This is a genomic window from Jatrophihabitans endophyticus, from assembly GCF_900129455.1.
Taxonomy (GTDB): Bacteria; Actinomycetota; Actinomycetes; order Mycobacteriales; family Jatrophihabitantaceae; genus Jatrophihabitans; species Jatrophihabitans endophyticus.
Genome location: NZ_FQVU01000001.1, coordinates 1 through 914,302 on the forward strand (window position 1 = coordinate 1; position 914,302 = coordinate 914,302).

The 914,302-nt window shown below is 73.1% G+C and carries 847 protein-coding genes, 11 tRNA genes, 16 pseudogenes and 1 riboswitch; of the genes and pseudogenes, 386 read left to right on the plus strand and 488 right to left on the minus strand.

The annotated features are described in order from the left end of the window. Window positions 1–203: 203 nt before the first annotated feature. From BUE29_RS00005 to BUE29_RS00015, 3 genes are read right to left on the minus strand one after another with little or no spacing between them, the layout of a single operon-like run. Window positions 204–1,454, minus strand: a complete 1,251-nt coding sequence (locus tag BUE29_RS00005; protein WP_073384484.1) for a GNAT family N-acetyltransferase — start codon at window positions 1,452–1,454, stop codon at window positions 204–206. 55 nt (window positions 1,455–1,509) lie between these two features. Further along, the gene (locus tag BUE29_RS00010) at window positions 1,510–2,199 is read right to left on the minus strand and encodes a response regulator (RefSeq protein ID WP_073384486.1); all 690 of its coding nucleotides are present in this window, start codon (window positions 2,197–2,199) and stop codon (window positions 1,510–1,512) included. Then, window positions 2,196–3,839, minus strand: a complete 1,644-nt coding sequence (locus BUE29_RS00015; RefSeq protein WP_073384488.1) for a sensor histidine kinase — start codon at window positions 3,837–3,839, stop codon at window positions 2,196–2,198. The genes BUE29_RS00010 and BUE29_RS00015 overlap by 4 nt, the downstream gene beginning before the upstream one ends. Window positions 3,840–3,982: 143 nt before the next feature. Here BUE29_RS00015 and BUE29_RS00020 point away from each other — a divergent pair, with 143 nt between their 5' ends. Further along, on the plus strand, window positions 3,983–5,392 hold the full coding sequence (locus BUE29_RS00020; RefSeq protein ID WP_073386619.1) for a cation:dicarboxylate symporter family transporter: 1,410 nt from the start codon (window positions 3,983–3,985) through the stop codon (window positions 5,390–5,392). A 13-nt stretch (window positions 5,393–5,405) separates the two neighbouring features. Here BUE29_RS00020 and BUE29_RS00025 read toward each other — a convergent pair whose 3' ends face one another. Genes BUE29_RS00025 through BUE29_RS00035 form a run of 3 tightly spaced genes read right to left on the minus strand, consistent with a single transcriptional unit; the run spans window position 5,406 to window position 7,548 of the window. After that, window positions 5,406–6,185 (minus strand): CPBP family intramembrane glutamic endopeptidase, encoded by a 780-nt coding sequence (locus tag BUE29_RS00025; protein WP_073384490.1) that lies wholly within the window; start codon window positions 6,183–6,185, stop codon window positions 5,406–5,408. A gap of 33 nt (window positions 6,186–6,218) precedes the next feature. Beyond that, on the minus strand, window positions 6,219–6,722 hold the full coding sequence (locus BUE29_RS00030; protein ID WP_084180562.1) for a DUF4395 domain-containing protein: 504 nt from the start codon (window positions 6,720–6,722) through the stop codon (window positions 6,219–6,221). A gap of 13 nt (window positions 6,723–6,735) precedes the next feature. Beyond that, complete coding sequence (locus tag BUE29_RS00035) at window positions 6,736–7,548, minus strand: acyl-CoA thioesterase domain-containing protein (protein ID WP_073384494.1); 813 nt, start codon at window positions 7,546–7,548, stop codon at window positions 6,736–6,738. Between the two features lie 241 nt (window positions 7,549–7,789). Between BUE29_RS00035 and BUE29_RS00040 the strand changes: the two genes are divergently transcribed. The 3 genes and pseudogenes from BUE29_RS00040 (at window position 7,790) to BUE29_RS23550 (ending at window position 11,064) form a co-directional block, all read left to right on the plus strand. Further along, window positions 7,790–9,049 carry an NAD(P)/FAD-dependent oxidoreductase gene (locus BUE29_RS00040; protein WP_073384496.1) on the plus strand — a complete coding sequence of 420 codons (1,260 nt, stop codon included), beginning with the start codon at window positions 7,790–7,792 and terminating at the stop codon, window positions 9,047–9,049. Continuing rightward, window positions 9,046–9,720 (plus strand): annotated as a pseudogene (locus tag BUE29_RS23545) (DUF1365 domain-containing protein); the annotation flags it as partial. The gene BUE29_RS00040 and the pseudogene BUE29_RS23545, both read left to right, overlap by 4 nt. A 45-nt stretch (window positions 9,721–9,765) precedes the next feature. After that, complete coding sequence (locus tag BUE29_RS23550; RefSeq protein ID WP_073386621.1) at window positions 9,766–11,064, plus strand: class I SAM-dependent methyltransferase; 1,299 nt, start codon at window positions 9,766–9,768, stop codon at window positions 11,062–11,064. A gap of 4 nt (window positions 11,065–11,068) precedes the next feature. Here BUE29_RS23550 and BUE29_RS00055 read toward each other — a convergent pair whose 3' ends face one another. The 11 genes from BUE29_RS00055 to BUE29_RS00105 form a co-directional block, all read right to left on the minus strand. Next, window positions 11,069–11,791, minus strand: a complete 723-nt coding sequence (locus BUE29_RS00055) for a M50 family metallopeptidase (protein WP_073384498.1) — start codon at window positions 11,789–11,791, stop codon at window positions 11,069–11,071. 113 nt (window positions 11,792–11,904) lie between these two features. Then, the gene (locus BUE29_RS00060) at window positions 11,905–12,660 is read right to left on the minus strand and encodes an anti-sigma factor (protein ID WP_073384500.1); all 756 of its coding nucleotides are present in this window, start codon (window positions 12,658–12,660) and stop codon (window positions 11,905–11,907) included. Next, window positions 12,660–13,196, minus strand: a complete 537-nt coding sequence (locus BUE29_RS00065) for an RNA polymerase sigma factor (RefSeq protein WP_073384502.1) — start codon at window positions 13,194–13,196, stop codon at window positions 12,660–12,662. Before BUE29_RS00065 ends, BUE29_RS00060 begins: the two co-directional genes overlap by 1 nt. A gap of 26 nt (window positions 13,197–13,222) precedes the next feature. Next, complete coding sequence (locus tag BUE29_RS00070; RefSeq protein ID WP_234971287.1) at window positions 13,223–14,281, minus strand: fumarylacetoacetate hydrolase family protein; 1,059 nt, start codon at window positions 14,279–14,281, stop codon at window positions 13,223–13,225. Further along, on the minus strand, window positions 14,278–15,462 hold the full coding sequence (locus tag BUE29_RS00075) for a homogentisate 1,2-dioxygenase (protein ID WP_073384506.1): 1,185 nt from the start codon (window positions 15,460–15,462) through the stop codon (window positions 14,278–14,280). The genes BUE29_RS00070 and BUE29_RS00075 overlap by 4 nt, the downstream gene beginning before the upstream one ends. Before the next feature lie 200 nt (window positions 15,463–15,662). After that, entirely contained in the window at window positions 15,663–16,961 is a 1,299-nt protein-coding gene (locus tag BUE29_RS00080; protein WP_073384509.1) for a citrate synthase, read from the minus strand. 101 nt (window positions 16,962–17,062) lie between these two features. Continuing rightward, the gene (locus tag BUE29_RS00085; protein ID WP_084180565.1) at window positions 17,063–17,467 is read right to left on the minus strand and encodes a PaaI family thioesterase; all 405 of its coding nucleotides are present in this window, start codon (window positions 17,465–17,467) and stop codon (window positions 17,063–17,065) included. A gap of 46 nt (window positions 17,468–17,513) precedes the next feature. Then, a complete protein-coding gene (locus BUE29_RS00090; RefSeq protein WP_143167894.1) occupies window positions 17,514–18,179 on the minus strand; it encodes a sensor domain-containing protein in 666 nt (221 codons plus the stop codon). 90 nt (window positions 18,180–18,269) lie between these two features. Continuing rightward, window positions 18,270–18,593 (minus strand): putative quinol monooxygenase, encoded by a 324-nt coding sequence (locus tag BUE29_RS00095; protein WP_073384513.1) that lies wholly within the window; start codon window positions 18,591–18,593, stop codon window positions 18,270–18,272. A gap of 51 nt (window positions 18,594–18,644) precedes the next feature. Next, window positions 18,645–20,105, minus strand: coding sequence for a flavin-containing monooxygenase (locus tag BUE29_RS00100; RefSeq protein WP_073386625.1), 1,461 nt, complete (start codon window positions 20,103–20,105; stop codon window positions 18,645–18,647). 165 nt (window positions 20,106–20,270) lie between these two features. After that, the gene (locus BUE29_RS00105) at window positions 20,271–20,759 is read right to left on the minus strand and encodes an SRPBCC family protein (protein WP_073384515.1); all 489 of its coding nucleotides are present in this window, start codon (window positions 20,757–20,759) and stop codon (window positions 20,271–20,273) included. A gap of 58 nt (window positions 20,760–20,817) precedes the next feature. On the opposite strand from BUE29_RS00105, the gene BUE29_RS00110 reads away from it, so the two are divergent. After that, window positions 20,818–21,891 carry an aldo/keto reductase gene (locus BUE29_RS00110; protein ID WP_073384517.1) on the plus strand — a complete coding sequence of 358 codons (1,074 nt, stop codon included), beginning with the start codon at window positions 20,818–20,820 and terminating at the stop codon, window positions 21,889–21,891. Here the strand turns inward: BUE29_RS00110 and BUE29_RS00115 are convergent. Both BUE29_RS00115 and BUE29_RS00120 read right to left on the minus strand, forming a co-directional pair. Beyond that, window positions 21,886–24,420 carry a DEAD/DEAH box helicase gene (locus BUE29_RS00115; protein WP_143167895.1) on the minus strand — a complete coding sequence of 845 codons (2,535 nt, stop codon included), beginning with the start codon at window positions 24,418–24,420 and terminating at the stop codon, window positions 21,886–21,888. The genes BUE29_RS00110 and BUE29_RS00115 overlap by 6 nt on opposite strands. A 268-nt stretch (window positions 24,421–24,688) precedes the next feature. Next, complete coding sequence (locus tag BUE29_RS00120; protein ID WP_084180567.1) at window positions 24,689–26,113, minus strand: MFS transporter; 1,425 nt, start codon at window positions 26,111–26,113, stop codon at window positions 24,689–24,691. A 155-nt stretch (window positions 26,114–26,268) separates the two neighbouring features. Between BUE29_RS00120 and BUE29_RS00125 the strand changes: the two genes are divergently transcribed. Next, window positions 26,269–27,624: a threonine/serine exporter family protein gene (locus BUE29_RS00125; RefSeq protein WP_084180704.1), complete on the plus strand. Its 1,356-nt coding sequence runs from the start codon at window positions 26,269–26,271 to the stop codon at window positions 27,622–27,624. A gap of 30 nt (window positions 27,625–27,654) precedes the next feature. Here BUE29_RS00125 and BUE29_RS00130 read toward each other — a convergent pair whose 3' ends face one another. Then, complete coding sequence (locus tag BUE29_RS00130; RefSeq protein ID WP_143167896.1) at window positions 27,655–27,900, minus strand: hypothetical protein; 246 nt, start codon at window positions 27,898–27,900, stop codon at window positions 27,655–27,657. Between the two features lie 255 nt (window positions 27,901–28,155). Further along, window positions 28,156–28,243, minus strand: a tRNA-Leu gene (locus BUE29_RS00135). 199 nt (window positions 28,244–28,442) lie between these two features. On the opposite strand from BUE29_RS00135, the gene BUE29_RS00140 reads away from it, so the two are divergent. The 4 genes and pseudogenes from BUE29_RS00140 to BUE29_RS22940 all read left to right on the plus strand — a co-directional run bounded on the left by BUE29_RS00140 (window position 28,443) and on the right by BUE29_RS22940 (window position 32,352). Next, a complete protein-coding gene (locus BUE29_RS00140; RefSeq protein WP_073384522.1) occupies window positions 28,443–29,741 on the plus strand; it encodes a M20/M25/M40 family metallo-hydrolase in 1,299 nt (432 codons plus the stop codon). A 1-nt stretch (window position 29,742) separates the two neighbouring features. Continuing rightward, window positions 29,743–30,120 carry a VOC family protein gene (locus BUE29_RS00145; RefSeq protein WP_073384524.1) on the plus strand — a complete coding sequence of 126 codons (378 nt, stop codon included), beginning with the start codon at window positions 29,743–29,745 and terminating at the stop codon, window positions 30,118–30,120. Window positions 30,121–30,159: 39 nt separating this feature from the next. Further along, window positions 30,160–31,695 (plus strand): ATP-dependent DNA ligase, encoded by a 1,536-nt coding sequence (locus BUE29_RS00150; protein WP_073384527.1) that lies wholly within the window; start codon window positions 30,160–30,162, stop codon window positions 31,693–31,695. Window positions 31,696–31,752: 57 nt separating this feature from the next. After that, window positions 31,753–32,352: pseudogene (locus BUE29_RS22940) on the plus strand (DUF5701 family protein). On the opposite strand, the gene BUE29_RS00160 reads toward BUE29_RS22940, so the two are convergent. The 4 genes from BUE29_RS00160 to BUE29_RS00175 all read right to left on the minus strand — a co-directional run bounded on the left by BUE29_RS00160 (window position 32,349) and on the right by BUE29_RS00175 (window position 36,257). Then, window positions 32,349–32,564 carry a DUF5703 family protein gene (locus tag BUE29_RS00160; RefSeq protein ID WP_073386631.1) on the minus strand — a complete coding sequence of 72 codons (216 nt, stop codon included), beginning with the start codon at window positions 32,562–32,564 and terminating at the stop codon, window positions 32,349–32,351. The pseudogene BUE29_RS22940 and the gene BUE29_RS00160 sit on opposite strands and share 4 nt — an antisense overlap. A 194-nt stretch (window positions 32,565–32,758) precedes the next feature. After that, the gene (locus BUE29_RS00165; protein WP_073384529.1) at window positions 32,759–33,367 is read right to left on the minus strand and encodes an acetoacetate decarboxylase family protein; all 609 of its coding nucleotides are present in this window, start codon (window positions 33,365–33,367) and stop codon (window positions 32,759–32,761) included. Then, window positions 33,364–35,292: an AAA family ATPase gene (locus BUE29_RS00170; RefSeq protein ID WP_073386633.1), complete on the minus strand. Its 1,929-nt coding sequence runs from the start codon at window positions 35,290–35,292 to the stop codon at window positions 33,364–33,366. Before BUE29_RS00170 ends, BUE29_RS00165 begins: the two co-directional genes overlap by 4 nt. Further along, entirely contained in the window at window positions 35,289–36,257 is a 969-nt protein-coding gene (locus BUE29_RS00175; protein WP_073384531.1) for an aldo/keto reductase, read from the minus strand. Before BUE29_RS00175 ends, BUE29_RS00170 begins: the two co-directional genes overlap by 4 nt. A gap of 62 nt (window positions 36,258–36,319) precedes the next feature. On the opposite strand from BUE29_RS00175, the gene BUE29_RS00180 reads away from it, so the two are divergent. From BUE29_RS00180 to mshC, 6 genes are all read left to right on the plus strand, one after another. Continuing rightward, a complete protein-coding gene (locus tag BUE29_RS00180) occupies window positions 36,320–37,375 on the plus strand; it encodes an LLM class F420-dependent oxidoreductase (RefSeq protein ID WP_073384533.1) in 1,056 nt (351 codons plus the stop codon). Then, complete coding sequence (locus BUE29_RS00185) at window positions 37,372–38,190, plus strand: undecaprenyl-diphosphate phosphatase (protein WP_073384535.1); 819 nt, start codon at window positions 37,372–37,374, stop codon at window positions 38,188–38,190. Before BUE29_RS00180 ends, BUE29_RS00185 begins: the two co-directional genes overlap by 4 nt. A gap of 32 nt (window positions 38,191–38,222) precedes the next feature. Further along, entirely contained in the window at window positions 38,223–38,948 is a 726-nt protein-coding gene (locus tag BUE29_RS00190; protein ID WP_073384537.1) for a histidine phosphatase family protein, read from the plus strand. Window positions 38,949–39,022: 74 nt separating this feature from the next. Then, complete coding sequence (locus BUE29_RS00195; protein ID WP_073384539.1) at window positions 39,023–39,586, plus strand: DUF3090 domain-containing protein; 564 nt, start codon at window positions 39,023–39,025, stop codon at window positions 39,584–39,586. 19 nt (window positions 39,587–39,605) lie between these two features. After that, complete coding sequence (locus tag BUE29_RS00200) at window positions 39,606–40,370, plus strand: SCO1664 family protein (RefSeq protein WP_073384541.1); 765 nt, start codon at window positions 39,606–39,608, stop codon at window positions 40,368–40,370. A 23-nt stretch (window positions 40,371–40,393) separates the two neighbouring features. After that, window positions 40,394–41,653: a cysteine--1-D-myo-inosityl 2-amino-2-deoxy-alpha-D-glucopyranoside ligase gene (gene mshC / locus BUE29_RS00205; protein WP_073384543.1), complete on the plus strand. Its 1,260-nt coding sequence runs from the start codon at window positions 40,394–40,396 to the stop codon at window positions 41,651–41,653. Window positions 41,654–41,674: 21 nt separating this feature from the next. On the opposite strand, the gene BUE29_RS00210 is transcribed toward mshC, so the two are convergent. Further along, window positions 41,675–42,583 (minus strand): PAC2 family protein, encoded by a 909-nt coding sequence (locus BUE29_RS00210; protein WP_073384545.1) that lies wholly within the window; start codon window positions 42,581–42,583, stop codon window positions 41,675–41,677. Window positions 42,584–42,844: 261 nt separating this feature from the next. Here BUE29_RS00210 and metH point away from each other — a divergent pair, with 261 nt between their 5' ends. Beyond that, window positions 42,845–46,639 (plus strand): methionine synthase, encoded by a 3,795-nt coding sequence (gene metH / locus BUE29_RS00215; RefSeq protein WP_073384547.1) that lies wholly within the window; start codon window positions 42,845–42,847, stop codon window positions 46,637–46,639. Between the two features lie 21 nt (window positions 46,640–46,660). Here metH and BUE29_RS00220 read toward each other — a convergent pair whose 3' ends face one another. Beyond that, window positions 46,661–48,910: a putative bifunctional diguanylate cyclase/phosphodiesterase gene (locus tag BUE29_RS00220; RefSeq protein WP_073384549.1), complete on the minus strand. Its 2,250-nt coding sequence runs from the start codon at window positions 48,908–48,910 to the stop codon at window positions 46,661–46,663. A gap of 590 nt (window positions 48,911–49,500) precedes the next feature. On the opposite strand from BUE29_RS00220, the gene BUE29_RS00225 reads away from it, so the two are divergent. Genes BUE29_RS00225 through BUE29_RS00235 form a run of 3 tightly spaced genes read left to right on the plus strand, consistent with a single transcriptional unit; the run spans window position 49,501 to window position 50,980 of the window. Then, window positions 49,501–49,956, plus strand: a complete 456-nt coding sequence (locus BUE29_RS00225) for a PGPGW domain-containing protein (RefSeq protein WP_073386636.1) — start codon at window positions 49,501–49,503, stop codon at window positions 49,954–49,956. A 36-nt stretch (window positions 49,957–49,992) separates the two neighbouring features. Next, window positions 49,993–50,310: an STAS domain-containing protein gene (locus BUE29_RS00230; protein WP_073384551.1), complete on the plus strand. Its 318-nt coding sequence runs from the start codon at window positions 49,993–49,995 to the stop codon at window positions 50,308–50,310. Next, complete coding sequence (locus BUE29_RS00235) at window positions 50,303–50,980, plus strand: HAD family hydrolase (RefSeq protein ID WP_073384553.1); 678 nt, start codon at window positions 50,303–50,305, stop codon at window positions 50,978–50,980. Before BUE29_RS00230 ends, BUE29_RS00235 begins: the two co-directional genes overlap by 8 nt. Before the next feature lie 12 nt (window positions 50,981–50,992). Here BUE29_RS00235 and lepB (BUE29_RS21220) read toward each other — a convergent pair whose 3' ends face one another. Continuing rightward, window positions 50,993–52,147, minus strand: a complete 1,155-nt coding sequence (gene lepB, locus BUE29_RS21220) for a signal peptidase I (protein ID WP_143167897.1) — start codon at window positions 52,145–52,147, stop codon at window positions 50,993–50,995. A gap of 50 nt (window positions 52,148–52,197) precedes the next feature. On the opposite strand from lepB (BUE29_RS21220), the gene BUE29_RS00245 reads away from it, so the two are divergent. Beyond that, window positions 52,198–53,382 (plus strand): site-2 protease family protein, encoded by a 1,185-nt coding sequence (locus BUE29_RS00245; RefSeq protein ID WP_084180569.1) that lies wholly within the window; start codon window positions 52,198–52,200, stop codon window positions 53,380–53,382. Then, complete coding sequence (locus BUE29_RS00250) at window positions 53,379–54,233, plus strand: tRNA (adenine-N1)-methyltransferase (protein ID WP_073384555.1); 855 nt, start codon at window positions 53,379–53,381, stop codon at window positions 54,231–54,233. The genes BUE29_RS00245 and BUE29_RS00250 overlap by 4 nt, the downstream gene beginning before the upstream one ends. Here BUE29_RS00250 and BUE29_RS23555 read toward each other — a convergent pair. Next, a pseudogene (locus BUE29_RS23555) lies at window positions 54,230–54,310 on the minus strand (oxidoreductase); the annotation flags it as partial. The gene BUE29_RS00250 and the pseudogene BUE29_RS23555 overlap by 4 nt on opposite strands. 4 nt (window positions 54,311–54,314) lie before the next feature. Further along, complete coding sequence (locus tag BUE29_RS00255) at window positions 54,315–54,593, minus strand: ferredoxin (RefSeq protein ID WP_073384557.1); 279 nt, start codon at window positions 54,591–54,593, stop codon at window positions 54,315–54,317. A 145-nt stretch (window positions 54,594–54,738) separates the two neighbouring features. Here BUE29_RS00255 and arc point away from each other — a divergent pair, with 145 nt between their 5' ends. The 4 genes from arc to BUE29_RS00275 all read left to right on the plus strand — a co-directional run bounded on the left by arc (window position 54,739) and on the right by BUE29_RS00275 (window position 59,869). Continuing rightward, window positions 54,739–56,496 carry a proteasome ATPase gene (gene arc / locus BUE29_RS00260; RefSeq protein WP_073384559.1) on the plus strand — a complete coding sequence of 586 codons (1,758 nt, stop codon included), beginning with the start codon at window positions 54,739–54,741 and terminating at the stop codon, window positions 56,494–56,496. After that, complete coding sequence (locus tag BUE29_RS00265; protein ID WP_073384561.1) at window positions 56,497–57,258, plus strand: sulfite exporter TauE/SafE family protein; 762 nt, start codon at window positions 56,497–56,499, stop codon at window positions 57,256–57,258. Window positions 57,259–57,341: 83 nt separating this feature from the next. Beyond that, window positions 57,342–57,941 carry a LemA family protein gene (locus tag BUE29_RS00270; RefSeq protein WP_073384563.1) on the plus strand — a complete coding sequence of 200 codons (600 nt, stop codon included), beginning with the start codon at window positions 57,342–57,344 and terminating at the stop codon, window positions 57,939–57,941. A 17-nt stretch (window positions 57,942–57,958) separates the two neighbouring features. Continuing rightward, window positions 57,959–59,869, plus strand: a complete 1,911-nt coding sequence (locus tag BUE29_RS00275) for a M48 family metalloprotease (protein ID WP_073384565.1) — start codon at window positions 57,959–57,961, stop codon at window positions 59,867–59,869. Between the two features lie 39 nt (window positions 59,870–59,908). Here the strand turns inward: BUE29_RS00275 and BUE29_RS00280 are convergent, their stop codons facing one another. Beyond that, window positions 59,909–61,909 carry a S9 family peptidase gene (locus tag BUE29_RS00280; protein WP_073384567.1) on the minus strand — a complete coding sequence of 667 codons (2,001 nt, stop codon included), beginning with the start codon at window positions 61,907–61,909 and terminating at the stop codon, window positions 59,909–59,911. A gap of 51 nt (window positions 61,910–61,960) precedes the next feature. Between BUE29_RS00280 and dop the strand changes: the two genes are divergently transcribed. Beyond that, complete coding sequence (dop, locus tag BUE29_RS00285) at window positions 61,961–63,490, plus strand: depupylase/deamidase Dop (protein WP_073384569.1); 1,530 nt, start codon at window positions 61,961–61,963, stop codon at window positions 63,488–63,490. Between the two features lie 21 nt (window positions 63,491–63,511). On the opposite strand, the gene BUE29_RS00290 is transcribed toward dop, so the two are convergent. Continuing rightward, the gene (locus BUE29_RS00290) at window positions 63,512–64,189 is read right to left on the minus strand and encodes a methyltransferase domain-containing protein (RefSeq protein ID WP_200799959.1); all 678 of its coding nucleotides are present in this window, start codon (window positions 64,187–64,189) and stop codon (window positions 63,512–63,514) included. A 341-nt stretch (window positions 64,190–64,530) separates the two neighbouring features. On the opposite strand from BUE29_RS00290, the gene BUE29_RS00295 reads away from it, so the two are divergent. Further along, the gene (locus tag BUE29_RS00295; protein ID WP_200799960.1) at window positions 64,531–64,812 is read left to right on the plus strand and encodes a HesB/IscA family protein; all 282 of its coding nucleotides are present in this window, start codon (window positions 64,531–64,533) and stop codon (window positions 64,810–64,812) included. Window positions 64,813–64,913: 101 nt separating this feature from the next. Here the strand turns inward: BUE29_RS00295 and BUE29_RS00300 are convergent, their stop codons facing one another. After that, window positions 64,914–65,186, minus strand: coding sequence for a DUF2277 domain-containing protein (locus BUE29_RS00300; RefSeq protein WP_073384573.1), 273 nt, complete (start codon window positions 65,184–65,186; stop codon window positions 64,914–64,916). 63 nt (window positions 65,187–65,249) lie between these two features. Continuing rightward, on the minus strand, window positions 65,250–66,764 hold the full coding sequence (locus BUE29_RS00305) for a globin domain-containing protein (protein ID WP_073384576.1): 1,515 nt from the start codon (window positions 66,762–66,764) through the stop codon (window positions 65,250–65,252). 174 nt (window positions 66,765–66,938) lie between these two features. Between BUE29_RS00305 and BUE29_RS00310 the strand changes: the two genes are divergently transcribed. Genes BUE29_RS00310 through BUE29_RS00320 form a run of 3 tightly spaced genes read left to right on the plus strand, consistent with a single transcriptional unit; the run spans window position 66,939 to window position 68,583 of the window. Continuing rightward, on the plus strand, window positions 66,939–67,589 hold the full coding sequence (locus BUE29_RS00310) for a pyridoxamine 5'-phosphate oxidase family protein (protein WP_073384579.1): 651 nt from the start codon (window positions 66,939–66,941) through the stop codon (window positions 67,587–67,589). Between the two features lie 51 nt (window positions 67,590–67,640). Beyond that, window positions 67,641–68,051 (plus strand): hypothetical protein, encoded by a 411-nt coding sequence (locus tag BUE29_RS00315; protein ID WP_143167899.1) that lies wholly within the window; start codon window positions 67,641–67,643, stop codon window positions 68,049–68,051. Window positions 68,052–68,058: 7 nt separating this feature from the next. Continuing rightward, on the plus strand, window positions 68,059–68,583 hold the full coding sequence (locus tag BUE29_RS00320; protein ID WP_200799961.1) for a mycothiol transferase: 525 nt from the start codon (window positions 68,059–68,061) through the stop codon (window positions 68,581–68,583). Window positions 68,584–68,590: 7 nt separating this feature from the next. Here BUE29_RS00320 and BUE29_RS00325 read toward each other — a convergent pair whose 3' ends face one another. Continuing rightward, window positions 68,591–69,049, minus strand: a complete 459-nt coding sequence (locus BUE29_RS00325) for a DinB family protein (RefSeq protein WP_073384587.1) — start codon at window positions 69,047–69,049, stop codon at window positions 68,591–68,593. A 121-nt stretch (window positions 69,050–69,170) separates the two neighbouring features. On the opposite strand from BUE29_RS00325, the gene BUE29_RS00330 reads away from it, so the two are divergent. Continuing rightward, window positions 69,171–69,773 (plus strand): TetR/AcrR family transcriptional regulator, encoded by a 603-nt coding sequence (locus tag BUE29_RS00330; RefSeq protein ID WP_073384589.1) that lies wholly within the window; start codon window positions 69,171–69,173, stop codon window positions 69,771–69,773. Further along, a complete protein-coding gene (locus BUE29_RS00335) occupies window positions 69,770–71,425 on the plus strand; it encodes an acyl-CoA dehydrogenase family protein (protein ID WP_073384591.1) in 1,656 nt (551 codons plus the stop codon). The genes BUE29_RS00330 and BUE29_RS00335 overlap by 4 nt, the downstream gene beginning before the upstream one ends. Window positions 71,426–71,441: 16 nt before the next feature. Here BUE29_RS00335 and BUE29_RS00340 read toward each other — a convergent pair whose 3' ends face one another. Both BUE29_RS00340 and BUE29_RS00345 read right to left on the minus strand, forming a co-directional pair. Beyond that, window positions 71,442–71,690: a DUF5999 family protein gene (locus BUE29_RS00340; RefSeq protein ID WP_073384593.1), complete on the minus strand. Its 249-nt coding sequence runs from the start codon at window positions 71,688–71,690 to the stop codon at window positions 71,442–71,444. Between the two features lie 180 nt (window positions 71,691–71,870). Beyond that, the gene (locus BUE29_RS00345) at window positions 71,871–72,413 is read right to left on the minus strand and encodes a phosphatase domain-containing protein (RefSeq protein WP_234971291.1); all 543 of its coding nucleotides are present in this window, start codon (window positions 72,411–72,413) and stop codon (window positions 71,871–71,873) included. A gap of 25 nt (window positions 72,414–72,438) precedes the next feature. On the opposite strand from BUE29_RS00345, the gene BUE29_RS00350 reads away from it, so the two are divergent. Together BUE29_RS00350 and BUE29_RS00355 are read left to right on the plus strand one after the other, a co-directional pair. Continuing rightward, window positions 72,439–73,878 carry a GuaB1 family IMP dehydrogenase-related protein gene (locus BUE29_RS00350; RefSeq protein ID WP_073384595.1) on the plus strand — a complete coding sequence of 480 codons (1,440 nt, stop codon included), beginning with the start codon at window positions 72,439–72,441 and terminating at the stop codon, window positions 73,876–73,878. Window positions 73,879–73,976: 98 nt separating this feature from the next. After that, window positions 73,977–75,344, plus strand: coding sequence for a WS/DGAT/MGAT family O-acyltransferase (locus BUE29_RS00355; RefSeq protein WP_073384597.1), 1,368 nt, complete (start codon window positions 73,977–73,979; stop codon window positions 75,342–75,344). A 3-nt stretch (window positions 75,345–75,347) separates the two neighbouring features. On the opposite strand, the gene BUE29_RS00360 is transcribed toward BUE29_RS00355, so the two are convergent. Continuing rightward, on the minus strand, window positions 75,348–75,854 hold the full coding sequence (locus tag BUE29_RS00360; RefSeq protein WP_234971292.1) for a macro domain-containing protein: 507 nt from the start codon (window positions 75,852–75,854) through the stop codon (window positions 75,348–75,350). Between the two features lie 9 nt (window positions 75,855–75,863). Beyond that, complete coding sequence (locus BUE29_RS00365) at window positions 75,864–76,310, minus strand: STAS domain-containing protein (RefSeq protein WP_143167901.1); 447 nt, start codon at window positions 76,308–76,310, stop codon at window positions 75,864–75,866. A gap of 187 nt (window positions 76,311–76,497) precedes the next feature. Between BUE29_RS00365 and BUE29_RS00370 the strand changes: the two genes are divergently transcribed. After that, a complete protein-coding gene (locus BUE29_RS00370; protein WP_073384599.1) occupies window positions 76,498–77,523 on the plus strand; it encodes an esterase/lipase family protein in 1,026 nt (341 codons plus the stop codon). Between the two features lie 9 nt (window positions 77,524–77,532). Here the strand turns inward: BUE29_RS00370 and BUE29_RS00375 are convergent, their stop codons facing one another. Then, window positions 77,533–78,525: a glutathione S-transferase family protein gene (locus tag BUE29_RS00375; protein WP_073384601.1), complete on the minus strand. Its 993-nt coding sequence runs from the start codon at window positions 78,523–78,525 to the stop codon at window positions 77,533–77,535. Between the two features lie 118 nt (window positions 78,526–78,643). Here BUE29_RS00375 and BUE29_RS00380 point away from each other — a divergent pair, with 118 nt between their 5' ends. The 3 genes from BUE29_RS00380 (at window position 78,644) to BUE29_RS22700 (ending at window position 80,265) form a co-directional block, all read left to right on the plus strand. Next, complete coding sequence (locus BUE29_RS00380) at window positions 78,644–79,411, plus strand: alpha/beta hydrolase (protein ID WP_159440806.1); 768 nt, start codon at window positions 78,644–78,646, stop codon at window positions 79,409–79,411. 44 nt (window positions 79,412–79,455) lie between these two features. Further along, complete coding sequence (locus BUE29_RS22695; protein WP_200799962.1) at window positions 79,456–79,794, plus strand: DNA-formamidopyrimidine glycosylase family protein; 339 nt, start codon at window positions 79,456–79,458, stop codon at window positions 79,792–79,794. A 69-nt stretch (window positions 79,795–79,863) separates the two neighbouring features. After that, a complete protein-coding gene (locus BUE29_RS22700; protein WP_200799963.1) occupies window positions 79,864–80,265 on the plus strand; it encodes an Fpg/Nei family DNA glycosylase in 402 nt (133 codons plus the stop codon). A gap of 16 nt (window positions 80,266–80,281) precedes the next feature. Here BUE29_RS22700 and BUE29_RS00390 read toward each other — a convergent pair whose 3' ends face one another. Continuing rightward, window positions 80,282–82,399, minus strand: coding sequence for a LamG-like jellyroll fold domain-containing protein (locus BUE29_RS00390; protein ID WP_159440807.1), 2,118 nt, complete (start codon window positions 82,397–82,399; stop codon window positions 80,282–80,284). A 357-nt stretch (window positions 82,400–82,756) separates the two neighbouring features. Between BUE29_RS00390 and BUE29_RS00395 the strand changes: the two genes are divergently transcribed. Then, window positions 82,757–84,031, plus strand: coding sequence for a glycoside hydrolase 5 family protein (locus BUE29_RS00395; RefSeq protein ID WP_073384605.1), 1,275 nt, complete (start codon window positions 82,757–82,759; stop codon window positions 84,029–84,031). Window positions 84,032–84,227: 196 nt separating this feature from the next. Here the strand turns inward: BUE29_RS00395 and BUE29_RS00400 are convergent, their stop codons facing one another. The 6 genes from BUE29_RS00400 to BUE29_RS00425 are packed head-to-tail and all read right to left on the minus strand — an operon-like array spanning window position 84,228 to window position 93,321. Then, window positions 84,228–86,549, minus strand: coding sequence for a glycosyltransferase family 4 protein (locus BUE29_RS00400; protein WP_073384607.1), 2,322 nt, complete (start codon window positions 86,547–86,549; stop codon window positions 84,228–84,230). Then, window positions 86,546–87,874, minus strand: a complete 1,329-nt coding sequence (locus BUE29_RS00405) for a polysaccharide biosynthesis protein (protein ID WP_073384609.1) — start codon at window positions 87,872–87,874, stop codon at window positions 86,546–86,548. Before BUE29_RS00405 ends, BUE29_RS00400 begins: the two co-directional genes overlap by 4 nt. Continuing rightward, entirely contained in the window at window positions 87,871–90,396 is a 2,526-nt protein-coding gene (locus BUE29_RS00410) for a DUF2206 domain-containing protein (protein ID WP_073384611.1), read from the minus strand. Before BUE29_RS00410 ends, BUE29_RS00405 begins: the two co-directional genes overlap by 4 nt. Before the next feature lie 10 nt (window positions 90,397–90,406). Beyond that, window positions 90,407–91,705 carry a hypothetical protein gene (locus tag BUE29_RS00415; protein WP_143167902.1) on the minus strand — a complete coding sequence of 433 codons (1,299 nt, stop codon included), beginning with the start codon at window positions 91,703–91,705 and terminating at the stop codon, window positions 90,407–90,409. Window positions 91,706–91,732: 27 nt separating this feature from the next. Next, window positions 91,733–92,218 (minus strand): hypothetical protein, encoded by a 486-nt coding sequence (locus BUE29_RS00420; protein WP_073384615.1) that lies wholly within the window; start codon window positions 92,216–92,218, stop codon window positions 91,733–91,735. 11 nt (window positions 92,219–92,229) lie between these two features. Continuing rightward, window positions 92,230–93,321, minus strand: coding sequence for a glycosyltransferase (locus BUE29_RS00425; protein WP_200799964.1), 1,092 nt, complete (start codon window positions 93,319–93,321; stop codon window positions 92,230–92,232). A gap of 356 nt (window positions 93,322–93,677) precedes the next feature. Between BUE29_RS00425 and BUE29_RS00430 the strand changes: the two genes are divergently transcribed. The 5 genes from BUE29_RS00430 to BUE29_RS00450 all read left to right on the plus strand — a co-directional run bounded on the left by BUE29_RS00430 (window position 93,678) and on the right by BUE29_RS00450 (window position 102,832). Continuing rightward, window positions 93,678–94,763, plus strand: a complete 1,086-nt coding sequence (locus tag BUE29_RS00430) for a helix-turn-helix domain-containing protein (RefSeq protein ID WP_143167903.1) — start codon at window positions 93,678–93,680, stop codon at window positions 94,761–94,763. 188 nt (window positions 94,764–94,951) lie between these two features. Then, window positions 94,952–99,739, plus strand: a complete 4,788-nt coding sequence (locus BUE29_RS00435) for a S8 family serine peptidase (RefSeq protein ID WP_073384620.1) — start codon at window positions 94,952–94,954, stop codon at window positions 99,737–99,739. 114 nt (window positions 99,740–99,853) lie between these two features. After that, window positions 99,854–100,894, plus strand: a complete 1,041-nt coding sequence (locus BUE29_RS00440; RefSeq protein WP_073384623.1) for an FAD-dependent oxidoreductase — start codon at window positions 99,854–99,856, stop codon at window positions 100,892–100,894. Between the two features lie 9 nt (window positions 100,895–100,903). Continuing rightward, window positions 100,904–102,364, plus strand: coding sequence for an aromatic amino acid ammonia-lyase (locus BUE29_RS00445; protein WP_073384625.1), 1,461 nt, complete (start codon window positions 100,904–100,906; stop codon window positions 102,362–102,364). Between the two features lie 75 nt (window positions 102,365–102,439). Then, the gene (locus tag BUE29_RS00450) at window positions 102,440–102,832 is read left to right on the plus strand and encodes a VOC family protein (protein WP_073384627.1); all 393 of its coding nucleotides are present in this window, start codon (window positions 102,440–102,442) and stop codon (window positions 102,830–102,832) included. Between the two features lie 60 nt (window positions 102,833–102,892). Here BUE29_RS00450 and BUE29_RS00455 read toward each other — a convergent pair whose 3' ends face one another. Continuing rightward, a complete protein-coding gene (locus tag BUE29_RS00455; protein ID WP_073384629.1) occupies window positions 102,893–104,344 on the minus strand; it encodes an aldehyde dehydrogenase in 1,452 nt (483 codons plus the stop codon). A 152-nt stretch (window positions 104,345–104,496) separates the two neighbouring features. On the opposite strand from BUE29_RS00455, the gene BUE29_RS00460 reads away from it, so the two are divergent. Further along, entirely contained in the window at window positions 104,497–104,904 is a 408-nt protein-coding gene (locus BUE29_RS00460) for a YciI family protein (protein WP_073384631.1), read from the plus strand. Window positions 104,905–104,914: 10 nt separating this feature from the next. Next, entirely contained in the window at window positions 104,915–106,066 is a 1,152-nt protein-coding gene (locus tag BUE29_RS00465; protein ID WP_073384633.1) for an RNA polymerase sigma factor, read from the plus strand. 33 nt (window positions 106,067–106,099) lie between these two features. Here BUE29_RS00465 and BUE29_RS00470 read toward each other — a convergent pair whose 3' ends face one another. Next, a complete protein-coding gene (locus BUE29_RS00470; protein WP_073384636.1) occupies window positions 106,100–106,672 on the minus strand; it encodes a mycothiol transferase in 573 nt (190 codons plus the stop codon). Window positions 106,673–106,923: 251 nt separating this feature from the next. On the opposite strand from BUE29_RS00470, the gene BUE29_RS00475 reads away from it, so the two are divergent. Beyond that, window positions 106,924–111,267 (plus strand): Ig-like domain-containing protein, encoded by a 4,344-nt coding sequence (locus BUE29_RS00475; RefSeq protein WP_200799965.1) that lies wholly within the window; start codon window positions 106,924–106,926, stop codon window positions 111,265–111,267. An 88-nt stretch (window positions 111,268–111,355) separates the two neighbouring features. Here the strand turns inward: BUE29_RS00475 and BUE29_RS00480 are convergent, their stop codons facing one another. Next, the gene (locus BUE29_RS00480; RefSeq protein ID WP_200799966.1) at window positions 111,356–111,892 is read right to left on the minus strand and encodes a zinc-binding dehydrogenase; all 537 of its coding nucleotides are present in this window, start codon (window positions 111,890–111,892) and stop codon (window positions 111,356–111,358) included. Here BUE29_RS00480 and BUE29_RS00485 point away from each other — a divergent pair. Next, on the plus strand, window positions 111,809–112,141 hold the full coding sequence (locus BUE29_RS00485; RefSeq protein ID WP_268766560.1) for a MarR family winged helix-turn-helix transcriptional regulator: 333 nt from the start codon (window positions 111,809–111,811) through the stop codon (window positions 112,139–112,141). The two genes, BUE29_RS00480 and BUE29_RS00485, sit on opposite strands and share 84 nt — an antisense overlap. A 29-nt stretch (window positions 112,142–112,170) precedes the next feature. On the opposite strand, the gene BUE29_RS00490 is transcribed toward BUE29_RS00485, so the two are convergent. Then, entirely contained in the window at window positions 112,171–112,524 is a 354-nt protein-coding gene (locus BUE29_RS00490) for a VOC family protein (RefSeq protein ID WP_073384640.1), read from the minus strand. A 36-nt stretch (window positions 112,525–112,560) separates the two neighbouring features. Further along, window positions 112,561–112,851 carry a helix-turn-helix domain-containing protein gene (locus BUE29_RS00495; protein WP_073384642.1) on the minus strand — a complete coding sequence of 97 codons (291 nt, stop codon included), beginning with the start codon at window positions 112,849–112,851 and terminating at the stop codon, window positions 112,561–112,563. A gap of 52 nt (window positions 112,852–112,903) precedes the next feature. Here BUE29_RS00495 and map point away from each other — a divergent pair, with 52 nt between their 5' ends. Continuing rightward, window positions 112,904–113,671 carry a type I methionyl aminopeptidase gene (map, locus tag BUE29_RS00500; protein ID WP_073384645.1) on the plus strand — a complete coding sequence of 256 codons (768 nt, stop codon included), beginning with the start codon at window positions 112,904–112,906 and terminating at the stop codon, window positions 113,669–113,671. Between the two features lie 45 nt (window positions 113,672–113,716). Here map and BUE29_RS00505 read toward each other — a convergent pair whose 3' ends face one another. From BUE29_RS00505 to BUE29_RS00545, 10 genes are all read right to left on the minus strand, one after another. Next, window positions 113,717–115,006, minus strand: coding sequence for an ROK family transcriptional regulator (locus tag BUE29_RS00505; RefSeq protein WP_143167905.1), 1,290 nt, complete (start codon window positions 115,004–115,006; stop codon window positions 113,717–113,719). An 88-nt stretch (window positions 115,007–115,094) separates the two neighbouring features. Continuing rightward, window positions 115,095–115,592, minus strand: a complete 498-nt coding sequence (locus BUE29_RS00510) for a hypothetical protein (RefSeq protein WP_073384649.1) — start codon at window positions 115,590–115,592, stop codon at window positions 115,095–115,097. 1 nt (window position 115,593) lies between these two features. Continuing rightward, window positions 115,594–116,016 carry a hypothetical protein gene (locus tag BUE29_RS21710; RefSeq protein ID WP_143167906.1) on the minus strand — a complete coding sequence of 141 codons (423 nt, stop codon included), beginning with the start codon at window positions 116,014–116,016 and terminating at the stop codon, window positions 115,594–115,596. 173 nt (window positions 116,017–116,189) lie between these two features. Further along, window positions 116,190–117,044, minus strand: a complete 855-nt coding sequence (locus tag BUE29_RS00515; protein WP_073384651.1) for a helix-turn-helix domain-containing protein — start codon at window positions 117,042–117,044, stop codon at window positions 116,190–116,192. 410 nt (window positions 117,045–117,454) lie between these two features. Then, window positions 117,455–117,847, minus strand: a complete 393-nt coding sequence (locus BUE29_RS00520; protein WP_073384653.1) for a VOC family protein — start codon at window positions 117,845–117,847, stop codon at window positions 117,455–117,457. Further along, entirely contained in the window at window positions 117,844–118,629 is a 786-nt protein-coding gene (locus tag BUE29_RS00525; protein WP_084180574.1) for a helix-turn-helix domain-containing protein, read from the minus strand. Before BUE29_RS00525 ends, BUE29_RS00520 begins: the two co-directional genes overlap by 4 nt. Window positions 118,630–118,636: 7 nt before the next feature. Further along, a complete protein-coding gene (locus tag BUE29_RS00530) occupies window positions 118,637–120,997 on the minus strand; it encodes an ATP-binding cassette domain-containing protein (protein WP_073384655.1) in 2,361 nt (786 codons plus the stop codon). Window positions 120,998–121,028: 31 nt separating this feature from the next. Then, window positions 121,029–121,439, minus strand: coding sequence for a VOC family protein (locus BUE29_RS00535; RefSeq protein ID WP_073384658.1), 411 nt, complete (start codon window positions 121,437–121,439; stop codon window positions 121,029–121,031). Between the two features lie 5 nt (window positions 121,440–121,444). Then, entirely contained in the window at window positions 121,445–121,894 is a 450-nt protein-coding gene (locus BUE29_RS00540; RefSeq protein ID WP_073384660.1) for a helix-turn-helix transcriptional regulator, read from the minus strand. Window positions 121,895–121,956: 62 nt separating this feature from the next. Then, complete coding sequence (locus tag BUE29_RS00545; RefSeq protein WP_073384662.1) at window positions 121,957–122,835, minus strand: LysR substrate-binding domain-containing protein; 879 nt, start codon at window positions 122,833–122,835, stop codon at window positions 121,957–121,959. Window positions 122,836–123,044: 209 nt separating this feature from the next. On the opposite strand from BUE29_RS00545, the gene BUE29_RS00550 reads away from it, so the two are divergent. The 7 genes from BUE29_RS00550 to BUE29_RS21715 all read left to right on the plus strand — a co-directional run bounded on the left by BUE29_RS00550 (window position 123,045) and on the right by BUE29_RS21715 (window position 131,035). Further along, a complete protein-coding gene (locus BUE29_RS00550) occupies window positions 123,045–123,671 on the plus strand; it encodes a succinate dehydrogenase cytochrome b subunit (RefSeq protein ID WP_084180707.1) in 627 nt (208 codons plus the stop codon). Continuing rightward, window positions 123,668–125,608: a fumarate reductase/succinate dehydrogenase flavoprotein subunit gene (locus BUE29_RS00555; RefSeq protein WP_073384664.1), complete on the plus strand. Its 1,941-nt coding sequence runs from the start codon at window positions 123,668–123,670 to the stop codon at window positions 125,606–125,608. The genes BUE29_RS00550 and BUE29_RS00555 overlap by 4 nt, the downstream gene beginning before the upstream one ends. A 58-nt stretch (window positions 125,609–125,666) precedes the next feature. Further along, entirely contained in the window at window positions 125,667–126,413 is a 747-nt protein-coding gene (locus tag BUE29_RS00560; protein ID WP_073384666.1) for a succinate dehydrogenase/fumarate reductase iron-sulfur subunit, read from the plus strand. Between the two features lie 64 nt (window positions 126,414–126,477). Next, window positions 126,478–128,844 carry a bifunctional FO biosynthesis protein CofGH gene (locus tag BUE29_RS00565; protein WP_073384668.1) on the plus strand — a complete coding sequence of 789 codons (2,367 nt, stop codon included), beginning with the start codon at window positions 126,478–126,480 and terminating at the stop codon, window positions 128,842–128,844. Next, a complete protein-coding gene (locus tag BUE29_RS00570) occupies window positions 128,841–129,287 on the plus strand; it encodes a hypothetical protein (RefSeq protein ID WP_073384670.1) in 447 nt (148 codons plus the stop codon). The genes BUE29_RS00565 and BUE29_RS00570 overlap by 4 nt, the downstream gene beginning before the upstream one ends. 86 nt (window positions 129,288–129,373) lie before the next feature. Then, window positions 129,374–130,783, plus strand: a complete 1,410-nt coding sequence (locus BUE29_RS00575; RefSeq protein ID WP_073384672.1) for an amidase — start codon at window positions 129,374–129,376, stop codon at window positions 130,781–130,783. Between the two features lie 42 nt (window positions 130,784–130,825). After that, window positions 130,826–131,035 (plus strand): hypothetical protein, encoded by a 210-nt coding sequence (locus tag BUE29_RS21715; protein ID WP_200799967.1) that lies wholly within the window; start codon window positions 130,826–130,828, stop codon window positions 131,033–131,035. Here the strand turns inward: BUE29_RS21715 and BUE29_RS00585 are convergent. From BUE29_RS00585 to tenA, 5 genes are read right to left on the minus strand one after another with little or no spacing between them, the layout of a single operon-like run. Continuing rightward, entirely contained in the window at window positions 131,001–131,813 is an 813-nt protein-coding gene (locus tag BUE29_RS00585; RefSeq protein ID WP_073384674.1) for an alpha/beta fold hydrolase, read from the minus strand. The genes BUE29_RS21715 and BUE29_RS00585 overlap by 35 nt on opposite strands. Window positions 131,814–131,822: 9 nt before the next feature. After that, window positions 131,823–132,722, minus strand: a complete 900-nt coding sequence (locus BUE29_RS00590; RefSeq protein WP_143167909.1) for a L,D-transpeptidase family protein — start codon at window positions 132,720–132,722, stop codon at window positions 131,823–131,825. A gap of 13 nt (window positions 132,723–132,735) precedes the next feature. After that, window positions 132,736–133,797 (minus strand): hypothetical protein, encoded by a 1,062-nt coding sequence (locus BUE29_RS00595; protein WP_143167910.1) that lies wholly within the window; start codon window positions 133,795–133,797, stop codon window positions 132,736–132,738. A gap of 57 nt (window positions 133,798–133,854) precedes the next feature. Further along, a complete protein-coding gene (locus BUE29_RS00605; RefSeq protein ID WP_200799968.1) occupies window positions 133,855–134,253 on the minus strand; it encodes a VOC family protein in 399 nt (132 codons plus the stop codon). Continuing rightward, window positions 134,250–134,936 (minus strand): thiaminase II, encoded by a 687-nt coding sequence (gene tenA, locus BUE29_RS00610; RefSeq protein ID WP_073384683.1) that lies wholly within the window; start codon window positions 134,934–134,936, stop codon window positions 134,250–134,252. Before tenA ends, BUE29_RS00605 begins: the two co-directional genes overlap by 4 nt. A 69-nt stretch (window positions 134,937–135,005) precedes the next feature. Here tenA and thiD point away from each other — a divergent pair, with 69 nt between their 5' ends. Together thiD and BUE29_RS00620 are read left to right on the plus strand one after the other, a co-directional pair. Next, the gene (thiD, locus tag BUE29_RS00615) at window positions 135,006–135,824 is read left to right on the plus strand and encodes a bifunctional hydroxymethylpyrimidine kinase/phosphomethylpyrimidine kinase (protein WP_073384685.1); all 819 of its coding nucleotides are present in this window, start codon (window positions 135,006–135,008) and stop codon (window positions 135,822–135,824) included. Then, the gene (locus BUE29_RS00620) at window positions 135,821–136,213 is read left to right on the plus strand and encodes a VOC family protein (protein WP_200799969.1); all 393 of its coding nucleotides are present in this window, start codon (window positions 135,821–135,823) and stop codon (window positions 136,211–136,213) included. The genes thiD and BUE29_RS00620 overlap by 4 nt, the downstream gene beginning before the upstream one ends. Before the next feature lie 20 nt (window positions 136,214–136,233). Here BUE29_RS00620 and BUE29_RS00625 read toward each other — a convergent pair whose 3' ends face one another. Beyond that, the gene (locus BUE29_RS00625; RefSeq protein ID WP_159440808.1) at window positions 136,234–137,580 is read right to left on the minus strand and encodes an HNH endonuclease signature motif containing protein; all 1,347 of its coding nucleotides are present in this window, start codon (window positions 137,578–137,580) and stop codon (window positions 136,234–136,236) included. A gap of 74 nt (window positions 137,581–137,654) precedes the next feature. Beyond that, on the minus strand, window positions 137,655–138,062 hold the full coding sequence (locus tag BUE29_RS22290; RefSeq protein WP_073384689.1) for a hypothetical protein: 408 nt from the start codon (window positions 138,060–138,062) through the stop codon (window positions 137,655–137,657). Window positions 138,063–138,139: 77 nt separating this feature from the next. Here BUE29_RS22290 and BUE29_RS22295 point away from each other — a divergent pair, with 77 nt between their 5' ends. Together BUE29_RS22295 and BUE29_RS00640 are read left to right on the plus strand one after the other, a co-directional pair. Then, complete coding sequence (locus BUE29_RS22295) at window positions 138,140–138,535, plus strand: alpha/beta fold hydrolase (RefSeq protein WP_159440809.1); 396 nt, start codon at window positions 138,140–138,142, stop codon at window positions 138,533–138,535. A 10-nt stretch (window positions 138,536–138,545) separates the two neighbouring features. Continuing rightward, window positions 138,546–138,944, plus strand: a complete 399-nt coding sequence (locus tag BUE29_RS00640) for a VOC family protein (RefSeq protein WP_073384693.1) — start codon at window positions 138,546–138,548, stop codon at window positions 138,942–138,944. Here the strand turns inward: BUE29_RS00640 and BUE29_RS00645 are convergent. Together BUE29_RS00645 and BUE29_RS00650 are read right to left on the minus strand one after the other, a co-directional pair. Then, a complete protein-coding gene (locus tag BUE29_RS00645) occupies window positions 138,881–140,407 on the minus strand; it encodes an FUSC family protein (protein WP_073384695.1) in 1,527 nt (508 codons plus the stop codon). The genes BUE29_RS00640 and BUE29_RS00645 overlap by 64 nt on opposite strands. Further along, on the minus strand, window positions 140,404–140,865 hold the full coding sequence (locus BUE29_RS00650; protein WP_073384697.1) for a MarR family transcriptional regulator: 462 nt from the start codon (window positions 140,863–140,865) through the stop codon (window positions 140,404–140,406). Before BUE29_RS00650 ends, BUE29_RS00645 begins: the two co-directional genes overlap by 4 nt. A gap of 114 nt (window positions 140,866–140,979) precedes the next feature. Between BUE29_RS00650 and BUE29_RS00655 the strand changes: the two genes are divergently transcribed. The 7 genes from BUE29_RS00655 to BUE29_RS00685 all read left to right on the plus strand — a co-directional run bounded on the left by BUE29_RS00655 (window position 140,980) and on the right by BUE29_RS00685 (window position 147,004). After that, window positions 140,980–141,492, plus strand: a complete 513-nt coding sequence (locus BUE29_RS00655) for a DUF3291 domain-containing protein (RefSeq protein WP_073384699.1) — start codon at window positions 140,980–140,982, stop codon at window positions 141,490–141,492. A gap of 108 nt (window positions 141,493–141,600) precedes the next feature. Continuing rightward, a complete protein-coding gene (thiO, locus tag BUE29_RS00660) occupies window positions 141,601–142,779 on the plus strand; it encodes a glycine oxidase ThiO (protein WP_073384700.1) in 1,179 nt (392 codons plus the stop codon). Next, window positions 142,776–142,976 (plus strand): sulfur carrier protein ThiS, encoded by a 201-nt coding sequence (gene thiS / locus BUE29_RS00665; protein ID WP_073384702.1) that lies wholly within the window; start codon window positions 142,776–142,778, stop codon window positions 142,974–142,976. The genes thiO and thiS overlap by 4 nt, the downstream gene beginning before the upstream one ends. Continuing rightward, the gene (locus BUE29_RS00670; RefSeq protein WP_073384704.1) at window positions 142,973–143,746 is read left to right on the plus strand and encodes a thiazole synthase; all 774 of its coding nucleotides are present in this window, start codon (window positions 142,973–142,975) and stop codon (window positions 143,744–143,746) included. Before thiS ends, BUE29_RS00670 begins: the two co-directional genes overlap by 4 nt. Beyond that, window positions 143,744–143,851, plus strand: a riboswitch (TPP riboswitch). Its footprint overlaps the gene before it by 3 nt. Beyond that, on the plus strand, window positions 143,840–145,207 hold the full coding sequence (locus tag BUE29_RS00675) for a purine-cytosine permease family protein (RefSeq protein WP_073384706.1): 1,368 nt from the start codon (window positions 143,840–143,842) through the stop codon (window positions 145,205–145,207). It overlaps the preceding riboswitch by 12 nt. Continuing rightward, window positions 145,182–146,132, plus strand: coding sequence for a pseudouridine-5'-phosphate glycosidase (locus tag BUE29_RS00680; protein ID WP_073384708.1), 951 nt, complete (start codon window positions 145,182–145,184; stop codon window positions 146,130–146,132). Before BUE29_RS00675 ends, BUE29_RS00680 begins: the two co-directional genes overlap by 26 nt. Beyond that, on the plus strand, window positions 146,132–147,004 hold the full coding sequence (locus BUE29_RS00685; RefSeq protein ID WP_073384710.1) for a carbohydrate kinase family protein: 873 nt from the start codon (window positions 146,132–146,134) through the stop codon (window positions 147,002–147,004). The genes BUE29_RS00680 and BUE29_RS00685 overlap by 1 nt, the downstream gene beginning before the upstream one ends. 5 nt (window positions 147,005–147,009) lie before the next feature. Here BUE29_RS00685 and BUE29_RS00690 read toward each other — a convergent pair whose 3' ends face one another. Together BUE29_RS00690 and BUE29_RS00695 are read right to left on the minus strand one after the other, a co-directional pair. After that, a complete protein-coding gene (locus BUE29_RS00690) occupies window positions 147,010–148,245 on the minus strand; it encodes a sensor domain-containing phosphodiesterase (RefSeq protein WP_084180709.1) in 1,236 nt (411 codons plus the stop codon). A 52-nt stretch (window positions 148,246–148,297) separates the two neighbouring features. Then, on the minus strand, window positions 148,298–149,053 hold the full coding sequence (locus BUE29_RS00695) for an LmeA family phospholipid-binding protein (protein ID WP_073384714.1): 756 nt from the start codon (window positions 149,051–149,053) through the stop codon (window positions 148,298–148,300). Window positions 149,054–149,062: 9 nt separating this feature from the next. Here BUE29_RS00695 and BUE29_RS00700 point away from each other — a divergent pair, with 9 nt between their 5' ends. Continuing rightward, window positions 149,063–150,436 (plus strand): serine/threonine-protein kinase, encoded by a 1,374-nt coding sequence (locus BUE29_RS00700; RefSeq protein ID WP_200799970.1) that lies wholly within the window; start codon window positions 149,063–149,065, stop codon window positions 150,434–150,436. A gap of 7 nt (window positions 150,437–150,443) precedes the next feature. Here the strand turns inward: BUE29_RS00700 and hutI are convergent, their stop codons facing one another. From hutI to hutU, 4 genes are all read right to left on the minus strand, one after another. Continuing rightward, window positions 150,444–151,607 carry an imidazolonepropionase gene (gene hutI, locus BUE29_RS00705; RefSeq protein WP_073384719.1) on the minus strand — a complete coding sequence of 388 codons (1,164 nt, stop codon included), beginning with the start codon at window positions 151,605–151,607 and terminating at the stop codon, window positions 150,444–150,446. Further along, complete coding sequence (locus tag BUE29_RS00710) at window positions 151,595–152,914, minus strand: formimidoylglutamate deiminase (RefSeq protein ID WP_073384721.1); 1,320 nt, start codon at window positions 152,912–152,914, stop codon at window positions 151,595–151,597. Before BUE29_RS00710 ends, hutI begins: the two co-directional genes overlap by 13 nt. Then, entirely contained in the window at window positions 152,911–154,071 is a 1,161-nt protein-coding gene (locus BUE29_RS00715) for an allantoate amidohydrolase (RefSeq protein ID WP_073384723.1), read from the minus strand. The genes BUE29_RS00710 and BUE29_RS00715 overlap by 4 nt, the downstream gene beginning before the upstream one ends. A gap of 101 nt (window positions 154,072–154,172) precedes the next feature. Next, window positions 154,173–155,891 carry a urocanate hydratase gene (gene hutU / locus BUE29_RS00720; RefSeq protein ID WP_073384725.1) on the minus strand — a complete coding sequence of 573 codons (1,719 nt, stop codon included), beginning with the start codon at window positions 155,889–155,891 and terminating at the stop codon, window positions 154,173–154,175. Window positions 155,892–155,981: 90 nt separating this feature from the next. Here hutU and BUE29_RS00725 point away from each other — a divergent pair, with 90 nt between their 5' ends. After that, the gene (locus BUE29_RS00725) at window positions 155,982–156,740 is read left to right on the plus strand and encodes an IclR family transcriptional regulator (protein WP_073384727.1); all 759 of its coding nucleotides are present in this window, start codon (window positions 155,982–155,984) and stop codon (window positions 156,738–156,740) included. Between the two features lie 111 nt (window positions 156,741–156,851). Here BUE29_RS00725 and BUE29_RS00730 read toward each other — a convergent pair whose 3' ends face one another. Both BUE29_RS00730 and uvrB read right to left on the minus strand, forming a co-directional pair. Beyond that, entirely contained in the window at window positions 156,852–157,730 is an 879-nt protein-coding gene (locus tag BUE29_RS00730) for a GNAT family N-acetyltransferase (RefSeq protein ID WP_159440810.1), read from the minus strand. A 99-nt stretch (window positions 157,731–157,829) separates the two neighbouring features. Further along, window positions 157,830–160,043, minus strand: coding sequence for an excinuclease ABC subunit UvrB (uvrB, locus tag BUE29_RS00735; protein WP_073384731.1), 2,214 nt, complete (start codon window positions 160,041–160,043; stop codon window positions 157,830–157,832). Window positions 160,044–160,181: 138 nt separating this feature from the next. Here uvrB and glgX (BUE29_RS00740) point away from each other — a divergent pair, with 138 nt between their 5' ends. Both glgX (BUE29_RS00740) and treY read left to right on the plus strand, forming a co-directional pair. After that, complete coding sequence (glgX, locus tag BUE29_RS00740; protein ID WP_073384733.1) at window positions 160,182–162,341, plus strand: glycogen debranching protein GlgX; 2,160 nt, start codon at window positions 160,182–160,184, stop codon at window positions 162,339–162,341. Then, window positions 162,338–164,635 (plus strand): malto-oligosyltrehalose synthase, encoded by a 2,298-nt coding sequence (gene treY / locus BUE29_RS00745; RefSeq protein WP_073384735.1) that lies wholly within the window; start codon window positions 162,338–162,340, stop codon window positions 164,633–164,635. Before glgX (BUE29_RS00740) ends, treY begins: the two co-directional genes overlap by 4 nt. Window positions 164,636–164,684: 49 nt before the next feature. On the opposite strand, the gene BUE29_RS00750 is transcribed toward treY, so the two are convergent. Then, entirely contained in the window at window positions 164,685–165,533 is an 849-nt protein-coding gene (locus BUE29_RS00750) for a PPK2 family polyphosphate kinase (RefSeq protein WP_073384737.1), read from the minus strand. Then, window positions 165,530–165,970 (minus strand): SRPBCC family protein, encoded by a 441-nt coding sequence (locus BUE29_RS00755; RefSeq protein ID WP_234971297.1) that lies wholly within the window; start codon window positions 165,968–165,970, stop codon window positions 165,530–165,532. The genes BUE29_RS00750 and BUE29_RS00755 overlap by 4 nt, the downstream gene beginning before the upstream one ends. 105 nt (window positions 165,971–166,075) lie before the next feature. Here BUE29_RS00755 and treZ point away from each other — a divergent pair, with 105 nt between their 5' ends. Beyond that, complete coding sequence (gene treZ, locus BUE29_RS00760) at window positions 166,076–167,788, plus strand: malto-oligosyltrehalose trehalohydrolase (protein WP_073384741.1); 1,713 nt, start codon at window positions 166,076–166,078, stop codon at window positions 167,786–167,788. A gap of 53 nt (window positions 167,789–167,841) precedes the next feature. On the opposite strand, the gene BUE29_RS00765 is transcribed toward treZ, so the two are convergent. Genes BUE29_RS00765 through BUE29_RS00775 form a run of 3 tightly spaced genes read right to left on the minus strand, consistent with a single transcriptional unit; the run spans window position 167,842 to window position 170,003 of the window. Then, the gene (locus tag BUE29_RS00765; protein WP_073384743.1) at window positions 167,842–168,045 is read right to left on the minus strand and encodes a hypothetical protein; all 204 of its coding nucleotides are present in this window, start codon (window positions 168,043–168,045) and stop codon (window positions 167,842–167,844) included. Between the two features lie 28 nt (window positions 168,046–168,073). Beyond that, a complete protein-coding gene (locus BUE29_RS00770) occupies window positions 168,074–168,838 on the minus strand; it encodes a hypothetical protein (protein WP_143167912.1) in 765 nt (254 codons plus the stop codon). Between the two features lie 13 nt (window positions 168,839–168,851). Next, window positions 168,852–170,003, minus strand: a complete 1,152-nt coding sequence (locus tag BUE29_RS00775) for an AI-2E family transporter (RefSeq protein ID WP_073384745.1) — start codon at window positions 170,001–170,003, stop codon at window positions 168,852–168,854. A gap of 97 nt (window positions 170,004–170,100) precedes the next feature. Between BUE29_RS00775 and BUE29_RS00780 the strand changes: the two genes are divergently transcribed. Both BUE29_RS00780 and BUE29_RS00785 read left to right on the plus strand, forming a co-directional pair. Further along, on the plus strand, window positions 170,101–170,862 hold the full coding sequence (locus tag BUE29_RS00780; RefSeq protein ID WP_073384747.1) for a pyrimidine reductase family protein: 762 nt from the start codon (window positions 170,101–170,103) through the stop codon (window positions 170,860–170,862). Continuing rightward, window positions 170,859–171,500: a hypothetical protein gene (locus BUE29_RS00785; protein ID WP_073384749.1), complete on the plus strand. Its 642-nt coding sequence runs from the start codon at window positions 170,859–170,861 to the stop codon at window positions 171,498–171,500. The genes BUE29_RS00780 and BUE29_RS00785 overlap by 4 nt, the downstream gene beginning before the upstream one ends. Window positions 171,501–171,998: 498 nt before the next feature. Here BUE29_RS00785 and BUE29_RS00790 read toward each other — a convergent pair whose 3' ends face one another. Beyond that, a complete protein-coding gene (locus BUE29_RS00790; RefSeq protein WP_073384751.1) occupies window positions 171,999–173,090 on the minus strand; it encodes an ATP-dependent DNA ligase in 1,092 nt (363 codons plus the stop codon). Between the two features lie 46 nt (window positions 173,091–173,136). Next, the gene (locus BUE29_RS00795) at window positions 173,137–174,006 is read right to left on the minus strand and encodes a GNAT family N-acetyltransferase (protein ID WP_073384753.1); all 870 of its coding nucleotides are present in this window, start codon (window positions 174,004–174,006) and stop codon (window positions 173,137–173,139) included. Window positions 174,007–174,200: 194 nt separating this feature from the next. Here BUE29_RS00795 and BUE29_RS00800 point away from each other — a divergent pair, with 194 nt between their 5' ends. Genes BUE29_RS00800 through BUE29_RS00820 form a run of 5 tightly spaced genes read left to right on the plus strand, consistent with a single transcriptional unit; the run spans window position 174,201 to window position 179,542 of the window. Continuing rightward, a complete protein-coding gene (locus BUE29_RS00800) occupies window positions 174,201–175,034 on the plus strand; it encodes an Abi-alpha family protein (protein ID WP_073384826.1) in 834 nt (277 codons plus the stop codon). Between the two features lie 46 nt (window positions 175,035–175,080). Then, window positions 175,081–176,670: an alpha/beta hydrolase gene (locus BUE29_RS00805; RefSeq protein ID WP_073384828.1), complete on the plus strand. Its 1,590-nt coding sequence runs from the start codon at window positions 175,081–175,083 to the stop codon at window positions 176,668–176,670. Continuing rightward, window positions 176,667–177,383, plus strand: a complete 717-nt coding sequence (locus tag BUE29_RS00810; RefSeq protein WP_200799971.1) for an alpha/beta hydrolase — start codon at window positions 176,667–176,669, stop codon at window positions 177,381–177,383. The genes BUE29_RS00805 and BUE29_RS00810 overlap by 4 nt, the downstream gene beginning before the upstream one ends. 34 nt (window positions 177,384–177,417) lie before the next feature. Further along, window positions 177,418–178,689 (plus strand): SAM-dependent methyltransferase, encoded by a 1,272-nt coding sequence (locus tag BUE29_RS00815; RefSeq protein WP_073384830.1) that lies wholly within the window; start codon window positions 177,418–177,420, stop codon window positions 178,687–178,689. 19 nt (window positions 178,690–178,708) lie between these two features. Further along, window positions 178,709–179,542 (plus strand): DMT family transporter, encoded by an 834-nt coding sequence (locus tag BUE29_RS00820; protein WP_084180579.1) that lies wholly within the window; start codon window positions 178,709–178,711, stop codon window positions 179,540–179,542. A 66-nt stretch (window positions 179,543–179,608) separates the two neighbouring features. Here BUE29_RS00820 and BUE29_RS00825 read toward each other — a convergent pair whose 3' ends face one another. Genes BUE29_RS00825 through BUE29_RS00840 form a run of 4 tightly spaced genes read right to left on the minus strand, consistent with a single transcriptional unit; the run spans window position 179,609 to window position 182,952 of the window. Continuing rightward, window positions 179,609–181,195 carry an adenylate/guanylate cyclase domain-containing protein gene (locus tag BUE29_RS00825; RefSeq protein WP_200799972.1) on the minus strand — a complete coding sequence of 529 codons (1,587 nt, stop codon included), beginning with the start codon at window positions 181,193–181,195 and terminating at the stop codon, window positions 179,609–179,611. Continuing rightward, window positions 181,192–182,178: a Gfo/Idh/MocA family protein gene (locus BUE29_RS00830; RefSeq protein WP_073384832.1), complete on the minus strand. Its 987-nt coding sequence runs from the start codon at window positions 182,176–182,178 to the stop codon at window positions 181,192–181,194. The genes BUE29_RS00825 and BUE29_RS00830 overlap by 4 nt, the downstream gene beginning before the upstream one ends. A 16-nt stretch (window positions 182,179–182,194) precedes the next feature. Next, complete coding sequence (locus BUE29_RS00835; RefSeq protein WP_073384834.1) at window positions 182,195–182,521, minus strand: TfoX/Sxy family protein; 327 nt, start codon at window positions 182,519–182,521, stop codon at window positions 182,195–182,197. A 29-nt stretch (window positions 182,522–182,550) separates the two neighbouring features. Further along, window positions 182,551–182,952 carry a hypothetical protein gene (locus BUE29_RS00840; protein ID WP_073384836.1) on the minus strand — a complete coding sequence of 134 codons (402 nt, stop codon included), beginning with the start codon at window positions 182,950–182,952 and terminating at the stop codon, window positions 182,551–182,553. Between the two features lie 84 nt (window positions 182,953–183,036). Here BUE29_RS00840 and BUE29_RS00845 point away from each other — a divergent pair, with 84 nt between their 5' ends. The 3 genes from BUE29_RS00845 (at window position 183,037) to BUE29_RS00855 (ending at window position 184,513) form a co-directional block, all read left to right on the plus strand. After that, window positions 183,037–183,543, plus strand: coding sequence for a pyridoxamine 5'-phosphate oxidase family protein (locus BUE29_RS00845; RefSeq protein ID WP_073384838.1), 507 nt, complete (start codon window positions 183,037–183,039; stop codon window positions 183,541–183,543). An 86-nt stretch (window positions 183,544–183,629) separates the two neighbouring features. Continuing rightward, window positions 183,630–183,830 carry a hypothetical protein gene (locus tag BUE29_RS00850; protein WP_143167914.1) on the plus strand — a complete coding sequence of 67 codons (201 nt, stop codon included), beginning with the start codon at window positions 183,630–183,632 and terminating at the stop codon, window positions 183,828–183,830. Further along, the gene (locus tag BUE29_RS00855; protein WP_073384841.1) at window positions 183,827–184,513 is read left to right on the plus strand and encodes a DUF2470 domain-containing protein; all 687 of its coding nucleotides are present in this window, start codon (window positions 183,827–183,829) and stop codon (window positions 184,511–184,513) included. The genes BUE29_RS00850 and BUE29_RS00855 overlap by 4 nt, the downstream gene beginning before the upstream one ends. A gap of 42 nt (window positions 184,514–184,555) precedes the next feature. Here BUE29_RS00855 and BUE29_RS00860 read toward each other — a convergent pair whose 3' ends face one another. After that, window positions 184,556–185,161 carry a TetR/AcrR family transcriptional regulator gene (locus BUE29_RS00860; protein ID WP_200799973.1) on the minus strand — a complete coding sequence of 202 codons (606 nt, stop codon included), beginning with the start codon at window positions 185,159–185,161 and terminating at the stop codon, window positions 184,556–184,558. 113 nt (window positions 185,162–185,274) lie between these two features. Between BUE29_RS00860 and BUE29_RS00865 the strand changes: the two genes are divergently transcribed. Then, a complete protein-coding gene (locus BUE29_RS00865; protein WP_073384843.1) occupies window positions 185,275–186,783 on the plus strand; it encodes an MFS transporter in 1,509 nt (502 codons plus the stop codon). 24 nt (window positions 186,784–186,807) lie between these two features. Here BUE29_RS00865 and BUE29_RS00870 read toward each other — a convergent pair whose 3' ends face one another. From BUE29_RS00870 to BUE29_RS23470, 10 genes are all read right to left on the minus strand, one after another. After that, the gene (locus BUE29_RS00870) at window positions 186,808–188,847 is read right to left on the minus strand and encodes a S9 family peptidase (RefSeq protein ID WP_073384844.1); all 2,040 of its coding nucleotides are present in this window, start codon (window positions 188,845–188,847) and stop codon (window positions 186,808–186,810) included. After that, on the minus strand, window positions 188,825–190,867 hold the full coding sequence (locus BUE29_RS00875; protein ID WP_073384846.1) for an FUSC family protein: 2,043 nt from the start codon (window positions 190,865–190,867) through the stop codon (window positions 188,825–188,827). Before BUE29_RS00875 ends, BUE29_RS00870 begins: the two co-directional genes overlap by 23 nt. A 128-nt stretch (window positions 190,868–190,995) precedes the next feature. Further along, window positions 190,996–192,126, minus strand: a complete 1,131-nt coding sequence (gene rlmN / locus BUE29_RS00880) for a dual-specificity RNA methyltransferase RlmN (protein WP_073384848.1) — start codon at window positions 192,124–192,126, stop codon at window positions 190,996–190,998. 60 nt (window positions 192,127–192,186) lie between these two features. Next, the gene (locus tag BUE29_RS00885; RefSeq protein ID WP_073384850.1) at window positions 192,187–192,729 is read right to left on the minus strand and encodes a uridine kinase family protein; all 543 of its coding nucleotides are present in this window, start codon (window positions 192,727–192,729) and stop codon (window positions 192,187–192,189) included. Beyond that, complete coding sequence (locus tag BUE29_RS00890) at window positions 192,726–193,712, minus strand: phosphatidate cytidylyltransferase (RefSeq protein WP_073384852.1); 987 nt, start codon at window positions 193,710–193,712, stop codon at window positions 192,726–192,728. The genes BUE29_RS00885 and BUE29_RS00890 overlap by 4 nt, the downstream gene beginning before the upstream one ends. 9 nt (window positions 193,713–193,721) lie before the next feature. Further along, window positions 193,722–194,279 (minus strand): ribosome recycling factor, encoded by a 558-nt coding sequence (gene frr / locus BUE29_RS00895; RefSeq protein ID WP_073384853.1) that lies wholly within the window; start codon window positions 194,277–194,279, stop codon window positions 193,722–193,724. A gap of 55 nt (window positions 194,280–194,334) precedes the next feature. Continuing rightward, entirely contained in the window at window positions 194,335–195,093 is a 759-nt protein-coding gene (gene pyrH, locus BUE29_RS00900) for a UMP kinase (protein WP_073384855.1), read from the minus strand. 62 nt (window positions 195,094–195,155) lie between these two features. Then, window positions 195,156–195,977 (minus strand): translation elongation factor Ts, encoded by an 822-nt coding sequence (gene tsf, locus BUE29_RS00905; RefSeq protein ID WP_073384857.1) that lies wholly within the window; start codon window positions 195,975–195,977, stop codon window positions 195,156–195,158. Window positions 195,978–196,021: 44 nt separating this feature from the next. Beyond that, the gene (rpsB, locus tag BUE29_RS00910) at window positions 196,022–196,948 is read right to left on the minus strand and encodes a 30S ribosomal protein S2 (RefSeq protein ID WP_073384858.1); all 927 of its coding nucleotides are present in this window, start codon (window positions 196,946–196,948) and stop codon (window positions 196,022–196,024) included. Window positions 196,949–197,218: 270 nt separating this feature from the next. After that, complete coding sequence (locus BUE29_RS23470; protein ID WP_073384860.1) at window positions 197,219–200,245, minus strand: helix-turn-helix transcriptional regulator; 3,027 nt, start codon at window positions 200,243–200,245, stop codon at window positions 197,219–197,221. 127 nt (window positions 200,246–200,372) lie between these two features. Here BUE29_RS23470 and BUE29_RS00920 point away from each other — a divergent pair, with 127 nt between their 5' ends. Beyond that, the gene (locus BUE29_RS00920) at window positions 200,373–200,936 is read left to right on the plus strand and encodes a M23 family metallopeptidase (RefSeq protein ID WP_073386685.1); all 564 of its coding nucleotides are present in this window, start codon (window positions 200,373–200,375) and stop codon (window positions 200,934–200,936) included. A gap of 54 nt (window positions 200,937–200,990) precedes the next feature. Here the strand turns inward: BUE29_RS00920 and BUE29_RS00925 are convergent, their stop codons facing one another. The 9 genes from BUE29_RS00925 to rplS form a co-directional block, all read right to left on the minus strand. Then, window positions 200,991–202,004, minus strand: a complete 1,014-nt coding sequence (locus BUE29_RS00925) for a tyrosine recombinase XerC (RefSeq protein ID WP_084180581.1) — start codon at window positions 202,002–202,004, stop codon at window positions 200,991–200,993. A gap of 532 nt (window positions 202,005–202,536) precedes the next feature. After that, window positions 202,537–203,841: a DNA-processing protein DprA gene (gene dprA, locus BUE29_RS00930; protein WP_073384862.1), complete on the minus strand. Its 1,305-nt coding sequence runs from the start codon at window positions 203,839–203,841 to the stop codon at window positions 202,537–202,539. After that, window positions 203,838–205,370: a YifB family Mg chelatase-like AAA ATPase gene (locus BUE29_RS00935; protein ID WP_073384864.1), complete on the minus strand. Its 1,533-nt coding sequence runs from the start codon at window positions 205,368–205,370 to the stop codon at window positions 203,838–203,840. Before BUE29_RS00935 ends, dprA begins: the two co-directional genes overlap by 4 nt. Before the next feature lie 14 nt (window positions 205,371–205,384). Further along, window positions 205,385–205,750 (minus strand): YraN family protein, encoded by a 366-nt coding sequence (locus tag BUE29_RS00940; RefSeq protein ID WP_073386691.1) that lies wholly within the window; start codon window positions 205,748–205,750, stop codon window positions 205,385–205,387. A gap of 104 nt (window positions 205,751–205,854) precedes the next feature. Continuing rightward, window positions 205,855–206,379, minus strand: a complete 525-nt coding sequence (locus BUE29_RS22705) for a transposase (RefSeq protein WP_268766567.1) — start codon at window positions 206,377–206,379, stop codon at window positions 205,855–205,857. Continuing rightward, window positions 206,376–206,699, minus strand: coding sequence for a DUF2469 domain-containing protein (locus BUE29_RS00950; protein ID WP_073384867.1), 324 nt, complete (start codon window positions 206,697–206,699; stop codon window positions 206,376–206,378). The genes BUE29_RS22705 and BUE29_RS00950 overlap by 4 nt, the downstream gene beginning before the upstream one ends. Window positions 206,700–206,715: 16 nt before the next feature. Then, window positions 206,716–207,504: a ribonuclease HII gene (locus tag BUE29_RS00955; protein ID WP_073386694.1), complete on the minus strand. Its 789-nt coding sequence runs from the start codon at window positions 207,502–207,504 to the stop codon at window positions 206,716–206,718. Between the two features lie 38 nt (window positions 207,505–207,542). Then, complete coding sequence (gene lepB / locus BUE29_RS00960; RefSeq protein WP_200799974.1) at window positions 207,543–208,817, minus strand: signal peptidase I; 1,275 nt, start codon at window positions 208,815–208,817, stop codon at window positions 207,543–207,545. A gap of 34 nt (window positions 208,818–208,851) precedes the next feature. Beyond that, window positions 208,852–209,208, minus strand: coding sequence for a 50S ribosomal protein L19 (gene rplS, locus BUE29_RS00970; RefSeq protein ID WP_073386697.1), 357 nt, complete (start codon window positions 209,206–209,208; stop codon window positions 208,852–208,854). Window positions 209,209–209,445: 237 nt separating this feature from the next. On the opposite strand from rplS, the gene BUE29_RS00975 reads away from it, so the two are divergent. Continuing rightward, window positions 209,446–212,082, plus strand: coding sequence for a sensor domain-containing phosphodiesterase (locus BUE29_RS00975; protein WP_073384870.1), 2,637 nt, complete (start codon window positions 209,446–209,448; stop codon window positions 212,080–212,082). On the opposite strand, the gene trmD is transcribed toward BUE29_RS00975, so the two are convergent. The 8 genes from trmD to thrS form a co-directional block, all read right to left on the minus strand. Beyond that, window positions 212,079–212,828: a tRNA (guanosine(37)-N1)-methyltransferase TrmD gene (trmD, locus tag BUE29_RS00980; protein ID WP_084180713.1), complete on the minus strand. Its 750-nt coding sequence runs from the start codon at window positions 212,826–212,828 to the stop codon at window positions 212,079–212,081. The two genes, BUE29_RS00975 and trmD, sit on opposite strands and share 4 nt — an antisense overlap. Before the next feature lie 32 nt (window positions 212,829–212,860). Beyond that, window positions 212,861–213,400 carry a ribosome maturation factor RimM gene (gene rimM, locus BUE29_RS00985; RefSeq protein WP_200799975.1) on the minus strand — a complete coding sequence of 180 codons (540 nt, stop codon included), beginning with the start codon at window positions 213,398–213,400 and terminating at the stop codon, window positions 212,861–212,863. 58 nt (window positions 213,401–213,458) lie between these two features. Next, window positions 213,459–213,695 carry an RNA-binding protein gene (locus BUE29_RS00990; protein WP_073384872.1) on the minus strand — a complete coding sequence of 79 codons (237 nt, stop codon included), beginning with the start codon at window positions 213,693–213,695 and terminating at the stop codon, window positions 213,459–213,461. Between the two features lies 1 nt (window position 213,696). Then, on the minus strand, window positions 213,697–214,173 hold the full coding sequence (gene rpsP, locus BUE29_RS00995; RefSeq protein WP_073384873.1) for a 30S ribosomal protein S16: 477 nt from the start codon (window positions 214,171–214,173) through the stop codon (window positions 213,697–213,699). Window positions 214,174–214,342: 169 nt separating this feature from the next. Beyond that, window positions 214,343–215,686 carry an MFS transporter gene (locus BUE29_RS01000; RefSeq protein ID WP_073384874.1) on the minus strand — a complete coding sequence of 448 codons (1,344 nt, stop codon included), beginning with the start codon at window positions 215,684–215,686 and terminating at the stop codon, window positions 214,343–214,345. Between the two features lie 130 nt (window positions 215,687–215,816). Continuing rightward, window positions 215,817–216,896 carry an amidohydrolase family protein gene (locus BUE29_RS01005; RefSeq protein ID WP_200799976.1) on the minus strand — a complete coding sequence of 360 codons (1,080 nt, stop codon included), beginning with the start codon at window positions 216,894–216,896 and terminating at the stop codon, window positions 215,817–215,819. A 10-nt stretch (window positions 216,897–216,906) separates the two neighbouring features. Beyond that, window positions 216,907–217,476, minus strand: coding sequence for an HIT family protein (locus BUE29_RS01010; protein ID WP_073384875.1), 570 nt, complete (start codon window positions 217,474–217,476; stop codon window positions 216,907–216,909). Next, window positions 217,469–219,484, minus strand: coding sequence for a threonine--tRNA ligase (gene thrS, locus BUE29_RS01015; RefSeq protein WP_073384876.1), 2,016 nt, complete (start codon window positions 219,482–219,484; stop codon window positions 217,469–217,471). Before thrS ends, BUE29_RS01010 begins: the two co-directional genes overlap by 8 nt. 97 nt (window positions 219,485–219,581) lie before the next feature. Between thrS and BUE29_RS01020 the strand changes: the two genes are divergently transcribed. Next, window positions 219,582–220,109: a gamma carbonic anhydrase family protein gene (locus BUE29_RS01020; protein WP_073384877.1), complete on the plus strand. Its 528-nt coding sequence runs from the start codon at window positions 219,582–219,584 to the stop codon at window positions 220,107–220,109. Window positions 220,110–220,184: 75 nt separating this feature from the next. After that, window positions 220,185–221,015 (plus strand): LURP-one-related family protein, encoded by an 831-nt coding sequence (locus BUE29_RS01025; protein ID WP_073384879.1) that lies wholly within the window; start codon window positions 220,185–220,187, stop codon window positions 221,013–221,015. A 5-nt stretch (window positions 221,016–221,020) separates the two neighbouring features. Here the strand turns inward: BUE29_RS01025 and BUE29_RS01030 are convergent, their stop codons facing one another. Genes BUE29_RS01030 through BUE29_RS01040 form a run of 3 tightly spaced genes read right to left on the minus strand, consistent with a single transcriptional unit; the run spans window position 221,021 to window position 225,384 of the window. Beyond that, window positions 221,021–221,830: an HAD family hydrolase gene (locus tag BUE29_RS01030; protein ID WP_073384881.1), complete on the minus strand. Its 810-nt coding sequence runs from the start codon at window positions 221,828–221,830 to the stop codon at window positions 221,021–221,023. Further along, window positions 221,827–224,202, minus strand: a complete 2,376-nt coding sequence (locus tag BUE29_RS01035) for a phosphoribosyltransferase domain-containing protein (protein ID WP_073384883.1) — start codon at window positions 224,200–224,202, stop codon at window positions 221,827–221,829. The genes BUE29_RS01030 and BUE29_RS01035 overlap by 4 nt, the downstream gene beginning before the upstream one ends. 15 nt (window positions 224,203–224,217) lie before the next feature. Continuing rightward, window positions 224,218–225,384, minus strand: a complete 1,167-nt coding sequence (locus tag BUE29_RS01040; protein ID WP_073386706.1) for an HpcH/HpaI aldolase/citrate lyase family protein — start codon at window positions 225,382–225,384, stop codon at window positions 224,218–224,220. Window positions 225,385–225,459: 75 nt separating this feature from the next. On the opposite strand from BUE29_RS01040, the gene BUE29_RS01045 reads away from it, so the two are divergent. Then, window positions 225,460–226,194 (plus strand): TerD family protein, encoded by a 735-nt coding sequence (locus tag BUE29_RS01045; RefSeq protein WP_073384885.1) that lies wholly within the window; start codon window positions 225,460–225,462, stop codon window positions 226,192–226,194. Window positions 226,195–226,241: 47 nt separating this feature from the next. Beyond that, window positions 226,242–227,495: a TerD family protein gene (locus tag BUE29_RS23315; protein WP_073384886.1), complete on the plus strand. Its 1,254-nt coding sequence runs from the start codon at window positions 226,242–226,244 to the stop codon at window positions 227,493–227,495. Window positions 227,496–227,583: 88 nt separating this feature from the next. On the opposite strand, the gene BUE29_RS21725 is transcribed toward BUE29_RS23315, so the two are convergent. From BUE29_RS21725 to BUE29_RS01100, 9 genes are all read right to left on the minus strand, one after another. After that, entirely contained in the window at window positions 227,584–228,624 is a 1,041-nt protein-coding gene (locus BUE29_RS21725; RefSeq protein ID WP_143167915.1) for a hypothetical protein, read from the minus strand. A gap of 10 nt (window positions 228,625–228,634) precedes the next feature. Next, a complete protein-coding gene (locus BUE29_RS01065; protein ID WP_200799977.1) occupies window positions 228,635–229,201 on the minus strand; it encodes a TerD family protein in 567 nt (188 codons plus the stop codon). Between the two features lie 22 nt (window positions 229,202–229,223). Next, window positions 229,224–229,733 carry a hypothetical protein gene (locus BUE29_RS01070; RefSeq protein ID WP_073384893.1) on the minus strand — a complete coding sequence of 170 codons (510 nt, stop codon included), beginning with the start codon at window positions 229,731–229,733 and terminating at the stop codon, window positions 229,224–229,226. A 6-nt stretch (window positions 229,734–229,739) separates the two neighbouring features. After that, window positions 229,740–231,005, minus strand: a complete 1,266-nt coding sequence (locus BUE29_RS01075; RefSeq protein WP_073384895.1) for a toxic anion resistance protein — start codon at window positions 231,003–231,005, stop codon at window positions 229,740–229,742. A gap of 87 nt (window positions 231,006–231,092) precedes the next feature. After that, the gene (locus tag BUE29_RS01080) at window positions 231,093–231,974 is read right to left on the minus strand and encodes a TerD family protein (protein WP_234971300.1); all 882 of its coding nucleotides are present in this window, start codon (window positions 231,972–231,974) and stop codon (window positions 231,093–231,095) included. A gap of 29 nt (window positions 231,975–232,003) precedes the next feature. Further along, a complete protein-coding gene (locus BUE29_RS01085) occupies window positions 232,004–233,116 on the minus strand; it encodes a DUF475 domain-containing protein (RefSeq protein WP_073384897.1) in 1,113 nt (370 codons plus the stop codon). 66 nt (window positions 233,117–233,182) lie between these two features. After that, on the minus strand, window positions 233,183–233,761 hold the full coding sequence (locus BUE29_RS01090; RefSeq protein ID WP_073384898.1) for a TerD family protein: 579 nt from the start codon (window positions 233,759–233,761) through the stop codon (window positions 233,183–233,185). A gap of 71 nt (window positions 233,762–233,832) precedes the next feature. Then, on the minus strand, window positions 233,833–234,408 hold the full coding sequence (locus BUE29_RS01095; protein ID WP_073384900.1) for a TerD family protein: 576 nt from the start codon (window positions 234,406–234,408) through the stop codon (window positions 233,833–233,835). 95 nt (window positions 234,409–234,503) lie between these two features. After that, window positions 234,504–235,160 carry a hypothetical protein gene (locus BUE29_RS01100; RefSeq protein WP_073384902.1) on the minus strand — a complete coding sequence of 219 codons (657 nt, stop codon included), beginning with the start codon at window positions 235,158–235,160 and terminating at the stop codon, window positions 234,504–234,506. Between the two features lie 56 nt (window positions 235,161–235,216). Between BUE29_RS01100 and BUE29_RS23320 the strand changes: the two genes are divergently transcribed. The 10 genes from BUE29_RS23320 (at window position 235,217) to BUE29_RS01150 (ending at window position 243,073) form a co-directional block, all read left to right on the plus strand. Continuing rightward, window positions 235,217–235,753, plus strand: coding sequence for a (2Fe-2S)-binding protein (locus tag BUE29_RS23320; RefSeq protein WP_084180584.1), 537 nt, complete (start codon window positions 235,217–235,219; stop codon window positions 235,751–235,753). Between the two features lie 50 nt (window positions 235,754–235,803). Further along, entirely contained in the window at window positions 235,804–236,283 is a 480-nt protein-coding gene (bfr, locus tag BUE29_RS01110) for a bacterioferritin (RefSeq protein WP_073384906.1), read from the plus strand. A 36-nt stretch (window positions 236,284–236,319) separates the two neighbouring features. Beyond that, entirely contained in the window at window positions 236,320–236,889 is a 570-nt protein-coding gene (locus tag BUE29_RS01115) for a hypothetical protein (RefSeq protein ID WP_073384907.1), read from the plus strand. A gap of 133 nt (window positions 236,890–237,022) precedes the next feature. Next, a complete protein-coding gene (locus BUE29_RS01120; protein WP_073384909.1) occupies window positions 237,023–237,817 on the plus strand; it encodes an IclR family transcriptional regulator in 795 nt (264 codons plus the stop codon). 281 nt (window positions 237,818–238,098) lie between these two features. Next, window positions 238,099–239,163, plus strand: a complete 1,065-nt coding sequence (locus BUE29_RS01125) for an ABC transporter ATP-binding protein (RefSeq protein WP_073384911.1) — start codon at window positions 238,099–238,101, stop codon at window positions 239,161–239,163. Then, window positions 239,160–239,897, plus strand: coding sequence for an ABC transporter permease (locus BUE29_RS01130; RefSeq protein WP_073384912.1), 738 nt, complete (start codon window positions 239,160–239,162; stop codon window positions 239,895–239,897). Before BUE29_RS01125 ends, BUE29_RS01130 begins: the two co-directional genes overlap by 4 nt. Then, on the plus strand, window positions 239,897–240,688 hold the full coding sequence (locus BUE29_RS01135) for an ABC transporter permease (RefSeq protein ID WP_084180714.1): 792 nt from the start codon (window positions 239,897–239,899) through the stop codon (window positions 240,686–240,688). Before BUE29_RS01130 ends, BUE29_RS01135 begins: the two co-directional genes overlap by 1 nt. Next, window positions 240,685–241,719, plus strand: coding sequence for an ABC transporter substrate-binding protein (locus BUE29_RS01140; RefSeq protein ID WP_073384915.1), 1,035 nt, complete (start codon window positions 240,685–240,687; stop codon window positions 241,717–241,719). Before BUE29_RS01135 ends, BUE29_RS01140 begins: the two co-directional genes overlap by 4 nt. Window positions 241,720–241,816: 97 nt before the next feature. Then, window positions 241,817–242,287 carry an SRPBCC family protein gene (locus BUE29_RS01145; RefSeq protein ID WP_073386712.1) on the plus strand — a complete coding sequence of 157 codons (471 nt, stop codon included), beginning with the start codon at window positions 241,817–241,819 and terminating at the stop codon, window positions 242,285–242,287. A gap of 189 nt (window positions 242,288–242,476) precedes the next feature. After that, window positions 242,477–243,073, plus strand: coding sequence for a TMEM165/GDT1 family protein (locus BUE29_RS01150; RefSeq protein WP_073384917.1), 597 nt, complete (start codon window positions 242,477–242,479; stop codon window positions 243,071–243,073). A 263-nt stretch (window positions 243,074–243,336) separates the two neighbouring features. Here BUE29_RS01150 and BUE29_RS01155 read toward each other — a convergent pair whose 3' ends face one another. The 9 genes from BUE29_RS01155 to paaZ all read right to left on the minus strand — a co-directional run bounded on the left by BUE29_RS01155 (window position 243,337) and on the right by paaZ (window position 251,990). Beyond that, window positions 243,337–244,017 carry a hypothetical protein gene (locus BUE29_RS01155; protein WP_073384919.1) on the minus strand — a complete coding sequence of 227 codons (681 nt, stop codon included), beginning with the start codon at window positions 244,015–244,017 and terminating at the stop codon, window positions 243,337–243,339. A 58-nt stretch (window positions 244,018–244,075) separates the two neighbouring features. Continuing rightward, window positions 244,076–244,894, minus strand: a complete 819-nt coding sequence (locus BUE29_RS01160) for an adenylate/guanylate cyclase domain-containing protein (protein WP_073384921.1) — start codon at window positions 244,892–244,894, stop codon at window positions 244,076–244,078. Window positions 244,895–244,913: 19 nt separating this feature from the next. Then, window positions 244,914–246,212, minus strand: a complete 1,299-nt coding sequence (gene paaK, locus BUE29_RS01165; protein WP_073384922.1) for a phenylacetate--CoA ligase PaaK — start codon at window positions 246,210–246,212, stop codon at window positions 244,914–244,916. Continuing rightward, the gene (gene paaE, locus BUE29_RS01170) at window positions 246,196–247,281 is read right to left on the minus strand and encodes a 1,2-phenylacetyl-CoA epoxidase subunit PaaE (protein ID WP_073384924.1); all 1,086 of its coding nucleotides are present in this window, start codon (window positions 247,279–247,281) and stop codon (window positions 246,196–246,198) included. The genes paaK and paaE overlap by 17 nt, the downstream gene beginning before the upstream one ends. Then, on the minus strand, window positions 247,278–247,769 hold the full coding sequence (paaD, locus tag BUE29_RS01175; RefSeq protein ID WP_073384926.1) for a 1,2-phenylacetyl-CoA epoxidase subunit PaaD: 492 nt from the start codon (window positions 247,767–247,769) through the stop codon (window positions 247,278–247,280). The genes paaE and paaD overlap by 4 nt, the downstream gene beginning before the upstream one ends. Further along, window positions 247,763–248,614 (minus strand): 1,2-phenylacetyl-CoA epoxidase subunit PaaC, encoded by an 852-nt coding sequence (paaC, locus tag BUE29_RS01180; RefSeq protein ID WP_073384928.1) that lies wholly within the window; start codon window positions 248,612–248,614, stop codon window positions 247,763–247,765. Before paaC ends, paaD begins: the two co-directional genes overlap by 7 nt. Window positions 248,615–248,620: 6 nt before the next feature. Further along, window positions 248,621–248,932 carry a 1,2-phenylacetyl-CoA epoxidase subunit PaaB gene (paaB, locus tag BUE29_RS01185; protein ID WP_073386715.1) on the minus strand — a complete coding sequence of 104 codons (312 nt, stop codon included), beginning with the start codon at window positions 248,930–248,932 and terminating at the stop codon, window positions 248,621–248,623. A 68-nt stretch (window positions 248,933–249,000) separates the two neighbouring features. Further along, window positions 249,001–249,972, minus strand: a complete 972-nt coding sequence (gene paaA / locus BUE29_RS01190; RefSeq protein ID WP_073384930.1) for a 1,2-phenylacetyl-CoA epoxidase subunit PaaA — start codon at window positions 249,970–249,972, stop codon at window positions 249,001–249,003. Beyond that, window positions 249,963–251,990, minus strand: a complete 2,028-nt coding sequence (gene paaZ / locus BUE29_RS01195) for a phenylacetic acid degradation bifunctional protein PaaZ (protein WP_073384932.1) — start codon at window positions 251,988–251,990, stop codon at window positions 249,963–249,965. The genes paaA and paaZ overlap by 10 nt, the downstream gene beginning before the upstream one ends. Before the next feature lie 79 nt (window positions 251,991–252,069). Here paaZ and paaI point away from each other — a divergent pair, with 79 nt between their 5' ends. The 6 genes and pseudogenes from paaI to BUE29_RS01225 all read left to right on the plus strand — a co-directional run bounded on the left by paaI (window position 252,070) and on the right by BUE29_RS01225 (window position 256,095). After that, window positions 252,070–252,519, plus strand: a complete 450-nt coding sequence (gene paaI, locus BUE29_RS01200) for a hydroxyphenylacetyl-CoA thioesterase PaaI (RefSeq protein ID WP_200799978.1) — start codon at window positions 252,070–252,072, stop codon at window positions 252,517–252,519. Then, window positions 252,516–253,136 carry a TetR/AcrR family transcriptional regulator gene (locus BUE29_RS01205; RefSeq protein ID WP_073384934.1) on the plus strand — a complete coding sequence of 207 codons (621 nt, stop codon included), beginning with the start codon at window positions 252,516–252,518 and terminating at the stop codon, window positions 253,134–253,136. The genes paaI and BUE29_RS01205 overlap by 4 nt, the downstream gene beginning before the upstream one ends. A 9-nt stretch (window positions 253,137–253,145) precedes the next feature. Continuing rightward, the gene (locus BUE29_RS01210; RefSeq protein WP_073384936.1) at window positions 253,146–253,997 is read left to right on the plus strand and encodes a metallophosphoesterase family protein; all 852 of its coding nucleotides are present in this window, start codon (window positions 253,146–253,148) and stop codon (window positions 253,995–253,997) included. A gap of 89 nt (window positions 253,998–254,086) precedes the next feature. After that, a pseudogene (locus tag BUE29_RS01215) lies at window positions 254,087–254,637 on the plus strand (cysteine hydrolase family protein). Between the two features lie 7 nt (window positions 254,638–254,644). Continuing rightward, window positions 254,645–255,562, plus strand: a complete 918-nt coding sequence (locus BUE29_RS01220) for a GlxA family transcriptional regulator (RefSeq protein ID WP_073386720.1) — start codon at window positions 254,645–254,647, stop codon at window positions 255,560–255,562. Between the two features lie 80 nt (window positions 255,563–255,642). Continuing rightward, window positions 255,643–256,095 carry an ATP-binding protein gene (locus BUE29_RS01225; RefSeq protein WP_073384938.1) on the plus strand — a complete coding sequence of 151 codons (453 nt, stop codon included), beginning with the start codon at window positions 255,643–255,645 and terminating at the stop codon, window positions 256,093–256,095. Window positions 256,096–256,133: 38 nt separating this feature from the next. Here BUE29_RS01225 and BUE29_RS21730 read toward each other — a convergent pair whose 3' ends face one another. The 6 genes from BUE29_RS21730 to BUE29_RS22710 form a co-directional block, all read right to left on the minus strand. Then, window positions 256,134–256,319 (minus strand): hypothetical protein, encoded by a 186-nt coding sequence (locus tag BUE29_RS21730; protein ID WP_143167916.1) that lies wholly within the window; start codon window positions 256,317–256,319, stop codon window positions 256,134–256,136. 152 nt (window positions 256,320–256,471) lie between these two features. Beyond that, window positions 256,472–256,600: a hypothetical protein gene (locus tag BUE29_RS23325; RefSeq protein WP_268766563.1), complete on the minus strand. Its 129-nt coding sequence runs from the start codon at window positions 256,598–256,600 to the stop codon at window positions 256,472–256,474. Further along, window positions 256,597–258,105, minus strand: coding sequence for a glycosyltransferase family 2 protein (locus tag BUE29_RS01230; RefSeq protein ID WP_073384940.1), 1,509 nt, complete (start codon window positions 258,103–258,105; stop codon window positions 256,597–256,599). The genes BUE29_RS23325 and BUE29_RS01230 overlap by 4 nt, the downstream gene beginning before the upstream one ends. After that, window positions 258,102–258,869 carry a PHP domain-containing protein gene (locus BUE29_RS01235; protein ID WP_073384942.1) on the minus strand — a complete coding sequence of 256 codons (768 nt, stop codon included), beginning with the start codon at window positions 258,867–258,869 and terminating at the stop codon, window positions 258,102–258,104. Before BUE29_RS01235 ends, BUE29_RS01230 begins: the two co-directional genes overlap by 4 nt. Beyond that, a complete protein-coding gene (locus BUE29_RS01240; RefSeq protein WP_073384943.1) occupies window positions 258,856–259,869 on the minus strand; it encodes an ATP-grasp domain-containing protein in 1,014 nt (337 codons plus the stop codon). The genes BUE29_RS01235 and BUE29_RS01240 overlap by 14 nt, the downstream gene beginning before the upstream one ends. Continuing rightward, a complete protein-coding gene (locus BUE29_RS22710) occupies window positions 259,866–261,020 on the minus strand; it encodes a PIG-L deacetylase family protein (protein WP_200799981.1) in 1,155 nt (384 codons plus the stop codon). Before BUE29_RS22710 ends, BUE29_RS01240 begins: the two co-directional genes overlap by 4 nt. Window positions 261,021–261,161: 141 nt before the next feature. Here BUE29_RS22710 and BUE29_RS01250 point away from each other — a divergent pair, with 141 nt between their 5' ends. Then, window positions 261,162–261,674, plus strand: a complete 513-nt coding sequence (locus tag BUE29_RS01250) for a GAF domain-containing protein (protein ID WP_073384947.1) — start codon at window positions 261,162–261,164, stop codon at window positions 261,672–261,674. A gap of 130 nt (window positions 261,675–261,804) precedes the next feature. After that, window positions 261,805–263,601, plus strand: coding sequence for a prenyltransferase/squalene oxidase repeat-containing protein (locus BUE29_RS01255; RefSeq protein WP_143167917.1), 1,797 nt, complete (start codon window positions 261,805–261,807; stop codon window positions 263,599–263,601). Between the two features lie 7 nt (window positions 263,602–263,608). Here BUE29_RS01255 and BUE29_RS01260 read toward each other — a convergent pair whose 3' ends face one another. Genes BUE29_RS01260 through BUE29_RS01270 form a run of 3 tightly spaced genes read right to left on the minus strand, consistent with a single transcriptional unit; the run spans window position 263,609 to window position 267,081 of the window. Next, window positions 263,609–264,292: a response regulator transcription factor gene (locus tag BUE29_RS01260; RefSeq protein ID WP_327077547.1), complete on the minus strand. Its 684-nt coding sequence runs from the start codon at window positions 264,290–264,292 to the stop codon at window positions 263,609–263,611. Beyond that, window positions 264,289–266,028 carry a sensor histidine kinase gene (locus BUE29_RS01265; protein ID WP_073384952.1) on the minus strand — a complete coding sequence of 580 codons (1,740 nt, stop codon included), beginning with the start codon at window positions 266,026–266,028 and terminating at the stop codon, window positions 264,289–264,291. Before BUE29_RS01265 ends, BUE29_RS01260 begins: the two co-directional genes overlap by 4 nt. A gap of 51 nt (window positions 266,029–266,079) precedes the next feature. Beyond that, on the minus strand, window positions 266,080–267,081 hold the full coding sequence (locus BUE29_RS01270; RefSeq protein ID WP_073384953.1) for an Acg family FMN-binding oxidoreductase: 1,002 nt from the start codon (window positions 267,079–267,081) through the stop codon (window positions 266,080–266,082). 241 nt (window positions 267,082–267,322) lie between these two features. On the opposite strand from BUE29_RS01270, the gene BUE29_RS01275 reads away from it, so the two are divergent. Beyond that, window positions 267,323–269,797, plus strand: coding sequence for a phosphoketolase family protein (locus BUE29_RS01275; protein ID WP_084180586.1), 2,475 nt, complete (start codon window positions 267,323–267,325; stop codon window positions 269,795–269,797). A gap of 13 nt (window positions 269,798–269,810) precedes the next feature. Next, the gene (locus BUE29_RS01280; protein WP_073386726.1) at window positions 269,811–270,920 is read left to right on the plus strand and encodes an acetate/propionate family kinase; all 1,110 of its coding nucleotides are present in this window, start codon (window positions 269,811–269,813) and stop codon (window positions 270,918–270,920) included. Window positions 270,921–271,016: 96 nt separating this feature from the next. Here the strand turns inward: BUE29_RS01280 and cydD are convergent, their stop codons facing one another. The 3 genes from cydD to BUE29_RS01295 are packed head-to-tail and all read right to left on the minus strand — an operon-like array spanning window position 271,017 to window position 277,184. Next, window positions 271,017–274,508 carry a thiol reductant ABC exporter subunit CydD gene (gene cydD / locus BUE29_RS01285; RefSeq protein WP_073384955.1) on the minus strand — a complete coding sequence of 1,164 codons (3,492 nt, stop codon included), beginning with the start codon at window positions 274,506–274,508 and terminating at the stop codon, window positions 271,017–271,019. After that, window positions 274,505–275,629, minus strand: a complete 1,125-nt coding sequence (gene cydB, locus BUE29_RS01290) for a cytochrome d ubiquinol oxidase subunit II (protein ID WP_073384957.1) — start codon at window positions 275,627–275,629, stop codon at window positions 274,505–274,507. The genes cydD and cydB overlap by 4 nt, the downstream gene beginning before the upstream one ends. Window positions 275,630–275,660: 31 nt before the next feature. Next, complete coding sequence (locus tag BUE29_RS01295; protein WP_234971303.1) at window positions 275,661–277,184, minus strand: cytochrome ubiquinol oxidase subunit I; 1,524 nt, start codon at window positions 277,182–277,184, stop codon at window positions 275,661–275,663. Between the two features lie 349 nt (window positions 277,185–277,533). Here BUE29_RS01295 and BUE29_RS01300 point away from each other — a divergent pair, with 349 nt between their 5' ends. Then, window positions 277,534–278,058, plus strand: a complete 525-nt coding sequence (locus BUE29_RS01300; RefSeq protein ID WP_407657314.1) for a hypothetical protein — start codon at window positions 277,534–277,536, stop codon at window positions 278,056–278,058. A gap of 107 nt (window positions 278,059–278,165) precedes the next feature. On the opposite strand, the gene BUE29_RS01305 is transcribed toward BUE29_RS01300, so the two are convergent. The 4 genes from BUE29_RS01305 to BUE29_RS01320 are packed head-to-tail and all read right to left on the minus strand — an operon-like array spanning window position 278,166 to window position 282,640. Next, complete coding sequence (locus tag BUE29_RS01305) at window positions 278,166–278,627, minus strand: Rossmann-fold NAD(P)-binding domain-containing protein (RefSeq protein WP_143167918.1); 462 nt, start codon at window positions 278,625–278,627, stop codon at window positions 278,166–278,168. Between the two features lie 38 nt (window positions 278,628–278,665). Further along, complete coding sequence (locus BUE29_RS01310; protein WP_073384963.1) at window positions 278,666–280,381, minus strand: IlvD/Edd family dehydratase; 1,716 nt, start codon at window positions 280,379–280,381, stop codon at window positions 278,666–278,668. Further along, window positions 280,378–281,739, minus strand: coding sequence for a family 4 glycosyl hydrolase (locus BUE29_RS01315; protein WP_073384965.1), 1,362 nt, complete (start codon window positions 281,737–281,739; stop codon window positions 280,378–280,380). The genes BUE29_RS01310 and BUE29_RS01315 overlap by 4 nt, the downstream gene beginning before the upstream one ends. Before the next feature lie 10 nt (window positions 281,740–281,749). Continuing rightward, complete coding sequence (locus BUE29_RS01320; RefSeq protein ID WP_084180588.1) at window positions 281,750–282,640, minus strand: fumarylacetoacetate hydrolase family protein; 891 nt, start codon at window positions 282,638–282,640, stop codon at window positions 281,750–281,752. Between the two features lie 78 nt (window positions 282,641–282,718). Here BUE29_RS01320 and BUE29_RS01325 point away from each other — a divergent pair, with 78 nt between their 5' ends. Next, window positions 282,719–283,444, plus strand: coding sequence for a hypothetical protein (locus BUE29_RS01325; protein WP_073384968.1), 726 nt, complete (start codon window positions 282,719–282,721; stop codon window positions 283,442–283,444). Window positions 283,445–283,529: 85 nt separating this feature from the next. On the opposite strand, the gene BUE29_RS01330 is transcribed toward BUE29_RS01325, so the two are convergent. Genes BUE29_RS01330 through BUE29_RS01360 form a run of 7 tightly spaced genes read right to left on the minus strand, consistent with a single transcriptional unit; the run spans window position 283,530 to window position 289,623 of the window. Then, the gene (locus tag BUE29_RS01330) at window positions 283,530–284,201 is read right to left on the minus strand and encodes a polysaccharide deacetylase family protein (RefSeq protein ID WP_143167919.1); all 672 of its coding nucleotides are present in this window, start codon (window positions 284,199–284,201) and stop codon (window positions 283,530–283,532) included. A gap of 14 nt (window positions 284,202–284,215) precedes the next feature. Continuing rightward, window positions 284,216–284,509, minus strand: a complete 294-nt coding sequence (locus tag BUE29_RS01335) for a hypothetical protein (RefSeq protein ID WP_073384972.1) — start codon at window positions 284,507–284,509, stop codon at window positions 284,216–284,218. A gap of 44 nt (window positions 284,510–284,553) precedes the next feature. After that, complete coding sequence (locus BUE29_RS01340) at window positions 284,554–285,312, minus strand: DeoR/GlpR family DNA-binding transcription regulator (protein WP_073384975.1); 759 nt, start codon at window positions 285,310–285,312, stop codon at window positions 284,554–284,556. Window positions 285,313–285,314: 2 nt separating this feature from the next. Next, entirely contained in the window at window positions 285,315–286,352 is a 1,038-nt protein-coding gene (locus tag BUE29_RS01345) for a D-2-hydroxyacid dehydrogenase (protein WP_073384977.1), read from the minus strand. Window positions 286,353–286,354: 2 nt separating this feature from the next. Then, a complete protein-coding gene (locus BUE29_RS01350) occupies window positions 286,355–287,239 on the minus strand; it encodes a carbohydrate ABC transporter permease (protein WP_084180589.1) in 885 nt (294 codons plus the stop codon). A gap of 12 nt (window positions 287,240–287,251) precedes the next feature. Next, window positions 287,252–288,238, minus strand: coding sequence for a carbohydrate ABC transporter permease (locus BUE29_RS01355; protein WP_084180590.1), 987 nt, complete (start codon window positions 288,236–288,238; stop codon window positions 287,252–287,254). A gap of 23 nt (window positions 288,239–288,261) precedes the next feature. Then, entirely contained in the window at window positions 288,262–289,623 is a 1,362-nt protein-coding gene (locus BUE29_RS01360) for an ABC transporter substrate-binding protein (protein WP_073384978.1), read from the minus strand. Between the two features lie 187 nt (window positions 289,624–289,810). Here BUE29_RS01360 and BUE29_RS01365 point away from each other — a divergent pair, with 187 nt between their 5' ends. Genes BUE29_RS01365 through BUE29_RS01375 form a run of 3 tightly spaced genes read left to right on the plus strand, consistent with a single transcriptional unit; the run spans window position 289,811 to window position 292,075 of the window. After that, a complete protein-coding gene (locus tag BUE29_RS01365) occupies window positions 289,811–290,833 on the plus strand; it encodes a carbohydrate kinase family protein (RefSeq protein WP_073384980.1) in 1,023 nt (340 codons plus the stop codon). Then, complete coding sequence (locus tag BUE29_RS01370) at window positions 290,830–291,756, plus strand: SIS domain-containing protein (protein ID WP_073384982.1); 927 nt, start codon at window positions 290,830–290,832, stop codon at window positions 291,754–291,756. The genes BUE29_RS01365 and BUE29_RS01370 overlap by 4 nt, the downstream gene beginning before the upstream one ends. A 1-nt stretch (window position 291,757) precedes the next feature. Then, window positions 291,758–292,075: a hypothetical protein gene (locus tag BUE29_RS01375; RefSeq protein WP_073384984.1), complete on the plus strand. Its 318-nt coding sequence runs from the start codon at window positions 291,758–291,760 to the stop codon at window positions 292,073–292,075. 1 nt (window position 292,076) lies between these two features. On the opposite strand, the gene BUE29_RS01380 is transcribed toward BUE29_RS01375, so the two are convergent. The 6 genes from BUE29_RS01380 to BUE29_RS01405 form a co-directional block, all read right to left on the minus strand. Continuing rightward, window positions 292,077–293,627 carry a GAF domain-containing protein gene (locus tag BUE29_RS01380; RefSeq protein ID WP_073384986.1) on the minus strand — a complete coding sequence of 517 codons (1,551 nt, stop codon included), beginning with the start codon at window positions 293,625–293,627 and terminating at the stop codon, window positions 292,077–292,079. 96 nt (window positions 293,628–293,723) lie between these two features. Next, complete coding sequence (locus tag BUE29_RS01385) at window positions 293,724–295,121, minus strand: FtsX-like permease family protein (protein ID WP_073384988.1); 1,398 nt, start codon at window positions 295,119–295,121, stop codon at window positions 293,724–293,726. Next, window positions 295,118–295,948 carry an ABC transporter ATP-binding protein gene (locus tag BUE29_RS01390; RefSeq protein ID WP_073384990.1) on the minus strand — a complete coding sequence of 277 codons (831 nt, stop codon included), beginning with the start codon at window positions 295,946–295,948 and terminating at the stop codon, window positions 295,118–295,120. Before BUE29_RS01390 ends, BUE29_RS01385 begins: the two co-directional genes overlap by 4 nt. 102 nt (window positions 295,949–296,050) lie before the next feature. Continuing rightward, entirely contained in the window at window positions 296,051–296,713 is a 663-nt protein-coding gene (locus BUE29_RS01395; RefSeq protein ID WP_073384992.1) for a response regulator, read from the minus strand. Then, window positions 296,710–297,921 carry a sensor histidine kinase gene (locus tag BUE29_RS01400; RefSeq protein WP_073384995.1) on the minus strand — a complete coding sequence of 404 codons (1,212 nt, stop codon included), beginning with the start codon at window positions 297,919–297,921 and terminating at the stop codon, window positions 296,710–296,712. The genes BUE29_RS01395 and BUE29_RS01400 overlap by 4 nt, the downstream gene beginning before the upstream one ends. A gap of 35 nt (window positions 297,922–297,956) precedes the next feature. Continuing rightward, window positions 297,957–298,466, minus strand: a complete 510-nt coding sequence (locus BUE29_RS01405) for an SRPBCC family protein (RefSeq protein WP_073384997.1) — start codon at window positions 298,464–298,466, stop codon at window positions 297,957–297,959. 65 nt (window positions 298,467–298,531) lie between these two features. Between BUE29_RS01405 and BUE29_RS01410 the strand changes: the two genes are divergently transcribed. From BUE29_RS01410 to BUE29_RS01425, 4 genes are all read left to right on the plus strand, one after another. Then, window positions 298,532–299,182 carry a TetR/AcrR family transcriptional regulator gene (locus tag BUE29_RS01410; RefSeq protein WP_073385000.1) on the plus strand — a complete coding sequence of 217 codons (651 nt, stop codon included), beginning with the start codon at window positions 298,532–298,534 and terminating at the stop codon, window positions 299,180–299,182. Window positions 299,183–299,186: 4 nt separating this feature from the next. Beyond that, complete coding sequence (locus tag BUE29_RS01415) at window positions 299,187–299,384, plus strand: zf-HC2 domain-containing protein (RefSeq protein ID WP_143167920.1); 198 nt, start codon at window positions 299,187–299,189, stop codon at window positions 299,382–299,384. A gap of 1 nt (window position 299,385) precedes the next feature. After that, entirely contained in the window at window positions 299,386–300,324 is a 939-nt protein-coding gene (locus tag BUE29_RS01420) for a threonine/serine dehydratase (protein WP_073385005.1), read from the plus strand. 80 nt (window positions 300,325–300,404) lie between these two features. Next, window positions 300,405–301,874: a sugar porter family MFS transporter gene (locus BUE29_RS01425; protein ID WP_073386740.1), complete on the plus strand. Its 1,470-nt coding sequence runs from the start codon at window positions 300,405–300,407 to the stop codon at window positions 301,872–301,874. Here BUE29_RS01425 and BUE29_RS01430 read toward each other — a convergent pair. The 12 genes from BUE29_RS01430 to BUE29_RS01490 all read right to left on the minus strand — a co-directional run bounded on the left by BUE29_RS01430 (window position 301,840) and on the right by BUE29_RS01490 (window position 309,133). Continuing rightward, window positions 301,840–303,045, minus strand: a complete 1,206-nt coding sequence (locus BUE29_RS01430) for a glycosyltransferase 87 family protein (RefSeq protein WP_073385018.1) — start codon at window positions 303,043–303,045, stop codon at window positions 301,840–301,842. The two genes, BUE29_RS01425 and BUE29_RS01430, sit on opposite strands and share 35 nt — an antisense overlap. Continuing rightward, window positions 303,042–304,193 (minus strand): glycosyltransferase 87 family protein, encoded by a 1,152-nt coding sequence (locus BUE29_RS01435; RefSeq protein ID WP_073386743.1) that lies wholly within the window; start codon window positions 304,191–304,193, stop codon window positions 303,042–303,044. The genes BUE29_RS01430 and BUE29_RS01435 overlap by 4 nt, the downstream gene beginning before the upstream one ends. A 121-nt stretch (window positions 304,194–304,314) precedes the next feature. Further along, window positions 304,315–304,500, minus strand: a complete 186-nt coding sequence (locus BUE29_RS01440) for a hypothetical protein (RefSeq protein ID WP_073385020.1) — start codon at window positions 304,498–304,500, stop codon at window positions 304,315–304,317. A gap of 105 nt (window positions 304,501–304,605) precedes the next feature. Continuing rightward, window positions 304,606–304,896: a hypothetical protein gene (locus BUE29_RS01445; protein WP_073385022.1), complete on the minus strand. Its 291-nt coding sequence runs from the start codon at window positions 304,894–304,896 to the stop codon at window positions 304,606–304,608. 6 nt (window positions 304,897–304,902) lie between these two features. Further along, window positions 304,903–305,184 carry a GlsB/YeaQ/YmgE family stress response membrane protein gene (locus tag BUE29_RS01450; protein WP_073385024.1) on the minus strand — a complete coding sequence of 94 codons (282 nt, stop codon included), beginning with the start codon at window positions 305,182–305,184 and terminating at the stop codon, window positions 304,903–304,905. 21 nt (window positions 305,185–305,205) lie between these two features. Next, the gene (gene amaP / locus BUE29_RS01455) at window positions 305,206–305,781 is read right to left on the minus strand and encodes an alkaline shock response membrane anchor protein AmaP (RefSeq protein ID WP_073385027.1); all 576 of its coding nucleotides are present in this window, start codon (window positions 305,779–305,781) and stop codon (window positions 305,206–305,208) included. Continuing rightward, window positions 305,781–306,329, minus strand: a complete 549-nt coding sequence (locus BUE29_RS01460; RefSeq protein WP_073385029.1) for a DUF6286 domain-containing protein — start codon at window positions 306,327–306,329, stop codon at window positions 305,781–305,783. The genes amaP and BUE29_RS01460 overlap by 1 nt, the downstream gene beginning before the upstream one ends. A 16-nt stretch (window positions 306,330–306,345) precedes the next feature. Further along, window positions 306,346–306,804, minus strand: a complete 459-nt coding sequence (locus BUE29_RS01465) for an Asp23/Gls24 family envelope stress response protein (RefSeq protein WP_084180592.1) — start codon at window positions 306,802–306,804, stop codon at window positions 306,346–306,348. Continuing rightward, window positions 306,801–306,983: a DUF2273 domain-containing protein gene (locus tag BUE29_RS01470; protein ID WP_073386749.1), complete on the minus strand. Its 183-nt coding sequence runs from the start codon at window positions 306,981–306,983 to the stop codon at window positions 306,801–306,803. The genes BUE29_RS01465 and BUE29_RS01470 overlap by 4 nt, the downstream gene beginning before the upstream one ends. A gap of 203 nt (window positions 306,984–307,186) precedes the next feature. Further along, window positions 307,187–307,636, minus strand: a complete 450-nt coding sequence (locus tag BUE29_RS01480) for a hypothetical protein (RefSeq protein ID WP_200799982.1) — start codon at window positions 307,634–307,636, stop codon at window positions 307,187–307,189. A 5-nt stretch (window positions 307,637–307,641) separates the two neighbouring features. Continuing rightward, entirely contained in the window at window positions 307,642–308,133 is a 492-nt protein-coding gene (locus BUE29_RS01485; protein WP_073386752.1) for an Asp23/Gls24 family envelope stress response protein, read from the minus strand. Window positions 308,134–308,479: 346 nt separating this feature from the next. Then, window positions 308,480–309,133, minus strand: a complete 654-nt coding sequence (locus BUE29_RS01490; protein WP_200799983.1) for a 4'-phosphopantetheinyl transferase family protein — start codon at window positions 309,131–309,133, stop codon at window positions 308,480–308,482. A 129-nt stretch (window positions 309,134–309,262) separates the two neighbouring features. On the opposite strand from BUE29_RS01490, the gene BUE29_RS01495 reads away from it, so the two are divergent. From BUE29_RS01495 to BUE29_RS01520, 6 genes are read left to right on the plus strand one after another with little or no spacing between them, the layout of a single operon-like run. Further along, a complete protein-coding gene (locus BUE29_RS01495; protein WP_143167922.1) occupies window positions 309,263–309,646 on the plus strand; it encodes a VOC family protein in 384 nt (127 codons plus the stop codon). Next, window positions 309,643–311,214: an AMP-binding protein gene (locus BUE29_RS01500; protein ID WP_073385035.1), complete on the plus strand. Its 1,572-nt coding sequence runs from the start codon at window positions 309,643–309,645 to the stop codon at window positions 311,212–311,214. Before BUE29_RS01495 ends, BUE29_RS01500 begins: the two co-directional genes overlap by 4 nt. Continuing rightward, window positions 311,211–312,059 (plus strand): acetylglutamate kinase, encoded by an 849-nt coding sequence (gene argB / locus BUE29_RS01505; protein WP_073385037.1) that lies wholly within the window; start codon window positions 311,211–311,213, stop codon window positions 312,057–312,059. Before BUE29_RS01500 ends, argB begins: the two co-directional genes overlap by 4 nt. Further along, window positions 312,056–313,297, plus strand: coding sequence for a condensation domain-containing protein (locus tag BUE29_RS01510; protein ID WP_073385039.1), 1,242 nt, complete (start codon window positions 312,056–312,058; stop codon window positions 313,295–313,297). The genes argB and BUE29_RS01510 overlap by 4 nt, the downstream gene beginning before the upstream one ends. Next, window positions 313,294–316,686, plus strand: coding sequence for a non-ribosomal peptide synthetase (locus BUE29_RS01515; RefSeq protein ID WP_073385042.1), 3,393 nt, complete (start codon window positions 313,294–313,296; stop codon window positions 316,684–316,686). The genes BUE29_RS01510 and BUE29_RS01515 overlap by 4 nt, the downstream gene beginning before the upstream one ends. Then, window positions 316,683–317,522, plus strand: a complete 840-nt coding sequence (locus BUE29_RS01520; RefSeq protein WP_200799984.1) for a tryptophan 2,3-dioxygenase — start codon at window positions 316,683–316,685, stop codon at window positions 317,520–317,522. The genes BUE29_RS01515 and BUE29_RS01520 overlap by 4 nt, the downstream gene beginning before the upstream one ends. A gap of 51 nt (window positions 317,523–317,573) precedes the next feature. Here the strand turns inward: BUE29_RS01520 and BUE29_RS01525 are convergent, their stop codons facing one another. Genes BUE29_RS01525 through BUE29_RS01540 form a run of 4 tightly spaced genes read right to left on the minus strand, consistent with a single transcriptional unit; the run spans window position 317,574 to window position 320,228 of the window. Further along, a complete protein-coding gene (locus tag BUE29_RS01525; protein ID WP_073385044.1) occupies window positions 317,574–318,305 on the minus strand; it encodes a thioesterase II family protein in 732 nt (243 codons plus the stop codon). Then, window positions 318,302–319,030 (minus strand): sulfotransferase-like domain-containing protein, encoded by a 729-nt coding sequence (locus tag BUE29_RS01530; RefSeq protein ID WP_073385047.1) that lies wholly within the window; start codon window positions 319,028–319,030, stop codon window positions 318,302–318,304. Before BUE29_RS01530 ends, BUE29_RS01525 begins: the two co-directional genes overlap by 4 nt. Then, window positions 319,027–319,320, minus strand: coding sequence for an acyl carrier protein (locus BUE29_RS01535; RefSeq protein WP_073385050.1), 294 nt, complete (start codon window positions 319,318–319,320; stop codon window positions 319,027–319,029). The genes BUE29_RS01530 and BUE29_RS01535 overlap by 4 nt, the downstream gene beginning before the upstream one ends. Further along, a complete protein-coding gene (locus tag BUE29_RS01540; protein ID WP_143167923.1) occupies window positions 319,317–320,228 on the minus strand; it encodes a thioesterase domain-containing protein in 912 nt (303 codons plus the stop codon). Before BUE29_RS01540 ends, BUE29_RS01535 begins: the two co-directional genes overlap by 4 nt. A gap of 105 nt (window positions 320,229–320,333) precedes the next feature. On the opposite strand from BUE29_RS01540, the gene BUE29_RS01545 reads away from it, so the two are divergent. From BUE29_RS01545 to BUE29_RS01625, 17 genes are read left to right on the plus strand one after another with little or no spacing between them, the layout of a single operon-like run. Continuing rightward, window positions 320,334–320,897, plus strand: coding sequence for a hypothetical protein (locus BUE29_RS01545; protein WP_073385056.1), 564 nt, complete (start codon window positions 320,334–320,336; stop codon window positions 320,895–320,897). Next, window positions 320,894–321,988, plus strand: coding sequence for a BtrH N-terminal domain-containing protein (locus BUE29_RS01550; protein WP_073385059.1), 1,095 nt, complete (start codon window positions 320,894–320,896; stop codon window positions 321,986–321,988). Before BUE29_RS01545 ends, BUE29_RS01550 begins: the two co-directional genes overlap by 4 nt. Beyond that, the gene (locus BUE29_RS01555) at window positions 321,985–325,278 is read left to right on the plus strand and encodes a non-ribosomal peptide synthetase (protein ID WP_073385063.1); all 3,294 of its coding nucleotides are present in this window, start codon (window positions 321,985–321,987) and stop codon (window positions 325,276–325,278) included. The genes BUE29_RS01550 and BUE29_RS01555 overlap by 4 nt, the downstream gene beginning before the upstream one ends. After that, window positions 325,275–326,432, plus strand: a complete 1,158-nt coding sequence (locus BUE29_RS01560; protein ID WP_200799985.1) for an acyl-CoA dehydrogenase family protein — start codon at window positions 325,275–325,277, stop codon at window positions 326,430–326,432. The genes BUE29_RS01555 and BUE29_RS01560 overlap by 4 nt, the downstream gene beginning before the upstream one ends. Then, window positions 326,429–327,340, plus strand: coding sequence for an acyl-CoA dehydrogenase family protein (locus BUE29_RS01565; protein WP_073385066.1), 912 nt, complete (start codon window positions 326,429–326,431; stop codon window positions 327,338–327,340). Before BUE29_RS01560 ends, BUE29_RS01565 begins: the two co-directional genes overlap by 4 nt. Continuing rightward, window positions 327,340–328,581: a cytochrome P450 gene (locus BUE29_RS01570; protein WP_073385069.1), complete on the plus strand. Its 1,242-nt coding sequence runs from the start codon at window positions 327,340–327,342 to the stop codon at window positions 328,579–328,581. The genes BUE29_RS01565 and BUE29_RS01570 overlap by 1 nt, the downstream gene beginning before the upstream one ends. Then, window positions 328,578–329,891: a DegT/DnrJ/EryC1/StrS family aminotransferase gene (locus BUE29_RS01575; RefSeq protein WP_073385073.1), complete on the plus strand. Its 1,314-nt coding sequence runs from the start codon at window positions 328,578–328,580 to the stop codon at window positions 329,889–329,891. The genes BUE29_RS01570 and BUE29_RS01575 overlap by 4 nt, the downstream gene beginning before the upstream one ends. After that, entirely contained in the window at window positions 329,888–330,739 is an 852-nt protein-coding gene (locus BUE29_RS01580) for a transketolase (protein ID WP_073385076.1), read from the plus strand. The genes BUE29_RS01575 and BUE29_RS01580 overlap by 4 nt, the downstream gene beginning before the upstream one ends. Beyond that, window positions 330,736–331,728 carry a transketolase family protein gene (locus BUE29_RS01585; RefSeq protein ID WP_073385079.1) on the plus strand — a complete coding sequence of 331 codons (993 nt, stop codon included), beginning with the start codon at window positions 330,736–330,738 and terminating at the stop codon, window positions 331,726–331,728. The genes BUE29_RS01580 and BUE29_RS01585 overlap by 4 nt, the downstream gene beginning before the upstream one ends. A 41-nt stretch (window positions 331,729–331,769) precedes the next feature. Next, window positions 331,770–331,943 (plus strand): lysine biosynthesis protein LysW, encoded by a 174-nt coding sequence (locus tag BUE29_RS01590; RefSeq protein ID WP_073386766.1) that lies wholly within the window; start codon window positions 331,770–331,772, stop codon window positions 331,941–331,943. Beyond that, window positions 331,940–332,812 (plus strand): RimK family alpha-L-glutamate ligase, encoded by an 873-nt coding sequence (locus BUE29_RS01595; RefSeq protein WP_073385082.1) that lies wholly within the window; start codon window positions 331,940–331,942, stop codon window positions 332,810–332,812. The genes BUE29_RS01590 and BUE29_RS01595 overlap by 4 nt, the downstream gene beginning before the upstream one ends. Beyond that, window positions 332,809–333,846 (plus strand): N-acetyl-gamma-glutamyl-phosphate reductase, encoded by a 1,038-nt coding sequence (gene argC / locus BUE29_RS01600; RefSeq protein ID WP_234971304.1) that lies wholly within the window; start codon window positions 332,809–332,811, stop codon window positions 333,844–333,846. Before BUE29_RS01595 ends, argC begins: the two co-directional genes overlap by 4 nt. 43 nt (window positions 333,847–333,889) lie before the next feature. After that, entirely contained in the window at window positions 333,890–335,014 is a 1,125-nt protein-coding gene (locus BUE29_RS01605) for a M20/M25/M40 family metallo-hydrolase (protein ID WP_200799986.1), read from the plus strand. Further along, entirely contained in the window at window positions 335,011–338,409 is a 3,399-nt protein-coding gene (locus tag BUE29_RS01610; RefSeq protein WP_073385085.1) for a non-ribosomal peptide synthetase, read from the plus strand. Before BUE29_RS01605 ends, BUE29_RS01610 begins: the two co-directional genes overlap by 4 nt. Beyond that, complete coding sequence (locus BUE29_RS01615) at window positions 338,409–343,469, plus strand: non-ribosomal peptide synthetase (RefSeq protein ID WP_073385089.1); 5,061 nt, start codon at window positions 338,409–338,411, stop codon at window positions 343,467–343,469. Before BUE29_RS01610 ends, BUE29_RS01615 begins: the two co-directional genes overlap by 1 nt. Continuing rightward, window positions 343,466–347,149 carry an MFS transporter gene (locus tag BUE29_RS01620; protein ID WP_073385093.1) on the plus strand — a complete coding sequence of 1,228 codons (3,684 nt, stop codon included), beginning with the start codon at window positions 343,466–343,468 and terminating at the stop codon, window positions 347,147–347,149. Before BUE29_RS01615 ends, BUE29_RS01620 begins: the two co-directional genes overlap by 4 nt. A 53-nt stretch (window positions 347,150–347,202) precedes the next feature. After that, window positions 347,203–347,424 (plus strand): MbtH family protein, encoded by a 222-nt coding sequence (locus BUE29_RS01625; protein WP_073385095.1) that lies wholly within the window; start codon window positions 347,203–347,205, stop codon window positions 347,422–347,424. Here the strand turns inward: BUE29_RS01625 and BUE29_RS01630 are convergent. Then, window positions 347,399–348,721: a D-alanine--D-alanine ligase family protein gene (locus BUE29_RS01630; protein WP_073385097.1), complete on the minus strand. Its 1,323-nt coding sequence runs from the start codon at window positions 348,719–348,721 to the stop codon at window positions 347,399–347,401. The two genes, BUE29_RS01625 and BUE29_RS01630, sit on opposite strands and share 26 nt — an antisense overlap. Then, window positions 348,718–351,711 carry a non-ribosomal peptide synthetase gene (locus BUE29_RS01635; protein ID WP_159440813.1) on the minus strand — a complete coding sequence of 998 codons (2,994 nt, stop codon included), beginning with the start codon at window positions 351,709–351,711 and terminating at the stop codon, window positions 348,718–348,720. Before BUE29_RS01635 ends, BUE29_RS01630 begins: the two co-directional genes overlap by 4 nt. Window positions 351,712–351,796: 85 nt before the next feature. Between BUE29_RS01635 and BUE29_RS01640 the strand changes: the two genes are divergently transcribed. Continuing rightward, window positions 351,797–354,835, plus strand: a complete 3,039-nt coding sequence (locus BUE29_RS01640; RefSeq protein ID WP_073385101.1) for an amino acid adenylation domain-containing protein — start codon at window positions 351,797–351,799, stop codon at window positions 354,833–354,835. Here the strand turns inward: BUE29_RS01640 and BUE29_RS01645 are convergent. Then, a complete protein-coding gene (locus BUE29_RS01645) occupies window positions 354,772–355,962 on the minus strand; it encodes an aminotransferase class V-fold PLP-dependent enzyme (protein ID WP_073385103.1) in 1,191 nt (396 codons plus the stop codon). The genes BUE29_RS01640 and BUE29_RS01645 overlap by 64 nt on opposite strands. Further along, the gene (locus BUE29_RS01650) at window positions 355,959–356,966 is read right to left on the minus strand and encodes a TauD/TfdA family dioxygenase (protein WP_200799987.1); all 1,008 of its coding nucleotides are present in this window, start codon (window positions 356,964–356,966) and stop codon (window positions 355,959–355,961) included. The genes BUE29_RS01645 and BUE29_RS01650 overlap by 4 nt, the downstream gene beginning before the upstream one ends. 179 nt (window positions 356,967–357,145) lie before the next feature. On the opposite strand from BUE29_RS01650, the gene BUE29_RS01655 reads away from it, so the two are divergent. Next, entirely contained in the window at window positions 357,146–358,579 is a 1,434-nt protein-coding gene (locus BUE29_RS01655) for an aminobutyraldehyde dehydrogenase (protein ID WP_143167924.1), read from the plus strand. A 4-nt stretch (window positions 358,580–358,583) separates the two neighbouring features. On the opposite strand, the gene sbnB is transcribed toward BUE29_RS01655, so the two are convergent. The 3 genes from sbnB to BUE29_RS01670 form a co-directional block, all read right to left on the minus strand. Continuing rightward, window positions 358,584–359,576: a 2,3-diaminopropionate biosynthesis protein SbnB gene (sbnB, locus tag BUE29_RS01660; protein WP_073385105.1), complete on the minus strand. Its 993-nt coding sequence runs from the start codon at window positions 359,574–359,576 to the stop codon at window positions 358,584–358,586. Then, window positions 359,573–360,484, minus strand: coding sequence for a 2,3-diaminopropionate biosynthesis protein SbnA (gene sbnA, locus BUE29_RS01665; protein WP_200799989.1), 912 nt, complete (start codon window positions 360,482–360,484; stop codon window positions 359,573–359,575). Before sbnA ends, sbnB begins: the two co-directional genes overlap by 4 nt. A gap of 74 nt (window positions 360,485–360,558) precedes the next feature. Beyond that, a complete protein-coding gene (locus tag BUE29_RS01670; protein WP_073385107.1) occupies window positions 360,559–361,095 on the minus strand; it encodes a DUF6875 domain-containing protein in 537 nt (178 codons plus the stop codon). A 345-nt stretch (window positions 361,096–361,440) separates the two neighbouring features. Here BUE29_RS01670 and BUE29_RS01675 point away from each other — a divergent pair, with 345 nt between their 5' ends. After that, a complete protein-coding gene (locus BUE29_RS01675) occupies window positions 361,441–361,716 on the plus strand; it encodes an ECF-type sigma factor (RefSeq protein WP_073385109.1) in 276 nt (91 codons plus the stop codon). 157 nt (window positions 361,717–361,873) lie between these two features. Then, window positions 361,874–362,308, plus strand: coding sequence for a peptidase inhibitor family I36 protein (locus BUE29_RS01680; RefSeq protein WP_073385111.1), 435 nt, complete (start codon window positions 361,874–361,876; stop codon window positions 362,306–362,308). Window positions 362,309–362,660: 352 nt separating this feature from the next. Here the strand turns inward: BUE29_RS01680 and BUE29_RS01685 are convergent. From BUE29_RS01685 to BUE29_RS01700, 4 genes are all read right to left on the minus strand, one after another. Continuing rightward, window positions 362,661–362,735: transfer RNA gene (locus BUE29_RS01685), tRNA-Val, on the minus strand. 55 nt (window positions 362,736–362,790) lie between these two features. Next, window positions 362,791–364,353: a sensor histidine kinase gene (locus BUE29_RS01690; protein WP_073385113.1), complete on the minus strand. Its 1,563-nt coding sequence runs from the start codon at window positions 364,351–364,353 to the stop codon at window positions 362,791–362,793. Between the two features lie 201 nt (window positions 364,354–364,554). Continuing rightward, complete coding sequence (locus tag BUE29_RS01695; RefSeq protein ID WP_200799990.1) at window positions 364,555–366,075, minus strand: sulfatase family protein; 1,521 nt, start codon at window positions 366,073–366,075, stop codon at window positions 364,555–364,557. 118 nt (window positions 366,076–366,193) lie between these two features. Beyond that, complete coding sequence (locus BUE29_RS01700) at window positions 366,194–367,516, minus strand: cytochrome P450 (protein ID WP_073385117.1); 1,323 nt, start codon at window positions 367,514–367,516, stop codon at window positions 366,194–366,196. 51 nt (window positions 367,517–367,567) lie between these two features. On the opposite strand from BUE29_RS01700, the gene BUE29_RS01705 reads away from it, so the two are divergent. Further along, the gene (locus BUE29_RS01705; RefSeq protein ID WP_084180597.1) at window positions 367,568–368,092 is read left to right on the plus strand and encodes a COG4315 family predicted lipoprotein; all 525 of its coding nucleotides are present in this window, start codon (window positions 367,568–367,570) and stop codon (window positions 368,090–368,092) included. Next, window positions 368,089–368,775, plus strand: a complete 687-nt coding sequence (locus BUE29_RS01710; protein ID WP_073385121.1) for a hemerythrin domain-containing protein — start codon at window positions 368,089–368,091, stop codon at window positions 368,773–368,775. The genes BUE29_RS01705 and BUE29_RS01710 overlap by 4 nt, the downstream gene beginning before the upstream one ends. A 63-nt stretch (window positions 368,776–368,838) precedes the next feature. Here the strand turns inward: BUE29_RS01710 and pip are convergent, their stop codons facing one another. Further along, the gene (pip, locus tag BUE29_RS01715) at window positions 368,839–369,762 is read right to left on the minus strand and encodes a prolyl aminopeptidase (protein WP_200800048.1); all 924 of its coding nucleotides are present in this window, start codon (window positions 369,760–369,762) and stop codon (window positions 368,839–368,841) included. A gap of 116 nt (window positions 369,763–369,878) precedes the next feature. On the opposite strand from pip, the gene BUE29_RS01720 reads away from it, so the two are divergent. Next, window positions 369,879–371,600, plus strand: coding sequence for a DNA polymerase (locus BUE29_RS01720; RefSeq protein ID WP_084180598.1), 1,722 nt, complete (start codon window positions 369,879–369,881; stop codon window positions 371,598–371,600). Between the two features lie 34 nt (window positions 371,601–371,634). Here the strand turns inward: BUE29_RS01720 and BUE29_RS01725 are convergent, their stop codons facing one another. Further along, the gene (locus BUE29_RS01725) at window positions 371,635–372,903 is read right to left on the minus strand and encodes an alpha-hydroxy-acid oxidizing protein (RefSeq protein ID WP_073385124.1); all 1,269 of its coding nucleotides are present in this window, start codon (window positions 372,901–372,903) and stop codon (window positions 371,635–371,637) included. A 35-nt stretch (window positions 372,904–372,938) separates the two neighbouring features. Here BUE29_RS01725 and BUE29_RS01730 point away from each other — a divergent pair, with 35 nt between their 5' ends. From BUE29_RS01730 to BUE29_RS01745, 4 genes are read left to right on the plus strand one after another with little or no spacing between them, the layout of a single operon-like run. After that, a complete protein-coding gene (locus tag BUE29_RS01730) occupies window positions 372,939–373,451 on the plus strand; it encodes a shikimate kinase (protein WP_073385127.1) in 513 nt (170 codons plus the stop codon). Next, window positions 373,448–374,614: an MFS transporter gene (locus BUE29_RS01735; RefSeq protein WP_073385130.1), complete on the plus strand. Its 1,167-nt coding sequence runs from the start codon at window positions 373,448–373,450 to the stop codon at window positions 374,612–374,614. Before BUE29_RS01730 ends, BUE29_RS01735 begins: the two co-directional genes overlap by 4 nt. A 30-nt stretch (window positions 374,615–374,644) precedes the next feature. Continuing rightward, entirely contained in the window at window positions 374,645–374,983 is a 339-nt protein-coding gene (locus BUE29_RS01740; RefSeq protein ID WP_073385133.1) for a hypothetical protein, read from the plus strand. A 2-nt stretch (window positions 374,984–374,985) separates the two neighbouring features. Continuing rightward, window positions 374,986–375,567: an NUDIX domain-containing protein gene (locus BUE29_RS01745; protein ID WP_143167925.1), complete on the plus strand. Its 582-nt coding sequence runs from the start codon at window positions 374,986–374,988 to the stop codon at window positions 375,565–375,567. A 7-nt stretch (window positions 375,568–375,574) separates the two neighbouring features. Here BUE29_RS01745 and BUE29_RS01750 read toward each other — a convergent pair whose 3' ends face one another. Both BUE29_RS01750 and BUE29_RS01755 read right to left on the minus strand, forming a co-directional pair. Further along, entirely contained in the window at window positions 375,575–376,549 is a 975-nt protein-coding gene (locus BUE29_RS01750; protein WP_200799991.1) for a DMT family transporter, read from the minus strand. 29 nt (window positions 376,550–376,578) lie between these two features. Then, window positions 376,579–377,472 carry an alpha/beta fold hydrolase gene (locus BUE29_RS01755; protein ID WP_143167926.1) on the minus strand — a complete coding sequence of 298 codons (894 nt, stop codon included), beginning with the start codon at window positions 377,470–377,472 and terminating at the stop codon, window positions 376,579–376,581. Between the two features lie 91 nt (window positions 377,473–377,563). Here BUE29_RS01755 and BUE29_RS21240 point away from each other — a divergent pair. Then, window positions 377,564–377,812 (plus strand): annotated as a pseudogene (locus BUE29_RS21240) (type I glyceraldehyde-3-phosphate dehydrogenase); the annotation flags it as partial. A 117-nt stretch (window positions 377,813–377,929) separates the two neighbouring features. Next, window positions 377,930–378,976, plus strand: a complete 1,047-nt coding sequence (locus tag BUE29_RS01765; protein ID WP_073385135.1) for an aldose epimerase family protein — start codon at window positions 377,930–377,932, stop codon at window positions 378,974–378,976. Window positions 378,977–378,985: 9 nt separating this feature from the next. Here BUE29_RS01765 and BUE29_RS23560 read toward each other — a convergent pair. Beyond that, a pseudogene (locus BUE29_RS23560) lies at window positions 378,986–379,769 on the minus strand (helix-turn-helix domain-containing protein). 63 nt (window positions 379,770–379,832) lie between these two features. On the opposite strand from BUE29_RS23560, the gene BUE29_RS01775 reads away from it, so the two are divergent. Together BUE29_RS01775 and BUE29_RS22715 are read left to right on the plus strand one after the other, a co-directional pair. After that, a complete protein-coding gene (locus BUE29_RS01775) occupies window positions 379,833–380,687 on the plus strand; it encodes an oxidoreductase (protein ID WP_073385137.1) in 855 nt (284 codons plus the stop codon). Between the two features lie 66 nt (window positions 380,688–380,753). Continuing rightward, window positions 380,754–380,930 carry a hypothetical protein gene (locus BUE29_RS22715; protein ID WP_200799993.1) on the plus strand — a complete coding sequence of 59 codons (177 nt, stop codon included), beginning with the start codon at window positions 380,754–380,756 and terminating at the stop codon, window positions 380,928–380,930. A 143-nt stretch (window positions 380,931–381,073) separates the two neighbouring features. On the opposite strand, the gene BUE29_RS01780 is transcribed toward BUE29_RS22715, so the two are convergent. Beyond that, window positions 381,074–382,279 (minus strand): LCP family protein, encoded by a 1,206-nt coding sequence (locus BUE29_RS01780; protein ID WP_073385141.1) that lies wholly within the window; start codon window positions 382,277–382,279, stop codon window positions 381,074–381,076. Window positions 382,280–382,352: 73 nt separating this feature from the next. After that, window positions 382,353–382,721: a VOC family protein gene (locus BUE29_RS01785; RefSeq protein WP_073385145.1), complete on the minus strand. Its 369-nt coding sequence runs from the start codon at window positions 382,719–382,721 to the stop codon at window positions 382,353–382,355. Window positions 382,722–382,784: 63 nt separating this feature from the next. On the opposite strand from BUE29_RS01785, the gene BUE29_RS01790 reads away from it, so the two are divergent. Beyond that, a complete protein-coding gene (locus BUE29_RS01790) occupies window positions 382,785–383,234 on the plus strand; it encodes a MarR family winged helix-turn-helix transcriptional regulator (RefSeq protein WP_073385149.1) in 450 nt (149 codons plus the stop codon). Between the two features lie 19 nt (window positions 383,235–383,253). On the opposite strand, the gene BUE29_RS01795 is transcribed toward BUE29_RS01790, so the two are convergent. Then, window positions 383,254–385,503, minus strand: coding sequence for an Ig-like domain repeat protein (locus BUE29_RS01795; RefSeq protein WP_073385153.1), 2,250 nt, complete (start codon window positions 385,501–385,503; stop codon window positions 383,254–383,256). Between the two features lie 264 nt (window positions 385,504–385,767). Then, the gene (locus BUE29_RS01800) at window positions 385,768–386,631 is read right to left on the minus strand and encodes a M55 family metallopeptidase (protein ID WP_159440814.1); all 864 of its coding nucleotides are present in this window, start codon (window positions 386,629–386,631) and stop codon (window positions 385,768–385,770) included. 295 nt (window positions 386,632–386,926) lie between these two features. Between BUE29_RS01800 and BUE29_RS01805 the strand changes: the two genes are divergently transcribed. From BUE29_RS01805 to BUE29_RS01820, 4 genes are all read left to right on the plus strand, one after another. Further along, window positions 386,927–388,537: an alpha/beta fold hydrolase gene (locus BUE29_RS01805; protein WP_084180602.1), complete on the plus strand. Its 1,611-nt coding sequence runs from the start codon at window positions 386,927–386,929 to the stop codon at window positions 388,535–388,537. A gap of 158 nt (window positions 388,538–388,695) precedes the next feature. Beyond that, window positions 388,696–388,941: a FitA-like ribbon-helix-helix domain-containing protein gene (locus BUE29_RS01810; RefSeq protein ID WP_073386807.1), complete on the plus strand. Its 246-nt coding sequence runs from the start codon at window positions 388,696–388,698 to the stop codon at window positions 388,939–388,941. Window positions 388,942–388,950: 9 nt separating this feature from the next. Further along, window positions 388,951–389,382 (plus strand): type II toxin-antitoxin system VapC family toxin, encoded by a 432-nt coding sequence (locus BUE29_RS01815; RefSeq protein WP_073385175.1) that lies wholly within the window; start codon window positions 388,951–388,953, stop codon window positions 389,380–389,382. A gap of 320 nt (window positions 389,383–389,702) precedes the next feature. Continuing rightward, complete coding sequence (locus BUE29_RS01820) at window positions 389,703–390,515, plus strand: hypothetical protein (protein WP_200799994.1); 813 nt, start codon at window positions 389,703–389,705, stop codon at window positions 390,513–390,515. Between the two features lie 44 nt (window positions 390,516–390,559). Here BUE29_RS01820 and BUE29_RS01825 read toward each other — a convergent pair whose 3' ends face one another. Further along, window positions 390,560–390,973 carry a DUF488 domain-containing protein gene (locus BUE29_RS01825; protein WP_234971362.1) on the minus strand — a complete coding sequence of 138 codons (414 nt, stop codon included), beginning with the start codon at window positions 390,971–390,973 and terminating at the stop codon, window positions 390,560–390,562. A 637-nt stretch (window positions 390,974–391,610) separates the two neighbouring features. On the opposite strand from BUE29_RS01825, the gene BUE29_RS01830 reads away from it, so the two are divergent. Both BUE29_RS01830 and BUE29_RS01835 read left to right on the plus strand, forming a co-directional pair. After that, on the plus strand, window positions 391,611–392,813 hold the full coding sequence (locus BUE29_RS01830; RefSeq protein WP_084180603.1) for a DUF2130 domain-containing protein: 1,203 nt from the start codon (window positions 391,611–391,613) through the stop codon (window positions 392,811–392,813). Further along, window positions 392,810–393,778, plus strand: a complete 969-nt coding sequence (locus BUE29_RS01835; protein ID WP_143167928.1) for a ParB/RepB/Spo0J family partition protein — start codon at window positions 392,810–392,812, stop codon at window positions 393,776–393,778. The genes BUE29_RS01830 and BUE29_RS01835 overlap by 4 nt, the downstream gene beginning before the upstream one ends. Before the next feature lie 548 nt (window positions 393,779–394,326). Here BUE29_RS01835 and BUE29_RS01845 read toward each other — a convergent pair. The 8 genes from BUE29_RS01845 to BUE29_RS01880 form a co-directional block, all read right to left on the minus strand. Then, window positions 394,327–395,364: a hypothetical protein gene (locus BUE29_RS01845; protein ID WP_143167929.1), complete on the minus strand. Its 1,038-nt coding sequence runs from the start codon at window positions 395,362–395,364 to the stop codon at window positions 394,327–394,329. A 434-nt stretch (window positions 395,365–395,798) separates the two neighbouring features. Next, window positions 395,799–395,873, minus strand: a tRNA-Val gene (locus BUE29_RS01850). A 35-nt stretch (window positions 395,874–395,908) separates the two neighbouring features. Continuing rightward, window positions 395,909–395,980: transfer RNA gene (locus BUE29_RS01855), tRNA-Cys, on the minus strand. Window positions 395,981–396,047: 67 nt separating this feature from the next. Further along, window positions 396,048–396,120, minus strand: a tRNA-Gly gene (locus tag BUE29_RS01860). Window positions 396,121–396,183: 63 nt separating this feature from the next. Then, a complete protein-coding gene (gene coaE / locus BUE29_RS01865) occupies window positions 396,184–396,804 on the minus strand; it encodes a dephospho-CoA kinase (protein ID WP_073385194.1) in 621 nt (206 codons plus the stop codon). 172 nt (window positions 396,805–396,976) lie between these two features. Beyond that, window positions 396,977–398,449, minus strand: a complete 1,473-nt coding sequence (gene rpsA, locus BUE29_RS01870) for a 30S ribosomal protein S1 (RefSeq protein WP_073385196.1) — start codon at window positions 398,447–398,449, stop codon at window positions 396,977–396,979. A 171-nt stretch (window positions 398,450–398,620) separates the two neighbouring features. After that, window positions 398,621–399,583, minus strand: a complete 963-nt coding sequence (locus BUE29_RS01875) for an alpha/beta hydrolase (protein ID WP_073385199.1) — start codon at window positions 399,581–399,583, stop codon at window positions 398,621–398,623. A gap of 70 nt (window positions 399,584–399,653) precedes the next feature. Beyond that, window positions 399,654–400,157 carry a glycine-rich domain-containing protein gene (locus BUE29_RS01880; protein WP_073385201.1) on the minus strand — a complete coding sequence of 168 codons (504 nt, stop codon included), beginning with the start codon at window positions 400,155–400,157 and terminating at the stop codon, window positions 399,654–399,656. Window positions 400,158–400,445: 288 nt separating this feature from the next. Here BUE29_RS01880 and BUE29_RS01890 point away from each other — a divergent pair, with 288 nt between their 5' ends. Beyond that, window positions 400,446–401,270, plus strand: coding sequence for a class I SAM-dependent methyltransferase (locus BUE29_RS01890; protein WP_073385205.1), 825 nt, complete (start codon window positions 400,446–400,448; stop codon window positions 401,268–401,270). Here the strand turns inward: BUE29_RS01890 and BUE29_RS01895 are convergent. After that, window positions 401,246–402,250, minus strand: coding sequence for a cell envelope lipid trafficking protein PgfA (locus BUE29_RS01895; protein WP_159440815.1), 1,005 nt, complete (start codon window positions 402,248–402,250; stop codon window positions 401,246–401,248). The two genes, BUE29_RS01890 and BUE29_RS01895, sit on opposite strands and share 25 nt — an antisense overlap. 135 nt (window positions 402,251–402,385) lie before the next feature. Here BUE29_RS01895 and BUE29_RS01900 point away from each other — a divergent pair, with 135 nt between their 5' ends. Then, entirely contained in the window at window positions 402,386–404,383 is a 1,998-nt protein-coding gene (locus tag BUE29_RS01900) for a hypothetical protein (protein WP_073385209.1), read from the plus strand. Further along, window positions 404,380–405,681: an acyltransferase family protein gene (locus BUE29_RS22970; protein ID WP_073385211.1), complete on the plus strand. Its 1,302-nt coding sequence runs from the start codon at window positions 404,380–404,382 to the stop codon at window positions 405,679–405,681. Before BUE29_RS01900 ends, BUE29_RS22970 begins: the two co-directional genes overlap by 4 nt. An 869-nt stretch (window positions 405,682–406,550) precedes the next feature. Here the strand turns inward: BUE29_RS22970 and BUE29_RS23695 are convergent. Next, window positions 406,551–409,805 (minus strand): annotated as a pseudogene (locus BUE29_RS23695) (alpha-(1->3)-arabinofuranosyltransferase domain-containing protein); the annotation flags it as partial. 92 nt (window positions 409,806–409,897) lie between these two features. On the opposite strand from BUE29_RS23695, the gene BUE29_RS01915 reads away from it, so the two are divergent. From BUE29_RS01915 to BUE29_RS01935, 5 genes are read left to right on the plus strand one after another with little or no spacing between them, the layout of a single operon-like run. Continuing rightward, complete coding sequence (locus tag BUE29_RS01915; protein WP_200799995.1) at window positions 409,898–411,013, plus strand: glycosyltransferase family 4 protein; 1,116 nt, start codon at window positions 409,898–409,900, stop codon at window positions 411,011–411,013. 49 nt (window positions 411,014–411,062) lie between these two features. Next, window positions 411,063–412,286 carry a nucleotide sugar dehydrogenase gene (locus BUE29_RS01920; RefSeq protein WP_200799996.1) on the plus strand — a complete coding sequence of 408 codons (1,224 nt, stop codon included), beginning with the start codon at window positions 411,063–411,065 and terminating at the stop codon, window positions 412,284–412,286. Next, on the plus strand, window positions 412,283–413,029 hold the full coding sequence (locus tag BUE29_RS01925; RefSeq protein ID WP_073385216.1) for a glycosyltransferase family 2 protein: 747 nt from the start codon (window positions 412,283–412,285) through the stop codon (window positions 413,027–413,029). Before BUE29_RS01920 ends, BUE29_RS01925 begins: the two co-directional genes overlap by 4 nt. Beyond that, window positions 413,026–413,736, plus strand: coding sequence for a class I SAM-dependent methyltransferase (locus BUE29_RS01930; RefSeq protein ID WP_073385218.1), 711 nt, complete (start codon window positions 413,026–413,028; stop codon window positions 413,734–413,736). Before BUE29_RS01925 ends, BUE29_RS01930 begins: the two co-directional genes overlap by 4 nt. Further along, window positions 413,736–414,758 (plus strand): NAD-dependent epimerase/dehydratase family protein, encoded by a 1,023-nt coding sequence (locus BUE29_RS01935; RefSeq protein ID WP_073385220.1) that lies wholly within the window; start codon window positions 413,736–413,738, stop codon window positions 414,756–414,758. The genes BUE29_RS01930 and BUE29_RS01935 overlap by 1 nt, the downstream gene beginning before the upstream one ends. 15 nt (window positions 414,759–414,773) lie before the next feature. Here BUE29_RS01935 and BUE29_RS21750 read toward each other — a convergent pair whose 3' ends face one another. Together BUE29_RS21750 and BUE29_RS01940 are read right to left on the minus strand one after the other, a co-directional pair. Further along, window positions 414,774–414,923, minus strand: coding sequence for a DUF2613 family protein (locus BUE29_RS21750; RefSeq protein WP_143167930.1), 150 nt, complete (start codon window positions 414,921–414,923; stop codon window positions 414,774–414,776). A gap of 42 nt (window positions 414,924–414,965) precedes the next feature. Next, window positions 414,966–416,729, minus strand: coding sequence for an MmpA family trehalose lipid delivery protein (locus BUE29_RS01940; RefSeq protein WP_073385222.1), 1,764 nt, complete (start codon window positions 416,727–416,729; stop codon window positions 414,966–414,968). A 94-nt stretch (window positions 416,730–416,823) separates the two neighbouring features. Here BUE29_RS01940 and BUE29_RS01945 point away from each other — a divergent pair, with 94 nt between their 5' ends. Then, window positions 416,824–418,128, plus strand: a complete 1,305-nt coding sequence (locus tag BUE29_RS01945; RefSeq protein WP_073385225.1) for a polysaccharide biosynthesis protein — start codon at window positions 416,824–416,826, stop codon at window positions 418,126–418,128. A gap of 10 nt (window positions 418,129–418,138) precedes the next feature. On the opposite strand, the gene BUE29_RS01950 is transcribed toward BUE29_RS01945, so the two are convergent. Next, the gene (locus BUE29_RS01950) at window positions 418,139–419,581 is read right to left on the minus strand and encodes a hypothetical protein (RefSeq protein WP_143167931.1); all 1,443 of its coding nucleotides are present in this window, start codon (window positions 419,579–419,581) and stop codon (window positions 418,139–418,141) included. An 18-nt stretch (window positions 419,582–419,599) separates the two neighbouring features. On the opposite strand from BUE29_RS01950, the gene BUE29_RS01955 reads away from it, so the two are divergent. Both BUE29_RS01955 and BUE29_RS01960 read left to right on the plus strand, forming a co-directional pair. Further along, a complete protein-coding gene (locus tag BUE29_RS01955) occupies window positions 419,600–420,286 on the plus strand; it encodes a class I SAM-dependent methyltransferase (RefSeq protein WP_200799997.1) in 687 nt (228 codons plus the stop codon). A gap of 14 nt (window positions 420,287–420,300) precedes the next feature. Further along, on the plus strand, window positions 420,301–421,155 hold the full coding sequence (locus tag BUE29_RS01960; protein ID WP_073385231.1) for a GNAT family N-acetyltransferase: 855 nt from the start codon (window positions 420,301–420,303) through the stop codon (window positions 421,153–421,155). 85 nt (window positions 421,156–421,240) lie between these two features. On the opposite strand, the gene polA is transcribed toward BUE29_RS01960, so the two are convergent. From polA to BUE29_RS02005, 9 genes are all read right to left on the minus strand, one after another. Beyond that, window positions 421,241–423,973 (minus strand): DNA polymerase I, encoded by a 2,733-nt coding sequence (gene polA, locus BUE29_RS01965; RefSeq protein WP_073385234.1) that lies wholly within the window; start codon window positions 423,971–423,973, stop codon window positions 421,241–421,243. A 33-nt stretch (window positions 423,974–424,006) separates the two neighbouring features. Beyond that, complete coding sequence (locus BUE29_RS01970; RefSeq protein ID WP_084180609.1) at window positions 424,007–424,603, minus strand: GNAT family N-acetyltransferase; 597 nt, start codon at window positions 424,601–424,603, stop codon at window positions 424,007–424,009. A gap of 181 nt (window positions 424,604–424,784) precedes the next feature. Further along, the gene (locus tag BUE29_RS21755; protein ID WP_073385240.1) at window positions 424,785–425,036 is read right to left on the minus strand and encodes a hypothetical protein; all 252 of its coding nucleotides are present in this window, start codon (window positions 425,034–425,036) and stop codon (window positions 424,785–424,787) included. 184 nt (window positions 425,037–425,220) lie between these two features. After that, entirely contained in the window at window positions 425,221–425,943 is a 723-nt protein-coding gene (locus tag BUE29_RS01980) for an ABC transporter ATP-binding protein (RefSeq protein ID WP_073385242.1), read from the minus strand. After that, window positions 425,930–426,859, minus strand: a complete 930-nt coding sequence (locus BUE29_RS01985) for an ABC transporter ATP-binding protein (protein WP_073385244.1) — start codon at window positions 426,857–426,859, stop codon at window positions 425,930–425,932. Before BUE29_RS01985 ends, BUE29_RS01980 begins: the two co-directional genes overlap by 14 nt. Next, complete coding sequence (locus BUE29_RS01990; RefSeq protein WP_073386818.1) at window positions 426,856–428,055, minus strand: branched-chain amino acid ABC transporter permease; 1,200 nt, start codon at window positions 428,053–428,055, stop codon at window positions 426,856–426,858. Before BUE29_RS01990 ends, BUE29_RS01985 begins: the two co-directional genes overlap by 4 nt. Before the next feature lie 428 nt (window positions 428,056–428,483). Further along, the gene (locus BUE29_RS01995) at window positions 428,484–429,464 is read right to left on the minus strand and encodes a branched-chain amino acid ABC transporter permease (RefSeq protein WP_073385246.1); all 981 of its coding nucleotides are present in this window, start codon (window positions 429,462–429,464) and stop codon (window positions 428,484–428,486) included. Window positions 429,465–429,584: 120 nt separating this feature from the next. Continuing rightward, window positions 429,585–430,799: a branched-chain amino acid ABC transporter substrate-binding protein gene (locus tag BUE29_RS02000; protein ID WP_084180723.1), complete on the minus strand. Its 1,215-nt coding sequence runs from the start codon at window positions 430,797–430,799 to the stop codon at window positions 429,585–429,587. A gap of 194 nt (window positions 430,800–430,993) precedes the next feature. Beyond that, a complete protein-coding gene (locus tag BUE29_RS02005) occupies window positions 430,994–431,620 on the minus strand; it encodes an ANTAR domain-containing response regulator (protein ID WP_073385250.1) in 627 nt (208 codons plus the stop codon). Window positions 431,621–431,703: 83 nt separating this feature from the next. On the opposite strand from BUE29_RS02005, the gene BUE29_RS02010 reads away from it, so the two are divergent. Beyond that, window positions 431,704–431,784 (plus strand) — tRNA-Leu (locus BUE29_RS02010). Between the two features lie 25 nt (window positions 431,785–431,809). Here the strand turns inward: BUE29_RS02010 and BUE29_RS02015 are convergent. Next, complete coding sequence (locus BUE29_RS02015) at window positions 431,810–433,438, minus strand: metallophosphoesterase family protein (RefSeq protein WP_143167932.1); 1,629 nt, start codon at window positions 433,436–433,438, stop codon at window positions 431,810–431,812. A gap of 41 nt (window positions 433,439–433,479) precedes the next feature. Here BUE29_RS02015 and BUE29_RS02020 point away from each other — a divergent pair, with 41 nt between their 5' ends. Next, window positions 433,480–434,904, plus strand: coding sequence for a pyridoxal-dependent decarboxylase (locus tag BUE29_RS02020; RefSeq protein ID WP_200799999.1), 1,425 nt, complete (start codon window positions 433,480–433,482; stop codon window positions 434,902–434,904). 2 nt (window positions 434,905–434,906) lie between these two features. Here the strand turns inward: BUE29_RS02020 and BUE29_RS02025 are convergent, their stop codons facing one another. From BUE29_RS02025 to BUE29_RS02050, 6 genes are all read right to left on the minus strand, one after another. After that, a complete protein-coding gene (locus tag BUE29_RS02025) occupies window positions 434,907–435,791 on the minus strand; it encodes an acyl-CoA thioesterase (RefSeq protein ID WP_073385254.1) in 885 nt (294 codons plus the stop codon). Further along, on the minus strand, window positions 435,784–437,211 hold the full coding sequence (gene pyk / locus BUE29_RS02030; protein ID WP_073385256.1) for a pyruvate kinase: 1,428 nt from the start codon (window positions 437,209–437,211) through the stop codon (window positions 435,784–435,786). The genes BUE29_RS02025 and pyk overlap by 8 nt, the downstream gene beginning before the upstream one ends. Before the next feature lie 173 nt (window positions 437,212–437,384). Further along, window positions 437,385–441,950, minus strand: a complete 4,566-nt coding sequence (gene gltB, locus BUE29_RS02035) for a glutamate synthase large subunit (protein WP_073385258.1) — start codon at window positions 441,948–441,950, stop codon at window positions 437,385–437,387. 180 nt (window positions 441,951–442,130) lie between these two features. Beyond that, on the minus strand, window positions 442,131–444,422 hold the full coding sequence (locus tag BUE29_RS02040) for a [protein-PII] uridylyltransferase (RefSeq protein WP_200800000.1): 2,292 nt from the start codon (window positions 444,420–444,422) through the stop codon (window positions 442,131–442,133). Window positions 444,423–444,447: 25 nt separating this feature from the next. Further along, window positions 444,448–444,786, minus strand: coding sequence for a P-II family nitrogen regulator (locus tag BUE29_RS02045; protein ID WP_073385262.1), 339 nt, complete (start codon window positions 444,784–444,786; stop codon window positions 444,448–444,450). Next, complete coding sequence (locus BUE29_RS02050) at window positions 444,783–446,090, minus strand: ammonium transporter (RefSeq protein WP_073386824.1); 1,308 nt, start codon at window positions 446,088–446,090, stop codon at window positions 444,783–444,785. The genes BUE29_RS02045 and BUE29_RS02050 overlap by 4 nt, the downstream gene beginning before the upstream one ends. 424 nt (window positions 446,091–446,514) lie before the next feature. Here BUE29_RS02050 and BUE29_RS02055 point away from each other — a divergent pair, with 424 nt between their 5' ends. Together BUE29_RS02055 and BUE29_RS02060 are read left to right on the plus strand one after the other, a co-directional pair. Continuing rightward, window positions 446,515–446,898, plus strand: a complete 384-nt coding sequence (locus tag BUE29_RS02055) for a helix-turn-helix transcriptional regulator (RefSeq protein WP_084180724.1) — start codon at window positions 446,515–446,517, stop codon at window positions 446,896–446,898. Window positions 446,899–446,941: 43 nt separating this feature from the next. Next, window positions 446,942–447,367 (plus strand): VOC family protein, encoded by a 426-nt coding sequence (locus BUE29_RS02060; RefSeq protein WP_073385266.1) that lies wholly within the window; start codon window positions 446,942–446,944, stop codon window positions 447,365–447,367. 3 nt (window positions 447,368–447,370) lie between these two features. Here the strand turns inward: BUE29_RS02060 and BUE29_RS02065 are convergent, their stop codons facing one another. The 15 genes from BUE29_RS02065 to BUE29_RS02135 all read right to left on the minus strand — a co-directional run bounded on the left by BUE29_RS02065 (window position 447,371) and on the right by BUE29_RS02135 (window position 464,577). Continuing rightward, window positions 447,371–448,552: a glycine C-acetyltransferase gene (locus BUE29_RS02065; protein ID WP_073385269.1), complete on the minus strand. Its 1,182-nt coding sequence runs from the start codon at window positions 448,550–448,552 to the stop codon at window positions 447,371–447,373. Then, the gene (gene tdh / locus BUE29_RS02070; RefSeq protein ID WP_073385272.1) at window positions 448,552–449,598 is read right to left on the minus strand and encodes an L-threonine 3-dehydrogenase; all 1,047 of its coding nucleotides are present in this window, start codon (window positions 449,596–449,598) and stop codon (window positions 448,552–448,554) included. Before tdh ends, BUE29_RS02065 begins: the two co-directional genes overlap by 1 nt. Window positions 449,599–449,608: 10 nt before the next feature. Beyond that, window positions 449,609–450,790, minus strand: a complete 1,182-nt coding sequence (ftsY, locus tag BUE29_RS02075; protein ID WP_073385275.1) for a signal recognition particle-docking protein FtsY — start codon at window positions 450,788–450,790, stop codon at window positions 449,609–449,611. A gap of 114 nt (window positions 450,791–450,904) precedes the next feature. Then, the gene (locus BUE29_RS02080; RefSeq protein ID WP_143167933.1) at window positions 450,905–451,897 is read right to left on the minus strand and encodes a L,D-transpeptidase; all 993 of its coding nucleotides are present in this window, start codon (window positions 451,895–451,897) and stop codon (window positions 450,905–450,907) included. Window positions 451,898–451,978: 81 nt separating this feature from the next. Beyond that, window positions 451,979–455,554 (minus strand): chromosome segregation protein SMC, encoded by a 3,576-nt coding sequence (smc, locus tag BUE29_RS02085; protein ID WP_073385281.1) that lies wholly within the window; start codon window positions 455,552–455,554, stop codon window positions 451,979–451,981. 108 nt (window positions 455,555–455,662) lie between these two features. After that, on the minus strand, window positions 455,663–455,863 hold the full coding sequence (locus BUE29_RS02090) for a hypothetical protein (RefSeq protein WP_073385284.1): 201 nt from the start codon (window positions 455,861–455,863) through the stop codon (window positions 455,663–455,665). A gap of 263 nt (window positions 455,864–456,126) precedes the next feature. Beyond that, window positions 456,127–457,020: a bifunctional DNA-formamidopyrimidine glycosylase/DNA-(apurinic or apyrimidinic site) lyase gene (gene mutM / locus BUE29_RS02095; RefSeq protein ID WP_073385287.1), complete on the minus strand. Its 894-nt coding sequence runs from the start codon at window positions 457,018–457,020 to the stop codon at window positions 456,127–456,129. A 30-nt stretch (window positions 457,021–457,050) separates the two neighbouring features. After that, a complete protein-coding gene (gene rnc / locus BUE29_RS21760; protein ID WP_073385290.1) occupies window positions 457,051–457,767 on the minus strand; it encodes a ribonuclease III in 717 nt (238 codons plus the stop codon). 46 nt (window positions 457,768–457,813) lie between these two features. Continuing rightward, entirely contained in the window at window positions 457,814–457,993 is a 180-nt protein-coding gene (gene rpmF / locus BUE29_RS02105; RefSeq protein ID WP_073385291.1) for a 50S ribosomal protein L32, read from the minus strand. A gap of 3 nt (window positions 457,994–457,996) precedes the next feature. After that, the gene (locus BUE29_RS02110) at window positions 457,997–458,635 is read right to left on the minus strand and encodes a YceD family protein (RefSeq protein WP_234971310.1); all 639 of its coding nucleotides are present in this window, start codon (window positions 458,633–458,635) and stop codon (window positions 457,997–457,999) included. 90 nt (window positions 458,636–458,725) lie between these two features. Next, window positions 458,726–459,511 carry a hypothetical protein gene (locus tag BUE29_RS02115; RefSeq protein WP_073385293.1) on the minus strand — a complete coding sequence of 262 codons (786 nt, stop codon included), beginning with the start codon at window positions 459,509–459,511 and terminating at the stop codon, window positions 458,726–458,728. A gap of 16 nt (window positions 459,512–459,527) precedes the next feature. Next, window positions 459,528–460,043: a pantetheine-phosphate adenylyltransferase gene (coaD, locus tag BUE29_RS02120; RefSeq protein ID WP_073385295.1), complete on the minus strand. Its 516-nt coding sequence runs from the start codon at window positions 460,041–460,043 to the stop codon at window positions 459,528–459,530. Next, on the minus strand, window positions 460,040–460,597 hold the full coding sequence (gene rsmD, locus BUE29_RS02125) for a 16S rRNA (guanine(966)-N(2))-methyltransferase RsmD (protein WP_073385297.1): 558 nt from the start codon (window positions 460,595–460,597) through the stop codon (window positions 460,040–460,042). Before rsmD ends, coaD begins: the two co-directional genes overlap by 4 nt. Further along, complete coding sequence (gene recG / locus BUE29_RS02130) at window positions 460,594–462,819, minus strand: ATP-dependent DNA helicase RecG (protein ID WP_073385299.1); 2,226 nt, start codon at window positions 462,817–462,819, stop codon at window positions 460,594–460,596. The genes rsmD and recG overlap by 4 nt, the downstream gene beginning before the upstream one ends. A gap of 9 nt (window positions 462,820–462,828) precedes the next feature. Then, window positions 462,829–464,577 (minus strand): DAK2 domain-containing protein, encoded by a 1,749-nt coding sequence (locus BUE29_RS02135; protein ID WP_200800001.1) that lies wholly within the window; start codon window positions 464,575–464,577, stop codon window positions 462,829–462,831. A 311-nt stretch (window positions 464,578–464,888) separates the two neighbouring features. On the opposite strand from BUE29_RS02135, the gene rpmB reads away from it, so the two are divergent. After that, on the plus strand, window positions 464,889–465,080 hold the full coding sequence (gene rpmB, locus BUE29_RS02140; RefSeq protein ID WP_073385301.1) for a 50S ribosomal protein L28: 192 nt from the start codon (window positions 464,889–464,891) through the stop codon (window positions 465,078–465,080). A gap of 73 nt (window positions 465,081–465,153) precedes the next feature. Here the strand turns inward: rpmB and BUE29_RS02145 are convergent, their stop codons facing one another. Beyond that, window positions 465,154–465,627: a GNAT family N-acetyltransferase gene (locus tag BUE29_RS02145; RefSeq protein ID WP_234971311.1), complete on the minus strand. Its 474-nt coding sequence runs from the start codon at window positions 465,625–465,627 to the stop codon at window positions 465,154–465,156. A 104-nt stretch (window positions 465,628–465,731) separates the two neighbouring features. On the opposite strand from BUE29_RS02145, the gene BUE29_RS02150 reads away from it, so the two are divergent. Beyond that, window positions 465,732–466,280 carry a hypothetical protein gene (locus BUE29_RS02150; protein ID WP_143167934.1) on the plus strand — a complete coding sequence of 183 codons (549 nt, stop codon included), beginning with the start codon at window positions 465,732–465,734 and terminating at the stop codon, window positions 466,278–466,280. 28 nt (window positions 466,281–466,308) lie between these two features. On the opposite strand, the gene BUE29_RS02155 is transcribed toward BUE29_RS02150, so the two are convergent. Next, complete coding sequence (locus BUE29_RS02155) at window positions 466,309–467,259, minus strand: thiamine-phosphate kinase (RefSeq protein WP_073385306.1); 951 nt, start codon at window positions 467,257–467,259, stop codon at window positions 466,309–466,311. A 161-nt stretch (window positions 467,260–467,420) separates the two neighbouring features. On the opposite strand from BUE29_RS02155, the gene BUE29_RS02160 reads away from it, so the two are divergent. Together BUE29_RS02160 and BUE29_RS02165 are read left to right on the plus strand one after the other, a co-directional pair. Next, window positions 467,421–467,657, plus strand: a complete 237-nt coding sequence (locus BUE29_RS02160) for an Lrp/AsnC ligand binding domain-containing protein (RefSeq protein ID WP_073385309.1) — start codon at window positions 467,421–467,423, stop codon at window positions 467,655–467,657. 15 nt (window positions 467,658–467,672) lie between these two features. Continuing rightward, window positions 467,673–468,266, plus strand: a complete 594-nt coding sequence (locus tag BUE29_RS02165; RefSeq protein ID WP_073385312.1) for a DUF3515 domain-containing protein — start codon at window positions 467,673–467,675, stop codon at window positions 468,264–468,266. 33 nt (window positions 468,267–468,299) lie between these two features. Here the strand turns inward: BUE29_RS02165 and BUE29_RS02170 are convergent, their stop codons facing one another. Then, window positions 468,300–469,016 carry a MerR family transcriptional regulator gene (locus BUE29_RS02170; RefSeq protein ID WP_073385314.1) on the minus strand — a complete coding sequence of 239 codons (717 nt, stop codon included), beginning with the start codon at window positions 469,014–469,016 and terminating at the stop codon, window positions 468,300–468,302. Window positions 469,017–469,130: 114 nt separating this feature from the next. On the opposite strand from BUE29_RS02170, the gene BUE29_RS02175 reads away from it, so the two are divergent. The 4 genes from BUE29_RS02175 (at window position 469,131) to BUE29_RS02190 (ending at window position 474,157) form a co-directional block, all read left to right on the plus strand. Next, window positions 469,131–470,345: an acetyl-CoA C-acetyltransferase gene (locus BUE29_RS02175; protein WP_073385316.1), complete on the plus strand. Its 1,215-nt coding sequence runs from the start codon at window positions 469,131–469,133 to the stop codon at window positions 470,343–470,345. After that, window positions 470,342–472,504 carry a 3-hydroxyacyl-CoA dehydrogenase NAD-binding domain-containing protein gene (locus tag BUE29_RS02180; RefSeq protein WP_073385318.1) on the plus strand — a complete coding sequence of 721 codons (2,163 nt, stop codon included), beginning with the start codon at window positions 470,342–470,344 and terminating at the stop codon, window positions 472,502–472,504. The genes BUE29_RS02175 and BUE29_RS02180 overlap by 4 nt, the downstream gene beginning before the upstream one ends. A gap of 70 nt (window positions 472,505–472,574) precedes the next feature. Next, window positions 472,575–473,714: a CaiB/BaiF CoA transferase family protein gene (locus tag BUE29_RS02185; RefSeq protein ID WP_073385320.1), complete on the plus strand. Its 1,140-nt coding sequence runs from the start codon at window positions 472,575–472,577 to the stop codon at window positions 473,712–473,714. 68 nt (window positions 473,715–473,782) lie between these two features. Beyond that, window positions 473,783–474,157, plus strand: coding sequence for a glyoxalase superfamily protein (locus BUE29_RS02190; protein ID WP_073385323.1), 375 nt, complete (start codon window positions 473,783–473,785; stop codon window positions 474,155–474,157). Window positions 474,158–474,163: 6 nt separating this feature from the next. Here the strand turns inward: BUE29_RS02190 and BUE29_RS02195 are convergent, their stop codons facing one another. Further along, entirely contained in the window at window positions 474,164–475,591 is a 1,428-nt protein-coding gene (locus BUE29_RS02195) for a M1 family metallopeptidase (protein ID WP_200800002.1), read from the minus strand. Window positions 475,592–475,677: 86 nt separating this feature from the next. Between BUE29_RS02195 and BUE29_RS02200 the strand changes: the two genes are divergently transcribed. Together BUE29_RS02200 and BUE29_RS02205 are read left to right on the plus strand one after the other, a co-directional pair. Next, a complete protein-coding gene (locus BUE29_RS02200) occupies window positions 475,678–476,508 on the plus strand; it encodes a HipA family kinase (protein WP_073385325.1) in 831 nt (276 codons plus the stop codon). Next, on the plus strand, window positions 476,505–476,879 hold the full coding sequence (locus tag BUE29_RS02205) for a DUF3037 domain-containing protein (protein WP_073385327.1): 375 nt from the start codon (window positions 476,505–476,507) through the stop codon (window positions 476,877–476,879). Before BUE29_RS02200 ends, BUE29_RS02205 begins: the two co-directional genes overlap by 4 nt. A 62-nt stretch (window positions 476,880–476,941) precedes the next feature. Here the strand turns inward: BUE29_RS02205 and BUE29_RS02210 are convergent, their stop codons facing one another. The 4 genes from BUE29_RS02210 to BUE29_RS02225 form a co-directional block, all read right to left on the minus strand. Next, complete coding sequence (locus tag BUE29_RS02210) at window positions 476,942–477,961, minus strand: hypothetical protein (protein ID WP_073385329.1); 1,020 nt, start codon at window positions 477,959–477,961, stop codon at window positions 476,942–476,944. Between the two features lie 2 nt (window positions 477,962–477,963). Continuing rightward, window positions 477,964–479,043: a D-alanine--D-alanine ligase family protein gene (locus tag BUE29_RS02215; RefSeq protein WP_073385331.1), complete on the minus strand. Its 1,080-nt coding sequence runs from the start codon at window positions 479,041–479,043 to the stop codon at window positions 477,964–477,966. A gap of 67 nt (window positions 479,044–479,110) precedes the next feature. Beyond that, the gene (locus tag BUE29_RS02220; protein WP_073385333.1) at window positions 479,111–480,112 is read right to left on the minus strand and encodes an NAD(P)H-dependent glycerol-3-phosphate dehydrogenase; all 1,002 of its coding nucleotides are present in this window, start codon (window positions 480,110–480,112) and stop codon (window positions 479,111–479,113) included. After that, complete coding sequence (locus BUE29_RS02225; RefSeq protein ID WP_200800003.1) at window positions 480,109–480,873, minus strand: lysophospholipid acyltransferase family protein; 765 nt, start codon at window positions 480,871–480,873, stop codon at window positions 480,109–480,111. The genes BUE29_RS02220 and BUE29_RS02225 overlap by 4 nt, the downstream gene beginning before the upstream one ends. 99 nt (window positions 480,874–480,972) lie before the next feature. Between BUE29_RS02225 and cofC the strand changes: the two genes are divergently transcribed. From cofC to BUE29_RS02240, 3 genes are read left to right on the plus strand one after another with little or no spacing between them, the layout of a single operon-like run. Then, window positions 480,973–481,689, plus strand: a complete 717-nt coding sequence (gene cofC / locus BUE29_RS02230; RefSeq protein WP_234971313.1) for a 2-phospho-L-lactate guanylyltransferase — start codon at window positions 480,973–480,975, stop codon at window positions 481,687–481,689. Further along, window positions 481,686–483,830 carry an RNA degradosome polyphosphate kinase gene (locus tag BUE29_RS02235; RefSeq protein ID WP_084180613.1) on the plus strand — a complete coding sequence of 715 codons (2,145 nt, stop codon included), beginning with the start codon at window positions 481,686–481,688 and terminating at the stop codon, window positions 483,828–483,830. The genes cofC and BUE29_RS02235 overlap by 4 nt, the downstream gene beginning before the upstream one ends. 2 nt (window positions 483,831–483,832) lie before the next feature. Then, complete coding sequence (locus BUE29_RS02240; protein WP_073385341.1) at window positions 483,833–484,726, plus strand: NUDIX hydrolase; 894 nt, start codon at window positions 483,833–483,835, stop codon at window positions 484,724–484,726. Window positions 484,727–484,826: 100 nt separating this feature from the next. Here BUE29_RS02240 and BUE29_RS23335 read toward each other — a convergent pair whose 3' ends face one another. From BUE29_RS23335 to leuC, 3 genes are all read right to left on the minus strand, one after another. Beyond that, window positions 484,827–485,810 carry an HU family DNA-binding protein gene (locus BUE29_RS23335; RefSeq protein ID WP_268766564.1) on the minus strand — a complete coding sequence of 328 codons (984 nt, stop codon included), beginning with the start codon at window positions 485,808–485,810 and terminating at the stop codon, window positions 484,827–484,829. Between the two features lie 111 nt (window positions 485,811–485,921). Then, entirely contained in the window at window positions 485,922–486,515 is a 594-nt protein-coding gene (gene leuD / locus BUE29_RS02250) for a 3-isopropylmalate dehydratase small subunit (RefSeq protein ID WP_073385346.1), read from the minus strand. 29 nt (window positions 486,516–486,544) lie between these two features. Then, on the minus strand, window positions 486,545–487,957 hold the full coding sequence (gene leuC, locus BUE29_RS02255) for a 3-isopropylmalate dehydratase large subunit (protein ID WP_073386840.1): 1,413 nt from the start codon (window positions 487,955–487,957) through the stop codon (window positions 486,545–486,547). Window positions 487,958–488,035: 78 nt separating this feature from the next. On the opposite strand from leuC, the gene BUE29_RS02260 reads away from it, so the two are divergent. Beyond that, window positions 488,036–488,737, plus strand: coding sequence for an IclR family transcriptional regulator (locus tag BUE29_RS02260; RefSeq protein WP_073385349.1), 702 nt, complete (start codon window positions 488,036–488,038; stop codon window positions 488,735–488,737). Window positions 488,738–488,775: 38 nt separating this feature from the next. Here BUE29_RS02260 and BUE29_RS02265 read toward each other — a convergent pair whose 3' ends face one another. Beyond that, on the minus strand, window positions 488,776–489,633 hold the full coding sequence (locus BUE29_RS02265) for a hypothetical protein (protein ID WP_143167936.1): 858 nt from the start codon (window positions 489,631–489,633) through the stop codon (window positions 488,776–488,778). Between the two features lie 223 nt (window positions 489,634–489,856). Then, on the minus strand, window positions 489,857–491,299 hold the full coding sequence (locus tag BUE29_RS02270) for an NAD-dependent succinate-semialdehyde dehydrogenase (protein ID WP_073385355.1): 1,443 nt from the start codon (window positions 491,297–491,299) through the stop codon (window positions 489,857–489,859). A gap of 248 nt (window positions 491,300–491,547) precedes the next feature. On the opposite strand from BUE29_RS02270, the gene BUE29_RS22985 reads away from it, so the two are divergent. From BUE29_RS22985 to BUE29_RS02295, 5 genes are all read left to right on the plus strand, one after another. Continuing rightward, complete coding sequence (locus BUE29_RS22985) at window positions 491,548–493,101, plus strand: GAF domain-containing protein (protein ID WP_073385358.1); 1,554 nt, start codon at window positions 491,548–491,550, stop codon at window positions 493,099–493,101. Window positions 493,102–493,184: 83 nt separating this feature from the next. After that, on the plus strand, window positions 493,185–494,498 hold the full coding sequence (locus tag BUE29_RS02280; RefSeq protein ID WP_084180615.1) for an esterase/lipase family protein: 1,314 nt from the start codon (window positions 493,185–493,187) through the stop codon (window positions 494,496–494,498). Between the two features lie 64 nt (window positions 494,499–494,562). Then, the gene (locus BUE29_RS02285; RefSeq protein WP_073385361.1) at window positions 494,563–495,087 is read left to right on the plus strand and encodes a YbhB/YbcL family Raf kinase inhibitor-like protein; all 525 of its coding nucleotides are present in this window, start codon (window positions 494,563–494,565) and stop codon (window positions 495,085–495,087) included. Continuing rightward, a complete protein-coding gene (locus tag BUE29_RS02290; protein ID WP_073385363.1) occupies window positions 495,084–496,181 on the plus strand; it encodes an S-(hydroxymethyl)mycothiol dehydrogenase in 1,098 nt (365 codons plus the stop codon). Before BUE29_RS02285 ends, BUE29_RS02290 begins: the two co-directional genes overlap by 4 nt. Further along, window positions 496,178–496,801, plus strand: coding sequence for an MBL fold metallo-hydrolase (locus BUE29_RS02295; protein WP_073385365.1), 624 nt, complete (start codon window positions 496,178–496,180; stop codon window positions 496,799–496,801). Before BUE29_RS02290 ends, BUE29_RS02295 begins: the two co-directional genes overlap by 4 nt. 35 nt (window positions 496,802–496,836) lie before the next feature. Here the strand turns inward: BUE29_RS02295 and BUE29_RS02300 are convergent, their stop codons facing one another. Both BUE29_RS02300 and BUE29_RS02305 read right to left on the minus strand, forming a co-directional pair. Continuing rightward, window positions 496,837–498,027 (minus strand): MFS transporter, encoded by a 1,191-nt coding sequence (locus BUE29_RS02300; RefSeq protein ID WP_084180616.1) that lies wholly within the window; start codon window positions 498,025–498,027, stop codon window positions 496,837–496,839. Further along, complete coding sequence (locus BUE29_RS02305) at window positions 498,024–498,890, minus strand: aldo/keto reductase (protein WP_073385366.1); 867 nt, start codon at window positions 498,888–498,890, stop codon at window positions 498,024–498,026. The genes BUE29_RS02300 and BUE29_RS02305 overlap by 4 nt, the downstream gene beginning before the upstream one ends. Window positions 498,891–499,067: 177 nt before the next feature. On the opposite strand from BUE29_RS02305, the gene BUE29_RS02310 reads away from it, so the two are divergent. Together BUE29_RS02310 and BUE29_RS02315 are read left to right on the plus strand one after the other, a co-directional pair. Next, entirely contained in the window at window positions 499,068–499,526 is a 459-nt protein-coding gene (locus BUE29_RS02310; RefSeq protein WP_073385367.1) for a MarR family winged helix-turn-helix transcriptional regulator, read from the plus strand. A gap of 114 nt (window positions 499,527–499,640) precedes the next feature. Continuing rightward, on the plus strand, window positions 499,641–500,081 hold the full coding sequence (locus BUE29_RS02315; protein ID WP_073385369.1) for an OsmC family peroxiredoxin: 441 nt from the start codon (window positions 499,641–499,643) through the stop codon (window positions 500,079–500,081). Window positions 500,082–500,196: 115 nt separating this feature from the next. Here BUE29_RS02315 and BUE29_RS02320 read toward each other — a convergent pair whose 3' ends face one another. After that, window positions 500,197–501,597 carry a CYTH and CHAD domain-containing protein gene (locus tag BUE29_RS02320; RefSeq protein ID WP_073385372.1) on the minus strand — a complete coding sequence of 467 codons (1,401 nt, stop codon included), beginning with the start codon at window positions 501,595–501,597 and terminating at the stop codon, window positions 500,197–500,199. A gap of 176 nt (window positions 501,598–501,773) precedes the next feature. Between BUE29_RS02320 and BUE29_RS02325 the strand changes: the two genes are divergently transcribed. Genes BUE29_RS02325 through BUE29_RS02340 form a run of 4 tightly spaced genes read left to right on the plus strand, consistent with a single transcriptional unit; the run spans window position 501,774 to window position 505,986 of the window. Next, complete coding sequence (locus BUE29_RS02325; RefSeq protein ID WP_143167937.1) at window positions 501,774–503,342, plus strand: CHAD domain-containing protein; 1,569 nt, start codon at window positions 501,774–501,776, stop codon at window positions 503,340–503,342. Then, window positions 503,339–504,073 (plus strand): ParA family protein, encoded by a 735-nt coding sequence (locus BUE29_RS02330; protein ID WP_073385382.1) that lies wholly within the window; start codon window positions 503,339–503,341, stop codon window positions 504,071–504,073. Before BUE29_RS02325 ends, BUE29_RS02330 begins: the two co-directional genes overlap by 4 nt. A gap of 56 nt (window positions 504,074–504,129) precedes the next feature. Next, complete coding sequence (locus BUE29_RS02335) at window positions 504,130–504,984, plus strand: thioesterase family protein (protein WP_073385384.1); 855 nt, start codon at window positions 504,130–504,132, stop codon at window positions 504,982–504,984. Between the two features lie 57 nt (window positions 504,985–505,041). Further along, on the plus strand, window positions 505,042–505,986 hold the full coding sequence (locus BUE29_RS02340; RefSeq protein WP_159440816.1) for a YhjD/YihY/BrkB family envelope integrity protein: 945 nt from the start codon (window positions 505,042–505,044) through the stop codon (window positions 505,984–505,986). Here the strand turns inward: BUE29_RS02340 and BUE29_RS02345 are convergent. Continuing rightward, entirely contained in the window at window positions 505,970–506,482 is a 513-nt protein-coding gene (locus BUE29_RS02345) for a hemerythrin domain-containing protein (RefSeq protein WP_073385388.1), read from the minus strand. The two genes, BUE29_RS02340 and BUE29_RS02345, sit on opposite strands and share 17 nt — an antisense overlap. Window positions 506,483–506,596: 114 nt before the next feature. On the opposite strand from BUE29_RS02345, the gene BUE29_RS02350 reads away from it, so the two are divergent. The 3 genes from BUE29_RS02350 (at window position 506,597) to BUE29_RS02360 (ending at window position 509,526) form a co-directional block, all read left to right on the plus strand. Then, the gene (locus BUE29_RS02350) at window positions 506,597–507,532 is read left to right on the plus strand and encodes an NAD(P)H-binding protein (protein ID WP_073385390.1); all 936 of its coding nucleotides are present in this window, start codon (window positions 506,597–506,599) and stop codon (window positions 507,530–507,532) included. 264 nt (window positions 507,533–507,796) lie between these two features. Continuing rightward, window positions 507,797–508,792 (plus strand): permease, encoded by a 996-nt coding sequence (locus BUE29_RS02355; protein WP_073385392.1) that lies wholly within the window; start codon window positions 507,797–507,799, stop codon window positions 508,790–508,792. Further along, window positions 508,789–509,526 (plus strand): TIGR03943 family putative permease subunit, encoded by a 738-nt coding sequence (locus BUE29_RS02360; protein ID WP_073385394.1) that lies wholly within the window; start codon window positions 508,789–508,791, stop codon window positions 509,524–509,526. Before BUE29_RS02355 ends, BUE29_RS02360 begins: the two co-directional genes overlap by 4 nt. 59 nt (window positions 509,527–509,585) lie before the next feature. Here the strand turns inward: BUE29_RS02360 and BUE29_RS02365 are convergent, their stop codons facing one another. Beyond that, window positions 509,586–510,797, minus strand: coding sequence for a C40 family peptidase (locus tag BUE29_RS02365; protein WP_143167938.1), 1,212 nt, complete (start codon window positions 510,795–510,797; stop codon window positions 509,586–509,588). A gap of 135 nt (window positions 510,798–510,932) precedes the next feature. Here BUE29_RS02365 and BUE29_RS02370 point away from each other — a divergent pair, with 135 nt between their 5' ends. From BUE29_RS02370 to BUE29_RS02395, 6 genes are all read left to right on the plus strand, one after another. Further along, entirely contained in the window at window positions 510,933–512,213 is a 1,281-nt protein-coding gene (locus tag BUE29_RS02370) for a competence/damage-inducible protein A (protein ID WP_073385399.1), read from the plus strand. 63 nt (window positions 512,214–512,276) lie between these two features. Then, on the plus strand, window positions 512,277–513,284 hold the full coding sequence (locus BUE29_RS02375) for an NAD(P)/FAD-dependent oxidoreductase (protein ID WP_073385402.1): 1,008 nt from the start codon (window positions 512,277–512,279) through the stop codon (window positions 513,282–513,284). A 46-nt stretch (window positions 513,285–513,330) separates the two neighbouring features. Beyond that, entirely contained in the window at window positions 513,331–514,113 is a 783-nt protein-coding gene (pcaH, locus tag BUE29_RS02380; RefSeq protein WP_073385405.1) for a protocatechuate 3,4-dioxygenase subunit beta, read from the plus strand. Next, the gene (gene pcaG, locus BUE29_RS02385) at window positions 514,110–514,688 is read left to right on the plus strand and encodes a protocatechuate 3,4-dioxygenase subunit alpha (protein WP_234971316.1); all 579 of its coding nucleotides are present in this window, start codon (window positions 514,110–514,112) and stop codon (window positions 514,686–514,688) included. The genes pcaH and pcaG overlap by 4 nt, the downstream gene beginning before the upstream one ends. After that, window positions 514,685–515,881: a 4-hydroxybenzoate 3-monooxygenase gene (locus BUE29_RS02390; RefSeq protein ID WP_073385408.1), complete on the plus strand. Its 1,197-nt coding sequence runs from the start codon at window positions 514,685–514,687 to the stop codon at window positions 515,879–515,881. The genes pcaG and BUE29_RS02390 overlap by 4 nt, the downstream gene beginning before the upstream one ends. Window positions 515,882–515,927: 46 nt before the next feature. Beyond that, entirely contained in the window at window positions 515,928–516,296 is a 369-nt protein-coding gene (locus BUE29_RS02395; RefSeq protein WP_073385410.1) for a hypothetical protein, read from the plus strand. 392 nt (window positions 516,297–516,688) lie between these two features. Here the strand turns inward: BUE29_RS02395 and BUE29_RS02400 are convergent. The 7 genes from BUE29_RS02400 to BUE29_RS02430 form a co-directional block, all read right to left on the minus strand. Next, a tRNA-Glu gene (locus BUE29_RS02400) sits at window positions 516,689–516,761 on the minus strand. 21 nt (window positions 516,762–516,782) lie between these two features. Continuing rightward, window positions 516,783–516,854, minus strand: a tRNA-Gln gene (locus tag BUE29_RS02405). A 94-nt stretch (window positions 516,855–516,948) separates the two neighbouring features. Continuing rightward, complete coding sequence (locus BUE29_RS02410) at window positions 516,949–518,133, minus strand: acyl-CoA dehydrogenase family protein (RefSeq protein ID WP_073385413.1); 1,185 nt, start codon at window positions 518,131–518,133, stop codon at window positions 516,949–516,951. 91 nt (window positions 518,134–518,224) lie between these two features. Beyond that, window positions 518,225–518,701, minus strand: a complete 477-nt coding sequence (locus tag BUE29_RS02415) for an SRPBCC family protein (RefSeq protein WP_073385416.1) — start codon at window positions 518,699–518,701, stop codon at window positions 518,225–518,227. Window positions 518,702–518,730: 29 nt separating this feature from the next. Then, the gene (locus BUE29_RS02420) at window positions 518,731–519,627 is read right to left on the minus strand and encodes an alpha/beta fold hydrolase (RefSeq protein WP_159440817.1); all 897 of its coding nucleotides are present in this window, start codon (window positions 519,625–519,627) and stop codon (window positions 518,731–518,733) included. Between the two features lie 58 nt (window positions 519,628–519,685). Next, window positions 519,686–521,140: a glutamate--tRNA ligase gene (gene gltX / locus BUE29_RS02425; RefSeq protein ID WP_073385418.1), complete on the minus strand. Its 1,455-nt coding sequence runs from the start codon at window positions 521,138–521,140 to the stop codon at window positions 519,686–519,688. Beyond that, window positions 521,137–521,937 carry a fumarylacetoacetate hydrolase family protein gene (locus tag BUE29_RS02430; protein ID WP_073385420.1) on the minus strand — a complete coding sequence of 267 codons (801 nt, stop codon included), beginning with the start codon at window positions 521,935–521,937 and terminating at the stop codon, window positions 521,137–521,139. Before BUE29_RS02430 ends, gltX begins: the two co-directional genes overlap by 4 nt. 106 nt (window positions 521,938–522,043) lie before the next feature. Here BUE29_RS02430 and BUE29_RS02435 point away from each other — a divergent pair, with 106 nt between their 5' ends. Next, entirely contained in the window at window positions 522,044–522,508 is a 465-nt protein-coding gene (locus BUE29_RS02435; RefSeq protein WP_143167939.1) for a hypothetical protein, read from the plus strand. Here BUE29_RS02435 and cimA read toward each other — a convergent pair. From cimA to BUE29_RS02465, 6 genes are all read right to left on the minus strand, one after another. Continuing rightward, window positions 522,505–524,088, minus strand: coding sequence for a citramalate synthase (gene cimA / locus BUE29_RS02440; protein ID WP_073385424.1), 1,584 nt, complete (start codon window positions 524,086–524,088; stop codon window positions 522,505–522,507). The genes BUE29_RS02435 and cimA overlap by 4 nt on opposite strands. A 146-nt stretch (window positions 524,089–524,234) precedes the next feature. Further along, on the minus strand, window positions 524,235–525,752 hold the full coding sequence (locus BUE29_RS02445; RefSeq protein ID WP_073385426.1) for an amino acid permease: 1,518 nt from the start codon (window positions 525,750–525,752) through the stop codon (window positions 524,235–524,237). 19 nt (window positions 525,753–525,771) lie between these two features. Further along, the gene (locus BUE29_RS02450) at window positions 525,772–527,241 is read right to left on the minus strand and encodes an aldehyde dehydrogenase family protein (protein WP_073385428.1); all 1,470 of its coding nucleotides are present in this window, start codon (window positions 527,239–527,241) and stop codon (window positions 525,772–525,774) included. Then, a complete protein-coding gene (gene betA / locus BUE29_RS02455) occupies window positions 527,238–528,908 on the minus strand; it encodes a choline dehydrogenase (RefSeq protein WP_073385430.1) in 1,671 nt (556 codons plus the stop codon). The genes BUE29_RS02450 and betA overlap by 4 nt, the downstream gene beginning before the upstream one ends. A 60-nt stretch (window positions 528,909–528,968) precedes the next feature. After that, window positions 528,969–529,991 (minus strand): 3-isopropylmalate dehydrogenase, encoded by a 1,023-nt coding sequence (locus BUE29_RS02460; RefSeq protein WP_073385432.1) that lies wholly within the window; start codon window positions 529,989–529,991, stop codon window positions 528,969–528,971. A 21-nt stretch (window positions 529,992–530,012) separates the two neighbouring features. Beyond that, window positions 530,013–531,308 carry an MFS transporter gene (locus BUE29_RS02465; RefSeq protein WP_073385435.1) on the minus strand — a complete coding sequence of 432 codons (1,296 nt, stop codon included), beginning with the start codon at window positions 531,306–531,308 and terminating at the stop codon, window positions 530,013–530,015. Between the two features lie 55 nt (window positions 531,309–531,363). Here BUE29_RS02465 and BUE29_RS02470 point away from each other — a divergent pair, with 55 nt between their 5' ends. Then, the gene (locus tag BUE29_RS02470) at window positions 531,364–531,888 is read left to right on the plus strand and encodes an ArsR/SmtB family transcription factor (RefSeq protein ID WP_073385438.1); all 525 of its coding nucleotides are present in this window, start codon (window positions 531,364–531,366) and stop codon (window positions 531,886–531,888) included. Window positions 531,889–531,920: 32 nt separating this feature from the next. On the opposite strand, the gene BUE29_RS02475 is transcribed toward BUE29_RS02470, so the two are convergent. From BUE29_RS02475 to BUE29_RS02495, 5 genes are all read right to left on the minus strand, one after another. Next, window positions 531,921–532,799 carry an endonuclease domain-containing protein gene (locus BUE29_RS02475; RefSeq protein WP_073385441.1) on the minus strand — a complete coding sequence of 293 codons (879 nt, stop codon included), beginning with the start codon at window positions 532,797–532,799 and terminating at the stop codon, window positions 531,921–531,923. 115 nt (window positions 532,800–532,914) lie between these two features. Continuing rightward, entirely contained in the window at window positions 532,915–533,946 is a 1,032-nt protein-coding gene (ilvC, locus tag BUE29_RS02480) for a ketol-acid reductoisomerase (protein ID WP_073385456.1), read from the minus strand. 33 nt (window positions 533,947–533,979) lie between these two features. Next, window positions 533,980–534,504, minus strand: a complete 525-nt coding sequence (gene ilvN / locus BUE29_RS02485; protein ID WP_073385459.1) for an acetolactate synthase small subunit — start codon at window positions 534,502–534,504, stop codon at window positions 533,980–533,982. Then, window positions 534,501–535,199: an aspartate/glutamate racemase family protein gene (locus BUE29_RS02490; protein ID WP_073385462.1), complete on the minus strand. Its 699-nt coding sequence runs from the start codon at window positions 535,197–535,199 to the stop codon at window positions 534,501–534,503. Before BUE29_RS02490 ends, ilvN begins: the two co-directional genes overlap by 4 nt. Then, window positions 535,199–537,064, minus strand: a complete 1,866-nt coding sequence (locus BUE29_RS02495; protein ID WP_268766565.1) for an acetolactate synthase large subunit — start codon at window positions 537,062–537,064, stop codon at window positions 535,199–535,201. The genes BUE29_RS02490 and BUE29_RS02495 overlap by 1 nt, the downstream gene beginning before the upstream one ends. A gap of 556 nt (window positions 537,065–537,620) precedes the next feature. On the opposite strand from BUE29_RS02495, the gene BUE29_RS02500 reads away from it, so the two are divergent. After that, window positions 537,621–538,220: a CAP domain-containing protein gene (locus tag BUE29_RS02500; protein WP_143167940.1), complete on the plus strand. Its 600-nt coding sequence runs from the start codon at window positions 537,621–537,623 to the stop codon at window positions 538,218–538,220. Window positions 538,221–538,342: 122 nt separating this feature from the next. Here the strand turns inward: BUE29_RS02500 and ilvD are convergent, their stop codons facing one another. Continuing rightward, window positions 538,343–540,067, minus strand: coding sequence for a dihydroxy-acid dehydratase (gene ilvD, locus BUE29_RS02505; protein ID WP_073385471.1), 1,725 nt, complete (start codon window positions 540,065–540,067; stop codon window positions 538,343–538,345). A gap of 30 nt (window positions 540,068–540,097) precedes the next feature. On the opposite strand from ilvD, the gene BUE29_RS02510 reads away from it, so the two are divergent. Continuing rightward, window positions 540,098–540,607 carry a PH domain-containing protein gene (locus BUE29_RS02510; protein WP_073385473.1) on the plus strand — a complete coding sequence of 170 codons (510 nt, stop codon included), beginning with the start codon at window positions 540,098–540,100 and terminating at the stop codon, window positions 540,605–540,607. Between the two features lie 46 nt (window positions 540,608–540,653). On the opposite strand, the gene BUE29_RS02515 is transcribed toward BUE29_RS02510, so the two are convergent. After that, window positions 540,654–541,643 carry a 2-hydroxyacid dehydrogenase gene (locus BUE29_RS02515; RefSeq protein WP_084180621.1) on the minus strand — a complete coding sequence of 330 codons (990 nt, stop codon included), beginning with the start codon at window positions 541,641–541,643 and terminating at the stop codon, window positions 540,654–540,656. Between the two features lie 64 nt (window positions 541,644–541,707). On the opposite strand from BUE29_RS02515, the gene BUE29_RS02520 reads away from it, so the two are divergent. Then, a complete protein-coding gene (locus BUE29_RS02520; protein WP_073385476.1) occupies window positions 541,708–542,931 on the plus strand; it encodes a PQQ-dependent sugar dehydrogenase in 1,224 nt (407 codons plus the stop codon). A 27-nt stretch (window positions 542,932–542,958) separates the two neighbouring features. Here BUE29_RS02520 and BUE29_RS02525 read toward each other — a convergent pair whose 3' ends face one another. Genes BUE29_RS02525 through gatC form a run of 6 tightly spaced genes read right to left on the minus strand, consistent with a single transcriptional unit; the run spans window position 542,959 to window position 548,902 of the window. Then, window positions 542,959–543,465, minus strand: coding sequence for a hypothetical protein (locus tag BUE29_RS02525; protein WP_073385479.1), 507 nt, complete (start codon window positions 543,463–543,465; stop codon window positions 542,959–542,961). A gap of 36 nt (window positions 543,466–543,501) precedes the next feature. Beyond that, the gene (locus tag BUE29_RS02530) at window positions 543,502–544,575 is read right to left on the minus strand and encodes a hypothetical protein (RefSeq protein ID WP_143167941.1); all 1,074 of its coding nucleotides are present in this window, start codon (window positions 544,573–544,575) and stop codon (window positions 543,502–543,504) included. Window positions 544,576–544,625: 50 nt separating this feature from the next. Then, on the minus strand, window positions 544,626–545,621 hold the full coding sequence (locus BUE29_RS02535; protein ID WP_200800004.1) for a DUF2332 domain-containing protein: 996 nt from the start codon (window positions 545,619–545,621) through the stop codon (window positions 544,626–544,628). A 4-nt stretch (window positions 545,622–545,625) separates the two neighbouring features. Beyond that, entirely contained in the window at window positions 545,626–547,104 is a 1,479-nt protein-coding gene (gene gatB / locus BUE29_RS02540) for an Asp-tRNA(Asn)/Glu-tRNA(Gln) amidotransferase subunit GatB (RefSeq protein WP_073385485.1), read from the minus strand. Further along, a complete protein-coding gene (gene gatA, locus BUE29_RS02545) occupies window positions 547,101–548,585 on the minus strand; it encodes an Asp-tRNA(Asn)/Glu-tRNA(Gln) amidotransferase subunit GatA (RefSeq protein WP_073385488.1) in 1,485 nt (494 codons plus the stop codon). Before gatA ends, gatB begins: the two co-directional genes overlap by 4 nt. Next, entirely contained in the window at window positions 548,582–548,902 is a 321-nt protein-coding gene (gatC, locus tag BUE29_RS02550; protein ID WP_073385491.1) for an Asp-tRNA(Asn)/Glu-tRNA(Gln) amidotransferase subunit GatC, read from the minus strand. Before gatC ends, gatA begins: the two co-directional genes overlap by 4 nt. Before the next feature lie 120 nt (window positions 548,903–549,022). On the opposite strand from gatC, the gene BUE29_RS02555 reads away from it, so the two are divergent. Then, the gene (locus BUE29_RS02555) at window positions 549,023–549,673 is read left to right on the plus strand and encodes an ACT domain-containing protein (RefSeq protein WP_073385494.1); all 651 of its coding nucleotides are present in this window, start codon (window positions 549,023–549,025) and stop codon (window positions 549,671–549,673) included. Window positions 549,674–549,679: 6 nt separating this feature from the next. On the opposite strand, the gene BUE29_RS02560 is transcribed toward BUE29_RS02555, so the two are convergent. The 9 genes from BUE29_RS02560 to BUE29_RS02600 form a co-directional block, all read right to left on the minus strand. Beyond that, the gene (locus tag BUE29_RS02560; protein WP_073385496.1) at window positions 549,680–550,456 is read right to left on the minus strand and encodes a phosphatase PAP2 family protein; all 777 of its coding nucleotides are present in this window, start codon (window positions 550,454–550,456) and stop codon (window positions 549,680–549,682) included. A 90-nt stretch (window positions 550,457–550,546) separates the two neighbouring features. Further along, window positions 550,547–552,751: an NAD-dependent DNA ligase LigA gene (gene ligA, locus BUE29_RS02565; protein ID WP_073385499.1), complete on the minus strand. Its 2,205-nt coding sequence runs from the start codon at window positions 552,749–552,751 to the stop codon at window positions 550,547–550,549. A gap of 104 nt (window positions 552,752–552,855) precedes the next feature. After that, on the minus strand, window positions 552,856–553,581 hold the full coding sequence (locus tag BUE29_RS02570; RefSeq protein ID WP_073385502.1) for a hypothetical protein: 726 nt from the start codon (window positions 553,579–553,581) through the stop codon (window positions 552,856–552,858). Between the two features lie 98 nt (window positions 553,582–553,679). Next, the gene (locus BUE29_RS02575; RefSeq protein WP_073385505.1) at window positions 553,680–554,678 is read right to left on the minus strand and encodes a uroporphyrinogen decarboxylase/cobalamine-independent methonine synthase family protein; all 999 of its coding nucleotides are present in this window, start codon (window positions 554,676–554,678) and stop codon (window positions 553,680–553,682) included. After that, entirely contained in the window at window positions 554,675–555,754 is a 1,080-nt protein-coding gene (mnmA, locus tag BUE29_RS02580) for a tRNA 2-thiouridine(34) synthase MnmA (RefSeq protein WP_200800005.1), read from the minus strand. Before mnmA ends, BUE29_RS02575 begins: the two co-directional genes overlap by 4 nt. Before the next feature lie 10 nt (window positions 555,755–555,764). Then, window positions 555,765–556,940, minus strand: a complete 1,176-nt coding sequence (locus BUE29_RS02585) for a cysteine desulfurase family protein (protein WP_073385507.1) — start codon at window positions 556,938–556,940, stop codon at window positions 555,765–555,767. 11 nt (window positions 556,941–556,951) lie between these two features. Further along, window positions 556,952–558,445, minus strand: a complete 1,494-nt coding sequence (locus tag BUE29_RS02590; protein ID WP_200800006.1) for an MFS transporter — start codon at window positions 558,443–558,445, stop codon at window positions 556,952–556,954. 181 nt (window positions 558,446–558,626) lie between these two features. Then, the gene (locus BUE29_RS02595) at window positions 558,627–559,586 is read right to left on the minus strand and encodes an electron transfer flavoprotein subunit alpha/FixB family protein (RefSeq protein ID WP_073385513.1); all 960 of its coding nucleotides are present in this window, start codon (window positions 559,584–559,586) and stop codon (window positions 558,627–558,629) included. Window positions 559,587–559,617: 31 nt separating this feature from the next. Next, on the minus strand, window positions 559,618–560,397 hold the full coding sequence (locus tag BUE29_RS02600; protein WP_073385515.1) for an electron transfer flavoprotein subunit beta/FixA family protein: 780 nt from the start codon (window positions 560,395–560,397) through the stop codon (window positions 559,618–559,620). Between the two features lie 269 nt (window positions 560,398–560,666). On the opposite strand from BUE29_RS02600, the gene BUE29_RS02605 reads away from it, so the two are divergent. Then, a complete protein-coding gene (locus BUE29_RS02605) occupies window positions 560,667–561,788 on the plus strand; it encodes a peptidoglycan DD-metalloendopeptidase family protein (RefSeq protein ID WP_073385519.1) in 1,122 nt (373 codons plus the stop codon). A gap of 29 nt (window positions 561,789–561,817) precedes the next feature. Here BUE29_RS02605 and BUE29_RS02610 read toward each other — a convergent pair whose 3' ends face one another. From BUE29_RS02610 to BUE29_RS02630, 5 genes are all read right to left on the minus strand, one after another. After that, window positions 561,818–562,246, minus strand: a complete 429-nt coding sequence (locus tag BUE29_RS02610) for a DUF779 domain-containing protein (RefSeq protein WP_073385522.1) — start codon at window positions 562,244–562,246, stop codon at window positions 561,818–561,820. Between the two features lie 104 nt (window positions 562,247–562,350). Then, window positions 562,351–563,874, minus strand: coding sequence for an aldehyde dehydrogenase (gene adh, locus BUE29_RS02615; protein WP_073385525.1), 1,524 nt, complete (start codon window positions 563,872–563,874; stop codon window positions 562,351–562,353). Window positions 563,875–563,962: 88 nt separating this feature from the next. Further along, the gene (locus tag BUE29_RS02620) at window positions 563,963–565,252 is read right to left on the minus strand and encodes a helix-turn-helix domain-containing protein (RefSeq protein WP_073385528.1); all 1,290 of its coding nucleotides are present in this window, start codon (window positions 565,250–565,252) and stop codon (window positions 563,963–563,965) included. Window positions 565,253–565,304: 52 nt separating this feature from the next. Further along, window positions 565,305–566,177 carry an LLM class F420-dependent oxidoreductase gene (locus tag BUE29_RS02625; RefSeq protein ID WP_073385531.1) on the minus strand — a complete coding sequence of 291 codons (873 nt, stop codon included), beginning with the start codon at window positions 566,175–566,177 and terminating at the stop codon, window positions 565,305–565,307. Between the two features lie 51 nt (window positions 566,178–566,228). Further along, window positions 566,229–566,753 (minus strand): glutathione peroxidase, encoded by a 525-nt coding sequence (locus tag BUE29_RS02630; RefSeq protein WP_073385534.1) that lies wholly within the window; start codon window positions 566,751–566,753, stop codon window positions 566,229–566,231. A gap of 174 nt (window positions 566,754–566,927) precedes the next feature. On the opposite strand from BUE29_RS02630, the gene BUE29_RS02635 reads away from it, so the two are divergent. Beyond that, entirely contained in the window at window positions 566,928–568,064 is a 1,137-nt protein-coding gene (locus BUE29_RS02635; RefSeq protein ID WP_073385537.1) for a magnesium and cobalt transport protein CorA, read from the plus strand. Window positions 568,065–568,085: 21 nt separating this feature from the next. Here the strand turns inward: BUE29_RS02635 and BUE29_RS02640 are convergent, their stop codons facing one another. Next, window positions 568,086–568,931: a pentapeptide repeat-containing protein gene (locus BUE29_RS02640; RefSeq protein ID WP_073385541.1), complete on the minus strand. Its 846-nt coding sequence runs from the start codon at window positions 568,929–568,931 to the stop codon at window positions 568,086–568,088. Then, window positions 568,928–569,476 (minus strand): hypothetical protein, encoded by a 549-nt coding sequence (locus BUE29_RS02645; RefSeq protein WP_073385544.1) that lies wholly within the window; start codon window positions 569,474–569,476, stop codon window positions 568,928–568,930. Before BUE29_RS02645 ends, BUE29_RS02640 begins: the two co-directional genes overlap by 4 nt. On the opposite strand from BUE29_RS02645, the gene BUE29_RS02650 reads away from it, so the two are divergent. From BUE29_RS02650 to BUE29_RS02660, 3 genes are all read left to right on the plus strand, one after another. Then, a complete protein-coding gene (locus tag BUE29_RS02650; RefSeq protein WP_084180627.1) occupies window positions 569,457–570,218 on the plus strand; it encodes a TetR/AcrR family transcriptional regulator in 762 nt (253 codons plus the stop codon). The two genes, BUE29_RS02645 and BUE29_RS02650, sit on opposite strands and share 20 nt — an antisense overlap. A 1-nt stretch (window position 570,219) precedes the next feature. Continuing rightward, entirely contained in the window at window positions 570,220–570,861 is a 642-nt protein-coding gene (locus tag BUE29_RS02655; protein ID WP_073385550.1) for a zinc ribbon domain-containing protein, read from the plus strand. 179 nt (window positions 570,862–571,040) lie between these two features. Further along, window positions 571,041–571,565, plus strand: a complete 525-nt coding sequence (locus BUE29_RS02660; RefSeq protein ID WP_143167942.1) for a hypothetical protein — start codon at window positions 571,041–571,043, stop codon at window positions 571,563–571,565. Here BUE29_RS02660 and BUE29_RS02665 read toward each other — a convergent pair. Genes BUE29_RS02665 through BUE29_RS02680 form a run of 4 tightly spaced genes read right to left on the minus strand, consistent with a single transcriptional unit; the run spans window position 571,562 to window position 575,055 of the window. After that, complete coding sequence (locus tag BUE29_RS02665) at window positions 571,562–572,254, minus strand: HAD hydrolase-like protein (RefSeq protein ID WP_084180628.1); 693 nt, start codon at window positions 572,252–572,254, stop codon at window positions 571,562–571,564. The two genes, BUE29_RS02660 and BUE29_RS02665, sit on opposite strands and share 4 nt — an antisense overlap. Continuing rightward, the gene (locus BUE29_RS02670; protein WP_073385556.1) at window positions 572,251–573,039 is read right to left on the minus strand and encodes an enoyl-CoA hydratase/isomerase family protein; all 789 of its coding nucleotides are present in this window, start codon (window positions 573,037–573,039) and stop codon (window positions 572,251–572,253) included. The genes BUE29_RS02665 and BUE29_RS02670 overlap by 4 nt, the downstream gene beginning before the upstream one ends. A gap of 58 nt (window positions 573,040–573,097) precedes the next feature. After that, a complete protein-coding gene (locus BUE29_RS02675) occupies window positions 573,098–573,895 on the minus strand; it encodes an ABC transporter ATP-binding protein (protein ID WP_073385559.1) in 798 nt (265 codons plus the stop codon). 41 nt (window positions 573,896–573,936) lie between these two features. Continuing rightward, on the minus strand, window positions 573,937–575,055 hold the full coding sequence (locus tag BUE29_RS02680; RefSeq protein ID WP_084180629.1) for a S1C family serine protease: 1,119 nt from the start codon (window positions 575,053–575,055) through the stop codon (window positions 573,937–573,939). Between the two features lie 140 nt (window positions 575,056–575,195). Between BUE29_RS02680 and glgX (BUE29_RS02685) the strand changes: the two genes are divergently transcribed. From glgX (BUE29_RS02685) to BUE29_RS02700, 4 genes are all read left to right on the plus strand, one after another. Beyond that, window positions 575,196–577,310 carry a glycogen debranching protein GlgX gene (gene glgX / locus BUE29_RS02685; protein WP_084180732.1) on the plus strand — a complete coding sequence of 705 codons (2,115 nt, stop codon included), beginning with the start codon at window positions 575,196–575,198 and terminating at the stop codon, window positions 577,308–577,310. Between the two features lie 20 nt (window positions 577,311–577,330). Next, window positions 577,331–578,104: an HAD-IIA family hydrolase gene (locus BUE29_RS02690; protein WP_073385562.1), complete on the plus strand. Its 774-nt coding sequence runs from the start codon at window positions 577,331–577,333 to the stop codon at window positions 578,102–578,104. Window positions 578,105–578,207: 103 nt separating this feature from the next. Next, a complete protein-coding gene (locus tag BUE29_RS02695) occupies window positions 578,208–579,215 on the plus strand; it encodes an ATP-binding cassette domain-containing protein (RefSeq protein ID WP_073385564.1) in 1,008 nt (335 codons plus the stop codon). Continuing rightward, a complete protein-coding gene (locus BUE29_RS02700; RefSeq protein ID WP_084180630.1) occupies window positions 579,212–580,081 on the plus strand; it encodes an ABC transporter permease in 870 nt (289 codons plus the stop codon). Before BUE29_RS02695 ends, BUE29_RS02700 begins: the two co-directional genes overlap by 4 nt. Before the next feature lie 25 nt (window positions 580,082–580,106). Here BUE29_RS02700 and BUE29_RS02705 read toward each other — a convergent pair whose 3' ends face one another. The 3 genes from BUE29_RS02705 to BUE29_RS02715 all read right to left on the minus strand — a co-directional run bounded on the left by BUE29_RS02705 (window position 580,107) and on the right by BUE29_RS02715 (window position 584,413). Continuing rightward, on the minus strand, window positions 580,107–580,775 hold the full coding sequence (locus tag BUE29_RS02705) for a haloacid dehalogenase type II (protein WP_073385566.1): 669 nt from the start codon (window positions 580,773–580,775) through the stop codon (window positions 580,107–580,109). Window positions 580,776–580,940: 165 nt separating this feature from the next. Next, on the minus strand, window positions 580,941–582,458 hold the full coding sequence (locus BUE29_RS02710) for a bifunctional phosphatase PAP2/diacylglycerol kinase family protein (protein ID WP_143167943.1): 1,518 nt from the start codon (window positions 582,456–582,458) through the stop codon (window positions 580,941–580,943). After that, window positions 582,455–584,413, minus strand: a complete 1,959-nt coding sequence (locus BUE29_RS02715) for an acetoacetate--CoA ligase (protein ID WP_073385571.1) — start codon at window positions 584,411–584,413, stop codon at window positions 582,455–582,457. Before BUE29_RS02715 ends, BUE29_RS02710 begins: the two co-directional genes overlap by 4 nt. Window positions 584,414–584,501: 88 nt before the next feature. On the opposite strand from BUE29_RS02715, the gene BUE29_RS02720 reads away from it, so the two are divergent. Together BUE29_RS02720 and metX are read left to right on the plus strand one after the other, a co-directional pair. Continuing rightward, complete coding sequence (locus tag BUE29_RS02720) at window positions 584,502–585,818, plus strand: bifunctional o-acetylhomoserine/o-acetylserine sulfhydrylase (protein WP_073385574.1); 1,317 nt, start codon at window positions 584,502–584,504, stop codon at window positions 585,816–585,818. Further along, window positions 585,815–586,948, plus strand: coding sequence for a homoserine O-acetyltransferase MetX (gene metX, locus BUE29_RS02725; protein ID WP_073385577.1), 1,134 nt, complete (start codon window positions 585,815–585,817; stop codon window positions 586,946–586,948). Before BUE29_RS02720 ends, metX begins: the two co-directional genes overlap by 4 nt. 39 nt (window positions 586,949–586,987) lie before the next feature. Here metX and BUE29_RS02730 read toward each other — a convergent pair whose 3' ends face one another. Beyond that, window positions 586,988–588,172, minus strand: a complete 1,185-nt coding sequence (locus tag BUE29_RS02730; RefSeq protein ID WP_084180631.1) for a phosphodiester glycosidase family protein — start codon at window positions 588,170–588,172, stop codon at window positions 586,988–586,990. A gap of 181 nt (window positions 588,173–588,353) precedes the next feature. Then, window positions 588,354–590,927 (minus strand): alpha-glucan family phosphorylase, encoded by a 2,574-nt coding sequence (gene glgP / locus BUE29_RS02735; protein ID WP_073385582.1) that lies wholly within the window; start codon window positions 590,925–590,927, stop codon window positions 588,354–588,356. 146 nt (window positions 590,928–591,073) lie between these two features. Here glgP and BUE29_RS02740 point away from each other — a divergent pair, with 146 nt between their 5' ends. From BUE29_RS02740 to glgB, 4 genes are read left to right on the plus strand one after another with little or no spacing between them, the layout of a single operon-like run. Beyond that, a complete protein-coding gene (locus tag BUE29_RS02740) occupies window positions 591,074–593,071 on the plus strand; it encodes an alpha-1,4-glucan--maltose-1-phosphate maltosyltransferase (RefSeq protein ID WP_073385585.1) in 1,998 nt (665 codons plus the stop codon). 58 nt (window positions 593,072–593,129) lie between these two features. Further along, window positions 593,130–594,938: a maltose alpha-D-glucosyltransferase gene (gene treS, locus BUE29_RS02745; protein WP_084180632.1), complete on the plus strand. Its 1,809-nt coding sequence runs from the start codon at window positions 593,130–593,132 to the stop codon at window positions 594,936–594,938. Further along, window positions 594,935–596,329, plus strand: a complete 1,395-nt coding sequence (locus tag BUE29_RS02750; RefSeq protein ID WP_073385588.1) for a maltokinase N-terminal cap-like domain-containing protein — start codon at window positions 594,935–594,937, stop codon at window positions 596,327–596,329. Before treS ends, BUE29_RS02750 begins: the two co-directional genes overlap by 4 nt. Beyond that, window positions 596,326–598,581, plus strand: a complete 2,256-nt coding sequence (gene glgB / locus BUE29_RS02755; protein WP_073385590.1) for a 1,4-alpha-glucan branching protein GlgB — start codon at window positions 596,326–596,328, stop codon at window positions 598,579–598,581. The genes BUE29_RS02750 and glgB overlap by 4 nt, the downstream gene beginning before the upstream one ends. 826 nt (window positions 598,582–599,407) lie before the next feature. Here glgB and BUE29_RS02760 read toward each other — a convergent pair. The 3 genes from BUE29_RS02760 to BUE29_RS02770 all read right to left on the minus strand — a co-directional run bounded on the left by BUE29_RS02760 (window position 599,408) and on the right by BUE29_RS02770 (window position 602,181). Continuing rightward, window positions 599,408–600,322 carry a tetratricopeptide repeat protein gene (locus tag BUE29_RS02760; protein ID WP_073385593.1) on the minus strand — a complete coding sequence of 305 codons (915 nt, stop codon included), beginning with the start codon at window positions 600,320–600,322 and terminating at the stop codon, window positions 599,408–599,410. Between the two features lie 108 nt (window positions 600,323–600,430). Continuing rightward, window positions 600,431–601,210, minus strand: a complete 780-nt coding sequence (locus BUE29_RS02765) for an ABC transporter permease (RefSeq protein ID WP_234971319.1) — start codon at window positions 601,208–601,210, stop codon at window positions 600,431–600,433. Beyond that, window positions 601,207–602,181, minus strand: coding sequence for an ATP-binding cassette domain-containing protein (locus BUE29_RS02770; RefSeq protein WP_073385597.1), 975 nt, complete (start codon window positions 602,179–602,181; stop codon window positions 601,207–601,209). The genes BUE29_RS02765 and BUE29_RS02770 overlap by 4 nt, the downstream gene beginning before the upstream one ends. A 39-nt stretch (window positions 602,182–602,220) precedes the next feature. Between BUE29_RS02770 and BUE29_RS02775 the strand changes: the two genes are divergently transcribed. Further along, on the plus strand, window positions 602,221–603,003 hold the full coding sequence (locus BUE29_RS02775; protein ID WP_073385600.1) for a TetR/AcrR family transcriptional regulator: 783 nt from the start codon (window positions 602,221–602,223) through the stop codon (window positions 603,001–603,003). A gap of 8 nt (window positions 603,004–603,011) precedes the next feature. Here the strand turns inward: BUE29_RS02775 and BUE29_RS02780 are convergent, their stop codons facing one another. After that, window positions 603,012–603,563 (minus strand): MarR family winged helix-turn-helix transcriptional regulator, encoded by a 552-nt coding sequence (locus tag BUE29_RS02780; protein WP_073385603.1) that lies wholly within the window; start codon window positions 603,561–603,563, stop codon window positions 603,012–603,014. 60 nt (window positions 603,564–603,623) lie between these two features. On the opposite strand from BUE29_RS02780, the gene BUE29_RS02785 reads away from it, so the two are divergent. Then, window positions 603,624–604,403, plus strand: a complete 780-nt coding sequence (locus BUE29_RS02785) for a M14 family zinc carboxypeptidase (protein WP_073385606.1) — start codon at window positions 603,624–603,626, stop codon at window positions 604,401–604,403. An 11-nt stretch (window positions 604,404–604,414) separates the two neighbouring features. After that, window positions 604,415–605,584 (plus strand): acyl-CoA dehydrogenase family protein, encoded by a 1,170-nt coding sequence (locus tag BUE29_RS02790; protein ID WP_073385609.1) that lies wholly within the window; start codon window positions 604,415–604,417, stop codon window positions 605,582–605,584. Here the strand turns inward: BUE29_RS02790 and BUE29_RS02795 are convergent. Further along, window positions 605,559–606,614 (minus strand): LacI family DNA-binding transcriptional regulator, encoded by a 1,056-nt coding sequence (locus BUE29_RS02795; RefSeq protein ID WP_073385612.1) that lies wholly within the window; start codon window positions 606,612–606,614, stop codon window positions 605,559–605,561. The two genes, BUE29_RS02790 and BUE29_RS02795, sit on opposite strands and share 26 nt — an antisense overlap. Window positions 606,615–606,888: 274 nt before the next feature. On the opposite strand from BUE29_RS02795, the gene BUE29_RS02800 reads away from it, so the two are divergent. The 6 genes from BUE29_RS02800 to galT (BUE29_RS02825) all read left to right on the plus strand — a co-directional run bounded on the left by BUE29_RS02800 (window position 606,889) and on the right by galT (BUE29_RS02825) (window position 613,912). Further along, entirely contained in the window at window positions 606,889–608,175 is a 1,287-nt protein-coding gene (locus BUE29_RS02800; RefSeq protein ID WP_073385615.1) for an ABC transporter substrate-binding protein, read from the plus strand. A gap of 66 nt (window positions 608,176–608,241) precedes the next feature. Then, window positions 608,242–609,189 carry a carbohydrate ABC transporter permease gene (locus BUE29_RS02805; RefSeq protein WP_073385618.1) on the plus strand — a complete coding sequence of 316 codons (948 nt, stop codon included), beginning with the start codon at window positions 608,242–608,244 and terminating at the stop codon, window positions 609,187–609,189. Then, a complete protein-coding gene (locus tag BUE29_RS02810) occupies window positions 609,189–610,061 on the plus strand; it encodes a carbohydrate ABC transporter permease (RefSeq protein ID WP_073385621.1) in 873 nt (290 codons plus the stop codon). Before BUE29_RS02805 ends, BUE29_RS02810 begins: the two co-directional genes overlap by 1 nt. Next, entirely contained in the window at window positions 610,058–611,350 is a 1,293-nt protein-coding gene (locus BUE29_RS02815) for a family 1 glycosylhydrolase (RefSeq protein ID WP_073385623.1), read from the plus strand. The genes BUE29_RS02810 and BUE29_RS02815 overlap by 4 nt, the downstream gene beginning before the upstream one ends. Further along, the gene (gene arfA, locus BUE29_RS02820; RefSeq protein ID WP_073385626.1) at window positions 611,347–612,852 is read left to right on the plus strand and encodes an arabinosylfuranosidase ArfA; all 1,506 of its coding nucleotides are present in this window, start codon (window positions 611,347–611,349) and stop codon (window positions 612,850–612,852) included. Before BUE29_RS02815 ends, arfA begins: the two co-directional genes overlap by 4 nt. A gap of 1 nt (window position 612,853) precedes the next feature. After that, entirely contained in the window at window positions 612,854–613,912 is a 1,059-nt protein-coding gene (gene galT, locus BUE29_RS02825) for a galactose-1-phosphate uridylyltransferase (protein WP_073385628.1), read from the plus strand. An 11-nt stretch (window positions 613,913–613,923) separates the two neighbouring features. On the opposite strand, the gene BUE29_RS02830 is transcribed toward galT (BUE29_RS02825), so the two are convergent. Then, entirely contained in the window at window positions 613,924–615,177 is a 1,254-nt protein-coding gene (locus BUE29_RS02830; RefSeq protein WP_073385631.1) for an RNA polymerase sigma factor, read from the minus strand. Between the two features lie 22 nt (window positions 615,178–615,199). Then, window positions 615,200–615,551: pseudogene (locus tag BUE29_RS02835) on the minus strand (YciI family protein). 195 nt (window positions 615,552–615,746) lie between these two features. On the opposite strand from BUE29_RS02835, the gene BUE29_RS02840 reads away from it, so the two are divergent. After that, window positions 615,747–616,934 (plus strand): alpha/beta fold hydrolase, encoded by a 1,188-nt coding sequence (locus BUE29_RS02840; protein ID WP_073385634.1) that lies wholly within the window; start codon window positions 615,747–615,749, stop codon window positions 616,932–616,934. Window positions 616,935–617,000: 66 nt separating this feature from the next. Here BUE29_RS02840 and meaB read toward each other — a convergent pair whose 3' ends face one another. Then, entirely contained in the window at window positions 617,001–617,972 is a 972-nt protein-coding gene (gene meaB / locus BUE29_RS02845; RefSeq protein ID WP_073385636.1) for a methylmalonyl Co-A mutase-associated GTPase MeaB, read from the minus strand. A gap of 12 nt (window positions 617,973–617,984) precedes the next feature. Then, the gene (locus BUE29_RS02850) at window positions 617,985–619,169 is read right to left on the minus strand and encodes an acetyl-CoA C-acetyltransferase (protein WP_073385638.1); all 1,185 of its coding nucleotides are present in this window, start codon (window positions 619,167–619,169) and stop codon (window positions 617,985–617,987) included. A 192-nt stretch (window positions 619,170–619,361) separates the two neighbouring features. On the opposite strand from BUE29_RS02850, the gene BUE29_RS02855 reads away from it, so the two are divergent. The 5 genes from BUE29_RS02855 (at window position 619,362) to BUE29_RS02875 (ending at window position 623,754) form a co-directional block, all read left to right on the plus strand. Then, on the plus strand, window positions 619,362–619,865 hold the full coding sequence (locus BUE29_RS02855) for a GNAT family N-acetyltransferase (protein ID WP_073385639.1): 504 nt from the start codon (window positions 619,362–619,364) through the stop codon (window positions 619,863–619,865). After that, the gene (gene mce, locus BUE29_RS02860) at window positions 619,862–620,293 is read left to right on the plus strand and encodes a methylmalonyl-CoA epimerase (protein WP_073385640.1); all 432 of its coding nucleotides are present in this window, start codon (window positions 619,862–619,864) and stop codon (window positions 620,291–620,293) included. Before BUE29_RS02855 ends, mce begins: the two co-directional genes overlap by 4 nt. Before the next feature lie 71 nt (window positions 620,294–620,364). Beyond that, window positions 620,365–621,705 carry a crotonyl-CoA carboxylase/reductase gene (gene ccrA / locus BUE29_RS02865; protein ID WP_073385641.1) on the plus strand — a complete coding sequence of 447 codons (1,341 nt, stop codon included), beginning with the start codon at window positions 620,365–620,367 and terminating at the stop codon, window positions 621,703–621,705. Between the two features lie 54 nt (window positions 621,706–621,759). Then, window positions 621,760–622,794: a coiled-coil domain-containing protein gene (locus tag BUE29_RS02870; RefSeq protein ID WP_073385642.1), complete on the plus strand. Its 1,035-nt coding sequence runs from the start codon at window positions 621,760–621,762 to the stop codon at window positions 622,792–622,794. 9 nt (window positions 622,795–622,803) lie between these two features. Further along, window positions 622,804–623,754 (plus strand): D-2-hydroxyacid dehydrogenase family protein, encoded by a 951-nt coding sequence (locus BUE29_RS02875; protein WP_073385643.1) that lies wholly within the window; start codon window positions 622,804–622,806, stop codon window positions 623,752–623,754. A 13-nt stretch (window positions 623,755–623,767) separates the two neighbouring features. Here the strand turns inward: BUE29_RS02875 and BUE29_RS02880 are convergent, their stop codons facing one another. Beyond that, entirely contained in the window at window positions 623,768–624,046 is a 279-nt protein-coding gene (locus BUE29_RS02880; RefSeq protein WP_073386901.1) for a hypothetical protein, read from the minus strand. 235 nt (window positions 624,047–624,281) lie between these two features. Between BUE29_RS02880 and BUE29_RS02885 the strand changes: the two genes are divergently transcribed. Further along, entirely contained in the window at window positions 624,282–626,366 is a 2,085-nt protein-coding gene (locus BUE29_RS02885; protein ID WP_200800007.1) for a glycoside hydrolase family 31 protein, read from the plus strand. 34 nt (window positions 626,367–626,400) lie between these two features. On the opposite strand, the gene BUE29_RS02890 is transcribed toward BUE29_RS02885, so the two are convergent. Together BUE29_RS02890 and BUE29_RS02895 are read right to left on the minus strand one after the other, a co-directional pair. Next, window positions 626,401–628,185 (minus strand): 3-hydroxyacyl-CoA dehydrogenase family protein, encoded by a 1,785-nt coding sequence (locus BUE29_RS02890; RefSeq protein WP_073385645.1) that lies wholly within the window; start codon window positions 628,183–628,185, stop codon window positions 626,401–626,403. A gap of 130 nt (window positions 628,186–628,315) precedes the next feature. Then, window positions 628,316–629,092 carry an enoyl-CoA hydratase-related protein gene (locus BUE29_RS02895; RefSeq protein ID WP_073385648.1) on the minus strand — a complete coding sequence of 259 codons (777 nt, stop codon included), beginning with the start codon at window positions 629,090–629,092 and terminating at the stop codon, window positions 628,316–628,318. A gap of 72 nt (window positions 629,093–629,164) precedes the next feature. Here BUE29_RS02895 and BUE29_RS23565 point away from each other — a divergent pair, with 72 nt between their 5' ends. After that, window positions 629,165–629,407, plus strand: coding sequence for a glycine zipper domain-containing protein (locus tag BUE29_RS23565; protein ID WP_407657315.1), 243 nt, complete (start codon window positions 629,165–629,167; stop codon window positions 629,405–629,407). A 275-nt stretch (window positions 629,408–629,682) separates the two neighbouring features. On the opposite strand, the pseudogene BUE29_RS23570 reads toward BUE29_RS23565, so the two are convergent. The 3 genes and pseudogenes from BUE29_RS23570 to nucS form a co-directional block, all read right to left on the minus strand. After that, a pseudogene (locus BUE29_RS23570) lies at window positions 629,683–630,456 on the minus strand (hypothetical protein); the annotation flags it as partial. 102 nt (window positions 630,457–630,558) lie between these two features. Then, entirely contained in the window at window positions 630,559–630,750 is a 192-nt protein-coding gene (locus tag BUE29_RS02905; protein ID WP_073385653.1) for a hypothetical protein, read from the minus strand. 101 nt (window positions 630,751–630,851) lie between these two features. Beyond that, window positions 630,852–631,511, minus strand: a complete 660-nt coding sequence (gene nucS, locus BUE29_RS02910) for an endonuclease NucS (protein WP_073385656.1) — start codon at window positions 631,509–631,511, stop codon at window positions 630,852–630,854. Window positions 631,512–631,588: 77 nt separating this feature from the next. On the opposite strand from nucS, the gene BUE29_RS02915 reads away from it, so the two are divergent. From BUE29_RS02915 to BUE29_RS02925, 3 genes are all read left to right on the plus strand, one after another. After that, entirely contained in the window at window positions 631,589–632,101 is a 513-nt protein-coding gene (locus tag BUE29_RS02915; RefSeq protein WP_073385658.1) for a hypothetical protein, read from the plus strand. Between the two features lie 163 nt (window positions 632,102–632,264). After that, on the plus strand, window positions 632,265–633,353 hold the full coding sequence (locus tag BUE29_RS02920) for an alpha/beta hydrolase (protein WP_159440818.1): 1,089 nt from the start codon (window positions 632,265–632,267) through the stop codon (window positions 633,351–633,353). A gap of 132 nt (window positions 633,354–633,485) precedes the next feature. After that, window positions 633,486–635,048: an alpha/beta hydrolase gene (locus tag BUE29_RS02925; protein ID WP_073385664.1), complete on the plus strand. Its 1,563-nt coding sequence runs from the start codon at window positions 633,486–633,488 to the stop codon at window positions 635,046–635,048. A 3-nt stretch (window positions 635,049–635,051) separates the two neighbouring features. Here the strand turns inward: BUE29_RS02925 and BUE29_RS02930 are convergent, their stop codons facing one another. After that, window positions 635,052–637,037: a protein meaA gene (locus BUE29_RS02930; RefSeq protein WP_073385667.1), complete on the minus strand. Its 1,986-nt coding sequence runs from the start codon at window positions 637,035–637,037 to the stop codon at window positions 635,052–635,054. 104 nt (window positions 637,038–637,141) lie between these two features. Here BUE29_RS02930 and BUE29_RS02935 point away from each other — a divergent pair, with 104 nt between their 5' ends. The 3 genes from BUE29_RS02935 (at window position 637,142) to BUE29_RS02945 (ending at window position 638,809) form a co-directional block, all read left to right on the plus strand. Then, on the plus strand, window positions 637,142–637,636 hold the full coding sequence (locus BUE29_RS02935) for a phosphoribosyltransferase (RefSeq protein WP_073385670.1): 495 nt from the start codon (window positions 637,142–637,144) through the stop codon (window positions 637,634–637,636). 7 nt (window positions 637,637–637,643) lie between these two features. Then, window positions 637,644–637,955, plus strand: a complete 312-nt coding sequence (locus tag BUE29_RS02940) for a hypothetical protein (protein ID WP_073385673.1) — start codon at window positions 637,644–637,646, stop codon at window positions 637,953–637,955. Between the two features lie 68 nt (window positions 637,956–638,023). Further along, entirely contained in the window at window positions 638,024–638,809 is a 786-nt protein-coding gene (locus BUE29_RS02945; RefSeq protein ID WP_073385676.1) for a CDP-alcohol phosphatidyltransferase family protein, read from the plus strand. A 12-nt stretch (window positions 638,810–638,821) separates the two neighbouring features. Here BUE29_RS02945 and murA read toward each other — a convergent pair whose 3' ends face one another. Then, a complete protein-coding gene (gene murA, locus BUE29_RS02950; protein WP_073385678.1) occupies window positions 638,822–640,102 on the minus strand; it encodes a UDP-N-acetylglucosamine 1-carboxyvinyltransferase in 1,281 nt (426 codons plus the stop codon). A 35-nt stretch (window positions 640,103–640,137) separates the two neighbouring features. Between murA and BUE29_RS02955 the strand changes: the two genes are divergently transcribed. Together BUE29_RS02955 and BUE29_RS02960 are read left to right on the plus strand one after the other, a co-directional pair. Continuing rightward, the gene (locus tag BUE29_RS02955) at window positions 640,138–640,710 is read left to right on the plus strand and encodes a cob(I)yrinic acid a,c-diamide adenosyltransferase (protein WP_073385681.1); all 573 of its coding nucleotides are present in this window, start codon (window positions 640,138–640,140) and stop codon (window positions 640,708–640,710) included. 101 nt (window positions 640,711–640,811) lie between these two features. Beyond that, on the plus strand, window positions 640,812–641,549 hold the full coding sequence (locus BUE29_RS02960) for an endonuclease/exonuclease/phosphatase family protein (RefSeq protein ID WP_073385684.1): 738 nt from the start codon (window positions 640,812–640,814) through the stop codon (window positions 641,547–641,549). A 67-nt stretch (window positions 641,550–641,616) separates the two neighbouring features. Here the strand turns inward: BUE29_RS02960 and BUE29_RS02965 are convergent, their stop codons facing one another. The 29 genes from BUE29_RS02965 to argS all read right to left on the minus strand — a co-directional run bounded on the left by BUE29_RS02965 (window position 641,617) and on the right by argS (window position 671,528). Further along, window positions 641,617–642,021 (minus strand): DUF2550 domain-containing protein, encoded by a 405-nt coding sequence (locus BUE29_RS02965; protein ID WP_073385687.1) that lies wholly within the window; start codon window positions 642,019–642,021, stop codon window positions 641,617–641,619. Between the two features lie 22 nt (window positions 642,022–642,043). Continuing rightward, on the minus strand, window positions 642,044–642,430 hold the full coding sequence (locus BUE29_RS02970) for a F0F1 ATP synthase subunit epsilon (RefSeq protein WP_073385690.1): 387 nt from the start codon (window positions 642,428–642,430) through the stop codon (window positions 642,044–642,046). 39 nt (window positions 642,431–642,469) lie between these two features. Continuing rightward, complete coding sequence (gene atpD / locus BUE29_RS02975; RefSeq protein ID WP_073385693.1) at window positions 642,470–643,921, minus strand: F0F1 ATP synthase subunit beta; 1,452 nt, start codon at window positions 643,919–643,921, stop codon at window positions 642,470–642,472. Next, window positions 643,918–644,937 carry a F0F1 ATP synthase subunit gamma gene (locus BUE29_RS02980; protein ID WP_073385697.1) on the minus strand — a complete coding sequence of 340 codons (1,020 nt, stop codon included), beginning with the start codon at window positions 644,935–644,937 and terminating at the stop codon, window positions 643,918–643,920. Before BUE29_RS02980 ends, atpD begins: the two co-directional genes overlap by 4 nt. A gap of 7 nt (window positions 644,938–644,944) precedes the next feature. Beyond that, window positions 644,945–646,507, minus strand: a complete 1,563-nt coding sequence (atpA, locus tag BUE29_RS02985; protein ID WP_073385701.1) for a F0F1 ATP synthase subunit alpha — start codon at window positions 646,505–646,507, stop codon at window positions 644,945–644,947. Between the two features lie 85 nt (window positions 646,508–646,592). Beyond that, window positions 646,593–647,417, minus strand: coding sequence for a F0F1 ATP synthase subunit delta (locus BUE29_RS02990; RefSeq protein ID WP_084180638.1), 825 nt, complete (start codon window positions 647,415–647,417; stop codon window positions 646,593–646,595). After that, on the minus strand, window positions 647,414–647,971 hold the full coding sequence (locus BUE29_RS02995; RefSeq protein WP_073385706.1) for a F0F1 ATP synthase subunit B: 558 nt from the start codon (window positions 647,969–647,971) through the stop codon (window positions 647,414–647,416). The genes BUE29_RS02990 and BUE29_RS02995 overlap by 4 nt, the downstream gene beginning before the upstream one ends. A gap of 6 nt (window positions 647,972–647,977) precedes the next feature. Beyond that, complete coding sequence (atpE, locus tag BUE29_RS03000) at window positions 647,978–648,235, minus strand: ATP synthase F0 subunit C (RefSeq protein WP_073385709.1); 258 nt, start codon at window positions 648,233–648,235, stop codon at window positions 647,978–647,980. An 83-nt stretch (window positions 648,236–648,318) separates the two neighbouring features. After that, complete coding sequence (gene atpB / locus BUE29_RS03005; RefSeq protein WP_073385712.1) at window positions 648,319–649,104, minus strand: F0F1 ATP synthase subunit A; 786 nt, start codon at window positions 649,102–649,104, stop codon at window positions 648,319–648,321. Between the two features lie 49 nt (window positions 649,105–649,153). Next, window positions 649,154–649,540, minus strand: a complete 387-nt coding sequence (locus BUE29_RS03010) for an ATP synthase subunit I (RefSeq protein ID WP_143167948.1) — start codon at window positions 649,538–649,540, stop codon at window positions 649,154–649,156. A gap of 93 nt (window positions 649,541–649,633) precedes the next feature. Beyond that, entirely contained in the window at window positions 649,634–649,849 is a 216-nt protein-coding gene (locus tag BUE29_RS03015; RefSeq protein WP_143167949.1) for an AtpZ/AtpI family protein, read from the minus strand. Window positions 649,850–649,937: 88 nt separating this feature from the next. Next, window positions 649,938–651,104 (minus strand): glycosyltransferase family 4 protein, encoded by a 1,167-nt coding sequence (locus BUE29_RS03020; protein ID WP_073385721.1) that lies wholly within the window; start codon window positions 651,102–651,104, stop codon window positions 649,938–649,940. After that, the gene (locus BUE29_RS03025) at window positions 651,104–651,856 is read right to left on the minus strand and encodes an L-threonylcarbamoyladenylate synthase (protein WP_073385724.1); all 753 of its coding nucleotides are present in this window, start codon (window positions 651,854–651,856) and stop codon (window positions 651,104–651,106) included. The genes BUE29_RS03020 and BUE29_RS03025 overlap by 1 nt, the downstream gene beginning before the upstream one ends. Window positions 651,857–651,860: 4 nt before the next feature. Further along, window positions 651,861–652,706, minus strand: coding sequence for a peptide chain release factor N(5)-glutamine methyltransferase (prmC, locus tag BUE29_RS03030; RefSeq protein ID WP_200800008.1), 846 nt, complete (start codon window positions 652,704–652,706; stop codon window positions 651,861–651,863). 3 nt (window positions 652,707–652,709) lie between these two features. Beyond that, entirely contained in the window at window positions 652,710–653,780 is a 1,071-nt protein-coding gene (gene prfA / locus BUE29_RS03035; RefSeq protein ID WP_073385728.1) for a peptide chain release factor 1, read from the minus strand. Window positions 653,781–653,957: 177 nt separating this feature from the next. Next, window positions 653,958–654,176 carry a 50S ribosomal protein L31 gene (rpmE, locus tag BUE29_RS03040; RefSeq protein ID WP_073385731.1) on the minus strand — a complete coding sequence of 73 codons (219 nt, stop codon included), beginning with the start codon at window positions 654,174–654,176 and terminating at the stop codon, window positions 653,958–653,960. 185 nt (window positions 654,177–654,361) lie between these two features. Next, window positions 654,362–655,624 carry an ABC transporter ATP-binding protein gene (locus BUE29_RS03045; protein WP_073385734.1) on the minus strand — a complete coding sequence of 421 codons (1,263 nt, stop codon included), beginning with the start codon at window positions 655,622–655,624 and terminating at the stop codon, window positions 654,362–654,364. Window positions 655,625–655,631: 7 nt separating this feature from the next. Next, window positions 655,632–656,498: a carbohydrate ABC transporter permease gene (locus BUE29_RS03050; protein ID WP_143167950.1), complete on the minus strand. Its 867-nt coding sequence runs from the start codon at window positions 656,496–656,498 to the stop codon at window positions 655,632–655,634. Window positions 656,499–656,501: 3 nt separating this feature from the next. Further along, a complete protein-coding gene (locus BUE29_RS03055) occupies window positions 656,502–657,488 on the minus strand; it encodes a carbohydrate ABC transporter permease (RefSeq protein WP_234971321.1) in 987 nt (328 codons plus the stop codon). Further along, window positions 657,485–658,777: an extracellular solute-binding protein gene (locus tag BUE29_RS03060; protein WP_073385737.1), complete on the minus strand. Its 1,293-nt coding sequence runs from the start codon at window positions 658,775–658,777 to the stop codon at window positions 657,485–657,487. Before BUE29_RS03060 ends, BUE29_RS03055 begins: the two co-directional genes overlap by 4 nt. Window positions 658,778–658,923: 146 nt before the next feature. Beyond that, window positions 658,924–660,012, minus strand: a complete 1,089-nt coding sequence (gene galK, locus BUE29_RS03065) for a galactokinase (RefSeq protein WP_234971322.1) — start codon at window positions 660,010–660,012, stop codon at window positions 658,924–658,926. Between the two features lie 14 nt (window positions 660,013–660,026). Next, the gene (gene galT, locus BUE29_RS03070) at window positions 660,027–661,103 is read right to left on the minus strand and encodes a galactose-1-phosphate uridylyltransferase (protein ID WP_073385742.1); all 1,077 of its coding nucleotides are present in this window, start codon (window positions 661,101–661,103) and stop codon (window positions 660,027–660,029) included. A gap of 96 nt (window positions 661,104–661,199) precedes the next feature. Next, window positions 661,200–662,321 (minus strand): ABC transporter ATP-binding protein, encoded by a 1,122-nt coding sequence (locus BUE29_RS03075; RefSeq protein WP_073385745.1) that lies wholly within the window; start codon window positions 662,319–662,321, stop codon window positions 661,200–661,202. A 244-nt stretch (window positions 662,322–662,565) separates the two neighbouring features. After that, on the minus strand, window positions 662,566–664,818 hold the full coding sequence (rho, locus tag BUE29_RS03080; protein ID WP_084180640.1) for a transcription termination factor Rho: 2,253 nt from the start codon (window positions 664,816–664,818) through the stop codon (window positions 662,566–662,568). Between the two features lie 344 nt (window positions 664,819–665,162). Continuing rightward, window positions 665,163–666,077 (minus strand): homoserine kinase, encoded by a 915-nt coding sequence (gene thrB / locus BUE29_RS03085; protein ID WP_073385748.1) that lies wholly within the window; start codon window positions 666,075–666,077, stop codon window positions 665,163–665,165. After that, a complete protein-coding gene (gene thrC, locus BUE29_RS03090) occupies window positions 666,074–667,135 on the minus strand; it encodes a threonine synthase (protein ID WP_073385751.1) in 1,062 nt (353 codons plus the stop codon). The genes thrB and thrC overlap by 4 nt, the downstream gene beginning before the upstream one ends. A gap of 4 nt (window positions 667,136–667,139) precedes the next feature. Beyond that, window positions 667,140–668,450, minus strand: a complete 1,311-nt coding sequence (locus BUE29_RS03095; protein WP_073385754.1) for a homoserine dehydrogenase — start codon at window positions 668,448–668,450, stop codon at window positions 667,140–667,142. After that, window positions 668,447–669,853, minus strand: coding sequence for a diaminopimelate decarboxylase (gene lysA / locus BUE29_RS03100; protein WP_073385757.1), 1,407 nt, complete (start codon window positions 669,851–669,853; stop codon window positions 668,447–668,449). Before lysA ends, BUE29_RS03095 begins: the two co-directional genes overlap by 4 nt. A gap of 16 nt (window positions 669,854–669,869) precedes the next feature. Beyond that, window positions 669,870–671,528 carry an arginine--tRNA ligase gene (argS, locus tag BUE29_RS03105; protein ID WP_073385760.1) on the minus strand — a complete coding sequence of 553 codons (1,659 nt, stop codon included), beginning with the start codon at window positions 671,526–671,528 and terminating at the stop codon, window positions 669,870–669,872. 261 nt (window positions 671,529–671,789) lie between these two features. Between argS and BUE29_RS03110 the strand changes: the two genes are divergently transcribed. The 6 genes from BUE29_RS03110 (at window position 671,790) to BUE29_RS03135 (ending at window position 677,486) form a co-directional block, all read left to right on the plus strand. Next, window positions 671,790–672,650: a thioredoxin-like domain-containing protein gene (locus tag BUE29_RS03110; RefSeq protein WP_073385763.1), complete on the plus strand. Its 861-nt coding sequence runs from the start codon at window positions 671,790–671,792 to the stop codon at window positions 672,648–672,650. A 4-nt stretch (window positions 672,651–672,654) separates the two neighbouring features. Then, the gene (locus BUE29_RS03115) at window positions 672,655–673,323 is read left to right on the plus strand and encodes a DUF305 domain-containing protein (RefSeq protein WP_073385766.1); all 669 of its coding nucleotides are present in this window, start codon (window positions 672,655–672,657) and stop codon (window positions 673,321–673,323) included. 66 nt (window positions 673,324–673,389) lie between these two features. Beyond that, window positions 673,390–673,464, plus strand: a tRNA-Arg gene (locus BUE29_RS03120). A gap of 1,616 nt (window positions 673,465–675,080) precedes the next feature. Further along, on the plus strand, window positions 675,081–675,842 hold the full coding sequence (locus tag BUE29_RS03125; RefSeq protein WP_073385769.1) for an ArsR/SmtB family transcription factor: 762 nt from the start codon (window positions 675,081–675,083) through the stop codon (window positions 675,840–675,842). Continuing rightward, window positions 675,839–676,228: a VOC family protein gene (locus BUE29_RS03130; protein WP_073385773.1), complete on the plus strand. Its 390-nt coding sequence runs from the start codon at window positions 675,839–675,841 to the stop codon at window positions 676,226–676,228. Before BUE29_RS03125 ends, BUE29_RS03130 begins: the two co-directional genes overlap by 4 nt. 244 nt (window positions 676,229–676,472) lie before the next feature. Beyond that, the gene (locus BUE29_RS03135) at window positions 676,473–677,486 is read left to right on the plus strand and encodes a LacI family DNA-binding transcriptional regulator (RefSeq protein WP_200800009.1); all 1,014 of its coding nucleotides are present in this window, start codon (window positions 676,473–676,475) and stop codon (window positions 677,484–677,486) included. Here BUE29_RS03135 and BUE29_RS03140 read toward each other — a convergent pair. The 4 genes from BUE29_RS03140 to BUE29_RS03155 all read right to left on the minus strand — a co-directional run bounded on the left by BUE29_RS03140 (window position 677,483) and on the right by BUE29_RS03155 (window position 682,376). Then, window positions 677,483–678,532 carry an ABC transporter permease gene (locus BUE29_RS03140; RefSeq protein ID WP_073385777.1) on the minus strand — a complete coding sequence of 350 codons (1,050 nt, stop codon included), beginning with the start codon at window positions 678,530–678,532 and terminating at the stop codon, window positions 677,483–677,485. The two genes, BUE29_RS03135 and BUE29_RS03140, sit on opposite strands and share 4 nt — an antisense overlap. Further along, on the minus strand, window positions 678,529–679,575 hold the full coding sequence (locus BUE29_RS03145; RefSeq protein WP_084180641.1) for an ABC transporter permease: 1,047 nt from the start codon (window positions 679,573–679,575) through the stop codon (window positions 678,529–678,531). Before BUE29_RS03145 ends, BUE29_RS03140 begins: the two co-directional genes overlap by 4 nt. Further along, a complete protein-coding gene (locus tag BUE29_RS03150; RefSeq protein WP_073385780.1) occupies window positions 679,572–681,140 on the minus strand; it encodes a sugar ABC transporter ATP-binding protein in 1,569 nt (522 codons plus the stop codon). Before BUE29_RS03150 ends, BUE29_RS03145 begins: the two co-directional genes overlap by 4 nt. Before the next feature lie 111 nt (window positions 681,141–681,251). Next, a complete protein-coding gene (locus tag BUE29_RS03155; protein ID WP_200800010.1) occupies window positions 681,252–682,376 on the minus strand; it encodes a substrate-binding domain-containing protein in 1,125 nt (374 codons plus the stop codon). 348 nt (window positions 682,377–682,724) lie between these two features. Here BUE29_RS03155 and araB point away from each other — a divergent pair, with 348 nt between their 5' ends. From araB to BUE29_RS03180, 5 genes are read left to right on the plus strand one after another with little or no spacing between them, the layout of a single operon-like run. Continuing rightward, window positions 682,725–684,410 (plus strand): ribulokinase, encoded by a 1,686-nt coding sequence (araB, locus tag BUE29_RS03160; RefSeq protein ID WP_073385787.1) that lies wholly within the window; start codon window positions 682,725–682,727, stop codon window positions 684,408–684,410. After that, window positions 684,407–685,078: an L-ribulose-5-phosphate 4-epimerase gene (locus BUE29_RS03165; RefSeq protein WP_073386926.1), complete on the plus strand. Its 672-nt coding sequence runs from the start codon at window positions 684,407–684,409 to the stop codon at window positions 685,076–685,078. Before araB ends, BUE29_RS03165 begins: the two co-directional genes overlap by 4 nt. 21 nt (window positions 685,079–685,099) lie before the next feature. Further along, entirely contained in the window at window positions 685,100–686,608 is a 1,509-nt protein-coding gene (gene araA / locus BUE29_RS03170) for an L-arabinose isomerase (protein ID WP_073385789.1), read from the plus strand. A gap of 42 nt (window positions 686,609–686,650) precedes the next feature. After that, on the plus strand, window positions 686,651–687,070 hold the full coding sequence (locus BUE29_RS03175) for a MarR family winged helix-turn-helix transcriptional regulator (RefSeq protein ID WP_234971324.1): 420 nt from the start codon (window positions 686,651–686,653) through the stop codon (window positions 687,068–687,070). After that, window positions 687,067–687,489 (plus strand): hypothetical protein, encoded by a 423-nt coding sequence (locus BUE29_RS03180; protein ID WP_200800011.1) that lies wholly within the window; start codon window positions 687,067–687,069, stop codon window positions 687,487–687,489. Before BUE29_RS03175 ends, BUE29_RS03180 begins: the two co-directional genes overlap by 4 nt. A 684-nt stretch (window positions 687,490–688,173) precedes the next feature. Here BUE29_RS03180 and BUE29_RS03185 read toward each other — a convergent pair. After that, complete coding sequence (locus BUE29_RS03185; protein WP_073385794.1) at window positions 688,174–688,998, minus strand: LLM class flavin-dependent oxidoreductase; 825 nt, start codon at window positions 688,996–688,998, stop codon at window positions 688,174–688,176. Next, the gene (locus BUE29_RS03190; RefSeq protein ID WP_073385797.1) at window positions 688,995–689,675 is read right to left on the minus strand and encodes a hypothetical protein; all 681 of its coding nucleotides are present in this window, start codon (window positions 689,673–689,675) and stop codon (window positions 688,995–688,997) included. The genes BUE29_RS03185 and BUE29_RS03190 overlap by 4 nt, the downstream gene beginning before the upstream one ends. Window positions 689,676–689,752: 77 nt before the next feature. Between BUE29_RS03190 and BUE29_RS03195 the strand changes: the two genes are divergently transcribed. From BUE29_RS03195 to BUE29_RS03205, 3 genes are all read left to right on the plus strand, one after another. Continuing rightward, window positions 689,753–690,214: a MarR family winged helix-turn-helix transcriptional regulator gene (locus BUE29_RS03195; RefSeq protein ID WP_073385800.1), complete on the plus strand. Its 462-nt coding sequence runs from the start codon at window positions 689,753–689,755 to the stop codon at window positions 690,212–690,214. Window positions 690,215–690,512: 298 nt separating this feature from the next. Then, window positions 690,513–692,675, plus strand: coding sequence for a DEAD/DEAH box helicase (locus BUE29_RS03200; protein WP_073385803.1), 2,163 nt, complete (start codon window positions 690,513–690,515; stop codon window positions 692,673–692,675). After that, window positions 692,672–693,562, plus strand: a complete 891-nt coding sequence (locus BUE29_RS03205) for a PAC2 family protein (protein ID WP_073385806.1) — start codon at window positions 692,672–692,674, stop codon at window positions 693,560–693,562. Before BUE29_RS03200 ends, BUE29_RS03205 begins: the two co-directional genes overlap by 4 nt. Before the next feature lie 60 nt (window positions 693,563–693,622). Here the strand turns inward: BUE29_RS03205 and BUE29_RS03210 are convergent, their stop codons facing one another. Beyond that, complete coding sequence (locus BUE29_RS03210) at window positions 693,623–694,450, minus strand: alpha/beta fold hydrolase (protein ID WP_073385809.1); 828 nt, start codon at window positions 694,448–694,450, stop codon at window positions 693,623–693,625. A gap of 80 nt (window positions 694,451–694,530) precedes the next feature. Then, entirely contained in the window at window positions 694,531–694,884 is a 354-nt protein-coding gene (locus tag BUE29_RS03215; RefSeq protein WP_073386931.1) for a winged helix-turn-helix transcriptional regulator, read from the minus strand. 113 nt (window positions 694,885–694,997) lie between these two features. Here BUE29_RS03215 and BUE29_RS03220 point away from each other — a divergent pair, with 113 nt between their 5' ends. Beyond that, the gene (locus BUE29_RS03220) at window positions 694,998–695,648 is read left to right on the plus strand and encodes an FMN-dependent NADH-azoreductase (protein ID WP_073385812.1); all 651 of its coding nucleotides are present in this window, start codon (window positions 694,998–695,000) and stop codon (window positions 695,646–695,648) included. A gap of 16 nt (window positions 695,649–695,664) precedes the next feature. Here BUE29_RS03220 and BUE29_RS03225 read toward each other — a convergent pair whose 3' ends face one another. Together BUE29_RS03225 and BUE29_RS03230 are read right to left on the minus strand one after the other, a co-directional pair. Then, on the minus strand, window positions 695,665–696,606 hold the full coding sequence (locus BUE29_RS03225) for an acetamidase/formamidase family protein (protein WP_073385814.1): 942 nt from the start codon (window positions 696,604–696,606) through the stop codon (window positions 695,665–695,667). A gap of 35 nt (window positions 696,607–696,641) precedes the next feature. Beyond that, window positions 696,642–697,322, minus strand: a complete 681-nt coding sequence (locus BUE29_RS03230; RefSeq protein ID WP_073385817.1) for an SDR family NAD(P)-dependent oxidoreductase — start codon at window positions 697,320–697,322, stop codon at window positions 696,642–696,644. Window positions 697,323–697,410: 88 nt separating this feature from the next. Here BUE29_RS03230 and BUE29_RS03235 point away from each other — a divergent pair, with 88 nt between their 5' ends. Beyond that, entirely contained in the window at window positions 697,411–698,280 is an 870-nt protein-coding gene (locus tag BUE29_RS03235) for a helix-turn-helix domain-containing protein (RefSeq protein WP_073386933.1), read from the plus strand. On the opposite strand, the gene BUE29_RS03240 is transcribed toward BUE29_RS03235, so the two are convergent. After that, window positions 698,163–698,525, minus strand: a complete 363-nt coding sequence (locus tag BUE29_RS03240) for an ArsR/SmtB family transcription factor (RefSeq protein ID WP_073385820.1) — start codon at window positions 698,523–698,525, stop codon at window positions 698,163–698,165. The genes BUE29_RS03235 and BUE29_RS03240 overlap by 118 nt on opposite strands. Window positions 698,526–698,599: 74 nt before the next feature. Here BUE29_RS03240 and arsM point away from each other — a divergent pair, with 74 nt between their 5' ends. Beyond that, window positions 698,600–699,355: an arsenite methyltransferase gene (gene arsM / locus BUE29_RS03245; RefSeq protein ID WP_073385823.1), complete on the plus strand. Its 756-nt coding sequence runs from the start codon at window positions 698,600–698,602 to the stop codon at window positions 699,353–699,355. 192 nt (window positions 699,356–699,547) lie between these two features. On the opposite strand, the gene BUE29_RS03250 is transcribed toward arsM, so the two are convergent. Next, window positions 699,548–699,973 (minus strand): helix-turn-helix transcriptional regulator, encoded by a 426-nt coding sequence (locus tag BUE29_RS03250; RefSeq protein ID WP_073385826.1) that lies wholly within the window; start codon window positions 699,971–699,973, stop codon window positions 699,548–699,550. Between the two features lie 60 nt (window positions 699,974–700,033). Here BUE29_RS03250 and BUE29_RS03255 point away from each other — a divergent pair, with 60 nt between their 5' ends. Next, a complete protein-coding gene (locus BUE29_RS03255) occupies window positions 700,034–700,789 on the plus strand; it encodes an SDR family oxidoreductase (RefSeq protein ID WP_073385829.1) in 756 nt (251 codons plus the stop codon). A 220-nt stretch (window positions 700,790–701,009) separates the two neighbouring features. Here the strand turns inward: BUE29_RS03255 and BUE29_RS03260 are convergent, their stop codons facing one another. Further along, window positions 701,010–701,903, minus strand: coding sequence for a LysR family transcriptional regulator (locus BUE29_RS03260; RefSeq protein WP_073385832.1), 894 nt, complete (start codon window positions 701,901–701,903; stop codon window positions 701,010–701,012). 127 nt (window positions 701,904–702,030) lie between these two features. On the opposite strand from BUE29_RS03260, the gene BUE29_RS03265 reads away from it, so the two are divergent. The 6 genes and pseudogenes from BUE29_RS03265 (at window position 702,031) to BUE29_RS03290 (ending at window position 708,914) form a co-directional block, all read left to right on the plus strand. Next, complete coding sequence (locus tag BUE29_RS03265; protein WP_200800012.1) at window positions 702,031–702,618, plus strand: ester cyclase; 588 nt, start codon at window positions 702,031–702,033, stop codon at window positions 702,616–702,618. A gap of 27 nt (window positions 702,619–702,645) precedes the next feature. Then, window positions 702,646–703,110, plus strand: coding sequence for a polysaccharide deacetylase family protein (locus BUE29_RS23340; protein WP_073385837.1), 465 nt, complete (start codon window positions 702,646–702,648; stop codon window positions 703,108–703,110). Between the two features lie 13 nt (window positions 703,111–703,123). Beyond that, window positions 703,124–703,834, plus strand: coding sequence for an SDR family oxidoreductase (locus tag BUE29_RS03275; protein WP_073385839.1), 711 nt, complete (start codon window positions 703,124–703,126; stop codon window positions 703,832–703,834). A 110-nt stretch (window positions 703,835–703,944) separates the two neighbouring features. Beyond that, a pseudogene (locus BUE29_RS23575) lies at window positions 703,945–704,153 on the plus strand (recombinase family protein); the annotation flags it as partial. Window positions 704,154–704,269: 116 nt separating this feature from the next. Then, complete coding sequence (hrpB, locus tag BUE29_RS03285) at window positions 704,270–706,765, plus strand: ATP-dependent helicase HrpB (RefSeq protein ID WP_073386936.1); 2,496 nt, start codon at window positions 704,270–704,272, stop codon at window positions 706,763–706,765. A gap of 85 nt (window positions 706,766–706,850) precedes the next feature. After that, complete coding sequence (locus BUE29_RS03290) at window positions 706,851–708,914, plus strand: acyltransferase family protein (RefSeq protein WP_073385841.1); 2,064 nt, start codon at window positions 706,851–706,853, stop codon at window positions 708,912–708,914. A gap of 31 nt (window positions 708,915–708,945) precedes the next feature. Here the strand turns inward: BUE29_RS03290 and BUE29_RS03295 are convergent, their stop codons facing one another. The 8 genes from BUE29_RS03295 to BUE29_RS03330 are packed head-to-tail and all read right to left on the minus strand — an operon-like array spanning window position 708,946 to window position 719,208. Beyond that, window positions 708,946–710,169 (minus strand): acyl-CoA dehydrogenase family protein, encoded by a 1,224-nt coding sequence (locus BUE29_RS03295; RefSeq protein ID WP_084180643.1) that lies wholly within the window; start codon window positions 710,167–710,169, stop codon window positions 708,946–708,948. Further along, the gene (locus BUE29_RS03300; RefSeq protein ID WP_073385845.1) at window positions 710,166–711,302 is read right to left on the minus strand and encodes an LLM class flavin-dependent oxidoreductase; all 1,137 of its coding nucleotides are present in this window, start codon (window positions 711,300–711,302) and stop codon (window positions 710,166–710,168) included. The genes BUE29_RS03295 and BUE29_RS03300 overlap by 4 nt, the downstream gene beginning before the upstream one ends. Before the next feature lie 10 nt (window positions 711,303–711,312). Then, the gene (locus tag BUE29_RS03305) at window positions 711,313–712,557 is read right to left on the minus strand and encodes an acyl-CoA dehydrogenase family protein (RefSeq protein WP_073385846.1); all 1,245 of its coding nucleotides are present in this window, start codon (window positions 712,555–712,557) and stop codon (window positions 711,313–711,315) included. Continuing rightward, window positions 712,554–714,272, minus strand: coding sequence for a dipeptide ABC transporter ATP-binding protein (locus BUE29_RS03310; RefSeq protein ID WP_073386942.1), 1,719 nt, complete (start codon window positions 714,270–714,272; stop codon window positions 712,554–712,556). Before BUE29_RS03310 ends, BUE29_RS03305 begins: the two co-directional genes overlap by 4 nt. Window positions 714,273–714,277: 5 nt before the next feature. Next, window positions 714,278–715,141: an ABC transporter permease gene (locus tag BUE29_RS21765; RefSeq protein ID WP_200800013.1), complete on the minus strand. Its 864-nt coding sequence runs from the start codon at window positions 715,139–715,141 to the stop codon at window positions 714,278–714,280. Beyond that, entirely contained in the window at window positions 715,138–716,154 is a 1,017-nt protein-coding gene (locus BUE29_RS03320; protein WP_073385848.1) for an ABC transporter permease, read from the minus strand. The genes BUE29_RS21765 and BUE29_RS03320 overlap by 4 nt, the downstream gene beginning before the upstream one ends. A gap of 1 nt (window position 716,155) precedes the next feature. Then, on the minus strand, window positions 716,156–717,772 hold the full coding sequence (locus tag BUE29_RS03325; protein ID WP_073385851.1) for an ABC transporter substrate-binding protein: 1,617 nt from the start codon (window positions 717,770–717,772) through the stop codon (window positions 716,156–716,158). A gap of 44 nt (window positions 717,773–717,816) precedes the next feature. After that, window positions 717,817–719,208, minus strand: a complete 1,392-nt coding sequence (locus BUE29_RS03330) for an NtaA/DmoA family FMN-dependent monooxygenase (protein ID WP_073385854.1) — start codon at window positions 719,206–719,208, stop codon at window positions 717,817–717,819. A 231-nt stretch (window positions 719,209–719,439) separates the two neighbouring features. On the opposite strand from BUE29_RS03330, the gene BUE29_RS03335 reads away from it, so the two are divergent. The 5 genes from BUE29_RS03335 (at window position 719,440) to BUE29_RS03355 (ending at window position 724,850) form a co-directional block, all read left to right on the plus strand. Further along, complete coding sequence (locus BUE29_RS03335) at window positions 719,440–720,357, plus strand: LysR family transcriptional regulator (RefSeq protein ID WP_073385857.1); 918 nt, start codon at window positions 719,440–719,442, stop codon at window positions 720,355–720,357. Beyond that, complete coding sequence (locus BUE29_RS03340) at window positions 720,354–720,995, plus strand: glycerophosphodiester phosphodiesterase (protein ID WP_073385860.1); 642 nt, start codon at window positions 720,354–720,356, stop codon at window positions 720,993–720,995. The genes BUE29_RS03335 and BUE29_RS03340 overlap by 4 nt, the downstream gene beginning before the upstream one ends. Before the next feature lie 8 nt (window positions 720,996–721,003). Then, complete coding sequence (locus BUE29_RS03345) at window positions 721,004–721,861, plus strand: phosphatase PAP2 family protein (RefSeq protein WP_073385863.1); 858 nt, start codon at window positions 721,004–721,006, stop codon at window positions 721,859–721,861. A 20-nt stretch (window positions 721,862–721,881) separates the two neighbouring features. Beyond that, complete coding sequence (locus tag BUE29_RS03350) at window positions 721,882–722,505, plus strand: TetR/AcrR family transcriptional regulator (protein ID WP_200800014.1); 624 nt, start codon at window positions 721,882–721,884, stop codon at window positions 722,503–722,505. A 119-nt stretch (window positions 722,506–722,624) separates the two neighbouring features. Beyond that, window positions 722,625–724,850, plus strand: a complete 2,226-nt coding sequence (locus tag BUE29_RS03355; protein WP_159440819.1) for a sensor domain-containing diguanylate cyclase — start codon at window positions 722,625–722,627, stop codon at window positions 724,848–724,850. Between the two features lie 29 nt (window positions 724,851–724,879). Here the strand turns inward: BUE29_RS03355 and BUE29_RS03360 are convergent, their stop codons facing one another. Then, complete coding sequence (locus BUE29_RS03360) at window positions 724,880–725,764, minus strand: aldo/keto reductase (protein ID WP_073385872.1); 885 nt, start codon at window positions 725,762–725,764, stop codon at window positions 724,880–724,882. Between the two features lie 45 nt (window positions 725,765–725,809). Continuing rightward, window positions 725,810–727,486 carry a PucR family transcriptional regulator gene (locus BUE29_RS03365; RefSeq protein ID WP_084180737.1) on the minus strand — a complete coding sequence of 559 codons (1,677 nt, stop codon included), beginning with the start codon at window positions 727,484–727,486 and terminating at the stop codon, window positions 725,810–725,812. A gap of 116 nt (window positions 727,487–727,602) precedes the next feature. Here BUE29_RS03365 and BUE29_RS03370 point away from each other — a divergent pair, with 116 nt between their 5' ends. Next, the gene (locus BUE29_RS03370) at window positions 727,603–729,069 is read left to right on the plus strand and encodes an amidohydrolase family protein (protein ID WP_073385875.1); all 1,467 of its coding nucleotides are present in this window, start codon (window positions 727,603–727,605) and stop codon (window positions 729,067–729,069) included. 13 nt (window positions 729,070–729,082) lie between these two features. On the opposite strand, the gene menC is transcribed toward BUE29_RS03370, so the two are convergent. The 10 genes from menC to BUE29_RS03420 all read right to left on the minus strand — a co-directional run bounded on the left by menC (window position 729,083) and on the right by BUE29_RS03420 (window position 740,458). After that, window positions 729,083–730,189 carry an o-succinylbenzoate synthase gene (menC, locus tag BUE29_RS03375; protein ID WP_073385878.1) on the minus strand — a complete coding sequence of 369 codons (1,107 nt, stop codon included), beginning with the start codon at window positions 730,187–730,189 and terminating at the stop codon, window positions 729,083–729,085. Then, window positions 730,186–731,127, minus strand: coding sequence for a GNAT family N-acetyltransferase (locus tag BUE29_RS03380; RefSeq protein WP_200800015.1), 942 nt, complete (start codon window positions 731,125–731,127; stop codon window positions 730,186–730,188). The genes menC and BUE29_RS03380 overlap by 4 nt, the downstream gene beginning before the upstream one ends. A 32-nt stretch (window positions 731,128–731,159) precedes the next feature. After that, window positions 731,160–732,410 (minus strand): M20/M25/M40 family metallo-hydrolase, encoded by a 1,251-nt coding sequence (locus BUE29_RS03385; protein ID WP_073385881.1) that lies wholly within the window; start codon window positions 732,408–732,410, stop codon window positions 731,160–731,162. Between the two features lies 1 nt (window position 732,411). Next, window positions 732,412–733,179: an ATP-binding cassette domain-containing protein gene (locus tag BUE29_RS03390; RefSeq protein ID WP_073385884.1), complete on the minus strand. Its 768-nt coding sequence runs from the start codon at window positions 733,177–733,179 to the stop codon at window positions 732,412–732,414. Then, window positions 733,176–735,164, minus strand: a complete 1,989-nt coding sequence (locus tag BUE29_RS03395) for a dipeptide/oligopeptide/nickel ABC transporter permease/ATP-binding protein (protein WP_084180646.1) — start codon at window positions 735,162–735,164, stop codon at window positions 733,176–733,178. The genes BUE29_RS03390 and BUE29_RS03395 overlap by 4 nt, the downstream gene beginning before the upstream one ends. Further along, window positions 735,164–736,150 carry an ABC transporter permease gene (locus tag BUE29_RS03400; protein ID WP_073386957.1) on the minus strand — a complete coding sequence of 329 codons (987 nt, stop codon included), beginning with the start codon at window positions 736,148–736,150 and terminating at the stop codon, window positions 735,164–735,166. Before BUE29_RS03400 ends, BUE29_RS03395 begins: the two co-directional genes overlap by 1 nt. 28 nt (window positions 736,151–736,178) lie before the next feature. Beyond that, the gene (locus tag BUE29_RS03405; RefSeq protein WP_073386960.1) at window positions 736,179–737,771 is read right to left on the minus strand and encodes an ABC transporter substrate-binding protein; all 1,593 of its coding nucleotides are present in this window, start codon (window positions 737,769–737,771) and stop codon (window positions 736,179–736,181) included. Continuing rightward, window positions 737,768–739,180 (minus strand): serine hydrolase domain-containing protein, encoded by a 1,413-nt coding sequence (locus BUE29_RS03410; protein ID WP_073385887.1) that lies wholly within the window; start codon window positions 739,178–739,180, stop codon window positions 737,768–737,770. Before BUE29_RS03410 ends, BUE29_RS03405 begins: the two co-directional genes overlap by 4 nt. Window positions 739,181–739,279: 99 nt before the next feature. After that, window positions 739,280–739,900 (minus strand): ubiquitin-like protein, encoded by a 621-nt coding sequence (locus BUE29_RS03415; RefSeq protein WP_073385890.1) that lies wholly within the window; start codon window positions 739,898–739,900, stop codon window positions 739,280–739,282. Window positions 739,901–740,074: 174 nt separating this feature from the next. After that, complete coding sequence (locus tag BUE29_RS03420) at window positions 740,075–740,458, minus strand: DUF2255 family protein (protein ID WP_073385893.1); 384 nt, start codon at window positions 740,456–740,458, stop codon at window positions 740,075–740,077. 93 nt (window positions 740,459–740,551) lie between these two features. Here BUE29_RS03420 and BUE29_RS03425 point away from each other — a divergent pair, with 93 nt between their 5' ends. The 4 genes from BUE29_RS03425 to BUE29_RS03440 all read left to right on the plus strand — a co-directional run bounded on the left by BUE29_RS03425 (window position 740,552) and on the right by BUE29_RS03440 (window position 743,607). Further along, window positions 740,552–740,842, plus strand: a complete 291-nt coding sequence (locus BUE29_RS03425; protein ID WP_073385896.1) for a peptidase associated/transthyretin-like domain-containing protein — start codon at window positions 740,552–740,554, stop codon at window positions 740,840–740,842. A 67-nt stretch (window positions 740,843–740,909) separates the two neighbouring features. Further along, window positions 740,910–742,160, plus strand: a complete 1,251-nt coding sequence (locus BUE29_RS03430) for an HNH endonuclease signature motif containing protein (RefSeq protein ID WP_073385899.1) — start codon at window positions 740,910–740,912, stop codon at window positions 742,158–742,160. A gap of 97 nt (window positions 742,161–742,257) precedes the next feature. After that, window positions 742,258–742,842: a TetR/AcrR family transcriptional regulator gene (locus tag BUE29_RS03435; protein WP_073385903.1), complete on the plus strand. Its 585-nt coding sequence runs from the start codon at window positions 742,258–742,260 to the stop codon at window positions 742,840–742,842. An 87-nt stretch (window positions 742,843–742,929) separates the two neighbouring features. Then, entirely contained in the window at window positions 742,930–743,607 is a 678-nt protein-coding gene (locus BUE29_RS03440; protein WP_073385907.1) for a ScbR family autoregulator-binding transcription factor, read from the plus strand. Here BUE29_RS03440 and BUE29_RS03445 read toward each other — a convergent pair. From BUE29_RS03445 to BUE29_RS03465, 5 genes are all read right to left on the minus strand, one after another. After that, window positions 743,599–745,179, minus strand: coding sequence for a CPBP family glutamic-type intramembrane protease (locus tag BUE29_RS03445; protein WP_073385910.1), 1,581 nt, complete (start codon window positions 745,177–745,179; stop codon window positions 743,599–743,601). The genes BUE29_RS03440 and BUE29_RS03445 overlap by 9 nt on opposite strands. A 200-nt stretch (window positions 745,180–745,379) precedes the next feature. Further along, entirely contained in the window at window positions 745,380–746,507 is a 1,128-nt protein-coding gene (locus BUE29_RS03450; RefSeq protein ID WP_073385913.1) for an LLM class flavin-dependent oxidoreductase, read from the minus strand. Continuing rightward, window positions 746,504–747,577 carry an LLM class flavin-dependent oxidoreductase gene (locus BUE29_RS03455; protein ID WP_073385916.1) on the minus strand — a complete coding sequence of 358 codons (1,074 nt, stop codon included), beginning with the start codon at window positions 747,575–747,577 and terminating at the stop codon, window positions 746,504–746,506. Before BUE29_RS03455 ends, BUE29_RS03450 begins: the two co-directional genes overlap by 4 nt. Before the next feature lie 24 nt (window positions 747,578–747,601). Beyond that, window positions 747,602–748,981, minus strand: coding sequence for an NtaA/DmoA family FMN-dependent monooxygenase (locus tag BUE29_RS03460; RefSeq protein ID WP_073385919.1), 1,380 nt, complete (start codon window positions 748,979–748,981; stop codon window positions 747,602–747,604). A 26-nt stretch (window positions 748,982–749,007) separates the two neighbouring features. Further along, window positions 749,008–750,222: an LLM class flavin-dependent oxidoreductase gene (locus BUE29_RS03465; protein WP_073385922.1), complete on the minus strand. Its 1,215-nt coding sequence runs from the start codon at window positions 750,220–750,222 to the stop codon at window positions 749,008–749,010. 274 nt (window positions 750,223–750,496) lie between these two features. Between BUE29_RS03465 and BUE29_RS03470 the strand changes: the two genes are divergently transcribed. Together BUE29_RS03470 and BUE29_RS03475 are read left to right on the plus strand one after the other, a co-directional pair. Further along, entirely contained in the window at window positions 750,497–753,007 is a 2,511-nt protein-coding gene (locus BUE29_RS03470) for a sensor histidine kinase (protein WP_073385925.1), read from the plus strand. Next, a complete protein-coding gene (locus BUE29_RS03475; protein WP_073385927.1) occupies window positions 753,004–753,690 on the plus strand; it encodes a response regulator in 687 nt (228 codons plus the stop codon). The genes BUE29_RS03470 and BUE29_RS03475 overlap by 4 nt, the downstream gene beginning before the upstream one ends. Window positions 753,691–753,699: 9 nt before the next feature. On the opposite strand, the gene BUE29_RS23345 is transcribed toward BUE29_RS03475, so the two are convergent. From BUE29_RS23345 to BUE29_RS03495, 5 genes and pseudogenes are all read right to left on the minus strand, one after another. Next, window positions 753,700–753,909, minus strand: coding sequence for an ANTAR domain-containing protein (locus BUE29_RS23345; RefSeq protein WP_268766569.1), 210 nt, complete (start codon window positions 753,907–753,909; stop codon window positions 753,700–753,702). A 9-nt stretch (window positions 753,910–753,918) separates the two neighbouring features. Then, window positions 753,919–754,164 (minus strand): annotated as a pseudogene (locus BUE29_RS23350) (GAF domain-containing protein); the annotation flags it as partial. 755 nt (window positions 754,165–754,919) lie between these two features. Further along, window positions 754,920–755,171 (minus strand): hypothetical protein, encoded by a 252-nt coding sequence (locus BUE29_RS03485; protein ID WP_073385932.1) that lies wholly within the window; start codon window positions 755,169–755,171, stop codon window positions 754,920–754,922. 31 nt (window positions 755,172–755,202) lie between these two features. Further along, entirely contained in the window at window positions 755,203–756,996 is a 1,794-nt protein-coding gene (locus tag BUE29_RS03490) for a thiamine pyrophosphate-requiring protein (protein WP_073385936.1), read from the minus strand. A 90-nt stretch (window positions 756,997–757,086) separates the two neighbouring features. Next, a complete protein-coding gene (locus tag BUE29_RS03495) occupies window positions 757,087–757,722 on the minus strand; it encodes a GAF and ANTAR domain-containing protein (RefSeq protein ID WP_084180648.1) in 636 nt (211 codons plus the stop codon). Window positions 757,723–758,118: 396 nt separating this feature from the next. On the opposite strand from BUE29_RS03495, the gene BUE29_RS03500 reads away from it, so the two are divergent. Then, window positions 758,119–758,352: a hypothetical protein gene (locus BUE29_RS03500; RefSeq protein WP_143167951.1), complete on the plus strand. Its 234-nt coding sequence runs from the start codon at window positions 758,119–758,121 to the stop codon at window positions 758,350–758,352. A gap of 14 nt (window positions 758,353–758,366) precedes the next feature. On the opposite strand, the gene BUE29_RS03505 is transcribed toward BUE29_RS03500, so the two are convergent. Both BUE29_RS03505 and BUE29_RS03510 read right to left on the minus strand, forming a co-directional pair. Then, window positions 758,367–758,816, minus strand: a complete 450-nt coding sequence (locus tag BUE29_RS03505; RefSeq protein ID WP_073385945.1) for an SRPBCC family protein — start codon at window positions 758,814–758,816, stop codon at window positions 758,367–758,369. Between the two features lie 13 nt (window positions 758,817–758,829). Then, complete coding sequence (locus tag BUE29_RS03510) at window positions 758,830–760,407, minus strand: phytoene desaturase family protein (protein WP_073385948.1); 1,578 nt, start codon at window positions 760,405–760,407, stop codon at window positions 758,830–758,832. Window positions 760,408–760,497: 90 nt separating this feature from the next. Between BUE29_RS03510 and BUE29_RS03515 the strand changes: the two genes are divergently transcribed. Continuing rightward, a complete protein-coding gene (locus BUE29_RS03515; protein ID WP_073386963.1) occupies window positions 760,498–761,694 on the plus strand; it encodes a zinc-dependent alcohol dehydrogenase in 1,197 nt (398 codons plus the stop codon). Continuing rightward, window positions 761,691–762,608, plus strand: coding sequence for an SDR family NAD(P)-dependent oxidoreductase (locus tag BUE29_RS03520; protein WP_073385950.1), 918 nt, complete (start codon window positions 761,691–761,693; stop codon window positions 762,606–762,608). The genes BUE29_RS03515 and BUE29_RS03520 overlap by 4 nt, the downstream gene beginning before the upstream one ends. 13 nt (window positions 762,609–762,621) lie before the next feature. Here BUE29_RS03520 and BUE29_RS03525 read toward each other — a convergent pair whose 3' ends face one another. From BUE29_RS03525 to BUE29_RS03540, 4 genes are read right to left on the minus strand one after another with little or no spacing between them, the layout of a single operon-like run. Further along, on the minus strand, window positions 762,622–763,320 hold the full coding sequence (locus BUE29_RS03525; RefSeq protein ID WP_073385953.1) for a response regulator: 699 nt from the start codon (window positions 763,318–763,320) through the stop codon (window positions 762,622–762,624). After that, window positions 763,317–764,558 (minus strand): sensor histidine kinase, encoded by a 1,242-nt coding sequence (locus BUE29_RS03530; RefSeq protein WP_143167952.1) that lies wholly within the window; start codon window positions 764,556–764,558, stop codon window positions 763,317–763,319. The genes BUE29_RS03525 and BUE29_RS03530 overlap by 4 nt, the downstream gene beginning before the upstream one ends. 11 nt (window positions 764,559–764,569) lie before the next feature. Next, window positions 764,570–765,382 (minus strand): ABC transporter permease, encoded by an 813-nt coding sequence (locus BUE29_RS03535; protein WP_073385958.1) that lies wholly within the window; start codon window positions 765,380–765,382, stop codon window positions 764,570–764,572. Next, the gene (locus BUE29_RS03540) at window positions 765,379–766,302 is read right to left on the minus strand and encodes an ABC transporter ATP-binding protein (protein WP_073385961.1); all 924 of its coding nucleotides are present in this window, start codon (window positions 766,300–766,302) and stop codon (window positions 765,379–765,381) included. The genes BUE29_RS03535 and BUE29_RS03540 overlap by 4 nt, the downstream gene beginning before the upstream one ends. Before the next feature lie 186 nt (window positions 766,303–766,488). Here BUE29_RS03540 and BUE29_RS03545 point away from each other — a divergent pair, with 186 nt between their 5' ends. Further along, a complete protein-coding gene (locus BUE29_RS03545) occupies window positions 766,489–767,253 on the plus strand; it encodes an SDR family NAD(P)-dependent oxidoreductase (protein ID WP_073385964.1) in 765 nt (254 codons plus the stop codon). A gap of 20 nt (window positions 767,254–767,273) precedes the next feature. Beyond that, complete coding sequence (locus BUE29_RS03550; protein WP_073385966.1) at window positions 767,274–767,756, plus strand: SET domain-containing protein; 483 nt, start codon at window positions 767,274–767,276, stop codon at window positions 767,754–767,756. Between the two features lie 85 nt (window positions 767,757–767,841). Here BUE29_RS03550 and BUE29_RS03555 read toward each other — a convergent pair whose 3' ends face one another. From BUE29_RS03555 to BUE29_RS03570, 4 genes are all read right to left on the minus strand, one after another. Further along, window positions 767,842–768,555, minus strand: coding sequence for a S1 family peptidase (locus tag BUE29_RS03555; protein WP_073385970.1), 714 nt, complete (start codon window positions 768,553–768,555; stop codon window positions 767,842–767,844). Window positions 768,556–768,688: 133 nt separating this feature from the next. Next, window positions 768,689–769,684, minus strand: coding sequence for an AraC family transcriptional regulator (locus tag BUE29_RS03560; RefSeq protein WP_073385979.1), 996 nt, complete (start codon window positions 769,682–769,684; stop codon window positions 768,689–768,691). A 361-nt stretch (window positions 769,685–770,045) separates the two neighbouring features. Then, window positions 770,046–770,390 carry a DUF6221 family protein gene (locus BUE29_RS03565; RefSeq protein ID WP_073385981.1) on the minus strand — a complete coding sequence of 115 codons (345 nt, stop codon included), beginning with the start codon at window positions 770,388–770,390 and terminating at the stop codon, window positions 770,046–770,048. Window positions 770,391–770,517: 127 nt separating this feature from the next. Continuing rightward, window positions 770,518–771,264: a GAF and ANTAR domain-containing protein gene (locus BUE29_RS03570; protein ID WP_073385984.1), complete on the minus strand. Its 747-nt coding sequence runs from the start codon at window positions 771,262–771,264 to the stop codon at window positions 770,518–770,520. Between the two features lie 206 nt (window positions 771,265–771,470). On the opposite strand from BUE29_RS03570, the gene BUE29_RS03575 reads away from it, so the two are divergent. Genes BUE29_RS03575 through BUE29_RS03585 form a run of 3 tightly spaced genes read left to right on the plus strand, consistent with a single transcriptional unit; the run spans window position 771,471 to window position 774,558 of the window. Next, on the plus strand, window positions 771,471–772,535 hold the full coding sequence (locus tag BUE29_RS03575; RefSeq protein WP_084180739.1) for a hypothetical protein: 1,065 nt from the start codon (window positions 771,471–771,473) through the stop codon (window positions 772,533–772,535). Next, the gene (locus tag BUE29_RS03580; RefSeq protein WP_073385990.1) at window positions 772,532–773,878 is read left to right on the plus strand and encodes a bifunctional PIG-L family deacetylase/class I SAM-dependent methyltransferase; all 1,347 of its coding nucleotides are present in this window, start codon (window positions 772,532–772,534) and stop codon (window positions 773,876–773,878) included. Before BUE29_RS03575 ends, BUE29_RS03580 begins: the two co-directional genes overlap by 4 nt. Further along, a complete protein-coding gene (locus BUE29_RS03585; RefSeq protein WP_200800017.1) occupies window positions 773,875–774,558 on the plus strand; it encodes a glycosyltransferase family 2 protein in 684 nt (227 codons plus the stop codon). Before BUE29_RS03580 ends, BUE29_RS03585 begins: the two co-directional genes overlap by 4 nt. A 72-nt stretch (window positions 774,559–774,630) precedes the next feature. Here BUE29_RS03585 and BUE29_RS03590 read toward each other — a convergent pair whose 3' ends face one another. After that, the gene (locus tag BUE29_RS03590) at window positions 774,631–775,194 is read right to left on the minus strand and encodes a type 1 glutamine amidotransferase domain-containing protein (RefSeq protein WP_073385993.1); all 564 of its coding nucleotides are present in this window, start codon (window positions 775,192–775,194) and stop codon (window positions 774,631–774,633) included. 77 nt (window positions 775,195–775,271) lie between these two features. Between BUE29_RS03590 and BUE29_RS03595 the strand changes: the two genes are divergently transcribed. Continuing rightward, window positions 775,272–776,735 carry an MFS transporter gene (locus BUE29_RS03595; RefSeq protein ID WP_200800018.1) on the plus strand — a complete coding sequence of 488 codons (1,464 nt, stop codon included), beginning with the start codon at window positions 775,272–775,274 and terminating at the stop codon, window positions 776,733–776,735. Window positions 776,736–776,745: 10 nt separating this feature from the next. On the opposite strand, the gene BUE29_RS03600 is transcribed toward BUE29_RS03595, so the two are convergent. Further along, window positions 776,746–777,252, minus strand: coding sequence for a DNA polymerase ligase N-terminal domain-containing protein (locus tag BUE29_RS03600; RefSeq protein ID WP_073385995.1), 507 nt, complete (start codon window positions 777,250–777,252; stop codon window positions 776,746–776,748). An 89-nt stretch (window positions 777,253–777,341) separates the two neighbouring features. On the opposite strand from BUE29_RS03600, the gene BUE29_RS03605 reads away from it, so the two are divergent. The 6 genes from BUE29_RS03605 to BUE29_RS03630 all read left to right on the plus strand — a co-directional run bounded on the left by BUE29_RS03605 (window position 777,342) and on the right by BUE29_RS03630 (window position 781,849). Next, window positions 777,342–777,569, plus strand: coding sequence for a zinc-binding dehydrogenase (locus BUE29_RS03605; RefSeq protein WP_073385998.1), 228 nt, complete (start codon window positions 777,342–777,344; stop codon window positions 777,567–777,569). Window positions 777,570–777,667: 98 nt separating this feature from the next. Next, a complete protein-coding gene (locus BUE29_RS03610; protein ID WP_073386001.1) occupies window positions 777,668–777,970 on the plus strand; it encodes a hypothetical protein in 303 nt (100 codons plus the stop codon). A gap of 2 nt (window positions 777,971–777,972) precedes the next feature. Then, window positions 777,973–778,641, plus strand: coding sequence for a UdgX family uracil-DNA binding protein (locus BUE29_RS03615; RefSeq protein WP_073386003.1), 669 nt, complete (start codon window positions 777,973–777,975; stop codon window positions 778,639–778,641). Then, window positions 778,638–780,053, plus strand: coding sequence for a CYTH and CHAD domain-containing protein (locus BUE29_RS03620; protein ID WP_073386006.1), 1,416 nt, complete (start codon window positions 778,638–778,640; stop codon window positions 780,051–780,053). The genes BUE29_RS03615 and BUE29_RS03620 overlap by 4 nt, the downstream gene beginning before the upstream one ends. A gap of 24 nt (window positions 780,054–780,077) precedes the next feature. Then, on the plus strand, window positions 780,078–781,100 hold the full coding sequence (locus tag BUE29_RS03625) for an NADPH:quinone reductase (protein ID WP_073386009.1): 1,023 nt from the start codon (window positions 780,078–780,080) through the stop codon (window positions 781,098–781,100). Between the two features lie 107 nt (window positions 781,101–781,207). Then, window positions 781,208–781,849, plus strand: coding sequence for an endonuclease (locus tag BUE29_RS03630; RefSeq protein WP_073386011.1), 642 nt, complete (start codon window positions 781,208–781,210; stop codon window positions 781,847–781,849). 2 nt (window positions 781,850–781,851) lie between these two features. Here BUE29_RS03630 and BUE29_RS22305 read toward each other — a convergent pair whose 3' ends face one another. The 4 genes from BUE29_RS22305 to BUE29_RS03650 form a co-directional block, all read right to left on the minus strand. Continuing rightward, window positions 781,852–782,181, minus strand: a complete 330-nt coding sequence (locus BUE29_RS22305; protein ID WP_159440820.1) for an STAS domain-containing protein — start codon at window positions 782,179–782,181, stop codon at window positions 781,852–781,854. Window positions 782,182–782,321: 140 nt separating this feature from the next. Then, complete coding sequence (locus BUE29_RS03640; protein ID WP_073386014.1) at window positions 782,322–782,834, minus strand: mycothiol transferase; 513 nt, start codon at window positions 782,832–782,834, stop codon at window positions 782,322–782,324. Then, the gene (locus BUE29_RS03645) at window positions 782,831–783,691 is read right to left on the minus strand and encodes an alpha/beta fold hydrolase (protein WP_084180651.1); all 861 of its coding nucleotides are present in this window, start codon (window positions 783,689–783,691) and stop codon (window positions 782,831–782,833) included. Before BUE29_RS03645 ends, BUE29_RS03640 begins: the two co-directional genes overlap by 4 nt. After that, complete coding sequence (locus BUE29_RS03650) at window positions 783,688–785,427, minus strand: FAD-binding dehydrogenase (RefSeq protein WP_073386977.1); 1,740 nt, start codon at window positions 785,425–785,427, stop codon at window positions 783,688–783,690. Before BUE29_RS03650 ends, BUE29_RS03645 begins: the two co-directional genes overlap by 4 nt. Window positions 785,428–785,600: 173 nt before the next feature. Between BUE29_RS03650 and BUE29_RS03655 the strand changes: the two genes are divergently transcribed. Further along, window positions 785,601–788,612 (plus strand): sensor domain-containing protein, encoded by a 3,012-nt coding sequence (locus BUE29_RS03655; RefSeq protein ID WP_073386017.1) that lies wholly within the window; start codon window positions 785,601–785,603, stop codon window positions 788,610–788,612. A gap of 175 nt (window positions 788,613–788,787) precedes the next feature. Then, window positions 788,788–789,843 carry an aldo/keto reductase gene (locus BUE29_RS03660; protein WP_073386020.1) on the plus strand — a complete coding sequence of 352 codons (1,056 nt, stop codon included), beginning with the start codon at window positions 788,788–788,790 and terminating at the stop codon, window positions 789,841–789,843. Window positions 789,844–789,846: 3 nt separating this feature from the next. Here the strand turns inward: BUE29_RS03660 and BUE29_RS03665 are convergent, their stop codons facing one another. Continuing rightward, window positions 789,847–790,170: a hypothetical protein gene (locus BUE29_RS03665; RefSeq protein WP_073386022.1), complete on the minus strand. Its 324-nt coding sequence runs from the start codon at window positions 790,168–790,170 to the stop codon at window positions 789,847–789,849. Between the two features lie 83 nt (window positions 790,171–790,253). After that, window positions 790,254–791,684 carry an MFS transporter gene (locus BUE29_RS03670; RefSeq protein WP_073386025.1) on the minus strand — a complete coding sequence of 477 codons (1,431 nt, stop codon included), beginning with the start codon at window positions 791,682–791,684 and terminating at the stop codon, window positions 790,254–790,256. A 292-nt stretch (window positions 791,685–791,976) separates the two neighbouring features. On the opposite strand from BUE29_RS03670, the gene BUE29_RS03675 reads away from it, so the two are divergent. Then, a complete protein-coding gene (locus BUE29_RS03675; protein WP_143167954.1) occupies window positions 791,977–792,981 on the plus strand; it encodes a hypothetical protein in 1,005 nt (334 codons plus the stop codon). 14 nt (window positions 792,982–792,995) lie between these two features. Here BUE29_RS03675 and BUE29_RS23580 read toward each other — a convergent pair. Further along, window positions 792,996–793,109: pseudogene (locus tag BUE29_RS23580) on the minus strand (dehydrogenase); the annotation flags it as partial. Between the two features lie 72 nt (window positions 793,110–793,181). On the opposite strand from BUE29_RS23580, the gene BUE29_RS03680 reads away from it, so the two are divergent. Next, window positions 793,182–794,018 carry a hypothetical protein gene (locus tag BUE29_RS03680; RefSeq protein ID WP_073386031.1) on the plus strand — a complete coding sequence of 279 codons (837 nt, stop codon included), beginning with the start codon at window positions 793,182–793,184 and terminating at the stop codon, window positions 794,016–794,018. A gap of 24 nt (window positions 794,019–794,042) precedes the next feature. Here the strand turns inward: BUE29_RS03680 and BUE29_RS03685 are convergent, their stop codons facing one another. Genes BUE29_RS03685 through BUE29_RS03695 form a run of 3 tightly spaced genes read right to left on the minus strand, consistent with a single transcriptional unit; the run spans window position 794,043 to window position 796,624 of the window. Next, window positions 794,043–794,771 (minus strand): siderophore-interacting protein, encoded by a 729-nt coding sequence (locus BUE29_RS03685; RefSeq protein WP_234971332.1) that lies wholly within the window; start codon window positions 794,769–794,771, stop codon window positions 794,043–794,045. 18 nt (window positions 794,772–794,789) lie between these two features. After that, complete coding sequence (locus tag BUE29_RS03690) at window positions 794,790–795,653, minus strand: ABC transporter permease (protein ID WP_084180652.1); 864 nt, start codon at window positions 795,651–795,653, stop codon at window positions 794,790–794,792. Next, window positions 795,650–796,624 carry an ATP-binding cassette domain-containing protein gene (locus BUE29_RS03695; RefSeq protein ID WP_143168001.1) on the minus strand — a complete coding sequence of 325 codons (975 nt, stop codon included), beginning with the start codon at window positions 796,622–796,624 and terminating at the stop codon, window positions 795,650–795,652. Before BUE29_RS03695 ends, BUE29_RS03690 begins: the two co-directional genes overlap by 4 nt. A 44-nt stretch (window positions 796,625–796,668) precedes the next feature. On the opposite strand from BUE29_RS03695, the gene BUE29_RS03700 reads away from it, so the two are divergent. After that, entirely contained in the window at window positions 796,669–797,544 is an 876-nt protein-coding gene (locus BUE29_RS03700) for a helix-turn-helix domain-containing protein (RefSeq protein WP_084180653.1), read from the plus strand. Here BUE29_RS03700 and BUE29_RS03705 read toward each other — a convergent pair. The 4 genes from BUE29_RS03705 to smpB all read right to left on the minus strand — a co-directional run bounded on the left by BUE29_RS03705 (window position 797,496) and on the right by smpB (window position 800,549). Continuing rightward, entirely contained in the window at window positions 797,496–798,062 is a 567-nt protein-coding gene (locus tag BUE29_RS03705; protein ID WP_073386041.1) for a sugar O-acetyltransferase, read from the minus strand. The genes BUE29_RS03700 and BUE29_RS03705 overlap by 49 nt on opposite strands. Before the next feature lie 310 nt (window positions 798,063–798,372). Further along, window positions 798,373–799,113: an SDR family oxidoreductase gene (locus BUE29_RS03710; RefSeq protein WP_073386044.1), complete on the minus strand. Its 741-nt coding sequence runs from the start codon at window positions 799,111–799,113 to the stop codon at window positions 798,373–798,375. A 169-nt stretch (window positions 799,114–799,282) separates the two neighbouring features. Then, entirely contained in the window at window positions 799,283–799,858 is a 576-nt protein-coding gene (locus tag BUE29_RS23585) for an HU family DNA-binding protein (protein ID WP_073386047.1), read from the minus strand. Between the two features lie 211 nt (window positions 799,859–800,069). Beyond that, window positions 800,070–800,549, minus strand: coding sequence for an SsrA-binding protein SmpB (gene smpB / locus BUE29_RS03720; RefSeq protein WP_073386050.1), 480 nt, complete (start codon window positions 800,547–800,549; stop codon window positions 800,070–800,072). 60 nt (window positions 800,550–800,609) lie between these two features. Here smpB and BUE29_RS03725 point away from each other — a divergent pair, with 60 nt between their 5' ends. Beyond that, window positions 800,610–801,314: a class I SAM-dependent methyltransferase gene (locus BUE29_RS03725; RefSeq protein ID WP_143167956.1), complete on the plus strand. Its 705-nt coding sequence runs from the start codon at window positions 800,610–800,612 to the stop codon at window positions 801,312–801,314. Window positions 801,315–801,321: 7 nt separating this feature from the next. Here the strand turns inward: BUE29_RS03725 and BUE29_RS03730 are convergent, their stop codons facing one another. The 3 genes from BUE29_RS03730 to BUE29_RS03740 are packed head-to-tail and all read right to left on the minus strand — an operon-like array spanning window position 801,322 to window position 802,824. After that, a complete protein-coding gene (locus BUE29_RS03730; protein ID WP_073386056.1) occupies window positions 801,322–801,963 on the minus strand; it encodes a DUF4232 domain-containing protein in 642 nt (213 codons plus the stop codon). Further along, on the minus strand, window positions 801,960–802,196 hold the full coding sequence (locus tag BUE29_RS23590; protein ID WP_073386059.1) for an ArsR family transcriptional regulator: 237 nt from the start codon (window positions 802,194–802,196) through the stop codon (window positions 801,960–801,962). The genes BUE29_RS03730 and BUE29_RS23590 overlap by 4 nt, the downstream gene beginning before the upstream one ends. 43 nt (window positions 802,197–802,239) lie before the next feature. After that, complete coding sequence (locus tag BUE29_RS03740; protein WP_073386983.1) at window positions 802,240–802,824, minus strand: TetR/AcrR family transcriptional regulator; 585 nt, start codon at window positions 802,822–802,824, stop codon at window positions 802,240–802,242. A 146-nt stretch (window positions 802,825–802,970) separates the two neighbouring features. Here BUE29_RS03740 and BUE29_RS23595 point away from each other — a divergent pair. The 3 genes and pseudogenes from BUE29_RS23595 to BUE29_RS03750 all read left to right on the plus strand — a co-directional run. Continuing rightward, window positions 802,971–803,102, plus strand: a pseudogene (locus tag BUE29_RS23595) (aldo/keto reductase); the annotation flags it as partial. After that, window positions 803,082–803,273: pseudogene (locus tag BUE29_RS23600) on the plus strand (aldo/keto reductase); the annotation flags it as partial. The pseudogenes BUE29_RS23595 and BUE29_RS23600, both read left to right, overlap by 21 nt. A 17-nt stretch (window positions 803,274–803,290) precedes the next feature. Then, window positions 803,291–804,145 carry an LLM class flavin-dependent oxidoreductase gene (locus tag BUE29_RS03750; RefSeq protein WP_200800019.1) on the plus strand — a complete coding sequence of 285 codons (855 nt, stop codon included), beginning with the start codon at window positions 803,291–803,293 and terminating at the stop codon, window positions 804,143–804,145. Here the strand turns inward: BUE29_RS03750 and BUE29_RS03755 are convergent. After that, entirely contained in the window at window positions 804,137–804,625 is a 489-nt protein-coding gene (locus tag BUE29_RS03755; RefSeq protein ID WP_073386068.1) for a DUF4440 domain-containing protein, read from the minus strand. The genes BUE29_RS03750 and BUE29_RS03755 overlap by 9 nt on opposite strands. Then, window positions 804,622–805,278, minus strand: coding sequence for a response regulator transcription factor (locus BUE29_RS03760; RefSeq protein WP_073386071.1), 657 nt, complete (start codon window positions 805,276–805,278; stop codon window positions 804,622–804,624). The genes BUE29_RS03755 and BUE29_RS03760 overlap by 4 nt, the downstream gene beginning before the upstream one ends. 147 nt (window positions 805,279–805,425) lie before the next feature. Here BUE29_RS03760 and BUE29_RS03765 point away from each other — a divergent pair, with 147 nt between their 5' ends. Then, window positions 805,426–805,704: a GlsB/YeaQ/YmgE family stress response membrane protein gene (locus tag BUE29_RS03765; protein ID WP_073386074.1), complete on the plus strand. Its 279-nt coding sequence runs from the start codon at window positions 805,426–805,428 to the stop codon at window positions 805,702–805,704. 99 nt (window positions 805,705–805,803) lie between these two features. Here the strand turns inward: BUE29_RS03765 and BUE29_RS03770 are convergent, their stop codons facing one another. Next, window positions 805,804–806,637, minus strand: a complete 834-nt coding sequence (locus BUE29_RS03770) for a TetR/AcrR family transcriptional regulator (protein WP_073386986.1) — start codon at window positions 806,635–806,637, stop codon at window positions 805,804–805,806. A gap of 453 nt (window positions 806,638–807,090) precedes the next feature. Here BUE29_RS03770 and BUE29_RS03775 point away from each other — a divergent pair, with 453 nt between their 5' ends. The 6 genes from BUE29_RS03775 to BUE29_RS03800 all read left to right on the plus strand — a co-directional run bounded on the left by BUE29_RS03775 (window position 807,091) and on the right by BUE29_RS03800 (window position 811,683). Next, window positions 807,091–807,951: a PRC and DUF2382 domain-containing protein gene (locus BUE29_RS03775; protein WP_073386077.1), complete on the plus strand. Its 861-nt coding sequence runs from the start codon at window positions 807,091–807,093 to the stop codon at window positions 807,949–807,951. A 148-nt stretch (window positions 807,952–808,099) separates the two neighbouring features. After that, window positions 808,100–808,807, plus strand: a complete 708-nt coding sequence (locus tag BUE29_RS03780; RefSeq protein WP_143167957.1) for a hypothetical protein — start codon at window positions 808,100–808,102, stop codon at window positions 808,805–808,807. Next, complete coding sequence (locus BUE29_RS03785; protein ID WP_084180656.1) at window positions 808,804–809,250, plus strand: phage holin family protein; 447 nt, start codon at window positions 808,804–808,806, stop codon at window positions 809,248–809,250. Before BUE29_RS03780 ends, BUE29_RS03785 begins: the two co-directional genes overlap by 4 nt. Next, complete coding sequence (locus tag BUE29_RS03790) at window positions 809,247–809,900, plus strand: DUF3618 domain-containing protein (protein WP_073386083.1); 654 nt, start codon at window positions 809,247–809,249, stop codon at window positions 809,898–809,900. The genes BUE29_RS03785 and BUE29_RS03790 overlap by 4 nt, the downstream gene beginning before the upstream one ends. Before the next feature lie 12 nt (window positions 809,901–809,912). Continuing rightward, window positions 809,913–810,977, plus strand: coding sequence for a YihY/virulence factor BrkB family protein (locus BUE29_RS03795; RefSeq protein ID WP_084180657.1), 1,065 nt, complete (start codon window positions 809,913–809,915; stop codon window positions 810,975–810,977). A 235-nt stretch (window positions 810,978–811,212) separates the two neighbouring features. Beyond that, on the plus strand, window positions 811,213–811,683 hold the full coding sequence (locus BUE29_RS03800; RefSeq protein WP_073386086.1) for an ArsR/SmtB family transcription factor: 471 nt from the start codon (window positions 811,213–811,215) through the stop codon (window positions 811,681–811,683). A gap of 14 nt (window positions 811,684–811,697) precedes the next feature. On the opposite strand, the gene BUE29_RS03805 is transcribed toward BUE29_RS03800, so the two are convergent. Continuing rightward, window positions 811,698–813,434 carry an IPT/TIG domain-containing protein gene (locus BUE29_RS03805; protein ID WP_073386088.1) on the minus strand — a complete coding sequence of 579 codons (1,737 nt, stop codon included), beginning with the start codon at window positions 813,432–813,434 and terminating at the stop codon, window positions 811,698–811,700. A gap of 264 nt (window positions 813,435–813,698) precedes the next feature. Between BUE29_RS03805 and BUE29_RS03810 the strand changes: the two genes are divergently transcribed. Continuing rightward, complete coding sequence (locus BUE29_RS03810; RefSeq protein ID WP_073386091.1) at window positions 813,699–814,805, plus strand: winged helix DNA-binding domain-containing protein; 1,107 nt, start codon at window positions 813,699–813,701, stop codon at window positions 814,803–814,805. Window positions 814,806–815,078: 273 nt separating this feature from the next. On the opposite strand, the gene BUE29_RS03815 is transcribed toward BUE29_RS03810, so the two are convergent. Continuing rightward, the gene (locus BUE29_RS03815; protein WP_073386094.1) at window positions 815,079–815,945 is read right to left on the minus strand and encodes an oxidoreductase; all 867 of its coding nucleotides are present in this window, start codon (window positions 815,943–815,945) and stop codon (window positions 815,079–815,081) included. Window positions 815,946–816,047: 102 nt separating this feature from the next. Here BUE29_RS03815 and BUE29_RS03820 point away from each other — a divergent pair, with 102 nt between their 5' ends. Further along, window positions 816,048–816,866, plus strand: coding sequence for a helix-turn-helix domain-containing protein (locus BUE29_RS03820; RefSeq protein WP_073386097.1), 819 nt, complete (start codon window positions 816,048–816,050; stop codon window positions 816,864–816,866). Between the two features lies 1 nt (window position 816,867). On the opposite strand, the gene BUE29_RS03825 is transcribed toward BUE29_RS03820, so the two are convergent. Further along, window positions 816,868–818,088, minus strand: coding sequence for a serine/threonine-protein kinase (locus BUE29_RS03825; protein WP_073386100.1), 1,221 nt, complete (start codon window positions 818,086–818,088; stop codon window positions 816,868–816,870). Between the two features lie 97 nt (window positions 818,089–818,185). Here BUE29_RS03825 and BUE29_RS03830 point away from each other — a divergent pair, with 97 nt between their 5' ends. Then, complete coding sequence (locus tag BUE29_RS03830) at window positions 818,186–818,662, plus strand: NUDIX hydrolase (protein WP_073386104.1); 477 nt, start codon at window positions 818,186–818,188, stop codon at window positions 818,660–818,662. Between the two features lie 38 nt (window positions 818,663–818,700). After that, complete coding sequence (locus BUE29_RS03835; protein ID WP_073386107.1) at window positions 818,701–819,750, plus strand: NAD(P)-dependent alcohol dehydrogenase; 1,050 nt, start codon at window positions 818,701–818,703, stop codon at window positions 819,748–819,750. Window positions 819,751–819,960: 210 nt separating this feature from the next. On the opposite strand, the gene xylB is transcribed toward BUE29_RS03835, so the two are convergent. Next, complete coding sequence (gene xylB, locus BUE29_RS03840; RefSeq protein ID WP_073386111.1) at window positions 819,961–821,385, minus strand: xylulokinase; 1,425 nt, start codon at window positions 821,383–821,385, stop codon at window positions 819,961–819,963. Window positions 821,386–821,469: 84 nt separating this feature from the next. On the opposite strand from xylB, the gene BUE29_RS03845 reads away from it, so the two are divergent. Further along, complete coding sequence (locus BUE29_RS03845; protein WP_073386114.1) at window positions 821,470–822,600, plus strand: carboxylate-amine ligase; 1,131 nt, start codon at window positions 821,470–821,472, stop codon at window positions 822,598–822,600. Here the strand turns inward: BUE29_RS03845 and BUE29_RS03850 are convergent. Next, complete coding sequence (locus BUE29_RS03850; protein ID WP_073386117.1) at window positions 822,584–823,282, minus strand: class I SAM-dependent methyltransferase; 699 nt, start codon at window positions 823,280–823,282, stop codon at window positions 822,584–822,586. The two genes, BUE29_RS03845 and BUE29_RS03850, sit on opposite strands and share 17 nt — an antisense overlap. 76 nt (window positions 823,283–823,358) lie before the next feature. Between BUE29_RS03850 and BUE29_RS03855 the strand changes: the two genes are divergently transcribed. Then, window positions 823,359–824,381 (plus strand): iron-containing redox enzyme family protein, encoded by a 1,023-nt coding sequence (locus tag BUE29_RS03855; RefSeq protein WP_073386120.1) that lies wholly within the window; start codon window positions 823,359–823,361, stop codon window positions 824,379–824,381. A gap of 11 nt (window positions 824,382–824,392) precedes the next feature. Here the strand turns inward: BUE29_RS03855 and BUE29_RS23005 are convergent, their stop codons facing one another. Further along, window positions 824,393–824,575 (minus strand): CDGSH iron-sulfur domain-containing protein, encoded by a 183-nt coding sequence (locus BUE29_RS23005; protein WP_234971335.1) that lies wholly within the window; start codon window positions 824,573–824,575, stop codon window positions 824,393–824,395. A gap of 157 nt (window positions 824,576–824,732) precedes the next feature. Between BUE29_RS23005 and BUE29_RS03865 the strand changes: the two genes are divergently transcribed. The 3 genes from BUE29_RS03865 (at window position 824,733) to BUE29_RS21780 (ending at window position 827,432) form a co-directional block, all read left to right on the plus strand. Further along, the gene (locus BUE29_RS03865; protein WP_073386125.1) at window positions 824,733–825,470 is read left to right on the plus strand and encodes an SDR family oxidoreductase; all 738 of its coding nucleotides are present in this window, start codon (window positions 824,733–824,735) and stop codon (window positions 825,468–825,470) included. Between the two features lie 50 nt (window positions 825,471–825,520). Then, window positions 825,521–826,498 (plus strand): TIGR03557 family F420-dependent LLM class oxidoreductase, encoded by a 978-nt coding sequence (locus tag BUE29_RS03870; protein ID WP_073386128.1) that lies wholly within the window; start codon window positions 825,521–825,523, stop codon window positions 826,496–826,498. A 184-nt stretch (window positions 826,499–826,682) separates the two neighbouring features. After that, window positions 826,683–827,432, plus strand: a complete 750-nt coding sequence (locus BUE29_RS21780) for a chymotrypsin family serine protease (RefSeq protein WP_143167959.1) — start codon at window positions 826,683–826,685, stop codon at window positions 827,430–827,432. Window positions 827,433–827,952: 520 nt separating this feature from the next. On the opposite strand, the gene BUE29_RS03880 is transcribed toward BUE29_RS21780, so the two are convergent. After that, a complete protein-coding gene (locus BUE29_RS03880; RefSeq protein ID WP_073386133.1) occupies window positions 827,953–829,152 on the minus strand; it encodes a phosphatidylserine decarboxylase in 1,200 nt (399 codons plus the stop codon). A 139-nt stretch (window positions 829,153–829,291) separates the two neighbouring features. Here BUE29_RS03880 and BUE29_RS03885 point away from each other — a divergent pair, with 139 nt between their 5' ends. Genes BUE29_RS03885 through BUE29_RS03895 form a run of 3 tightly spaced genes read left to right on the plus strand, consistent with a single transcriptional unit; the run spans window position 829,292 to window position 831,258 of the window. Beyond that, window positions 829,292–830,272: a methylenetetrahydrofolate reductase C-terminal domain-containing protein gene (locus BUE29_RS03885; protein ID WP_073386136.1), complete on the plus strand. Its 981-nt coding sequence runs from the start codon at window positions 829,292–829,294 to the stop codon at window positions 830,270–830,272. Beyond that, complete coding sequence (locus BUE29_RS03890) at window positions 830,269–831,015, plus strand: class I SAM-dependent methyltransferase (RefSeq protein WP_073386138.1); 747 nt, start codon at window positions 830,269–830,271, stop codon at window positions 831,013–831,015. Before BUE29_RS03885 ends, BUE29_RS03890 begins: the two co-directional genes overlap by 4 nt. 39 nt (window positions 831,016–831,054) lie before the next feature. Further along, complete coding sequence (locus BUE29_RS03895; protein ID WP_073386141.1) at window positions 831,055–831,258, plus strand: hypervirulence associated TUDOR domain-containing protein; 204 nt, start codon at window positions 831,055–831,057, stop codon at window positions 831,256–831,258. Window positions 831,259–831,377: 119 nt separating this feature from the next. On the opposite strand, the gene BUE29_RS03900 is transcribed toward BUE29_RS03895, so the two are convergent. Beyond that, the gene (locus tag BUE29_RS03900) at window positions 831,378–832,184 is read right to left on the minus strand and encodes a formate/nitrite transporter family protein (RefSeq protein ID WP_073386143.1); all 807 of its coding nucleotides are present in this window, start codon (window positions 832,182–832,184) and stop codon (window positions 831,378–831,380) included. Window positions 832,185–832,339: 155 nt separating this feature from the next. On the opposite strand from BUE29_RS03900, the gene fdh reads away from it, so the two are divergent. From fdh to nrfD, 3 genes are all read left to right on the plus strand, one after another. Further along, window positions 832,340–835,678: a formate dehydrogenase gene (gene fdh, locus BUE29_RS03910; RefSeq protein ID WP_407657310.1), complete on the plus strand. Its 3,339-nt coding sequence runs from the start codon at window positions 832,340–832,342 to the stop codon at window positions 835,676–835,678. Next, complete coding sequence (locus tag BUE29_RS03915; protein ID WP_073386148.1) at window positions 835,678–836,703, plus strand: 4Fe-4S dicluster domain-containing protein; 1,026 nt, start codon at window positions 835,678–835,680, stop codon at window positions 836,701–836,703. The genes fdh and BUE29_RS03915 overlap by 1 nt, the downstream gene beginning before the upstream one ends. Window positions 836,704–836,774: 71 nt before the next feature. Beyond that, window positions 836,775–837,716: an NrfD/PsrC family molybdoenzyme membrane anchor subunit gene (nrfD, locus tag BUE29_RS03920; RefSeq protein ID WP_084180660.1), complete on the plus strand. Its 942-nt coding sequence runs from the start codon at window positions 836,775–836,777 to the stop codon at window positions 837,714–837,716. Between the two features lie 168 nt (window positions 837,717–837,884). Here the strand turns inward: nrfD and selD are convergent, their stop codons facing one another. The 3 genes from selD to BUE29_RS03935 form a co-directional block, all read right to left on the minus strand. After that, window positions 837,885–838,874, minus strand: coding sequence for a selenide, water dikinase SelD (gene selD / locus BUE29_RS03925; RefSeq protein ID WP_073386154.1), 990 nt, complete (start codon window positions 838,872–838,874; stop codon window positions 837,885–837,887). A gap of 111 nt (window positions 838,875–838,985) precedes the next feature. Further along, window positions 838,986–841,541: a putative bifunctional diguanylate cyclase/phosphodiesterase gene (locus tag BUE29_RS03930; protein WP_073386157.1), complete on the minus strand. Its 2,556-nt coding sequence runs from the start codon at window positions 841,539–841,541 to the stop codon at window positions 838,986–838,988. A gap of 3 nt (window positions 841,542–841,544) precedes the next feature. After that, window positions 841,545–843,296, minus strand: a complete 1,752-nt coding sequence (locus tag BUE29_RS03935; protein ID WP_073386160.1) for a S8 family serine peptidase — start codon at window positions 843,294–843,296, stop codon at window positions 841,545–841,547. A 153-nt stretch (window positions 843,297–843,449) separates the two neighbouring features. Between BUE29_RS03935 and BUE29_RS03940 the strand changes: the two genes are divergently transcribed. The 7 genes from BUE29_RS03940 to BUE29_RS03970 all read left to right on the plus strand — a co-directional run bounded on the left by BUE29_RS03940 (window position 843,450) and on the right by BUE29_RS03970 (window position 850,516). After that, complete coding sequence (locus tag BUE29_RS03940; RefSeq protein ID WP_073386162.1) at window positions 843,450–843,728, plus strand: hypothetical protein; 279 nt, start codon at window positions 843,450–843,452, stop codon at window positions 843,726–843,728. Window positions 843,729–843,761: 33 nt separating this feature from the next. Next, window positions 843,762–843,857 (plus strand) — tRNA-Sec (locus BUE29_RS03945). Window positions 843,858–843,881: 24 nt separating this feature from the next. Beyond that, window positions 843,882–845,168: an L-seryl-tRNA(Sec) selenium transferase gene (gene selA / locus BUE29_RS03950; protein ID WP_073386165.1), complete on the plus strand. Its 1,287-nt coding sequence runs from the start codon at window positions 843,882–843,884 to the stop codon at window positions 845,166–845,168. Next, window positions 845,168–846,946: a selenocysteine-specific translation elongation factor gene (locus BUE29_RS03955; protein ID WP_073386168.1), complete on the plus strand. Its 1,779-nt coding sequence runs from the start codon at window positions 845,168–845,170 to the stop codon at window positions 846,944–846,946. The genes selA and BUE29_RS03955 overlap by 1 nt, the downstream gene beginning before the upstream one ends. Before the next feature lies 1 nt (window position 846,947). Further along, window positions 846,948–847,268, plus strand: a complete 321-nt coding sequence (locus tag BUE29_RS03960) for a chorismate mutase (RefSeq protein WP_073386171.1) — start codon at window positions 846,948–846,950, stop codon at window positions 847,266–847,268. 87 nt (window positions 847,269–847,355) lie between these two features. Next, window positions 847,356–848,078: a beta-phosphoglucomutase family hydrolase gene (locus tag BUE29_RS03965; RefSeq protein ID WP_073386174.1), complete on the plus strand. Its 723-nt coding sequence runs from the start codon at window positions 847,356–847,358 to the stop codon at window positions 848,076–848,078. Further along, entirely contained in the window at window positions 848,075–850,516 is a 2,442-nt protein-coding gene (locus BUE29_RS03970; RefSeq protein ID WP_234971337.1) for a glycoside hydrolase family 65 protein, read from the plus strand. The genes BUE29_RS03965 and BUE29_RS03970 overlap by 4 nt, the downstream gene beginning before the upstream one ends. 24 nt (window positions 850,517–850,540) lie before the next feature. On the opposite strand, the gene BUE29_RS03975 is transcribed toward BUE29_RS03970, so the two are convergent. Both BUE29_RS03975 and BUE29_RS03980 read right to left on the minus strand, forming a co-directional pair. Further along, window positions 850,541–851,008 carry an SRPBCC family protein gene (locus tag BUE29_RS03975; protein WP_073386999.1) on the minus strand — a complete coding sequence of 156 codons (468 nt, stop codon included), beginning with the start codon at window positions 851,006–851,008 and terminating at the stop codon, window positions 850,541–850,543. Next, window positions 850,998–851,342 carry an ArsR/SmtB family transcription factor gene (locus BUE29_RS03980; RefSeq protein WP_073386177.1) on the minus strand — a complete coding sequence of 115 codons (345 nt, stop codon included), beginning with the start codon at window positions 851,340–851,342 and terminating at the stop codon, window positions 850,998–851,000. The genes BUE29_RS03975 and BUE29_RS03980 overlap by 11 nt, the downstream gene beginning before the upstream one ends. Window positions 851,343–851,575: 233 nt before the next feature. On the opposite strand from BUE29_RS03980, the gene BUE29_RS03985 reads away from it, so the two are divergent. Further along, a complete protein-coding gene (locus tag BUE29_RS03985) occupies window positions 851,576–852,853 on the plus strand; it encodes an HNH endonuclease signature motif containing protein (RefSeq protein WP_073386180.1) in 1,278 nt (425 codons plus the stop codon). Here BUE29_RS03985 and BUE29_RS03990 read toward each other — a convergent pair. Beyond that, complete coding sequence (locus BUE29_RS03990; protein WP_073386182.1) at window positions 852,850–853,371, minus strand: DUF6328 family protein; 522 nt, start codon at window positions 853,369–853,371, stop codon at window positions 852,850–852,852. The genes BUE29_RS03985 and BUE29_RS03990 overlap by 4 nt on opposite strands. A gap of 112 nt (window positions 853,372–853,483) precedes the next feature. On the opposite strand from BUE29_RS03990, the gene BUE29_RS03995 reads away from it, so the two are divergent. Genes BUE29_RS03995 through BUE29_RS04005 form a run of 3 tightly spaced genes read left to right on the plus strand, consistent with a single transcriptional unit; the run spans window position 853,484 to window position 855,183 of the window. After that, the gene (locus BUE29_RS03995) at window positions 853,484–853,906 is read left to right on the plus strand and encodes a phage holin family protein (RefSeq protein ID WP_073386184.1); all 423 of its coding nucleotides are present in this window, start codon (window positions 853,484–853,486) and stop codon (window positions 853,904–853,906) included. Window positions 853,907–853,946: 40 nt separating this feature from the next. After that, window positions 853,947–854,426, plus strand: a complete 480-nt coding sequence (locus BUE29_RS04000) for a DUF3618 domain-containing protein (protein ID WP_073386186.1) — start codon at window positions 853,947–853,949, stop codon at window positions 854,424–854,426. A 34-nt stretch (window positions 854,427–854,460) separates the two neighbouring features. Further along, window positions 854,461–855,183 (plus strand): phosphatase PAP2 family protein, encoded by a 723-nt coding sequence (locus tag BUE29_RS04005; protein WP_073386188.1) that lies wholly within the window; start codon window positions 854,461–854,463, stop codon window positions 855,181–855,183. On the opposite strand, the gene BUE29_RS04010 is transcribed toward BUE29_RS04005, so the two are convergent. Further along, window positions 855,098–856,870 (minus strand): gamma-glutamyltransferase family protein, encoded by a 1,773-nt coding sequence (locus tag BUE29_RS04010; RefSeq protein ID WP_073386190.1) that lies wholly within the window; start codon window positions 856,868–856,870, stop codon window positions 855,098–855,100. The two genes, BUE29_RS04005 and BUE29_RS04010, sit on opposite strands and share 86 nt — an antisense overlap. A gap of 95 nt (window positions 856,871–856,965) precedes the next feature. Here BUE29_RS04010 and BUE29_RS04015 point away from each other — a divergent pair, with 95 nt between their 5' ends. The 4 genes from BUE29_RS04015 (at window position 856,966) to BUE29_RS23010 (ending at window position 862,778) form a co-directional block, all read left to right on the plus strand. Beyond that, complete coding sequence (locus BUE29_RS04015; RefSeq protein WP_073387002.1) at window positions 856,966–857,889, plus strand: ABC transporter ATP-binding protein; 924 nt, start codon at window positions 856,966–856,968, stop codon at window positions 857,887–857,889. Continuing rightward, on the plus strand, window positions 857,886–858,641 hold the full coding sequence (locus tag BUE29_RS04020) for an ABC transporter permease (protein ID WP_073386192.1): 756 nt from the start codon (window positions 857,886–857,888) through the stop codon (window positions 858,639–858,641). Before BUE29_RS04015 ends, BUE29_RS04020 begins: the two co-directional genes overlap by 4 nt. A 64-nt stretch (window positions 858,642–858,705) precedes the next feature. Continuing rightward, on the plus strand, window positions 858,706–862,590 hold the full coding sequence (locus BUE29_RS04025) for a multifunctional oxoglutarate decarboxylase/oxoglutarate dehydrogenase thiamine pyrophosphate-binding subunit/dihydrolipoyllysine-residue succinyltransferase subunit (RefSeq protein WP_073386194.1): 3,885 nt from the start codon (window positions 858,706–858,708) through the stop codon (window positions 862,588–862,590). An 11-nt stretch (window positions 862,591–862,601) separates the two neighbouring features. Continuing rightward, window positions 862,602–862,778 (plus strand): DUF6104 family protein, encoded by a 177-nt coding sequence (locus tag BUE29_RS23010; RefSeq protein ID WP_234971340.1) that lies wholly within the window; start codon window positions 862,602–862,604, stop codon window positions 862,776–862,778. Here the strand turns inward: BUE29_RS23010 and yczE are convergent. Both yczE and BUE29_RS04035 read right to left on the minus strand, forming a co-directional pair. Continuing rightward, window positions 862,753–863,418, minus strand: a pseudogene (yczE, locus tag BUE29_RS23605) (membrane protein YczE); the annotation flags it as partial. The gene BUE29_RS23010 and the pseudogene yczE overlap by 26 nt on opposite strands. 14 nt (window positions 863,419–863,432) lie before the next feature. Further along, a complete protein-coding gene (locus BUE29_RS04035; protein ID WP_234971341.1) occupies window positions 863,433–864,605 on the minus strand; it encodes an NAD(P)-dependent malic enzyme in 1,173 nt (390 codons plus the stop codon). A gap of 268 nt (window positions 864,606–864,873) precedes the next feature. On the opposite strand from BUE29_RS04035, the gene BUE29_RS04040 reads away from it, so the two are divergent. Continuing rightward, window positions 864,874–866,112, plus strand: coding sequence for a S53 family peptidase (locus BUE29_RS04040; protein ID WP_073386198.1), 1,239 nt, complete (start codon window positions 864,874–864,876; stop codon window positions 866,110–866,112). Here BUE29_RS04040 and BUE29_RS04045 read toward each other — a convergent pair. Beyond that, on the minus strand, window positions 866,109–866,465 hold the full coding sequence (locus BUE29_RS04045; RefSeq protein ID WP_234971342.1) for a S24/S26 family peptidase: 357 nt from the start codon (window positions 866,463–866,465) through the stop codon (window positions 866,109–866,111). The genes BUE29_RS04040 and BUE29_RS04045 overlap by 4 nt on opposite strands. A gap of 91 nt (window positions 866,466–866,556) precedes the next feature. On the opposite strand from BUE29_RS04045, the gene sodN reads away from it, so the two are divergent. From sodN to BUE29_RS04065, 4 genes are all read left to right on the plus strand, one after another. Beyond that, complete coding sequence (gene sodN / locus BUE29_RS04050; RefSeq protein ID WP_073386200.1) at window positions 866,557–866,964, plus strand: superoxide dismutase, Ni; 408 nt, start codon at window positions 866,557–866,559, stop codon at window positions 866,962–866,964. An 82-nt stretch (window positions 866,965–867,046) separates the two neighbouring features. Next, on the plus strand, window positions 867,047–867,640 hold the full coding sequence (locus BUE29_RS04055; RefSeq protein ID WP_073387011.1) for a histidine phosphatase family protein: 594 nt from the start codon (window positions 867,047–867,049) through the stop codon (window positions 867,638–867,640). Between the two features lie 29 nt (window positions 867,641–867,669). Beyond that, window positions 867,670–868,068: an ATP-binding protein gene (locus BUE29_RS21785; RefSeq protein ID WP_073386203.1), complete on the plus strand. Its 399-nt coding sequence runs from the start codon at window positions 867,670–867,672 to the stop codon at window positions 868,066–868,068. Further along, the gene (locus tag BUE29_RS04065) at window positions 868,065–868,880 is read left to right on the plus strand and encodes a SigB/SigF/SigG family RNA polymerase sigma factor (RefSeq protein ID WP_200800022.1); all 816 of its coding nucleotides are present in this window, start codon (window positions 868,065–868,067) and stop codon (window positions 868,878–868,880) included. The genes BUE29_RS21785 and BUE29_RS04065 overlap by 4 nt, the downstream gene beginning before the upstream one ends. Window positions 868,881–868,958: 78 nt before the next feature. On the opposite strand, the gene BUE29_RS04070 is transcribed toward BUE29_RS04065, so the two are convergent. Next, window positions 868,959–869,390: a hypothetical protein gene (locus tag BUE29_RS04070; protein ID WP_084180665.1), complete on the minus strand. Its 432-nt coding sequence runs from the start codon at window positions 869,388–869,390 to the stop codon at window positions 868,959–868,961. Between the two features lie 94 nt (window positions 869,391–869,484). On the opposite strand from BUE29_RS04070, the gene BUE29_RS04075 reads away from it, so the two are divergent. Together BUE29_RS04075 and BUE29_RS04080 are read left to right on the plus strand one after the other, a co-directional pair. Beyond that, the gene (locus BUE29_RS04075; protein ID WP_073386210.1) at window positions 869,485–870,417 is read left to right on the plus strand and encodes a diacylglycerol/lipid kinase family protein; all 933 of its coding nucleotides are present in this window, start codon (window positions 869,485–869,487) and stop codon (window positions 870,415–870,417) included. 282 nt (window positions 870,418–870,699) lie between these two features. Continuing rightward, window positions 870,700–870,951 carry a WhiB family transcriptional regulator gene (locus BUE29_RS04080; RefSeq protein WP_073386214.1) on the plus strand — a complete coding sequence of 84 codons (252 nt, stop codon included), beginning with the start codon at window positions 870,700–870,702 and terminating at the stop codon, window positions 870,949–870,951. A gap of 56 nt (window positions 870,952–871,007) precedes the next feature. Here the strand turns inward: BUE29_RS04080 and BUE29_RS04085 are convergent, their stop codons facing one another. Next, on the minus strand, window positions 871,008–872,513 hold the full coding sequence (locus BUE29_RS04085) for a sensor histidine kinase (protein WP_073386217.1): 1,506 nt from the start codon (window positions 872,511–872,513) through the stop codon (window positions 871,008–871,010). A gap of 150 nt (window positions 872,514–872,663) precedes the next feature. Between BUE29_RS04085 and BUE29_RS04090 the strand changes: the two genes are divergently transcribed. Beyond that, entirely contained in the window at window positions 872,664–872,915 is a 252-nt protein-coding gene (locus BUE29_RS04090) for a DUF3311 domain-containing protein (RefSeq protein WP_073386219.1), read from the plus strand. Then, on the plus strand, window positions 872,912–874,693 hold the full coding sequence (gene mctP / locus BUE29_RS04095; RefSeq protein ID WP_073386222.1) for a monocarboxylate uptake permease MctP: 1,782 nt from the start codon (window positions 872,912–872,914) through the stop codon (window positions 874,691–874,693). Before BUE29_RS04090 ends, mctP begins: the two co-directional genes overlap by 4 nt. Here the strand turns inward: mctP and BUE29_RS04100 are convergent. Then, a complete protein-coding gene (locus BUE29_RS04100; protein ID WP_073386225.1) occupies window positions 874,668–875,420 on the minus strand; it encodes a class I SAM-dependent methyltransferase in 753 nt (250 codons plus the stop codon). The two genes, mctP and BUE29_RS04100, sit on opposite strands and share 26 nt — an antisense overlap. A gap of 135 nt (window positions 875,421–875,555) precedes the next feature. Here BUE29_RS04100 and BUE29_RS04105 point away from each other — a divergent pair, with 135 nt between their 5' ends. Continuing rightward, window positions 875,556–876,017, plus strand: a complete 462-nt coding sequence (locus tag BUE29_RS04105) for a tRNA (cytidine(34)-2'-O)-methyltransferase (RefSeq protein ID WP_073387017.1) — start codon at window positions 875,556–875,558, stop codon at window positions 876,015–876,017. 5 nt (window positions 876,018–876,022) lie between these two features. Here BUE29_RS04105 and BUE29_RS04110 read toward each other — a convergent pair whose 3' ends face one another. Together BUE29_RS04110 and BUE29_RS04115 are read right to left on the minus strand one after the other, a co-directional pair. Next, on the minus strand, window positions 876,023–878,068 hold the full coding sequence (locus BUE29_RS04110; RefSeq protein ID WP_073386228.1) for a hypothetical protein: 2,046 nt from the start codon (window positions 878,066–878,068) through the stop codon (window positions 876,023–876,025). After that, a complete protein-coding gene (locus tag BUE29_RS04115) occupies window positions 878,065–879,750 on the minus strand; it encodes an Hsp70 family protein (protein WP_073386231.1) in 1,686 nt (561 codons plus the stop codon). Before BUE29_RS04115 ends, BUE29_RS04110 begins: the two co-directional genes overlap by 4 nt. Window positions 879,751–879,796: 46 nt before the next feature. On the opposite strand from BUE29_RS04115, the gene BUE29_RS04120 reads away from it, so the two are divergent. Continuing rightward, a complete protein-coding gene (locus BUE29_RS04120; RefSeq protein ID WP_073386234.1) occupies window positions 879,797–880,261 on the plus strand; it encodes a hypothetical protein in 465 nt (154 codons plus the stop codon). A 12-nt stretch (window positions 880,262–880,273) separates the two neighbouring features. Here BUE29_RS04120 and BUE29_RS04125 read toward each other — a convergent pair whose 3' ends face one another. Both BUE29_RS04125 and BUE29_RS04130 read right to left on the minus strand, forming a co-directional pair. Beyond that, window positions 880,274–881,371 (minus strand): sensor histidine kinase, encoded by a 1,098-nt coding sequence (locus BUE29_RS04125; RefSeq protein WP_073386238.1) that lies wholly within the window; start codon window positions 881,369–881,371, stop codon window positions 880,274–880,276. Further along, window positions 881,368–882,027 carry a response regulator transcription factor gene (locus tag BUE29_RS04130; protein ID WP_073386240.1) on the minus strand — a complete coding sequence of 220 codons (660 nt, stop codon included), beginning with the start codon at window positions 882,025–882,027 and terminating at the stop codon, window positions 881,368–881,370. The genes BUE29_RS04125 and BUE29_RS04130 overlap by 4 nt, the downstream gene beginning before the upstream one ends. A gap of 116 nt (window positions 882,028–882,143) precedes the next feature. Here BUE29_RS04130 and BUE29_RS04135 point away from each other — a divergent pair, with 116 nt between their 5' ends. Then, window positions 882,144–883,094, plus strand: a complete 951-nt coding sequence (locus tag BUE29_RS04135; protein ID WP_073386242.1) for a D-alanyl-D-alanine carboxypeptidase family protein — start codon at window positions 882,144–882,146, stop codon at window positions 883,092–883,094. A gap of 10 nt (window positions 883,095–883,104) precedes the next feature. Here the strand turns inward: BUE29_RS04135 and rsrA are convergent, their stop codons facing one another. Beyond that, a complete protein-coding gene (gene rsrA, locus BUE29_RS04140; RefSeq protein WP_073386243.1) occupies window positions 883,105–883,422 on the minus strand; it encodes a mycothiol system anti-sigma-R factor in 318 nt (105 codons plus the stop codon). Beyond that, on the minus strand, window positions 883,422–884,120 hold the full coding sequence (locus BUE29_RS04145) for a sigma-70 family RNA polymerase sigma factor (protein ID WP_084180746.1): 699 nt from the start codon (window positions 884,118–884,120) through the stop codon (window positions 883,422–883,424). Before BUE29_RS04145 ends, rsrA begins: the two co-directional genes overlap by 1 nt. A gap of 121 nt (window positions 884,121–884,241) precedes the next feature. Here BUE29_RS04145 and ybaK point away from each other — a divergent pair, with 121 nt between their 5' ends. Continuing rightward, complete coding sequence (ybaK, locus tag BUE29_RS04150; RefSeq protein WP_073386245.1) at window positions 884,242–884,718, plus strand: Cys-tRNA(Pro) deacylase; 477 nt, start codon at window positions 884,242–884,244, stop codon at window positions 884,716–884,718. Window positions 884,719–884,786: 68 nt separating this feature from the next. Here the strand turns inward: ybaK and BUE29_RS04155 are convergent, their stop codons facing one another. From BUE29_RS04155 to BUE29_RS04165, 3 genes are read right to left on the minus strand one after another with little or no spacing between them, the layout of a single operon-like run. Then, window positions 884,787–886,520: an AMP-binding protein gene (locus tag BUE29_RS04155; protein ID WP_073386248.1), complete on the minus strand. Its 1,734-nt coding sequence runs from the start codon at window positions 886,518–886,520 to the stop codon at window positions 884,787–884,789. Window positions 886,521–886,522: 2 nt separating this feature from the next. Beyond that, window positions 886,523–887,128, minus strand: coding sequence for an alpha/beta hydrolase family protein (locus BUE29_RS04160; RefSeq protein ID WP_200800023.1), 606 nt, complete (start codon window positions 887,126–887,128; stop codon window positions 886,523–886,525). Window positions 887,129–887,151: 23 nt separating this feature from the next. Further along, a complete protein-coding gene (locus BUE29_RS04165; protein ID WP_073386250.1) occupies window positions 887,152–887,907 on the minus strand; it encodes an SOS response-associated peptidase in 756 nt (251 codons plus the stop codon). A 225-nt stretch (window positions 887,908–888,132) separates the two neighbouring features. Here BUE29_RS04165 and BUE29_RS04170 point away from each other — a divergent pair, with 225 nt between their 5' ends. The 3 genes from BUE29_RS04170 to rsgA are packed head-to-tail and all read left to right on the plus strand — an operon-like array spanning window position 888,133 to window position 892,111. Beyond that, window positions 888,133–889,791 carry a 3-keto-alpha-glucoside-1,2-lyase-like domain-containing protein gene (locus BUE29_RS04170; RefSeq protein WP_073386252.1) on the plus strand — a complete coding sequence of 553 codons (1,659 nt, stop codon included), beginning with the start codon at window positions 888,133–888,135 and terminating at the stop codon, window positions 889,789–889,791. 54 nt (window positions 889,792–889,845) lie between these two features. Then, window positions 889,846–891,120, plus strand: a complete 1,275-nt coding sequence (gene aroA, locus BUE29_RS04175) for a 3-phosphoshikimate 1-carboxyvinyltransferase (RefSeq protein ID WP_073386254.1) — start codon at window positions 889,846–889,848, stop codon at window positions 891,118–891,120. Between the two features lie 7 nt (window positions 891,121–891,127). Further along, window positions 891,128–892,111 carry a ribosome small subunit-dependent GTPase A gene (gene rsgA, locus BUE29_RS04180; RefSeq protein WP_073386256.1) on the plus strand — a complete coding sequence of 328 codons (984 nt, stop codon included), beginning with the start codon at window positions 891,128–891,130 and terminating at the stop codon, window positions 892,109–892,111. Here rsgA and BUE29_RS04185 read toward each other — a convergent pair. Beyond that, window positions 892,108–893,083: pseudogene (locus tag BUE29_RS04185) on the minus strand (IS481 family transposase). The gene rsgA and the pseudogene BUE29_RS04185 sit on opposite strands and share 4 nt — an antisense overlap. Before the next feature lie 222 nt (window positions 893,084–893,305). Here BUE29_RS04185 and BUE29_RS22310 point away from each other — a divergent pair. After that, window positions 893,306–894,028 (plus strand): hypothetical protein, encoded by a 723-nt coding sequence (locus BUE29_RS22310; RefSeq protein WP_073386259.1) that lies wholly within the window; start codon window positions 893,306–893,308, stop codon window positions 894,026–894,028. 70 nt (window positions 894,029–894,098) lie between these two features. Here the strand turns inward: BUE29_RS22310 and BUE29_RS04195 are convergent, their stop codons facing one another. Next, window positions 894,099–895,205 carry an aminotransferase class I/II-fold pyridoxal phosphate-dependent enzyme gene (locus BUE29_RS04195; protein WP_073387025.1) on the minus strand — a complete coding sequence of 369 codons (1,107 nt, stop codon included), beginning with the start codon at window positions 895,203–895,205 and terminating at the stop codon, window positions 894,099–894,101. A 242-nt stretch (window positions 895,206–895,447) separates the two neighbouring features. Between BUE29_RS04195 and BUE29_RS04200 the strand changes: the two genes are divergently transcribed. Continuing rightward, a complete protein-coding gene (locus BUE29_RS04200; RefSeq protein WP_073386262.1) occupies window positions 895,448–896,230 on the plus strand; it encodes an inositol monophosphatase family protein in 783 nt (260 codons plus the stop codon). Window positions 896,231–896,236: 6 nt separating this feature from the next. Here BUE29_RS04200 and BUE29_RS04205 read toward each other — a convergent pair whose 3' ends face one another. Then, the gene (locus BUE29_RS04205; RefSeq protein WP_084180666.1) at window positions 896,237–897,259 is read right to left on the minus strand and encodes an S-adenosylmethionine:tRNA ribosyltransferase-isomerase; all 1,023 of its coding nucleotides are present in this window, start codon (window positions 897,257–897,259) and stop codon (window positions 896,237–896,239) included. Further along, window positions 897,256–897,954, minus strand: coding sequence for an SDR family NAD(P)-dependent oxidoreductase (locus tag BUE29_RS04210; protein ID WP_073387028.1), 699 nt, complete (start codon window positions 897,952–897,954; stop codon window positions 897,256–897,258). Before BUE29_RS04210 ends, BUE29_RS04205 begins: the two co-directional genes overlap by 4 nt. Window positions 897,955–898,007: 53 nt before the next feature. On the opposite strand from BUE29_RS04210, the gene soxR reads away from it, so the two are divergent. Next, window positions 898,008–898,466 (plus strand): redox-sensitive transcriptional activator SoxR, encoded by a 459-nt coding sequence (gene soxR, locus BUE29_RS04215; RefSeq protein WP_073386264.1) that lies wholly within the window; start codon window positions 898,008–898,010, stop codon window positions 898,464–898,466. Between the two features lie 16 nt (window positions 898,467–898,482). Here soxR and BUE29_RS04220 read toward each other — a convergent pair whose 3' ends face one another. Then, on the minus strand, window positions 898,483–899,022 hold the full coding sequence (locus tag BUE29_RS04220; protein WP_073386267.1) for a YbaK/EbsC family protein: 540 nt from the start codon (window positions 899,020–899,022) through the stop codon (window positions 898,483–898,485). 23 nt (window positions 899,023–899,045) lie between these two features. On the opposite strand from BUE29_RS04220, the gene BUE29_RS04225 reads away from it, so the two are divergent. The 4 genes from BUE29_RS04225 to BUE29_RS04240 are packed head-to-tail and all read left to right on the plus strand — an operon-like array spanning window position 899,046 to window position 900,566. Beyond that, the gene (locus tag BUE29_RS04225; protein WP_073386270.1) at window positions 899,046–899,465 is read left to right on the plus strand and encodes a CoA-binding protein; all 420 of its coding nucleotides are present in this window, start codon (window positions 899,046–899,048) and stop codon (window positions 899,463–899,465) included. A 3-nt stretch (window positions 899,466–899,468) separates the two neighbouring features. Next, a complete protein-coding gene (locus tag BUE29_RS04230) occupies window positions 899,469–899,879 on the plus strand; it encodes a PPOX class F420-dependent oxidoreductase (RefSeq protein WP_073386274.1) in 411 nt (136 codons plus the stop codon). Window positions 899,880–899,913: 34 nt separating this feature from the next. After that, window positions 899,914–900,180, plus strand: a complete 267-nt coding sequence (locus BUE29_RS04235; protein ID WP_073386277.1) for a type II toxin-antitoxin system Phd/YefM family antitoxin — start codon at window positions 899,914–899,916, stop codon at window positions 900,178–900,180. Then, window positions 900,177–900,566, plus strand: a complete 390-nt coding sequence (locus BUE29_RS04240; RefSeq protein ID WP_084180667.1) for a type II toxin-antitoxin system VapC family toxin — start codon at window positions 900,177–900,179, stop codon at window positions 900,564–900,566. The genes BUE29_RS04235 and BUE29_RS04240 overlap by 4 nt, the downstream gene beginning before the upstream one ends. A gap of 16 nt (window positions 900,567–900,582) precedes the next feature. Here BUE29_RS04240 and BUE29_RS04245 read toward each other — a convergent pair whose 3' ends face one another. The 7 genes from BUE29_RS04245 to BUE29_RS04275 form a co-directional block, all read right to left on the minus strand. Next, window positions 900,583–900,858: an acylphosphatase gene (locus BUE29_RS04245; RefSeq protein WP_073386281.1), complete on the minus strand. Its 276-nt coding sequence runs from the start codon at window positions 900,856–900,858 to the stop codon at window positions 900,583–900,585. A gap of 32 nt (window positions 900,859–900,890) precedes the next feature. Then, window positions 900,891–901,109 carry a hypothetical protein gene (locus BUE29_RS04250; RefSeq protein ID WP_073386283.1) on the minus strand — a complete coding sequence of 73 codons (219 nt, stop codon included), beginning with the start codon at window positions 901,107–901,109 and terminating at the stop codon, window positions 900,891–900,893. 109 nt (window positions 901,110–901,218) lie between these two features. Further along, the gene (locus BUE29_RS04255; RefSeq protein WP_073386285.1) at window positions 901,219–901,455 is read right to left on the minus strand and encodes a MoaD/ThiS family protein; all 237 of its coding nucleotides are present in this window, start codon (window positions 901,453–901,455) and stop codon (window positions 901,219–901,221) included. A 24-nt stretch (window positions 901,456–901,479) separates the two neighbouring features. After that, a complete protein-coding gene (locus BUE29_RS04260) occupies window positions 901,480–902,568 on the minus strand; it encodes an ABC transporter ATP-binding protein (RefSeq protein WP_200800024.1) in 1,089 nt (362 codons plus the stop codon). After that, the gene (modB, locus tag BUE29_RS04265; RefSeq protein ID WP_073386288.1) at window positions 902,541–903,365 is read right to left on the minus strand and encodes a molybdate ABC transporter permease subunit; all 825 of its coding nucleotides are present in this window, start codon (window positions 903,363–903,365) and stop codon (window positions 902,541–902,543) included. Before modB ends, BUE29_RS04260 begins: the two co-directional genes overlap by 28 nt. After that, on the minus strand, window positions 903,362–904,156 hold the full coding sequence (modA, locus tag BUE29_RS04270) for a molybdate ABC transporter substrate-binding protein (RefSeq protein WP_073386291.1): 795 nt from the start codon (window positions 904,154–904,156) through the stop codon (window positions 903,362–903,364). Before modA ends, modB begins: the two co-directional genes overlap by 4 nt. After that, the gene (locus BUE29_RS04275; protein WP_073386293.1) at window positions 904,153–904,560 is read right to left on the minus strand and encodes a TOBE domain-containing protein; all 408 of its coding nucleotides are present in this window, start codon (window positions 904,558–904,560) and stop codon (window positions 904,153–904,155) included. Before BUE29_RS04275 ends, modA begins: the two co-directional genes overlap by 4 nt. 172 nt (window positions 904,561–904,732) lie before the next feature. On the opposite strand from BUE29_RS04275, the gene BUE29_RS04280 reads away from it, so the two are divergent. From BUE29_RS04280 to BUE29_RS04300, 5 genes are all read left to right on the plus strand, one after another. Beyond that, window positions 904,733–905,872: a lyase family protein gene (locus tag BUE29_RS04280; protein ID WP_200800025.1), complete on the plus strand. Its 1,140-nt coding sequence runs from the start codon at window positions 904,733–904,735 to the stop codon at window positions 905,870–905,872. Then, entirely contained in the window at window positions 905,872–907,008 is a 1,137-nt protein-coding gene (gene pcaDC / locus BUE29_RS04285; RefSeq protein WP_073386297.1) for a bifunctional 3-oxoadipate enol-lactonase/4-carboxymuconolactone decarboxylase PcaDC, read from the plus strand. The genes BUE29_RS04280 and pcaDC overlap by 1 nt, the downstream gene beginning before the upstream one ends. Then, window positions 907,009–908,121: a 5-methyltetrahydropteroyltriglutamate--homocysteine S-methyltransferase gene (locus tag BUE29_RS04290; RefSeq protein ID WP_073386300.1), complete on the plus strand. Its 1,113-nt coding sequence runs from the start codon at window positions 907,009–907,011 to the stop codon at window positions 908,119–908,121. A 42-nt stretch (window positions 908,122–908,163) separates the two neighbouring features. Beyond that, a tRNA-Met gene (locus BUE29_RS04295) sits at window positions 908,164–908,237 on the plus strand. A 161-nt stretch (window positions 908,238–908,398) separates the two neighbouring features. Then, window positions 908,399–908,596: a hypothetical protein gene (locus BUE29_RS04300; RefSeq protein ID WP_073386302.1), complete on the plus strand. Its 198-nt coding sequence runs from the start codon at window positions 908,399–908,401 to the stop codon at window positions 908,594–908,596. A gap of 296 nt (window positions 908,597–908,892) precedes the next feature. Here BUE29_RS04300 and BUE29_RS21795 read toward each other — a convergent pair whose 3' ends face one another. Together BUE29_RS21795 and BUE29_RS04310 are read right to left on the minus strand one after the other, a co-directional pair. Beyond that, a complete protein-coding gene (locus tag BUE29_RS21795; RefSeq protein WP_143167961.1) occupies window positions 908,893–909,081 on the minus strand; it encodes a hypothetical protein in 189 nt (62 codons plus the stop codon). A 173-nt stretch (window positions 909,082–909,254) separates the two neighbouring features. Next, on the minus strand, window positions 909,255–909,560 hold the full coding sequence (locus BUE29_RS04310) for a hypothetical protein (protein ID WP_073386306.1): 306 nt from the start codon (window positions 909,558–909,560) through the stop codon (window positions 909,255–909,257). Between the two features lie 364 nt (window positions 909,561–909,924). On the opposite strand from BUE29_RS04310, the gene BUE29_RS04315 reads away from it, so the two are divergent. Next, window positions 909,925–910,713 (plus strand): hypothetical protein, encoded by a 789-nt coding sequence (locus tag BUE29_RS04315; protein ID WP_073386308.1) that lies wholly within the window; start codon window positions 909,925–909,927, stop codon window positions 910,711–910,713. Next, window positions 910,691–911,269, plus strand: coding sequence for a pPIWI-associating nuclease domain-containing protein (locus BUE29_RS04320; RefSeq protein ID WP_073386310.1), 579 nt, complete (start codon window positions 910,691–910,693; stop codon window positions 911,267–911,269). The genes BUE29_RS04315 and BUE29_RS04320 overlap by 23 nt, the downstream gene beginning before the upstream one ends. A 576-nt stretch (window positions 911,270–911,845) precedes the next feature. On the opposite strand, the gene BUE29_RS04325 is transcribed toward BUE29_RS04320, so the two are convergent. From BUE29_RS04325 to BUE29_RS22320, 5 genes are all read right to left on the minus strand, one after another. Beyond that, a complete protein-coding gene (locus BUE29_RS04325) occupies window positions 911,846–912,367 on the minus strand; it encodes a hypothetical protein (RefSeq protein WP_084180669.1) in 522 nt (173 codons plus the stop codon). A gap of 364 nt (window positions 912,368–912,731) precedes the next feature. After that, window positions 912,732–912,944 (minus strand): hypothetical protein, encoded by a 213-nt coding sequence (locus tag BUE29_RS21800; protein ID WP_143167962.1) that lies wholly within the window; start codon window positions 912,942–912,944, stop codon window positions 912,732–912,734. 14 nt (window positions 912,945–912,958) lie between these two features. Then, window positions 912,959–913,843, minus strand: a complete 885-nt coding sequence (locus tag BUE29_RS23480; RefSeq protein WP_407657311.1) for a tyrosine-type recombinase/integrase — start codon at window positions 913,841–913,843, stop codon at window positions 912,959–912,961. A 2-nt stretch (window positions 913,844–913,845) separates the two neighbouring features. Further along, window positions 913,846–914,142, minus strand: coding sequence for an N-terminal phage integrase SAM-like domain-containing protein (locus tag BUE29_RS23020; RefSeq protein WP_159440821.1), 297 nt, complete (start codon window positions 914,140–914,142; stop codon window positions 913,846–913,848). Beyond that, on the minus strand, window positions 914,142–914,288 hold the full coding sequence (locus BUE29_RS22320; RefSeq protein ID WP_159440822.1) for a hypothetical protein: 147 nt from the start codon (window positions 914,286–914,288) through the stop codon (window positions 914,142–914,144). The genes BUE29_RS23020 and BUE29_RS22320 overlap by 1 nt, the downstream gene beginning before the upstream one ends. Between the last annotated feature and the right edge of the window lie 14 nt (window positions 914,289–914,302).

Sequence of the window (914,302 nt, forward strand, 5' to 3'; positions counted from 1 at the left end):
ACCTCCTGCGGGTGAATGCCAGACACATCCACTCCGCCAGGAGGTCCTCCCACGTTCAAGCAGGCACGCCGTCAACAACGTCTTGGGTCACGACAGCTAGCGGATGTCGATCACTGCATCGTGTCGGGTGATCGACATCCACGTGCCGTCGTCAGCGCGACGATAACCGGATGTCGATCACCGCATCGCGTCGGCACGGCCGCTCAGAAGTGGGTCTGGTTCCACGGCGCGACGGGGGTCGAGAACATCAGGTCGGCCCGGTCGAGCGCGCCGGGCGTCCGCTCCTCGACGCCGGCTGCGACGGCCAGCCGCCGCAGCCGGTGTCCGCCCAGGTAGGCCGACGCGAGCGCGCGCTGCGCGACGAGCAGGTCCGCGCCGTCGGCCGTCGGCTCGCACCGGGCGACGCCGCCGGCGACGTCGAGGGCGAACCGGCCCGCCGCGTACCCGCCGGTGTCCTCGTCGCGCACGTCGAGGACGATCCGGCCGTCCGCGGCGTAACCCCGCGCGGTGAGGGCAGCGGGGACGTCGAGCAGCCGGACCCACAGCTCGTCGACCGTCCCGGTCTCCTGCAGCGCGCGGCCGTCGCCCAGCAGCCAGCGCACCGGTTCGTCGACGGGCCGCTCGTCGAGCGTGATCTCGCCGACGAGGTCGATTCCGGCGAGGTAGGTCCAGAGGTTCAGGTAGGCGGCGTCGGTCGCCGCGGCGAGCAGCTGGACCGCCACCGCACCGGGCGTGCCGTCGAGGTCCAGGCTGCGGGTGGGCCGCCAGGCCAGCAGGCCGTCGGGCGCGCCGTCGTCGCCGTCGTGCACGAACCAGTGCTGCCGCTCGCCCTGGAGCTCGAAGCCGCCCAGGCCGAGGGAGCGGGGCCACCAGGCGCCGTCGCGGTCCATCTGGCCGGCGTCGCGGCGCCGGGCCCGGTCGAACACCACCGGCCCGATCTCGCCGACCTCGTCGGCCGTCACCGCACGGATGCGGTGGGCGTCCCCGCCGCGCGGCAGGGCGCCCGGCCGCCGCGGGTGGTAGCGGTATCGCGCGCTCTGCGTCGCCGGGGCGTAGCCGAAACGGCCGTAGATCGGCCACTCGGCCGCGATCAGCACCGACAGCGCGTCACCGCGCTCGGCCGCCGCGGCGAGTGAGCGCCCCAGCATGCCTCGGAGGAATCCACGTCGCCGGTGGGTGGCGGCCACGGACACCGCGGTGAGGGCGTCCACGGCGACGACGTCGGGGGACCCCGGCACGGTCAGCGTGCGCGCCTCGGTCGCGAGGGTGCCGACCCAGCGGTCGTCGTGGCGCACCCCCCACGTGCGCTCGGGTGTCCAGGTGCGCCGGCGGTTGTGCAGCCGGGTGAGGGCGTCCGGGGCGCCGGGGTCGTGCAGCAGCGCCGTGCGCAGCGTGCGCATCCACGGCTCGATCGCCTCGACGGGGACGGGGTTGACGACCTCGGGCTCGCTCACCCGACCGACCCTGCCAGGCGGGGCAACCGAACTCTCGCCGGCCCGGGCCGGGCGCTCACCGCCCGTCGCGCCAGCGGTACTCGATCTCGGGCCGGCCGGCGCCGCGGTGGCGCGGCGTCCGGGTGACCACGTTGGTGTCGGCGAGGTGCTCCAGGTAACGGCGTGCGGTGACCCGCGAGACCCCGCACGTGGCCGCGATCTCGGTGGCCGAGCACTGCGGCGCCGCCCGGACGGCCGCGGCCACCCGGTCCAGCGTCTCGGCCGCGAGCCCGCCGGGCAGGTTCGCCGGATCGAAGCCGCGCAGCGCGGCGAAGGCGCGGTCGATCTCGGTCTGGGCGCCGGCGGCGAGATCCTCGTGCAGCCGTTGGCGGTAGTCGGCGTAGCGCTCGAGCTTGTCGCGCAACGACGCGAACGCGAACGGTTTGAGCAGGTAGGAGACCACGCCCAACGACACCGCCGAGCGCACCGCCGCGAGGTCCCGGGTCGAGGTCACCGCGATCACGTCCACGCGCGTTCCCGCCCCCCGTAGCGCCCGGCAGACGTCCAGGCCGTGCAGATCGGGCAGGTTGAAGTCGAGCAGGACGAGGTCCGGCGCACGGTCGCGGACGTGACGCAGGGCATCCGCACCGCCGTACACGACGCCGGCGACGGCGAACCCGGGGACGCGCCGCACGAGCTCGGCGTGGGCGTCGGCGGTGAGCGCCTCGTCGTCGACGACGAGCACCTGCAGCTCGCGCCCGCTCACCGGGCACCCCGGGGCAGGGGGAGACGGGCCACGAGCCGCGCGCCGCCGAGGTCGGCCCGCGTCACCGTCACCTCGCCGCCGTGCCGCCGCACCACCTGGTGCACGAGGGCCAGTCCGAGTCCGCGCCCCGCCTCGCTCGTCGCCAGCTTGGTCGTCCACCCCCGGACGAACGCGCGGTCGACGGCCTCGGGCGGCAACCCCGGCCCGTCGTCGCACACCTCGACGACCAGCTCGTCGCCGGTCCCGACGAGGCGCAGGACGACGTGGCCGGGTCCGGGCGTCTCCGCGCTCGCGTCGATCGCGTTGTCGAGCAGGTTGCCGATGACCGTGGTGAGATCGCTGCTGCTGAAGGCGTCCAACGGCGCCGCGACGGTCCGCTCGGCGACCTCCGAGTCCACCTCCACGTCCACCTCCACGTCCACCTCCACGTCGACGCCGCGCTCGGCCGCCTGCGCGACCTTGCCCAGCAGCATCGCCGCGACCACCGGCTCGGCCACCGCCGCGACGGTCCGGTCGGTGAGCCGCTGCGACAGCGCGAGCTGCTCGGTGCCGAAGCGGACGGCGTCCGCGGTGCGCCCGGTCTCCATCAGCACGATCATCGTGTGCAGGCGGTTCGCCGACTCGTGCGCCTGCGAGCGCAACGACTCGGCCAGCGACCGGCTGGCGTCGAGCTCGCCGGTCAACGCCTCGAGCTCGGTGCGGTCGCGCAGCGTGGTCACGGTCCCGAAGGCCTGCCCGTGCCACACCGCCGGCGCCCGGTCGACGACGAGGACGCGCTCGCCGGTGAGGTGCAGCTCGCCACGGACCGCGCGCTCGTCGCCCAGCAGCTCGCGCAGGGGACCGCCGACGGGGAGGTCGGCCAGCGGCCGCCCCGCGTGCGCGGCCGGATCGGGCAGCCCGAGCAGCCGGCCGGCCTCGGCGTTCACGAGCGTGACCCGGGCGACGCCGTGACGGCGGTCGGTGACGACCAGACCCTCGCGGACGGACTCGAGCACGGCGGTGTGCGTGGCGAGCATCCCCGTCATGGTGGCGGCGTCCACCCCGCCGGTCTGCCGGCGCAGTCGCCGTCCCACCAGCGCGGCGCCGGCGAGCGCGACCGCGAGCAGGGCGACGAGCCCCGCGACGAGCGCGGGGACCTGCCGAGCGAGCCGGTCGCGGATGGCCTCGGTGGTGATGCCGACGGCGACGAGCGCGACGACCCGCCCTCCCGCCCGCACCGGCACCACGGCCCGCACGGACGGACCCAGGCTGCCGGTGTAGGTCTCGGTGACCGCGTGACCGGCGAGCGCCGGTCCGATCGTGCCGACGAAGGGCTTGCCGACCAGGGCGGGATCCGGGTGGGTGAAACGGGTGCGGTCCGGGGCCATCACGACGACGAAGTCGGCCCCGGTGCCGCGCCGGACGCGTTCGACGTACCCGCGCAGCGCCGCGGGCGGATCGGGCGCGCGCACGCCGGCGACCACGTAGGGGTTCGCCGCGACCGACCGGGCGACGCCGAGCACGCGGGTCCGGGCGTCGTCCTCGTCACGACGGCTGCCGACCAGGACCGCGGCGGCCGCGACGACGGCCACGACGACGACGAGCAGCACCGCCTGCAGCGCCAGGAGCTGGCGCGCCAGGCTCCAGCGCCGGATCCGCACGGCGACAGTGTGTCACCGGGCCCGCTCCGTCCCGGCCCGCGTGAACTCTATGAACGCAACCGAGACCGCGGCGGCCGACGCGGGGGAGGGTCGGCCCACGCGACGTGGCGCAGGCCACACCGACCGTCCGAGGGAGCCTCACGATGACGATCACGAATCGGCCGCCCGGTCGCACCGAGCGCCCCGGGGACGGCGACCGCCCCGCGCGCCGCGACCGCACCCACTGGCTCTACCTCGCCGTGATCGCCGCGGTGGCGGCCGGCATCGCCGTGGGGCTGCTCGCGCCGGGCTTCGCGGTCGAGCTCAAGCCCGTCGGCGAGGCGTTCGTGTCCCTGGTCAAGATGATGATCAGCCCGGTCATCTTCTGCACGATCGTGCTGGGCATCGGCTCGGTGCGACGTGCGGCCCAGGTCGGCAAGGTCGGCGGCCTCGCGCTCGGCTACTTCATCGCGATGTCGACGGTCGCACTCGCGATCGGGCTGGTCGTCGGGAACCTCATCAGCCCCGGGTCGTCGCTGCACCTGACGAAGGCGGCGTCGTCGGCCGGCACGAAGGCCGCCGAGGACGCGGGCTCGGGCGGCCTGGTCGACTTCCTGCACGAGATGATCCCGTCGACGCTGGTGTCGTCGTTGACGAGCGGGCAGGTGCTGCAGACCCTGGTGGTCGCCCTGCTGGTCGGCTTCGCGCTGCAGGCGCTCGGCGACGCCGGCGAGCCGGTGCTGCGGGGCGTGGCGTCGGTGCAGCGGGTCGTGTTCACGGTGCTCGCCATGGTCATGTGGCTCGCGCCGGTCGGCGCGTTCGGTGCCATGGCCGCGGTCGTGGGGGCGACGGGCGTCGACGCGCTCACCAGCCTCGCGGTGATCATGCTCGCCTTCTACGCGACCTGCCTGGTCTTCGTCGTGGGCGTGCTGGGCACGCTGCTGCGGCTGGCCACCGGGGTCGGCATCCTCGGCCTGCTGCGCTACCTCGCCCGCGAGTTCCTGCTCATCGTCTCGACGTCGTCCTCGGAGACGGCGCTGCCCCGGCTGATCGCCAAGATGGAGCACCTCGGCGTGGAGAAGCCGGTCGTCGGGATCGTCGTCCCGACCGGGTACTCGTTCAATCTCGACGGCACCGCGATCTACCTGACGATGTCGGCCCTGTTCGTCGCCCAGGCCGTCGGGACGCCGCTGAGCGTCGGCCAGCAGATCGGCCTGCTGCTGTTCATGATCATCGCGTCCAAGGGCGCCGCCGGCGTCACCGGCGCCGGCCTCGCCACGCTCGCCGGTGGCCTGCAGTCCCATCGCCCGGACCTCGTCGATGGCGTCGGTCTGATCGTCGGCATCGACCGCTTCATGTCCGAGGCGCGCGCGGTCACGAACTTCGCCGGCAACGCGGTGGCGACGGTGCTGATCGGGGTCTGGACCGGGCAGGCGGACCGCGCGCGGATGACGCAGGTGCTCGCCGGGACGCTCCCGTTCGACGAGTCGTCGGTCGAGGACCACGAGGGTGGGACGTCACCGGCGCCGCCGGCCGGGAACTCATCGCGGAAGACGCTGGTCGACGCGGGGTGACCTGCCCCGGCCGTCAGATCCAGTCGATGTGGTCCTTCAGGTACAGGTAGCCGACGAAGCTGAACGCGTCGAGCAGGAAGTGTGCGATCACCAACGGCAGCACGCGTCGGGTGCGCTGGAACCACCAGCCGAAGACGAGGCCCATGACGACGTTGCCCGCGAAGCCGCCGAAGCCCTGGTACAGGTGGTACGAGCCGCGAAGGGTGGCGCTGGCGAGCAGCGCCCGCTGGTTCGTCCATCCCAGCTGACGCAGCCGGGTCAGCATGTACCCGACGACGATGATCTCCTCGGCGAACCCGTTCTGGAAGGCCGAGGCGAGCAGGTACGGCACGCGGTACCAGACGTCGGGGAAGTTCACGACCTGCAGCGAGGCGTTCAGCCCGAGCTCGTGCGCCGCCCAGACCAGGCCGAGCCCGGGGATGCCGATGAGCGCGAGGAAGCCGACGCCCAGCCCGACGTCCGACCATCGGCGGCGCAGGCCGAAGCCGATGCCGAACCCGGGGCCGCCCGGCCTGCTGGCGAGCAGCACGAGCGCGAGCAGCGGTGGCACCGTCCCGTTGAGCAGGTCGGCGAGCTGGTCGGCGAGGTCGAGCCAGGGGTAGGTGGTGGCGGTGCCGTCCACGACCGTGGCCGTGGTGCTGGAGATCCCGCCCTTGACCGTGATCTCCTGCCGGATCAGGTACAGCAGCGCGTAGAGCCCGGACATGCCGAGCGACACGCCGAGCACGGCCAGCAGCTCGAGCCCGTACCGGGGCTTCGCCTGCGCCGGTAGCTCGTCCTCGGTCGCGTCCACCGCGTCAGTGTGCCGCGACGGGTTCGGCCGGGTTCACACGGTGCGCGGTCGGCTGCCCAGGTTCGCGCACGCCTCGCAGGTCTCGGCGGGGATCAGGCCCAGCCGCATGAGCACCGCGAACACCCGGCAGCCCAGGCAGAAGGCGAGTGCGGACTCCAGGACGGCGGCGACCACGACGAGGGCCAGCAGCACGACGGTCGCGGCGGGCACGTCCATCGCCAGCAGGACGACGGCGGCGACCGTCAGGGTGGCACCCATGCCCTGCGCGAACCGCTTCGGCGGGCCGGGCACCAGCGTCGCGGGGCCGAGGCGTGGCGCGACCACCTCGGTGGCGAGCCGGCCGAGCGGGCTCAGCCGCGGGCCGGTGAGCACGCGGGCGACGAAGCCGAGCGCGATCGGGACGCTCAGCCACAGCCAGCCGCTGCCCAGCGTCGCCGCGAGGGCCAGGGTCAGGGCGCACAGCAGCGCGACGCCCGCCGCGACCGTGCGGGCCGCCTTCTCGTTCACGGGGTTCGGGAACCCGAGCAGTGACGTCACGGGCAAAGCCTACCTAGGAACTAGGCAAATCGGCGCGGTCGGGGAGCGGGCCGACGACGAGAGTCTGCAGGCCGCCCCCGACGACGCCGCGCACGTCGGCGAGCGTCGACCGGGCGACGGCCGAGCCGTGCGGGCCCAGCTGCGTCGTCGCCGCCAGGTGCAGCCACTCGCCCTCGACCGGACGGGCGAGGTGGACGTCGAGGTCGACGTTGACGAACGACCACCGCGTCCAGTCCAGCTCGGCGGAGATGCCGCTGCCGGAGTCGGCGACCAGAGCGCACCGCGCCAGCGACGGCACCGGCCACCCGGGCACCAGCGGCACGAGGGGTCGCAGCCACGTCGACGCCGGGCCGGGGGCAGTCATGGAGCCCTCGACGAAGCGCCACTCCAGGCTGCGGCCGTAGCCGAAGTCGGCGTCCCAGGACGCGGCGGCGGGCACGGTCACCGGCGCGGGCGGCGCGGCGACCAGCGACGACGTGTCCGCGTCCCGGACGAACCACACGCGCACCACCAGGCACTCCCGGCCGTCGGCGTCGACCGTCGCCTCGGCCAGCGCCGCGGAGCGGGCGGCCCGCACGATCCGGACCCGCACCCCGACGGGGCCGACGGGCACGGCGCGGACGAAGTCGGCGGCCAGCCGGCAGGCCCGCAGATCGCGACGACCCGTCGCTTCCTGGACATGACGGGCGGCGACCGTGACCGCGAGCGCCGTCGGCGGCCCGCCGTGCTGCAGGTCCCGCGACCAGGGCCCGACGGTGTGGCCGGACGCGGCGAACCGCGACACGTCGGGCGTCTCCTCGACGACGTCGAAATAAGAATTTGCCACGTGGTCAACCTAGTTGCAGCGCGGACGACGCGGATGTCCTACAGTGGTCTCCAGAAGGGGCGAGCGGCACATCCCTCCCGTGCCGCCGCCCCTTCGTCATGTCGAAAGTCGGCTCGAGCAGCGGGTGGACACTCCTCGGCGTCGTGGCTCACGACACGCCGCCGGAACCGGATGCGGTCGCGAACGCGAACTCCCGGATGTAGGACCTGTGAACCCCATCGGCCCGTTGCGGGAGGCATGAGTGACACGACGCAGGATCGCCGTGATCGGGAGCGGCGTCGCCGGCCTCACCGCCGCCTACGTCCTGCAGCGGGACGCCGACGTCACGCTCTACGAGGCCGACGACCGGCTCGGCGGCCACGCCGACACCCACGACGTCGTCGGCGCCGACGGCGTGCTGCGCAACATCGACACCGGCTTCATCGTCCACAACCTGCGGACCTATCCGATGCTGCGTCGGCTGCTCGGCGAGCTCGGCGTCGCGACGCAGGAGTCGGACATGAGCATGTCGATCTCCTGCGGGGGCTGCGGTCTCGAGTACGCCGGCGGCCGTGGGACGTCCGGCCTGCTGCCGAGCGTGCGCGCCCTGCGCAACCCCCGCTACCTGCGAATGCTCACCGAGGTCACCCGTTTCCACCGCCGCGCGCAGGCGGTCCTCGCCGGCGACGACGAGGAGCTGACGGTCCGTGAGTTCCTCGCCGCAGGCCGCTTCACGCCCTACTTCGCATCGCACTTCATGACGCCGCTCATCGCGGCCGTCTGGTCGACGGCGCCCAGCCGCGCCGGTGACTACCCGGCCAAGTACCTGTTCTCCTTCCTCGACAACCACGGCATGCTCAGCGTCTTCGGCGCGCCGACCTGGTACACGGTCGTGGGCGGGTCGGCGCGCTACGTCGAGAAGGCGGCGAAGAGCCTGACGGCGGTGCAGACGGCCACGCCGATCCGCACGGTCACCCGCACCGCGGCCGGCGTCGAGGTCCGCGACGACGCCGACACCCTCGCGCGTTTCGACGCGGCCGTCGTCGCGACGCACCCGCACCAGGCGCTGGACATGCTGAGCGAGCCGACCCGCGCCGAGCGCGACGTGCTCGGCGCGATCGCCTACACCGTGAACCCGACCCTGCTGCACACCGACGTCTCGGTGCTGCCGCGGGCCCGCCGCGCCGCCGCGTCCTGGAACTACTCGCTCGCCGGCTGCGACACCGTGCCGACCGAGGTGCAGGTCAGCTACAACATGAACCGGCTGCAGCGCCTGGACGCGCCGCAGACCTACGTGGTGAGCCTCAACGCCGAGGACCGCGTCGACCCGGCGCAGGTGATCGACCGGATGGACTACGAGCACCCGGTGTACACCACGACCAGCGTCGCCGCGCGGGGCCGGCTGCCCGAGCTCAACGACGGCGTGCTGGCCTACGCCGGCGCCTACCACGGCTGGGGCTTCCACGAGGACGGCTGCCGCTCCGGCGTCGACGCCGCGCGCTCCCTGGGCGTCACCTGGTGAAGCCGGCGCTCTACGACGTCTCCATCGCGCACGTCCGCGCCGAGCCCGTACGTCACGAGGTGCGCCACTCGTCCTACCTGTGGTTCGTCGACGTCGACGAGCTGCCCCGGCACGGTTCGCTGGCGCGTTTCGAGGCCCGCGACCACGCCGGCGACCCGGCCCGCAGCATCCGCGCCAACGTCGAGGAGTTCCTCGCCGAGCGCGGCATCGACCTCGTCGGCGGACGCATCACGATGCTGACCAACGCCCGCAGCCTGGGCTACGTCTTCAACCCGCTGACGCTGTACTGGTGCCACGAGCCGGACGGCACGCTCGCCGCCGTCGTGGCCGAGGTGCACAACACGTACGCGCAGCGGCACCGCTATCTGCTGCGGCCCGACGACGCGGGCCGAGCGGAGACGCAGAAGGAGTTCTACGTCTCGCCCTTCTACCCGGTGGACGGCAGCTACCGCATGAGCCTGCCCGAACCGGGGGAGCGGCTGGCCGTGACCATCACGCTGCACCGGCCCGGCGGCCGGCCGTTCACCGCCTCGGTGCGGGGGGTGCGCCGGCCCGCGACCCGGGCCGCCGTCCTGGCGACCGCGCTGCGGCACCCGTTCGAGACCTGGCTGGTGCGTGCGCTCATCACCGCGCACGGCATCCGGCTGTGGCGCAAGGGACTGCCCGTGCAGCCGCGCCCGTCCCACCCGTCCGATCCGAGACCGAGCGAGGTCGCCATGCCCAGCACGCCCACCGTCGCCGACCGGCTCGCCGCGCTGCTGCGCGACACCGCCGGGTTCGAGCTGCCCGTCCGCATCCGTGCGTGGGACGGCAGCGAGGCCGGCCCGGCCGACGGTCCGGTGCTCGTGATCCGTTCCCGGCGCGCGCTGCGGCGCCTGCTGTGGGCGCCGGGCGAGCTCGGTCTCGCCCGCGCGTACGTGACCGGCGACCTCGACGTCGAAGGCGACACCGACGACCTCGCCGACGGGTTCCGTCGCGCCTGGCGGCTCGCCCGCACGCGTCCGAGCACCGGTGTCGACCTCTCGCTCGGCGCCAAGGCGAAGGCCGCCGGCGCCGCGGCCCGGCTCGGCGCGCTCGGCACGCCGCCGGCGCCCCCGGTGTCCGAGGCCCGGCTGCGGGGCCGGCTGCACTCGCGGCTGCGTGACCGGGCCGCGATCTCGCACCACTACGACCTGTCCAACGAGTTCTACGAGCTGCTGCTCGACGAGCACATGGCCTACTCGTCGGCGTACTTCACGCACGAGGGCCAGTCCCTGCACGACGCCCAGACCGCCAAGCTCGACCTCGTCTGCCGCAAGCTGGGTCTGCAGCCCGGCATGCGCCTGCTCGACGTCGGCTGCGGCTGGGGGTCGATGATCCTGCACGCGGCCGAGCACTACGGCGTGTCGTGCGTCGGCATCACCCTGTCGGGCGAGCAGCGCGACTTCATCACCAAGCGCATCGCCGAGCGCGGCCTCGCCGACCGGGTCGAGGTCCGGCTGCAGGACTACCGCGAGTTCGGGGACACGGGCGAGACCTTCCATGCCGTCAGCTCGATCGAGATGGGCGAGCACGTGGGCGAGGGCAACTATCCCGAGTACGTCGGCATCATGTACGGCGCGCTCGAGCCCGGTGGCCGCGTGCTGCTGCAGCAGATGTCGCGGCAGGAGGGCACGGCCCCCGGGGGCGGCGCCTTCATCGAGAGCTACATCGCGCCCGACATGCACATGCGCGAGATCTGGCAGACGACCCGGCACCTGGTGAAGGGCGGCTTCGAGGTCCGCGACGTCGAGGCCATGCGCGAGCACTACGTGACGACCGTGCAGCACTGGATCGACACCTTCGACTCCCGCTGGGACGAGTTCGTGGCCCTGCAGGGCGAGGAGGTCGCGCGCGTGTGGCGGCTCTACCTCGTCGGCGGCATGCTCGCCTTCGAGGAGGGCCGCATGGGGGTCGACCAGTTCCTCGCCGTCAAGCCGGCCGCGGCCGGGGCGAGCGGCATGCCCGCGACCCGGCCCTGGGCCGTCGAGAGCTGACCGCTCAGAACGGCCGGCCGGCGATGAGCACGACGCCGGCCGCCAGGGCCGCGACCGTCACGACGAGGAACACCGCCACCCAGAGGGCGCCGGGCGTGCGCGTCAGGCGCCCGAGCACGTCGGCATCCGAGTCGCGGGCCCGGCCGGCGCGACGCGAGCGGGCCAGCTCGAGGACCGGACGCGGCGCGGCCAGCAGCAGGAACCAGGTGACGGTGTAGGCGAAGGTCGACTGCGCCGCCGGGGACGCCCACCACGACACCGCGAACACCGCTGCGCCGGCGACGAGCACCGACCAGAGCCCGAACCAGTTGCGGATCTGCGCGAGCAGCAACGCCAGCAGCAGCAGCGCGAGCCACAGCAGCGCGACCGCGTGCCCCGCGCGCAGCAGGCCGGCGGCGCCCAGGCCCACGAGCGCCGGCCCGGGGTAGCCCGCGAGCGCGGTGAGGATCATTCCGGGCCCGGTGCGCCGGCCACGCGAGAGCGTCAGGCCCGACGTGTCGGAGTGCAGCCGGATGCCGCTCAGGCGGCGCCCGCTGAGCAGGGCCGCCACGCCGTGCGCGCCCTCGTGGGTGATGGTGACGAGGTGGCGGGCCCGGATCCACAGCGGCCGCCAGGCCACGACGAGCAGGGCCACCACCGCGCACGCGACGATCGCGCGCGGGGTGGGGGCGGGCTGCGTCGCCGTGATGCTGTCCCACACCCGGGACACGCTGTGCTCGCCGCTCACCGGTCCAGTCTCGTCGCCACGACTGTGCGCGCCCGGCGCCGCTCAGCCGGCACCGAAGCGGCCCGGCCGGTTCGGGCGGTTCGGCGCCGGCGATCGCGGCGCGAACGCGCGGATCAGCTGTAGGACCCGCGCAGGACGACGTCCCCGCTGAACTCGGTCTGCCCGTCCTTCTGCACGCTCACCGCGATCGAGTCGTAGCGCTTCATCAGCGTGCTCGGGATCGTGAGCGCGGCATGCCGGTCGGGCTGCAGGAAGCCGACCGACTGCTTGTGCAGGCCGTCGGTGAGCCACACCTCGTACTGACGCCCCCCGCGGAGCGCAGGCAGCACCGACGCGTCGAGGCTCATCCGGTCGTCGCCCACCAGCTTGGCGGTCGCGCTCTTGGTGCTGGCCGGGCCGTCGAGGGCGACGGTCTGCGTGGCGGGCGCGTCGTCACCGCTCGTCGCCACCGCGTACGTCACGCCGCCACCGGCCACGATCGCCGCCGCGGCGGCCACCGCGATCAGCCGACGCCGGGTACGGGTGCCCGCCGGGGCAGCGGCGGTACCGCTCGCCCCGGCCCGAGGACCGGACGCGTGCGCGTCGGCGCGCGCCTCGGCGAACACGGTGCTCAGGTCGGGCAGTGCGCCGGGACCCTCGACGTCCTCGTCGGGGCCGGCCACGGGACGGTCGTCACGCTCGGGCGCGACGATCTCGGGCGCGAAGCGGTGGGCCGAGGAGAGGGAGGCGTGCGCGACGACGGCCGACACCAGCTCCTGCTGGCAGTCGACGCACGTCCGCAGGTGGTGCGCGGCACCGAGCACGACGTCACGCGTCGCGTCCCCGGTGAGCAGCCGCGGGAGGTCCTCGGAGATGTGCGGTGTACTCATCAGCGCCCCCGGGTGCTCTCGAGTAGGCCGGCGAGGCGTTGCAGGCCGCGCGCGGTGCGGGTCTTGACGGTGCCGAGCGGGACGTCGAGCGCCGCTGAGATCTCGGTCTGCGTATAGCTCTCGAAGTAGGCCAGCTCGATCACCTCGCGCTGTACGTCAGGCAGTTGGTCGAGGGCGGCGCGCACCTCGTCGGCCCAGACGAGCCGTTCGGCGATCTCGCGCCCGTCGTCACCGGTGATCTCGCGCATGGAGTCCAGTGGGACGACGACGTCGCGGCGCTTGCGCAGGTGGTCGATGGCGCGCTTGCGGGCGATGCCGAGCGTCCAGGCCCGCAGCGACTGTTGCGGGTCGAAGCGCTCGTGGACCCGCCACAGCTCGTAGAACACCCGCTGCATGACGTCCTGGATGTCCGGCTGCGGGACGTAGCGCCCGAGATAGGACATCACGAGGGGACCGAGGGTGCGGTACGCATCCTCGAGCGCCTCGGGCTCGCCTCGGTTCAGGCGTTCGCCGATGTCGGCGAGTGCGGCCTCCATACCCTGCTGTTCGTCGCCGGGGGCCGTCACGGTTCCCCGATCCGGCCGGTGACCTCGGCGAGGGCGATCCCGGGCGCGTGCGCGGCGATGGTCACGACGTCGCCGTCCTCGAGCCAGGTCCGCGGGCCCCCGGCGTCGATCGCGACGGTGCCGTCGCAGGTGAGCTCCAGCAGGCAACCCAGTTCGTCGTCCCCGGGCCCGCTGACCGTCCCCGAGCCGTACAGGTCCCCGGGGTTGGCACGGGCGCCGTTGGAGGTGAGGTGCGCCAGCATCTGGGCGTAGGTCCAGTACATCGCCCCGAACGGGGGCCGGCTCACCACCGTGTCGTTGACCCGGACCTCGAGGCCGAGGTCCAGCCCGTGCCGGCCGTGGTCGCACAGGGGCGCGACCGGCTCGGGGTCCTGCGGCGGCGACGGCAGCCGCGGCAGCTCGGTCAGCGGCGTGACCCAGGCCGCGACGGAGGTGGCGAAGGACTTGCCGAGGAACGGCCCCAGTGGCCGGGTCTCGAAGCGCTGGATGTCGCGGGCCGACCAGTCGTTGAGCAGGCACACGCCGAAGACGTGCGCGTCGGCGTCGGCGACGGCGATCCGGGAACCGCCCCGGCCGACGACGAACCCCAGCTCGGCCTCGAAGTCCAACCGGCGCGTGGGTCCGAAGCTGCCCGGGCCGAGGACGCCCTGCGGTCGCGGGACCGGCGTGCCGGACACGACGACCGACCGGGACCGGCCGTGGTAGCCGATCGGCAGGTGCTTCCAGCTGGCCGGCAGCGGGTCGGCGTCCGGGCGGAACAGCCGGCCCACGTTGCTCGCGTGGTGCTCGGAGGCGTAGAAGTCGACGTAGTCGGCCACCGTGAACGGCAGCTGCGGGCGCACGTCGGCCAGCGCGTGCGTCGCCTCGGCGTCGCGGACGGCATCGGCGACGCGCTCCCACGCCGCAGGCCCGGCGCCCAGTAGGAAGTCCAGCGTGCCGTAGGCGAACAGCTCCGGATCGACGCGGGAGAGGTCCACGACCTCGTCGTCGCGGCGGTAGGCGGCGAACAGCCGGCCCTCCCGGTCATGGACCGAGCCGTACCCGACGACGGTCACCCGCGGGTCCACGACCAGGCGTACTGCCCGTCGTCGGCGGCCCGGCCGCCCTCGCCGAGACGCAGCGGCCGGAAGGTGTCGACCATCACCGCGAGCTCGTCGACCTCCTGCACACCGACGGAGCGCTCGTAGGCACCGGGCTGCGGGCCGTGCGAGTGACCGCCGGGGTGCAGGCTCACCGAGCCCTGCCCGATGCCCGACCCGCGACGCGCCTCGTAGTCGCCGCCGCAGTAGAACATGACCTCGTCGCTGTCGACGTTCGAATGGTAGTAGGGCACCGGGATGGCGAGCGGATGGTAGTCGACCTTGCGGGGCACGAAGTTGCAGACGACGAAGTTGTGGCCCTCGAACACCTGGTGCACCGGCGGCGGCTGGTGCACCTTCCCGGTGATCGGCATGAAGTCCTCGACGTTGAACGTGTACGGGTAGAGGCAGCCGTCCCAGCCCACGACATCGAACGGGTGGTGGGGCAGTACGTGCACCGAGCCCGCGATGCCGGTCGGCCCGGCGGCGCGGTGCTTGACGTACACCTCGGTGTCGCCGGCCGTCTCGACCGGCGGGTCACCCGGGCCGTGCAGGTCCCGCTCGCAGTACGGCGCGTGCTCGAGCAGCTGACCGTGCCGGGACAGGTAGCGGTGCGCCGGCCCCACGTGCGAGTTGGCCTCGATGCAGTACGCCCGGACCGTCCCCGAGGGCAGCCAGCGATGCGTCGTCGCGCGGGGGACGACCACGTAGTCGCCGCGCGTGAACGCGAGCGGGCCGAACACCGTCTCGCAGACGCCCGCGCCGTCCTCGATGTACACGCACTCGTCGCCGAGCGCGTTGCGATAGAACGGCGACGGCGCGGACCCGACCACGTAGCCGATGCGCACGTCCTCGTTGCCGAGCACCAGCCGCCGGCCGCGCACGAGGTCGGTGCCGGCGGCGTCGTCGGCGAAGAGCTCGTGCAGGCGCAGGTGGCGCGGCAGCAGCGGTTCGTTCGGCGCGGTGGCGAGGTCGGGGAGGTCCCAGCTGCGTGCGTCGCGCAGCGCGGACGGGATCTCGCGGTGGTAGAGCAACGACGAGTCCGAGGAGAAGCCCTCCTCGCCCATCAACTCCTCGTAGTACAGCCGCCCGTCCGCGTCACGGTGCTGCGTGTGTCGTTTGGGCGGGATGCTCCCGCGCTGCTGGTAGTAGGGCATGGCACCTCATCGACGTCGTTGTCGGTCGTGGACCACCCTGTCACGAATGGCGACTTTCGAGGTTGACTGGCGACCTCCGCGTCCACTGGCGACCTGTAGCTCGCCAGTCGGCTGACAGGTCGCCAGTCGACGGGGCAGGTCGCCAGTCGACGGGGCAGGTCGCCAGTCGACGGGGCGCCGTCGCGCGGGAGCGACGGGCCTCAGCGCTTCTCGACCTCGACGTAGTCACGCTCGCCGGCACCGATGTAGAGCTGGCGCGGCCGACCGATGCGCGTGCTCTTGTCGTTGATCATCTCGTTCCACTGCGCGATCCACCCCGGCAGCCGGCCGATCGCGAACAGCACCGTGAACATGCGGGTCGGGAAGCCCATGGCCCGGTAGATCAGGCCGGTGTAGAAGTCCACGTTCGGGTAGAGCTTGCGCTCGACGAAGTAGTCGTCGGCGAGCGCGTGCTGCTCGAGCTCGATCGCGATGTCGAGCAGGTCGTCACGCTTGCCGAGAGCCTCGAGCACCTCGTCGGCCGACTTCTTCACGATGGCGGCGCGGGGGTCGTAGTTCTTGTACACCCGGTGGCCGAAGCCCATGAGCTTGACGCCGGCCTCCTTGTTCTTCACCTTCGTCACGAACTCGCCGACGTCGCCGCCCGCCGCGCGGATGCCCTCGAGCATCTCCAGCACCGACTGGTTGGCGCCGCCGTGCAGCGGGCCGAAGAGCGCGTTGATGCCGGCCGAGACGGAGGCGAACAGGTTGGCCTGCGACGACCCGACGAGCCGGACCGTCGAGGTGGAGCAGTTCTGCTCGTGGTCGGCGTGCAGGATGAACAGTCGGTCGAGCGCCTTGGCGAGCGTCGGGTCCACCTCGTACGGCTCGGCCGGGAAGCCGAAGGTCATGCGCAGGAAGTTCTCGACGAGACCGAGCGAGTTGTCGGGGTAGAGGAACGGCTGGCCGACGCTCTTCTTGTAGGCGTAGGCGGCGATCGTGGGCAGCTTGGCGAGCAGCCGGTAGGTCGAGAGCTCGACGTCGTGCTGGCTGAACGGGTCGAGCGAGTCCTGGTAGAACGTCGACAGCGCCGACACCGCCGAGGACAGCACCGGCATCGGGTGGGCGTCGCTGGGGAACCCGTCGAAGAAGTTCTTGAGGTCCTCGTGCAGCAGCGTGTGCCGGCGGATGTTGTTCTCGAAGCTCGCGAGCTGGTCGGTGGTGGGCAGCTCGCCGTGGATGAGCAGATAGCTGGTCTCGAGGAACGTCGAGTGTTCGGCGAGCTGGTCGATCGGGTAGCCGCGGTAGCGCAGGATGCCGGCGTCACCGTCGATGTAGGTGATCTCCGAGGAGCAGGACGCGGTGTTGGCGAAGCCCGGGTCGTAGGTGACCAGACCCGTCGAGGACAGCAGCTTGCTGACGTCGGCCCCGGACGCGCCCTCGGCCGCGGGCCGGTAGGGCAGCTCCAACGGCTCGCTGCCGGGGGCGTTCAGTACGGCGGGCTGGGCATCGGCAGACATGGGTCCCCTTTCGGCGTTCCGGTCGTTTCGCAACGTACCCGTCGCCGTGCCGCCCCTCCCCGGGGTGGTCCGTAGGTCACCCCGGGGCCGCCCGGGTGCCGTCAGTCGGTGAGGTTCTGCAACCGCACCTGACCGCGGGCGACGAGGCGTTCGTCGGCGTCGGTGATCTCGACGAGCCAGAGCTGCTGGCTGCGGCCGCGGTGGACGGGGGTGGCCGTCGCGACCAGCCGCCCCTCCCGGCAGGCCCGCAGGAAGTCGGTCTGGTTCGACACCCCGACGACCTGGCCGCGGTCGCCGAGCCAGATGGCGCCGGCGACGCTCGCCGCGGTCTCCACCGCCGAGGCGTACACCCCACCGTGGACGAGGCCGAAGGGCTGCAGGTGGTGCGGGCCGACGGTCCAGGACACCACCACCCGGTCCGCCTCCGCGACGTCGAGGGTGAAGCCGAGGGCGTCGTTCAGCCCCCTGTCGAAGGTCGCCGCCAGCTGTTCGCGCACATCGGTCATGTCCCGGGACGCTAGCCCCGTCGGTCCGGACGGGCCGCGCCGGCCGTCATGCCGCGTACTCGCGCGGCCGCGACGGGCGCGGGTGTCGCCCGAGCAGCGCGCGGTCGAGCGCGACCCGCCCCCGCGCGAGCGGGATCGTCAGCCACCACCACAGCTGGAAGGCGATGCCGGCCAGCGGGACGAGCACGGCCGCGTCCCCGGCGTCGTGGAGCGTCACGAAGCCCAGCGAGGTCTCGAAGGCCCGGGGGGCGACGTGGACGAGGAACGGCAGCACGAGCCAGTACGCGGTCGCGAGCAGCAGCACCAGGGTCAGCAGGGCGGAGACGAAGCCGACCACGGCGTGCAGGAGCAGCCAGAGCGCGTCGCGCCAGCTCGCCGGGTCCCGCAGCACGGTCGTGATGCGGCTGATCACCCCGGGACGCGACAGCCGGCGGTACGGCACGCCCACCGGCCTGGCCAGCAGCCGGGCGGCCGCGCGGCGGTGCGCGTCGGCGTAGCGGCGCACCAGCCAGGTGGCGGGTAGGAGCAGCGGTGCCACGACGGTGAGCGGCGTCAGCGCGACGAGCGTGAGCCACAGGGGCAGCAGCGCCACGCCGGCCAGGGCGGTGGGCGCCACGACGGCAGCGTGGGCGGTGAGGCGGAGGCGTTCGGTCAGGGCGTTGCGTCGGCGTGGCCGGGCGTCGGCCCGCGGCAGGACGAGCGTCGAGGTCATGACCCGATCGTCGACGTCGCACACGCCGCGCACAGTGGGGTTTCCTCCACCCGGTCGGTGGGGCTTGCCCCGACCGCGACCGGCTTCGCCTCAGCGCGGGATGACCTCGCCCATCTCGCCCCAGCCGTCGCCGGGGCCCTGGATGTTGATGATCTTCGGCGTGCTCGCCACCCAGTCCGGCATCCAGCCGATCGCGGTCCGGAAGTGCTCCGAGCCGACATGCGCGGCGCCCGCGTCGTCGTCGGCGAACCCCTCGACGAGCAGGAAGGTGTCGGGGTCGTCCACGCTGCGCGACCACTCGAAGAACAGGTTCCCCGGCTCGGCCCGCGTCGCGTCGGTGAACGCGGAGACCTGGTCGAGCCAGGAGTCCACCTTGTCGGGCCGCAGTTGCCACTTGACCACGATGAGGATCATCGGGTCATCATGCCCGCGCGACGCCGGGGCCGACAGGGTCGGCGTGACGGATCAGCCGGTTGCCGCCGTGGCCGCGGTGTCGGTGTCGGCGGCGGTGTCGGTGGCGGTCCGCGCCGGCGTCGTCGAGAACTGCAGCAGCCCGTCGTCGATCGCACCGTGGCGCAGCAGGGGCGCGTCGCGGAAGTAGTCGTTGCGCACCTTCCACACCCCGTGCGTGCCCTGGCGTGGCAACACCGCCTCGCCGCGGCGGACGTAGCCGGCCTGCAGTGCGCCGAGGATGGACGAGGAGTCGCGATCGGCGTCCTGGGCGCGCACGACCACCTGGTCCGCACCCCGCGCGGCCATGTGCTTGAGCAGCCGGACGACGTAGGTGGCGGCGATGTCGGCCTTCAGCGTCCAGGACGCGTTGATGTAGCCGAAGATGAGCGCGGCGTTGGGGATGCCCTCGAGCAGCACGCCCTTGTAGAAGACCGAGTCCGAGACCGACACCGGCTCGCCGTCGACGCGCAGCGTCGCCCCGCCGAGCATCTGCACCTGCAGGCCGGTGGCGGTGACGATGACGTCGGCCTCGATCTCCTCGCCGGAGTCGAGCCGGATCCCGGTCGGCGTGATGGTGTCGATGGTGCCGGTGACGACGTCGGCCCGGCCGGACTGGATGCTCGCGAACAGGTCGCCGTCGGGGACGAAGCACAGTCGCTGGTCCCACGGGTCGTACCGGGGGGTGAAGTGGGCGATGTCCGACGCTCCGGCCAGCTGCCGCTGCACCCCGCGCCGGACCAGTGCCTTGACGAGGCCGGGGCGCGCCTTGGCCAGCGCGTAGATGCCCCGCTGCACCGCGATGTTGCGGGCTCGGGTGGTCTTGTAGACGAACGACGTGGGCAGTACCCGCTGCAACGCGGCGGTGATCTTGTCGGTGACCGGCAGCGAGAGCACGTAGGTGGGGGAGCGCTGCAGCATGGTGACGTGCCCGGCCGTCTCGGCCATCGCCGGCACCAACGTGACGGCGGTGGCGCCGCTGCCGATGACGACCACCTTCTTGCCGGCGTAGTCGAGGTCGGCGGGCCAGTGCTGCGGATGGACGATCGTCCCGTCGAAGTCCTGCTCGCCCGCGAAGTCGGGGCGAAAGCCCTGGTCGTAGTCGTAGTAGCCGGTCCCGGCGACCAGGAAGGACGCCGTCATGCGTTCGGGGACGCCGCGGCCGTCGACGATGTCGACGGTCCAGCGCCCCTCGCGGCTCGACCAGGACGCCGACACGACGCGGCGTCCGAACCGGATGTGCTCGGTGACGCCGTACTCGGCGGCGGTGTCGGCGAGGTACGTCCTGATCGAGTCGCCGTCGGCGAGGATCCGCGGGCTGGTCCAGGGCCGGAAGCCGTACGCGAACGTCATCATGTCCGAGTCCGAGCGGATGCCCGGGTAGCGGAAGAGGTCCCACGTGCCGCCGATGGCGTCACGACGCTCGATGACGGCGTACGTCCGCTCCGGCAGCTCGCGGGTGAGATGGCACGCCATGCCGATCCCGGAGATGCCGGCACCGACGATCAGGACGTCGACGTGCGTCACGGGCTCGGTCACGGGCTCGGTCGCGGGCTCGTCGCCGGGTCGGGTACCGGGTTGGGTTGCCATGACCTACCTCCGCGGGACGGTGTGTGTGACGCACCGTACCGGGATTCTCGGTCAACCGCTCCGGGGAGCGGTGCCGCGGACGCCGAGGTGCTGGAGCAGGTTGGCCGAGAACCGGTCGCCGGTGCGGGCCATCGTGGAGTTCATGACGCCGCGCACGGCCGGCGCGGCGGTGCGGGGCAGGGGAAGTTCGACGCTGAGCGTGAGGCTGATGGACAGCCGCGTGCCGTTCGCGACGTCGCGCAGGACGTACCAGCCGCTCGCGCCGGTGCGCTCGTGGGTGCCCTTCGGCGGGGCGTGCTCGTAGTCGATCCGGTTGAGCTCGTCGAAGGTCATCTTCTCGGTGAACGACGGGCTCACCCGCACGCCGAGTCCCTTGATCTGCATCATGTGCCAGGTCCAGAGGTCACCGTCGGTGTCGATGCGTTCGAGCAGCGGCGTCAGCTGCGGCAGCAGCACCGGGTCGGTGAGCGCGGCCCAGATGTCGGCGCGCGGTGCCGCCACGACGGCGTCGGACTCGGTGGTCGCCGAGAAGCGGTTCATCCCTGCAGGGTGCCCAGGTCGTGGATTCGTAACCGGGTCGTGTCGGTATACACACCTCATGGACTACCGACAGCTGGGCAGCAGCGGGCTGCGCGTCTCGACGATCACGCTCGGCACCATGGGCTTCGGCGGCGCGGGCAACTTCGGCAACGTCGGCAGCGGCGACGTGAAGGAGGCGCGCAGACAGCTCGAGCTGTGCCGCGACCACGGCGTGAACCTCGTCGACACCGCCGACGTGTACTCCGACGGCCGGTCGGAGGAGATCGTCGGGCAGGCCCTCGGCGCCGACCGCGACGACTGGCTGGTGGCGACCAAGGTGCGCTTCCCCATGAGCCCCGGCGGCCCGAACGACGCGGGCCTCTCGCGCCACCACGTCCTCCGGGGCTGCGAGGCGTCGCTGCGCCGGCTCGGAACCGACCACATCGACCTGTACCAGCTGCACGAGTGGGACGGCCGCACCCCGCTCGAGGAGACGCTGGGTGCCCTGCAGACGTTGGTCGAGCAGGGCAAGGTGCGCTACGTCGGCGTCAGCAACTACAGCGGCTGGCAGCTGCTCAAGGCCCTCGGCGCGAGCGAACGGCACGGCCTGCCCCGCTTCGCGGCCGAGCAGATCTACTACTCGCTGCAGGCGCGGGACGCCGAGAACGAGCTGCTCCCGGCGGCCGTCGACCAAGGGCTCGGGGTGCTGGTGTGGAGCCCGCTGGCCGGCGGGCTGCTCTCGGGCAAGTACTCCCGCGGCCGGGACGGCACGCTGAAGTCGCCGAAGGGCTCCCGCCACGCCTCGGACTGGTCGGAGCCGCCGATCGACTTCCCCGACCGGCTGTTCGCGACCATCGACGTGCTCAAGGACGTCGGCCGCGCGCGCAAGGTCTCGGCGGCCCAGGTCGCGCTGGCGTGGCTGCTCACGCGGCCCGCCGTCACGTCGCTGATCGTCGGGGCCCGCGACACCGACCAGCTCGCCGACAACCTCGCCGGGGCCGAGCTCGTGCTCACCGACGACGAGCTCGCCCGCCTCGAGCAGGTCAGCCGGCCGCCGTTGCCCTATCCGTACTGGCATCAGAACGCCACCGCGGCCGACCGGTTCGGACCGGCCGACCTCGCCCTGCACCAGCCCTACCTGCACGACTCATAGCGGCCCGACCGCGGTGACGAGGACGACGGGCTCGCCGGCCTCGTCGCTCGCCGCCAGGTCGATCTCGGCCGAGATGGCCCAGTCGTGGTCGCCGTCGGGATCGTCGAGGATCTGGCGCACGCGCCACCGGCCGGGTTCGGTCGTCACCTGCAGCAACCGCGGGTTGCGCGCGTCCGGGCCGGTCCCGACGCGGGGGTACTCGGCGAAGTAGCCCTCGAGCGCGGCGACCCAGTCGACGTCCGGGTCGAGATCGGCGAGCTGGTCGAGCCGCCGCAGCGCGAAGAGCTCGACCCGCCGGAACATGGTGTTGCGCACCAGCACGGTGAAGGCCCGGACGTTCTCGCTCAGCGACGCCGGGCGGCGTACCTCGACGACGTCCTCGCGCCCGGCGCCGGTGCCCGCGGTGAGCGCCTCCCACTCGTCCAACAGGCTCGAGTCGACCTGCCGCACCAGCGCGCCCAGCCACTCGACGATGTCGGTGACGCCCTCGGTCACCGCCGGCTCGGGCACCGACGAGCGCAGCGCCCGGTAGGCGTCGGTCAGGTAGCGCAGCACCAAGCCCTCGCTGCGCGACAGGCCGTAGAACGCCACGTACTCGGTGAAGGTCATCGCGCGTTCCCACATGTCCCGGACGACCGCCTTGGGACGCAGGTCGTCCTCGGACAGCCACGGATGGGTCTGCCGGTACACGGCGAACGCGCCCGTCAGCAGCTCCTGCAACGGCATGGGGTGCGTGACGTCGGCGAGCAGCTCCATGCGCTCCTCGTACTCGACGCCCTCGGCCTTGAGCTGGGCCACTGCCTCGCCGCGGGCGAGGTTCTGCTGTGCCCGCACGACCTGGCGCGGATCCTCGAGCGTCGCCTCGTAGACCGAGACGACGTCGAGGGCGTAGCTGTCGGACTCGGGATCGAGCAGGTCGAGCGCCGCCAGCGCGAACGTGGACAGCGGCTGGTTCAAGGCGAAGTTCAGCGGCAGGTCGGCGGTCAGCCGGACGACGCGGCCCTGCTCGTCCGGCTCGGCCAGCCGCTCGACGACGCCCGCCGCGAGCAGGGCGCGGTAGGCACGGATGGCCTCGCGCACCTGCTCGCGCTGCTGGGTCGCGGTGGTGTGGTTCGTGCGGATGAGATCGCGCATAGCGGCGAAGGCGTTGCCGGGGCGGGCGATCACGTTGAGCACCATCGCGGGGGTCACCGCGAAGCGGGCCGTCAGTGCCTCGGGCTGCGAGGAGAGCAGCCGGTCGTGGGTGTTCCGGCCCCAGGAGACGAACCCCTCGGGCGGCTTCTTGCGCACGATGCGGCGCAGCTTCTTCGCGTCGTCGCCGGCCTTGGCCACCAGCTTGGCGTTCTCGACCTCGTGCTCGGGCGCCTGGACGACCACGGTGCCGGCGGTGTCGAAGCCGGCCCGTCCGGCGCGTCCGGCGATCTGGTGGAACTCGCGTACCTGCAACTGCCGTTGCCGCTCGCCGTCGAACTTGCTGAGGGCGGCGAACACGACCGTGCGGATGGGGACGTTGATGCCGACGCCGAGCGTGTCCGTACCGCAGATGACCTTGAGCAGGCCGGCCTGCGCGAGCTGCTCGACCAGCCGCCGGTACTTGGGCAGCATCCCCGCGTGGTGCACCCCGATGCCGTGGCGCACCAGCCGGTTGAGCACCTTGCCGAAGCCGGCGGTGAACCGGAAGCCGGCGATCGTCTCGGCGATGACGTCGCGCTCGGCGCGGGAGGCGACGTTGATGCTCGTCAACGCCTGGGCGTGCTCCAGCGCGGCCGCCTGGGTGAAGTGCACGACGTAGATCGGGGCCTGCCCGCCGGCGACGAGATCGGCGACGGTCTCGTGCAGGGGAGTGGTCTCGTAATAGTGGTGCAGCGGGACGGGCCGCTCGGCGCCGGCGACCGTCGTCGTCTCGCGGCCGGTCCGCCGGCCCAGGTCGGCGGCCAGATCGGTGGTGTCGCCAAGCGTCGCGGACATGAGGAGGAACTGCGCGCGGGTGAGCTCGAGCAGCGGCACCTGCCACGCCCAGCCGCGGTCGGGGTCGGCGTAATAGTGGAACTCGTCGATGACCACGACGGCGAGGTCGCTGTCGCGGCCCGTGCGCAGCGCGATGTTGGCGAGCACCTCGGCGGTGCAGCACAGGACAGGCGCGTCGGCGTTGACCGCGGCGTCGCCGGTCATCATCCCGACGTTGGCCGAGCCGAACACACCGCAGAGCGCGAAGAACTTCTCGCTGACGAGCGCCTTGATCGGCGCGGTGTAGACCGAGCGGACCCCGCGCGCCAGCGCGAAGTAGTGCGCCGCGACGGCGACGAGCGACTTGCCCGAGCCGGTCGGGGTGGCGAGCACGACGTTCGCACCGGTGACCAGCTCGAGGATCGCCTCGTCCTGCGCGGGGTAGAGCTGCAGACCCTGGCCGCTCACCCACGCCTCGAAGTCGGCGTAGAGCTCGTCGGGGTCATGGTCGCGCGTCGCGGTCGCGGGCAGCGTCAGCGACCCGGCGGGATCGTCGGTGTGGAGGTCGTCGGTGGCGCTCATGTCGAGGTCCATGCTGCCCGACCCGGCCGGGCGCGCGACGACGCGGCACCGGCGCGCAGTGACCGCGCACCGATGCCGCGCACTCCCTCATCCCCCGCGGTGAGGGAGGAAACCCGCGAGACCCCACCCGCTCGCCTGCGTTCACGGTACGAAACGAGGCGTGTTAAAGGCGTATCGACGCGGCTCGCCGGAGTCACGTCGGGCGGCGATCGGTGACGGGCGGTGACGGCGAGTCGGCGTCCCCCGTCGGCTCGACCCGCGCGCCCGGTCAGGCGTGCTCGTCCTGCTCGGCGACGAGCTCGCGCGCGGCCTGCGTCGACTCGGCCGCGGGGGCGGACCCCCACATGCGCCGGCCGTTCGGCTCGTGCAGGAAGTACACCGCGACGAGGCCCACGACGCCCGCGGCGATGAGGTAGTACGCCGGCCAGTTCAGGTCGCCGGTCGCGCTCACGAGCGCCCCGACCACCACCGACGTCGTGCCCGCGAAGAGCGAGATCGCGACGTTGAAGGCGACCGACAGGCCGGCGCCGCGGACCTTGGTCGGGAACAGCGACGGCAACGTCGAGGGCATGGTCGCGCTGAAGGTGATGAGCGCGAGCCCCATGATGAGCAGACCGCAGAAGATCGACACGGCGCTGCCGGCGCGGATCAGCAGCACCATGGGCAGCGCCAGCACGATCAGCCCCACCGAGCCGCCGACGATGATCGGCTTGCGCCCGATGCGGTCGGACAGCAATCCGATGAACGGGATCGTCAGCAGGGCCACCGCCATGACGATGATCTGCAGCACGCTCGACGTCAGCGTGGTCACCTTGTCCCCGGCGGGCAGGGTCTCGGAGATGTAGGTCGGCATGTAGGACGTCAGCATGTAGTTGGTGACGTTCCAGACGATCACCAGGCCCATGCAGACGAGCACGAACGGCCAGAGCCCGGCGAGGATCTTGGCCTCGTCCCCTGTCTTGTTCGCCTTCTCCTTCTCCTCGGACTCCTTCTCCAGCGCCGCGTAGGCCGGGGTGTCGGCCAGCCGCGAGCGCAGGTAGACGCCGGCGACGCCGAGCGGCAGCGCCACGAAGAACGGGATCCGCCAGGCCCAGTCGTGCAGGGCCGGGTCGCCGACCACGTCCTGCACGATCGTGGCGACGATCGCGCCGCCGAGGTAACCGCTGAACGTGCCGAACTCCAGCCAGCTGCCGAGGAAGCCGCGGCGCTTGTCCGGCGCGTACTCGGCGATGAAGGTCATGGCGTTGCCGTACTCGCCGCCGGTGGAGAAGCCCTGCACGAGCCGGCACAGCAGCAACAGCGCCGGCGCCCAGAAGCCGACGGCGGCCTGCGTCGGCAGACAGCCGATGGCGAAGGTGCCGAGCGCCATCATGATCATGGTGATGGCCAGCACCTTGTTGCGCCCGATGCGGTCGGCGAGCGGACCGAAGAACATGCCGCCGAACGGGCGCACGAGGAAGGCGACGGCGAACGTGCCGAACGTGGCGATCGTGCCGAGCGAGTCGCTGAGCCCCGAGAAGAAGATGTCCTTGATCGTCGGCTCGAGGTAGGCGTAGACCCCGAAGTCGTACCACTCGGTGATGTTGCCGATCGCCGCCGCACCGATCGCCTTGCGGATGACCGGCGGGTCGGTGACGACCACGTCGTCGAGGGTCCAGCGCCGCGGGCGCTCGCGCGGGGTCAACACGGTCACGGGGTGGGGCCTCCGGGGTTCGGCTGGTGGGTGTCTCCGCGTCCACGTACCCAAATGCACAGGCGGCGAACATGCGGTGACGCCCCGGGGCGGGCTCCGCGGGGCCTGTCGACCCGGATGGCGCCGACGGGCCGCGGGACGCGAGACTTGCCGTGATGCCCGACACCGCTGACGTCTACAAGACGATGAACCTCGCGCTGCGCATCGGCGAGATGCTGCTGTCCTGCGGCGCCGGCGCGTCGGACGTCGGCGCCCAGATGGACAACGTCGGCCGCGCGTGCGGGCTGCGTCGCTTCACCGCCGACGTGACCTTCACCGAGCTCGCCATGAGCTACCAGGCCTCGTCCGACGAGCCCGCGATGATCCAGCTGCGCCAGGTCCGCCACCGCGAGGTCGACTACGAGGACCTCACCCTGGTCGACCATCTCGTCCGCGACCTCGTCGCCGGGCGCATCGACCGGGAGGAGGCGATCGCGCGGCTGAACCGCATCGTGTCCTCGGGTCATGCCCGGCCGCGCTGGACGGTCACCCTGGGCTACGGCGGGATGGGCGCCGGGGTCGGGATGGTCCTCGGCGGCAACGCGGCGATGGTCGGCATCGCGTTCGTCGCGGCCTGCCTCATCGACCGCATCCAACGGGTGATGGCCGCGAACCGGTGGCCGACGTTCTACCAGCAGGCGGCGGGGGGCCTGCTCGCGACCCTGCTCGCCGCCGGGGTGGCGCGTACCGGGCTCGACGTAGCCCCCGGTCGCGTCATCACCGCGAGCATCATCCTGCTGCTTGCCGGGGTCAGCTTCCTCGGCGCGATCCAGGACGCCCTCACCGGCTTCCCGCTCACCAGCGGCGCGCGCATGCTCGAGGCGGTGATCGCCACCGCGGGCGCGGTGGCCGGCGTCAGCGGCGGGCTCACCGTCGCGCGCATCGTCGGGGTGCGGCTCGGCGACCAGGTGGCGGGCACGACGGGCTTCGCGGACCTCCCGGTGATGACGGTGGGCGCCGCGCTCGCCGCGGCCAGCTACGCCTACGCGTGCTACGCGCCGCTGCGCGCACTGACCCCCATCGGCGTCATCGCAGCGCTCGCCGTCGCCGTCTACTTCGTGCTGGACGACCGCAACGTCGGCGGCCCGTTCGCCTCCGCGGTCGCGGCGGTCGTCATCGGGCTGATCTCGTTCTCCGCCGCGGGCCGGTTCCGGGTGCCGGCGCTGGTCGTTGTGACCGCGGCCATCGTGCCGCTGCTGCCGGGGCTGTCGATCTACCGCGGTCTCGCCACGATCGGACGGGACGCGTCGGCGGGCCTGCTCGCGCTGTTCACCGCCGGCGCCGTCGCGGTCGCGCTGAGCTCGGGCGCGATCCTGGGGGAGTACATCGCCCAGCCGCTCCGGCGTGAGGCGCGCCGACTCGAGACTCGGCTCGCCGGCCCACGTCTCGTCGGCCCCATGAGCGTGCGCGCGGTGCGGCGGCGGCATCGCGACCGACAGCAGGGCGGGGGCGCCGACGGCGGGTCGCGGTGACGGCGGGCCGCCGTGAGACGGCGGGAGCCGTCAGTCGGTGTAGACGCTGAAGCTGGGGACGCGCGCGGGACCGGTGACGCCCACCTGGATCTCGACCGTGACCCGGTCGGGATCGCTGTAGTCGTAGTTGACCGTCTTCACGCCCCAGCGGTCGCCCTCGCCCGGCGTCGCCACGGGCAGCGTGACGCTCTCGCCGACGCGCGGCAGCGGACGGTCGTCGGGCAGGGAGAGCTCGAGCGGTTCGCGGTCGCGGCCCATCACAAAGCGCACGTTCATGCCGGCGATGGTAGCCGCCCGGACGTGACCTGGGCCACACCGCCGCGGCGGGTCGGGCGCCGGCGTCCCGCTCATCCACGCGCGCGAGCTGGGCGCGGACCGCGTCGTCGACCCGGCGGTCCTCGCCGCTGGCGAGCAGGTCCAGCAGTCCGCGCCGCCGGGTTCGGACTGGCCGCCGAGGATCCGCATCACAGCTTCGGTGCGGAGCTGGTCGGTCAGACCGACGAACTGTCGCTGACCGACCGGTGAATCGTGTGGTGTCCGAGGGGGGACTTGAACCCCCACGCCCGATAAAGGGCACTAGCACCTCAAGCTAGCGCGTCTGCCATTCCGCCACCCGGACGAGTGCGGCAACAACATTAGCCGATCGCGGCCAGGCGGTTGCGCACCGGGCTGCAGGCACCGCAGCCGCACGAATACCGCGGCCGCCGTCGATCTTCCGACGCCACCCGCGTCCCAGCGTCACAAGCGCAGGAAGATCGCCGCGCGGACGATCGGTCTCGCCGGCGCGGCACCTCGGGCGGCGGTGGTAGGAACGACGGATGAGCCCCACCGTCTCCGCGCAGGACGAGGTCACCGAGCTGCTGGTCGAGCTCATCCGCTTCAACACCTCGAATCCGACGCATCCCGAACGTCCGGCGGCCGAGTGGGTGGCCGAGAAGCTCGACGAGGTGGGCGTCGAGTCCGAGATCTTCGAGTCCGAACCGGGGCGCGCGTCGGTCGTCGCACGGCTCGAGGGCAGCGACCGTGATCGCGCGCCCCTGCTGATCCACGGCCATCTCGACGTCGTCCCCGCCGACGCGAGCGAGTGGAGCGTCGACCCCTTCGCCGGCGAGGTGAAGGACGACTACGTGTGGGGCCGCGGCGCCATCGACATGAAGGACATGGACGCCATGACGCTCGCGCTCGTGCGCGAGTACCGGCGCACCGGGCGCAAGCCCGCGCGCGACGTCGTCCTCGCCTTCGTCGCCGACGAGGAGGCCGGCGGCCGCAAGGGCGCGCACCACCTCGTCGACCACCACGCGGACCTGTTCGCCGACTGCACCGAGGCGATCAGCGAGGTCGGCGGCTACTCGATCTCGCTCAACGACCAGGCGCGGGCCTACGCCATCCAGACCGCCGAGAAGGGCATCCACTGGCTTCGGCTGCGGGCGCGGAGCCGGCCGGGCCACGGCTCGATGGTGCACGAGGAGAACGCCGTCACCCGCCTCGCCGAGGCCGTCTCGCGCATCGGCAACCACGAATGGCCGATCGTCGTCACCGACACCGTCCGCGCCCTGGTCGAGGGGCTGGCCGAGACGCTCGGGCGCGACCTCGACCCCGAGCGTCCCGACGAGTGGCTGCCGGTGATCGGCGGTGCCGCGCGCATGATCGGCGCGACGGTGAGGAACACCGCGAACCCGACGATGCTGCAGGCCGGTTACAAGACCAACGTCATCCCCGGCTCGGCCGAGGCGACGATCGACTGCCGCTTCCTGCCCGGCCAGGAGGACGAGCTGCTCGCCACGATCGACGAGCTGCTCGGCGAGCACGTCGAGCGCGAGACCGAGGTGCGCGACATCGCGGTCGAGACGGGGTTCGACGGGCACCTGGTCGAGGTGATGGCCGCCGCCCTCAAGGCCGAGGACCCCATCGCGGTCCCGTTGCCGTACCTGATGAGCGGCGGCACCGACGCCAAGTCGTTCTCCACGCTGGGCATGCGCTGCTTCGGGTTCTCGCCGCTGCTGCTGCCCGCCGACCTCGACTTCACCGCGCTGTTCCACGGCATCGACGAGCGCGTGCCGGTGGACGGGTTGAAATTCGGGGTGCGCGTGCTCGACCGGCTGCTGCAGGATTGCTGACATGACGAGCCGCATCGCCGTCCTGGCCATCGACGCCGTCGACCCCGAGCCCGTCGCACGCTTCTGGTGCGCGGTGCTCGGCTGGCAGGAGCGCGACCACGACGAGGTCGGCATCGCCATCGGGCCCGCCGACGCGACGGCGCCGGGCATCGACGTGCTGCGCGTGCCCGAGGCGAAGACGATCAAGAACCGGCTGCACCTCGACCTGCGCGCCGACGGCGGCACCACGGCCGAGGAGCTCGACCGGCTGCTCGGTCTCGGCGCCCGGCGGGTCGACGTCGGTCAGGACGACGACGCCACCTGGGTGGTCCTGGCCGACCCAGGTGGCAACGAGTTCTGCCTGCTGTCACGCACCGTCGCCGAGGCGGCTGCGGGCTGACCCGGCCTCGGTGTCGGACCGCCGTGGCAGGCTCGTCGCGTGCTGATCGCCGACGTCGCCGCCGCCTCCGCCGACGTCGGCGCGACGTCCTCACGGCTGGCCAAGCGCGCGCGCATCGCCGAGCTGCTGGCCGCCGCCGACGACGTCGCCGAGGTGTCGGTCGTGGTGTCGTGGCTCTCGGGCGAGCTGCCGCAGCGCCAGATCGGCGTCGGCTGGGCGGCGCTGCGCACGGTTCCCGACGCCGCGGCCGTGCCGTCGCTCACCGTCCTGGGCGTCCATGCGACGCTCGAGAAGATCAAGTCGACGACCGGCAAGGGCTCGCAGGGGCGCCGCGCCGCCCTGCTCGCCGAGCTCTTCGGCACCGCCACCGTCGCCGAGCAGACCTTCCTGCGGCGGCTGCTCGGCGGCGAGCTGCGCCAGGGCGCGCTGCTGGGCGTGATGGCCGACGCCGTGGCGCAGGCCGCCGACGTGCACGCCGCCGCCGTCCGCCGGGCCGCCATGCTCGGCGGTGAGCTGCCGACCGTGGCCGCCGCGGCGCTCACCCGCGGCACCGACGGTCTCGCCGAGTTCCACCTTCGGGTCGGCCGGCCGGTCGGCCCGATGCTCGCGCAGACCGCCACCGACGTCCGCGATGCGCTCGAGCGGCTCGGCGGCGAGGCCGTGTTCGAAGCCAAGCTCGACGGCGCGCGGGTGCAGATCCACCGCGATGGCGACGCCGTCACCGTCTACACGCGCTCGCTCGACGACGTCACCGCCCGGCTGCCGGAGGTCGTCGACGCCGCGCTCGCACTGCCGGTCACCACGCTGATCGCCGACGCCGAGGCCATCGCCCTGCGTGCCGACGGCCGGCCGCACAAGTTCCAGGACACCGCCTCGCGCTTCGGCCGCAGCGTCGACATCGCGGCCGCGCGCGAGAAGCAGCCGCTGTCGGTCTTCGTGTTCGACGTGCTGCACGTCGACGGCGACGACGTGCTCGACCTGCCCGGCACCGAGCGCGCCGACGTGCTCGCCCGCGTCGTCCCCGACCGGCACCGGGTCGACCGCCTCGTCACGACCGACGGCGACGCCGCGCAGGCCTTCCTCGAGCGCACGCTGGCCGCCGGCCACGAGGGCGTCATGGCCAAGTCGCTGGCCGCGCCCTACGAGGCGGGCCGCCGCGGTGCGGGCTGGCTGAAGGTCAAGCCCGTGCACACCCTCGACCTCGTCGTGCTCGCCGTCGAGTGGGGGTCCGGGCGGCGCCGGGGCAAGCTGTCCAACATCCACCTCGGCGCCTACGACCCCGACACCGGCGGGTTCGTGATGCTGGGCAAGACGTTCAAGGGCATGACCGACGCCATGCTCGACTGGCAGACCGAGCACTTCCTGGCGATCGCCGACGGCCCCACCGACGGGTACGCCGTACGGGTGCGGCCGGAGCAGGTCGTCGAGATCGCCTTCGACGGCCTGCAGCGCTCGACGCGCTACCCCGGTGGCATGGCGCTGCGGTTCGCGCGCGTCCTGCGCTATCGCGACGACAAGCGCCCCGACGAGGCGGACACGATCGCCGGCGTCCGCGCGTTCTACGAGTCGCACTGACTCTGGCGCCGGGCACGGCCCGGGAACCCGCGGCGCGCGACGATCGTTGACCGCGCCATGCGCTCGAACCCCGCCTCGCTGCCCCCGCTGCCCGTCCAGGCCGACCGCCTCGCCGGGCTCGGCCTGCCCGTGCCGGCCACCGTCCCCGACGGCACCGGTCTGCTCGTGCCCGACGCCCCGCCGTCCACGCTCACGCCGCTGCTGCGGCGGGCCGGCAAGCCCGGTTTCGTGGTCGTCGACATGACCGACGTCGACGACTTCGCTCCGGTCGACGACCTGGACGTCCCCGCGCCGCCCTACCTCGTCCAGGACGTCACCCGCGGCGACGAGCTGCGCAACCAGAGCCCGGCCGAGGCGCTGCCGGCGCTGCGCGCTGCCGGCCGCACCCCGCTGACCCTGCGCGAGGGTCTCGCGTGACTGCTGCAGCAGCCCGACGTGCTGGCCCGGGACCACTGCTTCATGACCGTCGGCTCGCGCCGGCGCAAGGCCGACGGCAGGCTCGACGCCCGCACCCCCGCGATCTGGATCAGCAACGGCACGGGTCGCGACGGCCGGGCCGCGAAGGACGCGCCCAAGGTCGGGTGGTGCTGGGCCGGCAACCGGCACACCTGGCTCGGCTTCGCCTCGGCGGCGGGCCGGGTCGCCCTCGCGGGTTAGGCCGACAGGCCGGGCAGCGGGACCGAGGTCTTGGTGCGCTTGCGGCGCAGCGTGACGCGGCGGGTGCCGTCCATGTACTTGACGACGCGGGCGAGCTCCCAGCCGCCGAACTCCGCCTGCAGCGACAGCTGCGCCGCGGCGTTGAGCCGGGTGACGTCGGCCGGGATGTGCAGCGGCGCGTACTCCCAGTCCGGTTCGCTCGAGTCGGTCATCGCCGACCATTGTGCGCCATCGACGGCCGCGGTCGGCATGGCGTCCGACACCCGACCGGACGCGGGCGCCCCCACCCGTGTCGACTGGCGACTTCCCGTGTCGACTGGCGACTTGCAGGCCGACTGGCGACCTGTAGGTCGCCAGTCGGCCGGGAAGTCGCCAGTCGGCTTAGCCAGTCGCCAGTCGCCAGTCGTCAGCGGCCGAAGGTCATCACGAAGTCGCGGAGCGTGAGCGACAGCCACGGACGGTGACCGGCAAGGAAGGCGAGCGGGCCGGCGGGCGCGGCGGCGAGGCGGGTCGTCGTCACGGTGAGCCCGCCGCGGGCGCGGACCGGGCTCGTCGTCGGCGCGTCGTCGAGCTGTTGCACGATCGAGAACCGGACCGGCCACCGGCCCGGCAGCCGCAGCCGGTCGCGCACCGTGCCGGCGGTGATCCGGCCGTCGTCGTCGCGGGCGGCCCGCGCGTCCCCGGTGAAGTCGAAGGACGCGAGCTGCTTCGGGATGCCCCACAGTGCGCGGCCGCCCGCCAGCGAGGCCTCGCTGTCGACCCAGATGCGCACGATCGTCGGCCGCACCCGCGCGCCGCGCCGGGCCAGCACCACCGCCATGACCTCGCGGTAGCTGAGCACGCCGGGCGGCTCGTAGCGCACCCACGCCGTCGCGACGACGGCCCACCGGGCGAGCCGCACCGCCCGCCAGCCGTCGGGCAGGTCGTCGGGCAGGTCCGCGGCGGGGACGAGGAACAGCGAGAGATCGAGTCGGCCGCGCAGGTCCCACGGCTCGGACGGGTAGGGCGTGCTCACCGTGCCTCCCCGACGTACTCGCGCAGCAACGGGACGAGGCGGGTGCGGCGGGGGAGCGCGCCGACCTGCCGCACGGCGCGGGCGACGGCCGGGCCGGCGGCGTGGACGACGGAGAGATGCTGCTGGGCACGGGTCAGCGCGGTGTAGACCAGCGGCCGCGACAGCAGCCGGCCCGCCTCGGGCGGCAGCACCACGACGACGGCGGGGAACTCCGAGCCCTGCGCCCGGTGCACGGTGATGGCCCAGCCGTGGACGAGGTCGCCGAGCGCCTTGCCCTTGACCTCGGCCGGTCCGGAGGCGAACTCGACGGTCACCGCGCCGCTGGTGGGGTCGTCGCCGACGGCCGACACCGTGCCGACCTCGCCGTTGGCGTAGCCCGCGGGCTCGGCCTCGAGGTGGTTGGCGGTCGCGACGACGCGGTCGCCCGGGTCGAAGCGGCGCCGGCCCGTGCCCGGGTTCAGCGCGGCCTTGAGCGCGGCGTTGAGGGCCTGCGTCCCGGCCGGGCCGCGGTGCACCGGCGTGACGACCTGCACCGACGCGGCCGGGATCGACAGCGCCCGCGGGATGGAGTCGGTGACGAGCTGCACCACCCGGTGCGCGGCCTCGGTCGAGCCACGGGTCGGGACGACGACGACCTCGTGCGTGGGGTCGTCGACCGCGGCGAGCTCCCCGCCGCGCACCGCCGTGGCCAGCCGCGCGATGGTGCCGCCCTCATGCTGCCGGTAGAGCGTCGTCAGCTCGGTCACCGGGACGGTGCCCGAGTCGATGAGGTCGCCCAGCACCCGGCCCGGCCCGATCGAGGGCAGCTGGGCGGCGTCGCCGACCAGGACCAGGTGCGTGCCGTCCGCGCAGGCGGTGAGCAGCGCATCGGCCAGCTCGACGTCGAGCATCGAGGCCTCGTCGACCACGACGACGTCCTCGTCGAGCGGCCAGTCCTCGCCCCGGGTGAACCCGCCGTCGAAGCTCACCCCGTCACCGGCCTGCCGCGGCTGCGCGCCCAGCAGCCGGTGCAGCGTGGACGCGGGGGAGTCGCACAGCTCCTCGAGGCGCTTCGCGGCCCGACCGGTCGGTGCCGCGAGGGCGACGGTCCGGCCCGCGGCCTCGGCCAGGGCGACGAGCGTGGCCACGGTGCGGCTCTTGCCGGTGCCCGGGCCGCCGGTGAGCACGGTGACGCCGCCGCCGAGCGCGGCCGTCACCGCCGACAGCTGGACGGCGTCGAGCCCACCTGCGTTCCGGGTCCGCTTGCCGCCGGCCGCGATCGGCTCGGCGGTCGCGAGCAGCCGGGCGATGCCCTGCGCGATGCCGTCCTCGGCCTCGGCGTAGCGGGCCAGGCCGAGCGTGCCGTCGTCGGCCTCGACGACGCTCGCGGCCTCGACCGCGGCGTCGACGGCGGCCGACGCGTCACCCGAGCCGAACGCGGCGAGCGAGCCCTCCACGTCTTCGCGGGCGTCCACCGTGTGCCCGTCGCGGGCCTGCCCGGCGAGCACCCAGCCCACCAGCGCGCGGGCCCGGCGCGCATCGTCGCGGGCGACACCGGGGACGGCGACCCGCGCCACCCGGTCGGCGTCGTCCGGGGTCACGCCCGTCACCGCCAGCAGGCGCCACGGGTCGTCGCGCAGCAGCCGCGGCGCCGCCGGGCCGAGCAGGTCCACGGCGCGGCCCGCGAGCCGGGCGTCCACCCCGGCCGGGACGAGCAGGCCGGCGACCTCCAGCGCCGGCCCGGCCGCGATGAAGGACGAGAGCAACCGCCCCGCGCGCTGCGGGCCCACCTTCGGCAGCGCGGTCAGCGCGGCGGTGGTGACGTCGCCGGGCCCGGTGATGCCGGCGCCGGCGAGCTCGCCGGCCAGCCGCTTGCCCAGCCCCGGCCAGAGGCCGGCGTCGCAGAACGCGACGAAGACCGGGTCGGACGGGCTCGGCTGGGTCAGGACACCGTCTCCGGGTACTGGAGCCGCGGCGCGCTGACGTCGTCGAGCGCCGAGCGGATCGCCGGTGGCAGGTCCAGCGTCTCGGCGGCGAGCGCGGCGGTCAGCTGGCCCAGGGTGCGCGGGCCGATGATGGGGGCGGCCACGCCGGGACGGTCGCGCACCCAGGCCAGCGAGATCGCGAGCGGCGAGGTCGCGAGCCCCTCGGCGGCGGTCGCGACGGCCTCGACGACACCGACCGTGGCGGGGTCGTCCAGATCGGCGAGGTGGCGCGTGCCCGCCGCGGCCCGCGAGTCGGCCGGGATGCCGGTGCGGTACTTGCCGGTGAGCGCGCCCCCGCCGAGCGGGGAGTACGGCAGGACGCCGACGCCGAGACCCAGGCAGGCCGGGACGACGTCGCGCTCGACGCCGCGGGCGAGCAGCGAGTAGCGCACCTGGTTGGACACGATCGGCGCGAAGGCGGGTTTGGCCGCCTGCAGTGTGGCCGCCTGCGCGGTGCGCCAGCCCGAGAAGTTGGAGACGCCGACGTAGCGCACCTTGCCCGACTCGACCGCGGTGTCGAGCGCCGAGAGCGTCTCCTCGACGGCGACGTGCGGATCCGGCACGTGGACCTGCCAGAGGTCGAGATGGTCCACGCCGAGCCGGCGCAGCGACCGGTCGAGGTCGCCGAGCAGCCGGCCGCGGGAGTTGTCCACGACCCCCTGGCCGTCCTCGAAGCGCAGCCCGGCCTTGCCTGCGAGCACGAGCTCCTCGCGGGGGACGACATCGGCCAGCAGGCCGGCCAGGATCTCCTCCGCCGCGCCGTCGGCGTACGACACCGCGGTGTCGACCAGCGTGCCGCCGGCGTCGAGGAAGGCGACCAGGATCGCCGCGGCCTCGTCGGCGTCGGTCTCGCGGCCCCACCGCCAGGTGCCCACGCCGAGGTGGGACACCCGAAGCCCGCTCGTGCCCACCGTGCGTTGCTTCACGGACGCTGAACCTACCGGCTGGGCGCGCAGGAGCACCCCCCGGTGCTCGCTATGGTTGCGCGGTGCGCCTCGGACTCAACGTCGGTTACTGGGGTCTCGGCGGCGACAGCAGCCAGGATCTCGCCCTCGTCCAGGAGGCCGAGCGCCTCGGCTACTCGGTGGTGTGGGTCGCCGAGGCCTACGGCTCGGACGCCGTCACCGTCCTCACCTGGATCGCCGCGCAGACCTCGACCATCGACGTCGGCAGCGCGATCCTGCAGATCCCGGCCCGCACGCCGACGATGACCGCGATGACCGCCGCCACCCTCGACAGCCTCTCCGGCGGCCGGTTCCGGCTCGGGCTCGGCGTGTCCGGACCGCAGGTGTCCGAGGGGTGGCACGGCGTCCGCTTCGCCAAGCCGCTCGCCCGCACCCGCGAGTACGTCGACATCGTGCGATTGGCGCTCGCCCGCGAACGGGTCGAGTACCACGGCGCCACGTACGAGCTCCCGCTGCCCGACGGTCCCGGCAAGGCGCTGCACCTGATGCTGCACCCGACGCGCGAGGACCTCCCGCTCTACCTCGCCGCCATCGGGCCCCGCAATCTCGAGCTCGCCGGCGAGATCGCCGACGGCTGGCTGCCGGTGTTCTTCGCCCCGGCGCACGCCGACCAGCTCCTCGACCGTGTCGCCGCCGGCCGGGCCAAGGCCGGGCGGGACCTCGATGGCTTCGACGTCGCCGCCACCGTGCCGCTCGTCGTCGGCGACGACGCGACCGCGTGCGCCGACCCCGTGCGCGGGTACGCCGCCCTGTACGTGGGGGGCATGGGCAGCCGCGAGCAGAACTTCTACAACGCGCTGGCCGGCCGCATGGGATTCGAGGACGCCGCGGCGACGGTGCAGGAGCTCTACCTCGCCCGCGAGTACGACGCGGCGGCCGCCGCCGTCCCCGTGGAGTTCATCGACGGGACGTCGCTGCTCGGCCCGGTCGAGCGCATCGCCGACCGGATGGTCGAATTCGCCGAGGCGGGCGTCACGACGCTCTCGGTCGCCCCCTACGGCGCGACCCACGAGGAACGGGTCGCCGCGCTGCGTGGTGCGGCCGAAGCCCTCGACCGCTCGGGCACGGCCGGCGCATGAACCCGTTCCAGGGTGTCGTCCTCGGCATCGTCCAGGGACTGACGGAGTTCCTGCCGATCTCGTCCACCGCTCACCTGCGCATCGTCCCCGCGCTGTTCGGCTGGGAGGACCCGGGCACCGCCTTCACCGCCGTCATCCAGCTGGGCACGATGCTCGCCATCGTCGTGTACTTCTGGCGCGAGCTGCTGCACATCACCGTCGCCTGGTTCCGCGGCTTCTGGGACCGCTCGGTGCGGGGGTCGCTCGAGTACAAGATGGGCTGGTACCTGATCCTGGCCACCGTGCCCATCGGCGTCCTCGGGCTGATCTTCGACCACCAGATATCGACCGGCGCCCGCAACCTGTGGGTCATCTCGGTCACGCTCATCGCCCTCGCCCTCGTGCTGCTGGGGGCGGAGAAGGTGAGCACCCGGCGGCGGGGCGAGGAGCAGATCACCACGACGGACGCGATCGTGGTCGGCTCGGCCCAGGCGCTGTCGCTGATCCCCGGGGCGTCACGCTCGGGGACGACCATCACCGCCGGGCTGTTCCGCGGCCTCACCCGCGAGGCCGCCGCCCGCTTCTCCTTCCTGCTGTCGGTGCCGGCGGTGGTGCTCTCCGGGCTCTACGAGCTCAAGGACGTCGGCAACGACGGCCCCGGGCTCGGCGTCACCGGTCTCGCCGTCGTCTTCGCGTTCGTGGTCGGGCTGGCGTCGATCGCCTGGCTGATGAAGTGGCTCGCCCGGCACAGCACGTTCGTGTTCATCTACTACCGCATCGCGCTCGGGGTGCTGCTCATCGTGCTGCTCTCGACCGGCGTCCTGGACCCGACGTGACGGTCCCGACGCCGATCCGGGGGGGCCGCTAGATGCCCACCGTCCTGCTCGTCCGGCACGGACTCACCAAGATGACCGGACCGGTGCTCGCCGGCCGCACGCCCGGCGTGCACCTGGACGAGCGCGGGCAGCGGCAGGCGGCCACCCTCGCCGAGCGCGCGGCGTCGCTGCCGCTCGCCGCCGTCGTCACGAGCCCCCTCGAACGGTGCGTCGAGACCGCCGGCGCGATCCGCGACGCGCAGCAGGGGCAGCGTGCTCGCCGGACGCCGCTCGGCTGGCACGTCGACGACCGGTTCATCGAGTGCGGCTACGGCGACTGGACCGGCAAGCCGATCCGCGAGCTCGCCAAGGACCCGCTCTGGAAGACCGTCCAGGCGCAGCCGTCGGCCGTCCGGTTCCCGAACGGCGAGGCGCTGGCGGACATGTCGGCGCGCGCCGTTGCGGGCGTACGCGACTGGGACGGACGCATCGCCGAGGAGTACGGCCCCGACGCCGTCTGGGTCGCCTGCAGCCACGGCGACGTGATCAAGGCGATCGTCGCGGACGCGCTCGGGCTGCATCTCGACCAGTACCAGCGGATCGTGCCCGACCCGTGCTCGGTGTCGATCGTGCGCTACACCGCGACGCGGCCGTACGTCGTCCGCGTCAACGACACCGGCGGGGACCTCGCCGGTTTCGCACCGCCCAAGCGGCGACGTCGCACCAAGGCCGCCGACGACGCCACGGTGGGCGGCGGCGCCGGCGGCGGGTCGGTGTGAACGCGGTGACACCGAGTCGCCGGACCGGGGACCCACGAGCGGCGCGGCGGCCCGGCAGACCATAGGCTGAAGGCATCATGCGCCAGCTCCACGTCTTCGACCGTCCCAGCCGCTTCGTGGCGGGCACCGTCGGCCAGCCCGGCGACCGCGCCTTCTACCTGCAAGCCGTCGACGGCGCCCGGGTCGTCTCGGTCGCGCTGGAGAAGCAGCAGGTCGAGGTCCTCGCCGACCGGCTCGAGCAGCTGCTCGACGACATCGTCGAGCGCACCGGGACGGCGCTACCGGCCGACGAGACCGACACCGAGGCGCTCGACCAGCCGATCGACGAGGAGTTCCGCGTCGCGGCGATGGGGCTGGCCTGGGACGGCGACACCGGCCTGGTGGTCATCGAGGCCCAGGCGCCGGTCGACGAGCCCGAGGTCGCCGAGGAGACCCTGCTCGAGGACGTCGAGGACGGCCCCGACGCGCTGCGCGTGCTGATCGAGCCGACCACCGCGCGCGCCTTCGTGGAGCGGGCCCGCCGGCTCGTCTCCGCGGGCCGCCCGCCGTGCCCGCTGTGCGGTCAGCCCCTCACCCCGTCGGGTCACGTCTGCGCCCGGCTGAACGGTTACCGGCGTGGCGTCTCACTGAACCCGTGACTGCGCACGAGGCCGGCCGGTGACCGACGGACTCACCCCCGCGCTGCCGCTCGGGACCGACGGGGACGGCGTCACCGTCGCCGACGCGGTGCAGCTGCTCTCGACCGGTGAGCTCGCCATCGAGGGGCGCGTCATGGACGCGTCCAACGCCACCTTCTACTGCGGTGTCGTGGCCGGCGAGCGGCGCGCGGCCTGCGTCTACAAGCCCGTCGCCGGAGAGCGGCCGCTGTGGGACTTCCCCGACGGCACGCTCGCCGAGCGCGAGGTGGCCGCCTACGAGGTGTCGGCGGCGACCGGCTGGGGGATCGTCCCCCCGACGGTCTACCGGGAGGGCCCGGCCGGGCCCGGCATGGTGCAGCTGTGGATCGACGTCGACGAGACCGTGGACGTCGGCCGGCTCATGCGCCGGCGCGACCTCGAGCGGCTGCGCCACATCGCGGTCTTCGACGCCGTGGTCAACAACTCCGACCGCAAGGGTGGCCACCTGCTGCCGACGCCCGCGGGCGACGTGTTCGGCATCGACCACGGCGTGACCTTCTCCGTCGAGGACAAGCTGCGCACCGTCCTCTGGCAGTGGGCCGGCGCGAAGCTGCCACCCGAGGCGCGCACGGTGCTCGCCCGGCTGGCGACCGAGCTCGACGGCGAGCTGGGGGAGCGCCTGGGCGAGCTGCTCACCCGGCGCGAGGTGCGGCAGACGCGTGCGCGGGTGCACCGGCTGCTGTCCGCCGGCCGCCACCCCGAGCCGCACGGCGACTGGCCGGCGGTGCCCTGGCCGCCCATCTGAGGCCACCGGCTAGCGTGACGAGCATGGACGCCTGGTCGAGCCCCGCCGTGCCCGAGCTTGCGGGCACCGGGCCGGCGCTGCGGCTGTTCGACACCGCGACCGGCGAGGTGCGCGAGACCACGCCCGGCCCGACGGCGCGCATGTACGTCTGCGGCATCACGCCCTACGACGCCACGCACCTCGGCCACGCGGCCACCTATCTGGCGTTCGACCTCGTCCAGCGCGTCTGGCGCGACGCGGGCCACCGCGTGCACTACGTCCAGAACGTGACCGACGTCGACGACCCGCTGCTCGAGCGCGCCGAGCAGACCGGCGAGAGCTGGGAGGCCCTGGCCGCCCGCGAGACGCGGCTGTTCTGCGAGGACATGACCGCGCTGCGGGTGCTCGCACCGGACGACTTCGTGGGCGCGGTCGAGGCCGTCCCGGAGATCACGGTGGCGATCGAGGGACTGCTCGAGCGCGGCGCGGCCTACCGGCTCGACGACGACGTGTACTTCCCGGTCTCGGCCGCCGCCGGTTTCGGCCGGGAGTCCGGCTACGACCGCGACACGATGCTGGCGCTCTTCGGCGAGCGCGGCGGCGACCCCGACCGGGCCGGCAAGAAGGATGCGCTCGACTCGCTGCTGTGGCGGGGCCGCCGTCCCGACGAGCCGTCGTGGGACAGCCCGCTCGGCCCCGGCCGACCCGGCTGGCACATCGAGTGCAGCGTCATCGCGCTGAACCGGCTCGGGATGGCCTTCGACGTGCAGGGCGGCGGCTCGGATCTGATCTTCCCGCACCACGAGCACTCGGCCGCGCACGCCGAGGCCCTGACCGGCGAGGAGCCGTTCGCCCGGTTCTACGTGCACGCGGGGATGATCGGGCTGGACGGCGAGAAGATGAGCAAGTCCCGCGGCAACCTGGTGCTGGTCTCCAAGCTGCGCGCGGCGCACATCGACCCGATGGCGGTGCGGCTGGCGCTGCTCGACGGGCACTACCGGGCCGACCGGGAGTGGACGGGGGGCCGGCTGCCCGCGGCCGAGGCCCGGCTGAGCCGGTGGCGGGTCGCGGTGGGGCAGGATGCCGGGCCGGCGGCGGACGCAGTGCTCGCGCAGGTCCGCGCCGCCCTCGCCGACGACCTGGACACCGTCCGCGCCCTCGCCGCGGTCGACCGCTGGGTCGAGTCCGCGGGCGGCGAGCCCGACGGCCCGACCGGAGCGGCCACCGACGCGGTCGGCACCGATCCGGACGCGCCGCGCCTGGTCCGCGACCTCGTCGACGCCCTGCTGGGCGTCGCGCTCTGACGCTCCCCGGCGGGCCGTGCGTCAGTCGCGGCCGAGCGAGGGGCCGCCCGAGCCGCCGCCGGCATGCCCGCCGCCGCGGTCGCGTCGGCGCAGGTAGCGCTCGAACTCGCGGGCGATCGCGTCGCCGGACGCCTCGGTCATCTCGGTGCGGTCGATCTCGTCGTCGCGTTCCTCGAGGTTGCGGATGTACTCGACGACCTCCTCGTCCTCGGCGGCCATCTCGTCGACCAGCTTCTGCCAGTCGGCGGACTGCTCGGGCAGCTGCGCGAGCGGGACGGGGACGTCGAGAACCTCCTCGACGCCCTGCAGCAGCGCCAGCGTCGCCTTCGGGTTCGGCGGCTGGGACACGTAGTGCGGCACGCCCGCCCAGAACGAGATCGCCGGGATACCGGCGCCGACGCAGGCGTCCTGCAGCACGCCGACGATGCCGGTCGGCCCCTCGTAGCGGGAGCGCTCCATGCCGTAGCGGGCGGCGGACTCGGGGTCGTACGCGCTGCCGGTCACCGAGGTGGGCCGGGTGTGCGGCGTGTCCGACAGCAGTGCGCCGAGCGTGACGACCATCTGCACGTCGAGCTCGTTGATCGCACCCAGCAGCTCGGCGCAGAACGCCCGCCACCGCATGTTCGGCTCGATGCCGTGCATGAGCACGAGGTCGAACTCCGCGCCGGGCGGCCGGCAGTGCGACAGCCGGGTGGTGGGCCAGTCGATCCGGCGTGACAGACCGTCGACCAACGAGACGGTGGGGCGGTTGACCTGGAAGTCGTAGTAGTCGTCGGGGTCGAGCTCGGCGAGCGGCTGGGCGTCCCACACCAGCTCGAGGTGCTCGACGGCACCGCTCGCGGCGTCGCCCGCGTCGTTCCACCCCTCGAAGGCCGCCACCAGGACGGGAGAGACGAGCTCGGGCCAGCCGGTCCGGTCGAACGAGCTCACCGGGCGACCCGGCCGGTGGCGGCGAGGATCGGGGTGCGCGTGCGAGCCGTCATTCCTCCAGCCTACGACCGGACCGGCAGCGGCCCGGGACGCGACGCCACCGGCCGGTCCGCGACGGTGGCGGCGCTCACACCCGGCGTCCACGCAGCGCCGCGCGGCCCGGCTGTCCGGGCCGATTCGTCCCCGGGTGAGACACTGGGAAGGCTGGCCGGTCCCGGACCGACGCAGCGCCGATCCGCGCCCACCGAGGGGAAGAGCACCTTGCCGGACACCGCCGACCACCGTCCCGACGCCACCGACGACCTGAGCGCAGCCCTGCGCCGGCGCATCCTGGTGCTCGACGGCGCGATGGGCACGGCGATCCAGCGCGACCGCCCCGACGAGGCCGGCTACCGCGGCGAGCGGTTCGCCGACTGGCCGTCCGACGTCCAGGGCAACAACGACCTGCTCTCGATCACCCAGCCGCAGATCATCCGCGACATCCACCTCGAGTACCTCGAGGCCGGCGCCGACATCATCGAGACCAACACCTTCAACGCCCAGGTGATCTCGCTCGCCGACTACGGCATGCAGGAGCTCGCCTACGAGCTGAACGTCGCGTCCGCGCGGCTCGCGCGCGAGGCGGCCGACGAGCTGACGTCGCGAACGCCGGACAAGCCGCGCTGGGTCGCCGGGGCCATCGGCCCACTGAACCGCACCGGCTCCATCTCGCCCGACGTCAACGACCCGGGTGCGCGCAACATCGATTTCGACACGATGGTCGCCGCCTACCACGAGCAGGCCCAGGGCCTCGTCGACGGCGGCGTCGACATCATCATGATCGAGACGATCTTCGACACGCTGAACTGCAAGGCGGCGATCTTCGCCGTCGAGACGCTGTTCGAGGAGCAGGGCCGCCGCTGGCCGGTGATCATCTCCGGCACGATCACCGACGCGTCGGGGCGCACGCTGACCGGCCAGGTCACCGAGGCGTTCTGGAACTCGGTGCGCCACGTCCGGCCGCTCATGGTCGGCCTCAACTGCTCCCTCGGCGGCAAGGAGCTGCGTCCCTACGTGGCCGAGCTGTCGCGCATCGCCGACACCTTCGTCCACGCGTACCCGAACGCCGGACTGCCCAACGCCTTCGGCGAGTACGACGAGGAGCCCGACGACACCGCCGGGACGATCCAGGAGTTCGCCGAGGCCGGCCTGATCAACATGGCCGGCGGCTGCTGCGGCACCACGCCGGCCCACATCGCCTCGATCGCACACCACGTCGAGGGCAAGGACCCGCGCACGCCGGCGACGGTCGGCCCTGCGCTGCGGCTGTCCGGCCTCGAGCCGCTCACCGTCGACGACGACTCGCTGTTCGTCAACGTCGGCGAGCGCACCAACATCACCGGTTCGGCGCGCTTCCGCAACCTCATCCGCGACGGCGACTACAACACCGCGCTGTCGGTCGCGCGGCAGCAGGTCGAGAACGGCGCGCAGGTGATCGACGTCAACATGGACGAGGGCATGATCGACGGCGTCGCCGCGATGCAGCGCTTCCTGCGTCTCGTCGGCAGCGAGCCCGACATCTGCCGCGTCCCGGTGATGGTCGACTCCTCGAAGTGGGAGGTCATCGAGGAGGGGCTGAAGAACGTCCAGGGCAAGTCGATCGTCAACTCGATCTCGCTCAAGGAGGGCAAGGAGCCGTTCGTCGAGCACGCTCGGCTGTGCCGCAAGTACGGCGCCGCCGTCGTGGTCATGGCCTTCGACGAGGACGGCCAGGCCGACAACCTGCAGCGCCGCAAGGACATCTGCAAGCGCGCCTACGACGTCCTCGTCGACGAGGTCGGCTTCCCGGCCGAGGACATCATCTTCGACCCCAACGTCTTCGCGGTGGCGACCGGCATCGAGGAGCATGCGAGCTACGGCCTGGACTTCATCGAGGGCGCCCGCTGGATCAAGCAGAACCTGCCCGGCGCGAAGATCTCCGGGGGCATCTCCAACGTCTCGTTCTCCTTCCGCGGCAACAACGCGGTGCGCGAGGCCATCCACGCCGTGTTCCTGTTCCACGCGATCAAGGCAGGGCTGACGATGGGCATCGTCAACGCCGGTGCCCTCGTCGTCTACGACCAGGTGGACGAGAAGCTGCGCGAGCGGATCGAGGACGTCGTCCTCAACCGTCGCGACGACGCCGCCGAACGACTGCTCGAGGTCGCCGGCGAGTACGCCGGCTCCGGCCAGCAGCGCGAGGTGGCCAGCGAGGAGTGGCGCAGCCTGCCGCTGGGCGAGCGCATCACGCACGCACTGGTCAAGGGCATCGACCAGCACGTCGAGGACGACACCGAGGCGCTGCGGCAGGAGATCGCCGACCGCGGCGGCCGGCCGCTCGAGGTCATCGAGGGCCCGCTGATGGACGGCATGAACGTCGTCGGCGACCTGTTCGGTGCCGGCAAGATGTTCCTGCCGCAGGTCGTGAAGTCCGCGCGGGTGATGAAGAAGGCCGTCGCCTACCTCATCCCGTTCATCGAGGACGAGAAGTCGCCCGACGACCAGGGCCGCAGCAACGGCACGGTGGTCATGGCGACGGTCAAGGGCGACGTCCACGACATCGGCAAGAACATCGTCGGCGTCGTCCTGCAGTGCAACAACTACGACGTGATCGACCTCGGCGTCATGGTGCCGGCGCAGAAGATCCTCGACGCCGCGAAGGAGCACGACGCCGACATCATCGGCCTCTCCGGGCTCATCACCCCGTCGCTGGACGAGATGGTCAACTTCGCCGCCGAGATGGAGCGGCAGGGCTTCGACATCCCGCTGCTGATCGGTGGCGCCACGACCTCGCGCGCCCACACCGCGGTGAAGGTCGACAAGCGCTACCACGGCCCGGTCGTCTGGGTGAAGGACGCGTCGCGCTCGGTGCCGGTCGTGGCCTCGCTGCTGTCCGCCGAGCGCCGCACCACGCTGCTCGACGACCTCAAGGCCGACTACGACTCGCTGCGCGAGCGGCACGAGTCGCGGCAGAACCAGAAGGTCATCCTGCCCATCGACACGGTCCGCGAGGACCGCACGCCGATCGAGTGGGACGGCTACCGGCCGACGCGCCCGCACCTCATCACGCAGCAGACACGGGACATGCACACCGATGACTACCACCCGTCGGGCACACCCACGCAGTACGTCAAGACCTTCAAGAGCTACGACCTGGGCGAGCTGCGCAAGTACATCGACTGGCAGCCGTTCTTCAACGCGTGGGAGATGAAGGGCAAGTACCCCGACATCCTCAACAACCCGACCACCGGTGAGACCGCGCGCAAGCTGTGGGACGACGCGCAGGCCATGCTCGACCGGATCGTCGAGGAGCGATGGCTCACCGCCGCCGGCGTGATCGGCCTGTTCCCGGCGAACTCGGTCGACTTCGACAGCGTCGAGGTCTACCGCGACGAGAAGCGGGGCGAGGTGCTCGCGACGCTGCACATGCTGCGCCAGCAGACCGAGCACCGCGAGGGCGTGCCGCACCGCTCGCTCGCCGACTTCGTGGCCCCCGCCGCGACCGGGATCAAGGACTACGTCGGCGCGTTCGCCGTCACCGCCGGCCTCGGCAGCGGCGAGAAGATCACGGAGTTCAAGGAGTCGTTGGACGACTACAGCGCGATCCTGCTCGAATCCCTCGCCGACCGGCTCGCCGAGGCGTTCGCCGAGCGCATGCACGAGCGCGTCCGGCACGAGTTCTGGGGTTACGCGCCGGACGAGAAGCTCGACAGCGAGGAGCTGATCCGCGAGAGGTACCAGGGCATCCGGCCGGCTCCGGGCTACCCGGCGTGCCCCGAGCACACCGAGAAGCGCACCCTCTGGCAGCTGCTCGACGTGGAGGCCAACACCGGCATCCAGCTCACCGACAGCATGGCGATGTGGCCGGGGGCGTCGGTCAGCGGCTGGTACTTCTCGCACCCGCAGTCGCAGTACTTCGTGCTGGGGCGTATCGGTCGCGACCAGGTCGAGGACTACGCGAAGCGCAAGGGCTGGACCGTGGCCGAGGCCGAACGCTGGCTCTCGCCCAACCTCGGTTATCGCACCGACGACGAGTGACCCGGCGACGGCCGGCCCGGCTCAGCCGGTGTCGGCCGCCCGGGGGCGCGGGCACGCCCGCTCGCCGTTGAAGCGGTCTGCGGTCGTCGGCCGGCCGACCAGGAACCCCTGCACCCGATCGACGCCCAGGGCGACGAGCCGGGCGAGCTGGGCCTCGGTCTCGACGCCCTCCGCGACGATCGGCTTGCCCAGCGCCCGGCCCAGCGCGACCGTCGCCTCGACCACGGCGGCGCCCCGCGCCTGGTCGATGCGGCTCACGAACGAACGGTCCAGCTTCAGGACGTCCACGGGCAGGTCGACGAGCACGCCGAGCGAGCTGTAGGAGCTGCCGAAGTCGTCCAGCGCGATCCGGATGCCGCGGGCGCGCAACTCCTCCAGCACGGCGACGCACCGGTCGAGATCGGCCATCACCGCGCTCTCGGTGATCTCGAGGGTGAGTCGACGTGGCGGCAGGTCGCCGAGCGCGGCGAGCACGTCGGGGACGAAGCGCGGGTCGGTGAGCTCCAGCGGCGAGACGTTGACCGCGACCGGGACCTGCAGCCGGGGCTGGTCGCGCAGCGCGACGCCGAGCACGTGGCGGCCGACGTCGTGGATGATGCCCGAGCGCTCGGCGATCGGGATCCACAGCGACGGCGGCATCACGGTGTCACGGTGACGCCATCGGGCGAGCGCCTCGGCCGAGACGCGCGTGCGCGTGCGCGGCACCACGACCTGTTGGTACCGGACCTCGATCTCGTCACGCTCGACGGCGTGCAGGAGGTCGCAGGTGAGCGCGGCACGGGCCCGCAGCTGCCGGGCCAGCTGCTCGTCGAAGACGGCGACGCCGTCGTTGTCGGCCGCACGCTCGACCGCGGCGAAGGCGTCCTTGATCATCGACTCCGCACCGGCGCCCGGCCGTGCCACGACCGCGCCGACGCGGGCGCCGCCCCAGCCCGCGACCCCGGTCTCGGCGCTACGGCGGATCTCGGCCAGCCGGGCGACGAGGTAGCCGTCGGGGTCGGCACCGGGCATGACCTCGAGGACCGCGAAGGCCTCGCCGTCGACCCGGGCGATCGTCGTCCCCGGCCGGCGGATCGAACGCAGCGCCCGCGCGGCCGTCGCCACGGCCTCGTGCATGCGGTCGGGGCCGTCGACCGCGGCGATGCGGCCGAGCCCGTCGAGCCGGCAGACGGCGAGCAGCACGCTCGCCGAGTCGGTGCACAGCCGGTCCTCGATCCGGCTGCGCAGCACGGCGAGGTTCGGCAGTCCGGTCACGTCGTCGTGCCCGGCGCGATGCGCGAACTCGGCGTCCACGCTCGCGCGGTCGGCTGCGGCGGCGACGACGCGCAGCAGCGACTCGACGAACTGCCGAGTAGACGCCGACAACGGCCCCAGGCCGCGGGCCACGACGCGCTGCCGCCGACCCTGCACCCGCACCGAGGGCAGCACCGCCGCCGGTGACACCCGGAGCCGGTCGAGACCGGAGACGAGGACGACGACCCCGTCGCGGTGCAACTCCGCGCGCAACTCCCGCTCGACCCGGCGGCTCAGGGTGTCGACGGCCTCGGTCACGGCGGCCTGGCTCACCCGCACGAGCACCGCCTGCCGCCGGACCAGGGTCTCGCGTGCCCGCGCGGTGCCGAGCAGCGCCCGGGCCGCCACGACCAGGATCGCGGCGCCGCCGGGCAGCACGTCGAGCGTCGTCGTCCACTCCCGGTAGTCCGGTCGGTCGGCGAGGAAGGGCAGGACGGCGCAGCCGATGACGGCGACCCCGCCGAGGGCGCTGAGCCGGCGCACCCACCCGCTCGTGACGGAGCAGACGAGAGCGCAGACGACGACGGGTGCGACGGCGCACACCGCCGTGCTCCACCCGAGCGCGCCGTAGCGGGGCCAGTCGGCAGCAGTGGGCGACGAGCGCACCACGAGGCCCGCCGGCCACCACAGCAGCGTCACCGTCACGGCACAGCCGACGACCGCGGCCGCGAGCCCGCGCATCAGCCGCACGGGAAGTCCGGGCAGCAGCCGGGACGCGGTGACGACGGTGACGAGCGCCGTCGTCGAGCAGAGCAGGTAGCGGACGTACAGGCTCGTCCCGAGATCGACGCTCGTGGGCCGCGCCAGCACGACCGCGCCGGCCAGCAGCGTCGCGGTGGTCACGAAGGCGAGCAGGGCGCACCACAGGAAGTCGCGCTGAGGACGGGTGAAGGCCCAGATGCCGGCGCAGGCCAGCGCGCTGAACGCGGTGATGCCGGCCAGGACGCAGTTCGCGCCGACCAACAGCTCTGCCGTCATCGCCGTCCGTTTCGTCGGGGTCCGACGCGGGGAACGCGTGACGAATATCGCACGTCGCGCCGACGGCGGCCCATCGAGCGGGCCGACGGCCTCGCGTCGCGGCCCGGTGGCACGCAGTCGGGCCGCGGGCGTTTCGCCGTCCCGACGAGGAAGGCCCGGCCACGATCGCGGACGATCGTGGCCGGGCCAATGTCTCGGAACCCGGTCCCCCCCGGTACCGCAGCTCCGGCACTCGCGAGGCTCGCTACCCCCGTATACGAACCCCGCCACTACGGGGCGGTGTGGACCCCGAGATGGACTATTGGTACACGCCGGGACGTATAAGTTCCGTACCGCAACTAACACGCTGTGCGCACGTCCCGGCCCGTCTCGCTCACCGTCGGTACCGAACGCAGGGGTAACCGCGGGAGACGGGCCGCACCGAACCCGACAATCGCCGCGAAACCCGCGGCCACCGCCCGTCACCGAGCGTGTTCGGATAGGCCGAGGTGTGGCCGGTGTCACGTCCGGATACCGGCGCGACGCCACCCGCCGCGGCGGGGACACCTCCTGCCGATCCGGCTCATGGCCGCACCGGGGACGATGTGACCATGGCATCGACCGCGTCGGCGGCCCTGAAGCGGGTCGCACTCGAAGGGCTCGGCTGGCTTCTCGTCGTCGGCGGCATCGTCGCCCTGGTCCTGCCGGGGCCCGGGCTGCTCGCGATCGTCGCCGGGCTGGCCCTGCTCTCGCAGCAGTACGACTGGGCGCGGCGGCGCCTGGAACCGGCCAAGCAGCGGGCGCTGCAGGCCGCCGCCGACGGTGTCTCGACCTGGCCTCGCATCCTCATGTCCGCCACCGGGGCAGCGTTCCTCGTGGCCCTGGGCGTGCTGTGGGGCCTCAAGCCCGACGTGCCGGGCTGGTGGCCGCTGGCGGACTCCTGGTGGCTACCCGGCGGCTGGGGGACGGGCGCGTCGCTGATCGTGTCCGGGCTCGTCGCCGCCGCGCTCATCGTGTACAGCTACCGCAACTTCCGCGAGATCAAGGCCACCGATCCGACGCCGTGACGAAGCCCGCGACGGCGCCCCGGTAGGTTGAGCGCCATGGATCTCGTCGTCGCCTCGGAGCTCGACGCCCGGCGCGCGGTGCTGCTCGCCACCGGCTCGATCGACATCGCCAGCCGGGACCGGCTCGCCGACGCCGCGGCCGAGGCGCTGCGCTCGGGCGCGACCGACGTCGTGGTCGACCTCTCGGCGGTGTCGTTCATCGACTCGACGGGCGTCGGCACGCTCGTCGGCATCGCCGAGGCCGTCAGCGACATCGACGGCAGCTTCCACGTCCGCGAACCCTCCCGCCCGGTCGCCCGCATCCTGGAGGTCTCCGGGCTCGCCGACGAGTGGCGCGAGGGCCCGGCTGCCTGAGGTGCCCGACCGCGGCCCCGCCCGACCGGCCGCCGTCCTGTTCGACATGGACGGCACGCTGCTGGACTCGGAGAAGATCTGGGACGTCGCCCTGCACGAGCTCGCCCGCGAGCTGGGCGGGACGCTGTCGCGCGCGGCCCGCGAGGCGATGGTCGGCTCGAGCATGGGGCGGTCCGTGGCGCTGCTGCACGAGGATCTCGGCGTCGAGGCCGACCCGGCCCGGAGCGCGGACTTCCTCTCGACCCGCACCACCGAGCTGTTCCGCACCGACCTCGAGTGGCGGCCCGGGGCGCGCGAGCTGCTCGCCGACGTGCATGCCGCGGGCGTCCCGGCGGCCCTCGTCACCTCCACGCACCGCGCGCTCACCGAGATCGCCCTGGACACCCTCGGCCGCGGGTTCTTCACCGCCACGGTCTGCGGGGACGAGGTGGCGCGACCGAAACCGGCGGGCGACCCCTACCTGCGCGCGGCGGAGCTGCTCGGTGTCGGGGTCACCGGGTGCGTCGCGATCGAGGACTCCCCACTCGGCGTGACCTCGGCCGAGGCGGCCGGGTGCGTCGTCCTGGCTGTCCCGAGCGAGGTGCCGATCGCCCCCGCGCCGGGGCGGGCCGTCCGCGACTCGCTGGTGGGGCTGTCCGTCGCCGACCTCGCGGCGCTGCCACCGGCCTGACGCCGAACTCGCTCAGATCGAGCCGAAGCGGCTCAACGGCCAGATGATGAGCCACGCCCGGCCGATGATCGAGTCCTTCTCGATCGGCCCGAAGCTGCGGCTGTCGGTCGAGTCGCAGCGGTTGTCGCCCATGACGAAGACGTCGTCGACGGGGACGCGCCAGCTCGACCGGCCGTCCGTCGCCCGGGTGGGGCGCGAGCCGCACTTGGCGTCGACGTAGGACTCCGCCAACGGCCGGCGCGAGCCGTTGAGGTAGACCCGGCCGTCGCGGAGGCGGACGGTGTCGCCCCCGACCGCGACGACGCGCTTGACGAGCACGTTCTCCGGCACGTCCGCGGCGGCCGGTCGGTTGAACACGACGATGTCGCCCTGCTTGGGGTCCTCGAAGCGGTAACTGACCTTGTCGACGAGGATGCGGTCGTCGTTGCAGCCGTCGCAGCCGTGCAGCGTGGGCTCCATCGACGGGGACGGGATGTAGTACGGCGAGACGACGAAGGCGCGCAACGACGCCACGACGAGCACGAGGACGCCGATCACGATCGCGTACCGCACGATGCGGCGACCGTGCCGGCCGACCACGCCGCCCAGCCGCCGCCACGGCGAGCCGCGCCGACCGCGCGCGGACGCGTCCTCGCCCTCGGCGCCGCTGTCGGCACCGCCGGCGTTCGCGGTGTCGTTCGCGGTGTCGTTCGCGGTGTCGTTCGCGGTGTCGTTCGCGGTGTCGCCGTTCCCGTCGCGGTTCGGGCCGCCGCCGGCGGCCCGGCGGAACCGGCGCCGCGGCGCCCGCTCGTCGTCGCCGGGCTGCGGCTCGGTGGCCGCGAGGAAGCGCGACAGGTCCGGGCCGGGGTCGCGCGGCGCCAGCTCGGTGTCCGGTACGTCGGCGGCGACCGACGTCGGCGGTTCGGGACGCGGTCGCGGGCGCGCGCCGCGGCCGGCCCCGTCGGCGCTCGTCGTGTCGTCGGGGCCGGTGGCGGTGTCGGTCGCCGCGCGGTCGGTGGCGGCGCCGTCCACCGATCCGTCGGACGGGCTGACCTCGACGTCGGCGGCGCGGGCCGGCCCGGGCTGCGGTCGCCGGCCGGCCGGTGTGTCCGGCACCCCGGCCGACTCCGCCCGACGGGCCGCGACCCGTGCCTCGATACGCGCGCGCAGCTCGGCGTCGTCGGTCACGAGCCGTACGGTAACCGCTCGCCCGCGGACGCGCCCCGTAGCATCGGCCCGTGAGCTCGCAGCCGCCCGCGCGGCGCTCGGCATCGATGCTGACGCTCGGCCGGGTACGCGGCGTGCCGGTGGTCGTCTCGCCGTCCTGGACGCTCGTGGCCCTGCTGCTCACGGTCGTGTACGGACCGCTGGTCGACGACGCGGTCGCCGACGTCGACGGTGCCGGCGCCTACGCCGCCGCCTTCGCGTTCAGCCTGCTGTTCGCCGGCTGTGTGCTGGCCCACGAGCTGGGTCACACCGTCATCAGCACCGCCCTGGGCTACCCGGTCCGCCGGGTGGTGCTGCTCGTCCTGGGCGGCGTCTCCGAGATCGACGGGGAGCCGACGCGCCCGCGCCACGAGCTGGCGATCGCGGCGTCGGGCCCGCTGGTGTCGCTCGTCATCGCCGCCGCGGGGTTAGGTGCGCACCTCGCGACCCCGGCGGGGTCGCTCGCGAGCGTGCTCTTCGCGCTCCTGGCGTGGACGAACCTCGCGCTCGCGGTGTTCAACCTGCTGCCCGGCCTGCCCCTCGACGGCGGCCACATCGTGCGCGCCGTGGTGTGGGCGTGCGGGGCGTCCGCGGTGACGAGCACGCGGATCGCCGCGTGGTGCGGACGGGTGCTGGCGGTGCTGGTGGCCGGTACCGGCCTGCTCGCGCTGCGCGGGCAGGCCGGTACCGGCAGCTCGCTGCTCGTGCTGTTCCTGGCCGTCTACCTGTGGGCGAGCGCGACGCAGACGCTGCGGCTGGCCGACGTCCGGCGCACCCTGCCCACCGTCAGCGTCGCGGCGCTGCTGCGCCCGGGTGTGCTCGTGCCCGAGCACGCCTCCGTGGCCGAGGCGCTGCGCCGCGTGCACGACGTCGGCGCGCGCGGCGTGGTCCTCACCGACGCCGCCCAGCGGCCGGTCGCCGTCGTCGAGGAGCGGCTCGTGTCGGCCGTCGCCCCCGAGCGGCAGGCATGGACGCCGGCGCGCGACGTCGCGCGGCCGCTGACCGCGGCCACGACGCTGCGCCCGGACGTCCACCGCGGGCATGACGGCGAGGCCGGCGGCGGCCTGGACGCCACCACCGTGTTCGAGCACATGCAGCGACATCCGGCACCGGAGTACCTGGTGCTGACCGACGCCGGCGAGCCGGCAGGCATCATCGCCACCGTGGACTTCGCACGAGCACTGAACCAGCGCCTTCGTACCGGCGGCCGCCGATGAGCGCCGCCCCGGGCTCCGGGCCCTTCGCGGTGGGGGAGCGGGTGCAGCTCAGCGACCCCAAGGGACGGCTGCACACCGTCACCCTCGAAGCCGGCAAGCAGTTCCACACGCATCGCGGCGCGATCGAGCACGATGCGTTGATCGGCGCGCCCGAGGGCAGCGTGGTCGGCTCGACAGCGGGGACGCAGTACCTGGCGCTGCGGCCGCTGCTCAGCGACTTCGTCCTCTCGATGCCCCGCGGCGCCGCCGTGATCTACCCCAAGGACGCCGCCCAGATCGTCGCGATGGGCGACATCGCCCCGGGCGCGGCCGTGCTCGAGGCGGGCGCGGGGTCCGGTGCGCTGACCTGCTCCCTGCTGCGCTCCGTCGGGCCGACCGGCACGGTGCTGTCCTACGAGGTGCGCGACGACCACGCCGACGTGGCCGTCCGCAACGTCGAGACGTTCTTCGGCGAGCAGCCGGCGAACTGGACGCTGCGCCGCGGCCCCGTCGAGGGAGACGTGACCGGGCACCCGGCCGACGAGCAGGTCGACCGGGTGATCCTGGACATGCTCAGCCCCTGGGAGGTGCTGCCCGCCGTGGTGCCGGCGCTCCGCCCGGGCGGGGTGCTCGTCGGCTACGTCGCGACGACGACGCAGCTCTCGCGGCTGGTGGAGGCGCTGCGCGCCTTCGGCGGCTTCACCGAGCCCTACGCGTGGGAGAGCCTCGTGCGTGGCTGGCACGTCGTCGATCTCGCCGTGCGGCCGGATCACCGCATGATCGGGCACACCGCGTTCCTCGTCACCGCCCGCCGGCTGGCACCGGGCGTGGTGGCACCGACCCGGCAGCGCCGCCCCACCGCGACCCGTTAGTCCTGCACCGTCGGCCGGATCGTCTCGTCGCCGATCTCGACGTCGTCGGGCTGCTCGATCGCGAAGGCGACGGCGCGGTAGTCAGTCCGCGTCCGGGCCGGCGACCTCGACGTCGTCGGTCTGCCGCACGACGTGGATGCAGTCGCCCGGGCACTCCTTGGCCGAGGAGATGACGTCGAGGCGCAGCGAGTCGGGCACGTCGGTGCGCGCCCCGGGCGCCGCCAGCAGCTCGCCCTGGTCGTCCTTGACGTACGCGAGCCCGTCGACGTCGAACTCGAACACCTCGGGCGCGTACTGGACGCACAGGCCGTCCCCGGTGCACAGGTCCTGGTCGATCCACACGCGTAGCGACTCACTCACGGGTCGGTAACCCCTCCGAAACGTAGCCAAGATTCGCTGTCTCACACCGAGGGTAGAGCGCCCTCGTGCGCGCGCGTACGTGTGTAGGGTGAGGTCTCGCGAACATTCCGCGCGCGGCACGAGTTCAGCCGGGAGGTTGGCCGACATGGTGCACGAGCACGACGACGCCACGGGTTCGAGCAACGATCCCGATCTGCGTCGGCGTACGGCGTTCCTGGAGCAGGAGCTCGAGCTGCTGCGGGCCAAGGTCTCCGAGTCGCCCCGCCACATGCGCCTGCTCGAGGACCGGCTCACCGAGTCGCAGGCGCGCGTCGCCGCGCTGGGCGACCGCAACGACCGCCTCGCCGACACGCTGCGCGAAGCGCGCGACCAGATGGTGCAGCTCAAGGAGGAGATCGACCGCCTCGCCCAGCCGCCGAGCGGGTACGGCGTGTTCCTCGAGCTGTTCGACGACCGCACCGTGGACATCTTCACCAGCGGTCGGAAGCTGCGCGTGGCCGTCTCGCCCGAGGTCGAGGTCGAGGACCTCAAGCACGGCCAGGAGGTCATGCTCAACGAGGCGATGAACGTCGTCGCCGCGCGAGGCTTCGAGCGCTCCGGCGAGGTCGTCATGCTCAAGGAGATCCTCGACGGCGGCGACCGCGCCCTCGTCGTCGGTCACACCGACGAGGAGCGCGTCGTCCACCTGGCCGAGATCCTGCGCGACAAGCCGTTGCGCGCGGGCGACTCGCTGCTGCTCGAGACCCGGTCGGCCTACGCCTACGAGCGGGTGCCCAAGAGCGAGGTCGAGGAGCTCATCCTCGAAGAGGTCCCCGACATCGACTACGAGGACATCGGCGGCCTCGGCTCGCAGATCGAGGCGATCCGCGACGCCGTCGAGCTCCCCTTCCTGCACGCCGACCTGTTCCGCGAGCACCAGCTCCGTCCGCCGAAGGGCATCCTGCTCTACGGCCCGCCCGGGTGCGGCAAGACGCTCATCGCGAAGGCCGTCGCGAACTCGCTGGCCCAGCAGGTGCAGAAGGTCCACGGCGGCGACGAGAAGGCCACCGCGTTCTTCCTCAACATCAAGGGCCCGGAGCTGCTCAACAAGTACGTCGGCGAGACCGAGCGGCACATCCGGCTTGTGTTCCAGCGCGCGCGGGAGAAGGCCTCCGACGGCACGCCGGTGATCGTCTTCTTCGACGAGATGGACTCGATCTTCCGCACCCGCGGCTCGGGAGTCTCCTCCGACGTCGAGAACACGATCGTGCCGCAGCTGCTCAGCGAGATCGACGGTGTCGAGGGACTCAAGAACGTCATCGTCATCGGCGCCTCCAACCGCGAGGACATGATCGACCCCGCGATCCTGCGTCCCGGCCGGCTCGACGTGAAGATCAAGATCGAACGTCCGGACGCCGAGGCGGCCAAGGACATCTTCTCCAAGTACCTCACCAACGGCCTCCCGGTGCACGCCGACGACCTCGCCGAGCACGCCGGCGACGAGACCGCGACCCTCGACGCGATGATCCAGCGCACCGTGGAGCGGATGTACACCGAGCGCGACGAGAACCGCTTCCTCGAGGTCACCTACGCCAACGGCGACAAGGAGACCTTGTACTTCAAGGACTTCAACTCGGGCGCGATGATCCAGAACATCGTCGACCGGGCCAAGAAGATGGCGATCAAGGACCTCATCACCACCGCCCAGCGCGGGCTGCGGGTCTCGCACCTGCTCGCCGCGTGCGTGGACGAGTTCAAGGAGAACGAGGACCTCCCCAACACCACCAACCCCGACGACTGGGCGCGGATCTCGGGCAAGAAGGGGGAGCGGATCGTCTACATCCGCACCCTCGTCTCCGGCGGCAAGGGCAGCGAGGCCGGCCGCTCCATCGACACCGTCGGCAACACGGGCCAGTACCTGTAGGTGAGCTTCTGGCAGGGCCTGCTCGTCCTCGTGGCGGGGGTGTGGGCCGGCACGATCAACACCGTGGTGGGGTCCGGGACGCTCGTCTCCTTCCCGGTGCTGGTGAGCATCGGCATCCCGCCGGTGACCGCGAACGTCTCGAACACGGTGGGGCTGTTCCCCGGCTCGTTCGTCGGCGCCTACGGCTACCGCCGCGAGCTCGCCGGCCAGCGGCAGCGCGCGACCTGGCTCGGCGCGGCGTCCCTGCTCGGTGCGGTCGGCGGCGCGATCCTGCTGCTCACGCTGCCGGCGGACGCGTTCGACGCGATCGTCCCGGTGCTCATCGTGCTGGCGCTGCTGCTGGTCGTGTTCGGCAAGCGCCTGACCGGCTGGCTCGCGAGTCGCGGTAGGGGGGCCACCGAGCGGGTCACCCCGACGCTCTGGCTCGTCACGCTGTTCACCGGCGTCTACGGCGGCTACTTCGGCGCGGCGCAGGGCATCCTGCTGATGGGCTTCCTCGGGCTGCTGCTGGCCGAGTCGCTGCAGCGGCAGAACGCCCTCAAGAACGTGCTCGCCGGCCTGGTCAACTTCGTCGCCGCCGTCGTCTTCACCCTCACGACGCACATCGACTGGGCCGCGGCCGGTCTCATCGCCCTCGGCTCGATCGTCGGCGGCCTGGTCGGCGCGACCATCGGCCGCCGGCTGCCCCCCACCGTCCTGCGCGCGACCATCGTGGTCATCGGCCTCGTCGCCGTGGTCAAGCTCATCGTCGACCCGTCCTGACCCGCTACCCTGCTCGCACCCGGCGCCGCGGCGCCGCGCTGGAGCACTCACAGGGCCGCGGGAGCGGCAGCGGAGAGGTCGACATGGGTCTCGTCATCGGCATCGTCGTCGTGGTCGTCGTGCTGCTGCTCGTCGGATGGGCGATCGTCGGCTACAACGGCCTCGTCCGAGCCCGCAACGCGTTCCAGAACGCGTTCGCGCAGATCGACGTCCAACTGCAGCGGCGCTTCGACCTCATCCCCAACCTGGTCGAGACGGCGAAGGGCTACCTGGCCCACGAACGCGGCACGCTCGAGGCCGTCACCCAGGCCCGGGCCGCGGCGATCACCGGCCTCGGCGCGGCGCAGGCCGCGCCCGGCGAGCCGCAGGCGATGCAGCAGCTGGCCGCGACCCAGGGGCAGCTCACCGGCGCGCTCGGCCGCTTCACCGCCACCGCCGAGCAGTACCCCGATCTCAAGGCCAACCAGAACATGATGCAGCTGTCCGAGGAGCTCGCCTCGACCGAGAACCGGGTCGCCTTCGCCCGACAGGCCTACAACGACTCGGTGCTCGCCTACGAGAACAGGCGCGAGTCGTTCCCGACGTCGGTGCTCGCGGGCATGTTCCACTTCGGCGAGGCGGCGCAGTGGCAGATCGCGCCGGACGCCCCGCAGACGCGCGACGCGCCGCACGTGCAGTTCTGACGACCGGCAGGCCGGCGGTGAACTTCTTCGAGCGGCAGCGCGCCGCCCGGGGCACGACCGTGCGACTCGTGGTGCTGTTCGCGCTCGCGGTGCTGTGCATCGTCGCCGTCGTGGCCGCGGTCGCGTGGTACCTCACCCGTAACGGTCCGGTCGGCACCACCGTCACCTGGGTCGCCGTCGCCGCGGCCTTCACGCTGGCCGTGATCGGCGGCGGCACGGCGTCCAAGCTCGTCGCGTTGCGCGGCGGCGGGGCGGTCGTCGCGCAGTCCGTCGGCGCGGTGGCCGTCGACCCCACGACGCACGATCCGCGGCTGCGCCGGCTCGTCAACGTCGTCGAGGAGATGGCGATCGCGTCCGGCGTCCCCGCGCCGCGGCTGTTCGTGCTCGAACGCGAGGACGGCATCAACGCCTTCGCCGCCGGTTACGGCACGGGGGACGCCGCGATCACGGTGACCTCGGGCGCGCTGGACCGCCTCGACCGCGACGAGCTGCAGGGGGTGATCGGTCACGAGTTCAGCCACATCCTCAACGGCGACATGCGCCTGAACGTGCGGCTGCTCGGGCTGCTCAACGGCATCCTGCTGCTGGGGCTCGTCGGCCTGCGCTTCCTGCAGTTCGGCGGCGGTCGCTCGCGCGACTCCAAGGGCGGCAACCCCATGCTCGTCGTCGCGCTCGTGCTGCTGGTCCTCGGCTTCGTCGGCCAGTTCTTCGCCGGCCTCATCAAGGCGGGGGTGAGCCGGCAGCGCGAATGGCTGGCCGACGCGTCCGCCGTGCAGTTCACGCGACAGACCAGCGGGCTCGCCGGCGCGCTCAAGAAGATCGGCGGGCTGCCGGTCGGCTCGGCGCTGCACGACAGCCACAGCGAGCGGCAGGTCGACCACATGCTGTTCGGCCCCGGCTCGCGCAGCACGCTCTACGCGACGCACCCGCCGCTGACCGAACGGATCGCCGCGCTCGACCCGAGCTTCCGTCCCGACGAGCTGCGCGAGCTGCAGGAGCGGTTCGCGCAGCGGCCGCCCGACGGGCTCGCCGAGGACGCGGCGGCGGGCCTGACCGAACGCGCCGGCCCCGCGCCCGTCGCCAACGCCGAGGTGCGCGCGAGCACGGTGCGCCTCGCTCCGGCCGACGTCACGGCACGGGTGGCCACCGTGACCCCGGACGACCTGGCCCGCGGGGCGCGTCTCGACGCCCGGCTGCCCGCCGAGCTGCGTGAGAGCGCCGGCCAACCGGCCACCGCCGTCGCGCTGGTGCTCGCGCTGCTGCTGGACGCGCGCGACGACGTGCGCGAGGTGCAGCTGCGCACGGTCGACGCGCGGCTCGGGCCGTCGGTCGCCGCCGCCACCGTCCGGCTGAGCGCGGCCACGACCCGGCTCGACCCGCTGCTCGCCCTGCCGTTGGTCGGGCTCGCGGCACCACAGCTGGCCGCCCGCCCCGCAGCCGAACGCGACGCGGTGCAGGCGGCCCTGCGCGAGCTCGCCCTCGTCGACGGCCGGGTCACCGTGTTCGAGTACGCGCTGATGCGCGTGGTCGGCGTCCGGCTCGCCGACGCGGCGTCACCCGCGGCACGGTCGCGGCCCGGCCGCACGACGCTGCGGTCCGGGACCGACGCCGCGCTGACCCTGCTGGCCGTGCTCGCCGCCGTCGGCCACACCGACCCCGCCGCGGCGCAGCACGCGTTCCACGCCGCGACGACCCTCCTGCTGCCCGCCGCGACGGGCATCGCGTTCGCACCACCGGCCGACCCGTGGCGCGCCCTCGACACCGGCTGGGACGTCCTCGACGCGCTCGACCCGCGCCACAAGCAGCTGCTCGTGGAGGCGATGGTCGCGGCGGTCGCCGACGACGGCGTGCTGCGCCCGGCCGAGGCCGAGCTGCTGCGCGCCGCCTGCGCGGTGCTGCACTGCCCGCTGCCGCCGCTCGTCGCCTAGCGACCGCCTCGCGGTCGCGACCGGGCCCGCGGCCGTCCGTCAGACCAGGCTCGGCTGCACCCACGGCTCGCCGAGCAGGTGGTGGGCGAGCCACGCCCACACCGTCTCGTACCAGACCCGCGCGTTCCCGGGCTTGAGGATCCAGTGACCCTCGTCGGGGAAGTACAGGTAGGCCGACTCGACGCCACGGCGCTGCAGGTCCCACCACAACCGCTGCGCCTCGCCGACGGGGACGCGGTAGTCCTTGTCGCCGTGGATGACGAGCATCGGCGTGTGGATCTCGTCGGCGTACGTGCTCGGCGAGTACTCGGTGTAGCGCTGCGGCTCGGTCTCGGGCAGGCCCCACTCCAGCGCCCAGTCACCCGGGACGTCGGTGGTGCCCTGGAACTGCGCCATGTTCCACAGGCTCGCGTGGGTGACGATGCACCGGAACCGGTCGGTGTGCCCGGCCACCCAGTTCGCCATGTAGCCGCCGTAGGACCCGCCGAGGGCCGCCGTACGGGTCCCGTCGACGTCCTCGCGGGCGACGACGTCGTCCACGACGCTCATCAGGTCGGTGTAGGGCGTGCCGCCCCACTGGCCCCAGCCACGGCGTTGCTGGTCCATGCCGTACCCGGTCGACAGCGCCGGGTCGGGCAGCACCACCGCGTACCCGCGCGCGGCCATCAACCACGGGTTCCAGCGCCACGTCCACCCGTTCCACGACGAGAACGGGCCGCCGTGGACGAACAGCAGCAGCGGGGCGGGGCGCTGCGCCGACGCACCCTCGGGCAGGACGAGCCACGACCCGATCTCGGCGCCGTCGGCGGCGGTCGTGCTCAGTCGGTGCAGCGTGCCGGGCACCGTGGCCGCACCGGGAGCGGGCAGGACGGCGGGCGCCGCGTCGGTGGCGGTCGCGTCGTAGCGCACCGGGCGGGGCGGGGTGTCCCACGCGTCGCGCAGCGCGAAGACGCTCGCGCCGTCCGGGGTCACCGACACCGCGGTGTGATGACCCGACGCCGTGACGCGCGTGATGGTGCCGCTGCGCACGTCGAGGCGGAACACCGGCGCGTGCCCCTGTTCGTCGGCGACGAAGAAGACGGTGTCGGCGTCGGCGCCGAAGCGCGGTGCCGAGGGCTGCACGTCGGGGTCGCCGATCAGCTCGCGGCCGTCGCCGGAGTCGAGGTCGACGAGCCACAGCGAGCGCGTCCACGGTTCGTCGGCGGTGCAGTCGCCGGCCCGCTCGCACACCACCCAGCGGCCGTCGCGCGAGACGTCCGGCGACTCGAAGCCGGCCGTCTCGTCCTCGGCCAGCACGCGGTGCTCGCCGGTCGTGGTGTCGATCGCGACGAGCGCGGCCTTCGGGAAGCCGGGTCGCGTCCGCCGGTACCAGCTCGTGACGACGGTGCGACCGTCGGGCGTGATCGCGAACGCCGCCTCGTCCAGCGCGCGCCCGGGCTCGGGCGTGAGGTCCAACGGCTCGGTGGCCTCGCCCGACGCCGTCGGACGCCACGCCAGCAACCGGACCTCCTCGGGACCGAGGTCGTGGTCCCAGTACCGCACCGGCGAGGACGTGTGCAGGATCGCCGAGGTCCCGGACTTGCGCCGCGCCGTGCGCCGCTCGCCGTCCTCGTCCGCCCCGCGGGTGCCGGGGAGGGCGGACGTCGCGAGCACCATGACGTCGGCGGCCGCCGCGGCGTGCGTCGACGTGACCCCGCCGGGCCGGGTGAGCACGCGCTCGGCCTCACCGGCGGCAGGCAGCCGCCACAGCGCGGGCGGGTCGTCGTCGGCGTCGTCGGCGGCGGCGGCGCGGCCGGAGACGAACAGGACGTCACCGGCGGCGGTGAACGCGGGCGCGCTCTCGCCCTTGGCCGAGCGGGTGAGGCGCACGGCGTCGCGCTCGCCCGCCGGGTCGACGTCCCACAGCGCCGTGACGAACGCGTCGCCGTCGTCGTTCAGCTCGGCGACGGTCGCGACCAACCGAGCACCGTCGGGGGAGAGCGCGAGGCCGGTCACGCGGGCGTGGGCGAGGTACTCGTCGAAGGTCGCGAATCCGCTCATACGACGACCGTATTCCCCCGGGGTGTCGGCGGCAGCCCGTAGCCTGGGGTCATGACGGTACGGCGCGTGATGGGCACCGAGGTCGAGTACGGCGTCAGCCTGCCGGGGCAGCCCGCCGCGAACGCGATGCTGCTGTCGGCGCAGGTCGTCAACGCCTACGCGAGCCTGCTGCCCGCCGGCCGCGCGCGCCGCGCGAGCTGGGACTTCGAGGAGGAGTCACCCCTGCGCGACGCCCGCGGGTTCGACCTCGGCGGCGGCAGCGGCACGGTGGCGCAGGAGTTCATCGAGGCCGAGGAGGACGCCGGCATGGCCAACGTCATCCTCCCCAACGGCGCCCGGCTCTACGTCGACCACGCCCATCCGGAGTACTCGAGCCCCGAGGTCACCAATCCGCTGGACGCGGTGCGGTGGGACAAGGCCGGCGAGCTCGTCATGCTCGAGGCGGTGCGGCGGCTGCCGACGCTGCCCGGCGTGAACCCCGTCATCAACCTGTACAAGAACAACACCGACAACAAGGGTGCGTCCTACGGCGCCCACGAGAACTACCTGTGCAGGCGCGAGACGCCGTTCGCCGCGCTCGTGCGGCACCTCGTCCCGTTCTTCGTGACCCGGCAGGTCATGTGCGGGGCGGGGCGCGTGGGGCGCGGGCAGGACGGCCGTACGTCCGGGTTCCAGATCGCGCAGCGCGCCGACTTCTTCGAGGTCGAGGTCGGTCTCGAGACCACGCTCAAGCGTCCGATCGTCAACACCCGCGACGAGCCGCACGCCGACGCCGACCGTTACCGCCGGCTGCACGTCATCATCGGCGACGCCAACATGTCCGAGATCTCGACACTGCTCAAGGTCGGCACCACCGCCCTGGTGCTCGACATGATCGAGGCCGGCTACCTGCCCGACGACCTCGCGATCTCGCAGCCGGTGCGCGAGCTGCACGCGGTGTCGCACGACCCGTCGCTGCGACACGCGATCACGCTGGCCGACGGCCGCACGATCACCGCGCTCGACCTGCAGGGCGAGTACCTCGACCGGGCCCGCAAGTTCGTCGACGACCGGCAGGGCGACGACGCCGACCCGCAGACCCGCGACGTCCTCGAACGCTGGGAGTCGGTGCTCGCCCGTCTCGCGACCGACGCGATGCAGCTGGCCCGCGAGCTCGACTGGGTGGCCAAGCTGCGGCTGCTCGAGGGCTACCGCGACCGCGACCACCTGGACTGGGACGCGCCGCAGCTGCAGCTCGTCGACCTGCAGTACTCCGACGTGCGTCCCGAGAAGGGGCTCTACCACCGGCTCGTCGGCCGCGGCGCGTTCGAGACGCTGCTGCCGGCCGGAGCCGCCGCCGCGGCCGTGACCGAGGCGCCCGAGGACACCCGCGCCTACTTCCGGGGCGAGTGCCTGCGCCGGTACGGACCGTCGGTCGCCGCGGCGTCCTGGGACTCGGTGATCTTCGACGTCGGGCGCGAGTCGCTGGTGCGCGTGCCCATGCTCGAGCCGCTGCGGGGCACGCGCGCGCACGTCGGCGAGCTGTTCGACCGCTGCGCGACGGCCGGCGACCTCGTCGAGGCGCTGAACGGCGCTCGCTGACGGGGCGCCGACCGGCGCCGGTCAGCCGATCCAGGAGGGGTCGATGTGGCCGCGCTTGCGGCCGACGAAGGCGATGTAGTCCAGCGGCTCGCCGGCGACCGACAGCCGGTGCCGGTAGCGCGTCTGCCGTGCCTCCTCGAGCACTCCCTCGGCCACCATGCGTTCGAGCAGCCGGGCGAAGTCGCTCGGCGAGTCCATGTAGCGGTCGCGCAGGTTGAACGCGACCCAGCCCTGCTCGCCGATCGCGTTGAACGCGGCCGCGAACGCCGCGGGCGGGATGTCGTCGAAGCCGAGCGCGGCCACGCACGTCATGCAGTTCAACCCCGCGTCACGCAGCATCGCGCGCTGGGTGTCGTCCAGCGCGGTGACGTCCTGCGCCAGGTAGTCGCGGTAGACCTCGGGCCGGTCGCGCAGCGCGGCCTCGCACGCCTCGGGCAGCAGGTCGCAGCCGATGACGACCGCGGCGCCGAGGGCGACGAGCTCCTCGCCCACCATGCCGTTGCCGGCGCCGAAGTCGAGCACGCGCAGATCCGCAGCACGCTCACCGGCCGCCTCGAGCGACTCGGCCAGCAGGCCGGTGATGACCTCGGGGGAGCGGCACTGGAGCAGGCCGGCGAACAGCTGCTCGTACATGCCGGGGATCCGGTAGATCTCGGCGTAGTCGTGGAAGCGGATACGGCGGGCCTCGCCGTCGACCACGACGTCGCAGTACTCCTCGTTCTGGTCGAGGTCGGCCGCGTCGGGCAGCGTGATGGACAGGGCGGATTCGCTGGGCTCGATGAGGGAGATGGTGGCGTCCTTTCGCGTCGGGCGGCGGGCCGGCGGCCGTGTCGGTTTCAGGAATACTATGGCTATTCTTCAGCCCTGCTTCATCCGCGAGCGGGCGCGGGGTGGCGCGCGTGGTCGGCCTCACCCCGACACGCCCGGGCGGCTGACCGGTTTGACAGGGTTCCGCCGGGCTCGGCACCGTGGGGTCACGGCCGGTATCACCTGCGACGAACGAGCGGGACTGCCGAATCAGCGACGAAAGGAATCCGACCGTGACCCTGACCCTCACCCAGACCGCCGCCAGCGAGATCCGCAACCTGGTGGCCCAGCCCGAGGTGCCCGACGACAGCGGCGTGCGCATCGCGAGCTCCGGCGACGGCGCGCTGACGCTCTCGCTCTCGACGGCGCCCGACGCCGGTGACGCCGTCATCGACGACCAGGGCGCCCGGGTCTTCCTCGAGCCCACCGCCGGGGAGCTGCTCGACGACAAGACGCTGGACGCCGCGGTGGATCCGCAGGGCCAGGTGCAGTTCAGCCTGGCCGAACAGGTCTGACGCACCGCAGCACGCCAACTACCGCCCGCACCGGCCCGTCCGGTGCGGGCGGTGGTGCGTCCGGGGGTTCTGCCGGTTCGGGACCGGGTGGCTCGCGGCGCTCAGGCGCGGGCGTACCGCTCGGCGGCGCGGGCGCGGGCCTTCGTCGCCTCGGTCTCACGGTCTTTCGGCGGCGCGGTCGTCACGAGCGCGTCGAGCAGGTGCCGCGTGACGTGCGCGATCTCGTGGACGGCGGCGTCGAACGCGGCCTGATTGGCCTGCGAGGGCTTGCTGGCACCGCTGACCTTGCGCACGTACTGCAGCGCGGCCGCGTGGACCTCGTCGGTCGTGGCCGGCGGCTCGAAGTTGTGCAGGACCCGGATGTTGCGGCACATGCCGCCACTGTGCCACGGGCGCCGGCGCCGCGGGAGGGCGTCGCCGAAGGACGTGCGTGATCGTCAGGAGGAGGTGTCGTACTGGTCGAAGTGGATCCGCTCGCTGCGCACGCCGCGCCCGACCAGGCTGAAGACCGTCGTCGAGATCATGGTGTCGGGACCGGCGACGAGGACGTCGACGTCGAGCTGCGCCCAGTCCTTCAACGTCGGCACGACGTCCTCCACCTTGCCCCGCAGCCCGGTGTAGCCGGGGTCCTGCGACACCACGCCGTAGACCTGGACCACGTCGGCGCGGCCGGCCCGCTCGACGGCGCGGGCGAGCAGCTCGGCCGGGTAGAGCTCGGCGGCCGAGCGCGCACCCACGAAGACCTGCGTCGCCGGGCACTGCGGGTGGCCGAGCAGTGACTCGACGACCGCGACCATCGGGGCCGCACCGGTGCCGGCGCAGACGCACAGCAAGCCGCCGGGCCCGAGCGTCCCCGGCTCGACGACCAGGCCGTTGCCCCGCGGCGGCCCCAGCCGCACCCGGTCGCCGACCGTCGTGTGCATGACGAGGGCCGCGGCCACCCCGGTCGCGTTCACCGCGCGCACGTGCAGGTCGACGGTGTTGTCCGGCCGGGGCGCGCTCGCCATCGACATCCGCCGCCACTCGCGCCGTCGCGTCGCGAGCTCGATCGTGAGGTACTGGCCCGGCCGGAAGGAGTACGGACCGTCGGGCTGCAGCCGCACGACGGCGAAGTCACGCACCGGGCGCTCGTGCGCGACCACGGTGGCGCCCCAGGCCGCGGGCTCGTCGCGCCGGGCCAGGGCGCCGTCGATCATCGTGCTGGCCAGCCGGGTGTAGCTGCCGGTGATCGCCCGGTCGATCTCATCGGTCCAGGCCTCGCCGAGCAGGGTGCGCCATGTGCTGCGCAGTGCTTGGGCGGCGAGGTCGTAGTGCCGCGGCTCGACGTCGAACTTGCGGTGGTCGGCACCGAGTTGGGCGAGGTGCGCCGACATCGACTCGGGATCGTCGGCGACCACCCACTGCACCAGTGCCCGGCCGAAGTCCTCGCGCTGCGCGCTCATGCTCACCGGGAACATCCGGAAGGCGTCCTCGCCGAGGAGCAGGAACAGCTCGGCGTAGAAGTTGCGGACGAGCGTGTCCGCGCGGTCGGCGACGAGCTCCCACGCATGGCGCACCAGCGCACGGTCGTAGGGGCGGGCGTCGGCGGCGTAGGAGCGGGGGAGCGCCGGGTCGACGCGCCGCAGCTCGGCGGGACCGACGACGAGGCCGGCGACCGGGCCGGCGACCGGGCCGGCGGCGGGATCGGGCGCCGGAGCAGCAGCGGGAGCCGCCGGAGCGGGATCCGCCGGAGCGGGGGTCGTCGAAGCCGGAGCAGCCGGCGCCGCGGCGGACCGGGGTCGGGAGTCGGCGGCGACGACGGGGGCGTCGGTGGGGATGAGCTCCCCGGTCGCCGGATCGGCCTGGTGCCGGTGCACCCGCGCCGGGGCACGGTCGGCACGGCCGCCGGCACGCTCCGCGCGTGGGTCCCCGTCCGAGCCGCGCCACCGGCCGAAGGCCTGACGGAGCCCCATGTCGTCGCCTCCAGGTCAACTGGAGCTTCACTGTAGCGGTCGGGGTAGCGTCCGCGGGAGACTCGAGTGGGCCGGATTCGGCGACGCCGCCGTCGCCGACCGGACGGCCGCTGGCAAGGCGTCGTCCCGGCCGAGGACGCCGACGCAGAGCACGCACACGATCGGGAGCGAACGATGGCCGACGACGTCGAGGCGCCGGCACCCGAGCGGCCCGGGTCGGTGGGGGAGCACCTGCTGCAGGACCGGTACGGCACCCGCGAGCGCGCCGACCGCTTCTACCGCGAGCAGATGCTCGACTCCCTCACCCCCCGGATGGCGGCGTTCATCGCGGTGCAGACGCAGCTGGTGGTGGCGACCGCCGACCCGGAGGGCCGCCCCGACGTGTCGGTGCGCTTCGGCGAACCGGGCTTCGTGCAGATGATCGACCGGCACACGCTGTGCTGGCCGGAGCTGCGCGGCAACGGGGTGATGACGACCCTCGGCAACCTGACCACCAACCCGTGGGCCCACCTGATGTTCCTCGACGGCGACGAGCGGATCGGCCTGCACGTGCGCGGCGAGACCCGCATCGTCGAGGCCGAGCAGATGGCCGTGGAGCATCCCGCCGTCGTCGCCGTGCCGATGAGCGGGCGGCCCCCCGACCGCTGGGTGGTGCTGCGGCTGGCGAGCAGCTACGTCCACTGCCGCAAGCACTTCCCCCGTTCCGACGCGCCGGTGGAATGGGGCACCGACGACGTCCGGGCCAAGGGGGGCGACTACTTCGGCGCGCGGGACACCCCGTCGGCGTGGGCGCCGCGGCCGCCGCGGAGCCGGCCGGCCGGCTGACGCCCGCGCGCCCCGCGGGGAGCCGGGCGGCGCCCCGCGTCGACGTGCGGCATGCTCTGGCGTGTGGACGCCGTCCTGCACCGGATCGAGGCCCTCCCCGGCGAGGGTCGCTACGCCGTCACCTTCCGCCGTCACGACGGGGTGGAGCAGACCGCGGTCGCCCAGGTCGGCGCGACCGACGTCGAGATCGCCGAGTCCGCCCTGCCCGTGGGGTGGACGCGCGACTCGACGGCCGCCCGCGCCACCGCCGAGGCGGTGACCGCCCTGGACGCCGCCCGGCGGCTCGCCGACCCGAGCGGCGCGACCCTGCGCGACGTCGACGGCGGCTGGGACGTCGGGCTCGGCAACATCGTGCTCGACACGGCCGGGACGCCCCGCTGCACCGCTCACGGCCCGCTCGCCGACGAGGGCGACGGCGCATGGGCGTGCCCGGAGTGCGGCGCCCGCGCGCTGTACGGGTGAGTCATCGGTGACGACGCCGCGGGGGTGGGTGGTGCCCACGCCGCGGCCGGCGGACGGGCCGACCACGGGCGAGGAGCGTCCCCTCCTGGTCGGCTACCTCGCCTGGCAGCGCGCCACGCTGGTGAACATCTGCGCCGGGCTGGGCCCCGGGCAGCTCGCGCTGCGCCCGGTGCCGTCGTCCGCGCTCTCCCTGCTCGGGCTGCTGCGGCATCTCGCGAAGGTGGAGCGGATCTGGCTGCGACAGCGGGTGGCGGGCGAGGACGTCCCGCCGCTGTTCCACGGCACCCGCGACGCGACGGACTTCGACGCCGGGACGGCCGCGGACGCGCCGTCGGCGGTCGAGCTGTTCGACGACGAGTGCCGGCGCGCCGACGCCGCCGTCGCGGCGGTCCCGTTCGAGCACGAGATCACGGTGCACGGGCAGGTCATGTCGCTGCGGATGGTGTACGTCCACCTGATCGGGGAGTACGCGCGGCACAACGGCCACGCCGACCTGCTGCGCGAGGCCATCGACGGCGTCAGGGGTCGCTGACCCCGGCTCACCGCGGGTCGACGCCGGCGGCGTACAGGTCGCGCAGCAGCCCGATCGCCGCCCCCTGCCCGACGAGCTCGTCGAGCACGTGCAGGGCGAAGGCCAGCCGGCTGCCGCCGGCGTACTCGCCGCCGGCCGGTCCTACTGGGACGCGGAGCGCCGCGTCGTCGAGGGCGACGAGGTGGCCGCGCCACTCGGCGTAGGCGGCCTCGAGCTGAGCCACCGCCTCGCCGGCGTCCGCGGCCGGCTTCGGTTCGACGGCCCCCGGCGCCCGGCCGAGCAGGGTCGCGTTGCGCGGGTCGCGCAGCATCGCGGCGAGGACGTCGAGTCGGCGCCGCAGGCCGAGGTCGGGGTCGTCGCCGGGCTGCCGGCGCCACTCGTCGTCGGTGAGCCCGAGCAGCCGATGACGCACCCGGGCCCACGCGTGGTCGCAGCGCGTCCGGACGTCCTCGCTCGTCGTCGGCATCGGGCCATCGTGCGCCCACGACGATGTGGCCGCGCTGCGCGGCCCTCCCCGGCGTGTCGTGGCGAGGCACGACCGGGTGCTCCGGTTGCCGAAGCAGTGAACCACTGGTTCACTGCTTCGCATGCCCTACCGGCGCACCGCGGCCGTCCAGGCCCGCCTCGACGCGCAGCACGAGCGCATCATCGCCGCGGCGGCGGCGCTGCTGGCCGAGCACGGCTACGCCTCGTGCACGGTGGCCGCGGTCGCCGCGCGCACCGGCATCGCCACCGGCACCGTCTACAACCACTTCGCGAGCAAGGCCGACCTCGCCGCCGCGGTGTTCCGCACCGTCGTCACCCGTGAGGTCGAGGTCGTCCGCGCCGCCGCCCGCGCGCACGACGACGTCGCCGGGCAGCTCACCGCGATCGTCGAGACGTTCGCCGGCCGCGCTCTCAAACAGCCCCGCCGGGCGTACGCGCTGCTGGCCGAACCGGTCGACGCCTGCGTCGAGTCGCTGCGACTGGACTTCCGCCGCGCGTTCCGTGACGTCATCGCCGAGGCCGTCGCCGACGGGGTCCGCTCCGGCCGGCTGCCGCCGCAGAACGCCGACGTCGTCGCCGCCGCCCTCGTCGGCGCCGTCGCCGAGGCGCTCGTCGGCCCGCTGGCCGTCGGCCACGACGACCCCGACACCCTGCCCACCCTCGTCCGCTTCGCGCATCGCGCCGTCGGAGGCACCCCGTCATGACCACCCCGCCCGGCCGTCGACCCACCCACGACGTCACCAACCAGGTGCCGCCGATCGTGGGTCGCGACATCACGACCCACCCCGCCCTCGTCGAGGGGATGACCCGCGAGGGTGCGGGCTGGGCGGTGCCGGAGGTCGCGGACCTCGGTCGCCTCGGCAACAGCGAGCAGTGGCAGCAGGCGGGCCGGCTGGCCAACGAGCACCCGCCGGTGCTGCACACCCACGACCGCTACGGCAATCGTGTCGACGAGGTCGAGTACCTGCCGCAGTACCACGACCTGATGGCCGCCGCGGTCGAGCACGGCCTGCACGGGGCGGCGTGGGCCGACGATCGACCCGGCGCGCACGTCGCGCGCGCGGCGAAGATGATGGCCTGGGGAGTCACCGACGCGGGCCACCTGTGCCCGGTCTCGATGACCTACTCGGTCGTGCCGGCGCTGCGGGCGGCACCCGAGCTCGCGGCGGCCTACGAGCCGCTGCTCACGAACCGTCACTACGACCGCGAGCTGCGCGCGCCGCTGACCAAGGCCGGCCTGATCGCCGGCATGTCCATGACCGAGAAGCAGGGCGGGTCGGACGTGCGGGCGAACACGACGCGCGCCGTCCCGAACGCCGACGGCAGCTACGCGCTGACCGGTCACAAGTGGTTCACCTCGGCGCCGATGTCCGACGTGTTCCTGACGCTGGCCCAGGCCCCGGGCGGGCTGTCGTGCTTCCTGGTGCCGCGGGTGCTGCCCGACGGCACCCGGAACGCGTTCTTCCTGCAGCGGTTGAAGGACAAGCTCGGCAACCGGTCCAACGCCTCGAGCGAGGTCGAGTACGACGGCACGCTCGGCTGGCTCGTCGGCGACGAGGGGCGCGGTGTCGCCACCATCATCGAGATGGTCACCATGACCCGCCTCGACTGCGCGCTGATGGCCGCGGGCGGCATGCGCCTCAACATCGCCCACGCGCTGCACCACGCCACGCACCGGCGGGCGTTCGGGCGTCGGCTCGCCGACCAGCCGGCGATGACGAACGTGCTCGCCGACCTCGCCGTCGACGCCGAGGCCGCGACGACGCTCGTCCTGCGCGTCGCCGGCGCGGTGGATCGCGCGACGCGCGGCGACGACGCCGAGCGGTCGTTCCGGCGCGTCGCGCTGGCGGTCACGAAGTACTACCTGTGCAAGCGGCTGGCGTCGCACACCGTGGAGGCGCTCGAGTGCCTCGGCGGCAACGGCTACGTCGAGGACTCCGGCATGCCGCGGCTGTACCGCGAGGCGCCGTTGATCTCGATCTGGGAGGGCTCGGGCAACGTCGCGGCGCTCGACACGGTGCGGGCGATGGCACGCCAGCCGGCGGCGGTGACGGCATTCCTCGAGGAGCTGGACCTCGCGGTGGGCGTCGACAGCCGCTACGACGACGCGCTGGCCGTCCTGCACAAGGAGCTCGCCGGCGGCGACCCGCTGGAGCTGCAGTACCGCGCCCGGTACCTGGTCGAGCGGATGGCGCTGCTGCTGCAGGGTTCGCTGCTGCTGCGCCACGGCGACCCCGCGGTCGGGGACGCGTTCGTCGCGTCGCGGCTGGCGGGGGACTGGGGGACCGCCTACGGGACGCTGCCCGCCGGGGTCGACACCGCGGCGGTGCTCGCCCGGGCGGCCGTGCCCGAGTAGGCCGGGCGCACGCGGCTCAGCTGGCGCGGCGGTGCGGGGAGGCCAGCAGCAGGTCGGCGCGGCGGGCGGCGACGCTCTGACCGTTGGGCAGCAGCTCGCCGAAGTCCTCGAACGCGACGACGCCGTTGCACAGCAGGCTCCAGCCCTGCTCGGGATGGGCCGAGACGACATGGGCGGCGTGGTGGTCGACCGCGTCGGCCGTGGGGCAGCAGGGCACGTGCGCGCAGGAGTAGGCGGCGGAGTGCTCGATCGGGGTGTCGATCATGTTCGTTCCTGTAATCGCTTCCGGGTGAGGAGTCGACCCAAGTGTGCACTGTTTCCGGTGCAGATCCAGGACACTTGCTCGGGACGCGTACAAATGATCCATCGGCGTGACCTGAACCACAAGTAAAGCCCGGATGGCATCGTTACCTAACCGATATCAAACATCGGGCATATGCCTGTTTTACGTGCGACCCTCGCGATCCTGTGCGCGACGCAGCCTTCGCGTCCGGGGTACCCAGTCGGCGAGCACCGCGGGGAAGCCGGCGGCCAGCGCGGCCGCGACCACTTCGTCGTCGTCGTCGACGACCGCATGCACGCCACGGGGAGCGAGCCGTCGCAACGCCCCGAGCTTGTACGCCGGCGCGGGCCGGAAGTCGCCGTCCGGGCGCATGACGAGCTCCCCGGCGGGCAGGCCGTGCTCGGCGAACCATCGCGCGGTGACCTCGCGCAGCCACTCCGGCCGCCCGGTCAGCCACACGATCTCGTGGCGGGAACCGAGGTCGGCGACGAGCCGGGCCCCCTCGGGCAGCAACCCGTCGTCGCCCGCCGCCCGGAAGAACCGGTGCCACGCGCCGCGGTCGAGGTGGTGCAGCCGGTGCCGGACGTCGGCCACGACACCGTCGACGTCGAACACGGCGAGGCCGGACACCACGCCGCCCCGGGGGCCGGCGGGCGTCCCCTCGCCGGCGCTCTGCGCGTCCGGGCGGACGTCCGGGGAACCCACACCGCCAGCGTAGAGTTACCGCCTCGTGCGCTTCCTCGCCTCGTCGGCCGTCCCGTCGTTCGATCTCACCTACGACGACGTGTTCATGGTCCCGGCCCGCTCGGACATCGGCTCTCGCTTCGACGTCGACCTGACCACCGCCGACGGCAGCGGCGCGACGATCCCGCTGGTCGTCGCCAACATGACCGCCGTCGCCGGACGCCGCATGGCCGAGACCGTGGCCCGTCGCGGCGGGCTGACCGTCCTGCCGCAGGACATTCCCGTGGAGGTCGTGCGCGAGGTCGTCGAGTGGGTCAAGCGTCGGCACCTCGTGATCGACACCCCGGTGACCCTCACCCCGCACTCCACGGTGAGCGACGCCCTGGCCCTGCTGCCGAAACGAGCGCACGGCGCGGTCGTCGTCGTGTCCGACGACCGGCCGGTGGGCGTGGTGACCGAGGCCGACTGCGCGGGCGCGGAGCGCTTCGCGCAGCTGCACGACGTGATGACGGCGAACCCGCTCACGCTGCGCGAGCCGATCGAGGCGCAGGACGCGTTCACCCGGCTCGACGCCGAGCGCCGCAAGCTCGCGCCGGTCGTCGACGCGGCGGGTCGGCTCGTCGGGGTGCTGACCCGGACCGGCGCGCTCCGTTCCACCATCTACCGGCCCGCCGTCGACGCCGGCGGGCGGTTGCGCGTCGCGGCCGCCATGGGCGTGAACGGCGACGTGGGCCGGCGCGCGACGGAGCTCCTCGACGCCGGTGTCGACGTCCTCGTCCTGGACACCGCGCACGGCCACCAGCAGCGCATGGTCGAGGCGCTCGCCGCGGTACGGGCCCTCGCGCCGCGGGTGCCGGTCGTGGCCGGCAACGTCGTCTCGGCCGAGGGCACGCGCGAGCTCATCGAGGCCGGCGCGGACATCGTCAAGGTCGGCGTCGGGCCCGGGGCCATGTGCACGACGCGGATGATGACCGGCGTCGGCCGGCCGCAGTTCTCGGCCGTGCTCGAGTGCGCCGAGGCCGCCCGGGCGCTCGGCAAGCACGTCTGGGCCGACGGCGGCGTGCGGCACCCGCGCGACGTCGCGCTGGCCCTCGCCGCGGGCGCGTCGTCGGTGATGATCGGGTCGTGGTTCGCCGGCACCTACGAGTCGCCCGGCGATCTGCACGTCGCGCCCGACGGCCGCGCCTACAAGGACAGCTTCGGCATGGCCTCGGCCCGCGCGGTGGCCCGGCGAACCAGCGGCGAGAGCTCGTTCGAGCGGGCCCGCAAGGCGCTGTACGAAGAGGGCATCTCGAGCGGCCGGATGTTCATCGACCCCGAGCGGCCCGGCGTCGAGGACCTCGTCGACGCCATCACCGCCGGCGTCCGCTCGGCGTGCACGTACGCCGGCGCGCGCACCCTCGCCGAGCTGCACGAGCGCGCCGTCATCGGCGTCCAGAGCACCGCCGGCTTCGCGGAGGGCCGCCCGCTGCACAGCGGCTGGTGACCCGCTTCCCGCGAGTGGTCGCCGAGAACGCGAGTGGTCGGCAATATCGCGACCTCCGGCCGGCGTAAACGAGCACTCGAGGGGGCAGGATCGAGGCCATGCTGCTGCCGATGTCGCCGACGAGCTCGATGTTCCTCATCGCCGAGTCGCGAGAGCACCCGATGCACGTCGGCAGCCTGCAGCTGTTCAAGCCCCCGGAGGGCGCCGACGCGTTCGACATCCGCACGCTGCTGCGCGAGCGGATGGCCGACGACGCGGTGGCGCCCGTGCTGCGACGCCGACCCCGTCGGTCGGTGACCACCCTGGGGCAATGGGGCTGGGAGGTCGACCAGGCCTTCGACCTCGAACACCACGTGCGCCACAGCGCGCTGCCGCGCCCCGGCCGCGTCCGCGAGCTCCTGGAGCTCGTGTCGCGGCTGCACTCGACGCTGCTCGACCGGTACCGGCCGCTGTGGGAGATGCACCTGATCGAGGGCCTCGACGACGGCCGCTTCGCCATCTACAGCAAGGTGCACCACTCGGTCGTCGACGGCGTCTCGGCGCTGCGGATGCTCGCCTCGATGCTGAGCGAGGACGCCGAGGAGCGGGACATGCCCGCCCCGTGGGCACCGCGCGAACGCTCCCCGCGCCGCCCCCGCACCGGCAACCGATCGGTCAACGCCGTGGCCAAGGTCGTCGGCGACACCGCCGGCCTCGCGCCGTCGCTGGCCCGCACGGTGACGCGCGCGGTGCGCGAGCAGGGCGCCACGATGTCGTTCTCGGCGCCGCAGTCGATCTTCAACGTCAAGATCACCGGAGCGCGGCGCTTCGCCGCGCAGTCGTGGCCGATGGAGCGGTTGCGTGCCGTCGGCAAGGCCGGCGGCACGACGCTCAACGACGTCGTGCTCGCGATGTGCTCCGGCGCGCTGCGCCGCTACCTGCTGGCCATGGACGAGCTGCCGACCACCTCGCTGATCGCGATGGTCCCGGTGTCGCTGCACGGCGACGGCGAGGGCGACATCGACGGCGGCAACGCGATCGGGCTCGTCACCTGCCGGCTCGGCACGGACCTCGACGACGCCGGGGAACGGCTGGCCGCCGTCCACCGCTCGATGACGGAGGGCAAGGAGTCGCTGTCGGGCATGAGCCGGCTGCAGATCCTGGCCATGAGCGGCATCGGCATCGCGCCGCTCGGGCTGTACCCGGCGCTCAAGCTCGTCGACACCGTCCGCCCGCCGTTCAACCTGATCATCTCGAACGTGCCGGGCCCCCGGCGGCCGCTGTACTGGAACGGCGCCCGGCTCGACGGTCTCTACCCGCTGTCGATCCCGCTGGACGGGCAGGCCCTGAACATCACGTGCACCAGCTACACCGACGAGGTGGCGTTCGGCCTCACCGGATGCCGGCGGACGGTGCCGCACCTGCAGCACCTGCTGACCTATCTCGACGACGAACTGCGCGACCTCGAGCTCGCGACCGGCGCCTGACCGCTACCCGAGCGCGTCCGCCCAGGCGCGGTGGGTCCGCTCGTCGAACGCGACGAGCACGCAGCGCGTGACCCGGGTCGTGGCCGTGCGCAGCGCGGCGACGCTGACCGCCGCGGCCGCGGCGAGCGGGTAGCGGTAGACGCCGGTCGAGATCGACGGGAACGCGACGCTGCGCGCCCCCACCTCGTCGCAGCGGCGCAGTGACTCGACGTACGCGCCGTGCAGCAGCTCGGCCGCCGGTTCGTCGATGCCGTGGCGGGGACCGACCGCATGCACCACATGACGCACCGGCGGATCGAGGTCGAAGGCGGGCGTGACGACGGCCCCGCCCGGCGGGCAGGGCGCGAGGGGGCGCAGCGCCGCGAGCAGCCGCGGTCCGGCCGCCGCGTGGACGGCCGCGTCGACCCCGCCGCCGCCGACCAGCGCTGAGTTCGCGGCGGTGACGATCGCATCGACGGCGATCGCGGTGATGTCGCCGCGGACGAGGTCCAGCCGCGGTGCCCCGGTCACGCCGGGTTCCTACCCGCGCCGCGCGGCGTCGAGGGAGTCGAAGAGCCGCAGCCGCTCGTCGAGCCCGGTGAGCGTCAGCGGCCGGCGGACGGCGCGGGTGCCGGCGACGATGCGGACCTCGCAGCCGCGAGCGGTGCCGAGCACGTCGACGGCCAACAGCATCTCCATGGCCGCCGCCGAGAGCAGGGTGACCTCGGAGAGGTCCAGCACCAAGGTGGCGGCACCGTCGACCCGGTCGAGCAGGTCGCCGCGCAGCCGCGGCGTGACGACGTAGTCGAGCTCGCCGCCGACCCGGGCGACGCGAACCCCGTCGCCGTCGACGTCGCCCTCGGCGATCTCGGGGTCGAGCACGAACCGCCGGGGCGGGTCGAGCGACGGGTAGGGCGGCATGGCTCCTCGCGGCAGGCAGTGATCCAGCTCCGGTCGTCGGCCCTCGTGGCCGGCGGCTGGAGACACGGCTGGCTGCGTAACCGCGCAGCAGATCGTACGGTCTGCCGCCGACGGCGGCGACCCGGACGCCACGCCCGGTGCCGGCGCTACCCGCCGAACCAGTGGCTGCCGTGTCCCGGCCCGCGATCGTGGGACGACGGATCGGCTACCGAACGGTAATGTCCGCTTCGTCCACCTACCGAGGAGCCCCGTGATGCGCACCGCTGCCCGCCCGGCCCGTCCTGTCAGCCGCGGTGTCCCGGCCGCCCTCGTCGCCGTCGTCGGGGTGCTGCTGGTCCTCGCCGGCACGCTCGTCGGCGCCGGTCGTGCGGGCGCCGCGGCGGGCCCGCCGCTGACCGAGCCACCCGCGGCGCTGTCGGCCGCACTGGCGTGCGACGGCGACCTCGCCGCCGGGCCCACGCCGGTGCTGCTCGTGCCCGGCACGACCCTCACCCCGGACGTCAACTTCTCCTGGAACTACGAGAAGGTCTTCTCCGCCGCCGGCCGCCCGTGGTGCGCGGTCACGCTGCCCGGGCACGCGATGGGCGACATCCAGGTGGCCGCGCAGTACGTGACGGCCGCGATCAGGACCATGCACGAACGGGCCGGTCGCGCCGTCTCGGTCGTCGGGTTCAGCCAGGGCGGCATGGTGCCGCGCTGGACGCTGAAGTACTGGCCCGACACCCGCACGATGGTCGACGACGTCGTCGGCATCGACCCGTCCAATCACGGCACCTACGACGCGCACGTCGTGTGCGCGGTCGGCGGCTGCGCTCCCGCGATCTGGCAGCAGCGCACCGGCTCGGCGTTCCTGACCGCGCTCAACACCGGCGGCGAGACGTTCGCGGGACTGTCCTACACGCAGATGTACACCGCGCTCGACGAGGTCGTGGTGCCGAACTTCGACCCGGTGGCGAGCTCGGCGCTGCACACCGGGTCGGGCCGGATCAGCAACGTCCTCGTGCAGTCGATCTGCCCGGGGCACGTCGCCGAGCACCTGTCGATGGGCACGTTCGACCCGGTGGCCTACGCACTGGTGATCGACGCGCTGACCCACGCCGGGCCGGCCGACCCCGCGCGTGTCTCGCGCTCGGTCTGCCTGCGCGCCAGCATGCCCGGCGTCGGCGCCGCGACGGTCGCGACCCGTTTCCCGGGCGTCGTCGCGACCGCCGGCCAGCAGCTGCTCACCTACCCGCACGTCGCCGCGGAGCCGCCGCTCGCGCCGTACGCGGCCGGCTGACCCCGCTTCTCAGGCGCCGTGCCCCGCGGCGACCTCCTCGCCCGCCGCGACCGGGCCGGGCGGCGTGCCGTCGCCGAACGGCCGCCCGCCGAGGTCGCCGCGACCGTGCGCGGTGAGCCAGTTCCCGAGCTCGGGGCCGGCGGGGACGACGCCGGTCGGGTTGATCTCCTTGTGCACCAGGTAGTAGTGCTCCTTGATCTGGACGAAGTCGGTGGTGTCACCGAAACCCGGGGTCTGGAAGAGGTCGCGCGCGTACGCCCACAGCACCGGGAACTCGGTGAGCTTCTGCCGGTTGCACTTGAAGTGGCCGTGGTAGACGGCGTCGAAGCGGGCCAGCGTCGTGAACAGCCGCACGTCGGCCTCGGTGATGGTGTCGCCGACGAGGTAGCGCCGGTCGCGCAGTCGGTCCGAGAGCCAGTCCAGCCGGGCGAACAGCGCGTCGTAGGCCCGTTCGTAGGAGCGCTGGCTGGTGGCGAAGCCGCACTTGTACACGCCGTTGTTGACGTCGTGGAACACCAGTTCGGCGACCTCGTCGATCTCGTCGCGCAGCGGTTCGGGGTAGAGCTCGGGCGCGCCGTCGCGGTGGAACGCGGTCCACTCGAGCGAGAGGTCGATCGTGAGCTGCGGGTAGTCGTTGGTGACGACCTGACCGGTCGGGACGTCGACGATCGCGGGCACGGTGATGCCGCGGGGGTAGTCGGGATACCGCGCGAAGAAGGCCTGCTGGAGGCGCTCGATGCCCAGCACCGGGTCGACGCCGCCCGGGTCGAGGTCGAACGTCCAGCTGCGCTCGTCGTGTGTGGGGCCGCAGATGCCCATGGACAGCACGGGTTCGAGACCCAGCAGCCGCCGGACGATGATCGCGCGGTTCGCCCACGGGCACGCCCGGGCGACGACCAGCCGGTAGCGGTCGGCCTCGACCGGGTAGCCGTCACGGCCGTCGGCGGTGATGCGCGTGGTGATGTAGTTCTGGTCGCGCTCGAACGAGCCGTCCGAGCCCATGTCCTTGGTTGCCGATGTGGTGGCGCTGTCGTTGCTCACGACGGCAGTGTGCCCACCCGGCGGCCTCGGCGACGTCGCCGACAGCCCGTTCCCAGCCGCCGCGGTTAGCGTGGGTCCGATGACGGCCGTCGGCGCGCCCCGCCTCGATCTCACGAGCGACCACGTGCCGGTCAGGGGCGCCCGGGCGGGGGAGCTACGGGCCTACGGCCGCATGGTGCGCATGGTCGGCCGCGGCGTCCCGCAACCGCCGGCGGGTCTCGGCACCCCGACCCTGCTGGTACCCGGGTTCCTGTCCGGCGACGTGTCGCTCACGCTGCTGTCGCGCGAGCTGCGGCGCCGGGGTCACCGCACGTTCCGCAGCGACATCGGCGCCAACGTCGGCTGCACCGAGCCCATGGTGCGGCGCCTGCTCGACCGCCTCGAGGTGGTCGCGGCGGCGGAGGGCGGCCCGGTGACCCTGGTGGGTCACAGCCGCGGCGGCATGGTGGTGGCTCTCGCCGCGCGCCGCCGCCCCGACCTCGTGGCCGGCGTCGTCGCGCTGAGCGCGCCGGTGACGGGCTCGCTCAGCGTCGCGCCGCACGTGCGCAGGCAGCTGGAGCTGCTGTTCCGGCTCAACCGGCGGGGTCTCACCCGGGTGCTGGGCGCCGACTGCGTGACCGGCGACTGCGCGCTGCGGGTGGCCGCCGAGCTGACCTCGCCCTTTCCGGCCGCCGTGCCCTTCACGTCGGTCTACTCCCGCGACGACGCGATCATCGACTGGCGCACCTGCCTCGACCCCGCGGCCGAGCTGGTCGAGGTCCGGTCCGGGCACGTGGGCATGGCGACCGACCCGGCGGTCGTGCGCATCGTCGCCCGGCAGCTGGCGGCGATCGCCACCACGGGCTGACCCGTCCCGACCGCCTGCGGGGGACGCTCGGGCAGACTGAGGCGGTGCCCGAGCTGCCCGAGGTCGAGTCCGCCCGCTCGGTCATCGCGGGGTCAGCCCTGCACCGGCGCATCGACGACGTCGACGATCGCGACACCTACGAGTGCCGGCCGCACCCGCCGGGGGAGCTCCGTGACGCGCTGGTCGGACGGACCATCGTGGCCGCGCACCGGCGCGGCAAGCTCATGTACTGCGAGACGTCCGACGACGGGCCGTTGCTCGGCATCCACCTTGGCATGGCCGGCCGCATCCTGGTCACCCGCCCGTCGGGCGAGACCGACGAGGGCGGTGACTACGCCGGGTCGGGACGAGGACGGAGCGCGAACGCGCGCAAACCCGAGTGAGACCGCTTCACCGTCTCCTTCGCCGACGGTGGGACGCTGCGATTGTTCGACAAGCGACGGCTCGGTCGCGTGTATCTCGACCCCGACGTCGCTGCTCTCGGCCCCGACGCCGGCGAGGTGGGGGTCCGCGAGTTCCGGGAGATCGTCGGTGCGAGCGCGGCGCCGGTCAAGGCCCGGATCATGGATCAGCACGCGCTGGCCGGGGTCGGCAACCTGCTCGCCGACGAGGCGCTCTGGCAGGCCGCGATCGACCCGAGGCGTGCGGCGCGGGAGCTGTCGCACGACGAGCTCGGCGCGCTGCACCGGGCGCTGCGTACGGCCATCCGCTCGGCGATCCGGCAGGGCGGCGTGCACACCGGCGTCGTCGTCGCGCACCGGACGAAGGGCGGTCACTGCCCGCGGTGCGGCGCCGAGATGGCACGCGCCACCGTGGGTGGGCGCACCACGTGGCGGTGCAGCCGGGAGCAGTGAACCGGGCGGCCGGACGTCAGCGGCCGACCGGACCGGTGCCCGAGATCCCGAGGGCGGTCGCGACGCCCTGCTTGGCGACTGGCTTGGTGGCCGGCTTGGTCGTCGGCTTGGGGGTGGCCGCCGTGGAGCCGCTCGTCGGCTTCGCCGCGCTCGTGGCCTCGCACGACCCGGGCGAGGTCGTGGCGAGCCGGCCGATGTCGTCGGCCCCGAGCGCCTTCGGGAAGACCGTCAGGCCGGCCACCGCGCCGCGGAACCCCGAGGACAGCGCGCCGACCTCGACGCCGGTCAGTGCGGCGGCACCGCTCGCCACCGTGCCCTGCGCGACGCCGTCCACCGCGAGCGTGGCCTTGCCCCCGCCGACCGACAGCGTGACGAGGTGCCAGGTGCCGGCCAGGGCCTGCCCGAACGTCTCGGTGCCGTAGGACGCCCCGGCGGCGGGCAGGCCGTACCCGGACAGCTGCACGTGCGACGCGGCGTCGCCGGTCGTGTCGTAGGTGCGCACGAAGCCGCCGGCCGGCGCGCCGGAGGCGCCGACGGCGCGCACGAACGTCGAGAAGTCGGCGGCGCTCGCGTCGGTGCGTTCCCAGAGCGCGATCGTCCAGGACGTCGGCGACCCCGGCACGCCCACGCGTCGCTGCTGACCGGCCGCGGTGACCTCGGCGCCACCGGTGACGCCGTCGGGCACGTCCGTGGCCGCGACCGGCGAGCCCGACCACCCCGTGCCGCGGGCGAGGTCGCTGCTGGCGACGGCACCGAGCTGGCCCGCGAGCGTGGCGTACCCGGGCGCCGCGGTGCACGAGGTCGTGGCCGCGGCGGCCGCGGTGGCCGTCGTGGTGGCGGTCGTCGGCGCGAGGTGCAGCAGCGTCACGCCGCCGTCGACCGGGACGGTGAAGCCGGTGCCGGTGCCGACGCTCGTCTCGGCGTTGCCGCGTGAGGGCTGGCGCACCGTGGCGGTGTGCGTCCCGGACACCTGCACGCGAACCGCGCGCGAGGTGTCGGCGACGCGGTCGTGGGTGGCCGCGTCCTCGACCGGCGTGGCCAGCCAGAGCGCGAGCGTCTCGCCGCCACCGGCGGGGTCGGTGATCGACAGCGTGCGCAGCAGGCTGCCGCCGCCGCGCACCGACGTCACGTCCGAGGCCCGGGCGGCACCGGCGGCGACCGACGCGGGGGAGCCCAGCGCGACGTCGGCGAGCAGGTTGCGCACCGCGGTGTAGGCGGGCTTGACGGTGCCGTCGTAGCGGACGAGGCCGTAGTGCTGCTCGGGGTCGGTGTTCGCGGCCTGCGGCTTCTCGTCGAGCAGCTCGTAGAGGTAGGTGCGCGCGACGCCGAGGCGAGCGGCGTCCAGCAGCGTGCGCACGGTGTAGTCCGCGGCGGTGGCGTCGGTGGCCGCGAACTGCGTCGGGCTCATCGCGGTCGCGTCGGTGTAGCCGGCCTCGGTGACGACCAGGGGAAGGGACGGGTCCTGGGCCTTGGCCGCCGCCGGGAGCCGGCTCTCGAGGGCGAGCTCCGGGGCGGCGCCGCCGCTGTAGGTGTGCACGTTGGTCACGCTCGCGAGACCCTGGACCGACCCGAACTGCGCGATCGACCCCGGACGGCAGAACGCGGGGGCGAAGACGCCGAGCCGGCGCAGCTCGTCACTCGACTGCAGCTGCTGCACCAGCGCCTCGGCGTAGGCGCGCTGGTGGGCGGCCCAGGCGGAGTCGCCGGAGCAGTCGTACTCGTTGGTCGGCTCCACCGCGTCCACGTAGGGCGCCACCTGCGTGAGCGCCGACAGCTGCGCGGGGTCGACCGACTGCGTGCTCGCGTCCTTCGTCCCGCCGACGATGAGCGACGAGCGGATGCCGGCCGCGCCGAGCTGGCGCAGGGCGGCGACCTCGTCGGGCCGGTCGGCCACCAGCCCGTCGCGCACGTGCCGCACCCCCAGCCCCTGCAGCAGGGAGCGGACCCGGTCGGTGTCGGCGTAGGCGGTGTCGTTGTAGTAGGTGTGCACGTTGACGCCGACGGACTCGATGAGGTCGTTCGCGGTGACGACCCGACGCTCGGCCGCTGCCGGGATCGACACGGTGCCCGCGGCGGCCGGCACGGCACCGGCGACCCCGCCGGCCAGCAGCCCGGCCACGACCGTCAGGGCCACGCCGGCCCCCACGAGGCGACGACGGCGCGCGGAAGGGGCGACGGGAGCGGTGCGGCGGCGCTGGATCACGGCGGTACTGCCTTCTGACGGTCATGACGGGACGTAGGTCCCGCCGTCGGCCCCCGCCGGACTATCACTGTAAGGCCTTTAGTCCCGATCTACCTAACACGGATTTTGCATCTGACAGACATTGTCCGAATAACCCGGTTCGCAGGACGTGGCGGACGGCCGCTTCGCGACGCGCTCGGCCGGGGATTGCCCGGTCTCGGCGCGCCGCACCGGCATGATCGAGGCCAGGCCGACACCCGGCCGACGACCCCCGCCAGGCGTGCCCCGCGCCGGAGAGAGGACCCGGCCGTGCCCCCCTCGGCGCAACCCCCGCCGCAGCCGCAACTGCCGCAGCCGCAGGCGTCCACGCCGCCGCCGGCCGGGTCGCGCCGGCGCCGGGCCGCCGTCCTCGCCGTGGGCGTCGTCGCGGTCGCGGTCATCGTGGTGGGGATCGTGGTGGCCCTGCGCGCCGACCCCGACGGTGGCACCGCGGCGCGCCGGACGTCCGCCGGCACCGCTCCGCGGACCACCGTCGGGACCATGGTCCCGACGGCGTCGCCGAGCCGGGTGCCCGCCGGCCTGCCGGCGCGGGCCGGCGTCACCGTCGGCAGCGCGCTGTACCAGCGTTCGCCGGCCTCGCTCGCGCGCGCCCTCGACGACGTCGTCGACCTGCACCTCGGCTGGATCCGGATCGACCTGTCGTGGGCCGAGATCCAGCCCGATTCCGCCGCGCGCTTCCGGTGGGAGGACGTCGACACCGTCGTCGCCGCGGCACGGCGCCGTGGCCTGCAGGTGCTCGGCCTGCTCACCTACACGCCCGCGTGGGCCCGGGCCGACGGCTGCCGGGGCTTCGTGTGCCCGCCCCGCAGCACCGCCGAGTTCGCCCGCTTCGCCGCGGCCGCCGTGGCCCGGTACGCGCCGCGCGGCGTGCGCACCTACCAGCTCTGGAACGAGCCGAACATCGCGCAGTTCTGGGCCGACCCCGACCCCGTCGCGTACGGCCGGCTGGTGACCGCCACCGTGCCGGCGATGCGCGCCGCGGCGCCGGGCCTGACCGTCGTGCTCGGCGGGCTGGCCTTCGCCGGCACCGACGACGACGCCCGGGACCGGGGGGACGTCGACGCCGGCCGCTTCCTCGCCCGCGCGTGCGCCGACCGCCGCTGCCCGGTGGACGCGATCGGCTACGACCCCGACACCTACCCGGCGCTGCCCAGCGCCACCACGCAACCGCCCAACGCCTGGCAGCTCATGACCCGGCCGGCATCCGGACGGGTGGCGCTCCGCACGGCGATGGCCCGGGTCGGGCTGGGCAGGACGCCGGTCTGGGTGACCGGCTTCGGTGCCCCGACCCGCTACGCCGGCGCCCGCAGCAGGCGGGTGGTCGCCGAGTCCACGCAGGCCCGCATCCTGCTCGACGGCGCCCGGTTGGCGGGACGCCGCGACTCGGGCGTCGCGGCCTACTTCGTCGACACCCTGCGCGACACGGCTCGGCACGGCAGCCTGCGCGACCACTTCGGGTTGGTCACCGCCGACGGCCGTCGCAAGCCGGCGTTCCGCACGCTGGCCCGCGCCTTCGGCGGCTGAACCCCTGCCCCTCGCTGGTGATCGACATCCATTCTCCGCCGTCCTGACGACGGCAAGCGGATGTCGATCACCGGCCCGGGCCGACGGTCCCGTGCCCCTCGCTGGTGATCGACATCCATTCTCCGCCGTCCTGACGACGACAAGCGGATGTCGATCACCGGCCCGGGCCGACGATGACCACGGCCGTGGGGCCGGGTCAGGACCGCAGCGTGGTGTAGACCGCCTCGGCGCGGTCGGCGATGCGCTCCCAGTCGTAGTCGGCGGCCACCGCGGCGGCGCCGGCGGCCAACTCGTCGAGCCGCACCCGGCAGGCCTCGACCGCGGCCGCGAACGCCTCCGGCGTCGGGGGGCAGACGGCGCCGCTCACCCCCGGCTGCACGAGGTGGCGGGCGAAGTTGTCGGGGTGGTCGCTGGTGATCACCGGCGTCCCCATCGCCATCGCCTCGAGCGCCACCATGCCGAAGCCCTCGCGCACGGTCGGGAAGAGCACGAGGTCGGCGGCCGCGAGCTGGGCGAGCAGGTCGGCGTGCTCGGGCACGAACGGCAGGAAGTCGACGTGGGGGGCGACGCCGAGCTCGCCGGCCAGCGCGACGAGGGAGTCCGCCGCCGGTCCCTCGCCGATGACGGTCAGCCGCGCGGCCACCCCGTCGGCCCGCAGCAGGGCCAGCGCCCGGATCGCGACGTCGACCTTCTTGTGGTCGAGCAGCCGGCCGGCGCAGACCAGGCGCAGCACGTCGCCGCCGGGCTCGATGACGTCGGCCTCGGAGCGCAGCGCCGCCGGCGAGATGCCCGGCGTCACCACCTGCACGTCGAGGTCGCGCGAACGCACCTCGCGCAGCCGTTCGGCGGTGCCGTCGGAGGCCGCGACGATGCGGTCGGGCAGGCGGATGGCGGTGCGCTCGACGAACGCCGCGAGCCGGCCGGTCACGCCGAGGTACTCCGACCAGTAGTGCGCGCCCCAGTACTCGTGCCAGGTGACCGTCATCGGCCGCCGCCGCAGCCAGGCCACCACCCGGGCCGGGAACAGCGGCAGGAACGGGATCGCATCCACCTCGAGGACGTCGAAGCGACGCGTCACCATGCGCAGCGTCGCGGCGGCGAACACGAGCGCCTGCACGATCGAGCGACGCCCCTTCGTGTACAGCGGGACGAGCGGGCAGATCGCGTGGAAGGTGACCCCGTCACGCTCGATGCGGCGGGCGCGGTCCTCGTCGCGCCACCACTGCATCGTGTAGACGTCGACCCGGTAGCCCCGCGCGGCGAGGCGGGTGAACAGCTCGTCCTGGCGTCGTTCCTTGCCGCCCGTGCTCCACGGGGACACGGCGTCGGTGACGACGGCGATGCGCGGCCGGCGCCGGCCCGGGGCCGTTCCGGTCGTGGCGGCCGTTCCGGTCGTGGCGGCCGTGCGCAGCGTGTCGAGCGTCCGCTCGCGTTGGCGCTGCCAGTCCCACGTCGCGACGGCGGCGCGACGCCCTTCCCGACCCAGCGCCGCGGCGAGACCTGGATCGGTGAGGACCCGGCCGAGCGCGGTGGCGAGCGCGACGACGTCGCCGGGCGGGACGAGCAGCCCGTCGACACCGTCACGCACCACGTGCGGGATGCCACCGACCGCCGAGCCGACGACCGGCGTGCCCGTCGCCATCGCCTCGATCAGCGACATGCCGAACGACTCGCTCTCGGTCAGCGACGGCAGGACGGCCACCCCGGCGCCCGCCAGCACGGCGGCGACACCGGCCGGCGGCAGCGCCCCGTGCCACCGCACGCGCTCGCCGATCCCGGCGGCACTCGCACGGCGTCGCAGCTCGGGGACGGCATCACCGTCGCCCACGATCTCGAGGACGGCGTCGGGCACCTCGCGAGCGACCCGGGCGAACGCGTCGACGAGCACCGGCAGGCCCTTCCACGCGGAGGTCCGCTCGACCCGTCCGACGAACACGACCGAGCGGGCTCGCCCCACGCCGTCGGCCGGCGGACAGAAGGCGGTCGTGTCGACGCCGGGGGTGATGGTGACGGCGCGTCCGGTGCGCAGGTTGGTGGCGACGGGGGAGACCGCGACGTGTGCCCCGGCGCGGCGGAAGACGCGCGGCAGCACGTGGCGCTCGTAGGCCCGCAGCGCCGCGTCCACCACGCCGCCGCTGCCCTTGACGAGCGAACCGGCGTGGTACGTGAGGACCGTCGGGGTCGCACCCGCCGCGAGGATCGCGACGTCGGCGAGGTAGGGCACCGGCGAGTGCGCGTTCACGACGTCGACGCGCAGCCGGCGCAGCAACCGACGCAGCTGCCCGAACCACAGCGGGTTGACCGGCGTGTTGGACAGCGTCAGCCACGTGCCGAGCCGGACGACCCGGACGCCGTCGAGCGTCGTCTCGTCGCGGCCCGGCCCGGCCTTGGTCGAGACGACGACGACCTCGAAGCGGTCGTCGTCGCGCAGCCAGCCGGCCACCCGACGGGCGTAGTTCTGCATCCCGCCGACCTCGGTGTAGCGCGGCGCGACGATCGCGACCCTGGTGACGTTCACGGCACGGCCTCCATCGGGGGCAGCTGGTCGGCGCTCATGTCGGCGAGCCCGTCGGCCATCGGGGCGATCGTGCGGCTGACCGTGTACCCGACGACGCCGCCGGCGAGCTGGCCCGCGCCCCACGCCGCGGCGACCCAGGCGATGCCGTGCGCGGCGGCCACCGCGGCCAGGGCGATCATGAGCGCGGTGGTGAACAGCTGCACGACCACCATCGCCCGCAGGTGGTGGGCGATGCGCAGGCGCACCGCCGACCAGTAGTTGAACGCGACGCCGACCGTGCCGAGCGCGAGGACCCGCAGCGTGGTGGTGCCGCCGTCGGAGTAGCCGCCGCCGAAGACGAGCAGCACCAGCGGCGCCGCGAGCACGAGCACCACGATGCCCGCGGCCGACGCCGCGGCGATCGTCCGCCCCGCCTTCGCGACGATCGCCTCGCCGCGATCCGGGGCTCGCGACACCTCGGCGTACATCGAGTTCGAGATCATGTACACGCCGTGGTTGAGCAGGGTGACGATCTGGAACGCGATGAAGAACAGCGCGCTGTCGGCCGGCCCGCGCGCGTTGATGATCAGGACGGGGAACACCAGCTGCGGCGCGATGTAGAGGACGTTGGACAGGTAGCCCGCGCCGGCGAGCCGGATCGACCCGGTGAACGCGGCCGAGGGGCGCAGCCTCGCCCGGCCGTGGGTGCGGCGCAGCCGTCGCAGGATCACCGCGAGGCTCACGACGGCCGCGAGCAGCGCGGAGCCGCCGATCGCCCCGAAGATCGCGAACGCGCCGGCGCCGGCGAGCGTGAAGGGCAGCACGAACCGCACGATGCTGAGCAGCACCCCGTTGACGACGAAGTTGTCGACGACGCGGTCGATGGCGAGGAACACGCCGTCGGTGAGCTGGTTGAGGGCGGTGCCGGCGACGAACACGGCGAACAGCGGGACGGCCACCGGCCAGCTCACGACGTCGGCGAGGTCGGGTGCCACCGCGGGCAGCAGCGCGGCGTAGGCGACCGCGAGCACGGCCGCGGCGAGGCCGACCACCACGGTCGCGACGGCGGTGTCGGAACCGGGACGGTCGCTACGCGGCATGCTGCGCAGCAGGCTCACGTTCAGTCCCAGCTGCGCGAAGATGGCGAGGGCCTCGGTGGTGGCCACCAGCGAGCTGGCCAGCCCGACCTCACCGCGCGAGGCGACCCGCGCGGCGACGACCCAGAACACGGCGCCCACGAGGGCCATGGACAGTGTCGTGACCAGCATGAGGGCCGAGTTGCGGATCAGCGGGTCGCGCAACGAGGCCCGCAGCCGCGCCACGCGGCCGGCCGCCGGGGTGGTCATCGGTAGATCCTCGTCCCGGCCGTGCTGTACACGAGATCGAGCCGCCCGCCGACGGCGTCGCGCGGGTAGCGGTAGGTCAGCAGGTCACCGGTGAAGAACACCGTGCTCTGCCCGCGCGTCGACTGCTGCGGGCCCAGGAAGACGTAGGTGTCCTTCGTGAGCTGCAGCGGCAGGTAGTTGCCGGTCACGGTCACCGACCGCGGGAGGAACATCTGCAGTCGCGTCACCGAGACGATGTCGGCCGCGGCGACCGTGTTCAGACCGCGACCGCGGGTGTCGGCGGCGAGCCAGCGGGCGGCGGCGAGCTGCGGCGTCCGCGCGTACAGCAGGTCGTAGTACTGCCCGGAGTCGCTCTGGCTCAGCTGCGCGTAGTAGCCGCCGAGCAGCGCGGGCTGGGCGCCGGTCAGCACGAGCCCCATCGCCGCGACGACGCCGGCCACGAGCACCAGCGTCGGGCGCCGCCGGCGCCGCACCACCCGGGACGCGACCGCGAAGACACCGACGGCCACGAGCGGGGCGGCGAACAGCAGCGTCTGCTGGAACGCCCGCAGCACGCCGTAGTCGGCCGAGACACCGGGCACGACCACGACGGTCGCCAGTGCGCCGATGCTGCCGGCCACGAGCCAGAACTGCTCGCGGGTGATGCGACGCGTGCTCCGCGCGCGCAGGGCGAGGGCGAGCAGGCCCAGGACGAGGAAGAGCTGCAGCAGGCCGGCCGCGCCCGTCCGCAGCAACGCGTTCACGCCGCGCACGTTCAGCCCGGCACCGTCGACGGCGCGGCCGGCCGCCGTGAGGGGCAGGTACTCGCGCTCGACGAGGGGCGGGAGCAGCACGTTCCCGCTCGGCCGGGGGAACACGTAGAGCCCCGGGTGCGCGGTGCCGCGGGCATCGCTCGCGAGCTTCACGTAGCCGGCGAAGCGCTGGGCGGGCGTGGGGCCGCCCCCGCCGAACACGCTGTACTTGAGGTCCGACGACCCCGCCACGGGATTGCCCGAGATGAGCGTCTCGGTGAGCTTGTCGACGGTGTCGGCGAGATGGCCGCCCGAGTGCGTGGCCGGCGAGCTCCACGCCCAGGCGGTCGCGGCCAGCGCGAGCACGAGCAGCGGATGCAGCAGGACGGCCGGGGTCGGTCGTCGGGGCGCCGGTGAGCGCAGCAGCCGGCGCCGCTCGCCGACGGACTGCTCGTGCCGGCCGGTCGGCCGCTCGGCGGCGCGGCGGTCGCGTCCCGCGGCCCGGCGCTGCAGCCGCGGTTCGGCGCGCCGTCGCCAGAGCGCGCCGGCAGCCGTTCCCAGCAGCCCCAGGATCAGCGTGATGACGAGGACGTAGGTCGTCGAGTAGTGGGACAGCACGACGCCCACCCCGAACGCGAGGACGAGCCGGCGCCGTACGCGCACCGACCAGCCCCGCTGCGTCGCACCGAGCAGGACGAGCGCGAGGAACAGGTACGCGGTCTCCTGCCGGGTGAGGAACGGCATGTCGGTGTAGAAGGTGGGAAAGAGCGCGAACACCGCCGGCGCCAGCATCGCCATCCGCCGCGGAACCGTCCGTCGCGCGGCCACGTACACGCACACGGGCACGAGCGCGAAGACGAGCTGCAGGACGACCTTGAACACGAACACCCCGCCGACGCCGAGGTACTCGACCAGCACCGACGGCAGGATGTTCACGCTCAGGCACGCGTTGTACGGCGACGGGTAGGCGCTCATCACCCAGTGCCCGGCGTCGTGCGTGTAGAGGAAGGCGAGGTACTCCTGCTGGATGTCGTGCCCGGTGACGAACCAGCCCCGCAGGGACGTGCCGAGCAGCAGCGCCAGACCGGCGAGGTACACCACCGCGGCATCGCGCGCGGGAACGGCCGACGCGCGCCGATCGCGCACGAGCGCCGCCGCGAAGGCGGCCACCGCGACGGCGTGGGCGAGCGTCGCGACCGTCCCGCCCAGGCCGTTGTTGAGCCGGACCGCACCAGCCACCGCGAGCACGACGGCGCCGACGGCGAGGACCACGGCGGCGTCGAGACGGGCCCGCAGCCCCGCCCGCAGCGCGGCGCGCAGGCGTGCCGGCACCGCCAAGGGCGTGCGCGAGGGCACGAGCAGCAGCACGGTGTCGACGACGGCCGACGCCACGACGAGCACCGTGCGCGCGAGCGGAGCACCGACGCCGAACCACGGCAGGACGGTGTTCAGCCCCAACGGCACGACGATCAGGCCGAGGGCGGTCGTCCCGATCGCGTACAGGACGCGCGGCAGCGGGTCGGGCACGCGGGCGAACGCGCGGCGAGCGAGCACGAGGACGGGCACGCCGACGAGCAGCGCGGCGGCGAGCAGCGGCCGCAGGACGGGGACGTCGAGGTCGGCCAGCACGAGCGCCTGGCCGGCGAGCATGACCAGCACGGCGAGGACGGTCGTGTCGGCGGGGCGCCGCGCCGGTCGCCACCGGCGCAGGCGGGGTGCGAGCCCGCGCAGCGCGCCCCGTTCGCGACGGGCGTCGACGGGTGCGGCCGAGGCGGCGGCAAGGGTCGTCACGCGCGGCCCGTCACGCGGGGCCGGCCGGGCGCAGGTCGGCGAGGACCTGCCGCGGGCCGGCCAGGAAGGCCGACACGGACTCGCGGACGACGGCGTCGTCCCAGATGTCGGGGAAGAAGGCGAGCCCCACCGAGAGCCGGCCGGCGCACTCGACCGCGGAGACGGTGACGGACTCGACGCCGTTGGGGCGCGCGTGCGTCCCGATCTCGGTCTCGCCGACGCGCAGGCCCGGGAACAGCGGGTCGACGAGATGGGCCTGGGTGTAGGACATCGTGAGCCGCGGCGCGCCCTCGGCGCGCGGCATGGTGACCGTCGTCGGGTCGGCGTGCCGCGCCCGCGCCCGCAGCGACGCGTGGGCGAGCTCGGCCAGGCCGGACGCGCGGACGCGGGTCATCTCCGCGGCGACGGCGGCGGGGGAGAGGTCGTCGGCCGGACGGATGTACACCCCCGCCGACCAGTTGCCCCAGCACGACGCCGTCCCCGCCGCCTCGGACCGCGTGTTGTACAGGCACTCGAAGCCCGGTCGGGGGGCCGGCAGCGACGAGCGGGTGAGCGCTGCCCGCAGCCCCACGGTCGCGACCACCGCGGCGGACGTGCCGGGGAACCAGTCGTCGCGCACCGCCCGCAGCTCGCGCAGGAACCCGGTGTCGCTGACGAGGGTGACAGTGCGGTCGGCCAGCCGGTCAGCGTGGGCGGCGGCCGGTTCGTAGACGCCGCCGGCGAGCTCGCGACGGTGGCGGACGGCGTGGGCGAGCGTCGGGAGCCGGGTGAGCGCGGCCCGGGCGATCACGAGGTCCCGGCGGCGCTGGGACAGCACCGTCCACGACACCGGCGCGCGGCGATCGGCCGCCCGGGCGAGCAGGTGGCCGAGGAAGGTGTTCACCGTCCACCCGTCGCCCATCGCGTGGGACATCCGCACGCCGATCCAGTCCGGGCCGACGAGCACCCGCAGCGGCACGCGCTCCAACGGGGCGCGGTTCAGCGCGAGCACGCGATCGGTGTCGGCACCGCCCTCGACGCTCACGGCGATGACGTGCTCGAGCCATTCGTCTCGCTCGGCGGGCTCGACCCGGCGCCAGCGGGGCGGGACCGGCATCGTCCAACGGCCGATCTCGGGACGCTCGCGGCCGAGGTCGGCGAGCGCCCGGCGCACGTCGGCGGCGGGCGGCATGTCGATCCGGGTGACGGCCCGCACGTAGACGATGCCGCACCACGCACGGTCGGAGGCCGCCAGATCCCGCCAGCGCGGTGCCGGCGTGGGGTGGGGGTCCACGCCGGCACCGGGCTCGCGGGATCGGGGGCTCGTCATCGTGTCGTCTCGGTCAGCGGTCGCCGGTCAGCAGTGCAGGGTCAGTCGTTCGGGGCGGCCGCCGAGGGCGATCGTCGCGGTGTAGTGCCGGGCCGGCGGGGTCAGCCGGACGGTGAAGCCAGCGGCCGCGTCGGGCCGGCTGTCGATCGTCCCACCGGTGTGGCGGACGGTGGTGCCGGTGGCGCCGCTCGGTCGTGCCGTCGCGTTCCAGTTCAGTTGTCGGGCGGCGGCGAGGTGGCTGCGCACCGTGACCCCCAGCGCGAGGTCGCCGGTCGTGGTGACCGGGCAGGTGCGGGCGGTCCGTTCGTCGTCGAAGTACAGCTCCACGTAGCTCTCGTGCTGTCGGGCGAAGGAGCGGGCGAGCTCGTGGCGCAGGGCGGGTGAGGCGAGGAGGGCGATCGCGACGACGGCGGCCAGGGCACCGGTCACCGGCAGGGCCCCGGTGAGCAGCCGGCTCCGGCTCGGGGTCGCGCCCCCTGCCGCAGCGGGGTCGACCGGCTCGCGGTTCGCCATGCGGACTGCGATCAGGCGGCTTCGAACACGCTGCGGCCGAAGGCGGCACGGCGGGCGGCGGCCGCACCGGTCACGGCGTCCTCGATGAGCAGCTCGGGGCGGACCTCGACCGGGGCCTGGCCGAGGTAGGCCAGCCGGCCGGCCTCGTACCGCGTCTTGCGGGTCCCGTCGAGCACGAGACCGATCATGGTCGACAGCGCGGCCAGCGTAAAGAGCGCCGGCGTCGCGTAGGCGATGCCCAACGGCGCCGTCACGCCACCGAGCAGCGCGAGCAGGGCCGCGAAGGCGCCGTAGAACGGGACCGGGCGCTCGTGGCGAGCCAGGTTGACGATGAGGCTGAGGATCTTGAAGCCGTCACGGTAGGTGCGCAGCTTGGACTCGCTGCCGGCGGGCCGGTCGCGGAATCCGACCTTCACCGACGTGGTCGGGACACGGGTGGACAGGCAGTGGACGGTCAGCTCGGTCTCGATCTCGAACTCCCGCGAGGCGGCCGGGAAGCTCTTCACGAAGCGGCGGGAGAAGACGCGGTAGCCGCTGAGCATGTCCTCGACGTTGGTGCCGAACACCTTGCCGACGACCGCGTTCAGCATGCGGTTGCCGTTCTCGTGACCGGGGCGGTAGGCGTCCTCGCCGGTCGTCTCGGGCTCGCGGATGCCGAGCACGTGGTCGTGCGGGCCGTCGATGAGGGCCTGGATCATGGCCGGCGCGGCCGCGGCGTCGTAGGTGTCGTCGCCGTCGATCATGAGGTAGATGTCGGCGTCGATGTCGGCGAAGGCGCGGCGCACGACGTTGCCCTTGCCCTTGAGATTCTCGCGGCGGACGATCGCGCCGGCCTTGCGGGCGACCTCGGCGGTGGCGTCGCTGCTGCGGTTGTCGTAGACGTAGATCTCCATGCCCGGGACGGTGCTGCGCAGGTCGCGCACGACCTTGCCGATCGCCGCCTCCTCGTTGTAGCAGGGCACGATGGCGGCGACGCGGTAGCCGGGGAAGCGGGCGCCGGTGAACTCGTCCTCGACCCGGACGTGGGTGGCGGCGAAGGTGCGCAGGTCGATCTCGGCGCTCGTCATGCTCTCGGTGCCGATCGCGGTCTCGGTGCTGGTCATCTTCTCGGTCAACCCTCTCTAGGCCCCACCTGGGTTGGTCCCCGCGATCTCCCGCGGCCTGCAGACCCGCCAACTCGTTGTTAGCTGCTTGTGAGTTTGCAGGGGGGATAGGTCGTGCGCGACCCTTTCGTCCTCACGCGAGACTTACGTCGGACATCCCGGACCGGAGGTCCCGAAACCCACCGGACCAAAGGTCCCGCGAGGCGCGGGAAGGCCGTGCGTCGCATCACACCGGAAGCGCTTTCCAGCGCTGCCGGTCGGGACCGCGCGACGGGGTGCCGCACGCCGGCACGACGCGCGGCCGCGATCGCCGACGCCGGCACGACCGCGGCGCCGCGTCCTGGAAGAATGGCCGCGTGACCGAGCGGTCGTTACTCGCCGTCGCCGGAATGAGCGAGATCGGTGAGCGCGTCTACCTGTTCGTCCTCCATCACGGCAGGACGCATCCCACCGACGTCGCCGAACGGTTCGGCATCGAGCCGGCCGCCGCGGCCGCCGAACTGGAGCGGCTCCGTCACGCCGGCCTCGTGGCCCGCTCGGGCGGCTCCCACGACGCGTACGGCGCCGTCGATCCCCGCTCCTCGCTGAGCTCGATGACCGACGGACTGCTCGCCGCGGTCCAGCGCATCCGCGAGCGCATCCCGTCCCTGGCCGACCAGTACGACCGCAGCCTGGTCCTGGAGGCCGAGCACGACCGCACCCGGGTCGTCACCGACGCGGGCGCCATCGCCGCCTGGTACGTGCGGTTGCAGCAGCAGGCCAAGCGCGAGGTGGTCGTGTTCGACCGGCCGCCCTACGTCTCCTCGCCGCTGGAGCCCCTGGAGACCGTCGGCATGGCCCGCGGCGTGACGTGGCGGGCGATCTACACGCCGGACAGCTTCACCCGCGACGGTGCCTGGGAGGAGACGCTGCGCCTGGCCGAGCAGGGCGAGCGGGCACGCATCGTCGCGTCGCTGCCGGTCAAGCTCGTGATCTGCGACGAGTCGGCCGCCCTGCTGTCGCTGAGCCTGGACGGGGTCAGCAAGGACGCGCTGGTCACCGAGTCGGCGCCGCTGGTCGCGCTGCTCTACGAGGTGTTCCAGGCGTACTGGACCCGGGCGCTGCCGCTCACCGAGCAGGGCCGGCGGGCCGCCGCGGCCGAGCCCGACGCGACCGACCCCAACGCGACCGACCCGAACGCGACCGACCCCGACACGAGCCGGGTCGCGACGCCCCCGGGCTCGCGACGCCGGGGCGCCGCGTCCGGGTCGCGACCGGCCACCGCCGAGGAGCAGGCCATCCTGGCGCTCATCGGCTCCGGACTGACCGACGAGGCCATCGCCGCGCGACTGGACATCTCGGTCCGCTCCCTGCGCCGGCGCAGCCAGCGACTGCTGGCCGAGCTCGGCGCCGAGAACCGCTTCCAGGCCGGCGTCGAGGCCGCACGCCGGGGCTGGGTCTGACGCGGCACGTTCCCGGGCGTGAGCCGCGCGTGTGCCGGAGACGCGGCGAACTCCGGCAAACCGGACAGCTCGACCGGTCCGCATGTCCGGCTGCGGACAGTGGCCGCCCGCGGCCACGACGGGCCGGTTAGCGTGCCGCCGAGCCCGACCGAGCCAGCGCCGGGCAGCCCCGTCGAACGGACCACCTCTTGTCCCGTCACCTGCCCCGCGCCGCCCTGCGCCCCGCCCTCCGGCTGACCGTCGTGGCGTCGCTCGTCCTCACCGGTCTCGGGGCCCTCGCGGCACCCGCCGGGGCGGACACGCCCGACCTGCGCCCCGCCGGACGGCACGGCACCGCTGCCGCCGCGCAGCCGGCCACGCCGAGCGCGGACTACCGCGCCGGACGCTACGTCGTCGTGCTGCGCGACGACGCGACGACGACCTACGCCGGCGGGGTGCCGGGGCTGCGCCGCGTGCTCGGGTCCACCCGCCGTTTCGACGCCCGCAGCACGCCGGCCCGGGACTACGCGTCCTACCTGCGGACGCGGCAGCGGCAGGTGGCGGCGTCGGTCGGGGTGACCCCGCTGGCGACCTACACGCTCGCGACGAACGGCTTCGCCGCCGACCTGTCGGCGAAGCAGGCGGCGACGCTCGCGGCCGACCCCCGGGTCGCGAGCGTCGTCGCGAACACCATCCACAAGGTCGCCGACGCGGGCACCTCGACCGGCTACCTCGGCCTCGAGGGCCAGGGCGGCGTGTGGCAGTCGGTGGGTGGTGTCGCCGCGGCCGGCAAGGGCATCGTCGTCGGGGTCGTCGACACCGGCATCGCGCCCGAGAACCCGTCCTTCGCCGGCCCGGCGCTCGGCACCGACGCGGGCAGCGAGCCCTACCGCGACGGCGAGGACATCGTCTTCGCCAAGAGCGACGGCAGCGCGTTCCGCGGCACGTGCCAGACCGGGACGCAGTTCCCGGCGTCGGACTGCAGCACCAAGATCGTCGGCGCGCGGTACTTCGTGGACGGCTTCGGACGCGGCAACATCGGCGGCACCGCCCAGGGGGAGTACGTGTCGCCCCGCGACGGGTCGAGCCACGGCTCGCACACCGCCAGCACGGCCGCCGGCGACGCCGACGTCGCCGCCCGCGGCGCGCACATCTCCGGCGTCACCCCCGCGGCCAAGATCGCCGTGTACAAGGCCTGCTGGTCAGGCCCGGTCGCGACCGCGGAGGACGACGACGGCTGCGCCACGGCCGACCTGCTGTCCGCCATCGACGCCGCGGTGCACGACGGCGTCGACGTCATCAACTACTCGATCGGCGCGGGCGCCGCGAGCACCACCGACTCGGTCACCGACCAGGCGTTCATGCGGGCGGCCGCCGCCGGCATCTTCGTCGCCGCAGCGGGCGGCAACGCCGGACCGGACGCCTCGACGCTCGACAACGCCAGCCCGTGGATCACGACGGTGGCGGCGTCCACCATCCCGGCCCCGGAGGCCACGGTCGAGCTCGGCGACGGCACGAAGGCCCTCGGCGCCTCGGTGGGCGTGCCCGCCGCCGGGGTCACCGGCACGCTGGCCCAGGCCGCCGACGTGGCCACGGCCGGCGCGAAGGACCCCGAACTGTGCGCACCCGGCAGTCTCGACCCGGCCAAGGCCGGGGGCAGGGTCGTCCTCTGCGACCGGGGGACCTACGACCGCGTCGCGAAGTCGGCCGAGGTGAAGCGCGCCGGCGGCATCGGCATGGTGCTGGTCAACCCCGAGCCCAACTCGACCGACCTCGACGACCACGCCGTGCCCACCGTCCACGTCGACGCGCAGTACTACCCGGTCCTGCACGCGTACGCCAAGCGCGCCGACGCCACCGTCACGCTCCGCGCGGGCAACACCACCGGCACGCCGTCGGTCCCGACACCGCAGGTGGCGGGCTTCTCGTCCCGGGGGCCGGTGGAGGCCGACGGCTCCGACCTCGTCAAGCCCGACGTCGCCGCCCCCGGCGTGAACATCCTCGCCGCGGAGGCGAGCGCCGAGGGTGCCGCCCCCGAGTGGGGTTACATGTCCGGCACGTCCATGGCGTCGCCGCACGTCGCCGGTCTGGCCGCCCTCTACCTCGGCCGGCATCCGAACGCGACCCCGGCCGAGATCAAGTCCGCGCTGATGACCAGCGCCACCGACACCGTCGACGCCGAGGGCGCTGCCGTCCACGACCCGTTCGCGCAGGGCAACGGCCAGGTGCACCCGCCGGGCTACCTGGACCCGGGCCTGCTCTACCTCAACGACGTCGACGACTGGAACGGCTACCTGCAGGGCATCGGCGAGGAGCGCGGCGTCACCGCCATCGACGGCTCGGACCTCAACCTGGCCTCCATCGGCGTCGGCAGCCTGCCGGGGACGCAGACGGTCACCCGCACCGTCACCGCCACCGCCGCCGGGACGTTCACGGCGCACGTCACCGGGCTGGCCGGGGTCACCGCGACCGTCTCGCCGTCGACCCTGACCTTCACCGGGGCGGGGGAGCGCAAGTCGTTCACCGTCACCTTCACCCGGGACGACGCCGCGCTCGGCGAGTTCGTCACCGGGACGCTGACCTGGACCGACGGCACCACCAGCGTGCGGAGCGCGCTCGCCGTCCGCCCCGTCGCCTTCGACGCGCCGAAGGCGGTCGCGGGCACCGGCACCGTCGGCTCGGCCGCGATCCGCGTGCACGTCGGCGACCCCGCCGACGTCGCGCTGCGCAGCGAGGGGCTCGCCCACGGCGCGCGCGCGTCCGGCACCGGCACCGTGGGCGGCGACCACCACCGCTACGGCCTGACCGTGCCCGAGGGGTCGACCTTCCTGCGCGTCGACCTCGACGCCGGGGACGACACCGCCGACCTCGACCTCACCGTGTACCGCCGCACCGGCCCCGGTCTGCTGTCCGAGGTCGCGCAGTCGGCGACCGGCAGCGCGGACGAGCGGGTCGACGTCGACGGCGTGAGCAGTGGCGACTACGTCGTCGACATCGCGTTCTACGCCGCGGGCACGGACCACGCGACCGACCAGCGCTACCAGCTGACCAGTTACGTGGTCGACCCCGCCGCGGGCGACGGCTCCTTCACGACGTCCCCGGCGACGATCGCCGGCACGATCGGCGACACCCCGACCGTGACCGCGACGTGGCACGACCTCGAGCCCGGCCCGTATCTCGGGGTCGTCCGCTTCGGCGACACCGGCATCAGCACCGTGGTCACGGTCGACGCCGGCGAGGACGTCCCCGTGGCGCCCGGCACGCCGCAGCTCCGACTCGTCACCGACGACGGCTGGGTGGGCCAGGGCAAGGAGCTCGGCGTCCGGGCCAGCGGTCTCACCCCCGGCGAGACGTACGCGGCGGCGATCGACGACGCGGCACCGGCCCGCAGCGGCACCGCGTCCTCGCGCGGCACGCTCGACTGGCTCGTGCCGGTGCGTGCGACCGTCTCCCCGGGCGCACACGTCCTGCACCTCACCGGGGCCGGCGCGAACCTCAGCGAGCCGTTCACGGTGACTCCGGTGACCGTCGTCGACGGGTACGGCTCGCCGGCCACCGCGTTCACGGGCGCGCCGTACGCACGCCTCGCCGTCACCTTCGCCGGGTCGGGCCGGCTGCGGCTGGTCATGAAGGACCCGGGCAGCGGCAAGGTCTACCTGGACGAGGTCCGGACGGTGACGACGCCGGCGACGTTGCAGACCTTCGTCGCCGAGTCCTCGACGGTCCGGGTCGCGGCGGGTGACGTCGCGGCGAGCGCGACCGTCGTGCTCGCCGACGGGTCCACCGGGCCGACGTACACCTTCCCGACGTTCACGGCCGAGTCGGCCGCCCCGGGCACGATCCGGGTCTCGCGGTCGGCGAAGGACCCGGACGCGGTGGACGTCGCGGTGCAGAACAACGCCGGGACGAGCTTCAACCCGATGGTGCGCTACTACGGCTGCGACAACCGGCTGGTGGTGGCCAACGGCTACCTGAAGGACGGCGCCTCCACCCAGCGGTGGGACCTCACCGGCTTCCGCCGCGTCGACGTGGTCGACGACTACGGCAACCGGTTGCTCTCCCACGCCAACACCGGCCCGCACCGCTGCGACGAGGCGCACATCGACGTCGCGCAGAACTACTGGGCGACCGCGACGGCCACGCCCCGGAGCGCGCACGGCTACGACGCGAAGCATCCGATCTCCCTCACGATCAGCAATCGCTACGCCGCCTACAGCGCCGGCTTCGACCTGGTCGTCGGCGAGGGGACGCACCGGGTGCGGGGCACGGAGCTCTACTACGAGCAGATCCCGACGCCCCAGGTGACGGCGCCCGGCCCGGTCGTGTCGCGCACGGTCGCGATCCGCCCCGGCGCCGCGGTGTACGCCTCGTCGGTGTGGGAGGCGCAGAACCCGGCCAACGGCATCCACGTCCTCGCGACCGGATGGGTGGACGTCCCGGCGCTCACGATGGCCGCCCTGACACCGCCGACGATCACGGCGGGCACGCCACAGCTCACCGGCCACCGCACCGTCGGCTCGCTGCTGCGGGTGGATCCCGGCCGCTGGCGACCGGCGGGCACGAGGTTCGCGGTGCGCTGGCTGCGCGACGGAAAGGCGATCGGCGGCGCCACCGCGGCGCGCTACCGGCTGACCGGCAAGGACGCCGGTCACCGGATCGCGGCCGCCGTCACCGGCTCGCTCGACGGCGCGGCCCCGGTCACGAAGCGGACCGCGGCCGTGACGGTGCTGCGCACCCTCACGACCACGCCGCGGCCGCGACTGCACGGTGCGGCGCGGGTGGGCGAGCGGCTGACGGCCGTGACCGGGCGCTGGCGACCCGCCGCCACGCTGCGTCTGCGGTGGCTGCGCGACGGTCACGTCATCGGCTCGGCGCACGGCACGCACTACCGGCTGCGCAAGGCCGATCGCGGCCACCGCATCACCGTCGCCGTCACCGGCCGGCGCACCGGCTACCTGTCGGTGACCCGCACCAGCCCCGCCCGCCGCGTCCGCTGACGCAGGTCTCGTTCGGGCACTGTCCTACGGCCCGTGTGCAGCCCGTATACGCGCTGCACACGGGCCGTGTGACACCCGCGAGAGACCCGTGACGCCGTCGACCATGATCGAGGGGTGCGCGTGACGGTGGTGGGCGGCGGGATCAGCGGGCTCGCGACGGCGGCGCGGCTGCTGGCGGACGGAGCGGCCGTGACCGTCGTGGCGGCCGACGAGCCGGCGCACACCACCTCCTGGCTGGCCGCCGCGGTGTGGTTCCCGACCCACGCCGGGCCGCCCGAGCTCGTGGCGCGCTGGGGTGGCGAGACCTTCGCCGCGTTCGAGTGGCAGGCGGGGGAGCGGGTGCCCGGGGTGACGATGCGCGAGTCGCTCGCCCTGTACCGCGAGCCGCCCGGGGCCGCGGACTGGCACGGCCTCGTCGCGTCGCTGCGTTCCGCCCGCTCCGACGAGCTGCCCCCGGGGTACGCGCACGGCCTGCGCTTCCGCGTCCCCGCGATCGAGATGCCGCTCTACCTGCCGTGGCTGTTCCAGCACGTGACCGACGCCGGGGGCAGGTTCGTCGCCCGGCGGCTGGACACGCTCGCCGAGGCCTGGGACGTCGCACCGGCCGACGTCGTCGTCCACTGCGCCGGGCTCGCCGCCGGTCGCCTGACCGGCGACGACAGCGTCTACCCGGTCCGCGGGCAGATCGTCCGGGTTCCCAATCCCGGCGTCACCATGTCGGTGCGCGACGAGGCCCACCCCGCCGGCCGGGCGTACGTGCATCCGCGCTCGCACGACTGCATCCTCGGCGGCACCCTCGACGAGGGGCGCTGGGACACCGAGCCCGACGCCGCCACGACGGCGTCGATCCTGCGACGTTGCGCCGACCTCGTCCCCGCGCTCGCCGGGGCGCGCCCGATCGAGGCCGTGGCCGGGCTGCGTCCCGGGCGGCCGACCGTCCGGCTCGCCGTCGAGCAGACCGACCGCGGCCCCGTGGTGCACAACTACGGGCACGGCGGGTCGGGGGTGACGCTCGCCTGGGGCTGCGCCGCGGCGGCCGCGGCCCTGGTCACCGCGACGACAGTGCCGTCCACGACAGTGCCGTCCACGACAGTGCCGTCCAGCCGCCGAGACAGCGGCGCCGACGACCACGGCCGCGGCCCGGAGCTGTCGTAGCGTGCGGCCGTGAACACGATCCGGGTGGACGGGCAGCACCTGTCCGTCGACGAGCTGGTGCCGCTGGCCGGCGGGCCGCTGCGGGTGAGCGTCACCGACGAGGCGCGTGACCGCGTCCGCCGCTCGCACGAGTGGGCGGTGCGGCTCAGCGACGAGCGACCGATGTACGGGCGGAGCACCGGGGTGGGCGCCAACCGCGAGGTGCGGATCGAACCGTCCGTGGCGGCGGCGCAGGCGCTGCTGACGAGCCACGCGACCTCGGCCGGTCCGCCCCGGAGCCCCGACCGGGTGCGGGCGCTGCTGCTGGTGCGCCTCAACCAGCTGTGCGCCGGCGGCTCGGGCGTCTCCCCGCTGGTCGTCGACGAGCTCGCCCGGCTGATCTGCGACGACGCCCTCCCGGTGATCCACGAGCACGCCGGGGTGGGCACCGCCGATCTGTCCGCACTCGCCGCGACCGCGCTCGCGGTGCAGGAGCACTCCCGCGGCCACCTCGTCGAGCCGCTGCTGCTCGGCCCGGACGACGCCCTGCCGTTCCTGTCCAGCAACGCGGCCGCGCTGGCCGACGCCGGCCTCGCGCTCTCGCGCTACTCGCGCGCCGCCCGCAGCGGGTTGGCCGTCGCTGCGCTCAGCTTCGACGCCCTCGGCGGCAACATCGAGGCGTTCTCCCGCGCCGTCGAGCGGGTGACGCCGATGCTCGGCGCGCGCGCCACCTGCCGGGCGATGCGGGCACTGATCGGCTCCGAGGCGAGCCACGCGCTGCGCATCCAGGACCCGTACGGTCTGCGCGCCCTGCCGCAGAGCCACGGTGTGCTGCTCGACTCGCTGGCCGCGCTGCGCGACGCCGTCGACGCCTACGTGAACGCGCCGTCGGAGAACCCGGTCGTGCTGCCCGACGGCGCGGTCGCGCACCACGGCGGGTTCCACGCGTCGTATCTCTCGGTCGCGAGCGACACCGTCCGCAACGCCGCGGTGCAGTCGGCGCAGCTCGCCCTGCACCGACTCACCTACCTCAGCGAGCCGCAGCACACCGGGCTGACCCCGTTCCTCGGTGACGGCACGCCCGGCGCGTCCGGCGTGATGCTGGTGGAGTACGTCGCGGCGTCCGCGCTCGGCGACCTGCGTGCCGCCGCCGCCCCGGCGGCGGTGCAGACGACGAGCCTGTCGCGCGGCGCGGAGGACACCGCCAGCTTCGCCTCACTCGCCGCCCGCCAGCTGCTCGACAGCGCGGAGAGCTACGAGCTGCTGGTCGCCGCCGAGCTGCTGAACGCCGTCCGGGCGCACCGGCTGCGGGGTCGCGCGCCGGACGGGCCGTTGCGCGACGTGCTGGCCGCCTGCGCCGGGCTCGCCGACGACCACCGCGACCGCGACCTCACCGCCGACCTCGAGACCGCCCGCACGCTGATCGCGCCGCTCACCGAGTTCGTCGACCTGCAGCTGCCCGACACGAGCTGGGAGAACGACCTGGGTTGACCCGTCCGCGCCGATCGTGGAGCGACATGCTCGCCGATCGAGCAGAATGCTCCACGATCGGGTTGACTGGCCGCCGTGCACCGCATCCTGCTGCGCGAGCTCGTCATCGACGCGCCCCCGGAGAGCTTCGCGGCGACCCGCGACTTCTGGGCCGCCGCCCTGCTGAGCGAACCCCGGCCGGTCGACGAGTACCCCGAGTTCACTGCGCTGCCCGACCCGGCGTCGCTGTCGTGGGTGGGCCTGCAGCAGCTCGAGGGCGGCGCCGCTCGCGTGCACCTCGACGTCGAGACCGACGACGTGGACGCCGAGGTGGCGCGACTCGTCAGACTCGGAGCGACGAGGGTCGCCGACGGCCGGACGTGGGTGGTGCTCCGCGATCCGGCCGGCCTGCTCTTCTGCGTCGTCCCCGTCGAGTCACCCTGGTTCGCCGAACGCTCGCGGGTCGTCCCCGACGCCGATTCCCCGTGATCAACAGCGGGTTACCGTCGCCAGGGCGACGACAACCCGCTGTTGATCACCCCCGGGTGGTCAGAACGGGTAGTGGCGCGGGCCCTCCTGGACGGTGATCCAGCGCAGGTCGGTGAACTCGTGGACGCCGGCGAGGCCGCCGAAGCGCCCCCACCCGGACGCCTTGACGCCGCCGAAGGGCATCTGCGCCTCGTCGTGCACCGTCGGGCCGTTGACGTGGCAGATGCCGGACTCGATGCGGCCGGCGACCTCGAGGGCCCGGGCGGTATCGCGACCGAAGACCGCGGCGGACAGCCCGTAGTCGGTGTCGTTGGCGGCCGCGACCGCGGCGTCGACGCCGGCCACCGTCATGATCGACTTCACCGGCCCGAACGACTCCTCGCGCCAGATGCGCATCTCGGCGGTGACGTCCGCGACGAGCGTGGGCGCCATCAGCGTGGAGTCGGCCCGACCGCCCACGGCGACCCGCGCGCCCTGCGCGACGGCGTCGTCGAGCAGCTCGTTGCACCGCTCGACGGTGTCGCGGTCGATGACCGACCCGAGCACCACGTGGCCGGACGGATCACCCGTCGGCAGCCCCCCGGCCTTGTCGGCGAGCTTGGCCACGAACTCCTCGGCCACCGCCTCGTCGACGACGATCCGCTCGGTCGACATGCAGATCTGCCCGGAGTTCGCGAACGCGCCGAAGGCGGCGGCGTCCACCGCGGCGTCGACGTCGGCGTCGTCGAGGACGACGAGCGGCGCCTTGCCGCCGAGCTCCAGCACGCTGGGGGTCAGGTGCTCGCCGCACAGCCGGCCGATGACGCGCCCGACCGCGGTCGAACCGGTGAAGTTCACGCGCCGCACCGCAGGATGGCCGATCATGGCCTCGACCACCGCCGGCGCGTCGTCGGCCGCGTGCGAGACGAAGTTGACGACGCCGTCGGGCAGCCCCGCCGCGAGCAGCGCGTCGACGATCAGCCGGTGGATGCGCGGGCACTTCTCGCTCGCCTTGAACACGACGGTGTTGCCGACGGCGAGGGGAGTCGCGAGCGCGCGGACGCCGAGGATGATCGGCGCGTTCCACGGCGCCATGCCGAGCACGACGCCGGCCGGTTGCCGCACCGCCATCGCGAGGCTGCCCGGCACGTCGGACGGGATGGTCTCGCCGCGTACCTGCGTGGTGAGCGACGCCGCCTCGCGCAGCAGCGAGGCACCGAGACCGATGTTGAACTTGGCCCAGTGCGCCGGCGCGCCGGTCTCGGCCACGGTGGCCGCGGCGAAGTCCGGCGACAGCGCCTGGAGCCGGTCGGCGGCCGCGAGGAGCAGGCGGCGCCGTTCGCCCGGGCCCGTCGCCGCCCAGGCGGGGAACGCGGCGGCGGCGGCCTCGACGGCCGCGACCGCGTCCGCGGGCGTCGCCGCCGCGGCGGTCGTCGCGACCTCGCCCGTCACCGGGTTGCGGCGCTCGAAGGTCGCGCCGGCGGACGCGTCCGCGTCGGCGCCACCGATGGACAGCTGCACGTTGTCGGTCATGGCCCCACGCTATGGGCCGGGACGGGCGAGGGGGAGAGGTGAGTCGCGAACCGGTCGCGCCGGCGCCGCGACCGATGTCGAGAACCGGGTGCGGGCTCCGTCATCACCGTGTCGGACGGCATCATGGCCGTCCCGAGGAAAGAGGGAAGTCCATGCCGAAGTTCCTGCTGCTCAAGCACTACCGCGGCGGCCCGGAGCCCCTGCCCGACTGCACCCCCATGAGCGAGTGGACCCCCGAGGAGATCAGCGCCCACATCGCGTTCCAGCACGAGACCGGCCGCATGCTGCGCGAGAACGGCGAGTTCGTGGACGCGCAGGGACTCAGCCCCGACGGCAGCTACGTGCGCTTCGGCGGTCCCGACGCACCGCCGGTGACCGACGGGCCGTTCCCCGAGGCGAAGGAGCTGATCGCCGGCTGGTTCCTCGTCGACGTCGACTCCGAGGCACGTGCCCACGAGATCGCCGCGTACGTGTCCTCGGCACCGGGCCAGGGCGGCCGACCCATCTACGAGTGGATCGAGGTGCGCCAGATCATGGGCGCCCCCGCCCAGGACGTCTGACCCGCCGCTCGTGGACGACGCGCTGCTCCGTCGCCTCGTCCCCGAGGTGCTGGGCGTCCTCGTCGGCCGCGGCATCGACTTCGCGGCGGCCGAGGATGCCGTGCAGGACGCACTGCTGGCGGCGCTGCGCACGTGGGACGAACGCCCCCCGAGCGATCCGCGGGGGTGGCTGATCCGCGTCGCGCAGCGCCGCCTGGTCGACACGTGGCGGGCCGACGCGGCGCGACGCCGGCGCGAGCTCGCCACCGTCGCCGAACCGGGCCCGGGACCGGCCGCGCAGACCGACGACACCGTGCTGCTGCTGGCGCGATGCTGTCACCCGTCGCTGTCACCCTCGTCGGCCGTCGCGCTCACGCTGCGTGCCGTCGGCGGGCTCACGACGCGGCAGGTCGCCGAGGCGTTCCTCGTGCCGGAGGCCACCATGGCCCAGCGCATCAGCCGGGCGAAGCGCACGATCGCCGGGGAGGGGATCGGCGCGTCGGGCGACCTGGCCGTCGTCCTGCACGTGCTCTACCTGATCTTCACCGAAGGGCACACGGGGTCCGTCGACCTCGCCGCCGAGGCGATCCGGTTGACCCGCATGCTCGCCCGCGGCACGCCCGACCCCGAGGTCGCCGGGCTGCTCGCGCTCATGCTGCTGACCCACGCCCGGCGCCCGGCGCGCACCGACGACAGCGGCCTGCTGGTCCCGCTCGACCGGCAGGACCGCTCCCGGTGGGACACCGCGACGATCGCCGAGGGCGTAGGCATCCTGCAGCGCGCGCTCGCACTCGACCGGCGTGGGCCGTACCAGCTGCAGGCGGCGATCGCGGCGCTGCACGACGACGCCTCGAGTGCCGACGAGACCGACTGGCCGCAGATCCTCGCGTGGTACGACGAGCTGCTGGCGCTCGGCGACAACCCGGCGGTGCGGCTGAACCGGGCCGTCGCGGTGGGCGCCGTCGACGGTCCGCACGCCGGGCTGCGTGCCCTGCAGGGTCTCGACGAGCAGGTGCCCGAGCTGTACCGGGTGGACGCGGTGCGCGCCCACCTGCACGAGCGGGCGGGGGACGCCGAACTCGCCGCGCAGCTGTACCTGCGGGCCGCCGACCGCACCCCGCGCTCGGCCGAGCGCACCCACCTGCTGACACAGGCCGCCCGGCTGCGCCGGCCCGTTCGCTGACGAGTCATCGGCCGGGCGACCCGCTCGTCATCGTCAGCTCGCCGGCGCCCAGGGCTGGACGAACTCGTTGCCCTCGCGGCCCTCCACGGCCATGAGCAGCGACGCCGCGTCGGCGGCGTCGAGCTGCTCGCGCACGATGTCGGCGTGGCCGGCGTGCCGCGCGAACTCCTCGACGTGGTGCAGCAGCTCGAAGCGCTGCACCGACTCGGTCGGGCCGTACACGCCGTCCCAGGGCGCCGGCGGTGCCGTCGCGGCGGCGCCGGGATCGGTGGCACGCACGTCGCCCAGGTACGCCTCGACCGACCGGTCGAAGTCGTCGAGCGCGCCGGCGAGCGTCTCGCCGTCGGTGAGCGCGAAGCTGCCGGCGAAGCGCGCGAACGCCGCGGCGTCCAGCGCGGGGGCGGGGTCGGTCTTGCGCTGCTCGCGCTGCTGCATGACGTACGTCGCGTGCTTGACCAGCCCGCCGACGGATAGCGCGCTGCGGCAGGGCGTCGCCCGTGCCTGCTCCTCGGTGAGCCCGAACGCCGCGGCGCGGATCGCCGCGAGCTGCTGCTCGAGGAAGCCTGCGATGGCCTGACCCTCGGTGTAGACACCCGGACCGAACATGACGACCTCTTCTCCACGACGACGTGCTGACGAGAGGCAGTCAACCCGGGAATCAGGAACGTCGGCTTCCGCTTACCGGTCGCAGTGACGGATTCCTGCCACACCGACGGCTCCGTCGCTGCGCCGTAACACGGTGTCCGGTTCGTGCCCGACCCCGCGCGCGGCCGGAACGCTGCCGCAACATCGACCACATGAAAGCTCCTTAGGTTCCGCTCGTCTGGTCAAACCTTCAACCACGAGCGAGGACCTGAGTGAAGCTGTCACCCGGCCGGAGGACGAGGGTGCGCGTCGCGCTGCCCTTGGCCGTGGCCCTGAGCGTGTCGGTGCTGTCACCGATCGCGAACGCGACCCCCACGACCACCGCTCCCGCGGCGAGCCCGGCGGCCGCCGAGGCCACCACGCTGCCCGACCCGACGGCGCGCGGCACCGAGACGATCAAAACGATCCAGGAGGTCAAGCTCGGGCTGGCCGACCTGCAGGAGCCGAACTCGTCGGGCGCCGCGCCGGGGACGGGGCAGGCACAGTCGGCCGAACGATTCGAGATCCGTGGCGCGCTCTACTACCCGGCCGAGCGCAGCGAGCCCTCGCCGCTGATCGTGCTCGTCCACGGCAACCACGGCTCGTGCGACGCCGGGCAGGACTCGACCACCGCGACGTGCACGTCCTTCAAGCGCAACGAGGCCGGCTACGCCTACCTCGGCGAGAACCTCGCGACGTGGGGCTACACCGTCTTCTCCCTGTCGCAGGACCAGCTGATGATGCGCCAGGACAACAGCAAGGGGAAGGGCATGCACCAGCGGCGCATGCTGATCGCCAAGGCCCTCGACGCGCTGTCGGCCGCGAACAAGCCCGGCGGCCTGACCGACGACGCGCACACCACCATCGGCGACACGCTCGCAGGCAGGCTCGACCTGACCCGCATCGGACTGATGGGGCACTCCCGCGGCGGCGACGCCGTCACCAGTTTCATCGACTACAACCGCATCCGCACCGACGGGCCGCGCTATCCGATTCGTGGCGTCATCTCGCTGGCGCCGGTCGACTACGAGCGCAAGGCGCCCTACGGCATGCCGTACATGACGATCCTGCCGATGTGCGACGGCGACGTCTCCAACCTGCAGGGCGCCCGCTTCTTCGAGCGCAGCCAGTACGCGAACCCGAACGACCCCTTCCCGCGCATCCAGGTCGAGCAGCTGGGCGCGATCCACAACTGGTACAACACCGTCTGGTACGCCGACGGCAGCGCGGACGGCCAGAACAACAACGACGCGGCGTGCGGCAACTCCACCCCGTTCGCCGACACCAACGTGCATCCGCACAACCTGCGGCTGTCGGGCGCCGCGAGCTACACCGACCCGGCGAAGAACTACGCGGTGAACAACGGGGCCGACAACGCCGACACCTACGACCCGGCCGTCAACACCAAGATCTCGGGCGACCCGGCGCGCATGGGCGACCAGGAGAAGCTCGGCCTGGCCACCATGGCGGCGTTCTTCCGACGCTACGTCGGCGGTGAGGGCGCCTTCGAGCCGTACCTGACCGGCGAGCTCTCCGACACCGACTCGCACCTGCAGGTGCCCGCGTCCGCGTGCCCGACGAGCGACTCCGGTACCCGGATCGCGTGCTCGGAACGGGTCAACACCACCTACGTGGCGGCGCCGAACGAGCGGGTGGACCTCATCCGACCCGAGGTCGAGAACCCGCTCACGCTCGACGCGCTCGGCGGCTCGCTCACCGGCTCCGGCTTCGCCGACCCGTACGCGCAGGCCGCCGGCGTCACGCCCACCCCGAAGGCGACCGCCACCGGCTACGACTGGTGCAACCCCGAACCGGACGACTTCGCCCCGTCGCAGCTCGGCAAGAGCACGCTGCCGACCGCGGCGAAGGCCTGCCCGCTGCCCGCCGCGAGCGCGCTGGGCGGCCAGAACGGCATCCGCGAGAACGGTCCGGTCAACCAGTCCTACGGCCGGCAGCTCACCATGGCGTGGGAGCAGTCGAGCCCGGCCAGCCTCACCGCACAGATCCCGGCGGCGTCGAAGGACGTCAGCGGGCTGAAGGCGCTGGCGCTGGACGCGGACGTCAACTTCTTCGACACCCGCAACCCCGGCGCCGACGACCGCGGTGACAGCACCAAGGTCGGGTCGGACTGGCCGAACGAGAAGCCGACGTCCTACGACCCGACGGCCACGACGCAGGACTTCCTGATCGACCTGACCGACACCGACGGCCACGTCGCGACGGTGCACGCGAAGGACCCGCGCTGGGGCAACGCCCTGCACATGTCCACCGGCACGAACACGCCGAACACGCACATCGTGCTCGACCAGATCCGTGTGCCGCTCACCGAGTTCACGAAGCAGGGCGTCGACACCGCCTCGCTGGCCTCGCTGCGGTTGCGCTTCGGGGCGGCGGGGACGCCGGCGTCCGGTTCGATCCAGCTCGCCGACGTCCGCTTCCAGGAGGCGACGGCCGGCTCGGCCGTCTACTCCGACGGCGACGTGGCGGACGGCGCCGGCTCGGGCCTGCCCACCTCGGGCCCCGACCCGGTCGCGGTGCTGAACGGCACCGACAACACCGCCGGGAACGTGAAGCTCGTGGACACGGTGGGCAACGCCAAGGGCAACAGCACCTGGGTCGTCGACGACGACAAGCAGCAGTGCCCGAACGCGAACTTCGCCAAGATCCAGGACGCCGTCGACCACGCCGCGCCGTGGGACACGATCGTGGTCTGTGCCGGCGTCTACCAGGAGTCGTCGACACCGGTCTACAGCGCGAGCAACCCGGTCGCGACCGGTGCCACGAACGGCCTGACGATCACGAAGCCGCTCAAGATCAAGGGCGCGGGCGCCGACAAGGTGACGATCGAGCCGGACCAGTCGCTCGACACGCTGGCCGGGGTCACCCCCTACCTGCGCGACGGCGGCGGCAACGTCATCACCGTGTCGCGACAGTCGCTCGGCTCGACGGACACCAACGAGATGTTCGTGGACATCTCCGGGGTCACCGTGACCTCAGGGAACACCTTCGCCGAGGCCGGCATCGCGTACTTCGGGACGGCCGGCCGCGTCTCGGAGAGCGTGGTCGGACCGATGAAGGCTGCGAGCACGACGGCCGAGCTGGCCGACAACCCCCACGGCTGGGGCATCGTGCGCACCGGTCTCGTGCTCGGCTCCGGCCCGGGCACGGTCGAGAGCGAGCTGACCGTCGCGAACAGCCTCGTCACCGGGTACCAGGCCGGTGGCATCCTGTTCGACGGCGGCCGCGGCAAGGACGGCAGTGCCGACAACACCGTGCGCACCGGCATCCGGGCCCACGGGTACGTGACCGGCACCGTGGTGAGAGGCAAGCCCAACTCGCTTTTTGCGCAGACGGGCGTGAAATACGCCAGCGGCTTCGACGGGTTCGTACGCGGCAGTCGGATCACGGGCAACTACTTCAAGGCCGATCCCTCGAAGTCGTACGGCATCCTGCTCGCCGACGCGGGGACGGACACCACCACCGGGCTCTCCGGTTCGGGTGACGTCGTCACCGGCAACGGGTTCGCCGTCTACAACGCCAACGCCGACAACAGCGCCGTCCGACAGTCGGCCCCGTTCGCGCTGTCGGCCAGCTACGTCGGGACGGGCGCACCGGTCGCCGGGGGGCCGGCCGACCCGGCCGCGGGGACCGAGGCGATCTCCGGCCCGGACACCACGCCGGCGGCGACCGTCACCACGCCGGGCCGGCTCTCCTCGGCTCCAGCCTCGGTGCCGACCGCGGCGGGGAGCGTGGTCGACGCCGCGCCGACGGCCGCGCTCGCGGACCCCGTGGGCACGGCGAAGGTCGAGGCGGGCGCGACGCTCACGGCGCTCGCCCGGGCGACGGACGACCACGCCGTGCAGTCGGCGACGCTGCTCGTCGACGGCACCCCGGTGGCCACGACGGGGATCGCGCCCTACCGGCTCACCTGGAGACCGGGCGCGGGCCTCGCGGGCAGGGTCGTCGACCTGCAGGCGCTCGTCACCGATTCCGCCGGGCAGCAGACCACGTCGGCTGCCGTCCGTACGACGGTGCTCGGTTCGTTCACCACCGCCCCGACGCCCCGCATCACCGGCACCGTCGCCGCGGGCCGGACGGTTCGGATCGCGGTGGGCACGTGGTCGCCGAAGCCGACGGCCTACGCCTACCAGTGGGCGGCCGACGGCACGGCGATCAAGGGGGCGACCCGGAGCAGCTACGTCGTGGCGAGGTCGCTGACCGGTCACCGGTTGACGGTGCGGGTCACGGCCACGCGGCCGAACTACGTGACCGCGTCGCGGACGTCCCGCCCGGCCCGGGTGTCCGGCGTCTTCGTCACCGCACGCCCGCGGATCACAGGCACGGTCGCGACCGGGCGCACGGTGAAGGCCGCGGTCGGGTCGTGGTCGCCCCGGCCGAGCGCCTACGCCTACCGGTGGTACGCCGACGGCAAGGCGATCAAGGGTGCGACCCACGCGCGGTACACGATCGCGACCCGGTTCGCGGGCCGGGCGCTGACCGTGAAGGTCACCGGCACGCGGTCGGGATACCTCACCGCGCGCGCGGTGTCGGCGAAGCGTCGCGTGGCCGCGTCGTAGGCCGTCTCTGCGCATCCCACGTCGCTGCCCCGGGTCGTCACGGCCCGGGGCAGCGGCACGTCCGCACCCGGCCCCGCGCCCGCGCGGCTCAGGGCACCAGCACGATCCGGTCGGTGCTGTCGGCGGCCGCCGTCCACGCCTGCTCGACGTCGGCGAGCGGCACCGCGCGTGCCCGCACGTCGAACGCGCCGTCGGCCACCGCCGCCGCCAGCTGCGGGAGCTCGGCGAGGAAGTCCCGTCCCGGCACCGAGCCGATACCGCTGCCGACGAGCTGCACCCGGGCCGAGCGCAGCGCCGCGGACGGGATCGCGGCGGCGGGGCCGGCGACCGAGCCGATCTCGATCCAGGTGAGCGGCACGCCCCGGTCGCGGCGGGCGGTGAGCACGTCCACCAGCGCGCGTGCGGTGGGCTCGCCCCAGACGTAGTCGAGGACGACGTCCACGTCGGCGGCCCGGTCGAGCTCGTCCAGGGTGCAGGTGACGTCGGCGCCGAGCGCCGCCACCTCGGCGAGCCGATCGGGGTCGCGGCCGGCGGCGACGACGTGTGCGGCCCCGAACCGCTTCGCGACCTGGACCGCCATGCGCCCGGCGTTCCCGGTCGCGCCGAGCACGAGCAGCGCGCGCACCACCTCGGGCTGGACAAGTCCACGATGTCCGGGCTCGTCGAGCGCGCCGAGCGCCGCGGCCTGCTCGCCCGCGGCCCCAACCCCGACGACGGCCGCGCCGTCGACGTGGTCATGACGCCGGCCGGTCACGAGCTGGCCGAGCGGGTGTACGCGGACGTGCGGCGGGCACTCGGACCGCTGACCGAGGCCCTCGGCAGCCGCGAGCGGCAGGCGGTGACGCGACTGCTGGAGCGCATGCTCGAGCACTGACGCGCCGGTGCGACTCCGGCCCGAACCGGTCAGGCCGGCTGCCACAGCTCGATGCGATTGCCCTCGGGATCGGTCACCCAGCCGAACCGGCCGACACCGGCGAGGTCCTGCGTCTCCGCGGCCACGTCCGCGCCGTGGGCGCGCAGCTGCGCGAGCATCGCGTCCAGGTCGCGGACCCGGAAGTTCAGCATGACGGCCTGGCCGCGCGAGCCGAAGTAGTCGGTGTCGGCGTCGAACGCCGCGAACACCGTCACGCCGTCCTGCTGGCGCCACATGCCGTGCTCGTCGGCGGCCAGCCCCAGGCAGTCGCGGTACCAGGCGCTCAGGGCGCCCGGGTCGCCGGCTCGGACGAAGTACCCACCGATGCCCAGCACGGATTCCATGCCGACATCCTGGCGCACCAGGGCGCCGGGCGCCTCTTAGGCGGTGGCGGTGTCCGGCGCCACGAGGTCGGGACCGGAGCGGACGTCGGGCTCGACGTGGGCGGCGAGCGTGGCGAGGTCGAGACCGAGGACGCCGCCGAGCGCGGCGACGGTGAAGAACGCCGGGGTGGGGATGCGGCCGGTCTCGATCTTGCGCAGCGTCTCGACCGGGACGCCCGCGGCGATCGCGACGTCGACCATGCTGCGCTCGCCCCGCGCCTGCCGCAGTGCCGCACCGAGCCGGCGGCCGCGGGCACGCTCGGCGGGGGAGAGGATCGGACGCACCATGACCGTGATACTAATACCGGTATAACAATCACGCTCATCGAGGGGACGCAGCATGGTCGAGCTGAAGACGCCGGGGGAGATCGAGGCCATGGCGGCTGCGGGAGCGGTCGTCGCCCGGGCACTGGCCGCGACCCGTGCTGCCGCCGCGGTCGGAGTGCGGCTGGGGCAGTTGGACGAGGTCGCGCGGGGGGTGCTGCGCGAGGCCGGCGCCAGCTCGCCGTTCCTCGGCTACCAGCCGTCCTTCGCCGGCAGTCCCTATCCGGGCGTGGTGTGCCTGTCCGTCAACGACGCCGTTCTCCACGGCACCCCCACCCGTTACCGACTGCGTGACGGCGACCTGCTCAGCGTCGACTGCGGCGCGACGCTCGACGGCTGGACCGGTGACGCCGCGATCTCCTTCTGCATCGGCACCACCGGCCCCGCCGACGCCCGACTGCTCGAGCGCACCGAGGCCGCGTTGACGGCGGGCATTGCCGCCGCGCAGCCCGGGGCGCGCATCGGCGACATCTCCGCCGCGATCGGCGCAGTCGCCCGCGACGCCGGGTACGGGCTGTCGACGGACTTCGGCGGCCACGGCGTCGGCCACACCATGCACGAGAGCCCGCACATCCCCAACGACGGTCGTCCCGGACGCGGCATGCGCCTGGAGGCCGGACTCACCGTCGCGATCGAGCCGTGGTTCCTCGCCGGCGGGCAGGACGCCTATCGCGTCGACGACGACGGCTGGACGTTGCGCAGCACGGACGGCTCCCGCGGTGCGCACTTCGAGCACACCATCGCCGTCACCGACGACGGCCCGCGCGTGCTGACCGTCTGCTGACGCAACTGACCAACGCGACCCGGCCGCGCGGGGGAGGGACGCATGTCACGGCTGCGCCTCCCGAGCGGCGGGAAGGGACAGCGGCGGCGAGGACGGCGCGTGATCGTCGTCCGCCGGGCGCGGCACGACCCGCCCCTGGGAGCGATCGACGAAGCGGGCGGGTTCGGTGAGCACCAGGCCGAGTGCACCCACCAGCGAGGCGCGTTCGCCGAGCGGCGAGACGCGGAGCTCCACCGTCGACCCGAACGGCAGCGCCCCCAGCTCGCGCCGGATCGGGTCGACGAGCAGATCGCCGAGGCCGGTGAGCTCACCGCCGAGGACGATGCGGGCGGGGTCCAGCACGACGGCGATGTCGGTGAGGGCGCGGGCGAGCGCGGCGGCGCCGTCGTCGACGACCCGGCGCCGCTCCCGCGACGCGCGGGCGCCGGCGACCAGATCGGGGATGGAGTCGGCGGCGGCGGCGGTGCCCGCGAGCCGGCGCAGCATGCCGTCGCCGCCGGCGTACAGCTCCAGACAGCCGCGGCGACCGCACCAGCACTGCTGGCCGCGCGGGCGCACGGTCACGTGGCCGAACTCGCCGGCATAGCCGTTGCGACCCCGGACGACCCGGTTGCCGCGCGCGATGCCGAGACCGATGCGGCTCGCGACCTTCACGAACAGGATGTCGCCGCCGCCCGCGGCCGGGCGCGCCAGCGCCTCGCCGAGGGCGCCGAGGTTGGCGTCGTTCTCGGTGACGACGGGGATTCCCCACCGCGCGGCCACGCTCTCGGCGAGCGTCGAGTCGGTCCAACCGGGTAGGACGCCGGGCACCGCGAGCCGGTTGCTGTCGGTGGCCACGGGCGCGGCGAGGCTGACCGCCGCACCCACCAGCTCCTCGGCGTCGACGCCGGCCTGCTCGATCGCCTCCTCGATGCTGCGCAGGACGAGACGGGTGCCGCGCGCGGCGGCGTGCCCGCGCGGCGCGGTGACCCAGCGTTCGGCGAGCACGCTGTGCGAGAGGTCGCCGACCGCGACCGCGACGTGCCGGACGCCGATGTCGACGGCGATGGCGGTACCCGCCGAGCGGTCCAACGCGACCCGGGCCGCCGGTCGGCCCATGCCGGCCCCGGCCGCCGACCGGCGCTCGGTGATCAGCCCACGCTCGCCGAGCTCGCCGAGAACGCTCGACACCGTGGCGCGCGAGAGGCCGGTGTACTGCACGAGCTCCGCCCGCGTCGCGCCGCCTGCCTGCCGGAGTACGCGGACGACACTCGCTCGGTTCGCCGCGCGCAACGCGCCGCTCGTCTGCCGAACGGCGCGCTGGGCCGCGTCCTGGGATCCCGCACCGGTCTGCACGGGCACACAGTCGCCGTCGGCCGACGTTCAGTCAATACTTCGACACAAGGGTGATCGTCCCCACGGGAGCTCCGTCACGCCGCCACTCTCATTCGTTCGTGCCGCGGGTGATCCAGCCGCTCCATTCAGACCAGTTTGCGAGCACGTTGCAGCTGTGGACCGAGGCGTCGCAGGTGCCCACGCGGTAGGTAATGGAGATGCCTTCGGTGAAGTCCTTGTTGCACTGGTGTCCGCCCTGGGCCGGCGATGTGACCACGACCGGATCGAAGACCGCGTCCTTGCCCGCGGTGTTGACGCACATACCCGATCGACCGTCGGATGTCTTCCACCGGACACCCACTCTGCGACCGTCGACCTTCGTGTCACCGGGCTCGATCTGGTCGCCACTCGGGCGGAAGCAGCCCACCGCAGTCTGGTTGCTGGGTGTCGTGCCGTTGGAGACACAGAAGTGCGAGCCTGTCGACCACGCCGAGGCGGTCGCGGTCTCGAAACCATCAGCGGCCATGGCCGGTGACGCGGTCGCGATCGCCGCTGTGGCCAGCGACAGCAACGAGGCGAAGGAGAGGGTGTACCGACGCTTGGACATGTCAGCTCGCGTTCTTCCGGGAGATCCAGTCAGACCATTGGCTCCAGTTCGCAAGGTTCGTGCAGTCATGCGCGGAAGCGTCGCAGCTCCCTACTCGGAAGGTGATGGTGGCTCCTTCGCCGAAGTCCTTGTTGCACAGGTGCTTGCCGCTGGGTTGTTGAGTAGGGGGCGTAAAGCTGAAGTCCTTGCCGGCGGTGTTGACACACAGACCCTTCCGGCCGCCACTGGTGGACCACTGCATGCCAGTGCGCCGACCGTCGGCCTTGACATCACCCACCTGGAGATAGTCGCCCCGTACCTCCAAACAGCCATACGCGCTGTTCTGGGCGTTGTTCACGCACCAATAGGTTCCGTTGACCCAAGACTGGTAGGTGGCAATGTCGTACTCGCCGCTCGCGGCCGCAGCCGGGGATGCTGCGATCATCAGGCCCGCGACACTTGCAGCGCCGACTCCGAAGGCTGTGCCTATCCGTCGCACGAGCTTCCTCCTTTGGTTCGTCCCGGATCCGGTTTCGTCCGAAGTGGTCAGCTAGACGTTCGCGCATCCGCGCGTCGGACAGGTCGTTGCGGCCCAGCTCTTGCCGCAAAACTTGCCGCTTACGACCACGTCCAGCTGATGCCGACCATCCCCGGGGCAGTGACATGCCGCGTGACCGACGCCGATCCGGTCGGATCGAGGGAGATCGGGCCTTCGACACGCAAGTCGGCGGGGTTGGCGCCCGCCGTCGTCCACAACCGTCGTGGTGCTGAGGGGTCGACGAACGTGACGGACACCGTTGCCAGGTGGGGCACGTCGCGCCACCCCATGGCGAAGTCCGGCTCCGACGCGGGGGGAAAGTCTGCGAGATGCCGAAACTCCCATCGCACACCCACTTCGTGCATGACCCCCGGACGCAGCACCGGATCGAGGGCCACGCGCAGCGCGAGGAGGTCGTGGCCCGGTATCCGCAGCAAGGCGGCGACCGTCCCGCCGATCGTGACGTCGGCGCTCACTGCGTCGAGGTCCAGGCTCGGATCGTCACCCCACAGCAGCCAGTGGTGCGCGACCGGATGGTCCCTGCCCTCGAGCAACAGCGAGTGGTCCAGGTAGTGGGATAGTCGGTCCGGACCGATAGTCATGCGGGCGTTCGACGACACCACGCGTGTGGCGCTGTTGAGCGGGCGCTGTCCGGTACCGAGGTAGGCGTCGACGTCGAGCGAGCGGCCGACGACGGGAGCCAGGCGAGACGTCGTGGGGTTCGGCGCCGCAGACGCGAGGAAGGTGGCGGTCTGTGCGGTCGTGAACCCGAACGCGCGCGCCAAACACGTCAACGAGTGGCGCTGCGGCCGGCTCGTCGCGCCGCGCTCGATCGACCGCAGCGTACGGAGCGAGATCCCCGCCGAGTCAGCCAACTGCTGTTGGGACATCCCGCGTGCGGTTCGTGCTACCCGCACCTGGTGACCGAGATCCATGACGGAGATAGTGCAGGTCGAAGGCACGTCCGTCGAAGTCGACAGCGGGGCCCAGGTAGCGGGAGTCTGGGCCGATTGACATAATGTGCATTATCGGCGCGATGTGCTGGATCACCAGCCGACCCCGCCGCGGGACGGCAGCTGCCCGAGCGGACCTGCCGTCCCGCGATCCATGCGATGACGTACGCGCCTCATCATCCTGCACGCCGCTCGTCGATGAACGTCGCTCGTATGACGAACGCGCCGCACGGGTTCGGGTCGGCGCCGACCACACCGTATGGGACGCGGCGGCATTGTCCGGCGCGACCGCTCCCGGCTCCAGGCGTCCGGCGTCCACGCGGATCGGATTGACATAACGTCTTGCGCAGACGGTCTCGGCCGTCGCGGTGCCGACGGAGCACGGCGGTGGGTCAGTGCCCGCCGGCGTAGGTGCCGAAACTCCAGCGGTTGTCCTCGGCATCGAGGATGCTGAAGCCGCGCGAGCCGTAGTCGGTGTCCTCCAGGTCGCGCACGAAGGCCGCGCCGACGTCCTTGGCGCGGGCGTGGACGGCGTCGGGGTCGTCGACGACGACGTACACCGAGCCGGCACCGCGCCCGACGGCGAAGGTGTCGTCGGTCTTGCCGCGGCTGGACAGCATCACCCGCCCGCCCTCGGGCCACAGCATCTCGCTGTGATGCACGGTCACGCCGTCGTCGGCGAAGTAGCAACCGCCCTCGACGAAGCCGAGGCGGAGCAGCCACGCGCGGACGGCGAGCGGGTCGTCGTAGGTCAGGCCGGGCCAGACGTTGTGATCGGTGGTCATGTCGACGAGTCTGCGGCCGTGGCCGGCGCATCGTCTTGAAGATTTGCGAACACGTCATGGCGACGCCGCCGGGTGGGCGGGAGCCCGGCCAGCAGCGTCCACTCCCGGGTGAGGTGCGCCTGGTCGGCGTAGCCGCAGGCGTGCGCGACCGTCGCGAGCGGCTCGCCGCGGCGCACCCGGACACGGGCCGCCTGGAACCGCGCCAACCGCGCGAACGCCTTGGGCGCCATCCCGAACTCGGCCGTGAAGGCGCGCGTGAGCTGCCGCGAGGACCAGCCCACCTCGCGCGCCACGTCCGCGACACGACACCGGCCGTGCGAGCCGGCGACGAGCCGGTGCGCGTGCGCGACCTCGGGCCGGACGGCGCCACGCCGGCCGCCACCCCGCTCCCCCAGGAAGCCGGCGAGCAGGTCGACGCACGCGGCACCGTCCGGCGCGGCGGCGAGGCGGTCGACGATGCGATCGGCACGCCGCGCGCCGACGAGGTCGGCGAGGTCGACGCAGCGGCCCGCCAACGACGCGGCCGGCACGCCCAGCAGGCGACGCGCGTCCACCGGCGTCAGCGAGCAGAACACCCCGCGCTCGGAGCCCCCGGTGAAGATCGTGGCGGGCCGGTCGTCGAGGCCCGACACGCTCGCGTGCAACCGCCGCCGCCCCTCACTCGGGGTGGCGAGCTCCAACGGCCGGTCGAGCGCGAGCACGAGGACCAGCTCCGCGGACGGCAGCCCGACGTGCTCGCCGACCGGCACGTCCGCGTGCGCGTAGTAGCGCAGCGCCGGCACGCTCCGATCACCCGGCCACGTAGGCGGCGAGATGCTCGCCGGTGAGGGTCGAGGCGGCGGCGACGAGATCGGCGGGCGGGCCCTCGAAGACGACCCGGCCGCCGTCCTGACCCGCCCCCGGGCCGAGGTCGACGAGCCAGTCGGCGTGTGCCATCACCGCCTGGTGGTGCTCGACGACGATCACCGACTTCCCGCCGTCCACGAGCCGGTCCAGCAGGCCGAGCAGCTGTTCGACGTCGGCGAGGTGCAGGCCGGTGGTCGGCTCGTCGAGGACGTACACCGTGCCCGCCTCCCCCAGCCGGGCGGCCAGTTTCAGCCGCTGTCGCTCGCCACCGGACAGCGTCGTGAGCGGCTGCCCGAGGGTCAGGTAACCCAGGCCGACGTCGGCCAGCCGGTCGAGGATCCGGCAGGCGGCGGGCACCGACGTCTCGTCGGCGGCGAAGAAGGCCGCGGCCTCGGACACCGGCATGGCCAGCACCTCGCTGATGTCCCTGGCGTCGTCGCCGGTGCCGAACCGGTACTCCAGCACGGACGCGTCGAAGCGCTTGCCCTCGCACACCTCGCACGTGGTGGCGACCCCGGCCATGATCCCGAGGTCGGTGTAGACCACCCCGGCGCCGTTGCAGTTGGGGCACGCCCCGTCGGAGTTCGCGCTGAACAGGGCCGGCTTGACGCCGTGCTGCTTGGCGAAGGCCTTGCGGATCGGGTCGAGCATCCCGGTGTAGGTGGCCGGGTTGCTGCGCCGGGACCCGCGGATCGCCGTCTGGTCGACGACGACGACGCCCTCCCGACCGGCCACCGAGCCGTCGACGAGCGAGCTCTTGCCCGAACCCGCGACCCCGGTGACGACCACGAGCACGCCCAGCGGGATGTCGACGTCGACGTCGCGCAGGTTGTGCGTGACGGCACCGCGCACCTCGAGCACATCCGACGACGTCCGTACCTGCTCCTTGAGCTTGGCCCGGTCGTCGAGGTGCCGGCCCGTGAGCGTGCCGCTGCGCCGCAGCCCGGCGACGGTGCCCTGGAAGACGACCTCGCCGCCGGCGGAGCCGGCACCCGGCCCGAGGTCGACGACGTGGTCGGCGATGCCGATGGCCTCGGGCTTGTGCTCGACCACCAGCACGGTGTTGCCCTTGTCGCGCAGCTGCAGCAGCAGCTCGTTCATCCGTTGGATGTCGTGCGGGTGCAGGCCGACCGTCGGCTCGTCGAAGACGTAGGTGACGTCGGTGAGCGACGAGCCCAGCTGCCGGATCATCTTGACGCGCTGGGCCTCGCCGCCGGATAGCGTGCCCGACGGCCGCTCGAGGGCCAGGTAGCCCAGCCCGATGTCGACGAACGCGTCGAGCGTCTCCTGCAGCGCCCGCAGCAGCGGCGCCACCGCGGGCTCGTCGAGTTCCTCGACCCACCCGGCAAGATCGCGGATCTCCATCGCGCACACGTCGGCGATGGAGACCTTCCCGATCTTCGACGACCGGGCCGCCTCGGTCAGCCGCGTTCCGTCGCAGTCCGGGCAGCCGGTGAAGGTCACCGCGCGCTCGACGAACGCGCGGACGTGCGGCTGCAGCGTGTCGACGTCGCGCGACAGCATCGACTTGCGGATCTTGGTGACGACCCCCTCGTAGGTGAGGTTGACGCCCTCCACCTTGATCCTCGTCGGCTCGCCGTAGAGCAGCTTGTCGAGGTCGCGCTTGCCGAACTTCGCGATCGGCTTGTCCATGGGCAACCCGGCGCCGCCGAAGATGCGGCCGTACCAGCCGTCCATGCTGTAACCGGGGACGAGCAGCGCGCCGTCGGCGAGCGAGCGGTCCGCGTCGTAGATCTGGGTCAGGTCGATGTCACTGACCGCACCGCGGCCCTCGCAGCGCGGACACATGCCGCCGGTGATCGCGAAGCTGCGGCGTTCCTTGGTCTGCCGGCCCGCCTTCGACACCGTCACCGCACCGGCACCGCTGATCGAGGCGACGTTGAAGGAGAACGCCTGGGGCGAGCCGACGTGCGGCCGGCCGAGCCGGCTGAACAGGATCCGCAGCAGCGCATGGGCGTCCGTCGCGGTCCCGACCGTCGAGCGGGGATCGCTGCCGAGCCGCTCCTGGTCCACGATGATCGCGGTGGTCAGCCCGTCCAGCACGTCGACGTCCGGCCGGGCCAGCGTCGGCATGAACCCCTGCAGGAACGCGCTGTACGTCTCGTTGACGAGTCGTTGCGACTCGGCGGCGATCGTCCCGAAGACGAGCGAGCTCTTGCCCGAGCCCGAGACGCCGGTGACCGCGGTGAGCCGGCGCTTCGGCAGCTCGACGCTGACGTCCTTGAGATTGTTGACCCGCGCCCCGTGGACGCGGATCAGATCGTGGCGGTCGGCGTCGCGCATGCGCAGGTCCTCCGTCCGGCGGCGGGCGGGGTCAGGACAGCTCCTGGACGCGGATCATGTTGCCCGCCGGGTCGCGCACGCCGCAGTCGCGCACGCCGTAGGGCTGGTCCGTCGGCTCCTGGACGATGTCGGCATCGGCGGCCTGCAGTCGTTCGAAGGTGACGTCGAGGTCCTTCGTGGCGAGGACGAGCATGGCGTAGGTGCCCTTCGCCATCATCTCGGTGACGACGCGGCGCTCCTCGTCGGTGAACCCCGGCCCGACCGCGGGCGGGGACAGGACGACCGAGGTGTCCGGCTGCGAGGGCGGCCCGACGGTCAGCCAGCGCATCGCGCCCTGGCCGACGTCCAACCGGACCTCGAAGCCGAGCACGTCGCGATAGAACGCGAGCGAGGCCTCCGGGTCGTCGTGGGGAAGGAAACTGGCCTGAATGGTGACGTCCATGGCGCTCACGCTAGGGCCGGGACGACGGGCGCGGCTTCTCGATTCCTGACCGGTCGGGCGACCTGCCGCGCCACGCAGGGCAGCAGCCCGACCGTCGCCTCCGTCGCAGCGCGCCGGTACACGCTCGGCGGCACTCCCACCAGCTCGGTGAACCGGGTGCTGAAGGTGCCCAGCGACGAACAGCCGACGGCGAAGCACACCTCGGTGACGCCGAGGTCGCCGCGCCGCAGCAGCGCCATCGCCCGTTCGATGCGCCGGGTCATCAGGTAGCTGTACGGCGACTCGCCGTAGGCCCGGCGGAACTCGCGGCTGAGGTGGCCGGCGGACAGGTGCACCCCACGGGCGAGGGCCTCGACGTCCAGCGGCTGCGCGTACTCGCGGTCGATCCGGTCGCGGACCCGCCGCAGCCGGGCGAGATCACGACGCCGTTGCGCGGCATCCGGGGCGCTCGTCACGCCGAGATGGTGTCACGTCCGGGCCCGTTCCGGGGTACTTGCGACGCCGCGGCCAAGTACAGCTAGGCCGTCGCCCGGCCGATCGACGCCGCGAGCTCGGCCGCGGCCCGGGAGAGCTCGACGCCGCTGCGCCGGGCGACCTGCACGGTGCGGGCGAGTCCGGGCGAGGCGAGGCGGGTCGTGCGGAACCGCTCCCCCACCACCGTGCTCGGCACCACGGCGACGCCGAGGCCCGCTGCGACGAACCCCAGCACGGCGTCCATCTCGCCGCCCTCGACGGCGAACGTCGGCTCGAACCCCTCGGCCCGGCACGCGGCGAGCGTGGTCTCGCGCAGGTCGTACCCCTCCCGGAACATGACCAGCTGCTTGCTGCGCAGCTCGGCGACCTGCATCCGGGCGCGGCGCGTGGGCGGCGGCGCGTCGAGGGCCGAGATGACGACGAGCTCCTCGACGAACAACGGCTCGGTGACCAGCCGCGGGTCGTCCTGCGCGCGCGAGTCGACCAGCAGCGCGAGGTCGAGGGCCCCCTCCGCCAGCAACCGCTGCAGGTCCCGGGACCCACCCTCGGTAATGACTATCGCCACACCCGGATGGCTGCGGTGGTAGTCGCCGATGATCTTGGGCACCAAGCCGGTGCACAGGCTCGGGGTGGCCCCCAGCCGCACCTTGCCACGCCCCAGCTCCCCCAGCTCGCGCAGCGCCAGACGGGCGTTGTCGGCCTCGGCGAGCATGCGCCGGGCGATGGGCAGCAGCTCCGCCCCGGCGGCGGTCAGTTCGACGTTTCCGGGGCTGCGTGCGAACAGCGGCGCACCGAGGCTGCGTTCGAGGGCGCGGATCTGCTGCGACAACGTCGGCTGCGCGACGTCCATCTCGTCGGCCGCCCGGGTGAAGTGACGAATGTCGGCGACGGCCACGAAGTAGGCCAGCTGTTGCAGCTGCACGAGCCCATGATAGTCAGACGCTATCGGGACGACAGTTGTCATCTGTTTCCCCTCTGATCGTTCGCGTCCTACCGTCGATCCACGTGGTCATCACACAACCGAAGAAGCGCCAGGCCGGCCCCGGCCGTGGCACCGGCGGACGCTCCGCCCGCCGCAACCGCAGTGGCCTGCCGGCCTTCTGGCACAGCTCGATCGGCAAGAAGATCGTCATGGCGGTGACCGGCCTGGTCATGCTGTCCTGGCTGCTCGCCCACATGCTCGGCAACCTGAAGATCTTCTTCGGCCGGCGCGACTTCGACCACTACGCCGACTGGTTGCGCACCGTCGGCGAGCCCGTCCTGCACGGTGGGTGGTTCCTCTGGATCTCGCGGGCCGGCCTGCTGGTGGCCGTCCTCCTGCACATCACCGCCGCCGCGCAGCTCTCGCGTCGTGATGTGAAGGCACGGCCGGTGAAGTACGCCGCCGGCCAGCGGGCCAAGGCCACGTTCGCCACCCGCACCATGCGCTACGGCGGGACCATCCTGGCGCTGTTCATCGTCTGGCACCTGCTCGACCTCACCGCCGGCGTGACCAACCCGGACTTCCACGAGGGCCAGGTGTACGACAACGTCACCGCGGACTTCCAGGTGTGGTGGATCAACATCATCTACATCGTCGCGATGGTGATGCTCGGACTGCACATCAACCACGGCTTCTGGAGCGCGACGCAGACGCTGGGCATCAACAACCCCGTCCGTGACCGGGCCGTCAAGGCGGCCGGCTCGACGATCGCCGCGGTGATCGCGCTCGGCTTCATCGCCGTCCCCGTCGGTGTCATGACTGGAGTGATCTCGTGAGTACCTCGTACACCGTCGGCGACCCGATCGCCGACACCAAGGCACCGGCCGGCCCCATCGAGGACCGGTGGTCCACCCGCAAGTTCGAGGCCAAGCTGGTCAACCCGGCCAACCGTCGCAAGCACCGCGTGATCGTCGTCGGCACCGGCCTCGCGGGCGGATCGGCCGGCGCCACGCTAGCCGAGCAGGGCTACCACGTCATCCAGTTCTGCTTCCAGGACTCGCCGCGACGTGCGCACTCGGTGGCCGCGCAGGGCGGCATCAACGCCGCGAAGAACTACCGCAACGACGGCGACTCCGTGCACCGGCTGTTCTACGACACGATCAAGGGCGGGGACTTCCGCAGTCGCGAGTCCAACGTGCACCGGCTGGCCGAGATCTCGCTGCAGATCATCGACCAGTGCGTCGCGCAGGGCGTGCCGTTCGCGCGGGAGTACGGCGGTCTGCTCGACACCCGATCCTTCGGCGGCGTGCAGGTGCAGCGCACGTTCTACGCGCGGGGCCAGACGGGCCAGCAGCTGCTCTACGGCGCCTACCAGGCGCTCGAGCGGCAGATCGACGCCGGCAACATCGAGATGCACGCCCGCACCGAGATGCTCGACCTCGTCATGGTGGACGGCCGCGCCCGCGGCATCGTCGCGCGCGACCTGGTCACCGGCGAGATCACGACGCACCTCGCCGACGCCGTGGTGCTGGCGACCGGCGGCTACGGCAACGTCTTCTACCTCTCCACGAACGCCAAGGGCTCCAACGCGTCGGCCATCTGGCGGGCGCACCGGCGCGGGGCCTACCTCGCGAACCCGTGCTTCACGCAGATCCACCCCACGTGCATCCCCCGTTCGGGCGACTACCAGTCCAAGCTCACGCTGATGAGCGAGTCGCTGCGCAACGACGGCCGCATCTGGGTGCCCAAGAAGCGCGGCGACGAGCGGCCGCCGAACGAGATCCCCGAGGACGAGCGCGACTACTACCTGGAGCGGATCTACCCCAGCTTCGGCAACCTGGTGCCCCGCGACATCGCCTCGCGGGCCGCGAAGAACCAGTGCGACGAGGGGCGCGGCGTGGGCCCCGGCGGGCTGGGTGTCTACCTCGACTTCGGCGACGCCGTCGAGCGGCTGGGCCGCGACGCGGTCGCCGCCAAGTACGGCAACTTGTTCGACATGTACCAGCGCATCACGGCCGAGAACCCGTACGAGGTGCCGATGCGCATCTACCCGGCCGTCCACTACACGATGGGCGGCTTGTGGGTCGACTACGACCTGCAGACGACCATCCCGGGACTCTTCGCGATCGGTGAGGCCAACTTCTCCGACCACGGCGCGAACCGTCTCGGCGCGTCCGCACTCATGCAGGGCCTGTCCGACGGCTACTTCGTGCTGCCGCCGGTGCTCAACGACTATCTCGCGACGGCGAAGCTCGGCACGGTCGAGGCCACCGACGCGGCGGTGGCGCAGGTCGAGACCGAGACCCGGCAGCGCATCGACACGCTGCTCTCCATCCAGGGGCAGCGCACGGTCGACTCGTTCCACCGCGAGCTCGGCATGCTGGTCTGGGACATGTGCGGCATGGCTCGCAACGAGTCCGGGCTGCGCAAGGCGCTCGAGCGCATCCCCGAGCTGCGCCAGGAGTTCTGGACCAACGTCAAGATCCCCGGCACCGGCGAGCAGCTCAACCAGCAGCTGGAGAAGGCCAACCGGGTCGCCGACTTCCTCGAGTTCGCCGAACTGATGTGCCTCGACGCGCTGGTGCGCGAGGAGTCGTGCGGCGGGCACTTCCGCGAGGAGCACCAGACCGCCGACGGCGAGGCCGAGCGCGACGACGACGGCTTCAGCTACGCCGCCGCCTGGGAGTACACCGGCTCGAGCGAGGGCCCGGTGCTGCACAAGGAAGCGCTTGAGTTCGAGTACGTCCACCTCGCACAACGGAGCTACACATGAAGAGCACCCCACGAAATCGCTCCACAAAACCGGTTACACGATTCCGCGGGGGCCCCGCATGAAGATCACCGTCCGCGTGTGGCGACAGAACGGCCCCGAGGCCGACGGCCGCTTTGTCGACTACCCGGTCGACGACGTCTCGGCCGAGATGTCGTTCCTGGAGATGCTCGACGTCCTCAACGAGCAGCTCATCCTCGACGGCGAGGACCCGATCGCCTTCGACCACGACTGTCGCGAGGGCATCTGCGGCTCGTGCGGCATGTGCATCGACGGGCGGGCGCACGGCCCCGTCCAGACCACCACGTGCCAGCTGCACATGCGCGAGTTCTCCGACGGCGACACCATCGAGGTCGAGCCGTGGCGCTCGACCGCGTTCCCGGTGATCAAGGACCTCGTCGTCGACCGCACCGCGTTCGACCGCATCATCCAGTCCGGCGGATACATCACCGCGCCGACCGGCGCGGCGCCCGAGGCGCACTCGACGCCGGTGCCCAAGCCCGATGCCGACCGCGCGTTCGAGAACGCGACCTGCATCGGCTGCGGGGCCTGCGTGGCGGCCTGCCCGAACGGGTCGGCGATGCTGTTCACGTCGGCCAAGATCGCGCACCTCAACGCCCTGCCGCAGGGACAGCCCGAGCGCGAGACCCGGGTGCTCGGCATGGTCAACCAGATGGACGAGGAGGGTTTCGGCGGCTGCACGAACGTCGGCGAGTGCGTCGCGGCGTGCCCGAAGGAGATCCCGTTCTTCAGCATCGTCGACATGAACAAGCAGTTCCGCAAGGCGGTCCGTAGCGGCCGTCGCTGACGTTCCGCCATCCGCCGCCGCTCCCCCTCCCGGGGGGAGCGGCGGCGGTGTGGATGATGGGGACATGACGTCTCTCGCCAGCTGGTCGACGGCGGACCTCACGGCGGCGGCGCGCGACGTCCGCGATCGTGCGTTCGGCACCCGGCTGACCTACTCGCCGAAGGTGTTCGTCCCGCTCACCCGGCTGTGCCGCGATCGCTGCGGGTACTGCACCTTCGCGACCGCGCCGCGCCACCTGAGCACGCCGTACCTGACCCGCGACGAGGTGCTCGCGATCGCCACCGCTGGTGCCACCGCTGGTGCCACCGCCGGCTGCCACGAGGCGCTGTTCACCCTCGGCGAGCAGCCCGAGCAGCGCTACCCGCAGGCGCGGGAGTGGCTGACCGAGCACGGCTACGCCTCCACCGTCGACTACCTGCGGGCGATGGCCGAGGCGGTGCTGGTCGAGACCGGTCTGCTGCCGCACGCCAATGCCGGCGCGCTGGGCGAGGCGGAGCTCGCGGCGCTGCGCTCCGTCGCGCCGTCCCAGGGGATGATGATCGAGTCGCTGCGCGACGATCTCGCCGCCCACCGGGGCGCGCCCGACAAGGTGCCCGCCCGCCGCCTCGCCACGCTCGAGGCCGCCGGCCGGCTCGCGATCCCGTTCACGACCGGCATCCTGGTGGGCATCGGCGAGGACGAGACCGACCGCATCACCGCGCTGCAGGCGATCGCCGAGAGCCATGCCCGGCACGGGCACGTGCAGGAGGTGATCGTCCAGAACTTCCTGCCCAAGCCGGGCACCGCCATGCGTGACGCCGCGCCGTGCCCGACCGAGGACCATCTGCGCGCGATCGCGCTGGCCCGGCTCATCCTGCCCGCCGACGTGCACCTGCAGGCGCCGCCGAACCTGTCCGACGAGGCCACGTTGCCGGCCCTGGTCGACGCCGGCATCGACGACTGGGGCGGCGTCTCCCCCGTCACCGCCGACCACGTCAATCCGGAGCGGCCCTGGCCGGCGCTCGACACGCTGCGCGCAGCCACCGAGACGGCCGGGCACACCCTGGCGCCGCGGCTCACGATCTACCCGGAGTTCGCGCAGGCGCCGCAGCGCTGGCTCGACGCCGACCTGCGCTTCGCCGTCCTCGACCGGGCCGACGCCGAGGGGCTCGCCCGCGACGACGCCGGCTCGCACTGGCCCGAACGGCACGAGGCCGCGGCGAACGTGGGCACGGGCGCCGAGGTCGTGCAGATCGGGCGGCGGTCGAGTGCCTGGTACTCCGGCGCCGACGTCGAGCCGCCGGCGCTGCTCCCGGCGCCGGCCCGGGCCCGCGGGCCGGTGCGCGAGGCCCTGGACGCCGCGGTGGCCGGTGAGCAGCTCGACGAGGACGCGATCACCACGCTGTTCACGGCCCGCGGCCCGGAGGTCGCGGCGGTGGCCGAGGTCGCCGACGCGATGCGGCGCGAGGCGGTCGGCGACGCCGTCACCTACGTGGTGAACCGCAACATCAACTACACCAACGTCTGCACCTTCAAGTGCACGTTCTGCGGCTTCAGCAAGGGCCCGCTGTCGCTGAACCTGCGCGGCAAGCCCTATCTGCTCTCGCTGGACGAGATCGCCGGCCGCGCCGTCGAGGCCGCCGAGCTCGGCGCCACCGAGGTCTGCCTGCAGGGCGGCATCCACCCCAGCTTCGACGGTGAGTTCTACGTCGACGTCACCCGGGCGGTGAAGGCGGCCGTGCCGGACCTGCACGTGCACGGCTTCACCGCACTCGAGGTGACCGAGGGTGCGCGTCGGCTCGGCGAGCCGCTGCCCGACTACCTGGCCCGGTTGCGCGACGCCGGTCTGAAGACGCTGCCGGGCACGGCCGCCGAGATCCTCGACGACGAGATTCGCGCCGTCCTGTGCCCGGACAAGATCGACACCCAGCAGTGGCTGGACGCCCACGAGGCGGCGCACTCGGTGGGGCTGCGCAGCAACGTCACGATGATGTTCGGCTCGGTCGAGTCCCCGCGACACTGGGCCCGCCACTTCGTGCGGACCCGCGAACTGCAGGCCCGCACCGGCGGGTTCACCGAGTTCGTCGGGCTGCCCTTCGTCCACATGGCCGCGCCGATCTACCTCAAGCGCGGCGCGCGACGCGGGCCGACCTTCCGCGAGGTCCTGCTCGTCCACGCCGTCGCGCGCATCGCGTATCGCGGGCTGATCGACAACATCCAGGCGTCCTGGGTGAAGCTCGGTCGCTCGGGCGCGGTGCAGCTGCTCAACGCCGGCGTCAACGACCTCGGCGGGACGCTGATGGACGAGAACATCAGCCGGGCCGCCGGCGCGACCCACGGCCAGGGCTGGCAGCCCGCCGACTTCGAGGCCGTCGCCGCGGATGCCGGCCGGTTCGCCGTCCAGCGCAGCACCCTCTACGCCGAGCCCGCCACCGCGCTGCGGACGGCGTGAGCGAGGCGCGCACTGTCGAGACCGTCGTCATGCCGCTGTCGGGCCGGACGTTCCGATGGCGCAGCGACGGGTTCTTCCGCGTCGACGAGCCGGTCGAGGACGGCGACCCCGGCGACGGCGACGGATACTGGAAACCCTGGGAGCCGGACGCCGGCTGGCCGGGCACGTCCGAGGCGTCCCCCGGTGAGACGGCAGACCCGACGTGGTGGCTGCGGTACGGCTTCGCCCGACCGGACGTGCGGGTGACGGCGTGGCGCGCCGACGACGTCGACGTGCCGGTGACGCGGCTCGGTCACCTGTGGATCGCCGAGTGGCGCAGCGCCGCGCAACCGTTGTTCGTGGCCCTGGACGACGAGGTGCTCGAGTTCGAGGTGTTCCGGCCCGACTACCTGCCGCCGGCCCGGGTGCCGTTCGTCCGCACGGCGCCGAACCCTCGCGGCTGAGCACCGCGGGCAGTCCGGGACGCGGCCGGTCCGCCGAGATCGTCGGCGGCGTGCCGCGCAAGTGACCGGCGAGTAGCGTCCGGCCGATGGACGAAGCCGCCCGTCGCATCCACGCCTTCACCGACGACGCCCTGGGCGACCACGACGCGGTCGGGCTCGCCGAGCAGGTCCGCCGCGGGGCGGTCGGTCGCGACGAGCTGGCGGCCGCGGCCGCCGCCCGCTCCCGCGCCGTCGAGGCGGAGCTGCACGCCGTCGCCTTCGACGCGTTCGCCTCGCCCCGACTCGGTGACGACCCCGAAGCGGCGCTGTTCGGCGTCCCCACGTTCGTGAAGGACAACACCGATCTTGCCGGCTGGCCCACCAACCACGGCAGCGAGGCCTACGTGGCGAGCCCGGCGAAGCGCGACGGCGCCTACGCGCGGCAGTACCTCGGCACCGGCCTGACCGTGCTGGGCAAGTCCCGGTTGCCCGAGTTCGGCTTCAACGCCACCACCGAGTTCATGACGCAGCCGCCCACCCGCAACCCGTGGGACCCGGCCTACTCGGTCGGGGCGTCGTCGGGCGGCTCGGCCGCGATGGTGGCCGCGGGCGTCGTCCCGATCGCGCACGCCAACGACGGCGGCGGCTCGATCCGCATCCCCGCCGCGTGCGCCGGGCTCGTCGGGCTCAAGCCGTCCCGCGGTCGCCATCGCGACGGCGAGCAGGCCCGCCACCTCCCGATCAACATGGTCTCCGAGGGCGTCGTGACCCGCAGCGTCCGCGACACCGCCGCGTTCGTCGCGGCGGCCGAGGACGGCTGGCGCAATCCGAACCTGCCGCCGGTCGGGCTGGTCACCGGCCCCGCGCAGCGACGGCTGCGGGTCGGTCTGATCCTCGACACCGTCACCGGCGCGACGGTCGACGAGGACACCCGTCGCGCCGTCGAGCGGACCGCCGCGCTGCTGGAGCGTGCCGGTCACGTCGTCGAGCCGATCGCGCTCCCCGTCACCGAGCAGTTCGCGGCCGACTTCGTCCAGTACTGGGGCCTGCTGGCCGAGCTCGCCCTCGACACCTCCCGGCTGCTGCTCAGCCGATCGTTCGACGCCGCGCGCGCGGACGGGCTGAGCCGGGGACTGCGGGCGTTCCACCGGCGGCACCTGTATCGCACGCCGGGTGCGCTGCGTCGGCTACGCCGGGTCCCGCAGCAGTGCGCGGCCCTGCTGGCGCGACACGAGGTCGTCCTCTCCCCCGTTCTCGCCCACACCACGCCGCCGCTCGGCCACCTCGCGCCCACCGTCGCCTACGACGAGCTCATCCACCGGCTCACGCGGTGGGTGGCGTACACGCCGCTCAACAACATCTCCGGCCAGCCGGGCATCTCGCTGCCGATGGGCACGACGGCGGGCGGCCTGCCGGTCGGCGTCCAGCTCACCGCGGCGCACGGCGACGAGCGCACGCTGCTGGAGCTCGCGTACCTGCTCGAGGCCGCACAGCCCTTCGCCCGCATCCAGGACTGACCAGCCGCACCGCGGCGCCCACTGTTCGGCCGGGTGCAGGGCGTGTACGGGACGGTCGTGTGGGGCGGCATCCCGTTGGGGTCGTTGCTCGGCGGGGTGCAGGCGAACGCCGTCGGCGTCCGGTGGGTTTTCGCCGTCGCGGGCGCGGCACTGCTGGTGCTGTCCGGCGTGCTCGGCCGGTTGCTGCACCGGCGCCGCGATCAGCTCGGGATCGCCCTCACCGGCAGTGCTCCCGCACCAACCCCGCCGTGACACCGGGCTGCTCCCACCACAACAGGTGCCCGACACCGTCGAGCGGACGCAGGGTGGCGCGGGGCACGAGATCGGCGATCACCGGCGCGTTGGCATAGCCGATCATCTGGTCGGCGGTGCCGTGGACGACGAGGGTGGGCGCGGCGAGACCGGGCAGCCGGCCGCTCGTGTCGTGCCCGAACACTGCCTTGGCCTGCTGCAGCACCACAGGCATCGGCACCCGCACCGCCAGCGACGCCGCCGCGAAGGCTGCGAACTGCGTGTCGTCGGCGCGGAACGCCGGGGACAGGTTCACCTCGTACGCCGTGCGCACCGCGTTCTCGACGGTGCCGGTGGTGGCGGCGAGCTGCATGGCCTGCAGCAGCCGCAGCGGGCCCGGGGCATCCAACGTGGCGCCCGCCCCGCCGGCGTAGGTGCAGCCCAGGACGACCGAGCGGACGCGCTCGGGCCGGCCGAGCGCGAGCTCCTGCGCCACCATGCCGCCCAGGGAGATGCCGAGGACGTGCGCATCGTCCCACCCGACGACGTCGAGCACGGCCGCGGCGTCGGCGGCGAGATCGGCGACGGTGAAGTCGCCGACGGCGTCCGGCCCGTCCCGGTCGGCACCGATCCCCCGATGATCGAACGTCACGACGTCGAAGTCCGCGGCGAGGGCGGCGAGGAACGCCTCACCCCACAGCGCGTGGTGGCCGGCCATCCCCTGCACGAGCAGCAGCGGCGGCCCGGCGCCGCGGCGTCGCCACGACAGCGCGTGGTCGCCGACCTGGACGTAGGGCATCGTCGCGGCTCAGTCGACGCCGATGAGGATGCGCGGATGACGGGTCGGGGCGAGCCATGCCATGACGCGGATCAGGTCGTCGCGCGGGATCGCTACGCAGCCGGCGGTGGGCTCGCCGTTCTGGATGTGCAGGAAGAACGCGCTGCCCCGGCCTGCCTTCACCCCGCCCGGCGCGTTACGGGTGTTGTAGTCGATGACGACGGCCTGGTCGTACTCCGGCGTGACCTCGTGCAGATGCTCGTTGACGCCGTTGTCGTAACCGCAGTCGCCGCAGCGCTGGTGCGTGTTGTACGTCGAGCCGGGACTGCTCATCCAGTAGTCGGCGTTCGTGGTGCGGAAGTAGGGCAGCCGAGTGCCGGGGTCGCCGTCGTTGCCGAAGGCCTGCGTCAGCGTGAAGCTGCCGGCCGGGGTCTTGCTGCTGCCCTCGCTCGCCCTGCCGACGCCCGCGCTGCCGACGTAGGCGTCGATCGCCGCGCCCACCCGGCGCCATCCGCCGTCGGACCTCTTCCACCGCTGCACGGTCGCGGTGGTCGCGCCGTGGCTCGACGCGACGACGGTGACCACCTGCCGGGCGTCGCCGGTCGACAGGTCGAGCGGGAGGCGCTGCGTGCGGGCGGTGCGCGCCGCGTGGGACGACGAGCGTCGCGGCGCCGGCGTGCTCGTGGCCGGCGGCGTCGGCCGGTGCGTGCCCGGGGCGGACGACCGGGCCGTCGTGCTCGGGCGTGCCGAGGTGCGTGGGGCGGTCGTCGTCGGTGTCGTGATGGCCGGGGCGGGTGTCGACGACGGGACGGTCGTCGATGCGCCGGCGGAGGTGCTCGCGTCCCGTTCGCCGCGGGCGCTGGAGCAGCCGGCGAGGACCACCGCGCTCAGCGCGGCGAGGACGGTCAGGCGGGTGGGGCGGCCGGGCATGGCCACCAGGATGTCACGTGACGCCGACGAGGATCCGGGGGTGGGCGGCGGGCTTGAGCCAGCGCAGGTAGGACACCAGCCGCGACTGCGGGATGGCGACGCAGCCGGCGGTGGGCTCGCCGACCGACACGTGCAGGAAGAACGCGCTGCCCTTGCCCTGCTTCACGCCGCCCGGCGCGTTACGGGTGTTGTAGTCGATGACGGCGGCGTAGTTGTAGTACGGCGTCGTGTAGTAGAGCCGTTCGTTGACGCCGTTGTCGTAGCCGCAGCTGCCGCAGCGCTGGTGGGTGTTGTACTTCGAGCCCGCGCTGCTGATCCAGTAGTCCGAGGGCTTGGTCTTGAAGTAGGGCAGCGACGTGCCGGGGTCGCTGTTGCGGCCGAAGGCCTGGGTGAGGGTGAAGCTGCCCTTGGGAGTCTTGGAACTGGACTCGCTCGCCGAGCCGATGCCGTCGGCGCCGACGTACGCGCGAACCGCCTTGCCGGTCTTGCGCCACTTGTGACCGCTGACCTTGGTCCACGCCTGCACGGTCGCGCGGGTGCTCCGCGACGACCCTGCCGTCACGGTGATGACCCGGGTGGCCTTGCCGGTGGAGTAGCGCAGCGGCAGCGACCGGCCGGCGGCCGCGGTGGCGCGGGCCGGTGAGCTGGTGCGGGCCGGTGAGCTGGTGCGGGCGGCAGTCGCGCGACGGGTCGCGGTGCGCGGCGCGGGCCGGGCGGTCGTGGTGGAGCTGGTCACCCGCGCCGGCGGTGCCGACGTCGCGGTTCGCGTGGTCGCCGCCGGGGCCGCGACGCTCACGGCGCGCGCGGACGACCGTGCCACCGGACGGGCGACGCCGGTGTGCGACGCGGCGGCGGAGGTCGTGCCGGACGTCGTGCCGGACGCCGGCGTCGTCGGGTCGTCGGTGCGCGGCAGGAAGGCGGGCCGATCACTGGGCTCCGCGCGGTGCGTGGCGGCCGCGGCGCGCTCGTCACGCGACGAGTCGTCCGCGGCGCGGTTCATGCCGATGACGACGACGGCACAGCCCGCGACCGCGGCGCACGACACGAGCGAGGACACGACCCGACCGACCGACATGTGACCAGTGTGCCAGGTGTGACTGGTGTGAATCCAGTCCCGATCATGCCGACGTGATCACTCCGGGGCGACGGCCTCGACCAGGTTGCCGTCGGGGTCGCGCACGATCGCGTTGAACTCGCCCCGGCGGTAGGGGGTCCAGCGCCGCGGTGCCGCGTGCTCGCGGCCGCCGGCCGCGAGCGCGGCCGAGTGGAACTCCTCGACGTCGAGGCGGGAGGCGACCCGCAGCCGAACGTGCACGTCCCGGGTCGGCACGCCGCTGGTCACCAGCCAGACCTGCGCCGGCGCGCCGGCCGGGCCCCAGCCGAGCGCCTCGACGGCGGCGTCGTCCTCCTCCTCGTCGACGAGCTCGTGGGTGCGCACGAAGCCGAGCGCGCCGAGCGCCGCCTCGTAGAACTCGGCCGACGCGGCGAAGTCGGACGCGCCGACGGTGACGCTGTCGAGATGCGGGGTCACAACGGCCATCCCTCCCGCCGCCACGCGGCGTCCCAGAACATCCACTCGTAGCGCGCCGTGACCCCGAAGTGCCGGTGCATGCCGGACTCCGCGGCGGCGTCCACGACGAGGCGGTCGGCCAGGGCCAGCACGGCGGCCACGGTCTCGGCGAACGCGTCGTCGGCGTAGGTGTCGATCCAACGCCGGTATCGCGCGTCCGGCGAGCCGGCGGCGACGAGTGACTGCCCGACCCGCTGGTAGATCCAGTAGCAGGGCAGCACCGCGGCCAGCCCGTCGGCGAAGGTGCCGCCGTGGGCCGTCGCCAGCAGGTAGGACGTGTAGGCCGTCGTCGTCGGCGAGACCGCGACGTCGGCGAGCGCGGCCGCGTCGATGCCCAGCTGCGGCAGCAATGTCTCGTGCAGCGCCAGCTCGACCTCGGCGGTCTCGGCGGCGTGCCGTGCTAGCAGCGCGGTGTCGGCGTGGGTCGGAGCCTTGGCCGCGACGACGGCGAGCGTTCGCGCGTAGTCGCGCAGATAGTGCGCGTCCTGGGCGAGGTAGTAGGCGAACGTGTCCGCCGGGAGGGTGCCGTCGGTCAGTCCGGCGAGGAACGGGTGCGCGAGGATCGCCTCGTGGACGTGCGCCGCGCCGTTCCAGAGTCGCTGCGTCACGGTCGCGACCTCCGGCGCGGTCAGCGTGTCCTCCATGCCCCCGATCCTCCCGCCCCGTCCTGTGCGGCGAGACCGACGCCGCGACCGACCGGCGATACTGACGCGATGGACGCCGTGCCGACCGCGCTCACCATCGCAGGCTCGGACTCCGGCGGCGGCGCCGGGGTCCAGGCCGATCTGAAGACCTTCCTCGCCTGCCGGGTTCACGGCATGTCGGCGATCACCGCCGTCACGGTGCAGAACTCGCTCGGGGTGTCGGGGTTCTACGAGCTCCCGCCGGAGGCGGTGGCCGAGCAGATCGAGTCGGTCGCGACCGACATCGGCGTGGGGGCGGCCAAGACGGGCATGTTGGCCTCGGCCGCGATCATGGCCGCAGTGGCCGAGACCGTGCAGCGACTCGGCATCGCGCCGTTCGTGGTCGACCCGGTCGCCGCGTCGCAGCACGGCGACCCGCTGCTGCGACCGGACGCCGTCGAAGCCCTGCGCGACGTCGTCCTCCCCCTCGCCACGCTCGTCACCCCGAACCTGGGCGAGATCGCGCTGCTCACCGGCGTCGAGGTACGCACCCGCGCCGACATGGACGAGGCCGCTGCCGCGCTGCTCGCGCTCGGGCCGAAGGCGGTGCTGGTCAAGGGGGGGCACCTGGCCGGTGACGATGCCGTGGACCTGCTGCACGACGGCGAGACGGCAATCGAGTTCCGCGCCCCGCGCCACGACACGGCGCACACCCACGGTTCGGGCGACACGCTCGCGTCGGCGACCACCGCCGCGCTCGCGCGCGGCGCGACCCTGGCCGCGGCCGTCGCAGAGGGCAAGGCGTTCATCCGCGGCGCGGTGGCCGGCTCCTTCCCGCTGGGCAGCGGGCTCGGCCCGGTGGGTCACTTCTGGCGGGTGCGGGACTGGCCCCAGCGGACCACGCCGTGAGCGATGCGCCGCGGCGTCCCACCATGGCGCTGACCTCGGTGACGGTGGGTGCCCCGGACGCCCCGGCCCTCGCCGGGTTCTACGGCCGGCTGCTCGACTGGCCTGTCGTGGCCGAGGAGGCGGACTGGGCACAGGTCCGCCCGCCCGACGGCGTCGCGGGACCGACCGTCAACGTCGAGCACGAAGCGCACTGGCGTGCGCCGGTGTGGCCGAGCGAGCCCGGAGCGCAGCACGCGACGATGCACCTCGACATCCGGGTGGACGATCTCGACGTGGCCGAGGCGTGGGCGACCTCGCTCGGCGCGCGCCGCGATGCGGTGCAACCGCAGCCCGACGTGGTGGTCATGCGCGACCCCGTGGGCCACCCCTTCTGCTTCTTCCTCGACTGAAGGCCACCGCCGCCGGCGGGCTATCCGGTGTCGGGCTCGACGACAGCGGTGAAGTCGATCTCGGGGAGGTGGTGGGCGGTGTTGCGCACCGGTGTGCCGGACGGGTCCAGCCACGGCGGCGCCAGCCATTCGGGGCGGCCGTGGCGCATGTGCAGCTGCCAGTCGCTGCGCCCGAGGCTGCGGTGATGGTGGCCGCAGAGCAGGACGAGGTTGGCCAGGTCGGTCGCGCCGCCGTCGGCCCACGCGACGACGTGGTGGGCCTCGCACCAGGCCGCGGGCCGGGTGCAGTCGGGGAAGGCGCAGCCGCCGTCGCGGGCCGCGAGCGCCCGACGCTGTGCGGGGGTGGCGAGGCGGCGGCTGCGCCCGAGGCCGAGGACTGCGCCGTGCCGAGCGAGGACGACCGGGCTCAGCAGGGCGTCGCCGGTGAGCTCGAGCAGCCGCCGGATCGAGAGGTGCGCCCCGTGGTCGGTCTGCGCCAGACCGTCGGGCCGGCGCAGCTCCGCCGCGGTGGTCCGGACGAGAACGGTGACCGGGGTGCCGCCGCTGTCGGGCAGCGTGCCGGAGCGCAGCAGCCGCAGCCCGGCGTCGAGGAACCCGTCGTGGCGCCGCTGCGCCGCCGACCGGTCGTCGGGTGAGGGCGCGGCGGCCTCGTCAGCCGCGACTGCCGGGGCGGAGAGCGCGTCCAGGATCGTGCGCCACACCGCGGCCGCCTCTCCGGTCAGCCGACCGGATGCGATGGCCGACCCGTCCCGCGCCGGGGTCAGGGTGAAGCCGCGGCGGCGTTCGATCACGTCGGCGCGGTCGAGCACGCCGTCGGGGTCGAGCCGACGCAGCACCAGCTGCCCGGTGCGACGCAACCGGGCCGGGTCCTCGTGCCGGGCAGCCTCGACCAGGAGCCGCTCGGCCACGCCGGACGCCTCCACCGCGATCGCCGCGGGGATCTCGGCCAGCACGTCGGCGATCACCGCGGCGTGCCCCACCGAGATCGTCCCGGCGCGCTGCGCGGCCGCGGTCGCCGGCAGCAACGGCGGCAGAGCCTCGCCCGACACCGTGCGCCGCGGCCCGAGGTCACGGGCTCGCTCGACGCGAGCCTTCGCCTCCCCCGGCGCCACCCGCAACCGCACCCGCAGCAGGTCGACCGTCGACGTGCGACCGAACTCCCCTGCCGCACCGCGCTCCTCGATCTCGGCCAGCAGCCGAGCGTCCGCCGCGGCCAACCGCCGGTGCTGTGTCTCGAGCGCGTCGAGCAGCGCCACCAGTTCCCGGCCGGACAACCTCGTCAGGTCGGCATCGAGCAACCCGTCGACCCCCGCGCGCACGATGGCGATCCGCTCGTCGACCACCTCGTCGACCCGGTTCGCCTCCATGCTGACGATATTAGAACGCGGGTACGACACTCTTGTCGACCGCCGCGAGCGCCGCCACACCCGTCCACCGCCGATCACCGTGGGATGCGATCGCCCCACGAGACGTCGACCGCCGCCACGACGAGGTCTCCACCCTCCTCGCTGCGCCAGTGCTCCAGGTCGGCGCGGCCGTCCTCCGACGAACGCACGATCGGCGGCCGTCCACGGCTGGCCAGAGTGGCAACCTCGGCACCCGACAGCCAGTCCAGCTCGCATTCCACGCCGCCGCACCCGCACGCGTCGTACACGACGCGCGCCCCCTGGGCGGCCAGGGCGAGCGCGACGCTCGGCCGGAGACCGTCGTCGACGAGGGTGTAGGCGACGCCGGACGGGTCTGCCCAGCTGTCGCCTCGTCGGCCGGCCCGCACGCGCCGCGGACGGGTCGGCCGGGCCGCGAGCCGCTCGACCGCCTCGGCGAAAGACTCCGCGCGGCGCTTCCTCACGGCGACGATCCTTCCCCAGGTCGGCCGCCAGCGCCGTGCGTTCGCGGTCGAGCTTCGTCGCACGATGCGTCACGGAGGTGACACCATCGCGGCAGCGCGCGCTGCGGTGGCCGGTCGGACCACTGCTCGCGGGTCACGGCTACCGCGTGACCGCCGTCGACCTCCCGGGTCACGGCCGTTCGGAACCGGACCCGGACGCGACGCCGGAGTCCTTCGTCGACGCGGTGGGACGCTCGGTCCCGCGGCGGTGGGGTGTCGTGGTCGGGCACTCGATGGGCGGTTCGATCGTCGACGGCGTCACCGCCGCCATGCACGGGAGGCGCGGGTTCGACATCCGCACCATGCTCGAAGCCGGCCACGCGGTGTGGCCCCTGACGGCGCGGCGGCTGCCGTCCCGACCCTCGCGGCCGGCGATCCGCGCGTTCCCGACGTCGCGTGCCGAATACTCGGTCACGAACGCGCGACGGGCCTAGCCTGCGAGGCATGGCCGACGCCGCTCCCCTGCGGGCCTTCCCGGTCGTGTACGCGACGGCGGTACGAGCGACGGTCGCGTTCTACGAGCGGCTGGGCTTCACCGTCTTCGTCGCCGTGCCGACCCCGGCCGACCCCGGTTACGTCGGGCTGCGCCGCGACGGCAGCGAGCTGGCGGTCGTCGACGCCAGCTGGTCGGGCGAGCAGTTCGGCGCGCCGGTCGGTGACCGGCCCCGGTTCGAGCTGTTCGTGTACGTGACCGACGTCGACGCGACGGTGTCCGCGCTCCCTCGCGGCACCACCGTGCTCAGGGAGCCGGCCGACATGCCGTGGGGCGAGCGGGTCGCCTACGTCGCCGACCCGGACGGCAACCCGGTCGCGCTCGCCGCCGGGGCATCGCCGCCACCGTGACCGGTGCGTCGCCGCGACGTCCTGGTCGCGGCGAGGACGGCGTGCACGACGGCGAGATCGGGCGGCAGCTCGTCGGGCGCCGGGTCGTCCCTGCCCACGATCGCCCGCCGCACGCGCGTCACGTCCCGCCGCAGCACGCGGCGCTCCCGCTCGTCACCGGGCAGCACCGCCAACCGGTGCAGGGCCGCCACGGCGTCCACGGCGTGTGGCCGCTGGCCGCGACCGACGGTCCGACGATGGGCGCGCAGCATCGGCTCGAGCTCGCGCAGCAGCCGCAGGGTGCCCTGGGTGCGCGCGGCCCCGGCGGCATCCGGGGCGAGCTCGTCGGACAGCGCGGCCAGGCCGCGAGCGAGGTAGCTGCGCAGGACGTCGCGCGAACGGACCGGGACGACGAACCAGGCGGACAGGGCGCCCAGCGTCGCGCCGACGACGATGGCCGCCACCCGCTCGGGCAGCGCCCGGGCGGCGTCCTCGCCGTAGTAGCCGTCGAGCAGCGCGATCATCGCCGTGACGCCCGCCGCCCAGTACGCGTAGTTGCGGTCCCGCACCACGACGGCCGCCGCCATCACGACGAAGACGGCGACGACCAGCCATCGGTTGCCGGCCGGCAGCCCGTGCGCGGTGACCAGTGTCGCCGCGACGGTGCCGGCCGCGGCGCCGACGACCCGCATCACGGCCTTGTGCACGACGTCGCCGCGGCCGCGCGCGCTGCTCAGGACGAGGTAGGCCGAGACGACGGCCCACCGCCAGCGGTCGCCGAAGAGCAGGTGGCCGAGGACGAGCGCACCACCGAGCGCGAGCAGCAGCTGCAGCGCCGCCCGCGTCCCGGCGTCGAGGCGACGGCCCCGGCGGCGCGCCCCGGACGCGGGGAGCGGCCCGGCCGCCGGGGCGAGCCGCGCGCGGCACCACTGCGCGGCCGCCGCGCACGCCACGGCGAGCAGGCCGACGGCGGCACCCCACCACACGGCGGAGGCGCTCGGGACGGGGATCGCGGGCGACCCGCCGCTCGGAGAGCGCGGCACCGGCGGCACCGGCGTCACCAGCAGCGCCAGGAAGGGCAGCGCGACGAGCCGACCCGCCTGCGGCACCAGCCCGCCCCATCGCCGCGCCTGCACGCCGAGAGACAGGGCGAGGACGAGCAGGGGCTGGCCGACCCACGGTCGGTCGATCAGCAACCACCCGGCCCACGTCGCGGCGACCCCGACGAGTGGCACCTCGACAGCGGCGAGCAGCCGCGAGTGGTCGGCCCGGCCGAACGCCCGGGACAGCGTGAGAGCCAGCACGGCGGCGAGGACGAGATCCTGGTGGGGCACGTCGACGCACCGGCTCAGCCCGTAGACCCCGCCGAACGACGTCAGGACCGCCGCCATCGTCAGGGCCGCCGAGACGACGTCGGCGCGCCACCGGCCGCCGTCCGACGTCGCACCCGGCGTGCGGGGGGCGGGTCCGCCGACGACGGTCACGGCTCGACCGGGGCGACACCACCACCGTCGAACCCGGCGAGCCGCTGCATGATCTGCGCCGCCTGCAGCAGCGTGGCGAGGTCGTCCTCGTCGCAGACGGCGTCGATGGCGTCGGCGAGCCACCGGGTGCGCGGGGCCATCTCCCGTCGCAGCGCACGCCGCCCGGCGGCGGTGGCCGCCAGCAGGGCGCCCCGACGGTCGGCGGGGTCGGGGGTGCGGCGGACGAGCCCCGCACGCTCCAGCGCCGCGAGAGGTCGGGTCAGCGACTGCGGCAGCATCCGCAGCTGTCGCGCGAGCTCACCCGGCGTCAGCGGCCCCTGCGTCATGATCCGCCCGAGCACGGAGACCGAGTTCAGACTCAGCTCGCCGTGGCGCTCCGCCCGCGCCCGCGCGTCGAGCGACGTCGTCGCGCGCCGGATGATGGTGGCCTCGTCGAGCGTCGGTCGTCTGGTACGCATCTGCTGATCATATGGTCAGCAGCTGCGTAGTTGCCGTCGTCACCGGCGGTCTGCGTCGAACCTCCCGTGCCCGATCCGGTGAACCGTCACCCGGGACGGCCTAGCCTGCGTGACATGACGGGTGCCGGTCCGCACCGCGCCGTCGCGAGCGACCGGCAGCTCGCGCAGGCGAACGTGGCGCGGTTGCGCCACCCGGTCGGCGACCCGCGCGTCGCCGGCTTCGTGGCTGCCCTGGACCGCGTCAACCACCTGGCCGACCACGCACCGGGTTTCGTCTGGCGCCACGTCGCCGAGCACGGCCACGTCGCCGTCTCCGACGAGGACCCGCTCGTCGTCCTCAACATCTCGGTGTGGCGCGACTACCCCGCCCTGCACGCCTTCACCTACCGCAGTCACCACGGTCACTTCACGCGGCGACGGGCCGAGTGGTTCGAGCGACTCCCGCAGCCGTCGACCGTCCTGTGGTGGGTGGCGGCGGGCACCCACCCCACGCCGGCCGACGCGCTCGCGCGGCTGGCGCACCTGCGCCGCCACGGCCCCACGCCGTCGGCGTTCTCGTTGCGCGCGCGGTTCGACGGGTCCGGCCGGCCCGAACGACGGCGCGGGCGGCTCGCGGACCAGGAGTAGGGTCGAGCGCGCACGGGAGCCCTCGACGCCGCCATGGCGAGGAGGGCTGAGAGGGCGAAGCAGCCGACCGTCGAACCTGATCCGGGTCATGCCGGCGTGAGGGAGCAGATGCAGTCGCAACACCGCACCACCGCGGACGTCACCACCGCGGACGTCGTCGTCGTGGGCGCCGGGGTCATCGGCGCCGCGATCGCGTGGCGGTGCGCGCAGCGTCGGATCGCCGTCGTCACCGTCGACCCCGACCCCACCCGCGGTGCGTGGCACACCGCCGCCGGCATGCTCGCGCCGGTCACCGAGCTGCAGTACACCGAGACGCCGCTGCTGCACCTGAACCTGGACTCGCTGCGCCGCTGGCCCGCCTTCGCCGCCGAGCTCGCGGCCGAGCTCGGCGCCGACGAGCGCGCCGTCGGGCTGCGGCGCACGGGCACGGTGCTGGTGGCGTGGGACGCCGCCGACCTCGCTGCACTGCGCGACCTGCACGCCTTCGGGCAGCGCTTCGACATCGCCTCGATTCTGATCGGCGGACGCGACCTGCGCGGGCTCGAGCCCGCGCTCGCCGCCGGGCTCCCGGGCGGTCTGCACGCCCCCGACGACCACCAGGTCGATCCGCGGCTGCTGCGCGACGCGCTGGCCCGTGCCGGTCGCCGCCGCGGCGTCCGGCACGTCACCGCCGAGGTCACGCGTGTCCGGACGACCGGTGATCGGGTCGAGGGCGTCGACCTCGCGGACGGGACGACGCTCGCCGCCCCCGTCGTGGTGCTCGCCGCGGGCGCGTGGTCGGGCACGCTCGCCGGCCCGCCCCCCGGTGCGGTGCCCGCGGTGCGCCCGGTGAAGGGACAGACCCTCCGGCTGCGACTGCCCGGGACGCCTGTGCTGAACCACGTCGTCCGTGGCCGGGTCAAGGGCAACCCGATCTACCTCGTCCCCCGCGCCGACGGCCGCATCGTCGTCGGCGCAAGCACGGAGGAGGCCGGCTTCGACCGCTCCGCCCGCGCCGGGGCCGTCTACGAGCTGTTGCGCGACGCGCAGTCGCTGCTGCCGGAACTGGGCGAAGCCGAACTGGCGGAGATCAGCACCGGATTGCGCCCCGGTTCTCCCGACAACGCCCCGCTCGTCGGCGCGAGCGGCGCGCTCGGCGGCCTGGTCGTCGCCACCGGCCACTACCGCAACGGCGTGCTGCTGACCCCGGTGACCGCCGACGGCGTCGCCGCCCTCCTGGCCGACGGCGCCCTGCCCGACGTCCTGCACCCCTTCGCACCCGATCGCTTCGAACGGATCCCGGCATGACCATCGACCTCAACGGCACGCCGCACGAGATCGCGCCCGGCACGACGGTCGGCGAGCTCATCCGTGCCGTCACCGGTGCGAACCGTGGCAGCGCGGCCGTCGTCGCCGGCGAGGTCGTCCCGCGCAGCGAGTGGGACACCACGACGATCACCGCCGGTCAGGACGTCGAGATCGTGACGGCGGTGCAGGGAGGATGAGCGTGGACGGACTGCAGATCGCCGGCGTGGAGCTCGGCTCGCGACTGATCCTCGGGACGGGCGGCGCCCCGAGCCTGCACGTCGTGGACGAGACGCTCCGCGCGTCGGGCACGGAGCTCTGCACCGTCGCCATGCGGCGCGTCGACGCCACGACCACGGGCACCATCCTCGACGTCATCGACCGGCAGGGCGTGCGGATCCTGCCCAACACCGCCGGGTGCCGGACGGCACGCGAGGCGGTACGTACCGCCGAACTCGCCCGCGAGGCCCTCGAGACCGACTGGGTGAAGCTCGAGGTGGTCGCCGACGAGCACACCCTGCTGCCCGACCCGATCGAATTGCTCGATGCCGCGCAAATATTGGTGGCGCAGGGATTCACGGTGTTCCCCTACACCAACGACGATCCGGTGCTGGCCCGTCGGCTGCAGCAGGCGGGCTGCGCCGCGGTCATGCCGCTCGGCTCACCGATCGGCACCGGCCTCGGCATCGGCAACCCGCACAACATCGAGCTCATCGTGAGCGAGGCGCAGGTGCCGGTGATCCTCGATGCGGGCATCGGCACCGCCTCCGACGCGGCGCTCGCCATGGAACTCGGCTGCGACGGCGTGCTGCTCGCCTCGGCCGTCACCCGCGCGCAGGATCCGGTCGCCATGGCCGAGGCCATGAAGCTCGCCGTGCAGGCGGGTCGGCTCGCCCATCGTGCCGGTCGCATCCCCCAGCGCTTCCACGCCCGTGCGTCGTCCCCCACCGAGGGGATGGCCGTCCTGTAACCGACCCGCGGGAGCTCTCGTCGTGAGGGCTGAGAGGGCGCGGCCGCGCCGACCGCTCGAACCTGTCCGGATAATGCCGGCGTAGGGAGACGCATGACCAGCACGCTGTCCACGACCACGGGTGCCGCCACCGGCGCCGACTCCGGTCGCGAGGCCCCGCTCACCCTCGACGAGACCGCACCCCGGACGCTCGGGTTGGCCGACCACCTCGGCATGTGGGGCAACCTCGGGGTGAGCCTGCTCGGCTTCACCGGGGCCATCTACGTCCTCACGCCGGTCGACGGCGCGCCGGCGCTCGCGTTCGGCGCCGCCCTGCTCGCCATCGTGCTCGGCACCGTGCTCGGCACCGCCGCCGTGTCGATCGCCGCAGTCCCCGGCGCGCAGACCGGCCAGCCGTCCATGGTGCTGCTGCGCGGCCTGTTCGGCGCGAAGCTCTCCTGGCTGCCGACGACGCTGAACATCGTCCAGCTGCTGGGATGGACCGCATTCGAGCTCGTCACGATCAGCACCGCGCTGAGCCAGGTGGTCGACGGGGTCCCGCGCTGGGTGTGGGTGCTGCTCGGCGGCGCCGTGACCGTGGGCCTGTCGCTGCGGCCCCTCGGCTGGATCCGCGTCCTGCGCCGCTACGTCACCGTCCTCGTCATGATCGCGATGGCCTGGTTCGCGATCCAACTGCTGCGCAACCCGCTGCCGGGTCTCGGCGACGGTTCGTGGCAGAACTTCTGGGTCGCGACCGACACCGTCATCGCCGTCTCGGTGTCGTGGGTGCCCGTCGTCGCCGACTACACGCGCCATTCGCGCACGGTGCGCAGCGCCGCGTGGGGCACCTTCGCCGGCTACTCCGTCACGCAGATCCTCTGCTACGCGATCGGCCTCGTCACCCTCGTCACGGTGGCGCGCGGCGACGCCGACCAGGTGTTCGGCGCGTTCCTGGCCGTCCCGCTCGGCGCGCTCGCCTTCGCCGTGCTCGCGGTTCGCGAGCTCGACCAGTCGTTCGTCGACGCGTACTCGTCCGGCATCTCGGTGCAGAACCTGCTGCCGCGCGTGGACCGGCGCATCCTCACCACCGCCGTCGGGGTGCTCGCCACCCTCGGCGCGATCGTCCTCGACATCGAGGACTACGGGAACTTCCTCACCCTGCTCGGGTCGGTGTTCGTGCCGCTGCTCGGCGTGCTGGCCGTCGACTGGTTCCTCGTCTCGCGGGGCCGGTGGGATCTCTCCGAGCAGGCGCCGCTGCGTCCCCTCATGCTGCTGCCGTGGTTGGTGGGGTTTGCGACGTATCAGGTGATCAATCCGGGTTACATCGGGTGGTGGGGACGAATGTGGTCCCACGTACGGTGGTTCGACCAACAGAGCTGGATGAGCGCGTCGGTGCTGTCGTTCGCGGTGGCGGCGGTCGTCACCGTCCCGATCGCCGCGTTCGACAGGAGAATGAGTGCTCGTCCATCCCGAGGTCGCTGAGGCGCTCGCTGCGCATCGCCCCGTCGTCGCGCTCGAGAGCACGATCATCAGCCACGGGCTGCCGCGGCCGGACAACCTGCGCATAGCCCGCGAGATCGAGGACGCGGTCCGGCAGGAGGGCGCGGTCCCCGCCACCATCGCGATCGTCGACGGGCAGGCCCGCATCGGCCTGGACGACGACGCGCTGGCCCGCGTGGCCGGCGCGACCGGTGCCGGGGAGGTCGACAAGGTGAGCGTCCGTGACGTCGCCGTCGTCGCCGCCCGCGGCGGGGTGGGCGCCACCACCGTCGCCTCGACCGCTCACCTCGCCGCGCGCGCCGGCATCCGGGTCTTCGCGACCGGCGGCCTCGGCGGCGTGCACCGCGAGGCCCGTGACACGTGGGACGAGTCGGCCGACCTCACCACGCTGTCGCGCACCGCGGTGCTCGTCGTCTGCGCCGGCGTGAAGTCCATCCTCGACGTCGGCGCCACCCTGGAGCGGCTCGAGACCCTCAACGTCGGCGTGCTGGGCTACCGCACCGAGCGCTTCCCCGGCTTCTACCTGCGCGACTCGGGCCACCCCATCGGCTGGCAGGTCGACACCCCCGCCGACGTCGCCGCGGTGCTGCGCGCCCAAGACGACCTCGGCACCGGTGGTTACGGGCTCGTGCTGGCCAACCCGATCGCCGCCGCGGACGAGCTCGACCGCGACCTGCACGACCGGACGCTGAACGCCGGCCTCGCGGCGGCGCAGGCGGCCGGGGTTCGCGGCAAGGACGTCACGCCCTTCCTGCTCGAGTTCTTCCACCGCGAGACGCACGGCGCGTCGCTCGCCGCGAACGTCGCGCTCGTCGTCGCGAACGCGCGGCTCGCGGCGGCGGTCGCGTCGCACTACGCGGCCTCGCACGACGCGGCCTCGCACGCCCCGGACGCGGCGGCCGGCTGATGCACGTCGTCTGCGTCGGCGACCTGATGGTCGACTTCGTCGCCCGGCTGCCCGGCCCGATCGCCTTCGGCTCCGACACGCCGGCCGCCATCGAGGTCTACGGCGGCGGCGCAGCCGCGAACGTGGCGGCCTGGCTCGCCCACGCCGGCGCCCAGGCGACGTTCGTCGGCCGCATCGGCGACGACCACGCCGGCCTGATGGCCGCCGACGAGCTCACCGCGGCCGGCGTCACGCCCGTCGTCGAGATCGACCCGAACCGCGCGACGGGCCTCTGCATCGTCTTGGTCGACGAGCGCGGCGAACGGTCGATGGTGCCCTCGACGGGAGCCAACGACGCCGCGGCGGACGTGGCGCTGATCCCGGCGACGGCCGACTGGCTCTACGTCTCGGGCTACGCCCTGCTCGGCGAGGGGCCGCGCTCGTTCGCGCTCGACGCGTTGGCGCTCGCGCGCGAGCGGGGCTGGTCGATCGCGGTCGACGCCGCCTCCGCCGCGCCGCTCGCGGCCGCGGGCGCCGAGAACTTCCTCGACTGGATCGGCACCGATCTGCTGCTGTTCGCCAACCACGACGAGGCGCGGGTCCTCACCGGCCTGGACGAGCCGTCCGCCGCGGCGCAGGCGCTCGCGTTGCGCTGTGGGCACGCCGTCGTCAAGCGCGGGCCGCTCGGCGCGGTGTGGTCCGACGGCACGGGGGTGCGCTCGGTGCCCGCCGTCGAGGTGGAGGTCTTCGACTCCACGGGTGCCGGCGACGCGTTCGCCGCCGGCTTCCTGGCCGCCACCGGCGAGATCGCCGACTGCCTCGACCAGGCCACCCGGCTGGCGTCCAGGGCCGTCGCGCACGCCGGCGCGCGGCCCCGCCCCGCCGCGAGCTGAACCGATCAGCTCGGCGCCGGCGCGACGCGGTCCAGCAGCACGTGCATCGCGGCGACGACGGCATCGCGGCGGTAGGTGAGCGCGAACCGGAAGCGTCGTGACGCGTCCGGCCCGGTGTCGCCGAGGTCGCGGGCCAGCAGCGCCCCCGCGAAGTGCGGGGCGAGCACCACGACGTCCCACTCCTGGCGCACCGGGTCGGCGGGGTCGAGGTTGGCCCCCCGCACGCCGGCCACCGGTTCGCTGCCGAGCCCCTCGCCGATCAACGCGACGAAGCCGAGCTTGTCGGCCAGCTCGGTGTAGCGCGCTCGCGTGATCTCGCTGAAGTGACGGGCCTCCTGCAGCGTGCTCGCGATGATGGCGCTCGGCCCGAGCGCCGCGGCCTCGCGTTCGAGGTGCTTGCTGATCTCGACGAGCAACGACTTCGGCGAGACGCGCATCGCGGCCTCGGGCGGGATGCAGTCGAAGGGCGACGCCGGCGGCGACGGCGGCGCGGCGACGTGCAGCTGCAGCGACCCGGTACGCCGCTTACGGGTCAGCTCGGGTGCGGCGCGGCCGAACAGGAAACCCTGCCCGAAGCGTGCGCCGAGCGCCCGGGCGATGGTGAGGTGGCGCGCGGTCTCGATGCCCTCGGCGAGCAGCACGGCTCCGGTCTGTTCGGTGTAGGCGTTGGTGGCGGTCATGATGTGCGCGGCCGCCGGCCCGGGACGCTGCTGCACCAGTCGCAGGTCGAGCTTGACGACGTCCGGGCGCAGCAGCGGCATGAACGCCAGCGACAGGTCGTCGGCGCCGACGTCGTCGAGTGCGATGCGCCATCCCTTGCGACGCAGCTCGCCGACGGCGGCCAGCAGCTCGGCCGGCCGCGCCGCGAGCGCCCGCTCGGTGACCTCGAGGACGAGGCGGAGCCGGCCGGGCACCCGCTCGGCCAGGGAGGCGAAGTCGTCGAAGCGTTCGGAGTCGACGACGTCGGGCTCGACGTTGACGAACAGCGTGAGCGGCCCGGCCATGCCGGCCTCGACGGCGGCGCTGACCGCGTTACGCCGGCACAGGTCGTCGACCTCGGCGAGCAGGCCCCCGGCCCGGGCCGCGGCGAACAGCGGCTGCGGCGCGGCGAAGGGGCCGTCGGGCCCGCGCGAGAGGGCCTCGTAGGCGACCACGCGATCGTCGTAGAGGTCGACGATGGGCTGGAAGTGGGTGCGGACGGCGCCCGCGTCGAGCAGGTGGGCGACCTGCGATCGGAGCATCTGGTCGACGGTCATCGGTCACGTCCTGGGTGAGGTACGCACGGCTGAGGGTTCAGCCGTTCTCGCGGTGGTAGGTCACGTCGCTGCCGACGAGGTCGATGCGCAGGCCGTCCGGCGCCATCGACAGGCGCTGCACGTCGACGTCGAAGGGGATGTTGCGCAACGGCACCGCGACGTCGAACACCTGGGACAGCACCTGCGACACCGGCGCGGCGAGGTCACCCAGCCCGTTGACCTGCGCCTTGGCGAACGACAGCGCGCCGTTGGTGAGCACCGGGGCCGCGGTGATGGTCGGCGTGAAGGTCTGGCCGAACACCGTGATCTGCTTGCGGGCGCGGATCCGCCCGTGGCCGGCGTAGCTGACGTCGACCCGGAGCGCGTCGCTGAGCTGGGCGTAGCCGATCGTGCCGACCGCGGTGGCGTGCTCGGCGTGGTAGTCGGCGAAGTCCCGGGAGACGGTGAGGTCGTCGAGCACCACCCGCAGCCGCGAGAGGGTCAGCCGGACGTCGTCGTCGCCCACGGGGACGTCGGCGGCGGTCACGGTGATGTGGTCGTAGCGACCGCGCGCGAACTGGGTGAGGAAGGGGAACCCGCCGATGTCGACGTCGGGCTCGGACCCGAGATGCTGCGACTGCCGCAACGCGGTGGCGGCGACCTTCTGCGCGACGACGTCGCCGACGCGGTCGGCCGCGATCAGCAGCACGACCAGCACGAGGACGGCGATCAGCACCCGGCGCAGGGAACGCCCGCCCGAGCGGCGCGGCGGCGGGCGACCCCACTGCTGGGCTGCCGGGTCGCCGTAGGACATCGTCCGATGGTGGCACGCCCCACCGACGACGTCCTGTCGGCTCGCCCCCGCCGCGCCACCCGGCTGCGCCACCCGGCCGCGCCCGGGCCGTCGTTGCGTACGATGCCCGGGACCGCCGATCGGAAGGACGACACCGCCGTGGCCGAGGACTTCGGCCCGTACCGCCTCGAGGAGGTGATCGGGCGTGGGGGCATGGGGATCGTCTACCGGGCGTTCGATACCCGTCGCGACCGCATCGTCGCGCTCAAGCGGCTGCCGCGCGAACTCGCGGTCGACGAGCACTTCCAGGCCCGGTTCCGTCGCGAGTCCCGGCTGGCCGCCCGGCTGAACGAGCCGCACATCATCCCGATCCACGACTTCGGCGAGATCGACGGCCAGCTGTTCCTCGACATGCGACTGGTCGAGGGCCGCGACCTCGGCCGCCTCATCGCCGACGAGGGCGGGACGCTGCGGCCCGAGCTCGCCGTCGACGTCATCGTCCAGGTCGCCGCCGCGCTCTCGGCGGCGCACGAGGCCGGGCTGATGCACCGCGACATCAAGCCGTCGAACGTCCTCGTCACCGGCATCACCGAGCGCGACCGCACCAGCCCGTTCGCGTACCTCGTCGACTTCGGCATCGCCCGCAAGATCGGCACCGAGGGCACCGCGTTGACCACCACCACCGACTGGTTCGGCACCGTCGCCTACATGGCTCCCGAGCGCATCAGCGGCTCCTCGGGCGACACCCGGTCCGACATCTACTCGCTGGCCTGTCTGCTCTACCAGTGCCTCGTCGGGCAGGCGCCGTTCACGGGCGAGGCCCTACAGGTGCTGTTCGCGCACGTGAACAACCCGCCGCCGTCGACGTCCGAGCGCCGCCCGGGCGTCCCGGCCGCCCTCGACGCGGCCATCCGCCGCGGCATGGCCAAGCGACCGGACGACCGCTTCCAGACCGTCGCGGAGTTCGCGACGGCGATCCGCGCCGCCGGCACGGGCACGGGCGCACCGGTCAGCCTGCCTGCGCCCCCGCAGCCCGCCGGCCGGCACGCCGGCGCGGCCCGCCAGCCGGCACCTGCCCACGCCGGCGCCGTCCCCCGCTCGGGGCCGCTCGACTCCCGACCGCCGCAGTCGGGGCCGCTCGACTCCTACCCGCCGCGGTCGGGACCGCCGCAGTCGTTCCCGCCGCGGTCGGGACCGCCCCGCTCCGGACCGCCGAACTCGGTCCCGCCACACGCCGGCCCCGCGAACTCCTTCCCGCCGCGGGCCGGTTCGCCCCACTCGGTCCCCCCACGGGGTCCGGACGCACGCGGACACCAGGACCGCGCCCTCGCCGTGATGGTCGCGGTCGCGGTCGTCGTGGTCATCGCGGCCGTCGTCGCCGTGATCGTCGCCGTCGCCGGCTGACCGCCGGTCAGGACCGCGGGGCGACGTCCAGCGCGCGGGCGAGCGGGACGCCCGGCCGGTAGGCCAGGTGCAGGTAGGTGGGGGCCGCCAGCAGCGCGAGGTCGGCCCGGCCACCGACGACGACGCGACCGACGTCCTCGCGACGCAGCGACCGCGCCGCGCCCGCCGTCGCCGCCCACAGCGCCTCGGCCGGCGTCATGGCCATCTCGCGCACCGCGAGGGCGATCGCGAACGGCATCGACGAGGTGTAGCTCGTCCCCGGGTTGCAGTCGGTGGCCAACCCGACAGTGACACCCGCGGCCAGCAACCGCCGCGCGTCCGGGTAGGGCGAGCGGGTCGAGAACTCGACGCCGGGCAGCAGCGTCGCCACGGTCTCGCTCCCGGCGAGGGCGTCGACGTCGGCATCGGTCAGGTACGTGCAGTGGTCGACGCTCGCGGCCCCGAGGTCGACGGCCAGCGCCACCCCGGGACCGGCGGCGAGCTGGTTGCCGTGCACCCGCAGGCCGAGGCCGGCCGCCGCGCCCGCGCCGAGGACGGTGCGCGCCTCGTCGGCGTCGAACGCGTGCGGGCTCGCCGGTTCGCAGAAGACGTCGATCCACCGGGCGTGCGGAGCACAGGCCGCCAGCATCGGCCCGCTCACCGTCCGTACGTACTCGTCACGCTGCGTGCCCGGCGGGACGACGTGCGCGCCGAGGAAGGTGACCTCCTCGACGACGCCGGCCGCGAGCCGGAGCACGCGCTCCTCGTCGGCGACGGTGAGGCCGTACCCGCTCTTGACCTCCACCGTGGTCGTGCCCTGCGCGCGCAGCTCGGCGAGCCGGCCGACGAGCCCGCGGCGCAGCTCGTCGTCCGGGGCACGACGCGTGGCCGTCACCGTGGCGGCGATGCCGCCGCCGTCGTAGCGCTCCCCCGCCATCCGCGCCGCGAACTCGGCCGACCGGTCGCCGGCGAAGACCGGGTGTGTGTGCGAGTCGACGAAGCCGGGGACGACGGCCTGCCCGCCCACGTCCGTCCGCTCGTCGGCCGCCGGCGCGTCGGCGGCGCGACCGACCCAGGCGACCCGCTCGTCGGCGACGACCAGCGCGGCGTCGTGCAGCACGCCGAGCGGTGTGCCGTCGTGCACCGGGTCGTTGGTGACGAGCTCCCCGATGCCGGTGATCAGCGTGGCCATACCGCTCCGATCGCGTCGCCGAGCAGTCGTCCCACGTCCCCGAGCACGTGGACACCGTCGCGCACCACGACCCGGCCGTCCACCAGCACGGTGTCGACGTCGGCCGCGGTCGCTGCGAAGAGCAGCTGTTCCGGCGCCGCGCCCGCGGTGCGCGCACTGTCGAGCCGGACGGCCACCAGGTCGGCGCGCGCGCCGGGTGCGAGCGCGCCCGCGTCGGGCCAGCCGAGCGCGTCGTGTCGCGTGGCCGCGGCGAGCAGCTCGGCCGGGCGGAACGCACCCCGGCGCCCGCTGCGCAACCGCTCGTCGAGCTCCAGCGCGCGCGCCTCCTCGAACATGTCGATGACCGCGTGCTGGTCGGTGCCGAGCGAGAGCACGGCCGGCTCGGCGTCGGCGAGCGCGCGCGCCGGGCCGATCCCGTCGGCGAGGTCGCGCTCGGTCGTGGGGCAGAAGCAGGCGGTCGTGCCCGAGTGCGCGATGGTCGCGATGTCGGCGGCGGTGAGGTGGGTGGCGTGGACGGCCGTGGCGGTCGGGCCGAGCACGCCCGCGTCGGCCAGCAGGGCCGTCGGCGTGCGACCGTGGACGGCCAGGCATGCCTCGTTCTCGGCCGGCTGTTCGGAGACGTGGACGTGCAGCGGGCGGGCACCGGCGGCGCGGCCGACGGTGCGCAGCGCGTCGGCGGGGACGGCGCGCACCGAGTGGATCGCGGCGCCGACGCGCAGCCCGTCGTCCTCACGCACCGCCGCGACGCGCTCGGCCCACGCGTCGGCGTCGGCGTCGGCGAAGCGGCGCTGGACCTCGTCGAGCGGCTGGTACCCGGCGCCGGTCAGCCCGCCGGCCAGGTAGCAGGCATCCAGCAGCGTGAGGCGGATCCCGGCGTCGCGAGCGGCCTGCCGCAGCGCCTCGGCCATCGCGTTCGGCTCGGCGTAGGGGCGCCCGCCCGGCACGTGGTGCAGGTAGTGGAACTCCCCCACCGTCGTGATGCCGGCCAGCGCCATCTCGGCGTACGTCGCCCGGGCGAGCGCGAGGTAGCGGTCGGGATCGAGCCCGGCGGCGACGGCGTACATCCGCTCGCGCCAGGTCCAGAACGTGCCGCCGCCGTCGTGCGTCCGTCCGCGCAGGGCCCGGTGGAAGGCGTGGCTGTGGTTGTTCGCGAAGCCGGGCAGCGCGACCCCGGGTAGCCGGGTCGCACCGTCCGCGGCGGCGCCTGGCGTCACGGCGGTGAAACGGCCGTCGCGGACGTCGAGGCGGACGTCGCGGGCCGGGCCGTCGGGCAGCAGCGCGTGTGCCGCGAAGTACGCGCTCGTCATCGGGTCAGCTCGGCCACGACGTCGGCCAGCGCCGCGACGCCGGCGAGGCAGTCGTCGCGCTCGGCGTGCTCGGCCGGCGAGTGCGAGACGCCCGTCGGGTTGCGTACGAACAGCATCGCCGCCGGGACGCCCGCCTGCGCCAGGATGCCGGCGTCGTGACCGGCGCCGGTGTCGAGCACGGGCGCGGTGAGGAGCGTGGCCAGCCGCCCGGCCAGCTCGGCGGGGAACGGCGTGACGTCCGTCCACGACTCCTCGATGACCTCGCCACCCTGGCTGGCAACGGCATCGGTGAGCTCGGCGACTATTGCGCGAACCTGCGCATTCTTCGGCGCACGCGCGTCGAGCGACGCCGTGACGTGCGAGGCGATCGCATTGACGCCGTTCGGCTGCGCGGTGACCCGGCCGACGGTGGCGACGCCGCCGTGACGCTCCGCCGCGACGCGGGCCGCGAGCACCACGTGCGCGAGCGACAGCACGGCGTCCCGACGGTCGGCGAGGGCGGTCGTGCCGGCGTGGTTCGCCTCGCCCGGCAGCTCGATGCGCCACCGACCGTGCGGGCGGATCGCGCTGGCCACCCCGATCGCGGCGTCCTGGTCGACCAGCGCGCGTCCTTGCTCGACGTGCAGCTCGACGAACGTCCCGATGCGTCGCAGCGTCTCGTCGTCGCGGCCGAAACCGGTTGCCAGTCGACCCGCTGCGTCGGCCATGGCCGTGCCCTCGGCGTCGCGCAGCCCGCGGGCACGGTCCGCGGCCAGCGCACCGGTGATCACGCGCGAGCCCGCGCAGGCGACGCCGAAGCGGGCGCCCTCCTCGTCACCGAAGTTGACGACGGCGAGCGGCCGACGCGCTCGCCACGAGCTCTCGGCGAGCGTGTCGAGCGCGGCGAAGGCCGAGACGACGCCCAGCGGACCGTCGTACGCCCCACCGTCGGGCACCGAGTCCAGGTGCGAGCCGACGACGACGCCCGGGCCGTCGACGTCCGGGTCGCCCTGCCACGCCCACTGGTTGCCGGCCCGGTCGAGCACCACCGCCATCCCGCGGGCCGCGGCCTCCCCCGCGAACCACTCGCGCAGCGTCGCGTCCTCCCGCGTCCACGCGAACCGCCGGTACCCGCCGCTCGCTGCGTCCCGCCCGATCGGCGCGAGGTCGTCCCACATCCGGTCGAAGCTCGTCCACTGGCGACTTTGTTCGCCGACTGGCGACTTTCCGTCCGACTGGCGACCTGTAGGTCGCCAGTCGGCGCGAAAGTCGCCAGTCGTCATGCGAGGTCGCCAGTGGTGGTTGCGGGGGACGTGGCGGTGGGAGGGGCTGCGGACGATTCGGCGGTCTCGGCCATCGGGATGCGGACGTCGCGGGCGGCGGCGACATCCTCGGCGCGGTCGTAGCCGGCGTCCACGTGGCGGATCACGCCCATGCCCGGGTCGTTGGTGAGCACGCGCTCGATCTTCTGCGACGCGAGGTCGGTGCCGTCGGCGACGCACACCTGGCCGGCGTGGATCGAGCGGCCGATGCCGACGCCGCCGCCGTGGTGGATCGACACCCACGTGGCCCCGCTGGCGACGTTGACCATCGCGTCGAGCAGCGGCCAGTCCGCGATGGCGTCCGAGCCGTCGAGCATGCCCTCGGTCTCGCGGTAGGGCGAGGCCACCGAACCGCAGTCGAGGTGGTCGCGGCCGATCACGACGGGCGCGCTGAGCTCGCCGTTCGCGACGAGTCGGTTGAACTCCACGCCGGCGCGGTCGCGCTCGCCGTAGCCGAGCCAGCAGATGCGCGCCGGCAGCCCCTGGAAGTGCACCTTGTCCTGCGCCAGCTCGATCCAGCGTGCGAGCGACTCGTTCTCGGGGAACAGCTCGAGGACCGCCTTGTCGGTGCGGGCGATGTCCTTCGGGTCGCCCGAGAGCGCCGCCCAACGGAACGGCCCCTTGCCCTCGCAGAACAGCGGCCGGATGTACGCGGGCACGAACCCCGGGAAGTCGAAGGCGCGGCTCAACCCCGCCGTCCTCGCCTCGCCGCGGATCGAGTTGCCGTAGTCGAAGACCTCGGCACCCTTGTCCTGGAACTTGACCATCGCCTCGACGTGCCGGGCCATGGACGCCTGCGCCCGCCCGGTGAACTCCTCGGGCTTGCGCCGCGCGTACTCGTGCCACTCGTCGAACTCGACGCCCACCGGCAGGTAGGACAGCGGGTCGTGGGCGGACGTCTGGTCGGTCACGATGTCGATCGGCGCGTCGTTGGCGAGGAACTGCGGGACGAGCTGCGCGGCGTTGCCGAGCAGCCCGATCGACAGCGGCTCCCGCTTGGCCTTGCTCTGCTCGGCCAGGGTGAGCGCGTGCTGCACGCTGTCGGCCTGGACGTCGAGGTAGCCGTGCTCGATGCGACGCCGGATCCGGGCCGGATCGCACTCGATGACGATCGCGACGCCGCCGTTCATCGTGACGGCCAGCGGCTGCGCCCCACCCATGCCGCCCAGCCCGGCGGTGAGGGTGATAGTGCCCGCGAGCGTGCCGCCGAAGCGTTTGGCCGCCACCGCGGCGAAGGTCTCGTAGGTGCCCTGCAGGATTCCCTGCGTGCCGATGTAGATCCACGAGCCGGCCGTCATCTGGCCGTACATGGTGAGCCCGAGGTTCTCCAGACGACGGAACTCGTCCCAGTTGGCCCAGTCGCCGACGAGGTTGGAGTTCGCGATCAGCACCCGCGGCGCCCACTCGTGGGTGCGCATGACGCCGACGGGCTTGCCCGACTGCACCAGCATCGTCTCGTCCGACTCGAGCGTCGTGAGCGTGCGCACCAGGGCGTCGTAGGACGCCCAATTGCGGGCGGCCCGGCCGGTGCCGCCGTAGACGACGAGATCGTCGGGGCGTTCCGCGTTCTCGGGGTCGAGGTTGTTCATCAGCATCCGCAGCGGCGCCTCGGTCTGCCAGGAGCGTGCGGTCAGGGTGGTGCCGCGAGGAGCGGTCACGGGGCGGGCTCCGTCCATCGCCCCATTGCACACCCGCCCGCCGCGTCGCGGGGTGTCGCGCCACGCCTGGGCGTCTGATATCCCAGACAAGGCGCTAGTCTCGGCATCGTGGCCAGCGTTCCCGCCGCCCGGCAGACCCTCGAGATCCTCGGCTACCTCGGCCGGCAGGCCGGCCCGGTCCCCGCCGCATCCCTCGTCCGCGACCTCGACCTGCCCCGCTCGACCGTCTATCACCTGCTCAGCACGCTGGTCGACCACGGCTTCGTGACGCACCTGCCCGAGGAACGCCGCTACGCGCTGGGTGTGGCGGCCTACGAGCTTGGCCAGGGTTACGGCCGGCAGGCACCGTTGGCGCGCGTCGCGCGGGTACCGCTGGCCGAGCTGGCCGACCGCACCCGGCACTCGGCTCACCTCGCCGTCGCGCACGGCCGCGAGGTGCTGTACGTGATCGAGGAACGTGCTCCGGGACGACCGCCGCTGGTCACCGACGTCGGCGTCCGGCTGCCGGCGCAGCTGACCGCCAGCGGCCGCGCCGTGCTCGCCGGCCTGCCCGCCGCCCAGCTACGCGCGCTCTTCCCCGACCCGGCTGCGTTCGTCCTGCGCACCGGGGTCGGGCCGCGCTCGATGTCGGCGCTGCGCGCGCTGCTGGTGGACGTCCGCCGCCGTGGCTACGCGATCGAGGACGGCGAGGTCACGGTCGGCTTCGCCTCGGTGGCGGCCGCGGTGCTCGACCACGCCGGCCACCCGGTCGCCGGCGTCGCCGTCACCTTCGAGTCCCGGCTGCCCGCGGCACAGCGCGAGGGCGTGGCAGAGCGGGTCGCCCGCACCGCCCGGCTGCTCACGCGTCGGATCGGCGGGACGGCCTGAGCGCTGGGAGCGCAGCGGTTCCGGTGCCGCGGACGCGGCGTTGCGGAGCACACCCGGGCCGGCGCGTCACCCGCACCGACGAACGCGCGGCCGGCCCGCGGGCGATCGAGGTCACCGGACGGTGCGCGCGTAGCTCGTGACCAGCGGCCGGTAGCCCTGCCGCGACCAGAACGGCACCGACAGCGGGTTGTACGCGCTGTAGTGCAGCACGCTGGCGACGACGCCGGCGTGCCGGTGGCGCCGGTGCAGCTCGCGCACGAGCGCACCACCGTGCCCGCGGCCGCGGACGCCCGCCGCCGTCGCGGCTGAGGTCAGGTAGCTGACGGGCGCCAGCACGAGCCGCGTGCCGGCCCAGCCCGACTCGCTCGGGGGCGCGGCGATCACGACACCGACCGCGGTGCCGTCGGTGTCGGCGGCGAGCAGGACGGTGTCCGCCCCGAGGATCGCGGCCTCGGCCGCCGCGTCGATCGCCGTCCGGATCGCCGCCGAGACCCGGAGCGTGCCGACCCGGGCCTCGTAGTCGGCCTGCTCGCACCACAGCGCGGCGACCGCGGCGATGTCGTCGGGGGCGGCGTCACGCACCGTCGAGGCCACGGCACCGGCCGGCGGGTCGGCGGCCGCGCGCAGGTCCGCGACGGCCAGCACCGACGTGGGCGCGAACCCGGCCCCGCGGGCCACCCGCGCGCTGTCGACGTCGCGGCTGGGCAGGCTCAGCACGGCCGCGGTGGGTCGGTCGGCGAGCGACGCCGCGAGCTCGACGAAGGCGGGCAGCACCTGGTGCAACCGGTCGGGGGCGAGCTCGCCGGCCGGCGCCAGCGCGACCTCCCGGTCGGCGGACCACTGGGCCGGCAGCGACGTCGGATCGGTGTCGGTGACCACGACGCCGACGGGCACGCCGGCGAGCACGTGCTGGCCTGCCCCGGCGGGCAGCCCGGTGGGCGCGCGGTGGAGGGCGTCATGCCATCCCGCTCCGGGTGCGACCTCGTTCACGGCACGGTTCACCGCACGCAGAACTCGATGCCCTCGGGGTCGAGCAGGACCATCCCGTGCTCGCCGTCGACGTCGGCCACCCGCTGCTCGGTGGCCACGTCAACCCACCCCCGCCGCGTCCATGCCGCGGAGCTCCTTCTTCAGCTCGCCGATCTCGTCGCGCAGCCGCGCCGCGACCTCGAACTGGAGGTCGCGGGCGGCGCCGAGCATCTGATCGTTGAGCTGCTGGATGAGGTCGGCGAGCTCGGCCCGCGGCAGCTCCGCGACGTCGAGACCGCCCTGCGCGTTCGCGCCCACCCCGACGACGCCACCGGAGCGGCCGTCACCGGCGCGGGCGGCGCTGCCGGCCTGCCCGCCGACGCCACGCCCGTTCTTGCCGGGCGCGGGCGACTTCTGCGGTCGCGAGCCCGGCTTGCCGCGGGACTGCGCGCGGCCCGAACCGCCGACGGGCAGCGACAGCAGCTCCTCGGTGTCGGCGGCCTCGCGGGCCAGCAGGTCGGTGATGTCGCCGATGCGCTTGCGCAACGGGGTGGGGTCGATGCCGTGCTCGGTGTTGTAGGCGATCTGCTTCTCGCGCCGACGGCTCGTCTCCTCGATGGCCTGCGCCATCGACGGGGTGATGGTGTCGGCGTACATGTGCACCTGACCCGACACGTTGCGGGCCGCGCGGCCGATGGTCTGGATCAGCGAGCGGCCCGAGCGCAGGAACCCCTCCTTGTCGGCGTCGAGGATGGAGACGAGCGAGACCTCGGGCAGGTCGAGCCCCTCGCGCAGCAGGTTGATGCCGACGAGGACGTCGTACTCGCCCATGCGCAGCTCGCGCAGCAGCTCGACGCGGCGCAGCGTGTCGACCTCGGAGTGCAGGTAACGCACCCGGATGCCCTGCTCGAGCAGGTAGTCGGTGAGGTCCTCGGCCATCTTCTTGGTCAGCGTGGTGACGAGCACGCGCTCGTTGCGCTCGGTGCGCAGGCGGATCTCGTGGACCAGGTCGTCGATCTGCCCCTTCGTGCCCTTGACCACGATCTCGGGGTCGACGAGCCCGGTGGGACGGATGACCTGCTCGACGAACTCGCCCTGCGCCAGGTTCAGCTCGTAGTCGCCCGGGGTCGCGGACAGGTAGACCGTCTGCCCGATGCGCTCGGTGAACTCCTCGAACTTCAACGGCCGGTTGTCCATCGCCGACGGCAGCCGGAACCCGTGGTCGACGAGCATGCGCTTGCGCGACATGTCGCCCTCGTACATGCCGCCGGTCTGCGGCACCGTCACGTGCGACTCGTCGACGACGAGCAGGAAGTCCTCGGGGAAGTAGTCGAGCAGGCAGTTGCCGGCGCTGCCCCGGGTGCGACCGTCGATGTGCATCGAGTAGTTCTCGATGCCCGAGCAGAACCCGACCTGGCGCATCATCTCGATGTCGTAGCTGGTGCGCATGCGCAGCCGCTGCGCCTCGAGCAGCTTGTTCTGACCCTCGAGCTCGGCGAGCCGCTCCTCGAGCTCCTTCTCGATGCCGCGGATGGCGCGTTCCATGCGCTCGGGGCCTGCGGCGTAGTGCGTGGCCGGGAAGACGAAGACCTCGTCGACCTCGCGGACGACCTCGCCGGTGAGCGGGTGCAGGTAGTAGAGCCGCTCGATCTCGTCGCCGAACATCTCGGCGCGGACGGCGAGCTCCTCGTAGACCGGGAAGATCTCGACCGTGTCGCCCCGGACGCGGAACGTGCCCCGGGTGAAGGACAGGTCGTTGCGGGTGTACTGCACCTCGACGAGCCGGCGCAGGATCGTCTCGCGCTCGATCTCCTGCCCCACGCGCAGCCGTACCGACCGGTCGACGTACTCCTGCGGGGTGCCGAGGCCGTAGATGCAGGACACGGTGGCCACCACGACGACGTCGCGACGGGTGAGCAGCGACATGGTGGCCGAGTGGCGCAGCCGCTCGACCTCGTCGTTGACCGAGCTGTCCTTCTCGATGTAGGTGTCGGTCTGCGGGACGTAGGCCTCGGGCTGGTAGTAGTCGTAGTAGCTGACGAAGTACTCGACCGCGTTGTTGGGCAGCATCTCGCGCAGCTCGTTGGCCAGCTGCGCGGCGAGCGTCTTGTTCGGGGCCATGACCAACGTGGGCCGCTGCTGCCGCTCGATGACCCAGGCCGTGGTCGCCGACTTGCCGGTGCCGGTCGCGCCGAGGAGCACGACGTTCTGGTCGCCCGCCGTGAGCTTGCGGTCGATGGCCTCGATGGCCGCCGGCTGGTCGCCGGACGGCTCGAACTCCGACACCACCTCGAACTTGCCCGTGGTGGGGACGATGTCGGTCTTGACCCTCATGCCCGTCCTCGCTTCGCCCCGCTCATGCCTCCACGGTACGAGAGGGGTACGACACGACGGGTCACGCGGCGACCGAACACACGTTTGCCGGTCTCGCCGGTGGGTATGTAGACGCGGATCGGGCATCTGCCAGTCTGGATGCCGCGGTCCCGTAAACCCTTACAACGCCCCTTCGGCTCCCCAGGAGTACACGTGCAGATCTGGCCCGGCAGCGCCTATCCCCTCGGCGCGACCTACGACGGGTCCGGCACCAACTTCGCCCTGTTCAGCGAGGTCGCCGAGAAGGTGGAGCTCTGCCTGTTCGACGCCGACGGCACCGAGACGAAGGTGCAGCTGCACGAGGTCGACGGCTACGTCTGGCACGCCTTCCTGCCCGGGGTCGAGCCCGGCCAGCGCTACGCCTACCGCGTCCACGGCCCGAACGACCCCGCGCACGGCCTGCGCTGCAACCCCAACAAGCTGCTGCTCGACCCCTACGCCAAGGCCATCGACGGCTCCATCGACTGGGACGAGTCGCTGTTCGGCTACCACTGGGGCGACGAGGACTCCCATAACGACGACGACTCGGCCGCCCACCTGCCCAAGTGCGTCGTGATCAACCCCTACTTCGACTGGGGCACCGACCGCGCGCCGAAGCGCTCGTACGCCGACAGCGTGATCTACGAGGCGCACGTCAAGGGCATGACGCAGAGCCACCCGGACATCCCCGACGAGCTGCGGGGGACGTACGCCGGCATCGCGCACCCGGTGATGGTCGAGCACCTGTCCCAGCTCGGCGTCACGGCGATCGAGCTGATGCCGGTGCACCACTTCGCGAACGACTCGACCCTGATCGACAAGGGGCTGGCGAACTACTGGGGCTACAACACGATCGGGTTCTTCGCCCCCGACCACAAGTACTCGTCCTCCACCTCGCCCGGCGGCCAGGTGCAGGAGTTCAAGACCATGGTGCGGACGCTGCACGAGGCGGGCATCGAGGTCATCCTCGACGTCGTCTACAACCACACCGCCGAGGGCAACCACCTCGGCCCGACGCTCAGCTTCCGCGGCATCGACAACCAGGCGTACTACCGGCTGGTCGACGACGACGGCAAGTTCTACATGGACTACACCGGCACCGGGAACACCCTCAACGTCCGGCACCCGCACTCGCTGCAGCTGATCATGGACTCGCTGCGTTACTGGGTGCTCGAGATGCACGTCGACGGGTTCCGCTTCGACCTCGCCTCCACCCTCGCCCGCGAGTTCTACGACGTCGACCGGCTGTCGGCCTTCTTCGAGCTCGTGCAGCAGGACCCGGTCGTCAGCCAGGTCAAGCTCATCGCCGAGCCGTGGGACGTCGGCCCCGGCGGCTACCAGGTCGGCAACTTCCCGCCCCAGTGGACCGAGTGGAACGGCAAGTACCGCGACACGGTGCGTGACTTCTGGCGTGGCGAGCAGGGCACCGTCGGCGAGTTCGCGGCGCGCATCACCGGCTCGGCCGACCTCTACGCCTCGTCGGGACGCTGGCCGGTGGCGAGCATCAACTTCGTCACCGCGCACGACGGCTTCACGCTGCGCGACCTCGTGTCCTACAACGACAAGCACAACGAGGCCAACCAGGACGACAACAACGACGGCGAGAGCCACAACCGCTCGTGGAACTGCGGCGTCGAGGGCGACACCGACGACGACGCCGTCCTCGCGCTGCGCGCACGCCAGCAGCGCAACTTCATCACCACGATGTTCCTCAGCCAGGGCGTGCCGATGCTGTGTCACGGCGACGAGCTGGGCCGCACCCAGCAGGGCAACAACAACGGCTACTGCCAGGACAACGAGCTGACCTGGATCGACTGGGACGCGATCGACGTCGACCTGCTGGCCTTCGCCCGGCGGGTCTCGGAGCTCCGGCGCGAGCACCCGCTGTTCCGTCGGCGGCGCTTCTTCGACGGCCGGCCCACCCGCCGGCGCGGCGGCGTCCCCGACATCGGCTGGTTCAGCCCGGACGGCGGCGAGATGACCGAGGAGGACTGGGAGAGCGGCGTCGGCAGCATCGGTGTCTTCCTCAACGGCAACGGCATCGCCGAGCGGGACGCCCGCGGCGAACGGCTCGTCGACGACTCGTTCCTGCTGCTGTTCAACAACCACTGGGAGCCGGTCGAGTTCACGCTGCCGGCCGACGAGTACGGCACCGCGTGGCAGGTCGTCCTCGACACGAACCCCGACACCGCCGGCAACGACGAACTGGTGGTCGAGGCGGGCCGCTCGCACGCCATGGAGCCCCGCTCGATCGTCGTGCTGCAGCAGGTGAGCGCATGACGAGCGCGACGGGTGGCTCGCTGCCGTCGGCCACCTACCGGCTGCAGATCACGCCGGGTTTCGACCTGCACGCGGCCGCCGCGGTCTGCGACTACCTCGACGCCCTCGGCGTGGGCGTCGTCTACCTCTCGCCGATCCTGCCGTCCTCGCGCGGGTCCGACCACGGCTACGACGTCGTCGCATGGGACACCGTCGACCCCCAGCGCGGCGGTCCGGACGGCTGGACACGCGTCCTGGCCGACGCCCGCTCCCGCAGCCTCGGCGTCCTCGTCGACATCGTCCCCAACCACGCCGGCGTCGCCGACCCCACCCAGAACGCGGCGTGGTGGGACGTCCTGAAGCACGGCCGCGACGCCGAGCACGCCCCGTGGTTCGACATCGAATGGGCGCACGGCCGGCTGCTGCTCCCGGTGCTCGGCGACGACTTCGACGCCTCCCAGCTCGAGGTCGTCGGCGCGGGTGACGACGCCGAGCTCCGCTACTTCGACAACCGCTTCCCGATCGCCCCCGGCACCGGCGACGGCAGCGCGGCCGAGGTCCACGACCGCCAGCACTACGAGCTCGTCAACTGGCGCCGCGCCGACACCGACCAGAACTACCGGCGCTTCTTCGCCGTCACCACGCTGGCCGGGCTGCGCGTCGAGGACGACGCGATCTTCGACGCCACGCACGAGCAGATCGGCCGCTGGGTCGAGGACGGCATCACCGGGCTGCGGGTCGACCACCCCGACGGCCTCGCCGACCCGCGCCGCTACGCCGAACGACTGCGCGAGCTCGCCGGGCCGGACGCCTGGCTGCTGGTGGAGAAGATCCTCGAACACGGCGAGGAGCTGCCGGCCGACTGGCCGGTGGACGGGACGACCGGCTACGACGCGCTGGCCGAGGCCACCGGCGTCCTCGTCGACCCGGCCGCCGAGCCCGCCTTCGACGAGCTCTATCGCGACCTCACCGCCGACGAGCTCGACGCTCCGGCCCACATCCGCGCCGGCAAGCACGAGATCGTCTCCACGATCCTGCGCGCCGAGATCAACCGACTGACCCGCCTCGTCCCCGACGTGCCCCGGGCCGACGAGGCGCTGGCCGAGCTCGCGGTGTCCTTCGCCGTCTACCGGTCCTACCTGCCCGGTGGCGAGGCCGACCTGGACGCGGCGGTGACGCAGTCGCGCGCCGCGCGCCCGGACCTCACCGATACCCTCGAACTGCTGCTGCCGCGGCTGCGCGACCCCGCCGACGAGCTCGCCGTCCGGTTCCAGCAGACCTCGGGCGCGGTGATGGCCAAGGGCGTCGAGGACACCGCCTTCTACCGTTACACCCGCTTCGTCGCCCTCAACGAGGTCGGCGGCGACCCCGCCCACTTCGGCCTCGGCCTCGACGCGTTCCACGCCGCGCAGCAGCGGCGGCTGCGCGTCGCACCGCGCGCCATGACCACCCTCTCGACGCACGACACCAAACGCGGCGAGGACGTCCGCGCCCGGCTCGCCGTGCTCGCCGAGCTGCCCCACGAGTGGACGGCGTTGGTGCGCGGCCTGCTCGCGGCCGCGCCGGTGCCCGACACCGCGTTCGCGTACCTGCTGTGGCAGACCTTCGCCGGCGTCGGCCTGATCGAGCGGGAACGGCTGCACGCCTACGCCGAGAAGGCGATGCGCGAGGCGGCGACCTCCACCACCTGGACGAAGCCGGACGAGCGCTTCGAGGCGACGGTGCACGCCGCGGTCGACGCCGCGTACGACGACCCCGCCGTCCACACCGCGCTGAACGCGTTCGTCGAGCACATCACGCCGTACGGCTGGTCCAACGCGCTGACGCAGAAGCTGGTGCAACTGACGATGCCGGGCGTGCCCGACGTCTACCAGGGCACGGAGCTGTGGGAGGACTCGCTCGTCGACCCCGACAACCGCCGCCCCGTCGACTACGACGCACGGCGCGCGCTGCTCGAGCGGCTGGACACCGACGGGTCCCGACCCCCGGCGATCGACGCCTCGGGCGCGGCGAAGCTCTGGGTGGTGTCGCGGACACTGCGGCTGCGGCGGGAGCGCCCCGAGGCGTTCACCGGCTACACGCCGCTGCGGGCCGACGGACCGGCCGCCGATCACGTCGTCGCCTACGACCGCGGCGGGGTGCTCGTGGTCGCCACCCGGCTGCCGGTCGCCCTCGAGCGCGACGGCGGTTGGCGCGACACGACCCTCGACGTCGGCGGGCGTGGGAACGACGTCTTCACCGGCAACGAGCACGAGGGCCGGGTCGCGGTGGCCGACCTGCTCGGCACCTACCCGGTGGCGTTGCTCGCCCGCTGACCCGACGCGTCGGGCGCGGCGCGCTCGCGCCACCGCGGCGGCGATCCGCTCAGTGCGGCGGGGCGAGGCGCGCGCGCAGGGCGGGGACGTCGAGCGCGGGCCGGGGCCACTCGGGCGCGAGATCCTCGAGCGTCTCGTGCAGCAGCTCACCGATCGCCCAGTTGCGGTACTTCTTGTGATCGCTCGGCACGACGTACCAGGGCGCGTGGTCGGTGTTCGTGCGTTCGAGCATGGCCTCGAACGCGACCTCGTAGTCGCTCCAGCGCGCCCGCTCGTCGAGGTCGGCCTCGTTGAACTTCCAGTGCTTCTCGGGATCGTCGAGGCGCGCCAGCAGCCGGTCCCGCTGCGTCTCGAAGCTGATGTCGAGGAAACACTTGAGCACGGTGGTGCCGTTGTCGACGAGCTCCTTCTCGAACTCGTTGATCGCGTCGTAGCGCGCCTCCCACTCGGCCTCGGGCACGAGGTCGTGGACGCGGACGATGAGCACGTCCTCGTAGTGCGAACGGTCGAAGACACCGACCACGCCGGGCCCTGGGAGCCGCTTACGGATCCGCCAGAGGAAGTCGTGGCGCAGCTCCTGCTTGGTCGGTGCCTTGAACCCGGTGTACTGCACCCCGATCGGGCCGAAGGTGCCGACGACATGCTTGGTGACGCCACCCTTGCCCGCGGTGTCGATGCCCTGCATCACCAGCAGCACGCTGCGGGTGCCGCCGGCCGTCGACTCGGCCCACAGCTTGGCCTGCAGGTCGCGCATGCGCGCGGTGTCGTTGGCGAGGTCGCGGTTGCGCTTCGTCGGCGCGAGCGGACGGGCCGAGGAGTCGAAGCCGGCGAGGACCACCGGGCCGGCCGGCACCCGCAACGCGTCTCGCATGGATGTCCCGGTGGGCGCCGTCGTCATTCGCGCAGGTTACCGTCGGCGTCGCGATCCGGGACGTACTGCACCGGCGGGTCCTTCGACACCAGCCGCTGCAGCGCCAGCCGGGCCAGCGGCGCGTACGCGACCACCACCGGCAGTGGGCCGTCCAGCCGCAGCGACGTCGCCGATCCCCCGCCGCGCTTGGTGACCGCGTGCTCCAACCGGATCGTCACCGGCCATCGGCGCACCGTCCACGTCCACCGTCGTGCCTGCTCGTCGACCGTCTCGATCACGAAGTCGACCGAGACACCGAACGGCCCGACCACCGTGCCGGTGACGCCGAAGGCCACGTGGTCGTCGGTGGCGTCGACCCGCGATATCTGCGGGGCCCACTCCGGCCAGCGCGAGATGTCGCGGTAGCGGTCCCACACCTCGTCGGGCAGCACGCGCCCCTTGGCGCCGACGGTCACGATGGCCACGGGACCGATCCTGCCCATCTTCGCGGCCGGCGTGACGCGTTCTCGCGGTCATGGGTGTGCCACACCGCCGTTAGCGCGCGGTCGATCCCCGGGCAGGGTGTGCGTGTGAGTGCACTCCGCGTCTGGGCCCCGTCCGTCTCCCGCATCCGTGTCCGCGCCGACGGGCAGGACGCCGACCTGCAGGCCGCCGACGACGGCTGGTGGACCGGCCCCGATCTCGCTCCCGGCACCGACTACGGCTTCCTGCTCGACGACGACGAGACCGTGATCCCCGATCCGGCGTCGCGCCGGCAGCCCGAGGGGGTGCACGGTCCGAGTCGGATGTACGACCAGGACGCCTACGACTGGCGCGACGCGGAGTGGGTGGGACGTGACCTCACCGCGGCCGTCGTCTACGAGCTGCACATCGGGACGTTCACCCCGGGCGCCACCTTCGACGCGGCGATCGAGCGGCTCGAACACCTGGCGCGACTCGGCGTGACGCACGTCGAGGTGCTGCCGATCAACGCTGTCAACGGCATCTGGAACTGGGGGTACGACGGCGTCGGCTGGTACGCGGTGCACGAGCCGCTCGGCGGACCCGACGGCTTCAAGCGATTCGTGGACGCCGCGCACGGTCACGGCCTGGCCGTCGTGCTCGACGTGGTCTACAACCACCTCGGGCCCTCGGGGAACTACCTGCCCAAGTTCGGGCCGTACCTCAAGCCGGGTCGCAACACCTGGGGCGACCTCGTGAACGTCGAGGAGCCCGCCGTCCGGCGCTTCATCGTCGACAACGCCCTGATGTGGCTGCGCGACTTCCACCTCGACGCGCTGCGCCTCGACGCCGTGCACGCCCTGCAGGACTCCTCCCCCATCCACATCCTCGCGCAGCTCTCCGGCGAGGTCGACGACCTCGCCGCCGAGCTCGGCCGGCCGCTCACGCTCATCGCCGAGTCCGACCTCAACGACCCGATCATGATCACCCCGCGCGAGCAGGGCGGGCGTGGCATCGCCGCGCAGTGGGACGACGACGTCCACCACGCGCTGCACTCGCTGCTCAGCGGCGAGACACAGGGCTACTACTGCGACTTCGGCTCGCTGCCGGTGCTCGAGAAGGTCTTCACCCGCGCTTTCCTGCACGACGGGACGTACTCGACCTTCCGCGGCCACGACCACGGCGCGCCCGTCGACCGCGACACCGTGCGCGGCTGGCAGTTCGTCGTCTGCCTGCAGAACCACGACCAGGTGGGCAACCGGGCCGTCGGCGACCGGCTGCCCGAGATCGCATCGCCCGGACGCGTCCGCATCGGCGCGGTGCTGCTGCTGACCTCGCCGTTCACGCCCATGTTGTGGATGGGCGAGGAGTGGGCGGCGTCGACGCGCTGGCCGTTCTTCACCTCGCATCCCGAGCCCGAGCTCGCGAGACTCACCGGAGAGGGTCGGGTCGCCGAGTTCGCCGGGCACGGCTGGGACGTCTCGCAGATGATCGACCCGCAGGACCCCGCCGCGTACCGCGAGGCCGTGCTGGACTGGGCGGAGGTCGACGGCGACGACCACGCGGCCGTGCTCGACCTCTACCGCTCGCTCATCCGGTTGCGGGCCGACGAGGCCGACCTGCGTGACGGCGACCTGCGTGCCGTGTCGCTGGACTACGACGAGGACGCGCAGTGGCTCGTCGTGCATCGGGGCGCGTTCCGGGTGGCGGTCAACCTCGCCGCCACCGAGCAGGCCGTTCCGGTGGCGGCGAAGCAGTTGGTGCTCGCCACCGGCCCAGCGCGTCCCGAGGCCGATCACGTGGTGCTGGGCCCGGAGACCGCGGCCGTCCTGCGCACCTGACTCGATCGTGGACTCCTCTGCTCGGACGTCCGAGCAGAGGAGTCCACGATCGGCTACTGCATCTCGCCGACGACCACGCCGGTGATGGGCGGCTCCACGTGCACGACGCTGGCGGTCGGCGCGTCGCCGGCCTCCATCTCCCACTGCTGGCGCAGCGCGTTGGCCGACTGCTGTGCGCTGTCGTAGTCGTCGAACGGGCCGACGGCCCGGGGGGTGACGACCTGCTGTCCTTCGTCGGTCAGCACGACCACGAACACACGAACCTCCTGCGATAGGGCGAACCGGTCAGTTCTTCCTACCCGGCGGATCGGCGTCGATGACGAGTCCGGGGAAGGTCGCCGGGGCGGGGCCGAACGCGCGGCGGGCCGAGGCCACGACACCGCGCGCCAGGGCGGCGTTGCCCACCGCACCGACGCCCGCACCGATGCCCAGCGGCAGCGCGCGGCCGAGCACCAGTGCGCCCTGCCGCGCCCCGGCCCGGGTGACGAGCATCCGCAGCAGCCGGCTCTGCAGCACGCCGGCCTTCTCGCCGGTGTCCTTCGCGGTCGCCCGGCCGATCATCTGTGCCCAGTGGCCCGAGTCGGTGGCGGTGCCGGCGATCACGCGTTCGGCACCCTCGCCCACCAGCACGCCGATCACCAGCGCGCGGCGCACCTCGGGGTCGCCGATCGGCACGGAGTGCAGCTCCGCGAGCGCGAGCACGTACATCGCGGTCGCGGAGAAGAACCCGGTGATCTCGGCCGCGCCCGTCGCCAGGCCGGCGGCGGTCCCGATCCCCGGGACGGCCGCGGCCGCGCCGGACGCGCCCCCGATGCCGACGACCGCGGCGCGGTAGCGCCGCTCCAGCAACGAGATGGTCTCGGCCGGGCTCAGCTCGGGGTTCTTGCTCCGCACCCGAGCGAGGTAACGCTGGACGACGGGGCGCTGCACCGCGAGCCCCTTGTCCAGGGCGTCGTCCAGTGCCCGCTCCACACGGGCCGGCACCGGCACCCGCGACAGCAGCCGCGTCGACATCTTCTGCTTCTTCGCCACCCGGTGGGCTCCCGCCACTCGTCGGTCCGCGCTAGGCGGTGTCCTGGCGTCGTACCCATACCTCGCGCACCAGCAGCAGCAAGGCCGCGGCGACGGGCAGGGCGAGCAGCGCGCCGACGATGCCGCCCACCGCCCCGCCGAGGAGCACGGCCATGATCGTGACGTACTCGGGAACGTCGACCGACGAGCGCATCACCCGGGGGTAGATGACGTACCCCTCGATGACCTCGTAGACCAGGTAGAACAGCACGCAGACGATGAACGTCGTGGTCGACGTCGCCAACCCGACGAGGCAGACCGACGCCGCGCCCAGGATCGCGCCGACGAGCGGGACGAGGTCGAGCAGGGCCACGAGCACCGCGAGCGGCAGCGCGTACTCGCCGAAGCCCGCGGCCACGGAGAAGATCGCGGTGACCGTGCCGGCGATCAACGCGACCACGACCGCGCCGATGGCGTAGCGCCCGACACGGTGCAGGATCTCGTCCCCGAGCGCGCCGACGCGTTCGCGGCGGCTCGCCGGGGCCAGCGAGTACAGCGCGCGGGTGATCTGCGGGCGCGCGGCGAGGAAGTAGAGCATGAGGACGAACACCACGACGGTGCTCACCAGCGCGTTGACCACGCCGAGGCCCGCCCCGAACAGCCCGCCGACGACCCGCTTGCCGAGCTCGGGGTCGGTGGTCTTCTTCTCCAGGGTCGAGACGAAGCCGAACCGGTCGTCGAGGTGGCGGATGGTGCGGTTGCGCCGCAGGTCGTCGAGCAGCGTCGGGGCGTTGTCGATCAGCGAGCTCACCTGGTCGCGCAGCGCCGTGCCCAGGACGTAGCCGACGCCGCCCAGCACCACCACGAGCCCGATGCCGATCAGCAGCACCGCCCAGGGGCGACCGACCCCGCGCCGTCCGACGAAACCCACCACGGGTTCGAGCGCGACGGCGAGGAACCCCGCGATGAGCACGAGGGTGAGGACCGCGGCCGTCTCGCGCACGGCGAGGGCGAGGACCAGCGCGGCGAGCGCGCCGACGGTCAGGAAGAAGCCGCGGTAGAACGGCGAATCGCGCCGTAGCGGTGGCCCGGGGGGCGTCGAGACGACCGCGCGGTCGATGTCCGGCGGGGCGTCGGACACGTCGTCGGCCGGCGGCTCGGCGGCGTCGGCGGGTGACCGCTCCGCGTCGCCCGTTGCGCCCACCGCTGCTCCTCCCGCCGCCCACGTCGTCCGGTGTCCTGTCGATCACACCCTACGGACGTGGGCGGCGGCGGGCGCCCGACTCGCGGGCCGTGATGGGATGGCGCGCGTGCGCGCCCTGCTTCCCGAGATCGCTGACGACGTCGACCTCCACGCCTGGTACGCGCGCGACTGGCTCGACCGTGGCGGCGTGCGGGTCAACTTCGTGAGCTCGGTCGACGGCGCGTCGGCCGCGGGCGGGGTGTCGAAGGGGCTGCAGACGCCGGGCGACAACCGGGTTTTCGCGGCCCTGCGCGATCTCGCCGACGTCGTGCTCGTCGGGTCGGGGACGGCGCACGCGGAGGGTTACCGCGCCGTGGCGTTCTCGGCGCGGCGCCGCGCGGTGCGCCGGGAGCACGGGCTGCGCGAGACGATGCCGATCGCGGTGCTGAGCTCGTCGCTGCGCCTCGAATCGGACGCCGCGCTCTTCGCCGGCGCCGATCCGGCCGCCCGGACGCTCGTGCTGACCTGCGCGGCCGCCGACCCCGACCGGCGGCGCGCCCTCGCCGCGGTCGCCGACGTCGTGGACTGCGGGGACGACGCGGTCGAGCCCGCCCTGGCGCGGCGCGCGCTCGTGGAGCGCGGGCTGACGCGGATCCTCTCCGAAGGCGGGCCGTCCGTGCTCGCCGGGCTCGCCGCCGCGGGCGTCGCCGACGAGCTGTGCCTGACTCTCTCGCCGCTGCTCGCCGGGCCCGGGCCGGGCCGGATCGTCGCCGGAGCCGGCTGGGACGACCCCCGTCCCCTCGTCCTCACCGGACTGCTCGAGGAGGACGGCGCGCTGTTCTGCCGCTACCGCGTCGGCCGGGTCGGTCCCTCGACGTGAGCGAGCTGCTCGCGCTGCTGCTGGCGGCGGCCGAGGGACGCTTCCCGCCCGCCGACGGCGGCGTCACCTTCCTGCCGGCGCCGCGGCCCGGGATCGCCGCCGCGGTGGCCTTCACCGGGCACGCGGTGGTGTGCGCCGACGACGCGGCCGCACGGCTCGACGGTCTGCCGGTCGACGGTTGGGGCAGCGTCCACGACCCGGCGGTGCTGCTCCGGCTGGCCGCGAGCCTGGCCCGCGGCGCGGCGCCGCCCCCGAGCATCGGCGTCCTCGATGCCGTGCTCGCCCATCGCGGCCTCGGCGACGGCACCCTGCCGCGTACCCGCGACTACGACGACCACCACCGCGTCCGCCACGCCCGGACGATCCGCACCGACGTCCGCGTGCACGGCGACGCCCGCGGGGTGGTCACCGTGGCGCGGGGCCTGGCCGACCGCACCGAGATCTCCGTCGAGCTGGCCGACGTCACCGCCACGACGGCCGGGACCGGACGCGACCTGGTCGTCGAGGCGCTGCGACTCGTCCCGGCCGGCGAACCGGTCTTCGCCGCGGTGGCCCCCGGCAACGCCCGTTCGCTGCGCGCGTTCCTCGCCGTCGGTTTCGTCCCGCTCGGCAGCGAGGTCATCCTCCACGCGGCGTGACGCGGGCGCGCGGGCCGACCGCGAGACGATGTCCGGGTGGACGAGTCACGCCTGTTCGGTTGGTGCGTCGTGGCGAACGTCGGCGCCGCCCCGGCTCCGGGAGGTGGGTCGATGCCCGCGGCAGGGACCGCCGGCACACGACACTTCTCGGCCGGCACGAAGGTCTGGGTGCTTCCCCCGCAGTGGGGGGACGGCGGCGAGGACGTCTTCGTGGTCGGGCGTCACCGTGGCCGGGCGGGTGGCCTCGTTCGCATGGTCTTGGCGCGCAGCCACCTCACCAACTTCCGGGTCAGGCCGATCTACAGCCCGGCCGTGGCCGACCACCTGCAACAGCCCTGGCGCGACGACCAGGCCGGCGCCAGGACGTGGGCGTCGCGGGACGAGGCCGAGCAGGTCGCGTTGCTGTGGTCGGCCGTGTCCGACCACCGTCGCCAGTCGTTCGTGGCACGTCCTGCGACGGACTCCTCCCCGAAAACCAGTCCGTCCCGGACCCGTCGGTCAGCCGGCCTTGGCACCCAGCCCGGGCACGATGTCGTCGAGGGCGTAGGTGAGCGGCTGCTCCAGCTGCTCGTAGGTGCAGGACTCGGGGGTGCGGTCGTCGCGCCACCGGACGAAGTGCGCCAGATGACGGAAGCGCGTGCCCTCCATGTGCTCGTACTTGACCTCGAGCACCCGCTCGGGTCGCAGCGGCACGAACGAGAGGTCCTTCGTCGCGTTCCAGCGGCTGACGTTGCCGGGCAGCCGCTGCCCCTGGTGGGCCTCGGCGCTCGCCCACTCCTGCCACGGATGATCGTCACCCTCGCCGAGCAGCAGCGGCGCCAGCTCCTCGACGAGTTCCGCGCGACGCTTCGCGGTGAACGCGCCGACGACGCCGACGTGCTGCAACCGGCCGTCGTCGTGGTACAGCCCGAGCAGCAACGACCCGACGAGCGGCGCGGCCTCGGTCGACGTCTTGTGCCAGCGGAACCCGGCCAGCACGCAGTCAGCGGTGCGGACGTGCTTGATCTTGAACATGACGCGCTTGTCCGGCTGGTAGGTGCCGTCCAGCGGCTTGGCGATCACGCCGTCGAGGTGCGCGCCCTCGAGCTCGACGAACCAGCGCTCGGCGACCGCCAGGTCGGTCGTGGTCGGCGTGAGGTGGATCGGCGCGCGGGCGCCGGCCAGCGCGTTCGCCAGGGCGGCGCGGCGCTCGGCGAACGGGCGGCCGGTGTAGTCCTCGTCGTCGAGCGCGAGCAGGTCGAAGGCGATGAAGGACGCCGGCGTCTTCTCCGACAGCATCGTCACCCGCGACACCGCGGGGTGGACGCGCTGCTGCAGTGCCTCGAAGTCCAGTCCGGCGTCGGTCGCGACGACGATCTCGCCGTCGAGCACGCACCGCGGCGGCAGCTCGGCGCGGACCGCCTCGACGAGCTCCGGGAAGTACCGGGTCATCGGCTTCTCGTTGCGGCTGCCGAACTCGACGTCGTCGCCGTCTCGGAAGATCAGCGACCGGAAGCCGTCCCACTTCGGCTCGTAGGACGCGCCCGGCGGGATCGTCGGCACCGACTTGGCCAGCATCGGGGCGACCGGCGGCATGACGGGCAGCTTCATCGGCCCAGTGTGGCATCGCGGCGCACCGGGTCCCGGCACGACGAGGTCAGACGTCGCGGGTCCGGTCGAACCGCTCGGGCAGGCGCCGGAAACCGGCCGCCTCGTAGGTCGCGACGGCCGACACGAGGGACGTCGGGGTGCAGACGAGGGCGCTGGCGGCCCCCAGCTCGGCGAGCGCGGCCGCCGCGGCGACGCAGATCGCCGTGCCGTGACCGCGCCCGCGGTGCTCGGCGTGAACGCCCATCGGCTCGATCAACCCCGGCCGTCCCGGCCCGGCCGACCACACGGTCACGCCCGCGACCGCGACGCCGTGCTCGTCGCGCCCGAGCAGACATCGCGCGTCGGCGAACGCCGGGCCGGCCGCCATCGCGTGCCAGGTCTCCTCGGTGAACCGCGCGCTGTCCCACGCCGAACGATGGACGGCGGTGAACGCGGCCACCTCCCCCGGCCCGACCACCTCGACCCCCAGCGCCGGTCGCGGCACCGGTTCGGTGAGGTCGCGGCGCAGCGGCGTCCACCGCTCGCCCTCACGCCAGCCGACCTCGCCGCGCAGCAGGTCGTGCACGCGACTGCCGGTCGGCGCCTCGACGGACACCTCACCCGTCGGCAGCACACCCCGTTGCGGGTCGGCGACGTCGGCCACGACCCGACCGGCCAGCTCCTCGTCGCGCCACACGTCGGGAGCGACGGTCAGGCGCACGACGCCGGGACCGTCCAGCAGGCCGATCGCGAGCAGCCGTCCGTCCTGGCTCCACGTCCGCACCGCCGCCGCCGTCGCCCCGGCCCCGGCACGCCAGGACCACCCCAGGTCGCCGGGGTGCAGCTGCAGCGGCGCGGCGTCGTGCTGCCAGTCCCCCAGCGCGGCCACGACGGCGGCGAGCCCGTGGACGTCCGGCGTTCGCAGCTCGATCGTCACTCCGGCAGCACACACCACTGCCCGCCTGAGCGCACCCCGATTTCGGGCACGCCGGGACCCGTCCGGCGGCGCGACCCGGCGGGGTGGGCAGGCGGGGTCGCGGCGACGGCTCTATCCTCGTCGCGTCGCGGCCGGCCGTGTTGCGACGAACGTGCGCCCACGCAATCGCAGCATCCGACGTCCCGGGGGAAGCCATGGCCGCAGGCGGCGCCGACGCGCCACGTCCCCGGCCGCATCCCGGGCCCTCACGCCCCGACGCCGTCGTCGCCGTCGCCGCACCGCGGGCCGCCGCGGTGGCCGCGACGGCGGGCGGCGCGCTCGTCACCGCTGCCCGCGTCGGTCGACTGCTCGGGCGCTCCGGCTGGCGCGCGGCCCGCCAGCTGCCCGGGGTCGCGCTCGTGGAGCAGCAGGGCAGGCGGGTGCGCGACACCGCCCGCGGCGAGCTGCTGCGCCTGCTCGACGCCCCGCCGCCGCCCGCCCGGCCGAACCGCGAGGAGCTGCGGGCGGCGCGCCTGGCGGCCCAGGGCGCCGACGACCCCGCCCCGCTCCGCTCGGCCATGACCGAGCTGCTCGACCGCTCCTCCGAGGCCAGCGGCGCGCAGAGTCGCGACTACCTCTTCGGCACGATCGTCAGCCAGCTCGTCCCGGACGAGGCGCGCATCCTCGCGGTGCTCGGCACCGGACGCACGTTCGCGGTGGTGGACGTCGTGGCCAAGGGGCGCGCGTCGAGCCGGACGGTCGCCGCCAACGTGTCGACCGTCGGCGCCGCGGCCGCGGTGTCGCTGCCGGACAACGTCGCCACCTACCTGACCCGCCTCGACGGGTACGGACTGCTGCAGTTCGGCCGCCCCACCGACGAGCTGGACCGGCAGTTCCGCGCCCTCGACAGCGACAAACGGGTCCGCGACGCGCAGGCGCGCATCGAGCGCGGCCGGCTGGGCTCGGTCCGCATCGAGCGCAAGAGCGTGGGCCTGTCCGAGCTCGGCTCCGAGTTCTGGGCCGCGTGCTCGCCCCACCGGCGCGGCTGACGCCACGCGCCGGGCATCCCGTCACCGCATTCAGTAGCGTCGGGTCGTGCGCCCCGCCCGAGCCCGCCGCCTCGCGGCCGCGAGCGTCCTGCTGACCCTGCTCGCCGCCGCCTGCACGTCCACCACGGCCGGCAAGGGTTCGGACTCCGCCACGCCGACGGCCGGCAGCGGCCGGCCGAGCGGCTCGACCGCTGCCCGGCCGTCCGCACCCGCGACGCGGGCGACGTTCCACGACTGCGCCAGCGCCTTCAACCTCAAGGCGCTGCCGTTCCCGGCCGGACGGGCCAAGCGGCTGTCGTTCGACTGTGCCCGCATCCAGGTGCCGCTCGACCACGCCGACCCGACCGGTCGCACGATCTCGCTGCAACTCGTGCGGGTGCACGACAGCGCCGGGTCGACGTCGAGCAGACGCAGCCTGCTGGTCAACCCGGGCGGCCCCGGCGCGTCCGGGGTCGAGCTCGCCGTGTCGCTGGCCGCGCAGCTGCGCGACGCCGTCCTGTCCCACTTCGACCTCGTCGGCTTCGACCCGCGCGGGGTGGGCCTCTCGTCACCCATCACCTGCCTGACCGACAAGCAGAAGGACGACGTCAACGCGGCCTCCCCGAACGTCCTGACCGGCAAGGGCTTCGCGGCCGCCCGCACGATCGCGAAGCGCGTGGCCGCCGCGTGTTCGCGCAAGTACGGCGCGGCGCTGGCCGACTACGACACCGTCCAGACGGCCCGGGACATGGACCTCGTCCGGCAGGCCGTGGGCGACGGCTCGATGAACTACCTCGGCTTCTCCTACGGCACCGAGCTCGGGGCGCAGTACGCCCGGTTGTATCCGAGCAAGGTGCGCGCCCTCGTCCTCGACGGCGCGGTCGACCCGCTCGCCGACGACATCACCTCCTTCGCCAACCAGCTGCAGGGCTTCGAGGACTCGTTCGACCAGTTCGCGGCCTACTGCCGCACGACGTCCCCGTGTTCGCGGCTCGGCGACCCGCGCGAGGCGGTCTACAACCTCGCCCGCAAGGCCGACCCCGACGGCATCCCCAGCTCGGCCGCCGGCGAGACGCGGCGGGCGACGAGCTCGCTGGTCTACACCGGCGTGCTGCAGGCGCTGTACTCGCAGTCGTTGTGGCCGACGCTCGGCAGCGCGCTGCGGACGGCGCTCGCCGGCGACTCGCGCGAGATCCTCGCGCTCGCCGACCGGTACAACGAACGCAACGACGGGCAGTACACGAATATCTCCGACGCCAACAACACCATCAGCTGCAACGACGCGAGGCCCGGCCCGAGCGACGCGACGATCCGCGCGACCGCGCGGTCGTGGAAGGAGCGGTTCCCCATCTTCGGACTCTGGTCGGCGCCGTCGCTGTTCACCTGCCAGCAGTGGCAGCCGCACCGCACGCCTCCCCCGGCACCGAAGGCGGCGACCGCGAGGACCGTCCTCGTCGTCGGCAACCTGCACGACCCCGCGACGCCCTACCGCGGCGCCAAGGTGCTGACGAAGACCATGGGCAACGCGCGGTTGCTCAGCTGGGACGGCGAGGGGCACACCTCCTACCTGCAGGGCAGCAGCTGCGTCGACACCCGCGTCAACGCCTACCTGGTGTCGGGCACGCTGCCCGCCACCGGGACGACGTGCCCGCGGTGACCCCGTCGTCGGGCGACGAGCCGGCCCTGGGCTACGACGCGAGACCCCGCGAGGCGCGGGCGGTGGCCCTCGTCCTGCACGGCGGCCGGTCGCGCAGCGTCGCCCCGGTGCGGGCCCGCCAGCTCGCGGTGCTGCGGATGCGTCCCTTCGCGCGCTCGCTCGCCCACGCGGGACGGGCCCACGGCCTCGTCGTCGCCCGGCTGCGCTTCCGCGTCCGCGGCTGGAACGGCACCGAGCGTTCGCCGGTCGCCGACGCCGAGTGGGCGCTCGACCGGCTCGGTGAGACGTATCCCGGCCTGCCCGTCGGCATCGTCGGGCACTCGATGGGCGGCCGGACGGCGGTCTACGCCGGCGGCCACGAGGGCGTGCGCAGCGTCGTCGGCCTCGCGCCGTGGATCGAGCCGGGCGATCCGTCGCGTCAGCTCGCCGGCCGCGGCGTCCTGCTCGTCCACGGCGACGCCGACCGGATGACGTCCGCGCCCGCCTCGCTGCAGTACGCGCAGCAGCTGGCCGGGGTCGCCGAGTCCGTCGGGTACGTGTCGGTGCAGGGCGACGGGCACCCCATGCTGCGCCGCCCCGCCCTCTGGCACGAGCTGGCCACCGGATTCACGCTGGCCGCACTGTGTGACGCGTCGCCCGAGCGAACCGTCGGCGCGCGGACCGCGAACATCCTGTCGAGGGCACTGGCCGGGGAACGACCGGTCGTAGGCTGACGACGTCCCCGTGCGTGGGCTGTGAAGGAGAGAGATGACGGTCACCGAGAGCGGACGCGGCACCGCGGCCGGCACGAACGGCAGTATCGACCCGGCGCGCTGGCCCGACATCGCCACGGTCCCCCGTTCGCCGATCCGCGCCGCGATCGCGAGACGACTGTTCCGACGAGCCGTCGCCCGGCTTCCGCTCCGCGTGGTCGACCCGCGCGAGCGGTGGAGCGGCGCCGGCACCGGCACCGACCCGGTGCTGCGCCTCGTGCGTCCCGACGCGTTCTTCCAGCGTCTCGGTGCCACCGGGACGATCGGCTTCGGCGAGGCCTACATGGCCGGCGACTGGACGACCGACGACCTGCCCGGCGTGCTCTCGGCCTTCGCGGCCAACATGCGCGACATGATCCCGCCGGCGCTGCACAAGCTGCGCAACGCGGTGCTGAGCGTGCAGCCGCGGCATCACGACAACACCGTCGAGGGCGCCCGCGCCAACATCCACCAGCACTACGACCTGTCCAACGACCTGTTCACGACGTTCCTCGACCCGTCGCTGACCTACTCGTCGGCCCTCTTCGACGGCGAGCCCACCGCGAGCGGGGAAGACCTCACCACCGCCCAGCAGCGCAAGATCGACCGGTTGCTCGACGCGGCCGCAGTGGGCGAGGGCACCCGGGTGCTCGAGATCGGCACCGGCTGGGGCGAGCTCGCCCTGCGCGCCGCCGGGCGGGGCGCCCACGTCACCACGCTCACGATCTCGACCGAGCAGGCCGAGCTCGCGCAGCAGCGCGTGGACGCCGCCGGCGTCGCCGACCGGGTCGAGATCCGGCTACAGGACTACCGCGAGGTCGAGGGCCGCTTCGACGCGATCGTCAGCGTCGAGATGATCGAGGCCGTCGGCGCGAACCACTGGAACACGTACTTCGAGACCATCGACCGCGTCCTGGCGCCGGGCGGACGGGTCGGGCTGCAGGCAATCCTGCAGGACGACTACGTCGTGCTCGCCACGAAGGACACCTACACCTGGATCCGCAAGTACATCTTCCCGGGCGGGCAGCTCGCCTCGGTCGAGGCCATCGAGCGGACGCTCGCGCAGCACACGTCGCTGCGGGTCTCGGAACGGTTCAGCTTCGGCCGCCACTACGCCGAGACCCTGCACCGCTGGCGGACGACCTTCGAGGCCCACGCGCAGGCCGTCGCCGCGATCGGGTTCGACGAGACGTTCCGGCGGATGTGGTCGCTGTACCTCGCGTACTCCGAGGCGGGCTTTCGCACCGGCTACCTGGACGTGCAGCAGTTCACGCTGACCAAGCAGTGAGCTGCCGGCAGGACCGCCGGTGACGGTCGTCCTCGGCCTGCTGGCCGCGGCGCTCTACGGGATCGGCGACTTCGCCGGCGGCATGGGGGCCCGGCGCGTGACCGCCGTGACCGTGCTGCTGTGGAGCTACCCCGTCGGCGCGGTGCTGATGGCAGCGATGCTGCCGCTGATCCCCGGCGCGCTCGACGGCCGGGTGCTGCTGTTCGGGGCGCTCGGCGGCGTCGCGGGCCTGGTGGGCGTCGTCGTCCTCTACTCGTTGATGACGATCGCCCCCATCAACGTGGTGTCACCGGTGACGGCCGTCCTCGCCGCCATCGTGCCGGTGGTGGTCGGTGTCGTCACCGGCGAGCGGCCCCACGTCACGGCGTGGTTCGGCATCGTGCTCGGGCTGCTGGCCGTCGTCCTGGTCTCACGCACCGGCGACGACCACCCGCACGGGCGCGTCGGGCCGGGCGTCCTGCTGCTCGCGGTGCTCTCCGGCCTCGGCTTCGGCCTGTACTTCGTGCTGCTCGCCCGCGCCGGCGACGACTCGGGGCTCTGGCCGCTGGTGGTGTCGCGGGTGGCCTCGGCGCTGCTGATCCTGCCCGTCGCGCGGGCCCGGGGCGCCTTCGGTCCCGTGCGCGGCCGGACGCTCGGCATCGTCGCGCTGGCCGGGGCGTGCGACGCGCTGGCCAACATGTTCTTCCTGCTCGCCGCGCGCGACGGGCTGCTGTCGCTGGCGAGCGTGCTGACGGCGCTGTACCCGGCGACGACCGTCGTGCTGGCCGTCTGGCTGCTGCACGAGCGCACCACTCCGGTGCAGCGCGGCGGCCTGGCCCTCGCCGCGGGCGCCGTCGTGCTCGTCACCGTCTGACGCCCCACCCCGTCCGGTGATCGAGAGGACGGAGCGGTCGCCCCGGCGACCACGACGTCCTCCCGATCACCGGGTGGGGGCCGGCGGGACGGTCGGGTCGCCGTGCTGCTCGGCGACCGGCGCCACGAGGTCGGTCGGCTTGTCGCGCCCGCGCAGCGTCACGTCCCCGACGGCCGTCCAGCGGGCCGCCTCCTCGCCCCCGGCCGCCGCGAGGGCATCGCCGGAGGCGAGGACGCGCCCCTCGCGCTGCTTCGCGAGCTCGGTGATCCGCGCGGCCTGGTTCACCGGGTCGCCGATCACCGTGTACTCGTAGCGCTCGGCGTTGCCGACGTTGCCGGCCACCACGGTGCCGACCGCGACGCCGATCCCGGCGTCCAGCTCGCCGCCGCGCAGCCGGGCCCGCATGTCCCGCGCGGCGGCGAGGGCGGCACCGGCCGGATCGTCCTGCGTCAGCGGCGCGCCGAAGACGCACAGGGCCGCGTCGCCGATGAACTTGTTGACCAGACCGCCGTGTTCCTGGGTCGCGGCGACCACCGCGTCGAAGAACCGGTTCAGCGCCTCCACGACCTCGCCCGGCGGCCGGTCGGTGGCGAAGCCGGTCGAGCCGATGACGTCGACGAACAGCGCCGCGGCGCGGCGTTCCTCGCCGCCGAGGGTCACCCCCTGTTCCAGCGCCTGCCGGGCGACGTCCTCGCCGACCTGCCGGCCGAACAGGTCGCGCAACCGTTCGCGTTCGCGCAGCCCGGCGGCCATCCGGTTGAACCCCGCCGCGGCGTAGCCGACCTCGGTCGCGTCGAACACCGGCACCTGCACGTCGAGGTCGCCGGCCTCGACCTGCTCGAACGCGTCCCGCAGCCGCTGCAGCGGATCGGCCACCGAGCGGGCGAAGGCCATCACGGCGAGCAGGCCGACCGCGATGGCGACGCCGCACAGCACCGCCGCGGCGCGCGCCAGCTCGCCGCGCGTCATGTCGGTGACGGTGGAGAAGCCGGCGAGCGCGAGCACGCCGCCGAGCGGCACGACGCCGAGGGCCCACGCGAAGAGGCCGCGCGGCCGCACGCCGGGCACCTCCCGGGTGCGCGGCGGCGCGTCGACGAGCACGGCGGAGATCCCGCCGCGCAGCAGGCGCTGCACCGACTGGTAGGCCAGGCACGCCGTGGGGATCCCGCCGAGCGCGGTCGTGATCGCCACCTCGAAGCCGTAGAGCGCCGAGGTCGTCAGCGCCGCGCTCCCGAACACCAGCACCGCGACACCCCACAGCACGCCCTGCAGCTCGAGCAGCACCAGCGGCAGCCGCAGCACCGCGCGCCGGTCGGTCTCGGTGGCGGGACGTCCGGCGCGGTAGAAGTCGATCACCGGCCGCGCGAGTCGCAGCCCGACGACCGAGCCCACGGCGAGCGCGACGACCACGTACCCGGCGGCGGCGACGGTCGCGGCGCCGCCGATGCCGCCGAAGGAGTGCTCACGCCGTGCCTCGGGCGGCAAGGGCAGGATGAGGCCGAGCAGCACGACCACGACCGCAGCGCCGATGACGTTGCCGACGACGATGGCGGCCAGGATCAGCCGGCGGGACGTGTCGGCGTTCTCGCTCAGCGTGTGCTCGCGGCTCTCGCCCGCGAGCACCTCGCGGACCGACTGCAGCCGTCCGCTCACAGCGCGGTGTAGTCGAGCCCGATCTGCCGCCGCACCTCGTCGAGCACGCCCATGATCGCCGACGTCTCGTCCAGCGGCAGCAGCGGACTCTCGGTGAGTCCGGCCCGCAGGCAGCGGTTGACCTCCGCGGCCTGGTGCTCCATCCCGCGGCCGCCCGGGGGCGTCTCGAAGACCTCGAGCACCTCCTCGTCGCGCGACACCACCCGCATCGACGTCGGCGTGTAGAACCAGCCGTCGACTTCAAGCCGCGCCTCGGAGCCGTGGATCACCGCGGGGTTGTCCGACTTCGCCGCGAGCGAGGTGGTCAGCACCGCATGGGCGCCGGACGGATAGCGCAACACCATCGAGGTGGTGGCGTCGACGCCGGTGAACGCGGGCGTCGACACCGCGGTGACGTCCGACGGCGCACCGAGCACGAGCTGGGCGAATGACACCGGGTAGATGCCGAGGTCGAGCAGCGCTCCCCCGCCGAGCTCGGGGGCGAACAGCCGGTGGTGGGGGTCGCGGGGGAACCACTGGCCGTGCTCGGCGGTGACGTAGACGACGTCGCCGAGCGTGCCGGCGGCCAGGATCTCGCGGAGCCGGGTCACGTGGGGCAGGAAGCGCGTCCACATCGCCTCCATGAGGAACACCCCCGCCGCGCGGGCCGCGGCGATCATCTCGTCGGACTCGGCGCGGTCCATCGCGAACGGCTTCTCGCACAGCACGGCCTTGCCCGCCTCGATCGCGAGCAGCGTCGCGTCCCGGTGGAACGGATGCGGTGGCGAGACGTAGACGACGTCGACGTCCGGGTCGGCCACCAGTGCCTCGTAGGAGCCGTGCCGGTTGGCCACGCCGAACTCGTCGGCGAACTCGTCGGCCGATGCCTGCGTGCGCGAGCCGACCGCGACCAGCTCGCAGTCGGGCAGCAGACGCAGGTCGCGGGCGAAGGTGTGGGCGATGCCGCCGGTGGCGAGCAGGCCCCAGCGGATGGGTGCGGTCATGGCCGCATTCTGCCGCTCACCTCGGCGGCAGCGACGACGCGTAGGCGACGCCGTGTCGCACCCAGGCCGCGAGGTCGTCGTCGCCGGCGCTCAGGTCGACGCGCAGCCAGCCGGCCATCTCCCGCCCGCGCATCACCATGCGGGTCGCGCGCGGGTCGGCGAGCAGCTCCTCGGCGTCGTCGGGCTCGATGCGCACCATCAGCCCGCCCCGGCTGTTCGCCGCCACGGCCAGGTGACCTGCGATCAGGAACGCCCGCCCGCCGAACATCGACTTCTCGACGACGTCGGGCTCGACGTCGAGCAGCTCGCGGATGTGTTGCGCGAGCGCGGGGTCGTGGGCCATGACGGGAGTATGCCGCGAACCACGGCAGATCAGGGCGTGCGCCCGAGCGTGCAGGCGTCGAGCACCTCCTGTGCGTCGGTGCGCCCCCACCGCGGGTCGGCGAGGCAGGCCTTGGCCACCGTCGCCGCGCAGGGTCTCGCTCCGGTGCCGGCGTCGACGCAGTCGGAGTACCGCTGCTGGTAGCGGTCGCGGATCGCGTCCACGGTCCGTTCGTGCGGCGAGCGTGACAGGTCACCGACGAGCAGCCGCACCCCCAGCACGACGATCGCGACGATCACCAGGCCCCCGAGCACGCACGCCGCGACGAGCAGGCGCACCCGCCGCGTCCGCCGTGGGTCGGGCGCGTCGTCGTCCTCGATTTCGACCCACTTCGTCGCATCGCCGAGCGCGACGTACTCCACGGGACCGTCGTCCCCCTCGTGCGCGGCCATCCCGCCAGCGTAGGGAACGCGGCGGCCGGGGTACGCCCCCACTGCGGCCGGAACCCCCGCCGCCACGACGGTAGGGACACGACGATGGCAGACGACACGGCAGGAGATCAGGACGGTCGCGACAAGGTGATCGAGCTCGTCGGCAGGGCGCAGTCGGCGATGCTGACCACGATGACCGCCGACGGCGACCACGTGAGTCGACCGATGGCGGTGCAGGAGACGGAGTTCGACGGGGATCTGTGGTTCTTCGCCTACGACGACTCGGACAAGGCCCGCCAGATCCAGGCGCATCCCAAGGTCAACGTGTCGTTGGCGAACGACAAGAAAAGCGAGTGGACCTCGATCGCCGGGACGGCGGAGGTCGTGCACGACCCGGCGAAGGCCGAGGAGCTCTGGGCCAAGCCGTTGGAGACCTGGTTCCCGGACGGGCTGCAGACCCCGGGGCTGGCCTTGATCAAGGTCCATGCCAGCTCCGCCGAGTACTGGGACGCGGCCACGAGCAAGGTGAAGCAACTGCTCGGCATGCGTCGGGCGATCCGGCACGACGACCCCGACCAGTTCCCGGCGGAGAACCGCACCGTCGACCTCTGAGGGCCGGCGGTCACGGCGGGCGTGTCACCCCTTCCCGACTCCACATCGCGTCAGTTAGGGTTGCCTAACCTTATGTGGAGGTCGCCGTGCCGAGCAGCAGCAGCAACGTCCGTGGACTGACCCGCGACGTCCGACTCGACCTGGAGCCGGACGAGCCCGCCGAGCGCATGATGCGGCGCGTGGACCGGCGGGAGGTCGAGGCCGTGTGCCGGCACCTCGTCGGACGCGTCGGCTCGGTCGTGGCCGCGGTCGCGCCGGCCGAGCTGGCCGCGGCGGGGTCACGATGACGGCGGTCGAGGCCGACCTCGCCGTCGTGGCGCGCGAGGTCCTCGCGCTGGCTCCCGGCGGCACGCTGCACGTGCGCGGCCTGTCGGCCGACGCGGCCGCGGGCCTGGGGTGCGACGCCGCGTTCTACGACGACGACGGCCGCCCCAGCTTCGTCGTCCCGCCCGACTCGCCACTGGCCGAGGCCGCGACGTCGCGCCCCGGCGCGGTCCTGGCCGTGCCGGCCGGCGCGGCGGCGGGCGTGACCCAGCTCGTCCTCGGCGGCCATCTCGCCGTGGTGGAGCAGAGCGAGATCCAGGGCTCGGCCGTCGTCGTGGTCGGCCTGCTGGTGCACTCGGTCGTGCTCGAGAACGACGCGCCGGACTCCCCCACCGTGGCCTACCGGTCGATCACCCTCGACGCGTGGACCGCGGCCCGGCCCGACCCCCTGCACCGGGCGGCGCAGCGTCTCGTCAGCCACACCAACCACGCCCACGGCGCGCAGCTGCGCGAGTACGTCGCGGCGCTGCGGATGATCCCGGCCGAGGACGTCATCGCCGCCGAGCTCGCCGAGCTCGACGCGACCGGGGTGCAGCTCCAGTGGCTCGACGAACGGGGCGCGCACCGGGTCCGCGTCCGCTTCCCGGAGCCCGCGCACTGTCCGGCGAGCCTGGCGAGCTCGCTCCGCGAGACGCTGACCGGCTGACCGGATCCGCCGCGAACGGCGCCGCCTCGAACGGCGGCGGCGTCAGCGCGGGGCGGCGGTCGCGCCGAAGCGCAGTCCGTCGAGCAGCAGGTCGATGATGCGCGCCGCGCTCGGGTTGCCCGAGGGGTCGGCCGCCATGCACACCCCGCTCATCGCCCGCATGAGGTCCATGGGGTCGATGTCGTCGCGGATCTGCCCCGCGGTGACCGCGTCGCCGACCAGCGTCGACAGCGCCTCGCGCATGCGCACGTGGCTGTCGGCGAACAGCGTGTTCTCCGGCCCCAGCGCCGCCTTCAGCGCGGCGGCCATGCCCCGCTTGCGCGCCACGTAGACGACGAAGGCGCGCATCCACTCCGACAGCGCCTCGACCGGTTCGTGCTCGGCCCGCAGGCCCTCGACCCCCGCGCACAGCGTCTCCACCTCGCGGCGGTACACCGCCTCCAGCAGCGCGTCGCGGGTCGGGAAGTGCCGGTAGAGGGTGCCGATGCCGACGCCGGCGCCCTTGGCGATGTCCTCGAGCGGGGCCTCGGGGCCACGCTCCTCGAAGATGCGCGCCGCGGTGGACACGAGCAGCTCCCGGTTGCGCACGGCGTCGGCGCGCATCGGCTTGCCGCACGGCTCCACGGCCTCGCTGACCGACCCCGCCACGACACACCTCCGGAAACGACTTGCCTAACCGGAGGAACCCTCCGTATGGTTGGTCGTACCGGAGGATCCATCCGTTTGACTCCGATGCTACTACCCGAGTCGAGGTACTGCTCGTGACCGCATCCACCGAAACCCGGCCGGCCACCGCACCGGCCTACCCGCTGCGCCGGTTCGCCCGGCGACCGCGCCCGGCGCGGCAACCCCGCGCCGGCTCCGCCCTCGTCCTGTCCCTCATCCTCGTCTGCCAGCTCATGGTCGTGCTCGACGCGACGATCGTGAACATCGCCCTGCCCGACATCCGCGCCGACCTCGGCTTCTCGGCCGCGGGCCTGTCGTGGGTGGTCAACGCCTACACGCTGACCTTCGGCGGACTGCTGCTGCTCGGCGCCCGCGCCGGCGACATCCTCGGCCGGCGGCGGGTGTTCCTCGCCGGCATCGCACTGTTCACCGCGGCCTCGCTCGCCGGTGGGTTCGCGCAGTCGGCCGGCGAGCTGCTCGCCGCCCGCGCCGTCCAGGGTGTCGGCGGCGCCCTCGCCTCCCCCACCGCGCTCGCGCTGCTGATGACCATGTTCACCGGCTCCCGCGAACGCACCCGCGCCATCGGGCTCTACACCGCCGTGTCCATCGGCGGCGCCGCGATCGGCCTGGTCGCCGGCGGCATGCTCTCGGAGTGGGCCTCGTGGCGCTGGGTGCTGTTCGTCAACGTCCCGATCGGGATCGTGCTGCTGGTGGCCGCGCTGCCCTCACTGCCCGACACCCCGGGTCTGCGCGGTCGCTTCGACGTCGCCGGCGCACTGACCTCGACGCTCGGCATGGCGGCGCTCGTCTACGGCTTCGTGCACGCGGCCTCCGACGGCTGGTCGGACCCGATGACCCTCGCCGCGTTCGGCTCCGGCATCGCCCTGCTCCTGGGCTTCGTCGTCACCGAGGCCCGGGTCGAGTCGCCGATCACGCCGCTGCGGCTGTTCGCCGACCGGGTCCGCGCGACCGCCTACGTCGCCCGGCTGCTGCTCGTCGCCGGCATGATGGGGATGTTCTTCTTCCTCACGCAGTTCCTGCACACCGTGCTCGGTTACAGCGACCTGCGCACGGGCTTCGCGTTCCTGCCCATGCCCATCGCGGTGTTCGCCGCCTCGCAGCTGTCGGCCCGGGTGCTCGTCGAGCGCGTCGGCGGCCGCCGCCTCATGCTCGTCGGCCTGGTGCTGTCCACGATCGGCATGATCTGGCTGACGCAGCTGTCGGCCGACAGCGGCTACGGCGCGCTGCTCGGCCCGCTCGCGGTGTTCGCCACCGGCAACGGGCTGGCCTTCGTCCCGCTGACCTCGGCCGCGCTCGAAGGTGTCGCGCCGCAGGACTCCGGGGCGGCCTCCGGGCTGGTCAACGTCATGCAGCAGGTGGGTGGCTCGCTCGGGCTCGCCGTGCTCGTCACCGTCTTCGGGGCCGCCAGCACCGACGAGCAGGGTGAGCTGCCGGCCGGGCTGAGCCCGCACGAGGCCGCGACCCGGGTGTTCGTGCACGGCGCCGACACCGCCTTCTGGATGGCGGCGGTCTTCCTGGCCGGCACGCTGGCCCTCGTCGCGTTCGCCATGCGGCCGAAGGCGCAGGCCCGGCATGCCGGCTGAGGACGCGGGCGGCGTCCCCACCGCTCACAGCAGCGGCGACGCCTCCCACGGCCGGCCCAGCACGTGCTGGCCGCAGAAGCCGAGCAGCACGTCGTACCAGATCTCGGCGTTCGCCGGCGAGAGGACCCAGTGGTTCTCGCCGGTGAGCTGCAGGAAGCGATGAGGCAGCTCGGCCGGGTCACCGTCCCAGCGACGCACGAGGTCCCACCACAGCCGTAGCGCCTCGCTCACCGGCACCCGGTAGTCGCGGTTGCCGTGGACGATCAGCATCGGCGTCGTGATCTCGTCGGCGAACTGGTGCGGCGAGTTCTCCGCGTACCACCCGGGGTGTTCGGCCACCTGGCCGAACACCCCGGTCTTGTAGTCGGCGGCGTCGGTGGTCGCGTGCTGCTGGTCCAGTGCCCAGAGCCCGGCGTGCGTGACGATCGCCGCGAACCGGTCGGTGTGACCGGCGATCCAGTTCGTCATGTAGCCCCCGAAGGACGCCCCCAGCAGCGCCGTGCGCGACGCGTCGAGCTCCGGACGCCGCAGGGCATGGTCGAGCACCGCCTCGGACTCGCGCCACACGATCGCGGCCCGGTGCGGCCACGCCCGGTCGATCGCCGACTGGCCGTACCCGGTCGACAGCGCCGGATCGGGCAGCACGACCGCCCAGCCGCGGGCGGCCATGACCCACGGCGTCCAGCGCCACGACCAGGCGTTCCACGACGACAGCGGACCGCCGTGGATCCACGTCATCACCGGGGCAGGCGCGTTCTCGTCGGCGCCCTCGGGCAGCACCAGCCAGCCGTGCACCGACACCTCTCCGACCGCGACGTCCAGCTCGACCAACCGGCCCGGCAGTGCGGGCGTCGGCGCCGGGCTCGGCAGCACGACCGGTTGCTGGTCGGTCAGGCCGACGTCGAGCCGCACCGGGGTGGGCACCGAGTCCGGGGCGGAGCGCAGGGCGTAGAGCGTGCCGCCGTCCGGTGCGGGCAGCAGGTTGGAGTAGGCGGCGTCGGCGACCAGCCGGCCGCGCACCGCGCCGGTCGTGGGGTCCACGGCGACGACGGCGCCCCGGCCGTGCAGGTCACCGGCCACGAAGAGCGTCGCGGCGTCCGGGGACCACACCCACTCCGCGGGCCAGAGGTCGCCGAGGTCGGCGGTGGCGACCCGTGAGCCGTCGTCGGCGACGACGTCCACCCGCAACGACGCCGGCGTGTCGAAGCCGGCGATGCGCTGGGACCCGACGGCGATGTGGCGGCCGTCGGGCGACACCCGGGGGCCGACGTGGTCGTCACCCGGCGAGGGGTCGTGCACGGTCCGCGCGCCGGTCGCGGTGTCGATGAGCGCGAACCCCTCGATGTCGTGGCCCCGCGCGCCGCGGCGGCGCCAGCTCGTGACGACCGTGGCGCCGTCGGCGGTGATCGAGTAGCCGGCCTCGACGAGCTCGGTGGTGGCGTCCGGCGTGAGGTCGCGCGGTTCGCCGCCGGCGGGGTCGACGAGCAGCAACCGGGGTGACTCGACGCCGAGCTCGTGGTCCCAGTGGCGGATGGGCATGCCGGTGTGCAGGATCGCCGAGACGCCGCGGGCCGCGCGGGTGCGGCGCCGCTCGGCGTCGTCGCCGTCGCGCGGGGTGTGGGTCAGCCGGCTGCCGACGACGACGACGGCGCCCCGGTCGCGGGCCGGGACCGGGGCGGCCAGCCCACCCGCCCGGCGCGCCAGCACGACCGGCTCCCCCGTCCGGCCGAGCGACCACAGGGCCGCGCCGTCGACCGCCTCGTCGCGGTCGTGTCCCGGCTCCGGGCGGGTCGAGGTGAACAGCAGCGCCCCGTCGGCCGCGAACACCGGCGCCGACTCGCCCTGCGCCGAGCGTGTCAGGCGCACCGGGTCGCCGCCGGCGAGCGGGATCTCCCAGAGCGCGGCGGTGTATCTCGCGCCGTCGGCGTCCGGCTGCGACACGGTCGCCACGAGGCGCCCGCCGTCCGGGCTCAGGGCGAGCCCGGTCAGCCGGGGCAGCGCGGCGAACGCGGCGAGGTCGCCGAACGGGTCCGCGGGCAGGTCAGCGGGGACGCGGCTGGTCATCACCAGACGCTAGCGCGAGCGGTGCGGGCTCCCGCTGCCGGCGCAGCTCGGCGACGAGGCTGTCCAGGCTGTCGGTGATGCGGTCGGTGGCCTCGGCCACGGCGGTCGCGACACCCGGGCCGCCGACGGTCTCGGGATGCTCGTCGAGCAGGGCGAACAGCGCCTCCTGCTCCGGACGCAACGCCGCCGAGCGCGGCGGCGGCCGTTGCGACGCGACGGCCTCGGCCAGCGCGCCGAGGACCTCGCCGGCCCGCGTCGCGAACGGGGTGATGCGCGCCAGGCCGCCCGCGTCGCGGAGGGGGACGCGGACGGCGTCCAGGGTCAGGGCGGCGTGCACGAAGCGGTGGGAGTGCGCGAGCACGGTGCGGCCGAGCTCGACCTGGGGCTGGCCGCGGACCGGTTCGGCGGCGGCCCGGTCGACCGATGCCTGCGCGTTCGTGCGCGCGAGCCGGCAGGCGGCCCGCACCGCCAGCAGCCGGCGTCGGTCGGTGTCGGGGTCGACGACCGCGGCGAGGTAGTCGCCGTAGGCCCGCAGCAGCGCGACCAGGCGCTCGACGACGAACCGACGCTCCCAGGCCGGGAACGCGAGGGTCGCGAGCACGGCCAGCGCCCCGCCGGCCAGGGTGGCGACCGCCCGGTCGACGACGGTGTCCCGGGCCGGCACGCCCTGGATCTGCAGCAGCACGACCACGAGCGCCGACAGGCTCACCGCGGTCGGCGCGACGTTCGCCGGCCCCGAGAGCCGCATGCCGAAGGCGAACACGGCGACGAGCGCCACGTGCCACCAGTCGCCGCCGGGCAGCCAGTGGACCAGCTCGGTCGCGACGATCAGGCCGAGCACGGTGCCGGCCGTGCGCATGGCCGAGCGCTGCAGGGTGGTGCCGAAGTCCGGACGCAGCACGACGAGCAGGGTCAGCGCCACCCAGTAGCCGCGGTCCAGGCCGGCGGCGCGGACCATGGTGTCCGACGCCCCGACGACGACGGCGAGGCGCGCCGCGTGACGCAGCACGGCGGAGTCCGGCGCGAGGTTCGCCCGGACGAGCGCGACCGGGTCGTGCAGGAGTCGACCGGTCGGGCTCTCGTGCCGCTCGCCCCGCCGTCCCTCGCTCGCGCCGGTGCGCGAGCTCTGGACGACGGCCCGCAGCTGCCCCGACAGCGCGCGCAGTCGCGATGCCGTGGCCCGGCGGGTGAAGGCGGCCGGCGCGTCCACGCTGTCCTCGAGCCGGTCGACGGTGTGGCCGACGGTCCGGCGCGCCCGCGCCGACACGTCCTCGTCCACCGCCCGGCCGGCGTCCAGGGCCGCGGCGACGTCGTCGAGCACGCTCGCGGCCGCGGTGAGCGACCCCCGTACCAGCCCGGCGAGGATGGGGTTGCGCTGCTCGGCCAGCCGTTCGGCGAAGGACGTCACCACGATCAGCTCGCGGCGGATCCGCTCGGCCTCGTCGAGCAGCACGCGGTAGGCCTCGACGCTGGGCCCGTGATCGTGACCGAGGCCGTAGAGAGTGTCCCGCGCGTCGCCGAGGGCATCCCCGGCGGGCGGCCCGGCGACGGTGCCGCGCTGCGCCCGCGCGGCGTTCGCCAGCTCGCGGTAGAGCGCGGCCAGCGCCACTCGTTCCGGGCGGTGGCGGCGCAGCGGCCATGCGGCCACCGCGAGCAGGGTCTGCACCGCACCCCCGAGCACCACGAGCAGCCCGACGTGCACGGCGGCCGACGACGGCTCCGGGGTGTGCCCGAGAATGAGCGCCGCGGCGGTGGCGGCGACGCCGAACTGGGTGGCCGCCGGCCCCGCGCTGAGCAGGAGGCCCGCGCCGAAGGCGAGCACGACCAGCAGCAGCACCGACAGCACGCCGTGCCGCGATGCCGCCACGGCGAGCGCGCTCGTGGTGCCCGCCGCGACGGCGACGCCGAGCATGCGCAGCAGTCGCAGCCGGTACGGGCCGGGCCGATCGGCGAACCCGGTCTGCAGCGCGCCGATCGTCGCGGCCAGCCCGATGCCGGCGTCACCGTTCGCGGCTCCCACCGCCAGCGGTGCGGCGATGCCGACGGCGTTGCGCAGCGCGACGAGCGGGTCGGACTGCGTGCGGTCCAGCCGCGCGGCGTCGCGCAGCAGGCGGGCCAGCGACCCCCGGGTCCCGGCGATGGGTGCGCTCAGCCGACCTCCTCCGGGCCCTGCGCCGCGAGCTGCCCGCAGGCGCCGTCGATGTCGCGCCCCCGGGTGTCGCGGACGGTCACCGGGACGCCGCGCACCTGCAGCCGTTCGACGAAGGCGCGCTCGACCCGCTTGGACGAGGCGTCCCACTGCGAGCCGGGGGTCGGGTTGAGCGGGATGAGGTTGACGTGCGCCAGCCGCGGGGCGAGCAGGTCACCGAGCAGCTCGGCCCGCCACGCCTGGTCGTTGACGTCGCGGATCATGGCGTACTCGATGGAGTAGCGGCGGCCGGTGCGGGCGGCGTACGCGTCGGCGGCGGCGAGCACCTCGGCCACCTGCCAGCGGGTGTTCACGGGCACGAGGGTGTCGCGCAGCTCGTCGTCCGGCGCGTGCAGCGACACCGCCAGCGTGACGTCCAGGCCGGTCTCGGCGAGCTTGGCGATGGCCGGGACGACCCCGACGGTGGACACGGTGACCGACCGGCGGGAGATGCCGAACCCGTTCGGGGCGGGATCGGTGAGCCGGTGCAGCGCCGCGAGGACCCGGTTGTAGTTGGCGAGCGGCTCGCCCATCCCCATGAAGACGATGTTGGACAGCCGGCCCGGCCCGCCGCCGAGCTCGCCGTCGGCGGCGGCGCGGGCGGCCACGCGCACCTGCTCCACGATCTCGGCCGTCGACATGTTGCGGGTGAGGCCGCCCTGGCCGGTGGCGCAGAACGGGCAGGCCATGCCGCAGCCGGCCTGGCTCGACACGCACACGGTGATGCGCTCGCGGCTGCCCTCGCGGGCGGGGTAGCGCATGAGCACGCTCTCGACGAGCGCGCCGTCGTGCAGCCGCCAGAGCGTCTTGCGGGTGGTGCCGGCATCGGTCTCGAAACGTCGGACCTCGGTGAGCAGCGGCGGCAGCAGGCCGGCCGCGACCTGTTCCCGCAGGCCCGCCGGCAGGTCGGACATCCGGGTCGGGTCGCCCTCGAGCCGGGCGTAGTACTGCCGGGCGAGCTGATCGGCACGGAACCGGGGCAGGCCGAGACCGGCGACGGCGGCGGTGCGCGCGCCGGCGTCGAGGTCGGCGAGGTGGGTCGGCGGCAGCCCCCGGCGGGGGGCATCGAAGACGAGAGGGAGCGCGGTCATGGCGAGGTCGATTGTCCCAGAAATTCCGGCGGAGCGAGCCGGCCCGCGCGCGGGGGCGGGTCAGCCGGTGCCGGCGACGACGAGATCGACGCGCTCCCACGGTCGCTCCCGCTCGGCGTAGGCGCGCTCGCTGGGGATCCAGTCGTCGCGCCACCGCGACATGAGCTCCGGACCGTCCCGGCGCAGCGCGCGGTCGAGCCGGGTCGGCTCGGGCGTGTCCACCCAGACGGTGACGTCCCACGGCACGATCAGCTCGCGGCGGGTGGCCGAGACGCCCTCGACGAGCACCACCCCGCCCGGTGCGACGTCGTGCCATTCCGCGCCGCGGTCGGTGGCCCAGTCCCACCGCTGGTACCGCGCGCGGCGGCCGGTCACGAGCGGGTCGACGAGCTGGCGCTGCAGCCGGCGCCAATCCCATTCGGCGACGCGCGGGCCGGCGAAGTCGTCCACCCGCACCACCGTCGCGGCCGGCACCACCCCGGCCAGCCAGTCCGCGAGGGTCGACTTGCCGGCGGCGCCGAAACCGTCGATCCCCACCCACCGGGTGCGCTCGGACGGCAGCCGCAGCACCGCGTCGCGGACGTCCTCGCGGCCGGCCGTCACACCGGCGCGAACAGCGACAGCAGCAGGTAGCCGACCGCGGCGCACGGCAGCAGCGAGTCGAGCCGGTCCATGACGCCGCCGTGCCCCGGCAGCAGCCGTCCCATGTCCTTGATGCCGAGATCGCGCTTGACCATGGACTCGCCGAGGTCGCCCAGCGTGGCGGTGACGACGACGGCGAGGCCGAACAGCAGCCCCTGCCACCACGCCTGGTGGAAGGTGAGGGTCAGGAAGAGGACGCCGGCGGCGGAGCAGGCCAGCACCGAGCCCGCGAAGCCCTCCCACGTCTTGGCCTTGGACACGACCGGCGCAAGCGGGTGGCGGCCGAACAGCACGCCGGTGGCGTAGCCGCCGGTGTCGCTGCACACGACGGTGGCGACCAGCGCGAGGACCCGCGCGGCGCCGTCGTCCGGATGCGCCAGCAGGACCGCGAACGCGGCCAGCACGGGCACGTACAGCAGGACGAACGCCGACGCGGCGGCGTCGCGGGTGTACCCGTGCGCGCCGTCGCCGACCCGCCAGATCACGATGCCGAGCAGCGTCACCAGGGCCGCGATGACCAGCCCGTTGGTGTCCTTGAGCCAGGCGGCCGCGAGCAGGGCCGCCCCGCCGACGAGCAACGGCGTGAGCGTGAGCCGGATCGACACGGTGCGCAGCGCCTGGGCGAGCTCCCAGGTGCCGTAGAGCGCGGCCGCGCCCACCACGAAGCCGAAGCTGGGCCGGTAGACGAACAGCGTGACGACGATCAGGGCGCCGAGCCCGACGCCGACGCCGATGGCGGCGGGCAGGTTGCGACCGGCACGCGACCGCGGCGGCGGCTCGGGCGCGACCGGTTCGCCGGCGGTCGACTCCTGCGACTCGTCGCCCTCCCACACGCCCGCCGGTTCGTCGAGCGTCGCGCCGGGGGCCGCCGGGCCCGCGGCGCCGTCGCGGCCGGAGCCGTCGCGAGCCGTGCCGTCGTGAGGTGGGGTGTCGTCCGCAGGCATGTACCGGGGTCAGACCTCGAGCAGTTCGGTTTCCTTCGCCTTGACGGCGTCGTCGACCGTGGCGGTGTACTTGGCGGTCAGCTTGTCCAGCTCGCCCTCGGCGCGGTGCACGTCGTCCTCGCCGGACTCGCCGTCCTTGACCAGCTTGTCGAGCGCGTCCTTCGCGTGGCGACGCACCGAGCGCAGCGAGACCCGGGCGTCCTCGCCCTTGCCCTTGGCGACCTTGACGAGCTCGCGACGCCGTTCCTCGGTGAGCTGCGGGAAGACGACGCGGATGAGCGTCCCGTCGTTGGTCGGGTTGACACCGAGGTCGCTGTCGCGGATGGCCTTCTCGATCGCGTTGAGCTGGCTGGCGTCGTAGGGCTTGATGACCGCCATCCGCGCCTCGGGGACGTTGACGGTGGCCATCTGCGGGATCGGCGTCGGCGCGCCGTAGTAGTCGACGACGAGCCGGGCGAAGGCGTTGGCGTTGGCGCGGCCGGTGCGGACGCCACCGAGGTCGTCGCGCGCCACGTGGACGGCCTTCTCCATCTTCTCCTCGGCCTCGAAGAGGATCTCGTCGATCACCGCTCGTCCCTTCCGGATGTCCGTGCCGGCGCACCGGCCGGCGTGCCACGTCCGATCATGCCTGCGCCCCCACGCGGGTGCCGATCGCCTCGCCGCGGACGGCGCGGGCGATGTTGCCGTCGGCGAGGGAGAACACCACGATCGGCAGTCCGTTGTCCTTGCACATCGTGAAGGCCGTGGAGTCCGCGACCTTCAGCCCGCGACTGAGGACCTCGTCGTAGCTGATCTCGTCGAACTTGCGCGCGGTCGAGACGAGCTTGGGGTCGGCGTCGTACACGCCGTCGACGCCGTTCTTGCCCATGAGCAGGACCTCGCAGCTGATCTCCAGCGCGCGCTGCACGGCCACGGTGTCGGTGGAGAAGTAGGGCATGCCCGCGCCGGCACCGAAGATGACGACGCGGCCCTTCTCCAGGTGCCGCTCGGCGCGGCGCGGGATGTAGGGCTCGGCCACCTGGCCCATGGCGATCGCGGTCTGCACGCGCGTGGGAACGCCGGCCTTCTCCAGGAAGTCCTGCAGGGCCAGGCAGTTCATGACCGTGCCGAGCATGCCCATGTAGTCGGCGCGGTCGCGGGCCATGCCGCGCTGGCTGAGCTCGGCGCCGCGGAAGAAGTTGCCGCCGCCCACGACGATGGCGACCTGCGTCCCCTCGGCGACGACCTCGGCGATCTGCCGGGCGATCGAGGCGACCACGTCGGGGTCGACGCCGATGGCACCGCCGCCGAAGACCTCGCCGGAGAGCTTGAGCAGCACGCGCCGGTACCAGCCGCGGGGCACGTCGTCCGACGGCGACGGGGCCGCCTCGATCTCGGTCATCTCGGCGGCCCCTTCGCTGGTGGGTGCGGTCTCGGTGTGGTGCTGGACGAACCCTACGTCGGTCAGGCGGACCCGACCTCGAAGTGGGCGAACCGGGTCACGGTCACGCCCGCGGCGTCGAGCACCTGCTTGACGGTCTGCTTGGCCTCGCGGACCGACTCCTGCTCGAGGAGCACGTTGTCGGCGTAGAAGGCGTTGAGCCGACCGTCGACGATCTTGGCGACCGCCTGCTCCGGCTTGCCCTCGGCGCGGGTCTTCTCCTCGAGCACGCGCCGCTCGGCCTCGACGTCCTCGGCCGGGACGTCGTCGCGGGTCAGGTAGCGGGCACGCAGCGCCGCGACCTGCATCGCCGCGCCGCGCGCGGCGTCGGCGTCCGAGCCGTCGTAGGCGACGAGCACGCCGACCTGCGGCGGGAGGTCGGAGGCCTTGCGGTGCAGGTAGGTCGCGACCTGCCCGTCGAGCTTGACCGCGCGGCGCAGCTCGAGCTTCTCGCCGATGACGGCGGCCAGCCCCTCGACGCTGTCGGCGACGGTCTTGCCGTCCTTGAGCGTCTCGGCCTTGAGCGAGTCCAGGTCGCTGGCCGACGAGGAGGCGAAGTGGGCCACGATGTCGTTGGCCAGCGTCTGGAACTGCTCGTTCTTGGCCACGAAGTCGGTCTCGGACGCGAGCTCGATCATCGCGCCCTCGGCCGCGGCCACGAGGCCGTTGGCGGCGGTGCGCTCGTCGGCGCGCTTGGCCGCCTTGGCCTCGCCCTTGACCCGCAGGACCTCGACGGCGCGCTCGTAGTCGCCGTCGGCCTCGTCCAGGGCCTTCTTGCAGTCCATCATTCCGGCGCCCGTGGCGTCGCGGAGCTTCTTCACGTCTGCGGCGGAGTAGTTCGCCATGTCTGCTTCCGGTTCCGTTCGTCGTCGAATGGGTGGGTAGCCGGTCAGGCCGAGGGCGCGGTGGCGTCGCCGGCGCCGGCCTCCGCGGCCGCGGGCTCGGCCGGCGCGGCCGTCGCTGCCGCCTCGGCAGGCGCTGCCGCCTCGGCAGGCGCTGCCTCCGTGGCCGCTGCCTCGGTGGCGGGCTGGAGCAGGTCGCGCTCCCACTCGGCCATCGGCTCGCCGTCGCCGACGGCGGCCGCGGTCGGCTCGGGCTTCTCGTCGCGCCCGGCGTTCGCGGCGGCGGCGGAGCGGGCCATGAGCCCCTCGGCCACGGCGTCGGCGACCACGCGGGTCAGCAGCGCGGCGCTGCGGATGGCGTCGTCGTTGCCGGGGATCTTGTAGTCGACCTCGTCGGGGTCGCAGTTGGTGTCGAGGATCGCGACGACCGGGATGCCCAGCTTGCGGGCCTCGCCGACGGCGATGTGCTCCTTCTTGGTGTCGACGACCCAGACGGCGCTGGGCACCTTCGTCATCTCGCGGATACCGCCGAGCGAGCGCTCGAGCTTGGTCATCTCGCGGGTGAGCAGCAGCTGCTCCTTCTTGGTGGCGACACCCTCCCAGCCGGCCTGCTCGCGCGACTCGAGCTCCTTGAGGCGCTGCAGCCGCTTGTAGACGGTGGAGAAGTTGGTGAGCATGCCGCCCAGCCAGCGCTGGTTGACGTAGGGCATGCCGACGCGGGTGGCCTGCTCGGCGATGGACTCCTGGGCCTGCTTCTTCGTGCCGACGAAGAGCACCGTGCCGCCGTGGGCGACGGTCTCCTTGACGAACTCGAAGGCGCGGTCGACGTAGGACAGCGTCTGGTGCAGGTCGATGATGTACAGACCGTTGCGCTCGGTGAGGATGAAGCGCTTCATCTTCGGGTTCCAGCGACGGGTCTGGTGGCCGAAGTGGACGCCCGACTCGAGCATCTCCTTCATGGTGACGACGGGCATGCCGACGTCCTCCTTGTTCTGTTCGTGCGCGCGCAGGCTGACACCTGCCGCACGCGGCCTCGGTTGTCGCGAGGTGGACCGGACGGTCCGCTCGCCCTGGTGCCCGGTGTCGCGGACCAGGGGACCGGCTCGTCGAGGAGCCGGACCGAGGCTGGCCGCCGATCTCCCTGTTGCGTTCGGGAGAAGGACACGCGAAGTCAGCCCGATCGCTCGAGCTGCGTGACCATCGTAGCGCTCCCGGTGGCCGCCCCGCGCCGCGGCCGGGCGGGGTCAGCCGCGGCGGGCCAGGGCGGCGGCCTCGGCGCGGCTGCGGACCCCCAGCTTGCCCATGATGTTGGTGACGTGGACGCTCACCGTCTTCTCGCTGATGAACAGCTTGGCCGCGATCTGGCGGTTGGTGCGGCCGTCGACGAGCTCGGCCAGCACGCCCTGCTCGCGGTCGGTGAGCGCGGTGAGACCGGCGCCGCCGCTGCGCCCGGCGCGCCCGGTGCGGCGCTCGCCGCCGAGGGCGCGGAGCTCGGCCGACAGCGGCGCCGCCCCGAGCCGCTGCGCGGCCTCGCGGGCCCGGTCGGCGGCGGCCACCGCCTCGGCCCCGCGCCCCACCGCGCGCAGCGCCTCGGCCAGGCGGACCTGCGAGCGGGCGACCTGCGGGACGTGCCCGAAGCCGAACGCGTCGACCGTCGCCTGCCACGCGTCGACCAGGGAATCGGCGGACGGGGCGTCGTGCCCGGTGAGCCAGCGCAGCCGCGCCGCCTCGGCCTCGAGCCGCGCGAGCCAGGCCACGCCCTCACGTCCCAGTCGGCGGGGGGTCGTGGGCGCCTCGCCGCCCCGGGCGCCCCGACGCCCGTCGGCGTGCAGCCGCTCCCCCTCGGCGGCCAGCGCGGCGTGGCGGGACGCGGGCGCTCCGGCCGCCGCGGCCGCCAGCGTGGCGATGCCGATGGCGCTGAGCTGGATGCGGCCGGCGAACCACGGGTCGAGCCACAGCCGGCTGAGCTCCTCGACGATCTCGGCGATCACCGCCAGGGCCGAGTCCACGTCGGCGCGCTGCTCGTGGAGCTCGATCGCGGCGTACGCCGCGTACAGCCCGATGCGCCCCTCGCGGTGGCGGTAGGGGCCCAGGTCGTCGAGCTCGGTCAGCACCGTGGCGTCGCCCCGGCCGGCGCGGACCGCCATGCCGGTGGAGCGCAGGATCGCCGCGGCCAGTCCCGTCGGTCGCTCCCCCGCGGTGTCGAGCGTGCGCAGGGCGGCGTCCCATTCGCCGTGCACGTACTGCACCGTGGCGGTCATCGCCCGCGCGTGGACGCCCCACATGCCCCACTGCCGGCCGGTCTCGACGGCGCGGCGGTGCCCCAGCGCGAACTCGTGCTCGGCGCGGTCGAGGTCGGTGAGGTCGTACCAGAGACTGCCCAGGCCGTACCGGCTGCGCACCTCGGTGCCGAAGTCCTCGGAGCGGCGGGCCTGCTCGACGACGGCCGCCAGCAGCGCCGCCGCGCCGTGGGGGTCGCCCTTGCGGCGCTCCAGGATCGCCACCGTGGCCCGGGCGTCGGTGCGGGCGAGTTCGGAGCCCGCCGCCTCGCCGGCGGCGAGCGCCTCGCGGGCGTGCCGCTCGGCGTCGGCGTCGCGGCCGAAGCTGAGCAGAACCCGCGCGTGCAGCGCCAGCAACCGGGAGCGCAGCCGGGTCGGTGGGGTGACCGGGACGAGGCGCAGCGCCTCGGCCGAGGTCGTCAGCACGTCGTCGCCGACCTCGTTGCCCAGCGCGGCCAGCACGCTGGCGTACAGCAGCGTCGCGCGGTCGATGGGGTCGGCGTCGGCGGGCAGCTCGTCGAGCGCGCGGCCGGCGAGCCGGATGCCGCGCTGCGTGAAGCCGGCGGCGTCGGCGGCCTCGACCGCGGCGAGGATCAGCTCGGGGTCGCCCGGGCGGTCGATGACGCGCGGGGCAAGCTCGAGCGCCGTCTCGTAGTGCTGCAGCGCCTCCTGCGGCGCGGCGAGCGAGATGGCCTCGTCGCCGGCCGCGAGGCTGGCCGCGTACGCCGTCGGCAGGTCGTGGGAGGCGTTGGCGTGCCGGGCGAGCTCCGCGGCCCGGTGCTCGGGATCGGCCGCGAGGACGGCCGCGTAGGCCGCGTGCAGACGGACCCGCTCCCCCGGCAGCAGGTCGTCGTACACCGCCTCGGCGAGCAGCGCGTGCCGGAACACGTACCCACGCCCGCTCGTCGTCAGCTGCAGCACGTGGCTGTCGATGGCCTCGCGCAGCGCGGTCTCGAGCTGGCCCGCGGGCATCTGCGCCGCCGCCTCGAGCGCCGTGTGCGTCACGCGCCGCCCGGCGACGGCAGCCACCCGCACGACGCGCCGCGCGTCCTCGGAGAGCCGGTCGAGGCGCACCAGCAGCAGGTCGGCCAGCTGCCACGGCAGCGACTCGCCGGTGTCGGACTGGACGATCGCCGCGAGCAGCTCCTCGGCGAAGAACGCGTTGCCGTCGGCACGCCGGACGATGTCGTCGACGTCGCCGGCGCTGACGGCAGTGAGAGCGGTGACGTCGGCGCTGTCGGCGCTGTCGGCGCCGCCAGGTCTGGGGGCGCCGGACCAGACGGCCGACCCGGCGGTGGACCCGGCGGTGGACATCGCGCGCACGAGCGCGCGGACGTCGTCGGCGCCGAGGGGTTCCAGATTCAGCCGCGTGACGGAGTTCAGCCGCGACCACTCGGCGAGAGTGCGCCGCAGCGGGTGACGGCGGTGCAGGTCGTCGCTGCGGTAGCTGACGACGGTCACGAGCCGCTCGCGGCCGAGGCGGGTGAACAGGAAGCCGAGCAGGTCGCGGGTGGCCTGGTCGGCCCAGTGGGCGTCCTCGACGAACAGCGCGACCGGCTGCGCGACCGCGAGGTGGGCCAGCGCCGCGCGGACCGAGTCGAACAGCTCGCCACGCTCGACGCGGTCGTCGCCGGCCGGGCCGCCGCCGGCGCCCGCGGCCCGGCCGCTCAGCAGTCGGGCGAGCGCCGGGAAGCGGGTGACGACGTCGTCGACGAGCTCGGGCCGCTCGGCGGCGAGCCGGGAGAACGCCTCGGTCAGCGGCAGGTAGGGCGGCGGGGTGTCGCCGAGGTCGATGCAGTGCCCGACGAGGACGAGGAAACCGGCGTCGGCGGCGATCGAGGTCAGCTCGCCGAGCAGTCGGGTCTTGCCCACCCCGGCGTCGCCGCCGACGACGAGCGCGGCCGCCGAACCCTGCTCGGCGGCGCGGACCGCGGCCGTGAGCCCGGCGAGCTCGGCGGTGCGGCCGACGAGCGGCACGGCGGGGCGGGGCATGGGGACATCTTCGCCTGCCGCGCCGACATCGTTTCCCTCGCCGCACCCGCCTGTGGACGGCGCAGCGTTCGTCCACAGCCTGCCGTTGTCTCGTGCGACCGTCGCCGTGCCGTGCGACGGTCGGCCGATGCGCGCCCTCCCGCTCGTCGCCGCCGCGTTCGTGGCGCTCGCCACCGCGCCGGCGGACGGCCCGAACACCGGTTCGGCGCCGCTGCCGTCCACCGGGTCCGCCGCGCGGGCCGGGCCGGCGGTGCCGGTCGCGATGCCGGTCGCGGTTCGGTACGCGCCGCCCGTCGTGCCGCTGCGGGTGGTCCGACCCTTCGATCCTCCGCTCGATCCCTACGGCCCAGGGCATCGTGGTATCGATCTCCTGTCGAGAGTTGATTCTGTGCTCGCAGCTGCGGCCGGTGTCGTCACGTTCGCGGGTGCGGTGGCCGGGCGCGGGGTCGTGGTGGTGACGCACGCGGACGGCATCCGGACGGAGTACGAGCCACTTCGGCCGGCAGTGACCCGGGGCGAGCGCGTGCGGCTGGGCCAGGTGATCGGCACCCTGCGCGGCCGGCACCCGGGCTGCCCGCGACCGCGGTGCCTGCACTGGGGTGCCCGCCGAGGCGGCAGTTACCTGGACCCGTTGTCGTTGCTGCGCCGGCTCGGCGCGGTCCGGCTGCTGCCCTGGCCGCGGACGGGGTGACCGGCCGGCCGGCCCAACCCGCACGGAGCGGCCGGCTGCGGGTCGCCCGCCGGCTCAGGCGCGGGGGTGCGCCTGCCGGTACGTGCGGCGCAGCCGCTCGACCGACACGTGCGTGTAGATCTGGGTGGTCGCCAGATCGGCGTGGCCGAGCACCTCCTGCACCGTGCGGAGGTCGGCCCCGCCCTCGAGCAGGTGCGTGGCCGCGCTGTGCCGCAACCCGTGGGGGCCGAGGTCGGGGGCACCGTCGACCCGGGCGGCCCGGTCGTGGACGATGCGGCGCGCCGCCCTGACGTCCAGCCGCCCGCCCCGCACGCCGAGCAGCAGCGCCGACCCGGAGGCCGCGGTCACGAGCGTGGGTCGTCCGGTGGCGAGCCAACCCCCGAGGGCGTCGTCGGCGGCCAACCCGTAGGGCACGGTGCGCTCTTTCGAGCCCTTGCCCAACACGCGCAGCACCCGACGTCGCCGGTCGACGTCGTCGATGTCCAGCCCGATCAGCTCCGAGACCCGGACCCCGCTGGCGTACAGCAGCTCGACGACGAGCCGGTCCCGTAGTCGGATCGCCTCGTCGGCCTCGGGAGCGTCCGCCGTCATGACGCGGGCCGCCTGGTCGGCCCGCAGTACCGCCGGCAGCTCGCGGCGCGCCTTCGGGCTGGCGAGCAGCTGACCGGGATCGTCGCTCAGCAGACCGGCGCGGTGCGCCCAGGCGCAGAACGTGCGCAGCGAGGCCGAGCGCCGGGCCATCGTCGCCCGCGAGGCGCTGCGATCACGCTGGGCAGCCAGCCAACCGCGCAGCGACGCGAGCTCGATGTCGCGCGCGGAGCGGCCCCCCAGCCTGCTCAGGTGGTCGAGGTAGCCGACCACGTCCCCGACGTACGCGCGCACCGTGTGGGGCGAGCGGTTGCGCTCGAGGCGCAGGTGCTGCTCGAACCCGGCCACGGCGTCGGCGAGCGCGGGTGGGAGTGCGTCGCGCAGCGCGGCCACGGCGGCCGTCGCCCCGATGGTCGCCCTGTAGGCCCCGGCAGCCCCGGCAGCCCCGGCAGCCCCGTCGCCGCGCCCGGTCGTCGCCATCCCTGCACGGTTCGCGACCGCGGCCGGGCGGTCAAGCTGCCACGCGGGCGAGGCTCGCGAACCGTTCCCGGTGCGGGGCCGCCAAGCGCCGGCGCACCGCGGCGGCGGGCACCGGGTGGGGGCGCGCGACGGGTCCCGGGTGCGGGCCCGCGGCCGGGTCCGGTCGGGGTGGGGTTCGACCGGACCCGGCCACGGGGGTCCGTGGGGGCAACGTTCCCGCATCGGCGGGAGTGGCCGTGCCCGTTGTATGGAGGTTTGGGAAGTGTAGCCGCGATACCCGGGAGTCGCGCGGCGAAGCGTCGACCTCACGGAACGCCCTGGCGCCGTTCGCGGCTGCCGACGGGGCGCGGGCCACGGGCACCCGCGCCGGTCGTCGCGCAGTCCGGCCGCGACGACCGGGACCGGCTTGACCGCACCCTCGCCGGGCGACCCCGATTCTGTCGTGCTCCCGGCCGCCTGCCGAGGGACGGTGGTCCCGCCGCGCCGGGTCGAGTCGCGGCCGGGCAGCGTGGCGCGAGGGAACGGTCCGCCGTCACGGCGCGATCCGGAAGCCGCCGTCGTACTGCTCGATCAGACCGGCGAGCTCGAGCACCGGCAGCGAGCGCAGCACCTCGCTCACCGTCAGCCCCGACGCGAAGACGACCTCGTCCGGCTGCACGGCGCAGCCGGACGGGAAGCTGTCGAAGACGGCCCGGGACCGGTCGTCGAGCGCGTCGAGCACCCGCCGCAGTCGGCCCGCACGCCGTGCTCGCGTTCGGTCCGGGGCGGCGTGAGAGCCCCCGGCCGTACCGCCGCCCGCAGCGACACCGGTGCCGGCGACCTCCCCCACGACCTCACCGGCGGCATCACCGGCGAGGTCGCCGAGACCGCCGACCACGGCGAGGACGTCCGCCGCGGAGGTGACGAGGGTGGCGGCCCACCGCTCGTCGCGCAGCAGGTCGTGACAGCCGACCGACTCCGCCGAGTCGACCGGACCCGGCACCACCATGATCGGCCGGCCCAGCCGCGCACAGTGACCGACCGTGTTGCGCGTCCCGGAGCGCTGCCCGGCCTCGACGACGACGGTGCCGGTGGCGAAGGCGGCGACGAGCCGGTTACGGACCAGGAAGCGGCCGCGCCGCGGCGAGGCACCCGGCGCGTGCTCCGAGACCAGCAGCCCCGACGCGGCGACCCGGCCGAACAGGACGCGGTGCTGGGCGGGGTACGCGGCGTCCAGGCCGCCCGCGGAGACGAGCACGGTCTCGCCCCCCGCGGCGAGTGCCCCGTCGTGCGCCGCGGTGTCGATGCCGAACGCACCGCCGGACACCACGACGACGTCGCGCTCGGCGAGCTCGCGGGCGAACCGGCGGGCCACCGTGTCGCCGTAGCGCGTCGAGCGGCGCGAGCCCACGATGCCGGCCGCCCGTACGGCCAGCCCGCTCGGGTCGAGCGGCCCGCGCAGCCACAGCGCCAGCGGCGGGATCGGCTCACCGGTCCGGCGGTAGCGCTCCGGCTCGACGTCGTAGGTGCGCAGTCGGGCGACCGCGGCGTGTTCCAGTGCCGCGAGCGCGAAGTGGGGCCAGTCCGCCGACTCCGGAACCACCAGCCGGATGCCGTGGCGCGCGGCGGCCTCGAGGTCGGCGTGCGGGTCGACCCCGGCGTGCCGCGCGCTGGTGACGTCGCGGACGTCGTCGGGGACGTCCTGGCACCGGACCCGCTCGGCGGCCTCGACCGGCCCGACGGCGCGGACGAAGCGCCACAGCGGGACCGACGCCGGTTCGACCACCCGGTTCAGGTAGGCGCGGGCGAGCAGCACCTCGTCGGCGACCGCGGCCGCACGCTGCGGGCTCCCGGTCATGCCGCCGACGCCTCGACCGTGCCGGCGCGGAAGAACAGCGCCTCCTCCAGCGCGTCCCGGTCCAACGCGGGCACGCCGGCCAGATCGGCGATCGTCCACGCCGTGCGCAGGACGCGGTCGAAGCCCCGCGCACTGAGCTCACCGCGCTCGAGCAGCTCCTCGGCGCGCTGGAGGGCGCCGGCCGGGGGCAGCCATTGCCGCGAGCGCAACACCGAGCCGGGGATGTCGGCGTTCACCCGCAACCCCGTCGGCGCCCACCGTTCGACGGCACGACGCCGCGCCTCGGCGACCCGCTGCGCGACCTCGGCGGTGCTCTCGCGCGCCCCGCCGCGGTCGAGCAACGCAGCCCGGGCCACCGGCTCGACCCGGACACGCAGGTCGATGCGGTCCATGAGCGGCCCGGACAACCGCTGCCGGTGTCGGCGCAGCGCGTGCGCCGAACACACGCATTCGGACGGCCGCGCCGCGCAGCTGCACGGGTTCGCCGCGAGCACGAGCTGGAACCGTGCGGGATACGTCACGGCTCCGCCGGCGCGCAGCAGGACGACGGTGCCCGACTCGAGGGGTTGCCGCAGCGCGTCGAGCGACGCGGGCGCGAACTCGGGCGCCTCGTCGAGGAACAGCACGCCCCGGTGCGCCAGGCTGATCGCGCCGGGCCGGGCCAGGTGCGATCCGCCGCCCACCAGGGCGGCGAGCGAGGCGGTGTGGTGCGGCGCGCGGATCGGTGGTCGACGTACCAACGTCGCCCCCTCACCGAGCAGCCCCGCGATCGAGTGGATCGCGGTGACCTCGAGCGCGGCGGCGTCGTCGAGCGGGGGCAGCAGGTCGGGCAGCCGCTCGGCGAGCATGGTCTTGCCCGCCCCCGGGCTCCCGACGAGGTAGAGATGGTGACCGCCCGCCGCGGTGATCTCGAGGGCCCGCCTGGCCATGCCCTGACCGGCGACGTCGGCGAGGTCGGGGCCGGCCCGACCGTCGGTCGCGGCGGCCGCCACCGCGGCCCGGTCGAGGGCAGGCCCCTCGCCGGTCAGCCACCGCACGATCTGGCCGAGGTCGTCGGCCGCACGCACGTCGACACCGTCGACGAGCGCCGCCTCGGCGGCGTTGGCCCGGGCCACCACCACCCGCTCGACGCCGTGTGCCCTGGCCGCGACGACCGCGGGCAGCACGCCGCGCACCGGCCGGAGCGCGCCCGTCAGCCCGAGCTCGGCGATCCAGGCCGCGGCCGCGACCGCCGGCGGCGGTAGCTGACCGTCGGCGGCGAGCACCGCCAGACCCACCGCCAGGTCGAAGCGGGACCCCCGCTTCGGTGTGTCGGCCGGCAGCAGCGCCACGGTGATCTTGCGGTTCGGCCAATCGGCCCCGCAGTTGTGCACGGCGGCGCGCAACCGGTCGCGTGACTCGACGACCGATCCGTCGGCCCGGCCGGTGAACGACATGCCGGGCAACCCTGCCGAGATGTCGCACTCGACCTCCACCACGTGCCCGTCGATGCCGCTCAACCCGACGGCGAGCGTCTTGGCCAACCCCATGCCGTCCCCTCCCCTCAGAACGCGCCGCGCAGGTGCTCGACGTCGAGCCCGCCCGGGCGCCGGACCACGGTGACCACGTCGAAGCGCAGCACCGGCCACGACCGCTCGCCGCCGGCCCGACGTTCGGCGAGCCAGGCCAGGGCGAGCCGGCGGATGCGTGCCGCCTTCACCCGGTCCACGGCCTGCGCCGGTGTCCCGTACGCGCGCGACGAGCGCGTCTTCACCTCGACGAACACCAGCTCGGCGCCGTCGTGGGCCACCACGTCGAGCTCGCCGTCGCGGCAGCGCCAGTTGCGATCGACGACGACCAGACCGGCGGCCTCCAGGTGCTCGACGGCGACCTGCTCGCCGAAGCGGCCCACGGCGTCCTTGACTCGCATGGCTCCACGGTGCCGCGCCGACGCGGTCCGGCGGGCGCCGGTCGCCTCCCCTGTGGACGACGCGCGGCCGGGCGGATCGGCGAACCACAGGGCCGCGGGCGGCGTCACCGGTAGTCGGCGGTCGGCCCCCCGGCCGGCGGCGTGCGGCGCCCCGGCGCGGCCGCGACGATCCGGGCGACATCCGACGGCGGGAGCCGGAGCACGCGCGCCAGCTCGGCCCGCGCGTCGGGCTCACCGCCGTGGACCCCCACGCCGGCGGCGGTGAGCCGGGCGAAAAGGTGACGTGCGGTCTCGGGCGTCGTCGCATGCCGCCGGGCGAGCTCGCGCGTCGCGACCGGCCCCGCGACCACGTCGGCCGCGACGGCCAGCCAGAGGCGCAACGGCGCGCGGGTGCGTTCGAGCACGGTGCCGGTCAGGACGGTGAACTGGCCGCGGCAGGCGGCACAGCGCCACACGCGGCGCACCGTCCTGCCGCCGCTCGACGTGGCACGGGTACGGCCGTCCGCCGGCGGCAGGTAGCGGCACCGCCCGGTGGCCGCGCAGCGCGGGCACCGGTGCGGGTGGCCGCCCCAGCGCAGCCGCTCGAACAGCTCGTAGGCGCCGGCCTCGTCGCGGACGGGCGCGCTCAGCGGGTGAAGCCGTCCTTGCCCGGGAGCTCGAGATCGGGCTTGTCGAGCTCTTCGATGTTGACGTCCTTGAACGTCACGACACGCACGGTCTTCACGAAGCGAGCGGGGCGGTACATGTCCCACACCCAGGCGTCGCGCATCGTCAGCTCGAAGTAGACCTCGCCGTCGGTGTTTCGAGGCTGCAGGTCGACGTCGTTGGTGAGGTAGAAGCGACGCTCGGTCTCCACGACGTAGTTGAACTGCGACGCGATGTCCTTGTACTCGCGGTAGAGCTGCAGTTCCATCTCGGTCTCGTAGTTCTCGAGATCCTCCGCGCTCATCTGCCCTCCTCGGCACTCATGCGATCTCGGCCCCGTCGAGCCCGGGGGCGAGCTCGTCGAACGCGTCGATCCCATTGTCCCCCACGGCCGTGACACCGCCGATGCCACCGCCGATGCCACCGCCGATGCCACCGCCGATGCCACCGCCGATGCCACTGCGCATCGCGCGACGCACGTTCACGTAGCGACGCCGGTGCTGGGGGCAGGGTCCGAACCGGGACAGGGCCGCGGCGTGGGTCGCGGTGACGTACCCCTTGTGCTTGGCGAAGTCGTACTCGGGCCACTCCTCGTGCATGCCGGTCATGATGCGGTCGCGCGTCACCTTGGCCAGGATCGACGCGGCGGCGATGCACGCCACCGTCGCGTCGCCCTTCCACACCGCGGTCGCCGGGACGCCCAACCCGGGCACCGGGAACCCGTCGGTGAGCGCGTACTGCGCGCCGGGCACGAGCGTCGCGAGCGCCCGCCGCATCCCGGCGAGGTTCGCGACGTGCAGCCCGTACGCGTCGATCTCGGCCGCCGGCACGACGACGACGGAGTACGCGAGCGCCCGGCGCGTGACCGTGCCGTAGAGGGACTCGCGGACGGCCGCGGTGAGCACCTTGGAGTCGTCCAGGCCCTCGATCCGCCCGCGCCGGCCCTGGGGCAGGATGCACGCGGCCACGACGAGCGGCCCGGCGCAGGCGCCCCGGCCGGCCTCGTCGGCGCCGGCGACGTGTTCGAAGCCGGCGCGGGCCAGGGCCGACTCGTAGCCGCCGAGCGGCCCGTCGCGCCGCACGACGAGGCGCGGGGGCCGGAACGCCAGTCCGGACGCGGGAACGGTACGGGGCACGATCCCGTCCCTCAGCGGTCGCGGCGCCGGCGGCGCCGCACGACGAGCACGGGCGCGACGACGGCGAGCGAGGCCGCGGCCGGCAGCTCCGGACCGGCGGCGGCCGAGGCGGACTCGAACGTCGACGGCGTTCCCAACGTGCCCCACCGCGACGGCGGCCAGGCGATGACGAACGCCTTGCCGATGACCTTGTCGACGGGGACGGTGCTGGTCACCGCGTTGCACTCCGTGGTCTCGGTCACGTCCTCACCGCCGGCGGCACAGTGGTAACGCGAGTCGGCGGAGTCGGTGCGGTGGTCGCCCATCACCCACAACCGCCCCTTCGGGACCGTCACGGCCGGGAACGCGCGGTCGTCGCCGTCCCCCTCGGCGCGATAGGTGTAGGGCTCGTCGAGAGTGCGGAAAGGGCCGCCGGGACCCTTGTCGCTCACCATGACGGCGGTCTTGACCTTCATGCCGGTGCGGCTCCGCTCGGCCGCGGTCGTCGGCACCTGCACGCCCTTCACCGTCTGGCCGCCGACGGCGATCACGCGCTTGACGAGGACCTCGCCGTCGGGCGGCACGAAGCCGATGAGCTGGCCGAAGCCGCGCACGACCCGCACCACGGGATTGCCGGGCGGGCTGCTGGTGGTCTCGCGCTCCCACCCGTCGGGCGCGTCGAACACCACGATGTCGCCGGGCTCGGGATCGCGGATGACGCTGTAGATCGGCTTGTTGACCAGGATGCGGTCGCCCGAGCACCCCGGGCAGCCGTGCAGCGTCTTCTCCATCGAGTCCGACGGGATGTAGAAGGGCTGGACGACGAAGCTCTTGACCAGGATCGCGATGCCGATCGCGACGGCGACCAGCAACGGGAGCTCCCACCACGGCGCCTTGCGACGGGGCTTGGCCGCCTTCTCGCGGCGGCGTCGCCGCCAGCGGGACTCGCCCCCGTGCTCGTCGGCCGCGGCATCCCCGACGACCGCCCCGTCCTCGGCCGCGGCGTCGTGCGAGGCGTCGGGGGTGGAGGCGTCGGGGGTGGAGGCGTCGGGGGTGGAGGCGTCGGGGGTGGAGGCGTCGGGGGTGGAGGCGTCGGGGGTGGAGGCGTCGGGGGTGAGGGCGTCGTCGGCCGCGGCGTCGTGGGTGGAGGCGGCGCTCTCGACGGTGTCGGCGCCCTCGGCGGGAGCGGCGGTCTCGCCCGCCGCGCCGGCCGCGTGCGCACCGGAGCGCGTGCCGTCGTCCGGACGTGAAGCCGGGTCGGCGGAGCCGGCCGCGTCGTCGCGCCCGCCCTCGGGTTCGTCGGTCAATGCGTCCCTGCCCGCAGCGCCCGCCGGTGGCGGGTCAGCGCGAGACGGTCTCGCGCTTCTCCTTGATCTTCGCAGCCTTGCCGCGCAGGTCGCGCAGGTAGTACAGCTTGGCGCGGCGGACGTCGCCGCGGGTCACGACCTCGATCTTGTCGATCACCGGCGTGTGGACCGGGAAGGTGCGCTCGACGCCGACGCCGAAGCTGACCTTGCGGACCGTGAAGGTCTCGCGCAGCCCGCCACCCTGACGGCGGATGACGACGCCCTGGAAGATCTGCACGCGAGAGCGGTTCCCCTCGATGACCCGCACGTGCACCTTGAGGGTGTCGCCGGGGCGGAAGTCCGGCACGTCCTCGCGCAGGGACGCGGCTTCGAGGGTGTCGAGGGTGTTCATGTCGAAGTCTTCGCTCTCGGTCTCGGCAGTGCGGTGCAGGGCTCCGGCGCGCGACTGACGCGCGATGGGCAACCCCACGATGATGCCACACTGCCCGGGCCGACGGCGAAACGGCCCACGGGCGCGCGCCGGCACGGCGGCGCCGGCCCCGGGACCTCCGGCCCTCAGGTCGCGGGCGTCGCCGCCGATCACCCGGGTGTGGATCGGAACCGTCGGGGGTGGCGGGGCATCCGGGGCGTGCGCCTGCGGACGTACCTCACCGCGCTCATCATCGCGCCCCTGCTCGTGTGCGCCGGCTTCGGCGGCCTCGAGCTCGTGCAGCGCATCGACGAGGCACACGCCGCGGACCGGACCGCCGAGCTCGTCCAGGACGCCGCCGCCCTGGAACGGGTGCAGGCCGACCTGCAGGGCGAGCTCCTCTCGGCGAGCGCGTATGCCGCCGTCACGACACCCGCCCTCCACCGGGCGGCCGGGCTCCGCGGTGTCGCGCCGGCCGAGTTGGGTCTCACGACGTCCTCGATAGCCCGCCAACGTCGGCAGACCGACGCCGCCCTCGACGCCGCGTCGGCTCGACCCGGCGTGCGTTCCCGGCTGCGAGCGCTGCCGGCGACGCTGCGCCGGGCCCGCGCCGACATCGACGCCGCGGTGCGCCTGCCGGCCGGCTACGACGCGCTCGTCGCCGCGGGGACGTCCCTCGGTCTCGGCGCCCGCCGGCTGATGAGCGACGCGGTCGCGAACGCCTCGGCCCGGGCCCTGAGCCAGGCCCTGCGCGACAGTGCCCTGGTCGGCGAGGCGACCCAGGCCGGGACGGGCGAGCTCGCGCTGCTGGCCGCCGACCGCTTCCCCGGCCTGGGCGCGCGGGAGACGCGGGCCGCGGCACGGACGGCCTGGCTGCGGTCGTGGGCGGCGTTCGAGACCGCGTCCGACGCGGTCCTCGCGCGCACCGGCACCCGGACGGCGGCGCTGTGGCGCCGAGCGATGGCCCGGCCGGGCACGGCGCGGCTGCAGGCGCAGTTCGCCGCCTTCGCCGGTGACGCCACCCATCCGCTGGCCCTCGCCGGCGTCCTCGCGATGTACCGGGCGCACATCGCGCGCACCACCGACCTGGGTCGCGTCGAGACCGCCACCGTGCGGAGCGCGGTGCGTGCTGCCACGGCGCTGCGTTCGTCGGCCTACCTCATGGCGACGCTCGTCGCCGCCCTCGTCCTGCTCGTCGTCGGCATGTCTGTCGGCATCGGGATCTTCGTCCGTCGGGCGATCGCCCGGCCGCTGCAGTCGCTGTCCCGCACGGCCGAGCACGTCGGCCGCGGCGAGCTGGTGGACGTCCGCGCCGACGGACCCCGTGAGATCCGCACCGTCGCCGACGGCCTGTCCGCGGCCGTGGCCAGCCTGCGCCGGATCGAGGCGCAGGCCGCCGCGGTCGCCGCCGGCGATCTCGACGCCACGATCGTGCGTACGCCGCTGCCCGGCGCGCTGGGGGCGGTCATGCACAGCTCGGTCGCGACCATCGTCGACGCGATCCACGAGCGCGACCTCGCCCGCAGCGACCTGCAGTACCAGGCCACGCACGACGGTCTGACCGGGCTGCCCAACCGCACGCAGGCGATGCTCGCCATCCGCCGCGCGCTGCAGCGCGCCCGCCGCGTGGGCGCGCTGACCGCCCTCATCTACGTCGATCTCGATCACTTCAAGGCGGTCAACGACAGCCACGGGCACGGCGTCGGGGACGCGGTGCTGCGGGCGTCGTCCGAGCGCATGGTGGCGGTGATCCGCGACGCCGACTCCGTGTTCAGACTCGGCGGCGACGAGTTCGTGATCCTGGTCGAGGACGCCACCCCCGACTTCGCGTTCGTCGCCCTGGCCGAGCGGCTGGTCGAGGCCATCAGCCTCCCCGTCGCCATCGACGGCCGGACCGCCCGCATCGGCGCGAGCCTCGGCATCAGCGTGTGCCAGGACGCCTCGGTCGACGCCGAGAAGCTGCTCAGCCAGGCCGACGCCGCCGCGTACAGCGCGAAGGCCGCCGGCCGCGGGCGGGTCGGCATCTTCGACGAGGCGCTGCGTCACTCCCTCGACCGGCGTGCGCTGCTGGAGCGCGAGCTCGAACACGCCCTGGCCGACGAGCACTTCGAGCTGCACTACCAGCCCGTCGTCGAGATGAGCACGTCACGACCGATCGGCTTCGAGGCGCTCATCCGCTGGCATCACCCCGTCCACGGCCTGCTCTCGCCCGACGAGTTCATCCCCGTCGCCGAGAAGTCGATGCTGATCAACCGCATCGGCCGGTGGACGCTGCACGAGGCCACCGCGCAGCTCGCGCGATGGGACGCCGAGGGCGCCCACCCGCACCCGCTGACGATGGCGGTCAACGTGTCGGGACGCCATCTCGCGTCGCGCGACCTCGTCTTCGACGTCCGCGCCGCACTCGACGCGTCGGGCATCGACCCGTCCCGCCTCGTCGTCGAGATCACCGAGACCGTGCTGGTCGACGACCCCATCGCACTGGACAACATGCACACGCTGCGCGCGATGGGCGTCTGCATGGCGATCGACGACTTCGGCACCGGCTACACGTCGATCGGCCAGCTGCCGAAGCTGCCCGTCGACATGCTGAAGATCGACCGCTCGTTCACCGGCTCCGACGAGTCCGCGCACCACCAGCTGGTGCGCCTCATCGTCGAGGCCGCCCACGCCTTCGGGTTGACGGTCGTCGCCGAGGGCATCGAGGGACAGGCGCAGGCCTTCGCGTTGCACGGGCTCAACGTCGACACCGGCCAGGGCTTTTTCTTCGCCCGCCCGCAGCCGGCCGGCCGGGCGCGGGAGCTCGCCACGCTGGACACGCTGCCACCGGGCGCGGCGGCGGAGATCGTCGCCTAGGACGTCGCGCGCGGGCCGGGCGGGCCCGGGTCGGACGCACCGGGCTCGGGCGGCAGCAGCTCGGGGCGCCGTTCGGCCGTGCGGGCACGGCTGCGCTCGGTCCGCCAGGCCGTGATCGCGGCGTGATTGCCCGAGAGCAGGACGTCCGGGACGTCCAGGCCCCGCCAGCTCGCGGGCTTGGTGTAGGCGGGCGCCTCGAGCAGCCCCGCCGGGCCGGCGGCGAACGAGTCGTCGACCGCGGACTCGGCGTTGCCCAGGACGCCCGGCAGCAACCGTCCGACCGCCTCGGCGACGACGAGCACCGCGACCTCGCCCCCGGCGAGCACGTAGTCGCCGAGCGAGATCTCCTCGACCGGCATGCGCTCCGCCGCGTACTCCACGACGCGGCTGTCGATGCCCTCGTAGCGCCCGCAGCCGAACAGCAGCCACGGTTCGCGCGCCAGCCGGGCCGCGGTGGCCTGCGTGAACGGCGTCCCCGACGGCGTGGGGACGATCAGCCGCGGCTGCGGGCGGGAGTCCGGGGGGGCGATCTCGTCGAGCGCGCGGCCCCATGGCTCGGGCAGCATCACCATGCCGGGGCCGCCGCCGTAGGGGGTGTCGTCGACGGTGCGGTGGACGTCGTCGGTCCAGCGACGCAGGTCGTGCACGCGCAGGCCCACCTGCCCGCGGGCGATGGCGCGGCCCAGCAGCGACTGGTGCAGCGGGGCGAGGTAGTCCGGGAAGATGGTGACGACGTCGAGGCGCAGCTGCGGCGCCGGTGCGGGTGTCGGGTCGCTGCTCACAGCTCGAACAGGCCCGCGGGCGGGTCGACGGTCACGATCCCGGCGGCGACGTCCACCGCGGGCACGATGGCGGCCACGAACGGGACGAGCCGGTCGGTGCCGGCGACGGCCACCACGAGGTAGTCCGCTCCCCCGGCGTGCGTGATGTCGACGACCGGGCCGAGCTCGGCGCCGTCGACCGTCCGGGCGGTGAGGCCGATCAGATCGGTGTCGTAGAACTCGTCCGGGTCGGCGAGGGCGGGCCGGTGCGCCGCCGCCACGAAGAGGCGGACGCCGCGCAGCGCCTCGGCCTCGACCCGGCCGTCCACGCCGAGGAAGTGCACGACCTGCTTGCCACTGGAGACGACGGCGGTCTCCACGGTCAGCGGCCCCGCCTCGGTGGGCTCGGTGACGAGGACCGAGCCCGGCGCGAAGCGTTCCTCGGGCGCGTCGGTCCACGGCTCGACGAACAGGTCGCCGCGCACGCCCCGGGCCGGGCCGACACGACCGACCGCCACCAGTGCCTCGGCACCGGTGGCGGTCTCGTCGTCACTCACGGTCGTCGCTTCCGACTGCTCGTCGCGCGCGGCGGCCCGGTGGGCCGGCCGGCAGCGGTCAGCGCCGGTCCACGTCGACGACGTCGACGCGGATGCCCTTGCCCCCGACGCCGTTGACGACCTGGCGCAGGGCCTTGGCGGTGCGGCCGTTGCGGCCGATCACCCGGCCGAGATCCTCGGGGTTGACGCGGATCTCGAGGCGGCGTCCCCGCCGGTTGTCGACGAGGTCGACCTGGACGTCGTCCGGGTGGTCGACGATGCCGCGCACGAGGTGCTCGAGAGCCTCCTCGAGCACGTCAGCTCGCCGGCTGGTCGGTCGCCGGAGCCTCGGCGGGGGCCTCGGCGGCGGATGCCTCGGCGGGCGCGTCGGCGGTCTTCTTGGCCGCCTTCTTGCGCGGCGTGGTGGCCGCACCCCCGGCCTCGGTCGTGTCGCCACCGGCCTCGGCGATCGCGGCGTTGAACAGCGCCTGCTTGTCGGGCTTCTCGGCCGGCAGCTTCATCGGCTCCGGGGCGGGCAGACCCTTGAACTTCTGCCAGTCGCCGGTGACCTTGAGGATCGCGGCGACGGCCTCGGTCGGCTGCGCGCCGACACCGAGCCAGTAGGCGGCCCGCTCGGCGTCGACCTTGATGACCGAAGGGTCGTTCTTGGGGTGGTACTCGCCGATCGTCTCGATGGACCGGCCGTCACGCTTGTTGCGCGAGTCGGCGACGACGATGCGGTAGTGCGGCTCGCGCATCTTGCCGATGCGGGTGAGCTTGATCTTGGTGGCCACGGTTGTGGGAACTCCTGAGGTGACGAGCGGGTGGATCGGTGCGCGTCGGGTGGGGTCACACCGTCGGCACCGGCCCGGATGGACGGACCGGACGGGGAGAGAGGGCCCTGTCCGGTCGGTACTCAACGCGTCATTCTGCCAGACCGGGCGGGGTGCGCGGGCCCGGGTGTCAGTCGCCGGGTCCGCTCTCGCCCGTCGGGCCGGTGACGCGCAGGTCGAAACGACGCCGGACGACCGACACCGGCACCGGTTCGCCGCGCTGCTGGCGGTGCAGCGCCGTCGCCCGGACCCGCAGCCACCAGACGATCATCCGGACCACGCCGAAGCCCTGGACGGCGACGGCCACGAGCAGCGCCCACCGCAGCGAGCGCGCCGTCGTCCCGCCCTGGAGGTCGAGGACCCAGCCGATGCCGAGGGCGATGAGGACCGTCGCGACGAAGCCGCCCACGTTGACGACGCCGGAGGCCGTCCCCAGCGACCGCGCGTGGTTGTAGTCCCGCGCCAGGGCGAACGCCGCCATCGAGACCGGGCCGCCGAGCGCGGCGAGGACGAAGAACACGACGACCGGGCCGGCCGGCGGCGTGTCGCCGAACGCCGTCACCAGCAGCACCAGGCCGAGGACGACCACGATGCTCAACCCGAAACCGATCGGGACCCGCACCGAGGGCCGTTCGCCGATCAACCAGCCGAGCACCGGCGAGACGACGGCGGCCGCGATGACCCCCACCATGAGCACCGCCCCGGCGCCGGCGGTGCTGAACCCGACGGCGGTGACCAGGTACGGCGTCCCCCACAGGACGGCGAGCGCGGTGCCGGTGGACATCGAGGTGAAGTGCGTCCAGAAGCCGAGCCGGGTGCCGGGGAGCGCCCACGCGCGGCGGACGCGCCCGCGGATCGACAGCACGCCGCTGCGTAGCTCGGCGGCCGTACGGACGGCGCGCGGCGGCGGCGTCGAGTCCGGCAGCAGCAGTGCGACCGCGCCGCCGGCGACGAGCGACAGCGCCCCGGCGCCGAGGAAGGACGGCGCCCACCCGACGTGGCGCAGCAGCAGCGCCAGCGGCAACGTGGCGGCGACGTTGCCCACCGTCCCCGTCATCCCGGTCAGCGCGACGAGCACCGGGTAGCGCCGTGGACTGAAGTGCGTCGCGGCGAAGCGCAGCACGCTCACGAAGGTCAGCGCGTCGCCGAAGCCGAGCGCGGCCCGCGCGAGCAGGGCCACCGGGTACAGCGGCACGAGTGCGAAGACCAGCTGCGCGCCGCCCATGATCGTCGCCGCGGCCACCAGCACCCGACGCGGTCCGTACCGGTCGACCAGCACGCCGGTGGGGATCTGCATGGCGGCGTAGACGCCGATCTGCAGGAACACGAAGAGGCTCAGCTGCCCGGCGTCGATGCCGAAGCGCTGCTCGGCCAGCAACCCGGCCACGCCCAACGAGGTGCGGTGCAGCTGCGCGAGCAGGTAGACGCAGGCGGCGAGCGCCCAGCCGGCCACGGCGGCGCGGGAGGAACTCATTTGGCTCCCAGGCTACGGCCTCCGACACCCGCCTTCCTCGGCGAGTTGGTCGAATCACGGCCCCGAAATGCCACCAACTCGCCGAGGAAGCGGGAGACGAGGGGCCGGCAGCGGACCTCAGGTTCAGGGCTCAGGAGACGACGGCGCCGCGCAGGACGGTGCGGACCGGGGCGTACAGCGCGCCGAGGTCGACCCGCGGATCGGTCTCGTAGGCGATGAGGTCGGCGGGCGCGCCCTCGGTCAAGCCCGGCAACCCCAGCCACTCCCGGCCGCGCCACGACGCCTGGGCGAGCACCTCGGCCTGCGGGATGCCGGCGCCGACGAGCGCGCGGATCTCGTCGCGGACCAGGCCGTGCGGCAGCGACCCGCCGGCGTCGGTGCCGGTGTAGACCGGGACGCCGGCCTCCCACGCCGACCGGATGCGCTCGCGGGAGGTCGCGAACAGGGCGCGCATGTGCGCTGCGTACGCCGGAAACTTCTCGGCCCCGCCGAGCGCGATCTGCGGGAAGTTGTCGATGTTGATCAGGGTGGGGACGACGGCGCACCCGGCGTCCCTCGCTTGCGCGATCAGGTCGTCGGTGAGCCCGGTGCCGTGCTCGATCGAGTCGACGCCCGCGGCGACGAGGCCCGGCAGCGCGTCCTCGCCGAAGACGTGTGCCGCCACCCGCGCGCCGAGCTCGTGGGCGCGCGCGATGCCGGCGGCGAGCGCGTCGTCGGGGAAGGTGGGGGCGAGGTCGCCGAGGTCGCGGTCGATCCAGTCGGCGGCGATCTTCACCCAGCCGCCGTCACCCGCGGCCACCTGCCGCTCGACCTCGGCGACGAGGTCCGGCGGCTCGATCTCGACGCCGAGGTCGCGGATGTAGCGCTTCGTGCGGGCGATGTGCCGGCCGGCCCGGATCAGCCGCGGCAGGTCCTCGCGCTCCTGGACCGAGGAGTTGTCGACGGGCGACCCGGCGTCGCGCAGCAGCAGCGCCCCGGCGTCGCGGTCGAGGCGCGCCTGTCGCGCCTGCCCCTCGGGATCCGGCTCGTGGCCCATCGGCGAGAGGCCGACGTGGCAGTGGGCGTCGACAAGTCCGGGGGTGATCCACCCGCCCGTGACGATCGTGTCCCACTCCCCCGACGGCCGACTGAACGTCAACTTCCCGTCGATCACCCAGGCGTCCCGCTCGGTCTCGTCGGGCAGGAACACTCCGCGCAGGTGCAGCACCATGACCCGGACGCTACCCAGCGGCGTCCCAGGCCCCGGCGAGCGAGGCGCGCGCGTCGGCCAGCAGCTGCGGCAGGACGCGCGTCTGCCCGACCACCGGCATGAAGTTGGTGTCGCCACCCCACCGCGGGACGACGTGCTGGTGCAGGTGGGCGGCGATGCCCGCGCCGGCGACACCGCCCTGGTTGATGCCGAGGTTGAATCCGTGGGGCGACATGACCCGCCGGATCACGCGCATCGCCTGCTGCGTGAAGCGCGCCAGCTCGACGGTCTCGTCCGCCGTGAGCTCCGGGTAGTCGGCCACGTGCCGGTACGGGACGGCCATCAGGTGCCCGGAGTTGTACGGGTAGAGGTTGAGCACCGCGTACACGTGCTCGCCGCGCGCGACGACGAGGCCGTCCTCGTCCGAGCGGCCCGGGGCCGCGCAGAACGGGCACTCGTCGCCGGCCTCGTCGTGGGCGGGCTTGTTCTCCCCCTGGATGTAGGCCATCCGGTGCGGCGTCCAGAGCCGGCCGAAGGAGTCGGGCTCCCCCGCGAACGCCGCCGCGGGCTCGATCACCGGCGGCGCGTCGTCCTCAGGCATAGAACGACGCGTCGGGCGAGGTGTTCAGGCGCCGTGCGACGAACTGCGCGATCTCCTCGATCGCCTGCCCGATCGGGATGCCGTTGCGCTGCGAGCCGTCGCGGTAGCGGAAGGACACCGCGCCGTTCTCGACGTCGGTGCCGCCGGCGATGAGCATGAACGGCACCTTCTGCTTCTGCGCGGTGCGGATCTTCTTCTGCATCCGGTCGTCGGAGTCGTCGACCTCGACGCGCAGCCCGACGCGCTTGAGGTCGCGCGCGATCTCGTAGAGGTAGTCGACCTGGTCGGCCGAGACCGGGATGCCGACGACCTGCACCGGCGCCAGCCATGCCGGGAACGCGCCGGCGTAGTGCTCGGTGAGCACGCCGACGAAGCGCTCGATCGAGCCGAACTTCGCCGAGTGGATCATCACCGGACGCTTGCGGGTGCCGTCGTCGGCCTGGTATTCGAGCTCGAAGCCACGCGGCTGGTTGAAGTCGTACTGGATGGTCGCGAGCTGCCAGGTGCGGCCGATCGCGTCCTTGGCCTGCACCGAGATCTTCGGACCGTAGTACGCGGCACCGCCCGGGTCGGGCACGAGCTCGAGGCCGGAGTCGACGGCGACGTCGCGCAGCACCTCGGTCGCGACCGCCCACTCGGCGTCCTCGCCGACGAACTTGCCCGGGTTGGCGTCGTCGCGGGTCGACAGCTCCAGGTAGTAGTCGTCGAGGCCGAAGTCGCGCAGCAGTCCGAGGATGAAGTCCAGCAGGTGCTTGATCTCGGCCGGCGCCTGCTCGGGGGTGACGTAGGAATGCGAGTCGTCCTGCGCGAAGCCGCGCACGCGGGTCAGCCCGTGGATGACGCCGGACTTCTCGTAGCGGTAGACGTGCCCGAACTCGAACAGCCGCAGCGGCAGCTCGCGGTACGAGCGGCCCCGCGACCGGTAGATCAGGTTGTGCATCGGGCAGTTCATCGCCTTGAGGTAATAGTTCGCGCCCTCGAACTCCATGGGCGGGAACATGCCGTCGGCGTAGTAGGGCAGGTGCCCCGACAGGTGGAAGGTGCCCTCCTTCGAGATGTGGGGGGTGCCCACGTATTCGAAGCCCTCCTCGATGTGGCGACGGCGGACGTAGTCCTCCATCTCCCGCTTGATGACGCCGCCCTTGGGGTGGAACACCGGCAGGCCGGAGCCGATCTCGTCGGGGAAGCTGAAGAGGTCGAGCTCGGTGCCGAGCTTGCGGTGGTCGCGTTTGGCGGCCTCCTCGAGCCGGAAGAGGTGTGCCTTGAGGTCGTCGCGGGTCGCCCACGCGGTGCCGTAGATGCGCTGCAGCTGCTCGTTCTTCTCGCTGCCGCGCCAGTACGCCGCCGCGCTGCGCATGAGCTTGACGGCCGGGATGCGCCGGGTGGTGGGCAGGTGCGGGCCGCGGCACAGGTCGGTCCAGACGCGCTCGCCGGACTTCGCGTCGAGGTTGTCGTACATGGTCAGGCCGCCGGCACCGACTTCGGTGGCCTCCTCGCCCGACGCGCTCGACTTCAGACCGATGAGCTCCAGCTTGAAGCGCTCGTGGGCGAGCTCGGCGCGCGCGTCGTCGTCGTCGATCTCGCGACGGGAGAAGCGCTGGTTGGCCTTGATGATCTCGGCCATCTTCTTCTCGATGGCGGCGAGATCGTCCGGGGTGAACGGCCGGGGCGGCAGGAAGTCGTAGTAGAAGCCGTCCTCGATGGGCGGGCCGATGCCCAGCAGGGTGCCGGGGAACAGCTCCTGGACGGCCTGCGCGGTCACGTGCGCCGCGGAGTGCCGCAACACGGCGAGACCGTCGGGCGAGTCGGCCGGGACGGGCTCGACGTCGGTGTCGGCGGCCGGGCTCCACTCCAGGTCGCGCAGGGTGCCGCCGGTGTCGCGGACGACCACGGCACCGTGCGGGCCGGAGAGCTCGATCCCCGCCTCGCGCAGTGCGTCGTAGGCCGTGGTGCCCGCGACCACCCGGACGGGCGGGACGACGGCGGGCGGGCTGACGCTGGCGGACACGGGGAGCTCCTTCGCGCGGGGCGGTGGGGGACGTTCGGTATGAATGCTATCGACGCGCCGACACCCGGTTGGCGGCCTCGGCCCGACAGGGAGCGCCATGAACGTGTTCGAGTACGAGGGCGTCGCTCCCCGCATCGCCGAGGACGCCTGGATCGCGCCCACGGCGACGCTGATCGGCGACGTGACGATCGAGGCGGGCGCCTCGGTCTGGTACGGCGCGGTGCTGCGCGGCGACGACGGGCCGGTCGTCGTCCGGGAGCGGGCGAACGTGCAGGACGGCAGCGTCGTGCACACCACGCCCGGCGTCACCACCGAGATCGGCGCGCGGGCCACCGTCGCCCACCTCTGCATGATCCACGGCGCGGTGCTCGAGGAGGAGGCGCTGGTCGGCAACGGGTGCGTCGTCCTGGACGGCGCCCGGATCGGTGCCCGGTCGATGGTGGCGGCGATGTCGCTCGTGCAGCCCGGGACCGAGATCCCGCCCGGCGTGCTCGCCGCCGGCGTCCCCGCGACGGTGCGCAAGGAGATCGCGGGCACGCCCGCCGAGTTCTGGGTGCAGGTCAACCCGACCTACTACCCCGAGCTGGCGCAGCGACACCGGGCCGGGATCCGCCGCGTCACCTGACCGGTTTTGGCGGCAGAGCGCAACATGCTGCGCTCTGCCGCCAAAACCGAACGCGGGGCCCCTAGGATTTCGCGCATGACGCAGCCCCAGGCCCCCGCCGGTTGGTACGCAGACCCCGCCGGCAAGCACGAGCAGCGCTGGTTCGACGGCACCCAGTGGACCGAGCACGTCCATTCGCACGGACGACAGGGCATCGACCCGCCCGGCGCCCCGGGTCACGTCCCGACCGTGCAGCGCGACTCGGCCAAGGTGCAGCGCGACGTCCAGCGGGCCGGGCAGGCCGGCACCGCTGGGTTCCAGGGCGGCGGCAGCATCTTCACCGAGCCGGTGCTGGTGGTGAACCAGAAGGCCAAGCTCATCGAGGTCAACAACGAGTACGCGATCTACGACCAGAACGCGCGCCAGATCGCGGCGGTGCGGCAGGTCGGGCAGAACGCGCTGAAGAAGGCCGCGCGCCTGCTGACGTCGTGGGACCAGTACATGACCCACAAGCTGCAGATCGTCGACATGACCGGCACGCCGGTGCTCGCGCTGACGCGGCCGGCCAAGGTCATCAAGTCGCGGATCATCGTCGAGGACCCGTCCGGCCGTGAGATCGGGCAGATCGTGCAGCAGAACGCGTTCGGCAAGATCCGCTTCGGCCTCGAGTCCGGCGGCCACGCCTACGGCATCATCCAGGGCGAGAACTGGCGGGCCTGGAACTTCGCGATCAAGGACCACACCGACACCGAGGTCGCGCGCGTCACCAAGACGTGGGAGGGGCTGGCCAAGACCATGTTCACCACGGCCGACAACTACGTCGTGCAGATCCACCGTCCGCTCGAGGAGCCGCTTCGCTCGCTCGTGGTCGCGGCGGCGCTGTCGATCGACACCGCGCTCAAGCAGGACGCCCGCGGCTTCGGCTGAGCCGCTCAGCGGATGGGGACGGCGTCACCGACGCGAGCGACGAACCAGGCCACGATCTCCTCGCCCGCCAGCACGCCCTGTGCCTCGGTCACCACGACGTGCGGGGCGTGCCAACCAGCGGCGACGAGCTCGCCGTGGCGGGCCGCGATGCCCGCGTCGGCGGCGAGCAGCAGGTCGGCGTCGAGCAGCGAGTCACCGGCGGCGAGGATGTGTCCGGCACCGGCCCGCCGCGCGATCTCGGCCACCGCAGCGCTCTTGGTCAGCGGCCGGGGCACCCAGTAGAGCTTGCGGCCCTGCAGCGACACCTGCCAGCCGCGCGCGTCGGCCCACGCCGTCTCGGCGGCGACGAACCCGGCCGGCAGGGCGGCGCGGTCGACGACGGCGTAGCAGAACAGCTCGCTCGCCTCGCGCACCGACAGCGTCCACCCGGGGTCGCACGCGGCCGCGACGTGGGCGCGTACCTCCGGCAGCGCGGCGGCGCCGGCCAGCCGCCGCCCGACGTCGCGACGCCACGCGTCGTCCGGCTCGCCGTCGACGAGCAGCACGCCGCCGTTGGCCGCGACGGCGTACCGCGGCGGCGGGCCCGGCAGCGTGATGCGGGCCAGCTGTTCGGGCGTGCGAGTGGTCGTGGGGACGACCACGGCGCGCTCGGCCAGCCCGGCGAAGCTCGTCGCGGCCCGTGCGGTCATGAACGACGCGTCGGCGTCGCGGTAGCGCTCCACCGCGACGACGGGGACGTCGCCGCCGCCGTAGGCCTCGATGGCGCCCCGTGAGTAGACGAGGGTGCGGTCGAGGTCCGTCGCGACGAGCGTCACCGCGCCGTCCGCCCGTCCGCGCCGGTGGCGCCGCGCGTGAAGCGCGGGTGGATGAGCCCGACGCACCGGTAGGTCAGGCCGGGCACCTCGTGCACCGGAACGCCACGCTGCTCGGCCAGCAGCAACACGTGCGCGAGGTCCTCGGCGGCGCCCGCGCGCACCAGCACCGCCCACGGCACGCGGCGCAGCAGCACCCGCGTCGTCTCCCCCACCCCGGGCTTCACCAGGGTGACGTCGCCGATCCCGTACTCGGCGCTGATGCGCTCGATCTCCGCCCAGCCCGCCCACGTCGGGGTGCGGTCGGCGCGTTGCCGCACCGGCCAGTCGGCGTCTACGCGCGCGGTGACGTCGGCGAAGCGCTCGGTGACGGCGTCGAGGAAGCGGTGCGAGACGTCGGCCGGGGCCAGCTCGCGGTAGAACTTCGCGCCGTGGAACGTGCCCGGCGCGAGCACCCGTCGGTTCAGGACGGTGCGTGAGACGAGGCCGGAGACCGTCGAGTTCAGGCAGGCGGACGGTACGAGGAAGTCCTCGCGGGTCCCGAACGTCCGCACGCACGAGCCCGGGTCGGCGAGGACGGCCAGCGCGGGGTCGAAGGCCACGCCCAGCTCGGCCGCCGCAGTCGCGAGCGCGGCCGCGAGCTCGCGCGCGATCGCCCCCTTGCCGGTCCAGCCGTCGACGAAGACGACCTGGGCGGGGTCGTGGTGCGCGGCGAGCCAGCGCAGCGCGACCGTGTCGATCCCCCGCCCGCGGACGATGCTCACCGCGTGGTGCGGCACGTCGACCCCGTGCCGGTAGGCCGCCCACCGGCGCATCAGCACACCGACCGGCGTGCCGGCCCGCGCGAGCGAGGCGAGCACCACGCCCGGGCCGCGCTCGGCCAGCACGATCTCGGTCACGACGCCGACGGCGTGCGCGATGCGCTCGGCACTCGCGTCCAGCGCCGTCTCGAACAACCGCAGGTACGCCTCGTCCGGTTGGTACTCCACCGGCAACGACTCGGCGTAGTGCGCGCCCCCGGACTGGATCGCCTCCTCCCGCTCCTCGGTCGGCGCCTCCAGCACGACCGCGGACAGGTCGGTCAACAGCCACGACACCTCGTCGGCGGCGTAGCTGCCGAATGCGGGCCCACGCAACGGCGCGGGCAGCGGTCGGCGGGTGGGGAGCACAACGACGTGCAGCCGATGACAGGTCGCCGACAGCTGCGCCAGCAGCCCCGTGCGCAGCGCTGCGGTGTCGCCGTCCTCGTCGACGACCACGACGACGTCGCTCCACGGCTCGGCGCGCGCGACGTTGTACGCGTAGCGGGTGCCGGGTCCGTCGTCCGCCTCGTCGTGGCTGGGGAACGAGAGCACGCTGCGGATCGGGTACCCGGACTCGTCGAGGGCCATGACAGGTGATCGCGTCGTGCTCGACACCCGCACCGGCACACCCTGCCCCGCCAGCTCGACGCCGATGAGCGTCGGGGCGTACATCAGCTCCTCGGTGCCGAGCACCAGCACGTCGTCACCCAGATCGGGAGCGAGCTGCGCCGCCACCCGTGCGGCCGCGGCTCGCATAGCGCGGGTCTGCGCAAACGTGACACCGTGCCGCCCGCCGTCGGGCGCGTGCCACCCGTGCGCCACGACGAATCGTGGACTCGTCTGCTCGCCCGGGCGGCATGTCGCTCCACGATCGGGTCGGGCGGTGAGCTCCGCGGCCCGGCTCGGGAAGTCGGCGGGCCACTCCACCGAGCCGGCCGACAGCGACACGACGTCGAGCGCGACGCCGAGCGTGGCGGCGAAGTCCGCGATGGCGGACCGGTCGGCCGCGTCGCGCAGGTCGACCAGCGTGGCCAGGACGTAGTGACGATGCGGGCTCACCGCGTGGAGCGCGGCGATCGTGTTGCGGGCCGTCCGCCCGGTCGACAACTCGTCGTCGACGAGCACGACCACCTCGGCACGACTCAGCAGCTCGGGGTCCTCGGGCAGCAGACGGTGCCCGGTGGCGTGACTGTGCGCCTCCTCGAAGGCCGCGAGATCACGGGCCGTCGCGACCCGCCGGCGCGTCGAGTGCAGGTACGGCGCGCCGAGTGCCTCGGCGACGCAGTGGCCGAGGCCGGTCGCGGTCTCGGCGAAGCCCAGCACCGCGACGTCCAGGGTCCCGACGACCGCGCGAACCGCGACGCCGAGATCGACACCGGCGCCGTGGACCGTGCGGGGATCGACCGGCACGTGCTTGCCGAGGACCGTGGACACGAGCAGGTGGGCGCGCTTGGGGTTGCGTCGCAGGGCCAGCCCCACGAGCTCCGGCAGCGGCCGACCCGCGCCGACGGCGGTGCGCAGCGCCACCCCGAACCGCTCGGCGACCCACGCGCCGTCCCACGTCCCGTCCACGCCCGACAGCCTGGCCTACGGGTGCAGGCTCGCGTCGAGGAGGTCGACGAACGAGGTCTCCTCCCGCGCCACGCCGAACGTCCGTGCCCGCAGCAGCGTCCGCTGCGCCCACGCCGTGTGCGGTTTGCTCTCGTTCATCTTGTTGCCGTAGCTGGACGCGGCCGCCCCGCCCGCGCCGTCGGTGGCCAACACGTCCGTCGCGTCGGCGAACTCCTCGGACGTGACCACGGACAGGGCGTGGACCGCCGCCACGTGCCGGGGGTGGATCACCGTCTTGCCCGACAGCCCGTTGGCGCGGTCGAGGACGATCTCGCGCAGCAGGCCGTCGAGGTCGGCACCGATGATCTCCGAGCGGAGCCCGCGGTCGGCGTGCGCCACGAACGGCGACTCGCGCAGCTGCGGCTTGAACAGGCGTTCCGCCGCGGCGAAGTACTCCCACACCGGGCCGGTGACGACGTACGAGCCACCGGCGACCCGGCCGAAGACGTTGACGACGGCCGAGATCGCGTCGGCCACGACGCGGACGTCCCACACCGTGAGGTCGGGCGAGCGGCGCAGGCCGTAGGCACCCGAGAGGTCCGTGGCACCGATGCGCACCGCGGGTACGAGGTGCCGGTACTTGTCGACCAGGCGCCGCGTGGCGAGCAGGTTGTCGATCCGCGACTCGACGTAGGCCACCTGGGGTGACTCGAGCACCGGCATGACGAGCAGCCGGTGACCAGTGGCACCGCTCGCGGCGACGACCGCCTCGAGGAACGGGACGCCGGTCTCCTCGTCGAACTTGGGCACCACGAAACCGGTCAGCACGCGCACCGCGTCGTCGAGCGCGGCGACGAGCGTCGGGACCTGCCCGTCGTGGCGGACCCGCACGAAGATCATCGGCAGCGTCGTCGGGTCGGCGGCCGCGGCCAGCTCCCGGAGTTGCGCGACCACGTTGTGCTCGGCGGCCGCGAGCTCGCCGTCGGGCACGGAGTCCTCGAGGCACACGACGACGCTCGTCACGCCCTGCGCGGACCGCCGCACGATGTCGCGGGCGAGCGCGGGCCGGGTACCCGGGCAGTACAGGGTCGCCCCCAGGCCCACGCCGACGAGTGCGAGGTCGTCGGCGGGGCCGAACTCCTCGGGCCGGCGCAGGAAGAGGCGCTCCCGGTCGTCCTCGCCGAGGTAGTCGAAGTGCCGCATCCGCGGCATGATGCCACGCCGACATGTCCGCGGTGTGGCGTCGCGGCACACGGTGTTCTGGCACGATCCGGGGGCATGACCCAGATGCAGATGGGCAGCAACCTCACCCTGCCCGCCGGGCCCGTGCGCGTGACCCTGCGGTGGGCGGGCGGGACGGCGGGCATCCCGGACGTCGACGCGTCCGCGCTGTTGCTGCAGTCCTCCGGCGTCGTCGCGACCGACGCCGACTTCGTGTTCTACAACCAGCCCGAGCATCCGTCGGGCGCCGTCCGCGTCGTCGCGCGGGCGACCGCGACCGAGTACCCGATCGACGTAAACCCGGCGCGACTCCCGGCGACGACCGACCGGGTGGTGGTCGCCGCGTCCGCCACCGGGGGGACGTTCGGTCAGGTGCCGGGGCTCGAGGTCGTCGTCACGGAGCTGACCGGGGGCGCCGTCGTCGCCACGTTCGCCATGCACGCCACCGAGGAGACCGCGTTCGTCTGCGCCGAGATCTACCGCCGCGGCGACACCTGGAAGTTCCGCGCCGTCGGCCAGGGGTACGCGTCCGGGCTCGCCGGGCTGGCGCGGGACTTCGGGATCAGCACCGCCGAGTCGCCCGCTGCGGCGCCGCCTCCCGCGGCGCCGCCTCCCGCGGCGACCCCGCCTCCCGTTGTGACCCCGTTCCCCGCTGCGGCCCCGCCTCCCGCTGCGGCACCGGCCGCACCTGCGGTGGCACCACCTGCGGCACCGCCGTCCGCACCACCCGCCGCACCGCGCGTCCCGGCCGGCAACGCCCTCGACCTCGACGCGCCCTGGCCGCCCCGCTGACCACGCGCGCCTCGACGCCGCACAGCCGAGTAGGAGACTCTGCGACCATGACGACGATCGCCAAAGGCGGCAACCTGCCCATCGACGCCCCGGCGGTGCGCGCCGTGCTCTCGTGGCGCGGCGGCGCCGGCGTGCCCGACGTCGACGCCTCGGCGTTGCTGCTGGAAGCCTCCGGTGTGGTCTCCGCAGACCACGACTTCGTGTTCTTCAACCAGCCGCAGCACCCGAGCGGCGCCGTTCGCCACCTCGGCAAGAACGGCACCGCCGACGCCCTGGACGTCGACCTCGCCGCGCTGCCGGGCACCGTCGAACGGGTCGTGCTCGCCGCGTCGGCCGACGGCGGCACGTTCGGCCAGGTGCCGGACCTGCGTCTCGTCGTCACCGACCTGGCCTCCGGTGCCCCGCTCGCCGAGTTCGCCCTCGACGCCGGGAGCGAGACCGCGATCGTCAGCGGGGAGCTCTACCGCCGCAACGGGCAGTGGAAGTTCCGCGCCGTCGGGCAGGGTTACGACTCCGGGCTCGCCGGGATCGCCACCGACTTCGGCATCAGCGTCGACGACTCACCGGCGCCGCCGCCCGCCGCGCAGTACCCACCGCCACCGCCGCCGCCCGCCGCGCAGTACCCACCGCCGCCGCCCGCCGCGCAGTACCCACCGCCACCGCCGGACGCGGCGCAGTACCCGCCACCACCCCCGCCGCCGGGGGCGCCGTCGCCGGCAGTCAACCTCGACAAGGGGCGGGTCAGCCTGGTCAAGGGCCAGCGGGTGAGCCTGGTGAAGACCGGCGCGCCGCCGCTGCGCCGCGTGACGATGGGCCTCGGGTGGGACCCCGCGGCGCGCGGCAAGAAGATCGACCTCGACGCGTCGGTCGTCGCGTACGACCAGGCCGGCAAGAAGCTCGAGATCGTCTGGTTCATGCACCTCAAGGAGTTCGGCGGCGCGATCAGGCACACCGGCGACAATCTGACGGGGAAGGGCGAGGGCGACGACGAGCGGATCGACATCGACCTGTCCGCGCTGCCGCCCCAGGTCGCGTCCCTCGTCTTCACCATCACCTCGTTCGGCGGTCAGAAGTTCACCGAGGTGGCCAACGCCTTCTGCCGCCTGGTCGACGCCGAGACGCGCACCGAGCTCGTCCGCTTCGACCTGACCGACTCCGAGCCGGCGAGCGCGGTCCTCATGGCGATGCTGCGCCGCCAACCCGACGGCTCGTGGGAGATGCGCGCCATCGGCGAGTTCCACAAGGCCCGGACGGTGAAGAAGCTCGTCGACCCCGGCGCCCGGCACGCCACCGCCCCCTGATCCGTCCTGTCGATCCTCCGGCACCACACGACGCCCGGCACCCGAGACGCAGGACGATCGCGCCACCCGGCCGCGAGGGTGCGAACGATCAGTCGACGGGGGTGCGTCCGTCGCGCCAGGTGATGCGCCCGAAGCCGTAGGCCCGGGCCGCCTCGCGCACGTCGCCGTCGATCGTCTCGAGCTCGGCACGGACGACGAGCTCGCCGTCCATGTTGTAGATCGTGGTCAGCATCGCGATCCGCCCGGCGTAGAGGCGTTCGAGCGGGACCTCGAGCCGGCTGCCGCCGAACAGGGTGAGGACGAGGGTGCCGCCCCACCGCAGCTCGGCGCGCGACTGCGAATACGCGTAGACGGCGAGCCGTTCGAGGTCGCGCGTCTGGCGCAGGTCGATTCCCAGTCGCTCGTACTCTTCACGCGAACCGACGAGGACCGGTCGGCGCGACGACGGCCCGAATCGGCTGCCGTCGGCGTGCTGGACCACGCCGCTGCCGCCCGAGCGCAGCTGGTAGGCCGCGCCGAGCCGGAGGTCGCCGACCTCGGCCGAGCACACGGCCTCGATGTCGAGCGACCCCACGCCGGACTGCACCCGGGTGAGCGTCACCGTCGGGTCGGCGACGGTCAGGATCCGTTGCTCGCCCGCGCCGACGCGCGCGACGTGGCTGCGCTCCCACGCCGAGGGCGGCGACACCGCGGGTCCGGCGGTCGCCGGGGTAGCGGGCGGCGCCGCGGGGGCGGACGAGGAGGCCGTCGGCGCGGGCGGGTCGGAGAGGTCCAGTGAGCTGCTCGACGCCGGCGGCGGTGCCGCCGGTGCCGCCGGTGCCGCCGGTGGCGCGGCAGGCGCCGGGGCTGTGGCGCCCGGCGGGGCGGCGGCGCCGTGATGGTGGTAGTCCACCGCGTCGTGCCCGGCCGGGGTGCGGTCCCGCCGGGTGTAGTCGATGGTCGGCGTGCCGCTTTGTGCCGTCGGTGCCGTCGGTGCCGCCGTCGGCGTCGGTGTCGGCTCCGCCGCCGCACGCGTCGTTGGCTCGGACGCCGCCGGAGCCGAGGGCGTCGCCGCTCGTTTGGGGCGGCCGCGGCGGCGCAGGAAGGTCAGATCGGCTCGGGCGGGCGCGAACCTGGGGTCGGTGATCACGGCGCGCCGGTCACAGCGGCACGCCGTAGTCGCTGGCGATGCCGCCGATGCCCTGGGAGTAGCCCTGGCCCAGCACCTTGAACTTCCACTCGTCCTGCCCGGACGCGCGATGCCGGTAGACCTCCCCCAACGCGACCGCGGTCTCCCGGTCGAAACCGGTGGCGAGCTCCTCGGACCGGACGAGCTCGGCGTTGCCGTCGAGGTTCAGCACCCGGATCGCACACGAGCGCAGCTGCCCGAGCGTGCGACGCTGCGCGGGGCCCTCGTTCACGTACAGCACGCAGACGATCCGCTCGATGTCACCCGGCACGGCGGCGAGGTCGACCTCGATCTGCACGTTGTCGTCGCCGAGCGCCTGCTCCAGCTGCTGCACCGACAGCTCGGCCGACGCGATCTGGTTGAAGAAGACGAAGTCGCGATCCGAGCGCACCCGCCCGCTGTGGTCGCACAACAGCGCCGCGAACACCAGGTTGTCGTCGAGGACGCGCTCGGACCCGGCATTCCACTTCGCCCCGAGCACGAGCCCACGCAGGTTGGGGATCTCGCGCGTCAGCGAGACGTTCGCGCCTCGTGTCATCTCGGCCATCGTGCTGTCAACCCTAGAGATCGAGGTCGGATCGGCTGAACTTGGTCCGCAGGAAGTTGCCCTGCGTGAAGATCGCGTCGACGTCGTGGTCGCGGGCCGCCGCCAGCAGGTCGTCACCGGCGCTCGACAGCGCGTCGAGCTGTTCGCGCAGGGCGGCCCGCGGCGTGCGTCCGGACGGCCCGACGCGGTCGGTCAGCGACTCGTCCAGGGCCAGATAGGTGCGCAGCGTCGTCGGCAGGTAGTCACCGACGATGCCGTTGATGGAGACCACGGTGTAGACGTCGAGATCCCGGTCGGCCGAGGTGTCGATCACCTCGCGGATCGTGTCGGTGATGCCGCGGGCGAGCACCACCGCCTCGACGGGCAGCGAGCCCGCGTTGGCATTGATGAAGCGCACGAGCTCCCACTGCCGCCCCAGCAACCGCTCCGGCGAGTCGTCGGGGTCGGTCCCGCCCGGGCCGGCCGCGGGGGCCGGCCCGTCGGGCGGCGTCTCCTGGCGCCCGCGGCGGAACCACGAAGCCATGCCGCGTCAGCGGCCGGGCAACTGGTTCGGGTTCGCCGCGCCGAACTCGGCGGTGTTGCCCTCCTGCTGTCGGGTGCGTTCGAGGTAGGGCTTCGCGCGCTCGATCTGCCCCTCGAGCGCGGTGACCGTCTGCGACATGCTGTCGACGGCCTGCGAGCGGAAGGTGTCGAGCGCGTCCATCGTCTGGAACACGTTGTCGAACGCGGCCTGCAGCTTCTGCACGTCGATGGTGCTGCTCGCGGCCTGCTCGTTGATCTGCGCGCCCTGCACCCGCAGCTGCTGCGAGGTGGACTCGATCAGATTGGACGTCGTCGTGTTCAGCGCCGTGATCTGGTCGAGGACGAGCTTCTGCCGGGCCAGCGCCTGCGAGACGATCACCGCGGTGCGCAGCGCCGACACCGTCGTCGTCTGCGCCCGGTCGACGCCCTTGATCAGCTCGAGGTTGTTCTTGCGGACGAGGTCGAGGGCCATGTAACCCTGCACCGACACCGCCATCTGGGTCATGATGTCCTGCCGCCGCTGCCGTACCGCGAACAGCGCGTCGGACTTCAGGGTGTTGGCGGCCTCGCTGTTGCCGGCGGCCTCCAACTCGGCCACCTTCTGCGTCAATGCCTCGTCGAGGGCACCGGCGAGCTGGTTGTACTCGCTGAGCTTGCCCATCGTCGTCCACATGTTCTGCTTCTCGGTCTCGATCGCGGCGTTGTCCTTGCGCAGGTCGTCCTGGCCGGATTCGAGGGACTTGATGATCGCGTTGAGCTGGGTCTGGGCCGACTCGTATTTCTGGAAGTACTTGCGGATCCGGTCGCCGCCCGGGATCCACTTGAGCACCCGCTTCGCCCCGGTGAGATCGGCGCGGTTCGGGTCGAGGTCGGTGACGACGTTGCGCAGCTCGTTGAGCGTGGACGCGACGCGGGTCTGCGCGTCGCCGCCGGCACCCTGCTGCGCCTTGATGACGGCGGCGGGACGGTCGAGCATCCGGTTGGAGACGTTCGCCGACGCGCGCAGGTCCTTGTCCCCCATCGAGGTGATGGTGTCGAGCTTCTGCGAGAACTCGGGGGTGCGGTGGTCCATGCCCGCGAGCTCGTTGGCGAAGGCCGAGGCACGCTGCGCCAGCTCGGTCTTCTTCGCGTCCTCGAGGGGCACCGCCCCGGCGACCTGCTCGTCCTTCACGACCTGCACGGGTGCCGGCGGTGCGAGGACGAGCCCGCCGGCCGGCGCGGCCGCCGGTGTGCCCGCGGGGGTGGCGGTCGAACCCAGGTCCAACTCGGACATGTCGCGACTCCTCGATGTGGCTCTCGATGCGTACGGATCAGATTAACGCGCCAACGTGCGGTGCCCCCGCGGACGTTCCGGGACGGCCTACTTGCGACCGGCGGTCCAGTTCATTCCCCAGCCGTACGCCTCGTCGAGCGCGCGCTGGGCGCCGTTGAGGTAGTTCACCTCACGCTGGATCACGAGCTCGCCGTTGTTGTTGATCAGCTGCGCCACGGCGCAGATGCGGGCGCCGTCACGCGGGTCGTCGAGGCGCACCTCGATCGGCGGCGCACCGACCGGGTAGATGGTCAGCAGCCCGTCGGCGCTCGCCCAGTTCGCCGCCCCCTCGTAGATGAGGGCGAACACGAGGACCCGCCGGATCTTGGCGACGTCCTGCAGGTTGATCGACATGTTCTCGCCGCCGCTGACGGCACCGGAGCGGTCGTCGCCGTCGAGGCTGATGAGCACCTCGCCGGTGGTGCGCATGTCGGCCTGAAACGCGTTGCCGAGGGCCTGGACGACCCCCTTGCTGCCGTCGGCGAACTCGTACAGGCAGCCGAGGTCGAGGTCGAGCTGGGTGTTCTTGCGGAACAGCCCCTTCTGCTGCTGGGGGCGGGCGTTCCAGTTCAGGTTGACGCGTAGTACGCCACCCTGACCGCCGTGCTTGCGCAGGGACACCGCCGGCGCCGACTTGGTCAGGGTCACCTTCGACAGCGACACCCCGGGCTGCTGCTGCGGCTGGCCACCCTGCTGCGGGTAACCGCCCTGCTGCTGCGGCGGCGGGTAACCGCCCTGCTGCGGCGGCGGGGGCGGCGGGTAACCGCCCTGCTGCGGCGGCGGAGGCGGTGGGTAGCCACCCTGCTGCGGCGGAGGAGGCGGATAACCGCCCTGCTGCGGCGGCGGAGGCGGTGGGTAGCCACCCTGCTGCGGCGGCGGGGGTTGCGCGGGCGGCGGGCTCGCCGGTCGCTTGGTGTAGTCGATTCCCATTGCGATGCCTCCTGGGGCGGGTGGAGCGGTCAGACTTCGACGGCCTCGGGCTGCCGGTCGGGCGCGTCGTCGGCACGCTTGTTGCGCACCAGCGACGACACGAAGGCCAGGCCGATGAAGCCGACGCCGATGAGGCCGGTGACGACCTCGGGCACCTCGTACTCGATCGTGACGAGCAGGATGACCGCCAGGGCGCCGATGGCCCAGAGCGCACCGTGCTCGAGGTAGACGTACTCGCTCAGCGTGCCCTTCTTGACCAGGAACACGGTGAGAGAGCGGATGAACATCGCGCCGACGCCCAGGCCGATCGCGATGATGATCGGGTCGGACGTGATGGCGAACGCACCGACCACGCCGTCGAAGCTGAACGACGCGTCGAGCACCTCCAGGTACAGGAAGAGGAAGAACGCGGCCTTGCCGACGACGTGCGTCGCCTTCGGCTTCGCCGGCGTGGTCTCGTCGCCGTCCTCGTCCTCGTCCTCGTCGACGTCGAAGAACTCGCCGAGCCCGTTCACGAGCAGGTAGGTGCCGATGCCCAGCACGCCCGACACCAGCACCGTCGAGATGCGCTGATGCGTCGCGGTGTCGGCCTGCTCGCCGAAGGTGTAGGCCGAGACGGCCAGCACGGCCAGCGCGATGACGACGGAGAGCTGGTCGAGCTTGCCGATCTTCTGCAGCGGCCGCTCCAGCCAGGTCAGCCAGGTGATCTCGCGCTCCTCGAAGACGAAGTCGAGGAAGAGCATGAGCAGGAACATCCCGCCGAACGCGGCGATGGCCGGGTGGGCCTGGTGCAGCAGGTAGCCGTAGGTGCCCGGATCCTCCGGCTTGCCCTTCTCCAGCGCGAGCCGCACGGCCTCGACCGGGTTCAGCTTCGCGGTGATCCCGACGATGAGCAGCGGGAACACGAGCCGCATGCCGAAGACGGCGATGATCACGCCGATGCTCAGGAAGATCTTCTGCCAGAACGGGCTCATCCGCACCAGCACCGTCGCGTTGACGACGGCGTTGTCGAACGACAGCGAGACCTCGAGGATCGCGAGGATCGCCGTCAGCGCCAGTCCGGTCGTGCCGCCGTAGAGGAAGCCGAGGACGAGGCCGACGACGGCGATGCCGAACGACCAACCGAAGGTACGGAGGAACACGCGCGCTCCCGCGAGTTGAGGGTGGTGTCGGGCTACCCGCCGGTGCCGGCGGGCGGCCCGACCCGATCAGCCGACGTTGACGCCGAAGTCCTGCGCGATGCCGCGCAGGCCGGTGCTGTAGCCCTGGCCCACGGCCCGGAACTTCCACTCGGCGCCGTTGCGGTACAGCTCGCCGAAGATCATGGCCGTCTCGCTCGACGCGTCCTCGGACAGGTCGTAGCGGGTGATCTCGTTGTTGTCGGCCTGGTTGACGACGCGGATGAACGCGTTCCGCACCTGGCCGAAGGACTGCTGGCGCCCCTCGGCGTCGTAGATCGACACGGTGACGACGATCTTCTCCGCCTCGGCGGGGACGCCGGCCAGGTTGACCTTGATGGCCTCGTCGTCGCCCTCGCCCTCGCCAGTCAGGTTGTCGCCGGTGTGCTCCACCGAGCCGTCCGGGCTGGTGAGGTTGTTGAAGAAGATGAAGTGCTGGTCGGACAGGATCTTGCCGTTGCTGCCGACGAGCAACGCCGACGCGTCGAGGTCGAAGTCCTGCCCGCTCGTGGTGCGGGCGTCCCACCCGAGACCGACGAGGACGGCCGTCAGGCCCGGGGCCTCCTTGGTCAGCGAGACGTTGCCGCCCTTGTTGAGACTGACGCTCATGTGCTCCTCCGATGCGGTGAGTTGGCGGACCGTCGTGGCAGGTCGCCGCGCGGTCGATGCTGCCGGACGGGTCAGACGCTGACGCCGAAGTCGCCGGCGATACCGGCCAGGCCGGCGCTGTAGCCCTGACCCACGGCCCGGAACTTCCACTCGGCGCCGTTCTTGTACAGCTCCCCGAAGATCATCGCCGTCTCGGTGGAGGCGTCCTCGGACAGGTCGTAGCGGGCGATCTCGGCGTTGTCGGCGCGGTTGACGACGCGGATGAAGGCGTTGCGGACCTGCCCGAAGGACTGGCCGCTGGCGCCGGCCTCGTAGATCGACACGGGGAACACGATGCGCGCGGCCTCGGCCGGCAGCGACCCGAGATCGACGGTGACCTGCTCGTCGTCGCCGCCGCCCTCGCCGGTCAGGTTGTCACCCGAGTGGGAGACCGCGCCCTCCGGCGAGGTCAGGTTGTTGAAGAAGATGAAGTGCTTGTCGGTGAGCACCCGACCGTCGGCGTTGCACACGATCGCGCTCGCGTCGAGGTCGAACTGGGCGCCGTCGGTGGTGCGGGCATCCCACCCGAGGCCGACGACGACAGCGGTCAGACCCGGCGCCGCCTTGGTGAGGGAGACGTTGCCACCCTTGGTGAGACTGACGGTCACGGCTACTCCTGGGACGCGGCGGTGCGGACGCCTGCGACCCTATCGGCCCCGGCGCCCGGCGTCGCGGAGACCGCTCCCCACCCGCGACCGCGGCGTCAGTCCTGGCGCACGATCGCGAAGTAGTACTGCTTCGCGCCGGGGTCGTACGCCCAGCCGAGCTCGATCGACTTCATGTCCGAGAGCAGCTTGCCGAACTGCTTGATCTTCTCGACGGCCTTGCCGCCGTCGGCGGCGGGCACCTGGGTCTCCGCCCAACCCCCCGAGCAGTCGCCACCGTTACTCAGGGCGCACTTCTTCGCGGCGTCGGAGACCGACCCCTTCACCGCGTCCTTGCCGTTGTCGGTGCGGTAGTCGTTGATCGCCTTCAGCGCATCGCCGACGTCGCTGTCGAGCGCGCACGGGTCGTCCGACGGGCAGGAGGCCTTCTTGGCGCCGCTGGACCCGGACCCGGACGGGCCGGTGGCCGACCCGCTCGCCCCGCCCGACGGCGTCCCGGCCGTGTCGGAGGACGGCGATGTGCCCGACGAGCGCGTCGAGCGCGACGCGGAAGCCGACGACGAGGTCGCCGACGACGTCGCCGTGGGTCCGGTGGTGGGGCCGGCCAGATCGTCGGAGTCCGAGTCGCCGCCCGAGCCGTTGAAGAACGTCACCATCAGCGTCACGAACAGCGCCGCGACCAGGGCCAACATGCCCAGCAACCACGCCGCGCGTCGCCGGATCTCCGAGTCCCGCTCCGGCGGCTCGTCAACCATCTGCGCACTCCTGGCTCGCGTCGTCCCGCACGTACGTCGTCCCGATCGGGGTCATTATGGCCGGGATCGGACCGGGCCGGACGCCGCCTCTCATCCCCCTGTCACCACACCCGGACGAGACGCTCCACCCCGCTTCCCCGCGCCGCCCCACCCCCGCCGACTGGCGACTTCCGACGCCGACTGGCGATTTGGGGACTTCCGACGCCGACTGGCGACTTCCGACGCCGACTGGCGATTTGGGCGCCGACTGGCGAGCTACAGGTCGCCAGTCGGCGCGAAAGTCGCCAGTCGGCGGTCGGCGGTCGGCGGTCGGCGGGCGGAACGAGCCGGATTGGGATCCCGTGGGGTATGGTGAGGCTTGCCTAAGCTGGCCGGCCGTCGTCGATCGGAGCGAACGCGTGTACGTGTGCATCTGCCACGCCGTGACCGACGACGAGATCGAGACCGCGGTCGACGCCGGCGCGACGACGGTGCACGACGTGAGCAGCGCCACCGCGGCCGGCGGCACCTGCGCCACCTGCCACGACGGCATCGAGGAGATCATCGAACAGCGGTGCGGCCCGTGCCCGCTGGCCGGGATGCGCGTGGCCTGAGCCGCCACCGGGTGTCGTCCCGATGACGGCGCGGACCTAGTATCGGCGCCATGCGTGGCGACGAACGGGTCCTCGAGTTCCTCAACGAACAGCTGAGCGCCGAGCTCACGGCGATCAACCAGTACTTCCTGCACGCGAAGATGCAGGACAACTTCGGCTGGGTGAAGCTCGCGAAGTACACCCGGGCCGAGTCGATGGACGAGATGCGTCACGCCGAGGTGCTGACCGACCGCATCCTGCTGCTCGACGGGCTGCCCAACTACCAGCGGCTCTTCCCGTTGCGCATCGGCCAGAACGTCCGGCAGATGTTCGAGGCCGACATGGCGGTCGAGGCCGAGGCGATCGACCGGCTCCGGCGCGGCATCGACTACATGCGCTCGGTCTCCGACGTCACCAGCGCCAAGCTGTTCGAGGCGATCCTCGCCGACGAGGAGCACCACATCGACTACCTCGAGACGCAGCTGCGCCTGCTCGACCAGGTCGGCGAGCAGCTCTACCTCGCCCAGCAGCTCGAGCAGCCCGCGAGCTGACGCCCACGATGCGCGGGCCTCGGTAGGCTTCGCGTCGTGGACGAGGAGCGCGCGCGTCGGGTCCGGCCACGGTGGCCGGTGCTCACGCGCACCACGCTGCAGCTGATGCCGACGCTGCTGCCCGACGTCTCGTCCGACCCGGCGACGCTCCCCCGGATCCGCTCGCAGCGGCATCTCGATCTCGTCGAGCGGACGTCGGGCGCGACGGACTGGTCGTCGCGCGCGTTGCACGCCTGTCTCGACCACCTGCTCGTCAGCACCGTCACCGAGGCGTCCCGGGTGTGGGTGGTCGACGCCTGGCCCGACCACGACGACGCGCTGTGCATCGTCTACCGGCCGCCGCACGACGAGGGTCGCGTCGTCGGCCTGCGTCGACGGCGCCGCGACGCCGTCGAGCCGTCCGACTGGCGCATCGGCGACATGACGACCTGGGGTTACGACATGGATCCCGACGTCGACCCCGTGCGTTTCGGCTGGAACGTCGCGGACTTCGACGTCGGCGAGCCGCTGGGCTACGTCACGACCGTCCTGCGCTACGACGTCGCCGACATCGGCTGGTGGGGCAATCTCGACGACGAGCTCCCCCGGCCGCCCGCCGGTCGCTGATCGATCTCCTCGCCCGGGCGCATAAGCGCGACAACGCGCAAACGAGCCAGCGAGACTCTCCCGCGGCGAGTGGCATGGATCCGGTGACGGCGCGCCGCCGACCGGGTCTTGCGCCGACCCCTACCGTGTCGACATGGTCAACGACCGCGTCGAGGCGGCCACGGCGGAGCCGGGTGGCGGCGTGCAGTCCGTCGACCGGGCGATCACGGTGCTGGAGATCGTCGCGCGCAACGACGGGGCGGGCGTCGGCGAGGTCGCCCTGGAGCTGGGCGTGCACAAGTCGACCGCGTCGCGACTGCTCAGCGCGCTGGAAGAACGCGACCTGGTCGAGGCCGACGGGGAACGCGGTCGCTATCGGCTCGGCTTCGGACTGCTCCGCCTCGCCGGGCGAGCCGTCGGCCGCCTCGACCTCGCCCGGCAGGCCGACGCCGTCCTGCAGGACTTCGCGACGACGGTCGGCGAGACGGTCAACCTCGCGGTGCTCCGCGGTCATTTCGTCGTCAACGTCGCCGACGCCAGGGGGCCGGCAGCGATCGCGGCGCAGAACTGGGTCGGACGGCTGACCCCGCTGCACGCGACGTCGAGCGGCAAGATCCTGCTCGCCCACCAGTCACCCGCCGCCCGTAAGCAACTGCTCGACGCGGCCGGGCTCGCACGCCACACCCCGCACACCGTGACGTCGCGCCGGCTGCTCGGCGAGCAGCTGAGCCAGGCCCTGACGGCGGGCATCGCGACGTCCTTCGAGGAGTACGAGCTCGGCCTCAACGCTGTCGCCGCACCGGTGCAGGGGCACGCCGGAACCGTGGTCGCCGCGGTCAGCGTGTCGGGTCCGGCGTACCGGCTCGACGCGGACCGCGTGCGCGCGATCACACCGGTCCTCGCCCGCGCCGCAGCCGACATCTCCGCCCGAATGGGGCATCTCGACTGAACGGCCGCCGGTCACGACAGACGGTCGCCGTGACTGTGCCGCCGGACTGCGTTATACAACTGGGTGCGTAATGCGCAACGGTCCAACGGACCGCGATCTCGATCTTGCGAACCCCGTCCCCGTCGTTCGGTAACGGTGCAGTCACGGAAAGCGCGCGGGCGAGGCCCAGGCACCTCCGCGCGCGGAACCGTCTGTCTATAGTTGGCGAACTCCTGCGGGGGAAAGGTGGACTACACCATGAACGAAGCACAGCTGAAAGCAGACGCGGCAGGCCCGGTGACATGCCGGTGAAGGACGCGGCGAGCGCCGCGCCCCTCGAGTTCCGCAACGTCAGCAAGCGCTACGCCGGCACCGAGGCACCCGCCATCCAGGACCTCTCCTTCACGGTCCCCGCCGGCGAGGTCTGCGTGCTCGTCGGCCCTTCGGGCTGCGGCAAGACCACGGCGATGCGCATGGTCAACCGGATGATCGACATCACCAGCGGCGACATCCTCATCGACGGCAAGGGCGTGAAGAACCGCCAGCCGGCGGAGCTGCGTCGCGAGATCGGGTACGTCATCCAGCACGTCGGGCTGTTCCCGCACCTCAACATCACGAACAACATCGGCACCGTGCCCCGCCTGCTGGGGTGGGACAAGAAGCGCATCGCCGACCGCAGCGCCGAGCTGCTCGAGCTGATCGGCCTGCCGGCCGAGATGGGCAAGCGCTACCCCAGCCAGCTCTCCGGCGGCCAGCGGCAGCGCGTGGGCGTCGCGCGCGCCCTCGCCGCCGACCCGCCGCTGATGCTGATGGACGAGCCCTTCGGCGCCATCGACCCCATCAACCGCGAGAACCTGCAGAACCAGTTCCTGCGGCTGCAGCGCGAGATCCGCAAGACCATCGTCTTCGTCACCCACGACATCGACGAGGCCATCAAGATGGGCGACCGCATCGCGATCCTGCGCGAGGGCGGCGAGCTCGTCCAGTACGACACCCCGGACGCGATCCTCGCCAACCCGGTCAACGACTTCGTGGCCAAGTTCGTCGGTCAGGACCGTGGCCTGAAGCGGCTGGCCCTCAGCACCCTCGAGCACATCGAGCTCGACCGCTCGGCCACGAGCTCGGCCGCGGAACGCGTCACGGTGCCGGTCACCTCGACCCTGCGCGACGCGCTGTCGGTGCTCATCACCGAATCGGCCGACTCGCTGGCGGTCACCGGCAGCGACGGTTCGGTCATCGGCACCGTCGGCATCGAGCAGATCAACCGAGCCCTGCGGCAGGGCGCCTCGCAGGAGTCCGAGGCCGAACGCGCCACCACGCCGCCGTCGCTGGACAAGGCGTCGGGCGCGCCCGAGTCGGCCCGGTGAGCTCGGTGGTGCTCACCGCCGCGGCACCGGTCATCCCGGGCTTCGGCAAGACCGACAAGTGCGTCACCGACAACGGCCCGTTCTGCTGGGACTGGTTCAAGGACCGGTGGTCGGGCGACGACGGCATCGGCAGCCACCTCTACGAGCACATCCAGCTGACGGTGATCGCGGTCGTCCTCGGCTTCGTCATCTCGTTCGTGCTGGCCCTGCTGGCCTACCGGGCCCGCTGGCTGACCGCGCCGCTGACCTTCCTGACCAGCCTGCTCTACACGATCCCGTCGCTGGCCGCGTTCTACATCCTGGTGCCGATCACGGGCATCAAGACCACCACCGTCGAGATCGCCCTGGTCTCGTACACGCTGCTGATCCTGTTCACCAACACCCTGGCCGGGCTCACCGGGGTCTCCGACGAGATCAAGGACGCCGCCCGCGGCAACGGCATGACCCGCAACCAGTCGCTGCTGCGCGTCGAGCTGCCGCTGGCGGTGCCCACCATCATCGCCGGACTCCGGGTCGCGGCCGTCACGGTCATCTCGCTGGTGACCGTCGCCGGGCTCATCGTCCCTGACGGCCTGGGTTACGTGATCTACGCGCAGGGGCTGCAGAACAACAACTTCCGGACGGCGCTGTACGCCGGCGGGGTGCTCTGCATCCTGTTGGCGCTGATCGCGGACGCGCTGCTCGCGGGCCTGCAACGCCTGATCACCCCGTGGGCGTCTGCGAGGAGGACCTGATGAGCAACGACTTCATCGACGGTTTCACCTTCGTCAAGGACCAGTGGAGCTCGGTCCTCTACGACGTCACCGTCCAGCACCTCGTGCTGTCGGCCAAGTCCATCGCGATCGCCATCGTCATCGGCCTGCCGGTCGGTGCGCTCCTCGGGCACATCCACCGCTTCTCGTTCCTGGCCATCAACACGTCCAACCTGGCCCGCGCCCTACCCAGCCTGGCGGTGTTGGCGATCCTGTTGCCCTACACCGGCATCGGGGACACCACGATCATCATCGCGCTCGTCGTCCTCGCGGCACCGCCGATCCTGACCAACAGCTACGTCGCCATCGACGGGGTCGACCCGGACACCGTCGACGCGGCGCGGGGCATCGGCCTGCGCGGCATGCAGGTGCTGTTCAAGGTCGAGCTGCCGCTGGCACTGCCGCTCATCTTCGCCGGCATCCGCACCTCGTCGGTGTTCGTCATCGCCACGGCCACGCTGAAGGGCTTCTTCGGCAGCGGCGGGCTCGGCAACGTGATCGGCGACCCCGCGTCGTACAAGCTGTCCGGGGTCATCGGGGCGTCCTACGTGCTCATCGCCATGGCCGTGCTCGTCCAGATCGCATTCCTCGGTGTCGAGTACCTCGTCACCCCGGCCGGGCTGCGCCGTCGCTCGCTCTCCCTCACCCGTGGCGGGTCGCGGACGTCCGCCGCGATCACCGCCGGCGCCGACAACACCGACGCCGCCTCCGAGTCCGCGGACGATCCAGACCTCGACAACACCCACCCAGCACAAGGGAGCTTCACCCGATGAGACGCAAGAAGATCTTCGGCCCGTTCGGCGCGGTCGTCACCGCCTCGGTCCTGGCACTCGGCCTGGCCGCCTGCGGCTCGGACAGCGGCAGCGGCTCCTCCGAGAGCGGCGGCTCCACCGGCTCGTCCGCTCCCTCGTCGTCGGCCGCGCCGTCGCCGGCCGGCGCCACCGGCACCGGCTCGGCCGAGCTGCCGACCGGCACGCCCGGCAAGGGCAAGCCCGCCGTGATCATGGGTGACAAGGACTTCGCCGAGCAGTTCCTGCTCGGCGAGCTCTACGCCCAGGCCCTGCGTGCCCGTGGCTACACGATCAACCTCAAGGAGAACATCGGTTCTTCGGAGATCATCGACAAGGCGCTGACCAGCGGTCAGATCCAGATGTACCCCGAGTACACCGGCGTCATCTTCAGCAACAAGGCGCTCGCCGACAAGGGCGACCACCCCAAGTCGGCCACGGTCACCTACCAGGGTGCCAAGCAGTTCGAGGAGAGCCGCGGCTACACGCTGCTCAACCCGACGCCGTTCCAGGACGCCGACGGCGTCGCGGTCACCAAGAGCTTCGCCCAGAAGAACGGGCTCAAGACCATCGACGACCTGTCGAAGCTCAAGTCGTTCACCTACGCCGGGCCGAAGGAGAACCGCAACCGGTACCAGGGTGTCCTCGGCCTCAAGCAGGCGTACAAGCTGAACAACTTCACCTTCAGTGCGCTCCCGACGGGCAACCAGTACAGCGCCCTGGACCGCGGCAACGTCAACAGCATCGCCATCTTCACGACCGACGCCGCCCTCGCCTCGGGCAAGTACACCGTCCTCACCGACACCAAGGGCATCTTCGGCTACCAGCAGGTGGCGCCCGTGGTGAAGCAGTCCGTGCTCAAGCAGCAGGGCCCCGAGTTCGAGCAGACCCTCAACGCCGTGAGCAAGCTGCTCACGACCGACGTGATCATCGCGCTGAACAAGGAAGTCCAGATCAACCAGAAGAAGCCGGCCGACATCGCCCGGATCTTCCTCAAGGCGAACAAGCTGCTCTGATCGCCGCACTGCGCATCACTCGCCAGCACCCGGCGCCGCCGGTCGTCCTCGGACGGCCGGCGGCGTCGTCGTCCTCCGGCATGACAGGGTGGTCGGCATGGCTGAACGTTTCGAGGTGTCCCGCGTGATCGCCGCCTCCCCCGCCGAGATCTTCGCGGTGTTGACCGATCCCGCCGGGCACGTGCGGATCGACAGCTCCGGCATGCTGCAGTCGGCCGACGGCGAGCGCGTCACCGGCGTCGACGACGAGTTCGTCGTCCACATGGACCGCGAGGCGCTGAACGACCTGCCCATGGGTCGGTACGACGTCACCGTGATCATCACGGGCTTCGAGCAGGACCACACCATCGAGTGGATGATCTCGGGCACCGTCCAGCCGCCGATCCAGCACCGTTACGGCTACCGTCTGGAGCCGGTCGAGGGCGGCACGCGCGTCACGTCCTACTACGACTGGAGCCGGATCGAGGACCGCTATCGCGGCAAGATCGACTTCCCGGTCATCCCCGAGGGTGCGTTGCGCGCCACACTCGGCATCCTCGCTCGGACGGTCGAGAACCCGTCCCGCTAGCGTCGGCGGCGAACGGGAGTAGTCCCTCGACCGGATGTCGACATACTGGCCGCCCGCGGCCCGGTGTCCGGGGTCGGCTCGCACCGACCGGACGAGACGTTCGGACCTGTCAGCCCCAGGCTGCCGGTTCCGACGCGTCCGTCCGTAGGCGGTTGGTCGGTCGGCGGCTCGAGCCGAAGAGGAAGCCCCTTGCTCGACATCCCCGTCATCCTCAGTGTCTTCGCCTTGGTGTTCGTCGCCGAGCTACCGGACAAGACCGCCGTCGCCGGGCTGGTGCTCGGCGCTCGGTTCCCCTGGCGATGGGTGTTCGCCGGGATCGCCGCCGCCTTCCTGGTGCACGTCGTCGTCGCGGTGGCCGCCGGCTCCCTGCTCACGCTCGCACCCCACCGCGTCGTCGAGGGCGTCGTCGCGGTGCTCTTCGCAGTGGGCGCCGTCCTCATCTGGCGCGAGGGGCGCGAGCAGGACGAGGAGGACGAGGCGGAGTCGCAGGCGGTCGGCGACGATGCCGGGTTCTGGCGGATCGCCTCGCTCGGCTTCGGCGTCATCTTCGTCGCCGAGTGGGGCGACCTGACCCAGATCCTCACCGCCAACCTGGCCGCGAAGTACCACGACCCGCTGTCGGTGGGGATCGGCGCGGTGCTGGGCCTCTGGGCGGTCGGGCTGCTCGCGCTGCTCGGCGGCCGGACGCTGCTGCGCTTCGTGCCGATCGTCTGGATCACGCGGGTGGCGGCCGTGGTGATGGTCGTGCTGGCGGTCCTCAGCGGGTACGAGGCGATCCGCGGCTGACCCGTCCCCCGACCCGGCGTTACGGTGCCGGTGTCCGCGGCGCGAAACGGGCGCTCCCGTGACTACCGCTCGGTAACCCGGACTTCGCATGACGTCCTGGCGTGTCGCGGTGTGGACGGTGGCGCAGCGAGGTATGCCGGGGGGCGAGCGCGGCGGCGTCTCTACCCCCGATGGGCGTCCCGCATCCCCCGCTCACGCTCTGCGACCAGCGGCTCGGCATCGTTCCCCCGACGATCCGGGCCGTTGCTCGCGTTAAGCGGCGCTCAGCTGTCGCCGCCGCCACGCCGCCGACCGCCGGGCAGCCGGTTCGCGAGGTCGGACAGCGGCACCACCGCCTCGCCCAGCTCGTCGATCGAAGCCCGCAGCCGCGGCATGGCCTCGATCAGCGCCTCGAACGTGGGTTGCAGCCGCTCCAGCTTGACCCCGAGCTCGACGAGCTGGTCGAGCGTGCCGCCGTGGGCCACGAGCTTGTCGACGAAGCCGTCCTCCTGCAGCGTCCGCTCGGCGACGCCCCCGTCGGCAAGCAGCCGCTCCAGCAGCCCCCCGGGTGCGGTGACGCGATCGAGCGCGCCGCCGGGTGCGAGCAGCCGCTCCAGCGGGCCGTTCGGTGCGGTGAGCAGGTCGACCGGGCCACCCGGCGCGAGCAGCCGCTCCAGCGGCCCACCGTCCCCGAGCAGCCGCGCCATGGGCCCGTCGTCGGCCAGGATGCGGTCCAGCATGCCGCCGGGCGCGATGGCGCGGCCGAGCGGCCGGTGCGTAGACGCCGCCCGGGCCAGCTCGGCGAGCCGGCCGAGCGGGCTCTCCGGATCCTTGGCCATCGCCTCGAGCCGGCCGATGAGCCCTTCCGGGGAGAGCAGGGCCGAGAGCGCCAGGGTGACGTCGGTCCCCGCCGTCGCGAGGCGTGCCGGCAGGTTCAACAGGTCACCAGGGGTGCGCAGGGCCATGTGGGCAGCTTTCGCGAGGCGGCGGCGGGGTGTCCCATCCTGCCGCGCCCGCACCCGGCTAACCAGCCGACACGGTGTACACCGCGACCGGTTCGCTCACACCCTTGAACGCGACCTCCCCCTCGCTGCGGAACGTCACGTCGCGCAGGCCCGCCGCCGCGTCCCGGGTGGCCGCACTCGTGAGGATCTGGCCGCCGGTGGCATGGGCGGCGATGCGCGCGCACACCGCGACGTTGTGGCCCAGGTAGTCACCGTCGCGGCTGACGGCCGTCCCCGTGTGCACGCCGATGCGCACCGACACCGGGACGCGGCGCAGGCGCCGTCCCCGCGGCCGGCCGAGACCCTCCTGGATGGCCACCGCGGCGCGCACCGCGGCCTGCGCCGTCGGGAAGACGGCCATGAAGCCGTCGCCGACCGTCTTGACCACGAGACCGTCCCGCTCCTCGATGCCGCGGCGGACGAGCCGGTCGTGGGCGGCGAGGACGCGCGTCCACTCGTCGTCGCCGACGCGCTCGTTCAACGCGGTGGAGTCGGTGATGTCGGAGAAGAACAGCGTGACGACGCCGTCGTCGTCGGCGACCCGGACGATGCGCTCGCGGTCGGCCGCCGCCCACCGCAGCAGGTCGTCCAGCGAGGACGACAGCAGCTCGGACATCCCGTGCTCGCGCAGCACGCCGGCCCGCCGGACCACGTCGCGCACCACGCGCCCGGTGGCCTCCAGGGCACCGGTGCGCGGCGCCGGATGCAGCGACTCCTGCAGCGTGGCGAGCTCCGTCCGCAGCCGGCTGCGGGACCGCAGCACGAGCGCGAGCGCGGCCGACTGCGCGGCCAGCGCGACGACCAGGACGGCGATCAGGACGACGGCGGCCACTCCCATGACGCCGTAGCCTGCCGTATCAGCGCGGGCGTTCGTCGACGATCCGCCGCATCTTGCCCATCGAGCGTTCGACGGAGTCCGGTTCGAGCACGCGGACGGTGGTGCTGACGCCGATCGTGTTCTTGATGGCCGCGACGAGCCGCGCGGCCGCCGCCTCGGCGTCCGCGGGGCTCGCGTCGCCACGGCGCTCCACGTGCACGCTTAACTCGTCGAGCCGGTTGGGCCGCGCCAGGCGCAGCTGGAAGTGCGGCGAGAGGGCCGGTGTGCGCAGCACGAGCTCCTCGATCTGCGTCGGGAAGAGGTTGACGCCGCGCAGGATGATCATGTCGTCGCTGCGTCCCGTGATCTTCTCCATGCGCCGCATCGTGCGCGCGGTGCCGGGCAGCAACCGGGTGAGGTCGCGGGTGCGGTAGCGGACCACGGGCATGGCCTGCTTGGTCAGCGACGTGAACACGAGCTCGCCCTCGGCGCCGTCGGGCAGCACCTCCCCGGTGAGCGGGTCGACGATCTCCGGGTAGAAGTGGTCCTCCCACACGTGCAGGCCGTCCTTGGTCTCGACGCACTCCTGCGCCACGCCGGGTCCCATGACCTCGGACAGCCCGTAGATGTCGGTGGCGTCGATACCGACGCGCGCCTCCATCTCCGCACGCATCTCGTTCGTCCACGGCTCGGCGCCGAAGATGCCGTAGCGCAGCGAGCACCTGGCCGGGTCGAGCCCCTGCCGCTCCAGCTCGTCGACGATCGCGAGCATGTAGGACGGCGTCACCATGATCACGTCGGGACGGAAGTCGCGGATCAGCGTGACCTGCCGCTCGGTCATCCCGCCGGACACCGGGACGACGGTGCAGCCGAGCCGCTCGGCGCCGTAGTGCGCGCCGAGGCCGCCGGTGAACAGGCCGTAGCCGTACGCGTTGTGCAGCACGTGCCCCGGCCGACCGCCGGCGGCGTGGATGCTGCGGGCCATCACCGTGGCCCAGGTGTCGAGGTCGGCCCGCGTGTACCCCACGACGGTGGGCCGGCCGGTGGTGCCCGACGACGCGTGCACGCGGGCGACCTGTCCCCGCGGGACCGCGAACATGCCGAAGGGGTAGTTGTCGCGCAGGTCGGCCTTCGTGGTGAAGGGGAAGCGGGCGAGGTCGGCGAGCTCGCGGACGTCGTCGGGGTGCACCCCCGCGGCGGCGAACGCCCGTCGGTAGTGCGGGACGTTGTCGTAGGCGTGGCGCAGCGACCAGCGCAGCCGGTCGAGCTGCAGGGCACGCAGCTCGTCGAGCGACGCGGTCTCGACGGGATCGATGCCCGGGTCAGGCGTCGTAGTCAACGGTGACCTCCGGCGTGGTGGGCAGCGTCTGGCAGGTGAGCACGTACCCGGCGTCGACCTCGTCCGCCTCCAGCGCCCAGTTGCGTCGCATCGTGGCCGCGCCGGACGTGACGCGGGCGCGGCACGTACCGCAGACGCCGCCCTTGCAGGCGAAGGGGAGGTCGGGACGGAGCTGCTGCGCGCCGTCGAGCACGGTGCGCCCCGGCGGCAGGACGAGCGTGCTGGCCCGGCCGTCCAGGACGACGGTGACGCTCGCGCCGTCGCCGGTCGGGGCGTCCTCGTGATGGACCTGCGCGGGCGGCTCGTCGCCGACCCAGAACAGCTCGCGGTGGATCCTGCTGCGGTCGACGTCGAGCTCGCCGAGAACGTCGACGGCAGCCGTGACCATGCCGAACGGCCCGCACAGCCACCAGTGGTCGACGGCGGCGACGTCGACGGTGGCCGGGAGCAGCGTCTGCAGTCGCGCCCGGTCGAGCCGGCCGCTGTGCAGCGCGACCTCCTGCGGCTCGCGGGACAGCACGTGGACGAGCCGGAACCGGGCCGGGTGCGCGTCCTTGAGGTCGGCGACCTCGTCGGCGAACATCACGGTGTCGCTGCGCCGGTTGCCGTAGAACATCGTGACCGTGGACGTCCCGTGGGCGGCGAGGACGGAGCCTGCGATCGACAGCATCGGCGTGACGCCCGAGCCCGCCGCGACGAGCACGTGGTGCCCGGCGACGGCGAGGTCGGGGGTGAAGGTGCCGCCGGGCGGCTGCACCTCGACCACGTCGCCCACGCGGACGTCGCGTACGAGCCACCCGGACACCGAGCCACCGGCGACCTCGCGCACGCCGATCCGCGGTGGCGCGCCGACGGGTGCGCAGATCGAGTAGGAGCGACGTTCGGCGCCGCGGCGGACGGTGAGGCTCTGCCCGGCCACGAACGCGAACTCGTCGCGCAGCTCCGGCGGGACGGCGAACGCGATCGCCACCGCGTCGTCGGTGAGCCGCTGGACGTCGCTCACGGTCAGTGCGTGGAAGGTCGTGCGGCCCGCCCCGGCCGTCGTGGCGTCGGCACTCGTGGCGGTCACAGCGGCTTCACCGCCTCGAACGGCTCGTCGCAGTCACCGCAGCGGTGCAGGGACTTGCACGCGGTCGCGCCGAAGTCCGCGGTGCGGCGGGTGCGTAACGAGCCACAGGCGGGGCACGGCACCGCGGGCGGCGCGGCGAGAGTCAGCGGCACCGGCCCCTGCCGCGTCGGCGCGGCCGCCGGCGGGGCGATGCCGGCCGCCGCGAGCTTGCGGCGGCCGTCGGCGGTGATCCAGTCACTGCTCCACGGTGGCGCGAGCTGCGCGCGCACCTCGACCCCGGACGCACCCGCACGCCGGAGCCGGGCGCTGACGTCGGCGCTGATCTCGCGCATGGCCGGGCATCCGCTGTACGTGGGCGTGATCGTCACGACGATCCCGTCGTCTTCTTGCGCGATATCGCGCAATATGCCGAGGTCACCGATGGTCACCGCCGGCAGCTCGGGGTCGGGCGTCGCCGCAGCGACGTCCCACAGCGTCGCTTTCACCATGTGGCGTCCGGGTGCTGTCGCGCGACCGACTGGAGCTCGGCGAGCACGTAACCGAGCTCCTCGGTGTGGACGCCGTCGCGGCCCGCCCGGCCGCCGACGCCGGCGAGCGTGGCCGTGGCCGGCCGGTCGAGCCCGCCCGTGGCGAACACGGTGTCGAGAACGACGTCGACGGCCCGCGGCTCGACCCCGGCGAGGGCGTCCGGATCGTCGTCGAACAGCTCGGGCAGCAGCGGCCAGACGCCGTCCAGGGCGGCCTGCATGCGCCGGTGCGACAGCTCGGTGCCGTCGCCGAGGCGCACCACCCACTGCGCCGAGTAGTCACGGTGGTAGGTCAGCTCCTTGACCCCCTTGCCGGCGATGGCCGCGAGCACGGGGTCGGCGGCGGTCGCGAGCGACTCGAACAGCGCCAGCCGCCAGGTCGAGAACACCAGCAACCGGGCCATCAGCTCCGCGAAGTCCCGGTCGGCGCGCTCGACGAGACGGACGTTGCGGAACTCGCCCTCGGTCCGGAAGAACGCGAGGTCGTCCTCGCTGCGGTCGAGGATGCCGCCCGCGCGGGCCAGCAGCATCCGCGCCTGCCCCAGCAGATCGAGCGCGACGTTGGCGAGCGCGGTCTCCTCCTCGAGCTCGGGCATGCGGGTGATCCACTGCTGCAGCCGGTGGCTGTAGACGAGGGCGTCGTCGCCGAGCGCGAGGCAGTACCGGGCGAGCGCGGCCGGCTCCACGTCCGGGGGCACGGTCGTGTCCATGCCCGCCAGCGCGTCGGTGAAACCGGTGCCGAAGGCCCAGCGCTGCCCGTCGTCGTTGTCGTCGCCGAGCAGGTCGTACGGATTGTCGTCGGTCATGGCCGCCTACATGTGGGGGACGTCGTCGGGGATCTCGTAGAACGTCGGGTGTCGGTAGACCTTGTCGCCGGCCGGGGCGAAGAACGGGTCCTTCTCGTCCGGGCTGGAGGCGGTGATGTCCTCGGCGCGGACGACCCAGATGCTCACGCCCTCGTTGCGCCGGGTGTAGAGGTCACGCGCGTGGTGCAGGGCCATCTGGCCGTCGGCTGCGTGCAGTGAGCCGACGTGCACGTGGTTCAGGCCCCGCTTGCCCCGCAGGAAGACCTCCCACAGCGGCCACACCGAGCGCGACTTCGGCTCGACCGGGGCGTCGGACACCGGAACGGCGCCGTGCCCGCCCTCCGCCGTGTACACAACCCCGTCTCCCCGCGACTCCTCTCCTGCCGTCACGACCCAGCGCCTCCTCCGTGAACGCGGTCGCCATCGGCTCCCAGCGCAGCCTTGCGAGCGTGGGCGGCGGCGGCCTCGCGGACCCACGCACCCTCCTCGTGGGCCTGCCGGCGGCGCTCGACGCGCTGGGCGTTGCAGGGTCCGTTGCCCTTGATGACCGCGGTGAGCTCGTCCCAGTCGATCGTGCCGAAGTCGTACCGGCCGCGCTCGGGATTCCAACGCAGGTCGGGGTCGGGCAGCGTCACGCCCAACTTCTCGGCCTGCGGCACGGTCATGTCGACGAAGCGCTGCCGCAGCTCGTCGTTGGTGTGCCGCTTGATCCCCCACGCCATCGAGCGCTCGGTGTTGGGTGACGCGTCGTCCGGTGGACCGAACATCATCAGCGACGGCCACCAGAAGCGGTTCGTCGCGTCCTGCACCATCGCGCGCTGCGCGTCGGTGCCCGCCGCCATCGTCAGCAGCAGCTCGTAACCCTGCCGCTGGTGGAACGACTCCTCCTTGCAGATGCGCACCATCGCGCGGGCGTAGGGCCCGTAGGACGAGCGGCACAGCGGCACCTGATTGCAGATCGCGGCTCCGTCGACCAGCCAGCCGATGACGCCCACGTCGGCGTACGTCAGCGTCGGGTAGTTGAAGATCGACGAGTACTTCTGCCGGCCGGCGATCAGCCGCTCGGTGAGGTCGGTGCGATCGGCACCCAGGGTCTCGGCGGCGCTGTAGAGGTACATGCCGTGGCCGGCCTCGTCCTGCACCTTGGCCAACAGGATCGCCTTGCGACGCAGCGACGGCGCACGGGTGATCCAGGTGCCCTCGGGCTGCATGCCGATGATCTCCGAATGCGCGTGCTGCGCGATCTGGCGGATCATCGTGTTGCGGTACGCGTCGGGCATCCAGTCCCGCGGCTCGATGCGACGGTCGTGCTCGATCGTCGCGTCGAAATGCTGCTCCAGGGTGTCGGTCACGGCCACTCCTTCGCCACCATCGTCAGGACGTCGTACTGCGCCGCGACCGAGCCGTCCTGCTTGGTGACGACGGTGTCCCACCGCACCTCGCCGTAGTCACCCGGCCGCGGGTTGATCGCCTTGCAGGTCAGCGTCACGGTCAGCTCGTCACCGGGGTAGACCGGCGCGACGAAGCGCAGCTCGTCGATGCCGTAGTTGGCCAGCACCGGCCCCGGGTCGGGCTGCACGAACAGTCCCGCGGCGAAGGACACCACGAGATAGCCGTGTGCGACCCGGCCGTCGAAGAAGGGGTTGGCTGCGGCGGCCTGCTCGTCCATGTGGGCGTAGAACGTGTCGCCGGTGAACTCGGCGAAGCGCTCGATGTCGTCGAGGGTGACGACCCGCGGCCCCGCGACCACCGAGTCGCCGACCCGCAGCTGCGCCAGCGACTTGCGGAACGGGTGACCGCCCGACTCGTCGCGTGCGGCACCCCTGGTCCACTGCCCGGTGACCGACGTGAGCATGCGCGGGCTGCCCTGGACCGCGGTGCGCTGCATGTGGTGCAGCACGCCGCGGATGCCGCCGAGCTCCTCGCCGCCGCCGGCACGCCCCGGACCACCGTGCACGAGTGCCGGCAGCGGCGAGCCGTGCCCGGTGGACTCGGCCGCGGCATCGGAGTCGAGCACGAGCAGCCGGCCGTGCCAGGCGGCGCTGCCGAGCACGACGTCACGGGCGAAGTCGGGGTCGTCGGTCACCACCGATCCGGCGAGGCTGCCCTTGCCCAGGGCCGCCAGCGCGACCACGTCGGCGGCGTCGCGGTAGCCGACGAGCGTGCTGACCGGTCCGAACGCCTCGACCTCGTGCACCTCGGCGCGGCGGGGGTCGTCGGCCCGCAGCAGGATCGGTGAGAGGAACGCCCCGCGCTCGGCGTCGGCGCCGGTCACCGCCACCCGCTCGGGGTCGCCGAAGACGATGCGCCCCGCCGACTCCAACGCCTTGAGTGACCGGCGCACCTCCTCGCGCTGCTCCCTGCTGGCGAGCGCGCCCATGCGCACCGACTCGTCGGCCGGGTTGCCCACGACGATCTTCGCGAGGCGCTCCGAGACCGCCTCGGCGACGGCCTCGAGCCGGTCGGCCGGGACGAACGCGCGACGGATCGCCGTGCACTTCTGCCCGGCCTTGGTCGTCATCTCGACCACGAGCTGCCGGACGTAGAGGTCGAAGGCGGTCGTGCCGGGTGCGGCGTCGGGGCCGAGCACCGACATGTTGAGCGAGTCGGCCTCGGCGTTGAAGCGCACCGAGCGGGCGACCACCGTCGGGTGCGACCGCAGCCGCTGCGCGGTGCTGGCCGAGCCGGTGAAGCCGAGCAGGTCCTGCTCCTGCAGGTGGTCGAGCAGGTCGCGGGCATCCCCGTTCAGCAGCTGGAGGGCGCCCGGCGGCAGCAGCCCGGCCTCGACGACCAGCTCGACGACGCGGGCGGTGAGGTAGCCCGTCTGCGACGCCGGCTTGACGAGCGTGGGGACGCCGGCGAGCAGCGCCGGCGCGAGCTTCTCGAGCGGGCCCCACACCGGGAAGTTGAACGCGTTGATCTGGACGGCCACCCCGTGCAGCGGGGTGAGCACGTGTCGGCCGAGGAACTGCCCCGCCCGACCCAGCGGCTCCGCGGGGCCCTCGACGTACACCCGGTCGTCGGGCAGTTCCCGGCGGCCCTTGCTCGCGTATCCGAGCAGGACGCCGATGCCGCCGTCGATGTCGAACTTCGAGTCCGCGAGCGTCGCGCCGGTGCGGAAGGAGAGCTGGTACAGCTCGTCCCGGTGCTCGCGCAGCAGCTGGCCGACCGACTTGAGCAGCGCCGCACGTTGGTGGAAGGTCAGCTCGCGCAGCGCCGGGCCACCGACGGAACGGCCGTAGGCCAGGGCGGCGCCGAGGTCGATGCCCTCGGACGAGACCTGCGCGACCTCCTCCCCCGTCACCGCGTCGTGCACGGGCTCGCCGGACGGCGGGGCCGTCCACCGGCCCTCGACGTAACTGCGGAGCACGGCCATGGCGCACCCATCCCCTTCGTCGGTTCGCTGCTGCCCGTCCTATTTACAGACCGATCATTCGGTAAGTTACGCTACCGCCATGGGCCCTGACCAGGCATCGGTGCCGGACGCGGTGCCCGTCGCCGTGGCGGCGATGATGGCCGGGGACGCGGCCTCGCGGGCGCTGGGGATCGATCTCGTCGCCTGCTCCCCCGGGCGCGCCACGACCACCATGACCGTCCGGCCCGACATGGCCAACGGCTACGCCATCGCCCACGGCGCGCTGGTCTTCGCGGTCGCCGACACGGCGTTCGCCTGTGCCTGCAACAGCACGGCCGCACCGACCGTGGCGGCCGGCGCCGAGATCGTCTTCGTCGCCCCGGCGCGGGTCGGCGACGTACTCGTCGCCGAGGCCGTCGAGCGCACCACGTTCGGCCGCTCCGGTGTCTACGACGTCACGGTCCGGCGCGGCTTCGGGGGCGGCGACGTCGTGGCCGAGTTCCGCGGCCGAAGCCACCGGGTCGTCACCGCACCCGGCACCGGGTCGTGACGGCCACCGGCGCGCGTCGCCGCGGCCGGCCCGGTTACGACGTCGACTCGCTGCTCGCCGTCGCCGTCGCGGTGTTCAACGAGCGCGGGTACGACGGCACCAGCATGGAGGACCTCTCCCAGCGGCTGGGCATCGCCAAGTCGGCGATCTACCACCACGTCGCGGGCAAGGAGGAGCTGCTGCGCCTCTCCCTCGACCGGGCACTCGACGGCCTTTTCGGCGTGGCCGACCGGGTGCGGGCGACCGATGCGCCGGCGGTCGACCGGCTGGAGCTCCTGGTGCGCGGCAGCGTCGAGGTGCTGCAGCGCGAGCTCCCCCACGTGACGCTGCTGCTGCGGGTGCGCGGCAACACCGAGGTCGAGCGCGCCGCGCTGGAGCGGCGCCGCTCGTTCGACCGCTTCGTCGCGGGCCTCGTGCGACAGGCCGAGCGGGACGGCGACATTTCCCCCGCCCTCAGCCCCACCGTCACGGCGCACCTGCTCTTCGGCCTCGTCAACTCGCTCGTCGAGTGGTATCGGCCCGGGTCCCGCACCACCGGGGCGTCGCTGGCCGACGCCGTCGCCGCGCTCGCCTTCGACGGTCTGCGGGCCCGGGGCGAACCGCCCGCCCGCCGGTAACGTGGCGACGTGCCGCGCCGTCCGTCCGCCGGCGACCTGCTCGCCATCAGCGACCTGCACGTCGCCTACCGCTCCAACCGCGAGATCCTGGAGCGGATCCGCACGGCCAACGACGGCGACTGGCTGATCGTCGCCGGCGACGTCGGCGAGCGGCTCGACGACATCGAGTGGGCGCTGCGCACGCTCGCTGCGCGGTTCGCCCACGTGATCTGGGTCCCCGGCAACCATGAGCTGTGGACGATGCCGCGCGAGACGAGCCCGCTGCGCGGGGTGGCCCGCTACGACCACCTCGTCGCCCACTGCCGCGACCTCGGCATCACGACCCCCGAGGACCCCTACCCCACGTGGGAGGGCGCCGCGGGCGAGGTCCGCATCGCACCGCTGTTCCTGCTCTACGACTACACGTTCCGGGCGCCGGGGACGTCGACGCAGGAGGAGTCGCTCGCGGCGGCCTACGCGGCGGGCATCGTCTGCACCGACGAGCGCCACCTCTACCCCGACCCGTACCCCACCCGCGAGGCCTGGTGCCGGGCGCGGGTCGCCGCGACCGAGCCGCGGCTGGCCGCGGTGGCCGGCGAGCTGCCGCTCGTGCTCGTCAACCACTGGCCGCTGCTGCGCGAGCCCACCCGGACGATGACCTACCAGGTCTTCCCGCAGTGGTGCGGCACCGAGCTGACCGCCGACTGGCACACCCGGTTCGGTGCGCAGGTGGCGGTCTACGGCCACCTGCACATACCGCGCACCACGCACTACGACGGCGTGCGCTTCGAGGAGGTCTCGATCGGGTACCCGCGCGAGTGGCGCCGCTTCGGCCTGCGCGACGACCTCGCACGCCTCGTGCTCCCCGGCGTGCCACGCTGACCGACGTCCGTCAGTGATGACCGGATCGTTCCGGTGGCTGACCCGAACGGGCCTGGTCCGGGCGGCCGGTTCGCCGGAGGATCGACGACATGACCACCGCACTGCTCGTCATCGACGTCCAGGAATCGTTCCGTGCCCGCCCCGACAACTGGGCCGACGTCTCCGCGCCCGACATCGCCGACCGCGTCGACCGCCTCGTGACCCACGCGCGGGAGCGCGGCGACAAGGTGGTGTGGATCTGCACACCGCTCCCGGTTCCGGCTCGGTGTTCGATCCGGAGCAGGGGCACGTCCGGCTGCTCGAGCCGCTGCGTCCCGCGGGCACCGAACCGTTGCTGGCCAAGACGAGTCACAACGCCTTCACCACGACGAACCTCGCGCAGCACCTCACCGCCGAGCAGGTCGACCACGTCGTCGTGACCGGCATTCGCACCGAGCAGTGCTGCGAGACGACGGCCCGCCTCGCCAGCGATCTCGGCTACCGGGTCACCTTCGTCCTCGACGCCACGGCCACGATGCCTTTGCCGTCGTGGGACGGCGCCGACCCCCTGCCGACCGACGCCGTGCTCGCCCGCACCGCGAGCGCGTTGCAAGGCCGGTTCGCCGAGGTGGTGACGATGGCCGACGTACTGGCACAGTGACCGGATGATGCGCACCGTGCTGTTCGCCGTCCCGCCGCGGGTGCACCTGCTCGACCTCGCCGGGCCGGCGCAGGCGTTCGCCACCGCCAACGACCACGGCGGTGCGTACCGGCTGCGTTACGTCAGCACCTCGGCCGAGGTCGTCAGCCACCAGGGCCTGCCGCTCTCGCTGGACGTCGACTGGCCGGACCTGACCGACCGCGACGTCGTCGTGGTCCCGGGCCGCCGCACGGGCGAACGCCCGCCGCGGCGCTGGCTGGACGCGGGGACGGCCACGGCGCTGCGCGCCCACCACGCCGCGGGCGGCCGCGTCGCCAGCGTGTGCTCCGGCGCGTTCGCCGTCGCCGAGACCGGACTGCTCGACGGCCGGCGCGCCACGACCCACCACGAGATCCAGGACGAGCTGGCGCGCCGCTTCCCCGCCGTCCACGTGGTGCGCGACGTCCTCTACGTGGCCGACGGTCGGGTGGCGACGTCCGCGGGCATCGCCAGCGGCATCGACCTCGCGCTGCACCTGATCGGCGCGGACCACGGCCCGGCGGTCGCGGGCCGGGTGGCGCGCTCGCTCGTCGTGCCGGTCCGGCGCAACGGGGCCGCCCCGCAGGCGAGCGTGATGCTGCGGCACCGCGACCACGTCGTCGACACCGTCCACCGCGTGCAGGACGTCCTGGACACGCAGTTCACCCGCGCCCTCCCGCTACGACGGCTGGCCGAGATCGGCGGGGTCAGCGAACGCACGCTCACCCGGCAGTTCACGGCCGCCGTCGGGATGACGCCGGCGCACTACCAGCAGCAGCTGCGCCTCGAGCGCGCCCGGCAGCTCGCCGAGCAGGGCTGGACCCTCGAGGCGAGCGCACGGTCGGTCGGCTTCACCGACGCCCGGATGCTGCGCCGGCTCCGCGCCCGGCACGGTTTTGGCGGCTGAGCGCAGCATGCTGCGCTCAGCCGCCAAAACCGGCGAGGGTCAGCGGTACGCGGCCCCCGCACCGGGGGCATAAGCATGGGGTGACGACACCACCGGCCGGCCGGACCCACGGCGCGCCCGACCTGACGCCCGAGGTCACCGAGCTCGACGACGCGACCGTGGAGGTCGCGCTGCCGGCCGAGACCGGGTCGGTGCGCGTCGCCCGCCGTTTCGTCAAGGAACGGTGGCAGGGCATGGCCGACGAGGTCCTCGGCGACGTCGAGCTGATCGTCAGCGAGCTGGTGGCCAACGCGGTGCGCCACGGTCGGCCCGACATCGTGTTCCGGTTGCGGGCCGAACCGTTCGCTATCGACATCGCGGTGCTCGACCACGGCCCGGGGATCCCGTCGCTCGCGGCGAGCCCGCCCGACCTCACTGCGACGTCGGGACGTGGCCTCACGCTCGTGGACCGGCTCGCGAGCTCCTGGGGGGTCGAGCCGCTGGGCGAGGACGAGGTGGGCAAGACGGTCTGGGCGAGCGTGCGTTGCGATTGACCTCGTGGGTCCCGCGAACGGTCCCGCGAACGGTGGGCTCAGCCGACGGCGCGCAGGTGACCGCCGGTCGCGGGCGGCGCGACGACCGGGGCGGTGAGATCGAGGTAGGCCCCCGCCTCGAACTGCGAGGAGTCCAGCCGCGCTCGCGCGTCGAACGCGGCGCGCATCGAGCCGGCGACCGCCGCCCATGCCACTCCTGCGGCGCCGGCGAGCCCGGCCCCCACAGCGACCCGCCTGTCACTACGCGCTGACCGCACCGCGGCGTCCCTTCCTCGAACGAGTCCGTGTCTGGCCGCGGCCGAGGCTACGGCCCGACGGCTGCGCGCAAGCGTAACCGCGCCGGCCACGATGCGACGGGGCCGAACGGCCCGCGCCGTCAGAGCAGGTAGTGCTGTCGCAGCACGACCAGGACGACGACGACGAGCAGCGCCAGCAGGCCCTTCCACAGCATCCGCCGCTCGGTGCGACGGTCGGCCGCCAGTTCGGTCCTGGCCCTCCTGCTCATGCCGCCACCTTGACCTTCCCGGTCTTGACCGTCTTGTCCCACGTCGCGGTGGCGCCGCGGGCCTCGGCCACGTAGGCGGCGAACGTGATCGCGCACAGCAGCGGGCCGTAGCCGACGAGGAAGAGCAGCACGCCGCCGAACCACCCGAGATCGCGGACCGAGTCGAGCCGGTAGACCAGATAGGCGGCGAGCATGCACGCCGCACCCCACCCGTACGCGGCGAGGGCGAGGCCGGCGCGGACGTGCGCGTCCCAGCCGAGGCCGAGGTGCTCGCACACCGAGCGCACCAGCTCGTGCATCGGCCGCGGCGCGAGCACCCACAGGATCACGACGAGACTGACGAGGCCCGGGAACGCGAACGCCTGCCGCCAGGTGCGCGCCGCCACCTGTCGGTCGACCAGCAGCGTGAAGACGGTGGTGAGGACGAAGCCGAGGCTGTTGACGATCCACAGCAACCGGAACGCGTCGTGGCCGCGACCGTCGTCGGCGAACCAGAGCGTCACCAGCGCGGCCGACGACGCGACCATAAAGGCGGGCAGCAGCAGGGTCGACCACCACATGAGCCCGAACCACGGCCGGCCGAGCCGGTGCGTGCGCGACGGGCGGAAGAACACGCCGCGGAAGCGGCGCGCGACCTGCACGTTGCCGCGCGACCAGCGCAACCGCTGCTTCCACAGCCCGACGACGCCCGCGGGCTCCTCGGCCAGGCAGTGCGCGTTGCCGTCGAACACCACGCGGCGGCCCGCGAGCTGGGTGAGGAAGGTAGTCACGGTGTCCTCGGCCAGCGTCGTGGTGTCGATCGTGCCGCCGAGCTGTTCGAGGTTCGCCCGGGTGTGCAGCTGCGCGCCGCCGGCGAGGCAGCCCTGCGCACCGGCGACGTTCTGCGCGCGCCGGCCGACCGCCTGCGCCGCCGCGTACTCGTAGCCGATGTAGCGGTTCATCCAGTTCGGCGGCTCGCTGGCCTCCTTGATGAACGCGGTGACGGCACCGACGTTCTCGTCGGCGAGGTGACGGGTCATCCGCCGGACGGACGTCGGCTCGAACACGACGTCGGCGTCGGTGATCAGGACCGCCTCGGCCCAGTCGTCGGCGAGGATCTCGCGCAGGCCGTGGTTCAGCGTGTGCGCCTTGCCCTCGCCGCCGCGGGCCCGGCGCAGGTGGAGCACCCGCCCGGGGTACTGCGCGCTCTTCGCCGCCATCAGCTCGGGCGTCTCGTCGGTGGACGCGTCGTCCACGACCACCAGCCGCAGCGCGTCGGGCGGGTAGTCCAGCGCCATCATCCGGTCGACGCTGAAGCGCAGCACGGCGGCCTCGTTCCAGGCCGGGACGAGGACCGCGACGCGCGGCAGGCGGTCGACGTCGACCTCGTCCGGTGCGTAATGGTCCCGGACCCGGTGCGCCGCGGCCAGCACGACCTGCACGACGGTGACCGCGTTGGGGACGGCGCCGAGCATCACGAAGCCGACGAGGACCCAGAGGCCCGCCCCGGTCAGCCACTCGCTCATCGCGACGCCCCGACCTCGGTCGCGGTCACCGCAGCGGGCGGGAGCGTCCCGAGTACGGCGAGGGCGTGGTCCCAGGCGCCGACGGCGGTGGTCGCGTGGGCGTCGCTGCCGGCGACCACGCGGACGCCCGCGGCCAGCAGGAACGCGACCGTGTGCCGGGTCGGCGTGCGCCACTTCTCGTTGACCTCGATCGCGGCGTCGGCTCGCAGGCAGGCCTCGGCGAGGCGCGTGCGGTGCTCGTCGGTGACGTCGTCCTCGTCGAGCCCCATCTTGGGCAGCAGGCTGAACGGGTGCACGACGATCGCCGGGTACGGCGCGAGCGCGACCGCGCGGCAGGTGGCCTCGACCAGGCCGGCGACGACGGCCGCGGCATCGAGCCGGCCGGCCGCGAGGCGCTCGCGCATGTCACGTGGTCCCACCGGCCCGTCCGCACCGGGGTACTGGTGGTCGGCGACCAGGACGTAGTCCAGCCGGGGCAGCCGGCTCGGCAGATCGAGCCGGCCCGCGGCGTCGAGGATCTTGGCCTCGACACCGCAGCGGATCGTGAGGCCGGGGCGACGCAGGGCGCGCACGCGCACCGCGTAGTCGCCCACCCAGTCGCTGTCGGCACGCACGTGGTCGGACAGCCCCCAGGTGTGCAGGCCGGCCGCGGCCGCCGCGTCGGCCATGGCGTCGGGGTCGGCGGTGCCGTCGGTGAGCGTGGAGTGCGTATGGAGGTCGCTGCCGAGGTCGACGGCGCTCCGTCCGCGGTCAGCGGCCGTCATGGGAGGGCACCAGGCCGTACTCGTCGATCGGGACGACGACGTCGCCCCAGTGCCGGACGACCGCGACCTCGCGGAAGTCCAGCCGCTCGGGCAGCGGCTCGCCGAAGGCCGCGCGCACCGCCAGCAGCGGCATGTCGATGCCGGCGGCCTGGGTGAGGGCCATGGTGCCGGGGAAGCGCGCGTTGACCTCCAGCAGGGCGGCCGATCCCTCCGCGTCGAGCTTGACCTGCACGTTGACGACGCCCTGGGCGCCGATGAGCTCGGCGACCTCGCGGCCGAAGGTCTCCAGCGCCGGGTCGGCGACGGTGCGCCCGGCGACCGCGATCCCGGAGTCGACCTTGTCGCGGCGGCGCGGGACGGCGGCCACGACACCCCCGCCGGGGCGGCACAGCACGTCGATCGAGTACTCGTCGCCGGGCAGCAGCTCCTGCGCCAGGACGTCGCCGGCGCGGTCGGCGTCGGTCAGCTCGCCGGGGCCGGCGACGACGCGGAAGCCGCGGCCGCCGGCGCCGCTGCGCGGCTTGACGATGAAGGGCGCACCGAGGGCGGCGAGCTCGGCGTCGGTCGTCGCGCCGTCGAGCACGAGCGACTGCGGCACCCGCACGCGGCCGGCGCAGCGCTGCATGAGCGTGGACTTGTCCAGACAGGTACGCAGCGTGTCCGGCGACTCGACGAGGACGCGGATGCCGTGCTCGGCGAAGCGGTCCGCGGCGAGCGAGACCTCGAGCAGCTCGGCGTCGACGGTGGGCGCGACCAGGTCCGCGTGGTGCGCGACGGCCGCCGCGAGCAGGGCGTCGACGAAGTCGGGCGAGTCGCCGCGCGGGAGCAGGACGCGCCGCGACGCGTCGGTGAGGTAGAGCCCGACCGCGACCGGGTCGATGTCGGCGGCGACCAGCTCGGCGTGCCCGGCCAGGCTGCGCAGGAGGGTCACGGCGGCCGCGCCGCCGGCGCCGGTGACGAGCACCGTGCCGAGCGACGAGGGTGACGACTGCGTGGTCACGGGACCTCCACCGGGACGACCGCCATGCCGACGGGGGCGCTGACCGAGTGCCGCAGCTCGCCGACCGAACGGATGACCTCGAAGGGTTCGGCGTAACGCGCGTTGGCGGCGAGGTGGCGCGCCCAGTAACGCGCCGACGCGGTCACGAGCTCGGGTTCGAGGTAGCTGCGGCCGTCCTGCGACGCGAACAGCTCCAGCACCTCGACCTTGCGGTGCACCGTGGCGTCGACGTTGACGAACTGCGTCGGCAGGAAGTCGTTCGTCGCCGACGGCGACTGGTAGGCGAAGACGCGGCGCACGCCACGCGTCGCGCTGGTCGTCGCGGTGCTGACGGCGCGGTGGTCCTGGTGGTTGTCGTGGCGCGAGTGCACGTAGACGACGGTCGGGTCGACGGTCCGCACGACCCGCTCGATCATGCGGATCGTGTCGATGCCGTCGTCGATCTCGGTGTCGGGCAGATCGCCGAAGAGCAGCTGGGCACCGATGGCGTCCGCGGTGGCGGTGGCCTCGTCGAGGCGCTGGCGCTGGTCGCCGCCGACGGCGCCGCGGCTCAGCGTGAGGATCGAGACCCGGTCGCCGCGCCGCCGGTGGTCCAGCAGCGTCCCGCCGCAGCCGATCTCGACGTCGTCGGGGTGCGCGCCGATGGCGAGCACCCGCTCGCGCATCGCGCCCGCCCGGGTCATGCCCGAGCGCAGCGACAGGTGCAGCGCGCCGTGGGCGGTGAGGTCCACGACGTCGGTCACGCCGGCCCGGATCGCGCGCACCAGCACCTCGGGTCGCTCGACGGGCCCCTCGTGCACGAGCTTCACCCGCGCCGACGGCGAGGTCGCGTGCCAATCGCGAATCCTCGCGATGGCCTCGTCGCTGTCGAGGGCGTCGACGCCGAGCACGAGGAACGTGAACGGGCCGGCCGCGGCCAGCGTGGTCGCGACGTCCTCGACGGCGGTCGTGACGGGCTGAAAGCCGAGCTGGGTGACCACGTCGACGGTGGTCGGCGCGACGGCCTCGCCCACGATGACGGCGACGCGCGCCGGCCAGTCGCGGACGAGAGCGACGCCGGGGCCGAAGTCGCCGGCCCACGGCGTGTACAGGGGGGTCGACGCGCTGCGGCCGCTCTCGCGCACCGCTCGGCCGCCCCGCAGCGGAATCACGACGGAGCCTTGCACCTCGGTAGTCATGCCGTCCGTTCGCCTCGATCCGACGTGCTGTCCGGGCCCACCCCGCACGCTTGTGGACCACGCTAGCGCTCTGTAAGGTTTGCGTAAAGTCATCGCTACAACTCGGAGTGTCACATGCCCGTCGGAGGTTCCCTCAGCCGGCGAGCGCAACGCGCCCACGAGCTCGCCGAGGCCGTGTCCCGCAGCGATGCGGCCACGACGCTCGACCCGCGGCTCGCCGCGTTGTGTGACGAGCTGCGCACCGACGGTGCCGCGCTGTCCGCGGTCAGCGATCGGCGGGTGACGCTCGCCGGCTGCGGCCTGGTCGAGCGCGTCGCCCCCACCGGGACCCACGTCCCGCTCGATGACGCGATCTGCGCCAACGTCCTGCGCCACGACGGACTGCTCGCCATCCCCGACACGCGCCTGGACGCGCGGGTCGCCAGCATCCCCGTCGTCCTCGCCGGGCAGGTCCGCGCCTACCTCGGGTCGCCGGTGCGCTGCGATGGTGTGCTGGTCGGCGTCCTGTGCGTCATCGCCGGCGAGCCGCGCGACTGGACGGCCGACGACGAGGCGGTCCTGACCCGCTACGCCGACGAGTTCGCCCGCGAGCTGCGACAGCTGCAGGACGGCGCCGCGCTGCCCTGACATCCGGACGACGACACCGGCCGGACGCAACTCCGGCCCACCCATGCGGGCGGGGGCGCCCGGTTGGGTACACACCATCATCGAGGCGGGGGTCTCGGGGCGGGGGCCTCACCGTGCATCGGAGCTCACCTTGTCCACCGCCTTCCGTCGCGTGCTCGGCCTGCAGCTGGCCCTCGCACTCGTGCTGGTGGTGCTCTATGCCGTGCAGCCCAACTCCGACGTCACCGCAGCCCGCGCGGACTCCGTGACGACCACACGCGTCGGATCGGCCGCCGGCGCCGTCACCGACCCCGCTGCCCGCGCCTGGCAGTGGCTCAGCCGGCAGCTCGGGCCGACCACCGACGTCACCAGCGCGTCCACCGTCACCGCGACCCGCACCTACCCGACGGACTGGACCGGCGCGGTCACCGGTTCGTTCGTGCCGCGCGGCGTGACCTCCCCCGTCACCGACACCGCCTCGCTCGCCGTCGATCGTCCGACACGCGTCGACGCGTCCTACGCCGGCGTCGTCGAGGGGCACGTGACGGTCCCGACCACGGCGGGACGGTGGATCGTCCAGGCCTACCGCGACACCCCGACCGGCCGCCGGCAGGTGCCCGTGCAGGCGCAGGTCGACCCGCAGGGTCGCTTCGCGATCGACCTCGGCCGCGCGACCTCGCCACCCGCCGGCCGGTGGGCCCTCGGCCTGCTCGACGCCGACCACGCGTTCGCCCCGTACGGCACCGCCTGGCCGTCGGCGGTCTACCGCAACTGGGTGGTGCGCGCCTCGGTGGTCACCGACGCCACCTACCCGGTCGACGAGCAGCCCGCCCGCGCGGACGGGACGTTCAGCTTCCCGACCAGTCGGCCTGGCACCAAGATCTTCCAGCTCGTCGACCGGACCTCCGGCACGGTGCTCGCCGAGCAGGCGCCCGACTACGGCCTGGTGCGCAGCGTCGCGGGCTCGGACAACGTCTACGCCTACGACCAGGCCCTCGCCGTGGTGGCCGCGCTCGCGGCCGGCCACCCCGCCGACGACCTCGTCCAGGGCCTCATCCGCCTGCAGCGTCCGGACGGTGGCTTCGTCGAGGTCGCCGACGTCCGGAACCCGGCCGCGGCCGCACCCGTCACCCGGACCGGCATCTGCGCCATCGCCACGTACGCGCTGCTGCGCGCCGCGCGGGCCGTGCCCGCCGCGGACCGGGCGGACGTCCTCGCCGCCGCGCGTTCCGGCGTGCGGTGGCTGCTGGCCCAGCAGCGCGACGACGGCCTGCTCGGCGCCGGGCACGGCGAGCGGCGCGACGACGGCACCGTCGACGCGGACGCGCACCCCGGCTGGGTGTCGACCGAGCACAATCTCGACGCCTGGCAGACACTGCACCTCGCCACCGCGGTCCTGCCTGACACCGACACCGACTCCGACGGTGCGGTCTCGCCGGCCACCGTGCGCCAGCACGCCGACGAGCTGCGCGACGCGATCGTGGATCGGCTGTGGGACGCGGCGGCCGGCCGGTTCCGGCAGGGCATCGCCCCGGACGGCACGCCGGACACCGCCGACCCGCTCGACGTCAACTCCTGGGGTGCGCTGTTCCTGCACGCCACCGGGCACGACGAGCTGGCCGAGCTCGCGCTGCGGCACACCGCCGCGTTCGCGTCGTCCGCGCGGCGGTGGAGCGGCTACCGCGCCTACTACCCGCAGGCCGCGTTCCCCGACGCGCCCGCGAACGTGTGGGCCGAGGGGACGGCCGGGGTCGCGGTGGCCCAGCAGCGCGTGGCCGGCAGCGACGCGGGCAGCGCCCTCGCCGCCCTTGCGCAGCTGCAGCGCCCCGACGGCTCGCTACCGTGTGCGGCGGTCGCCGACGACCGCACCGGCATGACGGCAGCGCCGTGCGTCGCGGCCGCCGCCTGGTTCGTGCTCGCCACCGTCCCGGACGGGATCTGGGGTTGAGCGCGGGTCAGTGCGGGCGCCGCTCGGCCCCGTAGAGCGCGGCCTGCGTGCGGCTGCGCAGGCCGAGCTTGGCGAGGACGGCCGACACGTAGTTCTTGACCGTCTTCTCGGCGATGTCGAGGCGACGGCTGATCTCGCGGTTGGTCAGCCCCTCGGCGATGAGGTCGAGAACCTCCCGTTCGCGGTCGGTCAGGTACTCGATGGGGTCGTTCGGAGTCGCCGGCGCGGGTTCGCGCAGCTTGGTGAGCAACCGCTCGGTCACCGACGGATCCAGCAACGACCGGCCCGCCGCCACCTGCCGCACCGCGTCGACGATGGCGGCGCCGCGAACCTGCTTGAGCAGGTACCCGGACGCGCCGGCCATCACGGCGGCGAAGATCGCGTCGTTGTCGTCGAAGGAGGTCAGGATCAGGCAGCGGACCTCGGGATGCGCGGAACGGATGTCGCGGCACACGTCGATGCCGTTGCCGTCGGGCAGCTGCGCGTCCAGGATCGCGACCCGCGGCCGGACGGCGGGGATGCGCGCCAGCGCCTCGGCGGCGGTCGCGGCCTCCCCCACGACGACCAGGTCGGGCTGGGTGCCGAGGATGTCGGCGATGCCCTTGCGCACGACCTCGTGGTCGTCGAGCAGGAAGACGGTGATCGGGCCGTCCTCCCCGGCCGCGGGAGCGCCGGGCGTCGGTCCGGTCACGGGAGCGGAATCGTCCACTGCAGCCTCGTCCCTCCGTCGGTCGCCGGCCCGGGGTCGGGCAACGGCGAGGTGATGACGAACTCGCCGCCGTGCTCCTCGGCCCGGCGACGCAGGTTGTCCAGTCCACTGCGCCGACCGGTGTCGCCGATGCCGACGCCGTTGTCGGTGACGTCGACGGTGACGTCGGTGGCGGTCGCGCTGATGTCGACGGTGACCTCGGTGGCCCCGGCGTGACGCGCGACATTGGTCAGCGCCTCGCGCACGACGGCCACGAGGTCGTCCAGGACGGTGCCCGGCACCACGGCGTCGACGGGCCCGGCGAAGCTGACCCGCGGCGCGCGGCCCAGCACCGGGGTCATCTCCGTGGCCAGCTCGAAGACCCGGGTGCGCAGCTCCGCGGTCCGGGCGGCGAGCGGGCCGCGCAGCTGGAAGATCGAGTCGCGGATCTTGGCGATGGTCTCGTCGACGTCGTTGACGACCTGCATGAGGCGCTGGGCGCCGCGCGTGCCGCCGCCGAGCCCGGCCGCGACGCTCTCGAGCGTGAGGCCGGCAGCGAAGAGCCGCTGGATCACGTGGTCGTGCAGGTCGCGGGCGATGCGCTCGCGGTCCTCCAGCAGCACGACGCGCTGCTGGTCGGTGCGGGCGTCGGCGAGCTCGAGCGCGACCGCGGCGTGGTTCGCGAACGTGCTCGCCAGGTGCAGGTCGGTCTCGGTGAAGCGCGGCCGTTCGTGCCGGCGGGCCACGACCAGCGCCCCCCGCACCCGCGGGGTCGCGCCGAGCGGGACGACCATGAGCGGCCCGACGTCGACGACGTCGCTGAGGTGCACGAGGAACTTGCTCTGCCGGGCGTGGTCGGCGATGAGGATCGGTTCGCCCGAGCCGAGCACCGCCTGCGACGCGGTGCCCTCGGTCGGGTAGATCATCGCGGTGACCTCGTCGGCGCCGTCGCCGGTCGCCACCTCGATCATCAGGTGCTCGCCGTCGACCGTCGGCAGCACGACGTTCACCGCGTCGGCGTCGGCGACCTGCTGCAGCCGCCGCGCGATGACCTGCAGCGGCTCGTCGCCCTCGCTGGCCAGCAGCTGGCGGGTGATCTCGTTCTCGGCCTCGAGCCACTCCTGCTTGCGCTGGGACTCCTCGAAGAGCCGGGCGTTCTCGATGGCGACGCCGGCCGTCGCGGCGAGGGAGGCGACGAGGTCCTCGTCGTCCTGCGTGAACGAGCGGCCGTCGTCACGCGTCAGGTACAGGTTGCCGAACACCTCGTCACGCACCCGGATGGGCAGCCCGAGGAACCCGCGCATCGGCGGGTGGTGGTCGGGGAAGCCCACCGAGCGCGCGTCGTCAGCGAGGTCGTCGAGGCGGATCGGGCGCGGGTCGTCGATCAAGGCGCCGAGCAGCCCCTTGCCCTGGGGCAGCTGCCCGATGAGCTCGCGGGTCGCGTCGTCGACGCCGACGGTGACGAACTCGGCGAGGCCGCCGCGTTCGGCGAGGACGCCGAGCGCACCGTAGCGGGCCTCGACGAGGTCGCACGCGGCCTCGACGATGCGCTGCAGCACGGCGGGCAGGGTGAGGTCGCCGATGACGGCGCGGTTCGCCTGCAGCAGGCCGCGCAACCGGTTCTGGGTGTCGAGGACGTCGTGGGCGCGGTCGATGAGCTGGGTGAGCAGCTCGTCGAGCTGCAGGCGCGGCGCGACGTCCGGGCCGGAGCCCGGCGAGATGTCGGGAGGCGGGGGCATCGGCTCAGACACTAGCGATCCACGCCGTGACCGGTGCCGACCCCGCCCGGGTCAGGGCGCATCGCTGAGCATGTCCACGAGCCGCCGGCGCCGCGGCGCCGGGGTCGGCGCCGCGCGGCCCACCCGCAGCAGCACGTGCGGTTGCGTGGCCAGCCGGAGCTCCCGACGCAGCGCGCCCCGGGTCACCGGCACCTCGATCACCTGGGTGAGCGGGCTCGCGACGAAGCCGTGCCGGGTGATCTCGAGCAGGATGCGCTCCAGCGCCTCGCCCGCGCGCAGCCACGCGTCGGTGTCGTCGCTCGACGTGCCGAGCAGCAGCAGGCACTGGTGCAGGTTCGAGCGCGTCTCGGTCGGCAGCGCGCCGGTGCCGTGCGTGTCGAAGTCGCGGATCGGGATCTCGTCGTGCCCACCGGCCACCGCGTGCGGGACGGCCGAGGACGGGACGCCGTCGTCGCGGCGTGGGTCGTCGCTCGTCCACGCCCGGAGCTCCGCCCGGTAGGCCGGGTCGGCGTTCTGCTGCTGGTCGGCCCGCTGCGACAGCACGGCCGTCACCACGCGGTCCTCGGCGCGCACGACCGGATCGAGTTCGGCGTGCTCGGCGGCGGCCGCCGCGACCAGCGACTCGACGAGCTCCTGCGGCACGGGGTCGTCGGCGAACTGCCGACGGTTGGTGCGACGCAGCTCGACCACCGGGTCGAGCGCGGCCAGGGCCTCGGTCTCGGGGTCGCCGGGCGCGGTCTCCCCGTCGACGGTGATGCGGGCGAGCAGCGTGGGGTGCTGCGGGTCGCGTACCCGCTCCACCCCGGCGCGGAAGCCCGCGGCGGCCAGCGACACCCGGGCGTTGAACAACGCGCACCCGCAACTGATGATCAGCTGTCGACCGCTCGGGTCGAGCACCGTCAACCGCCGGGCGGAGTCGGCGTGGACCTCGAGGAAATCGGGACCGAGCACGAAGCGCCAGGGCTGGGTGTTGTGCACCGACGGCGCGAGGGTCGCCCGGACGGCGGCGCGGCGCAGCGCCTGCGACACCGTAGAGGATGCCAGGACCGGCATGGTTCACCTTCGATCTGCTCACGCGGCCGCGCTCGTCGCGACACAACGGGCCTTCGGTCAGCCGGTGGCCCGGCCGGGGGAAGGCTCACCCCAGGCTGCGACCGGCGGCGCCGACCCAGCAGGGGCAAAGGTCCCAGAGCGGCCCCGTGCGTTGGTCACTGGTCGGCACGCACCGGCAGGGGCAGCCTGGGATAGGCCGGACCGCCGTGTCCTCATCCCGCAACCCCCGTACGGAGGCGTCATGACCCAGGTGACCGAGCTGCAGCACGTCGACGGACGGCCGTTGACCGACGACGAGCTCGCCGGCCTCGACGCCTACTGGCGGGCCGCGAACTACCTGTCGGTCGGGCAGATCTACCTGCTGGACAACCCGCTGCTGCGCGAGCCGCTGGCCGAGGAACACGTCAAGCCACGGCTGCTCGGGCACTGGGGCACGACGCCCGGCCTCAACCTGCTCTACGCGCACCTGAACCGCGTCATCCGCGCCCGCGAGCTCGACGCGCTCTTCGTGACCGGCCCCGGCCACGGCGGCCCGGGCCTCGTCGCCAACTCCTACCTCGAGGGCACGTACAGCGAGGTCTACCCCTACATCGGGTCCGACGAGCAGGGCCTGCAGCGGCTGTTCCGGCAGTTCTCCTTCCCCGGCGGCATCCCCAGCCACGTCGCCCCGGAGACCCCGGGGTCGATCCACGAGGGCGGCGAGCTCGGCTACTCCCTCGTCCACGCCTACGGCGCCGCGTTCGACAACCCGGACCTGCTCGTGGTGTGCGTCGTCGGCGACGGCGAGGCCGAGACCGGCCCGCTCGCCGCCAGCTGGCACTCCACCAAGTTCCTCGACCCCGCCCGCGACGGCGCGGTGCTGCCGGTGCTGCACCTCAACGGCTACAAGATCGCCAACCCGACCGTCCTCGCGCGCATCCCCGACGACGAGCTCGGCGCCCTGCTGCGCGGCTACGGCTACCGGCCCTACCTCGTCGCCGGCGACGACCCGGCCGAGGTGCACCAGCTGCTCGCGGCCACCCTCGACCGCGCGACGGACGAGATCGCCGAGATCCAGCGCGCCGCCCGCGAGGGCGGTGACACGACACGGCCGGAGTGGCCGATGATCGTGCTCCGCACGCCGAAGGGCTGGACCGGCCCCAAGGAGGTCGACGGCGTGCCCGTCGAGGGCACCTTCCGCTCCCACCAGGTGCCGCTCGCCGCGACCCGCACGAACCCCGAGCACCGCGCGATGCTCGAGACCTGGCTGCGCAGCTACCGACCCGAGGAGCTCTTCGACGCCGAGGGTGCGCTCCGGCCGGAGCTGCGGGCGCTCGCACCCACCGGCGAGCGGCGCATGAGTGCAACCCCCCACGCGAACGGCGGGCTGCTGCTGCGCGACCTGGAGCTGCCCGACTTCCGTGACTACGCGGTCGACGTCCCCTCCCCGGGTTGCGCGACGAGCGAGGCGATGACCGAGCTCGGGAGGTTCCTGCGCGACGTCGTCGCCGCCAACCCGTCCACGTTCCGGGTGATGGGTCCCGACGAGACCGCGTCCAACCGGCTGGGCGCCGTGCTCGAACAGACCGACCGCACCTGGCTCGGCACGACCCTGCCCGGCGACGAGCACCTCGCCCCGGACGGCCGGGTGATGGAGGTGCTGTCCGAGCACCTGTGCCAGGGCTGGCTCGAGGGCTACCTGCTCACCGGACGCCACGGCGTGTTCAACTGCTACGAGGCGTTCATCCACATCGTCGACTCGATGCTCAACCAGCACGCGAAGTGGTTGAAGGTCACCCGCGACATCCCGTGGCGCCGACCGATCGCGTCGCTGAACTACCTGCTCTCGTCGCACGTGTGGCGCCAGGACCACAACGGGTTCTCGCACCAGGACCCCGGCTTCATCGACCACGTGGTCAACAAGAAGGCCGAGATCGTGCGGGTGTACCTGCCGCCGGACACGAACACGCTGCTCTCCGTCGGCGACCACTGCCTGCGCTCGCGCGACTACGTCAACGTCGTGGTCGCCGGCAAGCAGCCGGCGCTGACCTACCTGACGATGGACGAGGCGATCGCGCACTGCACCCGCGGGCTGGGCATCTGGGAGTGGGCGAGCAACACCGACGGCGAGCCCGACGTCGTGCTCGCCTGCGCCGGCGACATCCCGACGCTCGAGACGCTCGCCGCCGCCGACCTGCTGCGCACCCACCTGCCCGAGCTGAAGGTGCGCGTCGTCAACGTCGTCGACCTGATGCGGCTGCAGCCCGACAGCGAGCACCCGCACGGCCTGTCCGACCGCGAGTTCGACGCCCTGTTCACCAGCGACAAGCCGGTGATCTTCGCCTACCACGGCTACCCGTGGCTCATCCACCGGCTGACCTACCGGCGCACCAACCACGCCAACATCCACGTCCGCGGCTACAAGGAGGAGGGCACGACCACGACACCGTTCGACATGGTCATGCTCAACGACCTCGACCGCTTCCACCTCGTCATCGACACCATCGACCGGACGCCGTCGCTCGGCGTCCGCGCGGCCGGGCTGCGCCAGCGCATGGTCGACGCGCGGTTGGCGGCGCGGCTGTACACGCGCGAGCACGGCGAGGACGATCCCGCGATCGCGGGCTGGACGTGGCCAGGCCGAGCCGGTGGTGCCGCACCCGAGGGCGACCACCCGGAGGGCGACCACCCCGAGGGCGACCACCCGGAGGAGCCGACGGCGCCCGGGGCCCACTGAGCGGGAGGTGCGCATGCACGTCCTCGTCGTCAACGCGGGGTCGTCGAGCCTGAAGCTGCGGCTGCTCGACGACTCCGACGCCGTGGTGGGCACGGCCGACCTCGCCGCGGGCGCCGACGGCTTCGACACCGGCGCCCTGGCCGACGCGATCGCCGGCTGGCCGGTGCCCGACGTCGTCGGGCACCGCGTCGTGCACGGCGGCACGCGGTTCTCCGGCGCCGTCCGCATCACGGCCGAGGTCGAGCGCGCGCTGCACGACCTCACCGCCCTCGCCCCGCTGCACCAGCCGAAGTCGCTGGCGGGGCTGGCCGCCGTCCGCGAGCGGCTGCCCGACGTGCCCGCGGTGGCCTGCTTCGACACCGCGTTCCACAGCGGCATGCCGGCGGCGGCGACCACGTACGCCGTCCCGGCGCAGTGGCGCGAGCGCTACGGCGTGCGCCGCTTCGGCTTCCACGGGCTCTCGCACGCCTACGCCTCGCGGCGTGCGGCCGAACTCGTCGGCGCCCAGCCCGGGGACGGGTTGCGGGTCGTCAGCTGCCACCTGGGTGCGGGAGCGTCGGTGTGCGCGGTGCGCGACGGCCGCAGCGTCGACACCACCATGGGTTTCACGCCGCTGGAGGGGTTGGCCATGGCGACCCGGTCGGGGACGGTCGACCCGGGCCTGGTGCTGTGGCTGGCCGAGCACGAGCGCATCCCGCCGCGCGAGCTCACCGATGCCCTGGAGCACCGCTCGGGCATGCTCGCGCTCGCCGGCACCGCCGACATGCGCGAGGTCGAGCAGCGCGCCGACGCGGGCGACGAACGCGCCGTGCTGGCGCGCGACGTCTACGTGCACCGGCTCGTCGGCGCGGTCGGCGCGATGGCCGCCGCGGCCGGCGGCCTCGACGTCCTGGTCTTCACCGGCGGCATCGGCGAGCACTCCCCCGGCATCCGCCGCCTGGCCGCGCAACGACTGCGCTGGTCGGGGATCACGCTGGACGACGCTGCGAACGACGCCGTCGCCGGCGACGCCGACATCAGCGCTTCGGCCGATGGTCCGGGCGCGACGGTGCGGACCGTCGTCGTCGCCGCGCGCGAGGACGTCCAGATCGCCGCGGAGGTCCGCGCCCTGCTCGCGGGCTGACCCTCATTCCCCCCGTCGCACCGGTGATCGACATCCAGGTGCCGTCGCCACGGCAGCGGTACCTGGATGTCGATCACCCGGACACCCGGAAACGGGTCAGGCGGTCCCCGCGACGGGCGTGACGTCGCGGAGCCGGCCGTCTACGACGGCGAGCACCGCGTCCAGTCGCTCGACCGGGACGCGGCGGTGGGTGGTGAGCAGCACGGTCCGCCCGGCCGTGGCGGCGAGCAGGTCGGCGAGCACGGCCCGCTCGGTGTCCGGGTCGAGGTGCGCCGTCGGCTCGTCGAGGACGAGGACGGCGGGGTCGGCGAGCAGGGCCCGTGCGAGCAGCAGTCGTTGCCGCTGCCCACCGGAGAGCGCGCCGCCGTCCGGGCCGGCGGCGGTGTCCCACCCGTCGGGCAGACCAGTCACGAACTCGGCCAGCCCGGCGCGGCGGGCGGCGGCGCCGAGGTCGGCATCGGTGGCCTCGGGCCGGACGACGCGCAGGTTGTCGCGCAGGCTCGTGTCGAAGACGTGATCGCCCTGCAGCGACCCGGCGACGAGCGGCGGGACGGCGGCGGCGGGCAGCTGCGCGAGCGGCGTCCGGCCGGCCGTCGACGTGAGGTCCAGCCGGCCGCGCTGCACCGGGAGCAGGCGCATCGCGGCGGTGAGCAGCGTGCTCTTGCCGCAGCCGCTGGGCCCGGTGACGGCGATCCGGCGGCCGGGTGCGAGCGCGAGGTCGGCGTCGCGGATGACGAGATCGGCGCCGGTGGCCGGCGCCAGGTCCACGCCGTCGGCGGCCACCCCGACCGGGGTCCGGTCGCTCGGCGCGGCGGGGACGGTCCCGGCGGGCTCGGGGACGGGGGCGGGCGTGGCGAGCAGGGTGGCGACACGCGCCAGACTGGCCCGCAGCCGGCCCCAGGCGGCGAACGCGGCGGGCAGCGGCGCGACCGCCTCGAAGCCGGTGAGCACGCACGCGAGCAACGCCCCCACGACGAGCGGGTCGACCCCGCCGCCGGCCACCAGCTGTACGGTGACGGCGAGCACGGCGGGCAGCGTCGTCGCGGAGACGAGGCCGGTGAGCCCGGCGCCGAGCGCGGCCGCGGCGGCGGGCCGGCGGGAGCGGCCGAGCGCCTCGGTGTCGGCGTCGCCCACGCCGGCGAGCGCACGGCGCGCCGCTCCGTAGGCGGTGAGCTCGGCGAGGCCGGCGAGCAGCGCCGTCGAGCGCCGGTCGCGCTCGCCGACCGCCGCGGCCACGGCCCGTCCGGAGCCGGCCGCCCGGCGGGTGAACCAGGCCGCCACCACCAGCGCGGCGACCAGGCCGGCGGCGAGGACGGTGCCGGCGGCCGGCAGCACGAGCACCGCCAGCGCCGCCGCGCCACCGGCCGTGATCGCGGCGCCGGCGAGGGGCAGCACCGCCCGCACCAGGCCGTCCTGGATGGCGTCGACGTCACCGACGAAGCGGCGCAGCAGGTCGCCGCGGGCGAGGCCGGCCAGACCGGTCGGGGCGAGGGGTTCGAGTGCGGCGAAGACCCGCGCCCGCACCTGCGCCAGCAGTCGCAGCGCGACGTCGTGCGCGACGAGGCGGTCGCCGTAGCGCAGCAGCGCGCGGGCCAGCGCGAACGTCCGCACGCCGACGACGGCGACCTCCAGCGCCTGCACGTTCGGGTGCTGCGACGCGCGGCAGATGAGCCACACCGAGGTGGCCGTCAGCGCGAGGGCCGCGAGACCGGTCGCGCCGGAGAGCACCGCCGCGATCACGAGGCGACGTCGCAGGGCCGGGTCGACGTCGAGCAGGGTGCGCAGCCGGGCCGGCGCGGCGGGCGCCGGCCCGGCGACGGCCGTCATCGGCACTGCACGCTCGACCGGTCCGGGTGTGGGCAGGGCCGGCCGCACCGGTCGGGCGATCGCCCGGTCGGACTCGATCCGCCCGTCGCGCAGCTCGACGGTGCGCTCGGCCACGGCGGCGAGGGCGTCGCTGTGGGTCACCATGACGACCGTCGCCCAGCCGGCGAGCGAGCCGATCACGCTCGCGACGACCTGCTCGGTCACGGGGTCGAGATCCTCGCTCGGCTCGTCGAGCAGCAGCAGCGGCACCTCCCCGAGGGCGTGGACGGCGCGGGCGCGCAGCAGGGCACGGGCGAGCGCGACCCGGCGCCGCTGCCCGGCTGACACCCGGACGCCGTCCTCGCCGAGCGGGGTGTCCCCGGCCGGCGCGCGGCAGTCGGCGACGGCCTGCGCGAGCTGCGCGGCGGTGGCCGACGGATCGCCCAGCGCGACCTCGGCGGACACCGTGGGCTGGGTGGGGGTGGGGCGCTGCGGCACCCACGCGGTGTGCGCACGCCACGCGTCGGAGTCGAGGACGACGGCGTCCCCCGGGTCGGCTCCGCGTCCGCCGGCGTACACCGCCCCGGCGGACGGTGCGACGAAGCCCAGCAGCACGCCGAGCAGCGTGGACTTGCCGCCGCCGCTCGGGCCGCGCACGGCGAGCACCTGACCGGCGGGCACGTCGAGGTCGAGGCGGTCGAGCGCCGGGGCGCCACGCCCCGCGTGGTGGACGGACAACCCGCGCACCGAGAGGGCCGTCCCCGAGCGCGGTGCCGGGCCGGCCGCGGCCGCGACGACGCCGTCGGCCAGCGACACCGCGGCCGCCTCGTCGAGCACGTCGAGCGCGGCACCGGCGGCGACCCGGCCCTCCTCGGCGGCGTGGTACTGGGCGCCGACCGCGCGCAGCGGCGCGAACAGCTCCGGGGCCAGCAGCAGCACCAGGAGCGCGGTGCGCAGCGACAGGCCGCCGTGGTCGAGGCGCAGACCCACGTCGACCGCGACCACCGCGACCGACAGCGTCGCGATCACGTCGAGCACCAGCCCGGACAGGAACGCCACCTTGAGGGTGGCGAGCGTGTGCCGGCGGTAGGCGTCGGTCGCCCGCCGCACGGTGTCGACCTGGGCCCGGGCCCGGCCGTACACCTTCAGCGAGGTCAGTCCCTGCACGAGGTCGAGGAAGTGCCCGGCCAGCCGGGCGAGCAGCGCATACTGGGTCGCCATCCGCCGTCGCGTCGTGACGCCCACGAGCACCATGAACAGGGGGACGAGCGGCAGGCAGCCGACCAGGATGGCCGCGCTCTGCCAGTCGGCCAGTCCGATGCGCGCCACGACGAACGGCGGGACGACGCCGGCGGCGACCATGGCCGGCAGCGCGCGGGTGAGGTACCCGTCCAGCGCGTCCAGGCCTGGACCCGCGGCGGTGACGAGACGCCCGGAGGGCTGCGCCGCGGCCCACGTCGGACCGAGCCGCACGACGGCGGCCAGCACCCGGCCACGCAGGTCGGCACGCACCCGCTCCGAGGACCGCGCGCCGACCCACTCCTGCCCGGCGCCGAGCACGGCCCGGCCGACCCCCACCCCGACGAGCAGCAGCAACGGCCGGCCGAGCGCGCCGAGCCCGGCGGTCCCGTGCAGCACCACCGTCGCGACGATCTCGGCGAGCAGCGCGGCCTGCGCGACGACCAGCAACGCGCCGGCGAACTGCAACGCCACCAGGGCGGCGAGCTGCCGTCGCACCGCGGGGACGGTGCGCGGCAGCCGCGGGTCGACCGGAGCGCTCACTGCGGCACGTCCTGCTCCCCCGGCCGGCCACCGTCGGCACGCGAGGCGCCGTGGCCCACGCCGAGGGTGTGCTGCGCGGACGAGCGCGCGCGGTCCAGCACCGACCCGACGCGACCGGGGACCGCGGGGGCTGCTCCCGCGTCGGTGAGCTCGCCGGTGACGCGGGCGCGGAACACCCAGTACGTCCACGCCTGGTACGCGAGCACGATCGGCGTGCAGACGAGCGCGACACCGGTCATCACCGCGAGCGTGTGCGGGCTGGAGCTGGCGTTGTGGACGGTCAGCGAGAACGCGGCGTCGTTGCGGGCCGGCAGCATGTTCGGCCACATCGCCGAGAACGCCCAGATCGGCACCAGTGCGGCGGTCGCCGCGGTCGCCGCGAACCCGAGCACCTGCTGGCGCGGCCGGGCCACGACGGCCACCGCGAGCACGGCCACCATGAGGATCCCGATCTCGACGCTGAGCGCGCCGCCGCGCACCTGCGACGTCCAGACGACCCACGCGAGGGCGAGCACGAGCGACACCGGCCCGAGCAGGCGGGCGTACCCGGCGGCGCGGGTCGCGACGTCGCCGGTCGCCCGCAGCGTCAGGAACCGCGCGCCGTGGAAGGCGAACAGGCTCAGGGTGGTCAGGCCACCCAGCAGCGCGTAGGGCGTGAGCAGCGAGAAGAACCCGCCCGTCATCACGTGGTCGCGGTCGAGCTCGACGCCGCGCACGAAGTCGGCGAACGCGACGCCGATCAGCAGCGCCGGCACCAGCGAGCCGACGACCACGCCGAGGTCGCACCACCGGCGGCCGTTGTCGGTCTCGGCGCGGTGGCGGTACTCGATGCCGATGCCGCGCACGATGAGGCCGGCGAGCAGCAGCGCGAACGCGAGGTAGAAGCCGGAGAACACCGACGCGTACCACTCGGGGAACGCCGCGAAGCTCGCCCCGCCCGCGACGATCAACCACACCTCGTTGCCGTCCCACACCGGACCGATCGTGCGCAGCGTGAGCTGCCGCTGGGCGTCGTTGCGCCCGACCAGCGGCAGCAGCATGCCGACGCCGAAGTCGAACCCCTCGAGCACGAAGAAACCCGCCCACAGGATCGCGATGACCCCGAACCAGAACCCTTGCACCGTGTGTTCCTCTTCCTCGTGATTCGGCCGGTCAGACCAGGCTCAGCTGCGAGTCGTCGGACTCGTCGGCCGGCCCGTCGGGGTCGCGGGGACCGTCGGCGACGGCCGGCGCCGCCGGGTCGGGCCCGGTGCGGGCGATGCGGCGCACCAGGGTGAAGCAGATGACGCCGAGCACGCCGTAGAGCAGCGTGAAGCCGACGAGCGTGGTCAGCACCATGCCGGAGCCGACGTTGGTGCTGATGCCGTCCTTGGTCCGCAGCAGGCCGTAGACCAGCCAGGGCTGACGGGCGGTCTCGGTGAAGATCCAGCCGGCCGAGTTCGCGGCCAGCGGCAGGACGACCGTCCACGTGGCGATCCGCAGCAAGCGGCGCGAGGAGGTGAGCCGGCCGCGCCGCCACTGGACGACGACCGCCGCGGCGAGCAGCCCGGCGAGCGCACCGAAGCCGATCATCAGCCGGAACGTCCAGTACGCGAGCCAGACGACGGGGATGTAGCTGCCGGGCCCGTACTTGGCCTCTTCCGCCTGCTGGATGTCGTTGACGCCGGCGACGTACCCGCCGGGACGGTTGGTGGCGAGGATGGACAGGCCGTCCGGGATCGCGATGTCGATCTTGTTCCGACCCTTCTCGACGTCGCCGTAGGCGAAGAGGCTGAAGGAGGCGTGGTCCTTGCTGTCCCACAGGGCCTCGGCGGCGGCCATCTTCATCGGCTGCTGCTCGGTCATGAGCTGGCCCTGCGCGTGACCCACCAGGCTCGAGGACACCGCACCGAAGAGCACGACACCCAGCGCGAGCCCGGCGACCTTGCGGTGCACCGGGTCGGCGGCGTCGCCGTCCTTGCGCAGGTGCCAGGCGCTGACCGAGAGCAGGATGCCGCCGGCGGTGAGGATCGCGGCGAACACCACGTGCGGGAACGTCAGCAGCTGCGTGGAGTTGGTGAGCACCTTCCAGATGGACGTCAGCTCGACGCGGCGATGCTCGGCGCTGTAGACGAGGCCCACCGGGTGCTGCATGAAGCTGTTCGCGGCGAGGATGAAGTAGGCGCTGATGACGGTGCCGATGGCGGCCAGCCAGATGGTGGCCAGGTGAAGCCGCGGGCTGAGCAGGTCACGGCCGAAGATCCACAGGCCGAGGAACGTCGACTCGAGGAAGAACGCGATCAGCCCCTCCATCGCCAGCGGGGCACCGAAGATGTCGCCGACGAAGCGCGAGTAGGCCGACCAGTTCATGCCGAACTGGAACTCCTGCACGATGCCGGTGACGATGCCCAGGGCGAAGAGCACCAGCATGATGCGGCCCCAGAAGCGCGACGCACGGTCCCAGGTGTCGGCGGTCGCGGACGCGACCGGACCCACCGGCGCCGCCGCCGCACCGTCCGAGCCGTCCGGATCGCCCCCGACCGCGGTGGCGGCCGCCGGCGCGGCGTGACGTGCCCGGTAGGCCAGCGTCTGCATCACCGCGACGAGCAGCGTCAGTCCGATGGACAACGGGACGATGAGGAAGTGATAGACGGTCGTGCTGGCGAACTGCCAGCGGGCCAACATCGTCGGGTCCACGAACACACCTCGCGAGATCGCTGTTTGTCGTTGCGGCCGTCGCGACGCACACGCGTCACCCGGCCGCTCGCCACCCTTCTCGCGCGTGGACGCGCGCAGCAGGGAACTAGTGCGGGGCTCGGCCTAGGACCTTCGACCCGGCGCGTCCCGGCCCCGCCGCGTCCCGGGCGGGACCGGGACGAAGGTCATGGGACGTCCCCCGGCGTTGGGCCCCTCCCCCGGCGCCGCGGCGCGCGCAGTCTGGATTCACCGCAGGACGCGGCCTTCCGAGGAGGAGGACGTCATGACCACCGACCGCTCCATCATCAGCACCAGCACCAGCCACGAGGTCGCCGAGGCGCCGGGCTCCATGCTCAGCCACGCCGGCGCCCGCGCCCTGGCCGTGCTGCGCATCGCCACCGGATTCGTCTTCCTGTGGGCGTTCCTCGACAAGACGTTCGGGCTCGGCTACTCCACGGAGTCGGCGAAGGCCTGGATCCACGGCGGCTCCCCGACCGACGGCTTCCTGTCGCACGTCGAGGTCGGCCCGCTGCAGTCGCTGTTCCACACCATGGCCGGCACCTGGTATGCCGACTGGCTGTTCATGCTCGGCATGCTCGGTGTCGGCGCCGCCGTCATCGCCGGCGTCGGCGTGCGGCTCTCCGCCGCCGCGGGTGCGCTCATCATGGCCCTCATGTGGCTGGCCGAGTTCCCCCTGGCCCAGCACACCTCCGCCGGTGCCCCCAGCGGCTCGGTCAACCCGCTCGTCGACTACCACATCGTGTACGCCGTCGCGCTGATCGTCGTCGCCCTCACCTACGCCGGCGACACCTGGGGCCTCGGCCGCAGCTGGGCCCGGCTGCCGATCGTGCGCCGCTTCGGCTGGCTGCGCTAGCAGCGAGCGCTCCACCCGATCCGTCTCCCACACCGGCGAGCGGGACCGTCCCCCCACGGTCCCGCTCGTCTCTTCGTGCGCGCGACGCGAGGAGGACGCGCCACGAGTCACACCGGACGGTGCGACCACGGCCGCACGGCGCCGAGCACGGTGTCGTGGCCGTCACGCAGGGCGCCGAGCGCGGCGGCCGAGATCTCCGCCGGCGTGTGCCACCGCGAGCCGCCCGCCCCCCGGGCCCAGCCCAGCACCACCCGCACCGCGTCCGGCGCGGCGAGGTCGGCGAGGGTGGCGGGCGGCCGCAGCGCGGCGCTGGGCAGCAGCCGCACGACCCGTCCCGACACCGCGGCGACGAGCGCGGCGACGCTCGCGGCGGGCGCGGTCGGCGCGTACACCAGCGCCTCGTCCAGCTCCCGACCCTCGAGCGCGACCCGCACGGCGGCGGTGTCGTGCCAGTCCACCGCGACCGGGACGACCCCGGCGAGGTCGACGTGTCGGGCGAGGGCGTGGACCTCCGCCCCACCGGCCCGGAGCGCCGCCACGGCCGGGCGGAGCGCGCCCGTCGCCCCCACCACGAGGACCCGCCGCGGCCCGCCGCCCGGCCCGTCGTTCAGAACGCCTGCCTCGGGACGTCGGCCCCGCTGCGCCCCCGCAGGAAGTCGAAGTCGGCGCCCACCTCGGCCCCGGTGACGTGCTCGACGAACAGCCGCAGGTACCCACGGTCGGTGCCCGGGGCCGGTTCGGCCCGCCACTCCGCGCGACGCCGTGCCAGCTCGGCGTCGTCGACCTCCAGGTCGAGCCGGCGGGCCGGGACGTCGAGGACGACGACATCGCCGTCGCGGACGAGCGCCAGCGGGCCGCCCGCCGCCGCCTCGGGAGCCACGTGCAGCACGACGGTGCCGTAGGACGTCCCGCTCATCCGCGCGTCGGAGATGCGGACCATGTCACGCACCCCCTGTTCCAGCAGGCGTTTCGGCAGCGCGACGTTGCCGATCTCGGGCATGCCGGGGTACCCGCGCGGCCCGGCGTTGCGCACGACGATGACGTCGTCGGCCGCGATGTCGCAGTCGGGCCGGTCGGCCTCGGCCAGGTAGTCCTCGACGCGGTCCCACACCCGGGCGCGGCCGCGGTGTCGCATCAGCTCCGGCGCCGCGGCCGACTGCTTGATCACCGCGCCCGCGGGCGCGAGCGAACCGCGCAGGACCGCGATGTGCGACCCCGGCGGCTTCACCGGGTCGTCGAACGTCCGGATCACCTCGCGGTCGTGGCACTGCGCCGCGGCGTAGTTCTCGCCGAGCGTGCGGCCGGTGACGGTGCGGGCTGCGCGATCGAGCCGCTCCCCCAGCTCGGCGACGAGCGCGCCCGCCCCGCCGGCGTAGCAGAAGTCCTCCATCAGGAAGCGCCCCGACGGCATGAGGTCCACGAGCGTCGGCAGGTCGGCGGCGAGCGCGTCGAAGTCGTCGAGCGTCAGCGACACGCCGAGCCGGCCCGCGATCGCCAGCAGGTGCACCACGGCGTTGGTCGAGCCACCGAGCGCGGCGTTGACGCGGATCGCGTTCTCGAACGACGCCCGCGTCACCACGCGCGACATCGTCAGCTGCTCGGCCACCATCGCGACGATCCGTCGACCGGCGAGATGGGCGAGGGTGCGCCGGCGGGCGTCGTCGGCGGGCAGGTCCGCCCCGCCGGGCAGCTGCATGCCCAGCACCTCCCCGAGCACGGCCATGGTCGAGGCCGTCCCCATGGTCATGCAGTGACCCCGGCTGCGCGCCATGCACCCCTCGGCCTCGGCGAGCTCCGCCGCACCGATCTCGCCGGCGCGGTACTGCTCGGTCAACCGCCACACGGACGTCCCCGACCCGATGTCGGTGCCGCGGTACTTGCCGTTGAGCATCGGGCCGCCGGTGAGCAGCACCGTCGGCAGGTCCACGCTCGCCGCGCCCATCAGGTACGCCGGCGTCGTCTTGTCGCACCCCGCGAGCAGCACCACGCCGTCGAGCGGGTTGGCACGCAGCGTCTCCTCGAGATCCATCGAGATCAGGTTGCGCAGCAGCATCGCCGACGGCCGGACGAGCGGTTCGCCGGCCGACGTCGTCGGGAACTCGAACGGCACCCCGCCGGCCTGCCAGACGCCCCGCTTCACGTGCTCGGCCAGCTCACGCAGGTGCACGTTGCACGGCGTCAGCTCCGACCAGCTGTTGGCGATGCCGATGACGGGACGGCCCTCGAAGCTGTCGTCGGGCAGCCCCTCCGAACGCAGCCACGACCGGTGCATGATGCCGGTCTTGCCCTCGGCCGCGAACCAGGCCGCGGAGCGCAGGCTCATCGGAAGCGCGGCAGGTGCTGCCGCTGCGCGTCGATGAGCGCGTCGGTCAACCGGGCGGCGGCGTCGGGGTCGGTGACCGCGCCGTCGGCGATGACCGCCTCGACGGCGAGGTCGCGGTCGCCGGTCATGGCCGCCTCGGTCGCGAGGTACACCGACGTCAGCCGCTGGTTGAGGATGGCGGTCAGCGGCGTCGACAGATCGGGCACGGCGATCGGACGGATGCCGCGCGCGGTGGCCACGCCGGGCAGCTCGAGCGCGGCGTCGTCGGGCAGCCCGGGGACGGCGCCACGGTTGAGGACGTTGCAGGAGAACATGTCGCGCGAGTCGGTGAGCACCGAGCGGATGATGCCGATCAGCTGCTCCTGCTCGCCGCTGGAACGGTCGAAGATGGACTCGTCGAGCGGCTGCGTGCCGTCGGCCTGCGCCACCATCGACTGGTAGCGGTTCTCGCCCCACTCGAGGATCTCGGGGACGGAGAACGCGTCGACGCCGAGCGTCTTGCCGAAGTACGTGCCGCCCTCCCACCGCTGCGGGAAGAACTCCGTGACGTGCCGGTCCTCGGCGGCGGGGAACGCGCCGTAGCGGCCGAACAGCTCCCACGAGAACGGGTTGTTCCAGGCCTTGGTGCCGTCGGCGAAGATGTTGCCGAGATCGTCGGGATCGGCGGGCTCGGCCAGCTCGGCGGCGACCTTCTCGCGCACCAGCGGCCACGCGTCCGCTCCGCTCCACCGGAAGTCGTAGATGAACGTCAGGTGGTTGATGCCGGCGTAGAGCGTCGAGGTCTCTTCGAACGGCTTGCCGATGAACGCGGCGAGGTGGTGCTGCACGTGGTGCATGCCGTGGCAGAGGCCGACGACGTGCTCGGCCCCGGCCCAGCGCGCCATCGCCATCACGTTGGCGGTCATCGGGTTGCTGTAGTTGAAGAAGTGCGCGTCCGGCGCGAGGTCGACGACGTCGCGCGCGACCTCGACGAGCACGGGCGTCGTGCGCAGCAGACGCGACACCCCGCCGGGCATCACCGAGTCGCCGACGGGCTGGAAGACGCCGTGGCGCATGCACACCTCGTGGTCGGTCTGCCAGCCCGGGCGACCGCCGACGCCGACGCAGGTGACGACGAAGTCGGCACCGGGCAGCACGTCGCGCCGCCGGGTCGACCCCACGACGGTGATGTGGTCGCCGGCGCCGCGTGCCTCGACCATCCGCTGCGCCAGGCCGACCGCCTTGGCCAGCGGCTCCTCGGCGATGTCGACGAGCCGGATCTCCCAGTCGCCGAGGTCGCGGGCCGAGATGAGGTCGGCGAGCAGGCCGCGGGTGAAGACGGCGCTGCCGGCGCCGATGAGGACGAGCACGCGTCGCATGGGATTCCGATCAGACGTGGCGGACGGGGTTGGTGAGCTCGCCGACGCGCTCGACGCCGACGGTCACCACGTCGCCGTCGGCCAGGTACACCGGCGGGGTGCGGAAGCCGCCGACGCCGGGGGGCGTGCCGGTGAGCACGACGTCGCCGGCCTCGAGCGTGACGGTGGCCGTGAGGTGACGCAGCAGCGTGGCGACGTCGAAGATCATGTCGGCGGTGGTGGCGTCCTGCATGGTCGCGCCGTTGACGGTCGTCCAGATGCGCAGCGCCTGCGGGTCACCCACCTCGTCGGGGGTGACGAGCTCCGGGCCGAGCGGGCAGAACGTGTCGAGGGACTTGCCCCGCGTCCACTGTGTATCGGCGAACTGCAGGTCGCGCGCCGAGACGTCGTTGCCGACGGTGTACGCGGCGACGTCGGCGAGCGTGCCCGGCCGCGCCGGGCCGCAGGGCCGGCCGACGACGACGGCGAGCTCGGCCTCCCAGTCGACGCTGGTGGTGATCGCGGCGGGGACGACGATCGGCTCACCCGGCCCCGCGATCGAGCTCGGGTACTTGGCGAAGGTGAGCGGCTCGCTCGGCGCCGCCAGACCGGTCTCGGCCGTGTGGTCGCGGTAGTTGAGCCCGATCGCGACGATCTTGCCCGGCCGTCGCAGCGGGGCCAGCACGGCGAGCGCCGCCCGGTCGTACACCGGTGCGTCGGCCGCGGCGAGCGCGGCGCGCGCGACCTCGCCGAGATCGGCACCGGCGCGCAGCAGGTCGAGCAGCGGGTCCGCACTGCCCGGCGTCACCTCCGGGAGCGCGACGGCACGTTCGCCGGCCAGGACGACGCCACGGACGTCGTCGCCGCCGGCGTCACCGCGGTCGTCGTCGACCTGCGGGACTCGGGCACGGGCCAGCCTCATGCTGCTCCTCTCCGGGGTTGCGAGCGTATCCGCGCACTCTTCGGTTGACAATGACTGTTTCTGCGCGATTCTGACTGGATGACGACCTTGGTTCGCGTTCCCCTCCCCGCCCTGGCCGGATCGCCCGGCCTCGTCCAGGGGCGCTACGGCGAGAGCGGCAATCTCGAGCTCGCCGTCCCGGGTGCGCACGGCGGCGTGTGGATCTTCTGGTTCAACGCCGATGCCGACACGGGCGTCGCGGTGCGCGAGGGCGCGCCACCGAGATGCTGGAGCGGCGGTCTGCAGGTGCTCGCCGGCGTCCCGGTCGAGGCGGCGCGCATCAGCCAGCTGCACGCGGGACCGGACCACCTCGAGCTGTTGGCGCTCGCCGACGGCGAGCTGCACCGGCTGTACTGGGCACCCGCCGAGGGCTTCGTCGCCACCGGGACGATCGCCCACGGCGTCGTCGCGGCGGGCCCGGTACGCGAGACGCCCACGTCGTTGACGATCGACGTCCGGCTCGCTGACGGCCGACCGGTGCGGCTCGTCACCGGCACCGAGCACTACCCCGCCGCGACGTGGGACGTGCTCCCCCGCACCGACGGCCCCGAGCCCGCACCACCCCCCGGACTGCCGGCCGACGTGCCGTACGACGCGGTCGCCTGGGCGCGCACCACGCTCGACGGCGGGCGGGTGGACGCCGTCCTGCGCAGGGGATCCGGCCTCGCGCACCTGTACCGCGGTCCGGGCCGTTGGAGCGCCCCGGAGCCGGTCGTGTCGCAGGTGTGGATCGCCGACGACGCGCCCGTGCACCGCCGGTCCTGACCCGGACCAGGCGCGGGCCGAGCTTCGGCGGCAATCGACACCGGACGCCGCAGGCGCAGGACGATCGGCAGGCCGGCGGCGATCGTCAGGCGATGCGGTGGATCATCGTGTTGCTGATCTGGTAGCGGTAACCGGCCTGCTGCAACGCCCGGTCGTGCCGCTCGCTCATCCCCCACTGCGTCCCGTGCAGCCACACGAACGCGGGGGCGGACTGCCCGGTCGCCGCGTCCATCCGTCGTTTGGGCTCGAACACCTCGCGCTCGAGGTCGTCGTCGGTGCCCACGTCGCCGATCCCGGCGTGCGACGCGGTGTGCGGGAGCACGACGTGACGGCGTGACAGCTCGGCCACCTCGTCCCAGCTGAGGGCGATGCGCTCCCCGCGCATCGCGAGCTCCTCGGCCGTCAACCCGATGTCGTGCGAGCGGGCGTAGACCTCCTGCTCCGCCGGCGGGGTGTCGACGAAGCCGGTGCAGACGGCGAACCAGGCGGCCAGGCCCAGCTCGTCGCAGACGGCGGCCGCGACGTCGTGACACGTGCGGTAGCCCTCGTAGAAGACGGGCACGAACCCCGGCCGGTCCGAGGTCCAGCGGCCGGTGGCGAAGAAGCCGTCCAGCTCGGCGAGCGTGACCGCCGCGAACCGCTTGGCGTAGCGCGCGAGCTCGTCGTACAACACGTCACGCTGACCGCGCGGCGTGTTGTGGAAGTTGACGACGCGCAGGAAGCGGCCGGCCGCGAGCGCGTCGCGATGGGCACTCATCGTCAGGTGCGCCGTCACGACCTGGCCTCGCGCCCGAAGTCGTCGTAGGCGACCGCCTGCAGCACGCTGATCACGCACCCCATGTCGCCCTCGCGTGCGCTCGGGGTGAGCGCGCGGCGATACGCGTCGAACGTCCGCGCCAGCGCCGCCCCGGTCGCCGCGGTCCCCGGTGCCGGGACCGGCCCCGCGCCGGGCACCGCACCTCGCTCGTCGACCAGGGCGAGCAGCATCGGGATGCCGTCGCTGCTGAACTCTCGGTCCTGGCACTCGCGCAGCACGTCGAGCGGCGCCGGGTCGTGGCCGGGCATGACTGACCTCCTGGTCTGGCGATGGCGGTGCGCCACACGGCGGATCAACGGATGACGACCTCCACGCCCTGGGCCCGGAACGCCTGCAGCGCCGGCGCGGGCGCGTCGCCGTCGGTGACGAGGCACGAGATCTGGTCGACGCGCGCCGAGCGGACCGGGCCGCGCCGGCCGAACTTGCTGGAGTCGGCCAGCACGACGAGCTTGTCGGCCGACTGCAGCATCCGGCGGTCGGTGCCGGCCTCGGTGACGTTGGCGCCGGAGATGCCGTGTTCGGGATCGACGCCGAAGGCGCTCGAGAACGCGAGGTCGACGTGAAACTCGGCGAGCACGTGCTCGGCGATGGGCCCGAGCAGCGACATCTCGTCGTGGCGCAGGACCCCGCCCAGCACCACGACCGAGATCTCGGGGTACCGCGCCAGCTGGTAGGCGATGTTGAGCCCGTTGGTCAGCACCGTCAGCCGCTCCCGGCCGGCGAGGAAGGGCAGCATCGTCTCGGTCGTGGTCCCGCCGGTGATCAGGACGGTCGCACCGTCGGGCACCCGCTCGGCCGCGGCCTCGCCGAGTCGCCGCTTCTGCTCGCTGCGCTCCGCGGAACGCGAGCTCAGCACCGGTTCGACGTCGGTGTCCAGCACGCTCGCCCCGCCGTGCACCCGCGTCAGCAATCCGCGCTCGTCCATCTCGCGCAGGTCCCGTCGCACGGTGGACGCGCTCACGCCGAGCTCCTCGGCGAGGTCGAGCACGTTGCCCGAACCGTGCGTGCGCACGTGCTGCAGGAGGCGTCGTTGCCGTTCCAGACTGAGCATGGTCAGTAACCTCGTTCGCGATCGACCCGGTTGAGCAGCGGCGCGCCGTCGACGAACCGACGAAGGTTGTCGGTGACGATGCGGCGCACCTGCTCGAAGTATCGCGGAGCGAGTCCCGAGACGTGCGGAGTGACGAGCACGTTCGGCTCGTGCCACCAGGGCGACGTCGGCGGCAGCGGTTCCTCGTCGAAGACGTCCAGGGCGGCGCCTGCCACCGCGCCCGAGCGCAGCGCGTGCAGCAGCGCCGACTCGTCGACGACCCCGCCGCGGGCGACGTTGATCACCACGGCGCCGGGCTTGAGCGCGGCGAGCGTCCGCCGACCGATCAGGCCGCGGGTGTGCTCCGTCAACGGCACCACGACGACGAGGTAGTCGGCCGTGGCGAGGACGTCGGCCAGCAGCTCGGGGCCGACGACGCGCACGTCGGCGTCGTCGGCCGTCGGGTCGACGGCGAACCCGCCGGCTGCGACGCCGAACTCGACCTGACCCGCACCCGCCGGGTCCGGCCGCCGGCCGCTGCGCGTGACGCCGACGACGCTCATGCCGTGTGTGCGGGCCAACCGGCCGATCTCGCGGCCGATGCGCCCGTAGCCGACGATCGCGACGGTCGCGCCGTCCAGCGCGGCGGGCAGGAAGGCGTCCCACCGCACCTGCGCCGTCGGCCAGTGCCGCGCGGCCCGGACGTCGAGCATGGCCGGGAGCCGGTGCGCGAACCCGAGGATGCAGAACAGCACGTACTGCGCGAGCGGCACCGGCGAGACGCCGCCGATGGTGGTGATCTCGACGTCCGATCGCCACAGCGCGGTGTCGCGCACGTGGTCGACCCCGGACGTGTCGAGCTGGACCCACCGCAGCCGCGGCGCGTCCCCCGGTTCGGGCAGCACGCTCGACGTGTGCAGCGCGTCCACACCACGCCAGACGTCCGCCGGCACGTCGGCGGCGCTGGCCGCGGGCAGCTGCACGACGTCGACGCCGGGCACCGCGGCGCGCAGCTCGTCGAGCCAGGCGGGCGGGAAGGCCAGGGTGCTGAGGTAGCGCATGGTCACTTGATCCCACTGCGGGCGAGACCCTGGACGAAGTACCGCTGGAACAGCACGAACAGCACGATGAGCGGCGAGATCATGAGCAGGCTCATCGCCATGATCGCGCCGTAGTTCGACGAGTACTGACCCTGCAGGTCGGTCACCATGCCGATGGGCAGCGTGAACAGCTCGTGGTTGCCGAAGAGCACCACCAGCGGCCACGCGAAGGCGTTCCACTCCGACATCGCGGTCAGCAGCGTCAGCACCGCGAGCAGCGGTCGGCACAGCGGCAGGACGATGCTGCGGAAGATCCGCAGCTGCCCGGCACCGTCGACGCGAGCCGCCTCGATGAGCTCGTCGGGGATGGCGAGGAAGAACTGCCGAGCGAGGAAGATCCCGAACACGGTGGCGCTCTCCGGCAGGATCACCGCCCATACGTTGCCGTACAGACCGAGGTGGATCGTGAACTTGAACTGCGCGATCATGATCGCCTGCACGGGAATCATCATCGTCGACAGCAGCAGCAGGAACAGCGCGTTGCGGCCCCGGAAGCGCAGCTTGGCGAAGGCGTAGCCCGCGAGCAGGTTGCAGCTCACCGTGATGGCCGTGACCGCCACGGCGATCAGCGTCGAGTTGCGGAACCACGTCCACACCGGGAAGTCGTGCACCGGCTGGCTGAAGTTCGACCAGGTCAGGTGCTGGGGCCACAGGTGCAGCCCGGGCGAGTAGAGGTCCTTCTGCGTCGAGAGCGCGGTGACGACCATCCAGTACAGCGGGAACAGGATGACGAGGGTCGCGAGTACCGCGAGGATCAGCCGCGGCACGAAGAACCGGCCGCGGCGCGACGTCCGCCGCACGGGTGCGACGGACGTCCCGCGGGTGGCGGGCAGGGTCACGGTGGCCATCGGTCGCTCCGTTCAGCCGGTCTGGTCGCGATTGCGGGACAGTCGCCACTGCGCGACCGTGATGAGCAGCGTGATGACGTAGATGACCATGCCGATCGCCGCGCCGTACCCGAGCAGCTGCGGGCCGTGGTCGTCGAAGGACTGCCGGTAGGCGTACGTCACGACGGTGGTGGTCGAGTACCCCGGCCCACCGCGGGTCATCGCCCACACCGTGTCGAAGACCTGGAACGAGTAGATGACGTTCATGACGAGCAGGAAGAACGTCGACGGCCCCAGCAGCGGGAACGTGACGTCGCGGAAGCGCCGCCACGGTGACGCGCCGTCGAGCTCGGCGGCCTCGAGCAGGTCGGGGCTCACCCCCTGCAGCCCGGCCAGGTAGATCAGCATGTCGAAGCCCACTCGCTGCCACAGCGTCATCAGCACGAGCGAGGTCATCGCCCAGTGCCCGTCGGACTGCCAGTTGATCGAACCGATGCCGATGGCGTCGAGCGCCTTGTTGAAGAAGCCGTTGTACTGGTCGAACATCCACGTGCCCAGCACGCCGGTGGCGACGCCCGAGATCACCAGGGGCAGGAAGATGATCGAGCGGTACAGCGTGCGCCCGGGCAGCACGCCGTTGAGCAGCACGGCGAGTCCCAGCCCGAGGGCCATGCCGACGGGCACCGTCGCCACCGTGAAGATCGCGGTGTTGAGCAGCGACTGCCAGAACACGCCGTCGGCGAAGAGGTCCGCGTAGTTGTTGACGCCGAGGAACTGCGATCCGCCGAGGGGATCGAGTCGCTGGAAGCTGTAGTACAGCGACATCGCGAGCGGTACGAGCAGGAACAGCGCGACCAGCACGATGTTGGGCAGCAGGAAGAACGCCGCGGCCGAGCCGTGCGCGCGACCGACCAGACCGCGCCCGCGTCGCGACCGCGCAGGCGGCAGCATCGCCTGCGCCGCGGGTGGCACGCCCGCGTCGGAGTTGTCGAAGTCGAGCACGTGCCCCTGGGTCGTCATCGCCCGGTCACCTCGTTCGTCCGTCAGAGCGCCTGGTCGACCTTCGTCGCGATGCCGCCGAGCGTGGCCGCGGTCGACTGGCCGTGGAACGCCTGTTCGAGCTGGTCCTGCAGCACGGTGTTGATCGTGGCGAAGGACGAGATCGTGGACTCCTTCACCACCGTGTCGGTGATGGTCGTCGCCTGCTCGGCGCACACCTTCACGACGTCGGGGCGGTAGGCGTACTGCAACGAGCTGTCGGCGAGCGATTTCAGGGTCGGGAGCTCGACGGCCTGCTCGCAGAAGTACTTCATGATCTCCTCGCTGGCGAGGAAACGCAGGAACGCGCCGGCCAGGTCGGGGTTCTTCGTCGTCTTCAACGCGACGATGGCGTTGCCGCCGAGGTCGGAGGCCGCGCCGGTGTCGCGTGGCATGTACGTGGCGCCCCAGTCGCCACCCTTGTAACCGGTCTTCGGCGCGGCGAGCTCGGGAACGAGGAAGTCCCCGACGAACGTCATCGGCACCGTCTGGTTGAGGAAGAAGTTGTCGGAGTACACGCTCGTCTTGATGGTGTTGTTCGCCGGCACCCACTTCTTATCGAAAAAGCTCTTGGTGAAGTCGAGCGCCTTGGTGCCGGCGCTGCTGGGCAGCGCGCACTTGCCGAGATCGGGGCTGAGCAGCGTGCCGCCGGCCTGGTACAGCCAGGACAGCCAGCGGAAGGCGCCGGCCTGCGTCCAGTCGTAGGCGAAGGGGAACTTGTTGGCCGGCAGCGACGACCGCAGCTTGGTGCAGACCGCCGAGAACTCGTCCCACGTCCAGGCGCTCTGCAGCGAGTCGGGCACCGAGGTGATGCCGGCGTCGGCGAACGCCTTCTTGCTGTAGACGACGCACGTCGTGTCGGTCTGGTGCGGGATGCCGTAGGGCGTGCCGTCGTACGTGATCGCCTTCCACAGCGCGGGCAGGAACTCGGCGATCTCGGCGTCGCTGAAGTAGGGCGAGACGTCGAGCAGCGCGCCGGCCTTGGAGTACTTGCCGATGGTGGTGTAGTCGACCCGGAAGATGTCGGGGGCGTTGCCGGACTGGATGCCGCGGTCGATGCCGGAGAAGAAGCTGTCGTACGGCGCGATCTTGAGCTTGATCGTGGCGCCCGGGTTCGCGGCCTCGAACTTCTGTTTCGCGTACGTGAACCCCGCGGTCTCGCCGGTGCTGCCGCCCCAGAACGCGAACGTCAGCGTGCCGCTCACCTTGCCCAGCGTGGCCTTGGCCCCGTTCGAGCCGCTCTTGGGCTTCGCCGCGGCGCTCGCCGTGTCGTCCGAGCCGCTGTGGACCGAGCTGCAGGCCCCCAGTCCGAGCAGGGCGGCGCTGCCGAGCGCACCGGAGAGGAAGTGGCGACGGGTGACGGTCATCTGGACTCCCGGAGGTCGAGAAGGCGTGGCGGGAGCCTGGCACTCGACACGGCGCTCGGTCAATAGTGAGCCACGATGTGCTTGCTTTTGATCGTTCACGGTCGATCTTGGTTGACCCTCCTGGGCCGACGGTCGTAGGGTCCCGCCGACGGCGCGACCGGCGGCGCCGAGGCGGGAGGGCGACGACGTGAGCGAGACCGGGCCGTACGACCTGCTCGTCCTCGCCGAGCTCAACGCCGACGTGGTCGTGGCGTGCGACGGCCCGGTCCGGTTCGGCCAGGTCGAGCAGCTCGTCGACCACGCGACGATCACGCTGGGCAGCTCCGGCGCCATCACGGCCGCCGCCGCGAGCGCCCTCGGGCTGCGGGTGGCGCTGTGCGCGGTCGTCGGCGACGACGAGCCGGGCCGCGCGGCGGTCGACCTGCTGGCCGCCACCGGGGTCGACGCCACCGCCGTCGTCCGCCGGCCCGGCCGCCGCACCGGCATGACCGTGGTGCTCACCCGCCCCGACGGCGACCGCGCGCTGCTCACCTTCGCCGGCACCATGGCCGACCTCGGGGCCGCGGACGTCCCGGGCGACCTGCTCGCCGCTGCCCGGCACGTGCACGTCAGCTCGGTCTACCTGCAGTCGGCGCTGCGCCCCGGCCTGCCCGACCTGCTGGCTCGCGCCCGCAGCGGCGGCGCCACGACGTCGCTCGACCCCGGTTGGGACCCGCAGGAGCGCTGGGACGCCGTGCACCCCGTCCTGCCGCACCTCGACGTCGTGCTGCCGAACGCGGCCGAGTGCGTCGCCATCGCCCACTCGCTGCACGCGGCGGCGGGAGGCGACGGCCCGCCGCCGGTCGACCCGGTGGTCGCCGCCGCGACGCTGCAAGCCCACGGCCCGGCGGTCGCGCTCAAGCTCGGCGCGGCCGGTGCCGCGCTGGTGTCCGCCCGCGGGCTGCACCGCGTGGCCGGGCGGCCGGTCACCCCGCTCGACACCACGGGCGCCGGCGACAACTTCGACGCCGGGTTCCTGTCGGCCCGGCTGGCCGGGCACGCGGACGCCGAAGCCCTCGCGCGCGCCGTCGCGTGCGGCACGCTCTCGCTCGCCGGCTGGGGCGGCACCGGCGCGCTGCCGTCGGCCGCCGAGGCCGACGCCCTGGCCGCCGACCTCGCTCCCGACATCATCACCGAGATCGCCCGAGCACCACAGGAGAACCGTCGATGACGACGACCGATCAGCACCCGCTGCCCGCCACGCGCACCCGCGCGGAGGTCGAGAGCCAACCCGCCATCTGGACGCGCGTGCTCGCCGAATCGCTGCGGACGTCCGCCGTGCTGCCCACGGCGGGGACGCCGGTGCTGTTCGTGGGCTGCGGGACGTCCTACTACGTCGGCGAGTCCTACGCCCGGCTGCGCAACGACGCCGGGCTCGGCCGTACGCGTGCGGCCATCGCCTCGGAGATCCCCTACCTCGACCCGGCCGAGACCCTCGTCGTGCTCTCGCGCTCGGGCACCACCACCGACGTGCTGCGCGTCGTGGAGCAGCTGCGCGGCTCGACGTCGGTGATCGGGGTCGTGGGCGAGGCCGGCACGCCCGTCGCCGAGGCCTGCGACCGGACGCTGCTGCTCGACTACGCCGACGAGACGTCCATCGTGCAGACCCGCTTCGCGACCTCGGCCCTGCTGCTGCTGCGGGCCTCGCTCGTCGGCGCCGCCGGCGACGCCGGCGACGCCGCCCTTTCCGAGCTGCCCGCGCAGGCCGGCGCCGCGCTGGTGCTGCCGCTGCCAGACCCGCTCCCCCGCCACGTCGTCTTCCTCGGCGCCGGCTGGACGATCGGTCTGGCCCACGAGGCCGCGCTCAAGTGCCGCGAGGCCGCGGGCGCGTGGACCGAGTCGTACGCGCTGATGGAGTACCAGCACGGCCCGATCGCCGTGGCCGGGCCGGGCACCCTGGTGTGGTCCTTCGGCCCGGTCCCCGAGTTCGTCGCCGATCCCGTCCGCGCGACGGGTGCGACGCTCGTGGCCCCGGAACTCGATCCGCTCGCGCAGCTGCCGGCCGTGCACCGGCTCGCCCTCGCCCTGGCCGCCGCCGCGGGGCGTGACCCCGACCGTCCGCACCACCTGTCCCGTTCGGTGCAGCTGGACTGACGTGCCCGTCGTCCACGTCACCGCGCCGGTGCCGGGGTCGGCGGCCGAGACCGCCGCGGCCCTCGCCGCCGTCGCGCATGCCGTCGCCGCCGCGCTCGGGCTGGCCGACGCGGACGTCTACTGCGCGCTGGTGCCGGTGACCGCGGCGTCACTCGGGGCCGAGGCCGTCCGGCCCTGGCCGGTCGCGATCGTCCACGGTGCGGCCCGCCCGCCGGAGCGGACCGCCGAGGCACTGGACGCGGTCGGCGCCATCCTCGCGCGGGTGTGGGACTGCCCGCGGGAGGCCACCTGGGCGCAGTGGGTCACGCGGGAGCGGTAGGTCACCCGAGGATCGCCGACGTGACCGCGATCTGCTCGGTCACCACGCCGCCGATGGCGTGCTGCGAGCGGTGGATCTCGGCCACCGCCTCGTCGATCGCCCGGAGCGACGCCGTCACCGCGCCCACCTGTTCCTGGATGGCGGAGACCCGCGTCTCCACCTCGGTCGTGGCCCGTGCCGTCTCGCCGGCGAGCTCCTTGACCTCGTCGGCGACGACGGCGAAGCCCTTGCCGGCCTCGCCGGCCCGTGCGGCCTCGATGGTGGCGTTCAACGCCAGCAGCTTGGTCTGCGCGGCGATGGACTGGATGACCCGTACGACCTCGGTGATCTCGGCGCTCGCCGTGGCGAGTGCCCCCACCTGCGTGTTCGCGTCCCCGGCGAGCCGGGCTCCGTCGGCCGCCACCGTGCTCGCCACCCCGACGTTGCGCTCGACCTCGCCGATGGAGCTCACGAGCTCCTGACCCGCGCGCTGCAGCCGCTCGGCCGACGAGAAGCGCTCCAGCGCCTGGCCGAGGAGGAACGCGGTGTTGCGCAGGGCGTCGGCGCGGCTCTCGGACAGCTCCACCGCGCGCTCGGCGAAGAAGTCCATGGTGGCGACGACCTCGCCCGCCACGACGATCGGGAGCGCCACGCCGGAGCGCACGCCGGCCCGCTGGGCCGCGGGCGCCCGCACGCAGTCGGTCACGGTGCCGAGGTCGTCGACGACGACGAGGTCGCGGGTCGACCAGGCCCGACCCGCGAGCCCGACGCCGTGGGCGAAGGTCGCGGCCAGGGTGACGCGGCGGAACTCCTCCCCCGCACTGCCGCTCTCGAGTGCGAAGCGCAGGGCCGTCCGCTGCTCGTCGAGGCGCCAGATGGAGCCGTAGCTCCAGCCGAAGCGGCTACGGACGGTCTCCAGGGCGATACGCAGCGCAGCGTCCTCGTCCGCCGCGGACGAGATGTCGCGCAGCACCGCATTGACGGCGTCGAGGTCCTCCTTCGCCTGGGCCTGCCGCTCCCGCTCGCGGACGCGCGTCAGCGCCTGCGAGACGAGCACGCCGATGCTGCGCAGCGCGTCCAGGCGCTGCGGCGACGGCTGCAGCGCCTCGGTCGCGAAGAAGTCCATGGTCGCCACGAGCTGCGGACCGTCGAAGATCGGGAAGCACACCCCGCTGACCACGCCGGCGCGCCCGGCCGCCGGGGCTCGCACGCAGTCGGTGACGTCTTTCAGGTCGGCCACGAAGACGAGCTCGCGCGTGCGCCAGGCGCGTCCGCTGAGGCCGACGCCCTCGGCGAAGGAGGCGGCGCGGGTGACCCGACGGAACTCGGCGCCGGCGCTGCCGGACTCCTGACCGAAGCGCAGGACTCCCGCCGCCCGGTCCAGCGGCCAGTACGAGCCGTAGGCCCAGCCGAACTCGGTCCGGACCACCTCGAGGGCGATCGTGACGGCGTCGGCCGACGTGTCGGCCGAGGCCAGCGCGGTGACCACGCGAGTCACGGCCTCGATATCGTGACGGCCGTCCTCGACCTGCTGCTGCAGGTCCCGGACGGTGGCGGCCGCGGCGCGGAACATGGGTGGTCCTCTCGTGGGGTTCGTGTGCGCAGGGGAGATACCCGTTGCACGCAATCTAATATCGATTTAACACCAGCCGATCGGGGCGGCGGTCGGTCACCCCGCCAGGTAGGCCCGGATCGGCGGCAGCCGCAGCGCGGCCCGCGTCGGGGCCACCGCCGCGATCGCGGCGAGCAGGCCGACGCCGGCCACGGCGCCGGCGACCAGCACCGGCGGCACGACGGGCACGACCAGGTGTCCCTCGGCCTCGACCCCGAAGACGCTCTGGGCGCCGACCCAGCCGAACGCGAGGCCCACGACGAGGCCGAGCACCGTCGCGGTCAGCGTCAGCAGGAGGCTCTCGGCGAGCACGCCCGCCCGCGTGGCCCGCCCGGGTTGGCCGAGCACGCGGCGCAGCGCCGTCTCGCGCCGACGCGTCCAGCCGCCGAACCACATCGCGTTGCCCAGCGCGATCGTCGCGGTGGTGACGAGGAAGACGGTGAGCACCAGGACCACCGAGACCACCGCGGTGAGGACGTCGTGGGCGAGCCCCGCCACCGCCGAGCCCTCGTAGTGCTCGGCCACCGCCGCCTGGAAGCTCGCGATGCCGACGGCGAAGGTCGTCACGAGCGTCACGGCGGCGGCGATGCCGAGCACGGCCCGGCTGGTACGCAGCGGATGCCGCAGCAGCGTGCGGCGGGCCAGCTCGAGCGCGACGCCGCGCGGCAGCACCCGGGCGAGACCGGCCAGCAGGCCGGGCACGAAGCGATGCGCCTGCGACACCAGCCCGACGAACGTGACCACGCCGCCGACGACGGCCGGCACCATGGCCAGCGGCGTCTGCGTCGAGGCGGCCACGGCGAACGCCAGCAGCGTCACCCCGGCGCCGAGGACGGCCGCGGCGGCCCGCCGCGGCACCGCGAGCGTCGCGGTGACCGCCGCGTCCGCCTCGGCCGACAGCCGCAACGCCGCCACCGGCGCCACGGTGAGCACCACGGCCGTCCCACGCCGGACCGCACCCCGGGTCACCACCAGCTGCGCGCCGAGAGCCACCAGCAGCAGCGGCGACGGCACGAAGGCGGCCGCGCCGATGCGGAACTCGCGCGACTGCGTCACGCCGAACGCGAGCACCGCCGCGCTCACCCCGTAGCCGAGCACCGCTCCCCCCGCGACGCCCACGACGGCGCGTCGCATGACCGCCCGCCGCACCCGGTCGCGCTCGTCGCGCGCGGCGGCGCCGAGCAGCCGCCGGAGCGCGATCTCGCGGAGCTGCCCGGTCAGCACGACCTCCGTCGCCCCCGCGACCACCACCGCGGTCACGGTGACGGCGACGGTCAGGAACACGACGGTGAGGATGCCGAGCACCAGCTGCGCCGTGGCGCCTGCGCCGAACATGCCTGCCCCGACCGCGTCGCCGGTCGCCCCGATCTGCATGACGATCGCGACGCCCTGCGCGGCACCGAGCGCGGACACCGCCGTCACGACACCGGCGGCCCGGCGCGTCGCCGCGCTCATCGCGCCACCTCGGCGAGCATCAGCTGCGACAGCGTGGCCGCGTCGGTCCGGGGCAGGTCGTGCACGAGGCGGCCGTCGGCGAGCACGAGCACGCGGTCGGCCACGGCGGCGGCGGCCGGGTCGTGCGTCACCATGACGACCGTGCAGCCCTGCGTGGGCGCGAGCCCGGCCAGCAGCGCCAGCACCGACCGTCCGGTGGCGAGATCGAGGTTGCCGGTGGGCTCGTCGGCGAAGACCACCGACGGTCGGTGGACGAGGGCGCGCGCGATCGCGACCCGCTGCTGCTGGCCGCCGGAGATCTCCGTCGGCCGGCGCGCGAGCAGCGGCGCCAGGTCGAGGGCGTCGATCAGGTGCGCCCGCCACTGCGGGTCGGCCGGCGCCACGTCCCGGGCGAGCCGGAACGGGACGTCGACGTTCTCGGCGACGCTCAGGTCGTCGAACACGGTGAAGGCCTGGAAGACGAAGCCCATCGCGTCGCGCCGCAACCGGGTCAGGTCGTCGTCGGAGAGCGCGTTCAGATCCTGGTCGCCGAGAGTCACACCACCGCTGGACGGGCGGTCCAGGCCGGCGAGCAGGTGCATGAGCGTCGACTTCCCCGAGCCCGACGGGCCCATGACCGCGGTCAGCGTGCCCGGGTCGAAGTCGACGGTCACGTCGTCGACGGCGGCCACCCGGCCGTGACCCGAGCCGTAGCCGCGGCTCACCCGGGTGGCGCGGAGCAGTCGCCGTACGGAGGCGTATGTCGAGGATTCCCGCGCCTGCGGTGTCGGCGGGATCCGTGCGGACGGCGATGTCGGTGCCGACGCTGGTGTCGGTGGGGAGGTCATGGCAGCGACGGTAGGGAGACCGGCGCTCGCGCACATCGGCCGCGAGGACGGTCCGCCCGGCACCCCGGTACCACCCGAGCCCGCCCGTCCGTCCGCCGCCGGTCAGCGCAGGCCGTGGTCCACGGCGTACACGACGAGCTGCACCCGATCGCGCAACGCGAGTTTGCGCAGGATCGCGCCGACGTGCGTCTTGACCGTCGACTCGCTGAGGTGCGCCGAGCGCGCGATCTCGAGATTGCTCAACCCGCGGGCCACCGCGTGGAAGACCTCCTCCTCCTTCGCGGTGAGCGTCCGGTACGCCGGTGGCACGTCGCGCGGCGCATGCAGCGAGCCGTCCATGAGGGCGCCGAGGTCGTCGGGGGCGAGCACGGCGTTGCCCGCGTGCACCGTCCGGATCGCGGCGAGCAGGAACTCGGGGGTCGTGTCCTTCAGCAGGAACCCGCTCGCGCCGAGCCGGATCGCGGTCGCGGCGCGGTCGTCGAGGTCGAACGTGGTGAGCACGATGACCCGTACGGGCGCGGTCCGGCGCGCCACGGCCTCGGGCGCGAAGATCCGCCGACATGCCTCGACGCCGTCGACCCCGGGCATCCGGACGTCCATGAGCACGACGTCGGGGCGCAGCTCCTCGACGAGCCGCACCGCCGCCGCACCGTCGCCCGCCTCCCCCACCACGCGCAGATCGGGCTGCGTGCCCACCGTCAGCGCGAGACCCGAGCGGAACAGGGCCTGGTCGTCCACGAGCAGCACCGCGACCGGGGACGTCACGACGTGCCGTCCGCGGAGAGCGGCAGTCGGGCGACGGCGACGAATCGGCCGCGCGCGTGCGTGGTCCGAACGCTGCCCCCGAGCGGGTCCAGGCGCGACGTCACGCCGGCGAGGCCCGTCCCCGTCGCCGCGCCGGCGACCGTGGCGGCCGCCGGATTCGTCACGCGCAGGGTCAGCGCGTCCGCCGCCCACACCTGGTCGACCTCGATCTCGCCCTGGCCCCCGTGCTTGAGCGCGTTGGTCAGGAACTCCTGCAGCACCCGGTACGCCGCAGCCGCGTGGGCGACGTCGAGCGGGACGGCGGCGCCGGTGACGGACTCGGTGACGACGTTGCCGGCCGCCCGCACGCCGTCGACGAGACGGGCGGTGTCGAGCTCGGCGGTGCCGGGGTCGCCTGCGGCCGCCGCGACCGGCCCGTCGGCGGCGGTCCGCGACAGCACGTCACGCACCTCGGCGAGCGACGAGCGCCCGACGACCGCGATACGTTCCAGCACATCGCGGACGAGCGGTGCCGACGCCGCCGGATCGCGCGGGTCGGCCGAGGCCAGCCGGGCGGCGTCGGCCTGCGCGATGATCACGGCGAGCGAGTGCCCGACGACGTCGTGGACCTCGCGGGTCAACCGGCTGCGCTCGGCCTGCGACTCGGCCAGGGCGGCGATACGCACCTGCTCGACCTGGTGGGCGGCCTCGGCCTGCCGGTAGCGCGCTTCCTGGCGCAGCAGCAGGCCGAGCACCCAGGGTGCGAGCAGGACGGCCACCGCTGCGACGGTGGCGCCGGCGATCCCCGCACCGGTGAGCCGGGTCAGCGCGGTCAGCCAGGTCGCGACGCCGCCGCCGGGCAGGCGCCCGGGGTAGAGCACCGCCCAGCCGAGCGCCACCAGCACCCCGAGCGGCGCCGAGACGCCGGCCAGCAGCACCGTCGGGCGGCCACCGTGCCGGGCGGCCGCGAAAGCGACGACCGCGCACGCGACCACCAGCTCGCCGACGGTTCGCCCGCTGCCCGCCAGCTGGACCGCACCGACGAGCCAGGCCAGCGCCACGGCGAGGGCCGGCCGGTGGCGCGCGATGCCGGCCGCCGTGGCCGCGAGCACCAGCACGGCGATGTCGGCCGCCCCCGGCCCGGCGCCGCCCCGCAGCGAGCAGACCCCGACGAGCAGGACGACGCCGGCGAGCGCGACGTCGACGACCCGACCCCGCCAGCTCCGCACGCCACGACACTAGGCGAGCCGGTGTGCCGCCGGCCTCAGCCGCTGGTACGAGGACGGTCGTCCGGAGGGACCGGGGGCACGGGACCGGCGGGCAGCGGACGGCCGTCGTCGGTGAGGGTGGCCAGCACCGCCGGGATGCCCTCGGCGAGCATCCGGCGCCGCACCGGCTGCAGCACGAGCCTGGCCGTGAGACGCCCGACGACGCCGGTGAACCCGGTGTGGTCGTAGGTGAAGCGGGTCCCGGTCGGAGTCGCCGCCAGTCGGTAGACGACCTCGCTGGGCGCCTCGTCCTCCCCGCCCCGCCAGCTGTACCGCAGCACTGTCGGCGCCTCGACGGCGAGCACCTCGCATCGCACGATGCCGTCCCAGCCGGGCACCGGCCGGCCGACGAAGCGGAAGCGGGTGCCGACGACCGGCGCGAAGCCCTCCGGCCGCCCGCCCCGGCCGCTCGCGGTCCATCGCGGCACGAGGGCCGGGTCGGTGAGCACGCGCCACACCGTCTCGGGCGGGCGGTCGTAGTCCTGGACGAGGTGGATGCGCGTCATGGACATTCCCTTCAGTGACTGTAGCTGCTATTGCGACTGTAACGCCTTCGGCGCAGGATGGGCACATGAGCGACCCCGACGCGACGCGAAGCGAGCTGCCCACCCTGCGCGAGCAGCGGCGCGACGAGCTCCGCCGGCGACTGTCGGACACCGCCACCGCCCTCTTCCTGGAGCGTGGTTTCGGCGGCGTCACCGTGGCGGAGATCGCGGCGGCGTGCGGCGTCACCGAGAAGACGGTCTTCAACCACTTCCGCACGAAGGAATCGCTGCTCGTGGACCGCTGGGACGACACGATCGCCGCGCTGGGCACCGCGCTCGCCGCGCCCGACGTACCGGTCGTGGACTCGACGGTGCGCCTGCTGGACCGCGAGCTCGACTTCCTCACCGAGCGCGGCACGGCGACGGCCACGACCATGCGGCGGGTCGCACGCTTCGGCCAGCTGTTGTGGTCCACGCCCGAACTGGTCGACCACAATCAGCGGGGCCTGCAGCGACTCACCACCGCCGCGCTGGCCGCCCTGGCGACGCGGTTCGCGACCTCGACCCACGACCCGGCCACGCGGATCACGGCCTACGCCGTCGCCGGCCTCGTGCAGGTGTTCTACGCGAGCGTGGCGCGACACGTCACCACCCACGACGCGCAGCGCTGTCGACGTGCGGTCCGCCGCGACGTCCGACGGGCGGCGCAGCAGCTGCGAGCCGGCGTCGTCGGGTGAGGCGATGTCCGCCGAGCACAGCGAGGAGTCACCGGACCGCTACGCGCGTCACGACGCCGCGTATGCGCTCGGGTCGCTCGATCCCGGCGAGCGCGAGGCGTTCGAGGGTCACCTGCGGTCCTGTCCGGCCTGCGCCGCCCGGACGAGGGACGCCCGCGCGCTCGTGCGCCTGCTCGACCGCACCATCGGTAGGTTCCGGTGATGTGATCACCGTCCACGACGTCGCCGCCGCCGAGGCCCGCATCCGCCCCCACGTCCGGCGCACCCCCGTCCTCGCCGTCGACGAGCCGGAACTGCCCGGCGTCGCCTGGCTGAAGCTGGAGTTCGCGCAGCACACCGGCAGCTTCAAGGCCCGCGGCGCCTTCAATCGCATCCTCGCCGCCCAGGAACGCGGCGAGCTCGACCCCGCCGTCGGCGTCGTCGCGGCCTCGGGCGGCAACGCCGGTCTGGCGAACGCCTACGCCGCGCGGCAGCTCGGCGTGCCCGCGCACGTCTTCGTGCCCGACTCGGTGCCCGCCGGCAAGCTCGCCCGGTTGCGCGAGTACGACGCCGTCGTGCACGTCGGCGGCGATCAGTACGCGGATGCCTACGAGGCGGCGACGATCCACGTCGCGACCACCGGGGCCGTCCTGTGCCACGCGTACGACCAGCCCGAGATCGTCGCGGGCGCCGGCACGCTCGCCCTGGAGCTCCTCGCCGACGCCACGCCGGTGGACGGCGTCGTGATCGCCGTCGGCGGCGGCGGCCTGGCCGCCGGGGTCGCCACCGCCCTCGACGGCCGGAGCCGCATCGTCGCCTGCGAACCGGAGACCGCGGCGACCCTTCACGCGGCCGTCGCAGCCGGCCGACCGGTCGACGTCGCCGTCGGCGGGGTCGCCGCCGACGCGCTCGGCGCGCGGCGGACCGGCGAGATCGCGTTCGACGTGCTGCACCGGGCCGGGCGCACCGCCGTCACCAGCGTCCTCGTCACCGACGACGACATCGTCGCCGCGCGCGACTGGATCTGGGACCGCTGGCGGCTGCTCGTCGAGCACAGCGCCGCGACGACGGTCGCGGCGCTGCGCACCGGTGCGTACCGCCCGGAGCACGGCGAGCGGCTCGGCGTCGTCCTGTGCGGCGCCAACACCCGGCGCGACGCGTGACCGGCCGGCCCGCGCGGACCGGTAGCACCACGGACGCGGTGGGAACCCTGGCCGCACACGACGACGTGAGGGGACGCGCGATGACCCGTGCGGAGGATCGGTCCACGGACGCCACGGAGCATCGCCGGTCGTCGGACGACGACGCCGCTGGCGGGGACCCTCGGTCGGAGAAGATCACCGGCGTCCTGCTGTTGACCGCGTTGATCTCGGCCATCGCCTCCCTGCTCTACGGCTACGACACCGGCATCATCTCCGCGGCGTTGCTGCAGATCCAGAAGGACTTCGACACCAGCAGCGCGATGGAGCAGGTCATCGCCGGCAGCATCCTGTTCGGCGCGGTGATCGGTGCGCTCACCTGCAGCCGGCTCAGCGAGCGGCGCGGTCGCCGCGGCACGATCCTGCTCATCGCGCTCACGTTCGTCGCCGGCGCCATCCTCTGCTCGGTCTCGCCGTCGGCGGTGCTGCTGTCGCTGAGCCGCATCGTCCTCGGCTTCGCGGTCGGCGGCGCGACGCAGGTGGTGCCGATGTACGTGGCCGAACTGGCGCCGCCGCGACGCCGCGGTCAGCTGGTGCTGACCTTCCAGGTCGGCATCGGTGTCGGCATCGTGGTCTCGACGATCGTCGGCGCGACCGAGTCGCTCAGCTGGCGGGTGTCGGTGGGGTTGGCCTGCATCCCGGCGCTCGTCATGTTCGTGGTCATGCTGCGCCTGCCCGAGAGCCCGCGCTGGCTCGTCAAGCAGGACCGGCGCGACGACGCCCGCGACGTGCTCGCCACGATGCGTCCCGACGGCGCCGACATCGACCCCGAGATCGACGACATGGTGGGCCTCACCGAGGACGAGCGCAACGTCGACGACAGCGAGCGCGGCTGGCGCGGGCTGCGCCGGCCGTGGGTACGGCCGGCGGCGATCGTCGGCTTCGGCATCGCGATGTTCACGCAGCTCAGCGGCATCGAGATGATCATCTACTACGCGCCGACCATCCTCACCGACAACGGCTTCTCCACGAGCGCCGCGCTCCGCGTGAGCGTCGCCCTCGGTGTCACGTACCTGGTGATGATGATCGTGGGGCTGAACATCGTGGACCGTATCGGCCGGCGCCGGTTGACCCTGGTCATGATCCCGGGGACGGCGGTCTCGCTGTTCGTGCTCGGCGGGCTGTTCGTCACCGGGCACAGCGGTCGCAGCGACGTGCCGTTCATCGTCGCGTGCCTGGTCGTGTTCATGTTCTTCAACGCCGGCGGCCTGCAGCTGATGGGCTGGCTGACCGGCTCCGAGATCTACCCGCTCGCCGTGCGCAGCGCGGGCACCAGCGCCCAGGCCGCCGTGCTGTGGAGCACGAACCTGCTCATCACGTTGACGCTGCTGACCATCATCAACGCCGTCCACGTCGGCCCGACCATGTGGCTCTACGGTGCCTTCAACGTGCTCGCCTGGCTGTTCGTGTGGTTCCGCATGCCCGACCTGACCGGCCGTTCGCTCGAGCAGATCGAACGCAACCTGCGCGACGGGCACTTCACCCCGAAGGAGTTCGCGGCGCACTCCACGTGAGCGCCCGCGTGCGCGGCCGGGCGCGACGGCCCGGCAGGCACGCCCCCGCGCCACGCAGCGCCACGACGACCGTCGCGACGTACGCGATGCCGAACAGCGCGTACCAGTTCGTCAGCGCCAGCTCCCACCACGGGAACGTCAGGACGTCCTCGGCCCGGTGCGGCAGGTAGAAGGTCGCGAAGGTCCAGAACACCAGCACGAGCGGCCACCACCGCGGCCGCCGGACGAGGACGAACGCGGTGAGCGGGACGCACCACACCCAGTGGTGCGTCCACGCGATGGGTGAGCCCAGCAGGCCGGCGACCGCGGTGCACGTCAGGCCCTGGGCGTCGCCCAGCCGCCGTCCTGCGAGCACGCCGACGGCGAACCCGGCCGCCGCGAGCACCAGGCAGCTCAGGCCGAGCCCCGGCACCAGCTCGTCGGCCCGGGTCAGCCGCGCCAGCACGCCCTGCACCGACTGGTTCGTCGAGTTGGCGAGCTCGCCCACCCGGCTGGTGTCGTAGAGGTAGTGCGTCCAGTACCGCCAGGTGTCGCTCGGGGCGACGGCCGCGGAGACGCCGATAGTCGCGACGAACGTCGCGGTGGCGGTGGCCGCCGCCCGGTAGCGGCGGGTGAACAGCAGGTAGGCGACGAAGACGATCGGCGTCACCTTCAACCCGGCCGCGAGACCGACGCCGACACCGCGCAGGCGCGAGGACGGCGCCGCGGTGAAGTCCGCGAGCACCAGGGCGAGCAGCGCGAGGTTGAGCTGCCCGTTGCCCAGGGTGGTGTAGACCGGTTCCGCCCAGATCGCCACCGCGGCGAGCAGGGCGGCGGTGGCCGGGACGGCGTCCCGGGGCACGCCGACGAGGCGGCACGACTGCCACGAGACCAGCCAGAGCAGCGCGAGGTTGCCCACGTTCACGAGCACCTGGGCGAGCGTCCAGGGCAGCAGCGCGACCGGGACGAACACGATCGCCGCGAACGGCGGGTAGGTGGCGAGCAGCCCCTCGGGCGTGGCCAGGTGGCCGTAGAGCCCGATGCCGTGCCGGACCGCGTCCCCCTCGATCCGGTAGACCGCGAAGTCGATCATCGACGGGTGGACGGCCGCGCGCACGACCAGGTAGCCGACCACCGACACCGCGAGCAGCCCGACCAGCGGGCGGAACCGGGTCCCGAGCGCCGTCGTCACGTCGTCGCCAGCACCGGTTGCCGGGCGGGGCCCTCGACCCGGCGCGCCGTGACGAATGCGAGGGCGACGAACGCGGCCCCGAAGACGACGTACCAGTTCGTCGCGAACAGCTGCCAGGCCGGGAAGTGCAGGATCTCCGAGGCCCGGCGCGAGAGCAGGAACCCCAGCCACGACCAGTAGACGAGCACCAGCGGCAGCCAGCGCGGCCGGTGCGCCACCACGACCGCGGTGAGCGGCACGCACCACACCCAGTGGTGCGACCACGAGATCGGCGAGGCCAGCAGACCGCCCACGGCGATGACGCACAGCCCCCACGGGTCGCCCAACCGGCGATAGGCGTAGACGGCGCACGCCGCGGCGAGCACCAGCGCCAGGAACGCCGCCGCCGTCCCGGCGTGGCTGACGGCGTTGGTGCGGGTGAGCCGCGCGATCATGCCCTGCACCGACTGGTTGGTGCCGTTGGCCACGTCGCCCACGCGGTCGGTGTCGAAGAGCAGGTCCGTCCAGTACGCCTTCGTGCCGCCCGGTGTCAGCAGGGCCGACACCGCGATGGTGAGGACGAAGGTGCCCGCGGCCGTCGCCGCCATACGCAGGCGTCCGGTCAGCAGCAGGTAGAGGACGACGACACCGGGGGCCACCTTGATCCCGGTCGCGAGCCCGGTGCCGACGCCGCGCCAACGGGACCCCGCGGGCCGCAGGAAGTCCGAGAGCACCAACGCCACCACGCCGAGGTTGACCTGCCCGAAGCTCAGCGTGTTGTAGACCGGCTCGCACCACAGGGCGACGGCGGCGAGCGCCAGCGTCGCCGCGAGCAGCCGGTCGCGGCCGATGCCGGCCAGCCGGCACGACTGCCAGGCGACCAGGCCGACCAGGCCGCCGCCGACGACGTTGCCGACGACCTGCGTGGCCGGCCAGCTCAGCAGGCTCAGCGGCACGAACAGGACGGCGGCGAAGGGCGGGTAGGTGGCGAGCAGGCCGGCCGGCGCGCCGATGTCGCCGTAGAGGTTCCGGTGCTCGCGCAAAGCCGCCCCCTCCGCGCGGTACGTCGCGAGGTCGACGATGCGTGGGTCCACCAGGTAGCGGTTGACCACGTACGCGGCGAGCGACAGCACCGCCACGAGCACCCAGGGGGCGGACCCGCGCAGCACGTCACGAGCGGACGTGCCACGCGGCCCGACCGGATCGGGCGTCGCGCGATACGCGAGCCCGTCCCCCGAGCGGTTCACGCGAGGTGGCCGGGACGGCCGCGCCGCGCGGTCGGTGCCGGGCTCAGAGCAGCGTGCCGAGGCCGCCGGGCAGGTTCCCGGGGTCGACGCCGAAGCGCCCCAGCAGGCCGCGGTGCTCGTCGTCGTCGGTGTCGACCTGGTCGGGCAGTTCCTGCCCCGCCTGGTCCGCCTCGTCGTGCTTGCCCTGGCCCCGCAGGAGCTCGAGAATCTGGTCCTTGTCGATCTTCATGGTGATCGTCCTCTCGGATGGTCCCGCAACGTCGCGGGACCGCATGGCACGCTGGGATTCAGCGTAGGGGTGGGGGGCCGCCGGCGGACGCCCCCGCGCCGCACGTCATCGCGTGCGGCGGCGACTCGTGGTCGTGCTCCCGGCGTCGACCCGGCGCACGGTCTCGTCGACCGCCTCCCCGCACCGGCGACACCGCGGTGCCTGCGGCGTGGCGCTCCAGCCGCGCTCCGCGGCGGGGAACACCACCGGCACCGACGCGCGGGTCTCGTGCCCGGCCAGCTGCGCGTGTTCCAGGTCGTAGGCGTGCTCGCGGACGGGTGCGCGCTCGCCGTCGGCCGGGTCGTACTCCGTGACGACGACGAAGGCCTGCAGCGCCCCCGCCGCTGCGCTGGTCACGGTGGCTCACCGGCCGCGCAGGGTGCGGCGCCCGCCGACCTTCAGCCACACGAGCAGCACGATGATCGCGCCGATGACCGAGCCGACGATGCCCGAGGGCTGGAAGAAGCCCTCCGTCTTGTCGTGCTTGAAGATCAGGTAGCCGAGGAACCCCCCGACGAAGGAGCCGACGATGCCGATGACGATGGTCATCGGGATCGAGAGATCCTGCTTGCCCGGTACGAGCAGTCGCGCGAGCGCTCCGGCGATGAGCCCGATGACGATCAGGCTGATGATGAGTCCCAGCATGGCTTCCCCCTGCGGTCGTGGTCAGGACAGTTGTCGGCCGGCGTTCGGCGACACGACGAGGTCGAGGTGGACGGGCAGGTCGTCCGAGCCGGCTGCGGTGCGGGCGTGGGCGACGGGTCCGGTCACGATCTGGCGGCGCAGGGCCGCCAGATCGGCGTCGTGGCGCAACCGCACGTCGATGACCAGCTCCGGCTCGTCGGAGTCGCCGATGACGCGGGCCTTCGCCGAGTCGGTGCCGGGCAGGCTCTCGATCTCCGTCACGACCGCCCGGGTGAGGGCACCGGGCGCGAGGGTCGTGCGACCGGAGCCGCCACCCCCGGCCACGCGGAGGTCACCCGCCCGATCGGTCGAGAAGAGGAGTGCGACCAGCCACCGCAGGGACAGCAGGACGACGATCAGCGCGAGGCCCGCCGCGGCCGGCCACAGCCAGTCGCCGTGGCGGCCGATGTAGCGGGTGACGACGTTGTCGAGCAGCGGGCCGTGCTGGACGTGACGACCGAAGACGCCGTACGACGCGGCGATGCCCGCCCCGCCCGCGGCGACCAGCACGACGGCGAGCAGCAGGAGCATGGCGCGGTTGGTGCGATCGGCGTGCATCAGCGCTTCCTCGGGGCCGTCGTCAGCTTCAGCTTCGGGGTGTGGGCCAGGGCCAGCGCGTCGAGCCGCTGCTGCGCGGCCTCGCGCGACGGCTCGAGCAGGGTGCTCGCCCCCTCGGCGTCGCGGGCACTGGTGTCGGCGCGCACGGTGACGCTCCGACGCTTCACCGTCACCCGCGCCGAGCGGACGCCGTCGACGTCGGTGACCGCCGTCCGAACGGCCCCGGCGACACCGCGGCGGGTGTAGGCGACGTCGACGGGGTGCTCCGCGCCGGACTCCTTGTCCTCGACGCGGAAGCGCGTGACCCGCGTCCGCTTCAGCTCGGCGACGAGCAGGATCAGCCCGAGTGCGGCGACGACGATGCACGCCACCCGCACGCTGCCCTGCGTCCAGGACGTGCGGTGTGCCCAGTCGTACGCGCCGTGCCACTTCACCACCGCGGGGCGGTGGTTCACGCGGTCGGCCACGACCTCGATGATCAGCAGGACGCCGACGACGACGAGCGCGAGGCTCACCAACGCCGCCAGCAGCCGGTTCAGCAGTCTCATCCGCTTCTCCCCCCGCTCACCGCACGCGCGGTGGCGCGTCGACGTGGGTGACGAGGTCGGTGACGTGGACCCGGACGTCGGTGACCTGCAGCCCGGTGAGCTCCTTGAGTCGGCCGATGATGCGGGCCCGCACCGCGGCGCTGACCTCGGGCACCGAGGCCGGCCACCGCACGCTGATCGCGACCTCGACCGTCGCGACGGACAGGTCGACGTCGACGGCCACCTTGGGGGCGGCGCCGAGCTGCGTCCCGCGCACGCCCGGGACGGCACCGCTCACGGCGCGGCCGAGCAGCCGCGGCGCCGCGGAGCCTGCGTGGGGGACCTCGGTGGCCGCGCGGGCCGCGATGCGGCCCACCACCCGCTCGTGCACGGTGACCCTGCCCAGCTCGTTGCGGCCCGGCTTCGTCAGCGCGCCGGACGCGGCACCGGTCCCCGACGCGGCGCTGTCCGCGGTCTCGCTCGTGGCGGCGCTCATCGGTTGTCGCGACGTCCCGTCAGGTACGGGCTGAGGTCGATCTCCCCCTCGAGCACCTTGGCCAGGACGAAGCCGATGGCGGCGAACAGGGCGACGACGAGCATCTGCCCGAAGCTGCCGAAGGCCAGCGCGAGCCCGAGGACCAGTCCGACGACCGTTCCGAGTGCGGTACGGGTCATGATCACGTTCCTTCTAGTGCGTGCGAGCCGTGGGCTCGGTGGATGGCGGGTGGTTCAGCGGACCCGAGGTGGGCGGCGACGCCGGGCCGCCCGGTCCATGGCACGCCCCAGTGCTCGCTTCGGCCACGACGCGCGGGCCACCACCACGACCCGTGCTGCCGGCCGGGTGGTGTCCGCGCCGCGGTCGTAGGCGGCGAGGCCGGCTACGAAGGCGGCCGGATCTCCGCCCCGGTCGGGGTGGTGCTCGCGGATGAAGGCGCGGCGTGCGCTGCGCCCGGCGCTGTCGTCCATGTGCTCGCCTCGTTCCGGCCGGTGCTGCGGTCGTCCGGTGCGTCCGGTGTCTCGTCGTCCCAGCCGGGTGGGCTGTCCACGTCGGCGACCACGACGTCGACCCGCCGCGCGCCCACCGCGGGCGCCACCGCGACGCGGATGCGTCCGGCGACGTCGGGGACGGTCGCGCCCCATTCCAGGCGCACCTGCGCGACGACGTGGTCGGCCGCCACGTGGACGCCGGCGACCCGCCGCCCGGGCAGGTAGGACACGACCGACCCGGCCGGCCCCTCGGCGAGGTCGGCCACACCGGCGCAGCCGCGTACGGCAGCCGCGACCGCGTCGACGTCGACCCCGTCCACCAGCTCCGGGTGCGGGTTCATGGCGGTCATGACACGCGCGAGGGACCCTGGTCGTCCTCGTCGTCGGGCAGGTACACGTCGTCGACGCTGACGTTGACCTCGACGACCTCGAGCCCCGTCATGCGCTCGACGGCCTGCTTGACGTTGCGCTGGATGCTCTGCCCGAGGTCGGCGATGGAGACGCCGTACTCGACCACGATGTCCAGGTCGATCGCCGCCTGGGACTCGCCCACCTCGACGCCGACGCCCTGCGAGACGTTCGGGCCGGAGCTGCCGGGGATCCGCTCGCGGATCGCGCCGAACGCGCGACTGCCCGAGGTGCCCATCGCGTGCACGCCGGAGATCTCGCGGCAGGCGACGCCCGCGATCTTGGACACGACGCTCTGCGCGACCGTGATCTTGCCGTCGTCGGTGTTCAGCCGGTCGTTGGTCGTGACCTGCTTGTCCTGGGAGCCCTGCGAACTCTGGCTCCCGGAGGTCCGAGCGGGGGTCTTGCTGGTCGTCGTGGGCTGTGACATGTCGTTGCGGCTCCTCAACTCGATGGCCTGATCACTCGCTCGGCACGGCCGGTCCGCGTGCCGGTCCTGCTTCGTCGACCGGACGCGGTCCTCGCGCACCGTGCCGGTAGACACTGTAAGCCTGTGCAGTTGACGCTGTAAGCCTAGGGCCCGGAACGCCCGTCGCGAAGGTGATGCCCGAAGTGCGCGCTCACCCAACACCCCGCCGACCTGCGGCTGGGAACGAGTCGGCCCCGCGCCCACGCGGTGGCGAGCCCGCCTGGCCCCACGCCCGCGCGGCGCTCGCGCGCGATTCGCCGCGCACGCAGGGGGCCGACCGGCCGGGTCGTTCCGGCCCCGGGCTCGGTCAGGACGCGGGCTCGACGACGGCGCACGCCACGAAGTCGTCCGACGCGCTCCAGCGGCCTCGGTAGGTTGCCCCGCCCGCGACGGTCGGGCCGTGCACCGTCGCCGTGAAGGTGCCCGCCCGGTCCAGGTCGACGGTGGCGTCCTCGAAGCCCAACCAGCGTCGCTGCACGGGAAACCACGTCTTGAAGACCGCCTCCTTCGCGCTGAACAGCACGACATCCCAGCGGATGTCCGCATCCTCGGCTGCGAGTCGGGTCAGCGTGGCCCGTTCGCCGGGATCGGTCACGGTGTCGAGCACGCCGTCGGGCAGCGGGCGGTGTCGCTCGACGTCGACGCCGAGCGAGCGGACCACGTCCGAGGGGGCGGCGGCGGCGGCCCGGTAGCCGTCGCAGTGCGTGATGCTGCCGACGACGCCCGTGGGCCAGCACGGTTCCCGCTGCGGGCCCACCGGGATCGCGGCCGGCGCGATGCCGAGCTCGGCGAGCGCGACGCGGGCGCACGCCCGGCCGGTGTGGAACTCGCTGCGCCGCCGAGCCACGGCGTGGGCGACCCAGTGCGCCTCGTCGGGGGCGAGCTCGTCGAGCAGGTCCTGCCGGGTCTCCGCGACGGCGACCGCCGGGGGAAGGAGCGAGCGCAGCATCGACGGGTGCACGGGTCGATTGTGACCGGCACCGGCCCTGCACGGGCCCGTCGGGAGCGAGGACCGGACGGCGTCGCCGTTCCACGACCGGCGTGGGGACGGTGCCTTACTATGTCGCAGACCCGAGGGGGGAGCCGAGCCGTGCCCATGACGATGCGCAACATCGCCGTCGACTGCGCCGACCCGTACGAGCTGGCCACGTTCTGGAGCTCGGTCGTCGGTCGACCGCTCCTCGACGAGGACGAGCCCGGCGATCCGGAGGCCGTGATCGTCATGCCCTCGGGTCCGGCCCTGTTCTTCCAGCGTGTGCCCGAGCCCAAGGTCGGCAAGAACCGGTTGCACGTCTGCCTCACCGCCGAGGACACGGTCCAGGCCGACGTCGACCGGCTCGTCGGACTCGGTGCGCGTCTGGTGCAGGACCGTCGCACACCCGACGGTCGCGGGTGGGTCGTCCTCGCCGACCCCGAGGGCAACGAGTTCTGCGTCCTGCGCGGCCCCGGCGACCCGGACCCGACGCGGGCATGAGCCTCGCCGAGCGCTTCGATCGCTCGGTGCGCGACCACCCCGACCGGCTGGCGCTCGTGTGCGGCGGGGAGGACCTGACCTACGGCGCGCTGGACGAGGCGGTCGGCGCGATGGCCGGTCACCTCGAGCCGTACCTCGCGCGGCGACCGGAGGGGGCACCCGGTCGCGTCGGGCTGGCGACGAGTCGCACGCCCGCCACGTACGCCTGCTACCTCGCGGTGCAGCGGCTCGGCGCCACCGCCGTGCCCGTGAACCCGCGCCTCTCGGCCACGCGCAACGCCGCCGTGCTGGCGGCGGCCGGCGTGGACGTGCTGTGTGTCGACGCGTCGACCGGCCACGCCCGCGCCGACCTGATCGAGCAGGTGGCGGCGCCGGTCGCCGACCTCGGCGACGGCGCGTGGCGCCGGGCGGGGCAGGGTCCCCGTCGCGACCCTGCCCGGGTCGCGTACCTGTGCTTCACGTCGGGCTCGACCGGACGACCGAAGGGCGTCCCGGTGAGCCAGGAGTCGGTCACCGCGTTCATCGACCACATGATCCCGCTGTTCGGGTTCACCGCGAGCAGCCGCGTCGCCCAGACCTTCGAGCTCTCCTTCGACGCCGCGCTCAACGAGCTCTACGGCGCGTGGGCGGCCGGCGGTGCCCTGTACGTCGCGACGCACGCCCAGGTGTTCGACCCGGTCGCCTTCGTCGCCGACCACGAGCTCACCCACTGGCTCAGCGTGCCCTCGCTCGTCGACCTCGCCCGTGCCGCCGGCACACTCGAACCCGGCGCGCTGCCGCACCTTCGGCACGTCATCGTGGGCGGTGAGCAGTTCACCCCGGCGCAGGCCAGGACATGGCGGGAGGCGGCGCCCGCGGCGACCGTTCACAACGGTTACGGCCCGACCGAGCTCGCGCTCCTGTGCACCGCGTTGTCGATCGCGCCGGGGGAGCCTCTCCCCACCGACGGCGCGGGGACGATCCCGATCGGCTCGCTCTTCCCCGGGCTGCAGGCCGTCCTCGCCGACGTCGCCGACGACGGCACGGTGGGCGTCGACGCCGACACCGGCGAGCTCTGCGTGCGCGGCGTCCAGCGCTTCGCCGGCTACCTCGACCCCGCCGACGACCGCGGCCGGTTCATCGCCGCCGACGGCGACGGCCACCGGCTGCTCGCCGACGGCGAGACGATCTCGCCCGAGCACTTCTACCGAACCGGTGACCGCGTGGCCCGCGGTCCGCACGGCTTCGTCCACCTGGGCCGCGTCGACGACCAGGTCAAGATCGCCGGGTTCCGGGTCGAGCCCAGCGAGGTCGAGGCGCTGCTGGCGGCCCACCCCGACCTGACGTCGGTCGCCGTCGTCGCGGCCGCCCGTCCGGGCAAGGACGGCGCCCCCGGGGTGCCCCGCCTGCACGCCCTGTACACCGCCACCGACGACATCGGCCGGGCCGAGTTCGTCGAGCTCGTCGCGGCCCTGCCGCTCTATCTGCGGCCCGACACCTACACCCGCCTGGAGCGCATGCCGTTGTCCCCGCACGGCAAGGTCGACCGGCGTGCCCTGGCCGGTCTCGTCGCGACGGCCCGACCGTGAACCTCGCCGATCTCGTCGTCAAGACCAGCGGCGACCGTCGCGTCGGACTCGACGGACTCGCCGAGGACGTGGCGGCGCAGGTGGCCGGTGGCCGACGGGTCGTCGTCGTGCACGGTGGGCAGGACCGCATCCGCGAGCTCGCCGAGCGACTCGGCGTCGCCGACGAGACGTTGACGTCGCCGAGCGGCGTCGCCTTCCGCCGCACCGATCCGGCGATGCTCGAGGTGGTCACGCTGGCGCTGACCGGTTCCATGCGCGGCGAGGTCCTGACGGCCCTGCGTGGCGCAGGCCTGCGCGCGGTCGGCCTGGGCGGGGCGGACGGCACCGTCCGGGCCCGACGCAAGCCCGCACCGCGGGCCGTCGTCGACGGTCGCACGATGGCGGTCCACGACGACCACAGCGGACGGCCCGAGTCGGTCGACACGACCGTGCTGGCGGCGCTGCTGCGCGCCGGGGTGGTCCCGGTGCTGTCGCCCCCGGCGGTGGCCGAGGACGGCGGCCTGGTCAACGTGAACGCCGATCGGGTGGCGGCCCTCGTCGCCGTGGCGCTGGGCGCGCCGGAGCTCGTCCTGCTCACCGCCACCGACGGGGTACGCGCCGATCCCACGGATGCCGGGAGCCGGATCGACGTCCTCGAGACCGACGCGCGCGGCCGCACCCGCACCGCCCGCATCACGGGCGGCATGACCGGCAAGCTGGTCGCCGCGGCCGACGCGCTCACCGGCGGCGTCGCGGCGGTACGTGTCGCGGACGGCAGGATCGCGCACCCGGTTCGCGACGCGCTGTCCGGCGGTGGCACGCGGGTGCGTCTCGCGCACGCCGTGGCCATCGGCAGTGACTCGTGACCGACCGATGGGTGCTGCCCGCGTCCTTCGCCCAGGAGCGGCTCTACCTGCTGGCACACATGCCGTCGGCGCGCATCGACGCGTACACGATCACCGGACGGCTGACCCTGCAGGGCCCGCTCGACCACGACGCGCTGCGGGCGGCGGTGGCCGACCTGGTCGCGCAGCACGACGTCCTGCGCACCGGCCTGCGCGCCGACCGGTCCGGCCGGATCGAGCAGCACGTGTGGGCCGAGCGCCCCTTCCCGGTGGCGATCGAGGACCTGCGGCACGAGGCGGACCCGTCCCTCGCCGCGGCCGCGCGGGCAGCCGCCGTGGAGGGCGCGGTCATCGACCTGCACGACGGCACGGTCTGGCGACTCTGGCTGGGCCGCACCGGACCGGAGAGCCACGTCCTGGCGCTCGTGGTCCATCACGCCGCCGCGGACGCGGTGTCGATGCGACTGCTCCTGGACCAGCTCGCGGCGCACTACCGCGCGCACCTGGGCGTCGGCGTCGCTCCCGGCCGACCCGCCCTGCAGTACGCCGACTTCGCGGTGTGGCAGCGCGACACCGCGGCGGCGGGTGGCTTCGACGATGCGCTCGCCTTCTGGACGCAGCGTCTCGGCCGACTGGCCCCGGCGGACGTGCCCGCCGGGGGGACGGGACTGACGCTCCCGCTGGACATCGATCCGGCCGCGCTCGCGACGGTCCGCAGCGCCGCCGCCCACACCGGCGGCACGGCGTTCACCGTCCTGCTCACCGCGTTCGTCGCGGGCCTGCGGCGGGCGGCCGACCCACCCGGTGACATCGCGGTGCTGGTCCCCGTCGCCGGGCGGGACCGCCCCGAGCTCGAGGAGGTCGTCGGCTGCCTGGTCGACAACGTCGTCATCGTCGTGCCGTCCGACGCCGCCGACCTGGCCGGGCAGGTGCGCGCCGGATGGGCCGACGCGCTCGGCCACGCCACCGTGCCGTTCGATCTCGCGCTGCGCCGCTGCCCGCCGCAGCACCGCGCGGCCCTCACCCGAACGCTGTTCAACCTGCGACCGACCCTGGCCGGGTCGCACTCCTGGACACCGGAGCTGACAGCCGGGATCGCCCCCGAACCGCCCCCGCCGGCGTCCTTCGGCCTGGCCGTCCAACTGGCCCTCACCGCCGACGGCGCGGCCCGTGGCCATCTCGTCACCGCAGCCGGCGGTGTCGCCGACACCGTCGCCCGCGACCTGGCCGACCGTCTCGCGAGGGCGGAGCCGACATGACCTCGTCCGGACTCTCACCGGAGCAGCGACGGCTGCTCGAGCAGCTGCTCGACGCCGAGACCACCCGTCCTGCCTCGCAGTACCCGCCCCGGCCCGGCGACCCCCGGCGCGCCCCGCTCACGTCCGACCAGGAACGGATCCTGCTGCTCGAGGAGTGGGAGCCGGCGTCGGCGCGCTATGTCCTGGCCGCGACGATCGGGTTCGCCGGACCGATCGACACGCGACGTTTCGCCGACGCGGTCGCCGCGGTGGTCGACCGGCACGAGGCGCTCCGAACGGGGATCGTCGTCGACGCCGACGGCACGGCGTTCCAGACCATCGCCGCACCGGGCTCGGCGCCGCACGTCGAGGTGCATCCCGCGGCGGCCGTGGACGAGGTCGTCGCGAGCCTGGTCGGCACACCGTTCGACCTCGCCCGGCCGCCCCTGGTCCGCGCGGCGATCCTCGACGCCGGGGCCGGCGCCCCGCACCGCGCGGTGGTCGCCGTCCACCACGCCGTCGCCGACGCCGTGTCGCTCGAGATCGTGCTGCGTGATCTCCTCGCCCACTACCGCGGCGACGCCCTCTCGCCGGTCGCGCCGGTCCGCTACGCCGACATCGCGTACTGGAGCACGGCCCGGCGCGCCGAGGCGGCGACCACCCACGGCCGGTACTGGCAGCACACGATGGCCGACGCCGGCGCGCCCGTCGTGCGGGCCGACCGGTCCGTGCCCGACTCCGACCGCCGCCCGGTGCCGTTCCGCCTCGACGCCGACGTCGTCGAGCTGCTCCGGACCGCCGCCGGGGCCGGCGGGCCCTTCGCCGTCCTGCTCGCCGGCTACGCGACGGTGCTGAACCGATGGGCCGGCGAGCGGGACGTCGTGGTCGCCGTCCCGACCTCGCTACGACGCACGGCCGACGTGCAGGACGTCGTCGGGTTCCTCGTCGGCACCCTGCCCGTCCGCATCCCGCTGCACCGCCGCGAGCCGTTCGCCCGCACCGTCGCGCGGACGCAGCAGACGGTGCTGGACGCGCTGACCCACGAACTCCCCCTCGCCGACGTGCTGCACGCGGTCGCCCCGACCGATCGCGCGACCCTCGGCAGCCTGCGCTACGCGCTCACCTACACCGACGTCGCCGCCGCACCGTTGCCGCCCGGGGTGACCGTCGAGCCCATCGCGGCAGCGGCCAAGTTCGATCTGGAACTGCACGCCGCGCCCGAGCCGGACGGTGGCGTGCACGGCTGGTTCGAGTTCGATCCGAGAGCGCTCGACCGTGGCACCGTGCTGCGCGTCGCCGCCTCGCTGGCCGGGCTGCTGCGCGCCGCGGCGGACGCGCCGCAGACCCCGACGGGGCGACTGCCGCTCGCCGCGTCCGTCGAGCTGGCCGCGGTGCTCGAGACCGCGATGTCCGCGGCTGCCCTGGCGGTCGACTCGCCGCCGGTGCTGCAACGGCTCCAGGAGGTCGCCGCCGATCGGCCCCACTCCCCCGCGCTGGTCGACGACGGCACCGCCGAGGTCGTGACGTATGCGCTGCTGCTCGAGCGGGCACGGCGCGCCGGGTCCGCACTGCTCGCCCGGGGGGTGCGCCCGGGTGACGTCGTCGCGGTGCAGCTGCCACGCGGACCGGAGCTCGTCGTCGCGCTGCTGGGCATCCAGGCCGCGGGCGCGGTGCCCTTGCCGATCGACGCCGAGCAGCCGCTCGCGCGCCGCGACCAGGTCGTGGCCGACAGTGCGGCGGTGCTCCTGGTGGCCGACCCGGCGACGGTGGCCGGCCTCGCCGATCACGAGGGACCGCTCGCCCCGCTGCCGGCCCGCCGGCCGGCCGATCCCGCGTACGTGCTCTACACGTCGGGCTCCACCGGTCGCCCGAAGGGTGTCGTCAACACCCACGGCGGCCTCGCCAACCGGCTCGCGTGGATGCAGGCGCGGTACCCGATCGGTCCCGGCGACGTCGTGCTGCAGAAGACCTCGGTCGGCTTCGACGTGTCCGTCTGGGAGCTGTACTGGCCCCTCGTCACCGGCGCGACCCTCGTCCTCGCCGCACCCGGACGCCACCGCGACCCGACCTACCTGTGGGACGTCCTGCGCCGGCACGACGTCAGCACGTGCCATTTCGTCCCGTCCATGCTCGCCGCCTTCCTCGACGCCCGGCCCGCCGAGCCGGCGCCGCGACGCCTGGCCCGGGTGTTCTCCAGCGGCGAGGAGCTCACCGCGCACCTCGCAGCCCGCTTCGTCGAGCTGCTGCCGGGGACCACCCTGCACAACCTCTACGGACCCACCGAGGCCGCCATCGACGTCACCGCGCACGACGTCACCGCGCACGACGTCACCGCGCACGACGTCACCGCGCACGACGTCACCGCGCACGACGTCACCGCGCACGACGTCACCGACGTCACCGACGTCGACCGCGGCGGGGGCGTGCCCATCGGGCGACCCACGACCGGGAACGCGGCGATCGTCCTCGACGACGACCTCGGCCCGTGCCCGACCGGCGTGGTGGGCCAGCTCCACCTCGGCGGCGGCCAGCTCGCACAGGGCTACCTGCACCGACCCGGGCTGACCGCCGCCCGGTTCGTCCCGTCGCCCGTCCCGCTGCCCGGACCCGCCGGCGGCCCGGGCGCCCGGCTCTACGCGACCGGCGATCGCGTCCGACTGCTCGCCTCCGGCGAGCTGGAGTACCTCGGCCGCGCCGACGAGCAGGTGAAGATCCGCGGCAACCGGGTCGAACCGGGTGAGGCGGCGGCCGCGCTGCGCGGTGCCCCCGGGGTGGCGGACGCTCGCGTGGTGGTGCGCCGCGACGTCCGCGGGCCCCGGCTGGTCGGGTTCGTGGTCGCGGCGAGGCCCGGCGACGACCCGGCCGGCGGCGCCCGCGCCTGGGTCGCGCAACGGCTGCCCGGCTACCTGGTCCCGGCCGCCGTGCTCACCGTCGTGTCCTGGCCGGTCACGGCCAGCGGCAAGCTCGACGTCGCGGCCCTGCCCGACGACGAGGCCGGCACGACCGGGTCGGGGAACGCGCCGCAGACGGCGACGGAGCTCGCCGTCGCCGAGCTGTGGGCCGAGCTGCTCGGCCGGCCGGCGGACGCGTTCGGCCTCGAGGACGACTTCTTCGACGTCGGCGGCGACTCGTTGGCGGCGGGCTACCTCGCCCGGCGACTCGCGGCGCGGCTGGACGCCCCGGTCGCGCTACGCGACGTCATGGCGCATCCCCGGCTGGGCGAGCTCGCGGCCCGCGCCGAGACGGCCCGGTCGGGTCCCGCCGCCGCCGAGCGGCCGATCGTCGCCGTGGACCGCGCCCGTTATCACCGGCCCGATCCCGACCCCGTGCCACCGTGTCCGCGCGTGGTCCCACCCGGTGCGGCCGCCGACCCCGGCCGCACCGACACCGTCGACAGGAGCACTCCGTGACCGACCCCGTGCAGGACACCGACACGGGCCCGCTCAGTGCGCGCGAGCGGGCCGCCCGCGCGGACGCGTCGGGCGGCGAACCGATCGGCGCGGTCGAGACGCGCAGCCCCTACCTGGACTACGAGCACATCGACACGCTCCTGTCGCTGCAGACCCCGCGCACCGCCGAGCCCGCCGAGATGTCCTTCTTCGTGATGGGACAGGTCAAGGAGCTGCTGTTCAAGCTCGCCCACCACGAGTTCGCGGCTGCCCGCGACCAGCTCGCCGCCGACGACATCGCCGGGGCGCTGTGGACGATGCGCCGCGCGGCGCCGGTCCAGCGGATGCTGCTGGAGGCGTGGCAGTCCCTCAGCCGGCTGAGCCCGGTCGAGTTCGCGAACTTCCGCGACGCACTCGGCGCGGCGTCCGGCGTGCAGTCGGAGATGTACCGCCGGCTGGAGATCGTGCTGGGGCACCGGCAGATACATCCGAGCCTGCTCGACACGCCTGGTCTCGGGGCGGCGCTGCGCGACGAGCTGTCCCGGCCCAGCCTGTACGACGAGGCCGTCCGGCTCGTGGCGCGGCGCGGCTTCCCGGCGGCACCCGATGACCCGGCGGCCCTGCGGCACGCCTGGGCCGAGGTGTACCGGGCCGGTGGCGAGCTCGCGCTGCTGGCCGAGGCGCTCAGCGACGTCGCCTTCGCGTTCCACTCCTGGCGGGCCGTGCACGTGCTGGTCGTGGAGAAGATGATCGGCGACCTGCCCGGTAGCGGCGGGACGAGCGGGCTGGCCTGGCTGCACGAGGTCAACCGGCACCGGTTCTTCCCCGAGCTCTGGGCCGCCCGAGCCGGTCTCTGACCGCGCGATCCGCGCGAGCCGCCGCGTCGCGCCGCGGGTCGGTGTCACCCGTCAGTCGAGGACGGCCCGCACGAGGTCGGCCACCGCCGCAACCTGGTCGTGCACGAAGAAGTGGCCGCCGGGGAGCACGTGCTCGCGGAAGGGCCCGCGCGTATAGGCCGACCACCGGCGCATGGTCTCCGGCCGTGCGTGGTCGTCGGCGCTGCCGGCGACCGCGACCACCGGGCAGTCCAGCAGCGGCGCCGCGGCACGGTGGTGCCGCGCCACCCAGGTCAGGTCGGCGCGGATCGCCGGCAGCATGAGCTCCAGCAGCACGGGCTCGGCCAGCGCCTGGTCGGGTATCCCGCCGACGCTACGCAGGAACTGCACGACGTCCGCGTCGCTCATGGTCTCGACGTCGCCGAAACCGCCGGTCGGCGGATCCGACGGGGGCGGACACCCCAGGACCAGGAGCGCCGCGGGGGTCGACGCACCACGCCCGGCCAGGCCGATCGCGACCTCGAGGGCGAGCTGGGCGCCCATCGAGTGACCGAGGAGCGCGTACGGCACCGCCGCCGTCGCCACGTGCGCAGCCACCTGGTCGACGACATCGGCGACCCGGAACGCCGGCGGCTCGTCCAGCCGACTCTCCCGCCCGGGCAGGCGCAGCGACACGACCTGGACGTCGGGCGCGAGCTCGGCGATGTAGGGGAAGAAGACGGCGGCACCCCCGGCGGCGTAGGGGAAGCAGAAGACCTGCGACGGAGCCGGTCGTCCCGCCAGGAACCACTCGCTCGCGCTCACGCCCGCAGCCGCGTGGCGTGGAGTCGGTCGTAGAAGGGTCGGTGATGGGCGAGGAAGCCCGCCAGCACCGGATCGGTGTCGGTCGTGCGGGCATAGCTGGTCGCGGTCGCGACGAAGCCGGTGGTCTCACTGGTGGCCGCGTGCCAGCGCGCGGTGCGCTCCCATGCCGGGAGCGTTCCGGCCGCCCATTCCAGCGCGTCGGGTCGCGGGTCCAGCCCGACGGCGGCACAGTATGCCGCGACCAGCGCCGCGGGGGCGGTCACGAGATCGTCGGCGTCGAGGACGATCGGCTCGGCACCGGCCGCGACCGCGTGGTCGTGGATCTCGGCGAGCCGCTCGATGCCCACCTCGGCGCAGGTGAGCCGGGGATTGAGCGCGGCGTGCGACGCGATCGCCGCTGCGGGCTCGCGAATGATGAATGTATGCGTCACCCGCGCCAGGAACTCGCGGCCGGCGAGGAGGTCGGGGTAGCGGAAGTCGGTGGTGTCCTTGAAGAAGACGTCGCGCTCGGCGGCGAGCTCGAGCAGCCGCGCCATGAGCGCGGCCTCGGAGGTGACCTCGACACCGGCGACCTCGGCGACACCGAAGTCGATGACGTGGGAGAAGGGCTCGTGCACCACCAGCACGTCGCCGCGCTGGGTCATCATGCGCAGGAAGGCCGTCGAGCGCGAGCGGGGCGCGCTCCAGAGGGCGATGAGCCGGCCGCCGTGCGCGGCGTCGGTCACGAAGCCAGCTGATCGAGCCAGCGCTGGTACAGCTGCTCGACCAGCGTGGCCTGCTCCTCGATCGTGACGTGCTCGAACAGGTCGGCGACCGGGACGGGGAACCCGAGGCGCTCCTGCAGCCGGGCCGCGAGGGTGAGCGCGGCCTGCGAGTAGCCACCGAGCTCGAAGAAGCTCACGTCGGTCGGCGGGTCGGTGAGGTCGAGCAGCTCGCACCAGAGCTCACGGACCAGCGCGAGGGAGTCGGCGCTCGATCCGGCAGCAGCCGCGCCGGGGGTGGTGCCGTCGGTCATGCGGGGCTCCCCTTCGTGTTCTGCTGGTGGACCTCCTGCAGGACGCGGGCCACGTCGTGGACGGCCGGCGCACGAAGGAGACTCCAATGATCGGCCACGATGCCACATCCGTCGACCTCGCCGCCGGAAACCCGCCGCCAGGGTTCGAGCAGCTCGGTGGCGGTGTCCAGCGCCCACACGACGCGGACCGCGGGCCCGCCGGGGGAACTGCGATGCCGCTCGAGCGCGGCGGCCGCGTTGCGGTGGATCGTGAGGCGCGCGGCGAGGTCGCTCTCGTCCGGGCCGAGGCCGCTCGTGTCCAACGCCGCGGCGGCCGCGGCAACGAACGCGGCGTCGTCGGCGTCCCACGCCAGGCGCACGACGTCGTCGGCCAGCGGCGCTGAGCGGGCCAGCTCCTCGGCGAAGCCGACCCGCAGCTCCACGTCGGTCGAACGCAGGCCGACCGAGCTGCCGGCACCGGCCGGCAGCGAGTCGATCGCGACGACGGTGCGATCGGGCGTGACCAGCCGAGCGATCTCGAAGGCCAGCACCGCTCCGAAAGACCACCCCGCCACCGTCGCCGCGCCGGTGCCGTCGAGCCTCGTGGCGTAGGACCGGGCCACGTCCTGCACCGTGGGCCGGCTCGGACCGCGCAGCAGCGCCCCCGCGTCGAGGCCCAACACCGGGAACGTCCCGCCGAGCGCGGCCACGAGAGCGGAGTAGCAGAACAGCTCGCCGCCGACCGGGTGCACGAGCACGAGCGGCGGTCCGTCGCCCGGACGCAGTGTCTCGACCTCGGCAGCGGGGCCGGCACCCGACCGGGCGGCGGCGAGCCGCACCAGCGCGCTGCGCTGCGCCGGGCTCAGCGAGCGGAGCCGTTCGCGGGCGGCCCGGACAGCCGGATCGGCAGGGTCGGGAGGTGCCGGCATGCCGTCACCGTAGGCCACCCGGCGCCGTCTCCGGGGCCTCGCCGACGGTGTCCACCGCCGCCAGCGGCTTCGACATGCCGGGCCGAGTCGTGATATTCCTCGCCGGTGCCGGCCACGCCTCACCCGACGACCGCTCCCGTCGGCCTGGACGCGATCCGCGACAACGTCGCCATGACCGGGGCCGACGAGCTCGGCGCCGGTGGCCTCAACGTCTGGCGCAACAGCCTGCCCGCGGGCACGTACCCGGGCGCACCGGTCGAGGTCGACGGCGTCCCGTTCACCGGCTCCCCCCACACCGGTCCGGACAACGTCCGCTGCGCCGGGCAGACCCTGCCGGTCGAGATCGGCCGCTGGGACTGGCTGTGGCTGCTCGCCACCGGCGAGCGGCGGGTCGAGGACGAGATCGCGATGCTGTTCACCGACGGCGCGGTCGACCTGGAGGCCGTACGGGTGTCCGACTTCTGGGCCGCACCGGCGGCCTTCGGCGAGACCGTCGCCTTCCGCTCCGAGGTCATGCACTACCCGCACCACGTCCAGTCGCGCCTGCCCGGAACGATCTGGTGCCAACGAGTGCCGATCACCCGTCGCGCGGACCTGGTCGCGATCCGACTGCCGGACAACCTCGCGCTGCACGTCTTCGCCGCCACGCTCCTGCGTTGCGACCGATGAGCCCGTACACCGGCAGCGGCTGGTACCGCGACCCGCTCAGCTGCCTGCACGTGACGCTCGCCGTGCTGCTCGAGCGGGCCGGGCGCGATCCCCTCGACGCGCTGTCGCGCGACTTCGGCTTCCGGTGGATCCCCGGCGACGTGCGCGGCGAGGAGTTCTACTGGCCGGTCGACGAACCGGACGACCCCGTCGCAGGCATGGCGCCGAGCGCCGGCATCCGGTCCCGGTGGCGCACCGCGGCCGCCGACCCGCTGGCCGCGCTCGCGTCGGCGCTGGCCGCCGGCCGACCGCCGATCGTCGCGGTGGACAACTTCCACCTCCCGTTCCGCCCCGCCTACCACGACGTCCACGCCGCCCACCTCGTCGTCGTCACCGCCCTCGACGTCGCCGGCGGGCGGGCGTTCGTCGTCGACCACATGCCGCCGGCACACGCCGGCTGGCTGCCGGTCGAGCACCTGCTCGCAGCCTGGGGATCGGTCAACCCACCCGACGCGCAGGACGACTTCTTCAGTGGTGAGCCGATCGAGCGGCGCTGGCTCGAGGTCGACCTCGGCCCCGGCCTCGCGCCGCTGACCGCCGCGGACGCCGCAGCGTCGGCGGTCGAGAACTGCGCGCGCTTCGGCCCGCTGCTGGGAGCCCCGGCACCAAGCTCGGGACGCGCCGACCTGCACGCACTCGCCGCGGCGGCCGTCGCGGCGGCGCGGGACGCCGATGGCGGGGCGCTCGCCGAGGTCTACACCTTCGGCTGGAGCATGCAGGCGCAGGCGGCGGTGCACGGCGAGCTGCTGCGCCGGACCGGCGCCGCGGCCGGCGATCTCGTGCTCGCGGCCGCCGGGCGCAAGGTCGAGGCGGTGGCCCACGTCTGGACCGGGCTGCGCGTCACCGCGGCGCACGGCCGCCTCGACCCGGCTGCCGTCGCACCCGCGGTGGGGCGGCACGCGGCACGCCTCGTCACGGCCTACGAGACGGCCTTCGCCGCGCTCGCCGGCCTTGCCGCCCGCGCCCGGGCGACCCGTCCCGAAGTGACCGGTCCGGACGGTATGGTGCACCCGTTGCAGCGGGTCGTGGAAACGACGGGAGAACCGGTGTGAGCACCAAGGCGCGTCTCGCGCGCTTGCCTCTCGAGCGCCGAGCTCGCTTCCTGGGCCTGCTCGCCCGTGGCAACGGCGCCACGTCCACGGCAGCCGGCCCGGTCGCGCGCCGCCCCGGCACGCCCGTCCCGCTGTCCTACGCCCAGAACCTGCTGTGGTTCGTCGACCAGCTGGCACCCGGACAGACGGCCTACAACCAGCGGCTGCCGATCCGGCTGCGAGGGCCGCTCGACGTCCCGGCCCTGCAGCGGGCGTTGCAGGTCGTCGTCGACCGGCACGAGAACCTGCGGACGAGCCTGCGGGTGGTCGACGGCGTGCCGCAGCAGGTGGTGGCCGACGTCGTCACCGTCGACCTGCCCGTCCTCGAGCGGGACCCGGCCGACGACGACCCCGTGGCCTGGGCCGCGGCCCGGCAGGCGGAGTTCGGCGACATCCCCTTCCACCTCGGCTCGACGCCGCTGTGGCGGGCGACGGTCCTGCGGATCGCGCCCGACGACCACCTCTTCCTGTTCGTCATCCACCACGCGGTGTTCGACGCCGCGTCCACGAACGTCCTCGTCGGCGAGCTGTCCGAGGTCTACGGCGCCCAGCGCGAGCATCGGCCACCTCGCCTACCCGAGGTGCGGTTGCACTACGGCGACTTCGCGCTCTGGCAGCGGGACTACCTCAGCGGCGAGCGGCTGGATCGCCTCGTGCGGTACTGGCGGGGCCGGCTCGAGGACGTCCCCCAGCTCGAGCTGCCGACCGACTTCCCGCGGCCGGCCGAGTTCACCTTCCGCGGCGCCGAGGCCCGCCTGCCCGTGCGGGGACGCCTCGTCGAGGGCGTGCGGCGCCTCGCGCGTGAGATGGGGACGACGCCCTACCCGGTCTACGTCGCCGCGTACGCGATGCTGCTCAACCGCTACTCCGGGCAGGACGACCTGGTGATCGGCTGCTCCACCAGCGTCCGCGGCCGGCTCGAGATCGAGCACATGATGGGGTTCTTCGTGAACATGCTCGCCCTGCGCCTGCGGGTCGAGCCGGACGTCACCTTCCGCCAGCTGGTGCGCCACGTCGATCACGTGGTGCGCGAGGGCTTCGCGCACATCGACCTCCCCTTCGAACGGGTGGTCGAGATCGCGGCCCCGGAACGCGACCCCTCTCGTTCGCCGCTCGTGCAGGCCACCTTCCTGCTGCCCGACAGACCCCAACACCTGACGATGCACGGGCTCACGATCGACGCCGACCAGACCGAGTCGACCACGTCGAAGTTCGACATGACGTGGCAGATGTACGAGGACGGCGACGACTCCTCCCTGGACGTCGAGTACGCCACCGATCTGTTCCGCGCGGACACCATCGAGCAGATGCAGCGACACTTCGTGCGGCTTCTCGGCAGCGGCGTGGACGATCCCGACCGCCGCCTGGGGTCGGTCGACATCCTCGGCACCGACGAGCGCCGCGAGCTCGTCGAACGCTGGAACGGACCGCAGCGCCCCGTTCCGGCCACGACCGTCGATGCGTGGTTCGCCGACGTGGTCGCGCAGGCGCCGGATGCCGTCGCGGTCGTCTGCGGCACCACCGCGCTCACCTATGCCGAGCTCGACGCACGCAGCACCGCGCTGGCCGTGCTGCTACGCGACCGGTTCGGCGCACGGGCCGGCGAACTCGTCGCCCTGGCGCTCCCCCGCGGCGTCGAGCACGTCCTCGCCGTGCTCGCCGTCCTCAAGGCCGGGGCGGCGTACGTCGAGATCGACCGCGCCGCGCCGCACCAGCGCTTCGCCGCGATCATCGCCGACGCGGTGCCCTGCGTCGTCGTCACCACCGCCGATCTCACGGCCGCCTTCACCGACCTCGCTCCGGTGCTGGACGTCGCCGACCCGGTTCCGGCCGCGACCGCACCGCTGACGCCGTCGGCCCGCCCGGACGACCTCGCCTACGTGCTGTACACCTCGGGCAGCACCGGCACGCCGAAGGGCGTGCGGATCGAGCACCGCAACGTCGTCAACTTCATCGTCTCCACGCAGCACCTGTTCGACCTCACCGCCCGCGATCGCGTCCTCGCCTACGCCAGCTACACCTTCGACGTCTCGGTCTTCGAGATGTTCGCGGCGCTGTTGACCGGCGCCCAGCTCCACGTCGCCCTGGAGGCCGACCGGCTCGACCTCGACCGCCTGCAAGCCCTGCTCGTCGATGCGGGCATCACGGTCGTGGACCTGCCGCCGTCGGTGATGGCGCTGCTCGACCCGACGCCGATGACGCAGTTGCGCATCTGCTTCGTCGGCGGCGAGGCGTTCTCCGCCGAGCTCGTCGAGCGCTGGCGACCAGGGCGGCGCTTCTTCAACGGCTACGGGCCCACGGAATGCACGGTCACCATGATCGTGTACGAGTGCACCGACGCGAGTGTCCAGTCGCCGCCGATCGGGCTGCCGATGGCGAATCACGTCGCCCACGTGCTGGACGACGCGATGCGGCTGATCCCCTACGGCGTCCCCGGAGAACTGGTGATCGGCGGCGCCGGCCTGGCCCGCGACTACCTCAACGATCGCACCCTCACCGAGCAGAAGTTCCGCCCCGACCCGTTCGGCACCGCGCCGGACGGGCGGCTGTACCGCACGGGCGATCTCGTGAAGCGCCAGGCCGACGGCAACATCGTGTTCCTCGGCCGCATCGACCGGCAGATCAAGATCCGCGGGGTGCGCATCGAGCCGGGCGAGGTCGAGGCCGCGCTGCTGCGCCTCGACGGCGTCCGGCAGGCCCACGTGACGGCGCGCGAGGACGACGCCGGCAACCGCACGCTCGTGGCCTACGTCAGCGGCACGGCCACCGAGGGCGACGAGCTGCGGTCCACGCTCGCGGCGACGCTGCCGCCCGCCCTCGTGCCGCAGCACGTCGTGACCGTGGGTGAGACGTTGCCGCTGAACGCCAGCGGCAAGATCGACGTCCGCGCACTGCCCGCTCCGGCCGAGGCGGTCCGGGTCGTCGCCGACACGGTGCACCCCGCGAGCGACACCGAGCGGATCATCGCCGACGAGCTCGTCGGCCCGGCGCTGCGGCTGGACGACGTCGACGTCGTCCGCAGCTTCTTCGAGCTCGGCGGCACCAGCCTGATGGCCGCCCAGCTGATCAACGCGATCCGCCGCCGGTTCGACGTGCCGCTCTCGGTCACCGAGTTCTTCCGCAACTCGAGCGTCACCGGGCTGGCGACGGTCGTCGACGAGCGCCGCAGCGGTCAGGACGACGAGCTCCTCGACCTGGTCGACACGCTCGGCGCGGCCGAGGTCGACGCCGTCCTGAAGGGTGGCTCGTGATCGACTTCGAACTGGACCCCGCGGAGGTCGACCTGCGCGAGGAGGTGCGCGCACTGCTCGCCGCCGAACCGCTCGCCGGTCTGCTCGCGGCGCTCCCGGCCGGGGGCGCCGAGCCGGACGTCCGCGCGCTCTACCGCGAGCTCGGCGAGCGCGGCCTGCTGGCGACCGGATGGCCGGTCGAGTTCGGCGGTCGAGGCGTGTCCCACGCCCATGCCGGCGCCGTCGTCGAGGAGCTCGTCCTGCACGGCGTTCCGGACATGTTGCAGGTGTTGAGCGTCCAGATCGTCGGGCTGTTCGTCCTGCGTGCCGGGTCGGCCGAGCAGCGGGCGAGCCTGCTGCCCGACCTCGGCGGCGGAAGGCGGTTCGCCACCGTCCTCTACACCGAGCCCGAGGTCGGATCGGACCTCGCCTCGCTCGAGCTGCGCGCCGAACGCGACGGCGACGACTACGTCCTCGACGGTGTGAAGATCTGGGGCCTGAAGAGTCGCTTCGCCGACGTCGGCCTGTGCGCCGCCCGGACGGCGACGGGCACCTCACGCTACGAGGGCATCAGCCTGTTCCTCGTCGACCTCGACTCCCCGGGCGTCGAGCGGGCGAACGTCGCCAGCATCGCCGACGACCAGTTCGATCGCGTCACCTTCCGGGGTGTTCGCGTCCCCGCCTCGGACCGGCTCGGCGAGGACGGCGACGGGTGGGCGCTGCTCGCCGAATGTCTCGCCCTCGAGCGCACGGGGCTGGACTACTCGCTCAAGGCGCGACGGTGGTTCGACACCGCCGTCGCGGGCGTCACCGCCGACGCCCTCACCCCCGCGGACCTCGCGTCGGTGGGGCGTCACGCGACGACCGTCGACGCCGCCGGGCTGCTGGCGTGGGACTCGTTGAACCGCCTCGACCGAGGTGGCCTCGACGCCCCGGACGCCGCCGCGGCCAAGCTGTACACCTCGACCGTCGCCCAGGACGTCGCCGTCTGGGCAGCCGAGCTGCACGGCGGCGACTACGCGCGGCACGCCCTCGACGCAGGGCCGCGGGCCGTGTTGGACGCGGCGTTTCGTGAGGCGCCGGGCGTCACCATCGCCGCCGGCACCTCGCAGGTGCTGGCCGAGGTCGTGTTCAGCGCGGCCGTCGACGCGTTCTCCGCGGGTGAGTCGCGATGAAGATCGAGGACGATCCCCTGCTCCGCCGGCTCGGCTCGGCGCTCGCGGCCGCCCTCGGGTCCGTCGCGCCCGCGTCGCCGGAGGCCGCGACGGCTGCGCTCGCCGCGCTCGCCGGGCTCGACGCGTTCGCCTACGAGCGCCCGGCGACCCGCGACGGCTTCGATCTCGGAGTCTCCTGCGGGATCGTCGTCGCCGAGGAGCTCGGGCGCGCCGGCCTGCCCGACGTCTACGGCGCCGCGGTCCTGCTCGACTCCCTGGCAGCATGGCCGGGTCCGGAGCGGCCGGCTCTGCTCGGCTCGATGGACGCCCGCGTGAGCTGCCCCGGCCACGGCGACGTGTCCGTCGCCTCCACCGGCACGGCCGCCGCGCTCACCACGCCCGACGGCGCGACCGGCCGGCGGGTCCTGCTCGAGCTCGGGCCCGTCGACGCCGTCGGCGCGCACCCGTCGATCGCGGCCGCGCGCGCGAGGCACGCGGCGTACCTGGTCGGGCTCACCGCGGCCGCGCTCACCGCGGCCATCGGGCACGCGGACCGGCGCCGCCAGTTCGGGCGCCGCCTCGCCGAGTTCCAAGGGGTCACGCTCCCGCTCGCCCGTCACGTCGTCGAGCACCGCGCGGCGCGGCTGCTGGTGGGCCGGGCGGCACATGCCCTCGACACCGCGGCGCCCCGGGGCACCGTGCTCGCGACGCAGGCGCTGGCGCTGGCGACGGAGACGGCGCTGTCCACCGCGCGCACCGCCGTGCAGACCCTCGGTGCGCTCGGTATGAGCGATCAGGCGCCTACTGGGGCACTCCTGCTCGCGGTGCGACGCGAGCTCACCCGCTTCGGCAGGTCCACCGATCTGTGGGCCGAGGTCGGGGCTGCGGTGCTGCGCCCGGAGCCCGCCCAGCCCGCCCAGGTCGGCTGATGCGGCTCCTGACCGGCGAGCCCGCCGCCGACACGCGGCCGGACCTGGGTGCCCTCGACCTGTACCCGGCTGCGCTCTACGGCAACGGCGACGCGCACGCGGCGTGGGCCCGGCTGCGGGCCGACGAACCGTACTTCCGGCAGGAGGCCCCGGGTGGCACCCCCTTCTGGTCGGTGACCCGCCATGCCGATGTCGAGGCGGTGCTCCTCGATGCCGACACCTACAGCTCCGAGCACAGCACGATGCTCACCGTGCTGGACCGCGACGCCGCCGCCGGCCGGGCGATCCACCTCGTCGACCCGCCGGGGCACGCCGCACTGCGACGGCCGACGGCCGAGGTGCTGTCGATGCGGCGCATGCGTCCGGGGCTCTCGCGCGCCAAGGACCGGATCGAGAAGCTCGTCCGGTCCCACGCCACCGCCGCCGAGGTCGACTTCGCCGAGCTCGTCCGCATCCTGCCCATGGCCGTCGCGGGCGAGGTCCTGGGCATTCCCGAGCCCTACTGGGCCGACGCCGGCAGGTGGACCGTCGCCTCCATGGCGGCCGAGGACCCCGCCTTCGGCGGCGGGGACGCCGCGGACATCCTGCTCGAGGCCCACATCGGACTGCTGTCGATGTTCGATCAGGTCCTGCGCGACGAGACGGCCGCACCCGACACCCTCATCGGCGCCCTGCACCGCGTCCAGGTCGACAGCCGACCGCTGACCCGCGACGAGGTCCTGGTCAACTGTTACGCCTTCATCATGGGGGCGAACCCCACGGTGCCGCAGGCCGCGGCCCAGCTGGTGCTGTTGGCGGCCGAGCAGCCGGAGCTGTGGCAGCGCATCCGCCGCCGGGAGACACCCCTGACCGTGGTCACGGAGGAGCTCCTGCGATGGGCGAGCCCGGTCAACCACGTGCTGCGCCGGACGAAGCGCGAGACCGTCCTCGGCGGCCACGTGCTGGCTCCCGGCACCCTCGTGGCGGCGTGGCTGGCCTCGGCCAACCGCGACTCCTCGGTGTTCGACGACCCGTGGACCTTCCGACCCGACCGCCGGCCGAACCCGCACGTCGCGTTCGGCGTCGGCGCCCACACCTGTGTGGGCAACGCCGCGGCGCGAGTCGCGCTGCACGCCCTCGTCGACGTCCTGGCCGCCACGGTCGAGCGGGTGGAGCTCGCCGGGCCGGTGGGTCACCTGCACTCCAACTTCCTCAACGGCGTGACCTCGCTGCCGGTGCGCCTGTACCCGGCCGACGCGTGAGCGCCGCACCTGCCGGCGCCCCGGGAGCCGACCGGTTGGCGGCGCTCGGCGGCACGCCCGCCGTCGCCCGCCGACTGCGTGCGGCCCACTGGCCGGTCGTCACCGACCTCGACCGCCGCGCGGTCCTCGACGTGCTCGACGGGCAGGCCCTCGTCTCGGACACCAACGGCGAGACCGCGGTCAGTCGGTTGGAGGACCGGTGGGCCCGGTTCTGCGAGGTGCCCGAGTGCGTGGCCGTGTCGAACGGCACGACCGCCCTCGCGACGGCGCTCGCGGCGCTCGGCATCGGCCCGGGCGACGAGGTCGTGGTGCCGTCGTTGAGCTTCGTCGCGACCGCGCTCGCCCCGCTGCACCAGATGGCCGTGCCGGTGTTCGCCGACGTCGACCCGGTGCACTTCACCCTGGACCCGGCCTCGGTCGCCGAGCAGATCACCGAACGCACCGCAGCGATCCTGCCCGTCCACCTGCACGGCCGTCCCGCCGACATGGACGCCCTGGGCGACCTCGCCCGCACCCACGGGTTGGCGGTCGTGGAGGACGCCGCGCAGGCCCACGGCGCGCTCTGGCGCGGGCGACGCACCGGCGCCCTCGGCGACGCCGCCGCCTTCAGCCTGCAGGTCACCAAGAACCTGCCGACCTGCGGCGAAGGCGGGCTGATCACGTTCGCGGACCCCGCGACGGCGGCCCAGGCCCGTCGCATCCGGCAGTTCGGCGAGGACATCGACCCGGGCCGCGAGCGGCGCTACCTGTCGCACCGCCTCGGCTGGAACCACAAGATGAACGCCGTCCAGGCGGCGTTCACGCTGTCCCAGCTCGACCGCTTCGCCGACTACGAGGCCGCCCGCCAGAGCCAGGTGACGCGCTTCCTCGATCGCATCGGCGAGCTCCCGGGCGTCCTCGTGCCGACCGCGCCGGCGGGCGGCTCGCACGCCTGGCACATCCTGCGGCTGCGCTTCGACCCCGCGGCGGCGGGCCTACCCGGATCGGCCGCGGCCGGCTACCGCAAGGCCCTGCACCGCCTGCTGCGCGCCGAGGGCGTACCCGTGTCGCGGTACCAGTTGCGTTCGCTGCCCCGGCAGGCCGCGATCGCCGACCGCGTCGGCTTCGGCGCCGGGTACCCCTGGGCGGCCGCCACCGCGGCCGAGCCCGCGCCGCGGACGGCGGTCGCGGACGCGATCATCGAGGACTCGCTGACCCTGCAGAAGCGACACCTCGCCCCCGACGCCGGACCGGCGCTCGACGCCTACGCCGACGGCTTCGCCAAGGTGTTCCGCAACCTCGACGTCGTGGCCCGGATGGCGCTCGCGTGAACGCCGCGTCGGTCGACACCCGCGAGCTGGCCGAGCGGATCCGCCATCACGTGGTCGACATGTGCGGCACCGGGCTCGGCGGGCACCTCGGCGGCGGACTGTCGATCGCCGACATCCTCGCCGTCCTCTACGGACAGGTGCTCGCGGTCCGTCCGGACCAGCCGGACTGGCCGGAGCGCGACCGCTTCATCCTGAGCAAGGGCCACGGTGCGTTGGGGCTGTACGCCGTGCTGGCGCTGCGCGGATTCCTGCCCGTCGAGGAGCTCGGCACGCTCGGCAGGGCCGGCAGTCGCCTCGGCGGGCACCCGACCCGCCGTGTCCCGGGCGTCGAGTTCGCGACCGGGTCGCTCGGGCACGGCATCGCCCTGGGCCTCGGCACCGCCCTCGCGGCACGGCTGGCCGGTGGCCCGAGCCGCACGGTGGTGCTCGTCGGCGACGGCGAGCTCCAGGAAGGCTCCTGTTGGGAGGCCGCCGCCGCGGCGGCGGCGGTCGGCGCCGACACGCTCACCGTCGTCGTCGACGCCAACGGCCTGCAGCTCGGCCGGGCCGTGCCCGGGCCGGGGCGCCCCGGCGACCTGGCCGACCGGTGGCACGCGTCCGGGTGGGACGTCCAACAGGTCGACGGGCACGATCACGACAGCCTGGCCGCGGCCCTCACGGCGCCCACGACACCGCAGCAGCCACGCGCGATCGTCGCCGCCACCGCGAAGGGCTACGGACTGCCGTTCGTCGCCGGCCAGGTCAAGAGCCACTACGCGGCGCTGTCGCCCCGACTCCTCGCCCGCGCCCACGGGGTCCTCGACCGCGAGCACGATCCGCTCGCCCGGCGCGGGACGGCGACGCCGTGACCGCCGCCGGGACCGCCGACACCACCGACACCACCGGGGCCGCCGCGCGAGCGGGGCGCGCGGCACGCGAGGTGTACCGGGACTGGTTGGTCGCCCGCCTCGTGGCCGACCAGCGAGCCGTGTGCCTCGACACCGACACCGGCCTGTTCACCGGCGTCGACTGGGGTCCGGCAGCGGCCCGCTACGTCAACCTCGGCATCGCCGAGCAGTGCCTCGTCGGCACCGCCGCCGGCCTCGCCGCATCCGGCTACCGGGTCTACGCCAACACGATGGCTGCGTTCGCGGCCAGCCGCGCCGTCGAGATGGTCAAGGTCGACATCGCGCTGCACGGGCTGCCGGTGCGCATCGTCGCCACGCACTCCGGCCTGTCCGCGGGACACCTCGGGCCGACCCACCACGCACTCGAGGACCTCGCGGCGATGCGGTCGATGCCGGGCATGACGGTCGCCGTCCCCGCCGACGAGGACGCCGTCGGCGCCCTGCTCGACGCGACCGCCGACGCACCCGGTCCGGTGTACCTGCGCCTCGGCCGCCATGCCGACCCCCCGCCGATCGCCGGCGGTCCAGCGGTCCGGCTCGGGTCGCTGCGTGAGCTCTCGATCGGATCGGACGCCCTCGTCGTCGCCACCGGGCCGCTCCCGGTCCGCTTCGCGGTCGACGCCGCACGGATCCTCGCGCAGGACGACGTCCGGGTGACCGTGGTCGACGCCCACACGGTCAAACCCTTCGACGTCGAGCGCCTGGTCGAGCTCGCCGCCGCGGTACCGCTCGTCGTCACCGTCGAGGAGCACTGGCGCACGGGTGGGCTCGGGTCGCTCGTCGCCGAGACGCTCGCCGAGCGGTGCCCGCGTCGGGTGGTGCGCATCGGCGTCCCGGACACGTTCGTCGCCGCCGTCGGCTCCCAGCAGGAGCTGCTGGCCGCGTCCGGGGTCTCGGCGGCCGCCGTCGTCGCAGCGGTGCGCGGTGCGGACGCCACCGGTATGTCATGATCACGGGCCGATCCGCGGCCACCGTTTCCGAGGAGACCGTCATGCCCGAGCCCCAGCCGTGTCCCGAGTGCGATGCCGCCGTGGCGGTCGCCGACGACGTCCGGGTGCACGAGGTCATCGAGTGCCCCGAGTGCGCCGCCGAGCTCGAGGTCGCCGCGACCGACCCGGTCCTGCTCACCCTGGCGCCGGACGTGGAGGAGGACTGGGGCGAGTGACCCGCGGCTTCCTCGGGTCGGACCGCGTCGCCCTCGTGGCCTCGCGGGTCCGGCGGGAGGAGAAGGCGCTGCTCGCGGCGCTGGAACGTCGCGTCGACACCGTCGCGGTGATCGACGCGAGGACCGTGCAGGTCGAGGTCGGGGGTGCCGCTCCCGGCTTCGACGTCGTCGTCAACCGCGAGATCGCCTGGACGCGCGCCCGGTACCTCGCCGATGCCTGGGAGAGCGCGGGTGTCCGGGTCCTGAACCCGGCCCGCACGACGACGGTCTGCGGCAACAAGTGGGCGACGGCGCAGGCGTTGCGAACCGCCGGCGTCCCGACTCCCGCCACTCGCCTCGCCCTCACCCCCGAAGCAGCCCTGGACGCGGCGGACGAGCTCGGGTACCCGGTGGTCGTCAAGCCCCTCGTCGGGTCGTGGGGTCGACTGGTCGCCGTTCTGCGCGACCCGATCGTCGCCTCGACCGTCCTCGACCACGTCGCGGCGCTGCCGGCGCCGGAGGCCCACATCGTCCTGCTGCAGCAGTTCGTCGACAAGCCCGGCCGTGACATCCGCGTCCTGGTCGCCGGCGGGCGGGCCGTCGCGGCCAGCTACCGCTACAGCGAGGCCGACCGCACCAACGTCGGCCGTGGCGGCCGGGTCGAGCCCTGCCCGCTGGACGATGCGCTTGCCCGGCTCGCGGTGGCCGCTGCCGCCGCCGTGGCCGCCGACCTCGCCGGCGTCGACATCGTCGAAGGGCCTGACGGCGAACGGCTCGTGCTCGAGGTCAACGACCGCGTCGAGTTCGCCGGCCTGCAGGGCGTCGTCGACCTCGACCTCGGCGAGCAGATCATCGCCCACCTCGACGACGCCCCCCGGGCCGTGTCGTGAGCGACGGACGCGTGCGCGCGGCGGTGCTCGGCGGCGCCGGCTACATCGGCGGCGAGCTCGTCCGTCTGCTGGTGGGCCACCCCCACGTGCAGCTGGCCACCGTCACCTCCACCCGGCTCGGTGGCCGGCGCGTCGACTCGGTGCACCCCAACCTGCGCGGCGCCACGGATCTCACCTTCACCGCGCCGGCCGACCTGGGCCGGCACGACGTCGTCCTCGTCGCCACGCCGCACCTGCGCGACGCGGCCGAGATGGCCGGTGTCCTCGAGCGGGCGGCTGTCGTCATCGACCTCACGGCCGACCACCGGCTCACCGACCCGGCCGCGTACGTGCGCCACTACGGGACCGAGCATCCCGCACCCGACCTGCTGGGTACGTTCTGCCGCGGCCTGCCCGAGAGCCACCGTGAGCAGCTGCGCACCGCCGACCGGGTCAGCGTGCCCGGCTGCATGGCCACCGCGGCGATCCTCGCGCTCGGCCCGCTCGTCGCCGACGGCCTCGTCGACGGCACGCTCTCGGTCGATGCCAGGACCGGTTCGAGCGGCTCGGGTGCCACCTCGGGCGATGCCGGCCGGCACGCCGAACGCGCCGGGACGATGCGGGTGTTCGCACCGGCCGGCCATCGGCACGCCGCCGAGATCGAACAGGCCCTCGGGCACCAGGTGGCCATGAGCGCGACGGGGGTGGAGGCGGTGCGCGGCGTCCAGGTGCTGTGCCGCGCCGCCACGCGTGCTCCGGTGACCGAACGGGACCTGCGGGCGAGCTACCGGCGGCACTACGCCGCCGAGCCGTTCGTGCGCGTCGTCGCCCGCTCCCGGGGGCTCTACCGCCAGCCGGAGCCCAAGATCCTGTCCGGTTCGAACTTCTGCGACGTAGGGTTCGCGGCCCTGCCCGAGCTGGATATAGTCGTCGCCATCGCGGCGCTGGACAACCTGATGAAGGGCGGCGCCGGCAACGCAGTGCAGTGCATGAACATCCGATTCGGATGGCCGGAGACGTCGGGCCTGGAGTTCCTGGGATTGCACCCGGTGTGAGGACCCGACGTGAGGGGTCCGATAGGCGAGGGACGGTGCAGACGTGACTCCGCGGCGAGCCGACGTCCCCCGCGCCGACCCCGTCGACGACGCGTACGCCGCCGCCCTGCTCAAGTCCATGGTCGCCATCCCCTCGCCGTCCTTCGGCGAGGCCGCGCTGGCCCTGCACCTGCTCGCGGAGACCCGCGCGCAGGGCTTCACCTCGCACCTCGACGCGATGGGCAATTTGGTCGCCGTGACCGGTCGCGGCGACGGGCCGACGATCATGCTGCTGGGCCACATGGACACCGTGGCCGGCAGCCCGCCGGTCCGGATGTCCGACCGGTGCCTGTGGGGCCGCGGCAGCGTCGACGCGAAAGGGGCGCTCGCCGCGTTCCTGTGCACCGCGCGCGGGCTGCAGGACCTGCCCGCCCGCATCGTCGTCGTCGGGGCGGTCGAGGAGGAGACCCCCGGCTCCCGGGGCGCCGTCCACGTCCGGGACACGATGCCGCCGCCGGACTACCTCGTCGTCGGCGAGCCGAGCGGATGGTCCTCGGTCGTGCTGGGGTACAAGGGCAAGCTCGACCTCACCTACCGCGTCACGACACCGGCGACGCACTCGAGCAATCCGGCGGCGAAGGCCGGCGAGCTCGCGGCCGAGTTCTGGTTCGTGCTGCGCGAGCTCCTCGGCCCCGACTCCTCGCACACGCGTTTCGACCGGCCCGGCGGAACCCTGCTCTCGCTCGAGGCGACGATGACGCACGCGCGCGCCGACATCTGCGTGCGCACGCCGCCCGGCTTCGACGTGCCGGCGCTGCTGCTGGAGCTCGAACGGCGCTGCCCGGAGGGCACGGTCACCGTCCGCAACCAGGTGGCCGCCCACCGGGTCAATCGCACCGGCCCGGTCGCGACCGCCCTGTCCCGGGCCATCATCGACCACGGCGGCACCCCCCGGGCGCGGGTGAAGACCGCGACGTCGGACCTCAACACCGTCGCCGTGCGCTGGCAGCTGCCGATGGCGGTCTACGGCCCCGGCGACAGCGCGCTCGATCACAGCGACGACGAGCACATCGAGCTCGACGACTACTTCCGCAGCATCGCGGTCCTGCACGACGCGCTCACCGCCCTGGCCACGGCACCGCGTCCGACGTCGGCATCGCTCGCCGCGCTGACGGACAGCACCGGATGACCGCCGGCCCCGGACCCGGCCCCGCCCCGACGCCGACTGCGGCCGACGCGCGCAGCCGACTGGCGGCGATGACCCCGGAGCAACGGGCGCAGCTCGCCGACGAGCTACGGCGCCGCCGCGGCGAGCCCCGCCCGCGCGGCACGGGCCTGCGGGCGCACGACTGGCCGGAGACCGGGGCGTCGGCACCGGCGACCCCGCAGCAGCGGCGGATCTGGCTGGAGCAGCAGCTGGCGCCCGAGTCCACCGCGTACGTCCTGCCGGCGCTCGTCACGATCGCCGACACCGTCGACGTCGACCGGCTGGCCGCGGCCCTGCACACGGTCTCGCTGCGGCACGCCGCCCTGCGCACCACCGTCGCGCTGCGCGCGGACGGCGAGCTCGAGCAGCGGGTCGACGCGGCTCCCCTGCGCCTGGAGCGGCGGACCATCCGGCCGGGCGACCTCGACGACGAGGTGGCCACCCGGATCGCCGTGCCCTTCGATCTCGCCGTCGAGGCGCCGGCGCGCGCAGTCCTCTTCGAGTCCCCCGGGCCGTCCGGGCGCCCGGGCGAGCGACACCTCCTGCTGACACTGCACCACGTCGCGGTCGACGGCTGGTCGCTCGGCCTACTCGTCGACGACGTGTCCGCTGCCTATGCCGGCACGAGCCGCGCGGCGCCGCTGCAGTACCTCGACCATGCGCTCGACCGGGCCGCGAACCCTCCTTCCCCCGGCGGCGCCGCCCCGACCGACCCGCTGGCCGGTGCGGAGGCGCTGCCCTGGGACTCGCCCGGCGGCGCGCCCCGTCGGGCCGTCGTCCGGCACGTCGAGCTGCCCCCGGACCTGCTGGCCGCGCTGCACGCGGTCGAGCGCGGCGGCGGCCACACCCACTACGTCTCACTGGCCGCCGCGGTCGCGCTCGTGATCGCGCGCTGGTCGGGGCGCGACGACCTCGTGCTGGGCATGCCGGTGGCCAATCGCGACTCCCCCGACCGCGAGGGCATCGTCGGCCTGTTCATGGACAACCGCGCCGTGCGGGTGCGCACCACGAGCCGCACCGTGCGGGAGTTCCTGCTCGCCGTCCAGACGGTCGTGCTCGGCGAGCTGGCCCGGGACGCGACGCCCGCCGGCGCGCCCGATCCGACGGCGCTCGTCCGCGCCCTCGTCTCGCTGCGCAACGTCGACGTGCCGACGCTCGTCCTCGGCGACGCGACGTGTCCGGTGCGGCAGCTGCCGACCGGGCAGGCGCAGGTGCCCTTCCTGCTGGAGGTCGTCCCCCGCGCCGACGGCGGGGCCGACGGGTGGTTGGAGCTGGAGACGGCGGCGCTCGGCCCGGGTCTCGAGCCCGATCGCGTCGCCGCCGCGATCGTCCACACCCTCGAACTGCTGGCCGACCCGGCCACCGGCAGCGTGCGGCTCGCCGACCTCGACGTCCTGGACGCCGAGCACGCCCGGCTGGTCACCACGACGTTCCCCGGGATCGACGCGACCGGCGACCCCGGACCGGCGACCGTGCTCACGGCGTGGGCCGCACGGGTCGCCCACGAGCCCGACGCGGTCGTCGTCCTGGACGACGCCGCCGGCAGCGAGCACACCGTCGCCGAACTGGAGCGCTGGTCGCGGTCCCTGGCCGCCGGCCTGCGCCGCCACGGTGCGGGCGCCGGCACGCTCGTCGGCGTCGCGGTCGACCGCGGCCCGCTGCTGCTCGCCGTGCTGCTCGCCGTGCTGCGCACCGGCGCCGGGTACGTCCCGGTGGACCCCACCCTGCCGCCGGCCCGGCGGGCGCAGGTCGTGACCGATGCGGCACCGCTGCTCGTCGTCGGGGAGGGGCCGGCCGCGGCCAGCCTCCCGGTCCCGGTCGTCGCTCCCGGCGCGCTCGTCGACGAGCCCTCCCCCGCCGGCGCGGACGTCGAGGTGCCCCCGGGGGCCGCCGACGTCGCGTACGTGCTCTACACGTCGGGATCGACCGGCCGGCCCAAGGGCGTCGCGGTCGCACACGGGGCGATCGCCAACCGCGTCGCCCGGATGGTCGCCGCCGACGGCCTGGACCGCGCCGGCGAGCGCATCCTGCAGAAGACCTCGACCTCGTTCGACCCGTCGCTCACCGAGATGCTCGCGGGCCTCACCGGCAGGGGCACGATCGTCGTCGCCGCCCCGGGCCGGCACGGCGACCCGGCCTACCTGCTCGACGTCGTCGCCCGCCGCTCGGTGACCAGCTTCGACGTCGTGCCCTCGATGCTCTCGGTCCTCGTCGAGCACCGCGCGTTCGGGTCCGCGCTGGCCGGGGTGCGCCAGCTGTACTGCGGCGGCGAGGAGCTGGCACCGGACCTCGTCGCCCGCGTGCACGCCGCGCTCCCACACCTGCGTCTCGTCAACCTGTACGGCCCGACCGAGGCGGCGGTCGACGCCACGGCCCAGCTCGTCGAGCCGGGGGCCGGCCGGGTGCCGATCGGTCGGCCGATCCCGGGTACGTCCGCGTGGGTGCTCGATGCCACGCGGCGCCCCTGCCCGATCGGGGTCGACGGCGAGATCTACCTCGGCGGCCGGCAGTTGGCCCAGGGCTACCTCGGTCGCCCGGGTCTCACCGCCGCGGCGTTCGTGCCGTCGCCGTTCGAGGTCGGCCGGCGCGTCTACGCCACGGGCGACCGCGCACGGTGGGCGGCCGACGGCACCCTCGAGTTCCGCGGCCGGGTCGACGACCAGGTCAAGATCCGCGGCGTGCGGGTCGAGCCGGGCGAGGTCGAGAGCGCCCTGCGTCGCCATCCACTCGTCGGCGACGCCGCGGTGATCGTCAGCCCGGGTCCCGCACTCGCCGCGTACGTCACCGCCGCGACCGTCGAGCCGCCGACCGTCGAGCCGCCGACCGTCGAGCCGCCGACCGACGCGGTGCCGGGTTCGCCCCCGGCGGGCCTGGCCGAGTCCCTGCCGGCCCGGCTGCGCACGGACCTGGCCCGTGATCTGCCGCCGGCCATGGTCCCCGACGGCATCGTCGTCCTCGACGCCCTGCCGGTCGGCTCGTCGGGCAAGGTCGACCGCGCGGCGCTGCGGGCCCTCACCCCTTCCCCGTCGCCGGCCGGCGACGGCGTCGCGCCGGCGGACGACCTCGAGACCGTGCTCTGCTCGATCTGGTCGGCCGCGATCGGCCACGAGATCGCCGACGTGACGGCCGAGTTCTTCGAGGTCGGGGGCCACTCGCTGGCCGCACTGCGCATCCTCGGCCAGGTGCAGGAGCTGCTGCGCATCGACCTCACCGTCGCCGAGGTCCTGACCACGCCGACGATCCGCAGCACCGCCGCGGTCCTGCGAGAACGCGGTGCCGAGCGCGGCGTCGACGCCGACGCGGTCGCCTCCGTGGTCCGCCGGGTGATGTCGATGGACGCCGAATCGGTCGCCGCCGCGCTGCGGACCGGCGCCTGATGACCCTCGTCGCGGCACTGCGTGGTCACGCCCGCGAGCGACCCGACGAGGTGTCCCTCGCCTTCGACCGCGGTGACCGTCCCGACCTCGTGCTGACCTTCGCCGAGCTCGACACCCGGGTACGTCGGCTGGCCGCCGGCCTCGCCGCGACCGGGATCGCGCCCGGCGAACGGGTGCTCGTGGCCCACGAGCCGGGCCCCGACTACGTCACCGCGTTCCTGGGCTGCCTGCTGGCCCGGGTCGTCGCGGTGCCGGTGTACCCGCCGCGGTCGAGACGCGGCCTCGCCACCGTCGCCTCCATCGCCGGCGATGCCGGTGCGATCGGCGCGCTCGTCGACGACCCGACCGCGTGGTCCGCGGCGGATGCCCCGGTCCCCGCCCTGACGTGGGACGACGCCACCGCCCCCGATGACGCCCCCGATCCCGGGTCGGTCGCGCCCGACGACATCGCGTTCCTGCAGTACACCTCCGGCTCGACCGCGGAGCCCCGCGGCGTGGTGGTGCGTCACCGCAACCTCGTCGCCAACCTCGACGTCATCGCGACGGTGGTCGCGGCCGGCCCCGGCACACGCAGCGTCAGCTGGCTCCCGCCGTACCACGACATGGGCCTCATCGGCGGCATCCTGCAACCGGTGTACGCGGGCTTCCCGGTGCGCCTGCTCAGCCCGACGCAGTTCCTGCACGACCCCGGCCGCTGGTTGCGGGCGATCAGCGAGACGCGGGCCGACTGCAGTGCGGCGCCGACCTTCGCCTACGAGGAGTGCGTCCGCCGGGTGCCGGCCGAGCAGGTCGCGACCCTCGACCTCTCGTCCTGGCGTACGGCCATCGTCGGCGCCGAACCGGTCGACGCCGCGACCCTCGACCGGTTCGCCGAGCGCTTCGCGCCGGCGGGTTTCGACCCCACCGCGTTCGCCCCGTGCTACGGACTGGCCGAGGCGACCCTCTTCGTGACCGGGACCAAGAGAGCGGGCAGGTCGCCGAGCGTGCGAGCCGCCGATCGCGACGCCCTGGCCGCCGGTGCCGTCGTGGACGCGCACGCGGGCGAGAGCACGGCTGTCCTCGTCGGATGCGGCCGTCCGGGCGGGGATGTCGAGGTCGCGGTCGTCGACCCCGCCTCGGGGTTGCGGTGTCCGGCCGACCGGGTCGGCGAGGTGTGGACCCGGGGCCCCTCGGTCGCCGGCGGCTACTGGAACCGCGGCGACGCGGACGACTGGGACGCCGAGCTGGAGGGCCGTCGCGGGTGGCTGCGCACGGGCGACCTCGGCTTCGTCGACGCCGACGGCGAGCTGTTCGTCGCCGGGCGGAGCAAGGACGTCATGATCATCCGGGGCGTCAATCACCATCCGCACGCCGTCGAGAGCACGCTCGCCGAGGCCGTCGCCGGACTGCGCCGCGACCGGGTGGCGGTCTTCTCCGTCGACGCGCCGACCGGCGAGCGGGCCGTCGCCGTCGTCGAGGTGCCACGGTCCGACGGCGGACCCGAGCTCGTCGACGCGCTGCGTTCGGCCGCCGCGCGCGAGCACGGCATCGACCTCGCCGACGTCCGCGCGGTGCGACGGGGCAGCCTGCCCCGGACGACCAGCGGCAAGCTGCGGCGCCGTGCCACCCGGGCGGCCTACCTGACGGGCCGCTTCGGCGGCGGTGCGACCGCTCCCGCCGACACCGCGGCGGCCGGGGGCGACGACGAGCTGACCCGGCTCGTCGCGGCCGCGCTGGACACCACCGCGGCCGCCGTCCCGGCCGACCGACCGCTCACCTCCGCAGGGCTGGACTCGCTGCGGGCCGTGCGGCTGCGGGCCCTCGTCCTCGACCGCTTCGGCGTCCAGCTGCCCGTCGACGAACTCCTCGACGGCCTCACCCGCGACGGGATCGCCGCGCGGCTGGCGGCCGAGCCCGCGCCCGGGCCCGATCGGGCGACCCCGACCGAGGACGCCGCCGCCCCCACCCCGGGCCAACAGTCCCTGCTCGCCGTCGACCGGGCCGGCGGCTCGGCCGCCTACCACCTCGTCGCGGCCGGGTCGACGCGCACCGCCCTGCCCCCGGAGCGGCTGGCCGCGGCACTGGACGTCCTCGTCCGACGGCACCCGGCCCTGCGCACCGTCGTCGACCTGACGCCCGACGGCGTGGTCACCACCCACGTCGCCGGCGCCGTGCCCGCCCCGACGGTCACCGGGCACGACGTCACGGCCGCGACGTGGGACTCCCTCGTCTCGTCGTGGTCGGCCGAGCCGCTGCCGCTCGCGACACCGCCGCTGCTGCGCGCGATGGTCGGCCGGCTGCCCGACGGCAGCGGGCGCGTCGCGGTGTGCGTCCACCACATCGCCGCCGACGCCATCAGCGGCGGCGTCCTGGCCGAGGAGTTGGGCGCGGCGCTGCGCGGTGAGCTCGACCCGGCCGAGGTGCCGGTCGCCCGCACCACCGCGGCGCCCGCCGCCGGCGATCTCGACTACTGGCACGCCACGCTGGCCGGCGCCGCCCCACCGGCCGGACCGGTCGCCGTGGATCTCGACGCGCCGGACACCGGCACCGACCTGTATTCGTTCGACCTCGACGAGCCCCTCACCCGGGCGATCGGCCGGCTCGCCGGCAGGCACCGGGCGACGCCGTTCATGGTGCTGGCCGGCGCGTTCGCCGCCACCGTCTCGCGGTACTGCGGCTCGGACGGCGAGGACGTCGTCATCGGCACCGCGAGCGCGGGACGACCCGACCTCGCCGCGCTGCGCGCGGTCGGCTTCCACACCACCACGCTGCCCCTGCGCATCGATCTCACCGGTCGGCCCACGGGTGGCGATCTCCTCGCCCGCACGCGCGCCGCCTGTCTCGGCGCGTACGCCCACGACGCCGTGCCCTACGAGCAGATCCTCGGCACGTGGCGCGCCGGGCGGCAGGACTCCGCCGAGCGCCGCCTCGTCCGGCACCTCGTCGTCCTGCACGACCGCGCACCGCAGATCCGGCTCGACGGCGCGGTCGTCGAGCTCGGCATGCGGCCCTCTCCCCGGCCACGTTTCGACGTCGAACTGCACCTCACCCGTAGGGCCGACGGCACGCTCACCGGCCAGCTGGTCACCGCGCGGCCGCTGGCGGCGGGCCGCCCGGACGACATCGCGGCCCTGGTCGTCGCGCATCTCGAGGAGCTCGTGCGCGACGAGCCGCGGTCGCTGTCCGCCGTGCCTCTCCCGGCGGCCGCAGCCACGACGGTCGCGGGTTGGGAACACGGCGGCGAGGCGCCCGCTCCACTCGACCCGATCGCGAGCCTGCAACGCGACGCCCGCGCCCGACCGGACGACGTCGCGGTGCTCGACATCGACGACACCCCGGTCCCGTACCGTCGGCTGCACGAGCTGGTCATGGCGACCGCGGCGGCGGTGCGCGCGCACGGCGCCGTGCCGGCCGACGTCGTGGGCGTCCTCGGCCACCGCGGCGCCCCCACCCTCGCCGCCGTCCTCGGCGTCCTGGCCACCGGCTGCGTGTACCTGCCGCTCGACCCGGACCACCCGCCGGCTCGGGTGGCCGACCTGGTCGCCGACACCAGCCCGGCGGTGCTGCTCCACGGGTCGGGCACGACGCCACCGGCCGGCACGGCCGGGCCGACGGTCCCGATCCCGACCTCACCCCTGCCCGTCGACGGGCGCGTCGAGCCCCTCACCCCGGCCCGCGACGACGCCGCCGCCTACCTCGTGCACACCTCCGGCTCCACCGGTCGGCCGAAGGGTGCGGTGAACACCGCGCGCGGCCTCGGCGTCCGGCTGGCCTGGGCCCGCGAGCGGATGTCGCTGCGGCCCACCGATCGGGTCCTGGTGAAGACCCCGGTGTCGTTCGACGTGTCGGTGTGGGAGCTCACCTTGCCGATCGCCGCCGGAGCCGTCGCGGTCGTGTGCGCCCCCGGTGAGCACCGCGACCCCGTCGCGCTCCACGACCGCATGCGCCGGACGGGAGTGACCGTGGCGCACTTCGTCCCGTCCATGCTGGACGCCTTCCTCGACTACGAGGGCCCGGCACTGCCCAGCCTGCGCCTGGTGGTCGTCAGCGGGGAGGCGCTGGCTGCAGCCACGGCCCGCCGTCTCGCGGACCGTTATCCGGCCGCGCGCCTGCTGAACCTGTACGGCCCGGCCGAGGCGGCGATCGACGTGAGCGCCCACGACGTCCAGCCGGACGACCGGTCGGTGCCGATCGGCCGCCCGGTGCCGGGCACGACGCTGCGCATCCTCACCGGCGACCTCGCACGACAGCCGACCGGCGCGCCCGGCCAGCTGTACATCGGCGGCTCCCAGGTGGGCCGGGGCTACCACGCCCGCCCGGCCACGACCGCCGCCCGCTTCGGACCCGACCCGTTCGACCCGGGCGCCCGGCTGTACGCCACCGGCGACCTCGCCCGGTGGCGGACCGACGGCACGATCGAGTTCCTGGGCCGCGTCGACGACCAGGTGAAGATCCGCGGCCAACGCGTCGAACCGGGCGAGGTCGCCGCCGCGCTCGGCACGGCGGCCGGGGTCACCTCCGCGGCCGCCGTCGTCGCGTCCGGCGAGCTGATCGGCTTCGTGTGCGGCGCCGCACCGAACCCCGACGCCGTCCGCCGGCACGTGGCCGCCCTCCTGCCGTCGGCCGCCGTGCCGGCCGCCGTCCTGGTCCTGCCCACCCTGCCGGTCACCACGAACGGCAAGCTCGACCGTCGTGCCCTGCGCGAGGTGGCGACCGCGCGCACGCGCGTCGCCCCGGCCCGGGCCCCGGTCGCGCCGCGCGACCCCACCGAGACCGCGATCGCCGCGCTCTGGCGCGACGTCCTCGGCGGCCCGACACCAGGCGTCCTGGACGACTTCTTCGACAGCGGTGGCGACTCGCTGTCCGCGGCGCGACTGCTGGCCCGCGTCACCTCGCGGTTCGGGGTGACCCTCGCGCTCGACGAGGTCCTGGCCGGGCACCGCACGGTCGCCGCCATCGCCGAACTGCTCACGTCCGCCGAGCTCGCGCAGGCGTCGGACGACGAGCTGCTCGCGGCACTCGACGCGCTCGACGCGGCGGACCCGCCGCCCGCGCCACCGCCGGCCGAGGAGGCGGGATGAGCTCGACGCACGATCCCGATGCGCCGGCGGACGCGACACCCGCGCGCACGGCCTGGCCTCGCTCGTTCCGGCTGCTCGCGTACGCGTCGCTGATCTCGGGTCTGGGCGACGGGGCCCGGTTCGCCGCCCTGCCGCTGCTCGCGACGACCATCACCGGCAACACCCTGCTGGTCGCGGCGGTCACGATCGCCGGACAGCTGCCGCTGCTGCTCGTCGGCCCGGTCGCGGGCGTCGTCGTCGACCGCAGCGACCGCGCCCGACAGCTGTGGCGCACGGCCACCGTCCAAGCGGTCGTCATGGGGGTGTTCGCGGCACTGGTGATCGCCGGCTCGTCCGGGATATGGATCATCCTGGTCGCCTCGTTCGTGCTGGCCGCGACCGAGACGCTGAGCTTCAACCTGCAGGCCGCGGCCGTACCCGACCTCGTGCCGCCCCAGCGGCTACCCGCCGCGAACAGCATCGTGCAGGGTGCGCAGTTCGTCGCCAGCGACCTCGTCGGCATCGCGATCGGCTCGCTGCTGTTCAGCTGGCACCCGACCGCGCCGTTCGTCGTCGACGCGGTGTCGTTCGCGCTCGCCGCCGCCCTGCTCGGTGGCGTCCGGCTGCGGCGGCGGGGCCCCACCGCAACGGCGACGGCAACGGCAGCACCGACCAAGGTCAGCGTCGCAAGCGTCCGGTCCGACATCGTCTTCGGCGTGCGCTGGCTGTGGAGCCACCGACTGCTGCGTGCCCTGTGCCTGGTGACCGCCCTGGGCAACTTCGTCGTCATCAGCATCCTGTCGATCGCGGTGCTGTTCGCCCTGAAGGTCCTCGGCGTGACCGCCGCCGTGTACGGCCTGTTGATGGCGGTGATCGCCGTGGGCGGGCTCGTCGGCCTGCTGCTGGCGCCGCTGATCGACCGAGCCGTCGGCCCGGGCCGGGCCCTGCAGCTCACCTTCGGCATCGCCCCGTTGCCGACCCTGGTCGTCGGGCTCACGGACTCCCCGGTCGTCGCCTCGATCGCGCTGTTCTTCGTCAGCGGCAGCGTCTCGATCGGCAACGTCGTCAGCGTCTCGGTCCGCCAGTCGGTCGTCCCGCGCGAGCTGTTCGGTCGCGTGAACGCCTCCTTCCGCCTGCTGGCCTCCGGTTTCGGCCCGGCCGCCGGTGCCGTCGCCGGCGGACTGGCCGAGGCGTTCGGGCTGCACGCGCCGTTCCTCTTCGGCGCGCTGGTGTTCCTCGTCGGGGCCGTCATCGGCGCGCTCGCCATCTCCAACACGGCGATCGAGCACGGCCGCTCCGCGCGCGTCGACGCCGACGGCGACGGCGACGGCGACGACGCCACCGGACCTGTCGTCGACGAGGTCCTCGCGCCGGCCGAGCGGCCGGTCGACACGCCGGCCCTGCGCCACCGGCTCGCAGCCGCCGGGCTGGTGCTCGTGCTCGCCGCCCTCGTCGTCGTGCAGACCGCCGGCCTCCGGCTACCCGACTCGCCGCCGCGCACCGTCGGCGCGGGCACGTTCTCCGGACAACGCGCCGTCGACACGATCGGCCGCCTCGCCCACCTGCACCGCACCATCGGCAAGCCGGGCAACGACGAGGCCCGAGCCGCCATCGTCGCCGGCTTCACCCGCCTGGGCCTGCACCCGACCGTCACGACGCGCACCGCCGCGGTCAGCTCGGCCGACACCACCCACGCCGTCGGCACGGTCAGCGACATCGTGACGATGGTGCGGGGCAGCGATCCGACGGGCACCGTGGTCGTCGACGCCCACTACGACTCCGTCCCGACCGGATTCGGCGCCGTCGACGACCTGCTCAACGTCGGCGTCGTCCACGAGCTGGCCCGCGCCCTGACCCACGGCGAGCGTCCGCGCAACAACATCGTCTTCCTCGTCGCCGACGGCGAGGAGGAGGGCTCGCTGGGAGCGAAGGCGTTCGTCGACGCCCACCTGGTCGATCCGGCCCGCACCGTGGTCCTCAACCTGGAGGCGCGGGGCACGAACGGGCCCGCCGTCATGTTCCAGACCGTCGGCCGTCGCGTCGGCCACGCCTTGGACGCCCTCGGGCGCGGCACCATCACCGCGACATCGGTGTCCAACGAGGTGTACCGGCTGCTGCCCAACGACACCGACCTGACGGTGTTCGGCGACCATGGCTACAGCGGCCTCAACTTCGCGCTGATCGGGGGGTCCCCCGACTACCACACGCCCCACGACGACGCCACGCGCCTTCACCCCGGCGCCGCGCAGGCGATGGGCGACGCGACCCTGGGCCCACTGCGCTATCTGTCGACCGCCGACCTCCGCCACGACGCGACCGGGAGCCGCACGTACTTCTCCACGACGTGGTCCACCATCGACTGGCCGCACTGGCTCGACTTCGTCATCTGTCCGCTGGCGGTCGCGCTGCTGCTCGGCCTCGTCGGCGGCGGCGGGCGACTGGGGCTGCGACGGCGCTCGATAGGCAAGGCGGCAGCCGGCTTCGCCCTGCCGGTGCTCGGCAGCGGCATCCTCGCCTTCGGCGTCTGGTACGTCGAGACCGCGGTCAAGCCCGAGCTGCTGCAGTTCACCAGCGGCGACACCTACCATCCCGCGACCACGATCGCGGGCCTCGCGATCGGCGGCGCCGCGCTCCTCGTCCTCTGGTACCGCTGGATGCGGCGCACGGCCCGTCCGCTCGAGATCGTGGTGGGCATCCTGTGCTGGCTGGCCGGGCTCGGTGTCGTCCTGCTGGTCGTCGCCCCGACCGCGAGCTACATCGTGGCCGTGCCGGCCCTGATCGGCGGGCTGCTCGCCCTGGTGACGGCGGCCGTCACCACACCCGAGTCGGCCTGGCGTCCGCTCGCCGGCGCCGGCATCGTCGTCGTCCCGGTGCTGCTCATGTACCCCGTCGTGTCGCTGCTCTTCCCCACCCTCGGCCTGTCCCTCGCGGCGCCCGGACTGATCTTCGGGGTGCTCGCGTTCGCCGGTCTCGCCGCCCTGCTGGAGCTCGTCCCCCGGGCGGGCCTGCGGGTGCTGACGCCACTGACCGGCGTCGCGGCGGTCGCGGTCCTGGTGCTCGGCTACGCGATCGACGGCACGGACGCCCGACACCCGCGCAGCGTGAGCATCGGGTACGCGGTCGACGGCGACACCGGCACCGCTCGGTGGGTCAGTGACGCACCGGTTGCCGACCCGGCGATCGCCTCGCTGGTGCCGCGGTCGGCGAACCTCGCCACCGAGTTCCCGAGCCTCGCCGACCGCACCTTCCTCGTCGGACCGGCGAGCCGCAGCGCCGCCCTCACGCCGATCCGTCTGACCGGCAGCGCCGTGCACGCCGAGCCGGGTGGCCGAGCCGCCGTGTTCACCGTCCGGCCGCCCGCGGGTACCGAGTCGACCTACGTGTACGCACACGTCGCCTCGGGGGTGTCGGTCCGCTCGGCGGTCGCCGGGGGGCAGCGCCTACCCGGCGGGACCAACCGGTCGTTCGCGCCCGGCGGCTGGACGTGGGGTTTCCGCTTCAGCGGAGTGCACCGCGACGGCATCCCGGTGACGCTCCATCTCGGTGGCACGGGGCCGATCCAGGTGCGCGTCGTCGCCGAACAGGCCGGCCTCCCGGCGGTGGCGGGCGCCCCGACCCTGCCGAAGGACGCGTCCTTCTCGCCGTGGCCCTCGGTCGCCGGACAGTCGATAATCGTCGGCACGTTCGACCTGACGCCCTGACCCCACCCCGACCCCACCCACCCCGACGAGAACCGGACACGGAGGACGACGCGATGAGCGAGCCGGAGGACGATCGGATCTACACCGTCGTGCGCAACGACGAGGGCCAGTACGCGCTCTGGCCGGCCGACCTCGACGTTCCCGCCGGGTGGGTCGAGCAGGGCAGGCGCGGCACCGAGCAGGAGTGCAGCGACTGGGTCGACACGGTCTGGACCGACATGCGACCGCTGAGCCTCGTGCGCGCGAGCGCTACTCCGCCGCCCGCAACCCCGTGACCCCGGCGTCGGTCGCGGCGGCCGCCACGTAGGGCGCCACGGCCGCGCCGCGCGGCGCACCCGCGATCCGCACGATCCGGATGCCGTCGCGTTCGCGACGCCACTGCACCGTGACACCGTCGCAGACGAGCTCGCCGCGCGACGGCCGGTCCGGCGCGCCATGGTCCGGATCCGGAATCCACGCCACCGTTCCCGGGCTGTCTCGCAGCGTCGACGCGACGAACTCCTCCAGCTCGGACGTGCCGATCGACGCGTACGGCGCGTCCGTGCCCTCCTGCGTGTCACGGGCGAACAGGCGGAACGGGACGTCGGGGCGACCGGCCCACAGCGTGAGTCCGGAGACGTGACGGGGGTTGAGCTCGGTGGCCACGAAGTCGCGACCCGCCACCCCGTCGACGCTGAAGACCCCCCGGTACCCGTCCTGCTCGGCGAGCAGCGTGCCGACGCGTCGAGTCGCCCGCCGGATACCGTCCCGCACCGGGGCCGGGGCGTGCCAGTGGGTGGACGTCCCGCAGTACACCAGCGGCGCGGGTTCCGGTCCCAGCAGCGTCAGGATCTCGAACGGCTCGAAGACCGCGACGCCGTCCGGGCGGACCATGCCCAGGATGCTGAAGGGAACGCCGTCGACGAAGGTCGCGGCCCGCGCCGTCGCGCTGAAGCGGGCGAGGTCGGCGAGCGCGGCCCGGGTCTCGTCCGGCGAGTGCACCCACCGCAGCCCCTTGGAGCTGCCGAGCACGACCTGGCTCGCGTCGGCAGCGATCATCACGCCCCGGCCGCGATCGAGTCCGGCCAGGATGCCCGCGGCGTCCGGCGGGTCGCTCAGGTCGACGATGCGGTGCGCCGGCGCCGGCATGCCCGCCGCGGCCCAGAGCGTGTCCACCGCGGTCTTGTCCTCCCAGCGGGCCGAGTCCGCCCGCCACCAGCCGTGGACCGGTCGCCCGAAGAGCTCGGGAACCGCGGTGTACGTGCTGGCCAGGACGCGTGCCTGCCGATGGGGATCCACGACGTCGAGGAACGTCGCGACGTCGTCCGGCGCCGTGCGCAGCCAGCGGTCGAACCCGGTGCGCGTCAGCCGGTGGCCATGACCGCTGGCCGCCCAGCGCGGTGCCGCGGGATGGACGTCGACCGGGATGGGCTCGGCGCTGACGATGCCGCGCACGTCCGCCCCGACGGCGGCGAGCTCGGCGGCGAGGGCGCGCATCGCACCGTCGAAGCGGTTGACGGCCAGCACGACCGGTGCGGCGGACCACCGGTCGCGTACGAGCGCGGCCAGCCGGTCACCGACCTCGGCAGTCACGCCCGCGGGCCGATCGTCGCACCGAGATCCAGCACGATCTGCGCCGCGGCGTGCGGTGCGGTCTGCACGAAGTAGTGATCCGCATCCGGCACCCGGACGTGCCGGATGCCGGGCACGAGGTCGAGCCAGCCGCGTCGGTCGTCCGGGCCGAGCGGGTGATCCCGTTCGCCGACCGCCAGCACGGCCGGGACGCGCACGGCGGGGCCGACGCGGCGCTCGCGGAGATAGTGCAGCGCGGCGAGGACATCGCGGCGGTATCGCCGCACGGCCCGTTCGTCGAGGAGGTCGCCGATGTCGCCCGACGCGCCCGGCTCGGTGAGCGCGGCGAGCTCGGCCTCGAGGTCGGCGCGGGCGAGCTCGGCGCCGCCCTCGTGCCACTGCTCGATGCGAGTGTCGAGGCGCGCGTCGGCCGGGAGGGCGAACGCACCGATCACCAGCGCTCGTACCGGGATCGCTCGGCGAGCGAGCTCGTCGCACACGGCGATCGCGAGCGCTGCGCCCGCGGAGTGGCCCCACACCACCGGCTCTCGGACGCCGAGGTGCGCGGCCTCGTCGACGATCCGGTGCGCGGTGCGCGTCAGGACGCCGTCGGTGCCGCCGAGCCCGGCGCCGTCGGCCGGCACGTCGTCGGCCGGCACGTCGTCGGCCGGCCGGTCGCAGCCCAGGACTCGGATCCCGTGCGCGTGCAGTGCCGCGGCCATCGGCGCGAAGGCCGCCGCCGTGCCACCTGCGTAGGGGCAGGCGATCACGTCGCCGGCAGCCGCCTCGCCGAAGGCATGGACGAGCGGACGATCGCCGGTGTGGGTGAGGCGGGTCGCGAGCTCGGCGAGGGTCGGTGCCCGCAGGAAGTCCTCGGCGCGCACCCGGCCGTCGAGCCGGGCCACCACCCGCAGTGCGGCGACGGAGGTGCCGCCCAGCGCGGTGAAGGCGTCGTCCCGGTCGATGTCGTCCGGCCCGCAGCCGAGCACGGCCGCCCACGCCTGCGCGAGCAGCCGCTCCGCCGGGGTGACCAGCCGCGGCGGCGTGGTCCGGTTCGCGCCGACCGGGGCCGCCGCCGTAGCCAGCGTCACCCGGTCGACCTTGCCGTTGTCGGTCAGCGGCAACCGGTCGACCCAGTGGAACTCGCTCGGCACCAGGTGGGGCGGGACGACGTCGGCCAGCGCCGCCCGGTACCGGGCGAGGGGACGGTGCGGCGCAGCGGCGACGAACGCGGCGAGGCGGGCGGCCGGGCCGCGTCCCAGGACGACGACGGCGCAGTCGCTGTCGTCGGCGGCGACCCGCAGGTTGGCCTCGATCTCGCCGATCTCGATGCGATGGCCATTGATCTTGATCTGACTGTCCCTGCGGCCGAAGAACTCCAGTGCGCCGTCGGGCCGCCAGCGACCGAAGTCGCCGGTCCGGTAGAGCGTGCCGCCGGGGACGAACGGGTCCGGGACGAACGCGGCCGCCGTACGTTCGGGATCCCCGCAGTAACCGAGGCCGACGCACACCCCACCGAAGACGAGCTCGCCGGGGGCGCCGAACGGCACGAGCCGCAGGTCGGCGTCCACGACGTACGCGGTGACGTTCTGGACCGGGCGTCCGAGCGGCACCACGCCGTCGGCGGGCGGCGCGCCGAGCAGCTGATGACACGTGTCGTCGGATGTCTCGGTCAGGCCGTAGGCGTTGAGCAGCGGGACGTCGGGCACGGTGGCGAACCAGCGCTCGACGAGGTCGGGCAGCAGCGCCTCGCCGGTCACGCTCACGGCGCGCAGTGCCGCCGGTGCCCGGCCCCGCCGGGTGAGCTCGTCGATGACGACGTCGAGATAGGACGGAACGACCTGGACGACGGTGATCCGTTCACGGTCGAGGAGGTCGACGAAGCGCGAGACGTCGGTGACGACGTCCTGCGGCACGACCACGACGACGCCACCGGTGACCAGCGGTGCCAGGACCTGCCAGATGGAGATGTCGAAGCACTGCGGGGCGACCTGTGCCAGGCGCGCGTCCGCCCCCATCCCGAGGTCGGCGATCTTGGCCGCGACGTGGTTGCGCATGCCGTCGTGCCCGAGCAACGAGGCCTTGGGCTGTCCCGTCGAGCCCGAGGTGAAGAAGATGTACGCGGCGTCGTCCGGGCGGAGGTCGACCGGCGGCGCCGCCGCGTCGGCGTCGGCGTCGGCAGCGGCGGCGAGCAGGGCTGCCATGGTCTCGACGCGGTGGCCGTCGGCCAGCGCGAGGCGTGCGGCGAGGTCGTCGCCGCGCGTGTCGGTCAGCACGACGCGCGCCCCGGACCGGACGACCATCTGCCGGATCCGCTCCGCGGGGAAGCGGGGATCGATCGGGCAGTAGACGGCGCCGCTACGCAGGACGCCGAGCAGGACGAGCACCCAGTCCGCGTGCCGCTCGCTGACGACGGCGACGACGTCGCCGCGCCCGACGCCGCCGGCGGCCAGGGCAGCCGAGACACGACCCGACGCGGCCTCGACGTCGGCGTAGCTCCAGGTGCGCGCGCCGTCGACCAGGGCGGGCGACGGGCCGAGCCGGGCGCAGTTGGCGACGATGCGGTCGGGCACCAGCAGGTCGTCGACGGGGACCGACGCGCCGTGCAGGGTCCGCTGTTGCCACGCCTCCTCGGCTGCGTCGATCAGTCGCCCGGCGCTCGCGTCGGCGTCCGGGTCGTCGACGAGCAGGCCCAGGGCCGCCTCGTGGTAGCCGACGAGGCGCACGGCTGCGTCACCGCTGTCGGCGTGGACGGTCAGCTCGTCGCCGTCCAGCGTGACCGTCGTGGCCCGACGGGCGTCGGCGAGACGCAGCGCCCCCGCCACCGGGCCGAGCTGGTGGTGCAGGTCGCGCCAGGTGGCGCCCGCCAGGTCGACGGCGACCGTGGTGGTCGAGGAGTCCCCGTCCGTGCCCTCGGCCTCGACCTCGACGAGGTCGTCCCCGCTCAGCTCGCCGGCGACCCGCAGGTGCGCGGCGAGCACCGCGCTCGGCAGGTCGAACGGAGGAGGCACGGACGACAGGAGCCGGGTCAGGTTCCGCCGGGCGGTGGGCACGCCGAAGGGTATCCGACCGCTGTCGAGCGCTACGGTGAGTCGGGTGACGGCCGACGCATCGATCCTGCGCGGTCCCGTGGCGGGGGTGCCGTCGACGTCCGTCGCCGGCCTGGTCCGGGACGCCTGCACTGCGCATTCCGGCGTCACCGCCCTGCTGCTTCCCGACGAGCGGCTCAGCTACGCCGAGCTGGGCCGGCGGGTTCGGTGGCGCGCGGCGGCGCTCGTCGAGCGCGGCGTCGGGACGGGCGACGTCGTCGCCGTCGAGCTGCCCCGCGGCGCCGCGGCCGTCGAGTCCGCCCTCGCCGTCATCGCGCTCGGCGCGATCTACCTCCCGCTCGACCCGGAGTACCCGGCCGACCGGTTGCGGGCCGTGGTCGACGACGCTGCGCCGCGCCTCGTCCTCACGAGCGACGAGGCCGTCCCCGACGGCCCCGCCCCGGCCTGGCCGACGTCACCGGACGATCCGGACTCGGCCCTCTACGCGGTGTACACGTCGGGATCGACCGGCACGCCCAAGGGCGTCGTCATGACCGACGGTCCGCTGCGCAACCTGCTGTCCTGGCACCGCGCGGCGCTTCCCTGCGCCCCCGGAACGCGGGTCGCGCAGCTGTCGGCGCTCGGGTTCGACGTCGCACTGCACGAGCTGCTGGCCACGGTGACGACGGGCAAGACGCTGGTGGTGCCCGAGCCCGACGTCCGGCGAGATCCGCACCGGCTCGCGGCCTGGCTGGCGGCCACCCGCGTCGAGCAGCTGTTCGCCCCGACCGTCGTGCTCACCCATCTCGCGGCCGCGGCCGACGCCGACGGCGTACCGCTCGCGGCGTTGCACGTGGTGCTGCAGAGCGGCGAGCCGCTGATCGTCACCGAGCCGTTGCGCGAGTTCCTGCGCGCCAGGCCGGCACTGCGCATCCTCAACCAGTACGGCTCGGCGGAGATGCAGGACGTGCTCTCCGCCGAGCCCACCGGGCCGGTCGACCGGTGGCCCGAGCCGGTGCCGATCGGACTGCCGCTGCAGAACACGTCGGTGTACCTGCTCGACGAGCGGCTGCAACCCGTGCCGGCCGGCCGGCCGGGTCGCCTGTTCGTGGGCGGAGCCGGCCTGGCGCGTGGCTACCTTCGTCGCCCCGGCCTCACCGCGAGCCGGTTCGTGCCCGATCCGTTCGGGCCCCCCGGGCGACGGATGTACGACACCGGCGACCTCGGCGTCCGCGAGCCGGACGGCGGGATCCGCTACGCCGGCCGCCGCGACGACCAGGTGAAGATCAGCGGCTTCCGGGTGGAGCTCGGCGAGGTCGACGCCGTGCTGGCCGCCACCCCGGGGATCCTGGCGGGCGCGGCCGCCGCCGTCACGCGCGGTGACCGCACCGTCCTCGTCGCGGCAGTCGTCGCGCCCGGCGCCGACCCGGCCGCGCTCCGAGCGGCGCTCGCCGCGCGGGTCCCGGCCCAGCTCGTCCCGGCCCGGGTCGAGATCGTGGAGTCGCTGCCGACCACGCCGAGCGGCAAGACCGATCGGGCCGCGGTCGCCGCCCTGCTCGCCGAGGCCGGCTCGGTGGCCGCTGCCGGCCCGGTGACGGCGGCGTCCGGCGTCGCCGGTCTCGCCGCCGAGGCGCTCGGCCACCCGGTCGACCCGACGCTGGGACTGTTCGCCAACGGCGGGGACAGCCTGACCGCGCTGGTCGTCGCCGCCGCCGGTCGCCGGGCCGGGGTGGCGATCGAGGTCGAGCACCTGCTCGTCGGCACGCCCCTCGCGCGGATCGCGACCGAGCCGGTCACGGCGTCCGAGGCGCGGCCCGCCGCACCGCTGGTGCTGGCCGAGAGCGAGTTGAACGCGGTGCAGCGCCGTGTCCCGGAGGTGCTCGCCATCGAGTCGCTGAGCCCGTCGGAGGCCGGCATGCTCGCCGGCGCGCTGGCGTCGTCTCACGATCCGTACCTCGTCACGATCACCGTCACGCTGCGCGGGACGCTCGATCCGGCGCGACTGCGGGCGGCGGCCGACGACCTCGTCGCCCGACACGAGTCGCTGCGGTCGGCGTTCCTCGTCGACGGTGTCCGGCGCCCGGTCCGCGCCGTCGCGCCACCGGCACCGGCGCCCTGGACGACGACCCCGCCGCAGCGCATCGAGCTGGATCGCCCACCGCTGTTCCATGTCTCGTCGCCCGTCCCGCCGGATCGCCTCCCGCCCGGGCACGTCGACGAGCTCGTGCTGACCATCACCAGCCATCACCTCGCCGTCGACGGTTGGTCGGCGCGCGTCCTCGTGCGCGATCTGCTCGACGCCTACGACGGCGTCACGTCCGGCGCGGTCGCGCGGCCACCGCTGCGGACCCCCGACGCGACGGCCGCCGGACGGGCCGCGGACCACTGGTCGAGCAGCTTGCGCGACCGGGAGCCCAGCGTGGTCGCCGACCGCGGCACGGTGCGCGGTCCGGCATCGGCGGAGCTCACCGTCCCGCTCGACCCGACCGCCGTCGACGGCGCCCGGCAGCGACTGCGCGCCGGCGGGCGCTCGTTCTCCGCACTCGCGCTGACCGCGTGGGGGCTGGCACTGCGCGACGAGCTCGGCTCGGCCGACGCCGTCTTCGGCACCGCGGTGGCCACCCGCGATCCAGCCGCCCCCGGCAGCGCCGACGCCGTCGGGCTGTTCATCGACACGGTCCCGGTGCTGGTCTCGGCTCCTGACGTGCACAGCGGGGTCGAGGAGGTCGCCGCCGCCTTGCCGACCGCTGCCCGGCACGGCGCGATCGGCCTCGGCGCGATCGCCCTCGCGGCGCGCTGGCCCGCGCTCTTCGACACCGTCGTCGTGGACGAGAGCGACGCGGTGTCGCTGCAGGGGCTGCGAGGGGCACGCGACGGGTACTCGGTCGCCGCCGTGACGGCCACCGATCGCACCGAGTTCGCCGTCTCGGTGCTCGTCGACTCCGGACCCGCGCCCTCGCTCCGACTCACCTACGACCCGGCCCGGGTCGATCCGGACCGGGTCGCTCGGCTGGGACGCGCGGCGGCGGCAGCAGTGGGCGACTACGCCGCGGCGATCGCGCGGACCCCGGCGACCAGCGCCTCCACGTCGACCTCGTCGGTGTAGGCGGCGATGCCGACCCGCACCAGGTCGGGCTCGTCCGGGCTGACCGCCGCGACGGCCGCCGACGCGTAGAACGAGCCGTCCCACACCGACACGCCGCGGGCGGCCAGCGCCGCGGCGACCTGCTGGGCCGGCCGGTCCCGGACGCGCAACGCCAGCACCGGTACCCGCGGCACGTCGGTCGCGGGTCCGGACGGCGGCGCGACCGGGGGGCCGAACAACCGCACGGACGGGATGGCCGCCAGCTGTTCGGCCGCGGCGGCCAGCAGCGCGCCCTCCCGGCGGGCGACGGCGGTGCGGTCCGCGGCGAGCAACACCTCGGCCGCCGCCGCCAGGCCCACCAGGGACTCGAAGTTGGTCGTGCCGAGGCTCAACCGCCCCGGCGACTGCGACCCCGCTGACGGGACCTGCTCGGGCAGCCGCGCCTCCTCCGCGAGACCGGGCGCGAGCCACAGGGCGCCGCAGTGCGGCCCGTACCACTTGTAGGGCGAGGTGACCAGCGCGTCACACCCGACGGCGGACACGTCGAACGGCAGGTGTGCGATCGCCTGCACGCCGTCGACGTAGACCCGGGCCCCCACCGCGTGCGCGGCCGCGACGACCGGCGCGAGATCCGGGACGGTGCCGAGCGCGTTCGACGCCGCGGTGATGGCCACCCACCGGGTGCGGGGTCCGATCAGGTCGGTGACGGCGTTCGTCCGAAGGACGCCGTCGGCGTCGACGGGCGCCGTCCTGACGGCGGCTCCACATGCCGCCGCGGCGGCCCGCCAGGGGTAGACGTTCGCCTCGTGGTCCAGCGCGGTGCACACGATCTCGTCCCCCGACCGCAGACCGCCACTGATCGCGCGGACGAAGGTGGTCGTCAGCTGCGTCATGTTGTGCCCGAAGAGCACGTCCCCGGCCGGCCCGCGCACGAGCCGGCGGAACGCGTCCGCCGCCTGCTCGGCGACGGCGTCGGACTGCGCGCTCTGCGGGAACGCACCGTGGTCGTTGGCCACCGACGGTCCGGCGAGGTAGCCGGCGATGGCCTGCGCGACGGTGCCGTGGACGAGCGTGCCGCCCGGTCCGTCGAAGCGGTGCTCGTCGCGGCGGACACCCGGGAACGCGGTCCGCTCCAGGGCGCCGCTCATGCGCCCATCCGGACCTGGGCCTGCCGGTAGCCCGCTTCGTCCAGCTCCGCCTCCGGCCGGGTGCGGGGCAGGTGGATGAGGATCCGCTTGAGCCAGCGATCGGAGCCGTCGAACCGCGGGGCGTAGGAGCGGCGCCCGTGGACCGCTATGTCGTTGTCGATCAGCAACAGGTCACCGGCCACGAGCGGGACCGTCTCGGCGCACGCGTCGAGGGCCTGGTCGAGCGCCGCGTAGTGCGCACGGAAGTCGGGATCCTCGTCGAGGAACTCGGTGTAGCTCGGGTCGAAACGCAGGCAGGGGCCGTCGACGTCCGGCCATATCGTGGACACGCCGCCGCGCTGCGCGGACCAGGCGCTGGTCGACTTTGCGGCAGGCTCTGCCGGGCTCGCCGCCGCGGGTTGCGCGGCCGTCGGCAGGTAGGTGTCGTCGGGCAGGATCGCGCACCCGGGTCGGCCGAGCGCCGACAGCTGCTGCGCGGTGAGCTGCGCTCGGCGCACCGAGGCGATGTCCGTGCCGATCCCGTCGTCGTTGCGCAGGCAGGCGAGCAGCAACAGCTCGGCCCGACGAGGGTGGAACGCGTCCTCGGTGTGCCAGACGAGCGGGACCGCGCTGCTCGCGCCCACCTGCAGCTCCCGGCTCTCCGGGCTCGGGACGATGTCGTGCACCAGCCGCCCGTCCTGCTGTCCGGTCCAGCCGAAGACGTCGCCCAGGCAGGCCCCGATGACGAGCAGGACCATGTTGACCTCGGCGTCGGCGTCGAGGTCGGCGTCTTGCCAGCGAGGCGGGGTCGGACCGAGCGACTCGAGGTCGAGCAGGCCCCGGACGACGGTGTACCCCCGGGCGCGGTCGGGCACGCCCACTGCGGTCCTGACCTCGTCCACGAGACCGGGGGGCAGGTCGGTCGGCTCGGGTTCGCGGCCGCCGCGCGCGAGAACACGGCGCGCGGTCGCGCGCACGGCCTCCCGCACCGGTGCGACGGCGTCGGGTGCGATGCCCATCGACATCAAGACTCTCCTTGTTGGTCGGTGCGACGTTCGACGGTGCAGGCAGCGTCGATCGGCCCTGGGGACCGCCGGCACCCGGTGCGGGCTCGGACAGGTCGCACACGATACGGTCCGCGCGTTGTCGAGCCGGCCGCAGCGCGACGAGCGTCGGCATCCGCGGCGAGAGGAACGAGGACGACATGGACACGATGCCCGACCCCACCCGCAATGTCGTCGACGGGGTGCTCGTCGACCCGGGCCACGACGACGTCACCGAGCTCCTCGACCCGGCAACGGAGGACGTCGTCGGCGCTGCGACCCGATCCCGGGCCGACGACGTCGATCGTGCCGTCGCCGCCGCCGCACGGGCCTTCCCGGGCTGGGCCGCGACTACGCCCGGTGAGCGCAGCCGGGCGCTGCTGCGCCTGGCCGACCTCGTCGAGGAGCACGCGGAGGAGTTGGCTGCGCTCGAGGTGGCGGTCACGGGCAAGCCGCTGGCGCTGACCGTGGCCGAGGAGATCCTGCCCTCGGCGGATCAGCTGCGCTACTTCGCCGCGGCCGGACGCTGTCTGGAGGCCCCGGCCTCGGGTGAGTACCTCGCCGGCCACACGTCGGTCGTGCGGCGCGAGCCGCTCGGGGTCTGCGCCCAGGTCACGCCGTGGAACTACCCGTTGATGATGGCCGTCTGGAAGATCGGTCCGGCACTGGCCACCGGGAACACCGTCGTGCTGAAGCCGGCCGAGACGACGCCGACCACGACCGTCCGGCTGGCGCAACTCGCGGCCGACGTGGTGCCGGCCGGCGTCTTCAACGTCGTCTGCGGCGACCGGGACACCGGGCGCGCGTTGGTCCGACACCCGGATGTCGCGCTGGTGTCGCTCACCGGCAGCACGCGCGCGGGCGCCGAGGTCGGCGGCGCCGCAGGCGGCCTGCTCAAACGACTGCACCTCGAGTTGGGGGGCAACGCCGCCGTCGTCGTGTGCGCGGACGCCGACCTCGAGTCCGCGGCGGCCGACATCGCCGCGTCGGCGTTCTTCAACGCCGGGCAGGACTGCGTCGCGGCGAGCCGCGTCCTGGTGGACGCCCGGGTGCACGACGAGTTCGCCGCGGCCGTGGTGGCCGCGGCGGAGGGCACGCGTGCCGGCGGCCCGGCCGAGCCGGACGCCGACTACGGCCCGCTGAACAACGCCGATCAACTCGCCCGGGTCGAGGCGCTGGTCGCCGGCCTGGGCACGCACGCGGAGGTCCGCACCGGCGGGGGCCGCCTCGGCGAGCGGGGTTACCTCTTCGCCCCGACGGTGGTGACCGGGGTGCGCCAGGACGACGCGATCGTGCAGGACGAGCTCTTCGCGCCGATGCTGACCGTGCAGCCGTTCCGCGATCTCGACGAGGCGCTGCTGCTCGCGAACGGTGTGCCCCAGGGCTTGTCGGCCAGCGTGTGGACCCGCGACCTCGCGACGTCGGCGCGGCTGTCGCGGGAGCTTCGCTTCGGCTGCGTCTGGATCAACACCCACCTTCGCTTCGCCGCGGAGATGCCGCACGGCGGAGTCAAGGCGTCGGGCTACGGCAAGGATCTGTCGCGCTTCTCGCTCGATGACTACACGTCGGCGAAGCATGTGATGACCGCGTGGTGACCGGCTAGTCGAGGAAGTCATCGACGCGGGTCCCTCCGCCGGCCGCGACGACGCGGTCGTAGACCCAGCGGCCGACGGCGATGTCGAGGATCCCGAGACCGAAGGGCGAGAAGACCGCCGCGCGGCCGGGGTCGCGGTGCGCGGCGCCGGTCAGCAGGTCGCCGACCGTGCCGGCGATGAACTCACGATCACCGCTTCGCTGCTCGGCGAGCTCCAGCGACGTCGCCGCCCGGACGGCGTGATCGACGTCGTCGGTGAAGTTCTGCGACGCGAGGACGAGCTCGGGCGAGAGGTCGCGCAACGAGAGGTGCAGCACCGTCGGGGCGTGGGCGAGGAGCGCAGGGTCGTGCAGATGCGGCTGGCCCGCGACAGTGGCGACCACCACGACGTCGCACTCGGCGAAGGCGAGCGCGGCATCGGTGCCGGTGCGGACGTCGCCGGACCTCAGCCTGGTGGCGAAGGCCTCGGCGCGCTCGGCGACGGTGTCGACCACGCGCCAGGCGCCGATCTCCCAGCCCGCAGCGGCGAAGAAGTCGACGACCGCGCCGGCGATCACGCCCGCACCCAGGATGCCGACGCGGCTCGCGCGGCGGCTGCCCTGCAGCAGCTCGGCCCCGAGGACGGCCGAGGCAGCGGTGCGGCTCGCCGAGATCAACGAGCTGGCGAGACAGGCGAGCGGCCGGCCGGTCGCCGTGTCGTTGAGCACGAGCACCGCCGAGGCCCGCGGGATGCCCTGGTCCAGGTTGCCCGGATAGCTGGCGATCCACTTGACGCCGGAGGTGGCGATGTCGCCGCCGAGGAACGCCGGCAAGGCGATGATCCGGTCGGCCGGCCGATCCGGGAAGCGGAGGAAGGTGCTGTGCGGCAGGGCGGACGCACCGTCATGGTGCAGCTCGTAGGCGTACCGGACGACGTCGAGGACCTCGGCGCGGTTCGGCTCGATCACGGTCCGGACGGCCCGCTCGTCCACGACGACGAAGCTGGGGACGTTGCTCAACTCTCGGCTCCTTCGATCAGCGTGCGGTGCACCCACTGCGGGTCGTAGACGGAGTCGAGGTAGGCCTGCCCACCGTCTGGACTGATGCAGGCGATCGTCGGGCGCCTGCCGGTGGGGTTGCGGGCAAGGTAGCGACGGATGGCCGCGAACACGCTGCCGGTCGAGCCACCACCGAACAGGCCGTGCTCACGGACCAGCTCGTGGCAGGCCCGGACCGCCTCGAGCTCGGGCACGTGCACGACCTCGTCGATCACCGACATGTCCAGGATCGCGGGCACGATCGTCGAGCCGAGACCGGGAATGTGCCTCGGCGCCGGGGTGTCGCCGAAGATGCGCGACCCCGCCGCGTCGACGGCGACGACCCGCGCGAGCGGGAACCGCTCGAGGACCCGGTGCGCGACCCCGGTGATGGTGGCGCCCGTGCCGACGCCCACGAACAGCAGGTCGAGCTCGTCGAGCTCGTCGACGAGCTCGGCGCCGGTGAGGTGGTAGTGCGCGTCCGCGGCGTCGGTGTTGGCGTACTGGTTCGGCCAGTACGCGTGCGGCAGTGACTCCACGAGCTCGCCGACCCGGGCCAGCCTGGCCGGGAGGTACGCGCCGCTCGGGTCGGGAGTGTGCACGTACTCGATCCGCGAGCACACGGCGGCGAGGGTCTGCTCGGTCGTGTGGTTGAGGTACGGATCGACGACCGGCACGAACTCGATCCCCAACGCGCGGCACCGCATCGCCAGCGCGAGGGCGAAGTTCCCCGACGAGGACTCGACAACGGTCGTCCGGGCGGTGAGCTCCCCTCGGGCGTAGGCCCGGTCGAGGATCCAACCCGCCGAGCGGTCCTTGGTACCGCCGTGGAGGTTCGCGGACTCCATCTTGACGACGACGTCGGCGCCGGGCAGGACGAGGCGGCGCACCGGTGTCGTATGCGAATGGATACGGCCCGGCATGACCGGACCGCCCACGGGACGCTGCCGGCTGGCAGGTGAGCTCATACGCGAACGACGGTGCGGCGGTAGGCATCCACCCACGCCGGCTCGGCGGCGAGGAACACGTCGTCGCCCTGGACCATGTGCCGGATGACCAGCAGCGGCACCGGCGACGTCAGTGGGTGGAAGTCGGGGTTGTGCAGGCCGGGCGAGGTGTAGCCGGGGAAGAACTCGCCGAGCATGCGACCGCTGTCGACGGCCACCGGCTTGACCCGGCGGTGCACCTCCAGCAGCTCCGGCACGGAGATGCCGCGCGCGACGAGCACGATGCAGGCGTACTTGCTGGGAGGACGGCTCAGGCTGCGGTGGGCCTCGAGCAGGTCGACGACCTCGGCCTCGACGGCCTCGACGCTCTCGCCGCGCAGCACGCCGAAGTGGAGCGCGTCCTCGCGCAGCGCGGCGGGGACATAGGGGCACAGCGGGCCGGACCGGCCGAGGTCGCGGTGGGGGCGAGCGATCACCACGTCGATCCACGTCGCGACCTCGCGCAGCTCGGCATCCGGCGACGAGGCGGCAGCGGAACGACCGACCAGATCCACTGGCATCCTCCCGTATGACCGACGACCGCAGCCGAACCGGCATACCGTACCCGGATCGGCCGAAAAACCGCCATCGGCCAAGATCCGTCGCCCGCACGCCGAGGCCGCCCGTCCGCGGTGCCCGACGCCCGCCGCTGCGCGACGCGCGGGCCTCACGCACGACGACCCAGGCACGCCGCGGCCACCGCCGGGGCCGCGCTGGCGCACGGCCGGAGCTGAACCGGTTGCGGCAGCTCCGGTCGTCGAGGCAGCGACAGCGGACCGCCTGACAACTTTTCTTGTCAACACGCCTCGTGACAATGCACTGCCTGGCTACTACCGGTTCCTCGGATGAGGGGTGAGCACATGAGCAACGAGAAGAGTGACACCGACGCGTGGCCCGAGTCGATCGAGCAGGACCCCGACGTCGAGGCCAAGGACGCGAGCGACCTGCGCCGCATCGGCGAGGCGCTCGGTGGGGTGCAGCGCGCCGACACCGAGCTCGTCGAGGCGGTGGCCGCGGCGAAGGCGGCCGGCCGGTCGTGGACCGAGATCGCGAACGTGCTGGGCGTCTCGCGGCAGGCGGCCCGGCAGCGTTTCGACGCATTGACGAAGCCCACACCGACAATCAATAGGCGCTAGCTCCACCGGTCGATAGGTGCCCCTAAGAAGTAAGTCCGCTCAACGGATCTTGACCCCAACACGGCCCGCACGTAGCCTGACGTCGTTGCGGCTCGGCCTTCGGGCAACGAGCTTTCATGAGACTTGAGGGGGTCTAATGCAACGTTCATTAGGTATTGTGTCGACCGTCGCGTTCGCCTTCATCATCGGACTGCCGACAGCAACCGCGGTCGCGGCGCCGCCTGGGATGCCGACGTATCTGACCGGTCGCAGCCAAGCGGCCCGCGCCGTTGGCTGCGACCTGATCTTCGATGACACCCAGTTGTGCGTCACCTCTTCGGCGAATTTCACGAGTTGCGTTTTCGGCTGGTACGCCCCTGACTCAAATTTCGCGAACAACTACTACCGTACGCAGAGCCAGGATGGCGCAGGCTGCGGCGACCCCAATCACACCGTCGACAACACCATCGACTCCGCCTTCAATTCGTCAGACAGCGCTATCTGCCTCTACACCAATGCCAACTACGGCGGGTCGGTGCAAAAGCTGGCCGCACACGCGTCAGTGCAAAAGGTGAAATACCACAACGCGTTCTCATCTTGGAAACACTGCTAGGGCATGTCCACGGCTTCGGGCTGGGGCTGAGGTCAGATCACTCCGGGCTTCGACCCGCAGCTCATCCACCGCCGTAGTCGGGTCGGGCCGTCCTGGATCACGTGAGGCGGGTCGTAGCTCGTCGTCCCGCATGCGCGACACAGAAACGAGCGGTGGTTGTTGTCCTCGCCGGCGCATCGGGAGCGCAGGTAGCCGATGCCGAACCGGCCAGGCCCGACGGCTGCCCGCATTCGGGGTTCTGGCACCGGTCGATCGCGTAGACCTCGCGCCAGTCGCCGTCGCGGGTCTGCTCGAGGCGGGCCGCGTCGCCGACGGTAGCCTGCGCCTCCAACAGGACCGCGACGCTTCGTGATGGTGGGCGATACTGGGATCGAACCAGTGACCCCTGCCGTGTGAAGGCAGTGCTCTCCCGCTGAGCTAATCGCCCGGGACGGCCGTGTCGGGCACCGGGCGAACGGGCCACGACGACAGCGAGGGAAAGATTACCCGGCGGGGACGACCCAGCGCACGCGGGTACCGGACGGCTCGGCGGCCTCCCACGTGCAGTCGCCGCCGCGCTGGCGGGCACGCTCGGCGATGTTGCGCGTGCCGCTGTTGTGCGTGGGTGTGCCCATGCCCTTGCCGTTGTCGGTGATGGTCAGCGAGATCAGGCCGTCGCCGGCGCGCAGGACGACGTCCACGGCGGTCGCGCCGGCGTGCCGGGCGACGTTGGCCAGCGACTCGCGCAGCACCGCCATGAGGTCGTCGCGGACGGCCTCGGCCTCGTAGTCCGGGTCGTCGACGATGGCGTCGGGCAGGAAACCCAGGATGCGTCGCGACTCGGTGCAGATCTCGTCGACCGCGGTCGTGAGGTCGACCGGGCCGACCGTCCGTCCTCCCCCGAGCTCGAAGATCGAGTGCCGCAGGTCCTTGATGGCGATGTCCATCGCCTCCACCGCGGTGTTGATGCGGTCGCGGACGTCGGGGCTGTTGCCGGGGTGGTTCGCGCCCTGCAGGTACATGCCGGCGGCGAAGAGACGCTGGATGACGATGTCGTGCAGGTCCGCGGCGATGCGCTGCCGGTCCTCGAGCACCGCGATGTGGCCGCCGTGGCGCTCCAACTGCCCGGCCCGTTCGACGACCTGGCGCTCGAGATCCTCCTTGAGCTCGCCGAGCTCGCGCAGCGTGTTCTCCCGCCGCCGGTCGATGCGCGACACCCGCCGGGCGGCGAACCAGCTGATGTAGCCGAGCGCGAGCGCGCAGGCGACGACCAGCAGGGCGAGCGTGGTGGCGACGTCATCGAGCCACCCCTGCCGCCACGCCAGCAGGCACACGTACCCGATGAGCGGCAGCCCGATCAGCGCCAGCGGCAGCAGTCGGCGCACCAGCAGGGCACCGGCGTCACTGCCCCGCGCGGCCCAGGTCAACAGGCCGCCGTCGACGGCCGCGAGCGATGCGCCCGCCAGCAGCGCCGACCCGAGGGCCGTGTGCACCGACAGGGTCGTGACCGGACGGGCCGAGTACAGCGAGCGGACGTCGTAGAGGTAGCCGAGCAGCGCGACCGCGGCGACGACGAGGGCGACGAACGCCGCGAGCTGCCCCCACCGGCCGCGGCCGCGGAAGCTGAGCAACCGGCTCAGCGCCAGTGCGATCATGCAGACCAGCGTGAGCGCGGACGGCCGACCCGGGTGCACCGCCGACGCGGGGTCGTCGAAGAGCAGCTCGTCGAAGCCGGCGCCCGCGCCGACGACGTACTCCCCCACGACCACCACGCCCAGCAGCATCGCCAGCGCCGCGAACCCGTCGCCGACCCGACGCGGCACCAGCCACGAGAGGGCCAGGAGCAGCAGGCCGATCGCCGAGTCGACCTTGACCCATGCCTGCCCAGGCAGCAGCTGACGCAGCTCGTCGTTGTCGAGGACGTAGCCGAGCAGCGCCAGCACGGCGAGCGCCGCCGCGGTACCGGCGCAGGCCACCGTGACGTGCGGCATGCTGCCGTGGCGTCGCGCTACGACGGTGCCGGCCGGCACGACGATCGGCGCGGCAACCGTGCCCTCGGATGACATGGGGCTGTCTCCACGAGCCGGGAAGTCGGATGGCGTGATGCTAGCGGGCAGGTCGACGCTCATCGACGCGGCGGCCGCCGGGTCAGCGCTCACGTCGGTCCCGCTCGTCCACGCTGCGTGATTCGCGCGTTTCGACCCCCACGGATTCGCGGGACGGACGCAACGCCCACGACGCCGGTCGTCCGGCGTCCGCCCCCGGGTTCACGACCGAGCGGGGCGGCCCGCCGCCCAGCACTGTGCGCCGCCGTGACAGGAGGTGAGGGCGGTGAGCTGGCGGTTCAGCTCGGCGCGCCGGGCCGGCGTCAGCGAGCCGGCGAGGTTGTCGTTCTCCCAGGGATCGGTCGCGCGGTCGTAGTACTCGCGCTCGCCGTCGGAGTAGCGGACGTAGGTCCAGTCCGGACCGCGCAGCGAGTCGTAGGTCGGCGGATACCCCGCCCCGATCGGCTGGGTGTCGGGGTCGCCGGGGTGATTGCCGACGCCGTGGTGCTCGACCAGCGCGCGCGTCCGCCACGGGACGGACTTCCCGCGCAGCAGCGGCACGACGCTGTGACCGTCCATCGTCGCGGGGACGTGGACGCCGGCGAGGTCCAGGAACGTCGGCGCCAGGTCGATGTTCTCGACCATGGCGTGACTGGTCGCGCCGGCCGGGATGCCCGGCCCCGACACCACCAGCGGCACGTGGACGTCGGTGTCGAACGCGGTGCGCTTGCCCTCGCGCAGGCCGTGCTCGCCGAGGTGGTAGCCGTTGTCGGAGTTGAAGACGAAGACGGTGTTGCGCAGCTGCCCGGTGCGCCGCAGCGCCGCCTGCAACGTGCCGATCGCGCGGTCCACCGACTGCACCGCCTGCACCCGCTTGACGAAGGACCGGTCGATCTCGGCGATGTTCTTGCGCGACAGCGACCTCGGGGCCAGCGACAGCCACCGCGGCATGTGCGCCGGTTTGCGGTCGAAGGACGGGACCCGCGGCGCCTTGAGATCGAGGAACGAGTCGGCGTCCTGCGGGTCGGGGGTGTACGGCGCGTGCGGCGCGAACGTCGAGAGCTCCAGCGCGAACGGCTTGCGGTCGCGCACCGACTGCTCGATGAAGCCGACCCCCAGCTTCGTGACGACGCGGGTCAGGTAGTCCTCGGGCTCGTGCCCGTACTTGCGCACCACACCGTCGTGGTTGAGCTTGTAGCCGTACTCGGGATACCCGTTGCCGGCCACGCCCCAGGTCGACCAGCCCTGCGGCCGGTAGTTCTCGGCCAGACCGGCGACCTTCTTGCCCGGCATGTAGTTGTTCAGGTACTTGCCGAGCAGCGCGGTGCGGTAGCCGCTGCGCTGCAACGCCGTGCCGTAGGACGCCGCCGGGCCGCCGTACCGGTTGTAGATGATCATCCCGCCGTCGGGCGGGATGTTCGTGAACACGTGCGAGTTGTGCGGGTACTTGCCCGTGAAGATCGACGCGCGGGAGGGGCAGCACAGCGAGTCGGTGACGCTGTAGTTGTCGAACGTCGTCCCGGTCGCGCTCAGCGCGCGCACGTGCGGCATGTAGGGCACCAGGTTCGCCGACAGATCGTCGGTGAGCACGTAGACGATGTTGGGACGGGCCGAGTACGGCGCGTGCGACGGCGTGGGCCGCGGGGACGGCGCGCCGGTGCCGGTGCACGCGGCGAGCGCCAGGCTCGACAGGGCCAGACCGAACGCCACTGCGCGCCGGCGACGCGGTCCGCGCAGCGTCACAACCAACTCCCCATCACGATCACGTGGCTGCCGCGCGGCAGCAGAAGGATTCTAGGTCCGGACAATTCGGGCGCACCGTCGGGGCGCACCGGCGGGGCACGCCGTCACATCGCGGCGATCACACGGCCGCGGTGCGGCCGTCCGGCGCGGTCGTGCCGGTCCGGACCGGCAGCGACGCCCAGCCGCGCAGCACCCGCGTCGAGCGCCGGGTCCCCGCGCCGGCGGCGACCAGGCCGGGCAGGCGCTCGAACAGCGTGCGCAGGCCGACCTCGCCCTCCAGCCGCGCCAGGGCGGCGCCCAGGCAGAAGTGCCGGCCGCCGGAGAACGCGAGATGCCGGTTGGCGTTCGGACGGCGGACGTCGAAGCGGTTCGGGTCGGCGAAGACTCCCGGGTCGCGGTTCGCCCCCGCCAGCAGGACGCTGACGAAGCCGTCGCGCGCCACCGTACGGCCGCCGAGCTCGACGTCGGTGTTCGCGATGCGCGCCGTGAGCTGGACCGGCGACTCGAGACGCAGCACCTCGTCGACGGCGGTCGTCCAGTGCTCGGGCTCGTCGCGCAGGATCGCGAGCTGGTCGGGGTGGTCGAGCAGCAGCCGGACGCCGCTGCCGAGCAGGTTCACCGTCGTCTCGAAGCCGGCGACGAGGACGAGCCCGGCGGTGGCGCGCAGCTCGTCGTCGGCCAGGTGCTCGCCGTCGACCTGCGCGCGGATCAGCTCGCTCATCAGGTCCTGACCCGGGTTCCGGCGCAGCGCGGCGAGGTGGTCGCCCAGCCAGCGGTCGAAACCGACGAGCCCGCGTTCGACGGTCCGGAACTGCCGGTAGGGCAGCGCGAAGTCGAGGCTGGGCGCGGCGTGCTCGCCGAAGCGCAGCACGCGGTCGCGGTCGGCCTCGGCGACGCCGAGGATGTCGCCGATGACGGCGACCGGCAGCCGCGCGCAGTACCGCGTCACGATGTCGACCGGTGCGTCGTGACCGGCCGCGACGATCTCGTCGAGCAGCCGGTCGGCGACGGCCTGGACGTCGACGCGCATGGCGGCGACGGCCCGGGCGGTGAACACCGAGGACACCAGCGTCCGGTACCGGGTGTGGGTCGGCGGCTCCACCGAGAGCAGCGACGGCGGTTCGAGCGGGTGCAGCGCCCCGGTGCGGGTGCGCCGTTCGATCCACTGCAGCGGCGGCAGGACGCTCGTCGACACCGAGGTCGTGCGGAAGTCGTCGGAGCGCAGCACCGCGCTCGCGACCGCGTGCGAGGCGGTGACGTAGCCGATCCGCGTCGGCACGAGCGGGCCCTGCTCGCGGATCTCGTCGTAGATCGGGAACGGGTCGGCCCGCACGTCGGGGTCGGCGATGAGGCGGGCCTGCGGATCGCCGCCCTTGGCCCAGCGCCGCGTGACCGCTCGGCCCAGCCCGTGCAGAACCACCCAGCGTGCCAGCGATCTCATGGCCGACACTCTGGCAGAGGTCGCGGAGCTCGGCGCGGCAGACTGGAGCCGATGTCCGCCGTCGCCCGCTCCCGCTCGCGTGCCCTCGCGACCCTCGGCGCGGTGGCGCTCGCGGCCGGGTGCGGGTCGGCCGCCACGCCGGTCGGCGACCCCGTCCTCGGTCAGCGGGCGGCCGGCGCCGTCACGATCCGGACGGCGGTGGTGCCCGGTGTGGGCCGCGTGCTCGCCGACGGTGCCGGGCACGTCCTCTACATGTTCCCGCCCGACGCGAAGCAGCGGGTCAGCTGCGTCGGCGCGTGCGCGGGCACCTGGCCGCCGGTGGCGATCGCGGCCGGCCGCACGCCACGCGCCGCCGCGGGCGCCCGGCAGGACTACCTCGGCACGCTCGCGGACCCCAACACCGGAGCCCGCATCGTCACCTACCACCGCTATCCGCTCTACCGCTACGCCGGTGACACCGAGCCCGGCACCGCCCGCGGTCAGGCGCTCACCCTCAACGGCGGGCCGTGGTACGTCGTGGACGTCGCCGGCACGCCGGTCACGGCGCCGGCGCGCACCCCGGCGGGCCGGCGATGAGCGGCGTCAGCCGGCGCGACCTGCTCTCCGGTGCGGCCGGTCTGGTCGTCGGCGGTGGTGGAGTCGGGGCGGCGAGCCTCGCGGGCGGGAGCGACGGCACGCCGGACCCCGGCGCTGCCCTGCCGTCCCCCGGCGAGGAGCTGATGGTGGAGCACGGCGTCCTCAAGCGCGTCCTGCTCGCCTATCGCGCCCTGGTCGAGCGGATCGACGCGGGCGCGGCCGTCCCGCGCGGCGCCGTCACCGACAGCGCGCAGATCGTCATGGACTACATCGAGAACTTCCACGAGGGCCTGGAGGAGGCCTACGTCTTCCCGCGGGTCCGCGCGGCGCAGCCCGCCCTGGTGCGCACCCTGCTCGTCCAGCACGACCGCGGCCGGCACCTCACCGCCCGGCTGCTGGCCGCCGCGCCCGACCTCCGTGGAGCGGGAGCCCGGCATCAGGTGCGCGCGGACCTCGCCGCGTTCGTGCGGATGTACGAGCCGCACGAGGCGTGGGAGGACACGGTGGTCTTCCCGGCCCTGCGCGCCGCGACGTCGCCCCGCACCCTGGGCGAGCTCGCCGAGCGCTTCCACGACCTCGCCGACCGCGAGTTCGGCGACGCCGCGCTGCGGCAGGTGCTGCACCGCGTCGAGGGCATCGAGACGCAGCTCGGCATCGCCGACCTCGCCAGCTTCACCCCCTGATCGAGCCGGGTCGGCGAACCGCGGTGGAAAACTGCCGCAGGCGGCATCAAGCCACCGCGGTCGTCACGACTCGGCGAAGCGGTCGGTGGCGGCGAGCAGGGCGGCGAGGATGCCGGGCTCGTCGAAGGCGTGGCCGGCGTCGTCCACGAGCACGTACTCGGCGTCGGGCAGGGCGCGATGCAGGTCCCAGGCCGTGGTGGCCGGCGTGCACATGTCGTAGCGACCCTGGACGATCACCGTCGGGATGTGCGCGACGCGGTGCGCGTCGCGCAGCAGCTGCTCGGGCTCGAACCAGCCGTCGTGGACGAAGTAGTGGTTCTCGATCCGCGCGAAGGCCAGGGCGTACTCCGGCCGGGCGAACTCGGCGACGAGCTCGGGTCGGGGCAGCAGCGTCACGCCGTTGGCCTCCCACGTCGCCCAGGCGACGGCGGCCGGCCCGTGCACGGCGGGATCGGGGTCGGCCAGCAACCGGGCGTACGCGTCGACCAGTCCGCCCGGGCGGCGCTGCTCGGTCGGCACCGGGGCGAGAAAGCGCTCCCACGCCTCGGGGTGCACCGCGGCCGCGCCGCCCTCGTAGAACCAGTCGAGCTCGGCCGGGCGCAGCGTGAAGATGCCGCGCAGGATCAGCCCGGTCACGACGTCGGGGTGCGTCTCGGCGTAGGCCAGCGCCAGCGCCGAGCCCCAGGAGCCGCCGAACACGAGCCATCGCTCGATGTCGAGGTGGGCGCGCAGCCGTTCCAGGTCGGCGACGAGGTGCCAGGTGGTGTTCGCCGCCAGCTCGGTGTCGTGGCGGCCGGCGTGCGGCGTGCTGCGGCCGCAGTTGCGCTGGTCGAGCAGGACGATCCGGTAGCGCTCGGGATCGAAGAGGCGGCGATGCTTCGGTCCGGTACCGCCGCCGGGACCCCCGTGCAGGAACACCACGGGCCGGCCCGCGGGGTTGCCCGAGACCTCCCAGTACACGGCGTTGCCGTCGCCGACGTCCAGCATCCCGCTGTCGTACGGCTCGATCTCGGGGTACAGAGCGGCGGGGGTACTCACCCGGTCGAGGCTAGCCACCGGCGTCCGGCGGCGCCGACGAGGACGGCACCGGCGAGGATGACTCCGTGCCCCTGCCGCCGGACCTCGCCGCCCTCGATCGCGGTGCGCCGCTGGCGGTGGCGCTCGCGGCGGGCGTCGGCGTCGGGCTCGCCGCGCCCGGCCGGAGCTGGGCCGTGCCCACCGCCGACCCGGCGGCCGTGGTCGCCACGCTCGAGGCGCAGGTGCGGCCGCGATGGACTTGGTGGGGACGCGAGACCGCCGATGCGCTCGCGGCCGCGCCGGTGCGGGTGGCCGCGTGCTGGGACGTCGGCGCGGTGACGCAGCTGCTCGTGGGCGGTCCCCGGCCGGGCGTCGCCGCGGCGTGGGCGCAGGCGCGCGGTCTCGACGCCGCAGCGGGCCCCCGTTCCGGCCAGCTCGACCTGCTCGCCGTCCGGACCGAGGGGGGTGACGGGGGTGACCCGGAGCAGCCGGTCCGTCCCGACGGCTACCTGCGCCCCGAGTGGGTCGACGGCGGGTGGCGACGCTCGCCGGACCGGCTCGCCGCGTGGGCCGCGACCGCGCTCGACTGCGCGTCGGCCCAGCGCCGCGACCGGCCCGAGCTCGCCGCCGACGGCCCCGTCCGGTTGACGGCGTGGTCGGAGTCGGCGGCCGAGCTGCTCTGCGCCGAGCTGCAGGTCGACGGACTGCCGATGGACCTCGACCGCGCCCACCAGCTCGTCGCCGCAGCGGTCGGTGCGCGGCCGCGCGACGCCGCCGAGGCCGCGCGCCTCCGCGCCGACCGCGACGCCGCCGTCCTGAGCCACGCACGCACCGACGTGGATTTGCGCGATCCCGCGCAAGTGCGGGCGATGCTGGCCGCGATCGGGGTCGACGTCCCCGACACGCGGTCGTGGCGGCTCGAGCCGCTGCGCGGCACGCATCCGCTGGTGGACGCCCTGCTGCAGTGGCGCAAGGCCGAGCGCATCGCGACCACCTACGGCTACGGCTGGCTCGACGAGTTCGTGCGCGGCGGCCGGCTGCGGGGCGTGTGGGCGGGCAGCGACGGCGCCGCCGGCCGCATGACCGCCTCGGCCGGCCTGCACAACCTGCCGGCCGAGCTGCGGCCGGCCGTCACCGCCGAGCCGGGTCACGTCCTCGTCCGCGCCGACCTCGGGCAGGTGGAGCCGCGGGTCCTCGCCGTCGTGTCGGGCGACGCCGCGCTCGCCGCCGCCGGCCGCGAGGACGACCTGTACGCGCCGGTCGCGGCGCGGCTCGGCGTCGCACGGCCCGTGGCGAAGGTGGCGGTGCTGGCCGCGATGTACGGCCAGACGTCGGGCACCGCCGGCGCCGCCCTCCGCGGCCTCACCACCGCCTACCCCACGGCCATGCGCTTCCTCGACGCGGCGTACGCCGACGGGCGCGCCGGTCGCGACGTGCGGACCACGGGCGGTCGGCTGGTGCGGATGCCGCCGCTGCCGGCCACGCTGGACGGGGAGGGCGTCCGCGCGTTCCAGGGTGCCCGCGGCCGCTACGCCCGCAACGCCGTCGTCCAGGGCGCGGCGGCCGAGTTCTTCAAGATCTGGGCGGTCGTCGTCCGCGCGCGCGTCGCCGACCTCGGCGCGCGCATCGTGCTCTGCCTGCACGACGAGCTGCTCGTGCACGCGCCGGCCGAGCACGGCGACGCCGTCGCCGACCGGCTGCGCTCCTGCCTCGCCGAGAGCGCGGCGCGGTGGCAGGGCGGCCGCAGCGAGGTGCGCTTCGTCGCCGACATCGCGGTCGTCGGTCGTTGGTCCGACGTCAAGGGGTGACGCAGCAAGATCACGCCCGCCGGCGCGGACGGGGCTACCCGGCCAGCAGGTCGGTGGTGATCGCCGACAGCCGGTCGACGCCGACGAGGCCCATCGTGAGGTCGAGCTCGGCGATCACGTTCTCGACGACCTGTCGCACCCCGTCGGCGCCGGCGAGGGCGAGGCCGTAGACGTGCGGACGGCCGAGCAGGCACGCGTCGGCGCCGAGCGCGAGGGCGAGGAAGACGTCGGCGCCGGTGCGGATGCCGCTGTCGAACAGCACCGTCGCCTCCGGACCGACCGCGGCGCGGACCGCGGGCAACGCGTCGAGCGCCGCGACGGACGCGTCCACCTGGCGTCCGCCGTGGTTGGACACCACGATGCCGTCGACGTGCTCGAGCGCGCGGACCGCGTCGTCCGGGTGCAGGACGCCCTTGAGCAGGACCGGCAGCGACGTCCGGTCGCGCAGCGTCGCGATGTGCTCCCACGACAGCGCCGGATTCGAGTACGTCCCGAGGAAGCGTTCGACGGCGGCGCGGGGCTCGGGCGAGCGCAGGTTGGCCAGGAACCGGCCGGGGTACTCGCGGGTCATCGACACCAGCGTGCGCACCGCGCCGAGCGTCACCTCGACCTTCTCCCCCGGCCCGGACGCCGTGCGCACCTGCTCGCGGACGAGCGCGCGGAACGACGGGTCGGACGTGTACTGCGCGATCCCCTGGCCTCGCGCGAACGGCAGCGAACCGAGGTTGAGGTCCTGCGGCCGCCAGCCGAGCAGCGTGGTGTCGAGCGTGACCACGAGCGCGCGGGCACCGCAGGACTCGGCGCGCCGGATCATCGAGTCGACGACCGGCTCGTCGGTCGACCAGTAGAGCTGGTACCAGTACGGCGTCGCGCCCATGGCCTGCGCCGTCTCCTCCATGGGATTGCCGCCCTGGCACGAGAAGACGTACGGCGTCCGCGCAGACGCCGCGCCCTCGGCGATCTGGACGTCGCTGTCGCGGGTGACGAGCTGCGCCGCCCCCACCGGGGCGAGCAGGACCGGCGCCTCGAGCTCGGTGCCGAGCACGGTGGTCGAGAGGTCCCGGTCGACGGCACCGCGCAGCATCCGCGGCACGATCCGGTGCCGGTCGAAGGCCTCCCGGTTGTGGCGCATGCTGGCGCCCTCGCCGGCACCGCCCACGACGTAGGCGCGGGCCTGCCGCGTCATGCGGCGGGCGGCGCGACGCTCCAGCTCGGCGGCATCGGTGGGCACGCTCGGGGTGCGGCCGAACGCCCCCGCGCGGTAGATCGCCGTCTGCCGTTCCCGTCCACGCCCGGTCGCCATAACGACGAACGTAGCCCGCCGCTACCGTCGGGTACGTGGCAGCTCCCGCGTCGATCTACCTCATCGGCCTGATGGGCAGCGGCAAGACGACCGTCGGCCGACGGCTGGCCGCCCGCCTGGACGTGGGCTACGTCGACAACGACGAGGCCGTCGCCGGGTTGGCCGGGGTCTCGTCGGTCGAGCTCGCGCGACGCGGCGGTTCCGAGCTGCACGAGTGGGAGGCCCGCTACGTCACCACGCTGCTCGACCGCGACGCGGTCGTCGTGGCCGGCATCGCCGCGAGCAGCGCCGACCGTCCCGCGGAGCTCGCCGCCCTCGCCGCGGCCGGACTGCTCGTCTACCTGCACTGCCCGCCCGCGGTGCTCGCCGCCCGGGTGCGGGCCGACGGCCCGCGGCCGTGGCTGCCGGCCGACCCCGAGACGATGATCGCCGACATGTACGAGCGACGCGACGCCGTGCTGCGCGAGCACGCCACGATCGTCGACGCCACCGTCACGCCGGACGACGCGGTCACCCGGATCGTGGCGGCGCTCGCGGCCCGGCGGTGACCGCACCGCCACCGGCCCGCGTCGAGCTGCGTCGCGTCGCGCTCTACGTCGGCGGCCTGCTCGGGCCCTTCGGCGGCGGCATCACCGCCGCGATGCTGCCCGAGCTCGGCGGCAGCTTCGACGTCCCGGTCACGACGGCGGGGCTCGCGCTCACGCTGTACTTCGTGCCGTTCGCGGGCCTGCAGCTCGTCTCGGGCACGCTCGGCGAGCGGTGGGGACGGCGCCGGACCACCCGGATCGCCTACGTGGTCTACGCGCTGGCCAGCGTGCTCTGCGCCGTCGCCCCGGACGCCGGAACGTTCTTCGCCGGCCGGGTGGTGCAGGGCGCGGCGAACGCGTTCACCACGCCGCTGCTCGTCGCCGGGCTGGTCGAGGCCGTCCCCGCCGCGGCGCTGTCACGCGCGGTCGGGGTGTTCGGGGCGTGCCAGGCCGCCGGGCAGACCCTCGCCCCGCTGGTCGGCGCGCTCTCGACGACGATCACCTGGCGCCTCGCGTTCGTCGTCGTCGCCGCGGTGGCGGTGCTGCTCGCGCTGGCCCCGCCGGCCGGCGCGCCCCGGCCGGCGACCACGGCGCCGCGCTTCGCCGACCTGGTGACGGTCCGCATGACGCTCGTGTCCCTCGCCGGGTTCGCGTCCTACGCGGGTGCTGCGGGGTTGCCGTTCCTGGTGTCGCTCTACGCGGAGCGGCGCTTCGCGGTGTCCGACGCCGCGGTCGGTTTCGTCATCGTCGGCTTCGGCGCCGCCGGTATCGCCTGCGCGGCCACGTGGGGGACGGTCAGCGAGCGCTGGGGTGGCGGCCGGGCGGCCGCGGCCGGGCTGGCCGGCACGGCGGTGCTGGTGGCGCTCGTCGGCCTGACACCGGCGGTCGGCTGGCTCGTCGCGGTGTGGACGGCGGCCGGCGTGCTGTCCTCGCTCGCGACGGTCGGCATCCAGAACGTCGCGGCCCGCGAGGTGCCCGGCAACCGGGCCGGCGCGGTCTCGGTCGTCTCGGCCTTCCGGTTCACCGGCGGCGCCGTCGCCCCACTGCTGCTGCTCCCGCTCTACCCGGCCACCCGGCACGTCGGACAGGCGCAGGGTCAGCCGGCGTTCCTCGTCGCCGGCGCGATCGCCCTCGCCGGCGCCGGCTGCGCCGCGGCCCTGACCAGGCGTGCACCGTCGCGTTAGCCCGCACCGCGCCGCGAGCATGACCGCTACATGAGCGACAGCGAGCACGCACCCGACGAGCCGGACCCGACCGCGCGTTCGGAGGCGGGCACCGACAGCTCACCGCCGGCGGCACCCGCCGACACCGAGTGGGTGGTGATCCGCCCGGCGGGCGACATCGCCGACAGCGACCTCGCGTCCACCTTCGAGGGCGAGTGGCGCAAGCGCGCCGATCTCGTCGACCAGTCGGGCATCGACGTCGACGGCCCGAGCGGGGTCGTGCGCGCCGTCCCCGTCGATCGCGTGGAGCACAGCCCGGCCGGGCACGTCGCGCAGGTCTACGAGGTGCCGCCGTCCGACGACGACGGCACCGAGCCGTACCGGGGCTGACGATGGCGTACGAGGTGCGGAGCTCGCAGACCCGCTACGACGGCGCGATCATCCGGGTGCGTACGGACGAGGTCGTGCAGCCCGACGGCGAGACGGCCACCCGCGAGGTCGTCGAGCATGCCGACTCGGTCGCGATCGTCGCCCTGGACGACCGGGAGCGGGTGCTGCTCATCGAGCAGTACCGGCACCCACTCGCCGCACACCTGTGCGAGATCCCGGCCGGGCTGCGCGACGAGGAGGGCGAGGATCCGCTCGACACCGCCCGCCGCGAGCTGGCCGAGGAGACGGGTGTGTCGGCCGGGTCGTGGCGCACGCTGGTCGACGTGCGGACCTCGCCGGGCATCCTCGACGAGACGTGCCGCATCTATCTCGCGCGTGACCTGACCGAAGGCGATCGGACCGGTGCCGCGACGGGCGAGGAGGCGGAGCTCGAGGCGCGGTGGACGCCACTCGCCGAGGCCGTCGCGATGGTCTTCGACGGCCGGATCACCGATGCGCTCGCGGTGAGCGGACTGCTCGCCGCGGCGCGGGTGACCGCCGGCCAGAACGCGGACCGCGACGCCGACATGGCCTGGCCCGGCTGAGCCCGGGTCAGCCCCGTACCGGTTCGCTCTCGCGCGCCGACGGGACGACGGCGGCCGGCCGACGGCTCTCGTGCCAGCCGAGCAGGGTGACCGCGACGGCGACGACGGCGAGTCCCAGCCACTGCGTCCCACTGAGGTGGGTGTGGAGGAAGAGCACGCCGACGACGGCCGCGGTGGCGGGGAAGGCGAGCTCGGCGAGGGTCGCCCGGGACGCCGGCGTCGAGCGCAGGGCGCGGTAGTAGACGACGAGTGCGAAGAGCCCCGGGATCAACGCGAGCAGGACCAGCCCCGGCAGGTTCCCCCAGCCCGGCGCGACCGCGGCGCCGGTCGCCTGGACGACGCCGATCGCCCCGAGCAGGCCGAACCCGAACCGCAACGTGGTGATCTCGCGCGGGTCGAGCGCCGTCGAGACCAGCCGCCCCAGCACCGTCCCCCCGGCCCAGAGGACGGCGGCGCCGACGGCCAGCAGCGCCGCCTGGAGCTCGCTCACCCGTACGTCGAGCGGATCGGCGAAGGTCAGCAGCCACGCGCCGACCAGCGCTGGCAGCACGAACACCGCGTAGGACGGCCGCAACCGCTCGCGCAACAGGACGACGGCCAGCGCGATCGCGAAGACCGGCTGCAGCTTCTGCAGCACCAGCGGCGTGACGAAGTCGTGCGAGCGGGCCGCGAGCGCGAACGACTGGGTGAACAGCGCGGTGGCCACCGCGGAGGCGCCGACACCGATCACGACGACGGCGAGGCGGTCGCGCCAGCGGCACCGCGCGAAGGCTCGCAGCGCCGCGGGCAGCCCGGGGGCCAGCACCGCCAGCGCGATCACGTGCTCCCACAGCACGACCGTCCCGGCGTCGAGCGCGGTCGCCAACGGCTTGCGCAGCACCCCGTCGAGACCCCACAGGGCGGCAGCGCCGGCGACCAGCAGCGTCGCGTCACGCGTTCGGGCGGTCGTGGACACGGGGTCGGCGCCCCGGGCGGTCGTCACGGGGGACCGAACCACCGGAGCGGGTCGGCTCATTCCCGACCGGGCGGGTGCCGGGCGAGGTGCTCGGTGACCGCGGCCAGCACGGCCGCCGGATCCTCCCGGTGGGGGAAGTGCCCCGCACCGTCGACGACGACGCGGCGGTAGGACCCGAAGTGCCCGGCCTGCCCCCAGGACGTCTCGGGCGGATCGCATTCGTCGGCGCCGCCGTGGACCATCAGGGTCGGCACGTCGATCCGATCGGTGCCCGCGACCGCGGCCCGCACGTCGTCGTAGCGGGGGTCGCGGGGCTCGTCCTCGCGGAACCGGGAGCGGTACGCGTGCAGCGTGACCGCGACCCAGTCCGGGTTCGCGAACGACGCCGCCGTGGCCTCGAACTCGGCCGGTTCGTACCACCCGGCGGGGCTCCAGGTGTCCCACTGCTCCCGCGCGAAGCCGACCGGGTCGGCGGCGACGGCCGCGGCGCCGGCGTCGACGCACATCAGCCACTGGTACCAGAACAGTCGGCTCTCGCGGAACGAGGCGGGAACCGCGAACCGGCCGCGCGGCTGGTAGCCCAGCGCGAGCGTGCTGATCGAACTCACCCGGTGGGGGGCGACGGCCGCGAGCGTGTACGCGGTGCGGGCGCCCCAGTCGTGCCCGACCACGGCGAAGCGACCGAGGCCGAGGAGGTCGGCGAGGTCCAGGACGTCGCGGGCGAGCGCTGCACCGGAGCCGTCGCGCAGCGTGGTGTCGTCGTGGAAGCGCGTGCCGCCCGACCCGCGCAGGCTCGGCACCACGACGCGGTGGCCCGCCGCGATCAGGCCGGACCGCACGTCGTGCCACCCCCGCGCGGCATCGGGCCACCCGTGGACGAGCACGACGGGCGGGCCGTCGCCCTCGTCGGTGTACTCGATCGCGAGCACCGGGGTGTCGATCATCGCCATGGGTCCACGCTAACGGCACCCTCCGACATTTAGAACGGACCGTTCGATAATCCACAGCGGTGGACGACGCTGTGGACGAGCTGCCGTCGACGCCGCGGCGGTCAACGCGGCGTTCGCCGACGCGGCCGCGGCCGGCCCGCTCCACGGCCGGCTGGCCTACTCGACCGACCCGATCGTGTCCAGCGACGTGATCGGCGATCCCTCCTCGTGTCTGTTCGACGCCAGCCTGACCCAGGCCTCCGGGCGGATGGTCAAGGTCTTCGGCTGGTACGACAACGAGTGGGGCTACACCGCCCGCCTGGTGGATCTCACCCGGCTCGTGGCGGCGAAGCTCGACTGACACGAGTGGCGTCCTGCGGCGCCACCCACGAGGCCCCGGGCTCCTCCTCCCGGGGCCTCGTTCTGCCCGCGCGGCCTGCCCGCCCCGCCGCCGGCGATGCGATAGACAGGACGCATCATGCCCAGCATCCGCACCGGCACCGGCGCCGACCACGAGGCCCGGCTCGTCACGCTGTCCAACGGTCACCTGACCGCCGTCCTCACCGACCTCGGCGCACGCCTGCTCGAACTGCACGTGCCCGACCGCGACGGCCGCACCGTCGACGTCGTCCTCGGCCGCCCCGACCTGACCACGGCCTCCGCCGACCCCGCCTACATGGGCGCCACCGCCGGTCGTTACGCCAACCGCATCAGGCGCGGCCGCTTCCACCTGCACGGCACCGACCACCAGGTCACGGTCAACGAGGGCGAGAACCACCTGCACGGCGGCCGTCGCGGCTTCGACCAGCACGGCTGGACCACCGAGCTCCACCCGGACGACGAGGGCGTCACGTTCTCGCGTGTCTCCGTCGACGGCGAGGAGGGCTTCCCCGGCCGGCTGGTCGCCGAGACCCGCTACCGGCTCGACGGCTCAGCGCTCGAGATCGCCATGACCGCCACGACGGATCGGCCCACGCTGGCCAACATCGTGCACCACTCGTACTTCAACCTCGGCGGACACGACTCGGGCGACGTCCTCGACCACGTGGCGCAGCTGCACGCGGGGCACTACACGCCCGTCGACGACGAGCTGCTGCCGACCGGCGAGATCCTCGCCGTCGCCGGCACGCCGTTCGACTTCCGGACCCCCACCCGCCTCGGCGAGCACCACGCCGAGGTGCACAACACCGGCGCCGGACGGCCCACCGGCAGCGCCGGCGGCTTCGACCACAACTGGGTGCTGGCCGGCACCGGGACGCGGGTCGTCGCGGTCGTCGCCGATCCGCGCAGCGGCCGCCGCGTCACGCTGTCGACGAACCAACCGGGTCTGCAGCTCTACACCGGTGGCTACCTGCAGGACGTCACCGCCAAGGCGCCGCTGTCGCACTACGACGCCTTCGCCGGCTTCACCCTCGAGACGCAGACGTTCCCCGACGCGGCCAACGTCGCGCACTTCCCGTCCGCCGTACTGGAGCCCGGGACCACCTACCGCAACACGATGCGGCTGGAGTTCGCGGCGGACTGACGACTCGGCTCAGCCCGGCCGGGCGGCGGGCGGAGCGGCCGCGAGGGCGCGCAGCGTCGCCTCGTCGTCGGAGCCGGCGGTCGCGAAGTAGACGTAGAGAACGTGTCCCTCGCCGCCGGCGACCGCGAACGTCTCGTACTGCAGTCGCACCGTGCCGACGGCGCCGCCGCAGCTGCTCGACGAGGTCGGGGAGCCCGGCGGCACCGGCCGCGGTGCTCGCGCGGAGCCCCGCGACGGACTGCGCGGCGATGTCGTCCCACTCCGGGTACACCGCCCGCGCCCGCGGGTCGAGGAAGACGAACTCGACGAGGTTGGCGCCCACCGACCACGCCGGGTTCACGCGGCCCGCGAGGGCGGTGGCGGCGACGACGTCGCGGCGTGGGGTGACGACGAACGCCGGCAGGTCCGACCAGCGTTCGAGCAGCTGGGCCACGCCGGGACGCACCTCGGCCGGGGCCCCGCCCGCTGCCGAGGGCGGGTCGGCGAGCGCGTGCAGGTGCCGCCGCTCCGCGTCGTCCAACCGCAGTACCCCGGCCAACGCCTCGAGCACCTCACGCGACGGCCGGCGGTCCGTGCCCTGCTCGAGCCGCGCGTAGTAGGACGCGCTCACGCCGGCGAGCAGGGCGAGCTCCTCGCGCCGCAGCCCGGCGACCCGGCGCCGTGTCGTGCTGACGACGCCGGCGGTGGCGGCGTCGACGCGCTCGCGGCGGCTGCGCAGGAACTCGCCCAGGTCGTTGCCGGTCGCCACCCGAGCAGCATGGCACGGGCGAGCGGGACGGCCCGCCGACCGCACCCTGCGAAGGCACCCCCTGACGGGGTGTGGCTACCGATCACGCCCGCTCGCAGACTCGGTGACATGACTACGAACGAGAGCAACGACAGGGTCTGGCTCGTCACCGGGTGCTCGTCCGGACTGGGCCGCGCGCTCGCCGACGAGGCGCTGCGGCGCGGCGACCGCGTGGTCGTCACCGCCCGCCGCAGCGAGACGGTAGGCGACCTCGCCGCGGCCCATCCCGGCCGGGCGCTCCCGCTCGCGCTCGACGTGACCGACGACGCGTCGGTACGCGACGCCGTCGCCGCCGCGGAGGCGCACTTCGGCCGTATCGACGTCGTCGTGAACAACGCCGGCTACGGCTACCTCGCCGCCGTCGAGGAGGGTGAGGACGAGCCGGTCGCGACGCTGTTCGACACGAACGTGCACGGCGTGGTGCGTGTCCTGAAGGCGGTGCTGCCCGGGATGCGGCGACGTCGCAGCGGGCGAGTCGTCAACGTCTCGTCCTTCGGCGGCCTGGCCGCGTTCGCCGCGACCGGCTACTACCACGCGACCAAGTTCGCCCTGGAGGGCTTGTCCGAGTCCCTGGCCGCCGAGCTCGCCCCGCTCGGCATCGCCGTCACCATCGTCGAACCCGGCGGTATGCGCACCGACTGGGCCGGCGCGTCCATGCAGCAGTCCCCCGTCCGCATCGCCGACTACGACGAGACCGCCGGCGCGCGCCGCACGTCGACACTCGCCGTCTCGGGTCGGCAGCCGGGCGACCCGCGCCGGGCCGCCGCCGCGATCGTCGCCGCCGTCGAGCGGGACGAACCGCCGCTGCGACTGCTCCTCGGCTCCGACGCCCTCGCCGGTGCCACGGCACGGTGGGAGCGGCTGCGCCGCGAGGCCGACGCCGACGCGCCGCTCACCCGCAGCGCGGATCTGGCCGCGTCGTGACCGGCACCCTATTCGTGGTCGGCGCTCCACCCCGGCGTCGTCGCGACCGTCGGGGTCGTCGGGGACGTGCTCGGCGACCTGCCGGCGAGCGAACGCGGAACGCTGCTGTGCACCACGGGTGGCGCCGCGGTCGAGCCGCACTCGGACCGGGCCGTGTCGGCGATCGCGTACGCCGCCGAGTCAATGTCCGTGCGGCTGCTGCACGACACGCTCGCCCGCTCGGCACGCACGTCGCCCAGGTGACGATGGTCGGTGCGGTCGGCCCCGGCGCGACCCACGAGCCGACGACGATCGCGGAGGAGCTGTGGAACCGGCACACCCGCCGCGACCAACCGCTCGTCGTGCTGCGCTGACGAAGCGCCACGCGCGCTACCCGGCCCAACGTTTCAGTCGATGCACTTCGCGTCGACGGCGGTGGGCTTGGGCGTCGAGCGGCGCGACGAGCTTGTCGACTTCGACTTCGACTTCGACTTCGACTTCGACTTCGACGTGTCGGCCCTGCCGATCACCGTGGCCACGAAGCGTTTGACCTGCTTCGGACTCGCGGTCCCGTCTAGCGACACTGGGATCGTCTTGCCGACGATGTTGTTGGCGGTGAGGTTCTCGAGCTGGCGGGCGAGATCGAGCAGGTCGAGGTGCCGGTCCAGGTAGACCGAGGTCCGCAGCGCGTCCTTGAGCCGGCGCAGCTCGAACAGGATCCCGACCGAGCCTGCCACCCGTCGGAACGCGGCCGTCAGGAAGTACTGCTGCCGCTTCACGCGGTCGAAGTCGCCGTTGTCCAGGCCGTGGCGCTGGCGCACGAACTCCAGCGCCTGCTTCCCGCTGATGTCGTGCCTGCCCTTCTTCAGATGCAGTCCGGAGCCGCCGTCGCTGCCGTGGGCGACGTTGGTCTTATGGCGGTCGTCGACGTCGTGGCACAGATTGATGGGCACGCCGCCTATCGCGGTGCTGAGGCGGTAGAAGCCGAGCAGGTCGATCTGCACGTAGTGGTCGATGCTCAGCCCGGTGAACGTGGTGACGGTCTTCAGCAGCAGGTCGGCGCCGGCCTTGCGGGCCTCGGACCGGGCCGCGGGCGGGCTCATGGTCGAGCCGTACCTGCCCATCGCCGCGCTGTACGCGAGCGCGTACGGTGCGTTCAGCTTGTTCGTGCCGTAGCCGTCGGGGACGTCGACCATGGTGTCGCGCGGCAGCGAGATCAGCGTCGCGCGCGAACCGTCGGCGGGCACGTGGACGATCATCATCGTGTCGGTGGCCAGGCTGCCGCCGTCGCGGCCCACGTGGAGGTCCTTGACCTCCTTGTCGCTCATGGTGGAGCGGTCGTCGTTGCCGACGACGAGGATGTTCTGGTCCTGGCCGTCTATGTCGGGCTGGTCGGGCGTCGCCGGCTCGCCGACGCTGACGTCGAGGCGCGACACGTTCCGGTCGAGGTCGCGGTACTGGTACCAGGTGTAGCCGGCGACCAGCAGCAGCCCGATCGAGACGATCGCGCCGATCACCCGCCCGATGCCGCGGGCCGCGTACTGACTGCCCCGGCCATCGCCGCGGTGCCGGCCGCGCGGGTCGAGATCCGGCGGCAGCTGCTGTGACGGCACCGGGGGACCGTACAGAACCGGCCATGCGAAGGCGCTGAGCCGCGTGCGCCGGTCGGGCGACGGCGCCGGTCGGTCAGGCCCGCTCGTGGAGCGTGACGTGGTAGCCGTCGGGATCGGCGAAGGTGAACGTGCGGCCGAACGGTCCGTCGATCGGTGCCGCGACGATGATGTGACCGTCGGCGGCGAGCGCGTCGTGGATCGCCTGGACGTCGGTGGCGTGCAGCCAGATCGCGGCGCCGATGCCGGGTCGGGCCACCGAGTCGAGGTCGGTGCCGGGCACGACGTCGCGGACCGCGAAGGCGACCGGCTTCGTGTCGAAGACGACGGCGTGCGGCGGCCCGGCCGGCGAGCGCACGAGGCCGAGGTACTGCTCGTAGAACGCCTGCGACGTGTCGAGGTCGCGCACCTGCAGGGAGATGAAGTCGGGGCCGGTGGCGGGCATGGTGCTGCTCCTTCGCTGTATGTCAGATATCTGACACACGCCAACGTATGTCAGACTGCTGACATGAGTCAAGACGGCGTCGGCGTCGACCTGCAGACCTCACTGGGCTACCTGCTCAAGGAGGCGTCGAGCGCCCTCCGCGCCGCGATGGAGGAGGTGCTGCGCCCCCTCGGCATGACCGTGACGCACTACTCCTGTCTGGAGCTGCTCGCCCAGCGCCCGGGCCTGTCGAACTCCGACCTCGCCCGCGGCGCCTTCGTGACGCGCCAGTCGATGAACGTGCTGCTGCAGGCCCTGGAACGCGACGGCTTCGTCACCCGTCCCGCCGAGGCTCCCGTCGGCAAGGCACTCCCCACGCGGTTGACCCCGCGCGGCCGTCGCAGCCTCGCCAAGGCCACCGTCGCCGTCCGCTCCGTCGAGCTCCGGATGCTGGCGGGCATGACCGCCACCGAGCAGTCCCAGGCCTTCCGCGCCCTGCAGAGCATGGTCCGCTCCCTGCGCGACGATGCGTGATCACTGACCCCGGTCCCGGTCAGCGGCGGACGGTCTTGCGCGCCGTGCGGCTGTTTCCGGCATGGTCGGTGACCGAGGCCCGATAGGTGATCACGTGGGCACGGACCGTCCGAACGAGGGCGGTGCGGGCGACACCCGACTGGTCGTCCCGCACGACCAGGCTGGCCTTGGGCAGCCGGCGCGTCCCGCTCGGGACCGTGCCCAGCACGATCCGCACGGTCGGCGCGACACGATCCACGGCGACCGTGGCGGACGCGGTCGCCCTGCCGCCGTCGTTCGCGGCGATGGTCCTGGCGACGACGGTCACCCCGCTCGCCGCCACCGTCACCGGCGCCGGGCAGGACCCCGCCAGCGACGCGCTGCCGGGCGTGCAGGTGAACCGCACGGTCGCGGGCCCGGTGAACCACCCTGCCCGTCGATGCCCGGTCACCGTTGCCGTGATCCTCGGGTCGACGGCGCGAACGGCGATGTGGATCGAGGTGGGCGCCGCGGCGAGGTAGTCGTCGTCGCCGGCCTGCTGGGCGGTGACGGTGCAGGTTCCCACCGCGTCCAGATGTACCCGCACGCCGTCGACGGTGCAGCCGTCGCCGACCAGCACGACGGGCTGTCCGGATGCGCCGCCGCTGCTGGAGATCGTGAGGGTGCCACCGACCGATCCGCTCCGAGCCGCGGTCAGGACGATGCGCTGTGGGGCGCGAGCGACGTCGACGGTCCGTTGGATCTGGGGAGCAGCGTCGTAGTGGTCGTCGCCGTCCTGCCATGCCGTGATGACGCAACGGCCGGCATGCTCGAAGCTGACCGTGCGGCCCAGCACCGAACAGTTGTCGTCCCCGACTATCTGCAGGGGCCGCGTCGAACCGCCCCGGCTCGTCGGCGGTATGCGATAGGTGCCACCGACCATGGGCGCGGCCGGTGCGACGGTGACGTCGACGGTCTGCGGCGCCCTCGTCACTCCGATCGCGTAGTTGCCGGTCACGGACCGGCCGTCCGCGTCGGTGACGGTGACGGTGAACGTCGTCGGCGCGCCGGTCGGCGTCACCGCGGTGGGGGTTCCCTCGAGGGTGCCGTCGGCGTGCAGGGCGAGACCGGCCGGCAGTGTGCCGGCCGTGCGCGCGAAGGTGTAGGTGCCGCTGCCGCCGGCTGCGTCGAGGCGGGCGTGGTAGGTCGTGCCGTAGCTACCGTCGGGGAGGTCGCGCGTGGTCAGCGAGAGCGCTGATCCGACCGACAGCCGCAGCGGCGTGTCGGTGGTGGCAGGCAGGTAGCCGAACGAACCGCTGTAGGCGGCGGTCACGTGGTGGTCGCCGGCTGACGCGAGCGTCGTGGTGCAGACCGCCGTGCCGTTCTCGTCGATCGCTCGTGCGTCGCAGTCGCTGATCGTGCCGTCCGCGTCGGAGAACGCGACCGTTCCCCGTCCCGGGCCGCTCACGCCGTCGACGGTCGCGGTCAACACCACCTGGTCGCCGGCGACGACGCCGGTGGCCGGGCTGGCGGCCAGCGTCAGGTCGGGCTGCGTCTTGGTCCAACTGAAGACGACGTCACCGTCCCTGTCGTCTCCCATGCCGAACGTCGCGTCGGTCGCGCGAGTGGGGTCGACGTAACTGGAGCCGGCGCCGCCACCGCCGGTGTGTCCACCGCCGCCGCCGCTGTACCAGCCGCCGCCACCGCCGCCACCGCCGTCGGTGCGCTCGTCGGCGTAGGTGCTCCGATCGTTGCGGTAGACGCTGCCCGTGCCACCCAGCGGCAGCCGGCTGACCCCGGAGGCGGGCCCGTCGCCGTCGCCGCCGGATCCCAGATCCGTTCCGTCGGCATCGTGGAGGTCGCCCCCGCTGCCCGGCGAGTCCTGCGTGCCACCGGTCGCGGCGGTGCCCGGGTCTGCGCGCGGCGGGTCACCCTGGCCGCCCGTCTCGCCGGCGTCGCCGCCGGCTGCGCCGGTACCGCTGCTGCCACCGCCACCGCCGGCGGCGACGAGAGGGCGCGACTCGGTGTCGGCGAAGACGAACGAGCCGCCACCGCCGCTGCCGGCCTGCGAGTTCGGGTCGACCGGTCCGCCGCCGCCCGCGGCGCGGCGGGACGTGCCGCCGAGGATGCCGCGCGCGCCGGTCACGATGGTCAGGCGTTCACCGGGGACGACGGTGACGTCTGCGGTCACGGCCGCCCCCCGCCCGACGAGGAAGCCGCCGCCGGACGCGCCGTCGACCCGCACGTGCATCGTCTCGACGTTGGCCGGGACCTCGAAGGTCTGCAGGTTCTCGTCGAAGTCGAACCTCACGGAGCACGCGTCTGCCGTCGGCGTACACGTGTCGAGCGTGTCCGCGGCTGCCGGCCGCGCCGCGGCGACACCCACTCCCGCCACGGCAACGACAGCGGTCAGCAGGGCCGACGACGACCGGCGTAACCCGCAGGTGACGCCGCCCGACGTGGAACGCGGGATGTGCACGAGACTCCGTCGACGTCGCAGTGGTCATCTGACGAGTAGCCCATCGGCCGCTGCGGCGAGCAGTTGAGCCGGTCGACGGGTTGGGATCTGCCGTCCTCAGATGCCGAGCGCCCGTTCGGCGAGTGCGATGCAGGCACCCAGGTAGCGAGTCACCGTGGTGACATCCGAGGCCCGAGCAGCGACGGTGCGCGCCCCGGCGCGTGTGGCACCGGGGACGAGCGCTGCCCACTCGGCCATCGGCGAGGTCAGGAAGTCGATCTCCACGTCGAAGGGTGGGTCCGGCACGAACGGCGCTGGCAACGGCGCGGTCAACGCTGCCGTGGTCGCCTCGGCCAGTCGACGACGGGCCTCGGCCGGTGAGAGGCTGCGAGCAGCCCGGTAGCCGAGCCCGGTCTTGACCGCAACGGTCGTGACGTCGGGCACGAGCTCGCGGGCCTGCGCACAGGTGATGTCGTCGCCGGCGACCAGGACCAGCGGCACGCCGTGACTGCCGAGCACGGCCGTGTTGGTCTCGGTCTCACCCCAGTCCTGCCCGTCGACGCGGATGCCGGACACGACCGAGCTGTTGAAGCTGTGTTCGAGCACGCCCGACGTCGTGCCGGCCCGCGCGTGGTAGCCGACGAAGATCCCCGCGTCGAAGCCGGCCTCGATACCGAACGTCATCGCGGGCATCTTGCCCGAACCGGTCTGCAGCTCGGCACGCTCGTCGAGCCGGTCGGGCAGCAGGTTGCACAGATCGCCGTGCGAGTCGTTGACCACCACTCGCTCGGCTCCGGCGTCGAACGCGGCTCGCACCACGCTGTCGGCCTCCGCGGTCATCAGGCCGCGGGCCCACTCGTAGTCGGTCTGGCCGCGCCACACCTGGCGCCGGTCGGTGATGCCGGCGATGCCCTCCATGTCGACCGAGACGAAGATCCTCGACGGCGAGGCAGCGCGTTGCGACGGTCGTGACGAGCTCATCGATCTCCTTGCTGGCCGGCCGGTCGTGATGCCGTGACCGTTCCGCACCAACCCGCTGCGGTGTTCGTGCCGGAGCACGACACTGGACCGTGTCATTCGTCGGCCCGGCACTCGCGACGACGCCGATGTCGGTGCGTCGCTGCGCGTCCTCGGGGCCCGGTCGCGATCTTGTCGTCAACGGCAAGATCCCGTGTCCAGTTTCGTCCGAATACACCATTTCCTCCCGTCGTGCAGGCCGGACGATTCGGGGGTTGGCGGCAGACCTGCCGCGAACACCGACTCGGAGGTGACAGTGATGCGACTACGAGTGTTCGCGGGCGCTGCGGCGGCGTGCGGTGTACTCGCCCTCGGCGTGGTCCCGGCCCAGGCGGCGGGGGCCGCCCGCGCCGGGCAGGCTGCGCAGGCCCTGACCTGGCAGACGTGCAAGAGCCCGACGACGACGGGTGCGGCGCTCGACCAGTGCGCGACCCTGCAGGTCCCGCTCAGCTACGCCGACCCCGGTGGGGCCAAGATCGGGATCGCGGTGATCCGGCACCGGGCCACCGACCAGGCCCACAGGATCGGCTCGCTGCTCTGGAACCCCGGTGGACCGGGTGGCTCGGGCACCGCCAGCCAGGACTTCGCCTATCCCTACTTCCCCGCCGCCGTCCGCGCCCGGTTCGACATCGTCAGCTTCGACCCGCGCGGCATCGGCAACAGCAGTCAGCTGCAGTGCTTCGACACCCCGGAGCAGGAGAACGCCGCGCTGGCCACGGTGCCGGCGGCCCTGTTCCCTGCCAACGCGACGGAGGAGAAGCAGGAGATCGCCGCCTGGGGCACGTTCGCGAAGGCGTGCCACGACCACGGCGGACCCATCCAGTACCACATGGGCACGGCCAACGTGGCCCGCGACGTGGACGCCATCCGCGCCGCGGTCGGCGATGCCACGCTGAACTACTGGGGACCGTCCTACGGCAGCTACCTCGGTGAGACCTACGCCAACCTGTTCCCGCAGAACGTCGGACACATCGTGCTCGACGGCAATGTCTCGCCGAAGGAGTGGAACGACGCCGCCGCGGGTGCCACGTTCGGCACCTTCGACCGGCTGAACTCCGCCCAGGGCACCGAGGTGGCCCTGCAGATGTTCCTGTCGCAGTGCGGATCGGCCGGCGCAGCCAAGTGCGCGTTCGCAGCGGGCTCGCCCATCGCCACCGCAGCGAAGTACCAGCTGCTGCTCAGGCAGCTCGACGCCCGTCCGGCCACCGTCAACGGCACCACCTTCACGCGCTCGCTCACCGTCACCACGACGGCCGGTGGTCTGGAGTACCAGAACGCCAACCCGATCTCGACCGGGTGGGCGGGGCTCGCCACCCAGCTGCAGGCCATCTGGACGGCCAGCACGAGCGCGTCCGGCGCGACGAACGCCCCGGGGGTGACGATGACCGTGCCGAATCGATCGGCCACGAAGCTCGCCGGTGCGTTCGCCCCGTCCATCGTCGAGGGCACGTACGGGGTGCTGTGCTCCGAGAGCCCGAACCCGGCCGACCCGAACAGCTACCAGGCGCAGTCGGCGCGGGCCAACAAGGAACAGTCCCCGTCGGGCTTCGGCTCGCTGTGGACGTGGCAGGCCGAGCCGTGTGCCCAGTGGCAGGCGCGCGACGCCGAGCGTTACACCGGCCCGTTCGACAAGAAGACGCCGCCGCTGCTGGCGATTGGCACCAAGGGCGACACCAACACTGCCTACACCTCGACGCTGAAGCTGCCGTCGCAGCTGAACAACGTGCACATCATCACCGAGGACGGCGGCGGCCACACCGCACTGTTCAACCCGAGCTCGTGCATCCTCGACGCGGCCAGCAGCTACTACATCAACGGCACCCTGCCCGCAGCGGGCACGGTCTGCCAGCAGGACAAGCCGCCCTTCTAGTCACCTGGCTGGCCAGCCGCGTGTGCGCGCCAGGACCCGACGCGCTGCTGCTGAGTCAGGGGTTCGCTCACGGCCCGGTCGGATGCCGACGCATCCGACCGGGCCAACTTCCATTGGTGCTAGCATTGCTAGCGTACACGGCAAAGGGTGGAGTGCACATGGGAACGCTGGTGATTCGCGATCTCGACGACGAGGTCAAAGCTCGGCTGCGTGTTCGCGCAGCTGAGCACGGCCGGTCGATGGAGGCCGAGGCGCGCGAGATCCTCGCGACGACCGTCAGCCCAACCCGTCCCCGCGCCCGACTGGGCAGCCATATCCGCGATCGCTTCAGGACGGTTGGTCCGGCCGGCCTGCCGGTCCCGGCCAGGTCGGATCCGGCCGGCGACGTGACCTTTCCGGACTGAGATCAGGCAGTGATCGTGCTGGACACGAACGTCGTGTCGGAACTGATGCAACCCAGTCCGGACGCGAACGTTCTCGCGTGGGTGGATGCTCGAGACGTCTCCGACCTCGTCATCACCTCGGTCACCGCAGCCGAGCTCAGAGCAGGAGCGGCACTACTCCCCCGCGGGCGGCGCCGAACTCGCATCGCCGACCTCGTCGACTCCGTCATCGGCGAGACGTTCGCCGGCGCGGTCGTCGCCTTCGATGTCAACTGCAGCCCCCACTACGCCGACATCGTGTCTCGCCGCAGAGCCGCTGGACGGCCGATCTCTGCCCTGGACGCCCAGATTGCGGCAACGTGCCGCCTGCACGGCGCCGGTCTCGCAACGCGGAATCAGCGCGATTTCGCGAAAATCGACGTCGAGCTGATCGACCCGTGGGTCGCCAAGCCTGATCGGTAGAACGAGGTTGGTGGGCGCGAGGGGCCCAAGAGTCGTCGACGGCCACCCGACGCCATCACCCGCGTCAGCCGAGGTAGCAGCGCCAGGAGCCCCGCCGGCTCGGTCGCCATGCCAGGCGAGCAAGAACCGTCGATCTGGGCGGCCCTCCTGAGCTTGGCGACTGCACATATGGATCTATAGGCGGGTCGGTCGGTGCAGTGAGGCGAGGCCAACGTCGCGGCCGCTGGAGTATTTGAATCGACCAGCCCGTAAGGGCCGTAACGCGTGTTGATCACCGGTTTCGCTCCTATGCCTCCATACTGCCGTCTGGAGGACCCGCGTTGACCGATCAGATGACGTTGTTTGGACCCGACGGGACTGAGCCGGAGCCCGCGACCGATGAGGTGCGCTCGCTACGGCTGATGATTACTGTCAAGGCGGCGCCCAACCCCTCTCACACCTACGGCGAGACCGTGTGCGTCGCCGGGGTTTCAGTTGATCCGAACCGCCCCGGCTGGGTCCGGCTCTATCCCATCAATTTTCGTTACCTCGAGCAGGACACACGATTCAGCAAGTACGACATCGTCACCGTCGATGCGCAGAGGGCGCGGGCGGACGGGCGCCACGAAAGCTGGAAGCCACGCATGGCTTCGTTGCGCGTCGAGAAGAGCTTGCGAGCGTGGGACCCGCGCCGCCCGCACATCGCGCCGTACATGGACACGACAATGTGCGAGCTCAATGAGGCAGCGCGCGGCCAGGGCGTCGGTCCATCACTTGGTCTGGTGCGCGCTGCCAGCGTCGAAGATTTCGTCGTCGAAAAGCATCCCGGCTGGACCCGTGACGAACAGGCGAAGATCGATAACTACGTCGGTCAGCTCGACCTGTTCGGCGGTGAAGATCGCACCCCGCTGGAAGCACCGCGCTTCAGGGGCGCGTATCACTGGCATTGCCGAAGCGAGGATTGCCGGGGACACAAGCAGGGCAACATCGACTGGGAGCTGGTCGCGTTCCAACGCACAATGCGCTCGCTCGGCGACGCCGACCTCGCCGACGCCATTAAGGCGACGTTTCTCGGGGAGTTGTGCGCCTCCGATCGCGACGTGGCTTTCTACGTCGGTAACCAGGCGAAGCGTCGCAACGTGTTCAGCGTTTAAGAGTTTGGTGGGCACGGCCGGGTAGGGACCGGCGGCGCTGAAGATCAGCCGGTTCGAACGGAAAGGAGCTCGTCGATAAGGACCTTGCGATGGCAGTGTTGCTCATCGCGTTCGAAACACATCACCGCGACGTGACTAGCTTCTGCGAGGTCTGCTAGCTGTGCCATCTCGGCCACAGCGGCCGGCGTACCGAGCAGTCCGCGATATACGGCGCGACCGGTCTCGACGTCGTCGCCGCTGAACGCCGCCCGGTTGTCCTTCGGATTTCCCAGCGCACGCAGATGGCGATACTCAATGCCGGCGGCGTCGAGCGCAATGCTCAGCGCGGTCTTGCTGAACCCACGACGGCGACTCACCGCGTTCAGGCGCACGTCGACGAGTACGTCGATGTCGCGGCGAGCGAGGTCGGCGACGAACTCATCGATGTCGCAGCCCTCGTATCCGACTGATTCGACCATCGGCACGATCACTGCCTTCCCGCCTGAGGTTGTTGCTTCTCTGTACGCTATCGGCTCTCACCGGGACGAACCGTTGCCGGCGGGACGCCGCAAGACAGAAGGACCCGCCGCCGCGGCGCAAGCGGCTGCCGGCACCTTCGGTCGCGCGCCTGTGCGCTCGCGAGCCGTCGCTATGCGCGCAACAACCTTGAGCGATGTACGTCAAGATGAATCTGGATGGGCTCTTGACTGAAAGGTCGAAGGCCTGTCGGGAATCCGCACGACCATCCCGACGAGACTGCTCGTGAAGAGGTCGAGCGGCCGCAGACCGCGACGGCGAACTCCTTCCACCAGTGCAGCAGCGCTCCGCGGGCGACGTACCCGAAAGTTGAAAGCGGCATCAGGGTCTCCTTCGCGTCCCAGATGCCTCCCAAGCCGCCAGCGTTCAGACCCCACACGGCACGCTCGGCCGCCGCCGGTCACAGAAGACGGGCGCTGATGTCGCGCTCGCACTACCTTCGCGGGTCGCGCTCTTCGAGAGGCCTGCACCGCGCGCACTCAGCGGGCGACTCGCAGAGGCGTCCGAGCCAAGGTGCTTGACGAAGGCGCCTAGCGCGGTCATGCTCTAGGAATTGTTGGGACCTATTGGGAGCTGAAGATGACCGCTCACGTGTCGGAATTGCCGTACAGCGAGTCGTGCCCATGGTGTGGGCAGGGGATCCCGCATGACCGGATGGAGGAGATCCTCGGCCGGATTCAGGCGAACGAGCGGGCGCAGACCCGGTCCATTGAGCGGCGACTGACCGCAGAGATGGAGCAGCGTCTGGCGGACGCGGAGGCTGAGCAGGCTGTAGCGATAGAGGCGGTGCAGCGGGAAGCGGACGCGGCCGTCACGGAGACGCGCCGGAAAGGCGCGGACGAGTTGGCGGCCGCAGTCGCGGCGGCTGTCGCGGCGGCCCACGCTGAGGCGGCGCAGCGGGAGGCGGCGGCGGTTGAGGCGGCGAACGCGGCGCGGCAGGCGGCCGAAGCGCGGTTGGCTGAGGTGACCGCCCGGCATGAGGAGGCGACGCAGGCGCTGCTGGTCGAGCAGCGGGAGGCGTTGGAGGAGCATCAGGAGAAGCTGCTGGGGGTGGAGCGGGCGCGGGCGTTCGCGGAGCAGCAGAAGCTGAGCGAGCAGGTGGCGAAGCTGCAGCGGCAGTTGGAGCGAAAGTCGGCGAACGAGCGGGGTGAGGGCGCTGAACTCGACCTGTTCGAGGAGTTGAGGCAGGCCTTCCCCGGCGACGTGATTGAACGGGTGAAGCGGGGGCAGCCGGGCGCGGACATCGTCCACGAGATCCGGGACGGCGGTCGAGTGTGCGGGAAGATCGTCTACGACTCGAAGGACCGGACGGCGTGGCGTAACGACTACGTGTCGAAGCTGCGGAGCGACCAGTTGGCCGCTGAGGCTGAGCACGCGATTCTGGCGACGGCCGTGTTCCCGTCCGGGACGCACCAGCTCCATGTTCAGGAGGGTGTGATCGTCGCGAATCCTGCCCGGGTGGTGGAGCTGGTGCGGTTGCTCCGGGGTCATGCGGTGCGGTTGGCGACATTGCGGGTGGGGGATGAGGATCGGGCGGAGAAGGCAACGGCGCTGTACACGTTCATCGGGTCCGAGCGGTTCGCGCAGCTGATGGAGCAGCACGCGCAGGTGACCACGGACCTGCTGAATCTTGAGGTGAAGGAGAAGCGGGCGCACGACACGACATGGCGGCGGCGTGGCGAACTGATCCGACAGGCTGAGCAGAACCGCGGCGTGATCATGGCCGAGATCGACCAGATCGTGATGGGCCCGGACGCCGGCCAGATGCGGGACGCAACGTGACGCAACCGGCCCGGAACGGGCATGCACCGGGTCCGGGGGCGGTTGCTGCGTTTCAGGAGCGGCGGCTCGGGGCGACGGTGTTGCGGACCCGTCGGCTACTAGTTGACCTGGACGATCTGCGTCCGAACGAGCGGCAACCCCGCATGGGCGACAAAGTCGATGAGGAACTGCAACGCCAGATCGAGGCGAACGAGGGCCTCTTCGAACCGTTGCTGGTCGAACCGGACCCGGAAAGTCCCGCCCGGTTCCGGATCATCGATGGGGAGCGGCGTTGGACGAACCTGCGGGTCCTGGCAGATGCGGGGAAGCAGGAGTACCGGCGGGTGCCGGTGGAGGCGACCGACCGTGTCCTCAGCGATGAGGAACGGTTGCGGGCGTGGATTTACATTCATCGGCAACGGAAAGAATGGGACGCCAAAGAGAAGGAGATGGTCGCCTACCGGCTTGTTGAACTGGTCGGGCGGGCAAGCGCAGCGAACATCCTCGGCGTCACGGTCCGGGAACTCGACCGGCTCGTACAGATCTTCGAACTGTCCGAGCAGTTCCGGGACCTTCCGGAATCGGCGGCGGCGATCACGTGGGCGCGGGAACTGAACGGCATCGCGAAGACGCTCGTCACCCCGACAGTCGTCGAGGCGGTCACGACGAAGGTGTCGAAACGTCTCATCACCAACTCGAAAGACATCCGGCAGCTGCGGACCATCCTGCGGGACCCGGTCGCCCGCGCCCACTTCCTCGACGACCCGAACTCGACAGTGCAATCGGCGATGATGCGCATCGCCGGTGCCGCACCGGCGAAGGCATCAGCGAAGCCGCTGGATGACCTGCAGGCCGCGATTGGGGCGTTGCGGTCCCTGTCCTGGACGGAGGTGGGCGCGCTGAAAGGCGACCCGGACGCGGTAGCGCGGCTTGATGACGCCGTGTCCCTGTTGCAGGCGTTGCGAGGCAGCATCGCCGACACATGACTTCCGGCCACCCCGGCCGGAAGGGGGCCAGACACGAGTGTGGCCCCCAACTCGCAGCAGCGAATCGAAGGCCAGCACCCCTAGACAGGGTTGACCATAGTCGAAGAGCTGTTGCCGAAAGAACCCTGGAGGTTCTGATGGCAAGAAGGTCCGGCGGGCACGCCCGCTCAGCGATCACGGGTCGGTACATCTCGAAAGCGGCGGCGGCGCGGCATCCGCGCACGTCCGTCGTCGAGAGCGGCGCCAACCGCAGTGCGGGAACGCACCACCGCAGCGCTGCCACGGGACGTTACGTGACCGGTTCGACGGCGGCGCGGCACCCAAACACGACGATGACCGAGAAGAACTAACCCGAAGCGGTGCTGGTGACCGGGCCATCGCGACTTGGTCCCCAGCACCGCGACCATCGCAGCACGACCCGGCTCCTTCGGGGTTCGGGTGTGACGAACTCGTGCGTGCCGGGGGCCGGTACGAGACGGGATGTGCTTCCACGCCGTCCAGGCATGCCCGACACCCAAGTCACGCGCAAACCCTCGCGGCTGCTCTTGCTAGAAGTTGAACTGGTCCACGCTGTCGTCGTCGACCGCGAGACGGACGACCGCGAACTCGTCGTCCACCACCGCGTCCGCTTCCCGCGTCGTATTCAGGTAGACGGTGACCCCAGCTTCTACGGAGGCGTTGTACGTGACGAACAGGTACTCCGGGCTGTCCCCGGATGCGTCTTGACGTGCGTACTGCTCCTCAATCGTGACCGGGACCCGCACCCGCCCGGTCACGGCGTCAGACCATGGGTCGTACGTTGCGGACCCAACGATCTCGACCGCGCCGACTGATGCGATGTCGGTTTCCTGCTGCTCCCAATCGCTACGAAAATCCCGGTCCAGCGCGGCTGGGCTCCACCAGTTCCGCGGCCCTAGGTCCGCCAAGTAGTGCAAATCCTCAGGCGTGTCGATCTTAGTTTGAACCGCCGTACGGAACTTGTCCGCCTGCTCCAGCGTGGCGACAGACTGCTCTTCGTCGAGGAGGTGCCGAAGCTCGTCAAGGTTTGACGCAATACGCGGCGCGGACCCCTCCGAGATCTCCCGCGCCGCGTTCCGCGCACCTACATCAGCGGTCACGAGGATGAGGCCGTCGAAACTGTCGTCGTTGTAGGAGTACACGGACCGCAGCCATGCGCTGTCAGCGGCGCCCGTCTTCACGCCCTTCTTCCGCGATCCCGCGCCTGTCTGCAACACTTGATCACGGACGGCCGCGACCGCCGAATCCCCATCAAGAGGCACGATGACAATCCCGGCCTGCTCGATCACCGCGACAACCGTCTGGACGTCAACGGTTTCCGGATCATCCAGCGGTTCCACTCCCCATTTCCGTCGAGCCCGGTTATGAGTCGCGATCGCCTCATTCACGCTCGCCACCGTCGTCGAAACGTGCTCCGCAAGCTCCCACGCGACTACTTCGGAAACCCACAGCTCGGCGTCGTGGTTCGCGCATGCCGCGGCCCACGTCTCCAGCAGCTGCACGTTCGGTTCGCCGCGGCTGATCGCGTTCGCGTCGAGGACAAGCGCCCGGAGCGGATGCGTCGTCAACGGCCGTACCTCTCGCGCAAAGATTGGACTCACGGCACCGCGAGCTCGTAGCAAACCCTAGCTGGCAGACCAACCGACAGGACCGCGCGCGACCGTGCGAAGGCCGGGACACTCCGCCACGGTCCGCGGACAGACCCGGCGCTCATAATTTCGGCGGCCAAGCGGGTCAGTTCCAGAACGGTGCACGCATAGTCGGCGATACCGAGTGGGTGTCTGCCGGTCGCACGAAGTTCGACGCAGGTCTCAGATCGACGACCCGGAGGCTGTCGGACCGACAGCGGACGCGCGGCCGTGCGGCGTCACACCGACTAGCAGCGGCACGAGTCATCGGCAAGGCGGTTTGATCAGAGGCGGAGCGGTCGTACGGCGTGCAGCCGTGGCAATGAGGGCCGACGCCCCCAAAACGACGAAGGCCCCGGGAACCGGGGCCTTCATGGTGGGCGATACTGGGATTGAACCAGTGACCCCTACCGTGTCAAGGTAGTGCTCTCCCACTGAGCTAATCGCCCTTATGCACACCGCTCGCGCGATGATTGTCCAACCGAGGCGGCGGCGGGAATCGAACCCGCGTACAGGGCTTTGCAGGCCCTTGCCTAAGCCACTCGGCCACGCCGCCACACGTCACCGACCACTCAGCCGAACGACTGCAGCGCCGTTACCGGCCGCCGTTCGGCGGTGCCTCGAGCGGACGACGGGATTCGAACCCGCGACCCTCACCTTGGCAAGGTGATGCGCTACCAGCTGCGCTACGTCCGCGTTGACCTCGGCGATCTGCTCACCGTGCCGAAGCCAAACTCTACCTGGTCGCCGCGCGGGGCTTCAAACCGCCTCCGGCCCCGGGGCGTCGGTGCCGTCGGCCGCGGCCCGGATCCGCGCCCACACCCGGTCCACGGTACGGGCGAGATCGTCGCGGTCGCCGTCGTTGTCGACGATCTCGTCGGCCACCGCGCGGCGCTGCTCGTCGGTGGCCTGCGCGGCCATGCGGGCGCGGGCGTCGGCCTCGGCCGTGCCGCGCTCGGCGAGGCGGGCCAGCCGCGTCCGCTCCGAGGCGATCACGACGACCACGAGGTCGAAGCCGGCGGCCAGGTCGGACTCGACCAGCAGCGGCACGTCCTGCACGATCACCGCGTCGGCCGGGGCCGCGGCCTCGACCTCGGCCACCCGCTGCCGCACGAGCGGGTGCACGATGCCGTTCAGCGTGGCGCGCCGCTCGTCGTCGGCGAAGACCACCGCGGCGAGCGCCGGACGGTCCAGCGCGCCGTCAGCGGCCAGCACGCCGTCACCGAAGGCCTCGGCCACGGCCGCGAGCCCGGGCGTGCCCGGCGCGACGACCTCGCGGGCGATCCGGTCGGAGTCGATCACCACCGCCCCGTGCCCGGCGAGCAGCTGCGCCACCGTGCTCTTGCCCGACCCGATCCCCCCGGTCAATCCCACGCGCATGCCCCGAACCTAACCACGCACCGCGAGTGGTCGCTCAGTGGCCCGAGTGGTCGCAGAAACGGTGACCACTCGGCGGCTGAGCGACCACTCGGCGACATGGGGGCCGGGCGGTGAGACGGCGAAGGGCCCGCAGGCGGTGCCTGCGGGCCCTTCGGGACGTGCTGGGTGAGGCCTAGCGACCGGCGAGCTTCTCGCGCAGGGCGGCGAGGGCCTCGTCCGAGGCGAGCGAGCCGCCGCTCTCGGCCTGGCCGGCGCTGCCGTCGGCGGCGTCCGAGCTGTAGGACGTCGACTCGCCGACCTCCGACGCCGCCTGGGCGTCGGCCTTCTGGGCCTCCTCGAGCTGCTTCTTGTGCGCCTCGAACCGCTCGCGTGCGGCCGCGTAGCGCTTCTCCCACTCCTCACGAGCGGACTCGAAGCCCTCGAGCCACTCGTTGGTCTCGGGGTCGAAGCCCTCGGGGTAGATGTAGTTGCCCTTGTCGTCGTACTGGGCCTCCATGCCGTACTGCGCCGGGTCGAACGACTCGTCGGACAGCGCGCCCTCGTTGGCCTGCTTGAGGCTCAGCGAGATGCGGCGCCGCTCGAGGTCGATGTCGATGACCTTGACCAGCAGGTCGTCGCCGACGTTGACGACCTGCTCCGGGATCTCGACGTGACGCTCGGCCAGCTCGGAGATGTGGACGAGACCCTCGATGCCGTCCTGCACCCGGACGAACGCACCGAACGGCACCAGCTTGGTGACCTTGCCGGGCACGACCTGACCGATCTGGTGGGTGCGGGCGAAGTGACGCCACGGGTCTTCCTGCGTCGCCTTGAGCGACAGCGAGACCCGCTCGCGGTCGAGGTCGATGTCGAGGACCTCGACGGTGACCTCCTGACCGACCTCGACGACCTCGGACGGGTGGTCGATGTGCTTCCACGACAGCTCGGAGACGTGCACCAGGCCGTCCACGCCGCCCAGGTCGACGAACGCGCCGAAGTTGACGATCGAGCTGACGACACCGGTGCGAACCTGGCCCTTGGCCAGCTTGTTGAGGAACTCGCTGCGCACCTCGGACTGCGTCTGCTCGAGCCATGCCCGACGCGACAGCACGACGTTGTTGCGGTTCTTGTCGAGCTCGATGATCTTGGCCTCGAGCGTCTTGCCCACGTAGGGCTGCAGGTCGCGCACGCGGCGCATCTCGACCAGCGACGCGGGCAGGAAGCCGCGCAGGCCGATGTCGAGGATCAGACCACCCTTGACGACCTCGATGACGGTGCCCTCGACGACCTCGTCGTTGTCCTTCTTCTCCTCGATCGTGCCCCAGGCGCGCTCGTACTGCGCGCGCTTCTTGGACAGGATCAGGCGACCCTCCTTGTCCTCCTTCTGGAGGACGAGCGCCTCGACCTCGTCGCCGACGGTGACGACCTCGTTGGGGTCGACGTCGTGCTTGATGGAGAGCTCGCGGGAGGGGATGACACCTTCGGTCTTGTAACCGATGTCGAGCAGGACCTCGTCCCGGTCGACCTTGACGATGGTGCCTTCGACGATGTCGCCGTCGTTGAACGGCTTGATCGTGCCATCGACGGCGGCGAGGAGTTCCTCGACCGAGCCGATGTCGTTGATCGCAACTTGCGGAGTCGACGGGGCTTCTACGGTGGACGTCATTGAGTGGGTGGATCCTGACAGTTGTCGTTGGCTTCGGGACGGATCGGGTTCACCGGCGACCAGTGCGTCGGCGAGCGACCCACACCATGACGAGGTCGCAGATTCGTCCACCTAGTACCCTACCGCGCGGACTGCCGGCGAGGGTAATCCGGCCCCGGAAATCCGGGGCTGTCAGCGGGTGAACGCGTCCCGCAGCGCCGCCGCGGCCTCACCCTGCGCCTGCCGCGCCGCGTAGACCACGTTGGGCAGCGAGATGTAGCCGTGCACGGCGTCGACGTAGTTGGTCAGTCGGACCGGCACCCCCGCCTCGCGCAAGGCGGCCGCGTAGGCCGGGCCCTGGTCGCGCAGCGGGTCGAACTCCGCGGTCTGGATCAGCGCCGGCGGCAGGCCGTGGTGGTCGGCGAAGAGCGGCGAGGCGTAGGGCACCTTGGGGTCCGCGTCCTGCAGGTAGAGGCGGGGCACGTTGTCCATGTCGCGCGCCGACAGGACGGGCGCGTTCGCGTTCTCGGTCTTGGACGGGTACTCGGTGACGAAGTCGACCGACGGGTAGAGCAGCACCTGCAGCGCGATGGCCGGCCCACCCCGGTCACGCGCCATGACCGAGACGACGGCGGCCATGTTGCCGCCCGCGCTGTCGCCCATGACCGCCAGGCGCGACGTGTCGACCCCGAGCTCCGCGCCGTGCTCGGCCACCCACGCCGTCGCCGCGTAGCAGTCCTCGACCGGCGTCGGGAACGGGTGCTCGGGCGCGAGCCGGTACGTCACCGAGGCGACGACGGCGCCGGTACGCGCGGCGATCCCCGCGCACCACCACTCCGACTGCTCCGGACTGCCCGAGACCCAGCCGCCGCCGTGGAAGTTGACGACGACGGGCGGGACGGTCCCGGCCGCGATGCCGGCCGGCCGGTACACCCGCAGGCCCTGCTCGGTGCCGTCGGCCGTCCGGTACGTCGCCTGCGAGATCGAGACCGACGGGTCGGCACGGCCGATGATCAGCTTGGCGCCCGGAAGGCGCAGTGAGCGGTTGCGCAGGTCGCTCGCCTTGCGCACGCTGTCGGCCGGCTGCTGCATCACCGAACCGCCGACGACGCGGTACACGGCCCAGAACGCGGCGGTCTTGAGAGGGATGGCCATGGACGGGAAAGTACCCGTCACGGCGTGTGACCGCCGGACAGGGTGACGGCGGGCACCGGGCCGCGCCCGGTCAGGAGTGGACGTCCCGTCCGGCGATCGCGGCCTCGACGGCGGCGACGCGGGTGGCGGGCACACCCCACGGCTCGGCCACGCCCACCCGGGAGTCGAGGTCCCACAGCACGCAGGCCTCCCCCGGCCGCGCCACCAGGGTCCAGGCGACGACGGTGCGCCCGAGCTGGTCGGCCATCGACCCGGCGGCGTGCCCGTCCGCGGCACCGCCCTCGGGGTGGTGGTGCAGGAACCGGCCGTACGCGGCGTCGCAGAACCCGGCGTACCGGGCGGTGCACAGGATGAGGCCGTGCCACGCCTCGTCGACGGCGTGCGACGGCATGCCGATCACCGTCCCGTCGCGCAAGGCCGCCCCGGCGCACCGCAACCACTGCCGCAACCCCTCGGCGACGAGCTCCCGGGGTTGCCACGGGCACGTCCGGAAGACGGCGTCGGGAAGTTCGAGGGACGCGACGGCCGCGGTCACCCGGTCGAGGTCGACCGTTCTCGTGCGCCGGAAAGCCATGCGCAGACGGTAACGGCCGCTATCGTGCTCGCATGTCCGCCTGGGCCATCGCCACCGTCGCAATCGGAATCGTGTTGATCTTGCTTGCGGTCGCCGGGGCCGCCGAGCCGAAACGCCGTCGCCGCGGTTCGGGTATCTGGTCCGCCGGCGCCACCGGTTCCGACGGCAGCTCCAGCTCGGACGGCGGTCACCACGGCGGGCACTCCGGCTGCGGCGGCGGACACTCCGGCTGCGGCGGCGGACACTCCGGCTGCGGCGGGTCCGGCTGCGGCGGCGGCGGGGGCTGCGGTGGCGGCAGCTCCTGACACGGCCGGCCCCGCCGCGAGCGTCGGGCGCGGTGACGTCGGCGGCGCCGCGACTGCCCGGGCCAACCGCGGCTGGTGGGACCGCGACGCCGACGACTACCACGCCGAGCACGGCGAGTTCCTCGGCGTCGCGGACTTCGTGTGGTGCCCCGAGCGGCTGCGCGAGGCGGACGCCCACCTGCTCGGCGACGTCCACGGCCGGGACGTCCTCGAAGTCGGCTGCGGCTCGGCGATGTGCTCGCGCTGGCTACGTGGCGAGGGCGCCCGGCCGGTGGCCTTCGACCTCTCCGCCGGCATGCTGCGGCACGCGCGCGCCGGCAACGCGGCGACCGGCGTCGACGTCCCGCTCGTGCAGGCCGACGCCGAGCACCTGCCGTTCCCCGACGCGCGCTTCGACATCGTCTTCACCGCGTTCGGCGCGATCCAGTTCGCCGCCGACACCGGCGCCGTCATGCGCGAGGCGGCACGGGTGCTGCGCCCCGGTGGCCGCTGGGTGTTCGCCACGACGCACCCGATCCGCTGGGCCTTTCCCGACGACCCGGGGCCGGCCGGGCTCAGCGCCACCATGCCGTACTGGGACCGCACCCCGTACGTGGAGTACGCCGCGAACGGCACCCCCGTCTACGTCGAGCACCACCGCACGCTGGGCGACCGGGTGCGCGAGATCGCCGCCGCCGGGCTGCGACTGGTCGACCTCGTCGAGCCGGAGTGGCCGGCGGGCCACACCGAGGAGTGGGGGCAGTGGTCGCCGCTGCGCGGCGCGATCCTGCCCGGCACCGCGATCTACGTGTGCGAGCTGCCCGAGTAGGACGGCTGCTGCCCGGACTGGTCGGGCGTCCCGTACCCGGGTCCGCCGTCCGGCCCGCCCGCGTCGCCGCGGTGGTGACCCTCGCCGTCCGGGCCGGCCTTGCGGCCCCGCCGCAGCAGCAGGATGCCGAAGACGATCGCCAGCACCCCCACGATGCCCGCGACGAGCGGCGCCCACAGCTTGGCCAGCCGCAGGTCGTCGATCTTGGACTGCGCGTAGTCGGTCTGGTACTTCACGGCGGAGTCCTCGAACGCCAGTGTGGTGTCGAGCGCGACCTCGCCGCTGGCGAGGGTCTGGATCTGCCGCTCGGTGCCGTTGACGATGGTGCCGGTCTGCGGCTCGACGTAGACGGTGCGGGTGTCGTCGTAGGTGCCCGGCAGGGTGCCCAGGATCTTGTACGGCTGCGACCCGGTGCGGCTCACGAACTTGTAGGTGTCGAGACCCCGGACCTTCGCCGTCCCCTCGAAGGTGGCGGGGAACGCCTTGCCGACGTCGGGCTGGAAGAACTGGTAGGTCTTCTTCTTCGTGTCGATCGGGAACTTGTAGCTCATCCCCTGGTGCCGCGCGGCCTTGCCGTTGATGTTCTCGTTGTACTTCGCGACGTGGACCGACTCGCCGCTACGACGGTCGGCGGTCACGCGGTCGGTCGTGATGGAGAGCAGCCGCGGGTCGCTCGCCGGCAGGCAGTTGGGCGTGTCCCCCCGCACGACGACGATGCACAGCGTCTCGAAGACGGTCGTGTTGTCGTCGTCGGACGCGTGGGAGTCGGTGCGCACGTGGCGCGTGGCCCGCAGCTGCACGGTGTTGGTCTTGCCGGTGGCGGCGTCGAGCAGCTTGGCGCTGCCGCTGGAGACCTGGGTGATGTTCAGATCCAACGGCGTCTTGCTCGACGCGTGCACGACCACGGTCGGCAGCAGGATCGCCAGGACGATGCCGAACACGCCGAGCCCGATGAGCCCGACCCCCACGATCTTTCGCACGTTCGCCCCTTCAGGACTTCGATGTGTGGAGCGCACCGTAGCAGTAACGATGTGACGGCCGACTCACCCCGCCGGCACGTAGCATGACCGCGATCCGGCGGGTGGCGCCGGACCGCGCAGAACGGGTGGACGGCGTTGGTCGAGGCAGCCGAGCGCACGGCCGGGGCGACAGCGATCGTCGCCCCGACCCAGCGCCCCGAGCGCCGGCTCCGGGTGGGGCTCGTGGTCGTCCTCGCCGTGCAGGCGGCGTGGGTCGCGGTCCTGTGCGGGCGCGGCTGGTTCTACCAGGACGACCTCGGCGCGCTCGACGTCGCGACCGGCCGCTCGCTCGACTGGGGCTACCTGACCGAGCCGGTCAACGACCACCTCGTGCCCGGCTACCGGCTCGTGTTCTGGCTGCTCGAGCACACCTCCCCGCTGGCGCACACCTCGACCGTCGTGGCCCGGGTGGTGCTGCAGAGCCTCGCGGTCTTCCTGCTGTGGCGGCTGCTGGTCCTGCTCTGCGGTGAGCGGCCGGGCGTGCTGGTCGTGACCGCGCTCTACGCGGTGAACCCGCTCATCATCTGCAACATCACCTGGCTGACCACCGCCGCGTGTCTGGTGCCCGCCCAGCTGGCCGCGGTGCTCGCCGTGCACCACCACGTCCGGCACACCGTCACCGGCCGGCTCCGCGACGCCGCCTACGCCGGCCTCGCGCTGTTGCTGGGCATGTGCTTCTGGGAGAAGACGGCCATCATCGGGCTGTTCCTGCCCCTGCTCTCGCTCGGCTACCTGACCGGCGGGCCGGCGCGGGCGCGGATCCGGAGCGTCCTCGCCCGCTGGCGCGGGTGGCTGCTCACCGCCGTCCCGCCGCTGCTGTTCGTCGTCTATTTCGTCACCCACCACTACGGCGGCAGCGCCCGGGGCATCACCGCCGGCCAGCTCGGCGGCGTGGTGGGGACGGCCTGGTGGCACACGGTCGGCCCGGCGATGCTGGGCGGCCCCTGGACCTGGACGTCGTCGCGTGGCGTGTACGTCTCGTTCACCGCTCCCCCGGTGTGGGTGTCCGCGCTCGCGCAGGTGCTGCTCGCCGCGCTCCTCGTCGCCGGCTGGCGGCGCACCCGGGCCCGCTCGCTGTGGGCGTGGTCGCTGCCCCTCGTGTCCATCGTGGTCGGCACCGGCATGGTTGCCCTCGGCCGCTACCAGGACTACGGCAACCTGCTCGCCACGACGATCCGGTACTGCTTCGACGTCACGTTCGCGCTCGCGCTCGGCGCCGCACTGGCCCTGCTCCCCTCGAGCGCGGCCGCGATCGCCGAGCGGGCCGGCGGACGCGACACCGTGCCCGCCGACGCCCCGGTCGAGGACGCCACCCGCTCCCCCTCGACCCGTTTTGCGCGGATTCGCGCTATCCGGGTGCCGTTCCCCCGCCGATCCTGGCCGGCGCTGCGTCCGCGCCGCGCCCGCGCGCTGCTCGGCGTCGTCACCGCCGCGCTCCTCGTGGTCACGCTGGGCAACGCGGCCGTGTCGGCACTCCGCTTCGAGCACCGCTGGACGCAGGACCCGACCCACCCCTACGTCGACCGGCTGACCCGCGAGGTCCGGGCCGCCGGGCCGACGGCCAACCTGTACGACACGTCGGTGTCGCCCGCGGTGCTCCCCGCCGTCTTCGGCCCCACCATGCTCATCTCCCGGCTGCTGGGCTGGACCGGCACCGAGGTGGACTTCGACCGCACCGACGTCCGCCTGCTGCTCGCCGACGAGCGCGGGAACCTGCACCCGGCCAACATCCTGCCCGCGAGCCGGGGTGCCCAGCCCGCGGCCAACCTCTGCGCGATCGTGGCGCACGGGCGGGGCACCTGGCGCCTGCCGCTGGTGCCGACGCTGCCCGGGCTGGTGAACGGCTTCCTGCGACTCGAGTACCTGCAGCGCGACCCGTCCGTGCTGCGCATCTACCTGCAGACCGCGGACGGCCACCTGGTGGCGCCGCTGGCCGGTGCCCGCACCTCGCTGCCGGTCACCCTCGGCGCCACGCTGTTGCGTGTCGAGGCGCCGTCGGCGGTCGCGGTCGTGTTCCGCAGCGAGAGCCTGGCGAACCACGTGTGCCTCGGCCACGTCGTCGTGGGCGCGCCCTTCCGGCCGGCCGGCCGATGACGGCCACCTCGACCACGTCGACCGTGGTGGTGGACGGCGCCGTCCCCGCCCCGACCCGTCGGCACGTCGGCGCGCTGGACGGCATGCGGGCGCTCGCCGCCTTCGGTGTCGTCGCCACGCACGTGGGCTTCAACAGCGGCGCGTCCCTCGGCGGCGGTCCGCTCGCACCGGTGCTCGCCCGGCTGGACTTCGGCGTGACCGTGTTCTTCCTGCTGTCGGGCTACCTGCTCTACAGCCCATTCGCCATCGCGGCCCTGCACGACGGCGCCGCGCCGAACGTCGGCCGCTTCTACCTGCGCCGCGCGCTGCGGATCCTCCCGGCGTACTGGGTGGCGGTCACCGTCACGCTGTTCCTGCTCTCCGCGCGCCGCCCCGACGGCGCGGACGTCGCCAGCTACCTGCTGCTCGTCCAGGATTACGACGGCCACAACGTCGACCCGTCGCTCACCCACATGTGGACGCTGGCGGTGGAGCTGTCCTTCTACGCCGCGCTCCCCCTGCTCGCGCACCTCGCCCGCCTGGCGCGGCGTCGCACGGCCGCCGGGCCGGCGGCCGCCCTGCGCGGGCAGCTGCTGCTGCTCGGTGGCCTGGTGCTCGTGGCCGTCGCCACCGACGTCGTCGCGCACGCGGGCCGCTCGACCCGGCAGGACATCCTGATCTGGCTGCCCGCGAACCTCGACTGGTTCGCCGCCGGCATGGGCCTCGCCGTCGTGGCCGAGGCGCTGCGGTCCGGCGTCAGGCTGCCGCGGTGGGTGACGGGCGTGCGGGACGCGGCCACGGCGCCCGGGTCGTGCTGGCTGGTCGGCGGGCTGCTGTTCGCGCTGGCGACGCTGCCGCTCGCCGGTCCGCGCAACCTCGCGCTGCCCACCGCGTTCGAGTGGACGACCAAGCACTGGCTCTACACCGGGGCGGCGCTCGCGCTGCTCGTCCCGCTCGTCCTCGGCGACGGCGGCGTGCTCGGCCGCGTGCTGGCGTCACCGCCGATGCGGCTGCTCGGCGACCTCTCCTACGGCGTCTACCTCTGGCACCTGCCGCTGCTGCTCGCCATGCAGCGCTGGCTCGGCTACCGGACGTTCAGCGGTCACGCACCGCTGCTGTTCGTCCTCGTCGCGGGGTCGGCCACCGCCGTGGCGGCGGTGTCGTGGTTCGGGCTCGAACGTCCGCTCTTGCGCCTCGGCGCCCACCGCGCGCCCGGCAGCCGCGGCGTGAGCGGGCTCGGCAGCGGGGCGACGCGCGGCACCCAGGACGCCGTGGCCGACACCACCGCGAGCACCACCGCGCACCAGCAACCGAGCTGAACGACCGGCTGGTCGGACACCGAGTCGGCGGACGTCGGCGGGAACAGGGCGACGGCGACGCCAGCCACGGTCAGCAGTGCCGGCCCGACCAGCCACGCTCCGCGCCGCCGGCGCAGCAGCGTCGCCACCGTGGCCGCCGCCGCGGCGGCCACCACACCCAGGCCGCCGAGCAGGACGAGACCCGCCACCGCCAGTGCCGCCAGCACGGCGCCGGCCGGCAGCCGTCCCTCACCTACGGCGGCGTGCGGCGACGGCAGGCGCGGGCGCAGCACGGCCAGGGCCAGCAGCGCGAGGACGCCGATGAATCCCAGCAGCAGCCCGACGAGGTACGAGCGCTGCGGCGCGAAGTGCAGCTGCACCGTCCCGGCCGCGTGCGCGGGCAGGACGAAGGCCTGCTGCCAACCGTCCACCGTCGTGGCGGTGAGCCGGTGACCGTCGAGTGTCGCCTGCCATCCGGCGTTCACGTTCTCGTGGACGACGAGCAAGGACCGCGGCCCGGCGCCCACGCGCACGGTGCGATCCGTCCGCCCCCATTCCCGCACCGCCGCGGTGGTGTCCGCCGCGGCGGTCCCGGTCGCCGTGGCGCTGCCTGTCCCCGGCAGCGCGCTCGCGAGCGCGGGGGTGACCCCGGTCAGCGACACCGGGTCGGCGAGCTGCCCCCCGGTGAGCCGCAGCCGGTGCCGGCCGGCGTCGAGCGCGACCTCGTCGTCACCGCAGACCGTGGCGGTCACCGCGGCGCCGGCGAGGACGTCCGCGGTCGGCGCAGTGACCCGAAGCGGGATCGTCCGCCCGTCGACGTCCAGAACGATCCCGCCGCCGCAGCTCGTGCTCACCGTCGAGCGCGGCCGCGCCGCCGGCAGGCGTGCCCCGGGCACCGAGACCTCGCCGACACCGACGGGCAGCGCGTGCACGGCACGGGTGACGGCATCGATGCCGTAGCGGCGGGCGACCTCGGTGACCTCGATGGTGACCCGGTCGGTGCGCATCGCGCGGGGCAGCCGGATCGTGCCGCCGGCGCCCACCGTCGCCCGGAACGCCTCCCCGCCGACGACGACGCGGACGGCCCGCACCCGCGACACCGGCGCGGCAGCGCTGGTCACCATGCGGACGGACCGCACCGTGCGGACCCCGGGCAGCCGCACGGTCAGGGACGGGGTGGCGTCCAACGTGCCGGCCGTCCAGGTCGTCCCGGGATCACCGTCGACGGCGGCCCCCGGCCGGACACGCGGGTCGGCCGTCTGACGCGACGAGGCCGTCGCTCGCAGCACCGCGCCCCGGTCGAGCATGCCGTCGAGCGTGCGAGACGGCCGCAGCCGCACCGTCGCGCCCATGCGGTAGGACCGGGCCGCGGGCAGCACGACACTGCGGTCGAGGACGCGGTCCTCCTCCCCCGAGGCGGCCGCGTTCGCGTCGCACGCCACGGCGTGGCCCACCGGCAGGCAGGTGGCCCGCTGCCCGGCGGCGACGTCGAAGGCCAGGGCGGCCGGCGCGCGGGGCGTCGTCACGTCGAGCGTGCGCTGCGCCTGGACGCCCGGCAGCCGCAGCGTCGCGATGCCCACCGCGGTGCCACGACCCGGCGTCGCCATGTCGAGCACGGTGATCCGCAGCGTGCGGGTGACGCCCCGCGGGACCAGCAACGGCTGCTCGGTGCCGTTCGCCGCGACGTCGGAGTCCACGCTGCCGGTGTCCGTCGTGACCCGCACCCGCGACGGGTACTCGGACAGGCCCCGGGTGAAGGCCAGGCGGGTGCCGGTCAGGTCCTTCGCGGCGTCGAGGTCGACCTGCAGGTACTGCCCCACCGCACCGCGGTAGCTGGCACTGAGCCACGAGGTCGTCCGGTCGTCGTCGAGAGCGGCGTACGGGCCGTTCGCGGGCGAGCGGTTGATCGGCGCGGTCACGTCGGCGCCCGAGGACGACGCCGCGACACCGGCGATGCCGACGAAACGCATGGTCGACAGCGCCGTCGTGCCGGTCGGGAGGTAGTCGTGCTCGGCGCGGGACAGCTCGAACGGCTGCCCGGCCGTCGTCGTCGCGGCAAGGTAGCCGGGCGTGCCGAACACGATCTCACGCCGCCGCACGCCGTCGTCGGCGACGAGAGGCGCGTCGGGCACCGCGGCCGCCGCGTCGCCGAACAGCACCGGACGGTCGGCCGCGAGACCACGGCGGACGAGGCCGGGCAGCGCGTCGGCCGATCCCGTCGCGGCGATCGCGGCCGACGCCGGGGTCACCTCGACCGGGCCGCGGTAGCCGTCGACCTCGTAGATCTGCACCGCCGGCCGGTCGCCGCCCGCGCCGTTGTCGGTCAGCAGGCCGGGGTAGCCCGAGCCGCCGAAGCGGGGCCCGAAGTGCGCCCGCTGCCGGAGCCCGGGCGACGTCGCCAGGGTGGCGTGGACGTAGGACAGCCGCGTCGCCTGCGACGAGCCGGTGTCGAGATCGTTGCGCACCACCACCCAGCGGATGCCGCTGCGGGCCAGCAGCGCCGCCAGCGTGGGATCGTCGGCGCCGCGGGCCAGGCGCTGCTCCACGGCGTCGAGCAGCCGGATGTATCCGGCCTGGGCGAGCGGCAGCTGGTTGCGCGCCGTCCACGGTGCGCTCGCCACCGGCTGCATCGGATCGTCGATCGTGCTGCCCCACAGCATCGCGGGCGTGCCGGTGCCGGGGACGACGAGCGCGCGGTCCCGCGCGCCGTGCTGGGCCAGCCAGTCGGCGGCGGAGCTCCACCACGACGGCTCGACGACGGTGCGTGGCTGCTGCACCATGCCGCCGGCGAAGACCGGCCCGACCGCGACCGCGCCGACGGCCAACCCCGCGACCACGGCCAGCGACCGCACCGTGCGCAGCGACAGCTCGACCCGTCCCCGCCGCAGCCCGGCGAGCGGTCGCCAACGACCGACGAGCGCCCCGACGCCGAGGGCGAGCGGCAACCGCAGCACCGGGTCGAACTTGTGGATGTTGCGGAACGCCGCCAGCGGGCCGTCGAGGAGGGTCTGCACCGGGTGGGCGAACGGCGACGTCAGCGCGCCCCGGTGGCCCACGCACAGCACGACGAGCCCCAGCACGAGGCAGCACGACAGGAACAGTCGGTGGCGCAGGTTGCGGCGGGCCAGGCCGGCGAGCCCCAGCGCGGCGACCGCGGTGGTGGCGAAGGTCGCTGCCGGGGCGACGACCAGCACCCACCCCGCGGGCCAGGTCGTCGGACCCAGGTACGCCTGCCAGTGGTCCACGCCGCGCAGCACCGCGACGAGCGAGTCGGGGCTGGTGGTGACGGCGCTCGACTCGATCCAGTCGAGGAAGGGCGGGCTGTACCGACCCAGCACCACGAGCGGGAGCGCCCACCACGCGCACGCGAGCACCACCGCGAGGGCCCACCAGCGCAGCAGGGCCGCGCGCCGCGGGCCGCGGGCACGGGTGAGCAACCACAGCGCCGGGACGGGCAGCACCGCCAGCGTGGCGGAGGCGTTGATGCCGCCGGCGAAGAGCAGGGCGACGCCCGAGAGCGCCGCCGCGCGCCGCGGTGACCCACCCCGCGCGCCGTCGATGAGCGGCAGCAGCACCCACGGCGCCGCGGCCACGGGCAGCAGCTCGGCGGAGATCGAGAACAGCTCCGACAGCGTGCGCGGCGCGAGCGTGTAGGTCGCGGCGGCGGCCAGCCGTCCCCACGACGAGGTGATCGCCAACCGGCGTGCCACGCGGTACGCGCCGAGGAACGCGGCCAGGACGATCAGCGTCTCCCAGCACCGTTGCGCCACCCATGCCGGCAGCCCGAGGGTGTGCGTGAGCAGGAAGAACGGCCCCATCGGGAACAGGTAGCCGTACGCCTGGTCCTGCAGCTGCCCGGCCGAGCCGACCGGATCCCACAGCGCGAGGGCCCGGTGCAGGAAGCGCGCCGGGTCGACGACGAGGTCCATCTTGGTGTCGGCCGCGACGCTGCCGGCGTCCTGCGAGAACACCGCCAACGTGATCGCGAGACACGCGGCGACGAGCCGCAGCCGCTCGACGACGGCCGCGGCGGCGGGCACCCGGGCGGCCTCGCGCCCGCGCCCCGCAACGCTCGCCGCGAGGGGCGACGCACCACCGGCCGGCTCCCGCACCGCGGTGGCCGCGGACGGTTCAGCGGGTGGCACCCGGACAAGGTACCTAGCGTCGTTGTGGGTCGGTTACCCTGCCGTCACCCGGCGTTACGCCGGTCGACCGTGCCGATCCCGAGGTTGCCGCCGTGCCTGCTCCGACCGCCGATCGCCGGCGGATCTGCTTGCTGATGTGGCGCGACACCGACCACCCCGACGGCGGCGGGTCCGAGGTCTACGTCGAGCACATGGCCCGGTGGCTGGCGGCGCGCGGTCACGACGTCACGGTGGTCTGCGCCGCCCACGCGGCCGCGCCCGCGGACGAGCTCCGCGACGGGGTGCGGTTCCGGCGCCGCGGCGGCCGGTTGACCGTCTACCTGCACGGCCTGGCCTACCTGCTCGGTCGCGGTCGGCGCACCGACGTCGTCGTCGACGTCGCCAACGGCGTCCCGTTCTTCACACCGCTCGTCCGCCGCCGCGGCCTGCGCACCCTCGTCCATCACGTGCACCGCGAGCAGTGGCAGATCATCTTCCCGGGGCTGCGCGGCTCGATCGGGTGGTGGATCGAGTCCCGCGTCGCCCCGGTCGTGTACCGGCGGGTGCCCTACATGACCGTCTCCGAGGCCAGCCGCGCCGACCTCGGTCGACTCGGCGTCGCCCCCGAGCGCATCCGCATCGTGCACAACGGCATCGACGTGCCCCACCCGTCGGCGCTGCGGGCGCGCAGCGCGACGCCGCGGGTGTGCGTCCTCGGCCGGCTCGTGCCGCACAAGCAGGTCGAGCACGCGCTCGAGACGGTCGCGTCGCTGCGGCACGCCATCCCCGACCTGCGGCTCGACGTCGTCGGCGACGGCTGGTGGTCGGCGCCGCTGCGCGACGCCGCCGAACGCGCCGGCGTGGACGACCTGGTGACCTTCCACGGCCACGTGTCCGACCGCGAACGCGACGCGCTGCTGGACTCCGCCTGGCTGCTGCTCGTGCCGTCGGTCAAGGAGGGGTGGGGCATCGTGATCATGGAGGCGGCGGCGCGCGGCGTCCCGGCGCTGGCCTACGCGCACGCCGGCGGCGTGACCGAGGCGATCGTGGACGGCGAGACGGGCGTGCTCGTCGCCGATCGCCCGGCCCTGACGGCCGAGACGGCGCGGCTGCTCACCGACACCGAGGCACGACTGGCGATGGGCAAGGCCGCGCGGGAGCGCGCACAGGACTTCGGCTGGACGGCGTCCTGCGCGGCGTTCGAGCGCTGGGTGCTGCAGGGCGAATGACGATCCCGCCCGACCTCCCCGGCGGTGCGCGATGACGTACGGTTCACCGGTGCCGCAGGACCGCCACGCGCCCGTTCCGCGCGCGACGCCGTCCGACGTGGTGGTCGTGGGTGGCTGCGGGCACGTCGGCCTGCCGTTGTCGGTGGCGCTGGCCGGCACCGGACTGGCCGTGACGGCGCTCGACATCGACGACGCCGCGGTGCGCACCGTGAACGGCGGCGAGCTCCCCTTCCTCGAACCGGCCGCCCTGCAGCCGATGCGCGACGCCCTCGCCGACGGGACGTTCCGGGCCACCACCGACGCGAGTGTGGTCGCCGACGCCGGTGTCGTCGTGATGGTGATCGGCACGCCGGTCGACGAGCACCTGAACCCGGACCCGTCGGCCGTCGGTGCGGCGCTCGCGCAGTCGCTGCCCTACCTGCACGACGGCCAGCTGCTGGTGCTGCGCAGCACCGTCTACCCCGGTGTCACCGCCAGCATCGAGCGGCAGCTCGACCGCGCCGGTCTCGACATCGACGTGGCCTTCTGCCCCGAGCGCATCGCCGAGGGCCGGGCCATGACCGAGCTGTACACGCTGCCGCAGCTCGTCGGCGCCCGCACCGACCGGTCCCGCAAGCGCGCGACCGCGCTGTTCGAGCGGCTCACCGCGACGATCGTCCCCGTCAGCCCCGAGGAGGCCGAGCTCGCGAAGCTGTTCACCAACACCTGGCGCTACCTCAAGTTCGCCGCGGCCAACCAGTTCTACGTGATGGCCAACGACCACGGCGTCGACTACGAACGGGTGCGGGCCGCGATCGTCCAGGACTACCCCCGCGCCGCCGACCTGCCGAGCGCGGGCTTCGCCGCCGGGCCGTGCCTGCTGAAGGACACCATGCAGCTGGCCGCGTTCGCCGACAACTCGTTCGTGCTCGGCCACGCCGCGATGCTCGTCAACGAGGGCCTGCCGATGTACGTGGTGTCGCGGCTGGAGCAGCGGCTCGACCTCGCCGACCTCACCGTGGGCATCCTCGGCATGGCGTTCAAGGCCGAGTCCGACGACGTGCGCGAGAGTCTGTCCTACAAGCTGCGCCGGCTGTTGCAGTTCCGGACCGCCCAGGTGCTGTGCACCGACCCCTACGTCCGCACCGACCCGTCCCTCGTGCCGTTGGACGACGTCGTGTCCCGTGCCGACGTCCTGATCATCGCGGCGCCGCACCCGCAGTACCGCGAACTGGCGACCGACAAGGAGATCGTCGACGTGTGGGGTCTGCGCGGCGAAGGAACCCTCGTATGAGCCCCCGCGTGTCCGTGGTCATCCCGGCCTACGACGAGGGCAAGAGCATCGTGCCGGTGCTCGACCGCTTCTTCGAGGCCATCGAGTCCGAGTGCGAGGTCGTCGTCGTCGTCGACTTCGCCGAGGACTCGACCTACCCGGTGCTGCTCGACTATGCCGCGAGCGAGCCGCGGCTGCGACCGTTGATCAGCGACTACGGTCGCGGCCCGGCACACGCGATCCGTTACGGCTTCGACCACGCCGCGGCCGACGTCGTCGTCGTGACGATGGCCGACGGCTCGGACGACCCGCGGCAGGTGGACGAACTGGCGCGGCTCGTGGAGCGCGGCGTCGTCATCGCGGCCGCGTCCCGCTACGCGCCCGGCGGCCAGCAGGTCGGCGGCCCGTGGACCAAGCGGACGCTGTCCCGGCTCGCCGGGCGCTCCCTGCAGGCGTTCGTCAACGTCGGCACGCACGACGCCACCAACAGCTTCAAGGCCTACGACCGCAACTTCGTCCGCGAGGTCGGCATCTCCAGTCGGCACGGCTTCGAGATCGGCCTCGAGCTCACCGCGAAGGCGAAACGGCTCCGGTTGCCCGTGGCGGAGATCCCGACCATCTGGCTCGAACGCAGCGTCGGCATCAGCAACTTCAAGGTCGGCGCCTGGGTCCCGAAGTATCTGCGCTGGTACCGCTTCGCGTACGGCGGGAAACTCACCGTCGCCGAGATCCGCGCGCACGACGAGCAGCTGGGCGAGCGATGACGCTCGACGGCGCGCGGCTCACCGACCTGTACCGGCATCGCTTCGGCGACGAGCAGGAGGCCCGCACCGAGCTGTGGCAGGTGCTGTGCCACGACTTCTTCCAGCGGTGGGTCGCGCCGACCGACACCGTCCTCGACGTCGCGGCGGGCCACTGCGAGTTCGCGAACGCGATCGTCGCCGAGCGGCGGATCGCGCTGGATCTCAACCCCGCCGTGCGCGAGCACGCCGGCCCCGGCGTCGAGGCCGTCGTCGGCCGGTCGGACGCCGTCCCGCTCGCCGACGGCGAGGTCGACACCGCCTTCGTCAGCAACTTCTTCGAGCACGTCGACCGCGACACCATCCTGGCCACGCTGGTCGAGCTCCGCCGGGTGCTGCGCCCGGGCGGCCGGCTGCTGATCCTGCAGCCCAACATCCGCTTCTGCGCACGGGACTACTGGCAGTTCTTCGACCATGTCACGCCGGTCGACGACCGGGCGCTCGCCGAGGCCCTGGCCGCGACCGGGTTCGAGCTGCAGCACTGCATCCCCCGCTTCCTGCCCTACACCACCAAGGGCCGGCTGCCGGCCACGCCCGCGCTCGTCCGGCTGTACCTGCGGGTACCGGTGGCGTGGCGCGTGCTCGGCGCGCAGTCCTTCCTCGTCGCGACCACGACGGCGAGCACGCCCACGACGCCCGACCCGGAACCGGGCGAGCGAGAGGAACCCTGATGCGGGTACTGGTCACCGGCTCGGCCGGCTTCATCGGCGGCTACCTCGTCCAACGGCTGCTCGCCGACGGGCACCAGGTCGTCGGCGTCGACAACTATTCGAAGTACGGCCCCGTCCGCAAGTCCTACGACGACCACCCGGCCTACGAGTTCACCGAGGGCGACGTCCGCGACACCGACCTGCTCGTGAAGCTGCTCGACGGCTGTGACCACCTCGTGGCCGGTGCCGCGCTCATCGGCGGCATCTCCTACTTCCACACCTACGCCTACGACCTGCTCGCCGCGAACGAGCGCATCACCGCCTCGACCTTCGACGCCGCGATCGCCGCCCGACGCGACAGCCGGCTGCAGAAGATCACGGTGGTGAGCTCGTCGATGGTCTACGAGTCGGCCGACCGCTGGCCGTCCGTCGAGGGCGACGAGCGGCAGGTGCCCCCGCCGCAGTCGTCCTACGGCTTCCAGAAGCTGGCGTGCGAGTACTTCGCGCGCGCCGCATGGGACCAGTACGAGCTGCCCTTCACGATCGTGCGGCCGTTCAACTGCGTCGGCGTCGGCGAGCAGCGGGCGCTCGGTGACGTCGAGCTGCCCAGCGGGAACGTCACGCTGGCGATGAGTCACGTCGTCCCCGACCTCGTGCAGAAGGTGGCCAAGGGGCAGGACCCGCTCCACGTGCTCGGGGACGGCTCGCAGGTCCGGCACTACACCTACGGGGCCGACCTGGCCCGCGGCATCGCCACGGCGATGACCCACCCGCAGGCCCGCAACGAGGACTTCAACCTCTCGACCGCACGCTCGACGACGGTCCTCGAGCTCGCGGCGTTGATCTGGCGGATGGTCAACGGCCCCGACCGCGCGCTGTCGGTCGTCCACGACGAGCCGTTCCGGCACGACGTCCAGCGTCGTGTCCCCGACGTGGCGAAGGCCCGGTCGGTACTCGGCTTCGAGGCGAGCACGTCGCTGGAGGACATGCTGGCCGAGGTGGTGCCGTGGACCCTCGGCGCGATCGCCGCCGGCCTGGTGTGAGGTCGAGCCTCGGGCTCAGCGGTCGCCGTAGGTGACGATCTGCCCCGCGTCGGCGGGGTTGTGGCTCGGTGCCGCGGTGTTGGAGGAGACGACGCCCCACGCCGCGAACGCGGCGAGCGTGGCACCGATGATGCCGGCCACCGCCGCCGAGATCCACTTGACCATTCCGAGCCTCCACCGTCGTCTTCGAACGTCCATTACAACAGATCAGCCCGCCGGATGTCGCTCCGGCGTGCGGTGTCGGCGGTGTCCGCGCCGTGGCCGGGCCACGGTCGCGGCCGCACCCAGCACCGCGAGCGCGGCCAGGACGTCGGCGGCGAGCACGACGACCGTCACCGCCGGGGAACGCCGAACGGCCGCGACGGGGCCGGGCACCCGGTACAGCGAGACGTCGCTCCCGGCCCGCACCCGCGTCAACCCGGTCAACGCCACCGGCACCCCGGCCGGGGTCCGGTGCTCCACGACCACCCAGGCGATCCCGGCCGCGGCCAGCGAGCGGGCGAGACCGGGCCCCGCCCGCAGCGCCGCCGCCACCTGCCGCACCCGCGGGTTCTCCCCGCGCAGCACGGTCCGCCCCACCGCGAGCCGGTCGTCGACGACCGTCGCCGACGGCAGCAACCGCGGGGCGGGGTCGAGGACACTGCGCCCCGGCGCCCACGGGAAGCTGCGGTAGGCCGAGAGCGGCAGCACGGCGACGTCGCCGCTGCTGCCGGCCACGACACGACTCACGGCGGCCCAGTCGGCCGGGTAACGCACCGGCCGGAGCGGGACGCGCAACGTCGCCGCCGCGTCCGGCAGGACGAGCAGTGGCAGCAGCGCGGCGGCCACCGTCACGAGGGCGGACCACGGCGCGGCGCCGCGGCCGCGTACCGCCCCCGCGGCCCGGTCGACGGCGGCCCCGACCACCAGGGCCGAGGCCAGCACGAAGGGCACGAGCCACTTCTGCGTGTCGCGCAGCAGACCCGCCCCGGGGACGGCGTCGACGACCGAGCGCAGCAGCGCGCCGCCGCCGGGCAGCGCCGGCACGGCGGCCAGCAGCAGGCCCGCACCCGCCGTCGCGAGCAGACCGGCCGTGACCCGGCACCCCAGCAGGGCGCGCAGTCGCGGCACGCCGGCCACCGCCGCCACGGCGAGGACGACGAGCCACGCGAACGCGTGCAGTCCACCGCGGCTCGCCGGCACCACGTCGGCGTTCCAGATCCCGCCGCCGCCGAGCAGACTGAGCACCGTGCCGCCGGCGTGCTCGGCGCGCGGGGCGAACGCCGCCACGGCACGGGGGTCGCTCGTCCCGGCCGACGCCGAGGTCACCGCGGGCAGCAGCCAGGGCAGCTGCACCACGACGGCCAGCGCGCTCGCGAGCAGGTCACGCGTCCCCCGGCGCAGCACCGCCGCGACCACGACGGCGACGGCACCGCCGATCAGCGCCCCGGTGGGCGTGATGGCCGCGGCGGCCAGCGCGACGGGGCACAGCGCCCACGCCCGTCGGCCCCGACCGGCCGCGATCCCGAGCACCAGCCACGGCAGCGCGGCGTAGGACCACAGCAGTGCCCACTGGCCGAGCGCCAGGCGCTCCACCACGAACGGGTTCCACACCGCGGCCGTCGCCGCGGCGAGCTGCCCCGCGAGCGAGCACCGGCGCAGCAGCGCCGCACAGCCGAGGCCGGCGGCGAGCAGTGGCAGCGTCACCGCCACCCGGCCGACCACCGCGCCGTCAACGAGCCGCTCGACCATCGCGATCAGGGCGTCCAGCGGTACTGCACGGGGCGCGGCGGAGGTGATGCCGAAGCCGGCCGCGTCGAGCGGTTGCCGCGGGGTGAACACCATGTCGTGCGCCAGCAGGTAGCCACGACCGGTGATCGGCCACACGAGCAGGGCGGTCAGGACGACCACCCACCCGCCGACCAGCAGCCGGGCGCGCCGACCGGCCGTCGCGCGGTCCCCGCGGACGTGCGCGGACGCGGGCGCGGTCACGGCTGCACGATAGCCAGGACGCGGTGACGGCAGCCGCACCCCGTCGCCCGTGCTCGGTACAGTCGGCGCGGCAGCGGGAGCAGGAGGTCGCGGTATGACGCTCGCGGGCGTGCGCGGTCCCCGGGTGGCCGCAGCGCTGGTGCCGGGGGCGTTCCTCGCGGCCAACGCCCTGAGCTACGCGCTGCTCCTCGCCGCCGCGCACCGGATGCCGGCGGCCGCGTACGGCGAGCTGTCCTCGCTGCTCGGCCTGCTGCTCGTCGCGACGATCCCCATGCTGGCCCTGCAGACCGTCGCCGCCCGTCGCGTGGCCGTGGACGGCGGCGAGGCGGGCATCGTCGCGGGCACCGTCCGCATCGGGCTCGCCGCCACCGGCGCGATCCTGCTCGCCTCGCCGGCGCTCGCCGCGTTCCTCCACCTGCACGACGTCGTCGGTGTCGTGATGGTCGCGGCGACGGCGTTGCCGCTGGGCGTGATCGGCGCGGCCTCGGGGCTGGCCCAGGGGCGCCGGCAGTACCGCCGGCTGGCGCTGCTGCTGCTGGTCGGCACCGGCGGACGCTCGTTGGGTGGAGTCGTCGCGGTGCTGCTGTTCGGCACCCCGGACGCGACCCTGGCCGGCATCGCCGTCGGCACCGTGGCGGCGGCGGCCGGGATCGCGCTCGACCGTGCCCGGACCCGCCCGCCGCAGGACGGCGCAGCGGCCCGCGGGGTCGTCGTGGAGGCCGCGCACGCCGCACACGCGCACGGGCTGTTCCTGCTGTTGACGAGCATGGACGTCCTGCTCGCCCGGCATGCCCTGCCGTCCGCGCAGGCCGGCGTCTACGCCGTGGGCGCCGTGGCCACCCGGGCGGCGCTGTGGCTCCCGCAGTCGGTGCTGCTGCTGCTGTTCGCCTCGCTCGCCCAGCAGCACAGTCGTCGCGCCGCCGGCCGCCGCGCGACCGCGGTCGTGCTCGGCTCGGCGTTGCTCGCCGTCGCCGGGACCGCCCTGCTCGGCCCGCTCGTCGTCGGCGCCATCGGCGGCGCCCGCTACCACGAGCTCGACCCGGTCGTCTGGCTGTGGACCCTGCTGGGCGCCCTGCTCGCGATCCTGCAGCTCGCCGTGCTGGCCGGTCTCGCCCGCGGCAGCCGGCGCCGCGCCGCCCTGCTGTGGGCCGTGCTCGGCGGTTACCTCGTCGTGGTGGTCGGGGTGGGCGGCGTCGACACCCCGCGCCGGCTCGTGCTCGCCCTCGTCGGCGTCGTCGGTGTCGCCGCGGTCGTCTCGCTGTGGCTGGTGCTGCGCGAACCGGCGGCGCTCGCCACCGCCGTGGCCGACGACACCGCTGCGGGCGACGACACCGCTGCGGACGACGACACCGCTGCGGACGACGACACCGCGGACACCAGGGACGCCGCCAGCCGCTGACCGGCCGGGATCAGGAGACCGACGCAGGCCACGGCCCCGGCGAGAACGCCCCGTCGACCCCGGTCCCCAGCGACGCGGCCGCGCCGGCGGGGGTCGGGTACACGTCGTTGCGCACCCAGTTGTCGACGGTCTGGATGAGCCCGACCCGCTGCTGGTCGGTGAAGTTGCAGTGCCCGGCGCCGTAGGGGGCACCGGTCTGCTCGGAGTAGGTCTTCGGCGGGGCGACGTACAGCTGGACGAGGCGGTCCGCCGCGCCGCGCTGGCGGGCCCGCTGCGCGAGCACCGACTCGTTCTGCACGAGCACGAGCGGGTCGGCCTCGGTGTGCATCGTGACGGTCGGGACCGTGATCTTGCCGGTGGTGTCGCCCAGCTTCTCGAAGGCGGTGCGGGCCGCGGCGTCGGCACTCACCCGGGGCGCCTTCGCCAGGGTGGCCGAGTACTGGTCGGGCTTGCCGCCGACGGTCTCGAGCAGGGACTTCTCGCGCGCCGAGATGCGCGCGGCGTAGTCGGTCGAGCTGTTGTCCGACGGGTTGCCCTTCACCCGCTGCTCGATGTCGTAGCGACCGAGGGTGCCGTAGGCGAGGGCGGTGAGCAGCGACTCGACGGTCGCCTTGACCTGCGACTCGATGTCGGCACCGTCGTAGGTCGCGGTCTTGGTGGCGGCGTCGACGAGCGCACCGACGTAGAGCACCTTGGCCGTGCCGCCGCCCGCGGTGTCGGCCGCCGTCTTCTGCAGGACGGCCGAGGTGTGGCGCCACTGCGCGTTGGCCTCGTCCGCGCTGGTGTAACCGGTGAGCTTCAGACTCGGGTCGACGAGGGTCTTGATCGCGAACGCGACGTCGAGCGCCACGTCGAGGTTGAGGTTGGGGCCGGCCACCGCGCCGCACATGGGTGCCGCGCCGTCGACCCACGACGCGTTGCGTTCGGCGACGATCTCGGAGATCAGGCCGCCGAGCGAGTCGCCCCACACGTACGTCCGGTTCGGTGTGCCGACGGTCTTGGTGAACTTGTCGTGCAGCGCCTCGGCGGCGGCGACGCCGTCGGCCACCGCCCAGCCGTTGGACTTGTACGCCGAGCCCGCGAGCGCGTACCCCTTGGCGAGCAGCTGCTTGCTCAGCGCGTCCTGACCGGTGCCGTCCTCGTCGGTGGAGCTGACCTGCGCATCGGTGCTCGGCGTCTCGAAGCTCGGCGGGCCGGCCTGCGCGAAGCGGTAGCCGTGCGAGTACAGCAACAGCGTGCCGTTCCACCTGGCGGGCAGGACGATGGCGTACTTCGCGCCGTCGAGCGTGCCGGTGCACGAGCTGCCGCACGTCCTGAAGGACACGTCGGTGTCGCCGGAGCTGACCCTGCTCTGCCGGGCGGACACCCCCGTCGTGGACGAGGCGCAGGCGGACGCGACGGTGACGACGGCGAGGAGCGCGGCCGGCAGCAGTGCGCGGCGACGAGGAGACATGATGGCATCCTGCACCATGTGGACGACGAGTTCGATGACGCATGGGCGGTGGCGGCGACCGTTCCCGGTTGGCTGACCCACGGCCAGGCACGCGCCCTGTGGGATGCCGCCCGACAGCTGCCGGTCGGCAGCGCGATCGTGGAGATCGGCAGCCATCAGGGCCGCTCGACGGTGGTGCTGGGACGCGCCGCCGCCGCAGCCGGGGCTCGCGTCATCGCCATCGACCCGTTCATCGGCGGCGCGATGTTCGGTGGTTCGGCCACCCGCGCCAAGTTCGAGCGCAATGTCGCCGACGCCGGCGTCGACGGCGTCGTCCAGCTGGTCACGCAGCGCAGCACCGTGCTGCGGCCCGCCTGGGACACGCCGCTGGCCATGGTCTACGTCGACGGCAAGCACGACTACTGGACGGCCCGCGACGACCTGCGCTGGGTCGCGCACGTGCCGCCCGGCGCGCCGGTGCTCGTGCACGACTCGTTCTCCTCGATCGGCGTGACCGCCGCGATCCTGGCGCACGTGCTGCCCGGCCGCGAGCTGCGCTACCTCGGTCGCGTCGGCTCGCTCGCCCGGTTCGAGGCCGCGGCACCCGGCCGCCGGGATCGCGCGCGCATCCTCGCCGAACTGCCCTGGTTCGTCCGCAACGTCCTGATCAAGGTCGTCCTGCGGGCGGGGCGCGTCGTCGGCTATCGCCGCTCGGATCCGTACTAGGTGTCCTGAGCCCGATGCGGACCCGCGCCCTCTCGCCCGATGACGTCGCCGCCGTGGCACGGCTGCGTGCCCGCGTCGACACGTACTGGTTCGGCGCGCCCGAGTCCGACGAGGCGGAGACGGCCGAGGAGCTCGCCCGCGTCGCGTCCGAGCACGGGCTGCTCGTCGTCGACGGCGATCGGCTCGTCGGCGCGCTCTGGTGGTGGAGCACCACCGGGACGGTGCTCGTCGATCCCGCTGCTGCGGATTCCGACGCGGTCATAGCGGTGTCGCTGGACTTCGCCGAGCGCATCGGGGTGCCCGAGGTGCACGCGCTGTCGCGCGACGAGCGGTTGCGCGCCGCACTGGACGCGCGCGGCTGGCGGCACACCCACTCCGGATTCGACCTGCTGCGTCCGGTGAGCGACGACTGGACCCTCCCCGCGCCGCACTGGCCGGCCGGGGTCGCGCTGGCGCCGTTCGCGTCGCTCGACCCGCACGACGTGCACGAGCTGATCTACGTCGCCGCCGAGTGGTCGGCCGTTCCCGGCCACGTCACGCGGCCGTTGGCGGAGTGGCGCTCGATCTTCCTCGACCCGGTGTCGCCCGACCTGCACCTGGTGGCCGCACGGGGTGACCGGCTCGTCGGCGTCGCGCTGGGACGGATCTTCGCCGACGGCACCGGCTGGCTGGCGCAGCTCGCCGTGGCTCGCGCCGACCGGGGTCACGGGCTGGGCCGCGCCCTGCTGCTGGCCGCCCTGCGCCACTACCGCACGGCCGGCGCGACGGTGCTCGGCCTCGGCGTGGAGGCCGAGAACGCCACCGCCCTGCGCCTCTACGAGGGCGTCGGCCTCCGGATCGACCGCGAATGGCAGACCTTCGCCTACTGAGCTTCTCGCTGGAAGCCGTCAGCAACAGCGCTCGCCGGGCCCACCGGAGAACGGGACGACAACAGAAAAGTGCCGGGGAGGCGGGTCAGTGGGCGGCGTCGTGCCAGGTGCGGCCGACGCCGACGGAGACGTCCATGGCGACGTCGCCGAGGTCGATCGCCCCGGCCATCTCGCGCCGGACGAGTGCCTCGACGGCCGCCCGCTCCCCCGGCGCGATCTCGAGGACGAGCTCGTCGTGCACCTGCAGCAGCAGGCGCGAGCCGAAGTCACCCTCGGCCAGGGCCCGGTGCACGCCCAGCATGGCGATCTTGATGATGTCGGCGGCGCTGCCCTGGATGGGCGCGTTCAGCGCGGCCCGTTCGGCCATCTCGCGCAGGTTGCGGTTGGTGCTGTTGAGATTGGTCAGGTAGCGGCGGCGTCCCATGATCGTCTCGGTGTAGCCGTCCTGCCGCGCGACGTCGACGACCGAACGCAGGTAGTCGCGCACCCCACCGAAGCGGGTGAAGTACGCCTCCATCTGACCGCGGGCCTCGTCGGTGCCGATCTTGAGCTGCCGGGCCAGCCCGAACGCGGACAGGCCGTACGCCAGGCCGTAGCTCATCGCCTTGACCCGCCGCCGCAGCTCGGGGTCGATCTGGTCGACCGGGAGGTCGAAGGCTCGCGACGCCACGAAGGTGTGAAGGTCCTCGCCCGTCGTGAAGGCCTCGATGAGACCGTCGTCGTGCGACAGGTGCGCCATGATGCGCATCTCGATCTGGCTGTAGTCGGCGGTCATCAGCGTCTCGTAGCCCTCGCCGACGACGAACGTCTCGCGGATGCGGCGCCCCTCGGCCGTGCGGACCGGGATGTTCTGCAGGTTGGGGTCGGTGGACGAGAGCCGGCCGGTGGCCGCGATGGTCTGGTTGAACGTGGTGTGGATGCGGCCGTGGTCGTCGATCAACGGGATCAGCCCGTCGACGACGGACTTCAGCCGGGCGACCTCGCGGTGCTTGAGCAGCAGCGCCAGCACGGGGTGCTCGGTCTTGACGTAGAGATCCTGCAGCGCGTCGGCGTCGGTGGTGTAGCCGGTCTTGTTGCGCTTGGTCTTGGGCAGCTGGAACTGGTCGAAGAGGATCTCTTGGAGCTGCTTGGGCGAGCCGAGGTTGAACTCGCGGCCCACCAGCTCGTGCGCCTGCGCCTCGACGTCCTTGACGCCGTCCCCGAGCTCCTGCTGCAGGTCGACGAGCGCGCCGGGGTCGGCGGCGATGCCGACCGCCTCCATGTCGGCGAGGACGTGGGCGAGCGGGAGCTCCATGTCGACGAGCAGGTTCGCGGCCCGACCGGCCTCGGCGAGCTGGTCGCCGAACGCGTCGGCGAGGTCGCGGACGGCGGTGGCGCGGACGGTCTCGACCTCGGCCAGGGCGTCGTCGGACTCGTCGACGCCGCCGTCGAGGGTGAGCTGGCCGGAGTCGTTCTCGACGTTGCTGCGCAGCTCGCGCCGCAGGTAGCGCAGCGCGAGGTCGGCGAGATCGAACGCGCGGGTGTCGGGACGCAGCAGGTAGGCCGCGAGCTGGGTGTCGCTCGTGACGCCCGCGAGCTGCCACCCGTGCTGCCGCAGGGCCAGGAGCGGCCCCTTGACGTCGTGGACGGCCTTGGGGACCGTCGCGTCGGCGAGCCACGCGCCGAGCGCCTGGTCGTCGCCCGGGCTGAGCGCCGCCGGGTCGACGTAGGCGGCGTCGCCGTCGCCGGCGGCCAGGCCGATGCCGGTGAGCGAGCCGATGCCCCGGCCCCAGCTGCCCCGGAACGAGACGCCCACCCGGCGCCCGTCACGGGCGTGCTCGTCGAGCCAGGGGGCGACCTCGTCGACGCCGAGGCGGACGAACGCGACGTCGAACCCCTCGTCGGCCTCGGGCGCGGCGGCCGCGACGCTGTCGAACAGGCGCTCGCGCAGCACCCGGAACTGCAGGTCGTCGAAGAGCTTGTGCACCTCGTCGCGGTCCCACTGCTGACGCGCGAGCGGGTCGAGGCCGCCGGCGAGATCGACGTCGAGCGCGACGTCGCGGACGAGCTCGGTGAGCCGACGGTTGAGCATGACGCTGCCGACGTGCTCGCGCAGCGCGTCGCCCACCTTGCCCTTGACCGTGTCGACCTGCTCGATCAGCTCGTTCAGCGAGCCGTACTCGCGGATCCACTTCGCGGCGGTCTTCTCGCCGACGCTGGGGATGTTGGGCAGGTTGTCGCTGGGATCGCCCCGCAGCGCGGCGAAGTCCGGGTACTGCACCGGCTCGAGGTTGTACTTGGCCCGGACCTCGTCGGGGGTGAAGCGGGTCATCTCGCTGACGCCACGCTTCGGGTAGAGCACCGTCACGTGGTCGTTGACGAGCTGCAGGGCGTCGCGGTCGCCGGTGCAGATGAGCACGTCGGCGCCCTGCGCCGTGGCCTGGGTCGTCAACGTCGCGATGACGTCGTCGGCCTCGTACCCGTCGACCATGAGGGTGGGGATGCGCAGCGCGTCGAGGACCTCGCGGATGAGCGTCACCTGGCCGCGGAAGTCGTCGGGGGTCTCGCTGCGCCCGGCCTTGTAGTCGGCGTACATCTCGGCCCGGAACGTCTTGCGGCTGACGTCGAAGGCGACGGCGACGTGCGTGGGCTGCTCGTCGCGCATCAGGTTGATGAGCATCGACGTGAAGCCGAAGACCGCGTTCGTGGGCTGCCCGGTCGTGGTCGACATCTCGACCTCGCGCAGCGCGTAGAACGCGCGGTAGGCGAGCGAGTGCCCGTCGAGCAGCAGCACCGTGGCCGTCTGCGCCCCCGTCGAGGTGGCGGTCGAGGCTGTCACGCCTTCACTCTAGGGCGCGGGTACGACGACGGCTCAGGCGCCGCGGCCCACGGCCCGGTGGCCGAAGCCGGCCCGGTCGCGGCGGGCCATGCGGGCCCGGCGCAGCGCAGCCATGCGGCCGGCGACGTCGGTCATCCCCAGCGACCGGCGCAGCACCGCCGTGGACGCTATGCGGTGCACGACGAGCGGTGCGAACCCGATGCGGGCGAGATAGCGGTTGCCCTCGCGCGACCCGGCCGCCGAGGTGGCCAGGACGTGCTCGACCGCGGCGTCGTCGGCGAGGTGCACGGCCGCCGCGAGCAGGGCCCGCCCGATCCCGCGGCGGCGGCAGCGCGGCGCGACCAGGAGGTGGGTCACGTGCAGGACCGGCGTGAGCTCGACCGTGCCGACCTCGTCGACACGTGCCCCGAGCATCCCGACGACCGCGGCGTTCTCGTCCGTCGCCACGAGCAGCGTCCGCTCGGTGCGGTCGAGCAGGTCGGCGAAGCGGCTGCACAGCCGTTCGGTGCTGGTCCCGGCCTGCCGCGCGGCGTGACCGGCCCCCTGCGGGTCGACCGTGTGCACCAGCTCGGCGAGGGCGTCGATGTCCTCGGGCGTGGCCGGACGGACGCGCACGTTCGCTCGTGACATCCAGTGCTCCTGTCGGCGCGGTGCTGCGGGCCCCTCCCCCGCGGGCGTCCGGGTACGCCCACGGGCCACCTTAGAACCACGTGTGCATGCGGGACAGGCCGGCCCCCGGGGTGGCAGCTAGCTGTCCCGGAGGTGGCGGCGACAGCCTGCGTCCTCTAGCCTCCCGCCGATCCGGCTCAGGTCAGCGAACGTCGAAACCGCCGCCCTCGATAATCGTCTGGACATTGCCCTCACGGGGGCAGGTGACGCGCGACGTCGCGCCGACCTTGACCCATGGCCCGTCGTATTCGCCGACATAGCTGCCGCGCAGCGAGTCGTAGCACTTCACGTACACCCGCACCTGACCCGTGCCACCCGTACACCTGGCCGATGCGGTCTTCCCACCGTTCTGGCCGGTGAACGTGCACGAGGTCGGCAGCGCGTCCGCTCCCACGGCGAACGCTCCACCGCCCAGCGTCAGCGCGGTCAGCGCGGATGCGACGACGGCGATACGTGCTCCTGCTCGAGACATGTGCTCCCCTAGACGGTCGAGTGCGGACCTGACCGGACGACCCTCGCAACCGGCTGTGGGACGGACAAGCGGTGGGGCGGTATTTGTCCGGCTTTATCCGGGTCGACTAGGACGCGACCTCGCCGCCGAGGTAAAGCGCGCGCACTCGGTCGTCGACGAGCAGATCGCTGCCGCTGCCGTCGAGAGCTACCGCGCCCGTCTCCAGGACGTAAGCCCAATCGGCCAGCGCCAGCGCCTTGGAGGCGTTCTGCTCCACCACGAGGATCGTCACGCCGTCGGCATTGATCTGGCGCAGGATGTCGAAGATCTGCTTGACGATCAGCGGCGCCAGACCCATCGACGGCTCGTCGAGCAGCAGCAGCTTCGGCTTGGCCATCAGCGCCCGGCCGATCGCCAGCATCTGCTGCTCGCCACCGGACATCGTGCCCGCTGTCTGCGTCCGCCGCTCCTTGAGCCGGGGAAACAGATCGTAGACGTGGTCGAACTCGGCACCCAGGTTCTTGCGGTCCTTGCGGGCGTAGGCGCCCATGTCGAGGTTGTCGGCCACCGTCATGCCGGGGAACACCCCCCGACCCTCCGGTGCTTGGCTGATCCCTCGGACGACTCGCAGGTCGGCGCGCAACCGCGAGATGTCCTCGCCCTGGAACGTGATGCGTCCGTTCGAGAGCGGCCGCAGACCGGAGATGGCGCGCATGGTCGTGGTCTTGCCGGCGCCGTTGGCGCCGATCAACGTCACGATGCGCCCCTCGTCGACCGAGACGTTGATGTTGTGCAGCGCCTCGATCCGTCCGTAGGACACCGAGACATCGGTGAGCTCAAGCAGCGCCATCGGTGTCTTCCTCCTCACCCAGGTAGGCGGCGACGACCGCCGGGTTGTTGCGGACCTCCTCCGGGCTGCCATCAGCGATCTTGTTCCCGAACTCCAGCACCACGATGCGATCGCAGACGCTCATGACGAGCCGCATGTCGTGCTCGATGAGCAGCACGGTGTAGCCCTCGTCGCGCACCTGCTTGATCAGCTCGATCAGTTCGTCCTTCTCGGCCGGGTTGAAGCCGGCGGCCGGCTCGTCCAGGCAGAGCAACTTCGGCTCGGTAGCCAGCGCACGGGCGATCTCGAGCCTGCGCTGGTAACCGTAGGGCAGGTTGCGCGCCTTCTCGGCCGCACGGTCGGCGATGCCCACGAAGCGCAGCAGTGCCATCGCACGGTCGACGGCCGACCGCTCCTCGGCGAAGTGACGCGGCATGCGCACCAGGGCGCCGAGCACGCTCGTCTTGTGCCGGGCGTCGGTGCCGACGACAACGTTCTCGAGCGCGGTCATCTCGTTGAAGAGTCGGATGTTCTGGAACGTCCGGGCAATGCCCATCTGCGTGATCTTGTTCTTGCTCTGTCGGCGGATCTCCTGCTGGTCGAACCTGACCTGTCCGCTCGTTGCACGGTAGACGCCCGTCATCACGTTGAAGCAGGTCGTCTTTCCCGCGCCGTTGGGACCGATGAGCCCGAGGATCTCGCCGCGCCGCACGCCGAAGCTGACATCGTTCAGCGCAGTGAGCCCCCCGAACTTGAGCGTGATGTGATCCATCTCGAGCAGGGTCTCGCCGATGGGGACGTCCGCCTCGCGGTGGACGGCGACAGCCTCGACGATCTGCTCGTCGCTGACCTCGTCGAGCGGCACGTCCTCGGGAAGCAGCGCCTCGCCCGTCGGATCGGACTCGGCAGACTTGGCGTGCCTGGGGGTCTCGGTCATGACACGGTGCCGATCGACGAGGCGCCCGAACCCTGGGCGTCGGACGAGAGCGCGCCACCCGACTCCGTGGGCGGTGGACCGCCGGTGATGCGCTGGTAGGCAGTGCGCCCGTAGGTGAGCAGTCGCTGCCGCGCGCCCAACAGACCCTGCGGCCGGAAGATCATCAAGACGATGAGGGCGATACCGAAGATGAGCAGTCGCTTGTCGGCGATCCCGGTGAACCGGTCCGGGATGTAGGACACCAACGCGCCGCCGACGATGACGCCCACCTTGTTCCCGGCCCCGCCGAGCACGACGGCGGCGAGGAACAGAATGGACGTGACCGGGTCGAACTTCTGGTTGTTCACGAAGCCGATCTGCGCCGCGTAGAGCGTGCCCGACAGGCCGCCGATCGCGGCGCCGACCACGAAGCCCCACAGCTTGAACTTGAACGTGGGTACGCCCATGATCTCGGCGGCGTCCTCGTCGTCGCGGATCGCCACCCAAGCACGACCGACGCGACTGCGCTCGAGATTCCCGACGAGAACGAGAACGACCACGATGAAGGCCACGGTCAGGTAGAAGAACGCCGTGCCGCCGGTCGTTTGCTGGAACACCGGATCCTTGCCCTCCGACCCGGGCGGGCCGCCGATGTTCTGGAAGCCGCTCTGGCCGCGCAACGGCGGAACGTTGTCCGCGACGAGGCGGACGATCTCGCCGAAGCCCAGCGTGACGATGGCGAGGTAGTCACCTCGCAGTCGCAGTGTCGGACCACCCAGGATCAAGCCGAAGATCATCGTGATGCCCATGGCGATCGGCACGCTGACGAGCCAGCCCCACGTGGGGCTGGTCAGGTACTGCACGGTGGAGTCCGAACTGGTCAGCAACGCGGACACGTAGGCGCCGATGGCGAAGAAGCCGACGTAGCCGAGGTCGAGCAGACCTGCCTGCCCGACGACGACGTTCAAGCCGATCGCGATCAACGCGTAACGGGACGCGTTGAACAGAGCGATGCCGAAGTCCGTGCCGGGCTCGGTCGACAGCGAGCCGATCAGCGGGGTCGTCGACTCGAGCAGCGGCAACACGATCAGGATGGCCAGGATGATGAGGCAGAACGCCCACTGCTGCGGACGCGGGAGCGAGTTCCACTTCAGGGTCGAACGTTGCCGGACGCTGCTGTACTCGGTGGGCAGTCCGGCGGCGAACCATGCGACCATCTCGCTCGTGTTCATCAGGACGATCGCGACGATGCCCAGCAGCACCACGGGTGCCGCGATCAGGGCAGCCGTGGCCGCCTGGATGCGACCGAGCCAGAGCAACATGACGATGATGGCGATGACGCTGCCGACGATGATCGCCTGGCGCCCCTTGGGAACGCCTCGACGCAGCAGGACGGCGCCCCACACCAGCAGGGCCGCCGCGAGTAGCGAGCTCACCCCGTCGAGAACGAACTCCAGCGTGCCGCCGGTGGCCTCGATGGCGGCCTTGCCGCCCTCGTAGACCGGGTGCTGCGCGAGGAAGTTGAGGCCGGCCAGCACCATCAGCACGGCGACGACGCCGGCGAACGCCGTCCCGACGGCGGCAGTCGCGGGCAACGGGCGTTCGGCGTGCGCCGTCGGAGTGGACGGTCCGGGCAGGGTGGTGGTCATACGCGGGCCCGTCCCATCGACTCGCCGAGAATGCCGGTCGGTCGGAACATGAGGATGACGATCAGCAGCACGAACGCCACGACGTCCTTCCACTGACCCCCGAAGAGCGTCTGTCCGTAGTTCTCTGCGAGACCCAGGATCATCCCGCCGAGCAGCGCCCCGCGCAGATTGCCGATGCCGCCGAGGACGGCGGCCACGAACGCCTTGATGCCGAGCAGGAAGCCGCCGTTGTAGAGGACAGTCGCCGGGCGGTACATCATGTACAACGCCGCGCCGATGCCCGCGACGATGCCGCCGATGACGAAGGTGAGCATGAAGACGCGCTCGCGGTTGACGCCCATCAGGGTCGCGGTCGTCGGGTCCTGCGCGACGGCCCGGATGCCGCGGCCGAGACGCGTCGTGCGGATGAACAGGTCGACGGCGAACATCAGGACGATCGCGGCGACGAAGAGCAGTATCTGCACGTTGGTGACCGGCGCGGAGAACAGGTTGAACTGCACGTTCTGCTGAACCACGAACAGCGCCGGCTGCGCGTTCTGACCGACGAAGTTGAAGTACAGCTGCTGGATGACCAGCGAGGCGCCGATGGCCGTGATCAGGAAGACCAGCGGCGGCGCGTTGCGCCCGCGCAGGGGACGGTAGGCCACCCGCTCGACCACCAGGGCGGTTCCACCGGATGCGAGCGCGGCGACCGCGACCGCGAGGATCGCGTAGAGCGCGATCTCGAACCCGGACACACCCCCCGGCACGACGCCGGGCTCGAAGCCGGTGAGGCGCAGTGTCGCGTAGGCCGCGAACGAGCCGGTGATGAACACCTCGGAGTGCGCGAAGTTGATCAGGCGCAGCACGCCGTAGACCAGGGTGTAGCCGATGGCGATGAGGGCGTAGACGGATCCGAAGGCGAGGCCCTGGACGGTGTTCGGCCAGAACAGGTCGACGAACGCCGACGTGTCGAAGCCGATCCAGTCCACGGCCATCGGCGTGACGGCGAGAGTCGAGCTCAAGGGGCGGGGCTCCTGCGGGTGTCGCGAGCGGTGAGGTGTCGTGCGATCGCTCCGGCCCGGGGGTCACCCGGGCCGGAGCGGAACATCACGGTCTTACGAGAGCTGCTTGTACTTGACGATCTCGTTGCCCTTGACCACGTAGGACCAGATGGCCACGGTGCCGGAGAGCTCTCCGTCGGCAGCGAACTTGTAGTGCTTGGTGATGCCGTCGGCGTCGTAACCCTTGACCCAGGTGAGCAGCTTGGCGCGGGTGGTGTTGCCCTTGTCGATGCCCGCGAGCTGGATGGTCGCGGCGTCGTAGGCCTCGGAGGAGTAGGTCTGCGGCTCGGTGCCGTAGGCCTTCTTGTACTCCGACGCGAACTTCGCGGCGGCGTCGGCCGGGACGCACGGGCAGGTGAAGTACGCGCCCTGCGCGGCGGACTGACCGGCAGCCTTGATGAACTCCGGGTCCTTCGTGCCGTCCGGCGCGACGAACTTGCCCTGGTAGCCCTGCTGCTTCAGCTGCTGGGCGAGCGGCCCCGCCTCCGGGTAGTACCCGGCATAGAAGACGGCGTCCGGCTGCGCGCCGACAACCTTGTTGACCGTGGCCGAGAAGTCGGTCTGCTTGGTCTTGACGTCGTCGGTGCAGGTCACCTTCGAGCCGAGCGCCTTCTTGACCGCGGCGCCGAGGCCGGTGCCGTACTCGGAGTCGTCCTGGATGACGCAGACCTTGCTGGCCTTCAGGTCGTCGGAGATGAACTTGGCGGCGGCGGGGCCCTGCGACGCGTCGTTGCCGAGCGCGCGGAAGAAGGTCTTCCAGCCGTTCTGGGACAGGCCGGGGTTGGTGGCCGACGGCGTGATGGTGACCAGACCGGCGCTGTTGAACGCCTTGCCGACCGCCTTCGACTCGCCGGAGAACGGCAGGCCGACGACACCGATGATGTCCTTGGAGTTGATCGCCTGGGTGACGACACCCGGCGCCTTGTCCGGTGAGCCCTCGGAGTCGAACTGCTTGAAGCCGACCTTGCAGCCGGGGTTGGCGGCGTTGTGCTGGTCGACGGCGAGCTTGGCACCATTGCGGATCGCCTGGCCCAGGGCCGCACTGTCGCCGTTGATGGTGCCGATGTAGGCGAGGCTCAGGCCGCTGGCGCACTTCGCCTTGCCGTCGCCCGCGGGCAGGACCGGCTTGAGCGCGGTCGCCGCCGGCGCCGAGCTGCTGGAGCTCGAGCTGCTCGTGCCACCCGACGGGGCGGCCGCGGTGTCGCTGCTGGTGTCACCACCCTTGCTGGAACATCCGGCCAGAGCCAGGGTGCCGGCGGTGAACGCCACCACCGCAGTTGTCAGTCGTCGTCGCACTGCTGAGCCTCCTGTGAGGGCTTCGAGACATGTTTCGTCGGCGCGCGCCGGTGGCGCAGCCGGTTGGCGGGACGTTAGCCGATCATGCGGGTGCTCGGAACCTAGCCGAACGGCCCTCGTCCGCGTCGTGACCAAATCTCCACCGACGGCCGAGGGGATTTGTCCGGTTACTCCGCGGTAACCGGCTCCTGGGTGGTGTCGCCACCCAGGACGAGCTCGGCGACGACCTTCATCGGACGGCGGTTGTCCATGGCGGCGCGCTGGATCCAGCGGAAGGCCTCGGGCTCGGACATGCCGTGCTCGGTCATCAACGCGCCCTTCGCCCGCTCGATCAGCTTGCGCGCCTCGAGGCGGTCCTTGAGCCCGGTGACCTCGGTCTCGAGCGCCCGCATCTCGGCGAAGCGCGAGGTCGCCATCTCGATGGCCGGGAGGAGGTCGCGCTTCTGGAACGGCTTGACGAGGTAGGCCATCGCACCGGCGTCGCGCGCGCGCTCGATGAGATCGCGCTGGCTGAACGCAGTGAGCATGACGACGGGCGCGATGCGCGCCTCGGTGATCTGCGCGGCCGCGGCGATGCCGTCCATCTTGGGCATCTTGATGTCGCAGATGACCAGGTCGGGGTCGAGCTCGCTCGCGAGGGCGACGGCCTGCTCGCCGTCGGCCGCCTCGCCGACGACGTCGAGCCCCTCCTCCTCGAGCATCTCGCGCAGGTCGAGGCGGATCAACGCCTCGTCCTCGGCGATCAGGACGCGGAGCCCGAGCTGTGACGGGGATCCGGCGGGCGAGGCTGCCATCTCGAGCGTCTCCGATCAGCCGACAACGTTGGCGACGAGTGCGAGTGATCAGCGTAGCGACGGTATTGTTTCGGTCGCACTACGCCCCTGTGATGGAACGGGAGACATGGCGCCCTCAAAAGGCGTTGCCGAAAGGCGTGTGGGTTCGAATCCCACCGGGGGCACCGAACGGACGGCGCGGCCGTCCGGTCAGCCGACGTCCTGGACGATCGAGATCTGCTGGTCGGGCGTGAAGCGGAACTCGGTGATCCCCACGAGCGCGCCGGACTTCCGGTCGACGCCGACGACGTAGACGAAGGCGTCGTGGTGCAGCGGGCCGACGGTCAGGCTGGAGGCGAAGGTCCGGTCGACCGCCGCCTCCCCCGGCGCGCCGCCGGCCGAGCCCCCGGTGAACTGGCTCCCCTCGCCGCCGCCGGTCAGCGGCACGCTCTCCGGCCCCGCCTGCTGGTGGGTGTGGCCGTCGAGGGCGAGCGTGACCTTGCCGCAGCCGTCGCGCAGCACCTGCTCGCCGACCGTCGGGTCGTGGGCGACCGCGATCAGCGGCGCGGTCGCCGAGCACGCGACACGCGCGATGCCCTGGGCCTGCTGGTCCAGGGCGCGGGTGCGCCCCGCGGCGGTGGCGGGCCGGATCCCCTCGCCGTAGCGGCTGGTGCGCGGGTCCGGGCTGCCGACGAAGCGCAGCCCGTCGGTCTCGACGACGTCCTTCTCGAGCGTCTTCATGCCCTGGTCCCGCTCGTCACGGACGGTCCGTGGCGAGTCGTGGTTGCCGCCGACCATCACGTCGGTGATGTCGGCGCGGCGCGACTGCTGCGCCAGGTTGCGGGTGCACACCGACTCGAAGGCGAAGGACCCGCTGAACGCGTCGTCGCCGGCACTGACCAGGGTGTGCACGCCGAGGCGGCGCAGCAGCGCGACCGTCACGCGGTCCATCCCGATGTTGCAGTGCCGGTCGGCGACGAAGCCGAACGAGGCGACGTCCTGGCCCGCTGTACCGACCGGCAGCGTGACGGTCCCCGTGTCGAGGCGCGCGAGCAGCCGATCGCGCAGCGTGTCGTAGTAGGCGTCGGTCTGGCCGGCGTAGGTCCGGATGTAATTGCGCGCCGCGACCAGGGCCGGGCTGAGCAGCCCGGAGACCTCGACGTCGGCCAGCGGCGTGCCCGCGAGGACGGGATTGCCGACCACCCGGCGCGGCGCGGGCAGGTGAGCCCGCCCCGACGGCACCAGCGCGACGACGAGGACGACGACGAGCGCCCCGGCGATCCGTACCGTCCACGTCCGCTCGGGGCGGCGGTAGGCCCGGCTCGTGGCCCGCGCCGCGCCGTCCGGATCGTGCGTGTGGTCGAAGGACCTCCGCCACCGCCGGTACCACCACCACGCCCCGGTCACGAGCAGCACCGCGACGGCGCCCCCGACGACCCAGCGCACGAGGTGCCAGATCAGCTCGTGGCGCACGTCGCTGACGAGCTGCTCGGGATCGCTGTAGGCGGCGACGTAGGCCGGCACCACGTCGGTGTTGAGCCTGCCGTTGCTCACGAGCTGCGCGGCGTCGAAGTCGATGACGGCACGGACGCCGACCGGCTCGCCGGCGAGCGTGCGCGACGACGCGCGGGTGAGCGTCACGAGCCCGGTCACGCCGATCCGGTCGACCGTCTCGCCCGGTTCGAGCCAGACCCGGGTGTCGCTGCCCGCGATCTCGACGTGGGCCGGCGTCACGACGCCGCCGATCAGTCCGAGGACCGCGCCCACGACCGCGAGCAGCAGCACGGCGAGCACACGCCGGGTGACGCGGCCGACCTGGGGTACTCGTGCGCCCGCCACCGGACCGACGGTACCGAGCGCCGCTGGTTACGCTCGCCGGCGTGAGCGACGTCCCGCACATGAGCGCGGCGGAGTTCCGCCGTCAGGGCCACGCGGTGATCGACTGGATCGCCGACTACCACGAGCGGCTGGAGTCCTTCCCGGTCCTGTCCCAGGTCGGCCCCGGCGACGTCCGGGCCGCGCTGCCGGCCGATCCCCCCGAGGTCGGCGAGCCCTTCGCCGACGTCCTCGCCGACATCGAGACGCGCATCCTGCCCGGCGTCACCCACTGGCAGCACCCGTCGTTCTTCGCGTACTTCCCGGCGAACGTCAGCGGCCCGTCGATCCTCGGCGACCTGCTGGCGGCCGGCCTCGGCGTGCAGGGGATGCTCTGGGCCACCTCCCCCGCCGCGACCGAGCTCGAGACCCACGTCCTCGACTGGTTGGCCACCCTGCTGGACCTGCCGGACCGGTTCCGGTCCGACGGCGCCGGGGGCGGGGTGATCCAGCACAGCGCGTCGGACGCCGCGCTGGTCGCGCTGCTGGCCGCCCTGCACCGCGTCACCGACGGCCGCAGCGAGCACGAGGGGGTCGCCGGCGGGCGCTTCGCCGTGTACACCTCCGAGCAGACCCACTCCTCGGTCGCGAAGGCCTGCCGGATCGCCGGCCTCGGTTCCGACTCGCTGCGGCTCGTGGACACCGATCCCCGCACGTTGCGGGCCCGACCGGACCGGCTGCGCGCGCTGATCGACGCGGACCGCACGGCGGGCGTCGTTCCCGTCCTCGTCGTGGCGTCGATCGGGACGACCGGCGTGGGCGCCGTCGACCCCGTCGCGGAGCTCGCCGCCATCGCTCACGAGGCCGGTGCGTGGCTGCACGTCGACGCCGCGTGGGCCGGGGTCGCCGCGGTGGTCCCGGAGCTGCACTGGCTCAACGACGGCCTCGATGCCGCCGACTCGTACGCCACCAACCCGCACAAGTGGCTGCTGACCAACTTCGACTGCGACGCCTTCTGGGTCGCCGATCGGACCGCCCTTGTCGGTGCGCTGTCGATCCTGCCCGAGTACCTGCGCAACGCCGCGACCGACTCCGGCGCCGTCGTCGACTACCGCGACTGGCAGGTGCCGCTGGGACGCCGGTTCCGCGCCCTCAAGCTCTGGGCCGTGATCCGCTGCTACGGCGGCGAGGGGCTTCGCGCACATGTGCGCAAACATGTGGCGTTGGCGGCCGAGTTCGCGACATGGGTGAGGACGGACGATCGGTTCGAGCTGGTCGCGCCGCCGTCGCTGTCGCTCGTGACCTTCCGGCTGCGCGCCGGGGACGACGCCACCCGGGCCCTGATGGACGCCGTCAACGGCTCGGGCGAGATGTACCTGACCCACACGGTCGTCGACGGCACGACGGCGCTGCGTCTGGCGATCGGCTCGCCGTGGACCGAGCAGCGGCACGTGCGCGCGGCCTGGGAGCTGCTGCGGGCGCGGGCCTGACCTCAGCCGGCCGTTCCGGGGCGGACCCGGACCATCCCCTCCTGGACGACGCTCGCGACCTGCACCCCGTCCTCGGCGAAGAAGCGACCCGACGCGAGCCCACGCCCACCCGACGCCGACGGCGAGTGCGTGCTGTACAGCAGCCAGCGGTCGGCGCGGAACGGCCGCTCGAACCACATCGCATGGTCGAGCGAGGCGAGCGACACGTCGTCGAGACCGACGGCGAGCCCGTGGCGCGCCATCACCGAGTCGAGCAGCGTCATGTCCGAGGCGTAGGTCAGCACGCAGACGTGCAGCAGCGGGTCGTCCGGCAGCTCACCGTCGGCCCGCATCCACACCCGGCTGTCGCCGTCGCGCGGACCCTTCGCCCGCTGCACCCAGGTGGGGTCGTCCACCCATCGCAGGTCGATCGGCTTGGGCATCTCCCGCCACTGGTCGACCGCCTCGGGCCAGTCGCCGAAACGGTTGAGCAGCGGCGGCAGCGCGTCCGGCGTCGGCACCTCGGGCATCGTCGACTGGTGGTCGATGCCGTCCTGCACCAGCTGGAACGACGCCGACAGCGAGAAGATGACGTGACCGTCCTGCTTGGCGATCACCCGGCGAACGCTGAACGACCGGCCGTCGCGCACGCGGTCGACCTCGTACACGATGGGCTTCGCGGAGTCGCCCGCCCGGATGAAGTACGAGTGCAGCGAGTGCACGTGCCGGTCGGGGTCGACCGTCCGGCCCGCCGCGACGAGCGCCTGCCCGGCCACCTGACCGCCGAACACCCGCATCCACCGCGTCCGCACGCTCTGGCCGCGGAAGATGTCGCGCTCGATCCGCTCCAGGTCGAGCAACGTCACCAGCGAGTCGACCGCCGCCTGCCCCTGCAGGCCGTCAGTCATGACGCAGGACGTCCCCGATGTGGTGGACGCGGATGGTGTTCGTGGCACCGGGCGTCGACGGCGGCGTCCCCGCCACGACGATGACGAGATCGTGCGGATGGCACACGCCGCGGCTGACGAGAGCGGAGTCGACCTGGCGGACCATGTCGTCGGTGGTGTTGACCGTCCACACCAGGTGGGCCTCGGCGCCCCAGAGCAGCGCCATCTGCCGCTGCACGGTCTCGAGCGGCGTGAACACGAGCAGCCGCTGCGACGGCTGCAGCCGCGAGAGGCGGCGGGCGGTGTCGCCGGTCTGCGTGAACGCCACCAGCGCCACCGCGCCGAGCGAGTCGCCGATGTCCTTGGCCGCCTTCACGATCGCACCGCCGGACGTGCGCGGGATGTGCTGCAGCCCGCCGGCCCGCGGGCCGGACGCCTCGACCGAGCGGATGATGCGGCTCATCGTCGCGACCGCCTGCACCGGGTACTTGCCGACGCTGGTCTCGCCCGAGAGCATCACGGCGTCGGCGCCGTCGATCACCGCGTTGGCGACGTCGGAGGCCTCGGCGCGGGTCGGGCGCGAGTGCGTGATCATCGACTCGAGCATCTGCGTCGCGACGATGACCGGCTTGGCGTTGTCGCGGCAGATCTGCACCGCCCGCTTCTGCACCACCGGCACCTGCTCCAGGGGCATCTCGACGCCGAGGTCGCCGCGGGCGACCATCATGCCGTCGAAGGCGAGGACGACCTCCTCGAGCCGGTCGACGGCCTCGGGCTTCTCCAGCTTCGCGATCACCGGCACCCGGACGCCGACCTCGTCCATGACCTTGTGGACGAGCTTGACGTCCTCGGGGTTGCGCACGAAGGACAGCGCGACGAAGTCGACGCCGAGCCGCAGCGCGAACTCGAGGTCCTCGGCGTCCTTGTCCGACATCGCCGGCACGCTGACATCCACGCCGGGCAGCGACAGGCCCTTGCTGTCGCTGACGACCCCGCCCTCGGCGACGTCGCACACGACGTCGGTGCCGTCCTCGACGTCGACCGCGATCAGCGCGACGTTGCCGTCGTCCACGAGCAGCCGGTCGCCGGGGCGGACGTCGGCGGCGAGGTTCTTGTAGGTGGTGGAGACCCGGTCGTGGGTGCCCACGCAGTCCTCCACGGTGACGCGGATGCGCTCGCCCGTCGCCCAGGTGACCGGCCCGTCGGCGAAGCGGCCGAGTCGGATCTTGGGACCCTGCAGGTCGGCGAGCACCGCCACGTTGCGCCCCGCGGCCCGGGCCGCCTCGCGCACCTCGTGGAAGCGGCGGCCGTGGTCGGCGTGCACGCCGTGGCTGAAGTTGAGGCGCGCCACGTCCATGCCGGCCTCCACGAGCGCGCGCGCCCGCTCGGGGGTGTCGGTCGACGGACCGAGCGTGCAGACGATCTTGGCGTGCCGGATCACACTCCTAGCGTAGGGGCTCGCGCCCCGGCGCCGCAGCCAACGCCTCGGGTCGCGGCTTGTCGGACTCGCACACCCGCGACTGGCGACCTGTTCGGCCGACTGGCGACCTACGCGCCGACTGGCGACCTATAGGTCGCCAGTCGGCTGCGAAGTCGCCAGTCAACGGGACGGGCCTAGGACTTCGCGGCCGCCATGACGGCCTCGTCGACGTCCTCGCCGAGCTCCTCGGCGCGCCGGGTGGCCTCGAGGACCTTGCGGAAGTCCCGCGGGACGACCGCGGTGAACCGCGCGACGGCGGCCGGCCAGTCGGCGAGCAGCGCCGCCGCGACCGGTGAGTCGGTGTACGCCACGTGCGCCTCGACGATCCCGCGCAGGCGGTCGGCCTCGTCGGCCGGCACGTCGGCGAGGTCCACGAGCTCACGGTTGACGATGCGCGGGTCGAGGTCGAGCACGTAGGCCCAGCCGCCGGACATCCCGGCGCCCAGGTTGCGGCCGGTGGCACCGAGGATCACCGCGGTGCCGCCGGTCATGTACTCGAGCGCGTGATCGCCCACTCCCTCGGCCACCACCGTCGCCCCCGAGTTGCGGACGCAGAACCGCTCCCCCACGACGCCGCGCAGGTAGATCTCCCCGCCCGTCGCGCCGTAGGCGATGACGTTGCCCGCGACCACGTTGTCCTCGGCGACGAAGGGCGCCGCCTCGTCCGGCCGGATCGCGACGACGCCGCCGGACAGTCCCTTGCCGGCGAAGTCGTTGGTGTCACCGAAGAGCCGCAGCGTGATGCCCCGCGGCACGAAGGCGCCGAACGACTGGCCGCCCGAGCCGCGGAACGTCACGTCGATGGTGCCGTCGGGGAGGCCGGCGGCCCCGTAGCGCCGCGACACGAGCGAACCCAGCATCGTGCCGACGGTGCGGTTGACGTTGCGCACCGGCAGCTCCAGCGTGACCGGTGAGCCGTCGAGCAACGCGCCTTCGCACAGCTGGATCAACGTGTTGTCCAGGGCGGCGTCGAGGCCGTGGTCCTGCTCGCGGGAACGGGTCAGCGTCTGGCGGTACGGGTTGGCCGGCACGCTCAGGATCGGGGTGAGGTCGAGCCCGTCGGCCTTCCAGTGGTCGATCGCCTTCGCGGTGTCCAGCAGGTCGACGTGCCCGATGGCCTCGTCCAGCGACCGGAACCCGAGCGAGGCGAGCAGCTCGCGGACCTGCTGGGCGATGAACTCGAAGAACGTCACCACGAACTCGGGCTTGCCGGTGAAACGCTCCCGCAGCACCGGGTTCTGCGTCGCGACGCCGACGGGGCAGGTGTCGAGGTGGCAGACGCGCATCATGATGCAGCCCGACACGATCAGCGGTGACGTCGCGAAGCCGTACTCCTCGGCGCCGAGCAGGGCGGCCACGACGACGTCCTTGCCCGTCTTCATCGCACCGTCGACCTGGACGGTGATCCGGTCGCGCAGCCCGTTGAGCAGCAGCGTCTGCTGTGTGTCGGCCAACCCGAGCTCCCACGGCAGGCCGGCGTGCTTGAGCGAGGTCAGCGGCGCCGCGCCGGTGCCGCCGTCGTGGCCGGAGATGAGCACGACGTCGGCGTGGGCCTTCGAGACGCCGGCGGCCACGGTGCCCACGCCCGCCTCGGAGACGAGCTTGACGTGCACCCGCGCCTGCGGGTTCGCGTTCTTGAGGTCGTGGATGAGCTGGGCGATGTCCTCGATGGAGTAGATGTCGTGGTGCGGCGGCGGCGAGATCAGCCCCACGCCCGGCGTGGAGTTCCGGGTGCGGGCGATCCACGGGTAGACCTTGTAGCCGGGCAGCTGGCCGCCCTCGCCCGGCTTCGCGCCCTGCGAGATCTTGATCTGCAGGTCGTCGGCGTTCACGAGGTAGTGGCTGGTGACGCCGAAGCGGCCGGACGCGATCTGCTTGACCGCCGAGCGCCGCGAGTCGCCGTTGGCGTCGGGGGTGAAGCGCCGCGCGTCCTCGCCGCCCTCGCCGCTGTTCGAGCGGCCGCCGAGGCGGTTCATCGCGATGGCGAGCGTCTCGTGCGCCTCGGCCGAGATCGAGCCGTAGGACATCGCGCCCGTCGCGAACCGGGTGACGATCGACGAGACCGGCTCGACCTGGTCCACCGGCACGGGCTCGCGCACACCGCGCTTGAACTCGAACAGGCCCCGCAGCGTCCCGCCCTCGCGGTTGAGGCGGTCGACGGTGTCGGCGTACTGCTGGAACACCTCGTACTGCCGTGAGCGGGTGGCGTGCTGCAGCAGGAAGACCGTCTCGGGGTTGAACAGGTGCAGCTCGCCCTCGCGGCGCCACTGGTACTCGCCGCCGACCTCGAGGCGCCGGTGGGCGCGCGAGGTGTCGACGAGCGGGTAGGCCGACTCATGCCGCTTCTCGACCTCGGCGGCGATCTCGGTCAGGCCGATGCCCCCCAGGCGGGACGGCGTGCCGCCGAAGAACTCGTCCACCAGCGGCTGCGCGAGGCCGAACGCCTCGAAGACCTGCGCACCGGTGTAGCTCTGGATCGTCGAGATGCCCATCTTGGACATCACCTTGAGCACGCCCTTGCTCAGCGCCTTGACGTAGTTGCCGATCGCCTTGTCGGCGGTGACGCCCTCGATGAGCCCCGAGCCGACGAGGTCGTCGATGGTCTCGAAGGCGAGATACGGGTTCACCGCCGCGGCGCCGTACCCGACGAGCAGCGCGATGTGGTGCACCTCGCGGGCCTCGCCGGTCTCGACGACCAGCCCCGCCTGCGTGCGCTGGCCGGTGCGCACCAGGTGCTGGTGGACGGCCGAGGTGAGCAGCAGCGACGGGATCGGCGCGTGGTCGGGGTCGCAGTCGCGGTCGGAGAGGATGAGGATCCGCACGCCGGCCTCGACTGCGGCCGAACACTCGCGGCGGACCCGTTCCAGCGCGGCCGCGAGGGCCTCACCGCCGCCGTGCACCCGGTACCGGCCGTCGATCAGCTGGCAGCGGAAGCCGGGCATGTCGCCGTCGGCGTTGACGTGCCAGATCTTGGCGAGCTCCTCGTTGTCGATGACCGGCCGCGGGATGACGATCTGCCGGCACGACGCCGGGCCGGGATCGAGCAGGTTGAGCTCGGGGCCGATGCCGCCGGCCAGCGAGGTGACGAGCTCCTCGCGGATCGCGTCGAGCGGCGGGTTCGTGACCTGCGCGAACAGCTCGCTGAAGTAGTCGAACAGCAGCCGGGGGCGCTTGGACATCACCGCCACCGGCGTGTCGGTGCCCATCGACCCGATGGGTTCCGCGGCGGCCTTGGCCATCGGCGAGATGAGGACGCGCAGCTCCTCCTCGGAGTACCCGAAGATCTGCTGGCGGCGCACGACCGACTCGTGGGTGAAGACGGTGCGCTCGCGCGGCGGCAGCTCGTCGAGCTGGACGAGCCCCGCGTGCAGCCACTCGCCGTACGGGTGCTGCGCGGCGAGCTCGCCCTTGACGGCGTCGTCGTCGCGGATCTCGCCCCGCTCGGTGTCGACGAGGAACATCCGCCCCGGTTGCAGGCGGCCCTTGGCCACCACCGTGGCGGGCTCGAGATCGAGCACGCCGGACTCGCTGCCGAGCACCACCAGCCCGTCGGCGGTCTGCCACCAGCGTCCGGGGCGCAACCCGTTGCGGTCGAGGACGGCGCCGATGACGCTGCCGTCGGTGAAGCTCACGCACGCCGGGCCGTCCCACGCCTCCATGACGTTGGCGTGGAACTCGTAGAACGCCCGCCGGTCGACGGGCATGTCCGGGTTGTTCTCCCACGCCTCCGGGATCATCATCAGCACCGCGTGCGGCAGCGAGCGGCCACCCAGGTGCAGCAGCTCGAGCACCTCGTCGAAGGTCGCCGAGTCGCTCGCGTCCGGCGTGCAGATCGGGAACAGCCGCTTGAGCTCGCCGGGGATGAGGTCGGATTTCAGCAGCGCCTCGCGGGTGCGCATCCAGTTGCGGTTGCCGCGGATGGTGTTGATCTCGCCGTTGTGCGCGATGTAGCGGTACGGGTGGGCGAGCGGCCACGACGGGAACGTGTTCGTCGAGAAGCGGCTGTGCACCAGGCCGATGGCGCTGTCGAAGCGCGGGTCGCCGAGGTCGGGGAAGACCGTGCCGAGCTGGTCGGTCGTGAGCATGCCCTTGTAGACGAGGGTGCGCGTCGACAGCGACGGGAAGTACAGCTCGACCTGGGCCTCGCGCGCGCGCCGCTCGGCAACCTTGCGCAGGGCATAGGCGCGCCGCTCGAGCTCCAACCCGTGCGCGCCGTCGGCGCCGCGCACGAACAGCTGCGCGAAGGCGGGCATCACGCTCTTGGCCGTCGACCCGAGCTCGGCGGTGACGGTGGGCAGCTCACGCCAGCCCAGGACGGTGAGACCCTCGCCGGTGGCGACCGCCTCGACGAGCTCGACGGTGCGGGCCCGCTCCTCGTCGTCGGTGGGCAGGAAGACGTTGCCGACGGCGTACGCGCCCGCGGCGGGCAGTGCGAACTCGCAGACCTCGCGCAGGAAGGTGTCGGGCACCTGGACGGTGATCCCCGCGCCGTCGCCGGAGGACGGCTCGGCGCCCGCGGCGCCGCGGTGATCGAGGTTGTGCAGCGCGGTCAGCGCCTGCTCGACGATGCGGTGCGACCGGCGGCCGTGGATGTCGGCGACGAACGCGACACCGCAGGCGTCGTGCTCGAACCGCGGGTCGTACAGGCCCTGCGCTTCGGGCACGGCGGAGAAGAGGCTGCGCACGCAAACTCCCGTCATTCGGTGCGTGAAGGCCGTACCCGCGCGGGGTGCGCGGGCGGGGCTTCGGCGGAAGGGACGACGTCGGCCCGGTGGAGCGGCTCCCAGGTTACCGCCAGGTTTCGCGCGGGTACCAGCGCCGCCCGTCCTACCGGATCACCGCGGCACCGCTCGCCGCGGCATCGCTCACCGCGGCACCGCTCACCGTGGCCATGCCGCCCGTAGCTGTGCCTCGATGCCGGGGCGGTCGTGCTCGGGGATCTGCTTGCCCTCGCGGTCGGTCACGTAGAACGCGTCCACGACGACGCCGGCCAGCGACGACACGCGGGCGGCGCGGATGTCGAGCCCGGCGGCCTCCAGAGCGGCGGTGATGCGACTCAGCAGGCCGATCTCGTCCTCGCCGCGGAACTCGAGGACCGTGGCGTCGGCGGAGTCGTCGAACCACAGCATCGTCGGACGCCGGCGGGGCTCGCCCGGAGCACGGCGCGAGTACGTCTCCTCCTTCTGCCGCAGCTTGTCGGCGAGGCCGAGCTCGCCGCGCATCGCGACCGCGAGGTCCTGGCGGACGCGGGCCGGGTCGGGCAGCTGCCCGAAACGCGGGTGCACCACGAAGCGGTTCACCGCCATGCCGGCGTGGGTGGCGATCGAGGCCTCCCGGACGTCGAGCGAGTGCAGGGCGAGCACGCCGGCGGTGCGGTACAGCGTGCCCGGGGTGTCGGCCGCCGCCACCACGACCTCGTCCCCGGTGACCACGACGGCCAGGGCGCCCGCCTCGGCGAGCGCACGCCGCTCGTCGTCGAGCGGGCTGACCTCGGGTGCGCGCCGGCCGCCGATCGCCGCGCGGGTCCGCTCGACGAGCTCGTCGACCAGCCGGCCGCGCCACTCGCTCCAGGCGCCCGGCCCGGTGGCGGCCGCGTCGGCGCGCGTCAGCACGAGCAGCAGGTCGAGCAGGTCGAGCGAGTCGTCGACGGACTCGCGGACGATGGTGATCGTCATCGGGTCGTCGAGGTCGCGGCGGGTCGCGGTGTGCGGCAGCAACAGGTGATGGCGCACCAGCCCGACGAGGACGTCGAGATCCGCTCCCGCGTACCCCAGCCGCCGCGCGATCGTCTCGGCGTGGACGGCGCCGGTCACCGAGTGGTCGCCGCCCGGGTAGCCCTTGCCGATGTCGTGCAGCAGCGCGCCGAGGACGAGCAGGTCCGGCCGTTCCACCTCGTCGTCGCGCTCGGCGGCCGCCGCGGCGCACTCCAGCAGGTGACGGTCGACGGTGTAGCGGTGCACCGGGTCGCGCTGGGCCCGGCAGCGCACGGCGTCCCACTCCGGGATCAGGGCGACGAGCAGGCCGGCCTGGTCGAGCGCCTCCAGCACCCCGATCGCGCGACGGCCGGTGCCGAGCACGGCCAGCAGGTCCCCCAGGGCGGCGCTCGGCCAGGGTGCGGGCAGCGGCGCCGACTCCGAGGCCAGCCGTTCGAGGGCGAACGGCGCGATCGGCAGGTCGTTCTCGGCGGCGGCGCGCGCGACCCGCAGCACGAGCCCCGGGTCGGCCCAGGGGTCGGCGTCGCGGGCGAGGACGACCTCGCCGTCCTGGGCGACGACGTCCTTGGCCAGGCCGATCCGCTCCGGCCCGGACGAACGCTGGCCGAACAGCCGCCGGCGGGGTCGCGACGCCCCCGGTGCCGATCCGACGCGTCGCCACGCCACGTCCACGGCGTGCGCGATGGAGCGCGCCGCCTCGTTGACGCGGCGCAGCAGCTGGTCGCGGGCCTGCTCGACCGCGACCCCGGTGTCGGTGTCGGTGAGGCCGAGCGCCGTCGCGACGCCGTCGTGCTCCTGCTGGCGCAGGACGTCCTCGGCGCGACCGGTCAGCCGGTGCAGCTCGCCGCGCACGTCGAGCAACACCGGGTAGGCCTCGCGCACCCAGACCGGGTAGTCGACGAGCTGCGCCGCGGCGAGCGCGTGCAGCGCCTGCGCGTCGCGCAGGCCGCCGCGGGACTCCTTGAGGTTCGGCTCGAGCAGGTACGCGGCCTCGCCCGCGATCGCCCACCGCTCCCGCGAGATCTCGCGCAGTTCGGGCATCCGTTTCACCGCGGTGGCGCGCCAGACGTCGAGCACCGCCGAGCGGACCTGGCCGGTCAGGCCGGCGTCGCCCGCGATGTGACGGATGTCGAGCAGGCCGAGCAGCGCCTTGAGGTCGGTCCGGGCCACCGCCACCGCCTGGTCCGGCGTGCGTACCGAGTGGTCGAGGCTGACGCCGCTGTCCCAGACCGGGTACCAGACGGCGTCCGCGACGTCGCCCAGTCCGGCGACTCCGCCGTCGTGCAGCAGCACGAGGTCCAGGTCGGAGTACGGCGCCGGCTCCCGGCGCCCCAGGCCGCCCACCGCGACGAGCGCCAGCCCCGGTCTGTCGGCCAGCAGCGGCCGGAGCCAGCCGTCGACGGTGTCGGAGAGCTCGTGGCGCAGCCGGGCACCGACGAGTCCGGGCCGGCGCAGCACGCCGGCCCGGAGCTCGCCCAGATTGTCAGATCGCGTCGGCGTCGCGCTCTCCCGTCCTCACCCGCACGAGCCCTTCGACCGGCGTGACCCAGACCTTGCCGTCGCCGATCTTGCCCGTCCGGGCCGCCTCGACGATCGCGCTCACGAGCTTGTCGACGTCGGTCTCGGCGACGATGACCTCGATCTTGACCTTGGGCACGAAGTCGACGGTGTACTCCGCGCCGCGGTAGACCTCGGTGTGCCCGCGCTGCCGGCCGAAGCCCTGCACCTCGCTCACCGTGAGGCCCTGGACCCCCAGGACCTCGAGTGCCGCCTTCACGTCGTCCAACTTGAACGGCTTGACGACTGCGGTGATCTGCTTCACGCGAGGGCCCCTTCCTTGCTGATCGTGGCTGCGGTCGTGGTGCCCGTACCCGGGATGCCGGCGGAGCGACCGTCGAGATCGTAGGCGGACTCGCCGTGCTCGGCGAAGTCGATGCCGTCGACCTCCTCCTCGTCGGTGATGCGCCAGCCGATCGTGAACTTGATCGCGAAGCCGATGATCGCGGTCGCGACGCCCGACCACAGGATCGCGATGCCCGCGCCGGCCGCCTGGTCACCGAGCGAGGCGAGGCCGCCGCCGTGGAACAGCCCGTCCACGCCGCCGGCGCCCGCCTTGACCGAGAACAGGCCGATGAGGACGGTGCCGATGATGCCGCCGACGAGGTGGACGCCCACGACGTCGAACGAGTCGTCGAAGCCGAGCTTGAACTTCAGGCTGACCGCCCACGCGCAGACGCCGCCGGCGATGGCGCCGATGCAGATCGCGCCGACGAGGTCGACCGCACCGCACGCCGGGGTGATGGCGACCAGACCGGCCACGATGCCCGACGCCGCGCCGAGGGCGGACGCCTTCTTGTGCAGGATGCGCTCGACGAGCAGCCAGCCGAGCATCGCGGCCATGGTGGCGATGGTGGTGTTGAGGAAGGTGCGGCCGGTCTCGGACACGAACTGGGCGATGTTGGCCTTGTCGCCCGATGCCGACTCGCCGAAGACGTTGCCGAGCACGATCGAGCCGACGTTGAAGCCGTACCAACCGACCCACAGCAGCCCGGCACCGAGCATCGTCAGCGTCAGGTTGTGCGGGCGCATCGGGTCGCGCGGCCAGTTGACCCGCTTGCCGACGATGAGCGCGAGCACCAGGCCGGCCACACCGGCGTTGATGTGCACCGCGGTGCCGCCGGCGTAGTCCTGCGCGCCGATCGTGCTGCCGATGTAGCCGCCGCCGAAGACCATGTGCGCCAGCGGGAAGTACGACAGCGTCACCCAGAACGGCAGGAACACGATCCAGCTCGACAGCTTGACCCGGTCGGCGACCGCGCCGCTGATGAGCGCCGCCGTGATCGCGGCGAAGGTCAGCTGGAACATCACGAAGATGTAGTTGTCGGGCGTGACGTCCTTGAGCCCGAAGAGCGTGAACGGGTTGGCGAAGAGCTTGCCGTCGCCGCTGAACCCGTCGCCGAACGACTCCGACCAGCCCCACAACACGTAGACGATGCCGACGACGCCCATCGACACGAACGACATCATCATCATGTTGAGCACGGACTTGGACCGCGACATCCCGCCGTAGAAGAACGCGAGCGCCGGGGTGGTCATCATGAGCACGAGCAGCGTCGCGACGATCATGAAGGCGTAATAGCCGTCCACCAAACCTCCACCAGAGTTGGCCTTGTGGGTCCGCGCACCGCCGTCGCCCCAGCGACCCGTCGCGGCCCATCGATCGCTCTGCACTCTCGGCGTCGCACGTTTCCTCGAACCGCCGGTGGTGTTTCAGGCGCGTAACACGGCGCACGTCACTACGTCCGGGGACCGCTCAGCGCGGACTATGCCCGAGATGCCCGTTACCGCCGCCGCGGCCGTCACCCCGTCGACTGGCGACTTATCACTCGACTGGCGAGCTGTAGCTCGCCAGTCGAGCGGAAGATCGCCAGTCGCGAGACGAAGTCGCCAGTCGAACGGCAGATCGCCGGTCGCGGACGACTGGCAGGATCGGCGCGTGACCACGCCGCGGCAGCGCTCGAACCGGGCGCTGCTGCGGGCCCGCGACGTCATGGACCGCTGCTTCGCCGACGAGTTGGACGTCGCGGCGTTGGCGGCCGTCGCCCACGTCTCCCCGGCCCACTTCAGCCGCAGCTTCAAGCAGACGTTCGGCGAGACGCCGCACCGCTACCTGCAGCGGCGTCGCGTCGAACGGGCGATGTTCCTGCTGCGGACGACCGACGACCCGGTGACCGGCATCTGCGTCGCCGTCGGCTTCGCCAGTCTGGGGACGTTCAGCCGGACGTTCCGCGACGTCGTCGGCACGTCGCCGAGCGACTACCGGGCGGCCCGACCCGCGACGCAGCAGCCGGTGCCGACCTGCTTCGCCCTCTCCTGGACCCGGCCGAGCAGCCGAGCAGTTTCGGAGAAGCACGCGGCGGCCTCGGAGCCCTAGCGTCAGCGACGTCAGCAACGACCGACAGGGAGCCAACCGCGCCATGTGGAACTCGATCAACATCTCGCACGTGTTCGTCCTCGACCAGGAGCAGGCCAAGCAGTTCTACGTCGACACGCTCGGCCTCGAGGTCGGCGCCGACATGGACTTCGGGCCGATGCGCTGGCTCACCGTCCGGGTGCCCGGCGACCCCGGTCGCGAGATCTTTCTCGAGCTCGCCGGCCCGCCATCCCTGGACGAGACCAGCGCCGCGCAGGTCCGCGACCTCGTCACCAAGGGTGCTACCGGGTTCTCCTTCGGCCTGACCACCGACGACTGCCGCCAGACCTACGAGACCCTCAAGGCACGCGGCGTCGAGTTCACGCAGGAACCGACGCAGCAGCCCTACGGCGTCGACTGCGGGGCACGCGACCCGTTCGGCAACCACTTCCGCATCGTGCAGCCGGCCGGGCCGCCGGCGGGCGACTGACCGTCAGGCGGGGTGCGCGGCCGCGGCGGCGGTGAAGGCGGCGACGCAGCGTTCGATGTCGCTGCCGGTGTGCGCGGCCGAGAGCTGCACGCGGATGCGCGCCCGCCCCTGCGGGACGACCGGGTAGCTGAAGGCGATGACGTACACGCCGTGGTCGAGCATGGTGTCGGCGATGCGGGCGGCGCGGGCGGCGTCCCCGAACATGACGGGGACGATCGGGTGCTCGCCGGGCAGCAGCTCGAACCCCGCCTCGGTCATGAGCCGGCGGAACCGCGCCGCGTTGGCCCGCAGCGTGTCCCGCTCGCCGCCCCCACCGGTGACCTGGTCGAGCGCGGCCAGCGAGCCGGCCACGACCGACGGCGCGAGCGCGTTGGAGAACAGGTAGGGCCGCGCCCGCTGGCGCAGCAGCTCGACGATCTCGGCCCGGGCGCTCACGTACCCGCCCGACGCGCCCCCGAGCGCCTTGCCGAGCGTGCCGGTGTTGATGTCGACGCGGTCCTGCACGCCGAAGAGGTCCGGAGTGCCCGCGCCGTCGGGTCCGACGAAGCCGACGGCGTGCGAGTCGTCGACCATGACGAGCGCGTCGTGCCGTTCGGCGAGGTCGCAGATCTCGTCGAGCGGCGCGAGGTAGCCGTCCATCGAGAACACGCCATCGGTGACGACCAGCCGGCGACGCGCCCCGGCCGCGGCCACGAGCTGCGCCTCGAGGTCGGCCATGTCGCGGTTGCGGTAGCGCAGCCGCTGCGCCTTGCACAGCCGGATGCCGTCGATGATGGAGGCGTGGTTGAGCTCGTCGCTGATGACCGCGTCGCGCTCGTCGAGCAGCACCTCGAAGACGCCGCCGTTGGCGTCGAAGCACGACGAGAACAGGATCGTGGCCTCGGTGCCGAGGAACGTCGACAGCCGCTGCTCCAGCTCGGCGTGCTGGGTCTGCGTCCCGCAGATGAAGCGGACGCTCGCCATGCCGAATCCCCACTCGGAAAGCGCACCCCGCGCGGCGGCGATCACCGCGGGATGGTCGGCCAGACCGAGGTAGTTGTTGGCGCAGAAGTTGAGGACGTCCGCCCCGCCGGCGCGCACGTGCGCCGACTGCGGCGAGGCCAGCTGCCGCTCGTGCTTGTACAACCCGGCGTCGCGTATCTCGTCCAGCGTGGTGCGCAGCTGCGCGCCGACCGATCCGTACATCAGACCTCCGTCCAGTCGAGCACGACCTTGCCGCACCGCGCCCCGCGCGCGGTGGCGAACGCCTCGGCCCAGTCCCCTGCCGGGAAACGGTGCGTGATGACGGCGCCGATGTCGAGACCCGAGCGCAGCATCGCGCTCATGGCGTACCAGGTCTCGAACATCTCCCGCCCGTAGATGCCCTTGATGGTGATCATGTGCGTGACGACGCGGGCCCAGTCGATCTCGATCGGCGCGCTGGGCAGCCCGAGCATCGCGATGCGACCGCCGTGGTTGAGATTGGCGATGACGTCGGGCAGCGCCGACGGGTGACCACTCATCTCCAGGGCGACGTCGAAGCCCTCGACCATGCCGAGCGTGTGCTGCGTCGTCGCGATCGAGTCGCGCGAGACGTCGAGCGCCAGGTCGACGCCCATGCGCCGGGCGAGGTCGAGGCGGTACGGCGACACGTCCGTGACCACGACGAACCGTGCGCCGACGTGGCGCGCCACGGCGGCGGCCATCAGCCCGATCGGCCCCGCGCCGGTGATGAGGACGTCCTCGCCGACGAGCGGGAAGGACAGCGCGGTGTGCACCGCGTTGCCGAAGGGGTCGAAGATCGCGCCGAGGTCGGGGTCGATCCCGGCGCCGTCCGTCGGTGCGGCGTGGACCCACACGTTGGACTCGGGCAGCGCGACGTACTCGGCGAACGCACCGTCGCGGTCGACGCCCACCGACGACGTGCGGATGCACAGGTGACGGCGACCGGCGCGACAGTTGCGGCAGGTGCCGCAGACGACGTGTCCCTCGCCGCTGACGAGGTCGCCGACGCGCACGTCGCGCACGGCCGGGCCGACCTCGACCACCTCGCCGCAGAACTCGTGACCCGGCACGAGCGGCGCGTTCACCGCGCCGGCGGCCCACGCGTCCCACTGCTCGATGTGCAGGTCGGTCCCGCAGATGCCGGTGCGCAGGACGCGCACCAGCACGTCCGCCGCGCCGACGGTGGGTTCGGGCCGCTCGGTGAGCTCGAGACCGGGGGCCGCGGCCGGCTTGAACAGGGCCTTCATCGCGCTCGCGTCACTCGGGCTCGCCGAGCAGGGCGTCGACGAACTGCTCGGGCTCGAACGGCGCGAGGTCGTCGGCGCCCTCGCCGAGGCCGACGAGCTTCACCGGCACGCCGAGCTCGCGTTGCACGCTGATGACGATGCCGCCCTTGGCCGTGCCGTCCAGCTTGGTGAGCACGATCCCGGTGACGTCGACGACCTCGGTGAAGACCCGCGCCTGCACCAGGCCGTTCTGGCCGGTGGTCGCGTCGAGGACGAGCAGCGTCTCGTCGACCGGCCCCTGTTTCTCCACGACGCGCTTGACCTTGCCGAGCTCGTCCATGAGACCGACCTTGGTGTGCAGCCGGCCGGCGGTGTCGATGAGCACGGTGTCGACCTTGGCCTCGGTGCCCTGCTTCACGGTGTCGAACGCGACGCTCGCCGGGTCGCCGCCCTCGGGGCCGCGGACCGTCTCGGCGCCGACGCGCGACCCCCAGGTCTGCAGCTGGTCGGCGGCGGCGGCGCGGAAGGTGTCGGCGGCGCCGAGCAGGACCGTGCGCCCGTCGGCGACCAGCACTCGCGCGAGCTTGCCGCAGGTCGTGGTCTTGCCGGTGCCGTTGACGCCCACGACCATCACGACCGCGGGCCGGTCGCCGGTGGGCGTGCTGCGCAGCGTGCGGTCGAGGTCGGGCTGCAGCGCGGTGACCAGCTCGTCGGCGAGCAGGGCCCGCAGCTCGCCGGCCGAGCGGGTGTTGAGCACCTTGGTGCGGGTGCGCAGCCGCTCGACGATCTCGGTGGTGGCCGCGACGCCGACGTCGGCGCCGAGGAGGGACTCCTCGACCTCGTCCCACGCGTCGTCGTCGAGGTTCTCGCGCGACAGCACCGAGAGCAGGCCGCGGCCCAGGGCGTTCTGCGACCGCGCGAGGCGCGCCCGCAGCCGGGTGAGCCGGCCGGCGGTGGGCTCGGGCGTCTCGACCGGCGGGGCGGTCGGGACGTCGGGGACGGCCGCGGTCTCCGGCGCCGGCTGTGGCGCCTCGATCACGTCGGGCTCGGCGGTCACGACCGTGGGACCGCGCGGCGGCTCGGTCTCGGTCAGTCCGTCGTGCGACGGCGGCAGGTCGTCGAAGACGCGGCGCTGCCGCCGGGGCACGACGAGGGCCGCCGTCGCCAGCAGGGCCACGAGGACGACGGCTATCGCGATGATGAGGAAGACCACTCGACCATCCTGTCAGCCGTGACGGCACCGGCGGACACCCCGGGGCCCGAGGAGCCGGGGAACGACGACGGGGCCCCGCGCACTGCGCAGGGCCCCGTGTCGACGCTGGTGTGACTACCGGGTGGGGACGAGCCCGCCGGTCTGGTACTCGCCCCAGGAGACGTTCCACAGCCCGTAGCCCTGGCCCATCTGCATCTTCGGGCCGGTCGCGTTCGGGAAGGTCACGACGTCGCCGACGTGCAGGTCGCCGTACAACGTCTCCGCGTCCCCGGGGATGAGGTTCGTGCAGCCGTTCGAGGAGTTGACCCCGTTACGGATGTTGCTGGTGTTCCACGGCGCCGCGTGCAGGTACTCGCCGCCGAACGTCAGCCGCTGGGTGTCCTTGACGTGGGCGTCGTAGTAGCCCGGCCCCTTCATCGAGATGTCGCGGCCCTTCTCCATGATGACCTTGATGCCGCGCTTCGTCGGGGTGCTCGGCGCGCCGAGCGAGGTCGGGTAGGTGCCGATCTGCTTCCCGTCGGACACGACCGTCACCTTGTGCGTCGAGTTGTCGACGGTGACGATCTGCCGCTTGCCGATCTTGAAGTCCAGCGACGAGAGCTTGCCGTCGCTGACGTAGTTCTTGCCCAGCGACGTGCCCGCCTTGGGGAAGCCGACGTGGATCTTGGAGTGCGCGGGCCAGTAGTCCTTGGGCCGCAGCTGTGCCTCGATCGGCCCGTTGCCGGCCGAGGAGTACTGGAAGTACCAGGCGGCGGTCAGCGGCTTGCCGTCGGCGGTGACCTTGGTCTGCGCCTGGAACTGCCTGGCGTCGGTGATCTTCTTGGAGAAGTAGACGATCACCGGCATGCCGACGCCGTAGGAGACGCCGTCGCTGTTGATCGTCGTGACCTTGACCTTCGTCTTCGCCACCGGCGTGGTGGACGGCGCGGCCGGCGAGGACGCGCTCTGCGACGACGAGCCCGAGGCCGCGGGCTGCGAGGCGGCGCTGCTCGTGCTCTTGTCCGCGTCGTTCCCGCTGTCGGAGGAACAGGCGGCCGCGAAGGCCGCGACGAGGGCGAGGGAGAGCACTGCGGTACGGCCGGAGCGCATGCGATTCGTGTCTGGCACGGCGTCCACCGTAGGTGACGCGCGCGGCAGAGCACCAACGACGGCGGTTATTTCACAGTTAGGCAACCTTCGCCGGAGACGTCAATCCGCTTCGCGCAGCCGCTGACTGATCACCTGGGTGACGCCGTCGCCGCGCATGGTGACGCCATAGAGGGCATCGGCGATCTCCATCGTCCGCTTCTGGTGCGTGATCTGGATGATCTGACTGGACGCGCGCAACTGGGCGATGAGCTCCAGGAGCCGGCCCAGGTTCACGTCGTCCAGCGCCGCCTCGATCTCGTCCATGACGTAGAACGGGCTGGGTCGCGCCCGGAAGATCGCGACGAGGAGCGCGACCGCAACGAGGGAGCGCTCGCCGCCGGACAGCAGCGACAGTCGCTTGACCTTCTTGCCCGGCGGCCGGGCCTCGACCTCGATGCCGGTGAGCAGCATGTCGCCCGGTTCGGTCAGCACCAGCCGCCCGTCGCCCCCGGGGAAGAGCGTGGCGAAGACGATCTCGAACTCCCGCGCGACGTCGTGGTAGGCGGCGGTGAACACCTCGAGGATGCGGTCGTCGACCTCCTTGACCACGGTGAGCAGGTCACGGCGGGTGGCCTTGAGGTCCTCGAGCTGCGTGGAGAGGAACTGGTGCCGCTCCTCGAGCGCGGCGAACTCCTCGAGTGCGAGCGGGTTCACCTTGCCCAGCAGCGCGAGGTCGCGGTCGGCGCGCGCCGCCCGCTTCTCCTGCACCGCGCGGTCGTACGGGCCCGGTTGCGGCGCCGTGACCTGCTCGCCGCGATCGCGCGCCTGCTCGTACTCGGCGACCTCGGCCGCGCTCGGCGGGCACGGCTGGTCCGGGGCGTACTCGCCGACCAGGACGTCGATCTCGACGCCGTACTCGTCGGCGGCCCGTTGCTCCAGCTGCTCGATGCGCAGGCGCTGCTCGGCGCGCATGACCTCGTCGCGGTGGACGGCGTCGGTGAGGCGACCCAGTTCGTCGGCGAGCTCGCGCACCCGCGTGCGCACCCCGGACTGCTCGGACTCGCGCTCGGCCCGGGCCTGCTGCGCAGCGTCACGCTCGGTGGCCGCGGCCGCCACGGAGGTCGCGATGCGCTCGAGGGCGGTGCGGGCGGCGTCGCGCACCTCGGCCGCGATCACGGCGCCGCGGGCCCGCGCCTCGCGGGCCTGTTGCCGGCGCCGGCGGGCGGTGCGCTCGATCTCGGCGGCGCGCAGCAGCTGGTCGGCACGCCCCTTCACCGAGCGGACCCGCTCCTCGCCGGTGCGTACCGCGAGACGTGCCTCCATCTCGGCCTGGCGGGCGGCGGCCACCTGCTCCTGCAGCCCGTCGCGCTCGGCGGTGTCGGGCTCGGCCGGCTCGTCGGACGCCGACTCGGCGAGCCGCAGCCGCTCCTCGAGCTCGGCGAGACCGGTGACGTCACGCTCGCGGGACTCGTCGATCTTGTGACGGGCGCCGTCCAGGCGCGCGGCCTCGGCCGCGGCCGACCGGGCGACCTGGCCCAGCTGTGCCAGCTGCTCGGCGACCGCGGAGAGCGCGGCGTCGGACTCGTGCAGGGCCTCCAGGGCGGCCTGCACCTCGGCCTTCCGCTGCTCGGACTCGGTCCGGGCGGCGGCCAGCCGGGCGCGCAGCTGCTCGTGCCGTGCCGCCGCCTCGTCGGCCTTGTGCCGGGCCTCGTCGATGGACGCGCTGATCTCGATCGCGGACGGGCCGGCCGACGAGCCGCCCTGCACCAGCGCAGGCGAGTACACGTCACCGTCGCGGGTCACGACCCGCGGCACGTCCGCGTCGAGCCGGGCGGCGACGAGGGCCGTGTCGTCGACGACCAGCACGCCGCCGAGGAGGCGCTGCAGGGCGGTCGCCAACGAGGCGGGTGCCTCGACGAGCGACAGCGCGCGATGCACGCCGTCGGGGCAGTCGAGCTCGGGCACCGACGCCCCGCCGGTGGCCGCGACCACGAAGCTCGCGCGTCCCGCGTCCTCGGACTTGAGGTGGGCGAGGCCGGCGTCGGCGTCGGCCAGGGTGTCGACCATGACCGCGTCCGCCGCAGCACCCAGGGCCGCGGCGATCGCGGCCTCGTAGCCCGGCGTCACCGTCAGCAGGTCCGCGAGCGAGCCGCGCAGGCCGGGCAGCGCGTCCCCCGCCCCGAGCAGCGAGTCGGTGCCGTCCTTGCGGGTGAGCCCCACGACGAGGGCGTCGGCGCGCGCGGTCCACGTCGAGCGATCCCGTTCGGCGTCCCGTTCCCCCGCCGTCAGCTCGCCGACGGTGGCCTCGACGGCCTCGAAGGCGGCGACGGCGTCCTCGTGACGCGTGTCCAGTCCGAGCTCGCCGGCGTCGAGCGCCCCGACCTCGGACTGCACCCGCTCCAGCTCGACCTCGGCCTCGCCGGCGCGGGTGCGCGCATCGGCCGCGGCGACGGCGAGCCGCTCGCTCTCGTCACCGGCGGCCGAGACGCGGGTGCGCAGCGCGTTCACCTGACCGGTCAGCTTGGCCAGCCCCTCGCGGCGGTCGGCGATGGCCCGGACGGCGGCGACGACGGCGCGTTCGGCCTCACTCAGTCGCCGTTCCCGGCCCTGCCGGTCGGCCACCGCCTCGGTGAGCTCGGCGTGCGCGGCGTCGAGCTGCTCCTGCAGCTGCGTCTCCTGCTCGCGGACCCGGCCGGCCTCGGCCTCCATCTCCTCGGGATCGCGTCCCGAGCGCTCGTCCTCGGGGGCGGCGGCCAGGTGCCGCGCGCGCTCGGCGGCGAGCGACGCGGTGCTGCGCAGCCGCTCCTCGAGCGTCGACAGGCGGTACCAGGTGTCCTGCGTACGGGCGATGAGCGGGGCGTCGGCGGCCAGCACCGCATCGAGCTCACCCTCCCGCGTCCGGGCCTCGGCGAGGGCCGTCTCGACGCTCGTGCGCCGGGTGCGGATCGCCTCCTCGTCGGCGACCTCCCGCTCGATCTCGCCGCGCAGCGTGAGCAGGTCGTCGGCGAGCAGGCGCAGCCGCGAGTCCCGCAGCTCGGCCTGGATGCCCTGCGCGCGGCGGGCGATCTCGGCCTGCCGCCCGAGCGGCTTGAGCTGGCGGCGCAGCTCGGAGGTCAGGTCGGTGATGCGGGTGAGGTTCGCCTGCATCGCGTCGAGCTTGCGCAGCGCCTTTTCCTTGCGCTTGCGGTGCTTGAGGACGCCGGCGGCCTCCTCGATGAAGCCGCGGCGGTCCTCCGGCCGGGCCTGCAGCACGGCGTCGAGCTGGCCCTGGCCGACGATGACGTGCATCTCGCGGCCGATGCCGGAGTCCGAGAGCAGCTCCTGGATGTCGAGCAGCCGGGCGCTCTCGCCGTTGATCTCGTACTCGCTGCTGCCCTCGCGGAACATGCGCCGGGTGATCGACACCTCGGCGAACTCGATCGGCAGCGCGCCGTCGTTGTTGTCGATCGTCAGCGTGACCTCGGCCCGCCCGAGCGGCGGCCGGCCGGCGGTGCCGGCGAAGATGACGTCCTCCATCTTGCCGCCGCGCAGGGCCTTGGCGCCCTGCTCGCCGAGCACCCAGGCGATCGCGTCGACGACGTTGCTCTTGCCCGAGCCGTTCGGGCCCACGACCGCGGTGATGCCGGGTTCGAAGCGCAGCGTCGTGGCCGAGGCGAAGGACTTGAAGCCCCGCAGCGTCAGCGACTTGAGATGCACGAAACTCCCGGATCAGCCTGCGTGGACGCACCCGGACGAGCGAGGGGCGCGGACGTCGGCGACGAACCTACCCTGTGCCGCGGCCCTCGCCGGGGCGGGCGGACCCGCTCAGGCGAGCGCGGGCTCGGCGGCCTCGGCCAGCTGGTGCAGCTCGATGTCGAGAGTCGGGTCGAGCGACTCCGCGCGATGGGCGCGCTCGGCCTGCAGCTGCGCCTCCAGCTCGGCCACGCGGCGTCGCAGCCGGGTGATCTCGATGGCGAGCAGGTGCTCGTTGGGCGAGCCGACGTGTCCCAGCAGGGCGCGTGCCATGTGGCGACCTTTCACTGTCCCCGGGTGTCCGGCGCACGCGCGGAGCCGGGGTTACCGGCGCCGGACACAACGCGCGGACGGTTGCCATGTTGTGTGGACGCGGCGGGAGTGCGATCGCTGCGCCGTCGGGATCCGCGGTTGGGACCCACCCATCGGCGGCCAGCACAGGGCACGTGCCCGTCTTGTCGACCCATGGTCGCACCCGGGCCGCGGAGCGGTCAACACGCGCCGACTGTGGGTCGGCGCGGCGCGTCACCGCGTCCTCACGCGCCCCGCGCACGCCGGGGTGACCGCTGGCAACGGGGGCACCAGAAGCTCGAGCGGTTGGTGAACACCGTGCGCCGGATCGGCGTCGCGCAGCGTGGGCACGGCCTGCCCTCCCGGCCGTAGACCGCGAGCGAGCGGTCGAAGTAGCCGCTCTGCCCGTTGACGTTGACGTAGAGCGCGTCGAAGGAGGTCCCGCCCGCCCGCAGCGCGTCGCCGAGCACATCGCGGACGTGCCCCAGCAGCTCGGCGACGACCGGCCGGGTCAGCGCGGCGCTGCGCCGCTCACCGTGCAGCCGGGCCCGCCAGAGCGACTCGTCGGCGTAGATGTTGCCGATGCCCGAGACGAGGGTCTGGTCGAGCAGGGAGCGCTTCAGCGCGGACTCGCGCCGACGCAGCCGTGCGGTGAACAGCGCGTCGTCGAAGACCGGGTCCAGGGGGTCGCGCGCGATGTGCGCGATCTGCTCGGGCAGGTGCTCCCCGGGTCGGTCGGCGGCGGGCACGACCCGGTCGAGCAGGACGCCACCGAAGGTGCGCTGGTCGACGAAGCGCAGCTCGCGGCCGCCGTCGGTGAAGCGCACCCGGACGTGCAGGTGCCGCTCCTCGGGGGCGTCCGGGGGCTGCACGAGCAGCTGCCCCGACATCCCGAGATGCGCGATCAACGCCTCCCCGCGCGGGCCGCGCTCGTCGGCGAGCGGCAGCCAGAGGTACTTGCCGCGCCGTGACACCGTCTCGATCCGGGCGCCCACGAGCCGGGCGGCCAGGTCGTCGGCGCCGGCCACGTGACGCCGGACGGCGCGGGGATGGCGGACCTCGACGTCGGCGACGGTGCGGCCGGCGACCCAGCGCGCCAACCCGTCGCGGACGGTCTCGACCTCGGGGAGCTCGGGCATGGCGTGGTGGCGGGTCGGCGGTCGGGCCGGTCAGCCGGTCGTGACGCGGGCGCTGATGGCTCGCCAGGCCGTCTCGGCCGCGAGCTGCTCGGCCTCCTTCTTGCTGCGGCCGGTCGACGCGTCGAACAGCTCGCCGGCGACGTGGGCCTGCGCGGTGAAGACCTTCTCGTGGTCCGGCCCGGCCGAGGACATCACGTACTCGGGCACGCCGAGGCCGAGCTCGGCGGTGAGCTCCTGCAGGCTGGTCTTCCAGTCCAGACCGGCGCCCGCGGCGGCGGCCGCGGCGAGCACCGGGTCGAACAGGTCGTGGATGACGCGGTCGGCGACCTCGAGGCCGAGGTCGACGTAGACCGCGCCGAAGACGGCCTCCAGCGTGTCGGCCAGGATGCTGGACTTGTCGCGCCCGCCGGTGGACTCCTCACCGCGACCCAACAGGACGTACGCGCCGAGCCCGTCCGGGCCGATCGTGCGCGCGATCGAGGCGAGCGCGCGCATGTTCACCACCGAGGCCCGCAGCTTGGCGAGCTTGCCCTCGGGCAGGTCGGGGTGGCTGCGGTAGAGGGTGTCGGTGACGACGATGCCGAGCACCGCGTCGCCGAGGAACTCGAGCCGCTCGTTGTGCGGCAGGCCGCCGTGCTCGTAGGCGTACGAGCGATGCGTCAGGGCACGCCGCAGCAGCTCGGCGTCGACCTCGACGCCGAGCGCGTCGGCGAGTCCCTGCTGCCCGGCGGGGTGGGGACCGGTCACCGGCCCGCCCGTTCCTGCGCCGAACGACGACCGCACTGCCGCGGCATCAGACGGACAGGACCTGCTTGCCGGCGTACTGGCCGCAGTTCGAGCACGCGGTGTGCGGCAGCTTGAGCTCGCCGCACGCCCGGTTCGGGCAGGGCACGAGCGTCGTGGGCGTGGTCTTCCACTGCGAGCGGCGCGAACGGGTGTTGCTGCGCGACATCTTCCGCTTCGGAACGGCCATGGGTTACTCCTTCGTCGTCCTGCTGGTGCCGTCGGCGGTGGTGCCGTCGGTGGTGCTGTCCTCGGTGAGGGCGGCCAGGGCCGCCCACCTCGGGTCGATCGTCTCGTGCGCGTGACCGGCCGGCAGGTCGTCGAGCCGCTGCCCGCAGTCGGGGCACAGCCCGGCGCAGTCCGGCCGGCACAGCGGTGTCCACGGTAGGGCGAGCACCACGGCGTCACGCACGACCGGTTCCACGTCGAGCAGCTCGCCGTCGACCCGGTAGACCTCGTCCTGCTCGGTGGTGGTGTCGGTCGCCGAGTGCGCGTAGGCGAACAGCTCGCAGACGTCCACCTCGAGCTCGTCGGAGACCGGGTCGAGACACCGCCCGCACTGGCCGGTGAGCGGCGCCGCGACCGTGCCCGTGACGAGCACGCCCTCGGTCACCGACTCGAGCCGGAGCTCCAGGTCGAGCGGGGCGCCTACCGGCACCCCGATGACGTCCAGCCCGAGGTTCGCAGGCGCGGGAACACGACGCCGGTACTCGCGCAGGCTGCCCGCTCGCCGGCCGAGCTCGCGTAGGTCGAAGACGAGCGGACTACGCGGGTCGGGCTGCGCTGCGGGCGTGGTGGCGGGCTGCTGCATCGGTGTGGTGTTCTCGGGCATACGATCATCGGCCTGGTCGGGTTGAGGCCGTCGTTCATCCTAGCCGACTCCGCGGGCAGACCCGAATCGCGCGTCGCGGGCCGGCCGCGCTCAGGCCGGGATGGCGGTCGGGGACGCGTCGCCGGAGCCCCGGTCGTCGCCCTGCTCGCCCTCGCGTGCGGCGGGATTCGGGGCAGCGGCACCGGCGCCGGCATCACCCGCGGCGAAGGCTCCGGCGCGCCGCTGCGCGAGCGCCAGCCGGCCCTGCTCGGCGGTCTGCGCGGCGCGGTTGAGCACGGCCGACAGCTCGTCGAGGGTCCGCTCGGCGTAGTCCTCGGCGTCGGTGGTGAGCTTGGTGGCGTAGCGCTCGGCCTCGGTGCGGGCGCGATGGGCGTAGCGGTCGGCGTCGGCACAGACCTTCGCCTCGTACTGCTTCGCGTCGGCGGCGAGCTGCTGCTGGTAGCGCTCGGCGTCCTCGCGCAGGGCCGCCGCGGCGCTGGCGGCGGCCTGGTGGACGGTGGTCGAGGCGACGAGCCGGGCGTGCTCGTCGCGACCGGACCGGACCTGCTCGGCCGCCGTCCGATCGGCCTCGGTGGTGATCTGCTCGGCCCGGTGTGCCGCGTCGGCGAGGACGGTGTCGGCCTCGGCGACGCCGTTCGCGCGGATCGCCGCGGCCTTCTCGTAGGCCTCCTGCAGCATCCGGTCGCGCCGGGCGATGACGGTGCGGGCCTCGTCCATCTCCGGCGGCATGACCTCGCGCAGCTCGTCCAGCAGGTCGAGCAGGTGCTCGCGCGGCAGGACGCACGACGAGGACATCGGCAGTGCGCGAGCGGTCTCGATCGTCTCGATCAGCTCGCTGAGCAGGTGGTCGGCGCGGCGCAGCGTCTCGTCGGTCATGACCGGCCTCCGTGATTCAGCCCCTGGCGCGCGTGCGCTCCTGCAGTCTCGTGAGAACGTTCGGCGGGACGAGCGAGCTGACGTCGCCGCCCCACTTCGCGATCTCCTTGACCAGGCTAGAGGCAAGGAAGCTGTATTCCGGGTTTGTCGGCATGAACAGCGTGTCGACCCCGGCCAGGCCGCGGTTCATCTGCGCCATCTGCAGCTCGTAATCGAAGTCGCTGACCGCGCGCAGGCCCTTGACGATCACCGGGATGTCGTGGGCGCGGCAGTAGTCCACGACCAGGCCCTGGAAGGTGTCGATGGTGACGTTCGGGAACTCCGTCGTGACCTCGACGAGCATGTCGCGGCGCTCGTCGACGCCGAACAGCCCAGACTTGGACTGGTTGACGAAGACCGCCACGACGACCTCGTCGTACAGGCTCGCCGCGCGGCCGATGATGTCGATGTGGCCGTTGGTGACGGGGTCGAAGGACCCCGGGCACAGTGCCCGCCTGACGATGCCGGGACCGCCGTGTTCCGGTGGATTCATCGCCGGCGACCGTACCAAAGCAGCGCCTCGCCGTAGCGCTTCTCGCCGACAGCTGTGAGCCACTCGTCGGTCCACCCGGCGGACACGGCGCGGCTGCTGCGCTCGACCACGACGAGCGCGTCGGCGGCGAGCCACGGCGCGGTCGCCAGCGCGGCGAGGACGCCGGACACCGCGTCGTCGCCGTCGGCGTACGGCGGGTCGGCGAAGACGAGGTCGAACGGCTCGCCCGGCCCGTCGCCCAGAAACCGCGAGACCGGGGCGGGGACGACGCGAGCGCCCGGCAGGCCCACGGTCTCGACGTTGCGCCGCAGCACCTCGACCGCGCGCCGGTTCGACTCGACGAACACGGCCGCGGCCGCCCCGCGCGAGAGCGCCTCGAGCCCGACCGCACCGGTGCCGGCGAAGAGGTCCAGCACGCGCGCGCCGTCGAGGGGCATCGTCGCGGCGAGGGTGTTGAACAGGCCCTCCCGCGCGCGGTCCGACGTCGGCCGGGTGCCCGCCCCGGGAACGGCGAGCCGGCGCCCCTTGGCCTGGCCGGCGATGATGCGGGTCACCCCTTCTCCAGGAACTCGGCCCGCTCGTCGTCGACGAGCCGCGCGACCTGGGCGGCGAGCCCGGGGTGCCCGGCCAGGTCGGGGTCGGCGGCGACGAGGTCGGCCGCCTCGGTGCGCGCCGCGGCGATGACGTCCTCGTCGCGCAGCAGCGACAGCAGCCGCAGCTGGCGGCGTCGGCCCGACTGCGCGGAACCGAGGACGTCGCCCTCGCGCCGCTGCTCGACGTCGAGCCGCGCGAGGGCGAAGCCGTCGGTGGTCGCGGCGACGGCGTCGAGGCGCTCCCGCGCGGGCGAGCCACCCGGGGCGTCGCTGACGAGCAGGCACAGCCCGGCGTGACCGCCGCGCCCCACCCGGCCCCGCAGCTGGTGCAGCTGCGAGACCCCGAAGCGGTCGGCGTCGAGCACCGCCATCACCGTCGCGTTGGGGACGTCGACGCCGACCTCGATGACGGTGGTGGCGACGAGGACGTCGAGGTCGCCGGCCGCGAACGCGCGCATGACGCGGTCCTTCTCCTCGGCCGGCAGCCGGCCGTGCAGCACCCCGAGTCGCAGGCCCTGCAGCGGGCCCTCGGCGAGCATCGGCGCCACGTCGCTCACCGCGAGCGGGGGGCGGCGTCCGGTGTCGTCGTCGTCGGGCGGCTCGTCCGACCCGTCGTCGTCCTCGACCCCGGCGCCGTCCGCCGACCCGCCGGCGTCGGCCCCGACGCGGGGACACACGACGTATGCCTGCCGACCGGTCCCGACCTCCTCGCGGATCCGCTGCCACGCCCGGTCGAGCCACGCGGGCTTCTCGCTCGCCGGCACGACGCTGGTCGCGATCGGGGCCCGGCCGGCGGGCAGTTCGGCCAGCGTCGACGTCTCGAGGTCGCCGAAGACGGTCATGGCGACGGTGCGCGGGATGGGCGTCGCCGTCATGACCAGGACGTGGGGCGGGTGTGCGGCCTTGCCGCGCAGGGCATCGCGCTGCTCCACGCCGAAGCGGTGCTGCTCGTCGACGACGACCAGCGCGAGGTCGGCGAACTGCACGTGCTGCTGGATCAACGCGTGCGTGCCGACGACGATGCCGGCCGCGCCGCCCGCCGCGTCGAGCAGCGCCGTCTTGCGCGCCGCCGCCGGCAGCGAGCCGGTGAGCAGCGCGACCCGCGTCGCGGTGTCCGACCCGCCCAGCTGGCCGCCGCGGGCGAGCGGGCCCAGCATGGCCTCGATGGTGCGGGCGTGCTGCGCGGCGAGCACCTCGGTGGGCGCGAGCAGCGCCGCCTGGCCGCCGGCGTCGACCGCCTGCAGCATCGCCCGCAGCGCCACGACCGTCTTGCCCGAGCCGACCTCGCCCTGCAGCAGCCGGTGCATCGGACGCTCGGAGCCCAGCTCGGCGGCGACCTGGTCGCCGACGTCGCGCTGACCGGCGGTGAGCTCGAAGGGCAGCCGGGCGTCGAACGCGGCCAGCAGCCCGTCCCGGCGGGGCGGCCGGGCCTGTGTGGGGTGGGCACCGGCATGCCGGCGGCGCTGCGCGAGCGCGAGCTGGACGCCGAGCGCCTCGTCCCACGCGAGCCGGGCGCGGGCCGCCGCCCACTGCGCCCGGTCCGCCGGCTCGTGCATGGCACGCAGGGCCGTGTCGAGCGGCAGCAGGCCGCGCCGCACGCGCAGCTGCGCGTCCAGCGGGTCGGGGACGGCGTCCAGGACGACGAGGGCCTGGTGCACCGCGGCGGCGATCGCCCAGGTGCGGACGGCGTTCGTGGCCGGGTAGACGGGGATCAGCCGGCCGGCGTACGTGTCGGCGTCGATGCCGGCGGCCCCGGGGAGGTCGTCGGTCGCGTCCGCGGGGAACAGCTGGTAGTCGGGGTGGACGAGCTGCCGCGTGCGGTTGAACTCGCCGACCTTGCCCGAGAACAGCCCGCGCCGGCCCGGTTGCAGGTCGCGGGCGCGGTACTTGCCCTTGCCGAAGAAGACCAGCTGCAGGCTGGCGCGGCCGTCGCTGACGACGACCTCGCGGCGCTCGCCCCGGCCCCGGAACCCCTTGTCGGCCACGCTGCGGACGTCCGCGACGACGGTGACCTCGTCGTCGACGCGCAGCGAGGCGATGTCGCTCAGCTCGCCGCGCTCGGCGAGCCGGCGCGGGTAGTGGGCCAGCAGGTCGCCGACCGAGCGCATGTCGAACGCCTTGGCGAGCGCGGTGGCGGTGCGGCCACCGACGACGTCACCCAGCGGGGTCTCGAGCGTCACCATCGCCGACCGTCACTCGGCGCCGATGACGAGCGGGTGGTCGTGCTGGCCGCCGGCGACGACGGTGACGTCGGTCCAGGGCGCGCGCCCACGCACGTGCGCCTCGACGAGCTCGCCGGCGCGCGGCGGCGCGGTGGCGCCCACGACGATGGTCATGAGCTCGGCCCCCACGCCGAGCAGCCGGTCGACCAGGCCGAAGGCGACCGCGAGCAGGCCGCGGCCGACCTCGACGACCTCGCCGTCGATGAGCCCGAGGGTGTCGCCGGGCTGGCAGACGCCGACCGCGGTCAGCGCCTCCTCGGTCGCGATCGCGATCTCGGCGAACCGCGTCGCGGCGGCCGCCTCGGCCATGGCGACGACGTCGTCGTCGAAGGGGCGGTTCGCGTCGTGGACCGCGACGGCGGCGAGGCCCTGCACCGGCGAACGGGTGGGGACGACGGCGACGCGACCGCCGGCGCGGCGTGCCTCCCGGGCCGCGGCCTCGGCGACGCCGGTGACCACCGAGGCGTTGGGCAGCAGGACGACCTCGCGGGCGCCGGTCGCACGGATCGTGGCCAGCACGTCCGCGGCGGACGGCGGCGTGGCGGTGCCGCCGTCGACGGTGTGCACGCCCTCCGCGTCGAAGAGGTGGGCCAGTCCCGCCCCGGGCGCGACCGCCACCACGGCAGTGCCCACACCACCCTCCGTGCCGACGGACTGGTCGTGAGAAGTCTCGTCCTCGACTCGAGGGTGAGGACGGGCAGACGGGTCTGGGGCATCGGCCAGCGTCTCGACCTCGATCTCACGCACCTCCCCCACCCCGAGCCCCGCCTCGATCGCGAGGCCGACGTCGTTCACGTGGACGTGGACCTTCCACTCCGGTCCCGGTCGGGCCGGCGTCCGCCCGGCCACCGCAGGGGCGTCCAGCGCGACGACGACCACCGAGTCACCGATCGCGGCGAGGCCGTCGCGGAGCTCGGCGACGTCGTCCGCGGTGGCCCGCAGCAGGTACTGCACCTCGAAGGCGAAGCGCGGGTCGACCGGTTCGCGCGGCGCGCGGTGGCGCCCGGACGCCCGAGCGGGCGGGGCCGCCGCCGGGATCGGGGTCGAGGTCGGCACCGGGCCGCCGGCGACGACCGTGGCCAGCGCGTCGAGCACGACCACCAGACCCCGGCCCCCGGCGTCGACCACGCCGTGCTCGGCGAGGCGGGGCAGCTGCGCGGTGGTGTGGCCCAGCGCCGAGCGCGCAGCGGCGGCGGCCGCGTCGACCGTGTCGCGCAGCGTGGCCGGACCGGCGGCGCCCTCACTCGTCGCGGCGGCCAGCGCGGCGTCCGCGGCGGCGCGCGCCACCGTGAGCATCGTCCCCTCGACCGGGGTGACGACCGCGGACCGGGCGAGCTCGGCGCCGCGGGCGAGGCCGGCGGCCACCGTCGCGGCGTCGCCGGGCTGGCCGGCCCGGGCCGTCTCGGCCGTCCCGCGCAGGAACTGCGAGAGGATGAAGCCCGAGTTGCCGGTCGCCCCCCGCGCCGCGCCGGCGGCGAGCGCGGCGAGCGCGCCGGCGGAGTCCTCGGTCGTGTCCGCGGTCGCCGCCAGCGCGGCGACGCCGGCCCGCAGCGTGGCCAGCAGGTTGCTGCCGGTGTCGCCGTCGGCGACGGGGAAGACGTTCAGCGCGTCGATCTCGCCCCGGTGGGCGGCGAGGGCGGTCGTGGCCGCGGCGGCCCAGCGACGCACGGCGTCGAGGTCCAGCGCGTCGAGAGCAGCGCCCGCGTCGAGCACGTCCACCCCCGCCACGATCGTCCCGCCTCCGACCGCCCGCACGATACTTCGCCACCACGACGGTCGGTGGCACGCCACCGTCGCCCCCGCCCGGCCCGACCGTGGGCCCCAGGCCGTCGCGGTCCCACCGGCCGCGGCGCCGCGCTCGCCTGGGGCCAACCGTCGCCCGCACCGCGCGCCCCTGGGGCCGACCCAGCACCCTGCCGCGACCGCCGGCCGGTTTGGAGTCGCCGTCGCGGATTCGTTAGACTTCGAGGGTTGCCCGGCGCCGGTTCACCGATCGCCGACTCGAAACGTTCCGTACAGAGGAGTTCCACGTGGCCAGCGTCTGCGATGTCTGCGGCAAGGGGCCTGGGTTCGGCATGGCCGTGTCCCACTCGCACCGCCGCACCCCCCGCCGGTGGAACCCGAACGTGCAGTCCGTGCGCGCGCAGGTCTCGCCCGGCAACCGTCGCCGCATCAACGTCTGCACGTCCTGCCTGAAGGCCGGCAAGGTCACCCGCGGCTGACCGCTTCACCACCCCGAGCCCGTCTCGCCCCGGCGAGGCGGGCTCGTTCGCGTCCCGCCCCCGCGCCGGTCGGTCAGGAGACGGCGCCGGTGCCGAGCGGCTTGGCGAAGAAGAGCGCGTCCCCGTGGTCGGCGTAGTGCCCGAAGGCCGGGTACGGCCGGTAACCCTCGGCCTCGTAGAGCGCGATCGCCGCGTGCTGATGCGGGCCGGTGTTGAGCACGAGCTGCTCGACTCCGGCCGCCGCCGCCGTGCGCTCCACCTCGGCCAGGACGAGGCGGCCGAGGCCGCGGCGTTGCGCGGCGACCGACACGTACATCCGCTTGATCTCCGCGCTGCCGTCGGGCAGCCGCCGCCACCCGCCCATCGCGACGGCGACGTCCTCGAGCAGGCCCACGAGCATGAGGCCCTGCGGCGGCGAGAACTCGTCGTCGACCACGGCCGCGGCATCGGGACCGCCGTACATCTCGACGTAGAGCTGCTGCACCTCGGCGACCAGCCGGACGACGTCGGGGTCGGAGTACGGCCGGGGTTCGATCACGAAACGCACCGACCCAGCGTAGGACGGCGCCGATCCCGGTCCGGGCACCGCAGCCCTTGCCGGACGCCGAACCGGTCGCGACAATCAGCGGGTCACCGTTTCTGGGAGGGAACATGAAAGCACTGTTGGTCTCGGCTGCCCTGGTGGCGGCCACGACGGTCGCCCCCGTCGCCGTCGCCCCGGCCGCGTTCGCGGCCTGCCAGCCGCCGGACGGCAAGACCACGATCTACACGGTCACCGCCAAGAAGCGCGTGCTCGCCGGCACCAATCTCTACAGCCAGTGGCAGACCGCGCCGGGCTCGATCTCGTACAGCAAGACCAAGACGGGCACCGTCGACGCCTCGATCACGACCACGGTCAGCGCCGACTTCGACGCCATCTTCGCCAGCGCGTCGGTGAGCGTCGGCGTCACCGTCGGCAAGTCGTGGTCGCACTCGACGTCGTGGACGCACACGGGCACCGTGCCCAAGACCAAGGGGTACCGCTACCGGCTCCACCTGTACAAGGACGCGTACACGGTGACGGTCCGCAAGAGCCACTTCGACCACAAGAAGTGCTATTTCGTGACCAACGCCCACTACCCGGTGACGGTGAAGCACGCCCCGGTGAAGTCCAACGACAACAAGTACTTCACCTGGCAGCTCGACAAGCAGAAGCTCTGATCGTCGCCGGCGGCGACCGCGAGCACGTTCAGCGGAAGTGCTCGTGGCCGCCGACCGGCCAGCGCCGGCCGTCCACGCGTACGCCCTCGCCCTCGCTGACCACGCCGACCGGACGCCACGGGGCGGGCAGGTCGGTGCCGGCCGGGAACGTCGCGGCCAGTGCGTAGTCGTCGCCGCCGGTCAGCACCCATACCAGCGGGTCGACGTTGAGCGCCGCCCCCACCTCGGCGAGCTTGGCCGGGACGTCGATCAGCTCGGCGCGCAGGTCCAGTCGCACGCCACTGGCCGTGGCGACGTGGCCGAGGTCGGCGACCAGGCCGTCGCTGACGTCGGTCATGGCGGTGGCGCCGAGCTCGGCGGCGCGCGGCCCCTCGAAGTAGGGCGGCTCGGGGCGGCGGTGGGCGTTGACGACCGTGACCGGCGAGCGGAAGCCGCGCCCGAGGACCGCGAAGCCCGCCGCCGCCCAGCCGAGCCGGCCGCAGACCGCGACGACGTCGCCGACCCGGGCGCCGGCCAGGGTCACCGGGGCCCGCCCCTGCAGGTCGCCGAGCGCGGTGAGGCCGAGGGTGACGACGTCCGCGGCGGTGACGTCGCCGCCGACGATGGCGGCCTCGACGTGGGCGCACTCGGCGCGCAGGCCGGTCGTCACGCCGTCCACCCAGTCCAGGCCCAGCGTGCCCGGCGCGGCGAACGCGACGAGCAGCGCCGTCGGTACGGCGCCCATCGCGCTGATGTCGGAGAACGCCCGGGCGGCCGCCTTGTGCCCGACGTCCTCGGCGGTCGACCAGTCCCGGCGGAAGTGCCGGTTCTCGACCAGCATGTCGGTGGAGGCCACGACCCGGCCGTCCGGCGTCGCCACGACGGCGGCGTCGTCGCCGGGACCGACGACGGTCGACGGGACCGTCGCGAGGCCCGCGACGACGCGGGAGATGACGCCGAACTCGCCGGCCTCGGCCACGGTCCCGGTCTCGGGTGCCACGTGTCTGCCTTCGTCCCTTCGCTGCCGGTGCGGCGCCGCCGTCGGCGGACACCTCGGGTAGGTTCTACCGGTCCGCGGGTCTCGACGAGGAGACGACGCGCCGCGGCCGGCGACCGGCCCAGCGTGTCACACCGGACACGACCCGGAAGCGAGGCTCGACCATGGCCGTCAGCGCGTACATCCTCATCCAGACCGAGGTGGGCAAGGCCGCGGCGGTGGCCGCCGAGATCGGCGGGCTGACCGGCGTCACGACCGCCGAGGACGTCACCGGTCCCTACGACGTGATCGTGCGCGCGGAGGCCGGCACCGTCGACGAGCTGGGCAAGCTCGTGGTCGCGAACGTGCAGTCGGTCGACGGCATCACGCGCACGCTGACCTGCCCCGTCGTGCACCTGTAGGCGGTGGCGTAGGTCGTGGCGATCGATCCCGTCGTCCGGCGGGCCGCGCTCATCGCGACGGCGGTCACGCTGCCGCTCGTGGTCCTGCTCGCGCTGACCATCGGCAGCGTCACCGGCGACTCGGACCCCAGCCCGTCGCCGACGGCGAATCCCCGGGGTGCGCTGACCTTCGCCGACCCGCCCCGTGCGGACGTCGACGCCGCCGCCTGCGCGAAGGTGCTGGCCCAGCTGCCCATCACCCTCGGCCGGTTGTCGCAGCGGGTGGTGCGCACGCCCAAGAGCCCGTTCGTGGTCGCCTGGGGCGACCCGGCCGTCGTGCTGCGCTGCGGCGTGACGCGGCCGGCCAGCCTGAAACCCGGGGACGCGAGCACCTTCCAGAACACCGGCGACCTGTTGGGGCCGTACTTCGACGTCGTCCGGGACGGTGACGCGCACGTGTGGACGAGCGTCGACCGCGCCGCCTACGTCTCGGTGACGATCCCGTCGGCCTACCAGGGCGCCGACGTCATGCCGCCGCTCGGCGCGGCCATCGCGAAGGCGCTGCCGGCCGTCTGCACGACCGACTCGGCCACGGCCGACCTCGCCACGCTCTGCACCCGCCGCAAGTAGCGCTGACAGCAGCGGCGGGGCGGAGTGGGCGGGTCAGCGCTCCACGCGCCGGCGCGCCGCGTCGTCGACGGCGCGGGTGAACGCACCGACGAGCCCCTGCAGTGCCAGCGGACGCATGCGCTCGAGGATCGCGAGCACCTGGTCGTGATCGATCTCGCCGCGCTGGTAGGGTCCCCAGATCGCTCGGGCGAACAGCTCGGTGAGCCCCTCGGCGACCTGCGTCGCGTGGTCGTCGATGAGCGCGGCCGAGTCGGCCAGCACGCTCGGCGGCACCGGCAGCTCGAGCAGCTCGACGGCCTGGCCGAGCAGCGACGGCGCGGTCCGATAGCTGCCGTCGTCGTGGATCTCGAGCGCCCCGACGGAGGCGAGGAAGGCGAGCTGCCCGTCGTCGAGGACGCGACCGACCCGCCGCTCCAGCGACGCGCGGTCCAGCAGCTCGGACTGGTCGGGCAGCCACGGCGCGAGGACCGCGGCCTGCACCGCGAACTCGGCCGGCGCGGCGTCGGGGGGCAGGCGCGCGAGCACGCGGTCGATCGCGGCCAGGGTGTAGCCGTGCTCCTGCAGCGTGCGGATGAGCTCCAGCCGCATGCGATGCCGCGCGTCGTAGTACGCCACCCGGCCGCGCCGCTCGGGCGGCGGCAGCAGCCCCTCGCTTGCGTAGAAGCGCACCGTGCGTACGGTCAAGCCGGTGCGCGCCGCCAGCTCGTCGACGGTGAGGTCACCGTCCGCGGCGGTCTCGGCACCCGTCATGTGCCGCAACGTTAGACGCACGGGTTCCGCACACCACAAACACTGGCACTCCTCGACCGTGACAGTGAGACTGAGAAGATTCCCGGCTACCCGAACGAAGGACGGAAGCCCTCCATGACCGAAGCATTTGTCTACGACGCGGTGCGCACACCGCGCGGCCGCGGCAAGGACACCGGTTCGCTGCACGGCACCAAGCCAGTCTCACTGGTGGTCGGCCTGCTCGACGAGGTGCGCAAACGCAACCCCGAGCTCGACCCGGCCGCCGTCGAGGACGTCATCCTCGGCTGCGTCTCCCCCGTCGGTGAACAGGGTGCCGACATCGCCCGCACCGCCGCCCTCGCCGCCGGCTACGAGACGTCCGGTCCCGGCTTCCAGCTCAACCGCTTCTGTGCCTCCGGCCTCGAGGCCGTGAACGTCGCGGCGCAGAAGGTGCGCTCCGGCTGGGAGGACCTCATCCTCGCCGGCGGCGTCGAGGCGATGTCGCGGGTGCCGATGGGCTCCGACGGCGGCGCGTGGGCCCAGGACCCCGAGACCGCCTACGACACCAGCTTCGTCCCGCAGGGCATCAGTGCCGACCTCATCGCCACCACCGAGGGCTTCAGCCGCACCGACGTCGACACCTACGCCGCCGAGTCGCAGGACCGTGCCGCGAAGGCTATCGCGAACGGCAACTTCGCCAAGTCGATCGTGCCGGTGGTGGACCTCAACGGCAAGATCGTCCTCGACCACGACGAGTTCCCGCGCGCGGGCACCACCGTCGAGAGCCTCGCCGGCCTCAAGCCGTCGTTCAAGGCACTCGCCGAGATGGGCGGCTTCGACGCCGTCGCGCTGCAGAAGTACCACTGGGTCGAGAAGATCGACCACGTCCACACCCCCGGCAACTCGTCGGGCATCGTCGACGGCGCGTCCATCGTCGTCATCGGCAACGAGCAGGCCGGCCAGGCCAACGGGCTGCGGCCGCGCGCGCGCATCGTCTCGGTGGGGGTCGTCGGTTCGGAGCCGACGATCATGCTCACCGGCCCGACGCCGTCCGCGCAGAAGGCCCTCGCCAAGGCCGGGCTCACCGCCGACGACATCGACCTCTGGGAGCTCAACGAGGCCTTCGCGGCCGTCGTCCTGAAGTTCATGAAGGACCTGAAGGTCCCGCACGAGAAGATCAACGTGAACGGCGGGGCGATCGCGCTCGGCCACCCGCTCGGCGCCACCGGGGCGATGATCCTCGGCACGCTCGTCGACGAGCTCGAGGCCCGCGACCTGCGCTACGGGCTGGCGACGCTGTGCGTCGGCGGCGGTATGGGCGTCGCGACGATCGTGGAGCGCGTCTCATGAGCGACGTCATCCGCTACGACAAGGACGCCGACGGCGTCGTCACGCTGACCCTCGATGACCCCAACGCCCGCGCGAACACGATGAACGACGACTTCCGCTCGTCGCTGTCGGCGGTCGTCGACCGGCTCGAGGGCGAGGACGGCCTCACCGGCGTCATCGTGACCTCGGCGAAGGACACGTTCTTCGCCGGCGGCGACCTCAAGGCGCTCATCCGCGTCACCGACGACAACGTCGAGGAGTTCGAGGCCGGCGTCAACCGCATCAAGGCCGACTTCCGCCGGCTGGAGAAGCTCGGCAAGCCCACCGTGGCGGCGCTCAACGGCGCGGCCCTCGGCGGCGGCCTGGAGATCGCGCTCGCCTGCAACCGGCGCATCGCCCTGGACAACCCGAAGTCGCAGTTCGGGCTGCCCGAGGTCACGCTCGGCCTGCTGCCCGGCGCCGGTGGCGTCACCCGCATCACCCGGCTGCTCGGCGTCGCCGACGGGCTCATGAAGGTGCTGCTGCAGGGCACCCGCTACAAGGTGGCCGAGGCCGTCGAGGTCGGCATCGTCGACGAGGTCGCCGCCTCGCCCGAGGCGCTGCTCGCCCAGGCCCGGGAGTGGATCGAGGCCAACCCCGAGACCCAGCAGCCGTGGGACGTCAAGGGATACCGGATGCCCGGTGGCGCCCCGACGAGCCCGAAGCTCGGCGGCATGCTCCCCGCCTTCCCCGGCAACCTGAAGAAGCAGCTCAAGGGCGCGCCGATGCCCGCGCCGCACCACATCATGTGCGCCTCGGTCGAGGGCGCGACCGTCGACTTCGACACTGCGCTCGTGATCGAGGGTCGCTACTTCGTCAACCTGGCCAAGGGTCAGGTCGCGAAGAACATGATCCAGGCGTTCTGGTTCGACCTGAACTCCATCAACGGCGGCGGCTCGCGTCCCGACGGTCACGAGAAGCGGCTGCCGACCAAGGTCGCCGTCCTCGGCGCCGGGATGATGGGCGCGGGCATCGCCTACGTCACCGCGCGCAACGGCGTCGACGTCGTCCTCAAGGACGTCTCGCTGGAGGCCGCCGAGCGCGGCAAGGGCTACTCGCAGAAGCTGCTCGACAAGGCGGTCTCGCGCGGCAAGATCACGCAGGAGAAGGCCGACGAGGTGCTCGCCCGCATCACGCCGACCGCCGACTACGCCGATCTGGCCGGCACCGACCTCGTCGTCGAGGCCGTCTTCGAGAAGGTCTCGCTCAAGCACGAGGTCTTCGCCGAGGTCGAGAAGGTCGTCGGCGACGACGCGCTGCTCGGGTCGAACACGTCCACGCTGCCGATCACGTCACTCGCCGAGGGCGTGCAGCGGCGCAAGGACTTCATCGGCCTGCACTTCTTCTCGCCCGTCGACAAGATGCCGCTGCTGGAGATCATCCGCGGCGAGGAGACCTCGGACGAGGCGTTGGCCCGTGCGCTCGACTACGCGGCGCTGATCAAGAAGACGCCGATCGTCGTCAACGACAGCCGTGGCTTCTTCACCTCCCGCGTGATCGGGACGTTCGTCAACGAGGCGCTGGCGATGCTCGGCGAGGGCGTTCACCCGGCGACCATCGAGCAGGCGACGACGCAGGCCGGTTACCCGGTCGGCGCGCTGCAGCTGGCCGACGAGCTCAACCTCGAGCTGTTCCTCAAGATCCGCAACGAGACGCGGGACGCGATGGGCGACGCCTACGTGCGCCACCCCGCCGAGGACGTCGTCGAGAAGATGGTCGAGCTCGGCCGCGCCGGCAAGCTGGCCGGCAAGGGCTTCTTCGACTACGACGAGGCGGGCAAGCGCACCGGGCTGTGGAGCGGGCTCGCCGAGACCTTCCCGGTCAAGGGCAACCCGGCCGACGTCGACCTGCACGAGCTCGGCGAGCGCATGCTGGTCATCGAGGCGGTCGAGACCGCGCGCTGCGTCGACGAGAATGTGCTGATCACGACGGCCGACGCGAACATCGGCTCGATCATGGGCATCGGGTTCCCGCCGTGGACCGGTGGCGTGCTGCAGTACGTCAACGGCTACGAGGGCTCGACCGGTCACGGCGTGGCCGCGTTCGTCCAGCGCGCCGAGCAGTTCGCCAAGGCCTACGGCGAGCGCTTCGAGCCCAACCAGCTGCTGCGCGACAAGGCCGGGTCGGGCGAAGGCTTCTAGTTCATCCACTTTTGGCGGCGTGACGCGGTATACCGCGTCACGCCGCCAAAAGCGTGAAGGGAGGGTCGTCGTGCCCGGACCGCTCGAGAGTGTCCGTGTGGTCGAGCTGCCCGCCATCGGCCCCGTGCCGATGGCGGCGATGCTGCTGGCCGACCTCGGCGCCGAGGTGATCCGCATCGACAAGCTCGGCCGCGACGACAGCCTCGCCGGGGTGATGAACGCCAGCCCGATGGGGCGCGGGCGCCGCTCGCTCGGACTCGACCTGCGTCGGCCCGGCGCGGCCGAGGTGCTGCTGCGCCTGGTCGAACGCTCCGACGCGCTGATCGAGGGGTTCCGGCCGGGCGTGGCCGAGCGGCTCGGCATCGGCCCGGACGATGCGCTGGCCCGCAATCCGCGGCTGGTCTACGGCCGGATGACCGGATGGGGCCAGTACGGTCCGCTCGCCGCGACGGCCGGGCACGACCTCACCTACCTCGCGGTCACCGGCCTGCTGCACGGCATCGGGCCGGCCGACGGGCCGCCCGTCCCGCCGGTCAACTACGTCGCCGACTTCGGTGGCGGGTCGATGTTCCTGGTGTCCGGAGTGCTGGCGGCGCTGCTGCACGCGCGGACGAGCGGCGCGGGTCAGGTGATCGACGCCGCGATGACCGAGGGTGCGTCCTACCTGGGGTCGATGACCCGCGCGATGGTCTCGATGGGCGGCTGGCAGGACCGTCGCGAGGCCAATCTGCTCGACGGCGGATCCCCGAACTACCGCTGCTACGAGACCTCGGACGGCAAGTGGCTGGCCGTCGGGCCGCTCGAACCGCAGTTCTGGGCGACGCTGGTGACGACCCTCGGCCGCGAGGTCGAGGGCACGCCGGGCCCGTACGACCCGGCGCAGTGGGACGCCTGCCGGCAGTGGCTGACCGAGACCTTCCTGACCCGCACCCGGGACGAGTGGGCCGAGCTGTTCGCGCCGCTCGACGCCTGCGTCGCGCCCGTGCTCACGCTGGCCGAGGCGCTGGAGCACCCGCACAACGTCGCGCGCGGCTCCTACACCGAGGTGTCCGGCGCCCCGATGCCCGGCCCGGCGCCGTCCTTCTCGCGGACGCCGGGCGCTGCCGGGACCGTTCCTCGCTCGGGCGCGGACAGCGCGGCCGTCCTCGCCGAGCTGGGGTACTCCGACACCGCCCTTGCCGAGCTGCGCGACGCCGGCGCCATCGGTTGACCCCTCCGCTTTTGGCGGCTCAGCGCAGCATGCTGCGCTGAGCCGCCAAAAGCGGGTAGGCACGAGATATGGACTACCGACTCGGGCTGGTCTGCGTGCCGGTGAGCGACGTGGACGCCGCGAAGGACTTCTACGTGGACAGGCTCGGCTTCGTCCCCGATCACGACGACCAGCTGCAGGACGGCGTGCGCTTCGTCCAGCTGACGCCCCCGGGCTCGGGCTGCTCGATCTGCATCGGCGAGGGCCTGACGACGATGACGCCCGGATCGCTCGAGGGACTGCAGCTGGTCGTCGCCGACGCGGACGCCGCGCACGCCGAACTCAGTGCGCGCGGCGCGCCGGTCAGCGACGTCGAGGAGCTGCCCTGGGGTCGCTTCGTCTACTTCAGCGACCCCGACGGCAACGCCTGGAACATCCAGCAGCCGGTGTCACCGAGCCCGTAGGGCCGCTCACCCGAAGGTCGCGGGCTTGGTCTTGTCCCAGAGCCAGGTGCGGAAGAAGTCGTCCAGGTCCTGACCGGACACCCGCTCGGCGAGCCGGGTGAACTGCGCCGTGGTCGCGTTGCCGTAGCGGTGCTGGGCGGTCCACGTCCGCAGCAGCCGGAAGAAGGCCGTGTCACCGATGCGGTGCTGTAGGGCGGCGAGGGTCATGCCGCCACGGTTGTAGACGGCGCTCGAGAACATCGTGTCGCGCTGCGGATCGGCGATCGACTGGTTCCAGAACGGCGAGGACGCGGCGACTCCGTCGTAGGCGGCCTTCGCGCTGGCGTAGGCCGTCCTGCCGCCCGTGTGCTCCGCCCACAGCCACGCCGCGTACGTCGCGAAGCCCTCGTTGAGCCAGATGTCGCGCCAGGTGCGGACGGACACGCTGTCGCCGAACCACTCGTGCGAGAGCTCGTGCGCGATCGTGCCCACGCCGACGACCGAGCCGTACAGCGGCCGGGTCTGCGTCTCGAGGGAGAAGCCGACGTTGGGCAGGTTGTCGACGATGGCACCGGTGGAGGTGAACGGGTACTTGCCGAAGGTCTTCGCCCAGTAGTCGGTGATCTCGCCGGTCGTCTCGGAGAAGCGGGCGTCACGCGCCTTGGCCGCGAGGTCGGGGTCGACGGCGACCAGCTCGGAGATGCCGCCGGCGGTGCGGCCGCTGCGGAAGTTCCACCGGCCGATGTCGATGGTGGCGAGGTACGTGGCCATCGGCTTGACCTCGTTCCAGACGTAGCGGGTGCCGGCCGCGACGGTGTTCTCGGCCCGCAGCTCGCCGTTCGCGACCACCTTCGTCCCCTGCGGGACCGTGACGCGGAAGGTGTAGGACGCCTTGTCGCTGGGGTGGTCGCTGCTCGGGAACCACGTGTGCGCGGCGTTGGGCTCGTCGCCGACGAACGCACCGTCCTTCGTGTACTGCCAGCCGTAGTCGGCGCCGAAGACGATCGGCGAGCCGGTGATCGTCTTCGGCGAGCCGTCGTAGCGGACGGTCACGGCGAAGTGCTCACCCCGCACAAGCCCGTGCCGCGGCGTGATGACGAGCTCCTCGTCCTCGCGGGTGAAGCGGGCGGCGGCGCCGTCGACGCGGACGGACCGCACGGTCATGCCCGACAGGTCGAGGTCGAAGCGGGAGAGGTTCTGCGTGGCCCGGGCACGGATCGTGGCCGTACCCCGCAGCTGCCTGTCGGCGGGGACGTAGCCCAGGTTCAGGTCGTAGTGCTCGACGTCGAAGCCGCCGTTGCCCAGCTCGGGGAAGTAGGGGTCGCCGACCCCGGCCGCGCCGGGGGTGAAGTGCCGCGAGGCGGTCGCGGGCGCGGCGGCGGCCGCCGGCACGAGGGACACGGTCAGCAGTCCGCCGGCGGCGATGCCGGTGAGACGGCGCCAGGCTCGGTTCACGCCAGGATCCATTCGTCGCGTTTGGTCGGATCCTCCACAGTCGTCCCCCGGTGAGCCGTGGTCAACCCCCGCCGTAGGCTCGGTCGGTGCTCGCGGAGGTGGTGGCGACCCGGTACGTGACGCCGCTGCGCGAGGGCGGGTCGCTGCCGGGGCTGATGGAGGCCGACGACCTCGGGGTCTACGTCGTCAAGTACGTCGGGGCGGGCCAGGGTCGTAAGGCGCTGGTCGCCGAGATCGTGGCCGGCCAGCTCGCCCGCGCGCTCGGCCTGCCCGTCCCCCGGCTGGTCACGGTGGACCTCGACCCGGCGCTCGCGGCGAACGAGCCGGACGAGGAGGTGCAGGACCTGCTCCGCGCCAGCGCGGGCCGCAACCTCGGCATCGACTTCCTGCCCGGCGCGCTCGACCTGGACGCCGGCGCGTTCGCCGTCGACGCCGACCTCGCGGCCCGGGTGCTGTGGTTCGACGCGCTCGTCGGCAACGTCGACCGGTCCTGGCGCAACCCGAACCTGCTGTTCTGGCACGGCCGGCCGTACCTCATCGACCACGGCGCGAGCCTCACTTTCCACCACCGGTGGTCCTCGGCGGGGGCGGCCGCGGGCCGGCCCTACGACGCGAGCGAGCACGCGCTGATCGGCGCGGGCGGCGACGTCGCGGCCGCGGACGCCGAGCTCGCATCCCGCGTCGACGCGGACCTGCTGCGTTCGGTCGTGGCCGACGTGCCCGACGAGTGGCTCCGCGACGAACCCGGCTTCGCCTCCCCCGCCGCCGTCCGCACCGCCTACGTGGACGCGGTGCTGGCCCGGCTGGCCGCCCGGGAGCAGTGGCTGGGTCCGCTGCGCGACACGGCCGCCGCCGCGCCGCGACGGGCGGCCCGGCCATCGGCCCGATCGACCACCCGGCCGGCGTGGCTGCGATGAGGGTCCCGTTCGAGTACGCGGTGATCCGTGTCGTCCCCCGCGTCGAACGCGGGGAGTTCGTCAACGCCGGCGTCATCGTCTACTGCCCCGAACACGCCTACCTGCGCGCGGCCGTCCACCTCGACGAGGCGCGCCTGCGCGCGCTCGACCCCGACGCTCCCGTTGCCGACGTGCACGCCGCCCTGGCCGCGCTCGCCGGCACCTGCGACGGCGAGGACGGGCCGGCGGCGGCCGACCGCATCGGGCAGCGCTTCCGGTGGCTCACCGCGCCGCGCAGCACCGTGGTGCAGCCCGGCCCGGTCCACACCGGCCTCACCGCGGGCCCGGACGTCGAGACCGATCGGCTGCTGCGGACGCTCGTGCTGCGCTGACTCCGTCCGCTTTTGGCGGCTCAGCGCAGCATGCTGCGCTGAGCCGCCAAAAGCGGACGGAGTCAGGTGACGCAGAGCTGACCGCGGAGTGCCGCGAACTGCGGCTCCGTCAGCGCGACGGACGTTGCGAGGCACCAGTCCCACCCGTCGTCGCGCCAGCGTCGGACGTCGTCGTAGCGCAGCTGGTCGGCCGCCGGCCACGGCTCGTCCGATGCGGGACGGCGCAGCACCGCGCCGTCGAGCTCCACGAAGAAGTCGGCGTGGAACGCGCCCGCGTCGTCCGCGTCGCGCAGCTCCAGTCCCAAGGCGACCGGCACGGTCACGTCGGCGAGCCCGTGCGACGCGAGCCAGTCTCCCCGCCACGCCGTGTCGCCGTCGGGCTCCGGCTCGTCGGCGTCGGGATCGAACTCCACCACGGGGCCGGTCCAGCGGAAGGTGTCCTGGGGCAGGTCGACCCCGAACTCGACCGACGTCCACTCCGTGACGCTGCCGAAGTCGTCGTTGCGGTAGGACAGCACGCGTCCGGTCGCGGCGTCGACGACCAGCTGCAGCGGGTGCGGCTTGTGCCGCGGCGCAGCCAGCTCGAAGGCCCAGGCCGGCCGCCCTAGGAACTCGATCCGCGTGGCGGGCCCGGTCAATCTCGTGAAGTCGTTGCCCTCCCACCGGCTGGGCATCAGCCGGCCGACGAGGTCGTCGGGCCACCCGCCGGTGTAACCGATCGACAGACGGCTCCTGTCGTCGTGGCGAGCCTGCTCACCGCCCGGTGCGACGAGCCACCGGTCGTCCGGCGTCTCGATCAGCCAGGGCTGCCCCGACATTGACTCGAGGCGATGCGAGTCGCCCTGGACCGTCAGCCGACCGTGGTTCTCCACCACCGCCAGCCGACCGAGCGTCGGATGCGTCTCGACGTGGTCCCACCACACGTCCTCGTCCTCGACGTCCTCGTCCCCGATGTCGATGTCGTCGTCCAGCTGCGTCGTCTCGCGGACGTGGAACGTGCCACGCATGCCACCGCCGTCGTCGCCGAAGCCCATGAGCACGATGAGCTCCGGCCACCCGATGGACGCAGCGTCGTCGGCCATCCTCAGGCGGCGCGGCGCAGGGCGGCGGCGATCAACCGGTCGACGAGGGTCGGGTAGTCGACGCCGGACGCCGCCCACACCCGCGGGAACAGCGAGATCGGGGTGAAGCCGGGCATGGTGTTGACCTCGTTGACGACGACGCGCTCGCCGGCGAGGAAGAAGTCGACCCGCGCCAGGCCGGCGCAGTCGAGCGCGGTGAACGCGCGGCACGCCGCGTTGCGGATCTCCGCGGTGAGCTCGTCCGCAAGCCGGGCCGGGATGTCGAAGTCGCATGCGTCGTCGAGGTACTTGGCGTCGAAGTCGTACCAGTCGTGCCCCGGACGCAGCCGGATCTCGGCCGGGACGCTCGCGTGGGGGGCCCCGGCGTCGTCCTCGAGCACGCCGCACTCGATCTCCCGCCCGCTGACGGCGGCCTCGACCAACACCTTGTCGTCGTGGCCGAACGCGGTGGCCACGGCGTCGTCGAGGGCCGCCCAGTCGTCCACGCGGGTGATGCCGACGCTCGACCCCGCCCGCGCGGGCTTGACGAACACCGGCAGGCCGAGGTGGTGCAGGTCCACCGCCGAGTAGGGCCGGCCACGCCGCAGGACCGCGAACTCGCCGACGTCCAGGCCCGCGGCCCGCAGCAGGATCTTGGTGAACTCCTTGTCCATGCCGGCGGCGCTCGCGAAGACACCGGGCCCGACGTAGGGCACGCCCGCCATCTCCAGCAGGCCCTGGATGGTGCCGTCCTCGCCGAAACGACCGTGCAGGACGGGGAAGACGACGTCCACCGACCCCAGCGTCTCGACGGCGGCGCCGGCCTCCAGCGGGACGAGGCGCGGCGCGTCGGGGTCCTGCGCCAGCACGACGGCGGTGCCCTTGTCGACCTCGGGCAGCGTGCGGCCGGTGATCGCCAGGGTCTCGGCCGACGCGTCGGTGAGCACCCACTTCCCGGCCGGCGTGATGCCGACGGGAACGACGTCGTAGCGCTCGGGGTCGAGGGCGGCCAGCACGCTTCCGGCCGAGACGACCGAGATCCCGTGCTCGCTGCTGCGCCCGCCGTACACGACGGCGACCCGGATGCGGCTGCCCACGAGCAGCGACCCTACCGGCCGGGACGTCGCGGCTCTTGCACGCCGCGCGACACGGCAGCGCGCCGTGGTCGGCTCAGCTCTCGGACTTCATCGAGCGTGACATCAGCAGCTCGAGCATCTGGGCCGGGGTCAGCCCGCGGAAGCAGACCGCCTCGACGGCGGCGGTGATGGGGACGTCGATGTCGTGGTGGCGCGCGAGCTCGAGCACCCCGCGGCACGACTTCACGCCCTCGGCCACCTGCCCGTGCGTGGCCTCCTGGGCCTGGTCGAGCGACTCCCCGCGACCGAGCCGTTCGCCGAACGAGCGGTTGCGCGACAGCGGCGAGTTGCACGTCGCGACGAGGTCGCCGAGGCCGGCCAGCCCCGCGAACGTCACCGGGTCGGCGCCGAGCCGTTCACCGAGACGCGCCGTCTCGGCCAGGCCCCGGGTGATGATCGAGGCGAGCGTGTTGTCGCCGAAGCGCATGCCCTGGGCGATGCCGCACGCGAGCGCGATGACGTTCTTGACCGCGCCGCCGAGCTCGCACCCGATGACGTCGGTGTTCGTGTACGGCCGGAAGTAGGGCGTGCCGCACAGCTTCTGCACCTCGATCGCCCGGGTGTCGTCCGCGCAGGCGACGACCGTCGCGGTGGGGTGCCGCTGGGCGATCTCGAGGGCCAGGTTGGGTCCGCTCACGACCGCGACCCGGTCGGCCGGCACCCCCGCGACCTCGACGATCACCTCGCTCATGCGCTTGGTCGAGCCGAGCTCGACCCCCTTCATCAGGCTGACGAGGGTCGCGTCCGCCGGCAGGTCCGCCGCCCACACCGCGAGGTTCTCGCGCAGGGTCTGCGAGGGGATGGCGATGGCGACCAGGTCGGCGTCACGGACGGCCGCGACGGGGTCGTGGGTGGCGACGAGCTCGGCCGGCAGCTCGACCCCGGGCAGGTAGTCCTCGTTGCGGTGCTCGGCGTTGATGCGGGTCGCGAGCTCGTCGCGGCGCGCCCAGAGCGTGACGTCGTTGCCGGCGTCGACCAGCACCTTGGCGAACGCTGTCCCCCAGGATCCGGCCCCGAGGACGGCGGCGCGGGTCATGCCACGTCGCCGCGACTCTCGCCGGCGCGCGTCCAGTGGAACAGCTCGCCGTCGGGCGCGGGACGGTCACGCAGCTCGGCGACGTCGACGCGCAGCCGCCGCATGATGACGTCGGTGATCTCGCGCAGCACCCGCGGCGTCGGCTCCTCCCCGCGGAAGTCGCCGAGGTCGATCGGCTCCCCGACGGACAAGACGTGCTTCGGCCGCGGGAAGAGCTTGATCTTCTTGTGGTACAGGTCGACCTGCTCCTGGACGCCCCACTGGGCGACGGGGACCACGGGCACGTCGGGCGCGAGCATCGCCAGCCGCGCGGCACCGGCCTTGCCGGCCATCGGCCACCCGTCCGGGTCGCGGGTGACCGTGCCCTCCGGATGCAGCACGATGACCTTGCCCTCGTTCAGCGCCCGGGTCGCGGCCGCGAGCGACTGCCGCGCATCGGTCGTGCCGCGGCGAACCGGGATGTGGCCCATGATCCGCATGCCCCACCCGACGGCGGGCACCGCGAAGATCGACTCCTTGGCCAGGAAGCGCGGCACCCGGCCCGCGTCCAGCACGAACTTCGAGACCAGGAAGGGATCGACGTGCGAGACGTGGTTGACGACGACGATGACCGGCCCCTGCTTGGGCAGCCGGTCGATGTGCCGGTAGCGCAACCGGAACAGCGCCGAGACCGGGTAGTAGAGCACGAGCCACACGAAACGCCAGCCCGGGCCCATCGGCTCCCCGTGGCCGGGTCCGCGTCGCTTCTCCAGCTTCGGCACTGACCACCCTCTCCTTCGTTCGCGGTGCCGCCGTACGTCCGTGTCGGTCCGCGTCTTCGCCGTGCAGTCTGCCCCATGGCAGTTCGTATGCTCGTAACCATGCGCTGGACGGTTGTCATCCCGGCGAAGTCACTCCCGGCGGCGAAGTCGCGGCTCGCCCCGATGAGCGTCGACGCCGCCGCGCACCGGCGACTGGTCGAGGCGATCCGCGCCGACACCGTGGCGGCGGCCGCGGCGGCCGACGGCGTGGCCCGCGTGCTGCTCGTGACCGACCGCGACGTCACCGCCGCGGCGGGCGCGCCGGACCGGCCCGGCGGGGTCGGCGAGCGCCTGGTGCAGACCCGTCCGGGCCTGAACGGCGCGGTGCGCGACGCCGCCGAGCACGCGGCGGAACGCTGGCCCGACGACGGCCTGGCCGTGCTCGTCGGCGATCTGCCCGCACTGCGCCCCGAGGAGCTCGCCGAGGTGCTGGCCACCGCCGGCGCCGGGACCGGATTCGTCCCCGACGCCGACGGGGTCGGCACCACGCTGCTCACCGCGGCGCCGGGGCACCCGCTGCGACCGGAGTTCGGTGGGGGCTCGGCCGCCCGCCACGCCCGCCACGCCCGGCCGCTCGTCGCCGGTCCGGGCCTGCGGCGCGACGTCGACACCGCGGCCGACCTCCGCGGCGCGGCGACAGACCTCGGCGTCGGGCCGGCCACCGCCGCGGTCCTCGACGCCACCGACACCACCGCTGCCGGCACCACTGCCGGCCCCGTCTCGACCGACACCGACGTCACGGTCCGTTCAACTTGTCTTGGCATGATCGGCGAATGACCACGGAGTCCGCACTGCCCAGCGCCGTCGCCGCCCTCGACCCGACGGACGCGGTCCCCGACGGCGACATGGACGCCGAGGTCACGCACGTCGACGACCTGCCCGACGACCGCTTCAGCAACCGCGAGCTGTCCTGGCTCGCCTTCAACGCCCGCGTGCTCGCCCTCGCCGAGGACGACGCGCAACCGCTGCTGGAGCGGCTGAAGTTCCTCGCCATCTTCGCCAGCAACCTCGACGAGTTCTACATGGTGCGCGTCGCCGGGCTGAAGCGACGGTCGGACATGGGGTTGCAGGTGCAGTCGGCCGACGGGCTGTCCCCCCGCCTCGTCCTCGCCGCGCTCGCCGACCGGACGCGCGAGCTCGTCGAGCGCCACGCCCGCTGCTTCCGCGACGAGGTCACGCCGCGACTCGAGGCCGAGGGCATCCACGTCCGCCGCTGGGACGACCTCGACGACGAGGAACGCGGCCGGTTGGCCGAGTACTTCCAGGCGAAGGTCTTCCCCGTGCTGACCCCGCTCGCGGTCGACCCGTCCCACCCGTTCCCCTACATCTCCGGCCTGTCGCTCAACCTCGCCGTGCTCGTGCGCGACCCCGACGAGCAGGTGCAGCGCTTCGCGCGGGTCAAGGTGCCCAACAACGTCCCGCGCTTCGTGGTGGTGTCCCAGAGTGCCGTCGAGGCGGAGTACCTGCCGCTGGAGGACCTCATCGCGGCGCACCTGTCGATGCTCTTCCCCGGGATGGAGGTCGTCGAGCACCACGTCTTCCGGGTCACCCGCAACGCCGACTTCGAGGTCGAGGAGGATCGCGACGAGGACCTTCTGCAGGCCCTCGAACGCGAGCTCGTCCGCCGGCGTTTCGGCCCCGCCGTCCGGCTCGAGGTCACCGACGACATCGACGACGAGGTCGTCGACCTGCTCGCCAGCGAGATCGACGTCGATCGCGACGACGTGATCCGCGTCCCCGGCCTGCTCGACCTCGGATCGCTGCACCAGATCTACGACATCGACCGACCCAACCTCAAGGAGCGGCCGTTCGTCCCGACGACGAATCCGCGCTTCGCCGAGGGCGAGACGCCGAAGTCGGTCTTCGCGACCCTGCGCGACGGCGACGTGCTGGTCCACCATCCCTACGAGTCCTTCGCGACCAGCACGCAACGCTTCATCGAACAGGCCGCCGCCGATCCGCGCGTCCTCGCCATCAAGCAGACGCTGTACCGCACCTCCGGCGACTCCCCCGTCGTCGACGCGCTCATCGACGCCGCCGAGGCGGGCAAGCAGGTCGTGGCGCTGGTGGAGATCAAGGCGCGCTTCGACGAGCAGGCCAACATCAAGTGGGCCAGGGCGCTCGAACGTGCGGGCTGCCACGTCGTGTACGGCTTCGTCGGGCTGAAGACCCACTGCAAGACCGCGCTGGTGGTGCGCCAGGAGGGCAACCAGATCCGCCGCTACGCGCACGTCGGCACCGGCAACTACAACCCCAAGACCGCGCGGATGTACGAGGACCTCGGGCTGTTCACCGCCGATCCCGACGTCTGTGCCGACCTCACCGACCTGTTCAACGTGCTCACCGGCTACTCCCGCCAGACCGACTACCGGTCGCTGCTCGTCGCGCCGCAGGGCATCCGTGCCGGCCTCATCGAGCGCATCGAGCGCGAGATCGAGCACGCGAAGGCGGGCAAGGACGCGCTGATCCGCTTCAAGACGAACCATCTCGTCGACGAGCAGACGATCGACGCGCTGTACCGCGCATCCCGCGCGGGGGTGCGGGTCGAACTGCTCGTCCGCACCTTCTGCACCATCCGCGCCGGCGTCCCCGGCCTCTCGGACAACATCCGGACCCGCTCGATCCTGGGCCGGTTCCTGGAGCACTCGCGCATCTACTACTTCGGCGGTGACGGGTCACCCGAGTACTGGATGGGGTCCGCCGACCTGATGCACCGCAACCTCGACCGCCGCGTCGAGGTGCTGTGCCAGGTCGCCGACCGCAGCGCCCGGGCGCACCTGCAGAGCTGTCTGGACGCCGCGTTCGACGAGAACACCGCGGCCTGGGACCTGCAGCCCGACGGCAGCTGGAAGCACTCCGCCACCGGCCGCGACTTCCAGGAGCTGCTGACCAAGCGGCTCGCCGACCGCGGCGAGTGACGATGGCCTCCGACGTGGTCCGGGCCGCCGGCGGCGTCGTCTGGCGGGTCCGCGACGGGCAGGTCGAGCTCGCCGTCGTGCACCGACCTCGCTACGACGACTGGTCGCTGCCCAAGGGCAAGCTCGAACGGGGCGAGAGCGAGCTCGCGGCCGCCGTGCGCGAGGTGGGCGAGGAGCTCGGTTCGACCGTCGCGGTGTCGCGGCGGCTGACGCGCGTCGAGTACACCTACGGCGAGGTCGCCGACGCCGCCGGCGCGACGAGCAAGACCGTCGCCTATTGGGTCATGCGCCACGTCGACGGCACCTTCACGCCGTCGGACGAGGTCGACGCCGTGCAGTGGCTCGCCCCCAAGGCCGCGGCGGCGCAGCTGAGCTACGAGGTCGAGCGCCGGGTGCTCGACGAGTACGACGCGACGCCGTTGCCCGACTCGACGGTGGTGCTCGTCCGGCACGCCAAGGCGGGCAAGCGCAGCGAGTGGCGGGGCGACGACGCGCAGCGCCCGCTCGACGCCACGGGGGTCGAGCAGGCCGGGCGGCTCGTCGAGTTCCTCACCCGGTTCGTGCCCGACCGCGTGCTCTCGGCCGACCCCGTCCGCTGCGTGCAGACGGTGACCCCGCTGGCCGAGGCTCTCGGCGTGCAGGTGGCGGTCGACCCCGCGTTCTCCGACGACGACTTCGCCGCCGCGCCGATCGCGGCCGAACACGCCCTGCTCGCCCTGGCCCGGCCCGGACGGGTCACCGTCGTCTGCAGCCAGGGGTCCGCGATCCCCGGCCTGCTCGCCGCCGTGGCACCGTGGCTCGGCGACGTCGAGACCAAGAAGGGCGCCGCCTGGGTGCTCTCGACCGTCGACGGGGTCGTCTCGGCCGCGGACTACTACCCGCACGCGTCGCGCTGAGCGGCATCGCACCGACGCTCGGCGGGGACGGCCGAGGGCGTCCGATCCCGACCTGATCGGCCGCGGTCGGACGCCCTCGTCGTAGTGGCGGTGCGCGTCGTTACGCGCGCTTCTTCGCCGGGGCCTTCTTCGCCGCCTTGCGGGCCGGAGAGCCGCTCGCCAGGGTCTTGGCCGCCGCCTTCTTGACCGCAGGCGAGGACTTCTTCGCCGCGAGCTTCTTGGCCGCCGCCTTCTTCGCCGGCGCCTTCTTCGCGGCGGCCTTCTTGGCCGGCGCCTTCTTGGCCGGCGCCTTCTTGGCCGGCGCCTTCTTGGCCGGCGCCTTCTTCGCGGCGGCCTTCGTCGCCGGCGCCTTCTTCGCTGCGGCCTTCTTGGCGGGTGCCTTCTTCGCGGCCTTCTTCGCGGCCTTCTTCGCGGCCTTCTTCGCGGCCTTCGTGACCGGCGCGCCACTGCCCAGCGCGGAACCCGCGGCGGACTTGGTCGCCGGCCCGCTCGACGAGGACGCCAGCTTGCGGGCGGCCGACTTCTTGGCCGCCTTGGCCGGCGCCGCCGAGGCCGCCTGCGCCTTCTTGGCCGCGCGCTTCACCGACGGCGACTTGCGCACCGCGGCCACAATGTTGGCCGGCGCCTCGCGCACGGCCTCGACCGCGTCCTGCACCGCCGTCGACGCACGCTCCTGCGCGTCCTGCAGCACGGACTGCGCGTCCTTCACGACCGCGGCGGCCCGCGAGGGCGCCTCCCGTGCCGACTCGTAGGCCCGCGTCACCGCCGCCTGGGTGCGCTCGGAGCGCTCCCGCAGGACCTCGGTCGCGCCGCCGGCCACCTGCCGGAACTCGCTGCCGGGGCGGAAGGCCGGGACGCGCGAGGCCGCGACGCTCACCTGCTCGCCGGTCGCGGGGTTACGCGCGGTGCGCGCCGCGCGGTCCCGGCGCTCGAACACGCCGAAGCCGGTGATCGCGACCTTCTCGCCCCGCGCCACTGCCGCGTAGACGCTGTCGATGACCGCGTCGAGGGCGGCGGCCGCACGCTTCTTGTCACCGTCGAGACGCTCGGCAAGCATGTCGACGAATTGAGCCTTGTTGGGCACTAGTCCTCCCGGGGACCGGTTCGCTCGACCAATCGTGGTCTCGTCCGATCGTCACGCTAGGCCGTCAGGGCGCGTCGAACAACGCGAACCGCCTGTCTCACAAGGAAAAGGTCAGACCTTCGCCGTCGGGAGCCATCGGCTGCGCCGCGTCTCGAACGCGTCGACGGCGTCGGTGTGCCGCAGTGTGAGCCCGATGTCGTCGAGGCCCTCCAGCAACCGCCAGCGCGAGTAGTCGTCCAGCTCGAAGTCGTGGATCTCGCCCGCCCAGCGGACGTTGCGCTCGACGAGGTCGACGGTCACCTCGGTGGTCGGGTCCTCCTCGATGTCGTCCCACAACCGCTGCACGATTTTCTCCGGCAGCTGCACGGTGAGCAGACCCGCCTTGAGCGAGTTGCCGCGGAAGATGTCGGCGAAGCGCGGTGAGATGACGACCTTGAAGCCGTAGTCGTTGAGGGCCCAAACCGCGTGCTCGCGTGAGCTGCCGGTGCCGAAGTCGGGCCCCGCGACCAGGATTGTGGCGCCGTCGTAGCGCGACTGGTTCAGCACGAAGTCCGGCTCGTTCGTGCGCCAGGCGTGGAACAGGCCGTCCTCGAAACCGGTGCGGGTCACGCGCTTGAGGTAGACGGCCGGGATGATCTGGTCGGTGTCGACGTTGCTGCGGCGCAGTGGCACGGCGGTACCGGTGTGGACGGTGAAGGTGTCCATTGCTGGTCCTCGTCTCGGGTCGTCGGTGGCTAGAGGTCGGCCGGACTGGCGAGGTGGCCGGTGACGGCGGTCGCGGCCGCGACGAGCGGCGACACGAGGTGCGTCCGGCCGCCCTTGCCCTGCCGCCCCTCGAAGTTGCGGTTGGACGTGGAGGCGCTGCGCTCCCCCGGTGCGAGCTGGTCGGGGTTCATGCCCAGACACATCGAGCAGCCGGCCTGCCGCCAATCCGCCCCGGCCGCGACGAAGATCTTGTCGAGCCCCTCGTCCTCGGCCTGCCTGCGGACCCGCACCGACCCGGGGACCACGAGTACCCGCACGCCGTCGGCGACGCGGCGGCCGTCGAGAATTTTCGCAGCTGCGCGCAAATCCTCGATCCGACCGTTGGTGCACGACCCGACGAACACGGTGTCGACCGCGATGTCGCGCAGCGGCGTGCCCGCGGTCAGCCCCATGTAGGCGAGCGCCTTCTCGGCCGCCTGGCGGTCGTCGTCGTTCTCGAAGCTCCGCGGGTCGGGCACGTTCGCCGACAACGGCGCGCCCTGACCCGGGTTCGTCCCCCAGGTGACGAACGGCGTGATGTCGGCGGCGTCGAGCACGATCTCGGCGTCGAACTCGGCGTCGTCGTCGGTACGCAGGCTGCGCCAGTACTCGACGGCGGCGTCCCAGTCTGCCCCCTTCGGGGCGTGGTCGCGGTCCTTCACGTACGCGAAGGTCGTCTCGTCCGGGGCGATCATGCCGCAGCGCGCACCCCACTCGATGCTCATGTTGCAGACCGTCATGCGGCCTTCCATGGTCATGCCCTCGAACGTGGAGCCGCGGTACTCGACCATGTAGCCCTGGCCGCCGCCGGTGCCGGTGCGGGCGATGACGGCGAGGATGACGTCCTTGGGCGTGACGCCGTCGGCGAGCTCGCCGTTCACGGTGACGGCCATCGTCCTGGGACGATCCATGGGCAGCGTCTGCGTGGCGAGGACGTGCTCGACCTGACTGGTGCCGATGCCGAACGCGATGGCGCCGAACGCACCATGCGTGGACGTGTGCGAGTCGCCGCAGACCATCGTCATGCCCGGCTGGGTGATGCCCAGCTGCGGCCCGATGACGTGGACGATGCCCTGCTCGGCGTCGCCCATCGGGTAGATGCGCACGCCGAACTCTTCGCAGTTGTGCCGCAGCGTCTCGATCTGCGTGCGGCTCACCTCGTCGGCGATGGCCTGCGTGCCGACCAGGGGCAGGGTGTAGTCGGTGGGAGTGTTGTGATCCTCGGTCGCCAGCGTGAGGTCGGGTCGGCGCACCGGCCGTCCGGCGAGGCGCAGCCCCTCGAACGCCTGCGGGCTGGTGACCTCGTGGATGAGGTGCATGTCGATGTAGAGCAGATCGGGCTCGCCCGGGGCCGAGCGGACCACGTGACTGTCCCAGACCTTCTCCGCGAGCGTCTTGCCCATGTCGACCTCCGAGGTGCGCTTGCGTCTCATTATTCGAGACAATAGTATCGCTGTGTGGGACAGCCTAACAGTGATCCGGTGCAGAGCGGTATCGGTGTCGTCGACAAGGCGGTCGGCATCCTGGCCTCGGTGGCCGACGCCCCGCGTGCGCTCGCCGAGCTCGTCGACGTCACCGGGGTGCCCCGCGCCACCGCGCACCGGCTCGCCGTCGCGCTCGAGGCGCATCGCCTGCTCGCGCGCGACACCGAGGGCCGCTTCGTGCTCGGCCCGCGGGTCGGCGAGCTCGCCGCGGCCCTGCCCGATCCGGTCGTGTCCGCCGCGGCGCCCGTCCTCGCCTGGCTGCGTGACGAGTGCGGCGAGAGCACGCAGCTCTACCGGCGCGACGGCGCGGAGCGAGTCTGCGTCGCCGCGGCCGAACGCAGCTCGGGCCTGCGCACCACCGTGCCCGTCGGCAGCCGGCTGCCGCTCACCGCGGGCTCGGGTGCCCAGGTGCTGTGCGCCTGGGCCGACCCCGCGTCGCTCGCGGGCGTGCTCGACCTGGCCGAGTTCACGCCGCGGGCGCTGGCCGACGTGCGCCGCCGCGGGTGGGCGCAGTCGGTGGGGCAGCGCGAGGCCGGCGTCGCCTCCGTCTCGGCCCCGGTGCTCTCGGCGGACGGCGAACTGCTCGCCGCCATCTCGACCTCCGGCCCGATCGAGCGGCTCGGCCGCTCCCCCGGTCAGCGGCTCGGGCCGCTGCTCACCGCCGGGGCCCGTCGCATCACCCTCGCGCTCGCCGGTTGACCACCTCCCACCCCGTCCCCATTCCGCCGAGTGGTCGCTCACGCGCCGAGTGGTCGCTGTTTCGGTGACCACTCGCCGTCCTGATCGACCACTCGAAGACGGGGACGGTGCCCCAACAGCTCGGGGCGACGTCGCCGGACGATCGCGCGCAGCTCCGGGCCGATCTGCCAGGGCCGCGCGAACACCTCCGCCGGGCCGTACTGCAGCTCCAGCCAGCCCTCTGCCCGCAGGTCGGCCGATCGGGTGATGTCGCGGCGCATCCGATCGAGGCGCGCGTGATCGCCGCCCTGATACTCGAGCGCGATCTTCGCCGCAGCCAGCGAGAGGTCCGGTTCGGCGAGCCAGCCGCCGTCGCCGCGGTGCACCGGGACGTTGACGTCCCACCTCGGCAGATCCGGCGCCGATGCGGCGATTCGCAGGTGACTCTCCGGGCGTGATCGCGATCGCGCGTCCAGCAGCGGCAGTGCCGTCCGCGCGCGGCGCACACCCCGACCGCCCACGCTACGTCGCACGGCGGCCTCGAGCTCGGCCGCGGTGGTGCCGGCGCGCAGCGCGCTGTCCCCCGCCGCGACGAGGGCCGGCAGCGACAACAACGGCGCGAGGTCGACCCAGGTACGGGCGGGCGAGGTCACCGGCACGCCGTGGAGCACGACCACGTCACCCTCGACGAGCTGGCGCCGGTGGGCGCGGACGTCCGCGCGCCGACTACGCAGCATCGCGTGACCCGGCCGAAGCGGTTCGGCGACCGCGACGTGTAGGTCGTCGTCGAATCCCGGCAGCCAGTAGCGGTGCAGTCGCCCCGCGGTCGTCAGGCACACCGCGGACTCGTCTCCGCACGCCGCCAGCACCGCGGTGCAGCGCGCGAGGAGGTCCCACCATTCCTGCGTCGTCGTCACGGGGGCGACGGTGCCGCTCCGCGCAGCCGGGCGCGAGCCCACCGGACCGGGTGTGGACGGCCGCCCGTCGTCCACAGGCGTGGCGGCACCGATGACTCGACAAGTGCTCCCCCTTCGCCGAGTGGTCGCTCAGGCGCCGAGTGGTCGCGCTTTCTGCGACCACTCGGCATCCTGACCGACCACTCGGCGAAGGGGCACGGCGAGAAGGAACGGCCGGGTCAGGTCACCAGGACGTGGCGACGTAGGTGGTCTCCAGGTACTCCTCGATGCCCTCGAAGCCGCCCTCGCGGCCGAGGCCGGATTGTTTGACGCCGCCGAAGGGCGCGGCGGGGTCGCTGACGATGCCGCGGTTGAGCCCGACCATGCCGACCTCGAGCTTCTCGCTGACACGCAGGCCGCGCGCGAGGTCGCGGGTGTAGACGTAGCCGGTCAGCCCCATCTCCGAGCCGTTGGCGACGGCGATCGCGTCCTCGTCGTCGCGCACCGTGATGATGGGCGCGACAGGACCGAAGATCTCCTCCGTCGCGGCGGCCGAGTCACGCGGCACGTCGGTGAGCACGGTGGCCTCGTAGAAGAAGCCGGCGCGTTCGGGCGTCGACCCACCCAGGACGACGGTGGCGCCGGCGTCGACGGTGCGCGTGACCTTGTCCGCGATCCCGGCCTGCTGCTTGGCGTTCACCATCGGGCCGAGCTTGGTCGACTCGTCGGTGCCGGCGCCGAGCGTCAGCTCGCCCATCTTCGCGGCGAGCTTCGTGGCGAACTCGGCCGCGACGGACTCCGCGACGAGGAAGCGGTTGGCCGCGGTGCACGCCTGCCCACCGTTGCGCATCTTCGCGAGCATCGCACCCTCGACCGCGGCGTCGAGGTCGGCGTCGTCGAGGACGAGGAACGGGTCGTTGCCGCCGAGCTCCATCGAGGAGTCCACGACGCGGTCGGCGGCCTGCTTGAGCAGCAGGCTGCCCACCCCGGTGGAGCCGGTGAACGACAGCTTGCGCACCCGGCCGTCGGCCAGGGCGCGCTCCACGACGGGGCCGGGCACGTCACTGGTGATCACATTGACCACGCCGGCCGGCGCGCCGGCGTCGGTCAGCACCTGCGCCAGCACGAGCGCGGTCAGCGGGGTGTCCTCGGCCGGCTTGAGCACGACCGCGCAGCCGGCGGCGAGTGCCGGGGCCAGCTTGCGGGTCGCCATCGCCGCCGGGAAGTTCCACGGCGTCAGCAGCAGCGCGACGCCGAACGGCTTCTTGAACGTGACGATCCGGTTCGCTCCCGACGGCGACGTCCGTACCTCGCCGCCCACGCGAACGGCCTCCTCCGAGTACCACCGGAAGAACTCGGCGGCGTACGTCACCTCCGCCCGGGAGTCCGTCAACGACTTGCCCATCTCGAGCGACATCAGGTAGGCGATGTCCTCGCTGCGCGCGGTCATCAGCTCGAACGCCTTGCGCAGCACCTCCGCGCGTTCGCGCGGCGCCTTCGCCGCCCATCCCGGATGCGCGGCGGCGGCCGCCGCGATCGCGTCGTCCACGTCGGCGTCGCCGGCCTTGGCGACCGCTGCGACGACCGCGCCGGTCGACGGGTCGAGGACGTCGAAGGTGCCGTTCGCTCCGTCGCGCCATTCGCCGTCGACGTACAGCTGGGTCGGCGTGCCGGCAGGGAGGGTCATCGCTGCACCTTCGTTCTCGTCGATCGGGTCATGTCGTGTCGTGCCCACCCCCACCCGGCCCGAAACGTCACCGTGATGTGCTCCCGGCTGCCCGGTCGCTGCCCCTCCGTGCCCGGATCGTCCGATACCGGCCTGGCGGTGCGTTTGCCGGACGATGATCATCGTGCGCACTCAGCTTCCCGCGGGCCGGGCCGATGACTGGTACGAGGACCGGCATTGGGTCCGTACCAGGCCACAGCGGAGAAACGATGCACAAGCTGCGTAACCGGCGGATCGAGACCACGACCGCGAGCGTCGAACAGCCACGGGACGTCGAGGCCGTCGAGCAGGTGCTCGACCGGCTCGACCGCGGGGTCGCCGGCGGCGAGGAGGCCAGCCGGGTCATCGTCGAGACGCTGTCCGAGGCCCTCAACCTCTCCTACGGCGCCGCATGGGACCGCCGCCCCGACGGCCGCTTCCGGCTGACGGCAGAGACCGGCGAGCTGGTCGGCACGCTCAGCACCGTCATCCGACCGGGCAACACGCTCGAGCCGACGGACGGGCTGCTCGGCGACGCGGTCCGCACCAAGGACGCGGTGCGCTCCGACGCGACCGCCGACGCCCTGCACTGCGAGCGCTGGCAGACCGCCAAGCGGGCCGGCATGAACTTCGGCGCCACCGTGCCGATCGTGGAGGGCGACGCCGTCGTCGCGGTCTTCGAGTACTACAGCCGCGACGAGCTGCCGTTCTTCGGCCCCCGGGCCGAGAAGTGGCGCTCGCTGTCGCGCATCGCCGCCCTGGCCCGGCGGCAGGCCGTCGCCGCCGCCGAGCTCGAGCAGACCATCAACGACCGCTCGGCCGTCACCAAGGTCGTCGACCGCATCGGCGAGGTCAACGACGTCGACTCCGCCCTGCGGGCCGGCCTCGAGACGGTGCGCAGCGCATTCGGCTGGGCGTACGGCTCCTACTGGGCGCTCGACGAGGCCGACAACGTGCTGCGGTTCAAGATGGAGTCGGGCTCGGCCGGCGACGAGTTCCGCCGCGTCACGCTGGCCGCGTCGTTCGCCGAGGGCGTCGGGCTCTCCGGCCGGGCGTGGCAGACCCGCAAGCTGTACTTCGTCAAGGACCTCGCCGAGCTCACCGACTGCGTGCGCGCACCCGCCGCGCAGCGCGCGGGCGTCCGCTCCGGCGTGTGCTTCCCGATCATGGTCAACGGCAAGGTCATCGGGACGATGGACTTCTTCACCAGCGAGATGATCGACCTGTCTCCCTCGCGCGCCTCGGCGTTGAGCAACGTCGGTCAGCTCGTCTCGCAGCGGCTCGCGGTGCTCAAGCGGGTCGAGACCGACGCGCATCGGGCGCAGGACCTGCTGCAGACCGTCCACGACATGCGTGCCGCCTCGGCCGAGGCCGACTCGGTCGCCGCCCAGGCGAGCGCCCGCGCGAACGCCATGAGCGAAGAGGTGCAGCAGCTGCGGCAGGCCTCGACCGCGATCGGCGACGTCATCAAGATCATCTCCGACATCGCGAACCAGACGAACCTGCTCGCGCTCAACGCGACGATCGAGTCGGCGCGGGCCGGCGAGGCGGGCAAGGGCTTCGCGGTCGTCGCCGGCGAGGTGAAGGAGCTCGCCAACGAGACCGCCCGTGCCACGACTCGCGTCTCGGAGCAGGTGGCGGGCATCCAGCAGAGCAGCCGCTCGGTGTCCGAGGGCATCACGGGCACGCTGGAGACCATGACCGAGCTGGACTCCATCCAGCTGCGCATCGCCGACATCCTGGCGACGCAGGCCGAGATGGCCACGGCGTTCGAGCGCGACTGACACCACACCGCCCCGCGGCGACTTGCATCTCAGTGCACGACTGTGCACTGTGGCAGGACTGGCCACGGTGGACGGGGGTTGCGGTGCGCAAGGACGAGATGCGGGACGCGGGCACGCTCGCCGGAACCACGCTGCACGAGGTCGCGGGCACCGCGCGCGACGTCCACCGGGCCGTGGCCGACCGGTTGTTCGGGCTCGCCGGTCGGCCGGGCGCGGCTATCAAGCTGGCGCACGACGGCATCGCCGCGATCGCCTACGGCAGCACCCGTCTCGGGGTGAGGTACCTGCCGCCCGCCGTCGGGATGATCGCGGGCGCGGTGCAGGACCCGACGGCGGAGTCCGTCCACGACCACCGCACCGGCCGTTCGGTGCTCGGCGCGATCAGCGGCATCGTCGGCGACCGGATGGCCGTCGAGTCCGCCGCGGTCGCCCCGCAGATGCGCATGCGGCTCGGCAGCGGCCCGCTGCGGCGCGTCGCCGGCAACGTCGCCCACGACGCCCGCTCGGCGAGCGTCCCGGTCGGCGGCCGCCTCGTCGTCTTCGTGCACGGGCTGTGCGAGTCCGACCTCTGCTGGTCCTGGGCCGCGGAGCGGCGGTGGGGCGACCGCACCGCCACGTACGGCTCCAAGCTGCACGACGACGACGGCTGGACGCCGCTCTACGTGAACTTCAACACCGGCCTGCACATCTCCGGCAACGGCCTCGAGTTCGCCGAGCAGCTCGAGGAGCTGGTGGCGGGGTGGCCGGTCCGCGTCACCGAGATCGCGCTGATCGGCCACTCGCTCGGCGGTCTGGTCGCGCGCAGCGCGGCACACCAGGGGCACGAGCTCGGCCACGCCTGGGTCGGGCGACTGCGCCACATCGTCGGCCTCGGCACGCCCCACCTCGGGGCACCGCTCGAGCGCTACGTCAACCGCGGGACGCACCGGCTCGCCCGCCGGCCGGAGACCCGCCCGTTCGCCGCCCTGCTCAACCAGCGCAGCGTCGGGATCAAGGACCTGCGTCACGGCTCCGTCGTCGAGGCCGACTGGCTCGACTTCGAGGCCGACGACCCGACCGACAACTGCACGCCGGCCTCGCTCGTGCCCGGCGTCGCCTACTCCATGGTGTCGGCGACGCTGTCGCGCGAGCCCGACGGGATCTTCGCCCACGACCTGCTCGTGCAGCACGGCAGCGCGCACGGCGTGGGGGCGGTCCGCTCCATCGCGTTCGAAGCCGACCGCTCCCACACGATCGCCGGGGGCAAGCACCACTTCGACCTGCTCGCCGACGCGACGGTCTACGACAAGGTGCGGGGCTGGCTCGCCGGGGGCGACGGCGCCGCCGCCCCGGTCGACTCCCCGCGGACGACGAGCGGTGAGCGGCGTCGGTCACGGTCGTCTCGACCGAGGACCTGATCGAAGGAGCGCGCAATGCGGTAGGACACTCGGGAGACATCCCCGTCGCGAAGGAGCGCCCACCGTGAGCCGCAACCCCTACGCCGACCTCCCCGAGGTCCCGAGCTTCGACGTCACCAGCACCGACGTCGCGGACGGCCGCCCGCTGGCCGACCCGCAGGTGTCGGGGGTGATGGGCGCCGGTGGCGAGGACGCCTCGCCGCAGCTGTCGTGGTCCGGCGCGCCCGAGGGCACCAAGAGCTACGCCGTCACCGTGTACGACCCGGACGCCCCCACCGCCAGCGGCTTCTGGCACTGGGCGGTGTTCGACATCCCCGCCTCGGTCACCGAGCTGCCCACGAACGCGAGCAAGGACGGCCTGCCCGACGGGGCCGTGCAGCTGAACAACGACGGCGGTTTCGCCGGTTACGTCGGCGCCGCGCCGCCGGCCGGGCACGGCCCGCACCACTACTACGTGGTGGTCCACGCCGTGGACGTCGAGCGCCTGGACATCCCGGCCGAGGGGTCCTGCGCGTTCCTCGGCTTCAACCTCTTCAGCCACTCGCTCGGCCGCGCCACGCTCGTCCCGACGTACGAGGTGCAGGGATGAGCCAGCACGTCAACGGGGTGATCGCCCGCGCGAAGGGCGCCCCCGTCGAGGTCGTCACGATCGTCGTGCCGGACCCCGGGCCGGGCGAGGCCCTGGTGAAGGTCGAGGCGTGCGGGGTCTGCCACACCGACCTGCACTACCGCGAGGGCGGCATCAACGACGAGTTCCCGTTCCTGCTCGGTCACGAGGCGGCCGGGACCGTCGAGGCGGTGGGCGAGGGCGTCACCGACGTCGCGCCCGGGGACTTCGTCATCCTGAACTGGCGCGCCGTGTGCGGCGAGTGCCGCGCCTGCAAGCGCGGCGAGCCGCAGTACTGCTTCGCCACCCACAACGCCACGCAGAGGATGACGCTCGAGGACGGCACCGAGCTCTCCCCCGCGCTCGGCATCGGCGCGTTCTGCGAGAAGACGCTCGTCGCCGCCGGGCAGTGCACCAAGGTCGACTCGTCGGCGCCGGCCACCGCGGCCGGACTGCTCGGCTGCGGCGTCATGGCCGGCGTCGGGGCCGCGATCAACACCGGCGGCGTGAAGCGCGGGCAGAGCATCGCCGTCATCGGCTGCGGCGGGGTCGGGGCGGCGGCGATCGCCGGAGCCCGCATCGTCGGTGCGGCGAAGATCATCGCCATCGACTTCGACGACCGGAAGCTCGGCCTGGCCGAGGAGTTCGGCGCCACCCACACCATCAACTCCAAGGACCTCGACCTGGACGGCGTCGTCGCCGCCGTCCAGGACCTCACCGGTGGTTTCGGGGCCGACGTCGTCGTCGAGGCGGTCGGCCGGCCCGAGACCTACCAGCAGGCCTTCTACGCCCGCGACCTCGCCGGCACCGTGGTGCTCGTCGGTGTGCCCAATCCCGAGATGACCCTCGAGCTGCCGCTGATCGACGTCTTCGGCCGCGGCGGCGCGCTCAAGTCGTCCTGGTACGGCGACTGCCTGCCGTCGCGCGACTTCCCGCTGCTGATCGACCTGTTCCAGCAGGGCCGCTTCCCGCTCGACAAGTTCGTCACCGAGACGATCGGCATCGGCGACGTCGAGGCAGCCTTCGACAAGATGCACCGCGGCGAGGTGCTGCGTTCGGTGGTGACGCTGCCGTGACCGCGCGCATCGACCACACCACCACCAGCGGCACCTTCAGCCTCGACGGCGGGACGTGGGACGTCGAGAACAACGTGTGGGTCGTCGGCGACGACGAGCAGTGCGTGGTGATCGACGCCCCGCACGACGCCGCCCCGATCGCCGAGCTGATCGGCGAGCGGACGCTCCTCGCCGTCCTGTGCACGCACGCCCACGACGATCACGTGACGGTCGCGCCCGAGCTGGCCGACCGGTTCGCGGCACCGGTGTACCTGCACCCCGACGACGTCGAGCTGTGGCGCATGACCTACCCGGAGGGCGAGTTCTTCCCGCTCGCGGACGGTCAGACCTTCCCGGTGGCCGGCATCGAGCTCGAGGTCGTCCACACCCCCGGGCACGCGCCGGGCGCGGTCTGTTTCCGGGCGGCCGACCTCGACGCGGTCTTCACCGGTGACACCCTGTTCCAGGGCGGCCCCGGCGCGACCGGGCGGTCGTACTCGGACTTCGACACCATCGTCGCGTCCATCCGATCCCGGCTGCTCACCCTGCCGCCGGCGACGGTCGTCCACACCGGCCACGGCCCGGACACCACCATCGGCGACGAGGCGGCCGGCGCCGACGGGTGGACCAAGCCCGAGTAGCGCCGCCAGCCGGGCGAGGCGGCCGGCCGCGGACGTCAGTCGCGGGCGCGGACGACCAGCACGAGCGCGGTCGCGGCGAGCGCGGCCACCAGCCCCGCGAAGACGAGGCCGGCCGGGACGAGGCCCACGCCGGCGGCGAGGGCGCCCTCGCCGATGACCGGGACGGCGATGCCGACGTAGAGCACGACGAAGAACGTCGAGGTGATCGCGCCGCGTTCGTCGGCCGGGCTCGCCCCGGCGACCGATCCCAGCCCGGCGCGGAAGCTGAGGCCCTGTCCGTAGCCGGCGACCAGCGCGCCCGCGACGAGGAGGACCAGCTGCTCGGCGGCGAGGCTCGTGCCGACCAGCACCATGCCGGCGATGAGCGCGCCGCACCCCACGGGCAGCGCGCGGTCGAGCCCGAGGCGGTCCGACTGCGTCTGGCCCCCGACCGACCCCGCGAAGATGCACAGCACCACGGCCCCGACCACGGCCGCGTTGTGCTGCCCCAGCACGTCGCCCAGGAAGGCGGGCGACACGGCGGTGAACAGTCCGAGCACGGCGAAGCCGGCGAATCCCGCGACCGCCGCGCGGGTGAACGCGGCCCGCAGCTCGGGCGGCACGTGCAGCGCACGCGGTGCGAGCCGGGGCCGCCGAGCCCGCTCGACGGGCTCGCGGGTCGCGAGCACGCAGGCCGTGGCGAGCACGACGAGGCCGAGATCGACGACGAAGCACAGCCGCAACGGCAGCGGCGCGTATTGCGTGAGCACCCCGGCCAGCAGCGGGCCCAGGCCCAGGCCGCCCATGTTGACCGCGGCCGCGACGAGGCCGGCCCGGGCGCGGCCCCGCTCCGGGGCGAGGTCGACGATCGTGGCGGTGGCGGTGCCGGTGAAGATGCCGGCCGACACCCCCGACAGCAGCCGTCCCACGAACAGCCAGCCCAGCGCTCCGGGCAGCAGGAAGGCGCCGGCGGACAGCGCCGACAGCGCGAGCCCGAGCAGCAGCAGCGGACGCCGGCCGAGCTGGTCTGACCAGTGCCCGAACAGCAGCAGCCCACCGGTCACGCCGACGGCGTACGTCGCGAAGACGACGGTCGTGACGAGCTCGTCGAAGCCGAACTGCACCGCGTACTTCGGATACAGCGGCGTGGGCAGGGTCGTCCCCAGCATGGCGACGACGAAGGCCAGGCCGACGAGGGAGACGCCGGCCCATCCGGTGCGCCGGCCGAACGGGGCGGCCCCCGTCACTCCCCGGCGCCGGTCAGCTCCGCCACCTGCTCACGGGTCAACCGCACGCCGGCCGCGTCGACGTTCTCCTCGAGGTGGGCGACCGAGGAGGTCCCCGGGATCGGCAACACGATCTGCGCGCGGGCCAGCAGCCACGCGAGCGCGACCTGCGAATGCGTGGCACCGAGGTCCTTGGCGATCTCGTCGACCGGACCGCCCGGCTTGGCGAGCTCGCCCGCGGCGATCGGGAACCACGGGATGAACCCGATGCCCTCGCGTGTGCAGTAGTCCACGATGTCCTCGGACTTGCGCTCGGTGAGGTTGTAGAGGTTCTGCACGGTCGCGATCTCGGCGACCTCACGGGCCGCGTCGATCTGCTCGACCGTCACCTCCGACAGGCCGATGGCGCCGATCTTGCCCTCGTCCTGCAGCTTCTTCAGCTCGCCCACCTGGTCCTCGGCCGGCACCGACGAGTCGATGCGGTGCAGCTGGAACAGGTCGATGCGCTCGACGCCGAGCCGCCGTAGGCTGAGCTCGCACTGCTGGCGCAGGTACTCCGGACGCCCGACCGGCTGCCAGATGTCGGGACCGTGCCGGGTCAGACCCGCCTTGGTCGCGACAAGGACGTGCTCGGGGTACGGGTGCAGCGCCTCGCGGATGATCTCCTCGCTGACGTGCGGGCCGTAGGAGTCGGCGGTGTCGATGAAGTCGACGCCCAGCTCGACCGCGCGTCGGACCACCCGGACGCACTCCTCGCGATCGGCGGGCTCACCCCAGATACCGGGACCGGTGAGCCGCATCGCGCCGAAGCCGAGCCGGTGGACGGTCCTGTCCCCGATCTCGAACGTCCCGGAGCGGTGGTTGGCGAGCTCGGTGTCGACCATGGGCGGCAGTCCTTCCGTCACGAACGAAGTCCGTGAGGGCCTACCCGCGCCGCGTGCCGTCCTCCCGGCGCGGCGCAACCCCGAGGACCTGCGGCGAGCGGGCCGGGGTGGCCGGAACCTGCCGCACCCGCGATGTCGGATGGAAGGGACCCGTGACGGTCGTTACGGTGGTTAACCATGACGGACCTACCGCAGGCCGGACTCGCCGAGGATGCGTCCCTGGCCCTCGAGGACCAGCTCTGCTTCGCACTGTACGCCGCGAGCCGGGCCATGACCGCGCGCTACCGCCCGGTCCTGGACGAGCTCGGTCTGACGTATCCACAGTACCTCGTCATGATCGTCCTCTGGGACGACGGGACCTCGACGGTGAGCCACATCGGCGAACGGCTGCGGCTGGACTCGGGCACGCTGTCGCCGCTGCTCAAGCGGCTCGAGGCGCGCGAGCTCATCCGCCGCGCCCGGCGCACCGACGACGAGCGCTCGGTCGACATCTCCCTCACCGACGCGGGCCTCGCGCTGCGCGACCGCGCGCAGTTCGTGCCCCAGCGCATCAGCCGACTGCTGTCCGACATCGACATCAGCCGACTGCGAGGGCAGCTTCGCACGCTGGAGAACAGGCTGGCCGACCTCACCTGAGCCGCCCGCCCGAAGGGGCGGACGTCACGCGACACGAGCGTTGTCGCGGAATTAGGCGCGGGTACCACGTGGTTGACAGCGGTTGACGTATCACCGAGAAAAGCGAGGCAACCCATGCCCACCCGTACCGCACGCACCGCCTGGAACGGCGGACTCCAGGACGGCTCCGGCCAGGTCGAGCTCACCAGCTCGAAGGTCGGCACCTACGACGTGTCGTTCCCCAAGCGCGCGGCCGACGACGCCGGCGGCACCACCAGCCCCGAGGAGCTCATCGCCGCGGCCCACTCGTCCTGCTACGCGATGCAGCTCTCCGCCCTGCTCGCCGAGGCCGGCGGCACGCCGCAGTCGCTCGACGTCACCGCCGACGTGTCGCTGGGGCCGGACCCCGCCGGCGGCTTCCGCCTCACCGGCATCACGCTCACCGTGCGTGGTGAGGTCGACGGCCTCGACGCCGACGGCTTCGCGAAGGCAGCCGACGCCGCCAAGGCCGGCTGCCCGGTGAGCAAGGCCCTCACCGGCGTCGAGATCACGCTGGACGCCGCGCTCGAGAGCTGAGTCGGCACCCCCGGACACCATCCGACGACCCCAGCTGTGCTGCGGCGCAGCTGGGGTCGTCGTTCGTCCTCCTCGTCGTCCGTGGGGTCGCTCCGATCGCCACGCCGGTGACGGGTCAGCCGGCGAGGTCGACGGCCCGCCGGAGCGCAGCCGTCGCCCGCTCCTGCTCGTAGGCCCACACCACGCCGCAGCCGAACGCCGCCTGCCCGCGCGCCGTCGCGGCGGTCCGGGCGACGAAGTCCGCGGCCACCACCGAGTCCTGGTGCACGCCGAGGCGGGCCTGCAGCTTCCTGGCCCGCTTCTCGATGCGCGCCGCGTGCTTGCCCGCCGCGCCGCCGGCCTCGTCGACGAAGGCGACCACGTAGCGGACCCGCTTCGCGGCCTTCCGCGCGCCGTGCAGCCGGTGCGGCGAGTCGCCCGCCCTGGCGAGCCGGCGATCGAGGTCCTTCGCGCCGGCGCGCACGTAGCGGGCGAGGCGGGCGCGCGGCGCGTCGGCGACGGAGGTGAACGCCGGGTTGGTCGTCCACTGCCGCAGCGTGCGCAGCAGCGCCAGGTACCGGCGACCGGTCATGGCCTTCGTGAGGGCGGCCCGGGCCGCCGCCTCGTCGGCGCGCAACGCGCCGTCGAGCAGGTCGACCGTCCCGGCGAGGTCGAGACTCTCGCGCCGCGCAAGTTCGGCGTGCGTCTCGTCGAGGTGATCGCGCAACACCTGCGCGTCGCGCACCGCGCCAAGCAGCGCCGACAGCCACTGCAGCTCCGTGTCGAGCAGCTCGCGCGGCTCGGCCTCGGCGATCGTCACCACCCGCAGCGCGCTGCGCACGCGGCGGATCGCGACGCGGAAGGGATGGATCGCGTCCTCGCCGCGGCGTAGGCCGAGGTCGGCGAGCACGATCGCGGTGCGCTGCTCGGCGAGGAAGGCACGCACCACGTCGCCCACCGTCTGACCGGGCGCCGGGGGGACGTCGCGCCGCTCCACGGCGCCGGCGCGCACCAGCCGCGCGACCGCGGTGTCGAGGAACGGGCCGTCCCACCCCGCCACCTCGACGTGACGCCGCTCGGCCAGCTCGGCACCCGACCCGCCGTCCCGGGCGGCACCGGAGCGGACGTCGGTGCTGCGGACGTCGGTGATCGTCCCGACCTCGACGCCGTCGGCGGACAGGACGCGGTGCACGGTGCGCTCGGCCGTGGTGCGGCCGGCGGAGCGCAGGGCCCCGCCCGCGCGCACGCCGAGCAGCAGCTCGCGCAACGCCGCGGGGACCCCGCGACCCTCGGCGGGGAACTCGCTGCTGGCGCCGCCGACGGTCAGCGTCCACGTCGCGTCCGTGCCGGCGGAGCGGCGCAGCGACACCCCGGCCGCGGCGAGATCGCCGTCGGCGGTGTCGTGGGTGGTCACGGTGTCGTGCCCGCTCGCGGTCTCGACGCTTCCGCCCGGGGGGACGATCCGCTTGCCGAGCTTGGGCATCGTCCAGTCGAGCGGGACGTCGAGGACGCGCGCTTCGTCCGCAGTACCGGTCATGGGGTTTCGCGAGGCTCCGTCCACGGGTCGAGGGGCGGGTCCGTCGGACCCGGAAACCGGCAAGTGTAGGGACGCCGGGTGAACGAACCGCACCGGTGCACGCCGCCACCTCGCCGCGACGACGGCACGTTGTGACGTCGTGGGCCGCGCCGCGGTGATGCTCTACGTTGACGATGATGAGCGCCGACCGAGCCGAGCCGACGGGGCGCCCCGACCGCTCCGGCCGGCAGGTGCTCACCGTCGGCGCGTCCGGTGACGCGGGAGCCGTGTTCGCCGCGCTCTCGGCCGCCTACACCGTGCACGCCGAACCGGCCTCCACGCTGCGGTGGACGTGGCTCGACACCGCCGACTGGCGCCTGCACCGCGCCGGCGTCGCGCTGCGCGAGGAGCGTCGCGGCCGGGGGCGCGACCTCGTCCTGGACCGTCCGGGCCGGCCGGCCGAGGCCGCGTCCTGCCTCGGCATCCGCTGGCCGGCGCGACTCGACCGCGTCTCCCCCTCCCCGGTACGCGACGCGATCGCCCCGACGGTCGGCGTGCGCGCGCTGCTGCCGGTCGCCGAGGTCGAGACCCGCCACGTCCTGCTGCACCTGCGCGACGACGCGGGCAAGACGCGGGTGCGCGTGTCGGTCGACCAGCAGCGGCTGCTCTCGCCCCGACGTGCCGCGCTGCCGCTGCACGTCGTCGTGCGTCCGCTACGCGGGTACGACGGCGACGCGCGGCGCTGCGTCGAGCTGCTCGCCGACGCGATGGGCGCCGAGCCCACCGAGCTGTCCGCCACCGCCGCGGCGCTGGCGGCGGCGGGTCACCTGCCGGACACCGTCCTCGGCGGCGGGATCGACGCGGCGCCGGCCGCCCTGGAGCCGACCGCGCCCGCCGTCCGCGTCGTCGCCGCCGCGCTGCTCGCCGACGTCGCCGTGGTCGACGGCACGCGGGAGGGCGCGATCGCCGATCACGACACCGAGTTCCTGCACGACCTGCGCTCGGCCGTCCGGGCGACCCGGGCGCTGCTGGCCGTGGCGGGTCACCTGCTGCACGGCCGCTCGGCCGTGCGCGTCGAGCGCGATCTCGCCTGGCTCGAGGAGATGACGGCACCGCTGCGGGCGGTGGACATCGCGCTGCTCGGCCTCGCCGAGGGCAGCGGCGACACCGCGATCGACGGCCTGGCGGCCGACGCGATCGAGCCGCTGCGCGAGGAGCTGCGGCGTCGTCGGCAGCGCGAGCTGCGGCGGATGCGCGCCACCTTGCGCGCGTCGCGCGCGCCGGCCGCGTTCACGGCGTGGCGGCGGGACCTCACGACGATGCTCGACGCCGACGTCATCGGTCCGGCCGCGATCGAGGCGGCGACGGCACTGGCCGACGCCGCGTTCGACGCGCTCGCCGGCGCGAGCCCCGCCGTCGGCGAGGGCGGGTCCGACGGCCTCGCGCCCGCGGTCGCCTCGCTGCGCGCCGTCCTCGCCGCGTTCGTGCCGCTGTACCGCTCCCCGGTCGAGCAGCTGCGGCGCGACCTCGACGAGCTGTACGAGACGCTGCGCCGGCGCGAGGGGGTACGCATCACCCACATGCACGTGCACGACGCGGCGCACGCCGGCGCGATGCCGGTCCCGGCCGTGCTCGCGGCCGGGGCGATCGTCGACCGGCTCCGCCGCGAGGAGGCCGCGCTCGACGAACGGGTCCGCGACGCGCACCGCGACGCCGTCCGGCCGCGGTCACGGCGCCGGCTCGCCACGGAGGTGACCTCACGATGAGGGTCGCCGCGGTCTACAACATCAAGGGCGGCGTCGGGAAGACGACGACCGCGGTCAACCTCGCCTACGAGAGCGCGGCCCGGGGACTGCGCACGCTGCTGTGGGATCTCGACGCGCAGGGCGCCGCGACCTACGTGCTGCGCGTCGACGCCCGGGTGAAGGGTGGCGGCAAGCGGGTCGTGCGCGAGACGCGGCCCCTCGTCGACGCCATCAAGGGCAGCGACTACGACCGTCTCGACCTGCTGCCGGCGGACTTCACCTACCGTCACCTCGACCTGCTGCTCGACGAGGCGAAGAAGCCCACCCGCCGCCTGGCGCGACTCCTGGAACCGCTGGCCGACGAGTTCGACCTGGTGGTGCTGGACTGCCCGCCGAGCATGTCCCTGCTGTCGGAGAACGTGCTGCGCGCCGCCGACGTCGTGCTGGTCCCGCTCATCCCCACCACGCTGTCGGTCCGCACCCTGGACCAGTTGACGGAGTTCCTCGCGACCGTCCCCGAACCCCACCCGCGGCTGCTGGGCTTCTTCTCCATGGTCGACACCCGCAAGCGACTGCACCGCGACATCACCACCGAGCTCCCCGGTCGCCGGCCCGACCTCGCGCGGACCACCGTCCCGGCGCTGTCGGTCGTCGAGCAGATGGCACAGCGGCGGCAGCCCGTCGCGGCCTACGCACCGCGCAGCGCGGCGGCCCGGCGCTACCGCGAGCTGTGGGACGAGGCGTTCGGCTGACGCGGTTCCCGGGGGCCAGCTTCGCCTTTGCGAAGTCAGCCGTGTTGGATGGGGGCATGCCGCAGGACACGACGGCGCCGGCCGTCCCCACCTTCGCCCGCGTCAGCGCCGTCGAACGCACCGAGCCGGACCACGTCGGCGCCGCCGACGCGGCGGCGGTCGGGTTCACCGCCGAGCTGCACCCGGACTGGACCATCGGCGGGAAGCCCAACGGCGGGTACCTGCTGGCCATCCTGGGGCGCGCCGCCACGACGGTGGGCACGCACGCCCACGTGCTCGCCGCGAGTGCCCACTACCTGCACTCGCCGGAGCCCGGGCCGGTCCAGGTCACCGTGGAGGTGCTGCGCGCCGGCCGGACGGCCAGCCAGCTGCGGGCCCGCATGGCGCAGGACGGCCGTCCCTGCGTCGAGGCGCTGCTGACCGCGACCGACCTCGTCCCCACCGAGCCGTATTGGGACGCCGCCACCCCCGATCCCGGCACCACCCCGTACGCCGACGCCGTGCGCATCCCGGGCACCAGCCCGACCGGCGTCCGGGTGGCGATCATGGACCAGGTCGAGGTGCGCCTCGACGCCGAGACCCTCGACTTCGCCGCCGGTCGGCCCCGTGGCCACGGCGAGCTGCGCGGCTGGCTCTCGCTGCCCGACGGCGAGGCGTTCGACCCGGTGTCGCTGCTCTACGCCGTCGACGCCTTCCCGCCGGCCACGTTCGACATCGCGCCCAGCGGCTGGGTGCCAACGCTGGAGCTCACCGCCTACGTCCGCGCGCTGCCCGCGCCCGGGCCGCTGCGGGTGCTGCACCGCGCGCACCTGGTCGACGGCCAGCGGGTCGACGAGGCCTGCTGGCTGTGGGACTCCCGCGGCCGCGTCGTAGCCCATGGCGTGCAGCTCGCCGGCATCCGGCTCGGCTGACGCGTCGCACCCCCGCCGGCACCGATCCGGGCACAATGGTCGGCGTGGGAGGTGCCGGTGAGGACTAGCGCGCTGCGGCTCGTCACCGCGGGGCGCGCGTGGTGGGGTCGCAGCCTCGGCGGGCGCGGCCTGAACCGCATCCGGGAGCTCGACCTCGACACCCACGCCCTCGCGCTGTGCGCCCAACAGGTGCTGTGCACCGCCCCCCTCGTCGTCGCGGTCTCCGCGGTGCTGCAGCGCACGACCGGCCAGGGCGTCAGCGTCTACGTGTCGCGCTTCCTCGGGTTGCGCGCCGAGGCCACCGGCGACATCGAGCGGCTGCTCGGTCGCTCGTCGAACTCCATCAGCACCACCGCGCTCGTCGTCGGCATGGTCACCGCCATCGCGCTGTCCACGAGCGTGGCGGCGGTGCAGCAGCGCGGCTTCGAGCTGATCTGGACGCTTCCCCGCGTCACCGGCATCCGCTCGTGGGCCCGGCAACTGGCCTGGACGCCGGCGCTCGTGCTGCTGACCGTGGCCGTGCTCGGCGCCGGCCGGGTGGGCCGGTGGTTCAACGACGCCGTGGTGTACACCGGCCCGGTCGCGGGCTCGGTGCTGCAGGGCGTCACGGTGTTCCTCTTCTACTGGTGGACGCAGTACTGGCTGCTGCGCGGCCGGGTGGAATGGCGCGCCCTGTTGCCGGGCGCCCTCGCCACGGCGTTGCTGACCGTCGCGATGGTGCGCATCTCGCGTCTGCTCATGGACAGCCAGATCTCCTGGCAGGTCCATGCCTACGGCCTGGTCGGTGCCGTCTTCGTGCTGTCGGTCTGGCTGATGGTGCTGAGCGTGGTCATCTTCGCCGGCGTGCTCATCGGGGCGCTGTTCGTGGAGCGGCGCCGCGCCGAGGCCACCGGCCGCAGCGGCGACGTCCTCGGCGAGCATCCCCTCACCGTGCGCGGCATCGTGTCGGCCGAGCGCGGTGAGGGTGTCACCCCGTCGGCGCGGGTCAGGAATTCGCCTTGATGTACTCCTCGGCGTCCTTGTCCTCGTCCGAGACGCCCTCGCCGGCGGGGTGCGCCGCGTAGAACTGCAGCCACTGCATGCCGAGCTCGTGGCGCAGCTCGAGCGTGGAGCTCTTGATGAAGTCCGGCAGGGCCTCGCGCTCCTCCTCGTCGAGGTGCTCGCCGTTCTCCGAGCGCGCCTTGCCCACCGCCTCGTACCACTCGTCGCTGCCGACGTCGTGCTTGCCGGCCTCGCGGACCGCGTCGCGGATCTCGTTGTGGTCGGTGATCGCGTCCTCGGTCTCGTCCTCGGGGTCCCCCTCCTCCGTCTCGCCGCCGTGCTTGAGCAGCGCCGGGTAGAACACGGTCTCCTCGGCCTCGGCGTGGGTGTCCAGCCTTCGCGCGAGCGGTTCCCAGACCGCGGTCAGCTCGGCGACGCCCTTCGCGTCGTCCAGGCGGAAGAACTGCCGGCGCAGCCAGTCGTGGTCGGCGTAGATCAGGTCGATGATGTCGGCCATGGTGGGTCCTCTTCGAAGATCGTCGTTCGGTCGTGGAGACGACTACCCGGCCTGCCCGCGTGACGAACCACCTGACGCGGTGATCCGCCTTTCCGGCTCGGGTAGGTCGGGCCCATGACCGAAGAGCAGGGTCGACGGATCGCCGTCGCGGGTGCCACCGGCTTCGTCGGACGGGCGCTCGTCGCGGCCCTGCTCGAGCAGGGCGACGAGGTGCTCGCGCTCACCCGGCACGCCGAGCGCTACGACGGGCCGGCCGTGCCCGTCAGTGCCGACGTCACCGACGAGGCGGCGACGGTCGGGGCATTGCGCGACTGCGAGCTCGCCTACTACCTCGTCCACTCGCTCGACCACGGCGACTTCGCGCGCCGGGACGCGCTGGCTGCCCGGACGTTCGGGGCCGCGGCGGCGCGCGCCGGAGTGCGCCGCATCGTGTACCTCGGCGGTCTGGGCGACGACGCCGACGCGCTGTCCCCACACCTGCGCAGCCGCCGGGAGGTCGAGACGCTGCTCGCGGCCGGTGGCGTGCCCGTGACGACCCTGCGCGCCGGGATCGTGATCGGCCACGGCGGCGCGTCCTGGGAGATCATCCGCAACGTCGTCGAGAAGGTGCCGGCGCTCGTGGTGCCGCGCTGGGCGCTCACCCGCACCCAGCCCATCGCGCTGTCCGACGCCGTGCGTTACCTCGTCGGCGTGGGCGTGCCGGACGCGCTGGCCTACCCGCAGTCCCGGGTCTACGACATCGGCGGCGCCGACGTGCTGCGCTACGTCGACGTGCTGACCCGCGTCAGCGCGATCGAGGGACGTCCCGCGCTGGTCGTCCCGGTCCCCGTCCCGGCCCGACGACTGGCAACGCTCGTGGCCTCCCAGGCGCTGCCCCTGCTGACCGGCGTCGACAGCCGCACCATCCGCACCCTGCTCGAGTCGATGCGCAACGAGGTGGTCGTGCGCGACGAGCGCATCCGCGACGTCGTCGACATCACGCCGCTGGACTACGACCACGCGGTGCTCGAGGCGCTGGCCGAGCGCGCCCGGCGCAAGCGCGCCCGCTGAGCACGCCCGCTGAGCACGACCGTCGAGCATGCGGCGACCCCGTCGGCGCGAACGCCCCGGCCGATGGGTGGGTCGGCCGGGGCGCCGTGTCGAAACGCGTCCGTTCCGGCAGCGTCGACGCTACGAGCCCCGCCGGGCTCGGACAAGGCGTACCGGCCCGTAACCCGGCCCGTACAGCCGCCCGGCCGGCGTCGCGGCGGTACGGCCCGCGTGGCCGTCCACAGGGTCGCCGCGACCGGCGCCGGGGACGGTTAGCGTGGGGAGGTGGCCTCGCCGGAACCGACCGCCGCCGCGGCCGATCGCGCGGACCCGGCGCGCCGGCTGACCTCGACCGACGTGTTCTGCGCGGTGCTGCTGCTGGCCGTGCTCGCGCGGCTCACGCTGCCGCGGGTGTGGTCGGAACCCGGGGTGCAGGCCTGGACGACCGTCTTCGCCGCGTTGTGCATCCAGGCCGCGCCCTACCTCGTGCTCGGGGTGACGGTCTCCACCCTCATCGCGGTGCTCGTGCCACCGTCCTTCTTCGCCCGGGTGCTGCCGGCCCGCCCCGCGCTCGCGGTGCCCGTGGCCGGCCTCGCCGGGGTCGCGCTCCCCGGCTGCGAGTGCGGGTCGGTGCCGGTGGCGGCCTCGCTCATGCGCCGCGGCGTCGCTGCCGCTCCCGCCGTCGCGTTCCTGCTCGCGGCGCCGGCCATCAACCCCGTGGTGCTCGTCGCCACCTCCGTCGCCTTCCCCGGCCGCCCCGAGATGGTGCTCGGCCGCTTCCTGGCCTCGCTGCTCACCGCGCTCGTCGTCGGCTGGCTGTGGTTGCGGTGGGGGCGTACGCCGCCCCTGCCCGCGCGCTACGCGGCGCCGGCGGGCAGCGGCCGGCTCGAACGCGCGCGGGCGACGGCCGCCCACGACCTCGCGCAGTCACTCGGTCTGCTGACCGTGGGCGCGGCGGCCGCCGCCACGGTGAACGTGGCGCTGCCGTCGTCGTGGCTCGACGGCGTGGCCGGGCACGCCGTGGCCGGGGTGGTCGCGCTCGCGCTGCTCGCCGTGGTCGTCGCGGTGTGCTCCGAGGCCGACGCCTTCGTGGCCTCGTCGTTCGTGCGGTTCTCCCCCACCGCGCAGCTCGCGTTCATGACCGTCGGTCCGGCGGTCGACGTCAAGCTGATCGCGATGCAGGTGGGGACGTTCGGCGCCCGGGTCGCCGTCCGGCTCGCGCCGCTCGCGTTCGCCGTCGCCGTCGGGTCGGCCGTGCTCGTCGGCTGGTGGGTCACGTGAGCACCCGAACACAGGGCTTCGTGCTGCTCCTCTTCGCCACGGCGCTGCTGCGTCTCGGCACGAGCGACGTGCTGCTGCGCTTCGTCAAGGCGAGCGCGCGGCCGTGGGTGCTGCTCGCCGGGGCGGCGGTCCTGCTGCTCGCGCTGTGGTCACTGGTCGTCTCGGCCCGCCCCGACGAGCACCCGACCGACGAGCACCCGACCGACGAGCACCCGACCGACGAGCACCCGACCGACGAGCACGGCCACGGCGCGGTCTCCCGCGCCGCCTGGCTGGTCGTGCTGCCGGTCGTGGCCGTGCTCGTCATCGGGCCGCCCGCACTGGGGCAGTTCACCGCGAACCGGCGGGCCCCCGTCACCGCGACCTCCGCCGACACGGCGTTCGGGCCGCTCCCCCGCGCCGACCCCGTCCGGCTGCGCATGTTCGACTTCGCGCTGCGCGCGGCCAGCGACGGCGGACGCACGCTGGCCGGGCGCCGCGTCGCCCTCACCGGGTTCGTCGCCCGGCGTGCCACGGACGGGTTCGTGCTCGCCCGCTTGGTCATCACCTGCTGCGCGGCCGACGCGTCCCCCGTCACCGTGCGGGTGCGCACCGCCGATCCGATCCCCGCGCGCGGGTCGTGGGTGCGGGTGACGGGCCGCTACGCCGGCCAGGACGCCGCCGCCACGGACGTGCCGCTGCTGATGGCGACGGCCGTCGGCTCGGTCGCCGCCCCGGCCGAGCCGTACGACTGACCCGGCGCCGTCGACAGGCGACGGGCCGGATGACCGGCGACCCGCGGGTCGCCGGTCGATCAGGTGTGGGTGAACGAGCCGTAGGTCGCGGTGGTGTCCCAGATCCGCTGGTAGTCGACGCCCTCGCTGGGGTCGATCGCGGCCACGCTCAGGCCCGGCTTGACGAACACCCCGACGTGGTACACGTCGCCGACGCTGTCGTGGTAGAAGACGAGATCGCCGGCGCGCGCGTGCGAGGCAGGGATCAGCCGGGCGGCCTTGATCTGGTCCTGCGAGACGCGCGGCGTGCGGTAGCCGTACTTGCCGTAGGCCCACATCACGAGCCCGGAGCAGTCGAAGGACTTCGGCCCGGTGGCTCCCCAGACGTAGGGCTTGCCGATCTGCTTCTTCGCCAGCGCGAGCACCTTCGCGTTGGCCGCCGGCGCCGCCGTCGCGGCCGGCGTCCTGGGGCTGCGAGTGTCGACCGACCGGCATCCCAGGTAGGTGTTCGAGCCGAGACCGACGTTGACGACCCACACGCAGGCGATGTGGGTGCCGGTCGAGACCGGCACGCTGACGTCGATGGCGGACGACCGGCCGGCGCCGGCCGGCCGGGTCCCGGCGTAGCGCGTCGTCGCCCGCGTCGCCGCCGGCGCGCCGTCGACGTAGAGGACGGCCAGGCTGCGGCGGCTGACGAGGTCGGGGTCGCTCGCCCAGCCGCGCGCCCGGACCGTCGTCGTCGTGGCCGAGATGGCGGCGAACCTGCCGACCGGGTTGTGCTTCGCCGTCTGCGCGGCGGTGAGGGTCCGCCCGAGCGGGGTGGCCACGCAGCGCTTGACCGTGCGCATGCCCCGACCGACGTTGCCGAGCACTAGGCAGACGGTGTGCTTGCCGGCGGGCGCGGCCACGCTGAGCGAGTACCCGGCGGTCGCGCCGGCGCCGGCGCGCTTCGCCGCCTTCGACGAGGGCAGCGAGGTGGTCACCGTGCCGAGCGACGTCGTGCCGTCGACGTAGGCGGAGACGGGGATGTTGCTGGCCGGCGCGTCGGGGTCCGACCCCCATCCGGTGACGCGCAGCGTGCGGCCCACGGCACGGATCGTCGGCGTCGATCCGATGGGGTCGTGTGCGGTCGGCCCGGCGGCGTGCGCGGCGGGCGCGGCGGCGAGACCGCCGGCGGCCACGATCCCGGTCGCGCACAGGGCTGCGGCGACCGCGGTCGTCGTCGCACGGACGCCGAGACGGCGTCGGACGGTGCTGGTGTTCGAGTGGTGCGAGAGGGCACTGGGGCGCATGCGGATCACTTTCGTCGGGTTTTGTGGTGCTTCGGACCCCCGGCCCGCACCTGATCGATCCCCGTCGAGCAGCGTAATCAAGACCTAAAGTAGAGGTAAAGAATTACGATGCTGTCATTTGCCTACGATCGAGCCATGAGACCGCGCGCGGGCATCGTCGTCACCGGCACCGAGGTCCTCACCGGACGCGTCGCCGACCGGAACGGGCCGTGGCTGGCCGAGCAGCTGCGCACCGCCGGCGTGGACGTCGCCCAGGTGATCGTCGTCGGCGACCGCCCCGACGACCTCCGGCACACCCTCGGCTTCCTGGCCGGGTCGGGAGTGGACCTCGTCGTCACCTCGGGCGGCCTCGGCCCCACCGAGGACGACCTCACCGCCCAGGTCGTCGCCGACTTCCAGGGCCGCCCGGTCGCGGTGGACGAGCAGTGGGCCACCCGCATCGGCGAGATCGTCGCGCGGTTGAGCGCGGGCCGCGGCTGGCGACTGGACCCCGAGGCGACCCGCACCGCCACGCGCGAGCAGGCGGCCGTCCCCGACGGCGCCGGCGTGCTGGCACCGGTCGGCACCGCTCCGGGACTCGTCGTGCCGGTCGCCGCCGGCCGCACCGGGCCGCCGGTCGTGGTGCTGCCCGGCCCGCCGCGCGAGCTGCAGCCGATGTGGCCGGCGGCGCTCGACCACCCCGCCGTGCGAGCCGCGCTCGGCGCGCCGGACGAGCTGCGGCAGCGGACGCTGCGCCTGTGGGGGACGCCGGAGTCCGAGCTCACCGCGGTCCTGCGCGACGAGCACGACCGCCTCGACGGCCTGGAGATCACGACCTGCCTGCGCGACGGCGAGCTCGAGATCGTCGCCCGGTACGCGCCGGCGGCGCAACCGGCGTACGACCGGCTGACCGCGCTCGTCGGCGACCGTTTCGCCGACACGCTCTTCTCCCCCGACGGACGCACGATCGACGAGCTCGTCGCGGACCTGTTGCGCGAGCACGGCCTCACGATCGCGACGGCCGAGTCGTGCACCGCCGGGCTGCTGGCCGGCCGGCTCACCGAGCTGCCCGGCTCGTCCGCGTACGTGCTCGGCGGGCTCGTCGTCTACTCCAACGCCGCCAAGCACGATCTCGCCGGCGTCTCGACCGAGCTCATCGACCGCGTCGGCGCGGTCAGCGCCGAGGTCGCCGAGGCCCTGGCGCGGGGCGCCCGCGAGCGGCTCGGCACCGACGTCGGCGTCGGCGTCACCGGCGTCGCCGGCCCCGGCGGCGGCACCCCCGACAAGCCGGTCGGCCTCGTCCACTTCTGTGTCAGCACGCCGAGCACGACGCTCGCCCGAGCCGTCACCCTGCCGGGCGACCGTGCGGACGTCCGCGCCCGGTCCGTGGTGCTGGCGCTGCACCTGGTGCGAGCGGCGATCACCCCGCAGCCCTGACTCTTCTTGCCGAAACGGCAAGCAGCTTTGCCGCTTCGTCAGGAGGACGGCACCGTGGAGCGCATGACCGAGACCCGCGGCACCGCCGCTGACCCCACCTCCTTCGACGTCGTGGTGATCGGCGGCGGCGCCGCCGGGCTGAGCGGCGCCGTCACCCTCGGCCGCTCGCGCCGGCGCACCCTCCTCGTCGACGCGGGTGCCCAGCGCAACCGGCCCGCCGGGGGGATCCACAACCTCGTCACCCGCGACGGCATGACCCCGGCCGACTTCGTCGCCGCGGGCCGCGCCGAGGTGGAGCGCTACGGCGGCGTCGTGCGCGACGGCACGGTGACCGGCGTCGAGCGGAGCGACGCCGGCTTCCGCGTCACCGTGGACGACGATGCCGCCGCCACCGTGACCGCCCGTCGCCTGCTGGTCACCACCGGCCTGGTCGACGAGCTCCCCGACGTGCCGGGGCTGTCCGAGCGCTGGGGCAGGGACGTCATCCACTGCCCGTACTGCCACGGCTACGAGTTCCGGGACCGGCGGATCGGCGTGCTCTCGACCGGGCCCATGACGGCCCACGCCGCACTGCTGTTCGGTCAGCTCAGCGCCGACGTCGTCGTCCTCGCGCACACCGGGCCGCAGCTCGAGGACGCCGACGCCGCGCGGTTGCGCGCGCTCGGCGTGCGGGTCGTCCCGGGGCGGGTCGAGGGACTGGTCGTCGCCGGCGACCGGCTCTGCGGGGTCCGGCTCACCGACGGCACCGTCGTCGAGCGGGACGCCCTCGCCGTGGCTCCCCGCGCGGTCTCGCGCGCGACGCTGCTGGGCGACCTGGGGCTGACCACGGCCCCGCACCCGCTCGGGGCCGCGCTGGGCGAGCACGTCCCCACCGTCGACCCCACCGGCCGCACCCGGGTCGACGGTGTGTGGGTGGCCGGCAACGTCAGCGACCTGATGGCCCAGGTGGTCACGGCCGCCGGTCAGGGCGTGATGGCGGCCGCGGCGATCAACGCCGATCTCGCGCTCGCCGACGCCGATGCGGCCGCCGCCACCGTGGCGGCAACTACCAGCCATCGGCACTCGGTGTAGCGCCGGAGGTGGCGCAGCGACGGGCTCGGCTCCTAACGTCGTCGGGGTGACCGCGCAGGAACCGACGCCGCTCGTCGGCGACCCACCCCCCGAGGCGCTCGCCGACCAGGCCCGCATCAGTGGCGAGATCGCGGCCGAGCACCGCCGGGCGCAACCCGGGCTGCACCGGCCGCTGCTCGCCTTCGAGCCCTACCGCAGCAGCCGGCTGCGCCACCCGAACGCGCCGGCGCTCGTCGTGGACCCCGAGGGCGTCGAGCTCGTGGCCCCGGTCTTCGGCACCGCGGACGTCGACGCCGACGAGGCCGACCTGACCAGCGGCCACGCGGGCGAGCCGCTGGGCGAGCGCATCGTGCTCACCGGGCGCGTGCTCGACGGCACCGGCCGACCGGTGCGCAACCAGCTCGTCGAGGTGTGGCAGGCCAACTCGGCCGGTCGTTACGCGCACGCCCGCGACCAGCACCCCGCTCCCCTGGACCCGAACTTCACCGGCACCGGTCGCTGCCTCACCGACGACGACGGCACCTACCGGTTCGTGACGATCAAGCCCGGGCCCTACCCCTGGCGCAACCACCGCAACGCGTGGCGCCCCGCGCACGTGCACTTCTCGCTGTTCGGCACCGCGTTCACGTCGCGGCTCGTCACCCAGGTGTACTTCCCGGGCGACCCGCTCTTCCCGCTCGACCCGATCTACCAGTCGATCACCGACCCGGCCGTGCGCGAGCAGCTCGTCGCGAGCTACGACCACGACGTGACGATCCCCGAGACCGCCACGGGCTACCGCTGGGACATCGTCCTCACCGGCAGCCGCCGCACCTGGACCGAGCAGTGACCGGCGCCGACGCCGACCGCCGGCTGCCACCGACCCCCGGCCAGACGGTCGGGCCGTTCTTCGGAATCGCGCTGCCCTACGACGGCGGCCCCGATCTCGTGCCCGCCGATCACCCCGGCGCGATCCGCCTGCACGGCCGGGTGCTGGACGGCGCCGGCGAGGGCGTCCCGGACGCGTTGCTCGAGCTGTGGCAGGCCGGCCCGGACGGCGCCGCGGTGGGCGCGCCCGGTTCGCTGCGGCGCGACGGGCACACCTTCACCGGGTGGGGGCGGGCCGCGACCGACGGGACGGGGCACTACGCGTTCACCACCGTCGTCCCCGGCGCGCTCGACGCGGCCGCCCCGTTCTTCGCCCTGACGGTCTTCGCCCGGGGCCTGCTCGACGCGCTCTTCACCCGCGTCTACCTGCCCGGCGAGGCGGCGGCGACCGACCCGCTGCTCTCGGCCGTCGACCCGGACCGGCGCGCCACGCTCGTGGCCGCCCCCGAACCCGGCGGCTACGTCTTCGACGTCGTGCTGCAGGGGGGCGGCGACCGTCCCGAGACGGTCTTCCTCGACCACCGCCCGCCCCGGTGACGGGGCGCCGCCGCACCGACACGGCGGTGGCCGTGGTCGGCGCCGGCCCGGCCGGGCTCATGCTCTCGCACCTGCTCGCCCGCGAGGGGATCGACAGCGTCGTCGTGGACCACCGCAGCCGCCGCGAGATCGAGCTGACGGCACGGGCGGGGATCCTCGAGGCCGACAGCGTGGCCCTGCTCGTCGACAGCGGCGTGTCCGACCGCGTCCTGCGCGAGGGCAGCGTCCACGAGGGCATCGCGCTGCGCTTCGGCGGGGCCAGCCATCGCATCGACTTCCGCGAGCTCGTCGACGCGACGGTCACGCTGTACCCGCAGACCGACGTGTTCGTCGACCTCGCCGACGCCCGGGAGCGCGACGGCGGCGACGTCCGCTTCGACGTCGCCGACACCGAGGTCGTGGACGTGACCGGTGACCGGCCGGGCGTGCTGTTCACCGATGCCGCCGGGGTCGAGTGCGAGGTCCGGGCCCGCGTCGTGGTGGGTGCCGACGGCTCGCGCAGCACGTGCCGCTCGCTGGTGCCCGAGACGCTGCGTGAGCAGGTGGTGCGCGAGTACCCCTACGCGTGGTTCGGGATCCTGTGCGACGCCCCGCCGAGCGCGCCGGAGCTCGTGTACGCGCGCTCCGAGCGCGGCTTCGCCCTGGTCAGCCAGCGCACGGCCAGCGTGCAGCGGCTCTACTTCGAGTGCGATCCGGACGAGGACGTCGACGCCTGGCCCGACGAACGCATCTGGGCCGAGCTGCAGGCCCGGGTGGCCGGCGACGACGGCTTCGCGCTGCGGGAGGGCCCGGTGACCGACAAGGCCGTCCTGCGCTTCCGCAGCAGCGTCTGCGAGCCGATGCGCTACGGCACCCTGCTGCTCGCCGGCGACGCGGCGCACACCGTCCCGCCGACCGGCGCGAAGGGACTCAACCTCGCCCTCGCCGACGTCCGGGGGCTGGCCGAGGTCGTCGCGGCCGCGCTCGGCGCGGGCGACCTCGACATCCTCGACCGGTACGCGCCCCGCGCGCTGGAACGCGTCTGGCGCGCACAACACTTCTCGTACTGGCTGACCTCGCTGCTGCACCGCACGCCCGGCGGCAGCGAGTTCGACGCCCGGCGCCAGCTGGCCGAGCTGCGCTCGGTCGTCGCCTCCGAGGCGGGACGCCGCTACCTCGCCGAGGGCTACACGGGTCGCTTCGCCGGCCTGTGACCGGACGGCTGCCCGCCCGTCGCGCCCGGATGGCAGGATCGGGCGGATGGGACTCGCAGCGGTCAAGGTCCGTGTCGCCGGCGCCGACTTCTTCCTGCTGCCGGAGGACGACTCCGGCGCCGGTGCCGAGCAGCTCGCCGCCGAGCTCACCGGACTGCGCAAGCGCACGGGCGGGGCGCTGCGGCTGCGGCCGCGCACGGCTCCCGAGCACGCGCCGTGGACGAACGGCACCGCGGAGTCGCTGCTGCCGGTGACCTCCGAGCGCGCTCTCACCGGTCACGAGGACCCGGGCACGTCCTGGCGTGACGTGCTCGGCGCGGACATCACGAGCGTGGAGACGGTCGACCTGGACGCGCCGGTGGCGTTGTGGCACTGGGCGGTGGCCGAAGGGGCCGGCGGATTCGAGGTCGGGTGACCCGACGGGCGGGGCGATGCGCTGGGGGCCGCCCGCCGGAAAAAGTAGGCGGCAGGCTGCGCGATCGAGCGATCTCGACGCATCCCCCCGGTAGCGGAGACGCGATCACACAGACACGGGCCAGAAACTGGGTCCGAGGCCGACGCGTGCAGATCCCCCGATTCGCCGCGCCGAACTGCCTGGAGCCAGTCTAACCGGCTTCACGCAGGGGCAACAAGAGGTCGGCCCAAGATCTTTCCCCTCGTCTGATCACGATCGGCAAGGGCCACCGGTCACGTCATCGACGACCTTCGTCCCGCGTTCGCGGCGCGGGCCAACGGCGAGACGACGCGATCGACCGTCCCCACACACGAGAAAGCGGACCCTCCGTGGTGACGGAGGGCCCGCGTGCGTAGCCCCGACCGGATTCGAACCGGCGCTACCGCCTTGAGAGGGCGGCGTCCTGGGCCACTAGACGACGGGGCCCCAGAAACTTCCTGTACTGCGCTGGGGTACCAGGACTCGAACCTAGACTAGCTGAACCAGAATCAGCCGGGCTGCCAATTACCCCATACCCCATGGGTCGGACCCTGCGAACTGTCCGCCGGGCCGGGAACAGACTCTACCGGACGCCCGCGACCGGTCACAAAACCGGTACCGCCGCCGCGCCGGGTCACAGGAACCGGCTGATGATCTCCTTCATGATCTCGTTGGTGCCGCCGTAGATCTTCTGGATGCGCGAGTCCGTGAACATGCGCGAGATCGGGTACTCCTGCATGTAGCCGTAGCCGCCGAACAGCTGCAGGCACTCGTCGGCCACGTCGCACTGCATCTGCGTCGTCCACCACTTCGCCATCGAGGCGGTCGGGATGTCGAGGTCGCCGGCGACGTGCTTGGCGATGCAGTCGTCGAGGAACACCCGGGCGATCTTGGCCGTCGTGGCCATCTCGGCGAGCTTGAACTTCGAGTTCTGGAAGGCGAACACCGGTCGGCCGAACGCGTGCCGCTCCTTGGTGTAGCGCAGCGTGTGCTCGAGCGACACCTCGATCGCCGCGACGGCCGCGACCGCGATCGCCAGCCGCTCCTGCGGCAGCTGCTGCATGAGTTGGACGAACCCCTGCCCCTCCTCGGTGCCGAGCAGGTTGGCCGCGGGCACGCGCACGCCGTCGAAGAACAGCTCGGCGGTGTCCTGGCCGTGCATGCCGATCTTGCGCAGGATGCGCCCGCGACTGAAGCCGTCGACGACCCCGTCGGCACCGTCGGCGTCGTCGGTCTCGACGACGATCAGCGAGATGCCCTTGGCGCGGTCCGCGGGATCGGTCTTCGCCACCACCACGATCAGGTTGGCCAGGTAGCCGTTGGTGATGAAGGTCTTGGCGCCGTCCAGGACGTAGTGCGCGTCGGCACCGTCGCCGGTCCGGATGGCCTTGGTGGTCACGCTCTGCAGGTCCGACCCGGTGCCCGGCTCGGTCATCGCAACGGCCCCGACGAGCTCGCCGGTGGCCATGCGCGGCAACCAGGCCCGCTTCTGCTCCTCGGTGCCGTAGGCGTTGAGGTAGTGGGCGACGATCGTGCTGTGCACCGACGTGCCGAGGCTCGGCGACAGCGTGCGCGCCTGCTCCTCCATCATCACGGCCTCGTGCGCGAAGCTTCCCCCGCCGCCGCCGTACTCCTCGGGCACGGACGGGCAGAGCAGACCCAGCTCACCGGCCTTGCGCCAGGTCTCGCGATCGATGTGCTGCTGCTGGGCCCACCGCTCCTCGTTCGGGGCGCACTCCTTGGTCATGAAGGTGTTCGCGAGATCCCGGAAGGCCTCGACGTCCTCGTCGCTCCAGGCGGGCACGGTGGCGTTGCTCATCGACGATCCTCCGCAGAACGTTGACAGTGATGATGTCAGCACTTGACGATGACAGTAATACCGTCACGGTCGGCGGTCGAGGGCTACGCCGTCACGGGACGAGCACGTCCTCGAGCCGGTCCAGCGCCTGCCGCGCGTAGCCCTGCCAGGCCCGGGCGAACAGCGGCAGCAGCGCCGCCGTCGCCGCCGTCCGCGGGTGGACCGTCCAGGCCCACGTGACGCGCACGCCGGTGCCGGCCGCCGCGAAGTCCCATCGACCCTCGACCCACGCCGCGAGTGCGCGCATCGGCCCGGTGACGTCGGTGATGGTGTAGGCGAAGGTCTCGGGCCGCTGCACCCGGGTGAGCTCCTCGCACATCGTCCCGCCGTCGGCGAGGTGGATGGTGCGGCTCTGCCCGACCGTCCCCCACGCGCCCTGCTGACCCGCGGTGCCCCGGATCGGGGGCAGCGGCCCCCAGCGTCGGTCGAACAGCTGCTCCAGCGGCAGGACCAGCACGGCGTCGAAGGCGGCCTCGACGGTGACGGGGAAGGTGCGCGAGCGCTGCATCGGCACGGCGGCGTCAGCCATGACCCGCACGGTAGCGCTTCTGCCGGCGGTCAGGCCGTCGCGGCGTGCTCCGGCTCGCCCTGCTCCGCGGCCGTCGCGTGCAGGAACGGCCCGATGTGCTCGAGCAGCAGGGCGGGCTGGTCGAGCTGCGGGCAGTGACCGCAGCCCGGGATGACCACGGCCCCGCCCTCGCGGCCGATACGGCGCAGCACCCGCGACGGCGTGAGGATGTCGCGCGAGCCGAACACGACCAACGCGGGCGCCCGCAGCTCGCCCACGACGTCGGCGAGGCCGGCCGCGGCGAGGTCGGTGAGCAGCGCGCGCCCGATCGGCAGCAGGTCGGGCACGCTCCCCCGCCGCGAGTACGGGGTGGCGAAGCCCTCGCGGGCGAGCAGGTCGATGCGGCGTGGGTCGGCGGCCGCGACGACCCGGTAGGCGGCGCCGAGCGTCCAGGCGGCCGAGCGGTGGCCGACCGCGCCGAGCGTGGCCCGCATCCCGAACTCGACCGGCCGCGACAGCGCCATGCGCCACAGCCGCGGCACGCCGCGCAGGCCCGGCATGTCGATCAGCACGACGCGGTCGGTGCGGTCGGGGAACCGGTCGGCGAACACCGTGGCCACCGCCGCGCCCATGGAGTTGCCGACCAGCGCGACGGGCCAGTCGACCCCCTCGGCGTCGAGCACGTTGCGCACGACGTCGGCGTACCCGTCGAGCAGCGGAGTCGGGAAGCCGCGCTCGCTGCGCCCGAAACCGGGCAGGTCGATCGCGACGACCCGGGCGTCGACCGCCAGCGGGCCGACCAGCCGCGACCACGTGGTCAGGTTGTCGGCGAAACCGTGCAGCAGGACGACCGTCCGGGTGCCCTCGCCCGTCACCACGTAGTGCACGCCCGGGACCGCATCGCGGGACCGGACGGTCGGGACGGCGGCCGGCAGGCTCGTGCTCACGGCGACTGTGTTACCCGGCTCACACCGAGCCTTCACACCACCGCGTCACACCTACCGGTCAGCTCCTGGCGGCGGCCCGCAGCCGGGCCAGCGACCGGTCGCGCCCGAGAAGCTCCAGCGACTCGAACAGCGGCGGGGAGACCGTGCTGCCCGTGACCGCGACCCGGACCGGGCCGTAGGCGTGCCGCGGCTTGAGCTCGAGGCCGTCGACGAGCGCCGAGCGCAGCGCCGCCTCGATCGCGTCGGTCGTCCAGTCGGTGACGTCGTCGAGCGCCGCGAGGGCGGCGGCGAGCACGGGCGCGCCCTTCTCGCCCAACTGCTTGGCCGCGGCGGCCTCGTCCACGACGAAGTCCGCCCCGTCGACGAGCAGGAACCGCAGCATGTCGGCGCCCTGCGCGAGGGTCTGGATGCGCTCCTGCACCAGCGGTGTCGCCGCCGTGACGAGCTCGGCGTCGGCGGGCAGCCCGGCCAGCTCGCACTGCCGGGTCAGTCGCGCGGCGAGATCGGCGGGCGCGAGCTCGCGGATGTAGTGGCCGTTGAGCCAGTCCAGCTTGGCGAGGTCGAACACCGGCCCGACGGTGTTCACGCGCGCCCAGTCGAAGCTGGCGCTGAACTGGTCGAAGGTGAAGATCTCCGAGTCGTCCGCGGGGCCGTAGCCCAGCAGGGCGAGGAAGTTCAGCAACGCCTCGGGCAGGTAGCCCTGCTCCACGAACCAGCTCAGCCGTGCCGCCGGGTTCTTGCGCTTGGAGATCTTGGACTTGTCGGTGTTGCGCAGCAGCGGCATGTGCGCGAACGCCGGGGTCTCGAAGCCGAGCCAGCGGTAGAGCAGCAGGTGCTTCGGGGTCGAGGAGATCCACTCCTCGCCGCGCACCACGTGGGTGATGCCCATCAGGTGGTCGTCGACCACCACGGCCAGATGGTAGGTCGGGAAGCCGTCGGCCTTGAGGACGACCTGGTCGTCCGGCCGGGGCGCCGACACCTCGCCGCGGACGACGTCGACGAAGGTGAGCGGCGCGTCGTCGGGGACGAGCATGCGCACGACCGGCGTGTCGACGGTGCCGCCGAGCGCCTTGCGCTCCTCGGCCGACTTGCCGAGGCACAACCGGTCGTACCCCGTCGGCAGCTTCCTCGCCCGCTGCTGCTCGCGCATCTCGGTGAGCCGCTCGGGGCTGCACCAGCAGTGGTACGCGTGACCGTCGGCGAGGAGCTGATCGACGAAGGGCTGGTAGGTGTCGAGCCGCTCGGACTGACGGTAGGGCGCGTAGGGCCCGCCGCGGTCCGGACCCTCGTCCCAGTCGAGCCCGAGCCAGTGCAGGGTGTCGTAGATCTGCTGCTCGCTGTCGGCGCGGAAGCGCGCGCGATCGGTGTCCTCGATGCGCAGGACGAACTGCCCGCCGTAGCGGCGGGCGAAGCCGAGGTTGAACAGCGACATGTACGCCGTGCCGACGTGCGGATCGCCGGTCGGCGACGGGGCGACGCGGACGCGGGGCGGGCGGGCCGAGGTCTCGCTCATGCGGTGCGCACCGGGTTGGTGAGGGTGCCGATGCCCTCGATCTCGACCGAGACGGTGTCGCCGGCGACGATCGGCCCGACGCCCGCGGGCGTGCCGGTGAGGATCACGTCGCCGGGCAGCAGCGTCATGACGCCGGAGACGAACGCGATCTGCGTGGCGATGTCGTGGATCATCTGGCTCGTCCGGCCGTCCTGCTTGATCTCGCCGTTGACCCGCGTGACCACGCGCAGGTCGCCGGGGTCGAGCACGGTCTCGACCCACGGGCCGAGCGGGCAGAACGAGTCGTGGCCCTTCGCCCGGGTGAACTGACCGTCGCTGCGCTGCTGGTCGCGGGCGGTGACGTCGTTGGCGACGGCGTAGCCGAAGACGTGGTCGAGCGCGGCCTGCCGGGTGACGTGGCGGGCGGGGGTGCCGATCACGACGGCGAGCTCCCCCTCGTAGTGGACCTCGTCGGACGAGGCGGGGAGCCGGATCGAGTCGCCCTCGCCGATGACCGACGTGGACGGCTTGAGGAAGATCAGCGGCGTGGTGGGCGCGTCGCCGCCCATCTCCTGGGCGTGGTCGGCGTAGTTCTTGCCGAGCGCCACCACCTTGCTCGGCAGGAACGGTGACAGCAGCCGGACGTCGGTGAACGCCCACCGGTCACCGGTGAACGCGAGCGGCCCGAAGGGGTGCCCCTCGATCGCGGCGACGGTGAGCTCGTCGGGGCCGGCGTCGGCCGACCCCTCGACGGTGCCCCAGGCGACGCCGGACGTCGCGGTGGCCGAGCCGGGATGGACGAAGCGGGCGATGCGCACGATGACCCAGACTACCGGCGACCGGGGACGGCCTGTCGGGCCGCCGCCGGCCGGGGGCGCGGGGCCGCGACGGCGCACTGCGGACGCGGTCGGCCATAATCAAGGGGTGAGTAGCTCGTTGTCGCGTGTTCCCGCGCGCAGGAGGCGGCAGGCCGCCGCCACGCTGGGTCTGTTCGCGGTGCTCTTCGTGGCCATCGGCGCGGTCGCCGCCACCGGCGCGACGACCGCCCTGCTCAAGGCGTTCGTGGTCGTCGCGCTGCTCGTGGCCGTGCTGCTCGGACTCATGGCCTGGGGCATGGCCAGCTCGCTTCGCCAGGACGCCACGCACAGCGCCGACGCGGAGCTCGACGCCGCGATCGAGGCGGCCGTGCGGGCCCAGGGCGACACGATGTGCGGGTGCGGGCACGACCACGACCCGACCGAGCTGCACGTGCCCGACGACCCGTGTGCCCGCGACGGGCACGGCAGCGGCTGCACGCACTCGTGCGAGACGTGCGTCCTCGCGACCATGGCGCGCACCTCGCCGCGGCCGGCCGCCACTCCGCGGCGTCCCTCCCCCTCGCCGCGCTAGACGCTGCCCGCGCTGCGCAGCAATCCGAAGCGCACGGCGTCGTGCAGCGCCAGCCACGACGCCTCGATGACGTTGCCGTGCACGCCGACGGTGGTCCATTCGCGTTCGTGGTCGGAGGTCTCGATCAGCACGCGGGTCACCGCATCGGTGCCGTGGCGTCCCGGCATGATGCGCACCTTGTAGTCGGTGAGCTCCATCTTGGCCAGCTGCGGGTACGCACGTTCGAGCGCCTTGCGCAGGGCGCGGTCGAGGGCGTTGACCGGGCCGTTGCCCTCCTCGGTCGAGATGACGCGGCTGCCCGCGGCGTGCAGCTTGACCGTCGCCTCGCTGACGAGCCTGCCGTCCTCGCGGCGGTCGATGATGACCCGGTACGACTCGACGGTGAACGGCTCGCTGGCGCCGTCGAGCTCGTCGCGCAGGAGGAGCTCGAACGAGGCGTCGGCGGCCTCGTAGGACCAACCGGCCGCCTCGCGCTCCTTCACCCGCTCCACGACCGTGCCGACGACGTCAGGCCGGCCCGTGACGTCGACGCCGAGCTCCGCGGACTTGAGCTCGACCGAGGCCCGGCCGGCCATCTCGGTGACCAGGATGCGCTGGTCGTTGCCGACCCGTGACGGGTCGAGATGGTTGTACAGCTCGGGGTCGACCTTGATCGCCGACGCGTGCAGCCCCGCCTTGTGCGCGAAGGCCGCCGCCCCCACGTAGGGCGCGTGCGTGTCGGGAGCCAGGTTCGCGATCTCGGCGATCGCGTGCGACACCCGCTGCAGCTCCGTCAGGCAGCCGTCGGGCAGGACGTCGTGACCCATCTTGGTGACGAGACCGCCGATCACGCTGAAGATGTTCGCGTTGCCGGCCCGCTCGCCGTACCCGTTGGCCGTGCCCTGTACGTGCGTCGCGCCGGCATCCACGGCGGCCAGGGTGTTGGCCACTGCGCAACCCGTGTCGTCCTGGGTGTGGATACCGAGCCGGATGCCGGCGCGACGCCGCACGTCCGACACGATGTCGTGCACGCCCATCGGGAGCATGCCGCCGTTCGTGTCGCACAGCACCCCGACGTCCGCCCCGGCCGAGGCGGCGACGTCGAGGACACGGACCCCGTACTCGGGGTCGTGGTGGTAGCCGTCGAAGAAGTGTTCGCAGTCGACGAAGACGCGGCGCCCCTCGGCACGCAGGAAGGCGACGGTGTCGCGCACCATCGCGAGGTTCTCCTCCAGCGTGGTGCGGAGCGCGCGCTCGACGTGCCGGACGTCGGACTTGGCGACGAGCGTGACGACCGTCGCCTGCGAGTCGAGCAGCGCGCGCACCTGCGGGTCGTCCTCCACGCGCACGCCGGCCTTGCGGGTGGCGCCGAAGGCGACGAGGACGCCGTGGCGCAGCGACAGCTCGCCGGCCGCCGCCCGCGCGAAGAACTCGGTGTCCTTGGGCAGCGCACCGGGCCATCCGCCCTCCACGAATCCGACGCCGATCTGGTCGAGCAGCCGGGCGACGGCCAGCTTGTCCGCGACCGAGTACGTGATGCCCTCGCGCTGCGCGCCGTCGCGCAGCGTGGTGTCGAAGACGTGGAACTCGTCGGTCTGCATGCGTTCTCCTGACAACAAAAAACCCCTCGCCCGGAGGGCGGAGGGGTGAGCGCGTCGGCGGTGGGCTGCCGGCGCGCTAGACGATGATGATGCTGAACTGCACGGCACGAGTGTGCCACAGCTCCCGGCCCACCGCGAGGGGCCGGTCAGCCCGTGGGCAGCGCACGGTGCTCGGCCAGGACCTCGCTCTGCTTGTTGTGCAGGGAGCCGAAGTAATATGCGCCGCCCACGAGGACGACGAAGCCGAGGAACACGAACGCGCCGTACTGGAAGTACCACGCCTGGCCGTGCCCGTACACGTCCGGCCGCGGCCAGGCCAGGTCGACCACGACGACGGTCTGGTAGACGACGGCGACGATGTTGACGACCAGTCCGGCCCGTCCCAGCGAGAAGTACGGTCCGTGCTCCTTGCGCGGCCACTCCCCCCTGAGTCGGCGCAGCAGCAGCGGCCCCGTGACGCAGAGGTAGGCGACGTAGAACAGGATGATCGCGACCGAGGTCAGCACGAGGAACACCTGCTGGTTGCCGATGTTGATGAGCAGCAGGATGACGGCGAGCACGCCGATGACCAGCGCCGGCACGATCGGCGTGCGCGACGTGCCCGAGACCCGGGCGACCTTCGAGCCGAACGGCAGTCGTCCGTCGCGGGCCATCGTGAACATGATGCGGATGCCGGCGGTGTGCACGGCCAGCGCGCACACGGTGATGGCCACCGCGGAGCAGGCGAGGAACACGTCGCCGAGGCCGTCCCCGAGGGCGTACTTGACGATCACCGGCAGGCCGCCGTTGCCCTGCGTCAGGTTCTTCATGGCCATCATCGCGAACAGGATCAACAGAGCGCCGAGGACGAAGGCCGCCACCATCGCGCGCAGGATCGCACCCGGAGCGTGCTTGCGCGGGTTGTTCGTCTCCTCGGCCAGCGACCCCGCGGTGTCGAAGCCGTAGAAGATGTAGGCGCTGGCGATGCCGGCCAGCAGGAACGCACCGGTGTAGCCCCAGGTGCGGCCGTCGCCGGTGTTGTTCGTCTCCATGATCACGCCCGGGCCGCGCTTCGCGTGGAACGCCAGGAAGACGACCAGCAGCGTGGCGCCGATCAGCTCCACGGCCACGCCGACGTTGTTGATGATCGCCATGACCTTCACGCCGATCATGTTGATCACGGTGGTGAAGACGACGAGGAGCAGTGCGAGCACGACGGCGTTCTTGGCGCCGTCCGGCGTGCCGTAGGAGCCGATGTCCTCCGCGCCGCCGATGAACTCGAAGCGGTCGCTGATCTGCGGCAGGATCACCTGGTAGGCCACGGCGACCGCCGCCACCGTCACGATCGCGCCGATGAGGATGATCCAGCCGGCGAGCCACGACGTCAGTGGCCGCGCCACCTGCTTGGACCACTGGTACACGCTGCCCGCGAGCGGGAACTGACCGGCCATCTCGGCGAAGCAGAGCGCGACGAGGAACTGGCCGACGAACACGATCGGCCACGTCCACCAGTAGGCCGGGCCGCCGAAGGAGAACCCGAAGCCGAAGAGCTGGAACACGCCGGTGAGGATCGAGATGTAGCTGAACCCCGCCGCGAAGGACGAGAACTTCCCGAGCGACCGGTCGAGCTCCTGCTTGTAGCCGAAGCCTGCGAGCTCGTCGTGATCGGTCTTGGAAACGCTCACTGCAACCTCCGGGGACTGTTCAGCGGGGGAACCAGTACTGCGGCTGGGGATCGATGTTGTGCCAGACGTGCTTCGTCTCGCGGTACTCCGCGAGTCCGGCGAGGCCGAGCTCGCGGCCGACACCGGAACGGCCGTAACCGCCCCACTCGGCCTGCGGGAGGTACGGGTGGAAGTCGTTGATCCACACCGTGCCGTGCCGTAACCGCGCGGCGACCCGCTGCGCCTTGCCGGCGTCCCGAGTCCACACCCCGCCGGCGAGGCCGTAGTCGGTGTCGTTGGCGATGCGCACCGCGTCGTCCTCGTCGGTGAACGTCTCGACCGTCAGCACCGGGCCGAACGACTCGTCGTGCACCGCGGCCATGTCCTGCCGGCACTCGTCGAGCACGGTGGGCAGGTAGTAGAAGCCGTCGGCGAGCTCGGGGTCGTCGGGTGCCCGTCCGCCGCACCGCAGCACCGCGCCGTCGCCGACCGCGCGACGCACGTAGGCGTCGACCTTCTCGCGATGCGCGGCCGAGATCAGCGTGCCGGTCTGCGTCCGATCGTCGAAGGGCCCGCCGAGCCGGATGCGTTCGGCGCGCCGGACGAGCTCGGTGACGAACTCGTCGTGCAGCGACTGCTCGATCACGAGCCGCGCGCCGGCCGAGCAGACCTGCCCCGAGTGCAGGAACACCGCGGTCAGCGCGAAGTCGAGCGCGGTCTCGACGTCGGCGTCGGCGAACACGACGTTGGGGTTCTTGCCACCGAGTTCCAGGGCGACCCGTTTGACGGTCGGCGCCGCCGCGGCCGCGATGCGCGTGCCGGTCTCGACGCCGCCGGTGAACGACACCAGGTCGACCCGCGGGTCCTCGGCCAGCGGCGCGCCGGCCACGGCGCCCGCGCCGAGCACCAGGTTGCCGACGCCGGCGGGCAGCTCGACCTCGTCGAGCGCGCGCAGCAGCAGGATCGCGGTGGACGGCGTCAGCTCGCTGGGCTTGAGCACGAAGGTGTTGCCGGCGAGCAGCGCCGGCGCGACCTTCCACGACACCTGCAGCAGCGGGTAGTTCCACGGCGTGATGAGGCCGCACACGCCGACCGGCTCGTGGACGATCCGGCTCACGACGTCTGCGCGGCCGGCGTCGACGACGCGACCGGCCTCGCTGCCGGCGATGCCCCCGTAGTAGCGGAAGCAGGCGGCGATGTCGGCCATGTCGTACTCGGACTCGACGAGCCGCTTGCCGGTGTCGAGCGACTCGGCCCGCGCGAACGCGGCGACGTCGCGATCGAGCACGTCGGCCAGGCGCAGCAGCAGCGCGCCGCGCTCCCGCTCCGGGGTTTGCGGCCAGGGCCCGCCGTCGAACGCGGACCGGGCCGCGGCGATGGCGTCGCGGACGTCGCCGTCGGTTGCCTCCGCGACCGTCGCGACGGGCTCTCCGTTCGCGGGGCAGCGGATCTCGCGCGTGCCGCCGTCGGCGGCGTCGCGCCACGTCCCCCCGATGAACAGCTGGGTCACGCGGGCCGTCCGGGTGTGGCGCGGTGGAACTCGATCGGGTCGGCGGCGAGCGGGGTGTTGCCGAGGACGATGTCGGCGGCCTTCTCCGCCGACATCATCACCGGCGCGTAGATGTTGCCGTTCGGGATGTAGGGGAAGATCGACGCGTCGACCACCTTGAGGTTCTCGACGCCGTGCACGCCCATCGTGAGCGGGTCGACGACCGCCAGGTCGTCCGTCCCCATCTTGGCCGTGCACGACGGGTGCAGCGCGGTCTCGCCGTCGTTGCGCACCCACTCGAGGATCTGGTCGTCGGTCTCGACCGACGGCCCCGGCGAGATCTCGCCGCCGTTGTACGGCGCCATCGCCGGCTGGTTCAGGATCCGCCGCGCAACCCGGATCGCCTCGATCCACTCGCGCCGGTCCTGGTCGGTCGAGAGATAGTTGAAGCGCAGTGCCGGTTTGGCCCTCGGGTCGGTCGAGGTGATCTTCACCGATCCGCGGGAATCGGAGAACATCGGCCCGATGTGCACCTGGTAGCCCTCGCCGCCGGCGGGTGCCGAGCCGTCGTACCGCACGGCGACGGGCAGGAAGTGGAACATCAGGTTGGGGTACCGCTCGTCGTCGTTGCTGCGCGCGAACCCGCCGCCCTCGAAGTGGTTCGTGGCGCCGGGGCCGGACCGCAGGAAGAGCCACTGGGCACCGACGGGCAGCTTGTAGCGGTGCTGCAGGTAACGCTGCATCGACACCGGCTGCGTGCACGCGTACTGGATGTAGACCTCGAGATGGTCCTGCATGTTCTCGCCGACGCCGGGCAGGTCGACGCGGGGCGTGATGCCCAGCGCGCCCAGCTCGGCGGCGTTGCCGATGCCCGAGAGCTGCAGCAGCTGCGGGGTGTTGACCGCGCCGCCGCACAGCACCACCGTCTCGGCGTCGACCGTCTCGTGCCGTCGGCGTCGCAGGTACTCGACACCCGTCGCGCGGGTGCCGTCGAAACGGATCTTCGTCACGTGCGCACCGGTGACGAGCTCGAGGTTGGGACGATCGAGCACCGGGTGCAGGTAGGCCCGCGCGGCCGACCAGCGACGACCCCGCCGCACGTTGCGGTCGAAGGCGGTGAAGCCCTCCTGCCGGGCGCCGTTGACGTCGGTCGTCCGCGGGTAGCCGGCCTGCACGGTGGCGTCGAAGAAGGCCTGGAAGAGCGGGTTCGTGGCCGGCCCGCGTTCGAGCGTCAACGGCCCGCCGTGACCCCGGAACGGGTCGTCGGGCTCCGCCGCCAGGCAGTCCTCCATGCGCTTGAAGTAGGGCAGGCAGTGCGCGTAGTCCCACGTCGCCATGCCGGGGTCGGCGCCCCATCGCTCGTAGTCCATCGGGTTGCCCCGCTGGAAGATCATGCCGTTGATGCTGCTGGAGCCGCCGAGCACCTTGCCGCGCGCGTGGTAGACCCGGCGCCCGTTCATGTGCGGCTCGGGCTCGGACTCGTACTTCCAGTCGTAGAACCGGTTCCCGATCGGGTACGTGAGCGCGGCGGGCATGTGGATGAAGACGTCCCACCGGTAGTCGCGACGTCCCGCCTCCAGCACGAGGACGCGGTTCGCCGGATCGGCCGAGAGCCGGTTCGCGAGTGCGCAGCCCGCCGAGCCGCCACCGACGACGACGTAGGTGTACCGCCCGGATGCAGCTGTCACGAATGGGGAATCTAGACCCGCGCGGGGTGGCTCGGATAGCTCCCGAGGTCCCGTCCTGGGTCAGTCGGCCGCGGCCGCCGCCAGGCGCTCGCCGATCTCGCCGGTCGAGCCGGGTCGCTTCGGGTCGCGGCTCGCCAGGTCGGCCGCGACGGCCGACTCGACGCGGGCCGCGGCTGCCGTCTCGCCGGCGTGCGCGAGGAGCATCGACACCGAGAGCACGGCGGCGGTCGGGTCGGCCTTGCCCTGGCCCGCGATGTCCGGCGCCGACCCGTGGACCGGCTCGAACATCGACGGGTTGGTGTGGCTGACGTCGAGGTTGCCGCTGGCGGCGAGCCCGATACCACCGGCGATCGCGGCGGCGAGGTCGGTGATGATGTCGCCGAAGAGGTTGTCGGTGACGATCACGTCGTAGCGGGCGGGGTCGGTGACGAGGTAGATCGTCGCGGCGTCGACGTGGTTGTAGGCGACGGTGACGTCCGGGAACTCCTCGCCCACGCGCTGCACGGTGCGGAACCAGAGGTCGCCGGCGTTGGTGAGCACGTTGTTCTTGTGCACGAGCGTCAGGTGCTTGCGCGGCCGCGCCTGGGCCCGGCCGAAGGCGTCGCGCACCACACGTTCGACGCCGAAGGCGGTGTTGACGCTGACCTCGGTGGCGATCTCGTGTGCGGTGCCCCTGCGCAGCACTCCCCCGTTGCCGGCGTAGGGCCCCTCGGTGCCCTCGCGCACGACGACGAAGTCGATGGCGGGCTCGCCCGCCAGCGGCGTCGCGACGTTGGGGTAGAGCTTGGCCGGACGCAGGTTCACGTGGTGGTCGAGCTCGAAGCGCAGCCGCAGCAGCAGCCCGCGCTCGAGCACACCCGAGGGCACGGACGGGTCGCCGACCGCGCCGAGCAGGATCGCGTCGTGGCCGCGGATCTCCTCGAGCACCGAGTCGGGCAGCACCTCGCCGGTGTTGTGCCAGCGTCCGGCACCGAGGTCGTACTGCGTGCGCTCGACCCCCGGCAGGACCGCGTCCAGCACGCGCAGTGCCTGCTCGGTGACCTCGACACCGATGCCGTCCCCGGGAACCACCGCAAGCCTCATGCTCGGGAGCCTAGCCGAGCATCAGGACGCACTCTCAACTGGTGAACTGCGCGTCTCATCATCCGAGACATACGTCGGAAGCTCGCGCTGCCACCGCAGCGGCGAGAAGAACACCGGCAGCACCGGCAGGCAGCCGCCGATCGCGGCGACGAGCAGCGTCCCGCGCACGCCGACGGCCGAGCCGAGCGCGCCGCCGATCACCCCGCCCAGCGGCATCGTCCCCCAGACCAGGAAGCGCATCGTCGCGTTCATCCGGCCGAGCAGCTGCGGCGGGCACAACCCCTGCCGGAAGCTCACCTGCGTGATGTTGTAGACGACCGAGGTCCCCCAGAAGACGACGAAGGCCACGGCGAGCAACCCGAGCGACCAGTCGCGGTGCACGAACGGGGCGACGAAGCCCGTCGGCATCGACACCGCGATCGAGCCCCAGATGGTCGGCCCCTGCCCGAAGCGGCGGGCGACCCTCGTGGCGACGAACGAGCCGAGCAGTCCGCCGACGGCCGCGGTCGACATGATCAGCCCGATCGCCCCGGCCGACAGCGACAGGTCGCGCGCGAGCAGCACGAAGAACACCGCGAAGCCCATGGTGTTGAACAGGTTGGCGGTGCCGGTGCACATCGCGATGGCGCGCAGGTTGCGGTCGTGCAGGACGAAGGCGAGCCCCTCCCTGATCTCGCGCCCGAGGTGGCGGTCGGGCCTGCGGGCCGGCTTCGGCGGGCGCGCGCGGATCGCCGCGACCCACGACGCCGACCACAGGAAGCTCAGCGCGTCGACGAGAACCGCGTAGGGCGCGGTGAGGGCCTGGACGAGCAGGCCACCCGCGCTCGGTCCGGCGATCTGGGACACCGACTCGCTCGCCTGCAGCTTGGCGTTGCCCTCGACGATCCCCCGCCGGTCGACCAGCTGCGGCAGGTAGGACTGGTAGGCCACGTCGAAGAACACCGTGCCGACGCCGACGACGAGTGCGACGACGTAGAGCTGGCCGATCGTGAGCGCACCCATCGCCTGCGCCGCGGGGACGGAGGCGAGCCCCGCGGCACGGACGACGTCGTTGACGACGAGGACCCAGCGGTAGCGCATCCGATCCACCCAGGCACCGGCCGGCAGGCCGACGACCAGGAACGCGATCGACTCGAAGGCGGTCAGCAGACCGACCTCGAAGGTCGACGCGTGCAGCGCGAGGATCGCGACCAGCGGCAGGGCGACCTGGCTGATCTGCGTACCGAACTGGCTGACCGTCTCGCCGATCCACAGCCGCCGGAAGTCGAGGTGGTGCCACAGGCCGCCCCGGCGGCGGACGGGCTCGACGGTCCTCACCCCTGCAGCCTCGACGACTGATTGGGATATGTCAATCACTTACTACGATGGGCGCATGACCTTCGTCGACCGCCCCGGTGAGCACCCGCGCCGTCCCGCGACCGACGAGGAGCTGCGCGTGCTCGCCTCCACCCTGCGGCTGCGCGTCCTGCGCATCTGCCTGCACGAGCCGCACACGAACAAGGAGGTCGCCGAGGCGCTCGGCAAGGATCCGGCGACCGTCCTGCACCACGTGCGCCGGCTGGTCGACACCGGGTTCCTGACCGCGCAGCCGGCGCGGCGCGGGACGCGCGGCGCGCGCGAGATCCCCTATCTCGCGACCGGCAAGTCGTGGCGGCTGGACTTCCCGCCCACCGACCGGCTGTTGCTCGACACCTTCCTGGAGGAGGTCTCGCTCGTCCCGGTGGAGCAGGTGCACACGATGCGCGTGGGCCTGCTGCTGACCGACGGGTTGCGCGAGGAGTTCGAGGAGCGCATGCGCGACCTCGTCGAGGAGTACCGCGCCCGCACCGAGAACACCGGCGACGGACGCGCCTGGTCGCTGTTCCTCGCCGTGCACCCCGACCCCAACCGCCCCTGAGCGCTTTTGGCGCCCTGGCGCAGCATGCTGCGTCAGGCCGCCAAAAGTGAGCTGATCTGGGCGATCACGTAGTCGGGGCGGTCGACGATGTCGGCCCAGGTGAAGCGCAGGACGCGCCAGCCCGCGGCCAGCAGCGCGTTCTGCTTGGTGCGGTCGCGCTGGAAACGGTCGTCGCCGGAGTGGTACGCGTAGCCGTCGACCTCGACGGCCAGACGCAGGTGCGGGAAGGCGACGTCGACCCGGAACCGCCCGGCCGGGGTGACCACCGGATGCTGCGCGACCCACCCCGGCAGGGCGGCGCGACGGAGCAGGCGCTGCAGGCGACGTTCGGACTCGGCCTCGGCACCCCGCTCCAGCACCGCGCCGATCCGGCGCAGCTGCCGATTGCCCCATCGGCCGGGCGCCTCGTCGAGCCGGCGGGCGATGTCGGCCCGGGTGAGCCAGCCCTGCTGCACCGCCCGGTCGGCGAAACTCAGCGCAGGGCCGGGTGGGAGCCAGCCGACGCAGTCGAGGGCGGTGACAGCGCGGGTGGTGACCCACAAGCCCCGATGCTGCACCACGTCGGAGCGGTCGAGCGCCACGCGATGGACGCGGACGCCCGCCGGCCAGTCCAGGCGACGTCGGTCGAAGCGGGTGATGTGCACCAGCCCGTCGAGGGGCACCGGCATCCCCCACCAGTCGGCCCCGGACAGGTACGTGACGGGCGATCGCGTCGACAGCGCCGCGAACCAGGCCGCGCCCAACTCGGTGTCGGCCGAGCCGCCGACCCGGTAGACGCCCTGCGTCCGGGTGGCCTCGAGCCTGCCGACCGACAACCACAGGTCGACGGTGCGGGCGGGCACGTCGGCGGCCAGCAGCTGACCGCGCGCGACGAGCCCACCCTGTCGACGCGCGACGCTGGTCCAGGACACCCGCCGATCCTGGACGACGAAAGCGCCAGGACAGCGGTTGTCCACAGCCCCGAAGCACTTTTGGCGGCTGAGCGCAGCATGCTGCGCTCAGCCGCCAAAAGCGGTGGGGTGGGGGTCAGCGCGCGGCGGTGCCCTCGGTGTAGTCGTCGTTCTCGGAGTTCACCCAGGACATCAGCCCGCGCAGCTTGCGGCCGACGTCCTCGATCGGGTGCTGCTCGCCCTTGGCCCGCAGCTCGCGGAACTCCGGGGCGCCGGCGTCCTGGTCGGCGATGAAGCGCTGCGCGAACGTGCCGTCCTGGATGTCGGACAGCACGGCCGACATGTTGTCCTTGACGCGGGCGTCGATGACCCGCGGGCCGGAGACGTAGTCGCCGTACTCGGCGGTGTCCGAGCAGGACCAGCGCTGCTTGGCGATGCCGCCCTCGTACATGAGGTCGACGATCAGCTTGAGCTCGTGCAGGCACTCGAAGTAGGCGACCTCCGGCTGGTAGCCGGCCTCGGTCAGCGTCTCGAAGCCGTACTGGATCAGCTGCGACGCACCACCGCACAGGACGGCCTGCTCGCCGAAGAGGTCGGTCTCGGTCTCCTCGGTGAAGGTCGTCTTGATGACGCCCGCGCGGGTGCCGCCGATGGCCTTGGCGTAGGACAGCCCGAGCTCGAAGGCCTTGCCGCTCGCGTCCTGTTCGACGGCGACGAGCGCGGGCACGCCCTTGCCGTCGACGAACTGGCGGCGGACGAGGTGCCCCGGGCCCTTCGGCGCCACCATGATCACGTCGACCGACGCCGGCGGCTTGATGTAGCCGTAGCGGATGTTGAAGCCGTGGCTGAAGAACAGCGCGTCGCCGTCCTCGAGGTTGGGCTCGATCGCCTCGGCGTACAGCCCGCGCTGCGCGGGATCCGGGACGTTCACCATGATCACGTCGGCCTCGGCGCACGCCTCCGACGGCGTGACGACCCGCAGGCCCTCGTCCTCGGCCTTCTTGCGGCTGCGCGAGCCCTCCTTGAGCCCGACCCGGACGTCGACGCCCGAGTCACGCAGCGACAGCGCGTGCGCGTGCCCCTGGCTGCCGTAGCCGAGCATCGCGACCTTGCGGCCCTGGATGATCGACAGGTTGGCGTCGTCGTCGTAGAAGATCTCCACTGCCATGTCGGGTTGTTGCCTCTCTCGCGGGTTGTCGGGTCAGGCGCTGCGCTCGACCGAGCGCAACGCCGCCTGGGTCATTGAACGGTGACCACGGCCGAGCGCGACGGTGCCGGACTGCACCATCTCGCGGATGCCGTGCGGTTCGAGCATCGTGAGCATCGCCTCCAGCTTGTCAGGCCGTCCGGTGAGCTCGACGGTCAGTGCCTCGGTGGCGACGTCGGCGACCTTGGCCTTGAACAGCTCGACGATCTGCAGCACGTCGCTGCGGTTGGTGTCGTCGGCGCGCACCTTGACCAGCAGCAGCTCGCGGGCGACGGCCTGCTTCTCCTCGAGCTCCACGATCTTGATGACGTTGACGAGCTTGTTGAGCTGCTTGGTCACCTGTTCGAGCACGGCACCCTCGACGCTCACGACGATCGTGATCCGCGAGATCTCTTCGTGCTCGGTGGGGCCGACGGCGAGCGACTCGATGTTGAAGCCGCGACGCGCGAACAGACCCGCGACGCGGGTGAGCACGCCGGGCTTGTTCTCGACCAGCACGGACAGCGTGTGGGTACTCATGCGGGGTCTCCGGCCAGGATGAAGTCGAGCAGCGCCCGACAGTGGACGTCGGTGGTATCGACGAGCGGTACGGGCGACCGCTCGTCGAGATCGAGCATCGCGAGCTCCGTGCAGGCGAGGACGATCGCCTCGGCGCCGTCGGCCACGAGCTTGTCGATGACGGCGAGGTAGTCGTCGCGTGCCTGCTCGGTCACGACGTCGCGGGTGAGCTCGTCGTAGATGACGTCGTGCACGCGGGCCTGCGCGTGCTCGTCGGGGACGAGCACGTCGATGCCGTCGCGCGCGAGCCGCTCGGGGAACATCGCGCTGCTCATCGTGAAGCGGGTGCCGAGCAGCCCGACGCGTCGGCGGCCGGCGAGCGCCGTGGCGGTCAGGTCGACGAGATCGAGCAGCGGCGTGGACCCGAGCGCGACGCGCACGTCGTCGGCCACGAGGTGCGTGGTGTTCGCCGCGAGCGCGACGCCCTCGCAGCCGGCGGCCGCGAGCGCGCGGGCCGCGTCGCACAACACCCGCGAGACGCCGGCCCAGTCGCCGTCGTGCTGCAGCCGGGCGACCTCGCCGAACTCGACCGACCAGAGCGTGACGGGCGCGCTCGCACTGCCGCCGATCGCGGCCGCGACGCCCTCGTTGAGGGCGCGGTAGTAGTGCGCACTCGACACCCAGCTGGTGCCGCCGATCAGTCCTACGCGACGCATCACACCTCGCTCTCGAAGGTGGGACGGATGTCGCGCGCGGCCTGGATCTCGTCGTTGCTGGCCCCGGCCGCGACCATCGGCCACACCATGGCGTCCTTGCCCACGGTGAAGTCCACGACGACGGGCTGGTCGTCGATGGCCATCGCCTTCTCGATGGTGGCGTCGACGTCGGCCTTGGTCTCGCAGCGCAGCCCGACGCAGCCGTAGGCGTCGGCCAGCTTCACGAAGTCGGGGATGCGGTGCTTGTGAGTGCCGAGCTCGGTCTGGCTGTACCGCTCGTCGTAGAACAGCGTCTGCCACTGCCGCACCATGCCGAGGTTGCCGTTGTTGATGACGGCAACCTTGATCGGGATGCCCTCGATCGCGCAGGTGGCGAGCTCCTGGTTGGTCATCTGGAAGCAGCCGTCGCCGTCGATGGCCCACACCAGCTTGTCGGGGCAGGCGACCTTGGCCCCCATCGCGGCCGGCACCGAGTACCCCATCGTCCCGGCGCCACCGGAGTTCAGCCAGGTGTAGGGGTTCTCGTACTTCACGAACTGCGCGGCCCACATCTGGTGCTGCCCGACACCCGCGGCGTAGATCGCCTCGGGCCCGGCGAGCGCACCGAGTCGCTCGATCACGTACTGCGGCGCGAGCGTGCCGTCGGCGGGTTCGTCGTAGCCGAGCGGGTAGGTCTCGCGCCACTGGTCGAGCTGGCGCCACCAGCCGGTGAGGTCCGCGCGACGGTCGGCGTCGAACTCCGCCTGCAACGCGGGCAGCAGCTCGGTCAGCACCTCGCGCACGTCCCCCACGATCGGGACGTCGGCCACGCGGTTCTTGCCGATCTCGGCGGGGTCGATGTCGGCGTGGATGACCGCGGCGTGCGGTGCGAAGGTGTCGAGCCGGCCGGTGACGCGGTCGTCGAAGCGAGTGCCGAGCGCGATGAGCAGATCGGCCTTCTGCAGCGCCGTCACCGCCGAGACCGACCCGTGCATTCCCGGCATGCCGAGGTGCTGCCGGTGGCTGTCGGGGAACGCGCCGCGCGCCATCAGCGTCGTGACGACCGGGATGCCGGACAGTTCGGCCAGCCGCCGCAGCTCCGCCGTCGCCCGACCCTTGAGCACGCCACCGCCGACGTAGAGGACCGGACGGCGCGACGCCGCCATGAGCTTGGCGGCCTCGCGGATCTGCTTGCCGTGAGGCCGGGTCACCGGTCGGTAGCCGGGCAGGTCCAACCGGGGCGGCCAGCTGAAGGTCGTCCGGGCCTGCAGGACGTCCTTGGGCAGGTCGACCAGCACCGGTCCCGGCCGGCCGGTGGACGCCAGGTGGAAGGCCTCGGCGATCGCCCGCGGGATGTCCTCGGGTTCCTGGACGAGGAAGTTGTGCTTGGTGATCGGCAGGGTGATGCCGGAGATGTCGGCTTCCTGGAACGCGTCCGTGCCGATCAGCGGACGGCCCACCTGCCCGGTGATGGCCACCATCGGCACCGAGTCCATGTAGGCGTCGGCGATCGGCGTGACCAGGTTGGTGGCGCCGGGGCCGGAGGTGGCCATGCAGACGCCGACCCGTCCGGACGCCTGCGCGTACCCCTCGGCGGCGTGGCCGGCGCCCTGCTCGTGCCGCACGAGGATGTGTCGCACCCGCGTCGAGTCGTAGAGCGGGTCGTAGGCCGGCAGGATCGCCCCGCCCGGAATGCCGAAGACGACGTCGGCGCCGACCTCCTCGAGGGACCGGACCAGCGACTGCGCGCCGCTGACGGAGGTTTCCGGTGTCTGCTCGGGCGTCGGGGCCATTCGCCGTGCCTTTCGTGACTGACCGGGACCGACTGCGTCGGTGCCGGCTCGGGGCCGAGGGAGAGCAACAAAAAACCCCTCGTGCCGGGGCACGAAGGGTCAGCGCGTCGCAGGGGCGGGGAGGAGCTAGGCCCGAGCGACGCGCTCGATAACGAGTACGAGGAGGTTGGCTATGCGCACGGGCGGAACAGTACACGCCCCGCGGAGCCGCCATCAACCGCCGTCACCCGGCGCAGTCACCGCTTCGTTCGGGCGACATGGTCGCCGTGCGAAGCGGATGGTCAGCGCGCGAGCCCACCCCGGGCCCGGGACCAAGGGACCGGCGGACACCCGCAAGCCGGGCATCGGCACCCGTCACGGCCGTCACGACGGTCGGGCGCGGGCACGAATGCCCGTCATGGCAGTATTCGCCCTCGTCCATCGACCGATCCCACCCCCGCACCAGGGACGTTGGTCCCGCAATCGTGAAACTTTTGTCGCGCGTCCCCTTGTGAAGAGCTAGTGAGCCGTGTTTACATCAGGTAGCGGTCACGGCAAGGTCGTGACCAGCCGCATCTGGGGTAGGTGCGGCACATCCCGCCGCGAGGCGGGGGCACGTCCGTCGGGGGACAGCAGAAGTCCGTTCATCCCCCAGATGGAGCTCCCCGCCATGTCGACCCCCGCTCGCACGACCTCCCGCCCGTCCGACGCCGCCGAGAGCGCGCCCGTCGTCACCGTGCGCCCGCGCCGTTCGCGCGTCCTCATCGCCACCCTCCTGCTGGGCCTCCTGGCCCCGCTGTTCAGCGTCGCGTCGCCGGCGGAGGCCGCCGGCGTCAAGGCGCGCACGAAGTACGAGCGCTCGATCCAGAACTCGGTGCTCAAGCTCATCAACGCGCAGCGCAAGGCCCACCACCTGCCCAGGGTCAAGATGAACAAGCACCTGCAGGTGAGCGCGCGCCGCCACAACGCCTCGATGGCCCGCGCGAACCAGATGTCGCACCGGGTCCGCGGCGAAGCCGAGTTCTCCCGTCGCATCTCCAAGGCCGGCTACAACTGGTCGTGGGTCGGCGAGAACATCGCCTGGAACTCGCAGATGAACCGCAAGGGCGTCCTGGTGCTGCAGAAGCTCATGTACAACGAGCGCGCGCCCTACGACGGGCACCGCCAGAACATCCTCAGCCGTCACTTCCGCGAGGTCGGCGTGGACGTCTACTTCGACAGGAAGCACCACAAGGTGTGGCTGACCACCGACTTCGGCCACCGGCGCTGACCGCAGCGCCGCCCTGGGGGCCCGAACTACTGCCGAAGCCTGGACCCTGCCCTGGATCCAGCCCTGGTGGGGGGAGACGGGGCCGTCACCACCGGTGACGGCCCCGTTTTCGGCGTCCGGACTCAGTCGCAGACCGCGCCGATGGAGGCGCTGCCGACCAGCTTGGCGTACTTGCGCAGGACGCCGAAGTCGAACTGCGGCTCGACCGGCTTCCAATTTGCGCGCCGCCGCTCCAATTCCTCGTCGTCGACGAGGAGATCGAGGGTGCGGGCCGACATGTCGAGCCGGATGGTGTCGCCCTCCTCGACGAGGCCGATCGTCCCACCGACGGCGGCCTCCGGGGCGATGTGGCCGATGCACGGCCCCGTCGTGCCGCCCGAGAAACGCCCGTCGGTCAGCAGCAGGACGTCCTTGCCGAGCCCGGCTCCCTTGATGGCGCCGGTGATCTGGAGCATCTCGCGCATGCCGGGGCCACCCTTCGGGCCCTCCCAGCGGATGACGATCACGTCGCCCGCGGCCAGCGTGCCCGCCGACAGCGCGGCCATCGCCGCCTGCTCGCGATCGAACACGCGCGCACGACCCTCGAAGACGTCGTACTCCAGACCCGCACTCTTGACGACGGCGCCGTCGGACGCGAGCGACCCGCGCAGGATGGTCAGCCCGCCGGTGCGGTGGATCGGGTCGGACATCGCATGGATGATCTTGCCGTCGGGGTCCGGCGGCTCGATGTCGGCGAGGTTCTCGGCCAGGGTGCGGCCGGTGACGGTGAGCGCGTCGCCGTGCAGCAGTCCGGCGTCGAGCAGCGCCTTCATCACCACCGGCACGCCGCCGATGGCGTCGATGTCGGTCATGACGTACTGCCCGAACGGCTTGACGTCGGCCAGGTGCGGCACCTTGTCGCCGATGCGGTTGAAGTCGTCGAGGGTGAGCTCGACCTTGGCCTCGTGGGCGATGGCGAGCAGGTGCAGGACGGCGTTGGTCGACCCGCCGAGCGCCATGACGACGGTGATGGCGTTCTCGAACGCCTCCTTGGTCATGATCGTGCGCGCGGTGATGCCGGCGTCGACGAGTCGGACCGCCGCCTCGCCCGAACGGATCGCGTACTCGTCGCGGCGGCGGTCGGGCGCGGGCGGCGCGGCGCTGCCGGGCAGGGACATGCCGAGCGCCTCCGCGGCGGACGCCATGGTGTTGGCGGTGTACATGCCCCCGCAGGCGCCCTCGCCGGGACAGATCGCCTTCTCGATCTCGGTGACCTCGTCGCGTGTCATCCGGCCGGCGAGGCAGGCGCCGACGGCCTCGAAGGCGTCGATGATGGTGACGGTCTTATCGCCGTGCTTGCCCGGCAGCGTCGACCCCGCGTAGAGGAACACCGCGGCGACGTCGAGGCGGGCGGCGGCCATCAGCATGCCGGGCAGCGACTTGTCGCACCCGGCGAGCAGCACGCCGCCGTCGAGCTGCTCGGCCCGGAAGACCGTCTCGACCGAATCGGTGATGACCTCGCGCGAGACCAGCGAGTAGTGCATGCCGCTGTGACCCATCGAGATGCCGTCGGACACCGAGATCGTCCCGAACTCGAGCGGGTAGCCGTCGGCGGCGTGCACGCCCTGCTTCGCGCCCTTGGCGAGCCGCGCCAGCGACAGGTTGCACGGGGTGATCTCGTTCCACGACGAGGCGACGCCGATCTGCGGCTTGCGCCAGTCGTCGTCGCCCATGCCGACGGCGCGGAGCATGCCGCGCGCCGCGGCGCGCTCCAGACCGTCGGTGACGATCGCGCTGTGCGGCTTGCGATGCTCCTTGCGAGGCTGCGGGCTGCTCGACTCGGACCCCGGCTGACTGTCGCTGCTCACGCGAGAAAGCCTACGGCGTACCGTCCACCCATGCCCTCAGGCCCGCCCCCCGGTGACGGGTCCGAAGGCCCGGTCGGCCCGGCGCAGCCCGTCGTCATCCGGCTGCCGCGGACGTCCTACCTGATCATCGTCTTCCTCGTCCTCGGTGCCGTGCCGGTGGCGTTCTCCGGCGGCGGGGCGGGCGACGTGCGCGACGTCGCGTCGGGCTCGACGAACGGCTTCTCCCTCGGCCCGCAGCTGCTCGTGCTGCTCGTCCCGGTGCTGGCCGCGTTCTTCGTCGCGCGCACCGCGACGATCGTGACGGCCGACGGGCTGACGGTGCGGGCGGTGTTCGGGTCCCGGCTGCTGCCGTGGCCGACGCTGCGCGGGCTCTCGGTACGTGGCCGGTCGATCTATGCCGTGCAGGACGACGGCGTCACCCGGTTGCCCTGCGTGCGGCTGGCCCATCTCGGTCCGCTGTCGCGGTTGAGCGGCGGGCACCTGCCCGAGCTCGCCGACGCCACGCCCAAACCGGCCCCGCAACGGCGCCGTCGGCGCTGACGTCGCGCCGACCTCCCTGCGGTCGGGACGCCGGTGTCAGTAGGTGTCAGTAGTCGCCGGCCACCCGGTTGACCAGCGACTCGACTCCCCCGTCGGCGAGCCGGCGCACCTGCTCGGCGACGAGCCGGTACGCGCGCTGCTCCCACCCCGACGTGCCGCCGCCGAGGTGCGGGGTCAGCAGCAGCCCGGGGGCGTCCCACAACGGGTGGCCGGCGGGCAGCGGTTCGGGGTCGGTGACGTCGAGGAAGGCCGAGAGGCGCTCTGCGCGCAGCTCCGCGACCAGGGCGTCGGTGTCGACGTGACGTCCCCGGGAGATGTTGACCAGCACCGCACCGTCGGGGAGGGCGGCGAGGAACGCGGCGTCGACCAGTCGCTCGGTCTCCGCGGTCAGCGGCAGCGCCACCACCACCACCTGCTGGCGCGGCAGCAGGTCGGGCAGCTCGGCGAGAGCGTGGACGCCCTCACGCGCCGTGCGGGCGACGTAGGTGACCTCGGCGTCGAGCAGCTCGGCGACGCCGCCGATGCGTCGGCCGATGTCGCCCGCACCGAGCACGAGCACGCGGCGCCCCGCCAGACCGCGGGCTTCGCGGCGCTCCCACCGCCGGTCGCGCTGCGCGTCGAGCTGGGCGGGCAGCTCGCGCAGCAGCGAGAGCAACCCGGCGACGGCGAGCTCGGCCGTGGAGCTGCCGTGGACGCCACGGCCGTTGCACAGCGCGACCCCGTCGGGGACGACGGGCAGCCACGGTTCGACGCCGGCGGAGACGAGCTGCACCACACGCAGCACCGGGAGTTCGGCAAGGGCCTCCCGCGCCGGCGGGGGCGCGTTGTACCGGCCGACGAACAGCTCGATGCGCTCCGCGCCGTCCGGTGCCGTCCCGGTGCCGTCCCACACGACGATGTCGACGTCGGGCGCGGCACCGGCCCCGTCGCCCGGTCCCCCGTCGCCCGTTCCCCCGTCGCCCGGTACCGCGGCGGCCAGCCCGTGTCGCAGCAGGTCACGCTCGTCGTCGGTCGGCACGCTCACGGTGATCGTCACGGTGTCGAGCCTAGAGACCGCGGGCGGCCGCCGGGCCCACAGCTTCGCCGGGCAGACTGGACGGATGCGACGTGCCGCGACCGCGCTCCTCGGTGCTTGCGCCGCCGGCGCCGCCGTGCTCGCCGGATGCTCCGCCGGTGGCTCCGAGGCCCCCGACTACCGGCCGAGTCCGGGCCGCTCGGTCGTCGAGCACAGCCCCGGCGTGCAGATCACGCCCATCCTGCCCGTGCCGTCGCTACCGGGGTCCGGCGGCAGTGGCGGGGGCAACGGCGGCGGCGGCGGTGGTGGCAGCGGCGGCGGCAGCGGCGGCAGCAGCTCGACGCCCACCCAGAAGGGCGATCCCCTGGTCGTCGCCACCAAGCTGCGCGCACCGGTCGGGCTGGCGATGCTGCCGGACAACACCGCACTCGTCGGCGAACGCCGCACCGGACGCATCGTGCGGGTGCAGCCGACGGCCGGCAAGGCGGTGCCGACCGTCCGCACGCTCCCGGGGGTGGACGGCTCCGGCGACGGCGGCCTGCTCGACCTCGCGCTGTCGCCCACCTACGGCGAGGACAGCCTCGTCTACGCCTACATCTCGACCAAGAAGGACAACCGGGTGGTGGCCTTCACCCTCGACGGCCCGGTGACCCCCGTCGTGACCGGGATCCCGCACGGCCGGTCGGGGAACACCGGCCGGCTGCAGTTCTCCGCCACCGGGACGCTCGAGATCGGCACCGGCGACGCCGGCCGCACCTCGCTGGCGACCAGCAGCCGCAGCCTGGCCGGCAAGCTGCTGCGGGTGGACGACATCGGGTCGCCGGCCGCCGGCAATCCGCGCGGCTCCTCGCCGATCTACGCCAGCGGGCTGCGGCAGGCCGACGGCCTCTGCGCGCAGTCCTCGACGCTGCTGCAGGTAGAGCGTTCCGCGGCGGGCACCGGGGAGGTCAACGTCGTGGGCAAGGGCGACGACCTGTCGCGGACCGCCCCGCTCGCGTCGACACCGGCCGCGACCGGCGCCCCGGGTGACTGCGCCGTCCTCAACGGCCGGCTCTACGTCACGTCCCTCGACGGCAAGCAGCTGCTCGCCGCGCCGCTGACCGGGTCCGCGACACGACCCAAGGTCGGCAAGTTCACCGCGGCGCTCAAGAACCGCTACGGCCGCCTGCGCACCGTGGTCGCCGCCGCGGACGGCGCCCTCTGGCTCACGACGTCCAACCGCGACGGCAACGGCAAGCCGGTCGCGGCCGACGAGCGCGTGATCCGCTACGTGCCCGACGGCGGGGGCGGCGAGGGCAACCCGGGCTGAGCGGCCGACGGAGCGGGACGTGCCCGCTCAGATCTCCCGGTCGCGCACGGCGATGCGGATCTGGTCGATGTTGTCGCGCAGCACGTCGGAGACGAGCTCGTCGGTGCGCGGGTCGGCCAGCACCTCCAGGATGACGCGGAGCGTGGTCTCGCTGGCCTGCTCGATGATCCGGTCGTGGAACGGGACGATGCTGATGTGGCCCGCCGCAGGGTCCTCCTTGATCTTCTCCGAGATCATCTGCTTGAGCTCCTCGCGGTTCTCCTGCAGCGCGGACGCGACGTTGCGGGTGTAATGGCCGGTGCGCAGGACGTCGGCGACCTCGTCGAGCACGGCGATCGTGAGCGGCCGTTTGACGACGTCCACGACGTTCTCCGAGACGCGGTTGACGAGCCGGACGAAGAACGGCTCCCGGATGCCGCGCTTGACGAGGTGGTGGCCGACCATCGCCGCGACGACCGCCAGCACGACGAGGCCGCCGGCGATCCAGAGAGTGAGCGCCAGCAGCGGGTGCTGGTAGGCCGCGGTGCGGGTCATGCGGTCATCCTGCCGTGTTTCGCCCCGCCGGGTCCGTCACCGGCGGCGCGTCACGGCGAGGACGACCCCGGCCAGCACGATGACGAGCGCACCGCCGACGAGATAGCGCACCACCTCGTCGCCGTCGCCGTCGCTGTCGCCGCTGCCACCGTCACTGCTGCCGGCCGCCATGGTCCGTGGCGACCGGGTGGCCGGCGACCGGGAAGGCGATGACGTCGGCGCCGGGGTCGAGTCCGCCGTCCCGACGACGGCGGCGGGGAGCGGGACCGACCACACCCGCTGCCGCGTCCCCTCGGAGTCCACGAGCAGCCGCCGGCCGACGATCGCGATCCCCTCCCCCTGCGGCTGCGCGGGCAACGCGACCCGTGTCGGCGTCGCGCGGAGCGCCGCGGCCAGGTCGCCGCCGGCGCCGACCCGCCACACGTAGGCGTCGGTGTACGTCCGCACCGCGAACAGCCGCCCGTCGGTCGAGAACGCCGCACCGGTGGCCGTCAGCTGCCCGAACGCGTTCGGACCGCCGGGTGTCCCGGTGAACGAGAACGTGACCCGGGCGACCCGGGTCAGGGCGCGGACCCGCTCGCGGCTCGGCCGGGCCGGCACCCGGTAGACCGTCGAGGTGCCGGTGAGCGACTTGGTGACCACGTAGGCGGTGCCGGCCGGGCTGACCGCGAGCGACTCGGCGTCGACCGGGCCGCCCGGGTAGCGCAGCCGCCACACGTCCGCCCGCGCGGTCGTGACGTCGCCGTCCCGCTCGTCGGCCGCGAGCCGCGGTTCGCGCACGCGGTACACCCGGACCTCGTCGCGCTGCGCGTCGTTGTCACCGATGTCGGCGAGCCAGACCGCCGCCGCGGTGCCGCGGCCCGCGGTGGCGATGTCCTCCCAGTCGACGTTCGTGGCGCCGGCCACGTGGACCGTCGCCACGGTCGCCCCGGTACGGGCGTCGATGCCGAAGAACCGGTTCTCGTCCCCGCTGTCGTTCTGGACGTAGTAGACGCCCGGCGAGCGGTGCCCGGGCGCGAGGCCGCTGACCTCGTCGAGCCGGGGGTCGGTGATGCGCAACAGCGCCCGGGCACCGCCGGTCGCGGCCGCGGGAGTCGGCGTCGTGGTCATCGCCACCGCGATCACGACGACGGCGGTGCGGCGTCGAGCGGCGGCCCGCCTCACTGGGCGAGGGCGGCGTAGTGGCCGCCGTGCGGGGCGGTCACCGCCACCGGCTCGCCGTCACGGGTGAGGACGAACGAACCCGGGCCGGCGAGGTGCTCGGCGCCGGGCAGCACGACACCGCGGCCCTCGTTCGCGAGCCAGACGGTCGGTCTGCGCCGGGCGAGCGCTCGTACGACGTCGACGAACTCGCCCCTGGCGTCGGCCGGGACGTACGGGAGGACCGCGGTGTGGAAGACGACGAGGGTGGCGTCGGCCGGTGCCGCCGCGGCGAGCTCGGCGACGTCGCGGGTCAGGTCGCCGCGCACGACCCGGGCGGGGTCGCGGCGGGCCACGGCGAGCGCGCCGCGCAGCGTGTCGAAGCGCTCGGCCTGCTCCGGCCAGACGAGCGACTCGAGCCACCGCACGTCCTCGTCGTCGGTGACGTCGAGGGGGTTCAGGTCGAGGCCGGCCCGCCACACGACCTCCGGCCGGCGCGACGGTGGCGGCGCGCCCTCAAGCCGGCACGACAGCACCGGCGGCCCCTCCCCGAGCCGGGTCTCGCCGCCGTCGTGGTGGTAGCGGTAGCCGTAGCGATCGGGGTAGAGGCACAGCCCGGCCGATGCACCCACCTCGAGCAGCGCGAGCGGCTGCGGCAGCGCGGCGAGCACCGGCAGCAGCACCGCGCACCGGCCGGCCTCGTTCGTCTGCGTCGCGTGCGTGAGCACGACCTGCTCGACGTCGTCCCAGTGACCGTGGACGAACTCCCGGAATGCCTCCCACGACGACACCGGCCCGCCCACGTGCCGGACGGCGGCGAGCAGCAGGTTGGGCTGCCGTTTCGGTCGCGGCAGCCGGTCGATGAGCGCCTGCACGTCGGTGTCGTCGGCGATGCCCAGGCAGATCCGCTCGTAGGACGGCGAGACGCCGTGCAGCTGGTCGGCGGCCATGGCCCGGTAGGTCGACGCCGTCGACCTGCCGTCGCCGCCGATCCAGTCGGCCCCGGGGCTCGCCACGCCGCTACCGCGCGCCGAGGCGTTGCAGCAGGATGTCCTTGACCGCGGCGGCGTCGGCCTGCCCGCGGGTGGCCTTCATGACCGCGCCGACCAGCGCGCCGACCGCGGCGACCTTGCCGCTGCGCACCTTGTCGGCGACGTCGGGGTTCGCGGCGATCGCGTCGTCGGCCGCCTGCTCCAGCGCGCCGGTGTCCGAGACGACCGTCAGGCCGCGGGCCGCGACCACGGCGTCGACGTCGTCGCCGGTCTCGAGCACGCCGTCGACCGCCTGCCGCGCGAGCGCGGTCGTCAGCTCCCCCGACGCCACGAGCGCGACCACGCGGGCCACCTGCGCCGCGGTGATGCCGAGGTCGGCGACCTCGACCTCGCGCTCGTTGGCCTTCTGCGCGAGGTACCCCATCCACCAGTTGCGGGCCTCGCCCACCGGCGCGCCCGCCTCGACCGTCGCGCCCACGAGGTCGACGACACCGGCGTTCGTCATCTTGGCGAGGTCGTCGTCGGAGAGCCCCAGCTCGTCGCGCAGCCGGGCCCGGCGCGTGGCCGGCAGCTCGGGCAGCGTGGCCCGCAGCGACTCGACCCACGCGGCGTCGGGCGCCATCGGCACGAGGTCGGGCTCGGGGAAGTACCGGTAGTCGGTCGCCTCCTCCTTGCTGCGGCCGCTGCGGGTGTCACCGGTCTGCTCCTGGAAGTGCCGGGTCTCCTGCCGGATCCGCTCCCCGGCGTCCAGCAACGGCGCCTGCCGCAGGATCTCCGAACGCACCGCGCGCTCGACGCTGCGCAGCGAGTTGACGTTCTTGGTCTCCGTCCGCGTGCCCCACGCCTCGCCCGGCAGGTTGAGCGACGTGTTCACGTCGCAGCGCAGCGAGCCCTGCTCCATCCGCACGTCGCTGACGCCGAGGGTGCGCAGGATGTCGCGCAGCGCGGTCACGTAGGCCCGGGCGACCTCGGGCGCCAGCGCGCCGGTACCGGTCACCGGCCGGGTGACGATCTCGACGAGCGGGATGCCGGCCCGGTTGTAGTCGACCAGCGAGTAGTCCGCACCGTGGATGCGTCCGGACGTCCCTACGTGGGTGTTCTTGCCGGTGTCCTCCTCGAGGTGCACCCGCTCGATGCCGACCCGGTGCGTGGTGCCGTCGACGTCGACGTCGAGATAGCCGTCCACGCACAGCGGCTCGTCGTACTGCGAGGTCTGGAAGTTCTTCGGCATGTCGGGATAGAAGTAGTTCTTGCGCGCGAACCGGCACCACGTGGCGATGCTGCAGTTGAGCGCGAGCCCGATGCGGATCGTCGACTCGATCGCCTGCTCGTTGGCCACCGGCAGCGCACCCGGCAGCCCCAGGCAGACCGGGCAGGTCTGCGTGTTCGGCTCCGCGCCGAAACCGGTGGCGCAGCCGCAGAACATCTTCGAGGCGGTGCCGAGCTCGACGTGGGTCTCGAGACCGATGACGGGTTCGTAGCGCTCGATCACGTCCTCGTACGTCATGCCAGCGCTCCCGCGGGAAGGGTGAGTGGTTCGGTGGCCGCCTCGAAGGTCGCGGCGACCCGGTAGCAGCGGTCGTCGGCCAGCGCGGGCGCCATGATCTGCAGCCCCACCGGCAGGCCCTCGGACAGCCCGCACGGCACCGAGATCGCCGGGGTGCCGGCGAGCGAGGCGGGCAGGGTGCAGAGGTCGTTGAGGTACATCGCCATCGGGTCGTCGACCTTCTCCCCCAGCCCGAACGCCACCGACGGTGTCGTCGGCGACACGAGCACGTCGGCCCGCTCGAACGCGGCGGCGAAGTCGCGGGCGATGAGGGTGCGCACCTTCTGCGCCTGCCCGTAGTACGCCTCGTAGTAGCCCGACGACAGCGCGTAGGTGCCGATCATGATGCGACGCTTCACCTCGGCGCCGAAGCCCGCCTCGCGGGTCAGGGACATGACGTCCTCGAGCGAGCGGGCGCCGTCGTCGCCGACGCGCAGGCCGTAGCGCACCGCGTCGAAGCGGGCCAGGTTGGACGAGCACTCGCTCGGCGCGATCAGGTAGTACGCGGCCAGCGCGTAGTCGAAGTGCGGGCAGCCGACCTCGACGACCTCGGCGCCGAGCCCGCGCAGCGTCTCGACCGCGGCCTCGAAGGACGAGAGGACGCCGGGCTGGTAGCCCTCGCCGCCGAGCTCGCGCACCACGCCCACGCGCACGCCGGCGAGACTGCCGGCCGCGGCGCCCTCGCGGGCGGCCGCGACCACCGCCGGCACCGGCGCGTCGATCGACGTCGAGTCGGCCGGGTCGTACCCCGCGACGGCCTCGTGCAGCAGCGCCGTGTCGAGGACCGTCCGGCCGAACGGGCCGGCCTGGTCGAGCGAGGAGGAGAACGCGATCAGGCCGTAGCGCGAGACCGCGCCGTAGGTGGGCTTGTGCCCGACGATGCCGGTGACCGCGGCGGGCTGGCGGATCGAGCCGCCGGTGTCGGTGCCGATCGCGAGCGGAGCCTGCAGCGCGGCGACCGCCGCCGAGGAGCCGCCCGACGAGCCGCCGGGCGTGCGGGTGAGGTCCCACGGGTTGCGACTCGGGCCGAAGGCGGAGTTCTCGGTCGAGCTGCCCATGGCGAACTCGTCCATGTTGGTCTTGCCGAGCATCACGATCCCGGCGTCCTTGACGCGCCGGGTGACCGTGGCGTCGTAGGGCGGGCGCCACCCCTCGAGCATCCTCGAGCCGGACGTCGTCGGCAGCCCCTCGGTCACCACGACGTCCTTCATCGCCAGCGGCACGCCGGCCAGCGGGCCGAGCGGCTCGCCCGCGGCACGCCGCTCGTCGACCGCCCGCGCCGCCGCCAGCGCGCCCTCGGTGTCGACGTGCAGGAACGCGTGGACGGCGGGATCGTGCGCGGCCACGTGGTCGAGGTGAGCCTGCGCGACCTCGACCGCGCTGGCCTCACCGCTCGCGATCACCTCGGCGAGCTCCGCGGCGGTCCTGCCGACGAGGCTCATTCCGCGTCCCCCAGGATCCGGGGCACGCGGAACTTGTCGTCCTCGACGGCCGGGGCGCCGGCCAGCACCGCGTCGCGCGGCAGCGACGGGCGCACCTCGTCGGCGCGGTAGACGTTCGTCATCGGCACGGCGTGCGACGTCGGCGGGATGTCGGCGGCCGCCACCTCGGCGACGCGCGCGACCGAGCCGAGGATGACGTCCAGTTGGCCGGCGAAGACGTCGAGCTCGTCGTCGGTGACGGCGAGCCGGGCGAGACGGGCGAGATGGGCGACGTCGTCGCGGCCGATGCCGGCGCCGTCCGGGGTGGGTGTCGACACGCTCCGGAAGTCTACGGACCCCGCGGACCCCGGCGGCGCCACCGTCGGCCCGTCGCGCCCGGCGCCCGTCCCCGGGGGCCCGTAACGACCGCGTCACAGGGGTGCGGCAGGCTGTGCGGCGTGTCGTTCCTGCTCCGGCTGAAGCTGCCCGACCGCCCCGGCGCGCTCGGCGCCGTCGCGACGGCGCTCGGCACCGTGGGCGCCGACATCCTGTCCGTCGACGTCGTCGAGCGCTCCCCCGGCCACGCCACCGACGACTTCGTCGTCGAGCTGCCGCCGGACCGGCTGGCCGACTCGCTGGTGTCGGCCGCGGCCACGGTCGAGGGCGTGCACGTCGAGTCGATCCGCCCCTACGCCGGGCAGCTGGACGCGCACCGCGAGCTGGAGCTGCTCGACTCGCTCGGGCACGGTTCGGCCTCGCTGCAGACGCTGGCCACCGGTGTGGCCCGGGTGTTCCGGGCCGGCTGGGCACTGGTGCTGGCCGCGCCGGTGTCGGGCCAGTCGGCGGTGCTCGCCTCGGGCGGCGCCGCCCCGGAGATCGAGTCGCTGCCGGTGCCGTGGTGGCCCCCGGCCCCGAGCCGGCCGCTGGACCCGGACGCGTCGTGGGCGCCGCCGGACTGGGGGCGGCTCGGCACCGAGCTCGCGGTCACCTGCCTCGGCGAGGCGGCGCTGCTGGTGGGACGGCCGACATTGCGGTGGGTGCCCTCGGAGCTCGTCCGGCTGCAGTACCTCGCCGCCATCGCCGCGAGCGTCACGCCGCTCGAGCCCTGACCCGGGTCAGCGCGTGGCGTCGGTGCCCTCGCGACGCCGCCGCCACCGCTCCTGCGCGCGTTCCACCCAGGGGTCGGTGCGCGGCCTGACGCGGGCGTAGCCGGCCGCCACCCACCGCTCGGCCGTCGGCACGAACCACGGCAGCGCGAGCAGGACGAGGGCGCCGGCCAGCCAGCCGCCGACGATGTCGCTGAACCAGTGGGTGTTGACCATGACGGCGGCGACACCCACCGACACCGCCAGCCACACGGCGATCGCGGTGAACAGCGTGCGGTGACGCAGCGAGATCCAGGCGATCAGGCCGTAGAGCACCACCGTGTTGGCGACGTGCCCGGACGGGTAGATGTCGCCGCCCATGTGCACGTCGAAGTAGTGGACGGTCAGCCGCGGGCCGAGACGCCCCACGGCGAGCTTGACCGCGCCGACGCTCACGTTCAGCAGGATCAGGGCGACCACGAGCATCACCAGCGGGCGGGCGTTGCGCAGCCGCCAGGCCGTCCACACGAAGTAGGGCAGGAAGACGACGGTGGCGACGCCGCGCTGGCCGAAGTAGACGTACTTCAGCAGCAGGTCGTAGAGCCAGGTCGGCAGGACGTCGCGCCGGAAGTGGATCGTGTAGACCCAGCGGTCCATCCGCCCCACGTCGCTGGGGTGCAGCACCCCGAGGGTGTAGATCACGTACGCGACGAGCAGGACGGCGAAGGCCACCAGCTGCCACCGGGCGACACGGACCGACGGCAGCCTGCTCGTCCCCGGCCGTTCCCGCTCGCCCACCGTCGCCACGCGACCTTCCTTCCAGAGTCCGATGAGAGGCACCTAATCCGACGCGAGAATCCCTCAGGGTCGCGCGCCGGGAAGGCTACGGACGGCGAGTCACGGGTTCGTCACGACCGTGTCGGCCGGCTCGGCCGGATCGCCCTCCGACGCCGCCGGCCCCTCGGCCAGCAGCGTGTGGAAACCGTCCTCGTCGAGGACGGGAACCCCGAGCTGCTCGGCCTTCTCGGCCTTGCTGCCGGCGTTCTCCCCCACCACGACGTAGTCGGTCTTCTTCGACACCGAGCCCGACGCCTTGCCACCGTGAGTGATGATCGCCTCCTTCGCCTCGTCGCGCGAGAACCCGGCGAGCGAACCCGTCACCACGACCGTGAGACCGGCGAGCGTCCTGGGGGTGGCGTCGGCCTCGTCGGCGGTCCGCACCCCGGCGGCGGCCCACTTGCGCACGATGTCGGCGTGCCAGCCGACGGCGAACCACTCGACCACGGCCTCGGCGATGACGCCCCCCACGCCCTCGGCCTCGGCGATCTGCTCGACGGACGCGGTGCGCAACGCGTCGATGCTGCCGAAGTGGGTGGCGAGCGCCCGGGCCGCGGTCGGGCCGACGTGCCGGATGGACAACGCCACCAGGATGCGCCAGAGCGGTCGCGTCCGCGCCTGGGCGAGGTTGCCGACGAGCTTCTCGCCGTTGGCCGAGAGCACCCGGCCGTCGACCACGTGCTCGGCGGCGTCGTTCTTCCTGGCCGCGCGGGTGTAGGCGGGCACCCGCGCCAGGAGCTCGCGGGCCGACGTCTCGTCGCCCGTGGCGTCGTCGGGGGCGAGCGCGAACAGGTCTCCCTCGTCGGTGATGACGCCGGCGTCGAGCAGTGCGGTGGCCCCTTCGTAGCCGAGCGCCTCGATGTCGAGGGCGGAGCGCGAGGCGAGGCTGAAGAGACGCTCGCGCAGCTGCGCGGGGCAGTGCTGCGAGTTCGGGCAGCGGTAGTCCTTGTCGCCCTCCTTCTCGGGGCGCAGCACGGTGCGTCGACCGTCGGTACGGCAGCCCGGCTCGGGGCAGTGCTTCGGCATCGTCCACTTGCGCGTGCCCTTGGGCCGCAGTGCGACGACCGGCGCGACGATCTCGGGGATGACGTCGCCGGCCTTGCGCAGCACCACGGTGTCGCCGACGCGGACGTCCTTGCGGGCGACCTCCCACTGGTTGTGCAGGGTGGCGTTCTCGACGGTGGAGCCGGCCACCTTGATCGGGCGCATGATGCCGTACGGCGTGGCCCGGCCGGTGCGACCGATGTTGACCTTGATCGCGAGCAGCTCGGTGTTGACCTCCTCGGGCGGGTACTTGAAGGCGATGGCCCACCGCGGCGCGCGGCTGGTGGAGCCGAGGCGACGCTGCAGGCCGAGGTCGTCGACCTTGACGACGACACCGTCGATCTCGTGCTCGACGTCGTGGCGGTGCTCGCCGTAGTTAGTGATGAACTCCTGGACGGCCTCGGCGTCGGCGAGCACGCGGGCGCGGTCGGACGTCGGCAGCCCCCACCTCGCGAGGTGTTCGTACCACTGCGACTGCGCGCTGACCGCGGGGCCGCCCTCGACGCGACCGACTCCGTGCACGACCATCGACAGCCGCCGCTGCGCGGTGATGCGCGGGTCCTTCTGCCGCAGCGAGCCGGCGGCGGTGTTGCGCGGGTTCGCGTACGGCGTCTTGCCGGCCTCGATCAACGCGGCGTTGAGCTCCTCGAAGCGCGCGACCGGGAAGAACACCTCGCCGCGCACCTCGAGGACGTCGGGGACCTCCGGCGTGTCGGGGTCGCCGGCCAGCGTGTCGGGCACGACGCCGATGGTGCGGATGTTGCCGGTGACGTCCTCACCGGCACGGCCGTCGCCGCGGGTGAGCCCGCGCACGAACCGGCCCTTCTCGTAGAGCAGGTTGACGGCGAGACCGTCGACCTTCAGCTCGCAGAGGTAGGCCGGCGACGTCCCGGCGTCGCGCTCGACGCGCTGCACCCAGGCCGCCATGTCGTCGGCCGAGAACGCGTTGTCGAGGCTGAGCATGCGCTCGAGGTGGTCGACCGTCGTGAAGAGCGTCGAGAACGTGCCGCCGACGCGCTGCGTGGGCGACTCGGGCGTGCGCAGGTCGGGGAAGTCGGCCTCGAGCTCCTGCAGCCGCCGGAGCCATCCGTCGTACTCGGCGTCGCTGGCCGTCGGCTCGTCCAGCACGTAGTAGCGGTAGGCGGCGTCGTCGACCTGCTGCGCGATGCGGGCGTGCTCGTCGCGGGCCTCGGTGGACGCGCTGTCGGGCACCTCGGTCATGGTGGCGAATCTAGTGGGCCGCTCCGACACGCCTTCCTCGGCGAGTTGGTCGATCCACAGCCCACTTCTTCGACCAACTCGCCGAGGAAGGCGACGGGACGGGGTCAGAGCTCGCGGTCGGCGAGCTCCACGGCCCGATCGATGATCTGCTGCACGGCGACCTTCTTGGTGGTCGACGTCGTCGCCAGGAACGTGAACGAGACGATCCTCGCGCCGAGCCGGACGATGGCCAGGGTGGCCTTGTAGGACTTGCCGACCAGGTCCCAGCCCTGCCCGGCGTCGATGTCGACCGTCGAGACCTGGAGCCGTCCGGGGCCCGTGATGCGGTAGGTCTCGCCGGAGATCCGACCGCTGTCGCAGCCGAGTCCCGCATCCGCGGCCCGGTAGTAGCGCTGCGCGGCCGCGTCGTCGGCGAACACGACGACGTTCTCGCTGACCTGGACGTCCTGGTCGGGGTGACGGTAGGTGGCGCCCAGGTAACGCTGCGGCGGGACCTGGACCTGCAGCGACGGCTTGTCCGGCGTGCAGGGCAGCGGGTCGCGGTCACCGGTGTCGGACACGGTCCGGGTGAACTGCGCGCCGACCGCGGCGGCGGGCAGCAGCGCCGATTCCAGACCGGCGTTCCCGCCGGCGGAGGAGGAGCCCGACGGCGCCGTCGAGGTGGTCGTCGAGGACGGTGATGCCGGTGACGAGGACGCGGCGCCGCTCGACGGCTTCGACGAGGACGATGTGTCGCCGATGCCGTCGGTGCTCGAACAGGCGCCGAGCAGTCCCGCGCCGAGGACGGGGACGACGAGGGCGGCGAGAGGGCGTCGGACGGCAGCGTGCACGGTGGATCCTCCGCGTCGGGGCTCGGGGAGCGACACGCTACCGGTCGTCGCCGCTGCCGGCCCGGTCAGCGCGCGCTCGGCCCGGTCGGCGTTCCGCGTCAGCCCTGGTCGTCGAGCAGGCTGCGGCCGACGTCGCGGACGGTGCGGAGCGCACGCCGCGCCGCGGCCGCAGTGACGCCCGCGAGGCCGCAGGCCGGGGTGGGCACGACCGACGCCGCGAGCTCGCGGGGCGCGAAGCCGAGGTCGCGCCACAGCGAGCGGACGGCCGCGCGGGCGTCCTCGAAGCCGCGCTCCCCCGTGCTCGCAACGACCCCCAGCCACAGCGAGACCCCCGCGTCGACGAGGTCGCCGAGGAGGTCGTAGTGCGACGTCCGCAGCAGGTCGGCGTCCACCGCCACGGCATCCGCGCCGGCCGCCGCGAACAGCGCGAACGGGACGTCGGGCGCGCAGCAGTGCACGACCCGCGCACCGGGCGGCGCCACCGCCAGCACGTCGCGCAGCGCCTGCTCCGCCACCGGCGCGGCGACCGAGCGCACCGTCCCGTAGCCCGACGGCGTGGGGACGCGGCCGGCGAGCACCGCCGGCAGTCCCGGCTCGTCGAGCTGCAGCACCGGACGCGCCCCGGGAACGCGGCCGACGACGTCGGCCAGGTGGCCGCGCACGCCCTCGGCGAGCGACGCGGTGAGATCGCGGACGGCACCGTGGTCGCCGACCGCCCGATTGCCGTTCGGCAGTTCGAGGGCGGCCGCGAGCGTCCACGGGCCGGTGACCTGCAGCTTCAACGGCCCCTGCCAGCCGTCGGCGGCCTCCTCGAGCGCGTCGAGGTCGCGGGCAAGCAGGTCGCGCGCGGCACTCAGGTCGCGCCCCGGGTGCGCGGCGAGGCGCCAGCCCGTCGGGACGATCTCGACCGGCAGCTCCACGAGCAGCGCGGCGGCCCGGCCGATCATGCCGGCCCCGGGGCCGCGCGCCGGCAGCTCGACGAGGTGCGGCAGCCCGGGCAGCTCACCGAGCACGAGCGCGGCGGCGTCGCGGGGATCGGTGCCCGGCAGCGAGCCGACGCCGGTCGCCGCTCCCGGCGCCCAGGGCCGCTCGGTCACGCCGGGACGGGGGCGTGGACGGCCGCGATCGTGGCGGAGCCCAGGACCTCGTCGCCGTCGTACATCACCAGGGCCTGACCGCTCGCGACGCCGACCTGGGGTTCGTGCAGGGTAGCCGTCACCGTCGCGTCCTCGACGTGCACCGTGGCAGGGCTGGTCATGCCGTGGGCCCGCAGCTGGACGGTGCACTCGAACGCGTCGCCGGGCGCGCGACCCCGCGTCCACACTGCACGCTCGGCGTCGATGCGGGCCGCCGCGAGCATCGTCCGCGGGCCGACGACGACGGTGTTGTCGGCGGGACGGATCGACAGGACGTACCGCGGCTCACCCCCCGGTGCGGGCTGGGCGATGTCGAGGCCGCGACGCTGCCCTACGGTGTAGCCGAACGACCCCGCGTGCCGGCCGAGCTCGACGCCGGTCTCGGCGTCGACGATCGGGCCGTCGGTCGCGCCGAGCCGGCGCGCCAGGAAGCCGCGGGTGTCGCCGTCGGCGATGAAGCAGATGTCGTGCGAGTCGGGCTTGTCGGCCACGGCGAGCCCGCGCGTGGCCGCCTCGGACCGCACCTGCGCCTTGGTGGTGTCGCCGAGCGGGAACAGCGCGTGGGCGAGCTGGTCGCGGGAGCAGACCGCGAGCACGTACGACTGGTCCTTGCCCGCGTCGACGGAACGGCGCAGCCGGCCGTCGTGCAGCCGGGCGTGGTGCCCGGTGACGATCGCGTCGAAGCCCAACGCGAGCGCGCGGTCGAGCACCGCCGAGAACTTGATCTTCTCGTTGCAGCGCAGGCACGGGTTCGGGGTGCGCCCGGCGGCGTACTCGTCGACGAAGTCGTCGATGACGTCGGCGCGGAACCGCTCCGCGAGATCCCAGACGTAGAAGGGGATGCCGAGGACGTCCGCCGCCCGGCGGGCGTCGTGCGCGTCCTCGACGGTGCAGCAGCCGCGAGCGCCGTGGCGCAACGTCGCCGGGGCGGCGGAGAGCGCGAGGTGGACACCGGTGACGTCGTGACCGGCGTCCACGGCCCGGGCCGCGGCCACGGCGGAGTCGACCCCGCCGCTCATCGCGGCGAGCACCCTCACGACGCCGCCCTCACGACGCCACCGAGGTGAGGCCGGCCCGCCGGGCGCGCTCGACGGCCGGGCCGATGGCGGCGACCGCCTGCTCGACGTCGTCGTGCGACGAGTCGTGACCCAGCGAGAAGCGCAGCGAGCCGCGGGCGCGGGCGGCGTCCGCGCCGATGGCGAGCAGCACGTGCGACGGCTGCGCGACGCCGGCCGAGCACGCCGACCCGGTGGAGCACTCGACGCCACGGGCGTCGAGCAGCATCATCAGCGCGTCGCCCTCGCAGCCGGGGAAGGAGATGTTCGCGATCCCGGGCAGCCGCCGCGTCGGGTGGCCGTGCACGACGGCGTCGGGCACCGCGGCGAGCACGCCCGCCACGAGGTCGTCGCGCAGTGCTCCCACGCGCGCCGACGTGATCGCACGCCGTTGCGCGCACAGGGCCGTCGCGACCGACAACCCAACGGCCCCGGGCACGTTCAGCGTTCCGGACCGGATGTCACGCTCCTGGCCACCACCGTGCAGCAGCGGGACGCAGGCGACGTCGCGGCGCAGCAGCAGCGCACCCGCACCGGGCGGGCCACCGAGCTTGTGACCGGTCATGGTCAGCGCGTCGGCGCCGGCGAGCGCGAAGTCGACCGGCAGGGACGGGACCGCCTGCACGGCGTCGGTGTGCAGCGGCACCCCGAACTCGTGGGCGACGGCGGCGAGCTCGGCGATCGGCATGACCGTCCCGATCTCGTTGTTGGCCCACATGACGGTGACGAGGGCGACGTCGTCGGGGTCGGCGGCGAGCGCCGTCCGCAGCGCGTCGGGGTGCACGACGCCGGCCGCGTCGACCGGCAGCCACGTGACGCGCGCGCCCTCGTGGGCGACCAGCCAGTCGACGGTGTCGACCACCGCGTGGTGGTCGACCGAGCCGGCGATCACCCTGACCCGGCGGGGATCGGCGTCGCGCCGGGCCCAGAAGATGCCCTTGACGGCCAGGTTGTCCGACTCCGTGCCGCCGGCGGTGAAGAGCACCTCCGACGGCCGCGCGCCGAGCACGGCGGCCAACTGCTCGCGCGACTCCTCGACGGTGCGACGGGCCCGCCGGCCCGCACCGTGCAGCGACGAGGGGTTGCCGACTCGGCCCAGCGCCTCCGTGACGGCCGCGACCGCCTCCGGGAGCATGGGTGTCGTCGCTGCGTGGTCCAGGTACGGCATCGCCGCCGAGTCTAGGACGTGGCGGCGAGCTCCGCGCCGGGCGGCCGCGGGCCACCCCGCTGCCCGGCGGGCGCCGCGTCCCCCGCCGCGGCGGCCGCGGGTCGGGCCCGCCCCGCCACCGCCGCGCCCAGCCCGGCGACGGCACACATCAGCACCCCGAGCGTCACGAACGCCCCTGTGTAGCCGATGACGTCGCGCGCCGCCGCGGCCACGAGCACACCGGCGACGCCGGTGGTGAGCGCGCTGGCCGTGGCGTCGGCCAGCTGCAGGGCGGCCGAGTCGGCCCCGCGCGTCGCGTCGCTCGTGTACCGCAGCAGCAGGATGCCGACCGACGACATCGCGAGGCCCGCACCCAGGCCGCTGATCAGCCAGGCCGGGTAGGCGAACCAGCCCGGGACGGCCGGCACGGCCGCGATCGCGACGCCCAGCGTGCCGAGGGCGACGAAGCCGAACCCGGCCCGCACCAGGGCGACGCGGCGGCGGTGCCCCCGCTCGTCGCGGTCGCGGCCCTGCCACCACGAGCCGACCGCCCAGCTGATGCCCGAGGCCGCGAGCGGCAGCCCGGCGGCCGTGGGGGTGAAGCCGTGCTGGACGGTCAGCGAGAGCGGCAGGATCGACTCGACGCCGAAGAACGCCCCGGCGAGCAGCCCGCGCAGCGCGACCGGCGCGGCGACGCCCGGTCGCGCGACGGCGGTACCGGGCGGCAACAGCCGCCGCAACCCCCACCAGACGGCGGCGAGCCCGACGACCGCCACGGCCGCGAGCAGCACGGACGGGTGCTGTCCGGCCGCCTCGAGCAGGGCGACGCCGCCGGCGACGGTGAGAGCGCGCAGCAACCGGTCGGCCGCGCTCGGTCCGCGCTGCGCCCCGTCGCGCCGTGCTTCGGCCCGGTGCAGGGCACGCAGCGAGGGCAGCACGAGGATCCCGCCCAGCACGATGAACGGCGCCAGGCCGAGGAAGACGAGCCGCCAGCTGGCGTGCTCGGCCAGCGCGCCGGACACGAGCGGTCCCACCAGCGAGGGCACCACCCAGGCCGACGAGATCGCCGCGAACAGCGGCGGGCGCAACCGCTCGCCGTACGCCTGCCCGATGACCACGTAGATCGCGGTGATCATCAACCCGGCGCCGAGCCCCTGCACGACGCGGCCCGCGACGAGCAGCGCCATCGTGGCGGCGGTGCCGGCGAGCAACAGCCCGGCGAGGAACGCGGCGAGCCCGACGACGAGCGGCGGCGCCGCCCCGCGCCGATCGCTGAGCTGGCCCGAGACCACCATCCCGACGATGTTGGCGACGAGGAAGCCGGTGAACGCCCAGCCGTAGCCGCCGAGCCCGTGCAGCTCCCGCGCGGCGGTGGGCAGCGCCGCCGACACCGCCATGGCCTCGAACGCGATGAGCGTGATGAGGACGAGGATGCCGGTGCTGGTGGCCCGCACCGGTGCCGCGAAGATCGTGCGAGGTTCGGTCGGCTGCGGCGGCACAGTGGGCTCGGCGGACGGCGGTGTCACCGTCCCAGCATGCAAGGTGAACCGCGGTTCACGTCAACGCGGGTCGACGGCCCGCGATCCCCCTGCCGCTGCCGACCCCGGACGCGCGAGGCGCAGGAAGATCCGCCCGTGTGCGGGGACGCGAACGGGCCGGCCACCCGAGGGTGACCGGCCCGTGCACGACGAGGGACTGACGCGGGGATTACCCCTTGCGCTTGGCGATCTCGTCGGTGAGCTGCGGGGCGACGGCGAACAGGTCGCCGACCACGCCGTAGTCGGCGAGCTCGAAGATGGGGGCCTCGGCGTCCTTGTTGATGGCCACGATGGTCTTCGAGGTCTGCATGCCGGCGCGGTGCTGGATCGCCCCGGAGATGCCGACGGCCACGTAGAGCTGCGGCGAGACCGTCACGCCGGTCTGGCCGACCTGCATGGTGTGCGGGACCCAGCCGGCGTCGACGACGGCGCGCGAGGCGCCCACCGCGGCACCGAGGGAGTCGGCCAGCTTCTCGATGATCTCGAAGTTGTCGGCCTTGCCGATGCCGCGACCGCCGGAGACGACCACGGACGCGTCGGACAGCTGCGGACGCGAACCCTTCTCCTCGACGACGGTGTCGACGATCTTGGCCGCCTTCGCCGCGTCGGAGAGGTCGACCGAGACGGCGACCTCCTCGGCCGCGCCGGTCGACGGCTCGGGCGCGAACGAGTTCGGCCGCACGGTGATGACGGGCGTGCCCTTGCTGACCTTGGCGGTGACCTCGATCGAGGCGCCGAAGATCTGCTGCGAGACGTTGCCGTCGCCGTCGAAGCCGACGGCGTCGTAGAGCAGCCCGCCGCCGACCTTGATCGCGGTGCGGGCGGCGATCTCCTTGTTCTCGGCGGTGGAGGCCAGCAGGATCGCCGCGGGCGACGCCTGGCCGGCCACGGCGGCGAGCGCCTCGGCCTTCGGGGCCACCGAGTAGCCGGCGATGTCGTCGCTCTCGGCGACGTAGACCTTCGCGGCGCCGTACTCGGCGAGCTGGTCCTTGAGCGCCGCGGCACCGCCGGGCGCGCCGATCACCACGGCGCTGGGCTCGCCGAGCTGGCGGGCGGCGGTGAGCAGTTCGAGCGTGGGCTTCTTGACCGAACCGTCGAGCGCGTCGACGAGGACGAGAACCTCAGCCATGTTCTATCTCCTTCTCTGTCGTCGACTCGGGTCAGATCAACTTCTTGGACGCCAGGAAGTCGGCGATCTTGGCGCCGCCGTCCCCCTCGTCCTTGACGGTCTGACCGGCCTCGCGGGGCGGGGCGTTCTCGAAGGACGCGACCTGGGTCCACGCGTTCGCGAGGCCGACCTCGCCGGCGTCGAGGCCGATGTCGCCGAGCGACTTGACCTCGATGGGCTTGCTCTTGGCGGCCATGATGCCCTTGAAGGACGGGTACCGCGGGTCGTTGATCTTCTCGACGACGCTGATGACGGCCGGGGTCGAGCCCTCGACCTTCTCGAAGCCGGTGTCGGTGACGCGCTCGATGGTGACCGTCGAGCCGTCGACGGTGACCTTGCGGGCCTGCGTCAGCTGCGGCGCACCGAGCACCTCGGCGAGCAGGGCGGGCACGACGGCGCCGCGCGCGTCGGTGGCCTCGGAGCCGGAGATCGCGACGTCCCACTCGATACCGCCCAGCGCCTTGGCGAGCACCTTGGCGGTGCCGATGGCGTCGGAGCCGTGGATGGCCTCGTCGTTGACGTGGACGGCCTTGTCCGCGCCCATCGAGAGCGCCTTGCGGATCGACTCGGTGGCCTTGTCCGGGCCGACGGTCAGGATCGTCACCTCGCCACCGTGGGCTTCCTTGAGCAGCAGGCCCTCTTCGATCGCGAACTCGTCGATGTAGTTGATGACCGGGTCGACGGCGTTGCGGTCGACGGTGTTGTCCGACGAGTCGAGCTTGCGGTCACCTTCGGTGTCGGGCACCTGCTTGACCAGGACCACGATGTTCATGCGTTCGCTGACCTCTCGGTTCGGGATGTCCCGCCGGCACACGCCGCGGGATGGTGACGTACCCGCCGTGCGGCGGGCTCGACACGTTCTCGTAACACTCTGCCGATGTTACTCGTGAGTAGCAATATGACGGTCCTCCCACCTGGGCACGTCGGGCGGTCGAGAGGACGGCAACCGCACACTCCAGGTGACGAACGACACGATCGCCTTTATCCTGACTTCACAGCGGCCCGCACCTCCCCCGACGCGTGGCCGCGAAAGGAACCGGCATGCCGACCCGTGCCCCCATCATGTCCCGTCGCACGCGCACGACCCGCATCCCGTGGCGCGGTCCGCTCGCCTTGCTCGCGGCGGCGCCCCTGGCCGCCGCGGTGTTCACGGCGCCGTCGGGCGTGTCCAGCACGGCCGGTGCCCGCCCCGCACCCCGCGCCGCGACCGCAGTCCCGGCCGCGCCGGCCGCCGTGCTCGCGGCGGCGAGCGCCGGCACGAGCGCGGGCCACCCCTATTCCGACCCGGTCTGGTACCCGCTGCAGGTCGAGGCCAAGATCGACTGCGTCCGCGACAACCCGGGCTGCCCGAACGGCCACAAGTTCTGGGGCATCGACATGAGCCCCACCGGCCAGGAGCACAAGCCCTCGAACGCGAAGGTCCTGGCGATGGGCGCCGGCGTGATGCACATCGCGGACGCGCACGGTGACAAGTGCACGCCGACGACCAAGTCGTCGTTCGGTACCGAGGTCTGGATCGACCACGGCGGCGGCGTCATCTCGCGCTACGGCCACCTGTCGCGCATCATCGGCCACGCGGGCGACCTGGTGCGGGCCGGCCAGGCCATCGGGGTCGTCGGCGACACCGGCAAGGCGTCCAACTGCGGACGCAACTTCTACACCGACTTCAACGTCAAGCATCACCACTACGGCGGCGACGGTGCGCAGCTCAAGCGACTCAAGACGTGCGGCACCTCGGGTGCGGTGACCTATCCGAACGCGGTCACCCGGTACTCGATCTTCAACGACGTGCCGAAGCGCACCGTCCTGCCCGCCCCCGCGGGCGGCACCCGGTGCTACCCGACGACGGCACCGGCCACGCCGCGCAAGGCCGGCGGCGTGACCCTGAAGCGCTCGGGCTCGCAGCAGCTCACCGTCCGCTGGAAGGCGCCTGCGCGGAGCCAGCGCGTGACGTCGGTGCTGGTCGAGCTGTCGACCTACCACCCGACCAAGCACCGCTACGACGTGCCGTGGAACCACAAGTTCGTCAGCCTCCGCCCGGGCACGACGGCCCAGAAGTTCGGCAAGCTGATCAAGAACCGCAACTACCGGGCGCGGGTCAGCTTCCACAACGCCGCCGGCTGGAGCAGGTACGGGACGTGGGTGGTCGCGAAGACCAGGTAGTCGCTGGGGAGGGTCGGCGGCGCGACGGCTCAGTCGTCGAACGCCGCCGACTCCGCCTCGCTCAGCAGCCGCGAGCGGATGAGGAAGCGCACGCCCTCGGGCGCCTCGACCGAGAAGCCCGCGCCACGGCCCTTCACCACGTCGATGGTGATGTGGGTGTGCCGCCAGTAGGCGAACTGGCTGCGGGACATGTACACCGGCACCGCACGATCGAGGCCCACGTCGAGATCGCCGAGGTGGACGTCGCCGTCGCCGAGGAGGTACTCGCCGTCCGGGAAGCACATGGGCGACGAGCCGTCGCAGCAGCCACCGGACTGGTGGAACATCAACGGCCCGTGCCGCTTCGTGAGGTCGCGGAGCAGGCCGGCGGCCGGCTCGGAGACCCCGACGCGCGAGTGGACGTCCTCCGGCGCGGTCGACGGTGACGTCGTGTCGCTCGTGATCTCGGGTGTGGCCATCGCGTCTCTCCTGTTCCGCCGCTCCCCCACGCCGGAGCCGGACACCGGCGGCCGCCTCGGGGGATGGCGACCGCCGGCGTGGCCCGGCTCCTCCGAACCGGCTCCTAGAAGAAGCCGAGCTTCTTCGGCGAGTAGCTGACCAGCAGGTTCTTCGTCTGCTGGTAGTGGTCGAGCATCATCTTGTGGTTCTCGCGCCCGACCCCGGACTGCTTGTACCCACCGAACGCGGCGTGTGCCGGGTACTGGTGGTAGCAGTTCGTCCAGACCCGGCCGGCCTGGATCTCGCGGCCGGCCCGGTACGCCCGGCTGCCGTCGCGCGACCAGACTCCGGCACCGAGGCCGTAGAGCGTGTCGTTGGCGATCTTGAGCGCGTCGTCCTCGTCGTCGAACTTCGTCACCGACAGCACCGGGCCGAAGATCTCCTCCTGGAAGATGCGCATCGAGTTGTCGCCCTCGAACACGGTGGGCTCGACGTAGTAGCCGCCGGCGAGGTCGCCGTCCAGCGTGGTGCGGTTGCCGCCGGTGAGGACCTTGGCGCCCTCCTGCTTGCCGATGTCGAGGTAGGACAGGATCTTCTCGAGCTGGTCGTTGGACGCCTGCGCGCCGATCATCGTCTCCTCGTCGAGCGGGTTGCCCTGCTTGATCGCCTTGACCCGCTCGATGGCGTCGTGGACGAACTGGTCGTAGATCGAGGCCTGGACGAGCGCGCGCGACGGGCAGGTGCAGACCTCGCCCTGGTTGAGGGCGAACATCGTGAAGCCCTCGAGCGCCTTGTCGTAGAAGTCGTCCTTGGCGGCCGCGACGTCCTCGAAGAAGATGTTCGGGCTCTTGCCGCCGAGCTCGAGCGTCACCGGGATCAGGTTCTGCGACGCGTACTGCATGATCAGGCGACCGGTGGTCGTCTCGCCGGTGAACGCGATCTTGGCGATGCGGCTGGAGGACGCCAGCGGCTTGCCCGCCTCGACGCCGAAGCCGTTGACGACGTTGAGCACGCCCGGGGGCAGCAGGTCGCCGATGACCTCCATCAGCTTGAGGATCGACCACGGCGTCTGCTCGGCCGGCTTGAGCACGACGCAGTTGCCGGCGGCCAGCGCGGGGGCGAGCTTCCAGATCGCCATGAGGATCGGGAAGTTCCACGGGATGATCTGGCCGACGACGCCCAGCGGCTCGTGGATGTGGTACGCGACCGTGTCGGCGTCGATCTCGGAGATCCCGCCCTCCTGCGCCCGCACCGCACCGGCGAAGTAGCGCAGGTGGTCGACGGCCAGCGGCAGGTCGGCGGCGGTCGTCTCGCGGATCGGCTTGCCGTTCTCCCACGTCTCGGCGAGCGCCAGCGCGGGGAGGTTCGCCTCGATGCGGTCGGCGATCTTGTTCAGGATGTTGGCCCGCTCGGTGACGCTGGTGCGGCCCCAGGCCCGCTTCGCCCCGTGCGCGGCGTCGAGTGCGGCGTCGACGTCCTCGCCCGTGCTGCGAGCGATCTCGGTGAACGCCTGGCCGGTGACGGGCGTGATGTTCTCGAAGTACTCGCCCTTGCTCGGCGGCGTCCACTCCCCACCGATGAAGTTGTCGTAGCGGCTCTCGACCGACACCGGGCTGTCGCCGGATCCGGGTGCTGCGTGTACTGCCATCGTTGGCCTCCGTCGTGCGTGACGCACGCCACGCCGGCGTGCGGGTCGACGGTAGGCCCGCCGACGTTGCAGCACCGCTGCACGATGCCTAACGCACGCCGAAACCGGCCCCCAGCTCGCGATCGAGCCGCCGGATCTCGGCGGCGGCGATGGTCCGCAACGGCGACTCCTCGGCGGCGAGGTCCAGCTGGCGGGCCCACACGTCGCGGTCGTCGGCCCCCCACCGGCTGCGCGTCCAGGCCGCCATGAGATCGACCTGGCCCGACGCGAGCACCACCGCCCGCAGCCGGCGCTCCAGGACCCGGCGGCGCTCGACCACCCCGGGCGCGTCGGAGTGCGGCAACAGCGGCCCGCGGTAGTGGCGCAGCGCCTCGGCGGGACGGCCGGCCTCGATCTCGCGATGGACGGTGCGCCAGTCGCAGGCCACCTCGCGCTGCAGGCGGTAGGGCCGCGACGCGAGCAGCTCGCCCCCGAGCAGCGAGCGGAGCCGGGTGAGCTCGGCGCGCATCGTGGAGGTGCTGACGTCCTCGGCGTAGAGCTCGACGGCGAGCTGGTCGCCGGTCATGCCGTCGGGGTGGTCGGCCAGGATCACCAGGATCTCGCTGTGGCGGGGGCTCAACCGCACCGTGCGACCGGGCATCTCGACGAGGCAGTCCGGCCGGCCCAGGCCGTCGACCCGCACGGCGGCCGCGGGCGTCCAGAGCCGCTGTCCGGACCCGGCGGTCTGCACGACGAGGCGGCCGAGCTCGGCCTCGGCCATCCGCGCCGCGGCGCGCACCATCGCCAACGTCTGCGGCGAGGCGAGGTCCTCGCCGCCGGTGACGTCGACGATGCCGACGATGGCCTGCGTGATCGGGTCGTGGATCGGCGCCGCCGTGCAGGTCCAGGGCTGGACGGGACGGGCGAAGTGCTCCGCGGCGCGGATCTGCACCGGCGTGTCGAGCTGCAGCGCAGTCCCGGGCGCGTTCGTGCCGGCGTGCATCTCGTCCCAGCGCGCGCCCTCGACGAAGTTGATGCGCTCGGCGCGGTCGAGGACGGCGCTGCGCCCGCACACCCACAACAGCTGACCGCCCGCGTCGCCCACGGCCATGACCGCGTCGCACTCCTCCGCCGCCCGGCCGAGCACGTCGTAGAGCAGCGGGAAGACCCGCGCGAGCGGATGCGCCTCGCGGTAGTCGGCGAGCTCGGTGTCGGCGACGGTGATCGGCGGCAACGGGTCGTCGACGTCGACCCCGGCGGCGATCGAACGCCGCCACGAGGCCGCGACGAGGTCGCGCACGCCCGGCGCCGTACCCGAGGCCAGGAACTGCTCGTGCGCAGAGCGCAGGGCGCGGACCGAGTCCGCGCCGGTGGCGGTCGTCTGGGCGGCGATGGGCACAAGATAACCCCGCGCCGTGACGCGTGTCACGGGCCCGGCACGGTGAGGTCGTTCAGAACTCGGCGGCCGCCGGCACGATCCGCTCGCCGTAGATCTTGATGCGCTTCAGGTCGGCGGCGGCGGGCACCCCGGTGTGCACGTGGTGGACGCCGAGGGCGGCCAGCTCGCGCAGATGGTCCAGGACGTCGTCGACGTGCTCGCCGTTCTCACCCGGCTCGAGCCGGGACATCACGGTGATCTCGAGCTCGTCGTAGTCGCGCCCCACGGCGTCGCAGTGGCCCTTGAGCACGTCGAGCTTGTGCGACAGCTCGGGGCCGTCGAACAGGTTGCACGCCTGCGCGTACTGCGCCACGAGCCGGAGCGTCTTCTTCTCGCCCCCGCCGCCGATGAGGATCGGCGGGTGCGGCCGACGGATCGCCTGCGGCACGTTCAGGGTGCGCTCGAGCCGGTAGTGCTTGCCCTCGTACGCGTCTTGGGAGTCACCCCACATCTGCAGGCAGATCTGCAGGGCCTCCTCCAGCCGCTCGAAGCGCTCGGCGGTGCCGGGGAAGAACAGGCCGAGACCGCGCGACTCCTCCTCGTTCCACGCCGCGCCGATGCCGAGCCAGGCGCGTCCCCGGGACAGGACGTCGAGGGTGGTGACGATCTTGGCGAGCAGGCCGGGGTCGCGATAGACGACGGCGGTGACCCACGACAGCAGCTCGACGCGCTCGGTGTGCGCGGCCAGGAAGCCGAGCGTCGTGTAGGCCTCGAGCATGTCGGTGTCCACCGGGCCCACCGGCCCGATCTGCCACACGTGGTCCATCACGCTGAGCTTCGCGAAGCCGGCGGACTCGACCGCCTCCGCGATCGCCGCGAGGTCGCCGGGCAGCGCGGCGGGACCGTTGTCGTAGGTGAGATTGGCGAGGTGCACTCCGAGCAACATGTCTCGAACCTAACCCCGGCCCGCAACAGCAGGCCCGGGTTGCGCGGCGGCTCAGGCCGAGGGTGCGGTGTCGCCCAGGGCGGTCTCGATCGCGGTCACCACGGTCGGGTCGAGCGGTTCGGTGCGGGGCCGGAAGCGCTCCAGCACCACGCCGTCCGCGTCCAGCAGGAACTTCTCGAAGTTCCACTGGACGTCCCCGGCCTCGCCGTCGGCGTCGGCGGTCGCGGCGAGCTGCGCGTAGAGCGGGTGACGGTCCGCCCCGTTCACGTCGATCTTCGCGAACAGCGGGAAGGACACCGAGTAGTTCGTCGAGCAGAACTGCTGGATCTCTTGCGGCGTGCCGGGCTCCTGCCCCATGAACTGGTTGCAGGGGAAGCCCAGCACGCGCAGTCCGCGCTCGCCGTAGCGCTCGTGCAACTCCTGCAGCCCCTCGTACTGCGGGGTCAGGCCGCACTTCGACGCCACGTTGACGACCAGCAGCGGGCCGCCGGCCGCGTACTCGCGCAGCGAGGTGTCCTCGCCGGCGAGGGTCTGGACGGGAACGTCGAGCACGCTGCTCGCATCGCGATCGGTCACCGCCTCAGCTTGCCATTGGCACCATCGCGCGCCGGACCCGGATGACTGGCGACCTCCTTCGTCCACTGGCGACCTGCAGCCCGACTGGCGACCTGCAGGTCGCCAGTCGGCCGGTAGGTCGCCAGTCGGCGTCGGACAGCCGCTGGTTCACCGGCCGCGGCTATCGTCTGAGCCATGTCCGACCGCCGCGCGCTGCATCCCCGGGTCGGCCTCGCCCTCCGGCGACGCTCGCACCCGGAGCCCGCAGACCACGGCGCTCCGGACCGCCCGCCGGCGACGCCGTCGTCCGCGTCCGGCGTCGTCGACAGCGCCGTCTATTGCGCAGGGCAGCGCGAATGCTCGCCGGGCACGCTCGGTGACACCTACGAGGCGCTGCGCGAACGCCGTGACGGCATGGCCTGGATCGGGCTCTACCGTCCCGGCGAGGACGAGCTGGGCTCGCTGGCCCACGAGTTCGGCCTGCACGAGCTCGCCGTCGAGGACGCGGTCACCGCGCACCAGCGACCCAAGCTGGAACGCTACGGCGACACCCTCTTCGTCGTCCTGCGCGCCGCCCGCTACCTCGACGACGTCGAGGAGGTCGAGTTCGGGGAGCTGCACGTCTTCCTCGGCCGGGACTTCGTCATCACCGTCCGGCACGCCGAGTCGCCCGACCTCGCCGTCGTGCGGCACCGCCTGGAGGACGACCCGGAGCTGCTGGCCAAGGGGACGGAGGCGGTCCTGTACGCGATCCTGGACGCCGTCGTCGACGGCTACGTCCCGGTCGTCAAGGGCATCGAGAACGACGTCGACGAGATCGAGACCCAGGTGTTCGACGGCGACCCCGCGGTGTCGCGGCGCATCTACGAGCTCTCCCGCGAGGTCGTGGACTTCCAGCGCGCCGCCCATCCGCTGACGGCGATGCTGGAGTCGCTGGCCGGCGGTTTCGACAAGTACGACGTGGACGAGGAGCTGCGTCGCGCCCTGCGCGACGTCGCCGACCACGTCACCCAGGTGAACGAGCGCATCGACTCGCTGCGCGTCCTGCTGCGCGACATCCTGCAGGTGAACTCGATCCTGGTGGCGCAGAAGCAGAACGAGGAGATGACGGCGCTCAGCCGCACCAGCAACGCGCAGAACGACGAGGTCAAGAAGATCTCGGCGTGGGCCGCGATCGGCTTCGCGCCGACCACGATCGCCTCGATCTACGGCATGAACTTCAAGCACCTCCCCGAGACGCAGTGGCTGCTCGGCTACCCCTTCGCGCTGGGGTTGATGGTGCTCGCGGCGGTGGTGCTCTACGTGCTGTTCAAACGCCGCGGCTGGATCTGACCCGGCTCGAGCGGCGCTGGATCACGCCGAGCCCGCCCAGTGCGCCGGCCGGGACAGCGTCCCGGGCACCGCGGTCGCCGCGTCGCCCCGGGTGGCGCTCACCTGGAACTGCGTGAGGAACAGCGTCGTGGACAGCTCCGCGCCGCGGACGTCGGCATCGCGCAGATCGGCGCCGATGACGTCGGCGCCGCGCAGGTCCGCGTCACGCAGGTCCGCGGCCAGGAGCCGGGCGCCGCGCAGGTTCGCTCCGCGCAGGTCCGCCCCCGCCAGGTCGGCACCGGCGAGGTCGGCCCGCGGCCGGGCCCGGCGCGCGATCCTGCCGGGCGGCCGGCCGCCACGGGCGTCGGCGCGCACCAGCTCGCTCGTCCGCGCGAGCAGGTCGCCGATCCGGTCGCGTTCGGCGGCCACGTCGGTGGCCATCACCGCGTCGGCCGAGCCGTTGGTCAAGGTCGCGACCCGGTCGTAGGCGTCGGCGAGACCCGCGTGCAGCGGACCGGTCACGTCGCGTTCCAACGCGTCGTGCAGGTACCACAGCAGCTCGTGCAGCGGTCGCAGCACCTGGAAGGTCGCGAACATGAAGTCTCGGTCGGGATCGGTGCGCCAGTCGTGCCCGGCGAAGGTCACGCGCGTGGCCTTCTGCCCCGCGCCCTGGCAGTCGAAGACGGTGCACCCGGGGAAGCCGCGTTCGCGCAGCTCGCCGTGGATGCCGCAGCGGAAGTCGTCACGCAGGTGGGTGCACGGGTCGCCGGGGGCCTTGTCGAAGGCAAAGCCGTTGGGCCGGTCGAAGGCGAGCGCGACGCAGCACAGGCCCGCGCAGTTCGCGCAGTCGGCGCGCAGCTCGGCCCGGCGTTGCTCGGCACCGGTCATCCGGCGCTGCCGACCCCGTCCGGCTCGACGGCCACGAGCGGTCGGTCCGCGCCGTAGTAGCGGCGCAACACCGAGAACAGCAGCGGCAGGGCCACCGCCAACGAGACCGACGCGAGGACGAGCCAGAGCCCGGCGAGGTCGGGCCCGACGTCCTCGGCGTCGTCGACGAACACCGCGGGCAGGCCGACGCAGGAGACGGCGGCCCGTCCGGTCCGCGGGGCCACGAAGGTGGCGATGCGGGTGAGGGCCTTGGTGGTCGCGGGCTCGACCTGCACCGCCAGCTGCCGCCGCGCGCCGCCCGCGGGCGCGAAGGAGCACGACAGCGACTGCGGGTCCGGCAGGAGCTGGGCGGTCCTGCCGACGCCGCCCGGGATGCCGATCGCGTAGGTGTCGCCCGCGATCACCGAGACCTCGGACGGCGGGGTCGCGCCGGCGGCGAACGAGTGCCGCTCGGTGCCGATCGTGAAGCGGTAGAGCGCCCACAGCAGCAGCCCCAGCACGAGCAGCGCGACCGCCACCCCGCCCATGCGGTCGGCGGGACGCACAGCCGCCGACGACGGCCGCGGCGCGTTCGGTGCGGGCGCGGACACGTTCGTCAGCCTAGGTGGTCGGCACACCGCCGGTGGTCGGCGCGATACCCCGGCCGGGCACCGTCGGGCCAGCCTCTGTTATCGGCTGATAACATCGCGCGGTGAGAGGACGGGCACGCCCACCGTGATCGGCCAGCGTCGGCCCGCGCGCATCGACGAGCTCCTCGACGCGTCGATGGAGGCGTTCGCCGCTCGTGGCTACTTCGGAACCACCACGGCCCAGGTCGCTCGCCGGATGGGGGTGTCGCAGCCGTACGTCATCCAGACCTTCGGCTCGAAGCGGGAGCTGTTCCTGCAGACGCACCGGCACGCAGGCGCCCTGATCGTGGCGGCGTTCCGTGCGGTCTCGGGCGGCGAGTTCTCCCCGTCACGACTCGGCGCCGCGTACCTCGAGCTGGTTCTCACCAGGCGGGCGGCGGTGCTGGTCCACGCGCACGCGTTCTCCGCCGCGTCGGCCGAGCCCCTGATCGGTCACGAGGCTCGACGCCTCTTCGACGAGGTGTACGGGGCCGTGACGGCCGCCGGCGCGTCGGTCGCCGAAGCGGCGGCGTTCCTGAGCCGAGGCATGTTGATCAACAACCTCCTGCTCATGGACGCGTCGCAGCACCTCGACGAGCACGACGCCAGACCACTCGTCGAGCTGATCCTCCACCTCAGGTCCGAGCACATACCCGTATATCCGCCGAATCAGGAATGACATGACCGACCTCGTACCGTTCACCGACAACTACACCGACCTGTCGAACCAGGACGGGTTCCAGTTCGAGTTCCGCTGCGAACGATGCGGGAACGGGTTCCGTTCCGCGTTCCGCCGTGACCCGCGCTCGCTCGGGCAGAAGCTCGCCCGCGGTGTCACCGGCCTGCTCGGCGGCCCGCTCGCCGAGGTGGGGTACGCGGCCGACCGGCTCCTCGACCGCGGCACGAACTCCGCCGCGAAGGACGACGCGCTCCGGGCCGCGACCGCCGAGATCGCCCCGAACTTCCACCAGTGTCGCGGGTGCGGCGACTGGGTGTGCGGTGACGGCTGTTGGAACGAGGACATCGGTCAGTGCGCGCGCTGCTCGCCCATCGCCGTCGAGGAGCTCGCACAACTGCAGGCGGAGGCCCGACGTCGGCAGCTGCAGGAGCGGCTCGAGTCCGTCGACCTCGTGGGGAACACCCCGTTGTCGCGGCAGGCGCAGCCACGGTGCCCTGCCTGCGGCGCGCAGGCCGGCGGCGGCAAGTTCTGCGCCGAGTGCGGCTCGTCCCTCGTCACGAGACGCTCGTGCACCGGCTGCGGCACGGAGACGCAGAGCACGGGTCGCTTCTGCCCCGAGTGCGGACAGCAGTTCCCGTCGTGACGCGGCCCGTGTCCCGAGTGCCGCGTAGTGCCGGCCCGACCGGCGTGAGACGACGCCGCGACGGGTCACGAGCGGTGTCGCTGGCTGCGACGTGCTGTCTCGTCGTCGCACTCCCGGCGTGTTCGACAGGTCGCGACGGTGACGGCGACGGACACCGCAGCGCGTCGGCGTCGGCGTCCGTGGCGGCGTCGGCGACCACCTCGACCGGCGGCGCTCGGCCACCCCGGTCGACGCAGGGGACGCAGAGCACGCGCGGGACGCAGGGAGCGCTCGACACATACTGCGCCGCGAACGACGCGGTCACGAAGGCGCTGCGAGGCACCGTCGCCGACGACATCGAGGCCCGCCGCCGGCAGGCGGACGCGGCGCGGGCACTCCTCCCGCTCGCCGGTGTCAGCACGGCCGTCGCGACCGGCGCCCGGAAGTTCGTCCGCGCCGCCGACGAGACCGTCGCCATCCTTCGGCAGTTCCCACGGGGGGCGAAGGTCGCCGACATCGGGCTCGATCCCCGCATCAGGCGATCGAAGGCGGTCACGAGCGTCGGCACCGATTCCGACTATCGCGCCTTCCTCGCCTGGACGATCCAGCGGTGCGGGCTGTCCAACCCGACCGAGCGGGTGCATTCCTGGACCACGCTCGTCACGGCCGTCGGCGGGCCGGCGGACGAGCGCCGGCCGACGGCAAGGAGGTCGGCCGGCTCCTAGGCGGTGGGTGCGGCGCCCGCGGTGAGTCCCAGGGCCGCGGCGAGCTCGGCGGGCGTCGCGCAGCTGCCGGCCGGACCGGCGGCCGCGAGCTCGGCCGCCGGCGCGTAACCCCACCCGACGGCCAGGCACTCGATGCCGTGCTCGCGGGCGCCGACGACGTCGTGCAGCCGGTCGCCGACCATCACGACCGTCGCCGGGTCGGGGCGCCCGAGCCGGGTCAGGACCTTGTCGATCACGAGCGCCTTGGTGGGCAACGAGCCGTCCAGCTCGTCGCCGCCGACGGTCTCGAAGTAGCGGGCGAGGCCCAGGTGCTCGACGATGGGCACGGCGTAGGGCTCGGGCTTGCTGGTGGCGACGGCGAGTCGCAGACCCTTCGCGTGGGCCGCCGCGACGACCTCGGCGACGCCGGCGAAGACCTCGGTGTCGTACATGCCACCGTTGCCGTAGTGCAGCCGGTACGACGCGATCACCGCCGGCAGTTTCTCGGCCCCGCCGATCAGCGGCGGCAGCGACTCGTAGAACGGCGGCCCGAGCAGGGCACGCTCGGTCGCGGCGTCCAACGGCGGCACGTCGTTCTCCCGGAAGGCCGCCCGCAGGGCGCCGAGGATGCCCGGGGCGCTGTCGGACAGCGTTCCGTCGAGGTCGAACAGGACGACCGTGGGCGCGGTGCCCGTCCTGCGCACCGTCACGCGAACGTGGCCTTGCCCGGGCCGTGCTCGAGGAACGAGCGCATGCCGGTGGCGCGGTCCTCGGTGGCGAACAGCGACGCGAAGAGATGGGCCTCGAGCCGCAGTCCGGTGGCGAGGTCGCCGTCCAGTCCACCGTCGATCGCCTGCTTCGCCGCCGCGAGCGCGAGGGCGGGTCCCTTCGCGAACTTGGCCGCCATGGCCAGCGCCGTCGGGTACACCTGCTCGCGCGGGACGACGGCGTCGACCAGCCCGATCTCCAACGCCTCCTCGGCACCGACGAAGCGGCCCGTGTAGACGAGGTCCTTGGCCCGGGCCGGGCCGATCAGCCGGGGCAGCCGCTGCGTCCCGCCGGCGCCCGGGATGATGCCGAGCAGGATCTCCGGCTGCCCCCAGCGGGCGTCGTCGGCGCTCACCCGGAAGTCGGCGGTCAGCGCGAGCTCGCACCCGCCGCCGAGCGCGTACCCGGTGACGGCGGCGATCACCGGCTTCGGGATGCGCGCGAGCGCGTCGAGCGAGGAGGTCAGCCGCTGCGCGTCGCGGGTCATGTACGCGTGGTCCTGACCGGCGAACTCCTTGACGTCGGCGCCGGCCGCGAACACCTTCTCGCCGCCGAACAGCACGACGGCGCGCACGGCGGGGTCGTCGCTCACCTGCCGCGCGGCGTCGCGCAGCTGCTCCTGCACGGTGGTGTCGATCGCGTTCATGGGCGGCCGGTCGAGCCGGATCGTCGCCACGCCCGCCGCGTCGCCCTCGCCCAGCTCGACACGCACCAGCTCGTCGCTCATCGGTCCCGCTCCCTCGACTCCGCCGTCCCCGTCAGCGGCAGCCTACGGTGGCGACCTCTCAGCGGGCCCGGGCGTACCACCGTCCCCCGCGGCGTTCGACCTCGAGGGCGAGGCCGAACGTCTCGGACAGCGCCTCGGCGGTGAGCACGTCACGGGCGGCACCGGCGGCGACGACGCGCCCGTCGCGCAGCAGCAGGACGTTGGTGATGCCGGCGGGCAGCTCCTCGACGTGGTGGGTGACCAGCACCGACGCCGGGGCGTCGGCGTCGGCGGCGAGCGCCGTCAGCCGGCGCAGCAGGTCCTCGCGGCCGCCGAGGTCCATGCCGGCGGCGGGCTCGTCGAGCAGCAGCAGCTCCGGGTCGGTCATCAGCGCGCGGGCGATCTGCACGCGCGCCTTCTCCCCCTGGCTGAGCGTGCCGTAGCGGCGCTCGCCGAAGTCGCCGACGCCGAAGCGGTGCAGCAGCCCGGTGGCCCGTGCGATGTCGAGCTCGCCGTACGCCTCGCGCCACCGGCCGATGACGGCGTAGCCCGCGCTCACCACGACGTCCACGACCCGCTCGCCGCCGGGGATCCGGTCGGCGAGCGCGGCGCTCGCGAAGCCGATGCGCGGTCGCAGCTCGAACACGTCCACGCTGCCCAGCCGCTCACCGAAGACGTGCGCCTGCCCCGAGGTGGGGTGCAGGGACGCGGCCGCGATCTGCAGCAGGGTCGTCTTGCCCGCGCCGTTGGCCCCGAGGACCGCCCAGCGCTCGTCCTCCTCGACGGTCCAGTCGATGGAGTCGAGCAGCAGCTTGTCGCCGCGGCGCACGGACACGCCGTCGAGCCGTAGCACCGCGTCGTCGTCGATCCCGGCCATGGCCCCATCCAAGCGCACGCGCCGACGGGACGGGCGGAGGCTCAGTCCGCGGGGCCGGTCGTCAGCGTGACTACGGCCGACCGGGCTCGGCCACGGACGTCGTTCCAGCTCACCCGCACGCTCGTGCCCGGGTCGCGGCGCGTGAGGAGCGCGCGCAGCGTGTCCGCCGAGGTCACCCGGGTGCCGTCGACGGCGGTGACGATCGAGCCGGTCGTGATGCCCGCGGCGGCGGCCGGGCCGCCCTCGAGCAGCCCGGCGACCGCGGCGCCGCGGCCGTTCGCGTTCTTCGTGCTGACCCCGAGGAAGCCCGGGTAGCCGAGGTGGATGCTCGCCGTCTCGACGCCGGACTCGATCCGCCGGACGACGCCCCTGGCGTCCTCGATCGGGATCGCGTACGCCGTGGGGCTCGCGTCGCGCGACGCGGAGGCCGCGGTGTCCATGCCGACGATCCGGCCGGCCTCGTCGTAGAGCGGACCGCCGGAGTCGCCCGACACGATGCGCGCGTTCACCTCGATCAACCCGGTGAGACGCTCGGTGTCCTGCCCGTTCTCGTCCGCCGCGGTGATCGAGCGGTCGAGCGCGGCGACACGCCCCTCGGCCGCGGTCAACCGCCCGGTGCCGCCGGCGTTCCCGACACCGGTGACGGTGTCGCCCACCCGTACGCCGCGGGCGTCGTCGGCGAGCGTCGCCCGGCGCAACCCGTGTGCTCCGCGCAGCCGGAGCACGGCGACGTCCGCGCCGGGCGCGGTGCCGACGACGGTGGCCCGGTAGGACCGCCCCGTCGTCTCGTCGGTGACGAGGACGGCGGTGGCGCCCCGGACCACGTGGTTGTTGGTGAGCACCTCGCCGTCGGCCGACAGGATCATGCCGGTGCCCGCGCTGCGCGCGTTCTGGTACTTCAGCGTCGAGACGATGGTGACGATGCCGACCTGCTGGCGGGCCGACGCCGCGCCCGGACGGGGCACGGCGACGTTGCCCGGCAGACTGCCCGTGACCGAGCCGACGCCGTCGACCACCCCGGGGCCGACGCCGTCGGCCACGCCGAGGACCCCGACCGTCGCGGCGGCGGCGAGCAGCGCCGCGGAGACGGCCAGCAGGCCGACGACCGGGTGACGACCCACGGCGGCGGGCCGGTAGGGGTCGGTGTCGGTCACGTTCACCAGACAACCATCCCCGAGCCGCGCGGCGCACTCCCGGAACGCGCCGAAGAGGGACGGTGCGCGAGCCCCGCGGCCGGCGGCCGTCCACTACTGTGCGCCTGGTGCGGCCCGAGCAACTGACCGCGGCGCTGGCCGCACGCATGGACCGCGCGTGGCCCGGCACCCCTTTCCCGCTCGGTGCCCACTGGGACGGCGAGGGCACGAACTTCACGCTGTGGTCGACGACGGCGACGGGCGTGTCGGTGTGCCTGTTCAACGGCGCCCACGAGACCCGCATCCCGCTCGACGAGTCGACGTACCACGTGTGGCACGGCTACCTGCCCGGCGTCGCGCCGGGGCAGCGCTACGGGTTCCGCGTCGACGGCCCGTTCCAGCCGTCGCAGGGGCTGTTCCACAACCCCACCAAGCTGCTGGTCGACCCCTACGCCCGCGCCATCGAGGGCGACTTCGTCGACGACCCGTCGGTGTACCCCGGTAGCGGCGCCGACTCGGCGGCGTCCGTCCCGCGGTCGGTGGTGGTGCACGACGCGTTCCCGTGGGGCGACGACAAGCGCCCGAACGTCCGCTGGGACGACACCGTCATCTACGAGCTGCACCTGCGCGGGTTCACGATGCGTCACCCGCAGGTCCCCGCCGAGCTGCGCGGCACGTACGCCGGTCTCGCGCACCCCGCCGTGATCGACCACCTGACGTCCCTGGGCGTCACCGCCGTCGAGCTGCTGCCCATCCACCACTTCGTCTCCGAACCCCACCTGCAGCGGCGCGGCCGGCGCAACTACTGGGGCTACAACACGCTCGGCTTCTTCGCGCCGCACGCCGCGTACGCGTCGCGCGCAGGCGACCAGGTACGCGAGTTCAAGGCCATGGTGCGGACGCTGCACGCCGCCGGCATCGAGGTCATCCTCGACGTCGTCTACAACCACACGGCCGAGGGCGGCCCGGACGGCCCGGTGCTGTCGTTCCGCGGCATCGACAACGGCTCGTACTACCGGCTCGCCACCGGCGACCCGTCGCGCTACGCCGACTACACCGGCTGCGGCAACACCTTCGACGCCCGGCGGCCGTTCCCGCTGCAGCTCATCACCGACTCGCTGCGGTACTGGATCACCGAGATGCACGTCGACGGCTTCCGTTTCGACCTCGCGTCGGCCCTCGCCCGCTCGCTGCACGACGTCGACAAGCTCTCGTCCTTCTTCGACACCATCCACCAGGACCCGGTGATCTCGCAGGTCAAGCTCATCGCCGAGCCGTGGGACGTCGGGGCCGGGGGCTACCAGGTCGGCGAGTTCCCCCCGCTGTGGACGGAGTGGAACGGCATGTACCGCGACACCGTGCGCTCGTTCTGGGCCCACGGCGCGGACGGCGTCCGCGATCTCGCGTCCCGGCTGTCGGGGTCGTCGGACCTCTACGGCGACGACGGCCGGCTGCCCATCGCGTCGATCAACTTCGTCACGGCCCACGACGGTTTCACCCTGCGCGACCTGGCGTCCTACGAGCGCAAGCACAACGAGGACAACGGCGAGGACAACCGCGACGGCACCGACGACAACCGCTCGTACAACTGCGGCGTCGAGGGCGAGCCGGCGCAGGGCGTCCCGCCGGCGGTTGCCGGGCTGCGCCGTCAGCAGGTGCGCAACCTGCTGGCCTCCCTGCTGCTGTCGACCGGCGCGCCGATGCTCGTCGCCGGTGACGAGCTGTGGCGCACCCAGGGCGGCAACAACAACGCCTACTCCCAGGACAACGACGTCTCGTGGGTCGACTGGACCGGCGGCGGCGACCCCGAGGCGGCCGGCGACGTCCTGACGCTCGCGCAACGCCTGATCCGGCTGCGCCGCGAGCACCCGGTGCTGCGGCAGAGCGCGTTCTTCGAGGGGCGGGTCGTCCCCGGGACCGACGGCGCGGGGGCGACGAAGGACCTCGCGTGGTTCCACCCGGCGGGCCGTGAGCTCGGCGACGCCGACTGGTTCGACGGCGGCCTGCGCACGATCGGCATGTACCTCGACGGCCGGGGGCTGCGCCACCGCGACCGGCGCGGCCGGCCGATCGTCGACGAGTCTTTCCTGCTCGTGCTGCACTCCGGCGACGACGACGTGCCGTTCCGGCTGCCGGCGGCGCCCTGGGCGGACGGCTACGAGGGTGTCGTCGACACGACGCGGCCCGGCGGCGTGCCCGACGGCGCCGTCCTCGCCCCGGGCGTCGAGCTGCTGGTGGCGGCCCGCTCGGTGACGCTGCTGCGGGTCGTCCGCGAGCCCTGACCGGCTGCCACACTGGGGGCATGCGCGCGCATCCGGAGTGCTGGCTCAGCGACATGGACGGCGTCCTCGTCCGCGAGGAGCACGCCGTGCCCGGGGCCACCGACTTCCTGGCCCGGCTCGTCGAGCGGCAGCGGCGGTTCCTCGTCCTGACCAACAACTCGATCTTCACGCCGCGCGACCTCTCGGCCCGCCTGGCCCGCTCGGGCCTGGACATCCCCGAGGCCGCGATCTGGACGTCCGCGCTCGCCACCGCCACCTTCCTCGCCGACCAGCTGCCCGGCGGGTCGGCGTTCGTGATCGGCGAGGCGGGCATGACGACGGCGTTGCACAACGTCGGCTACGTGCTGACCGACCGCGACCCCGACTTCGTCGTGCTCGGCGAGACGCGCACGTACTCGTTCGAGGCGATCACCCGCGCGATCCGGCTCATCGAGGCGGGCGCCCGCTTCATCGCCACGAACCCGGACGTCACCGGGCCGTCGGAGCAGGGACCGCTGCCGGCCACCGGGTCGGTGGCGGCGATGATCACCAAGGCCACCGGGCGGGAGCCGTACTTCGTCGGCAAGCCCAACCCGATGATGCTGCGCAGCGCGCTCAACAAGATCGAGGCGCACTCGGAGAACACCGTGATGGTCGGCGACCGGATGGACACCGACGTCGTCGCCGGCATCGAGGCGGGGCTGGACACGATCCTGGTCCTCACCGGCTCGACCCGGCGGGCCGACGTCGACCGCTTCCCCTGGCGGCCGGGGCGGGTGCTGGACTCCATCGCCGACGCCGTCGAACTGGTCTGACGCCGCGCGCCGTCCCCGCGTCGGGTGCTTAATCGCGGTGAACGTGTCGGTGGTCACCCCTAGGGTGTGGCCTACCTGACCGGCGAGCGACGAAGGGGGACCCGTGGCCGACGTCATCCGTGCCGAGGGGCTCGTGAAGGCCTACGGCAGCGTCCGCGCCCTCGACGGTCTCGACCTGGCCGTGCCCGAGGGCACCGTGCTCGGCCTGCTCGGCCCCAACGGGGCGGGCAAGACCACCGCCGTCCGCGTCCTCACGACCCTGCTCGTCCCCGACGGCGGCACCGCCGAGGTCGCCGGCGTCGACGTGGTCGGCGATCCGTCCGGCGTGCGGTCGCGCATCGGGCTCTCCGGCCAGTACGCCGCGGTCGACGAGTACCTGACGGGGCAGGAGAACCTCGAGATGATCGCGCGGCTCTACGGCTACCGCAGCCGGGTGGCCCGCGCGCGGGCGCACGAGCTGCTCGCGCTGTTCTCGCTCACCGACGCCGCCGACCGGCCGGTCAAGACCTACTCCGGGGGCATGCGGCGCCGCCTCGACCTCGCCGGCTCGCTGGTCGCCGCTCCCCCGGTGCTGTTCCTCGACGAACCGACCACGGGCCTCGACCCACGCAGCCGCAACGACATGTGGGACGTCCTCGTCGAGCTGGTGCGTGGCGGCACCACGCTGCTGCTCACCACCCAGTACCTCGAGGAGGCCGACCGGCTCGCCGATGACATCGTGGTCATCGACCACGGCCGGTCGATCGCGCACGGCACGGCCGACGAGCTCAAGGCGCAGGTGGGCGGCGAGCGCGTCGAGATCGTCGTCGCCGAGCGCGAGGGCATCGCCGGCGCCCGCGACGTCCTCGCCGCGCTCGCGCCGGGCGAGACGGTCGACGTCGACGAGCACACCCGACGGCTCACCGTCGCCGTGTCGGGGGGCGCGAGCACGCTCACCGAGGCACTGCGCCGCCTCGACGCCGCCGACGTCGCCCTGCACGACGTGGCGCTGCGCCGCCCGACGCTCGACGACGTCTTCCTCACCCTCACCGGGCACGCCGCCGAGGCACCCGAGACCGAACCCGACCCGGGCGACCGTCCCGGGTCCGACCTCGTGGAGGCCGCGCCGTGACCGCGTCGAACGCCCGCACCGCCGGGCTCACCACCACCACGGCCGTCACCGGCGAGGTCCCCCGGTCGGGGCGGCTCAAGGCCTTCGCCGACGGCGCCGCGGTTGCGCGCCGCAACCTGATCAAGATCAAGCGGGTGCCCGACCTGCTGGTCTTCTCCACGCTGTCGCCGATCATGTTCATCCTGCTGTTCGCGTACGTGTTCGGCAGCCAGATCAACGTGCCGGGCATCAGCTACCGGGAGTTCCTCATCCCGGGGATCTTCGCGCAGACGGTCATCTTCGGCGCCACCATCACCGGCGCCGGCCTGGCGGAGGACATCCAGAAGGGCATCGTCGACCGGTTCCGCTCGCTGCCGATGTCGCGCTCGGCCGTGCTCGTCGGTCGCACCGGCAGCGACGTGCTGAACAACCTGCTCGTCATCGTGATCATGTCGCTCACCGGGTTGCTGGTGGGGTGGCGCATCCGCTCCTCGGTCGGCGAGGCGATCGGCGGTTTCCTGCTGCTGCTCGCCTTCGCGTACGCGATCAGCTGGATGATGGCGCTGGTCGGGCTGATCGTGCCGAGCCCCGAGGTCGTGAACAACGCGTCGTTCATGCTCGTCTTCCCGCTGACCTTCGTCGCCAACACCTTCGTACCGACGAACAAGTTCCCGAGCGTGCTGCAGACGATCGCGAACTGGAACCCGGTCTCGTCGGTCACCGCCGCGTCGCGCGAGCTGTTCGGCAACACCACCGATCGCGTGCCGGCCCCGAAGGACTGGTCGCTGCAGCACCCCGTGCTCTACACGCTCAGCTGGATCGTCGTGATCCTCGCCGTCTTCGTCCCGCTGTCGATACGGCAGTACAAGCGCGCCGCGAGCCGCTGAGCCGGCGCGACGGCCGCCGGGGTGATCAGAGCGCCGCGGCGAGCTCGGTCAACGCGCCCACCTCGACGTCGGGGCGGTCGAAGACGGCCGGCCACGGCGCGCCGGTGCGGTTGACGTAGGCGCTGCGCAGCCCCGCGCGGCGCGCGCCGTGCAGGTCCCAGGGATGCACGGCGACGAGGACGAGCTCGCCCGGCTCGACCCCGCACACCTGCGCCGCGTAGTGGTAGGCGCGCGGGTCGGGCTTCCACGGACCGGGCGCGTCGTCGTCCTCGACGCTGAGCAGGGCCTCGAACGAGCCCGCGACGCCGGCCCGCTCGAGCAGGCCCGCGGCGACCGACCGGGCGCCGTTGGACAGCGTGACGAGGCGGTGGCCGCTCACGGCCAGCTCGCCGACGCCGGGCACGACGTCGGGGTGCACGGCCAAGGACGTGAAGCCGGCCAGCACGTGCTCGGTCGCCTCGTCGGGGTCGCGGCGCAGCTCGGGCAGCTGCGACCACAGCGTCGCGAGCACCCCGCGCGCCACGTCGGCGAACGGCCGGGGCGTCCCGGCGAGGCCGAGGGCGTCGCCGTCGCGCAGCGTGCTCGCGAACCACGTCGCGAGCAGCCCGCCGGGCGCGCCGACGTCGACGAAGCGCTCGCCGAGCGGCGCGAGGTCCGACAGCGTCTCGTTCACGTCGAAGACGATCACGGCCATCCCCCGACCCTACGCACCCCGCGCCGGCCGACTGGCGACTTCCCGCGTTGACTGGCGAGCTGCGGGCCGACTGGCGAGCTATAGCTCGCCAGTCGGCCCGCAGCTCGCCAGTCAACGTGCGGTCGGCCCCGCGGTCGGCCCCGCAGGTCGCCAGTCGACGTGCGGTCAGCCCCGCGGGCAGGCCACCCGCACCGCCCGCGGCAGCACGGTGAACTCGACGGGCAACCCGCCCACGACCTCGCCGTCGACGGCGACGTCCTGGTCGCTGTCACAGGCGACGCGCAGGCTGCGCACGCGCAGGGTGTGCACCCGTCCCACCGGCCGGTGCCGCCCTACGGCCGCGTCCGCGACCGCCAGCACCAGCCGCCCGACGGACAGTCGCTCGACCACGATGACGTCCAGCAGGCCGTCGGTGAGGTCGGCACCGGGCACGCGGAAGCCGAGCAGGCCGCCGAAGACCGGCGCGTTGCTGACCGACAGGTGCACCACGTCGAAGGTGCGCTCGCGCCCGTCGTGTTCGACGGTGCACCGGAACGGCCGGTAGGCGCGGACCGCCCGCGCGGCCGCGATGGGGTAGGTGAGGCCGCCGAAGCGGTCCCGCACCGTCTTCTCGGTCGCGAGGTCGGCGAAGGCGACGTTCACGCCGACCGTCGTCGCGTTGAGGAAGGTCAGCGCGCCACGGCCGGCGAGGTCCACGCGACCCGCGTCGACCTCGCACACCCGGTAACCGCCCACGGCGGCCGCGGCCTGCGCCGCGTCCGGCGGGATGCCGAGGGAGCGCGCGACGTCGTTCGAGGTCCCGAGCGGGAGGGGGAAGAGCACGGCGGCCGTCCCCGCGACCACCCCGGCGGCGAGGCCCACCGTGCCGTCGCCGCCCGCGGCGACGACGAGCGGCGGCTCCTCGCCCGACGCGAGCGCGGCATCGACGTGGCGGGCGAGCTCGTCGACCTCGCCCACGTCGAAGGTCCGCACCACGGTCAGGCCCGCCGCGGCGAGACCGGCGCGGGCGACGTCGAGATCCTCGGCCGATCCGGCGTGCGGGCTGGCCAGCAGCACCGCCTGCCGCGGGATCGGCACGGCGGGGTCGGGCGCGTCCGGGTGGTGGACCGAGCTCTCCCGGACCCGGTCGACGACGCGCGCGGCGAGCACGCCCGCGCCGATGCCGACCGCAGCGCCGACGGCGACGTCGCTCGGGTAGTGCACGCCGGTGTGGACGCGGGAGTAGGCCACCGTGCCGGCGACCGGGACGACCGCGGCGCCCGCCGCGGGCAGCGCCGCGGTGACCCCCGTCGCGAAGGCCAGCGCCGAGGCGGCGTGGCCGGAGGGGAAGGAGAACGTGCGCGGCAGCGGCAGCAGCGGCGCGACGTCGGTCGGCGGCCGGTCGCGCCGCCACGCGAACTTCAGCGGGCCGTTGACCAGCGTGGCCGCGACGCCGATGCCGAGCAGGCCGCTCGCGGCCGCGGTCCGCGGCCGCCGCCGGCCGGTCGCCGACAGCGCCCCCGCGACGGCCAGCCAGAGCAGCGAGCGGTTGGCCAGGGTGCTCGCCGTCGTCATGACGCGGTCGCGCAACGGGGTCCGCCGCCGGGCCGCGGCGACCAGCAGTCGCCGGTCCCACCGGCCGAGCCGCACGCGCAGCGGTGGCGATCGGCGCGTCGCGGCACCGGGGCGACCGGCTCGACTCACTGCGCCCCGCGTTCGGCGAAGAACGTCATCGCGGCCGGGTTCTGCAGCGCGCCCGGGCTGACCGCGTCGGCGAGCGCGACGCCGGCGAGCACGCGCTTCACCGGTACCTCGCACTTCTTGCCGTTGAGCGTGCGTGGGATCGCCGCCACCGCGACGACCTCGTCGGGGACGTGCCGCGGCGACAGCTCGGCGCGGATCGCCCGCCGCACCTCCTCGCGCACCGTCTCGATCGTGGCGCCGTCGGCCAGCACCACGAACAGCAGCACCTGTCCCGTTCCGGTCGGGCCCGAGGTGTCGACGACGAGCGAGTCGGCGATTCCCGCCACGTCCTCGGCGACGGCGTAGAACTCGGCGGTGCCCATGCGCACGCCGCCGCGGTTGAGGGTGGCGTCCGAGCGGCCGTGGATGACGCACGACCCGCGGCCGGTGACGGTGATCCAGTCGCCGTGGCGCCAGACCCCGGGGTAGACGTCGAAGTACGCCTCCCGCAGCCGGCTGCCGTCGGGGTCGTTCCAGAACCCGACCGGCATCGAGGGCATCGGCGCGGTGACGACCAGCTCGCCGACCTCGTCGAGCACCGGCCGGCCCGCCGCGTCGTAGGCCTCGACCGCGCAGCCGAGCAGCCGGCAGGGGATCTCGCCCGCCCGCACCGGCAGCGTCGGCGCCCCGCCGACGAAGGCGGTGCACACGTCGGTACCACCCGACAGCGAGTTGAGGACGAGGTCGCGGCCGACCTGCTCGTAGACCCACGCGAAGCCGTCGGGCGACAGCGGAGCACCGGTCGAGCCCACGCTGCGCAGCGCCGCGAGGTCGAAGTCGCGACCGGGGTGGACCTCCGCACGTTGGCACGCCTGCAGGTACGGCGCCGACACCCCGAAGCACGCGACCCGGGCACGCTCGGCGAGACGCCACAGCGCGTCGGGACCGGGGTGGACGGGGTTGCCGTCGAAGAGCACGACGGTGGCCCCGACGACCAGCCCCGACACGAGCAGGTTCCACATCATCCAGCCCGTCGTGCTGAACCAGAAGAAGCGGTCACCGGCACGCAGGTCCAGGTGCAGCGCCAACTGCTTGGCGTGCTCGACGAGGATGCCGCCGTGCCCGTGCACGATCGGCTTGGGCAGCCCGGTCGTGCCGGAGGAGTACAGGATCCACATCGGCGCGTCGAAGGGCACGGGCGCGAAGGCGAGCTCGCCGGGACGGGCCAGGACGTCCGGCCAGCGCAGCGTGTCGGGCAGGGCGGCGTCGGGGTCGAGGTAGGGCACGAGGATCGTCGCGCGCAGGGTCGGCAGCTGCGCGCGCAGCTCGGTCACCGCGGCCCGGACGTCGAAGCGCTTGCCGCCGTAGTGGTAGCCGTCCACCGCGACCAGCACGACCGGCTCGATCTGGGTGAACCGGTCGGCGACGGCGCGGGCGCCGAAGTCCGGCGAGCAGGACGACCAGATCGCCCCCAGCGAGACGGTGGCCAGCATCGCGACCAGAGCCTCGGGAGAGTTCGGCAGCAGCGCGGCGACCCGGTCGCCGACCCCGACCCCGGCGGTGACGAGCGCCGCCCGGACCGCGCCCACCTCGCGACGCAGCTGGTCCCACGTCAGCGTGCGGCCCAGACCGTCCTCGCGCTCGAAGACGACGGCGGGGTCGTCGTCCCCGACCGGTACCGGCGGGAACAGCGCGTGCTCGGCGTAGTTGAGCCGGGCGTCGGGGAACCAGCGCGCGCCGGGCATCGTCGGATCGGCCAGCGCGGCACTGGGACGGGTGTGCCAGCGCACGCCGTACCAGCGCGCGAACGCCGACCAGAAGGCGTCGAGGTCGGCCGTGGACCACTGCCACATCTCGTCGTAGGTCCCGACGGTCACGCCGCCGTTCGCACCGAGCCAACGGCCGAACTCGGTGATGCGTGCGCCGGCGATGCGTTCGGCGTCCGGTTCCCACAGCAGCTCGCCCTCGACCGTCATGCCGGGCAACCTACCGGCCCCGACCTCCGCGCAATTGTCTATCATCACGGTAGACAAGATCAGCAGCCGCCGACCCGGGGAGTACGCCATGTCCGCAGAGTGGTCGTTCGAGACCCGCCAGATCCACGCCGGCCAGACCCCGGACGGTGAGCAGCACGCCCGTGCCCTGCCGATCTACCAGACGACGTCCTACACCTTCGACAGCACCGAGCACGCCTCGAACCTCTTCGCGCTGAAGGAGTTCGGCAACATCTACACGCGGATCATGAACCCGACGCAGGCCGCGGTCGAGGACCGCATCGCCTCGCTCGAGGGCGGGGTCGGGGCGTTGCTGACGGCGAGCGGGCAGGCGGCCGAGACCATCGCGCTGCTCAACATCGCCGAGGCCGGCGACCACGTCGTCTCCAGCGCCCGGCTCTACGGCGGCACCTACAACCTGTTCCACTACACCTTCCCCAAGATTGGGATCTCGGTGAGCTTCGTCGACGACCCCGACGACCTCGAGCAGTGGCGCGCCGCGATCCGACCGAACACGAAGGCCTTCTTCGCCGAGACGATCAGCAACCCGCAGATCGACATCCTCGACATCAAGGCGGTGGCCGGCGTCGCCCACGACGCCGGGGTGCCGCTCGTCGTCGACAACACGATCGCGACGCCCTACCTGATCCGCCCCTTCGAGCACGGCGCCGACATCGTGGTGCACTCGGCCACCAAGTACCTCGGCGGTCACGGCACCGCGATCGGCGGCGTGATCGTCGACTCCGGCAACTTCGACTTCGCCGCGTCGCCGGAGCGGTTCCCCAACTACAACCAGCCCGACCCGAGCTACCACGGCCTCGTCTTCGGCCGCGACCTCGGCGTCGGCTCCCCGCTCGGCGCGAACCTGGCCTTCATCCTCAAGGCGCGCGTCCAGCTGCTGCGCGACCTCGGCTCGTCGATCGCGCCGTTCAACGCGTTCCTGCTCTCGCAGGGCATCGAGACGCTGAGCCTGCGCGTCGAACGGCACGTGCAGAACGCGCAGGCCGTCGCCGAGTGGCTGACGCGGCGCGACGAGGTGCTGTCGGTCAACTACGCCGGGCTGCCCGGCAGCCCGTGGCACGAGCGGGCGGGGAAGTACGCGCCGCGCGGTGTGGGCGGCGTCCTGGCCTTCGAGATCGCGGGCGGTGTCGAGGCCGGCCGGCGCTTCGTCGAGGCGCTCGAGCTGCACAGCCACGTCGCCAACATCGGCGACGTGCGCAGCCTCGTCATCCACCCCGCCTCGACGACCCACTCGCAGCTGACGGTCGACGAGCAGGCCGCGACCGGTGTGACGCCCGGGCTGGTCCGCCTCGCGGTCGGCCTGGAGCACCTCGACGACATCCTCGCCGACCTCGACGCCGGGTTCCGGGCGGCGAAGAGCGCGTGACCGCGGGCCGGCGCGACGGCGGCCCGGCGGCGCCGTCGTCCGGTCGACGGTTCCTCGAGCTCGGCCCGGTCGATCTCGAGCTGGGCGGCCGGCTGCCCGGCGTGCGGGTGGCGTACGAGACGTACGGCAGCCCACGGCCCGACGCGGGCGGCGAGATCGGCAACGCGGTGCTCGTCCTGCACGCGCTCACCGGTGACGCGCACGTGCTGGGCGACACCGGGCCCGACCAGCCCACGCCCGGTTGGTGGGACGGTGTGGTCGGCCCGGGGCGCGCGCTCGACACCGACGAGTGGTTCGTCGTGGCGAGCAACGTCCTCGGCGGCTGCCGGGGCACCACCGGCCCCGCCTCTCCCGCTCCCGACGGGCGGGCCTGGGGGTCGCGGTTCCCGCCCGTGACGATCCGCGACCAGGTCGCGGTGGAGGCCGCGTTGGCCGACCGGCTCGGCGTGCGCCGCTACCGCGCCGTGCTCGGCGGCTCCATGGGCGGCATGCGTGCCCTGGAGTGGGTCCTGGGCCGGCCCGAGCGGGTCGGGGCCGCGCTGGTGCTGGCGGTCGGCGCCGCGGCCACCGGCGACCAGCTCGGCACGCAGTCCACCCAGCTTGCCGCGATCACCGGCGACCCGGGCTGGCGCGGCGGCGACTACCACGACACCGGCACGGCGCCCGAGCACGGCCTGGGTCTCGCCCGCCGCATCGCACACCTCACCTATCGCGGTGAGCGGGAGCTCGACGTCCGATTCGGCAACGCCGTGCAGGCCGACGGTCGCCACACGGTGACCTCCTACCTCGAGCACCATGCCGCCAAGCTCGTCGGACGGTTCGACGCGGGCAGCTACGTCACGCTCACCGAGGCGATGAACGGTCACGACGTCGGTCGCGGCCGCGGCGGCGTCGCCGCCGCACTGGGCGGGGTGACGGTGCCGACCGTGGTGGCGGGGATCGACACCGACCGGCTCTATCCGCTGCGGCTGCAGCACGAGATCGCCGACCTGCTGCCGGGTCCCGACGGCGTCCACGTCGTGACCTCCGACCACGGCCACGACGGCTTCCTCGTCGAGGCCGGGCAGGTCGGCGACCTGGTGCGGCTCACCCTGCAGCGCGCGGCCGAACGGTCACCGGCACCGTCGTGAGCGACCACGGCACCGCGAACGACGCCGCCGGCGGCCGGGTCACGCCCGGTAGCGCACCACCAGCCCGGCCGGCACGGCACGCGGGTCGCCGTCGGCCGGCTCGTCGTACACGTCGATCGCATCGTGGGTCGAGGCCCGGCCGACGAGCGTGCTCGACCCGCCGCCGTCGAAGACGATGCCCGACCAGCACCCGCGCCCCAGCAGGAAGGCGGTGAGCTCGGCGTAGCTGACGCCGGCGGAGTCCGCGGCGAACCCGTCCACCACACCGAGCACGACCTGACGGCCGTTGCGCGAGACGCAGGCGAAGGTCTCGGGGTTGCGGGGGCCGTCGACGACCTCGCCCCCGGCGTCGTCGAAGCGGCGCCCCTTGGCGATCAGGACGCGACCGCCACTGACCAGTGTCTGCGGGGTGCCGCCCGGGAACGTCGTGGCCAGCGTGAGCCGGTCGCCCTTCACCACCTGGCGATGCAGCCAGGTCGCCCGTGCGCCGCGGCCGCAGGCCACGAGCGCGACGCCCCGACCCGAACGCCGGGCGACGGCGGTCAGCGCGGAGTAGGTGGCCGCGACGACCAGCCGGCCGCGCGCATCGCGCGTGCCCGTCACCACGGTGCAGGCGCGACCGAATCTCGGCGCGGCCAACGCGGCGGTGACGAGGACGATGCGGCCGCGGGCAAGGTCACTGAGCGTGTTCACACCGAACAGCTGCGCCGTGGTGGCGCGGACGTGCTTGCGGGCGGCGCGGGTGATGGTCCCGGTCATGGTGAGCTGCCCGACGGCCGCGCGGCCGTGACGGACGTAGAGGTTCGCGTCCCAGTCGCGGCGCGGCGACTTGAGGATCTCGCCGTCGCTGATCACGCCGCCGCGCGGTTTGGCGCGCCGCGAGAACAGGTCGAAGAAATCGGTGTTGATGCCGCCGATCGCCCGCGCCCGGCGCACCTGCGTCACCACGGTCTGCCGTGGGGCCCCGATCGCGCCGTGGGCGACGGTCGCGGCCAGGTCGACCCTGCGGTTGGTCAGGTCGACGTGCATGAGCTCGGCCCGCTGCTGCCGACCGCTCGTACTGCGGAAGGACAGGAAGTTCACGGTCACCCCGCCCGCGAGCGTGCGGTCCGCGGGCAGGTCGTCCGCGCGGGCGCTCCGCGCCGCTCGTGCGGCGGCCGGGGGCGCCGTCGCCGCCGCGACACCGGAACCGAGCGTGACCACGAGGACGAGCGCACTAAACATAAACTTCACATAATCAGGGAACCGGAACGGTCGGCCGCGGTCAACCGGACGAATGCCCGCGAACCGGCCGAGCCGGCTGTGAATGCGGACACCGCCCCCGTTCGACCACTCCGGCAGGGGCGGTGCCCGGCGGTGCCCGGCGATCCCGGCCGTCGGCCCAGGCCCAGGCCCAGGCCCAGGGCTAGGCCGAGGCGACGACCCCGAGCTCGGCCGGCGTCGCGAGCAGCTCGCTGTGCGGCAGCACCCGCACCGTGTACCCGAAGCCGCCGGTGCGATCGAGCGGGATCTCGCCCTCGTAGCGGGTCGTGCCGTCGATCTGCTCGAGCACGCGCAGGGCGGCCGCCGTGGTCTCGGTGAGCCGGTCCTCGGCGTCGACCGAGCCGTAGACGGCCTCGACGGTGACGTCGTCGGTGGCCAGCCCGCCCAGGGCGACCTCGGCCCGCAGCGTCAGCGTCTCGCCGAGCTGCGCGTCGCCCTCGCCCGAGAGCTGGGAGTCGACGTGCAGCACCGCGACCGCCGGCCAGGCCGACACCACGCCGGCCCGCCACACCGCGAGCTGCTTGGCCGCCGCGTAGCCGTCGGCGCGCATGCGTCGCGACGAGACCGCCGCCGGCGCATACAGCCGTCGCACGTACTCGGCGACCATGCGCGAGGCCAGCACCTTGGGCCCGAGGGACTTGAGCGTGTGCCGCACCATCTGCACCCAGCGCGTCGGGGCGTCGCCGGCACGACTGCCGGAGCGGTCGTAGAAGCGCGGCGCCACGCTCGTCTGGATCAGGTCGTAGAGTGCGTCGGCCTCGAGGTCGTCGCGGCGGTCGGCGTCGACGAGACCGTCGGCGGACGGGATGGCCCAGCCGTTCTCGCCGTCGAACCACTCGTCCCACCAGCCGTCCAGGATGGACAGGTTGAGGGCACCGTTGAGCGCCGCCTTCATCCCCGACGTCCCGCACGCCTCGAGCGGGCGCAGCGGGTTGTTCAGCCAGACGTCGACACCCCAGTACAGATAGCGGGCCATGCCGATGTCGTAGTCGGGCAGGAACGTGATCCGGTGGCGCACGGCGGGGTCGTCGGCGAAGCGGACCATCTGCGCGATCAGCTGCTTGCCGCCGTCGTCGGCCGGGTGCGACTTGCCGGCGATGACGATCTGCACCGGCCGCTGCGGGTCCAGCAGCAGCGCCCGCAGTCGCTCCGGGTCGCGGAGCATGAGCGTCAGCCGCTTGTAGGACGGGACGCGCCGGGCGAACCCGATGGTGAGCACGTCCGGGTCGAAGGCCGTCGCGGTCCACGACAGCTCGGCGTCGCTCATGCCCCGCTGCCGCCCCGACGCGCGCATCCGGCGCCGGATCTCGCCGACGAGCCGGCCCCGCAGGACGTTGCGCACCCGCCACAGCTCGTCGTCGCCGACCTTGTCGAGCGCGGCCCAGCCGCCGCCCTCCTCGACCGCGTCGGGCCCGACCTCGCGCTCGGCGATCTCGAGGATGTCGCGTGACATCCATGTCGGCGCGTGGACGCCGTTGGTCACCGACGTGATCGGCACGTCCTCGGTGTCGAAGCCCGGCCACAGAGCGTTGAACATGCCGCGGCTGACCTCGCCGTGCAGCAGCGAGACCCCGTTCGCCCGCTGGCCGAGCCGCAGCCCCATGTGCGCCATGTTGAAGATGCCGGGGTCCTCCTCCGCGCCGAGCTCGAGGATGCGCTCGGGCGGCAGCGGTGCCATGCCCGCGAGGTGCGCGGCCACGAGGTCGCGGGAGAAGCGGTCGATGCCCGCCGGAACCGGGGTGTGGGTGGTGAACACCGTCCCGGCCCGAACGGCCTGCAGCGCCTCGTCGAAGTCCAGGCCCGCACCGCCGGGGTCGTCGACGAGCTCGCGGATGCGCTCGATGCCGAGGAAGCCGGCGTGCCCCTCGTTGGTGTGAAAGACCTCGGGCGGCGCGGTGCCGGTGACCGCGCAGTAGGCGCGGATCGCCCGGACACCGCCCACGCCGAGCAGGAGCTCCTGCTCGAGGCGGTGCTCGGCGCCGCCGCCGTAGAGCCGGTCGGTGACCTGGCGGGCGTCGGCGTCGTTCTCCTCGATGTTGCTGTCGAGCAGCAGCAGCGGCACCCGACCGACTTGGGCCACCCAGATCTGGGCGTGGAGCGTGCGGGACTCGGGCAGCGCGATCGCGACGCGGGCCGGCGCGCCGGCGGCGTCGTGCAGTGCCGTGATGGGCAACCCCTGCGGGTCGAGCGACGGGTACTGCTCGAGCTGCCAGCCGTCGCGCGAGAGCGACTGGCGGAAGTACCCGGCGCCGTAGAGCAGCCCCACGCCGATGATCGGGACGCCGAGGTCGCTCGCGGCCTTCAGGTGGTCACCGGCCAGGATGCCGAGGCCGCCGGAGTACTGCGGGAGCACCTCGGTGATGCCGAACTCGGGCGAGAAGTAGGCGATCGAGTCGGGCAGGTCGGCGCCGGCCTCCTGCTCGTTCTGGTACCAGCGCGGCTGCTCGAGGTACTCGGCGAGGTCGTCGCCGATGTCCTCGAGGCGACGCAGGAACTTGCGGTCGCGGGCCAGCTGGCCGAAGCGCTCGGCCGTCACCTCGCCGAGCATGCGACCGGGGTCGTGCTCGCAGGACTGCCACAGCTCGGGATCGACCGCCTCCAGGAGGTCGAGCGACTCGGCGTGCCACGACCATCGCAGGTTGGCCACGATCTGGCCGAGCTGGGCGAGCTCGGGCGGGTAGGCGGCACGGACGGTGAGTCGACGGAGGGCCTTCACGGAGAGCGACGCTAGCAGTCCTGGAAGGGCTTACGAGCCCCTCGTGCGACATCGGGTCGCGTACCGCGGACGCCGCCCGCGCGTAGCGGCGGCACGTCGCGGTGGTGGGGGTAGGAGCGCGACCCTTTCTGGGTAGCGTCGTCCACGTGGTAGGACGCTTCGGACTTTCTGATGTCAGGCCCGTGGTGGGTTCCACCGTCTCGGGCGAGTTCCCGGCCCGGGCCGTGGTGGGCGAGCAGTTGCCCGTCTCGGCCCGCGTGTTCCGCGAGGGGCACGACGCGGTCGCCGCGACCGTCGTCGTGCGCGACCCGGCCGGCAAGAAGAGCCAGGTGGTGCGGATGGTGCCGGGGGCCCCGGGCACCGACCGCTGGCACGCCGACGTCGTGCTCGACCGGCAGGGCTCCTTCACCTTCACGGTGGAGGCGTGGAGCGATCCCATGTCGACGTGGCACCACGCGGTGACGGTGAAGATCGAGGCCGGCCAGGGCGCCGAGGACCTCGCCAACGACTTCGAGTCCGGGGCCCGGCTCTTCGAGCAGCTGGCCAAGAACCTGACCAAGGTCGAGCGCCCGCGGGCGCTGGCGGCGGCGCGCGCGCTCCGCGACACCTCGCTCGACGTCGAGCACCGGGTCGCGCCCGCCCTCGAGGACTACCTGCAGGACCTCGTCCGCGACTTCCCGGTCCGCGAGTACGTCAGCGCCTCACCGCGCTATCCGCTGTGGGCGGACCGGCCGCGCGCCCTGTTCGGCTCCTGGTACGAGTTCTTCCCGCGCTCCATCGGCGCCGAGCTCGCCGGCGACCCGGTGTCGCCGGCGAAACCGCTGCGCCACGGCACGTTCAAGGACGCGGCCGAGCACCTGGACTACGTCGCCTCGCTGGGCTTCGACGTCGTCTACCTGCCGCCGATCCATCCGATCGGCGAGGTGAACCGCAAGGGTCCGAACAACACGCTCGTCGCGGCGTCGTGGGACGTCGGCTCGCCGTGGGCGATCGGCTCCAAGGACGGCGGGCACGACGCCGTCCACCCCGACCTCGGCACCCTCGCCGACTTCAAGGCGTTCGTGAAGCGGGCCCGCCAGCTCGACATGGAGGTCGCGCTCGACCTCGCGCTGCAGTGCGCCCCCGACCACCCGTGGGTCGAGGCCCACCCCGAGTGGTTCACCACCAAGCCGGACGGCACGATCGCCTACGCCGAGAACCCGCCGAAGAAGTACCAGGACATCTACCCCCTGAACTTCGACAACGACCCCGCCGGCCTCTACGCCGAGTGTCTGCGGGTCGTGCGGCACTGGATCGCCGCGGGCGTGCGGATCTTCCGCGTCGACAACCCGCACACCAAGCCCATCAACTTCTGGCAGTGGCTGATCGCCGAGGTCCGCAAGACCGACCCCGACGTGCTCTTCCTCGCCGAGGCGTTCACGCGTCCGGCGATGATGCACGAGCTGGGCAAGATCGGCTTCCACCAGAGCTACACCTATTACACCTGGCGCACCGAGAAGGACGAGCTCGCCGAGTACGTCGAGGAGCTCGCCGAGGCCGAGCACTACATGCGGCCCAACTTCTTCGTGAACACGCCCGACATCCTGCACGGCTACCTGCAGACCGGCGGCCCGGGCGCGTTCGCGATCCGGGCCGTGCTCGCGGCCACGCTGTCGCCGACCTGGGGCGTCTACTCCGGGTACGAGCTGTACGAGCACCTGCCGGCCAAGCCGGGCAGCGAGGAGTACCTCGACTCGGAGAAGTACCAGCTACGCCCCCGCGATCTCGCCGGCGCCATCGCCGACGGACGCTCGCTCGCGCCCTTCATCCAGACGCTGAACCGCATCCGACGCGAGCACCCGGCGCTGCAGCAACTGCGCAACGTCACCTTCCACCAGGCCGACAACCCCGACATCCTGGTGTTCAGCAAGCGCGACGACGCCACCGGCGACACCGTCGTGGTCGCCTGCACGGTGAACCCGCACGAGTGGCGCGAGGCCACCGTCTCGCTCGACCTCGAGGCCTTGGGCCTCGACTGGCACACCGGGTTCACCGTCCGCGACCTGCTCGACGGCACGGAGTACCAGTGGGGCGAGCACAACTACGTCCGGCTCGACCCGTTCTCCCGATCGGCGCACGTCTTCGAGATCGTGCGGCCGCTGTGACCGCGCGTGACGCACGTCCGGTCCGACCCCGTCCGCACCGTGTTGGTAGGAAGGTTCGATGACGTCCCTCGATGAACGCCCATCGACCGACGCGGAGGACGGCCGGGGTCACTCCGCGCTGCGCCGCGAGCCGGACTGGTTCAAGCGGGCGGTCTTCTACGAAGTGCTCGTCCGCGGTTTCGCCGACTCCAACGGTGACGGCTCGGGCGACCTGCGCGGGCTGACCGACAAGCTGGACTACCTGCAGTGGCTCGGTGTCGACTGCCTCTGGCTGCCCCCGTTCTTCCAGTCGCCCTTGCGCGACGGCGGTTACGACGTCAGCGACTACACCGCGGTGCTGCCCGACTACGGCACCATCGAGGACTTCAAGCACTTCCTCGACGCGGCCCACGAGCGCGGCATCCGCGTGATCATCGACTTCGTCATGAACCACACGTCGGACCAGCACCCGTGGTTCCAGGCCAGCCGCAACGACCCGGACGGCCCCTACGGCGACTTCTACGTCTGGAACGACGACGACACCCGCTACCCCGAGGCGCGGATCATCTTCGTCGACACCGAGCCGTCGAACTGGACCTTCGACCCGGTGCGCAAGCAGTACTTCTGGCACCGCTTCTTCAGCCACCAGCCCGACCTGAACTTCGACTCCCCCGCCGTGCAGGACGCCATCCTCGACGCACTGCGGTTCTGGCTCGATCTCGGCATCGACGGCTTCCGCCTCGACGCGGTGCCCTACCTCTACGTCCGCGACGGCACCAACGGCGAGAACCTCCCCGAGACGCACGACTTCCTCAAGCGGGTGCGCAAGGAGGTCGACCGCGACTACCCGGACCGCGTCCTGCTGTGTGAGGCGAACCAGTGGCCCGCCGACGTCGTCGAGTACTTCGGCGACCCGGCCGCCGGCGGCGACGAGTGCCACATGGCGTTCCACTTCCCGGTCATGCCGCGCATCTTCATGGCGGTTCGCCGCGAGTCGCGCTACCCGATCTCGGAGATCATGAGCCAGACCCCCGAGATCCCCGACAACTGCCAGTGGGGCATCTTCCTGCGCAACCACGACGAGCTCACCCTCGAGATGGTCACGGACGAAGAACGTGACTACATGTGGAACGAGTACGCCAAGGACCCGCGGATGAAGGCGAACATCGGCATCCGCCGTCGTCTCGCTCCCCTGCTCGAGAACGACATCAACCAGATCGAGCTGTTCACCGCGCTGCTGCTCGCCCTGCCCGGCTCGCCCGTCCTCTACTACGGCGACGAGATCGGCATGGGCGACAACATCTGGCTCGGCGACCGCGACGGCGTCCGCACGCCGATGCAGTGGACGCCCGACCGCAACGCCGGCTTCTCCACGGCCGACCCGGGCCGGCTCTACCTGCCGGCCAACCAGGACTCCATCTACGGCTACCAGGTCACCAACGTCGAGGCCCAGACCCGCAACGGCTCGTCGCTGCTGCACTGGACGCGGCGCATGATCCAGGTGCGCAAGCAGAACCCGGCCTTCGGGCTGGGCGAGTTCCTCGACATCGGCGGCAGCAACCCGTCGGTGCTGAGCTTCGTGCGCGAGTTCGGCGACGACATCGTGCTGTGCGTGAACAACCTCTCCCGCTTCCCGCAGGCCGTCGAGCTCGACCTGCGGCCGTGGATGGGCGCGCAACCGATCGAGCTGATGGGCGGCGCGGTCTTCCCGGAGATCGGCGAACTGCCCTACCTGCTCACCCTCGCCGGCCACGGCTTCTACTGGCTGCGCATACCCCGTGTGCACCAGCCCAGCGAGGAGCCCGCCGCCCTGGAACACGGCGACTCCGAGGCGGGTGCGTCGCCGGGCGCCCCGCCGACCACCGACACCGAGGAAGGTGGCCTATGACGTCGGGACCCGCGGAACAGGTGCACGACGCGGTCCGGGACCTCGTGGCGGCATGGCTGCCCACGCAGCGCTGGTTCCCGGGCAAGGGACGGCAGGCCGACATCGAGGTGCGGCGCCTCACCGAGCTGCTGCACTCGCCCCAGGTCACGATCTGGACCGCCCGAGCGGACTACGGCGACGGCGAGGTCGAGACCTATCAGCTGCCGCTCGTGTCGCGCGGCGAGCCGGTCGACAACCTCGAGCACGTCCTGCTCGGCACGGTCGAGACCGAGGCCGGCAATCGGTGGGTCTACGACGCGCTGCACGACAAGGACACCACCCGGGCGTGGCTGGCCGGTCTGGTCGACCAACCCGCGGGCGACGTCCGCTTCACCCGCTACGTCGCCGCCGAGGACGTCCCGGTGGACGAGGCGAGCCTGGTCATGTCCGGCGAGCAGTCCAACACCTCGCTGGTGTACGGCGACGCCGCGATCATGAAGGTCTTCCGCCGCCTGCAGCCGGGGGTCAACCCCGACATCGAGATCGGCGGCGAGCTCAGCCGCGTCGGCGCGCACAACGTCGCCACACTGCTCGGCTCGGTCGAGGCCGACGTGGACGGCGCGCCCACGTCGCTCGCCATGGTGCAGGAGTTCCTCACCAGCGCCACCGACGGTTGGGTGCTGGCCACGGCGAGCGTCCGCGACCTCATGGCCGAGGCCGATCTGCACGCCGACGAGGCCGGCGGTGACTTCGCCGGTGAGGCCGAACGGCTCGGCGGGGCGGTGGCGCAGACGCACGCCGACCTCGTCACCGCGTTCGGCACCCGCGAGGCCACCGCCGACGAGATGGTGGCGCGCTCGCAGGCGATGCAGCAGCGCCTCGACCACGCACTCGGCGTGGTGGGGGAGCTCGCGGACGTCGCCGACGGCCTGCGCGCCATCTTCGCCGCGGTCGCCGAGCTCGAGGGCGGCGTGACGCTGCAGCGCATCCACGGCGATCTGCATCTCGGCCAGGCCCTGCGCACCGTCTACCGCTGGGTGCTCATCGACTTCGAGGGCGAGCCGATGGCGGCCATCGACTCGCGCCGCGAGTTCGACTCGCCGCTGCGTGACGTGGCGGGCATGCTGCGCTCCTTCGAGTACGCCGGCCACCACCGCATCGCCGACGCCGGCAACGACCCGCAGCTGGCCTACCGCGCCAACGAGTGGTCGGCCCGCAACCGGGACGCGTTCTGCGCCGGTTACGCCGACGTCGCCGGCGGCGACCCGCGCCGTCACGCCACCCTGCTGCGCGCGCTCGAGGCCGAGAAGGCCGTGTACGAAGCGGTGTACGAGAGCCGCAACCGACCCACTTGGCTGCCGATCCCGCTGGCGTCACTCGGCCGGCTCGCGCAGGACGGAGACACCGCATGACCAGCAAGCCCTCGAACCCGACCCCCGACCGAACCCCCGACGCCGCCCCGACGCCGTCGGTGGACCGCGACCAGCTCGACCGGCTCGTCGGCGGCGCGCACCACGACCCGCACGGCATCCTCGGAGCGCACCCGGGGACCGGCGCCACGACCGTCGTGCGGACGCTGCGCCCGGATGCCGTGTCGGTCGCGGTCGTCGCCGCCGGCACCCGGACGCCGATGACGCGCATCCACGACGCCGGCGTCTTCGAGGCAGTGCTCGACGGGCCGGCCGGCGACTACCGCATCGAGGTCACCTACGGCACCGGGACGTTCACCACCGACGACCCCTACCGCTGGCTGCCCACGCTCGGCGAGGTCGACCTGCACCTGATCGCCGAGGGTCGCCACGAGAACCTGTGGGAGGTCCTCGGCGCACACGTCCGCGAGTACGACACGCCCGGCGGCCGGGTCCCGGGCACCTCGTTCGCGGTGTGGGCGCCGAACGCCCTCGGCGTCCGCGTCGTCGGCGACTTCAACTACTGGATCGGCACCGCCAGCCCGATGCGCGCCATGGGGTCGACGGGCGTGTGGGAGCTGTTCGTCCCCGGCGTCGGGGACGGGGCGGCCTACAAGTTCCAGATCCTCGGCGCGGACGGTCAGTGGCGCCAGAAGGCCGATCCGCTCGCCTTCGCCACCGAGATCCCCCCGGCCACCGCGTCGGTCGTCCACACGCCCCACTACGAGTGGTCCGACGACGCGTGGCTCGAGCGCCGCGCCGCCACGCAGTGGCATGCCGCGCCGATGTCGATCTACGAGGTGCATCTCGGCTCGTGGCGGCTCGGGTTGTCCTACCGGGACCTCGCCGAGCAGCTCGTCGACTACGTTCGCGAGCACGGCTTCACCCACGTCGAGTTCCTGCCGGTGGCCGAGCACCCCTTCGGCGGGTCCTGGGGCTACCAGGTGTCGTCCTACTACGCGCCGTCCGCCCGCTTCGGCGACCCGGACGAGTTCCGCTTCCTGGTCGACACGCTGCACAACGCCGGCATCGGCGTCATCGTCGACTGGGTCCCGGCGCACTTTCCCAAGGACGAGTTCGCCCTCGGCCGTTTCGACGGCACGCCGCTGTACGAGCACGGCGACCCCCGCCGGGGCGAGCAGCTCGACTGGGGCACCTACGTCTTCGACTTCGGGCGCAGCGAGGTGCGCAACTTCCTCGTCGCGAACGCGCTGTACTGGCTCGAGCAGTTCCACGTGGACGGGCTGCGCGTCGACGCCGTCGCCTCGATGCTGTACCTGGACTACTCGCGCCCCGAGGGCGGCTGGGTGCCGAACAAGTACGGCGGTCGCGAGAACCTCGAGGCGGTCGAGTTCCTGCAGGAGATGAACGCGACCGTCTACCGCCGGGTGCCGGGCGCCGTCACCATCGCCGAGGAGTCCACGTCCTGGCCGGGCGTCACGCGCCCCACCCATCTGGGCGGTCTGGGCTTCGGTTTCAAGTGGGACATGGGGTGGATGCACGACACCTTGAACTACATCGCCCACGACCCGATCCACCGGCAGTACCACCACAACGAGCTGACGTTCTCGATGATGTACGCCTACACCGAGAACTTCGTGATGCCGCTGTCGCACGACGAGGTCGTGCACGGCAAGGGATCGCTGCTGAACAAGATCCCGGGCGACCGCTGGCAGCAGATGGCGACGTTGCGCTCGCTGTACGCCTACATGTGGGCCCACCCGGGCAAGCAGCTGCTCTTCATGGGGCAGGAGTTCGGACAGTCCCGGGAATGGTCCGAGGCGCGCTCGCTGGACTGGGAGCTGCTCGACGACCCCGGGCACCGGGGCCTGTCCCGCCTCATCGCCGACCTCAATCACGTGTACCAGGACACCAACGCCCTGTGGTCGCGCGACGTCGCGGAGAGCGGTTTCCACTGGATCGACGCCAACGACGCGGCCGGCAACACGTACTCGTTCCTGCGCTTCGGTGACGACGGTTCGGTGCTGGCGTGCGTCGCCAACTTCTCGTCCGTCCCGCACGACGACTACCGGCTGGGGCTGCCGTACCCGGGCCGGTGGGACGAGGTCGTGAACACCGATGCCGACGTGTACTTCGGCTCGGGCGTGGGCAACTTCGGCGGTGTCGAGGCGGTCGAGCACGCCTGGCACGGCCAGCCCGCGTCGGCGGTGCTGCGGGTACCTCCGCTCGGGACGCTGTGGCTGCGTCTCGCGGGCGGGCCGGCCGCCGGCATGTCCGGCGCGATTGTGACGTAGACGTTTCGTACCGGGGTCCACACCGGTTACGCAGCGTAGACAAGCAACCGGACATTTACGGTCGTAGGCGGCGTCAAACTCGCCGGACGTCCCGCACGACGGGCCTTTGGTCCCCTGCTGATCATGCTGCGCGAACTCTATGTTCAGTTCGCGACATGAACGGGCTGTGACGATGGGGGTCGTACCCAGCCCGGGGTCGCGGAAGTCGGCGAGTGGGGGCTCGCCGCTTCGTGTTCGGGGGTGCCGGCTCGGTGGGGCGCGGTCCGCTCGTGATGTCGCACCGCGGGGGATGACATCACGTCAGGACCGGACCACGCCCCACCGAGCGGGCGCAGGCGCCGCCGAGGCCGCCCACCCGAGCCGGTCCGCGGCTACGCTCGCGACCATACCGATCACCATCCGTAGCCGACAAACCCGGCATAACGCGGCCGTCGAGCACTCTCGGTGACGAAAAAGTTGTGTTCGCAACCCGTGGCTGCTGGCAATTTCGAGCCGCCGGCCATACGCTTCGAGCAGCGAAGATCCACATGGATCGACGTTCGGGTGGGACCGCACCAGGCTGACCCGCCCGTCCGGCAGGGTTCGACATGCGTGAAGTGCGCGTCGCCACGGTGGGGACTTGGGCGACAGCGACCACACATGAACTGCTGGACGGGCGCGTCGCGGTCATCGTCCGTCACCGCCGTCGGCATCGACGTCCGGGTCCCCCGCCCGGCACCGGATGCCGTCGTAGTGGTACGCCGGTCGTCTTCCCCCCGATGGCGGCCGGCGTACCGTCCACCCCTCGCGCCCTACCGCCCACCGCGCCCGGGGGGCGTGCGACGTCTCAGAACAGCGCGCGGGTGAGCTGCCGTCGCGCGGCGGGCACGCGCGGGTCGTCCGGACCGAGCAGGTCGAAGAACTCGAGCAGCCGGGTGCGGACCACGTCGCGGTCGTCGCCGCTGACCAGACCGATCGTGCGCAACAGCCGGTCGAGCGCGCCCTGCACGTCGTTGCCGGCCACGGCGAGGTCGGCGGCGGCGAGCTGGGCGGGGACGTCGTCGGGCGCACCGTCGGCGCGGGCCGCCGCCTCGGCGTCGATGCTGTCGAGCCGCTGCAGCAGTCGCACCTGGCCGAGCGCCAGCTGCGCCTCGGCGTTCGCGGGCTCCTGGGCCAGGATCGCCTGGTAGCGCTCGGCGGCGAGGTCGTAGTCGCCGGCCTCGAGCGCGTCCTCGGCGGCGGTCAGGCGGGGATCCTCAGGCACCTCGGGGGCGGCCTGCGCCGGGTCGGTCTCGCCGTCGGCGGCGGGCGCGGCCGCGCTGCCGGACAACCCGGCCTCCCGGCCGGCCTGCAGCACCGCGGCCACGAACTCGGTGACCTGCGCCTCGGGCAGCGCGCCCTGGAAGCCGGGCACGACCTGGCCACCGATCACCGCGAACACCGCCGGCACCGCCTGGGCCTGCAACGCCTGCGCGATGCGCATGTTGGCGTCGACGTCGACCTTGCCCAGGACGAGCGCCCCGGCCTGCTGGGTCACCACCGTCTCGAGCGTCGCCGCGAGCTGGTCGCCCGACGGCGCGCGCGACGACACGAGGACGAGCAGCACCGGGACCTGGAACGACCGGTCGAGCACGTCGGTCTGGAAACCGGCCTCGGTGACGTCGACGACGTACTGGCCGGCCGTCGGGGCGGGGGCCTCGGCCGCGCGGGCCGCCGCCTCGTTGCGCGCCTTCAACGCGGCGAGATCGACGGCGCCGGCCATGGCGGCCGCGGTCGCGGGACTGGGCTGGGCGGGACCACCGCTACGGGGTGCACCTGGACGCATGGCGTCCAGTTTCCCAGACGCCGCGACGCGACGGGAGCCGAGACGTCAGCGGGCCGCCCGGCGGGCGAACAACCGGGTCGTCGCCACGGCGGCCAGGACGAGCACGACCACGCAGTACACCACCGCGAGGACGGCCTGGTGCGCGAGCCCGCCGCCCAATGACGTGTGCCCCGCCCAGAGGCCGCGCATGGTCTCGACGACCGGCGTGAACGGCTGGTTCTCGGCAACGGCCCGCAGCACCGCGGGCATCGTGTGGGCCGGGACGAACGCGGTGCTCACGTACGGCGCGAACATCAGCACGATCGTCACCGAGTTCGCCGCCTCCACGCTGCGGGTGAGCAGTCCGATCGTCGCCGCGAGGTAGGACAGCGCGAGCACGAACAGCACCACCATGCCCGCCGCCGCCACCCAGTCGAGCACCGAGCCGCTCGGCCGCCAGCCGATCGCCAGGGCGACACCGATCACGAGCACGGTCGCGGCGAGATTGCGGACCAGGCTCGCCACGATCTGACCGACGAGGACGGCCGACGCGCTGATCGGCATGCTGCGGAACCGGTCGACGATGCCGTTGGTCATGTCGGCGGCCACCGCGACCGCCGTGGTGCCCGCACCGAAGCCGGCGCACAGGACGATGAGGCCGGGCACCACGTAGTCGACGTAGCGGCCGTCGGTCCGCAGGTCACCGCCGAAGACGTAGACGAACAGCAGCATCAGCACGACGGGCAGCAGCAGCGCGGTGAAGAAGGCCTCGGGGTCGCGCCGCGAGCGGCGCAGGCACCGGGTGATCATGACGCGGCTGTCCGCCGCGGTGGCGGCGATGCTCACGACACCGGCTCCTTGTCGCTAGGGCTGTCGGTAGGACTGTCGGTAGGACTGTCGGTCAGGGTCAGGAAGACGTCGTCGAGGCTCGGCCGGTGGATCGTGACGCGCTCCGGCTCCACGGCGCCGGCGGCCAGCCGGTTGAGCAGCGCCCGCACCACGGCGGCCGAGCCGTCGGTCGGGAGCTCGAGCGTGCCGAGCCGCTCGTCCAGGTGCGTGCGGCGCGGGTCGCCGACCTGTTCGGCCGCCCGGCGCGCGGTCTCGCCGTCGGCGAAGTGCAGGCGGACGTTCTCGCCGCCGAGACGGCCCTTGAGCTCGGCGGCGGTACCCCGCGCCACGACGCGGCCGCGGTCGAGCACGGCGATCGTGTCGGCGAGCTGGTCGGCCTCCGCCAGGTACTGCGTCGTCAGCAGCACGGCCACCCCCTCCGCGGCGAGCCCGCGAACCGTGCTCCACAGCTGCTCCCGGCTGCGCGGGTCGAGGCCGGTGGTCGGCTCGTCCAGGAACAGCAGCGCCGGCCGACCGATCATGCCCATCGCGAGGTCGAGCCGGCGGCGCATCCCGCCGGAATAGGTCGCCGCGCGACGATCGGCGGCGTCGGCGAGGTCGAAGCGGTGCAGCAACGCCGCGACCGTCCCCCTGACCGAGCGGCGGGGCACCCGCAACAGCCGGGCCACCATCGTGAGGTTCTCGCGTCCGGTGAGCACGTCGTCGACGGCGGCGAACTGGCCGGTGAGGCTGATGGCGCGCCGGACCCCGACCGGATCGGCGACGAGGTCGTGCCCGGCCACGGTGGCGCTGCCGGTGTCGGGTCGGACGAGCGTGGCGAGGATGCGCACCAACGTCGTCTTGCCGGCGCCGTTGGGTCCGAGCAGACCGAGCACCGTGCCGGGCTCGATCGTGAGATCGACGCCGGCGAGTGCGACGGTGTCGCCGAACCTCCTGCCCAGCCCGACAGCATCTACTGTGTACGTCATATACAGAAGGTATATGTCATACACAGATATAGTCAACGGGTGCCCGCCCACTCGCCCACCCCCGCCGCGGGTGAGCTCCCACCCGGGCTCGACGTGCTGTGGGGCCGACGCGAGCGGGGCCGTCGCGGGCCGCAGTCGGAGCTCTCGGTCGAGCGCATCGTCGCCGCGGCGATGGAGCTCGCCGACGCCGACGGGCTGGCCGCGGTCTCGATGGCCGGCGTCGCGAAGCGGCTCGGCTTCACCACGATGTCGCTGTACCGGCACGTCACGAGCAAGGACGAGCTGCTGCAGCTGATGTGGAACGCGAGCGCCGAGGGGGCGCAGTCGCTCGTGCTCACCGGTCGCGGATGGCGGCCACGACTGCGCGAGTGGGCGCAGATCCAGCGCGACCTGCTCGACCAGCACCCGTGGATCACCCAGCTGCCGATGGCGACCCCGCCGCTGGCGCCGAACTCGCTGGCCTTCGTCGAGCTCGGGCTGACCGCGCTGGACGGTGCCGACCTCGCCGACGCCGACAAGCTGCGCGCGCTCGGCCTGCTCAGCTCGTACACGCTCAGCGAGGCCCGGATGGCGCACGACGCGCGGCTGGCCACGGCGGCGGCCGGCGCGCCGCCACCGCAGTTCGAGACGGTGCTGCGCCTCGTCGTCGACGCGGACACGTATCCCCGCCTGCACCGCATCGCGTGGGCCCCGGGTGACCCGACCGACGAGTACGGCTCCTTCCTCGCCGGGATCGACTGCATCCTCGACGGCGTCGAGGCGCTGTCGCGTCGCAACCGGCGTGCCCGCGCGCGGCGGGGGGCGCCCGGCACCCGGTCGTGACGCGCGGTCTACCTCACTGCGTCGCGCTTCCGCTGACCGGCCGGCTCGACCCCGAAGTCCCCGGCGTCGACGCGCAGCCTGCGCAGGATCGTGAAGAGCTGCTCGAGCTCCTGGTCGGGCACGGCGGCGATGCCGAAACGCGACGCGTTGAAGGCCTCGGTGGCCCGGGCGGCGACCTCGCGGCCGCTGTCGGTGATGACCGCGAGGGTGCCGCGACCGTCGCGCGGGTTGGGTTCGCGCCGGACGAGCCCGGCGCCCTCGAGCCGGTCGACCACGTTGGTCACCGACGTCGCGTGCACCTGCAGCCGCTCACCGATCTTGGACAGCGGCAGTGCGCCGTGGCCGGAGTGGACGAGCAGCACGAGCGCCTCGTAGCGGCTGAAGGTGATGCCGTGGGGCCGCAGCACGGCGTCGAGCTCGGCGATGAGGATCTGGTGCGCCCGCATGATCGACGTGACCGCACGCATCGCGGCGTAGACGCCGTCGTCCTCTCCCGGCCACCGCTTCTGCCAGAGCTCGCCGGCGCGCTCGATCGGGTCGAACTCGAGGGGCGTCGCCACCCGCTAGAGAGTAGGGCATGATCGCAGCTGCTCCCCCGCTCGCGATCCGGTAGGTGCCCCTTGCGTCGTCACCGTCCGTCGGCCGTCGCCGTCGCCGCCGCCCTCGCCGCGGGACTTGCCACCCCGACGATCGTGTCGACGGCCGTCGAGCCGACGCCGGCGGCCGCGGCCACGACGTCCCCGGTCATCGGCAAGCGCGTCATCGGCTACAGCGTCCGCCACCGCCCGATCGTCGCCTACCACCTCGGGAACCCGAAGATCCGCCGGACCACGCTGGTGATCGGGCAGATGCACGGCGACGAGCACGCCGGTGTGCGGGTCGCGCGAGCCCTGCTGCACGGTCGCCGTGTCGCCGGGCTCAACCTCTGGGTCATCCCGTCGATCAACCCCGACGGCGACAAGCGCGGCACCCGCAAGAACGCGCACGGCGTCGACCTCAACCGCAACTTCCCCTACCGGTGGGCGAGACTGAGCGGGCAGTACTACTCCGGTCGCAAGCCGCTGTCCGAACCGGAGTCGCGCGCGGTGTACCGCTTCCTGCGCAAGCTCCGGCCGCATTACGTCGTGTCCGTGCACCAGCCGCTGAACGGTGTCGACTCCGGCGACGGCGGCGCGCTGGACAAGCGGTTCCGCAACCGGCTCGCCCGCAACCTCCACCTGCCGGTCAAGCGGTTCGCCTGCTGGAGCGAGTGCCACGGGTCGATGACGCGTTGGTACACCCACCACCGTTACGGCGTCGCGATCACCGTCGAGTTCGGCTCGCGTCCGTCGGCGCACCGGCTCACGACCACGGCCCCGCGCGGGATCGTGCGCGCGATGGGCGGCCGTTTCACCGAGTAGCGTCGCTGCACATGACCGCTCTCGACCGCCTCGACCTGCTCGATCTCGACGACGAGCTGGACGCCGACGACCGGCTGCTGCGCGACACCGTGCGCAAGTTCGCCGACGACCGGCTGCGTCCGCACATCCGGGAGTGGTTCGAGGACGGCACGCTGCCCGCCCGCGAGCTCGCGCGGGAGTTCGGGGCGCTCGGCGTCCTCGGCATGCACCTCGAGGGTTACGGCTGCCCCGGCGCCAAGGCCTCGCAGTACGGCATCGCCTGCACCGAGGTCGAGGCGGTCGACTCCGGCCTGCGGTCGCTCGTGTCGGTGCAGGGCTCGCTCGCGATGTTCTCGATCCACGCCTACGGCAGCGAGGAGCAGAAGCAGCGGTGGCTGCCCGGCATGGCCCAGGGCGAGCTGATCGGCTGCTTCGGCCTCACCGAGCCCGACTCCGGCTCCGACCCCGGGTCGATGCGGACGAACGCGCGGCGCGACGGCGACGACTGGATCCTCAACGGCGCGAAGATGTGGATCACCAACGGTTCCATCAGCGACGTCGCCGTCGTGTGGGCCCGTACCGACGAGGGGGTGCGCGGCTTCCTCGTCGAGCAGGGCATGCCCGGCTTCACGACGCAGGACGTCCACCACAAGATCTCGCTGCGCGCGTCGGTGACGAGCGAGCTCGCCTTCGACGACGTCCGGGTGCCCGAGGCGAACCGGCTGCCGAAGGCCGAGGGACTGCGCGCGCCGCTCGGCGCGCTCACCGAGGCGCGTTACGGCATCGTCTGGGGCGTCGCGGGCGCGGCGCGTGACGCCCTCGCCGCGGCGCTCGACTACGCCGGGGAGCGCACCCAGTTCGGCAAGCCCATCGCCGGCTTCCAGCTGACCCAGAAGAAGTTCGCCGACCTCGCCGTGTCGGTGCAGCAGATGCAGCTGACGGCACGCCGGCTCGGCGAGCTGAAGGATGCCGGCCGCATCGAGCCGCACCACATCAGCTTCGGCAAGTTCGCGAACGTCCGCGGCGCCCTCGAGGTGTGCCGCGAGGCGCGCTCGATCCTCGGCGGCAGCGGCATCACCACCGAGTACCCCGTGCTGCGGCACGCGGTGAACCTCGAGACCGTCTACACCTACGAGGGCACGCACGAGGTGCACACGCTCGTCCTCGGCTCGAGGCTCACCGGCCTCGACGCCTTCCGCTGATCGTCGCGCCCGGGTCGCGCGAGGGCGGCGCGGCGGTGCTCTCGCGCACCACGAGACGGTGCGGCACCACGACGTCGCGCACCGGCGGCGGGTCGGCCCGGCCGATCCGCCGGGCCAGCGACGCGAGCGCGCTACGGGCCAGCTCGGCCTTGTCCGGCGTGATGGTCGTCAGCGTGGGCGTCACGAACTCCGACTCGCGCACGCCGTCGATACCGACCACCGCGAGGTCGTCGGGCACCCGGCAGCCGAGCTCGTAGGCCCGGCGCATCGCGGCGATCGCGAGCTCGTCGTTGAAGCACACCAGCGCGTCGGGCAGCGGGTCACGGCCGAGGTACACGTCGACGGCGGCGGCTCCCTCGGCCCACGTGTAACCGCTCACCGCCACCGGCGGCAAGAGCGTCGCGTCCGACGACGTCGCCAGTGCCTCCGTCACACCGCGCATGCGCAGCTGGGCGGTGGCGGCGTGGGGATCGTCCTGGTGGCCGATCACCGCGAGCCGGCGTCGCCCGCGTCGCAGCAGGTGGTGCGTCGCGTCACGTGCCGCCTGCACGTTGTCGATGGCGACGTGATCGGCCATCACCCCGGTGAGCCGCTCGCCGAGCAGGACGATCGGCGCCGCCCCCTGCTTGCCCTCGAGATCGGCCGCGGTCAACGCGAGCGGGCTGATGATCGTGCCGTCGACGAGGAGGGTCGCCGCGCCCCGCAGGGCACGCACCTCGCGCTCGTGCTCCCCGCCCGTCTCCTCGATGAGCACGGTGAAGCCGTGCTCGGCCGCGGTGCTGATGATGAGGTGTGCGAGCTCGGCGAAGTAGGGAGCCGTGAGGTCCGGGATCGCGAGCATCAGCAGGCCCGTCCGGCCCGAGCGCAGCCCTCGGGCCTGCAGATTCGGCCGGTAGCCCAGCTCGGCCATCGCCTCCTCGACCGCAGCTCGGGTCCGCGCGGTGACGTGCGGTCGGTGGTTGACAACGTTGGAAACCGTCTTCGCCGAGACACCGGCGAGCGCGGCCACGTCCTTCAGACTGACGGCCACCCGACCTCCTCTCCCGTCCGAAGCCGCACGACAGCGCCAAACTTGCTGCAGAGCGGTGATGCTCGGCCATGATGCCCGGCACCGTCAAGCGCGGGCTGCGAGGCGCGCCGGTGCCCGACGGCAACTGCCGCGACATCCGCTCGACATGCTCTTGACTTCGATCGGGCCGTGGGCAGAGACTCCGTTTCCAACGTTGTACAGCAGCCGACGACCTCGGTCCCACCCTCGCTCGTCCTGCGAGCGCCATCCCAGCCAGTCAGCCTCGGGAGTCCTCATGGCATCTCAGCGTCGCGGCCTGATCGCCGCCGCAGTCGCCCTCTCGTCCGCCCTCGTGCTCGCCGCCTGCGGTTCCGGCGACGACGACGGGTCGTCGGGCGGCAAGGTCGAGCTCAGCTTCTGGAACGGCCTGACCGGGCCGGACCGGCCGGCCGTCACCCACCTCGTCGACCAGTTCAACAAGTCGCAGTCGAAGATCCACATCTCGATGTCGGTCATGCCGTGGGACGTCCTCTACCAGAAGCTGCTGCCCGCCTATGGCGCCCACAAGGGCCCCGACATCGTCGGCATGGACAGCAACCAGATCCCGGTCTATGCGAGCAAGGGCGTGCTGCAGCCGGTCGACCCGCTCTTCGACAAGGGCGTGCAGAAGTCGACGCTGGTCGCGCCCGCGGTCGCCGCCGGGAGGTACGACGGCAAGACCTACGGCGTCCCCATCGAGAACACGCCGGTGGTCCTCTACTACAACAAGAAGCTGTTCAAGGCCGCCGGGCTCGACCCGAACTCCCCGCCCACCACCTGGGCGCAGTGGTCGGCGGACGCCAAGAAGCTGACGATCGGGGGTGGCGGCGGCAAGCCCACGCAGTACGGCATCGCCTTCGGCGTGCACGACACGATCGAGGTCATGCCCATCCTGATGTGGCAGGCCGGTGGCGGCATCGTGTCCGACGACGGCAAGTCCGTGCTCCTCGACAACGCCGGCTCCAAGCAGGCCGTCTCCTACTGGTCGAACCTCATCGCCACCGATCACGTGTCGCCCCTGGGCCTGTCCGGTGCCGACGCCGACAAGCTTTTCCAGGCAGGCAAGGCGGCGATGCAGGTCAACGGACCGTGGGCCACGACCGGCTACAAGCAGGCCGGCATCGACTACGGGTTGGCCGGCGTCCCCACCGGGCCGAACGGCAAGCAGATCACGCTCGGCAACACCACCAGCCTCGCCGCCGGCGCGAGCCTCAGCTCGACCAAGATGCAGGCGCTGGCGACGTTCTACAGCTACTGGATCCGCAAGGACTCGCAGACCTACTTCGCCCTGCACACCGGCTTCCCGCCGCTCACGACGACCGTGCCGACGTCGGCGCTGCAGTCGAATCCCGACGTGATCGCGTTCGCCAAGCAGTCCGCCACCGCCCGCGGGCTCGCGCCGGGACAGCCGAGCTTCGCCTCGATCCAGAACGAGGTCTTCGACCCCACGCTGCAGAAGATCATGAACGACCCCGGCAGCGCGGACGGCCAACTCGGCTCGGCGGCGACGCAGGTCAAGAACCTGCTCGCGACCGGCCGCTGAGCTGCGCCTGCCGACCCGGGACCGCTCCCCCGCCCCACCCACCCGCGACGGATCGAGGAGGACGCCATGACCAAGGCGCTGGAGCGTCCGACGACGGTGTCACCGTCGCGTCCGGGCGGTCCGGTCCGGCGGCGCAGCGGCACCCTGCGCCGCCGGTCCTACCTCCGCGCGTACGCCTTCGTGGCACCCTCAATCGCGATCATGGCCGCCTTCGTGGTGTGGCCGATCATCTCGTCGGCGCGGCTGTCGTTCTTCGACAGCTCGCAGTTCGGCCCGTCCACGTTCGTCGGGCTCGACAACTACCGCGCCATGTTCCGCGACCCGACGTTCCGTGGCGACCTCGAGCGCACCGTCGTCTACGCCGTCATCGTCACGCCGATCACCATCGGGCTGGCGCTGATGTTCGCGGTGATGCTGCACCGCAGGCTGCGCGGCCGCGCCTTCTTCCGGGCCGCGATCTTCCTGCCCGCGGTGCTGTCGCTCGGCGTGATGGCGATCGCGTGGAACTTCCTGCTCAACCCCGACATCGGGCTGCTGCCGCACTGGCTCGAACCGCTCGGCATCTCCTTCGGTCACGGCACGGCCGACCCAACGATCGCGTTCGCCTACGTCGCCGTCGTCGGCGTCTGGAAGAACGTCGGGTTCTACATGGTCATGTACCTCGCCGGCCTGGCGACGATCCCCGCCGAGCTCTACGACGCGGCGGGCGTCGACGGCGCATCGCCGTTCCAGAAGTTCCGCCATGTCACCTGGCCCCTGCTGGCCAACACGTCGGCGTTCGTGTTCATCATCGCCACGATCGCGTCGCTGCAGGCCTTCGACCAGGTCTACGTGATGACCCGCGGCGGCCCTTACTTCCAGACCGAGACCCTCGTGTACCTGCTGTACCGCAAGGGGTTCCAGGACTTCCAGTTCGGGTACGCGTCGGCCGTCGGCTGGGTGCTGATCCTCATCGTGTTCGTCATCAGCATCGTGCAGAACGCCTTCTTCTCGCGCCGGCAGGTGACGTACTGATGACGCTGACGACGAGGCAGCCGACGCCCTCGCGCCGACGCGAACCCCGCACGCCCGGTCGGCTGGTCAAGCGGGCCGCGCTCTACGCCACGCTGTCGGTCGCCGCCTTCCTCGTGCTGCTGCCGGTGATCTGGATGATCCTGACGTCGTTCAAGCCCGAGGGGACGATCACCAGCCACCCCAGCCAGCTCTTCCCGACGCAGTGGACCTTCCAGAACTACCGCGACGTGCTCGACGCGATCCCGTTCGCGCGGCAGTTCGGCAACACGCTCGTCTTCGCCGGCACGGTGACCGCGTTCTCGCTGCTGTTCGACTCGATGACCGCCTACGCCCTGGCGCGGCTGGAGTTCCCCGGCAAGCGCGTGCTCTTCGCGGCGGTGCTGCTCTTCCTCATGCTGCCGATCCAGATCACGCTGATCCCGGTCTACCAGCTCGTGGCCAACCTCGACCTCGTCAACACGTTTCCCGGGCTGATCATCCCGCGTGCGACGAACGCGTTCGGCATCTTCTTCCTGCGCCAGTTCTTCCTCGGCATCCCACGCGACCTCAGCGAGGCCGCGCGCATCGACGGCGCCGGCGAGTTCCGCATCTACTGGACGATCGTCATGCCCCTCGCCCGGCCGGCGCTGCTCACGCTCGGGCTGTTCCACTTCATGTTCAACTGGAACGACCTGCTGTGGCCGCTGATCATCTCGACGAGCAGCGACATGCAGACGTTGCCGGCCGGCCTCGCACTCTTCACCGGCGAACACGTCGTCCAGTACGGGCTGCTGATGGCCGGCGCCACCATGGCGATGCTGCCGATGCTGCTCGCCTTCGTCGTCGTCCAACGCAAGTTCATCCAGGGCATCGCAACGACAGGACTCAAATGACGTCATCCACCCCCACCGCGTTCGCCGACGGCCGGCTGCACTTCGCGGTCGGCATCGAGGACACCTTCGTGCCGCACACCCGCCCGGGTCACCGCGCGCTGGACGAGTACGAGCTCACCGGGCACTACGACCGGTGGCGGCAGGACATCGACCTCGCCGCCGCGAGCGGCGCGACGGCGATCCGCTACGGCGTGCCGTGGTACCGCGTCGAGCCGGCACCGGGTCGTTTCGAGTGGACCTGGCTCGATCGCGTCGTCGAGCACCTGCTCGAGGTGGGCCTGACCCCCATCGTCGATCTCATGCACTACGGGACGCCACTGTGGCTGGACAACCAGTCGATCAATGCGGCCTATCCGCAGCGGGTCGCCGACTACGCCGCCGCCGTGGCCGGTCGCTACGCCGACCTGCTGCACGTCTACACCCCGCTCAACGAGCCGAACATCAACGCGGAGTGGTGTGGCGAGACCGGCGCGTGGCCGCCGTACCTCACCGGGGCCGACGGCTGGCTCAAGGTCGCCGTCGCAGTGGCGCACGGCATCGTGCTCACCCAGCAGGCGGTGCGGGCCGAGCTCGGCGACCGCGCCACCTTCGTGCACGTCGAGGCCGGGCTGCGCTACGACCTCGACGACGGCGCCGGCGACACCGCCGCGGACAGCGTGCGCCGTCGCGAGCAGCGTGACCTGCTCATCGAGGATCTCGTCTGCGGGCTCGTGGACGACGCGCACCCGCTGCTCGGCTTCGTGCTCGCCCACGGCGTCACCGCCGATCGGCTGCAGTGGCATCGCGAGCACGTCGCCCGGCCCGACGTCATGGGCGTCAACTACTACCCCCACCTGTCGACCGGTGCCGTCGGCGGCACCGGCTCGCCCGACGTCGACGCCGCGCCGCCACCGCGCGGGCGCAGCGGCGTCGACGGTCTCGACGCCGTGCTGCGCCGCTTCCACCAGCGCTACGACGCGCCGGTGATGCTGACCGAGACGAGCGCGCGCGCCACCGACGATCAGCTCGGCTGGCTCGACGACTCCGTCGCGCACGTGCTCGCGATGCGCGAGGGGGGCTTCCCCGTCGTCGGCTACACCTGGTTCCCGCTGTTCGACCTCGTCGACTGGTCCTATCGCACCGGTACCGAACCGGTCGCGCACTATCTGGAACCACTCGGCGCGATCCGGCTCGTCCCGGGCTCGGCCGGGTCGCCCGCCCGCGAGCTGACGCCCACCTTCGAGCGCTTCCGTGCGCTCGCCACCGCGCACGGCGCGGGCCGCCCGGGTGACGTGGCGGTGGCGCGATGAGCGACGTGCGGGTGGTGCTCGACAGTCGGTTCACGATCGGCGAGGTCGACCGGCGGCTCTTCGGCTCGTTCGTCGAGCACATGGGACGCTGCGTCTACGGCGGCATCTACGAGCCCGGCGATCCACTGGCCGACGAGACCGGCGTGCGCAAGGACGTCCTCGCTCTCACCGAGGAGCTGGGCGTCACCGCCGTCCGCTACCCCGGCGGCAACTTCGTCTCCAACTACCGGTGGGAGGACGGCGTCGGTCCGCGCGAACACCGCCCCGTCCGGCGCGACCTCGCCTGGCGCTCGATCGAGACCAACCAGTTCGGCCTCGACGAGTTCGTGGACTGGGCCCGCCGCGCGCACGTCGAGCCGATGATGGCGATCAACCTGGGAACGCGCGGCGTGGCCGAGGCACTCGACCTGCTGGAGTACGCCAACTCCGCACCCGGCACGGCGCTCGCCGACCTGCGTGTCGCCCACGGTCACCGTGACCCGCACGACGTGCGGCTGTGGTGCCTGGGCAACGAGATGGACGGCCCGTGGCAGATGGGGCACAAGACCGCCGACGAGTACGGCCGGCTCGCCCAGGAGACCGGTCGTGCGATGAAGCGGCTGGACCCGACCGTCGAGCTCGTCGCGTGCGGCAGCAGCAACGCCGAGATGCCGACCTTCGGCAGCTGGGAGGCGACCGTGCTGCGGCACTGCTACGACGTCGTCGACTACGTCTCGCTGCATGCGTACTACGAGCCGCACGACGACGACGTGCGCAGCTTCCTCGCCAGCGGCGCCAGCATGGATCGCTTCATCGACGGTGTGGTGGCCACGGCCGACCACGTGCGGGTGGCGCAGAAGCACAGCAAGCGCATCAACCTGTCCTTCGACGAGTGGAACGTCTGGTACCAGGGCGACTTCCCGGGGGAGGACGCTCTCGACTGGGAGGTCGCCCCCCGGTTGATCGAGAACGCGTTCACGGTGACCGACGCCGTCGTCGTCGGCGGACTGCTGATCTCGCTGCTCAACCACAGCGACCGGGTGAGCATGGCCTGCCAGGCGCAGCTCGTGAACATCATCGCGCCGATCCGCGCCGAGTCGGGCAGACCTGCCTGGCGGCAGACCGTCTTCCACCCGTTCGCCGGCACCGCGGCGAACGCGCGCGGCACGGCGCTGCGTGCCGCCGTGGAGGCGCCGACGACGGTGACCGCCGAGCACGGCACGGTGCCGGTCGTCGATGTCGCCGCCACGACGACCGGTGACGGGCGCAGCGCCGTCTTCCTCGTGAACCGCCGGCCCGACGAGCCGATCTCCGTCGAGCTGGAGCTGGCCCACCTGGGCGCGATCGCCGCGGCGGAGCACACCGTGATCTCCGATGCCGATCCGCAGGCCCGCAACACCGTCGACGAACCCGACCGGGTCGTCCCGACGACGCGCGAGGTCACCCGGCTCGACGCCGGGCGCCTGGCGGTGACACTCCCCCCGGCGTCGTGGAACATGATCACCGTGACTCACGGGAAGTGAGATGACCGGCACGCGGACGGCCCCGTCCGAGCACGAGGCCACCCGGGCCGCGACACAGCTGGCAGACGGTCGCGAGCTCATCTACTTCGGCGCGCGGGCCGCGACCGCGGCGTCGGTGCCCGATCGGCGCACCGACCTGCCGCGCGGCTCGTCGTCGTCGCAGCTGCGGTGGGATCCGCTCTTCGAGGACATCGCCGTCATCGCCGGGCACCGGCAGTCACGCACCTATCGACCCGCCGGGCCCGACTGCCCGCTGTGCCCGTCTCGCGAGGGCAGGCTCACCGAGATACCGGCGGGCGACTACGACGTCGCCGTGTTCGAGAACCGCTTCCCGGCCTTCGCGGCCGACGCCGGCGGACGCTGCGAGGTCGTGTGCTTCTCCAGCGACCACGAGCGTTCCTTCGCCCTGCTCCCCGCGCCGCACGCCGTCACGGTCGTCGACGCGCTCGCCGACCGCACCGCCGCACTCGCGACGGCGGGCGCGGAGTACGTGCTGTGCTTCGAGAACCGCGGCGCCGAGATCGGGGTGACGCTGGGGCACCCGCACGGTCAGATCTACGGCTACCCGTACGTGCCGCCCCGCTTCGCACGCGCCGGCGACGCGGCACATCGCTATCGCGCCCGGACTGCGCGTTGCCTGCAGTGCGACCAGCTCGCCGATGAATTGCGCGATACCGAGCGAATCGTCGTCGAGAACGAGCACTGGGTGGCCTACGTGCCGTACGCCGCCCGCTGGCCCTACGAGGTGCGCACCGTGCCGCGACGGCACGTGCCGGACCTTCCCGCCCTCGACGTCGCCGGACGCCGGGCCCTCGCCGCGATCCACCAGGACGTCCTGCGCCGCTTCGACACCCTGTTCGGCGAGCCGGCGCCCTACATCGCGGCGTGGCTGCAGGCACCGACACGTCGGCATCGCGACGACTGGCACCTCGCCGGCGAGGTGTTCACGATCCGGCGGGCGGCCGACAAGCTGAAGTACCTGGCCGGGGCCGAATCGGTCGCGGCGACCTGGATCAACGACATCGCGCCCGAGACGGCGGCCGAGCGGCTGCGTGGCTGACCCGACGGGTCTCAGTCGTCGAGCCCCGCGCGCCGCGACCGCAGGAACTCGCGTTCGACCGCGTTGTCGGTCAGCGCGAGCGCCTCGTCGTAGGCGAGCCGCGCCTCGGTCCACCGCTGCAGGCGGCTCAGGAAGTCGGCCCGGGCGGCGGCGAGATAGGGGTAGCACGCCAGCTGCGGTTCCGCGGCGAGCTCGTCGAGGGCACGGAGCCCCGCCGCCGCCCCGGCCGCGAACCCGACGGCCACCGCCCGGTTGAGCGCTACGACCGGGGACGGGTAGCGCTCGAGGAGCACGTCGTAGAGCCCGATGATCTCGCCCCAGTCTGTCGCCTCCCAGTGCGACGCCTCCGCGTGCACCGCAGCAATCGCCGCCTCGAGCGCGAAGCGGCCCGGCGGTCGGCGCCGCAGCGCCTCGCGCACCAACTCCACGCCCTCGGCGATCTCGTCGCGGTGCCAGTCCTCGCGCGGCTGGTCGGCCAGCAACCGCAACCGTCCGGCGGCGTCCAATCGCGTCGACCGGCGCGCGTCGGTGAGCAGGATCAGCGCGAGCAACCCGGCGACGTCGGCGTCGGCGGGCAGCAGCCGGCGCAACAGCCGGGCGAGGTCGAGCGCGCGCTCGACGAGCTCGCCGCGGCGCAGCACCTCACCGACCGGAGCGGTGTGGCCGGTGGTGAAGATCAGGTGCACGACGCCCAACACCGCCGCCACCCGCGCCGGCAGCTCCGCGGCCGACGGCACCCGGTACGGGATGCCGGCGGCGGCGATCTTCTTCTTGGCCCGCGTGATGCGCGCGGCCATCGTCGCCTCGCTGACGAGGAAGCCGCGGGCCACCTCGGCCGTCGACAGCCCGCACAGCAGCCGCAGCGTCAACGCGACGCGCGCGTCCGGTGCCAGCGCCGGGTGGCAGCAGGTCATGATCAGCCGCAGCCGGTCGTCCGGAACCGCGGCGGGGTCCGCCACGGTCGCGGCCACGTCCGTGTCGTCGACGGCGTCGGTGACGAGCAGCGGCAGGCGGCGGCGCAGCGACGCGTCGCGGCGCAGCACGTCGAGCGCGCGGTTGCGGGCGGTCGTCGTCAACCAGGCGCCCGGCCGCCGCGGGACGCCCTGCTCCCGCCACGTCCGCAGCGCCCTGGCGTAGGCGTCCTGCACGCACTCCTCGGCGAGGTCGAGATCGCGCGTGACGCGCACCGTCGCGGCGAGGACGAAGCCCCACTCGCGACGGTGCGCCTCGGCCACCGCCGCGGCCACCTCGGCCGTCGTGGTCACGTGGACGTCCTGCCTCGTCGGCTCAGTCGCGGTCCGGGAACTCCATGATCGGACGGATCTCGACGCCGCCGTAGGGCGCGGGGACGAGCTTGGCCAGCTCGACCGCGGCGTCGAGGTCCGCGGCCTCCAGCAGGTAGAAGCCGCCGAGCGCCTCCTTTGGTCTCGACGAACGGGCCGTCGGTCACCGCGAACGCGCCGTCGTCCTGCTTGCGCAGGCAGGTCGCCGTGCCGGTCGGCTGCAGCGCCTCGCCGGCCACGATCTCGGCCCGGTGCTCGGCGATGAAGGTCCAGTGCTTGTCGTACTCGGCGTTGCGGACCGGATCGTCCGACCGGTCGTCCTCGGACTCGTAGATCAGCACCAGGTACTTGCCCATCGCGTTCTCCCTGTCTCGGGGCCCGTCCGTCCCGGGCCGTCATTGTCCCGACGATCGGGCCCGGGCGGAATCGACAGCGGGCGGCGGGCGGGGCGTGGTCGGGCGGCGGCACCACGACGAGCGCGCGTGAGCGCATGGCAGACTCGAATTGCCTTCGGGGGCCTGCACACGAGCGATCGCGACGAGGGACGAGGCGTGACGGACAACGACCTGCTGCCGCTGCTGGAGCAACGGCTGCTGGGGCTGTACCACCCGTTGCTGGCCGACACCGTCGCGACCATCCTGTTCAGCGCCGGCGGTCTCGCGAACTGGACCGTCGAGGTCGAGCGCGGCCGGGCGCGGGCGCGGCGCGGGCGGCCGTCCCACCCGACGACCACGGTGCGGGCGCCGCTGTCGGTGCTGACCGAGGTCGCCAGCGGCAGCCGCAGCGGCGTGCAGGCCTTCCTCGACGGCGACCTCACCGTCCGCGGCAACCTCGCGCTGGCCCTGGAGCTGGACGGCCTGTTCCCCGGCGAGGACGACGACGACACCCGCACGTACACCCGCTCCGTCCGCGCGGCGGGCATGGAGACGTTCTTCCTCGAGTCCGGCCCCGTCGACGCGCCGCCGATCGTGCTCGTGCACGGGTTGAGCGCGACGAACGCGTCGATGCTGCCGCTGATCCCGGCGCTGTCGAAGGACTACCACGTCCTTGCTCCCGACCTGCCGGGCCACGGCGGCACCGAGGCGCGCAGCGGGGCGCACGGGGCGCCGTACCTGGGCGACTGGCTGGTCGACTTCCTGCGCACCACGTGCGGCGACGAACCCGCCGTGCTGATCGGCAACAGCCTGGGCGGGCGGACCTCGCTGGAGGCCGCGCTGCTGCAGCCCGACCTCGTCCGCGGCCTGGTGTTGCTGTGCCCGGCGGTGGCGTTCCGCCGGCTGCGCCAGCTTGTGCCGTTCGTGCGCATCGTGCCCGACGAGATCGCCCGGCTGCCCGTGCGCATACCCCGACGCGTGGCGATGCGCGGTCTGCGTCAACTGTTCGCCGATCCCGCCCGCATCCCGGAGCCGTGGCTCGACGCCGCGATGGACGAGTTCATCCGGGTCATCTCGATCCGCGCGAACCGGCTGTGCACCTTCTCGGCGCTCCGCCACATCTACCTCGACGAGCCCTTCGGCGAGACCGGCTTCTGGGAGCGGCTGCCCGGCCTCGTCCCGCCGGCCCTGTTCGTCTGGGGCGACCGCGACGTCCTGGTGCCCGCGGGGTTCGCCCGGTTCGTGGCCGAGGCGCTGCCGAGCGCGGAGTCGGTGATCCTGCCCGACTGCGGGCACGTGCCGCAGTTCGAGTACCGCGAGCGCACCGCCGACCTCACCCGCGACTTCCTCGCCACCCTCACCTGACGCCTTCCTCGGCGAGTTGGTTGATCAACAGGCCTGTTGATCAACCAACTCGCCGAGGGAGCGGGGTCAGAGTTCGGCGAGGAGGGCGTCGGCGGCGGTGTAGGAGTCGGTCGTCCCGGCCGCCACGCGGTCGGCGGCGGTGTCGAGCGCGGCCGAACCGTGGACGTGCGCGAGCGTGCGCCGCACCGTGCCCAGGGCGATGGCCTCGATCTCGGCCGCCGCGCGCGCCCGCCGACGGCGCTCGAACTCGCCCGTCCCGGCCAGCCAGGTGCGGTGCGCGTCGATCGCGGCGACGACGTCGGCGACGCCCTCGCCGCGGGAGGCGACCGTCTTGACGATCGGCGCACGCCACGCCTGTGCCGGCGCGTCCCGGCCGCCGAAGGACTGCATGTGGCGCAGGTCGCGCGCGAGCTGGGCGGCGCCGTCGCGGTCGGCCTTGTTGACGACGAAGACGTCGGCGATCTCGATGATGCCGGCCTTGGCCGCCTGGATGCCGTCACCGAACCCCGGTGCGACGACGAGCAGGGTCGTGTCGGCCAGCGACGCGATCTCCAGTTCGGCCTGGCCCACGCCCACCGTCTCGACGAGGACGACGTCGCAGCCCGCGGCGTCGAGCACGCGCAGCGCCTGCGGCACGGCGGCCGAGAGCCCGCCCAGCTGTCCGCGCGAGGCCATCGAGCGGATGAACACGCCGTCGTCGGTCGCGTGGTCCTGCATGCGGACGCGGTCGCCGAGCAGGGCACCGCCGGAGAACGGGGACGACGGGTCGACGGCCAGCACGCCGACGCGCGTGCCCGCCGCCCGCAGCGCCGTCACCAGCGCCGACGTGGACGTCGACTTGCCCACGCCGGGCGAGCCGGTGAGCCCGACCACCTGCGCGTGACCGCCGTGCGGTGCGAGCGCCGCGGCGACCTCGCGCAGCGTCGGGGAGTCGTTCTCGACGAGCGAGATCAGCCGGGCGACGGCGCGGGGCTCACCGCGGCGCGCCCGGTCGACGAGCTCGGCGACGTCCTGCCCACCCCGGCGCGAGCCGGTCACCCCGACGGCCGGTCAGGCAGGAACGTGCAGGATGAGCGCGTCGCCCTGACCGCCGCCCCCGCACAGGGCCGCCGCGCCGGTGCCGCCGCCGCGTCGCTTGAGCTCCAGGGCGAGCGTGAGCGCGAGCCGGGCACCGGACATGCCGATCGGGTGACCGAGCGCGATCGCGCCGCCGTTGACGTTGACGACGTCCTCGGTGACGCCGAGGTCCTTCATCGACTGCACCCCGACGGCGGCGAACGCCTCGTTGATCTCGATCAGGTCGAGGTCGCCGACCTGCAGGTTCGCCTTGCGCAGGGCGTCCTTGATGGCGTTCGCCGGCTGCGACTGCAGCGAGTTGTCCGGGCCGGCGACGTTGCCGTGCGCGCCGATCTCGGCGATCCAGGCCAGCCCGAGCTCCTCGGCCTTGGCCTTGCTCATGACGACGACGGCGGCGGCGCCGTCGGAGATCTGCGAGGCCGACCCGGCGGTGATCGTGCCGTCCTTGGTGAAGGCGGGACGCAGCTTGGCCAGGCTCTCGGCCGTCGTGTCGCCGCGAATGCCCTCGTCGTCGCGGAACTCGATCGGGTCGCCCTTGCGCTGCGGGATGAGGACGGTGGCGATCTCGTCGTCGAAGACGCCGTTCTTGGCCGCGAGCGCGGCGCGCTGGTGGGATCGCGCGGAGAACTCGTCCTGCTGCTCACGGGTGAGGTCGAGGTTCTGGTTGTGGTGCTCGGTGGACTCGCCCATCGGGATGTGGTCGAACGCGTCCGTCAGGCCGTCGTGGGCCATGGCGTCGAGCACCTCGACGGCGCCGTACTTGTAGCCGCTGCGGGACTTCGGCAGCAGGTGAGGGGCCTGGGTCATCGACTCCTGGCCGCCGGCGACGATCACGTCGAACTCGCCGGCACGGATGAGCTGGTCGGCCAGCGCGATCGCGTCGAGCCCGGACAGACACACCTTGTTGATGGTGAGCGCGGGCACGTTCATCGGGATGCCGGCCTTGACCGCGGCCTGCCGGGCCGGGATCTGCCCCGCGCCCGCGCCGAGCACCTGGCCCATGATCACGTACTGGACCTGGTCGGGAGAGACGCCGGAACGCTCGAGCGCGGCCTTGATCGCCACGCCGCCGAGGTCGGCTCCGGAGAAGTCCTTGAGCGAGCCGAGCAGCCGACCCATGGGCGTCCGGGCGCCGCTGACGATGACCGATCCTGCCATGCCGAAGTCCTCCTGTACGTGGCCGCGCGGGCCGCTGATGCGAGGGCGGTGAGCGAGCGAAAGGGCCGCGGACACACGGGCCCGGGCGAACGGTTCACTGTAACCACAGCGTGGTCCGTCGCCGTTGTGAACCAGCGCACGGGTGCGCGCGTCCGGTCGCCCGTAAGCGGTTGGGGTTGCCACGATGACCCGATGCCGCCGGGAACCGAGAGCAGCGCGACGACCCCGGTCGTGATCCGCACCGCGGCGGCGGCCGACGCCGGCGAGATCCTCACGCTGCAGCGCGCGGCCTGGGTGCCCGAGGCCCAGCTGCACGAGTGGCTGTTCATCCCGCCCCTCACCCAGACGCTGGCCGGCGTCCACGAGGACATCGCCACGCAGACGGTGCTGGTGGCCCTGGCCGGGCACCGCGTCGTCGGCACCGTGCGCGGCGTGCGCACCGGCGGCGGTACCGGGACCGACTGGTACATCGGCCGGCTGGGCGTCGTGCCGGACCTGCAGGCCCGCGGCCTGGGCAGCGCGCTGCTGCGCGCGATCGAGGCCGCCGCGCCGACCGAGGTGCGTCGCTTCGTCCTGACGACCGGCCCGAAGAGCGTCGAGAACCACGCCTTCTACGAACGGCACGGCTACCACCAGGTTCCTGCCCCCGACCCGGACGACGTCCTCGTCCACCTGCACAAGGAGCGCTCCGCATGAGCAGCCTGTTCGGCAAGATCGACCACGTCGGCATCGCCGTGCCCGACCTCGACGACGCGATCGCGTTCTACCGCGACACCTTCGGCGTCGTGAGCGTGCACGAGGAGGTCAACGAGGAGCAGGGCGTGCGCGAGGCGATGCTCGCCGTGGGCGACGGCGCCACCCGCATCCAGCTCCTCGCGCCGCTGTCGGCGGAGTCGACCATCGCCAAGTTCCTGGACCGAAACGGACAGGGTGTGCAGCAGGTCGCCTACACCGTCGAAGACCTCGACGCGGTGTCCGCGCAGCTGCGCGAGCGCGGCCTGCGGCTGCTCTACGACGAGCCGCGCCGGGGCACCTCGGACAGCCGGGTCAACTTCATCCACCCGAAGGACGCCCGCGGGGTCCTGGTCGAGCTCGTCGAGCCGGCCCGTGATCCGGCCCACTGACGACCGGCCGAGACTTGGTTACCGTTCGGTAACTTCCTGCACCTCCGCACGCCCTGACGAAAGGTTCCGCAGTGGACGACATCCGCGCCGCCATCCTCGCCGGCGACACGCCCCGCGAGCAGTTCGCCGAGCTCCCGCTGCCCGAGGCCTACACGGCGGCGACCGTCCACAAGGACGAGACCGAGCTGTTCGACGGCATGGCCAGCCGTGACAAGGACCCGCGCAAGTCGCTGCACGTGGAAGAGGTCCCGCTGCCCGAGCTCGGCCCGGGCGAGGCGCTCGTCGCGGTCATGGCGTCGGCGATCAACTACAACACGGTCTGGACGTCGATCTTCGAGCCGGTCTCCACCTTCGGCTTCCTGGAGCGCTACGGCCGCCTCTCGCCGCTGACCAAGCGTCACGACCTGCCGTACCACATCGTGGGATCGGACCTGTCCGGCGTGGTGCTGCGCACCGGCCCCGGCGTCACGAAGTGGCAGCCGGGTCAGGAGGTCGTGGCGCACTGCCTGTCCGTCGAGCTCGAGGCCGCCGACGGCCACAACGACACGATGATGGACCCCGAGCAGCGCATCTGGGGCTTCGAGACCAACTTCGGCGGGCTCGCCGAGGTCGCGCTCGTCAAGGCCAACCAGCTCATGCCCAAGCCCGCGCACCTGACGTGGGAGGAGGCCGCCTCCCCCGGCCTGGTCAACTGCACCGCCTACCGCCAGCTCGTCAGCAAGAACGGCGGCGACATGAAGCAGGGCGACAACGTCCTCATCTGGGGTGCGTCCGGCGGCCTCGGCGGCTTCGCCACGCAGTACGCGCTCAACGGCGGCGCCACCCCGATCTGCGTCGTCAGCAACGACGAGAAGGCCGACATCTGTCGCTCGATGGGCGCCGAGCTGATCATCAACCGTTCCGAGGAGCAGTACCGGTTCTGGAACGAGGACAACACCGCGCAGAACCCCAAGGAGTGGAACCGCTTCGGCAAGCGGATTCGCGAGCTCACCGGCGGCGAGGACATCGACATCGTCTTCGAGCACCCCGGCCGCGAGACCTTCGGCGCGTCGGTCTACGTCACCCGCAAGGGCGGCACCATCACCACCTGCGCCTCGACCACCGGGTTCATGCACGAGTACGACAACCGCTACCTCTGGATGAACCTCAAGCGGATCATCTCCTCGCACTTCGCGAACTACCGCGAGTCGTGGGAGGCCAACCGGCTCATCGCCAAGGGCAAGATCCACCCGACGCTGTCACGCTCCTACCCGTTGATCGAGGTCGGCCAGGCGGCGCTCGACGTGCACAAGAACCTGCACCAGGGCAAGGTCGGGGTGCTGTGCCTCGCCCCGGAGGAGGGGCTCGGCGTCCGGGACCACGAGCTGCGCGACCAGCACGTCGACGCCATCAACCGGTTCCGGGACCGCTGATCGCGATTCGGCAACAAACTTGGGCCGCACAGCCGGGGGTGGGAAACTAAGCCGATGGCCGAGCACAACTCAGACCTGCTGCCGCTCTACGACTCGAGCCGCGGCTTCGACTCCGCGATGCGCGGGTACGACCGCGCCCAGGTCGATCGCGAGATCACCCGGCTGGACGACGATCTGCGGGTCACCGCGGCCGAGCGCGACTCGGCCGCGGCCCGCAGCGCCGATCTCGCCGCTCAGCTCGCGAGCTCCCAGGCGCAGGTCGAGTCGCTGCGCCGCCAGCTGCGCGCGGCCAGCGAGACCATCACCTCGGCCAACGTCGACGAGAAGGTCACCCAGATCCTGCAGAGCGCGGCGGCCGACGGCGCGAAGGTCCGCGCCGACGCACAGACCCGGGCCGAGCAGGTCACCAACGGCGCGGCCGACGCCGCCGCCCGCACCCGGGCCGCCGCCCAGGCCGAGGCCGAGCGCATCATCGGCGAGGCCCAGGAACGGATGACCGAGGCCGAGGAGACGTTCAAGCGCCGCATCGCCGAGGCCGAGGCCCACAAGGCCGAGGTCGAGGCGGCCCTGGCCGAGAGCGAGGAGCGCACCCGCAGCGAGGAGGCCCGCCTCTCGGCCGCCGCCGAGGCCGAGCGCGAGCGGCTCGACGCCGAGGCCGGGGCCGAGCGCACCCGAGTCACGACCGAGTCCACCGCCGAGCGCGAGCGGCTCGACGCCGAGGCCAAGGCAACGCGGGAGCGCACCGACGAGGACTTCGAGATCACCCTGCGGTTGCGACGCACCGCCGCGCACGAGGAGCTCACCCGACAGAAGCGCGACGCGGACGCCGCGGCCCGGCAGACGGTCGCCGACGCGCGCGCCGCCGCCACGCAGCTCGTCGCCGACGCCACCCACGAGGTGCGCCGGCTGCACGGCGTCCGCGACGAGACGCACGCCCAGCTCGAGGCGTTGCAGGCCCGGTTGCGGGCCTCGCTCGACGAGTCGCTCGCGGCCACGCCCGACGAGCCCGCCCTCCCCCGTTCCGCGGCCGGCGCCGGGTCCACCGCCCCCGGGCCACAGCCCGAGGCGCAGCCGACGGTCGACGCCTAGGACCGCTGCGTGGCCACCGTCGTCGTACTCGACGACTACCAGGGCGTCGCGCTCGACAGCGCGGACTGGACACCGATCACCGATCGCTTCGACGTCCGGGTCGAGACCGAGCACGTCGCCGACCGTGACGAGCTCGTCGCGCGGTTGCGTGATGCGCAGGTCGTCGTGGCGATGCGGGAGCGGACCGCCTTCCCCGCCGACCTGCTGCGCGCGCTCCCGGAGCTGCGGCTGCTCGTCACCACCGGCATGAAGAACGCCGCGATCGACGTCCCCGCGGCGCGCGAGCTCGGCATCGAGGTCTGCGGCACCACGGGCTCGGGCAACGCGGTGGCCGAGCTGACCCTCGGCATGATGATCGCGCTGACCCGCAACTTCGCCGCCGAGGACGCCGGGGTACGACGCGGCGGATGGCAGCACACGATCGGCCCGGGGTTGGCCGGGCTGACGCTCGGCGTCGTCGGCCTCGGCCGGCTCGGCATCCCCGTCAGCCGGTTGGCCCGTGCCTTCGCCATGGACGTCGTCGCGTGGTCGCCGAACCTGACGGCGGCGCGGGCCGCCGAGCACGACGCGCGTGCGGTGTCCAAGCGCGAGCTCTTCGAGCAGGCCGACGTCGTCACGATCCACCTGCCGCTGTCCGAGCGCAGCCGCGGGCTCGTGGGCGCCGCCGAGTTCTCGGCGATGCGGCCGTCCTCCTACCTGGTGAACACGTCACGCGGACCGATCGTCGACGAGGCGGCGCTGCTCGACGCACTGCGGTCCCGGCGCATCGCCGGCGCCGCGCTCGACGTCTACGACGTGGAGCCGCTCCCGGCCGACCACCCGCTGCGGACCATGCCGAACACCCTGCTGCTGCCGCACCTCGGCTACGTCACCACCGACGCCTACCGCACGTTCTTCGCGCAGGCCGTCGAGGACGTCGTGGCGTGGGCGGACGGCCGCCCCGTGCGGTCGCTGGACTGACCGACTCCTCGCGTCACCGTCGGGGCGCGCGCCGGTCCCGGGCCGTCCAGCAGCCCCGGTGCCAGTGCCGGCGATCGGCGGCGTCGAGGTCGCCGTGCGGCCACGCCACCACGTGCGGGGTGCCCACGGTGATCACCTGGTCGCAGCCGGGGCAGCGGTACGGCTTGGCCGCCGCCTGGCCGCTGACGCTGCGCACCACGTAGGTCTCGCCGCGGAACTCGGCCGCCGTGTGGGCCGACGCACCGCCCACCGATCGCGGCGGCGGAGCGGCGCGCGGATGACGGCGAGGCACGTCGATCACGGTAGAGCGTCGCGCGGGAGCACGACCCGTCGCCCCGGGAACGGTGAGCACAAACGCACGTTCCATGCCCAATTCGCGCACCTTTACGCAGCGAACCCCTTGACCGGCTCCTGAACGCACTCCTAATCTCGCCCCACGCCGGATTCCAGCCGTTTCCGCACGACCATGCCGTACGTCCGCGATGCCCCGCCCGGCGTCGCCCACGCGCCGTCGAAGGGACCCGCCCGTGACCGCCGCCCGTGCCGCCCGCACCATCGGGGTGCTCGTCCTCGCCGTCTCGCTGCCCGGCCTCGCCGCCGGCGCCGCCGCGGCGCACCCACGCCCCGGCTCCCGCCTCGTCGTCACCGAGGCGCGGGTCCTGCTGCACGTCCCGGGGGCGCGCCACACGAGCGGGTACGACGTCGTCGTCGACCGCGCACCCTTCCGCATCACCACGCGCCGCGCCGGTGCCACCGTGCTGCGCACCACGGCGGCGGGCGGGTCGGATGCGGCTCCCCTGGGCCCGGCCGTCTTCCACACCGCGCGGGGCTGGGCCACGGCCACCCGCGTCACCGGGGTGAGCGCGCACGACGGCGCCGTGACGCTGACGGTGGCCACGACGCTGCCCGGCGACACGGTGCGCTACCGCATCGCACCGGCCGTCGACCGCTACCGCGCGACGTGGCAGGTGCGGGGCACCACCGCCGCCGACCAGGTCGCCACCCACTACGACCTCGCCTCGGCCGGGCACTGGTACGGCCACGGCGAGACCCAGACGCCGGCCGGCGGCCCGTACACCGACCAGCCGTGGCCGCTGGACTCCGGCGTCGTCGCCGACGACGCCATGGGGCCTGCCGAGTACCTGATGACCGACCCGTTCTGGTTCACCCAGCGCGGCAGCGGGCTGTGGGTCGACACCGAGCGCGTCATGCACGTGTCGCTCAACGCCGACCACGCCGGCGTGTTCGGCGCCGCCGTCACCGACACCGACACCATGGACGTCACGACCTTCGTCGAGCGCACGGCCCGCGACGTGTACCTCGACTACGTGGGTGTCGCCGGCACCCCGCGGCAGAGCGACGCGACGCCCGCGCAGTACGCCGAGCCGTTGTGGAACACCTGGGCGCAGGACTACACCGCGGTGACGCAGGCGTCGGTGCTGGCGTACGCGCGCGGCCTGCACGACGCCGGCGTGCCCGGCCACACCGTCCAGATCGACGACGGCTGGTCCACCCACTACGGCGACTTCGCCTTCAACGCCAAGTTCCCGGATCCGGCGGGGCTGTCGCGGGCCGTCCACGACCTCGGCTACGACTTCGGTCTCTGGACCACGCTCTGGGTGAACGACGACGCCGACAACTACCGCTACGCCGCCGACCACGGCTACCTGCTGAAGTCGGCCGACGACCCCGGCACGACCTGCTCGGTGCAGTGGTGGAACGGCACGGCCGGCATCGTCGACATCGCCAACCCCGCCGCGCGCACCTGGTACGTCGGTCAGCTGCACCGCCTGCAGGAGGCCTACGGCGTCGACGGCTTCAAGTTCGACACCCGCTTCTTCGACGAGTCGTGCGCGCCCTACCCGGGCCACACCGCGCTGGACTACATCAAGCTGGGCGCGCAGCTCACCGACGAGTTCGACCAGCAGGGTGCCGGCGTGCGCATCTCGTGGACCGGTTCGCAGCGCTACGGCTTCGTCACCCGCGAGATCGACAAGGGCACCGACTGGCAGTCGCTGCAGGCGGCGGTGTCGCAGGACATGGCGATCAGCACGATCGGCTACCCGTTCGTCGAGACCGACATGATCGGCGGCTCCGAGGGGCAGCCGCCGGCGACGAAGGAGGTCCTGGTCCGGTGGGCGCAGGCCGCGTCGCTGCTGCCGTTGATGTACGCCTCGACGTCCCCGCTCGGGGTGAGCAACCAGGCCGGCAGCCGGGCCTACGACACCGAGACGGTCGCGCTGTACGCCGCGGCGGTCCGGCTGCACCGGCGGCTCGCGCCCTACCTCGACCGACAGGTGACGCGGGCCGTCGCGACCGGCGAACCGATCATGAAACCGCTGTTCTTCGACTTTCCCCGCGACGCCGCGTCCTACACCGTGGCCGACGAGTGGCTGCTCGGCGACTCCCTGCTCGCCGCCCCGGTCCTGACCCCCGGGACCAGCCGCAGCGTGCACCTGCCGCCCGGGCGCTGGTACGACGTGCTGCGCGGCCGCGTCGTCACCGGCGGCACGATCGCCCACTACCGGGCGACGCTCGCCGAGACCCCGCTGTTCGTGCGGCTGGGGACGGCCGACACGAGGGCGCTCACCGCGCGGCTGACCACGCGGTGAGCGGCGTACGCGACGCTCGCGGCGCCGGGCGAGATCAGCGCGCCGCGGCGTAGTCCCGGAAGCCCTGGCCGGTCTTGCGGCCGAGCCGGCCCGCGGTCACGAGGTGCTCCAGCAGCGGCGCCGGCGCGAAGCCCGGATCGCGGAACTCGCCGAACAGCTCGCGCTGGATCGCGAGCGACACGTCGTTGCCGACGACGTCCAGGAGCTCGAAGGGCCCCATCGGGTAACCGCAGCCGACCTTCATCGCGGCGTCGATGTCGTCGGCGGTGGCGTAGTGCGCCTCGAGCATCCGCACCGCGTCGTTGAGGTACGGGAACAGCAGCGTGTTGACGATGAAGCCGGCACGATCGCCGCAGCGCACGGCGTGCTTGCCGATCCGCGTACACACGTCCAGCACGGTGGCCTCGACGTCGGGGGCGGTCGAGACGGTGGTGACGACCTCAACGAGCTTCATCACCGCGGCCGGGTTGAAGAAGTGCATGCCGATGACGTCGGCCGGGCGCGACGTCGCGGCCGCGCACTCGATGACCGGCAGCGAGGACGTCGTCGTCGCGAGCACGGTGCCGGGCGCGGTGATGTCGTCGAGGTTGGCGAACAGCGTCTGCTTGACCTTGAGGTCCTCGACCACGGCCTCGACGACGAGTTGCACCCCGGCGAGGTCGTCGAGCGAGGTGGAGGGCGTCAGCCGGGCGAGCGCGGCGTCGCGGTCGGCCTCGCCGAGCTTCCCGCGTCCGACGGCCTTGTCGAGCGACTTGGTGATCGCGGCGACCACCTTGTCGTTCTTGTCGCTGCCACGGGTCACGAAGGTGACGTCGAAACCGGCCTTGGCGAACACCTCGATGATGCCGGTGGCCATCGTGCCCGAGCCGACGACGCCGACCTTGGCGACCGGACGCGCGCCCTCGACGTCCGGCTTCGCCGGCGGGGTGAGCGCGTCGGTGACGACGGCCGGCGACCCGGCGGCGTCGTAGGTGTAGAAGCCCTTGCCGCTCTTGCGACCCAGCAGGCCGGCCGTGATCATCTGCTTGAAGACCGGACGCGGGGCGTGCAACCGGTCGCGCGACTGCGCGTACATCGTGTCGAGGATCTCGTAGGCGGTGTCGAGCCCGATCAGGTCCAGCAGGGCGAGCGGCCCCATCGGCAGGCCGCAGCCGAGCTTCATGGCCGCGTCGATGTCCTCGCGGCTCGCGTAGTTCGACTCGTAGAGCGAGACCGCGTGGTTGAGGTAGCCGAAGAGCAGGGCGTTGGCGATGAACCCGGCGCGGTCGCCGACGGTGACGTCGACCTTCCCGAGCTTCTGCACGAGCGCCTCGACGTCGTCGACGACGTCCTGCTCGGTGACGACCGAACGGATTACCTCGACCAGCTTCATCACCGGCGCGGGGTTGAAGAAGTGCATGCCGACGACCTTGCCGGGACGGCCGGTGGCCACGGCGATCTCGGTGATCGACAGCGACGAGGTGTTGCTGGCCAGGATCGTCTCGGGCTTGCACACCTTGTCGAGCTCGCCGAAGATCGCCCGCTTGAGATCGAGGTGCTCGGGGACCGCCTCGACCACGAGGTCGACCTCGGCGAGCGCACCGACGTCGGTGCCGAAGTGCACGCGGTCCAGCAGCTGCTGCTGATCGGCCTCGGTGATCTTCCCGCGGGCCACCGCCCGGCCCGTGGAGCCCTCGAGGTGCCCCCGACCGCGCGCGACGGCCTCGTCGTCCTTCTCGACGGCGACGACCGAGAGGCCGCTGCGGGCGAAGACCTCGACGATGCCGGCACCCATCGTGCCGAGCCCGACCACACCGACCTGCTGGATGTCACGTGCCATGGAAAAACGCGCCTCCTCCGGCGTCGACCCGAATCGCCCGACCGTAACGTGAGCGCCCGTCCGGCGTCCCGGGTACGGGCTGCGGCGGGACGGATCTCACGACGGGACGGATCTCACGAGCTGGCGGATCTCACGACGGGGTGGCGGGGCGGAACCGCGCGACGGCCTCGGCGAGCAACGGGTTGCGCGTCGAGGCCGCCTGCGCCCAGGTCTCGAAGTCGAGGGTCTCCTCGAACGGTCCGCGCGCGGCGGTGCCCACCGCCCGCTTGACGTCGCGGGCGAGCGCCGGGTCCACGGCCGCCCAGCGGCGGGCCCGGTCGAGCGCCGCGGCGAGCGGGTCGACGACGACGTCGAGCACGAGGCCGAGGTCGCGGGCCTCGGCGGCGCGGAGCACCTCGCCGCCCATGATGATCGCCATCGCCCGTTGCCGGCCGAGCGCCTCGACGAGGAAGTACGTGCAGCCGCCGCCCGGATGCAGGCCGAGCCGGGTGAAGGTGATGCCGAACGTCGCGTCCGGGCCGGCCACCCGGAGGTCACAGCACAGTGCGAGGTTCACCCCCGCGCCGACGGCGGCGCCGTTGACCGCGGCGATGGTGGGGATCGGCAACCGGCGGATGCGCAGGAAGCTGTCGTAGATCGCCGCCAGCCGCGCGCGGACGTCACGGACGTCGTCCTCGGCGGCGGTGCCGAAGACGGCCGGCAGGTCGGCACCCGCGCTGAACGCGACCCCGGCGCCGGTGACGACGAGGACCCGCGCGTCGGGGTCGTCGGCCACCGACTGCGCCGCGGCGACCAGCGCGTCCTGCAGGTCCGGCGACATCGCGTTGCGCCGGTCGGGGTCGTTCAGGGTGAGCACGCGGACACCGTCGGCCTCGGCGGTCACGGTGACGAGGGTCGCTTCGGTCATGGCTCGCACCGTACTGGCGCGACCGGCCTGCATCCCGGTGGCCCGAACCACCGGGATGCAGGTCGCTACGGGATGCCGGGCGGAAGGGGCACCGGGAGGGTCGTGGGCACCTTCGTCGGGATCTTGGTCGGGATCTTGGTCGGGAGCTTGGTCGGGATCTTGGTCGGGAGCTTGGTCGGGAGCTTGGTCGGGAGCTTGGTGGGCAGCCGGGTCGGCAACGGCACCGAACGCTTCGTCGGGGTGGCCGTCGGACGGGCCGTCGACGTGGGGACCGCCGAGCGCCCCGGCGCCGGCGTGGACGGCTGTGCTCCGTGACCGCCGCGTTTCGTGCCGGCCGACCGGCTCGCGGTGTGCCGGGTCGTGGGGCGGGCCTTCCCCGGACGCGACGACGACCCGCTCGGACCGCTCGCCGTGCCCGGTGCCACGACACCGGCGCCGGTGCCGACCGGGACCGGCGCGCCGGGATCGGGCGCGGCGACGGCCGGCAGCCGACCGCCGTGCGCGCTGCGGTAGGCGAGCACGTACTGGACCGCGCGACCGGCGACGGACATGAAGGACAGGTAGGTGCCCCGGGTGTAGGTCGTCCAGGGCCCCCAGTTGCTGCAGCCGCTCGAGATCGCGTACATGGCGGCCGCGTTCTTGGCCGGCACGTGGTTCGCGACCGAGTCGCGCAGCTGGCCGGTGCCGCGCTGCGCCTTCAGCCCGCGGATCTGCCACAGCCCCGCCGACCAGTCCCAGGTCGCGTCCATCAGCGTGGTGTCGCCCTGCGCGCCCGGGCTACCGCCGGACTCGGCGATGGCGACGGCGGTGGCGACGGTGGCCGACTGGGCCCGGCACCCCGCCGCGATCGCCAGCGTCGCGATCCCCGCCGGGGTGAGCGTCCCCGCCGCCCCGCTGTAGGTCGCGATCCGGCCGGCGTCGGCCGGGGTGGTGGTGGCCGGCGTCGTGGGTCGCGGCCGGGTGTTCGGCGGCACCCCCGTCGTCCCGGTGTCGCCGGCGAGCGACGGCCGCGGGAGCCGCTTGTCCTTGAGCAGGTCACCCACCGGGGTCAGGTAGTTGTCCTTCTCCACGGCCACTCGCGTGCCGGCCGCGTCCGCGGCGTCGTCACCGGTGTTGGCGAGCGCGATCGACGCCGCCGCCACGACCAGGGCGATGACGGCCGCACTGCCCAGGACGACCGACCGGCTGGCGACCGCGAACGGCCCGGACCGGGCCGGCGACCCGGTCGCGGCGTCCGCGAGCTCGGAGTCGTCGGCGGCAGCGGCCGGAGCGGCTTCGGGCGTCTCACCCGTCGCCGGCACGGCTTCGGCCGTCGGCCCGTCCGCCGATCGCGGTGCGGAGTCCTCGTCGCCCGTCGACACCATCGTCACCGACCACCCCTCGTCGTCGGGCTATCGATGCCCGGGTGACGCCCCTCACTAAACCGGTTGGGTGAACAGTCGTATATGTCCGTCGCTTCGCGACGATCAGGGCTCGGGCAGGCGGCGTACGACCTCGGCCAGCGTCGCCTCGATGGCATCGAAACGCCCGTCGACCGCATCGAAACGCCGGGAGTGCTCCTGCTGGGTTGCCCGAATCTCGGTGACGAGGTCGTAGAGCGCATCGCGGTCGCTCTCGAGCCTCGCCACCCGAAGCTCCAGCTGTCGATCACCGGCCATGAGAACACCGTAGGGAGCCTGCCGGGGACACGCCAGGGGCGCTTCGCGCCTGTGGATATCCGACGTGGCGGGTCGGTGACACCGTGACGCCGGTCGGCAGTTCAGAACAGCCGCTGGGACGGGTCGTCGATCCCGCGCAGGACGTCGTAGTCGAGCACGAGGCAGCGGATGCCGCGGTCCTCGGCGAGCGTGCGCGCCTGCGGCTTGATCTCCTGCGCGGCGAAGACCCCGCGCACCGGGGCGAGCAGCGGGTCGCGGTTGAGCAGGTCGAGGTAGCGCGTCAACTGCTCGACGCCGTCGATCTCGCCGCGGCGCTTGATCTCGACGGCGACGGCGGCACCGCCGGGGTCGCGGGCGAGCAGGTCGACCGGGCCGATCGGGGTCGGGTACTCGCGACGGACGAGCCGGAAGCCCTCGCCCAGCGTGTGGATGTGCTCGGCGAGCAGCTTCTGCAGGTGCGCCTCGACGCCGTCCTTGACCAGGCCCGGGTCGACACCGAGGTCGTGGGCGGAGTCGTGCTCGATCGACTCGATCGTCACGACCAGCTGCTCACCCGCCTTGTTGGTGACCGTCCACGTGCCGTCGCCCTCGACGAGGGTGCAGGGCGGGCTCATCCAGTTCAGCGGCTTGTAGGACCCGCCGTCGGAGTGCACGAGGACCGAGCCGTCGGCCTTGACCAGCAGCAGCCGCGTCGCGAGCGGCAGGTGGGCGGTGAGCCGGCCGAGGTAGTCGACGCTGCAGCGGGCGATGACGAGGCGCACAGCGCGCGAGGCTACCGGGTGCCGTGCCCCGGCCGCCGGGGGTAGCACCAGGGCTGCGGGTCCGGTAGAAACCGCGCATGGCCACCGCACTCGAGGTCATCGCCTTCGTCGACGAGAAGCAGGACGGCGTGTACCCGGTACTCGGCACCGACGGCTCCCCCGTCGCCTTCGTGACCGTGCCGTGGTTGAGCCGGAAATTCGAGGTCGCCGCTCCCGACGGCCGTGCCCTATGCGCGGGGCGACCGGCCGGGTTCGGCATGGAGTACGAGGTCACCGGCGCGGGCGGTGCGACGCTGCTGACCGTCCGCGCCAGCTTCTGGCGCGGCAAGCAGCGGGTGATCACCCGGGCCGACGGCACCGAGCTGCGGTTGACGGGCGACTCCTGGCCGAGCCGGGACTGGACGGTCACCGACGCCGCCGACCGCATCGTCCTCGGCATCGAGGCCACCGCCGGCACGTGGTCGTTCCACCCGGACGCCTACGCGGTCCGCGTCGGCGACCCCACCCTCACGCTCGCCGAGGTCGTGGGCATCGTGCAGGCCAACCGCATGCTGGTGAAGGCCGCCCGCGCCGGCGCGGGCGGCGGCTGAACCGAGCCCGTCGCCGACCGGCTGAGAAACACCCGAACGCCCGTCGCCGGCTGACGGCGCCGGCGGCCGTCCTGACATACCTTTACGCCGCCGTACCCGGTCGACGCTGCCGTCACCGCCGAACCCCGGCTGCCCGCTGCCCGCCCGCACGAGAGGTCCTGCCGTGAAGCGTCCGACCCGGTCACGCGTGCGCGCGTGCGCCGGGCTGACGGCGGCGGCCACCACGGCGGCGATCCTCGCCGTCGCCGGCACGCAGTCGCCGACGCACCCGCGCTCCCGCCCCCCGGCCGCAGCCGCGCAGCAGCCGGCCGCCACCGCCCCGGCCGGACTCGTCGGCCCGGGCGCGGCCGACCCGGGCGACCCGGCCGGCGGGGCGGCCGGTGGCGGTCGCCGCGGCCGTCCGCTCGCCGTGCGTCCGTCGTCGTCGTCGGTGCGCGTCGTGCACGCCGCCTACGCCGGGACGCGCAACCCGTACCAGCGGCTGACCGCGACCTACGACACCCGCCTGCGCCGCGCGCCGTGGGTCGTCACGGTCCACGGCGGCTCCTGGGTGGCCGGCAGCGAGGCGAACCTGCAGCCGGCCGTCGACGTGCTGCGCGTCGCCGGTTTCCAGGTGTTCAACATCAGCTACCGCCTGGGGGTCGATCGACCCGGCTCCCCGGCCGCGGGCTGGCTCGACCAGCGTCGTGACGTGCTCGCCGCGATCGCCTGGGTGCGCGGCCACGCCCGACGCTTCGGCCTCGACCCGGATCGCGGCGCCCTGCTCGGGACGAGCGCCGGCGGCAACCTCGCCGCCGCGGCCGGGCTCGCCGGCGACGGCGGCACCGGGATCCGCGCGATCGTCTCGGTGGCCGGCGTGCTGGAGCCGCAGCGCCTGTGGCTGGATCTGCGCACGCCGTTCCCCCGCGAGCGGTTCACCCGGCGGATGGCGGTGCTGGCCGGTCAGGCCGCGGGCGTCATGGGGTGCGAGTACGAGACCGGGACCTCCGCCTGCGCGCGGCGTTGGCGAGCCTTCGACCCCGCCTCGGCGGTGTCGTCGCACGACCCCGCGGTGCTGATGTTCCAGGGACTCGCCGACGGGACCGTGCCCTACCGGATGCCGCGCCACCTCGAGCAGGCCCTGCGGGCGGCGGGTGTGCCGGCGCAGCTCGTCTACGTGCCCGGCGGGGGCCACACCCCGCGCATCGCCTTCGACGCCGGGACGCAGCAGCGGCGCCTGGTGCAGTTCCTGCGGCAGCGCACCGCGGCCTGAGCCGTCGCGGCACCGACCTGCCCGGCCGTCGGCGCCGGCCAGGACGAACGTCCCGAGGCCGGCTCGCGGGCTTGGCCACTCGATCAACTTCACTTAGATTTTAGGTACCGTCCGACCCCAGGAGCCTCCCCCGTGCTCGTCCGTCGCACCGCCGCCCTCGTCGCGGGCATCGCCACCGCCGCCGGCGTCGCGCTCGCGTGGACGTCGGCCCCGGCGCAGGGTGCCCATGCGGCCACCCGGGCCCACGCCGTGGCCGCGGTGGGTACCGCGGCGACGCCCCACCGGGTCGCGCCGACGGTCGCGACCTACCCGTACGCGAGGACCGACGACCCGCAGCAGCGGTTGACGGCGACGTGGGACCCGGCGCGTCGCGCGGCCCCGTGGGTCGTGACGATCCACGGCGGCTCGTGGGTGAAGGGCAGGCCCGCCGACGTGCAGGACGCGGTGGACCTCTTCCGGGCCCACGGTTTCCAGGTCTTCAACCTGGCCTACCGCCTCGTCGCCGGCGGCACGCAGCCGACCGGCGTGTCCGGGGCCGAGCAGCGCAAGGACGTCCTCACCGCGCTCGCCTGGATCCGCGCGCACGCCGCGGACTTCGGCATCGACCCCGGCCGCGGTGCGCTGTACGGCAGCAGCGCCGGCGGCAACCTCGCCGCGCTCGCGGGGCTGGCCGGCGATGGCGGCAACGGGATCCGGGCGATCGTCTCCGTCGCCGGCGTCGTCCAGCCCAGCCGGCTGTGGGACGACGTCCACGGCCGCAACGCCGGCGAGCGCGCCACCTCGTCGATGACCCGGCTGGCCGGACACGCCCGCACCGCGATGGCGTGCGCGTACCCGGCGCCGAACGCGGCCTGTCGCAAGCGGTGGCACGCCTTCGACGCGGCGTCGGCGATCTCCGCCCACGACCCCGCCGTGCTGCTCTACCAGGGCCTCGCCGACCGCACCGTCCCGCACCAGATGGCCGAGGAGTTCCGGCGTCGGCTCGACCGGGCGGACGTCGGCGGCTCGCTCACCCTCGTTCCCCGGCTCGGTCACACCCAGGCGGTCGCGCTCGACGGCGGCGCCCGCCAGGCGGCCATGCTGCGCTTCGTCCGACAACGGACGGCGGTGTCGGTGCCGCCCGCGCTGAGCCGGGTCAGCGTCACTCGCGTCACCCGCTCGCTCACCAACGCCGTGCGCCCGGTGCTGCGGGTGCGGGTCGCCGTGCGTGGCGGCGGCTCGACTCCGAGCGGCGCGGTCACCGCGACCGTCGACGGCCGACGGACCACCGGCCGGCTGGTGCACGGCCGTACCGACCTCGTGCTGTCCCGGCTGACCGTCGGCACGCACGCCGTGACCGTTCGCTATCGCGGTTCGCCGCTGCTGCAACCCCGCAGCGCCGCCGTCGACCTGCACAGCCACCGCGTCGCGCCGGAGCTCGTCGTGCGGACGCGGCCGGGCACGCTGCACGCCGGCCGCACCGCCGGTCGGTCACTCGTCGTCACCACCCGGAGCGCGGCGGGGCGACCCACCGGCGCGCGGGTGACGGTGCGGTCGGGCAGTCGGCTGCTGGGCACGGCGACGGTGCGGTCGGGACGTGCGGTGATCACGCTGCCGGCGGTGGCCGCGGGGCGGCACCGGTGGCGCGTGTCGTTCGCCGGGACGGCCACCGTGGCGCCGGCGCGCACGATCTACGTGCTCACCGTGCGGCGCTGACGATCAGGACCGCGCCTCCTCGATCGCGTCCACGATCTCTCCCAGCATCCGGGTGATCTCGAAGTCTTTCGGCGTGAACACCCGCGCGACGCCCTGCTCGCGCAGCTGCGCGGCGTCGGCCTCGGGAATGATCCCGCCCGCGATGACGGGGACGTCGTCCAGCCCGGCCTCGCGCAGGCCGGTGAGGACGTCGGGGACGGCCGAGAGGTGGGACCCGGACAGGATCGACAGGCCCACGACGTCGACGTCCTCCTCGACCGCGGCCGCGACGATCTGCCCGGGCGTGAGCCGGATGCCCGAGTAGACGACCTCGAAGCCGGCGTCGCGGGCCCGGACCGCGATCTGCTCGGCGCCGTTCGAGTGGCCGTCCAGGCCGGGCTTGCCGACCAGGAACTTCAGCGGCCGGCCGAGCTGGTCGCCCAGCGCCCGCACCCGCTGCTGCACCTCGCCGAGCGACGCCTCGTTGCCGCCGCCGGTCGCCCCCGAGACCCCGGTCGGCGGCCGGTACTCGCCGAAGACCTCGCGCAGCACGCCGGCCCACTCCCCGACCGTCACGCCGACCTTCGCGCACGCGAGCGAGGCCGTCATCAGGTTCTCGTCGGTCTTGGCGGCGTCGCGCAGGCCGCGCAGCGCCTCGTCCACGGCGGCGGCGTCGCGACCCGCCCGCCACGTCGCGATCGCGTCCTTGGCCGACTGCTCGACCGCCTTGTCGACGGTGAGGATGCCGCCGTCCTCGGACCCCTGCAGCGGGTTGGGCTCGGTCTCGGTGAACGTGTTGACCCCGACGACGACGTCCTCGCCGGACTCCATGCGCCGGCGGCGCAACGCCAGGGACGAGACGAGCGCCGACTTCAGGTAGCCGGACTCCACCGCCTCGACCGCGCCGCCCATGCCCAGGATCTTGTCGATCTCGGCGCGGGCGCCGTCCTTGATCTCGGCCACCTTCGCCTCGACGACCGTCGAGCCGGCGAACAGGTCCTCGTACTCGAGGAGGTCCGACTCGAACGCCAGCACCTGCTGCATCCGCAGCGACCACTGCTGGTCCCACGCGCGCGGCAGGCCAAGCGCCTCGTTCCACGCCGGCAGCTGCACGGCCCGGGCCCGCGCGTCCTTGCTCATCGTCACGGCCAGCATCTCGAGCAGGATGCGGTAGACGTTGTTCTCCGGCTGCGCCTCGGTGAGGCCCAGCGAGTTCACCTGCACGCCGTAGCGGAAGCGCCGGTGCTTGGGGTCGGCCACGCCGTAGCGCTGCTCGGTGATCTCGTCCCACAGCTGGCCGAACGCGCGCAGCTTGCACATCTCCTCGACGAAGCGCACCCCCGCGTTGACGAAGAAGGAGATGCGGGCCACGACGTCGCCGAACGCGTCCTCGGCCACCTGCCCGGACTCCCTGACCGAGTCCAGGACCGCGATGGCAGTGCAGAGCGCGAAGGCGACCTCCTGCACCGGCGTCGCGCCGGCCTCCTGCAGGTGATAGCTGCAGACGTTGATCGGATTCCACTTCGGCACGTTCGCGACCGTGTACGCGATCATGTCGGTGATGAGACGCAGGGACGGCCCCGGCGGGAAGACGTAGGTGCCCCGCGACAGGTACTCCTTGATGATGTCGTTCTGCGTGGTGCCCGACAGCTTGCCGAAGTCGGCCTCGTGCTCCTCGGCGACGGTGAGGTAGAGCGCCAGCAGGTACATCGCCGGGGCGTTGATCGTCATGGAGGTGTTCATCTGCTCCATGGGGATGCCGTCGAACAGCGTCCGTACGTCGCCCACGTGCGAGACCGGGACGCCGACCTTGCCGACCTCGCCCTTCGCGAGCTCGGCGTCGGGGTCGTAGCCGGTCTGCGTCGGCAGGTCGAAGGCCACCGACAGCCCGGTCTGTCCCTTGGACAGGTTGCGTCGGTAGAGCGCGTTCGACGCCTGCGCCGACGAGTGCCCGGCGTACGTGCGCATCAGCCAGGCGCGGTCGCGGTCGTCGTCCGAGGGAAAGGGCATGGCAGTGCAGCACCTCCATGACGGGTAATGCCGCGAGCCTAGAGCGCCGCGCGTGTTTCGCCCGGTCGACGTGGTGGACCTCGCAGGACTGGCAGGCTGCCCCCATGGCCGCCGCAAACCCTTTCAGCAGCGAGATCCTGACGTGGGAGACGTTCGGCACCGCGACGCGCGAGCTCGCCGCCACCGTGCACGCCGACGGCTTCCGCCCCGACCTGGTCCTCGCGATCGCGCGGGGCGGGCTGTTCGTCGCCGGCGCGCTCGGCTACGCCCTCGGGGTCAAGAACCTGCACGTGATCAACGTGGAGTTCTACACCGGCGTGGACGAGCGCCTGGACATGCCGGTCGTCCTGCCACCCGTGCCCGAACCGGTGGATCTCGCGGGGGCGAACGTGCTCGTCGCCGACGACGTCGCCGACACCGGCGCGACGCTCGCGCTCGTCAAGGAGTTCTGCGCGGGGCACGTCGCGGACGTCCGCTGCGCGGTCGTCTACGAGAAGCCGCGATCGACGGTGAAGTGCGAGTACGCCTGGCGCTCCACCGACCAGTGGATCGACTTTCCCTGGTCCGCGGCGCCGCCGGTGACCGCGGCAGGAGCATGATGGGGCCATGGGCAACGATCCGACGGCCGGGATCATCGCCATCGTCGTCGTGCTCGCGCTCGCCCTCGTGCTGCGCTGGGTGTTCAAGCCGTCACGCCGCGGACCGATCGTGCGGCCGGTCGACGCGGCCGACTCCCCCAGTCTCGGGTTGCTGACCGTCGTCGAGAGCGGCCTCGAGCGCCAGGACGCGCTGCGGCAACGGGCGACGTTGCAGGACGCGGGCATCCGCTCGTCGATGTCCAAGCGGCGCGACGGGCGGCTCGACGTCCTCGTCTTCCACGCCGACGTCGACGCCGCCCGGCTGCTGCTCGGAACGTAACGGCCGATAACCGGCCGGCGCCGACCGCCCGCCGCCGGAGCGCGCGACGCGCCCTTTACGCTCGTGCGGTGAACACCTCGCACCCGCCGCTGTCGGCCACGCGCGCCGAACGCGGCCAGGCCTGGGCCGTCCACATCTTCACGACGGTCGGGGTCATCTTCGGCGCACTCGGCCTGCAGGCCGTCCTCGACGGGCGTCCCGACCTCGCCATCATCTACTTGATGGCGACGCTCATCATCGACGGCGTCGACGGCCCCATCGCCCGCTCGCTCGGGGTCAAGGAGCGACTGCCGCAGATCGACGGCTACGTCCTGGACCTCATCATCGACTTCGTCACCTGCGTGATCGTCCCCGCCGCGTTCATGTACCAGTTCGAGGTCGTGCCGCGGAACGCGTTCGGTCTCGCGGTCCTGGGACTGCTCGTGCTGACCTCGGCCATCTGGTTCTCGCGGACCGACATGATGACCGACGACAACTTCTTCCGCGGCTTCCCGGCGGCCTGGAACATGGTCGGCCCGCTGCTCTGGCTCGTCGAGGCCCGCACCTGGATCGGCGCCACCATCACCATCGTGTTCTCGGTGCTGTCGCTGACGAACATGCCCTACCCGCACATCGTTCGGGCCCAGTTCCTGCGCCCGTTCACGGCGGTGGCGGCCACTCTGTGGCTGGGCGGGCTCATCGTCGGGGCCGTCATCCACCCGCACCACCCGGTGTGGCTGCGCGTGATCCTGCTCGTCGGCAGCCTCTACTACGTGCTCCTGGCCGGCATCAAGGCGTCCTACGACCTGCGGCAGCGCCAGCAGCCGCAGGCGGCACCCAAGGACGAGGCCCTGGAGTCCCCGAGCACGCTCTAGCCGGGCCCGGCCTCACGGGCCGAAGGTGCTCGACTCCACGCGCTCGACGTCGGCGCCGAGACCGCGCAGCTGCTCCTCGAATCGGACGTAGCCGCGGTCGATGTGGTGGATCTCGGCCACCTCGGTGACGCCCTCGGCCACGAGCCCGGCGATCACGAGCCCGACCCCGGCGCGGATGTCGGTGGCCCGTACCGGCGCGCCGGAGAGCCGCTCGCGCCCCCGCACGACGGCGTGATGACCGTCGGTGCGCACGTCCGCGCCCATCCGCGAGATCTCGTCGCAGAACATGAAACGGGCCTCGAAGAGGTTCTCGGTGATCATCGCGGTGCCGTCGGCGACCGACAGCGCGGCGATGGCCTGCGGCTGCAGGTCGGTCGCGAGACCGGGGTAGGGCAGGGTCACGACGTCGAAGCTCCGGGGCCGGTCGGCCTGCGCCACCCGGAAACCGTCGGCGAGCACCTCGACCTCGCCACCGGCCTGGGCGACCTTGTCCAGTGCGATCCGCAGATGGTCGGCGACCGCGCCGCGCACGGTGATGTCGCCCCGTGTCGCCACCGCCGCCATGGCCCACGTGCCGGCCACGATGCGGTCGGGGACGGCGTCGTGGGTGGTGCCCGACAGACCGTCGACCCCGGTGATCTCGAGCGTGGACGTGCCGATGCCGTCGATCTGTGCGCCCATCGCCACGAGCATGCGACACAGGTCGACGATCTCGGGCTCGCGGGCGGCGTTGTCGATGACCGTCGTGCCCTTCGCGAGCACGGCCGCGGTCATGATGTTCTCCGTGGCCCCGACGCTGGGGAAGTCCAGCCAGATCGAGGCGCCGCGCAGCTCGCGGGCCTCGGCCACCACGAAGCCGTGCTGGATGCTGATCTCGGTGCCCATCCGCTCGAGCCCGGCGAAGTGCATGTCGAGGGGACGGGTGCCGATGGCGTCCCCGCCCGGGAGCGCGACCTTGGCGCGCCCGGTGCGGGCGATGAGCGGGCCCAGCACGCAGATCGAGCCGCGGATCTTGCGGACCAGCTCGTAGGGCGCCTCGTACTGCAGGTGCTCGGGCGCGCTGATGGTGACCCGGTCGGTGGCGCCGACGGTGCTCTCGGTGACCGCGCACCCCATGCCCTCGAGCAACTGGCGCATGATCGTGACGTCGGAGATGGCGGGCAGATTGCCCAGCGTGGTGTCCCCCGGCGCGAGGAGCGCCGCCGCCATCAGCTTCAGGACACTGTTCTTGGCACCCACCACGTCGACGGCTCCGTCGAGGCGGGCGCCTCCGGTGACTCGCAAGACCTGCATGCCCTCACCGTAGTCAGGTGCGTACGCTCCCCCGCATGGCCGTTCACCTGACCCGCATCTACACCCGGACGGGCGACGACGGGACGACGGCGCTCGGCGACATGTCCCGCGTGCCCAAGACCGACCCCCGGGTCGAGGCCTATGCGGCGTGCGACGAGACCAACGCCGCGGTGGGCACCGCGCTGGCCTTCGGCGCCCTGCCCGACCGGGTCGCCGCGGTGCTCGCCACCGTCCAGAACGACCTCTTCGACGTCGGGGCCGACCTGTGCACGCCCGTCGTCCCCGACCCGAAGTGGCAGCCGCTGCGCGTCGAGCCCGCCTACACCGAGCGCCTCGAGGCGTGGTGCGACGAGTTCAACGCCGAGCTGCCCAAGCTGTCGAGCTTCATCCTCCCCGGCGGCACGCCGGGCGCCGCCCTGCTGCACCAGGCCCGCACCGTGGCCCGCCGCGCCGAGCGCGCGGCCTGGGCACTGTGGGAGGCCGACGCCGAGCACACCAACCGCGAGGCGCTGCTCTACCTCAATCGGCTCTCGGACCTGCTGTTCATCCTCAGCCGCACCGCCAACCCCGACGGCGACGTGCTGTGGCGTCCCGGCGGCGAACGCTGAGCCGTCGGCACGGATAGCCGTCCCCATGGCGTCATGACGGGTGGGTCCGCAGACTGGGCCCGCCGGCGGCCCCGCCGGCACCCGATCGTGGAGGTAGGACGTTGACGACACCCCGACGCTGCACCGGGACGGCGGCCGCCGTCCTGGCGGCCGTACTCCTCCTCGCCGGCCTGGTCGCCCCGCCGGCGGGCGCGGCCGGCAAGACCACCCGCTTCACCATCGGCACGCACAACACCCACTACGGCAAGTCGCGCTACTCCGCGTTCGCCGACGTCATCGGCTGGCAGGAGATCGACACCGCCGCCGCCCGCACCCGCATGCGCAAGGCCCTCACCGGCTACCGGCACTACATCCCGAAGGGCGCCGCCGGCGCCGACACGATCTCGTGGCGGGCGTCGAAGTTCACGCTCGTCCACGGCCGCGCGGTGCTGACCCACAAGGGCCAGAAGCACGTCACGCCCAACCGCTACGTCACCTACGTGACGCTGAAGGTCAAGGCCACCGGCACCACGATCGCCTTCGTCAACACGCACTTCATCTCCGCCGCGTTCTCCGGCCATCCCGAACGGCAGGCCCGCTGGCGCAAGCACCGCAAGATCCTGCAGGACGTCGTCGCCAAGCTCCGGGCGGCCAAGTACCCGGTCTTCGTCGTCGGCGACTTCAACCACCAGCCCGCGACCAAGCTCCCCGGGCTCTCCCGCTACGCCGTGAGCACCGGCGACGCGAGCCCGATCGACCACCTCTACGCCACGAAGGCCAACAAGATCGGCAAGGCCACGCGACTGGCCAAGAACGGCTCCGACCACCCCGCCTACCGCGCCACGGCCAGGGTCGGCTGACCACGTCCGACCTGCATCCGGGCGGCCCCGGCCGCGTGGATGCAGGTCGGTCGCCGCGGGACCCCCGTCAAGCCCGCGGCGCGGAGGACTCCAGCCAGGAGACGAACCCGGTGTAGGCGCTCTCGCCCAGGGCGAGGGAGAAGGTCTCACCCTCGGCTCGACATTCGACGATGACGGCGCTCGGCGGGAGCGAGTTCGCCTCTGCCGGCAGCCGGGTGCGGCGGGCCAGCACCTCGACCTGCCCCTGTCGCAACACCCGTGACGGCCGGGTCCCCACGCCCAGCGCGCGGTACCAGCGCAGCTCACCGCCCTGGTAGCGGCCGATGCCGTAGAGCCAGCGCTGTCCACGCTGGACGGCGAAGGGCACCGCGCCGGACAACCGCAGCATGTAGCGCTGCCGGGCGAGCACGAACGCGAACGCGCACACCACGAGAACAGCCGCGCACACGGCGATCAGATCGACGGTGTGCACGGCTGTCGGGGTCTCGGGTGGGTCAGACCTGCTCGCCGGTGGCGCGTAACCGGGACAGTGCCCGGTCCCGCGCCGCGGCCTGTTCCGCTCCCGCGTCCGGGTCGGCCGAGTCGAGGGCCTGCTTGGCCCGAGCGACGTCGATGTCCTCGGCGAGCTCGGCCTGCTCGGCCAGCACGGACACGCCGTCCTTGCGCACCGAGAGGAAGCCGCCGTGGACGGCGACGTTCAGCGTCTCGCCGCCCTCGGCCTCGATCCGTACCGGGAACCCGGGAGCCAGCGCGCCGAGCAGCGGCGCGTGACCGGGCAGGATGCCGATCTGGCCGGCCACGGTGCGGCCGAAGACCGCCGTCGCCTCACCCGACCAGATCGGCGCCTCGATGGAGACGAGCTCCACGTGCATCGTCGCCACTAGATCTCCTGGCTCTTCGCGCGAGCGCTCATCGCTGGATCAGGCCTTCTTGAGCTCGTCGGCCTTGCGCTCGAGGTCCTCGAGGCCACCGCACATGAAGAACGCCTGCTCCGGGTAGTCGTCGAAGTCGCCGGCGGCGAGCCGCTTGAACGCGTCCACCGTCTCCTCGACCGGGACGAACGAGCCGGGGATGCCGGTGAACTGCTCGGCCACGAAGGTGTTCTGCGACAGGAAGCGCTCGATGCGACGCGCCCGCTGCACGGTCACCTTGTCCTCCTCGGAGAGCTCGTCGATGCCGAGGATGGCGATGATGTCCTGGAGCTCCTTGTAGCGCTGCAGGATCTGCTTGGTCTGCTGCGCGACGTCGTAGTGCTCCTGGCCGATGTACTGCGCGTCCAGGATGCGCGACGTCGAGTCGAGCGGGTCCACCGCCGGGTAGATGCCCTTCTCCGACACCGGCCGCGACAGGGTCGTGGTGGCGTCGAGGTGGGCGAACGTGGTGTGCGGCGCCGGGTCGGTGATGTCGTCGGCGGGCACGTAGATCGCCTGCATCGAGGTGATCGAGTGACCACGCGTCGAGGTGATCCGCTCCTGCAGCTGGCCCATCTCGTCGGCCAGGGTGGGCTGGTAGCCCACGGCGGAGGGCATGCGGCCGAGCAGCGTCGACACCTCGGAACCGGCCTGCGTGAACCGGAAGATGTTGTCGATGAACAGCAGCACGTCCTGCTTCTGCACGTCGCGGAAGTACTCGGCCATGGTCAGCGCCGACAGGGCGACCCGCAGCCGGGTGCCCGGCGGCTCGTCCATCTGGCCGAAGACCAGGGCGGTCTTCTCGATGACGCCGGACTCGGTCATCTCGGCGATGAGGTCGTTGCCCTCGCGGGTCCGCTCGCCGACGCCGGCGAACACCGACACACCACCGAAGTTCTCGGCGACGCGGTAGATCATCTCCTGGATGAGCACGGTCTTGCCGACGCCGGCACCGCCGAACAGGCCGATCTTGCCGCCGACCACGTAGGGCGTCAGCAGGTCGATGACCTTGATCCCCGTCCAGAACGGCTCGGTCTTGGACTCGAGCTGGTCGAAGGGCGGCGGGTCGCGGTGGATCGGCCAGCGCTCCTGGATGTCCAGGTCGGACGCCTTCACGTCCAGCGGCTCGCCGAGGGCGTTGAACACGTGGCCCTTGGTGACGTCACCGACGGGCACGCTGATGGGCGCCCCGGTGTCGCGGACCTCGGCACCGCGGACCAGGCCGTCGGTCGGCTGCAGCGCGATCGTGCGGACCATGTCGTCGCCGATGTGCTGCGCGACCTCGAGGGTGAGCGTCTTGGACAGCTCGCCCAGCTCGATCTCGGTCGTCAGCGCCTGGTTGAGGTCGGGGATCGTGTTGCGCCCGAACTCCACGTCGACGACCGGGCCGATGACGCGGACGACGCGGCCGCCGGTCGCCGCGCCGCTCGTGGTGTCCTGCTGCTCTTCTACGGCGGTCATTCTGCACTCCCTGTCGCGGCGAGAGCATCGGCGCCGCCGACGATCTCGCTGATTTCCTGGGTGATCTCGGCTTGGCGCGCCTCGTTGGCGAGCCGGGTGAACGTCTTGATGAGGTCGGTGGCGTTGTCGCTCGCCGACTTCATCGCCCGGCGGCGGGCCGCGGACTCCGACGCCGCGGACTCCAGCAACGCGGAGAAGATCCGCGAGCTGATGTAGCGCGGCAGGATCGCCGCGATCAGCGACGCCGGCTCCGGCTCGAACTCGTAGAGGGTGGGCAGGCCGCCGGACTCCTCGGCCTGCTCCTCCTCGCCGTCCTCGGACTGCTCGTCGGCGAGGTCGTCGCCGTCGGTGGCGCCCTTGACCGGCGAGACCTGGACGGCGACCGGGGTCTGCGAGACCGAGTTGACGAAGCGGGTGTAGATCACCCACAGCTCGTCGATGCCGGCGCGCTGCTCGCGCGCGCCGCCGGACGATGCGCCCTCACCGTCGTCGGTGTCGTCGCCGCCGCCCACGGTGCCCTCGCTCGTGGCGGTCAGCGCCGCCACGACCGCCTCGGTCGCGCCGCGGGCGTCGGCGAAGTTGGGCTGCTCGGAGAAGCCCGACCACTGCCCCGCGAGCGGGATCTGGCGGAAGTTGAAGTACGCCGAGCCCTTGCGGCCGATGACGTAGCGGTCGACCTCCTTGCCCTCGCCCTCGAGCTGGCGGGCCAGCTCGTTGGCGCGCCGGATCGCGTTGGCGTTGTAGCCGCCGGCGAGCCCGCGGTCGCTGGTGATCAGCAGGATGCCGGCCCGGCGCGGGTTCTCGACCCCGGTCAGCATCGGGTGCCGCAGCGTGTTGTCGCTGCTCAGCGCGGCGAGCGCGCGGCTGAGCTCCTTGGCGTAGGGCTTGGCGCTGTTCATCCGCGACTGCGCCTTGACGATGCGCGACGCGGCGATGAGCTCCATCGCCTTGGTGATCTTCTTCGTCGAGTTCACCGACCGGATGCGGCGGCGATAGACGCGAAGCTGGGCTCCCACGAGAGACCTACTTCTCGGACTTGTCGGCCGTCGGCTGGAACTGCTTGCCGAACTCGTCGATCAGCTGCTCGAGGCGGTTGGCGTGCTCGTCGTCGAAGCCCTTGGCCGCGGCGAGCTCGTCGTAGAGCCCCTCGGCGTTGTGCTGGACGTAGTCGAGGAACTCGCCCTCGAAGCGGCGGATGTCCTCGACCGCGACCTCGTCGAGCTTGCCCGACGTGCCCGCCCAGACCGACACGATCTCGCGGCCGATCGGGAACGGCGACGCCGCCGGCTGCTTGAGCAGCTCGACCAGGCGCGAACCGCGGGCCAGCTGCTGCTGGCTCGCCTTGTCCAGGTCCGAGCCGAACGCGGCGAACGACTCGAGCTCGCGGTACTGGGCGAGGTCGACGCGCAACCGGCCCGACACCGCGCGCATCGCCTTCGGCTGCGCCGAACCACCGACCCGCGACACCGAGATGCCGACGTTGATGGCCGGGCGGACACCCGCGTTGAACAGGTCGGTCTCGAGGAAGCACTGGCCGTCGGTGATGGAGATGACGTTGGTCGGGATGTAGGCCGACACGTCGTTGCCCTTGGTCTCGATCACGGGCAGCCCCGTCATCGAGCCGCCGCCGAGGTCGTCCGACAGCTTCGCGCAACGCTCCAGCAGCCGGCTGTGCAGGTAGAAGACGTCACCGGGGTAGGCCTCGCGGCCCGGCGGGCGGCGCAGCAGCAGCGACACCGCGCGGTAGGCCTCGGCCTGCTTGGTGAGGTCGTCGAACACGATGAGGACGTGGTTGCCCTGGTACATCCAGTGCTGGCCGATGGCCGAGCCGGTGTAGGGCGCGAGGTACTTGAAGCCCGCGGAGTCCGAGGCCGGCGAGGCGACGATGGTGGTGTACTCCAGCGCGCCGGCCTCCTCGAGCGTGTTGCGGGCGGCCGCGATAGTCGACCCCTTCTGCCCGATCGCGACGTAGATGCAGCGCACCTGCTTGGCCGGGTCGCCGGTCTTCCAGTTCTCGCGCTGGTTGATGATCGCGTCCAGGCAGACGGTGGTCTTGCCGGTCTGCCGGTCACCGATGATCAGCTGACGCTGGCCGCGGCCGATGGCGGTCATGGCGTCGATCGCCTTGATCCCGGTGAGCAGCGGCTCACGCACCTCCTGCCGCTGCACCACGGTCGGCGCCTGCAGCTCGAGCGCGCGCCGCTCGTCGGACTCGATCTCGCCGTTGCCGTCGATCGGCTGGCCGAGCGGGTTCACGACGCGGCCGAGGTACGCGTCGCCGACGGGCACCGAGAGGATCTCGCCGGTGCGCTTCACCGGCTGCCCCTCCTCGATCCGGGTCGCGTCACCGAGGATGACCGCACCGATGTCGCGGACGTCGAGGTTGAGCGCCAGGCCCAGCGTGCCGCCCTCGAACTCCAGCAGCTCGTTGGTCATCGCGCTCGGCAGGCCCTCGACCCGGGCGATGCCGTCGCCGGTCTCGGCGACCACGCCGACCTCCTCGCGGGAGGCCTCCGGCGTGTAGGACGAGACGTAGCCCTCGATCGCGCTACGGATCTCGTCGGCGGAGATCGTCAGCTCTGCCATGAACGTGTCCTCAATCTCGTGGTTCGTGCCGTGTCGATGTGTTCATTGTCCGCGCGGCCGCACCACGGCCGGCGGGTCTGCTTCGTCAGCCGGCGAGCATGGCCCGCGCCCCGGCCAGCCGGGTCGCGATGCTGCCGTCGATGACCTCGTCGCCGATCCGCACGACCAGCCCCCCGCGCAGCGAGGGATCGACCGCAGACCGGACGCTGATGCGCCGGCCGTAGGTGTCGCTGAGCGCGGACGCCAGGCGTTCGGTCTGGGCGTCGGTGAGCTCGACGGCCGAGACCACGCGGGCCACCGACCGCTCCTGCCGGGCCGCCGCCTGCTCGAGCAGGTCGTCGATCGCGAGCACGATGCTGCGCTTGCGCTCGCTCGTGACGGCGTGCCGCAGCAGGGCCAGCGTCACCGACGACACCTTGCCCTCGAGCAGCGTGCCGAGCAGCTCGTTGCGCCGGGCGGGGTCCGCGGTGAACTCGTCCAGCAGCCCGGTCAGCTCACCGTCGGCCTGCAGGACGCGCTCGAAACGGAACAGCTCGTCCTCGACCCGGGTGAGCTCGCCGCCCTGCTCCGCCGCCGCGAACAGCGCGTCGTCGCCGGCGCCCTCGATCGCGTCGGTGAGGTCGAACGGCGTCGACCACCGCTGCCGGACGGCTTCCCGCGCGACGTCCAGCGTCTGGTCGCCGATCTTGCCCTGCAGCAACCGGCCGACGAACTCGGCCCGGCCGTCCGGGTCGGTGGCGGGGTCACCGAGGGTGCGCCGCAGCCGGGGCTGCGCGACGAGCAGGCCGGCGACGGCGTAGAGCTCCTCGGCCAGCGTCGTGAGCGTGTCGGCCGACGCCTGGTCGCCGACCACGGACCGCTGGTGCTCCTGCACTGCCGCCAGCGCCTGCCGGCTCGCCGAACGCATCATGCCGTCGTTCCTCCGCTGGTCGTGCGCGCGACGTCGTCCTTGGCCTCGAGACCGGCCAGGAACGCGTCGACGGTCGCCGACACCTGCCGGTCGTCGGCCAGCTTCTGGTCGACGATCTTCTCCGACAGTTCGACGGCGATGGCGCCGATCTCCCCGCGGAGCTCACGCACGATGGCGGCCCGCTGGCTGGCCAGCTGCTCGTCACCGCGGGCGACGATGCGGGCGGCCTCGTCCTGCGCCTGCTTGCGCAGCTCCTCGATGGTGCGCTGCGCCTCGGCACGCGCGTTCTCGCGGATCTGCGCGGCCTCGGTGCGCGCCTCGTTCAACGCCTCCTGCAGCCGCCGCTCGGCCTCGGCCAGCTTCTGCTTGGCCTCGTCGGCGTCCTCCATCTGCTGATGGATGACCGCCTGACGCTCACGCGTCGCCTTCTGGATCGGCGGCAAGATGTACTTCGCGATGATCCCGAGGATGATCACGAACGCCAGGAGCTCGGCGAAGAAGGTGTAGTTGGGCAGCAGAAAGATGTCTGCCGCGACGTTCTCCGTGGCAGCCATGGGCTACTAGCTTCCCGAGCCCAGCACGAACGCGAAGACGGCGGCGAAGGCCAGGTTGATGAAGTACGCCGCCTCGACCAGACCGACGGTCAGGAAGAACAGCGTCTGCAGCTGACTCTGGGCCTCCGGCTGGCGGGCGACGCCCTGGATCAGCGAGGCGCCGGCGATGCCGTCACCGATGCCGGCGCCGATCGCGCCGCCGCCGAGGGCGAGGCCGCCGCCGACCAGGCCGCCGATGATCTCGACGTTTCCGTCCAATGCCATGTCTTTACCTCATCCGTCTTTCTGGTTGGTGATGCGAACTGAGAGTGACCGACGGCTGTCGGCGGGTGGGGCAGGTGTCGTGGTCAGTGTGCGGCCTCCTTGGTCGTGGAGACCCGCGACTCGGCGTCGCCCGGCGTACCGGGCTGCTCCTCGGGATGCGACGCGTGCGGGTTCAGCGACGACAGGTACAGCACGGTCAGCAGGGCGAAGATGAACGCCTGGATCAGACCGATGAACGCGTCGAACAGCTTCCACAGGATCTCGGGGATCCACAGGACGGTGGTCGGCAGCGCCACGATGATCGCGATCATGATCGTGCCGGCGAAGATGTTGCCGAACAGACGCAGCGCCAGCGTGACCGGCTTGACGATCTCCTCGACGATCCGCAGTGGGATCAGCGCGCGGGGCTTCTCGAAGATGTGGGCGTAGTACTTCAGCCCGTTCTTCTTCACCCCCATGACGTGCATGGTGAGGATGACCAGGATGGCGAGCGCGTAGGTGGTGTTGGGGTCCGACGCCGGCGGCGGGATGTACTCCTTGGTCGGGATCAGCGACAGCCAGTTGGCGAACAGGATGAAGAGGAACAGCGCCATCGCCAGTGGGACGACCCACGGCGCGGTGCGGATGCCCATCGAGCTCTCGACCTGGTCCTCGACCTGCTTGCTGACGGTCTCGAAGAACAGCTGGACGCCGCCGGGCTGGCGGACCGAGAGCCGGCGCCGCATCCAGAAGCCCAACGCCAGGATGATCGCGCCGGCGATCACGGTGGCGATGATCGTGTCGCCGTGCAGCGTGATGGCGCCGAGCTTCCACACGATCTTGTGGTGGCCGGGCTGGATGTCGATCTCGGCCAGGGGGACGGTGCTCATCGGGTCTCCTCGACGGCGGGCGACGCGGACGCGGGGCTCACGGGGGCGGTCATGTCGTCGGTCGCAGACTACGGAAGACCGGGAGCGCGGCGCCGACGAGCATCAGGACCTGGAACACCGCGAGGCCGACGAAGGTGCCCAGCCCGTCGGGCCGGACGGCCACGGCGAGGGCGACGGCGAGCAGCGTGACGCTGCCGAGCCGGCCGGCGACGCTGCCGGTGAACCGCTTGGGCGAGAGCTCTCCGGTGGCGCGGCGGACGACCGCCTTCTGCAGCATCAGGTTGTTGAGCGCGCCCAGCACGATGCCGAGCAGCCCGAAGGCACCCATCCACGGATGCCCCTGCATCGACGTCACCGCGATGGCGACGGCGCCCAGGGCGACCCCGATGACGGTCGAGCGACGCAGGTTCGCCGTGGCGGAAGCCGGGGTGTACACGACCGGATCCACGATCAGTCAACACTCGCTTTCCGTGGTCACTTCGCTGTGGTCACTGCTGACGTGCTCAGGTCCTGCGCCTGCCGGCCGATCTCACTGTTGGCCGTTGCGCAGGTACTTGCGGAACTCGGTCACCGCGTAGACGACGCCGCCGGCCAGGCCGACCGCGATTCCCGCGAGGACGAATATGGGGCTTGTCGATAACTGGGAGTCGAGGAGGAGCCCGAGGGCCACCCCGACGGCGAGCTGCGCGGCGATGACGGCGCCCATACCCAGCAGGGACGTCCAGCTCGGGGACTCAGGGGCCATCGACGCCTCCGCTCTCACCTGAGAGATTACAGGGACGGCGGCGGTGAGCCTGCACGGGGTCGGTCGACGCGACCGGCGCCGCGGTGTCTCACACCCGGGCGGGCGGGCGCCGCCGGTCCCGCCGGCGGCTCGAGCGGAACCGCCGCGCGGGAACGAGCGAGACGAACAGGCCGAGCACGACGAGCACGGCGAGGCCGGTCAGGACCAGCACCCGGCCCTCGGCGTAGGACAGCGCGACACCGGTGAAGGCGATCAGCGCCGACCAGAAGTACAGCAGCAGCACGGCGCGGCGGTGGCTGTGCCCCATCTCCAGCAGGCGGTGGTGCAGGTGCTGCTTGTCCGGCGCGAAGGGCGAACGCCCCCTGCGCACCCGGCGCACCACCGCGAGCAGCAGGTCGACGAACGGCAGCGCGAGGATCGACAGGGGCACGAAGAGCGGCAGCAGCAGCGCCAGGCCGCCGAACGAGGTCTTGGTGAAGACCTGCGGGTCGGCGGTGTTCGTGGCCGAGACGGCCGACGCCGACAGGATCATGCCGACGAGCATCGAGCCCGAGTCGCCCATGAAGACCTTGGCCGGCCAGAAGTTGTGCGGCAGGAAACCCACGCAGGCGCCCGCGAGCCCCGCGGCGAGCAGGGTCGGCGCGGCGCCGGCCGTCTGGAAACCCTGCTGGGTCACGTGGAAGGAGAACAGCGCGAAGGCGCTCGCGGAGATCGCCGACACCCCCGCCGCCAGTCCGTCCAGCCCGTCGATGAAGTTGAGGGCGTTGATCGTCACCAGCGTCAGCAGGATGGTCACCGGCACCGAGAGGTCCTGGCCCAGGACGAACGTGCCACTGTCGCCCCACGGGATCGGCACGGCGCCGAGCTGCACGCCCCCGAGCGTGACCATCAGCCCGGTGGCCAGGACCTGGCCCGCGAGCTTGGTGAGCGAGTCGAGCTCCCACCGGTCGTCGATGACGCCGAGCAGGCAGATGATGGCGGCCGAGCCGATCACCCACGGCATCACCGGGCCGGCCTCGAACGCCTGGTGCAGCGTCGGCAGGCGCGCGGCCACGAAGAACGCGAGCGCGAGGCCGGCGAAGATCGCGACGCCACCCATGCGCGGTGTCGCGACGGCGTGGACGTCCCGGTCGCGCGGCATCGCGAGCGCACCGCAGCGGATCGCCACGCGCCGGGCCACCGGGGTCAGCAGGAAGGTGACGACCGCCGCGACGCAGCCGACGAGGACGTACTCGAGACTCGGATGGGTGGGCATCAGGGGCGTCCGCCGGGGGACGGCCGCGGCCGCCGCGCCGGCGGCGCCGACGCCGGAGACGCCGGAGACGCCGGAGACGCCGGAGACGCCGGCCCGGTGCTCCCCGTAGCGGGCCCGACGATGTCGGGCACGACCTCGCGCAGCTGCTGCTCGGTGACGCCACCGACCCGCAGCACGCGGGGCTGCTCGCCGGACATGTCCACGATCGTGGAGGCCCTGCCGGCGGCGGCCGGGCCGTCCTCGAGGTACACGGCGACGTCCTCGCCGAGCTGCGCGCGCGCCTCGGCGGCGGTCTGCGCCGGCGGCTGCCCCGAGCGGTTGGCACTCGACACCGCCATGGGGCCGGTCCGTTCGAGCAGTTCGATCGCCACCGGGTGCAGGGGCATGCGCAGCGCGACGGTGCCGCGGGCGTCCCCGAGATCCCAGGTCAGCGACGGCGCGTGCCGGACGACGATGGTGAGCCCCCCTGGCCAGAACGCCTCGACCAGCTCCCGCGTGCGGCCGTCGACGGACGTCACCAACCCGTCGATGGTCGACCACGAGCCGACCAGGACGGGGACGGGCATGTCACGCCCGCGCCCCTTCGCCCGCAGCAGGTCGGCGACCGCCACCGCGTCGAACGCGTCGGCGCCGATGCCGTAGACGGTGTCGGTGGGCAGCACGACCAGCTCGCCCGACGCGACGCTGTGGGCCGCGCTCGCGATCGCGTCGTCGCGGACGTCGGGGTCGCCGCAGTGGAAGAACAGGGCCACGGCGTCATCCTGCCTCACCGCGCCGTGCGAGCGCGTAGCGCGGCCGCCCGGCGAGGTCGCTTCGCGCCTCGATCGCCTGCCATCGGCCGTCCGCGCGCAGCAGGGCGGGGACCGTCGTGCCGTGGGTGTCGTCGTGCTCGACGGCGAGCACCCCCCCGGGCCGCAGCAGCGTCGCGGCCCGTCCGATCACCGTCGCCACGACGTCGAGGCCGTCGCTCCCGCCGAACACCGCCTCCGGCGGATCGGCGCGGACCTCGGGGTCGACCGGGCTCGCGAGCGGAACGTAGGGCGGGTTGGCGACGACGGCGTCGACCCGGCCGGCCAGCGGCCGGAGCGCGTCGTCGTCGCCGACGTCGGCGGCGATCACCGTCACGCGCGTGCCGGCCGTGTTGCGTCGCAGCCACGGCAGCGCGGCGGGCGAGCGCTCGACCGCGGTGACCGCGGCCGTGGGCAGCTCGTCGGCGACGGCGACGGCCAGTGCACCCGACCCGGCGCAGAGGTCGACGACCTCGGGGCGGTCGAGGCCGCGCAGGTGCGGCAGGACGGCGTCGACCAGCAACTCGGTCTCCGGCCGCGGGACGAACACACCCGGCCCGACGGCGAGCTCCACGTGGCGGAACGGGGCGGTGCCGGTGATGTGCTGCAGCGGTTCACGGGCGGCCCGCCGGTCGAGCGCGACGTCGTAGTCGCGGGCCTCGGCCGGTGTCACCGCGTCGCGCAACGGGAGCCGTGCGCGGGTGACGCCGAGCACGTGGGCGAGCAGCAGTTCGGCGTCGACGCGCGCGCTGCCCACCCCCGAGGCCGCGAGCCGGGTCGTCGCCTCGGCCAGCAGCTCGCGGACGGCCGGCACGGGTCAGCCGGTCTGACCGGCGAGCAGGGCCTCGGTGTCGGCGTGCTGCAGCGCCGCGATCACGTTGTCCAGCGCCCCGTCGAGCACCTGATCGAGGTTGTAGGCCTTGAAGCCGACCCGGTGGTCGCTGATGCGGTTCTCCGGGAAGTTGTAGGTGCGGACCCGCTCGGAGCGGTCGACGGTGCGCACCTGCGAGCGGCGGGCGTCGGAGGCGGCGGCGTCGGCCTCGTCCTGCGCGGCGGCCAGCAGCCGGGCCCGCAGCACCCGCATCGCCGCCTCGCGGTTCTGCAGCTGGCTCTTCTCGTTCTGCATGCTCACCACCGTGCCGGTGGGCACGTGGGTGATGCGGACCGCGGAGTCGGTGGTGTTGACGCTCTGGCCGCCCGGCCCCGAGGAGCGGTAGACGTCGATGCGCAGGTCGTTGGGGTCGATCTCGACGTCGATCTCCTCGGCCTCGGGCAGCACCAGCACCCCTGCGGCCGAGGTGTGGATGCGTCCCTGCGACTCGGTGGCCGGCACCCGCTGGACGCGGTGCACGCCGCCCTCGAACTTCAGCTGCGCCCAGACGGCGTGCTCGGAGCGGCGGGCACGGACGGCGAGCGTCGCCGACTTGGTCCCGCCGAGGTCCGTGGGCTCGTTGTCGAGCACCTCGGTCTGCCAGCCCTGCCGTTCGGCGTAGCGCAGGTACATCCGCAGCAGGTCGCCGGCGAACAGCGCCGACTCGTCGCCGCCCTCGCCCGCCTTGATCTCGAGGAGCACGTCCTTGCCGTCGTTCGGGTCGCGCGGCAGCAGCAGGCGGCGCAGCCGTTCCTCGACCTCGCCGATACGGACCTGCAGCGCGGCCGCCTCGGCGGCGAACGAGGCGTCCTCGGCCGCGAGCTCGCGCGCCGCGACGAGGTCGTCCCGGGCGGCGGCCAGCTCGTCGGCTGCGGCCTTGATCGGGCCGAGCTCGGCGAAGCGGCGGCCGAGCTTGCGGGCGCGCGCGGCGTCGGCGTGCACGGCCGGGTCGGCCAGCGCCGCCTCGACCTCGCCGTACTCGGCCACCAGCTCGGGCAGCCGCCCCGGCTCGCTCATCCCGACCCACTCTCGTTCACTGGCGACTTCCGACGCCGACTGGCGACCTACGCTCCGACTGGCGACCTACAGCTCGCCAGTCGGGCGAGAGGTCGCCAGTCGGCGGGGGAAGTCGCCAGTCGTCTGGGACACGCGAACGGCGCCCGTCCAGGATCAGGACGAGCGCCGTCGGTGGAGCTAGGAGTTCCGGACGCGCTTGCCGTAGCGCTTCTCGAACTTGTCGACGCGGCCGCCGACGTCCATGATCTTCTGCTTGCCCGTGTAGAACGGGTGGCAGGCCGAGCAGACGTCGGCAGTGAGGACGCCGTTCTTCGCGGTGCTGCGGGTGGTGAACGTGTTGCCGCAGCTGCAGGTCACCTGCGTGGTGACGTAGTCGGGGTGAATGCCTTCGCGCATGTCGCTGGTTCCCTTCTGGGGCCGCCGGGTCGCACGGTGCGGGCACGGTGCGTGAACCGGAGCCGGGTGGTGGTGGCCGACGCCCGCTGCGCCGACCGGTCGTACCGACCGTCCAGTCTGCCACTGGCAGGGACGGCCGACCAAACCGACCGGCACAACGCCGCGGGCCACCCCCGCATTCCCGTTCAGACGCCGGCGGGGGCCGCCTCCCGCTGCTGTGCCCGGTCGAGCTCACGACGCCGGTCGTCCTCGGACTCCTGGGCGATCTGGGCGGCCCGCTCCTCGTTGCGCGTCAGGTTCTGGCCGCTCTGGGCGTCGAAGACGTGGGCGGATGCCGGGTCGAACCACAGCTGCGCCTCGTCGCCCTGGCGGACCTTGCTGGCGCCGTCGAGCGAGACGACCAGCTGCGTGCGCATCGCCTCGCCGTCGAGCTCGCGGTCGAGCTCGTTGAGCGCGGCCTGCACCTCCGGGTGCGGCTCGAAGGGCAGGTAGGCGTACTTCTCGTTGCCCAGCCACTCGGTGACGTCTACCGGCGCGGTGAACGTGATGCCGCGCGAGCGCTGGTGGTCCTCGACCAGCGCGACGTCCTCGAACGCCTCGGGGCGGATGCCGACGATGACGAGGTCGCCCTTGCTCTTGGCGGCCGCGACCGGCTCCGGCGTCGGGATCTGGGTGAACGGCATCTCCAGGACGCCGTCGCCGACCGTCGCGGGGAGGAAGTTCATCGGCGGCGAGCCGATGAAGCCCGCTACGAAGAGGTTCACCGGCTGCTCGTAGAGCTCGCGCGGGCTGGCCACCTGCTGCAGCACACCACGGCGCAGGACGGCGACGCGGTCCCCCAGCGTCATCGCCTCGGTCTGGTCGTGCGTGACGTAGACGGTGGTGATGCCCAACCGCCGCTGCAGCCGGGCGATCTCGGTGCGCATCTGGCCGCGCAGCTTCGCGTCGAGGTTCGACAACGGCTCGTCGAACAGGAACGCGCTGGCCTGGCGGATGATGGCGCGCCCCATCGCGACGCGCTGCCGCTGCCCACCGGAGAGGTTCGCGGGCTTGCGCTGCAGGTGCTCGCGCAGCTCGAGGACGTCGGCGATGTCGTCGACCTGCTTGCGGATCTGCTCCTCGTTCGCCTTGTTCTTGGACAGTCGCAGCGGGAAGGCGATGTTCTCGAAGACGGTGAGATGGGGGTAGAGCGCGTAGTTCTGGAACACCATCGACAGGTTGCGGTCGCGCGGTGCGCGGTCGTTGACCCGGGAGCCGTCGATGATCATGTCGCCGCTGGATATGTCCTCCAGGCCGACGATCATCCGCAGCAGCGTGGACTTCCCCGACCCCGACGGCCCGACGAGGATCAGGAACTCGCCGTCGGCGACGTCGATGTTCACGTCGGTCACGGCCTGGAAGCCGTCGCCGTAGACCTTGGTGATGTTGTGCATCTCGATCGTGGACATGTGCTGCCTACCCCTTCACGGCGCCGGCGGTGAGGCCGGTGACGATGCGCTTCTGGAAGATGAGGACGAGGATGACGACCGGGATCGTGACCACCATGGAGGCGGCGGCGACGTAGCCGGTCGGCGGGATGAACTGCGACGGGCCGGAGAAGAAGCTCAACGCGGCAGGCACGGTCTGCGCGCCGTCGAAGTGCCCGGTCTTGCCCGGCGTCGAGGACAGCGAGGTCGCGTACACGAAGTCGTTCCACGCGGTGAAGAACGCGATGATCGCCGTGGTGAAGACGCCCGGCGCGGCCAGCGGCAGCACCACCTTGCGGAACGCCTGCCAGCTGGTGGCGCCGTCGACCTGCGCGGCCTGCTCCATCTCCCACGGGATCTGTCGGAAGAACGCGGTGAGCGTCCAGATCGACAGCGGCAGCGTCAGCGAGAGGTACGGGATGATGAGGCCGGGCCAGGTGTTGTAGAGGCCGATGTCGCGCCACAGGTTGAACAGCGGCGTCACGATGCTGATCGCCGGGAAGAACGCGGTCAGCAGCGCCGCGTTGAGCACCAGCTTCTTGCCCGGGAACTCGAGCCGGGCGATACCGTAGGCGCAGAACGCGGACAGCACGACCGCGACCACGGTGGCGATCAGGCAGATGCCGATCGAGTTGAACAACGCCGGGATGAAGAGGTCACCGCCGCGGCCGGTGAAGATGTAGGAGTAGCTCGACCATGTGTAGTCGCGCGGGAAGTAGTTGCGGTCGGCGATGTCCGCGCTGGGCTTCAACGAGAGCGAGACGATCCAGCCGATCGGCAGCAGCGTGTAGAGGATGATCGGCAACGACGCCACGAAGAGCCACCACTTGGCCTTCGGCGAGATCTCGGCAGCCACGGCTCAGCCCCCCACACGCGACAGGTCGGTCTTGAACAGCTTGATGAAGATCGTGCTGATGAGGACGACGAGGGCGAAGAGCAGGATCGAGACCGCGGAGCCGAGGCCGATCTGGCTGCGGGTGATGGTCTGGTCGTAGGCCAGCACCGCGATCGAAGTCGTGTTCTGCGACCCGTTCGTCATGATGAAGATGTTGTCGAAGATGCGGAACGAGTCCAGGGCGCGGAACAGCAGCGCCACCAGGATCGCCGCCTTCATCGACGGCAGGGTGACCCGGACCAGGCGTTCCCAGAACGTCGCGCCGTCGACCTCGGCGGCCTCCTGCAGCTCCCCCGGCACCTGGGCCAGGCCGGCGAGCAGGAGCAGCGACATGAACGGCGTCGTCTTCCAGATCTCCGAGATCATGATCGCGATCAGCGACGACCAGTGGCCGCCGTACCAGTCGTAGCTCGCGTCGAAGTGCCAGCCACCGAAGGTGATCCAACCGGTGAAGTCGTGCAGCCATTGGCTGATGAAGCCGGTGTCCGGGGCGAACGCGTACTTGAACCCGTACGCCGACACCACGGTGATGATCGAGTACGGGATGAGCACGATGGTGCGCAGCGTGCGCCGCGGAAGGATGATCCTGTTCATCACCATGGCGAGGGCCATGCCGAGCACGAACTCGATGGTCACCGTGACGACCATGACCAGCGTGCTGATCCAGACCGCCTTCCACCACGTGGTGTCGGCCAGGATCACGCCGTAGTTCTTCAGGAACACGAACGTGCGGCTGTCCGGCTCGGTGAGCCGGTAGTTGAACAACGACAGGTACAGCGCATTCAGGATCGGGTACGCGACGACGATCATCATGGCGACGAACGCCGGGGCCACCAGCTTCCAGCCCAGGTTGCGCTCCTGCCGCGCCCGGTCGGAGAGCTTCTCCTTGCGCCGGTGGCGCGATTCCGGCGCCGGTGGGGGTGCCTCGGTCTTGTCCAGGGTGGCGGTCACAGCAGCTTCTCCCCCTTCAGCACCTGCAGGATGAAGGTCTCGGCGTCCTTTGGCGTCGAACTGTTCACCGACTGCGGCGGACTGAACGACTGCTGCAGCGCCGTCGAGAGGTCGCCGTAGTACTGTGACTTCGGACGGGCCGCGGCGCGGTTCAACGACTCGCGGATCAGAGCGGCCATCGGATAGTTCTTCTTGACGTCCGCGTTCGAGTAGGCCGTCTCGTTCGCCGGCGGGTTGCTCGACGACAGGAAGTACTTGGCCTGGTTCTCGGCGGTCCGGATGCACCTGATCGCGTCCCAGGCCGCGTCCTGGTTCGCGGCGTACTTGCTCACGCCCAGCTCGATGCCACCGAACGGCGGCCGGCTCTGCTTCGTCGCCACCGTCCGGGGGTAGTACGTCCAGCCCACCTGGTCGCGGAACTTGACGCCGTCGGTCTTCATCGCGCCCCATACGTAGGGCCAGATCGTCATGAACATGCTCGAGCTGGGGTTCTCGAACAGCTTGAGCGCCGCGTCCTCGTTGGTCGAGGACAGTGCCGGCCCACCGACCTTGGCCGCGGCGAGCTTGCTGATGACGGCCGCGGCCTCGCGCCCCGCCGTGGTGTCCAGGCCCAACTTGGTCTGCTTGGCGTCCGCGCCGGGGTTGTCGAGTATCTGCCCGCCGGCGCCGGCGACCAGCGCGTTGATCCACACCGTGTAGCCCTCGTACAGGCTCGCCTGGACGCCGATGTCGCGCCGCTGGGATTTCGCGGCCGCGATGACGTCGTCCCACGTCTCGGTGCCGTTCTTCAGCTTCGCCGCCAGCCCGGGGACCTTGGACACCAGGTCCTTGCGGTACCAGAGCAGCTGCGTGTTCGCCCAGAACGGTGCGGCGACCAGCTTGCCCTTCCAGGTGGACGCCTCGACCGAGGGCTTGACGATGTCCTGCGTGAACGTGCTGCGGTACTGCTCGGGCACGTCGGCGAGGAACCCCGCGTCCGCGAACTCGGCCACGAACACCGGGTCCAGGCTCATGAACCCGATCGACGGGTCCTTCGCGGTCAACCGGCTGACGAGCTGCTGTCGCTGCGCGCTCGCGTCGCTCGGCAGCACCTGCGTCGCGATGCGGTACTTGCCGTTCGCCTGTGCCTGGCACTGCTTGGCGAGCGCCGTCTGCCCGCCGCTGTCGGGATTGAAGTACCAGGTGATGGTCGGCGTGCCGCCGGAGCCGCCGCCGCAGGCGCTGAGCACCGAGGCGGCGAGGATGGCGGTCACCCCCGCCCCGATCGTCTTGCGGAGGTTGCGTCTCATCCCGCACTGCCTTTCGTTCGCCGTGCATCGCGCCGACCGGCTCGCGGCGCCGCGCCGGCCACCCCCGGTGACCCACGCCACTCGCACCGTAGCGTCCATGTCCGATTCAGGACAACGCGATCCGTTCGTCCCGGGCCGGACACCCGTCAGACGCGTCGCGCGCCCGCCGACGGGACGGCGGTGAAGACCGCGGGCGCGGCGAGGCCGGCGGCGGCGAACGCGCGCTCGACCGCGGCCGTGACGTCGTCGCTGTCGCCGGCGTCGACGAGCGCGATGGCCGAGCCGCCGAAGCCGCCGCCGGTCATGCGGGCGCCGTGGGCCCCGGCACCGAGGGCGGCCTCGACCGCGACGTCCAGCTCGCGGCTCGACACCTCGTAGTCGTCGCGCAACGAGGCGTGCGACGCGCTGAGCAGCGGCCCGATCGCGGCGATCGGGCCGCCGTCGTCCAGCCGGGCGACGGTGTCGAGGACGCGCGCGTTCTCGGTGACGACGTGCCGCACCCGCCGGCGCAGCCGGTCGTCGTCGAGCCGCGCGAGCGCGGCGTCGAGATCGGTGACGTCGCGCAGCGCGGTCACGCCGAGCCGACGGGCCGCCTCGGCGCAGTCGGCGCGCCGGCGGGCGTACTCGCCGTCCACGAGCCGGTGCGGCGCCCGGGTGTCCACGACGAGCAGCGCGAGCCCCGCGGCGTCGAGGTCGAGCGGCACCTGCCGGCGCTCACCGGACCGGCAGTCGAGCAGCAGCGCCGCCCCCGCCTCGCAGAGCAGGGACGCGCTCTGGTCGAGCGCGCCGGTGGGGACGCCGACGAAGTCGTTCTCGCAGCTGCGGGTGACCTCGATCAACGTCTCGCGCGCGAGACCGAGGTCGAGATGGTCGTTCAACGCCGTCGCGACCGCGCACTCCAGCGCGGCCGACGACGACAGGCCCGCGCCGTAGGGCACGTCGCCGTCCAGTGCGATCTCCACGGCGGGGACGTCCGACCCGCGACCGCGCAACGCCCACACCACGCCGGCGACGTAGGCCGCCCAGCCCTCGACGGCACCCGGCTCGAGCTTGGCGAGCGGTATCTCGACCGGCTCGTCCTCCGCGGTGCTGCGGGCGAGCAGGGCATCGCCCGTTCGGTCGGTGACGGCGGCGGTGACCCCGACCGGCAGGGCGATCGGCAGCACGAAGCCGTCGTTGTAGTCGGTGTGCTCGCCGATGACGTTGACGCGTCCCGGCGCGCGCCAGCGCGTCAAGTGCTCGTCCCCGCTCACAGCTCGCGCAGCCGGGCGGCGACGGACTCGGGGGTCACGTCGTTGACGAACACGCCCATGCCGGACTCCGAGCCGGCGAGGTACTTCAACTTCCCGGGGGCTCGTCGGATCGAGAACAGCTCCAGATGCGTGTAGGCGAGGTCGCGCCCCGTGTGCACGGGCGCCTGGTTCCACGCGGCGATGTAGGGCATCGCGACGTCGTAGAGCGCGTCGACGCGACGCAGCACGTCGAGGTAGAGGGTGGCGAAGTCGTCGCGCTCGGCGTCGGTGGCCTCGCCGAGGTCGGCGAACCGGCGGTGCGGGTACAGGTGCACCTCGACCGGCCAGCGCGCCGCCGCGGGCACGAAGGCCGTCCACGTGCCGTTCGTGGCGATCACCCGCGTGCCGGCGTCGCGCTCGGCGGCGAGGACGTCGGCGAACAGGTTGCCGCCGGTGCGCTCGTGGTGGCCGCGGGCGCGATCGAGCATCCGGCCGGTGCGCGGCGTGACGAACGGGTAGCCGTAGAGCTGCCCGTGCGGATGGCTCAACGTCACGCCGATCTCGATGCCCCGGTTCTCGAACGCGAACACCTGCTCGACGCCGTCGAGGGCACCGAGCGCGGCGGTCCGCTCGGCCCAGACGTCGACGACCAGGCGGACCCGTTCCGCCGACAGGTCCCCGAAGCTCGCGTCGTGGTCGTCGGAGAAGCAGACGACCTCGCAGCGACCGACCCCGGGGCGCCGCTCGAACAGCGGCTCCCCGTCGACGAGCGGCGCGACGTCGGCGACGTCCTGCGCCAGCGAGGGGAAGCGGTTCTCGAAGACCGCGACCTCGTAGCGCGGGGCCGGGATCTCGGTGGCGCGCTCGGCGGTGCTCGGGCACAGCGGGCACTGGTCGGCCGGCGGCTGGAAGGTGCGGTCCTGACGGTGCGACGCCTGCACCACCCACTCGCCGAGCAGCGGGTCGAAACGCGCCTCGGACGCGACGCGGATCGCCGGGAGGTCCCGCTGGTCGTGCTCGGGATGCGGGGTCGGGGCGGCGTCGTAGTAGCGCAGCTCGCGACCGTCGGCCAGCCTCGTCGACGTCACGTTCACCCCTCCAGCTTGCCGCCGACACGACGGTGCGGCGCACGCAGGGTCCGCGTGCGCCGCACCGTGACGCTCGGGCGGGACGAGACCCGCCGGCGAGGGTCAGCCCAGCCGCTCCCCCGTCTCCGGGTGGAACGCGTGCTCCTCGTTGGTGCGGGCGTCGACGGAGATGACCTCGCCGATGCGCGGTGGCACGCGGCCGTCGAAGCGCACGCAGTACGGCTTCGCGGCGTCGTCCTCCCCCTCGATCGAGCCGTAGACGTAGGCGTCGGCACCGAGCTCCTCGACGAGCTTGACCTCGATCTTGAGGCCACTGGCCTTGTTCTTCTCGAAGCCGTCGCCCGCGCCGTTGCTCACCTGGAAGGACTCCGGGCGCACCCCGAGCGTCACGCGGTCCAGTCCGGCCGTGCGGGCCGCGGCGGCGGCCTCGGGCTGCAACGGGAGCACGATGTTGCCGAGCTTGGCTCCGCCGTCGACGAGCGGGACGGTACGCAGGTTCATCGCCGGCGAACCGATGAAGCCGGCGACGAACGAGTTCGCCGGCCGGTCGTAGAGGTTGCGGGGCGTGTCGACCTGCTGCAGGAAGCCGCCCTCCTTGAGGATCGCGACCCGGTGCCCCATCGTCATGGCCTCGACCTGGTCGTGGGTGACGTAGAGCGTGGTGGTGCCGAGGCGCGCCTGCAGCGTCGCGATGTTGGAGCGGGTCTCGACCCGCAGCTTCGCGTCGAGGTTGGACAGCGGCTCGTCCATGAGGAACACCGCTGGCTCGCGCACGATGGCGCGTCCCATCGCCACGCGCTGCCGCTGGCCGCCGGACAGCGCCTTGGGCTTGCGGTCGAGGTACTCGGTGAGGTTGAGCAGCTTCGCCGCCTCGCGCACCTTCTGCTCGCGCTCGGTCTTGGAGACCCCGGAGAGCTTGAGGGCGAAGCCCATGTTCTCGCCCACGCTCATGTGCGGGTACAGCGCGTAGGACTGGAACACCATCGCGATGTCACGGTCCTTCGGCGGCTTGTGCGAGACGTCCACGCCGTCGATGAGGATGGAGCCCGACGAGACGTCCTCGAGCCCGGCGAGCATCCGGAGCGCGGTGGACTTGCCCGAACCGGACGGCCCGACGAGGACGACGAACTCGCCGTCCTTGATGTCGAGATCGAGCTCGACGACCGCGGGGTTGGGGTTCCCCGGGTAGTGGCACGTCGCCTTGTCGTAGCGAACCTCGGCCATGGGTGATCACTGCCCTTTCGCGCGACCGGAGTGTTCCCGCGCCGGGTACGGACGCCGGTCCACGGCGGCAGGCAGACCCCCGTGTCGACGTCTCACGGCATTCCCGGCATCGACGGTGGCCCGCTCCCCGGTCTTCAGGAGCGGCGACGGCAACGGGCATTGCGGACGGACAGTGACATGCAACACGTCCGCGGCCCCGCCGTCAACGATGCCGCCGTCGCGACACCGCCGGGTCGCCGCCGGATCACTCCTGGCCGGGGGTGGTCTTGGCGATGTTCATGAGGAACTCGATGTTGGTCCGCGTCTTGCGCAGCCGGTCGAGCAGCAGCTCGATGGCCTGCTGCGACTCGAGCGCGTGCAGCACCCGACGCAGCTTGATCGTGACCGCCAGCTCGTCGGGCGAGAGCAGGATCTCCTCCTTGCGGGTGGAGGACTGGTCGACGTCGACGGCCGGGAAGATGCGCTTGTCGGCGATCTTGCGGTCGAGCTTGAGTTCGGCGTTGCCGGTGCCCTTGTACTCCTCGAAGAAGACGTTGTCGCCGGCGGAACCGGTGTCGACGAGCGCGGTGGCGATGATGGTCAGCGAGCCGCCGTTCTCGATGTTGCGCGCGGCGCCCAGGAAGCGCTTGGGCTGGTACAGCGCGGTCGAGTCGACGCCGCCGGACAGGATGCGTCCGCTCGCCGGCGCGGCCAGGTTGTAGGCGCGGCCCAGCCGGGTGATCGAGTCGAGCAGGACGACGACGTCGTGACCCATCTCGACGAGCCGCTTCGCGCGCTCGATCGAGAGCTCGGCCACCATGGTGTGGTCGTGCGGACGCCGGTCGAAGGTCGAGGCGATGACCTCGCCCTTCACCGAGCGCTGCATGTCGGTGACCTCTTCGGGCCGCTCGTCGATGAGCACCACCATGAGGTGGACCTCGGGGTTGTTGGTGGTGATCGCGTTGGCGATGGACTGCAGCACCATCGTCTTGCCCGCCTTGGGCGGCGAGACGATCAGCGCCCGCTGCCCCTTGCCGATCGGCATGACGAGGTCGATGACGCGGGTGGTGAGGATGTGCGGATCGGTCTCGAGCCGCAGTCGCTCCTGCGGGTAGAGCGGGGTCAGCTTGGTGAACTCGACGCGGTTGCGCACCGCGTCGGACTGGGTTCCGTTGACGGAGTCGACCCGCACCAGCGGGTTGTACTTCTCCTTGCGCTCACCGTCGCGGGGCTGCCGGACGGCACCGGTGACGGCGTCGCCGCGCCGCAGACCGTGCTTGCGCACGAGCGAGGTGGAGACGAAGACGTCCTCGGGCGTGGCGAAGTAGCCGCCGACGCGGACGAACCAGGTGTTCTTCTCCTCGACGGCGTCCACGATGCCCGCGACCGGTACGAGGACGTCGTCGTCGGTGATCGTCGGCTCGGCCTCGCCGCCGGTGCCGCCCTGCCGGTCGCGGTTGCGGCCACGGCGGTCGCGGTAACGCCGCCCGCGGCGACGACTCCCGTCGCCGTCGTCGTCGTCGCGGTTGTCGGTGCGGGTGTCGGTGCGGTTCTCGCCGCGGTTGTCGTTCCGGTTCTCGCCGCGGTTCTCGGTGCGGTTGTCGCCGCGGTTCCCGCCGCCCTGCCCGTCGTGGCCGGCCTGCTGCCTGCCCTGCTGGCCACGCTGCTGGTTGTCGCGCGGCTGCTGGTTGTCGCGCGGCTGCTGATTGTCGCGCGGCTGCTGGTTGTCGCGCGGCTGCTGGTTGTCGCGCGGCTGCTGATCGTCGCGGACGCGGTTCTGGTCACGACCCTGGTCTCGCTTGCGCGGGTCGCCGTCGTGCCGGTCACTGTCGTGCCGGTCGTTGTCGGCGCGGGAAGCACCGGCCCCTGCCTCGGACACGGCGTCGGCCGCCGCGGCGGGCTCGGCCTCGCCCCGCTGCCGGGTGCGCCGGCGCTCGCCGCCCCCGTCCTGGGGGCGGCCGTCGGCGGACCGGTCGTGCCGGTCGGCCGGCTCGCTGCCGGGCTGCGCGCTCGACGACGCCGGCGCGTCGGCGCCGGGAGCCGTGGCGGCGTTCGCGGGCGGTGCGGCCGGAGCGCTGCTGTCGGCCGCGACCGGGGCCTGGGCCGGCGCGGTGGCGCGGCGGCGACTGCGAGTCGGCGCGGCCGCGGCGCTCGAGGCGCTCGAGGCGTCCGACTCGGGCGCCGTGCTCGACTCGGGAGCGGCGCCCCCGGTCGAGCTGCCGCCGCCGCTGGAGCCGCTGGAGCCGCTGGAGCCGGAGCCGGTCGAGCCACCGGAACCGCCGTCCGTGGCGCCGCTACGGGCCGCCTGGATCGCGGCGACGAGGTCGCTCTTCTTCTTCTTGGTCGTGCTGAGGCCGAGGCTGCCGGCCAGCTGCTGCAGTTCGGGCAGCAGCATCGACGACAGCGAGCCTCGCTTGGCCGCCGGGCGCGACGCGCCCGACCGGCCGGCAGCCGCGTCCGACGCGGACGAGTTCGACTCGTCGGCGCCGGGCAGGGTCTGCTGCTGGGTGTCGGTCACTGATTCGGATCCTTCCGAGGGTGGTCGGCGCGCCCGGGGAGCTTTCGCGGCGCAGGCGCAGCGCGACCGGTACGACGGAGCCAGGCCGGTTCCGGCCGGTTCCGAGATTCCCGGACCAGGCCCGGGAGTATGTGGCAACGTCAGGCTGACTCGAGATCTCGAACCGGGGGCGCCCGTGCGGGCAGCTGACCGGGCCGAGCCCGTACGAGGAGGCTGCCAGCCGGATGTTTCGTCGGCTCTGGCGCCTGACGCACCGAGCCTAGACGCTCGCCCTGACCCCAGCAACACCGGGGCGATCCGGCGTGTTCCGGTCCGGTCCGGGCGGTTCGCCGGCCGCTGCGCGCCTACCGGGGCGGGTCGAGGATCCGGGCGCCGGCGACGTCCACCGCCGGCGCGCTCACGGCCCAGCCGATGGGCGCGGCGCCGCGAACACGCTCGGCCTCGACCTCACCTCGAGCCAGGACCAGGACGGTCGGTCCGGCCCCGGAGACGACGGCGGGGTGGCCGAGCACCCGCAGATCGGCGACGAGCCGGAGCGCCTCGGGCATGGCGGGCTCGCGGTACGCCTGGTGCAGCCGGTCCGCCGTGGCGTCGAAGAGGGCCTGCGGCGTCCCGGTCAGCGCGGCGACCAGCAGCGCGGCACGGCCGGCCGTGAACGCGGCGTCGGCATGCGGCACCGTCGGGGGCAGCAGCCCCCGCGCCCGTTCGGTGGAGGCGGTGAACGGGGGGACGAGCACGACCGGCACCACGGCCGGGTCAAGGTCGCGCCGGACCGCGCGCGCCGCCCCGTCGACGGTCCAGGCGATGGTGAGGCCGCCCAGCAGGCAGGGGGCGACGTTGTCGGGATGGCCCTCGAACTCGCTGGCCAGCGCGAGCACGGCGGCGTCGTCCAGCCGCAGCCGGCCGTCGCGGACCAGACCCCGGGCGAGCAGGATCCCGGCGACGATCGCCGCGGCCGACGAGCCGAGCCCCCGCCCGTGCGGGATCCGGTTGCGACACTGCAGCGCGAGCCCCGGCGGCGTCTCGCCCAGCTCGGCGAACGCCGCCCGCATGGCCCGCAGCACGAGGTGCGTCTCGTCGCGGGCGACCTGCTCGCCGCCCTCGCCGTCGACCTGGATGTCCAGTCCGCCCTCGGTGACGCGCGCGGTGACCTCGTCGTGCAGCGCCAGCGCGAGCCCGAGCGCGTCGAAACCGGGGCCGAGGTTGGCGCTCGTGGCCGGGACACGAACGCGGACGGGAGCGTCGGCGGACACCGTCACGCGAGGCCGAGCGACACCGCGGCCGCGTGACCGTCGACCGGCACCGTAATCGGCTTGGGAGCCCCGGAGATGGCCCAGTCGGGATCCTTCAGGCCGTTGCCCGTGACCGTGCACACCACCCGCGAGCCGCGCGGCAGCCGGCCGTCGGCGACGGTCATGAGCAGCCCGGCGACGCTGGCGGCCGACGCCGGTTCGACGAAGACCGCCTCGCTGCGGGCGATCAGCCGGTACGCCTCGAGGATCTGCTTGTCGGTGACGGCGTCGATCAGCCCACCGGACTCGTCGCGCGCCGCCTCGGCCCGCGACCACGACGCCGGGTTGCCGATGCGGATCGCGGTGGCGATCGTGGTCGGCCGCGCGACCGGCGCGCCCATGACGATCGGCGCGGCGCCCGCGGCCTGGAACCCGAACATCCGCGGCGCGGCATCGACCACGCCGGTGTCGGCGTACTCGCGGTACCCGAGCCAGTACGCCGTGATGTTGCCGGCGTTGCCCACCGGGATGCAGTGGACGTCGGGTGCGCCGCCGAGCACGTCGCAGATCTCGAACGACGCCGTCTTCTGCCCCTGGATGCGGTAGGCGTTGACGGAGTTGACGAGCGAGACCGGGTAGTCGACGGCGAGCTTCTGCGCGAGCTCGAGGCAGTCGTCGAAGTTGCCGTCGACCTGCAGCAGCTTGGCGCCGTGCACGAGCGCCTGCGCCAGCTTGCCGAGGGCGATCTTGCCCGACGGGACGAGCACGGCACACGTCATGCCGGCCCGGACGGCGTACGCGGCGGCACTGGCCGACGTGTTGCCGGTGGACGCGCAGATGACCGCCTGGGCGCCCTCCTCGGCCGCCTTGGAGATCGCCATCGTCATGCCGCGGTCCTTGAAGGAGCCGGTCGGATTCGCACCCTCGACCTTGAGGTACACCTCGCACCCGGTCTGCTCGGACAGCGCCCGCGCCGGGACGAGCGGAGTGTTGCCCTCGAAGAGCGTGACGACCGGCGTCGTCGCCGAGACCGGCAGCCGGTCGCGGTAGGCCTCGATGAGACCGGGCCACTGCGTGAGCGTCACGACGTCACTCCCCTGTCATTCCTTCGACCCGCATGACGCTGGCGGCGCGGCCGACGAGCGACATCGCGGCCAGCTTCTCGACGGTGCGACCGAGCGCGGCGTCGGTGGCGGCGTGCGTCACGAGCACCAGGGTCGCGGCGTCGCCCCGTCCCTCCTGACGGACGGTCTGGATGCTCACGCCCTCCTCGGCGAACGCGTTCGCGACCCCGGCGAGCACACCGGGCTGGTCGGCGACGTCGAGTGCCACGTGGTAGCGCGTCGTGACCTCGCCCATGGACCGGATGGGCAGCGCGGCGTAGGCGCTCTCGCCGGCGCCGCGGCTGCCGCTGACGCGATTGCGCGCCACCGCGACGAGGTCGCCGAGCACCGCGCTCGCCGTCGGCGCCCCACCGGCGCCGCGGCCGTAGAACATCAACGAGCCGGCGGCCTCGGCCTCGACGAAGACCGCGTTGAACGCGTCGCCGACGCCGGCGAGCGGGTGCCTGCGTGGGATCATCGCCGGGTGCGCGCGCACCGACACCGACTCGGTGCCGTCCGCGACGGTGGTGCGCTCGCAGATGGCGAGCAGCTTCACCGTGCAGTCCATCGCCTGCGCGCTGGCGACGTCGGCGGCGGTGACCTCGCCGATGCCCTCGCGGTGGACGTCGGACATCGTGACGCGGGTGTGGAACGCGAGCCCTGCGAGGATCGCCGCCTTGGCCGCGGCGTCGTACCCGTCGACGTCGGCGGTGGGGTCGGCCTCGGCGTACCCCAGCGAGGTGGCCTCGGCGAGGGCCTCGTCGAAACCGGCGCCGGTGGCGTCCATCCGCGACAGGATGAAGTTCGTGGTGCCGTTCACGATGCCCATCACCCGGGTGATGCGGTCGCCGGCGAGCGACTCGCGCAGCGGGCGCAGCAGCGGGATCGCGCCGGCCACCGCGGCCTCGTAGTACAGGTCGACGCCGTTGCGGGTGGCCGCGTCGTGCAGCGTCGCGCCGTCGTCGGCGAGCAGCGCCTTGTTGGCACTGACCACGCTCTTGCCCGACTCCAGCGCGGCGAGCAGCAGGCTGCGGACCGGCTCGATGCCGCCGACGACCTCGACCACGACGTCGACGTCGTCGCGACGCACGAGGGCCTCGGCGTCGGTGGTGAGCAGCTCGGCGGGGACCTCGGGATGGCGGGCCGGCCGACGCACGGCGACCCCGGCGAGCTCCAGCCGCGCGCCGACGCGCTGGGCCAGCTCGTCGGCCTGCTCGGCCAGCAGCCGGACGACCTCGGACCCGACGACGCCGCACCCGAGCAGCGCGACCTTGAGCACGCCGTCCGTCGTCGTCATCGCGCCACCCCGGTGTCGAGCCGCAGCAGGTCGTCCTCGGTCTCCCGGCGCACCAGGACCTGCGAACGGCCCTGGTCGACGCCGACGACCGGGGGCCGCGGCACGTGGTTGTAGTTGCTGGCCATGCTGCGGCAGTACGCGCCCGTGGCGGCCACCGCCACGAGGTCGCCGGGTCGCACGTCGCCGGGCAGCCAGGCGTCGCGGACGACGACGTCACCGCTCTCGCAGTGCTTGCCGACGACCCGGGTCAGCGCCGGCGGCGCGGCCGACGCGCGGTTGGCGAGCACGCAGGTGTAGTGCGCGTCGTAGAGGGCGGTACGGATGTTGTCGCTCATCCCGCCGTCGACCGAGACGTAGCGGCGGCGCTGACCGCCGTCGAGCGTCACGTCCTTGACCGTGCCCACCTCGTACACGGTGACGCCGCTGGGCCCGATGATCGCCCGCCCGGGCTCGACCGACAGCGTCGGCAGCCGCAGCCCGACCGACGCGCACTCGATCTCGACGATGCCGCTGAGCCGTTCCAGGGTCTGCTTCGGGGTCTCCGGGTCGTCGCCGGGGACGTAGGCGATGCCCAGGCCGCCGCCGAGGTTGATCTCCTCCACCTGGACGCCGTGCACGTCGCGGATGGTGGCGGCGAAGCTGATGACGCGGTGCGCCGCGACCTCGAAACCGGCCGTCTCGAAGATCTGCGAGCCGATGTGGGAGTGCAGCCCACCGAAGTGGAGCACGTCGGAGGCGATGACCGCGGCGACCGCCCGCGCGGCGGAGCCGTCGCGCAGCGAGAAGCCGAACTTCTGATCCTCGTGGGCGGTGGCGATGAACTCGTGCGTGTGCGCCTCGACGCCGACGGTGACGCGGACGAGCACCCGCTGCGTCACGCCTGCCGTGGCCGCGATCGCGATCAGCCGGTGGATCTCGTCGAAGGAGTCGACGATGACGTGGCCGACTCCGGCCTCGACGGCTCGACCCAGCTCGGCGCTCGACTTGTTGTTGCCGTGCAGGGCGATGCGCTCGGCCGGGAAGCCCGCGGCCAGGGCGACGGCAAGCTCGCCGCCGGTACAGACGTCGAGGCCGAGGCCCTCCTCGTCGACCCAGCGCGCCACCGCCGTGCACAGGAAGGCCTTGCCCGCGTAGTAGACGTCGATGCCCGGGAAGGCCTGCGTGTACGAGCGGGCGCGGGCACGCACGTCGGCCTCGTCGAGGAAGAGCGCCGGCGTGCCGTGCTCGAGCACGAGCGCGCTCACCGGTGCGCCGCCGAGGTGCAGCTCGCCGCCGACGCGGGTCGCCGACTCCGGCCAGATCGCCGGGTCGAGCGCGTTGACGTCACCGGGCTGCGAGCCGTGCGGCGCGTCGGGCAGCACGTCGCCGTGCCGGGGACCGGCAGGGTGCGCGTTCCTGCTCATGCGTCCACCACCGCCGTCACATCCGCTCCGGGGCGCCGACCCCGAGCAGCCCCAGCCCGTTGGCGAGCACGGTCGCCGCCGCCTCGTTGAGCCAGGCGCGGGTGCGGTTGCCGGGGGTGATCTCGGCGTCGCCCTTCGGCGTCACCCGACACTCGTCGGTGTCGTACCAGCGGTGGTACACGCCGGCGAGGTTCTCGAGATAGTGCGCGACCCGGTGCGGGGCGCGCAGCTCGGCGGCCTTGGTGACCGCGCGCGGGAACTCGCCCAGCGCCGTCAGCAACGCGGCGTCCGCGGCGTGGTCGAGCGTGTCGGGCTCGAACACGTCCAGGCCGATCCCGTACGACGCGGCGTTCCGCGCGACGTTGCGGGTGCGGGCGTGCGCGTACTGCACGTAGTAGACGGGGTTGTCGTTGGTGCGCTTGGCCCAGGCGTCGAGGTCGAGGTCGATCGACTGGTCGACCGAGTAGCGCACCAGGGCGTAACGGGCCGCGTCGGGCCCGACCGCGTCGACCAGGTCGGCGAGCACGATCGTCGTCCCGGCCCGCTTGCTCATCTTCAGCGGCTGCCCGTCCTTGACCAGGTTGACGAGCTGGCCGATGAGGATCTCGAGCGTCTGGTCCGGGTCGTCGCCGAAGCAGGTGGCCATCGCCCGCAGCCGACCGATGTAGCCGTGGTGATCGGCGCCGAGCATGATCACGACCTTGTCGAAGCCGCGGTCCCGCTTGTCCAGGTAGTAGGCGACGTCACCGGCGAAGTACGTCCACTCGCCGTCGCTGCGGACGAGGACGCGGTCCTTGTCGTCGCCGTGGTCGGTCGTGCGCAGCCAGGTGGCGCCGTCCTGCTCGTAGACGTTGCCCTGTTCGCGCAGCCGGTCCACCGCGAGCTGCAGACCGCCGCGGGCGTGCAGGTCACGCTCGTTGAAGTAGACGTCGAAGTCGACGCCGAAGCCGGCCAGCGACGACTTGATCTCCGCGAACATGCGCTCGACGCCGTCGCGGCGGAACACCTCGGTCTGCTCGTCCGGCGGCAGGTCGAGCACGCCGGGGTTCGCGGCGGCGACGTCGGCGGCGATCTCGTCGATGTACGCCCCCGCGTAGCCGTCCTCGGGGACGGGCCGACCGTTCGCCACCTCCCGCAGCGTGCGGGCGAATCGCTCGATCTGGCTGCCGGCGTCGTTGAAGTAGTACTCCCGCGCCACGCTGGCGCCGGCGGCCTGCAGCACCCGCGCGAGCGCGTCGCCCACCGCGGCCCACCGGACGGCGCCGATGTGGATCGGCCCGGTGGGGTTCGCCGAGACGAACTCGAGGTTGAGGTGCTGTCCCGCGAATTCGGTGCTCGCGCCGTACCCGGCACCGGCGCCCACGATCTGCCGGGCGAGCTCGCCGAGCGCGTCGGCGGCCAGCGTGAGGTTGAGGAAGCCAGGACCCGCGACGTCGACCTTCGCGATGCCCTCCACGTCGCGCAGCCGGGCGGCCAGTACGTCGGCGACCTCGCGCGGCGGCCGGCCGGCCGGCTTGGCGAGGCGCAGGGCCACGTTGGTGGCGTAGTCGCCGTGCTCGGGGTTCTTCGGACGCTCGATCACGACCTCGTCGGGGACGGTGCCGGCGAGTTCGCCCGCCTCCACGGCGGCGGTCACCGCGGCGCGCACGGCCGCGGCGAGGTCGGCTGGGGTCACCGGACAATCCTAGGGTGGCCGGGCTCGTCGTTTCGCACCGCGTGGCACGCCCGTGTCGGCGCGGACACCGGGTCGAAGGTCACGGGACGTCCCCGGCCGAAGGTCCGTACCCGGCGCCCGGCCCCCGCCCGTAGCGTCGGCCGCGGGTTGATCACGCTGAAGCGCGACTGTGCGCACCGCATGCTCATCAGGCAGCGACCTACACTGAGCGGCCGGTGCCGCCCTCACAGGGCGCTGACGCGATGACGAGAAGGCAGGCTCATGGCCCAGCGCAAGTCCACCCCCTCGGGCAAGTCCGGACGCGGCAGCGGGGCGTCGCGCCCCGGGGGCAAGCCGGGGACCAAGCCGGCGGGCAAGACCGCGGGGCGCTCGTCGAGCGCGACCCGCACCACGGCACCGGTCGGCCGGCCACCGGCCCGCAAGAAGCCGAAGTCGATCGTCAACCAGAAGCAGACGCCGTGGGGGCTGATCGCCACTACCGCCGCGGTCGTCGTCTTCGCCGCCGCGGTCATCATCGTCGTCATCGCCACCCGGCCGTCGGACTCCGGCTCCGGGGACACCGACACCGCGTCGAAGGGCGGCCAGACGGTCAAGTCCTCCGACCCGTACCGCCGCGCCGAGCTGCCGGCCGCCGCCGCGATCAAGGGCGTCGTGTACCGCGTCCAGGCCGAGCACACCCACACCGACGGCACCGTCAAGTACGACACCACTCCCCCGACCGGCGGCAAGCACAACCAGTACTGGGCCGACTGCTCGGGCACCGTCTACTCCAAGGCGATCGCCAACGAGAACGCCGTGCACATGCTCGAGCACGGCGCCATCTGGGTCACCTACAACGCCGACAAGGTCAAGGGTGCGCAGCTGACCAAGCTGAAGTCCTACGTCTCGGGCGTCGACCGGATCGCGATGTCGCCCTACCCGGGGCTCGACTCGGCGATCTCGCTGCAGGCGTGGGGCTACCAGCTGAAGGTCTCGAGCGCCTCGGATCCCCGCATCGCCAAGTTCATCTCCGTACTCAAGAACAACAAGAGCACCACGCCCGAGTACGGCGTCTCCTGCTCGAACCCCGACTTCAAGGAGAAGCCGAGCACGTTCGGGCACCCCACCGACCCATTGAGCTGATCCCATGAGCGAGACCGCCCCCGCCCCCGCGACGCCCACCCGGCTGCGCACCGTCCTGATCGTCGTCATCGCGATCGCCGCCCTGGTGATCGCCGCCGGCGGCGGCTGGCTGCTGCGAGGCGGCGACGACGACGACAATGCAAAGGCCACCGGGCCGACGGCGGTCGACCTCGGATTCACCCAGGACATGATCACGCACCACGTCCAGGCCGTGACCATGGCCGGCGTCGAGCGTGACCGCACCGCCAGCAAGTCGCTGCACAGCCTCGCCTTCGACATCGAGACGAGCCAGCAGTTCCAAGTGGGCGAGATGTCCGGGTGGCTGGACGGCTGGGACGAGGGCCGCAACAACGCGCACCCCATGGCGTGGATGGGTCACGAACACATGGTCATGAGCGCCAGCGGCCTCATGCCGGGCATGGCCACCCCGGCCCAGCTCGACAAGCTCGTCCGCGTCAGGGGCACCGAGCTCGACAAGCTCTTCCTGCAGCTGATGATCCGCCATCACCAGGGTGCGCTGCCGATGGCGCGCTACGCGCTGGCGCACGGCAACTCCGGTTACGTCCGCGACCTCGCGCAGTCGGTCATCAGCTCGCAGTCGACCGAGATCGTGCAGATGGAGCAGCAGCTGCGGGCGCTCGGCGGCCGGCCGCTCCCCCCGCCGCAGTCGTGAGCGACCGGCCGGTCAGCGGCGTATCCGCGCGCTGATAGGCTGATCCGGCTCGCTCGCGAGCAGTCGGCCCCCGTAGCTCAGGGGATAGAGCACCGCCCTCCGGAGGCGGGAGCGCAGGTTCGAATCCTGCCGGGGGCACCACGTGAAGGGCCCGCACTGCCGGCCCTCGACGGCGACGAGCACGATGCGCACGACGTGATTCGTCGACCGTGGACGCAGTGCGCGCGCCCGCACCACGTCCGGACCGCATCGACGACTCCCCACCGCCATCGGCCGGAGGCCGTTCGGACTGCGGTCGATGTCCGCAGGTGTCGCCGCAGGTCTCTCGTGTCGAGGCCGCAGGTGAACGCCTGCTCGGGGCCAGGGCGGCCCGGGACGCTGACTGTTTCAGCCCCACGGGCCTACGCACGCGACCGGCCCGGGCCGGTCGCATCCGCATTGCCATGGTGCCCCGTCCCGCGCGACGAACGATCATGACGCGCCAGGGGACGAAAGGGGCGCTTCGGTGGCAGGATTGCCGGCTTCCGGCCAGGATGGACGCTGCCGGGACCGGCTGCTCAACCAGAAGCGCACGGGTGCGACACCGATCCCGGATGTGACCGTCGGGGTGCCCGCACCGCCGCCGCGAGTGACGAGCTCGTGAACCGGGTCGACCGGGGCCCAGTCTGGATCGGCGAAGGCCCCTGCCTCCACGCCGCGACCGACAAGACCGCGACGCTGGTCACCAGCAGCTGACCATCCACGCCAGCAGCGTGGAGGAGAACCTGCGCATCGCACCGACCTTCCGCGACGTCATCGGCCAGGCCAAGGGCATCCTGATGGAGCGCTACAAGATCGGCGGCGGCCGACGCGTTCGACCTGCTGCTGTCCTCCTCGCAGCACACACAACGCACACCGCAGCACGTGGCCGAGCACCTCACCGTCACCGGAGAACTCCCCCGCGACTGAGGGCCTAACGCCGGACATCGGGAAGCCACCGCACGAGGCGGGTCGTCCGCGGCATCACCGAAAGCGCTATGTGACCGAGGAAACATGGGCCGTAGGTCCCTCATGTCGCCATTGCATTGCACACAACGTAACTGCTGGGTCATGCTGATTCGACGCAGTCGACCATGGCTGCCGGCGTCACATGCAGACCCGGTGAACCCCCGCCTCCGGGCCCCGCAGCTCCACCGACGCGAACCCGTCGATGCGCTCGGCTCCGGCGAACCCCCGCCACCGGCTCCGAGCACTCGACAGCAGGAGTGGCTTCGCCCGTACCCGGTCACCCCACGACCGGGTACGGCGAAGCGCTTCGCGCCCGCGACCTGCGCGGAGACCCGCCCTCTTGCGATCATCTCCCCGGCGCATCCCGGAGCGACCCGGGGGGGTGGCACACCACGCCGCAACCCAGGGGCGGGGCCGCTACCGGCTGGTCCGGGTTCCGTCGTCAGCTGCTCGCCGCTGACGACGCTTCCCTCGGGCAACTCGGCCGTCCCCCGCAGGTCGGTCGACCACCGGACCGAGGTTGTTCTCGAGCTCGGACGCCCCCACGTTCGCGCCATCAACGAAAACCGGCCTTCCCTGGCCGTCCACTCGTGTCCGCTTGTAAGCGTAGGCCCGTCTTATTGCGCACAAAACACTTCTGGCACACGAACTACACATCGCACGCACAGCCACGCACCGGCCGACCCCGAACACGACACCACTTCCTCAGGGGCACGGCACGCCCGCGGGCAGCCTTGACAGGAAACCAGATGGTTTCCTATGGTCTCGTCGTGGAACCGGTGTTCAAGGCGCTCGCCGACGGCACTCGCCGCGCGCTGCTCGACGACCTGTTCCAGCACGACGGGCAGACCCTGGTCAGCCTGGCCGGCCGATTCGAGATGACCCGGGTCGCGGTCGCCAAGCACCTGCGCCTGCTCGAGGAAGCCGGCTTGGTCGTCTCGCGGCGTCGGGGACGGGAGAAGTTGCACTACCTGAACCCCGTTCCCATCCGGCTCGTCCACGACCGGTGGGTGACCAAGTACACCGAGGCCTGGGCGGGTGGCCTCGTCGATCTCCAACGCGACCTGGAGGCGGGCATGGAGAAGGTGTTCGAGATCTACATCCGCACGACCCCCGAGCGGCTGTGGCAGGCGATCGTCGACCCGGACGTGCGCGCCCGGTACCAGTTCGGGGCACGCGTCGAGTCCGGGTGGACGCCCGGGTCGAGCTATCGGGTGGAACACCCCGGGGCGGCGGATGCACTCGTCGAAGGCGAGAACATCGAGGTCGAACCCCCGCGACGGCTGGTGCAGACCTATCACGCGATCTGGGACGACACCATCGCCGCCGAGGGCACGAGCCGCGTGACGTGGGAGATCGAACCCGTCGACGACACCTGTCGGCTCACCGTCACGCACGACGAGTTGCGCGAGAACGTCGACCCGCATCTGTACGGCGGCTGGCCGATGATGCTGTCCGGCCTCAAGACGTGGCTCGAGACCGGTGCGGAGCTGACCACGCCCGGCTCCATCAAGTACGGCAGCTCCCGATGACCCCCGCCGCCACGCCGACGGTCATCACCGGTGTCCGCGCGATCAGCATCCCGGTCGAGAACCAGGATGCCGCCCTGCGCTTCTACGTCGACACGATCGGCTTCACCGTCCGCCGCGACGACCCCACCCCGGGCGGTGGCCGATGGATCGAGCTGGCACCCGGCCGGACCGATGACCCCGTCGTCACCCTCGAGATCGCCGCCGCCGACATCGTTCGCGGCGCCATCGGCATCCGATTCACCGCCGACGACGCGCAGGCCGCCCACGCAGCACTCACGGCCGCGGGCGTCGACACCGACGACATCCTGCGCTGGCCGGGCGTGCCCGCCATGTTCGCCTTCCGCGACCCCGACGGCAACGCCTTCTCCGTCACCGAGACGGCCTGACCGGCCCAGGCCCGCCCCCGCGAACCGGAGCCGGACCGGCCGCGCAGTCGACGCGGACAGTACTGGCCCCGGGCAGACATCCTGAGCCAAACTGTGATCGATAACAGACAGCCAGGTCGCACAACACGGCGAAGAACGGTGTCGCCACAGGATTTCCATAATCCTTGCGCTGTGCGCGACGTTGACGCTTTACCTCTTCTGTTATCGCTATCAGGCTCGTCGGGCAGGCCGCTATCCTGACGCGGTGACTTCTCGGCCGCCTGCCCTGCAGGACGTCGCGACGCGTGCCGGTGTGTCCGCACAGACGGTGTCGCGGGTCCTCAACGAGCACCCGCATGTGTCCGCCTCGACGCGGGCCGCGGTGAAGCAGGCCATCAGCGACCTCGGGTACCGGCGCAACATGTCGGCGCGAATGCTGGCGACCGGCCGCAGCAATGTCATCGGCGTGATCGCGCCGAGCTCGCTGCTGTACGGCCCGTCCTCGATGGTCGACGGGCTCAGCCGAGCAGCCCGCGCGGCGTCGATGTCGTTCTCGGTCGACCACCTCGTCGAGTTCGACGAGGCCGCGGTGAGCGAGTCGATCGACAGGCTGCTGAGCCACGGCGTGGCTGGGCTGCTCGCGGTGCTGCCGCTGGATTCCGCCGTCGCGACGGCCGCCACGCTACTGCCCGGCGGGACCCCGCTGGTGACGGTCGACGGTCAGCCGGACGGCGGCGCCGGATCGGTGGGCGTCGACCAGTACGGCGGCGCCGTCATCGCGACCGAGCACCTGCTCGCGACCGGGCACGACACCGTGTGGCACGTGGCCGGGCCGGCGGACTGGAACGACAGCCGGGCTCGCGAGGCCGGCTGGCGCGACACGCTGCTCGGTCGCGGCCTCGAACTGCCACCGGTCAGCCGGGGCGACTGGTCGCCGGCGTCCGGGTACGAGGCGGGTCGCATGTTGGCGCGCATACCCGACTGCACCGCGATCTTCGCGGCCAACGATCACATGGCCCTCGGTGTGGCGCGAGCGCTGCAGGAGCACGGCCGTCGTGTTCCCGAGGACGTCCGTCTCGTGGGTTTCGACGACGTCCCCGAGTCGGCGTTCTATGCACCGCCGCTGACGACCATCCACCAGGACTTCGCCGCCGTCGGCCGCGCCGGACTCGAACTGCTGATCGAACAGATCGAGACGCCGGGCGCAGCCGCGCGGTCTGTGCTGATACCGGCGACGCTCGTGACGCGAGCATCGAGTGCGGGCGAGCAGACCCGCTAGGTACCGGGTGGCGCGACACGGCGGCTGATGGTCGCCTGCACGACCACCACCACGAGCAGGAACGCGCCCGAGACCACCTGCTGCACGTAGGAATTCAGGTTGGCACCCTGGACGATCAGGTTCTGGATCACGAACAGCAGGCTGATACCGGCGAGCGAGCCCAGGATCGAGCCCACGCCACCGGCCAGCAACGTCCCGCCGATGACCACGGCGGCGATCGCCTGCAACTCGTAGGAGTCGCCGATGCGTGCTTCCTGTCCGCCGCCGCTCTGCGCGGTGGTGAGGATGCCGGCGATGCCCGCACAGAGCCCGCTGATGACGTAGACGAGGGTCGTCGCGCGGCGGACCGGCAGACCCATCAGCTCGGCCGCGGGGGTGTTGCCACCGATGGCCTGGATGTTCTGACCGAAGGCGGTCCGGTTCAGCACCAGCCAGCCGACTCCGAACACCGCGAGCGCGATCCAGACCGGCGTGCCGATCGTCGCGAGCGCGCCGGTCCCCAGCGCCTCGAACGCCTTGGACCCCGGCACCCGTGGCACCGAGTTGCCCTCGTCGGTGATGAAGAAGACGATCCCGCGCACGCCGCCGAGCCCCGCCAGCGTGACGATGAAGGCAGGCAGTCTCGTGTACGCGACGATCACCCCTTGGACGACACCGACGAATGCGCAGGACAGCAGGGGGACGAGGATCGCGGCCGCCGAGCCGTAGATCGAGTACTGGGCGCTGAGGATCACGGCGAGCGCGTAGGTCGAGCCCACCGAGAGGTCGATGCCGCCGCTGATGATCACGAAGGTCATGCCGGCGGAGATGATGGCGAGGAACGAAGCCGCGAGCGCGACGTTGCGGAAATTGTCGGCAGATCCGAACGTGGGCACGATCAGCAGGCCGAGCACGACCACGAGCGCCAGTGCCACCACGGCGCCGTTGCGCAGGAGCAGCGAGGTGACGTTGCGTCCCCGCGCGATCGCCGCCTCGCGGCCGCCGTTCTCGGCCGGTGCCGTCACCGGGCCGGTGTCGTCGAGTCTCACCACTGGGGTGTCGGTCATCGGTTCCTCCAGGGACGCTGCACCAGCACCGCGGCGACGATGATGAGGGCCTCGACCACGCGGGCCACCGAGTCCCGGATGCCGTGCGAGACCAACGTGTTCTCGAGAAGCTGGATGAGCACGGCGCCGGCCATGGTTCCGAGGACGCGGACCCGGCCACCGGTGAGCAGCGTGCCCCCGATGACGACGGCGGTGATGGCCGTGAGCTCGATGTTGATGCCGACGTAGGACGGATCAGCAGCGCGGATGCGCGCGGTGCTGATGACGCCGGCGATGCCCGCGAGCAGGCCCGAGATGGCGTACACCGTGACGAGGGTGCGGCGCACCGGCACACCGGCCAGTCGGCTGGCGCGCAGGTTTCCGCCCACGGCCAGCAGGCGGTAGCCGAACGCGGTGCGGTGCAACAGCACCGCGGCCAGCACCGCGAGGACGACAGCGAGCCAGAAGATGTCGGGCATCGTCAGGAACTTGGCATCGCGGATCGTGCCGAAGAACGGGGGGAACAGCTCGACCAGCGCGCCACCGGTGATGACGAGGGCCAGGCCGCGGCCGCCGACCAGCATCGCCAGCGTCGCCACGATCGGCTGCACACGCCCGACGGCGACGACCGCACCGTTGACCGCCCCGACCACGACCGCGAGAACGAGCGCGACGACGATCGCCACCCCGATCGGCAGGCCGAACCCGTCGTCGCCGAAGGCTTTCGCCGTCATGGCGGCGGCGATCGCCATGACCGCGCCCACCGACAGATCGACCCCGCCGGTTCCGATCACGAGCGCCATGCCGAGCGAGACCATCGCCACCACCGAGGTCTGCACCGCCAGGAGCTGAATGGTCTCCAGCGTGAGGAAGTTGTTCGTCGCGACCACGTTGACGAGCACGAGTACCGCGAGCGCCACGTACACACCGCGGTCGCGCAGCCAGCCACCCCACGCACCGACGTCGGGACGGCCACGACGCCGGGCCGCCGGAACCGCCGGCGTCTCGGCGTCGGCGGCCGATGAGCCGAGCTCGTCGGCATGCTTGGTCAGGTCGGTCTTCATCGACAACCCTCCGCGACCGAGCTGGTGAGGCTGGGTGCGTCGTCCGCCGCGGCCCCCGCGATGGTGTCCATGATCCGGTCCTCCGTGATGTCCTCGCCGAACAGCGATGCGAGCTGGCTGCCGTCTCGGAGCACGACCACGGTGTCCGAGCCCTCGACGACCTCTTCGAGTTCGGAGCTGACGAGCACGACGGCCAGCCCCTTCTCGGCCAACTCGGCCACCAGGCCCTGGACCTCGGCCTTCGCGCCGACGTCGATGCCGCGGGTCGGCTCGTCCAGCAGCAGCACCTTGGGGTTCAGGCACAGCAGGCGGGCGAGCAGCACCTTCTGCTGATTACCGCCGGACAGCTCCGACACCTTCTGCCTCGGGCTCGCGGCCTTGATCCGCAGCCGCCGGATGTAGACGTCCACGATCTCGTCCAGCTTCGACCGGTTGACGAAACCGGCCCTGGTCAGTTGCGGCAGCGCCGCGAGACCGATGTTGTCGCGGATGGAGAGGTCGGGGATGATGCCGTCCGCCTTGCGGTCCTCGGGCAGGAAGGCGACCCCACGACGCAATCGCGAGGCAGGTGTCTGCCGTCGCGTGGGCCGCCCCGCGATGCTCACCGTGCCGGAATCCAGCGGCAGCGCGCCGAAGAGGGCACGGGCGGTCTCGGAACGACCGGAGCCGAGCAGGCCGGCGAGCCCCACGACCTCGCCCGGCCGCACCGCCAACGACACGTCGTCGAGCACCAGCCTGCGCCGCAGGTTGGCTGCCTCGAGCACCGGCGGCGCGTCGGCAACGGGGGCCCGGTCGGCGAGTCCGGTCAGCTTGCCGTCGTCGAGATCGGCGGCGTCGCGGCCGAGCATGCGCGAGATGAGCTGCCGTCTGCTGGTCTGCGCAGTGGCGCCGGTCCAGATGAGCCTGCCGTCACGCAGGACGGTGATGGTGTCGCACGCGCGGAACACCTCGTCCAGCTTGTGCGACACGTACACGACCGCGACGCCGTCGGCGCTGAGCAGCTGCACCACCGCGAGCAGCTTCTCGACCTCCCGCGGTTCCAGCGAGGACGTCGGCTCGTCCATGATGACGACCTTGGCCGACGTCGAGACCGCCCGCGCGATCGCCACCATCTGCTGGATGCCAAGACCGAGTTCGCCGAGGGGACGGCGCACGTCGACGGCGACGCCGAGCCGGTCGAGCTGCGCGGCCGACTCGCGGTTCATGCGACGCAGGTCGAGCATGCCGGCGCGGCTCAGCTCCCGGCCCAGGAAGAAGTTGCGGGCCACGGACAGCTGCGGGGCGAGGTGGACCTCCTGGTAGATGGTCGCGATGCCGGCCTGTTGCGCGGCCCGCGGCGATGAGAACTCCACTGGCTCGCCGGCCAGGCTCACCGATCCCGATTCCGGCACGTATACGCCGGTGGCCAGCTTGATCAGGGTGGACTTGCCGGCACCGTTCTCGCCGACGAGCGCGTGGACGGAACCGGGCATGAGGTCCAGCGACACATCACGCAGCGCGTGGACGCCGGCGAAGCTCTTGCTCAGCGCCCTTACCGACAGCGCCGGGGTCTCGGCCGATGTCATCGTCGGTGATCCTTTCGTCAGCGCTGCGGCGGCGCGTGGTCGGCGGGGTGTGCCGACCGGCGCCGGCCCGGGCCTCGTGGGCAGCCGGGCCGGCGGGTCAGCTCGTATCGATCAGTAGGCGGTGCCGGCCGACAGCGCCTGCTTGGCGTTGCTGCTGTCGTACTGGTTGTCGGTCGTGATGGTGACCGCCGGGGCCCCGTCACCGTTGACGTACGCCTCGAGCGCGGCTTGCGCGGCCGGGCCGAAGGCCGGGTTCGACTCGATGACCGCATCGAAGTTGCCGTCCACGATCGCCTGCACCGCACCCTTGGTGCCGTCGATCGAGACGATGTGCACCTTGTCCGTGCCCGCCTTGCCGGCATCCTCCAACGCCGCGAGCGCGCCGAGCCCCATCTCGTCGTTCTCGGCGTAGATGGCGTTCACCTCGGGGTGGGCACGCAGCAGCGTCTCGGTGACGCTCTGTCCCTTCTCCCGCGTGAAGTCGGCCGTCTGCTGGAAGACCACCTTGATACCGGTGGCGTTCTTCTTCTTGAGCTGGTCGAGGAAGCCGGCCGTGCGGTCGTCGGTCACGTTGACGCCCGAGGCGCCGAGCAGGATGGCGAGGTTGGCCTTGCCGCCGGTCGCCTTGATCATGGCGTCGGCCGCGCGGCGTCCTTGCTCGACGAAGTCCGATCCCAGCTGCGGGCCGACACTCTGGCAGCCCTTGACGCCGGTGATGTTGCGGTCGACCGGGATCATGGCGACCTTCTTGGACTTGGCGTACGAGATGGCGTCGCCCAGGCCGGTGGAGTTGATGGGCGAGAAGATGATGGCCTTCGCGCCCTTGTCGATCATGCCCTTGATGTCGCTGTTCTCCTGCTGGACGTTCGACTGGGCGTTGGTCGTGATGAGCTTCCAGCCGTTCTTCCTCGCCGTGGCGATCTGCGACTTCGTCGAGGCGATGCGGAACGGGTTGGCCTCCTTCTCCGACTGGGCCCAGCCGATGGTGTCCTTCGTGAAATCGATCTTGCCGATGCCGAGCGTCGACGCCTTGCAGATCGGGCCGTACTGCGCCGAGACGCCGGTCGGCTTGGCGTTCGTCAACAGCGCGGTGCCACCCGCCGCGACGATCGCGGCCGGCACCCCGTTCTGCTCCGCACCGAGGGACTGCTGCGCCGCAGTGGAACCCGACGGGCTCTTGCTGCCGCCGGCGCTGCTGCCCGAATCGCCGGTGTCGCCGGTGGTACAGCCGGTCACGAGGGCAACCGCGGCGAGGGCCGCGCACGCTGCCGAGGTATGACGCCTGTTCATCTGTGGTCCTCCGCGGTGAGTGGTCGCCGCCCCCGGGTGGGCGCCGAGGCGACGGTCCGACAAGTCGTCGGGCATTCGGTGAGCGATAACATCGCTGGCTTCTGGGCCGTTGTCAAGCATTGATTTCCCCGTCGTTACGGCTTCGGTACACGACGACCCCAGCTCCTCCGCCAAAGCCCGCAGCATCGGGCGATCATCGATGGGCGGCCGCGCGGGGGCGTTCTTGACATCGACCGGTTCTTGCCTAAGCTCCGGTCCACTGTTTGCGATAACAACGGACGGACAACCTTGACCATGGCTGCTCGACACGGCGCCCTCACCGTGGGGATCGACTTCGGCACGCTGTCCGGACGTGCCGTGGTGGTGCGGGTCGCGGACGGCGTGGAGCTCGGCACGGCGGTCCACGCCTACCGGCACGGCGTGCTCACCGAACGACTGCCCACCGATGACCGGCGGTTGCCCCCGGACTGGGCGCTGCAGGTACCGCGCGACTACGTCGAGGTGCTGCAGCACGCGGTGCCCTCGGCACTGGCCGCGGCCGGGGTCGAGGCCGCCGACGTGGTCGGGGTCGCCACGGACTTCACCGCGTGCACGATGCTGCCCGTGACCGGCGACGGCACGCCGCTGTGCGAGCTCGCGGACTTCGTGGACCGGCCGCACGCCTACGTGAAGTTGTGGAAGCACCACGCGGCGCAACCCCACGCCGACCGCATCAACTCGTTGGCCGCGAAACGGAACGAGTCGTGGCTGCCGCGCTACGGCGGGCTCATCAGCTCCGAGTGGGAGTTCGCGAAGGCGCTGCAACTCTTCGACGAGGACCGCGAGGTCTACGACGCCATGCGGTACTGGGTCGAGGCGGCCGACTGGATCGTGTGGCAGTTGTGCGGCAACTACGTGCGCAATGCCTGTACCGCGGGCTACAAGGGCATTCGGCAGGACGGTGCCTACCCGTCGCGCAGCTACCTCGCAGAGCTGGATCCCGACTTCGCCGACTTCGTGACGGCCAAGCTCGAACGCCCGATCGGCGGGCTCGGCGATATCGCCGGCCGGTTGACGTCGGAAGCCGCCGCGTGGACGGGGCTGCCCGAGGGCATCGCCGTGGCCGTCGGCAACGTCGACGCGCACGTGACGGCACCGGCCGCGCAGGCCGTCGAGGCGGGCCAGCTCGTCGCGATCATGGGAACGTCCACCTGTCACGTCATGAGCTCCGACGTGGTGCGCGAGGTACCGGGCATGTGCGGCGTCGTGGCCGACGGCATCGTGCCCGGACTCTGGGGCTACGAGGCCGGGCAGAGCGGCGTCGGTGACATCTTCGCGTGGTTCGTCGACACCTGCGTGCCGCCGGACTACGTCGCCCGCGCCGAGGCCGAGGGACGCAGCGTGCACGATCTGCTCGCCGAGCTGGCGGCGGCGCAACCCGTCGGCGCGCACGGCCTGCTCGCGCTGGACTGGCACTCGGGCAATCGCTCGCCGCTCGTCGACCACGAGCTCTCCGGGCTCCTGCTGGGCCAGACCTTGGCGACCCGACCGGAGGACACGTACCGCGCGCTGGTCGAGTCGACCGCCTACGGCGCACGCTCGATCGTCACGGCGTTCCGCGCCGCCGGCGTGCCCGTCACCGAGTTCGTCGCCACCGGCGGGCTGGCAGCCAGCGACTTCGTCATGCAGATCTACGCCGACGTGCTCCGGATGCCGCTGTCGGTCCTGGACTCCGGCCAGGGTCCGGCCCTCGGCTCGGCGATCTTCGCCGCCGTCGCGGCCGGGCAGTACGAGGACATCGCCGCCGCCGCGGTGGCGATGGGTCGTCGCCGGACACGGGCGTGGGAGCCGGACGACGCGGCCGCGGACCGCTACGACGTGCTGTACGCGGAATACACCGCGCTCGTCGATCACTTCGGCCGCACCGACGACGGCGTCATGCACCGCCTGCGTCGACTGCGCCGGGACGCGTGGGCGGCGGCCGACGGAGCCGCGTCGTGACCGCCACCGCGCCCGCCGGGGTCGTCGATCGCGTGCGCGACGACGTCGCGGCGCTGCACGCGGAGCTCGTGCGCTACGGCCTGGTGGTGTGGACGGCGGGCAACGTGTCGGCCCGCGTCCCCGGCGCCGACCTCTTCGTGATCAAACCGTCCGGTGTCTCCTACGACGACCTGGACGCGGCCGCGATGGTGGTGTGCGACCTCGACGGAACCCTCGTCGACGGCACCCGGTCGCCGTCGTCGGACACCGCCGCGCACGCCTACGTCTACCGGCACCGGCCGGACGTCGGCGGGCAGGTGCACACGCACTCCACGTACGCCTCGGCGTGGGCCGCCCGCGGCGAGGCCATCCCCTGCGTCCTGACGGCCATGGCCGACGAGTTCGGCGGTCCGATCCCGGTCGGCCCGTTCGCCCTGATCGGCGACGACAGCATCGGGCGTGGCGTGGTCGACACGCTGGGCGGTTCCCGCTCCCCCGCCGTGCTCATGCGCAGCCACGGCGTCTTCACCGTCGGCGCCACCGCGCGCGATGCGGTCAAGGCCGCCGTGATGTGCGAGGACGTCGCCCGCACCGTCCACATCGCCCGCCAGCTCGGCGAACCGCTCGCCATCGCCGCGTCCGACATCGACCGGCTCCACGACCGCTACCAGAACGTCTACGGCCGCTGAACTGTGAAAGGCACATCGACAATGACCATCACCGCAGGATCACCGCAGCTGTGGTTCCTGACCGGCAGCCAGGGGCTGTACGGCGACGACGTCCTCGACCAGGTCGCCTCGCAGTCGCAGCGCGTCGCCGCCGACCTCGACGACGCCCCCGCGGTGCCGCTCCCCGTCGTCTGGCAGCCGGTGCTCACCCACGACACGGACATCCGGGCGATGATGGCGGCGGCCAACACCGATCCGCACTGCGTGGGCGTCATCGCCTGGATGCACACCTTCTCGCCGGCGAAGATGTGGATCACCGGTCTCGGCGAGCTGCGCAAACCGCTGCTGCACCTGCACACGCAGGCGAACCGGTCGCTGCCCTGGCCGACCATCGACATGGACTTCATGAACCTCAACCAGGCCGCGCACGGCGACCGCGAGTTCGGCTACGTCCAGACGCGGTTGCACGTCCCGCGCGTGACGGTGGCCGGGCACGCAACCGACGATCGCACCCGCACCGAGGTCGGCCGGTGGGCGCGCGTCGCCGCGGGTATCGCGGAGCTGCGGTCGCTGCGACTGGCGCGCTTCGGCGACAACATGCGCGACGTCGCCGTGACCGAGGGCGACAAGGTCGAGGCACAGCGAAAGTTCGGCGTGTCGGTGAACACCTACTCGGTCAACGATCTGGTCGAACGCGTCGACGCCGTCGAGGCCGCCGACATCGACAAGCTGGTCGTGGAATACGCCGACGTGTACGACGTCGCCGTCGAGCTCCGGCCGGGAGGCGAGCGGCACGAGTCGCTGCGCTACGCCGCCCGCATCGAGGCCGGCCTGCGCGGCTTCCTGGAGGCCGGCGGTTTCCGTGCCTTCACCACCAACTTCGAGGACCTCGGTGGTTTGCGCCAGCTGCCCGGCCTGGCCGTGCAACGCCTGATGGGCGACGGGTACGGCTTCGGGGGCGAGGGCGACTGGAAGACCTCGGTGCTGCTGCGCACGCTCAAGGCCATGGCCGACGGCTTGCCGGGCGGCACCTCGTTCATGGAGGACTACACGTATCACCTCGGGCCGGGGCCACAGCGCATCCTGGGCGCGCACATGCTCGAGGTCTGCCCCAGCATCGCCGCGGGACGTCCGAGTGTCGAGATCCACCCGCTCGGCATCGGCAACCGGGAGGACCCGGTCCGGATGCGGTTCACCGCGGCGCCGGGACCGGGCGTGGTCGTGGGCATGTGCGACCTCGGTGAGCGGTTCCGCCTCGTCGGAAACGCCGTGACGGTCGTGCCGCCCGACGCCGAGCTGGCGTCGTTGCCGGTCGCCGCCGCGGTGTGGGAACCGGCTCCCGACCTCGCCACGTCGGCCGAGTGCTGGCTGACCGCCGGCGGGCCGCATCACACGGTGTTGAGCACGCAGCTCGACGCCGCCGCGATCGACCAATTCGCAGAGCTGACCGGGGTGGAGCTGGCGATGATCGACGACCGCACCGAGCCGCGTCGCTTCCGGCAGGAGCTGCGATGGAACGCTGCGTACCACCGGCTGGCGGCCGCCCTCTGACGACCTGGCCAGACTCACTCCGATATCGTAATATTCGATATCGTGACCAGCGGACGATCCGTCGTGTTGGCGGTGCAGCGAGCGGCCCACCTCTCGGTGCAGCGCCTGCAGACCGACCTCGTCGACCTCGACCTCGGCCCGTCCGAGATCAACGTGCTGGCCAATCTTTCCGACGGGGTGGGTCGCACGGTCTCACAACTCGGCGCCGCCGCCGGAACCAAACCGACCACGCTGACCAGCGTGCTCGACCGGTTGGAGCGTCGCGGTCTGCTCACCCGGCTCGCCCGCGCCGAGGACCGGCGCTCGGTGCTGGTCGAGCTGACCCCGGCCGGGGTCGAGAGCGCGGCCGAGGTCATGCGCGCGGTCGCCCGGTTGGACCGCCGGCTGCTGGCCGGCGTGCCCCGCACCACGGCCGACGCCGTCCGCACCACGCTCGACTCGCTCGGAAGGGACCCGCGATGACGTCGTCCGACTCGTTCCCCGACCTGATGGCGAGAGTGATGACCGAGGCCGCGCACTTCGGGCACCGCGAGCACGTCCACCTCTCGTGGCTCGCGGTACACCTCCACGGCACCCCGACCGCGATCCGCGTCGTCAGCGAGGGCATCCGCCGTACCGCCCGGTATGTCGGCGCCCCGCAGAAGTACCACGCCACGGTCAGTCGCGCGTGGATCGAGTGCGTCGGGCACCACGTCCACGAGCGGCCGACCGACGACTTCGCCACCTTCCTCTCGCGCAACCCCGCCCTGCTGGACAAGCGCCTGCTGCTGCGCTTCTACCGCTCGGCGACGCTCGCCGGCGAGGTGGCGCGGCGCCGCTGGACCCGTCCCGACCTGGCCCCGTTCCCGTGGCAGCGTGCGGCGCCGGGAACGTGCCGCTGACGCGGCAATCGCGCGAGCCGACCCGACCGCGACCGGTCGGTCGAGCAGCGCACCCGGGTCGACGTGGCGGTCGCCCAGCAACGCGGCGGTGTCGTCGATCGTGGCGTCGCGCCCGGAGGAATCCGCGCGGATGACGTCGAGGGCGTCGGCGGCGGCGAGCTGCCCGCGCTCCATCACCAGACCCACGGCCACCCGCAGTCGCTCGCGACCCTCGCGTGTTCGATCGCAGGCGTTGTCCGGTCCGGGTCGGAGTCGCGCGCGGTCCAGCTGTCGATGGATGCGGACACCAGGACCGCCAGCAACGCCGCGTCCCTGAGCCGGAGCGCCTGCCCGCCGTCGCGGTGGGTGAAGAACAGGTTGAGAGCGGCGCCGGCGGTGAACTGCAGGACCTCGGCGGCGGCGGACTCGGCGCTGTCGGAACCCAGCGGGATTCGCGCGGCTGCCGACGATGCTGATCCCCGCGCCGTCGACCGGGAGCAGTTCGACCACGCAGCGAGCGATCGAGGTCGGCAGCTCGGAACCGGAACCGTCGCCCTGTTGCCGTGCCGGCGCCGCGCGGTACCGCGATTCGAGTGTCATCTCACGGCCTCGGGCGGGATGGGGCCGGTTCGGCTCCATCGAGATGGTGTCCCGCATCCCGCCGCGACGAACGCGAGGCTCCGGGGCACGGCTCGATGCGCGGCGTCAGGATCCGCGCAGCAGGTCGACCACCGGGGCGAACGCGTCGACGGCCTCGGCCGGGATCGTCCAGTGGGCGACGCCGAGCGCGTCGCGGCGGCGCCGGAGCGAGTCGGCCATCTCGCGGGCCGTGCCGGTGACGACCGTGACGGCGCCGTGGGCCGCGAGCGCGGCGGGGGTCGTGCCGAGTCGGGCCGACCACGGCGTCCCCACGTCACCGACGGCGAGCAGGCCGGCAGCGAGTGCGGGCGGATCGTCGCGATCTCGCGCCGCGCGGGCGACGACGGCGACCAGCCTCGCGGCGGACTCGAGGTCGGTGTCGGGGTGCCAGCCCAGCGCGACGGTGTCGGCCTGCCGACCGGCCAGGCGCAGCATTCGTGTTCCCGACGCAGCTACCAGCAGACGCAGTCCCGGCAGCTCGTCGCGGAGGCGACGCAGGGTCACCGTCAACCGTGCCACGCGTCCGGCGGGGTCGTCGTAGTCCACACCGAGCAGGGCGGCATCACGTTCGGCCCCGGGCCGACCGGCGCCGAGACCGAGCTCGAAGCGCTCGCCGAGCAGCTCGTGCAGCGTGCGGACGTCCCATGCGAGCAATCCCCGCGGACGCAGCGGCTCGCACAGCACCCACGACCCGACGCGCAGCGACTCGGTCGCGGCCGCGGCGGCGGCGAGAGCCGGCAGCGGCGCGGGGCCGGCCGCGACGTCGGGCAGCAGCAGCCTCGCGTAACCGAGCGACTCGACACGGCGCGCCGTCCGCGTCCACTCGGCGAGGTCGCCGGTGCGCGATGCGGTGACGCCGAACCGGAACGGGCGTGGGTCGCGGCCCGTCACGCGAGGACCGATCCCGAGTCGGCGTCGCGGTGCCGTCGTGTCCGCGGCAGCGTCACGCCGAGCGCGACCAGCCACGCGAGCCCGCCGAAGCGGACCACCGGCAGCAACGGGGCCAGTGCGTCGAACAGCAGGGCGAGACCGACCACCGCCGCCACCACGGCCAACAGCAACCCCGCCCAGCCCAGCCAGCGGGGCCCCAGGCCGAGCACCAGCACCGGCACCGCCGCCCCGGCGAGGAGCAGGCCGAGCGGGGTGGCGAACCCCACCCCACCGGTGGCGAAGGCGAGATCGAGCAGGACGCGGGCCAGCGGGCCGGTCAGTGCCCCCGCCGAGTGCGCGCCGACCCAGGTGACGAGGCCTGACAACGCGAGCGAGGCGGCGGCCAGGGTGCCGCCGACCAGCGCGATGGCCGCACCGGGCGCGCTCACCCCGAGCCTGCGCAGCCGCCGGTAGGCCGTCGCCGAGTACACCGCGAGCGGGACGGCGGTCGCGAACACGAGGAACGCGAGCAGATGCATGCGCGTGTGGTGCTCCTGCAGGTATGCGAGCGCGGCGTCCGGCGACGCGTCCGGGCGCGGCCCGGAGGCGTGGACCGCGCCGCACGCGATCGTCAGGGCCAGTGCGACGGCGGCCGGCACCGGCAGCGGCGGGCCGGCTTGCGGGGGGTGGCGGGTCATGGGTTCTCCGTCCGTCGAAAGGTTCGAGCGACAATAGTTACGTCTTGAAACGATAGTCAAGGTGGTATCGTCCTGCTGTGGCACGTTCGCGGACACAGGTGGCCTTCCGGCTCGCGCAACTCGGCGCCGTTGCGGCGGAGCAGTTCGGCGAGCGCGTCGCCGAACTCGAGCTGTCACGACCCCAGGCCGGGCTGCTGCGCCTCATCGGCCGGCGACCGGGCCAGAGCCAGCGCGCGGTCGCCGCCCAACTGGGCACGCCACCCAGCCGGCTCGTCGCGCTGCTCGACGATCTCGAGCGTCGTGACCTGCTCGAGCGCCGCAGGAACCCGGACGACCGTCGCAACCACGAGTTGCACCTCACTCCCGCCGGCGAGCGGACGCTCGACCGCCTCGGTGTGGTCGCGGCAGATCACGAGGCCGCGGTGACGGTCGGGTTGAGCGCGGCGGAGCGCACCCGGCTCGACGAGTTGCTCGGCAGGCTCGCCGCCGCGCACGGGCTCGCCGAGGGCGTCCACCCCGGTTACCGCAGGCCGGACTGACCACCGCATCCGGCGCCGCCCCGCGGGTTCCGCGTGCCGAGGGGCGCGGATGCCGGGACGGAGCTAGCATGGACGGGCACCCACGTGCTGGCACCCCCGGCCCCCGATGCCGTCCGCTGCTCCGTCACAGACCCACCCGACGCAGGCAGCGGGTGGACATCCGACCCGCGGCGTCGACCCTCGCGGCATGCCCCGGTCGGGGCGGCCGCCGTTCGGCGCAACCCGCGGTGTCGTCGGCCGGCCACGTGCGTGCGGTTTCGCCCGGCCCGAACGTGCCGGGCGCACGGAGGAGGAGTCTGTGGCCCGAGCAGGCCAGCGCCAGGCGGGCGCTCGCCGTACCGGTACGTCGACGCAGCGGCAGGTCGCCGAACCGAAGGACGTCATCTCGATGCTCGCCCGCGCCGTGCGGGAGGTGGAGGCAGCGGCCGAGCGCCGCCGCGTCACCCCCGCAGTGCGCGCGAAGTTCCACGCCATCGCGCTGATCGTGCGCGACGAGCACGCCCGGATCCGCGCGGCACAACCCGCCGGGTCCGCGCGCGAGTCGAAGGACCAGAAGCGCCTGGACGGCATCGTGGCCATCCTCGCCCGGACCGCCGTCCGCGACGCGGGACTGTACGGACTGCTCGGCGAGAACGCCGTCGTGTCCGACGCCACCCGATCGCTGCGACGCGAGCTCCTGGCGCAGGTCGGCATCGAGACGGCTCCGGAGGAGCTCGCGCCGCCCGAGGCGGACACCCCGACCATCGACACCTCGCGCCGCGTCGTGCCGCAGTCGGTGCTGTCGCGGCAGCTGGCCAACCCGTTCCTCGCGCCCGACTACTCCGCCGCACGGCAGCGGTCGGCGGCGCCGCGCCGACTCTCCGGCTGGGAGCTGCTCACTCCCCTGCTGACCTCGTTCGAGCGCGCGGCGGACGGCGCGGCCGCGTGCATGCCGCTGCCCGCCCCCGACCACCCGCGGGTGCGGGGGAACCGCACGCTGATGCCGCACCAGGAGCAGCTCGTCGCCGCGGCGGCGGACGGTCACCGCACGTTCCTGCTCGCCGACGAGCCCGGCCTGGGCAAGACCGCTCAGGCGCTGCTCGCCGCGGAGGCGGCGAACGCCTACCCGTTGCTGGTCGTGGTCCCGAGCGTCGTCAAGACCAACTGGGCCCGCGAGGCCGGCATGTGGACGCCGCACCACCCCACCACCGTCGTCCACGGCAACGGCGAGCGGGTCGACGGCTTCGCCGACATCGTGGTCGTCAACTACGAGGTGCTCGACCGGCACGTGGGGTGGTTCGGGCAGTTCGGGTTCCGCGGCATGGTCGTCGACGAGGCCCACTTCATCAAGAACAAGAGCTCGCAGCGCTCCCGGCACGTGCTGGAGCTGTCCGAGCGCATCCGGGCCCGCACCGTGCGGCCGCTGCTGATGGCCCTGACCGGTACGCCGCTCATCAACGACATCGACGACTTCCGCGCCATCTGGCAGTTCCTCGGCTGGATCGACGAGACCGAGCCGCGGGCCGAGCTGATGGACGCCCTCGAGGAGACCGGCCTGACCCCGGCGGACCCGGGGTTCCACGCGGCCGCCCGCCGGTGCGTCATCGACCTGGGCATCGTCCGTCGCCGCAAGGTGGACGTGGCCGCCGACATCCCCGCCCGCCGCACCGCCGACATGCTCGTCGAGCTCGACGACACGGTGGGTCGGTCGATCCGCGCGGCCGAGCGCGATCTCGCGCGGCGCATGGTCGCCCGCTACGACACCGCGCTCGCGAACCGCCGCGAGACGGTCTCGGCCGCCGGCGGTGTCGACGGCGACGGGATCGACGTGGACCTCGTGCGCAAGGTCGCGTCGTGGGAGCAGAAGGACGCGAAGAACGCGACGGGTGGCGAGAACGTCTTCGCCATGATGCGGCGGATCGGGCAGGCGAAGGCCGGCCTGGCCGCCGACTACGCGGCGCAGGTGGCGCGCAGCGCGGGCAAGGTCGTCTTCTTCGCCAAGCACGTCGACGTCATGGACGCCGCGGAGGAGAACTTCACCCGGCAGGGCCTGCGGTTCTCCTCGATCCGCGGGGACCAGACGCCCCGGGTGCGGCAGCGCAACATCGACGCGTTCACCAGCGACCCCGACGTCGCCGTCGCCGTCTGCTCGCTGACGGCGGCCGGCGTCGGACTCAACCTGCAGGTCGCGTCCAACATCGTGCTGGCCGAGCTGTCCTGGACCGACGCGGAGCAGACGCAGGCCATCGACCGCAGCCACCGCATCGGACAGACCGAGCCCGTCACCGCATGGCGCATCATCGCGGCGCAGACGGTCGACAGCAGGATCGCCGGTCTGATCGACAGCAAGGCCGGCCTGGCGGCGCGCGCGCTGGACGGCTCCGACGACGAGGTGTGGTCGTCGGCCGACGTGCAGCACGAGACCCTCGTCGCCCTGCTGACCGACGCGTTGCGCGATCGCCACGTCACCATGGAGGGATGACCGTGGACCCCGAAGAGCTCTTCGACCTCGACGCCGACCGCCCGGAGCTGTCCGGCGCGGTGCTGCTGCACGCCCTCGACGGGTTCGTCGACGCGGGATCCGCGGTGCAGCTCGCCCGCTCCGCGCTGCTGCCCGACGACGCTCCCGTGGTGGCCCGCTTCGACCTCGACCAGCTCTACGACTACCGGGCGCGTCGCCCGGTGATGCGCTTCGACGTCGACCGGTGGACCGACTACGACACCCCGCAGCTGACGGTGCGCCTGCTGCATGACCAGGACGAGACGCCCTACCTGCTGCTGGCCGGACCGGAGCCGGACCGGCAGTGGGAGCGGTACTCGGCCGCCGTCGCGCTGCTGGTGGAGCGGCTCGGCGTGCGGCTCGTCGTCGGGCTGGACGCGTTCCCGATGTCGGTGCCGCACACCCGGCCCACGCCGATCATCGTGCACGGTTCCCGCCGCGAGCTGTTCGCCGACTACCGCGCCTGGCTCGGTCAGATCATGGTGCCGGCCAGCGCCGGCCACCTGGTCGAGTACCGCCTGGGAGCGGCCGGCGTCGACACCCTGGGCATCGCCGCGCCGGTGCCGCCCTACCTGGCCCAGGCCGAGTACCCCGCCGCGGCGCTGGCCCTGCTGCGCGAGGTCGGTGCGCGCGCCGGGCTGCGCTTCGACACGAGCAGCCTCGAGGACGCCGAGGGCGTGAACCGCACCGCGATCGAGCGGCAGGTCGCCGCCTCGACGGAGCTGCAGACGCTGATCGCGGCCATCGAGCAGCAGTACGACGCCGCCGCCGAGGCCCGCGCGGCCCTCACCGACGGTGACCTGCCCTCGGCCGACGAGCTGGGCGCCGAGCTGGAGCGGTTCCTGGCCGACGAGTCACGCGGCGACTGAGCGCCGCACCGTCCGACCGGTGCTGCGACCCGCCGTCCGGCCCGTCGCGGGCCGGTTCGGCTACTCCGCGACGGCGGTGATGCGGTCGAGGATCAGCTCGGCGAGCGCGTCCGGGGCCTCGTCGGGGATCCAGTGGCTCAGGCCGGGGAGCACCGCGAAGCGGTAGGGCGCGTCCACGAAACGCTCGGTGGCCTCGGCGCCGGCGCGACCCAGCGCCACGTCGCCGTCGCTCCACACGTAGGTGGTCGGCACCGTCGACCGGCGCGCGTACCCCTTCTCCCGCTGCGACCACGGCAGCGCGCGGTACCAGTTCAGCGCGCCGGTCAGCCCGTCGCGGCCGAGCGGCTCGACGTACGCCTTCATCTGCTCGGTCGTCAGTCCCTTCCCGCCGAGCAGGGCCAGGCCGCGCGGCGTGGGCAGGAACCGCTCGGGCACCGCGGGCAGCTGGAATGCCGCCATGTACCAGGACTTCAGCGCCTGGCCGCGCGGCATCGCGTAGGCGAAGGCCTTGGGGTGCGGCACGCTGACCGCGGTCAGCGTCCGCACCCGCTCGGGGTGCCGCGACGTCAGCGCCCAGGCCACGAGCGCACCCCAGTCGTGCCCGACCACGTGCACCTTCTCGACCCCCGCGGCGTCGATCAGCGCGACCACGTCGGCGACGAGCTCGGACTGCACGTACGCCCGTCGCCCGGCCGGCCGGGCCCCGGGCGAGTAGCCGCGTTGGTCGGGGGCGAGGACGCGGCAGCCGGCGGCGGTGAGCTGCGGCGTGACGCCGGTCCACTCGTGGCGGTTCTGCGGGAACCCGTGCAGCAGCACGACGACCTCGCCGTCGGCCGGGCCGGAGTCCGTCACGTCGAAGACGAGACCCTGTCGCGAGAAGGAGTCCATCGGCCCATCCTGCCGTGCCGGCCCGTCCTGCCGCGCCGACGGGGGCCGCGGATCGTCCGTCCGGCAGTCGGCCGGCGCTGTCACCCGGGGCAGCGGGGGGCGAGGTGCTCGTCGGCCCAGCCGGCGAGCTGGTCGAGGATCGGCAGCAACGCGTGACCGGCCGGGGTGAGCCGGTAGGTCACGCCGGGCGGGCGGGTGTCGGTGACGCTGCGCTCGACTATCCCCGCGCCGGCGAGCTCGGTGAGCCGGTCGGACAGCATCGAGTCGGTGATGCCCGCGACGGCGCGGCGCAGGTCGGCGAAGCCGGCGTTGGTCGTCGCCAGGGTGCCGACGATCAGGCCGTTCCAGCGCTTGCCGAGGATGCCGAAGGCCGCGGCGAGGGCGGCGTCGCACCGCTCGACGGCCCCGCTGCACGCGGTGCCGTCGCGCGGCACCGCGTCCTGCCGGTCTGTCGACGACGTCACACGACGAGGGTATCGCTTGTATTTTCCGAGCAGCTTGCTGTTTGCTAGTTGAACTGCTCACGCATCCTCCGAAGGAGATCGTCATGACCCTGTTCCGGCTCGACGCCAGCATTCGCGAGGACGGCTCGCACAGCCGCGCGATCGCCGACCTGGTCGAGGCCGAGTGGCGCGCGGCGAACCCGGCGGCCGAGATCGTCCGCCGCCACGTCGGGCTGGACCCGATCCCGGCCACCACCTGGGGCACCGCGGTCGGCGCCGCCTTCACCCCCGAGGCCGACCGCACGGCCGAGCAGCGCGACGCGGCCGCACTCGCCGCACGCGAGACCGACGCGCTCGTGGGAGCCGACGCCGCGCTCTTCGCCGTGCCCCTCTACAACTTCGGCGTCTCGCAGCACTTCAAGGCATGGGTCGACCTCGTGATCTCCGACCCGCGCATGGCCGCCGGCGTCACCCCCGCCACCGCGGGGAAGCCCGCCGTCCTCGTGACCGTCCGCGGCGGCGCCTACGGCGCCGGCACGCCGCGCGAGGGCTGGGACCACGCGACCGGGTGGATGCGCCGCATCCTGCAGGACGTGTGGCAGCTCGACCTCTCTGTCGTCGAGCGCGAGTTCACGCTCGTCGGGGTCAACCCCGCCCTCGACGAGTTCGCCGACCTCGCCGACGAGATGCGTGCCGAGGCCGAGCGGATCGCGCGCGACCACGGCCGCGCCCTGGGGCCCGACCGCGCCGCCTGACGCCATCCGGCGTTCGTCAGCGGCGCAGCTGCTCTCGGACGCGATGGGGCAGCACCGCGTGCACTCCCCACGTGCGGTTCGCGATCTGGGTGATGCGCAGGTCGACGCACGTGGACGCGAGGGCGAGGACGACGGGACGAGCCAGCCCGGTGAGTCGTTCCAGCCAGTCCAGCATCGCGGCGAGGGCGTCGGCGGTCGCGGCGTTGAGGTCGGCGTCGAAGCCGAAGGTGATCAGGCCGGCCGGCGTCACGGCGTGCACGCCCGCGACCGGCGGGTCGTCGATCAGGTCGAGCGTGACCGTCGTGGTCATACCGGTCTCGATCGCGGTGCCGCCGACCTCGCCGTCGCCCTGGGCCGCGTGACCGTCACCCAGGTAGAGGTAGGCGTCCGGGACGGTCACCGGCACGAACAGGGTCGAGCCGGCGACGAGCTCGGCGCAGTCGACGTTGCCGGCGCCGGCGGCCCGCGGCGGGATGGTCGAGTGCTCGCCGTCGGCGTCGGGCGGCAGGCCGATCACGCCGAGGAACGGGCGGACGTCGACGGCGACGCCGTACTGGTTCACCGCGACGCCCCCGGCGACGTCGTCGATGTCCCACGACAGCTGGGCGGGGTCGAGTGCGGCCGTCCCCAGTCGCCGGTGCAACAGGGTGTCGTGACCACCCGCCCGGGTGAATCCCCAGCGGTCCGGTGTCAGCGCCTCGATGCCGACCGCGAGCGTCTGCCCCGGCCGGGCGCCGACGACGGCGACGGGGCCGGCCAGGCAGTGGCCCCGCGCGCCCGGGAGGAGGCGGCGGCCACCACCGGCCGCCACGGCCGGCCCGCGATCGAGATTGCCTGCACAGTCGAGCGTGCGGACGGTCAACCGGTCCCCCGGTTGCATGCTCAGTACGGGCGGCCGGCCGCGGGTCAGCACGTCGGAGACGGTGTCGACGCTCGGTTCGAGCCGGTGGTGGGTCACCGCACCGTCCTACCCCGCCGTCGACGGCCGGACCATCAGAACGCGATGCGGCCGTGCCGGTCGTGGAACTCGCCGGTGGGGCCGTCCGGGCCGAGCGTCGCCAGCATGACCGTCGCGTCCGTGCCCTCGGTGACCGTCTGGTGGCCGCTGTGGCGGTTGAGGTCCGTCGCGGTGTAGCCGGGGTCGGCGACGTTGACGCGGAAGTCCGGCAGGTTCTTCGCATACTGCACGGTCAGCGTGATGACGGCCGCCTTCGAGGCGGCGTAGGGGACGGCGCGCACCGGGTACTCGTCGCGGCCCGGCTCCTGCAGCGCGCGTGGCCAACCGACGCCGGACGCCACGTTGACGACGACGGGGTTGGCCGAGCGGCGCAGCAGCGGGAGCGCGGCCTGGGTCGTCCGCACGATGCCGACGACGTTGGTGTCGAGGACGGCGGTCATGGCGTCGGCATCGAGGTCGTCGAGGTCGAAGGACGTGCCGAGGACGCCGGCGTTGTTCACGAGGACGTCGAGCTCGGGCAACTCGGCGACCGCGGCGGTGACGGAGGCGGCGTCGGTCACGTCGAGTCGGACGACGCGTGCGCCCACCGCGCGGGCGGCGTCGCCGCCGGCCGGGTCACGCATCCCCGCATAGACGGTGTGGCCCGCGGCGACGAGGCGGCGCGCGGTCTCGAGGCCCAGGCCCCGATTGGCTCCGGTGATCAAGGTGGTGGTCATGGCTCCACCGTGCGCCGCGGCGCAGCAGCGGTGGGTAGGCACTGCCGGTACCACCCCCACGACGCCGCCGCCCGGCATGCTGGTGGACATGACCGAGCTGGGTGAGGTGCTGCGGGCGTGGCGTGATCGGCTGGGCCCCGGGGACGTGGGCCTGCCGCCGGGACGCGGCCGCCGCGCCGTCGGGCTGCGTCGGGAGGAGGTCGCGATGCTCGCCGGCGTGAGCCTCGAGTACCTCGTACGGCTCGAGCAGGGCCGGGCGCGCCACCCGTCCGCGTCCCTGCTCGCCGCCCTGGCCCGCACGCTGCGGCTCACCGACGACGAGCGCGATCACCTCTACCGCGCGGGTGGCGTCGCGGTCCCGTCCCGCGGCGTCGTCCCCCAGCACGTCCTACCGGGCGTGCAGCGCATCGTCGACCGGTTGGGCGACGTGCCGCTGGCGGTCCACACCGCAGCCTGGGACGTCGTGCTGTGGAACCCGCTGTGGGCCGCGATCACCGGCGACCCGCGCGAGCGACAGGGTCTCGACCGCAACGTCGCCTGGCGCCATTTCACCGAGGCCCGCGGGGTCATCGACTTCGACGAGCAGCACGCCGAGCAGTTCGCCGACGATCTGGCCGCCGACCTGCGCGAGGCCGCCGGTCGCTACCCGGACGACCCCGGTCTCGCCCGGTTGATCACCCGCCTCCGCGACGAGTCACCGGACTTCGCGCGCCGGTGGGGTCGGGCCCACGTCGCGCGTCACCGGTCGAGTCGCAAGACGGCCACGTCGACCCCGGTCGGCCCGATCCGGCTGGACTGCGACGTCCTCACCGTCCCGGGCAGCGACCTGCGCATCGTCGTCTACACCGCCGCCCCGGGCACGGAGGATGCGTCGAAGCTCGAGTTGCTGGCGGTCACGGGGGTGCAGGCCGTGAGCGCGGCCGCGAGCCCCGTGAACGCGTCCGGCACGAGTGCGTAGTACGCCCACCTGCCGCGCTGCTCGCGCGTGACCAGGCCGGCGGCCGCGAGCTGTTTCATGTGATGCGAGACGGTGGGTTGGGTCAGCCCGACCGGCCCCGTCAGGTCGCAGATGCAGGCACCGTCGTCGCCGGCGCCCACGAGCAACGACAGCAGTCGCACCCGCGTCGGGTCGCCGAGCGCCTTGCAGCGGCGAGCGAGCTCGACCGCCGCGTCCGAGTCCCACACGGCACCAGCCTGCCACATCGATTGACACTCATCGATCGATGGCGCAGTCTCGATCCATCGACGTTCGTCGATGAATTGATCGGAGGGTGAGGATGACCGGGACCGAGCTCCGCGAGCAGGTGCGCGCGCGCTACGCCGCGGCGGCGACAGCTGTCGTGGCCGCCGACAATGCCGCGACGGCGTGTTGCCGCGGCACCTCGGGTCCGGTCGGCACGGCGTTCGGGGCACCGTCGTACTCGACGACCGAACAGGCTGAGCTCCCCGCCGCGGCCGTCGCCGCCTCGCTCGGGTGCGGGAACCCGGTGAGCACGGTCGACCTGCGGCTCGGCGAACGCGTGCTCGATCTCGGTTCGGGCGGCGGCATCGACGTCCTGCTCTCCGCCCGACGGGTCGGCCCGACCGGACACGCCTACGGCGTCGACATGACCGACGAGATGCTCGCACTCGCCGAGACGAACCGGGCGCGGGTCGGCGCGACCAACGTGACGTTCCTCCGCGGCACGATCGAGGATGTGCCGTTGCCGGCCGGCGCCGTCGACGTCGTGATCTCCAACTGCGTGATCAACCTGTCGACCGACAAGGCGGTGGCGCTGGCCGAGATGTTCCGCGTGCTGCTCCCGGGCGGACGCATCGGCATCTCCGACGTCGTGGCCGAGGACGACCTGCTGCCGGCGGACCGAGCCGACCGCGGTTCCCACGTCGGCTGCATCGCCGGTGCGTTGTCGTCGGTCGAGTACCTCGACGGCCTGACCGCGGCCGGGTTCGCCGACGCCTCGGTCACGTTCACCCACGAGGTGGCGCCGGGCATGCATGGCGCGCTCGTCCGAGCGATCAAGCCTGCCGGCTGAGCGCACTCGTCGCTGCGACAGCGACGAACCGACCCGGATCTCCGTGCCGTCGGGGTCGATATACGCGAACTCGCGCAGACGATCGAGCGTGTCGTGCAGATCGGTGAAGCGACCCTCGACGCCGGCGCCGGACCGGTTCTCGGTGGACGCGGTCGGCGTCGGAGACGTAGAGACAGACGCTCGCCCCGGTGCTCAGGGCGTGAGATCGCGGATCGTCGACCAGAACGGGTTGACCGATGACCGGGGGGTCCGTGTCAGAAGTGCACCGCGGACAGCGTTGGCATGCGCTGCCCGCGCTGCTGTAGCCGCTCGTCTCCCGTTGGGCGTCGCGCGCACGACGCGTTCGTTGCCCTCACCGACCCGCTCGACGAGGTCTCGATCTGCCATCCGAGTCAGCTGGCGGGACAGCCGACTCCGCTGCCAGCCCAAGGCGTCTGCCAGTTGCTGCTGACGCGGTAGATCGTCAGTCTCCACCACACGGGTGAGCACCGAGAAGTCGGCCGCGGACAGGCCGGTTGCGGCCAGGATCTCGCTGACCACCTGCCCCCATACTGCATCGGTCGCCCGCTTCCACGCCTCCCAACGCTGCATCTCCTCACCGCTCAACAGCTCGCCCACGCCACCACGCTAGACCGGCTCTGTTGTCATGTAAACACGTCTCGAGGCATAGTTGTTTACATGACAACTCGACGAACAGTGTTGATCACCGGCGGCACCCGAGGCATCGGGAACGGATTGGCCCGACGGTTCGCAGCTCGGGGCGACCGGGTCATGATCACCGGGCGTGACCGACGACGCCTGGCGGAGGCGGGCCGCCAGACACCCGGCTTGCTGACCGCTCAGAGCGACATCTCCTCACCCCGAGACCGCGAACAGCTCGCCACTCACGTCGTCGAACAACTGCCGACGCTGGACCTGCTGATCAACAACGCCGGCGTCCAACGTCGAGTCTCCCTTGCCGACGACGACGCATCCTGGCCCGAGCGACAAGCCGAGCTCGACGCGCTTCTCAGCGGTCCTGTTCACCTGAACCACCTTCTCATTCCGATCATGCTCAACCACGGCAATACCGCCACCATCGTCAACGTCACCTCCGGCGGTGCGCTCATCCCGCAACCCTTCGCCCCGCTCTACAGCGCCGCCAAAGCCGCCCTGCACAGCTACACGATGACCCTGCGGCACGCCCTGGCCGACACCGCGATCGACGTCCTGGAACTCATGCCGCCCGCCGTCGCCACCGGCCTCTCGGGCTCACCCACACCGCACGGAGCAGACATCAACGCCTTCTGTGACGCCGCGTTCGCAGGTATCCAAGCCCGCCAACCGGTCGTCAGCTTCGGATCCACCGCTACCGACCAGGTCCAACAACGACTGAGGAGCGAGCAAGACATGTTCGAAACGAACAGCGCCCGCTTTCCCGTCATCGTCTACTGAGCCCGCGCCGGCTGAACGAATCCGCCCGGTCGTCGCTGCCCGGGTCGCTGGAGCTGGGGAGGTACGGGCGCAGCAGGCGGGTGTCTTCGTTGGCGCCACGCTGCCAAGGGCTGCTGGGGGCGCAGGGCCAGTACCGCTGCACGCGCTGTCCGCACCCCGAGACCCTCCCGGACCCATCCTCGACACCGTTTGATGCGTTGGCCGGTTGAGACTGCCGTCGTCAAGCGGTGCGGGTTCGGGGGAGCGTCGGCACGCCGTTCGCCACCAGGTCGGCGACGAACGTCATCGTCAGCGGATCGTCCGTTGCGGTGAGGGCGACGATGTCGCGTCCGCGCTTGGGGCGTAGCGGCCGCACCACGCCCGGATAGCGCGGGGGCAGCGCGGTCAACGGGACGAGCGCAGGACCGATCCCGGTGGCCGCCAGCAGCGCCGCGGCGCTCGTCTGCCCGGTCCGCACCACGACACGGGAGTGCAGGCCGGCCGCGGCGAACGTCGCGTCGACCCAGCCGCTGAGCGCGTGGCCGGAGGTGAAGTGGACGAGCCCGCGATCGGCAAGTCTGGTCAACGGGACGGACGCCGAGCTCGCGAGCGGATCGTTGACCGCCATCGCGACGACCATCTCCTCCCAGCCGAGCGTCGTCGTCCGTCCGTCCCAGGCTGAGGGCGTCGGCGCCACGCCGAGATCGGCGTCCCCGGCTCGCACCGCTGCGGCGACGCGGTCGGCGCTGTCGAACTCCGACACGAAGATCGTGACGTCAGGGTGCCTGCGCTGCCAGTGGCGCAGCACCCTGGGCAGCAGGCCGGCCGTGACCGACTGGGCGCAGCAGACGCGTAGCTCGCCGATGCGCAGGCCGGCGACCCGGCGTGCCTGCTCGGTGAAGGCGTGTTCGGCGTCGACGCAGGTCAGCGCGTAGGGCAGCAGCGCACGCCCGGCCGGCGTCAGCCGGGATCCGCGTTGCTGCCGGTCGAGCACGGCAACGCCGAGTTCGCGTTCCAGCGCCGTGATCTGGTGCGACAGTGCCGGCTGGGTGATGCCGAGATGGACGGCGGCCGCGGTCACGGTGTCGTGCTCTGCGACGGCGGTGAAGCACTGCAGGGCGCGCAACGATGGCATGCACAGAATCTATGACACCTCATGAAGTCGTGCACTGTTGTCGCAGTGCGGCACGACCTGGAATTAGCTGGAGGAGCCGCAATTCCTAGGCGAAGGAGTCAACGCCATGCGCAAGTCCACGCGTCTCGTGGCCGCGGGTCTCGCCGCGCTCGCCCTCGCCGGTGCCGCCCCGGCGACGGGCGCAAGCGCAGCCGGTCATCCCGTCGACCGGATCACCACCGGTGGGCAGTCGAAAGTCGCGACGGCCTCAGATCCTCATCTCGTGCACTTCCAGCACCTCAGCATCGACCAGGGCCTGTCCCCAGACCGCGCCCGGCTCGTGGTGCGCAGAATCCGCGAGCTCTATACGTTCTGGGACACCGGCGACGTGCGCTACCTGCACCGCGCGGACAGCCCGGCGTTCGTGGACCGCACGCTCCCGACCGGCCGACCGCAGGGGCTGCGCGGCATCGAGCAGGCGTCGCGGACCTTCCGCGCCGCCGTCCCCGACCTGCGCTGCACGGTCGCCGACGTCCTGATCGCTGGTGACCGCGTCTCCGTCCGGCAGGTCTACTCCGGGCACTTCACCGGCACTTACAACGGCGCTAGGGGGCACGGCCAGGGCGTGCGCTTCAACGCCTTCGACATTCAGCAGGTTGGTGCCCGGCAGATCGTCGGTGACTGGCACCTCGAGGACAACATGACCTTTTCGAAGCAGATCGGAGCACTGTCATGACCGAGTTCTGACCCAACGGCGCTCGTCTTGCCGTCAGCGTCTCCGTGCAGTTCGAGGCCGGCAGTCAGCCGATCAGCGGCGCGGGAGGCCCGATCACCGAGCCCATCCTGCCCAGGCTCCCCGACCTCGGACAGGACAGCTTCTCCGAGTACCTCGCGCGAGGGCGTCCCGCGCATCCTCGACCTGCTCGACGAGCACATCCTCCCGATGACGTCGTTCATGATCGGCGACGACGTTCGCCGGCATCCCGATATGGCGGCAGATGGCGTCCGCCGCGGCCACGAGGCCGGCACTCACGGGCGGCGCTGGGAGCGGCAGTACGAGCAGAGCCGGCCCGAGGAGGCCGCCCTGGATCGCCGACAACGTCACCGCGTGTGGTGGGCCAGCAAGGACGACATCGCGCAGTCGATCATCCTCGATCACCCCGACACCGCGACCTGGGTCGAGCGCGACCCCGCACCCGTCAGCGGCCTACCCGGCCGCAACATCTGAAAGGGCCAATGACATGAGCAACGAGCCTCGCAACACCGAGCTTGCAGACAAGACCATCCTTCTTGTCGGCGGACGATCCGGCATCGCGGCGACGCTTGCCGCCGACATCAGCGAGGCCGGCGGTGTGCCCGTCCTCGCCGGCCGAACGCCGGTGACCCACGGCGACCTGCGCTGGGTCCATCTCGATCTGCAAGACGAAGCGACCATCAAAGCCGCCGCCGCGGAGCTCGGCGAGGTCGACCACGTGATCAGCCTCGCCGCCGCGCACGCCAACGGCCCGGTCGCCGACCTAGAGCGCGACGCCGTCATCGGCGCCTTCGAGGCGAAGGTGATCGGCCCCATCCTGCTTGCCAAGCACTTCGGCGCCAGGGTGCGCGAGGGCGGCTCGTTCCTCTTCTTTTCCGGCGTGGCCGCTTGGAAGCCAGCCCCGGGGCTGTCGGTCATGGCCACCACCAACGCTGCGGTTGCCTTCCTCGCCGAGGCCCTCGCGGTCGAGCTGGCAACCGTGCGCGTCAACGCGCTCTCACCCGGCATCATCGACTCCGGCGCCTGGGACGCCATGGGTGATGCCAAGGACGAGCTGTTCCGCACGACCGCCGCCTCGAACCCCGCGCGACGCGTCGGGACGCCAGCCGACATCAGCGCCGCCGCAATCGCGCTGCTCACGAACACCTTCATCACCGGCACGGTGCTGCACGTCGACGGCGGGGGACGGCTCAGCTGACGAGGCAAACGGCATCCGCCCAACCCCCAGGTAGCTCTGTCCGATAGCCAACCCGCTTGTGTGCTTGACCAAGTGATTCAAGAGCTGGCCGGTTGGATGAGTGGCAGCGTCGCGGAGCACGAGCCGCCTCTCGAGCCGGCAACACCCTCGTCGTCACCAAGCTCGACCGTCTCGCCCTATCGCTGCCCGACGCCCGCGGCATCGCCGATGACCTGACCACCCGTCAGATCAAGCTCAGCCTCGGCGGCTCGGTCCGCGACCCCACCGACGCGATCGGCAATTGCGGTTCGACGTCTTGGCCATGGTCGCTCAGTTCGAAGGTGGTGACCTCACCGCATGCCGACGGCAACCACCGCACAGCGGCACGGCCGCACGCCCGCACGCCCGCCCACCGCACCGCGGCGCCGCCACGGCTAGCGTCACGACGTGCCGTCGCTGCTGCCCACCACGGACGTGCCCGGGGCCGACCTGCCGGTCCGGGCCGCGCTGGCGGCGACGGTCGACGCGCTGCGCGACGCCGGCAGCGCGGTGCTCGTGGCCCCGCCCGGCTCGGGCAAGACGTCGCTGCTGCCGCTCGCGCTCGCCGACTCGCGGGACGGTCGGATCGTCGTCGCCGAGCCACGTCGCATCGCCACCCGCGCCGCCGCCGTGCGGCTGGCCGGGTTGCTCGGCGAGCGCCCGGGCGACCGGGTCGGCTACGCGATGCGCGGCGAGCGGGTCGGTGGCGCGGACGTGCGGGTCGAGGTCGTGACGACCGGGCTGCTGGTGCGGCGCCTGCAGCGCGACCCCGACCTGCCCGGGGTCGCGGCCGTCGTGCTCGACGAGTGCCACGAGCGGCACCTCGACGCCGACCTGCTCCTCGCGTTCTGCGTGGACGTGCGGGCCGCGCTGCGCCCGGACCTCGCGCTCGTGGCCACGTCGGCGACGCCGGACACCGACGCGCTCGGTCGCGTGCTCGGCGCGCCGGTCGTCACGACGACCGCGGTGGGCCACCCGGTGGACGTCGTCTGGGCGCCCCCACCCCGGCCACTGCCGCTGCTGCCCGGCTCCCGCGTCGACCCACGCCTGCTCGACCATGTGGCGCAGGTGACCCGCCGTGCCCTCGCCGAGGGTGACGGCGACGTGCTGGTGTTCGTGCCCGGCGAGCGGGAGATCGCGGCGGTCGGCGCCGCGCTCGCGGGCGCGGCCGCGGAAGTCCGGCCGCTGTACGGCCGGCAGACCCGCGCGGAGCAGGACCTCGCGCTGACGCCCGGGCCGCGGCGGCGAGTCGTCGTGACCACGGCGGTTGCCGAGAGCTCGCTGACCGTCGCCGGCGTCCGGGCGGTCGTCGACGCGGGGCTGTCGCGCGAGCCGCGCACGGACCAGGCCCGTGGGCTCGGCGCGCTCGTCACCACGAGGGTGTCGCGGGCATCGGCCGACCAGCGGGCCGGCCGGGCGGGACGGGAGGCGCCGGGCCGCGCCTACCGCTGCTGGTCGGCCGACGAGCACGGGCACCTCGCCGCGCACGCGCTGCCCGAGATCGCCACCGCCGACCTCGCCGGTTTCGCGCTCGCGGCTGCGGCGTGGGGAACCCCCCGCGGCGCCGGCCTGGCCCTGCTCGACCCTCCCCCGGACGCCGCGCTCGAGGCCGCGACCACCCTGCTGCGACGCCTCGACGCGACCGACGCCGACGGCCGCATCACCGCACGCGGGCGGCGGATGGCCGCGGTCGGCGCGCACCCCCGACTGGCCCGGGCCGTCCTCGACGGCGCCGACCTCGTCGGCGGCGACCGGGCGCGGGAGGTGGTGGCGCTGCTGTCCGACGACTCGCTCACCGGCCGCGACGACGACCTCGCCGCCCGGTACCGGGCCCTGCGCGACGGCCGGGACCGCGCCACCGCGCACCGATGGCGGCAGGAGGCCGATCGGCTCGGCCGCGGCGGGCCGGCCCGGACCCCGATGCCCGACGACCTCGCCGTCGGCACCGTCGTCGGTCTCGCCTACCCCGACCGGATCGCGCGCGCCCGGGGTGCGGACGCGGTGACGTACCGGATGGCCGGCGGCACCGGCGCCCGGGTCGGCGAGTCGTCGGGCCTGCGCCGCACGCCGTGGCTCGCCGTCGCCGTGGCCGACCGGCCGCCCGGCCACGCCGACGCGCGGGTGCGCGCGGCGGCCCCGATCGACGAGCCCACGGCCCGCGCGGTCGCCGCCGACCTCGTCACCACCGTCGACGAGATCGAGTGGTCCGACGGCGCGCTCGTCGCGCGTCGGGTGGAACGCCTCGGCGCGATCGAGCTGGCGTCCACGGCGCTCCGCGACCCCGACCCGCTGCAGGTGCGGGCCGACGTGCGCGACGGGCTGCGGGCACAGGGGCTGTCCGCGCTGACCTGGACGGACGGCGCGGGCGACCTCCGCTCGCGCCTCGCCTTCCTGCACGCGGTGCTCGGCGAGCCGTGGCCCGACGTCGCCGACGCCGCCCTGCTCGCGAGGTTGGACGACTGGGTGGATCTCGGCGACGTGCGGCGCACCGCCGACCTGCACCGCATCGACGTCGCCGCCGCCCTGCGGCGCCTGCTGCCGTGGCCCGCGGCGACCAGGTTGGCCGAGCTCGCCCCGGACCGGCTGCGCGTGCCCTCGGGCTCCCACGTCCGGGTCGCCTACGACGGTGGCGACCCGCCGGTGATCGCGGTGAAGCTGCAGGAGACGTTCGGCTGGACGCAGGCGCCGGCGCTCGCGGACGGCCGGGCCCCGGTCGTCGTGCACCTGCTCTCCCCCGCGGGCCGGCCGGTCGCCGTCACCGGTGACCTCGCGTCGTTCTGGCGGCAGGGCTACCCGCAGGTGCGCGCCGAGCTGCGGGCGCGATACCCGAAGCACCCGTGGCCCGAGGATCCGCTCGCCGCCGAACCGACCGCGCGCACCACCCACCGCCGCCCGGGTCACGCGTCCAGTTGACCGGCGGATGCCGAACGGGTGAACGCTCGCCGACGTCGGCCGCGTCGACTTGCCCGGGGGCCGTCCTCCTTGGCAACGTCCGCGCGTGACCGCGATCCGGCCCGTCGCAGCCGCCCGTCCCGAAGCCCCGGCCGCCACCCCACCCCGCCGCACCCCGGCGCGGGTCCGGCGCGACCTCGAGGGCCTGCGGGCCGTCGCCGTCCTCGGCGTCGTCGCGTTCCACGTCCACCCGTCCTGGCTGCCCGGCGGCTTCGCGGGCGTGGACGTCTTCTTCGTCCTCAGCGGGTTCCTCATCACCGGCCTGCTGCTGGCCGAGCTGCGCACGACCGGGCGCATCGACCTGCGGGCGTTCTGGGGGCGCCGCGCGCGGCGGCTGCTGCCGGCGTCGGCGCTCGTCGCCGTGCTGACGATGCTCGCCTCGCTACTGCTCGTCGACTCCATCGACGCGGCGCGGTTCGCCGAGGACGGCGTCTGGGTGGCGCTGTTCAGCGTCAACTGGCACTACGCCGACGAGCGGACGAGCTACTTCGCCGACAACGGCGCGACCCCGTTCACCCACTACTGGTCGCTCGGCCTGGAGGAGCAGTTCTACCTGGTCTGGCCGGTGCTGCTGCTCGGCCTGGGCCTGCTCGTCGCGCGCCGCCGGACGCGCGCGGTGGGGGTGCTCGCCGCCGCCGTGGCCGGTGGCTCCTTCGTGCTCGCCGTGTCGCTCACCACCACCTCGCAGCCCTACGCGTACTTCGCCACGTACTCGCGGGTCTGGCAGCTGGCGCTCGGGGCGCTGCTCGCCGTCGCCGCGACGCGCCTGACACCGCCCCGTCGCGCCGCGCTGGCCGCGCGCTGGGCGGGAACCGCCGCGGTGGTCGGCTTCTACCTGCTCGCCGCGCCGGACGCCGACAGCTACTACCCCGGCTGGTACGCACTGGTCCCCACGCTCGGCGCCGCGCTCGTCATCGCCGGCGGCCTGCCCGGCCCGGCCGCCGCCCGCGCGGCGCGCGACCCGCTGCTCACAGCGCTGTGTTCCCGGCCGGCGCAGCTCCTCGGTCGCTATTCCTACGGCTGGTACCTGTGGCACTGGCCGCCCCTCGTGCTCGTGCCGCTCTGGCACGGTCACCCGCTGTCGGCCCGCTCGGCCGTGGCGCTCGCACTGCTCTCGCTGCTGCTCGCCGCCGTCGGCTACCACCTCGTCGAACACCCGGTGCGGGCGACGCCGCGGCTCGTCGCACACCGCGGCCGGTCGCTCGCCCTCGGTGCCGTCCTCGTCGTCGTCGGCGCGAGCGTGGCCGTGGCGGTCGGTGCCGCGGCCGACCACCGCACCGACACCGCGCGGGTCACCGACGCGTCCGGTCGCGTCCTCGTCCCGCAGCCGGGCACGGCCGCTGCCGAGATCCCGCAGCCGACGCGGGACGGCTGCGAGGTGGGCATGCGCGCGAACGCGCTGTCCGGCGAGTGCCGCTACCTGCCCGACCGCGGTCGCGGCGACGTCGTGCTGGTCGGCGACTCGCACGCCGCGCAGTGGTTCGGCGCCGTGCGCGACGTCGCACGCTCCCGCGACTGGGGCCTGCGCGTCTGGACGCGCGCGTCGTGCCCGCTGGCCGAGGTCACCAAGATGATCGACGGCGCCCCGTCGGCCTCGTGCAACCGGTGGCGCGACGACGTCATGCGCCGCCTCGTCGCCGCCCGCCCGAGCCTCGTCGTCGTGGCGGGCTACGTCAGCAAGATCCCGTCGCTCTACGACCCACGGACGCGCGGTCTCGTCGGCGGCAACGGCGCCCGGGCCCTCTACGAGACCGGTCTCGTCCGGCAGCTGCAGCGTCTGCGCGGAGCCGGCAGCCGGGTGCTGGTCATCCGCGACAACCCGTCGTTCGACGAGCGCGTGCCCACGTGCGTGCTGAGCCACGCGCGAAAGCTGAGTAAATGCGCGGAGACGCGCAAACACGCGTTGCGCAGCGCGTCGGACCTGCACGCCGCGCGACGCGTACCCGGCGTCGACGTGCTGGACCTGACCACCACGTACTGTCCGGGCGGCCACTGCCCGGCGACGCTCGACGGCACCCTCGCCTACCGCGACGACAACCACCTGACCCTCGAGATGATCGACCGGCTCCGGCCGGCTCTGCGCGGGGCGCTCACGCGGGCGATGGCCTGACACCGCGTGGGGGCGACGGCGGCGGACGGCCTCACAGCTGTCCGTGGTTGGGCGGCAGCACCCCGTCGAGCAGGTAGGCGCCCACGTGGTGGTACTTCCAGTCGACGGGGTCGTGCGCCGAGTGCGTGCGCGCGTTGCGCCAGTGCCGGCCGAGGTCGTACTTCTCGTCGGTGGCCGAGGCACCCGACAGCGAGAACAGCTCGGACGACACCTCGACGGCGACCTCGGACGCGAACGCCTTGGCCTGCGCCACCGCGACCGAGCCGCGGGCCGCGTCGTCGGCGGACGTCGGCGTCAACCCGATCCCCTCCAGCGTGGCGGCCGCGCGGGCCACGAGCGACTCGGCCGCGGCCACCCTCGTGGCCATGACGCCGAAGCGGTGGACGACGTGTGGGTCGTCGGCGGCCCGGGTCGCCCAGCCCCGCTGCGCCGCCTCGAAGAACGGCCGCGCCTTCTCGGTGACGAACCACCGGGCGTCGCGCAGCACGCCGGCGGCGATGCCGGCCTCGATCGAGGCGTGGTAGAGCTGGGCGCGGGCACCGAGCTGCTGCGGCCCCTCGAAGCAGCGCCAGTACGGCAGCACGAGCTCCGGGTCGACGGCGACGTCCGCGAGCAGGACGCTGCCCGACACGGTCGCCCGCTGCCCCAGGGTGTCCCAGTCGGTGTCGAGCGTGACGCCCGCCGCCTCGCGTTCCACGAACGCGACGACCAGCCGGTCGTTCTCGTCCAGGGCCGAGACCGCGATCCAGTGCGCGGTGAGCGCACCGGTCGCGTAGTACTTGCGGCCGGACAGCCTGCCCGCGGTGAGCCGCGTCCGCAGCGCCTGGGCGTCGCCGCCGCCGCGTTCGGCGAGCGCGTTCGCGATCCGCCGCCCGGCCAGCACCTCGGCCGCCAGCCGGCGCCGCGCACCCTCGGCCGCGTACGCGATGAGCACGTCGAGGAACAGGTAGTGACCCTGCGGCGCCTGCGCGATCGCCGGATCGACCGCGGCGACCGTGCGGCACACCTGCGAGAGCACGGCAGGCCCGAGCCCCGCGCCACCGTCGGCGACCGGCAGCGTGATCGCGAGCAGCCCGGACGCGTCGTAGGCCGCGAGCTCGGCGACGGGTACGCGCGCGGCGCCGGCACGATCGCGGGTCACCACACCGTCGGCGATGCCCGCCGCGTAGGCCTCGGCGGCCGCCACGGCGGCGGCGGCGTCGCGCAGCACGGGCGGCGGACCCACGGTCACCGGCGCCGCTTCGCGCGTCGTCATGCGTCCACCGTGACCGGCGCGACCGGGTTCGGGTCCGTCGCCAGCAGACCGCGGCGGCGCAGCACCGGCAGCAGCCCCTCGCCGACGCGGTACGCCTCCTCCAGGTGCGGATAGCCCGAGAGGACGAACTCCTCGAGCCCCAGTGCGTGGTACTCCGCGATGCGGTCGGCGACCTCCTCGTGGCTGCCGACCAGCGCGGTACCGGCGCCCCCACGGACGAGACCCACGCCGGCCCAGAGATTCGGATAGACCTCGAGCCCGTCCGTGCGGCCGTGATGCAGCGCGACCATGCGGGCCTGCCCGACGGACTGCGAGGCCCGCTGCACCCGCTGGGCCCGCTCGATCTGCTCGGGGGTGAGCCCGTCGACCAGACGCTGCGCCTCGCCCCACGCCTCGGCCGCGGTGTCGCGGGTGATCACGTGCAACCGGATGCCCAAGCGGATGCGGCGCCCGGCCGCGCGGCGCCGCACCGCGGCGATCTTCTCCGCCACCTGCGCGGGCGGTTCGCCCCAGGTCAGGTAGACGTCGGCGTGACGCGCGGCGACGTCGATCGCCTCCGGCGACGAACCGCCGAGGTAGATGTCGGGACGGACGGCGTGCGGCACGATCCGCGCGTCCCGGACGTCGACGTGGCGGCCCCGGAAGGTGACCGGCTCGCCCGTCCACAGTTCGTGGAAGACGTGCAGCTCCTCGTCGGCGCGGGCGTAGCGCTCGGCCTTGGTCAGGTGATCGCCGAAGCGTTGCTGCTCGACGTCGTCGCCGCCGGTCACGACGTTGAGCAGCAGCCGACCGCCGGTCAGGCGCTGATAGGTGGCCGCCATCTGCGCCGTCAGGGTCGGTGAGACCAGGCCGGGACGGAACGCGACGAGGAAGCGGAACGTGTCGGTGGCCTGCGCGAGCGCCGAGGTCACCACCCAGGCGTCCTCGCACCAGCTCGACGTCGGTGTCAGGGCGCCCACGAAGCCGTTGGCCTCTGCCGCGCGGGCCACCTGCTGCAGGTAGGCCAGGCTGGGCGCGCGTTCGCTGCTGCCCTGCTCGACGCGTGTGCCCTCCGCCCCCACCGCGTTGCCCAGGCTGAGGTCGGACCGGGAGTCGCCGTTCGTCGGCAGGAACCAGTGCGCGATGACCGCCACGGCCGCCGCCTCAGCCGACCCGCGCCGGCGGCGCGGGACGCGTCGAGGACAGCGTGCCGTTGACGAGGTACTCGCCGACGAGGCGTGCCTTGTAGATCGACGGGTTGTGCGACGAGACCGTGCGGGCGTTGCGCCAGTGCCGGTCCAGGGCCAGGGCGGTGTCGAGCGCGCCGGCGCTGCCCGCGTCGAAGAGCAGCCAGCCGGCCTCCCCCGCCAGTCTGGAGTTCACGACCTGGGTGGCGGCCGACTCGACGACGGCCCGCTCCAGCGCGGCATCGCGCGACTCGCCGACGGCCGCGAGGTAGGCGTCGAGAGCGGCGCCGAGCGCGAGCACCGTGGCGCGCGTGGTGAGCGCGCGGCTCGCGACCTCGCCGACGACGGCCAGCACCTGCGGGTCGTGTCTCGGCTCCGGCGCGGCGGCGAGGGGGTAGCTGCGTCGACGTCCCTTCACCAGGGCGGCCAGGTCGTCGGCGGCGCGCCGGGTGATGCCGGCCTGGGTCGCGGAGTGCACGAACTGGTAGAACGCGCCGAGGAACTCCGGCAGCGCCGGGTCGGTGTGCGGCAGCACCAGGTCGGCACGCACCGGCACCGCGTCGAACCTCGCGGTGCCGCTGGCGGTGAGTCGCTGCCCGAAGCCGGACCAGTCGTCGACGACGGTGACGCCCGGGTCGTGACGCCGCACGACCACCTCGACGAAGCCGTCGCCGTCGGGCACCAGCACGTTGATCCAGTCCGCGAACAGGCTGCCGGTCGTGTAGTACTTGACGCCCGAGAGCCGGAGCCCGGCGCCCTCGTCGTGCAGCCACACCCCGTCGGTCAGTGCCGGTGGACCGTCACCGGCGCGTTGCGCCGCCGCCGCTCCCGGCGACGACGCGGCGGGCCCGAAGAACTCGCCGCGGCCCGCCGCGGTGAGCAGCTCGGCGGTCACCGGGTCGTCGCCGCGCTGCAGCAGGAACTCCACGAACCCCAGGTGCCCGCGCACGATCTGGGCCAGGTTGGAGTCGGCGGTCGCGACCTCCACCAGCAGGGCGCCGAGATCGGCGACGTGCCCCTCCGCGCCGCCGAAGCGGCGCGGCACGCGCACCCGACCGATGCCGGTGGCGAGCAGGTCGGCCACCAGCTCGGCGAAGACCTCGGCGACGACGGGATCGCCGGCGCCGTGTTCGCGCTCGCGGGCGACGGCGTCGGTGCGGGCACGCTGCGCGAAGGCCCGGACGGCGGCCTGCACCTCGGTCAGGGCGGACGGTTCGCTCATCGGTGCGACGACACCGCCTCGCGCAGCGCGGCGTACTCGAGCCGCGGCAGCGACTCCAGCAACGTGCGGGTGTAGGGCTGCTGCGGGTCCGTGAAGATCTGGTCCGCGGTGCCCTGCTCGACGGCGAAGCCGTTCTCCATGACGAGGACGCGGTCGCTCATGTGGTGGATGACTCCCAGGTCGTGCGAGATGAACAGGTAGCTGACGTCGAGCTGGCGCTGCAGGTCGGCGAGGAGGTCGAGGATCTGCGCCTGCACCGACACGTCCAGCGCCGACACCGCCTCGTCGAGGACGATCACCTCGGGGTTCGTCGCGATGGCGCGCGCGATGGCGACCCGTTGCCGCTGCCCGCCCGACAGCCGCAGCGGCCACGCGTCGAGGTGCTCCTCCCCCAGCCCGACGGCCCGCAGCAGGTCGACGGCGCGCCCACGCGCCCGGCCGGCGTGCACCGGATCGCCGAGCTCGATCGCGTCGGTGAGGATGCGCGAGACGCGCCAGCGCGGGTCGAACGAGCTGAGCGGGTCCTGGTACACCACCGAGATCCGCCGTCGCGCCGCCCGGCGCTGCGCGGGCGTGGCCGCGCTCCACGGTCGGCCGAGGAAGCTGACGTCGCCGCTGTCGGGCGTCTCCAGCGACAACGCGATGCGCGCGAGCGTGCTCTTTCCCGACCCGGACTCCCCGACCATGCCGAGGGTCTCGCCGCGGTCGAGACGGAACGACACCCCGTTGACCACCGTCCGCCGCACCTTGTCCGGGCCCACGAAGCTCTTCACGACGTCGCGCCCCTCGAGCAGCACCGCGCCGTCGTCCGACCCCGCGTCGCGGCTCGCGGGGAACAGTTCGCGGGCCGACACCTGCGCGGTGCCGGACAACCGGGTGCCCTTCGTGTGCTCGCTCGGTACGGCGTCGATCAGCTGCTGCGTGTACGCGTGCTGCGGGTCGCGCAACACCGTCGTGGCGGGCCCGGACTCGACGATCCGGCCGCCCTGCATGACCAGGATGTGATCGGCGAGCTTGGCCACGACCGCCAGGTCGTGGCTGATGAGCACGACACTGGTGCCGTCGGCGAGCATCCGCTTGAGGACGTCGAGCACCTGCGCCTGCACCGTCACGTCGAGGGCGGTGGTGGGCTCGTCGGCGATCACGATCTCGGGGTCGAGCGCGATGGCCGACGCGATCAGCGCGCGCTGCCGCAGGCCACCGGACAGCTCGCCCGGACGCTGCCGGGCCCGCATCGCGGGCTCGGGCACCCCGACGCGGCCGAGGAGCTCCAGCACCCGCCGGCCGCGGGTCGACCGGTTGCCCTGCCGGTGCAGCCGCAGCGCCTCGGCGACCTCCTTGCCCACCGGGCGCAGCGGGTCCAGCGACACGAGCGCGTCCTGCAGGATGTAGCCGATGCGCCGGCCGCGCACCCGACGCCACCAGGAGTCCGAGCGTCCGAGCAGCGTCTCGCCGTGCAGTGCGAGGGTCGTGGCCGAGACGTCGGCGGTGTCCCCCGCCAGGCCGAGGACGGTGCGCGCGGTGACGCTCTTGCCCGAGCCGGACTCGCCGACGAGCGCGACGCACTGACCGGCGAGCAGCTCGAAGCCGACGTCCTTCACGACGTGGTGACGGCCGCCGCGGCCGTCCGCGAACGACACGTCGAGGCCCTCGACCTCGAGCACGCGCTCGCCGAGGACGGCGCCCTCACGGTTGCGGGCGCCCTTCGGGGTCACGGTCGTCACAGCCGACCTCCTTCCACCACGTCCTGCAGGTGCCGGCCGATCAGCGTGAACGACAGGGCGACGAGGACGATGGCGATGCCGGGGAAGATCTCGAGCCACCACGCCACGGTGATGTTGGCGCGGCCGTCGCTGAGCAGCAGGCCCCACTCCGGCGACGGCGGCGCGACGCCGAGACCGAGGAACGACAGGCCCGAGGCCCACACGATGGACGTCCCGATGCCGAGGGCGACGAGCGCGACGAGCGGCCGGAAGGCGTTCGGGGCGATGTGCTGGACGAGGATCGTGCGCCGCGAGTGCCCGAGCGCGCGGGCCGCCTCGACATACGCGGAGCCCTTCACGCTGAGCGTCTGGGCCCGGATGAGCCGGGCGTACCCCGGGGCGGTGCTGATGCCGACCGCCACGATGAGGCTGGTGGCGGACGGGCCGAGCAGCGCGACGAACAGCAGTCCGAGCAGCAGGGTGGGGAACGCGAGCAGCACCTCGAGGACGCGGTTCACCGGCTGCGCGAGCCATCGCGGACCGAGCCCCGACGCGAAGCCGAGCACGACCGCGACGGCGAGGCCGAGAGCCATGACGCCGAGCCCGATCAGCAGCGAGGGGCGGGTGCCGTAGACGATGCGGCTGTACACGTCACGGCCGACCGCGTCGGTGCCGAGCCAATGGCTCCCCGACGGCGCCTGCAGCGTGCTGAGGATGTCGGCGTGGCTCGGGTCGTGCGTCGCGAGCAGCGCCGGCCACACGATCGCCAGCACGAAGAACAGCACGACCAGGCCGGAGCCGATCACCGACGCCGGGACGCGCGCGGGCCGACCCCGGCGGCGCACCGGGCGGGCGAGCAGCTCGGTCGTGGGGACGCTCACAGCGCGCCCCGCAGCCGAGGGTCGACGAGCGCGTAGACGACGTCCACGAGCAGGTTGATCACCACGTAGAGCAGGCTGATCAGGATCACGATCCCCGACACCACGGCGAAGTCCTTCTGGCTGACCGCCGTGACCAGGACGGCCCCGAGACCGGGGCGGGCGTACACCGTCTCGACCAGCACCGCACCCGAGAGCAGCGAACCCATGGCCCACCCCGACAGCGTGATGCCGGGGATCAGGGCGTGACGCAACACGTGCCGCGCCCGCACCGCGAGGTCGCTCATCCCCCGGGCCCGGGCCGAGACGGCGAACGGCTCGCGGATCGCCCGGTCGAACTCCGAACGCGTCGCCTGCCCGAGGAAGCCGGCGAGCGGGATCGCCAGGGTGGCGACGGGCAGCACCGTCCCGGTGAGCGACGTGCCGCCGATGACCGGGAACCAGCCCAGCTGCGCCGCGAAGACGATGAGCAGCAGGATGCCGACCCAGTACTGCGGCAGCCCGGCCGAGATCGTCTCCACCGCCGAGCCGAGCGAGCGCAGCCGCACGCTGCGCCCGGCGGTCAGCAGCGTCCACCCGACGGTGAGCAGCCACGCCAGTACGAGCGCGGCCAGCGCGAGCGTGAACGTCGGCGCGATCTGCTCGCCGATGATCGTCGAGACCGGCCGGTCGGACTGGTAGGAGATCCCGAGGTCGCCGTGCAGCAGGTCGCCGAGGTAGCGGACGTACTGCACGACGACCGACCGGTCGAACCCGAACTCGTGGTTGATCGGCGCGAGCTCGGCGGCGGAGCGCGGGATCTGTTGCCCGGACCGCACGTTGAGCAGGATCGTCGCGCGGTCGCCGGGCAGGACGGCGAGCACGACGAAGGTCACCGTGACCGTGCCCCACAGCACGAAGACCGCCGACGCCAGCTTGGACGCCACGAGACGCACACCGAGTCGGCCGGAGCGCCCGACGGGGGCGTCCCCCGCGGGCAACGCCTCCGTCAGCGTCGGCTTGTCGATGACGGACATGTCAGGACACGAAGTAGGCGTCGTTGAAGTTGAGCAGCCCGTTGCTGTTCTGGTCCTGCCAGACACCCTTGAGCTTCGGCGAGATCGCGACGTTGTAGGTCTGGTCGTACACGCCGACCGCGATCGCCTGGTCGGTGAACCACTGCTGCAGCTGCGCGTACTCCTGCTTGCGCTTCGCCGGGTCCGTCTCGATCTGCGCCGCCTTGATGCGCGCCTCGATGGCCGGGTCGTCGAAGAACGACGTGTTGTTGCCGTTCGCCACCCCGCCCTGCTTGGCCGCGAAGTTGATGTCGAGGATGTTGGGTGCGCCCCAGACCCAGTAGCCGAAGCTCAGCTCCTTGTCCGTCGGCGCGGACTTCGCGCCCGAGAAGAGCTGCGTCTGCGTGAGCGGGATGAGCTGCAGGTCGAAGCCCACGGCCTTGACCTGGTCCTGGATGGCCTGCAGCACCGCCGAGCCCTCGGCCGTCACGATCGACCCGTTGCCGTACGGCAGTCGGATGGTCAGCGCCTGCCCGTTCTTCGTCCGGACGCCGTCACCGTTGCGCGTCGTCCACCCCGCCTGGTCGAGCAGCTGGTTGGCCTTGGCGACGTCGAAGGGGTAGGCGCTGTCGACGTCGTGGTAGCCCACCGTCGAGCTCGCGAGCGCGCCGTTGCCCTCGAACGGCACCGACCCCTTGAACACCGCCTCGACGGTCTTCTGCCGGTCGGACGCGTAGAGGAACGCCTGCCGCACCCGCTTGTCGGTGAACGGCCCGCGCTGCACGTTGAACGAGAAGCCCTGCGGGCGGCCGCCGGCCACGAAGTTGAGCACCTGGTAGCTCTTCTTCGCGGTCTGCCACTGCACCGCCGGCACGTCGTAGACGACGTCGGCCTGCCCGGTCGTCAGCGCGGTCCATCGAGTCGTCGCGTCGGGGACGAACTTCCAGCGCAGCTCCTTCTCGTACGCCGGGCCGTTGTGATGGGCGTTCGCCGGAGCGGAGTCGTACTTGTCGTTGCGGGCGAAGACGATCTCGTTGCCGACCTTCCACTCCTTGACGATCCACGGCCCGGACCCGACGGGCTGGTGGCAGTTCTGCGCCGTGGAGCGCGTCGCGAGCGCGGTCGGCGACTGCAGGCCGTAGTGGCCGTTGGACAGTTCTTGGAAGATCTCCGGATTGCGCTGCGACAGGTGCAGCGCCACGGTGTAGGCACCCGTCGCGGTGGCGCCGGTCAGGTAGGTGAAGCTGTGCCAGCTGATGCCCTTGGCCCAGTTCGCGTAGTTCGCCACGACGGCCTTGGCGTCGAAGCGCGTGCCGTCGGTGAAGCGGACGTCCTTGCGGAGCTGGAAGGTGACCGTCTTCCCGTCACGCGACGTGCTCCACGAGGTGGCGAGCCACGGGACGATCGTGCCGTCGTCGTAGCTGACGAGCGAGTCGAAGACCTGCCGCGACAGGTACGCCTGCTGCACCCAACCGCCCCAGAGGCACGGCGGCTCCTGCTCGTGCGCGTACGTGATGGTCTGGTTCAGCAGGCGTTTCCCGCTGCCGGACGCGGTGCCGGACGATCCCCCGTCGCAGCCGGTGAGGGCCAGCCCCGCGAACGCGAGCGTCGCCACCAGTGCTGCCAGCTTCCTTCTCACTTCGTCTCCTCGATTGTGCACGTGCCGATTGCCGGCGGGGTCGTTCAGGTCAGGGCGGGCGCGAGGCCGAGGGCGCGGCCGTGATGGGTCACCGGCAGCCGGTCGCCCTGGCCGAACAGCTTCTGCCGCAGCGTCCCCTCGGCGTACTCGGTCTGCGCGAGGCCGCGGGCCTGCAGGACGGGCACCACGTGGTCGACCCACTCGCCCCACCAGCCGAGCGTGGTGATGGGGACGACGTTGAAGCCGTCCACCCCCGCCTCGACCCAGCCCTGGACGTGGTCGGCGATCTGCTCGGGCGTGCCGGCGAACCGACCCGGCAGCAACGCGTGCTCGAGCAGGTACTCGCGCCAGGTGAGCTCGCGGCCACGGCCGAGGTCGGCATCGACGATGGCCCGGAAGATCGAGCGGACGTGATCGCCGAGCGCAACGCGGTCGCGCAGTTCGGTGAGGGGCGTCTCGGGGTCGATCGAGGTGAAGTCGATGCCCGAACCGCCGCTGTAGAAGCCGATCAGGCCGTCGAAGTCGATGTTGTCGTGCAGGTGCTGCTGCTTGCGACGCGCCTCCTCCTCGGTCGAGCCGATCACCGTGGACAGCTGCACGAGCGTCTTGAGGCTGCCGGGTGCGCGCCCGGCCGCGCGAGCCTGCTCCTGCAGCTCGCGCACGTCCTTGCGGGCGGCCTCCGGGGTGACCGAGGGCAGGAAGGTGACCTCGGCGTTGCGCACCGCGAACTCGCGGCCCGCCGTCGAGTTGCCGGCCTGGAACAGCACCGGCGTCCGCTGCGGCGACGGCTCGACGATGTGGGGGCCCTGCACCTTGTACCGGGGCCCGACGTGGTCGATGGTGTGGATCTTGTCCGGGTCGAACAGCGTCCCGCTGGCGGCGTCGGCGACGACGGCGCCGTCCTCCCAGGAGTGCTCCCAGAGCTTGTAGGTGACGTCGAGGTACTCCTGCGCCCACTCGTAGCGCTCGTCGTGCGAGGTGATGCCGTTGTGGCCGAAGTTGCGGAAGCCGTTGCTCAGGTAGGACGTCACGATGTTCCAGCCCACCCGGCCGTGCGTGTAGTGGTCCAGCGAGGACAGCTTGCGGGCGAACGAGAACGGGTGGTCCTGGATGATGTTGCTGGTGATCGCGAGCCCGAGGTGCTCGGTGACGTAGCCGAGCGCCGAGACGATGGCCGCCGGGTCGTTCTCGGGGAACTGCGAGCCCGCGCGGATCGTGCCGGTGCCGTCGCCGTACTCGAGGTCGTAGACGCCGACGACGTCGGCGATGAACAGCGAGTCGAACCGGCCGCGTTCCAGAGTCCTGACGACGTCGATGTAGGGGTCGAGGTCCTTGTAGCCGAGCTGGATGCGCCCCTCGTCGGTGCGCCAGTAGCCGTGGCTGTGGTGGTTCGGGGTCAGGTGGAGAAAGCCGTTGTAGATCGGCGGACGGGGCATGACGGACGGACTTCCTTCGACACGGTGGCGGGGTCGTCGCTCGCGCACCCGACACGGGCGTCGCGAGATAAGTCGACCATGGCGATAGGAAACCTAGGCTATGCGGGCCGGGCCCGCAGTGCCGCTTGTCACTCGCGTCGACGGAATACCGGTGGGGGTGATCGCGAAAGCCGCGCACCCCTGCCGCTCCACCCAGCCGGCACCTCGGCGCGGTGAGGAAGGATCACGACGGTGCGAACAGAGCAGCTCGAATACCTCGCGGCCGTGACGAGGTACGGCTCACTGCGCCGCGCCAGCGACGAGCTGCACGTGTCGCAGTCCGCGCTGAGCGCGGCGATCCGCAGTCTCGAGCACGAGCTCGGCGTGCCACTGCTCGAGCGTCGTCGCGCGGGGGCGAAGGTGAGCCGCGAGGGCGGCGACATCCTGCCCATCGTCACCGAGATCCTCGGCGGGGTCGCCGAGCTGCGGGCGGCCGCGAGCGCGGCGAGCCGGGCCAGCCGCACCATCCGCGTCGGCACGGTGCACGCCGGCACCTCGGCGCTGCTGGTGCCCGCGGTGCGCTCCTTCGCCACCGAGCAGCCGACGACGACCGTCGACGTCGCGACGATGTTCCAGTCACGCATCCACGAGCGGCTGCTCGAGGGGCGGTTGGAGATCGGCCTGGTGAACATGTTCCCCGGCGACGACGTGCCCACCGGACTCACGCCCACGCCACTGCTGCTCGGACGGCCGGCCGTGTGCTGCCGCACCGACGACCCGCTGGCGGCCAAGTCCGAGATCACCGCGGCCGACCTGCGCGAGCGCCCGTTCGTCAGCTCGCGCCCCGGGTATTTGATGCACCGGCTCGCGCAGCGCCTCTTCGGTGACGACCACCCCGTCGAGAGCTTCCGCGCCGACGGCGCCGAGATGGTGAAGCTGCTGGTGGCGAACGGCGTGGGGCCCTCGCTGCTGCCCGACTACAGCATCCACGGCGACCCGCTCGTCGAGGCCGGCGTCATCACCGCCCGACCGTTGGCCGGCGCGCTGCCGCGCGTGGCGATGCTGCTGCTGCGCCGCACGCTGCACCGGGTGCCGGCCAGCATCGCCGCGTTCGAGCGGACGATCGTGCGCATCGCGCAGGAGCATCCGCAGAGCGACGTCGGCGCATGACCGGTCCGTTCCTCGTCGCCCACCGCACGGACACGGCATCCCGTGCCCGGTCGAGCGTCGCGGCCGGCGCGCGCTACCTCGAGGTCGACGTGCGGCTCGTGGCCGGGCAGGCGGTGGTCACCCACTTCCGCCCGGTCGCGTGGGCCGGCGGGCGCTGGGAGCGCGACAACGCCCGGGTCCGCCGGCGTCGCACGCCGTCGCCCGACCTGCCCGTCGCGGAGCTGCTGGACGCCGCCGGAACGGCGGCGGTCCTGTTCGATCCGAAGGATCGCGACCCCACCGCCCGGGTCCGGCTCGTCGCGGCCCTCGCCGGCCTGGTGCCCGACCCGGCCGCGCACGTCGTGAGCACCCGCGACCCGGTCGACCTCGCCCGCTTCGCCGACGCGGGCTTTCGGACCTGGCGGACCCTCGACACCGCGCGCCAGGTGATCGCGGCCGGTCGCGCTCCCCTCGCCGCCGACGGCGTGACCGTGCGCCACCGCGCCCTGACCGGGAACAGCGTGCGCGCACTGCACGTTGTTACGGACACCGTCGTCGGGTGGACCGTCAACAGCGCCGTGCGGGCGCGGGAGCTCGTCGCCATGGGTGTCGACGGCATCACCACGGATCGCGTGACAACGGTGGCCGACGTTCTATAGTGATCGCTATGAAACCGGGGGGACGTCTCGCGCACCTCCGGTTCCCGCCGTGGTTGCGCGAGATCCTGCTCGTGCTCGGCGTCTTCGCCGTCTATGACCTGACCCGCGGCCTGAGCCGCGGCTCGATCGCCGCCGCCGTCGACCGCGGCAACGCCATCCTGCACGGCGAGCGGGTGCTGCACCTCGCCCCCGAGCAGTGGCTCGACGGCGAGCTGCACCAGCTGACACCGCTCGCCGTCGGCGCCGCCTATTACTACTCCACCCTGCACTTCGTCGTCACACCCGCCGTGCTCGTCTGGCTCTACCGCAGTCACCGGCCGCACTACGCGTCGGCGCGCACGTGGCTCGCGATCGCCTCCCTCGTCGCCCTGCTCGGCTTCTGCCTGCTGCCCGTCGCGCCGCCCCGGTTGCTGCCCGGCGCCGGCATCCACGACGTCGTCGCCGAGGTGCACCGCTGGGGGTGGTGGAGCGACAACTCGGCCGCGCCGCGGGGCCTCGCCGGGCTGACGAACGAGTACGCGGCCATGCCGTCGCTGCACGCCGGGTGGGCGCTGTGGTGCGGCTGGCTGATGCTGCGGCACGCCCGGCACCGCGCGGTGCGGATCGCGGGCGTGCTGTACCCGGTCGTCACCACGCTCGTGATCCTCGGCACCGGCAACCACTACCTGCTCGACGCCGTCGTCGGGCTGGCCCTGGTGGCGCTCGTCGGCGCGGGCAACGGCCTCGTCCGGCGGCGGGTGGCGGCGGCGCGTGCCGCGACCGGTCCCGTCCGCTTCGCGACCCGGCGCTGCCACGCCGTTCGTCCGGTGGCCGGCCGCGCCACCAGGGCGCCGGCCCATCCCCGCGTCCACCGCGCCGAGCTGTAGCGTCGATGGTGTCGGGAAACGTGCCGGAGGTTCGGATGCCCGGTGGCCGGCCGCGCGGCTTCGACCAGGACACCGCCCTCGAGGCGGCGATGCAGCTGTTCTGGGCGAAGGGCTACGAGGCGACCGGCGTCGCCGAGCTGACCGAGGCCATGGGCATCACCCCGCCGAGCCTCTACGCCGCCTTCGGCAACAAGGAGGAGCTCTTCCGCCGGGCGGTCGACCGCTACGTCACCGGCCCCGCGAGCCACCTCGCCGTCGCGTTGGACCAGCCGACGGCACGCGCCGTCGCCGAGCACCTCCTGCGCGGCATGGTCGCGCTCGCGGCGGGCGTCGGCACGCCCACCGGGTGCATGACGGTGCAGGGGGCGCTCCCGGCGTCCGACCGCAACCGGGCCGCGCACGAGCACCTCGCGGCCCGACGCCGTCAGGGTGAGGCCATGCTCGCCGAGCGACTCGGCCGCGCCGCCCCCGCCGAGCTGCCCGGCGGCCAGGACGCGACCGCCGTCGCCCGCTACCTGTTCGCGGTGCGCTTCGGGCTGGCCGTGCAGGCGGCCGGCGGGGCGAGCGCCGCCGAGCTGCAGGAGGTCGTCGACGTCGTGCTCGCGCAATGGCCGTCCTGCGACGCCCTGACGAACGGCGGCTGACGCGTCGCGTCCGGAGCGCTCAAGTCCGGTCCGGACGCGTCGATGATCATCGCGATGAGCACCATCGGCAGCACGCCAGCGGTATGCGCCTCCCGCACCATCGCGGTGAGGTGCCGCTGATGCACGCCATGGACCGGCTGGCCGCGGTCGTCGCCCTGCAGTCCGCCGTCGCCGAGGTGCCCGCCGGCGACCTGGACCGGCTGCTGCAGCTCGTCGCCGACCACTCGCTCGCCGCGTTCCCCCGCGCCCGCGGCGCCGTCGTGGCGACGACGGCCGACGGCCGGCTCCACGCGCACGCCGTCGCGGGGTCGTCGGCCACGGTAGCGGGCGCCGCCATCGACGAGTCGGGGTCGCTGACCGGACGCGCCATGGCCGAACGCACCACCCTGCTGTCGCGCGACACCGCCTCCGATCCGCGCATCGACCGCGCGATCGCCACCGCCGCCGACATGGCCTCGGCGGTGGCGGCGCCCCTCGTCGCCGGCGACCGGGTGGTCGGCGCCGTCACCCTGAGCAGCGACCTCGTCAACGCGTTCGGCCGGGCCGACGCCGACCAGCTCTGCCTGTTCGCGCAGGCGCTCGGCGGGGTGCTGCGCCACTGGTCGGACAGCGCCCGCAACGCCGAGCTGCTGGCCGACACCCGGCGCGCGCTCGCCGTGGTCGAGGAGAGCGAGGCCCGCTTCCGGGCCACCTTCGACGGCAGTCCGCTCGGCATGGCCGTGATCCGGGCCGACGCCGAGCAGGGGTGGCCGGTGGTGCGGGTGAACCCGGCCATGTCGACGCTGTTCGGTCACCCGGCCACGACCCTGCTCGGCATGTCGCTGGACGGGCTCATCGGCGTGCCCGCGAGCTCCGACGTGCCGTCGAGCGGCCTGTACGACCTCGTCGTGCACCACCGCCCGGTGACCCTCGAACGGCTGTTCCGCCGCGCGGACGGGCGTCAGGTGTGGACGACCTGGCGGGTCGTGCCGATGACGAACGGGCCGGACGACGAGCTGCATCTGCTCGCGCAGATCACCGACGTCACCGCGCGTCGCCGCGCCGAGCAGCGCGCGCGGCGCCAGGCACGCCTGCTCGACCTCATCCCCGAGCCGGTCATCGTCCGGTCGCTCGACGGCACGATCCGGTTCTGGAACGACGGCGCCGTCGCGACCTACGGCTTCCGGGCACAGGATGCGATCGGGCGCCGCACCCACGACCTGCTGCACACCGAGTTCGTCGGCGTGACGCTGCCCGAGCTGGAGGACCGGCTCGCGAGCGCCGGCAGTTGGCGCGGTCAGCTCGAGCATCGCCACGCGGACGGCCGCACCCTGCGCATGACGTCCCAGCACGTCCTCGACAGCCACGGTGACGGCGAGCCGGTGATCCTCGAGATCAACGTCGACGTGACCGAGCGGGTCGAGGCCGAACGGGCCCTCGCGGCCAGCGAGGCCAAGTTCCGCTCGCAGTTCCGGCATTCCACGGTCGGGCAGCTGATCCGCCGGGTGGACGGCACGATCGAGGACGTCAACCCCGCCCTGGCCCGGATGCTCGGCTACCGGGCCGAGGAGCTGGTGGGCGCGTCGGTCGACCTGCTGCTCGCGCCGGCGATCGCGGAGCTACGCCGCGCCACCCTGACGCGGTTGCTGAACGGCGAGGACGACGCGACCACCACCGAGGGCGTGCTCGTGCGCAAGGACGGCAGCCTGCTCGACGTCGAGGCGAACATGTCGGTGGCCCGCGGCCCGGACGGCAGCGTGCAGCAGGTCATCGGCATCTACCAGGACATCACCGCCCGCAAGATCGCCGAGGACACCCTGCACCACCGGGCCCTGCACGACTCGCTGACCGGACTCGCCAATCGCGCGCTGCTCGGCGAGCGGTTGTCCCGCGCGCTGGGCGAGGCCCCGGGCTCGGGCCGCACCGTGGGCCTGCTCTTCCTCGACCTGGACGGCTTCAAGGCCGTCAACGACGGCTTCGGCCACGACACCGGCGACGCGCTGCTCGTCGAGGTCGCGCGACGTCTCGACGGCGTCGTCCGCGCAGGGGACACGGTGGCCCGGCTCGGCGGCGACGAGTTCGTCGTGCTCTGCCCGGACCTCGAGGCTCCGGAGCAGCTGCACATCGTCGCGCAGCGCGCGCTGGACCGGGTCGCCGCGCCGTACGTGGTGGGTGGCGCGTGCATCACCACCGTCTCGGCCAGCATCGGCATGAGCCTGCCCGGGCACGCCACCGACCCCCACCAGGCGCTGGCCGACGCCGACCGGGCGATGTACCAGGTCAAGAAGTCCGGCAAGAACCGGATCGGCATGCTCGCCGAGCCGGCTCCCGCGCCGGGTGGTGCGGGGCAGCGGCTCAGCGCCTGAGCCGTCCGAGCCGGACGGTCGGGCCGCCGTCAGCCGCGGTCGAGGCGCGCGAGCTGGTCGTCGCCGAGCCGCAGGTCGGCGGCCGCGGCGGAGTCGGCGATCGACTGCGGTCGTTTCGCGCCGGGGATGGGGACGACGACCGGCGCCTGCGCGAGCTCCCAGGCGAGCGCCACCTGCTGCGCGCTCACCCCGAGCTCACCGGCGACCTCGGCGAAGGCCGGGTGCGCCTCGGCGAGCCCCTTCGCGTCGGTGAGGCCGCCGAGGGGGCTCCACGGCAGGAAGGCCAGCCCGAGCTCGTCGCACACCTCGATCTCGGGACGACTGCTGCGAAACGCCGGCGAGAACTGGTTCTGCACGCTGACCAGCGCGTCACCGAGGATCTCGTGCGCCTGACGGATCTGCTGCGGGTCGGCGTTGGACAGCCCGACCATCGCGACGCGACCGGACTCGTACACCTCCTTCAGCGCACCGAGCGTCACGGCGTAGTCGACGGCCGGATCGGGGCGGTGGTGCTGCCAGAGCGCGATCTGCTCGACGTCGAGCCGCCGCAGGCTGGCGTCGACCGCGGCGTGCAGGTGCTCCGGTGAGCCGGCCAGTGCCCAGCCACCGCCGTCGGTGCGGACGTGCCCGGCCTTGGTGGCCAGGAGCACCCGGTCGCGCACGCCGAGCTCGTCGAGCAGTCCCGCGACGAGCGTCTCGTTCGCGCCCTGGGCCCGCTCGCCCAACTCGTCGCCGGGGCCGTAGGCGTCCGCGGTGTCGAAGAGCGTCACGCCCGCGTCGAGGGCGGCCCGGACGGTGTCGAGCAGCTGCTCGCGCGGCTGCGCGCCGGTCTGGTCGAAGGTCATCAGCCCGAGGCCGATCGCCCCCACCTCGTGCCGCCCGACGGTGTCGTTGCCCAGAGAACGTGTCTGCATGCGTCGAGGGTGCCCCGAACCGCCCCCGGCGATCACCCACGCGCATCAGGACGCGATGACGCGCAACTGCAGCATGGCGACGAACCTGGCATCGGCGTCGGCGAGGTCGATGCCGCCGACCTCGCCGAGCCGGCGCAGCCGGTACCGGAACGTGTTGGGGTGCACGTGCACCGCGGCCGACGCCGCCACGACGTCGCCGAACGCGTCCAGCCAGGCGCGCAGCGTGTCGACGAGGCTGGAGCCGTGCTCGGCGTCGTAGGCGAGCAGCCGGGCGACGGATCCGGTGGGCCGGTCGCCCCGCGCGTTCACCATGTCGCGCAGCTCGATGAGCAGTGACTCGACGTGGACGTCGGCCAGCCGCGCGGCCGCGCTCGCTCCCGAGCGGCTGCCGCGCTCGCGCAGCGCCCGCAGGGCGCGGTCGGCGCAGCTCTTGGCGTAGGCGAGCCCGACGACGTCCTCGGCGACCGGGCCCACGCCGACCACCGCGTGCACCTTCCTGCCGACCCGCTCGAGGAAGTCGCCCGCGATCTGCACGGCCCGCTCCTCGGCCAGCGTCCCGTCGCCGTGACGCACCGGCACGAGGCCGTAGGACACGCCGGCGATGAGGGCGACGGCGGCCCGCGGGTGGAAGGCGCTCAGGTGCATCGCGAACGCGTCGCTGATGCGCTGCCGCTCGTTGGCCAGCGCGGCGTCGGCGCTCATCACGTCGCTGCCGTCGCCGGTGCCGTCCGCCTCGGGCTGGACGACCGAGAGCGCCAGCACGACCACGGGCTGGTCGACGAGGCCGAGGCGGCGTAGCGCGCCCGGTGCGCCGCTGCCGCCCTCGAGCGCGGTACCGAGCAGGTCGGCACGCAACCGTCGCTCGACGTCGGCCCCGGCCCGGACCCGCAGCATGTGCAGGGCGACGAGCTTGGCGGCGTCCTGGAGCGCGGTCGCGCGATCCTCGGTCAGCGGCTCGCGCACCGCCGCCCAGATCGAACCCAGCAGCTCGCTGCCCGCGCGGACGCCGGCGGCGACCCGCGGCACCGAGAAGCCGCCGTCGCCCATCGGCACCGGGTCGACGTGCACCGGCCGGTCGCTGCGCGCCAGGTCGCGGAACACGCCGCGTTCGACGAGCACGCGCAGGTAGCGCTCGGGCACCTGCCGGCCCAGGATGGTCTCGACGCGTGACGAGTCGGCCTCGTCCTGCCGACCGGAGAACGCGAGCACCCGCGAACCGCGGTCCTCGATCGTCACCGGTGCGTCCAGCAGGGCCGCGACGGCGTTGGCGAGCGCGAAGAGGTCCCCGGCGGGCAGCCCGCCCAACGACTCCGCGTCGTCGACGCCGACGTCCCCCTCGGCCACCAGCACCCGCAGCATCGCCGCGAGCTGCGTCCAGGACGCGCCGCGGGCGAGCTCGAGCAGGGCGACGCCGGCCTCGCGGGCCGCCGTCATCACCTCGGCGGTGGCGACGAGGGGCGCGCGCAGGACCACGCCGACCGCGCCCTGCTCCCCCACCTGCCGGACGAGGCGCACCACGTCGTCGCCGGTGCCGACGCCGACCGCGAGCACCAGTGAACGTGGCGGCAGCGCGGTGTCGTCGAGGGGATCGTGGATGGTGATGCCGCCGAGCTCCGCGGCGTCGTCCGGATCGCCGTGGACGAGCGTGAGCAGCGTGCCCCCGAGGTCGTGCAGCACCCGGGCGAGGCTGGTGCGGGCGAGAGCGGGCACGGACGCGAGCACCACCTGACAGTAGGGCGGGTGTCGTCGAGCCTAGTTCATCCGCCGCCACCAACCGGGACCGCGAATTGGTACGCGCCGACGACCTCGGGCGGCCCGCGGTGCACTTGACTGGCGGGGTGCTGATCCTGCGAGGGGGCCGGGTGATCGACCCCGGCTCGGACTTCGACGCCGTGGCCGACGTGACGATCGACGGCGCGACCGTGACGGCGGTGGGGCCGGCGACGGCCGGGCCGGGCGACACCGTCGTCGACGTGGCCGGGTACGTCGTGGGGCCCGGGTTCGTCGACCTGCACAGCCACGTGCACTCGGTGGCCGGCCAACGGCTGCAGGCCATGGACGGCGTCACCACCGCGCTCGACCTGGAGGCCGGGCTCATGCCCGTCGAGCGGGCCTACGACGAGGCGGCCCGCGCCGGCCGGCCACTGCACTACGGCTTCTCGGCGTCGTGGGCGGCGGCGCGGGCGCAGGTGCTGCTCGGTGACGAGCCCGACGCGTCGATCTGGACCACGCTCGCCCTGCTCGGCCGCACGGACTGGCAGCGTTCGTCGTCGGTCGCCGAGCGGGAGCGCTGGCTCGGCCTGCTCGAGCGCGAGCTGGCCGGCGGCGCGCTCGGCATCGGCATCCTGCAGGGGTACGCGCCGCGCACCGACCCGGCGGAGTTCACCGCGGTGGCGGCACTGGCCGCCCGCGCCGGCGCCCCCACGTTCACGCACGTGCGGGAGCTCGTCGAGGCCGACCCCACCACTCCCGTCGACGGGTCGCACGAGATCGTGCGCGCGGCCGCGGAGACCGGCGCGGCCATGCACCACTGCCACGTCAACAGCACGTCGCGCCGGCACGTCGAGCGCGTCCTCGCGCTGCTCGACGACGCCCGCGCGGCCGGGTCGCGGGTCAGCGTCGAGTGCTACCCCTACGGTGCGGGCGCGACCGCGATCGGCGCCGCCTTCCTCGCTCCGGAACGGCTGCCGGCGTGGGGGCTGCAGCCGTCGGACCTGGTCGTCGTCGAGACCGGCGAGCGCGTCGCGGACGAGGCGCGGCTGCGCGCGTTGCGCCGGGACCAGCCGGAGATCGAGTGCCTGGTCGAGTTCCTCGACGAGGACGACCCGGCCGACCTCGCCCACCTGGAGCGCGCGCTCGCCTACCCCGACGCCATCGTGGCCAGCGACGCCGGTCCGGTGCTGTGGGCCGATGCGCGCGACACCCGGGCCTGGCCGCTGCCGCCCGGCGGCCGCACCCACCCCCGGACCGCCGGCACCTACGCCCGGTCGCTGCGGGTGATGGTGCGCGAGACGGGTACGTGGAGCTGGCCCGACGCCTTCCGGCGCTGCTCCTACCTGCCCGCCCGGCTGCTCGACGAGGTCGCGCCGGCGGCCCGCACCAAGGGCGTGCTCCGCGCCGGCGGCGACGCCGACGTCGTGGTGCTCGACCCCGACGCCGTCACCGACACCGCGACGTACGCCGACGGCGCCCGGCCCTCCCGCGGCGTGCGGCACCTGCTGGTCGCCGGCACCTTCGTCGTCCGCGACGGCGAGCTGCAGCCCGACGCGTACCCCGGCCGCGGCCTGCGCGGCGTGCCCCGCTGAGCGCGCCGGCGGGTCAGCAGGGCAGCCAGGTGGTCGACGTCGTGACCTCGGCGAGCCGCTCGGGAACCGGGACGACGCCGATGCCGGGCCCGCGCGGCACCGCGAGGTGGCCGTCGGCGAGCACGAACGGCTCGGTGACGTCGGTGCGGTAGTAGCGGTCCGAGGCCGAGGTGTCGCCGGGCAGCGTGAAGCCCGGCAGCGCGGCGAGGGCGACGTTGGCCGCGCGCCCGAGCCCCGTCTCGAGCATGCCGCCGCACCACACCGCCACGCCGTGCGCACGGCAGACGTCGTGGATGCGCCGTGCCTCGAGGTACCCGCCGACCCGCCCGGGCTTGATGTTGACGATCCGGCAGGCGCCGAGCGCGATCGCGGCCGCGGCCGAACGGGCCGAGGTGATGGACTCGTCCAGGCAGACGGGGGTGCGGACGAGGCGGGCGAGCTCGGCGTGGCCGAGCACGTCGTCCTCGTCGAGCGGCTGCTCGATCAGCAGCAGGTCGAACGGGTCGAGCAGGGCCAGGTGCCGGGCGTCGTCGAGGGTGTAGGCGGTGTTGGCGTCGACCTGCAGCGCCACGTCGTCACCGAAGCGCTCCCGGACGGCACGCACCGGCTCGACGTCCCAGCCCGGTTCGATCTTGAGCTTGATGCGCAGGTAGCCGGCGTCCAGGTACCCGGCGACCGCGTCGAGCAGCTGCGGTATCGAGTCCATGATGCCGACGGACACCCCGGCCGGCACGGCGTCGCGCACCGCGCCCAGCTCGCGGGCGAGCGGCCGGCCGAGCGCGCGCAGCTCGGCGTCCAGCAGCGCCGTCTCGAGCGCCGCCTTGGCCATCGGATGCCCCTTGAACCGGGCGAGCAGCGGCCCGACGCGCTGCGCGTCGAGCTCCGGCGCGGCGGCGAGGGCCGGGACCAGGAAGCGGGTGAGGACGTCCGCGGCGGCGTCGACGTACTCCGGTGAGTAGGCCGGGTCCGCCATCGCGACGCACTCGCCCCACCCCTCGGCGTCGTCGGTCACCGCGCGGACGAGCAGCACGTCGCGGTCGGTCTGCGTGCCGAACGACGTCCGGAACGGTGCGACGAGCGGCAGCGCGATGCGCCGCAGCTCCACCCCGACGAGCTTCACGATGCGGTCCCTTCTCCCGACGCCGCGGCGGATCCGCGACGCACGACGTACCACCCGGCGCGGTCGAAGCCCGCGACGTGCGCGCCGTCGGCCAGCAGCACGCCCAGCGTGTCGCGCAGCGCCTGCCGCCACCGTCGGGCGACCGCGGGCGACGCCGCGCGCAGGGCCTCGACGTCCGCGGGCACGGCGACGAGCAGGGTGTCGCCGTCGAGGGACCCGACGACCGGCTCGCCGCCCTCGGACACCGCGAGCGCCGTGACGACCCCCTGCCGCCGCATCGTGCCGACGTCGACCGGCGCCGGCCGGCCCTCACCCGCCCGGCGTGCGGCGGGCGACGTGAGGTGCCAGTGCACGAGGAGGCGGTCGGTGTCGTCGTCGCTGTTCAGCGCGTCGCGCATCGGACCGTAGAAGTTCGGCAGGTACTCGACCGGCCGGGCCCCCAGCTTCACCAGGTTGAAGTAGGCGTTGCGACCCACGAGCGGGTCGAAGGTCCATCCCACGACCGAGACGCCGTGCGCCAGCGCCCACGCCCGCTGGTGCAGCTTCAACGCGAAGCCGACGCTGCGGGCACGGGCGTCGGGCGACACCCCGGCGATGTGGCTGTGCAACGCGTCATGCGACGGCGCGGCGAAGAAGCCGACGCACGCGCCGACCAGCGTCTCGCCGTCGAACGCGGCGGCGACGTAGTTGCCCGCCTTGCCGAAGGCACGCATCAGCTCGGTCGTCACCGGCGGGTGCTTGCCCGGTTGCCAGATGGCCTCGAACAGTCGGTCGACGGCGTCGAGCTCGGCCAGGCTGCCGACCTGGCGCACGCGGACGCCGGACGCGCGTGCCGCGGCATCGGCGACGCGGATCGCGTCGGCGAGCGCGGCGTCGGCCGGGACCGACGGCAGGGCGGGCCGAGCCGTCACGGTCGGTGCGTCGTCGAGATCGGTCATGCGCTTCATCCTGATCACGTGCTCGGCGCCGGTCATGGTCGCGGCCCACGAGTTCGTGCCGTCGCGCTGGTCGGGGCGGACGGGACGCCGGTCACCCCCGGCTCGGCCGACGGGTCGGTGGGCGGGTCCGTGTGCGGGTTGGTGGGCGGGTCGGCGAGCAGATCGGCGACGAGCGCGCTCAGCAGCGCGGTGCGGGGAGCGAGCTCGGCGACGAGGACGTGCTCGTCGTCGGCGTGCGCGCCCCCGCCGGCCGCGCCCAGCCCGTCGAGCGTCGGCACGCCCAGCGCGGCGGTGATGTTGCCGTCCGACGCGCCGCCCACCGCGACGCGGCGCAGCGGCGGCGAGCCGAGCGCGTCGGCGAGCCGCGCCGCGCGGTCGAACAGCGCCGTCGAGACCCCGGCCTCGAGCGGCACGCGATTGGGTCCCCCGTCCACCACGACGGTGGTGCCGGGCGTGCGGGCCGGCAATCCGCGGATCGCGGCGTCCACCCGCTGCTGCTCGGCCGCGCTCGGGACGCGGACGTCGACGCGGACCTCGCCGAGGGCCGGGACGGTGTTGGTCGTCGTGCCCGCGGCGAGGAGCGTCGGCGTCACCGTCGTCCCGGCCACGGGATCGGCGAGCTCGGTGATCGCGAGCACCTGGTGGGCGAGCTCGACGGTGGCGTTGGCGCCGTCCTGCGGCGCGAGCCCCGCGTGGGCCGCCCGACCGTGCACCCGCACCGTGTAGAGCGAGACGCCCTTGCGTTCGGTCTTCAGTGCGCCGTCGTCGGCCGCCGCCTCCAGGACGAGCACGGCGCGGGCCCCGCGCGCCTCGTCCTCGATCAGCCCGCGCGAGGTCGGCGAGCCGACCTCCTCGTCACCGGTGACGAGGATCGTGACGCCGTCACGCTCGGGCAGCGCCGCCACCGCGTGGAAGGCCATCACCAGCCCGGCCTTCATGTCGAAGCAGCCGGGCCCGCGCAGCACCCCGTCGTGCGTGGTGCTCGGATGACGCTCCAGGGTGCCGAGCGGCCACACCGTGTCGTGGTGCCCGAGCAGCAGCACGCGGGTCGCCGCGTTCCCGAGGCGCCAGACGAGGTGCGCGCACCCGTCGCGCTCGACGCGGATCGGGGCGGCGCCGAGCACGGCCGTCCCGACCTCGGCCACGACGTCGGCGCTGCGCGTCACCGCGGCCGGGTCGGCCGACGGCGACTCGCACCCCACGAGCGTGCCGATGTCGGCGACGATCGCGTCGGTCACGGCGCGGAATCGCTCGACCAGCTCGGGGGACGGCAGCACACCCACGTCAACCCACCTGCCCCGTCGGGACCGAGCGGCGCGTGAACTCGGGCACCGCTGCCAGCAGCTCGCGCGTGTACTCGTGCTGCGGATCGGCGAGCAGCTCGGCGGCCGGCCCGAACTCCACCACGCGACCGAGGTACATGACGGCGATGTGGCTCGCGACGTACCGCACGACGGCGAGATTGTGCGCGATGAACAGCATCGTCGTCCCCAGCTCCTGCTGCAGCGTGCGGACGAGGTTCAGGATCGTGCCCTGCACCGAGACGTCGAGGGCCGACGTGATCTCGTCGGCGACGAGGACGTCCGGGCGCGCGGCGAGCGCCCTGGCGATCGCCACCCGCTGCCGCTGGCCGCCGGAGAGCTGGGCGGGGTAGGCGTCGACGTGCTCGGCGAGCAGGCCCACGTGCTCGAGGGTCTCGACCACGGTGGCGCGCCGCTGCGCGCTCGTGCCGGTCCCGATCGCCTCGGCCACCGAGCGACCGATCGTCATGCGCGGGTCGAGGGAGGCGTACGGGTCCTGGAACACCAGCTGCAGCGGACGCGGGCCGCGACGGGGAACCGGTCTCCCGTCGAGCAGGATGCGCCCGGCGGTGACCGGCGTGAGCCCGACCGCGGCGCGGGCGAGCGTCGACTTGCCCGACCCGGACTCGCCGACCAGGCCCACGACTCCGCCGTCGGGCACCACGAGATCGACCGCGTCGACCGCCGTGTGCGCGTGTCGGCCGGTGCCGTAGCGCACGGTCACCGCCTCGAAGCGCAGCTCGCCGCTCACGAGCGCTCCTCCCCCGCGTGCCAGCAGGCGACCCGTCGCCCGGGGCCGGCGGCGACGAGCGCCGGATCGTCGCGGCGGCAGCGGTCGTCGGCGAGCGGGCACCGGGGCGCGAAGGCGCAGCCGGGCGGCAGGTCCGCCGGGTCGGCCGGGCGGCCGGGGATGGCCGGCAGCGGTCGGTCGAGCGGCGTGGTCATGTCCGGCACGGCGGCGACCAGTGCGCGGGTGTAGGGGTGCAGCCCGCCACCGCCCAGCTCGTCGGCCGGCAGCTCCTCGACGATGCGCCCGGCGTACATGACGAGCACGCGGTCGCAGACCTGCGCGATCACGCTGACGTCGTGACTGATGAGCAGCAGCGCGGCGTCCTGCTCGCGCCGGATCGAGGCGAGCAGGTCGAGCACCTGCTGCTGCACGGTGACGTCGAGCGCGGTCGTCGGCTCGTCGGCGACGATGAGGGCGGGGCGGCCCATCAGCCCCAGGCCGATCATCGCGCGCTGTCGCATGCCCCCGCTGAACTCGTGCGGCAACTGCCGCGCCCGCCGTTCGGGTGCGGGGATGCGCACCGCGCGCAGCCGGTCGACCGCACGCTCACGGGCGGTGCGGCGCGAGGCGCCGTGGTGCGCCCGGGCCAGCTCGGCGAGCTGCGCGCCGACCCGCTGCGTCGGGTTGAACGAGGTCGCCGGGTCCTGGAAGACCAGGGCGAACTTCGTCCCGAGCAGGGTGCGGTGTGCGCGTGGGCCGCCGCGCAGGTCGGTGCCCAGGAAGCGCAGCCGGCCCGCCCCGACGCGCAGCGGGTGCTCGACGAGCTGCGCGACGGCGAGCGCGGTGAGCGACTTGCCCGAGCCGGACTCGCCGACGACGCCGACCGCGTCGGCCGGGCCGATGGTGAAGCCGACGCCGCGCACGAGCTCGACCGGGCCGTCGACACCCGGCCGGGTGACACGTAGGTCGGCGACGTCGAGGACGGCGTTCTCGTCGGGTGCCGAGCCGTCGTCGGCTGCGCCGGCGTCGGCCGGCCGGCCGGCACCGGCGGCGCCTCGCCTGCTCCGACCGGACGTCCGGCCGAGCGTCGTCGGCGCGCCGATGGCCGTCGCCACCGCCTCGCCGAAGAGGTTGAACGCCAACCCGGTGACCAGGACGGCGGCACCGGGCAGCAGGGCCTGCCCCGGGTTCTCGTAGATGCGGTCGAGCCCGTCCTTGAGCAGCCGTCCCCAGTCGTAGTCGGGCGGCTGCACGCCGAGGCCGAGGAAGGACAGGCCGGCGAAGGACAGCAGCGCCGAGCCCGCGCCGATGGTGGCGTTGACGACGAGCGGACCGGCCACGTTGGGCAGCATGTGCCGTCCCAGCACCCGCAGCCGGCCGACCCCGGCGACCCGCGCCGCCGCCACGAAGTCGCGCTCCGCCACCGCCGCGAGCAGGGTCTGCACGAGTCGGGCGTACGCGGGGACGCCGGCCACGCCGATGGCGAGCACCGCACCCTTCACGCCCACCCCGAAGACGACGGCGAAGAAGAGCGCGACGAGCAGCGGCGGGAACGCCACCGCGACGTTGACGACGGCGTCGCATACCCGCCCGGCACGGCGGCCGACCAGCGCCGGCAGGCTGCCGAGCAACAGCCCCCCGCCGACGGTGATCGCGGTGGCCAGCAGCGCCAGCGCGACCGACAACCGGGTGCCGACCAGCGTGCGGTAGAACAGGTCGCGGCCGAGGTTGTCGGTGCCGATCAGGTGGCTGCCGGACGCGCCCTCGAGCATGTGCGAGACGTCGACGGCGTCGGCCCGCCCGCTCCACGCCAGCGGCGCCACGACCGCGAGCACCAGCACCGCGAGCAGGATGACCGCCGCCGTGGCGCCGACCGGGGTACGGAAGGCGCGCCACCATCGCGCGCGCGGCCGCGCCCGTCGCGACGCCGCGCGGCCGGGCTCCGGTTCCGCGGGCTCGAGCCGGACGGGCTGCGGTTGCGCGAGCTGCGGTTGGGAGATCGTCATCAGCTGTCCCGGATGGTGGAGCGGGGGTCGAGCAGCGCGAGGGCGACGTCCACCACGGTGTTCACCAGCAGCACGCCGAGGCCGTAGACGAGCACGATGCCCTGCACGAGCGGGTAGTCCTTGTTCAGGATCGACTCCACGATCGTCTGCCCGATGCCGTGCCAGTTGAAGACGCTCTCGACGAGCACGGTGCCGGCCACCATCGCGCTGAGCAGCAACCCCGCCAGCGTCAGCGATGCGGTCAGCGCGTTGGGCAGCGCGTGGCGCAGGTAGACCCGCGCCCGCGACAGCCGCTTGGCCCGCGCGGTGCGGACGTAGTCGGCGCCCAGCACGCCGACCATCTCCACGCGCACGATGCGCGCGAGGATGGCCGCCGGCCCGACGGCGAGCGAGATCACGGGCAGCACGTACGAGCTCGCGCCCACACGTTCGCCGACCGGCAGCCAGCCCAACCGAATGCCGAAGACGTAGACGAGCACGACCCCGAGGACGAAGTCGGGGATGCTCGCGACGACGACGCTGCCCGTGGTGAACGCGAGCTCGGTCCGCCGGCGGCGGCCGTGACCCGTCAGCACGCCCGCGACGACGCCGATCGGCACGGCGAGGACGACGGCCAGCAGGAAGGCCAGCACCGCGAGTGCGAGCGTCGCGCCCAACCGGTCGCCGATCACCTGCGAGACCGGCAGGCCCTTGCCCGTCGACGTCCCCATCCGGCCGTGCAGCAGCCCGTTCAGGTAGCGGCCGTACTGCACCGCCAGCGGTTCGTCGAGGCCGAGCTGGTGCCGGCGGGCCCGGACCAGCGCCGCCGGCGCGGTCGGCCCGAGCGCGGCGCGGACCGGGTCGCCCGGCACCAGATGGATCATCGCGAACGACGCGGTGACGAGCACCCACACCGAGGCGACGAGCCGCACTGTGCGCCGGAGCGCGAACCGCACCCACGGGTTGTCGCGCACCCGGTCGGCCGGCTCGGCGGCCGGGGTCGCCACCGCGGTCACGTCGACCGCCCGCCGCCGGTCAACTCGCGCGCATCCTGATGCTGGTCGGCACCAGCACGCCGGGCGTCTCGAAGGTCGCCTTGCTGCCGTAGGTCTTGAGCACCTGATCGGCGAAGGGCACCGCGTCGGCGTTGCGGACGAGGTTCGCCTCGGCCGCGAGCCACGCCGCGCACCCCCGCTGGCCCTGCTGCTTGGAGGCCTGCGCGACGCCGGCCTGGTACGCCTTGTTCTGGATGTGCGCGAAGTTGGTGCCGTCCGGCGGCACGGCGCCGGACAGGAAGGGCACGAGCTGGTCGGGGCTGCTGACGTTCACCGCGAGCCACGCGACGTCCCAGTCACCACTGCCGAAGATGGTCTGCGACAGCGCCGCGGAGTCCTGCGACTTGAACGTGATCGCGGCGCCGAGCTGCTTCCACGTCTGCTGCGCGAGCTCGGCCGCCGACGAGCCGGCCGAGCCGAGGGCTGCGTTGATCAGGAACGTCAGCTGCAGCTTTTTCCCGCCCTTGCTGCGGACCCCGCCCGCGCCGGCCCGCCATCCCGCGGCGTCCAGCGCGCGCTTGGCGGCGGCCAGGTCGTGCTTGGGCAGGGCGGCCGCGACCGAGTTGCCCCGGCATGCCACCGGCGGGTTCGCGGCGAACACGGTGCCCGGGGTGCCGCGGCCGGAGGTGACGACCTTGGCCAGCTCGGCGAGGTCGACGGCCTGCGTGAGGGCCTTGCGCACGGCGGGGTCCGCTCCGGGGCGCGAGCCGCCCTGGTTGAACCACATCTCGCCGGCGACGCTGCTGGTCTTGGTGCTGAACAGCCCGGCGCGGTCGAGCCGCTGGGAGTCCGGGCCGGCGATCGCCGCCGCGTTCAGTCCACCCGAGGTGAGCAGGTTCGCCGCCGTGCTCTCGTTGGCGACGACCTTGGCGACGATCTTCGCCGGGATCCCCGCCGTGGCGGTGGTGGCCCCGGCCGGCCCCCAGCGGTACCCCTTGCGCACGGCGTAGGTGTACTGGTCACCGCTCGCGGAGGTGAGCTGGAACGGGCCGGTACCGCTGGTCTTGCGGGCGAGCAGGCCGCGGTTCTTCATGCCCGCGGCGCACACGATCGGCAGGTTGGCCAGGCCTTCGAGCAGGAACGGTGCCTGCTGCGGCGTGGTGAGGGTGACCGTGCCCGTCCCGGTCGCCTTCGCCGTCGCCCCGGCGGGGATGTAGGTGCCGGCCAGCGGGCTCTTGTTCTTGGGATTCGCGACGTAGGTCAGGTTCGCCGCGACGTCGGCGGCGGTGAGCGGCGTGCCGTCGGCACACGTGACGCCCCGGGTCAGCGTGAACGTCGCGGTGGCGCCGGCGACCTGCCACTTCGCGGCGAGCCCGGAGCTGATCTTGCCGTCGTTGCCGAGGTGCACCAGCGGGTCGTAGGCGAACTGCGCCAGTTGGATGTTGCCGTTGACGACGCTCGCCTGCGGGTCCAGGTTGCCGGGGTCGGCGGTGAGTGCGTAGGCGAACGTCGCGCCGGAGACGACCTTGCCGCCGCCCTTGCTGCTGTCGGCCGGGCGCGAGGTCGACCCGCAGCCGGCAAGCACCGCACCCGCGAGCCCGACGGCGACCGCGGTGACGAGGGCGCGTCTCATCGCGCGGGCTCCGGCGTCGCGTCCGCCGACACCCACGGCAGCGCCCGGCCGATGTGCAGGTACGCCACGTGCCCACGTCCGTCGTCGCCGACGAAGACGTGCGGCAGGTGCATGCCGCGATCGGGCTCGAGTGGGATGAACGTGTCGTTCTCGAAGTGGACGAGCTCGCGCCGCTCCGGTTCCTCGCCCATCTCGGCGAAGATGCCCTTGGGGATCTGGTCGAGCCAGATGCGGCCCTCGTCGTCCTCGCTGACGACCACGTCGGCGACCTGGATGGAGTAGGTGCCCACGTAGCGCGACATGTCGACGCGCTTCGGCTCGGCGGGCGGCACGGTCAGCGGGGGCAGCTCGACGCCCGCGAGGTCGGCCAGGATCTTGCCGACGACGTCGCGGTAGAGCGCGTGCGAGTCGCCGCCGTTGCACAGCAGCGCCACCGCGACGTCGCTGTCCGGGGAGATGCGCAGGAAGCCGGCCTGCCCGATGGTGTTGCCGTCGTGGCCGATCACGGTGCCGCCGTCGAGGTCGAAGATCTCCCAGCCGAGCCCCCAGGCGTTGCCCAGGACCTTGAAGCCGGGCAGCTCGACCTGCCGCTGCGTCATCGCCGCCACGGTGTCGGCCGCCAGCACCTGCGTGCCGTCCGCGGCCGCGCCCTGCGACAGGTGCATCCGGGCGAAGGCCACGAGGTCGCGGGGGCGCATGCTCAGCATCGCGCCGGCCGGGCCGTTGGAGCGCGGCAGCGCCCAGACCGGCGCGACCTGCTGCGGGGCGTCGGGCGAGAGCTTCACGTGACCGATCGCGGCGCGGTAGCGGATGGCGTCGTACGGTCCGGTGGCCGCGTGCTCGAGCCCGAGCGGCGCGAAGAGGTACTCGCGCAGACACTCGTCGTACGTCTTGCCGCGCAGCACCTCGACGAGGCGGCCGAGCACGCAGTACCCGGCGTTGTTGTACGAGAACCGCTCGCCCGGCGCGAACAGCTGCGGCACGTCGGTCAGCTGCGTCACGAACTTCTCGACGCAGTCGTCGCCCGGGCCGGTGTCGGTGAAGATGTCGCCCTCGAAGCCGCCGGTGTGGCTGAGCAGCTGGCGCACCGTGACGCGGCGGGCGGCCTCGGCGTCGGCGAGGCCCAGGTCGGGCACGTACGTGACGACCGGGGCGTCGACGTCGACCAGGCCCTCGTCGGCCAGCTGCAGCACGAGGGAGGCCGTCCAGACCTTGGTGATCGAGCCGATCTGGAACACCGAGTCCGGGGTGGCCTCGACACCGGTGTCGGTGTTGAGGACGCCCGCGGCGTGATCCACGACGTCGTCGCCGACGGCCACGGCGACGGCGGCGCCGGGGACGTCGTGCTTCGACAACAGGGCGGGGAGTTCGTCGTCGAGCCAGGCACTGACCTCGCTGAGGTTCGTCATCGCCTGAACGTAGGAGCGTGTCGCCGCCCGGTGTTCGTCGCGCACGACAAGACCCGCGGGGACGATGTGTCGACCCGCACCAAGCGCGGGCCGGGCGCCTCAGTGCTGTCGGGCGCGGCAGGGGCGCAGCCGTTCCTTGGACGCGGCGAGCAGGACGGCGACACCGACGAGCACGGCGCCGGCGCCGACGGCCGCGGTCGCCGTCACCTGACCGGCTCCGGTGTCGGCCAGCCCGGCGCCCTGCGCGACGGCCGAGGCGGACGCGACGAGGGGCGCGGCGCCCTCGGACGAGCGGGCCGACGTCGTGCCGGGGTCGACGGTCGTGGTGGCCGCCGCCGCGGTCGTGGTGGTCGTCGTCGCGGTCGTGGTGGTCGTCGTCGTGCTCGTCGGCGTCGGGGCCGTGGCGGTGGTCGGGGCAACCGACACGGTGGCCGTCGGGACGGCGGTGGTCGTCGGGTCGGTGGGGGCCGTCGTCGTCGGGGAGGGCGTCGGCGTGCTCGTCGAGGCGAGCACCAGCCGGATCGTGCTCTCCTTCTGGATGTTGTAGTCCGACAGCGTGCGGCCGTCCTCGAGCTCCTTGCCCATGAACACCAGCGTCTGCTGCTCGGGTGGGAAGCCCGCCTGGTCCTGGATCTTGGCCTTGACGTTCTCGATCGAGTCGCTGGGCTCGACGTCCAGCGTGATGGTCGCGCTGCTGGGCAGCTGGACGAAGATCTGCATGCGCTCGCTCCTGCGCACGGTCGGCGCACGTCTGTCGTGGGGTTCGTGCGGACCATCGGCAGGTCGGCGCGGTACCTGAACGCGCTCTGCCGGGTTGGCCCCACGCGAGCGCGGTCGATCGATCGTCGTGACCGCGCTCGCATGGGGCCAGCGGGCGCGGCGTAGGCGCTGGGGTCAGGACGACGCGTCGAGCCGGAGCGTCGCGGCTGCGGCCTCGTCGCCGGTCATGCGGTCGACGGTCGCCGCGCCGTACTGCCCGTACTTCACGCGGTACGCGGCGTCGATCCGCGCGCGCAGGCCGCCGTCGTCCCGGCCGACGTCGGTGACGATGGCGTCCCGCTCCACGCCGGGCACCCGGACGTGCGCGCGTCCCGAACGCAGCACGTGACCGAACCAGCCGGTGTCGCGCCGGTGCCACGTGCGCACGTAGGCGGTCCGGTCGATCTGGACCACCCAGACCGGCAGCGGCCTCGCGAGCGTGCCATCGGCCCGCAACGCGGCGAGGTGCAGTTCCTCGGCCCGGGCGAGCCTCGCGAGCTCCTCCGTCGACCACGCCACCGACCCACCGCCTTTCCCCCGCCCTCGCGTCCAGGATGTCAGCCGTCCGTGGCGGAACCGCGGATCAGACCGCCGCCGTGCGACGCTGCCCGGATGGGCGTCGTCCGTGTCTCCTGCGATCGATGGCTGGGGCTGGGTGCGAAGTACGTGGCGTCAGTGGACGGCCGGGAGGTCGGGCGGCTCGGTCGCCGCGTCGAGACGGTGTCGGCGTCGGTCGACGTCGGGTCGCATCGCGTGACGGTCGAGTACGCCGGCAACCGCACCGCTCCCGTCGACGTAAACGTCACGGCCGGCACGGAGGTGCGCCTCGAACTCGTCTTCGCGTCACGCCGGCCCCGTCAGGCCAGGGCCCAGCTTCACCCGGGCACGAGGGCAGAGCTCTGAGCCGGGGTTGTCCACAGGCTGCGTTCGACGATCGTCGGGTGTCGGTCCCGACAGTAGAATCGAACGTATGAGCAGCGTTGTCGACGACCTGGTGCCGGTCGATCTGGCGCGCTGCGACGACGACGTCCTGCTCGCGTCGTGGCGGGAGCTGGAGCGCACGCGCAACCGGCTGGCGGCGATGGAGCACCGGTTGATCGCCGAGGTCGAGCGGCGGGGGTTGCCGTTCACCTATGGGGCGCGGAACACGGCGGCGTTCGTGCGGGCGTTGCTGCGGGTGCATCCGCGCGAGGCCGTGGCGCGGGTGCGGGCGTCGGCTGCGGCCGCGCCGATCACCACGTTGACCGGTGAGGTCGTGCCGGCGCCGTTCCCGGTCGTGGCGGCGGCGCAGGCGGCCGGCACCATCTCACCCCGGCACGCGCAGGTGATCGTCGCCGCGGTGCAGCGGCTGCCCGACGTGGTGCAGGTCGAGCACGGCGCCCGCGTCGAGGCCGACCTCGTCGGGTACGCGACGCAGTTCGATCCGTACCAACTCGGCACGCTGGCGCTGCGGGTGACGACGCTGCTCGATCAGGACGGCGCCCTGGCCGACGTCGCCTACCGCGAGCGGCACCGGGACCTGACGATCCGGCAACGCCCCGACGGGTCCGCCAGCATCAGCGGGGAGGCCACCGCCGAGCTCGCCGAACGGCTGCTCACCGTCCTCGACGCGCTCGCCGCACCCAAGCCTTCTATCGACGGCACGAAGGACCCGCGCACCGCCGGCCAACGCCGCCACGACGGCCTGCTCGACGCACTCGACCTCGTCCAACGCGCCGAACTACTCCCGTCGGTGGCCGGGATCAGCGCCACCGTCCTGCTCACCACCACCGCGGCCAACTGGTCCAGCGGTGACGGCGTGACGACGACCGGGCACGGCGCGCTCCTGCCCACCCGCGAAGCGGTCCGCATCGCCGGCGGCGACGCCCGCACCATGACCATCCAGCTCGACGACCAGGGCGCCGTCGTGACTCACACCGACGCGCGCAGACTGTTCACCGAGACCCAGCGGCTCGCCCTGATCGCCCGCGACGGCGGCTGCACCTTCCCCGGCTGCGACACCCCACCCGCCTGGACCCAAGCCCACCACGTGACCGACCACGCCCGAGGCGGCCCCACCACCATCGCCAACGGCACCCTCGTCTGCGGCCACCACCACCGACAACACCAGAGACAAGGCTGGCGATCCGTCATCAACGACGGCCGCCCCGCCTGGCTCCCCCCACCCTGGCTCGACCCCCAGCAACGCCCCCGCACCAACCCCCACGTCAGCCCCGGCTGACGATCCGAGCGCGGGGTCTTCGCAGAACGCTCGTTCTGCTGGACAAGTCAGTCGATCCGTCCAAGCCGAACGTTCGTTTTGCTATTACGCTGACCCGGTGCCCAAGGTCAGCCAGCAGTACCGCGACGCGCGGCGGGCGCAGATCCTCGACGCCGCGAAACGCTGCTTCCTGCGCCACGGGTTCCGCGGGACGTCGATGCAGCAGCTGTTCGCCGAGGCGGGGCTCTCCTCCGGCGCGTTCTACGGCTACTTCGCCAGCAAGGAGGACGTCGTCCTCGCCGTCGCCGAGGAGAACCTGCTCGACGTCGCCAGCCTGCTGCGCCGGCTCGCCGCCCACACCGATCGCGCCGGACTCGGCGACGCGGTCGCGGCGGTGCTCACGCTCGTCCGCGACAAGCATCGCCGCGGTGACGTCGGATCCCTCGCCGTGCTCGTGTGGGCCGAGGCCCTGCGCGACCCGCGCATCGCCGAGCGGCAACGGGCCGCGCTCGCCCGCATGCGCGCCGACCTCGCCGAGGTCGTCCGGCGGCGCTCGGCCGACACCACGGCGGGCGCCGATCCCGACGTGGTCGCCGGCCTGGTGACGAGCGTCGTCTCGGGCTACCTGCTGCAGCTGGCGGTGTTCGGCGAGGACGCCGTCGTCGGGATCCCCGAGGCGGTCCGCACGCTCTGGGCGGCCTGAGCCGTCGCCGCCGGAACGGCCGGACGGGGGCAGGGAGGATGGTCACGGACTCGGCTGCACCGGCAGCCGGGCGGAAAGGAGGAGCGCGTGGACGATCCGAGGACGCCACACCGGTCCGCGGCCGCGGCCACCGGCCGCGCGGCAGCCGACTCGACCGGCCGCGACCGGCCGATGCAGCAGCGTGCCGCGCGCACCCGCGCTCGGTTGCTCGCAGCGGCGGCCGAGGTGTTCGACGAGGTCGGCTACCTCGCGGCGACCCTCGACGAGATCGTGTCCCGGGCGGGCGTGGCCAAGGGCGCGCTGTACTTCCATTTCGGCTCCAAGGGCGAGCTGGCCGCGGCCGTGGTGACCGCCCACCACACCGCCTGGGCGGCGCTGGCCCAGGACGCCGCGGCGGGTGCGCCCGACGCCTTGACCGGGCTGGACCGGATGATCGACGGCGTCACGCAGCTGTTCGTCGCCAGCCCCGTCACCCGCGCGGCCACGCGGCTGGCCAACGAGCACCACGTCATCGACACGCCGGTCGCGGAGCCCTTCGTCGGGTGGATCGGCCGCGTGACGGAGACGCTGCGCGCGGGCAAGCGGGACGGTTCGGTCGCCGCTCACGTCGTGTGCGCGCCGGCCGCGCGCTCGATCGTCGCGTCGTACTACGGGGTGCAGGCCGTGTCGTTCCGACTGACGCGCGGCAGCGACCTGCCGGCCCGCGTCACCGAGTGGTGGGCGATGCTGCGCCCGACCGTCGCCGCGCAGCCCGCGTCAGCATGACTGCGCCTGCCCGGCGACCCAGGCGGTCCGGGCCTGCGACTCGAGCGTCGCGCGCATCCGCGTCAGCAGCGGCGCGAAGTCGCCCCCACGGCTGATCAGCTCGCCGATGCGGTCCGTGTTCGGATCGGTGCGGGCGATCCCGCACTCGAGGGCCAGCACGACGAACGCGGCGCCGGCCGAGTCCATCTGCTCCCGTCCACCCTGTGCGGCCCGCGCCACCGCCGCGACGAGTCGCTCGGCGTGGCCGGGGTCGACGTCGGTGTAGCGGGTGCGGCCGAAGCGCGTCACCCGCCGCAGCACCCCCGCGGCGACGAGATCGTCGAGCACCAGGTGCAGGGTCGGCTGCCCGCGCTGCAGCAGGACCTCGAGGGGCGGAGTGGGCCGCGAGATCAGCGCCTCGACGAGGCGCCGCGCTGCCGGCATGCGGGTCCATGCGCTGCCCGGGACGAACGCGTCGGCCGTGCCGTGCACGACGTCGGTGCGCAGCAGGTCGACGATGAGCGCGGCGCGGGCCGCACGGGCCACCGCCGCGTGGTTGCCGATCCGGCCGCGGCCACGGTGCAGGACCGCGCGCAGCAGATCGCTGCACACACTGTTGGTCCAGGTGAACTCGACGGCCGGCCGGTTCGGGTAGGACCCGCCGCCGCCCCATCGCGTCGTGGCCGGCGCCGCGAGGTAGGGCACGGCCTGGCCGGGCGGCAGGGCGATGCCCGCGCCGTGGCCGGCCGCCACCGGGTACGGGGCCGCCGGGCGGGGCGCTCCCGGGGCCGGGACCGGCGCGGTGCCGTAACGCGCCCAGCGCGACACGAGAACGGTGGCCTGCAACATCGCCTGCACCAGCACCGGCAGCACCAGGCTGCCGGTGCTCAGATAGAGGCCGGCGGTGAACAGGCCCAGCGCGGCGACGAAGGTGACGGAGCGGGGGCCGTGGCGCACCGCCGCCAGGGCGTACACCGCCGACACGAGCACGACCCCGAGCACGGGGGCGAGCCCGGCCGGGCCGACGAGCACACCGAGCAGCAGGCCGCGGAACAGCAGTTCCTGCTGCAGCGGCACCAGCACGACGGCGATGACGACCAGCGACCAGGTGAGTGGCTGCGTCTGCGCCCATGCCACCCGCGCCGACGACGCCCGCGACGGCTGCGACGCCTGCGGTCGCGGCGCCGTCGACCCGACCGCCGTGCTGCGGGTGCGCAGCAGCAGCCGTCCCAGCCCGATGCCGAGCGGGAAGGCGGCCACGAGCGCCACCGTGGCGACGAGACCGGTGTGGGACGGCGTCCGGATGCCGATCGCGCTCGCCCGCAACCGCGAATCGGCCGCGACCGCGCCGAGGACGAGTCCCAACGTGACCACCTGACCGATACCCACCGCGGGCGCGGTCACGGGTCGTCTCGACGCGGCGTCGCGATGACCCGCGAGCGCCAGGCCGAGCTGGTAGAACGGCGTCCAGCCGACCAGCACCACCAGGAACCGGAGCGAGAGCAGCACGATCGCCATCGCTCCGAAGCGTGGTTCGATCCACTCGAAGGTCACGACCCGCTCCCCGTACGCCGCGCCGGGTGCGTCACGCACGGACCACCCTCGACCCGCCTCGCGGACGGGCCGCATCGAATCTAGCAGAGAACAAACCGACCAGTCGGTTATGGTTCGGAGTGACGGGCGAGGTCAGCCGGCGACCACGCGGGTGACGACGGCGGCGGCCGGTACGTCCGCCACGAGGGCCGAGGTGTCGACGTAACCGCGCCACCAACGTCGCAGCCAGCGCCGAGCGGTCATCGTCGGTCCCACTCCTCGGCCAGCAGCGCGAAGGAGCGGACGCGGTCGGCGTGCCCGTGCGTGATGGTGGTGACGAGCAGCTCGTCGGCGCCGGTGGCGTCGCGCAGCCGTTCCAGCTGGTCGGCGACCTGGGAGGCGGTGCCGACGAACTGCGTCTCGATGCGGTCGGTGACGAGGTCGCGGTCGGCGTCGGTCCAGCCGTGCCGGCGCGCCTCGTCCGGCGTGGGGAACCGGATCGCACCCTCACCGCTGCGGATGCTGCGCACCCACAGCGCGTACCCGGTCGCGAGCTCGCGGGCGGTCGCCTCGTCCGGGCCGACCACGACGTCGGCCGACACCGTGACGTAGGGGCGGTCGAGCTCGGTCGAGGGACGGAACGCCGCGCGGTACCCGTCCACCGCCTCGAGCACGCTGCCGGGGCTCACGTGGTAGTTCGCGCCGAAGCGCAGGCCCCGCTCCCCCGCCACCGTCGCACTCTCGCCGCCGCTGCTGCCGAGGACCCACACCTGCACCGCCGCGTGCTCGCCCGGGACGACGTGCGCCTCCTGCCCGTCCTTGACGTAGCGGCCCGCGAGCAGGTCCAGGATGTCGCCGACCTGTTCGGTGTAGTTCTGCGGCGTCGCGTCGGGCTGGGTGAGCAGCGTCTTCTGCAGCACGAAGCGGGGAGAGGCGAGCAGCGCCGCCGGCGAGAACTTCCCGGGGATGCGCAGCCCGTTGTCGGTCCAGCCGTCGGTGACGCGGGTGCCGCCGCCCACGAGCGCCGGCTCCCGCCCCGCGGCGGGCTTCCCGCCCGACCGGCCGAGCCCGAGGTCGAGGCGACCGGGGTGCAACGCGTCGATGAGCCCGAACTCCTCAACCGTCGACAGCGCGGTGCGGTGCCCGAGCTGCACCGCCCCGGCACCGATGCGGATGGTCGACGTCGCCGCCGCGGTGAGCGCCAGCGTGACCGCCGGCGACGTCCCGGCGACCCCGGGGTTGAGGTGGTGCTCGGCGAACCAGTAGCGCGCGTAGCCCAGGCGCTCGGCCTGCTGGGCGAGGTCGATGCTGTTGCGCAGCGCCTCCGGCGCCGAGGACCCGGAGGAGATCGGGACGAGGTCGAGGATGCCGAGCGGCGTCGGGCTCACGAGGTCGCTCCGGTCAGTTCGGTGGCGGGCAGGGGCCACGGCGGGTCGGGGATCGAGCGGTCGAGCACCGGCGCGATCTCGCTGCGGAACAGCGCGAGCGAGTCACGGTGCTGGGCGTCGGTCAGGCCGCTCGCGTCGGCGTGCAGGTGCATCACGGTGTGGCCGAGGCGTTCGTGGTAGCGCTGCACCTTGTCGATCACCTGCTGCGGGCTGCCGATCAGCGCCGACGAGCGGGCCACGTAGTCCTCGAAGTCGGCCCACGGGTGGGGCAGGCCGGCCTCGCCGGCGCGGGCGCGCTGGAACTCGTAGATGGGCCGGTACGCCGCGAGGGCGTCCTGCGAGCGCGGGGTGGCGTAGTAGCCGGCCGACCCGGCGCCGACGACGGCGTCGGCCGGATCGTGGCCGTGCACGGCCCACCGCTCCCGGTAGAACGCGACGAGTTCGGCATAGGGCTCGATCGGATTGGTGACGTTGGCCGAGAAGAGCGGATCGCCGTGGGCGGCCGCGACCTCCACCGATTCCCGACTCGTCGCGCTGCCGTGCCAGATGCGGATGGGCTGCTGCAACGGACGTGGCCACACCTCGGCGTCGTGCAGCGCCGGACGGAACCGGGGTTCGGCGGTGACCCGACCGTCGCGCCAGATGCGTCGGAACAGCTCGAAGCTCTCGGCGTTGCGCTCCCACTGGTCCTCGGGGGTCACCGCGAACAGGTCGCGCTGCGCCGCGCCGTTGCCCTTGCCGATGATGAGCTCGAGCCGGCCGTCGGAGAGGTTGTCGAGCGTCGCGTAGTCCTCGGCCGCGCGGACCGGGTCGAGCAGGCTCAGCGTCGTCACCGCGGTGAACAGCCGGATCCGCGACGTCCGGGCCGCGAGGTGCGAGAGCACCACCGGCGGCGCGGACGAGATGAAGGGACGCTCGTGCCGCTCCCCCACGCCGAAGCCGTCGAAGCCGAGCTCCTCGGCCAGCTCGGCGTTGGCGACGACCTCGCGGAAGCGCTCGTGCGTGCTCTTCCGCTGCCCCGTCACCGGGTCCGGACCGTGGACGATCAGCGTGATCGCGAGGTACTTCACGACATCCTCCCCACGACGCCCATGTCAGGACGCCTCGCGCGCGTGACGGGGCCGGTGCGTCGCCAGTGGCCCGAGGCCCAGGTGCTCGCGCAGCGTCGTCCCCTCGTACTCGGACCGGAACGACCCGCGCTCCTGCAGCAGCGGGACGACGGTGTCGGCGAACTCGTCGAGACCGCCCGGTGTGATGTGCGGGACGAGGATGAAGCCGTCGCTGGCGTCGGACTGCACGAACCGGTCGATGGTGTCGGCCACCGTGGCGGCCGACCCGACGAACGACTGCCGGCCGGTGACCTCGATGATGAGCTCCCGGCTCGTGAGCCTCTCGGCCTCGGCCTTCGCGCGCCACTCGGTCGCGGTGACGACCGGGTCGCGGTACATCCGCACGCTGGCGCGGCCCCGGGCGATCGTGTTCTCGCCGACCACGGGGTCGACCGACGGCAGCGGGCCGTCGGGGTCGTGATCGGACAGATCCCGGTTCCACAGCTGCTCGAGGAACCTGATCGCCGTCGCCGGGCTGACCTGCTGCAGCCGCACCTCGTGCGCCTTGTCGCGTGCCTCGGCGTCGGTGTCGGCCACCACGAAGGTGGCGGCGGGCAGGATCTTCAGCTCGTCCGGGCTGCGCCCGTACTTCGCGAGCCGGCCCTTCACGTCGCGGTAGAACTCCTGGCCCGCGTCCAGCGTCGAGTGCCGACTGAAGATGGCGTCGGCGCCGGACGCCGCGAACTCGCGGCCCTCGTCGGAGTCGCCGGCCTGGAAGATCACCGGCCGGCCCTGCGGGCTGCGGGGCACCGGGAACTGGCCGCCGATGTCGAAGTGGCGGTCACGGTGCTCGAACGTGCCGGCCAGCCCGTCGGTGAGGAACCGTCCGGACTCCTTGTCGGCGACGACCTCGTCGCCGTGCCATGAGTCCCAGAGCTCCGTGGCCGTCTGCAGGAAGGTCCGTGCCCGCTCGTAGCGGTCGTCCTGGGCGAGGAAGCCGCCGCGCCGGAAGTTCTCGCCGGTGAAGGCGTCCCACGACGTGACGACGTTCCACGCTGCCCGGCCGGCGGAGAGGTGGTCCAGGGACGCGAACTGGCGCGCGACCTCGAAGGGCTCGTTGAACGTGGAGTTGATCGTGCCGGCGAGACCGAGCCGCTCGGTGACGGCGGCCAGCGCGGCGAGCACCGTGAAGGTGTCGGGGCGGCCGACGACGTCGAGGTCGTAGATGCGTCCGTTCTGCTCGCGCAGGCGCAGCCCCTCGGCGAGGAAAAGGAAGTCGAACTTGGCGCGCTCCGCGGTCCGCGCCAGATGCGCGAACGAGCTGAAGTCGATGTGGCTGCCGGCCTCCGGGTCGCTCCACACCGTGGTGTTGTTGACGCCCGGGAAGTGCGCGGCGAGGTGGATCTGCTTGCGGGGTCTGCTCACGACGGTCTCCTCGATCGGGGCGTGGGTCAGGCGGCGTAACGGTTGGCCGGTCGCGACAGACCCAGCAGCCCGCGCAACGTGGCTGCCTCGTACCCGGCGCGGAACGCACCGCGACGCTGCAGCTCGGGCACCAGCTCGCGGGTGATGCGCACGAGGTCGTCGGGGATTGCGAGCGGGCGCAGCCGGAATCCGCTCAGTCCGGCGGACTGCCGCTCCACGAGCAGGTCGGCGAGCTCGGCCGCCGTACCGGTGAAGATTTGCGCGTCGCTGCGATAAACCTCGCCGGCGACCTCGTCGAGGCGATCGACCCGGGCACGCGCGGCGGCCGCACTGTCGTCCAGGACGACGACGAGGTCGCCCCACACGTGCAGCGTGTCGTCGCCGCGGCCGGCGGACTGCTGCTCGCGGCGGACCTCGTCGACGATGCCCCGCGCGTCGTCGGTCGAGTGCGGCGTCACGTACACGAGATCGGCGGACGTCGCGGCCAGCCGGTAGGGGACGCTCTGGTGCGCGAGCACGCTCACCACCGGCTGCCCCTGCGGCGGCCGCGGCGTGATCGACGGCCCCCGGACGCTGAACCGTGCGCCCTCGAAGTCGATGTAGTGCAGCCGGTCGACGTCGACGAAGCGGCCGGAGGCGGCGTCGCGGATCTCGGCGTCGTCCTCCCAGCTGTCCCAGAGCCGCCGGACGACCTCGATCCAGTCACGGGCCTCGTCGAACAGCTCGTCGATCAGCGCGCGCACCTCCGGGGTGTCGCGCTCGGCCCAGCCGAAGCGCGGAATCGTCCGGCGGCCGAAGTGGGCGGCCTCGTGCGCCCGCGCCGACACCTGCACCCGGACGCCGGCCCGTCCGGAGCTGACGAAGTCGAGCGTGGCGATCGACTTGGACAGGTGGAACGGCTCGGTGTGCGTCGCGACCGCGGTCGGCACGACGCCGATGCCGCTCGTCGTCGGGGCGACCCGCGCGGCGATCAGCACGGCGTCGAGCCGGCCGCGCACCTGGTCGGTGCGCGGGTCGGGGCCGGACCAGTGACCGGTCTGCAAGCCCAGGGCGTCCTCGATGGTGACGAGGTCGAGCCACCCCGCCTCGGCCTCGCGGACGAGGTCGGCCCAGTAGCGGGCGTCGAACAGCTCGGCGGGGCGGGCCGACGGCTCGCGCCAGGCGGCGGGGTGCCAGCCGGCGCCGTCCAACGCGACGGCGAGGTGCAGCGGTTCGGTCGGCACGGGGCCTCCTGACGTCATCGGGCTTGCGTGGTCGGGCTCGGCGGTGGTGCTCCGGAAAACGCGTCGATCTTTCCTAGTATTCCGCTAGGGACTGTGTAAAGCCACGGCCCCCTCCCGAGCCGACGCGGTGACGGGCCACCTTGGCCCCATGCCCGCGCGGTGACGGGCCACCTTGGCCCCATGCCCGCGCGGTGGATCGGCGCTCACCACCGCGCGGGCATGGGGCCAACCCCGCCGCCGCGTCGCCACCGCAGGCGGCACAATGGGACAGGGACCGGGCGAGGAGGAACGAGTGGGTCGCGGCGCGCTGCGCATCTACCTCGGCGCCGCACCCGGCGTGGGCAAGACCGTCGCCATGCTCGACGAAGGGCGACGGCGCCTCGAGCGCGGCGCGGACGTCGTGGTCGCGATCGCCGAGACCCACGGCCGCGCCCACACCGCACGCAGTCTCGGGTCGCTGCCCGCCGTCCCCCGCCGGACCGTGACGTACCGCGGCGCCGAGTTCGGCGAGCTCGACCTCGCCGCGCTGCTCGCCCGCCGCCCCGCCGTCGCCCTGGTCGACGAGCTCGCGCACACCAACGTGCCCGGGTCGGGCCCGCACGAGCACCGCTGGCAGGACGTCCAGGCGATGCTCGACGCCGGCATCGACGTCATCAGCACGATCAACGTCCAGCATCTCGAATCGCTGCACGACGTGGTCGCCGACATCACCGGTGTCGCGCAGCGCGAGACCGTGCCCGACCGGGTCGTCCGCGCGGCCGAGCAGGTCGAGCTCGTCGACATGACCGCCGAGGCGCTGCGCCGGCGCCTGGCCCACGGCAACGTCTACCCCGCCGAGCGCGTCGACGCCGCCCTGGGCAGCTACTTCCGGGTCGGCAACCTGACGGCACTGCGCGAGCTCTCCCTGCTCTGGCTCGCCGACGGCGTCGACGAGGGCCTGCAGCGTTATCGCGCGCAGCACGGCATCCTGCGCCCCTGGGAGACGCGGGAACGCATCGTCGTCGCGCTGACCGGCGGTCCCGAGAGCGACACCCTGATCCGCCGCGCCACGCGTATCGCGTCCCGGAGCGCCGGGTCGCAGCTGCTCGCCGTGCACGTCGCCCGCAGCGACGGCCTCGCCGCCCGCGGCGTGACCTCGCTCGCCCAGCACCGACTGCTCGTCGAGTCGCTCGGCGGTACCTACCACCTCGTGGTCGGCGACCGCGTGCCCGAGACCCTCGTCGACTTCGCCGCGCGGGTGGACGCCACCCAGCTCGTCCTCGGCACCGCCCGCCGGACGCGGCTCGCGTCGGCGCTGACCGGTCCCGGCACCGGGGCGGCCGTGAGCCGGCTCGCGGGATCGGTCGACGTCCATCTCGTGCCCCACGACCGGACGGCGCGGGGCCCCGGCCGACTGCCCCGCCTCAGTCGCGGGCTCACCACCGGCCGCCGGGTCGCGGGCCTGCTGCTCGCGAGCGTCCTGCTGCCCGTGCTGACGCTCGGCGGCGTCGCGCTGCGACCGGATGTCGACCTCGCCGCCGGAATGCCGCTGTACCTGCTCGTCGTCGTGGTGACGAGCCTGGTCGGCGGCGCCGTCCCCGCGCTGCTGTGTGCCCTCGCGGCCGCCCTGCTGCTCAACTACTACTTCGTCGAGCCGCTGCACACGCTCGCGATCTCCAGCGCGGCGGACGTGGTCGCGGTGGCGGTGTTCGTCCTCATCGCCGCGCTGGTGTCGCAGGTCGTCGACCTCGCGGCGCGACGGTCGTCGGTCGCCGCCCGTGCGGGAGCCGAGGCCGAGGCGTTGTCGACGTTCGCCGGCGGTCTGGTGCGCGGCGAGTCCGACCCCGCCAGCGTGCTGGAACGGGTCCGCGACACGTTCGGGATGGACGGCGCGGCCCTGCTCGGTCGCGGCGACGACGGCTCCGTCCGGACGGTCCTGGCGGCCGCGGGCTGGGTGCCCGGCGCAACCGTCGCCGACGCCGACGCCACCGTGGTCGTCGACGACGCCACCACGCTGGCGCTGCGTGGTCACGCCCTGCCCGCCGCGGATCTGCGCGTGCTGTCGGCGTTCGCCGCGCACGTCGTCGCGGCCTACCGCCGGCGTCGGCTCGCCGACGCGGCCGCCGCGGCCGCCCCGTTGGCCGAGTCCGACCGGCAGCGCACCGCGCTGCTCAACGCGGTGGGCCACGACCTGCGCACGCCCATCGCCGCCGCCAAGACGGCGGTCTCGAGCCTGCGTGCCGCGGAGGTGCGGTGGGACGAGTCGCAGCGCGCCGAGTTCCTGGCGACGGCCGAGGACTCGCTGGACCGCCTGACCGACCTCGTCACCAACCTGCTCGACCTCTCCCGACTGCAGGCCGGGGCGATGGTCGTGGTGCCCGGCACGATCGGCGTCGACGACGTGGTCGCCCGGGCGCTCGACCACGTCGACCCGGCCGGCGCGGTCCGCGTCGACGTGCCGGCCGAGCTGTCCGAGGCCCGCGCCGACGCCGGGCTGCTCGAACGCGTCGTCGCCAACGTCGTCGCCAACGGCCTGCGTCACACCGCGCCGGGGACGGCCGTGCTCGTCACCGGCAGCGAACATGCTGACGTCGTCGAGCTGCGGGTCGTCGACCGCGGCCCCGGCATCCCGGCGGCCGACGTCACCGAGCTGTTCCGTCCGTTCCGCCGAGGTGGCGACGGGAGCGCGGACGGCGTGGGGCTGGGGCTGGCGATCGCGCGGGGGTTCACCGAGGCGATGGGCGGCACCGTCGCGATCGAGCCCACGCCCGGGGGCGGGGCGACGGTCGTCATCGCCCTCCCTCGCGCGGGCGGTGCCCGATGAACGCCCCCGCCCGGGTGCTGCTGGTCGAGGACGAGCGTGGCCTGCTGCGCGCGCTCGCGATGAACCTGGTGGCCCGCGGTTACGAGGTCACCGAGGCCGCGACCGGCACCGCCGCCCTCGCCGCGGCCGCGGCCGACGAGCACGACGTCGTCGTCCTCGACCTCGGCCTGCCCGACGTCTCCGGGCTCGACGTGATCCGGGCGCTGCGCTCGCACTCGTCGACACCGGTGGTCGTGCTGTCGGCCCGCAGCGGCAGCGCCGACAAGATCGAGGCGCTGGACCTCGGCGCCGACGACTACGTCACCAAGCCGTTCGTCGTCGACGAGCTGCTGGCCCGGTTGCGGGCGGTGACGCGGCGCACGGCGGCCGTCGACGACGGCGTCGTCGCCCGCATCGGGGAGGTGACGGTCGACCTGCGCATGACCACCGCGACCCGCGACGACGGCGAAGCGGTGCACCTCACCCCGACGGAGTGGAAGCTGCTCGACGTGCTGCTGCGCCGACCCGGGCGGCTGGTGTCGGGCGAGGCGCTGCTGACCGCGGTGCGCGGCTCGGCCGAGCACACCGACCCGAGCTACCTGCGCATCTACGTCGCGCAGCTGCGTCGCAAGCTCGAACGCGAGCCCGCCCGCCCCCGTCACCTCGTCACCGAGCCGGGCATGGGCTACCGGTTCCGCCCCTGAGAGGGCGGGTCAGTCGGTGCGCAGCTCGCCGGTCCGGGTGAGCTCCTCGGCGATGTCGCGCACCTTGACGTGCCGGCGCTGCGACGCGGCCACCATCAACCGGAAGGCCTCGATGGCGCCGATCTTGAAGCGCTCCATCAGGATGCCCTTTGCCTGGCCGATGACATCGCGGCTGCCGAGCGCGATGAGCAGGTTCGCGCTCTTGCGCGATGCGCCCATCGCGGCCGCAGCGTGACTCGCGAAGACGAAGCCGACGTCCTCGCTGTGCCGGTCGAAGCTGTTCGGCTCGCTCGCGTACAGGTTCAACGCCCCGAACGTCTCGCGGTCGTCGAACAGTTGGAACGACAGCATGGCGCGGACGCCGAGCTGCACCGCTTCGTGGGCGAACGCCGGCCAACGCGGTTCGTCGGCCAGGTCGGCCGACGAGATCACCGTGCCGTCGCCGCGTGAGGCGTCCACGCTCGGGGATGCGCTCGTGGTCGACGTGGCTGACCTTCTCGCGCAGCCTGATTGACCGGGCCGCTCCCCCGGTGGCTACCCCGGCCGCGTCGCGAGGTAAACGCGCCCAGATTGTTCGTTTCGGGTGACGATGTTGCCCGGTGCCCAATCCGGTGCTTCCATCGTCAGCAGGCCCAACCCGAGCCTGTCACCGGCTCGGATTCCCTGTCGTTCCTGGCATGCGGACGCCGCCGAGCACGACCTGCGACGGTAGGCGATGTCCGAACCTTGCGCGGTGGCCGCGGCACGGTGCGTTCCCGACCCGGGCGAGACGGTGGACGTCTCGCTCGCGGGCCGGCTCGACGACGCGTGCCTGCGCGCGCTGGGCGCGCTGCTCGCGACGGTCGCGGCGTCGGGACGGCACCCCGTGCCGGGCTCCCCACCGGACGACACGCGCGCACCTGCGGCACGGACCGACAGCTCGGTCGGCCGCTCTCGAACCACCTGGCGGGGCGGCGGTGATCGCACGGGTCGGGGGAGCCGTGCGCTCACCGCCGCCGACCTCCCCTCCGTCCGTCCGTCCGTCCGTCCCGTCCATCCGTCCGTCCCGTCCATCCGTCCGTCCCGCCCGTCCGTCCCGTCGACTGGCGACGTGTGGGCCGACTGGCGATCTGTAGATCCCCAGTCGGCCCACACGTCGCCAGTCGACATCGGAAGTCGCCAGTCGCGCTTCGGCAGGGCGGGACGGCGGAACGGGTGGGACGGCGGAACGGGCGGAACGGGCGGGACGGTCAGTCCTCGCCGATGCGCTCGGCGAGGCTCGCCCGCCGCTGTTCGAGGGACGTGATCAGGGCCGCCGTCTCCTCGGCGTTGGTCATCGCCGCCGCGCGGTCCTCCGGGTCCTGAGGCCCGTCGTCCTGGCCACCGATCTGGTCGCGCAGGCCACCGGCCTCGCCGCGCAGCGTCTGCAGCTGCTCGTCGACGTCACGCAGCTGGCGGCGCAGGTCGTCACGGGTCGGGGTGTCGGGGCCGGTTTCGCTCATGCCGTCGAGCTACCCGGCTCCCCCACCGGCCTCACGGGGACTTGTGGCCGGGCAGGAGCTGCTGCACCTTCTGCTTCAGCCCCTCCTTGACCAGGTGGGCGGCGTCGGGGTCGCCGCGCAGCACGGCTGCGCTCAGCGACTCGAACTGCTCCAGCGTGGCGTGCGGCGGGATCGGCGGGACGTCCGGATCACAACGGACGTCGAGCAGGGTAGGCCGGTCGGCGGCGAGCGCGGCGTCCCAGGCCGGCCCGATCGCGTCGGCGGTGTCGACGTTGATCCCCTGCAGCCCGAGGCCACGCACGAACGCGGCGTAGTCGACGTCGGGCAGCACCTGCGACTCCTCGAACTTGGGCATGGACTCCATTCCGCGCTGCTCCCACGTCACCTGCGTCAGGTCGTCGTTGTGCAGGACCGCGACGATGAGCCGCGGATCGTCCCACTGCCGCCAGTACTTGGCGACGGTGATCATCTCGGCGAGCCCGTTCATCTGCATGGCGCCGTCGCCCTCGAACGCGATCGCGGGACGGTCCGGGTGGGCCCACTTCGCGCCGATGACGTACGGCACGGCCGGCCCCATCGTCGCGAGCGTGCCCGACAGCGAGCCGCGCACGCCGGTCTTGAAGCGCAGGTGCCGCGCGTACCAGTTCGCGGCGCTGCCGGAGTCCGCCGCGACGATCGCGTCGGCGGGCAGCCGCTGCGAGAGCTCGTGGAACATCCGCATCGGGTTGGTCGGCGTCGCGTCGGTTAGCGCCTGCCGCTCCGCGGTCCGCCACCAGTCGGCCACGTTCTTCTCGACCTGTTTGCGCCACGCCCGCTTGCGCTTGCGTTTCAGCAGCGGGATCAGCGCCTGCAGGGTGGCCGCCGCGTCGCCTTCGATGTTGAGCTCGTAGGGGTAACGCATGCCGAGCCACTTGCCGGAGCGGTCGATCTGGATCGCGCGAGCCTGGTCGTACTCGGGCAGGAACTGCGAGTAGGGAAAGTTCGAGCCGACGGTCAGCAGCGTGTCGCAGTCCATCATCAGGTGCCAGCTCGCGGTAGTGCCAAGCAGCCCGATCGCGCCGGTGACCCACGGCAGCTCGTCGGAGAGCACGTCCTTGCCCAGCAGCGCTTTGGCCACCCCCGCGCCCAGGAGGTCGGCGACGTGCTCGACCTCGGCCGCGGCACCGCGGGCCCCCTGGCCGACCAGGATCGCGACCTTCTCACCGGCGTTGAGGATCTCCGCGGCCCGCTGCACGGCCTGCGCATCGGGCGTCGGCACCGCGGGAACGAGGCCGACGCTCGACGGCACCTGCTTGAAGGCGTGCGCCGGTGCCTCGTACTCGTCGTCGAAAACGTCGGACGGGAAGATCAGCGCGGTCGGGCACTGCTCGGTCAACGCGATCCGGATCGCCCGGTCGATCAGGTTGGGCAGCTGCTGCGCGACCGTGCACACCTGCACGTACTCGCTGCAGACGTCCTTGAACAGGCTCAGCAGGTCCACCTCCTGCTGGTAGGAGCCCCCGACCGCGCTGCGCTCGGTCTGCCCGACCAGCGCCACGACCGGGACGTGGTCGAGCTTGGCGTCGTAGAGCCCGTTGAGCAGGTGGATCGCGCCCGGCCCGGACGTCGCGGCGCATACGCCGACCTTGCCGGAGAACTTCGCGTAGCCGACCGCCTCGAAGGCCGACATCTCCTCGTGCCGCGACTGCACGAACTGCGGCTGGTCGTCGGCGCGCTGCCAGGCGGCCAGCAGTCCGTTGATGCCGTCGCCCGGGTACGCGAACACCTGCTCCACGCCCCATTCGCGGATGCGCGCCAACAGCACGTCGCCGACCGTCTGCGCCATGTCACTCCCCTGTCGGAGCCGCGCCGGGTGCGCACGCTCCTCGCCGCGGCGGTACCCGGTCCCGGATGTGCGGTAACCGGGCCGGGCCCGTCAGCCGATGCGCAGCTCGCCGGTGGCCGCGAGCTCGTCGGCAACGTCGCGCAGCTTGCGATGCGTGCGCTGCGAGGCCAGCACCAGCAGGTCGAAGGCCTCGGTGTCACTGATCTTGTAGCGCTCCATCAGGATGCCCTTGGCCTGGCCGATCCGGTCGCGGGACGCGAGCGCCGTGCGCAGGTTGACCTCGACCTCGTTGCCCTTCATGGCCACCGCGGCGTGCGATGCGAGCAGCATCGCGGTGCTCTCGTCGTCGTCGGAGAACGCGTGGACGTCGCGCGCATAGAGGTTGAGGGCGCCGAGGTTCGCGCCGTGCACGAACAGCTGCACCGACAGCAGCGAGCGCAACCCCTCGTCGACCGCGGCCTTCGCGTACTTCGGCCAGCGGGTCTCCTCCGTCAGGTCGTCGCAGCGCACCGTGACCTGCTCGCGCAGCGAGTCCAGGCAGGGCCCCTGGTTCGTGCGGTACTGCACGGCGTCGATGCGGTGGACGAGGTCGCCGGACGCCGCCCGCGTGTAGACGCGGCGGTGGTCGACCTCGGTGATGCCGGCGTGCTCGACCGGCCCCACCTCGCTGACCGCGGCGGCGACGATGCGGCCGAGCACGCCCTCCATCGAATTCTCGGCTTGCATCTGACGAGCCAAGTCACTCAGATCGCGGGCCAGACCAGGCTGCGGCGGTTGTCCTGCCGCTCCCCGGGGCGTGGCTGGGGTGGTGTCGTCGTCGATGACGCCCTCCTACTGCTGCGTGATCAGGCCGTTGTCCTCGTGTGGCGGCGATCCGAGCTCAACTCGACAACAGACCGGAACACGACAACGGTAACCCCGATCACGAATCGGTAGCTCGCCCATGCAGGTCGGCGAGTGGCTCGATCAATCGTTGTCGGCACAACGTGCGCGGTGGCCGCGGTGGCGTGAGCTGCGCGGCGATGAAACGCTGGCAGGCAGTGACCCCGTAATCGGCAGTGGAGAGGTCGAGCAGTGGAGTTCAGCAGACATACGCGAGGCATCCGCGGCCGAATCCGACGCTTGACCCCGTGGCATCACCCGGCGACGACGGATGAGGTCGGGAGCAGTGACGACCTCGGCACGGAAGCCGAACAGCACGGCATCACCTTGCCGTCGCTGTATCTCGCGTACGTGTCGCTGGGCGGAGACGCCGCGGAGTTCGAGGTGGACGCCTATCTGCACGGCTTCGGAGTCATGCCCGCGGATGACGTCACCCGCCTTCGACATGCGCTGTGGGAACTCGTCACGTTCTGACACCCATCGCGACCTCACTCCGCCGGCGAGGTGCGCCGCTCGCACAGCGCGGCGAGCCGCGCGAGCGACTCGGTGTTGCGACGCACGAGCACCGCTTCACTGACGGGGTTGTGCAGCCAGCGCCCCGGACCGTCGACCGGCGTCTCGTGCATCGTCACGTGGGTGCGGCTCGGGCCGACGGCCGCGAGCTCGATGACGATCCGCGCGGTGCCGGCCGGGCGGCCGCGCGCGATCAGCACGAGCCGACGGCCGACCTCGAGCTCTGCGACCTCGGTCTCGTCGCGCAGCGCGAGCGGCCAGCTCCCGGCCGCGTGGTGCAGCCTGCTGCCCGGCGCGGGCCAGGTGCTCTCGACCGCTCGCATGTGCGACGTGCCGACGACCCAGTTGGTGTAGGTCCAGCCGTCGGCGAGCACTGCGAAGACCTCGTCCGGGCCGACCGCGATCTCGATCTCGTTGGTGGCCATGCCTGCCTCTCGTTCACCGGTAGATGTGGTTCAGCAACCGGTTCTGCACGCTGCGCCGGACACCGCCGGTGACGCCGTGGCGGGCGAGGGCGGCACGTGCGGCGTTCGACCCGCACGCGCCGTGGACGCCGCCGCCGGGGTGGGCGGAGGAGCCGGCGAGGAAGAGCTGGTCGATCGGGGTCGCCGCGCCGCCCAGGCCCGGTACGGGACGGAACACCAGCTGCTGGTGCAGCTGGGCCGTCCCGCCGTTGATCGCGCCGGTGACCAGGTTGGCGTCGTGGGTCTCCAGGTCGTACGGCGACTGGACGTGGCGCGCGAGCACGCTCGCGCCGAAACCGGGCGCGCGACGTTCGAGCACCGCCTCGATGCGCTCGACCTGCTCGGCGACGACGTCGTCGGTGAGCGTGACGCCGCGCGGCAGGTGCGTGTAGGCCCACGCCGACTCGGTGCCGGCCGGCGAACGGGTCGCGTCGGCGGTGGTCATCTGGCCGAAGAGCAGGAAGGGCTCGCGCGGCACCCGTCGGGTGGCGAGGTCGGCGGCGTAGTCGGTGAGGCCGTCGAGATCGACGCCGAGGTGCACCGTGCCCGCCTGCCGGGCGTCGGGATCGGTCCACGGCACCGGCGTGCGCAACGCCCAGTCGACCTTGAGCGTCGGTGCGTCCCACTGGAAGCGGGCGAGGTCCGCGACCATCGCCGGCGGCAGGTGGTCGTGGCCGACCAGGTCGCCGTACAGCGCGGGGGCGGCGACGTCGGCGAGCACCGCGCGTCGCACCGCGATCCGCTCGCCGCCGGCCAGCCGGACGCCGACCGCGCGACCGTCGACCACGTCGATGCCCTCGACCGGCGTGCTCGTCCGCAGCTCACCGCCCGCGGCCCGCAGCCGGCGCACCAGGCCGTCGACGAGCACCGCCGCGCCCCCCACCGGCACCGGGAAGCCGTGGGCGTGCGCGAGCATCGTGAGCAGCCAGCCGTAGATCGCGCTGCCCGCCCCGTCGGGCGGCAGGTCGGCGTGCAGCGCGTTGCCGGCGAACAGGATGGGCCCGCCCGGGCCGGTGAAGTTCTCCTCGCCGAAGCGGCGCACCGGCTGGGCGGCCATGCGCGCCAGCCGCAGCGTCTCGGCGGTCCCCAGTCGCCGCAGGATGCCGAGCGCCGTCCGCGTAGGTGGGAACGGCGCGAGCAGGGCGCGGACCACCTGCTCGCCGATGCGATCCCACTGCGCCGTCAGCCGCAGCCACGCCTCGCCGTCGGCGCCGCCGAGCCCGGCCGCGGTGCGCGCGGCGTCCTGCCACAGCGTCGCGGAGCGACCGTCGGGCAGCAGGTGGGTGAGCACCGCCGGCGCCCGCGTCCACTCGACGCCGTGCCGGTCGAGCGCCAGCCCCTGGATGACCGGCGACGCCGCCGCGAGCGGGTAGAAGGCGCTGAAGAGATCGGTGCGGAAGCCCGGGGCGGTGACGTCGTCGGCGGTCGCGACCGCGCCGCCCGGGTGCGGCGCGGCCTCGCAGACCAGGACGTCCCATCCGGCGTCGGCGAGCAGGTTCGCCGCGACCAGCCCGTTGTGGCCCGCGCCCACGACGACGGCGTCGACGGTCACGCGGCCGCCACCCGATTGCCGGTGCCGCAACCGGGGCACCCAACCCACGACACGTCGAGACCGGGCGTTCGGATCGGACGAGGAGTCGTCATCAGAGCACTCACCTGGCAGGGAAATCAGAACGTGTCGGTCACCGACGTACCCGATCCCCGGATCGAGGAACCGACCGACGCCATCGTCAAGGTCACCTCCACCGCGATCTGCGGCAGCGACCTGCACCTCTACGGCGTGTTGGGCCCGTACCTGAAGCCCGGGGACGTCCTGGGGCACGAGGCCATGGGCGTGGTCGAGGAGGTCGGTGCCGACGTCTCGCACATCGTGCCGGGCGACCGCGTCGTCGTCCCGTTCAACATCTCGTGCGGTCACTGTTGGATGTGCTCGCGCGGCCTGTTCGCGCAGTGCGAGACGACGCAGGTGCGCAGCGTGGGCAAGGGCGCCACGCTCTTCGGCTACACGTCGCTCTACGGCTCGGTGCCGGGCGGGCAGGCCGAGTACCTGCGCGTGCCGCAGGCGCAGTTCGGGCCGATCAAGATCCCGGAGAACACGCCCGACGAGCAGTTCCTGTTCCTCTCCGACGTGCTGCCGACGGCGTGGCAGGCGGTGAAGTACGCCGACGTGCCCGAGGGCGGCAGCGTCGCCGTCTTCGGTCTCGGCCCGATCGGGCAGCTGGCGGTGCGCATCGCACGCCACCTCGGCGCCGGCCGGGTCATCGGCATCGACTCGGTGCCCGAGCGGCTCGCGCTCGCGCAGCGGTGGGGCGCCGAGGTGGTCGACCTGTCGAGCGTCGAGGACATCACCGACACGCTCATCGACATGGTCGACGGCCGCGGACCCGACTCGACCATCGACGCGGTGGGCATGGAGGCCCACGGCGGCGCTCCCGGCGGCGCGCTGACGTCGTTCGCGCAGAAGGCCACCGGGCTGCTGCCCGACCCGCTCGCGCAGAAGCTCACCGACAAGATCGCGGTGGACCGGATCGACGCGCTGCTGGCCGCGCTCAAGAGCGTCCGCCGCGGCGGCACCGTCTCGCTCAGCGGCGTCTACGGCGGCGAGGTCGACCCGCTGCCGATGATGGAGATGTTCGACCGCGGCATCCAGCTGCGCATGGGGCAGGCCCATGTGCGGCGGTGGAGCGACGACATCCTGCCGCTCGTCACCGACCCCAGCGACCCGCTCGGCACCCTCGACCTCACCACCCACCGACTGCCGCTGGCGCAGGCGCCCGACGCGTACGAGATGTTCCGCGACAAGACCGACGGCTGCATCAAGGTGGTGCTGCAGCCATGACCGACTCCGCGAACGGGCCGGGCTCCCGGGGGCGTCGGGTCCTCGTCGTCGGTGCGACGAGCGGGATCGGGCTGGCCACCGCGCGACGCTTCGCCGCCGCCGGTGATCGCCTCACCCTCGTCGCCCGCGACGAGAGTGCCCTGGCCGTGGCGGCGAAGTCCTGTCTCGACGCCGGTGCGATCGACGTCCGGACTGCGGCCGCGGACGTCGCCGACGCCGACCAGATCGGCGCGGTCGTCGAGGGCGCGGTCACGGCGTACGGCGGCATCGACGTCACGGTGCACACCGCGACGGTGATGGGGTACGGCCGGATCGAGAACGTGCCGGCCGCGGACTTCCTCGCCGTCGTCGACGTCGCGATCCACGGCACGCTGCATCTCGCGCAGGCGCTGCTGCCCGTGCTGCGCCGGCAGCGGCGCGGCACGTTCGTCGTCGTCAACTCGCTGCTCGGCTCGGTGACAGTGCCCAACATGGGCCCCTACTCGACGGCGAAGTGGGGGCAGCGTGCCCTGGTGCGCACGCTGCAGCAGGAGACCCGCGACGAGCCCGGCATCTCGATCTCGCTGGTGAGCCCGGGCAGCCTGAACACGCCGATCTACTACCAGGCCGCCAACTACATGGGACGCGACGCCCGTCCGCCGGTGCCGGTGCTGCAGCCCGAGCGGGCGGCGGCGGTGATCCTGCGGCTCGTCGACCGGCCGCGTCGGGACGTCTCCGTGCCCGTAGGCCCCGGCAACCCCGTCGTGATCGCCGGCTACCGCCTCCTGCCGTGGCTCTACGACCTCCTGGTGGGGCCGCTGTTCCGCCTCGCCGCGATGACCGGACGCGAACGCGCGCCGACCAGCGGCAACGTGCACCGTGCGGTCGGCGAGCAGGACGCCCTGCACGGCCGCTGGCCCGACGACCGGGGCTGACCGCCGACCGCGATCACCGGTCCGCCGGTGGCCGGTTCGACCGTCCGGGCACGACGATGCGGTGCTCGTAGGCGAGGACGACGACCTGGACCCGGTCGCGCAGTCCCAGCTTGGTCAGGACCCGGCTGACGTGCAGCTTGACCGTCCCCTCGGACACGTTCAGCTCGGCCGCGATCTCCCGGTTGGATCGTCCCGTGGCGACCGATCGGAAGACCTCCCGCTCACGGTTGGTGAGGGTGTCCAGTAGCGCGGTGGCCGGATCGGCCTGCGCCGCGGCCGAGTCGACGGGAAGCGACGGGGTGAACCGTTCGAGCAGTCGGCGCGTCGCGCTGGGGGCGAGCACGGCGTCCCCGGCGGCCACCGTGCGCACGGCACGGACGAGCTCCTCCGGCGGGGCGTCCTTGAGCAGGAACGCGCTCGCCCCCGCCCGCAGGCCGGCGTGGACGTACTCGTCCAGGTCGAAGGTGGTCAGGATGAGGACCCGGGTGCCCTCGCCCGAGGCCACGATGCGCTCCGTCGCGGCGATGCCGTCGGTGCCGGGCATCCGGACGTCCATGAGGACGACGTCCGGACGGGTGAGCGCGGTGACGCGCACGGCCTCGTCGCCGTCGCGGGCCTCCCCCACCACCGACACGTCGCCCTCGGCCTCGAGGATCATCCGGAAGCCCTGCCGCAGCAGGGCCTGGTCGTCGGCCAGCACGACGCGGATCACGAGGCGTCGACCGGGGTCGCGACGTCCACGAGCGGTAGGCGGACCCGGACCGCCCAGCCACGGTGGGGTGTCGGGCCGGACGTGATCTCCCCGCCGACGGCGGCGATCCGCTCGCGCATGCCGGGCAGACCCCGGCCCGCTCCCGGCGCCGCGACGCCCGGCGCCGCGACGCCGCCGCCGTCGTCGTCGACCTCGACGCACAGCTCGTGCGCGGTCCGTCCGATCCGCACGCCGGCGCTCGCTCCCGCGCCGGCGTGCTTCATCGTGTTGGTGAGGGCCTCCTGCACCAGGCGGTACAGCGCCAGCTGGGTGCCCTGGTCGAGACGGGGCAGCTCCTCGACGACCTGGTAGCGAACGGTGAGTCCGGCCGCCCGCACGCCGGCCACGAGGTCGGTCAGGTCGGCGAGCCCCGGCAACGGCGAACGCGTCGCGCCGGACGCCGCGCCGGCGTTCGGACCGGTGTCGTCGGCCGCGTCCCGCAGCACCCCGAGCAGCCGGCGGGTGTCGGTCAGCGCCTGCCGGCCGGTGGCCGACACCGTGCGCATCGCGGCGACCGACCGCTCGGGCGCGCGGACCGCCTGGGCCGCGGCGCCGTCGGCGAGCGCGACCATCACGGTGAGGTGGTGCGCCACGATGTCGTGCAGTTCGCGGGCGATGCGGGCCCGTTCGGCCGCCGCCGACAGCTCGGCCTGCTGATCTCGCTCGCGCTCCAGGCGCAGCGCTCGGTCGCGCAGTTCGAGCGACAGGGCACGACGCGTGCCGACGTACATGCCGAGCGCGGCGACGGCCGCGACGGCCACCGCCAGCGAGAGGGCCTCGCTGAGCCAGGAGCGGCCGTCGGGGTAGAGCCGCGACGCCCACGCCACCACGACGAGCTCCGTCGGGAGAAGACATCCGAGGGTCGCCCGGCGCGAGCACCGCGCCGCCACCGTGAACAGACCGATCGCGAGGGGTGGGGTCAGCACCAGATGTTCGGCCCACCACCCCGTCGTCACCGCGACGGCGAGGACGACCGCGTACGTCGGGACCGGCCAGACACGCCGCAGGGGCAGTGGCGCCACCATGGCCAGCACGATCGCCCAGCCCAGTGCCGCAGCGGGCTCGTCGTCACTGACCGCGTAGGCCGCCATGTAGGCGTAGAGGGCGCAGAGCAGGGCGAACAGGGTCACCGCCGCGTCGAAGGCCCAGGCACGTCGGGGTCGATCGCGCAACGCGTCGCGCTGCGCCCACCTCGGCATGTCGGCGATTCTCACACGTCCGCGTGGCGCAGCCGCGCCAGCGCGAGACCCAGCAGGACCGCCGCGTAGCCGGCGAACAGCGTCATCGCGGCACCGCCGGACAGCGAGTCGCCGAAGCCGACGCCGGCCATGGCGCCGCCGGCGTTAGCCGGCAGGTAGGAGGCGCCGTCCCAGCTGGCCAGCATCGCCGGCGCCACGAAGAACGACGCCGCGAGCACCCCCAGGGCCGCCGCGCTGTGTCGCACGAGCGCGCCGACGGCCAGCGCGAACACGGCCGCGGCGGCGCAGTAGAGCGGCACGCCCGCGACGACGCCGACCACCCCGGGATCGGCGAAGGACGCGCCGGCCCTGCCGTATGCCGACCACACGACTCCGGCCCCCAGCAACGTCAGCACCGCGGCTCCCGCCGTGGCGAGGCCGACCACGACGAGCAGCACGGCGGCCTTGGCCAGCAGCACGGTGGTGCGCCGCGGGACGACCGTCATCGTCGAGCGGATCAGCCCGGTGCCGTACTCGCCGGTCACGACGAGCGCGCCCACCATCAGCACGGCGAGCACCGCGACGGAGAGACCGAACTCGGTGTTCCTCGCCAGGTCGACGGGGTGCGGGTGCCGGTAGTACGGGTCACCGTCGGCGTGCCGGGCCGACTGGAGCTGCCCGAACATCCCGATCCCGACGATCGAGGCGATGGCGAGGAGCAGCAGCCACCAGGTCGAGCGCACCGAGCGGAGCTTGGTCCACTCGGATCGGCAGACGCGGACGAACGAGACGTCGAGCCGATCGGCGGCGCGGTCCGGCAGGGCCTCGGGTGCGACCGCGGTCATCGGCGAACTCCTTCGGTCGACGCGGCGGCGTACTCGACCTCGCCGTGGGTGGCGGACAGGTAGGCGTCCTCGAGCGAGGCGCGCACGGCCGCCAGCTCGGACAGCGGCACACCGGCGCTCGCGGCGACCGCGCCGACCTGCTCGGCGCTGAGGCCGGTGACCTGCAGGACGTCCGCCTCGTCGCTGGTGACGGTCACGTGCGGACCGCGCAGCAGGTCGCGCAGCCGGCCGGCGTCGCGTGAGCGCACGACCACCGAGGTCGAGGTGCTCGCAGCGACGAACTCCTCGACCGTGCTGTCGGCGATCAGCCGCCCGCGACCGACCACGACGAGGCGGGTGGCGGTCTGCGCCATCTCCGACATCAGGTGCGACGACACGAACACCGTGCGGCCCTCGTCGGCCAGGCCGCGCAGCATGGTGCGGATCCACCGCACGCCGTCGGGGTCCAGGCCGTTCACCGGCTCGTCCAAGACGACGGTCCGAGGGGACCCGAGCAGGGCGGCGGCGATGCCCAGCCGCTGGCCCATGCCCAGGCTGAACCTGCCGACCCGGTCGGCCGCGACGTCCTGCAGCCCGACGAGCTCCAGCACCTCGTCCACGCGGCGTCGACCGAGGCCGGCGGTCTGCGCGAGCGCGACCAGATGGTTGCGGGCCGACCGTCCGGTGTGGGCGGCGCGGACCTCGAGCAGACTGCCCAGCTCGGCCATCGGCGCGACGCTGTCGCGATAGACCGAGCCGTTGACCCGGACCGACCCGCTCGTCGGCCGATCCAGCCCGGCGATCATCCGCATCGTCGTGGACTTCCCGGCTCCGTTCGGGCCCAGGAAGCCGGTGACGGCACCGGGTTCGACGGTGAAGCTGAGGTCGTGGACGGCGAGCGTGTCGCCGTAGCGCTTGGTGAGGTTCTCGACCTCGATCACGGGCGCCCCTTCCGATCGGTCGTGACTGTCGACCCACCGAACGCTAGGAACCGGCTCGCCCGCCGTCGTACGCCTCCGGACCACACTTGCCGTCCCGGCGTATCACCGCAGATGTACGAGCCCGCCCCGCGGGTCGACGCGCGTGGCGCGCGGCAGGATGCGCGGCCCGGCGGCGACACTGGGGGGATGACGTCTCGGGTGCGGAGCGCGCTGGTCACCGGCGGCGGCAGCGGCATCGGGCTGGCGACCGCGTCCGCCCTGCACCGCGCCGGCTACGCGCTGACCCTCATCGGCCGGCGCGCCGAGGTGCTCGCGGCCGCGCAACGAGCGGTGACGGCGCAGGCCGACGGCCCGCCGGTCACGACGCACGTCGCCGACGTGGGCGACGCCGACGCGGCGCTCGGCTGCGTGGCCGAGCACGTCGGCCGGACGGGCGGCATCGACGCCCTCGTGGCGGCGGCCGGCGCATACGCCCCGGCGCCCCTGGCCGGGCTGACCGCGGCGCAGTGGGACGCGACGCTCGACGTGCACGTGCGCGCCGCCGTGCTGATGGCCGCCGCCGCGGGGCGGCAGATGGGCGCGGCCGGGCACGGCCGGATCGTGCTGCTGTCCTCGGTCAACGGCTACGCCGCCGAGCCCGAGACGATCGACTACACGGTCGCCAAGACGGCGATCATCGGCGCCGTGCGCGCGCTGGCCGTCGATCTCGCCGGCACCGGCGTGACCGTCAACGCGGTCGCACCGGGCTGGATCGACACACCGATGACCGAGCGCTACCTCGCCGACGCCACGCCCGACTCACTGCGCCGCGTCAACCCGCTCGGCCGCGCGGGCCGGGCCGAGGAGATCGCGGACGTCATCGCCTACCTGGTCACGGCCGCGCCCGAGTTCCTCACCGGCTCGACCGTCACCGTGGACGGCGGACAGACCGCGCTCGCGGCACTGCCCTGACCGCGAGGCATGATCGAGGCGTGAGCACCAGCAAGAAGGACAGCGAGAAGACGAGTGCGGGGACGCGCGGGGACAAGCGACTGTCGGTGCGCCGGTCCGGCGTCCACGGCAAGGGTGTCTTCGCGAAGGCCGCGCTTCCCGCCGGCGAGACGCTGCTCGACTACGAGGGCGATCGCATCAGCTGGGAACAGGCCTGCGCCGACTACGCCGCGGCGGGCACCGCGGGCCACACGTTCTACTTCGATCTCGGCGACGGCACGGTCATCGACGGCGGCTCGAACGGCAACGCGGCCCGGTTCATCAACCACGGCTGCGAACCCAACTGCGAGACCGAGGCCGACGAGGACCGCGTCCGCATCATCACGCTGCGCGACATCGCCGTCGGCGACGAACTGTTCATCGACTACAACCTCGTGATCGACGACGACGACCCCGAGGAGCGCGCGCTCTACGCCTGCGCGTGCGGTGCCGCCACCTGCCGCGGCACGATGCTCGCCGGCTGAGCCGGCACGAACGCACCGCGGGCGGTGACCGGCGGCGACCGGTCACCGCCCGCGGCGGTCGACGTGCGGGTGCGGTGGAGCGGGATCAGACGCCGGCGGTGCTGCGGATCCAGCTCGCGCTCTGGCTCAACACGGCGTAGTTCGAGCCGGCGTGGATGTTCGAGCCCGGGTCGGCGGTGTCGCCGGTCGAGCACACGCCGACCACCGAGCCGTTGACCGTCAACGCACCGCCGGAGTCGCCGTGGTTCGACGCCCCGTCGACGCCGGTGACGTGCTGCGCGGTGCCGTAGTAGGCGTCGGTGCTGCGACCGGTGAGGTTGACCGTCGCCTTGTACAGGTGGTCGGTGGGCGCGGAGTTGGCCCGGTTGCCGTAGCCCATGACGACGCCGGTGCCCGACGACTTGGTGGTGTAGCTCAGGTTCAGCGGGGCGTAGCTCGACAGCGGCGCCGCCGTGCGCAGGTGCGCCAGCGCGATGTCGCCACTGGGTGCGGAGTAGAGCGCGTCGACGACGCGGGCGGGGCCGCGGTTGGAGGTGCTGTTGCTCTGGTAGACGTTCATCGACGTGGTGCCGTCGGCGCAGTGGTTCGCGGTGAGCACCCAGCTGGCGTTGAGCTGTTCGCCGGTGCAGCCGTAGGTGCCACCACCCTGCACGAACAGGAGCTGGACCTCCCACGCGACCGTCGCCGAGGATCCGCCGATGATGTTCGGCGTGTTCTGGGCGGACGCGGCGGGGGCGAGGGCCGCTGAACCGGCCGCGAGCAGGGAGGTGGCCGCGGCCGCGATCAGGATTTTCTTCATTCGTCCGTCCTGTCCAGGTGTGGGGGGAATGGTGGTCCAGACCATGCCACTCTCCGGACATTCTGACAATATGGACATCACCGGACAAATTTCGGCGGTTCGCCTTCGGCGCCGGCCGATCGCGGAACGGCCGTCAGCTGCGCAGGACCTCGTGCGGGGTGCGGCCGTAGGCCTCGCGGTAGCGCGCGGCGAAGCGGCCGACGTTGCCGAAGCCCCACCGTGACGCCACCGCCGCGACGGTGTCGCCGCGGCTCGGGTCGGCGGCCTGCAGATCACGATGCGCGCGCTCCAGGCGCACCTGGCGCAGGTAGGAGGTCGGGGTGGTGTCCCAGGTGCGCCGGAAGCCGTGCTGCAGCGAGCGCGGCGTCACCCGGGCGACCTTGGCGATGTCGGCCATCGAGATCGCCTCGGCGGCGTTCTCCTGGATGTACTCCACCGCGCGGCGCAGCGCCGCCGGCGGGATGCGCCCGCTGGCGCGGGTCAGCCCGCTGCCCCCGGCGATCGCGGTGTTGGGGAAGGTCTGCAACAGGGCGACGCCGAGCATGCGCCCCATCGACTCCTGGATGATCTCGCTGCCCGTCGCGAACTCGTTGGGCAGGATCTCGCGGTTGACCATGCGCACCAGCGACTGCCAGTAGCGCTCGGCCTCCGGCGAGCGGGGCTTGGCGTCGGTGAACCGTAGCTCGGCCGCGTCGACGCCGCAGACCTCCGCGGCCAGCTCCTCGACCTCGGAGAGCGCCAGGCGCACGACTCCGATGCGGACGTCGCTCCAGCGCACCTCGACCGGCCCGTGCGCCTGGTACAGGTGGCTCTCACCGCGGTTGACCCGGACGGTGTGCCCGCCGTGGACGAACTCGAGGCTGCCGCCGAGCAGGTGCCCGACCGTGACCGCACCCTCCGGGTCCACCGTCGTGCGGCCGGCCATGGAGTGCTCGAAGGACTGGATGCGGAAGCGATCGAGCCGCACCGACGTCACCCGGAACCGGAACTGCTCGGGCGAGCCGAAGACGGTGGGGACGTTGGGGGCGGCGAGCTTGCCGATGTACTCACGCGCGGCAGCGGGGTCGTCGGTGGAGTAGGTGAAGCGCGTGGGCGCGGTGGACTCGGCGGGCGGGACGGATTCGGTCACGTGAGCCTCCAGCAGGGCGCGCCGGCAGGCAGGCAGCGCGGGCGGCCGGAGCCGAGCGCGCCGCTGACGAACGCAGGACGGATACGTCGCCGGTCGCATCGAGGTGCGCCGGCGGGAGTTCCCCCGGCACCCTGCCGGCGAGCGGGTCGCCGGCAGGGCCGGGCGGCAGTCGGGGGAGCTGCCGCTCGTCGTCCATTCGAGCCAAACGCCTCGCAGCGAGGCAAATGGATCATCGTGCCGATTGCGCAGCCGGTACCGGCGCTTCGTCGCTCGGCTGTCCACTGGACAGTTCGTCCAGACGGGCGTACCCCCGCCCCTGACGGGGCGTCGGACCGCACGAGAGCGCTCACCGGTGGCATCGTCAGCGCCGTTTCGGGGCTCGCCACTCGGTGCGGTACTGCCGGTGCTCGGCGTAGGGCGCCGCCAGGGCGCGCAGGGCCTGCGTCGCCGCGTCGCGCACGGTCTTCTCCGACGGCAGGTCGCGCAGGATCAGCAGTTGCTGCAGGTCGCCGATCACGTGCCGCTTGGCGATGATCTCGGCCCGCAGCCGGTCGGCGGAACGCAGCCCACGCTCGCGCTCCTTGGGGGCGGCGCCGCGGGTCTCGTCACGCGCCAGGTGGCGCAGCTCGTCGTCGTCCTCGTCCAGGCGGTCGAGCAGGAATCGGACCAGTTCACTGGTCGCGGAAACGGGCAGGGTCAAGGACACGAGTGCTACTCCGTGATGACTGGCTGGCCTCGGCTCGACCTCCGCTTTCAACCTACTCCGTGTCGAAACGGACGCCTACCGCCGGTGCCGTACAGCGTTACCTGCCGCCGTGCGCGACCGCCCCGGATCAGCGCGGGCGCGCGCCGGGCGCCAGCAGCTCACCGGTGCGCACCAGGTGCTCGGCCACGACGGTGACCTTGGTGTTCGTGGTCTGCGACGCCGCGGAGAGGCGCCGGAAGGCCTCGTCGGGATCGACGCGGTCGCGCTCCATGAGGATGCCCTTGGCCTGGCCGAGCAGGTCCCGGCTGGTCAGCGCCGACCGCAGCTGGTCGGCGCGCTGCGCCTCGGCCAGGGCCACCGCGGCGAGGGTCGCGAAGACCTCGGTGAACGCCAGGTCGGCACCGCGGAAGGCGTCGGGCTGCGAGCTGTACAGCGAGAGCGCCCCGGTCATCCGCGACTCGACCTGCAGCGGAACGCACGCCATGCTGACGGCGCCGAGCTCGGCGGCGGCCTCGTGGAAGTGCGGCCAGCGCGGGTCCCGGGTGACGTCGGGCGAGACCACGATGCGTTGCGAGGTCGCGGCGTCGACGCAGGGCCCCTCGCCCGCGCGCCGCTGCAGCTGGTCCAGCAGCTCGGGACGCGGGCCGGTGACCGCGATGGGCACCAGCTCGCCCCGATTGACCAGCAGCAGCCCCGCGTCCTCGGCGCACGGCACGGTGCGCACGGCGGAGCGGACGATGGCCTCGAGGGTGCTGTCGAGATCCCCGGACGGGACGTGCAACGCACGGGCGACCTGGGCCACGACGGTCAGCGCGACGAGGTCGGGCTCGTCCCCCTCGTCCGCGCCTCGGCTGAGTTCCGGGCTGTGCACCATCCGCTGTCCTCTCTATCCGTCGCCCATAATCACATGGCGCACGTCACGTCGTCGGTGACGGGTCGGGCACGATGTGGTGGTCCCCCGCGACGCGCACGGCGGCGCGGGTGACGACAGGGCCGGGATACCCGGTCGCGCGGGCCGGGCATCTGCACCTCGACGCATTCGTCGAGGAGCCGCGCACCGGATTCGATCGAGGGGGGCACGTGGCGCACGACCATTCGTCCGACGCCCCGGACGGCACCTCCGCCGCCGAGCGCAGCGATCACGGCGGCCTCGACGGCGTCGTGGCGGCCGCCCGGGCCGCGGGCGAGGACGCCGCCGCCGCGCTCGCCCTGGCCGTCTCGGTGGGTGGCCGGCTCCCGCTGCCCGGCTCCGGCGCGACCGAGCGGCGCTGGCAGGTGCTGACCGCGGTCGGCCGGGCGAGCCTGACCGCCGCCCGCGTGCTGGAGGCGCACAGCGACGCGCTGGCCGTCCTCGCCGAGGCGGGCCTGGCCGCCGAGCCCGGACGCAGCTGGGGCGTCTTCGCCGCGGAGGCGCCCGGGCTGCGCCTCGACGCCCGGGCCGCCGACGCGGACACGGTCCGGCTGAGCGGCACGAAGCCGTGGTGCTCGCTGGCCGGCTCGCTCGACCGCGCTCTGGTGACGGCGTTCGTCGAGGACGGCCGACGCCGGCTGTTCGCCGTCGACCTCCGCTCCCCCGGGGTCCGCGCGCAACCGGTGACCGGGTGGGTCTCGCGCGGGCTGCGTTCCGTGCCGAGCACCGGGGTCGAGTTCGACGGCGCGACGGCCACGCCGGTGGGCGAGCCGGAGTGGTACCTCGACCGCCCCGGCTTCGCCTGGGGCGGCTGCGGCGTGGCGGCGTGCTGGTACGGCGGGGCGCTGGGCGTCGCCGACACCGTCCGGGTCGCCGCCGCCGACCGCGGGGGCGAGCTACCGGCCATGCACGTCGGAGCGATCGACGCCGCGCTCACCGCGGCCCGCTGCGTGCTCGCCGACGCCGCCGCCGCCATCGACGCGGGTCGGGCCGCCGGCGCGGCCGGCGCGACCCTGGCCCTGCGGGTGCGCGCGGTCGTCGCGGACGCCGCCGAGCGCGTGCTGCGCGCTGCGGCCCACGCGCTGGGGCCGGCGCCGCTCGCGTTCGACGCCGACCACGCCGCCCGGGTCGCCGATCTCGAGATCTACGTCCGACAGCACCACGCCGAGCGCGACCTCGCCGCGCTGGGGCGAGCCGTGCTCGGCGGCGCCGTGCTCGCCGGGGCCGCCGGATGACCTTCGACCACCGTGATGCCGGGCCGCCCGCCGCCGCCTGGGACTCCCTCGTCACCGGGCTCGCCGAGCTGCGCCTGCCCGGCAGCGGCGACCGGCTCGTGGTCGTGGCCGCGCACCCGGACGACGAGACGCTCGGCGCCGGCGGCCTGCTGGCCGCCGCCGCCCGGCACGGCTGCCCCGCGACCGTCGTGGTGCTGACCGACGGCGAGGCCTCGCACCCGGACTCGCCCACCCATCGGCCGCATCAGCTCGCGGCGCTCCGGCGGCGCGAGGTGTACGCGGCCGTGGCCGCGACGGCACCGGACGCGGAGGTGCAACTGGCGGGGTTGCCCGACGGTCGGTTGGCCGAGCACCGCGACGAGCTGACCGCCGTCCTGGAACCGCTGGCCGCCACGGCCACGCACCTGGTCACGCCGTGGGACGGCGACCGGCACCCCGACCACGAGGCGGTCGCGGACGTCGGCCGCGAGCTCGCCGCGCGGCACGGCTGCCGCCACTGGCAGTACCCGATCTGGACCTGGCACTGGGACGACCCCGCGCACAGCGTCCTCGCCACCTACGACCTGCGGCGGGTCAGCCTGCACGACACGGATCGCGCCGCCAAGCGCGCCGCTCTGGCGTGCCACACGAGCCAGCACTCCCCGCTGTCCGACGAACCCGGCGACGAAGCCCTCCTGCCCCCGTCGCTGGTCGGGGCCGCCGAACGGGACGGCGAGGTCTTCGTCGTCGGACCGGCTCAGGGCACGGAGCCCGCGGCCACGCCCGTCGCGTATTTCGAGCAGTTGTACGCAAAAGCGGCTGATCCTTGGGGCCTCGACGAACGGTTCTACGAGCAGCGCAAGCGGGCCGGCCTGCTCGCCGCCCTCACCCGGCCGCGCTTCCGACGGGCCTTCGAACCCGGGTGCGCGACAGGCGCGCTGAGCGCCGAACTGGCTCGCCGGTGCGACGACCTGGTCGCGTGGGACGCCGTCGACACCGCGACGGCGGCGACCGCGAACCGCCTCCGCGACGCGGCGAACGTCACGGTCGCGACGGGACGCATCCCCGAGGACTGGCCGGACGGCGAGTTCGACCTGATCGTGTTGAGCGAGGTGGGCTACTACTGCGCGGACCTCGGCCGGCTGACCGAGCGGGTGCTGGGCTCGCTCGCCCCCGACGGCGTGCTCGTGGCCTGTCACTGGCGCCACGCCGCCGCGATGCACGCCCATACGGCCGGCGAGGTGCACGGTGCGCTCGGCGTCTCGTTGCGGGCGGTCGTGAGCCACGTCGAGGACGACTTCCTGCTCCACGCGTGGACCCGAACCGGCGAATCCGTCGCCACCGCCACCGGAATCGTGCGGTGAGCGCGCTGCCGGCGATCGGCGAGCTCGCGGTGATCGTCCCCGCGGCGGACGAGGAGGCGAGCATCGGCGCCTGCCTGGCCGCCCTGCGCGAGGCGCAGGCCGCGGTGCCGGGCATCCCGGTGCGCGTGGTGGTGGTCCTCGACGCCTGTCGCGACGACACCGCCGCGGTGGTGGCCCGCCATCCCGAAGTGCACGCGGAACCGTGCGCGGCACGCAACGTCGGCGTGGCGCGCGCGCTGGGCAGCGCCCGTGCCCTGGAACTGGCCGACGACCCGACCCGGTTGTGGCTCGCCCACACCGACGCCGACTCCCTGGTGCCCCGGGACTGGCTGATCCACATGCTCGTGGCCGCAGCCGGCGGCGCCGACGTCGTCCTCGGCACCGTCGTCCCCTCCCCCGACCTGCCACCCCACCTGCGCGCCGCATGGGACGTGGGGCACGACGTCGACGACGGTCACGGCCACGTCCACGGCGCCAACCTCGGCATCCGGGCGTCGGCCTACGTCGCTCTCGGCGGCTGGCGGCCGCTGCTCACCGGCGAGGACGTCGATCTCGCCGAGCGGGCCGAGCGCGCACGGCTGCCGGTCCATCGCACCGGCGGCATCCCGGTCGTGACGAGCGCGCGGCTCCACTCGCGAGCGCCGGACGGCTTCGCGGCCTACCTGCGCGACGTGGGCTGACGCGCGAACGCGGCGCCGACCGGGCCGTCACCGGCCGGTGGACGCCGCGTTCGCCGCGGTTCGATCGGGTGCTCAGGTACGGGCGAACGCCGCGACCGCTGCCTTGCCGAAGGCGGGGAGGTCGTCGGGGTTGCGGCTCGTGACCAGCGTGAATCCCTGCTCCGGGCACGTGACCGACTCGGCATCGCGCCATTCGGCGGCGCCGGCGTTGCGGATGTCGGTCTGCAGGCTCGGCCAACTCGTCAGCGTCTTGCCGCGCACGACGTCGGCCTCGACCAGCGTCCACGGGCCGTGGCAGATGGCGGCGATGGGCTTGCCGGCCGCGGCGAAGCCCTTCACCAGCGCGACCGCGTCGGCGTCCTGCCGCAGCGCGTCGGGGTTGGTCGTGCCGCCCGGCAGCACCAGGCCGTCGAAGTCGTCCACCGAGACGTCGGCGACCGCGCGGTCGGCGTCGAAGGTGTCGCCCTTCTCGACGTCGTTGTTGAACGCCTGCACGGTGTCCTTCTCCGGCGCCACCAGCACCGGGGTGCCGCCGGCGTCCTCGATCGCCTGCCAGGGCTTCTCCAGCTCGGCCTGCTCGACGCCGGAGTTGGCCAGCAGGAACGCGATGGTCTTGCCGTTGAGCTCGTCGGACATGGTTGCTCCTTCGCGGTTGTCCTCCGTACAACGCCTCCCCGGTTTGCGCGGCCATCTCACGGGATAGACCTGGACCCGTGAGCGACACGATCACCACGGACGTCCCCGCGCGGCTGGACCGACTGCCGTGGTCGCGATGGCACTGGACGGTCGTGATCGGCCTGGGCACCGTGTGGATCCTGGACGGCCTCGAGGTGACGATCGTCGGCAACCTCGCGCCCCGGTTGGCCGAGGCGTCGGCCGGTCTCGGCATCACCGAGGCCCAGGTGACCGGTCTCGCCGCCGCGTTGTACGTCGCCGGTTCGTGCACCGGGGCGCTGCTGTTCGGCTACCTGACCGACCGGTTCGGACGTCGCAAGCTGTTCATGATCACGCTGGCGGTGTACCTGGCGGCGACGGCGATGACGGCCGTCGCGTTCGCGCCGTGGTGGTTCTTCGTCTTCCGGTTCGTCACCGGTCTCGGCATCGGCGGCGAGTACGCCGCCATCAACTCCGCAGTGGACGAGCTGATCCCGAGCTCGCACCGCGGGCGGGTCGACCTCGCCATCAACGGCACCTACTGGCTGGGCGCGGTCGGCGGTGCGCTGCTGTCGATCGTCGCGCTGAACACGAATTTCCTCCCCGCCGACGTCGGGTGGCGCGTCTCGTTCGCCCTGGGCGTCGTCCTCGGCCTCGTGATCCTGTTGGTGCGGCGCAACGTGCCCGAGAGTCCGCGCTGGCTGTTCATCCACGGCCGCGACGACGAGGCGAGACGGCTCGTCGACGAGGTCGAGCGGACGGTCCGCGACGAGACCGGTCAGGGGCTCTCTACCGTCCACGACACCATCGAGATCGAGCAGCGCGAGACCATCGGCTTCCTGACGATCGCGAAGACGGTCCTCACCACGTACCCGAAGCGGACCGTGCTCGGGCTGTCGCTGTTCATCGGGCAGGCGTTCCTCTACAACGCCGTCACCTTCGGCTACGCGAGCATCCTCACCACGTTCTTCGACGTCGACGCCGCGCACACCGGCTACTTCTACGCGGTGATCGCCGTCGGCAACTTCCTCGGCCCGGTCGCGCTCGGCACGCTGTTCGACACGCTCGGTCGCAAGCCGATGATCGCCGGAACCTACCTCGCGTCCGGCATCCTGCTCTTCGTCACCGCGTGGCTGTTCTCGCAGGGCGTGCTGTCGGCCGTCACCATGACGATCTGCTGGACCGTCGTGCTCTTCTTCGCCTCGACCGGCGCGAGCTCGGCCTATCTCACGGTCAGCGAGATCTTCCCGATGGAGACGCGCGCGATGGCGATCGCCTTCTTCTACGCGATCGGCACCGCGCTCGGCGGCATCACCGGACCGCTGCTGTTCGCCGACCTGACCTCCTCCGGAGTCGTCGGCGACACGGTGCTGGCGTTCTGCGTCGGCGCGGCGGTCATGACCGCGGGCGGGATAGTCGCGATCTTCTTCGCCGTCGACGCCGCCGGCAAGGGGCTCGAGAGCATCGCCGCTCCGCTGACCAGCCGCACGAAGGCCGGGTCCGCGGCCGCCGCGTCGGCGTGATCGGTGCCGGTCAGCCGGCTGCCTCGATCTCGGCCATCGTCCGGCCGGTGAGCACCGACCAGGTCTCGGTGCCGGTCACGTCGCGCCGCGCGTCCGCCTCGCCGTCGCGCTTCTTCAGCAGCAGCCACAGGTCGTCGCCGCGCGTGCGCAGCAGGCTGTAGCCGCCGCGCAGCTTCTCGCCCCGCAGCACGAAGGAGAGGTGCCCGCGCGCGAGCGCCGCGCCCGCCGACACCGGATCGCTGCCGTCCCGGCTGACGTTGCGGAACGTCCCGTGGTCCCACACCTGCACGACGCCGCCGCCACGACGCTGTGGCGAGAGCACGCCCTCGTACTCGCAGTACTCGAGGGCATGGTCCCCGACCCGTCTGGCCAGCCGCCGTACCGCGGGGTCGGTCGACGGACCCTTCGGCACGGCCCACGACACCAGTACCCCGTCGATCTCGAGCCGGAGGTCGTAGTGGTCGGCCGTCGCCAGGTGGTGCTGCACCACGAAGCGTGGGTCGTCCGGCTCGGCCATGGCGCCATGGTGCCCGTCGCCCGGGTCGACGTCAGCCCGCCGCGCGGTGCGGGCAGGGCCCAGGACGAGGGCCGTGAGCGCGGCCGCCGGTGCGACCAACGACGAGTGGCTGGTGGCCGAACGGCTGGGGGCCGCAGACCGGGTACGGCGCGTCCTTCACCTCGGCGGCGGTCCTGGCCGAGCTCGGCGGGCCCGTGGCCGACGGCGGCCTCGTCGTCCCGATCGCCGCCACGTACCCGCTCGACCGGGTGCGGGACGCGTACGACCGCTTGGCCCAGGGCCGCACACGCGGCAGGATGGTCCTGCAGGTCGGGTGAGTTTGGAGAACGGGCAACCCGGATAGATCAACCTCGAGCCGTACGGCTCGCCGGTGTCGGAGCCACCGCATCGGGGCGTACAGGGATCGTGATCACGCATGACGCTCGCACCGCCGCACCCGACGACGACCTTCGGCGCTCGGATCATCGACATGCGCTGCTCGGCCACCACCGCGCAGCCGGGTATCTCCGGTGACGACCTCGACGCCAACCGCTGCCAGCTGCTGGCCGGGCACGGCGGCGAGCACGCCCTCATGTACGCGAGCACGGCCTGCCGCCAGGTCCTCGCGTGGCGCGCGGACGGGGCCCCGCACCCGTCCGAGACCGACTGGCGGGGCCTGCCGTGGATGCGCGGCTACCCCGTGCCCGCCTGGTTCGAGACCGGTTCGGTCGACGCCTGACGGTGGCCGCGCGTCCCAGCTTCCCCGGCGCCGCCGAGTTCGTGCCCGACTCCCGCGCCGTCGACGACCTGCGCACGCACGCCGCCGGATGCCGCGGCTGCGACCTCTACGCCGACGCCACCCAGACCGTCTTCGGCTCGGGTAACGCCCACGCCCGCGTGATGCTGGTGGGCGAGCAGCCCGGCGACGTCGAGGACACCCGCGGCTACCCGTTCGTCGGGCCCGCCGGGCAGGTGCTGCGCCGCGGTCTGACCGACGCGGGTCTCGGTGACACACCCGTGTTCGTGACCAACGCGGTCAAGCACTTCCGATTCACCGAACGCGGCAGGCGACGCATCCACGAGAAGCCGACGGCCGCGCACGCCACGGCCTGCCGTCCCTGGCTGGCCGCCGAGCTGCGGGCCGTCCGTCCGGCGATCGTCGTCGCGCTCGGGGCCACCGCCGCCGGGTCGCTGTTCGGGTCCGGCTTCCGGTTGACCGCGGCCCGCGGGCAGCGCCTCGACTGGCCGCCGGCCAAGGGCGACTTCGCCGACAGCGACGTGGACGTGCAGGTCGCCTTCGCGACCGTCCACCCGTCGTCGATACTGCGCACGCCCGACGACGAGCGCGACGCCGCCTACGCCGCGTTCGTGGCCGATCTCGCGGTCGTGGCCGAGGCGGTGCGCCGGTGAGCACGCAGCGCGAGCGGGAGGTCAAGTTCGAGGTGCCGGACGGCTTCGTGGTGCCCGCGGTGGCCGACGTCGTACGCGGCGGGGAGATCGAGGAGCGCACCCTGCAGCTGCGTTCGGACTACCAGGACACCGCCGGCTTCGACCTGCTGGCGCACGGGCTGACCCTGCGCCGTCGCAGCGGCGACGACGACACCGGCTGGCATCTCAAGGTGCCCGCGGGCGACGCGCGCGACGAGATCCGCCTGCCGCTGACCGACGACGACACCGTGCCGCGCCGGCTCGCCGAGCTGGTGGCCGGCATCGCCCGACCCGAGGAGCTGCGACCGGTCGCGGTCCTGCGCACCGAACGCAGGGTCACCCGGGTGCGCCGCGGCGACGCCCTCGTCGTCGAGATCGCCGACGACCGCGTGAACGCCACCGGCGCGGACGGCCGCGCCCGCAGCTGGCGCGAGATCGAGATCGAGCTCGGCCCGGCGGGTGACGAGCGGGCACTCGCCGCGTTCGGCCGGCGGCTGACCGCGGCCGGGGCGTCGCCGTCGCCGCACGCGTCCAAGTTCGCGCGGGCACTGGGTCGCGACCCCCACGTCGAACGCTCCCCCGCCGGCGAGCTGCTCGTCCGCTACCTCACCGGCTCCTTCCGCCGGCTCGTGGCCGGCGACGTCGCGTTGCGCCGCGGCCACGACGACGTCGTACCCGACACCCGCGGCGCCGTCCGGCGCATCCGCAGCGTGCTGCGCGTCTTCGCCGACGTGCTGGACGCACCGACGGCGCACGCGCTGGACGCCGAGCTGTCCTGGTACCAGGGTCTGCTCGGTGAGGTGCGCGACCGACAGCGGCAGCGCGTTCGCTTCGCCGCCGCGGTGCGCGCGCTGCCGCCCGAGCTCGTGCTGGGCCCGGTCGCCGCGCACGTCGACCAGTCGCTGACCACCGAGCAGGTACGGGCGCTCGCCGCGGTCACCGACGCGCTGGCGACCAATCGCTACCGGCGGATGCTCGCCGCGGTGGCCGGTCTGGTCGCGGGCGACCCGGTGCGCCCCCGGACGTCACGCACCCACCTGCGCGCGCTCGCCGACGACGCGGCCACGACCGCCGCGAAGCGGCTGCGCCGAGCGGTCCACGACGACGACCCCGACCGGCTGCGCCGCGCCCGCAGGGCGATCGAGCGCGCGCGGGACGCCGCCGAGCTCGTCGATCGCTCGCCGCGCACCGTCGCCCGCTTCGAGCGCGCGCTGGACGTGCTCGGCGAGCACCGGGACGCGGTGCGCGCCGCCGAGCTCGCACGCATGCTGGGCACGCGCGCCGGCGCCGCCGCCGGCGAGAACGGCTTCACCTACGGGCTGCTGTACCAGCGCGAGGTCGACGTCGCGCGCCGCCGACGCCGCAAGGCCGTGCGGCTGCGCATTCCCCACTGACCGTCCCCGACCCGAGGAGCCACCGTGCGCGCCATCGTCTACGACCGGACCGGCGATCCCGACGTCCTGCACCTGGTGGAGCGCGACCTCCGTGACCCCGGACCCGGTGAGGTTCGCGTGCGTGTGGTGCGCTCCGGCGTCAATCCGACCGACTGGAAGTCGCGACGCGGCGCTCGGGCCGGCACCCCGGTCAGCCCGGCGCAGGTGCCCAACCAGGACGGCGCCGGGGTGGTGGACGCCGTCGGCCCCGGAGTCGCTGCCGCCCTGCACGGGCTGCGGGTGTGGCTGTGGGAGGCCGCTTGGCAGCGACCCGACGGCACCGCGCAGGAGTACGCGATCGTCCCGGCCGCGCACGCCGTGCCACTGCCCGACGTCGCGTCCTTCGACCTCGGCGCCGCGCTCGGGGTGCCGTTCGTGACCGCGCACCGCTGCCTCACCGTGACCGAGGAGGGCCCCGCCCGGCTCGGCCCCGGCGCACTCGCGGGGCGCACCGTCCTCGTCAGCGGCGGCGCGGGCGCGGTGGGCAACGCCGCCATCCAGCTGGCGCGCTGGGCCGACGCCACGGTGATCACGACGGTGAGCTCGCCGGCCAAGGCACAGCTCGCCGCCGCCGCGGGCGCCGACCACGTGATCGACTACCGGACCCAGGACGTCGTCGCGGAGGTCGAGAAGATCGCACCGGCGGGCGTCCACACCATCGTCGAGGTCGCCGCCGCGGCGAACGCCGACATCGACGTCGCGGTCGTGGCCCCCAACGGCTCGATCGCCGTGTACGCCGACGACGGCGGACAGCCGCTGTCGCTGCCCGTCCGCGCGAGCATGCAGACCAACGCCCGCTGGCAGTTCGTGCTGCTCTACACCGCGCCCGCCCCGGCCAAGGCGGTGGCGCTGGACGACGTCGCCGCGGCGATCGTCGACGGCGCCGTGCGAGTGGGCGACGCGGCCGGGCTCCCGCTGCACCACTTCCCGCTGGAGCAGACCGCGGCCGCGCACGCGGCGGTCGAGGGCGGCGTGGTCGGCAAGGTCCTGGTCGACGTCGCCGACTAAGTGGCCCTCGTGACCCTCGGTCGGCCCCATACCAGCGCGGTCACGGAGATCGACTGACCGCGCGCACGTGGGGCCAAGCGGCCGCGACCTGCGGGTATCCCGTCGTCATGAGCGACCACCACGACCGCGCCCGGCGGCTGCTCGACCGCGCCGGGCGCACCTTCGCCGAGCAGGCCGGGTTCACGCTGCACGACAAGCCCAGCCCGCTCTGGCAGCTCGTGGTGCTCGCGACCGTCCTCGCCAAGCCCATCCAGGCCGACATGGCCGTCGACGCCGCGGCCGAGCTGCGCAAGGCCGGCGCCACCACGCCGCAGGGCACGCTCGACCTCACCTGGCAGCAGCGGGTGGACGCGCTGGTCCGCGCCCACTACCGCCGCTTCGACGAGAGCACCGCCACCCGGCTCGAGCAGTCCGCCACGCTCGTGCTGGACCGCTGGCACGGCGACCTCCGCGAACTGGCCGCCGAGGCCGACGGTGACACCGGCCGGGCCGCCGACCTGCTGCAGGAGATCCCCGGCATCGGCCCGGCGGGCGCGGACATCTTCCTGCGCGAGGTGCAGGACGCCTGGCCGTGGGTGCGGCCGTACTTCGACGCGCGGGCGCTCGACGGCGCCGAGGCGGTCGGTCTGCCCACAGGCCCCGGTGAGCTCGCCGACCTCGTCGCCGGCGACGACTGCGCCCGGCTGGCGGCCGCGCTCGTCCGCGTGACGTTGGACGACCACCTCGCCGCCGCGGTTCGCGACGGGTGAGCTCAGGCGGCGGTGTCGACCAGCAGGACGGTGTCGAGACCGGCCAGCGCGATGGTGCGGCGCAGCCGGGCCGAGCTGCCGACCAGGATCATCGTGCCGTGCCGCTCCCGGCACCGCTGGTGGGCGTCGACGAGCATGCCGAGCGCGGCGGCGTCGGCGAAGGTGACGCCGCTGGCGTCGACGCGCAGCACGCGCCGGCCGGCGTCGAGGTGGTCGACGAGGACGGCACGCACCTCGTCGGCGTTGGCGATGTCGAGTTCGCCCTCGAGGGCGACGGCGGCGCGCCAGGCGTCGTGCGAGGTGGTGCGCGCCAGGGTCTGGACGAGTGTCACGGGACCTGCTCCACTCCCGTAGGGAGGCCCGTGGTCTCGGGCAAAGCCGGTCAGAGGACCGACTGCACCCAACCTAGTCCGAACGTGGTGACGCGCAAGGGGCAGCGACACGGTGCTTCGCCACTGCCCAGGAGACGCGATCAGCGTCGATCGAGCACACCACGGACGAAGGCGGCCTGCCCGACGTGCTCCAGGTCGTCGTCGACGACGCTCACCAGCCGCACCGCGAGGGTGACCGGCGGATCCCAGTTCTCGTCGACGACCCGGGCGAGGTCCTCGTCGGCGAGGCCCTGCACGTACGTCCGCGTCGCGGCGTGGACGTCGTCGGCGTACCCGAGGTAGTCCGCGACGGAGACACCCCGTACCGCCGCGACGTCGTCGCTGGACGAGCCGTAGCCCGTCGCTTCGGCACCGAAGGGCAGCCCGAAGCGCTCGTGCCACCCGCGCGCCGTCCACACCTGCTCGGTGCCGGCGACACCGGCGACGTGGTCGTCCTGGACGCGGAGCAGGTGCCACACCAGCCAGCCGATGGTGTTGGCGTCGGCGTCCAGGCGGGTGGTCAGGACGCCCTCGTCGGCGCCGTCGAGCACCGCGTGGACGTTCTCGTTGACACGGCCGAAGCCGTCGAGCAGGAGGTCGGTGGCGGTCGTCATGACCGTCGTCCTACCCGTCGCTCGCCCACGAACTCGCGCAGCAGGCGGCCGACCAGCGCCGGCTGCTCGTACTGGATCGAATGCCCGCTGTCGCCGATGACCTCCACCCGCGCCCCCGCCGCCCGGTAGCGGCCCGCGGAGCGATCGCCGTAGAAGTGGTCCCTCCCGCCGAGCAGGACCAGGGCCGGCTTGCCCGCGTCGCGCAGCTGCGCGTCCAGCGGGCGCCGCGTCATGCGCCGCGGTCGGGTCACCAGGACGGTCGTGAACATGGCGGCGTCCACGGCGCGGAAGTCCGCGACGGCGAGACGGACGAGCCGCCGGGTGGCCGGGTCGGCCGGCCGCCGTACGACCGTCGACACGCCACCGGCCACGAGCGCGAGCAGGTGGCCGGCGCCCAGCAGGGCGGTTCCGACGACGGGGCGGGTCATCAGCAGGTGTCCCCGCGGCAGCGTGGCGTCGGCGTAGTCGGGCGCCTGACAGACCAGCACGACGGCCGTGACGCGCTCGGCGGCCTCGGCCAGCCCGGCGGCGACGTCGGCGCCGAACGAGTGGCCGACCGCGGTCACGTCGCGCACGTCGAGCTGCTCGAGCACCGCCGCCGCGACCTCGGTCTGCTCGGGGGCGTCCGCCGAGGGGCCGCCGGTGGCGCCGTGCCCGAGCAGGTCGAAGCGGACGACGCGATGGTCGGCGGCGAGATCCTCGGCGACGACGTCCCACCAGTCGCTGGAGCCGGTGAAGCCGTGGACGACGAGCAGGGCGGGCGCGTCGCGCGGCCCGTCGTCGCGGACGCGGACCCGCCGCGACGCGCCGGCCACCGTGACGTCGAGGTAGCGCCCCGGACGCGCGAACCGGCTCACGCGGAACCCTGCGTGCGGCCCTGCGCGAGGTCCCGCGCGAGCGCGCGGCCGGCGGCCCGGCCGGAGAAGATGCAGCCGCCCAGGAACGTCCCCTCCAACGCGTTGTAGCCGTGCACGCCGCCGCCGCCGAATCCGGCGACCTCGCCGGCCGCGTAGAGGCCCGGGAACGGCGAGCCGTCGGCGCGGACCACCTGCGAGTCGAGGTCGGTCTCGATGCCGCCCAGCGTCTTGCGGGTCAGGATGTTGAGCCGGACGGCGATCAGCGGGCCGTGCGCGGGGTCGAGGATGCGGTGCGGCTTCGCGACGCGCGAGACCTTGTCGCCGAAGTAGGCGCGCGCGTTCTGCACGGCCATGAGCTGCAGGTCCTTCGAGTACGCGTTCCCGACCTCGCGGTCACGCGCGACGATCTGCCGTTCGAGGTGCTCGACGTCGAGCTGCGGGCCGCGGGCGATCTTGTTCATGCCGGCGACGAGCTCGGCCAGGGTGTCGGCGACGACGAAGTCCTCGCCGTGCTCCTTGAACGCCTCGACCGGCGCGGCCGCGCCCTTGCTCAGCCGCGTCTTGACCGTGAGCTTGAGATCCTTGCCGGTGATGTCGGGGTTCTGCTCCGACCCCGAGAGCGCGAACTCCTTCTCGATGATCGACTGCGTGAGCACGAACCACGAGTAGTCGTGGCCGCTGGCGAGGATCGCCTTCATCGTCGCGTTGGTGTCGAAGCCGGGGAAGTTCGGGGCGGGCAGCCGGTCGCCGACGGCGTCGAACCACAGCGACGACGGGCCCGGGATGATGCGGATCGCGTGATCGGGCCAGATCGGGTCCCAGTTGACGATGCCCTCGGTGTAGTGCCACATCCGGTCGCGGTTGACGATGTGCGCCCCGGCCCGTTCGGAGATCTCCAGCATGCGTCCGTCCACGTGCGCGGGGACGCCGGAGATCATCGTGGCCGGGGGCTGCCCGAGCCGCTCGACGGGCCAGTTGCGGCGGATCAGCTCGTGGTTGTGACCGATGCCGCCCGACGTGACCACCACGGCGCCGGCGCGGAACTCGAACGGCCCCACCTCGTCGCGCGTGGACGCCCGGCCCCGCGCGAGTCCCTCGTCCTGCGGGGTGCGGCTGAGCGCCGTGCCGCGCACGCCGACGGCGACCCCGTCCTCGATCACGACCTCGTCGACGCGGTGCCGGAAGGCGAACGTCACCAGGCCGCGACGCTCGGCCGCGAGCACCGGTTCGGCGAAGACGCGGACGACCTCGGGGCCGGTCCCCCACGTCAGGTGAAAGCGGGGCACCGAGTTCCCGTGCCCGGTCGCGTCGTGCCCGCCCCGCTCGGCCCAGCCCACGATCGGGGTGATCCGCAGGCCGAGGCCGTGCAGGTAGTCGCGCTTCTCGGTGGCGGCGAAGCGGACGTACGCCTCGGCCCACTGCCGCGGCCAACGGTCCTCGGGGTAGCGGCCCCCGGTGTCGTCCTCGCGGTCGAAGCCGGCGCTGCCCAGCCAGTCCTGCAGCGCGAGCTCGTAGGAGTCCTTGATGCCCAGTCGGCGCTGCTCGGGGGTGTCGACCATGAACAGCCCGCCGAGCGACCAGAACGCCTGGCCGCCGAGGTTGTTGCGATTCTCCTGGTCGATCACCAGCACCCGGCGCCCCGCCCGGGCCAGCTCGTAGGTCGCGACCAGCCCGGCGAGGCCCGCCCCCACCACGATGACGTCGGCATTGTCGGGATCGTCGGACCTGCTGCTCACGCGCACTCCCTGGGTTCGGACCGGCACCGGTTCGATTCTGCCCGCGCGTCGCACCCGGGTCGATCTGCGTCATCGGCCATCGTGACGGATGATCTGGCGTTAGTTCTCAAGTCGGACAGCGACCGGCCGATCCTAAGTCGGGATGTCCGAGACCCGATCAGACAGGTGACGCGATGACAGCGGATGCCGAGACCGTGGCCGTCATGGGGCCCGCTCACGGCGCGGCGCAGCATGCCACGCGCGCGGGGCTGGGCCCCGAGGCCATGCTGTCGTTCCTCGGCGAGCTCGCCGAGCACTCCGGCAACGTCCTGTTCGTGCGGGGCGTCGACGGTCGCTACCTGTTCGCGAACACCGCGTTCGGCGAGCTGCTGGGGCGCTCGAGCGAGGACATCGTCGGGCGGACGACGCACGACCTCGTCCCGGCGGAGTACGCCGACGGCTACGTCGAGCACGACGAGCTGATCCTGCGCGACGGCCAGACGCGCACCGTCCAGGAGACCGCCGTCGACGGCGCCGGCCAGGTGCGGCACTTCACGACGCACAAGTTCGCGGTCACCGCGCCGGACGGTCGGCGCTTCGCGGTCGGCGGCCTGTGCGTCGACGTCACCGACGTGGTGGTCGAGCGCCACTCGCGCTTCGAGTCCGAGACCCGCTTCCGCGCCGTGTTCGACCACGCCCCGATCGGGCAGATCTACTCGCTCGTCGGCGGCCCGATCGAGTCGGTCAACGAGCCGATGGCCCGCATCCTCGGCTACCGCCCGGACGAGATCGTCGGTCGACCGTTCGCCGACTTCGCCCGACCGGCGGAGCTCGACCGGATCAAGACCGCCGCCGCGACGCTGCTCTCGGGCCAGGTGCGCAGCACGAGCGCGATCCGTCGCCTGGTGCACCGCGACGGGCACGAGGTGCCGGTGCGGGTGACCAGCGCGCTGCTGCGCGACGAGTCCGGCGCCCCGCAGTGGTTCGTGTCGATGGCCGCCGACATCACCGACGAGGAGCGCACCCAGGCCGAGCTGGCCAGTGCGCACGCCGCGGCCGTCTCGTCCTCGCAACGACTGCGGCTCATGCACGCCATCGCGGCGGCGGCCAACGAGGCGGGCACGGCCGACGAGCTCGCGCCGCGGGTGCTCTCGCTGGTCCGCGAGTACACCGGGTGGCGCTGGGGTGCGCTCGTCGCCTGGTCGCCCGACGGCTCGGCGACGATCCGCTACCCGCACGGCGCGCTGCCGCCGGAGGCCCTCGCCGCGGTCACGCGTCTCGTCCCCGCGACCGACGACCAGGTCACGCTGCACGAGGTCGTCGCGGAGCAGGTCGACGGCGTGGCCGTCGCCGTGGTGCCGCTGCTCGACGGGACACCGCCGGCCCGGCAGGCCTTCGTGTTCGTGCCGCCGGCACCGCACCTCACCGAGGACCACCGGACGCTGCTCACGCTGCTCGGCATCGAGGCGGCGCGGGTCGTCGAGCGCGAGTCGACCGCGCGGCGGCTGCGCGACAGCGAGGCGCGCTTCCGCGCCGTGTTCGAGTCCTCGCCGCTGCCGATGGGGCTCACCCTGGGCGACTCGGGCGCGTACGCCGCCGTCAACGACGCGCTGTGCGCCCTCGTCGGCCGCCCCGCCGAGGAGCTCGTGGGGCACTCGGTGCGCGACTTCGTGCACCCCGACGACGCTGCGCGCACCGACCCGGCCGGCGCCGCCGCGCTGGCCGCCCCCGACGGCCGCTCGACGGTCGAGCTGCGGCTGCGGCACTCGGACGGTCACTACGTCACCGTCATCATCAGCCTGGCGTGGATGGACGGCCCCGACGGCGTCCGCCAGCTGCTCGCCCAGATGCACGACGTCACCGCGAGCCGGACGGTCGAGGAGATCCAGCGGCGACAGGCCGAGGAGGACCCCCTCACCGGCCTGGCCAACCGCTCGCAGCTGAGCCGGTTGCTGGCCGCCCACGGCCGCGCCGGGCGCAGCTGCACCGCCCTGTTCCTCGACCTCGACGGCTTCAAGGCCATCAACGACACGCACGGCCACGACGCGGGTGACGAGGTGCTCATCGAGATCGCCCGCCGGCTGCGCGCCGCGGTCCGGGTCGGGGACCTCGTCTCCCGTATCGGTGGCGACGAGTTCGTCGTCGTGTGCCCGATCGAGGCGGACGCCGTCGCGGCCACGGTCGCGGTCGCCGACCGCATCGAGCGGGCGCTGGCCGAGCCGGTCGCCCTCGACTCCGCCACCACGGCCGTGACCGCGAGCATCGGGCTGGCCACCGGCCTCGTCGACCCGCGCCACCCGCAGGCCCTGGTCCAGCGCGCCGACGCCGCGATGTACCAGGCCAAGCGGCTGGGCAAGGACCGGCTCGAGATCTACACGCCGGAGCTCCACGAGCGCACGATGACGCGGCGCCGTACCGAGAACGTCCTGCGCAACGCCATCGCCGAGGACCGCTTCATCGTCCACTACCAACCGATCGTCGACCTCGCCGACGAACGTGTCGTCGGTGTCGAGGCCCTCGTGCGCCTGGTGGACGACCACAACAACCTCGTCCCGCCGGCCACCTTCATCGAGGTCGCCGAGGAGAGCGGCCTCGTCGTGCCGATGGGCAACTGGGTGCTGCACGAGAGCTGCCGCGCCGTCGTCGCGTTGCGCGAGCGCACCGGGTTGCCGCTGACGCTGTCGGTCAACATCGCCGCTCGCCAGGTCGCCCGGGCCGACTTCGCCCAGGCCGTCCTGCGCACGCTGGCAGAGACCGGGCTGCCCGAGGAGTCGCTCACCCTCGAGCTCACCGAGTCGGCCCTGCTCGAGGCCGATGTCGCCACGCTGGACCAGCTCGTCCAGCTGCGCGACCGCGGCGTCGTCGTCGGCCTCGACGACTTCGGCACCGGGTACTCCTCGCTGTCCTACCTGCGCTCGTTCCCCGTCTCGCACCTCAAGGTCGACCGCTCCTTCGTGGCCGGGCTCGGCCGCGAGCGCGGCACCGCGGACGGTGCGAGCGGCTCGGACGATCTCGCCATCGTCCGGTCGGTCATCCGGCTCGCCGAGGACCTCGGCCTGCGTTGGATCGCCGAGGGGGTCGAGACCGCCGAGCAGCGCGACGTCCTGCGCAGCCTCGGCCGCGGCCTCGGGCAGGGCTACCTCTGGAGCCGGCCCGTCCCGGCCGACGACCTGCTCGACCTGCTCCTGCCCGCGTCCGTCTCCTGACCCCCGCCGGCTGGCCCCATCCCTGCGCGGCCGGCGCGACGGTTGGCCCCATGCCGGCGCGGTCACGACGCTCGCCCGACCGCGCTCGCATGGGGCCAACCCGACGCTCTCGCCGCCGACGGGTGAACGCCGGCCACGCCGTCGCGGCTACCAGGGCGCTCGTACCGTCGAGGTCATGGACTATCGCAGCCTCGGTGGCACCGGCATGCAGGTCAGCCCGCTCTGTCTCGGGGCGATGATGTTCGGCGCCTGGGGCGAGCCCGATCACGACGTGTCGATCGGGATCATCCACCGGGCGCTCGACGCGGGCATCAACTTCGTCGACACCGCGGACGTGTACTCCCAGGGCGAGTCCGAGACCATCGTCGGCAAGGCCCTCGCGGGCGGCCGGCGCGACGGCGTCGTCCTGGCCACCAAGTTCCACGCCCCGATGGACGTGGCGATGGGCGAGCCCGGCGGCGACCCGAACCGCAGGGGCAACTCACGCCGCTGGATCGTGCAGGAGGTCGAGAACAGTCTGCGCCGCCTGCAGACCGACTGGATCGACCTGTACCAGGTGCACCGCCCCGAGCGCGACACCGCCGTCGAGGAGACGCTGTCGGCGCTGACCGACCTGCAGCGCGCCGGCAAGATCCGCGCGTTCGGCTCGTCGACCTTCCCCGCCCACGAGGTGGTCGAGGCGCAGTGGACGAGCGAGCGCCGCGCACTCGGCCGCTTCGTCACCGAGCAGCCGCCGTACTCGATCCTCGCGCGCGGCATCGAGGCCGACCTGCTTCCGGTGACCGAGAAGTACGGCATGGGCGTGCTGCCGTGGAGCCCGCTGGCCGGCGGCTGGCTCTCGGGCCGGTACCGCAAGGGTCAGGACGCGCCGACGTCGCATCGGGCCGACCGGATGCCCGCCCGCTACGACCTCGACGACCCCGCCAACCAGGCCAAGCTGGACGCCGCCGACGCCCTGGCGCAGCTGGCCGAGAAGTCGGGGCTGAGCCTCGTCCACCTGGCGCTGGCCTTCACGCTCGCGCACCCGGCAGTGACGGCGCCGATCATCGGCCCGCGGACGATGGCGCACCTCGAGTCGCAGCTCGGTGCGGCCGACGTCGTCCTCACCCCCGACGTCCTGGACGAGATCGACGCCATCGTGCCGCCCGGGACCACCCTGGCCGACATCGACAAGGGCTACGTCCCACCGTCGTTGCAGGACCCGTTCCTGCGCCGCCGGCGCACCGCGTAGGCGTCAGAAGGACGTGTCGGTCCGGTCCGCGAGCGCGTACGCGGCGCCGGACGCGACCGCGGTGACGGCGAGGACGGCGGGCCACGCGCCGATCTTCTTCGCGAGCCCGTGCGAGCCGCCGAAAGCGCCGAGGTAGGTGCCGAGCAGCACCCCGGCGACCCCGGGACCGGACGAGCGCAGCCAGGACCGCGCGCACCAGGCACCTGCGCCGGCGAGCACGACGCCGCCCAGCTCACGGCGCCCGGAGTAGCGCGCGGCGGCGAACCCACCGACGAGGCCGGCCGCGACGGCCGGGGCGGTGGGGACCGGGGAACGATGGCGCGCCATGCGCCCAGACGCTACGCCGGCCGCCGCGCCGGCTTCCGCCGTGACCCGACCGGGCCCGGCGGTCACCGGCGCGCCGCCGCGCCTCACGCGGCGGCCGACTCCGCGCGGGCCCGCATCGGCAGCCGGAACACGAGAGCGAAGGCGAGTGCGATCGGCGCCAGGCAGGCCCAGGCCGTCACGGTCAGCGCGTGCGTCGGCAGGTGCTCGCCGAAGCCCGACAGGAAGATCGTGCCGAGGATCGCGACGCCCAGCGACGTCGAGAGCTGCTGCGTCGCCTCCAGCACCCCGGAGGCCGAGCCGACCTCGCGCATGGACACGCTCGACAGGATGAACTGGAACAGCTGCCCGATGCTCGCGCCGGCACCCGCGCCGACGAGGAACAGGCCGGGCAGCAGGTCCCAGGACGACGCCGACGTGGCGCCGGTGACGGTGAGCGCCAGCGTCGCGACGCCGGCGGCGATGACGAGCAGCCCGATGTGCAGCACGTGGCGGCCGAGCCTGGCGACCGCCATCGTCCCGCCCACCATGCCGGCGATCATGCCGATCACCATCGGCATCAGGGTGAGGCCCGCGTGCATCGGCGACCAGCCCTCGCCGAGCTGACCGTAGAGGGACACGCACAGCAGCAGGCCACCGAAGGCGCCGAACAGGGCGAGCGCCACCGCGATCCCACTGAGGTAGTTGCGGTTCGTCAGCAGCGACGGCTCGATCAGCGCGTCGGACCTGCGCCGCTTCTCCCACACCAGGAAGACGAGGAGCAGGACGAGTCCCGCCGCCAGCAGTGCGAACGTCCAGAACGGCCAGCCCTCCGGCTGTGCCTCGATCAAGGGATAGATGATGGCGACGAGGGCGAGGCCGATGAGCCACACGCCCGGGACGTCGAGCTTCATGCCGGAGTGGCTGGCGCCGCGCGGCAGCGTGCGCAACGCGAGCAGGAACGACACGACGCCGACGGGGACGTTGATCAGGAAGACGAGCCGCCAGCCGGTGCCCCACAGGTCCCAGTCGACCAGCGCGCCCGCCAGGATGGGGGCGGCGATCATGGGCAGGCCCATCGCCGGGCCGAACATGGCCGTCGCCTTGTCGAACTCCTTGTCGTCCAGGGCTTCGCGCATCAGGCCGAAGCCCTGCGGGATCATCAACGCGCCGAACGCGCCCTGCAGCGCACGGAACGCGATGAGCACCCCGATGTCGGGCGAGAGCGCGCAGGCGGCCGAGAAGATCGTGAACCCGGCCGAGCCGACGAGGAAGAGGGGGCGCCGGCCGAGGATGTCCCCCAGCCGGGCGCCGGCGATGAGCAGGACGGCGAACGCGAGGGTGTACCCCGCGCTGAGCCATTGCACCGTGTTGGCCCCGCCGCCGAGATCGACGTGGATGGCGGGGCCGGCGATGTTGACGATCGTCGCGTCGAGCAGGTCCATGATGTTCGCGGCGAAGACGACGGCGAACACGACCCAGCGCAACGGGTTACGGGTTGCCGAGGTGATCGCGGCAGGCGAATCGAGAGCGGTCATGGTGACACCGTGGTCGGGCGGGCTGGCAGCCCCCGCACGCCGTGCTGGCACGTGCTGGCACGTGCTGGCACGCCGCTGACAGCGGTCGACGGCGGACCGATCAGGACGCTCCACGGGCACGTCCGCCCGCCGCCGACGACGTCACATTTCCGCGGCAACCGCCTATGTCGCCCCGCATCGGCGACGGCAGGACCGACCGTCCCTGGACGGCGGCTCACCCGGCCGTTAACGTCCGACGCGGTCGGCCGGGAGGGCGCCTCCCGTCGCACGACCGCCTGGGAGGGGCAGGACCATGCGACTTGCGAAGTGGTTCGGTGTGCTGACGTCGTCGCTGCTGGTCGTGGCGGCGGCGCCGGCGACGGCATCGGCGGACGATCCGGAGCCGTGGTACGCGGACGGTCAGCTGTTCCGGGTCACGTCCTACGACGGCCCCGGCAAGCTGATCGCGCATCTCGAGCTCTCCCCTGACGCTCGCGCGTTGATGGCCTCGGGCGAGAACCTCTCCTGGGACTGGGGCGACGGCACGAGCTGCCAGTCGGACCCGCCGACCGAGGCGAACTACGTGGCCGACGGCAACTCGACGTGCAGCGACCCCGACACGGTGACCCACGTCTACCCTGCCCTACCGAGCGGGTACTACACCGTCTACACGGTCGGTGTCGCGCGCCGTCCCGGCGGAGGCCCGGTCGGCATGTGGGGTTACGCCTCCGCGACGGAGCTCCTTCCGGGATGGACGTACACGGGTCGCGAGTACACAAATCTCGTGACCTACGACGACCAGCCCGTCTCACTCGATCTGACCGCCTTCGCCCCACGCCACGACCAGTCGGCCCTGACGTATTCCGCGGACGTCTCCGAGCCCCGCTTCGGGTCGGTCGCGGTGTCGTCCGGCGTCATGACGTTCACCCCGGCCCGTACCGGTCACACGGTGCTGTGGGCCGGCATGGGCTACCGCGACGGCAGAGCCATGGGTCTGAACATGGCCATCCGGATCGACGCGGTCCCCCACGCCGCGCCCCGGATCAGCTCGCTGTCGTGCGCGGCCACGGCGTCGGGACGCAGCCGCCGCCACACGTGCGGCATGCGCCTGCACAACGCCGACCGACGCACCAGCACGAGCCGCTACACCACCACGATCACGAAGGCGTCCGGCCGGCGCGCGGTCGTGTCACGCACGACGGTCGAGGGGCAGCGCGATCACCGGGTCACCGTGCGGTTGGCCCGGGGCACGTACACCGTGCGCGTCGCGGGCGCGAGCCACCGTTCGACCACACGCACCTTCCGCGTCAAGGGCTGACCGGCCGCCGCGGGTCACCAGGGAACGACGCCGTCGTCGTCGAAGAAGCCGCGGGGGCCGTCGTCGGGCAGCGTCGCGAGTCGGATCGCGATCGCGGCGCCCTGCTCGGCCGTCCGCGGGCCTCCGAACCGAGCGCACCGCGTGTGGCACTGTCGGGAGTCCACCGCCAGATCAGCTCGTCCCTGGGAGGGATCGTGCGCATGACCCGACTCGTGCCCGCTGCCGCCGTACCCGCCGCCGTGCTCGCGGCAGTCCTGGCCCTCGCCGGCTGCGGCACCACCGACGACGGCCACGGCAGCACCGACTCCACCGCCGCCGCGTCGCAGCCGGCCGCGCCGCGCTCCTCCGGCTCGCCGACCACCTCGCCGACCACCTCGCCGACCACCTCGTCCGGCGGCTCGTCGGGCAGCGGCTCGTCCGGCAACGGCACGAGCGCCCCGGGGACCGCGTCGCTGCGCACCGTGCTGCTGCGCGCGGGCGACCTGCCGTCGGGCTGGACGGCCGCCGCCCACGACACGTCCGACGACGGTTCCGACGACGACGACGGCTTCGGCGACCAGCTGGCGTCGTGCATCGGCGTGCCGAACCCACCGGCGTCCGACGACGCCGCGGAGGTCCATTCACCGGACTTCAAGAGCGGTGACAACGAGATCGACTCCGCGGCCAAGCCGGCGCGCGACGTCGCCGAGCAAAAGCGCTTCAACCAGCGGGTGCTCGCCTCGTCCAAGACCGACGGCTGCTTCGAGCGCGCGTTGCGCAGCCGCATCGGCCAGAGCGCACCGGCCGGCGGCAAGGTCGGCCGGCTCGCGGTGCACGTGGGCGGCCGGGAGTCCGGCCAGCCGAGCACCGTCCAGATCAACCTGACGGCCCGGATCGAGCTGACCGCGCAGGGCCGCTCGGTGACCCTCTACCTCAAGACCGTGGACATCCTCGGCGAGCGGGTCGAGGCGGAGCTCGACTTCCAGGCCGTCGGCACGGACATTCCGGCGCGTACCCAGCAGGCGGCCGTCGCCGCGGTCGCGAGCCGCGTCACCTGATCCACGCCGCGGCAGCGCGGGCCGTCAGTCGAGCCCCGTGCGGCCCGGCGTCCAGAACGGCTTCGTGCGGACGTTGCGGCGCGGCCACTGCCGCTCCTCCACGAGGTGACGGCGGACGAGCTGGATCGTGTGTGCCTCGCCGGCGAGATAGGCGATGCCGGGCTCGGGCGGCAGGTCGAGGGCGCGGACGGCGTCGACGAGCGGCTGCGCCGAGGCCGCGGAGCGCCCCCCGCGGTAGCTCCACTCCACGTCGTGGCGCGGAATCCCGTCCGCCCCGAGATCGAGACGCTCGTCGGGGCCGTCGACCTCGAGCCGGCCGAACACGACGGCGTCGGCGGGCAGCGCACGCAGCATGGGGCCGTAGGCGACCTGCGCCGTCTCCTCCCCCACGAAGAGGTGATGGGCGGCGGGCGCGGTGACGAAGCGGCCCTCGGGCCCGAGCAGTCGCAGCTCGTCCCCGGGTCGCGCCGTGCGGGCCCAGGCGGCGCCCGGGCCGTCCCCGTGGTCGAACACGAGCAGTTCCAGCGCGTCGTCGTGGTGGTCCCAGACGCTGTAGGTGCGCAGCGTCCCCACGAGCCAGTCGACGGCGCCGGGGGCGGCGGCCACCTGCAACCGGACGTGCTGGCCCGGCTGCCACGACAGCTCCGCGAGCTCCGGGCCGACGAGCGTGACGTGACGCCATCGGGCGGCGCGTCGCTGCACGGAGTGCACGCGCGCCGAGTGCAGCAGACGATCGAGCAGACGGCGTTTCACGATCGGTCCCTCCCGGGTTCAGTCGGCGGCACGGCGGCGGTAGAGGACGGTGGCGAGCGGGTCGAACACGAGCAGCAGCCCGGCCGTCCAGAGCAGCGTCGTGAGCACCGGATGGTGCATCGGCCAGGCGTCGATCGCCGCGGCCGGATCGGGATTGCCGAGCAGTTCGCGCGCGGCGGCCGAGACGGCGCTGATGGGGTTCCACGTGGTCACGTCGCGCAGCCACGGCGTCATCCGTTGCGTGGGCACCAGCGCGTTCGACACGAACACGATCGGGAAGAGGACGAGCAGCCCCAGCGCCTGCGCGGTCTCGACACCCTTGCTGACCAGGCCGAGGCACGCGCACAGCCACGAGACGGCGTAGCCGAAGAGCAGGACGAGGGCGAACGCGGCGATCGCCCGGACGGCCCCGTCGTGCGGCGACCAGCCGATCGCGAACCCCGTCGCGGAGACGATCGCGGCACACACCACCGCGGTGAGCAGGTCGGTGACCGAACGCGCGACCAGGATCCCCGGCCGCCACATCGGCAGGGTCCGGAACCGGTCGATCACGCCGCTGTTGACGTCGGTGCTGAGTCCGACGCCGGTGCCGACGGTGATGGTCACGAGGTTGAAGACCAGCAGTCCCGGCACCGCGTAGTCCTTGTAGGCGGCGTTGCCGGGCAGCACGACGCCCGCGCCGAAGACGTACACGAACATCAACGTGAACAGCACCGGTTGGATGGTGACGTCCGACAGCTGGAACGGCTCCCGCGAGATGTGCACCAGGTTGCGACCGGCGAGCACCAGCACGTCGGAGATCCGGCGGAGCGGGCCGTGGGTCAGCGGCGCGACGATCGGCGCCGGCGTCGGCGGGTGCACCGGAGTGGTCGCCGCGTTCACACCGACACCTGCTCGCGGACGGCGGTGGCCGGCACGTCGGCGGGATGCCCGGTCAGGGCGAAGAAGACGTCGTCCAGGGACGGCGGCCGCACCTCCACGTCGTCCACGCCGATCCCCGCCTCGTCGAGGGTGCGCACGACCGCGCCGGCCAGCCCCGGCCCGCTGCTCACCGGCGCCCGCAGGTGCCGGCCGTCCTGGCTGACCGCGACGTCGCCGGCCGCGAACCGGCGCAGCGCGCCCGCGGCCGCGGCGTGGGCGGTCGTGAGCGTGACCTGCAGCCGGGCGCCACCCGTCCGGGCCTTGAGCTCCGCCGCCGTCCCGGCGGCGATCACCCGCCCCTGGTCCACCACGACGATGCGGTCGGCCAGCTCGTCGGCCTCCTCGAGGTACTGCGTGGTCAGCAGCAGCGTGGCGCCGTCGGCGACCAGCTCCCGGATCACGCCCCACATCCGCACCCGGCTGGCCGGGTCGAGACCGGTGGTCGGCTCGTCCAGGAACAGCACGGGCGGGCGGGTCACCAGCCCCGCGGCGAGATCCAGCCGTCGGCGCATCCCGCCCGAGTAGCCCTTCACGACCCGGCCGGCGGCGCCGGCCAGCTCGAAGCGTTCCAGCAGGGCGTCGGCGAGCCGGCGCGCGTCGGCCCGCCGCAGGCCGCTCAACCGGCCGATCATGACCAGGTTCTGCCGGCCGGTCAGCATCTCGTCGACGGTGGCGTCCTGGGCGGTGACCCCGATCGCGGCCTGCACGGCCCGCGGGTCGCGCACGACGTCGTGGCCGGCCACGCGCGCGGTCCCCGCGTCCGGCCTCGTCAGCGTGGTCAGCATCCGCACCGTGGTCGTCTTGCCGGCGCCGTTGGGCCCCAGCACGCCCAGCACCGATCCGGTCGGCACCGACAGGCTCACCCCGGCCACGGCCACGGTCTCGCCGTAGCGTTTCGCGAGGCCGTCGGCCTCGATCATCACGTCGCTCACGCGCATCTCCTGTTCTTAGGCATGCCTAAGTTAGGCTGGCTGTCATGCGCATGGAGGCCAACCGATACCGCGCAACGGCCAACCCGGAGTCGACGCATCGCTCGCCGATCCTGCGCATCGACAGCGGGACCGCCGACGGGCACCAACGGCTGCCGACCCACTCCCACCCCGAGCCGATGCTGATGTGGACCGCGACGGCGACGGTGATGGGCATCGCCGGTTCCCGCGAGTGGCTGATCCCGCCCGGCTACGGCCTGTGGATCCCGGGCGGGGTCGAGCACACCGGCACCGTGCTGCACGCGGGCGAGATGTCGATCGTCACCTTCGCCGCCGAGGGCTGCCCCATCACCTGGAGCGAACCGACCGGCATCGAGGTCGGGACGCTGCTGCGCGAGCTGGTCGCCCACCTGGACGTGGTCGGGCCGGCGCACCCCACCCGCCCGCACGCCGAGGCGCTCATGTTCGCGCTGCTCACCCCGCTGGCGACCCAGGACGTGCACGCCGCCGTCCCCACCGATCCCCGCGCCCGGGCCGTCGCCGAACGACTGCTCGCCGATCCCGCCGACCAGCGCGAGCTCGCGGCCTGGGCCGACGAGGTGCACGCGTCGGTCCGCACGCTGTCACGCCTGTTCCGCGCCGAGACCGGGCTGAGCTTCGCGAGCTGGCGCACCCAGGTCCGCATGCGGGCGGCCGCCCGCCTGCTCGCCGGCGGCGCGAGCGTGAGCAGCACCGCCCGGGCGGTCGGGTACCGCCGGCCCAGCGCGTTCGTCGACGCCTTCCGCCGGAGCACCGGCCAGACCCCGGGCACGTACCTGCCCCGGTCGGCCGGGCGCGGTCGGCTGTCGACGCCACCGGACCTGCGCTCGGTGCGTCAACCGTCGCCGTCCGACGACGCGTCGAGCCGCCTGCGCTCGACCTGACCGGCGCCCGTCACGACGGTCAGGGCGGGCACGTCCCTCGCCACCACGGTGCCGGCGCCGATGACCGCGCCGTGCCCGATCGTCACGCCGGGCAGGACGGTGGCGGCGGCACCGATCCACACGTCGGCCTCGATGACGATCGGCGCGACGGTGACGAAGTCGTATCGCTCGGCCGGCCCGACCGGGTGCCCCTCGGTGACGAGGGTGACCTTGGGCGCGATCATCGCGCGGTCGCCCACGGTGATGCCGCCGATGTCGAGGAAGGAACACGCCTGCCCGACGAACGCCCGGTCGCCGAGGGAGATGCCGAGGCCGTGGGTGCAGTAGAACGGCGGGTGGACGACGGCGGTCCCGGGTGGCGGGGCGCCGAACAGCTCGGCCAGCAACGCGGCGCGGGCGTCGACGTCGCCGAACGGCAGCGCGTTCAGCCGGGACGTGAGCTCCATGGCGACGGGGATGCGCTCGGCGACGGCGCGCCACTGCGGCGTACGGGTGCGGATGCGTCTCTCGGCCAGCATGGTCGGGATGCTCGCACGTGCCGGCGACCACCGATGAGTTCCGGCCGCGCGTCCCGCGCTGGTCTGCTACTGCTGGGACGACCCAGCCGGCGCCTATCTGCCGTTCGCCCTGAACGTGCCGTGCTGACCTTCGACGCCGACGGCCTCGTCCGCGAGGTCACGGCGGTCATCGTGCGCGCCCCGCGTCCCGAGGCGGGCTCGGAGCACACCCGCTTGCCCGACCGGCCGGTCGGGCAAGCGGTTCATCGGCACGTACGCCCGGTTCGGACTGCCCGACCGGCTCGTCGAGTGAGCCGCCGACCCACGTCCGTCACCGGCCGGGGAGCATCGCCAGCGCCCGCGACCGCTGTCGCACGAGGTCGGCGTAGGTGCCGTCACGCTCGGCCCAGCGGTGTCCGAGAACGCCGTCGACGAGGAGCTCGTGCGGCGTCGGCTCGGTCGCGAGCAGTGCGACGACCTCGTCGAGGTACGCGGTCAACGGCAGCGCCGCAGGGTTGACCTGCTCCTGACCCGCGGTGGCGACCGCGGGCGGGACGAGCTCGGTCACGTCGACCCCCGTTCCCGCGAGCTGCGCCCGCAACGCCTCGGTGTAGGCGTGCACGCCGGCCTTCGCGGCGCCGTAGCTCGGCATCGGCGGGAACGGGAGAAAGGCTATTCCCGAGCTCACCGTCACGACGGTTCCCGCGCCACGCGCGACGAGGTGCGGGGTGAACGCGTCGACGACCCGGATGGTGCCGAGCAGGTTCGTGGCGATCGTCGTCTCCGCCGCGGCGATGTGCGCCGGGTCGCGCAGGTCCTCGACCAGCATCACGCCCGACATCGTCACGACGACGTCGAGGTCGGGATGCGCGTGCAGCACCTCGTCACGGGCACGGCGCACCGAGTCGGGGTCGGTGACGTCGACGCGGACGGCGTCGAGATCGTTTCCCGGCTGTGCGTTCCGGCCACCGACGACGACGGTGCTGCCGGCATCGCGGAACCGGTGGGCGAGCCCCTGCCCGATGCCGGAGGTACCACCGACGACGAGAACGGTGTGGTCGGCGAGTCTCATCGGGCCTCCTTCGCGACGATCGGCACGTCCGGTCGTCGGTCCGAGCCTCTCCCGGCCGGGCGGACCCGGCCAGGGTCCCGTCGATCCGGGGAGTGACAGGACCCGGATGCACGAAGGCCCGCCCCGCGGCGGCGGGACGGGCCTGCGACGTGCGACGTGCGTCGTGCGACTAGCGCGTGGACTTGCGGGCGGTCGCCTTCTTGGCGGGAGCCTTGCGGGCGGTCGCCTTCGTGGCCGGCGTCTTGCGCGCCGTCGTCTTGGTGGCCGGTGCCTTCTTCGCGGCGACCTTCTTCGCGGCGACCTTCTTCGTCGCCGCCTTCTTGGCCGGCGCGGTCGTGCGTGCCGTCGTCGTGCCCGCGCGCTTGACGGCGGCCTTCTTGGCCGGCGCCTTCTTGGCGGGGCCGGTGGCCTTGGCCGCCGCGGCGGACTTGGCCGTCTTCTTCGCCGGGGTGGCCTTGGCCAGCTTGGTGGCGCCGGACACGAACGACTTGAGCGTCGTCCCCGCCTTGAACGCGGGCACCGACGTCTTCTTGAGCTTGATGCTCTCACCGGTCGCGGGGTTGCGCGCGGTGCGCGCGTTACGCACCCGCTTCTCGAACGTGCCGAACCCCGTGAGCGCGACACGCTCGCCGCGAACCACGGCGCGGGTGATCTCGTCGAGCACGCCGTCGACCGCGGCCGCCGCCGACTTGCGGTCGCCGTCCAGACGCGCCGCGATGGCCTCGATCAGTTCCTTCTTGTTCATGCCGGACTGCGCCTTCCTGGAAGGGTGATGCGGGAGAGCCCGCAACGATCATGGTCGTGATTCTCGTCCCGGCCGGGGAACACACCGTGCGTTTCGCGACCGCGACACGAGAAATGTATAGCGCACGATCACGCTAAACGAGGGACGAGGACGGGCGCGCCCCGAGCATTCGTCGCCTTTGCCCACCCGCACGCCGGTCCCGGACGGCACGTCAGCGGCGCCGGGTCTCGAGATGTCGTGACCACGCACGCTCCATCTCGCGTTGCGCATCGCGCTCGGCGAGGTCGCGGCGCCGGTCCCACGCCTTCCTCCCGCGGACGAGGGCAAGCTCGACCTTCACCCGGCCGTCGTGGAAGTAGAGCGACAGCGGCACCATCGACAGGCCGCTCTCGTGCACGCGGACCTCCCACTTCGTGATCTGCGTGCGGTGCAGCAACAGCTTGCGCTTGCGACGCACTGCGTGGTTGGTCCAGCTGCCCATCGCGTACTCGGCGACGTAGAGGTGGTGCAGCCATGCCTCGTGGTCGTCGAACGTCGCGAAGGCGTCGACGAGCGAGGCCCGACCCGCGCGCAGGCTCTTGACCTCGTTGCCGACGAGCACGATGCCGGCCTCGACGGTGTCCAGCACAACGTAGAGGTGGCGCGCCCTCCGGTTCGTGGCGATCGCCTTGCGGCCGCGCTCCTTGCTCACCGGCCCGACGGTAGCGGGACGCCCACGCCCGGCCGAACCCCTCACGACATGATGGGCGGCATGACCTCCCAGGACTCCCACGACTTCCAGGTCGAGATCGATCCGACGACGCCGGTCACGCAGGGCGGCGAGACCTTCGTGCTGCACCGTGACGGCACCCGGCGCACGCTGCGCATCCACGACTACGACGAGGTCTACGCGGTCCCCGGGTTGTACGAGCACGTCGTGCAGGAGCGGTTGGGGTGCACGTCGCCACGCACGCTCGCGTCGTCGCTCGCGGGGCGGGTCGCCGCGGCCGGCGGTGCGGTCGGTGACGTCCGCTGTCTCGACGTCGGCGCCGGGAACGGGGTCTCCGGCGAGTCCCTGCGTGACGCCGGGCTGCGTCCCGTCGTCGGTCTGGACATCAGCCCGGTCGCCGCCGAGGCCGTCGCGCGTGACCGGCCCGGCCTCTACGCCGAGTTCGTCACCGCCGCACTGGGGGACGTCGCGACACCGGAGCTCGTGGCCCGACACCGGCTCGACGCGCTGGTCAGCGCGGGCGCCCTCACCGGGGGTCACATCGAACCGGACGTGCTCGTACGGACGTGGGGCGCGTTCGCACCCGGTGACTGGCTGGCCTTCACCTGTCCCGAGCAGCACGCCGACGGCGCCCGCGCCCTCTTCGACGAGCACACCGACTTCGAGCTCGACGACCGCTTCGAGCACCGGCGACTGACCGACGGCACCGCCGTCTGGTACCGCGTACTGGTTGGCCGACGGCGCTGACCGCGCGCTACCGCGTGGTCACCGGCCCGACCTGCAGCCGGCACGCCTGGAAGGTGCCCGTCCGGAAGAGCGGCTTCGTCTGGTTGGGCGGGTAGACGCGCAGCCGGCCGCCGGTGCGCGTGCCCCGGCACGCGGGGTCGGGATCGGTGTCGGTGGCCGAGACGAGGAACGTCACCTTGCCGCCGGGGGCGAGGGTGACGAGGCGCGGTGTGGCGTTCGTGGCGCCCGGGTGCATGCGCTTCGCCGCGTGCTGCACGATGTCCCCGGCGTCGTCGACGACGGACACACCCGGGTAGCCGAAGAGCGTGCACGCCCGGTCGCCGACGTTCTGCAGCGGATAGGTGATGTACGCGGTGCCGCCGGCCCCGTTGCTCGCCCCCTTGCCCAGCCGCAGGTTGCCGGTGCGGCAGGCGGCCGGCCCCGCCGCCGCGCTGCTGCTCGACGCCGTCCGGGTGGTGGGGCGCGACGACGCCGACACCGTGCTGGTGCGCGTGGCCGTCGCCGTTCTCGTCGTGACGGCGGTCGTCGTGGCCGTCGACGGTTGCGCCGCAGGCGTGCTCGACCCGGCGGACGAGGACCCGCCGCTCTGGCAGGCCGCGGCCAGCAGGCCGATCACGCAGACGCCGGACACGGTGACGAATCGCCTCATACCGAGAGGATGCCGCAGCTGGCCGGCGTTTCTCGTGTCGGCTCGCCGATCACCTGCATGCGTTGACGGAGAATTAGAGCTGCCCGGCCGCGCGAACGTCGACCCAGCCCGGCCTCTCGCAGCGCCCGCAGGTGCGTCGAGACGAGCGGCTGGCTGCCACCGAGCTCGGCACCGCGTGCCTCCCGAACCCCGCCATGAGCTCGACGCGTGGCACGAGCCGTACCCCGAGTCACGCCTGATCCGTACGCCTACGTACGGATCAGCCGCCGGACTGCGTCAGGTCGGGCTCGGCCGACGTAGCCCGGCGACGAGCAGCCCGACCATGGCACGGACGTCGTAGGCGGGGTCGTCGTCGGGCCCGGCGCAGAGATTGCCGACTGCCCGGAGCAGACCCTGCGGATGGACGCCAGCGCGGACGTCGCCGGTCGCGTTCGCCGCGTCGAGCAACTGCGCGCAGACCGGCACGAGCCGGTCGAGGAAGTACGCGTGCAGCCCCTCGAAGCTGCCCCGGTCGGACTGCAGCACCGCCGCCAGGCCGTGCTTCGCGACCAGGAAGTCGACGAACGAGTCGATCCAGCGCACCAGGGCCGCGTAGGGCTCCTCGCCGGCCGCGAGCAGGGCCGGCCCGGCCTCGGCGCAGGCCTCCACCTGGTGCCGGTAGACCGCGACGATGAGGTCGGCGCGCGTCGGGAAGTGGCGATAGATCGTGCCCATCCCCACGCCGGCCCGCGCGGCGATGTCGCGCACCGGGGCCGCGACGCCGGTCGCCACGAAGCACTCGGCGGCGGCGGCGAGCAGCGCCTGCTCGTTGCGTCGGGCGTCCGCGCGCCTCGGCGTCGCCCCATCCGCCCCGTCGGTCACCTCGGCCACCCCGTTCCACCGTCGCTTGCAAAACGGAACAATGCTCCGTATCGTTGATCGGAGCGTCGTTCCGTTTCCATGGTGCCAGAGCATCGGGCGATCCCCACGAACCGCGCGCCCTACCCCGCCCCGCGATGGGAGAACCCGTGCAGTACCGCCCCCTCGGGCGCACCGGCGTGCAGGTCAGCACGCTCGCGCTCGGCGCCATGAACTTCGGCACCCTCGGCCGCACCACGCAGGACGACGCCACCGCCGTCGTCGACGCCGCGATCATCGGCCCCCGCACGATCGAGCACCTCCACGCGCAACTGGCCGCCGCCGACACCGTGCCGCCCGGCGACGTGCTCGACGCCGTCGACGAGATCGTCGCGTCCGGCACGGACCTCGCTCCCGCGGAGAAGCTCGACACCCCGCCGTCGCTGCTCGACGCCACGTTGCGGCGGCGCTGATGACGAGCTTCGGCATCATGACCGCCCCCGCGCAGGTCGGCTACGACGACTTGCTGCGCGTGTGGCAGGAGGCGGACGCCGTCCCGCAGCTCGAGCACGCCTGGCTCTACGACCACCTGATGCCGATCTTCGGCGACCCCGACGGTCCGGCGCTCGAAGGGTGGACGCTGCTGTCGGCGCTCGCCGCCCGCACCAGCCGGCTGCGACTGGGCCTGCTCGTGACGAGCAACCGGTTCCGACCGCCCGCGCTGCTGGCCAAGATCGCGACGACCGTCGACATCGTCTCGAACGGCCGGCTCGACTTCGGCATCGGCGCCGGTTCGCGCCCGCAGCACCCACTGGCCCGGCGCGAGTACGACGCCCACGGACTGCCGTTCCACGACGCCGCGCACGCCGTCGCCAGTCTGGCCGAGGCCTGCGAGATCGTGCGCCGGCTGTGGACCGAGGACGAGCCGTTCGACTTCGACGGCCACCACCACCACCTCGTCGGCGCGTACGGCAACCCCAAGCCCGTCCAGCGGCCCGGTCCCCCGATCGTCGTCGGCGGCCGATCGACCGCCACGCTGCGGGTCGCCGCCGAGCACGCCGACGTCTGGAACGTGCCGGGCGGGCTCACCGCGGACGACATCGCGAGCGCGGCCGACCGAAGCGCGGCGCTGGACCGCCTGTGCGTCCAGGCCGGTCGTGACCCGGACGCGGTCGTCCGCTCGATCGCCCTGCCGCTGTCCTACGACGACCCCGGCGCGACCCGCGACGCGATCGGCCGGGCGGTCGCGGCCGGCTTCGGGCACGTCGTGCTGATCGTGCCGTCGCCCTACCCCGCCGGGGTCGCGCGGTGGGTCGCCGAGGAGCTCGTCATCCCGTCACGCTGACGCGTCGGCGTCGCCCGCAGGGTCGAGCACCAACCCGGGCCGCTCGTCGTCCCACGCCCCGGCGCTGATCCGCCAGCCCGCGGCCGTCCGGACGAACTGGAGGGTCTTCATGCCCCGTCCGGTGACCCGGACGCCGTCCTCGACCCACTCCTTGGCGTAGCTGCAGAAGTGCTGGGCGACGTCGCCGAACACGTCGGTGCGACCGGTGAGCTCCCATTCGCGGAACCGCGCGACGGTCTGCCAGGCGATCTCGCCGGCGAGCAGCGCGCGCCGGGGTTCGAGGAACGCGTCGACGTCGTACCCCACGGGTTCGGTGCCGCACGTCCGCACCACGATCGCCCCGGGGAGGAACGCGGCCCGCAACGCGGCCACCCGGTCGTCGAGGTCGGGACCGGAGGCGAAGGCGGCGAAGAAGGTGCGCACGAGCGCGGCCACGGCGGCGCGATCGGCCTCCGCGTCGGGACCGACCCGGGCCGTCACGGCCCACCGCGCCAGTGGTCGATGCGGTGGTGGTCGGGCGAGAACCCGTTCGCGACACCGTGCAGCACCGCCTGCGTGCGGCTCTCGACGTCGATCTTGCGGTAGACGGCGCGGATGTAGGACTTCACCGTGTTCGGGCTGAGGTAGGTCAACCGCGCGATGTCGGCGTTGCTCTTGCCCTGGGTGATGAGGGCGAGGATCTCGGCCTCGCGCTCGGTCAGACCCTCGGCGCGACCGGGCCAGTCGCCCGGGGGCACCCTGCGCGCCCGCGGCGGTGCGGGGCTGACCACGTGCTCGCCGGAGTGCACGGCCTCCAGCGCGGCGACCAGGTCGTCGGCGTTGAGGGTCTTGGACAGGTACCCGTCGACGCCGGCCCGCTCGGCCTCCTGCACGAGGTCCGGATGGAAGTTCCAGGTGTAGACGACGACGCGCCGCGCGCGGGGGCTCTTCACGAGGACGTCGATCTCCTCGTGGTCGGACTCGGGCTGCGCGAACGAGTCGTACAGCGCGATGTCCACGGTGTCCGACAGCGGCTCGTTGGCGTCGATCTCGGCGACCAGGACGCGGTCGCGGTAGGAGTCGAGCATCGACGCGATGCCGGTCAGGACGACGTCGTAGTCGTCGACGAGGGCGACCAGGATCGGCGACGGCATGCCCCGCACTTAACCACCCCCAGGGGTGTGCCGCACCAGCCCCAGGGGTGTGAGGGTCGAACAGGTCGCAACGACACGACCGCGCACGACACGACCGGCACGCGGGCCATCCGGCACCGCGTGACCGACCGAAAGGGGAAAGCAGTCATGCTCGGACTCATCGTCAGCCTCATCGTCGTCGGCCTCCTCGCCGGCGCCCTCGCACGTCTGCTCGTGCCCGGCAAGCAGGACCTCTCGATCCCCATGACGATCCTGCTGGGGATCGTCGGCTCGTTCGTCGGCGGCTTCCTCGGCTACGCGATCTTCCACAAGGACGCCGACGAGGGGTTCTTTCAGCCGGCCGGCATCGTCGGCTCCGTCATCGGGGCCGTGATCGTCCTGCTGATCTGGACGCGCGTCGGGCACCGCCGCGCCGTCCGCCACTGAGACCGGGGGTCGGAGGGTCCCCCGCCCCAGCCGCAGGTGCGCCGGTTCCCCCCGTAGCGGTGCACCTGCGGCGCCTCGGCCGTCTGGTGGCGGGCCAGCTCAGCCGGCGAGCTCGGCGGCGATGCGGTCGAGCAGCACCTCGAGGCCCGCGCCGAACTCCTCCTCGAAACGGTCCTCGGTGAGACCGCGGCGGAGTCGGTGGATCTGCGGGTACTCCGACTCCGGGACGTCGCCGGTGACGTCCACGAGGTCGGTGGCGGTGTCGGCCTCGGCCGCCGCCTCGCGCACCTCGGACCGCCGGGTCGGGCTGACCCCGCCGGGGACGGGATCGGCCGGGTCGACGGGGTCGTGCTCGCCGGAGTCGTCCCCGGTCTGGAAGGACCCGTCGCCGGGCTTGGGGTCGGCCAGCACCATCGAGCTGGTCTCGAGCAGCAGGTAGCCGAGCAGGAAGCTGTTGAAGGTCCGATAGGTGAACAGCACCTGGTCGTCGGTGAAGTCGGCCGCGCGCAGCGTCTCCAGCATCGCCTCGATCCAGCGCAGCGAGCGCAGCGGCGGGTTGACCCACGGCGCGTGGGGCGGCCGGGTCGCGACGAGCGGGAACGCGTGGGGATGCGCCCGCGCGTAGCGCCGGACGCCCCAGGCGAGCCCGCGCAGGTAGTCGCGCCAGCCGACCGACTCGGCCGAGGCCGGCACGTCCGGGTCCTCGGACAGCTCGTTGACGATCCGCTCGACGACCGCGTCGAAGAGATCCTCGCGGTTGTCGATGTGCCGGTACAGCGACATCGCCCGCACGCCGAGCCGATCGGCGACCGTGCGCATCGACGCGGCGGCGATGCCCTGCTCGTCGATCAGCGCCAGGGTCTCGCTGATGATCCGCTCCGGCGACAGCGGGGAGCGCCGGGGCGCACTGCCACCCGTCCCGTTGTCAGTCATCGCCACCTCCGACCCGGAATTTTCCCACGAGGAGCGTTCCGAACACCGCCCAGGGCCCGAAATCTGGGGCCCGTGGAGCATCGGCCATATTTCGAAATGAATGGGCGCGAGAGGGTTAGACCGTACCGCCGGCCTGGTATACGGTGTAAGCATCGCGTTGCAGAGCCGAAGCGAAAAGCGCGCCATTAACCACCGCGGGACAGACCGAAGGAGCTGCGCCCACCCGGGCGCATCGCAGTAGCCGTTTCTGCCGGTAAAAGCTGTGCGGAGCGGGCGGGACCGGCAGGAGGCCCGCCGTCTCCGGTAATGCGACGACCCGTAACACCATAAACCGCGCCGCCGTCCCGGTCCGCGCGTAATGAGTCGCGCCCAATACGTTGTAACGCGACGCAACGATAACACCGATTTAGCACCCGTTTCATCACTGGCCCCAATTCGGAGGAGAAGAGACACATGACGAACCCGGATCAGTTGCTCGACCTGATCGGCCGCAACGCCATCGACGTCGACGGCGACAAGATCGGCAAGATCGGGCAGCTCTACACCGACGACCGCACCGGCGACCCGCAGTGGGTCACCGTGTCGACCGGGCTGTTCGGCAGCAAGCAGAGCTTCGCCCCGCTCTACGACTCGAAGCGCAACGGCGACGACCTCCAGCTCGCGGTGACGAAGGAGCAGGTCAAGGACGCGCCGAACGTCGACGACGACGGGCATCTCGAGGACGACGAGAACGACGCCCTCTTCGCGCACTACCGCGGGCACCTCGGCGACCAGGACGGCCAGCAGGGCGGTCAGCCGGCGGCGGGCCGTACCGATCGCGAGACCGGCGACCGCACCGGCGACGGCGACCGCGACCGCCTCGCGGACGTCGCGGACGCCGAAGGCGCCGGCCGGTCCGCGGACCGCGGCGAGGGCCGCGACGTCTCGGGGCCGAACACCGACGACGCCATGACCCGTTCGGAGGAGCGGCTGCGCGTCGGCACCGAGCAGGTCGAGGCGGGACGGGCCCGGCTGCGCAAGTACGTCGTCACCGAGAACGTGACCCAGACGGTGCCGGTGAGCCACGAGGAGGTCCGCATCGAGCGGGAGCCCATCACCGACGCCAACCGCGACGAGGCAGTGAGCGGCGAGCCGATCAGCGAGGAGGAGCACGAGGTGACGCTGCACGCGGAGCGACCGGTCGTGGACAAGGAGACCGTGCCCGTGGAGCGCGTCAAGCTCGGCACCGAGACCGTCACCGAGGAGCAGACGGTCAGCGAAGAGGTCCGCAAGGAGCAGATCGACACGCCCGACGAGGGCCGTTCCCGGCGCTGACCACCCAGACCGCGGTGCGGGCCGTTACGGCTACTGGCGGCCCGCACTGCGCCCTCCCCCGTCAGTGGCCCGTTCGTCCGGAGGCGCCCGTCCCCTACCGACCACCAGCAGTTCCCGCACGCACCACCACGAGTAGCCGGAGTAGCCAATGAGTGACGAGTTCCCGAGACATGCTGCCCAGGGGCAGCCCCAGAACGACGTGGCGTCGCGCGCCGGCGAGGCGAAGGACGCGGCGGCCGATGTCGCGTCGAGCGGCAAGCAGGCGGCGGCCGACGTCGCCGAGACCGGCAAGCAGGCCGCGGGCGAGGTCGTCGACCAGGCCAAGCAGCACGCCGGCGACCTGATGGGCCGGACCCGCGACCAGGTCAACGAGCAGGTCGACGCACAGAAGAGCTCCACCGTCGAGACGCTGCGCTCGCTGGGCGATCAGCTCGCCTCGATGACCGACAACACCGACGAGACCGGGACGGCCGTCGACCTCGCCGGCCGAGCCCGCGACCGCGCGCGGAACGCGGCGGACTGGCTCGAGTCGCGCGACACCGACCAGATCCTCGACGAGGTGCGCAAGCTCGGCCGGGAACGGCCCGGCGCCTTCCTCCTCGGCGCCGTCGTCGCCGGCGTGGTGACGGGCCGGCTGACCCGCGGAGCGGTCGCCGTCCACACCGACGACTCGAGCGGCACGTCCACCACAGGCACGTCCACCACGGGCACGACCACCGACCGCCAGCACCGTGCCGCACCCACGCCGACCCCGACGCGCGCGCCCGCGCCGTCGCGGAGCGGTGTCGACACCGGCCCGCTGCCGCGCCACGACGCGCTCGGCGAGTACCCCGCCGGCGGGCAGGTGCGCCCGTGACGTCGGTACGCGACGAGGTGGCCGGCATCGGCTCCGACCTCGCGCCGAGTCAGCAGGAGAAGGACGCCGTCCGTGGCTTCGTCTCGGACGTGACCCGCGACGTCAAGCAGTTGGTGCAGCAGGAGGTCGCGCTGGCCAAGGCCGAGATCTCGGCCGAGGCGGGCAAGGTCGGCAAGGGCGCCGGCATGCTCGGCGGCGCGGCGTTCGCCGGCATCATGGCCGTCGTCTTCCTGTCGACGGCCCTGTGGTGGGCCCTCGCGAACGTCATGGACCAGAGCTGGGCCGCCCTGATCGTGGCCGGCCTGTGGCTGGTCATCGCGGCCGTGCTGTTCGTCGTCGGCCGCGGCACGCTGCGCTCGATCAGCCTCAAGCCCGAACGCACCATCAACTCGTTGAAGAAGATCCCCGGCGCCGTCAAGCCGCCGGCGAGGAGGAACGCATGAGCAGCAACCCCGACCAGCTCGAAGCCGACGTCGACCGCTCCCGCGACTCGCTCGGCCGCGATGTCGCCCGGCTCAACGACCGCGTCTCGCCGGCCCGCTTCGTGGGCACGCGCACCGACCGGGTCAAGCAGGGCGCGGCGTCGATCAAGGACAAGCTCATGGGGTCGTCGAACTCCGCCGGCGACGCCGCCAAGGACCGGCTGGGTTCGGCCGTGGGCTCGGTCAAGGACGCGACCGACAACGCCGCCGGCAGGCTCGGCGACGCCACCGGGTCCGCACCCGAGACGCTGCGTCAGCAGACCCAGGGCAACCCGGTCGCCGCCGGTCTCATCGCGTTCGGCGTCGGCTGGCTGCTCTCCTCGCTCGTTCCCGCGAGCCAGGCCGAGCAGCAGGCGGCGGCGAAGCTCGAGGAGAACGCCGATGCCGTCGTCGAGCCGCTCACCGAGTCGGCCAAGGAGGTCGCGGGCAACCTGCAGCAGCCGCTGCAGGACTCGGCCGCCGCGCTCAAGGACACCGCCACCGACGCCGTCGACCGCACCACCGAGCACGCGAAGTCGGCCGCCGGTGACGTGAAGGACCAGGCCGCCGACGCCAAGGACGACGTCGCGGGCGGCAGCGGGGACAGCACCCGTGCCACGCGGTCGTACTGACGGGAGGGGTTCATGGCAACGCACTCGTCGTCCGACCGTGACCGCGACGACCGCGACGACCCCGGTCGCCGCAACGGTCGCGACCGCACGGTTCCCGACCGCCCGAAGGAGATGCCGAAGGCGGGCTGGTTCGCGATCCTCAAGCGCGCGGTCAAGCAGTTCAAGCACGACGACATCACCGACCGCGCCGCGGCACTGACCTACTACGGGGTGCTGGCGATCTTCCCCGGCGTGCTCGCTCTCGTGTCGATCCTCGGGCTGCTGGGCAAGTCGAGCGTCAACTCGATCCTGACCAACATCCAGGCGGTCGCCCCGAGCGGTGCCACGAGCTTCCTGCGCACCGTCATCAACCAGGTGCAGGGCAAGGCGGGGGCTGCCGGCATCGCGTTCGTCGTCGGGCTGGTGCTCGCCCTGTGGTCCGCGTCGGGGTACGTCGCCGGGTTCATGCGGGCGTCCAACGCGATCTACGACGTCGACGAGGGCCGGCCGATCTGGAAGACCGCGCCGGTGCGGCTGCTCGTCACGCTCGCCCTCGTGGTCATGCTGGCGCTCAGCGCGCTGATGGTCGTGCTGACCGGCCCGATCGCCAAGCAGATCGGCTCGGCGTTCGGCATCGGCGACACGGCGGTGCTCGTCTGGGACATCGCGAAGTGGCCGGTCCTGCTCATCATCGTCAGCCTGATGTTCTCGCTGCTCTACCGGGCCTGTCCGAACGTCAAGCAGCCCGGCTTCACGTGGATCACGCTGGGCGGCGTCATCGCGGTCGTGGTGTGGATCGTCGCGTCGGCGCTGTTCGCGCTGTACGTGTCGTTCTCGGGGTCGTACAACAAGACGTACGGCTCGCTGGCCACGGTGATCGTGTTCCTCGTGTGGCTGTGGATCACCAACATCGCGGTGCTGCTCGGCGCGGAGTTCAACGCCGAGACCCAGCGCGAGCGGGCGATCCGGGCCGGCCTGCCCGAGGACGTCGAACCGTTCGCCGAGCTGCGCGACACGCGCAAGCTGGAGGAGCCGCAGAAGCGCGAGGCCGACGAGGCGGCCGCGATCCGCGACCGCACGATGCGACGCCCGCGCTAGTCCGGGTCCGTCACCACGGCCGTCCCCTCCCCTCGGAGGCGGACGGCCGTGGCGCGTCGGTGCTCACCGCCGGCGCGCGGAGTAGGCCCAGTACAGCCCACCCGCGACCAGCAGGACGACGGCGGTGACGGCGGCGACGCTCATGGGGTTGTCCTTTCCGAGACGATGATCGGTCTAGGATGACGTAATTACGGAATTACGCAATCCCGGAACGGGGTCCGGCACAGGAGGCGCGATGGCTGACCGCGGTGTGACGGCTCGACTCGACGCGCTCGAGGCCCGCGTCCGGGCACTCGAGACCGGAGCGCCGGCGCGACCGCCGGCCCCCGCCTCGGACGACGCGGGGTCGGTCGAGTACCGAGGACGGGTCCACCTCGCCGGCTCGGTGACCTGGTCCCGGCAGCTGTCGACGTCAGCCGTCCTCGACCTCCCCGGGCCGGTGACCGTCGACGTCCTCGCCGCGTTGGGGCATCCGCTCCGGCTCGACGTGGTGCGCCGGCTGCTGCGCGCACCGGCGAGCGCGAACGAGCTGCAGGAAGCTCTGGACCTCAACTCGACCGGGCAGGTCTACCACCACCTGCGGGCGCTCGTGAGTGCCCGCGTCGTCGTGGCCGAGCACCAGGTCTACTCGGTGGCGCCGACGGCGGTCGTCCCGTTGCTCGTGATCGTGCTCGCCGCCGGCGACGTCGCCGGGGTGCTGCCGTGAGGGCCGGGCCGCCGTCAGCGCGACGGTGACGCCGACGCCGTTCCGGTCGTCGGCGATCCGGTCGGCGATCCGGTCGGCGTCGCGGCCGGCGCTGTCGAGGACGACGCCGATGAGCTCGGCACCGAGGTCGTGGCCGGCGCGGTCGACGTCGTCGGCGGGGTCGTCGGCGGGGTCGTCGGCGGGGTCGTCGGCGGGGTCGTCGAACGGCCTTCGGACGGGGCCGCGGCCGTCTTCCCGCCGTGACCGCTCGGCGCGGTGGTCGTCGGGCTCGGCGACGGCGACGCGACGTAGGTGAAGGTCCTCGCGTTCGACGTGCCGAAACGCGACACCAGGGTGAGCGAGACCTTGCCGGCGTCGTGGGCGGGCATCGTGACCGTCAACCGGGAGCCGGCCCGGGCGAAGCGGACGGCCTTCGTCCCCAGCTTCACGCTGGTCACCGTGGTGAGGTTCTTGCCCGCGACGGTGACGGCGGTGCCGCCCGCGGTCGTCCCGGTGGCCGGGCTGAGCGACGAGATCGTCGGAGCGCCGACGTAGGCGAGCGAGCGCTTCACGCTCCCCCAGGCGTTCGACACGGTCACGGTGGCCTTGCCGGCGGCGTGGGCGGGCGCCTTCACCACGAGCTTGGTGGACGTGCGCTTGAGGAACGAGTAGCGCGTCGCCGTGCCGATCGACACGGTGGTCGTCGCCGTCAGCCCCCGGCCGCGGATGATCACGTTGCCACCCTTGGTCGCGAGCTGCGTCGTCACCGACGTCACGCGCGGGCTCGCGCCCTGCTTGCCGGTCGAGGTGGGCCGGGTGGCGCCGCGGTAGACGCCGTTGCCGGCGATGGCGTCGACGAGACGTGAGCGCCGCACGGTCGTGCCGCTCTCGGCCGCCTCGATGATGTTGCCGTTGCCCTCGTAGACGGCGACGTGGCCGATGCCACCGGCGATGTAGCCGGAGAAGAAGACGAGGTCACCCGGCATCAACTGCCCGATGGACGGGTGGAATCGGCCCGCGGCGCTGTGCTGCGTCGCGGCGTAGTGGACGAGCGACTTGTACGGCGACCACGCGTACAGGGCCAGGCCCGAGCAGTCGAAGCCGACGACGTGGCAGTCGAGGTCGCCGCCGTTGTGCGCGCAGACGCCCTTGGTCGGGCCGCTGCCGTTGCCCCCGGCCCACGAGTAGGGCAGGCCCAGCCACGATCGCGCCCGCTTGAGCGCCGTGACGCCCATGGCCGGCGTCCACCGGCTCGCGCGACGTGCGGTGGCGACGCCGTGGTGGGCCTTGCGGACCTTGGCCGAGATGCGCTGCTCCTGCCGCGCGGTGAGGCCGCCCATGATCTTGCTGTTCATCGAGGGGCGGGTGAAGGTGAACTGGTCGGCCTTGGTCTTGCTGGACGCACCGGTGGCACTGAAGACCCGGACGTGGATCGTCCCGTACTCGTGCCACGGGCTCGTGACGGTCAGCGAGGTGGCCGACGTGACGTGCACGTTCCAGGCCGTCGCACCGCCGAAGATGACCTTGGTGACGTTGGTGAAGTTGCGCCCCCGGACGGTCACGGCGGTGCCGCCCCAGTAGGCCCCGCGGTGCGCGGAGAGGCTGGTGACGGAGGGGCGGGTGCCGGCCGTCGCGGGTGTGACGACCACGGCGACGGGGACGAGCGCCAACGCGGTGACGGCGCACAACGCCTTCGTCCACGAGCGTCGGATCGCGGTGCGAGGGGCGCGATGGCGTCCCGTGGTCGTGTCGTTGACACCCGTCGAATCCATGCCGACCCATCACTCCTCGCGGCGCGCGGCTACCACCCTCTGCGGTGACCATCGGCGGCGTCGTCGTGATCTTGAGCGTCACGGTCGGGACTTCGTCGGGGGTCGCGGCATCGGACGGGGCCGGCACCTGGTCCGGCACACCGATGTCCTCGGCGCGGTGATCGTCGGACGGGTCGACGGGGTTACGAGCGCGGGCTTACGAGCACGGGGTCGATCCGGTTCCACCGGCCCGGAATGTCCGAGGGTGGCCCTATCGTCCTCGCCATGGCCGTCCACGAGCTGACCCGGCGCGACGCGCGGCGGGTGGCGGTGCGGGCGCAGCTGCTCGACGCGCAGCGGCCCACCGACCTGTTCGACACCGTCTCGCACCTCACGCTGCTGCAGCACGACCTCACCGCGGCCGTGGCACCCAACGCCGAGCTGGTCGCGTGGAGCCGCCTCGGTTCGGCGTCCCCCCGCACCGCGGTCCCCGACGCGGTCGACGAGCAGCGGCTCGTCGACCTGCAGGGGGCGCTGCGCCCGGCCGCGGACCTCGCCCTCTACCGCGCCGAGATGGCCGAGTGGCCCGGCGTCGGCGAGGTCCCGTACTGGCTCGAGGGCCAGCACCACTGGTTGCAGGCCAACGAGTCCTTCCGTCGCGACATCGTCGACGAACTGCGGCGCGACGGCCCCCTGGTCTCGCGCGACCTGCTCGACACGTGTGTCGTGCCCTGGCGCTCGTCGGGCTGGAACAACAACCGCAACGTGCCCATGATGCTCGAGACGTTGGTGCAGTGCGGCGAGGTCGCCGTGGCCGGCCGCCGCGGTCGCGACCGGCTGTGGGACCTCGCCTCGCGCGTCTACCCCGACGACGATCCCGTCCCGACGGCCGAGGCCCTGCGCACCCGCAACGAGCGACGCCTCGCCGCGCTCGGCATCGCCCGGGCCAAGGGGCCGGTCAGCCCCCACGAGCCCAACGGCGTGGCGGAGGTCGGCGAGGCCGCCGTGATCGAGGGCGTGAAGGGCCGGTGGCGGGTCGACCCCCGGTATCTCGACGGCGCGTTCGCCGGGCGCACCGCGATCCTGTCGCCGCTCGACCGGCTCGTCTTCGATCGCAAACGCATGGTGGAGCTGTTCGAGTTCGACTACCAGCTGGAGATGTACAAGCCGGCGGCGAAGCGGCGCTGGGGCTACTGGGCGATGCCGATCCTCGCCGGCGACCGGCTCGTGGGCAAGGTCGACGCGACGACCGACCTCGATCAGCACGTGCTGCGTGTCGATGCGATTCACCGCGACGTCGACTTCGGCGTCCGTCTCGACCGCGAGGTCTCCCGCGAGCTCGCCGACCTCGCCGCGTGGCTCGGCGTCGAGCTCCTGCTGCCCGAACACTGACGACGGGCCATCCTGGCGATACCGCTGCGAGTGGTGCGGACGGTGCGGGGCCACACCGGCGCGGAAGGACATGTGCCGCTTCGCCAGCGCGCGACAAGGGGGGAGGGGGAAAGTCGGCGAGGCGAAGCGGCATCCGGCACGGCTCACGGCCAGTGCCCCGTCAGCATGTCCTGCCGGGTGAATTGCGCGCAACCTAGGAGGGGAATGCGGGTCCAACGTCCCGGGATCCGGCCCGATCGGCCACCGGTCGGGCAAGCGGGCCGGCCCCCCGTGTCAGCCGCCGATGGCGTCCAGCTCGGCGACGACGTCGTCGGGGAGCTCCAGCCCGGCCCCCGCGACGTTCTCGCGCAGGTGCGCCACCGAGGACGTTCCCGGGATCAGCAGCACGTTGGGCGACCGCTGCAACAACCAGGCGAGCGCCACCGACATCGGCGTCGCGTCGAGCCGCCGCGCGACGGCGTGCAGCTCGTCGGACTGCAGGGGCGTGAACCCACCAAGCGGGAAGTACGGCACGTAGGCGATGCCCTGCGCGGCCGTGCTCGCGACGAGCGCGTCGTCCTCGCGCCGCGCGATGTTGTAGAGGTTCTGGACGCAGACGACGGGCGCGATCGTCTGCGCCTCGGCGAGCTGGTCGGCGTTCACCGTGCTCAGGCCGAGATGGCGGACGAGCCCCTGCTGCTGCAGCTCGGCCAACGTCTCGAACTGCTCGGCGATGGAACCGGGCTCCGGGCCCTCCGGCGCACCCATCCGCAGGTTGACGACGTCGAGCACGTCGAGGCCGAGATTGCGCAGGTTGTCGTGCACGGCGTCGCGCAGCTCGGCCGGCGTGCGCGCGTGCGGCCAGCCACCCTGCTCGTCGCGGCGGGCGCCGACCTTCGTCACGAGGTGCAGGTCCGCCGGGTACGGGGCCAGCGCCTCGCGGATGATCTCGTTGGTGACGTGCGGGCCGTAGAAGTCCGACGTGTCGATGTGGCGGATGCCGAGCTCCACCGCCGCGCGCAGCACGGCGAGCGCGGCGTCGCGGTCCGCGGGTGGCCCGAACACGCCGGGCCCGGCGAGCTGCATGGCGCCGTAGCCGACGCGGGGGATCTCGAGGTCGCCGAGCGGGTAGGAGCCGCCGGGCAGGGTCGTGGTGGTCATGCCTCCACGGTGCTCCCCCGGCGCGGTCCCAGCGACCGCCCCGCGCATCCTGGGACCGGCGGGACCAGGATCGGCGCGACGGACGCCGTTACCGTGGCCGCCATGACCGGCTCCACCGCACTGGGCGAGTACCTGCGCGCCCGCCGGGCGCTCGTCGACCCGGCCGACGTCGGCCTCACGACGGCGGGCGTGCGCCGCACCCCGGGCCTGCGTCGCGAGGAGGTCGCCACGCTTGCCGGCATCAGCGCCGACTACTACCTGCGCCTCGAGCAGGGACGCGACCGCAACCCGTCGACGCAGGTGCTCGAGGCGCTGGCGCGGGTGCTCCGGCTCGACGCCGCGGCGACGCAGTACCTGCTCGGGCTCCCGGCCGCCCGGCCGCCGGCCCGGCGCCGGGCCCGGCGGGACACGGTGCCGGTGGGGATCCGCCTGCTGCTCGACACGCTGACCCTGCCCGCGTTCGTCGAGAACCGCCGCTTCGACGTCATCGCCGCCAATCGCCTGGCGAGCGCCGTGTCGCCCGCGATCAGGGTCGGCGGGAACCGGGTGCGGGCCGTGCTGCTCGACGACGCGGAGCGCGATCTCTGGGTGGACTGGGAGGAAGTCGCGGCGTCCATGGTGGCCTCGCTGCGCACCTCGATCGGCACCGACGACGACCCCGCCACCGCCCAGCTCGTGGGCGAGCTGTCGCTCGCGAGCGAGACCTTCCGCCAGCACTGGGCACGTCACGACGTGCGGGCCCTGGGCGGCGGGGTCATCCGTATGCGGCACCCCCAGGTCGGCGATCTCGAACTGCGGCGCGAGAAGCTGCCGATTCCCGACACGGCCGGGCAGCTGCTGGCGATCTACCACGCCGAGCCGGGCTCCCCGAGCGCCCAGGCCCTCGCCCTGCTCGGCACCCTGGCTGCGGCGCCGACGTGACTCAGCCGCCGACGGACCGGCGCAGCTCGTCGAAGGTCTGCCGCCAGGGCACGTCGGACAGCTCCTGCCGCGCCCACGCGTAGGCCGCGACTGCACACCCGGCGAGCACCGCGAGCAGGACGGCGGTCAACAGCAGCCGGCGCAGCAGGCGTCGGACGAGCGAGCGTCGCTTCGGAGGTCGGGACGTCGGTCGGGACGTCGGACGCGGTGCGGCGACCGGACCAGCCGGTCGTGGCCGCCCATCCCGCTGCGGCGCGACCGGTCCCCGCGGTGGCGGGACGGCTCCGCGGGGCGACCCGGACGGCGGCGGCACCGGCCCGCGTGCCGGTGCGGGCATCGGCGGCGCGGGCATCGGCGGCGCGAGCAGGGTCGGCGGGACGGGAGGGCCTGCCGGTGGGACGGACCGGACGGCAGCGAGCCGCGTCCCGACGCGGCGGATGCCGTCGACGGCGGCGAGGTCCACCGCGGCCGGCCGGGCCCGGTGGTCCTTGGCGAGCGCGGCGAGCACGGCCCCGCGCAGCCACTCGGGCACGCCACGCAGGTCGGGCTGCTCGTAGCGGATGCGGTGGGCGAGCGCCTCGATGGCGCCCGTGCCGAACGGGGCCCGGCCGGTCGCCGCGTACGTCGCGACCGACGCCCAGCCCCAGAGGTCCACGGCCGGACCGCTGCCCTGGCCGGTGAACTGCTCGGGCGCCATCCACTCCGGGGTGCCCACCACCATGCCGACGGCCGTGAGCGCGGTGAGCTCGCCGCCGACGGCGATACCGAGGTCGACCAGCACCGGGCCGTCGTGGGTCAGGATGATGTTGCCGGGTTTCACGTCCCGGTGCGTGAGCCCCTGCCGGTGCAGTGCGGCGAGCGCGTCGGCCAGCCCCTCGGTCAGGTGCCGCAACTGCGCGGGCCCCAGCGGTACCGAGGCCTGCGCCAGCGACGGCCCGGCGACGTACTGCATCGCGATCCACGGCCGGCCGGCGTGGGTGTCGGCCGCGACGAACGCTGCCACCCGCGGGTGGTCGACCGCCGACAGGAACGCGGCCTCGCGCCGCAGCCGGCTGCGGACGTCGCCGCCGACCCCGTGCGGCAGGCACTTCACCGCGACGAGCTCGCCGCCGGGCGCCTCGCCCAGGTAGACCACGCCCATGCCGCCCGACCCGAGCCGGTGCAGCAACCGGTAGGGGCCGACCTGTGCCGGGTCGGTGGCGACGAGCTCGAGAGTGGGCACGGCAGCATCCTCACACGCGCCGGCTGTGGGGGACCCCGTCGCCGGGCGGGGAGGGGTTCCCGGCCACTCGCACCCGCGCGCGGGGCACGCTGGGGTCATGCCTCCCGCCCGCAGCGCCGGTCTGCTCCTCTGGCGCCGGACCACCGGCACGCACGAGGTGCTCGTCGCGCACCCGGGTGGCCCGCTGTGGGCCCGCAGGGACGAGCGCGCCTGGACGATCCCCAAGGGCGAGTACGTCGCGAGCGGCCCCGGGGCCGAGGCCCCGCTCGACGCCGCGCGACGCGAGTTCGCCGAGGAGCTCGGCTCCCCCGCGCCGCCCGGCGAGCCGTTCCCGCTCGGCGAGGTCAGGCAGCGCAACGGCAAGGTCGTCGTCGCCTGGGCCGTCGAGGGCGAGTTCGACGTGACCACCGTGAGCAGCAACACCTTCGAGATGGAGTGGCCGCCGCGCTCGGGCCGACGGCAGGAGTTCCCGGAGATCGACCGCGCCGCGTGGGTCGATCTCGAGACCGCGGGCGTGAGACTCGTCGCGGCGCAGACGGCGTTCCTCGAGCGGCTGCCGTGGGTAGGCCAGTAAGAGAGTTGTCCACAATCCAATGAGGAGTTCGCCCGCTCATGCAGGTCACCGCCTACCAGACCCCCAGCGCCAAGGCACCGTTTCAGAAGGCCACCATCGAGCGCCGGGACGTGGGCCCGCACGACGTTCTGATCACCATCGCCTTCGCCGGCATCTGCCACTCCGACATCCACACCGCCCGCAACGAGTGGGGCGAGGCGATGTTCCCGCTCGTCCCCGGTCACGAGATCGCCGGCACCGTCGCGGAGGTCGGCGCCGAGGTCACCAAGTTCGCCGTCGGCGACCACGTCGGCGTCGGCTGCATGGTCGACTCGTGTCGCGAGTGCGAGAACTGCAAGGCCGGCGAGGAGCAGTTCTGCACGAACGGCGGAATGACGGGGACGTACAACGCCATCGACCGCGTCGAGGGCCGGCCGACCGCCGGGGGTTACAGCACCAGCATCGTCGTCGACGAGAAGTACACCCTGCGCATCCCGGACTCGATCCCGCTCGACGAGGCCGCGCCGCTGCTGTGTGCGGGCATCACCCTGTACTCGCCGCTCAATCACTGGGGCGCCGGGCCGGGCAAGAAGGTCGCCATCGTCGGGATGGGCGGCCTGGGCCACATGGGCGTCAAGATCGCCGCCGCCATGGGCGCCGACGTCACCGTCCTGTCACAGAGCGACGCGAAGAAGGCCGACGGCGAGAGGTTCGGCGCCCAGCACCACTACGCGACGGCCGACGGCACCGTGTTCGACGACCAGGCGGGCACCTTCGACCTGATCGTGAACACGGTGGCCGCCAACATTCCGGTCGCCCAGTACCTCGGCCTGCTCAAGACCCGCGGCGTCATGGTCAACGTCGGCGCCCCGGCCGAGCCGCTCGAGATCAACGCGTTCGGCCTGCTCGGCGGGGCCAAGGTCTGGGCGGGGTCGATGATCGGCGGCATCGCCGAGACCCAGGAGATGCTGGACTTCTGCGCGGAGCACCACATCGGCGCCACGATCGAGAAGATCACCGCCGACCAGATCGACGAGGCCTACGACCGGACCGTCGACAGCGACGTCCGCTACCGGTTCGTCATCGACATCGACTCGATGCGCGACTGACCGTCCGTCCCCGCCGCGCGGGGTCGTCCACCGCGTCCGGGACGCCGCGCCCTTCGGGGCGGCGGCTCCTACGCGCGGGTGGGACCGTCCGCCGCGCCGTCCGCATCGGGGGATCGGGCGGGGCGGCAGGACTGCGACGTGCCCGGCCGGCGAACGCCGGCCGGGCACGATCGCGACCGCTGCCGGGAGGAGCCGACTGACACGGATGTGTCAGTCCCCTAGGCGGCGCGCGGTCAGGTCGCGCACCTCGGCGTAGCGGCTCCGGACCGAGGGCGCGGCCTCGGCCTCGAAGGTCGCATCGCCGGCCCGGGTCCACTCCGGCGGCGCGTCATCCCCGGCCAGCACCCACGCGGCCTGCCGTGCGGCGCCCCTCGCCACGTACTCCGCGGGTTCGGGCACGGTGACCGGCGCGCCGAGCAGGGCGGGCGCGATCCGACGCACCGCCACCGACTGCGCCCCACCCCCGACCAGGAGCACGCGGCGTACCTCGCTCCCCTGCTCGACGAGCGCGTCGAGGCCGTCGGCCAGCCCGCAGAGCAGACCCTCGACGGCGGCCCGCGCGAGGTGGCTCGGCGTCGTGTTGCCCAGTTCCAGACCGTGCACCGCCGCGGCGGAGTCGGGACGGTTCGGCGTGCGCTCCCCCTCGAGGTAGGGCACGAGCACGAGCCCGTCGGCCCCGGACGGCGCGGCCAGGGCGAGGTCGGCGAGCGCGCCCAGCTCGACGCCCAGCATGCGGGCGACCGACGACAGCACCCGCGCGGCGTTGAGCGTGCAGGCGAGCGGCAGGTAACGGCCCGTCGCGTCGGCGAAGCCCGCGACGATGCCGGACGGGTCCGCGGTGGGCCGATCGCTCACCGCGCTGACCACGCCGGACGTCCCGATCGAGACGACGACGTCGCCGGCGGCGGCGCCGAGCCCGATCGCCGCTCCGGCGTTGTCACCGGTGCCGGCGCCCAGCAGCGCACCCCCGGGCGTCGTGCCGGCCGTCCCGTCCGGCGCGAGCACGCGCGGCACGTGCGGTGCCCGCCCGAAGGCGAGCTCGAGCAGGTCGGTGCGGTATTCACCCCGCGGCGTGGACCAGTAGCCGGTGCCGCTGGCGTCGCCGCGGTCGGTGACGAGGTCGTCGAGCGCGCCCGAGCCGAGCAACCGCCACGTCAACCAGTCGTGGGGCAGGCAGACCGCGGCCACCCGGTCCGCGTTCGCCGGCTCGTGCTCGGCCAGCCAGCGCAGCTTGGTCGCGGTGATGGCGCCGACCGGCACGGTGCCGACCGCCTCGGCCCATCCCGCGGCCCCGCCGGGCAGCTCGGCGACGAGCGCGTCGGCCGCGGCGGCCGAGCGGGTGTCGTTCCACAGCAGCGCGTCGCGGACGACCTCGCCGGCGTCGTCCAGGCACACCATTCCGTGCTGCTGACCGCCGACGGCGAGCGCCGCGACATCGTCCAGCCCGCCCGCGGCGGCCGCGGCCTCCTGCAGCGCGTCCCACCAGCGGTCGGGATGCACCGCCGTGCCGTCGGGGTGACGCGCCGAGCCGTGCCGCACGACCGCCCCGGTGTCGGCGTCGTGGACGACGACCTTGCACGACTGCGTGGAGGAGTCGACGCCGGCGACGAGGCGTGGGCTCGTAGGTGGGCTCATGGACAGACGCTAACCCCGCCCTGCGCTCCCGCGGCCCGCATCGGGAGCGCCGGCGGGCCCCGCCGTGCTGGTTACGCTCGCACGATGCCCGTGACACCGGGCGGCGACGCCGCCGCACCGCTCGGCGCCACGCTCGGCATCGAGGAGGAGTACCACCTCGTCGACCCCACCACGTTCACCTTGCAGAACCGCCCCGAGCTCTCGACCCGCGCGCTCGACGGCCGGGCCGGGCCGCACCTGCGACCGGAGATGCTCACCAGCCAGCTCGAGGCCGCCAGCGACGTCTGCACGACCCTGGCGGAGGCCCGCGCCGCCGTCGTGGCCATGCGGCAGGAGGCCACCCGCGCTGCGGCCTCGACCGGGGCGACGATCCTCGCGACCAGCACGCATCCGTCGGCCACGCTGGCCGAGATCGAGCTCATGGCGCGCGAGCGGTACGACCGGCTGACCGATCGCTTCGGTCCGGTGGTGCGCGCCGTCAACCTGTGCGGCTGCCACGTGCACGTGGCGGTGCCCGACCTCGAGCTCGCCGTCCGGATCATGGCGCACGCACGGCCCTCCCTGCCGCTGCTCGGCGCGCTGACCGGGAGCTCGCCGTTCCACGAGGGCGCCGACACCGGCTACGAGAGCTTCCGGGTCGCGTGGTTGTCGCTGTGGCAGCAGGGCGGTCCCCCGCCCCAGCTGGACTCCGCCGAGGACTACCTGGCCACCGTGGACCAGCTGCTCGACGTCGGCCTGGTCGACGAGCCGAGCCAGCTGCTGTGGGACCTGCGCCCGTCGTCGCGGTACCCGACCCTCGAGTTCCGGATGGCCGACGTGTGCCCCGTGGTCGACGACGTCGTGCTCTTCGCCGCCGTCGTGCGCTCACTGGTGCGGACGCTCGGCGCGCGGATCGCCGGCGGCGTGCCGGCGCTTCGCGTGTCGGACCCGGTGCTGCGCGGTTGGCGTTGGCGCGCCGCCCGCCACGGCCTGCGCGACCGACTCTGGAGCCCGGCGCGATGCGGACTCGTCCCCGCGCGCGTCGCCGTCGACGACCTGCTGGCCGAGCTGCGCGACGACCTCGCCGCGCACGACGAGCTGGCCACCGTGACCGACCTCGGGGCCGGACTGCTCGACCGCGGCACGTCGGCACGTCGTCAGCGCGCGTGCCACGACCGCAGCGGCGACCTGGGCGAGGTCGTCCGCGACGCCGTGGCGGTCACCGCGGGCCGATAGCGCCCGACGCGCCGGCCCGGATCGCCACGACGGCGCGGGCGTCGTCGATCACGCGCCGATCCACGACCCGCAGGCCGTCGGCGCGGCCGGCACACGCAGCCCCGACCGCGTCGGCCTGGGCCGGGCCGGCGACCTGCAGCAGCAGCCAGCCACCGGGCGCGAGGTGCACCCCGGCGACGTCGAGGCAGGCGTGCACCAGCGCCAGGCCGTCCGCGCCGCCGTCGATGGCGGTCACCGGGTCCTCGGGCCAGCGCGCGATCTCCGCGGTGGGCAGGTACGGCGGGTCGGCGAGGACGACGGGGAAGCGCTCGTCGGGACGCACCGCCACCTGCAGGCGCTGCTCGCGCACCTCGACCCGCTCGCCCCACCCGGCTGCGGTGGCGTTCACGCGCGCGTATCCCGCCGCGACGCCGTCGGCCTCGACCTGCACCAGGTCGCGGTCGGCGAGCACCGCTGCGGCGAGTCCGATATGGCCCGCCCCCGCGCACAGTTCGAGCAGCGGCCCCGGGGGCGCCGCGGCCGCCAGCTCGGCCGCCCACGAGCTCTGCGTCAACGTCCACGACCTCGGGGTCAGCACCCGTTCGTCGTAGCGCACCGTGACCGGTCCGAAGCGGCACGTCGACTCGCTCGGCTCGTCCACGACGACCGGGTTCTCCTCGCCCACACCGGCGTCGTACCCCATCGGTGACGGTTTGCCGCTCAGGGGGCGCGGGTACCTCGCCGACGCGAAGACACCGCACCCACGACTCGAGGAACCCATGCTGTTGCCCGAACCGCGCGGTGAGTTCACCTCCACCCTGATCGACGCGCTGCGACGTGACGACGACGCGGCACTGCCTGCCGCCCACGACGTCCCCTCGTCACCCGACCCGCTGGCCGACGACGAGCTACAGCTCGCGCTCTGGATCTGCTACGAGCTGCACTACCGCGGCTTCGCCGACGTCGCGGCGTCCTGGGAATGGCGCCCGGCGCTGCTCGCGGTACGCGCCGCGCTCGAGACCCTCGTCCTCGACGCGCTGCACGCCGAGGTCAAGGTGGGCGCGGGTGACGCGCCCGTGGCGGACCGGTTGCGCGAGATCGTCGACGGTGACGACGGGCCCGGCCTGGCCCGCTTCGTGCAGGTGCGGGCCGACCGGAAGCAGTTCCTGGAGTTCGCGAAGCACCGGTCGCTCTACCAGCTCAAGGAAGCCGATCCGCACAGCTGGGCCATCCCCCGCCTCGGCGGCCGCGCCAAGGCCGCGCTGCTGGAGATCCAGTTCGACGAGTACGGCGACGGCACGATCGAGCGCATGCACTCGGAGCTCTACCGCCGGTTGCTGCGCGGGGTGGGCCTCGACGATGACTACGGCGCCTATCTCGACGACGCTCCGGGCATCACGCTCGCCGTCAGCAACGTCATGTCGTTGTTCGGGCTGCACCGCGCGCTGCGCGGCGCGCTGGTCGGTCACCTCGCCGCGTACGAGATGACGTCCTCGGACCCGTGTCGGCGCTACGCCCGCGGCCTGCGCCGCCTCGGTGGCGACGACGACACCTGCCGGTTCTACGACGAGCACGTGACCGCCGACGCCCTGCACGAGCAGGTGGCCGCCCACGACTTGTGCGGCGGCCTCGCCGAGGCCGAACCGGAGCTCGCCGAGGACATCCTCTTCGGAGCGCTGGCGTGTCTGCACGTCGACAACCGCTTCGCCGCCCATGTGCTCGACCGGTGGGGCGCGGGACGCACGTCGCTGCGCGATCGGACGTCGCAGCAGGGCGTGCCGATCGGTGCCCGATCCTGGTGAGCCGGCGCGCGTCAGCCGTCGCACCTGCGAGGGTTCCGGGCGCGCTTGTGGCTGCCGTCGCACAGCGGTTTGAGCGCGGAGCGGCCGCAGCGGCACAGCGCGACGACGCGCCCGGTCTCCACCGGCGTGCCGTCGACGTCGGCGACGGCGAAGTCGCCCCGCACGACGAGCGGGCCGTCGGGGTAGACGGTCACCGTCGCCGCTGGCCTGGCCTGCACCGTCCCCGCCGCGGCCCGTCGCGAAGTACCTGCGTCGCCGTCGTCACGAGCCTGTCCGTCCACCGTTGACCCATTCCCCGGGGCCGTGCCGCACAAACGGCGGCCGGCCCGGCCCGATCCGTTCGGAGCACTCATGCCCACACCCGTACGCAGCATCGCCGACACGGTCGTCTCCGTCACCGGCGCCAGCGCGGGGATCGGCGCCGCGTCCGCCCGCCTGCTCGCCGAGCGCGGCGCGCGCGTCGCCGTCCAGGCCCGCAGGCGGGAACGGCTCGACGAGCTCGTCGACGAGCTCGGCGACGACACGGTGCTGCCGGTTCCGGGCGACGTCCAGGACCCGGCCGCGGCGACCGAGCTCGTCGCGGCCGCGGTGGAGCGCTTCGGACGGCTCGACAGCGTCGTCGTCAACGCCGGCATCGGCAGCTACGGCGGCATCCTGGACGTCGACGAGGACACCCTGCGCACGATGATGCGCACCAACATCGAGGGCACCGTCTGGGCAGTCCGCGCCGCCGTCGCGCAGTTCCGCGCGGCCGGCGACGGTGGGGACGTCGTGATCGTCAGCTCGGTGGCGGGGTTGCGCGGCGGTGCCGACGAAGCCGTGTACGCCGCCACGAAGTTCGCGCAGGTCGGCCTCGCCGGCGCGCTCGATCGCGAGGTGCGGGCCGAGGGCATCCGGGTCACCACGATCTGCCCGGCGGGCGTCGAGACCGAGTTCGCGATCGGCGCGGGACGCACCGCCGGGGATCCCGCGCTGGCGGACTACCTCCGCCCCGAGGACGTCGCCCACACCATCGCCACCGTGCTCGAGCAGCCCCGCCGCGTGCGCACCACCCAGTGGCAGCTGTGGAGCATGGGACAGGGCAGCTGACGCCGCGCGGGAGCCGTCAACGCGTCGCGAGGCGCGGGTAGTCACCTCGCATGACGCGATTCGGCTACACGTTGATGACCGAGCAGAGCGGCCCGCGCGAGCTGGTGCGTTACGCCGGTGCCGCCGAGCGGGCGGGCTTCGACTTCGAGGTCTCCAGCGATCACTACTTCCCGTGGCTCACCTCGATGGGCCATGCGCCGTACGCGTGGACGATGCTCGGCGCGGTCGCGCACGCGACCGACCGCGTCGAGCTCATGACGTACGTGACCTGCCCGACGCTGCGCTACCACCCCGCGGTGGTGGCGCAGAAGGCCGCGACGCTCGCGCTGCTGTCGGACAACCGCTTCACCCTCGGCCTGGGCTCGGGCGAGAACCTCAACGAGCACGTCGTCGGTGCACCGTGGCCGGTGGCGCGGGTGCGGCAGGAGATGCTCGTCGAGGCCCTGCAGATCATCCGCGAGCTGCACGGCGGCCGGCAGCTGAGCTGGCAGGGCAAGCACTTCACCGTCGAGTCGGCCAAGCTCTGGGACGTGCCGGAGCAGCCCATCCCGATCGGTGTCGCGGTGTCCGGCGAGTCGTCGATCGAGAAGTTCGCACCCCTCGCCGATCACCTGATCGCCGTGCAGCCCGACGGGGACGCCGTCTCGCAGTGGGACGCGGTGCGCTCCGGGCGACAACTGGACGCGGGCCGCAAGATCGGTCAGCTGCCGATCTGCTGGGGCAAGGACGAGCAGGCGGCGATCGGGCGGGCGCACGAGCTGTTCCGCTGGTTCGGCGGCGGCTGGCACGTCAACGCCGATCTGCCGACGCCGCTGGCGTTCGACGCCGCCAGCCAGTTCGTCACCGAGGACGACGTCGCCGACGCCATCGCGTGCGGCCCCGACCTCGACGCGATCGCCGAGTCGTTCCGACCGTTCCTCGACGCCGGCTTCACCGACGTGGCCCTTGTCCAGGTGGGCGACGAGTCGCAGGACGAGTTCCTCGCCGACGTCGCGCCGGCGCTGTTGGAGAAACTGCGCGCACTGTGAAGCCAGTGTCATGACCGGCACGTCGAGGAAGCTCGGGCGGTGACCCACCGACGGTGGCCGGGACGGCCAGAGCAAAATGTTGCGCAATCGCTTCGGCTCAAACACGGTGGTGTTCCACCAGAGTCGGTTCACTTTCGCCGTCAAACGTGACCGGATGAGGGCGGGTATCAAACGTAGACACGTCGTGGCCAGCAAGACGACGAAATCACGTCGAAATCCCACCAAATCCGCCTCGCGAGCAGTGGCGACGGCGAACAAGTTATCAGATATCAAACCGTACTGGGGTGGCGACCGCATCCTGTCCACCCAGGGGGACTACATCGTCCAGTGCACGGCCAATTTCAAGGCCGTCGAGACCACGGGATCGAAATCCGCGGCAGCAATCACTGCGGGGCATTGTGGGCCGACCGGAACTAAGTGGCAACAGGCCTATCTGAGCGGTAACACCATATATTCAACAGGCGATTACGGTACGGATGCGAAAAGACATTTCAGCACGGCGGGTGATCAGGAATTGCTCACAGGTTCTTCCTGGGACTATTCGGCCTGGACCACGTACAACCCCGGGGGAAACTCGGGAAACGTGATCGAGTACTACGCTCGATCGGTGGCCAAAGGCGCCCATATCTGCTCGGACGGGTCGTACACCAACTACACCTGCGGGGGCACCGTCACCGCGGTGAAGGCCTGCGCCAACATCGACGAGGACGGCACGCTGCACAATGTCTGTGGCCTTGACACCGCGACTGCGACGCATCGATTGGTGCAGAGTGGCGACAGCGGCGGACCTGTCTGGGATCAGGCCAGCCCTGCCGGTTACGCGATCAACGCAGGGATCATCTCGGCTGGCAGTGACGACGGTAAGACACTGCTGTTCGAGGACATCATCACTGCCGCGAAAGACCTACAGTTCACTGAGCCCAAGCAGGCCTGACACCCGACCAAGGAGACCCCGTGCGATTGCGTGTCGTGCTGAGCGGAGCCTTGGCCCTTGCGTGCGTCCTCGACTGTTCCGCGTGCGCGTCCGGGGGTTCACCCGCCGAGGAGTCCCAGGGACGGACGTTTGATGGTCACTCAGATTCTGTCGTCGCCACTCGGTCATTTCCTGTCAGGCCTGCGCCCACCGCAGGGGATCTCAGCCTGCCATGGCGGTTGATCAGGGCCGATTTGGCGCACGACGAGATCGTCATCAGCGCTTCCACTTCGCACTGCCGCAAACCAGCATTCGCAGTGGTGCTCAGCGAACATACGCATGTGCAAGTTGGGGTGTACGCGCGCAAAGGCACCACGTCGAGCGCGCCGTGCGCTGCAACCCGTTCGACTCTCGTCGGCTACGTCAGAGTCCATGGCGTTTCACCCTCGGCACCGCTCACACATGCGGACGTGTCAGGCTGAGTTCTTGATTCGACTGGATCGCGCCGTTCGGCACATCCCGACCCGCTCGGTAGATCCGGTCACGACCTCCGACCGGTGAGGCGTACCGCCGGCGTCCCCACGTGGCGGAAGTCGGCGGAGGTGTCGACCTGGGGCTGCGTGCCGGCCTGGAACAGCAGGACGATGTCCGAGCCGCCGAACTGGAAGTACCCGAACTCCTCCCCCTTGGCGACCTCGGCCCCGGCCTGCGCGGTGAGCACGACCGAGGCGACGTGCGCCATGCCGACCGGCACGACGCCCACCAGCCCGACGTCGCCGCCCGGGCTGCCGGCCGTGTCGACCACGACCACGCCGCGCGTCTGGAAGAACTCGTAGCCGGTCTCGGTGCGGTCGAGCGAGGCCAGCTGCCCGTCGCGCAGGTCGACCTGCATGTAGACCTGCCCCTGGACGACCCGGGCCTCGCGGACGGCGCCGGCCACCGGGACGTGGAAGCGGTGGTAGGCCGACGGCGGGAGCATGTAGTGCACGAAGGTGCCGCCGGCGAACGCGTCGGCGTATTCGCTGCCCTCGAGCAGCGTCCGGATGTTGCCGTAGGTCTTGATGTTCTTCACGCGGACGGCGGGGATGTTCGACTCGTCGTCGATGTCGTAGCTGTGCTGGTAGCTGCAGTCCGCCGGAGAGGTGACGAGCAGATTGCTGCCCGGCTCGGCGATCGGGCGCAGCCCGGCGTTGAGCTCCCGGGCGAAGAACTGGTTGAACGTCCGCCAGCCGCTCGGCTCGTTCGGCCGGCCGTCGACCAGCGACTCCTCGACGGTGTACTCCGGCGAGTCCTGGACGAAGGTGCGCAGGATGTCGTCGTCGAAGGACTCCGGCGTGTCCAGGAACGCGCCCCACTCGGTCGCGACCTGCGTCAACCACTCACGGAACTCCGCGGACCCTTCGGCCGCGCCGGCGTCCTCACCGTCGTGCTGGTCGACGAGGAAGAAGAAGTGCGCGAGCCGATCGCTGACCTCGCGGGAGTTGCGGTGCTGCGGATCGTCGTCCGTCCACGCTGTGGCGTCCGACTGCTGCGGGATCCAGCGCAGGAACGTCGTGATGTAGTCGGTGTACGCCTCGATCGTGGTGGGCCACTCGAGTGCGGCGAAGAGCGCCGGGTCCAGGTCGGCCTCGGCGCGCTCGTGTGCTCGCTGCAACGACCGCTGGAGCAGCCGCGCCAGCCTGGCATCGCCGTCGAGGGTCTCGTGCAGTCGCTCGATCAAGTGCGTCGCCGTCGGAGCCATCGGACCTCCCGGACGTGGGAGCGCGCCGACCGCCTCCCCTCGAGAGTCGAGCTTGCCCCCACCCACCCGTCCGCCTCACCACCGACACCGGACATTCGTCGCCTGGTAACCGGGCGGGCGCGGTGGGCACGGTGGTGTCGTGCTGACCGGCGACACCGCGTGCCCCAAGCGCATGGTGTTCGGCCCGTGCGGCGGCGTCCGGCCGGACGGTGCCTGCGAGATGGTGGCCATGCCGTGCGTGTTCCCGGAGCCGGTGCTGCGTCCCGACCGGGTCGCCGGGGTCGCGCCCGGCACGGCACCGCGCGTGCTCGCCGACGTCAGCTCGCCGCCCTTCGACGTCGCCGGCCTGCGCCGCGTGGCCACGCTGCTGCGCGACAGCAGCGACGCGCTTCTCGTCGGTGAGCACCACAACCGCCCGGACTTCCCGCCCACCGTGGTGGCCCGCATCCTGCAGGACGAGGGCTGCCGGCCCTGGATCACGCTCGCCTGCCGGGACCGCAACCGCGTCGTGCTGGAGCAGGAGCTGCGCGGCCTGCAGTTGAGCGGCGTCGACACCGTGCTGTGCGTGACCGGCGACGGCCGCGGCCCGGACGTCCGCCCCGACGTCACGCAGGTGTGGGATCTCGACGGGCCCCGCCTCGCGGAGCTCGCCGCGTCGCTCGGGCTGTGCGCGGCCGTGCCCGAGACCCCGACCGCACCACCCATCGTCGGCCGACCGGCCCGGCTCGCCGCCAAGGAGCGCTCGGGGGCGGGCATCGCGGTGCTGAACCACGTCCGCGAGCCGGGGCAGGTGGCGCGATTCATGGCGCAGGCGCATGCGGCCGGGCTCACCATCCCGGTGGTCGCCGCCGTGGCCGCCTTCACCGACGCCGAGTCGGCCGCCGCGCTGCAGCGACTGCCCGGCCTCGAGCTCGATCCCGAGGTCGTGGCTGCGGTGCTCGCGTCGGCCGATCCGGTCGCGGCCGGGATCTCCGCCGCGGTCGACGAGGCCGCGGCCCTGCTCGCGATCGACGGCGTCGTCGGGGTGAACGTCTCGGGCCTCGCGTCGTCCCGGGGCTGGGACCACGCCGCCGAGGTGAAGGCGGCCATCGGCGCCCGGATCAAGGAGCTGGTCGTATGAGTGACGCCATGGACGCGGAGTTCGACGTCCTCGCGGAGTGGACGGCCGACGCCGCCCTCGAGCTCGGCCCGGACCATCACCTGCCAGCGGCGTGCCGGGGCAGCGGGGGTCCGCGCACGCTCGACCTGCTGCTCGACGAGCTGGCGCCGTCGGCCGGTCAGACCCTGCTGGACGTCGGGGCCGGCGTCGGCGGTCCGGGCGCGTACGCCGCGCGACGTCACGGGGTCGCGCCGCTGCTGAGCGACCCGGAGGCCGGCGCGGGCCGGGCCGCCCGCCGGCTGTTCGACCTGCCGGCCGTCCAGGCCGACGCGCAGGCGCTGCCCGTCGCCGACGCCGCCGTGCCGCTCGCCTGGGCGCTCGGCGTGCTGTGCACGACCGACGACCACACCGCGGTGCTGCGGGAGCTCCGACGGGTCGTCGCGGCCGGCGGCCGGGCGGGTCTGCTCGTCTACGTGGCGCAGTGCGACGTCGTCGACCCGCCGGCGGGCAACAACTTCCCGACCGAGGGCGGCCTCGCCGCCGCCGTGCGCGACGCCGGCTTCATCGTGCGGTGGACGACTCCCATGCCGCCGCCGTCGCAGGAGCCGCCGGCCTGGCAGGAGCATGCCGACGCCGTCGAACGAGTGGTGCAGGAACGCCACGGCGACAGCGACGCGTGGCGCACCGCCGACCGGCAGAGCACGCGCTTCGGCGAGCTGCTCGCGAGCGGCGACGTCCGCGGCCGGTTGCTCGTGCTCGAATGAGACCGCGTCGCGAACACGTCGTCCGGGTAGAGCTGTCGCATGAGCGACTTCCATGAGGGCGACCGGGTGACGTGGGCGAGCCACGGCAGTGAGGCCACGGGCAAGGTCGTCCGCAAGATCACGAGCGAGACCGAGGCGGGTGGCCGCACGGTCAAGGCGAGCAAGGACGAGCCGCAGTACCTGGTGAAGAGCGACAACGGCGGCGAGGCCGTTCACAAACCCGACGCCCTGCAGAAGGCCTGACCGTCCGATGAGCCGGGGTCTCGACCTGCTGCAGTCGTAGCGCCGTCCGGCGATCCTCCGGCGCAGGACGACGCGGCATTCGCAGGAGGATCCGCCCGCCGGAAGATCCACCGGCTGGCTCAGTCGGCCGGCGCGTCCTTCAGGTAGAGGTAGTAGTAGGCGCCGCCGACGAACACGCCGGCCCCGACGGCGTTGCCGAGGAACGCGAAGATCAGGTTCAGCACCATGTCGCCGCCGGTGATGCCGGTGTTCTCGAAGATCGCGAGCGGCAGGAAGAACATGTTGGCGACGACGTGGTCGAAGCCGAGCGCGACGAACGCGGTGATCGGGAAGACGATGGCGAGGATCTTGCCGCCGACGGTGGTGGCCGCGAGGGCGAGCCAGACGGCGAGGCACACCAGCCAGTTGCAGCCCAGCGCGCGCAGGAACTGCTCCAGGTGGGTCTCGGTCATGCCCTTGCCGGCGGCGATGGCCTGCAGCCGGATCCAGGACGACCCCGCCGACCCGGGTGCCCCCTGCTTGATCACGCCCGTCTTGTCGGCCAGCACGTAGGCCACGAACAACGACCCGGCGAAGTTGCCGATGGTGACCCAGAGCCAGTTCAGCAGCACCCGCACCACGCTGACCTTGCCGGCGAACACGGCCATCGGGCCCAGCGCCATGTTGCCGGTCAGCAGCTCGGCACCGCCGATCACGACGAGGATGAGGCCCAGGCTGAACACGAGACCGGTGACGACCGTGACCAGCCCGCCCCACGTCTTCGGGTCGAGCCCGGACGATGCCACGATCGCCAGCAGGCCTCCGAACGCGATGTAGGCGCCGGCGAGGAAGCCGCCGATCAGCGCCTTCGGCGGCGGCAGCAGCGTCTTGGTCGTCCCGCTCGCGACGGCGGCCGCCGCGACGGCAGGGGGCGCGTTGTAGCTCATGTCGACGTTCCTCTCCGCAGGTCAGCGTCCGACGTCGGGCGGCTTACCCCGGCCGCAGCACGGGAACGCCGCGTCCCGGCGATCACTTCGCCCGATCAGGGGGTAGCGTCGTCACCGCGTCGAGACGAACGGCGCCGACCTCGTGGGGGAACCCGGTGGCTCTGGGCAAGACGTTCCTCGGCTGGCCGGTCGTCCGGCAGCTGACCGGCGCCGACCGTCTCGGTCGCGGCGCCGCCGCGCAGTCGGCCGCCACGCGTGAGCGGGTGGCCCGCACCGAGACCGCCGACCGTGTCGTCAAGAGCATCTGCCCCTACTGTGCCGTCGGCTGCGGCCAGCGCGTGTACGTCAAGGACGAGAAGGTCGTCCAGATCGAGGGTGACCACGACTCCCCCATCTCGCGCGGTCGGCTCTGCCCGAAGGGCTCGGCGAGCGAGCAGCTCGTCAACTCCCCCGGCCGGCAGACGGCGATGCTCTACCGGCGGCCCTACGCGACCGAGTGGGAACCGCTCGATCTCGAGACGGCCACCGACATGCTCGTCGACCGCATCCTCGACACCCGGTCTCGCACCTGGCAGGACGAGTGCGAGGGCAAGACCGTCCGACGCACGCTCGGGATCGCCGCGCTCGGCGGCGCGACGCTGGACAACGAGGAGAACTACCTGATCAAGAAGATCTTCACGGCCATGGGTGCCGTGCAGATCGAGAACCAGGCCCGGATTTGACACAGCGCCACCGTCCCCAGTCTGGGGGCTTCCTTCGGTCGTGGCGGGGCCACCACCTTCCAGCAGGACCTGCAGCACTCCGACTGCATCGTCATCCAGGGCTCGAACATGGCCGAGTGCCACCCGGTCGGGTTCCAGTGGGTGATGGAGGCGAAGAAGCGCGGCGCCAAGGTCATCCACATCGACCCGCGGTTCACGCGGACGTCGGCGGTGTCGGACCTGCACGTCCCGCTGCGGGCCGGTAGCGACATCGCGTTCCTGGGCGGGATCGTCAACTACATCCTGAGCAACGGGAAGTGGTTCGACGAGTACGTGAAGGCGTACACGAACGCCTCGACGATCGTCGGCGCGGACTTCGTCGACACCGAGGACCTCGACGGCCTGTTCAGCGGGTACGACCCCGAGACCGGCACCTACGACACCGCGTCGTGGCAGTACGACGGGGTCGAGGAGGTCGCGGCCGGCGGGCAGCGCGAGCTCTCCGACGAGGAGAAGGCGCAGGGACCCGACGGCGCCGAGACCAGCGAGGGCGAGGGCGACGTGTCGCGCCGCGAGCGCGGGGCGGCGTACGAGATGGGCGGGCACGGCGCGTCGCTGCACCACGCCGAGGTCAAGCGCGACGAGTCGCTGCAACACCCGCGCTGCGTTTTCCAGATCCTCAAGCGTCACTACGCCCGGTACAGCCCAGAGATGGTGGCACGGGTGTGCGGCGTCCCCGTGGAGCAGTTCCTCGAGGTCTGCGAGGCCGTCACCGCCAACAGCAATCGCGAGCGGACGACGTCCTGGGTGTACTCGGTCGGCTGGACGCACCACTCGGTCGGCGTGCAGTACATCCGCGGCTCGGCCATCATCCAGCTGTTGCTGGGCAACATGGGGCGGCCGGGCGGTGGCATCCTCGCCCTGCGCGGTCATGCCAGCATCCAGGGCTCGACCGACATCCCCACCCTGTTCAACCTGCTGCCGGGCTACCTGCCGATGCCCAAGTCAGGCGAGCACGACACGCTCGACGACTACATCGCGACCATCACGTCACCTGCGCAGAAGGGTTTTTGGGCAGAAGCACGCAAATTCACGGTGTCGCTGCTCAAGTCGTACTGGGGCGACGCCGCGACGGCCGACAACGACTACTGCTTCGACTACCTGCCCAAGCTCACCGGCGACCACAGCACTTATCCCACGGTGATGGGCATGCTCGCCGACGAGGTCGAGGGCTACTTCCTGCTCGGGCAGAACCCCGCGGTGGGCTCGGCGCACGGGAAGATGCAGCGCCTGGGCATGTCGCACCTGAAGTGGCTCGTCGTCCGCGACCTGAACATGATCGAGTCGGCGACGTTCTGGAAGGACGGTCCGGAGATCGAGACCGGCGAACTGCGCACTGAGGACATCGGCACCGAGGTGTTCTTCTTCCCGGCCGCGTCCCACGTCGAGAAGGACGGCACGTTCACGCAGACGCAGCGCGTGCTGCAGTGGCACCACAAGGCGATCGAGCCCCCGGGCGACTGTCGCAGCGACCTGCACTTCTTCTTCCACCTCGGCCGCAAGCTGCGCGAGCGGCTGGCGACCTCGACCGAGGAGCGCGACCGGCCGCTGCTGGACCTCACCTGGGACTACCCGACCGAGGGCCCGCTCGCGGACCCGTCGGCCGACGCGGTCCTGCAGGAGATCAACGGTCGCCACCTCGCCGGCGACAAGGCCGGCCGGCCGCTCGACTCGTACCTGGCGATGGCCGACGACGGGTCGACCTCGGGCGGTTGCTGGATCTACACCGGCGTCTACGCCGACGGCGTGAACCAGGCCGCGCGTCGCAAGCCGGGCCGTGAGCAGTCCTGGGTCGCGCCCGAATGGGGCTGGGCGTGGCCGGCGAACCGGCGCATCCTCTACAACCGGGCCTCCGCCGACCCGGAGGGTCGGCCGTGGAGCGAGCGCAAGGCCTACGTCTGGTGGGACGAGGAACAGGGCAAGTGGACGGGGCACGACATCCCCGACTTCGTCCCCGACAAGGCGCCCGGTTACCGACCGGAACGCGGCACGGGCGGGGTCGAGGGCCTCGCCGGCGACGACCCGTTCATCATGCAGGCCGACGGCAAGGCGTGGCTCTACGCGCCGACCGGGCTGCTCGACGGCCCGCTGCCGGCGCACTACGAACCGGCCGAGTCGCCGGTGCGCAATCCGCTCTACCGGCAGCAGGCCAACCCGACCCGCCAGGTCTTCAAACGCAAGGACAACCTGCAGAACCCGTCGCCGCCGGAGTTCGCCGCCGACGTCTTCCCCTACGTGTTCACCACGTACCGGCTCACCGAGCACCACACGGCCGGCGGCATGAGCCGGTGGCTGCCGTTCCTGGCCGAGTTGCAGCCGGAGTTCTTCTGCGAGGTATCGCCCGAGCTCGCACGGGAACGACAGCTGCAGCACCTCGGCTGGGCCACCATCGTGACGGCCCGGACGGCCATCGAGGCGCGGGTGCTGGTCACCGATCGGATGACGCCGCTGCGGATCGGGGCCGACGGCGACACCAAGGTCGTCCATCAGGTGGGGTTGCCGTACCACTGGGGCGTGGGGTCGTCCGCACTCGTGAGCGGCGACTCCGCGAACGACCTGTTCGGTGTCACCCTGGACCCCAACGTGCACATCCAGGAGTCGAAGGTCGCGTCCTGCGACATCCAACCGGGGCGCCGCCCCACCGGGCCGGCCCTGCTGCGCTACGTCGCGGAGTACCAGAGCCGCGCGGGCATCACGGTGGAGACCGGCAACCAGCGACGGACGGAGAGCTGATGGCGTCGCATCGCCGCGACCCCGACCCCCGGGTCGCGCAGCGGGCGGGCTGGGAGGACCCGCCGCCGCGCAAGGGCTTCTTCACCGACACGTCGATCTGCATCGGCTGCAAGGCGTGCGAGGTCGCCTGCAAGGAGTGGAACGGCGTCCCCGACGACGGGTTCAACCTGCTCGGGTCCTCGTACGACAACACCGGCGCGCTCGGCGCCTCCACGTGGCGGCACGTCGCGTTCATCGAGCAGCCCAAGGAGCTGCCCGGGGTCGACCCGGGGCTGCGCGGCACCCCGGTCGGCCCCCCGGCCACCGACGCCGTCAACGCCGCCGCCGACGACGCGCTGACCGGTGAGCGCACCGCGCTGGGCACCGACACCACCAAGGTCTCGCTCGGTATGCCGTCGTTCGACCTCCCCGGCTCCGCCGACCCCGACGGCAAGCGCACCGACTTCCGGTGGCTGATGTCGTCCGACGTCTGCAAGCACTGCACGCACGCGGCCTGCCTGGACGTGTGCCCGACGGGGTCGCTCTTCCGCACGGAGTTCGGCACCGTCGTCGTGCAGGACGACATCTGCAACGGCTGCGGCTACTGCGTGCCCGCCTGCCCGTTCGGCGTCATCGACCGGCGCATCGGCGACAAGGGGACGAAGAACGTCGGCATCGCCCAGAAGTGCACGCTGTGCTACGACCGGCTCGGCGCGGGCAAGACACCGGCGTGCGCGCAGGCCTGCCCCACCGAGTCGATCCAGTTCGGCGATCTCGACGAGTTGCGCGAGCGCGCTCAACGACGTGTCGAGGCCCTGCACGAGCGCGGGGTGACCGACGCCCGCCTGTACGGGGAGAGTCCCGACGACGGCATCGGCGGGGCCGGCGCGATGTTCCTGCTGCTCGACGAGCCGGAGGTCTACGGCCTGCCGCCGGACCCGGTCGTCACCACCCGTGACCTGCCCGCGATGTGGCGGCAGGCGGGGCTGGCCGCCGCAGGCCTGCTGGCCGCGGCCGTCACCTCGTTCCTGGGGCGGCGGCGGTGACCGAGCAGGCGCCCGAGCGGGGTCGGCGACGTGGCCGAGGTCGCGGCCGGGGCTCCGCCGACGGCGCGCCGATGGTGCCGGACGTCGAGTTCACGTCGTACTACGGCCGTCCGGTCGTCAAGGTGGCGCCATGGACGGCCGACATCCCCGCCTACCTGTTCCTCGGCGGGCTCGCCGGCGGCTCGTCGCTGCTGGCCGCGGGTGCCGATCTCACCGGCCGGCCGGGGCTACGCCGGGTCGGCCGGCTCGGCGCCGCCGCCGGGATCACGCTGAGCTTCGGGGCGCTGGTCCACGACCTCGGCAGGCCGCTGCGGTTCCTCAACATGCTGCGGGTGGCCAAGCCGACGTCGCCGATGTCCACCGGCACCTGGATCCTCATGGGGTACGGACCCGCCGCGGGGATCGCCGGAGCGGCCGAGCTAGGCGAGCTGGTCCGCCCGTACCTGCCGCGGTCGCTGCGGTGGACGGTGCGGTTGCTCTCGGCGCTCGCGCCCTCTGCCGGCTTCGCGGCCGCGGTCGCCGCGCCGGCCGTCGCGTCCTACACCGCCGTGCTGCTCGCCGACACCGCCACACCGTCGTGGCACGAGGCCTACCGCGAGCTGCCGTTCGTGTTCGTCGGCTCGGCGGCCGCCGCGGCGGGCGGTCTCGGCATGCTGGCCGGGCCGCCGGCCGAGGCCGGCCCCGCCCGTCGGCTGGCCGCGGCCGGTGCCGTCGCCGAGCTCGTCGCGGAGCGCGTCATGGAGTCGTCCATGGGTGTGACGGCCGAGCCGCTGCACGAGGGGCGGGCGGGCGCACTGCTGCGAGCCAGCAAGGCCCTCACCGCGGGCGGTGCCCTGGTCGGCGCGCTGCTCGGGGGCCGCTCCCGCGTCGCCGCCGTGGCCGGCGGGGCCGCGCTGGTACTGGGCTCGGCCTGCACCCGGTTCGGCATCTTCGAGGCCGGGCAGGCGTCGGCTCGCGACCCGAAGTACACCGTCGTCCCGCAGCGCGAGCGCATTGCCGAGCGGGAGGCGTGACCCACCCGCCCGCCGGCGCCGCGACGCGAGCTCCGACCCGCTCACCACGTCGGGTTGGCCCCACGCGAGCGCGGCCAGTCGATCTTCGACACCGCGCGCACATGGGGCCAACCTCGCCGATCACCGCGCGCGCATGGGGCCAAGCCCGCACCACGGCAAGCTGGCGGGTCAGCGGACGGTGAGCACGGTGTCGCCGGCCGCGACCGTCTCGCCGACGACCGGGGCGCCCGGCACCTCGCCGACCACGAGTAGGCCGCCGCTGGTCTGGGCGTCGGCGAGCAGCAGCAGCTCGTCCTCGGGCACGGTGGCCGCGAGGTGCGGGCGCACCCAGTCCAGGTTGCGCTTCGTGCCGCCGCTGACGAAGCCGTCGCGGAGCGCGTCACGGGCACCGTCGAGGTACGGGACGGCGGCCGCGTGGACCACCGCCGATACCCCGGACGCCCGCGCGAGCTTGTAGAGGTGGCCGAGCAGCCCGAAACCGGTGACGTCGGTGGCCGCCTCGGCCCCGGCGGCCAGCGCCGCCACCGACGCATCGGCGTTCAGCGCGACCATCGACTCGATCGCCTGGGGAAAGACCTCGCCGGTGCTCTTGTGCCGGTTGTTGAGCACGCCGACGCCCAACGGCTTGGTGAGGCTGACGGGCAGGCCGGGACGCGCCGCGTCGTTGCGCAGCAGCCGCGCCGGATCGGCCACCCCGGTGACGGCCATGCCGTACTTGGGCTCGGGGTCGTCGATGCTGTGACCGCCGCCGACGTGGCAGCGCGCCTGCCGTGCGACGTCCAGACCGCCGCGCAGCACCTCGCGCAGCAGCTCGGTGGGCAGCACGTCGCGGGGCCAGCCGACGAGGTTCACCGCGACCAGCGGCCGTCCGCCCATCGCGTAGACGTCCGACAGCGCGTTGGCGGCGGCGATGCGGCCGAAGGTGTAGGCGTCGTCCACCACCGGGGTGAAGAAGTCCGCGGTCGTGACCACCGCGGTGCGCTCGTCGATCACCACCACCGCCGCGTCGTCGCCGTCGTCGAGCCCCACGAGCAGGTCCGGCGACGGCGGCCCGACGAGGTCGCGGACCACGTCCTCGAGCTCACCCGGCGGGATCTTGCAGGCGCAGCCCCCACCGTGGGCGTACTGCGTGAGGCGGACGGCGTCGGTCTTCGTCACCCGCTCGACCGTACGCGGCGTGCGGGTGTGCGGTCGGCGGCGACCAGACCCTGCTCCCGCCGTCTTTCCCGGCCGGGCGCGCGGCGCGGCAGACCGCCGGCACCGCACGGGTCAGGCCGACGCCCGGTCGTCCAGCAGACGCGGCCGCGGCGAGCCGGCGAACGCGCTCTCGTCCAGCCAGCGGGCGAAGTCCGGCGCACTCAACGGCCGGGCGATCACGTACCCCTGCGCGACGTCGCAGCCGAGGACGCGCAGCTCGTCGAGCATCTCGGCCAGCTCTGCCCCCTCGGCCACGACGTGCAGGTCGAGGCTGCGGCACAGGCTGGTGATGGCGCTGATCAGCGCGCGGCTGTTGCGCGCGTCCTCCTGCTGGGCCAGCCCGAACACGAAGGAGCGGTCGATCTTGACCTCCTGCACTGGCAGCCGCTGCAGGTAGGACAGGCTGGAGTACCCGGTGCCGAAGTCGTCCAGCGAGATCCGCACACCCTGCGCGGCCAGCCGCGCGAGGACGCTGAGGGTCTGCGCCGGGTCGGCGATGACGCTGCTCTCCGTGATCTCGATGGTCAGCGACGAGCTGGGCACTCCGGCGCGGCGCAGGGCGGCGGCCACCTGCTGCGGCAGACGCGGATCGCCGACGTTGCGCGCGGACAGGTTGACGGCCACCCCGATGTCGCGGCCGGACTCGGCCCAGGCGCGGCACTCGTGCAGCGCCGCGTCCAGGATGAGCGGGGTGAACTGGTCGATGAGGCCGGCCGTCTCGGCAAGCGGGATGAAGCGGTCGGGCGACACGACGCCGAGGGTGGGGTGATGCCAGCGAACCAGGGCCTCGGCGCTGCAGACCGAGCGGCTGGCGAGGTCGATCTGCGGCTGGAAGTACACGGCGATGCGTTCCGGATGCTCCTGCAGGGTGGTCCGCAGGTCAGCCAGCAGCGCCAGCTTCTCCGTACGGTCGCGCTCCATGCGCGCGTCGTAGACGGCCACCCGGTCGTCGCCGCGCTTCGCCGCGTACATGGCGGTGTCCGCGTGACGGAGCAGGTCCTTCGACAGCGCCGGGTCGACGCTGGTCGCGATGCCGATGCTCGCCGCCGCAGCGAGGACGACCTCGTCGATCACGATGGGCTCGGCGAGAGCGGCGACGATCTGCTCGGCGATGCAAACGGCCGACGCGGCGTCGTCGGCGGCCAGTGAGAAGCACGCCGCGAACTCGTCGCCGCCGAGCCGGGCCGCGACGGCGTCGGCCGGCAGCGCGGCGGCGAACCGGTCGGCCACCACCTGCAGCAACTGGTCGCCCGCACCGTGCCCGAGGCTGTCGTTGACCTCCTTGAACTCGTCGAGGTCGAGCAGCAGCACCGCCGTGCGCGTCCCGTCGCCGATCGGGGTCTCGAGGATGCTGCGGGTCAGCCGGGCCCGGTTGGCCAAGCCGGTCAGGGTGTCGTGGGTCGCGTCGTAGGCCAGCCGCTCCACCATCTGCGCGCGCTCACCGGCCACCGCGAAATGGCTCGTCAAGGTCTGCAGCAGCCGCAGGTCGTCGTCGGTGAAGCTCGCGAGGTCGCCCATGCGGTCGGTCACGGTGATGACGCCACCGAGGCCGGCCGCGCCGGGCAGCGGAGCGACCATCGCGTCGCGGTAGCCGCGCTCGGTCAGCCACTTGCGCAGCGCCCGGTCGCGGGTCGTGCGCGGCACGACGAGCGACTCGTTGTCGGTCACCGCACGCATGGCGGTCCAGTCGAGGGCGGCCTGTTCGACGACGGCCGCGCTGAAGCCGGACTCGTCGCTGGTGAAGCGGGTGGCCTTGGCCCCGGCGCGCTGGTCGACGCCGGTCTCCGCGTCGAGGACCGTGACCTCGGCCCGGGCCGCCCGGAGCAGCGTCCGCACGCGCGCCAGCAGATCCTCGGTCGTGGCGGTGAGCGACGCGGTGCCGGCGCTGCCCGTGACGAACTCGTGGATGGTCTCCAGCTTGGTGTGACGCCGCGAGGCGACGAGGAAGCCGCGGTACATCGCGATGGCCGAGCCCGCCGTCACGACGACGACGACCCACCCCACCACGCCCGCCCCGGCGAGCAGCACGATCCCGAACGTCGCCGACATCGTCACCGTCGCGAGCACGGCGGCGGGGACGAGGACCTCCGCCACGTCGCGGCGCGAGAGCGGCCCGTTGTGCATGCGGATGACGGCCAGGACCGCGCAGCTCATCAGCTGGTCGACGGCGACGGTGACCAGCAGTGCGACGGCGGCGAGCCCGAGATCGGGCCCGCTCCGCGTGCCCACCAGTGCGTGGATCGCCGCGGTGTCGACCGCGGCCTCGAAGCCGTACATGGACAGGTTGAAGAACGTCTTCTCCGGCCGCATCCGCTGGATCGCGAGCGCCGTTCCGGCGCCGAGGACACGTGCGGCGAGCACCACGGGCAGCGGCACCAGCAGCGCGCCCAGGACGAGCGGGATGCCGCCGAGCGTGAGCGAGTGGGCCTGCCTGCGGAACTCGATGTTGAGCAGGAACTGCTCACCCAGCAGGAACCCCACGAACAGGGCCGCGCCGAGCAACCAGGTGCTCGTCGACGTGCTCAGGGTGGCAGGCTGGCGGTACCCGACGGCGATGGCGATCGCCCCGGCGGCGAGCGCGACGCTCAGCTGCGTCGTGCGGCGCCGGGCCCGCGACGTGGAGCTCATGCGCTAGGCCCAGGCGGCGGCGGACCAGCGCGCGGAGTCCCAGTCCGCGTCCGACCAGCGGGCAGACGACCAGCGAGCGGACGACCAGCGAGCGGACGACCAGCGGGCGGACGACCAGCGAGCCGAGTCCCAGTCCGCGTCCGACCACCGTGCCGACGACCAGCGGGCGGACGACCAGCGCGCCGCGTCCCAGGAGGAGCCGGTTCGCCACCCGGTGCCGGTCCAGATCGCGCCGTTCCACGAGCCGCCGTCCCACGCGTTCGCCGCGGACGCGGCTGCCCACCAGGTCGCGCCGTCCCAGGGCTGCCCCTGCACGTCGATCTCGCCGGCGAGCTCGGTGCCCTCGGCATCGACGAGCCGGCTGCCACCGCGGGCCGCGTCGAGCGAGCCGGTGCCCGTGGCCGCCGGCCAGCTCTGCGTCACGGACGCGGTGGTGAGGCGTCCCAGGAGGCTGGTCATCGACCGGGCGAGGTCCAGCGCGGAGGCGATGTTCAGCTGGCCGGCGCCGGCGTCGGCCGGAGCGGCGGCCACGTCGGTCGCGCTGCGTGTGAGCACGTACTTGACCTGGTCCGGCGTCAGGTTCGGGTAGGCCTGCAGCAGCAGCGCCACCGCGCCCGAGACGACTGCGGCGGCCTGACTCGTGCCGCTGCCGCGGAACAGCCGGCCGGCGCTGTCGCCGTCCACCCGTCCCTCGGGGTGGTTCGTGTCCACGAAGGAGCCCGGGTCGCGCAGCGAGACGACGGAGCGTCCCGGCGCGAGGAGGTCGACGTGTCGTTGCGCCGAACCGGAGCTGCTGAAGTCCGCCACCGACGGCGTGGCCCAGCCGGCGACCGTGTCACCGCCGTCGGACGCGCCGACGGCGAGGACGTAGGGGTCGGTGGCCGGATCGGTGAGCCGCCCCGCGGAACGCCCCTCGTTGCCGCCCGAGACCACGACCACGAGGCCGTGACGCCACGCGTTCTCGACCGCCGCGGCGAGCGGGTCGACCTGGTAGGGCTGCACCGAGTCGGTGCCGTACGCGAGGTTGACGACACGGATGCGCGTCCCGTCGGCCGTGACCGGGTGCTGGACGATCCAGTCGAGACCGGCGATGACCTGGCTGACGTCGGTGCTGCCGTCGGTCGTCGCCAGCTTGAGCGCCTCGACCTGGGCGTCGGGAGCGACACCGAGCTGGGTGTTCGGGTCCTGGGTGGCGAGCTTGGCCGACTTCGCGGCGGTGTCGCGGCCGGCGATGATGCCGGCCAGGTGCGTGCCGTGGCCGTAGGTGTCGGCGCCGTCGAGCACGCCGTTGGTCTCGACGGAGAGGTCCGGCCCGTAGGTGACCTTCCCCTGGCCGTCCAACCCGGACACGCGGGCGACGCCGGAGTCGAGCAGGGCGACGGCGATTCCCTTGCCGGTGACGGCGTGGCCGGCGCTGTCGTTGCTCGCCCACACCCGGCGGGCGCCGATGGCGCGCTCGACGGTGTACAGCGAGCCCGGGTCGGTGGCCGCGGCGTACTGCCCCGTGCTCACGGCAGCCTTGTCCGCCGCGTGGTCGCCCCAGAGCGCACCGCCGGATGCGAGCCAGTCGCGGGCGGCCTTCACGGCGGCGGTGACCGTCCCCGACGGAGCGTTCGGTGCGGCCGCGGCGGGCGCTCCCGGGGTGGCGACGACGAGCGTCGCGGCGGTCGCGGCGCCGAGGGCGACGGCCGCGGCACACCGTCCCCAGCGGGTGGTGTGCACCGACGTGCGGAGGGCCGTGCGTCGTGTCGTCATGCGGGTCCCCATCCATGGGATCGTCATTCCTAACACGAAACTTACACGATCGCGGTGTCTCGTCCACAACCGGGTCGGCCGCGACGGACGCGGCTGACCGCCGCCGGGTCGCGTCCGTTGACGCTCGGACGGGGGCCCGGAGACACTGGCGCCGTGGTGGGGGACGTGCTGGCCGGGTTGTGCGCCGGCCTCGTCATCGGGGTCGTGGAGCAGCTGACCAGGACGGCCTGGGCCGTGCGGCGATTGCGCCCCTGGATGCTCGAGGCCGTCGACCGTGTCGTGCTCTTCGTCGCGATCGTGGGCGTGGTGCGGGTCGTCGGCGCCGCGCCGCTGTGGCGCACGCTCGTCGCCGCGGCGGGCATGGCTGCGACGGTGGTGCTGGTCCGGCTCGTCACCCGAGGCTCGGTGCGGGCGGAGTCGCGCTCGGGCTGATCGCCGGTCGTGCGGCTGGGTACGGTCGTGCGCGGAGGCGTACAGGTGCCTGGTGGCCCTCCCGGTCTTCAAAACCGGTGGAGCCGAGCAACTCGGTTCGGCGGGTTCGATTCCCGTCCGCCTCCGCCACGGACCACGTTGGAGGACGCGCGCATGACCGACCCGCGCCGCGCGGTGCCGCGCACCGACGCCGTGCTGGCCGATCCGCGCCTCGTCGCCGCGGCGGCGCGCCTCGGCCGCGCGGACGTGAAGCGCGTCGTCGCCGAGACACTGGCCGACGTGCGGGCCGGGACGCTCGTGGCCGGCGATCCCGGTGACGTGGCCGACGTCGTCGTACGGCGACTCCCGACGCCGCCGCGCCGGGTGATCAACGCGACCGGCGTGGTGCTGCACACGAACCTCGGCCGGGCGCCGCTGTCGGCCGAGGCGCTGACCGCCGTGGGCGCCGCGGCCGGGTACACCGACGTGGAGTTCGACCTCGCCACGGGCCGGCGCGCACCGCGCGGTCGGGGCGCGCTCGCGGCGCTGGCCGCCGCGGTGCCCGGCGCGGGCGGGGTGCTCGTGGCCAACAACGGCGCGGCCGCGCTCGCTCTCGCCACCACCGCGCTGGCGGGCGGGCGCGAGGTCGTGGTCAGCCGCGGCGAGATGGTGGAGATCGGCGACGGGTTCCGGCTCCCGGACCTCGTCGAGTCCACCGGCGTCCGGCTGCGGGAGGTGGGGACGACGAACCGGGTGACCGTCGCGGACTACGCCGCGGCGGTCGGCCCGGGCACCGGGGCGATCCTCAAGGTGCACCCGAGCAACTTCCGCATCGAGGGCTTCACCGGCTCGGTGGCGGTGCGCGAGCTCGCCGCATTGACGCCGCCGGTGATCGTGGACGTCGGCAGCGGACTGCTCGCCCCGCACCCGCTGCTGCCCGACGAACCCGATGTCGCGGGCGCGGTCGCTGCGGGTGCCGCCGTCGTCACCTGCAGCGGTGACAAGCTGCTCGGCGGTCCGCAGGCGGGTCTGCTGTTCGGCACCGCCGAGATGATCGCGACGCTGCGCCGGCATCCGCTCTACCGCGCGTTCCGCGTCGACAAGCTCACCCTCGCCGCCCTCGAGGCCACCGTCCGGATGCCGGCCAACCCGACCTGGCGGGCGCTGACCGCCGACGCCCACGGCCTCGAACAGCGATGCGGCCGCGTTGCCCGGGGCGTCGGCGGCGAGGTGGCGACGCACGACGGCGCGGTCGGCGGCGGCAGCGCGCCCGGGACGACGCTCGCCGGCTGGGCCGTGTCGCTGCCGGCGGCGCTGGCACCGGCGCTGCGCACCGGCGAACCGCCCGTGGTGGGCCGGATCCTGGACGACCGGCTGCTGCTCGACCTGCGCTGCGTCGACCCCGACGACGACGACGTCCTCGTCGCGGCCGTCGCGGCCGCTCGCCGGGCGGCGGGGTAGTGCACGTCCTCGCCACCGCCGGGCACGTCGACCACGGCAAGTCGACGCTCGTGCGCGCCCTCACCGGCATGGAGCCCGACCGCTTCGCCGAGGAGAGGCGGCGTGGCCTCACCATCGACCTCGGCTATGCGTGGACGACGCTCCCGTCCGACGAGGAGATCGCGTTCGTCGACGTCCCCGGGCACCAGCGCTTCATCGCCAACATGCTGGCCGGCCTCGGCCCGGCGCCGGCGGTGCTGTTCGTCGTCGCCGCGGACGAGGGGTGGTCGCGGCAGTCCGGCGAGCACCTGGCCGCGATCGACGCGCTGCAGGTCCGGCACGCGGTCCTCGCCGTCACCCGGGCCGACCTGGCCGATCCCGCCCCGGCCCTCGCGGACGCGGCGGCCCGGCTGGCGGCGACCAGCCTCGGCACCGTCGACGCGGTCGCGGTCTCCGGGGCGACCGGCGCCGGGCTCGCCGCGCTGCGGACGGCCCTCGACCGGCTGGTGGCCTCGCTCCCCCTGCCGGACGCCCTCGCCCCGGTTCGGCTCTGGCTCGACCGGAGCTTCAGCATTCGGGGTGCCGGCACCGTCGTGACGGGGACGCTCGCGGCCGGCTCGGTCGGGGTGGGTGACACGCTCGCCCTGCGCGAGGGCACGGTGACGGTCCGCGGCGTGCAGAGCACCGGCACCGAGCTCGACCGCGTCGACGGGGTGGCGCGGGTCGCGCTCAACCTCCGCGGCACCAAGCCCGACGCCGTCGGCCGTGGCGACGTCCTGCTCACCCCCGACGCCTGGCACCGCACCGACGCGCTCGACGTCCGGCTCACCGCCACCGAGGACGCCCTGCCGGCCGAGCTCGTCCTGCACGTCGGGACGGCGGCGGTGCCCGTGCGGGTCCGGCCCCTGGACCCGTCCGCCACCCTCGCCCGCCTCACGCTGGCCGAGGCGCTGCCCTTGCGCGCGGGCGACCGCGCCGTGCTGCGCGATCCCGGCCGGCAGGCGGTGGCCGCCGGCGTCCTCGTGCTGGACGCCGATCCGCCGTCACTGCGTCGGCGCGGCGCCGCGCGGGCCCGGGCCGGCGAGCTCGTGGGCGCCACCGGAACGCCGGACGTGACCGTCGAGGTGGGTCGCCGGGGCGTCGCACGCCGGGACCACCTCGCACGGCTGGGCGTGCCGGTCGGCGAGGCGGACCTCGCTCCGGGTGCGGTACGCGCGCTCGGCGACTGGCTGGTGGCCGATCCGACCTGGCGGCGCTGGGTCGCGAACGCGCCGGCGGTGCTGGCCACCCGGGCGCGGTCGCATCCGCTGGACCCCTCCCCCAGCCTCGGCGCCTTCGGCCGTGCGCTCGCACTGCCCGACGACGCGGTGCTCGTCCGCGCCGTCGTGGCCGCCGCGGGGCTGCGGGTAGGCGACGGCCGGGTGGAGCAGCCGGGCGCACGCCCCGCCCCGCAGGACGTCCATCCCGGCATCCGCGCCCTCGTCGACCGGCTCGCCGGCGCTCCGTTCGCGGCCCCCGAACGTGACGAGCTCGCCGAGCTCGGGCTCGGGCCCCGCCAGCTCGCTGCGGCGGCGAAGGCCGGGCTGGTGGTGCGTCTCGGCGGGGACGTCGTCCTCGCCGCCGACGCCGCCGCCCGCGCCACGACCGTCCTCGCCGGTCTCGAGCAGCCGTTCACCGCCAGCGCCGCGCGCCAGGCGCTCGGCACCACCCGCCGCGTCGCGATCCCGCTGCTCGAGCACCTCGACCACGTCGGGGTGACCGTCCGCGTCGACGCCACCCGGCGTCTCGTACGGTCGTGACGTGACCTCCGGCCCCACCGACGAGCGAGACCCTGCCGTCGCCGACCGTCTCGCCGAGCTGCGGGGCAGCATCGACAATCTCGACGCGGCCCTCGTCCACCTGCTCGCCGAACGGTTCAAGCTGACCCGCGCCGTCGGCGAGCTGAAGGCGCGCACGGGGATGCCCGCGGCCGACCCCGGTCGCGAGGAACGGCAGATAGCGCGGTTGCGCGCACTCGCCGACGACGCCCACCTCGACCCGGCGTTCGCCGAGCAGTTCCTGACGTTCATCGTCGCCGAGGTCGTCCGTCACCACGAGGCCATCGCGCGCCGGCACCGCTGAAGTAGTGGCGGCGGCAGCGATGGCCGCGGGCCGCAGTCGCCGTGACGATCCCGGTTGAGGTCAAGGCGCGGCGGGCACGCTCCCCCCGTGCCTCTGGGACTCCCGGACGGAATCTCCGTCTGCCTCTTCGACCTCGACGGCGTGCTCACCGACACCGCCGCCGTCCACCGCGCCGCGTGGAAGGCGACCTTCGACCCCGTGCTCGCCGACGAGGGCCAGGGCGAGTTCACCGCCGACGACTACGCGGAGTACGTCGACGGGAAGCCCCGCCTCGACGGCGTGCGCGACTTCCTCGCCTCGCGCGACATCCACCTCCCCGAGGGCGAGGCGGACGACGCGGACGACAAGCGCACCGTCAACGGCATCGGCAACCGCAAGAACGACGACGTGCTGGGCCGGATCAAGCGCGACGGCGTGAAGGTCTTCGAGGGCTCGCGCCGCTACCTCGAAGCCGCCCGCGACGCCGGGCTGCGCCGCATCGTGGTGTCGTCGAGCGCCAACACCGCCGACGTGCTGAAGGTGACCGGCCTGGCCGAACTGGTCGAGGGTCGCGTCGACGGCGTGACGATCCGCGAGGAGGGGATCAAGGGCAAGCCCGCCCCCGACTCCTTCCTCGCCGGCGCGAAGCTCGTCGACGCCGAGCCCGCCGCCGCCGTCGTGTTCGAGGACGCGACGTCCGGTGTGGAGGCCGGCCGGCGCGGCGAGTTCGGCTACGTCGTCGGCGTGAACCGGATCGACGACCGGCATGCCGACGAGCTGCGCAAGCACGGCGCCAGCGTCGTCGTCGACGACCTGGACGACCTGCTGTGACCCACGACATCACCGACCGATCGCCTCGCGACGGCCGCTTCCCGGTCGACCCCTGGCTCATCCGCGAGGTGGGGCTGGACCAGTCGTTCCTGCCGCAGTCCGAGTCGCTGTTCGCGCTGTCCAACGGTCACGTGGGCCTGCGCGGGAACCTCGACGAGGGCGATCCGAGCGGGCTGCCGGGCACGTACCTGAACTCGTTCTACGAGACCCGGCCGCTGCCCTACGCCGAAGCCGGCTACGGCTACCCGGAGTCGGGCCAGACGGTGCTCAACGTGACCAACGGCAAGCTGATCCGGCTGCTCGTCGACGACGAGCCGCTCGATCTGCGCTACGGCACGATCGAGAGTCACGAGCGCACCCTGGACATGAAGCGCGGCGTGCTCGAGCGCGAGCTGGTCTGGTGCTCGCCGTCGGGGACGCACGTGCGGTTGCACACCAGTCGTCTCGTCTCGCTGCGGCGCCGTTCGCTCGTCGCGATCCGCTACCGCGTCACGGCGGTCGACAAGCGCGTGCGGGTCGTCATGCAGTCCGAGCTCGTCGCCAACGAGCACGTGCCGGCGCAGTCGAAGGACCCGCGGGTGGCCGCGGTCGTCGAGCACGCGCTCAAGGCGGTCGAGAAGGGCGGCAAGCACGCCCGCGCACTGCTGGTGCACCGCACCGAGGGCAGCAGGCTGCAGATGGCCGCGCTCATGGACCACGTCGTGCACAGTCCCGACGGCAACATCACCGAGCTCGCGGTCGAGGACGACTGGGCGCGCTACACCTTCTCGACCGCGCTCGAACCCGACGACGAGCTCGACGTCACCAAGTTCGTCTCCTACGGCTGGTCCAGCCAGCGTTCGGTGCCGGCCCTGCGCGACCAGGTCACCGCCGCCATGGTGAGCGCCCTGCACGCCGGCTGGGACGGTGTGAAACGCGAACAGGAAGACGAGTTCGCGAAGTTCTGGGACGGTGCCGACGTCCGCATCGACGGCGACGACGAGCTGCAGCAGGCCGTCCGCTTCGGCATCTTCCACTCCTTCCAGGCCGGGGCGCGCGCCGAGCAGCGGGCGATCCCGGCCAAGGGGCTGACCGGTCCGGGCTACGACGGGCACGCCTTCTGGGACACCGAGATGTTCGTCCTCCCGCTGCTCACGGCCACCGATCCCGACGCCGCCGCCGATGCGCTGCGCTGGCGTGCGGCGACCCTCCAGCAGGCCCGCGAACGCGCCGGCACACTGCACCTGTCCGGTGCGACGTTCCCCTGGCGCACCATCCGTGGCCACGAGTGCTCCGCGTACTGGCCCGCGGGCACGGCCGCCTTCCACGTCAACGCCGACGTCGCGGCCGCGGTGCTGCGCTACCTGCGCTGGACCGGTGACGAGAACTTCGAACGCGAGGTCGCGCTGCCCGTGCTCGTGGAGACCGCGCGGCTGTGGCGCTCGCTCGGCTACCACGGCGAGGACGGCTGCTTCCACATCGACGGCGTCACCGGACCCGACGAGTACAGCGCCGTCTCGCACGACAACGTCTACACCAACCTGCTCGCCGCGCAGAACCTCACCGGCGCGGCCGACGTGGTCGCCCGCTGGCACGACCAGGCGCAGGAGCTCGGGGTCACGGAGGACGAGACCGCCGAGTGGCGGCGCGCCGCCGACACCGTCGCGATCCCCTACAGCGAACGGCACGGGGTGCACGAGCAGTCCCGCGGCTTCACCGCGCTCGACGTGTGGGACTTCGCGGCGTCCGACCGCGATCACGCGTATCCGCTGCTGCTCAACGACTCGTACTTCGACCTCTATCGCAAGCAGGTCGTCAAGCAGGCCGACCTCGCGCTCGCGCTGCACTGGGCCGGCGACCGGTTCACCGCCGAGGAGAAGGCGCGCGACTTCGCCTACTACGAACCGCTCACCGTCCGCGACTCGTCACTGTCGGCGTGCACCCAGGCGGTCGTCGCGGCCGAGGTCGGGCACCTGGAGCTCGCCACCGCCTACCTCGCCGAGGCCGCGCTCATGGATCTGCACGATCTGAACAAGAACGGCGGCGACGGTCTGCACATCGCGTCGCTCGCCGGGGGGTGGCTCGCGGTCGTGGCGGGATTCGGCGGCATGCGCGACCACGGCGACCGGCTCACCTTCCGCCCGCAGCTCCCACCCGGCTGGCACGGTCTCGACTTCACGGTGCGCTACCGCGGTCACCATCTGCGCGTCGCGATCGGCCCCGACTCGGTGACGTACCGCGTCGAGGGCGATCCGGACGACGGGGGCAGCGTGCCGGTGACACATCTGTCCGGCGACGCAGCCGACGGTGGCGCGGGCGAGGACCTCGACGTCGCCGTCGGGTCGAGCGTCGAGCGGTCGTGGACTGCCGTCACCCCGTTGACCGAGACACCGGGCCAGCCCGCGGGCCGGGTGCCGGCCCGGGCGCAGTCGCGCTCGGCCAACCGCTCCGCCGACTGACGCCCTCGCGACCCGTCGGTCGGCTCACGCCGGCTGTCGGAGCAGGTCCAGCAGACGACCGAGCACCGGGCCGCGCCAGCCACCACCCATGAAGCTGCGAGCGAGTTGCTGAGTCGGGTCGTCGGCGTCGAATCCGGCGTGTTCGAGGACGAGGCGGGTGCCGTCTCCCTCGGCGTGCAACGTCCAGGTGACCGTGGTGTCCATCGCGTGCGACGGGTCCGCGTCGCGCCAGCTGATCCGAAGCCGCTGCTGCGGCACGAGATCCAGGACCTCGCAGGCGATCAGCCCGGAGAAGCCGGTCTGCGCGACCGGGCGGGCACGGAGGACGAACCTCGTGCCGACGACGGGTCGGAAGTCGTTGGGCATCAGCCATTCGGCCATCAGGTCCGGCGTGGTGAGCGCGCGCCACACCTTCGCAGGTGGGTGCGGGAAGTACTGGTCGACCTCGATGCGGGTGAGGTCATCGGTCGTCGTCGTCTCGTCAGTCGTCATCGTCATCCATTCGGTCGAGGACACCGCCCAGCGCGGTCATCCGATCTCGCCAGAACCGCTCGTACGGTGTGAGCCACTCGACGAGCTCTGCCAACGGCTCCCCGGTGACGCGGTAGAAGCGGTGCCGACCCTGCTGTCGCTCCTCGATCAGACCCGCCTCCCGCAACGTCCGCAGGTGTTCGGACACACTCGGCCGGGCCATGTCGAACCGGCCGGCGAGGTCGCCCGCCGTGTGGTCGCCGCCGAGCAGTGCGTCGAGGATCTCTCGTCGGGTGGGGTTCGCGAGCGCGCCGAACACGTCGTCCAGCGGCTCGCTCTTCAGGCGGCGGGGCACCGGCGGTCGGTCCGCAGCGGGGAGCCGTTGCCGTCCGGGTCGGCGAGCGTCGCCTGCACGGTGCCGATGGTCATGCCACCACAATAGGTAGGTTTTCTCCTACGCGTCAACAGCAGGCTTTCTGCACCGTCCCTCGGTGACGACGACGGAGAACCCGGGCGCACAATCCTCGTCCGTCCACAGGCCGGTCTCGACGGTTGTCGAGTGTCTTGTCCGACGGTAGAATCGAACGCATGACCACAACGCTCGGTGACGCGGCGGACTCGCTGCTGACTACCGAGCTGTCGTCGTGGGACGAGTCCTGCCTGCTGGACACCTGGCGTGAGGTGGAGCGGCTGCGGAACCGGCTCGCGGCGATGGAGCATCGCTTCGTGGCGGAGGCGGAGCGGCGGGGGTTGCCGTTCACGTACGGGGCGCGGAACACGGCGGCGTTCGTGCGGGCGCTGTTGCGGGTGCATCCGCGCGAGGCGGTGGCGCGGGTGGCTGCCGCGTCGGCGGCGGCGCCGGTGACCACGTTGACCGGTGAGGTGGTGCCGGCGCCGTTCCCGCGGGTCGCGGCCGCGCAGGCCGAGGGCACGATCTCACCCCGCCATGCACAGACGATCGTCGCCGCCGTGGAGCGGCTGCCCGACGTGGTGCAGGTCGAGCACGGCGCCCGCGTCGAACAGGACTTGGTCGAGTACGCCGAGCAGTTCGATCCGCACCAGTTGGGGACGCTCGCGCTGCGGGTGACGACGCTGCTCGATCAGGACGGCACCCTGGCCGACGTCGCCTACCGCGAGCGGCACCGGGACCTGACGATCCGGCAACGCCCCGACGGGTCCGCGTCGATCACCGGCGAGGCGACCGCCGAGCTGGCCGAACGGCTGCTCACCGTACTGGACGCCTTGGCCGCGCCGAGACCCGCCGAAGGCGGGGTGCGGGATCCGCGCACCGCGGGGCAGCGCCGCCACGACGGCCTGCTCGACGCCCTCGATCTCGTGCAGCGGGCCGAACTGCTTCCGACCGTCGCGGGCATCTCCACGACGGTGTTGTTGACCGCGTCGGCCGAGGATTGGCAGACCGGCGGCGGCGTCACGACGACGGGTCACGGCGCGATCCTCCCCACCCGGGAGGCCATCCGCCTCTCCGGCGGCGACACCCGGGTGATGAACGTCGATCTCGACGGGCACGGCGCGGTCACCGGCCACACCGATGCGCGCAGACTGTTCACCGAGACCCAGCGCCTCGCCCTGATCGCCCGCGACGGCGGCTGCACCTTCCCCGGCTGCGACGTCCCCCCGGCCTGGACCCAAGCCCACCACGTGATCGACCACGCCCGAGGCGGCCCGACGACCATCGCCAACGGCACCCTCGTCTGCGGCCACCACCACCGACACCACCAGAGACAAGGCTGGCAATCGGTCATGAGAGACGGCCGACCCGCCTGGCTCCCTCCACCCTGGCTCGACCCCCACCGACGACCCCGGACCAACCCGCGCTACCGGACCGGAGCCGACCGCACCGACTAGTGGTGCTGTCCGGGCCGGCTCCGCCCGCGCGCCGGATCGTCGTCGGTGTCGGGGCGGCGGACGACGGCCGCCGGCATCACCACCCAGGTGACGACCGTGACCAGACCGAGCGCGCCGGTGATGCCGATGCCCCACCCGATGCCGACGACGACGGTGGTGATGAGCAGCACCGCACAGACGATCGCGATCCCGAGGAACGCGAGTCCGGCGACGGCCAATCGCCCCGTGATCATCACGAGCTCGTCCTTGCGGTGCCTCGCGAAGAGCACCCGGTGGGCGGCGACGGGAGCGATGAGCAGGACGGCCGCGAAGGCAGCGCTCGCGAGGGTGACGACGTAGCGGGTCCGCTCGGCGTCCGACAGTGTGGTGAAGCGTTGCTGAAAGGCGATGCCCAGCAGGAACGCGAAGAGGATCTGCACGCCGGTCTGCGCGACCCGCAGCTCCTGCAGCAGTTCGGCGTAGTTGCGGTCGAAGCGATGCGCCGCCGACTCGTCGCGCTCGTAACCCCGATGCGTCACGTCACCCGTCCCGTCCGTTGCCGACGCCGGAGGGGATACCCGGTCACGGGACGATCTGTCCCGCCGCCCCGTACACCGTTACTTTCGGGGCCGGAGTGGGGACTCATCCGGCATGACGTCATCAGCACCGCGGCCGGCCGGGTCCGCCACCGACGACGCGTCCATCGGCCAGCTCGCCTCCCAGCTCAGCGAACAGGTGTCGCGGCTCGTGCGCGACGAGCTCGCGCTCGCCCAGGCCGAGACCAAGGAGAAGGGCAAGAAGCTCGGGGTGGGCGCGGGAGCCTTCGGCGGCACCGCCGTGCTGGCCCTCTACGCGCTCGGCGTGTTGATCGCCGCCGCCGTGCTCGGCCTCGCCACCGCCGTCGATGCCTGGCTCGCCGCCGTCATCGTGGGCGTGGTGCTGCTGCTGATCGCCGGTGTGCTCGCTCTCGTGGGCAAGAGCAACGTGAGCAAGGCCAGTCCGCCGGTGCCGACCGACGCGATCCACAGCGTCCAGGCCGACGTCGATGCCGTGAAGGGTGCCGTCAAGCGATGACCACGATGACCACGACGGCCGCGACCAAGCGAGGGAAGCGATGAGCGACGAGACGAGCACCGCCGGCGCCGCCGGGGCACCCCAGGGTGATGCCACGAAGCGCGCCGACACGAGCGCCGACACGAGCGCCGACCGGGCGAAGGACGCGGCCACCGCGGGTGCCGCCGGGGCGCCGCAGGACGGTGCCCCCAAGAACCCCGACGAGATCAAGGCCGACATCGAGCAGACCCGCGCCCAGCTGGCGGAGACCGCCGACGCGCTGGCCGCGAAGCTGGACGTCAAGTCGCAGGCCGGCAAGAAGGTGCACGAGGTCGGCGAGAAGGCCTCGGCCAAGTACGACTCGGCGAAGCAGTCCGCACCGGCGCCGGTGCAACAGGCCCTCGGCAAGGTCGAGCATGCTGGCGCGCCGGTCGTGGCCAAGGCGGCCGAGGACAAGAAGCGGACGGCACTGATCGTCGGCGGCGCCGTGGCCGTGGTCTTCGTCGCCCTGCGCATCAAGAAGCGTCGCTCGTCGTCCTGACCTGGCACCGCCGCGCAGCAGGGACGCTGCCGGGATGACGTCGCCACGCCGGCCGTTGCCGATCGCCGCAACGGCCGGCGTGGCGTTTCTCGTCCTGACCGCCCTCGTGGCGACGCGGTGGTCGCCGCTGCTGTCGCTCGACCGGGCCACCGCCGACACGCTCGACCGCGCGACGGCGCCGCATCCGCTGCTCGTGCACGCCTGGCGCACGATCAGCGCCGTGGGTCAACCGCTCACCTGGCAGCTCGTGTCGCTGACGGTCGCGATCCTGCTGTGGCGCGCGGGCGCGGTCCGACGGGCCGTCCTCGTCGCGGGATCGGTGCTGGTGGCCGGTCTGCTCAGCCGCATCGTCAAGGCGCTGGTCGGGCGCGCACGGCCCACCGTGCCGGACCCGATCGCCCACGCCGGCGGGTACTCCTTCCCGAGCGGGCACTCGCTGCTGTCGTTCGTCGCCGTGGGGGCCCTGCTGATCGTCGCCGTCCCCCGACTGGCCGGGGCCGCGCGGATGGTCACCCTCGCCGCCGGCGCGCTCGTCGTCGTCCTCGTCGGCGTCAGCCGACTGACCCTCGGGGTCCACTACGCGAGCGACGTCGTGGCCGCCTGGCTGCTGGGCACGGCCTGGCTCGCCATCGCGCTGGCCGCGCTGCGGCGGCCGCTGCCCGGCCGACGGCTCACCGGCCGGCCGCGTACCCCTGTGCGCCCCGCGGATTGGCGCCGGCGCGCAAGACGCCGTCGGGGTCGCGAGAGACCGCGCTGAGCCGGCCGAGCGTCCACCCGTCCACGACGGTGACGTCGTGGCCGCGGCGGCGCAGCTCGGCGATCGTCCCCGCCCCGACCCGCTCCTCGACGACGGCGCCGCGCGGGCTCGCGTCGCGCGGGAAGAACGACGACGGGAAGTGCGTGCTGTGCCACGTCGCGGCGTCGATCGCGGCCTGCAGGTTCAGCCCGAACACGGTGTGGAACAGCCAGAACTGCAGCTGCCACTGATCCTGCTGGTCCCCGCCCGGCGTGCCGAACGCCAGGTACGGTGCGCCGTCGCGGAGCGCAAGCGACGGCGACAGCGTGGTGCGCGGGCGCTTGCCGGGCGCCACCGAGTTCGGCAACCCGGGCTGCACGCTGAACATCTGTGCGCGTGTCCCCAGCCCGAAGCCGAGCGACGGGACGACGGGCGAGCTCTGCAGCCAGCCCCCGCTCGGGGTCGCCGAGATCATGTTGCCGAAACGGTCGACGACGTCGACGTGGCACGTGTCGCCGCGGGTACCGCCCCGCGCGTCGACGGCGGGGCCGACGTCGATCGTCGGCTCACCGGTGCCCGCCGCACCCTCGGCGACGCCGAAGCGGGCCAGCACCGGCTCGCGCCCGTCGGGACGGCCGGGTCGCAGGTCACGGCTCGCCTCGTCCCCCACCAGCGCGCGGCGCTCGTCGGCGTACGCGCTCGACAACAACGTGGCGAGCGGGACGTCGGGAACGTCGCCGTAGAACGCCTCCCGGTCGGCGAAGGCCAGCTTCGCGCACTCCAGCACGACGTGGACGAGCTGCGGGTCGTTCACGCCGGTGTCGGCGAGGTCGAAGCCGGCGAGCAGCGCGAGCTGCTGCAGCAGCACCGGTCCCTGCCCCCAGGCCGCCGTCTTCGCCACCCGGTAGCGGCCCACGTCGAGCGTCGCCGGCGCCTCGAGCGGGGTCTGCCACCGGGCGAGGTCGGCGGCCGTGAGCACGCCCGCGTGCGGCGTGCCCGACGTGTCCATCAGCGGCGTCCGCACGAACTGCTCGATCGCCGCGGCGACGCCACCGCGGTAGAACTCGTCGCGGGCCGCGGCGATGCCCGCCCCCCGGTCGCCGGCCGCGGCGGCGATGCCGGCGAGCCGTTCGTACGTGTCGGCCAGTGCGGGGTTCGTCAGCCGCGACCCGACGGCGGGCACCGTGCCGCCGGGCAGCCACACCGCCGCCGACGTCGGCCAGTGGTCGCGGAACAGCTGCTCGACCGCGGTGATCGTGCGCGCGATCGCCGGCAACACCGGGTACCCGCGCCGTGCGTACCCGATCGCGGGCGCGAGGACGTCGGGCAGCGACATCGACCCGAACCGGTCGAGCAGCGTGCACCACGCGTCGAAGGACCCGGGCACGGTCGCGGCGAGGTGCCCGGTGCCGGGCACGAGGTCGAGGCCGAGGTCGGCGAACAGCTCCGGCGTCGCCGCGGCTGGTGCCGGCCCCTGCCCGGCCACCACCTGCACGTCGGCGCTCCCCGCCGTCGCCACCAGCATCGGCACCTCACCACCGGGCCCGTTCAGGTGCGGCTCGACGACCTGCAGCGTGAAGCCGGCCGCGGCCGCCGCGTCGAAGGCGTTCCCACCGCGCTCCAGCACGCCCATGCCGACGGCGGACGCGAGCCAGTGCGTCGAGCCGACCATGCCGAAGTCGCCGACCAGCTCGGGACGGGTGGTCATCGAGGGTGTCGCGCCGCTGCTCACACCGTCATCCTGCCCCGGTGCCGGTTGTGGCTTCCCACGGTGAGCCGCATGCGCATGGTGGGATGGCCGGCATGACCGCCCCGCCGATCTCCCGCGACCCCGCCGCCGGGCGGATCGTCGTCGAGGGCCTGACCAAGCAGTTCCGCAGCGTGCGGGCGGTCGACCAGCTGAGCTTCACCGTGGAACCCGGTTCGGTCACCGGCTTCCTCGGCCCGAACGGCGCCGGCAAGACCACGACGCTGCGCATGGTGCTCGGCCTCGTCTCCCCGTCCGCCGGCAGCGCGACGATCGGAGGGCAGCCCTACCGGCAGCTCGCCGCGCCGTCGCACGCGGTGGGCGCGGCGCTCGAGGCGTCGTCGTTCCACCCGGCTCGCTCCGCCCGCAACCACCTGCGGGTGCTGTGCATTGCGGCGGGCCTGCCGGTGGGGCGCGCCGACGAGCTGCTGGGCCTCGTCGGGCTCACCGACGCCGCACGGCGCAAGGTGCGCGGCTACTCGCTCGGCATGCGGCAGCGGCTCGGGCTGGCGCAGGCGCTGCTCGGCGACCCCGCGGTGCTGATCCTCGACGAGCCGGCCAACGGCCTCGACCCGGAGGGCATCCGCTGGCTGCGCGGGCTGCTGCGTCACCTCGCCGACGAGGGACGCACCGTGCTCGTGTCGAGTCATCAGCTGAACGAGGTCCAGGAGATCGCGGACCGGGTGGTCATCCTCAGCCGGGGCCGGCTGGTCCGCCAGGGGACGATCGCCGAGCTGACGGCCGGCACCGACCGGGTGGTCGTCCGCTCCCCCGACCCGGCCCGCCTGCACGAGGCGGTCGCGCGCGCCGGCGGGGACGTCACGCCGCTCGACGCCACCGGCATGCAGGTGCGCGGCCTCGACGCCGCACAGATCGGGCACGTCGCGTTCACCGAGGGGATCGAGCTGCACGAGCTCTCCGCCCGACGAACCGATCTCGAAGACCTGTTCTTCGAGCTCACCGCAGGCGGCCCCCGATGATCCGCCTGATCCGCGCCGAGCTGCTCAAGCTGCGCACCACCCAGGTCTGGTTCTGGCTGCTGCTGGCCACCGTGGCCGTGAGCGTCCTGCTGGTGGTCGCGCAGATCGCGCCGTCCGACGGTGTCCGAGACGCGAGCCAGGTCCCCGACCTCTTCTCCTCCGCCGCGAACGGCTACGTCGTCGTCTTCGTGCTGGGCGTCCTCGGCATCACGACCGAGTTCCGCTACCAGACGATCACGCCGACGGTGCTCATCACGCCGTCGCGTTGGGCCGTCGTCACCGCGAAGATGATCACCTACGCGCTGGTCGGGATCGTCTACGCGTTGGCCGCCACGCTGGCCGAGCTCGTGGTCGCGGTGCCGTGGCTCGCGGCCGAGGACGTCGATGTCGACTTCGGCAACGGCGACGTGCAGCACGCGGTCGTCGGGGTCTTCGCCGTGCTGGCGCTCTTCGGCATCGTGGGCCTGGGCATCGGGGCGCTGCTGCGCAACCAGATCGTGGCCGTCGTCGTCGGCATCGTCTACCTGATCGTGCTGCAGCCGATCATCTCGGCCGTCCCCGGCCTCAAGCAGATCTTCCCGTACACGCCCGGTGGTGCGGTGATCTCGATCCTGCACACCGGGGGCGGCGACGCCACGATCGGCAACCTGACCCTGCTGCCGACCGCCGGCGGCGTGGTCGCCCTGCTGCTGTGGGCCTTCGTCCCCGCCGTGCTCGGTGCGCAGTTCACGCTGACCCGCGACATCACCTGACGTCGAACGTCGTGTCGGGCACACCGTCCGCGCGTGCGCATGCCCGGACCAGGCGTAACGCGTAATGTCACGGGTACAGCCGGTGCACGGGAACCAGACACGCCAGATTGAGGACGGCCGAGACGTGGCGACGGACCAGTCGACTGACAACCCCTCCACCCGCGGCGACTTCGGCGCCAACGAATGGCTCGTCGAGGACATGTACGAGCGCTACCTCGACGATCCGCACAGCGTGGACGCCGCCTGGCACGACTTCTTCGCCGACTACCGCCCCGGCACCGCGTCGGCCCCCGGCTCTTCGTCGGCGAACGGCACCGCGTCGGCGAACGGCGCCGCGCGAACCGGAACCGCTGACCCTTCCGACACCGCCGAGTCCACCGAGACCTCGGACACCGAACCCGGTCGCTCCCCGTCGGCCGGCGTCCCCGAGCAGGCCGCGCCGGCCCGGACGTCGCCCGCCCCCACGGACTCGCCGGCGGCCGCCCCCGCTGCCCCGGCGTCGGACCAGAACCGCCCGACGCCCGCCGCGTCCACCGACGAGGGCAAGGCCCCCGAGGCGCCGGCGGCCGAGAACGCGAAGGCGGCCCAGCCCGCACCGAGCGCGCCCGCCCCGAAGGTCGAGGGCCCCGGCCGCGCCCCGCTGCGCGGCGCCGCCGCCCGCGTGGTGACGAACATGGAGCAGTCGCTGCACGTGCCCACCGCGACCAGCGTGCGCGCGGTGCCGGCGAAGCTGCTCTTCGACAACCGGGTCGTGATCAACAACCACCTGCGCCGTGCCCGCGGCGGCAAGGTCAGCTTCACCCACCTCATCGGCTACGCCGTCGTGAAGGCGCTCGGCGTGCACCCGGAGATGAACAACGCCTTCGCCGAGGTCGACGGCAAGCCGATGCTCGTCACGCCCGAGCACGTCAACCTGGGCATCGCGATCGACCTCGCCGGCAAGAACGGCGCCCGATCGCTCGTGGTGGCGTCGATCAAGGGCGCCGAGACGCTGGACTTCGCGGCGTTCTGGAACGCCTACGAGGACATCATCCGGCGTGCCCGCAACGGCAAGCTCACCACCGACGACTTCGCCGGCACCACCATCAGCCTGACCAACCCCGGCACCATCGGCACCAACCACTCCGTGCCCCGGCTCATGCAGGGCCAGGGCACGATCGTGGGCGTCGGCTCGATGGAGTACCCGGCCGAGTTCAGCGGCATGAACCCCGCTGCCCTGCTCGACCGTGCGATCAGCAAGATCATGACGCTGACCTCGACCTACGACCACCGCATCATCCAGGGCGCGCAGTCGGGCGAGTTCTTGAAGGTCGTCCACGAGCTGCTGCTCTCCGACGCGTTCTACGACGAGATCTTCGCGGCGCTGAAGATCCCCTACGAGCCGGTGCGCTGGCTGGTCGACCGCGACTTCACGCACGAGGGCCAGATCGGCAAGAACGCCCGGGTCATCGAGCTCATCAACGCCTACCGCACCAACGGCCACCTGATGGCCGACACCGATCCGCTCGAGTTCACCGTCCGCAGCCACCCCGACCTCGACATCACCCGCCACGGCCTCACGCTGTGGGACCTCGACCGCGAGTTCCCGGTCGACGGGTTCGCCGGCGAGAAGCTGATGACGCTGCGCGACATCCTCGGCGTCCTGCGCGACGCGTACTGCCGCCGGGTGGGCGTCGAGTACATGCACATCACCGACCCCGCCCAGCGCCGCTGGCTGCAGGAACGCATCGAGATCCAGCAGGGCCAGCCCAGCCGGGACGAGCAGCTGCACATCCTGGGCCGCCTCAACGTCGCCGAGGCGTTCGAGACGTTCCTGCAGACCAAGTACGTCGGGCAGAAGCGGTTCAGCCTCGAGGGCGGCGAGACCGTCATCGCGCTGCTCGACCGCGTGCTCGCCGAGGCCGCCGACCAGGACCTCGACGAGGTCGTCATCGGCATGCCCCACCGCGGCCGGCTCAACGTGCTGGCCAACATCGTCGGCAAGCCCTACGCCAAGATCTTCAACGAGTTCGAGGGCAACATCGACCCGGGCACCGCGCAGGGCTCCGGCGACGTCAAGTACCACCTCGGGGCCGACGGCACGTTCACCTCACCCAGCGGCCACGAGATCGCGGTCTCGCTCACGGCGAACCCGTCGCACCTGGAGGCCGTCAACCCGGTGCTCGAGGGCATCGTGCGCGCCAAGCAGGACAAGCTCGACAAGGGCGACGACGGCTTCACCGTGCTGCCCGTGCTGATGCACGGCGACGCCGCGTTCGCCGGGCAGGGCGTCGTGGCCGAGACCCTGAACGTCTCGCAGCTGCGCGGCTACCGCACCGGTGGCACCGTGCACGTCGTCGTCAACAACCAGGTCGGGTTCACGACCTCGCCGTCGTCGTCGCGCTCCTCGCTGTACTGCACCGACATCGCCCGCATGATCTCGGCGCCGATCTTCCACGTGAACGGCGACGACCCCGAGGCGTGCGTCCGCGTCGCCGAGCTCGCGGTGCAGTACCGCCGCGAGTTCCGCAAGGACGTCGTCATCGACATGGTCTGCTACCGGCGCCGGGGCCACAACGAGGCCGACAACCCCTCGTTCACCCAGCCCATGATGTACGACATCATCGACGCCAAGCGCAGCGTGCGAAAGCTCTACACCGAGGCCCTGGTCGGGCGCGGCGACATCACGCTCACCGACGCCGAGGCCGCGCTGAAGGACTTCCAGGCGCAGCTGGAGAAGGTCTTCGTCGAGACCCGCGACGCCAGCGACAAGGCGGCACCGCAGCACGAGATCGAGCGCGAGACGCCGTCGCAGCAGGTGACCACCGCGATCAGGGCCGAGGTCATCAAGCGGATCGCCGAGGCCTACGCGAACCCGCCGGAGGGCTTCACCCTCCATCCGAGGTTGAAACCACAGATCGACCGGCGCGTCGCCATGGCGAGCTCGGGCAAGGTCGACTGGGCCACCGCGGAGCTGTTCGCGTTCGGGTCGCTGGTCATGGACGGCCGCACCGTCCGGCTCTCGGGCCAGGACTCCCGTCGCGGCACCTTCACGCAGCGGCACGCCACCCTCATCGACCGCAACACCGGCGAGGAGTACACCCCGCTCAAGCAGCTCGGCGAGGACCAGGCGCCCTTCTTCCCCTACGACTCGCTGCTCAGCGAGTACGCCGCGGTCGGCTTCGAGTACGGCTACTCGGTGGCGCGCGAGGACGCCCTCGTGTGCTGGGAGGCGCAGTTCGGCGACTTCGTCGACGGCGCGCAGACCGTCATCGACGAGTTCATCTCCGCCGGCGAGGCCAAGTGGGGCCAGCGCTCGGCGGTGACGCTGTTGCTCCCCCACGGCTACGAGGGGCAGGGGCCCGACCACTCGTCCGCGCGGCCCGAGCGCTTCCTACAGCTGTGCGCCGAGAACAACATGACCGTCGCCATGTGCTCGTCGCCGGCCAACTACTTCCACCTGCTGCGCCGGCAGGGGCTCTCGCCGGTGCGGCGGCCGCTCATCGCGATGACGCCGAAGTCGCTGCTGCGCCTCAAGGCCGCGGTGAGCGAACTGGACGACTTCACCACCGGCACCTTCGCGCCGGTACTGCCCGACCTGTCCGCCGACGCGGGGAAGGTCACCCGGGTGCTGCTGTGCGCCGGCAAGATCTACTACGACCTCGTCGCCGAGCGGGAGAAGTCCGGCCGTGACGACGTCGCGATCGTGCGGGTGGAGCAGCTCTACCCGCTGCCCGCGGCCGAGATCAGGGCGCAGCTCGCGACGTACCGCGACGCCGAGGTCGTGTGGGTGCAGGAGGAGCCGGCGAACCAGGGCGGATGGCCGTTCATGGCGCTGAACCTCCCCGAGCACCTCGAGGGGCGCGGCCTGCGACTCGCCTCGCGCCGGGCGTCGGCGTCCCCCGCCGTGGGGTCGCTGTCGGTCCACGAGGCGCAGCAGCGCGAGGTCGTCACGACGGCCTTCGGCTGAGGACGGCACCGGTGTACTTCACCGATCGCGGCATCGAGGAGCTCGTGTCGCGCCGGGGCGACGAGCAGGTCAGCGTCGCGTGGCTCGGCGACCGGCTGCAGAGCTTCGTCGACCAGCACCCGGAGTTCGAGACGGCGATCGACCGGCTCGCCACCTGGCTCGCCCGCGACGACGAGGAGGACGAGTAGCGGCCGCGCGCCCGGGCTCGCGGACGTCGAACAGCGGCAGGAAGAACTGCGTCAGCGGCCCGATCGCGAGTGCGAACAGCACCGTCCCCACGCCGACCGTCCCACCGAGCAGCCAGCCCACCACGAGCACGGTGAGCTCCAGCCCGGTGCGCACCAGCCGGATCGAGCGGCCGGTACGGCGGGCCAGCCCCGTCATCAGCCCGTCGCGAGGTCCGGGGCCGAGGTTGGCGCCGATGTACATGCCGGTGGCCACGCCGAGTGCGACGATGCCGCCGAGCAGCTCGCCCCATCGCACCCACAGCGGGGCATGGGCGGGCAGCAGCTCGAGCGACACGTTCACCGAGACGCCGACGAGCACCGCGTTGCTGATCGTGCCGAGCCCGGGTCGCTGCCGCAGCGGGATCCAGAACAGCAGCACCACCGCGCTCATGACGATGGTGACCGTGCCGATCGCCAGCCCGACACGCTCGCTGATGCCCTGGTGCAGCACGTCCCAGGGATCGAGGCCGAGCCGGGCGCGGACGAACATCGCGCACGCCAGGCCGTAGAGCCACAGCCCGAGGTAGAGCTGGACGAGGCGTCGGGGCAGCCGGCGCGGGCGGACGCTCCTCGACGCCGGTCCGCGCGGCGCGGGTGGCACGGGTGGCACGGGCGTCAGCTCGGCGCCGCGAGCGCGACCCCGTCGACGACCGCCTGCCGGGCCACGGCGGCGGCCACCGCCGGGGCCACCCGGGCGTCGAACGGGGTCGGCACGATGTACTGCGGCGTGAGCGCCTCGGCGACGACGTCACCGAGCGCCGTCGCCGCCGCCAGCTTCATGCCCTCGGTGATGGCGGTGGCGCCGGCGTCGAACGCGCCGGCGAACACGCCCGGGAAGGCCAGGACGTTGTTGATCTGGTTGGGGTAGTCGCTGCGCCCGGTGGCGACGACCGCGGCGTAGCGGTGCGCGACCTCGGGGTCGACCTCCGGGCGAGGGTTGGCCAGCGCGAACACGATCGATCCGGGCGCCATCCGCTTGACCGCGTCCTCCTCGACCAGCCCGGCACTGAGCCCGAGGAACACGTCGGCGTCGACGAGGGCGTCGGCGAGCGATCCGGTGAGCCCGGCCCGGTTGGTCGTCGCGGCGAGCTCGGCCTTGACCGGTGTGAGGTCGGCCCGCCCGCCGTGGACGATGCCCTTGGAGTCGGCGACGGCGATGTCGCCGATCCCGGCCGCCAGCAGGATCTTCGTGCAGGCGACACCGGCAGCGCCGGCGCCGGAGACCACGACCCGGAGGTCCGCCAGCGTGCGCCCGGTGACGGTCGCCGCGTTGCGCAGCGCGGCGAGCGTGACGATCGCGGTGCCGTGCTGGTCGTCGTGGAAGACCGGGATATCGAGCCGGTCGCGCAGCCGTGCCTCGATCTCGAAGCAGCGCGGCGCGGAGATGTCCTCGAGGTTGATGCCGCCGAAGGACGGCGCGATGCGCTCGACGGTCTCGACGATCTCGTCGGCGTCGGTGGTCGACAGCACGACCGGGACGGCGTTGAGCCCGGCGAACTCGCTGAACAGCGCCGCCTTGCCCTCCATCACCGGCAGCGCCGCGGCCGGGCCGATGTTGCCGAGACCGAGGACGGCCGTCCCGTCGCTGACGACCGCGACGAGGCGCGAGCGCCACGTGTAGTCGCGGGCGCGGGCCTCGTCCTCGGCGATCACCGAGCAGACCTCGGCCACGCCCGGCGTGTAGGCCAGCGAGAGCGATTCGCGGTCGACGAGCGGCAGCGTGCTCGCCAGCCGCAGCTTGCCGCCCTCGTGCGCACGGAACACCGCATCCTGCGGATCGAACCCCACCTGCTGCTCCTGCTCGAACGTCTGGATCCTTGCGCCAGTCCGGTGCGGTGCGGCCAGGTTGCGGCCGCGCCGTGAACGGCTACGGGGTTCGCCCGTCGCATTCAGTCTGTCACGCGGCTCCGCGCGGCCGGACACGCCCGATTTCTCCGGTTCTGTCTGGACGTACCCGATTCCACCGGGCACGATATGCCCACATTCATCACCGACGCACAGCGAAAGGGCTTGCTCCGCCCCCATCCGTCGCCCTCAACCCGAGGAGACCCCGCACATGATCCGAACCACGTCCCCGACGAGGCGACTCGTCGTCGCACTCGCCGCCGGTGCGAGCACCGTCGCGGCCACCGCCGCCGCCCTCGCCACCCCTGCCACGGCCTCACCCGCACCCTCGGCCGCGCCGGCGGCCGGCACCCGTGTCCCCGCCGCCCAGTTCGCGGCCAAGGCCCACGGCAACGAGCGCACGTGCGCCACGGCCGCCGCCGGGTACGCCGCCTGTCTGGCGCGCGTCGTCACCGACCGGGCCGGCAAGCCGCTGGCCACGAGCACGCCGGCCGGGTACGGCCCGGCCGACCTCAGCTCGGCGTACAAGCTCGCGGGGACGTCGAGCGGCGGCAAGACCGTCGCGATCGTCGACGCCTACGACGCGCCCACCGCCGAGGCGGACCTCAAGGTCTACCGCGCCCAGTACGGCCTGCCCGCGTGCACCAAGGCCAACGGCTGCTTCACCAAGGTCAACCAGAGCGGCGGCAGCTCGCTGCCGGCGGCCGACGCCGGCTGGGCCACCGAGATCAGCCTGGACCTCGACATGGTGTCGGCGGCGTGCCCCGACTGCAAGATCCTGCTCGTCGAGGCCAACTCGCCGTCGTTCGCCAACCTCGGGGCCGCCGTGAACTACGCCGCGTCGCGGGGTGTCGCCGCGATCAGCAACAGCTACGGCGGCAGCGACTCGAGCGCGACGTCGGCCTACGACCACCCCGGCATCGCCATCACCGCCTCGACCGGGGACGCCGGGTACGAGGTCGAGTCGCCGGCCAGCTTCAAGGGCGTGGTCGCGGTGGGCGGCACCAGCCTGAGCACGTCGTCGAACGCGCGCGGCTGGACCGAGAAGGCGTGGAGCGGCGCGGGCAGCGGCTGCTCGACCATCAACGCGAAGCCCAGTTGGCAGACGAGCGCGACCAGCTGCTCGAAGAAGGCCACGGCGGACGTCTCCGCGGTGGCCGACCCCAACACCGGCGTCGCGGTCTACGACTCGACGCCCTACGAGGGCAGCTCGGGCTGGCAGGTCTACGGCGGCACCAGTGCCTCCGCACCGATCATCGCGAGCGTCTACGCCCTCGGCGGGAACCTGTCCGGTTATCCGGCGTCCTACACCTGGGCGCACAGCAGCGCGCTGAACGACGTCACCAGCGGGTCGAACGGCTCGTGCACGACGACGAAGTGGTGCACCGCCGGCACCGGCTGGGACGGTCCGACCGGGCTCGGCACCCCCAACGGGGTGAGCGCCTTCTAGCGGCCGCGCGACGACTCCGGCTCACCGGGCCGGTCGCGACGGACGATCCGTCGTGGCCGGCCCGGTGCCAGTCGGAGCACGACCCGCCCCTCGACGTCGGCGACGCCGTGGGTGTCGCTGTCGCCGCCGGCGAACGGGTTGTCCGAGGCCAGCCACCAGCCCGCACCGGTCCGACGGACGGCGCGCTTGACGACGAGCCGGTCGGGCAGGTCGCGGAACCGCGCGAGCACGACGTCGCCCGCCGCGACCCGGCGCGGGCCGACCGCGACCACCAGGTCGCCGGAGCGCAGCGTCGGCACCATGGACGGCCCCGAGACCAGCACCCGGCGCCACGGCCAACGACGTCTTCTCACCTGATAACCGCAGCCTTCGGACGGGCAGTGTGCCAGGAGTAGGGTCGAAATCGTCCCGGCTCTTCGCAACGATCCTGGAGGTCACAAGGCTATGCGCCTGCTCCGCACCACGACCGCGACCACCGTCGCACACGCGCACTGCGACCTGCCCTGCGGCGTCTACGACCCCGCGCAGGCCCGTATCGAGGCCGAGTCGGTCAAGGCCATCATGGAGAAGTACCAGGGCAACGACGACCCGGTCTTCCGCACCCGCGCGCTCATCATCAAGGAACAGCGTGCCGAGCTCGTGAAGCACCACCTCTGGGTGCTGTGGACCGACTACTTCAAGCCCCCGCACTTCGAGAAGTACCCGCAGCTGCACGAGCTGTTCAACAAGGCCACCAAGGCCGCCGGCGCCGCGGGCGGCAAGGGCGAGGTCGACCCCGCCAAGGGCGACGAGCTCCTCGGGCTGATCCAGGAGATCGACACGATCTTCTGGGAGACGAAGCAGGCGTCCTGACGCCACCGGGAGTACACGCGTGACCACGCCGAAGGCCGGCTCCGACCAGGAGCCGGCCTTCGACTCCTATCCCGTCCGCGGTCTGGCCGACGACGCCGAGGTCTGGCTCGTCCGCCACGGCGAGACCGAGTGGAGCAAGTCCGGGCAGCACACCGGGACCACCGACATCCCCCTGACCGAGGACGGCGAGCGGCAGGCCGCTGCCCTGCGGGCGCTGCTCGCCGACGTCGACCCGGTACTCGTGCTCGCCAGCCCGCGCAGCCGCGCCGTCGAGACCGCCCGCCTCGCCGGGCTGACGGTCGACGAGACCGTCGAGGACCTCGGCGAGTGGAACTACGGCGACTACGAGGGCCGCACGACCCCGGACATCCGCCGCGAGGTGCCGGGCTGGACTATCTGGTCGCACGGCTGCCCGGGCGGCGAGGCCCCCGCCCAGGTGCAGGCCCGCGCCGACCGCGTGCTGCGCCGCGTCGCCGAGCGGGTCGGCGACGGCCCGGTCGTGCTCGTCGGCCACGGCCACTTCAGCCGTGCACTGGGCGCACGCTGGATTGGGCTGCCGGTCACCGGCGGCGCCAACCTGCTGCTGAGCACGGCCACCACGTCGGTGCTCGGCGCCCAGTACGGCACCCCTACGCTGCGGTACTGGAACCTGCCCAACCCCACCACCCAGAGCTGACCACCGCCGCACACAGAGCCGAGGAGCCCATGACGACCCCGGAACAGGTTGGAACCGACGTCGACGTCATCGAGGTGCGCACGCCCGCCGACGTCGCCTACGTGTCCACCCTGCGCTTGACCGCGGCCAGCCTCGCCTCCCGCTGCGATCTCACGATCGACGACATCGAGGACCTCCGGCTCGCCGTCGACGAGGCGTGCGCGCTGCTGCTGCCGCACGCCACCGTCTCGTCCCCGCTCGACGCGCGCTTCGAGGTCGGTGCCGGCGAGCTGCGGGTCCACACCAGCGTCGCGACGTCCGGCCCCGCCGACCCCGACCGCGACGGGTTCGCCTGGACGGTCCTCGGGGCGCTGGCCACCGCCGTGGACGTCGACGCCGGGGCCGACCGGCTCACCATCACGGTGGCCAAGAAGCGCGAGCCGCAGTGACGGCTTCGACCGGCAACCAGCGACCGAGCCGGGACCACGGCCAGGCCGCGAAGCTCCTCGCCGAGCTGCACGAGCTCCCCGAGGACAGCCCGCGTCGCCGCACCCTGCGCGACCGGCTCGTCGAGCAGCACATGCCGCTCGTCGTGTACCTCGCCCGCCGCTTCTCCGGCCGCAACGAGCCGATGAACGACCTCGTCCAGGTCGGGGCGATCGGCCTGATCAAGGCGATCGACCGCTTCGACCCCGAACGCAAGCTCGAGTTCTCGACCTACGCGACGCCGACCATCCTCGGCGAGATCAAGCGCCACTTCCGCGACACCGGCTGGCTCATCCACGTGCCCCGCCGGGCGCAGGAGCTGCAGACGACGCTCAACGCCGCCCGCGCCGATCTCAGCCAGGAGCTCGGTCGCGCCCCCACGGTCAAGGAGATCTCCGAACGCATCGAGGTGGACGAGGACACCGTCCTCGAGGCCCTCGACGCGGCCCGGGCGTACTCCGGCGTGCCCATCGACGTCCTCGCCGCACCGGGTGAGAACGTGCCCGAGCACCCGATGCTTGGCATCATCGACGAGGGCTTCGACCAGGTCGAGCAGCGCGCGATGCTGCGCAAGGTCATCGCCAACCTGCCCGAGGCCGAGCGCGAGATCCTGCTGCTGCGCTTCATCGCGAACAAGACGCAGACCGAGATCGCGGCCATCGTGGGCGTCTCGCAGATGCAGGTGTCGCGCCTCGTGGCCCGCGGGCTGCGCCGGCTGCGCGAGAGCCTGGGTGCCCCCGAGCCGCCGACCGAGCCGCGACGCCGCAAGAGCTGACGCCCGCCTCCCCCCGCTTTTGGCGGCTGAGCGCAGCATGCTGCGCTCAGCCGCCAAAAGCGGGGGGTGGGGTGGTCCTCAGTCCGGCGGGACGCGGTCCAGCGCCTCGCGGGCAGGGGGCGTGAACAGCAGGTAGAGGACGGCGAGCGCGGCGACCAGGATCGGTCCGCCCCAGAGGACGCGGCTGGCCTGGAAGGCGAGGCTGTACGCCACCGGCAGCGCCAGCAGCTGGATCACCACCATGGGCGTGCGCGCGGCCGGACGCAGCAGCTGCAGCGACCGGGCGCCGAGCAGCAGCGCCGCTGCCCCGCCGTAGGCCATGAGTGCGCCGAGCAGGCTGCGCAGCACGCCGCCGGGATGGCCGAAGATCGTGCCGTAGACGAGGAAGGTCCCCGCCGCGACGAGGCCGAGGGCCTCCAGCCCGAGGATCGCGCAGGCGACCCGGATCGGTGACGGCACCGGATCGGGCGTCCCGGCGACGTCGTCCGGTCCGCCGTCCGCCTCGCTCACCGAATCAGCCTAGCGACGCCGCTGCCGCCGTTCGGAGCACCCTCGCCCCGTCGGGCCGGGCCGCGCCCGCGCGGGGTCAGTAGGCTGGCCGACCGTGCGTGTTCTCGTCGTGACCAACCCGCGGGCCACCGCCATGAGCGATCGCGAGCGCGACGTCCTGGCGCACGCCCTCGCCAGCGACGCCGAGCTCGAGGTGGCCGAGACCGCGAACCGTGGCCACGCCGCCGCCCTCGCGTGCCGCGCGATGCGCAACGGCACCGACGTCGTGGTGGCCCTCGGCGGCGACGGGACCGTGAACGAGGTCATCAACGGCCTGCTGACCGACGGCGTCCACGACGGGGTCCCGGCCTTGGGCGTGGTGCCGGCCGGCTCGACGAACGTGTTCGTGCGTGCGCTGGGCCTGCCCAACGACCCCATCGAGGCGACCGGCTCGCTGCTGGAGGGGCTGCGTTCGGGCAGCCGTCGCTCGGTGAGCATGGGCATGGCCGACGACCGCTACTTCTGCTTCGCCGCCGGCCTCGGCTTCGACGCCGCGATCGTGCACGGCGTGGAGCGCAAGCGACGTCAGGGCAAGCGCTCGACGCACGTCCTGTACAGCCGGGTGGGGGTCTCGGAGTTCTTCCGGGCCGATCGTCGGCATCCGAAGCTGCACGTCGAGCTCGCCGACGGCACGCGCATCGAGGACGTCTTCTTCGCCGTCGTCACCAATGCCGACCCGTGGACCTACGTCGGCAACCGGCCGCTGCGCCCGACGCCGGACGTCGACTTCGACACCGGCCTGGGCCTCTACGCCCGGCGCCGGATGCGCACGCTCGGCGTGCTGGTGAGCATGGCGCGACTCTCCGGCAAGCGCCCGCGAATAGGGCGTTTCGGCGCGCGGGTCGTCCAGGATCTCGATCACATCACCGTCGTCGCGGACGAGCCGATGCCGTTCCAGGTGGACGGCGACGCCCTGGATTCGCGGGAGAAGGTGACCTTCCGGGCGGTGCCGGACGCGATCCGCGTCGTGGTCGCGCCGCCCGGATAGCGCGCCACGGACAAGATCACCGGCGCGGGACCCTCGACCCGGACTGCGATGACGCGTACCGTCGCCCGAGGTCGGTGGACAACCGGAAAACGCTGTCACGGCGATTTTGCGGGACCACCGAGGAAAACGACGAACACACGTCCGTGCGCCGCCACGGACCCTGCGAACCGGTGACGTGCATCGCGGGTCCTTGAACGATGCGCACGCTCGTGAAAGGATTCACAAGCGTGTGGTCGAGCGAGAACCTGCTCGCACCCGCGCCGAGTGAGGAGAAATCGACTGATGGACTGGCGGCACCGCGCGATATGCCGTGACGAGGACCCCGAGCTGTTCTTCCCGATCGGGAACACGGGACCCGCGATACTGCAGATCGAGCAGGCGAAGGCGGTCTGCCGACGCTGCCCGGTCATCCAGGACTGCTTGACCTGGGCCCTCGAGTCCGGCCAGGACGCCGGCGTGTGGGGTGGGCTCTCCGAGGACGAGCGCCGCGCACTGAAGCGGCGCAACGCCCGGGCCCGCGCCCGGCTGGCCTGAACACCGGGACGAACCGGGACCACCGCAGCGCTCGGCCGTCCCCGACGTCGTCGGGGTCAGCGTCGTCGGGGCGTCAGCGGCAGGTCCAGCACCGCGTCCGTGCCCCGGCCGCGTGGGTTGGGTCGGTAGGACACCTCGCCGGACAGCTCGGCCGACACCAGGGTGTTGACGATCTGCAGCCCCAGCCGGTCGGACTTGCCGCCGGTGAACCCCTCGGGCAGCCCCACGCCGTCGTCGCGGATGGTGACGGTCAGCCGGCCACGCCGGCGCCGGGCGAGCACGGTGACCATCCCCTCCCCGTCCTCGGGGAACGCGTGCTCGATCGCGTTCTGCACGAGCTCGGTGAGGACCAGCACCAGCGGCGTGGCCGCCGCGGCGGGCACGACGCCGAACGATCCCTCGCGGACCGCGTCCACCCGCTGCGCGGAGCCCATGACGTCCGAGAGCATCGAGAGCAGCCGGTCGACGATGTCGTCGAACTCCACCGCCTCCTCGATCGACACCGACAGCGTCTCGTGCACGAGCGCGATCGACTGCACGCGCCGCATCGACTCCTCGAGCGCCGCGCGCGCCTCGGGCACCGCGACGCGCCGCGCCTGCAGCCGCAACAGCGCCGCGACCGTCTGCAGGTTGTTCTTCACCCGGTGGTGGATCTCGCGGATCGTCGCGTCCTTGCTCATGATCTGCAGGTCGCGTCGGCGCAGCTCGGTGACGTCCTGCATGAGCAGCAGCGCGCCGAGGGTCTCCCCGCGGGGGCGCAGCGGCCACGCCCGGAACAGGATCGTGGCGCCCCGGCCCTCGACCTCGATGCTGGCGGGGTGACCGCCGTCGATCGCGTCGGCGACGGCGGCGGCGAGGTCCGTGGCGTCGAACGGGTCGTCGGCCACCGAGCTGGTCAGTGCGTCGATCGGCTCGCTGAGCACCGGGCCGGTGACGCCGAGCCGCGAGAACGCCGACAGCGCGTTCGGACTGGCGTAGATGATCGTGCCGTCCGGCTCGAGGCGCGCCAGACCGTCCCCCACGCGTGGACCCGCCCCCTCCTCGGGCCGTGAGTCGGCGGCCGGGAACGTGCCGTCGGCGACCATGCCGGCCAGGTCGGCCGCGCTCTGCAGGTACACCAGCTCGAGCTGGCTCGGCGTCCGCACGCTCGCGAGGTTCGCGTCGCGGCCGATGACGGCGATGACCTCGTCACCGAGACGCACCGGGATCGCCTCGCGCCGGATCGGCAGGTCGCCCTCCCAGTCCGGGTCCACCTCGCGGAAGATGCGTGACTCGGCCAGCGCGATGCGCAGCGGCGCCACGCGGTTGCCCTGCAGCACGACGCCGACCTGGTCGTGCTGGTAGGCCGTCGGTCCGGTCGTCGGACGACACTGCGCGACGCAGAGGAAACCGGGGACCGCACCCGCCTCGGCCGCGGGCACCGCGACCGGGACCCACAGCAGCAGGTCGGCGAAGGCCAGGTCGGCGAGCAGCTGCCACTCCCCCACCAGCCGTGCGATGTGGTCGACCTGGGCGTCGTCCAGGCGGGTGCGGACGGCGAGGGTGTCGGTGAGCGCGGACACGTACCGAGCCTGCCATCACCGACCCGGCACCGCGGCAGCCGGGTGGGACGCACCGGCACGGGGTGGACCTTTCCACCCCGATCGGTACTAGGGTCCGACCAGACCGGACGCCCCACCGTCGTCGCCGTCTCGTCGTGCCGAGGAGCCGCCATGTCCACCCCGTCGAACGACCGGCCCCCGGTGCGCCGACCACGACTGTCGCCGGCGGCGACCGTGGCCGTCGTCGTGCTGCTGGCGATCCCGTGCGTCGCGCTCGCCGCGGTGCCGCTGTACTCGCGCGAGGACCCGAAGATCGCGGGCTGGCCGTTCTTCTACTGGTTCCAGCTGCTCTGGGTGATCCTCACGCCGATCATGACCTACGCGGCCTACGTGATCATCAAGCGCTCGCGGGGCGAGCGGTGAGCACCGTGGCCGCGGGCGGCGGCGTCAACGGCGTCGAGCTCGGCGTCGTCGTCTTCTTCTTCGTCGTCGTGACGTTCGGCGGCTTCGTCGCGGTGCGCTGGCGGCGCGCAGACTCCATGGACAGCCTCGAGGAATGGGGCCTCGGCGGCCGCGGGTTCGGCACCGTCGTCACCTGGTTCCTGCTCGGCGGTGACCTCTACACCGCGTACACCTTCGTCGCCGTGCCGGCCGCCATGTTCGCGACCGGAGCGGTCGCCGGGTTCTTCGCCGTGCCGTACACGATCGTCGCCTACCCCATCGTCTTCGTCTTCCTGCCCAGGTTGTGGAGCGTGGCGCAGCGGCGCGGTTACGTGACCCCCGCCGACTTCGTCCGCGGCCGGTACGACAGCCGCGTGCTGGCGCTCGCGGTCGCGCTGACCGGCATCGTCGCGACGATGCCCTACATCGCGCTGCAGCTCGTCGGGATTCAGGCGGTGTTCGACACCATGGGGCTGGGCGGCTCGGGCAACGTCCTCGTCCGGGACCTCCCGCTGATCATCGCCTTCGCCGTGCTCGCGGCGTACACGTACTCGTCGGGTTTGCGCGCACCTGCGCTCATTGCGTTCGTCAAGGACACCCTGATCTACATCGTCATCGTCGTCGCGATCGTCTACGTCGCGGCGAAGATCGGCTTCGACGACATGTTCACCGCGGCCAAGACGAAGATGACGACGCCACTGCCGTCGGGCATGCCGACCGGCACGTTCGTCACGGGCAAGGGGACGTACTGGGCCTACGGGACGCTCGCGTTCGGCTCGGCGCTGGCGTTGTTCATGTACCCGCACTCGATGACCGCGGTGCTCGCGAGCCGGCGACGCAACACGATCCGGCGCAACACCGCGATCCTGCCGGCCTACTCGCTGATGCTCGCCCTGCTCGCGCTGCTGGGCTTCGCGGCGATCCACCAGGTCGGTGCCGGCAAGATGAACGTGTTCGGGCAGGACGGCGTCGCCAACGCCCAGCTCGCCGTGCCGCACTTCTTCCAGTCCGTGTTCCCGTCCTGGTTCGCCGGCGTCGCCTTCGCCGCCATCGCGATCGGCGCGCTCGTGCCGGCGGCGATCATGTCGATCGCCGCGGCCAACCTGTTCACCCGCAACATCTATCGCGAGTTCCTGCACCGCGACGCCTCGCCCAAACAGGAGGCGCGGGTCTCGAAGATCGTCTCCATCGTGGTGAAGTTCGGCGCGCTGCTGTTCGTGCTCGGCCTGGACAAGCAGAACGCGATCAACATGCAGCTGCTCGGCGGTGTGTGGATCCTGCAGACGCTCGTGGCCGTCGTCTCCGGGCTGTACACGCGGTGGTTCCACCGCTGGGCGCTGCTCACCGGCTGGGCCGCCGGCATGCTCTACGGCACGATCGAGGCCTACCTGCAGACCGCGCCCGCGTCGACCACCAAGCTCGTCGACGGCAAGCCGCAGGTCACCGTGAACGGCACGCGCCACTTCGCCGCGTCCATCGCCGAGATCCCCTTCACCCACACCAAGGTCTACATCGGCATCACCGCGTTGGTGATCAACATCATCGTCGCCGTGGTGGTCACGCTGCTGCTGCGCGCGCTGCGCGCGCCCGCGGGCGTCGACCAGACCGCACCCGAGGACTACTGGTCGGACAAGGCCAACCCGACGGTCGTGTTGGAGGCGGAGCGGGAGACGGCAGGGCACGAGGCGACGGGCGCGAGCGGGCCCGGTGGGGCGACGGGCCGCGGGCCGACGCTCAGCGGCGAGTCGACGCGACCGTGACGATCTCGGGGCTGTCGGCGGTGAACGGGCCGCGGTCCCAGTCGCCGTAGCGCTCGTCGACGTCGAAGCCGGCGACGGCGAGCAGCTGGTCCAGCCCCGCCGCCGGGAGGAAGCGCAGCGTGCTGCGGCTAACGAGCGGCTCGGGGCGGCCGGTCACCGCGAAGGTCTCGGTGAAGGTCACGTGCGCCGCGCCGCCGTCCTCGTGCCGGACCTGTTCGAGGTCGTGCCGTACCCGCACGGCGCGCCCCCGGGCGTCGCGCACCTCGACGACGTCGTCGGATGTCCATCGCTCCCAGGGCCGTACGACGGGGTTGCGGGTCTCGAAGGCGAAGCGTCCGCCGGGGACGAGGGCCCGGCGGACGGCCGCGAGCAGCTCGAGCGCGGCGGCGTCGTCCGGCAGCACCTGGAAGGCGTGCCCGGTCATGTACACGAACTCGAACCCCGCCACGAAGCCCGCCGCCGGGAGGTAGCCGAGACGCCACTCGACGTCGTCGCGGCGCCGCGCCTGCGCGAGCATCCCGGCGGCCGGGTCGAGGCCGACGAGCCGTCCTTCGTGACCGCTGTCGCGCAGCTGGTGCAGCATGGCCCCCGTCCCGCAACCGACGTCCAGCACGCTGCGAGCCGAGCGGGCGAGCTCGAGATAGAACGTCTCGTCCGGGCCACCGTGCCGCTCGATCAGGTCGTAGAGGGACGCGAGGTAGTCGTCGTCGAAGGAGGCGTCGGGCACCTCCCGATCATGGCGGCCGAGGGCGGACGGGCAACCCAGTTTCCGGATGCCGCCGTCCCGCGATCTTCCGGCGTGGGACGACGCCGGACGCGCGTGCTGCAGGAGGACCCGCGCACCGTGCCACTACGGTGGAGCGTGTTTCACGTCGTCTTCGTCGAGCCCCGCATCCCGCCGAACACCGGCAACGCGATCCGGCTCGTCGCCGCCACCGGCGCGCACCTGCACCTCGTCGAGCCGCTCGGGTTCACGATGACCGACGCGCAGCTGCGACGGGCCGGGCTCGACTACCACGATCTCGCGACCGTCACCGTGCATCCCGACCTCGACGCGCTGTGGGCCGAGCTCGGGACGGCGCGCGTGTACGCCTTCACCGCCTCGGCGCGGACGTCCTACGCCGACATCGCCTACCGGCGCGGCGACGTGCTGCTGTTCGGGCCCGAGCCGACCGGCCTCGCCCCCGAGGTCCTCGCCGACCCGCACGTCACCGAGCGGGTGCGGATCCCGATGCTGCCCGGCCGTCGCTCGCTCAACCTGTCGAACTCCGCTGCCGTCGCCGCCTACGAGGCGTGGCGGCAGCACGGTTTCGCCGAGGACTGAGCGGGTCAGCCCGTCGACGCCTCGGCCGACACCACCCCGTCGCGCGCCGCGACCACCGTGTAGCCCGGCGGCGGCCCGTCCGCCGGCGCCCCGCCGTCCTCCAGCGACGTGGCGCGGGTGCGGCCCACCACCTGCCAGCGGCCGTCCGGCGCGCGGCGGGAGACCTTGTACTCGGCGCCGGCGGGGCCGTCCCACCGGACGAGGACCGCGCCGCCGGCCAGCCGCGTGGCCGTGACGTCCGCGGGCGCCGCAACGACCGGGGCCGGGTCCGCCGGCGCCACCGGAACCACCGCGACCACCGGGACCACCGGCCCCGCCGGGGCGGCGCCACTGCGTGCCTCGGCCGAGACGCGGCCGGCGAGCAGGGCGACGACGACGTACTCGGGCACCGACCCCGCCGCCGCCCCGCCGTCCTCGACCCGGGTGCCGGCGGTCCGCCCGACGACGCGGGTCGCGCCGTCGGCACCGCGGCGCGCGACCCGGTAGCTGACCCCGCCGGTCGTCGACGGCTGCCACGTGACGACGACGGCGCCGGCACGGTCGCGGAGCGCGGTGACCGCGCGCGGCGGCTCCAGCGGTGCCGCCGCCAGCGCCGCGACCGCGCCGGGATGGTCGGGCCAGCGCTCGAGCACGCCCAGCAGCGCGCGCACCGGGTCGCGCCCCGCGCGGGCGGCCGCCACCTGCTCGTCCGCCGCCGCGACCTCGGCCCGTGCCCTGGCCAGCTCGCGCTCCGGACGGGCGCCGGACGCCGGGTCCGCCACGTCCGAGGCGGTGCGGGACAGCTGCTCCAGGTGCTCCACGGCCTCGGCGAAGCGTCGCGCGGCGAGCGCCGTCGCCACCGCCCGCCAGCGCAGCAGGGCCGCCCGCAGCGCGTCCTCGATCTCGTCGGCCACCGCACGCACCGTCGTGCCGTCCGCCCCGCCCGCGGCCGCCGCGGCGGCGGCGTGACCGCGGGCCTCGTGCAGCCGTCCCGCCCGTAGGGCGGCGCGGGCGTTGCGCAGCTCGCGCTCGGACACCGTGTCCGTCGACGGTCGGCTCGCGGGGGCCGGTTCGCGCGACCGCTCGGCCGAGCCGGACGTCTCGACCGCGACGCCCAGGGCGGCCGCGGCATCGGTGACGACGCGACGCGCCCGCACCGCGTCCAGCCCCAGGGCCAGCGCCTCGCCGTAGAGGTGTTCGTAGTCGTCGACGACGAGCCGGTCCTCGACCAGCACCGCGGCCCGCACGCGCGGGGCGAGCTGCGCGGCGACGTCCTGCGCGACGGCGTCGAGGTACGCCTCGAGGGTCGGGCGGCCGGCCTCCAGCAGGTCGCGGACGTGCACCAGCAGCTCGTCGGCGACCGCGCGGACGCGGGTGGGCGGCAGCTCGCGGCACCGCGCGCGCCACGCGTCGGCCCGGATCGCGATCTCACCCGGTGCCGCGTCCGGGGCGAGGCCGAGCAGCGCCAGCAGCGTGGGCGGCGGCGGCATCTCCTCGAGCCGGCCGAACTCGTCGAGCAGATCGCGTACCTGCCGCCGCCGGTGCTCGCCGAGCGACGGCGTGGTCGGTGGTGGAGGGGCCGCAGGCGGGCCGTCGACGAGCCGGTGGTGCCGCAGCCGCGCCCGGACCTCGTCGGCCGACAAGCCGCTCATCGCGCCGATGTCGATCAGTCCGGCGACCTTGTCGCGGGGCACACCGCGATGCCGCTCGACGAGCCGGCGGACGGCCTGGTCGAGCAGCTCGAAGCGTTCGGCCTCGCGGCGACCGCGCACCTCGCGGACCCGCTCGGCGAGCGCGGCCCGCTGCCGGGCGTCACGCAGCGGCGCGCTGCGCTCCTCGTGCGACTCGACGAGCAGCGAGGCGAGCGTGCCGTACTTGGGGTGGTCGCGCTGCCGCTGCCAGAACGCCCACACCTCGGCCAGCTGCGCGGCCACCTGCGCGTCCGACCACGACCCGGCCTGCTCGACGGGGATGTCGTAGAGCTCGAAGGCGTCCGAGGCGTCGGCGCCGCCACGACGCTGCACGGCCGCGAACACGCGCTTGCGGTACCCGTTGCCGTCGAAGTCGCTCATGGCCCGCGACGCCGCGTGCGCGAGAGCTGGTCGCGCTCGCGCGCGACCTCGGCCTGCGAGAGCGTGGCCCCGGTCTGCGCGGTGAGTGTGAGGGGCAGTCCGGCCTCGACGTGGAACGCGTAGACGGTCAGCACGCCGTCGAAGCCCATGTCGAAGGTCACCTGGACCTCGCTGCCCGCCCCGAAGCCCGGCGGGATGCCCTCGATCGAGCCCGCGACCAGCAGCTTGACGTCCTGCAGGTGCGGCGACTCGTCCTGACTCTGCTGCTCCACGATCCGCAGCTCGATCGCCTCCTGGTCGGTGCGCACCGTGCCGAACGAGCGCTGCACCCGGACGGGGAGCCGGTCGTTGCGGTGCACCAGCCAGCTCGCCTCGAGCTCGCCGGTCGCCGGATTGGCGGCGAGGACGCCGAACCCGCGGGACACGACGGTGTCGACGCGGATGTCGATCGAACGCCGCACCTGCGCGAGCGGGAGGCCGAGGGCGTCGGCGGCGCGGCGACAGGCGGCGTCGAGCTCGGCGGGAGCGGCGTGGTCGAGCGGTGCGCCGTCCGAGAGCCGGCCGCGGGTGACGAGGTCACCGCCGACCAGGCGCTCCAGGTCCTTCTTCGCCCCGAACAGCGCCGCGCCCTTGGCCACCGCGAGATCGGGGTCGTGCAGCTCTGGTGCCAGCCCCAGCTCCTCGTGCAGGGCCCGGCCCACCATGGGCATCCGCGACGATCCGCCGACCATGAGGACGCGGTCGACCCGGTCCACGCCGCGGCGCGACGCGGCGGCCAGACATGCCCGGGTGAGCTCGATCGTGCGCCGCAGCAGCCCGGCCGTCATCTCCTCGACCTCGGCGCGGGTGAGCGAGATCGTGGCGCGTGCGCCGTCGTGCGTCACGACGACCTCGGTGGAGTCGTGCTCGGACAGCTCGCGTTTCGCCCGTTCGGCGGCCAGGACGAGCTCCTGGCTGCCGGCGGAGTCGTCGAGCGGGTCCTCGGCGTCCGGGTTCTCGGCGCAGAAGCGGCGGGACAGGTGCAGACAGATCCGCTCGTCCCAGTCGGCGCCGCCGAGCTGGTGGTCGCCGTCCACCGCGAGCACGGAGATGCGACGGTCAGCGAGCTCGATGACGGTGGCGTCGAACGTGCCACCGCCCAGGTCGTAGACGAGGACCGTCTCGTACTCGGCGTCCTTCCGCAGCCCCGGCGCACCGTCGAGCCGCCCGAAGCCGTACGAGAGCGCGGCGGCGATGGGTTCGGACAGCACGTCGACGACGTCGAGCCCGGCGTAGGTACCGGCCAGGATCGTGGCGCGCCGTTCCTCGTCGCCGAAGTACGCGGGCACCGTGATCACCGCCGAGGTGATGCGCTCGCCCGAGCCGAACTCGGCGTCGGCGCACAGCGAGCGGAGGATCAGCGACGACACCGCGGGTGCCGACCACGGCTTGCCGTGCGCCACGAAGCGCCAGTCGGAGTCGCCCATGCGCCGCTTCACCAACGCGCACACGTGGTCGGGGTCGAGACGGGCCTGCCGGCGGGCTCCCTCGCCGACGAGGTGCTCGTCGGGCGAGGCGAACAGGACGACCGACGGCACGGTGTGCTCGCCGGTCATCCCGACCAGCACCTCGGGCCGGCCGTCGGGGCCGGTGCGCGCGACGGCGGAGCAGGTGGTGCCGAGATCGATTCCGTGGACGGCCACCGGCGGAGAGTACCGACCCCGGCTCGGCGCCACCTACGATCGCCGCGTGAGCGAACCGTCCCTGCAGGACCTCGCCGACGCCGTCACCGACCTCGGCCGCGTGGTGGCGCGCCAGGGCGCGAGCCTGGACCGCCTGGTCGACGACGCGCGTGCGGCCGCCGCCCGGGAGCGTGCCGGGGCCGACGTCGCCCTGCTCGTCGACCTCGCCGCCCTGCACCGCGACGCGCGGGCGTGCGCCGAGACCGCCCGTGCCGCGCGCGACCGCACGGCATTCACGGCGATCGCGACCGGCCTGGAACGGCTGCTGGCCGGCCGTGGCGGCACGCTCGTCACGCCGTCGGTCGACGACGCCTTCGACGCCGCCACGATGGAGGCCGCCGAGGTCGTCGCCACCGGGGACCGCCGGCTCGACCGCACGGTCGACTCGGTCCGCGAACCCGGGCTGTCGCTGCCGGCCACGGGGCGTTCGGTGCGACCGGCCCGCGTCGTGGTCCGCCGCCACCGCGACTGAGCGACCGCCGGGTCAGTCCGGCGGCCGCAGCCCGGTCTCGACGGTCAGCCCGCCGTCGGGGTTGGCGCGGGCGGCGATCGTCCCGCCGTGCGCGGCGACGACGGAGCGTGCGATCGTCAGCCCGAGACCGACCCCGCCGCCGTGGTCGAGCCGCTCGCCGGCGAGCCGCCGGAACGGCTCGAACAGCCCCGCCACCTGTTCCGGCGGCACCGCCGGTCCGGTGTTGGCGACGACCAGGTTGCCGGGGACGCGGACGGTGACGTGCACGCTGCCCCCGGCGTCGTTGTACTTGACGCCGTTCTGGACGAGGTTGGTGACCAGCCGCTCCAGCAGCGGCCGCTCCCCCACGACGGTCACCGGGTCGGCGGCCAGGCACAGCTCGACGCCGCGCGCGACGGCGGTGGGACGCAGCGTCTCCACGACCTCGGCGACCACGCGGTCCAGCGCGATCGACTCCGTGCTCAGCACCCCGCGCTCGGTCTCGGCGAGGGTGAGCAACCCGTCGATCAGCGCCTCGTTGCGCTCGTTCGTCGCCAGCAGCTGCCGTGACAGCAGCTCCAGCTGGTCGGCGGTGAGGGCGCTCGAGAGGCTCACCTCGATGAGCGCGCGCTGCGTGGCGAGCGGGGTACGCAGCTCGTGCGAGGCGTTGGCCGCGAAGCGCCGCTGCGCCTCGTAGCCCTCGGCGACACGGTCGAGCATCGCGTCGACGGCGTCGGCGAGCCGGCGCGTCTCGTCGCCGGCCGGCCCGCGCTGGCGCAACCGCAGCCCCAGGTTGGTCGGCCCCAGCTGCTCGACGGCGTCGGTCATCCGCCGCAACGGTTCGGTGACCCAGCGAGCGAGCGCGTACGTGATGACGGCGACGATCGCCAGGCCGAGGACGAGCTCCACCGCCGCGAACCCGTAGCGGTACTGCAGGCTGTTGCACCCGTTGAACACGCCGACGGCCCGGCTGAGGCCCGAGCCGCCACAGGCGACGTCCGCGCCGTCGCTGCCGCGCAGGTCCACCAGCAACGCCGCCGCGAGCCGCCAGCCGATGTCGAGCAGCAGCCAGCCGACCGGGAAGCCGAGCGCGATCGCCGCCAGCGCGCGACGGCGCAGGGTCGACGTCACTCGCCGAACCGGTAGCCGACGCGCGGCACGGTGTGGACGACGGGCGGCTCGCCGAGCTTGCGGCGCAGCGTCATCACCGCCACCCTGACGGCGTTGGTGAACGGGTCGGCGTGCTCGTCCCACGCCTTCTCCAAGAGCTCCTCGGCGCTGACGACCTCGCCGGGGGCTCGCATCAGCACGCCGAGCACGGCGAACTCCTTCGGCGTCAGGTCGAGCAGCCGTCCGTCGCGGAACGCGCGGTGCCGCGGCACGTCGAGCACGACACCCGCGTGCTCGACGATCGGCGCCGACCCGGTGGGCGCGCGCCGGGCCAGCGCCTGGATGCGCGCCGCGAGCTCGGCGAAGGCGAACGGCTTCGTGAGGTAGTCGTCGGCGCCGAGGCCGAGCCCGTCGACGCGGTCGCGGATGCCGCTCGCCGCGGTCAGGATCAGCACCCGGGTGCCGAGCTGCTCGCGCACGAGCCAGCGGCACACCTCGTCGCCCGTCGCGGCGGGCATGTCGCGATCGAGGACGGCGACGTCGTAGCGATTCACCGCGAGCCGTTCCATCGCCGCACCGCCGTCGTAGCAGACGTCGACGGCCATCGCGAGCCGCCGCAGCCCGTCGGCCACCGTGTCGGCGAGCAACCGCTCGTCGTCGGCGAGCAGCACCCGCACGATCGTCCCTCCCCCTCGTCCGTTCGCATCGTCCGCGAGCCTCGCCGACCGTCCATAAGCGCGGCATAAGCAGGTCGCGAACGCCGACGATAACCAGCCGCCGCGAGGCTCCGGGCATGACCAGCACCCTCGTCCCGCCCGGCCCCGTCCGTCCGCCCGTCCGTCCGCCGGATCGCCGGGCGGGGCTGGCCCCCGCGCTGGCCGCGTGCGTCGCGGTGATCGTGGTCGCCGGCATGCTCGCGGCCGTCCTCGTCTACCGGCAGGCGACCGACGACAGTCGCCGCGACTACCTGGGCGCGCGGGGGTGGCCGGTCCGTGGCCAGGCCGCGATCGTCGTCGGCGATGCGTCGCCGCGGACGAGCCCCGGGCAGCAACCGGTGCCGATCGCCAGCATCGCGAAGGTCATGACCGCCTACCTGGTCCTGCGTGACCACCCGCTCACCGGCGACGCGGACGGGTTCACGCTGCGGATCAGCCGTGCCGACGTGGAGCGCACCGCCTGGCAGCGCACGGTCGACCAGTCGGTCGTCACCGTCCGCGCCGGCGAGGTGCTCACCGAGCGGCAGGCCCTGCTGGCGCTGCTGCTGCCCTCGGCCAACAACGTCGCCGAGTTCCTCGCCCGCCGGGTGGCCGGACGGGTCGATGCGTTCGTCGCCCGCATGAACGACACCGCACGCCGGCTGGGCATGCGGCAGACCCACTACGCCGACCCCAGTGGCTTCGACAGCCTCACCGTCTCCACGGCGACCGACCAGCTCGTGCTGGCTCGCGTGGTCGCCCGGGACGCCACGTTCGCCGCCTTGGTGGCGACGCGGACCGCGCGCGTCCCGGTGGCGGGGACGATCCGCAACACCGACGCGCTGCTCGGTCGCGACGGCTTCGTCGGCACCAAGACCGGCTCGCACGACGCCGCCGGCGGCTGCTTCATGTTCCGGGCGCACCGACGGGTCCACGGCCACCGCGTCGACGTCGTCGGGGTGGTGCTGGGCCAGCGCGGCCACGACCTCGTCCGCGCGGGGCTCTATGCCGCCCGGCAGCTGGTGGCCGAGGTCTCGGCCCCGGGGTGACGGCCCCCGGTCACTCGGGGCGGAAGGTGCGCTCGACCGACACCTCGGTGACCGTCTCGGTCACGCCGTCGGCGGAGGCCTCGGTGATGCGCAGCCGCACCCGCTGGTGCAGGCTCGCCGGGGCCCGGTCGCTGCCGCAGCAGCGCGAGATCAGCGCCCGGACGTCCTGCTCGATGCCGAACTGGGCGAGGCACGGCGCGCACCCGTCGAGGTGCTGACGGATGCGGTCGCGCAGCCCCTCGTCGGTCTCGTTGTCGAGGTACAGGTAGACGTCGGCCAGGACCGCGTCGCAGTCGATGTTGCCCGGACCGAAACCCATGGCACCCATCAGTTCTCGCCCCCGACCCCGCTCGGCAGAAGACCCCGGTCCCGAGCGTAGTCGCCCAGCAGGTTCTGTAGCTGCCGGCGCCCGCGATGCAGGCGCGACATCACCGTGCCGATGGGCGTGCCCATGATCTCGGCGATCTCCTTATACGCGAAGCCCTCGACGTCGGCGAGGTACACCGCGAGCCGGAAGTCCTCGGGCAGCGCCTGCAGCGCCTCCTTCACATCGGAGTCGGGCAGGTGGTCCAGCGCCTCCATCTCGGCCGACCGGAGCCCGGTCGAGGAGTGCGACTCGGCCCGCGCGAGCTGCCAGTCCTCGACGTCCTCGTTGCCGGACTCCTGCGGCTGACGCTGCTTCTTGCGGTAGTTGTTGATGAAGGTGTTGGTGAGGATCCGGTACAGCCACGCCTTGAGGTTCGTGCCCTCGGTGAACTGGTGGAACGCCGCGTAGGCCTTGACGAACGTCTCCTGCACGAGGTCCTCGGCGTCGGACGGGTTGCGCGTCATGCGCATCGCGGCCGCGTAGAGCTGGTCCAGGAAGGGCAGCGCGTCCCGTTCGAAGCGGGCGCGCCGTTCCTCGACCGTCTCGTCAGCCACCGTGTTCCTCTCGACTCCGCGTGGTGCGGAGACTATCGCGCGGCCCGACAGCGGCCGGACGGCGGAGGCGACCCGGTCGGGTCGCACCGGTGCGGACACAGTCATCGGCAGGTACACCCTCTCTTCGTCGGTTACCCCGTCAACCGTTCCCTCGCACCGAACATTCCGACGCGCCCGCGCCCGCCGCGGCGGTTCGCCGGTGCCCGGGGCGTCCTAGGGTGACGCCGTGGCCACAGGGACCCCGGCGACCGTCCTGCTCGCGCGCGAGGGCGTGGCGTTCACGCTGCACCCCTACGCACACGACCCGCGGGCCGAGGCGTACGGCGACGAGGCCGCCGCGGCGCTCGGGGTCGAGCCGGAGCGCATCTGCAAGACCCTGATCGCGACGGTGGACGGCTCGCCGGCCTGCGCGGTCGTCCCGGTGGCGGCGCGGCTGGACCTCAAGGCGTTCGCCGCTGCGCTCGGCGGCAAGCGCGGCGAGCTGGCCGACCCGGCAGCGGCCGCGCGCGCGACGGGGTACGTGGTCGGCGGCATCTCGCCGCTCGCGCAGAAGACCCGGCTGCCGGTCGTCGCCGACGAGACGGTCGAGCTCTTCGACACCGTCTACGTCTCGGCCGGCAAGCGCGGCCTGCAGGTGGAGCTCGCCCCGGCCGACCTGCTCCGCGTCACCGGCGCCACGGTGGCCGCCATCGCCACCCGCTGACCGTCCCGTTCTCCGCTTTTGGCGGCTGAGCGCAGCATGCTGCGCTCAGCCGCCAAAAGCGGACGTGGTCAGGCGAAGTCGTCCTCGCGGTACTCCCCCGCCGGACGGTCGTCGGCGTGGCCGGCCTCGGCCTCGCGCAGCTGCACCCGGCGGATCTTGCCGCTGATCGTCTTGGGCAGGTCCGCGAACTCCAGCCGGCGGATGCGTTTGTAGGGCGCGAGGTTCTCGCGGCAGTAGGCGAGGATCTCGCCCGCCAGCTCGCGGCTCGGCTCGCGGCCGTCCACCAGCACCACGAACGCCTTCGGGACGGCGAGGCGCACCGGGTCCGGAGCCGGCACGACCGCGGCCTCCGCGACGGCCGGGTGCTCGATGAGCACGCTCTCCAGCTCGAAGGGGCTGATCCGGTAGTCGCTGGCCTTGAACACGTCGTCGGCCCGTCCGACGTAGGTGATGTACCCGTTCTCGTCGCGGCCGGCGACGTCACCGGTGTGGTAGCGACCGCCGGCGAACGCCTCCGCGTTGCGGTCGCGGTCCTCGTCACCGTCGCCGCGGTACCCGACCATGAGGCCCACCGGCCGCGGGTCGCACTCGACGCAGATCTCCCCCTCGGCGGCCACCTCGTCGCTGGCCGGGTCGACCAGCGTGATCGCGAACCCGGGCATGGGACGCCCCATGGAGCCGAGCCGGATCGGCTGCCCGGGCGAGTTGCCGATCTGCAGCGACGACTCGGTCTGCCCGAAGCCGTCGCGGATCGTGATGCCGAGACCGCGCTGCACCGCCTCGATCACCTCGGGGTTCAGCGGCTCGCCGGCCCCGACCAGCTCGCGCAGCGACAAGGTGTCGCGCCACGCCGCGAGGTCCTGCTGCACGAGCATGCGCCATACCGTCGGCGGCGCGCAGAACGTCGTCACCCTCGCGTCCCGCAGCGTGTCGAGCATGGCCCGCGCGTCGAACCGCTCGTAGTTGTAGAGGCAGATGGTCGCGCCGGCCAGCCAGGGCGCGAAGACGCACGACCAGGCGTGCTTCGCCCATCCCGGGCTCGACACGTTGAGGTGGACGTCGCCGGGCTGCAGCCCGATCCAGTACATCGTCGACAGGTGCCCGATCGGGTAGCTCACGTGCGTGTGCTCGACCAGCTTGGGCAGCGCGGTCGTCCCCGACGTGAAATAGAGCAGCAGCGGGTCGTCGGCCCGCGTCGGCTCCTCGTCGCGCACGAACGTCTCGAGGGACGCGTGGCTGTCCTCGTAGCGCACCCAGCCCGGCACCGGCTCGCCCACCGCCACCCGCAGGTAGGACCCCGGCACGCCCGCGAAGCCGGCGGTGACGTCCGAGCGCGCGATCACCGCCCCGACGTTGCCGCGCTCGACGCGGTCGCGCAGGTCGGCCTCGGCGAGCAGCGTCGTGGCGGGGATGATCACCGCGCCGATCTTCATGGCGGCGAGCGTGGTCTCCCACAGCTCGACCTGGTTGCCGAGCAGCACGAGCACGTGCGTGCCGCGCCGCACCCCGAGCCCGCGCAGCCAGCCGGCGAGCTGGTCCGAACGCGCCGACAGCTCACCGAACGTGTAGGACGCGTCGGTGCCGTCGGCCTCGATCAGGCGCAGCGCCGCGTGGTGCGGGTGTTCGGCGGCGAGCACGCCGTCGAACCAGTCGAGTGCGAAGTTGAAGTGCTCCGGACGCGGCCACGCGAAGCCCGCGTACGCGCTGTCGTAGTCGGTGCGGTGCGCGAGCAGGAAGTCGCGCGCGGTGCGGAGCTGCTCCGCGGCCGGGGTTCCTGCGGTGGTGGCGGCGGGCGTCGTCATGATCAGACCCTCGCACGCACCACGGGTGAAGTCACGAAGGCCACGACGGCGGCGGCGGTCGTGGCGAGGCCGCGCGCGAGCGAGTGGTCGGCCCCGGGGACGACGAGGACCTCGCGGTCGGCACCGGCCGGTGGCATGCCGAACGGATCGCGGTCGCCCTGGACGACCAGGGTGGGACAACCGGCGGCGTCGAGCTCGGCCAGCCGGGACTTCTCGGGACGGCCGGGCGGATGCAGCGGGAAGGCCAGCGCGACGACGGCGGCGGCACCCGAGGCGGTCGCGGTGCGGCAGGCGACCCGAGCGCCGTTGGACCGTCCACCGACGACCAGCGGCACCCGCGCGAACCCGCGGCGGCGCCGCAACGCTGCCACGACCGGCAGCCAGGCCGCGTCCTGCGGGGTCGGCGCGGGCGGGGTGCGACGGCCGGCGACCCGGTAGGGCTGCAGCACGCGCGCGATCGCGATCCCGGCCGCCACCGCGGCGTCGCGGATGGCGAGCAGGTCGGCGGTGTCGACGCCGCCGCCTGCCCCGTGGGTCAGGACCAGCAGCGCGCCGGCGTTCGGCGGACGGTCGAGCTCGACCCGGGCGTCGGCAATGTCGAGGAGCACGCCGGCCACTATGCCGCGCCCGCTCAGAACAGCCGCTGCTCCTCGACCTCCGGCTCGGCCTCGGCCAGCAGCTCGGGGCCGTTGTTGTCGACCTTGTTGACCAGCGGCGAGACGGGACGCAGCTCGAGGTGCTCGCCGTCGGCCTCGTCCCACGTCCGGAGCAGGTCGGCGGGGTCGGCGACGGACGGGTCGAGCCAGCGCTCCCACGAGGCCCGCGCGAGCACGAGGGGCATGCGGTCGTGGATGTCGGCGAGGTCGCCGCTGGAGTCCACGGTGACGATCGTGCAGGTCGTGACCGTCGGCGCGTCCGTGGCGGCCGGGTCGTGCCAGAACTCGTACAACCCGGCGAACGCGATCGGGTGGCCGTCGGCGGGCGTCATGTACATCGGCTGCTTGCGCACGCCGTCGGCCGCGTCGACGCGGCGCCACTCGTACCAGCCGTCGGCCGGGACCAGACAGCGACGCGACGCGTACGCCTTGCGGAACGCGTTGGTGCGCGCGACGCTCTCGGCCCGCGCGTTGAACATGCGGCCCTGCGTCTTGCGGTCCCGCGACCAGGACGGGATCAGCCCCCACGACACGACCCGAAGCTGCCGCGTCGCCTCCTTCGCCGCGTTGCCCTCCGCGTCACGCAGTGGACGGTTGACGACGACGCGCACCGGCTTGGTGGGCGCGATGTTGAAGTCGCCCTCGGGCCAGAGCCCGTCGGTCGCGTCCACCGCGTCGAACTCGTCGGTCAGGTCGTCGTCGGATCGCACCGACACGTAGCGCCCGCACATGCGTCCAGTATCCGTGCCGGCGACGACAACGGCCGGCCGCGTGTCGACCGTCGTCGCGGATCGGCGGCGCGTGGCGCGGCTTTCACCGGCTCGACGAGCGCCGTGAACTGATTGGCCACCTGCACGTGGAGACGCGCTCGGAGTTTCACTCCGTTCACGAGCATTTGTCCGTTTCGCCGGGCGTCGCCACCTCGGCCGTCGTCCCGGTCGGGCGTCCTGGGACGCATGGCCAACCCCGCCCGTCCCCGCGCCGTCGCCGTCCTCGTCACCGTGGTGACGACCGTCGCGATCGCCGCCCTCGCCGTACTCGCCCCGCCCGCGACACCGCGGCAGCGCGTCGCACTGAACACCGCAGACACCGCAGACACCGCAGCCACCGCAGCCGGCACCGCAGCCGCTCGCGCTCCCCGCATCGCCGACCCCATGACGTTCCAGGACTCCTTCGACAACGGCCGACTGGACGGGTGGCGCGTCACCGACGAGACGACACGGCACGGCCCGTCACGCTGGACCGCCCGCGGCGGCGCGGCGCGACAGCGCAGCAACGTCTACGCGGGCGCGACCGACGGCCTCGCGCACCCCGGGACGATGCTCCTCTCGGGCAACGGCGCGTGGCGCGACTACGACCTCGCCGTCACCGCGACGTCGCGCGACGACGACGCGTTCGGCCTCGTGTTCCGCTACGTGGACCGCAACAACTTCTACCGGTTCTCGCTCGACCGCGAGCGCCACGTCCGGCGGCTGGTCGCCAAGGTGCGGGGCAGGTACCGGCTGCTGGCCGAGGCTCCGGGGGGCTACCGCGCGGGGACGGGTTACCGGTTGCGGGTGCGGGCGGTCGGCGCGGACCTGCGCGCCTTCGTCAACGGCCGGCAGGTGCTGCACGCGGTCGACGCGTCGGTCGGCCGCGGCCGCTTCGGCCTCTACACGTGGAGCAACCCCACCAGCTTCGACGCGTTCCACGCGGCGGTGCGGACCGAGAAGTACGTGACGATCGCGCTGTTGCCCGACACCCAGCACGAGAGTCAGTCCGCACCCGGGATGTTCGCCGCGCAGACCACGTGGCTCGCCCGGTGCCGGGCGCAGCGCAACATCGTCGCCGTGCTGCACGAGGGCGACGTCGTGGACGAGTTGCAGGACCGCCGCCAGTGGCGCAACGCGCGCTCGGCCCTGCTGCGCCTGGCCGGCAAGGTCCCGCTCACCGTTGCCGCGGGCAACCACGACATCCTGCGCAGCGGGGCGAAGCGGCCGGTGCGCGCCGAGCCCGCGGCCTTCGACCGGCTCGTGTCGTCGCTGCCCGGCTACCGGGTGGACGGCCGGTACCGGCGCCACTCGTCCCAGAACACCTATCAGCTCCTGGACGCCGGCGGCCTGCGTCTCGTGGTCCTGAACCTGACCTACGGCCCGTCGAACGCGCAGCTGCGCTGGGCCGGCCGGGTGGCCCATCGCTATCGCGACCGGGAGGTGGTGCTGCTGACGCACGACTACCTCGGTCAGGACGGTCGGCGGCGCGGGCGTCCCGGCGACCGGCACCTGCCCTCGTCGTCCTCGCCGGCGCGCAACGACGGCACCGCCGTCTGGTCGAAGTTCGTGCGTCGTCACGCGAACGTCCGCTTCACCTTCAACGTGCACGTCATCACGCCGACCCATCGTGGCGGTCACTACTCGGTGGGACGGCGGGTCAGCCGCGACGCCGCCGGGCGCCGGGTCTATCAGGTGCTGACCAACTTCCAGAGCATGAGACGCGGCGCGGGCTACCTGCGGCTCGTACGCCTCTACCCGGCTACGAACCGGGTCGAGGTCGAGACGTACTCGCCCTACCTGCACCGCTCGCTTACCGGCCGCGACAACCGCTTTGCCTTCACCGGGGTGGACCTGCGCCACTGAGCGAGGCACGCGACCAGGGAGCGGGCGTGTCTCGCCCTGCGGCAGACTGGGCTCATGCATCCCGCGCAGCCCTGGCCGGCGCCGACGGCGGACAGCGCCGTGCACGGCACCGTCGCGCTGCCCGGTTCCAAGTCGTTGACCAACCGGCTGCTCGTGCTGGCCGCCGTCGCCGAGTCGCCGACGCGGCTCGTCGCCCCGCTCCGCGCGCGGGACACGCTGCTGATGGCGGGCGCGCTGCGATCGCTCGGCGCCGAGGTGAGCGACGACGGTGCGGACTGGGTGGTCACCCCCGGTGCGCTGCGCGGCGGGGACGTCGACACCGGCCTCGCGGGCACGGTCATGCGCTTCGTGCCGCCGGTGGCCGGCCTCGCCGCCGGCGACGTCGCCTTCGACGGCGACGCGTACGCGCGCGAACGGCCGATGGCCACACTGCTCGACGGCCTGCGGCAGGCCGGCATCGAGGTGAACGACGCCGGGCGCGGGCGGCTGCCGTTCGTGGTGCGCGGGACGGGCTCGGTCCCCGGCGGGACCGTGCGCGTGGACGCCTCGGCGTCGTCGCAGTTCGTGTCGGGTCTGTTGCTGGCCGCCCCCCGCTACGACAAGGGCATCGAGCTCGAGCACTCCGGCGACGGGCCGGTGCCGTCACAGCCGCACGTCGAGATGACGGTGCAGGTCCTGCGCGCGGCGGGCGTCGAGGTCGAGACCCCGGCACCCGGCCGCTGGACCGTCGTCCCCGGCCCCGTCGCCGGCGGTGATCGCCCGGTCGAACCGGATCTCTCCAACGCCGCCCCGTTCCTCGCGGCCGCGCTCGTCACCGGTGGCAGCGTCACCGTGCCCGGCTGGCCCACCAGCACCACGCAGGCCGGGGACGCGTTGCGCGCCCTGCTCGCCGCCATGGGCGCCGACGTCGCGTCGACCGACGCCGGCCTGGTCGTGCGCGGCACCGGGTCGGTGGCCGGGTTCGACGTCGATCTGCACGACGTCGGCGAGCTCACCCCGACCCTGGCGGCACTCGCCGCCCTCGCCGACTCGCCGTCGACGCTGCGCGGAATCGCGCACCTGCGCGGGCACGAGACCGACCGCATCGCCGCGCTGGCCGCCGAGCTGACCGCGCTGGGCGGTGACGTCACCGAGGAGCCGGACGGCCTGACGATCCGCCCGCGGCCGCTGCGGGGTGGCACGTGGCATGCGTACGCCGACCACCGCATGGCCACCGCCGGCGCCGTCGTCGGTCTGCGGGTGCCGGGCATCGAGGTGGACGACATCGCGTGCACGTCGAAGACGCTGCCGGACTTCCCCGGCATGTGGTCGACCCTGCTCGGCGGCTGAGGGGACCATGGCCCGACGGGACACCCACCGGATGGACGAGGACGACGTCCGTTCGCGGGCCAATCCGCGCGGCACCCGCCCCCGTTCCAAGCACCGCCCGTCGCACGAGGACGCCGCGACCGGCACGGTGTTCGCCGTCGACCGCGGCCGGTACGGCGTCCGGATCGACGAGGGTGCTCTCGTCACCGCCATGCGCGCCCGGGAGCTCGGCCGCGCCGCGATGGTCGTCGGCGACCGCGTCGGCGTGGTCGGCGACCTCACCGGTGCCCCCGACACGCTCGCCCGCATCGTCCGGCTCGACGAGCGGGACACCGTGCTGCGCCGCACCGCCGACGACAACGACCCGCACGAACGCGTCATCGTCGCCAACGCCGACCAGCTCGTCGTGGTGACGGCCCTCGCCGACCCGACGCCCTCGTTCGGTCTCGTCGACCGCTGTCTCATCGCCGCGCTCACCGAAGGCATCGAGCCGGTGCTGTGCCTGACCAAGTCCGACCTCGCGTCCCCCGACGAGGTCGTCGAGCACTATGCCGCCCTCGACGTCCCGGCCGTGGTGACGCGGCGGGACGAGGCGCCCGACGAGCTCCGCGCGCTGCTCGTGGGTCACGAGTCGGTGTTCGTCGGGCACTCCGGCGTCGGCAAGTCGACGCTGATCAACGCGCTCGTGCCGACCGCCGAGCGCGCCACCGGGTCGGTCAGCGCCGTCGGCAAGGGCCGGCACACGTCCTCGTCCGCGGTCGCGCTGGCGCTGCCCGCGGGCGACGGGTGGGTGATCGACACCCCCGGCGTCCGGTCGTTCGGGCTCGCCCACGTCACCGCCGACGACCTGCTGTGGGCGTTCCCCGACCTCGAGGACGGCGCCACCCAGTGCCTGCCCGGGTGCGAGCACCTCTCGGGTGCCACCGGCTGCCACCTCGACGCATGGGTGGCCGAGGGTCACTCGACGCCGGCTCGGCTGGCCGCCTTCCGGCGACTGCAGGTCAGCCGCTAGCTGTAATGCCCAGCAGCGTTGTCGACGCGGCTGATGGGCGGTTGTCCGCCGAGCGCGGTGTGTGAGCGGTGATGGTTGTAGGTGTGTAGCCAGGTTGGCAAGACCGCGGCTCGGTCGGCGCTGCTGGTGAAGGCTTGGGCGTAGGCCCATTCGTCGAGCAGGGTGCGGTTGAAGCGTTCTGCTTTGCCGTTGGTCTGGGGCCGGTAGCGGCGGGTGAATACCGCGCTGGCGTGCAGGGTGTCCAGCGCGTCGTGCCAGGCGCGGCCGCGGCGGTAGGCCAGGGCGTTGTCGGTCATGACCCGTTCGATGCGTGGGATGCCGTGGGCGGCGAAGTGGTCGGCGGCGCGGAGCAGGAACCTGGCGCAGGTGCCGGTGGTCTCGTCGGGGTGGATTTCGGCGTAGGCCAGTCGGGTGTGGTCGTCGATGGCGCAGTGGACGTAGTCATAGCCAACGCGTGGCGCGTTGCGATGTGCTCGATGGGCTTCGCTGTCGCGTCCGAGCGCTCGCCAGCCGCCACCGTCACGCAGGCGGCCGAGCTTCTTGACGTCGACGTGGATCAGCTCGCCGGGCCGCTCACGTTCATAGCGCCGGACCAGGGTGCCGGTGGGGCGGTCGATCCACGCCAGCCGGTGCATCCCGTGGCGGGTCAGCACGGCATGCACCGTTGAGGCGGGAACGTCCACCAGCGGCGCGATCCGGGCCGGACCGAGCTTGCGGGTCCGGCGCAGCTCGAGGATGCGGGCCTCGATCTCGGGCGGTGTCTTGCGTGGTAACCGGTGGGCTGTGGAGGATCTGTCGGCCAGTCCGGCTAGCCCTTCTTCACGCCAGCGGCGCAGCCACTTGTGGCCGGTCGCGCGTGAGCAGTTCAGCTCGGCAGCGACGTGCGCGACCGGCCGGCCGGCCGTCCTCAACGACACGGCGCACCAGCTCGACGCGGGCATGGATCGTCAGACGGGCATTAGCGTGTGACACCGGAACCTCCGTGCGATGGGGTGAAGTCCTAGACAGCTCCACACCTCGCACGGAGGTTCTCTGCGATCAACCAGCCACGCCGTCAACAACGGTCGTGGGCATTACAGCTAGCTGGGCACTACAACTAGCCCGCACCCGCGGCGCCCGCCTCACCGGAGCTTTAAGAGTTCCCGAAGGGCGGGCCGGGAGTCTTCCGGCGTCAGCATCGACCTGGGAGAGACCATGCAGATCGCCACCCCCGTCCGCCGCCTCGCCGTCGTCGCCGTCGTCGGCGCGATCGCCGTCGTCGCCGCCGGCGGTGTCGGGTACGCCGCCGCGTCGTCGGCCGGCAAGCCCGTCACCGCCTGCGCGAACGCCAAGGGCAAGCTCGCCCTGCAGAACAAGAAGGGGAAGTGCGCCGCCGGCTACAAGCGGGTGACGATCGGCAAGCAGGGTCCGCGCGGCGCCGCGGGCGCGAAGGGTGCCAAGGGCGCCGCCGGCGCCGCCGGTCCCCAGGGGGCACCCGGCGCGCAGGGGCCTGGCGCCGTGGTGTTCGACGAGATCGCGTTCGACAACGACACGACGTCGACCGTGACCGTCGACGGTTTCGGCTATCAGGGCCAGTGCACGGTCACCGGCACGGGCTCGAGCCGCAGCGTGACGGCCAAGCTGCTGGTGACGCCCCCCGCCAACACCTCCGCGCGGATCACCGCGCTCTCGGCGTCGACGCTGAACGGCGGCACGCCGGTGCCCGTCGCCTACCAGGGCAGTGCCGCCAGCACCACGCAGGACGTGCACGTCGGGGCGTCCGACACCGACACCCGCATCCTCTACAACCCGGCGATGCACGTGATCGGCGGGAACCGCGTCCAGGTCGTCTCGATCAACATGACGGCCAAGGCGCCGGTCTCCGGCTTCGTCAACGTCCCCTGCTCCTTCGAGGGGACCATCACGGCGGCCTCCTGAGCCGGCTCGCCACAGACCCCACAGGGCGCGAGCGGCCGGTCACCCACCCGGGTGGCCGGCCGTTCGGGCATCAGTGACGCGGCAGCCACGCCCCGAGCAGGTCGACCGCGTGCGCGATCTCGTCGCCGTCCCCGGCGAAGCACAGCCGCACGAAACGCCCGCCGTCGACCGGATCGAAGTCGACACCCGGCACCAGCGCCACACCTGTCTCGTCCAGCACCCGTGCGCACCACGAGGTCGAGTCGTCGGTCCACCGGGACACGTCGGCGTAGACGTAGAACGCCCCGTCCGCCGGGGCGAGCCGGTCGAGACCGATCGCGGGCAGCGCGTCGAGCAGCATGGCGCGGTTCCGCGCGTACCGCGCCACGTTGGCGTCCAGCTCGTCGTACGCGTCGAAGGCCGCGACGGCGGCGAGCTGCGAGAGCACCGGCGGGCAGATCGTGAAGTTGCCGGCGAGCCGGTCGACGGAGTCGGCCAGCTCGTCGGGCACGAGCAACCAGCCGATGCGCCACCCCGTCATCGAGAAGTACTTCGAGAACGAGTTGACCACCACGCCGTCGCGATGCGTCCGCCAGGCGCTCGTGGCGACCTCACCGAAGGTGATGCCGTGGTAGATCTCGTCGCTGATCAACCGCGTCCCGTGGTCACGACACCATTGCGCGATGTCGCGCAATTCGTCGGGACCGACCATGGTGCCGGTCGGGTTGGCCGGGCTCGCGAGCACGAGGCCGGCCGGCGGCTCCGGGAGCGCGTCCAGCTGCGCGACGGTGGGTTGGAAGCGGGTCTCCGGTCCGCACGGCAACTCGATCACGCGGCAGCCGAGGGCGGCCAGCATGTTGCGGTAGGCCGGGTAACCGGGTCGCGCCATGACGACGGTGTCCCCCGCGTCGAACGCGGCCAGGAACGCGAGCAGGAACCCGCCCGACGAGCCAGTGGTCACCGCCACGCTCGCCGGGTCGACCGCCACGCCGACACGGTCGCGGTAGTGGCCGGCGATCGCCTCGCGCAGCGCCGGCACGCCGAGCGCGCTGGAGTACCCGATGCGGTCGGCGTCGAGGGCGCGCCGGGCGGCTGCCCGCACCGGGCTCGGCGCCGGTGTCGACGGTTGTCCGGCCGACAGGTCGACGACCGGCAGGCCGGCGGCCCGGCGGCGGCCGACGGCGTCGATCACCCGCATCACGCGGAAGGGCGGGACACCGCCGCGGTCGGAGATCACAGCCCGACGGTAGCGGTCTCGCCCCACGAGGCCAGGACGGCACCGAGACAGGAGAAGCCACCTGGTCCCGACGTGGACCCCTGGTCGTCCGAGTGTCGGACAGCCCGTGTGCAGCCCGTGTGCAGCCCGCACACGGGCTGCACACGCTCTGCCATACACGGCGTCGACGTCGTGAGGGTCGTCGGCGACGGTAACCTCCGCCCGTGCCCGATTTCACCGACGATCTCGCCCTCGCCCGCCGGCTCGCCGACCTGGCGGACGCGATCTCGCTCGCACGCTTTCGCGCCACCGACCTCGTGGTGGAGACCAAGCCCGACCTCACCCCGGTGAGCGACGCCGACCGTGCCGTGGAGCGGGAACTGCGCGACGAGCTCGCCCGCGCACGGCCGGACGACGCCGTCTCGGGCGAGGAGCTCGGCTCTGCCGGTTCCGGGGCTCGGCGCTGGGTCCTGGACCCGATCGACGGCACGAAGAACTACGTCCGAGGCGTGCCCGTGTGGGCGACACTCGTCGCCCTGCTCGACGGGGACGACGCCGTCGTCGGCGTCGTCTCGGCGCCGGCACTCGGGCGCCGCTGGTGGGCCGCGCGGGGCCTCGGCGCGTTCGGCACGACCCTGGGTGGCGAGCCCACGCGGCTGGCCGTCTCCCGGGTCGCGCAGCTGGCCGACGCGAGCATGTCCTACTCGTCGCTGGGGGGCTGGCGCGAGCGCGGGGTCGACCTCGAGGCGGTCACCGCGCAGCTCTGGCGCAGCCGCGCCTACGGTGACTTCTGGTCGCACATGCTCGTCGCCGAGGGCGCGGTCGACATCGCGGCCGAGCCCGAGCTGTCCCTCTGGGACATGGCCGCGCTGGCCCCGATCGTCGTCGAGGCGGGTGGCCGCTTCACCGCGGTCGACGGCCGATCCTGGGTGCACGGTGACAGCGCCGCGACGAGCAACGGGCTGCTGCACGACGCACTGCTGGCGGCCCTGCGCCCACAGCACTAGTTCCCGTCACGGCAGCAGCAGGCAGCTGTCGCCGAACTCGTGCCACCGGTAGCCCCGCGCCGACGCCGCGGCGTACGCGCGCTCCACGAGCTCCCGGCCCGCCACCGCCCGGAGCAGGTCGAGGTGGGAGGCACCGGACTCGTGCCATCCGGTCAGCAGCCCGGAGACCACCCGGGCCTCGCGGGCGGGCCCGAGCACGAGGTCGGTCCACCCGCGCCGTTCCCGCACGACACCGACGTCGTCGGTCGCCGACTCCAGTGCGCGCGTCACGCTCGTGCCGACCGCGACGACGCGGCCGCCGGCGGCCCGGGTCGTGTTCACGTACCGCGCCGTCGCCCCGGGCACCCGGAAGCGTTCCGGCTGCGGCTGCTCACCCGGTTCCTGCGACGACACCCCGGTGTGCAGGACGATCGGCGCGACCGCGATCCCCCGCGTGACCAGCTCGGTGACGAGCTCCACGGTGAACGGGCGTCCCGCGCTCGGCATCTCCGCGCTCCCCGGCTCGCGGGCGAACACGGTCTGGTAGTCCGGCAGCGGATGCGGCCGAGCGACGTAGGAGTAGCGGATCGGCCGGCCGTGCCGGTCGAGCAGCGCCGCGACACCTCCCTCGACCGCGACCGACGCCCGCCAGAGCCGCCGCTGCCCGGCGGGATGGGCCGCGAGCAGCCGCATCGGCACCCGGTCGGGCAGGGTGATCGTCTCGCCGGCGCGCGCGTCCGGGACCGGGCCGGCCGCGTCCTCCCGGGGTCTGATCTCGACCACCCACGTCCCGTCGTCGAGGGCGGTGGCGAAGTGCACGGTGACCGCGCGGCCGTAGGCGCGCACGCCGTCGACGGCCGCGGGCAGCGTCCGCGAGGTGTTCACGACGAGGAGGTCACCGGCGGACAGGTAGTCGACGAGAGCGGGGAACCGCGCGTGCTCCACCCCGCCGCGGTGCGCCACGAGCAGTCGCACGCCGTCGCGCGCCGACGGCGGCTCGGTCGCCGCCACACCGCCCGCCACACCGCTCGGCACGCGCGGGCCGCTCACGACGCCACCCGCCCGGCGTCCCAGTCGGCCAGCCGGTACCGGCCGCTGGGCGGCTGCGCGTCGAGCAGCCGGAGCAGGGCGGGCACGACGTGCGCCGGTTCGGGCCGGTCGCTGATGTCCTCGCCCGGGAAGGCGGCCTGGTGCATCGCCGTGCGCATGTCACCGGGATCGACCGTGTAGACCCGCAGGTCCGGTTCCTCCACCGCGAGCACGGCACCGGCGTGGTCGAGCGCGGCCTTGGCCGAGCCGTACCCGCCCCACGTCTCGTACGGCTCGACGGCCGCGTCGGAGCTGACGTCGATCACCGTCCCGGCGGCTCCGCGCAGCAGGGGCAGCAGCAACTGCAACAGGCCGATCGGGGCGAGGACGTTGGTCTCGTACACGCGGCGCAGGGCGTCGAGCGGGTGGGCCGCGAGTGGGGGCAACGGGCTGGGCCCGAGCTCGCTCGCGTTGTTCACGAGCAGGTCGAGCCGGCCGTGCGCGTCGACGGCGGCGGCCAACGCGGCCCGGTGGCCGGGATCGGTGATGTCTCCGGGCACGACGGTGGCCCGCGGCAACTCCGCGGCGAGGCCCTCGGTGCGGCGGGCGTCGACGACGAGCTGCCAGCCGCGCGCCGTCAGCGCGCGGGCCAGCTCCAGGCCGAGACCGCGGGACGCTCCGGTGACGAGGGCGGTGGGTTGCGGGGTTGGAGTCATGCCCGCCATGCTTGTAGTTGAAGCCAACTCTAGGTCAAGGACGGATTGTTGCCGTGAGAACGACCGATCTCCTGACGATGGGCCAGGTCGTCGAGCGCAGCGGGTTCGCGGCGTCGGCGCTGCGGTTCTACGAACGCGAGGGCCTCGTCCAGGCCACGCGGACGACCGGCAACCAGCGCCGCTACGAGCGCAGCGTGCTGCGCCGGCTGGCGTTCATCCGGGCGGCCCGCAACGTGGGGCTGCGCCTCGACGAGGTGGCGGCCGCGCTGGCCACGCTGCCCGACGGCCGCACCCCGACGCGGGCGGACTGGACGCGGCTGTCGCGTACCTGGCGGCAGCGCCTCGACGACCAGATCGCCGCGCTGAGCCGACTGCGCGACGGGCTCGACTCCTGCATCGGCTGCGGCTGCCTGTCGATGAGGACGTGCGCCATGTCGAACCCCGAGGACGTCGCCGCGGCGCGCGGCCCGGGCGCGAGCTTCCTCCCGGCGCCGCTGCGCTCCCCTGCCTGAGGAGGACGGCGCAGCGTCAGGACGCGAGCCCCTCGACGATCTCCGCCGCCGGCAGCGCGGCGAGCGCGTCGGGCGGGAGCGCGATCTTGGCACGCCGTAACCCGCTGCCGACCACGGCCACGGGCCGTGCCAGCACGGCCGCGTCCACGAGCACGGGCCAGTCGGCGGGCAACCCCAGCGGCGTGATGCCGCCGTACTCCATCCCCGACAGCGACACCGCGTCGGCCATCGGCGCGAACGACGCCTTGCGGGCGTCGAGCCGCTTGCGCACCACGCCGTTGACGTCTGCCCGGGTCGTCGCGAGGACGACGCACGCCGCGTAGCGGGTGACCTCCCCGCGCCGCCCGGCGATGACCACGCAGTTGGCCGAGTCGACGAGCTCGACGCCGTACCGCTCGCAGAACTGCGCGGTGTCGGCGAGCTCGGGGTCGATGGGCGCGACCCGGACGTCGCCGGCGCGGGACCAGCCGGCGAGGAACGACGCGACGGGGGCCGCGAGCAGGTCGTCGGAGCCGGCCGACGCGGTCCGCCAGTCGAGAGTGCCGGGTGTCGTCACGAAACCGACCGTACTGTGGACGCATGACCACCGACGAGACGGTCGAGAAGATCCTGCGCGGCTACGACACCATCACCGTGGTCGGTGCGAGCACCGACGCCGCGAAGCCCGCGCACTACGTCCCCGAGCACATGCAGCAGCACGGCTGGCGCATCGTCCCGGTGAATCCGCGCGGTGGCACCATCCTCGGCGAGCAGGTGCACGAGTCGCTCGCGCAGGTGCCGGAGCAGGTCGGCCTGGTCGACGTGTTCCGGCCGTCGGAGCAGGCGCCGGACGTCGCCCGGCAGGCCGTCGCCGCCGGCGCGACCGCGCTGTGGCTGCAGCTGCACATCGCGTCGGACGAGGCACGCCGCATCGCCGAGGACGCCGGCCTGCTCTACGTCGAGAACCGCTGCCTGATCATCGAGCAGCGGCGCCTGTCCCTGTCGGCTCCGGAGCTGTAACCCGTGGACGCCGGCGCCGCCCGCGACTTCCTGCGCGACAACCACCACGCCGTCCTCGCGACGTTCCGCACGGACGGGCGTCCGCAGCTCTCCCCCGTCACGGCGGCCGTCGACGCCGAGGGCCGGGTCGTGGTGAGCACCCGCGAGACCGCGATGAAGGTCAGGCACCTGCGCCGCGACCCGCGCGTCGGGCTCACCGCGTTCGTCGACGCCTTCTACGGCGACTGGATCCAGGTCGAGGGCACCGCCGAGATCGTCGCGCTGCCCGAGGCGATGGAGCTGCTCGTCGAGTACTACCGCTTGGTGTCGGGCGAGCACCCCGACTGGGACGACTACCGCGCGGCGATGGCCCGCGACCAGCGCGTCGTGATCCGCTTCGCCATCGAGCGGGCCGGCCCGAACGCCTCCGGCTGACCGCGGGCCCTCGCGACGCGCTACGCTGTGCTACATGCGGACCGTAACCCACCGCGAGATGCGTAACAGCAGTGGTGAGCTGTTGCGTGCCGTCGCCGCGGGCGAGTCCGTGCTGGTGACCAACAACGGACGGGTGACGGCAGTCCTCTCACCGCCCGGGACGATCCCGCTCGTCGATCTGGCGGCCCGGGGCCAGGCCCGCCCTCCCCGCGCGCCGCGCAGCGATCTCGCCGCCGTCCGTCGAGGCAGCTCCGCGCGAACGACGGGCGAGCTGATCGCCGACGTCCGCGGCCACTGGTGATCGCCTATCTCGACACCTCGGCGGCGATGAAGCTGGTCGTGGAGGAGGCAGAGTCGACCGCGTTGCTCGGCCTGCTCACGTCCGCCGAGGAGTTCGACCTCGTCGCGAGCTGGCTGCTGCACACCGAACTGCACTGCGCGGCGAACCGGCATCCCGACTCCGTGCCCACAGCAGCCGTCGAGCAGGTGCTCGACACCGTGACGCTCGTCGACCTCACCCGTGGCGACCTACTGACCGCAGGAACGTTGCCCGGCGGGCTGCGCTCCGCCGACGCCCTCCATCTCGCGGTCGCACTCCGGGTCGCGGCCGACGACATGGTCACCTACGACGCCGAACTCGCCGCGGCGGCACGCTCCGCGGGGTTGCGCGTCCGGGACCCCCGCTGAGGCGCGCGGCGGACGTTCAACCGGCGGTGAACCCCGTCAGCCCCTCGGGATCGGACCACACGGTCTCGACCGAGGTCACCGAGCCGGGCGGGGTGTCGCCGTGCAGCTGCGCCAGCAGCGCCTCGCAGTCGACCCGGGGCCCCTCGGCGACCACCTCGACGCGACCGTCGGGGAGGTTCACCGCGGCACCGGCCAGGCCGAGCCGGCGGGCCTCGTCCCGCGTCCACGCCCGGAAGCCGACGCCCTGCACCCGCCCGCTCACGAACGCCTGCAGCCGTACCCGATCGCTCACACCCCGAGCCTAGGCGCGTCGGAGGGCGCCGGTTACGAGGCCGCCCGCAGCCGGGCCGCGTCGTCGCCGCGCCAGCCGCGCGAACTGCGCGGCCAGGCCACGGCACGCTCCTGGCTCCAGAACGTCTCGGCACCGGCCGCGGGACGTTCGAACTGGTCGGCGACGTCGTCGATCACGTCGGGACGGGACGCCTGCGCGGCGGGGGTCCAGGCCGCGTTGGTCACGTAGGTGTCGGTCGGCAGGTCGGGCATGGCGTCACCTCTCGCCGGACGACCGGGTCGGGGCGACCGGTCTCGGCTCCAGGGTGCCCCGCGCATGTGACCGGTCCGTTTCGCCCGGTGGACGGTGGTGCTAACGGCGTCAGCCGCCGGCGAACGGCGGCAGCACGTCCACCTCGGCGCCGTCGCCCAACGCCGTGGTGTCGTGCGCCCGCTGGCCGTCGACCAGGAAGGACGCCACCACGCTCAGCTGCAGCAGCGCGGGCCGCTCGGCGAGCACCGCCCGCAAGCGCCCGACGGTGTCGGCGGCGAGCATCTCGTGATCGACCCCTGCGGCGCGCTTCGCGCCGGCCCAGTACCGGACGGTGACGACGGCCATGGGGCCAGCCTGCCACCAGCCTGCTCAGCGCGACGGTGCCGGATAGGCGCTGACGTCGGTCGCCTTCGCCGACAACCACACCTCGCGGCCCGGTGCGAGACCGAGCTCGGCGACGGCCGCGGCGGTGACGTCCACCGTCGCAGCGAGCTCGCCGACCGTCGTCACGCGCACGCGGTCCCCCAGCGGGGCCAGCGCAGCGACGGTGGCGCGCCACCGGTTGCGTGCACTCGCCGGCCCGGGCGCGGCGCCGTGCACCGTGATCGCGGACGGTCGCAGCGCGGCGAGCACCGCGCCGTCGGGTGCCGCCGGCGCGACGAGCGAGCCGCCGCCGGTGATCGCGACGACGCCGGCCGAGGCCGTGCCCTCGTACAGGTTCATCCCGACGAGCCGCGCGACGTAGGGGGTCAGCGGTCGGCCGGTGATCTCCGCCGGCGTCCCCTGCTGCACGACCCCGCCGCGTTCGAGCACCACGATGCGGGTGGCCAGCAGCAGCGCCTCGATCGGGTCGTGGGTGACGAGAAGCGTCGGCCCGGCGAACGCGCCCAGGTGCTCGCGCAGCTCGCCCTGCACCTCCGCGCGGGTCTGGACGTCGAGCGCGGCGAGCGGCTCGTCGAGCAGCAGCACCGCGGGGTCGCAGGCGAGCGCCCGGGCGAGCGCGACGCGTTGCGCCTGCCCGCCGGAGAGCTGCCGCGGGTAGCGACGCCCCAACTCGTCGAGCGACAGTCGCGCGAGCCAGTCGGTGGCCGTCGACCGTGCGGCCGAGCGACCGACCCCGCGCGAGCGCGGGCCGAAGGCGACGTTGTCCACGACCCGCAGGTGCGCGAAGAGCCGGTGATCCTGGAACACCACGCCGATGCGCCGCCGCTGCGGCGGCAGGTACACGCCGCCGGCGATGTCGTCCACGACGGTGCTGCCCACCCGCACCGTCCCGCCGTCGAGGGGTTGCAGCCCGGCGACCACCCGCAGCAACGTCGACTTGCCCGCACCGTTGGGGCCGAGGACGGCCACGACCTCACCGGGGTCGGCCGCGACGTCCACCCGCAGTTCGAACCCGCCCCGCCGGACGTGCCCGTCCACCCGCAGCGTCACGAGGCGGCCACCGGTCGCAGCCACCGGTCGCGCAGCAACCCGAGCACCACGAGGGCGACGGCGATGAGGGGCAGGCCGAGGGCGGGCGCGTCCGCGGGCTGGTCGGCGAACACGGTCAGCACGAGCGTGGGCAGGGTCTGCGTGACCTCGGGTGAGTTCCCGCCGAAGAGCAGCGTCGCGCCGAACTCGCCGAGCGCGCGGGCCCAGCACAGCACCGCGCCCGCCACGATGGCGGGCGCGACGAGCGGCAGCGTCACGCGCAGGAAGATGCGGGTTCGCGAGGCCCCGAGCGTCGCCGCGGCCTCCTCGACGCCGCGATCGGCGATGCGGAACGCACCCTCGACCGTCACCACCAGGAACGGCATGGCGACGAAGGTCTGCGCGACGACGATCGCCGGGTAGGTGAAGGGCAGGTCGAAGCCGAACACACTGCGGAACTCCCCGCCGACGATGCCCGCGCGTCCGAACGCGTCGAAGAGCGCTACCCCGCCGATGACCGGCGGCAGCACGAGCGGGATCGTCACGATCGCCCGCGCGACCGCCATGCCGGGAAAGCGGAACCGTGCGAGCAGCCACGCCAGCGGCACGCCGAACACGAGCGAGGCCGCCGTGGCCTCGAGCGACGACTCGAGCGACAGCCGCAGCGCCGGCCACACCTGCTGATCGCGGTAGATGCGGCCGAGGTCGCTCCAGGGGACCCGCACGACCAGTGCGAGCGTCGGCAGCAGCAGGAACAACACCGCCAGCACGGCCGGCGGCACGACGACGAGCGGGGTGCCGGTGCCGGCCGCGCGGCGGGCGCGCGACCGGGTACCGATCACGGCGCGCTGAAACCGTCACTGCGTAGCACCTGCTGGCCGGGTGCCGACAGCACGTACTGCACGAAGGCCTTGGCGAGGGGCTTGTTCTTCGCGTGCGTCAGCGTGGCGATCGGGTAGGTCGTGCTCGCGTTGACGTCGTCGGCGATCTCGACACCGTGCACTTTGCTGCCGGCGGCACGCACGTCGGTGACGTAGACGAGTCCGGCGTCGGCCTCGCCGGACTCGACGACGGCCAGGGTCGACTTGACGTCCTGCAGGCTGGCAGCCGGTTTGACCGTCAGCTTCGCGTTGGCCAAGACGGTCTTGGCCACCGCGCCGCAGGGCACGGCCGCGTCGCAGACGGCCACCTTGACGCCGGGCTTGGCGAGGTCGGCCAACGTGGTGATCGTCGCCGGGTTCTTCGGCGGCGTCGCGATCTCCAGCGTGTTGGAGACGAAGTTCCTGGGCTTGTCCGCGTCCTTCGCGTCGGTCACCGACGTCATGTTCTTCGTGGACGCGGACGCGAAGACGTCGGCCGGCTTGCCCTGGGTGATCTGGGTCGCGAGATCGGAGCTCGCGCCGAGCTGCAGGTTCACGGTGGTGCCGGGGTACTCGGCCTCGACCTGCTTCTTGATGGTGCCGAAGGCCTCGGTGAGCGACGCGGCGGCGAACACGGTGATGGACCCGGTCGGCTTGCCGGTGGTGGTTGCCGACGGGCTCGACCCCGCGTCGTCGGAGTCCGACCCGCACCCGGCGAGTACGAGGCTGCCGGCGGCGGCGACGACGGTGAGGGCGACGGACAGGTGTCTCACGAAGGGACCTCCGATACTTCGACGACGACGTTCGTGGACTTCACGGCGGCCGTGGCGGTGACACCCGGTTCGAGTCCGAGCTCGTCGGCGGCCTCGCGGCTCATGAGCGAGACGACCCGGTAGGGGCCGCACTGCAGCTCGACCTGCGCCATCACGGTGTCGCGCAGCACGCGGGTGACCAGTCCGACGAAGCGGTTGCGAGCCGACTCGCGGCTGATCGGGCCGGTGGTGGGGACGGGGCCGGCGTGCTGTTCGGCGAAGCGGGCCAGCTCGACGCCGTCGATGACCCGGCGGCCCTGGTCGTCCTGGCGCGTCTCGACGCGGCCGCCGTCGGCCCAGCGGCGCAGCGAGTCGTCACTGACGCCGAGCAGATCGGCTGCTTCGCGGATGCGGTAGCTCGGCATGGTCCGACCCCGTTCTCCCCGTCGCAGGCGCGGCTCGCGGCTGACCGTACGGCCGCAGGTGCGTCCTAGATGCTATCCCGGTCCCGAATGTGCGGTTCGACCCCGGGGGCGCGACGCAGGTCGATCGCCCCCTGCCCGTGCACATCGTCGCTGGGTGGGTAAGCCAGCGTCCGTGACCAGCGCGCTGTTCGACCCGATCTTCGGCCGGACGGCCGTCGACGCCGCCGTCGACGACCGGGCCTGGCTCGCGGCGCTGTGCGAGGTCGAGACCGCCCTCGCGCGGGCGTGTGCTCGAGTCGGTGTGATCGAGCTCGCGACCGCGCTCGAGATCGGCGCCGCGGCCGACGCGCTGGCCGGCGGCGACCCGGGCGTGCTCGGCGCGCAGGCGGTCGCCGGAGGCAATCCGGTCATCCCGCTCGTCACGTCGCTGCGTGACGCCGTCCGCCGGCGCGCCGGCGACGGTGCCGCGGCGGCGGTCCACCTCGGCGCGACCAGTCAGGACGTCCTCGACACGGCGGCGATGCTCGTCTCGTCGCGAGCCGCCGGGGTGATCGGCGCCGACCTCGCCGACTGCGCGAACCGCGCCGCCGAGCTCGCCCGCATCCACCGCGACACCCCGATGACCGGTCGCACGTTGCTGCAACACGCGGTGCCCACGACCTTCGGCGCGCTCGCCGCGGTATGGGGCGCCGGGCTCGATCACGCAGGCATGCGGCTGGCGCGGGTGCGCGACGACCTGCCGGCGCAGCTCGGCGGTGCCGCCGGGACCCTCGCACCGCTGCACCCACGGGGCCAGGACGTCGTCGGGGCCTTAGCCGACGAGCTCGATCTGCGCGCGCCCACCGGCGTCTGGCACGGCGAGCGCGGCCCGGTCGTCGAGCTCGCCGGCGCACTCGGGGGCGCGGCCGTCGCGATCGGCAAGGCGGCGGGGGACGTCGTGCTGCTGGCCCAGACCGAGCTCGGCGAGGTCCAGGAAGCGGCACCCGGCGGCTCGTCGGCGATGGCGCACAAGCGCAATCCCATCGCAGCGGTCACCGCCCGCGCCGGAGCGATCGAGGCCCCGGGCCACGTCGCCGCGCTGCTGACGGCCGCGATGCCCGAGCTGCAGCGTGGTGCCGGCACGTGGCACGCCGAGTGGACGCCGCTGGTGGCGTTGCTGCGCTGCGTCGGCGGCGCGGCATCGCGGCTGCGCACCTCGCTGACGGGGTTGTCCGTCGACCATGGCGCGATGCTGCGCAATATCGGTGACGACGTGCTCGACCTCGGGCACGCCGGCGATCTCGTCGACCGTTACCTGAAGGGCAGGGCCTGATGGCGTTCCGGCTGGCGGTGCACGAGGACGGTCCACCGTCCGCTCCCCCGCTCGTCCTGCTGAACTCGATCGGGTCGACGAGCGAGATGTGGACGCCGTGTCTCGCGCCGCTCGTGGAGCGTTTCCACGTCGTCCGCATCGACACCCGCGGACACGGCGAGTCACCCCGTGCCGACGCCGGTCCGTGCACCGTCGCCGACCTCGCGGCCGACGTGCTCGCCACCCTGGACGATCTCGGTCTGCACCGGGTCGCCCTGGCCGGGCTCTCGCTCGGCGGCATGATCGGGATGCACATCGCGGCCCACGACCCCGAGCGCATCTCGCGGCTCGCGCTGCTGTGCACGTCGGCCCGGGTGGCCGGCACCGCGCTCTGGCACGACCGCGCGGCGGCCGTCCGGCGCGACGGCATGACCGCGATCAGCGAGGCCGTCGTCGCCCGCTGGATCACCCCGGCGCTCGCCGAGCGCGATCCCGCGCTCGTCCGGCGACTGCGCGCGATGGTCGAGTCGGTCGATGCCGAGAGCTATGCCCAATGCGCCGAGGCGATCGCGCAGCTGGACGAGACGGCCGACCTCGCCCGCATCGCCGCGCCCACTCTCGTGATCGGGGCCGCCGACGACCCCGCGCTGCCGCCGCCGCACCAGCGGCTGCTCGTCGACGCCATCGCCGGGTCGCTGCTCCTCGTGCTCGACGACGCAGCACACGTGCCGACCTTCGAGCAGTCGGGCACGGTCGCATCGCTGCTGATCGACCACTTCGGCGACGCCGCGGTCGCCGCCGACGGCATGGCCACGCGGCGCGCCGTGCTCGGCGACGCGCACGTCGATGCCGCGGTGGAGGCGACGACACCGCTCACCGCGCCGTTCCAGCAGTTCATCACCCGCTACGCCTGGGGCGAGGTCTGGGGCCGTCCCGACCTCACCCGGCGCGAGCGGTCCGTCGCCACCCTGGCCGCGCTGACCGCGATCGGCGCCGAGCACGAGCTCGTCCTGCACGTCCGGGCCGCGCGCCGCAACGGCCTGACGCCCGAAGAGATCGTCGGCGTCCTGCACCACACCGCGGTCTACGCCGGTGTGCCCCGTGCCAACCGCGCGATAGCCGTCGCGCGTGACGTCCTCGCCGAGGAGGAGCAGTAGATGAGAGACACACCCCCGTTCCGCGCCGACCACGTCGGCAGCCTGCTGCGTCCCCGCGCCCTGCTGGACGCGCGCGAGGCGCACGCCGCGGGCACGCTGGACGACGCCGGACTGCGCGCGGCCGAGGACGACGCGATCCGCGACGTCGTGACGCTGCAGGAGGACGTCGGCCTGCAGACCGCGACCGACGGCGAGTTCCGCCGGACGTCCTGGCACATGGACTTCATCTACGCGCTGCGCGGCATCTCGCGGACCGACGAGCGCATCGAGGTCCGCATGCGCAACGCCGGTGGCGATCGGTCGTTCACCTCGGCGGCGCTCAAGGTCGACGGCAAGCTCGGCATCGACGGCCCGATCTTCGGCGACGCGTTCACCTTCCTGCGCGACACCGTCACTACCGGCACGCCGAAGCTGACCATCCCCTCGCCGAGCATGGTCCACTACCGCGGCGGTGCGGCGGCCATAGATCCCGACGTCTATGCCGACGAGGACGAGTTCTGGGACGACCTGTCGGCGGCGTACGCCGATCAGGTGCGCGAGATCGCCGCCCTCGGTTGCACCTACCTGCAGCTGGACGACACGAGCCTCGCGTACCTCAACGACCCGGCCCAGCGCGAACAGCTCGCCGCGCAGGGCCGCGACGCCGAGCACCAGCACGAGCGCTACATCCGGCAGATCAACAAGGCGATCTCGGACCGTCCGGACACCCTGCACGTCACCACCCACATGTGCCGCGGCAACTACCGCTCGTCGTGGGCGGCCGAGGGCGGCTACGACTTCGTGGCCGAGGCGCTGTTCGGCCAGCTCGACGTCGACGGCTTCTTCCTCGAGTTCGACGACGCGCGCTCGGGCTCGTTCGCGCCGCTGCGCTTCGTCCCGCCGGGCAAGCAGGTGGTCCTCGGCCTCGTCACCACCAAGTCGCCCCAGCTCGAGTCCAAGGACGATCTCAAGCGCCGCATCGACGAGGCGGCGCAGTACGTCCCCCTCGACCAGCTCTGCCTCTCGCCGCAGTGCGGCTTCTCCTCCACCGTCGAGGGCAACGACCTCAGCACCGATCAACAACGGGCCAAGCTGGCCCTGATCGTCGAGACCGCCGCCGAGGTGTGGGGGTGATTTGGAGTCGCTCGACCTCGCCGGGTATGGTGATCTCACCGACGCGGGGTGGAGCAGCTCGGTAGCTCGCTGGGCTCATAACCCAGAGGTCGCAGGTTCAAATCCTGCCCCCGCTACTACGCAGGTCAGCAAGGACAAGGGCTCCGATGCTTCGGCATCGGGGCCCTTGATCATTTGCCACCTATTTGCCATCAAGCATCTGTCGGTCACGATCCGATCACGCGTGTCGTGATCGTCCTCCCCCGCTGCACTTGACCGTCGGTGAGGGGTGATTGCGATGGACGTTCCCGACCTGCCGACGGTGCTCGACCTGCCCGCTGCGGCCACGCTGCTGGGCATCGGGCGGACGAAGGCCTACGAGCTGGTGCGCGACGACGCCTGGCCGACGCCGATCATCCGGCTCGGCAAGCTGATCAAGGTGCCGACCCGGCCGCTGCTCGATCTGCTCGAAGGTCGCGTTGGCCCCGCGGCCTGAACTGCTCGACTGCGGTTGGTGCGGCCACGTCTTCCGGCCCGGCCGCACCGGCCGGATGCCGAAGTGGTGCTCGCCGACGTGCCGGCACCGAGCGTGGGAGCAGTCGCGAGCCGCATTGTCGGGACGGTGCGCCGTCGAAGTTCTCTCCCGGCAGGTCGAAGGTCCGGTCGTCGTCGAGCGAAAGGTGACCGTCTCACCCCGCGGTCTGTCTTGGCTGTCCGTGCTCGGCAACCTTGAACGTCAGTTCGACACCGGCCGCCTCTACGACCGCGACCTTCCGGCTGTCGTTGCCGCGCTCAATGCGGTGTGCGCCGCGGCAGAACGACGCTGTCGACATCGTCGATGAGCGCCTCGCCGATCTCGATCCACGCGTCGGGCAGATGGTCTTCGTCAGTGTCGGCCAGGTCGGGCGCCGGCAACGCGACGTGCAGCACCATCTCTTCGGCCCGCAGCCGCGCCATTCCGCGATGCCCGACCCGCGCCATGAAGTCGTTGTCGCTGTAGTACTCCGGAGGCAGCAGCTCGAACTCGATCCGCGCGATCTCGTCGCTGATCCAGAGGCCGCGTTCGTCAAAGAACCTCGCCGGGTCGTCGAACGCTCGATACTGCTCCGGCAGTCACTCTCGCCAGTGCCGCATCGGCCGTGCCCCGTAGACGTTCACGATTCCTCCAGGTGTCTCCGCGCGGCACCGACCAGCGACACCGCCTCGCTCACGACCGGATTGGCGCTCAGTTCTGACAGTTCCGTCGTGACGCAGTCCAAGAGCCGCCCGATCGTCTGAGGATGGTCAGTGATGTCCGGCAATTCGCCCGCAGAGACGCCGAGCAGCGCGTACAGCCTGTTCGCCGCGATACCGCACAGGATCGGCGCGCACGCGTCCACCGACTCCACGTCGCGCGCGATCGATTCGAGGCAACGAGCAGCGCTCAGAAGTACCGAGTCCACGCCGCTCGTCTCGCTCATCGTTCGACAGTCAGACTCGAACCGCAGCGAAGACAAGTAGCTCCGCGCGATCTGTGGATCTAGCGCAGATCGCCGATTCCGGGGGGTCCGCGTGTCCATCTCTCGGCAACCCGACTCGGTGCCGCCACGCGCGGTGCTTCGCTGGCTCCCGTCCGGCGCAGTTAATCGAACTTATGTACCCAGCTTATCCGCGACAACCAGAAGTCAAATTGAAACGTAGTCTTTCTGACGAGTATCGAGATTCGTCGAAAAACGGCCTAATTGTAGTACCTGAGCGAGTGTACGATGCCCCTAACCTCCTAGTACGATCCAGACTGATTGGAGAAACATGACAAAAGCTGTAAGTAAAGATAAGAAGCCGCGGGTGCGCCTACTGCAAGAAGATGTACCGAGCACCTCGCTGGAGCAGGCACTCCGGGTCGCGCGGGCAATCGGCGAGAACTACGCCTATAAGCCGACCCGTCCGCTCAACGTTGCTCAGGCGATGAGCATGAGTCCGACCTCGGGACCGTTCCGGATGATCACCGGCGCTGCTGTCGCGTACGGCCTCACCACCGCCGCCGCCCAGGCACCCGAGATCGGCCTGACTCCGATCGGCATGAGGATCGTGCGTCCGACCACCGAAGGCGACGATCTCGCGGCTCGACGCGAAGCGCTGCTTAGACCCAAAATCGTCGGGGACTTCCTGCGGCAGTACGACGGCGCAGCGATCCCGACCGACGTAATTGCCAAGAACGTGTTGCAGGAAAGAGGTGTGCCCGCCGAACGAACCGAGAGCGTTCTTGAACTCATTGTCGCCGGCGCCAGCGAGGTCGGCTTCGTCCGCGAGTGGAACGGCAAGCGGTACGTCGATCTGGCGGGCCAAGCTGTCGACGCACCCCGCGATGGCGTGTCGCCCGGGGGTAACCCGCCGACTTCGCCGGCGACGACCCAGACGAATCAGCCGTCAATGATGCAGCCGCCGCCGGTCACGATATCGCCGCCCGCCCCGGCCGCTGGCGTTTCGCTGAGCTCGGGTGTTCACATCAACATCGAGATTCACATTGCCGCTGATGCGACCTCGGAGACGGTCGAGGACATCTTTCGCAACATGCGGCGGTATGTCCTGAGCGCAGACGAGGTTGCTGACGATGACACGACCAGCGCGGGGTGAGCTGCCGGACCCCGAGATTCTGCGACGACTGCGCGAGTTCCAGTTGCGAGTCCGCAACCCGACCCGCAAGGTCGAGGTCGTCGTCCCGGCTCGGGGTCCGCTGTCAGGCCGAGATGCCAACATCGTCGAGCGGCTGCGACGACACTCCGAGCCACTCGCCGACTCGCTAGAGCAGGTACTGAAAGACCTGAATGACTTCACCCGGCTCAGCTACGTCGGCCCAGCCGGTGAGATCCGCGAGGTGCTTCGAGCCACTGTGCAGTTGTTTGCGCCCGACGATGAGGTCCGCGCCCAGCCATGGTTCGTCGGATACGCGGTCGGCAACAAGACCAACCCGACCCAGGCTGAGCGGGTCAGGTTCGCAGTGCAGGCGCGGGGGGGCAACCGGGATCAAGTCAGTGAGATCGACCCCCTGGTTGATCAGCAGGTCGGCCAGATCGGTCGCCAGACCTATAAGACCGGCAGCAGCGCATTCCATGCAGGCACGATCCAGGCCAATGTAAGGAAGCTGACGGGGTGGGTTTTCGCCATGCTGGACGAGGTACTACCCGAGTAATCGCGGCGCGTCCACAAGAATGCCGCCACGACTCGTGATAGTCGGCGCCGCGGTGACACTCGCCGTCGGACTTGGCTGATTGGGCATTCAAGCCCAGGCTAATTTTGAGGAGCTCAGACCGCGGACGAGCCAGCTTGTCCGCGGTCAGCGTTCGAATTCGCGCGCGGGCCCCAGCCGAGGAACAGGCGCGGGCCGAGGTCATCAGCGCGTCGGCCGCATCCGCGATCCCGATCAGCTCTTCCGTCGGAAGCGACGCCGGTAAGCCAATCTTGCGCTGAAAGTGCCGGATCGACCGCCAGGCTGGCCGCCACTCTCCGTCGCGCAACTACGCACGTCGACCTCGGCAACCCCCTCGTTCCGTAGCAACGCAACCAGCACCGCAGCAGGAACACCCCATTGCATTACTCAATGTCTGTGGATAACTTCTGCGTCACTACCTCGGGCCTGGCCGCGGAATCTCTCCGGGGAAGACCATCGCGGCCACCGGCAGGATGTGTCATGCTGGAACAGCCGGAGGCGGTAGCCGCCGGAAGTCGGAGCCCTGAGACCCTGCCGGACGGCGGTGGCGCTCAGGGCTCACGCATGTGGCTCGACGACCTCGATCGACCCGATCAGTGACTCGCAGCGCCGCCGCAACTCGCCGCCTGCCGCGTACGCGAAGACCACCGCGTCCGCTGCCCGCAGCAACGGCTCGTGGCGGGGCTCTCGGTGTTCGTAGTGCAGCTCCTCATGACGCCCGAGGCGGTGCACCTCCGCCTGAATTGCGCGAACGTCGTGCTCGTCCTGACCGACAGCGGATTCGATCGTGAGACGGTCGATCGCAGGGTTGGCGACGATTCGACGCATGATGTCGGCGCGGCCCTCACGGTGGACGCGGTAAGCCGACTCGTACACCATCGCCTCCAGCGGCTGCTCGCACAGTCGCGCAAGAATCAACCGTCTGCGCGGCGCCGACTCCTTCGTCATGTGCAACCGTTGCTGGCCGGGTGCCAGGAGCTGACGCAGGGCGGACCGAACCGACGCGGCATCGGTCGGCGCGACGATCGCGACACAGATCGTCAGACCGCCTCGCGCAGACTCGTCGACGAATGCGTGCACGGCGGGAGGCTACCGGCGCCAGCCGACGGTTCGCGTCACTGTCCAACGGAGGTGCTGGCCATATCGCGGGCTTGTCCGAGCGAGGTGAGCGGGAGGGTCCGGATCGTGTATGGAGTCGACATCACCGCCGACCTCAACGACGAGGACGACACCGGCTTTGTCTGGACGTTCCTCGACGAGGCACTCGAGCCGGCAACTATCATTCCCGGCGCGCTCGCCGTGGCCGGCGACGCGGATGCGGCGGCGGTCTGCCAGGTTGTCGACCTGGTGTCGGCCGACGACCGGACGATCGTCCACCTTCGGACGCTGCCCGGCCAGGTCCAGAATTACGTCGCACTCGTGAACCGCCAAGCGGGCTCAGGCGCTACGCCCCGAAGCCCTCGGCGAGAATCTCGTCCACTCGCTCCGACACGTTGGTGCGGCCGCTCGCACCCGCTCCGAGCGACGACGGCACTACCCGCCGACGACCGAGCGCGCGCGATGAACCGGTGATGCTCTCGAGGAGCGCCAAGGCGCGCGGTGCCTGCTCGTCGGGCAGTTCGTCGACAAGCTGGTGCAGGCGCTCCTTCGTTGTCACGAAGTCAGTATGGCTCACGACGTGCCGCGGATTCGGCGCAGCGCGGCGAGAGCGGTCTCATCGGCGGTCGGCAGTGTGTGCAGGTACTTGCCGGTCGTCGCGATCGAGCCGTGCCCGAGTCGTTCCTTGACGACCTGCAGGTCGGCCCCGCCGGCGAGCAGCCACGACGCGTGCGAGTGCCGCAGATCGTGCAGCCGCGGCCGTGGGTCGAGGCCGGCCTCGTCGCAGGCGCGCACCCACACGTGATTGCGGAACCAGTCGCGCGGCAGATGGCCGTCGGTGTCGCGTTCCCGGACGCCGCGGGGCTCGTCCAGACCGTCGCTTCGTCGGGATGCGCGGTACTCAGCGAACGCGGCGCGACAGTGCGGGCACCGGCACCGGCCGGCGGTGTAGGCCGACAGCGAACCGTGCGTGTACGTCCGGCCGGCAGCATTCGGCTCGGTGCGCCCGAGGTCCTCGACCGCGCGCAGCCGGCGTCCGTTCGCAGGCGATTGGAAGGTGTCGAACCGGAAGATCAGATCCGCCGGGCCGAGACCGTAGCGCTGAGCGTGGGCGAGCAGTGCCGCCACCAGTTCCGGTTCGAGCTTGAACCGCCGGGCACGCTTGCTCTTCGGGTACGGCTTGACCAGGAACCGTCCGCCCTCGGGGTGAAACTTCGGGCTCAGTTCGACGACGTCGCGGGTGATGGTGACGATGCCGGACGCCGAATGCAGATCGGCGACCCGCAGCTCGGTCAGCTCGCCCCAGCGCAGTCCGGAGCCGATCGCGGTCTCGATGAACAGTCGCGCGGTGTCTGAGGGCAGCGCGGTCAGCAACGCGTCGAACTCGACCGGCGTGACGATGCGGTACTCCCTCACCGCGACCGTCGGCGTCTTCACGCCCTTGCAGGGATGCAACACGATCACGAGTCGTTGAGGGCGGTGGCGAAGACCGCGGACAGGATGATCTTCTGCTGCCGGATGTTCGCGGCGCTCACCCCGGCGGCTTCGAGCGCGTGCACCCACTCGCGCACATGCGTCGGCAAGATGTCGCGCATCTTCATCGACCCGAACCACGGCACGATGTGCCGGTCGAGGCCCCCTCGGTAGCTCTGCCGGGTCGACGCCTCGAGCACATAATTCGGAAACCAGTTCTCGTTGACGTAGTCGGCGAAGCTGACCCGACCGGCGGTCGGGTCACCCGGACGGCCGGCGGCCATCAGCGCCTCGGCGTGCTGCCACGCTTCTCCGCCTGGCGTCGGGTCGGGAAGGATCCCGCGTGCCGGATCTTGCCGCGGGCGTCGCGGTACACCGCGGCGTAGGTGGGGCTGCCGCTCGTCCCCACCCGCTTGCGCACGAAACCCATGACCACCACCTGTG

Excerpts from the sequence above, each read along its gene's own strand:
- BUE29_RS00020 (WP_073386619.1), top strand. The coding sequence starts at position 3,983 with ATGACGATCACGAATCGGCCGCCCGGTCGCACCGAGCGCCCCGGGGAC.
- BUE29_RS23550 (WP_073386621.1), top strand. The coding sequence starts at position 9,766 with ATGCCCAGCACGCCCACCGTCGCCGACCGGCTCGCCGCGCTGCTGCGC.
- BUE29_RS00060 (WP_073384500.1), bottom strand. The coding sequence starts at position 12,660 with ATGAGTACACCGCACATCTCCGAGGACCTCCCGCGGCTGCTCACCGGG.
- BUE29_RS00065 (WP_073384502.1), bottom strand. The coding sequence starts at position 13,196 with ATGGAGGCCGCACTCGCCGACATCGGCGAACGCCTGAACCGAGGCGAG.
- BUE29_RS00075 (WP_073384506.1), bottom strand. The coding sequence starts at position 15,462 with ATGCCCTACTACCAGCAGCGCGGGAGCATCCCGCCCAAACGACACACG.
- BUE29_RS00080 (WP_073384509.1), bottom strand. The coding sequence starts at position 16,961 with ATGTCTGCCGATGCCCAGCCCGCCGTACTGAACGCCCCCGGCAGCGAG.
- BUE29_RS00085 (WP_084180565.1), bottom strand. The coding sequence starts at position 17,467 with ATGACCGATGTGCGCGAACAGCTGGCGGCGACCTTCGACAGGGGGCTG.
- BUE29_RS00090 (WP_143167894.1), bottom strand. The coding sequence starts at position 18,179 with ATGACCTCGACGCTCGTCCTGCCGCGGGCCGACGCCCGGCCACGCCGA.
- BUE29_RS00095 (WP_073384513.1), bottom strand. The coding sequence starts at position 18,593 with ATGATCCTCATCGTGGTCAAGTGGCAACTGCGGCCCGACAAGGTGGAC.
- BUE29_RS00100 (WP_073386625.1), bottom strand. The coding sequence starts at position 20,105 with ATGGCGTGCCATCTCACCCGCGAGCTGCCGGAGCGGACGTACGCCGTC.
- BUE29_RS00105 (WP_073384515.1), bottom strand. The coding sequence starts at position 20,759 with ATGAACCGCTTCTCGGCGACCACCGAGTCCGACGCCGTCGTGGCGGCA.
- BUE29_RS00110 (WP_073384517.1), top strand. The coding sequence starts at position 20,818 with ATGGACTACCGACAGCTGGGCAGCAGCGGGCTGCGCGTCTCGACGATC.
- BUE29_RS00115 (WP_143167895.1), bottom strand. The coding sequence starts at position 24,420 with ATGAGCGCCACCGACGACCTCCACACCGACGATCCCGCCGGGTCGCTG.
- BUE29_RS00125 (WP_084180704.1), top strand. The coding sequence starts at position 26,269 with ATGCCCGACACCGCTGACGTCTACAAGACGATGAACCTCGCGCTGCGC.
- BUE29_RS00130 (WP_143167896.1), bottom strand. The coding sequence starts at position 27,900 with ATGAACGTGCGCTTTGTGATGGGCCGCGACCGCGAACCGCTCGAGCTC.
- BUE29_RS00140 (WP_073384522.1), top strand. The coding sequence starts at position 28,443 with ATGAGCCCCACCGTCTCCGCGCAGGACGAGGTCACCGAGCTGCTGGTC.
- BUE29_RS00145 (WP_073384524.1), top strand. The coding sequence starts at position 29,743 with ATGACGAGCCGCATCGCCGTCCTGGCCATCGACGCCGTCGACCCCGAG.
- BUE29_RS00160 (WP_073386631.1), bottom strand. The coding sequence starts at position 32,564 with ATGACCGACTCGAGCGAACCGGACTGGGAGTACGCGCCGCTGCACATC.
- BUE29_RS00185 (WP_073384535.1), top strand. The coding sequence starts at position 37,372 with ATGAACCCGTTCCAGGGTGTCGTCCTCGGCATCGTCCAGGGACTGACG.
- BUE29_RS00190 (WP_073384537.1), top strand. The coding sequence starts at position 38,223 with ATGCCCACCGTCCTGCTCGTCCGGCACGGACTCACCAAGATGACCGGA.
- mshC (WP_073384543.1), top strand. The coding sequence starts at position 40,394 with ATGGACGCCTGGTCGAGCCCCGCCGTGCCCGAGCTTGCGGGCACCGGG.
- BUE29_RS00220 (WP_073384549.1), bottom strand. The coding sequence starts at position 48,910 with ATGACGGCAGAGCTGTTGGTCGGCGCGAACTGCGTCCTGGCCGGCATC.
- BUE29_RS00225 (WP_073386636.1), top strand. The coding sequence starts at position 49,501 with ATGGCATCGACCGCGTCGGCGGCCCTGAAGCGGGTCGCACTCGAAGGG.
- BUE29_RS00230 (WP_073384551.1), top strand. The coding sequence starts at position 49,993 with ATGGATCTCGTCGTCGCCTCGGAGCTCGACGCCCGGCGCGCGGTGCTG.
- BUE29_RS00250 (WP_073384555.1), top strand. The coding sequence starts at position 53,379 with ATGAGCGCCGCCCCGGGCTCCGGGCCCTTCGCGGTGGGGGAGCGGGTG.
- arc (WP_073384559.1), top strand. The coding sequence starts at position 54,739 with ATGGTGCACGAGCACGACGACGCCACGGGTTCGAGCAACGATCCCGAT.
- BUE29_RS00270 (WP_073384563.1), top strand. The coding sequence starts at position 57,342 with ATGGGTCTCGTCATCGGCATCGTCGTCGTGGTCGTCGTGCTGCTGCTC.
- BUE29_RS00280 (WP_073384567.1), bottom strand. The coding sequence starts at position 61,909 with ATGAGCGGATTCGCGACCTTCGACGAGTACCTCGCCCACGCCCGCGTG.
- dop (WP_073384569.1), top strand. The coding sequence starts at position 61,961 with ATGACGGTACGGCGCGTGATGGGCACCGAGGTCGAGTACGGCGTCAGC.
- BUE29_RS00300 (WP_073384573.1), bottom strand. The coding sequence starts at position 65,186 with ATGTGCCGCAACATCCGGGTCCTGCACAACTTCGAGCCGCCGGCCACG.
- BUE29_RS00305 (WP_073384576.1), bottom strand. The coding sequence starts at position 66,764 with ATGGGGCTCCGTCAGGCCTTCGGCCGGTGGCGCGGCTCGGACGGGGAC.
- BUE29_RS00310 (WP_073384579.1), top strand. The coding sequence starts at position 66,939 with ATGGCCGACGACGTCGAGGCGCCGGCACCCGAGCGGCCCGGGTCGGTG.
- BUE29_RS00315 (WP_143167899.1), top strand. The coding sequence starts at position 67,641 with ATGCTCTGGCGTGTGGACGCCGTCCTGCACCGGATCGAGGCCCTCCCC.
- BUE29_RS00325 (WP_073384587.1), bottom strand. The coding sequence starts at position 69,049 with ATGCCGACGACGAGCGAGGACGTCCGGACGCGCTGCGACCACGCGTGG.
- BUE29_RS00330 (WP_073384589.1), top strand. The coding sequence starts at position 69,171 with ATGCCCTACCGGCGCACCGCGGCCGTCCAGGCCCGCCTCGACGCGCAG.
- BUE29_RS00335 (WP_073384591.1), top strand. The coding sequence starts at position 69,770 with ATGACCACCCCGCCCGGCCGTCGACCCACCCACGACGTCACCAACCAG.
- BUE29_RS00340 (WP_073384593.1), bottom strand. The coding sequence starts at position 71,690 with ATGATCGACACCCCGATCGAGCACTCCGCCGCCTACTCCTGCGCGCAC.
- BUE29_RS00355 (WP_073384597.1), top strand. The coding sequence starts at position 73,977 with ATGCTGCTGCCGATGTCGCCGACGAGCTCGATGTTCCTCATCGCCGAG.
- BUE29_RS00370 (WP_073384599.1), top strand. The coding sequence starts at position 76,498 with ATGCGCACCGCTGCCCGCCCGGCCCGTCCTGTCAGCCGCGGTGTCCCG.
- BUE29_RS00375 (WP_073384601.1), bottom strand. The coding sequence starts at position 78,525 with ATGGGCTCGGACGGCTCGTTCGAGCGCGACCAGAACTACATCACCACG.
- BUE29_RS00380 (WP_159440806.1), top strand. The coding sequence starts at position 78,644 with ATGACGGCCGTCGGCGCGCCCCGCCTCGATCTCACGAGCGACCACGTG.
- BUE29_RS00405 (WP_073384609.1), bottom strand. The coding sequence starts at position 87,874 with ATGACCACCCCGGCGGCCGGCCGCGTGGCGCGGCTGCGGGCCTCGTTG.
- BUE29_RS00415 (WP_143167902.1), bottom strand. The coding sequence starts at position 91,705 with ATGACGAGCCCCCGATCCCGCGAGCCCGGTGCCGGCGTGGACCCCCAC.
- BUE29_RS00420 (WP_073384615.1), bottom strand. The coding sequence starts at position 92,218 with ATGGCGAACCGCGAGCCGGTCGACCCCGCTGCGGCAGGGGGCGCGACC.
- BUE29_RS00425 (WP_200799964.1), bottom strand. The coding sequence starts at position 93,321 with ATGACCAGCACCGAGACCGCGATCGGCACCGAGAGCATGACGAGCGCC.
- BUE29_RS00455 (WP_073384629.1), bottom strand. The coding sequence starts at position 104,344 with ATGACCGACAACGTGCAGCTGTCCATCGGTGGCGCCGACGCGGACGCG.
- BUE29_RS00460 (WP_073384631.1), top strand. The coding sequence starts at position 104,497 with ATGCCGAAGTTCCTGCTGCTCAAGCACTACCGCGGCGGCCCGGAGCCC.
- BUE29_RS00470 (WP_073384636.1), bottom strand. The coding sequence starts at position 106,672 with ATGTTCGGTCCGGGTGTCTACACCGAGGGTCAGGCCATCGCAGGCTTC.
- BUE29_RS00490 (WP_073384640.1), bottom strand. The coding sequence starts at position 112,524 with ATGGAATCCGTGCTGGGCATCGGTGGGTACTTCGTCCGAGCCGGCGAC.
- BUE29_RS00495 (WP_073384642.1), bottom strand. The coding sequence starts at position 112,851 with ATGGTGCGTCCGATCCTCTCCCCCGCCGAGCGTGCCCGCGGCCGCCGG.
- map (WP_073384645.1), top strand. The coding sequence starts at position 112,904 with ATGGTCGAGCTGAAGACGCCGGGGGAGATCGAGGCCATGGCGGCTGCG.
- BUE29_RS00510 (WP_073384649.1), bottom strand. The coding sequence starts at position 115,592 with ATGTCCAAGCGTCGGTACACCCTCTCCTTCGCCTCGTTGCTGTCGCTG.
- BUE29_RS21710 (WP_143167906.1), bottom strand. The coding sequence starts at position 116,016 with ATGATCGCAGCATCCCCGGCTGCGGCCGCGAGCGGCGAGTACGACATT.
- BUE29_RS00515 (WP_073384651.1), bottom strand. The coding sequence starts at position 117,044 with ATGGATCTCGGTCACCAGGTGCGGGTAGCACGAACCGCACGCGGGATG.
- BUE29_RS00520 (WP_073384653.1), bottom strand. The coding sequence starts at position 117,847 with ATGACCACCGATCACAACGTCTGGCCCGGCCTGACCTACGACGACCCG.
- BUE29_RS00530 (WP_073384655.1), bottom strand. The coding sequence starts at position 120,997 with ATGCGCGACGCCGACCGCCACGATCTGATCCGCGTCCACGGGGCGCGG.
- BUE29_RS00535 (WP_073384658.1), bottom strand. The coding sequence starts at position 121,439 with ATGGACGTCACCATTCAGGCCAGTTTCCTTCCCCACGACGACCCGGAG.
- BUE29_RS00550 (WP_084180707.1), top strand. The coding sequence starts at position 123,045 with ATGGCGGTGACCGGCCTGGTCATGCTGTCCTGGCTGCTCGCCCACATG.
- BUE29_RS00560 (WP_073384666.1), top strand. The coding sequence starts at position 125,667 with ATGAAGATCACCGTCCGCGTGTGGCGACAGAACGGCCCCGAGGCCGAC.
- BUE29_RS00565 (WP_073384668.1), top strand. The coding sequence starts at position 126,478 with ATGACGTCTCTCGCCAGCTGGTCGACGGCGGACCTCACGGCGGCGGCG.
- BUE29_RS00575 (WP_073384672.1), top strand. The coding sequence starts at position 129,374 with ATGGACGAAGCCGCCCGTCGCATCCACGCCTTCACCGACGACGCCCTG.
- BUE29_RS00585 (WP_073384674.1), bottom strand. The coding sequence starts at position 131,813 with ATGCCCTACGTCCAGGTCGGCGACCACGCGCTGTCGTGGCGACGCCGC.
- BUE29_RS00590 (WP_143167909.1), bottom strand. The coding sequence starts at position 132,722 with ATGCCCGGCCGCCCCACCCGCCTGACCGTCCTCGCCGCGCTGAGCGCG.
- BUE29_RS00595 (WP_143167910.1), bottom strand. The coding sequence starts at position 133,797 with ATGTCGGTCGGTCGGGTCGTGTCCTCGCTCGTGTCGTGCGCCGCGGTC.
- tenA (WP_073384683.1), bottom strand. The coding sequence starts at position 134,936 with ATGGAGGACACGCTGACCGCGCCGGAGGTCGCGACCGTGACGCAGCGA.
- thiD (WP_073384685.1), top strand. The coding sequence starts at position 135,006 with ATGGACGCCGTGCCGACCGCGCTCACCATCGCAGGCTCGGACTCCGGC.
- BUE29_RS00625 (WP_159440808.1), bottom strand. The coding sequence starts at position 137,580 with ATGGAGGCGAACCGGGTCGACGAGGTGGTCGACGAGCGGATCGCCATC.
- BUE29_RS00640 (WP_073384693.1), top strand. The coding sequence starts at position 138,546 with ATGGCCGACGCCGCTCCCCTGCGGGCCTTCCCGGTCGTGTACGCGACG.
- BUE29_RS00650 (WP_073384697.1), bottom strand. The coding sequence starts at position 140,865 with ATGCGTACCAGACGACCGACGCTCGACGAGGCCACCATCATCCGGCGC.
- BUE29_RS00655 (WP_073384699.1), top strand. The coding sequence starts at position 140,980 with ATGACGGGTGCCGGTCCGCACCGCGCCGTCGCGAGCGACCGGCAGCTC.
- thiO (WP_073384700.1), top strand. The coding sequence starts at position 141,601 with ATGCAGTCGCAACACCGCACCACCGCGGACGTCACCACCGCGGACGTC.
- thiS (WP_073384702.1), top strand. The coding sequence starts at position 142,776 with ATGACCATCGACCTCAACGGCACGCCGCACGAGATCGCGCCCGGCACG.
- BUE29_RS00670 (WP_073384704.1), top strand. The coding sequence starts at position 142,973 with ATGAGCGTGGACGGACTGCAGATCGCCGGCGTGGAGCTCGGCTCGCGA.
- BUE29_RS00675 (WP_073384706.1), top strand. The coding sequence starts at position 143,840 with ATGACCAGCACGCTGTCCACGACCACGGGTGCCGCCACCGGCGCCGAC.
- BUE29_RS00685 (WP_073384710.1), top strand. The coding sequence starts at position 146,132 with ATGCACGTCGTCTGCGTCGGCGACCTGATGGTCGACTTCGTCGCCCGG.
- BUE29_RS00690 (WP_084180709.1), bottom strand. The coding sequence starts at position 148,245 with ATGCTCCGATCGCAGGTCGCCCACCTGCTCGACGCGGGCGCCGTCCGC.
- BUE29_RS00695 (WP_073384714.1), bottom strand. The coding sequence starts at position 149,053 with ATGTCCTACGGCGACCCGGCAGCCCAGCAGTGGGGTCGCCCGCCGCCG.
- hutI (WP_073384719.1), bottom strand. The coding sequence starts at position 151,607 with ATGGCCACGCTGATCACCGGCATCGGGGAGCTCGTCACCAACGACCCG.
- BUE29_RS00710 (WP_073384721.1), bottom strand. The coding sequence starts at position 152,914 with ATGACGAGCGCGTACTTCGCGGCACACGCGCTGCTGCCCGACGGCCCG.
- BUE29_RS00715 (WP_073384723.1), bottom strand. The coding sequence starts at position 154,071 with ATGTGGGACGACCTCGCGCCGATCGGGCGGGACGCAGCGAGCGGCGGG.
- hutU (WP_073384725.1), bottom strand. The coding sequence starts at position 155,891 with ATGGACGGAGCCCGCCCCGTGACCGCTCCTCGCGGCACCACCCTGACC.
- uvrB (WP_073384731.1), bottom strand. The coding sequence starts at position 160,043 with ATGAGGGTCAAGACCGACATCGTCCCCACCACGGGCAAGTTCGAGGTG.
- glgX (WP_073384733.1), top strand. The coding sequence starts at position 160,182 with ATGCCGCGGTCCCGTAAACCCTTACAACGCCCCTTCGGCTCCCCAGGA.
- treY (WP_073384735.1), top strand. The coding sequence starts at position 162,338 with ATGACGAGCGCGACGGGTGGCTCGCTGCCGTCGGCCACCTACCGGCTG.
- BUE29_RS00750 (WP_073384737.1), bottom strand. The coding sequence starts at position 165,533 with ATGACGACGGCGCCCACCGGGACATCCATGCGAGACGCGTTGCGGGTG.
- BUE29_RS00780 (WP_073384747.1), top strand. The coding sequence starts at position 170,101 with ATGGCGCGCGTGCGCGCCCTGCTTCCCGAGATCGCTGACGACGTCGAC.
- BUE29_RS00790 (WP_073384751.1), bottom strand. The coding sequence starts at position 173,090 with ATGAAGCTGCCCGTCATGCCGCCGGTCGCCCCGATGCTGGCCAAGTCG.
- BUE29_RS00800 (WP_073384826.1), top strand. The coding sequence starts at position 174,201 with ATGGCCGCAGGCGGCGCCGACGCGCCACGTCCCCGGCCGCATCCCGGG.
- BUE29_RS00815 (WP_073384830.1), top strand. The coding sequence starts at position 177,418 with ATGACGGTCACCGAGAGCGGACGCGGCACCGCGGCCGGCACGAACGGC.
- BUE29_RS00830 (WP_073384832.1), bottom strand. The coding sequence starts at position 182,178 with ATGACCGCACCCATCCGCTGGGGCCTGCTCGCCACCGGCGGCATCGCC.
- BUE29_RS00835 (WP_073384834.1), bottom strand. The coding sequence starts at position 182,521 with ATGGCCCACGACCCCGCGCTCGCGCAACACATCCGCGAGCTGCTCGAC.
- BUE29_RS00840 (WP_073384836.1), bottom strand. The coding sequence starts at position 182,952 with ATGGCCGCGCACGAGGGGGACGACGGTCCCGTGGAGTACGTCGCGCTC.
- BUE29_RS00845 (WP_073384838.1), top strand. The coding sequence starts at position 183,037 with ATGGCAGACGACACGGCAGGAGATCAGGACGGTCGCGACAAGGTGATC.
- BUE29_RS00855 (WP_073384841.1), top strand. The coding sequence starts at position 183,827 with ATGACGGCGGTCGAGGCCGACCTCGCCGTCGTGGCGCGCGAGGTCCTC.
- BUE29_RS00870 (WP_073384844.1), bottom strand. The coding sequence starts at position 188,847 with ATGACCAGCCGCGTCCCCGCTGACCTGCCCGCGGACCCGTTCGGCGAC.
- rlmN (WP_073384848.1), bottom strand. The coding sequence starts at position 192,126 with ATGACCGCGCTCCCTCTCGTCTTCGATGCCCCCCGCCGGGGGCTGCCG.
- BUE29_RS00890 (WP_073384852.1), bottom strand. The coding sequence starts at position 193,712 with ATGCCTGCGGACGACACCCCACCTCACGACGGCACGGCTCGCGACGGC.
- pyrH (WP_073384855.1), bottom strand. The coding sequence starts at position 195,093 with ATGACCGAGATCGAGGCGGCCCCGTCGCCGTCGGACGACGTGCCCCGC.
- tsf (WP_073384857.1), bottom strand. The coding sequence starts at position 195,977 with ATGGCGAACTACTCCGCCGCAGACGTGAAGAAGCTCCGCGACGCCACG.
- rpsB (WP_073384858.1), bottom strand. The coding sequence starts at position 196,948 with ATGCCCGTCGTCACCATGAAGGAGATGCTCGAGTCGGGCGTCCACTTC.
- BUE29_RS23470 (WP_073384860.1), bottom strand. The coding sequence starts at position 200,245 with ATGCCCCGCCCCGCCGTGCCGCTCGTCGGCCGCACCGCCGAGCTCGCC.
- BUE29_RS00920 (WP_073386685.1), top strand. The coding sequence starts at position 200,373 with ATGCGCGCCCTCCCGCTCGTCGCCGCCGCGTTCGTGGCGCTCGCCACC.
- BUE29_RS00925 (WP_084180581.1), bottom strand. The coding sequence starts at position 202,004 with ATGGCGACGACCGGGCGCGGCGACGGGGCTGCCGGGGCTGCCGGGGCT.
- dprA (WP_073384862.1), bottom strand. The coding sequence starts at position 203,841 with ATGACCGGGAGCCCGCAGCGTGCGGCCGCGGTCGCCGACGAGGTGCTG.
- BUE29_RS00935 (WP_073384864.1), bottom strand. The coding sequence starts at position 205,370 with ATGGGGTTGGCCAAGACGCTCGCCGTCGGGTTGAGCGGCATCGACGGG.
- BUE29_RS00940 (WP_073386691.1), bottom strand. The coding sequence starts at position 205,750 with ATGCGAGTCAAGGACGCCGTGGGCCGCTTCGGCGAGCAGGTCGCCGTC.
- BUE29_RS00950 (WP_073384867.1), bottom strand. The coding sequence starts at position 206,699 with ATGAGCGCGGAGGATCTCGAGAACTACGAGACCGAGATGGAACTGCAG.
- rplS (WP_073386697.1), bottom strand. The coding sequence starts at position 209,208 with ATGAACACCCTCGACACCCTCGAAGCCGCGTCCCTGCGCGAGGACGTG.
- BUE29_RS01000 (WP_073384874.1), bottom strand. The coding sequence starts at position 215,686 with ATGAGTTCCTCCCGCGCCGCCGTGGCCGGCTGGGCGCTCGCCGCCTGC.
- BUE29_RS01005 (WP_200799976.1), bottom strand. The coding sequence starts at position 216,896 with ATGGTGCTGCACCTGCGCGGAGTGTTCCTGCCCGACGAGACCGAGCGG.
- BUE29_RS01010 (WP_073384875.1), bottom strand. The coding sequence starts at position 217,476 with ATGCCTGAGGACGACGCGCCGCCGGTGATCGAGCCCGCGGCGGCGTTC.
- BUE29_RS01020 (WP_073384877.1), top strand. The coding sequence starts at position 219,582 with ATGAACGTGTTCGAGTACGAGGGCGTCGCTCCCCGCATCGCCGAGGAC.
- BUE29_RS01025 (WP_073384879.1), top strand. The coding sequence starts at position 220,185 with ATGACGCAGCCCCAGGCCCCCGCCGGTTGGTACGCAGACCCCGCCGGC.
- BUE29_RS01040 (WP_073386706.1), bottom strand. The coding sequence starts at position 225,384 with ATGCGGCACTTCGACTACCTCGGCGAGGACGACCGGGAGCGCCTCTTC.
- BUE29_RS01045 (WP_073384885.1), top strand. The coding sequence starts at position 225,460 with ATGACCCAGATGCAGATGGGCAGCAACCTCACCCTGCCCGCCGGGCCC.
- BUE29_RS23315 (WP_073384886.1), top strand. The coding sequence starts at position 226,242 with ATGACGACGATCGCCAAAGGCGGCAACCTGCCCATCGACGCCCCGGCG.
- BUE29_RS01065 (WP_200799977.1), bottom strand. The coding sequence starts at position 229,201 with ATGACACGAGGCGCGAACGTCTCGCTGACGCGCGAGATCCCCAACCTG.
- BUE29_RS01070 (WP_073384893.1), bottom strand. The coding sequence starts at position 229,733 with ATGGCTTCGTGGTTCCGCCGCGGGCGCCAGGAGACGCCGCCCGACGGG.
- BUE29_RS01075 (WP_073384895.1), bottom strand. The coding sequence starts at position 231,005 with ATGTCCGAGTTGGACCTGGGTTCGACCGCCACCCCCGCGGGCACACCG.
- BUE29_RS01080 (WP_234971300.1), bottom strand. The coding sequence starts at position 231,974 with ATGGGAATCGACTACACCAAGCGACCGGCGAGCCCGCCGCCCGCGCAA.
- BUE29_RS01090 (WP_073384898.1), bottom strand. The coding sequence starts at position 233,761 with ATGAGCGTCAGTCTCAACAAGGGCGGCAACGTCTCGCTGACCAAGGAG.
- BUE29_RS01100 (WP_073384902.1), bottom strand. The coding sequence starts at position 235,160 with ATGGTTGACGAGCCGCCGGAGCGGGACTCGGAGATCCGGCGACGCGCG.
- BUE29_RS23320 (WP_084180584.1), top strand. The coding sequence starts at position 235,217 with ATGGCCGGGATCGGACCGGGCCGGACGCCGCCTCTCATCCCCCTGTCA.
- bfr (WP_073384906.1), top strand. The coding sequence starts at position 235,804 with ATGCGTGGCGACGAACGGGTCCTCGAGTTCCTCAACGAACAGCTGAGC.
- BUE29_RS01120 (WP_073384909.1), top strand. The coding sequence starts at position 237,023 with ATGGTCAACGACCGCGTCGAGGCGGCCACGGCGGAGCCGGGTGGCGGC.
- BUE29_RS01125 (WP_073384911.1), top strand. The coding sequence starts at position 238,099 with ATGCCGGTGAAGGACGCGGCGAGCGCCGCGCCCCTCGAGTTCCGCAAC.
- BUE29_RS01135 (WP_084180714.1), top strand. The coding sequence starts at position 239,897 with ATGAGCAACGACTTCATCGACGGTTTCACCTTCGTCAAGGACCAGTGG.
- BUE29_RS01140 (WP_073384915.1), top strand. The coding sequence starts at position 240,685 with ATGAGACGCAAGAAGATCTTCGGCCCGTTCGGCGCGGTCGTCACCGCC.
- BUE29_RS01145 (WP_073386712.1), top strand. The coding sequence starts at position 241,817 with ATGGCTGAACGTTTCGAGGTGTCCCGCGTGATCGCCGCCTCCCCCGCC.
- BUE29_RS01155 (WP_073384919.1), bottom strand. The coding sequence starts at position 244,017 with ATGGCCCTGCGCACCCCTGGTGACCTGTTGAACCTGCCGGCACGCCTC.
- BUE29_RS01160 (WP_073384921.1), bottom strand. The coding sequence starts at position 244,894 with ATGGGAGTGGCCGCCGTCGTCCTGATCGCCGTCCTGGTCGTCGCGCTG.
- paaD (WP_073384926.1), bottom strand. The coding sequence starts at position 247,769 with ATGGTGAAAGCGACGCTGTGGGACGTCGCTGCGGCGACGCCCGACCCC.
- paaC (WP_073384928.1), bottom strand. The coding sequence starts at position 248,614 with ATGACCGACGACAATCCGTACGACCTGCTCGGCGACGACAACGACGAC.
- paaZ (WP_073384932.1), bottom strand. The coding sequence starts at position 251,990 with ATGGCCGTGCTCCGCAGTTACGTCGAGGGCCGGTGGACGGCCCCGCCG.
- paaI (WP_200799978.1), top strand. The coding sequence starts at position 252,070 with ATGGGCCCTGACCAGGCATCGGTGCCGGACGCGGTGCCCGTCGCCGTG.
- BUE29_RS01220 (WP_073386720.1), top strand. The coding sequence starts at position 254,645 with ATGCGCACCGTGCTGTTCGCCGTCCCGCCGCGGGTGCACCTGCTCGAC.
- BUE29_RS23325 (WP_268766563.1), bottom strand. The coding sequence starts at position 256,600 with ATGAGCAGGAGGGCCAGGACCGAACTGGCGGCCGACCGTCGCACCGAG.
- BUE29_RS01230 (WP_073384940.1), bottom strand. The coding sequence starts at position 258,105 with ATGAGCGAGTGGCTGACCGGGGCGGGCCTCTGGGTCCTCGTCGGCTTC.
- BUE29_RS01235 (WP_073384942.1), bottom strand. The coding sequence starts at position 258,869 with ATGACGGCCGCTGACCGCGGACGGAGCGCCGTCGACCTCGGCAGCGAC.
- BUE29_RS01250 (WP_073384947.1), top strand. The coding sequence starts at position 261,162 with ATGCCCGTCGGAGGTTCCCTCAGCCGGCGAGCGCAACGCGCCCACGAG.
- BUE29_RS01265 (WP_073384952.1), bottom strand. The coding sequence starts at position 266,028 with ATGCCCCCGCCTCCCGACATCTCGCCGGGCTCCGGCCCGGACGTCGCG.
- BUE29_RS01270 (WP_073384953.1), bottom strand. The coding sequence starts at position 267,081 with ATGCCGGTCCTGGCATCCTCTACGGTGTCGCAGGCGCTGCGCCGCGCC.
- BUE29_RS01275 (WP_084180586.1), top strand. The coding sequence starts at position 267,323 with ATGACCCAGGTGACCGAGCTGCAGCACGTCGACGGACGGCCGTTGACC.
- BUE29_RS01280 (WP_073386726.1), top strand. The coding sequence starts at position 269,811 with ATGCACGTCCTCGTCGTCAACGCGGGGTCGTCGAGCCTGAAGCTGCGG.
- BUE29_RS01300 (WP_407657314.1), top strand. The coding sequence starts at position 277,534 with ATGCTCAGCCACGCCGGCGCCCGCGCCCTGGCCGTGCTGCGCATCGCC.
- BUE29_RS01310 (WP_073384963.1), bottom strand. The coding sequence starts at position 280,381 with ATGAGCCTGCGCTCCGCGGCCTGGTTCGCGGCCGAGGGCAAGACCGGC.
- BUE29_RS01315 (WP_073384965.1), bottom strand. The coding sequence starts at position 281,739 with ATGCGACGCGTGCTCGTCCTCATCGGCGCCGGCAGCGCCGTCTTCACC.
- BUE29_RS01320 (WP_084180588.1), bottom strand. The coding sequence starts at position 282,640 with ATGAGGCTGGCCCGTGCCCGAGTCCCGCAGGTCGACGACGACCGCGGT.
- BUE29_RS01325 (WP_073384968.1), top strand. The coding sequence starts at position 282,719 with ATGACGACCTTGGTTCGCGTTCCCCTCCCCGCCCTGGCCGGATCGCCC.
- BUE29_RS01330 (WP_143167919.1), bottom strand. The coding sequence starts at position 284,201 with ATGAGTGCCCATCGCGACGCGCTCGCGGCCGGCCGCTTCCTGCGCGTC.
- BUE29_RS01335 (WP_073384972.1), bottom strand. The coding sequence starts at position 284,509 with ATGCCCGGCCACGACCCGGCGCCGCTCGACGTGCTGCGCGAGTGCCAG.
- BUE29_RS01340 (WP_073384975.1), bottom strand. The coding sequence starts at position 285,312 with ATGCTCAGTCTGGAACGGCAACGACGCCTCCTGCAGCACGTGCGCACG.
- BUE29_RS01345 (WP_073384977.1), bottom strand. The coding sequence starts at position 286,352 with ATGCGCTACCTCAGCACCCTGGCCTTCCCGCCCGCCTGGCTCGACGAG.
- BUE29_RS01350 (WP_084180589.1), bottom strand. The coding sequence starts at position 287,239 with ATGGCCACCGTGACCCTGCCCGCCACCCGCGGGACGTCCGTCGCACCC.
- BUE29_RS01355 (WP_084180590.1), bottom strand. The coding sequence starts at position 288,238 with ATGACGACCCAGGGGCACGTGCTCGACTTCGACAACTCCGACGCGGGC.
- BUE29_RS01360 (WP_073384978.1), bottom strand. The coding sequence starts at position 289,623 with ATGACCGTCACCCGTCGCCACTTCCTCTCCGGTGCGCTCGGCAGCGCC.
- BUE29_RS01370 (WP_073384982.1), top strand. The coding sequence starts at position 290,830 with ATGACGACGACCGATCAGCACCCGCTGCCCGCCACGCGCACCCGCGCG.
- BUE29_RS01380 (WP_073384986.1), bottom strand. The coding sequence starts at position 293,627 with ATGTTCCGCGCCGCGGCCGCCACCGTCCGGGACCTGCAGCAGCAGGTC.
- BUE29_RS01385 (WP_073384988.1), bottom strand. The coding sequence starts at position 295,121 with ATGAGCGCGGCGACGCGCCGGGCCGCCGGTGTCGTGACGGCGGTGTCC.
- BUE29_RS01390 (WP_073384990.1), bottom strand. The coding sequence starts at position 295,948 with ATGACCTCCCCACCGACACCAGCGTCGGCACCGACATCGCCGTCCGCA.
- BUE29_RS01405 (WP_073384997.1), bottom strand. The coding sequence starts at position 298,466 with ATGACGCGCATCCACCTCGTCCAGGACTACGACCGCCCGCCCGAGACG.
- BUE29_RS01410 (WP_073385000.1), top strand. The coding sequence starts at position 298,532 with ATGAGCGACCCCGACGCGACGCGAAGCGAGCTGCCCACCCTGCGCGAG.
- BUE29_RS01415 (WP_143167920.1), top strand. The coding sequence starts at position 299,187 with ATGTCCGCCGAGCACAGCGAGGAGTCACCGGACCGCTACGCGCGTCAC.
- BUE29_RS01425 (WP_073386740.1), top strand. The coding sequence starts at position 300,405 with ATGACCCGTGCGGAGGATCGGTCCACGGACGCCACGGAGCATCGCCGG.
- BUE29_RS01440 (WP_073385020.1), bottom strand. The coding sequence starts at position 304,500 with ATGAAGATCGACAAGGACCAGATTCTCGAGCTCCTGCGGGGCCAGGGC.
- BUE29_RS01450 (WP_073385024.1), bottom strand. The coding sequence starts at position 305,184 with ATGCTGGGACTCATCATCAGCCTGATCGTCATCGGGCTCATCGCCGGA.
- amaP (WP_073385027.1), bottom strand. The coding sequence starts at position 305,781 with ATGCACGCCGATCGCACCAACCGCGCCATGCTCCTGCTGCTCGCCGTC.
- BUE29_RS01460 (WP_073385029.1), bottom strand. The coding sequence starts at position 306,329 with ATGAGACTGCTGAACCGGCTGCTGGCGGCGTTGGTGAGCCTCGCGCTC.
- BUE29_RS01465 (WP_084180592.1), bottom strand. The coding sequence starts at position 306,804 with ATGAGCGCCGCCACGAGCGAGACCGCGGACAGCGCCGCGTCGGGGACC.
- BUE29_RS01470 (WP_073386749.1), bottom strand. The coding sequence starts at position 306,983 with ATGACCCGTACCGCACTCGGAACGGTCGTCGGACTGGTCCTCGGGCTC.
- BUE29_RS01480 (WP_200799982.1), bottom strand. The coding sequence starts at position 307,636 with ATGAACCCGCACCCGGAGCTGGTGGACGGGGTCGACGTCGACGCGGTC.
- BUE29_RS01485 (WP_073386752.1), bottom strand. The coding sequence starts at position 308,133 with ATGTCACAGCCCACGACGACCAGCAAGACCCCCGCTCGGACCTCCGGG.
- BUE29_RS01500 (WP_073385035.1), top strand. The coding sequence starts at position 309,643 with ATGAGCCTCGCCGAGCGCTTCGATCGCTCGGTGCGCGACCACCCCGAC.
- BUE29_RS01515 (WP_073385042.1), top strand. The coding sequence starts at position 313,294 with ATGACCTCGTCCGGACTCTCACCGGAGCAGCGACGGCTGCTCGAGCAG.
- BUE29_RS01535 (WP_073385050.1), bottom strand. The coding sequence starts at position 319,320 with ATGACCGACGGCACCACCCCCGGCGCGGCTGCTGCCGGATCGAGCGCC.
- BUE29_RS01540 (WP_143167923.1), bottom strand. The coding sequence starts at position 320,228 with ATGCCGGCACCTCCCGACCCTGCCGATCCGGCTGTCCGGGCCGCCCGC.
- BUE29_RS01550 (WP_073385059.1), top strand. The coding sequence starts at position 320,894 with ATGAGCCCGTACACCGGCAGCGGCTGGTACCGCGACCCGCTCAGCTGC.
- BUE29_RS01565 (WP_073385066.1), top strand. The coding sequence starts at position 326,429 with ATGAAGATCGAGGACGATCCCCTGCTCCGCCGGCTCGGCTCGGCGCTC.
- BUE29_RS01570 (WP_073385069.1), top strand. The coding sequence starts at position 327,340 with ATGCGGCTCCTGACCGGCGAGCCCGCCGCCGACACGCGGCCGGACCTG.
- BUE29_RS01590 (WP_073386766.1), top strand. The coding sequence starts at position 331,770 with ATGCCCGAGCCCCAGCCGTGTCCCGAGTGCGATGCCGCCGTGGCGGTC.
- BUE29_RS01610 (WP_073385085.1), top strand. The coding sequence starts at position 335,011 with ATGACCGCCGGCCCCGGACCCGGCCCCGCCCCGACGCCGACTGCGGCC.
- BUE29_RS01615 (WP_073385089.1), top strand. The coding sequence starts at position 338,409 with ATGACCCTCGTCGCGGCACTGCGTGGTCACGCCCGCGAGCGACCCGAC.
- BUE29_RS01620 (WP_073385093.1), top strand. The coding sequence starts at position 343,466 with ATGAGCTCGACGCACGATCCCGATGCGCCGGCGGACGCGACACCCGCG.
- BUE29_RS01625 (WP_073385095.1), top strand. The coding sequence starts at position 347,203 with ATGAGCGAGCCGGAGGACGATCGGATCTACACCGTCGTGCGCAACGAC.
- BUE29_RS01645 (WP_073385103.1), bottom strand. The coding sequence starts at position 355,962 with ATGAGCGGCGCCCTGGAGCGGACCGCGTTCCCGGGTGTCCGCCGCGAC.
- BUE29_RS01650 (WP_200799987.1), bottom strand. The coding sequence starts at position 356,966 with ATGTCGATGGGCATCGCACCCGACGCCGTCGCACCGGTGCGGGAGGCC.
- BUE29_RS01655 (WP_143167924.1), top strand. The coding sequence starts at position 357,146 with ATGGACACGATGCCCGACCCCACCCGCAATGTCGTCGACGGGGTGCTC.
- BUE29_RS01675 (WP_073385109.1), top strand. The coding sequence starts at position 361,441 with ATGAGCAACGAGAAGAGTGACACCGACGCGTGGCCCGAGTCGATCGAG.
- BUE29_RS01690 (WP_073385113.1), bottom strand. The coding sequence starts at position 364,353 with ATGTCATCCGAGGGCACGGTTGCCGCGCCGATCGTCGTGCCGGCCGGC.
- BUE29_RS01700 (WP_073385117.1), bottom strand. The coding sequence starts at position 367,516 with ATGAGATCGCTGGCACGCTGGGTGGTTCTGCACGGGCTGGGCCGAGCG.
- BUE29_RS01705 (WP_084180597.1), top strand. The coding sequence starts at position 367,568 with ATGTCCGCCGTCGCCCGCTCCCGCTCGCGTGCCCTCGCGACCCTCGGC.
- BUE29_RS01710 (WP_073385121.1), top strand. The coding sequence starts at position 368,089 with ATGAGCGGCGTCAGCCGGCGCGACCTGCTCTCCGGTGCGGCCGGTCTG.
- pip (WP_200800048.1), bottom strand. The coding sequence starts at position 369,762 with ATGCTGGACGTCGGCGACGGCAACGCCGTGTACTGGGAGGTCTCGGGC.
- BUE29_RS01725 (WP_073385124.1), bottom strand. The coding sequence starts at position 372,903 with ATGGCGACCGGGCGTGGACGGGAACGGCAGACGGCGATCTACCGCGCG.
- BUE29_RS01740 (WP_073385133.1), top strand. The coding sequence starts at position 374,645 with ATGAGCGACAGCGAGCACGCACCCGACGAGCCGGACCCGACCGCGCGT.
- BUE29_RS01745 (WP_143167925.1), top strand. The coding sequence starts at position 374,986 with ATGGCGTACGAGGTGCGGAGCTCGCAGACCCGCTACGACGGCGCGATC.
- BUE29_RS01755 (WP_143167926.1), bottom strand. The coding sequence starts at position 377,472 with ATGGCGATGATCGACACCCCGGTGCTCGCGATCGAGTACACCGACGAG.
- BUE29_RS01765 (WP_073385135.1), top strand. The coding sequence starts at position 377,930 with ATGCCCAGCATCCGCACCGGCACCGGCGCCGACCACGAGGCCCGGCTC.
- BUE29_RS01775 (WP_073385137.1), top strand. The coding sequence starts at position 379,833 with ATGACTACGAACGAGAGCAACGACAGGGTCTGGCTCGTCACCGGGTGC.
- BUE29_RS01785 (WP_073385145.1), bottom strand. The coding sequence starts at position 382,721 with ATGCCCGCCACCGGCCCCGACTTCATCTCCCTGCAGGTGCGCGACCTC.
- BUE29_RS01790 (WP_073385149.1), top strand. The coding sequence starts at position 382,785 with ATGAGTCAAGACGGCGTCGGCGTCGACCTGCAGACCTCACTGGGCTAC.
- BUE29_RS01800 (WP_159440814.1), bottom strand. The coding sequence starts at position 386,631 with ATGAGCTCGTCACGACCGTCGCAACGCGCTGCCTCGCCGTCGAGGATC.
- BUE29_RS01805 (WP_084180602.1), top strand. The coding sequence starts at position 386,927 with ATGCGACTACGAGTGTTCGCGGGCGCTGCGGCGGCGTGCGGTGTACTC.
- BUE29_RS01810 (WP_073386807.1), top strand. The coding sequence starts at position 388,696 with ATGGGAACGCTGGTGATTCGCGATCTCGACGACGAGGTCAAAGCTCGG.
- BUE29_RS01825 (WP_234971362.1), bottom strand. The coding sequence starts at position 390,973 with ATGGTCGAATCAGTCGGATACGAGGGCTGCGACATCGATGAGTTCGTC.
- BUE29_RS01830 (WP_084180603.1), top strand. The coding sequence starts at position 391,611 with ATGACCGCTCACGTGTCGGAATTGCCGTACAGCGAGTCGTGCCCATGG.
- coaE (WP_073385194.1), bottom strand. The coding sequence starts at position 396,804 with ATGCGCGTGGGATTGACCGGGGGGATCGGGTCGGGCAAGAGCACGGTG.
- rpsA (WP_073385196.1), bottom strand. The coding sequence starts at position 398,449 with ATGACGTCCACCGTAGAAGCCCCGTCGACTCCGCAAGTTGCGATCAAC.
- BUE29_RS01875 (WP_073385199.1), bottom strand. The coding sequence starts at position 399,583 with ATGGCCATCCCTCTCAAGACCGCCGCGTTCTGGGCCGTGTACCGCGTC.
- BUE29_RS01880 (WP_073385201.1), bottom strand. The coding sequence starts at position 400,157 with ATGGCTTTCCGGCGCACGAGAACGGTCGACCTCGACCGGGTGACCGCG.
- BUE29_RS22970 (WP_073385211.1), top strand. The coding sequence starts at position 404,380 with ATGACGGCCACCTCGACCACGTCGACCGTGGTGGTGGACGGCGCCGTC.
- BUE29_RS01925 (WP_073385216.1), top strand. The coding sequence starts at position 412,283 with ATGAGCCCCCGCGTGTCCGTGGTCATCCCGGCCTACGACGAGGGCAAG.
- BUE29_RS01930 (WP_073385218.1), top strand. The coding sequence starts at position 413,026 with ATGACGCTCGACGGCGCGCGGCTCACCGACCTGTACCGGCATCGCTTC.
- BUE29_RS01935 (WP_073385220.1), top strand. The coding sequence starts at position 413,736 with ATGCGGGTACTGGTCACCGGCTCGGCCGGCTTCATCGGCGGCTACCTC.
- BUE29_RS21750 (WP_143167930.1), bottom strand. The coding sequence starts at position 414,923 with ATGGTCAAGTGGATCTCGGCGGCGGTGGCCGGCATCATCGGTGCCACG.
- BUE29_RS01945 (WP_073385225.1), top strand. The coding sequence starts at position 416,824 with ATGACGCTCGCGGGCGTGCGCGGTCCCCGGGTGGCCGCAGCGCTGGTG.
- BUE29_RS01950 (WP_143167931.1), bottom strand. The coding sequence starts at position 419,581 with ATGTCTCCTCGTCGCCGCGCACTGCTGCCGGCCGCGCTCCTCGCCGTC.
- BUE29_RS01960 (WP_073385231.1), top strand. The coding sequence starts at position 420,301 with ATGCGGACCCGCGCCCTCTCGCCCGATGACGTCGCCGCCGTGGCACGG.
- BUE29_RS01970 (WP_084180609.1), bottom strand. The coding sequence starts at position 424,603 with ATGTCACGAGCGAACGTGCGCGTCCGTCCGGCCACGCCCGAGGACATC.
- BUE29_RS01980 (WP_073385242.1), bottom strand. The coding sequence starts at position 425,943 with ATGGCGCTGCTTGAGCTCACCGATGTCTCGGTGTCCTACGGACGGATC.
- BUE29_RS01985 (WP_073385244.1), bottom strand. The coding sequence starts at position 426,859 with ATGACCGAGACCCCCAGGCACGCCAAGTCTGCCGAGTCCGATCCGACG.
- BUE29_RS01990 (WP_073386818.1), bottom strand. The coding sequence starts at position 428,055 with ATGGTCGCATGGTTCGCCGCCGGACTGCCCACCGAGTACAGCAGCGTC.
- BUE29_RS01995 (WP_073385246.1), bottom strand. The coding sequence starts at position 429,464 with ATGGCCGTGGACTGGATCGGCTTCGACACGTCGGCGTTCGTCGACCTG.
- BUE29_RS02005 (WP_073385250.1), bottom strand. The coding sequence starts at position 431,620 with ATGGCAGCCTCGCCCGCCGGATCCCCGTCACAGCTCGGGCTCCGCGTC.
- BUE29_RS02025 (WP_073385254.1), bottom strand. The coding sequence starts at position 435,791 with ATGACTGACGGCCTGCAGGGGCAGGCGGCGGTCGACTCGCTGGTGACG.
- gltB (WP_073385258.1), bottom strand. The coding sequence starts at position 441,950 with ATGACGGGAGTTTGCGTGCGCAGCCTCTTCTCCGCCGTGCCCGAAGCG.
- BUE29_RS02050 (WP_073386824.1), bottom strand. The coding sequence starts at position 446,090 with ATGATCGTCGCGACGCTGCTCGTGCTCATGATGACCACCCCGGCGCTC.
- BUE29_RS02055 (WP_084180724.1), top strand. The coding sequence starts at position 446,515 with ATGGACCGCTGCTTCGCCGACGAGTTGGACGTCGCGGCGTTGGCGGCC.
- BUE29_RS02060 (WP_073385266.1), top strand. The coding sequence starts at position 446,942 with ATGTGGAACTCGATCAACATCTCGCACGTGTTCGTCCTCGACCAGGAG.
- BUE29_RS02065 (WP_073385269.1), bottom strand. The coding sequence starts at position 448,552 with ATGTACGGATCGGTCGGCGCGCAGCTGCGCACCACGCTGGACGAGATA.
- tdh (WP_073385272.1), bottom strand. The coding sequence starts at position 449,598 with ATGAAGGCCCTGTTCAAGCCGGCCGCGGCCCCCGGTCTCGAGCTCACC.
- BUE29_RS02090 (WP_073385284.1), bottom strand. The coding sequence starts at position 455,863 with ATGGCACGCGCCCTGCTGGGACACGTCGGCTCGCCCAACGAGCACCTG.
- mutM (WP_073385287.1), bottom strand. The coding sequence starts at position 457,020 with ATGCCCGAGCTCCCCGAGGTCGAGACCGTCCGCGACGGGTTGGCGCGC.
- rpmF (WP_073385291.1), bottom strand. The coding sequence starts at position 457,993 with ATGGCCGTTCCGAAGCGGAAGATGTCGCGCAGCAACACCCGTTCGCGC.
- BUE29_RS02110 (WP_234971310.1), bottom strand. The coding sequence starts at position 458,635 with ATGCCCGAGAACACCACACCGATGCAGCAGCCCGCCACCACGCCCGCA.
- BUE29_RS02115 (WP_073385293.1), bottom strand. The coding sequence starts at position 459,511 with ATGACCGACGAGACGCTGCGCCGCGCCGACCACCTGCTCAGCGAGCTG.
- coaD (WP_073385295.1), bottom strand. The coding sequence starts at position 460,043 with ATGAATCCACCGGAACACGGCGGTCCCGGCATCGTCAGGCGGGCACTG.
- recG (WP_073385299.1), bottom strand. The coding sequence starts at position 462,819 with ATGGTGACGCTCGAGACCCCGCTGGGTGACGTCGTCGGTGGCCGCACC.
- BUE29_RS02150 (WP_143167934.1), top strand. The coding sequence starts at position 465,732 with ATGAAAGCACTGTTGGTCTCGGCTGCCCTGGTGGCGGCCACGACGGTC.
- BUE29_RS02160 (WP_073385309.1), top strand. The coding sequence starts at position 467,421 with ATGGCCGTCAGCGCGTACATCCTCATCCAGACCGAGGTGGGCAAGGCC.
- BUE29_RS02170 (WP_073385314.1), bottom strand. The coding sequence starts at position 469,016 with ATGACGGGTGCCGAGACCGCCGCGGACGGTGACCTCACCGTCGACGAG.
- BUE29_RS02175 (WP_073385316.1), top strand. The coding sequence starts at position 469,131 with ATGACCGAAGCATTTGTCTACGACGCGGTGCGCACACCGCGCGGCCGC.
- BUE29_RS02180 (WP_073385318.1), top strand. The coding sequence starts at position 470,342 with ATGAGCGACGTCATCCGCTACGACAAGGACGCCGACGGCGTCGTCACG.
- BUE29_RS02190 (WP_073385323.1), top strand. The coding sequence starts at position 473,783 with ATGGACTACCGACTCGGGCTGGTCTGCGTGCCGGTGAGCGACGTGGAC.
- BUE29_RS02205 (WP_073385327.1), top strand. The coding sequence starts at position 476,505 with ATGAGGGTCCCGTTCGAGTACGCGGTGATCCGTGTCGTCCCCCGCGTC.
- BUE29_RS02210 (WP_073385329.1), bottom strand. The coding sequence starts at position 477,961 with ATGGCCGACGACGCTGCGTCCATCGGGTGGCCGGAGCTCATCGTGCTC.
- BUE29_RS02220 (WP_073385333.1), bottom strand. The coding sequence starts at position 480,112 with ATGACCCGCGCCGCCGTCCTCGGGGCCGGATCCTGGGGGACAGCGTTC.
- cofC (WP_234971313.1), top strand. The coding sequence starts at position 480,973 with ATGCGCTGGACGGTTGTCATCCCGGCGAAGTCACTCCCGGCGGCGAAG.
- BUE29_RS02235 (WP_084180613.1), top strand. The coding sequence starts at position 481,686 with ATGACCACGGAGTCCGCACTGCCCAGCGCCGTCGCCGCCCTCGACCCG.
- BUE29_RS02240 (WP_073385341.1), top strand. The coding sequence starts at position 483,833 with ATGGCCTCCGACGTGGTCCGGGCCGCCGGCGGCGTCGTCTGGCGGGTC.
- leuD (WP_073385346.1), bottom strand. The coding sequence starts at position 486,515 with ATGGACACCTTCACCGTCCACACCGGTACCGCCGTGCCACTGCGCCGC.
- leuC (WP_073386840.1), bottom strand. The coding sequence starts at position 487,957 with ATGGGCAAGACGCTCGCGGAGAAGGTCTGGGACAGTCACGTGGTCCGC.
- BUE29_RS02270 (WP_073385355.1), bottom strand. The coding sequence starts at position 491,299 with ATGACCCTCCCTGCCGGCACGCCGACCCAGCTGTACGTCGACGGCGAA.
- BUE29_RS22985 (WP_073385358.1), top strand. The coding sequence starts at position 491,548 with ATGCACAAGCTGCGTAACCGGCGGATCGAGACCACGACCGCGAGCGTC.
- BUE29_RS02290 (WP_073385363.1), top strand. The coding sequence starts at position 495,084 with ATGAGCCAGCACGTCAACGGGGTGATCGCCCGCGCGAAGGGCGCCCCC.
- BUE29_RS02305 (WP_073385366.1), bottom strand. The coding sequence starts at position 498,890 with ATGGTCGACACCGAGCTCGCCAACCACCGCTCCGGGACGTTCGAGATC.
- BUE29_RS02310 (WP_073385367.1), top strand. The coding sequence starts at position 499,068 with ATGACGGACCTACCGCAGGCCGGACTCGCCGAGGATGCGTCCCTGGCC.
- BUE29_RS02315 (WP_073385369.1), top strand. The coding sequence starts at position 499,641 with ATGCCCACCCGTACCGCACGCACCGCCTGGAACGGCGGACTCCAGGAC.
- BUE29_RS02320 (WP_073385372.1), bottom strand. The coding sequence starts at position 501,597 with ATGACCGGTACTGCGGACGAAGCGCGCGTCCTCGACGTCCCGCTCGAC.
- BUE29_RS02325 (WP_143167937.1), top strand. The coding sequence starts at position 501,774 with ATGAGCGCCGACCGAGCCGAGCCGACGGGGCGCCCCGACCGCTCCGGC.
- BUE29_RS02330 (WP_073385382.1), top strand. The coding sequence starts at position 503,339 with ATGAGGGTCGCCGCGGTCTACAACATCAAGGGCGGCGTCGGGAAGACG.
- BUE29_RS02335 (WP_073385384.1), top strand. The coding sequence starts at position 504,130 with ATGCCGCAGGACACGACGGCGCCGGCCGTCCCCACCTTCGCCCGCGTC.
- BUE29_RS02345 (WP_073385388.1), bottom strand. The coding sequence starts at position 506,482 with ATGGCCGACATCATCGACCTGATCTACGCCGACCACGACTGGCTGCGC.
- BUE29_RS02350 (WP_073385390.1), top strand. The coding sequence starts at position 506,597 with ATGACCGAAGAGCAGGGTCGACGGATCGCCGTCGCGGGTGCCACCGGC.
- BUE29_RS02365 (WP_143167938.1), bottom strand. The coding sequence starts at position 510,797 with ATGCGCCCCAGTGCCCTCTCGCACCACTCGAACACCAGCACCGTCCGA.
- BUE29_RS02370 (WP_073385399.1), top strand. The coding sequence starts at position 510,933 with ATGAGACCGCGCGCGGGCATCGTCGTCACCGGCACCGAGGTCCTCACC.
- BUE29_RS02375 (WP_073385402.1), top strand. The coding sequence starts at position 512,277 with ATGACCGAGACCCGCGGCACCGCCGCTGACCCCACCTCCTTCGACGTC.
- BUE29_RS02395 (WP_073385410.1), top strand. The coding sequence starts at position 515,928 with ATGGGACTCGCAGCGGTCAAGGTCCGTGTCGCCGGCGCCGACTTCTTC.
- BUE29_RS02410 (WP_073385413.1), bottom strand. The coding sequence starts at position 518,133 with ATGAGCAACGCCACCGTGCCCGCCTGGAGCGACGAGGACGTCGAGGCC.
- BUE29_RS02415 (WP_073385416.1), bottom strand. The coding sequence starts at position 518,701 with ATGGCTGACGCCGCCGTGCCGATGCAGCGCTCGCGCACCTTCCCCGTC.
- gltX (WP_073385418.1), bottom strand. The coding sequence starts at position 521,140 with ATGAGCGAGACCTCGGCCCGCCCGCCCCGCGTCCGCGTCGCCCCGTCG.
- cimA (WP_073385424.1), bottom strand. The coding sequence starts at position 524,088 with ATGCAGACCGACGAGTTCCACGTCTTCGACACCACGCTGCGCGACGGC.
- BUE29_RS02460 (WP_073385432.1), bottom strand. The coding sequence starts at position 529,991 with ATGAGGCTTGCGGTGGTTCCCGGGGACGGCATCGGTGTCGAGGTCACC.
- BUE29_RS02470 (WP_073385438.1), top strand. The coding sequence starts at position 531,364 with ATGACCTTCGTCGACCGCCCCGGTGAGCACCCGCGCCGTCCCGCGACC.
- ilvC (WP_073385456.1), bottom strand. The coding sequence starts at position 533,946 with ATGGCAGTGGAGATCTTCTACGACGACGACGCCAACCTGTCGATCATC.
- ilvN (WP_073385459.1), bottom strand. The coding sequence starts at position 534,504 with ATGAGTACCCACACGCTGTCCGTGCTGGTCGAGAACAAGCCCGGCGTG.
- BUE29_RS02490 (WP_073385462.1), bottom strand. The coding sequence starts at position 535,199 with ATGCGTCGCGTAGGACTGATCGGCGGCACCAGCTGGGTGTCGAGTGCG.
- BUE29_RS02500 (WP_143167940.1), top strand. The coding sequence starts at position 537,621 with ATGTCGACCCCCGCTCGCACGACCTCCCGCCCGTCCGACGCCGCCGAG.
- BUE29_RS02510 (WP_073385473.1), top strand. The coding sequence starts at position 540,098 with ATGCCCTCAGGCCCGCCCCCCGGTGACGGGTCCGAAGGCCCGGTCGGC.
- BUE29_RS02520 (WP_073385476.1), top strand. The coding sequence starts at position 541,708 with ATGCGACGTGCCGCGACCGCGCTCCTCGGTGCTTGCGCCGCCGGCGCC.
- BUE29_RS02525 (WP_073385479.1), bottom strand. The coding sequence starts at position 543,465 with ATGACCCGCACCGCGGCCTACCAGCACCCGCTGCTGGCGCTCACTCTC.
- BUE29_RS02530 (WP_143167941.1), bottom strand. The coding sequence starts at position 544,575 with ATGACCACGACGCCGACTCCCGCGGCCGCGACCGGCGGTGCCCGGGCG.
- gatB (WP_073385485.1), bottom strand. The coding sequence starts at position 547,104 with ATGACGTACGAGGACGTGATCGAGCGCTACGAACCCGTCATCGGTCTC.
- gatA (WP_073385488.1), bottom strand. The coding sequence starts at position 548,585 with ATGAGCCTCGTCGGCAGGACCGCCGCGGAGCTCGCCGAGGTGATCGCG.
- ligA (WP_073385499.1), bottom strand. The coding sequence starts at position 552,751 with ATGACCGAGGTGCCCGACAGCGCGTCCACCGAGGCCCGCGACGAGCAC.
- BUE29_RS02585 (WP_073385507.1), bottom strand. The coding sequence starts at position 556,940 with ATGCCGTACCTGGACCACGCAGCGACGACACCCATGCTCCCGGAGGCG.
- BUE29_RS02595 (WP_073385513.1), bottom strand. The coding sequence starts at position 559,586 with ATGGCTGAGGTTCTCGTCCTCGTCGACGCGCTCGACGGTTCGGTCAAG.
- BUE29_RS02600 (WP_073385515.1), bottom strand. The coding sequence starts at position 560,397 with ATGAACATCGTGGTCCTGGTCAAGCAGGTGCCCGACACCGAAGGTGAC.
- BUE29_RS02605 (WP_073385519.1), top strand. The coding sequence starts at position 560,667 with ATGCCGACCCGTGCCCCCATCATGTCCCGTCGCACGCGCACGACCCGC.
- BUE29_RS02610 (WP_073385522.1), bottom strand. The coding sequence starts at position 562,246 with ATGGCCACACCCGAGATCACGAGCGACACGACGTCACCGTCGACCGCG.
- adh (WP_073385525.1), bottom strand. The coding sequence starts at position 563,874 with ATGGCAGTACACGCAGCACCCGGATCCGGCGACAGCCCGGTGTCGGTC.
- BUE29_RS02625 (WP_073385531.1), bottom strand. The coding sequence starts at position 566,177 with ATGTTGCTCGGAGTGCACCTCGCCAATCTCACCTACGACAACGGTCCC.
- BUE29_RS02635 (WP_073385537.1), top strand. The coding sequence starts at position 566,928 with ATGTCCGACCGCCGCGCGCTGCATCCCCGGGTCGGCCTCGCCCTCCGG.
- BUE29_RS02640 (WP_073385541.1), bottom strand. The coding sequence starts at position 568,931 with ATGACCGGTGCCGAGCAACGCCGGGCCGAGCTGCGCGCCGACTGCGCG.
- BUE29_RS02650 (WP_084180627.1), top strand. The coding sequence starts at position 569,457 with ATGCGGTCGGCGGGACGCACAGCCGCCGACGACGGCCGCGGCGCGTTC.
- BUE29_RS02655 (WP_073385550.1), top strand. The coding sequence starts at position 570,220 with ATGACCGACCTCGTACCGTTCACCGACAACTACACCGACCTGTCGAAC.
- BUE29_RS02670 (WP_073385556.1), bottom strand. The coding sequence starts at position 573,039 with ATGAGCGACGAGCTGGTGCGTGTCGAGCTGGGCGAGGGCGACGCGGCG.
- BUE29_RS02675 (WP_073385559.1), bottom strand. The coding sequence starts at position 573,895 with ATGGCCGGGATCGACGACGACGCGGTGCTACGGCTCGACGGCGTGTCC.
- glgX (WP_084180732.1), top strand. The coding sequence starts at position 575,196 with ATGGACCGCGCGTGGCCCGGCACCCCTTTCCCGCTCGGTGCCCACTGG.
- BUE29_RS02690 (WP_073385562.1), top strand. The coding sequence starts at position 577,331 with ATGCGCGCGCATCCGGAGTGCTGGCTCAGCGACATGGACGGCGTCCTC.
- BUE29_RS02705 (WP_073385566.1), bottom strand. The coding sequence starts at position 580,775 with ATGGCCGTGATCGTCTTCGACGTGAACGAGACGCTGTCGGACCTCGCG.
- BUE29_RS02715 (WP_073385571.1), bottom strand. The coding sequence starts at position 584,413 with ATGACGGTCGAGGGCGAGCTGCTGTGGGAACCGGACGCCGAACGCATC.
- BUE29_RS02720 (WP_073385574.1), top strand. The coding sequence starts at position 584,502 with ATGTCCGCAGAGTGGTCGTTCGAGACCCGCCAGATCCACGCCGGCCAG.
- BUE29_RS02730 (WP_084180631.1), bottom strand. The coding sequence starts at position 588,172 with ATGTTTAGTGCGCTCGTCCTCGTGGTCACGCTCGGTTCCGGTGTCGCG.
- treS (WP_084180632.1), top strand. The coding sequence starts at position 593,130 with ATGACGTCCCTCGATGAACGCCCATCGACCGACGCGGAGGACGGCCGG.
- BUE29_RS02750 (WP_073385588.1), top strand. The coding sequence starts at position 594,935 with ATGACGTCGGGACCCGCGGAACAGGTGCACGACGCGGTCCGGGACCTC.
- glgB (WP_073385590.1), top strand. The coding sequence starts at position 596,326 with ATGACCAGCAAGCCCTCGAACCCGACCCCCGACCGAACCCCCGACGCC.
- BUE29_RS02760 (WP_073385593.1), bottom strand. The coding sequence starts at position 600,322 with ATGGCCGGCGCCGTCGATCTCGCCGCGTTGAAGGCGCGCAACGAGGCG.
- BUE29_RS02770 (WP_073385597.1), bottom strand. The coding sequence starts at position 602,181 with ATGACGTACACAGTAGATGCTGTCGGGCTGGGCAGGAGGTTCGGCGAC.
- BUE29_RS02790 (WP_073385609.1), top strand. The coding sequence starts at position 604,415 with ATGACCGCTCTCGACCGCCTCGACCTGCTCGATCTCGACGACGAGCTG.
- BUE29_RS02800 (WP_073385615.1), top strand. The coding sequence starts at position 606,889 with ATGGCATCTCAGCGTCGCGGCCTGATCGCCGCCGCAGTCGCCCTCTCG.
- BUE29_RS02805 (WP_073385618.1), top strand. The coding sequence starts at position 608,242 with ATGACCAAGGCGCTGGAGCGTCCGACGACGGTGTCACCGTCGCGTCCG.
- BUE29_RS02810 (WP_073385621.1), top strand. The coding sequence starts at position 609,189 with ATGACGCTGACGACGAGGCAGCCGACGCCCTCGCGCCGACGCGAACCC.
- BUE29_RS02815 (WP_073385623.1), top strand. The coding sequence starts at position 610,058 with ATGACGTCATCCACCCCCACCGCGTTCGCCGACGGCCGGCTGCACTTC.
- arfA (WP_073385626.1), top strand. The coding sequence starts at position 611,347 with ATGAGCGACGTGCGGGTGGTGCTCGACAGTCGGTTCACGATCGGCGAG.
- galT (WP_073385628.1), top strand. The coding sequence starts at position 612,854 with ATGACCGGCACGCGGACGGCCCCGTCCGAGCACGAGGCCACCCGGGCC.
- BUE29_RS02850 (WP_073385638.1), bottom strand. The coding sequence starts at position 619,169 with ATGGCAGGATCGGTCATCGTCAGCGGCGCCCGGACGCCCATGGGTCGG.
- BUE29_RS02855 (WP_073385639.1), top strand. The coding sequence starts at position 619,362 with ATGCCGCCGGGAACCGAGAGCAGCGCGACGACCCCGGTCGTGATCCGC.
- mce (WP_073385640.1), top strand. The coding sequence starts at position 619,862 with ATGAGCAGCCTGTTCGGCAAGATCGACCACGTCGGCATCGCCGTGCCC.
- BUE29_RS02870 (WP_073385642.1), top strand. The coding sequence starts at position 621,760 with ATGGCCGAGCACAACTCAGACCTGCTGCCGCTCTACGACTCGAGCCGC.
- BUE29_RS02890 (WP_073385645.1), bottom strand. The coding sequence starts at position 628,185 with ATGGCACGTGACATCCAGCAGGTCGGTGTGGTCGGGCTCGGCACGATG.
- BUE29_RS02895 (WP_073385648.1), bottom strand. The coding sequence starts at position 629,092 with ATGACCGAAGCGACCCTCGTCACCGTGACCGCCGAGGCCGACGGTGTC.
- BUE29_RS23565 (WP_407657315.1), top strand. The coding sequence starts at position 629,165 with ATGCCGGGCGGAAGGGGCACCGGGAGGGTCGTGGGCACCTTCGTCGGG.
- BUE29_RS02905 (WP_073385653.1), bottom strand. The coding sequence starts at position 630,750 with ATGGCCGGTGATCGACAGCTGGAGCTTCGGGTGGCGAGGCTCGAGAGC.
- BUE29_RS02915 (WP_073385658.1), top strand. The coding sequence starts at position 631,589 with ATGGCCACCGCACTCGAGGTCATCGCCTTCGTCGACGAGAAGCAGGAC.
- BUE29_RS02930 (WP_073385667.1), bottom strand. The coding sequence starts at position 637,037 with ATGCCCTTTCCCTCGGACGACGACCGCGACCGCGCCTGGCTGATGCGC.
- BUE29_RS02935 (WP_073385670.1), top strand. The coding sequence starts at position 637,142 with ATGGCCGCCGCAAACCCTTTCAGCAGCGAGATCCTGACGTGGGAGACG.
- BUE29_RS02940 (WP_073385673.1), top strand. The coding sequence starts at position 637,644 with ATGGGCAACGATCCGACGGCCGGGATCATCGCCATCGTCGTCGTGCTC.
- murA (WP_073385678.1), bottom strand. The coding sequence starts at position 640,102 with ATGCAGGTCTTGCGAGTCACCGGAGGCGCCCGCCTCGACGGAGCCGTC.
- BUE29_RS02955 (WP_073385681.1), top strand. The coding sequence starts at position 640,138 with ATGGCCGTTCACCTGACCCGCATCTACACCCGGACGGGCGACGACGGG.
- atpD (WP_073385693.1), bottom strand. The coding sequence starts at position 643,921 with ATGACCGCCGTAGAAGAGCAGCAGGACACCACGAGCGGCGCGGCGACC.
- atpA (WP_073385701.1), bottom strand. The coding sequence starts at position 646,507 with ATGGCAGAGCTGACGATCTCCGCCGACGAGATCCGTAGCGCGATCGAG.
- BUE29_RS02990 (WP_084180638.1), bottom strand. The coding sequence starts at position 647,417 with ATGATGCGTTCGGCGAGCCGGCAGGCGCTGGCGGCAGTGCAGGAGCAC.
- BUE29_RS02995 (WP_073385706.1), bottom strand. The coding sequence starts at position 647,971 with ATGGCTGCCACGGAGAACGTCGCGGCAGACATCTTTCTGCTGCCCAAC.
- atpE (WP_073385709.1), bottom strand. The coding sequence starts at position 648,235 with ATGGCATTGGACGGAAACGTCGAGATCATCGGCGGCCTGGTCGGCGGC.
- atpB (WP_073385712.1), bottom strand. The coding sequence starts at position 649,104 with ATGAGCACCGTCCCCCTGGCCGAGATCGACATCCAGCCCGGCCACCAC.
- BUE29_RS03015 (WP_143167949.1), bottom strand. The coding sequence starts at position 649,849 with ATGGCCCCTGAGTCCCCGAGCTGGACGTCCCTGCTGGGTATGGGCGCC.
- BUE29_RS03020 (WP_073385721.1), bottom strand. The coding sequence starts at position 651,104 with ATGCCCACCCATCCGAGTCTCGAGTACGTCCTCGTCGGCTGCGTCGCG.
- prfA (WP_073385728.1), bottom strand. The coding sequence starts at position 653,780 with ATGAGCGAGCCGGGGCGGCTGCCCGAGCTGGTGGCCGAGTACGGCGAG.
- rpmE (WP_073385731.1), bottom strand. The coding sequence starts at position 654,176 with ATGCGCGAAGGCATTCACCCCGACTACGTCACCACGCAGGTGACCTGC.
- BUE29_RS03045 (WP_073385734.1), bottom strand. The coding sequence starts at position 655,624 with ATGTCCACGATCGAGATGCACAACATCACCAAGGTCTACGGCGACGGC.
- BUE29_RS03060 (WP_073385737.1), bottom strand. The coding sequence starts at position 658,777 with ATGAGACGCAACCTCCGCAAGACGATCGGGGCGGGGGTGACCGCCATC.
- BUE29_RS03075 (WP_073385745.1), bottom strand. The coding sequence starts at position 662,321 with ATGGCCGAGGTTCGCTACGACAAGGCGACGTGCCACTACCCGGGGAAC.
- BUE29_RS03095 (WP_073385754.1), bottom strand. The coding sequence starts at position 668,450 with ATGACGACGACGGACGGCGTGCTCAAGGTCGCGCTGCTCGGGTGCGGC.
- lysA (WP_073385757.1), bottom strand. The coding sequence starts at position 669,853 with ATGAGCAGGAACGCGCACCCTGCCGGTCCCCGGCACGGCGACGTGCTG.
- BUE29_RS03110 (WP_073385763.1), top strand. The coding sequence starts at position 671,790 with ATGGCCCAGCGCAAGTCCACCCCCTCGGGCAAGTCCGGACGCGGCAGC.
- BUE29_RS03115 (WP_073385766.1), top strand. The coding sequence starts at position 672,655 with ATGAGCGAGACCGCCCCCGCCCCCGCGACGCCCACCCGGCTGCGCACC.
- BUE29_RS03130 (WP_073385773.1), top strand. The coding sequence starts at position 675,839 with ATGACCCCCGCCGCCACGCCGACGGTCATCACCGGTGTCCGCGCGATC.
- BUE29_RS03140 (WP_073385777.1), bottom strand. The coding sequence starts at position 678,532 with ATGACCGACACCCCAGTGGTGAGACTCGACGACACCGGCCCGGTGACG.
- BUE29_RS03145 (WP_084180641.1), bottom strand. The coding sequence starts at position 679,575 with ATGAAGACCGACCTGACCAAGCATGCCGACGAGCTCGGCTCATCGGCC.
- BUE29_RS03150 (WP_073385780.1), bottom strand. The coding sequence starts at position 681,140 with ATGACATCGGCCGAGACCCCGGCGCTGTCGGTAAGGGCGCTGAGCAAG.
- araB (WP_073385787.1), top strand. The coding sequence starts at position 682,725 with ATGGCTGCTCGACACGGCGCCCTCACCGTGGGGATCGACTTCGGCACG.
- araA (WP_073385789.1), top strand. The coding sequence starts at position 685,100 with ATGACCATCACCGCAGGATCACCGCAGCTGTGGTTCCTGACCGGCAGC.
- BUE29_RS03180 (WP_200800011.1), top strand. The coding sequence starts at position 687,067 with ATGACGTCGTCCGACTCGTTCCCCGACCTGATGGCGAGAGTGATGACC.
- BUE29_RS03190 (WP_073385797.1), bottom strand. The coding sequence starts at position 689,675 with ATGACCCGCCACCCCCCGCAAGCCGGCCCGCCGCTGCCGGTGCCGGCC.
- BUE29_RS03205 (WP_073385806.1), top strand. The coding sequence starts at position 692,672 with ATGACCGTGGACCCCGAAGAGCTCTTCGACCTCGACGCCGACCGCCCG.
- BUE29_RS03210 (WP_073385809.1), bottom strand. The coding sequence starts at position 694,450 with ATGGACTCCTTCTCGCGACAGGGTCTCGTCTTCGACGTGACGGACTCC.
- BUE29_RS03220 (WP_073385812.1), top strand. The coding sequence starts at position 694,998 with ATGACCCTGTTCCGGCTCGACGCCAGCATTCGCGAGGACGGCTCGCAC.
- BUE29_RS03230 (WP_073385817.1), bottom strand. The coding sequence starts at position 697,322 with ATGACCACCACCTTGATCACCGGAGCCAATCGGGGCCTGGGCCTCGAG.
- BUE29_RS03235 (WP_073386933.1), top strand. The coding sequence starts at position 697,411 with ATGACCGAGCTGGGTGAGGTGCTGCGGGCGTGGCGTGATCGGCTGGGC.
- BUE29_RS03240 (WP_073385820.1), bottom strand. The coding sequence starts at position 698,525 with ATGTGGCAGGCTGGTGCCGTGTGGGACTCGGACGCGGCGGTCGAGCTC.
- arsM (WP_073385823.1), top strand. The coding sequence starts at position 698,600 with ATGACCGGGACCGAGCTCCGCGAGCAGGTGCGCGCGCGCTACGCCGCG.
- BUE29_RS03255 (WP_073385829.1), top strand. The coding sequence starts at position 700,034 with ATGACAACTCGACGAACAGTGTTGATCACCGGCGGCACCCGAGGCATC.
- BUE29_RS03260 (WP_073385832.1), bottom strand. The coding sequence starts at position 701,903 with ATGCCATCGTTGCGCGCCCTGCAGTGCTTCACCGCCGTCGCAGAGCAC.
- BUE29_RS03275 (WP_073385839.1), top strand. The coding sequence starts at position 703,124 with ATGAGCAACGAGCCTCGCAACACCGAGCTTGCAGACAAGACCATCCTT.
- BUE29_RS03295 (WP_084180643.1), bottom strand. The coding sequence starts at position 710,169 with ATGACGACGCGCGAAGCGGCGCCGGTGACCGTGGGTCCGCCGCCCGTG.
- BUE29_RS03305 (WP_073385846.1), bottom strand. The coding sequence starts at position 712,557 with ATGAGCGAACCGTCCGCCCTGACCGAGGTGCAGGCCGCCGTCCGGGCC.
- BUE29_RS03320 (WP_073385848.1), bottom strand. The coding sequence starts at position 716,154 with ATGTCCGTCATCGACAAGCCGACGCTGACGGAGGCGTTGCCCGCGGGG.
- BUE29_RS03330 (WP_073385854.1), bottom strand. The coding sequence starts at position 719,208 with ATGCCCCGTCCGCCGATCTACAACGGCTTTCTCCACCTGACCCCGAAC.
- BUE29_RS03340 (WP_073385860.1), top strand. The coding sequence starts at position 720,354 with ATGACCGGTCCGTTCCTCGTCGCCCACCGCACGGACACGGCATCCCGT.
- BUE29_RS03345 (WP_073385863.1), top strand. The coding sequence starts at position 721,004 with ATGAAACCGGGGGGACGTCTCGCGCACCTCCGGTTCCCGCCGTGGTTG.
- BUE29_RS03355 (WP_159440819.1), top strand. The coding sequence starts at position 722,625 with ATGCACGCCATGGACCGGCTGGCCGCGGTCGTCGCCCTGCAGTCCGCC.
- BUE29_RS03360 (WP_073385872.1), bottom strand. The coding sequence starts at position 725,764 with ATGCAGACACGTTCTCTGGGCAACGACACCGTCGGGCGGCACGAGGTG.
- BUE29_RS03380 (WP_200800015.1), bottom strand. The coding sequence starts at position 731,127 with ATGACCGATCTCGACGACGCACCGACCGTGACGGCTCGGCCCGCCCTG.
- BUE29_RS03395 (WP_084180646.1), bottom strand. The coding sequence starts at position 735,164 with ATGACGATCTCCCAACCGCAGCTCGCGCAACCGCAGCCCGTCCGGCTC.
- BUE29_RS03405 (WP_073386960.1), bottom strand. The coding sequence starts at position 737,771 with ATGAGACGCGCCCTCGTCACCGCGGTCGCCGTCGGGCTCGCGGGTGCG.
- BUE29_RS03410 (WP_073385887.1), bottom strand. The coding sequence starts at position 739,180 with ATGACGAACCTCAGCGAGGTCAGTGCCTGGCTCGACGACGAACTCCCC.
- BUE29_RS03415 (WP_073385890.1), bottom strand. The coding sequence starts at position 739,900 with ATGCAGATCTTCGTCCAGCTGCCCAGCAGCGCGACCATCACGCTGGAC.
- BUE29_RS03425 (WP_073385896.1), top strand. The coding sequence starts at position 740,552 with ATGGGCGTCGTCCGTGTCTCCTGCGATCGATGGCTGGGGCTGGGTGCG.
- BUE29_RS03430 (WP_073385899.1), top strand. The coding sequence starts at position 740,910 with ATGAGCAGCGTTGTCGACGACCTGGTGCCGGTCGATCTGGCGCGCTGC.
- BUE29_RS03465 (WP_073385922.1), bottom strand. The coding sequence starts at position 750,222 with ATGACGTCAGGAGGCCCCGTGCCGACCGAACCGCTGCACCTCGCCGTC.
- BUE29_RS03475 (WP_073385927.1), top strand. The coding sequence starts at position 753,004 with ATGAACGCCCCCGCCCGGGTGCTGCTGGTCGAGGACGAGCGTGGCCTG.
- BUE29_RS23345 (WP_268766569.1), bottom strand. The coding sequence starts at position 753,909 with ATGGGCGCATCGCGCAAGAGCGCGAACCTGCTCATCGCGCTCGGCAGC.
- BUE29_RS03485 (WP_073385932.1), bottom strand. The coding sequence starts at position 755,171 with ATGAGCGAAACCGGCCCCGACACCCCGACCCGTGACGACCTGCGCCGC.
- BUE29_RS03490 (WP_073385936.1), bottom strand. The coding sequence starts at position 756,996 with ATGGCGCAGACGGTCGGCGACGTGCTGTTGGCGCGCATCCGCGAATGG.
- BUE29_RS03495 (WP_084180648.1), bottom strand. The coding sequence starts at position 757,722 with ATGCAAGCCGAGAATTCGATGGAGGGCGTGCTCGGCCGCATCGTCGCC.
- BUE29_RS03505 (WP_073385945.1), bottom strand. The coding sequence starts at position 758,816 with ATGGCCACCAACGAGATCGAGATCGCGGTCGGCCCGGACGAGGTCTTC.
- BUE29_RS03520 (WP_073385950.1), top strand. The coding sequence starts at position 761,691 with ATGACCGACTCCGCGAACGGGCCGGGCTCCCGGGGGCGTCGGGTCCTC.
- BUE29_RS03530 (WP_143167952.1), bottom strand. The coding sequence starts at position 764,558 with ATGCCGAGGTGGGCGCAGCGCGACGCGTTGCGCGATCGACCCCGACGT.
- BUE29_RS03535 (WP_073385958.1), bottom strand. The coding sequence starts at position 765,382 with ATGACCGCGGTCGCACCCGAGGCCCTGCCGGACCGCGCCGCCGATCGG.
- BUE29_RS03545 (WP_073385964.1), top strand. The coding sequence starts at position 766,489 with ATGACGTCTCGGGTGCGGAGCGCGCTGGTCACCGGCGGCGGCAGCGGC.
- BUE29_RS03555 (WP_073385970.1), bottom strand. The coding sequence starts at position 768,555 with ATGAAGAAAATCCTGATCGCGGCCGCGGCCACCTCCCTGCTCGCGGCC.
- BUE29_RS03570 (WP_073385984.1), bottom strand. The coding sequence starts at position 771,264 with ATGGTGCACAGCCCGGAACTCAGCCGAGGCGCGGACGAGGGGGACGAG.
- BUE29_RS03580 (WP_073385990.1), top strand. The coding sequence starts at position 772,532 with ATGACCTTCGACCACCGTGATGCCGGGCCGCCCGCCGCCGCCTGGGAC.
- BUE29_RS03590 (WP_073385993.1), bottom strand. The coding sequence starts at position 775,194 with ATGTCCGACGAGCTCAACGGCAAGACCATCGCGTTCCTGCTGGCCAAC.
- BUE29_RS03600 (WP_073385995.1), bottom strand. The coding sequence starts at position 777,252 with ATGGCCGAGCCGGACGACCCACGCTTCGTGGTGCAGCACCACCTGGCG.
- BUE29_RS03610 (WP_073386001.1), top strand. The coding sequence starts at position 777,668 with ATGACGCTCGCACCGCCGCACCCGACGACGACCTTCGGCGCTCGGATC.
- BUE29_RS03630 (WP_073386011.1), top strand. The coding sequence starts at position 781,208 with ATGAGCGACCACCACGACCGCGCCCGGCGGCTGCTCGACCGCGCCGGG.
- BUE29_RS03640 (WP_073386014.1), bottom strand. The coding sequence starts at position 782,834 with ATGACGACCGCCACCGACCTCCTGCTCGACGGCTTCGGCCGTGTCAAC.
- BUE29_RS03655 (WP_073386017.1), top strand. The coding sequence starts at position 785,601 with ATGACAGCGGATGCCGAGACCGTGGCCGTCATGGGGCCCGCTCACGGC.
- BUE29_RS03660 (WP_073386020.1), top strand. The coding sequence starts at position 788,788 with ATGGACTATCGCAGCCTCGGTGGCACCGGCATGCAGGTCAGCCCGCTC.
- BUE29_RS03665 (WP_073386022.1), bottom strand. The coding sequence starts at position 790,170 with ATGGCGCGCCATCGTTCCCCGGTCCCCACCGCCCCGGCCGTCGCGGCC.
- BUE29_RS03670 (WP_073386025.1), bottom strand. The coding sequence starts at position 791,684 with ATGACCGCTCTCGATTCGCCTGCCGCGATCACCTCGGCAACCCGTAAC.
- BUE29_RS03675 (WP_143167954.1), top strand. The coding sequence starts at position 791,977 with ATGCGACTTGCGAAGTGGTTCGGTGTGCTGACGTCGTCGCTGCTGGTC.
- BUE29_RS03680 (WP_073386031.1), top strand. The coding sequence starts at position 793,182 with ATGACCCGACTCGTGCCCGCTGCCGCCGTACCCGCCGCCGTGCTCGCG.
- BUE29_RS03700 (WP_084180653.1), top strand. The coding sequence starts at position 796,669 with ATGCGCATGGAGGCCAACCGATACCGCGCAACGGCCAACCCGGAGTCG.
- BUE29_RS03705 (WP_073386041.1), bottom strand. The coding sequence starts at position 798,062 with ATGCTGGCCGAGAGACGCATCCGCACCCGTACGCCGCAGTGGCGCGCC.
- BUE29_RS03710 (WP_073386044.1), bottom strand. The coding sequence starts at position 799,113 with ATGAGACTCGCCGACCACACCGTTCTCGTCGTCGGTGGTACCTCCGGC.
- BUE29_RS23585 (WP_073386047.1), bottom strand. The coding sequence starts at position 799,858 with ATGAACAAGAAGGAACTGATCGAGGCCATCGCGGCGCGTCTGGACGGC.
- BUE29_RS03725 (WP_143167956.1), top strand. The coding sequence starts at position 800,610 with ATGACCTCCCAGGACTCCCACGACTTCCAGGTCGAGATCGATCCGACG.
- BUE29_RS03730 (WP_073386056.1), bottom strand. The coding sequence starts at position 801,963 with ATGAGGCGATTCGTCACCGTGTCCGGCGTCTGCGTGATCGGCCTGCTG.
- BUE29_RS03750 (WP_200800019.1), top strand. The coding sequence starts at position 803,291 with ATGACCGCCCCCGCGCAGGTCGGCTACGACGACTTGCTGCGCGTGTGG.
- BUE29_RS03760 (WP_073386071.1), bottom strand. The coding sequence starts at position 805,278 with ATGCCGTCGCCGATCCTGGTCGCCCTCGTCGACGACTACGACGTCGTC.
- BUE29_RS03765 (WP_073386074.1), top strand. The coding sequence starts at position 805,426 with ATGCTCGGACTCATCGTCAGCCTCATCGTCGTCGGCCTCCTCGCCGGC.
- BUE29_RS03770 (WP_073386986.1), bottom strand. The coding sequence starts at position 806,637 with ATGACTGACAACGGGACGGGTGGCAGTGCGCCCCGGCGCTCCCCGCTG.
- BUE29_RS03775 (WP_073386077.1), top strand. The coding sequence starts at position 807,091 with ATGACGAACCCGGATCAGTTGCTCGACCTGATCGGCCGCAACGCCATC.
- BUE29_RS03780 (WP_143167957.1), top strand. The coding sequence starts at position 808,100 with ATGAGTGACGAGTTCCCGAGACATGCTGCCCAGGGGCAGCCCCAGAAC.
- BUE29_RS03790 (WP_073386083.1), top strand. The coding sequence starts at position 809,247 with ATGAGCAGCAACCCCGACCAGCTCGAAGCCGACGTCGACCGCTCCCGC.
- BUE29_RS03795 (WP_084180657.1), top strand. The coding sequence starts at position 809,913 with ATGGCAACGCACTCGTCGTCCGACCGTGACCGCGACGACCGCGACGAC.
- BUE29_RS03800 (WP_073386086.1), top strand. The coding sequence starts at position 811,213 with ATGGCTGACCGCGGTGTGACGGCTCGACTCGACGCGCTCGAGGCCCGC.
- BUE29_RS03805 (WP_073386088.1), bottom strand. The coding sequence starts at position 813,434 with ATGGATTCGACGGGTGTCAACGACACGACCACGGGACGCCATCGCGCC.
- BUE29_RS03810 (WP_073386091.1), top strand. The coding sequence starts at position 813,699 with ATGGCCGTCCACGAGCTGACCCGGCGCGACGCGCGGCGGGTGGCGGTG.
- BUE29_RS03815 (WP_073386094.1), bottom strand. The coding sequence starts at position 815,945 with ATGACCACCACGACCCTGCCCGGCGGCTCCTACCCGCTCGGCGACCTC.
- BUE29_RS03820 (WP_073386097.1), top strand. The coding sequence starts at position 816,048 with ATGACCGGCTCCACCGCACTGGGCGAGTACCTGCGCGCCCGCCGGGCG.
- BUE29_RS03830 (WP_073386104.1), top strand. The coding sequence starts at position 818,186 with ATGCCTCCCGCCCGCAGCGCCGGTCTGCTCCTCTGGCGCCGGACCACC.
- BUE29_RS03835 (WP_073386107.1), top strand. The coding sequence starts at position 818,701 with ATGCAGGTCACCGCCTACCAGACCCCCAGCGCCAAGGCACCGTTTCAG.
- xylB (WP_073386111.1), bottom strand. The coding sequence starts at position 821,385 with ATGAGCCCACCTACGAGCCCACGCCTCGTCGCCGGCGTCGACTCCTCC.
- BUE29_RS03845 (WP_073386114.1), top strand. The coding sequence starts at position 821,470 with ATGCCCGTGACACCGGGCGGCGACGCCGCCGCACCGCTCGGCGCCACG.
- BUE29_RS03850 (WP_073386117.1), bottom strand. The coding sequence starts at position 823,282 with ATGGGGTACGACGCCGGTGTGGGCGAGGAGAACCCGGTCGTCGTGGAC.
- BUE29_RS03855 (WP_073386120.1), top strand. The coding sequence starts at position 823,359 with ATGCTGTTGCCCGAACCGCGCGGTGAGTTCACCTCCACCCTGATCGAC.
- BUE29_RS03865 (WP_073386125.1), top strand. The coding sequence starts at position 824,733 with ATGCCCACACCCGTACGCAGCATCGCCGACACGGTCGTCTCCGTCACC.
- BUE29_RS03870 (WP_073386128.1), top strand. The coding sequence starts at position 825,521 with ATGACGCGATTCGGCTACACGTTGATGACCGAGCAGAGCGGCCCGCGC.
- BUE29_RS03880 (WP_073386133.1), bottom strand. The coding sequence starts at position 829,152 with ATGGCTCCGACGGCGACGCACTTGATCGAGCGACTGCACGAGACCCTC.
- BUE29_RS03890 (WP_073386138.1), top strand. The coding sequence starts at position 830,269 with ATGAGTGACGCCATGGACGCGGAGTTCGACGTCCTCGCGGAGTGGACG.
- BUE29_RS03895 (WP_073386141.1), top strand. The coding sequence starts at position 831,055 with ATGAGCGACTTCCATGAGGGCGACCGGGTGACGTGGGCGAGCCACGGC.
- BUE29_RS03900 (WP_073386143.1), bottom strand. The coding sequence starts at position 832,184 with ATGAGCTACAACGCGCCCCCTGCCGTCGCGGCGGCCGCCGTCGCGAGC.
- BUE29_RS03915 (WP_073386148.1), top strand. The coding sequence starts at position 835,678 with ATGGCGTCGCATCGCCGCGACCCCGACCCCCGGGTCGCGCAGCGGGCG.
- nrfD (WP_084180660.1), top strand. The coding sequence starts at position 836,775 with ATGGTGCCGGACGTCGAGTTCACGTCGTACTACGGCCGTCCGGTCGTC.
- BUE29_RS03930 (WP_073386157.1), bottom strand. The coding sequence starts at position 841,541 with ATGAGCTCCACGTCGCGGGCCCGGCGCCGCACGACGCAGCTGAGCGTC.
- BUE29_RS03935 (WP_073386160.1), bottom strand. The coding sequence starts at position 843,296 with ATGACGACACGACGCACGGCCCTCCGCACGTCGGTGCACACCACCCGC.
- selA (WP_073386165.1), top strand. The coding sequence starts at position 843,882 with ATGACCGACCCGCGCCGCGCGGTGCCGCGCACCGACGCCGTGCTGGCC.
- BUE29_RS03975 (WP_073386999.1), bottom strand. The coding sequence starts at position 851,008 with ATGACGACTGACGAGACGACGACGACCGATGACCTCACCCGCATCGAG.
- BUE29_RS03985 (WP_073386180.1), top strand. The coding sequence starts at position 851,576 with ATGACCACAACGCTCGGTGACGCGGCGGACTCGCTGCTGACTACCGAG.
- BUE29_RS03995 (WP_073386184.1), top strand. The coding sequence starts at position 853,484 with ATGACGTCATCAGCACCGCGGCCGGCCGGGTCCGCCACCGACGACGCG.
- BUE29_RS04000 (WP_073386186.1), top strand. The coding sequence starts at position 853,947 with ATGAGCGACGAGACGAGCACCGCCGGCGCCGCCGGGGCACCCCAGGGT.
- BUE29_RS04005 (WP_073386188.1), top strand. The coding sequence starts at position 854,461 with ATGACGTCGCCACGCCGGCCGTTGCCGATCGCCGCAACGGCCGGCGTG.
- BUE29_RS04010 (WP_073386190.1), bottom strand. The coding sequence starts at position 856,870 with ATGACCACCCGTCCCGAGCTGGTCGGCGACTTCGGCATGGTCGGCTCG.
- BUE29_RS04015 (WP_073387002.1), top strand. The coding sequence starts at position 856,966 with ATGACCGCCCCGCCGATCTCCCGCGACCCCGCCGCCGGGCGGATCGTC.
- BUE29_RS04020 (WP_073386192.1), top strand. The coding sequence starts at position 857,886 with ATGATCCGCCTGATCCGCGCCGAGCTGCTCAAGCTGCGCACCACCCAG.
- BUE29_RS04025 (WP_073386194.1), top strand. The coding sequence starts at position 858,706 with ATGTCACGGGTACAGCCGGTGCACGGGAACCAGACACGCCAGATTGAG.
- BUE29_RS04040 (WP_073386198.1), top strand. The coding sequence starts at position 864,874 with ATGATCCGAACCACGTCCCCGACGAGGCGACTCGTCGTCGCACTCGCC.
- sodN (WP_073386200.1), top strand. The coding sequence starts at position 866,557 with ATGCGCCTGCTCCGCACCACGACCGCGACCACCGTCGCACACGCGCAC.
- BUE29_RS21785 (WP_073386203.1), top strand. The coding sequence starts at position 867,670 with ATGACGACCCCGGAACAGGTTGGAACCGACGTCGACGTCATCGAGGTG.
- BUE29_RS04080 (WP_073386214.1), top strand. The coding sequence starts at position 870,700 with ATGGACTGGCGGCACCGCGCGATATGCCGTGACGAGGACCCCGAGCTG.
- BUE29_RS04090 (WP_073386219.1), top strand. The coding sequence starts at position 872,664 with ATGTCCACCCCGTCGAACGACCGGCCCCCGGTGCGCCGACCACGACTG.
- BUE29_RS04110 (WP_073386228.1), bottom strand. The coding sequence starts at position 878,068 with ATGAGCGACTTCGACGGCAACGGGTACCGCAAGCGCGTGTTCGCGGCC.
- BUE29_RS04135 (WP_073386242.1), top strand. The coding sequence starts at position 882,144 with ATGACCAGCACCCTCGTCCCGCCCGGCCCCGTCCGTCCGCCCGTCCGT.
- rsrA (WP_073386243.1), bottom strand. The coding sequence starts at position 883,422 with ATGGGTGCCATGGGTTTCGGTCCGGGCAACATCGACTGCGACGCGGTC.
- BUE29_RS04145 (WP_084180746.1), bottom strand. The coding sequence starts at position 884,120 with ATGACTGTGTCCGCACCGGTGCGACCCGACCGGGTCGCCTCCGCCGTC.
- BUE29_RS04155 (WP_073386248.1), bottom strand. The coding sequence starts at position 886,520 with ATGACGACGCCCGCCGCCACCACCGCAGGAACCCCGGCCGCGGAGCAG.
- BUE29_RS04165 (WP_073386250.1), bottom strand. The coding sequence starts at position 887,907 with ATGTGCGGGCGCTACGTGTCGGTGCGATCCGACGACGACCTGACCGAC.
- BUE29_RS04170 (WP_073386252.1), top strand. The coding sequence starts at position 888,133 with ATGGCCAACCCCGCCCGTCCCCGCGCCGTCGCCGTCCTCGTCACCGTG.
- aroA (WP_073386254.1), top strand. The coding sequence starts at position 889,846 with ATGCATCCCGCGCAGCCCTGGCCGGCGCCGACGGCGGACAGCGCCGTG.
- rsgA (WP_073386256.1), top strand. The coding sequence starts at position 891,128 with ATGGCCCGACGGGACACCCACCGGATGGACGAGGACGACGTCCGTTCG.
- BUE29_RS22310 (WP_073386259.1), top strand. The coding sequence starts at position 893,306 with ATGCAGATCGCCACCCCCGTCCGCCGCCTCGCCGTCGTCGCCGTCGTC.
- BUE29_RS04195 (WP_073387025.1), bottom strand. The coding sequence starts at position 895,205 with ATGCGGGTGATCGACGCCGTCGGCCGCCGCCGGGCCGCCGGCCTGCCG.
- BUE29_RS04210 (WP_073387028.1), bottom strand. The coding sequence starts at position 897,954 with ATGACTCCAACCCCGCAACCCACCGCCCTCGTCACCGGAGCGTCCCGC.
- BUE29_RS04225 (WP_073386270.1), top strand. The coding sequence starts at position 899,046 with ATGACCACCGACGAGACGGTCGAGAAGATCCTGCGCGGCTACGACACC.
- BUE29_RS04235 (WP_073386277.1), top strand. The coding sequence starts at position 899,914 with ATGCGGACCGTAACCCACCGCGAGATGCGTAACAGCAGTGGTGAGCTG.
- BUE29_RS04250 (WP_073386283.1), bottom strand. The coding sequence starts at position 901,109 with ATGCCCGACCTGCCGACCGACACCTACGTGACCAACGCGGCCTGGACC.
- BUE29_RS04255 (WP_073386285.1), bottom strand. The coding sequence starts at position 901,455 with ATGGCCGTCGTCACCGTCCGGTACTGGGCCGGCGCGAAGCGCGCCGCA.
- BUE29_RS04275 (WP_073386293.1), bottom strand. The coding sequence starts at position 904,560 with ATGCCGAGCTACCGCATCCGCGAAGCAGCCGATCTGCTCGGCGTCAGT.
- pcaDC (WP_073386297.1), top strand. The coding sequence starts at position 905,872 with ATGGCGTTCCGGCTGGCGGTGCACGAGGACGGTCCACCGTCCGCTCCC.
- BUE29_RS04290 (WP_073386300.1), top strand. The coding sequence starts at position 907,009 with ATGAGAGACACACCCCCGTTCCGCGCCGACCACGTCGGCAGCCTGCTG.
- BUE29_RS04300 (WP_073386302.1), top strand. The coding sequence starts at position 908,399 with ATGGACGTTCCCGACCTGCCGACGGTGCTCGACCTGCCCGCTGCGGCC.
- BUE29_RS21795 (WP_143167961.1), bottom strand. The coding sequence starts at position 909,081 with ATGGCGCGGGTCGGGCATCGCGGAATGGCGCGGCTGCGGGCCGAAGAG.
- BUE29_RS04310 (WP_073386306.1), bottom strand. The coding sequence starts at position 909,560 with ATGAGCGAGACGAGCGGCGTGGACTCGGTACTTCTGAGCGCTGCTCGT.
- BUE29_RS04320 (WP_073386310.1), top strand. The coding sequence starts at position 910,691 with ATGACACGACCAGCGCGGGGTGAGCTGCCGGACCCCGAGATTCTGCGA.
- BUE29_RS23020 (WP_159440821.1), bottom strand. The coding sequence starts at position 914,142 with ATGGCCGCCGGCCGTCCGGGTGACCCGACCGCCGGTCGGGTCAGCTTC.
- BUE29_RS22320 (WP_159440822.1), bottom strand. The coding sequence starts at position 914,288 with ATGGGTTTCGTGCGCAAGCGGGTGGGGACGAGCGGCAGCCCCACCTAC.